This is a genomic window from Variovorax sp. UC122_21 (assembly GCF_044056785.1).
In the GTDB taxonomy this organism is placed as follows: Bacteria; Pseudomonadota; Gammaproteobacteria; order Burkholderiales; family Burkholderiaceae_C; genus Variovorax.
In genome coordinates, this window is the sequence record NZ_CP172004.1 from 727,607 (window position 1) to 1,616,868 (window position 889,262).

The 889,262-nt window shown below is 69.6% G+C and carries 756 protein-coding genes, 8 tRNA genes and 110 pseudogenes (2 of these 874 running past the window's edge); 479 read left to right on the top strand and 395 right to left on the bottom strand.

Translation table 11 applies throughout. The annotated features are described in order from the left end of the window. Together ACHMXE_RS15690 and ACHMXE_RS15695 are read right to left on the bottom strand one after the other, a co-directional pair. A protein-coding gene (locus ACHMXE_RS15690) for a hypothetical protein (RefSeq protein WP_209543681.1) crosses the window boundary here: on the bottom strand, window positions 1–390 show its 5' portion. Its footprint begins 114 nt before the window's first position; only the first 390 of its 504 coding nucleotides appear in the window; it begins with the start codon at window positions 388–390; its stop codon lies beyond the left edge, outside the window. A gap of 141 nt (window positions 391–531) precedes the next feature. Continuing rightward, complete coding sequence (locus tag ACHMXE_RS15695) at window positions 532–1,428, bottom strand: LysR substrate-binding domain-containing protein (RefSeq protein WP_093347924.1); 897 nt, start codon at window positions 1,426–1,428, stop codon at window positions 532–534. 160 nt (window positions 1,429–1,588) lie between these two features. Here ACHMXE_RS15695 and ACHMXE_RS15700 point away from each other — a divergent pair, with 160 nt between their 5' ends. After that, entirely contained in the window at window positions 1,589–2,578 is a 990-nt protein-coding gene (locus ACHMXE_RS15700) for a Bug family tripartite tricarboxylate transporter substrate binding protein (RefSeq protein ID WP_395350120.1), read from the top strand. Window positions 2,579–2,608: 30 nt separating this feature from the next. Continuing rightward, window positions 2,609–4,009, top strand: coding sequence for an amidase family protein (locus ACHMXE_RS15705; RefSeq protein WP_395350121.1), 1,401 nt, complete (start codon window positions 2,609–2,611; stop codon window positions 4,007–4,009). A 9-nt stretch (window positions 4,010–4,018) separates the two neighbouring features. Here the strand turns inward: ACHMXE_RS15705 and hemL are convergent, their stop codons facing one another. Next, window positions 4,019–5,305, bottom strand: a complete 1,287-nt coding sequence (gene hemL / locus ACHMXE_RS15710) for a glutamate-1-semialdehyde 2,1-aminomutase (protein ID WP_395350122.1) — start codon at window positions 5,303–5,305, stop codon at window positions 4,019–4,021. A 20-nt stretch (window positions 5,306–5,325) separates the two neighbouring features. After that, window positions 5,326–6,291, bottom strand: a complete 966-nt coding sequence (locus ACHMXE_RS15715; protein ID WP_209543676.1) for a bifunctional hydroxymethylpyrimidine kinase/phosphomethylpyrimidine kinase — start codon at window positions 6,289–6,291, stop codon at window positions 5,326–5,328. Window positions 6,292–6,402: 111 nt separating this feature from the next. On the opposite strand from ACHMXE_RS15715, the gene ACHMXE_RS15720 reads away from it, so the two are divergent. From ACHMXE_RS15720 to ACHMXE_RS15745, 6 genes and pseudogenes are all read left to right on the top strand, one after another. Beyond that, a complete protein-coding gene (locus tag ACHMXE_RS15720; protein ID WP_007838397.1) occupies window positions 6,403–6,573 on the top strand; it encodes a rubredoxin in 171 nt (56 codons plus the stop codon). A gap of 81 nt (window positions 6,574–6,654) precedes the next feature. After that, on the top strand, window positions 6,655–7,053 hold the full coding sequence (locus ACHMXE_RS15725) for a PleD family two-component system response regulator (protein WP_057590817.1): 399 nt from the start codon (window positions 6,655–6,657) through the stop codon (window positions 7,051–7,053). After that, a complete protein-coding gene (locus ACHMXE_RS15730) occupies window positions 7,054–7,419 on the top strand; it encodes a PleD family two-component system response regulator (protein WP_057590818.1) in 366 nt (121 codons plus the stop codon). Between the two features lie 19 nt (window positions 7,420–7,438). Beyond that, window positions 7,439–7,972 (top strand): chemotaxis protein CheW, encoded by a 534-nt coding sequence (locus ACHMXE_RS15735; protein WP_203202917.1) that lies wholly within the window; start codon window positions 7,439–7,441, stop codon window positions 7,970–7,972. 46 nt (window positions 7,973–8,018) lie between these two features. Then, the gene (locus ACHMXE_RS15740; RefSeq protein WP_203202916.1) at window positions 8,019–10,346 is read left to right on the top strand and encodes a methyl-accepting chemotaxis protein; all 2,328 of its coding nucleotides are present in this window, start codon (window positions 8,019–8,021) and stop codon (window positions 10,344–10,346) included. A gap of 25 nt (window positions 10,347–10,371) precedes the next feature. Then, window positions 10,372–16,553 (top strand): annotated as a pseudogene (locus ACHMXE_RS15745) (Hpt domain-containing protein). 71 nt (window positions 16,554–16,624) lie between these two features. On the opposite strand, the gene ACHMXE_RS15750 reads toward ACHMXE_RS15745, so the two are convergent. After that, entirely contained in the window at window positions 16,625–18,127 is a 1,503-nt protein-coding gene (locus tag ACHMXE_RS15750) for a cryptochrome/photolyase family protein (RefSeq protein ID WP_395350125.1), read from the bottom strand. Between ACHMXE_RS15750 and ACHMXE_RS15755 the strand changes: the two genes are divergently transcribed. The 6 genes from ACHMXE_RS15755 to ACHMXE_RS15780 all read left to right on the top strand — a co-directional run bounded on the left by ACHMXE_RS15755 (window position 18,128) and on the right by ACHMXE_RS15780 (window position 22,872). Next, window positions 18,128–18,727 carry a YqgE/AlgH family protein gene (locus ACHMXE_RS15755; RefSeq protein ID WP_203202913.1) on the top strand — a complete coding sequence of 200 codons (600 nt, stop codon included), beginning with the start codon at window positions 18,128–18,130 and terminating at the stop codon, window positions 18,725–18,727. Window positions 18,728–18,738: 11 nt separating this feature from the next. Then, entirely contained in the window at window positions 18,739–19,173 is a 435-nt protein-coding gene (gene ruvX / locus ACHMXE_RS15760) for a Holliday junction resolvase RuvX (RefSeq protein ID WP_057590892.1), read from the top strand. Beyond that, window positions 19,170–19,676 carry a bifunctional pyr operon transcriptional regulator/uracil phosphoribosyltransferase PyrR gene (pyrR, locus tag ACHMXE_RS15765; RefSeq protein WP_203202912.1) on the top strand — a complete coding sequence of 169 codons (507 nt, stop codon included), beginning with the start codon at window positions 19,170–19,172 and terminating at the stop codon, window positions 19,674–19,676. Before ruvX ends, pyrR begins: the two co-directional genes overlap by 4 nt. 3 nt (window positions 19,677–19,679) lie before the next feature. Further along, on the top strand, window positions 19,680–20,642 hold the full coding sequence (locus ACHMXE_RS15770; protein ID WP_209543667.1) for an aspartate carbamoyltransferase catalytic subunit: 963 nt from the start codon (window positions 19,680–19,682) through the stop codon (window positions 20,640–20,642). A 145-nt stretch (window positions 20,643–20,787) separates the two neighbouring features. Continuing rightward, window positions 20,788–22,071, top strand: coding sequence for a dihydroorotase (locus ACHMXE_RS15775; RefSeq protein WP_203202910.1), 1,284 nt, complete (start codon window positions 20,788–20,790; stop codon window positions 22,069–22,071). Between the two features lie 54 nt (window positions 22,072–22,125). Next, window positions 22,126–22,872, top strand: coding sequence for a 1-acyl-sn-glycerol-3-phosphate acyltransferase (locus ACHMXE_RS15780; RefSeq protein WP_203202909.1), 747 nt, complete (start codon window positions 22,126–22,128; stop codon window positions 22,870–22,872). An 8-nt stretch (window positions 22,873–22,880) separates the two neighbouring features. On the opposite strand, the gene ACHMXE_RS15785 is transcribed toward ACHMXE_RS15780, so the two are convergent. Together ACHMXE_RS15785 and ACHMXE_RS15790 are read right to left on the bottom strand one after the other, a co-directional pair. Next, window positions 22,881–23,831 carry a universal stress protein gene (locus ACHMXE_RS15785; RefSeq protein WP_395350127.1) on the bottom strand — a complete coding sequence of 317 codons (951 nt, stop codon included), beginning with the start codon at window positions 23,829–23,831 and terminating at the stop codon, window positions 22,881–22,883. A 580-nt stretch (window positions 23,832–24,411) separates the two neighbouring features. Next, window positions 24,412–25,218 (bottom strand): IclR family transcriptional regulator, encoded by an 807-nt coding sequence (locus ACHMXE_RS15790; RefSeq protein WP_203202907.1) that lies wholly within the window; start codon window positions 25,216–25,218, stop codon window positions 24,412–24,414. Between the two features lie 124 nt (window positions 25,219–25,342). Here ACHMXE_RS15790 and ACHMXE_RS15795 point away from each other — a divergent pair, with 124 nt between their 5' ends. The 10 genes and pseudogenes from ACHMXE_RS15795 (at window position 25,343) to ACHMXE_RS15840 (ending at window position 36,583) form a co-directional block, all read left to right on the top strand. Continuing rightward, window positions 25,343–27,160 carry an FAD-dependent oxidoreductase gene (locus ACHMXE_RS15795; protein WP_395350129.1) on the top strand — a complete coding sequence of 606 codons (1,818 nt, stop codon included), beginning with the start codon at window positions 25,343–25,345 and terminating at the stop codon, window positions 27,158–27,160. A gap of 47 nt (window positions 27,161–27,207) precedes the next feature. Beyond that, complete coding sequence (locus tag ACHMXE_RS15800) at window positions 27,208–27,984, top strand: glucose 1-dehydrogenase (protein ID WP_209543659.1); 777 nt, start codon at window positions 27,208–27,210, stop codon at window positions 27,982–27,984. Between the two features lie 51 nt (window positions 27,985–28,035). Continuing rightward, on the top strand, window positions 28,036–29,235 hold the full coding sequence (locus ACHMXE_RS15805) for an ABC transporter substrate-binding protein (protein ID WP_203202904.1): 1,200 nt from the start codon (window positions 28,036–28,038) through the stop codon (window positions 29,233–29,235). A 69-nt stretch (window positions 29,236–29,304) separates the two neighbouring features. After that, entirely contained in the window at window positions 29,305–30,228 is a 924-nt protein-coding gene (locus ACHMXE_RS15810; protein ID WP_057590834.1) for a branched-chain amino acid ABC transporter permease, read from the top strand. Next, window positions 30,225–32,024, top strand: coding sequence for an ATP-binding cassette domain-containing protein (locus ACHMXE_RS15815; protein ID WP_395350131.1), 1,800 nt, complete (start codon window positions 30,225–30,227; stop codon window positions 32,022–32,024). Before ACHMXE_RS15810 ends, ACHMXE_RS15815 begins: the two co-directional genes overlap by 4 nt. A 20-nt stretch (window positions 32,025–32,044) precedes the next feature. After that, a pseudogene (locus tag ACHMXE_RS15820) lies at window positions 32,045–32,754 on the top strand (ABC transporter ATP-binding protein). 32 nt (window positions 32,755–32,786) lie between these two features. Then, entirely contained in the window at window positions 32,787–33,764 is a 978-nt protein-coding gene (locus ACHMXE_RS15825) for an MBL fold metallo-hydrolase (protein WP_395350132.1), read from the top strand. A 1-nt stretch (window position 33,765) separates the two neighbouring features. After that, complete coding sequence (locus ACHMXE_RS15830; protein WP_395350133.1) at window positions 33,766–34,689, top strand: DMT family transporter; 924 nt, start codon at window positions 33,766–33,768, stop codon at window positions 34,687–34,689. 88 nt (window positions 34,690–34,777) lie between these two features. Then, a pseudogene (locus ACHMXE_RS15835) lies at window positions 34,778–35,882 on the top strand (NADH:flavin oxidoreductase/NADH oxidase). A gap of 23 nt (window positions 35,883–35,905) precedes the next feature. Then, window positions 35,906–36,583 (top strand): EthD domain-containing protein, encoded by a 678-nt coding sequence (locus tag ACHMXE_RS15840; protein WP_395352692.1) that lies wholly within the window; start codon window positions 35,906–35,908, stop codon window positions 36,581–36,583. Window positions 36,584–36,691: 108 nt separating this feature from the next. Here ACHMXE_RS15840 and ACHMXE_RS15845 read toward each other — a convergent pair whose 3' ends face one another. Further along, complete coding sequence (locus ACHMXE_RS15845) at window positions 36,692–37,360, bottom strand: TetR/AcrR family transcriptional regulator (RefSeq protein ID WP_395350134.1); 669 nt, start codon at window positions 37,358–37,360, stop codon at window positions 36,692–36,694. A gap of 155 nt (window positions 37,361–37,515) precedes the next feature. Between ACHMXE_RS15845 and ACHMXE_RS15850 the strand changes: the two genes are divergently transcribed. From ACHMXE_RS15850 to ACHMXE_RS15880, 7 genes are all read left to right on the top strand, one after another. Next, the gene (locus ACHMXE_RS15850; protein WP_395350135.1) at window positions 37,516–38,391 is read left to right on the top strand and encodes a fumarylacetoacetate hydrolase family protein; all 876 of its coding nucleotides are present in this window, start codon (window positions 37,516–37,518) and stop codon (window positions 38,389–38,391) included. 19 nt (window positions 38,392–38,410) lie between these two features. Continuing rightward, a complete protein-coding gene (gene gtdA / locus ACHMXE_RS15855) occupies window positions 38,411–39,499 on the top strand; it encodes a gentisate 1,2-dioxygenase (protein WP_395350136.1) in 1,089 nt (362 codons plus the stop codon). Then, a complete protein-coding gene (locus ACHMXE_RS15860; RefSeq protein WP_395350138.1) occupies window positions 39,496–40,701 on the top strand; it encodes an FAD-dependent oxidoreductase in 1,206 nt (401 codons plus the stop codon). Before gtdA ends, ACHMXE_RS15860 begins: the two co-directional genes overlap by 4 nt. Before the next feature lie 93 nt (window positions 40,702–40,794). Next, window positions 40,795–42,048 (top strand): porin, encoded by a 1,254-nt coding sequence (locus ACHMXE_RS15865; protein ID WP_395350140.1) that lies wholly within the window; start codon window positions 40,795–40,797, stop codon window positions 42,046–42,048. A gap of 83 nt (window positions 42,049–42,131) precedes the next feature. Continuing rightward, window positions 42,132–43,094 (top strand): Bug family tripartite tricarboxylate transporter substrate binding protein, encoded by a 963-nt coding sequence (locus ACHMXE_RS15870; protein WP_395350141.1) that lies wholly within the window; start codon window positions 42,132–42,134, stop codon window positions 43,092–43,094. Between the two features lie 206 nt (window positions 43,095–43,300). Then, window positions 43,301–44,008: an alpha/beta fold hydrolase gene (locus ACHMXE_RS15875; RefSeq protein WP_395350142.1), complete on the top strand. Its 708-nt coding sequence runs from the start codon at window positions 43,301–43,303 to the stop codon at window positions 44,006–44,008. 36 nt (window positions 44,009–44,044) lie between these two features. Then, on the top strand, window positions 44,045–44,176 hold the full coding sequence (locus ACHMXE_RS15880) for a hypothetical protein (RefSeq protein WP_395350144.1): 132 nt from the start codon (window positions 44,045–44,047) through the stop codon (window positions 44,174–44,176). On the opposite strand, the gene ACHMXE_RS15885 is transcribed toward ACHMXE_RS15880, so the two are convergent. Together ACHMXE_RS15885 and ACHMXE_RS15890 are read right to left on the bottom strand one after the other, a co-directional pair. Continuing rightward, a complete protein-coding gene (locus tag ACHMXE_RS15885) occupies window positions 44,139–45,311 on the bottom strand; it encodes a CaiB/BaiF CoA transferase family protein (RefSeq protein WP_395350146.1) in 1,173 nt (390 codons plus the stop codon). The two genes, ACHMXE_RS15880 and ACHMXE_RS15885, sit on opposite strands and share 38 nt — an antisense overlap. A 12-nt stretch (window positions 45,312–45,323) precedes the next feature. Then, the gene (locus tag ACHMXE_RS15890; protein ID WP_395350147.1) at window positions 45,324–46,328 is read right to left on the bottom strand and encodes a YhdH/YhfP family quinone oxidoreductase; all 1,005 of its coding nucleotides are present in this window, start codon (window positions 46,326–46,328) and stop codon (window positions 45,324–45,326) included. Between the two features lie 121 nt (window positions 46,329–46,449). Between ACHMXE_RS15890 and ACHMXE_RS15895 the strand changes: the two genes are divergently transcribed. Next, entirely contained in the window at window positions 46,450–47,682 is a 1,233-nt protein-coding gene (locus ACHMXE_RS15895; protein ID WP_395350148.1) for an acyl-CoA dehydrogenase family protein, read from the top strand. 4 nt (window positions 47,683–47,686) lie between these two features. Here the strand turns inward: ACHMXE_RS15895 and ACHMXE_RS15900 are convergent, their stop codons facing one another. After that, window positions 47,687–48,913 carry a CaiB/BaiF CoA transferase family protein gene (locus ACHMXE_RS15900; RefSeq protein WP_395350150.1) on the bottom strand — a complete coding sequence of 409 codons (1,227 nt, stop codon included), beginning with the start codon at window positions 48,911–48,913 and terminating at the stop codon, window positions 47,687–47,689. A gap of 165 nt (window positions 48,914–49,078) precedes the next feature. Here ACHMXE_RS15900 and ACHMXE_RS15905 point away from each other — a divergent pair, with 165 nt between their 5' ends. The 4 genes from ACHMXE_RS15905 to ACHMXE_RS15920 are packed head-to-tail and all read left to right on the top strand — an operon-like array spanning window position 49,079 to window position 53,204. Beyond that, the gene (locus tag ACHMXE_RS15905; RefSeq protein WP_203202896.1) at window positions 49,079–49,888 is read left to right on the top strand and encodes an IclR family transcriptional regulator; all 810 of its coding nucleotides are present in this window, start codon (window positions 49,079–49,081) and stop codon (window positions 49,886–49,888) included. A 25-nt stretch (window positions 49,889–49,913) separates the two neighbouring features. Beyond that, the gene (locus ACHMXE_RS15910) at window positions 49,914–51,074 is read left to right on the top strand and encodes an acyl-CoA dehydrogenase family protein (protein ID WP_395350152.1); all 1,161 of its coding nucleotides are present in this window, start codon (window positions 49,914–49,916) and stop codon (window positions 51,072–51,074) included. Window positions 51,075–51,114: 40 nt separating this feature from the next. Next, entirely contained in the window at window positions 51,115–52,095 is a 981-nt protein-coding gene (locus tag ACHMXE_RS15915) for a tripartite tricarboxylate transporter substrate binding protein (RefSeq protein WP_395350154.1), read from the top strand. Continuing rightward, a complete protein-coding gene (locus ACHMXE_RS15920; protein ID WP_395350156.1) occupies window positions 52,092–53,204 on the top strand; it encodes an NAD(P)H-dependent flavin oxidoreductase in 1,113 nt (370 codons plus the stop codon). The genes ACHMXE_RS15915 and ACHMXE_RS15920 overlap by 4 nt, the downstream gene beginning before the upstream one ends. A 53-nt stretch (window positions 53,205–53,257) precedes the next feature. On the opposite strand, the gene ACHMXE_RS15925 is transcribed toward ACHMXE_RS15920, so the two are convergent. The 3 genes from ACHMXE_RS15925 to ACHMXE_RS15935 all read right to left on the bottom strand — a co-directional run bounded on the left by ACHMXE_RS15925 (window position 53,258) and on the right by ACHMXE_RS15935 (window position 55,012). Next, window positions 53,258–54,214 carry a hypothetical protein gene (locus ACHMXE_RS15925; protein ID WP_395350158.1) on the bottom strand — a complete coding sequence of 319 codons (957 nt, stop codon included), beginning with the start codon at window positions 54,212–54,214 and terminating at the stop codon, window positions 53,258–53,260. Window positions 54,215–54,222: 8 nt separating this feature from the next. After that, on the bottom strand, window positions 54,223–54,633 hold the full coding sequence (locus tag ACHMXE_RS15930; protein ID WP_395350160.1) for a hypothetical protein: 411 nt from the start codon (window positions 54,631–54,633) through the stop codon (window positions 54,223–54,225). Between the two features lie 88 nt (window positions 54,634–54,721). Beyond that, the gene (locus tag ACHMXE_RS15935; RefSeq protein WP_395350162.1) at window positions 54,722–55,012 is read right to left on the bottom strand and encodes a hypothetical protein; all 291 of its coding nucleotides are present in this window, start codon (window positions 55,010–55,012) and stop codon (window positions 54,722–54,724) included. A gap of 92 nt (window positions 55,013–55,104) precedes the next feature. On the opposite strand from ACHMXE_RS15935, the gene ACHMXE_RS15940 reads away from it, so the two are divergent. Next, window positions 55,105–55,971 (top strand): LysR substrate-binding domain-containing protein, encoded by an 867-nt coding sequence (locus ACHMXE_RS15940; RefSeq protein ID WP_395350163.1) that lies wholly within the window; start codon window positions 55,105–55,107, stop codon window positions 55,969–55,971. 90 nt (window positions 55,972–56,061) lie between these two features. Here the strand turns inward: ACHMXE_RS15940 and ACHMXE_RS15945 are convergent. Continuing rightward, window positions 56,062–56,136, bottom strand: a tRNA-Arg gene (locus ACHMXE_RS15945). A gap of 58 nt (window positions 56,137–56,194) precedes the next feature. Then, a complete protein-coding gene (locus tag ACHMXE_RS15950) occupies window positions 56,195–56,434 on the bottom strand; it encodes a hypothetical protein (protein WP_395350165.1) in 240 nt (79 codons plus the stop codon). Between the two features lie 296 nt (window positions 56,435–56,730). Between ACHMXE_RS15950 and ACHMXE_RS15955 the strand changes: the two genes are divergently transcribed. The 4 genes and pseudogenes from ACHMXE_RS15955 to ACHMXE_RS15970 all read left to right on the top strand — a co-directional run bounded on the left by ACHMXE_RS15955 (window position 56,731) and on the right by ACHMXE_RS15970 (window position 60,818). After that, window positions 56,731–57,759, top strand: a complete 1,029-nt coding sequence (locus ACHMXE_RS15955) for a Bug family tripartite tricarboxylate transporter substrate binding protein (RefSeq protein WP_395350167.1) — start codon at window positions 56,731–56,733, stop codon at window positions 57,757–57,759. A 128-nt stretch (window positions 57,760–57,887) separates the two neighbouring features. After that, the gene (locus ACHMXE_RS15960; protein ID WP_209543643.1) at window positions 57,888–58,412 is read left to right on the top strand and encodes a tripartite tricarboxylate transporter TctB family protein; all 525 of its coding nucleotides are present in this window, start codon (window positions 57,888–57,890) and stop codon (window positions 58,410–58,412) included. A 22-nt stretch (window positions 58,413–58,434) separates the two neighbouring features. Then, a complete protein-coding gene (locus ACHMXE_RS15965) occupies window positions 58,435–59,964 on the top strand; it encodes a tripartite tricarboxylate transporter permease (protein ID WP_395350169.1) in 1,530 nt (509 codons plus the stop codon). Window positions 59,965–59,980: 16 nt separating this feature from the next. After that, a pseudogene (locus tag ACHMXE_RS15970) lies at window positions 59,981–60,818 on the top strand (cytidylate kinase family protein). 85 nt (window positions 60,819–60,903) lie between these two features. On the opposite strand, the gene ACHMXE_RS15975 reads toward ACHMXE_RS15970, so the two are convergent. After that, the gene (locus tag ACHMXE_RS15975) at window positions 60,904–61,512 is read right to left on the bottom strand and encodes a Crp/Fnr family transcriptional regulator (RefSeq protein ID WP_203202884.1); all 609 of its coding nucleotides are present in this window, start codon (window positions 61,510–61,512) and stop codon (window positions 60,904–60,906) included. Window positions 61,513–61,674: 162 nt separating this feature from the next. Beyond that, window positions 61,675–61,836, bottom strand: a complete 162-nt coding sequence (locus ACHMXE_RS15980; RefSeq protein ID WP_296797096.1) for a hypothetical protein — start codon at window positions 61,834–61,836, stop codon at window positions 61,675–61,677. Between ACHMXE_RS15980 and oxc the strand changes: the two genes are divergently transcribed. The 11 genes and pseudogenes from oxc to ACHMXE_RS16035 all read left to right on the top strand — a co-directional run bounded on the left by oxc (window position 61,792) and on the right by ACHMXE_RS16035 (window position 73,907). Beyond that, window positions 61,792–63,507, top strand: a complete 1,716-nt coding sequence (gene oxc / locus ACHMXE_RS15985) for an oxalyl-CoA decarboxylase (protein WP_395352695.1) — start codon at window positions 61,792–61,794, stop codon at window positions 63,505–63,507. The two genes, ACHMXE_RS15980 and oxc, sit on opposite strands and share 45 nt — an antisense overlap. 25 nt (window positions 63,508–63,532) lie before the next feature. Beyond that, on the top strand, window positions 63,533–64,786 hold the full coding sequence (frc, locus tag ACHMXE_RS15990; RefSeq protein ID WP_057590855.1) for a formyl-CoA transferase: 1,254 nt from the start codon (window positions 63,533–63,535) through the stop codon (window positions 64,784–64,786). Between the two features lie 83 nt (window positions 64,787–64,869). Continuing rightward, complete coding sequence (locus ACHMXE_RS15995; RefSeq protein ID WP_203202883.1) at window positions 64,870–65,313, top strand: PAS domain S-box protein; 444 nt, start codon at window positions 64,870–64,872, stop codon at window positions 65,311–65,313. Then, window positions 65,310–66,556: pseudogene (gene frc / locus ACHMXE_RS16000) on the top strand (formyl-CoA transferase). The gene ACHMXE_RS15995 and the pseudogene frc (ACHMXE_RS16000) overlap by 4 nt, the downstream one beginning before the upstream one ends. 372 nt (window positions 66,557–66,928) lie before the next feature. Further along, window positions 66,929–67,141, top strand: coding sequence for a hypothetical protein (locus ACHMXE_RS16005; protein WP_395350171.1), 213 nt, complete (start codon window positions 66,929–66,931; stop codon window positions 67,139–67,141). A 35-nt stretch (window positions 67,142–67,176) separates the two neighbouring features. Continuing rightward, a pseudogene (gene sucC / locus ACHMXE_RS16010) lies at window positions 67,177–68,354 on the top strand (ADP-forming succinate--CoA ligase subunit beta). Between the two features lie 325 nt (window positions 68,355–68,679). Next, entirely contained in the window at window positions 68,680–69,579 is a 900-nt protein-coding gene (sucD, locus tag ACHMXE_RS16015) for a succinate--CoA ligase subunit alpha (RefSeq protein WP_395350172.1), read from the top strand. Window positions 69,580–69,642: 63 nt separating this feature from the next. After that, window positions 69,643–70,410, top strand: coding sequence for a fumarylacetoacetate hydrolase family protein (locus tag ACHMXE_RS16020; RefSeq protein WP_395350173.1), 768 nt, complete (start codon window positions 69,643–69,645; stop codon window positions 70,408–70,410). Between the two features lie 30 nt (window positions 70,411–70,440). After that, window positions 70,441–71,451, top strand: coding sequence for a 2-dehydropantoate 2-reductase (locus ACHMXE_RS16025; RefSeq protein WP_395350174.1), 1,011 nt, complete (start codon window positions 70,441–70,443; stop codon window positions 71,449–71,451). Window positions 71,452–71,464: 13 nt separating this feature from the next. Next, window positions 71,465–72,889 carry a pyruvate kinase gene (gene pyk / locus ACHMXE_RS16030; protein WP_395350175.1) on the top strand — a complete coding sequence of 475 codons (1,425 nt, stop codon included), beginning with the start codon at window positions 71,465–71,467 and terminating at the stop codon, window positions 72,887–72,889. A gap of 88 nt (window positions 72,890–72,977) precedes the next feature. Continuing rightward, window positions 72,978–73,907, top strand: a complete 930-nt coding sequence (locus ACHMXE_RS16035) for a LysR family transcriptional regulator (RefSeq protein ID WP_395350176.1) — start codon at window positions 72,978–72,980, stop codon at window positions 73,905–73,907. Between the two features lie 64 nt (window positions 73,908–73,971). Here the strand turns inward: ACHMXE_RS16035 and ACHMXE_RS16040 are convergent, their stop codons facing one another. Further along, window positions 73,972–74,109: a hypothetical protein gene (locus ACHMXE_RS16040; protein WP_177239439.1), complete on the bottom strand. Its 138-nt coding sequence runs from the start codon at window positions 74,107–74,109 to the stop codon at window positions 73,972–73,974. A 521-nt stretch (window positions 74,110–74,630) separates the two neighbouring features. Here ACHMXE_RS16040 and oxlT point away from each other — a divergent pair. From oxlT to ACHMXE_RS16075, 7 genes are all read left to right on the top strand, one after another. Continuing rightward, complete coding sequence (gene oxlT / locus ACHMXE_RS16045) at window positions 74,631–75,959, top strand: oxalate/formate MFS antiporter (RefSeq protein WP_208513477.1); 1,329 nt, start codon at window positions 74,631–74,633, stop codon at window positions 75,957–75,959. A gap of 164 nt (window positions 75,960–76,123) precedes the next feature. Next, window positions 76,124–76,612 carry a gamma carbonic anhydrase family protein gene (locus tag ACHMXE_RS16050; protein ID WP_093347789.1) on the top strand — a complete coding sequence of 163 codons (489 nt, stop codon included), beginning with the start codon at window positions 76,124–76,126 and terminating at the stop codon, window positions 76,610–76,612. Between the two features lie 461 nt (window positions 76,613–77,073). After that, window positions 77,074–77,565: a formate dehydrogenase subunit gamma gene (locus tag ACHMXE_RS16055; protein WP_395350177.1), complete on the top strand. Its 492-nt coding sequence runs from the start codon at window positions 77,074–77,076 to the stop codon at window positions 77,563–77,565. After that, window positions 77,562–79,127, top strand: a complete 1,566-nt coding sequence (locus ACHMXE_RS16060; RefSeq protein WP_395350179.1) for a formate dehydrogenase beta subunit — start codon at window positions 77,562–77,564, stop codon at window positions 79,125–79,127. Before ACHMXE_RS16055 ends, ACHMXE_RS16060 begins: the two co-directional genes overlap by 4 nt. Before the next feature lie 21 nt (window positions 79,128–79,148). After that, complete coding sequence (gene fdhF / locus ACHMXE_RS16065; protein WP_395350181.1) at window positions 79,149–82,025, top strand: formate dehydrogenase subunit alpha; 2,877 nt, start codon at window positions 79,149–79,151, stop codon at window positions 82,023–82,025. A 19-nt stretch (window positions 82,026–82,044) separates the two neighbouring features. Then, window positions 82,045–82,926, top strand: a complete 882-nt coding sequence (gene fdhD / locus ACHMXE_RS16070; RefSeq protein WP_395350182.1) for a formate dehydrogenase accessory sulfurtransferase FdhD — start codon at window positions 82,045–82,047, stop codon at window positions 82,924–82,926. 42 nt (window positions 82,927–82,968) lie between these two features. After that, the gene (locus tag ACHMXE_RS16075) at window positions 82,969–83,271 is read left to right on the top strand and encodes a formate dehydrogenase subunit delta (protein WP_395350183.1); all 303 of its coding nucleotides are present in this window, start codon (window positions 82,969–82,971) and stop codon (window positions 83,269–83,271) included. Between the two features lie 131 nt (window positions 83,272–83,402). On the opposite strand, the gene ACHMXE_RS16080 is transcribed toward ACHMXE_RS16075, so the two are convergent. From ACHMXE_RS16080 to ACHMXE_RS16110, 7 genes and pseudogenes are all read right to left on the bottom strand, one after another. Then, window positions 83,403–83,738, bottom strand: coding sequence for a hypothetical protein (locus ACHMXE_RS16080; RefSeq protein WP_395350184.1), 336 nt, complete (start codon window positions 83,736–83,738; stop codon window positions 83,403–83,405). Window positions 83,739–83,864: 126 nt separating this feature from the next. Then, window positions 83,865–87,954 (bottom strand): annotated as a pseudogene (locus ACHMXE_RS16085) (translocation/assembly module TamB domain-containing protein). A 5-nt stretch (window positions 87,955–87,959) separates the two neighbouring features. After that, entirely contained in the window at window positions 87,960–89,903 is a 1,944-nt protein-coding gene (locus tag ACHMXE_RS16090) for an autotransporter assembly complex family protein (protein WP_395350186.1), read from the bottom strand. A gap of 135 nt (window positions 89,904–90,038) precedes the next feature. Then, window positions 90,039–91,227 (bottom strand): annotated as a pseudogene (locus ACHMXE_RS16095) (VWA domain-containing protein). Window positions 91,228–91,246: 19 nt separating this feature from the next. After that, complete coding sequence (locus ACHMXE_RS16100) at window positions 91,247–91,834, bottom strand: GNAT family N-acetyltransferase (protein WP_395350187.1); 588 nt, start codon at window positions 91,832–91,834, stop codon at window positions 91,247–91,249. A gap of 22 nt (window positions 91,835–91,856) precedes the next feature. Continuing rightward, entirely contained in the window at window positions 91,857–92,105 is a 249-nt protein-coding gene (locus ACHMXE_RS16105; protein WP_203202866.1) for a hypothetical protein, read from the bottom strand. A 13-nt stretch (window positions 92,106–92,118) separates the two neighbouring features. Continuing rightward, a complete protein-coding gene (locus ACHMXE_RS16110) occupies window positions 92,119–92,973 on the bottom strand; it encodes a MoxR family ATPase (protein ID WP_093347752.1) in 855 nt (284 codons plus the stop codon). A 150-nt stretch (window positions 92,974–93,123) separates the two neighbouring features. On the opposite strand from ACHMXE_RS16110, the gene ACHMXE_RS16115 reads away from it, so the two are divergent. After that, a complete protein-coding gene (locus tag ACHMXE_RS16115) occupies window positions 93,124–93,819 on the top strand; it encodes a cytochrome c (RefSeq protein WP_057590879.1) in 696 nt (231 codons plus the stop codon). An 83-nt stretch (window positions 93,820–93,902) separates the two neighbouring features. Here the strand turns inward: ACHMXE_RS16115 and ACHMXE_RS16120 are convergent, their stop codons facing one another. The 3 genes from ACHMXE_RS16120 to pcaH form a co-directional block, all read right to left on the bottom strand. Then, on the bottom strand, window positions 93,903–95,273 hold the full coding sequence (locus ACHMXE_RS16120) for an MFS transporter (RefSeq protein WP_395350188.1): 1,371 nt from the start codon (window positions 95,271–95,273) through the stop codon (window positions 93,903–93,905). Between the two features lie 132 nt (window positions 95,274–95,405). Beyond that, complete coding sequence (gene pcaG / locus ACHMXE_RS16125) at window positions 95,406–96,020, bottom strand: protocatechuate 3,4-dioxygenase subunit alpha (RefSeq protein ID WP_395350189.1); 615 nt, start codon at window positions 96,018–96,020, stop codon at window positions 95,406–95,408. Between the two features lie 23 nt (window positions 96,021–96,043). Further along, window positions 96,044–96,760 (bottom strand): protocatechuate 3,4-dioxygenase subunit beta, encoded by a 717-nt coding sequence (pcaH, locus tag ACHMXE_RS16130; RefSeq protein ID WP_203202863.1) that lies wholly within the window; start codon window positions 96,758–96,760, stop codon window positions 96,044–96,046. Between the two features lie 134 nt (window positions 96,761–96,894). Here pcaH and ACHMXE_RS16135 point away from each other — a divergent pair, with 134 nt between their 5' ends. Next, window positions 96,895–97,878: a LysR substrate-binding domain-containing protein gene (locus tag ACHMXE_RS16135; protein WP_395350190.1), complete on the top strand. Its 984-nt coding sequence runs from the start codon at window positions 96,895–96,897 to the stop codon at window positions 97,876–97,878. A gap of 96 nt (window positions 97,879–97,974) precedes the next feature. Here ACHMXE_RS16135 and ACHMXE_RS16140 read toward each other — a convergent pair whose 3' ends face one another. Then, window positions 97,975–98,409 carry a DUF1841 family protein gene (locus tag ACHMXE_RS16140; protein WP_203202862.1) on the bottom strand — a complete coding sequence of 145 codons (435 nt, stop codon included), beginning with the start codon at window positions 98,407–98,409 and terminating at the stop codon, window positions 97,975–97,977. A gap of 347 nt (window positions 98,410–98,756) precedes the next feature. On the opposite strand from ACHMXE_RS16140, the gene ACHMXE_RS16145 reads away from it, so the two are divergent. The 7 genes from ACHMXE_RS16145 to ACHMXE_RS16175 all read left to right on the top strand — a co-directional run bounded on the left by ACHMXE_RS16145 (window position 98,757) and on the right by ACHMXE_RS16175 (window position 112,548). Further along, window positions 98,757–103,589, top strand: coding sequence for a hypothetical protein (locus ACHMXE_RS16145; RefSeq protein WP_395350191.1), 4,833 nt, complete (start codon window positions 98,757–98,759; stop codon window positions 103,587–103,589). 91 nt (window positions 103,590–103,680) lie between these two features. Beyond that, window positions 103,681–104,187 (top strand): peptidoglycan-associated lipoprotein Pal, encoded by a 507-nt coding sequence (gene pal, locus ACHMXE_RS16150; protein WP_203202861.1) that lies wholly within the window; start codon window positions 103,681–103,683, stop codon window positions 104,185–104,187. A gap of 105 nt (window positions 104,188–104,292) precedes the next feature. Continuing rightward, complete coding sequence (locus tag ACHMXE_RS16155) at window positions 104,293–107,403, top strand: glutamate ligase domain-containing protein (RefSeq protein ID WP_281080907.1); 3,111 nt, start codon at window positions 104,293–104,295, stop codon at window positions 107,401–107,403. Continuing rightward, on the top strand, window positions 107,400–107,693 hold the full coding sequence (locus tag ACHMXE_RS16160) for a hypothetical protein (RefSeq protein ID WP_203202859.1): 294 nt from the start codon (window positions 107,400–107,402) through the stop codon (window positions 107,691–107,693). The genes ACHMXE_RS16155 and ACHMXE_RS16160 overlap by 4 nt, the downstream gene beginning before the upstream one ends. A gap of 83 nt (window positions 107,694–107,776) precedes the next feature. After that, entirely contained in the window at window positions 107,777–109,591 is a 1,815-nt protein-coding gene (locus tag ACHMXE_RS16165; RefSeq protein ID WP_203202858.1) for a peptidase domain-containing ABC transporter, read from the top strand. A gap of 81 nt (window positions 109,592–109,672) precedes the next feature. After that, window positions 109,673–110,989 carry an HlyD family type I secretion periplasmic adaptor subunit gene (locus ACHMXE_RS16170; protein ID WP_203202857.1) on the top strand — a complete coding sequence of 439 codons (1,317 nt, stop codon included), beginning with the start codon at window positions 109,673–109,675 and terminating at the stop codon, window positions 110,987–110,989. Next, window positions 110,986–112,548 carry a TolC family protein gene (locus tag ACHMXE_RS16175; RefSeq protein WP_203202856.1) on the top strand — a complete coding sequence of 521 codons (1,563 nt, stop codon included), beginning with the start codon at window positions 110,986–110,988 and terminating at the stop codon, window positions 112,546–112,548. The genes ACHMXE_RS16170 and ACHMXE_RS16175 overlap by 4 nt, the downstream gene beginning before the upstream one ends. A 51-nt stretch (window positions 112,549–112,599) precedes the next feature. Here ACHMXE_RS16175 and ACHMXE_RS16180 read toward each other — a convergent pair whose 3' ends face one another. From ACHMXE_RS16180 to ACHMXE_RS16260, 17 genes and pseudogenes are all read right to left on the bottom strand, one after another. Next, a complete protein-coding gene (locus ACHMXE_RS16180; RefSeq protein ID WP_203202855.1) occupies window positions 112,600–114,036 on the bottom strand; it encodes a sigma 54-interacting transcriptional regulator in 1,437 nt (478 codons plus the stop codon). A gap of 50 nt (window positions 114,037–114,086) precedes the next feature. Beyond that, window positions 114,087–115,979, bottom strand: a complete 1,893-nt coding sequence (locus ACHMXE_RS16185) for a TadG family pilus assembly protein (protein WP_395350192.1) — start codon at window positions 115,977–115,979, stop codon at window positions 114,087–114,089. Between the two features lie 10 nt (window positions 115,980–115,989). Continuing rightward, window positions 115,990–116,490: a TadE/TadG family type IV pilus assembly protein gene (locus tag ACHMXE_RS16190; protein WP_395350193.1), complete on the bottom strand. Its 501-nt coding sequence runs from the start codon at window positions 116,488–116,490 to the stop codon at window positions 115,990–115,992. Continuing rightward, on the bottom strand, window positions 116,487–116,978 hold the full coding sequence (locus ACHMXE_RS16195; RefSeq protein WP_395350194.1) for a TadE/TadG family type IV pilus assembly protein: 492 nt from the start codon (window positions 116,976–116,978) through the stop codon (window positions 116,487–116,489). The genes ACHMXE_RS16190 and ACHMXE_RS16195 overlap by 4 nt, the downstream gene beginning before the upstream one ends. Window positions 116,979–117,021: 43 nt before the next feature. Then, window positions 117,022–117,468, bottom strand: coding sequence for a DUF3613 domain-containing protein (locus tag ACHMXE_RS16200; RefSeq protein ID WP_395350195.1), 447 nt, complete (start codon window positions 117,466–117,468; stop codon window positions 117,022–117,024). Next, window positions 117,465–118,418: a hypothetical protein gene (locus tag ACHMXE_RS16205; protein ID WP_395350196.1), complete on the bottom strand. Its 954-nt coding sequence runs from the start codon at window positions 118,416–118,418 to the stop codon at window positions 117,465–117,467. Before ACHMXE_RS16205 ends, ACHMXE_RS16200 begins: the two co-directional genes overlap by 4 nt. Beyond that, window positions 118,415–119,374, bottom strand: coding sequence for a type II secretion system F family protein (locus tag ACHMXE_RS16210; protein ID WP_395350197.1), 960 nt, complete (start codon window positions 119,372–119,374; stop codon window positions 118,415–118,417). Before ACHMXE_RS16210 ends, ACHMXE_RS16205 begins: the two co-directional genes overlap by 4 nt. Beyond that, a complete protein-coding gene (locus tag ACHMXE_RS16215) occupies window positions 119,371–120,384 on the bottom strand; it encodes a type II secretion system F family protein (RefSeq protein ID WP_395350198.1) in 1,014 nt (337 codons plus the stop codon). Before ACHMXE_RS16215 ends, ACHMXE_RS16210 begins: the two co-directional genes overlap by 4 nt. Further along, window positions 120,377–121,694, bottom strand: a pseudogene (locus tag ACHMXE_RS16220) (CpaF family protein). The gene ACHMXE_RS16215 and the pseudogene ACHMXE_RS16220 overlap by 8 nt, the downstream one beginning before the upstream one ends. A 7-nt stretch (window positions 121,695–121,701) precedes the next feature. Further along, window positions 121,702–122,997, bottom strand: a complete 1,296-nt coding sequence (locus ACHMXE_RS16225; RefSeq protein ID WP_395350200.1) for a CpaE family protein — start codon at window positions 122,995–122,997, stop codon at window positions 121,702–121,704. 35 nt (window positions 122,998–123,032) lie between these two features. After that, window positions 123,033–124,253, bottom strand: a complete 1,221-nt coding sequence (locus ACHMXE_RS16230; RefSeq protein WP_395352697.1) for a type II and III secretion system protein family protein — start codon at window positions 124,251–124,253, stop codon at window positions 123,033–123,035. A 190-nt stretch (window positions 124,254–124,443) separates the two neighbouring features. Continuing rightward, the gene (gene cpaB, locus ACHMXE_RS16235) at window positions 124,444–125,331 is read right to left on the bottom strand and encodes a Flp pilus assembly protein CpaB (protein ID WP_395350201.1); all 888 of its coding nucleotides are present in this window, start codon (window positions 125,329–125,331) and stop codon (window positions 124,444–124,446) included. A 176-nt stretch (window positions 125,332–125,507) separates the two neighbouring features. Continuing rightward, complete coding sequence (locus ACHMXE_RS16240) at window positions 125,508–126,020, bottom strand: prepilin peptidase (protein ID WP_395350202.1); 513 nt, start codon at window positions 126,018–126,020, stop codon at window positions 125,508–125,510. Between the two features lie 12 nt (window positions 126,021–126,032). Further along, window positions 126,033–126,209, bottom strand: a complete 177-nt coding sequence (locus tag ACHMXE_RS16245; protein ID WP_395350203.1) for a Flp family type IVb pilin — start codon at window positions 126,207–126,209, stop codon at window positions 126,033–126,035. A 412-nt stretch (window positions 126,210–126,621) separates the two neighbouring features. Beyond that, window positions 126,622–128,082 carry a murein L,D-transpeptidase family protein gene (locus tag ACHMXE_RS16250; RefSeq protein WP_395350204.1) on the bottom strand — a complete coding sequence of 487 codons (1,461 nt, stop codon included), beginning with the start codon at window positions 128,080–128,082 and terminating at the stop codon, window positions 126,622–126,624. Window positions 128,083–128,156: 74 nt separating this feature from the next. Next, complete coding sequence (locus ACHMXE_RS16255; protein WP_395350205.1) at window positions 128,157–129,305, bottom strand: tetratricopeptide repeat protein; 1,149 nt, start codon at window positions 129,303–129,305, stop codon at window positions 128,157–128,159. 158 nt (window positions 129,306–129,463) lie between these two features. Further along, the gene (locus ACHMXE_RS16260) at window positions 129,464–131,011 is read right to left on the bottom strand and encodes an amino acid permease (RefSeq protein ID WP_209541967.1); all 1,548 of its coding nucleotides are present in this window, start codon (window positions 131,009–131,011) and stop codon (window positions 129,464–129,466) included. 96 nt (window positions 131,012–131,107) lie between these two features. Between ACHMXE_RS16260 and ACHMXE_RS16265 the strand changes: the two genes are divergently transcribed. From ACHMXE_RS16265 to ACHMXE_RS16320, 12 genes and pseudogenes are all read left to right on the top strand, one after another. After that, window positions 131,108–132,052, top strand: coding sequence for a LysR family transcriptional regulator (locus ACHMXE_RS16265; RefSeq protein WP_208511257.1), 945 nt, complete (start codon window positions 131,108–131,110; stop codon window positions 132,050–132,052). Window positions 132,053–132,182: 130 nt separating this feature from the next. Then, on the top strand, window positions 132,183–132,713 hold the full coding sequence (locus tag ACHMXE_RS16270) for a hydroxyquinol 1,2-dioxygenase (RefSeq protein ID WP_395350206.1): 531 nt from the start codon (window positions 132,183–132,185) through the stop codon (window positions 132,711–132,713). Window positions 132,714–132,733: 20 nt separating this feature from the next. After that, window positions 132,734–133,741, top strand: coding sequence for a hydroxyquinol 1,2-dioxygenase (locus ACHMXE_RS16275; RefSeq protein ID WP_209541964.1), 1,008 nt, complete (start codon window positions 132,734–132,736; stop codon window positions 133,739–133,741). A gap of 158 nt (window positions 133,742–133,899) precedes the next feature. Next, window positions 133,900–135,364: pseudogene (locus ACHMXE_RS16280) on the top strand (aldehyde dehydrogenase family protein). Window positions 135,365–135,409: 45 nt separating this feature from the next. Further along, entirely contained in the window at window positions 135,410–136,663 is a 1,254-nt protein-coding gene (locus ACHMXE_RS16285; protein WP_395350207.1) for an ABC transporter substrate-binding protein, read from the top strand. A gap of 5 nt (window positions 136,664–136,668) precedes the next feature. Beyond that, window positions 136,669–137,388, top strand: a complete 720-nt coding sequence (locus ACHMXE_RS16290; RefSeq protein WP_395350208.1) for an ABC transporter ATP-binding protein — start codon at window positions 136,669–136,671, stop codon at window positions 137,386–137,388. 124 nt (window positions 137,389–137,512) lie between these two features. After that, window positions 137,513–138,229 (top strand): ABC transporter ATP-binding protein, encoded by a 717-nt coding sequence (locus ACHMXE_RS16295; RefSeq protein ID WP_395350209.1) that lies wholly within the window; start codon window positions 137,513–137,515, stop codon window positions 138,227–138,229. After that, complete coding sequence (locus tag ACHMXE_RS16300; RefSeq protein ID WP_209541960.1) at window positions 138,222–139,085, top strand: branched-chain amino acid ABC transporter permease; 864 nt, start codon at window positions 138,222–138,224, stop codon at window positions 139,083–139,085. Before ACHMXE_RS16295 ends, ACHMXE_RS16300 begins: the two co-directional genes overlap by 8 nt. A gap of 5 nt (window positions 139,086–139,090) precedes the next feature. Further along, window positions 139,091–140,104, top strand: a complete 1,014-nt coding sequence (locus tag ACHMXE_RS16305) for a branched-chain amino acid ABC transporter permease (protein WP_395350210.1) — start codon at window positions 139,091–139,093, stop codon at window positions 140,102–140,104. 78 nt (window positions 140,105–140,182) lie between these two features. Beyond that, complete coding sequence (locus ACHMXE_RS16310; RefSeq protein WP_203202831.1) at window positions 140,183–141,190, top strand: tripartite tricarboxylate transporter substrate binding protein; 1,008 nt, start codon at window positions 140,183–140,185, stop codon at window positions 141,188–141,190. Between the two features lie 46 nt (window positions 141,191–141,236). Then, window positions 141,237–142,124, top strand: a complete 888-nt coding sequence (locus tag ACHMXE_RS16315) for a helix-turn-helix domain-containing protein (protein WP_395350212.1) — start codon at window positions 141,237–141,239, stop codon at window positions 142,122–142,124. Between the two features lie 46 nt (window positions 142,125–142,170). Next, on the top strand, window positions 142,171–143,094 hold the full coding sequence (locus ACHMXE_RS16320; protein ID WP_395350213.1) for an SDR family oxidoreductase: 924 nt from the start codon (window positions 142,171–142,173) through the stop codon (window positions 143,092–143,094). Window positions 143,095–143,109: 15 nt separating this feature from the next. Here ACHMXE_RS16320 and ACHMXE_RS16325 read toward each other — a convergent pair whose 3' ends face one another. Beyond that, entirely contained in the window at window positions 143,110–143,898 is a 789-nt protein-coding gene (locus tag ACHMXE_RS16325; protein WP_203202828.1) for an IclR family transcriptional regulator C-terminal domain-containing protein, read from the bottom strand. Between the two features lie 129 nt (window positions 143,899–144,027). On the opposite strand from ACHMXE_RS16325, the gene ACHMXE_RS16330 reads away from it, so the two are divergent. The 8 genes from ACHMXE_RS16330 to ACHMXE_RS16365 all read left to right on the top strand — a co-directional run bounded on the left by ACHMXE_RS16330 (window position 144,028) and on the right by ACHMXE_RS16365 (window position 153,781). Continuing rightward, a complete protein-coding gene (locus tag ACHMXE_RS16330) occupies window positions 144,028–144,729 on the top strand; it encodes a 3-oxoacid CoA-transferase subunit A (RefSeq protein WP_395350214.1) in 702 nt (233 codons plus the stop codon). After that, window positions 144,726–145,373, top strand: coding sequence for a 3-oxoacid CoA-transferase subunit B (locus ACHMXE_RS16335; protein WP_281080903.1), 648 nt, complete (start codon window positions 144,726–144,728; stop codon window positions 145,371–145,373). The genes ACHMXE_RS16330 and ACHMXE_RS16335 overlap by 4 nt, the downstream gene beginning before the upstream one ends. A 43-nt stretch (window positions 145,374–145,416) precedes the next feature. Further along, the gene (gene pcaF, locus ACHMXE_RS16340) at window positions 145,417–146,640 is read left to right on the top strand and encodes a 3-oxoadipyl-CoA thiolase (protein WP_395350215.1); all 1,224 of its coding nucleotides are present in this window, start codon (window positions 145,417–145,419) and stop codon (window positions 146,638–146,640) included. Window positions 146,641–147,284: 644 nt separating this feature from the next. After that, complete coding sequence (pgaA, locus tag ACHMXE_RS16345; protein ID WP_395350216.1) at window positions 147,285–149,480, top strand: poly-beta-1,6 N-acetyl-D-glucosamine export porin PgaA; 2,196 nt, start codon at window positions 147,285–147,287, stop codon at window positions 149,478–149,480. A gap of 11 nt (window positions 149,481–149,491) precedes the next feature. Next, the gene (pgaB, locus tag ACHMXE_RS16350) at window positions 149,492–151,603 is read left to right on the top strand and encodes a poly-beta-1,6-N-acetyl-D-glucosamine N-deacetylase PgaB (protein ID WP_395350217.1); all 2,112 of its coding nucleotides are present in this window, start codon (window positions 149,492–149,494) and stop codon (window positions 151,601–151,603) included. Further along, window positions 151,600–152,907 carry a poly-beta-1,6-N-acetyl-D-glucosamine synthase gene (pgaC, locus tag ACHMXE_RS16355; protein WP_203202823.1) on the top strand — a complete coding sequence of 436 codons (1,308 nt, stop codon included), beginning with the start codon at window positions 151,600–151,602 and terminating at the stop codon, window positions 152,905–152,907. The genes pgaB and pgaC overlap by 4 nt, the downstream gene beginning before the upstream one ends. Further along, the gene (gene pgaD / locus ACHMXE_RS16360; protein WP_395350218.1) at window positions 152,900–153,484 is read left to right on the top strand and encodes a poly-beta-1,6-N-acetyl-D-glucosamine biosynthesis protein PgaD; all 585 of its coding nucleotides are present in this window, start codon (window positions 152,900–152,902) and stop codon (window positions 153,482–153,484) included. The genes pgaC and pgaD overlap by 8 nt, the downstream gene beginning before the upstream one ends. A 69-nt stretch (window positions 153,485–153,553) precedes the next feature. Next, the gene (locus ACHMXE_RS16365) at window positions 153,554–153,781 is read left to right on the top strand and encodes a hypothetical protein (RefSeq protein ID WP_209541947.1); all 228 of its coding nucleotides are present in this window, start codon (window positions 153,554–153,556) and stop codon (window positions 153,779–153,781) included. Window positions 153,782–153,785: 4 nt separating this feature from the next. On the opposite strand, the gene ACHMXE_RS16370 is transcribed toward ACHMXE_RS16365, so the two are convergent. After that, window positions 153,786–153,998 (bottom strand): helix-turn-helix domain-containing protein, encoded by a 213-nt coding sequence (locus tag ACHMXE_RS16370; protein WP_395350219.1) that lies wholly within the window; start codon window positions 153,996–153,998, stop codon window positions 153,786–153,788. 472 nt (window positions 153,999–154,470) lie between these two features. Here ACHMXE_RS16370 and ACHMXE_RS16375 point away from each other — a divergent pair, with 472 nt between their 5' ends. The 4 genes from ACHMXE_RS16375 (at window position 154,471) to ACHMXE_RS16390 (ending at window position 157,480) form a co-directional block, all read left to right on the top strand. Next, a complete protein-coding gene (locus ACHMXE_RS16375; RefSeq protein ID WP_395350220.1) occupies window positions 154,471–155,871 on the top strand; it encodes an EAL domain-containing protein in 1,401 nt (466 codons plus the stop codon). After that, complete coding sequence (locus ACHMXE_RS16380; RefSeq protein ID WP_209541944.1) at window positions 155,868–156,200, top strand: hypothetical protein; 333 nt, start codon at window positions 155,868–155,870, stop codon at window positions 156,198–156,200. Before ACHMXE_RS16375 ends, ACHMXE_RS16380 begins: the two co-directional genes overlap by 4 nt. A gap of 155 nt (window positions 156,201–156,355) precedes the next feature. Next, window positions 156,356–157,087: a Crp/Fnr family transcriptional regulator gene (locus tag ACHMXE_RS16385; RefSeq protein WP_395350221.1), complete on the top strand. Its 732-nt coding sequence runs from the start codon at window positions 156,356–156,358 to the stop codon at window positions 157,085–157,087. Between the two features lie 177 nt (window positions 157,088–157,264). Next, window positions 157,265–157,480 carry a hypothetical protein gene (locus ACHMXE_RS16390; protein WP_203202817.1) on the top strand — a complete coding sequence of 72 codons (216 nt, stop codon included), beginning with the start codon at window positions 157,265–157,267 and terminating at the stop codon, window positions 157,478–157,480. Window positions 157,481–157,510: 30 nt separating this feature from the next. Here the strand turns inward: ACHMXE_RS16390 and ACHMXE_RS16395 are convergent, their stop codons facing one another. Continuing rightward, window positions 157,511–157,894 carry an immunity 22 family protein gene (locus ACHMXE_RS16395; protein WP_395350222.1) on the bottom strand — a complete coding sequence of 128 codons (384 nt, stop codon included), beginning with the start codon at window positions 157,892–157,894 and terminating at the stop codon, window positions 157,511–157,513. A gap of 239 nt (window positions 157,895–158,133) precedes the next feature. On the opposite strand from ACHMXE_RS16395, the gene ACHMXE_RS16400 reads away from it, so the two are divergent. Further along, a complete protein-coding gene (locus ACHMXE_RS16400) occupies window positions 158,134–158,562 on the top strand; it encodes a hypothetical protein (RefSeq protein ID WP_395350223.1) in 429 nt (142 codons plus the stop codon). 42 nt (window positions 158,563–158,604) lie between these two features. Here ACHMXE_RS16400 and ACHMXE_RS16405 read toward each other — a convergent pair whose 3' ends face one another. From ACHMXE_RS16405 to ACHMXE_RS16435, 7 genes and pseudogenes are all read right to left on the bottom strand, one after another. Next, window positions 158,605–158,889: a hypothetical protein gene (locus ACHMXE_RS16405; protein ID WP_203202814.1), complete on the bottom strand. Its 285-nt coding sequence runs from the start codon at window positions 158,887–158,889 to the stop codon at window positions 158,605–158,607. Between the two features lie 134 nt (window positions 158,890–159,023). Beyond that, window positions 159,024–159,989 (bottom strand): ornithine cyclodeaminase family protein, encoded by a 966-nt coding sequence (locus tag ACHMXE_RS16410; protein ID WP_395350225.1) that lies wholly within the window; start codon window positions 159,987–159,989, stop codon window positions 159,024–159,026. Beyond that, the gene (locus ACHMXE_RS16415; protein ID WP_395350226.1) at window positions 159,986–160,870 is read right to left on the bottom strand and encodes an alpha/beta hydrolase; all 885 of its coding nucleotides are present in this window, start codon (window positions 160,868–160,870) and stop codon (window positions 159,986–159,988) included. The genes ACHMXE_RS16410 and ACHMXE_RS16415 overlap by 4 nt, the downstream gene beginning before the upstream one ends. After that, window positions 160,867–161,430 (bottom strand): exonuclease, encoded by a 564-nt coding sequence (locus ACHMXE_RS16420; protein ID WP_395350227.1) that lies wholly within the window; start codon window positions 161,428–161,430, stop codon window positions 160,867–160,869. The genes ACHMXE_RS16415 and ACHMXE_RS16420 overlap by 4 nt, the downstream gene beginning before the upstream one ends. Next, window positions 161,427–161,936 carry a 2'-5' RNA ligase family protein gene (locus ACHMXE_RS16425; protein WP_395350228.1) on the bottom strand — a complete coding sequence of 170 codons (510 nt, stop codon included), beginning with the start codon at window positions 161,934–161,936 and terminating at the stop codon, window positions 161,427–161,429. The genes ACHMXE_RS16420 and ACHMXE_RS16425 overlap by 4 nt, the downstream gene beginning before the upstream one ends. A 64-nt stretch (window positions 161,937–162,000) precedes the next feature. Continuing rightward, window positions 162,001–163,612 (bottom strand): annotated as a pseudogene (gene rtcR, locus ACHMXE_RS16430) (RNA repair transcriptional activator RtcR). 10 nt (window positions 163,613–163,622) lie between these two features. Beyond that, on the bottom strand, window positions 163,623–163,991 hold the full coding sequence (locus ACHMXE_RS16435) for a hypothetical protein (RefSeq protein WP_395350229.1): 369 nt from the start codon (window positions 163,989–163,991) through the stop codon (window positions 163,623–163,625). Window positions 163,992–164,309: 318 nt separating this feature from the next. Between ACHMXE_RS16435 and ACHMXE_RS16440 the strand changes: the two genes are divergently transcribed. The 6 genes from ACHMXE_RS16440 (at window position 164,310) to rtcA (ending at window position 170,549) form a co-directional block, all read left to right on the top strand. Beyond that, complete coding sequence (locus ACHMXE_RS16440) at window positions 164,310–165,461, top strand: slipin family protein (RefSeq protein ID WP_203202807.1); 1,152 nt, start codon at window positions 164,310–164,312, stop codon at window positions 165,459–165,461. 146 nt (window positions 165,462–165,607) lie between these two features. After that, entirely contained in the window at window positions 165,608–166,834 is a 1,227-nt protein-coding gene (locus tag ACHMXE_RS16445) for an RtcB family protein (RefSeq protein ID WP_395350230.1), read from the top strand. A 59-nt stretch (window positions 166,835–166,893) separates the two neighbouring features. Then, window positions 166,894–167,811, top strand: a complete 918-nt coding sequence (locus ACHMXE_RS16450) for a zinc-ribbon domain containing protein (protein WP_395350231.1) — start codon at window positions 166,894–166,896, stop codon at window positions 167,809–167,811. Then, complete coding sequence (locus ACHMXE_RS16455) at window positions 167,808–168,485, top strand: hypothetical protein (protein ID WP_395350232.1); 678 nt, start codon at window positions 167,808–167,810, stop codon at window positions 168,483–168,485. The genes ACHMXE_RS16450 and ACHMXE_RS16455 overlap by 4 nt, the downstream gene beginning before the upstream one ends. Before the next feature lie 27 nt (window positions 168,486–168,512). After that, window positions 168,513–169,394 carry a nucleotidyltransferase domain-containing protein gene (locus ACHMXE_RS16460; protein WP_395350233.1) on the top strand — a complete coding sequence of 294 codons (882 nt, stop codon included), beginning with the start codon at window positions 168,513–168,515 and terminating at the stop codon, window positions 169,392–169,394. A 66-nt stretch (window positions 169,395–169,460) separates the two neighbouring features. After that, on the top strand, window positions 169,461–170,549 hold the full coding sequence (rtcA, locus tag ACHMXE_RS16465) for an RNA 3'-terminal phosphate cyclase (RefSeq protein WP_395350234.1): 1,089 nt from the start codon (window positions 169,461–169,463) through the stop codon (window positions 170,547–170,549). A 9-nt stretch (window positions 170,550–170,558) separates the two neighbouring features. On the opposite strand, the gene ACHMXE_RS16470 is transcribed toward rtcA, so the two are convergent. After that, window positions 170,559–171,008, bottom strand: coding sequence for a MarR family winged helix-turn-helix transcriptional regulator (locus ACHMXE_RS16470; RefSeq protein WP_057596600.1), 450 nt, complete (start codon window positions 171,006–171,008; stop codon window positions 170,559–170,561). A 73-nt stretch (window positions 171,009–171,081) separates the two neighbouring features. Here ACHMXE_RS16470 and ACHMXE_RS16475 point away from each other — a divergent pair, with 73 nt between their 5' ends. The 6 genes and pseudogenes from ACHMXE_RS16475 to ACHMXE_RS16500 all read left to right on the top strand — a co-directional run bounded on the left by ACHMXE_RS16475 (window position 171,082) and on the right by ACHMXE_RS16500 (window position 177,241). Continuing rightward, on the top strand, window positions 171,082–172,068 hold the full coding sequence (locus tag ACHMXE_RS16475; protein WP_395350235.1) for a Bug family tripartite tricarboxylate transporter substrate binding protein: 987 nt from the start codon (window positions 171,082–171,084) through the stop codon (window positions 172,066–172,068). A gap of 7 nt (window positions 172,069–172,075) precedes the next feature. Further along, window positions 172,076–173,047, top strand: coding sequence for an amidohydrolase family protein (locus ACHMXE_RS16480; RefSeq protein WP_395350237.1), 972 nt, complete (start codon window positions 172,076–172,078; stop codon window positions 173,045–173,047). 1 nt (window position 173,048) lies between these two features. Continuing rightward, window positions 173,049–174,270, top strand: a pseudogene (locus ACHMXE_RS16485) (3-hydroxybenzoate 6-monooxygenase). Beyond that, window positions 174,267–175,676 carry an MFS transporter gene (locus ACHMXE_RS16490; RefSeq protein ID WP_395350238.1) on the top strand — a complete coding sequence of 470 codons (1,410 nt, stop codon included), beginning with the start codon at window positions 174,267–174,269 and terminating at the stop codon, window positions 175,674–175,676. The pseudogene ACHMXE_RS16485 and the gene ACHMXE_RS16490 overlap by 4 nt, the downstream one beginning before the upstream one ends. Next, entirely contained in the window at window positions 175,673–176,083 is a 411-nt protein-coding gene (locus tag ACHMXE_RS16495; RefSeq protein WP_395350239.1) for a DoxX family protein, read from the top strand. Before ACHMXE_RS16490 ends, ACHMXE_RS16495 begins: the two co-directional genes overlap by 4 nt. Window positions 176,084–176,179: 96 nt before the next feature. Next, window positions 176,180–177,241 (top strand): maleylacetate reductase, encoded by a 1,062-nt coding sequence (locus tag ACHMXE_RS16500; RefSeq protein WP_395350240.1) that lies wholly within the window; start codon window positions 176,180–176,182, stop codon window positions 177,239–177,241. Window positions 177,242–177,341: 100 nt separating this feature from the next. Here ACHMXE_RS16500 and ACHMXE_RS16505 read toward each other — a convergent pair whose 3' ends face one another. Beyond that, entirely contained in the window at window positions 177,342–177,803 is a 462-nt protein-coding gene (locus tag ACHMXE_RS16505) for a hypothetical protein (RefSeq protein ID WP_395350241.1), read from the bottom strand. 168 nt (window positions 177,804–177,971) lie between these two features. Further along, window positions 177,972–179,616, bottom strand: a pseudogene (locus ACHMXE_RS16510) (adenylate/guanylate cyclase domain-containing protein). A gap of 53 nt (window positions 179,617–179,669) precedes the next feature. Here ACHMXE_RS16510 and ACHMXE_RS16515 point away from each other — a divergent pair. Then, window positions 179,670–180,416 carry a Crp/Fnr family transcriptional regulator gene (locus ACHMXE_RS16515; RefSeq protein WP_395350242.1) on the top strand — a complete coding sequence of 249 codons (747 nt, stop codon included), beginning with the start codon at window positions 179,670–179,672 and terminating at the stop codon, window positions 180,414–180,416. A gap of 12 nt (window positions 180,417–180,428) precedes the next feature. Here ACHMXE_RS16515 and ACHMXE_RS16520 read toward each other — a convergent pair whose 3' ends face one another. Together ACHMXE_RS16520 and ACHMXE_RS16525 are read right to left on the bottom strand one after the other, a co-directional pair. Then, window positions 180,429–180,893 carry a DoxX family protein gene (locus ACHMXE_RS16520; protein WP_203202794.1) on the bottom strand — a complete coding sequence of 155 codons (465 nt, stop codon included), beginning with the start codon at window positions 180,891–180,893 and terminating at the stop codon, window positions 180,429–180,431. Between the two features lie 152 nt (window positions 180,894–181,045). Continuing rightward, entirely contained in the window at window positions 181,046–181,978 is a 933-nt protein-coding gene (locus ACHMXE_RS16525) for a LysR family transcriptional regulator (RefSeq protein WP_093347507.1), read from the bottom strand. 166 nt (window positions 181,979–182,144) lie between these two features. On the opposite strand from ACHMXE_RS16525, the gene ACHMXE_RS16530 reads away from it, so the two are divergent. The 3 genes from ACHMXE_RS16530 to ACHMXE_RS16540 all read left to right on the top strand — a co-directional run bounded on the left by ACHMXE_RS16530 (window position 182,145) and on the right by ACHMXE_RS16540 (window position 184,514). Continuing rightward, window positions 182,145–183,020: an intradiol ring-cleavage dioxygenase gene (locus ACHMXE_RS16530; protein ID WP_395350244.1), complete on the top strand. Its 876-nt coding sequence runs from the start codon at window positions 182,145–182,147 to the stop codon at window positions 183,018–183,020. 26 nt (window positions 183,021–183,046) lie between these two features. Then, window positions 183,047–183,652 (top strand): nuclear transport factor 2 family protein, encoded by a 606-nt coding sequence (locus ACHMXE_RS16535; protein WP_395350246.1) that lies wholly within the window; start codon window positions 183,047–183,049, stop codon window positions 183,650–183,652. Between the two features lie 103 nt (window positions 183,653–183,755). Further along, window positions 183,756–184,514 (top strand): sulfite exporter TauE/SafE family protein, encoded by a 759-nt coding sequence (locus tag ACHMXE_RS16540; protein ID WP_395350247.1) that lies wholly within the window; start codon window positions 183,756–183,758, stop codon window positions 184,512–184,514. 138 nt (window positions 184,515–184,652) lie between these two features. On the opposite strand, the gene ACHMXE_RS16545 is transcribed toward ACHMXE_RS16540, so the two are convergent. The 4 genes and pseudogenes from ACHMXE_RS16545 to ACHMXE_RS16560 form a co-directional block, all read right to left on the bottom strand. Further along, window positions 184,653–185,012 (bottom strand): DUF1428 domain-containing protein, encoded by a 360-nt coding sequence (locus ACHMXE_RS16545; protein ID WP_093347496.1) that lies wholly within the window; start codon window positions 185,010–185,012, stop codon window positions 184,653–184,655. 64 nt (window positions 185,013–185,076) lie between these two features. Beyond that, window positions 185,077–186,551 (bottom strand): annotated as a pseudogene (locus ACHMXE_RS16550) (DHA2 family efflux MFS transporter permease subunit). A 62-nt stretch (window positions 186,552–186,613) separates the two neighbouring features. After that, window positions 186,614–187,033, bottom strand: coding sequence for a VOC family protein (locus tag ACHMXE_RS16555; RefSeq protein ID WP_203202787.1), 420 nt, complete (start codon window positions 187,031–187,033; stop codon window positions 186,614–186,616). Between the two features lie 68 nt (window positions 187,034–187,101). Continuing rightward, window positions 187,102–187,527: a VOC family protein gene (locus tag ACHMXE_RS16560; protein WP_395350248.1), complete on the bottom strand. Its 426-nt coding sequence runs from the start codon at window positions 187,525–187,527 to the stop codon at window positions 187,102–187,104. A gap of 161 nt (window positions 187,528–187,688) precedes the next feature. Here ACHMXE_RS16560 and ACHMXE_RS16565 point away from each other — a divergent pair, with 161 nt between their 5' ends. Further along, entirely contained in the window at window positions 187,689–188,354 is a 666-nt protein-coding gene (locus ACHMXE_RS16565) for a TetR/AcrR family transcriptional regulator (protein ID WP_209541904.1), read from the top strand. Between the two features lie 24 nt (window positions 188,355–188,378). Here the strand turns inward: ACHMXE_RS16565 and ACHMXE_RS16570 are convergent, their stop codons facing one another. The 6 genes and pseudogenes from ACHMXE_RS16570 to ACHMXE_RS16595 form a co-directional block, all read right to left on the bottom strand. Next, complete coding sequence (locus tag ACHMXE_RS16570) at window positions 188,379–188,870, bottom strand: MarR family winged helix-turn-helix transcriptional regulator (protein ID WP_203202784.1); 492 nt, start codon at window positions 188,868–188,870, stop codon at window positions 188,379–188,381. A 35-nt stretch (window positions 188,871–188,905) separates the two neighbouring features. After that, window positions 188,906–190,652, bottom strand: a pseudogene (locus tag ACHMXE_RS16575) (acyl-CoA dehydrogenase family protein). A 4-nt stretch (window positions 190,653–190,656) separates the two neighbouring features. After that, entirely contained in the window at window positions 190,657–191,652 is a 996-nt protein-coding gene (locus tag ACHMXE_RS16580; RefSeq protein ID WP_209541901.1) for a Bug family tripartite tricarboxylate transporter substrate binding protein, read from the bottom strand. A 29-nt stretch (window positions 191,653–191,681) separates the two neighbouring features. Continuing rightward, window positions 191,682–192,446: an SDR family NAD(P)-dependent oxidoreductase gene (locus ACHMXE_RS16585; RefSeq protein ID WP_395350250.1), complete on the bottom strand. Its 765-nt coding sequence runs from the start codon at window positions 192,444–192,446 to the stop codon at window positions 191,682–191,684. 31 nt (window positions 192,447–192,477) lie between these two features. Then, a complete protein-coding gene (locus tag ACHMXE_RS16590) occupies window positions 192,478–194,337 on the bottom strand; it encodes a feruloyl-CoA synthase (protein WP_395350251.1) in 1,860 nt (619 codons plus the stop codon). A gap of 48 nt (window positions 194,338–194,385) precedes the next feature. Beyond that, a complete protein-coding gene (locus ACHMXE_RS16595; RefSeq protein ID WP_209541897.1) occupies window positions 194,386–195,159 on the bottom strand; it encodes a crotonase/enoyl-CoA hydratase family protein in 774 nt (257 codons plus the stop codon). A 103-nt stretch (window positions 195,160–195,262) separates the two neighbouring features. On the opposite strand from ACHMXE_RS16595, the gene ACHMXE_RS16600 reads away from it, so the two are divergent. Beyond that, window positions 195,263–196,141 carry an amidohydrolase family protein gene (locus tag ACHMXE_RS16600; RefSeq protein WP_203202778.1) on the top strand — a complete coding sequence of 293 codons (879 nt, stop codon included), beginning with the start codon at window positions 195,263–195,265 and terminating at the stop codon, window positions 196,139–196,141. On the opposite strand, the gene ACHMXE_RS16605 is transcribed toward ACHMXE_RS16600, so the two are convergent. After that, window positions 196,142–197,029 carry a MurR/RpiR family transcriptional regulator gene (locus ACHMXE_RS16605; protein ID WP_203202777.1) on the bottom strand — a complete coding sequence of 296 codons (888 nt, stop codon included), beginning with the start codon at window positions 197,027–197,029 and terminating at the stop codon, window positions 196,142–196,144. 134 nt (window positions 197,030–197,163) lie between these two features. Between ACHMXE_RS16605 and ACHMXE_RS16610 the strand changes: the two genes are divergently transcribed. Continuing rightward, on the top strand, window positions 197,164–198,159 hold the full coding sequence (locus ACHMXE_RS16610; protein ID WP_395350252.1) for a Bug family tripartite tricarboxylate transporter substrate binding protein: 996 nt from the start codon (window positions 197,164–197,166) through the stop codon (window positions 198,157–198,159). Then, the gene (locus tag ACHMXE_RS16615; protein WP_395350253.1) at window positions 198,156–199,106 is read left to right on the top strand and encodes a succinylglutamate desuccinylase/aspartoacylase family protein; all 951 of its coding nucleotides are present in this window, start codon (window positions 198,156–198,158) and stop codon (window positions 199,104–199,106) included. Before ACHMXE_RS16610 ends, ACHMXE_RS16615 begins: the two co-directional genes overlap by 4 nt. On the opposite strand, the gene kefC is transcribed toward ACHMXE_RS16615, so the two are convergent. Continuing rightward, complete coding sequence (gene kefC, locus ACHMXE_RS16620) at window positions 199,103–200,953, bottom strand: glutathione-regulated potassium-efflux system protein KefC (RefSeq protein WP_395350256.1); 1,851 nt, start codon at window positions 200,951–200,953, stop codon at window positions 199,103–199,105. The two genes, ACHMXE_RS16615 and kefC, sit on opposite strands and share 4 nt — an antisense overlap. After that, a complete protein-coding gene (locus ACHMXE_RS16625) occupies window positions 200,954–201,670 on the bottom strand; it encodes an NAD(P)H-dependent oxidoreductase (RefSeq protein WP_395350257.1) in 717 nt (238 codons plus the stop codon). A 79-nt stretch (window positions 201,671–201,749) separates the two neighbouring features. Between ACHMXE_RS16625 and ACHMXE_RS16630 the strand changes: the two genes are divergently transcribed. Both ACHMXE_RS16630 and ACHMXE_RS16635 read left to right on the top strand, forming a co-directional pair. After that, a complete protein-coding gene (locus ACHMXE_RS16630) occupies window positions 201,750–202,370 on the top strand; it encodes a ParA family protein (protein ID WP_209541881.1) in 621 nt (206 codons plus the stop codon). A gap of 94 nt (window positions 202,371–202,464) precedes the next feature. Then, entirely contained in the window at window positions 202,465–202,926 is a 462-nt protein-coding gene (locus ACHMXE_RS16635) for a MaoC family dehydratase (protein ID WP_172705582.1), read from the top strand. 24 nt (window positions 202,927–202,950) lie between these two features. Here ACHMXE_RS16635 and ACHMXE_RS16640 read toward each other — a convergent pair whose 3' ends face one another. The 3 genes from ACHMXE_RS16640 to ACHMXE_RS16650 form a co-directional block, all read right to left on the bottom strand. Next, window positions 202,951–203,244 carry a DUF4148 domain-containing protein gene (locus tag ACHMXE_RS16640; RefSeq protein ID WP_093347443.1) on the bottom strand — a complete coding sequence of 98 codons (294 nt, stop codon included), beginning with the start codon at window positions 203,242–203,244 and terminating at the stop codon, window positions 202,951–202,953. Between the two features lie 131 nt (window positions 203,245–203,375). Continuing rightward, window positions 203,376–203,837 (bottom strand): tRNA (uridine(34)/cytosine(34)/5-carboxymethylaminomethyluridine(34)-2'-O)-methyltransferase TrmL, encoded by a 462-nt coding sequence (gene trmL, locus ACHMXE_RS16645; protein ID WP_395350258.1) that lies wholly within the window; start codon window positions 203,835–203,837, stop codon window positions 203,376–203,378. A 20-nt stretch (window positions 203,838–203,857) separates the two neighbouring features. Beyond that, window positions 203,858–204,574, bottom strand: coding sequence for a phosphoribosyltransferase family protein (locus ACHMXE_RS16650; RefSeq protein WP_395350260.1), 717 nt, complete (start codon window positions 204,572–204,574; stop codon window positions 203,858–203,860). A 23-nt stretch (window positions 204,575–204,597) separates the two neighbouring features. Between ACHMXE_RS16650 and ACHMXE_RS16655 the strand changes: the two genes are divergently transcribed. From ACHMXE_RS16655 to ACHMXE_RS16690, 8 genes are all read left to right on the top strand, one after another. Next, complete coding sequence (locus ACHMXE_RS16655) at window positions 204,598–205,515, top strand: biotin synthase (protein ID WP_395350262.1); 918 nt, start codon at window positions 204,598–204,600, stop codon at window positions 205,513–205,515. A 178-nt stretch (window positions 205,516–205,693) separates the two neighbouring features. Next, window positions 205,694–206,170, top strand: coding sequence for a DUF2244 domain-containing protein (locus ACHMXE_RS16660; RefSeq protein WP_093348338.1), 477 nt, complete (start codon window positions 205,694–205,696; stop codon window positions 206,168–206,170). A gap of 60 nt (window positions 206,171–206,230) precedes the next feature. Then, window positions 206,231–207,403 (top strand): cytochrome c oxidase subunit II, encoded by a 1,173-nt coding sequence (gene coxB, locus ACHMXE_RS16665; protein ID WP_203202769.1) that lies wholly within the window; start codon window positions 206,231–206,233, stop codon window positions 207,401–207,403. 62 nt (window positions 207,404–207,465) lie between these two features. Next, a complete protein-coding gene (ctaD, locus tag ACHMXE_RS16670; RefSeq protein ID WP_057596467.1) occupies window positions 207,466–209,103 on the top strand; it encodes a cytochrome c oxidase subunit I in 1,638 nt (545 codons plus the stop codon). Between the two features lie 46 nt (window positions 209,104–209,149). Then, a complete protein-coding gene (locus ACHMXE_RS16675) occupies window positions 209,150–209,263 on the top strand; it encodes a cytochrome oxidase small assembly protein (protein ID WP_218159410.1) in 114 nt (37 codons plus the stop codon). A gap of 37 nt (window positions 209,264–209,300) precedes the next feature. After that, complete coding sequence (locus tag ACHMXE_RS16680) at window positions 209,301–209,927, top strand: cytochrome c oxidase assembly protein (protein WP_395350265.1); 627 nt, start codon at window positions 209,301–209,303, stop codon at window positions 209,925–209,927. Beyond that, window positions 209,927–210,148, top strand: a complete 222-nt coding sequence (locus ACHMXE_RS16685; RefSeq protein WP_395352699.1) for a DUF2970 domain-containing protein — start codon at window positions 209,927–209,929, stop codon at window positions 210,146–210,148. Before ACHMXE_RS16680 ends, ACHMXE_RS16685 begins: the two co-directional genes overlap by 1 nt. A gap of 67 nt (window positions 210,149–210,215) precedes the next feature. After that, window positions 210,216–211,097, top strand: a complete 882-nt coding sequence (locus ACHMXE_RS16690; protein ID WP_093347424.1) for a cytochrome c oxidase subunit 3 — start codon at window positions 210,216–210,218, stop codon at window positions 211,095–211,097. Between the two features lie 77 nt (window positions 211,098–211,174). Here ACHMXE_RS16690 and ACHMXE_RS16695 read toward each other — a convergent pair whose 3' ends face one another. Beyond that, the gene (locus ACHMXE_RS16695) at window positions 211,175–211,405 is read right to left on the bottom strand and encodes a twin transmembrane helix small protein (RefSeq protein WP_093347422.1); all 231 of its coding nucleotides are present in this window, start codon (window positions 211,403–211,405) and stop codon (window positions 211,175–211,177) included. Between the two features lie 27 nt (window positions 211,406–211,432). On the opposite strand from ACHMXE_RS16695, the gene ACHMXE_RS16700 reads away from it, so the two are divergent. The 6 genes and pseudogenes from ACHMXE_RS16700 to ACHMXE_RS16725 all read left to right on the top strand — a co-directional run bounded on the left by ACHMXE_RS16700 (window position 211,433) and on the right by ACHMXE_RS16725 (window position 216,621). Next, window positions 211,433–212,281 (top strand): SURF1 family protein, encoded by an 849-nt coding sequence (locus ACHMXE_RS16700; RefSeq protein ID WP_395350267.1) that lies wholly within the window; start codon window positions 211,433–211,435, stop codon window positions 212,279–212,281. Then, window positions 212,268–212,948, top strand: a complete 681-nt coding sequence (locus ACHMXE_RS16705) for a hypothetical protein (RefSeq protein ID WP_296801223.1) — start codon at window positions 212,268–212,270, stop codon at window positions 212,946–212,948. Before ACHMXE_RS16700 ends, ACHMXE_RS16705 begins: the two co-directional genes overlap by 14 nt. A 43-nt stretch (window positions 212,949–212,991) precedes the next feature. Next, a pseudogene (locus tag ACHMXE_RS16710) lies at window positions 212,992–214,230 on the top strand (heme A synthase). After that, entirely contained in the window at window positions 214,227–215,132 is a 906-nt protein-coding gene (gene cyoE / locus ACHMXE_RS16715; RefSeq protein WP_208512970.1) for a heme o synthase, read from the top strand. The pseudogene ACHMXE_RS16710 and the gene cyoE overlap by 4 nt, the downstream one beginning before the upstream one ends. 3 nt (window positions 215,133–215,135) lie before the next feature. Beyond that, window positions 215,136–215,753 (top strand): SCO family protein, encoded by a 618-nt coding sequence (locus tag ACHMXE_RS16720; RefSeq protein WP_209541868.1) that lies wholly within the window; start codon window positions 215,136–215,138, stop codon window positions 215,751–215,753. A 4-nt stretch (window positions 215,754–215,757) separates the two neighbouring features. Then, window positions 215,758–216,621 (top strand): DNA alkylation repair protein, encoded by an 864-nt coding sequence (locus tag ACHMXE_RS16725; RefSeq protein ID WP_395350269.1) that lies wholly within the window; start codon window positions 215,758–215,760, stop codon window positions 216,619–216,621. Between the two features lie 64 nt (window positions 216,622–216,685). Here ACHMXE_RS16725 and rpoH read toward each other — a convergent pair. Both rpoH and ACHMXE_RS16735 read right to left on the bottom strand, forming a co-directional pair. Then, a pseudogene (gene rpoH / locus ACHMXE_RS16730) lies at window positions 216,686–217,628 on the bottom strand (RNA polymerase sigma factor RpoH). Between the two features lie 171 nt (window positions 217,629–217,799). Continuing rightward, window positions 217,800–218,211 (bottom strand): annotated as a pseudogene (locus ACHMXE_RS16735) (DUF962 domain-containing protein). Window positions 218,212–218,470: 259 nt separating this feature from the next. Between ACHMXE_RS16735 and ACHMXE_RS16740 the strand changes: the two are divergent. Together ACHMXE_RS16740 and ACHMXE_RS16745 are read left to right on the top strand one after the other, a co-directional pair. Next, on the top strand, window positions 218,471–219,175 hold the full coding sequence (locus ACHMXE_RS16740) for a response regulator (protein ID WP_395352701.1): 705 nt from the start codon (window positions 218,471–218,473) through the stop codon (window positions 219,173–219,175). 10 nt (window positions 219,176–219,185) lie between these two features. Further along, window positions 219,186–220,976: an ATP-binding protein gene (locus ACHMXE_RS16745; RefSeq protein WP_395350271.1), complete on the top strand. Its 1,791-nt coding sequence runs from the start codon at window positions 219,186–219,188 to the stop codon at window positions 220,974–220,976. 12 nt (window positions 220,977–220,988) lie between these two features. On the opposite strand, the gene ftsY is transcribed toward ACHMXE_RS16745, so the two are convergent. Then, window positions 220,989–221,933, bottom strand: coding sequence for a signal recognition particle-docking protein FtsY (ftsY, locus tag ACHMXE_RS16750; RefSeq protein WP_395350272.1), 945 nt, complete (start codon window positions 221,931–221,933; stop codon window positions 220,989–220,991). A gap of 399 nt (window positions 221,934–222,332) precedes the next feature. Between ftsY and ACHMXE_RS16755 the strand changes: the two genes are divergently transcribed. Then, window positions 222,333–223,784, top strand: coding sequence for a M16 family metallopeptidase (locus tag ACHMXE_RS16755; RefSeq protein ID WP_395350273.1), 1,452 nt, complete (start codon window positions 222,333–222,335; stop codon window positions 223,782–223,784). 32 nt (window positions 223,785–223,816) lie between these two features. Further along, entirely contained in the window at window positions 223,817–225,205 is a 1,389-nt protein-coding gene (locus tag ACHMXE_RS16760) for a M16 family metallopeptidase (protein WP_395350274.1), read from the top strand. Between the two features lie 6 nt (window positions 225,206–225,211). Here the strand turns inward: ACHMXE_RS16760 and ACHMXE_RS16765 are convergent, their stop codons facing one another. Then, window positions 225,212–226,114, bottom strand: coding sequence for a LysR family transcriptional regulator ArgP (locus ACHMXE_RS16765; RefSeq protein WP_395350276.1), 903 nt, complete (start codon window positions 226,112–226,114; stop codon window positions 225,212–225,214). A 75-nt stretch (window positions 226,115–226,189) separates the two neighbouring features. Here ACHMXE_RS16765 and ACHMXE_RS16770 point away from each other — a divergent pair, with 75 nt between their 5' ends. Genes ACHMXE_RS16770 through pxpA form a run of 6 tightly spaced genes read left to right on the top strand, consistent with a single transcriptional unit; the run spans window position 226,190 to window position 230,532 of the window. Next, window positions 226,190–226,825 (top strand): LysE/ArgO family amino acid transporter, encoded by a 636-nt coding sequence (locus ACHMXE_RS16770; RefSeq protein ID WP_395350278.1) that lies wholly within the window; start codon window positions 226,190–226,192, stop codon window positions 226,823–226,825. Window positions 226,826–226,868: 43 nt separating this feature from the next. Continuing rightward, entirely contained in the window at window positions 226,869–227,525 is a 657-nt protein-coding gene (locus tag ACHMXE_RS16775) for an RsmD family RNA methyltransferase (RefSeq protein ID WP_395350280.1), read from the top strand. A 44-nt stretch (window positions 227,526–227,569) separates the two neighbouring features. After that, window positions 227,570–228,073 carry a pantetheine-phosphate adenylyltransferase gene (gene coaD / locus ACHMXE_RS16780; RefSeq protein WP_057596071.1) on the top strand — a complete coding sequence of 168 codons (504 nt, stop codon included), beginning with the start codon at window positions 227,570–227,572 and terminating at the stop codon, window positions 228,071–228,073. Between the two features lie 9 nt (window positions 228,074–228,082). Beyond that, window positions 228,083–228,745: a 5-oxoprolinase subunit PxpB gene (pxpB, locus tag ACHMXE_RS16785; protein WP_395350282.1), complete on the top strand. Its 663-nt coding sequence runs from the start codon at window positions 228,083–228,085 to the stop codon at window positions 228,743–228,745. A 36-nt stretch (window positions 228,746–228,781) separates the two neighbouring features. After that, a complete protein-coding gene (locus tag ACHMXE_RS16790; protein ID WP_395350284.1) occupies window positions 228,782–229,750 on the top strand; it encodes a biotin-dependent carboxyltransferase family protein in 969 nt (322 codons plus the stop codon). Between the two features lie 44 nt (window positions 229,751–229,794). Beyond that, entirely contained in the window at window positions 229,795–230,532 is a 738-nt protein-coding gene (pxpA, locus tag ACHMXE_RS16795; RefSeq protein WP_395350286.1) for a 5-oxoprolinase subunit PxpA, read from the top strand. Between the two features lie 25 nt (window positions 230,533–230,557). Here pxpA and ACHMXE_RS16800 read toward each other — a convergent pair whose 3' ends face one another. Together ACHMXE_RS16800 and ACHMXE_RS16805 are read right to left on the bottom strand one after the other, a co-directional pair. Continuing rightward, window positions 230,558–231,259 (bottom strand): substrate-binding domain-containing protein, encoded by a 702-nt coding sequence (locus ACHMXE_RS16800; RefSeq protein ID WP_395350288.1) that lies wholly within the window; start codon window positions 231,257–231,259, stop codon window positions 230,558–230,560. A 118-nt stretch (window positions 231,260–231,377) separates the two neighbouring features. Beyond that, a pseudogene (locus tag ACHMXE_RS16805) lies at window positions 231,378–231,503 on the bottom strand (LysR family transcriptional regulator); the annotation flags it as partial. A gap of 232 nt (window positions 231,504–231,735) precedes the next feature. On the opposite strand from ACHMXE_RS16805, the gene ACHMXE_RS16810 reads away from it, so the two are divergent. The 3 genes from ACHMXE_RS16810 to pcp are packed head-to-tail and all read left to right on the top strand — an operon-like array spanning window position 231,736 to window position 234,261. Beyond that, entirely contained in the window at window positions 231,736–233,262 is a 1,527-nt protein-coding gene (locus ACHMXE_RS16810) for a hypothetical protein (RefSeq protein WP_395350289.1), read from the top strand. 19 nt (window positions 233,263–233,281) lie between these two features. Then, a complete protein-coding gene (locus ACHMXE_RS16815; protein WP_209541846.1) occupies window positions 233,282–233,542 on the top strand; it encodes a hypothetical protein in 261 nt (86 codons plus the stop codon). A gap of 35 nt (window positions 233,543–233,577) precedes the next feature. Beyond that, on the top strand, window positions 233,578–234,261 hold the full coding sequence (gene pcp, locus ACHMXE_RS16820) for a pyroglutamyl-peptidase I (protein WP_395350291.1): 684 nt from the start codon (window positions 233,578–233,580) through the stop codon (window positions 234,259–234,261). 9 nt (window positions 234,262–234,270) lie between these two features. On the opposite strand, the gene ACHMXE_RS16825 is transcribed toward pcp, so the two are convergent. After that, entirely contained in the window at window positions 234,271–234,981 is a 711-nt protein-coding gene (locus tag ACHMXE_RS16825; RefSeq protein ID WP_395350292.1) for an alpha/beta fold hydrolase, read from the bottom strand. A gap of 122 nt (window positions 234,982–235,103) precedes the next feature. Between ACHMXE_RS16825 and ACHMXE_RS16830 the strand changes: the two genes are divergently transcribed. Continuing rightward, complete coding sequence (locus tag ACHMXE_RS16830) at window positions 235,104–235,712, top strand: Yip1 family protein (protein WP_395350293.1); 609 nt, start codon at window positions 235,104–235,106, stop codon at window positions 235,710–235,712. 44 nt (window positions 235,713–235,756) lie between these two features. After that, on the top strand, window positions 235,757–236,455 hold the full coding sequence (locus ACHMXE_RS16835; protein WP_203202744.1) for a histidine phosphatase family protein: 699 nt from the start codon (window positions 235,757–235,759) through the stop codon (window positions 236,453–236,455). Between the two features lie 6 nt (window positions 236,456–236,461). Here the strand turns inward: ACHMXE_RS16835 and ACHMXE_RS16840 are convergent, their stop codons facing one another. The 3 genes from ACHMXE_RS16840 to ACHMXE_RS16850 form a co-directional block, all read right to left on the bottom strand. Next, window positions 236,462–238,051 carry an amidohydrolase family protein gene (locus ACHMXE_RS16840; protein ID WP_395350294.1) on the bottom strand — a complete coding sequence of 530 codons (1,590 nt, stop codon included), beginning with the start codon at window positions 238,049–238,051 and terminating at the stop codon, window positions 236,462–236,464. 94 nt (window positions 238,052–238,145) lie between these two features. Beyond that, window positions 238,146–239,522, bottom strand: a complete 1,377-nt coding sequence (locus ACHMXE_RS16845; RefSeq protein ID WP_395350295.1) for a tetratricopeptide repeat protein — start codon at window positions 239,520–239,522, stop codon at window positions 238,146–238,148. A gap of 44 nt (window positions 239,523–239,566) precedes the next feature. Beyond that, window positions 239,567–239,965, bottom strand: coding sequence for a tautomerase family protein (locus ACHMXE_RS16850; RefSeq protein WP_203202741.1), 399 nt, complete (start codon window positions 239,963–239,965; stop codon window positions 239,567–239,569). A gap of 113 nt (window positions 239,966–240,078) precedes the next feature. On the opposite strand from ACHMXE_RS16850, the gene ACHMXE_RS16855 reads away from it, so the two are divergent. Continuing rightward, a complete protein-coding gene (locus tag ACHMXE_RS16855; RefSeq protein ID WP_395350298.1) occupies window positions 240,079–240,942 on the top strand; it encodes a LysR family transcriptional regulator in 864 nt (287 codons plus the stop codon). 175 nt (window positions 240,943–241,117) lie between these two features. Here the strand turns inward: ACHMXE_RS16855 and ACHMXE_RS16860 are convergent. The 6 genes and pseudogenes from ACHMXE_RS16860 to ACHMXE_RS16885 all read right to left on the bottom strand — a co-directional run bounded on the left by ACHMXE_RS16860 (window position 241,118) and on the right by ACHMXE_RS16885 (window position 248,339). Next, a pseudogene (locus ACHMXE_RS16860) lies at window positions 241,118–242,606 on the bottom strand (ABC transporter substrate-binding protein). A 239-nt stretch (window positions 242,607–242,845) separates the two neighbouring features. Next, window positions 242,846–244,342 (bottom strand): ABC transporter substrate-binding protein, encoded by a 1,497-nt coding sequence (locus tag ACHMXE_RS16865; protein ID WP_395350299.1) that lies wholly within the window; start codon window positions 244,340–244,342, stop codon window positions 242,846–242,848. A gap of 121 nt (window positions 244,343–244,463) precedes the next feature. Then, window positions 244,464–245,271 (bottom strand): annotated as a pseudogene (locus ACHMXE_RS16870) (ATP-binding cassette domain-containing protein). Next, window positions 245,268–246,260: an ABC transporter ATP-binding protein gene (locus ACHMXE_RS16875; RefSeq protein ID WP_057599071.1), complete on the bottom strand. Its 993-nt coding sequence runs from the start codon at window positions 246,258–246,260 to the stop codon at window positions 245,268–245,270. Before ACHMXE_RS16875 ends, ACHMXE_RS16870 begins: the two are co-directional and overlap by 4 nt. Before the next feature lie 250 nt (window positions 246,261–246,510). Continuing rightward, window positions 246,511–247,392: an ABC transporter permease gene (locus ACHMXE_RS16880; RefSeq protein ID WP_395348780.1), complete on the bottom strand. Its 882-nt coding sequence runs from the start codon at window positions 247,390–247,392 to the stop codon at window positions 246,511–246,513. Then, window positions 247,389–248,339 (bottom strand): ABC transporter permease, encoded by a 951-nt coding sequence (locus ACHMXE_RS16885; protein WP_203202734.1) that lies wholly within the window; start codon window positions 248,337–248,339, stop codon window positions 247,389–247,391. The genes ACHMXE_RS16880 and ACHMXE_RS16885 overlap by 4 nt, the downstream gene beginning before the upstream one ends. A 117-nt stretch (window positions 248,340–248,456) precedes the next feature. Here ACHMXE_RS16885 and ACHMXE_RS16890 point away from each other — a divergent pair, with 117 nt between their 5' ends. Beyond that, entirely contained in the window at window positions 248,457–248,750 is a 294-nt protein-coding gene (locus tag ACHMXE_RS16890; RefSeq protein WP_203202733.1) for a YfhL family 4Fe-4S dicluster ferredoxin, read from the top strand. Here ACHMXE_RS16890 and ACHMXE_RS16895 read toward each other — a convergent pair. Together ACHMXE_RS16895 and pth are read right to left on the bottom strand one after the other, a co-directional pair. Beyond that, complete coding sequence (locus tag ACHMXE_RS16895; protein WP_395350301.1) at window positions 248,736–249,188, bottom strand: hypothetical protein; 453 nt, start codon at window positions 249,186–249,188, stop codon at window positions 248,736–248,738. The genes ACHMXE_RS16890 and ACHMXE_RS16895 overlap by 15 nt on opposite strands. 123 nt (window positions 249,189–249,311) lie before the next feature. Further along, window positions 249,312–249,944 carry an aminoacyl-tRNA hydrolase gene (gene pth, locus ACHMXE_RS16900; protein ID WP_057595144.1) on the bottom strand — a complete coding sequence of 211 codons (633 nt, stop codon included), beginning with the start codon at window positions 249,942–249,944 and terminating at the stop codon, window positions 249,312–249,314. Window positions 249,945–250,085: 141 nt separating this feature from the next. Here pth and ACHMXE_RS16905 point away from each other — a divergent pair, with 141 nt between their 5' ends. Together ACHMXE_RS16905 and ACHMXE_RS16910 are read left to right on the top strand one after the other, a co-directional pair. Next, a complete protein-coding gene (locus ACHMXE_RS16905) occupies window positions 250,086–250,712 on the top strand; it encodes a hypothetical protein (protein WP_281080887.1) in 627 nt (208 codons plus the stop codon). A gap of 79 nt (window positions 250,713–250,791) precedes the next feature. Next, window positions 250,792–251,322, top strand: coding sequence for a hypothetical protein (locus tag ACHMXE_RS16910; RefSeq protein WP_395350303.1), 531 nt, complete (start codon window positions 250,792–250,794; stop codon window positions 251,320–251,322). Between the two features lie 52 nt (window positions 251,323–251,374). On the opposite strand, the gene ACHMXE_RS16915 is transcribed toward ACHMXE_RS16910, so the two are convergent. The 5 genes and pseudogenes from ACHMXE_RS16915 to ACHMXE_RS16935 form a co-directional block, all read right to left on the bottom strand. Then, window positions 251,375–252,019, bottom strand: a complete 645-nt coding sequence (locus tag ACHMXE_RS16915; RefSeq protein WP_203202730.1) for a 50S ribosomal protein L25/general stress protein Ctc — start codon at window positions 252,017–252,019, stop codon at window positions 251,375–251,377. 135 nt (window positions 252,020–252,154) lie between these two features. Next, window positions 252,155–253,129, bottom strand: a complete 975-nt coding sequence (locus ACHMXE_RS16920; protein WP_203202729.1) for a ribose-phosphate pyrophosphokinase — start codon at window positions 253,127–253,129, stop codon at window positions 252,155–252,157. Between the two features lie 151 nt (window positions 253,130–253,280). Beyond that, window positions 253,281–253,357, bottom strand: a tRNA-Gln gene (locus ACHMXE_RS16925). A 72-nt stretch (window positions 253,358–253,429) separates the two neighbouring features. Continuing rightward, window positions 253,430–254,320: a 4-(cytidine 5'-diphospho)-2-C-methyl-D-erythritol kinase gene (ispE, locus tag ACHMXE_RS16930; RefSeq protein WP_203202728.1), complete on the bottom strand. Its 891-nt coding sequence runs from the start codon at window positions 254,318–254,320 to the stop codon at window positions 253,430–253,432. Window positions 254,321–254,856: 536 nt separating this feature from the next. Next, a pseudogene (locus tag ACHMXE_RS16935) lies at window positions 254,857–256,756 on the bottom strand (tetratricopeptide repeat protein). Between the two features lie 71 nt (window positions 256,757–256,827). Between ACHMXE_RS16935 and mutM the strand changes: the two are divergent. The 3 genes and pseudogenes from mutM (at window position 256,828) to mutY (ending at window position 260,825) form a co-directional block, all read left to right on the top strand. Next, window positions 256,828–257,638, top strand: a pseudogene (mutM, locus tag ACHMXE_RS16940) (bifunctional DNA-formamidopyrimidine glycosylase/DNA-(apurinic or apyrimidinic site) lyase). Window positions 257,639–257,747: 109 nt separating this feature from the next. Next, complete coding sequence (locus tag ACHMXE_RS16945; RefSeq protein WP_395350305.1) at window positions 257,748–259,715, top strand: dynamin family protein; 1,968 nt, start codon at window positions 257,748–257,750, stop codon at window positions 259,713–259,715. Between the two features lie 70 nt (window positions 259,716–259,785). Then, window positions 259,786–260,825: pseudogene (gene mutY / locus ACHMXE_RS16950) on the top strand (A/G-specific adenine glycosylase). 25 nt (window positions 260,826–260,850) lie between these two features. Here the strand turns inward: mutY and rapZ are convergent. From rapZ to ACHMXE_RS16965, 3 genes and pseudogenes are all read right to left on the bottom strand, one after another. Further along, window positions 260,851–261,726 carry an RNase adapter RapZ gene (gene rapZ / locus ACHMXE_RS16955; protein ID WP_203202723.1) on the bottom strand — a complete coding sequence of 292 codons (876 nt, stop codon included), beginning with the start codon at window positions 261,724–261,726 and terminating at the stop codon, window positions 260,851–260,853. A gap of 31 nt (window positions 261,727–261,757) precedes the next feature. Next, window positions 261,758–263,444: pseudogene (gene recN, locus ACHMXE_RS16960) on the bottom strand (DNA repair protein RecN). Window position 263,445: 1 nt separating this feature from the next. After that, window positions 263,446–264,351 (bottom strand): NAD kinase, encoded by a 906-nt coding sequence (locus ACHMXE_RS16965; RefSeq protein WP_203202721.1) that lies wholly within the window; start codon window positions 264,349–264,351, stop codon window positions 263,446–263,448. 30 nt (window positions 264,352–264,381) lie between these two features. On the opposite strand from ACHMXE_RS16965, the gene hrcA reads away from it, so the two are divergent. The 4 genes from hrcA (at window position 264,382) to greB (ending at window position 266,332) form a co-directional block, all read left to right on the top strand. Further along, the gene (gene hrcA, locus ACHMXE_RS16970; RefSeq protein WP_093341149.1) at window positions 264,382–265,389 is read left to right on the top strand and encodes a heat-inducible transcriptional repressor HrcA; all 1,008 of its coding nucleotides are present in this window, start codon (window positions 264,382–264,384) and stop codon (window positions 265,387–265,389) included. Between the two features lie 39 nt (window positions 265,390–265,428). Beyond that, window positions 265,429–265,505 (top strand) — tRNA-Ile (locus ACHMXE_RS16975). 69 nt (window positions 265,506–265,574) lie between these two features. Beyond that, window positions 265,575–265,651 (top strand) — tRNA-Arg (locus tag ACHMXE_RS16980). 105 nt (window positions 265,652–265,756) lie between these two features. Next, window positions 265,757–266,332: a transcription elongation factor GreB gene (greB, locus tag ACHMXE_RS16985; protein ID WP_395350308.1), complete on the top strand. Its 576-nt coding sequence runs from the start codon at window positions 265,757–265,759 to the stop codon at window positions 266,330–266,332. Here the strand turns inward: greB and ACHMXE_RS16990 are convergent, their stop codons facing one another. The 4 genes from ACHMXE_RS16990 to ACHMXE_RS17005 form a co-directional block, all read right to left on the bottom strand. Further along, on the bottom strand, window positions 266,333–268,588 hold the full coding sequence (locus ACHMXE_RS16990; RefSeq protein ID WP_209541818.1) for a bifunctional (p)ppGpp synthetase/guanosine-3',5'-bis(diphosphate) 3'-pyrophosphohydrolase: 2,256 nt from the start codon (window positions 268,586–268,588) through the stop codon (window positions 266,333–266,335). It abuts the gene before it with no gap. Between the two features lie 95 nt (window positions 268,589–268,683). Beyond that, window positions 268,684–268,887, bottom strand: coding sequence for a DNA-directed RNA polymerase subunit omega (gene rpoZ, locus ACHMXE_RS16995; protein WP_057595157.1), 204 nt, complete (start codon window positions 268,885–268,887; stop codon window positions 268,684–268,686). A 30-nt stretch (window positions 268,888–268,917) separates the two neighbouring features. After that, window positions 268,918–269,538 (bottom strand): guanylate kinase, encoded by a 621-nt coding sequence (gene gmk / locus ACHMXE_RS17000; protein ID WP_203202718.1) that lies wholly within the window; start codon window positions 269,536–269,538, stop codon window positions 268,918–268,920. Between the two features lie 20 nt (window positions 269,539–269,558). After that, window positions 269,559–270,482 carry a YicC/YloC family endoribonuclease gene (locus tag ACHMXE_RS17005; protein WP_395350311.1) on the bottom strand — a complete coding sequence of 308 codons (924 nt, stop codon included), beginning with the start codon at window positions 270,480–270,482 and terminating at the stop codon, window positions 269,559–269,561. Between the two features lie 91 nt (window positions 270,483–270,573). On the opposite strand from ACHMXE_RS17005, the pseudogene ACHMXE_RS17010 reads away from it, so the two are divergent. The 9 genes and pseudogenes from ACHMXE_RS17010 (at window position 270,574) to paoC (ending at window position 279,615) form a co-directional block, all read left to right on the top strand. Next, window positions 270,574–271,582 (top strand): annotated as a pseudogene (locus ACHMXE_RS17010) (serine/threonine protein kinase). A 49-nt stretch (window positions 271,583–271,631) separates the two neighbouring features. Beyond that, window positions 271,632–272,543 (top strand): PP2C family serine/threonine-protein phosphatase, encoded by a 912-nt coding sequence (locus tag ACHMXE_RS17015; RefSeq protein WP_057595161.1) that lies wholly within the window; start codon window positions 271,632–271,634, stop codon window positions 272,541–272,543. Between the two features lie 66 nt (window positions 272,544–272,609). After that, window positions 272,610–273,341, top strand: a complete 732-nt coding sequence (gene rph / locus ACHMXE_RS17020) for a ribonuclease PH (protein ID WP_395350312.1) — start codon at window positions 272,610–272,612, stop codon at window positions 273,339–273,341. Between the two features lie 52 nt (window positions 273,342–273,393). Then, a complete protein-coding gene (gene rdgB, locus ACHMXE_RS17025; RefSeq protein ID WP_395350313.1) occupies window positions 273,394–273,993 on the top strand; it encodes an RdgB/HAM1 family non-canonical purine NTP pyrophosphatase in 600 nt (199 codons plus the stop codon). Further along, window positions 273,984–275,258, top strand: a complete 1,275-nt coding sequence (gene hemW / locus ACHMXE_RS17030) for a radical SAM family heme chaperone HemW (protein ID WP_395350315.1) — start codon at window positions 273,984–273,986, stop codon at window positions 275,256–275,258. Before rdgB ends, hemW begins: the two co-directional genes overlap by 10 nt. 35 nt (window positions 275,259–275,293) lie before the next feature. Next, window positions 275,294–275,381 (top strand) — tRNA-Ser (locus ACHMXE_RS17035). Window positions 275,382–275,795: 414 nt separating this feature from the next. Beyond that, entirely contained in the window at window positions 275,796–276,452 is a 657-nt protein-coding gene (gene paoA, locus ACHMXE_RS17040; protein ID WP_093341126.1) for an aldehyde dehydrogenase iron-sulfur subunit PaoA, read from the top strand. Continuing rightward, entirely contained in the window at window positions 276,449–277,399 is a 951-nt protein-coding gene (locus ACHMXE_RS17045) for an FAD binding domain-containing protein (RefSeq protein ID WP_395350316.1), read from the top strand. The genes paoA and ACHMXE_RS17045 overlap by 4 nt, the downstream gene beginning before the upstream one ends. A gap of 5 nt (window positions 277,400–277,404) precedes the next feature. Continuing rightward, a complete protein-coding gene (gene paoC / locus ACHMXE_RS17050; protein WP_395350317.1) occupies window positions 277,405–279,615 on the top strand; it encodes an aldehyde oxidoreductase molybdenum-binding subunit PaoC in 2,211 nt (736 codons plus the stop codon). A 6-nt stretch (window positions 279,616–279,621) separates the two neighbouring features. Here paoC and ACHMXE_RS17055 read toward each other — a convergent pair whose 3' ends face one another. The 6 genes and pseudogenes from ACHMXE_RS17055 to ACHMXE_RS17080 form a co-directional block, all read right to left on the bottom strand. Then, complete coding sequence (locus ACHMXE_RS17055; RefSeq protein WP_395350318.1) at window positions 279,622–280,713, bottom strand: agmatine/peptidylarginine deiminase; 1,092 nt, start codon at window positions 280,711–280,713, stop codon at window positions 279,622–279,624. 28 nt (window positions 280,714–280,741) lie between these two features. Continuing rightward, complete coding sequence (locus tag ACHMXE_RS17060) at window positions 280,742–281,902, bottom strand: agmatine/peptidylarginine deiminase (RefSeq protein ID WP_395350319.1); 1,161 nt, start codon at window positions 281,900–281,902, stop codon at window positions 280,742–280,744. A gap of 76 nt (window positions 281,903–281,978) precedes the next feature. Further along, entirely contained in the window at window positions 281,979–282,863 is an 885-nt protein-coding gene (locus ACHMXE_RS17065; RefSeq protein WP_395350320.1) for a LysR family transcriptional regulator, read from the bottom strand. Between the two features lie 53 nt (window positions 282,864–282,916). Then, a pseudogene (locus ACHMXE_RS17070) lies at window positions 282,917–285,986 on the bottom strand (FAD-binding and (Fe-S)-binding domain-containing protein). A 20-nt stretch (window positions 285,987–286,006) separates the two neighbouring features. Further along, on the bottom strand, window positions 286,007–286,999 hold the full coding sequence (locus tag ACHMXE_RS17075; RefSeq protein WP_395350321.1) for a tripartite tricarboxylate transporter substrate binding protein: 993 nt from the start codon (window positions 286,997–286,999) through the stop codon (window positions 286,007–286,009). Between the two features lie 22 nt (window positions 287,000–287,021). Next, a complete protein-coding gene (locus ACHMXE_RS17080) occupies window positions 287,022–287,900 on the bottom strand; it encodes an amidohydrolase family protein (protein WP_395350322.1) in 879 nt (292 codons plus the stop codon). A 116-nt stretch (window positions 287,901–288,016) separates the two neighbouring features. On the opposite strand from ACHMXE_RS17080, the gene ACHMXE_RS17085 reads away from it, so the two are divergent. From ACHMXE_RS17085 to ACHMXE_RS17105, 5 genes and pseudogenes are all read left to right on the top strand, one after another. Beyond that, on the top strand, window positions 288,017–288,964 hold the full coding sequence (locus ACHMXE_RS17085) for a LysR family transcriptional regulator (RefSeq protein ID WP_256222360.1): 948 nt from the start codon (window positions 288,017–288,019) through the stop codon (window positions 288,962–288,964). A 132-nt stretch (window positions 288,965–289,096) separates the two neighbouring features. Next, window positions 289,097–290,569: pseudogene (locus tag ACHMXE_RS17090) on the top strand (aldehyde dehydrogenase); the annotation flags it as partial. Between the two features lie 54 nt (window positions 290,570–290,623). After that, window positions 290,624–292,105, top strand: coding sequence for an FAD-dependent oxidoreductase (locus tag ACHMXE_RS17095; RefSeq protein WP_395352703.1), 1,482 nt, complete (start codon window positions 290,624–290,626; stop codon window positions 292,103–292,105). A 98-nt stretch (window positions 292,106–292,203) separates the two neighbouring features. Beyond that, window positions 292,204–293,175 carry a Bug family tripartite tricarboxylate transporter substrate binding protein gene (locus ACHMXE_RS17100; protein ID WP_395350323.1) on the top strand — a complete coding sequence of 324 codons (972 nt, stop codon included), beginning with the start codon at window positions 292,204–292,206 and terminating at the stop codon, window positions 293,173–293,175. Window positions 293,176–293,235: 60 nt separating this feature from the next. Beyond that, window positions 293,236–294,168 (top strand): LysR family transcriptional regulator, encoded by a 933-nt coding sequence (locus tag ACHMXE_RS17105; protein WP_395350324.1) that lies wholly within the window; start codon window positions 293,236–293,238, stop codon window positions 294,166–294,168. A 78-nt stretch (window positions 294,169–294,246) separates the two neighbouring features. Here ACHMXE_RS17105 and ACHMXE_RS17110 read toward each other — a convergent pair whose 3' ends face one another. From ACHMXE_RS17110 to ACHMXE_RS17120, 3 genes and pseudogenes are all read right to left on the bottom strand, one after another. Then, window positions 294,247–294,648: an HU family DNA-binding protein gene (locus ACHMXE_RS17110; protein WP_093341107.1), complete on the bottom strand. Its 402-nt coding sequence runs from the start codon at window positions 294,646–294,648 to the stop codon at window positions 294,247–294,249. A 130-nt stretch (window positions 294,649–294,778) separates the two neighbouring features. Then, a pseudogene (locus tag ACHMXE_RS17115) lies at window positions 294,779–295,927 on the bottom strand (MFS transporter); the annotation flags it as partial. Window positions 295,928–296,111: 184 nt separating this feature from the next. Further along, window positions 296,112–296,780, bottom strand: a pseudogene (locus tag ACHMXE_RS17120) (O-methyltransferase). Window positions 296,781–296,863: 83 nt separating this feature from the next. Between ACHMXE_RS17120 and ACHMXE_RS17125 the strand changes: the two are divergent. After that, window positions 296,864–297,496, top strand: a complete 633-nt coding sequence (locus tag ACHMXE_RS17125) for a TetR family transcriptional regulator (protein WP_395350326.1) — start codon at window positions 296,864–296,866, stop codon at window positions 297,494–297,496. A gap of 83 nt (window positions 297,497–297,579) precedes the next feature. Here the strand turns inward: ACHMXE_RS17125 and ACHMXE_RS17130 are convergent, their stop codons facing one another. The 6 genes and pseudogenes from ACHMXE_RS17130 to otnK form a co-directional block, all read right to left on the bottom strand. Continuing rightward, a complete protein-coding gene (locus ACHMXE_RS17130) occupies window positions 297,580–298,917 on the bottom strand; it encodes an MFS family transporter (protein ID WP_395350327.1) in 1,338 nt (445 codons plus the stop codon). Between the two features lie 168 nt (window positions 298,918–299,085). After that, on the bottom strand, window positions 299,086–299,700 hold the full coding sequence (locus ACHMXE_RS17135) for a response regulator transcription factor (RefSeq protein WP_395350328.1): 615 nt from the start codon (window positions 299,698–299,700) through the stop codon (window positions 299,086–299,088). After that, a pseudogene (locus tag ACHMXE_RS17140) lies at window positions 299,697–301,867 on the bottom strand (PAS domain S-box protein). Before ACHMXE_RS17140 ends, ACHMXE_RS17135 begins: the two are co-directional and overlap by 4 nt. 96 nt (window positions 301,868–301,963) lie before the next feature. Further along, window positions 301,964–302,950, bottom strand: a complete 987-nt coding sequence (locus tag ACHMXE_RS17145) for a tripartite tricarboxylate transporter substrate-binding protein (protein WP_395350329.1) — start codon at window positions 302,948–302,950, stop codon at window positions 301,964–301,966. A 120-nt stretch (window positions 302,951–303,070) separates the two neighbouring features. Then, complete coding sequence (locus ACHMXE_RS17150) at window positions 303,071–303,751, bottom strand: class II aldolase/adducin family protein (protein WP_395350330.1); 681 nt, start codon at window positions 303,749–303,751, stop codon at window positions 303,071–303,073. A gap of 55 nt (window positions 303,752–303,806) precedes the next feature. Further along, complete coding sequence (gene otnK, locus ACHMXE_RS17155) at window positions 303,807–305,087, bottom strand: 3-oxo-tetronate kinase (RefSeq protein ID WP_395350331.1); 1,281 nt, start codon at window positions 305,085–305,087, stop codon at window positions 303,807–303,809. A gap of 112 nt (window positions 305,088–305,199) precedes the next feature. On the opposite strand from otnK, the gene ACHMXE_RS17160 reads away from it, so the two are divergent. The 13 genes and pseudogenes from ACHMXE_RS17160 to alkB all read left to right on the top strand — a co-directional run bounded on the left by ACHMXE_RS17160 (window position 305,200) and on the right by alkB (window position 318,102). Beyond that, window positions 305,200–306,453, top strand: coding sequence for an aminotransferase class III-fold pyridoxal phosphate-dependent enzyme (locus tag ACHMXE_RS17160; protein WP_395350333.1), 1,254 nt, complete (start codon window positions 305,200–305,202; stop codon window positions 306,451–306,453). A 47-nt stretch (window positions 306,454–306,500) separates the two neighbouring features. Then, window positions 306,501–307,643: an ABC transporter ATP-binding protein gene (locus ACHMXE_RS17165; RefSeq protein WP_203202691.1), complete on the top strand. Its 1,143-nt coding sequence runs from the start codon at window positions 306,501–306,503 to the stop codon at window positions 307,641–307,643. Next, the gene (locus ACHMXE_RS17170) at window positions 307,640–308,545 is read left to right on the top strand and encodes an ABC transporter permease (protein WP_395350334.1); all 906 of its coding nucleotides are present in this window, start codon (window positions 307,640–307,642) and stop codon (window positions 308,543–308,545) included. The genes ACHMXE_RS17165 and ACHMXE_RS17170 overlap by 4 nt, the downstream gene beginning before the upstream one ends. Then, the gene (locus ACHMXE_RS17175) at window positions 308,542–309,372 is read left to right on the top strand and encodes an ABC transporter permease (RefSeq protein ID WP_203202689.1); all 831 of its coding nucleotides are present in this window, start codon (window positions 308,542–308,544) and stop codon (window positions 309,370–309,372) included. The genes ACHMXE_RS17170 and ACHMXE_RS17175 overlap by 4 nt, the downstream gene beginning before the upstream one ends. A 46-nt stretch (window positions 309,373–309,418) precedes the next feature. Further along, complete coding sequence (locus ACHMXE_RS17180; protein WP_093341086.1) at window positions 309,419–310,489, top strand: extracellular solute-binding protein; 1,071 nt, start codon at window positions 309,419–309,421, stop codon at window positions 310,487–310,489. Between the two features lie 97 nt (window positions 310,490–310,586). Then, window positions 310,587–311,696: an FCD domain-containing protein gene (locus tag ACHMXE_RS17185; protein WP_395350335.1), complete on the top strand. Its 1,110-nt coding sequence runs from the start codon at window positions 310,587–310,589 to the stop codon at window positions 311,694–311,696. A 111-nt stretch (window positions 311,697–311,807) separates the two neighbouring features. After that, window positions 311,808–313,943, top strand: coding sequence for a N,N-dimethylformamidase beta subunit family domain-containing protein (locus ACHMXE_RS17190; protein WP_395350336.1), 2,136 nt, complete (start codon window positions 311,808–311,810; stop codon window positions 313,941–313,943). An 8-nt stretch (window positions 313,944–313,951) separates the two neighbouring features. Next, the gene (locus ACHMXE_RS17195) at window positions 313,952–314,773 is read left to right on the top strand and encodes a shikimate dehydrogenase family protein (protein ID WP_395350338.1); all 822 of its coding nucleotides are present in this window, start codon (window positions 313,952–313,954) and stop codon (window positions 314,771–314,773) included. Window positions 314,774–314,918: 145 nt separating this feature from the next. Then, window positions 314,919–315,041, top strand: a pseudogene (locus ACHMXE_RS17200) (TetR/AcrR family transcriptional regulator); the annotation flags it as partial. Between the two features lie 91 nt (window positions 315,042–315,132). Then, window positions 315,133–315,480, top strand: a complete 348-nt coding sequence (locus tag ACHMXE_RS17205; RefSeq protein ID WP_395353108.1) for a hypothetical protein — start codon at window positions 315,133–315,135, stop codon at window positions 315,478–315,480. A 118-nt stretch (window positions 315,481–315,598) separates the two neighbouring features. Further along, window positions 315,599–316,339 (top strand): SDR family oxidoreductase, encoded by a 741-nt coding sequence (locus ACHMXE_RS17210; RefSeq protein ID WP_395350339.1) that lies wholly within the window; start codon window positions 315,599–315,601, stop codon window positions 316,337–316,339. Window positions 316,340–316,385: 46 nt separating this feature from the next. After that, a pseudogene (locus ACHMXE_RS17215) lies at window positions 316,386–317,365 on the top strand (NAD(P)H-dependent flavin oxidoreductase). Between the two features lie 83 nt (window positions 317,366–317,448). Further along, the gene (alkB, locus tag ACHMXE_RS17220) at window positions 317,449–318,102 is read left to right on the top strand and encodes a DNA oxidative demethylase AlkB (protein ID WP_395350340.1); all 654 of its coding nucleotides are present in this window, start codon (window positions 317,449–317,451) and stop codon (window positions 318,100–318,102) included. A 9-nt stretch (window positions 318,103–318,111) separates the two neighbouring features. Here the strand turns inward: alkB and ACHMXE_RS17225 are convergent, their stop codons facing one another. Continuing rightward, window positions 318,112–318,909 (bottom strand): 2-keto-4-pentenoate hydratase, encoded by a 798-nt coding sequence (locus tag ACHMXE_RS17225; RefSeq protein WP_395350341.1) that lies wholly within the window; start codon window positions 318,907–318,909, stop codon window positions 318,112–318,114. Window positions 318,910–319,024: 115 nt separating this feature from the next. On the opposite strand from ACHMXE_RS17225, the gene ACHMXE_RS17230 reads away from it, so the two are divergent. Next, window positions 319,025–319,546, top strand: coding sequence for a hypothetical protein (locus tag ACHMXE_RS17230; protein ID WP_281080884.1), 522 nt, complete (start codon window positions 319,025–319,027; stop codon window positions 319,544–319,546). Window positions 319,547–319,556: 10 nt separating this feature from the next. On the opposite strand, the gene ureG is transcribed toward ACHMXE_RS17230, so the two are convergent. From ureG to ACHMXE_RS17265, 7 genes and pseudogenes are all read right to left on the bottom strand, one after another. Further along, a complete protein-coding gene (gene ureG / locus ACHMXE_RS17235; RefSeq protein WP_093341072.1) occupies window positions 319,557–320,207 on the bottom strand; it encodes an urease accessory protein UreG in 651 nt (216 codons plus the stop codon). A 23-nt stretch (window positions 320,208–320,230) separates the two neighbouring features. Then, window positions 320,231–320,910, bottom strand: a pseudogene (locus tag ACHMXE_RS17240) (urease accessory protein UreF). A 330-nt stretch (window positions 320,911–321,240) separates the two neighbouring features. Then, window positions 321,241–321,822, bottom strand: coding sequence for an urease accessory protein UreE (ureE, locus tag ACHMXE_RS17245; protein WP_093341069.1), 582 nt, complete (start codon window positions 321,820–321,822; stop codon window positions 321,241–321,243). Window positions 321,823–321,923: 101 nt separating this feature from the next. After that, window positions 321,924–323,642 (bottom strand): urease subunit alpha, encoded by a 1,719-nt coding sequence (gene ureC / locus ACHMXE_RS17250; protein WP_395350342.1) that lies wholly within the window; start codon window positions 323,640–323,642, stop codon window positions 321,924–321,926. Window positions 323,643–323,645: 3 nt separating this feature from the next. Next, on the bottom strand, window positions 323,646–323,951 hold the full coding sequence (locus tag ACHMXE_RS17255; RefSeq protein WP_395350343.1) for an urease subunit beta: 306 nt from the start codon (window positions 323,949–323,951) through the stop codon (window positions 323,646–323,648). 16 nt (window positions 323,952–323,967) lie between these two features. Then, a complete protein-coding gene (locus ACHMXE_RS17260) occupies window positions 323,968–324,576 on the bottom strand; it encodes a HupE/UreJ family protein (protein WP_395350344.1) in 609 nt (202 codons plus the stop codon). Between the two features lie 37 nt (window positions 324,577–324,613). Continuing rightward, entirely contained in the window at window positions 324,614–324,916 is a 303-nt protein-coding gene (locus ACHMXE_RS17265) for an urease subunit gamma (protein WP_203202679.1), read from the bottom strand. Between the two features lie 65 nt (window positions 324,917–324,981). Between ACHMXE_RS17265 and ACHMXE_RS17270 the strand changes: the two genes are divergently transcribed. The 4 genes from ACHMXE_RS17270 to ACHMXE_RS17285 all read left to right on the top strand — a co-directional run bounded on the left by ACHMXE_RS17270 (window position 324,982) and on the right by ACHMXE_RS17285 (window position 330,453). After that, window positions 324,982–328,152 (top strand): histidine kinase dimerization/phospho-acceptor domain-containing protein, encoded by a 3,171-nt coding sequence (locus ACHMXE_RS17270; protein ID WP_395350346.1) that lies wholly within the window; start codon window positions 324,982–324,984, stop codon window positions 328,150–328,152. Beyond that, window positions 328,047–328,652 carry a response regulator gene (locus tag ACHMXE_RS17275; RefSeq protein ID WP_395350348.1) on the top strand — a complete coding sequence of 202 codons (606 nt, stop codon included), beginning with the start codon at window positions 328,047–328,049 and terminating at the stop codon, window positions 328,650–328,652. Before ACHMXE_RS17270 ends, ACHMXE_RS17275 begins: the two co-directional genes overlap by 106 nt. Window positions 328,653–328,659: 7 nt before the next feature. Further along, on the top strand, window positions 328,660–329,676 hold the full coding sequence (locus ACHMXE_RS17280) for a response regulator (protein WP_395350349.1): 1,017 nt from the start codon (window positions 328,660–328,662) through the stop codon (window positions 329,674–329,676). A gap of 372 nt (window positions 329,677–330,048) precedes the next feature. Continuing rightward, window positions 330,049–330,453, top strand: coding sequence for a hypothetical protein (locus tag ACHMXE_RS17285; protein ID WP_395350350.1), 405 nt, complete (start codon window positions 330,049–330,051; stop codon window positions 330,451–330,453). Here the strand turns inward: ACHMXE_RS17285 and ACHMXE_RS17290 are convergent. Together ACHMXE_RS17290 and ACHMXE_RS17295 are read right to left on the bottom strand one after the other, a co-directional pair. Then, entirely contained in the window at window positions 330,440–330,721 is a 282-nt protein-coding gene (locus tag ACHMXE_RS17290; RefSeq protein ID WP_395350351.1) for a CGNR zinc finger domain-containing protein, read from the bottom strand. The two genes, ACHMXE_RS17285 and ACHMXE_RS17290, sit on opposite strands and share 14 nt — an antisense overlap. A 29-nt stretch (window positions 330,722–330,750) precedes the next feature. Beyond that, a complete protein-coding gene (locus tag ACHMXE_RS17295) occupies window positions 330,751–331,071 on the bottom strand; it encodes an ABATE domain-containing protein (protein WP_395350352.1) in 321 nt (106 codons plus the stop codon). Window positions 331,072–331,214: 143 nt separating this feature from the next. Here ACHMXE_RS17295 and ACHMXE_RS17300 point away from each other — a divergent pair. Next, a pseudogene (locus ACHMXE_RS17300) lies at window positions 331,215–332,081 on the top strand (alpha/beta fold hydrolase). A 3-nt stretch (window positions 332,082–332,084) separates the two neighbouring features. On the opposite strand, the gene ACHMXE_RS17305 reads toward ACHMXE_RS17300, so the two are convergent. Then, window positions 332,085–333,005 carry a LysR substrate-binding domain-containing protein gene (locus tag ACHMXE_RS17305; protein WP_203202674.1) on the bottom strand — a complete coding sequence of 307 codons (921 nt, stop codon included), beginning with the start codon at window positions 333,003–333,005 and terminating at the stop codon, window positions 332,085–332,087. 107 nt (window positions 333,006–333,112) lie between these two features. Here ACHMXE_RS17305 and ACHMXE_RS17310 point away from each other — a divergent pair, with 107 nt between their 5' ends. Together ACHMXE_RS17310 and ACHMXE_RS17315 are read left to right on the top strand one after the other, a co-directional pair. Continuing rightward, window positions 333,113–334,321, top strand: coding sequence for a pyridoxal-phosphate dependent enzyme (locus ACHMXE_RS17310; RefSeq protein ID WP_395350353.1), 1,209 nt, complete (start codon window positions 333,113–333,115; stop codon window positions 334,319–334,321). 44 nt (window positions 334,322–334,365) lie between these two features. Next, on the top strand, window positions 334,366–335,343 hold the full coding sequence (locus ACHMXE_RS17315; RefSeq protein WP_395350354.1) for a Bug family tripartite tricarboxylate transporter substrate binding protein: 978 nt from the start codon (window positions 334,366–334,368) through the stop codon (window positions 335,341–335,343). A gap of 13 nt (window positions 335,344–335,356) precedes the next feature. Here ACHMXE_RS17315 and ACHMXE_RS17320 read toward each other — a convergent pair. Next, window positions 335,357–335,984: pseudogene (locus ACHMXE_RS17320) on the bottom strand (transcriptional regulator). Window positions 335,985–336,149: 165 nt separating this feature from the next. Here ACHMXE_RS17320 and ACHMXE_RS17325 point away from each other — a divergent pair. Continuing rightward, complete coding sequence (locus ACHMXE_RS17325; RefSeq protein ID WP_395350356.1) at window positions 336,150–337,058, top strand: amino acid ABC transporter substrate-binding protein; 909 nt, start codon at window positions 336,150–336,152, stop codon at window positions 337,056–337,058. 32 nt (window positions 337,059–337,090) lie between these two features. Continuing rightward, window positions 337,091–338,232 (top strand): annotated as a pseudogene (locus ACHMXE_RS17330) (pyridoxal-phosphate dependent enzyme). A 36-nt stretch (window positions 338,233–338,268) separates the two neighbouring features. On the opposite strand, the gene ACHMXE_RS17335 reads toward ACHMXE_RS17330, so the two are convergent. The 3 genes from ACHMXE_RS17335 to ACHMXE_RS17345 all read right to left on the bottom strand — a co-directional run bounded on the left by ACHMXE_RS17335 (window position 338,269) and on the right by ACHMXE_RS17345 (window position 340,799). After that, window positions 338,269–339,411, bottom strand: a complete 1,143-nt coding sequence (locus ACHMXE_RS17335) for a DSD1 family PLP-dependent enzyme (RefSeq protein WP_395350357.1) — start codon at window positions 339,409–339,411, stop codon at window positions 338,269–338,271. 23 nt (window positions 339,412–339,434) lie between these two features. Beyond that, window positions 339,435–340,424 (bottom strand): ornithine cyclodeaminase family protein, encoded by a 990-nt coding sequence (locus tag ACHMXE_RS17340; RefSeq protein WP_395350358.1) that lies wholly within the window; start codon window positions 340,422–340,424, stop codon window positions 339,435–339,437. A 66-nt stretch (window positions 340,425–340,490) separates the two neighbouring features. Beyond that, the gene (locus ACHMXE_RS17345; RefSeq protein WP_093341044.1) at window positions 340,491–340,799 is read right to left on the bottom strand and encodes a hypothetical protein; all 309 of its coding nucleotides are present in this window, start codon (window positions 340,797–340,799) and stop codon (window positions 340,491–340,493) included. Between the two features lie 221 nt (window positions 340,800–341,020). Between ACHMXE_RS17345 and secA the strand changes: the two are divergent. From secA to ACHMXE_RS17365, 4 genes and pseudogenes are all read left to right on the top strand, one after another. Further along, window positions 341,021–343,808, top strand: a pseudogene (gene secA / locus ACHMXE_RS17350) (preprotein translocase subunit SecA). Window positions 343,809–343,833: 25 nt separating this feature from the next. Beyond that, window positions 343,834–345,063, top strand: a complete 1,230-nt coding sequence (argJ, locus tag ACHMXE_RS17355; protein WP_209541764.1) for a bifunctional glutamate N-acetyltransferase/amino-acid acetyltransferase ArgJ — start codon at window positions 343,834–343,836, stop codon at window positions 345,061–345,063. 7 nt (window positions 345,064–345,070) lie between these two features. Further along, window positions 345,071–345,946, top strand: coding sequence for an ATP-binding protein (locus ACHMXE_RS17360; protein ID WP_203202665.1), 876 nt, complete (start codon window positions 345,071–345,073; stop codon window positions 345,944–345,946). Continuing rightward, window positions 345,943–346,401 (top strand): NUDIX domain-containing protein, encoded by a 459-nt coding sequence (locus ACHMXE_RS17365; protein ID WP_203202664.1) that lies wholly within the window; start codon window positions 345,943–345,945, stop codon window positions 346,399–346,401. Before ACHMXE_RS17360 ends, ACHMXE_RS17365 begins: the two co-directional genes overlap by 4 nt. Window positions 346,402–346,456: 55 nt before the next feature. On the opposite strand, the gene ACHMXE_RS17370 is transcribed toward ACHMXE_RS17365, so the two are convergent. The 10 genes from ACHMXE_RS17370 to ACHMXE_RS17415 all read right to left on the bottom strand — a co-directional run bounded on the left by ACHMXE_RS17370 (window position 346,457) and on the right by ACHMXE_RS17415 (window position 355,809). Beyond that, entirely contained in the window at window positions 346,457–346,681 is a 225-nt protein-coding gene (locus ACHMXE_RS17370) for a DNA gyrase inhibitor YacG (RefSeq protein ID WP_203202663.1), read from the bottom strand. Continuing rightward, window positions 346,678–347,433 (bottom strand): cell division protein ZapD, encoded by a 756-nt coding sequence (gene zapD / locus ACHMXE_RS17375; protein ID WP_209541761.1) that lies wholly within the window; start codon window positions 347,431–347,433, stop codon window positions 346,678–346,680. Before zapD ends, ACHMXE_RS17370 begins: the two co-directional genes overlap by 4 nt. 34 nt (window positions 347,434–347,467) lie before the next feature. Beyond that, on the bottom strand, window positions 347,468–348,481 hold the full coding sequence (locus tag ACHMXE_RS17380; protein ID WP_203202661.1) for a hypothetical protein: 1,014 nt from the start codon (window positions 348,479–348,481) through the stop codon (window positions 347,468–347,470). A 1-nt stretch (window position 348,482) separates the two neighbouring features. Further along, window positions 348,483–349,973, bottom strand: coding sequence for an MBOAT family protein (locus ACHMXE_RS17385; protein WP_209541760.1), 1,491 nt, complete (start codon window positions 349,971–349,973; stop codon window positions 348,483–348,485). Between the two features lie 74 nt (window positions 349,974–350,047). Beyond that, window positions 350,048–350,656, bottom strand: coding sequence for a dephospho-CoA kinase (gene coaE, locus ACHMXE_RS17390; RefSeq protein ID WP_209541759.1), 609 nt, complete (start codon window positions 350,654–350,656; stop codon window positions 350,048–350,050). A 16-nt stretch (window positions 350,657–350,672) separates the two neighbouring features. Further along, the gene (locus tag ACHMXE_RS17395; RefSeq protein ID WP_395350359.1) at window positions 350,673–351,638 is read right to left on the bottom strand and encodes a prepilin peptidase; all 966 of its coding nucleotides are present in this window, start codon (window positions 351,636–351,638) and stop codon (window positions 350,673–350,675) included. Beyond that, entirely contained in the window at window positions 351,638–352,873 is a 1,236-nt protein-coding gene (locus ACHMXE_RS17400; protein ID WP_209541757.1) for a type II secretion system F family protein, read from the bottom strand. Before ACHMXE_RS17400 ends, ACHMXE_RS17395 begins: the two co-directional genes overlap by 1 nt. 30 nt (window positions 352,874–352,903) lie before the next feature. Next, window positions 352,904–354,637, bottom strand: coding sequence for a type IV-A pilus assembly ATPase PilB (pilB, locus tag ACHMXE_RS17405; RefSeq protein WP_203202656.1), 1,734 nt, complete (start codon window positions 354,635–354,637; stop codon window positions 352,904–352,906). A 121-nt stretch (window positions 354,638–354,758) separates the two neighbouring features. After that, a tRNA-Pro gene (locus ACHMXE_RS17410) sits at window positions 354,759–354,835 on the bottom strand. 44 nt (window positions 354,836–354,879) lie between these two features. Then, window positions 354,880–355,809 carry a polyprenyl synthetase family protein gene (locus tag ACHMXE_RS17415; protein ID WP_395350360.1) on the bottom strand — a complete coding sequence of 310 codons (930 nt, stop codon included), beginning with the start codon at window positions 355,807–355,809 and terminating at the stop codon, window positions 354,880–354,882. A gap of 247 nt (window positions 355,810–356,056) precedes the next feature. On the opposite strand from ACHMXE_RS17415, the gene rplU reads away from it, so the two are divergent. The 4 genes and pseudogenes from rplU to proB all read left to right on the top strand — a co-directional run bounded on the left by rplU (window position 356,057) and on the right by proB (window position 359,006). Continuing rightward, the gene (rplU, locus tag ACHMXE_RS17420; protein WP_057592097.1) at window positions 356,057–356,368 is read left to right on the top strand and encodes a 50S ribosomal protein L21; all 312 of its coding nucleotides are present in this window, start codon (window positions 356,057–356,059) and stop codon (window positions 356,366–356,368) included. Window positions 356,369–356,380: 12 nt separating this feature from the next. Next, the gene (rpmA, locus tag ACHMXE_RS17425) at window positions 356,381–356,641 is read left to right on the top strand and encodes a 50S ribosomal protein L27 (RefSeq protein WP_057592096.1); all 261 of its coding nucleotides are present in this window, start codon (window positions 356,381–356,383) and stop codon (window positions 356,639–356,641) included. 71 nt (window positions 356,642–356,712) lie between these two features. Further along, on the top strand, window positions 356,713–357,789 hold the full coding sequence (cgtA, locus tag ACHMXE_RS17430; RefSeq protein ID WP_395350361.1) for an Obg family GTPase CgtA: 1,077 nt from the start codon (window positions 356,713–356,715) through the stop codon (window positions 357,787–357,789). Between the two features lie 78 nt (window positions 357,790–357,867). After that, window positions 357,868–359,006 (top strand): annotated as a pseudogene (gene proB, locus ACHMXE_RS17435) (glutamate 5-kinase). Between the two features lie 71 nt (window positions 359,007–359,077). On the opposite strand, the gene ACHMXE_RS17440 reads toward proB, so the two are convergent. Both ACHMXE_RS17440 and ACHMXE_RS17445 read right to left on the bottom strand, forming a co-directional pair. After that, the gene (locus ACHMXE_RS17440; RefSeq protein WP_395350362.1) at window positions 359,078–359,698 is read right to left on the bottom strand and encodes a CNP1-like family protein; all 621 of its coding nucleotides are present in this window, start codon (window positions 359,696–359,698) and stop codon (window positions 359,078–359,080) included. Then, window positions 359,619–360,296: an RNA pyrophosphohydrolase gene (locus ACHMXE_RS17445; RefSeq protein ID WP_203206332.1), complete on the bottom strand. Its 678-nt coding sequence runs from the start codon at window positions 360,294–360,296 to the stop codon at window positions 359,619–359,621. Before ACHMXE_RS17445 ends, ACHMXE_RS17440 begins: the two co-directional genes overlap by 80 nt. A gap of 137 nt (window positions 360,297–360,433) precedes the next feature. Between ACHMXE_RS17445 and ACHMXE_RS17450 the strand changes: the two genes are divergently transcribed. Next, on the top strand, window positions 360,434–362,179 hold the full coding sequence (locus ACHMXE_RS17450) for a proline--tRNA ligase (RefSeq protein WP_395350363.1): 1,746 nt from the start codon (window positions 360,434–360,436) through the stop codon (window positions 362,177–362,179). Further along, on the top strand, window positions 362,176–362,853 hold the full coding sequence (locus ACHMXE_RS17455) for a lytic transglycosylase domain-containing protein (protein WP_395350364.1): 678 nt from the start codon (window positions 362,176–362,178) through the stop codon (window positions 362,851–362,853). The genes ACHMXE_RS17450 and ACHMXE_RS17455 overlap by 4 nt, the downstream gene beginning before the upstream one ends. Window positions 362,854–362,868: 15 nt before the next feature. Here ACHMXE_RS17455 and ACHMXE_RS17460 read toward each other — a convergent pair whose 3' ends face one another. From ACHMXE_RS17460 to hemA, 6 genes are all read right to left on the bottom strand, one after another. Further along, window positions 362,869–364,152 (bottom strand): hemolysin family protein, encoded by a 1,284-nt coding sequence (locus ACHMXE_RS17460; RefSeq protein ID WP_395350365.1) that lies wholly within the window; start codon window positions 364,150–364,152, stop codon window positions 362,869–362,871. Between the two features lie 79 nt (window positions 364,153–364,231). Continuing rightward, on the bottom strand, window positions 364,232–364,669 hold the full coding sequence (locus ACHMXE_RS17465; protein WP_395350366.1) for a cupin domain-containing protein: 438 nt from the start codon (window positions 364,667–364,669) through the stop codon (window positions 364,232–364,234). Window positions 364,670–364,760: 91 nt separating this feature from the next. Then, window positions 364,761–365,087 (bottom strand): Grx4 family monothiol glutaredoxin, encoded by a 327-nt coding sequence (gene grxD / locus ACHMXE_RS17470; RefSeq protein ID WP_093341014.1) that lies wholly within the window; start codon window positions 365,085–365,087, stop codon window positions 364,761–364,763. A 29-nt stretch (window positions 365,088–365,116) separates the two neighbouring features. Beyond that, window positions 365,117–365,968, bottom strand: a complete 852-nt coding sequence (gene prmC, locus ACHMXE_RS17475; protein WP_395350368.1) for a peptide chain release factor N(5)-glutamine methyltransferase — start codon at window positions 365,966–365,968, stop codon at window positions 365,117–365,119. Further along, window positions 365,965–367,053 carry a peptide chain release factor 1 gene (gene prfA / locus ACHMXE_RS17480; RefSeq protein ID WP_395350369.1) on the bottom strand — a complete coding sequence of 363 codons (1,089 nt, stop codon included), beginning with the start codon at window positions 367,051–367,053 and terminating at the stop codon, window positions 365,965–365,967. The genes prmC and prfA overlap by 4 nt, the downstream gene beginning before the upstream one ends. Window positions 367,054–367,240: 187 nt before the next feature. Further along, the gene (gene hemA, locus ACHMXE_RS17485) at window positions 367,241–368,512 is read right to left on the bottom strand and encodes a glutamyl-tRNA reductase (RefSeq protein ID WP_395350370.1); all 1,272 of its coding nucleotides are present in this window, start codon (window positions 368,510–368,512) and stop codon (window positions 367,241–367,243) included. A gap of 93 nt (window positions 368,513–368,605) precedes the next feature. Here hemA and ACHMXE_RS17490 point away from each other — a divergent pair, with 93 nt between their 5' ends. Then, a complete protein-coding gene (locus tag ACHMXE_RS17490; RefSeq protein ID WP_057592075.1) occupies window positions 368,606–368,884 on the top strand; it encodes a hypothetical protein in 279 nt (92 codons plus the stop codon). A 10-nt stretch (window positions 368,885–368,894) separates the two neighbouring features. Here the strand turns inward: ACHMXE_RS17490 and ACHMXE_RS17495 are convergent, their stop codons facing one another. The 4 genes and pseudogenes from ACHMXE_RS17495 to ACHMXE_RS17510 all read right to left on the bottom strand — a co-directional run bounded on the left by ACHMXE_RS17495 (window position 368,895) and on the right by ACHMXE_RS17510 (window position 372,132). Further along, entirely contained in the window at window positions 368,895–369,395 is a 501-nt protein-coding gene (locus ACHMXE_RS17495; protein ID WP_395350371.1) for a GNAT family N-acetyltransferase, read from the bottom strand. Next, window positions 369,392–370,186 carry an ABC transporter ATP-binding protein gene (locus ACHMXE_RS17500; protein WP_057592073.1) on the bottom strand — a complete coding sequence of 265 codons (795 nt, stop codon included), beginning with the start codon at window positions 370,184–370,186 and terminating at the stop codon, window positions 369,392–369,394. The genes ACHMXE_RS17495 and ACHMXE_RS17500 overlap by 4 nt, the downstream gene beginning before the upstream one ends. Continuing rightward, a pseudogene (locus ACHMXE_RS17505) lies at window positions 370,186–371,083 on the bottom strand (ABC transporter permease). Before ACHMXE_RS17505 ends, ACHMXE_RS17500 begins: the two are co-directional and overlap by 1 nt. 74 nt (window positions 371,084–371,157) lie before the next feature. After that, on the bottom strand, window positions 371,158–372,132 hold the full coding sequence (locus ACHMXE_RS17510; protein WP_395350372.1) for an ABC transporter substrate-binding protein: 975 nt from the start codon (window positions 372,130–372,132) through the stop codon (window positions 371,158–371,160). Between the two features lie 206 nt (window positions 372,133–372,338). Here ACHMXE_RS17510 and ACHMXE_RS17515 point away from each other — a divergent pair, with 206 nt between their 5' ends. After that, the gene (locus tag ACHMXE_RS17515; RefSeq protein WP_209541745.1) at window positions 372,339–372,809 is read left to right on the top strand and encodes an Lrp/AsnC family transcriptional regulator; all 471 of its coding nucleotides are present in this window, start codon (window positions 372,339–372,341) and stop codon (window positions 372,807–372,809) included. 18 nt (window positions 372,810–372,827) lie between these two features. On the opposite strand, the gene ACHMXE_RS17520 is transcribed toward ACHMXE_RS17515, so the two are convergent. From ACHMXE_RS17520 to ugpB, 7 genes and pseudogenes are all read right to left on the bottom strand, one after another. After that, entirely contained in the window at window positions 372,828–373,625 is a 798-nt protein-coding gene (locus ACHMXE_RS17520) for a mechanosensitive ion channel family protein (protein WP_395352706.1), read from the bottom strand. Window positions 373,626–374,754: 1,129 nt separating this feature from the next. Further along, window positions 374,755–375,252: pseudogene (locus ACHMXE_RS17525) on the bottom strand (DUF3772 domain-containing protein); the annotation flags it as partial. 70 nt (window positions 375,253–375,322) lie between these two features. Continuing rightward, window positions 375,323–376,064: pseudogene (gene ugpQ / locus ACHMXE_RS17530) on the bottom strand (glycerophosphodiester phosphodiesterase). Continuing rightward, window positions 376,061–377,069, bottom strand: a pseudogene (gene ugpC, locus ACHMXE_RS17535) (sn-glycerol-3-phosphate ABC transporter ATP-binding protein UgpC). Before ugpC ends, ugpQ begins: the two co-directional pseudogenes overlap by 4 nt. 17 nt (window positions 377,070–377,086) lie before the next feature. Continuing rightward, window positions 377,087–377,935 carry a sn-glycerol-3-phosphate ABC transporter permease UgpE gene (gene ugpE, locus ACHMXE_RS17540; RefSeq protein WP_395350373.1) on the bottom strand — a complete coding sequence of 283 codons (849 nt, stop codon included), beginning with the start codon at window positions 377,933–377,935 and terminating at the stop codon, window positions 377,087–377,089. Window positions 377,936–377,999: 64 nt separating this feature from the next. Next, window positions 378,000–378,881 (bottom strand): annotated as a pseudogene (gene ugpA, locus ACHMXE_RS17545) (sn-glycerol-3-phosphate ABC transporter permease UgpA). A 128-nt stretch (window positions 378,882–379,009) separates the two neighbouring features. Beyond that, window positions 379,010–380,324, bottom strand: a pseudogene (ugpB, locus tag ACHMXE_RS17550) (sn-glycerol-3-phosphate ABC transporter substrate-binding protein UgpB). Between the two features lie 231 nt (window positions 380,325–380,555). Between ugpB and serA the strand changes: the two are divergent. The 22 genes and pseudogenes from serA (at window position 380,556) to ACHMXE_RS17660 (ending at window position 401,125) form a co-directional block, all read left to right on the top strand. Beyond that, window positions 380,556–381,789: pseudogene (gene serA / locus ACHMXE_RS17555) on the top strand (phosphoglycerate dehydrogenase). A gap of 138 nt (window positions 381,790–381,927) precedes the next feature. Further along, window positions 381,928–385,806 (top strand): DUF3683 domain-containing protein, encoded by a 3,879-nt coding sequence (locus ACHMXE_RS17560; protein WP_395350374.1) that lies wholly within the window; start codon window positions 381,928–381,930, stop codon window positions 385,804–385,806. After that, window positions 385,803–386,252, top strand: a complete 450-nt coding sequence (locus ACHMXE_RS17565; protein ID WP_395350375.1) for an HIT family protein — start codon at window positions 385,803–385,805, stop codon at window positions 386,250–386,252. The genes ACHMXE_RS17560 and ACHMXE_RS17565 overlap by 4 nt, the downstream gene beginning before the upstream one ends. Window positions 386,253–386,262: 10 nt before the next feature. After that, window positions 386,263–386,676 (top strand): gamma-butyrobetaine hydroxylase-like domain-containing protein, encoded by a 414-nt coding sequence (locus ACHMXE_RS17570; RefSeq protein WP_203202633.1) that lies wholly within the window; start codon window positions 386,263–386,265, stop codon window positions 386,674–386,676. A 147-nt stretch (window positions 386,677–386,823) separates the two neighbouring features. Next, window positions 386,824–387,555: a bifunctional demethylmenaquinone methyltransferase/2-methoxy-6-polyprenyl-1,4-benzoquinol methylase UbiE gene (gene ubiE, locus ACHMXE_RS17575; protein WP_057592061.1), complete on the top strand. Its 732-nt coding sequence runs from the start codon at window positions 386,824–386,826 to the stop codon at window positions 387,553–387,555. 31 nt (window positions 387,556–387,586) lie between these two features. Next, window positions 387,587–388,602, top strand: a pseudogene (locus ACHMXE_RS17580) (Tim44 domain-containing protein). 52 nt (window positions 388,603–388,654) lie between these two features. Next, a complete protein-coding gene (locus ACHMXE_RS17585) occupies window positions 388,655–389,221 on the top strand; it encodes a hypothetical protein (RefSeq protein WP_395350376.1) in 567 nt (188 codons plus the stop codon). Continuing rightward, window positions 389,218–390,784 (top strand): annotated as a pseudogene (gene ubiB, locus ACHMXE_RS17590) (ubiquinone biosynthesis regulatory protein kinase UbiB). The gene ACHMXE_RS17585 and the pseudogene ubiB overlap by 4 nt, the downstream one beginning before the upstream one ends. 75 nt (window positions 390,785–390,859) lie before the next feature. Beyond that, window positions 390,860–392,308, top strand: coding sequence for a sodium:solute symporter family protein (locus ACHMXE_RS17595; RefSeq protein WP_093340986.1), 1,449 nt, complete (start codon window positions 390,860–390,862; stop codon window positions 392,306–392,308). 105 nt (window positions 392,309–392,413) lie between these two features. Next, window positions 392,414–392,740 carry an FmdB family zinc ribbon protein gene (locus ACHMXE_RS17600; protein WP_395350377.1) on the top strand — a complete coding sequence of 109 codons (327 nt, stop codon included), beginning with the start codon at window positions 392,414–392,416 and terminating at the stop codon, window positions 392,738–392,740. Window positions 392,741–392,782: 42 nt separating this feature from the next. Continuing rightward, on the top strand, window positions 392,783–393,418 hold the full coding sequence (locus tag ACHMXE_RS17605) for a DUF502 domain-containing protein (RefSeq protein ID WP_203202629.1): 636 nt from the start codon (window positions 392,783–392,785) through the stop codon (window positions 393,416–393,418). Between the two features lie 35 nt (window positions 393,419–393,453). Next, on the top strand, window positions 393,454–395,265 hold the full coding sequence (aspS, locus tag ACHMXE_RS17610) for an aspartate--tRNA ligase (protein WP_093340982.1): 1,812 nt from the start codon (window positions 393,454–393,456) through the stop codon (window positions 395,263–395,265). A 76-nt stretch (window positions 395,266–395,341) separates the two neighbouring features. Beyond that, complete coding sequence (locus ACHMXE_RS17615; RefSeq protein ID WP_209541735.1) at window positions 395,342–395,611, top strand: type II toxin-antitoxin system prevent-host-death family antitoxin; 270 nt, start codon at window positions 395,342–395,344, stop codon at window positions 395,609–395,611. After that, window positions 395,542–395,936 (top strand): annotated as a pseudogene (locus tag ACHMXE_RS17620) (CcdB family protein). The gene ACHMXE_RS17615 and the pseudogene ACHMXE_RS17620 overlap by 70 nt, the downstream one beginning before the upstream one ends. Next, window positions 395,933–396,403, top strand: coding sequence for a dihydroneopterin triphosphate diphosphatase (gene nudB, locus ACHMXE_RS17625; protein WP_209541733.1), 471 nt, complete (start codon window positions 395,933–395,935; stop codon window positions 396,401–396,403). The pseudogene ACHMXE_RS17620 and the gene nudB overlap by 4 nt, the downstream one beginning before the upstream one ends. Further along, window positions 396,400–397,156 (top strand): annotated as a pseudogene (locus tag ACHMXE_RS17630) (endonuclease/exonuclease/phosphatase family protein). The gene nudB and the pseudogene ACHMXE_RS17630 overlap by 4 nt, the downstream one beginning before the upstream one ends. Before the next feature lie 73 nt (window positions 397,157–397,229). Continuing rightward, the gene (gene folE / locus ACHMXE_RS17635) at window positions 397,230–397,961 is read left to right on the top strand and encodes a GTP cyclohydrolase I (protein ID WP_203202624.1); all 732 of its coding nucleotides are present in this window, start codon (window positions 397,230–397,232) and stop codon (window positions 397,959–397,961) included. 1 nt (window position 397,962) lies between these two features. Beyond that, window positions 397,963–398,385, top strand: a complete 423-nt coding sequence (locus ACHMXE_RS17640) for a BLUF domain-containing protein (RefSeq protein WP_057592051.1) — start codon at window positions 397,963–397,965, stop codon at window positions 398,383–398,385. A gap of 77 nt (window positions 398,386–398,462) precedes the next feature. Further along, a pseudogene (locus tag ACHMXE_RS17645) lies at window positions 398,463–399,343 on the top strand (EamA family transporter). Window positions 399,344–399,346: 3 nt separating this feature from the next. Then, a pseudogene (locus tag ACHMXE_RS17650) lies at window positions 399,347–400,196 on the top strand (DUF429 domain-containing protein). A 147-nt stretch (window positions 400,197–400,343) separates the two neighbouring features. Next, complete coding sequence (locus ACHMXE_RS17655) at window positions 400,344–400,541, top strand: CsbD family protein (RefSeq protein WP_209541731.1); 198 nt, start codon at window positions 400,344–400,346, stop codon at window positions 400,539–400,541. Between the two features lie 68 nt (window positions 400,542–400,609). Then, window positions 400,610–401,125, top strand: coding sequence for a BON domain-containing protein (locus ACHMXE_RS17660; protein ID WP_203202620.1), 516 nt, complete (start codon window positions 400,610–400,612; stop codon window positions 401,123–401,125). 66 nt (window positions 401,126–401,191) lie between these two features. Here ACHMXE_RS17660 and ACHMXE_RS17665 read toward each other — a convergent pair whose 3' ends face one another. The 6 genes from ACHMXE_RS17665 to ACHMXE_RS17690 form a co-directional block, all read right to left on the bottom strand. Continuing rightward, complete coding sequence (locus ACHMXE_RS17665) at window positions 401,192–401,746, bottom strand: bacterioferritin (protein ID WP_203202619.1); 555 nt, start codon at window positions 401,744–401,746, stop codon at window positions 401,192–401,194. Beyond that, entirely contained in the window at window positions 401,743–402,279 is a 537-nt protein-coding gene (locus ACHMXE_RS17670) for a hypothetical protein (RefSeq protein ID WP_203202618.1), read from the bottom strand. Before ACHMXE_RS17670 ends, ACHMXE_RS17665 begins: the two co-directional genes overlap by 4 nt. Beyond that, window positions 402,266–402,649, bottom strand: a complete 384-nt coding sequence (locus ACHMXE_RS17675; RefSeq protein ID WP_203202617.1) for a hypothetical protein — start codon at window positions 402,647–402,649, stop codon at window positions 402,266–402,268. Before ACHMXE_RS17675 ends, ACHMXE_RS17670 begins: the two co-directional genes overlap by 14 nt. 33 nt (window positions 402,650–402,682) lie before the next feature. Further along, window positions 402,683–402,955 carry a hypothetical protein gene (locus ACHMXE_RS17680; protein ID WP_395350378.1) on the bottom strand — a complete coding sequence of 91 codons (273 nt, stop codon included), beginning with the start codon at window positions 402,953–402,955 and terminating at the stop codon, window positions 402,683–402,685. Between the two features lie 151 nt (window positions 402,956–403,106). After that, window positions 403,107–403,271, bottom strand: coding sequence for a DUF1328 domain-containing protein (locus tag ACHMXE_RS17685; protein ID WP_082321940.1), 165 nt, complete (start codon window positions 403,269–403,271; stop codon window positions 403,107–403,109). Between the two features lie 212 nt (window positions 403,272–403,483). Continuing rightward, window positions 403,484–404,794 (bottom strand): CHASE3 domain-containing protein, encoded by a 1,311-nt coding sequence (locus ACHMXE_RS17690; RefSeq protein WP_203202616.1) that lies wholly within the window; start codon window positions 404,792–404,794, stop codon window positions 403,484–403,486. A gap of 131 nt (window positions 404,795–404,925) precedes the next feature. Here ACHMXE_RS17690 and ACHMXE_RS17695 point away from each other — a divergent pair, with 131 nt between their 5' ends. Beyond that, window positions 404,926–405,558, top strand: a complete 633-nt coding sequence (locus ACHMXE_RS17695) for a response regulator transcription factor (RefSeq protein WP_057592041.1) — start codon at window positions 404,926–404,928, stop codon at window positions 405,556–405,558. A 24-nt stretch (window positions 405,559–405,582) separates the two neighbouring features. Here ACHMXE_RS17695 and ACHMXE_RS17700 read toward each other — a convergent pair whose 3' ends face one another. After that, window positions 405,583–405,981: a response regulator gene (locus ACHMXE_RS17700; protein ID WP_395350379.1), complete on the bottom strand. Its 399-nt coding sequence runs from the start codon at window positions 405,979–405,981 to the stop codon at window positions 405,583–405,585. Between the two features lie 285 nt (window positions 405,982–406,266). On the opposite strand from ACHMXE_RS17700, the pseudogene ACHMXE_RS17705 reads away from it, so the two are divergent. Then, a pseudogene (locus ACHMXE_RS17705) lies at window positions 406,267–408,289 on the top strand (AsmA family protein). A 22-nt stretch (window positions 408,290–408,311) separates the two neighbouring features. Here ACHMXE_RS17705 and ACHMXE_RS17710 read toward each other — a convergent pair. The 3 genes from ACHMXE_RS17710 to gpmA all read right to left on the bottom strand — a co-directional run bounded on the left by ACHMXE_RS17710 (window position 408,312) and on the right by gpmA (window position 411,465). Continuing rightward, window positions 408,312–409,076 (bottom strand): HesA/MoeB/ThiF family protein, encoded by a 765-nt coding sequence (locus tag ACHMXE_RS17710; RefSeq protein WP_395350380.1) that lies wholly within the window; start codon window positions 409,074–409,076, stop codon window positions 408,312–408,314. A 93-nt stretch (window positions 409,077–409,169) separates the two neighbouring features. Continuing rightward, window positions 409,170–410,612 carry a S41 family peptidase gene (locus ACHMXE_RS17715; protein WP_057592038.1) on the bottom strand — a complete coding sequence of 481 codons (1,443 nt, stop codon included), beginning with the start codon at window positions 410,610–410,612 and terminating at the stop codon, window positions 409,170–409,172. 109 nt (window positions 410,613–410,721) lie between these two features. Further along, on the bottom strand, window positions 410,722–411,465 hold the full coding sequence (gene gpmA, locus ACHMXE_RS17720) for a 2,3-diphosphoglycerate-dependent phosphoglycerate mutase (RefSeq protein WP_093340953.1): 744 nt from the start codon (window positions 411,463–411,465) through the stop codon (window positions 410,722–410,724). 108 nt (window positions 411,466–411,573) lie between these two features. Between gpmA and ACHMXE_RS17725 the strand changes: the two genes are divergently transcribed. From ACHMXE_RS17725 to nadA, 6 genes and pseudogenes are all read left to right on the top strand, one after another. After that, on the top strand, window positions 411,574–411,957 hold the full coding sequence (locus ACHMXE_RS17725; RefSeq protein ID WP_281077002.1) for a rhodanese-like domain-containing protein: 384 nt from the start codon (window positions 411,574–411,576) through the stop codon (window positions 411,955–411,957). 20 nt (window positions 411,958–411,977) lie between these two features. Beyond that, a complete protein-coding gene (gene grxC, locus ACHMXE_RS17730; RefSeq protein WP_057592036.1) occupies window positions 411,978–412,244 on the top strand; it encodes a glutaredoxin 3 in 267 nt (88 codons plus the stop codon). Between the two features lie 130 nt (window positions 412,245–412,374). Then, on the top strand, window positions 412,375–412,839 hold the full coding sequence (secB, locus tag ACHMXE_RS17735) for a protein-export chaperone SecB (protein ID WP_093340950.1): 465 nt from the start codon (window positions 412,375–412,377) through the stop codon (window positions 412,837–412,839). A 29-nt stretch (window positions 412,840–412,868) separates the two neighbouring features. After that, the gene (locus tag ACHMXE_RS17740; protein WP_395350381.1) at window positions 412,869–413,897 is read left to right on the top strand and encodes an NAD(P)H-dependent glycerol-3-phosphate dehydrogenase; all 1,029 of its coding nucleotides are present in this window, start codon (window positions 412,869–412,871) and stop codon (window positions 413,895–413,897) included. 41 nt (window positions 413,898–413,938) lie between these two features. Beyond that, a pseudogene (nadC, locus tag ACHMXE_RS17745) lies at window positions 413,939–414,813 on the top strand (carboxylating nicotinate-nucleotide diphosphorylase). A 13-nt stretch (window positions 414,814–414,826) separates the two neighbouring features. Next, window positions 414,827–415,938: pseudogene (nadA, locus tag ACHMXE_RS17750) on the top strand (quinolinate synthase NadA). Between the two features lie 9 nt (window positions 415,939–415,947). On the opposite strand, the gene ACHMXE_RS17755 reads toward nadA, so the two are convergent. Next, window positions 415,948–416,661, bottom strand: coding sequence for a 5'-nucleotidase, lipoprotein e(P4) family (locus ACHMXE_RS17755; RefSeq protein ID WP_395350383.1), 714 nt, complete (start codon window positions 416,659–416,661; stop codon window positions 415,948–415,950). A 92-nt stretch (window positions 416,662–416,753) separates the two neighbouring features. Between ACHMXE_RS17755 and ACHMXE_RS17760 the strand changes: the two genes are divergently transcribed. Continuing rightward, window positions 416,754–416,957, top strand: a complete 204-nt coding sequence (locus ACHMXE_RS17760; RefSeq protein ID WP_395350384.1) for a hypothetical protein — start codon at window positions 416,754–416,756, stop codon at window positions 416,955–416,957. Window position 416,958: 1 nt separating this feature from the next. Here ACHMXE_RS17760 and ACHMXE_RS17765 read toward each other — a convergent pair whose 3' ends face one another. The 7 genes from ACHMXE_RS17765 to ACHMXE_RS17795 form a co-directional block, all read right to left on the bottom strand. Further along, a complete protein-coding gene (locus ACHMXE_RS17765) occupies window positions 416,959–417,321 on the bottom strand; it encodes a 6-carboxytetrahydropterin synthase (RefSeq protein WP_208507614.1) in 363 nt (120 codons plus the stop codon). Between the two features lie 36 nt (window positions 417,322–417,357). After that, window positions 417,358–417,996: a 7-carboxy-7-deazaguanine synthase gene (gene queE, locus ACHMXE_RS17770; protein ID WP_395350386.1), complete on the bottom strand. Its 639-nt coding sequence runs from the start codon at window positions 417,994–417,996 to the stop codon at window positions 417,358–417,360. Between the two features lie 61 nt (window positions 417,997–418,057). Continuing rightward, a complete protein-coding gene (gene panC / locus ACHMXE_RS17775; RefSeq protein WP_395350387.1) occupies window positions 418,058–418,909 on the bottom strand; it encodes a pantoate--beta-alanine ligase in 852 nt (283 codons plus the stop codon). A gap of 42 nt (window positions 418,910–418,951) precedes the next feature. Then, window positions 418,952–419,845 (bottom strand): 3-methyl-2-oxobutanoate hydroxymethyltransferase, encoded by an 894-nt coding sequence (panB, locus tag ACHMXE_RS17780; protein ID WP_395350388.1) that lies wholly within the window; start codon window positions 419,843–419,845, stop codon window positions 418,952–418,954. A 70-nt stretch (window positions 419,846–419,915) separates the two neighbouring features. Next, window positions 419,916–421,505 carry an L-aspartate oxidase gene (gene nadB, locus ACHMXE_RS17785; protein WP_395350389.1) on the bottom strand — a complete coding sequence of 530 codons (1,590 nt, stop codon included), beginning with the start codon at window positions 421,503–421,505 and terminating at the stop codon, window positions 419,916–419,918. Between the two features lie 127 nt (window positions 421,506–421,632). After that, window positions 421,633–422,475 (bottom strand): ScpA family protein, encoded by an 843-nt coding sequence (locus ACHMXE_RS17790; protein WP_203202601.1) that lies wholly within the window; start codon window positions 422,473–422,475, stop codon window positions 421,633–421,635. Between the two features lie 75 nt (window positions 422,476–422,550). After that, complete coding sequence (locus ACHMXE_RS17795; RefSeq protein WP_057597652.1) at window positions 422,551–422,757, bottom strand: DUF3460 family protein; 207 nt, start codon at window positions 422,755–422,757, stop codon at window positions 422,551–422,553. 41 nt (window positions 422,758–422,798) lie between these two features. Between ACHMXE_RS17795 and ACHMXE_RS17800 the strand changes: the two genes are divergently transcribed. Both ACHMXE_RS17800 and ACHMXE_RS17805 read left to right on the top strand, forming a co-directional pair. Continuing rightward, window positions 422,799–423,305: an outer membrane protein assembly factor BamE gene (locus ACHMXE_RS17800; protein WP_281077866.1), complete on the top strand. Its 507-nt coding sequence runs from the start codon at window positions 422,799–422,801 to the stop codon at window positions 423,303–423,305. 26 nt (window positions 423,306–423,331) lie between these two features. Continuing rightward, window positions 423,332–424,102 carry a response regulator gene (locus tag ACHMXE_RS17805; RefSeq protein WP_395350391.1) on the top strand — a complete coding sequence of 257 codons (771 nt, stop codon included), beginning with the start codon at window positions 423,332–423,334 and terminating at the stop codon, window positions 424,100–424,102. Here the strand turns inward: ACHMXE_RS17805 and ACHMXE_RS17810 are convergent. Further along, window positions 424,018–424,650 carry a hypothetical protein gene (locus ACHMXE_RS17810; RefSeq protein ID WP_395350392.1) on the bottom strand — a complete coding sequence of 211 codons (633 nt, stop codon included), beginning with the start codon at window positions 424,648–424,650 and terminating at the stop codon, window positions 424,018–424,020. The genes ACHMXE_RS17805 and ACHMXE_RS17810 overlap by 85 nt on opposite strands. Here ACHMXE_RS17810 and ACHMXE_RS17815 point away from each other — a divergent pair. The 3 genes and pseudogenes from ACHMXE_RS17815 (at window position 424,643) to ACHMXE_RS17825 (ending at window position 429,592) form a co-directional block, all read left to right on the top strand. Next, window positions 424,643–425,920, top strand: coding sequence for a sensor histidine kinase (locus tag ACHMXE_RS17815; protein WP_395350393.1), 1,278 nt, complete (start codon window positions 424,643–424,645; stop codon window positions 425,918–425,920). The two genes, ACHMXE_RS17810 and ACHMXE_RS17815, sit on opposite strands and share 8 nt — an antisense overlap. Window positions 425,921–426,345: 425 nt before the next feature. Then, window positions 426,346–428,400: pseudogene (locus ACHMXE_RS17820) on the top strand (autotransporter-associated beta strand repeat-containing protein); the annotation flags it as partial. 262 nt (window positions 428,401–428,662) lie between these two features. Beyond that, on the top strand, window positions 428,663–429,592 hold the full coding sequence (locus ACHMXE_RS17825; RefSeq protein ID WP_395352708.1) for an autotransporter domain-containing protein: 930 nt from the start codon (window positions 428,663–428,665) through the stop codon (window positions 429,590–429,592). 4 nt (window positions 429,593–429,596) lie between these two features. Here the strand turns inward: ACHMXE_RS17825 and ACHMXE_RS17830 are convergent, their stop codons facing one another. Further along, window positions 429,597–430,190, bottom strand: coding sequence for an amidase family protein (locus tag ACHMXE_RS17830; RefSeq protein WP_395350394.1), 594 nt, complete (start codon window positions 430,188–430,190; stop codon window positions 429,597–429,599). A 100-nt stretch (window positions 430,191–430,290) separates the two neighbouring features. Beyond that, window positions 430,291–431,031, bottom strand: a pseudogene (locus ACHMXE_RS17835) (amidase); the annotation flags it as partial. Window positions 431,032–431,173: 142 nt separating this feature from the next. On the opposite strand from ACHMXE_RS17835, the gene ACHMXE_RS17840 reads away from it, so the two are divergent. Continuing rightward, window positions 431,174–431,932, top strand: a complete 759-nt coding sequence (locus tag ACHMXE_RS17840; protein ID WP_395350396.1) for a response regulator transcription factor — start codon at window positions 431,174–431,176, stop codon at window positions 431,930–431,932. A 120-nt stretch (window positions 431,933–432,052) separates the two neighbouring features. On the opposite strand, the gene ACHMXE_RS17845 is transcribed toward ACHMXE_RS17840, so the two are convergent. Beyond that, window positions 432,053–432,271, bottom strand: coding sequence for a hypothetical protein (locus ACHMXE_RS17845; protein WP_395350397.1), 219 nt, complete (start codon window positions 432,269–432,271; stop codon window positions 432,053–432,055). 29 nt (window positions 432,272–432,300) lie between these two features. Beyond that, a pseudogene (metG, locus tag ACHMXE_RS17850) lies at window positions 432,301–434,396 on the bottom strand (methionine--tRNA ligase). Between the two features lie 264 nt (window positions 434,397–434,660). Here metG and ACHMXE_RS17855 point away from each other — a divergent pair. Genes ACHMXE_RS17855 through ACHMXE_RS17865 form a run of 3 tightly spaced genes read left to right on the top strand, consistent with a single transcriptional unit; the run spans window position 434,661 to window position 437,159 of the window. After that, window positions 434,661–435,692 carry an isocitrate/isopropylmalate dehydrogenase family protein gene (locus ACHMXE_RS17855; protein WP_093340921.1) on the top strand — a complete coding sequence of 344 codons (1,032 nt, stop codon included), beginning with the start codon at window positions 434,661–434,663 and terminating at the stop codon, window positions 435,690–435,692. 26 nt (window positions 435,693–435,718) lie between these two features. After that, window positions 435,719–436,447 carry a phosphodiester glycosidase family protein gene (locus ACHMXE_RS17860; protein ID WP_395350398.1) on the top strand — a complete coding sequence of 243 codons (729 nt, stop codon included), beginning with the start codon at window positions 435,719–435,721 and terminating at the stop codon, window positions 436,445–436,447. Between the two features lie 31 nt (window positions 436,448–436,478). Next, entirely contained in the window at window positions 436,479–437,159 is a 681-nt protein-coding gene (locus tag ACHMXE_RS17865; protein ID WP_296792017.1) for a YceH family protein, read from the top strand. Between the two features lie 11 nt (window positions 437,160–437,170). Here the strand turns inward: ACHMXE_RS17865 and ACHMXE_RS17870 are convergent, their stop codons facing one another. Continuing rightward, window positions 437,171–438,388: a patatin-like phospholipase family protein gene (locus ACHMXE_RS17870; protein ID WP_395350399.1), complete on the bottom strand. Its 1,218-nt coding sequence runs from the start codon at window positions 438,386–438,388 to the stop codon at window positions 437,171–437,173. Between the two features lie 76 nt (window positions 438,389–438,464). Between ACHMXE_RS17870 and apbC the strand changes: the two genes are divergently transcribed. From apbC to ACHMXE_RS17885, 3 genes are all read left to right on the top strand, one after another. Continuing rightward, on the top strand, window positions 438,465–439,556 hold the full coding sequence (gene apbC, locus ACHMXE_RS17875; protein WP_203202590.1) for an iron-sulfur cluster carrier protein ApbC: 1,092 nt from the start codon (window positions 438,465–438,467) through the stop codon (window positions 439,554–439,556). A gap of 342 nt (window positions 439,557–439,898) precedes the next feature. Next, entirely contained in the window at window positions 439,899–440,846 is a 948-nt protein-coding gene (locus ACHMXE_RS17880; RefSeq protein WP_395350400.1) for a LysR family transcriptional regulator, read from the top strand. A gap of 148 nt (window positions 440,847–440,994) precedes the next feature. Continuing rightward, complete coding sequence (locus ACHMXE_RS17885; protein WP_395350401.1) at window positions 440,995–442,686, top strand: OFA family MFS transporter; 1,692 nt, start codon at window positions 440,995–440,997, stop codon at window positions 442,684–442,686. A 78-nt stretch (window positions 442,687–442,764) separates the two neighbouring features. On the opposite strand, the gene ACHMXE_RS17890 is transcribed toward ACHMXE_RS17885, so the two are convergent. Next, window positions 442,765–443,607, bottom strand: coding sequence for an IclR family transcriptional regulator (locus ACHMXE_RS17890; protein WP_395350403.1), 843 nt, complete (start codon window positions 443,605–443,607; stop codon window positions 442,765–442,767). A gap of 69 nt (window positions 443,608–443,676) precedes the next feature. Between ACHMXE_RS17890 and ACHMXE_RS17895 the strand changes: the two genes are divergently transcribed. Genes ACHMXE_RS17895 through ACHMXE_RS17920 form a run of 6 tightly spaced genes read left to right on the top strand, consistent with a single transcriptional unit; the run spans window position 443,677 to window position 449,677 of the window. Next, entirely contained in the window at window positions 443,677–444,672 is a 996-nt protein-coding gene (locus ACHMXE_RS17895) for a Bug family tripartite tricarboxylate transporter substrate binding protein (protein WP_395350405.1), read from the top strand. 4 nt (window positions 444,673–444,676) lie between these two features. Further along, entirely contained in the window at window positions 444,677–445,471 is a 795-nt protein-coding gene (locus tag ACHMXE_RS17900) for an SDR family NAD(P)-dependent oxidoreductase (protein WP_395350406.1), read from the top strand. Beyond that, a complete protein-coding gene (locus ACHMXE_RS17905; RefSeq protein ID WP_395350407.1) occupies window positions 445,468–446,625 on the top strand; it encodes an acyl-CoA dehydrogenase family protein in 1,158 nt (385 codons plus the stop codon). Before ACHMXE_RS17900 ends, ACHMXE_RS17905 begins: the two co-directional genes overlap by 4 nt. Continuing rightward, on the top strand, window positions 446,622–447,548 hold the full coding sequence (locus ACHMXE_RS17910) for an acyl-CoA dehydrogenase family protein (protein WP_395350409.1): 927 nt from the start codon (window positions 446,622–446,624) through the stop codon (window positions 447,546–447,548). The genes ACHMXE_RS17905 and ACHMXE_RS17910 overlap by 4 nt, the downstream gene beginning before the upstream one ends. After that, the gene (locus tag ACHMXE_RS17915) at window positions 447,545–448,792 is read left to right on the top strand and encodes a CaiB/BaiF CoA transferase family protein (RefSeq protein WP_395350410.1); all 1,248 of its coding nucleotides are present in this window, start codon (window positions 447,545–447,547) and stop codon (window positions 448,790–448,792) included. Before ACHMXE_RS17910 ends, ACHMXE_RS17915 begins: the two co-directional genes overlap by 4 nt. 12 nt (window positions 448,793–448,804) lie before the next feature. Continuing rightward, the gene (locus tag ACHMXE_RS17920) at window positions 448,805–449,677 is read left to right on the top strand and encodes an enoyl-CoA hydratase/isomerase family protein (RefSeq protein ID WP_395350412.1); all 873 of its coding nucleotides are present in this window, start codon (window positions 448,805–448,807) and stop codon (window positions 449,675–449,677) included. A gap of 80 nt (window positions 449,678–449,757) precedes the next feature. Here ACHMXE_RS17920 and ACHMXE_RS17925 read toward each other — a convergent pair whose 3' ends face one another. Then, entirely contained in the window at window positions 449,758–450,333 is a 576-nt protein-coding gene (locus tag ACHMXE_RS17925) for a hypothetical protein (protein ID WP_395350413.1), read from the bottom strand. A 170-nt stretch (window positions 450,334–450,503) separates the two neighbouring features. Between ACHMXE_RS17925 and ACHMXE_RS17930 the strand changes: the two genes are divergently transcribed. Together ACHMXE_RS17930 and tsaA are read left to right on the top strand one after the other, a co-directional pair. After that, window positions 450,504–450,851 carry a winged helix-turn-helix domain-containing protein gene (locus tag ACHMXE_RS17930; protein ID WP_395350414.1) on the top strand — a complete coding sequence of 116 codons (348 nt, stop codon included), beginning with the start codon at window positions 450,504–450,506 and terminating at the stop codon, window positions 450,849–450,851. Continuing rightward, window positions 450,848–451,345 (top strand): tRNA (N6-threonylcarbamoyladenosine(37)-N6)-methyltransferase TrmO, encoded by a 498-nt coding sequence (gene tsaA, locus ACHMXE_RS17935; protein ID WP_395350416.1) that lies wholly within the window; start codon window positions 450,848–450,850, stop codon window positions 451,343–451,345. The genes ACHMXE_RS17930 and tsaA overlap by 4 nt, the downstream gene beginning before the upstream one ends. On the opposite strand, the gene ACHMXE_RS17940 is transcribed toward tsaA, so the two are convergent. Both ACHMXE_RS17940 and ACHMXE_RS17945 read right to left on the bottom strand, forming a co-directional pair. Further along, window positions 451,342–451,989: a nitroreductase gene (locus ACHMXE_RS17940; RefSeq protein WP_395350419.1), complete on the bottom strand. Its 648-nt coding sequence runs from the start codon at window positions 451,987–451,989 to the stop codon at window positions 451,342–451,344. The two genes, tsaA and ACHMXE_RS17940, sit on opposite strands and share 4 nt — an antisense overlap. Further along, entirely contained in the window at window positions 451,986–452,225 is a 240-nt protein-coding gene (locus ACHMXE_RS17945) for a hypothetical protein (RefSeq protein ID WP_395350421.1), read from the bottom strand. The genes ACHMXE_RS17940 and ACHMXE_RS17945 overlap by 4 nt, the downstream gene beginning before the upstream one ends. Before the next feature lie 248 nt (window positions 452,226–452,473). On the opposite strand from ACHMXE_RS17945, the gene modB reads away from it, so the two are divergent. Genes modB through ACHMXE_RS17960 form a run of 3 tightly spaced genes read left to right on the top strand, consistent with a single transcriptional unit; the run spans window position 452,474 to window position 454,728 of the window. Beyond that, window positions 452,474–453,157 (top strand): molybdate ABC transporter permease subunit, encoded by a 684-nt coding sequence (gene modB, locus ACHMXE_RS17950; RefSeq protein ID WP_395350423.1) that lies wholly within the window; start codon window positions 452,474–452,476, stop codon window positions 453,155–453,157. Between the two features lie 18 nt (window positions 453,158–453,175). Beyond that, window positions 453,176–453,940: a molybdate ABC transporter substrate-binding protein gene (modA, locus tag ACHMXE_RS17955; RefSeq protein WP_395350424.1), complete on the top strand. Its 765-nt coding sequence runs from the start codon at window positions 453,176–453,178 to the stop codon at window positions 453,938–453,940. Further along, the gene (locus ACHMXE_RS17960; RefSeq protein ID WP_395350426.1) at window positions 453,937–454,728 is read left to right on the top strand and encodes an ABC transporter ATP-binding protein; all 792 of its coding nucleotides are present in this window, start codon (window positions 453,937–453,939) and stop codon (window positions 454,726–454,728) included. Before modA ends, ACHMXE_RS17960 begins: the two co-directional genes overlap by 4 nt. 6 nt (window positions 454,729–454,734) lie before the next feature. Here the strand turns inward: ACHMXE_RS17960 and ACHMXE_RS17965 are convergent. Beyond that, a pseudogene (locus tag ACHMXE_RS17965) lies at window positions 454,735–455,596 on the bottom strand (NmrA family NAD(P)-binding protein). A 109-nt stretch (window positions 455,597–455,705) separates the two neighbouring features. Between ACHMXE_RS17965 and ACHMXE_RS17970 the strand changes: the two are divergent. From ACHMXE_RS17970 to fdhD (ACHMXE_RS17985), 4 genes are all read left to right on the top strand, one after another. Beyond that, complete coding sequence (locus tag ACHMXE_RS17970; RefSeq protein WP_395350427.1) at window positions 455,706–456,620, top strand: LysR family transcriptional regulator; 915 nt, start codon at window positions 455,706–455,708, stop codon at window positions 456,618–456,620. Window positions 456,621–456,730: 110 nt separating this feature from the next. Next, window positions 456,731–459,088: an FdhF/YdeP family oxidoreductase gene (locus ACHMXE_RS17975; protein ID WP_395352710.1), complete on the top strand. Its 2,358-nt coding sequence runs from the start codon at window positions 456,731–456,733 to the stop codon at window positions 459,086–459,088. A 14-nt stretch (window positions 459,089–459,102) separates the two neighbouring features. Continuing rightward, window positions 459,103–459,399 carry a hypothetical protein gene (locus ACHMXE_RS17980; protein ID WP_395350428.1) on the top strand — a complete coding sequence of 99 codons (297 nt, stop codon included), beginning with the start codon at window positions 459,103–459,105 and terminating at the stop codon, window positions 459,397–459,399. A gap of 61 nt (window positions 459,400–459,460) precedes the next feature. Further along, window positions 459,461–460,369, top strand: a complete 909-nt coding sequence (gene fdhD, locus ACHMXE_RS17985; RefSeq protein WP_395350430.1) for a formate dehydrogenase accessory sulfurtransferase FdhD — start codon at window positions 459,461–459,463, stop codon at window positions 460,367–460,369. On the opposite strand, the pseudogene mnmH reads toward fdhD (ACHMXE_RS17985), so the two are convergent. The 5 genes and pseudogenes from mnmH to ACHMXE_RS18010 form a co-directional block, all read right to left on the bottom strand. Further along, window positions 460,303–461,374: pseudogene (gene mnmH, locus ACHMXE_RS17990) on the bottom strand (tRNA 2-selenouridine(34) synthase MnmH). The gene fdhD (ACHMXE_RS17985) and the pseudogene mnmH sit on opposite strands and share 67 nt — an antisense overlap. Window positions 461,375–461,412: 38 nt before the next feature. Then, window positions 461,413–462,207 carry a phosphonate ABC transporter, permease protein PhnE gene (gene phnE / locus ACHMXE_RS17995; RefSeq protein WP_395350432.1) on the bottom strand — a complete coding sequence of 265 codons (795 nt, stop codon included), beginning with the start codon at window positions 462,205–462,207 and terminating at the stop codon, window positions 461,413–461,415. After that, a complete protein-coding gene (locus tag ACHMXE_RS18000; protein WP_395350434.1) occupies window positions 462,204–463,031 on the bottom strand; it encodes a PhnE/PtxC family ABC transporter permease in 828 nt (275 codons plus the stop codon). Before ACHMXE_RS18000 ends, phnE begins: the two co-directional genes overlap by 4 nt. Then, window positions 463,028–463,840, bottom strand: coding sequence for a phosphonate ABC transporter ATP-binding protein (locus tag ACHMXE_RS18005; RefSeq protein ID WP_395350437.1), 813 nt, complete (start codon window positions 463,838–463,840; stop codon window positions 463,028–463,030). The genes ACHMXE_RS18000 and ACHMXE_RS18005 overlap by 4 nt, the downstream gene beginning before the upstream one ends. A gap of 22 nt (window positions 463,841–463,862) precedes the next feature. Next, window positions 463,863–464,717 carry a putative selenate ABC transporter substrate-binding protein gene (locus ACHMXE_RS18010; RefSeq protein WP_395350439.1) on the bottom strand — a complete coding sequence of 285 codons (855 nt, stop codon included), beginning with the start codon at window positions 464,715–464,717 and terminating at the stop codon, window positions 463,863–463,865. Between the two features lie 109 nt (window positions 464,718–464,826). Between ACHMXE_RS18010 and selD the strand changes: the two genes are divergently transcribed. The 3 genes and pseudogenes from selD to ACHMXE_RS18025 all read left to right on the top strand — a co-directional run bounded on the left by selD (window position 464,827) and on the right by ACHMXE_RS18025 (window position 470,080). Continuing rightward, the gene (gene selD, locus ACHMXE_RS18015) at window positions 464,827–465,912 is read left to right on the top strand and encodes a selenide, water dikinase SelD (protein ID WP_395350440.1); all 1,086 of its coding nucleotides are present in this window, start codon (window positions 464,827–464,829) and stop codon (window positions 465,910–465,912) included. Between the two features lie 46 nt (window positions 465,913–465,958). Beyond that, a pseudogene (locus tag ACHMXE_RS18020) lies at window positions 465,959–468,476 on the top strand (ABC transporter permease). A gap of 113 nt (window positions 468,477–468,589) precedes the next feature. Continuing rightward, on the top strand, window positions 468,590–470,080 hold the full coding sequence (locus tag ACHMXE_RS18025; protein WP_395350442.1) for an AAA family ATPase: 1,491 nt from the start codon (window positions 468,590–468,592) through the stop codon (window positions 470,078–470,080). Between the two features lies 1 nt (window position 470,081). On the opposite strand, the gene ACHMXE_RS18030 is transcribed toward ACHMXE_RS18025, so the two are convergent. Continuing rightward, entirely contained in the window at window positions 470,082–470,987 is a 906-nt protein-coding gene (locus ACHMXE_RS18030; RefSeq protein WP_395350444.1) for a LysR family transcriptional regulator, read from the bottom strand. A 156-nt stretch (window positions 470,988–471,143) separates the two neighbouring features. On the opposite strand from ACHMXE_RS18030, the gene ACHMXE_RS18035 reads away from it, so the two are divergent. Further along, the gene (locus ACHMXE_RS18035) at window positions 471,144–472,703 is read left to right on the top strand and encodes an MFS transporter (RefSeq protein ID WP_395350446.1); all 1,560 of its coding nucleotides are present in this window, start codon (window positions 471,144–471,146) and stop codon (window positions 472,701–472,703) included. Between the two features lie 14 nt (window positions 472,704–472,717). Here ACHMXE_RS18035 and ACHMXE_RS18040 read toward each other — a convergent pair whose 3' ends face one another. The 8 genes and pseudogenes from ACHMXE_RS18040 to ACHMXE_RS18075 form a co-directional block, all read right to left on the bottom strand. Beyond that, window positions 472,718–473,869 (bottom strand): hypothetical protein, encoded by a 1,152-nt coding sequence (locus ACHMXE_RS18040; RefSeq protein ID WP_395350448.1) that lies wholly within the window; start codon window positions 473,867–473,869, stop codon window positions 472,718–472,720. An 82-nt stretch (window positions 473,870–473,951) separates the two neighbouring features. After that, window positions 473,952–474,158 carry a hypothetical protein gene (locus ACHMXE_RS18045; RefSeq protein ID WP_395350450.1) on the bottom strand — a complete coding sequence of 69 codons (207 nt, stop codon included), beginning with the start codon at window positions 474,156–474,158 and terminating at the stop codon, window positions 473,952–473,954. Then, on the bottom strand, window positions 474,155–476,914 hold the full coding sequence (locus tag ACHMXE_RS18050) for a metallophosphoesterase (protein ID WP_395350451.1): 2,760 nt from the start codon (window positions 476,912–476,914) through the stop codon (window positions 474,155–474,157). Before ACHMXE_RS18050 ends, ACHMXE_RS18045 begins: the two co-directional genes overlap by 4 nt. Before the next feature lie 21 nt (window positions 476,915–476,935). Then, on the bottom strand, window positions 476,936–477,940 hold the full coding sequence (locus ACHMXE_RS18055; RefSeq protein ID WP_395350454.1) for a DUF4123 domain-containing protein: 1,005 nt from the start codon (window positions 477,938–477,940) through the stop codon (window positions 476,936–476,938). 5 nt (window positions 477,941–477,945) lie between these two features. Next, the gene (locus tag ACHMXE_RS18060) at window positions 477,946–478,446 is read right to left on the bottom strand and encodes a DUF2345 domain-containing protein (protein WP_395350456.1); all 501 of its coding nucleotides are present in this window, start codon (window positions 478,444–478,446) and stop codon (window positions 477,946–477,948) included. Between the two features lie 182 nt (window positions 478,447–478,628). Further along, window positions 478,629–479,228 (bottom strand): annotated as a pseudogene (locus tag ACHMXE_RS18065) (type VI secretion system Vgr family protein); the annotation flags it as partial. Then, the gene (locus ACHMXE_RS18070; RefSeq protein ID WP_395350458.1) at window positions 479,128–480,408 is read right to left on the bottom strand and encodes a type VI secretion system Vgr family protein; all 1,281 of its coding nucleotides are present in this window, start codon (window positions 480,406–480,408) and stop codon (window positions 479,128–479,130) included. The gene ACHMXE_RS18070 and the pseudogene ACHMXE_RS18065, both read right to left, overlap by 101 nt. 155 nt (window positions 480,409–480,563) lie before the next feature. Further along, window positions 480,564–481,469: a LysR substrate-binding domain-containing protein gene (locus tag ACHMXE_RS18075; protein ID WP_395350459.1), complete on the bottom strand. Its 906-nt coding sequence runs from the start codon at window positions 481,467–481,469 to the stop codon at window positions 480,564–480,566. A gap of 123 nt (window positions 481,470–481,592) precedes the next feature. On the opposite strand from ACHMXE_RS18075, the gene ACHMXE_RS18080 reads away from it, so the two are divergent. From ACHMXE_RS18080 to ACHMXE_RS18090, 3 genes are all read left to right on the top strand, one after another. Beyond that, complete coding sequence (locus tag ACHMXE_RS18080; protein WP_395350461.1) at window positions 481,593–482,336, top strand: SDR family oxidoreductase; 744 nt, start codon at window positions 481,593–481,595, stop codon at window positions 482,334–482,336. Between the two features lie 29 nt (window positions 482,337–482,365). Further along, window positions 482,366–483,262: an SDR family NAD(P)-dependent oxidoreductase gene (locus tag ACHMXE_RS18085; RefSeq protein WP_203202563.1), complete on the top strand. Its 897-nt coding sequence runs from the start codon at window positions 482,366–482,368 to the stop codon at window positions 483,260–483,262. Window positions 483,263–483,336: 74 nt separating this feature from the next. Beyond that, complete coding sequence (locus ACHMXE_RS18090; protein WP_093340848.1) at window positions 483,337–483,561, top strand: SlyX family protein; 225 nt, start codon at window positions 483,337–483,339, stop codon at window positions 483,559–483,561. A 21-nt stretch (window positions 483,562–483,582) separates the two neighbouring features. Here ACHMXE_RS18090 and ACHMXE_RS18095 read toward each other — a convergent pair whose 3' ends face one another. From ACHMXE_RS18095 to cyoA, 8 genes are all read right to left on the bottom strand, one after another. Then, entirely contained in the window at window positions 483,583–484,278 is a 696-nt protein-coding gene (locus ACHMXE_RS18095) for a hemolysin III family protein (protein WP_281080873.1), read from the bottom strand. A gap of 82 nt (window positions 484,279–484,360) precedes the next feature. Beyond that, window positions 484,361–484,930 carry a response regulator transcription factor gene (locus tag ACHMXE_RS18100; protein ID WP_209541679.1) on the bottom strand — a complete coding sequence of 190 codons (570 nt, stop codon included), beginning with the start codon at window positions 484,928–484,930 and terminating at the stop codon, window positions 484,361–484,363. Further along, complete coding sequence (locus ACHMXE_RS18105) at window positions 484,911–486,296, bottom strand: ATP-binding protein (protein ID WP_395350462.1); 1,386 nt, start codon at window positions 486,294–486,296, stop codon at window positions 484,911–484,913. Before ACHMXE_RS18105 ends, ACHMXE_RS18100 begins: the two co-directional genes overlap by 20 nt. After that, window positions 486,280–487,134 (bottom strand): SURF1 family protein, encoded by an 855-nt coding sequence (locus ACHMXE_RS18110; protein ID WP_395350463.1) that lies wholly within the window; start codon window positions 487,132–487,134, stop codon window positions 486,280–486,282. Before ACHMXE_RS18110 ends, ACHMXE_RS18105 begins: the two co-directional genes overlap by 17 nt. Further along, the gene (gene cyoD, locus ACHMXE_RS18115; protein WP_395350464.1) at window positions 487,131–487,541 is read right to left on the bottom strand and encodes a cytochrome o ubiquinol oxidase subunit IV; all 411 of its coding nucleotides are present in this window, start codon (window positions 487,539–487,541) and stop codon (window positions 487,131–487,133) included. Before cyoD ends, ACHMXE_RS18110 begins: the two co-directional genes overlap by 4 nt. Then, window positions 487,538–488,206, bottom strand: a complete 669-nt coding sequence (cyoC, locus tag ACHMXE_RS18120; RefSeq protein WP_395350465.1) for a cytochrome o ubiquinol oxidase subunit III — start codon at window positions 488,204–488,206, stop codon at window positions 487,538–487,540. Before cyoC ends, cyoD begins: the two co-directional genes overlap by 4 nt. After that, window positions 488,199–490,202, bottom strand: a complete 2,004-nt coding sequence (gene cyoB, locus ACHMXE_RS18125; protein WP_395350467.1) for a cytochrome o ubiquinol oxidase subunit I — start codon at window positions 490,200–490,202, stop codon at window positions 488,199–488,201. The genes cyoC and cyoB overlap by 8 nt, the downstream gene beginning before the upstream one ends. A 2-nt stretch (window positions 490,203–490,204) precedes the next feature. Beyond that, window positions 490,205–491,239 carry a ubiquinol oxidase subunit II gene (cyoA, locus tag ACHMXE_RS18130; RefSeq protein WP_395350469.1) on the bottom strand — a complete coding sequence of 345 codons (1,035 nt, stop codon included), beginning with the start codon at window positions 491,237–491,239 and terminating at the stop codon, window positions 490,205–490,207. 226 nt (window positions 491,240–491,465) lie between these two features. Between cyoA and ACHMXE_RS18135 the strand changes: the two genes are divergently transcribed. The 3 genes from ACHMXE_RS18135 (at window position 491,466) to ACHMXE_RS18145 (ending at window position 493,849) form a co-directional block, all read left to right on the top strand. Continuing rightward, window positions 491,466–492,761: an MFS transporter gene (locus ACHMXE_RS18135; protein ID WP_395350470.1), complete on the top strand. Its 1,296-nt coding sequence runs from the start codon at window positions 491,466–491,468 to the stop codon at window positions 492,759–492,761. 87 nt (window positions 492,762–492,848) lie between these two features. Beyond that, window positions 492,849–493,529 carry an HAD family phosphatase gene (locus ACHMXE_RS18140; protein ID WP_093340835.1) on the top strand — a complete coding sequence of 227 codons (681 nt, stop codon included), beginning with the start codon at window positions 492,849–492,851 and terminating at the stop codon, window positions 493,527–493,529. Then, a complete protein-coding gene (locus ACHMXE_RS18145) occupies window positions 493,526–493,849 on the top strand; it encodes a hypothetical protein (RefSeq protein WP_203202555.1) in 324 nt (107 codons plus the stop codon). Before ACHMXE_RS18140 ends, ACHMXE_RS18145 begins: the two co-directional genes overlap by 4 nt. Here the strand turns inward: ACHMXE_RS18145 and ACHMXE_RS18150 are convergent. From ACHMXE_RS18150 to ACHMXE_RS18170, 5 genes and pseudogenes are all read right to left on the bottom strand, one after another. Continuing rightward, window positions 493,792–494,817 (bottom strand): isopenicillin N synthase family dioxygenase, encoded by a 1,026-nt coding sequence (locus ACHMXE_RS18150; RefSeq protein WP_395350473.1) that lies wholly within the window; start codon window positions 494,815–494,817, stop codon window positions 493,792–493,794. The genes ACHMXE_RS18145 and ACHMXE_RS18150 overlap by 58 nt on opposite strands. Continuing rightward, entirely contained in the window at window positions 494,814–495,557 is a 744-nt protein-coding gene (locus tag ACHMXE_RS18155; protein ID WP_395350474.1) for an amino acid ABC transporter ATP-binding protein, read from the bottom strand. Before ACHMXE_RS18155 ends, ACHMXE_RS18150 begins: the two co-directional genes overlap by 4 nt. Then, window positions 495,554–496,288 carry an amino acid ABC transporter permease gene (locus tag ACHMXE_RS18160; RefSeq protein ID WP_093340827.1) on the bottom strand — a complete coding sequence of 245 codons (735 nt, stop codon included), beginning with the start codon at window positions 496,286–496,288 and terminating at the stop codon, window positions 495,554–495,556. Before ACHMXE_RS18160 ends, ACHMXE_RS18155 begins: the two co-directional genes overlap by 4 nt. Before the next feature lie 19 nt (window positions 496,289–496,307). Further along, window positions 496,308–497,005, bottom strand: a pseudogene (locus tag ACHMXE_RS18165) (amino acid ABC transporter permease). A 219-nt stretch (window positions 497,006–497,224) separates the two neighbouring features. Then, window positions 497,225–498,053 (bottom strand): annotated as a pseudogene (locus tag ACHMXE_RS18170) (ABC transporter substrate-binding protein). Between the two features lie 201 nt (window positions 498,054–498,254). Here ACHMXE_RS18170 and fabV point away from each other — a divergent pair. The 4 genes and pseudogenes from fabV to ACHMXE_RS18190 all read left to right on the top strand — a co-directional run bounded on the left by fabV (window position 498,255) and on the right by ACHMXE_RS18190 (window position 503,348). Further along, window positions 498,255–499,457 carry an enoyl-ACP reductase FabV gene (gene fabV / locus ACHMXE_RS18175; RefSeq protein WP_208509389.1) on the top strand — a complete coding sequence of 401 codons (1,203 nt, stop codon included), beginning with the start codon at window positions 498,255–498,257 and terminating at the stop codon, window positions 499,455–499,457. Window positions 499,458–499,460: 3 nt separating this feature from the next. Then, window positions 499,461–499,880 carry a group II truncated hemoglobin gene (locus tag ACHMXE_RS18180; protein WP_203202549.1) on the top strand — a complete coding sequence of 140 codons (420 nt, stop codon included), beginning with the start codon at window positions 499,461–499,463 and terminating at the stop codon, window positions 499,878–499,880. Window positions 499,881–499,908: 28 nt separating this feature from the next. Then, window positions 499,909–501,133, top strand: a pseudogene (locus ACHMXE_RS18185) (NAD(P)/FAD-dependent oxidoreductase). 151 nt (window positions 501,134–501,284) lie between these two features. Then, entirely contained in the window at window positions 501,285–503,348 is a 2,064-nt protein-coding gene (locus ACHMXE_RS18190; protein ID WP_395350477.1) for a bifunctional 2',3'-cyclic-nucleotide 2'-phosphodiesterase/3'-nucleotidase, read from the top strand. 33 nt (window positions 503,349–503,381) lie between these two features. Here ACHMXE_RS18190 and ACHMXE_RS18195 read toward each other — a convergent pair whose 3' ends face one another. Beyond that, entirely contained in the window at window positions 503,382–504,077 is a 696-nt protein-coding gene (locus tag ACHMXE_RS18195; protein ID WP_296778747.1) for a Smr/MutS family protein, read from the bottom strand. Then, window positions 504,077–504,755 (bottom strand): annotated as a pseudogene (gene radC / locus ACHMXE_RS18200) (DNA repair protein RadC). Before radC ends, ACHMXE_RS18195 begins: the two are co-directional and overlap by 1 nt. Window positions 504,756–504,862: 107 nt before the next feature. On the opposite strand from radC, the gene ACHMXE_RS18205 reads away from it, so the two are divergent. From ACHMXE_RS18205 to ACHMXE_RS18225, 5 genes and pseudogenes are all read left to right on the top strand, one after another. Further along, complete coding sequence (locus ACHMXE_RS18205; protein ID WP_395350479.1) at window positions 504,863–505,315, top strand: peptidylprolyl isomerase; 453 nt, start codon at window positions 504,863–504,865, stop codon at window positions 505,313–505,315. Between the two features lie 31 nt (window positions 505,316–505,346). Then, on the top strand, window positions 505,347–506,315 hold the full coding sequence (gene ispH, locus ACHMXE_RS18210; RefSeq protein WP_093340807.1) for a 4-hydroxy-3-methylbut-2-enyl diphosphate reductase: 969 nt from the start codon (window positions 505,347–505,349) through the stop codon (window positions 506,313–506,315). A gap of 11 nt (window positions 506,316–506,326) precedes the next feature. Continuing rightward, window positions 506,327–507,278: pseudogene (locus ACHMXE_RS18215) on the top strand (threonine/serine dehydratase). 50 nt (window positions 507,279–507,328) lie between these two features. Beyond that, entirely contained in the window at window positions 507,329–508,660 is a 1,332-nt protein-coding gene (gene serS, locus ACHMXE_RS18220; RefSeq protein WP_395350482.1) for a serine--tRNA ligase, read from the top strand. An 81-nt stretch (window positions 508,661–508,741) separates the two neighbouring features. After that, window positions 508,742–508,831: transfer RNA gene (locus ACHMXE_RS18225), tRNA-Ser, on the top strand. 140 nt (window positions 508,832–508,971) lie between these two features. Here the strand turns inward: ACHMXE_RS18225 and ACHMXE_RS18230 are convergent. Beyond that, window positions 508,972–510,927: an alpha/beta hydrolase domain-containing protein gene (locus ACHMXE_RS18230; RefSeq protein WP_395350484.1), complete on the bottom strand. Its 1,956-nt coding sequence runs from the start codon at window positions 510,925–510,927 to the stop codon at window positions 508,972–508,974. Window positions 510,928–511,151: 224 nt separating this feature from the next. Next, entirely contained in the window at window positions 511,152–512,126 is a 975-nt protein-coding gene (locus tag ACHMXE_RS18235) for a LysR family transcriptional regulator (protein ID WP_395350486.1), read from the bottom strand. 246 nt (window positions 512,127–512,372) lie between these two features. Between ACHMXE_RS18235 and ACHMXE_RS18240 the strand changes: the two genes are divergently transcribed. The 3 genes from ACHMXE_RS18240 to ACHMXE_RS18250 all read left to right on the top strand — a co-directional run bounded on the left by ACHMXE_RS18240 (window position 512,373) and on the right by ACHMXE_RS18250 (window position 515,547). Further along, the gene (locus ACHMXE_RS18240) at window positions 512,373–513,443 is read left to right on the top strand and encodes a hypothetical protein (protein ID WP_395350488.1); all 1,071 of its coding nucleotides are present in this window, start codon (window positions 512,373–512,375) and stop codon (window positions 513,441–513,443) included. A 180-nt stretch (window positions 513,444–513,623) separates the two neighbouring features. Beyond that, window positions 513,624–514,889: a glutamate carboxypeptidase gene (locus ACHMXE_RS18245; RefSeq protein WP_395350490.1), complete on the top strand. Its 1,266-nt coding sequence runs from the start codon at window positions 513,624–513,626 to the stop codon at window positions 514,887–514,889. Window positions 514,890–514,962: 73 nt separating this feature from the next. Then, complete coding sequence (locus ACHMXE_RS18250) at window positions 514,963–515,547, top strand: TetR/AcrR family transcriptional regulator (RefSeq protein WP_395350492.1); 585 nt, start codon at window positions 514,963–514,965, stop codon at window positions 515,545–515,547. Window positions 515,548–515,851: 304 nt separating this feature from the next. Here ACHMXE_RS18250 and ACHMXE_RS18255 read toward each other — a convergent pair whose 3' ends face one another. Further along, window positions 515,852–516,709, bottom strand: a complete 858-nt coding sequence (locus tag ACHMXE_RS18255) for a LysR family transcriptional regulator (RefSeq protein ID WP_395350494.1) — start codon at window positions 516,707–516,709, stop codon at window positions 515,852–515,854. A gap of 94 nt (window positions 516,710–516,803) precedes the next feature. Between ACHMXE_RS18255 and ACHMXE_RS18260 the strand changes: the two genes are divergently transcribed. The 8 genes from ACHMXE_RS18260 to ACHMXE_RS18295 all read left to right on the top strand — a co-directional run bounded on the left by ACHMXE_RS18260 (window position 516,804) and on the right by ACHMXE_RS18295 (window position 524,146). After that, window positions 516,804–518,126 (top strand): aspartate aminotransferase family protein, encoded by a 1,323-nt coding sequence (locus ACHMXE_RS18260; protein ID WP_203202481.1) that lies wholly within the window; start codon window positions 516,804–516,806, stop codon window positions 518,124–518,126. 229 nt (window positions 518,127–518,355) lie between these two features. After that, window positions 518,356–519,324, top strand: coding sequence for a DUF72 domain-containing protein (locus ACHMXE_RS18265; protein ID WP_395350496.1), 969 nt, complete (start codon window positions 518,356–518,358; stop codon window positions 519,322–519,324). Window positions 519,325–519,439: 115 nt separating this feature from the next. Further along, entirely contained in the window at window positions 519,440–520,741 is a 1,302-nt protein-coding gene (locus ACHMXE_RS18270; RefSeq protein WP_395350498.1) for an Nramp family divalent metal transporter, read from the top strand. Between the two features lie 276 nt (window positions 520,742–521,017). Continuing rightward, window positions 521,018–521,755 carry a hypothetical protein gene (locus ACHMXE_RS18275; protein ID WP_395350500.1) on the top strand — a complete coding sequence of 246 codons (738 nt, stop codon included), beginning with the start codon at window positions 521,018–521,020 and terminating at the stop codon, window positions 521,753–521,755. A gap of 20 nt (window positions 521,756–521,775) precedes the next feature. After that, window positions 521,776–522,321, top strand: coding sequence for a GTP-binding protein (locus ACHMXE_RS18280; RefSeq protein WP_395350502.1), 546 nt, complete (start codon window positions 521,776–521,778; stop codon window positions 522,319–522,321). 29 nt (window positions 522,322–522,350) lie between these two features. Then, the gene (locus tag ACHMXE_RS18285) at window positions 522,351–522,734 is read left to right on the top strand and encodes a roadblock/LC7 domain-containing protein (protein WP_203202478.1); all 384 of its coding nucleotides are present in this window, start codon (window positions 522,351–522,353) and stop codon (window positions 522,732–522,734) included. A gap of 103 nt (window positions 522,735–522,837) precedes the next feature. Beyond that, entirely contained in the window at window positions 522,838–523,197 is a 360-nt protein-coding gene (locus ACHMXE_RS18290) for a hypothetical protein (RefSeq protein ID WP_203202477.1), read from the top strand. Between the two features lie 73 nt (window positions 523,198–523,270). Continuing rightward, window positions 523,271–524,146, top strand: a complete 876-nt coding sequence (locus ACHMXE_RS18295) for a D-alanyl-D-alanine carboxypeptidase family protein (protein ID WP_395350504.1) — start codon at window positions 523,271–523,273, stop codon at window positions 524,144–524,146. A gap of 19 nt (window positions 524,147–524,165) precedes the next feature. Here ACHMXE_RS18295 and ACHMXE_RS18300 read toward each other — a convergent pair whose 3' ends face one another. Beyond that, window positions 524,166–525,395 (bottom strand): MFS transporter, encoded by a 1,230-nt coding sequence (locus tag ACHMXE_RS18300; protein WP_203202475.1) that lies wholly within the window; start codon window positions 525,393–525,395, stop codon window positions 524,166–524,168. A 181-nt stretch (window positions 525,396–525,576) separates the two neighbouring features. Here ACHMXE_RS18300 and ACHMXE_RS18305 point away from each other — a divergent pair, with 181 nt between their 5' ends. Beyond that, window positions 525,577–526,485, top strand: coding sequence for a LysR substrate-binding domain-containing protein (locus ACHMXE_RS18305; protein WP_395350506.1), 909 nt, complete (start codon window positions 525,577–525,579; stop codon window positions 526,483–526,485). A gap of 16 nt (window positions 526,486–526,501) precedes the next feature. Here ACHMXE_RS18305 and ACHMXE_RS18310 read toward each other — a convergent pair. From ACHMXE_RS18310 to ACHMXE_RS18340, 7 genes and pseudogenes are all read right to left on the bottom strand, one after another. Continuing rightward, a pseudogene (locus tag ACHMXE_RS18310) lies at window positions 526,502–527,826 on the bottom strand (MSMEG_0569 family flavin-dependent oxidoreductase). 44 nt (window positions 527,827–527,870) lie between these two features. Further along, a complete protein-coding gene (locus tag ACHMXE_RS18315; protein WP_209543930.1) occupies window positions 527,871–528,149 on the bottom strand; it encodes an MSMEG_0570 family nitrogen starvation response protein in 279 nt (92 codons plus the stop codon). After that, window positions 528,140–529,171, bottom strand: a complete 1,032-nt coding sequence (locus tag ACHMXE_RS18320) for a sll0787 family AIR synthase-like protein (RefSeq protein ID WP_209543931.1) — start codon at window positions 529,169–529,171, stop codon at window positions 528,140–528,142. The genes ACHMXE_RS18315 and ACHMXE_RS18320 overlap by 10 nt, the downstream gene beginning before the upstream one ends. Beyond that, window positions 529,168–529,728 (bottom strand): MSMEG_0567/Sll0786 family nitrogen starvation N-acetyltransferase, encoded by a 561-nt coding sequence (locus ACHMXE_RS18325; RefSeq protein WP_395350509.1) that lies wholly within the window; start codon window positions 529,726–529,728, stop codon window positions 529,168–529,170. Before ACHMXE_RS18325 ends, ACHMXE_RS18320 begins: the two co-directional genes overlap by 4 nt. Before the next feature lies 1 nt (window position 529,729). After that, window positions 529,730–530,801 (bottom strand): annotated as a pseudogene (locus tag ACHMXE_RS18330) (MSMEG_0568 family radical SAM protein). Then, window positions 530,764–531,842, bottom strand: a pseudogene (locus ACHMXE_RS18335) (Nit6803 family nitrilase). The pseudogenes ACHMXE_RS18330 and ACHMXE_RS18335 overlap by 38 nt, the downstream one beginning before the upstream one ends. A 143-nt stretch (window positions 531,843–531,985) precedes the next feature. Further along, on the bottom strand, window positions 531,986–532,468 hold the full coding sequence (locus ACHMXE_RS18340) for an MSMEG_0572/Sll0783 family nitrogen starvation response protein (RefSeq protein ID WP_209543934.1): 483 nt from the start codon (window positions 532,466–532,468) through the stop codon (window positions 531,986–531,988). Between the two features lie 381 nt (window positions 532,469–532,849). On the opposite strand from ACHMXE_RS18340, the pseudogene ACHMXE_RS18345 reads away from it, so the two are divergent. Further along, a pseudogene (locus ACHMXE_RS18345) lies at window positions 532,850–534,261 on the top strand (PLP-dependent aminotransferase family protein). On the opposite strand, the pseudogene ACHMXE_RS18350 reads toward ACHMXE_RS18345, so the two are convergent. Beyond that, window positions 534,262–534,655 (bottom strand): annotated as a pseudogene (locus tag ACHMXE_RS18350) (VOC family protein). It lies immediately after the preceding pseudogene. A gap of 198 nt (window positions 534,656–534,853) precedes the next feature. Between ACHMXE_RS18350 and ACHMXE_RS18355 the strand changes: the two are divergent. Beyond that, window positions 534,854–536,272 carry a HAMP domain-containing sensor histidine kinase gene (locus tag ACHMXE_RS18355; RefSeq protein ID WP_057594426.1) on the top strand — a complete coding sequence of 473 codons (1,419 nt, stop codon included), beginning with the start codon at window positions 534,854–534,856 and terminating at the stop codon, window positions 536,270–536,272. Between the two features lie 67 nt (window positions 536,273–536,339). Here the strand turns inward: ACHMXE_RS18355 and ACHMXE_RS18360 are convergent, their stop codons facing one another. The 8 genes from ACHMXE_RS18360 to ACHMXE_RS18395 all read right to left on the bottom strand — a co-directional run bounded on the left by ACHMXE_RS18360 (window position 536,340) and on the right by ACHMXE_RS18395 (window position 544,389). Further along, on the bottom strand, window positions 536,340–536,939 hold the full coding sequence (locus ACHMXE_RS18360) for a LuxR C-terminal-related transcriptional regulator (protein ID WP_203202467.1): 600 nt from the start codon (window positions 536,937–536,939) through the stop codon (window positions 536,340–536,342). Between the two features lie 74 nt (window positions 536,940–537,013). Further along, on the bottom strand, window positions 537,014–538,351 hold the full coding sequence (locus ACHMXE_RS18365) for a tryptophan--tRNA ligase (protein WP_395350511.1): 1,338 nt from the start codon (window positions 538,349–538,351) through the stop codon (window positions 537,014–537,016). A 26-nt stretch (window positions 538,352–538,377) separates the two neighbouring features. Next, window positions 538,378–539,049: a site-2 protease family protein gene (locus ACHMXE_RS18370; protein ID WP_203202465.1), complete on the bottom strand. Its 672-nt coding sequence runs from the start codon at window positions 539,047–539,049 to the stop codon at window positions 538,378–538,380. A 44-nt stretch (window positions 539,050–539,093) separates the two neighbouring features. Further along, window positions 539,094–539,729 (bottom strand): L-threonylcarbamoyladenylate synthase, encoded by a 636-nt coding sequence (locus ACHMXE_RS18375; protein ID WP_203202464.1) that lies wholly within the window; start codon window positions 539,727–539,729, stop codon window positions 539,094–539,096. A gap of 15 nt (window positions 539,730–539,744) precedes the next feature. Next, window positions 539,745–540,722, bottom strand: a complete 978-nt coding sequence (locus ACHMXE_RS18380) for a DMT family transporter (RefSeq protein ID WP_203202463.1) — start codon at window positions 540,720–540,722, stop codon at window positions 539,745–539,747. 1 nt (window position 540,723) lies between these two features. Then, window positions 540,724–541,581 carry a 3',5'-nucleoside bisphosphate phosphatase gene (locus ACHMXE_RS18385; protein ID WP_203202462.1) on the bottom strand — a complete coding sequence of 286 codons (858 nt, stop codon included), beginning with the start codon at window positions 541,579–541,581 and terminating at the stop codon, window positions 540,724–540,726. Between the two features lie 95 nt (window positions 541,582–541,676). Further along, window positions 541,677–542,735, bottom strand: a complete 1,059-nt coding sequence (locus tag ACHMXE_RS18390) for a transporter (RefSeq protein WP_395350514.1) — start codon at window positions 542,733–542,735, stop codon at window positions 541,677–541,679. Window positions 542,736–542,748: 13 nt separating this feature from the next. Beyond that, window positions 542,749–544,389 carry an inorganic phosphate transporter gene (locus ACHMXE_RS18395; RefSeq protein ID WP_395350516.1) on the bottom strand — a complete coding sequence of 547 codons (1,641 nt, stop codon included), beginning with the start codon at window positions 544,387–544,389 and terminating at the stop codon, window positions 542,749–542,751. A 157-nt stretch (window positions 544,390–544,546) separates the two neighbouring features. On the opposite strand from ACHMXE_RS18395, the gene ppk2 reads away from it, so the two are divergent. The 3 genes and pseudogenes from ppk2 (at window position 544,547) to ACHMXE_RS18410 (ending at window position 548,185) form a co-directional block, all read left to right on the top strand. Beyond that, entirely contained in the window at window positions 544,547–545,467 is a 921-nt protein-coding gene (gene ppk2, locus ACHMXE_RS18400) for a polyphosphate kinase 2 (protein WP_203202459.1), read from the top strand. Between the two features lie 59 nt (window positions 545,468–545,526). After that, window positions 545,527–546,572, top strand: a pseudogene (locus ACHMXE_RS18405) (alpha/beta hydrolase family esterase). Between the two features lie 146 nt (window positions 546,573–546,718). Next, window positions 546,719–548,185: an MFS transporter gene (locus tag ACHMXE_RS18410; RefSeq protein ID WP_395350518.1), complete on the top strand. Its 1,467-nt coding sequence runs from the start codon at window positions 546,719–546,721 to the stop codon at window positions 548,183–548,185. Here ACHMXE_RS18410 and ACHMXE_RS18415 read toward each other — a convergent pair. Continuing rightward, window positions 548,182–548,610: a hypothetical protein gene (locus tag ACHMXE_RS18415; protein WP_395350520.1), complete on the bottom strand. Its 429-nt coding sequence runs from the start codon at window positions 548,608–548,610 to the stop codon at window positions 548,182–548,184. The genes ACHMXE_RS18410 and ACHMXE_RS18415 overlap by 4 nt on opposite strands. A gap of 285 nt (window positions 548,611–548,895) precedes the next feature. Then, complete coding sequence (locus ACHMXE_RS18420) at window positions 548,896–549,204, bottom strand: hypothetical protein (RefSeq protein WP_395350522.1); 309 nt, start codon at window positions 549,202–549,204, stop codon at window positions 548,896–548,898. Window positions 549,205–549,285: 81 nt separating this feature from the next. Here ACHMXE_RS18420 and ACHMXE_RS18425 point away from each other — a divergent pair, with 81 nt between their 5' ends. The 6 genes and pseudogenes from ACHMXE_RS18425 to urtE all read left to right on the top strand — a co-directional run bounded on the left by ACHMXE_RS18425 (window position 549,286) and on the right by urtE (window position 555,649). Continuing rightward, window positions 549,286–549,600, top strand: coding sequence for a nucleotide pyrophosphohydrolase (locus ACHMXE_RS18425; RefSeq protein WP_395350524.1), 315 nt, complete (start codon window positions 549,286–549,288; stop codon window positions 549,598–549,600). A gap of 143 nt (window positions 549,601–549,743) precedes the next feature. Beyond that, entirely contained in the window at window positions 549,744–551,012 is a 1,269-nt protein-coding gene (gene urtA / locus ACHMXE_RS18430; RefSeq protein WP_395350525.1) for an urea ABC transporter substrate-binding protein, read from the top strand. A gap of 197 nt (window positions 551,013–551,209) precedes the next feature. Continuing rightward, window positions 551,210–552,756: pseudogene (gene urtB, locus ACHMXE_RS18435) on the top strand (urea ABC transporter permease subunit UrtB). An 80-nt stretch (window positions 552,757–552,836) separates the two neighbouring features. Further along, window positions 552,837–554,069: an urea ABC transporter permease subunit UrtC gene (gene urtC, locus ACHMXE_RS18440; RefSeq protein WP_395350526.1), complete on the top strand. Its 1,233-nt coding sequence runs from the start codon at window positions 552,837–552,839 to the stop codon at window positions 554,067–554,069. Beyond that, window positions 554,066–554,944 carry an urea ABC transporter ATP-binding protein UrtD gene (gene urtD, locus ACHMXE_RS18445; RefSeq protein ID WP_395350527.1) on the top strand — a complete coding sequence of 293 codons (879 nt, stop codon included), beginning with the start codon at window positions 554,066–554,068 and terminating at the stop codon, window positions 554,942–554,944. The genes urtC and urtD overlap by 4 nt, the downstream gene beginning before the upstream one ends. Before the next feature lie 12 nt (window positions 554,945–554,956). Further along, window positions 554,957–555,649: an urea ABC transporter ATP-binding subunit UrtE gene (urtE, locus tag ACHMXE_RS18450; RefSeq protein WP_057594408.1), complete on the top strand. Its 693-nt coding sequence runs from the start codon at window positions 554,957–554,959 to the stop codon at window positions 555,647–555,649. A gap of 4 nt (window positions 555,650–555,653) precedes the next feature. Here urtE and ACHMXE_RS18455 read toward each other — a convergent pair whose 3' ends face one another. After that, complete coding sequence (locus ACHMXE_RS18455; RefSeq protein WP_395350529.1) at window positions 555,654–556,475, bottom strand: IclR family transcriptional regulator; 822 nt, start codon at window positions 556,473–556,475, stop codon at window positions 555,654–555,656. 96 nt (window positions 556,476–556,571) lie between these two features. On the opposite strand from ACHMXE_RS18455, the gene ACHMXE_RS18460 reads away from it, so the two are divergent. The 5 genes from ACHMXE_RS18460 to ACHMXE_RS18480 all read left to right on the top strand — a co-directional run bounded on the left by ACHMXE_RS18460 (window position 556,572) and on the right by ACHMXE_RS18480 (window position 561,630). Further along, window positions 556,572–557,357, top strand: coding sequence for an enoyl-CoA hydratase-related protein (locus tag ACHMXE_RS18460; RefSeq protein WP_395350531.1), 786 nt, complete (start codon window positions 556,572–556,574; stop codon window positions 557,355–557,357). 3 nt (window positions 557,358–557,360) lie between these two features. Then, window positions 557,361–558,521, top strand: a complete 1,161-nt coding sequence (locus tag ACHMXE_RS18465) for a CaiB/BaiF CoA transferase family protein (RefSeq protein ID WP_395350532.1) — start codon at window positions 557,361–557,363, stop codon at window positions 558,519–558,521. Between the two features lie 37 nt (window positions 558,522–558,558). Beyond that, window positions 558,559–559,512, top strand: a complete 954-nt coding sequence (locus tag ACHMXE_RS18470; protein ID WP_395350534.1) for a Bug family tripartite tricarboxylate transporter substrate binding protein — start codon at window positions 558,559–558,561, stop codon at window positions 559,510–559,512. Further along, window positions 559,509–560,267 carry an enoyl-CoA hydratase/isomerase family protein gene (locus ACHMXE_RS18475; RefSeq protein WP_395350535.1) on the top strand — a complete coding sequence of 253 codons (759 nt, stop codon included), beginning with the start codon at window positions 559,509–559,511 and terminating at the stop codon, window positions 560,265–560,267. Before ACHMXE_RS18470 ends, ACHMXE_RS18475 begins: the two co-directional genes overlap by 4 nt. A 118-nt stretch (window positions 560,268–560,385) precedes the next feature. Further along, window positions 560,386–561,630 (top strand): MFS transporter, encoded by a 1,245-nt coding sequence (locus ACHMXE_RS18480; protein ID WP_395350537.1) that lies wholly within the window; start codon window positions 560,386–560,388, stop codon window positions 561,628–561,630. A 4-nt stretch (window positions 561,631–561,634) separates the two neighbouring features. Here the strand turns inward: ACHMXE_RS18480 and ACHMXE_RS18485 are convergent, their stop codons facing one another. Beyond that, window positions 561,635–563,557, bottom strand: coding sequence for an esterase/lipase family protein (locus ACHMXE_RS18485; protein WP_395350539.1), 1,923 nt, complete (start codon window positions 563,555–563,557; stop codon window positions 561,635–561,637). 2 nt (window positions 563,558–563,559) lie between these two features. Next, complete coding sequence (locus ACHMXE_RS18490) at window positions 563,560–564,567, bottom strand: DUF4105 domain-containing protein (RefSeq protein ID WP_395350541.1); 1,008 nt, start codon at window positions 564,565–564,567, stop codon at window positions 563,560–563,562. A gap of 194 nt (window positions 564,568–564,761) precedes the next feature. Here ACHMXE_RS18490 and ACHMXE_RS18495 point away from each other — a divergent pair, with 194 nt between their 5' ends. The 15 genes from ACHMXE_RS18495 to ACHMXE_RS18565 all read left to right on the top strand — a co-directional run bounded on the left by ACHMXE_RS18495 (window position 564,762) and on the right by ACHMXE_RS18565 (window position 582,769). Beyond that, complete coding sequence (locus ACHMXE_RS18495) at window positions 564,762–565,772, top strand: aldo/keto reductase (RefSeq protein WP_395350543.1); 1,011 nt, start codon at window positions 564,762–564,764, stop codon at window positions 565,770–565,772. A 211-nt stretch (window positions 565,773–565,983) separates the two neighbouring features. After that, window positions 565,984–567,489 carry an efflux transporter outer membrane subunit gene (locus ACHMXE_RS18500; RefSeq protein ID WP_395350544.1) on the top strand — a complete coding sequence of 502 codons (1,506 nt, stop codon included), beginning with the start codon at window positions 565,984–565,986 and terminating at the stop codon, window positions 567,487–567,489. A gap of 4 nt (window positions 567,490–567,493) precedes the next feature. Next, window positions 567,494–568,738: an efflux RND transporter periplasmic adaptor subunit gene (locus ACHMXE_RS18505; protein WP_395350546.1), complete on the top strand. Its 1,245-nt coding sequence runs from the start codon at window positions 567,494–567,496 to the stop codon at window positions 568,736–568,738. Then, entirely contained in the window at window positions 568,735–571,905 is a 3,171-nt protein-coding gene (locus ACHMXE_RS18510) for an efflux RND transporter permease subunit (RefSeq protein ID WP_395350548.1), read from the top strand. The genes ACHMXE_RS18505 and ACHMXE_RS18510 overlap by 4 nt, the downstream gene beginning before the upstream one ends. A gap of 137 nt (window positions 571,906–572,042) precedes the next feature. Further along, a complete protein-coding gene (locus ACHMXE_RS18515) occupies window positions 572,043–572,729 on the top strand; it encodes a heavy metal response regulator transcription factor (protein WP_057597212.1) in 687 nt (228 codons plus the stop codon). After that, window positions 572,726–574,066, top strand: coding sequence for a heavy metal sensor histidine kinase (locus ACHMXE_RS18520; RefSeq protein ID WP_395350550.1), 1,341 nt, complete (start codon window positions 572,726–572,728; stop codon window positions 574,064–574,066). The genes ACHMXE_RS18515 and ACHMXE_RS18520 overlap by 4 nt, the downstream gene beginning before the upstream one ends. A 190-nt stretch (window positions 574,067–574,256) precedes the next feature. Beyond that, window positions 574,257–575,195, top strand: a complete 939-nt coding sequence (locus tag ACHMXE_RS18525) for a DedA family protein/thiosulfate sulfurtransferase GlpE (protein ID WP_093340688.1) — start codon at window positions 574,257–574,259, stop codon at window positions 575,193–575,195. Window positions 575,196–575,235: 40 nt separating this feature from the next. Beyond that, on the top strand, window positions 575,236–576,177 hold the full coding sequence (locus tag ACHMXE_RS18530; RefSeq protein ID WP_395350552.1) for a phosphotransferase family protein: 942 nt from the start codon (window positions 575,236–575,238) through the stop codon (window positions 576,175–576,177). 30 nt (window positions 576,178–576,207) lie between these two features. Continuing rightward, the gene (locus tag ACHMXE_RS18535) at window positions 576,208–577,596 is read left to right on the top strand and encodes a cache domain-containing protein (RefSeq protein WP_395350554.1); all 1,389 of its coding nucleotides are present in this window, start codon (window positions 576,208–576,210) and stop codon (window positions 577,594–577,596) included. Window positions 577,597–577,610: 14 nt separating this feature from the next. Beyond that, on the top strand, window positions 577,611–578,264 hold the full coding sequence (locus ACHMXE_RS18540; RefSeq protein WP_203202435.1) for a response regulator transcription factor: 654 nt from the start codon (window positions 577,611–577,613) through the stop codon (window positions 578,262–578,264). Window positions 578,265–578,551: 287 nt separating this feature from the next. Continuing rightward, on the top strand, window positions 578,552–578,869 hold the full coding sequence (locus ACHMXE_RS18545) for an HU family DNA-binding protein (protein WP_203206313.1): 318 nt from the start codon (window positions 578,552–578,554) through the stop codon (window positions 578,867–578,869). A 235-nt stretch (window positions 578,870–579,104) separates the two neighbouring features. After that, a complete protein-coding gene (locus ACHMXE_RS18550) occupies window positions 579,105–579,563 on the top strand; it encodes a C40 family peptidase (RefSeq protein ID WP_209544216.1) in 459 nt (152 codons plus the stop codon). A gap of 118 nt (window positions 579,564–579,681) precedes the next feature. Beyond that, window positions 579,682–581,760 carry a carbon starvation CstA family protein gene (locus tag ACHMXE_RS18555; RefSeq protein WP_203202433.1) on the top strand — a complete coding sequence of 693 codons (2,079 nt, stop codon included), beginning with the start codon at window positions 579,682–579,684 and terminating at the stop codon, window positions 581,758–581,760. Between the two features lie 14 nt (window positions 581,761–581,774). Continuing rightward, window positions 581,775–582,005, top strand: coding sequence for a YbdD/YjiX family protein (locus ACHMXE_RS18560; RefSeq protein WP_057597219.1), 231 nt, complete (start codon window positions 581,775–581,777; stop codon window positions 582,003–582,005). 65 nt (window positions 582,006–582,070) lie between these two features. Continuing rightward, on the top strand, window positions 582,071–582,769 hold the full coding sequence (locus ACHMXE_RS18565) for an SIR2 family NAD-dependent protein deacylase (protein WP_395350558.1): 699 nt from the start codon (window positions 582,071–582,073) through the stop codon (window positions 582,767–582,769). Between the two features lie 443 nt (window positions 582,770–583,212). Here ACHMXE_RS18565 and ACHMXE_RS18570 read toward each other — a convergent pair whose 3' ends face one another. Then, window positions 583,213–583,509: a GNAT family N-acetyltransferase gene (locus ACHMXE_RS18570; RefSeq protein ID WP_395352713.1), complete on the bottom strand. Its 297-nt coding sequence runs from the start codon at window positions 583,507–583,509 to the stop codon at window positions 583,213–583,215. A 20-nt stretch (window positions 583,510–583,529) separates the two neighbouring features. Between ACHMXE_RS18570 and ACHMXE_RS18575 the strand changes: the two genes are divergently transcribed. Continuing rightward, a complete protein-coding gene (locus tag ACHMXE_RS18575) occupies window positions 583,530–583,685 on the top strand; it encodes a hypothetical protein (RefSeq protein ID WP_395353110.1) in 156 nt (51 codons plus the stop codon). 46 nt (window positions 583,686–583,731) lie between these two features. On the opposite strand, the gene ACHMXE_RS18580 is transcribed toward ACHMXE_RS18575, so the two are convergent. Next, window positions 583,732–584,997: a DUF1835 domain-containing protein gene (locus tag ACHMXE_RS18580; RefSeq protein WP_395350560.1), complete on the bottom strand. Its 1,266-nt coding sequence runs from the start codon at window positions 584,995–584,997 to the stop codon at window positions 583,732–583,734. Window positions 584,998–585,271: 274 nt separating this feature from the next. Between ACHMXE_RS18580 and ACHMXE_RS18585 the strand changes: the two genes are divergently transcribed. From ACHMXE_RS18585 to ACHMXE_RS18595, 3 genes are all read left to right on the top strand, one after another. After that, on the top strand, window positions 585,272–587,446 hold the full coding sequence (locus tag ACHMXE_RS18585; protein WP_395350562.1) for a YadA family autotransporter adhesin: 2,175 nt from the start codon (window positions 585,272–585,274) through the stop codon (window positions 587,444–587,446). 104 nt (window positions 587,447–587,550) lie between these two features. After that, complete coding sequence (locus tag ACHMXE_RS18590; RefSeq protein WP_395350564.1) at window positions 587,551–588,198, top strand: TetR/AcrR family transcriptional regulator; 648 nt, start codon at window positions 587,551–587,553, stop codon at window positions 588,196–588,198. After that, window positions 588,195–589,427 (top strand): glycosyltransferase, encoded by a 1,233-nt coding sequence (locus ACHMXE_RS18595; protein WP_395350566.1) that lies wholly within the window; start codon window positions 588,195–588,197, stop codon window positions 589,425–589,427. The genes ACHMXE_RS18590 and ACHMXE_RS18595 overlap by 4 nt, the downstream gene beginning before the upstream one ends. Before the next feature lie 6 nt (window positions 589,428–589,433). On the opposite strand, the gene ACHMXE_RS18600 is transcribed toward ACHMXE_RS18595, so the two are convergent. Beyond that, window positions 589,434–590,129: a hypothetical protein gene (locus tag ACHMXE_RS18600; RefSeq protein WP_395350568.1), complete on the bottom strand. Its 696-nt coding sequence runs from the start codon at window positions 590,127–590,129 to the stop codon at window positions 589,434–589,436. A 115-nt stretch (window positions 590,130–590,244) separates the two neighbouring features. Here ACHMXE_RS18600 and ACHMXE_RS18605 point away from each other — a divergent pair, with 115 nt between their 5' ends. Both ACHMXE_RS18605 and ACHMXE_RS18610 read left to right on the top strand, forming a co-directional pair. Beyond that, on the top strand, window positions 590,245–591,168 hold the full coding sequence (locus ACHMXE_RS18605; protein WP_395350570.1) for a helix-turn-helix domain-containing protein: 924 nt from the start codon (window positions 590,245–590,247) through the stop codon (window positions 591,166–591,168). Window positions 591,169–591,293: 125 nt separating this feature from the next. Further along, window positions 591,294–591,596, top strand: a complete 303-nt coding sequence (locus ACHMXE_RS18610; protein ID WP_395350572.1) for a DUF1330 domain-containing protein — start codon at window positions 591,294–591,296, stop codon at window positions 591,594–591,596. 129 nt (window positions 591,597–591,725) lie between these two features. Here ACHMXE_RS18610 and ACHMXE_RS18615 read toward each other — a convergent pair whose 3' ends face one another. The 3 genes from ACHMXE_RS18615 to ACHMXE_RS18625 all read right to left on the bottom strand — a co-directional run bounded on the left by ACHMXE_RS18615 (window position 591,726) and on the right by ACHMXE_RS18625 (window position 594,394). After that, window positions 591,726–592,133, bottom strand: coding sequence for an H-NS family nucleoid-associated regulatory protein (locus ACHMXE_RS18615; protein WP_395350574.1), 408 nt, complete (start codon window positions 592,131–592,133; stop codon window positions 591,726–591,728). Window positions 592,134–592,500: 367 nt separating this feature from the next. Next, window positions 592,501–593,208, bottom strand: coding sequence for a M23 family metallopeptidase (locus ACHMXE_RS18620; RefSeq protein WP_281080837.1), 708 nt, complete (start codon window positions 593,206–593,208; stop codon window positions 592,501–592,503). 157 nt (window positions 593,209–593,365) lie between these two features. Further along, a complete protein-coding gene (locus tag ACHMXE_RS18625) occupies window positions 593,366–594,394 on the bottom strand; it encodes a diguanylate cyclase domain-containing protein (protein ID WP_395350576.1) in 1,029 nt (342 codons plus the stop codon). A 31-nt stretch (window positions 594,395–594,425) separates the two neighbouring features. On the opposite strand from ACHMXE_RS18625, the gene ACHMXE_RS18630 reads away from it, so the two are divergent. Next, complete coding sequence (locus ACHMXE_RS18630) at window positions 594,426–594,833, top strand: hypothetical protein (RefSeq protein WP_395350578.1); 408 nt, start codon at window positions 594,426–594,428, stop codon at window positions 594,831–594,833. Here ACHMXE_RS18630 and ACHMXE_RS18635 read toward each other — a convergent pair whose 3' ends face one another. After that, window positions 594,834–595,238 carry an ArsR/SmtB family transcription factor gene (locus ACHMXE_RS18635; protein WP_395350580.1) on the bottom strand — a complete coding sequence of 135 codons (405 nt, stop codon included), beginning with the start codon at window positions 595,236–595,238 and terminating at the stop codon, window positions 594,834–594,836. 148 nt (window positions 595,239–595,386) lie between these two features. On the opposite strand from ACHMXE_RS18635, the gene ACHMXE_RS18640 reads away from it, so the two are divergent. After that, window positions 595,387–596,583, top strand: coding sequence for an MFS transporter (locus ACHMXE_RS18640; RefSeq protein ID WP_395350582.1), 1,197 nt, complete (start codon window positions 595,387–595,389; stop codon window positions 596,581–596,583). Between the two features lie 8 nt (window positions 596,584–596,591). Here ACHMXE_RS18640 and metC read toward each other — a convergent pair whose 3' ends face one another. The 4 genes from metC to ACHMXE_RS18660 all read right to left on the bottom strand — a co-directional run bounded on the left by metC (window position 596,592) and on the right by ACHMXE_RS18660 (window position 601,170). Beyond that, window positions 596,592–597,794 carry a cystathionine beta-lyase gene (metC, locus tag ACHMXE_RS18645; RefSeq protein WP_395350584.1) on the bottom strand — a complete coding sequence of 401 codons (1,203 nt, stop codon included), beginning with the start codon at window positions 597,792–597,794 and terminating at the stop codon, window positions 596,592–596,594. Window positions 597,795–597,829: 35 nt separating this feature from the next. Continuing rightward, complete coding sequence (locus ACHMXE_RS18650) at window positions 597,830–598,819, bottom strand: tripartite tricarboxylate transporter substrate binding protein (RefSeq protein WP_203206308.1); 990 nt, start codon at window positions 598,817–598,819, stop codon at window positions 597,830–597,832. Between the two features lie 143 nt (window positions 598,820–598,962). Then, complete coding sequence (locus tag ACHMXE_RS18655; protein ID WP_395350586.1) at window positions 598,963–600,543, bottom strand: rhodanese-like domain-containing protein; 1,581 nt, start codon at window positions 600,541–600,543, stop codon at window positions 598,963–598,965. A 36-nt stretch (window positions 600,544–600,579) separates the two neighbouring features. Next, window positions 600,580–601,170 carry a cysteine dioxygenase family protein gene (locus ACHMXE_RS18660; RefSeq protein ID WP_209543989.1) on the bottom strand — a complete coding sequence of 197 codons (591 nt, stop codon included), beginning with the start codon at window positions 601,168–601,170 and terminating at the stop codon, window positions 600,580–600,582. Between the two features lie 106 nt (window positions 601,171–601,276). Here ACHMXE_RS18660 and ACHMXE_RS18665 point away from each other — a divergent pair, with 106 nt between their 5' ends. Continuing rightward, complete coding sequence (locus ACHMXE_RS18665; protein WP_395350588.1) at window positions 601,277–602,149, top strand: LysR substrate-binding domain-containing protein; 873 nt, start codon at window positions 601,277–601,279, stop codon at window positions 602,147–602,149. 14 nt (window positions 602,150–602,163) lie between these two features. Here the strand turns inward: ACHMXE_RS18665 and ACHMXE_RS18670 are convergent, their stop codons facing one another. Beyond that, window positions 602,164–603,075, bottom strand: a complete 912-nt coding sequence (locus tag ACHMXE_RS18670) for a diguanylate cyclase domain-containing protein (RefSeq protein WP_395350590.1) — start codon at window positions 603,073–603,075, stop codon at window positions 602,164–602,166. Window positions 603,076–603,088: 13 nt separating this feature from the next. Here ACHMXE_RS18670 and ACHMXE_RS18675 point away from each other — a divergent pair, with 13 nt between their 5' ends. After that, window positions 603,089–603,763 (top strand): hypothetical protein, encoded by a 675-nt coding sequence (locus ACHMXE_RS18675; RefSeq protein WP_395350592.1) that lies wholly within the window; start codon window positions 603,089–603,091, stop codon window positions 603,761–603,763. Between the two features lie 59 nt (window positions 603,764–603,822). Here the strand turns inward: ACHMXE_RS18675 and ACHMXE_RS18680 are convergent, their stop codons facing one another. The 3 genes from ACHMXE_RS18680 to ACHMXE_RS18690 are packed head-to-tail and all read right to left on the bottom strand — an operon-like array spanning window position 603,823 to window position 606,239. Continuing rightward, window positions 603,823–604,653 carry an urease accessory protein UreD gene (locus ACHMXE_RS18680; RefSeq protein WP_395350594.1) on the bottom strand — a complete coding sequence of 277 codons (831 nt, stop codon included), beginning with the start codon at window positions 604,651–604,653 and terminating at the stop codon, window positions 603,823–603,825. Between the two features lie 33 nt (window positions 604,654–604,686). After that, window positions 604,687–605,214: a nucleoside deaminase gene (locus ACHMXE_RS18685; protein WP_395350596.1), complete on the bottom strand. Its 528-nt coding sequence runs from the start codon at window positions 605,212–605,214 to the stop codon at window positions 604,687–604,689. Beyond that, window positions 605,211–606,239, bottom strand: coding sequence for an ABC transporter substrate-binding protein (locus tag ACHMXE_RS18690; protein ID WP_395350598.1), 1,029 nt, complete (start codon window positions 606,237–606,239; stop codon window positions 605,211–605,213). The genes ACHMXE_RS18685 and ACHMXE_RS18690 overlap by 4 nt, the downstream gene beginning before the upstream one ends. A 374-nt stretch (window positions 606,240–606,613) precedes the next feature. Between ACHMXE_RS18690 and ACHMXE_RS18695 the strand changes: the two genes are divergently transcribed. After that, complete coding sequence (locus tag ACHMXE_RS18695; RefSeq protein ID WP_395350599.1) at window positions 606,614–607,693, top strand: Rieske 2Fe-2S domain-containing protein; 1,080 nt, start codon at window positions 606,614–606,616, stop codon at window positions 607,691–607,693. 1 nt (window position 607,694) lies between these two features. Here ACHMXE_RS18695 and ACHMXE_RS18700 read toward each other — a convergent pair whose 3' ends face one another. Then, the gene (locus ACHMXE_RS18700) at window positions 607,695–608,996 is read right to left on the bottom strand and encodes a D-amino acid dehydrogenase (RefSeq protein WP_395350601.1); all 1,302 of its coding nucleotides are present in this window, start codon (window positions 608,994–608,996) and stop codon (window positions 607,695–607,697) included. Window positions 608,997–609,125: 129 nt separating this feature from the next. Here ACHMXE_RS18700 and ACHMXE_RS18705 point away from each other — a divergent pair, with 129 nt between their 5' ends. Genes ACHMXE_RS18705 through ACHMXE_RS18715 form a run of 3 tightly spaced genes read left to right on the top strand, consistent with a single transcriptional unit; the run spans window position 609,126 to window position 610,530 of the window. Beyond that, the gene (locus ACHMXE_RS18705) at window positions 609,126–609,593 is read left to right on the top strand and encodes a winged helix-turn-helix transcriptional regulator (protein ID WP_203202414.1); all 468 of its coding nucleotides are present in this window, start codon (window positions 609,126–609,128) and stop codon (window positions 609,591–609,593) included. A gap of 24 nt (window positions 609,594–609,617) precedes the next feature. Beyond that, window positions 609,618–610,100 (top strand): GNAT family N-acetyltransferase, encoded by a 483-nt coding sequence (locus ACHMXE_RS18710; protein ID WP_395350604.1) that lies wholly within the window; start codon window positions 609,618–609,620, stop codon window positions 610,098–610,100. A gap of 28 nt (window positions 610,101–610,128) precedes the next feature. Further along, entirely contained in the window at window positions 610,129–610,530 is a 402-nt protein-coding gene (locus tag ACHMXE_RS18715) for an OsmC family protein (protein WP_395350606.1), read from the top strand. 2 nt (window positions 610,531–610,532) lie between these two features. On the opposite strand, the gene ACHMXE_RS18720 is transcribed toward ACHMXE_RS18715, so the two are convergent. Together ACHMXE_RS18720 and ACHMXE_RS18725 are read right to left on the bottom strand one after the other, a co-directional pair. Further along, window positions 610,533–611,732 (bottom strand): serine hydrolase domain-containing protein, encoded by a 1,200-nt coding sequence (locus ACHMXE_RS18720; protein ID WP_395350608.1) that lies wholly within the window; start codon window positions 611,730–611,732, stop codon window positions 610,533–610,535. A gap of 10 nt (window positions 611,733–611,742) precedes the next feature. Further along, window positions 611,743–612,102: a winged helix-turn-helix transcriptional regulator gene (locus ACHMXE_RS18725; protein WP_395350610.1), complete on the bottom strand. Its 360-nt coding sequence runs from the start codon at window positions 612,100–612,102 to the stop codon at window positions 611,743–611,745. A gap of 114 nt (window positions 612,103–612,216) precedes the next feature. Between ACHMXE_RS18725 and ACHMXE_RS18730 the strand changes: the two genes are divergently transcribed. Continuing rightward, window positions 612,217–613,098 carry an NAD(P)-dependent oxidoreductase gene (locus ACHMXE_RS18730; protein ID WP_395350612.1) on the top strand — a complete coding sequence of 294 codons (882 nt, stop codon included), beginning with the start codon at window positions 612,217–612,219 and terminating at the stop codon, window positions 613,096–613,098. Between the two features lie 16 nt (window positions 613,099–613,114). Here ACHMXE_RS18730 and ACHMXE_RS18735 read toward each other — a convergent pair whose 3' ends face one another. After that, the gene (locus ACHMXE_RS18735) at window positions 613,115–614,068 is read right to left on the bottom strand and encodes an alpha/beta fold hydrolase (RefSeq protein ID WP_395350614.1); all 954 of its coding nucleotides are present in this window, start codon (window positions 614,066–614,068) and stop codon (window positions 613,115–613,117) included. Window positions 614,069–614,375: 307 nt separating this feature from the next. Here ACHMXE_RS18735 and ACHMXE_RS18740 point away from each other — a divergent pair, with 307 nt between their 5' ends. The 3 genes from ACHMXE_RS18740 (at window position 614,376) to lpxO (ending at window position 617,502) form a co-directional block, all read left to right on the top strand. Continuing rightward, on the top strand, window positions 614,376–615,065 hold the full coding sequence (locus ACHMXE_RS18740) for a response regulator (RefSeq protein ID WP_203202407.1): 690 nt from the start codon (window positions 614,376–614,378) through the stop codon (window positions 615,063–615,065). After that, the gene (locus ACHMXE_RS18745) at window positions 615,062–616,498 is read left to right on the top strand and encodes an ATP-binding protein (RefSeq protein WP_395350616.1); all 1,437 of its coding nucleotides are present in this window, start codon (window positions 615,062–615,064) and stop codon (window positions 616,496–616,498) included. Before ACHMXE_RS18740 ends, ACHMXE_RS18745 begins: the two co-directional genes overlap by 4 nt. A gap of 107 nt (window positions 616,499–616,605) precedes the next feature. Next, on the top strand, window positions 616,606–617,502 hold the full coding sequence (gene lpxO / locus ACHMXE_RS18750) for a lipid A hydroxylase LpxO (RefSeq protein ID WP_395350618.1): 897 nt from the start codon (window positions 616,606–616,608) through the stop codon (window positions 617,500–617,502). A 21-nt stretch (window positions 617,503–617,523) separates the two neighbouring features. Here the strand turns inward: lpxO and ACHMXE_RS18755 are convergent, their stop codons facing one another. Then, entirely contained in the window at window positions 617,524–618,207 is a 684-nt protein-coding gene (locus ACHMXE_RS18755; RefSeq protein WP_395350621.1) for a phosphatase PAP2 family protein, read from the bottom strand. 89 nt (window positions 618,208–618,296) lie between these two features. On the opposite strand from ACHMXE_RS18755, the gene ACHMXE_RS18760 reads away from it, so the two are divergent. Together ACHMXE_RS18760 and ACHMXE_RS18765 are read left to right on the top strand one after the other, a co-directional pair. Then, window positions 618,297–618,980, top strand: coding sequence for a response regulator (locus tag ACHMXE_RS18760; RefSeq protein ID WP_395350623.1), 684 nt, complete (start codon window positions 618,297–618,299; stop codon window positions 618,978–618,980). After that, entirely contained in the window at window positions 618,977–620,323 is a 1,347-nt protein-coding gene (locus ACHMXE_RS18765) for a sensor histidine kinase (protein ID WP_395350625.1), read from the top strand. The genes ACHMXE_RS18760 and ACHMXE_RS18765 overlap by 4 nt, the downstream gene beginning before the upstream one ends. On the opposite strand, the gene ACHMXE_RS18770 is transcribed toward ACHMXE_RS18765, so the two are convergent. After that, the gene (locus ACHMXE_RS18770; RefSeq protein WP_395350626.1) at window positions 620,324–620,461 is read right to left on the bottom strand and encodes a hypothetical protein; all 138 of its coding nucleotides are present in this window, start codon (window positions 620,459–620,461) and stop codon (window positions 620,324–620,326) included. Between the two features lie 101 nt (window positions 620,462–620,562). Here ACHMXE_RS18770 and ACHMXE_RS18775 point away from each other — a divergent pair, with 101 nt between their 5' ends. Together ACHMXE_RS18775 and ACHMXE_RS18780 are read left to right on the top strand one after the other, a co-directional pair. Continuing rightward, window positions 620,563–620,694, top strand: coding sequence for a hypothetical protein (locus tag ACHMXE_RS18775; protein ID WP_395350627.1), 132 nt, complete (start codon window positions 620,563–620,565; stop codon window positions 620,692–620,694). 37 nt (window positions 620,695–620,731) lie between these two features. Then, a complete protein-coding gene (locus ACHMXE_RS18780) occupies window positions 620,732–620,968 on the top strand; it encodes an oxidoreductase-like domain-containing protein (protein ID WP_395350628.1) in 237 nt (78 codons plus the stop codon). Here the strand turns inward: ACHMXE_RS18780 and ACHMXE_RS18785 are convergent. Then, window positions 620,932–621,402, bottom strand: a complete 471-nt coding sequence (locus ACHMXE_RS18785) for a helix-turn-helix domain-containing protein (protein ID WP_395350629.1) — start codon at window positions 621,400–621,402, stop codon at window positions 620,932–620,934. The two genes, ACHMXE_RS18780 and ACHMXE_RS18785, sit on opposite strands and share 37 nt — an antisense overlap. 77 nt (window positions 621,403–621,479) lie before the next feature. Here ACHMXE_RS18785 and ACHMXE_RS18790 point away from each other — a divergent pair. Both ACHMXE_RS18790 and ACHMXE_RS18795 read left to right on the top strand, forming a co-directional pair. Next, window positions 621,480–622,348, top strand: a pseudogene (locus ACHMXE_RS18790) (class I SAM-dependent methyltransferase). Further along, window positions 622,341–622,841, top strand: a complete 501-nt coding sequence (locus tag ACHMXE_RS18795; RefSeq protein WP_395350631.1) for a DUF2938 domain-containing protein — start codon at window positions 622,341–622,343, stop codon at window positions 622,839–622,841. Before ACHMXE_RS18790 ends, ACHMXE_RS18795 begins: the two are co-directional and overlap by 8 nt. Window positions 622,842–622,847: 6 nt before the next feature. Here the strand turns inward: ACHMXE_RS18795 and ACHMXE_RS18800 are convergent, their stop codons facing one another. The 4 genes from ACHMXE_RS18800 to ACHMXE_RS18815 form a co-directional block, all read right to left on the bottom strand. After that, a complete protein-coding gene (locus ACHMXE_RS18800; protein WP_093340600.1) occupies window positions 622,848–623,618 on the bottom strand; it encodes an ABC transporter permease in 771 nt (256 codons plus the stop codon). Window positions 623,619–623,627: 9 nt separating this feature from the next. Continuing rightward, window positions 623,628–624,479: an ABC transporter ATP-binding protein gene (locus ACHMXE_RS18805; RefSeq protein WP_395350633.1), complete on the bottom strand. Its 852-nt coding sequence runs from the start codon at window positions 624,477–624,479 to the stop codon at window positions 623,628–623,630. After that, entirely contained in the window at window positions 624,479–625,513 is a 1,035-nt protein-coding gene (locus tag ACHMXE_RS18810) for an ABC transporter substrate-binding protein (RefSeq protein WP_395350634.1), read from the bottom strand. Before ACHMXE_RS18810 ends, ACHMXE_RS18805 begins: the two co-directional genes overlap by 1 nt. Window positions 625,514–625,657: 144 nt before the next feature. Then, the gene (locus tag ACHMXE_RS18815) at window positions 625,658–626,431 is read right to left on the bottom strand and encodes an IclR family transcriptional regulator (RefSeq protein WP_093340596.1); all 774 of its coding nucleotides are present in this window, start codon (window positions 626,429–626,431) and stop codon (window positions 625,658–625,660) included. Between the two features lie 151 nt (window positions 626,432–626,582). Between ACHMXE_RS18815 and ACHMXE_RS18820 the strand changes: the two genes are divergently transcribed. Further along, window positions 626,583–628,199, top strand: coding sequence for an OPT/YSL family transporter (locus ACHMXE_RS18820; RefSeq protein ID WP_395350637.1), 1,617 nt, complete (start codon window positions 626,583–626,585; stop codon window positions 628,197–628,199). 43 nt (window positions 628,200–628,242) lie between these two features. Beyond that, window positions 628,243–629,307, top strand: a complete 1,065-nt coding sequence (locus tag ACHMXE_RS18825) for a DUF917 family protein (protein ID WP_395350639.1) — start codon at window positions 628,243–628,245, stop codon at window positions 629,305–629,307. A 10-nt stretch (window positions 629,308–629,317) separates the two neighbouring features. Here the strand turns inward: ACHMXE_RS18825 and ACHMXE_RS18830 are convergent, their stop codons facing one another. Continuing rightward, window positions 629,318–631,618, bottom strand: coding sequence for an NADP-dependent malic enzyme (locus ACHMXE_RS18830; protein WP_209544026.1), 2,301 nt, complete (start codon window positions 631,616–631,618; stop codon window positions 629,318–629,320). Window positions 631,619–631,874: 256 nt separating this feature from the next. Here ACHMXE_RS18830 and ACHMXE_RS18835 point away from each other — a divergent pair, with 256 nt between their 5' ends. Then, a complete protein-coding gene (locus ACHMXE_RS18835) occupies window positions 631,875–633,212 on the top strand; it encodes an NAD(P)/FAD-dependent oxidoreductase (RefSeq protein ID WP_203202393.1) in 1,338 nt (445 codons plus the stop codon). 138 nt (window positions 633,213–633,350) lie between these two features. On the opposite strand, the gene ACHMXE_RS18840 is transcribed toward ACHMXE_RS18835, so the two are convergent. The 3 genes from ACHMXE_RS18840 to gcl all read right to left on the bottom strand — a co-directional run bounded on the left by ACHMXE_RS18840 (window position 633,351) and on the right by gcl (window position 637,037). Continuing rightward, entirely contained in the window at window positions 633,351–634,259 is a 909-nt protein-coding gene (locus tag ACHMXE_RS18840; RefSeq protein WP_395350642.1) for a 2-hydroxy-3-oxopropionate reductase, read from the bottom strand. A gap of 35 nt (window positions 634,260–634,294) precedes the next feature. After that, the gene (hyi, locus tag ACHMXE_RS18845; RefSeq protein WP_395350644.1) at window positions 634,295–635,080 is read right to left on the bottom strand and encodes a hydroxypyruvate isomerase; all 786 of its coding nucleotides are present in this window, start codon (window positions 635,078–635,080) and stop codon (window positions 634,295–634,297) included. 163 nt (window positions 635,081–635,243) lie between these two features. Next, on the bottom strand, window positions 635,244–637,037 hold the full coding sequence (gcl, locus tag ACHMXE_RS18850) for a glyoxylate carboligase (RefSeq protein WP_395350645.1): 1,794 nt from the start codon (window positions 637,035–637,037) through the stop codon (window positions 635,244–635,246). 131 nt (window positions 637,038–637,168) lie between these two features. On the opposite strand from gcl, the gene ACHMXE_RS18855 reads away from it, so the two are divergent. After that, window positions 637,169–638,071, top strand: coding sequence for a LysR family transcriptional regulator (locus ACHMXE_RS18855; protein ID WP_057591557.1), 903 nt, complete (start codon window positions 637,169–637,171; stop codon window positions 638,069–638,071). A 117-nt stretch (window positions 638,072–638,188) separates the two neighbouring features. Here ACHMXE_RS18855 and ACHMXE_RS18860 read toward each other — a convergent pair whose 3' ends face one another. The 6 genes and pseudogenes from ACHMXE_RS18860 to ACHMXE_RS18885 form a co-directional block, all read right to left on the bottom strand. Then, window positions 638,189–639,694 carry a carotenoid oxygenase family protein gene (locus ACHMXE_RS18860; protein WP_395350647.1) on the bottom strand — a complete coding sequence of 502 codons (1,506 nt, stop codon included), beginning with the start codon at window positions 639,692–639,694 and terminating at the stop codon, window positions 638,189–638,191. Between the two features lie 10 nt (window positions 639,695–639,704). After that, on the bottom strand, window positions 639,705–640,166 hold the full coding sequence (locus ACHMXE_RS18865; RefSeq protein ID WP_395350648.1) for a DUF2141 domain-containing protein: 462 nt from the start codon (window positions 640,164–640,166) through the stop codon (window positions 639,705–639,707). Between the two features lie 138 nt (window positions 640,167–640,304). Further along, window positions 640,305–641,419, bottom strand: a pseudogene (locus ACHMXE_RS18870) (AI-2E family transporter). A gap of 100 nt (window positions 641,420–641,519) precedes the next feature. After that, window positions 641,520–642,227 carry a GntR family transcriptional regulator gene (locus ACHMXE_RS18875; protein WP_203202386.1) on the bottom strand — a complete coding sequence of 236 codons (708 nt, stop codon included), beginning with the start codon at window positions 642,225–642,227 and terminating at the stop codon, window positions 641,520–641,522. Window positions 642,228–642,256: 29 nt separating this feature from the next. Further along, window positions 642,257–643,597, bottom strand: coding sequence for a C4-dicarboxylate transporter DctA (locus tag ACHMXE_RS18880; RefSeq protein WP_395352715.1), 1,341 nt, complete (start codon window positions 643,595–643,597; stop codon window positions 642,257–642,259). 387 nt (window positions 643,598–643,984) lie between these two features. Beyond that, window positions 643,985–644,731 (bottom strand): annotated as a pseudogene (locus ACHMXE_RS18885) (LysR family transcriptional regulator); the annotation flags it as partial. Between the two features lie 404 nt (window positions 644,732–645,135). Between ACHMXE_RS18885 and ACHMXE_RS18890 the strand changes: the two are divergent. From ACHMXE_RS18890 to ACHMXE_RS18905, 4 genes are read left to right on the top strand one after another with little or no spacing between them, the layout of a single operon-like run. Continuing rightward, window positions 645,136–645,888, top strand: coding sequence for a hypothetical protein (locus ACHMXE_RS18890; RefSeq protein WP_395350649.1), 753 nt, complete (start codon window positions 645,136–645,138; stop codon window positions 645,886–645,888). A 46-nt stretch (window positions 645,889–645,934) separates the two neighbouring features. Further along, complete coding sequence (locus tag ACHMXE_RS18895) at window positions 645,935–646,963, top strand: TRAP transporter substrate-binding protein (RefSeq protein ID WP_395350650.1); 1,029 nt, start codon at window positions 645,935–645,937, stop codon at window positions 646,961–646,963. Further along, window positions 646,950–647,585: a TRAP transporter small permease gene (locus ACHMXE_RS18900; protein WP_395350651.1), complete on the top strand. Its 636-nt coding sequence runs from the start codon at window positions 646,950–646,952 to the stop codon at window positions 647,583–647,585. Before ACHMXE_RS18895 ends, ACHMXE_RS18900 begins: the two co-directional genes overlap by 14 nt. Then, the gene (locus ACHMXE_RS18905; protein ID WP_395350652.1) at window positions 647,582–648,862 is read left to right on the top strand and encodes a TRAP transporter large permease subunit; all 1,281 of its coding nucleotides are present in this window, start codon (window positions 647,582–647,584) and stop codon (window positions 648,860–648,862) included. The genes ACHMXE_RS18900 and ACHMXE_RS18905 overlap by 4 nt, the downstream gene beginning before the upstream one ends. A 121-nt stretch (window positions 648,863–648,983) precedes the next feature. On the opposite strand, the gene ACHMXE_RS18910 is transcribed toward ACHMXE_RS18905, so the two are convergent. The 3 genes from ACHMXE_RS18910 to ACHMXE_RS18920 all read right to left on the bottom strand — a co-directional run bounded on the left by ACHMXE_RS18910 (window position 648,984) and on the right by ACHMXE_RS18920 (window position 654,303). Further along, window positions 648,984–651,668 carry a CehA/McbA family metallohydrolase gene (locus ACHMXE_RS18910; RefSeq protein WP_395350654.1) on the bottom strand — a complete coding sequence of 895 codons (2,685 nt, stop codon included), beginning with the start codon at window positions 651,666–651,668 and terminating at the stop codon, window positions 648,984–648,986. Between the two features lie 192 nt (window positions 651,669–651,860). Continuing rightward, window positions 651,861–653,309, bottom strand: a complete 1,449-nt coding sequence (locus ACHMXE_RS18915) for an ATP-binding protein (protein WP_395350655.1) — start codon at window positions 653,307–653,309, stop codon at window positions 651,861–651,863. A 367-nt stretch (window positions 653,310–653,676) separates the two neighbouring features. Then, complete coding sequence (locus ACHMXE_RS18920) at window positions 653,677–654,303, bottom strand: response regulator (RefSeq protein ID WP_395350657.1); 627 nt, start codon at window positions 654,301–654,303, stop codon at window positions 653,677–653,679. A 132-nt stretch (window positions 654,304–654,435) separates the two neighbouring features. On the opposite strand from ACHMXE_RS18920, the gene ACHMXE_RS18925 reads away from it, so the two are divergent. Further along, a complete protein-coding gene (locus ACHMXE_RS18925) occupies window positions 654,436–654,834 on the top strand; it encodes a hypothetical protein (RefSeq protein ID WP_203202377.1) in 399 nt (132 codons plus the stop codon). 12 nt (window positions 654,835–654,846) lie between these two features. On the opposite strand, the gene ACHMXE_RS18930 is transcribed toward ACHMXE_RS18925, so the two are convergent. Together ACHMXE_RS18930 and ACHMXE_RS18935 are read right to left on the bottom strand one after the other, a co-directional pair. Then, the gene (locus ACHMXE_RS18930) at window positions 654,847–655,506 is read right to left on the bottom strand and encodes a hypothetical protein (protein ID WP_395350659.1); all 660 of its coding nucleotides are present in this window, start codon (window positions 655,504–655,506) and stop codon (window positions 654,847–654,849) included. Between the two features lie 64 nt (window positions 655,507–655,570). After that, the gene (locus tag ACHMXE_RS18935; RefSeq protein ID WP_395350661.1) at window positions 655,571–656,494 is read right to left on the bottom strand and encodes a LysR family transcriptional regulator; all 924 of its coding nucleotides are present in this window, start codon (window positions 656,492–656,494) and stop codon (window positions 655,571–655,573) included. A gap of 121 nt (window positions 656,495–656,615) precedes the next feature. Here ACHMXE_RS18935 and ACHMXE_RS18940 point away from each other — a divergent pair, with 121 nt between their 5' ends. The 3 genes and pseudogenes from ACHMXE_RS18940 (at window position 656,616) to ACHMXE_RS18950 (ending at window position 660,703) form a co-directional block, all read left to right on the top strand. Next, the gene (locus tag ACHMXE_RS18940) at window positions 656,616–657,434 is read left to right on the top strand and encodes a 2OG-Fe(II) oxygenase (protein WP_395350663.1); all 819 of its coding nucleotides are present in this window, start codon (window positions 656,616–656,618) and stop codon (window positions 657,432–657,434) included. Window positions 657,435–657,444: 10 nt separating this feature from the next. Next, window positions 657,445–659,493 (top strand): MFS transporter, encoded by a 2,049-nt coding sequence (locus tag ACHMXE_RS18945; protein WP_395350665.1) that lies wholly within the window; start codon window positions 657,445–657,447, stop codon window positions 659,491–659,493. A 23-nt stretch (window positions 659,494–659,516) separates the two neighbouring features. Further along, a pseudogene (locus ACHMXE_RS18950) lies at window positions 659,517–660,703 on the top strand (homoserine O-acetyltransferase). 26 nt (window positions 660,704–660,729) lie between these two features. Here the strand turns inward: ACHMXE_RS18950 and ACHMXE_RS18955 are convergent. The 9 genes and pseudogenes from ACHMXE_RS18955 to ACHMXE_RS18995 all read right to left on the bottom strand — a co-directional run bounded on the left by ACHMXE_RS18955 (window position 660,730) and on the right by ACHMXE_RS18995 (window position 667,697). Next, window positions 660,730–661,659: a Ku protein gene (locus tag ACHMXE_RS18955; RefSeq protein WP_395350666.1), complete on the bottom strand. Its 930-nt coding sequence runs from the start codon at window positions 661,657–661,659 to the stop codon at window positions 660,730–660,732. A 33-nt stretch (window positions 661,660–661,692) separates the two neighbouring features. Beyond that, the gene (locus ACHMXE_RS18960; RefSeq protein ID WP_395350668.1) at window positions 661,693–662,001 is read right to left on the bottom strand and encodes a hypothetical protein; all 309 of its coding nucleotides are present in this window, start codon (window positions 661,999–662,001) and stop codon (window positions 661,693–661,695) included. A gap of 90 nt (window positions 662,002–662,091) precedes the next feature. After that, window positions 662,092–663,273, bottom strand: coding sequence for a GGDEF domain-containing protein (locus tag ACHMXE_RS18965; protein WP_209544066.1), 1,182 nt, complete (start codon window positions 663,271–663,273; stop codon window positions 662,092–662,094). A gap of 91 nt (window positions 663,274–663,364) precedes the next feature. Further along, on the bottom strand, window positions 663,365–663,961 hold the full coding sequence (locus ACHMXE_RS18970) for an SDR family NAD(P)-dependent oxidoreductase (protein WP_395350669.1): 597 nt from the start codon (window positions 663,959–663,961) through the stop codon (window positions 663,365–663,367). A 79-nt stretch (window positions 663,962–664,040) separates the two neighbouring features. Beyond that, window positions 664,041–664,181, bottom strand: a pseudogene (locus tag ACHMXE_RS18975) (SDR family NAD(P)-dependent oxidoreductase); the annotation flags it as partial. Window positions 664,182–664,229: 48 nt separating this feature from the next. Further along, window positions 664,230–665,036: an enoyl-CoA hydratase/isomerase family protein gene (locus ACHMXE_RS18980; protein ID WP_395350670.1), complete on the bottom strand. Its 807-nt coding sequence runs from the start codon at window positions 665,034–665,036 to the stop codon at window positions 664,230–664,232. 29 nt (window positions 665,037–665,065) lie between these two features. After that, complete coding sequence (locus ACHMXE_RS18985) at window positions 665,066–666,241, bottom strand: thiolase family protein (RefSeq protein ID WP_395350671.1); 1,176 nt, start codon at window positions 666,239–666,241, stop codon at window positions 665,066–665,068. Next, the gene (locus ACHMXE_RS18990) at window positions 666,238–666,672 is read right to left on the bottom strand and encodes a Zn-ribbon domain-containing OB-fold protein (RefSeq protein WP_395350672.1); all 435 of its coding nucleotides are present in this window, start codon (window positions 666,670–666,672) and stop codon (window positions 666,238–666,240) included. The genes ACHMXE_RS18985 and ACHMXE_RS18990 overlap by 4 nt, the downstream gene beginning before the upstream one ends. A gap of 38 nt (window positions 666,673–666,710) precedes the next feature. Continuing rightward, complete coding sequence (locus ACHMXE_RS18995) at window positions 666,711–667,697, bottom strand: tripartite tricarboxylate transporter substrate binding protein (protein WP_203202368.1); 987 nt, start codon at window positions 667,695–667,697, stop codon at window positions 666,711–666,713. Between the two features lie 197 nt (window positions 667,698–667,894). Between ACHMXE_RS18995 and ACHMXE_RS19000 the strand changes: the two genes are divergently transcribed. The 10 genes and pseudogenes from ACHMXE_RS19000 to ACHMXE_RS19045 all read left to right on the top strand — a co-directional run bounded on the left by ACHMXE_RS19000 (window position 667,895) and on the right by ACHMXE_RS19045 (window position 681,027). Then, the gene (locus tag ACHMXE_RS19000; protein WP_093340550.1) at window positions 667,895–668,659 is read left to right on the top strand and encodes an IclR family transcriptional regulator; all 765 of its coding nucleotides are present in this window, start codon (window positions 667,895–667,897) and stop codon (window positions 668,657–668,659) included. A gap of 60 nt (window positions 668,660–668,719) precedes the next feature. After that, window positions 668,720–669,872, top strand: a pseudogene (locus ACHMXE_RS19005) (acyl-CoA dehydrogenase family protein). Between the two features lie 13 nt (window positions 669,873–669,885). Beyond that, window positions 669,886–672,021 (top strand): acetate--CoA ligase family protein, encoded by a 2,136-nt coding sequence (locus ACHMXE_RS19010; protein WP_395350674.1) that lies wholly within the window; start codon window positions 669,886–669,888, stop codon window positions 672,019–672,021. Beyond that, window positions 672,018–673,124 carry a CaiB/BaiF CoA transferase family protein gene (locus tag ACHMXE_RS19015; protein ID WP_395350675.1) on the top strand — a complete coding sequence of 369 codons (1,107 nt, stop codon included), beginning with the start codon at window positions 672,018–672,020 and terminating at the stop codon, window positions 673,122–673,124. Before ACHMXE_RS19010 ends, ACHMXE_RS19015 begins: the two co-directional genes overlap by 4 nt. A gap of 6 nt (window positions 673,125–673,130) precedes the next feature. Beyond that, window positions 673,131–674,141, top strand: coding sequence for an NAD(P)H-dependent flavin oxidoreductase (locus ACHMXE_RS19020; protein ID WP_395350677.1), 1,011 nt, complete (start codon window positions 673,131–673,133; stop codon window positions 674,139–674,141). Beyond that, window positions 674,138–675,199, top strand: coding sequence for an NAD(P)H-dependent flavin oxidoreductase (locus tag ACHMXE_RS19025; protein WP_395350679.1), 1,062 nt, complete (start codon window positions 674,138–674,140; stop codon window positions 675,197–675,199). The genes ACHMXE_RS19020 and ACHMXE_RS19025 overlap by 4 nt, the downstream gene beginning before the upstream one ends. A gap of 289 nt (window positions 675,200–675,488) precedes the next feature. Beyond that, complete coding sequence (locus tag ACHMXE_RS19030) at window positions 675,489–676,838, top strand: dicarboxylate/amino acid:cation symporter (protein ID WP_395350680.1); 1,350 nt, start codon at window positions 675,489–675,491, stop codon at window positions 676,836–676,838. 138 nt (window positions 676,839–676,976) lie between these two features. Next, window positions 676,977–678,752: a sensor histidine kinase gene (locus ACHMXE_RS19035; RefSeq protein WP_395350681.1), complete on the top strand. Its 1,776-nt coding sequence runs from the start codon at window positions 676,977–676,979 to the stop codon at window positions 678,750–678,752. Further along, complete coding sequence (locus ACHMXE_RS19040) at window positions 678,749–680,119, top strand: sigma-54 dependent transcriptional regulator (protein WP_209544087.1); 1,371 nt, start codon at window positions 678,749–678,751, stop codon at window positions 680,117–680,119. Before ACHMXE_RS19035 ends, ACHMXE_RS19040 begins: the two co-directional genes overlap by 4 nt. A 38-nt stretch (window positions 680,120–680,157) precedes the next feature. Beyond that, window positions 680,158–681,027, top strand: coding sequence for an aldo/keto reductase (locus ACHMXE_RS19045; RefSeq protein ID WP_395350682.1), 870 nt, complete (start codon window positions 680,158–680,160; stop codon window positions 681,025–681,027). A 136-nt stretch (window positions 681,028–681,163) separates the two neighbouring features. Here ACHMXE_RS19045 and ACHMXE_RS19050 read toward each other — a convergent pair whose 3' ends face one another. The 7 genes and pseudogenes from ACHMXE_RS19050 to ACHMXE_RS19080 all read right to left on the bottom strand — a co-directional run bounded on the left by ACHMXE_RS19050 (window position 681,164) and on the right by ACHMXE_RS19080 (window position 688,436). Continuing rightward, window positions 681,164–682,651 carry a nucleobase:cation symporter-2 family protein gene (locus tag ACHMXE_RS19050; RefSeq protein WP_395350683.1) on the bottom strand — a complete coding sequence of 496 codons (1,488 nt, stop codon included), beginning with the start codon at window positions 682,649–682,651 and terminating at the stop codon, window positions 681,164–681,166. Between the two features lie 173 nt (window positions 682,652–682,824). Beyond that, on the bottom strand, window positions 682,825–683,817 hold the full coding sequence (locus ACHMXE_RS19055; RefSeq protein ID WP_395350684.1) for an NAD-dependent epimerase/dehydratase family protein: 993 nt from the start codon (window positions 683,815–683,817) through the stop codon (window positions 682,825–682,827). 79 nt (window positions 683,818–683,896) lie between these two features. Continuing rightward, a complete protein-coding gene (locus ACHMXE_RS19060) occupies window positions 683,897–684,073 on the bottom strand; it encodes a hypothetical protein (RefSeq protein ID WP_395350685.1) in 177 nt (58 codons plus the stop codon). A gap of 11 nt (window positions 684,074–684,084) precedes the next feature. Then, window positions 684,085–684,852, bottom strand: coding sequence for a GntR family transcriptional regulator (locus tag ACHMXE_RS19065; protein WP_395350687.1), 768 nt, complete (start codon window positions 684,850–684,852; stop codon window positions 684,085–684,087). A gap of 58 nt (window positions 684,853–684,910) precedes the next feature. Continuing rightward, window positions 684,911–685,640: pseudogene (locus tag ACHMXE_RS19070) on the bottom strand (aspartate/glutamate racemase family protein); the annotation flags it as partial. A gap of 28 nt (window positions 685,641–685,668) precedes the next feature. Further along, complete coding sequence (locus tag ACHMXE_RS19075) at window positions 685,669–687,162, bottom strand: NCS1 family nucleobase:cation symporter-1 (RefSeq protein WP_395350688.1); 1,494 nt, start codon at window positions 687,160–687,162, stop codon at window positions 685,669–685,671. Window positions 687,163–687,416: 254 nt separating this feature from the next. Then, a complete protein-coding gene (locus tag ACHMXE_RS19080; protein WP_395350689.1) occupies window positions 687,417–688,436 on the bottom strand; it encodes a hypothetical protein in 1,020 nt (339 codons plus the stop codon). Window positions 688,437–688,555: 119 nt separating this feature from the next. On the opposite strand from ACHMXE_RS19080, the gene ACHMXE_RS19085 reads away from it, so the two are divergent. After that, window positions 688,556–688,765 carry a hypothetical protein gene (locus ACHMXE_RS19085; protein WP_395350691.1) on the top strand — a complete coding sequence of 70 codons (210 nt, stop codon included), beginning with the start codon at window positions 688,556–688,558 and terminating at the stop codon, window positions 688,763–688,765. 521 nt (window positions 688,766–689,286) lie between these two features. Here the strand turns inward: ACHMXE_RS19085 and ACHMXE_RS19090 are convergent. Further along, window positions 689,287–690,207, bottom strand: a complete 921-nt coding sequence (locus ACHMXE_RS19090) for a LysR family transcriptional regulator (RefSeq protein WP_395352717.1) — start codon at window positions 690,205–690,207, stop codon at window positions 689,287–689,289. A 156-nt stretch (window positions 690,208–690,363) separates the two neighbouring features. Here ACHMXE_RS19090 and ACHMXE_RS19095 point away from each other — a divergent pair, with 156 nt between their 5' ends. From ACHMXE_RS19095 to ACHMXE_RS19115, 5 genes and pseudogenes are all read left to right on the top strand, one after another. After that, window positions 690,364–691,266 carry an amino acid ABC transporter substrate-binding protein gene (locus ACHMXE_RS19095; RefSeq protein WP_395350693.1) on the top strand — a complete coding sequence of 301 codons (903 nt, stop codon included), beginning with the start codon at window positions 690,364–690,366 and terminating at the stop codon, window positions 691,264–691,266. 65 nt (window positions 691,267–691,331) lie between these two features. Further along, window positions 691,332–692,581: pseudogene (locus tag ACHMXE_RS19100) on the top strand (aminotransferase class V-fold PLP-dependent enzyme). 98 nt (window positions 692,582–692,679) lie between these two features. Next, window positions 692,680–693,456: an acetoacetate decarboxylase family protein gene (locus tag ACHMXE_RS19105; protein WP_395350695.1), complete on the top strand. Its 777-nt coding sequence runs from the start codon at window positions 692,680–692,682 to the stop codon at window positions 693,454–693,456. Window positions 693,457–693,514: 58 nt separating this feature from the next. After that, a pseudogene (locus ACHMXE_RS19110) lies at window positions 693,515–693,892 on the top strand (AraC family ligand binding domain-containing protein); the annotation flags it as partial. A gap of 91 nt (window positions 693,893–693,983) precedes the next feature. Beyond that, window positions 693,984–694,319 carry a helix-turn-helix transcriptional regulator gene (locus ACHMXE_RS19115; protein WP_395350697.1) on the top strand — a complete coding sequence of 112 codons (336 nt, stop codon included), beginning with the start codon at window positions 693,984–693,986 and terminating at the stop codon, window positions 694,317–694,319. Between the two features lie 3 nt (window positions 694,320–694,322). Here ACHMXE_RS19115 and ACHMXE_RS19120 read toward each other — a convergent pair whose 3' ends face one another. The 4 genes and pseudogenes from ACHMXE_RS19120 to ACHMXE_RS19135 form a co-directional block, all read right to left on the bottom strand. Further along, the gene (locus tag ACHMXE_RS19120; protein WP_395350699.1) at window positions 694,323–695,558 is read right to left on the bottom strand and encodes a M20 family metallopeptidase; all 1,236 of its coding nucleotides are present in this window, start codon (window positions 695,556–695,558) and stop codon (window positions 694,323–694,325) included. 5 nt (window positions 695,559–695,563) lie between these two features. Beyond that, window positions 695,564–697,345, bottom strand: a complete 1,782-nt coding sequence (uraD, locus tag ACHMXE_RS19125; protein ID WP_395350701.1) for a 2-oxo-4-hydroxy-4-carboxy-5-ureidoimidazoline decarboxylase — start codon at window positions 697,343–697,345, stop codon at window positions 695,564–695,566. Between the two features lie 23 nt (window positions 697,346–697,368). Beyond that, window positions 697,369–698,329: pseudogene (puuE, locus tag ACHMXE_RS19130) on the bottom strand (allantoinase PuuE). A gap of 11 nt (window positions 698,330–698,340) precedes the next feature. Beyond that, a pseudogene (locus tag ACHMXE_RS19135) lies at window positions 698,341–699,016 on the bottom strand (GntR family transcriptional regulator). A gap of 84 nt (window positions 699,017–699,100) precedes the next feature. Between ACHMXE_RS19135 and uraH the strand changes: the two are divergent. Further along, on the top strand, window positions 699,101–699,451 hold the full coding sequence (uraH, locus tag ACHMXE_RS19140) for a hydroxyisourate hydrolase (RefSeq protein WP_203202341.1): 351 nt from the start codon (window positions 699,101–699,103) through the stop codon (window positions 699,449–699,451). Window positions 699,452–699,514: 63 nt separating this feature from the next. On the opposite strand, the pseudogene ACHMXE_RS19145 reads toward uraH, so the two are convergent. Further along, window positions 699,515–700,016 (bottom strand): annotated as a pseudogene (locus ACHMXE_RS19145) (hypothetical protein). A gap of 53 nt (window positions 700,017–700,069) precedes the next feature. On the opposite strand from ACHMXE_RS19145, the gene xdhC reads away from it, so the two are divergent. The 4 genes from xdhC to ACHMXE_RS19165 all read left to right on the top strand — a co-directional run bounded on the left by xdhC (window position 700,070) and on the right by ACHMXE_RS19165 (window position 705,377). Further along, window positions 700,070–700,876, top strand: a complete 807-nt coding sequence (gene xdhC, locus ACHMXE_RS19150) for a xanthine dehydrogenase accessory protein XdhC (RefSeq protein WP_395350702.1) — start codon at window positions 700,070–700,072, stop codon at window positions 700,874–700,876. A gap of 238 nt (window positions 700,877–701,114) precedes the next feature. Further along, window positions 701,115–702,326: a urate hydroxylase PuuD gene (locus tag ACHMXE_RS19155; protein ID WP_395350704.1), complete on the top strand. Its 1,212-nt coding sequence runs from the start codon at window positions 701,115–701,117 to the stop codon at window positions 702,324–702,326. Window positions 702,327–702,394: 68 nt separating this feature from the next. Further along, window positions 702,395–703,750 carry a glycerate kinase gene (locus ACHMXE_RS19160; RefSeq protein WP_395350706.1) on the top strand — a complete coding sequence of 452 codons (1,356 nt, stop codon included), beginning with the start codon at window positions 702,395–702,397 and terminating at the stop codon, window positions 703,748–703,750. 181 nt (window positions 703,751–703,931) lie between these two features. Beyond that, a complete protein-coding gene (locus tag ACHMXE_RS19165; RefSeq protein WP_203202336.1) occupies window positions 703,932–705,377 on the top strand; it encodes an NAD-dependent succinate-semialdehyde dehydrogenase in 1,446 nt (481 codons plus the stop codon). A gap of 79 nt (window positions 705,378–705,456) precedes the next feature. Here ACHMXE_RS19165 and ACHMXE_RS19170 read toward each other — a convergent pair whose 3' ends face one another. The 3 genes from ACHMXE_RS19170 to ACHMXE_RS19180 form a co-directional block, all read right to left on the bottom strand. Beyond that, window positions 705,457–706,173, bottom strand: a complete 717-nt coding sequence (locus tag ACHMXE_RS19170) for an MgtC/SapB family protein (RefSeq protein ID WP_057596546.1) — start codon at window positions 706,171–706,173, stop codon at window positions 705,457–705,459. A gap of 79 nt (window positions 706,174–706,252) precedes the next feature. Then, the gene (gene mgtA, locus ACHMXE_RS19175) at window positions 706,253–708,997 is read right to left on the bottom strand and encodes a magnesium-translocating P-type ATPase (RefSeq protein ID WP_395350710.1); all 2,745 of its coding nucleotides are present in this window, start codon (window positions 708,995–708,997) and stop codon (window positions 706,253–706,255) included. A gap of 385 nt (window positions 708,998–709,382) precedes the next feature. After that, entirely contained in the window at window positions 709,383–709,601 is a 219-nt protein-coding gene (locus ACHMXE_RS19180) for a hypothetical protein (RefSeq protein ID WP_395350713.1), read from the bottom strand. 437 nt (window positions 709,602–710,038) lie between these two features. On the opposite strand from ACHMXE_RS19180, the gene ACHMXE_RS19185 reads away from it, so the two are divergent. Next, complete coding sequence (locus tag ACHMXE_RS19185; protein ID WP_395350716.1) at window positions 710,039–710,509, top strand: low molecular weight protein-tyrosine-phosphatase; 471 nt, start codon at window positions 710,039–710,041, stop codon at window positions 710,507–710,509. Window positions 710,510–710,657: 148 nt separating this feature from the next. Here ACHMXE_RS19185 and ACHMXE_RS19190 read toward each other — a convergent pair whose 3' ends face one another. The 9 genes from ACHMXE_RS19190 to ACHMXE_RS19230 all read right to left on the bottom strand — a co-directional run bounded on the left by ACHMXE_RS19190 (window position 710,658) and on the right by ACHMXE_RS19230 (window position 721,021). Beyond that, the gene (locus ACHMXE_RS19190) at window positions 710,658–711,074 is read right to left on the bottom strand and encodes an acyl-CoA thioesterase (protein WP_395350719.1); all 417 of its coding nucleotides are present in this window, start codon (window positions 711,072–711,074) and stop codon (window positions 710,658–710,660) included. A 23-nt stretch (window positions 711,075–711,097) separates the two neighbouring features. Further along, window positions 711,098–712,399 carry a TRAP transporter large permease gene (locus ACHMXE_RS19195; RefSeq protein ID WP_395350722.1) on the bottom strand — a complete coding sequence of 434 codons (1,302 nt, stop codon included), beginning with the start codon at window positions 712,397–712,399 and terminating at the stop codon, window positions 711,098–711,100. Then, complete coding sequence (locus tag ACHMXE_RS19200) at window positions 712,396–712,920, bottom strand: TRAP transporter small permease (RefSeq protein ID WP_395350725.1); 525 nt, start codon at window positions 712,918–712,920, stop codon at window positions 712,396–712,398. Before ACHMXE_RS19200 ends, ACHMXE_RS19195 begins: the two co-directional genes overlap by 4 nt. A 111-nt stretch (window positions 712,921–713,031) precedes the next feature. After that, window positions 713,032–714,069 carry a TRAP transporter substrate-binding protein gene (locus ACHMXE_RS19205; RefSeq protein WP_395350728.1) on the bottom strand — a complete coding sequence of 346 codons (1,038 nt, stop codon included), beginning with the start codon at window positions 714,067–714,069 and terminating at the stop codon, window positions 713,032–713,034. A gap of 92 nt (window positions 714,070–714,161) precedes the next feature. Beyond that, the gene (locus tag ACHMXE_RS19210; RefSeq protein WP_395350730.1) at window positions 714,162–715,154 is read right to left on the bottom strand and encodes a Bug family tripartite tricarboxylate transporter substrate binding protein; all 993 of its coding nucleotides are present in this window, start codon (window positions 715,152–715,154) and stop codon (window positions 714,162–714,164) included. Between the two features lie 38 nt (window positions 715,155–715,192). Further along, window positions 715,193–716,836 (bottom strand): indolepyruvate oxidoreductase subunit beta family protein, encoded by a 1,644-nt coding sequence (locus tag ACHMXE_RS19215; RefSeq protein ID WP_395350732.1) that lies wholly within the window; start codon window positions 716,834–716,836, stop codon window positions 715,193–715,195. A 13-nt stretch (window positions 716,837–716,849) separates the two neighbouring features. Next, window positions 716,850–719,018, bottom strand: coding sequence for a thiamine pyrophosphate-dependent enzyme (locus ACHMXE_RS19220; RefSeq protein WP_395350735.1), 2,169 nt, complete (start codon window positions 719,016–719,018; stop codon window positions 716,850–716,852). A gap of 106 nt (window positions 719,019–719,124) precedes the next feature. After that, window positions 719,125–719,793, bottom strand: coding sequence for a c-type cytochrome (locus ACHMXE_RS19225; protein WP_395350738.1), 669 nt, complete (start codon window positions 719,791–719,793; stop codon window positions 719,125–719,127). 10 nt (window positions 719,794–719,803) lie between these two features. Beyond that, complete coding sequence (locus ACHMXE_RS19230) at window positions 719,804–721,021, bottom strand: PQQ-dependent sugar dehydrogenase (RefSeq protein ID WP_395350740.1); 1,218 nt, start codon at window positions 721,019–721,021, stop codon at window positions 719,804–719,806. Between the two features lie 114 nt (window positions 721,022–721,135). On the opposite strand from ACHMXE_RS19230, the gene ACHMXE_RS19235 reads away from it, so the two are divergent. Then, a complete protein-coding gene (locus ACHMXE_RS19235; protein ID WP_395350742.1) occupies window positions 721,136–722,065 on the top strand; it encodes a LysR family transcriptional regulator in 930 nt (309 codons plus the stop codon). Window positions 722,066–722,068: 3 nt separating this feature from the next. On the opposite strand, the gene ACHMXE_RS19240 is transcribed toward ACHMXE_RS19235, so the two are convergent. Continuing rightward, entirely contained in the window at window positions 722,069–723,142 is a 1,074-nt protein-coding gene (locus ACHMXE_RS19240; RefSeq protein WP_395350745.1) for a LacI family DNA-binding transcriptional regulator, read from the bottom strand. Window positions 723,143–723,254: 112 nt separating this feature from the next. Between ACHMXE_RS19240 and ACHMXE_RS19245 the strand changes: the two genes are divergently transcribed. The 21 genes and pseudogenes from ACHMXE_RS19245 (at window position 723,255) to ACHMXE_RS19345 (ending at window position 747,240) form a co-directional block, all read left to right on the top strand. After that, window positions 723,255–724,292, top strand: a complete 1,038-nt coding sequence (locus ACHMXE_RS19245) for a TRAP transporter substrate-binding protein (RefSeq protein WP_203202321.1) — start codon at window positions 723,255–723,257, stop codon at window positions 724,290–724,292. 9 nt (window positions 724,293–724,301) lie between these two features. Next, window positions 724,302–726,203 carry a TRAP transporter large permease subunit gene (locus tag ACHMXE_RS19250; protein WP_395350748.1) on the top strand — a complete coding sequence of 634 codons (1,902 nt, stop codon included), beginning with the start codon at window positions 724,302–724,304 and terminating at the stop codon, window positions 726,201–726,203. Between the two features lie 31 nt (window positions 726,204–726,234). Continuing rightward, window positions 726,235–726,774, top strand: coding sequence for a VOC family protein (locus tag ACHMXE_RS19255; RefSeq protein ID WP_395350751.1), 540 nt, complete (start codon window positions 726,235–726,237; stop codon window positions 726,772–726,774). Window positions 726,775–726,779: 5 nt separating this feature from the next. Then, on the top strand, window positions 726,780–728,063 hold the full coding sequence (locus ACHMXE_RS19260) for a ribulose-bisphosphate carboxylase large subunit family protein (RefSeq protein WP_395350753.1): 1,284 nt from the start codon (window positions 726,780–726,782) through the stop codon (window positions 728,061–728,063). Further along, entirely contained in the window at window positions 728,060–729,358 is a 1,299-nt protein-coding gene (locus tag ACHMXE_RS19265) for a four-carbon acid sugar kinase family protein (protein WP_395350754.1), read from the top strand. The genes ACHMXE_RS19260 and ACHMXE_RS19265 overlap by 4 nt, the downstream gene beginning before the upstream one ends. A 104-nt stretch (window positions 729,359–729,462) precedes the next feature. Continuing rightward, window positions 729,463–729,699: a DUF2281 domain-containing protein gene (locus ACHMXE_RS19270; RefSeq protein WP_395350756.1), complete on the top strand. Its 237-nt coding sequence runs from the start codon at window positions 729,463–729,465 to the stop codon at window positions 729,697–729,699. A gap of 10 nt (window positions 729,700–729,709) precedes the next feature. Beyond that, a complete protein-coding gene (locus ACHMXE_RS19275) occupies window positions 729,710–730,147 on the top strand; it encodes a putative toxin-antitoxin system toxin component, PIN family (RefSeq protein WP_395350759.1) in 438 nt (145 codons plus the stop codon). 182 nt (window positions 730,148–730,329) lie between these two features. Further along, window positions 730,330–731,979 (top strand): xanthine dehydrogenase small subunit, encoded by a 1,650-nt coding sequence (gene xdhA / locus ACHMXE_RS19280; protein ID WP_395350763.1) that lies wholly within the window; start codon window positions 730,330–730,332, stop codon window positions 731,977–731,979. 4 nt (window positions 731,980–731,983) lie between these two features. Next, window positions 731,984–734,443, top strand: coding sequence for a xanthine dehydrogenase molybdopterin binding subunit (gene xdhB, locus ACHMXE_RS19285; protein WP_395350766.1), 2,460 nt, complete (start codon window positions 731,984–731,986; stop codon window positions 734,441–734,443). Window positions 734,444–734,636: 193 nt separating this feature from the next. Next, a pseudogene (locus tag ACHMXE_RS19290) lies at window positions 734,637–735,559 on the top strand (LysR family transcriptional regulator); the annotation flags it as partial. Window positions 735,560–735,755: 196 nt separating this feature from the next. Beyond that, complete coding sequence (locus ACHMXE_RS19295; protein WP_093340442.1) at window positions 735,756–737,057, top strand: NCS2 family permease; 1,302 nt, start codon at window positions 735,756–735,758, stop codon at window positions 737,055–737,057. Window positions 737,058–737,206: 149 nt separating this feature from the next. After that, entirely contained in the window at window positions 737,207–738,748 is a 1,542-nt protein-coding gene (locus ACHMXE_RS19300) for an ABC transporter ATP-binding protein (protein WP_203202314.1), read from the top strand. After that, window positions 738,741–739,886, top strand: a complete 1,146-nt coding sequence (locus ACHMXE_RS19305) for an ABC transporter permease (protein WP_395350770.1) — start codon at window positions 738,741–738,743, stop codon at window positions 739,884–739,886. The genes ACHMXE_RS19300 and ACHMXE_RS19305 overlap by 8 nt, the downstream gene beginning before the upstream one ends. 330 nt (window positions 739,887–740,216) lie before the next feature. After that, window positions 740,217–741,137 carry an ABC transporter permease gene (locus tag ACHMXE_RS19310; RefSeq protein WP_057591998.1) on the top strand — a complete coding sequence of 307 codons (921 nt, stop codon included), beginning with the start codon at window positions 740,217–740,219 and terminating at the stop codon, window positions 741,135–741,137. Between the two features lie 50 nt (window positions 741,138–741,187). Further along, entirely contained in the window at window positions 741,188–742,360 is a 1,173-nt protein-coding gene (locus ACHMXE_RS19315) for a BMP family ABC transporter substrate-binding protein (RefSeq protein ID WP_395350774.1), read from the top strand. 101 nt (window positions 742,361–742,461) lie between these two features. After that, window positions 742,462–742,830: a hypothetical protein gene (locus tag ACHMXE_RS19320; RefSeq protein ID WP_395350777.1), complete on the top strand. Its 369-nt coding sequence runs from the start codon at window positions 742,462–742,464 to the stop codon at window positions 742,828–742,830. After that, on the top strand, window positions 742,821–743,564 hold the full coding sequence (locus tag ACHMXE_RS19325) for a 2-phosphosulfolactate phosphatase (RefSeq protein ID WP_395350779.1): 744 nt from the start codon (window positions 742,821–742,823) through the stop codon (window positions 743,562–743,564). The genes ACHMXE_RS19320 and ACHMXE_RS19325 overlap by 10 nt, the downstream gene beginning before the upstream one ends. A gap of 114 nt (window positions 743,565–743,678) precedes the next feature. Next, window positions 743,679–744,434: a hypothetical protein gene (locus ACHMXE_RS19330; RefSeq protein WP_395350782.1), complete on the top strand. Its 756-nt coding sequence runs from the start codon at window positions 743,679–743,681 to the stop codon at window positions 744,432–744,434. Between the two features lie 49 nt (window positions 744,435–744,483). Next, window positions 744,484–745,005, top strand: coding sequence for an SMI1/KNR4 family protein (locus ACHMXE_RS19335; RefSeq protein WP_395350784.1), 522 nt, complete (start codon window positions 744,484–744,486; stop codon window positions 745,003–745,005). A 37-nt stretch (window positions 745,006–745,042) separates the two neighbouring features. Then, window positions 745,043–746,233, top strand: a complete 1,191-nt coding sequence (locus ACHMXE_RS19340; protein WP_395350787.1) for a glycoside hydrolase 100 family protein — start codon at window positions 745,043–745,045, stop codon at window positions 746,231–746,233. A gap of 89 nt (window positions 746,234–746,322) precedes the next feature. Next, entirely contained in the window at window positions 746,323–747,240 is a 918-nt protein-coding gene (locus ACHMXE_RS19345; protein WP_093340429.1) for a protein NO VEIN domain-containing protein, read from the top strand. A gap of 4 nt (window positions 747,241–747,244) precedes the next feature. Here ACHMXE_RS19345 and ACHMXE_RS19350 read toward each other — a convergent pair whose 3' ends face one another. The 6 genes from ACHMXE_RS19350 to ACHMXE_RS19375 all read right to left on the bottom strand — a co-directional run bounded on the left by ACHMXE_RS19350 (window position 747,245) and on the right by ACHMXE_RS19375 (window position 751,564). Continuing rightward, window positions 747,245–747,658, bottom strand: coding sequence for a nuclear transport factor 2 family protein (locus ACHMXE_RS19350; RefSeq protein ID WP_395350789.1), 414 nt, complete (start codon window positions 747,656–747,658; stop codon window positions 747,245–747,247). Window positions 747,659–747,723: 65 nt separating this feature from the next. Beyond that, window positions 747,724–748,062 (bottom strand): hypothetical protein, encoded by a 339-nt coding sequence (locus ACHMXE_RS19355; RefSeq protein WP_395350792.1) that lies wholly within the window; start codon window positions 748,060–748,062, stop codon window positions 747,724–747,726. A 13-nt stretch (window positions 748,063–748,075) separates the two neighbouring features. Next, window positions 748,076–749,362: an NAD(P)/FAD-dependent oxidoreductase gene (locus tag ACHMXE_RS19360; protein ID WP_395350795.1), complete on the bottom strand. Its 1,287-nt coding sequence runs from the start codon at window positions 749,360–749,362 to the stop codon at window positions 748,076–748,078. Further along, the gene (locus tag ACHMXE_RS19365) at window positions 749,359–750,105 is read right to left on the bottom strand and encodes an amino acid ABC transporter ATP-binding protein (protein ID WP_093340422.1); all 747 of its coding nucleotides are present in this window, start codon (window positions 750,103–750,105) and stop codon (window positions 749,359–749,361) included. Before ACHMXE_RS19365 ends, ACHMXE_RS19360 begins: the two co-directional genes overlap by 4 nt. Continuing rightward, on the bottom strand, window positions 750,102–750,770 hold the full coding sequence (gene ehuD, locus ACHMXE_RS19370) for an ectoine/hydroxyectoine ABC transporter permease subunit EhuD (protein WP_057591978.1): 669 nt from the start codon (window positions 750,768–750,770) through the stop codon (window positions 750,102–750,104). Before ehuD ends, ACHMXE_RS19365 begins: the two co-directional genes overlap by 4 nt. A 14-nt stretch (window positions 750,771–750,784) precedes the next feature. Beyond that, window positions 750,785–751,564, bottom strand: a complete 780-nt coding sequence (locus tag ACHMXE_RS19375; RefSeq protein ID WP_203202304.1) for an ABC transporter substrate-binding protein — start codon at window positions 751,562–751,564, stop codon at window positions 750,785–750,787. 169 nt (window positions 751,565–751,733) lie between these two features. On the opposite strand from ACHMXE_RS19375, the gene ACHMXE_RS19380 reads away from it, so the two are divergent. Next, window positions 751,734–752,558, top strand: coding sequence for an IclR family transcriptional regulator (locus tag ACHMXE_RS19380; RefSeq protein WP_093340419.1), 825 nt, complete (start codon window positions 751,734–751,736; stop codon window positions 752,556–752,558). Window positions 752,559–752,653: 95 nt separating this feature from the next. Further along, complete coding sequence (locus tag ACHMXE_RS19385) at window positions 752,654–753,724, top strand: adenosine deaminase (protein WP_395350801.1); 1,071 nt, start codon at window positions 752,654–752,656, stop codon at window positions 753,722–753,724. Here the strand turns inward: ACHMXE_RS19385 and ACHMXE_RS19390 are convergent. Further along, the gene (locus ACHMXE_RS19390) at window positions 753,679–754,998 is read right to left on the bottom strand and encodes an MFS transporter (protein ID WP_395350803.1); all 1,320 of its coding nucleotides are present in this window, start codon (window positions 754,996–754,998) and stop codon (window positions 753,679–753,681) included. The genes ACHMXE_RS19385 and ACHMXE_RS19390 overlap by 46 nt on opposite strands. A gap of 83 nt (window positions 754,999–755,081) precedes the next feature. On the opposite strand from ACHMXE_RS19390, the pseudogene ACHMXE_RS19395 reads away from it, so the two are divergent. The 3 genes and pseudogenes from ACHMXE_RS19395 (at window position 755,082) to ACHMXE_RS19405 (ending at window position 759,642) form a co-directional block, all read left to right on the top strand. Beyond that, window positions 755,082–756,033, top strand: a pseudogene (locus ACHMXE_RS19395) (LysR substrate-binding domain-containing protein). Between the two features lie 104 nt (window positions 756,034–756,137). Then, a complete protein-coding gene (locus ACHMXE_RS19400; RefSeq protein WP_395350806.1) occupies window positions 756,138–756,953 on the top strand; it encodes a helix-turn-helix domain-containing protein in 816 nt (271 codons plus the stop codon). A 139-nt stretch (window positions 756,954–757,092) separates the two neighbouring features. Further along, on the top strand, window positions 757,093–759,642 hold the full coding sequence (locus ACHMXE_RS19405; RefSeq protein WP_395350809.1) for a penicillin acylase family protein: 2,550 nt from the start codon (window positions 757,093–757,095) through the stop codon (window positions 759,640–759,642). Between the two features lie 150 nt (window positions 759,643–759,792). Here the strand turns inward: ACHMXE_RS19405 and ACHMXE_RS19410 are convergent. Beyond that, window positions 759,793–761,020, bottom strand: a pseudogene (locus ACHMXE_RS19410) (MFS transporter). Window positions 761,021–761,167: 147 nt separating this feature from the next. On the opposite strand from ACHMXE_RS19410, the gene ACHMXE_RS19415 reads away from it, so the two are divergent. The 7 genes and pseudogenes from ACHMXE_RS19415 to ACHMXE_RS19445 all read left to right on the top strand — a co-directional run bounded on the left by ACHMXE_RS19415 (window position 761,168) and on the right by ACHMXE_RS19445 (window position 768,288). After that, window positions 761,168–761,560 carry a carboxymuconolactone decarboxylase family protein gene (locus ACHMXE_RS19415; RefSeq protein ID WP_209544163.1) on the top strand — a complete coding sequence of 131 codons (393 nt, stop codon included), beginning with the start codon at window positions 761,168–761,170 and terminating at the stop codon, window positions 761,558–761,560. A gap of 74 nt (window positions 761,561–761,634) precedes the next feature. Continuing rightward, complete coding sequence (locus ACHMXE_RS19420; RefSeq protein ID WP_203202297.1) at window positions 761,635–762,744, top strand: BMP family ABC transporter substrate-binding protein; 1,110 nt, start codon at window positions 761,635–761,637, stop codon at window positions 762,742–762,744. A gap of 262 nt (window positions 762,745–763,006) precedes the next feature. Then, the gene (locus ACHMXE_RS19425) at window positions 763,007–763,543 is read left to right on the top strand and encodes an Rrf2 family transcriptional regulator (RefSeq protein WP_203202296.1); all 537 of its coding nucleotides are present in this window, start codon (window positions 763,007–763,009) and stop codon (window positions 763,541–763,543) included. Window positions 763,544–763,708: 165 nt separating this feature from the next. Next, window positions 763,709–764,996: pseudogene (guaD, locus tag ACHMXE_RS19430) on the top strand (guanine deaminase). A 78-nt stretch (window positions 764,997–765,074) separates the two neighbouring features. Next, window positions 765,075–765,642, top strand: a pseudogene (gene dcd / locus ACHMXE_RS19435) (dCTP deaminase). Window positions 765,643–765,777: 135 nt separating this feature from the next. Then, window positions 765,778–766,665 (top strand): neutral zinc metallopeptidase, encoded by an 888-nt coding sequence (locus ACHMXE_RS19440; RefSeq protein ID WP_093340404.1) that lies wholly within the window; start codon window positions 765,778–765,780, stop codon window positions 766,663–766,665. Window positions 766,666–766,818: 153 nt separating this feature from the next. Next, window positions 766,819–768,288: a DEAD/DEAH box helicase gene (locus ACHMXE_RS19445; protein ID WP_203202294.1), complete on the top strand. Its 1,470-nt coding sequence runs from the start codon at window positions 766,819–766,821 to the stop codon at window positions 768,286–768,288. Window positions 768,289–768,337: 49 nt separating this feature from the next. Here ACHMXE_RS19445 and ACHMXE_RS19450 read toward each other — a convergent pair whose 3' ends face one another. Continuing rightward, the gene (locus ACHMXE_RS19450; RefSeq protein WP_395350814.1) at window positions 768,338–769,891 is read right to left on the bottom strand and encodes a PLP-dependent aminotransferase family protein; all 1,554 of its coding nucleotides are present in this window, start codon (window positions 769,889–769,891) and stop codon (window positions 768,338–768,340) included. Window positions 769,892–770,039: 148 nt separating this feature from the next. On the opposite strand from ACHMXE_RS19450, the gene ACHMXE_RS19455 reads away from it, so the two are divergent. The 11 genes from ACHMXE_RS19455 to ACHMXE_RS19505 all read left to right on the top strand — a co-directional run bounded on the left by ACHMXE_RS19455 (window position 770,040) and on the right by ACHMXE_RS19505 (window position 782,630). Beyond that, on the top strand, window positions 770,040–770,441 hold the full coding sequence (locus ACHMXE_RS19455; RefSeq protein ID WP_395350816.1) for a nuclear transport factor 2 family protein: 402 nt from the start codon (window positions 770,040–770,042) through the stop codon (window positions 770,439–770,441). An 8-nt stretch (window positions 770,442–770,449) separates the two neighbouring features. After that, window positions 770,450–771,898: an NAD(P)/FAD-dependent oxidoreductase gene (locus ACHMXE_RS19460; protein WP_395350818.1), complete on the top strand. Its 1,449-nt coding sequence runs from the start codon at window positions 770,450–770,452 to the stop codon at window positions 771,896–771,898. A 209-nt stretch (window positions 771,899–772,107) separates the two neighbouring features. Beyond that, window positions 772,108–773,709, top strand: a complete 1,602-nt coding sequence (locus ACHMXE_RS19465; RefSeq protein ID WP_395350820.1) for an ABC transporter substrate-binding protein — start codon at window positions 772,108–772,110, stop codon at window positions 773,707–773,709. Window positions 773,710–773,721: 12 nt separating this feature from the next. Beyond that, on the top strand, window positions 773,722–774,696 hold the full coding sequence (locus ACHMXE_RS19470; protein ID WP_395350822.1) for an ABC transporter permease: 975 nt from the start codon (window positions 773,722–773,724) through the stop codon (window positions 774,694–774,696). A 29-nt stretch (window positions 774,697–774,725) separates the two neighbouring features. Beyond that, a complete protein-coding gene (locus ACHMXE_RS19475) occupies window positions 774,726–775,646 on the top strand; it encodes an ABC transporter permease (protein ID WP_395350823.1) in 921 nt (306 codons plus the stop codon). Between the two features lie 201 nt (window positions 775,647–775,847). After that, window positions 775,848–776,879 carry an ABC transporter ATP-binding protein gene (locus tag ACHMXE_RS19480; RefSeq protein WP_395350825.1) on the top strand — a complete coding sequence of 344 codons (1,032 nt, stop codon included), beginning with the start codon at window positions 775,848–775,850 and terminating at the stop codon, window positions 776,877–776,879. Beyond that, entirely contained in the window at window positions 776,876–777,910 is a 1,035-nt protein-coding gene (locus ACHMXE_RS19485; RefSeq protein WP_093340391.1) for an ABC transporter ATP-binding protein, read from the top strand. Before ACHMXE_RS19480 ends, ACHMXE_RS19485 begins: the two co-directional genes overlap by 4 nt. 49 nt (window positions 777,911–777,959) lie before the next feature. After that, window positions 777,960–779,621, top strand: coding sequence for an amidohydrolase (locus ACHMXE_RS19490; RefSeq protein WP_395350827.1), 1,662 nt, complete (start codon window positions 777,960–777,962; stop codon window positions 779,619–779,621). 7 nt (window positions 779,622–779,628) lie between these two features. Next, a complete protein-coding gene (locus ACHMXE_RS19495; RefSeq protein ID WP_395350829.1) occupies window positions 779,629–780,609 on the top strand; it encodes a CobW family GTP-binding protein in 981 nt (326 codons plus the stop codon). A gap of 70 nt (window positions 780,610–780,679) precedes the next feature. Continuing rightward, window positions 780,680–781,141: a GNAT family N-acetyltransferase gene (locus tag ACHMXE_RS19500; protein ID WP_203202286.1), complete on the top strand. Its 462-nt coding sequence runs from the start codon at window positions 780,680–780,682 to the stop codon at window positions 781,139–781,141. A 130-nt stretch (window positions 781,142–781,271) separates the two neighbouring features. Continuing rightward, the gene (locus tag ACHMXE_RS19505) at window positions 781,272–782,630 is read left to right on the top strand and encodes a hypothetical protein (protein WP_395350831.1); all 1,359 of its coding nucleotides are present in this window, start codon (window positions 781,272–781,274) and stop codon (window positions 782,628–782,630) included. A gap of 55 nt (window positions 782,631–782,685) precedes the next feature. Here the strand turns inward: ACHMXE_RS19505 and ACHMXE_RS19510 are convergent, their stop codons facing one another. The 9 genes and pseudogenes from ACHMXE_RS19510 to ACHMXE_RS19550 form a co-directional block, all read right to left on the bottom strand. Then, window positions 782,686–782,892: a hypothetical protein gene (locus tag ACHMXE_RS19510; protein ID WP_209544187.1), complete on the bottom strand. Its 207-nt coding sequence runs from the start codon at window positions 782,890–782,892 to the stop codon at window positions 782,686–782,688. After that, window positions 782,876–783,292, bottom strand: coding sequence for a sel1 repeat family protein (locus ACHMXE_RS19515; RefSeq protein WP_395350833.1), 417 nt, complete (start codon window positions 783,290–783,292; stop codon window positions 782,876–782,878). The genes ACHMXE_RS19510 and ACHMXE_RS19515 overlap by 17 nt, the downstream gene beginning before the upstream one ends. A 168-nt stretch (window positions 783,293–783,460) precedes the next feature. Beyond that, complete coding sequence (locus ACHMXE_RS19520) at window positions 783,461–784,021, bottom strand: carbonate dehydratase (RefSeq protein ID WP_395350834.1); 561 nt, start codon at window positions 784,019–784,021, stop codon at window positions 783,461–783,463. Window positions 784,022–784,097: 76 nt separating this feature from the next. Further along, window positions 784,098–784,839: pseudogene (locus ACHMXE_RS19525) on the bottom strand (TerC family protein). After that, a complete protein-coding gene (gene dctP / locus ACHMXE_RS19530; protein WP_395350836.1) occupies window positions 784,833–785,969 on the bottom strand; it encodes a TRAP transporter substrate-binding protein DctP in 1,137 nt (378 codons plus the stop codon). Before dctP ends, ACHMXE_RS19525 begins: the two are co-directional and overlap by 7 nt. Before the next feature lie 112 nt (window positions 785,970–786,081). Then, window positions 786,082–787,410: an adenylosuccinate synthetase gene (locus ACHMXE_RS19535; RefSeq protein WP_395350838.1), complete on the bottom strand. Its 1,329-nt coding sequence runs from the start codon at window positions 787,408–787,410 to the stop codon at window positions 786,082–786,084. Between the two features lie 16 nt (window positions 787,411–787,426). Next, a complete protein-coding gene (locus tag ACHMXE_RS19540; protein ID WP_395350839.1) occupies window positions 787,427–788,404 on the bottom strand; it encodes a VWA domain-containing protein in 978 nt (325 codons plus the stop codon). 39 nt (window positions 788,405–788,443) lie between these two features. After that, complete coding sequence (locus ACHMXE_RS19545) at window positions 788,444–789,415, bottom strand: protein kinase family protein (RefSeq protein ID WP_395350841.1); 972 nt, start codon at window positions 789,413–789,415, stop codon at window positions 788,444–788,446. Between the two features lie 37 nt (window positions 789,416–789,452). Continuing rightward, window positions 789,453–790,751 (bottom strand): annotated as a pseudogene (locus ACHMXE_RS19550) (hemolysin family protein); the annotation flags it as partial. A 23-nt stretch (window positions 790,752–790,774) separates the two neighbouring features. Between ACHMXE_RS19550 and ACHMXE_RS19555 the strand changes: the two are divergent. Beyond that, on the top strand, window positions 790,775–791,638 hold the full coding sequence (locus ACHMXE_RS19555) for a symmetrical bis(5'-nucleosyl)-tetraphosphatase (protein ID WP_395350843.1): 864 nt from the start codon (window positions 790,775–790,777) through the stop codon (window positions 791,636–791,638). A 13-nt stretch (window positions 791,639–791,651) separates the two neighbouring features. Here the strand turns inward: ACHMXE_RS19555 and ACHMXE_RS19560 are convergent, their stop codons facing one another. Beyond that, window positions 791,652–793,214, bottom strand: a complete 1,563-nt coding sequence (locus ACHMXE_RS19560; RefSeq protein ID WP_395350845.1) for a M20/M25/M40 family metallo-hydrolase — start codon at window positions 793,212–793,214, stop codon at window positions 791,652–791,654. Between the two features lie 142 nt (window positions 793,215–793,356). Here ACHMXE_RS19560 and ACHMXE_RS19565 point away from each other — a divergent pair, with 142 nt between their 5' ends. Further along, window positions 793,357–794,274, top strand: a complete 918-nt coding sequence (locus ACHMXE_RS19565; RefSeq protein WP_395350847.1) for a LysR substrate-binding domain-containing protein — start codon at window positions 793,357–793,359, stop codon at window positions 794,272–794,274. Between the two features lie 6 nt (window positions 794,275–794,280). Here ACHMXE_RS19565 and ACHMXE_RS19570 read toward each other — a convergent pair whose 3' ends face one another. Further along, window positions 794,281–794,964 carry a GNAT family N-acetyltransferase gene (locus ACHMXE_RS19570; protein ID WP_395352720.1) on the bottom strand — a complete coding sequence of 228 codons (684 nt, stop codon included), beginning with the start codon at window positions 794,962–794,964 and terminating at the stop codon, window positions 794,281–794,283. A gap of 156 nt (window positions 794,965–795,120) precedes the next feature. On the opposite strand from ACHMXE_RS19570, the gene ACHMXE_RS19575 reads away from it, so the two are divergent. Continuing rightward, window positions 795,121–796,617: a PLP-dependent aminotransferase family protein gene (locus ACHMXE_RS19575; protein WP_395350849.1), complete on the top strand. Its 1,497-nt coding sequence runs from the start codon at window positions 795,121–795,123 to the stop codon at window positions 796,615–796,617. On the opposite strand, the gene ACHMXE_RS19580 is transcribed toward ACHMXE_RS19575, so the two are convergent. The 4 genes and pseudogenes from ACHMXE_RS19580 to ACHMXE_RS19595 form a co-directional block, all read right to left on the bottom strand. After that, a complete protein-coding gene (locus tag ACHMXE_RS19580; RefSeq protein ID WP_395350850.1) occupies window positions 796,618–797,598 on the bottom strand; it encodes an ABC transporter substrate-binding protein in 981 nt (326 codons plus the stop codon). It abuts the gene before it with no gap. Further along, on the bottom strand, window positions 797,595–798,614 hold the full coding sequence (locus tag ACHMXE_RS19585; protein ID WP_395350853.1) for an ABC transporter substrate-binding protein: 1,020 nt from the start codon (window positions 798,612–798,614) through the stop codon (window positions 797,595–797,597). The genes ACHMXE_RS19580 and ACHMXE_RS19585 overlap by 4 nt, the downstream gene beginning before the upstream one ends. Window positions 798,615–798,731: 117 nt before the next feature. Beyond that, window positions 798,732–799,553, bottom strand: a complete 822-nt coding sequence (locus tag ACHMXE_RS19590; protein WP_395350855.1) for a class II aldolase/adducin family protein — start codon at window positions 799,551–799,553, stop codon at window positions 798,732–798,734. Window positions 799,554–799,611: 58 nt separating this feature from the next. After that, a pseudogene (locus ACHMXE_RS19595) lies at window positions 799,612–800,737 on the bottom strand (LLM class flavin-dependent oxidoreductase). 179 nt (window positions 800,738–800,916) lie between these two features. Between ACHMXE_RS19595 and ACHMXE_RS19600 the strand changes: the two are divergent. The 7 genes and pseudogenes from ACHMXE_RS19600 (at window position 800,917) to ACHMXE_RS19630 (ending at window position 809,037) form a co-directional block, all read left to right on the top strand. Continuing rightward, a complete protein-coding gene (locus ACHMXE_RS19600; protein WP_395350856.1) occupies window positions 800,917–802,152 on the top strand; it encodes an acyl-CoA dehydrogenase family protein in 1,236 nt (411 codons plus the stop codon). Then, on the top strand, window positions 802,149–803,129 hold the full coding sequence (locus tag ACHMXE_RS19605; protein ID WP_395350858.1) for an ABC transporter substrate-binding protein: 981 nt from the start codon (window positions 802,149–802,151) through the stop codon (window positions 803,127–803,129). Before ACHMXE_RS19600 ends, ACHMXE_RS19605 begins: the two co-directional genes overlap by 4 nt. Beyond that, the gene (locus ACHMXE_RS19610; protein ID WP_395350860.1) at window positions 803,126–803,758 is read left to right on the top strand and encodes a cysteine dioxygenase; all 633 of its coding nucleotides are present in this window, start codon (window positions 803,126–803,128) and stop codon (window positions 803,756–803,758) included. The genes ACHMXE_RS19605 and ACHMXE_RS19610 overlap by 4 nt, the downstream gene beginning before the upstream one ends. Next, window positions 803,755–805,379 (top strand): annotated as a pseudogene (locus ACHMXE_RS19615) (rhodanese-related sulfurtransferase); the annotation flags it as partial. The gene ACHMXE_RS19610 and the pseudogene ACHMXE_RS19615, both read left to right, overlap by 4 nt. Before the next feature lie 949 nt (window positions 805,380–806,328). Next, window positions 806,329–807,347 (top strand): annotated as a pseudogene (gene tauA, locus ACHMXE_RS19620) (taurine ABC transporter substrate-binding protein). Between the two features lie 27 nt (window positions 807,348–807,374). Further along, window positions 807,375–808,164, top strand: a pseudogene (locus tag ACHMXE_RS19625) (taurine ABC transporter ATP-binding protein). A 24-nt stretch (window positions 808,165–808,188) separates the two neighbouring features. Continuing rightward, window positions 808,189–809,037, top strand: coding sequence for an ABC transporter permease subunit (locus ACHMXE_RS19630; RefSeq protein WP_395350862.1), 849 nt, complete (start codon window positions 808,189–808,191; stop codon window positions 809,035–809,037). Here ACHMXE_RS19630 and ACHMXE_RS19635 read toward each other — a convergent pair. Next, window positions 808,955–809,981, bottom strand: a pseudogene (locus ACHMXE_RS19635) (LysR family transcriptional regulator). The gene ACHMXE_RS19630 and the pseudogene ACHMXE_RS19635 overlap by 83 nt on opposite strands. A gap of 172 nt (window positions 809,982–810,153) precedes the next feature. Here ACHMXE_RS19635 and ACHMXE_RS19640 point away from each other — a divergent pair. Beyond that, window positions 810,154–811,212 carry an SAM-dependent methyltransferase gene (locus ACHMXE_RS19640; protein WP_395350864.1) on the top strand — a complete coding sequence of 353 codons (1,059 nt, stop codon included), beginning with the start codon at window positions 810,154–810,156 and terminating at the stop codon, window positions 811,210–811,212. A gap of 3 nt (window positions 811,213–811,215) precedes the next feature. Here ACHMXE_RS19640 and ACHMXE_RS19645 read toward each other — a convergent pair whose 3' ends face one another. Further along, the gene (locus ACHMXE_RS19645) at window positions 811,216–811,413 is read right to left on the bottom strand and encodes a hypothetical protein (RefSeq protein ID WP_395350865.1); all 198 of its coding nucleotides are present in this window, start codon (window positions 811,411–811,413) and stop codon (window positions 811,216–811,218) included. A gap of 41 nt (window positions 811,414–811,454) precedes the next feature. On the opposite strand from ACHMXE_RS19645, the gene ACHMXE_RS19650 reads away from it, so the two are divergent. Together ACHMXE_RS19650 and ACHMXE_RS19655 are read left to right on the top strand one after the other, a co-directional pair. After that, window positions 811,455–812,018 (top strand): DUF1295 domain-containing protein, encoded by a 564-nt coding sequence (locus ACHMXE_RS19650; protein WP_395350867.1) that lies wholly within the window; start codon window positions 811,455–811,457, stop codon window positions 812,016–812,018. Further along, window positions 812,015–812,677 carry a DUF6134 family protein gene (locus ACHMXE_RS19655; RefSeq protein ID WP_395350869.1) on the top strand — a complete coding sequence of 221 codons (663 nt, stop codon included), beginning with the start codon at window positions 812,015–812,017 and terminating at the stop codon, window positions 812,675–812,677. The genes ACHMXE_RS19650 and ACHMXE_RS19655 overlap by 4 nt, the downstream gene beginning before the upstream one ends. On the opposite strand, the pseudogene ACHMXE_RS19660 reads toward ACHMXE_RS19655, so the two are convergent. Continuing rightward, window positions 812,658–814,002, bottom strand: a pseudogene (locus tag ACHMXE_RS19660) (amidohydrolase). The gene ACHMXE_RS19655 and the pseudogene ACHMXE_RS19660 sit on opposite strands and share 20 nt — an antisense overlap. Window positions 814,003–814,125: 123 nt before the next feature. On the opposite strand from ACHMXE_RS19660, the gene ACHMXE_RS19665 reads away from it, so the two are divergent. Next, window positions 814,126–814,962 carry a LysR family transcriptional regulator gene (locus ACHMXE_RS19665; RefSeq protein ID WP_395350871.1) on the top strand — a complete coding sequence of 279 codons (837 nt, stop codon included), beginning with the start codon at window positions 814,126–814,128 and terminating at the stop codon, window positions 814,960–814,962. A gap of 60 nt (window positions 814,963–815,022) precedes the next feature. Here ACHMXE_RS19665 and ACHMXE_RS19670 read toward each other — a convergent pair whose 3' ends face one another. Together ACHMXE_RS19670 and ACHMXE_RS19675 are read right to left on the bottom strand one after the other, a co-directional pair. Continuing rightward, complete coding sequence (locus ACHMXE_RS19670) at window positions 815,023–815,421, bottom strand: LysR substrate-binding domain-containing protein (RefSeq protein ID WP_395350874.1); 399 nt, start codon at window positions 815,419–815,421, stop codon at window positions 815,023–815,025. Window positions 815,422–815,797: 376 nt separating this feature from the next. Further along, window positions 815,798–816,136, bottom strand: a pseudogene (locus tag ACHMXE_RS19675) (LysR family transcriptional regulator); the annotation flags it as partial. Between ACHMXE_RS19675 and ACHMXE_RS19680 the strand changes: the two are divergent. Both ACHMXE_RS19680 and ACHMXE_RS19685 read left to right on the top strand, forming a co-directional pair. Beyond that, window positions 816,099–817,433 carry an aspartate aminotransferase family protein gene (locus tag ACHMXE_RS19680; protein WP_395350876.1) on the top strand — a complete coding sequence of 445 codons (1,335 nt, stop codon included), beginning with the start codon at window positions 816,099–816,101 and terminating at the stop codon, window positions 817,431–817,433. The pseudogene ACHMXE_RS19675 and the gene ACHMXE_RS19680 overlap by 38 nt on opposite strands. 16 nt (window positions 817,434–817,449) lie before the next feature. Beyond that, window positions 817,450–818,352 carry a transporter substrate-binding domain-containing protein gene (locus tag ACHMXE_RS19685; protein WP_395350878.1) on the top strand — a complete coding sequence of 301 codons (903 nt, stop codon included), beginning with the start codon at window positions 817,450–817,452 and terminating at the stop codon, window positions 818,350–818,352. Between the two features lie 16 nt (window positions 818,353–818,368). On the opposite strand, the gene ACHMXE_RS19690 is transcribed toward ACHMXE_RS19685, so the two are convergent. Beyond that, window positions 818,369–819,688 (bottom strand): MFS transporter, encoded by a 1,320-nt coding sequence (locus ACHMXE_RS19690; protein WP_395350880.1) that lies wholly within the window; start codon window positions 819,686–819,688, stop codon window positions 818,369–818,371. A gap of 76 nt (window positions 819,689–819,764) precedes the next feature. After that, entirely contained in the window at window positions 819,765–821,414 is a 1,650-nt protein-coding gene (locus tag ACHMXE_RS19695; protein ID WP_395350882.1) for a GMC family oxidoreductase, read from the bottom strand. Window positions 821,415–821,509: 95 nt separating this feature from the next. Between ACHMXE_RS19695 and ACHMXE_RS19700 the strand changes: the two genes are divergently transcribed. Both ACHMXE_RS19700 and ACHMXE_RS19705 read left to right on the top strand, forming a co-directional pair. Next, window positions 821,510–822,322 (top strand): IclR family transcriptional regulator, encoded by an 813-nt coding sequence (locus ACHMXE_RS19700; RefSeq protein WP_395350884.1) that lies wholly within the window; start codon window positions 821,510–821,512, stop codon window positions 822,320–822,322. Window positions 822,323–822,430: 108 nt separating this feature from the next. Beyond that, the gene (locus ACHMXE_RS19705; protein WP_395350886.1) at window positions 822,431–822,922 is read left to right on the top strand and encodes a DUF4124 domain-containing protein; all 492 of its coding nucleotides are present in this window, start codon (window positions 822,431–822,433) and stop codon (window positions 822,920–822,922) included. 10 nt (window positions 822,923–822,932) lie between these two features. Here the strand turns inward: ACHMXE_RS19705 and ACHMXE_RS19710 are convergent, their stop codons facing one another. Continuing rightward, complete coding sequence (locus ACHMXE_RS19710) at window positions 822,933–823,907, bottom strand: DUF2272 domain-containing protein (protein ID WP_395350888.1); 975 nt, start codon at window positions 823,905–823,907, stop codon at window positions 822,933–822,935. A gap of 142 nt (window positions 823,908–824,049) precedes the next feature. Between ACHMXE_RS19710 and ACHMXE_RS19715 the strand changes: the two genes are divergently transcribed. After that, a complete protein-coding gene (locus tag ACHMXE_RS19715) occupies window positions 824,050–824,640 on the top strand; it encodes an NADPH-dependent FMN reductase (RefSeq protein ID WP_203202252.1) in 591 nt (196 codons plus the stop codon). 6 nt (window positions 824,641–824,646) lie between these two features. Here ACHMXE_RS19715 and ACHMXE_RS19720 read toward each other — a convergent pair whose 3' ends face one another. Beyond that, window positions 824,647–825,648 (bottom strand): helix-turn-helix domain-containing protein, encoded by a 1,002-nt coding sequence (locus ACHMXE_RS19720; RefSeq protein WP_395350890.1) that lies wholly within the window; start codon window positions 825,646–825,648, stop codon window positions 824,647–824,649. A 172-nt stretch (window positions 825,649–825,820) separates the two neighbouring features. Here ACHMXE_RS19720 and ACHMXE_RS19725 point away from each other — a divergent pair, with 172 nt between their 5' ends. Beyond that, on the top strand, window positions 825,821–827,209 hold the full coding sequence (locus ACHMXE_RS19725) for an acyl-CoA dehydrogenase family protein (RefSeq protein ID WP_395350891.1): 1,389 nt from the start codon (window positions 825,821–825,823) through the stop codon (window positions 827,207–827,209). After that, window positions 827,143–828,390 carry a DUF2252 domain-containing protein gene (locus ACHMXE_RS19730; RefSeq protein WP_395350893.1) on the top strand — a complete coding sequence of 416 codons (1,248 nt, stop codon included), beginning with the start codon at window positions 827,143–827,145 and terminating at the stop codon, window positions 828,388–828,390. The genes ACHMXE_RS19725 and ACHMXE_RS19730 overlap by 67 nt, the downstream gene beginning before the upstream one ends. Here the strand turns inward: ACHMXE_RS19730 and ACHMXE_RS19735 are convergent. The 8 genes and pseudogenes from ACHMXE_RS19735 to ACHMXE_RS19770 form a co-directional block, all read right to left on the bottom strand. Further along, on the bottom strand, window positions 828,344–829,147 hold the full coding sequence (locus ACHMXE_RS19735; protein WP_395350895.1) for a sulfite exporter TauE/SafE family protein: 804 nt from the start codon (window positions 829,145–829,147) through the stop codon (window positions 828,344–828,346). The genes ACHMXE_RS19730 and ACHMXE_RS19735 overlap by 47 nt on opposite strands. After that, window positions 829,144–830,672 (bottom strand): annotated as a pseudogene (locus tag ACHMXE_RS19740) (AMP-binding protein). The gene ACHMXE_RS19735 and the pseudogene ACHMXE_RS19740 overlap by 4 nt, the downstream one beginning before the upstream one ends. Window positions 830,673–830,674: 2 nt before the next feature. Beyond that, a complete protein-coding gene (gene sauS / locus ACHMXE_RS19745; RefSeq protein ID WP_395350897.1) occupies window positions 830,675–832,123 on the bottom strand; it encodes an acylating sulfoacetaldehyde dehydrogenase in 1,449 nt (482 codons plus the stop codon). A 19-nt stretch (window positions 832,124–832,142) separates the two neighbouring features. Next, a pseudogene (locus ACHMXE_RS19750) lies at window positions 832,143–833,136 on the bottom strand (tripartite tricarboxylate transporter substrate binding protein). Further along, a complete protein-coding gene (locus tag ACHMXE_RS19755) occupies window positions 833,133–833,924 on the bottom strand; it encodes an IclR family transcriptional regulator (RefSeq protein ID WP_395350899.1) in 792 nt (263 codons plus the stop codon). The pseudogene ACHMXE_RS19750 and the gene ACHMXE_RS19755 overlap by 4 nt, the downstream one beginning before the upstream one ends. A gap of 275 nt (window positions 833,925–834,199) precedes the next feature. Next, window positions 834,200–835,930: a cobalt chelatase gene (locus ACHMXE_RS19760; RefSeq protein WP_395350901.1), complete on the bottom strand. Its 1,731-nt coding sequence runs from the start codon at window positions 835,928–835,930 to the stop codon at window positions 834,200–834,202. A 12-nt stretch (window positions 835,931–835,942) separates the two neighbouring features. Next, on the bottom strand, window positions 835,943–836,917 hold the full coding sequence (locus tag ACHMXE_RS19765) for an AAA family ATPase (protein ID WP_209547486.1): 975 nt from the start codon (window positions 836,915–836,917) through the stop codon (window positions 835,943–835,945). Window positions 836,918–837,091: 174 nt separating this feature from the next. Beyond that, window positions 837,092–837,913, bottom strand: a complete 822-nt coding sequence (locus tag ACHMXE_RS19770; protein WP_395350903.1) for an IclR family transcriptional regulator — start codon at window positions 837,911–837,913, stop codon at window positions 837,092–837,094. A gap of 184 nt (window positions 837,914–838,097) precedes the next feature. On the opposite strand from ACHMXE_RS19770, the gene xsc reads away from it, so the two are divergent. Together xsc and ACHMXE_RS19780 are read left to right on the top strand one after the other, a co-directional pair. Beyond that, window positions 838,098–839,909 carry a sulfoacetaldehyde acetyltransferase gene (gene xsc, locus ACHMXE_RS19775; RefSeq protein WP_203202240.1) on the top strand — a complete coding sequence of 604 codons (1,812 nt, stop codon included), beginning with the start codon at window positions 838,098–838,100 and terminating at the stop codon, window positions 839,907–839,909. A gap of 16 nt (window positions 839,910–839,925) precedes the next feature. After that, window positions 839,926–841,116, top strand: coding sequence for an acetate/propionate family kinase (locus tag ACHMXE_RS19780; RefSeq protein ID WP_395350905.1), 1,191 nt, complete (start codon window positions 839,926–839,928; stop codon window positions 841,114–841,116). Here ACHMXE_RS19780 and ACHMXE_RS19785 read toward each other — a convergent pair. Further along, window positions 841,113–842,055: pseudogene (locus tag ACHMXE_RS19785) on the bottom strand (LysR family transcriptional regulator). The gene ACHMXE_RS19780 and the pseudogene ACHMXE_RS19785 overlap by 4 nt on opposite strands. Window positions 842,056–842,136: 81 nt before the next feature. On the opposite strand from ACHMXE_RS19785, the gene ACHMXE_RS19790 reads away from it, so the two are divergent. The 3 genes from ACHMXE_RS19790 (at window position 842,137) to ACHMXE_RS19800 (ending at window position 846,881) form a co-directional block, all read left to right on the top strand. Beyond that, window positions 842,137–845,076 (top strand): molybdopterin-dependent oxidoreductase, encoded by a 2,940-nt coding sequence (locus ACHMXE_RS19790; protein ID WP_395350907.1) that lies wholly within the window; start codon window positions 842,137–842,139, stop codon window positions 845,074–845,076. A 115-nt stretch (window positions 845,077–845,191) separates the two neighbouring features. Further along, window positions 845,192–845,944 carry a 4Fe-4S dicluster domain-containing protein gene (locus ACHMXE_RS19795; RefSeq protein ID WP_395350909.1) on the top strand — a complete coding sequence of 251 codons (753 nt, stop codon included), beginning with the start codon at window positions 845,192–845,194 and terminating at the stop codon, window positions 845,942–845,944. A gap of 22 nt (window positions 845,945–845,966) precedes the next feature. Next, window positions 845,967–846,881, top strand: coding sequence for a dimethyl sulfoxide reductase anchor subunit family protein (locus ACHMXE_RS19800; RefSeq protein WP_395352722.1), 915 nt, complete (start codon window positions 845,967–845,969; stop codon window positions 846,879–846,881). Between the two features lie 13 nt (window positions 846,882–846,894). On the opposite strand, the gene ACHMXE_RS19805 is transcribed toward ACHMXE_RS19800, so the two are convergent. Beyond that, window positions 846,895–847,167: a hypothetical protein gene (locus ACHMXE_RS19805; protein ID WP_395350911.1), complete on the bottom strand. Its 273-nt coding sequence runs from the start codon at window positions 847,165–847,167 to the stop codon at window positions 846,895–846,897. A gap of 174 nt (window positions 847,168–847,341) precedes the next feature. Here ACHMXE_RS19805 and ACHMXE_RS19810 point away from each other — a divergent pair, with 174 nt between their 5' ends. Both ACHMXE_RS19810 and ACHMXE_RS19815 read left to right on the top strand, forming a co-directional pair. After that, window positions 847,342–848,001 (top strand): hypothetical protein, encoded by a 660-nt coding sequence (locus ACHMXE_RS19810; RefSeq protein ID WP_395350912.1) that lies wholly within the window; start codon window positions 847,342–847,344, stop codon window positions 847,999–848,001. Further along, a complete protein-coding gene (locus ACHMXE_RS19815; protein WP_395350914.1) occupies window positions 847,941–848,096 on the top strand; it encodes a helix-turn-helix domain-containing protein in 156 nt (51 codons plus the stop codon). Before ACHMXE_RS19810 ends, ACHMXE_RS19815 begins: the two co-directional genes overlap by 61 nt. 64 nt (window positions 848,097–848,160) lie before the next feature. Here ACHMXE_RS19815 and ACHMXE_RS19820 read toward each other — a convergent pair whose 3' ends face one another. From ACHMXE_RS19820 to ACHMXE_RS19840, 5 genes and pseudogenes are all read right to left on the bottom strand, one after another. Further along, a complete protein-coding gene (locus ACHMXE_RS19820; RefSeq protein WP_395350916.1) occupies window positions 848,161–848,925 on the bottom strand; it encodes a carboxylesterase family protein in 765 nt (254 codons plus the stop codon). A gap of 73 nt (window positions 848,926–848,998) precedes the next feature. Continuing rightward, window positions 848,999–849,730 (bottom strand): annotated as a pseudogene (locus ACHMXE_RS19825) (carboxylesterase family protein); the annotation flags it as partial. Beyond that, window positions 849,694–850,293, bottom strand: coding sequence for a GNAT family N-acetyltransferase (locus tag ACHMXE_RS19830; RefSeq protein WP_395350918.1), 600 nt, complete (start codon window positions 850,291–850,293; stop codon window positions 849,694–849,696). The gene ACHMXE_RS19830 and the pseudogene ACHMXE_RS19825, both read right to left, overlap by 37 nt. A gap of 10 nt (window positions 850,294–850,303) precedes the next feature. After that, window positions 850,304–851,261 (bottom strand): annotated as a pseudogene (locus ACHMXE_RS19835) (phosphate acetyltransferase). 18 nt (window positions 851,262–851,279) lie between these two features. Then, window positions 851,280–852,325 (bottom strand): annotated as a pseudogene (locus ACHMXE_RS19840) (LacI family DNA-binding transcriptional regulator). A 443-nt stretch (window positions 852,326–852,768) separates the two neighbouring features. Between ACHMXE_RS19840 and ACHMXE_RS19845 the strand changes: the two are divergent. From ACHMXE_RS19845 to ACHMXE_RS19855, 3 genes are read left to right on the top strand one after another with little or no spacing between them, the layout of a single operon-like run. Continuing rightward, window positions 852,769–853,749 carry an extracellular solute-binding protein gene (locus tag ACHMXE_RS19845; RefSeq protein WP_395350920.1) on the top strand — a complete coding sequence of 327 codons (981 nt, stop codon included), beginning with the start codon at window positions 852,769–852,771 and terminating at the stop codon, window positions 853,747–853,749. Between the two features lie 19 nt (window positions 853,750–853,768). Then, a complete protein-coding gene (locus ACHMXE_RS19850) occupies window positions 853,769–854,692 on the top strand; it encodes a carbohydrate ABC transporter permease (protein WP_395350922.1) in 924 nt (307 codons plus the stop codon). A gap of 5 nt (window positions 854,693–854,697) precedes the next feature. Next, window positions 854,698–855,507 carry a carbohydrate ABC transporter permease gene (locus tag ACHMXE_RS19855; RefSeq protein WP_395350924.1) on the top strand — a complete coding sequence of 270 codons (810 nt, stop codon included), beginning with the start codon at window positions 854,698–854,700 and terminating at the stop codon, window positions 855,505–855,507. Window positions 855,508–855,645: 138 nt separating this feature from the next. On the opposite strand, the gene ACHMXE_RS19860 is transcribed toward ACHMXE_RS19855, so the two are convergent. Next, window positions 855,646–856,482 carry a hypothetical protein gene (locus ACHMXE_RS19860; RefSeq protein WP_395350926.1) on the bottom strand — a complete coding sequence of 279 codons (837 nt, stop codon included), beginning with the start codon at window positions 856,480–856,482 and terminating at the stop codon, window positions 855,646–855,648. Window positions 856,483–856,599: 117 nt separating this feature from the next. On the opposite strand from ACHMXE_RS19860, the gene ACHMXE_RS19865 reads away from it, so the two are divergent. The 4 genes from ACHMXE_RS19865 (at window position 856,600) to ACHMXE_RS19880 (ending at window position 858,981) form a co-directional block, all read left to right on the top strand. Beyond that, complete coding sequence (locus ACHMXE_RS19865; protein WP_395350928.1) at window positions 856,600–857,316, top strand: Sir2 family NAD-dependent protein deacetylase; 717 nt, start codon at window positions 856,600–856,602, stop codon at window positions 857,314–857,316. A gap of 209 nt (window positions 857,317–857,525) precedes the next feature. Continuing rightward, complete coding sequence (locus ACHMXE_RS19870; protein ID WP_203202225.1) at window positions 857,526–858,008, top strand: type VI secretion system tube protein Hcp; 483 nt, start codon at window positions 857,526–857,528, stop codon at window positions 858,006–858,008. An 88-nt stretch (window positions 858,009–858,096) separates the two neighbouring features. Next, entirely contained in the window at window positions 858,097–858,465 is a 369-nt protein-coding gene (locus ACHMXE_RS19875) for a hypothetical protein (protein WP_395350929.1), read from the top strand. Between the two features lie 228 nt (window positions 858,466–858,693). Next, window positions 858,694–858,981 carry a hypothetical protein gene (locus tag ACHMXE_RS19880; protein ID WP_395350931.1) on the top strand — a complete coding sequence of 96 codons (288 nt, stop codon included), beginning with the start codon at window positions 858,694–858,696 and terminating at the stop codon, window positions 858,979–858,981. Window positions 858,982–858,983: 2 nt separating this feature from the next. On the opposite strand, the gene ACHMXE_RS19885 is transcribed toward ACHMXE_RS19880, so the two are convergent. The 3 genes from ACHMXE_RS19885 to ACHMXE_RS19895 form a co-directional block, all read right to left on the bottom strand. Continuing rightward, complete coding sequence (locus ACHMXE_RS19885) at window positions 858,984–859,205, bottom strand: hypothetical protein (RefSeq protein ID WP_395350933.1); 222 nt, start codon at window positions 859,203–859,205, stop codon at window positions 858,984–858,986. A gap of 206 nt (window positions 859,206–859,411) precedes the next feature. After that, entirely contained in the window at window positions 859,412–861,271 is a 1,860-nt protein-coding gene (locus ACHMXE_RS19890; protein WP_395350935.1) for a DNA/RNA helicase domain-containing protein, read from the bottom strand. After that, window positions 861,268–861,675 carry a nucleotide pyrophosphohydrolase gene (locus ACHMXE_RS19895; protein WP_395350936.1) on the bottom strand — a complete coding sequence of 136 codons (408 nt, stop codon included), beginning with the start codon at window positions 861,673–861,675 and terminating at the stop codon, window positions 861,268–861,270. The genes ACHMXE_RS19890 and ACHMXE_RS19895 overlap by 4 nt, the downstream gene beginning before the upstream one ends. Before the next feature lie 157 nt (window positions 861,676–861,832). Here ACHMXE_RS19895 and ACHMXE_RS19900 point away from each other — a divergent pair, with 157 nt between their 5' ends. Continuing rightward, on the top strand, window positions 861,833–862,669 hold the full coding sequence (locus tag ACHMXE_RS19900) for an HNH endonuclease (protein WP_395350938.1): 837 nt from the start codon (window positions 861,833–861,835) through the stop codon (window positions 862,667–862,669). A 25-nt stretch (window positions 862,670–862,694) separates the two neighbouring features. On the opposite strand, the gene ACHMXE_RS19905 is transcribed toward ACHMXE_RS19900, so the two are convergent. From ACHMXE_RS19905 to ACHMXE_RS19935, 7 genes are all read right to left on the bottom strand, one after another. Next, a complete protein-coding gene (locus tag ACHMXE_RS19905; protein ID WP_395350940.1) occupies window positions 862,695–863,159 on the bottom strand; it encodes a DUF4124 domain-containing protein in 465 nt (154 codons plus the stop codon). Between the two features lie 102 nt (window positions 863,160–863,261). After that, window positions 863,262–863,337 (bottom strand) — tRNA-Thr (locus ACHMXE_RS19910). Window positions 863,338–863,362: 25 nt separating this feature from the next. Then, window positions 863,363–864,376 carry a class 1 fructose-bisphosphatase gene (locus ACHMXE_RS19915; protein ID WP_093340257.1) on the bottom strand — a complete coding sequence of 338 codons (1,014 nt, stop codon included), beginning with the start codon at window positions 864,374–864,376 and terminating at the stop codon, window positions 863,363–863,365. A gap of 43 nt (window positions 864,377–864,419) precedes the next feature. Continuing rightward, window positions 864,420–867,137, bottom strand: coding sequence for an aminopeptidase N (gene pepN, locus ACHMXE_RS19920; RefSeq protein ID WP_395350942.1), 2,718 nt, complete (start codon window positions 867,135–867,137; stop codon window positions 864,420–864,422). Next, entirely contained in the window at window positions 867,121–867,807 is a 687-nt protein-coding gene (locus tag ACHMXE_RS19925) for an HAD family hydrolase (RefSeq protein ID WP_395350944.1), read from the bottom strand. Before ACHMXE_RS19925 ends, pepN begins: the two co-directional genes overlap by 17 nt. Window positions 867,808–867,856: 49 nt before the next feature. After that, window positions 867,857–868,961 (bottom strand): peptide chain release factor 2 gene (gene prfB, locus ACHMXE_RS19930; protein WP_143129059.1). Its coding sequence is split into 2 segments (ribosomal slippage): window positions 867,857–868,879 and window positions 868,881–868,961, totalling 1,104 coding nucleotides; the frame shifts between segments, so codons are not numbered across the junction. 228 nt (window positions 868,962–869,189) lie between these two features. Further along, window positions 869,190–870,011 carry a MetQ/NlpA family ABC transporter substrate-binding protein gene (locus ACHMXE_RS19935; protein ID WP_208508280.1) on the bottom strand — a complete coding sequence of 274 codons (822 nt, stop codon included), beginning with the start codon at window positions 870,009–870,011 and terminating at the stop codon, window positions 869,190–869,192. A gap of 286 nt (window positions 870,012–870,297) precedes the next feature. Here ACHMXE_RS19935 and ACHMXE_RS19940 point away from each other — a divergent pair, with 286 nt between their 5' ends. The 4 genes from ACHMXE_RS19940 to ACHMXE_RS19955 are packed head-to-tail and all read left to right on the top strand — an operon-like array spanning window position 870,298 to window position 873,116. Next, a complete protein-coding gene (locus tag ACHMXE_RS19940) occupies window positions 870,298–871,182 on the top strand; it encodes a methionine ABC transporter ATP-binding protein (RefSeq protein ID WP_395350947.1) in 885 nt (294 codons plus the stop codon). Beyond that, window positions 871,175–871,837, top strand: a complete 663-nt coding sequence (locus tag ACHMXE_RS19945; protein WP_093340247.1) for a methionine ABC transporter permease — start codon at window positions 871,175–871,177, stop codon at window positions 871,835–871,837. Before ACHMXE_RS19940 ends, ACHMXE_RS19945 begins: the two co-directional genes overlap by 8 nt. Before the next feature lie 52 nt (window positions 871,838–871,889). Then, complete coding sequence (locus ACHMXE_RS19950) at window positions 871,890–872,714, top strand: MetQ/NlpA family ABC transporter substrate-binding protein (RefSeq protein WP_093340246.1); 825 nt, start codon at window positions 871,890–871,892, stop codon at window positions 872,712–872,714. Window positions 872,715–872,744: 30 nt separating this feature from the next. After that, on the top strand, window positions 872,745–873,116 hold the full coding sequence (locus ACHMXE_RS19955; protein WP_209546703.1) for a hypothetical protein: 372 nt from the start codon (window positions 872,745–872,747) through the stop codon (window positions 873,114–873,116). 136 nt (window positions 873,117–873,252) lie between these two features. On the opposite strand, the gene ACHMXE_RS19960 is transcribed toward ACHMXE_RS19955, so the two are convergent. Together ACHMXE_RS19960 and ACHMXE_RS19965 are read right to left on the bottom strand one after the other, a co-directional pair. After that, the gene (locus ACHMXE_RS19960; RefSeq protein ID WP_395350950.1) at window positions 873,253–874,611 is read right to left on the bottom strand and encodes an LLM class flavin-dependent oxidoreductase; all 1,359 of its coding nucleotides are present in this window, start codon (window positions 874,609–874,611) and stop codon (window positions 873,253–873,255) included. Window positions 874,612–874,618: 7 nt separating this feature from the next. After that, window positions 874,619–875,437 (bottom strand): MetQ/NlpA family ABC transporter substrate-binding protein, encoded by an 819-nt coding sequence (locus ACHMXE_RS19965; protein WP_395350952.1) that lies wholly within the window; start codon window positions 875,435–875,437, stop codon window positions 874,619–874,621. A gap of 108 nt (window positions 875,438–875,545) precedes the next feature. Between ACHMXE_RS19965 and ACHMXE_RS19970 the strand changes: the two genes are divergently transcribed. Next, on the top strand, window positions 875,546–876,247 hold the full coding sequence (locus tag ACHMXE_RS19970) for an aspartate/glutamate racemase family protein (RefSeq protein WP_395350954.1): 702 nt from the start codon (window positions 875,546–875,548) through the stop codon (window positions 876,245–876,247). Window positions 876,248–876,406: 159 nt separating this feature from the next. Here the strand turns inward: ACHMXE_RS19970 and ACHMXE_RS19975 are convergent, their stop codons facing one another. After that, window positions 876,407–877,336 carry an alpha/beta fold hydrolase gene (locus tag ACHMXE_RS19975; protein WP_395350957.1) on the bottom strand — a complete coding sequence of 310 codons (930 nt, stop codon included), beginning with the start codon at window positions 877,334–877,336 and terminating at the stop codon, window positions 876,407–876,409. Between the two features lie 124 nt (window positions 877,337–877,460). On the opposite strand from ACHMXE_RS19975, the gene ACHMXE_RS19980 reads away from it, so the two are divergent. The 4 genes and pseudogenes from ACHMXE_RS19980 to ACHMXE_RS19995 all read left to right on the top strand — a co-directional run bounded on the left by ACHMXE_RS19980 (window position 877,461) and on the right by ACHMXE_RS19995 (window position 880,138). After that, complete coding sequence (locus tag ACHMXE_RS19980) at window positions 877,461–878,522, top strand: aldo/keto reductase (protein ID WP_203202212.1); 1,062 nt, start codon at window positions 877,461–877,463, stop codon at window positions 878,520–878,522. 16 nt (window positions 878,523–878,538) lie between these two features. Next, entirely contained in the window at window positions 878,539–879,033 is a 495-nt protein-coding gene (locus ACHMXE_RS19985) for an aminoacyl-tRNA deacylase (RefSeq protein WP_203202211.1), read from the top strand. 103 nt (window positions 879,034–879,136) lie between these two features. Then, window positions 879,137–879,774: pseudogene (gene plsY / locus ACHMXE_RS19990) on the top strand (glycerol-3-phosphate 1-O-acyltransferase PlsY). 10 nt (window positions 879,775–879,784) lie between these two features. After that, window positions 879,785–880,138 (top strand): RidA family protein, encoded by a 354-nt coding sequence (locus tag ACHMXE_RS19995; RefSeq protein WP_203202210.1) that lies wholly within the window; start codon window positions 879,785–879,787, stop codon window positions 880,136–880,138. 15 nt (window positions 880,139–880,153) lie between these two features. Here the strand turns inward: ACHMXE_RS19995 and ACHMXE_RS20000 are convergent, their stop codons facing one another. After that, window positions 880,154–880,804, bottom strand: a complete 651-nt coding sequence (locus tag ACHMXE_RS20000; protein ID WP_395350959.1) for a TIGR02281 family clan AA aspartic protease — start codon at window positions 880,802–880,804, stop codon at window positions 880,154–880,156. 10 nt (window positions 880,805–880,814) lie between these two features. Continuing rightward, entirely contained in the window at window positions 880,815–881,300 is a 486-nt protein-coding gene (locus tag ACHMXE_RS20005) for a YajQ family cyclic di-GMP-binding protein (protein WP_093340224.1), read from the bottom strand. A gap of 45 nt (window positions 881,301–881,345) precedes the next feature. Here ACHMXE_RS20005 and murB point away from each other — a divergent pair. Beyond that, window positions 881,346–882,406 (top strand): annotated as a pseudogene (murB, locus tag ACHMXE_RS20010) (UDP-N-acetylmuramate dehydrogenase). Between the two features lie 19 nt (window positions 882,407–882,425). Further along, the gene (locus ACHMXE_RS20015; RefSeq protein ID WP_395350961.1) at window positions 882,426–883,265 is read left to right on the top strand and encodes a glycine-rich domain-containing protein; all 840 of its coding nucleotides are present in this window, start codon (window positions 882,426–882,428) and stop codon (window positions 883,263–883,265) included. Window positions 883,266–883,338: 73 nt separating this feature from the next. On the opposite strand, the pseudogene argG reads toward ACHMXE_RS20015, so the two are convergent. From argG to ACHMXE_RS20035, 4 genes and pseudogenes are all read right to left on the bottom strand, one after another. After that, window positions 883,339–884,680, bottom strand: a pseudogene (gene argG / locus ACHMXE_RS20020) (argininosuccinate synthase). 20 nt (window positions 884,681–884,700) lie between these two features. Then, entirely contained in the window at window positions 884,701–885,024 is a 324-nt protein-coding gene (locus ACHMXE_RS20025; RefSeq protein ID WP_093340218.1) for a pyrimidine/purine nucleoside phosphorylase, read from the bottom strand. 129 nt (window positions 885,025–885,153) lie between these two features. Beyond that, complete coding sequence (locus ACHMXE_RS20030; protein WP_395350963.1) at window positions 885,154–885,801, bottom strand: hypothetical protein; 648 nt, start codon at window positions 885,799–885,801, stop codon at window positions 885,154–885,156. Window positions 885,802–885,932: 131 nt separating this feature from the next. Continuing rightward, complete coding sequence (locus ACHMXE_RS20035; RefSeq protein ID WP_395350965.1) at window positions 885,933–886,304, bottom strand: ArsC family reductase; 372 nt, start codon at window positions 886,302–886,304, stop codon at window positions 885,933–885,935. 35 nt (window positions 886,305–886,339) lie between these two features. On the opposite strand from ACHMXE_RS20035, the gene folC reads away from it, so the two are divergent. The 4 genes and pseudogenes from folC to purF all read left to right on the top strand — a co-directional run. Continuing rightward, window positions 886,340–887,659 carry a bifunctional tetrahydrofolate synthase/dihydrofolate synthase gene (folC, locus tag ACHMXE_RS20040; protein WP_395352724.1) on the top strand — a complete coding sequence of 440 codons (1,320 nt, stop codon included), beginning with the start codon at window positions 886,340–886,342 and terminating at the stop codon, window positions 887,657–887,659. 72 nt (window positions 887,660–887,731) lie between these two features. Then, the gene (locus tag ACHMXE_RS20045) at window positions 887,732–888,634 is read left to right on the top strand and encodes an SPOR domain-containing protein (protein ID WP_203202203.1); all 903 of its coding nucleotides are present in this window, start codon (window positions 887,732–887,734) and stop codon (window positions 888,632–888,634) included. A gap of 67 nt (window positions 888,635–888,701) precedes the next feature. After that, window positions 888,702–889,028 (top strand): annotated as a pseudogene (locus ACHMXE_RS20050) (CvpA family protein); the annotation flags it as partial. Between the two features lie 125 nt (window positions 889,029–889,153). Next, on the top strand, window positions 889,154–889,262 hold the 5' end (the start) of the coding sequence (gene purF, locus ACHMXE_RS20055; protein ID WP_203202201.1) for an amidophosphoribosyltransferase. 1,391 nt of this gene lie beyond the right edge of the window; only the first 109 of its 1,500 coding nucleotides appear in the window; the start codon lies at window positions 889,154–889,156; its stop codon lies beyond the right edge, outside the window.

The window sequence follows — 889,262 nt, forward strand, 5'->3', positions numbered from 1 at the left end:
GATCAGCGCCGGGAACCAGTTGCCGTTGCGGTAGTTGGGGTAGCCGTCGAAGCCGCCGACCACGGCGCCGAAGCGCACGCCGTGGAATTCGAACGGCAGCACGTAGAGGCCGAGGTAGTGCGACTGGCGCCGGTCGCTGTTGTGGAAGGTGCCGAGCGTGACGCGGTAGACGTCGTTGAGCGGGTACTCGAAGCCCAGGCCGGGGTTCTTGTTCTCGAGGCCCTTGTCGCGGTCGAAGTGGGCCGAGTAGAAGCCGAGGTTGATCCAGGTCTTCTGGATCTCGAAGGGCTGGTCGAAGGTCGGCAGCGTGAAGTCCACCGACTGCGCGAGCGCCGGACCACAGACGAGAAGGGCGGCACTCAGGACCGGCAGCAGGCGCAGGGATTTCATGGCTGGATGTTCTGGAGATCTCGTGCGGCTCGAGGCTGGCCGCGATGTCTTCTTCCCTGGTGTCGTCGCGCTCCGCGAAGCGCGGGCGCAATATACACGCCGCCGCTGTCATCGCCGTGGCACCTGCGGGCGTGCCGCCGCTCAGGCCGGCCGCGCCAGGTACTTGCGAAACAGCTCGGCCAGCCGCAGCGCGGCCAGCGACAGCGGCTTGCCGCGTGGCGAGACGATGCCCAGCTCGAGCGGCGGCACCGGCATCGCGAGCGGCACGCGCTCCACCAGCGCGTCATAGGGCGGCATCGTGAGCATGCCGGCCGGGCCGACCATCAGCGCGTCGCTGCGCGTCAGGAGGCCCCAGCTCACGCCGAAGGAGGCGACCTCGATGCGGTGCTCGGGCAGCGGCAGCCCCTGCGCGGCGTACTGCTCGAGCAGGAAGCTGTGCTGGCTGCCCGGTGCCAGGTGCATCAGCCATTCGGCGCCCGCGATCTCCTCCCAGCGCGTGGCGTGGCGCAGCGGATGGCCGCGCCGGCACAGCACGGCCATCTCGATCATGTCGAGCCGCTCGAACGCGAAGTCGGCATCGAGGGCCGAGGCCACCGGGCCCGCCACCGCGAAGTCGACCGCGCCCTCGCGCAGCAGCGGCAGCACCTGCGGGATCAGGCCGTCGAACAGCTTGAGCTGCGCCTGCGGCATGGCCTTGCGGAAGGCGCGCACCACCTCGGGCAGCACGCCGAGGAACACCATCGGCGTGACCGCCACCGCCACGCGGCCGTGCTGGCTGCCCTGCAGGATGCGGATGTCCTGGCGCGCGAGCTCGAGCTGCTGGTGCGCGAGCCGCGCGCGCACCGTGAGCTGGCGCCCGGACTCGGTGAACTCGATGCCGCGCGAGCTGCGCAGCACCAGCTGCGCGTCGACCTCGGCCTCGAGCTCGCGGATCGCCTTGGTCACAGCGGCCTGGCTCAGGTGCAGGCTGCGCGCGGCGGCGCGGATGCTGCCGGTGTCGGCCAGCCGCAGCCAGGCCTTGAGCTGGTGATCCTTCATGCGGCCGATTCTGCCGCGCGGCCCGGCGCGGGAATCTACCGACAAACGCAGGTTGTCATCGCGACAAGCGATTGTCTTTTGCGGCGCGGGCCCGGTTCCTAGACTTCGGCCACCAGCCGGCTCGTGGTGAACGGCGGGATTCCCCAAGAGGAGATGCTTCGTGCCTGCATTGCTGTCATTCGCATGGACCCGCCGCGCCGCGGTGGCCGCCCTGGCCGCCCTGGCCACCGCCGCGCTGGCTGCTTCGGCCCCGTACCCCGAGCGCCCGGTGAAATTCATCGTGCCCTATGCCGCCGGCTCCGGCGTCGACGTGGCGATGCGGCCGGTGGCCGACGCGATGGCGCGCGAACTGGGGCAGGCCATGATCGTCGACAACCGGCCCAGCGCGGGCGGCATCGTCGGCACCCAGGCCCTGGTGAGTTCGGCGAACGACGGCTACACGGTCGGCTACGGCAACCTCGTGACCCTGAGCATCAACCCGGCCTTCTTCTCGAAGCTGTCGTACGTGCCCGAGAAGGACCTGGTGCCGGTCGGCCTGATCTCGAGCAATGCCTACGTGCTGATCGTGCGCAAGGACCTGCCGGTGCGCAGCCTGCAGGAGCTGGTCGCCTACGGCCGCGAGCACCCGGGCAAGCTCTCGGTCGGCACGCCGGGCATCGGCAGCGCGGGCCACCTGACCGGCGAGCTGCTGAAGACCGAGACCGGGCTCACGATGGTGCAGGTGCCCTACAAGACCGGCACCCAGGCGGTGGCCGACATGGTCAACGGCCAGCTCGACGTGACCATCGAGAACATCTCGGCGGTGCTGCCCTTCGTGCAGCAGGGCCGGGTCAAGGCGATCGCCGTGACCAGCGCGAAGCGCGCCGCGGTGCTGCCCGAGGTGCCGACCGTGGCCGAGAGCGGCGTGCCGGGCTTCGAGGTGGTGGCCTGGGGTGCGCTGATGGCGCCCGCGGGCACCTCGCGCAAGACCGTCGACCGGCTCAACACCGCGCTGCGCGCCGCGCTGGCCGACCCGGCCGTGGTGCGCGCCAATGCCGCGCTGTCGATCGAGGCATTGCCCTCGAGTCCCGAGGAGCTCAGCGCGCTGATGCAGCGCGAGAAGCCGCGCTGGGCCGAGGCGGTGCGGCGCGCGGGCGTCAAGGGCGACTGATCCATCCATCTTTTTTCGAGGAGACAAGCCATGCAACCCTGGCAACTGGAGGCCGCCGAACTCGCGCGGCGCATCGCGGCACGCGAACTCTCGTGCGTGGAGGCGGTACGCAGCAGCCTGGAACGGCTCGAGGCCGTCAATCCGCGCCTCAATGCCGTGGTCGACGGCGGCGCCGAGGAAGCGCTGCAGGCCGCGCGCCAGGCCGACGCGGCGCTGGCCGGCGGCGAGGCGACCGGGCCGCTGCACGGCGTGCCGGTCACGATCAAGGTCAACGTCGACCAGCGCGGGCATGCCACCACCAACGGCGTGGCGGCCTATCGCCAGGTCGTGGCCGCGGAGGACAGCCCGGTGGTCGCGAACCTGCGGCGCGCGGGCGCGATTCCGATCGGCCGCACCAACACGCCCGCGTTCTCGATGCGCTGGTTCACCGACAACGCGGCCCACGGGCGCACCCTCAATCCGCACGACGCGGCCGTGACGCCCGGCGGCTCGAGCGGCGGCGCCGCGGCCGCGGTCGCGGTCGGCATCGGCGCCATCGCGCACGGCAACGACCAGGGCGGCTCGATCCGCTACCCGGCCTATGCCTGCGGCGTCTACGGCCTGCGCCCGAGCTTCGGCCGCGTGCCGGCCTTCAACCCGTCGGGCTCCGGCGAGCGGCCGCCGGTGGTGCAGCTCAGCTCGGTCCAGGGGCCGCTGGCGCGCAGCGTGCGCGACCTGCGGCTGGCCTTCGCCGCGATGGCCGCGCGCGACGCGCGCGATCCGTGGTGGGTGCCCGCGCCGCTCGAGGGCGCGCCGCCGGCCGGCTCGCCGCGCGTGGCGCTGTGCACCGCGCTGCCCGGCTACGCCTGCGATCCCGAGGTGGCCGATGCCCTGCAGCGCGCCGCGCGCCGGCTCGAGGGCGCGGGCTACCGCGTCGAGCCGGTGGAGCCGCTGCGGCTGCGCGAGGCGGCCGAGCTGTGGCTGGCGCTGACCATGGCCGACAGCCGGCTGCTGGTGGAACCGGCGCTGCTGCGCGACGGCGACCAGACCATCCGCCAGGCCTACCGCGCGATGGACGCGCATGCGCCGCGCTTCGACACCGAGGCCTACATGCGCGCGCTGGCCGCGCGCACGGGGCTGATGCGCGAGTGGGCGCTGTTCCTGCAGCGCCATCCGCTGCTGCTGATGCCGGTGTCGTGGCGCCATCCGTTCCCGGTCGATGCCGACCAGCGCGGCGCGGACGCGATGCGCGACTTGCTCGATGCCCAGAGCCCGCTGCTGGCGACCGCGATCCTGGGCCTGCCGGGGTTGTCGGTGCCGATGGGGCTGCGCCGCGGGCTGCCCACGGGCGTGCAGCTCGTGAGCGATCGCTTCCGCGAGGACCTGTGCCTCGCGGCGGCCGAGGTGCTCGAGGCCGAGGCCGGGCCGGTGATGCCCATCGACCCGGCCTGAGCCTCCCGCTCAGCGCTTGCTGAAGATCTCGCGCGCCGCCTCGACGGTGGCCGCGATGTCCGCGTCGCTGTGCGCGGCGCTCACGAAGCCGGCTTCGTAGAGCGCGGGCGCGATGTACACGCCGCGCTCGAGCAGGCCGTGGAACAGCGCGTTGAACTGCGCGTTGTCGGTGGTCATCACCTTGGCGTAGTTCTGCGGCAGCTCGTTCATCAGGAAGAAGCCGAACATGCCGCCCTCGCTGTCGGCGCTGAAGGGCTGGCCCTCGGCGGCGGCCGCGGCCTTCAGGCCGTCGACCAGCGCGCGGGTCTTGCGGCCCAGCGCCTCGTAGAACCCGGGCCTGGCGATCTCCTTGAGCGTGGCCAGGCCGCAGGCCGTGGCCACCGGGTTGCCCGAGAGCGTGCCGGCCTGGTAGACCGGCCCCAGCGGCGCGAGCTGTTCCATGATGGCGCGCGGTCCGCCGAAGGCCGCCAGCGGCATGCCGCCGCCGATGACCTTGCCGAGCACCGTGAGGTCGGGCCGGATGCCCAGCACGCCCTGCGCGCCATGCAGGCCGACGCGAAAGCCCGTCATCACCTCGTCGAAGATCAGCAGCGCGCCGTGCTGCGTGCACAGCGCGCGGCAGCGCTGCGCGAACTCGGGCGTGGCGCGCACGAAGTTCATGTTGCCGGCGATGGCCTCGATCATCAGGCAGGCGATGTCGTTGCCGTGCAGCGCGAAGGCCTCCTCGAGCTGCTGCAGGTTGTTGTACTCGAGCACCAGCGTGTGCTGCACCACTTCGGGCGGCACGCCGGCCGAGGTCGGGTTGCCGAAGGTGGCGAGGCCCGAGCCGGCCTTGACCAGCAGCGCGTCGGCATGGCCGTGGTAGCAGCCCTCGAACTTGATGATGGTCTTGCGCCCGGTGGCGCCGCGCGCCAGCCGCAGCGCGCTCATCGCGGCCTCGGTGCCCGAGCTCACGAGGCGCACCATCTCCATCGAAGGCACCAGCGCGAGGATGGCCTCGGCCAGCTCGATCTCGCGCTCGGTCGGCGCGCCGTACGAGAAGCCCTCGAGCACGGCCTTCTGCACCGCCTCGACCACCGCCGGATGGCCGTGGCCCAGGATCATCGGGCCCCAGGAGCCGATGTAGTCGATGTAGCGCTTGTCGTTGGCGTCCCAGAAATAGGCGCCCTCGGCGCGCTGGATGAAGCGGGGCGTGCCGCCGACGGCCTTGAAGGCGCGCACGGGCGAGTTCACGCCGCCGGGAATCACGGCGCGGGCGCGCTCGAAGAGGATGTCGTTGCGATCGGAAGTGGGCATCTGGAACGGGGGAAGTGGAATCAGTGGCGGGTGTCGTGGGGCGGCAGGGCGAAGTCGGGCACGTCGTCGCCGGGCTCGCCATCGTCCTCCTCGGGCTCGGGCTCGGCCCAGAACAGGCGGTCGGGCAGCACGTGGCCCATGCCGGGGCGGAAGCCCGCGTCGAGGCAGCGGTCCATGTAGGCCAGCGCCTCGGTGGTGGCGGCCACCAGGTCGGTGCCGCTGGCCAGCAGCGCGGCCAGCGCGGCCGACAGGGTGTCGCCGGCGCCCGAGAAGACGGCCTCGAGGCGCTCGTACTTCTCGCTGGTCAGCACCGACTGCGGCGAGGCCAGCACGTTGTCGATGAACTGGTCGGGCAGCACCAGGCCGGTGACCAGGGTGTAGGGCACGCCGAACTCGCCGGCCGCCATCGCGATGTCGCGCGCGCCGGGCGGGCGCTCGCCGCTCCAGTCGGGCAGCAGCCAGCGCCACAGCGTGCTGTGGTTGCCCACCAGCACCGTGGTCTGGGGCAGCACCAGGTCGCGGAAGGCGTCGAGGTAGGCGTCGATCTCGTTCTCGTCCCACCACGAGAGGTTGGGCATGTACGCCACCACCGGCACCTCGGGGTAGTCGGCGGCGGTCTCGGCGATGGTGCTCAGCGCCTCGGGCGTGCCGGCGAAGCCGACCTTGATCAGCTGCACCTCGACGTCCTCGAGGATGGCGCGGGTCTGCTCGGCGATGGCCTCCTCGTCGAACGCGAAGTGGTCGAAGATCTCGGCCGTGTCGCGCGCGTAGGCGCCGGTCACCACCGGCAACATGTGGGCGCCCACCGACCCCATGGCCAGCCCGTCGCCGGCCAGGCCGCCGGCACCGCTCGGGTCGCTGGCATTGAACACCAGGACGCAGGGGGGATTCAGGTCCTGATCCGCCAAGGCATCGCCGTCGGGCAGGGGATCGTTAAGATCGCCCGGTTTGTCAACGCTGTCTGCTGGATGTAAGTGGAAGGTCATACGCCGGGCGGAATCCGCTGGATGGTGGCATGGGCGCGACGTTTACAGGGCGCCAGTGAGATACGCATAGATACACTCGTTGCATTTAATGAACAAGGACTTTAAGCTCCGATGAATACGAAAACTTGGATGTGCCTGATTTGTGGGTGGATCTATGACGAAGCTGTAGGTGTACCGGAAGACGGGATTGCGGCAGGCACGGCCTGGGCCGACGTTCCGATGAACTGGACCTGCCCCGAGTGCGGTGCGCGCAAGGAAGACTTCGAAATGGTTGAAATCTGAAAAGCATGGCATAGAGCTACGCGATCTGCGCCGGTGTACGGCGCGGCGGGCATCCAAGTCTCATGAGCAGGAGCTTTTGCAATGGGCCCGAATGGATCAGGTTACAAGGTGCTCGTCATCGACGACAGCAACACCATCCGGCGCAGTGCCGAGATTTTTCTGAAGCAGGGTGGTCACGAGGTTCTCCTCGCCGAAGACGGCTTCGACGCGCTCTCCAAGGTTAACGACCACAAGCCGCACCTGATTTTCTGCGACATCCTGATGCCGCGGCTGGACGGCTACCAGACCTGCGCCATCATCAAGCGCAACGCCCATTTCTCCAAGGTCCCGGTCGTGATGCTGTCGTCCAAGGACGGCGTGTTCGACAAGGCGCGCGGCCGCATGGTCGGATCGCAAGACTACCTGACCAAGCCTTTCACCAAAGACCAGCTGCTGCAGGCCGTGCAGCAGTTCGGCAACGTTTCACAGGAAGTGCAGTAAATGCCCATTCGAAAAATCCTCGTCGTCGACGACTCCAAGACTGAACTGGTGTTCCTGTCCGACCTGCTCCACAAGAACGGCTTCGCCGTGAAGACCGCCGAGAACGCCGAGGACGCCATGCGCCGCCTCGAGGAAGACCAGCCCGACCTGATCCTGATGGACGTGGTGATGCCCGGCCAGAACGGCTTCCAGCTCACGCGCGCGATCGCCCGCGATCCGCAGTACGCCGCGATCCCGATCATCCTGTGCACGAGCAAGAACCAGGAAACCGACCGCGTCTGGGGCATGCGCCAGGGCGCGCGCGACTACATCGTCAAGCCGGTGAACGCGCAGGAGCTGATGTCGAAGATCAGCGCGCTGAACTGAGCGCGGATCTGCCGAGCCCATGGCGAATCGCGACGCACTGAGAGCCTTCCAGTCCCGGCTGGCGAGCCGCCTGCAGGCCGCGCGCACCACCGGCGTGGCCGCGACCTGGCTCGCGGTCGAGGCCGGCGAGGGCAAGTACCTGTTCCCGCTCGGCCATGCCGGCGAAATCTTTCCCTGGACGCCGCCGCAGCCCGTGCCCTACACGGCGCCGTGGTTCCTCGGCGTGGCCAACCTGCGCGGCGGCCTCTACGGCGTGGTGCAGCTGTCGGCCTTCGCCGGCGGCGCGCCCAGCGGTCCGGCCGCCAGCGAAGCGGCCCGCATCCAGTCCCGGCTGGTCGCGCTCAACGAGCTGCTCGACGTCAACTGCGCCCTGCTGGTCGATCGGCTCGCGGGGCTGCGCGGCGTCGAGGCCTTCGCGTCCTCCGAGCCCCCGGGCGCCGACGCGCCACCCTGGGCCGGACATCTCTACACCGACGCCGCCGGCGAACGCTGGCAGGAAGTCAATCTGCAGGCGCTGTCGCAGCAGCCCCAGTTTCTGAGTATCGGCGCCTAGCTGTCACAAGCGCCTGTGCACCCGACCACCACCTGAAGGACCGACCGTGAGCTCGATCGCCGACAAGTTCAAGAAATTACTGCCCGCCAGCGGCAACGACAAGGCCCGCGTCGATGGTTCGGGTTCGCTCGCGATCGACAACGTCGACACGGTGCAGGTCCCCGACGAGAAAACCGTGCGCATCGCGCGCGCGCCGGGCGACACCTCCTTCGGCGGCGCGCCGGCCGCCAGCTCCTTCAGCGAGGGCGGTGCCCTGGTCGATGGCGGCGAGGCCGCCAACGAGCCCGGCCGGCCCGATGCCTCCACCGACCTGCTCGCCGACGACGGCCGCGCCGGCCAGAGTCCCGCGCGTCAGCAGCGCGTGCTCGCAATTTTGCTGGCGGTGGTGGTGCTGGCGCTGCTGCTGGTCGCCGGCCTCGCCATCCTGCGCGCCGAACGGCTCGCGCAGCAGGTGGCGGCCACCGGCCAGTCGCTGATGCAGTCGCAGCGCCTCGCCAAGTCGATCTCGCAGGCCCTGGTGGGCAGCGCGCCGGCCTTCACCGAGGTGAAGGACAGCGCCGACGACCTCACGCGCCGCGTCAACGGCCTGACCAACGGCGACGAGGCACTGCGCCTCGAGCCCGTGGGCGAGGCCTACGGCGAGGACATGGGCAAGATCGGCCCGCTGGTCGCGCGCGCCGATGCCAGCGCCAAGGCCGTGCTGGCCCAGCGCCAGATCCTGACCCAGGTGGGTGCCGCCCTGCGCGACATCAACCAGCAGTCGTCCACGCTGCTCGAGATGACCGAGACCGTCGCCTCGCTCAAGATGCAGCAGAACGCCACGCTGCCCGAGATCTCGGCCGCGGGCCAGCTCGTGATGCTGACGCAGCGCATCGGCAAGTCGACCAACGAGTTCTTCACGGTCGAGGGCGTGAACCCCGACGCCGTGTTCCTGCTCGGCAAGGACCTGAACACCTTCCAGGAAACCACGCGCGGCCTGCTCGACGGCAACGCGCAGCAGCGCTTCCCCGGCTCGAAGGACCCGCAGACGCGCCAGCAGCTCGAAGCCATCCTGAAGACCTACGAGCAGATGCGCACGCAGGCCTCGGCCATTCTGGGCAACCTGCAGGGCCTGGTGGCCGCGCGCGAAGCGCAGGCGTCGATCCTGACCGACAGCGAACCGCTGCGCAAATCGCTGGGCGAGCTGCAGGACAAGCTCTCGGCGCGCACCGGCCTGGGCGCCGGCACCATCGTGCTGCTGTTCGTGCTCTCGCTGGCCGCCCTGGCACTGGCCGGCGCCATCGGTTTCGTGCAGGTGCGCGAAGGCCGCGAACGCGCCGCCAACGCCGAGCGCGAACGTCTGTCGGCCGAGCAGGCTTCCGAGGAAGCCAGCCGCATCAACAACGCCAACCAGGCCGCCATTCTTCGGCTGATGAACGAACTGCAGACGGTGGCCGAAGGCGACCTGACGCAGGAAGCCACCGTGACCGAGGACATCACCGGCGCCATCGCCGACTCGGTGAACTACACGGTGGAAGAACTGCGGCTGCTGGTGGGCAACGTGCAGAACACGGCCACCCGCGTGGCGCTGACCACCTCGCAGGTGGAAAGCACCTCGACCGAGCTGCTGGCGGCCTCGACCGAACAGCTGCGCGAGATCCGCGAAACCGGCCAGTCGGTGCTGACGATGGCGGAGCGAATCAACGGCGTGTCCTCGCAGGCGCAGGAGTCCGCCACGGTGGCGCGCCAGTCGCTGCAGGCCGCGTCCTCGGGCCTGCAGGCGGTGCAGAACGCCATCGGCGGCATGAACGCCATCCGCGACCAGATCCAGGAAACCTCCAAGCGGATCAAGCGGCTGGGCGAATCCTCGCAGGAGATCGGCGAAATCACCGAGCTGATCTCGGACATTACCGAACAGACCAACGTGCTGGCACTGAACGCCGCCATCCAGGCCGCGTCGGCCGGTGAAGCCGGTCGCGGCTTCTCGGTGGTGGCGGAAGAAGTGCAGCGGCTGGCCGAACGCTCCGCGGACGCCACGCGCCAGATCTCGGCGCTGGTGAAGGCGATTCAGACCGACACGCAGGACGCGGTGGGCGCCATGGAGCGTTCCACGCAGGGCGTGGTCGAGGGGGCGAAGCTGTCCGACAACGCGGGTACCGCGCTGTCCGAGATCGACCGCGTGTCGCGCCGCCTCGCCGAGCTGATCGAGCAGATCTCGCAGTCCGCGTCCCGCGAGGCCGATTCGGCCAACGTGGTGGCGGCCAACATCCAGCACATCTTCGCCGTGACCGAGCAGACCGGCGAGGGCACGCGGACCACCGCGCAGCAGGTGCGCGAACTGTCGCAGATGGCCGAGGAACTGCGTCGTTCGGTGGCCCGTTTCAAGATTGCCTGACACAGAAGAACGGCGAGCATCCAAGGTGGCTATCCAATCCCCCGTCGCGGCCCCCCTCGCCGGCAATCCGCCGGCCACCGAAGACCTCGGGCCGCTGGCCTGGGTGCTCGGAGAAATCCAGAAGTCGCTCGAGAACGTCGGCAAGTCGCTGCGCCGCTTCGCGCGCGACGTCGGCAACGCGGCCGAGATCGAGAGCGGCCCGCTGCAGATGGCGCGCCAGCAACTGCACCAGGCCGTCGGCGCGCTGCAGATGGTGGGCCACAACGCGCCCGCGCTGGTGCTCGGCTCGATCGAGTTCGCGGTGCAGGGCTTCGTGGCCGAACCGCAGCGCTGCACCGACAGCGCCGCGCTGAAGATCGAGCGCGCGGGCTTCGCCGTCACCGATTTCCTGCAGGCGCTGCTGGCCGGCAAGAACGTGTCCTCGATCGCGCTGTTCCCGCAGTACCGCGAGGTGCTCGAACTGGTCGGCAACGAGCGCGTGCATCCGGCCGATCTCTGGAGCGCCAGCTGGCGCTGGGTCGAGATCCGTCCCGCGCTCACGCAGGCCTCGCTGGCCTACGACCCCTCGGTGCGCTCGCGGCTCGACCGCGAGGTGCTGCAACTGGTCAAGACCGGCGACCCGCAGGCCGCGCGCCGCCTGCAGGCGCTGTGCCTGGGGCTCGGCCGCGGCGCGCTGCTGCCGCGCGTGGCCAGCTTCTGGACCCTGGCGGCCGGCTTCTTCGAGGCGCTGGCGCTGGGCCTCGTGCCCGCCGACAGCTACGTCAAGCGCGCCGCCTCGCGCGTGCTGCTGCAGTACGCCACGCTCGCGCGCGGCGACAGCGTGGTGTCCGACCGGCTCGGCCAGGACCTGCTGTTCTTCTGCGCCCAGGCCGTGCCCACCGCGCGCGACGAAGCCGCCACCCTGCGCAGCGTGCGCACGGCCTGGGGCATCGCGCATGAACAACGCGTCGACTACACGGTCGAGCAGTTCGGCCGCTTCGACCCGCTGGTGCTGGCCCAGGCCCGCAAGCGCATCGAGACCGCCAAGGAGATGTGGTCGGGCCTCTCGGGCGGCGACATCACGCGCACCCGCCAGGTGGCCGACACCTTCGCCCAGCTCGGCGAATCGCTGCACCGGCTGCATCCGCCGAGCGAGCCGATGGTGCAGGCGCTCGCGCATGCCGTCGACGCCTCGGTGCGCAGCGGCCAGCCGCCCGATACCGAGCTCGCGATGGAAGTCGCGACCTCCGTGCTCTACCTCGAGGCCGCGCTCGAAGACCTCGACCCCAGCGATCCGCAGCTCACCCAGCGCATGCTCAAGCTCGCCGGGCGCATCGAGCGCGTGCGCGCGGGCGGCCATTCCGAGCCGCTCGAGCCCTGGATGGAGGACCTGTACCGCCGCGTCAGCGACCGCCAGACCATGGGCACCGTGGTCGACGAGCTGCGCAGCCATCTGAGCGAGCTCGAGAAGTCGCTCGACCAGTATTTCCGCCGCCCCGGCGAGAAGGGCCTGCTGCGCACCGTGCCGAGCCAGCTGCAGCAGATGCGCGGCGTGTTCTCGGTGCTGGGCCTCGACCAGGCCGCGAGCACCGTGCAGCGCATGCGCGACGACGTCGAGTCCATGGTGGGCAGCGCCTCGCCGGCCGACGAGATGGCCGGCTTCGACGCGCTGGGCAACAACCTCGGCGCGCTCGGCTTCCTGATCGACATGCTGGGCTACCAGCCCGCGCTGGCCAAGCGCCTGTTCGTGTTCGACGCCGAGATCGGCGAGCTCAAGCCGCTGATGGGCCGCCAGGCCGTCGAGGCCGAGGCGGCCGAAAGCGCGGCCGCGCCGGCCGCCGAGCCGCTGCTCAGCATCGAGGAGGTCGATGCCCAGATCGCGTCGAAGCTGGCCGCGCTGGCCACGCCGACGCGCAAGGCCAAGCCTTCGCCGATCGAGGAATTCAGCAGCAAGGCCGACAGCTGGACCGCCAAGATCGTCGGCCCCGCCGCGCTGCCCGACACCGAGGTCACGGAGCTCGAGGAAGACGACCTGCAGAACATCTTCCTCGACGAGGCGCGCGAGGTGGTGCACAACGGCCAGAACGCGATCACCGCGCTCGGCAGCCGCCCCGACGACACCGACGCGCTGACGGTGCTGCGCCGCGCGTTCCACACGCTCAAGGGCAGCTCGCGCATGGTCGGCCTCACCGACTTCGGCGATGCCGCCTGGTCGCTCGAGCAGGTGCTCAACACCTGGCTCGCCGACCAGCGTCCCGCCACGCCAGAGCTGCTGGCCGGCACGCAGCAGGCGCTGCGCGACTTCGGCCTGTGGGTCGAGGACATCGCGGCCTCGGCGCCGCATGGCTGGCAGTCGGCGCCGTTCAGCCGCCTGGCCGAGGCCCTGCTGGCCGGCGAGCCGGTGCCCACCGCGCCGCCGCGCGTGGCCGACGCCGAGACGCTCGCGATCGCGGCGCGTCAGATCGCCGCCGATCCCCTGCCCACCTCGCCGGCGCCGCTCGAGGTACTGCCGCCGCAGCCCTCGCTGTCGACCGCCGCCGCGCTGGCGCTGCCCGAGTTGCCCGACCTGCCCGATCTGTCGCTCGAACCGGCCGACGCCTCGGACACCTCCGACGTGCCGCGGGCCGAGGCGCGCAACGCCGGTCCGGAGGACGACGATTTCGTCTCCACCGACTTCCTCGACTTCGAGACCCGCGAGCCTTCGTCCACCGCGCCGGCGCCGCTGCCGACCGCGCTGAGCGACGGCATCGACTTCGATTTCCTGGCACCGATCGGCGCTGCCGCCAAGGCGAGCGAGCCGGCCGAGGAGGCCGCGATCGAGGCCGCCAGCCTGTCCGCCGAGCTGCCGTCCTCCGCGCTGTCGATCGACGCCGCGCAAGCCTCGGCCGAGCGCGCCGAGGCCGAGGCGCCCGCGCTGCCCGACCTCGACTGGGCGCCCGAGCCGCTGCCGCTGCGCGAAGCCAGCCAAGCCGGCGATGTCGGAGATGTCGGCAAGGCCGAGCCTATCGACTTCCCGAGATCCAGCTCGAGCCCGTGGAAGCACCGGCCGAGTTCGCCCAGGCCGCCACGGTCGCGCCCGAACCGGCCGCGCCCGAGACCGCCGCGCTGGTCGACATCGCGTCCGAGGCCCTGCCGCCGGTGGCACCCGTCCAGCCCGAACAGGCCGTGCAGGCCGAAGCGGAAACGGAAACGGAAGCGGAACAAGCGGAGCCCGTCGCCGAGGCGCCGGCCGCCGCCGAGCCCGAACCCGTGGCACCGGTGGTGCAACCGCTCGAAGTGGCCGTGGGCGGCAGCGCCGACGACCAGGTCAAGGTGATCGGCCCGCTGCGCATCGGCATCGCGCTCTACAACGTCTACCTCAACGAGGCCGACGAGTGGTCGCGCCAGCTCGCCACCGAGGTCGGCGAGTGGGCGCTGCAGCCCTACGAACGCGTGGCCGACTCGACCATCGCGCTGGCCCACTCGCTGGCCGGCAGCTCGGCCACGGTCGGCTTCCACAGCCTGTCGGGCATGGCGCGCTATTTCGAGGCCGCGCTGCAGCATCTGCAGATGCAGGGCAGCGGCACGCGCGAGCAGGGCATGGTGCTGGTCGCCGCGGCCGACGAGCTGCGCCGCCTGCTGCACCAGTTCGCGGTCGGCCTGCTGCGCGACCCCTCGCAGCAGACGCTGCAGGCGCTGCGCGACATCGCCGCGTCGCCGATGCCCTCGCCCTACGCCGAGGAACTCGCGCACGACGAGCCGCGCGCGCCGCTGCAGGTGGTGTCGCCGCAAGGCGGCGCCGACGTGGCGCTCGACGACTCCGAGGACGCCATCGACCTGGCCGACGCGGTCGACGTCGACCTGTTCCCGATCTTCGAGGAAGAGGCGGCCGAACTGCTGCCGCAGCTCGGCGAGGCGCTGCGCCAGTGGTCGCACCATCCCGACGACGGCGCGCCGCGCACCGCGGTGCTGCGCACGCTGCACACGCTCAAGGGCAGTGCCCGGCTGGCCGGCGCCATGCGCCTGGGCGAGCGCGCGCACCGCATGGAATCCGAGATCGAGCTGCTGGGCACGCAGGGCCACGTCGAGCGTTCCGACATCGAGAAGCTGCTGGCGCGCCTCGACACGCTGCAGGCCACCTTCGATGCGCTGCGCGAGGCCGACGATGCGACCCAGGTCGAACTGGCGCAGCGCGTGGCCGAAGCCACCGCGACGCCCGTCGCGCATCCCGAGCTGCGCGCCGAGCCCGCCAACGACGCCATCGCCGCGGTCGATGCCGACACCGAGGCCGAACCGGCGGCCGCCACGTCCGCGCCGGTGCGCCCGGCCCCCGCCACGCTCGCGCCGCTGCGCGCGCCGGTCGGCCAGGCCGTGCGCATCCGCACCCAGCTGCTCGACCGCCTGATGGCGCAGACCGGCGAGGTCATCATCACGCGCTCGCGGCTCGAGGCCGAACTCGGTTCGCTGCGCGGCTCGCTGGCCGACCTCACGGGCAACCTCGACCGCCTGCGCCAGCAGCTGCGCGACATCGAGGTGCAGGCCGAGAGCCAGATGCAGTCGCGGCTGGCGCAGGCCAAGGATTCGCAGCAGGGCTTCGACCCGCTGGAGTTCGACCGCTTCACCCGCGTGCAGGAGCTCACGCGCATGATGGCCGAGTCGGTGAACGACGTGGCGACCGTGCAGCGCACCCTGCAGAAGACGGTGCAGGCGACGGAAGACGACCTCAGCGTGCAGGCGCGCCAGACGCGCGAACTGCAGCGCGGCCTGCTGCGCACGCGCATGGTGGAGTTCGAGGGCATCTCCGACCGCCTCTACCGCGTGGTGCGCCAGGCCACCAAGGACACCGGCAAGCAGGTGCGCCTCGACATCACCGGCGGCTCGATCGAAATGGACCGCGGTGTGCTCGACCGCATGACGCCGGCCTTCGAGCACCTGCTGCGCAACTGCGTGGCCCACGGCATCGAGGACGCCGCGCGGCGCGAGGCCGCGGGCAAGGACGCCAGCGGCCTGATCGTGATCGACCTCGCGCACGAGGGCAACGACGTGTCGGTGAGCTTCCGCGACGACGGCGCCGGCCTCGACCACGAGCGCATCGCCGAGCGGGCCCGCTCGCTGGGCCTGCTCGCGGCCGACCAGGCGCTCACGCCCGAGGAGGCCACCGAGCTGATCTTCCGGCCCGGCTTCTCGACGGCCGGCCAGGTGTCGGAACTCGCGGGCCGCGGCATCGGCATGGACGTGGTGCGCGCGCAGGTCGCCGCGCTCGGCGGCCGCATCGAGACGCGCAGCCAGCCGGGCCAGGGCACCACCTTCAAGCTGGTGCTGCCGCTGACCACCGCGGTGACGCACGTGGTCATGCTGCGCTTCGGCGAGGTGTCGATCGGCGTGCCGTCGAACCTGGTCGAACTGGTGCAGCGCGTGAACGCCACCGACCTCGAATCGGCCTACCTGCACGACACCCATCCGTTCGGCAGCGAACAGGTGCCGTTCTACTGGGGCGGCGCGCTGCTGCAGGCCTCGCCGCGCAGCGAGCACATCGCGGGCCGCACCAACACCCTGGTGATCGTGCGCAGCGCCGCGCAGCGCGTGGCGCTGCACGTCGACGAAGTGCTGGGCAACCAGGAAGTGGTGGTCAAGAACCTCGGGCCGCAACTGGCGCGGCTGCCGGGCCTGGCGGGCATCTCGGTGCTGGCCTCGGGCGCGGTGGCGCTGATCTACAACCCGGTGGCGTTGGCCGCGGTGCATGGCGAACAGGCACGCGCACGCCAGGCTGCCGCGCTGGCGCAGCCGGTGGCGGCGGCCGACGAGGCGCGCGGCCCGCACGGGCAGGACCCGGCCGCGGCGCTGGCGCCCGTGGTGCCGCAGATTCCGCTGGTGCTGGTGGTCGACGACTCGATCACCGTGCGCCGCGTCACGCAGCGCCTGCTGCAGCGCGAAGGCTACCGGGTCTCGCTGGCGGCCGACGGCCTGCAGGCGCTCGAGCGGCTGCAGCAGGAACGCCCGGCGGTCGTGCTGTCCGACATCGAGATGCCGCGCATGGACGGCTTCGACCTCGCGCGCAACATCCGCGGCGACGCGGCGCTGGCCGAGCTGCCGATCATCATGATCACCTCGCGCATCGCCGAGAAGCACCGCGACTACGCGCGCGACCTCGGCGTGAACCACTACCTCGGCAAGCCCTACTCCGAAGAGGAACTGCTGCGGCTGGTGCGGGCCTACACCAGCGACACGGCGACGCTCGCGGCGGCCTGAGGCGCGCGCCCCGCGAAAAAAAAGCCCGGACGGCGAGGAGCCTCCGGGCTTTTCCTTTGGGGCGGCCGGCGCTACTTCTTCGCCAGCGCCTTGCTGCGCGCCACCGCGTAGCGCTGCAGCGTGCGCTCGCGCGCCTCGGCATGGTCGACCACCGGCACCGGGTAGTTGTCGCCGAGCTTCACGCCCGCGGCTTCGAGCTCGACCGGCGTCGCCGTCCACGGCGCATGGATCGCGCCGTTCGACAGCCCCGCGAGCTGCGGCAGGTAGCGCCGGATGAACTTGCCGTCGGGATCGAAGCGCTCGCTCTGCGTCACCGGGTTGAAGATGCGGAAGTAGGGCTGCGCGTCGCAGCCGCTCGAGCTCGCCCATTGCCAGCCGCCGTTGTTCGACGCCAGCTCGAAGTCGTTGAGGTGCAGCGCGAAGTAGGCCTCGCCGCGGCGCCAGTCGAGCCCCAGGTCCTTGCACAGGAAACTCGCCACCACCATGCGCAGCCGGTTGTGCATGTAGCCGCTCTGGTTGATCTGCAGCATGGCCGCGTCGACCAGCGGATAGCCGGTGCGGCCCTGGCACCAGGCCTCGAACAGCTGGTCGGCATGCTTGCCGTGGTGCCACTGGATCTTGTCGTACTCGGGGCGGAAGCTCTTCGACTCGCCCTTTTCGTGCACGTGCGGGAAGTGGGCCAGGATCTGGAAGTAGAAGTCGCGCCAGATCAGCTCGCTGAGCCAGGTCGCGGCGCCCGCGTCGCCCTGCAGCGAGAGCTGGCGCGCCACGCCCGCCACCTGCCGGATCGACACCGTGCCGAAGCGCAGGTGCACGCCCAGGTAGCTGGGCCCGCGCACCGCCGGGTAGTTGCGCGCGGCCTCGTAGCGGTCGATGCGCTCGAAGAAGTCCTCGAACAGGATCGCCGCGCCGCGCGTGCCGGTCGGGATCTCGAGCGTGCCGAGGTTGCTCTTGCCGAAGCCCAGCGCCTCGAGCGAGGGCACCGGCGCGCGCCAGCCCTCGGGCGGCGGCACCAGGGCGTCGGCATGGCCGCGGCTCGGGTAGGACTTGAGGAAGAAGTCGTCGACCTTGGCCAGCCAGGCGCGCTTGTAGGGCGTGAACACCGTGTAGGGCTGGCCGGTCTTGGTCATCAGCTCGTCGCGCTCGAAGATCGTCGAGTCCTTGTGGGTGTGGAAGCTCACGCCCGCATTGGCCAGCGCGCCGAACACGCCGGCGTCGCGCGCCAGCGCCTCGGGCTCGTCGTCGCGGTTGGCGAACACCGCCTGCACCTCGAGCGCGCGCGCCAGCGCCGGGATCTCCTCGGCCGCCGCCGCATGGCGCACGATCAGCCCGCCGCCGAGCGCGCGCAGCTCCTCGTCGAGCTCCAGCAGCGATTCGCGGATGAATTCCACCCGCCGGTCGACCCGCGGCAGGGGGTCGAGGATCGCCGTGTCGAACACGAAAACGCAGACCAGCTGGCGGCAGCTTCGCAGCGCGTGGTAGAGGGCGGCGTTGTCGTCCACGCGCAGGTCGCGGCGGAACCACATGAGCCCTTTGGGGTAGGTCTTGTCGACGGCCAGTAAAATCGGAGGCATATGGCTTCCGATTCTGCCCCGATGAACCTGACGCATCACTTTTTGATAGCGATGCCGGGCCTGGAAGACAAGACCTTCAACCGCAGCGTCGTCTACCTGTGCGAGCACAGCGAGCGCGGCGCCCTGGGCCTGGTCATCAACAAACCCAGCGACATCAACCTCAAGGTGCTGTTCGAGAAGATCGAGCTGCACCTCGCGCGCCCCGAGCTCGGCGAAGCCCCGGTCTTCCAGGGCGGCCCGATGCAGACCGAGCGCGGCTTCGTGCTGCACGAGCCGGTCTTCACCGAGTCCGAGAAACCCGAGGAATCGGTCTACGCCTCGACCATGACCATCCCCGGCGGCCTCGAGATGACCACCTCGAAGGACGTGCTCGAGGCCCTGGCCACGGGCGCCGGCCCGCGCAAGGTGCTTGTCTCGCTGGGCTACGCGGCCTGGGGCGAGGGCCAGCTCGAGTCCGAACTGGCCGAGAACAGCTGGCTCACGGTGGGCGCCGACCCGGCCGTGATCTTCGACACCCCCATCGACCAGCGCTACGACAAGGCGCTGCTGCTGCTGGGCCTGGAGGCCTGGAAGCTTTCGCCCGACGCGGGGCATGCGTGAACGCCACGGCCATGCCCGACGCGCCAGCTTCCAGCCCCGTTCCCCCTCCCGTTCCCGCCCATTTCCAGAGCTTCCTGGCCTTCGATTTCGGCCAGAAGCGCACCGGCGTGGCGAGCGGCAACCGGCTGCTGCGCGGCGCCACGCCGCAGGCCACCATCAAGGCCGAAGGCGCCGATGCCCGCTTCGCGCAGGTCGAGGCGCGCATCCGCGAGTGGCAGCCCGATGCGCTGGTGGTGGGCGTGCCCTTCCATCCCGACGGCGCCGCGCACGAGAACACCCGGCGCGCGCAGAAGTTCGCGCGCCAGCTGCGCGGCCGTTTCAACCTGCAGGTGTTCGAGGTCGACGAGCGCTACAGCACCACCGAGGCGCTCTCCCAGGGCGCGCGCGATGCCGATGCCGCCTCGGCCTGCATCATCCTGGAGCAATTCTTGAGGAGTCTTCCGTGAGTTCCACCCCCGCCATTCCCGACGCCGAGGCGCTCTACACGCAACTGCTGGCCGGCGTCCGCGCGCTGCTGCGCCCCGACACCCGGCTGGTGGGAATCACCTCGGGCGGCGCCTGGCTGGTCGAGCGGCTGCAGAAGGACCTGGGCCTGGCCGGCGCGCCCGGCGTGATCTCCTCGGCCATGCACCGCGACGACTTCGCGCGCCGCGGCCTCTCGGCCAGCGCGCAGACCGCGCTGCCCTTCGACGTCAACGGCGCCGACGTGCTGCTGCTCGACGACGTGCTCTACACCGGCCGCACCATCCGCGCCGTGCTCAACGAGTTGTTCGACTTCGGCCGTCCGGGCTGCGTGCGGCTGGCGGTGCTGGTCGACCGCGGCGGGCGCGAGCTGCCGGTGGCGGCCGACTTCGCCGCCACCACGCTCGCGCTGCCCCATTCGCAGTCGCTGGCGCTGGCGCGCGCGGACGACGGCGCCTTCAGCCTCCAGGTCGAGGAAAGCAAGTAAGCCATGCTCTACAAGCGCAATCCCCAGCTCAACAAGAACGGCGAGCTCATCCACCTGCTGTCGATCGAGGGCCTGCCCAAGGACATCCTCACCCACATCCTCGACACCGCCGCCAACTTCACGAGCGTGAGCGACCGCGAAGTGAAGAAGGTGCCGCTGTTGCGCGGCAAGAGCGTGTTCAACCTGTTCTTCGAGAACAGCACGCGCACCCGCACCACCTTCGAGATCGCGGCCAAGCGGCTGTCGGCCGACGTCATCAACCTCGACATCGCGCGTTCCTCGGCGAGCAAGGGCGAGTCGCTGCTCGACACCATCGCCAACCTGAGCGCGATGGCGGCCGACCTGTTCGTGGTGCGCCACAGCGAGTCGGGTGCGCCCTACCTGATCGCGCAGCACGTCGCGCCGCACGTGCACGTGGTGAATGCCGGCGACGGCCGCCACGCGCACCCGACGCAGGGGCTGCTCGACATGTACACCATCCGCCACTACAAGAAGGACTTCGCCAACCTCACGGTGGCGATCGTCGGCGACGTGCTGCATTCGCGCGTGGCGCGCTCCGACATCCATGCGCTCACCACGCTGGGTTGCGCCGAGGTGCGCGTGGTCGGCCCCAAGACCCTGGTGCCCGGCGACATGGCCGGCATGGGCGTGCGCGTGTGTCACACGCTGGAGGAAGGCATCAAGGACTGCGACGTGGTCATCATGCTGCGGCTGCAGAACGAGCGCATGAGCGGCGCGCTGCTGCCCTCGTCGCAGGAGTTCTTCAAGACCTACGGCCTCACGCCCGAGAAGCTGCAGCTCGCGAAGCCCGACGCCATCGTGATGCACCCGGGCCCGATCAACCGCGGCGTCGAGATCGACTCGGCCGTGGTCGACGGCCGCCAGAGCGTCATCCTCCCGCAGGTCACCTTCGGCATCGCCGTGCGGATGGCGGTCATGAGCATCGTGGCCGGTAACGAAGCATGAGCAATCGGACATCCGTACGCGAAGGACGCGAAGGTTTCGCGAAGTTCGCAAAAGGAAAACCAGAAATTTCTCTTGAATTCTTTCGCGTCCTTCGCGAAACCTTCGCGTCCTCCGCGTCCGGTCAACCCGCTTTCCAGCCTGTCCCATGAACATCCTCGTCACTCACGGCCGCGTCGTTGACCCCGCGTCGGGCGTCGACCAACAAGCCGACATCGCCATCGCCGACGGCAAGATCGCCGGCATCGGCGCCATTCCCGCGGGCTTCACCGCCGAGCGCACCATCGACGCCACGGGCTGCATCGTCGCGCCCGGCCTGGTCGACCTCGCCGCGCGGCTGCGCGAGCCCGGCTACGAACACGAAGGCATGCTCGGCAGCGAGATGGCCGCGGCCGTGGCCGGCGGCGTCACCAGCCTGGTGTGCCCGCCCGACACCGACCCCGTGCTCGACGAGCCCGGCCTGGTCGAGATGCTGACCTTCCGCGCCGGCAAGCTGCCGGGCGCGCGGCTGTTCCCGCTCGGCGCGCTCACGCGCGGCCTGGCCGGCGGCGTGCTGACCGAGATGGCCGAGCTCACCGAGCGCGGCTGCGTCGGCTTCAGCCAGGCCGACGTGCCGCTGGCCGACACCCAGGTGCTGCAACGCGCGATGCTCTACGCGAGCACCTTCGGCTATACCGTGTGGCTGCGCCCGCAGGACCGCGACCTCGGCAAGGGCGTGGCCGCCAGCGGCCCGCTCGCCACCCGGCTCGGCCTCGCCGGCGTGCCGGTGGCGGCCGAGACCATCGCCATCTTCACCATCGTCGAGCTGATGCGCAGCACCAAGGCGCGCGTGCACCTGTGCCGGCTCTCGAGCGCCGCCGGGCTCGCGCTGGTGCGCGCCGCCAAGGCCGAGGGCCTGCCGCTGAGCTGCGACGTCAGCATCAATTCGCTGCACCTGGCCGACACCGACATCGGCTACTTCGACAGCCGCGCGCGCCTGAGCCCGCCGCTGCGCCAGCAGGGCGACCGCGACGCGCTCTCGGCCGCGCTGGCCGACGGCACCATCGACGCGCTGGTGTCCGACCATACGCCGGTCGAGGCCGATGCCAAGAACCTGCCGTTCGCCGAGAGCGAGCCCGGCGCCACCGGCCTCGAGCTGCTGCTGCCGCTGGCGCTGCAATGGGGCGAGCGCAGCGGCGCGGGCCTCGCGCGCGCGCTCGAGACCATCACCAGCGCGCCCGCGCGGCTGCTGCCCGCGACCGAAGCCTGCGCCGGCATCGGCCGCCTCGCGGTCGGCGGTCCGGCCGACCTGTGCGTCTTCGATCCGGCGCTCGAATGGCAGGTCACGCCCGAGGCGCTGCGCAGCCAGGGCAAGTACACGCCGTTCGCCAGCTATCCGATGCAGGGCCGCGCGCGCCACACCCTCGTGGCCGGGCGCGTGGTGCACGGCTGACGCGTTCCGGCGCGCGACGACGACGACAACAACAGGAAGAAGGCGGTCGGGCCGATGCTGCATTCACTCAAGGCACTGCGCCGCCTGCTGCACGCGATCGCGCATGCGGTCGGCGGCTGGTGGACCATCCGCTTCACCTTCCCGGGCCTCGACCAGGCCGAGCGCAACGCGCGCGTGCAGGCCTGGGCCGCGCGCATGCTCGAGATCATGGGCATCACCCTGCGCGTGCAGGGCACGCCGCCCGCGCACGGGCCGGTGCTCCTGATCTGCAACCACCTCTCGTGGCTCGACATCACGGTGATCCACGCGGCGCGCCACGTGCGCTTCGTGTCGAAGTCCGACGTCAAGCACTGGCCGCTGATCGGCACGCTGTCGAGCGGCGCGGGCACGCTCTACATCGAGCGCGAACGTCGCCGCGACGCGCTGCGCGTGGTGCACCACATGACCGACGCGCTGCGCAACGGCGACATGATCGCGGTGTTCCCCGAGGGCACCACCAGCGACGGCCGCGGCCTGCTGCCGTTCCACGCCAACCTGCTGCAGGCCGCGATCTCCTCGGGCGCGCCCGTGGTGCCGGCCGCGCTGCGCTTCGCCGATGCCGCCACCGGCGAGACCAGCCAGGCGCCGCGCTACATCGACGACGACAACCTCGCCACCTCGCTGTGGAACACGCTGCGCGCGCCGCCGCTGCTGGCCATCGTGCGCTTCGGCGAGCCGCAGTCCTCGTACAGCCGCGAGCGCCGCACCTGGGCGCAGACGCTGCACGAGGACGTGCAGCAACTGCGTCGCGACACGCACTGAGCGGGTCTTCAGCGAAGCGCCTGCAGCTTGCGCGGCATGGCGACCGCGGCAGCCTCGTCGCGCCGATCGGTCGGAACCACCAGCACGTCGCCCGTGGCCCAGCACAGCACGCGCTGCGCGACGCTGCCGACGAAGAAATCGGCGAGCGGATGGGCGCGCCGCTTGCCGACCACGAGCAGATCGGCGCGTGCGTGCTGCTGCTGCACCGTGGCCTGCCGCGCCGGGTCGCCGCGACCGAGGGTCGACAGCACGCGGTTGCGCCGCGCGCTCGATGAATCGGTCAGCGAAAACAGCCGCTCGCGCGCCCGCCGCTGGCAGTCGTGGCGGTAGGTCCTGATGGCGTGGTCCGAGACATCGGCGTAGCGCAGCTTGCTTTCGTGCATCGCGTTGAGCGCGTGGAACAGCTCCAGCGACGCGTGGGCGTCGAGGCCATGGGCGATGCTCACGAGTTCGTGCGATGCGGGCGTGAAGTCCACGGCCACCAGGATGCGGCCGTAGCGCGGCCGCGCGGCCAGCCGCGTCACGAGCACCGGGCAGCGCAGCCGCCGCAGCAGGCGCTCCACGGGCTGGCCCGTGAAGAAGGCGCCGGGCGACCGGTCGCGTTCGTGCCGCAGCACCACGAGGTCGGCGTGGCGCGCCTCGTCCACGACCTGCGCGAGGCCGCCGTTCGATACCGCCACCTGCTTGACCAGCACGCCGAAGCGCGCGCTCAGGGCGCGGGCCAGCCCCGCGAGTTCGGTGGCCGCCTCGGCATGCGCGAGCGGTTCGAGGTTCGCGGGCGCGTACATGAGCTTGAGCAGCGCGCCATGGTCCGCCGCGAGCCGCGCGGCGCGCTCGACCGCGTGCTGGCCGCGCGCCGACAGATCGGTGAGCGCGAGGATGGATTGAAGAAAAGGCGTGCCGGCTGCGGCGTTGCCGTCGGGACGCACGTGCTCCCGCTGAACCTGGGGGTGATGCATGACGCACTCCATTCGAACGCGCCCCTCGATGACGGGGGCGCAGTCACGCAGGGCGGGGGCCCGGCGGTCGATGGTTTGCGTTGAAGGTGAAGGGAAGGAGGCGGACCGCCGGGCTCAGGAATGTGCGAGCGTTGGCGGGGTCGCAGCCGTCATCCATGCGCACGCCGGCATGCAGGCGCCGAAGCGGCGCGGCGCGGCGTGGAGCGACGAGTGGGCATGCATGCGGCGCAGTCTAGGCCGGATGCGGCCCGAGCCTGCCCAGTAACCGCACGCGTCTTGCCGGATTGAAGAGGCGCGAGGCGCGCCAAAAAAAAGCGCGTCCCGAGGGACGCGCATCGGTGCGCGAGGCACCGGAGGAGTAGAGGAAGAGCAAACGTAAAGAGGAGGGCGCGAGCCCGGCTCAAAGGATCCCGAAGATCTTGAGGCCGATGATCACGGTGATCGGCACGCCGCAGGCCCAGAGGATGAGGCTTTTCATGAAGGTTCTCCTGTGTAGTGAATGACTTGCAGATTCACACGCGGCGAGGGCCGCGCCTTGCAAGAGAACCGATGCACCGTGCGTGGGCAGGTGCCTACATCTTCAGCCGCGCGAGGCGGGCGCCTCGGGCGGCACGTAGCCGAGCCGGCGCGAGATCTCGAGCGCGCAGGCGCGCAGCGGCACCGCCACGCGGCCTTCCCAGTCGCTGTCGAAGGTGGCCTCGGGGCCCATCGCGGTGATGCCCAGCACGATGTTGTGCGTCGAGTCGAACACCGGCGCGCAGAAGGCGTCGATGCCCGGGATCGGCTGGCCCAGGGTGCGCGACATGCCGTGCATGCGCGTCTCCACCAGCAGCGCCTCGAGCTGCGACTGCGACAGCTCCTCGGTGCCGCGGCCGCCGGCCGGGCCGCGCAGGCGCGCGAGGTCGTCCACCATCATCTTCTCGACCACCTTGGGCGGCAGGTAGGCCGCGAACAGCCGGCCCGTGGCCGTGTAGGCCAGCGACATCACGGTGCCGGTGCGCAGGTTCACGTGCAGCGGATGGATCGGTTCCTCGAGCCGCACCACGGTCGGCCCGAAGTTGCCCCAGACCGCGACCGCGATGCTCTGCTCGGTTTCCGAGGCCAGCGCCTCGATCAGCGGCGAGGCCTCCTTGATCGGATCGAGCCGCTGCAGCTTGGCCAGTCCGAGCTGCAGCGCCAGCGGGCCCAGCTCGTAGCGGCCCGCGCTGTCCTGCACCACGAAGCCGACCTTGAGAAAGCTCACCAGGTACGGATGGGCCTTGCCCACCGGCACGCCGGCGGCCTTGCCGAGGTCGCGCAAGGCCATGGGCGCGACATGCCGCCCGAGGGCGACGAGCAGCTGGGTTCCTATTTCGACGGATTGGATGCCACGTCTCGGCTTTTCCATGGGGCGCCCGGCGTGGGGGTTGAGAGTGGGGGCGAGTATAGCCATCAGGGTTTCTACTGATATTGTCGTGCTCAATCGACCATGACTGATCATCTGATAGTAACTAAACGGCTTGACCATATCAATGTCGCTGCCTAAACTTCGCCGCAACTTAAGTCCTACAGAAACAAGGCAACAGGCAGAGATGGAACAGAACACGTTGGAATGCGATGTGCTCGTCGTCGGCAGCGGCGCCTCGGGCATGGCGACCGCGATCACCGCGGCGTCGCAGGGTTTGAAGGTGCTGGTGGTCGAGAAGGAGCCGCGCTTCGGCGGCACCACCGCGCGCTCGGGCGGCTGGCTGTGGATCCCGGGCACGCGCCTGGCCACGGAGCAGGGCATCCACGAGCCGGCCGGCGCCGCGCTCGACTACATGAAGCACGAGACCACCACCCACTTCGACGCGGCGCGCGTGAGCGCCTTCCTCGAGATGGGCCCGAAGGCGATCGACTTCTTCACGCGCAACACCTGCGTGCAGTTCGACATGCCGCCGGTGTTCCCCGACTACCACGCCGAGGCGCCCGGCGGCCAGCCCGGCGGGCGCTCGATGGTCACGCGCCCCTTCGACGGCCGCGAGCTCGGCCCGCGCATCAAGCAGCTCGCGCCGCCGCTGCCCGAGCTCACGGTGTTCGGGATGATGTTGGGCTCGGGCCCCGAGATCAAACACTTCATGCGGGCCTTCAAGTCGCCGACCTCGTTCTGGTACGTGACCAAGCGGCTGAGCCGGCACTTCCTCGACGTGCTGCGCCATGGCCGCGGCATGACCCTGACCAACGGCAACGCGCTCGCGGGCCGGCTCGCCAAGGCCGCGATGGACCAGAACATTCCCGTGTGGCTCTCCTCGCCCGTGAAGAAGCTCGTGGTCGAGTACGACGGTGTTTCGGGCGCGGTGGTGCAGCACGAGGGCAAGAGCGTGCGCGTGGTGGCCAAGCGCGGTGTGGTGCTGGCCTGCGGTGGTTTTCCTTATGACGTGGAGCGCCGCAAGCAACTGTTTCCGCATGCGCCCACCGGCAAGGAGCACTACTCGCCATCGCCTTCCACCAACACCGGCGACGGCCTGCGCCTGGCCGAAGCCGTGGGTGGCCGCGTCGACGGCAGCATTCCGCATGCCGCGGCCTGGGTGCCGGCCTCGGTCACCACCCGGCCCGACGGCACCAAGGGCGTGATGCCGCACTTCATCGACCGCGCCAAGCCCGGCGTGATCGCGGTCACGCCCAAGGGCAAGCGCTTCGCCAACGAGGGCAACTCGTACCACGACTTCGTGCAGGCCATGGTCAAGGCCTGCGCCGGCGAGCCCGAGGTCACGGCCTGGCTGCTGTGCGACCACAAGGCGCTGCGCGACTACGGCCTGGGCTGCGTGGCACCGGCGCCGCTGCCGATCGGCCGGCATCTGAAGAGCGGCTACCTCAAGCACGGCGCCAGCATCGGCGAGCTCGCGCAGCAGATCGGCATCGCGCCCGCGGTGCTCGAGGCCACGGTGAAGGAATTCAACGACGGCGCGCGCACCGGCGACGACCCGCTGTTCGGCAAGGGCAGCAAGGCCTACAACCGCTACCAGGGCGACGCCAACGTCACGCCCAACCCCTGCGTCGCGCCGCTGGAGCACGGCCCCTACTACGCCATCAAGCTCGTGGTCGGAGACATCGGCACCTTCGCCGGCCTGGTGGTCGACGAGAAGACCCGCGTGCTCGACGTCAACCGCCAGCCGATCAAGGGCCTCTACGCGGTCGGCAACGACGCGGCCAGCGTGATGGGCGGCAACTACCCGGGCGCCGGCATCACGCTCGGCCCGGCACTGACCTTCGGCTACGTCGCGGGCCTGCAGGTGGCGCAGGGCGCCACGGCGGCCGCCACGCTGCAGGTGGAGCAGCGCGAGGCCGTGCCCGTGCGCCGCACCGCCTGAGTCCGCTTCCCTTCAACCACGCATTCACCACAGAAGGAACCTTCCCGATGGCCTTTCCTCCCCACGTCGCGCCGCGCCTGCTCGAAGGCCGCCTCGCGCTGATCACCGGCGCCGGCCAGGGCAACGGCCGCGCGCTCGCGCTGGGCCTGGCGCAGGCCGGCGCGCGCGTCGTCGTCACCGACATGAACGAGGCCACCGTGGGCGAGACCGCGCAGCTGGTGCGCGACGAAGGCGGCCAGGCCTGGTCCTTCGTGCTCGACGTGACCTCGCCCGAGGCCTGCCATGCGCTGGCGGTGCGCGTGGGCGACGAGATCGGCGCCATCGACCTGCTGGTGAACAACGCCGGCATCATCATCCGCGAAGGCACGGCCAGCCCCAACGCCGCGGCCAACTGGAAGAAGACGCTCGACGTCAACGTGCACGGCACCTTCAACGTCACCCACGCCTGGCTCGGCGCGATCAAGTCCACCAGGGGCGCGGTGATCAACATCGCTTCGATCGCCGCCTACGCGGGGCAGGGCGCGAGCCTCGGCTACTCGCCCTCGAAGGGCGCGATCAAGATGTTCACGCAGTCGCTCGCGCAGGAACTCGCGCCCTTCGGCGTGCGCGTCAACGCGCTCGCGCCCGGCGTGATCGAGACGCCGATGACCGCTGCCACGCGCGAGAACCCGCAGCGCCTCGAATCCTTCATGACGCGCATCCCGATGGGCCGCGTCGGCCAGACCGAGGACCTCGTGGGCCCGGTGATCTTCCTCGCGAGCGACATGTCGCGCTACGTCACCGGCATCACGCTGCCGGTGGACGGCGGCTTCCTCGCGGTCTGAGTCTTCCTTCGCCTTTTCGCTTTCCCCGACCGTCAACCTCCAGGAGACAAAATGAGAATCTTCCGTGTCTACAAGACGCTGCTCGCGACCGCCGCCCTCGCGGCATTCGCCGCCGGTGCCTCGGCGCAGGACATCAAGCTCGGCTACAACGGCGACCTCTCGGCCTCGCCCTCGGCGCAGAGCGGCCAGGCCGCGGTGCTCGGCATGGAAGCCGCGATCGCCGACCTCAACGCCGCCGGCGGCGTGCTCGGCCGCAAGTTCACGCTGGTCACGCGCGACGACGTGTCGGCGCCGCCCAAGTCGATCCAGAACATGAGCGACCTGATCGACAACGAGAAGGTGGCGGCGGTGTTCGGCCCCACCAACTCGGGCAACGCCATGGCCTGGAAGCACATCGCCAACCAGAAGAAGATCCCGGTGCTGGGCAACGTGGGCTCGGGCACCGACATCACCAAGCCGATGAGCGCGGGCGCCGACAACTACATGTTCCGCGTCTCGATGGTCGACCGCGAACAGGTCGCGGCGCTGATGGCCTACGTGAAGAAGAACACCGCCGCCTCGAAGGTGGTGGGCCTGATGGCCGAGACCACCGGCTACGGCCAGGGCGGCCTCAAGGACATGGAGGAGATCGCCAAGCTGCAGGACATCAAGATCGCGGCCACCGAGCGCTTCGGCGTCGGCGACACCGACATGACCTCGCAGCTGTCGAAGATGAAGGCCGCCAACGTCGACACCGTGGTGGTGTGGGCGCAGGGCACGCCGATCGCGCAGCTGGTGCGCAGCATGGAGAAGATCAACTACTTTCCGCTGACGCTGACCTCCTGGGCCGCCGACAACATCACCTTCTACGACGCGGCCGGCAAGGCGCTGGCCGAGAAGCCGATCTTCATGCGCACCGTGAGCGAGACCCGCACGCCCGCGCAGCAGAAGCTCTTCGACCGCATCGGCAGCAAGCTCAAGGCGCCCGGTTCGTTCTCGTTCGCGCTGCATGGCTACGACTCGGTGCTGCTGCTGGCGCAGGCGATGAAGCAGGCCAACGGCACCGACGGCGCCGCCGTGCGCGCCGCGCTGGAAGACCTCAAGACCCCGGTGCAGGGCGTGCTCAAGACCTACGAGAAGCCCTTCAGCAAGACCAACCACGAGGCGCTGACCGCCAAGGACCTGGTCTGGATCCGCTGGAAGGACGGCAAGCTGCTGCCCTACAGCGACGCGCTGATCCAGGGCCTGAACCCGGCCGACTTCAAGCAGTAAGAGCAAAAAGGAAGCGAGGCCGGCGCGCCCGCGCGGTGCCCGGCCTCGCCTCGCAACGGAGATACACACATGGTTGAAGCGCTCCTGCAGGCGCTCATCAGCGGGCTCGCCGTCGGCGGTGCCTATGCGCTGGTGGCACTGGGATTCAGCATCACGTTCACGACCACCAAGACGCTGAACTTCTCGCACGGCGAGTTCGTCTCGGCCGGCGCCTTCATCGGCATGAGCGCCCTGTTCCTGGTCCTGGGCAAGCCGCTGGCCTCCACCACCTTCGGCGACGCCGTGCCCGGCGCCGGCGCGCAGCTGTTCGCGCTGCTGGCGGCGCTCGGCGTGATGGGCCTCTTGGGCTGGCTGCTCTACGTGCTCGGCGTGCGTCCGTTCGCGGGCCGCCCCGGCATGGCCTGGGTGATGAGCACGCTGGGCTTCGGCGTGATCCTGCAGAGCGTGGGGCTCGCGATCTGGGGCCCGAAGCCGGTGGTGGTGCCCGCGCCCGTGGGCGACACCGTGATCCGCATGTTCGGCGTCGGCGTGCGGCCGCAGGAACTGCTGACCCTGGGCGTGGCCGTGGTCGTGATGTTCGGCTTCGACCGCGTGATGAACCGCACCATGGTCGGCAAGGCCATGCGCGCGGTGGCGCAGAACGGCAACGTGGCCAGCCTCATGGGCATCAACACCAACGCCATGATGATCGGCGCCTTCGTCGTCAGCTCGGCGCTGGCGGGCCTGTCGGGCTTCCTGCTCGCGCCGATCGCGCAGGCCTCGCTGTTCATGGGGCTCACGGTCGGCCTCAAGGGCTTCTCGGGCGCGATGATCGGCGGCCTCAGCAATCCGCGCGGCTGCGTCATCGGCGGCTTCCTGCTCGGCGTGCTCGAGTCGATGGTCAATCTCTGGCAGGCGCAGTGGCGCGAGGTGGCGGTGTTCGCGCTCGTGATCCTGGTGCTTGCCTTCCGGCCCACGGGCCTGTTCGGCAGCCGCGCGGTGGAGAAGGTATGAAGCGCCTCGTCCATCCCCTGTCCGTGGTCGCGGTCGCCGCGGCGCTGATCGGCATCGTCTCGCTGTTCGGCAACGACTACTACCTGCGCATCGCCTTCATGATGTGTGTCTACTACCTGTGCGCGGCCGGCATGAACGTGCTGGTCGGCTATGCGGGGCAGAAGTCGCTGGGCCAGGCCGGCCTGTTCGCGGCCGGCGCCTACGGCGTCGCGCTCTTGACCTCGCGCACCGACATGGACCCCTGGCTCGCGCTGCTGCTCGCGGCCGTGATCTCGGGCCTGTGCGGCGTGCTGATCGCGCTGCCCTCGCTGCGCGTGAAGGGCCCCTACCTCGCGATGGTCACGCTGGCCTTCGGCATCGTGGTCGAGAAGCTGGTCGGCGAATGGACCGAGGTGTTCGGCGGCGCGCAGGGCATCTACGGCATCCGCCCGCTGACCTGGAAGGGCGCGCCGCTCGACACCACGCAGTGGGTGGTGCTGGGCATCGTGCTGAGCGCCGCGCTGCACCTGCTCTTGCGCAACCTGCTGCAGGGCCGCTTCGGCCGCGCGCTGCTGTCGCTGCAGGCCGACGAGATCGCGTCGTCGTCGGTGGGCGTGCGCGTCTACCGCGCCAAGGTCATGGCCTTCGTGGTCGCGGCCGTCACCTGCGGCATCGCGGGCGCGCTGGTGGCGCAGCAGAACCAGTACATCAACTCCGACTTCATCACCTTCCACCTGTCGATCTTCATTCTGCTGCTGGTGCTGTTCGGCGGCGCGGGCTCGATGTACGGACCGATCGTGGGCGCGGTGCTGCTCACGCTGACCGACGCGCTGCTCGCGCGCTGGCCCTCGGCGCAGCATTTCCTCTACGGCTTCCTGCTGCTGTTCGCGCTCTACGTGATGCCCGGCGGCGTGGTGGGGCTGGTCGACAAGTGGGTCAGCCGCTCGCGCCACCGCGGCGAGGGCGCCGGCGGCCAGGGCGTGCCGGGGCAGATCGGCCCGGGCGGCGAGGGCGAGCTGCTGGTGGTGCAGGGCGTGACCAAGTCCTATGGCGGCGTGAAGCCCGCGCAGGACGTGTCGTTCAGCCTGCAGCGCGGCCATATCCATGCGTTGATCGGACCCAACGGCGCGGGCAAGAGCACCATGATCAACATGCTCACGGGCGTGATCCAGCCCGACGCCGGCGCGATCCGCTTCCTCGGCGAGAACATCGTGGGCCGGCCCGCGCACACCATCTGCTGCCTCGGCATGGGCCGCACCTTCCAGAACCTGCGGCTGTTCGCCGAGCTCTCGGTGCTCGACAACGTGATGCTGGGCCGGCACAGCCGCATGAGCAACGGCTTCCTGTCCTCGCTCGTGGCCTGGCCCACGGCCGGCAAGCAGGAACGCGAGACGCGCGAGCGCGCGCTGCAGCTGCTCGACCTGGTCGGCCTCGGCCACCTCGCGCACTGGCCCGCGGGCAGCCTGCCCTACGGCCTGCAGCGGCGCGTGGAGCTGGCGCGCGCGCTGGCCACCGAGCCGCAGCTGCTGCTGCTCGACGAACCCGCCGCCGGCCTCAACCCGCAGGAAACCGCCGAGCTCGGCGAGCTGCTTCTGCGCATCGGCAAGTGCGGCGTCTCGATCCTGATGGTCGAGCACCACATGGACCTGGTGATGTCGATCTCGGACCACGTCATCGTGCTCGACTACGGCATCAAGATCGCCGAGGGCCGGCCGGCCGAGGTGCAGGCCAATCCGCGCGTGGTCGAGGCCTACCTGGGCGTCGACGACGACGAGGCCGATCGCGCGCCGCACGGCCTGCAGCCGCAGCCCGCCTGAGCGAAAGGACCCCCACCATCATGTTGAAGATCGAATCGGTGAAGGTCTCGTACGGCGCCATCGAGGCCGTCAAGGGCGTGAGCCTCGAAGTGCGCGCGGGCGAGGTCGTCACCATCATCGGCGCCAACGGCGCCGGCAAGAGCACCCTGCTCAAGAGCATCGTCGGCCTGGAGCCCGTGGCCCAGGGCCGCGTGCTGATCGACGGCAAGGACTGCACGCAGGTGCCGCCGCACCAGCGCGTGGGTTTGGGCGTGGCGCTGTCGCCCGAGGGCCGCGGCGTGTTCCCGACCAGACCGTGCGCGAGAACCTGATGCTCGGCGCCTACTCGCGCCGCGCCGACAAGGCCTTCGTCGACAACGCCATCGAGCGCGAGTTCGCGCGCTTCCCGCGCCTGAAGGAACGCCAGCACCAGCCCGCGGGCACCCTGTCGGGCGGCGAGCAGCAGATGCTGGCCATTGCACGCGCGCTCATGAGCGATCCGCGGCTGCTGCTGCTCGACGAACCCTCGCTGGGCCTCGCGCCGCTGATCATCAAGGACATCTTCGATGCCATCCGCCAGCTGCGCAGCTCGGGCCTCACCATCCTGCTGGTGGAGCAGATGGCCAAGCAGGCGCTCGGCGTGGCCGACCGCGCCTACGTGCTCGAGACCGGCTGCATCACGCTCGAGGGCTCCGGCCGCGAGCTGCTCGACAACCCCAAGGTGAAGTCGGCCTACCTCGGCACGCACTGACCCCAACGCCCAACCCTTCGCAAGGAAACCCAATGACCGCACCCGTTACCAAGAAATTCGCCAGCCAGGCCGACCTCGAGGAGAAGAAGGTCTCGTTCACGCGCCTGTCGGAGAACGCCTATGCCTACACGGCCGAGGGCGACCCGAACACCGGCATCTTCATCGGCGACGAGGCCGTGATGGTGGTCGACACCCAGGCCACGCCCGCGATGGCGCAGGACGTGATCCGCCGCATCCGCGAGGTCACGCCGCTGCCGATCAAGTACGTGCTGCTGTCGCATTACCACGCGGTGCGCGTGCTCGGCGCCTCGGCCTATTTCAAGGAAGGCGCCGAGCAGATCATCGCCAGCCGCGACACCTACGACCTGATCGTCGAGCGCGGCGAGCAGGACAAGGCCAGCGAGATCGGCCGCTTCCCGCGCCTGTTCCGCAACGTCGAGTCGGTGCCGCCGGGCCTGACCTGGCCCACCATGACCTTCGACGGCACCATGAGCGTGTGGCTCGGCAAGAAGCTCGAGGTGAAGATCGCGCAGGTCGGCCGTGGCCACACCAAGGGCGACACCATCGCCTACCTCGCGGACCAGAAGATCTGCTTCGCGGGCGACCTGGTCGAATACCAGAGCACCGCCTACGCGGGCGACTGCTACTTCCGCGACTGGCCCACCACGCTCGACCGCCTGGCCGGCTTCGGCTTCGAGAAGCTGGTGCCGGGCCGCGGCGCCGCGCTCGAGAACGCCACCGATGTGCGCAAGGCCATCGCCTCCACGCGCGCCTTCATCTCCGACGTCTACACGCTGGTCAACAACGGCGTGGCGCAGGGCAAGACGCTCAACGTGATCTACAAGGAGACCGTGGCCGCGCTGCGCCCGACCTACGGCCACTGGGTGATCTTCGACCACTGCATGCCCTTCGACGTGACGCGCGCCTACGACGAGGCCACGGGCCACGTGCATCCGCGCATCTGGACCGCGGAGCGCGACATCGAGATGTGGAACGCGCTGGAAAGCTGAGGTGAACCGCAGCGCGGCCGCGCCGGTCGCCACGCCGGCCTCGGTGCAGGGCTGGATGCTGCTGGCCATGGTGCTGTGGGGCGTCAACGTCTCGGCCGTGAAGGCGCTCACCGCCTCCTTCGAGGCACTGCCGCTGGCGGCGCTGCGCATGGCGGTGGCCTGCGTCGCGCTCAGCGCCGTCGTGCTGTGGCGGCGCGGCGGGCTGCCGCTGCTCGGGGCGCGCCAGCTGGCCGCGATGGCCGGCTGCGCCTTCCTCATGGTGTACGCCAACCAGATCCTGTTCGCGCACGGGTTGCAGCGCTCCACCGCCACCAACGGCGCGCTGATCATGGCGCTGAGCCCGCTGGTGTCGGCGCTGATGGCCGCGCTGGTGTTCCGCGAGCCGCTCACGCCGCGCCGCCTGCTCGGCGTGGCGCTGGGCTTCGCGGGCGTGGCGGCCGTGGTACTGAGCCATCCGGGCGCCACGCTCTCGCATGCCGGCCTCGGCGACCTGATGCTCGCGCTGTCGGTCATCAGCTTCGCGGTCGGCGGCGTCGGCGTGCAGCGGCTCGCGCGGCAGCTCGATCCGCTGTCGATGAGCTGGGTCATCTACCTGATCGGCACCGCAATGCTGATCGTGCATGCCGCGCTCGGGCCCTCGCCGCTGGGCGCGGCCCAGCTCTTTCCGGGCGCGTGGCCCTGGGTGCTGGTGCTGTTCTCGGGCGTGGCCGCGACCGCGGCCGGCAACCTGATCTGGAACCGGTCGATCTCCGTCATCGGCATCGCGCGCACCGCCGTGTTCCTCTACTGGGTGCCGGTGTTCGGCGTCGGCTTCGCGGCGCTGCTGCTGGGCGAGACGCTGACCGTCTGGCACCTGTTCGGCTTCGCCGCCGTGATGGGCGGCACCTGGCTCGGCACGCGGCCGGCCAACAAGCCTTCTTCCTGATTCATCCATGTCCGATCCGCTTCCCCTGCTGTTCCAGCCGCTGCGCCTGCGCGGGCTCGAACTCCCCAACCGCGTCGTGATCTCGCCCATGTGCCAGCACGCGGCCGAGCGCGGCCATGCCACGCCCTGGCATCTGGTGCACCTGGGCAAGTTCGCGCTCGGCGGCGCCGCGCTGATCCTCACCGAGAGCACGGCGGTCGATCCGCGCGGGCGCATCGGCACCGCCGACCTCGGCCTGTGGAAGGACAGCCAGGTCGCGCCGCTGAAGGCCGTGGTCGACTTCGTGCATGCGCAGGGCGGCGCCATCGGCGTGCAGCTCGCGCACGCGGGCCGCAAGTCGGGCAGCGAGCCGCTGTGGGAAGGCGGCGCGGCGCTGAGCGCGCAGACCATGGCGGCCGATGAGGAGCCCTGGGAGCGCCTGGGCCCGAGCGCGCTCGCGGCCGGCCCGGGCTGGTCGGCGCCGCGCGCGCTCGGCCTCGACGAGATCGAGGCCGTGGTGCAGCGCTTCGTCGATGCCGCGCGGCGCGCCGACGAGGCGGGCTTCGACGTGGTCGAGCTGCACTTCGGCCATGGCTACCTGGTCGCGAGCTTCCTCTCGCCCAATGCCAACCGGCGCGACGATGCCTATGGCGGCAGCCGCGAGAAGCGCATGGCGCTCGCGCTCGAGATCGCGCGCCGCGTGCGCGCCGCCTGGCCCGAGCACAAGCCGCTGTTCTGCCGGCTGTCGGCGGTCGACGGCACGCTCGACGGCTGGAACCTCGACGACTCGGTGGTGCTGTCGCGCGCGCTCAGTGACTGCGGCGTCGACGTCATCGACTGCTCGTCGGGCGGCCTCACCGAGGAAACGCGCGCCTTGCCCGTGCCGCGCGGCCTGGGCTTTCCAGGTGCCGTTCTCGGCGCGCATCCGGCGCGAGGCCGGCGTGGTCACGCAGGCCGTGGGAATGATCGTCGACGCGCGCCAGGCCGAGGCCGTGCTCGCCGCCGGCGATGCCGACCTGGTCGCACTGGGCCGCGAGGCGCTGTTCGATCCCTACTGGGCCCACCACGCCGCCGCCGAACTCGGCGTCGACCCCGCCTACCGGCGCTGGCCCGTGCGCCACGGCGTGTGGCTCGCCAAGCGCGCGCCGGGCCTCGCACGCGCGCGGGCCGAGGCGGCCGCCGCATCCAACGACAAGGAGACATCCCCACCATGACCGACGCCACCCTTCCGCTGCGCATGGGCCTGATCCGCAAGAAGCCCGACTGGACCGACGAGGCCTTCCGCCACCACTGGCGCCACAGCCACGGCCCGCTGGTCGCGCAACTGCCCGCCTTGCGCGGCTATCGCCAGAACCTCGTGACCGACCGGCTGCAGCGCGGCATCGACTTCGCGCGCGGCCCGTGGGACTTCGACGGCTTCTCGCAACTGGGTTTCGATGCCGCGGCGCAGGCGAACGCCGCCTTCACCGACGGCGAGCTCGCCGCGCGCATCCGCGAGGACGAGCGGCATTTCCTCGGCGGCCTGCACATCGTGAGCGTCGCGCAGAGCACCGTCATCGCGCCGCCGGCCGAACCGAACCGCCTGCTCAAGCGCATCTCGACACTGCGCCGCCGCACCGACATCTCCGAGGACGACTTCCGCCGCGAGTGGAAGGTGCATGCCGACCACGTGCGCCAGATGCCCGGCGTGGGCGGCTACCGCCAGAACGTCGTGACCGCGCGCGAGTTCGACAAGGGCACGCCCTGCGGCTACGAGACCCTGCCGATCGACGGCATCGTCGAACTGTGGTTCGAGAGCACCGACACGCTGGACGCCGCCTTCGGCTCGGCGCAGGGGCAGCGCACGATGGCGCATGCGAAGAGCTTCCTCGCGGAGATCACGGCGTTCGTGGTGGAGGAGTGGCGGGTGGTGTGAGGGCTTTGCGGCGAAGGGCATGACTCAAGGCACCAGTTTTCCCGGCGCGGGAGGCTGGACTCTGGGGCAGCGATGACGAGCCCTCGAGACTGATCGCGCGGGGGCATGTCAGTTCTGGATGCCGCGCATGGCCAATGCCAGCATTTCACGCAACATCTTCATGCCTTCGTCCGCGCGTGGGACCGCGTGCGCCATCCAGCGGCGAATCTCCGTGAGGTAGATCGTCATGAACAGCGACGCGATCAACTCGGGCGCGTCGCGCGATGCGATCTCTCCGCATTGCTGCTTGGCCTGGACAAGACCGGCGAGGATTGCGACGCTTTTCGGACGGCGTGCGTAGAAGCGCGCGGTCTCCAGGCCAGCCTCTGCGGAGCTGTCCAGAAAGTCGAAGGTTTCGCGGATCGCGGGGCGTGTCAAACGCGGCTCCCGGGCCCAGTATTCGTACCGGGATCCGAAGAACTGCTCGAGCTGGTCCAGCAACGCAGCCTGGGGGTCGATCATTGCGACGGCCATTTCGTTGGCTGCGTCCAAGTCATCGTTGATGATCATCAGAAGCAGGTCGCGCTTGTCCTTCGCATAGACAAAGACCGTCCCGGTTGCCACGTCCGCGAGCGCTGCGATTTCGCGCGTGGTGGCGGCTTCATAACCCTTCTCCATGAACACTTGACGCGCCGCGAGCTTGATCCGCTGGCGCTTCTCGAGCTTTCGCCGATCTCGCAGCCCCAATGGTGCTTCGCCAGGGAGAGGGTGATGAGGTCGGGATTCGGAGTTCTTCATGAAAAATATTGAGCGCGCTCAAAAAACCGTTGACAAGCGCTGCGCCGGATTTAATAGCCGGATTTAATATTGAGCACGCTCAAATTTGAGCGGTGTTCGATTTATACCCCGGCCGAACTCGAGCGAGGCGGCACGGTACAGCGAAGGGAGACAGCGTGAAGTTATGTCGTTTCGACGAAGGGCGTCTCGGATTGATCGAAGGCGATCGAGTCCGTGACATCAGTGTTGTCCTGGATCAGCTCCCCACATTGCGCTGGCCGATCCCGGCAGGCGATATGTTGATCCGCGAACTGCCCAACCTCCAAGACGAGATGGCCCGTGCCAGGGACGGGGCACCCAGCTACCCACTCGACGACGTCCAGTTGCTGAGCCCGATCGCGAACCCGTCCAAGATCATCGCCGCGCCGCTCAACTATCACGCCCATGTGAGCGAATCGGCCGCGGATGCCGCCATCCACAACGGCGTGCATCTGCCTGGTTACGACGGCTTTTCCTCGCCAGTCGACAAGTTCGGGGTGTTTCTCAAATCCACGACATCGGTGGTCGGGGCCGGCGAAGGGGTGCGTATTGCCTTCCCCGGCCGTCGTAACGACCATGAGGTCGAACTGGCCGTGGTCATCGGCAAGCAGTGCAAGAACGTCGTGGCGAACGACGCAGCCCATGTGATTGCCGGCTATTGCATCGGCCTGGACATGACCGTGCGCGGCACTGAAGACCGCAGCTATCGCAAATCCGCCGACACCTACACGGTGCTCGGTCCCTGCCTTGTCACTCGCGACGAGATCCACGATCCAAACGCATTGGACATGTCTCTTCTCGTCAACGGCGCGCCCAGGCAGCAGGCCAACACACGCGATCTCATTACCGGCATCGACGAGTTGGTGGCGATCGCTTCGCGCCTCTACACGCTGTATCCGGGTGACGTCATCCTGACTGGAACGCCGGAAGGCGTGGCGTCGATCGAACCTGGTGACCTCATGACCGCGACCATCGAGCAGATCGGTTCGATGCACGTGCGCATCCTCGGCTAGACGTTTCCCGGAGACACGCATGAACGCGAACACCACTGCCGTGGGAGAGTCGTTGCTCGCCCAGCGTCAAAGCTTCTACGCCAAGATCGCCCAGCAAAACTACGCACCCTTGTGGGAGCAATTGCACAGTCTTGTGACTGCGACGCCGCGGTCGGCATGCCAGCCTGGGCATTGGCCCTACGCTGTCGCGCGGGAGTACCTGGCCGAAGCAGGGAAGTTGATCACCGCCAAGGAGGCCGAGCGGCGCGTCCTCGTCCTGGAGAACCCGGGGCTGCGCGGGAAAGCTGCAATCACCACGGCCCTCTACGCGGGATTGCAGATGGTCCTTCCGGGCGAGACCGCACCGGCGCATCGACACAGCCAATCCGCACTGCGCCTGGTCTTGGAAGGCGATGGCGCCTATACGAACGTCGACGGCGAGCGCGTGCACATGCACCGCGGGGACTTCGTCATCACGCCGTCGTGGGCGTGGCATGACCACGGCAATCACACGGACCGGCCGATGGTGTGGCTCGATGGCCTCGACCTGCCTCTGGTCGGCATGCTCGATGCGAGCTTCTGCGCCGCATCGGCCGAGGAGGTGCAAGCCTGCATCCGGCCCGAAGGCGACGCACTGAATCGCTATGGGAATGCCATGGCGCCGGTGGATTGGACGCCCCCTGCGAACAGGGCTTCGCCGCTCTTCACTTATCCCTACGAACGTACCCTCGGCTCGTTGCGCACGCTGGCAGCGACAGACAGGATCGACGGCTGCCACGGCTACAGGTTGCGCTACGTCAACCCGCTGACGGGTGGCTATCCGATGCCGAGCATCGGCGCGTTCGCTCAATGGTTGCCCCAGGGCTTTCGCGGCGGCAGGTGCAGGTGCTCAGCCGGCTCCGTTTTCGCTCTGCTCGAAGGCCAGGTGACCGCGCATATCGATGAGCGCACTTTCCAGGTTGCACCGAACGACGTCTTCGTCGTACCAAGCTGGGCTTCTCTGAGCCTGGAGAGCCACCACGACAGCGTGTTGTTCAGTTTTTCCGATCGACCCGTACAGGAAGCGCTGGGCCTGTGGCGCGAGCAGCGTGGCGATACGTCCGGAAGGATCCCTCTAGGGCAGACATGAAATCAGATCCAGTTGTTATTTCCGGTGGCGGCCCCGTAGGGCTGGTGGCAGCGCTGGCATTGGCGCGCAGCGGCATCGAGGTCGTCGTGCTCGAGGCGGCGGATTCGATTCCTCGCGATCTGCGTGCTGGTACGTTTCATCCCCCCACGGTGGAGATGCTCGCGAACCTGGGCGTTGGCGACAAGCTGCTGGCGAGCGGGATTCAGGTCCCCGAGTGGCAGATCCGAGATCGGCGCGCGGGGGTCATCGCCTCCTTCGATCTCGGCCTCATCGCCGACGAGACGCCTTATCCGTATCGTCTGCATTGCGAGCAGCACAAGTTGTCTCATCTCCTCCATGAGGCATTGCAGCAGTCGTCCCATGCGACGATTCGCCTCGGCGAGCGCTGCACCGGCTTTTCGCAAGACAAGGATGGCGTCTCCGTCAACATCGAGCGAACCGATGGAAGCGTCGATGTCCTGCGGGGCAGCTATCTGATCGGAGCAGACGGCGCCCGCAGCACAGTGCGCAAGTCCCTCGGCGTAGAGTTCGAAGGCTTCACCTGGCCCGAGCGCTTCCTGGTGTTCGCAACGCGCCACGACCTGCGTGAGGATGGCTTCAGTGGCAACGCATACATCGCGGATCCCGATGAGTGGTGCGCGATCTTCGTGCAGCCGCACGACGGCCCGCCGGGAATCTGGCGCATTGCATTTCCGGTTCCTGGGGACATGGCGGAGAGCGATGTGCTTTCCGACAGCTTCGTGCAAAGCCGCATCCAGGGATTCCTGTCGCCGGATCGCGAGTACGACATTCCCTACAGAAGCATCTATCGCGTCCATCAGCGCGTGGCATCCACCTTCAGGGTTGGACGGATCGTGCTGGCCGGAGATGCCGCGCATGTCAACAATCCGCTCGGCGGCATGGGCCTGAACAGCGGCATTCACGACGCCGTGAACCTGGCTGAGAAGCTGGGCGCGGTCATCGACGGAGCGGCACCCGATCTGCTGGACCGCTACGTGCGCCAGCGCCGTCAAACCAACATCGAGTACGTGCAGGCCATCACGATCCGCAACAAGAGACTTCTGGAGGAGCGCGATCCGAAAGTACGCGCCAACAGATTCGACGAGTTGCGGCAGATCGCGGCCGATCCATCGATGGCCCGTGAACACCTGTTGAGCTCTTCCATGATCAACAGCGTGCGGCGCGCTGCCCACATCGTCTGAAAGCCGAAATCCACCGCCGAAAAATGGGTCGAGTCGCTGCGGCCGAAGAAAGTGATGAGAACGACAGCGTCGAATTCGAAAGGGAGACAAACAATGAAAAAGGCTTTGATCGCCTCGGTACTTCTGTGTGTTGCCGGTACGTCGGCGGCGCAATCCTCCATCACGCTGTTCGGCGTGCTCGACGCGTCCGTCAGTCGATATACCGTCAGTCGAGGAATCCATCTCGATACAGTTGGTGCAGGAAGAAGCCAGACCGTACTGGCCAATGGAGCGAACGCTGCGAGCCGCCTGGGCTTTCGTGGTACCGAAGACCTCGGTGGTGGCTACGCCGTCAGTTTCTGGCTGGAAAGTCCCTTGTCCAACGATGACGGTGGGCATGTCCGCGCGTTGAACTTCAGCCGGCGTTCCACAGTGAGCCTGTCGGGTGGCTTCGGTGAACTCCGCCTGGGGCGGGATGCGGTCCCGACCGATTGGAACGACCTCGTGTTTTCGGCGCTGGGCGTTCAAGGGGTTGGGGCGAGCCTGATCCTGCAGGCTGCGGGTCGCAATCTGACAGGGCGTGCGCTCTTGCCCGGCGACAGTAACGCCATTCGGGCGAGCAACAGCGTCAGCTACTTCCTGCCGCCGCGCCTGGGTGGTTTCCACGGGCATTTGATGTATGCCTTCCCCGAGAATGCGAAGAGCGACACGATGCTGGCCGACGGGCGGACCGTTGCACTGGGTGGCAACAAGGGACGCTACGCGGGCGGCCGTCTCGGCTACGCCAGCGGGCCGCTCGATATCGCGGTGGCCTATGGCGTCAGCACGCTGGGTGATCTGGCCGGCACCGTGGCACCTCCGTATGGCGCCAATCAGTTCCTGGTGGCCTATGACGCGCGTGTCAGGACGATCAATCTTGGCGCGTCCTATGACCTGGGCGCGGTGAAGCTCATGGGCGAACTGTCGCAAGTCAGGACCCGATTCGAACAACCTGGAATCCATGGCATGTCGACCGGACTGCCCGTTCGCACCCCTTTCTCGGATACCAGCACGAACCATGGGTGGACGCTTGGTGCGACTGCGCCCCTCGGTGCGGGTGAGATCAAGTTTGCCTACTCGCACTTGAGGATCGGCCGCCGGAGTACGAACGGCATCCACACTTTCGAACCGACCTCGGCCAAGTACGCCGTCGGCTACGTGCACCACCTGTCGAAGCGTACGGCGCTCTACGCAACGGTCGCTCGGGTTTCCAACAAGAACGGTGCGTCCTTCACGGTAGGCGGTCTCGGCAATTCGGTGGCGCCTGTCGCCGAGACCCCGAACACGCGCGCCACTGGTTACGACCTCGGCATTCGTCACGCGTTCTGACCCTGCGCGCAACCTTTTCGGCGTCGAGCGCGGAGCCGAGAACCATCCGTCCCGAGGATCCGGACAACGATATGGAGACAACAATGCCCTTCTCGATAAAAACTCTGGTTGCCTTGTTCCTGGCACTCGGTGCCGCGACTGCTCAGGCGTGGCCGGAACAGCCCATCACGCTTGTGGTTCCCTACACCCCGGGCACCGGTGTCGACCAGGTCGCGCGGCAAATTGCGGCGCGACTTCCCGCGAGCCTTGGGCAACCGGTCATCGTCGACAACGTAGCCGGTGCCAGCGGCAACATCGGGACCGAGAAAGTGGTGCGCGCCAGATCTGACGGCCATACCTTGCTGGTGCAGGGAAACACGTTGGTGATGAACAAGAGCCTCTACAAGTCGCTCGTTTTCGATCCGCTGACCGATCTGATCCCGGTAGCGCGGACATCGTGGGGAAGCTTGCTTCTCGTGACCAATCCGCATGTGCAGACAACGACTTCCGTGGCGCAGGTCGTTGCGGCCGCCAAAGCCAACCCAGGCACGCTGACCTACGCAACGCCTGGCATCGGCACTCCGCACCATCTGTCGATGGCCTTGTTTCTGCAAAGCACAGGCACCGCGATGCTGCATGTGCCTTACAAGGGGACGGCGGGAGCGGTGACGGACCTGCTCGGCGGGCGAATCGACTACATGTTCTTGCCCGTGCACGTGGCGCTCCAGCACATCCGCGCGGGCAAGCTGCGTGCGCTGGCCACCGGCAGCAGCCATCGTCTGTCGCAATTGCCTGACGTGCCCACGCTTGCAGAGGCCGGCGTGACCGCCGACAACCTCGACATCTGGTACGGCGTGCTCGCCCCCAAGGGCACGCCGGCCGATGTGGTGGCGCGGCTCAACAAGGAGATCGCCGCGGTGCTGAAGTCGCCCGAGATCGCCAGGTCCTTCGAGTCGCAGGGCATGGTGCCCGCGATCTCCACGCCGGCGGAGTTCGGCACGCTGATCCAGAAGGATGCGCAGCGCTGGGCGGCGGTGGTGAAGAAGGGAAACATCACGGCCGATTGAGCTCGGCCGGTGGCGCCCATCCTGACGAGATCGGCCCGAAAGTTTTTTGCCTGCGGAGAGAGCTTCAACAGGAAGGTGCTTACAGATGAACGAAAAGAAAGCGAACCGCAGGCAGATTCTGATGGCCGGCTCGGTGGCGGCGATGATCGGCTCCGTTTCCGCCCGCGCGACTGCCACGGCCAAGTCGGCCGAACGGGTCACCTACTGTGCTGGTGCACGGCGCGTGGCACGGCGGCTGGTGCTATGCCCGCGTTGCCGAACGGCTGCGCGAGCATGGCCATCGGGTCCATGCCACGACGCTGACGGGACTCGGGGAACGCTCCCATCTCCTGTCGCCGGCCATTCGCCTGCAGACCCACATCGACGATGTCGTCAACCTCGTGAAGTGGAAGGATCTCGACCGGATTGTCCTGGTCGGCCATTCCTATGGAGGCATGGTCGTGACGGGCGCGGCGCAGTCTCTCGGGCCGCGCATCCGGGCCATGGTCTATCTCGACGCTTATGTCCCGGCCGCCGGTCAATCCTTGAGCGATCTGGCGGGCCCCGCATTGCGCACGAGGCTTGCTGATGCCGCGCAGGCGAACCAGGGCCTGTACGTTGATCCTATTTCCGCAAAGGCTTTCATGGTCAACGAAGCCGACCAGGCCTGGGTCGATGCCAAGTGCACCCCTCATCCCTATGCGACCTTCATCGATCCGCTTCCGGGCGCCGGGATGCACGAAGACATCAAGACGAAGATCTATGTGCGTGCCAATGGCTACGCGCACCCTGTGTTCGATGCGATGGCCGCTCGTCTGAGGGATCGCCCCGATTGGAAGGTCCTGCAACTGCCGTGCGGGCATGACGTGATGATCGATCAACCCGTTCAGACCGCCGACATCCTGCTGCGGGCGGCGCAAGAGAGCGGGCAGTAGCTGCGTTTCGCGCGCTCCAGGCGGCCAGAGCCCCGGTTGTGGTTCGAGAGCACCGACACGCTGGACGCCGCCTTTGGCTCGGCGCAGGGGCAGCGCACGATGGCGCATGCGAAGAGCTTCCTGGCGGAGATCACGGCGTTCGTGGTGGAGGAGCACCGGGTGGTGTGAGGCCCGTGCGGCCGAGGGCCGACAGGCGCGGATCCCCGGGGTCGAAACCCCAGTCGCGCAAGGCCTCGTCGCCACCGCCGCGCGCGTCGGCCGGTGCGCGGCCCGCGACGCTCGCGGTGCGCGAGAAGCGCGGCGCCGGCGCGGGCTGGTCCACGCCGCCGACCGGCACGAAGCTCTCGCGCGCCACGTGGTGCGCATGGCCCGGCACTTCGCCGAGCGACAGCACGGGCGTCACGCAGGCCTCGGTGCCGTCGAAGACCGCGCACCACGCATCGCGCGTGCGCGTGGCGAAGAGGGCGGCGAACCGGCGCCGCGTTTCGGGCCAGGCCGCGCGCTCGTGCTGCGGCGGCAGCGCGTCGGGCGCCAGGCCCAGCCCCGCGAGCAGCGCCGCGTAGAACGCAGGCTCGATGGCGCCGACCGCCAGGTGCCGGTGGTCGCTCGTCTCGTACACGCCGTAGAACGGGGCGCCGCCGTCGAGCAGGTTGGCCTCGCGGCGGTCCAGCCATTCGCCCGTGGCCACGCGGCCCAGGATCGGCGCCATCAGCAGCAGCGAGCCGTCGACCATCGCCGCGTCGACGACCTGTCCGTGGCCGCTGGTGCGCGCCTCCAGCACGGCGGCCATGACACCGAGCGCCAGCAGCATCGCGCCGCCGCCGAAGTCGCCGACGAGGTTGAGCGGCGGCACCGGCCTGTCGGCCGTGCCGGTGGCGTGCAGCGCACCCGTGAGGCCGATGTAGTTGATGTCGTGGCCCACGGCCCGCGCGAGCGGCCCGTGCTGCCCCCAGCCCGTCATGCGCCCGTAGACCAGCGCGGGCGATGCCGCCAGGCAGGCCTCGGGCCCGAGGCCCAGCCGCTCCATCACGCCGGGGCGGTGGCCTTCGAGCAGCACGTGCGCGTTGCGCGCCAGCGCGAGCACGGCATCGCGCGCGGCCGGGTCCTTGAGGTCGGCCGTCACGCCGCGCCGGCCGCGCAGCACCGTCTCGTGCCGCGCATCGCGCGCGATGCCCATGCCTGCCGGCACGGGCCGCGCGATGCGCAGCACGTCGGCGCCCATGTCCGCGAGCATCATCGCGGCCCAGGGCACCGGGCCGATGGCGTCGAATTCCAGCACGCGAAGACCGTGCAGGGGTCCCATGGCCGGGCTCCCTCAGCGCTCGAAATCGACCAGCACGCGGCCCGAGGTCGCGCCCTCGAGCTGCCGCGCGCTGTGTTCCATCAGCGCTCCGAGCGGTATGTGTTGCACGTGCGGCAGCACACTCGCCATGTCGGGCTTCCATTCGGTCGCGAGCTTCGTCCACAGTCGCTTGCGCTGCGCGAGCGGCGCGTTCGCCACGATGCCGAACAACTGCGCGCGTCGCATGATGAAAGGCAGCACGCTGCCCTCGTAGGTGTTGCCCGCCGCATTGCCCACCGACGCCACGGCGCCGCCGTCGGCCATCGAGCGCAGCAGCCACGACAGCATCGGCCCGCCGACGTTGTCGATGGCGGCGGAGAAGCGCGGCTTCTCGAGCGGGCGTTGCGCCGCGTCGAGCACGGCGGCATCGATCACCTCGTGCGCGCCGATGGCGCGCAGCCGCTCTTCCTGCGCCATGCGGCGCGTGATGGCCGCCACGCGATAGCCGGCGCGCGCGAGGATGGCCGTGCCCAGCAGGCCGACCGCGCCACCCGCGCCGCTCATCGCCACGCTGCCTGTGTCGGGGGCGATGCCGAGTTCGACGAAGCGCTCGAGCGCCATCGCGGCCGTGAAGCCGGGCACGCCGATGACGGCCGCCTCGTGCGGCGTGAGTCCCGGCGGCACGGCCTGCACATGCGCGGCGGGCACGCGCACGCAGGCGGAGAAGCCGCCGTCGAACGCGATGCCGGTCTGGAAGCCGTGCACGAGCACGTCCTGGCCGGGCTCGAAGGAAGGCACCGATGAGGCGAGCACCTCGCCGACCAGCTCGATGCCCGCCACGCGCGGATACGACGCGATGATCTTCGCGCGGCCGTGCAGCGAGAGGCAGTCCTTGTAGTTCACGCCCGCATAGCGGGTGCGCACCACGACCTCGCCGGCCGACAGGTCGTCGAGCCGCAGGGTCTCCAGCCGGCTCTGGACCTGGCCTTCGGCGCTCTGGTGCGTGCGAAGGGCTTCGAATGTCTGGGGAATGGGCATGGGGCCATCTGACCAGCGGCGGACCGCATCGGCAAGCGGGTGTTTCGCCTGTCGAAACACGGCTCGACCGCGCGCGCCGCGCGGCGCCACCATGCAGGCCCCCCCGACTGGAGACCCCCCGATGACCACAGGCACCCGCGCCCCCCGACTGTTCGGCGATCACTTTCTCGAACGCCTGCGGCCCGACGAGCAGGCCACCGTTCAACGCGTGCGCGACCTGTGCCGCGACACGCTCGGGCCGCGGGCCGACGCCGTCTCGCGCGAGGACCTGTTCGCCTGGGACACCTTCCGCACGCTCGCGCGCGAAGGCGTGATCGCCACGGCGTTCCCGCGCGAGTACGGCGGCACCGATGCGCGCCAGGCGCTGCGCATCCGCCTCATCGAGGAGCTGGGTCGCGTGTGCAGCACGTCGGCGTCGATGATCACGGGCACCGACCTGTCGAGCCGCGCCATCGTCGCGGGCGCGAGCGAGGCGCTGCGCCGCGAGATCGTGCCGCGGCTGTGCACCGGCGAGCTGCAGGCGGCCTTCGCGCTGACCGAGCCCGGCGCGGGCTCCGACGTGCGCGGCCTCTCGACGACGATCCGCCGCGACGGCGAGCGCTACCTCGTCACGGGCCGCAAGAAGTTCATCACGCGCGCGAGCACGGCCGACTGGTTCGCGGTGGTGGGGCGCGCCGAGGACGATCCCTCGGTGTTCATCGCGGTGCTGATGCCGCGCGAGGCCCGGGGCTTTCGCATCGGCGCGGAGGTCGACAAGCTCGGCTGGTTCGGCGTGCCGATCTCCTCGCTCGAGTTCGACGCGGTCGAGGTGCCCGCCTCGCACCGCCTCGGCGCGGAGGGCGATGGCTTCTCGCTCGCGCAGGACGCGCTGCTGCGCGCGCGCATCGGGCACGCCGCGATGGCGCTGGGCCGCGCCATCGGCGCGGTCGAGATCGCGAGCCGCTATGCGAGCGACCGCACCGTGTTCGGCAGGCGCGAGGGCGAGCATCAGGGCGTGCAGTGGATGCTGGCCGACATGGTCACGCAGATCGAGGCCAGCCGCGCGCTGCTCGCGCTCACGGCCGACAAGTACGACGGGGGCGCGAGCGACGTGTCGATCTTCGCGTCCATGGCCAAGCTGCAGGCCACCGACCTGTGCATGAAGGTCGTGACCGATGCGCTGCAGCTCACGGGCGGGCGCGGCTACCTGCGCGACTTCCCGCTCGAGCGCTTCTTCCGCGATGCCAAGCTCAACCAGATCGGGGAGGGCGCGAGCGAGGTGCACAAGACCGTCATCGGCCGCGATGTGATGCGCCGCGCGCCGCTGGCCGAGCGCAACCCGTGCCTGCGCGACGGGCCGCTCACCGACTACTGAAGGCTCAGATCACCTTCTCCGCGCGCAGCGCATCGAGCGTTGCGGCGTCGAGGCCGAACTCGCCGTAGACCTCGGCGTTGTGCTCGCCGGTGTCGGGCCCCGTGCGCGGGATCGGCAGTTCGCGGCCCGGCACGCGCGGCACCACGCACGGCGCGGGCAAGCTGCCGTAGTCGGGGTCGGGCAGCCGGATGATCGCCTCGCGCGCGCGGTAGTGCGGGTCCTGCTCGATGTCGGCGATGGTGAAGATCTTGCTGAAGGGAATGCCGGCGTCCTCGAGCCGGCGCTCGATGGTGTCGTAGTCGTGCGCGGCGAACCACGCGCCGAGCCCTTCGTCTAGCGCCACCAGGTTCACGACGCGCGCGGGGTTGCTGGCGAAGCGCGGGTCGCCCGCCCACTCGGGCCTGTCGACGGCCGCGCACAGCCGCTGGAAGATCGGATCCGACGACGCGACCACCGAGAAGTAGAGGCCGTCGCGGCTGCGGTACATGTTCGAGGGCGCGGTGTAGCTCGCGCAGTTGCCCGCGGGCATGCGCACCGTGCCGAGCTGCTCGTGCTCCACGGGCAGCGGGTCGAGCAGGCGGAACAGCGCCTCGGTGGCGGCCAGGTCCACTTCGCAGCCCAGCGCCTGCGGGTCGCCGCGCAGGCGCGCCATTTCCGAGGCGATGGAGAAGGCGCAGAACAGCCCCGCCACCGCATCGCCGACCGGGAAGTTGCTGTGCAGCGGCGAGCCGCCCGCTTCGCCCGTGAGGTTGGTGAAGCCGCTCATGGCCTCGAAGATGCGCGCGAAGCCCGGCCGCGACTTGTAGGGCCCGGTCTGGCCGAAGCCCGTGAGCCGCACCACCACGAGCCGCGGATTGGCGCGATGCAGCGTGGCCAGGTCCAGGCCCCAGCGGTCGAGCGTGCCGGTGCGGAAGTTCTCCACCAGCACGTCGAAGCGCGTCACGAGCTTGAGCAGCAGCGCGCGGCCGGCGCTCTGGCGCACATCGAGCGTGATGCCGCGCTTGCCGCGGTTGGCGATCTTCCACCACAGCGCCTTGCCGTCCTTCACGGGCTGCAGGCCGCGCAGTGCGTCGCCGCCGCCGGGCAGCTCGAGCTTCACCACCTCGGCACCCTGGTCGGCGCACAGCGTGGCGCCCAGCGGCGCGGCCAGCACGGTGGCCATGTCGAGGATGCGCACGCCCGAAAGGGCGCCGCGCGCGGGTTGTCGTGGGGTGTCGTCGGGGGAATGCAAGCGTGGCTCCAAGCCGGGGCGAAGGGCTCCGGGTACGAGCCGGTTTTGCCAGACGCCGCGCGGGCCAACAATCGCTGTTTCGCACAGCGAAACACCTGCCGCGTTTCATTGACGCCCCATTTCGAACGGCCAATCATGCCCACACCACCGCGCTCCTCCTCCCGCATGACAAGCATCGCGCTCCCGGGTCTCGTCGATCCGCACGACCTCACCGCCGACCGCCAGTTCTCGATGAACCTGGCGCGCGGCATGGAAGTGCTGCGCGTGTTCACCAGCGCCGACCCGGTGCTCGGCAACCGCGAGATCTCGGACCGCAGCGGCCTGCCCAAGCCCACGGTCTCGCGCATCACCTACACGCTCACCTTGCTCGGCTACCTGAGCCGCGACGGCGCCACGCAGAAGTACAGGCTCGGGCCCGGCGTGCTGTCGCTGGGCTACCCGCTGCTGGCCAGCATGCAGGTGCGCCAGGTCGCGCGGCCCATCATGGAAAGGCTGGCGCGCGAGACGGGCTGCTCGGTCAACCTGGGCATGCGCGACCGCTCCGACGTGGTCTACGTCGACACCATCCGCACCGACAACACCAACACCCACATGCCCGACATCGGCAGCACGCGCCCGCTGCTGGCCGCGGCGATCGGCCGCGCGCTGATGCTGGCCTGCACGGCACCGGAGCGCTCGGCCATCCTCAACCGGCTGCGGCTGCAGGACGCGGCGCTGTTCCAGCAATTGCGGCCCGCGTGGGAAGCCGACCAGAAGCTCTTTGCCGCGCGCGGCTTCTGCCACTCTCGCGGCGACTGGAAGAAGGACATCCATGCCGTCGCCGTGCCCGTGCGCGTGCCGCCGCGCGAAACGCCGCTGGCGATGAACTGCACGCTCGCCACCTACCGCTCGCCCGGCGAGCGCATGGAGCGCAAGGTCGCGCCGCTGCTGCTCGATGCCGTGCGCCAGCTCGAAACCGCGCAGGGCCTGCGCTGAACCGGAAAACCAGAAGCCCGAACCCATGATCCGCAGCCCCGAAAAATTCAATGCCCTGCTCGCCGAAGTCCGCGACTTCATCCGCAACGAATGCATGCCCATCGAGGCCGAGGTCGACCGCGACGACCTGATCCCCGAGCCCGTGGTCGAGCGCATGCGCGCGTTGGGCCTGTTCGGCCACAGCATTCCCGAGCCGTACGGCGGCGCAGGCCTCACGAGCGAAGAGCTGTCGCTGGTGAACATGGAGGTCTCGCAGGCCGCCACCACCTTCCGCGCGCGCTTCGGCGGCAACACAGGCATCGCGTCCGAGTCGCTGGTGGTCGACGGCACGCCCGAGCAGAAGCAGCGCTGGCTGCCCGAGCTGGCCAGCGGTCGCCTCACGGGCTGCTTCGCGCTCACCGAGCCCGAGGCCGGTTCCGACGCCACCGCGCAGCAGACCGTGGCCGTGCGCGATGGCGACCACTACCGCATCACGGGCCGCAAGTGCTTCATCACCAACGCGCCCATCGCCGGCCTGTTCACCGTGTTTGCGCGCACCGACCCGCAGGCCAGGGGCGCGGCCGGCATCACGGCCTTCCTGGTCGAGCGCGACACGCCCGGCCTCTCGGCGCCCGCGGGCTATCGCAAGATGGGCCAGCACGGCTCGCCGGTCGGCGAGGTGATTCTCGAAGGCTGCCGCGTGCACGCATCGGCCATCGTCGGCGGCGTGCCGGGCCTGGGCTTCAAGACGGCGATGAAGGCGCTGAACAAGCAGCGCATCAACCTCGCGGGGCTGTGCATCGGGCCGGCCATCCGGCTGGTCGACGAGATGGTGGCGCGCGCCGCGTCGCGCCGGCAGTTCGGCCAGGCCATCGGCGAGTTCCAACTGGTGCAGCAGATGATCGCCGAGAGCAACACCGAAGTGCATGCCGCGCGCGCGCTGCTGCTGGAGACGGCGCGCAAGCGCGACGACGGCGCCGACGTGACCATGGAGGCCTCGATGTGCAAGCTGTTCGCCTCCGAGATGTGCGGCCGCGTGGCCGACCGCGCGGTGCAGGTCTTCGGCGGCGCCGGCTACATCAACGACAACGTGGCCGAGCGCTTCTACCGCGACGTGCGGCTGTTCCGCCTCTACGAAGGCACGAGCCAGATCCACCTCACCAACATCGCGCGCCGCACCATGGCACGAGCCGGGCACCAGACCTGAACCGGCGGCGCGCGCCAGCCATCATCAACGGAGACAACCCATGACCCTCAAAGGCACCCTGCTGGCCGCGCTCTTCGCCGTCCAGTCCCTGGCAATGACCGCGCCCGCGTTCGCGCAGGGCGACTACCCGAGCAAGCCGATCCGAATCATCGTGCCGTTCACCGCCGGGGGCGTGGTCGACTCGATCGCGCGGCTGGTGGGCGAGCGGCTGTCGGCCAAGTACGGCCAGCCCGTCATCGTCGAGAACCGGACCGGTGCCGGCGGCTCGATCGGCACCGACTACGTGGCCAAGGCCGCGCCCGATGGCTACACGCTGCTGTGCGTGAGCCCCGGCCACGCGGTGACGCCGAGCTTGATCAAGGGCGTGGCGTGGAATCCCGTGCGCGACTTCCGCGCCATCGAGGGCTTCGGCGTGATCCCCAACGTGTTCGTGGTGCCGACCGAGGTGCCCGCCAAGACCATGGCGGAGCTGGTCGCGATGGCGAAGAAGGCCGATCCGCCGCTGACCTATGCGACGGCCGGCGTGGGCACCTCGAACCATCTGTCGGGCGAACTGCTGGCGCAGAGCGCGGAGATCAAGCTCACGCACGTGCCCTATCGCGGCCAGCCCGATGCGCTCGGCGACCTGCTCGCGGGCCGCGTGACGATGATGCCGCTGACCGTGGCGCTCGCCGTGCCGCACATCAAGACCGGCAAGCTGCGGCCGCTGGCCGTCACCACGAGCAAGCGCTCCGCCGCCTTGCCCGACACGCCCACGGTGGCGGAGGCCACGGGCCTGAAGGGCTACGACGTGGGCACCTGGTTCGGCTTCGTCGCGCCCGTGAAGACGCCCGATGCCATCGTCGCCAGGCTGTCGGCCGACGTGGCCGAGATCCTGGCCGATCCCGCGATGAAGCCCAAGCTCGACGTGCTCGGCCTCGAGGTGGCGCCGCAGGGCCCGAAGCAGTTCGACGCCTTCATCGCGAGCGAATACGACAAGTGGAGCAAGGTCATCAAGACCGCGGGCATCGAAGCGCAATGAGCGCCGCGCGCCCATCGCCCGTGCGGCCGCCGCTGTGCGAGCGGCTGGGCATCCGCCATCCGATCTTCGGCTTCTCGCACTCGGTGGACGTCTGCGCGGCCATCGCGCGGGCGGGCGGCTTCCCGGTGCTGGGACTCGCGCGCGAGCTGCCGCACGAGATTCCGCACATCCTGGCCGAGGCCAGCGAACGCATGGCGGGCCTGCCGTACGGCATCGACCTGATGCTGCCCTCGCAGGTGCCCGACGAGGCCGCGAGCATCGAGAGCGTGCGCGCGCAATTGCCCGCGCGGCACGTGGCTTTCGTCGACGGCCTGCGCGACCGCTTCCAGGTGAAGCCGCCGCAGCGGCCCAGCTTCTTCACGACGCAGGTGCGCACCCGGGCGCTGTTCGATGCGCAGATCGAGGCCGTGCTCGACTCCGACGCGCGCGGCGTGGCCACGGCCATCGGCCTGCGCGCCGACCTCATCGAGCGCGCGAAGGCGCGCGGCAAGCTCACCTTCTCGCTGGTCGGCTCGGTGCGGCATGCGCGCAAGGCGCTCGACATGGGCGTGGAGGTGCTGGTGGCGCAGGGCTACGACGCGGGCGGCCACACCGGCACGGTCGGCACGCTGTCGCTGCTGCCGCAGGTCATCGCCGAAGCCGGCGAGGTGCCGGTGCTGGCGGCCGGCGGCATCGCCACCGGCGCGCAGGTGCTGGGCGTGCTGGGCATGGGCGCGCAGGGCGCGTGGCTCGGCACCTTGTGGATGGGCGCGAAGGAGAACCACACGCCGCCCGCGCTGCTGCAACGGCTCATCGCCAGCGGCAGCGAGGACACCCTGATCACGCGCGCCCACAGCGGCAAGCCCTGCCGCGTGGTGCGCAGCGACTGGATCGATGCCTGGAACGAGCCCGGCGCGCCCGCGCCGCTGGGCATGCCGCTGCAGCAGGCGCTCACCGGCGACGTGTTCGCCTCGATGCACGAGTTCGACGACGCGCGGCTGATCTACGAGGCGGCCGGCCAGAGCGTGTTCGGCATCGAGCGGGAGACCACGGTGGGCGAGCAGATGGATGCGCTGGTCGAGGGCATGCGCAGGGCGTGGGAGCGCATGCGGGGCTGGGACGCGCGCTAGCGGCGAAGACCCCGATACAGCCACCCGACATCGCGTGGCTGCGCGAAGACAAGCTATTGACCGAACATGTAGCTGAACATGTCGCCGAAGTCCCCATAGACCGGATTGTTGCCCGTCCCCGATTCGTGGATCACGATCATGTTGTTCGCCTTCAGCATGAAGTCGTTGTACTTCGCATTGGTCGATCCGGTGAGCGAGTAGTAGTGCGGCGTTCCACCCTGCGTGTACGCGAATTGCGAAGTCTTGCCGTGCGTCTTCTTGTTGCGGTGGACTTTTGCACCAGGCAGCGGGCTGTAGTCATCGCCGTCATCGTCGTCGTCCATGACGACAAACTTGACGTTCGATGTGGATGAACTCGACAGATCGAGGCCATGCTGCAGCGCCATCTCATGGATGTCGGTCATGAGCGCGGCACCCAGCTCCGACCACGCGTTGTTGTGGAAGCGGAGATAGGCCTGATCCATCTTGACGTACGGGGCCGTGACATTGGCGCCCGTATTGATGGTCTGCATGATCTTGGCCATGGGATTGGCGGTGGTCGACCAGACGTTGGTCCCGTAGTACGGATAAAAATAGGCAGAGATTCCGCTCGAGTCCTCGGCATGGTTCAAGCCGCCCGAGGCGGTGTGCAGGCTCTGCATGGTCGCCCGGAACGCGGTCGGGCTCGTGTCCTGCGCATGGGGCCACAGCGCGCTGTCGAAGTATTTCTTGTAAGCCCCATAGAGACCGTCGTTCTGGCTGACGATCACGCCCGCCTGGTGCCAGTTGTTGCCGCTGACCGGACCATAGGCGCGCCATTCGTCGAAGTTTGCCGTGGCGGTGTAGACGACGCTGCTTTGATCGCTCGTTCCGCTGCGAATCTTGTTGATCAGCATGAACTTGTTGTGCATCTGTTCGTCGGACCCGGTGCCCCAGCCCACGAAGCGATAGGAGAGGTTGGGGCCACCGTTGGCGTCGAGATAGGCCTTGACCTGCGCGATGGAGGCGTCGCTCGCCAGGTGAATGATCATTTGCACCTTCACCCGGCCTGTGCCGCCTTGCAGTACGAATAGATCAGTTTCTCGGAATCGCTTCCCGCGAAGTCCGAATCGGAAACGTTGAGGTAGGTCGATGCATTGCCCGGGTTGAATCCGACATAGGCATCGAGCGCCATCTTGTAGGTGGCGGAGCGGATTTCCACCGTTTCCGTGGGATGGGCGGTCTTGTAGGCAATGGCGTTCTGGATCAGGTCGGAAAATTTCGCGACCACATGGCCGGGTCCGCCCACCGTGCTCCCGCTTTCGGCCATGTGGCGTTGCTCGATGACCTGGACCTTGGCGGTCCCTTTGGTGCGGACCGGGTAGATCACTGCATGCGCGGCATTGGAAAGAAGGATCGTCGCCAGGCCGATCCATACGCTCCTGCAAAGGAGGGAGGTCGTTTTTTTCATCGGTAGAAGCTCGTTGGAATGGGTGAGGAAAACCTCGCCGCTCGATCCCTTCGATCCGTTCGGCGAGCGGGCTGCTTGTCTCCGGGTACTACAGCGTCATGAAATGCCTGGCGCATCGAAGCGATGTTTTTTCTCCCTTCGCTGCTTTCCTCGGTGCGCCGCAAGGTGCATCCCCGACCGGCGCAGTGTCGAGCTGGCATCGGGTGCCGTCCAATCGCATTTCCGAGGTCGAGGTGGTCGAAAACCGATGGGTCGGCGGTGCGGCAATCCGCGTCTTCCTCGGGTTCCATTCGAGGCATCGATCCGTCATGCGCACGGCGAACCCGTTCATCGTCCCGCAGCGGGCGGTCTGGCTGAAAACCAATGAATGCAGGTCCATCGGCCAGCCACGGGGGAAAGCGCGCATGCGCGCCCCAGGCCGATGTGAGAGCCTTCGCGGCTCGCTGTCATCGAGCCTTGATGCCTCGTCCCATGTTTCACCAGTACTACAAGTGGATCCGATGCTTTCATGCTGTCGCCAGGACGGGCGGCTTCACCGCGGCGGCGCATTACCTGCGCATCGGCCAGCCCACGGTGACCGATCAGGTCAAGGCACTGGAGATTCGCTTCAATGTCGAACTCTTCCTGCGCGGAAGTCGTACCGTGAGGTTGACCCCGACGGGCGAGCGGCTCTATGGCATCACCCAGGGCCTGTTCGGCCAGGAAGAAGAAGCGATCACCTTTTTGCAGAATGCACAGAAGCTCGGAGCCGGATCGATCCGCATCGGAACGGTCTCTCCTCCCATCGCGCTGGAACTGGTCCGACGGTTCAAGAGCGCCCATCCGTCGCTCGAGGTGACGGTCTCCATCGGATCGGAAGAATCGACCTTGCGGGGTTTGCACGATTTCGACATCGACGTCGGCCTGCTGGTGGAGCCGCCGCTCACCGAGGGCTTGCACAGCGCAGCATTTCGTAGCGAGCGAATCGTCGCGGTGGTTCCCGTCGACCACCCCTGGACGCATCGCACGTCGATCGTCACGCGGGATATCGAAGGCGAAGCGGTCATCCTTCGGGAGGCCGGGTCGAAGACGCGACAGCGTGTCGAGCGTGCGTGCCGGCAAAGGAACGTGCGCCTGAACTGCGTCATGGAGATCAACAGCCGTGAAGCCATCCTGCACGCCGTTGCCTGCGGCATGGGAATCGGTTTCGTCGCGCAGGTGGAGTTCATCCCCTTGCAGGGACTGTGCGCCATCGCGATCGAGGACGAAGAGCTGTCGATCAGCTATTCGCTGTGCTGTCTGTCGGTGCGCCGGGATCGCGCGCTCATTGGCGCGTTGTTCGAAGCGACCACACCCTGAGCAGGGGCCGACCGCCGACCTGCCCAGTCCCGGCGGAACGGCTTGTTCCGCGATGCGGCTTGGGGCGCTGGAGACACGGAACCGTGTCATTGGTGCCTTCGACAGGAATCGAACCTGTATCTGAGTCTTAGGAGGACCCCGTTCTATCCATTGAACTACGAAGACGCTGAGCGGCTGGACTTTACCAGTTCGGCCGCTCCTTCCCGTGACGATGGGGCCTGGCTCAGCGCAGCCCGACGCGCGAGGCGTGCCAGCGCAGGGCGGCGGCGCGGGCCGGGTCGGTGGCTTCGATGCGGTCGGCGCGGCGCTGCAGGGCGCGCATCTGCTCGACCTCGGCGATGACCTTGTTGGGGCTCAGCAGGGTGCCCAGCAGCATGTCGGCCTCGAAGGCCAGCCTCCTGAGGACGACCGTGGCGCGACGCAGCAGCTTCGCGGGGGCGGACGATCGGTCGAGGCTGGGCATGGCGGGAAGCTCCTGGGCGTGAAACAGTGGACGGGGGTGGCGATTTTATAGGGTTAACCCGAACCCCCTGCGGCGCGGGGTCGGGCCCTCCGCAGCGCCTCCCGCGATCGCGCCGAACGCATCGCGCGCGGCTCGCCGCGGCCCATCGCGGGGTGGGCTTACCCCGATACGGAATCTTCAAAAAATTGACCGCGATCAAGCCGGCGCGTTTCGCGCACGCGCACCATCTGCGCTGTTCGGATCCGGCTCAGACTCACGACAAAAAAGAGCGCACCCTCTACAGCAGGAGACAACAGATGAAGCATTTCATTGCGCGCCTCGGCGCGTGTCGCGCACGAGTCCTGGTCGCCACCGCCGCCGCGGCGGTCATGGCAGCCGCCACCCCCGCATGGGCCTGGGAACCCGCCAAGCCCGTCGAGTTCGTGATCCCCGCCGGCACCGGCGGCGGCGCCGACCAGATGGGCCGGCTGCTGCAAGGCATCGTCATCAAGTACAAGCTGATGAAGGAGCCGCTGATCGTCGTCAACAAGTCGGGCGGCGCGGGTGCCGAAGGTTTTCTCTCGGTGAAGGAAGCCAAGGGCGATCCGCACAAGATCATCATCTCGCTGTCGAACCTCTTCACCACGCCGATGGCCACGGGCGTGCCCTTCAACTGGAAGGACATGACGCCGGTGGCGATGCTGGCGCTCGACCAGTTCGTGCTGTGGACCAACGCCGAGCAGCCCTACAAGACGGCGGGCGAGTACATCGCCGCGGTGAAGGCGGCGGGCCCGAACAAGTTCAAGATGGCCGGCACCGGCTCGAAGCAGGAAGACCAGATCATCACGGTCGCGCTCGAGAAGGCCACGGGCACCAAGTTCATCTACGTGCCGTTCAAGGGCGGCGGCGAGGTCGCGGTGCAGCTGGTGGGCGGCCACGTGAACTCCACCGTGAACAACCCGATCGAGGCGGTGGCGCAATGGCGCGCGGGCAAGCTGCGCCCGCTGTGCGTGTTCGACGACGAGCGCATGCCCTTCAAGGCCAAGGTCACCGACACGCAGTCGTGGAACGACGTGCCCACCTGCAAGGAAGCGGGCGTGCCGGCCAAGTACACGATGCTGCGCGGCATCTTCATGGCACCGGGCGTCAAGCCCGAGCAACTGGCCTTCTACAAGGACCTGCTGACCAAGGTGGCCGCCACGTCCGAGTGGAAGGAATACATGGAGAAGGGTGCCTTCAACCCGACCTTCATGACCGGTGCCGATTTCGAGAAGTGGCTCGCCAGCGCGGAAATCACGCACAAGACGCTGATGACCGAGGCCGGCTTCCTGGCCGCGAGCAAGTAACAAGCAAGAAGGCACCGGCGGCCGGGCGCGCCGCCGCGATGCATCGGACGACGTGAGCATGCGCCCGCGCGGGTGCATGGCGTCGCGCCCGGTTTTCTCTCTCTCGACAACAACACGATGGGGGCTCCATGGAGCACGACGACAACGTATCCGACACGGCCGCGCGCACGGGCGTGGCCACGAACAAGGTCGAGGCGGTGGTGGCATTGCTGCTGCTGGTGGCCGGCCTGGTGGTGGTCTTCGAAAGCCGCCGGCTCGGCGCGGGCTGGACCAGCGACGGTCCGGGCGCCGGCTACTTCCCGTTCTTCATCGGCCTGATCATCACGATCTCGGGCATCGGCATCCTCTACCAGTCGCTGCTGGGCAAGAACCGCAACACCGAGGTCTTCGTCGACCGCGAGCAGCTCAAGCGCGTGCTCTCGGTGCTGCTGCCGGCGCTGGTCTACGTGCTGGGCATCGCGCTGCTGGGCCTGTACGTGGCCTCGGCGGTCTACATCGCGCTGTTCATGGTGATCCTGGGCAAGTACTCCTGGGTCAAGGCGGCGCTTGCGGCGCTGGCCGTGAACACGCTGTTCTTCTTCATGTTCGAGGTCTGGTTCAAGGTGCCGCTGTTCAAGGGCGCGCTGGATCCGCTCTCGTTCCTCGGCTACTGACACCTTACGGAGCACAAGCGAAATGGAAGAAATCGGTGCCCTGATGCAGGGCTTCTCGGTGATCCTGACACCGACCAACATCGGCCTGATGTTCGTCGGGATCATCCTGGGCGTGCTGATCGGCGTGCTGCCCGGACTGGGCGGCGCCAACGGCGTCGCGATCCTGCTGCCGCTCACGTTCACGATGTCGCCGACCTCGGCGATCATCATGCTGTCGTGCATCTACTGGGGGGCGCTGTTCGGCGGCGCCATCACCTCGGTGCTGTTCAACATCCCGGGCGAGCCGTGGTCGGTGGCCACCACCTTCGACGGCTATCCGATGGCGCAGCAGGGCCGCGCGGGCGCGGCGCTCACCACGGCCTTCACCTCGTCGTTCGTGGGCGCCTTCCTCGCGGTGGTGATGATCACCTTCCTCGCGCCGCTGGTCGCGAAGTTCGCGCTGAAGTTCGGCTCGCCCGAATTCTTCGCGGTCTACCTGCTGACCTTCTGCAGCTTCGTGGGCATGGGCAAGGGCTCGCCGTTCAAGATCCTGGCCTCGATGGCGCTGGGCTTCGCGCTCGCCAGCGTGGGCATGGACACGGTCACGGGCCAGCTGCGCCTGACCTTCGGCCAGCCCGAGCTGATGCGCGGCTTCGACTTCCTGATCGCGGTGATCGGCCTGTTCGGCATCGGCGAGATCCTGCTGTCGATGGAAGAGGGCCTGAAGTTCTCGGGCAAGAGCGCGAAGATCGATCCGAAGGTGGTGCTGCAGACCTGGAAGCAGCTGCCGCAGTACTGGATGACCTCGCTGCGCAGCTCGCTGATCGGCATCTGGATGGGCATCACCCCGGGCGGCGCCACGCCGGCCTCGTTCATGGCCTACGGCCTGGCCAAGAAGATGTCCAAGCGCGGCTCGAAGTTCGGCACCGGCGAGGCCGAGGGCGTGGTCGCGCCCGAGACCGCGGCGCACGCGGCCGGCACCAGCGCGCTGCTGCCGATGCTGGCGCTCGGCATCCCGGGCTCGCCGACCGCGGCGGTGCTGCTGGGCGGCCTCTTGATCTGGGGCCTGCAGCCCGGGCCGCTGCTGTTCGTCGAGCAGAAGGACTTCGTCTGGGGCCTGATCGCCAGCATGTACCTGGGCAACATCGTCGGCCTGATCGTGGTGCTGAGCACGGTGCCGCTGTTCGCCTCGATCCTGCGCATCCCGTTCTCGATCATCGCGCCGGTGATCATCGTGATCTGCGCGATCGGTGCCTACACGGTGCACAACGCGATGCTCGACATCTGGTTCATGCTGGGCTTCGGCGTCATCGGCTACCTCTTCAAGAAGCTCGACTTCCCGCTCGCGCCGCTGGTGCTGGCGCTGGTGCTCGGCGACAAGGCCGAGGACTCGTTCCGCCAGGCCATGCTGGTGTCGCAGGGCGACGTGATGATCATGTTCTCGAACCCGCTGGTCGGCGGCATCACCACCCTGGCGCTCACCTTGCTGTTCTGGCCGCTGATCGCCAGGCTGCTGGCGCTCTTCAAGCCGAAGAAGCCCGACGAGTTCGCCGTCGAGCGGCCGGTCGATTGAGCACGGAGGCCACGCCATGCCCGTCATCGCACTGACCCCAGGAAATGGGCTCGCTCGCCAAGGACGTGTCGGTTCAGCTCGCCGAGGAGTTGGGGCTGGAGCTGATGCGTCACGAGGTCATCGAGCGCGTCGCCGACCGCATGCAGGTCTCGACCAGCCTGATCGGCCGCCTGCGCGGCGGCAAGGCCGGTTTCGTCGAGCGGCTCACCGCCGACCGGCGCAGCCTCGCGCTCTACACGGCCGAGGAACTGTTCGCGCTGGCCGACCGCGGCAATGTGGTGCTGCGCGGCTGGGGCGCCACCTGCCTGCTGCGGCCGGTGCCGCACGTGGTGTGCGTGCGCATCACGCGCTCGCTCAAGAAGCGCATCGACTGGCTGATGACGCACCTGGAGACCGACGACGCCGAGTTCGCCGAGGCTGAGATCCGGCGCAGCGACGAGGCGCATGCGGCGCGCATGCATGCGCAGTTCGGCGTGACCTGGGGCGACCCGGTGCTCTACGACCTGGTGCTCAACACCGACCGGCTCACGGTCGACAGCTGCGTGGCGCAGATCCGCGCGCTGGCGGCGCGGCCCGAGTTCGCCGAGACCGCGCGTTCGCGCGCGCTGCTGGCCAACATGGCGCTGGCGGCACGCGTGAAGGCGGCGCTCAAGGACGGCGCGGCCACGGCCGACATCCGCGTCACGGTGGAGGCCGACCATGGCCGCGTGAGCCTGCGCGGCATCGTGCTCGACGCGGACGAGCGCGCGCAGACCGAGGCCGTGACGGCGGCGGTGGAGGGCGTGGACGCGGTGGACAACCAGTTGCGGCTGATGGCGACGACCCGGCGCTTCGCGTCGGCGAAGCAGACCTGAATCGAGCCCTCGACCGTTCGGGCTGAGCTTGTCGAAGCCGTGCGCGAGGCTTCGACAAGCTCAGCCCGAACGGTTTGTGAAGCTCTCAGATCTTCCCGCGCTTGCGCAACCGACTCAGGGTTTCCGCGGAGAGATTGAGGTAGGACGCGAGTTCCTTGCTCGGGATGCGGTCCACGAGCTCGGGGTGCTTGCGCAGGAAACGGTGCACCCGGCCCGGCGCGTCCAGCAGGTGCAGCGTGATGGTGTGCGCCATGATCTCGCTCATGCCGCGCATCACAAGGAACTCGAACAGTTCCTTGGTCTGGGGATGGCTCGCCAGGAAGGCGGTCCATTCCTTCAGCGGCAGGCTCGCCACGCGGGCCTTGGTGACGCAGACGATGCCGTAGGGCGTGGGCGTGCCCAGGCGCATGGCCGCGTAGCTGGTCTCCATGTCGTTCTCGTCGGCGAAGCGCAGGATCATCTCCTTGCCCTCCGGGTTGCTCACCACCCGCTTGAGGATGCCGTCGAGGATGAAGTACTGCTCCATCTCCCGCACCCCCTGGTGCAGCAGGAAATCGCCCTTGTTGCCGTCGACGATCACCAGGTGCGCCTCGAGCTCGGCGCGCTCGCTCTCGTTCAGGTCCTTGAGCAGGATGTTCTGCCGGAGCTGGGCACGAATGATGTTCTTCTCCGGGTGGTTTTCCAACAACGTCATGGTCACCGTCTTGCTCGATTTCGTCGCCTGCGGCGCCGCTTCATCGGGGGTCGGCGCCGTTTTCGGGAAAGTTGACCGAGGTCAACGGCCGAAAGGATGGCCCGAATCATAGTCGCGGCTCGGGCCTCGGCCATTCACCCCAGCAGAAGGAGAGACATGTCTTCAGTTAGCACAGCCAAAGAGGCGGCCACGACGCTCGATGAGGCGATCAAGCCCAAGAGTCGGCCAGCCAACGGCGCCGCCGACGATCAGCAACTCGTCGCGCGCGCCCTCCAGCAGATGACGCAGGAAGCGCCGGAAGCGGAAACCACCGATGGTTTCCACCTGGTGATCGATGCGCTGAAGCTGAACGACATCGACACCATCTTCGCGCTGCCGGGCATCCCGATCACCGACCTGACCCGCATGGCGCAGGCCGAGGGCATGCGCGTGATCTCGTTCCGCCACGAGCAGCACGCCGGCAATGCCGCCGCTGCCGCCGGCTTCCTCACGCAGAAGCCCGGCATCTGCCTCACGGTGTCGGCGCCCGGCTTCCTCAACGGCCTGACCGCGCTGGCCAACGCCACCACCAACTGCTTCCCGATGATCCTGATCAGCGGCTCCAGCGAGCGCGAGATCGTCGACCTGCAGCAGGGCGACTACGAGGAGATGGACCAGCTGGCGATCGCCAAGCCGCTGTGCAAGGCCGCGTTCCGCGTGCTGCACGCCGAGGACATCGGCGTGGGCATCGCGCGCGCCATCCGCTCGGCCGTCTCGGGCCGCCCCGGCGGCGTGTACCTCGACCTGCCGGCCAAGCTGTTCGCGCAGACGATGGACGCCATCAAGGGCAAGAACTCGCTGATCAAGGTCATCGATCCCGCGCCGCGCCAGATCCCGGCCGCCGATGCCGTGCAGCGCGCGCTCGACCTGCTCAAGGGCGCGAAGCGCCCGCTGATCCTGCTGGGCAAGGGCGCCGCCTACGCCCAGGCCGATGCCGACATCCGCGCGCTGGTCGAGAAGACCGGCATCCCCTACCTGCCGATGTCGATGGCCAAGGGCCTCTTGCCCGACACGCATGCGCAATCGGCCGCCGCCGCGCGCTCCTACGTGCTGCAGGAAGCCGACGTGGTGCTGCTGGTGGGCGCGCGCCTGAACTGGCTGCTCTCGCACGGCAAGGGCAAGACCTGGGCGCAGGAGAAGGGCGCCAAGCAGTTCATCCAGATCGACATCGCGCCGACCGAGATCGACAGCAACGTGGCGATCGCCGCACCGGTGATCGGCGACATCGGCTCCTGCGTGGCCGCGCTGCTCGCGGGCATCGACGCCAAGTGGGCCAAGCCGCCGACCGAATGGACCGGCGCGATCGCCGAGCGCAAGGACAAGAACCTGTCGAAGATGGCCGCCACGCTCGCCGCGCGTCCCTCGCCGATGAACTTCCAGAGCGCGCTCAGCGTGATCCGCGACCAGGTCAAGGCCCGGCCCGATGCGATCGTCGTCAACGAAGGCGCCAACACGCTGGACTTCGCGCGCAGCATCGTCGACATGTACGAGCCGCGCAAGCGCCTCGACGTCGGCACCTGGGGGATCATGGGCATCGGCATGGGCTTCGCGGTGGCCGCGGCCGTGGTCACGGGCAAGCCGGTGATCGCGATCGAGGGCGACAGCGCCTTCGGCTTCAGCGGCATGGAGGTCGAGACCATCTGCCGCTACAACCTGCCGATCTGCGTGATCGTGTTCAACAACAACGGCGTCTACCGCGGCACCGACGTGAACCCGAGCGGCACGCCCGACGTGGCGCCCACCGTGTTCGTGAAGAACGCGCGCTACGACAAGCTGATGGAAGCCTTCGGCGGCGTGGGCGTGCATGCGACCACCGCCGACGAGCTGCAGGCGGCCCTGACCGAGGCCGTCGCCACCGGCCGCCCGACCCTGATCAATGCCGTCATCGACGAGACCGCGGGCACCGAGAGCGGCCGCATCACCAGTCTCAATCCGGCCACGGCGAAGAAGAAGTGATTCCTTTCATTCCAGGAGATTCGACATGAGCAACAAACCTCTCAACGGCATCAAGATCATCGACTTCACGCACGTGCAAGCCGGTCCGGCCTGCACCCAGCTGCTGGCCTGGTTCGGCGCCGACGTGATCAAGGTCGAGCGCCCCGGCGCCGGCGACGTCACGCGCTCGCAGCTGCGCGACATCCCCGACGTCGACGCGCTGTACTTCACCATGCTCAACAGCAACAAGCGCTCGCTGACGCTGGACACCAAGCAGCCCGAGGGCAAGGTGGTGCTCGAGAAGCTGATCAAGGAATCGGACGTGCTGGTCGAGAACTTCGGCCCCGGTGCGCTCGACCGCATGGGCTTCAGCTGGGAACGCATCCAGGAACTGAACCCGAAGATGATCGTCGCCTCGGTCAAGGGCTTCAGCGACGGCCACCACTACGACGACCTGAAGGTCTACGAGAACGTCGCGCAGTGCGCGGGCGGCGCCGCCTCCACCACCGGCTTCTGGGACGGCCCGCCGACCGTGAGCGCCGCGGCGCTGGGCGACAGCAACACCGGCATGCACCTGGCGATCGGCATCCTCACGGCCATCATCGGCCGCGAGCAGACCGGCAAGGGCCAGCGCGTGGCCTGCTCGATGCAGGACGCCGTGCTCAACCTGTGCCGCGTGAAGATGCGCGACCAGCAGCGCCTCGATCGCCTGGGCTACCTCGAGGAATACCCGCAGTACCCGCACGGCACCTTCAGCGACGTGGTGCCGCGCGGCGGCAATGCCGGCGGCGGCGGCCAGCCGGGCTGGGTGCTCAAGTGCAAGGGCTGGGAGACCGACCCGAACGCCTACATCTACTTCACCGTGCAGGGCCATGCGTGGGCACCGATCTGCGATGCCATCGGCAAGCCCGAGTGGAAGACCGATCCCGACTACATGACCGCCAAGGCGCGCCAGCCGCACATCACCGACATCTTCGCGACCATCGAGGGCTGGCTGGCCGACAAGACCAAGTTCGAGGCGGTCGACATCCTGCGCAAGTTCGACATCCCCTGCGCGCCGGTGCTGACGATGAAGGAACTGCTGAACGACGAATCGCTGCGCAAGAGCGGCTCGATCGTGGAAGTGCCGCACAAGGAACGCGGCACCTACTTCACCGTGGGCAGCCCGATCAAGTTCTCGGACCTCAAGCCCGAGATCACCGGTTCGCCGCTGCTGGGCGAACACACCGACGACGTGCTGGCCGAGCTCGGCTACAGCCAACAGCAGATCGCCGCGCTGCACGAAGCGAAGGCAGTCTGACCCAGGCGTTCCCCCGGGGCTTTTCCAGTCCACGAAGCGCCGGGGGGCGCGGTATTTCGGATGCGTCGAGGCGGGAGGCCAGCATGCAAGCTTCAGTGGATTTCAGGCAGCTCGTCGAAGGGGCGGGCGATGCCATCATGGTGTGCGATGCGGCCGGGGCCATCGTTCTGTGGAACCCCGCGGCCGAACGCATCTTCGGCTTCACCGAGGCCGAGGCGCTGGGTCGCTCGCTCGACCTCATCATTCCCGAGCGCCAGCGGCAGCGCCACTGGGACGGCTACCACAAGACCATGGACACCGGCATCACCAAGTACGGTGCCGATCTGCTGCGCGTGCCGGCCCTGCACAAGGACGGCCGCACCTTGTCGATCGCCTTCACGGTGTCGATGCTGTTTTCGCCACAACGCGAGGTCTCGGGCATCGTCGCCATCGTCCGCGACGAGACAGCCCGATTCGCGGAAGAGCGCAAACTGCGCGCTCGTCTGCTAGAAGCGGAAACCACGATCAAAGAAGGAGACAGTCGATGAGTCAAGCGCTGGAGGGTGTCCGCATCCTCGATTTCACCCACGTGCAATCCGGCCCCACCTGCACGCAGCTGCTGGCCTGGTTCGGCGCCGACGTCATCAAGGTCGAGCGCGCCGGCGAAGGCGATGCCACGCGTGGCCAGCTGCGCGACATCCCGGTGTGGACAGCCTCTACTTCACGATGCTGAACCACAACAAGCGCTCGATCACGCTCGACACCAAGAACCCCAAGGGGCGCCAGGTGCTCGACGAGCTGATCAAGACCTGCGACGTGCTGGTCGAGAACTTCGCGCCCGGCGCACTCGACCGCATGGGCATCACCTGGGAACACATCCAGAAGCTCAACCCGCGCATGATCGTGGCCTCGGTCAAGGGCTTCGGCCCCGGCAAGTACGCCGACTGCAAGGTCTACGAGAACGTGGCGCAGTGCGCCGGCGGCGCGGCGTCGACCACCGGCTTCGAGGACGGCCCGCCGATGGTGACCGGCGCCCAGATCGGCGACAGCGGCACCGGCCTGCACCTCGCGCTCGGCATCCTGGCGGCGCTGTTCCAGCGCAACAGCACCGGCCGCGGCCAGAAGGTGCTGGCGCCGATGCAGGACGCGGTGCTCAACCTGTGCCGCGTGAAGATGCGCGACCAGCAGCGGCTGGAACGCACTGGCACCATGCACGAATACCCGCAGTACCCCGACGGCAAGTTCGGCGACGCGGTGCCGCGCGCGGGCAATGCCTCGGGCGGCGGCCAGCCCGGCTCGATCCTCAAGTGCAAGGGCTGGGAGACCGACCCCAACGCCTACATCTACTTCATCACGCAGGCGGCGGTGTGGCCGGCGGTGTGCAAGGTGATCGGCGAGGAAGGCTGGATCACCGACGAGGCCTACGCCACGCCGGCCGCGCGCCTGCTGCACCTGAAGCCGATCTTCGCGCGCATCGAGCAATGGACCATGACCAAGGACAAGTTCGAGGCCATGGAGATCCTGAACCAGTACGACATTCCGTGCGGGCCGATCCTCTCGATGAAGGAGATCGCCGCCGACGAATCGCTGCGCGAGACCGGGACCATCGTCGAGGTCGACCATCCCACGCGCGGCAAGTACCTGACGGTGGGCAATCCGATCAAGCTGTCGGACAGCCCCACCGAGGTGAAGCGCTCGCCGCTCCTGGGCGAGCACACCGAGGAAGTGCTGATGCAGCTGGGCTACGGCCTGGAAGACGTGGCGGCGCTGCGCGCCGAACGCGTGATCTGACGACGAAGAACGCGGCGCGGTAATTCCGCGCCAATTCGAACGAATCCGCAATTGATTCGCCAATGGCATGGCCGGCGGCGAAGGGATTCGTTCGTCTTCTCTCTTTGAATTGAATTGGAGTCATGCATAACTCCAAATGAATGCTCTCAATAAAATAGTTTGACTGTTATTTATCGTTCTGCACTTCTACAGTTTGAACATGCCGGCAAGTCATTCAATTCACCGCACGGCAGTCATTCGAAAGGAGCAGACCATGCAGAACCTCACGCCCGTTCAATACTGGCTCGATGAAACCGAACGCAATGCCTACAACGCCGCCTTCTACGAATTGGGCTTGCGCTGGCACTGGACCGCCAGACCTATTGCGACCTGATGGGCACGGCGCAGGAACCCGAAAAGCGCATTGGCCATTATCTCGAGGCGAATCATCCGCATCTGCTGCGCGCCTACGACGCGGCATTCCTGGCCGATGCGATCGAACAGAAGAAGGAAGCCTACAAGCGGCGTGAAGGCGAAGGTTCCGCGCCGCTGTCGAAGCGACATTTCAATTGGGCCGAATGCCGCGGTGCCGAACTCGGCGCCTGAGTTGCAATTGAACGATCAAATCAACGGCTGATCCGATGAACATCCACGAATACCAGGGCAAGGAAGTGCTGCGCCGCCATGGCGTGGCGACGCCGCGCGGTTTCGTCTGCCGCACGAGCGACGAGGCGGCCGATGCCGCCGCCCGGCTCGGCGGGCGTTCGTGGGTGGTGAAGGCGCAGATCCACGCAGGCGGACGCGGCAAGGGCGGAGGGGTGAAGCTGGCCTGGTCGGGCGCGGAAGTGCGCCGCCATGCGGAAGCGCTGCTCGGCATGACGCTGCGCACGCACCAGACGGGGCCCGAAGGCCGGGTGGTGAGACAGTTGCTGGTCGAGGAGGGGGTGGAGATCGACCGGGAGTTCTACCTCGGGATGGTGGTCGACCGCGGTGCGCGGCGCGTGGCGTTGATGGCATCGAGCGAGGGCGGGATGGACATCGAGGAGGTGGCCGCGCGTTCGCCCGAGAAGATCCACACGCTGTTCATCGACCCGAGATGGGGATCAAGGCGGTCGAGGCCGATGCGCTCGCACGCTCGATCGGCCTCGCGGGCCGCGACGTGGTGCAGGCGCGCGAGTTCATGCAGAAGCTCTACCAGGCCTTCGACGCGAGCGACGCCTCGCTGGCCGAGATCAACCCGCTGGTGCGTACGCGCGACGGCCGGTTGATGGCACTCGACGCCAAGCTCGGCTTCGATCCGAACGCGCTGTTCCGCCAGCCCGAGATCGCCGCGATGCGCGACCTCGACGAGGAGGATCCGACGGAGATCGAAGCCTCGAAGTTCGACCTGTCGTACATCTCGCTCGACGGCGACATCGGCTGCCTGGTGAACGGCGCTGGCCTCGCGATGGCGACGATGGACGCGATCAAGCTCTATGGCGGATCGCCGGCCAACTTCCTCGACGTGGGTGGTGGCGCGAGCGTGGAGAAGGTCACCGCGGCCTTCCAGCTGATGCTGCGCAACCCGCGCCTGAAGGCGGTGCTGGTCAACATCTTCGGCGGCATCATGCGCTGCGACGTGATAGCCCATGGCATCGTCGCCGCGGCACGCGAAACGGCCCTCTCGGTGCCGCTGGTGGTGCGCATGAAGGGCACGAACGAGGACCTGGGGCGGACCATCCTCGCGCAGTCGGAGCTTCAGATCATCGGGGCCGAGGACATCGGCGAGGCTGCGCGGCAGGCGGTTGTCGTGGCTCGGGTTCCCAAGGGGCAGCGATGAACGTTGGACGAGCTTTTTGCCGTTCGTTGCGGGGCGCGCGCCGACGGGGTACTCCCTCCGCGAATGTCCCCGGCCTTCGGCCTCCTCCTTTATTTCGCTGCGGGGAGTACCCCATCGACGCGCGCCTGGGCACGGCCGTAGAACCGGCCGCACCACCGCTGCGCTCCTCGTGCACAGGGCAGTGGGTGCTTCCCGCAGCGAAATAAAGGAGGAGCCGAAGGCGGGGGACATTCGCGGAGGGAAGTACCCGCTGTCCTGTGCACGCGCCCCGAACAGCAGCTCCAGCAAAACAAGAGCGGACCTCACAGCGCGGTAAAGGAACAAGATGTCGATCCTCATCAACCGCCACACCCGCGTCATCACGCAGGGCATCACCGGCAAGACCGCCCAGTTCCACACCCAGGCCTGCCTCGAGTACGGCCACGGACGCCACTGCTTCGTCGCCGGCGTCCATCCGACCAAGGCCGGGCAGGCCATGGCCGGCATTCCCATCTACGGCACCGTCAAGGAAGCCAAGGCCCGCACCGGCGCCACCGTCTCGGTCATCTATGTGCCGCCGGCCTTCGCCGCCGCTGCCATCGATGAAGCCGTGGATGCCGAGCTCGACCTCGTGATCTGCATCACCGAGGGCATCCCGGTGCGCGACATGATCCGCACCCGCCGCCGCATGGAAGGGCGCAAGACCCTGCTGCTCGGGCCCAACTGCCCCGGCCTCATCGTGCCCGACGAGATCAAGATCGGCATCATGCCGGGCCACATCCACCAGCGCGGCCGCATCGGCGTGGTCTCGCGCTCGGGCACGCTGACCTACGAGGCCGCGAGCCAGCTCGGACGCTTCGGCATCGGCCAGTCGACCGTGGTCGGCATCGGCGGCGATCCGGTCGGTGGGCTGCGGCACATCGACGTGCTGAAGATGTTCAACGACGACCCGCGCACCGACGCCGTCATCATGGTCGGCGAGATCGGCGGCGATGCCGAGGAGGAGTGCGCGCGCTGGATCCATGCCCACATGCGCAAGCCCGTGGTCGGCTTCATCGCCGGCGCCAGCGCGCCGCCCGGCAAGCGCATGGGCCATGCGGGCGCCATCATTTCCGGCGGCAAGGGCACGGCGCAGGAGAAGCTCGCCGTCATGAAGGCCTGCGGCATTCACGTCACCGACAACCCGGCCGACATGGGGAAGCTGCTGGCCTCCCTGGTCGTGCCCGACTACCTGCCGTTCGACTAGGCCCCGCACCCGCGCAGCGCCTGTCGGCCCACCCGCATTCACAGCATCAAAAGAAAGCACAACATGCCACAACGTTGGGTCCGTTTCGAACACGCCGGAGAAGCCGCCTTCGGCACCCTGGAGGACGACGCCGTGCGCGAGTATCGCGGCGACATGTACGGCACGCCCCAGCCCACCGGCCGCGTGTTCGCGCTGGCCGGCCTGCGCCTGCTGTCGCCGAGCGAGCCGACCAAGGTCATCGCGCTGTGGAACAACTTCCACGCGCTCGGCGAGAAGCTCAAGCTCGCCGTGCCCGAGGAGCCGTTGTACCTGTTGAAGGCACCGAACTCCTTCTCGGCGCACGAGGCGCCGATCCGCAAGCCGCTGTGCGACGGCAAGGTCGTGTTCGAGGGCGAGCTCGGCATCGTCATCGGCAAGACCGCCACCGCCGTCTCCGAGGAGCGCGCGCTCGATCACGTGTTCGGCTACACCTGCGCCAACGACGTCACCGTGGCCGACATCCTCAATCGCGATGCCTCGTTCGCGCAGTGGGTGCGCGCCAAGGGCTTCGACACCTTCTGCCCCATGGGCCCGGCCATCGCCACCGGCCTCGATCCCGCCACGCTGGTGGTGCGCACCGTGCTCAACGGCGAGGAGCGGCAGAACTATCCCGTAAGCGACATGCGCTTTTCCGTGCAGCGCCTGGTCAGCCTCATCTCGCAGGACATGAGCCTGCATCCCGGCGACGTGATCCTGTGCGGCACGTCCGTGGGCGTGGGCTCGATGAAGCCCGGCAGCCTGGTCGAAGTGGAGATCGACGGCATCGGCCGCCTCTCGAATCACTTTGGCTGACGCGAAGAATTTCAACTCTTGGGGATCGACATGAAGATAGCAATCATCGGCGCGGGGGCCATCGGCGGCCTGGTGGGCGCCAAACTCGCGCTGGCCGGGGAGGACGTGACCTTCATCGTGCGCGGCGCCAACCTCCAGGCCATCGGCGCCAACGGCATCAAGCTGGTGTCGGCCGAGGGCGAGGAGCAGGTGGCGCGCAACGTGCGGGCCACCGACCGCTACGACGAGGCGGGGCCGCAGGACCTCGTGATCCTCGCGATGAAGGCGCACCAGGTCGAGGCCGTGGCCGACGACGTGGCCAAGCTCTTCGGGCCCGAGACCGCGGTCGTGACCATGCAGAACGGCATTCCCTACTGGTACTTCCAGAAGCACGGCGGCGTGCTCGAGGGCACCACCGTGCGCAGCGTCGACCCGCAGGGCGTGCTCAACACCAAGATCCCCTCGCGGCGCGTGATCGGCTGCGTGGTGTATCCGGCCTCCGAGCTGATCGCGCCCGGCGTCATCAAGCACATCGAGGGCGACCGCTTCCCGGTCGGCGAACTCGACGGCACGACCACCGAGCGCGTCGAGCGCATCGCGGCCTGCTTCGCCAACGCGGGCTTCAAGGCGCCGGTGCTCGACAACATCCGCGCCGAGATCTGGCTCAAGCTCTGGGGCAACCTGACCTTCAACCCGATCAGCAGCCTCTCGCACTCGACCCTGGTCGACATCTGCCAGTACCCGCCCTCGCGCGAACTCGCGGCCGCGATGATGCGCGAGGCCCAGGCCGTGGCGCACAAGCTCGGCATCGAGTTCCGCGTCACGCTCGAGAAGCGCATCGCGGGCGCCGAGAAGGTCGGCAAGCACAAGACCTCGATGCTGCAGGACGTCGAAGCCGGCCGCGCGCCCGAGATCGACGCGCTGGTCGGCGCGGTGGTCGAGCTCGCGCGGCTCACCGAGACCTCGACCCCGCACATCGACACCGTGTATTCGCTCGTGAAGCTGCTCGCGCGGACGATGGAAGAACAGCGCGGCCAGGTCCGGCTGCGCGAACTCGCCTGAGGACACCGACACCATGCGACGCCTTCGCAGCGCCAAGATCGTGGCCACGCTCGGTCCCGCCACTTCCGACGAGCCCGCGATCCGCGCGCTGTTCGAGCGTGGCGTGGACGTGTTCCGCCTCAACTTCAGCCACGGCACGCAGCACGACCATGCGCGCCGCCTCGAGACCATCCGCCGGCTCGAGAAGGAATTCGGCCGGCCCATCGGCGTGCTGCTCGACCTGCAGGGGCCGAAGCTGCGCCTGGGCACCTTCGAGGGCGGCCGCGCGCAGCTCGAGGCGCTCGCGCGCTTCCGGCTCGACATGGACCGCGCGAGCGGCAACGGCCGCCGCGCGCCGCTGCCGCATCCCGAGATCTTCGCCGCGCTGCAGGAAGGCACCGAGCTGCTGCTCGACGACGGCAAGCTGCGGCTGCGCGTCGACCGCCACGGCGCCGACTTCGCCGAGACCACCGTGCTGGTGGGCGGTCCCATCTCCGACCGCAAGGGCGTCAACGTGCCCAGCGTGCTGCTGCCGATCTCGCCGCTGACGCCGAAGGACCGCGACGACCTCGACGTCGGCCTCGCGATGGGCGTGGACTGGGTGGCGCTCTCGTTCGTGCAGCGGCCCGAGGACATCGACGAGGCGCGCGAGATCATCGGCACGCGCGCGGCCATCATGGCCAAGCTCGAGAAGCCCGCGGCGATCGAGCACCTCGACGCCATCGTCGAGCGCTGCGACGGCATCATGGTCGCGCGCGGCGACCTCGGCGTCGAGCTGCCGCCGGAGCGCGTGCCCGAGCTGCAGCGCCAGATCGTGCGCGCCTGCCGGCTGCGCGGCAAGCCGGTGGTGGTGGCCACGCAGATGCTCGAGTCGATGATCGCCGCGCCGGTGCCCACGCGCGCCGAGGTGTCGGACGTGGCGACCGCGGTCTACGACGGCGTCGACGCGGTGATGCTCTCGGCCGAGTCGGCCTCGGGCAAGTACCCGCTCGAGGCCGTGGCGATGATGGACCGCATCGTCGCGCGCGTGGAGGCCGATCCTTCGTACCGCACCGGCATCGACGCCACGCACGAGAGCGCGCAGTCGACCACGGCCGACGCGGTCTGCACCTCGATGCGCCAGGTGGCCGCGCTGCTCGCGCCGGCCGCCACCGTCACCTACACCTCCTCGGGCTTCACCAGCCTGCGCGCGGCGCGCGAGCGGCCCGCGGTGCCGATCCTGAGCCTCACGCCCGACATCGCGACCGCGCGCCGCATGGCGATGGTGTGGGGCGTGCACGCGGTGCTGGTGGACGACGTGCACGACGTGGGCGAGATGATCGAGTGCGCCTGCCGCACCGCGCATGCCGAGGGCTTCGCGCAGCCCGGCCAGAAGGTGGTGGTGGTGGCGGGCCTGCCCTTCGGCCAGTCGGGCACCACCAACCTGCTGCACGTCGCGCGTATTCCAAATCATTCCTGATCGCGAATACTTGACCGCGGTCATGCGGCGCGCGCGCCGCCGGCCATAGCATGGGACTTCCGAACGAAGCAGTTCTCCAGGAATCCCCATGAAGCACGCGACACTGCGCCAGTTGAAGGTTTTCGAGGCGGTGGCGCGGCTCCTGAGTTTCTCGCGCGCGGCCGAGGAGCTGCACCTCACGCAGCCTGCGGTGTCGACGCAGGTGCGCAAGCTCGAGGACCACGCCGGCAACACGCTGTTCGAGCAGTTCGGCAAGAAGGTCTACCTCACGGCCGCGGGCACCGAGCTGCTGCAGCTCAGCCGCGCGATCATCCAGCAGTTCGAGGCGGCCGAGAACGCGATGCTGCAGTTCAAGGGCATCTCGGGCGGCAAGCTCAACGTGGGCGTGATCAGCGCGGGCGACTACTTCTTTCCGCGCCTCTTGGTGGAGTTCGCGGGCCGGCACCGCGGCGTGACCCTGAACTTCACCGTGCACAACCGCGAGGGCCTGCTCACGCACATCGCCGAGAACCTCACCGACCTCGCGATCATGGTGCGGCCGCCCACCGACCTCGACACGCTGAACCAGCCGTTCGCGCCGCACCCTTACGTGATCATCGCGGCGCCCACGCATCCGCTGGTGGGCGTGAAGGGCGTGCCGCTCAAGCGGCTGATTCGCGAGCCCTTCGTGGTGCGCGAGCGCGCGTCCGACACCTGGCATTCGATGGAGGAGGGCTTCGGCGCCGCGCTGTCCGAGATCAACATCGCGATGGAGATCCGCAGCACCGAGACCATCAAGCAGGCGGTGATCGCGGGCATGGGCGTGAGCTTCGTGTCGGCCCACACCATCAGCCAGGAGCTGCGCGCGGGCAGCGTGCGGGTGCTCGACGTGCAGGGCTTTCCGCTGATGCTCAACTGGTACGTGGTGCACCGCCGCGGCAAGCGGCTGCCGCCGGTGGCACAGGCCTTCAAGGACTTCCTGCTGAACGACGGCACCGCGCTGATCTCGCAGATCGTGCCCTTCGATCCGGCGAGCTGAAGGCGAAAAAAAAGAGCGCTCTCGGCGCTCTTTCTTTTGGGTGGAGCCTCGGGGGCTCCGGCTCTCAACGCTGTTGCAGCGCGGCGCGCACGGCCTTGGCGAAGATCACGATCGGCAGCGCGGCGATCAGGTCGCGCAGCACGCCGTTCGAGGCGAAGGAGGGGGCCTTGAGGGCGGCGGAATTCAGTGCGGTGTTGTTCATGGATGTGCTCCGAATGCGGGTGGGTGGGAATGCGAACCTCCGAATTATAGGGTTTACCCTGGATTAGGGCAAACCACGAGTGACATGCCCATTTCGCGAGCAGGGCACGCGAAGGCACTCCAGAGTGGGCCGAGATGCGATCGAGGGGGTTCAGCGAGGTCCACCGAAGACGCCACCGACTTGCATCAAGCGGCGCGTTCTCATCGCGCGCCAAGACGACCATGCTAGGGAATCCACGGGGGTCCGCGGCCGGGTCCCTTCGAGGGAACTTGACGAGGGTCAAGAGTTTTTGGATCGCTCCATCCGACAGTCATCCGCACGCAGGAGGCTGCGGGTCGACGGTGTCGCGAAGCGGGGCCGACGGGACCGGAGGATCAGCCGAAGCGTGTCGATTGCGTGATGCGACGCCGTACTTGTTCGCATCTCTGCTTCGGGGACCGGTGACTCGGAACGAAACCGGCGGCGCCTCGACGCGATCCGCCGGACTTCAACTACTCAAACACAAAGATGAAGGACATTCAATGACTCGGCAAACGACCACGATCGCGGGTGCGAACCCCGCGATCTACTCCCCCTCGGGACACTCCGGCGCCGCGGCGGCGCAGCGCTCGCACAGCTACCGATGGGGACAGCTCCTGATCGGCATCGTGTGCATGGCGATGATCGCCAACCTCCAGTACGGCTGGACCCTGTTCGTCAACCCGATCGCGGAGAAGCACGGCTGGAGCCGCGCCGCGATCCAGGTGGCCTTCACCATCTTCGTGCTCACCGAGACCTGGCTGGTGCCGATCGAGGGCTACCTCGTCGACCGCTTCGGCCCGCGTCCCGTGGTGCTGGTGGGCGGCGTGCTCTGTGGCATCGGCTGGGTGATCAACTCCTTCGCGGCCTCGCTGCCGGTGCTCTACATCGCGGCGGCCATCGGCGGCATCGGCGCGGGCGCGGTCTATGGCACCTGCGTGGGCAATGCGCTCAAGTGGTTCCCCGACCGGCGCGGCCTCGCGGCGGGCCTGACCGCGGCCGGCTTCGGCGCGGGCTCCGCGCTCACCATCATCCCGATCTCGGCCATGATCAAGAACAGCGGCTACGAAGCCGCCTTCCTGTATTTTGGGATCGGGCAGGGACTGATCGTGTTCCTGCTCGCATGGATGCTGACGCGCGCGCCCGAGCATTCGAAGGCCGTGAACACCCGCAACGTGCAGCAGTCGCGGCGCGACTACGCGCCCTCCGAGGTGCTGCGCTCGCCCGTGTTCTGGGTGATGTACGCGATGTTCGTGATGGTGGCCGCCGGCGGCCTGATGGCGACCGCGCAGCTCGCGCCGATCGCCAAGGACTTCAAGATCATCGACGTGCCGGTGAACATCATGGGCCTGGTGCTGCCCGCGCTGACCTTCGCGCTGGCGATCGACCGCGTGCTCAACGGCCTGACGCGCCCGTTCTTCGGCTGGGTGTCGGACAAGATCGGCCGCGAGCAGACCATGTTCATCGCTTTCGCGATCGAGGCGGTCGGCATCCTGATGCTCTACAAGTACGGCCACAACCCGCTGCTGTTCGTGGTGCTGACCGGCATGGTGTTCTTCGCCTGGGGCGAGATCTACAGCCTGTTCCCCTCGACCTGCGCCGACACCTTCGGCGGCAAGTACGCGGCCTCGAACGCGGGCATGCTCTACACCGCCAAGGGCACGGCCTCGCTGCTGGTGCCGCTGTCGAGCGTGCTGGCCGCGAGCACCGGCAGCTGGGAGGCGGTGTTCTTCGTCGCGAGCGGCGTGAACGCGGTCGCCGCCTTGATGGCCTGGTTCGTGCTGCGCCCGATGCGCCGCAAGCACATCGAACGCAGCGAACTCCCTCATTAGGACCACCCCCGAATCTCCGCGCACTTCGTGTCGCTTCGGATCCCCCCTCAAGGGGGCGCACCCAGCGGCCCGGCAAAGCCGGTTCCGCGGGTGCCCGCGAATGCATATCCGAGGCCGACGGGTCGGGAGCCGCTACCATCGACGCCTTTGTCCAGGAGAACGGCGTGACCCTCTACAGACTCGACGAACATGAACCGTCCATCGACGCCAGCGCGCGCGTGGCGGACACGGCGAGCGTGATCGGTCAGGTCGTGCTCGGCGCGCGCAGCAGCATCGGGCCGCGCTGCGTGCTGCGCGGCGACAACGAGCCCATCACGGTGGGCGCGGGCAGCCACCTCGAGGACGGCGTGATGCTGCATGCCGACCCGGGCTTCCCGATGACCATCGGCGCCGACGTGACGGTCGAGCGGCATGTGATGCTGCACGGCTGCACCATCGGCGACGGTTCGGTGGTCGGCGAGGACACGGTGGCGCTCAACGGCGCGGTGGTGGGCCGCGAATGCATCGTCGCCACCGGCGCGCTGCTGACCGAGGGCAAGGTCTTTCCCGACCGCTCGCTGATCTCGGGCCGCCCGGCCAAGGTCACGGGCCAGGTCGACGATGCCGAGGCCGCGCGCCTCGTGCAGCGCGCGCGCGAACTGGCCGCGCGCTGATCCGCGCGGGGCCGCCGGCGCGAACGGCCCCGCGTTCCTCTCCCTGCGTTCCCGCGCACCGCGACGGATTCGCGCGCGGAATACCTCGGCGCTGCGAAGGGTTCGCACGCGTCCCACGAGGCCTCCGGATATTCCGGCCGCGGCCCAGCGACAGGGTCCTTTTCACAGGGCTCGCTCGCATTCGCATCCCCCCTGTTTCGATGGAAATTGACCTGCGTCAAGGTCATCCGCGCGCGATTCCTCGACAGTGAATCCCGAGGCAGATGACCGCGCGCGGCTCCCGGTCCCCGCACAGGGAGGCGAGCGCGAATCGACGCCACGATGACAACGGATCCGCCGGCAGGCAGACAGCGGCGGACCGGCAACGGCACCAGATCGGACGGGACCATGACAACAGAAGCGCTGAACGCGTACGCAGCACCGCCCCTGGCCGCACCCGCGGCCTGCGTGGAGGCCGGCCAATGAGCGAGGCCCCGCGACTTTCCGCGGCCGACGAACTGGCCGAGGTGCGCCGCGTGCTTGGCGCGCATGCGGACGAACAGGGTGCGCTGCTGCCGATCCTGCACGAGGTGCAGGACACGCTGGGCTACGTGCCCTCGCATGCGGTGCAGACCATCGCCGACGCGCAGAACCTCTCGCGCGCCGAAGTGCATGGCGTGATCACCTACTACCACCACTTCCGCGCCGAGCCGCCGGGCCGGCACGTGATCCAGATCTGCCGCGCCGAGGCCTGCCAGGCCATGGGCGCCGATGCGCTGCTCGCGCATGCCGAGAAGCACCTGGGCTGCGCGGTGCACGGCACCACGAAGGACGGCGGCTTCACGCTCGAGCCGGCGTTCTGCCTCGGCCTGTGCGCCTCGTCGCCCGCGATGACGCTCGACGACGAGCCGCATGCGCGCGTCACGCCGATCCGTTTCGAGACCCTGGTCGCACAGGCGGGAGATTGCGCATGAACGCGACCGTGAAGATCTACGTGCCGCGCGACTCCGCGGCGCTCGCGGTCGGCGCCAACGCCGTGGCCCAGCGCATCGCGCAGGAAGCCGCCGCGCGCGGCCTCGCGATCGAGCTGGTGCGCAACGGCTCGCGCGGCATGCTGTGGCTCGAGCCGCTGGTCGAGGTCGAGACGCCCGCGGGCCGCATGGCCTACGGCCCGGTCACGGTCGACGAGGTGCCGGCGCTGCTCGACGCCGGCCTGGCCACGGGCGCACGCTCGCATCCGCTGTCGCTCGGCCCCACCGACGAGATCCCCTACCTCAAGAAGCAGGAGCGCCTGACCTTCGCGCGCGTCGGCATCACCGACCCCGTGTCGCTGACCGACTACCAGGCGCACGAGGGCTACGCGGGCCTGCGCGCCGCGCTCGCGATGGCGCCGGCCGACATCGTGCAGCAGGTGCTCGACTCGGGCCTGCGCGGCCGCGGCGGCGCGGCGTTTCCGGCCGGCATCAAGTGGAAGACGGTGCTCAACACGCCGTCCGAACAGAAGTACATCGTCTGCAATGCCGACGAGGGCGACTCGGGCACCTTCTCCGACCGCATGACGATGGAGGGCGACCCCTTCGTGCTGATCGAGGGCATGACCATCGCGGGCATCGCCACCGGCGCGACGCAGGGCTACATCTACGTGCGCTCCGAGTACCCGCACGCGATCGCCGCGCTCAACGAGGCGATCCGCCATGCGGAGGCCGCGGGCTTCCTCGGCGACAACGTGCTGCGCTCGGGCAAGCGCTTCCGGCTGGCGGTGCGCAAGGGCGCCGGCTCCTACGTCTGCGGCGAGGAGACGGCGCTGCTCGAGAGCCTCGAGGGCAAGCGCGGCATCGTGCGCGCCAAGCCGCCGCTGCCGGCCATCGAGGGCCTGTTCGGCCAGCCCACGCTGATCAACAACGTGATCACGCTGGCCAGCGTGCCGATCATCCTGGCGCGCGGCGCCACCTTCTACCGCGACTACGGCGTGGGCCGTTCGCGCGGCACCCTGCCGATGCAGCTGGCCGGCAACATCAAGCACGGCGGGCTGGTCGAGAAGGCCTTCGGCGTGACCCTGCGCGAACTGCTCTACGACTACGGCGGCGGCTCGGCCTCGGGCCGGCCGATCAAGGCGGTGCAGGTCGGCGGCCCGCTGGGCGCCTACCTGCCCGAGTCGCAGTGGGACCTGCCGCTGGACTACGAGGCCTACGCGGCCGTCGGCGGCACCGTGGGCCACGGCGGCATCGTGGTGCACGACGACACGGCCGACCTGTCGAAACTGGCGCGCTACGCGATGGAGTTCTGCGCGCTCGAGTCGTGCGGCAAGTGCACGCCCTGCCGCATCGGCTCGACGCGCGGCGTCGAGGTCATCGACAAGATCCGCGGCAACCAGAACCGGCCGCAGCAGGTGATCCTGCTGCGCGACCTGTGCAACACCATGGTCCATGGCTCGCTGTGCGCGATGGGCGGCATGACGCCGTTCCCGGTGCTCTCCGCGCTCGACCACTTCCCGCAGGACTTCGGCATCGAGGCACCCGACCGCAAGGCCGCCTGAGCCCCCAGAGAAAGCAAAGACATGTTGAACCATCTCAAGGAAACCGACTACGGCACGCCCAAGCGCGAATCCGAGCGCGAGGTCACGCTGGAGATCGACGGCACCGAGGTCACGGTGCCGGCCGGCACCTCGCTGATGCGCGCGGCCGTCGATGCCGGCATCCAGGTGCCCAAGCTGTGCGCCACCGACAGCCTCGAGCCCTTCGGCTCGTGCCGGCTGTGCCTGGTCGAGATCGAGGGCCGCCGCGGCTTCCCGGCCTCGTGCACCACGCCGGCCGAGGCCGGCATGAAGGTGCGCACCCAGACGCCGAAGCTGCAGGACCTGCGCAAGGGCGTGATGGAGCTCTACATCTCCGACCATCCGCTCGACTGCCTGACCTGCTCGGCCAACGGCAACTGCGAGCTGCAGGACATGGCGGGCGTGACCGGCCTGCGCAACGTGCGCTACGGCTTCGACGGCGCCAACCACATCAAGAGCGAGAAGGACGAGTCGAACCCGTACTTCACCTACGACCCCTCCAAGTGCATCGTGTGCAACCGCTGCGTGCGCGCCTGCGAGGAAACCCAGGGCACCTTCGCGCTGACCATCAGCGGCCGCGGTTTCGAGTCGCGCGTGTCGCCGGGCCAGGACCAGCCCTTCATGGAATCGGAGTGCGTGAGCTGCGGCGCCTGCGTCGAGGCCTGCCCCACCGCCACCCTGCAGGAGAAGTCGGTGATCTGGCTCGGCCAGCCCGAGCACAGCGTGATCACCACCTGCGCCTACTGCGGCGTGGGCTGCGCCTTCAAGGCCGAGATGAAGGGCAACGAGGTGGTGCGCATGGTGCCGTGGAAGGACGGCAAGGCCAACGACGGCCACTCCTGCGTGAAGGGCCGCTTCGCCTGGGGCTATGCCTCGCACCAGGACCGCATGCTCAAGCCCATGATCCGCCAGAAGATCACCGATCCGTGGCAGGAAGTGAGCTGGGACGAGGCCATCGACTACGCGGCCGGCGAGTTCAAGCGCCTGCAGGAGAAGTACGGCCGCAACGCCATCGGCGGCATCACTTCCTCGCGCTGCACCAACGAGGAAACCTACCTGGTGCAGAAGCTGGTGCGCGCGGGCTTCGGCAACAACAACGTCGACACCTGCGCCCGCGTGTGCCATTCGCCCACGGGCTACGGCCTGAAGCAGACGCTGGGCGAATCGGCCGGTACGCAGACCTTCCAGTCGGTCGAGAAGTCCGACGTGATCATGGTCATCGGCGCCAACCCGACCGACGGCCACCCGGTGTTCGCCTCGCGCATGAAGAAGCGGCTGCGCCAGGGCGCGAAGCTGATCGTGGTCGACCCGCGCCGCATCGACATCGTGAAGTCGCCGCACATCCGCGCCGCGCATCACCTGCAATTGCGCCCCGGCACCAATGTGGCGGTGGTCACGGCGCTGGCGCACGTGATCGTCACCGAGGGCCTGATGGCCGACGCGTTCGTGGCCGAGCGCTGCGACACGGCCTCGTTCGCCGAGTGGAAGGCCTACGTCGAGCGCCCAGAGCAGTCGCCCGAGGCCACGGAAGCCTTCACCGGCGTGCCGGCCACCGAGATGCGCGCGGCAGCGCGGCTGTTCGCCACCGCCGGCAACGGCGCCATCTACTACGGCCTGGGCGTGACCGAGCACAGCCAGGGCTCGACCACCGTGATGGGCATCGCCAACCTCGCGATGGTCACCGGCAACGTGGGCCGCGAGGGCGTGGGCGTGAACCCGCTGCGCGGCCAGAACAACGTGCAGGGTTCGTGCGACATGGGCTCGTTCCCGCACGAGCTGCCGGGCTACCGCCACGTGTCGGACAGCACCACGCGCGGTTCCTTCGAGGCCGCCTGGGGCGTGCAGCTCGATCCCGAGCCGGGCCTGCGCATTCCCAACATGTTCGACGCCGCGATCGGCGGCAGCTTCAAGGGCCTGTACTGCGAGGGCGAGGACATCGTGCAGTCCGACCCCAACACCCAACACGTGGCCGCCGCCATGATGGCGATGGAATGCGTGGTGGTGCAGGACCTCTTCCTCAACGAGACCGCCAAGTACGCGCACGTGTTCCTGCCGGGCTCCTCCTTCCTCGAGAAGGACGGCACCTTCACCAACGCCGAGCGCCGCATCTCGCGCGTGCGCAAGGTGATGCCGCCGAAGGCCGGCCTGGCCGACTGGGAGGTCACGGTGAAGCTGGCGAACGCGCTCGGCTACCCGATGAACTACAAGAACCCCGAGGCGATCATGGACGAGATCGCCGCGCTGACGCCGAGCTTCCATGGCGTGAGCTACAAGCGCATCGACGAGCTCGGCAGCATCCAGTGGCCCTGCAACGACGCGGCGCCCGAGGGCACGCCGACCATGCACATCGACACGTTCGTGCGCGGCAAGGGGCGCTTCATCGTCACGCAGTACGTGCCGACCGACGAGAAGGTCACGCGCCGCTTCCCGCTGCTGCTGACCACCGGGCGCATCCTGTCGCAGTACAACGTGGGCGCGCAGACGCGGCGCACCGACAACAACATGTGGCACGGCGAGGACCGGCTCGAGCTGCATCCGCACGACGCCGAGGAGCGCGGCGTGAAGGACGGCGACTGGGTCGGCATCCAGAGCCGCGCGGGCGAGACGGTGCTGCGCGCGACGGTGTCCGAGCGCATGCAGCCGGGCGTGGTCTACACCACCTTCCACTTCCCCGAGTCGGGCGCCAACGTGATCACCACCGACAACTCCGACTGGGCCACCAACTGCCCCGAGTACAAGGTGACGGCGGTGCAGGTGATGCCGGTGATGCAGCCCTCGGCCTGGCAGCAGGAGTACAGCCGCTTCAACCGGGTGCAGAACGAGCTGCTCAATGCGGCCTCGGCGCCCGCGCCGTCGAACGAGACGGTGCCGGCCAAGTAGGGCACGAGGGCGCAGCGCCATGAACATCGCCACCCTGCCGCTCGCGAGCGCCGACACCGCCGCCTTCTGCGAAGGCGCGCGGCTGCTGCCGGTGCGCGGCGTGCGCGGCGGCCAGCCGTTCGCGGTGCAGGACTGGGTGGCCGAGGAAGTGCCGGTGGCGCTCGAATACAACGGCATCTCGCATGCGGTGATGCTGGCCACGCCGCTCGACCTGGAAGACTTCGCGCTCGGCTTCTCGCTGAGCGAGGGCATCCTCGAGGCGGCGCACGAGCTCTACGCCAGCGAGGTCGAGAGCGCCGAGCGCGGCATCACGGTGCGGCTCGAGGTCTCGGCGGCCGCGTTCGCGCGCCTCAAGCAGCGGCGCCGCTCGCTGGCCGGGCGCACCGGCTGCGGCCTGTGCGGCACCGAGAGCCTGGCGCATGTTGCGCGCGAGCTGCCGGTGCTGGCCGCGGGGCCGTCGTTCGAGCGCGCCGCGATCGGCCGCGCGATGGCGCAGTTCCAGTCGCTGCAGACATTGCAGGAAGCCACGGGCGCGGTGCATGCCGCGGCCTGGTGCTCGGCCGACGGCGAGGTGGTGTGGCTGCGCGAGGACGTGGGCCGCCACAACGCGCTCGACAAGCTGGTGGGCGCGCTCGCGGCCAACGAGGTCGATGCCGCCACGGGCTTCATCGCCGTGACCAGCCGCGCGAGTTTCGAGATGGTGCAGAAGGCCGCGATGGCAGGCGTCTCGCTGCTGGCGGCCGTGTCGGCGCCGACCTCCTTCGCGGTCGAGACCGCGCAGCGCGCCGGGCTCACGCTGGTGGGCTTCGCGCGGCGCGAGGACCTGGGGGTCTACAGCCACCCGCAGCGGCTGCCGGCCGACTCGGTGGCGGCTGCGGCGAACGGGCGTCGCCCGCATTGATGACGAACAACCTCACGACGACAACGAGCGGAGACACAGCGCATGCATGACCAGTCGGTGCAATTGATCAAGATGGCCAACCAGATCGGCACCTTCTTCGAGGCCCAGACCCCGTCGGATGCCGGGGCGGCCACGCAGGCCATCGCGGCGCACCTCAAGTCCTTCTGGGCGCCGAGCATGCGGCTGGCGCTGGTGGAGACCTTCGACCAGGGCAAGGCGCAGGCGATGCTGCCGATCGTGGCCACGGCCGTTCGCGACCACCGCGCCAGGCTCCTGCCCGACGGCGGGCACATGGTGGCCGAGGCGAAGCTGCTCTATCCGCAGGGCGGCGGCGACGCGGGCTGAGAAGGCGTGAATGAACCTGCTGCGCGCCCCGATCTCGCATCTGCGGTCCTCGCCGTACGTGAGTACGGCTCCGGTCCTCGACGCGACCTCGGGGCGCTCGCGACGGTTCCTTCACACCTTCTGAGGCCCGGCTACACCGCCGCGTGCGACAGCGCCTTCGCCTCGCGCCGCTCGGCATTGCGCGCGCGGCGCCGCTCGTGCGCCTGCAGCAGCGCTTCGTAGTAGAGGCCCAGCGGCATCGCCACGAACACCATGCCCGCGACGTAGATCACGAGGCTGGCGATGGGGAAGCTGTCGCCGCCCCAATGGGGAACGGAAGCCGCCGCCGCGATGGCGGCGACGATCGCGATCGTGGCGCGGAAAGCGCCGCGCAACCAGGCGATGCGGGTCTCGTCGCCCTGCGGTGCATCGTCTGCCGGACGGTCTGATGCCGTGTTCCTCCCGCCTTTGTCTCCGTGCTCGTTCATCGTCGGCTCCTTGGAAGGCGTCTTCGATGATTCTTATCACGCGCCATCGCGGGGTCAAGATCGAAGTCCCGTACGAAACGCGGCTTCGCGCATGCCGCGCGCGCCGATGCGCGCCGCATGCGTACCTCAGTCGTACTTCACGGTGTAGATCAGGTCGAGGCCGCTGGTCTGTCCGGCCTGGCCGCGCAGGGTGAGGCGCTGCGTGAGGTCGTAGAAGATGAACAGCGTGCCGAAGGTGCCGCCGATGCTGCGCTCGTAGGTGACGTAGAAGTCCTTCGACAGCCGCTTGCCGAAGGTGACGGCCGAATCGCGCACGTCGCCGCCGCTGCCCGGGCCCTTGAAGCCGAGTTCGTCGAGGCCGAAGCGGCTGGCCAGGCTGCCGCCGCTGGCGCCCTTGCTGATGCGCCCGAGCAGCGAGAGCGCGGCCTGCTGCAGCAGCGCCGATTCGCCGCCGCTGGTGGCCGAGGCGCGGCCCAGCACCACCCACGACAGCGTCTCGGCGTCGGACAGCGCGGGCTCCGAATAGAGCTTCACGCGCGGCGACTGCGCGCTGCCGCTGATCTGCACGCCGGCGCGCTGCGTGATGTTGGGCCGGATCGCGAGGATGTCGAGCTGCGGGTTGTCGTAGGGGCCGTTGAAGCGCGCGATGCCGGTCTCCACGTCGAGCTGCTGGCCGTAGGCGCGGTACTGGCCCTTCACGGTCTTCACCTCGCCGGTGATGCGCGGCGGCGCATCGAGCCGCGTGCTGCGGATGTCGAGCTGGCCCTCGAGCCGGGTCGTGATACCGCGGCCCTGCACCGCGAAGTCGTCGCCGAGGTCGAACTCGACCGCGATGTCGGGCGGCTTCGCGGTCTGCGGCTTCGCGGCCTGGGCCGCCTGCGCATCGCTGCGCGCGGCCTCGCGCTGCCGCGCCTCGGCCTCCTCGCGGTCCTTGGCGGCCGAGCGCACGATCACGTCGCTGCCGAGGCTGGGCGCGGTCTCGTCGGGCAGGATGATCACGGCGCGGTCGGTCTTGAGCTTGCCGCGCACGATGAACTGCCGGTTCTCGAGCCGCGCCTGCAGGTCGCCCGACAAGGTGACCTGGCGGTCGGTGCGCACCAGCACGCGCAGCGCGCGCAGTTCGGCCTGCAGCGCCATGCGGATGCCGGGCGCGCCCGCGGCCGTGCCCGCGCCCGACCAGTTGAGTTCGCCGCGCGCGCTCAGCGTGCCGCCATCGGTGCCGGCCTCGCTGGCCGCGGTGCTGCGGTTGCCGCTCTGGCCCGCGATGCGCGCCGTGCTGCCGGCGCCACCCTTGAGCGTGAACTCGGCGATCTCGACGCGGTCGCCCGACAGGTTGGCGCGCAGCCGGCCGTCGCGCAGGTCCAGGCCCTCGACCGGCGCGCGCAGCGCCAGCTTGTCGGCGCCCAGCGTGCCGTTCCAGCGCGGCGCCGCGCGGCTGCCCGAGAGCGTGGCATTGGCGTCGAGCGTGCCGGCCACGCGCCAGCCCGGCGGCGCGAGCATCGACCACACGCCGAGGTTCGGCAGTTTGGCGGCGACGCGGCCCGTGAGCGGCGCGTCGGGCGCCCACTGCCAGCCGCCGGCGCGCTGCTGGAAGCGCGTGCCGGCCTCGGCATCGATCTGGCCCGCGCGTTCGCTGTCCCAGGCCAGCGTGGCGCGCACCGCCTCGCCCTGGGCGTCGAGCCGCAACTCGGCGCGGCGCAGCCCGGCCGGCGTGCTCGGGCTCAGGCCGGCCTCGCTGGAATTCATCTTGCGTTCGCTCGCGGTGCCGGTGCCGCGGCTCTCGATGCGCGTGATCAGCGCGGCCTCGCCGGCCTGCACGCGGATGTCGCCGCTCTGGCGCGCGAGCCGGGCCTGGGCGCGCAGCGTGTCGCCGGCATCGATGTCCCAGTCGCCGTCGAAGACCAGGTCGCCGGTGATGCCGAGTTCGCCGAAGGTGGTGCTGGCGCCGAAAGCCTCGGCCCAGGACATCGGCAGGCCCTTGAGCTCGCCCTTCGACTGCACGCGGAACACGCGGTTGGCGGCGGCGCCGCTCTGGCTGAAGCGCAGCGGCTGCCAGTCGATGCGCACCGTGCCGGGCACGGGCCCGCGCAGGGTGGCGCCGGCGGCCGAGGCCTCGACCTCGAGGCGGTCGGTGCCGGTGCGCACCGTGGCCGTGACCTCGCGGCCGAGCTCGAGCACCCAGGGCGATTTCTGCGTGGCGGGCTGGGCGCTGTCCTGCGCCTGCAGCCGCAGGCTGGCGAGCGCGGCGCGCCATTGGCCGGCGCCCGCGAGGCCGCCGCTGGCGCGGGTGTCGAGCACCAGCTTCTGCGTGCCGGTCGCGGCCTCGCCCTGCAGCGACAGCGTGGCCTGCGCGATGCTGCCCGCGAGCTCGGCGCGCAGCGCGCTCAATTGCACCTGGGTTGCGGCGGCGCCGGCCTGGGCTGCGGGCAGCTGCAGGTCGAGCCTGGGCACCGCGAGGCTGGCCTTGAGGCTCGGCTCGGCGTTGCCGCGTGCGAGCGGCGCCGCAGGGTTCTGCAGCCGGCGCTGGAAGTTCTGCCAGCCGCCCTGCCAGCTCGCGTCGAGCCGGGCCGAGCCCTTCGCGCTGCGGCCCGCGAACAGGCCCGCCATCTCGGGCAGGCTCTCGATCCAGCGCTGCACCGCCTCGGTGTCGTCGATGCGCGCCTTGAGTTCGCCGCTGCCCTGCGCGGGCGCCATGCGGGCGTCGACCTGCGCCTCGGCGCCGGGCATCGCGAGCTTCAGGTTGCCGCTGCCGGCCTGCTCGGCCACGCGCACCTGCAGCTTGCCTTCAATACTGGCGCGTTGCGCATCGATGCGCAGCGTGCGCAGGTCCAGCACCTGGTCCTTCCACTGGCCCTGGGCCAGCACGCGGTCGAGCCCGAAGCCCGGCAGCGCCTTGCTGCCGGCGCCGCCCTCGGCGCGCAGCGCGAGGTCGAAGCCGATGCCGTCGTCGCGTTGCTGCGCAGTGACGCGGCCGCTGATCGGCGCGCCCGAGAGTTCGCTGTACAGCGCGCCCAGCCGCACGCCCTGCACCTCGGCGCGCGCCTGCCAGGGCGCGGGCGCGGGGCTCCAGCGGCCCGCGGCCTCGATGCGGCCGCCGCCCGCGCGCAGCGTGGCCTGCGGGATGTCCCAGTGGGTGCCGTCGTAGCCGACCTGGGCCTGCAGCTGCTCGAGCGGCAGCTTGCCCTGGTCCCACGGTCCGGGCCGCGCGTTGCGCAGGTCGGCCTGGGCCTTCCAGGCAGCGGGGCCGGTGGCGGCATCGGGCTCGAGCGCGACGCTGCCCGTGAGCAGCGTCTGCGGCGCGCCGGGCCACAGGCTCGACGCGTCGACGTTGCGCAGGTCGGCCTTGGCCGCGATCACGGGCTGCGGCTGCCAGGGCGCGAGGGTGGCCGCGAGCTTGGCCTCCATCGGCGCCTCGGCATCGGGCTCGGCCGGCGCGAGTTCGGCCTGGACGTTCAGGCGCGCGTCGGCGCCCGCGAGCGTGCCCTGGATGCCGGCCTTGGCCAGCACCTCGAGGCTGCGTTCCTCGGGCAGTGGCGCCTTCACGCGGCCGTCGAGCGTCGCCTCGATCGCCATCGGCGCCGCGCCCTGCAGCTTCACGCGCGCGCTGTAGTGGCCTTCGGCGATGTCGACGCCGTCGACGTCGAGCTTGTGCTCGCCGCCGGTGTAGCGGTAGTGGCCCGCGAGCCGTTGCGCCTGCAACGCGGGCGGGCCGGCCCAGCGCAGGTCGTCGATGCGGAACGGCAGGTCGACCTCGACCGGCAGCACGATCTTCTCGAGCGGCTCGGCGGGCTTGTCGCTGGGCGCACCGCGCCGCTCGATCAGCAGCTGCGCCGCATGCACCTCGCCGAGCTGCACCTTGCGTTCGAACAGCGGCGCGAGCTGCCAGCCGATCTTGGCCTCGTGCACCTCGACCGCGAGGCTCTCGCTCTGCCAGCGCAGCCAGCCGATGCGCCCGCCGGTGCGCAGCGAGCCCGTGACCTCGCGGCTCTCGAGCGTCTGGCCGGCCGGCAGGTAGGCCGCGGCCTTGGCGAGCGCGAAGGCCAGCGACTGGTTCGAGCCCCAGCCACCACCAGGCGGCGCCCAGCACCAGCAGCAGCGCGACGAACAGGCCGGCGACGGTCCAGGCCAGCGCGCGCAGGGCACGGCGGGTGCGCGAGCGCCGGGCCGGCGGCGTCGGCGTCTGCGGGGTTGGGGTCTCGGTCGCTGCGTTCGCCATCGTGCTCAGAAGGTGAAGCCCAGCCGCACGTGCAGCCGGAACTTGCGCGTGTCCACGCCGTAGGCCAGGTCGGCCTGCACCGGTCCGACCGGGCTGCGCCAGCGCGTGCCCACGCCCACGCCGACCTTGGGCTTGAGCTCGCTGGGCTTGTCGGCCACCGCGCCGGCGTCGACGAACACCACGCTCTCGAAGTCGGTGAGCTTGTCCTTGTAGACGAAGGGGCGCTGCCACTCGAGGCTCAGCACGCCGAGGTAGCGGCCCGCCACGGTCTGGCCGTCGGCGCGCACGGTGCCGATGTCGCGGTAGCCGTAGCCGCGCACGGTGGTGTCGCCGCCGGTCAGGAACATCAGGGTGGACGGAATCTGCGCCGACTCCTTGCCGACCACCGCGCCGGCCTCGGCGCGCAGCTGCAGGCGGCTGCGGCGCGCCAGCGTGGCGGCGTCCTTGCCGTCGGCCCAGCCGACCGGCACGATGCCGAGCCAGCGCGCGTAGGTGCGCGTGAACGGCGACTGCTGGCCGGTCAGCGTGTAGCCCGCGGCCAGTTCGAGCGCGAGGCCCCAGCCGCGCCGCGGCGAGCCGTTGTCGTCGAAGTAGCGCCCGGTCCAGCCCCAGTTGGCGGTCACGGCCGAGGCCGAGGGCGGGGCGTCGGTGCCGCGGTTGGTCGCGTAGTCGTACTGCAGGAAGTAGCTGCGGTCGATGTGGTCGCTGGTCTTGTTGCGCCCGCCGCGCAGCCGGCCGCTGTCGACCACGTAGCTGCCCGACTGCTCGCTCTTGAGCTCGGCGCCCGAGAACCAGCGCCAGCCGTCGTCGCCGGGGATCGCCTTCCACTCGGTGCCCAGCGACTGGATGTCGCGGTCCACCGACAGCCGCGACACCGCGCGCCAGCCCAGCAGCGGCAGCTGGTTGTGGATGTGGTCGATCGACAGCCGCGGCCCGTTGTCGGTGGTGAAGCCCACGCCCAGCACCACCTTCTGCAGCGGCGCCTCGCGCAGCTGCGCGATGACGGGCGCGGCCAGCGGCGTGCCGCTCTCGGTGTCGAGCGTGAGGAACACCGAATCGAAGTAGCCGCTGCTGGCCAGGCGCTGCTGGGCGTCGAGCAGCTTCTGCTGGTCGTAGTCGGCGCCGCTGGGCAGTTGCGCGATGCGGCGGATGCCGTCGGCGCTGTAGCGCTGGTTGCCGCGCAGCAGCAGCGGGCCGAACTTGTAGGCCGGCCCCGACTGGTAGGTGGCGCTCAGGCGGGCCTCGTGGCGGTCGGCGTCGACCTCGGCGCGGCTGATCTCGATGTTGCCGGTGGGGAAGCGCTTGGCCGTGAGGCTGCGCAGCGCGACCGCCTTGGCGTCGTCCCAGGCCTGCTGGGTGAAGGGCTGGCCCGCGCGCAGCGCCCAGGCGGTGCGGATGGTGTCGCGCTGCGACTCGGCGCTCGGGTCGTCGGCGATCGGGCCGGCATAGCTGAGCTGCACGTTGCTCACGGTCGTGATCTCGCCGGGCTCGACGGTGACCACGATCTCGCGTGGCGCCTTGTCGCTCGCGGGCGTCTCGTGCAGCTCGAGCGTCAGCGCGGGCGTGAAGTAGCCGAGCGTGGCGAGCAGCTCGCGCGCATTGGCCTCGGCCGCGACCATCAGGCGCGAGATCTCGGTCGCGCCGAGGTCGTCGAGCGTCTTGTAGCGCTGGATCTCGAGGTGCAGCGAGAGGTACTCGCGCACGTTGTCGGGGCCGCGCACGTCGACCGAGAAGGCATCGCGGCGCTTGCCGTCCTTGCCCTCCCTTTCGCCGTCCGTGGACGCGCTGGCCGCGCGGTCGCCGCCATCGCTCACCAGCGCGGGGGTGGACGCGGCCGAGTCGCCCGCGTCCTTTTTCGGCAGCAGGCTGCAGCCTTGCAAAAGCAGGACGCCGGAAAAAAGCAATGCCGGCCAACACGCCGGCAAGACGACACGAACCACCCTGAACATGGGCGACGATTCTGACAGCATGATCCGACGCGTCCGTGTCGGACGCGTTCGGATACATGGATGTGCGGGCCGCGAGGCCCGCGTGGCCGGGGCTCGGGGGCCGTCAAGGCCCGGTATGCCGGGAGGTCTTTTCGGCTACTTGGAGAGCAGCCGCATCGCCTCTTCGAGACCGCGCAGGGTCAGCGGGTACATGCGGTTGGACATCAGCTGCTGCATCACCGAGATGCTCTGGCGGTACTGCCACACGCCCTGGGGCTCGGGGTTGATCCAGGCGAACTTGGGGAAGGCGTGCGTGAGGCGCTGGATCCACTCGGCGCCGGCTTCCTCGTTGTTGTATTCGACGCTGCCGCCGGGCTGCAGGATCTCGTAGGGGCTCATGGTCGCGTCGCCCACGAAGATCAGCTTGTAGTCCTTGTTGTACTTGCGCAGGATGTCCCAGGTCGCGAACTTCTCCGAGAAGCGGCGCCGGGTTGTTCTTCCACATGAAGTCGTAGACGCAGTTGTGGAAGTAGTAGAACTCCAGGTGCTTGAACTCGGTCTTCACGGCCGAGAACAGCTCCTCCACGCGCTGGATGTGCTCGTCCATCGTGCCGCCCACGTCCATCAGCAGCAGCACCTTGACGTTGTTGTGGCGCTCGGGCCGCATCTTGATGTCGAGGAAGCCGGCGTTGGCCGCGGTCGAGTGGATGGTGTCGTCGAGGTCCAGCTCTTCCTCGTGGCCTTCGCGCGCGAACTTGCGCAGCCGGCGCAGCGCGACCTTGATGTTGCGCGTGCCGAGCTCCTGCGTGTCGTCGTAGTCCTTGTAGGCGCGCTGGTCCCAGACCTTGACCGCGCTCTTGTTCTTGCCCGCGCCGCCGATGCGGATGCCCTGCGGGTTGTAGCCGCCGTGGCCGAAGGGCGAGGTGCCGCCCGTGCCGATCCACTTGTTGCCGCCCTCGTGGCGCTCCTTCTGCTCCTCGAAGCGCTTCTTGAGCGTCTCCATGAGCTCGTCCCAGCCCATCTTCTCGATCTTGGCTTTTTCCTCGGCCGAGAACTCGCGCTCCAGCGTCTTGCGCAGCCAGTCGAGCGGCACTTCCTTGGTGAAGTCGGTCAGCATCTCCACGCCCTTGAAGTAGGCGGCGAAGGCACGGTCGAACTTGTCGTAGTGCTTCTCGTCCTTCACGAGCGCGGTGCGCGAGAGGTAGTAGAAGTCGTCGAGCCCGTAGGCGTCGTCGGAATTCGGGCCCACCACGTCGGCCTTCAGCGCCTCGAGCAGGGTCAGGTATTCCTTGACGGAGACCGGCAGCTTGGCCGAGCGCAGGGTATAGAAGAAATCGATGAGCATGGGACGCTCCTTGGGGTTGTCAGCCGCGCGGCTTGTCGAGCAGGTAGAGCAGCTGCGCCTTGACCTCGGGCCACTCGCCCGCGCGCAGGCTGTACATCACGGTGTCGCGGATGGTGCCGTCGCGGCGCATCGCGTGGCCGCGGATCACGCCGTCCTTCTTCGCGCCCAGCCGCTTGATCGCGCGCTGCGAGGCGTGGTTGAAGTTGTCGGTGCGCCAACCCACCACGTTGCAGCCCAGCGTGTCGAAGGCATGCGTGAGCATCAGCAGCTTGCAGGTGGTGTTGACGTGGGTGCGCTGGCAGCGCTTGGCGTACCAGGTGTAGCCGATCTCCACGCGCTTCACGGCCGGCAGGATGTCGTGGAAGCTGGTGCTGCCGAGCACGGTGCCGGTGGCTTCCTCGGTCACGGCGAAGGCGAAGCGGTCGGCGGTCTTGAGCGCGGTCTCGATGTAGGCGCGCGTGTCCTGCGGCTCGGGCACCGAGGTCACGCGCAGCTTCCAGAGCTCGCCGTCGGCGGCCGCGGCGCGCAGGCCGTCTTCGTGCGCGAGCGCGAGCGGTACCAGCGCGAGGCCGCGCGACTTCAGGGTGACGGGTTCGACGAAAGCCATGGTGCGCCGTGTCTCGTGTCGTTCAGGGGGCCGGCTTGCCGTAGCGCCGGTCGTACCAGGCGCGCGCGAGCTGCACGCCCGCGCCGCCGCCGAGTCCGATCAGCAGGATGCCGAAGATCTCGCGGTTGCCGTAGCCGTTGGGGCCGAAGGCATCGAGGCCGAAGTACAGGCCGATCCAGCGGCCGAGCAGTGCGCCGACGACGAACAGCACGGCCTGGGCCACGCCCAGCACCAGCAGCTGGCCGACGGGAGGCGATGGCCGCACAGGCATGACCGGCGCCGCCTCAGCGGTTGTTGCGCTGCATGAAGACCAGCTTCTCGAACAGGGTCACGTCCTGCTCGTTCTTGAGCAGCGCGCCCACCAGCGGCGGCACGGCGACCTTGTCTTCCTTGCTCTGCAGCGCCTCGAGCGGGATGTCCTCGGCCACCAGCAGCTTGAGCCAGTCGAGCAGTTCGGAGGTCGAGGGCTTCTTCTTCAGGCCGGGCAGGTTGCGCACGTCGTAGAAGGTCTTCATGGCCGCGGCCAGCAGTTCCTGCTTGAGGCCGGGGAAGTGCACGTCGACGATGCTGCGCATGGTCTCGGCGTCGGGGAACTTGATGTAGTGGAAGAAGCAGCGGCGCAGGAAGGCGTCGGGCAGTTCCTTCTCGTTGTTCGAGGTGATGAAGACCAGCGGGCGGTGCTTGGCCCGGATCAGCTCGCGCGTCTCGTAGCAGTAGAACTCCATGCGGTCGAGTTCGCGCAGCAGGTCGTTCGGGAATTCGATGTCGGCCTTGTCGATCTCGTCGATCAGGAGCGCCACCGGCTGCTCGGCCGTGAAGGCCTGCCACAGCACGCCCTTGACGATGTAGTTGTGGATGTCGCGCACCCGCTCGCCGCCATCCAGGTCCTTGAGCTGCGAGTCGCGCAGGCGGCTCACCGCGTCATACTCGTACAGGCCCTGCTGCGCCTTGGTGGTCGACTTGATGTGCCACTGCAGCAGCGGCAGGTTCAGCGCCTGCGCCACTTCCTCGGCCAGCATGGTCTTGCCGGTGCCGGGTTCGCCCTTGACGAGCAGCGGGCGCTTGAGGGTGATGGCGGCGTTGACCGCGAGCATCAGGTCCTGTGTCGCGACGTAGTTGTCTGAGCCCTTGAATTTCATGCGTGAACGGGAGGCTGTGGTGGAGAAAAGAACACACTCGATCGGCAACGTGCGTCCTTCGGGTCGGCCCGCACAGGCACCCGCGGGAGCCTTGCATATAATCGAAAGTTGGTTCGAAAAACGGTATCTCCACGAGATTGTGCGCGCAAAATGAACAAGTTGTTGACCACGATGTTTGCCCTTGCTGTCGCTTGCGGGACGGTGTCGGTACAAGCCCAGCAAGTCACGGGCAAACCCCAGGATGGCGCCAAGAAGGTCCAGATGTGCGTGGGTTGCCACGGCATCATCGGCTACCAGGCCAGCTTCCCTGAAATCCACAAGGTGCCGATGATCGCGGGCCAGAGCGCCACGTACATCACGGCGGCGCTCACCGCGTACAAGGGTGGCGACCGCAAGCACCCGACGATGCGCGCGATCGCCGACACGCTCACCGAGCAGGACATCGCCGACCTCGCGGCCTACTACAGCCAGCTCGGCGTGAAGGAAGGCGACGCGCCCCCGGCCGCGCTGGCCAAGCCCATGCCCGAGAACATCCAGGCGCTGATCAAGAAGAACGGCGAGGACAACAGCTGCACCAAGTGCCACGGCGCCAACTTCAACACCCCGAACGACGGCACCGTGCCCAAGCTGGCCGGCCAGCATGCCGACTACCTGTTCGTGGCGCTGAAGTCCTACCGCGTGAAGAACAACGTCCACCTCGGCCGCTCGAATGCCGTGATGGCCGGCCAGGTCGAGCCGAAGAAGTTCAGCAACGCCGAACTCAAGACCCTCGCGAGCTACATCGCCTCGGTGCCGGGCGAGCTCAAGACGGTGCCCGAGTCGCGCATCCACCACGCCGAGAAGTAACAGCCAGCGAGCCGGTCCGCCGGCCCTGCGCAAGAGCAAAAGCCCGCGTCGCGGGCTTTTTGCTTTCCGGGAGGCGGGCGTGTTCAGTGCCCGGCCACCGCCCCGGCGCCCCGGCCGGCATCGGCCGCATGCGGGTGCACCACCTGCTTGACCAGCAGTGCCACGGTCGCGATCAGCGCCGGCACCGCCAGCACCGCGAAGATCTGGGCGAAGCCCAGCTGCCGGCTGGCCAGCTCGGCCACCAGGAACGAGCCCGCGATGCCGCCGAAGCGGCCCAGGCCCAGCATCCAGGCGATGCCGGTGGCGCGGCCCTGCGTCGGATAGAAGGCCGCGGCCAGCGCCGGCATCGACGACTGGGCGGTGTTCATCAGCGTGCCGCCCAGCAGCACCGTCAGCACCAGCGCCGCGAGGCTGCCGAGCGACTGGCCGATCAGGTAGACGCTGACGGCGGTCAGCGCATAGCCGGTGGCGATCACGAGGTTGGCGTTGAAGCGGTCCATCAGCCAGCCGAAGAAGACGGCGCCCACGCCGCCGAGCGCGAACAGCGCCGAGATCACGGTCGCGGTCTGCGGCGGCACGTTGGCCTCGCGGAACAGGATCGGCATCCAGTTGATCATGGCGTAGAAGATCACCAGCCCCATGAAGTAGGCGATCCACAGCATGGCCGAGCCCACGAGGTAGCGCGGCGAGAGCACCAGCGCGAGGCCGCCGCCGCTGCCGTCCGCGGGCGCCGGGCCGGCCTCGGTGAGGGTGAAGACGCGCGCCTGCGCGGCGCTCTCCGAGATGCGGCGCAGCACGGCGCGGATGCGCTCGGTGGCGTACTGCTTCGCGACCATGTAGCGCGCCGACTCGGGCAGCAGCACCGCCATCAGCAGCACCAGCGCCAGCGGCGCGATGCCGCCGAGCACCAGCACGCTGCGCCATCCCAGGTGCGGAATCATCCAGGCCGCGAGGAAGCCGCCGAGCGCCGCGCCCAGCGGGAAGCCGCAGAACATGGTGTTGGTGATGGTGGCGCGCCGGTGGCTCGGGCAGTACTCGCTCATCAGCGTCACCGCGTTGGGCATGGCCGCGCCCAGGCCGAGCCCGGTGACGAAGCGCAGCCCCACGAGCTGCGGCATGTTCTGCGAGAAGGCCGAGGCCAGGCAACCGAGGCCGAACACCAGCACGGCACCCACCAGCACGCGCTTGCGGCCGAGCCGGTCGGCCAGTGGGCCGGCCAGCAGCGCACCGGCCGCGAGTCCGAACAGCGCCGCGCTGAGCACCGGCGCGAGCGCCATCTTGCTGGCGCCCCATTCGCTCGCGAGCGAGGGCGCGATGTAGCCGATGGCCGAGGTGTCGAAGCCGTCGAGCAGCACCACGAGGAAGCTCAGCGCGAAGATGCGCCACTGGAAGGCCGAGAAGGGATGCCGGTCGAGGAAGGACTGGACGTCCAGGGAAGCCGAGGGGGATGACATGCGTTGCTCCGTGTTGGAATGGTTTTGCGTTGCGCAGCGGCGAGCGCGCGGCGGCCTTGCGGCTGCCGCGCTGTATAGAAAAAGTCCGGGTACGAAAAAGCCGGCGCGGTGGCCGGCTTCGGTTTCAGGTGGTCAGACGTCGAAGAAGGCGGTTTCCTCCGCCCCCTGCATGCGGATGTCGAAGCGGTAGCTCACTGCGCCGCCGCGCTCGATGCGCTGCGCGACCAGCGTGTGGCGGCGCTCGGCCGGCACGCTCTGCAGCACCGCATCCTTGGCGTTGGCCTCGGCCTCGTCGCTGAAGTACACGCGCGTGAAGGCATGCAGCAGCAGGCCGCGCATCAGCACGATCACGTTGATGTGCGGCGCCTCGCCGGGCGACTCGGCACCGGGCTTCACGGTGTGGAACACGAAGCGGTTCTGCGCGTCGGTGCCGGTGCCCACACGGCCGAAGGCGCGAAAGCCCAGCTCGCGTGCCTGCGCCGGCGTCTGCGGATAGCGGCCCTCGCCGTCGGGCTGGCTGATCTCGACCAGCGCGTCGTTGATGGCATTGCCGTCGCCGTCGATCACCCGGCCCTCGAGCCGGATGCGCTCGCCAGCGGCTTCGTCCAGCGCCAGCACCGCGTCGAAGGGCTGGTCGAAGTCGTAGCCGTACTGCGTGGCGGTGAGGCCGTAGGCGAAGTAGGGGCCCACGGTCTGGGAGGGCGTCTGGCCGAAGTCGGCTTCCTGGGCGCTCATCAGTTTGCTCATGGCGTGTCTCTTTCCTTCTGCGCTCAGCGGGTCTCGAACGGGGTCTCGTCGGCGCCGCGCAGCACCATGTCGAACTGGTAGCCCAGCGCGTAGCCTTCCTCGGTGATGTCGAGGCTGAAGTCGGCGATCAGCCGGTTGCGGTAGCGCTCGGGCGTGCCGGTGACCATCGGGTCGTACTGCAGCAGCGGGTCGCCCGGGAAGTACATCTGCGTGACCAGACGGCTCGCGAAGCTCTGGCCGAACAGCGACAGGTGGATGTGCTGCGGGCGCCAGGCGTTCGGATGGTTGCCCCAGGGATAGGCGCCGGGCTTGATCGTGAGGAAGCGGTAGCGGCCCTCGCTGTCGGTCAGGCAGCGGCCCGCGCCGAGGAAGTTGGGGTCCAGCGGTGCGTCGTGCTGGTCGACCTTGTGCACGTAGCGGCCCGAGGCGTTGGCCTGCCAGAGCTCGACCAGCGTGTTGGCCACCGGGCGGCGGCGCTCGTCGAGCACCTGGCCCGTGAGGATCATGCGTTCGCCCAGCGGCTCGCCGTTGCGGCGCGCATTGCGCGTGAGGTCGTGGTCGAACTCGCCGATGCTCTCGTGGCCGTAGACCGGCTGCTGCAGCTCGCCGAGCGAGGCCTTGAGCGGGATCAGCGGCTTCTGCGGACCGCGCTTCACGGTCGACTTGTAGCCGGGGTAGACGTAGCTGGGATGGGCGTCCCAGTCACGCGGGGTGAGCTGGGGCTGGGTCTTGGTCAACATGCCTGTTGTCTCCTGTCGTGGGACGGACCGGGTCCGCATGGGCGCATTCTGGAATCCCGCTTCGATGATGTAAATTGAAGATTGATTCCGTTTCAATAACCAGTGGTAATTCAAAAGACGAGGGTAAGGGGCCGATGACGAGCGACCTGCGGCTGGACTTCGTGCGCAACGTGCAGCTGCGCCACCTGCGCTGCCTGGTGGCGGTGGCGCAGGAGCGCCATCTGGCGCGCGCGGCCGAGCGGCTGGCGCTGAGCCAGCCCGCGGTGTCGAAGACGCTGTCGGAGCTCGAGGGCATCGCCGGCACGCGGCTGGTCGAGCGCGGCAGCGCCGGGCGGCGCGGCGTGCAGGGGCTCACGCCGGCCGGCGAGCAGCTGCTCGCGCATGCGCTCAAGGTGCTCGAGGCGCTCGAGGCCAGCGCCGAGGCCGTCGCGCCCACGGCCGCAGGGCGCGTCGAGCGGCTGCGCATCGGCGCGCTGCCCAGCGTCGCGCCCGCGCTGCTGCCGGCCGCGCTGGCGCGGCTGCGCGGCCTCTGGCCCGCGGTGCAGGTGGTGGTGAAGAGCGCGGCCAACCCGGTGCTGCTCGACGAACTGCGCGCCGGCGAGCTCGACCTGGTGGTCGGCCGCATGAGCGATCCGCGCCAGATGGGCGGCCTGAGCTTCGAGCTGCTGCACACCGAACCGCTGGTGTTCGCGGTGCGCACCGGCCATGCGCTCGCGCACCGGCCGGTGTCGGTGCAATCGGTGCTCGACTACCCGCTGATGGTCTACGGCGAGGGCACGATCCCGCGCCACAACACCGAGAGCTTCCTGTCGGCGCGCGGCCTCGCGCTGCCGGCCAACACGCTGCAGACGCTCGACGTCGCGCTGGCGCGCGCGCTGGTCGCGCTGTCGGAAGCCGTGTGGATCACGCCGCTGGGTGCGGCGCGCGGCGAGCTGGCCGACGGCCGCATGGTGCGGCTGCGCATCGACACCGCCGGCACCGAGGAGCCCGTGGGCCTGCTGCTGCGCAGCGATGCCGAGCCTTCGGCGCTGCGGGCCGCGATGGCGGGGCTGTTGCGCGAGGCCGCGAAGCCGCAGGGCTCGCTGCCGGCGCGGCGGCGCGGGGCGTCGGCGGGGTAGGCGGGCATGCGGCCGCCGCCGGGCCGCCCCAGGGCGGCCGCGCCTCCCCCTCGGGGGGTGGAGTGACACGACCGAAGGGAGTGAAAAGCCGGGGGGCTAATCTTTTGTTGCGCGGCGCTGGACGCAGGCGACGTAACCGTCGCCATCGGGCGGACGCCCCGCGCGCTGGCTCTCCCACATCATCTGTCCCAGGCATTCCATCGCCTCGTGATGCGCATCGAGCAGCGAACCGCGGCGCGCGGCCAGCAGCTCGACCGCCTGGCGGATGCCGCGCGGCTGGTCGATCGAGCACTGCTCGCTGATCGACAGGTGCATCGACAGATGCAGGAACGGGTTCTCGCGGCCGTTCGCGCCGTCGTAGACGCGCGCCACGGCCGCGTCGGCGTCGAGCAGGTCCTCGTGGTATTCGGGATGGGCCTCGATCCAGCCGGCGGCGATGGTTTCGAGCGCTTCCATCGGCAGGCCCTGGCGGTGCTTGGCGTACACGTCGCAGAAGAAGCGGCGCACCTCTTCCTGGGTGGGGTTGAACATATATATAGATAGACAGAGAGAAAAAAGCGGAGGGGACGCAGGCCGCGAGGCCGTGGGCACGTGCGCGGCGGCGACGCTTAACGCAGGTCCGTGGCGCTTGCGCGTGTCGGCCGAAGACCCCTGGGGTCAGGCCGGCGTTCCGGGACGCACACGTTACATCGTTACGTAACGAATCGAGAAAAGACCTCGGTGAAAGCCCTCGCGAGCCGTCTCGCGAAGGACTGATTTGAAAGAAAAACCCAAGCAGATCAACGAGTTAGCTCGGTCGATGAGCGGTGGGTGCAAGGCCTGGAAAAAGCGGCACGCAAGTTGCCCCTGTAGTTCCATCTTTTGTCACAGAGGCCGCCATGACTGCACCACAAGCATCGTCCCCCTCGACCGCAGGAACTGCCGATAACGGCGTTGCTCCAGTGGTCATCGCCCAGGCCACCGCAACGCCGATCGCCCCCATGGGCTCGGCACCGGTGGTCGCACCCGCAGCGCCCGCCGCGACTGCTCCCGGCAGCATTGGATCGCTATCCAATGCTACGCCGGGCACGGTCGTCATGCGCGACGGCGTGTCGATTCCCGTCGACGGCGGCCATTCGCTGATGGCCGGCGATCGCGTGATCGTTCCCGACGGCGGCCAGGCCAACGTCCTGTTCCCCGGCTCGGCCGGCAACAAGGCACCGCTGGCCGGCGTCTTCACCGGCGGCACCGATGCCACGGTGGGCTCCACCAAGCTGCCCGGCGGCCTCGAGCAGGTCAACGTCGACGTGGCCTCGGGCGACCTGCAGGTCACCCCGCCCGACAGCGATGCGGATGCCGCCGCGCTGGCCGTGACCAAGAAGCTCGCTGCCGGCAGCGGCATCGGCCTGGGCGAGTTCGCCCTCGGCGCGCTGGGCGCGGCCGCACTGGGTGCCGCGCTGAGCGGCGGCGGTGGCGGCGATGGTGCCTTCCTTCCTTTCCAGGTCCCTGGCGGCGTGGGTGAGTCCGACGCCGATGCGGACTCCGACGCCGATGCGGACGCGGATGCCGATGGTGATGCGGACGCCGATGCGGATGCGGATGCGGATGCGGACGCTGACGCCGATGCAGACGCTGATGCCGATGCCGATGCCGATGCCGATGCCGACGCCGACGCCGATGCGGACGCCGATGCGGACGCTGACGCCGATGCCGACGCTGACGCTGACGCCGATGCCGACGCTGACGCCGATGCCGACGCTGACGCCGATGCCGACGCTGACGCTGATGCCGATGCCGATGCCGATGCCGATGCGGACGCTGATGCTGATGCCGACGCGGACGCCGATGCCGACGCGGACGCCGATGCCGACGCCGACGCGGATGCCGATGCCGATGCCGACGCCGACGCTGACGCCGATGCCGATGCCGATGCCGATGCCGACGCCGACGCCGACGCCGATGCCGATGCCGATGCTGACGCCGATGCCGATGCTGACGCCGATGCGGACGCTGACGCCGATGCCGATGCCGATGCCGATGCCGACGCTGACGCCGATGCCGACGCTGACGCCGATGCAGACGCAGACGCAGACGCAGACGCAGACGCCGACCACCTCCTCGACCCGGGCAACAGCCTCGTCGACCACGCGATCGACGCCGTGGACGACACCCTCGGCCTGGGCGGCGTGCTCGACCCGGTGAAGCCGGTGGTTGATGGCGTCACCGACCTGGTCGACGACGTGCTCGCGCCGATCGTCGGCGAAGAGTTCACGCCCGACGATCCGAACGAATTCGACCCGGTCGACACGGCCGTGGACAACGTGACCAACGGCGTGGGCGGCGCGGTCGCACCGGTCGTCGATGCCCTGCTGGGCAACGGCGTGACCGACGCGCTGATCGGCTCGCTCAACGGCCAGGTCGACTACGTCACCGACGCCCTGGCCAATGGCCTCGAGAACGTGCTGGGCAGCGATGGCCTGCTCGGTGGCGTGACCACCGGTCTGGGCATCGACGGCGTCGTCGACGGCCTGCTGGGCACCGACGGCACCATCGGCCAGGTGGTCGATGGCCTGCTCGGCGAAGGCAGCCTGCTGGGCAGCGCGCTCGGCGAAGACGGCCTCGTGGGCCAGCTGCTCGGCGACGACGGCCTGGTCGGCGGCCTGATCGGCGAAGGCACCGCGGTCGGCGGCCTGCTCGACACCCTGCTGGGTGACGACGGCCTGCTCGGCGGCGTGGGCGGCGAAGGCGGCCTGCTGGGCGGCCTGCTCGGCCCGGCCCTCGGTTCCGACGGCCTGCTGGGCAGCCTGATCGGCGACGACAGCGCGCTCGGCGGCCTGCTGGGCGACGAAGGCCTGGTCGGCGGCCTGCTCGGCGACGACGGCGTGCTCGGCGGTCTGCTGGGCAGCGAAGGCCTGGTCGGCGGCCTGCTCGGCGGTGGCGGCATCGTGGACAGCCTGCTGGGCCCCGATGGCGTGGTCGGTGGCCTGCTGGCCGACGGCCCGCTGGGCGGCCTGCTCGGCGGTGAAGACGGCCTGCTCGGCGGTCTGCTGGGCGATGACGGCCTGCTGGGTGGCCTGCTCGGCGACGACGGTCTGCTCGGTGGCGTGCTCGGCGACGACGGCATCCTCGGTGCCGGCGGTCCCCTGGGCGGCCTGCTGAGCGACGACGGCCTGCTCGGCGGCCTGCTGGGCGATGACGGTCTGGTCGGCGGCCTGCTCGGCGACGATGGTCTGCTGGGTGGCGTGCTGGCCGACGACGGCCTGCTCGGTGGCCTGGTCGGCGAAGACGGCCTCGTGGGCGGTCTGCTCGGCGACGACGGCCTGGTCGGTGGCCTGCTGGGTGACGACGGCCTCGTGGGCGGTCTGCTCGGCGATGACGGCATCGTCGGCGGCCTGCTCGGCGAAGACGGCCTGGTGCCGGGCCTGCTGGGTCCGGACGGCCTGGTCGGCGGCCTGCTGGCGGACGACGGCGTGGTCGGTGGCCTGCTCGGCGACGACGGCCTCGTGGGCGGTCTGCTCGGTGGCCTGCTCGACGGCGTCGGCGGTGGCGGCGGCACGGGCACCCAACTGCTCGACCCCGTGGACGGCGTCGTCGGCGGCCTGGTCGACGGTCTCAACGACGGCCTGCTCGGCGAGCTCGGCCTGGGCGACGTGCTCGCCCCGGTGGTCGGCCTGACCGACAGCCTGACCGACACCGTGAGCGGCCTGCTGGGCCCGGTGCTCGGCGACAGCTTCACGCCGAACGACCCGAACGTGCTGGATCCGGTGGACGACCTCGTGGGTCAGGTCACCGACGGCGTGGGCGGCCTGCTGAGCCCGCTGACCGACCAGCTGCTGGGCGCCGGCACCACCGACGCGCTGCTGGGCGCGGTGGGCACGCAGGTCGACTTCCTGACCGATGGCGTGGCGAATCTGATCGGCGGCGACGGCCTGCTGGGTGGCGTGCTGGGCGATGACGGCCTGCTGGGCGGCGTGCTCGGCGGCGACGGCGGCCTCCTCGGCGGTGTCCTGGGTGACGACGGTCTGCTGGGCGGTCTGCTCGGCGGCGACGGTGGTCTGCTCGGCGGCGTGCTGGGTGATGACGGTCTGCTGGGCGGTCTGCTCGGCGGTGACGGTGGCCTGCTCGGCGGTGTCCTGGGCGACGACGGCCTGCTGGGCGGTGTGCTCGGCGGCGACGGTGGCCTCCTGGGCGGCGTGCTGGGTGACGACGGTCTGCTGGGCGGTCTGCTCGGCGGCGACGGCGGCCTCCTGGGTGGCGTGCTGGGTGACGACGGTCTGCTGGGCGGCGTGCTCGGCGGCGACGGTGGCCTCCTGGGCGGCGTGCTGGGTGACGACGGCCTGCTGGGCGGCGTGCTCGGCGGTGACGGCGGTCTGCTCGGCGGCGTCCTCGGCGACGACGGTCTCCTCGGTGGTCTGCTGGGTGGTGACGGCGGCCTGCTTGGCGGCGTGCTGGGTGACGACGGCCTCCTGGGCGGCGTCCTCGGCGGCGACGGTGGCCTGCTCGGCGGCATCCTGGGTGACGACGGCCTCCTGGGCGGCGTGCTCGGCGGTGACGGCGGCCTGCTCGGCGGCATCCTGGGCGACGACGGCCTTCTGGGCGGCGTGCTCGGCGGTGACGGCGGCCTGCTCGGCGGCATCCTGGGCGACGACGGCCTGCTGGGCGGCGTGCTCGGCGGTGACGGCGGCCTGCTCGGCGGCGTGCTGGGTGACGACGGCCTTCTGGGCGGTGTGCTCGGCGGCGACGGCGGCCTGCTCGGCGGCATCCTGGGCGACGACGGCCTGCTGGGCGGCGTTCTCGGCGGCGACGGCGGCCTGCTCGGCGGCATCCTGGGCGATGACGGCCTGCTGGGCGGCGTGCTCGGCGGTGACGGCGGCCTGCTCGGCGGCATCCTGGGCGACGACGGCCTGCTGGGCGGCGTGCTCGGCGGTGACGGCGGCCTGCTTGGCGGCATCCTGGGTGACGACGGCCTGCTGGGCGGTGTCCTCGGCGGCGACGGCGGCCTGCTCGGCGGTGTGCTGGGTGACGACGGCCTGCTGGGCGGCGTTCTCGGCGGCGACGGCGGTCTGCTCGGCGGCGTGCTGGGTGACGACGGCCTGCTGGGTGGCGTGCTCGGCGGCGGCGAAGGCGGCCTGCTCGGCGGCGTCCTGGGTGACGACGGCCTGCTGGGCGGCGTCCTCGGCGGCGACGGCGGTCTGCTCGGCGGTGTCCTGGGCGACGACGGCCTGCTGGGTGGCGTGCTTGGCGGTGGCGAAGGCGGCCTGCTCGGTGGCGTGCTCGGCGGCGGCGAAGGCGGCCTGCTCGGCGGCGTCCTCGGCGACGACGGCCTGGTCGGTGGCCTGCTCGGCAACGACGGCCTGGTCGGCGGCCTGCTGGGCAACGACGGCCTCGTCGGCAGCCTGCTCGGTTCGCTCGGCGGCGACGGCCCGGTGGCCAACATCCTGCAGCCGGTCACCGACATCCTCGGCGGCCTGACGGGTGGCGCGACGCCGGTGGTCGATTCGCTGACCGGCACCGGTTCCGGCGCGCTGGCCCCGGTGACCGACATCCTGGCCGGCGCCACGGGTGCCGCGGCTCCGGTGGTGGACACGGTGTCCAACGTGCTGGACGGTCTGGACCACGCCCTGGGTACCAACCTGACCCAGACCGTGACCCCGATCACCAGCCAGGTCGAGCACACGGTGGGCAACGTGGTGACCCCGGTCGCCAACATCCTGCACGGCCTGCTGGGCTGATCCGGTCGCACGGACAGTGGACGGAAAAGAAGAGAACGAGCAGCAGAAGAAAGGACGGACCGGCAACGGTCCGTCCTCTGAAAGGAACGGTATGAAGACGAGTTTCCGGATACTGGCCATCGCGGCACTGGGCGCCAGCCTGGTCGCCTGCGGTACCGGGCCCAAGCAAGGTCGCGACGACGCGACCTACTACTACTCCAACAAGGGCGCCAGCGCGGTCGCCAAGGTCGAGCCGCCGCCCCCGCCGCCGGTGCAGAACGGACCGGCCGGCGTGTCGAAGATCGTGTACTTCGATTTCGACCGGTACGACATCAAGCCCGAGTACCGCAACATCGTCGAGGCGCACGCCAGCTTCCTGCGCAACCGCCCGACGAGCCGCGTCGTGCTCGAAGGCCACACCGACTCGCGCGGTGGCCGCGAATACAACCTCGCGCTGGGCCAGCGCCGTGCCGAAGCCGTCCAGCGCGCCCTGACGCAGCTGGGCGTGCCCGCCGAACGGCTCGAAGCCATCAGCTGGGGCATGGAAAAACCCGCGTCGCTTGCCAACACCGAGGAGGGCTACCAGCTCAATCGCCGCGCCGAATTCAGCTACCGCTGAACCAGGGAACTGCGATGCCTTCGATGGCAGCTCCCGGTCTTCCGAGTCATCGCGGCAACGCATGACGAAGAAGACCGGTTGCCCGTTCTCGACCGGGTCCGAATGATGTCCTTCTCCGATCAGCTCCACGCCTGCCACGAGCGACTCGTCTCGGTGTGCGCGGCGCTGCCGGCGCCATACCCGGCCTTCACGCTGTTCTTCTCGGTGAGCGACGGCACGCAGCGCGCGCACGTGGTGCACACCCGCGCCGCCGTGCTCGAGACCGCCTGGCGCGAAGGCGCCGAGCAGCTCGAACGCTGGGTGCAGGAGCAGGGCATCGTCTCGCCCTGGCTGCGCGTCGACTGGGTCGAGGGCGCGAGCCCGATCGACTGGGTCCAGTTCAAGGGGCAACTGGCGTCGGTCAAGCGCAACTACTTCCGCCTCGGGCTGGCCTTCGACAAGGACTTCGAGCTCGCGTTCACCGAGCAGGAGCTCAATGCGAACGCGATGCTCAGCGGCGACTCGACCATCGCGCACGCGGTGGTGAACCCGCGCAACTTCGAGCTCTATGCGGATGCGCGCTTCGGCCGCCGGCTGTCGCTCGAGCTGCCGGGCGACCAGCCGGTGTTCCTGCTGGCGACCGTGGGCCTGTTCTGCCAGCCCGACGGCGTGGTGCACAAGCTCGTGGGCACGGGGCTCGATGCCGGGCGGCGCCAGCTGCCCGCGCTCAATCCGCAATCGACGCTCGACCTGGTGCGCAGCGGCGCCTCGTACCTGGCGCGCCAGGTGCAGGCCGACGGCCTGTTCGTCTACGGCTATTTCCCCTGCTTCGACCGGCGCATCCCGACCTACGACGCGATGCGCCATGCGAGCGCGCTCTACGCCATGATCGAGGCGTGGGAGATCACGCGCGACGAGACCTTGCGCGCGGCCATCGAGCGCGCGCTCGATCGCCTGGTGCATCACCTGATCCGCGACTACAAGCTCGCCGACGGCCGCGACATCTCGTTCCTGGTCGACACCGGCGGCGAGATCCGCCTCGGCGGCAACGCGGCCTGCGTGCTGGCGCTCGTGAAGTACTGCGAGGCCATGGACACGCGGCGCTGGCTGCCGTTGCTCGACAAGCTCGCGCTGGGCATCTCCTCGCTGCAGGACCCGGCGACGGGCCGCTTCAACCACGTCATCCATGCGAACGACCTGACGCTCAAGCAGGCCTCGCGGATCATCTACTACGACGGCCAGGCCTCCTACGGCCTGCTGCGCCTCTACGGCCTCACGCGCGATCCCCAGTGGCTCGCGGTGGTGGAGAAGGCCTTCGATCATTTCATCGCCAGCCAGCACTGGCAGGCGCACGACCACTGGTTGAGCTGCTGCGTCAACGAGCTCGCGCGCTGGAGCCCGCAGGAGCGCTACTTCCGCTTCGGGCTGCAGAACGTCGCGGGCTACCTCGACTTCGTGCTCGACCGCAAGACCACCTTCCCGACGCTGCTCGAGCTGATGCTCGCCGCGCAGCAGATGCTGCAGCGGCTCGAGGGCATGCCCGCGATGCGGCACCTGCTCGACGAGCTCGACGTCGAGAAGTTCTACCGCGCGCTCGACTACCGCGCGCACTACCTGCTCAACGGCTACTTCTGGCCCGAGATGGCGATGTACTTCCGCCGTCCCTCGACCATCGTCGGCTCGTTCTTCATCCGCCACCACGCGTTCCGCGTGCGCATCGACGACGTCGAGCAGTACGTCTCGGGCTTCGTGGCCTTCCACCGCTACCTGGTGGAGCGCCGCACGCTGCATGGCGCGGGCGCCGGCGCGGTGGCCGGTGGCGGCATCTCGGTCGGACAGGGCGGACCGCGCGACGACGGCGGCACCTGGACCGCGAGCGAGATGGCGCGCGTGACCGGCGGCGAATGGGTGGTGAAGCCCGAGGACGGCTGGCGCGCCAGCGGCGTCGCGCAGCGCTCCTTCCTGCGCAAGGGCCGCGTGGTGTTCGAGAACCAGACCCGCAACGCCAAGGCGCCGCTCGCGGCCGTCGCGCTCAAGGGCGTGCTGCAGCCCGCGGCCGCCGTGCTGTGCGTCGATCCCAAGCCGCACCTGGACAAGCGCGTGCCGGTGCTCAAGGTGGCCGACCTGCCGCAGGCCGTGCTGCAGCTCGGCACCCATGCGCGCGCCGAGTTCAACGGCGGTGTCTGCGCGGTGGTGGGGCAGGGCGTCGCCGGCTCGACCGTGGCGGCCATGATGGCCAGCGCGCTCACCGTGTGGGGCGAGGTCGGCCAGCCCGAAGGCAGCATCAGCCTGCCGTCGGGCATCGCGTGGAACCTCACCTGCCTGCCGCGCCACGCCGCCTACTGGGTGCTCGACATGAGCCAGTCGCAGCTGCCCGCGTCGACGCAGCTGGTGCGCCCGACGCTCGCGGTGATCGCCGGCCTGTCGGCGGCGGCGCAGAAGCACCGCGGTCCGGCCGAGGCCGCCGCGCGGCAGGACGCGCGCATCTTCCTCGGCATGACCGCCGGCGACAGCGTGGTGCTGAACCGCGACATGGTCGAGTACCCGGTGTTCGCCGAGGCCGCGGCCGAGCGCCAGCTGCAGGTGGTGAGCTACGGCGAGCACCGCGCGGCCGACGTGCGGCTGGTCTCGTTCGACCATGGCGAGGTGAAGGCGATGGTGGCCGGCGAGCCGCTGCAGCTGCGCCTGAACGCGCCGGGCCGCCACATGGGCATGAGCGCCGTCGCCGGTCTGGCCGCGCTGACCGCGCTGCGGCTGCCGCTGGCCGCGGCGGTCGAACCCTTCGCGCAGTTCGAGCCCCCCGGCGGGCGCGGCGCGCTGCACACCATCCACATCGGCGGCGGCAGCTTCAAGCTGATCGACGAGACCTACGACGCCAATCCGAGTTCGATGCGCGCCGCGCTCGAGCTGCTGGCGCAGGCCCCGTGCGAGCCCGCGCGCCGCGTGGCGATCCTCGGCGACATGCAGGAGCTGGGCCCGGCGGCCCAGCGCCATCACCTCGATCTCGAGCCCGAGCTGCTGGCCACGCAGGCCGACCGCGTGCTGCTGTGCGGACCGCTGATGCGGGCCCTGCATGCGCGCATCAGTTCGAAGGTGCGTTCGCACTGGTTCGTCGACGTCTCCGATTTGTCGACCGCGCTGGGCAGCCTGCTGCAGCCGGGCGACTGGGTGCTCGCGAAAAGCTCCGCGGGCGTGGGTCTGTCCCGGCTGGCCCGGGTTCTGAAAGCACTGCCATGACCAGACTGGATGCACTTCTTCATCTGCCCGCGCAGCAGGAGGCCGCCCCGGCGCGCCGCTGGTGGACCCGCTGGGCCCAGCTGCTGTGCGCGTGGGTCGTGTGCATGCTGCTGTGCGTCAACGTCGCGATCTTTCTCGATCGGGGTTTGTCCTTAGACGACGAGCCAGCGCAGGCACGAAAGACGGTGGCCTGCGCCAGCGTCGTCCTGCCCACCGAAACCGTCTCGCACCGCGCGGCGACAGGGACTGACCGACCCCTGACCAAAGCCTCGAATTGCACTGCTTTCTAGAGTGAAATATTGCGTTGTAACAGTCGGGTAACAGTTGATAATGAAGCCGTTGCGTCATCGCCTGACGGGATCGGCTTTCGCCCATGATCAAGTTTCTCCTGCCCACTCAACTGGTCGCCGAGCGGCCCGTGGAGCCCGGTGCCAGTCCCTATGCGGGCGCCCTCCATGCCGCGTTCCGTGATGCCTACCCGCTGATAAAAAGCGCGGCCTGGCGCTCCATTCCGATCAGCCTGTTCGGGCTGCTGCCCTCGATCTTTTTGCTGCAGGTCTACGACCGCGTGCTCTCGCGCAGCGGCGTGTCGACGCTGGCGGCGCTGGTCAGCGGCATCCTGTTCTTCCTGTGCATCGAGTTCTGGCTGCGCACGCGCCGTTCGCGCCTGCTGCGCAACGCGGGCGCGATCATCGACCACGGCGTCTCGGGCGCGCTGATGGGCTCCATGCTCGGTCGTCCGCTGCGCGCGCTCGAGGCGCGGCCGGCCTCGTCGTGGCACCTGTACTTCCGCGATGTCGGCTCGGTGCGCGGCACCGTCACCGGCGGCCTCGCCCAATCGATCTTCGACCTGCCGATGGCGGTGTTCGGGCTGGTGGTGATCGGCATCGTCGCGCTGCCGGTGCTGCCGGTGGTGGTGGCCTTCCTCGCGATCCTTTCCTTCCTCGCCTGGTGGTGGGCCGACGAGGTTCGCGCCGGCCGCGTCGAGGAAGTGCAGCGCGGCCGCGGCCTCGACCGCATGACGGCCGAGATCTGTCATGCGCGCGAGACGCTCAAGTCGCAGGCCAACGACGGTCCCATCATCGAGATGTGGCAGCAGACCTACAACGCCTGGCTCACCGAGAGCTTCACCAAGAACGGCCAGATCGAGACCGCGCGCGACGGCACCACGGTGCTGCTGACCGTGTTCTCGGTGATCGTGGTCACGGTGGGTGCCATCTCCGTGATGGAGCAGTGGATGACGGTCGGCGGCCTCGTGGCCTCCAACATGCTCGCGCTGCGCGCGCTGCAGCCGATCGCCGGCCTGGTGTCGAACTGGCGCTCGCTGGCGACCGCCAAGGAAGCCGCCAAGCGCCTCGAGACCGTGCTCGGCGAGCCGGTGGAGAAGCCGCCCGTGGGCATGGCCCTGCCGCAGCCGCTGGGCCGCATCACGCTCAAGGACGTCAGCTTCAGCTTCACCGAGAACGCGCAGAAGGCGGTCATCGAGCACCTCGACCTCGACATCGGCCCCGGCGGCCTGCACGTCATCGTCGGGCGCAACGGCGCCGGCAAGTCCACGCTGGTCAAGCTGCTCTCGGGCCTGTACACGCCCACGCACGGCGTGGTCAGCATCGGCGAGTACGACCTCTCGCAGTTCGGCCGCGAGGAGCTGTCGCGCTGGATCAGCTACCTCTCGCAGGAGGTCTACTGGTTCGGCGGTTCGCTGATCGACGTCATGCGCCGCACCGCGCCGGGCCAGAGCGACGAGCAGATCGTCGCGGCCTGCAAGCTCTCGGGCGCGCACGACTTCATCTCGCGGCTGCCCGACGGCTACCGCTCGACGGTGGGCGAGGGCGGCACCGGCCTGTCGGTGGGCGAGCGCCGCAAGCTCGCGCTGGCCATGAGCTTCCTGCGCAAGCCCTCGGTGCTGGTGCTCGACGAGCCCAGCAACGACCTCGACTTCCAGAGCGAGCGTGCATTGCTGGCCACGCTGCTGGCGGTGGCCAAGGTGCGCACCGTGGTGGTGGTCACGCATTCGCTGCGCATCGTCTCGGCCGCCAGCCATGTCTACCACGTGACCGGCGAAGGCACGGTCGAACAGGGCACCGCCGCGCTGATGGTGCCCAAGCTGTTCGGCGTGAAGAAGGCGCTGGTGGCGCTGCCCGAAGGCGGCGAGGACGGCGAGTCCGCCGCGCGTTCGATCGCCTGAGGCGGCGAATTTGTTTATGGATTGGACCGATCGACCGATGACCGAGTGCGACGACCGAGTGACCGCAAGGGAGGCGAGATCTTGAAAGCCGATCTGCCGCAGGTCCTGCAGACCGAAGACCAGAAGCGCGCCGCGCAGATCACGCCCGAGGGCCGGCGGCGCCAGTGGCTGCTCGGCGGCCTGATCGGCGTGTTCGCCGTGATCGGCCTGGGCTTCCCGATGGAGACCGTCGTGGTCGCGCCCGGGCGCGTGATTCCCTCCGACCGCGTGAAGTCGATCCAGCACTTGGAAGGCGGCATCGTCAGCGCCGTGCTCGTGAAGGAAGGCGACCACGTCAAGCAGGGCCAGTCGCTGGTCGAGATCGACCTCGGCGGCGGCGGCCTCAACCTCGAGGAACTGACCGCGCGCTATGCCGCCACCCAGGCCACGCGCGTGCGCCTGATGGCCGAGAGCCGCGGCCAGCCGCTCAAGCGCGACACCTTCGCCAAGGACATCGACGAAGGCGTGTACGCCGGCGAGACCGGTGCCTACGACGCGCGCGCGCTCGAGCAGCGCGGCGTGATGGCCGGCGCCATCTCCAGCCTCGAAGCCGCGCGCAGCCGGCAGCTCGAGCAGCAGGCCAAGGTCAAGGGCCTGAGCGACCGGCTCGACCTGATGCAGAAGGAGCTCGAGGTGTCGGAGCAGCTGCTCAAGGAGAAGCTGGTGGGCCAGGTCGAGGTGCTCGAGAAGCGCCGCCAGGCCGAGGCCGCGCGCAGCGAACTCGCGGTCGCGCGCCAGGGCGTGATCTCGGCCAATGCCGCGATCACCGAGGCGCAGGCCAAGATGGCCGAGGCCGAGGGGCGCTTCCGGCGCCGCGCCTCGGACGAGCTCGCCACCGTCGAGCGCCAATTCGCGAGCCTGAGCGAGGACCTCGCGCGCGCCCGCACGCAGCGTTCGCGCACCGAGGTCAAGGCGCCGTCGGACGGCATCGTCAAGGGCCTGCGCAGCGGCAGCCCCGGCTGGGTGGTGAAGCCCGGCGAGGCCATCCTCGAGGTCGTGCCCGACAAGGACGAGATCATGATCGAGGCGCGGCTCAATCCGAACGACCGCGGCTTCGTCGAGATCGGCCAGGCGGCCACCGTGAAGATCACCGCCTACGACTACCTGCGCTACGGCGCCGTCGAGGGCAAGGTCACGCTGGTGGCGGCCGACGCCGACCGCGACCCCGCGATCGCCAGCGGCGCGCCGTACTACCGGCTGCTGATCAGCACCGACAAGTCCTTCGTCGGCCACAAGGAAAACCGCATCACCGTCGGCATGGAGTCCGAGGTCGACCTCAAGGTCGGCACCGATCCCTTCATCTGGTACATCCTTCGTCCTGTGCTCAAGCTGCGGCGCGAAGCCTTCCGCGAACCATGAAGCGCCGCCCGACCCACAGCCGGCGCCCGGCGGGCACCGGCGTGCTGTGCGCGGCGCTCGCCGCCAGCTTCGCGCTGCCGCCTGTTGCCATGGCGCAGGAGGCACAGGATCCGCCGCCCTCGCTGATGCTCGCGCGGCGCCTCACGGCGCCCTCGATCGGCACCGCCGGCTACGTGCAGCGCGTGAAGCAGGCGCTGGTCGTGCTGTCGCAGGACTACCCCGAAGTGCAGACCGCGCAGGCGGCCGCCAATACCAGCGGCTTCCAGATCGACCAGGCCAAGAAGGCGCGCTATCCGCGCTTCAAGGTCGGCACCTCCTCGGGCAACTACAACAGCGGCGCCGCCAACGCGCAGACCCAGAGCTACAACGTGATCACCGCCGAGGCGCGCATGAGCCTGATCGACGGCGGCGCGATCAGCGCCTCGATCCGTGCCGCCGAGGCCGGCAACGAGGCCGACGGCCAGGCCGTCACCACCACCTCGCAGAAGGTGGTGCTCGATGCGCTGACCGCCTACCTGCAGGTGCAGCGCTTCGACCTCAAGAAGGAGATCGCGCACCGCTCCACCGAGATCGTGGCCGAGCTCTCGAAGGCCGAGGCGCGCCGCGTCGCGCTCGGCGCCACCGGCGAGAACGACCTCAACATGGCCAGCGCGCGCCGCGCCAGCGTGGCCGCGCGCGAGGCCGACTTCGAGGCCCAGCGCGACGAGGCCATCGCCAAGTTCCGCAGCTACTTCAAGTTCACGCCCATCACGCGCAACCTGCCGGTGCTGGCCGCGCCGCCGCAGTGGCGCATCGACTCGCAGGCCGAGGCGCTGCGCCGCGCCGAGGAGCGCAGCACCGAGATCGCCGAGGCTCAGGGCCGCATCAACAAGGCCAAGGCGCTGGTCGAGCAGCAGGAGGCCAGCATCTGGCCCACCGTCGATGCCGTGATCGTGAAGAGCAAGGACCCGCGCGGCGTGTCGCCGCAGGACCCCACGCGCACCGCGCTCGAGCTGAGCTGGAATTTCGGCAGCGGCTTCGACCGCCAGCTGCGCGTGCGCACCGCCATGGCCGAGGTCGAGAACCAGGAAGCCAAGCTCGAGGGCGTGAAGCTCAACCTGTTCGAGCTCACCAGCGCCTCGTGGTCGCGCACCGTCTCGGGCCGCGAGCGCGAGCGCCAGCTGATGGAGGCCGTGAGCACCTCGGGCCAGGCCTTCCGCGGTCGCCGCCGCCTGCTCGAGTTCGGCCGCGACACCCTGCCGCAGGTGCTCGATGCCCAGCTCGAGTACTACAACCTGCTGTTCGACTACGTCGATGCCGTGTTCGACCTGCGCGTCAACGAGCTGCGCCTGGCGCGCACCACCGGCGAACTGCGCATCGACCCCGAGGGCGGCAACGAATGGGTCGACCGCGTCTTCGGTGCGCCGAGCCGCACCGTGCTGACCGAGGACGGCTTGCTCAGCGGCCCGTGCCTGGCGAGCAACTCGACCTGCGCGAACGAGGCGTCGGTGGATCGCTCGCAGAACGCGCAGCCCGTGACCCTGCGGCGCGCCGAGCGCCTGCCGACCACCACCAACTGACGAAGCGGAAAAGCGGGCGGCCGGCGCGTGAGCGCGCGGCCGCGTGGCCGCTCAGGCGTCTTCCGGAATGCCCGGTTCGCCGTCGAGGATCTGGTACTTGCGCATCTTCTCCCACAGCACCTTGCGGCTGATGCCCAGGTGCTGCGCCGTGTCCTGGCGCTTCCAGTCGTTGATCTCGAGCGCCGCGATGATGCGGTTGCGCTCGCTGCCGTTCCAGCCCTTGCGCTGGTCGCCGCCGGCGGCCTCGAAGGCGCTGCTCGTGCCCACCGCGTTCGCGCCCAGTCCCATGCCGCCGCCCGCGCCGGTGGAGGGCGTGCCGCGGGTCAGCGCGATCGCGCGCTGGATCAGGTGCTGGTCCCAGCTGTGCAGCTGCCGCGCGATCACGCCCACGCGTTCCGCGAGGTTGCGCAGCTGGCGCACGTTGCCGGGGAAGTAGGTCTCGGCCACCGCGTCGCTGAGCCAGTGCGGCGTTTCGCCGAGCACCTCGAGCTGGTCGCCCAGCACGTTGGCCAGCAGCGCCTTGAAGATCGCGATCTTGTCGATCTCGCCACGCTCCTCGAGGCTGGGCACGTGCAGCTCGATCACCGCGAGGCGGTAGAACAGGTCGGCGCGAAATTCGCCGCTGGCCACCATCTCGCGCAGGTTGCGGTTGGTCGCCGCCACCAGCCGGAAGTCGACCCGGATCGGCGAGGTCGCGCCGAGCCGCGTGACCGCACCGTCCTCGAGCACGCGCAGCAGCTTCACCTGCTGGTACTTCGGCAGGTCGCCGATCTCGTCGAGGAACAGCGTGCCGCCCGTGGCCTGTTCGAAGTAGCCGCGGTGCGCATGCACCGCGCCCGTGAACGAGCCCTTGGCGTGGCCGAAGAACAGCGACTCGAACAGCCCGTCCGGAATCGCGCCGCAGTTCACCGCCACGAACGCGCCCTTGCAGTAGGTCTGGTGGCCCAGGTGCAGCTGCTGCGCGATGCGTTCCTTGCCCACGCCGGTTTCGCCGCGCACCAGCACGCTGTGGTCGCAATCGGCGAAGGCATTGACCTCGGCCAGCAGCGACTTCATCGCTTCCGAGTGCGCCACCAGCTCGTCGAGCGGCTGCGGCGCCACGTCGCGCGCGCGCAGTTGCCGCACCAGCTTCGCGACCATCGTGCGCAGCTCGGCGCAGGTGAAGTCGTAGGGCAGCACGTGCAGGTATTCGGGCGGATAGGTGCGCGAGTCGCGCTCGCGCGAGGCCGCCGCGACCCAGATCACCGGCATGCCCTGCAGCAGCTCGGTCGCCTGCGGCAGCCCGCCGCCATCGATGACCGTGACGCTGATGATCGCCACCGACGGCCGCATCGCCGCCGCGCGGTCCTGCGAGGGCGGCGGCATGCCGTCGGCCCGGATCACCTCGACATCGAAGCTCGCCATGCAGCGGGCGATGCGGTCGAGGATGTCGGCCTTACCTTCCCAGACAAAGAGGTCGAGTTCGTCGAAATTGGGGGAGGCGCTCATCAAGATGCGATTGCTATGTAGATCACGAAGTAATCAAATAGGGGAAGAAATTAATGAACCAGCTTCGCTCTGCTCTGACAACTGGCGGAAAGTAGTTGCACATCCGCATATCCCAACTGAAGACCGAGCGCCTTGAATAAAGGTCCAAGCACTGCGCCGTCCAGAAGATCTAGCACCGGAGTGAGGACAATGTTAAGGACACCCAGCAAGCCATTGACGATTGTGATGAGATTATTTACGAGTGCGTTTAGCACATTGGTCACTAGGCCGAGGCCACTCGTGTTGAGTACAACGTCAAGCGCGCCAGATCTAATCGCGCTTCCAATGGCGGCCCCTAGGCTTTGCTCTAGGCCAACGGTTTGTATCAAATTTTGCTGGGATGTCGGAGTGTTGGGGTCGAATCTATAATTTAATGTTGTTCTGGAAATTGATCCGTTGGCTGGAATTGATAAATCTAGCTTTGCCAGCAAATCGACATTGATCGGCGGCGTAAGGATGCTTCCTAATAAATCAATTCGTAGGCTCACGAGCTTGAAACGCTCTTTAGGTAAACTAGCCCATGGACTGGTTGTATTGGAAAAGGCTGTGGGAATATTGCCAAGAAAAACGTGAGCCAATCCCGGAGCGGCATTTATGGCTACATCGTATTTTCCATCCCCTGCAGTGCAGCGAACATCTTCCAAGTTGGCGTCGCCAGATGCGACTTCCGCGTATATTGGGAGATTAATTAATTGTCCCGCGGGAAGGGAGACGCGAAGAAGCAATGGAATATCTAAAAGACTGTTGTTGCCGCCGGCCGCCGTCAAAATTTGAACATTCAGCCCAGCTCGAACCTGGCCTGTATGCGCTTGAGTTTTTGCTGTGCCATCTGAGTAGTAACCTGGAGGACCGATTGCGATGGTTGGTGGCTCGATTACCTTGGCGCGTACTCCCACTTTTGCCAAAGGTGGTAAAGAAATCGTAGTAGCAGCCGCAGCCGCGGATTGGCCATTTGCAACCTGCAGTGCTACCGACAGGAGGTTTAGTACGCTGACGTTTCCGTTTAAAGCGCTCCGCGGATCTGTAGTATCTAGGTCAAGACTGAGTAAACCAGCTTGCTCGGCGGTTTTCAGTAGATTGATGGTCACAGTGTTTAAATCTAGGCCGCCTGTCAGATTTAGCATGCCTCGGAGCAGGCTTGCTACGAGGCTGACGGTTTGGCTGTCGTTTCCTTGCGGCAGAACCTCTATTGCGGCGTTCAAAAGTTGTGCTAGGGTGATATTGCTCTGAGCAAGTTGATCCACTGTCCCCGCGTTGAGATGAAGTGCATCTACCATTCCGAGTAGATTGAGTTTGGCGTTGGCCAGTCCCGTGTAGTCAGCGAGGCTCAGGTTGATGGTTGTGCCGAGCAAAAGACCTAGAAGTTGGTTCAGGGCGCCTTGGTTCAATCTAGCAACGCCACTACCCACTGAGAAGGACGCTTGCGGCTCATCCAGTGCTGCGATAGCTTGGACACAAATCGTGCGATCCCATGGGAAAATTGGTAGCAAGGTAGGTGCCGGCTGATTGATTCGAATTCGAATCGCATTAAGCGGCGCTCCTCCAGTGAGAAAATGATCATCCGTATTCGTAAAACACCCGGCGGCGGTCTCAGAGGCTTGTCCCGTTCTCCAATTTCCACAGTCGGGTGGGTTAATCGAAATTCCTGGAAGATTTTGACCGGCATTGTTGATGGCGACGCCAGCGGCCTGGCTACAACGATTCGTCGCCGTCGTGGTTTGAAGTTTCTGCGCACCTGCCAATGCAGCTAAGTCGGCGGCTTTTTGAAACTCCCGCTTCATAAAGAACAAATATCCGAGCTCCGTTCCGATCAGAGCGATGACGATCAGACTGAGCGCAACGGCCGCGATGACGATCACGGAGCCACGTTGGCGACGCCGGGTTGTGGTGCGTTTCGATCTCATGGAGGGCGTCTTATGAGGCTGGTCGCATAGCTATTGCCTTTCCTACGAGCAGGGAAGGCATCCAGCCGTTGGACCAGGGCACAACGCGTGGAAGAACGGGGCTAGCGCTGTACGGGTAGGTGACCCTGACTAGGATCTGTTCGGCGGACTGCTGTGTGATCTCCGGCGGTTGCCTGGATCCCATCTGTGTACGTAGCCATGCCTTCTTTTGGGCCATGCTTGTTCCTGCCTCGGGAGGGGTGATCAGCGCAGATGCAAGCGCGTCGTAGATGACTTCTTGCACGCGTGAATCGTTTGCTTGGACGCTCTGCCCCAACCGTAGCACTGCCCGTGCGCCATCTTCGGCAGATCTGGAAACCACCTGCTGCGTGTAGAGAACCACCCCGAACGTGACGATGCCGTACATAGCAAAGAACAGCAAGCTGAACACCAACGCGAACTCAACAGCTGCGATGCCACGTTGGCGTCGCATGACGCTTGTTCGCAATTTGTGAGAAAGCCGTCCAGTCATGAAGAGCTCCCATCAAGCAGCATGCTGGCTTGGCCCGCGATCTGACTCGGTAGCACCACGCTGAATAGCGGTGGAAGTACCGACCCCATCCCTCGTGCTATCACTGTGACGACGATCCTGCAGCGCTGATCCCACGAGGCGTTTGATGTGCAGGTGCTGGTATTGCATGGACCCGCTTCGCCGCCAGCCACGCTGCATTGCGCTGTCACTTCCAGCGGCTTCACGGCCGCCGGCATCCAGAGGCTGCGCTGGGTTGCAACCTGAACGGCAGCGACAGCGCGTTCCGGCGAAGTAGGCTTGTAGCGAAGGGCTGCCCGCGCGCCGTCCTCGGCTGCATTCTGCAAGCCCATGCGAAACGTCAAGAGCATTCCGTAGCTCACGATCCCGTAGAGCACCGCGAAGAAGATCAAGAAGACAAACGCAAACTCGATTGCATACACCCCGCGTTGAAGCCGGATGGACGAACCATGATGGCGCTTGCTGGTCATGCCGGGCCTTCAGAAGAATGCGTGCAGTGCCGGGAATACAGGATCACTTCCCGCTGCTTCCGCTCGTTGACTTGACGGAAGAGTTAAATTGTTCGGGAATCGGATAATCGAAGCTCTTTAGATAGCGCTCATAGCTTCTGTTGGCGACGCTACCTGCGATCGGCCGAGGCGTGGTCGACGAAACCTGACCGCTTCGCTGCCACGCGAGCAGATTCGAAGTCGCATCGCCGATCTGAAGCGGGACGTCGTAGAACTCTTCTTCCTCTTCTGCAGTTGCCTGGTCATCTTGTGCTGGCATCATGGCGGCCGCCGCACCGGGTTGCACGGCCTCGGTCGTTGCGGGCGCCTTGTTTGCCGAAGTGCTGTCCTGAACGGTGCTCGTCGACACGGTCTGCGCAGATGCCGCCGTTGCGACGAAGAAGACTGCCGCGACAAGCATGCAGGCGGACAAGGTCGCTATCCGGTTGACGGACTCGTTGTTGTTGCTCATGGTGTGCCTTGTGAGGTCGGGATCAGTGAGGGAGAAGCCTCCGGGGTCGAGGCTTGCGGGTTCAATTGGCTGGCAGTTCGGACGCCGCCCATGCCGGCCCAGCGGGAAGGCTTGAGTGCCAACGGGAAGGTCGAATCCTCGCGGATGACCTGAAGCGATGTGACGTTCGACGTGCTGGCGGCCGCCGCGTCTGCCGCCACGGCAGGACTGCCCGCTGTTCGCATCTGCCGTGCTGCTTCGCGCACAGCGGCGCGCGTTGCTTCGGGCATGCGGTTCGCATCCATCAAGGCGGTTGCCTGATCGCGCTGATTCGAAACTTCGAGGTAGAGCGCTACGTTGGCCTGGGCCTGTTTGCTGTCGGGCTGTAGCTGCAAGGCTTGCATCAGCGGCAGGCGCGCCTCCTCGACCTGACCGGCGCGAAGACTGGCATAGCCCAGGTCGCTCAGGAGCAGCGGATCGGTCGGCGTACGGCGCTGTGCCTGCTTCAGCAACTGCGCCGCCTCCGCATAGTAGCCTCGCGCGCCGGCAATCAGGCCCAGACCCCGATAGCCCGCACTCGCCATCGGTGTAGCCAGCAGGCGCTTGTAGGAAATTTCGGCAAGGTCGGCCTGTCCGGTCTGGCGCAGTGCATCGGCGCGCAGGCGCGTCGAATCGGGCGTGATGCCCCAGCGTTGTTCCAATGCGTCGATGTGAGCGAGCGAAGCAAACCACAAGCCTTGCTGCTGCATCTGGTCGACGACTTTGATGTAGGTGGCTTGGGTGTCGATGTTGGCGCCGGTCTTCGTTTCACTGGCGGCCTCAAAGGCCTGCCGCTGCTGGGCATCTTCGCTCGCGGCGTAGTGGTCCTTGGTTGCGGCGCAGCCGGCCGTCGCGAGTACAAGACCCGCAATGGCAACGTACGCGGCGGCACGCAGGCCCGATGCGTGCGCAGAAGGGACGATGGTTCTCATTTGGCGGTACTCCCCAGTGCGCGGAAGATGGCGATGAAGCCAGGGCCAGCAGTCACGATCACCAGGGCGGGTAGCAGCGTCGTGACCATGACGGCAGTCATCTTCACGGTGATCTTTCCGATGCGCTCTTTCATCTCGGAGCGGCGATGCTCGCGAAGGCGATCGCTGAAGGTCCGCAGCGGTTCCTGGACGGCTCCGCCGTGACGATCGACTTGCACCAGCAATGCCACGAGGCTGCGTAAATTCTCGTTCTTGTGCAATGTGGCGAGACGATGCAGGGAGTGCTCGCGGGTTCGGCCTTGCGAATACTGGCGATTGGCAAGTGTCAATTCATAACCCAATACGCGAAGTACATGTGAGAAATCGGCGGCCATGATCTGGAGGCTCTGGTCCAAGCTCATTCCCACGCCCTGCAGCAACTTCAGCAGATCCACGAAGAGAGGGAGTTCCTTGGCCACGCGTTCGCGGCGATTGGCAGCGATCCGTCCAAGCACCCATTTGGGGCTCATGAAGCCCACGACAAAAAGTGCGGCCAGAACTGGAACGACGAGGTTCTGCTTCTCTCCCGGGTTCCAGAAAACGAAGGCAAGTGCTGGCAATAGCAACGCCAGGAAGATGCGCGTCACCAAGAAGATCAATTGCGTGCGTTGCGACGACAGCCCGCATTGGTCGATGAGATTGCGGTCCTCGTCCGCGACCAGTGCGCGTCCCAGTGGCGATCGCAGCCAATGGAAGGGAAGCTCGACCTCAGATGCATACGGTTGTCCAAGGTCGATCGACGCATCGGTTGAGGTCCCGGGAAGCGCTGTCGTCCCGCGCTCGATGGCCTTGCCGATCGCCTGTCCGCTGCGCGTGCGGCGAAGCTCCGCCGCGACTAGCGTACCGCCGGCGATGAGAAGACCGAGCGCCAGCAGTGCGAGGCTGATGGCGGTCAGTGTTTCGGGCGTCAAGGTCATGTGAGTCTCGCGAGCCTGTACAGCAGCAGTGCACCCGTCAGTTGAAGGCCGACACCGGAGAAGATGAGCACGCGGCCAGTGCCGTCGTGCCACATTCCGAGGAAATAGGCAGGGTTGCTTGCGATGATGGCTGTGCCAACGAGCAACGGAAGCAGGCCAAGGATCCAGGCGGACAGTCTCGTCTCAGAAGAGAGGGCGATAAGTTCGTGCTCCGCCTGCTCGCGATCGCGCATGAAGTTGCTCACTCGCTCGAGAAGCAGGTCCGCCCGACCGCCGTATCGCACCCCCAGTCCGAGAATCGACGACAACAGGAACATTTCTTCGACGCGCGCATCGGTTGCCGTCTGATACAGCGCCTTGTCCAGATCCACGCCAGCACGAACTAGCGCGGCCGAACGTTCCAGATGTCCGCGAAGCGGTTCCTGTGTACTGCCGATCGCAAGCTGAAATGCAGCCTGCGTTGAGTTACCGATGGTGATGAGGCGCACCATGGTGTCGATGTAGCCTGGCAGTTGGCTGACCAGCTTGCGCCGTACTTTCTGCAGCCGCAGCCAGACGGCGAAGGCACCGAGCAGTGCCAGCAATACCAAGACTGAAAACCCTGCGAGCCAGCCGCCAAAAGATCCAGCGATCAGCGACAGCACGACGATGGCGATGATGCCTGCGACCAGTGTCCGGACTTCGATAACCCCCACTAACCAGTCGGGGAGCACCCGTTCGAGCCAGCGTGTGGGGCGGGCCGCGTTCGCGATCGTCGTTTCGGTCTGTAGCCAGGGATCGGAAGTCAACCCGGAAGAGAGATCATCGGTGGGCGCGATGGCTCGCGACGACGGTGCGACGCCGAATGGCGGGGGAACTGCCGCGCTTGCGCCAGCTTGTATCTGCAGATCGAGGTGCCGCCCAACAAGGTTCTGTGCTTGGCGCTTTCTTGCCCATTGCCATAGGAAAAGGCCGGACGCCGCCAGCAGCAAAGCCACCACGGCTACGCCGAGCAGCACGGTCTCACGCACGGTGGTCTCCCTGCTGCGAGCGCGTGAAAGACTGCCGGAAACGAGCGATCTTCGGTGAGTGAGGCGCTATGCCAAGCGACACCCAGCGGTCTTTTCTCCTCTCCGTCGGGCGTGACAAGGGGTTCGTAGCGATACAACTCCTGCATCGCCACCACGTTGTCGTTGACACCTGTAACTTCGCTCAGCGAGATGATGCGGCGCTTGCCATTCGACATGCGGCCAATCTGTACGATGAAATCGATCGCGCTGGCGATCTGCCGACGCAGGCTCACTTCGCTGCCTTGATAGCCCGCGAAACCCGAGAGCATTTCCAGCCGATAAAGGCACTCACGCGGCGAGCTCGCGTGGATCGTGCCCATCGAGCCTTCGTGGCCGGTGTTCATCGCCTGCAGCATCTCGATCACTTCGGCGCCGCGCACTTCGCCCACAATGATGCGGTCGGGCCGCATGCGCAGGCTGTTGCGCAGCAGGTCGCGGATCGACACCACGCCCTGGCCGTCGAAGCCGCCTGGGCGGCTCTCGAGCCGCACCACGTGGCTGGTGCTCAGCGAGAGTTCGGCCGTGTCTTCGATGGTGATCACGCGTTCGCGCGCCGGGATGAAGCTGGCCAGCGCATTGAGCAGCGAAGTCTTGCCCGAGCTGGTGCCGCCGCTCACGAGCACGTTGCAGCGCGCGCGCACCGCGATCTCGAGCAGTTGCGCCATGCCGGCGTCGAAGGTGCCGAGCTTGACCAGGTCGGCCGGCGTGAGCGGCTCCTTGCGGAACTTGCGGATCGAGACCGACAGGCCGTCGATCGCGAGCGGCTCGATGATCACGTTGATGCGGCCGCCATCGGGCAGGCGCGCGTCGACCATCGGATTGGCTTCGTCGAGTCGGCGGCCCAGCGGCGCGAGGATGCGGCGCACGATGCGCATCACGTGCTCGGAGTCGGCGAAGCGCAGGGTCTCGCGCTCCAGGATGCCGTGGCGCGAGACGTAGACGTTCTGGTAGCCGTTGATCAGGATGTCTTCGACCGCGGGGTCGTTGAGCAGGTCTTCCAGCGGGCCGAAGCCCGCGAGTTCCTTCGTGAGCGCATCCGAGATGAGCTGCATCTCGCGGTCGTTGATCGGCACGCGGCGCAGGCGCACGAAGCTGTCGACCTCGAGCTCGACGAACTGCTGGATCGAGGCGCGCGACCAGCGGCCGAACTCCGCGCCCAGCTCCTCGATGCGGCTGAGCAGGTGATCGTGCGTCCAGCTCTTGATGTCCTGGAACTGCTGGGAGGTGATGAACGCCTGGTCGTCGTCGGCGAATTCGATATCGGTGGACATGGGCTGTTCAACCTTGGGTAGGGCTCTTGCGGAAGCCGGTGACTTTCGACATCAGCGCCGTCCAGCGTGGATCCTTCGCCGGTTGCGGGCTGGAGCCAGAGGTGTATTCCTGGTGCAGGCCGCGTGCGAGGCCTGCGATGGCTTGCGAGTACGGGTCGTTGCGCGCGGTGCGCACCAGCATCTCGCCGCGGCTCGAGGCCGCCAGCAGTTGCGTGCTGCGCGCGGGCAGCACGTGGCGCAGCGGCAGTTCGAGCCGCTCCGCGATGTCCTTGGCCGCGAGGCCGACGTGGCTGTCGAACTTGTTGACCACCAGCGACATCTGGTCGGTCTCGATGCCGCGCGTACGCAGTTCCTTGAGCATGTTCGCGGTGGAGACGATGGCGCCGATGCTCTGGTCGCAGACGACCCAGCAGCGCTGCGCTTCCTTCGCGGTCTGCGCCACGAAGTCGATGGTCGAGAAGCCGCCGAGGTCGGCGATCTGGAAATCGAAGAAGTCGCCGAGCCGCTTGATCAGCGCGACCGAGTCGGCATGCGAGATTTCGCGCACTTGCGCGAGACTCGCAGGCAGCGGCAATACAGCCAAGCCACTGCTGTGATGCGCAAGCGCGGTGTGCAGCAGCGTCTGATCTAGACGACGCAGGTTGCGCACCCCATCCACGAAGCTGAAGCCGCTCTGCGTGTCGAGGTACAAAAGGCCATCGCGCGCCGGCAGGCCCAGGTCAAGCAGTGCGACACCATGGCGCGCATTGCGGGCCTGCGGCTGTCCAGAGGCCGGCACTTGAGGCTGAGTCAGTTGGTCGTTGAGCAATAGCGACAGGCTGGTCGCTAGCGTAGTCACGCCGATCCCGGCGCGAGCACCGAGAAGCGCGAGAGTGCATCCACGCGTTCCCGCCTGCATGCTGCTGCGCCGGTCCAGCAGCTTATGCAATGTATGGATCGCATCGGAAGGCGGCGCTGCCATGTCGACGAAGTCGTCCACGCCGGCGCGTAGCGCGGCCAACATCGAAGCGGGCTCTACCGAGATGCCAGTCGCCAACACGGCCAGCGCCGGCCAGTCGCGTTTCAAGCGCTGGTTCAAAGCCGCCGCCGCCTGCGCTTGATCCCCCGAGAAATCGAGGAAGACCGCAGAGGGGCTGAGCAAGGCGATGCGTTCATCGATCGACTTGGCATCGGGCGGTAGAACCACCACTGTGCCTAGCTTGCCGAGTGCGTCTGTCAGCCACGTGATGTGGCTGCCATTGGCCGAAGCGAAGACGTACGTCTCTGCACCGGTCTCGGGAAGGTGATCGCGAGGAGCGTTCATGGCGTCGGCCACAGGTCGTGCGCAGCTGGTTCCACTCAACGGGAGAAGCCCGGTACCGTCGTACCGGAGGCAGGCCCCAGCAGGTGCGCGCGCCACACAGGGCCGTCGCGTTGCTCTGCACCACCAGGCAAATAGGGTGTGAGGTCAGTATCGCGGGCGATGGGCTTCACGAGATGCGGTGTCACGAGGATCACCAGCTCCTTCTCGTTCATCTGGTACTTGTTCTGCTTGAAGAAGGTACCGAGCACCGGGATGTCGCCGAGCAGCGGCACCTTGTCGGCGTTCGAGGTCGTGGTGCGGCTCACCAAACCTCCGATGATGAAGCTCTCGCCGTCTCCGAGCTCTACGGTGGTGTCTGCTCGGCGCGTGGTAATGGCGGGCACTGCCACCCCGCTGATGCTCAGCGAATTGGTGTAGTCGAGATCACTGGCTTCGGGTGCGACCTTGAGCACGATGCGATCGTTGGACAGCACCGTGGGCGTGAGCGTCAGGCCGATGCCGAAGGGCTTGTATTCGATGGTGGTGGTGCCCAAGCCCTGAGGGGCGGGCACCGGCAGTTCGCCGCCAGCAAGGAAACTGGCGCTTTGGCCGGACAGTGCAACGAGCGTGGGTTCGGCGAGTACGCGGGCCATGCCGTTGCCTTCGAGAAAACCGACGTTCAAGCCGATGCCTGCCTTGCCGAAATTGAACAGCAGGCTGAATGCTTGCGACAGGGGATTGTTGTAGTCGCCGCTGATGCTTCCGTCCGAGCCGAAAGTCGCGGATCTCAGCGACCCGGGTGTGAACGATCCGAAGCTGAAGCCGTTCGAGTTGGCACGCGTGCTGAAGATATTTAGGCCGGCCTGCTTGAGTACGCTCCGGTTGAATTCGACAACCTTCACCTCGACTTGAACGGTGTTGCTGCGCACGTTGACAACGGAGCGATCGACCAGTGGGGACTTTTCTGCGCCGGCTGCCATTGCGGTGTCGCGCGCTTCTTGGTGCGCGATCACGCTGTCGAGCGAACCCGTAAGCGTCGAGCTGCGCCGGCGCACCTCGAGCGAGTAGACGGTCGCGGATAACTGGCCCTTTTCCCAAATCATCAGTGTGGTCCGACCCGCAGCCTTGCCAGTGATAAGCAGACGCGCGGCGACGGAATTGGGCGATTGACGGGTGAGCGTCACTCCCGCCACGGCCTCGTCTGCGATGGCCATGCGTTCGATGCCTTTGGGGATAAGGAGTTCTTTTTGGGTGCCGGCATCCATCAGCAACTGCATCGGTGCGCGTGCGGCCAAGGCCTGCGCATCGGCTGCCAAAGACGCGACGGGCCATGCGCCCGTCGCGAGCAGGCCCAACGCTACGAGGATCGGGCGCAGCGCGTGGGCCGGAGCGTTGGGTTTCGCGTAGGGAGGAAGCGTCATGGTGTTTTTTTCCTGCGAGGCATGCATGGCGTGGCGCGATCGGATCTCAGTACCGGATGGTTTCGCTGCGGTCGCCGCGGATGACCTCAACCTGAAGTCCCCCACGGTTGCCGCTGCCGCTGCCTGCGGATGGGGCGCGTTGCGCAACGGCGATAGGCGGGCGCACGGCCCCGGGCTTGCCTCCAGTCACGAAATCGGCTGTTGTCACGCCGGCCTGCGCGCGGTCCAGTCCTTCGAGCGGCGGCCTGCGCGGGTCGCCAGGTTTGGCCGGTGCAGGTTGCAAAGCCGTGGGCAGTTCGGCGAACAGTTTGGGATTGGGTTCCGACATGTCGGCGGGGTTACGCAGGGCCAACACCAGGCGACCACTGCTCTCAGCGAGCGTGAGGCGGTTCACATCGTCCACCGGCACAGCGAGCACGGCCGTTCTTGTGGCTTCGGCGCGTTGCTGTGCCTGTTGATTCCCGCTTTTCTCTGCTTTGGAAGGTAGGCCATCCACCGAGGCATTGCCGAAGGCAAGCACGCGCTTGCGCGACAGCAGCAGGCGTGCTTGGCTCCGATCGATGTCCTTGCCGTCGGACTTAAGCATCAGGAATACATCGACGAAGTCGCCTGGCTGGACCTTGTTGCCCACGCCCATGACTTCATCGGCCTTGACCGCCACGGCGCGCTCGCCCTCCGCGACGCGCAAGGCGAGGCCTGAAACCAACTGGCCTTCGAGAAGCGGTGAGCCCTCCCCCAGATCAATGACCGGAACGCGGCCAGCCAGAGGAGCCGTTTCCCTGAAGGCACCCGTCGGATTGATTGGAAGTTGCTCAATGCGCAGGGCATCGGCCGGAATCGCTTGACCTGCAGGCAGAGGTCTGGCCGCAACGACGATGGGGAATGTCTGCGCCTGTGGCGCCTTCGCGGGCGTGGCGCCAGTGTCTGCCGCCACGGGTGGGGGGCGGTGGCGCTTTGCGGCTGAGGACCCATGCGTACCCTCCCAGTGCGAGAGCTAGAAGCACAAGAATGGCGGCGAGGATTTTGGTGAGATTGATCATGAGCGGTGGCCGAGGGATTTGAGCTGGCAATCAAGGCCTTTTGAGGGGAACCGGTGTCCAAAAAGCGGTATCACCAGAGGTTCTGTCGGCCCCAAGAAATCCATGCCACGCTCGCGAACGCAAGATAGGCCGCATAAGGAATGAATTTGGTTCGTCCCTTTGACGATGTGCCGTCGACCGAGGTGGGCTGATGGAAAAGTAGCGCTGCGAGTCGGGGATAGAGCGCCCAGCGCCGAAGAAGAAGCCAGAGCAATCCATGGGCAGCGGCCAGAAGGCTGCTGATGATCCAAATGGGAAGCAGCGCGGCGAGACCGACCCAAAGCCCCAGGACGGCAGCGAACTTCACGTCGCCAGCTCCCATGTATCCGAAGGCATAGACGAAAAGAAGACAACCAAATCCTGTCGCCGCGCCGAGCAGGCTCGACTGCCAACTGCTTTGGAACGGATTGCTGCCAAGTGCCAGTGCCGCCAGAGCCGACGCGGCTCCGGCAAGCACAAGCCAGTTGGGGACACGACGTTGTCGAAAGTCGTAGACGGCGACGAAGAGTAGCCAAATCAAGCATATCAGCGCCGATTCCGTCATAGGAACTCGTGATTACGCTGCCGTTCCGCCAATTGCGACTAGGATTTCATTGAACTTGGCCTTGATTTGAGTGCCAAGACCGGTGAGTACGGCCACCAAAACTGCGGCGATCAATCCCGCAATAAGTCCGTATTCGATAGCAGTGGCACCTTCTTCGTCGCGAATAAAACGGGCAATAGCGTTGAGCATGATTAACCTTTCAGAAAAAGTCGTTAACAAGGGCTGGCGGTGCGAATGTTATCCGGCGTAACTCTGTGTATCAACAAGGCAAACCCGATGGAAGGGTGTTCCGCTGTGCTAGCCGAAGATGGCTAGCACGATAGCTGCCAGCTCCCACGGACATCGGTTGACCGGTCGGTCAGAGACGCTGAGTAACAGTTCGGAAACGATTTTTCCCTCTGTAGGCGTGCACCGACATCCCATGAAGACGGGAGGGAGTGTTACGGAACAGGGGTGCGCGCGAGGGGCGCGTTACGGGTACAAGCGTGTTACGTGTTACGTGACACGACCCGGAACGGTAAAGATGTAACAGTCCAGAAAGGGTTGGACCGTGCGCAAAAAATCACAAGTTGAGGGGTCTGACCCTGCTTGCGAAGGGGGATCAGCCCAGGATTTCCTCGTGGAACAGCTTCCACTCGCCGGCCTGGCGCAGCCAGTACTGGCGACGCATGCGACCGCTGCGTTCCCCCTCGAACACCTCGCCGAAGGTGGCGACCATGGTGTCCTCGCTGTCGCGCCAATGGAGGTAGGAAACATCCTTTAACTGAATACGCCGGCCCTGGGCGTATTCCATCTCGTCGCGGACAATTGAAATTCCGTCGGCCGATTTTTTCGCCTGGCGCTGAAAATCCGGCAAATAGAATTTCTTCAATTGCGCTTCATTTCCCTGGGTCCGGGCGTCTTTCCAGGCATTGATCGCGCTGGTGAAGGATTGGGCGTCCTTTTCGGCCTGGGGCTGGGAAATCCATTGCAGGCTGCGCGCGGTGACGACCGGCGTGGCGCCGATCTGCACCTTGCGCAGCAACTGGCGCAGGTCGGGGTTGGCCATGACCACGCAGCCGTCGCTGGCCAGCGGCGCGCGCGCGTACTGCTGCGAAGGCGTGCCGTGCAGCCAGATGCCGCCGCCGGTCTTGCCGCGGCGCTGGTCATAGGCGTTGGGGTAGTTGATCGGCAGCGCGCCGGCGCCGTAGAGGTCCTTGAGGGACTTCGGATCGAGGCTGCTGGTGATGAAGTACACGCCCAGCGGGGTGCGCGCATCGCCCTCCACGGACTTGTCGATGCCCGACTTGCCGACCGAGATGTAGTAGTCGGCCACGAGCTTCAGGCCCTTGTCGCCGTTCTCGAGCAGGTACAGGCGCGAGCGCGAGGCGTCGATGGCGATCGCGTAGCGGCTGCGCGTGGACAGCTCGAGGAACTGCGACGGGACGGTGTTCGGCGGCGGCCGTTCGCGCAGCGCCTGCAGGCGGCGGCGCGATTCTTCCTGCAGCTCGGCCATGGCCGGGTTGCCCTTCAGGCGCGCCACGCTGGCGGCGTCCGAAAGGCTGTGCGCGGCGGGCACCTGCGAGGCGAGCAGGTCGCCGTACACCAGCTGCGCGAGCTGGAAATTCGGGTAGTCGCGCACCAGTTCGCGCGCCTTGGCCAATGCGGGCCGCGCCTGGCCGCGGCCGAAGAGTTCGTAGATCGCGATCAGCCGCGCCTCGGCGTTGCTGGCTTCCTGGATCGCGCCCGCGGGCGGTGCCTTGCGCGTGCCGCGGGCTTCGGCCACGGCGGCGGTGCCGGCCGCCGCGGCGGCCGCGGTCGCCACGGCCCCCTTCTTCAGGCGGGCCTGGGCCTTGGCGCCCTTGGCGTCGCGGGCTTCACGTGCCTCCCGGGCTTCGCGCACGCTGCGCGATTCGCGACTGCCGCGCGCTTCCCTGGCGCCGGCTTTTTCCTTCTGCGCCGAGCGGCTGGCGCCGACGGCAGCCTTGCCGGACTTGGCGCCGGCCGTCTTGGCATGCGAGGCCTTGCCCGAATGGCTGGCGGCGCCCGCGGGCAGTGCGAGCACGAGGGCCGATGCGGCCATCAGCGCGGCCAGGAGGCTCCCGCCGCGCCGGAATTCTGGGGTCTGGGGCCGGCCCTGCCGGACGATGTCTGCCACTAGCCGCCGACGCTTTCCTTGCGAATGTGCCACTGGCCGCCGGAGCGCTGCAGTTCCAGCGTCTTGCGGCTGGAGATGTTGAGGTTGTCGGCACGGTAGACCTGGCGGAACTTGGCGGTGGCCGACTGGCCATTGACCTGGATCACGAGGTTCTCGAGGTTCACGCTGATGCTGGACTTGCCGACGATGCGCGCGCGGCGCTCTTCTTCCCAGCTCTTGCGGCTCTGGCCGCCGCCGGGCGTGAAGTCGCTGCCGTAGGCGGCGAGGTAGCGGTCCATGTCCTGGCCGGCCCAGGCGGCCGCCCAGCCGCGCACGGCCGATTCGACCTCTGCGTTGGCACTCGACGAAGCGGCGGGCGCGGCCGGTGCGGCGGCCGGCGTCGAAGCCTCGGGTGCCTTGGCGACCACGGCGGGGGCCGGGGCCGGAGCGGGCGCGGGTGCCTTGGCCACCGGTGCGGGCGCCGGGGCGGGCACGGGGGCCGCGGCGGGTGCCGGTGCGGGCGCGGGGGCCTTCGCGACCGGCGCGGGGGCGGGCGCAGGCGCCGCCGGTGCCGCACGCGGTGCCTCGGGCGCCGCCGCCAGCAGGGTCGGCTTGGCGCCGGGCACGGCCGGCACGAACAGCGTGCGGATCACCGCCAGCTTGGGCGCGACCGCGGTGTTGTTCTGGTCGAGCTGCAGCGCCTTGCTGTAGGCCTGGCTCGCGAGCCGCGCATAGAGGTCGCCAAGGTTTTCCTGGGCGGTGGCGTAGCTCGGATTGGTGCGGATCGCGCTCTCGAGGGCGTTGCGCGCCTTGTCGAACTGGTTCTGGCTCGCGTAGATGACCGCGAGGTTGTTGTAGGGCTCGGGCAGCTCGGGCGCGTCCTGCGTGAGCTGGGTGAAGGCGGCGATCGCCTCGGCGCGCTTGCCGGTGTCGAGCTGGATCACGCCCTTGAGGAAGCGCATCTGCGGGTCGCGTGGCTTGTCCTTGAGGAAGGCGTCGGCCTTGGTCGAGGCTTCCTCGAGCTTGCCGGCCTGCATCAGGCGGTCGACCTCCTCGTGCTCGGGCGCCGCCAGCGCGGACAGCGCCGTGGCGCCGACCGCGGCGGCCAGGAACAGGGCGCGCACGACGGGCGTCAGGCTGAAGGGAGTGCGCAGGGAGCTCTTGGGCATGGCGGACGAGGCCTCGTGAGGGAGAGGGAAGGGGATGCGCCGGGGATTGTAAGTGGGGCGGTTAACCTCCAGACACACTGCGGCGTGCCTGCAACGCCGTTCCATTCCTCGAGGCAACGGGCCGTGCCTTTTCCCACGGAAACCGGTGGAAACCCCGTTCAGGCGCCGCCGCGCTCCCGCTCCCCGGCCGCATCCGCCAGCCCATGCCCCGGCGCCGGCCGCAGCAAGGCCGGGAAATGCATGTCGCGGTAGGCCACGAAGCGGCTGCCGCGCGCCAGCCGGTAGCCCCACCACACCGCCACGAACAGCACCAGCCCGATGTAGGTCGAGAACACGCCGATCCAGTCGATGCGCCCGCCCGTGAAGGCGGCGTAGTTCTGGCCCAGCGTGACCACCAGGCACAGGCCGAAGGCGAACAGCGGCCCGTAGGGGAAGAAGGGCGAGCGGTAGGGCAGCAGCGACAGGTCCAGTCCCTGCGCCATCATTCCCTTGCGGAAGCGGTAGTGGCTCACCGCGATGCCGAGCCAGGCCACGAAGCCGGTCATGCCCGAGAGGTTCAGCAGCCACAGGTACACGCCCTGGCTTTCCGACAGCGAGGTCAAAAAGCACAGCGCGCCGACCGCGGTGGTCGCGAGCAGCGCATTGAGCGGCACGCCCGCGCGCGTGAGCCGCGCGAAGCAGCGCGGCGCGCGGCCGTCCTTCGCGAGGTTGAACAGCATCCGGGTCGAGGCGTACATGCCCGAGTTGCCGGCCGACAGCACGGCCGTGAGGATCACCGCGTTCATCACGCTGGCCGCGAAGGCCAGCCCGGCGTGGCGGAACACCAGCGTGAACGGGCTCACGCCGATGGCGTGCAGGTCGGTCTTGATCAGGTTCGGGTCGGTGTAGGGAATCAGCACGCCGATCACGCCGATCGCCAGCACGTAGAACAGCAGGATGCGCCAGAACACCTGGCGCACCGCGCGCGGGATGTTTTTCGCGGGGTTGGCCGATTCGCCGGCGGCCACGCCGATGAGTTCGGTGCCCTGGAACGAGAAGCCCGCGATCATGGCCACGCCGATCATCGCGGGCAGGCCGCCCACGAACGGCGCGTCGCCGAGCGTGAGGTTGCCGAAGCCCGCGGGCCGGTCGCCGCGCAGGATGCCGAAGATCATCAGCACGCCGACCACCACGAAGGCGATCACCGTCACCACCTTGACCAGCGCGAACCAGAACTCGGCCTCGCCGAAGCCGCGCACCGAGATCGCGTTGAGCAGGAACATCAGCCCGAGGAACAGGGCGCTCCACAGCATGGCCGGCGTGCCCGGGAACCAGTACTGCATCACCAGCTGCGCGGCCGCGAGCTCGACCGCGATGGTCACGGCCCAGTTGTACCAATAGTTCCAGCCGAGCGCGAAGCCGAAGCCCTCGTCGACGTAGAGCGCGCCGTAGGTCGCGAACGAGCCCGACACCGGCATGCAGGCCGCGAGCTCGCCGAGGCTGGTCATGAGGAAATAGACCATCGCGCCGATCAGCAGGTAGGCCGCGAGCGCGCCGCCCGGGCCGGCCTGCGACACGGTGGCGCCCGAGGCCACGAACAGGCCGGTGCCGATCGAGCCGCCGATGGCGATCATCGTCAGGTGGCGCGTGCCGAGCGCGCGGCGCAGCGTGGGTTCCTCGGCGGCGGTGCGCGAGGCGAGGGTGGGCGCGGTGGAGTCCGTTGCCATGTCGTTGTGTTCTCCCGTCTGAGGGCGGCGATCATAAGTGCGCCCTCCGCGTCGCCCCGGGGTACGGCCGCGCGGCCCGCACAGTACAGTCCCGCCATGGACCGCCTCCAGAGCATCGAAGCCTTCGTGCGCGTCGCGCAGACGCAGAGTTTTGCGGAGGCGGCGCGCCAGCTCCGGGTGGCGAACTCGGTGGTGACCACGCGCGTCAAGCAGCTCGAGGAGTTCCTCGGCGCGCCGCTGTTCCACCGCAGCACGCGCGTGGTGCGGCTCAGCGACGTGGGCCAGGCCTTCCTGCGCGACTGCGTGGAGCTCGTGGGCCGCGCCAACGACATCGTCGACCAGATGCGCGACGCGCGCGGCACCCCCTCGGGCGTGCTGCGCGTGCATGCGCTCACGGGCATGGTGCTCGGTCGCTTCGCCTCGCTGCTGCGCGAGTTCCACACCATCTATCCCGACATCCACCTCGAGCTGATCGTGAGCGACGCGGTGGTCGATCCGGTCAAGGCCGGCGTCGATTGCGCGCTGCAGATCTTCCCGGCCGCCTCCGAGGAGCTGGTGTCGCGCCCGCTGTTCCCGGTGCGCCGGCTGCTGTGCGCCACGCCCGAGTACATCGAGCGCCACGGCATGCCCGCCAACCCGCGCGAGCTGCACCGCCACAAGCTGGGCCTGTATTCGGGCTATCCCACGCGCGACCGCTGGACCTTCCACCACCAGGGCGAGCAGACCACCATCTACCTCGCGGCCGCGCTGCTGACCAACAGCGTGCACCTGCTGCGCGAGTACGCGCTCGAGCACGCGGGCATCGTCTGCCTGCCCACGCTGGTGGCGGGCGACGCGATCGCGCGCGGCGAGCTGCGCGTGGTGCTGCCCGAGCACCAGCTCTCGTCGTTCTCGCTGAGCGCCGTCTATGCGGGCACCTCGCGCAACGCGCTCAAGCTGCGGCTGTTCATCGAGCACATCGCGACCCGCTTCACGCGCGTGCCGCCCTGGGACGCCACCCTGATCGAGCGCGGAATGATCCCGGCCGAACTGATCGAGTGAGGGCGCGCGTTCCCGGGTAAACCCCAGCGATTATTCGGAGTCTGCGAATAATCCTCTTCCAATCTGGTCCCTACCGGCGGCCCCGGTTGTTTCCTAGAGTTCGGTCCAAGCCAGAACCAAGGAGACCGCCATGACCCAGACCCACCAAGTCCACGAAGGGCCCGCCTACCGCACCCGCTTCGGCTCGCTCGCCCACTACGAGAAAGGCCACGTCGAGCCGATCGCCGACGACGTGCGTCACTACGCCTTCTCCAATTGCTTCGAGATCGCGAACAACAGCCGGCCCTACGAGAAGGTGGTGTTCGGCCAGAACCAGATCTACGTGCTCGAGACCCTGCGCGCCGAGGGCCACTCGCCCTGGTTCACCTGCGCGCACGACGAGTTCGCGCTGGTGATGGACGGCGAGGTCGAGGTGCACCTGGTGCAGCTCGACGCGGCCCAGCAGGTGGCCGACCCCGAGAAGAACGGCGCCGTGCAGGTCGAGGGCGAGCCGCGCGGCCAGAAGATGGGCTGGATGAAGCTCTCGCGCGGCCACCAGGGCCTGCTGCCGAAGAACACCGCCTACCAGTTCCGCAGCGCGCGCCCCGGCGTGATCGTGCTGCAGACCTGCAAGGGCGAGCTGTCGGTCGAGAAGTGGGCCGAGATCTGCCAGTCGCATTGAACGAACGAGGAGCACACGCCATGAACGCACCCGCAGAACTCGCCCGAGTCATCGCCTCGCAACCCGACGCCACGCTCGGCTACAAGGACTTCTCGCTCGGCAGCTTCCGCTTCCGCCGCGACGAGTATTTCGTCCACATCGGCTGGCAGACCCGCGACGGCCGCCCGATGAGCCACACCATGGATGCCGGCAACTACCTGCGCGCGCTGATGCGCGACGTGGCCTGGGGCTTCTTCTACGGCTGGGTCAACTTCGATAGCGTGTTCGGCACCGTCAACCACTACGACTCGGTCGACCTCTATGCCGGCAGCTTCAACGGCACCATGAAGGACGCGGGCATCGACCTGCTCGAGAACTTCCCGAGCGCCCAGATCCGCGCCACCTTCGAGGCCATGCTCGACGACTGGACCAACGAGAGCTTCGATCCCTTCGCCGCGCCGCAGGAAACCGGCTCGCCCTACGGCCGCAAGAACGGCAACAACACGGCCAAGATCACGCGGGCGCGCGAACTCGCCACGCGCTGCGTGGGTTTGAAGGGCGACCTCGACCTGCGCAGCGACGCGCGCGGCGCGCCGGTCAACCGCGCCTTCGCCGACGTGCCGCAGGACCAGCCCGAACTGCATCCCGAGCCCGGCTTCGAGAACGAGGTGCATGCCTTCAATCTGTTCGGCTTCCTGAGCCGCTCGCAGGTGACCTGGAACCCGAGCTTCACCTCGGTGGTGAAGCACAGCTACATGTGCCCGACGACCGAGGAGCACATCCTGCCGATCATCCACGGCAACGACCGCGTCGAGTGGTTCTTCCAGATGACCGACGAGATCCACTGGGACTGCGGCGACAAGAACACCGGCAAGCCGATGGCGCGCGTGATCATGAAGGCCGGCGACATGGCCGCCATGCCCGCCTACTGCCGCCACCAGGGCTTCAGCCCCAAGCGCTCGATGCTGCTGGTGTGGGAGAACGGCTCGCCGAGCCTGGTGTACGAGATCCAGAAGGGCGAGTCGCCAGAGATTCCCGTGCAGTTCTGAATGGCTCCCTCTCCCGCGCGCGGGAGAGGGTTGGGGTGAGGGCGGCCGACGCGCCACGAACCTCCCCCTCACCCCCGCCCTCTCCCCAAGGGGAGAGGGAGCAAGGCAACAACATGAAGCCCAACGACATTGCCGGCGCGGCAGGCCTGCGCACGTCCATCCGCCACCAACTCTTCATCGACGGCCGCTTCGTCGACGCCGAATCCGGCGAGACCCTCGCCACCCTGAACCCGCACGACAACACGCCCATCGTCGATGTCGCGCTCGCGGGCAAGGCCGACGTCGACAAGGCCGTCGCCGCCGCGAAGCGCGCGTTCCCGGCATGGAGCCGCATGGCCGCCGCCGACCGCGGCCGCATCCTGCTCAGGCTCGCCGACCTGATCGAGGCCAACGCCGAGGAACTCGCGCGCCTCGAATCGCTGGACACCGGCCACCCGATCCGCGATTCGCGCCGCCTCGACGTGCCGCGCACCGCCGCGTGCTTCCGCTACTTCGGCGGCATGGCCGACAAGTTCCAGGGCGAGACCATTCCGGTGGAAGAGGGCTTCCTCAACTACACGCTGCGCGAGCCCGTGGGCATCGTCGGCCAGGTGGTGCCGTGGAACTTCCCGCTGATGTTCACGAGCTGGAAGATGGCGCCCGCGCTCGCGGCCGGCAACTGCATCGTGATGAAGCCGGCCGAGATCACGCCGCTGAGTTCGCTGCGCATCGCCGAGCTGATGGCCGAGGCGGGCCTGCCGCCCGGCGTGGTCAACATGCTGCCGGGCCTGGGCAGCGTGGCGGGCCAGTACATCGCCGAGCATCCCGAGATCGCGAAGATCGCCTTCACGGGCAGCACCGCGACGGGCCGGCGCATCGTGCAGGCCAGCGCGGGCAACCTCAAGAAGGTGCAGCTCGAGCTCGGCGGCAAGGGGCCCGAACATCGTGTTCGAGGACGCGAACCTGCAGGCCGCCGTCAACGGCAGCGCCTGGGCCATCTTCCACAACCAGGGGCAGGCCTGCATCGCGGGCTCGCGGCTGATGCTGCACGAGCGGATCGCCGACGAATTCCTCGCGCAGTTCGTTCCGCTCGCCAAGTCGATCCGCCTCGGCAACCCGCTCGACGAGAACACCGAGATGGGCCCGCTGACCAGCGCCCAGCACCGCGAGCGCGTGCTGAGTTACGTCGACGTGGCGCGAGGCGAGGGCGGCGAGCTGCTCGCGGGCGGCCGGTCGCCGGGCGGCGATCTCGCCAAGGGCTGCTATGTCGAGCCCACCGTGATGCGCGCGAAGTCGTACCGCGACCGCGTCGCGCAGGAAGAGGTCTTCGGCCCCTTCGTCACCGTGCTGACCTTCAAGGACGACGAGGAGGCGATGCGCATCGCCAACGGCACCGACTACGGCCTGGGATCGGGCCTGTGGACCAAGGACCTGCAGCGCGCCCACAAGGTGGCGCGCGAGCTGCACGCCGGCATGGTCTGGATCAACAGCTACAAGCGCGTGAACCCCGGCTCGCCCTTCGGCGGCGTGGGCCAGAGCGGCTATGGCCGCGAGATGGGATTCGACGCGATGCGCGAGTACACGCAGGTCAAGAGCGTGTGGGTCAACGTCGACGCGCGGATACCGCCGCACTTCGCGCGCTGAGTTTCGGCAGAGCGGCATCCGCAGACACAAGAACAGGAGACAGCCATGACATTCAATCGCAGGCAATTCACCCAGGCCACCGCGGCGCTCGTCGCCGCGGGCGCGACACCGCTGGCGTTCGCGGCCGACACGCTCAAGATCGGCTATGTGTCGCCGCAGACCGGCCCGCTCGCGCCCTTCGGCGAGGCCGACAAGTGGGTCATCGACCAGATGAAGGCCGCCTTCAAGGACGGCATCGCGGTCGGCGGCCGCAAGTACGCGGTGCAGATCGTGCTCAAGGACAGCCAGTCGAACCCGAACCGCGCGGGCGAGGTCGCGAACGACCTGATCCTCAAGGACAAGGTGGCGCTGGTGCTCACGGCCGGCACGCCCGAGACCGCGAACCCGGTCAGCGATGCCTGCGAGCTCAACGAGGTGCCCTGCATCTCGAGCGTGGTGCCGTGGCAGCCCTGGTTCTTCGGCCGCAAGGGCGATCCGGCCAAGGGCTTCGACTGGACCTACCACCTGTTCTGGGGCCTCGAGGACGTCATCGCCAACTTCACCAGCGGCTGGAAGACGCTGGCCACCAACAAGAAGGTGGGCGGCCTGTTCCCGAACGACGGCGACGGCAACGCCTGGGGCGACAAGGAGCTGGGCTTTCCGAAGCCGCTCGCGCAGATGGGCTTCACGCTCACCGACCCGGGCCGCTTCCAGAACGGCACGCAGGACTTCAGCGCGCAGATCGCGGCCTTCAAGAAGGAGGGCGTGGAGATCGTCACCGGCGTGGTGATCCCGCCCGATGCCAAGACCTTCCTCACGCAGGCGCGGCAGCAGGGCTTCAGGCCGAAGGCGATCACGCTTGGCAAGGCGCTGCTGTTCCCGGGCGCGATCGAAGCGCTGGGCGAACTCGGCGACGGCCTCTCGACCGAGGTCTGGTGGAGTCCCTCGCATCCCTTCGCATCGAGCCTCACGAAGCAGAGCGCGAAGGCGCTGGCCGAGGCCTACGAGGCCGGCACGAAGAAGCAGTGGACGCAGCCGATCGGCTTCGCGCATGCGCTGTTCGAGGTGGCGGCCAACGCGCTGGGCCGCGCGAAGTCGCTGAAGGCCGCCGACGTGCGCGATGCCGTGGCCGCGACCTCGATCCAGTCGGTGGTCGGCCCGGTCAAGTGGGGCGGCCAGGGGCCGTTCAGGAACGTCAGCAAGACGCCGCTGGTGCTCGGCCAGTGGGGCAAGGGAACGAAGTACAAGGTGGAGCTCACCCTCGTGAACAACGAGGCCGCGCCGGCCATTCCCACCGGCGGCAAGCTGCGCGCGCTCTGACCGCCATGGCGCTGCTGGCACTGCATGGCGTGAGCAAGTTCTACGGCGCGCTCAAGGTCACCGACGGCATCACGCTCGCGGTGGCCGAGGGCGAGACCTTGGGCATCCTCGGCCCCAACGGCGCGGGCAAGACCACGCTGTTCAACCTGATCTCGGGCGACGTGCGCGCCGACGCGGGCCGGGTCGACTATGCGGGCCGCGACGTGACGCGGCTGCGTCCGCACCAGCGCTGCCGCGCCGGCATCGGCCGCAGCTACCAGGTGCCGCAGCCCTTCGGGAACATGAGCGTGTTCGAGAACCTCGTGACCGCGGCCTGCTTCGGCGGGCAGCAGACCGAGCGCGAGGCCTGGCGCACCGCGCACGAGGTGCTGGCGCAGACCGGGCTGATGGCGCAGGCCAATGCGCCGGCCGGCGGGCTGCGACTGCTCGACCGCAAGCGGCTCGAGCTCGCGCGCGCGCTCGCGACCAAGCCGCGGCTGCTGCTGCTCGACGAGATCGCGGGCGGGCTCACCGAGCCCGAGGCCGCGGTGCTGGTGGGTGAGCTGCGGCGCATCAAGGCGCGCGGCGTGACCATGATCTGGATCGAGCACGTGGTGCATGCGGTGCTGTCGCTGGCCGACCGGCTGTTCGTCATCAACTTCGGGCAGAAGCTGGCCGAGGGCGAACCGCGCGCGGTGATGAACGATCCGGAGGTGCGGCGCGTGTACATGGGGATGGAAGCATGAGCGCGCACCGCCTGGCTCCTTCCCCCTCTGGGGGAGGGCTGGGATGGGGGCACGACAGCGCCACCATTCCAACGCCGCCTGCCCCCACCCCGACCCTCCCCCAGAGGGGGAGGGAGCAAAGACCATGACCGCCTTGCTCACCACCCACGGCCTGCAGGCCTTCTACGGCGACGCCCAGGCCCTGTTCGGCATCGACTTCGCGCTCGCCGCCGGCGAACTGGTCGCGATCATCGGCGCCAACGGCGCGGGCAAGTCGACCTTCCTCAAGAGCCTCACGGGCCTGGTGCGCGCGCCGCGCGAGGCGATCCGTTTCAGGGGCGAGGCCATCGGCGGCCTGCCGCCTAGCGAGATCGTGCGGCGCGGCCTCGCGCTGGTGCCCGAGGGCCGCCGGCTGTTCCCCAGCCTCAGCGTGGAAGAGAACCTGCTGATGGGCGCCACCGCGGGGCGCCCGGGCCCGTGGAACCTGCAGCGTCTCTACGGCCTGTTCCCCATCCTGGCCGAGAAGCGCCGCCAGCCCGGCACCTCGCTGTCGGGCGGCCAGCAGCAGATGGTGGCGCTGGGCCGCGCGCTCATGAGCAATCCCGACGTGCTGCTGTGCGACGAACTCTCGCTGGGCCTCGCGCCGGTCGTCATCCGCGAGATCTACGCGGCCATGCCCGGCATCACGGCCGAGGGCATGACGGTGGTGATCGTCGAACAGGACGTGACGATGGCGCGCCAGGTCTCGCGGCGTGTCTACTGCTTCCAGGAAGGCCGCGTGTCGCTCGAGGGCCTGTCGGCCGATCTCACGCGCGAGCAGATCGCGCAGGCCTATTTCGGCATCGAGGCCGCCCATGCTTGAGACCCTGCTCCAGGGCGTGCTGCTCGGCGGCCTCTACACGCTGTTCGCGCTCGGCCAGTCGCTGATGTTCGGCGTCATGCGGCTCACCAACACGGCGCAGGGCGACTTCATCATCCTCGGCGCCTTCGCGGTGATCGCGGGCGTGTCGCTGGCCGGCGATGCGGCGCCGTGGCTGGTCGCGCTCGCGGTGCTGCCGGTGGCCTTCGGCTTCGGCTACGCGCTGCAGCGCTGGGTGCTCAACGGCACGCTGGGCAAGGACCCGCTGCCCTCGCTGGTCGTCACCTTCGGCCTGTCGATCGTGATCCAGAACCTGCTGCTCGAGCTGTTCTCGGCCGATCCGCGCGCCATCGAGACCGGCGGCCTCGGCACGCGCGGCCTGGCGCTCGGCGAATCGCTGTCGCTCGGCGTGCTGCCGCTGATCGTGCTGGCCGTGGCGCTCGTGGCCACCGGCGCGCTGCAATGGCTGTTCGCGCACACCGCGCTGGGCCGGTCGTTCCGCGCCGTGTCGGACGACCGCGAGATCGCCGAGCTCATGGGGCTCGATGCGAAGAAGGTCTATGCCTTCGCGACCGCCATCGCCTTCGTGCTGATCGCGCTGGCAGGCGCGCTGCAGGGCATGCGCACCACGGTGTCGCCGTCGGACGGCCCGCTGCTGCTGCTGTTCGCCTTCGAGGCCGTGATCATCGGCGGCATGGGCTCGTTCTGGGGCACGCTGGCCGGCGCCATGATCCTCGGCATCGCGCAGCAGGTGGGCTTCCGCCTCGATCCGGGCTGGGGCATCTGGTTCGGGCACATCGTGTTCCTCGCGGTGCTCGTGTTCCGGCCGCAGGGCCTTTTTCCCAAGACGCGCGGATGACGCCGATGACGACTCCCGCCACCCCTTCCTTCGTCGCGGTCGAGCGCGCCACCGCCGCCAGCCGCGGCGCGCTCGCCGTCGGCATCGCGCTGGTCCTCGTCGCCGCCAGCCTGCCCTTGTGGGGCGAGTCGAGCTGGATGCGCGAGTTCGTCGAGATCGCTTGCTACTTCATCTTCGCGATGATGTGGAACCTGCTCGCGGGCTATGGCGGCATGGTCAGCATCGGGCAGCAGGCCTTCTTCGGCTTCGGCGGCTACGCGATGCTGGTGCTCGGCAACTTCGCGGGGCTCAACCCCTTCGTCGCGATTCCGCTCGGCGCGCTGGCCGCGGGGCTGGTCGCGATTCCGGTCTCGTTCATCGCGTTCCGGCTCTCGGGCGGCTACTTCGCGATCGGCACCTGGGTCATCGCCGAGGTGTTCCGCCTGAGCTTCGCCAACGTGTCGGCGGTGGGCGGCGGCTCGGGCACCACGCTGACGGCGCTGCGCGGCATCGACAAGGCCACGCGCGAGAGCGTCACCTACTGGATGGCGCTGGGCTGCGTGGTGGCGGCGGTGGCGCTGGTCTACCTGTTCCTGCGCAGCAAGCGCGGCCTGGCGCTGCTGGCGATCCGCGACAACGAGGTGGCGGCCGAGTCGCAGGGCGTCCCGGTGGCGCGCATGAAGCTCGCGGTGTACGGCGTCGCGGCCTTCGGCGCGGGGCTCGCGGGGGCGCTGTACTTCGTCGGCAACCTGCGCATCAGCCCCGACGCGGCCTTCAGCGTCAACTGGAGCGCGTTCGCGATCTTCATGGTGGTGATCGGCGGCATCGGCCGCATCGAAGGGCCGCTGGTCGGCGCGCTCGTCTTCTGGGCGCTCAACAAGTTCCTCAGCGACTACGGCACCTGGTACCTGCTGGGGCTCGGGCTGCTCGCGATCGTGACCACGCTGTTCTTCAAGCAGGGGCTGTGGGGTTTCGCGCAGCAGCGCTGGGGCTGGTCGCTGTTTCCCACGCAGCGCAGGCTGGTCGCCGGCAAGCCGTGATTTCGCGCTGCGATGCAGCATTCTTGTAACGATCTGTTTACAATTAGGGCTCCGCCGCTTCCACCCGGAGTTCCTCCCGTGACGATCACCAAACGCCGCCTGCTCGAGGGCGGCGCCGCCGCGCTGGCCGCCTCGCTGCTTCCCCCGTTCGCCCTGGCCCAGGACAAGCCGCGCGCCGGCGAAGCCGCCTGGCCCACCAAGCCCGTGAAACTGCTGGTCGGCTTCCCGACCGGCGCCTCGCCCGACCTGCTGGCGCGCGCCATCGCCGAGCCGCTCGCCAAGATCCTGCGCCAGCCCGTGCTGGTCGAGAACAAGCCCGGCGAGAGCGGCAACATCGTGGCCGACCAGGTCGCCAAGGCCACCGACGACCACACCATCGGCGCGCTGATCAACGGCAACCTCACGATCGCGAAGCTGCTCAATCCCAAGATCTCCTTCGATCCCGAGAAGGACTTCGCGCCGGTCGGCATGGTCGGCACCGCGCCGCTGGTGCTGGCCGTGTCGGGCAATGCCACCGGCAAGACCGCGGCCGACCACCTGCTGTGGGTGCGCAACCTCGGCAGCGGCGGCAAGTACGGCACGCCAGGCGTGGGCACGGTGGGCCACCTGGGCATGGAACTGCTCAAGAGCCGCTCGGCCATCACCGCGCAGCACAAGCCCTACACCGGCAATCCGCAGGTGATCGCGGGCCTGCTCGCGGGCGAGATCCAGCTCGCGCTGCTGCCGCCCGCGCTCGCGATGCCGCACGTGCGTTCGGGCAAGCTCAAGGCCATCGGCGTGACCTCGCCCGAGCGCAGCCCGCTGGTGCCCGATCTGCCGACCATCCGCGATGCCGACGTGCGCGGCGCCGACCTCGAGATCTGGACCGCGCTGGCCGCGCCCGCGGGCATGAACAAGGCCGCGCTGGCCAGGCTCAATGCCGCGCTGGTCGAGGTCATCAGCACGGACGAGGTGCGCGAGGCGCTGCTCAAGACCGGCTGGCAGGCCCAGCCCGGTTCGCCCGACGCGCTGGCGCGCCGCATGCGCGCCGACACCGCGCGGCTGGGCGGCGTGATCCTGATGAAGGGCATCCACGCCGAGGGTTGAGCGTCGCCTGTGGCATGCTGGCCGGCCCGATACCGGACCGACCGGCATGAGCGAGCGCCTTTTCCTCCATCTCGACGACGGCCCCGTGCTGGGGCCGCCGATGGACGCGCCCGGTAGCGCGGTGCGTTCCTTCGCCGCCAGCGCACCGCTGCGCCCGCATGTCGCCCACATCCTCGTGTACCGCGAGCGCTTCGCCGAGGGCGAGGAGGTGCTCGAGCGCGTGCTGCCCGACGGTGCCGCGCGGCTGGTCTTCAACCTCGGCGACGCGCCCTCGGCCAACGGCGCCGAGGGGCTGGCCGTCGAGGCCATCGGCGCCTCGGCCGAGGCCGTGCTGGTGCGGCTGCGCAAGCGCATGGAAGGCCTGTCGATCACCCTGCGGCCCGGCGCCGCGGCCCTGCTGCTCGGCCTGCCCGCGGGCGAACTCGCGGGCCGCGTGCTGCACCTCGACGAACTCTGGCGCGGCGCCGGCGCGCAGCTGCTCGAGCGCATGGCCGAGGCACCCGATGACGCCGCGCGCGTCGCGCTGCTCGATGCCGCGCTGTGCCGCCGCCTCGCCGAGGCCGACGGCCGCGCGCAGTCAAGGCTGGGCCTGCATCCGGGCGCGCTGCAGGCCGCGCAGCTGATCGCGGCCTCGGCCGGCCGGCGTCCGCTGCGCGAGGTGGCCGAGGCGGTCGGCCTGGGCGAGCGCCGGCTGCAGCAGCTGTTCCATGCGCAGGTCGGCCTCTCGCCGCGCGCCTGGCGCCGGCTCGCGCGCATGCATGGCTGCCTGCGCGCGCTGCGTGCCACGCCGATGCCGGCCTGGGCCGAGGTGGCGGTCGACAGCGGCTTCTACGACCAGTCGCACATGGCCAACGAGTTCCGCGCGCTGTGCGGCGTCACGCCCACCGAGTTCCTGGGCCGCGCGATTGCGGGTTCTTCCAAGACGCCCGCCTGAGGCGGCGCTACCTTCGGCGCTTCTTTCCTTTTCAGCGGGCCGAACGATGAACGACCAGCCGAATGCATTGCCCTCCCTGCAAGGCCGCGTGGCCGTGGTCACGGGCGCGAGCCGCGGCGCGGGGCGCGGCATCGCGCTCGAACTCGGCGCGGCCGGCGCCACCGTCTACGTCACGGGCCGCAGCACACGCGCGCAGCCCGCCGACAGCTACGGCCAGATCCTCGCGCTGTCGGGCCTGCAGCGCGTGCCCGGCAGCATCGAGGACACGGCCGAGGAGGTCACGCGCCTGGGCGGGCAGGGCGTGGCCGTGCGCTGCGACCACACCGACGAAGCGCAGGTACGCGAGCTGTTCGCGCGCGTCGAGCGCGAGGCCGGCCGGCTCGACCTGCTGGTCAACAACGCCTGGGGCGGCCACGAGAGCTTCAACGGCGTGTTCGAGGCGCCGTTCTGGGAGCATCCGCTGTCGAACTGGGAGGCCATGTTCGACCGCGGCGTGCGCAACCATCTCGTGGCCAGCCGCTGCGCCGCGCCGCTGCTGGTGCGCCAGGGCCATGGCCTGATCGCCACCACCACCTTCTGGGACCGCGACCGCTACCTGCGCGGCAGCCTGTTCTACGACCTCGCCAAGGCCGCGATGACGCGGCTGGCCTTCGGCATGGCGCAGGACCTGCGCGCGCACGGCGTGGCCTCGGTGGCGGTGTCGCCGGGCTGGATGCGCACCGAGTTCGTGCTGGCCGGCCACCAGACCGACGAGGCGCACTGGCACGAGCGGCCCGCGCTCGCGCGCACCGAATCGCCGCGCTACATCGGGCGCGCCATCGTGGCGCTGGCCGGCGACGCGAACGTGATGCACAAGACCGGCCGCGCGCTGCGCGTGGGCGACCTGGCGCGCGAGTACGGCTTCACCGACATCGACGGGCGGCAGGTCGCGCCCTTCGAGATGGAGGATGGGGAGGACGGCGGCGCCTGAGAGCGCAGCGCCGGCTCACAGCAGGCTCGAGATCCGCTGCGCCGCCTCGCGCAGCGCGGGCAGCATGCTGTCCTGCATCACCTTCGCGCTGGTGCGGTTGGCCTGGCCGCTGATGTTGAGCGCGGCCACCATGCGGCCCGCGCGGTCGACGATCGGCGCGGCCACCGAGATCAGGCCTTCTTCCAGCTCCTGGTTCACCAGGCACCACTGCTGGCGCCGCGCCTGCGCCACCTTGGCCAGCAGCGCGTCGATGTCGGTCACCGTGTGCTTGGTCAGCGGCTCGATTGCCGAGGCCTCGAGCCGCGCGCGCACCTCCTCGTCGGGTAGGTCGGCCAGCAGCAGCCGGCCCAGCGAGGTGCAGTAGGCCGGCAGCCGCGAGCCCACGCCGAGGCTGATGCGCATGATCTTCTGCGTCGGCACGCGCAGCACGTAGACGATGTCGGTGGCGTCGAGCACCGCGGCCGAGCACGACTCCTGCACCTGCTGCACCAGCGCCTCCATCACGGGCTCGGCGCGGTTCCAGATCGGCATCGACGACAGGTAGGCGAAGCCCAGGTCGAGGATGCGCGGCGTGAGCGTGAACAGCTTGCCGTCGCTGACCACGTAGCCCAGCGTCTGCAGCGTGAGCAGGATGCGGCGCGCGCCCGCGCGCGTGAGGCCGCTGGCGGCCGCTACCTCGCTGAGCGTCTGGTGCGGCGCGCTCGCGCTGAACGAACGGATCACCTGCAGGCCGCGCGCGAAGGACTGCACGTAGCTGTCGCCGGGGGCGGGCGTCTCGGGGGGCGCAAGGGGGCGGGTTGCCATGGGTATCGATCCTCTCTAGAATTCATTATACGAACAGATGTTCGATATACGAACAAAATAGATTTCCCAAAGACGCGCAGCGACAACCGTCTTCCCGCCTCTGCACCATCCTTCTTCGGAGACAGATCCATGATCGACAAGATCGCGCCCTCCATCGCCGACGCCCTCGCGGGCGTGGCCGACGGCGCCACCGTTCTCATCGGCGGCTTCGGCACCGCCGGCATTCCCGGCGAACTCATCGACGGCCTCATCGAGCAGGGCGCGCGCGACCTGACGGTGGTCAACAACAACGCCGGCAACGGCGACACCGGCCTCGCCGCGCTGCTCAAGGCCGGCCGCGTGCGCAAGATCATCTGCAGCTTCCCGCGCCAGGCCGACAGCCACGTCTTCGATGCGCTGTACCGCAGCGGCAAGCTCGAGCTCGAGCTGGTGCCGCAGGGCAACCTGGCCGAGCGCATCCGCGCGGCCGGTGCCGGCATCGGCGCCTTCTTCTGCCCCACGGGCTACGGCACCGAGCTCGCGGGCAACCGCGAAACCCGCGAGATCGATGGCAAGCAGTACGTGCTCGAGTACCCGATCCACGGCGACGTGGCGCTGATCAAGGCCGAGCGCGGCGACCGCTGGGGCAACCTGGTCTACCGCAAGGCCGCGCGCAACTTCGGCCCGGTGATGGCCATGGCCGCGAAGAAGACCGTCGCCACGGTGCACGACATCGCCGAGCTCGGCACCATGGACCCCGAAACCATCGTCACCCCCGGCATCTTCGTGCACAAGGTGGTGCGCATCGAGCGCGTCGCCACGCAGGCCGGCGGCTTCAAGAAGGAGGCATGACCATGAGCTACACCCGTCGCACCAAGGACCAGCTGGCCGCCCGCGTGGCGCAGGACATCTTCGACGGCGCCGTCGTCAACCTCGGCATCGGCCAGCCCACGCTGGTGGCCAACCACCTGCCGGCCGGCCGTGAGGTCATCCTGCACAGCGAGAACGGCATCCTCGGCATGGGCCCCGCGCCCGAGGCCGGCGAGGAGGACTACGACCTGATCAACGCCGGCAAGCAGCCGGTGACGCTGCTGCCCGGCGGCGCCTTCTTCCACCATGCCGACAGCTTCGCGATGATGCGCGGCGGCCACCTCGACATCTGCGTGCTCGGCGCCTTCCAGGTCTCGGCCACCGGCGACCTCGCGAACTGGAGCACCGGCGAGGCCGGCGCCATTCCCGCGGTGGGCGGCGCGATGGACCTCGCGATCGGCGCCAAGCAGACCTGGGTCATGATGGACCTGCTGACCAAGAAGGGCGAGAGCAAGATCGTCGAGACCTGCAGCTACCCGCTGACCGGCATCGGCTGCGTGAAGCGCGTGTACTCCGACCTCGCCACGCTCGAATGCACGCCGCAGGGCCTGAAGCTGGTCGACAAGGTCGACGGGCTCGAGCATGCGGAGCTCGAGAAGCTCGTGGGTCTGCCGATCGCCGCCTGACGCGGACAGCCACATCGTTCTTCACTTTCCGAGAGACAACACCATGACCAACCAAGCCTTCATCTGCGACGCCGTGCGCACACCCTTCGGCCGCTACGGCGGCGCGCTCTCGAGCGTGCGCACCGACGACCTCGGCGCGGTGCCGCTCAGGGCGCTGATCGAGCGCAACAAGAACGTCGACTGGCAGGCCGTGACCGACGTGCTGTACGGCTGCGCCAACCAGGCCGGCGAGGACAACCGCAACGTCGCGCGCATGGCCTCGCTGCTGGCCGGCCTGCCGATCGAGGTGCCGGGCGCCACCATCAACCGCCTGTGCGGCTCGGGCCTCGATGCCGTGGGCAGCGCGGCGCGCGCCATCCGCGCCGGCGAGGCCGGCCTGATGATCGCGGGCGGCGTCGAGAGCATGAGCCGCGCGCCTTTCGTGATGCCCAAGGCCGAGAGCGCCTTCAGCCGCAACAACGCGGTCTACGACACCACCATCGGCTGGCGCTTCGTCAACAAGCTCATGAAGGCGCAGTACGGCGTCGACTCGATGCCCGAGACGGCCGAGAACGTGGCCACCGACTACAAGATCGAGCGCGAGGCGCAGGACCGGATGGCGCTGAACTCGCAGCTGCGCGCCGTGGCCGCGCAGAAGGCCGGCTTCTTCGACGCCGAGATCGTGCCGGTGAGCGTGCCGCAGAAGAAGGGCGATGCGATCGTCGTGAACAAGGACGAGCATCCGCGCGAGACCAGCCTCGAAGCGCTGGCCAAGCTCAAGGGCGTGGTGCGGCCCGACGGCACCGTGACCGCCGGCAATGCCAGCGGCGTGAACGACGGCGCCTGCGCGCTGCTGCTGGCCGACGAGGCCAGCGCCGCCAAGCACGGCCTCACGCCGCGCGCGCGCATCGTGGGCATGGCCACCGCCGGTGTCGCGCCGCGCATCATGGGCATCGGCCCGGCGCCCGCCACGCAGAAGGTGCTGGCGCTCACCGGCCTCACGCTCGACCAGATCGACGTGATCGAGCTCAACGAGGCCTTCGCCGCGCAGGGCCTCGCGGTGCTGCGCCTGCTGGGCCTGAAAGACGACGACGCGCGCGTCAACGTCAACGGCGGCGCGATCGCGCTGGGCCATCCGCTCGGTGCCAGCGGCGCGCGCCTCGCGACGACCGCGGTCAACCAGCTGCACAAGAGCGGCGGCCGCTATGCGCTGTGCACCATGTGCATCGGCGTCGGCCAGGGCATCGCGCTGATCCTGAGAGCGCGTCTGATCCCGCGTCCGACCTGAACCCTACCCCCGTCGATCGATCGGCCACACCCGACAACAACCGCGCGATCGATCGACTTGACGCCATCGGCAGCCGCACCCGCGGCCCGATGGTTTTTTTTTGGCCGGGGCGCATGGGCGCGCCCGGGAAGGGCCGGCGCTGTTGAACCAAAGGCTTCGTCGCAGCCGACACCTCCCGTTTCATGGATGTCATTCGGAAAGCGAACGTATCGCCGCACCGAGGCCGAGTGACGCTGCGTACGCCCATGGCGTACGCAGCGTTGAAGCCCCTGGATTCAGGGACCTCGGCCTTTTACGCTCCCTTACGGATCGGCGAGGTCTTTTGACTATTTCCTACAGCGTGGCTCGGAGGCCCGGCGATAAGGTTCAACCGAATAACCAATCGCATCTGGACCTTGAGAAAGAAACCTCACCACGCTGTCACACACCCCGCACGCACCCAACCTCACCCGACCTTCCTTCGTTCCACCTTCCCCCTCTCCGCCGCAGCATTGCTTGTCGCGGCGGGGTGGGCCGGTGCGAGCCCGCAGGTCAGGGCACAGGTGGTGGAGCGCCCCGGTGTCTCGACATCCTCTTCCCGCCCCTCGGCTGACGCCGCCGCCGCGGGTTACGAAACCTCCGCCCACGACGCGCTCGTCGAACGGGTGCGCGCCGGCAGCGCGACACCGGCCGCGGCGCTCGATGCGCTGCGGGCCTGGTTCCCGCGCGCCGCGACCGCGGCCCAGCGCGAGCGCATCGCGTCCGACGGCGTGGTGTGGGCGCTGCAGGCCGACAACCCACGGGAATCCGTGGGATGGGCGCGCGCCGTGCCGCTCGACCGCCTCGCGGGCTATGCCTTCGAGTCCGCGTTCGTCGCCGCGCGCCGCGTCGACGACCGCATCCTGCAACTCCAGCTCACCGCGTTGCAGCCCACGCAGCGCATCGTGCGGCGCGAGAACGCCTTCGCGCTCGAGGACCAGGGCTCGCTGACCGAGGCTTTGGCGCAGGCCGAAGCCGCCGAGCGCGCCGCGCCCGGCAGCTTCAATGCCTTCGAGCTCGCGAGCCTGCGCCAGCAGGCGCTGGGCCAGCGGCTGCGCTGGGCCATCGCGGAGCGCGACCAGCGCGGCGGCGAGGGCCCCGAGCGCTTCGAGTCCATCGACGCACTGCTGCCGCTCTATCCGAACGAGCTGCAGGGGGCCGCCGATGCGGTGCAGCGCGCCACGCAGTCCAACGAAGCGGACGCGCTCGAACGCTGGAAGGCGCTGTACCTGCGCCTCTATGCCGACCACCTGCTCGCCGTCTCCGCGCGCGGCCGCTTCCCCGAGGTGACGGCCGCCTACGAGCGCTGGCAGGCCGAGCATCCGCAGCAGCCGCTGCCCTACTACGCGCTGTCCGACGTGGCCGGCGCCTACCAGCAGCAGCGCCGCTCCGACCTTGCCGTGCCGATCTACGAGGAGGCGCTGCGCAGTGGCGGCGATGCCATCCCCGTGCCCAGCGACACCCACACCGGCCTGGTCTATGCCTACCTCGACACCGCGCGCTTCGAGGACGCCGAGGCCCTGCTGCAGAAGCTCGAGCAGGCCACGCCGCCGCTGCTGCGGCTCACGCCCGAGCAGGGCCGGCCCAACCCCGAGTACGCCGAGGTGCGCAACCTGCGCGCGCTCTACCAGCTCTACACCGAGCGGCCCTGGCAGGCCGAGACCAGCTTCCGCGGCCTGACCTCGCTCGCGCCGCTCAACGCGGGCTTCCGCTCGGGCCTGGCCGAGACCATGAAGCTGCGCGACAAGCCCGACGAGGCGCTGGGCCGCTACCGCGAGACGCTGGTCGACCATCCGTGGGACGTGGCCGCGCGCGCCGGCTACGCGGGCGCGCTGTTCGATGCCGGCGAGATGCGCGCCGGCCGCGAACTGACCGAGAGCCTGCAGGCCGAGGCCCCCGAATCGATCGCCGTGCGCAATGCCGTCACGCAGCGCGACACGCTCTACGCGGCGCGGCTCGATGTCGATGCCGACTACGGCCAGGGCCACGGCAGCAGCGTGCTGGCCGACCGCGACTGGCGCGTCGACTCCAAGCTCTCGTCGCCACTGTGGGACGACCGCTGGCGCCTGTTCTTCCGCCAGGTGTTCGCGCGCGGCGACACCTCGCTGGGCAACATCGACCTGTCGCGCACCGGCGTCGGCGTCGAATACCTGCAGGGCCGCTGGCGCGCCAGCGCCGAGTTGCACCAGGCCGACAAGGGCCGCTACCGCACCGGCCTCGCGCTCGGCGTGGACTGGCGTGCCAGCGACAGTTGGCGCTTCTCGGCGCGCTTCGACTCGAACAGCCTCGACACGCCCTGGAAGGCGCGGCTGGCGAACGTCGGCGCGCATTCGGCCGAGCTCGGCGCCACCTACGTGGTCAACGAGTCGCGCGCCTTCGAGGCCCGCTACCAGCGCATGGACTTCAGCGATGGGAACGCGCGCGACGGCTTCGGCCTGAGCTGGCGCGAGCGCCTCGTGAGCGGCCCGCGCTTCCAGCTCGAAGGCACGCTCTCGGGCGAGACCGGGCGCTACGACCGCCAGGACGTCGACTACTTCGCGCCGCGCCGCGAGAGCGCGCTGCAGGTCGGCCTGACCGGCAAGTACCTGGGCTGGAAGCGCGACGACCGCCGCTTCTCGCATGTCTTCGGCGTCGAGGCCGGCGGCTACCGGCAGCAGGGTTTCGGCGGCGGAGCGCTCTGGTCGCTGCGCTACGGCCACGAATGGGTGTTCGGCCGTTCGGCCACGCTGGCCTACGGCCTGGGCATCGCGAGCCATCCCTACGACGGGGTGCGCGAGCGCCGCCGCTTCGTCTATCTCAATCTGTCGGTGCCGTTCCAATGAAGAAGATGTTCATGACGACCAGCCTGGTCCCGCGGATGGCCGCGCTGCTGCTCGCCACGCTGCTCGCCGGCGCCGCGCTGGCCCAGGGCCTGCCGCGCGCCACCGCGCTGGCGGCGCCCGATGTCGACGACGGCAAGACCTTCCGCGCCATCGCGATGCACGACGTGCGCCACAACGTGCGCGAGAGCTTCGTCGACGAGCCCGAACCCACCGCGCTCGACGAGCGCACCGTGGCCGACTTCTTCGCCTGGCTGCGCAGCTCGGGCCACCACCCGGTGAGCCTGCAGCAGATCGTCGACGCGCGCGCCGGCGGCCGGCCGCTGCCCTCGAAGGCCGTGCTGCTGACCTTCGACGACGGCTACGAGAGCTTCTATTCGAAGGTCTATCCGCTGCTGAAGCAATTCCGCTATCCGGCCGTGATGGCGCTGGTCACGGGCTGGCTCGAAGTGCCGCCGGGCCAGGTGGTCGAGGGCTACGGCGCGCGCAATCCCCTGAAGCGCGAGGCCTTCATCACCTGGAGCCAGGCGCGCGAGATGGGCGCCTCGGGCCTGGTCGAATTCGCGAGCCACGGCGACGCGATCCACACCGGCGTGCCCGGCAATCCGCAGGGCAACCTGCAGCCCGCGGCCGTCACGCACCGCTACGACAGCGCCACCGGCCGCTACGAGGACGACGCGGCCTGGGTCGCGCGCGTCGAGGCCGACCTGCGCCGCAGCCGCGGCCTGATCGAGGCCCAGACCGGCACCCGCGTGCGCGCCATGGTGTGGCCCTACGGCGCCTACAACAAGGAGGCGCTGCGCGCGGCCGACCGCGCCGGCATGCCGATCACCCTGACGCTCGACGAGGGCGCGAACACGCCCGAGGTGCCGCTGCAGACCATCCGCCGCGGCCTCGCCACCTACGACATGTCGGTGCCCGACCTCAGCCTGCTGCGCGCCCCCGCGCGGCCCGATCCGCGCGCGCTGCACCGCGCCATGCACATCGACCTCGACCACGTCTACGACCCCGATCCGGCACAGCAGGAGGCCAACCTCTCGCGCCTGCTCGACCGGGTGCAGGCCATCGGCCCCTCGGCGGTCTACCTGCAGGCCTTCGCCGATCCCGACGGCGACGGCGCGGCCGATGCGCTGTACTTCCCGAACCGGCACCTGCCGATGCGCGCCGACCTGTTCAACCGCGTCGCCTGGCAATTGCGCACGCGCACCGGGGTCGAGGTCTATGCGTGGATGCCTGTGCTGGCGTTCAAGCTGCCCGCGAACAACCCGCTCGCCGACGTGCGCGTGACGCACCTCGCACCCACGTCGGACGCGGCGCGCGACCAGACGCGCTACCACCGGCTCTCGCCGGCCGATGCGCGCGTGCGCGCCCTGATCGGCGACATCTACGAGGACCTCGCGAAGAACACGCCGATCGCGGGCCTGCTGTTCCACGACGACGCCACCTACAGCGACGACGAGGACGCGAGCCCCGCGGCGCTGCGCGAACTCGCCGCGCAGGGCCTGCCGGCCGACCTCGGCGCGGTGCGCGCCGATCCCGCGCTGCGCGCGCGCTGGACCGCGTGGAAGACGCGCCAGCTCACCGACTTCACGCTCGAGCTCGCGCAGCGCGCCCGAGACTGGCAGCCGCGCCTGCTGACCGCGCGCAACCTCTATGCGCGCCCGGTGCTCGAGCCCGCGGCGCAGGAGTGGTTCGCGCAGGACCTCGCGCAGTCGCTGCAGGCCTACGACTACACCGCCGTGATGGCGATGCCGTTCATGGAGCAGGCGGCCGATCCGCAGGCCTGGCTGACCGCGCTGTTCCGCCAGGTGGCGGCGCAGCCGCAGGGCCTGGCGCGCACCGTGTTCGAGCTGCAGGCGCGCGACTGGCGCAACGGCCGCATGATCGACAAGGACACGCTGGCCGCACAGTGGACGCTGCTGCACCGGCTCGGCGCACGCCACGTCGCGCTCTATCCCGACGACTTCCTCGCGGGCCAGCCGCCGCTGGTGACGGTGCGCGACATCCTGTCGGTGCGCGCCAACCTCGCGGGCGGCAAGGTCGACGGCCTCGAGACGCCGCCGGCGCTCGCGCCCAGCAAACCGGCCGCCGCCTCCGCGCCGACCGCACCGGGAGCCGCGCGATGAACCCCGACTTCTTCGGTTCCGACGTGGTGCGGGCCTTGCTCAACTACGTCTTCTACTACCCGTTCCTCGCGGCCTACGTCTGGATGGCCGGCGGCATCGCGCATGCGCTGGTGTTCGAGCGCGGCCGCCACCGCAAGGTCGATCCGCTGCCGCTGTTGCCCGAGCGGCCGCTGGTCAGCGTGATCGTGCCCTGCTTCAACGAGGGCGAGCGCGTGCAGGAGGTGATCGAGCAGCTGATGCGCAGCCACTATCCGAACTACGAGATCATCGCGGTCAACGACGGCAGCAGCGACGACACCGGCGCCATCCTCGATGCGCTGGCCACGCGCTACGGCCAGCTGCGCGTGGTGCACCACGCCACCAACCAGGGCAAGGCGGTCGCGCTCAACACGGCGGCGGTGCTGGCCAACGGCGAGTACATCCTCGGCGTGGACGGCGATGCGCTGGTCGACCCCGATGCCATCGCCTGGATGTTGACCCACATGCTGCATTCGGAGCGCGTGGGCGCCGTCACCGGCAACCCGCGCATCCGCGGCCGCACCACCCTGCTCGGGCGCATGCAGGTGGGCGAGTTCTCCTCCAACATCGGCCTCATCAAGCGCACCCAGCAGCTGGCCGGGCGGCTGTTCACGGTCTCTGGCGTGCTCTCGATGTTCCGCCGCAACGCGCTGCTCGACGTCGACTTCTGGAGCCCCGACGTCATGACCGAGGACATCGACATCAGCTGGAAGCTGCAGCTCAAGGACTGGCGCGTGCGCTACGAGCCGCGCGCGCTGTGCTGGATCCTGATGCCCGAGACCGTGCGCGGCCTCTACCGCCAGCGCCAGCGCTGGGCCACCGGCGGCATCCAGACCCTGCTGCGCTACACGGGCCAGGTGCTCAAGCCGCGCAACTTCATGATGTGGCCGGTGTTCCTCGAGTACCTGGCCAGCGTGGTCTGGGCCTACGCCATGTTTGCGGTGCTGATCCTCGCGCTGGTGCGGCGCTTCCTGCCGCCCGAGTGGCAGTACGTCGGCTTCTGGCCCGAGTGGCACGGGATGCTGCTGGGCATCACCTGCATGCTGCAGATGGGCGTGAGCCTGTGGATCGACCGCCACTACGACCGCGACATCCTGCGCTACCTGGTCTGGACCATCTGGTATCCGCTTGCCTTCTGGATGATCAACATGTTCACCACGGTCGTGGCCTTGCCGGCCACGATCCTGCGGCGCAAGGGCAAGCGCGCCCGGTGGACCAGCCCCGACAGAGGAGTGATAGCGAATGAACGATCGACTGCATCCGTCCGTGCCATCGAGCATGAATGAAGACCTGGGCCTGGGCGCCGCGCCGCCGCGCCCCAACGAGAAGGCGCCGCCGCGCGAGCGCGAATGGGCCGAGCCGCAGGGCGAGGTGCCGGTGCTCGATGCCGCGCGCATGCCGCTGAGCGCCTTCATGCGCCACAAGACGCCGCAGGGCGCGGTGTTCATGTTCGTGTGGCTGCGCATCGCGCGGCCGCTGCTGCTGGCCGCGTTCTGGGTCGGCGTGGTGTTCTATGCCTGGCACCACTTCTTCCAGGTCTGGCGGCCCGCGGAGGGCACCGACCTGCTCACGCTCTACGCGGCCTCGGTGCTGGTCATCCTGCTGGTGATGCTGCTGCTCGCGCCCGTGCGCCGGCGCGCCATCGCGGGCGAGGAAGGTCGTGGCCATTCGCCCGACAGCACCGTGGCTCAACTGGCCGAATACACTTCGCTCGCGCCGCAGCACCTCACGCTGTGGCAGCGCGCGCGGCGCCTGTTGGTGCAGCACGACCGCGACGGCCGGGTGACCGACGCGGCAGACCTCGACACCGAACCCGCGATGCTCACGCCTTCGGGCACGGCGGTACGCAAGCGCCGCGCCTGAGCCGCATCGGCCCACCCCGGGACACGGACATTTCGAATCCGGCCTCGCGGCCGTTGCTTACGCATGCCCATGAAAAAAACAGAAGTGATGGCGACGGCGATGGAGATGGCGCGAAAGGGGCTGGGCTTCACGCCGGCACTGGCCATCGAGCAGATCGCCGAATTGATCGCGCAGGAGAACCCCGCGGACGAGCTCCACGACAGCAAGGTCGAGCGGCTGCTCAAGCTGGCGGCCTGCATCTGGAGCCTGCGGCGCGACGTGGTGACGCCGCCGGGCGAGAGCGGGCGCGCGCTCTAGCACCTCAGGACGCACGTGCCTGCGCCGTGCGCCAGCGCGCGGGCGTCGTCCCTTCCGAGCCGCGGAAGGCGCGCGTGAACGAATTCAGTTCCCCGAAGCCCGGCACGAAGGCGATCTCGCCGGCCTCGAGCTGCGTGTCCTCGAGCGGTTGCCGCGCGGCCTGCTGGCGCACCTCGTCGAGCAGGCGCTGGTAGCTGGTGCCGGCCTCCTCGAGCACCACCCACGCCGGCGTTGGCCGCGTTGCCGCGCGCGCCGCCGGTTCGCCGAGGCGCCGGCCTCCCGCCGCGGGCCTGCCGATCCGATCGCCCCGATCGAACGGCGGATCGCGCCAGCCGGCGAAGCCCGGCCGGGGCGGGTCCGCGCACGGACCCGGTGTTTTCGGCAGGTCCGCCCGTTTTTGAGGCCCCGCCCCGCGGCGCCTGTGACCTAGGACACATTTGTCACCAGAAAGTTAATGCGAGTTGCTACCGTGATCCGTAGTATTCATTTCGGTTTAAGCATCTCATGCGCAATTCGCATAACCGCCCGTTCGCGAACGTGCAACGGCCGGCCTCGGGTCGGCAGCGGACCCATCCCGGCGTGTTGCGATTTCGGCGAACTTACCTAGCGGAGGAAACCAGATGGCCGTACGTGATCGCGTCACCAGCCCCGTGGCGCTTGCCTTGCCGACGCCAAGGCCTGGTCATGTCGTGCGGTCCCTCGTCGCGCCCATGGTCGCGCGCCTGCGGGCGGGCTTCGACGGCATGCGGCGCCGACGCCCGGCCGTGCCGCGCCATGCGCCTTCTTCACCGTTCCTGACGCGCGGCGGGCCCTCGGCACAGCTTCCCGTGCACTCCGCCGCCGCGCCACCCATGCCGGGCACCGGCGCGCCGCTGCGCGCCTGCGCCTTCGTCTTCATCGCGAACCTGCCGCAGCTCATGGAGGTCTACGGCGCCGAGTTCGCGCTGCACGCCAGCATCGAGATCAAGTACCGCCTGCTGACGAGCTTCGTGAGCCTGGCCGACGCCGATCTCGCCATGCTGCGGCACGACTGCTTCCTGCTGTGGAGCAACCCGGCGTTTCCGGTCGAGGACGGGCAGGCGCGGCAGGGCGCCTCGGCCCGGCTCGAGCGCCTGCTCACCGACCTCGGCGGCATGCCGGTGCAACTGCGCGACACGCGCGCGCTGGTGCAGCTGCACGTGGGCTGGAGCGACGCGCCCAGCCCCGGGCGCATGAGCCAGGCCGAGGTCGAGCTGCGGCTGTGGGCCGCGCAACCGGCGCCCGACTTCCAGCTCGCGCAGACCGAGGGCTGGCAGCGGCTCTACCGCGAGGACATGGACGTCGCGCTGCAGCTCAGCGACGCGCTGCATGCGCGCCGCCTCGCGATCGAATGGCATCCGGTGGTGGGCGCGCCCGCGCAGGCCGCCGCCTTCGCGGCGCCGCTCTATCACGAGGCGCGCTTCCACACCGAGGGCGAGCCGCACGCCGCCGCCTCGCTGCGCTCCGAGCTCTTCATACCCTGCCTGCAGCGGCTGGGCCTGGTGCGCACCTTCGACCATCTCGCGGCCGGCCGCGTGGTGCGGCAGCTGCGCCTGGGCGGCACCGTGCGCCTGGGCCTGAGCATCTCGGCGCAGAGCGCGCGGCGCGACCACTGGTGGGCCTCGCTGATGGCGCTGCTGCGGCGCGAGCCCGAGCTGGCGGCGCGCCTGGTGGTCGAGATCGCGGGCGAACCCACGCTGCCCGATCTCGAAGCGGTGCGCGACTTCTGCCTGCAGCTGCAGCTCTGCGGCTGCCGCGTCGCCATCAAGCATTTCGGCGGCGACTCCGGCAACCTCGCTGCCGCCAAGGTCTGCCGGCCCGACATCATCAAGCTCGACCCGGTCTTCATCCGGCGCGCGCGCGAGGACCGCTTCGGCCGCGAGCTGCTCGAGGAGATGCTCGCGCTGTGCGGCAGCTTCGCGCCCTCGATCGTGGTCGACGGCATCGAGCGCGAGGAGGACATCCGCGTAGCGCTCGAGGCCGGCGCCGAGTGGCTGCAGGGCTGCGGCGTGTCCGCCGTCGCGCCGCCGCACGATGGCGCGCCCGCGCGCGGCCCCGGGGGGCGCGCGTGAATGCCTCGTCCGACTTCCAGCTGCAGCTCGCGCGGCTGGGCGCGCAGATCGACGTGCTGCAGCACACGCTGCAGGAGGTCATGCGCCACGGCGTCCTGCTGCATGGCGAGCGCGCGCGCGAGCAGCTGCTGGCGCGCGACCAGTACCTGGCGCTCGAGGCCGCGATCCGCGAGCAGGAACTGCGCGACTCGCCCGCGCTGCGCGCCGCGCGTTCGGCCTGCGCCGCGTGCACGGCGGATGCACGCGAACCGGCCGGGCTGGCGATGACCGAGCGCGACACCGACGCCGAAGCTGCGCGACCTCATGGCGTGCCCGACTCCTTCGCCTAGCGCCGCATCCGCCATGGCGCGGTGCGCCGATCCCCCGGCCCAAGGCCATCGCCTTCGGCCGCGCATGTTCCGCCCGGAGGAAGCGAATCGGATGGAGCCCGTTCCCGACCATGTATCTGCATTCCCTTTTTCGAAACGTCCCGGCGGCGGAGCGCGTGGCGCTGGTCGCGCAGAGCGAATTGCGCTCGTTCCGGCGCAACGAGACCGTGCTGCGCATGGACGAGTGGACCGACAAGGTCTATTTCGTCGCCTCGGGGCTGCTGCGCGTGGTGGTCGGCGGCCATGGCGGCGCCGCGGCCGTGACCACCGATTTCGTGCGCCCGCGCGACCTGTTCCTGAGTCCCACGCTCGACGAGGCGCGCTACCAGTCGATGGCCAACCTCGTGGCCGCGCTGCCGAGCTCGGTCTACCTGATTCCCGCCTCGGCCCTGCACGACATCTGCGCCCGGCATCCGTCGGTGGCGCTCGAGCTGCTCGAGCTCACGGTCAAGCGCATGACCATCATCCGCAGCCAGTTGCGCCGCATCTCCTCGCTCACCTCCGAGACCCTGGTCGCGCGCGTGCTCTATGAGCTGACCCAGCTCGCGCCGGCCGATACCGGCGGCTTCGACAAGCGCATCTCGCAGGCCGTGATCGCGTCGTATGCCGGGCTGTCGCGCGAGGTCGTCAACAAGACCATGCGCGAGATGGAGAACCGCGGCCTGCTGTGGAAGGACGAGCACGGCATCCACGTGGTGGCCGATTTCGCGTCGACCGATCACGGCAGCTTCGAGTCGCTGGAGCCGCACGCGGCGGGCGACGAGCGCGAGGGCGACACGCCCTTCATCGCGCCGGACGAACTCGACCTGCTGCGGGCCGAGGGCGAGGACGAACCTGACCCGAAGTGAGGCTGCGTGTTCGCGTTGTTTTCCCGCGTTGTCTGGTGCGAGCTGTGAACCGCCACACAGTTGCAATGCGATCTCGCGTGCATCGAGAGGGCTCGATTCCTAGCATCGAAACCATGCGGCGATCCGTGCGATTCGACCCTCGCCGCGATCACCGATTGCGCACCTCTCGAGGCTTTCATGAGTTCCATCTTTTCCGCCTGCAACTGCAGCATCCACTACCTCGGCCGGGTCCAGCGTTCGGGCTGGATGCGGTTCTTTCCCTGGATGCGGCTGTACCAATGCGCGAACTGCAAGAAGCTGCAGTTGCTGCCGCAGAAGGAGGTGGATCGGGCGAAGGCGGCGTATGGGAGCCGGGCGACGTACGGGAAGGGTGAGCGGGAGGCGGCGCGCTAGCCGAGGTGCCCGACGCGACGAGCCTGCGTCTCAGAGGCTGTATTCGATGGTGCCCATGTAGTGCAGCGTGCCATCGCGAGTTTCCACCGAGCGCGGGGCCGCGATCTGCGCCTCGTCGATGAACACGAAGAAGTTGATGCCGCGCAGGCCCGCGGCTTCGGCGCGGCGGGACAGCTCCGCGCCCCATTGCTCGCTGTACGAATAGCCGGCCACCAGTTCCGCGATCGTCGGCGCGAGGCCCCAGCCGTATTCGAGGAAGTCGTGGTCGTACCAGGTCTCGCCCTGGTCGCGCGCGAATGGCGAGAGCGGGTCGTCGTCGCCACGCTCGTCGCTGTAGTCCTCGGCAAAGTAGGAGGCCGGGAAATCCTCGGGGATGGTGCCTACCCAGAAATGGCAGGTCTGAGTCTGGTGCATGGCGCGCGCTTTCCTTGCGAGGCGGACGGGGGTTTCGATGCGAAGCGGACGATCGATTCTCCGCTTTCGCCGTCGACCGACCCCCACTAGCAGAACCGACGCCATTCGGCTCGCCGTTCCCCTGCAACCTGCGCGCGCCCGGGGTCGTCATCAATCCGCCTTGCCCGAGGACTACCGTGATCCAGGGTTTTCCCTAGAAGAAAACCCTGTCCAAACAACTCCTCCGACATCCAACCGACATGAAGACCTCCTACCAACTCGCCCTCGTGGCCGCTCTTTCCGTGATGGCCGTGGCCTCCGTCCAGGCCCAGACCACGGGCGGCCGCAGCCGCGAAGCCGTCGAAGCCGAAGCCATTGCCACGGCCCACGCGCCCGATCAGAACGTGACCCGCGGCTCGCGCGGCCCCGAAACGGTGAAGCCGATGGCCGACGTCGATGCGATGTACCAGCAGGCCGTGGCCACCGCGCACGCGGCCGACCAGAACGTGACCCGTGGCTCGCGCGGCCCGGAAACGGTGAAGCCGATGGCTGACCCCGCGAAGGTCTACAACGACGCCGTGGCAGCCGCCTCGGCGCCCGACCAGAACGTGGTGAGCGGTTCGCGCGTGAACAGCAAGGTGATCTCGACGATGCAGAACCCGGCGCTGACCGCGGCGCAGGGCAAGTAAGCAGGAAGCAGGGGACGCCCGGGCCGAGGGCCCGGTGCTTCCCTATGCGAAGGAGGCGCGCGGCGGCGAACCCGAGGCCATGCGCCTCAGCATCGCGTTCTGCCGCGCCTCCTCGGCGTCGCGCAGGCTCTTGGCGGCGCGCGCCGCCACGTAGCTCACGTACAGGGTCTCGATGGCGCGGCCCCAGTCGTGGGCCTGCTGCGAAACGCCCTCGGCCCTCACCGGCGAGCCCGTCACGACATGCGTCGACAGGTCGTCCTCGGGGCGCGCGGGCACGTCGATGCCGGCCTTGCCGAGGATGGCGGCTTTCTGAACGATGGTGAGCATGCGTGGGTCTCCCTGTGTGCAATGCCAGATTAACGGCCGTTCGCGCGGCGCGCCATCCGTCGCTTGACGTATGCGCGCGCCCTCGCGAGGCGCCGACTGGCCATAAGCACTAGGCGTGCCATGCAGTCATAGGTCTACAGCGAGGTTGCGGCCGATTGCCACACCAGCGTGGCGGCGGTCAGGTCCTCGAGCGCGCTGCCGACGGCCTTGAACACGGTGCGTTCGTCGCTGTCCGGGCTCGTGCGCCCACCGCATTCGCCGCGGCACAGCGCGGCCAGCGTGCCCTGCACCGCCTCGGCGCGCAGCGTGCCGGCCGCGATCGCGTCGAGCAGATCGCCGGCCTTCATCAGTGCCTCGGGCGTGTCGATGAAGGTGCGCGCCCCCTCGAAGCACTGCGCATCGGCCTCACGCATGGCGGGCGTGAAGCTGCCGATCAGGTCGAGGTGCGAACCCGGCGCGAGCCATTCGCCGCGCACCAGCGGCGCGGTGGCCAGCGTGGCGCAACTGACGATGTCGGCCTGCCGCACGGCGGCCTCGAGGCCCGCGGGGCCCGGCGCGGCCGCGCGCGCACCGCTCCAGCCCTGCGCGCGCCATTGCGCGGCCAGCGCCTCGGCGCCTTCGGGGCGGTGGTTCCATACCGTCACCTCCTCGATGGGGCGCACGCTCGCATGGGCCGCGGGCAGCATGCGCGCGATGCGGCCGGTGCCCAGCACCAGCAGCCGCCGCGCATCGCCGCGCGCCAGGAACGAGGCGCCGAGCGCCGAGGCCGCGGCGGTGCGGTGGGCCGTGAGCTCGTCGCCGTCCATCAGCGCGAGCGGCACGCCGGTGTGCGCGTCGTACAGCACGTAGGTGGCATGCAGGCCGGGCAGGCCGCGCGCGCCGTTGCCCGGAAAGATGTTGATGGTCTTGATGCCGAGGAAGCCGGCCTCGCTCCAGGCCGGCATGATCAGCACGGTGCCCTTGTCGCCGCTCGCGTTGTCGATGGCGTGCACGTGGCGCGGCGGCACCTGGGCCTCGGCCGCGAAGGCGGCGCGCAGCGCGGGCACGAGGCGCTCGAAGCCCAGTGGGGCACGGGTGGCGGCGGCGTCGAAGTGCTTCATCGGGCGGGCGGGGTGGGTGCGATGGGTGCTGTGGCCAGTGCGGCTTCGAAGAACTCCGCGAGCGCGCGCTGATAGGTGGTGCCGAAGCGGGCGTCGCTCATCGGCTCGAGATGGCCGGCGCCGGGCACCTCGATCAGCCGCCTGGGCTCGCGCGCGTCGGCCAGCAGGCGCCGCGAGTGGTCGATGGGGATCACGGCATCGGCCGTGCCGTGGATCAGCAGCAGCGGAATCGGCGAGAGGGCGGCCACGTATTTCGAGGCGGCGTAGCCGTCGCCCACGAGCAGGCCGGCGCCCGCGACCTTGTCGTTGGCGATCGACGAGTAGGAATAAAAGGTCGACTCGATCGCCACCGCGCGCACGCCGGCGCGGTTGCCCGCGCCCACGGCCGCGATCGCATTGGTGCCGCCGAGGCTCTGGCCGAACACCAGCAAGCGCGCGGGATCGACGTCGGCGCGCGAGCGCACGTGGTCGATGGCGCTGCCCGAGTCCTCGAACACGCCGCGGGGCTCGGGCTTGCCTTCGGAGTCGCCGTAGCCGCGGTAGTCGAACACGAAGACGTTGAAGTCCTGCTTCGGCAGCCAGGCGACGAAGCGCCAGTGCGAAGACATGTTCTGTGCGTTGCCATGGAAATGGATCACCGTGCCCTTGGCCTCGCGCGGATCGGCACGGCCCGCGGCCGGAATGAACCAGCCGCTGAGCGCGGTGCCGTCGGTGCTCCGGAAGCGCACGCGTTCGTAGCGCAGGCCCAGCGCGTCGGGCGTCTCGTAGCGCACGCGGTCGGGGTAATAGAACATCGACTCGACGCAGCCGCCGAGCAGCAGCAGCGGCAGCGCGAGCAGTGCGCGACCGGCCAGGCGCGCGAGACGGCGTGGAGCGCTCATGGCGTGGCGGCGCGGCTTTCCGCCAGCATGTTGCAGAACAGCGCGCCCTGCTCGATCGCATCGTCGAGCGCCACGTGGTTGTGCGGCAGCCCGGGATCGAACCAGCGCCGCGGCATCGCGCGTTTGGTGCTGTCGCGGTAGTCGGTCTTCAGCAGGGCCATGGCGAAGGTCTTGACGTCGAGCGCCGAATGGCTGAACGGGCTTTCGCCCGCGAAGCGCATCAGGTACCAGTAGACGAACAGGAAGTCGAATCCCGCCGGGTAGGCCACGAAGACCGGCCGCGCCTTCAGGTCCTTGAGCCAGGCCACGTAGTTCTTCATCGCGTGCGCGGGCTCTTGCAAGTCGCTGCGGCAGGCGGCCCAGGCTTCGGGCTGCGTTTGCCACCACGCGGCGGTCTTCGGGTCGGCCTCGGCGCCGGGCAGGGTGTGCAGGTTCGCGCTGAAGGTCGACACCAGCTTCTTGTCGGCCGTGTAGGCGGCCGAGCCGAAGCTCAGCATCGAATGCGGGCCGGGGATGGGGCCGTCGGATTCGACGTCGGTGCTGATGTAGATCTCGGTCATGGGATTCGATCGTTAGGAGGCGCGGTTTGCGCGAGGCCGGGCAGTCGAAAGACATGCAGGTCCTTCCAGTGTCCCGTCGAGTTCTCGATCAGCGCGACCTGCGTGCATTCCGCGCGAACGGCGCCCGAAGCGAGCAGCCGCGCCTGCAGTTGGCCCGCGGCTGCTTCCGCGCTGCTCGCGCTTCCGTGGGCCACGGTGAGATGAGGCACCACGCCCTGGTGCTCGCCGCCGTAGGGCCGGAAGTCCGGAAAGGCCTCGACGAGCGCCAATGTCATCGAGATGAAGGGCGCCGCGGGTTCGGGCGCGAGGTAGGCCGTCGCTGGAAAGCGCCCGAGCTTGCCGAGCACGAAGGAGAACGCGCGGGTGCCGTCGAGCACCTGCTGTGCGCGTGTCAGCACTTCCGCCGTGATCAGCGCGGGGTCCATGAAGGGCACGAGCAGCGTGATATGCGCCGGCACGCCGAGCGCGACCGTTGCGTCGTGGTGCCGCCGCAGGTCCCCGACCATCGGCTCGGCGGCGGGGGACCTTGACGACGAATGCGGAGATGGCCATCGGGCGGAGGATAGCCGCTCAGGTGCCGGCGACGAGGCCCCATTCGAGCCCGAACTTGCCAAGGTACTTGCGCAACCGATCCGCATCGTTCACCACGCTGCGCTGCGCCCGCGAGGCCTGGAACAGCTGCCTTCCGGCCTCCGACAGGCTGCGCGACTTCCGGCACACGCGCAGTACGGCCTCGAGTTGCAGCCGGTCGAAGAGGTCGAGCGAGGCGGCGCGCTCCTCGCCGAGCAGCGCGTCGAGGTCGGCGGCCTGCGATTCGCCCGCGAACGGCGCCGGCTGCGCGCGTTTCCACAGCCAGCGCAGTCGCGCGATCTCGGCCTCGACCAGCGCGACCGGGATGCGCCCGCCGTCGGCCAGCGTGGCCAGCCGCGTGACGCTGGCCGAGAGGTCGCGGAAGTTGCCGCTCCACGGCGCCTCGGGGCTCTGGGCGAAGCGCAGATAGGCGGCGCGCGCCTCGGCGTTGAAGCGCACCACGCGGTGGTTCTCGGCCGCATGCAGCGCCAGCAGGTGGTCGACGTTGGGCTCGATGTCCTCGGGGCGCTGCGCGAGGCCCGGCAGGTCGTAGGTCCAGAGGTTGATGCGCGCGAACAGGTCTTCGCGAAAGCGCCCCTCGGCCACGTCGCTGCGCAGGTCGCGGTTGGTGCCGGCGATGAGCTGGAAATCACTCTCGACCTCCTTGTCGGCGCCCACGGGGAAGAAGCGCTTCTCCTCGATCGCCTTGAGCAGCATGGCCTGCTCGTCGAGGCCCAGCTCGCCGATCTCGTCGAGGAAGAGCACGCCCTGGTGTGCGGTGCGCAGCAGGCCGGCGCGCTCGCTCGCGGCGCCGGTGAACGAGCCCTTCTTGTGGCCGAACAGCGTGGAGGCGGCGCCGTCGCCGCGCAGGGTGGCGCAGTTGACCTCGACGAAAGCGCCCGTGGCCTGGTGGCGCGACTGCTTGAGCTCGAACATGCGCCGCGCGAGGAAGGACTTGCCCGCGCCCGTCGGTCCCACCAGCAGGATCGGCGCGCGCGCAGCGCACCGCCACGCGCTCGATCTCGTCGATCAGTGCGTTGAAACGCGCATTGCGCGTGGCGATGCCGCTCTTGAGGAAGGCGACCGCGTCGCGCTGCTCGGCGTCGAAGCGGCGCGCGATGACGTCGTAGCGCGAGAGGTCGAGGTCGATCAGCACGCACTTGCCGGCCTCGCCCTCGCGCTGGCGCCGCGGCGGCGAGGTCTGCGCCAGCACGCCGGGGATGGTGCGCGACTCCGACAGCAGGAACATGCAAATCTGCGCGACGTGGGTGCCGGTGGTGATGTGCGACCAGTACTGCTCGCGCTCGGTGTCGAAGGGATAGGCGCGCGCCCAGTCGTACAGGCGCGAGTAGACCTCGCCGAAATCCCACGGGTCGGCCAGCTCCATCGGCACCAGGTTGACCGTGGTCTCGGGCGACACGGCCGCGATGTCGGCCTTGACGAGCTCGGCCAACGTCTTGTGCTTGAGCGTGTAGAGCAGCTCCATGCGCGTCACCACCATGTCCTCGTGCTGCGCGAGCGAGACGGTGGGGCGCCATTTGCTCCAGCGGCCGGCGCCCTGGCCGGCGTCGAGCTGGGTGCCGAGGAAGCCGATGACGACGATGGGTTTCATGGATAAGAAACTAGCTGAATTTATAAATATGTCTGAATGCTAGCCGCATGGGCGGCGAGGTGTCAAAGAAGGGCAAGAAGTTTTCCCAAGGAATATCAATGACTTGCGCGCTTCGGGCCGCTCCTTGCCGCGGATTGCCGCAACCTGGCACGCGGCCTGCAAAGAAGAACCCGTCCGGATGCAGTTCATCCGCTCGCAGGTACCGCATGAAAGCGGTCCGGTGCCGCAGGCCAGACCTGTCTTGGGTCGGCGGTATGCCGCTGTTGAACTGCCTGGCGACTGGACTCGATCCAGTTTGCTCATGGTTGAGCACCGTGTGGATCACATGGCGTTGCGGGTTCGATTCCCGCGAAAAACCCGGCGGTGCGTGCACCGCCATCTGATGGGGCGAAAGCCCCCCGCCCCGGCACACCGGAGCGATGGCGCAGGGCCCCGGTTCTGCGGCGCGCGACACCGTGCCAAGCGCAGGCGGCTTGCGCACCGTGCGTGCGTCAGGGGAACTGCGCGCGGCCATCGACGGCGAGGACGGTGAGGAGGGCGTTGCGATCGCGACGACAGGAGTCACCACCGGACCGCGCGAGCGCCGCGCTGCAGCCCCTGGCGACCGCAAGGCCCGCCGCCTGCCCTTTCGAGGGTCTGGATTCATTGCCGAGAACAAGACGACGAAACGAACGACAAGCGAAGAAGGAGAGAAGAAATGTTGGGCTTCCACCAGATCACCGTCAAGAAGAACGAGCGCGCACTGCTGCTGCGCAACGGCGACTTCGAGCAACTGCTCGGCCCGGGAAAGCACCGCGTGTTCGCAGGCTTCGATACCGTGAAGCTGGAGCGCTTCGCGCTCGGCGAGCCGGTGTTCGAGCACGAGCTGGCCGACTATTTCCTGGCGCGCGAGCCCGAACTGGTGGCACGCGAGTTCGTGCAGGTTTCCTTGGGCGAGACGCAGGTGGGCCTGCGCCACGAGGACGGTGTGCTGGTGCAGATCCTGCCGCCCGCAACGCGCAAGCTGTACTGGCGCGGGTTGCGCGAGCAGCGCGTCGACGTGGTCGACGTGGCGGTCGATGCGCGCCTGCCGGCCGATCTGCTGGCGAAGCTGCAGAGCGTGGCGCTGCGTCCGCGTGCGGTGCAGGGTCTCGAAGGCGTGCTGCTGGTGCAGGTGCCCGAGTTCCACGTCGGCGTGCTGACGCTCGAAGGGCAGATGCAGGCGCTGCTGCCGGCGGGCAACCACGGCTTCTGGCGTTTCAACCGCCAGGTGGCGGTGAGCTGCATCGACCTGCGTTCGCAGATCGCGGAGGTGAGCGGCCAGGAGATCCTGACCCGCGACAAGGTGGGGCTGCGGCTGAACCTGTCGGCGGTGTGGCGCTTCGCCGACGTGCGGCAGGCCCTGGCCCAGATGCCGAAGCCGGCCGAGCACGTGTACCGCGAATTGCAGTTCGGTTTGCGCGCCGCGGTGGGCGAACAGACGCTCGATGCGCTGCTGGAGAACAAGGCGGCCATCGATCAGACGGTGCTGGCGCAAGTGCGCGAACGGCTCGAGGGTTCGGGTGTCGTGCTCGAGAGCGTGGGCGTGAAGGACATCATCCTGCCGGGCGAGATGAAGACCATCCTCGCGCAGGTGGTGGAGGCCGAGAAATCGGCTCAGGCCAACGTGATCCGCCGCCGCGAGGAAACCGCGGCCACGCGCTCGCTGCTGAACACCGCGAAGGTGATGGAGGGCAACCCTGTCGCGTTGCGGATGAAGGAACTCGAGACGCTGGAACGCGTGGCCGAGCGGATCGACAAGATCTCGGTGGTCGGCGGCCTGGACCAGGTGCTCAACGGGCTCGTGACGCTGCGGCCGAACGGGGCTTGAGCGACGGGAGATCAGGGGCAAGGGCACGTAGGCACCGAAGGGAGCGCCACTGCCAAGGCCACTGGCCGCAGGCCGAGGGCGAAGCCGGGCAATCCCGCCGTGTCCACCACAATGATCGTGAAGAACAGATAGACGGAGAGAAAAAAATGAAACAACAGAACTACGACCTGCACGAAGTGACCAACGGCGTGCCCGTGAAGATGTGGACCCGCGGCGTGCCCGTGGAAGACGAAGCGCGCAAGCAGCTCGAGAACGCCGCGCGCCTGCCGATCGTGTTCAAGCACATCGCGGCCATGCCCGACGTGCACTACGGCATCGGCGCGACCGTGGGTTCGGTGATCCCGACCTTCAAGGCCATCATCCCGGCCGCGGTGGGCGTGGACATCGGTTGCGGAATGATGGCGTGCAAGACCACGCTGCATGCCAACGACCTGCCCGACAACCTGGGCCCGCTGCGCTCGGCGATCGAGAAGGCCGTGCCGCACGGCTCGAATCCCAAGCGCATGGGCCGCGACAAGGGCTCGTGGGAAACGCCGCCCGACGAAACCGACGCTGCCTGGGCCAAGCTGGTGGATGAGTTCGATGCGATCTGCGAGGACTACCCGCGCATCAAGAACACGAACAACCACAAGCACCTGGGAACGCTGGGTACGGGCAACCACTTCATCGAGGTCTGCCTCGACGAGGCGGGTTCGGTGTGGTTCATGCTGCACTCGGGTTCGCGTGGCGTGGGCAACGCGATCGGCACGCACTTCATCGAACTCGCGAAGAAGGATGCCGAGCAGCACCAGCGCAACCTGCCCGACCAGGACCTGGCGTACTTCGAAGAAGGCGCCCGTTACTTCGGCGATTACGTGCGCGCGGTGGGCTGGGCCCAGAAGTTCGCGCGTGCGAACCGCGAGGTGATGATGCAGCGCGTGGTCGCGGCCGCGCGCAAGGTCATCGCGAAGCCCTTCGAGGCGCATGTGGAAGCGGTGAACTGCCACCACAACTACGTGAGCCGCGAAACGCACTTCGGCGAGGACGTGCTCGTGACCCGCAAGGGCGCGGTGAGCGCGCAGGCCGGCGAGCTCGGAATCATTCCCGGCAGCATGGGCGCCAAGAGCTACATCGTGCGCGGCAAGGGCAACCCCGAGAGCTTCATGAGCTGCAGCCACGGCGCCGGTCGAAAGATGAGCCGTACCAAGGCGAAGAAGCTGTTCACGATCGCCGACCAGATCGCCGCGACCGAAGGCGTGGAGTGCCGCAAGGACGCCGACGTGATCGACGAGATCCCGATGGCCTACAAGGACATCGACGCGGTGATGGAGGCGCAGAAGGACCTGGTGGAGGTGGTCTACACGCTCAAGCAGGTGGTGTGCGTGAAGGGTTAGCGCAAGGAGGTCGTCCCGATCGGCCTCCTTTTTCAGAGAGACTGGACGAGGACGACGAGATGAAGAGCAACAAGCAACGCCGCGCCGAGATCCGCGGCCGCCGCCTCGAGCGCGCGGCGCGCATCGAGGCGCAACTGCGGCTGCCCGACCAGCGGCACCTGCTGTCGCGGCGCGCGCCGGGCCTGGAGCCCGCCGACGTGGCGGTGCTGGCACGCCACAACAACACCTACGGCGCGCTGCCCACCTACTACGTCGACCGCGCCTTCACCTGCCGCGACTGCGGTGCCGAGCAGGTGTGGACGGCGAAGCAGCAGAAGTGGTGGTACGAGACGATGCACGCCAACATCGACAGCCGCGCGGTGCGCTGCCTGCCATGCCGGCGGGCGCTGCGCGCGGCGCGGTCCGCCTCGCGCGACGGCGAGGGCGCGAACCTGCTCGGCGAGATGTCGCAACGGCTGCGCGCGTTCGCCGACGCACCCGCAACGCCCGCGGCACGCGAGGAAGTCGACGCCGCGCTCGAGAGCAAATGGTGGGGCCTGCGCACGCTGGCGATCGAGGCACTGGGACGCTGGGGTTCGGCAGCCGATCTCGCGCGCCTGCGCGCGCTGGTCGATGCCTGGCAACCGTCATGGAACAGCTGGGAGCGACAGGGTGCGCAGGTGGCCGTCGAGGCCTTGGCCGCGAAGCTGCGCCATCCGGTCGACGAGGACTGGGCCCTCGAAGCCTGCCTGCGCGGCCATGCGAGCCCGTGGAACTGGCGTGCCTTCCTGGCCGCCATTCCGTCGGCGCGCCTCGCGGCATGCGGCGAGGCGGAGTTCGCGCGGCGCGGCGACGGGCATCATCGGCTGTTGCGGTGGCTGGCGTTGGCGCATTGCCTGGGACGCGTGCCCGGGCCGGCGCAGATCGCGGCTTTGAACGCCCATGCGGACAAGGAGGTCCGCCAGTGGGCCCAACGATTCGGGAGCAAGCCGGAATGAGCGCATCGAAGGACGAGGTCGTGCCGATGGCATCGGGGGAGGCGGCGGCGCACGACGCGCTGCGCGCCACGCTGCAGCGCGTGGGCGTGGTGTTCGAGTTCAGCGTCTGCCGCGTGGCCGGCGAGGCACCGGCCGTGGGCGAAGCGCATCACCGCGAGGTGCTGCGGCGGCTGGGCGAGGAAACGATGGCGCGGGCCGAACGCCACTGGCGCGAGGCCATGGAAAAGAACCCGTCCCTGCAGCCGGCCAGCTTCGATGCGCAACGGGCCTTCGACGTGGCGAGCGCAAGCGCGACGCGGCTCGATGCGGCGGCGGTGATCGCCGCCGACAGCTATCCATCGAACCATCGCATCGCGCACACGCGCGAGCTCGACGAGGTGGACTGGTTCGAGTGGCTCTGCCAGGCCTTCGACGATCCGCCGTATCCGTTGACGGTGGCCGACGAAGCCGAGCGTGCCGCGCTGTTCCCGCGCTTCTGCGAGGCCATCGGGCTGCTGCCGGACGAAGGCCTCGTGCTGCTTGACTGGGTCGGCGATCCGGAGCGCGAGCCCGAGCGCAGCACGTGGAGCGCGTATTTCGAGGACGGCAAGGAGTGGTGGGGCATCTGGTGCTTCACCGTGTGGAATCCGCGGCGTGGCACGCTGGCCGCGGTGATGGCGAGCACGACGGACTGAATGACGAACGACAGGGAAAGGACAACGATGAAACCGCAACGACATGAAGAAGAAGAACGCATCCGCTCGGCCCACCCGGTCGAGCCCGTGATGCGCGCGCAGATCATGGAGGAACTCGCCGCCATCGAGGCGCGGCACGAGGTCACGGTGCTGTTCGCCTGCGAATCGGGCAGCCGCGGCTGGGGCTTCGCCTCGCCCGACAGCGACTACGACGTGCGCTTCATCTACGTGAACCGCCTGCCGTGGTATCTGACGGTGACGCCGCGGCGCGACGTGATCGAGCTGCCGATCAGCGGCGATCTCGACATCAACGGCTGGGACCTGCGCAAGGCGCTGGGGCTGATGCGCGAGTCGAACCCGACGCTGCTCGAGTGGCTGCGCTCGCCGATCGTCTACCGCGAGGACGCGCAGGCGATGCCGCGCTTTCGCGCGCTGTCGGAGGCGGTGTTCTCCAATGCGCGCGGCTGGCATCACTACGCCTCGATGGCGAAGAAGAACTTCCGCGAGCACCTGCAGGCCGACACGGTGCGCTACAAGAAGTACCTCTACGTGCTGCGCCCGCTGCTGGCCGCGCGCTGGATCCGCATGCGGCCCGGCGTGCCGCCGATGCGCTTCGCCGATCTCGCGCAGCACACGCTCGATGCGGTGCGCGACGCCGCGCTGATCGACGAGATCAACGCGCTGCTCGAGGTGAAGATGCGCGCCGGCGAGGCCGCGACCAGTCCGCGTTGGCCGGGCATCCATGCCTTCATCGAGGCGGAGCTGGCCGCGCATGCGGCCGAGCCCGTGACGGCGCTGCCGCCGGCCGATGCGTCGGGGCTCGATGCCTTCCTGAGCGACACGGTGCTGCGTTTCGGGGGCGGCGATGCGAAGCGCGCGGTGCGCCACGAGTCGCAGGGTTGCGGCTGAGGACGCGGCAAGGACAACGGGGAACAGGGGCGCGCGAGGACCGCGCCCACTACGAGAAGAACAGCCATGAAAGAAGAAGAAATCCAACGAGAACCGGCGCCTGCGGCGCCGTTGCAGGCCGTCTTGCTCGACGGCTCCCAAGGCGAGGGCGGCGGCCAGATCCTGCGCACCAGCCTCGCGCTGTCGATGGTCACGGGCCGGCCCATGGCCATCGAGAAGATTCGCGCCGGCCGTGCCAAGCCGGGCCTGATGCGCCAGCACCTCGCGTGCGTGAATGCGGCGGCCGCCATCAGCGGCGCGGCCGTCGAGGGCGCCGAACTCGGTTCGCAGTCGCTGCGCTTCGCGCCGGGCCCGGTGCGCGCGGGCGAGTACCGCTTCGCGATCTCGGGCGCGGGCAGCTGCATGCTGGTGCTGCAGACCGTGCTGCCGCCGCTGCTGCTGGCGGGTGCTGCGAGTCGGCTGCACCTGAGCGGCGGCACGCACAACCCGATGGCGCCGCCGTTCCATTTCCTCGAGCGGGCCTTCGCGCCGCTGGTGCGCCGCCTCGGCGCCGACCTGCGACTGCAGCTGCGCCGCCATGGCTTCTATCCGGCCGGCGGTGGCGAGGTCGAGGCCGAGATCGTGCCGGCGGCCGGCGCGCTGCAGCCCTTCGACCTGCTCTCGCGCGGCGAGGCGCTGGAGCGCCATGCCGAGTGCCTGGCGCCGGGCATCGCGCGCCATGTGATGACGCGCGAGCTCGAGACCCTGGGCGCGGCGATGGGCTGGACCGGCGAGCAGCTGCGCTACGGCGCCACGCGGCAGAACGAAGGGCCGGGCAATGCGCTGATCGCGACGCTTGCGCATGCCGAGGTGACCGAGGTGTTCACGGCCTTCGGCGAGAAGACGCTGAGCGCCGAGCAGGTGGCGCATGCGCTGGTGAAGGAGCTGCGCGGCTTCCTCAGGAGCGAGGCGGCGGTCGGTCCGCACCTGGCCGACCAGCTCGCGTTGCTGCTGGCGCTGGCGAGCTGGCAGAGCGGCCGCGGCGCGGCGTTCACCTGCAGCGAGGTGACCGAGCACACGCGCACCAACTGCGCGGTGATCGAGCGCTTCCTGCCGGTGCGCTTCGCGATCGCGCAGGCGCGCGCGGCCTCGACGGTGCGCGTCGAACCGGCCTGAGCCGGCGCCTCAGGCCAGCGGCGTCGCGTTCGCGTACAGCCGCAGCAGCATCGCGCGCAGGGTCTTCACCTCGGCCGGGCTGAAGTCGGAGATCGCGACCGCCTCGTAGTGCTGCGCGAGCGGGATCAGCTCGAGCGTGAGCGCGAGCCCGCGCTCGGTCAGCGCGATGCGCACCGCGCGCTTGTCGGTGTCGCACTTCTCCCGCATCACCAGCTCGTTGGCCGCCAGCCGGTCGACGATGCGCGACAGCGCCGACAGGTCGGTCGAGGCATGCGTCGCCAGCTCCGAGAGCGTCTGGCGCGGCGTGTGCTGCAGCGAGGCGCACACGCGCCACTCGCTGAGGCTCAGCCCATAGGGCTTGAGGGCCTTGGCGAAGGCATTGCCCATGCGCGCGCCGGCGCGTGCCAGCAGGAAGGGAATGGCCTTCTCGAGGTCGTGTTCTTGGCTCAGGGTTTTCATCTAGACATGCTTGATTGTTCAAGTATATAGTCCGCCCACTTATTTGAATAATCAAGTAAATGGAGACAAGAAGATGAGCCTCGGACACTCGCGCAGGCACGCCGTCGCGGCCCTGCTGGCCCTCGTTTCGGCGCTGCCGGCGGCGCAGGCGCAGACGGCCACGAAATGGCCGGCCCAGGCCGTGCGCTTCATCGTGCCGTTCCCGGCCGGCTCGGCGCCCGACGTGCTGATACGCCTCGTGGGCGCGAAGCTCGGCGAGAAGTGGGGGCAGGGCGTGATCGTCGACAACAGGCCCGGCGGCAGTGGCGTGATCGGCATGAACGGCATCCTCGCCGCGCCCGCCGACGGCTACAGCTTCGGCTTCGTGCAGGGCTCGGCGATCTCGGTGGCGCCGAGCACGATCAAGGGCGTGAGCTACGACTTCAACCGCGACTTCGTGCCGGTCACGCTCGCGGCGGTGGCGCCCTTCATGCTCGCGGTGCCCGGCAACTCGCCGCACAAGACGCTGGCCGACTTCATCGCGGCCGCGCGCGCCAGGCCGCAGGGCGTCGAGGTGGCCGACAACGGCCGCGGCACGGCGCCCCACCTGGCCTCGGCGCTGCTCGGGCTGCAGTCGGGCGCGCAGTTCCTCGAGGTGCACTACCCGGGCGGCGCGCAGGCGATGCAGGCCACGCTCGGCGGCCAGACCCAGATGATGGTCGAGACCTACAACGTGGTCGCGGGCAACGTGCAGGGCGGCCGCATGCGCATCCTGGCCAGCATGGGCGACCGCGTGGAGCCCGGCCTCGAGGCCTTCCCGCTCGCGAGCAGGACCGTGCCCGGTGCGGTGGCGCACGGCTGGTTCGCGGTGATCGCGAAGAAGGGCGTCGACGCGCAGGTGCTCGCGAAGCTCAACAAGGACATGAACGAGGCGCTGCTGCTGCCCGAGGTGGTCGCCAAGTCGCGCGAGCTCGGCACCTATCCGCGCCCCGGCACGCCCGAACAACTGGCGCGCTACATCGCCGAGGACCGCAAGACCTGGCAGGACGTGCTCGACAAGCTGAACATCAAACCGGAGTGAACACCCCATGAAAGACAAGATTGCGCTCGAAGAGCATTTCGCGATCGACCTGACGATCGCCGACTCGCAGGTCTATGCACGGCCCGAGGTGTGGCAGACGCTCAGGAGCAACCTGCTCGACTTCGAGCAGCAGCGCCTCGAGCAGATGGACCAGTGGGGCACGGCCTTCTCGATCCTCTCGCTGAACTCGCCCGCGGTGCAGGGCATTCCCGACGCGACGCGCGCGGTGGAAGTCGCGAAGCGCGCCAACGACGTGCTGGCCGAGCAGGTGCGCCGCCATCCCGCGCGCTTCGGCGGCTTCGCGGCGCTGCCACTGCAGGACCCCGAGGCCGCGGCGCGCGAACTCGAGCGCTGCGTGAAGGAACTGGGCTTCCACGGCTTCCTGGTCAACGGCTTCTCGCAGGTGGGCGACGAGCAGACGGTCGTCTATTACGACGATCCGCGCTTCGCCGATTTCTGGCGCGCCGCCGCGGCGCTGGGCAAGCCCTTCTACATGCATCCGCGCGACCCGCTGCTGCCGCGCGAGCCGATCTACGAAGGCGCGCACTGGCTCACCGGCCCGACCTGGGCCTTCGCGGTGGAGACCGGCATCCATGCGCTGCGCCTGCTGTCGAGCGGCCTGTTCGACCGTCATCCCGAGCTGCAGATGATCCTCGGCCACTTCGGCGAGGGCATCCCGTTCAACATCTGGCGCGTCGACCACATCCTGCGCAAGGGCCGCCGCGGCATGCCTTGCGACAAGGAGATCGGCGACTACCTGCGCAGCAACGTGCACATCACGACCAGCGGCAACTTCCGCACGCCCACCCTGCTGTCGACCCTGCTCGAGGTGGGATCGGACCGCATCATGTATTCGGTCGACTATCCGTTCGAGAAGCACGAGGACGCGGCGCGCTGGTTCGACCGCTGCGAGATCAGCGAGAACGACCGCCGCAAGATCGGCCGCGACAACGCGCGCCGGCTGTTCGGGCTGAACTGAGATGGGCGCTGCGAAAGACACACGGCCGGTGCTGGTGGCCGGCGGCGGCATCGGCGGGCTGGCGGCGGCGCTCGCGCTGGTGCGCGAGGGTTATCGCGTCAAGGTGATCGAGCAGGCCGGCCAGATCGGCGAGATCGGCGCCGGCATCCAGCTGAGCCCCGAACGCCTTCGCGGCCTGCGATGCGCTCGGCGTGGGCGCGCAGCTGCGCGCCAAGGCGGTCTACACCGACGAGATGGTGATGTTCGACGCGCTCGATGCGCGGCGCGTGGCCGGCATCTCGCTGGCCGACGCGTTCCGCGAGCGCTTCGGCAATCCCTATGCGGTGATCCATCGCGCCGACATCCATGGCGCGCTGCTCGACGGCGTTCAATCGGCGCGCGATGGGCAGATCGAGTTCCTGACCTCGACCAGGGGCGTGAAGATCGAGCAGGACGCCGAGGGCGTGACCTTGATCGACGCACAGGGCGGGCGCCACGAAGGGCAGGCGCTGATCGGCTGCGACGGCGTGCGGTCGGTGGTGCGCCAGCAGTACGTGGGCGACGGCATCCGCGTGTCGGGCCATGTGGTGTTCCGCGCGGTGGTCGACACGGCCGAGTTCCCCGAGGCGCTGCGCTTCACCGCGCCGTGCATCTGGGTCGGCCCCAACTGCCACCTGGTGCACTACCCGCTCAAGGGCGGCGACAAGTTCAACCTGGCCGCCACCTTCCACAGCGACCGGCCCGAGGAATGGGGCTCGATGGACGGCGACCCGGCCGAGCTGCTGCGCTTCTTCGCCGGCACCTGCGAGCGGGTGCAGCAGATCCTGCGCGTGCCCAAGGCCTGGAAGCGCTACTCGACCGCCGACCGCAACCCGATCGAGCAATGGACCTTCGGCCGCGCCACCCTGCTGGGCGATGCCGCGCACCCCATGGTGCAGTACCTCGCGCAGGGCGCCTGCACGGCCTGCGAGGACGCGGTCACGCTCGGCCTCGCGCTGCGCCGCGAGCAGGGCGACTGGCCACGCGCGCTCGCGCTGTACGAGCGTTCGCGCGTGGCGCGCACCGCGCGCGTGGTGCTGTCGGCGCGCGAGATGGGGCGCATCTATCACGCCAAGGGAGTGGAGCGGCAGGTGCGCAACAGCATGTGGAAGGGCCGGCCGCAGGAGCGCTTCTACGACGCGCTCGAATGGCTCTACGGCTGGAGCGCCGAGCACTGCCTGGATCTCGACGAGGCGGTCGCGTGAGAGCCATCGCCGAATCCGCGGGCACGGGCGGCGCCGCCGAAGTGCGCGCGCCGATAGACATCCCCGCGCTGATCGACAGCCATCCGGTCAGCAGCTTCCAGCGCTGGATCCTGGTGCTGGTGGGCTGCGCGGTGGTGATGGACGGCTTCGACGTGCAGGCGATGGGCTTCGTGGCGCCCGCGATCGTGCACGAATGGGGCATCGAGAAGGCCGCGCTGGGCCCGGTGTTCGGCGCCGGCCTGCTGGGCATGCTGGTCGGCTCGCTGGTGCTGAGCATCTGCGCCGACCGCTTCGGCCGCCGGCCGGTGCTGATCGCGGCCACGGTGTTCTTCGCGCTGTGCATGCTTGCCACCACGGGGGTCCACACGCTGGGCCAGCTGCTCGCGATGCGCTTCGTCACCGGCATCGGGCTGGGCGGCATCATGGCCAACGCCAGCGCGCTGGCCAGCGAGTACAGCCCGCACCGGCGGCGCGTGACGCTGATGATGTGGGTCTCGTGTGGCTTCACCGGCGGCGCGGTGCTCGGCGGCGCGATCAGCGCGCTGCTGCTGCCGCTGGGCGGCTGGCGCGCGGTGTTCGTGTTCGGCGGCGTGGTGCCGCTGGTGATCGCCGCGCTGATGCTGCGCTACATGCCCGAGTCGATGCAGTTCCTGGTGCTTCGCGGGCGCCGGCTCGACCGGGTGCAGCAGTGGCTGCGCCACATCGCGCCCGGCGTGCCGGTGGATGCCGCCAGCCGCTACGTGGTGCACGAGGCGAAGCAGGACGGCGCGCCGGTGGCCGAGCTGTTCCGCGGCGGCCGCGCGCGCGCCACGCTGCTGTTGTGGGGCATCAACTTCCTCAACCTGCTGAACCTGTTCTTCCTCGCCAACTGGCTGCCCACGCTGGCGGTCGACGCGGGCTACAGCGCGAACGTGGCGGTGGCCGCCGGCACGCTGCTGCAGGTGGGCGGCGTGGTGGGCACGGTGGCGATGGGGCCGCTGATCGACCGCGTGGGCTTCTATCGCGTGCTGGTGCCGGTGTTCGCGCTCGCGGTGCTGACCATCGCGCTGATCGGCCAGCCCGCGCTGCCGCTCGCGGCCATGCTGGCGGCGGTGGTGGTCAGCGGCTTCTGCATCGTCGGCGCGCAGCCGGCGCTGATCGCGCTGGCCTCGAGCGTCTATCCGACCACGGTGCGCGCCACCGGCATGGGCTGGAGCCTCGGCATCGGCCGCGCGGGTTCGATCGCGGGGCCGCTGGTGGCGGGCTGGCTGATCGGGATGCACTGGTCGAACGGCGCGCTGTTCGTGGCGGCGGCGCTGCCCGCGCTGCTGTCGTGCGCGATGGTGTTCTGCATGGGGCGCACGGGATTCGGAAAAAGTAACAACGGCAACAACGGCGCGGCGACGCGCGAAGGAGAAAAGACATGACGACGGCAACGGTGGGTGCGCGCGAGGGCGGCGCAGCGGTGGTGGCGGCCCGCGTGCTGATGGCCGCGATCTTCCTGATCGCGGGCACGCGCAAGCTCATGACCTATGGCGCCACGCTCGGCTATTTCGCCAAGCTCGGCATCCCGCTGCCCGACGTGGTGCTGCCGCTGACCATCGCGCTCGAGATCGGCGGCGGCCTGCTGCTGGTCGCGGGCTGGCGCGTGAAGTGGGTGGCGGGTGCGCTCGCGCTCTTCACCATCGCCACCGCCTTCGCGGCCCATGCCTTCTGGTCGGCCGACGCGGCGCAGTTCAATGCGCAGCTCAACAACTTCCTCAAGAACGTGGCGATGGTGGGCGGCTTCCTGGTGCTGATCGTGCAGGCCCGCGCCACGAGCACTGTGCGCTGAGCGGAAAACTGCTTTCCGTTCGCGGCGTGGCAGCGCGCGCGGGCGCGCGGGAGACTCGCGGCGGGCGCCTCGCGCCCTGAAAAGAAAGCCCGACCCATGACCATTTCCTCCTTCGTCTACAACAGCGCGCCCCAGCGCGTGGTCTTCGGTGCCGGCGCGCTGCGGCACCTGGCGCGCGAGATCGAGGCGCTCGGCGCGCGCCGCGCGCTGGTGCTGTCCACGCCCGAGCAGCGGCCGCAGGCCGAGCGCATCGCCGCCCTGCTCGGCGACCATGCGGCCGGCGTGTTCGACCGCGCCGTGATGCACGTGCCGATCGAGACCGCGCGCGAGGCGCGCGAGGTGGCGCGACGGCTCGATGCCGATTGCGCCGTGGCCATCGGCGGCGGCTCGACCACCGGCCTGGGCAAGGCGATCGCGCTCGATTCGGGACTGCCGATCCTCGCCATTCCCACCACCTATGCGGGCTCCGAGATGACGCCGATCTACGGCATCACCGAGGCCGGCCTCAAGAAGACCGGCAAGGACGCGCGCGTGCTGCCGCGCACCGTGATCTACGACCCCGAGCTCACGCTGAGCCTGCCGGTGGCGATGAGCGTGACCAGCGGCATCAACGCCATCGCGCACGCGGCCGAGGGCCTGTACGCGGTCGATGCCAATCCGATCATGGACCTGATGGCGGTGGAGGGCATCGCCGCGCTGGGCCGAGCGCTGCCCGTGCTGCGCACCTCGGCCCAGGACCTGGCGGCGCGCGGCGACGCGCTGTACGGCGCATGGCTGTGCGGCACCGTGCTCGGCAACGTCGGCATGGCGCTGCATCACAAGCTCTGCCACACGCTCGGCGGCAGCTTCAACCTGCCGCATGCCGAGACCCACACCATCGTGCTGCCGCATGCGCTGGCCTACAACGCCGCGGCGGCGCCGCGCGCCATGGAGCGCATCGCCGGTGCGCTCGGCGGCCGCAGCGCGGCGCAGGCCGTGTACGAGCTCGCGCGGGACAACGGCGCGCCGGTGGCGCTGCGCGACATCGGCATGAAGGAAGCCGACCTCGACGTGGCCTGCGCGCATGCGCTGCAGAACCAGTATCCGAATCCGCGTCCGCTGGAGCGCGATGCGATCCGCGCGCTGCTGCAGAACGCCTGGGAAGGCGCGCGGCCCTGAACGGCCGCTTTTCTCCTCTACCCAAAAAGAAGAAGGGCGCGAAGGTCCCGCCGTGCTGGCGGGACCTTCGCGCCCTTCGCGCGAGGTCCGAGTGCGGCGCTCAGTTCGCGGCCGCTTCGCCGCCCGCGGGCTGCGTGCTGGCCACCGAGGGCACGGCCTGCAACTGCTTCACTTCGGCCAGGTAGGCCGGGCTGTTGCGCAGGCGTTCGTAGGCGGCCGTGCGTTGGCGGAAATCGGGGTTGGTGCTGTCGATGCCGTCGATGCGCGCGTACTGGTTGAGGCCGGCGCGGGTCCACAGCGCGAGGTCGGCCTTCACTTCGGCGCGGCTCAGCGCGCCCGCGGCCACGTTCTCGCCGGCGGTGCTGCCGACCCATGCTTCCTGCGGTGCCTGGGCCACGGTCTTCGAACGGTCCAGGTCGGCGCGCACGTCGGTGCGGCTCAGCGCGCTGCCGGTGGTGGCGATCGGCGCGCCCACCCAGGCTTCGGCCGGCACGGTCTGGGCCGAGGCGGCGCCGGCTGCGAGTGCGAAAGCGGAGAGGGCGATGAGTTGCTTGGTGTTCATGATGGGAGTCCCTTCGGATGTCGGTGTGGGCGGCGGACATTCGTCGTTGCCACGGGATGCAGTGTGAAACCGCATCGTGGTTCGCGCTGTGCGTTTGCGCACCGCTTTCGATTGATCGCGAGGGGGCCGTGAACCCCACGGGCAGTCGGGAGAAACGGGGACGAAGGCTCAGGCCGTTCGCACCGCGTACAGCACCGCCAGCGGCTCGGTGCGCCCGCGCACCGCGAGCATCTCGGGCTCGCCGAGTGTCTCGGCCGCGCCGGCCTGCTGCGCGGCGAACAGCGAGAGCACCAGCCGCGCCGAGGCCTTCTTCGAATGGTCCTGCAGCCGGCTCGCGGTGTTGACCACCTCGCCGATCGCGGTGAAGGTGGTGGTCTCGAGGTAGCCGACCTCGCCGACCGCGGCGCGGCCCGCATGCAAGCCCATGCCGAAGTCCAGCCGCTGGCCGAACTGGGCCTCGAAGCCCTCGCTCCAGGCGTCCATGCGCTCGCCGATCAGCGCGGTGGCGCGCAGCGCCTGGCGGCAGGCGGTGGCGAGGTCGGTCTCGAGGCCGAAGATCGCCATCACGCTGTCGCCGATGAACTGGTTGGGCACACCGCCGGCCTCGCGCACCGCGGCGCCGACGGTGGCGAAGTAGCGGTCGAGCACGTAGGCGAGGTCGAAGGGCCACTGGCGCTCCGACAGCCCCGACCAGCGCCGCAGGTCGACGAACAGGATCGCCACGTCGCGCTCGTGGCCGAAGCTGCCCACGGGCGCGGGCCGGCCCTCGTTGGGGCGCGGCGCGAACAGCGGCGTGACCTCGATGTCGCCGCGCGGGCGCAGCTGGCAGGCCAGGCGCACGTCGGCCGGCGCGCGCACGCGTTCGAGCGTGCGCTGCTCGTCGCGGCCCGGCGGGTCGACGTGGCCGGCGGGCCCGTTCACGCGCACGCGGCAGGTCGAGCAGCGCGCGCGGCCCCCGCAGGCCGACAGGTGGGCGATGCCGTGCGAGCGGCTGGCCTCGAGCACGCTCCAGCCGCGCGGCACGTGCACCGTGCGCTCGGGGTAGCGCAGCGCGATGGAGGGCCGGCCCGACCAGCGGTAGAAGGCCGTGCGGCCCCAGCGCGCGAGCAGCAGCGCGGCCAGCGCCAGCGCATAGAAGAGCTTGATGTTGCGCTCGATCGCGCCGAGCGCGCGCGACTGCTCGGCCGTGGGCACGGCCGTCGGCGGCACGCCGGTCCACTGGAACTCGCGCCCCATCGAGACGAAGCCCACGGCGGCCATCAGCGGCAGCACGACGGCGATGGCCAGCAGCAGGTGCGAGAAGCGGCGGTACCAGGGCTGCACGCGCAGCGCGAAGTGCAGGCCCAGGCAGCCGTGCACCCAGGCCGCGAGCATCAGCGCGAACTGCGCGCTCGCGCCCGGCAGGTCCCACAGGCCCCAGACCACCGCGCGCGTACGAGCCCTCGATACCGTAGACGGTGTAGGCGCCGCGCATCGCCGTCAGGTGCGTGGCCAGCAGCAGCGGCAGCGAGAAGCCCAGCAGCACGCGCAGGCCCTCGAGCGGCGGCATGCGCAGCGTGCGCCGCTCCCACAGCGCGACCACGGCCAGCGCCAGGTGCGCCAGCGCGGCGCCATACAGCAGCAGGGTGCCGGGCAGGCTGTGCCAGAAGGCGCGCAACGCGTCGAGCAGCGCCTCGGCCCGGGCGAAGGAGGCGATGCCCAGCGCGTGGTTGAGCAGGTGCAGCGTGACGTAGGCCATCAGCACGATCCCGCTGGCCCAGCGCAGGTTGCGCCGCGTGGGCGTTCTCAGGGCGGACGGGGAACGTCTGTGCATGCGGCGGGTCGGAAGGGCACCCGAGCATAATGCGCGGCGCCCACCGACCCGGCATGGCCTCCACCACACCTTCCCCGTCTTCCTCCCCGGCTCCGGCCGCTCCGCGCTCCAGCCTCGCGCTGCGCCAGATCGTGCTGTTCGCGGGGCTGTCCGAGCAGCGGCTCGACCAGCTCGCGCAGCAGTGCCTGTGGCACAGCGTGGCGGCCGGCAAGCCGCTGCTGCTGCGCGCCGAGCAGCAGGGCGAGGTGTTCCTGCTGGTCTCGGGCCGCGTGCGCGTGACCACCTATTCGGCCAACGGCCGCCAGGTGACCTTCCGCGACTCCGAGGCCGGCGAGCATTTCGGCGACATCGCCGCCATCGACGGCGGGCCGCGCTCGGCCGACGTGGTCACGCTCGAACCCTGCGTGGTCGCCAGCCTCGACCGCAACGCCTTCCTGGCCCTGCTGCGCGACGAGCCGCTGGTGGCCGAGCGCGTGATGCAGCGGCTGGCCGCGCTGGTGCGTCAGCTCAGCGAACGCGTGATCGACCTGAGCACCCTGGGCGTGCAGAACCGGCTGCATGCCGAGCTGCTGCGGCTGGCGCGCGGCGCCGGCTTCGACGGCAACCAGGCGCGGCTCGAACCCGCGCCGCGCCATGCGGCCCTGGCCAGCCAGATCAGCACCAACCGCGAGCAGGTCACGCGCGAGCTCAATGCGCTGGTGCGCAGCGGCGTGCTGCGCAAGGACGGCCGGGCGCTGGTGCTGGAAGATGCCGGCCGGCTCGAACGCATGGTCGCCCAGGTGCGCGGCGACGCGCCCTGAGCCTGCGCGCGATCAGTTCCAGCGGCCGGTCGTGCCGCCCACGCTGAAGCGGCCAGCGCCCAGCAGCACCACGGCGAGCGCGCCGAACAGGTACAGGCCCTGCAACTCGAGCGCCCAGCCGCCCTGCTTGGTCAGCGCGAAGAAGTCGCCCATGTGCACCAGGCCGAAGGCGAACAGCATGTTGACCACGATCACGGCGGCCGCGGCGCGGGTCCAGAAGCCGGCGATCAGCAAGAGCGGCGCGACGATCTCGCCGACGTAGACCAGGTAGGCCAGGCCACCGGGCAGGCCGGCCTTGGCCAGCATGCCGCCGATGAAGCCGACGCCGGCCGAGAGCTTGAAGATGCCGTGCAGCAGCACGAGCACGCCGATGGCGACGCGCAGCAGCAGCTTGCCGGCATCGTCGCCGCTGGCGAGGTTGGGGGTGGCGAACGACGAAGCGATCGGCGCATGCGTGGTGGCGGCCTGGGTGTTCATGGCGGTTCCTCGAGCGGTCAGGATGGAAGAAGACAGTGCCCGCCCGCGGGATGCGGGCAGGTCCGTTTCCAGTGTGCGCAGGGGGCGGTGGGCCGGTCGGTGCGTTTACGCACTTTTTTTCGCGAAAGCCGGGCGGGGGCGGGTTCGGGGGATCAGCGGCCCAGGAAATGCCCGGTCCACTTGCGCTCGTAGTCCATCTTGTGGAAGTGCGCCGCCATGAAGTCGATGAAGCTGCGCACCTTGGCCGACAGGTGCTTGCGGCTCGGGTAGGCGAGGTTGATGCGCAGGTGCGGCAGGTCCCAATCGTCGAGCGTGGGCACCAGCCGGCCGGCCACGATGTCGTCGTAGACGATGTAGGTGGGCTGCACCAGGATCCCCATGCCGTCGAGCGCCGCGGCGCGCAGCACCTGGCCGTCGTTCGATTCGAGCAGTCCCTGCACCGACACCGTGCGGACCTCGCCGTCGCGGCCGGTGAAGCGCAGCTCGTTGGGGTTGTTGGCGTAGGTGTAGATCAAGAGCTTGTGCTGCTGCAGCTCCTCCAGCGTCTTCGGGAAGCCGTGCTGCGCGAAGTAGCGCGGCGAGGCCGCGAGGATGCGCCGCGTCTCGCCGAGGCGGCGGATCGTCACGTTGGAATCGGGCTCGTACTCGCGCGTGCGGATCGCCACGTCGATGTTGTTGTCGATCAGGTCGAAGTAGCGGTTGGCCGCCTCCACGTGCACCTTCACGCCGGGGTAGCGCTGGGTGTACTCGCGCAGCAGCGGCGCGATGTGGTGGATCGAGAACGACAGCGAGGCCGTGATGCGCAGCGTGCCCGTGGGCTGCAGCGCGGTGGCGTTGACGGCCGTCTCGGCATCGTCGAGGTCCGACAGGATGGTGCGCGCGCGGCCGCAGAACTCGCGGCCGGTGTCGGTCAGGTAGAGCCGGCGCGTGTTGCGCTCGACCAGCCGGGCCCCCAGCCGCGCCTCGAGCGCGCTCAGGTGGCGGCTCGCGGCCGCGTTCGACAGCCCCAGCGCCTCGGCGGCGCGGCTCAGGCTGCCGGCGTCGGCAATCTGCACGAGCAGGGCGATTTCGGTCCAGCGGTCCATGGGGCGTGTCTCCGGCGAGCGTCTTTTTCGGGCTGGGCGATTTTGTCCCAGGGGGTGGGTCGACCGTTCCGCTGGGCGGAAAAATCATTTGCGCCGAGGTGCTTTGCGCCCGCCGGTGTGCCGCCTAGAGTCGGGCGAACCCCTCGAACGAATGGAGACAGCCGCCATGCGCAATCTCAACCAGGACAACATCACCCAGGCCGTGCTCGCGCGCTTCGCCGACACCCCGAATCCGCGGCTGCACGAGATCGTGACCAGCCTGGTGCAGCACCTGCACGCCTTCGCGCGCGAGGTGAAGCTGACCGAGGCGGAGTGGAAGCAGGGCATCGACTACCTGACGGCCACGGGCCAGATGTGCGACGACACGCGCCAGGAATTCATCCTGCTGTCGGACGTGCTGGGGCTGTCGATGCTCACGATCGCGATGAACAACGACAAGCCCGCGGGCTGCACCGAAGCGACGGTGTTCGGCCCCTTCTACGTCGAGGGCGCCCCCGAGTACGCGCACGGCGACGACGTGGCCAACGGCGCGGCCGGCGAGCCCTGCGATGTCACCGTGACGGTGCGCGGCCTCGACGGCGCGCCGGTGGCCGGTGCCGTGGTCGACGTGTGGCAGGCCGACGCGGGCGGGCACTACGACGTGCAGCATCCCGAGCTCGGCCATGCCGAGAACCGCGGCCGCCTGCACACCGGGCCCGACGGCGCGCTGCATTTCCGCAGCGTGCTGGCCGAGGCCTACCCGATCCCGACCGACGGTCCGGTGGGCCAGTTGCTGGACGCCACGAAGCGCCATCCTTGGCGGCCCGCGCACCTGCACTTCATGATCCAGGCGCCGGGCTACGAGCGGCTCATCACCCACGTGTTCCGCGAGGGCGACCAGTGGCTCGATTCCGACGCGGTGTTCGCGGTGCGCGAATCGCTGGTGGCGCCGTGGACGCGGCAGGCCGACGGCCGCTGGCGGCTCGATTTCGACTTCGTGCTGAACCCGCTGGCGGCAGCGCCGGCGCGATCCGAACCGCGGGCCGCGGCGCAGCCGGCCTGAACGCACCCGAACCAGGAGACAGAGGAATGAACGACACGCTGCAGCAGGAGCTGCTGATCCGCCGCATGATCGAACGCTGGGCCGTCTGGCGCGATGCCGGCGACTGGGAGCGCTTCGCCACCGTGTGGCATCCCGAGGGCGTGATGATGGCGACCTGGTTCCAGGGGCCGTTCTCCGAGTTCATCCGCGTCACGCAGGAAGGCTGGGCGAAGGGCGTGAGCATCCTGCACTTCCTCGGCGGCTCGGCGATCGAGCTGGCGGGCGAGCGCGCCATCGTGCAGACCAAGATGACGATCTCGCAGCGCGGCCCGGTCGAGGGCGTGCCCTGCGACGTGGTGTGCACCGGCCGCTTCTACGACTTCGTGGTGCTGCACGAGGGGCAGTGGAAGCTGCTGCACCGCCAGCCGATCTACGAGAAGGACCGCATCGACCCGATCGATCCGGCCGCCACCGTGACGCTCGATGCCGCCAAGCTGGCCGAGCTGCCCGAGGGCTACCGCCACCTGGCCTACATCCAGCAGCGCATCGGCTACACGGTGAAGCTCGACATGCCGATGCTCAAGGGGCCGGCGGTCGAGGCGCTGTACCAGCGCGGCGCGCGCTGGCTCGCGGGCGGCGCGCTCGAGCGCTGAGCCGGGCCGGGGTGGACCGGGCCGAAGCGGCCCGCGCGCCTTCCTGCTACGCTCGCCGGGCCCGTCGCGACGACGGGCTTTTTTTCGCGCGCCGTCCCTGCCCATGGTCTTCCCCCTCATCACCGACCCGCACTTCTACGCGGTCGCCATTCCCGCCGTGCTGCTGCTCGGCATCAGCAAGAGCGGCTTCGGCGCGGGCTTCGGCTCGCTCGCGGTGCCGCTGATGGCGCTGGCGGTCACGGTGCCGCAGGCGGCGGCGATCCTGATGCCGCTGCTGCTGTTGATGGACCTGCTGGGGCTCGCGGCCTTCCGGCGCGACTTCGACCGCTCGCTGCTGAAGTTCCTGATCCCCTTCGGCCTGCTGGGCACGGTGATCGGCACGCTGCTGTTCCGCGCGCTGTCGGCGCACACGGTGGCGGGCATCGTGGGCGTGTTCACGCTGCTGTTCCTGTCGCAGCGCCTGCTGTTCCCGCCCAAGCCAAACGATCCGCTGCCCTCGCGCGGCATCGGCGCCGCGCTGACCACGGTGTCGGGCTTCACGAGCTTCATCGCGCACGCGGGCGGGCCGCCGATCAATGCCTACGTGATCCCGCTGCGGCTGTCGCCGGTGGTGTTCACCGCCACCATGGCCTACTTCTTCTTCGTGGTGAACCTCAGCAAGTGGATCCCCTATGCGTGGCTGGGCCTGATCGACCTGCGCACGCTGGCCACCTCGCTGGCGCTGATGCCCTTCGCGCCGCTGGGCGTGTGGGTCGGCATCCGCATCGCGCGGCGCATCGACGCCACCTGGTTCTACCGCTTCGTCTACCTGGGCATGCTGCTGACGGGGCTCAAGCTCGTCTACGACGGTTTCATCGCCTGATTCGAAGGCGCAAAAGAAAAAAACCGTTCGCGCTGAGCTTGTCGAAGCGTCGCGCAAGGCTTCGCCCTTCGACAGGCTCAGGACAGGCCAGGCTCAGCCCGAACGGTTCCTGGATCGCACCGGTGTCGAAACGCCGGTTCAGAACTCCACGATCGACTTGAAGCCCCCGAAGATCATGCGCTTGGCATCGAAGGGCATGGTCTTCGGATCCATCGCCGCGATGCGCGGGTCGGCCATCACCTTGGCATTGACCGTGTCGCGGTGCTTGCGCGACTTGTAGACGATCCACGAGAACGCGACCACCTCGTCGGCCTTGAGCTTCACGCTTTGCGGGAACGAGGTCAGCTTGCCGGGCTTGACGTCGTCCGCGACGCACTCCACGTATTCGAGCGCGCCGTACTCCATCCAGACCTTGCCGGCCTTGCGCGCCACCTTGCGGTAGGCCTCCACGTTCTTGGCGGGAATCGGCACGATGAAACCGTCGACATAGCGAGCCATGGGAACACTCCTTGAAAAGAAGGGAAAGAGAAACAGAAACGGCGGCCGGCCCAGCAGCAGCCCGTCAGGACGTTGCCGCGCCATTCGCCGCGCTCCCGGGGCCCGCCGATTCCTCGTTGTTCTGCATCTGCCCCGGCATGGCGGAGCGAAGCAGCAGGGCGCCCAACAAACCCGCCACCGCCGCGAACACGGCGCCGACGAGAAATGCCATCTGGTAGCCGCCGGTGAGCGCGAGCGGCGTGCTCGCGCCGGCCGCGAGCATCGAGCCGGTCTGCGCGGCCGCGATGCTCGCGAGCACCGCGAGGCCCAGCGCGCCGCCCATCATGAAGGCGGTGTTGACCACGCCGAGGCCAGGCCCGATTCGTTCGGACTCACCTCGCTCATCGCGGCCAGCAGCAGCGGGTTGAAGGCCATGCCGGCGCCCAGGCCCAGCAGCAGCATGCCGGGCAGCACGTCGATCGCGAAGCGGCCGTCGACCGGCGCGCGCGCGAACAGCGCCAGCCCGATGGCCGCGAGCCACAGGCCCGCCGCGAGCGGACGGCGGATGCCGAAGCGCATCACGATCCGGGCCGACAGCCCGAGCGAGAACACGGCCATGATGACGTTGGCCGGCAGGAAGGCCAGGCCGATCTGCATCGGCGTGTAGGCGAGCACCAGCTGCATGTAGAGCGCCGAGATGAAGAACCAGGCGAACATCGCCGCGGCCCACAGCACGCCCACCACGTTCGCGACCGAGACGCTGCGCAGCCGGAACAGGCCCAGCGGCATCAGCGGATGCTTCACCCTGGCCTCGATGGCGATGAAGATCGCGAGCAGCGCGACCGCGGTGCCGAGCAGGCCCAGCGTCTGCGCCGAGCGCCAGCCGGCCTCGTTGCCGTTGACCACGCCGTAGACCGCGAGCATCAGCGAGAGCGTGACCGTGACCGCGCCGGCCACGTCGAGCTTCTCGCCATGGGCCTGGCCGCGCGCGCTCGGCAGCAGCGCGATGCACAGCGCGTACACGGCCACGCCGATCGGCAGGTTGACCAGGAAGATCCAGTGCCAGCTCAGCGAACTGGTGAGCAGGCCGCCGAGCAGCACGCCGATGCTGCCGCCGCCGGCGCAGACGAAGCCGTAGACGCCCATCGCCTTGGCGCGGTCGGCCGGCTCGGTGAAGAGGTTCATGATCAGCGACAGCGAGACGGCCGACACGATCGCGCCGCCCAGGCCCTGCACCGCGCGCGCGGCGATCAGGAGGCCCTGCGTGGTCGAGATGCCGCAGGCCAGCGAGGCCAGCGTGAACAGCACCAGCCCGGCGAGGAAGACGCGGCGGTGGCCGTAGAGGTCGCCGAGCCGCCCGCCCAGCAGCAGGAAGCCGCCGAAGGTCAGCATGTAGGCGTTGACGACCCACACCAGCGAGGTCTCGGTGAAGCCGAGGTCGGTGCGGATCGAGGGCAGCGCGACGTTCACGATGGTGGTGTCGAGCACGATCATCAGCACGCCCAGGCACAGCACCATGAGGGCGAGCCAGCGCTTGCGGTTGTCGAGGGATTCGGTCATGGAAAGGATTCCTCAGGGACCGGGCGGCAGGCCGCCCCGGGGGATGGTTGTGGCGTTCTTCGTCAGACGAGGGAGGCGCCGCCGTTGATCAGCCAGGGCGTGCCGTAGCGGTCGGTCACCATGCCGAAGCCCTCGACCCAGAAGGTCTTCTCGAACGGCATGCCGACCTGGCCGCCGTCGGCGAAGGCGTCGAACACGCGCTTCGCCTCGGCGACGGTCGGGTAGTTGAGCGCGACGCCGAAGCCCTTCATGCCTTCGTACGGCATGCCCGGCATGCTGTCGGAGGCCATGAGCATGCTGTCGCCGACCACGAGGCTGGCGTGCATCAGGCGGCTGGCGGCCTCGGGCGGCATGTTGGCGGCTTCGGGGCTTTCGCCCACGGTCATGAGCATTTCCATTTTTCCGCCGAGCGTCTTCTCGTAGAAGCGCATGGCCTCGGCCGCGTTGCCGTCGAAGGTGAGATAGGCATTGAGGAGCGACATTGGGAGTTCCTTGTGATCGAGTGGTTGGGGGCGCGGGATGAGGAAAGGGCGGCGCGTGGCGGCTGGCTTCAGCCGCCGACCACCACCATCCAGCCCACGCCGAAGCGGTCGCCGACCATGCCGAAGCCCGGCGAGAAGAAGGTGGGGATCAGCGGTTGCATCACCTGGCCGCCGTCGGCCAGCGCGTCGAACCACTTGCGCGCATCGGCCTCGGTGGGCGCGCTGATCGCCAGCATGATTCCCTTGAACTCGGCCTGGCCCGAGCAGCGTCCGTCGGAGGCCATGAGCTCGGTCTCGCCGATGCGCAGCACCGCATGCATGACCTTGTCGGGACCGGGCATGGCGCCGGCGCAGCCGTCCGCGTCGGGCGGCATGTCGGCGGGGGCGTCGCTGTAGCGCATGAGCTGCACGACCTCGGCGCCGAGCGCCTTCCCATAGAACGCGATGGCCTCGTCGCAGCGGCCTTCGAACGAGAGATAGGACTGGACTTTCATGGCAATTCCTCTTCGCAAAAGCGGTTATTCCGGGGGGCGCCGCTGGGCATGAAAGCCCGAGGCGAATACGATGGCACTACTTTGTGTACACCGTCCACAAAGAATAGCAAAGATAATGGACAGTGTCCACATCGAAAAATCGTAGTCCGAGAAAGAAGGAAATGGTCCGCAACGCCGCCATCGCCGCCGAATCCGCGCCGCCCTCGCGCTCCACCTACCGCCACGGCGACCTGCGCCGGGCCTTGCTGGACGCGGGCATCGAGCTGGCGCGCGACGGCGGCCCCGACGCCGTGGTGCTGCGCGAGGCCACGCGCCGCGTGGGCGTGGTGCCCAACGCGGCCTACCGCCACTTCGCGAGCCGGCACGAGCTGCTGCTGGCGGTGCGCGGCGCCGCGCTGTCGGCCGCGGCGCGCTCGATGGAGCAGGAGCTCGGCGCGATCTCGCACGACCAGCCGCCGGCCGACTACGCGCGCGCCTGGGTGCGGGCGATCGGCTCGGGCTACCTGCGTTTCGCGCAGGCCCAGCCGGGGCTGTTCCGTACCGCCTTCGTGATCTCTTCCGACGAGGCGCGCGGCGCCATCGGCCCCTCGAGCGCGGGCGCGAGCGGCATGGACCCGTTCCAGCTGCTGGGCTCGGGCCTCGACCGGCTGGTGGAGGCCGGCGCGCTCGATCCGGCGCGGCGCCCGAATGCCGAGTACCTGGCGTGGTCGGCGGTGCACGGGCTCGCGCTGCTGATCATCGAAGGTCCGCTCAAGGACGCCGACCCGTCGGTGCTGGAGCCGCTGACGCTGCGGCTGCTGGAGATGGTGGAGCTGGGCCTGCAGTAGGCGCGGCGCTCACGCGACCGCAGCCTAGAGATAGACCTTCTGCAACAGCTTGATCAGCGTCTCGCGCTCGCGCGCGCTGAGCCGCGCGCTGGCATCGAGCTCGAGCTGGATCACGGCCTGTTCCGCTTCGCGCACCAGTTCCTCGCCGGCCGGCGTGAGATGCAGGCCGACCGCGCGGCCGTCGTGCGGATGCGGCTTGCGCTCGATCAGCGCGCGCGCGTCGAGCTCGGCCACCAGGCTCACGAGGTTGGGCGGCAGGATGTCGAGCGTGCTGCAGATCTGGCGCGAGGTGGCGCCCGGGTTGTGCGCCAGCAGCGACAGCACCGAGAAGTCGATCTGCTTGAGCTTGAAGGCCGCCATGCGCCTGGCGAACAGCGCGCTCACCACCAGCCAGGCGCGGCGCGCGTTGTAGCCGACCAGGGTCTCGAGCACATGCGCGTCGAGGCGGTCCGTCCGGCCGAGCGGCGCGGCGGCCGTGTCGCTCTTGGGGATGGCGGATTTCGGAGAGCTGGGCATGGCGCTAGCGTAACCGCGAGCGGGCGCCCGCGGCGCTAGCCCGATGGCGACCTGGCGACAGCCGCATGGGTCAGCGCCACCGGCTCGCAGGAGCGCTTGACCATCGCCAGCCGCATCTCGAACTCGGGCAGCACCCAGCGCCGAAAGGCCGCGGCCACGCGCGCACGGGCGGCATCCAGCGGCGCCGCGGCCTCGATGCGCGCCCAGGGCCCAGGCCAGCAGCACGAGCATCGTGGCGCGCAGGTAGTCGTCGGCCACCTCGTACGGCAGCACCGGATCGGCCTGCGCGGCCATCGCCACCGTGGTGCCGAGGTAGCGCAGCTGGGCCAGCCGACGCTGCACGTCGGCCTCGGCCTCGCGCGAGGCATCGAGCGTGTCGCGCAGCTCGAGCAGCACGGCCGACATCGCGGCGCCGTGGTCGGGCAGCACCTTGCGCACCAGCAGGTCGATGGCCTGGATCTCGTTGGTGCCCTCGTAGATCATGGTCACGCGCGCATCGCGCACGGTCTGCTCGATGCCCCACTCGCGCACGTAGCCGTGGCCGCCGAACACCTGCAGGCAGTCGCTCGCGCCGTGGAAGGCCTGCTGCGTGCAGGCGGCCTTGAGCACCGGCGTGACGATCGCGCACCAGCGCTGCGCGCGCTCGCGCGCCTTGGGATCGGCGTCGTGTTCGGCGATGTCGAGCATCAGCGCGCTGCGGTAGGCGATGGCGCGCGCGCCGTCGATCCAGGCACGCTGGGTGTCGAGGATGCGGCGCAGCGCGGGATGCTCGGCGATCAGGTCGGCGCTCTCGCCGCCGCGGCTCGCCGGCACCGGGCCGGGCGCGCGCATCTGGCGGCGCTCGCCCGCGTAGGCCTCGGCCTTCTGCCAGGCGGCATCGAGCAGGCCGATGCCCTGCAGCGCGACGTGCAGCCGCGCCGAATTCATCATCACGAACATCGCGGCCAGGCCGCGGCCGGCCTCGCCGACCAGCCAGCCGGTGGCGTCCTCGAAGCGCATCGCGCAGGTGGGACTGCCGTGCAGGCCCATCTTCTCCTCGATGCGCTCGCAGTGCACCGCGTTGCGCTCGCCCCCGGGCAGCCACTTGGGAACCAGCGCCAGCGACAGCCCCCTGGGGCCGGCCGGCGCATCGGGCAGCCGGCACAGCACGAGGTGCACGATGTTCGGCGTGAGGTCGTGCTCGCCGCCCGAGATGAAGATCTTGCCGCCGCTCACGCGCAGGCTGCCGTCGGGCCGGGGCTCGGCGCGCGTGCGCACCTGGCCCAGGTCGCTGCCCGCGTGGGCCTCGGTCAGGCACATGGTGGCGAGCCATTCGCCGCTCGCGATCTTCGGCAGGTAGCGCGCCTTGAGCTCCTCGCTGCCGTGGTGCCGCAGGCAGGCGTAGGCACCGTGCAGCAGGCCCGGCGCCATGGTCAGGCCGTGGTTCGCGGCCGCCAGCCATTCGTAGAGCACCGCCTCGAGCACGGCCGGCAGGCCCTGGCCGCCATCCTCGGGCGCGGCCGAGAGCGCGGGCCAGCCGCCATCGACGAAGGCCCGGTAGGCCTCGCGAAAGCCCGGCGGCGTGCGTACCTCGCCCGAGGCGAAACGGCAACTCTGCGCGTCGCCGACGCGGTTCAGCGGCGCGACCGCGCTGCCGACGAAGCGGGCCGCTTGCTCGAGCACCTGCGCATGCAGCGCATCGTCGACCTCGGCGAAGGGCGCGAGCGCGCGCAGCCGCGCGGGCGCGTCGAGCACCGCCTCGAGCAGGAAGCGAACGTCCTCGGGGCGCGGCCGGTAATCCATCGGCTCAGGACTCGGCCGTGAAGCCGATCTTCTTGACCAGCGGGCCCCAGCGCTCGTACTCGGACTGCAGCGAACGGCGCATCTCCTCGGGCGTGGAGCCCTGCGCGAGCAGGCCCACCGACAGCAGGCCGTCGGCCACGGCCTTGTCCTTGAGCGCGGCCTGGATCGCGCCGCTCGCGGCGGCGATCACCGGCGCGGGCGTCTTCGCGGGCGCGAAGAAGCCGAACCACTCGTCGGCCACCAGCTCGGGGAAGCCCTGCTCGGCGAAGGTCGGCACCTCGGGCAGGTAGGCGGCGCGCTGGGCGCCCGAGGTGGCGAGCACGCGCAGCTTGTTGGCCTTGACGAAGGGCAGGTAGTCGCCGCTGGGCGTGAGGCTCGAGGCGATCTGGCCGCCGACCACGTCGTTGACCGCCGGCAGCGAGCCGCGGTAGGGCACGTGGCGCAGGTCGGCGCCGCTGTTGAGGCCCAGCAGCGCGCCCAGGAAGTGCGGCGTGGAGCCCGCGCCCGGCGAGCCGTAGCTGGCCTGGCCCGGGTTGGCCTTGGCCCAGGCCACGTAGTCCTTCAGCGTCTTCACGCTGGCCGGCACCATCGGGCCGACCGCCAGGCCGTGCGTCATCACCGCGCCGATCGAGACCGGCGCGAAGTCGGCGAGGCCGTAGCTCAGCTTGCTGTAGATGTAGGGATAGGTCGACAGCGCCGAGGCCTGCGAGAGCGCGAGCACCGAGCCGTCGGCTGGCGCGCTCTTGAGCGAGTCGAGCGCGATGCGCCCGCCCGCGCCGGGCTTGTTCTCGACCACGGGGTTGAGCTTGGTGAAGTCGGTGCCGCCGAGCTTGTCGGCCACGCGGCGCGCCACGCTGTCGCCCGCGCTGCCGGCCGGGAAGCCGTAGTAGATCTTCACCTGCTGGGCGACGATCTCGGCCAGCGCGGCCAGGGGATGCTGCAGGGCGCCGAGCGCGGCTGCGCCGCCGAGCGCCGTCACGAACTGACGTCGGTTGGTCATGGTCTTGTCTCCGGTTGGTGGTGCTGGATCTATCGCGGCGCCATGCGCAGCGCGCCGTCGAGTCGGATCACCTCGCCGTTGAGGTGGCCGTTGGTCACGACGTGGCAGGCCAGCTCGGCGAATTCCGAGGGCTGGCCCAGCCGCGGCGGGAACGGGATCGAGGCCGCGAGCGACTGCTGCACCGGCTCGGGCAGCTCGAGCAGCAGCGGCGTGGCGAACAGCCCGGGCGCGACGGTGCACACGCGGATCGCGTGCTGCGCGAGGTCGCGCGCCATCGGCAGGGTCATGCCGACCAGCCCGCCCTTCGAGGCGCTGTAGGCCTGCTGGCCGACCTGGCCGTCGAAGGCCGCGACCGAGGCGGTGAACAGCATCACGCCCTTCTCGCCGTTGGCGAGTGCATCGAGCTTCGCGCAGCGCGCGGCGAACAGGCGCGCCATGTTGTAGCTGCCGATCAGGTTGACGTTGACCACGCGCACGAAGTCCTCGAGCGGCGCCGGGTTGCCGTCCTTGCCCACGATGCGCTTCGCGCTGCCGATGCCGGCCACGTTCATCAGGATGCGCGCCGGGCCGTGCGCGGCCTCGGCCCGGTCGAGCGCGGCGGTCACGCTCGCGGCATCGGTGATGTCGCAGGCGCAGGCGATGCCGCCGATTTCTGCGGCGACCTTGGCGGCCAGTTCGGCATTGCGGTCGAGCAGCGCCACCTTCGCGCCCAGGCGCGCGAGTTCGCGCGCGGTGGCCTCGCCGAGGCCCGATGCGCCGCCGGTCACGAGTGCGGCCTGTCCTTCGATCTTCATGGGTTCGTCTCCAAAGAGGGGAAAAAAGGCGTCAGCGCGGCCGCAGGGTGAAGGGCAGCGTGCCGTCGTGCAGCGCCTCGACCAGCGCGGCGCGGTGCTTGAGCACGGCGCGCTGGTTGATCGAGCCCTTGTCGGTGACCTCGCCCTTGTCGATCGAGGGCGGCTCGCTCATCAGGTGCAGCCGCGCGATGCGGTTGGCGCTGCCGGTGCTCGCGGCCGCGAGCTGGTCGAGCACCTGCTGGAAGTGCGCCTGCACCGGCGCGCTCTCGAGCACCTGCCGCATGCTCGCGCCAGCGTCGAGGCCCGCGAGCTGGCGCACCTTCTGCGTAGGGAAGACCAGCGCGCCGACCTCCTTGAGGTTGATGCCGGTCAGCACAGCGTCCTGCACGTAGGGCGAGCCAGCCGTGGCGATCTTCGCGCGCAGCGGGCCCACGCTCACGAAGGTGCCGGTGGCGAGCTTGAAGTCCTCGGCGATGCGGCCGTCGAAGCGCAGGCCGCGGTGGATGTCGGCGTCGTCGATCCATTTGACCGCGTCGCCGGTCGAGAAGAAGCCTTCCTCGTCGAAGGCCTCGGCCGTGGCCTCGGGCGCGCGCCAGTAGCCGGGCGTGATGTTGGGGCCGCGATAGCGCACCTCGGTCTTGCCGTCGACCTCGATCAGCTTGAGCTCGATGCCCGCCGCGGGCAGGCCGACGTCGCCCGACTTCACGTCGGGGCCGGTCACGTAGAGCGCGAACGGGCCCGACTCGGTCATGCCCAGGCCGGTGCCCATCACGATGCGCTCGCCGACCTCGGCCTCCTGCGTGCGGTGCAGGCTGTCCCAGACCGGCTGCGACAGCGCCGCGCCCGAGTAGAAGAACATCTTCACGCGCGACAGCAGGTTGCGCCGCAGCACCGGGTCGGTCTCCATCGCCTGCGCGATCGCCTCGAAGCCGGTCGGCACGTTGAAGTAGATGGTGGGCGCGATCTCGCGCAGGTTGCGCAGCGTCTCGGCCATGCCGGTGGCGGTGGGCTTGCCCTCGTCGATGTAGAGCGTGCCGCCGTTGTCGAGCACGATGCCCACGTTGTGGTTGCCGCCGAAGGTGTGGTTCCACGGCAGCCAGTCGACCAGCACCGGCGGCTCGTCGCCCAGCGCCGGGATCGACTGGCGCAGCTGCTGCTGGTTGGCGCACCACATGCGGTGCGTGTTGATCACCGCCTTGGGCATCTTGGTCGAGCCCGAGGTGAACAGGAACTTGGTGATGGTGTCGGGGCCGGTGGCCTGCATCGCGGCGTCGATGGCCGGCGTGGGCAGCGTCGCCGCGAGCGCGTCGAAGGAGGTGGTGGCGCGGCCGGGCAGCTCGCCTTCGGCCAGCACGATCTCGACGCCGGAGTCGGCCGGCAGCGTGGCCTCGATGGCGCGGGCATAGCGCGCGGCGTCGGCCGCGAACACCAGGCCCGGCGTGAGCGTGGCCAGCACGTGGCGCAGCTTGTCGAAGTCCTGGCTCACGAGCGAGTAGGGCGGCGAGACCGGGCAGTAGGGCACGCCCGCGTAGAGGCAGCCGAGCGCGAGCAGCGCATGCTCGATGCCGTTCTCGCTGAGGATCGCCACCGGGCGCTCTGCGTCCAGGCCGCGCGCGAGCAGGGCCTGGCCGATCGCGCGCGCCTTCTGCAGGGCCTCGGCATAGCTCACGCGCAGCCAGTCGCCGGTGCCGCCGTCGGCCAGCCGCGCGCGGCGCGCGATGAAGGTGCGTTCGGGCGTGGCCTCGGCCCAGTGGTGCAGCCGGTCGGTCATGCGTTCGCGGTAGGGGCGAAGCGGCGTTTCCGCGCTCAGGTACTGCGTGCCCGGCGCGCCTTCGCGCAGCAGCGCGCGCGTGACGCCGAAGGCGAGCGGTCGGTATTGGATGGCCGTCATCGGGGCGCCCGTGCGTGAGTGGATCGGTGAATGAATGAAGGAAGGGCCTCAGCCCTTGCTGACCTTGGCGCCGCGGCCTTCGAGGAAGTCGCGCACGCGCTGCTTCGCCTCGGGCGCGGCCTGCACGATGCCGGACATCAGCGCCTCGGTGAAGAAGCCGTGGTCGGCCGGCTGCTCGGCGATGCGCGGCAGCGCGTGCATCAGCGCGTAGTTGGTGAGCGGCGCGTTGGTGGCCACGCGCTTGGCGAGCTCGAAGGCCTTGTCGAAGGCCGTGCCTTCGTCGACCAGGTACTGCGCGAAGTTGGCGCGCTCGCCGTCCTCGGCGTTGTAGACGCGGCCGGTCATCATCATGTCGGTCATGCGCGCCACGCCGATCAGCCTGGGGATGCGCACCGAGCCGCCGCCGCCCACGAAGATGCCGCGCGAGCCCTCGGGCAGCGCATAGAAGGTGCTGCGGTCGGCCACGCGGATGTGGCAGGCGCTCGCGAGCTCGAGCCCGCCGCCGACCACCGCGCCGTGCAGCGCGGCGATCACCGGCACCGGGCCCTTCTCGATGCACTCCAGCGCGGCATGCCACAGGCGCGAATGGGCGAGGCCCTGGCCCGCGTCGCGCTCCTTGAGTTCGCTCAGGTCGAGGCCGGCGCAGAAGTGCGGGCCCTCGCCATCGATCACGGCCGCGCCGATCGTTGAGGGCAGGTTCTGGAAGGCGTCGCGCAGCGCGAGGATCAGGCCGTCCGACAGCGCGTTGCGCTTGGCGCCGCGCGTCAGGCGAATGATGGCGACGTCGTCGCGCAGGTCGATGTGAAGGTCGGAAGAGGTCATGTTGCGTTCGGTGTTGAAGCGGATTATGGTTATGTGAAATAATCAATTCAAGGCATTCGATACTGCCATGGACTAGGGACTTTCCCGTAAAGGAGACGATGAAGTGGACCACCAGAACCTGATCGCGATCGATATCCACACCCATGCCGAGGTGAGCTGCTGGAACCCGTTCGACAACTACGGCGAGGAGTACGACCGCGCGGCCGACAAGTACTTCGGCTCGAACCGCCGCCCGACGATCGAGGAGACGGTGGCCTACTACCGCGAGCGCAAGCTAGGGCTGGTGATGTTCATGGTCGACGCCGAGTCGAACATGGGCCGGCGGCGCATCCCGAACGAGGAGATCGCCGAGGCGGCGCAGAAGAACGCCGACATGATGATCGCCTTCGCGAGCATCGATCCGCACAAGGGAAAGATGGGCGCGCGCGAGGCGCGGCGGCTGATCGAGGAGCACGGCGTCAAGGGCTTCAAGTTCCACCCGACGGTGCAGGCCTTCCATCCCTACGACCGCATGGCCTGGCCGATCTACGAGGTGATCGCCGAGTACGGCATGCCCGCGATCTTCCACACCGGCCACAGCGGCATCGGCTCGGGCATGCGTTGCGGCGGCGGCCTGCGGCTCGAGTACAGCAACCCGATGCACCTGGACGACGTGGCGATCGATTTCCCCGACATGCAGATCGTGATGGCCCACCCCAGCTTCCCCTGGCAGGACGAGGCGCTGAGCGTGGCCACGCACAAGCCCAACGTCTGGATCGACCTCTCGGGCTGGAGCCCCAAGTACTTTCCGAAGCAGCTGGTGCAGTACGCCAACACGCTGCTGAAGGACCGCGTGCTGTTCGGCAGCGACTACCCGCTGATCACGCCCGAGCGCTGGATGAAGGACTTCGAGGTCGCGGGCTTCAAGCCCGAGGTGATGCCCGGCATCCTGAAGGGCAACGCGGTGCGGCTGCTGCGGCTCGAGACCGCCGCCGCGGCCTGATCAGCCCGCCTTGCGCGCCGGGCCCGCCGGCGCGGCGGCGTCGTTCCAGTGCTGTTCCCACAGGGCGTCGCCGCGTTCGAGCGCGGCGCCCAGTTCCTTCCTGCGCCGCTGCACGACCGCGGTGACCAGCGCATTGCCGAGCGAGAAGGCGGCCGTGTAGGAATCGAAGGGCGAGGCGCTCGAGGTGCGCACCAGCATCAGGTGGTCGGCCGAGGCGGCCGCGGCCGCCGAGGGGCTGTCGGTGATCACGATCACCTTCGCGCCGCGTTCGCGGAAGTAGGCCGCCGCGCGCGCGGTGGCCAGCGAGTGGCGCCGGAAGGTGACGGCCAGCAGCACGTCGTTCTCGCCGATCCACAGCAGCTGGTCCTCGAGCGGCAGCGCGGCCGTGCCGGCCAGCGGCCGCACCTCGGGCAGGCACAGGTTCAGGTGCAGCGCGAGATGGCCCGCGATGGCGGCCGCATGCCGGTGGCCCAGCACATGCACGCGCGCCTTGCGCTGCACCAGCAGCCGCACGGCGGCCTCGAAGGCCACGGGATCGATGGCCGCGAAGGTCGAGCTCAGGTTGTGCTGGTCGTGCAGCAGCGCATTGGCCAGGCAGGTGCGCACCGAGGCGTCGTCGACGATCACGGCATCGGCGCGCGTGGCGGGCGAGGCCAGCCGCGCCGTGACCTCGGAACGGGCCTCGAGCTGCGCTTCCGCATAGCTGGGATAGCCGAGCTTGGCGAGCAGCCGCACCACGGTCGAGGCGCTGGTGCCCACCTTCTTTGCAAGGCTCGTTGCAGATTCGAGCAGGCCCTGGGGATAGCGCGTCTGCAGTTCCTCGATCAGGCGCTGCTCGCTCTTGGTGAGCTTGCGGCCGTAGCCCGAGATGCGTTGGTTGAGGTTCATGGTCGCCGGGCATTCTGCCCGCGCAGGGGTCGAGATGGGCTTCGATTTTGCAATGTTTATTGCAAAACTGTGACGACCTTGCAAGAATGCGCGCACATTCAGGCCCCATCCCTTCCCGATTCCAGGACGCTTCCATGACCTTCCCCCTTTCCGCCTCCGCGCTGCGCCGCCGCACCTTCCTGGGCGCGGGCCTCGCGGCCGCGCTGCCGCTGGCGGCACATGCGCAGGCCTATCCGTCGCGGCCGGTCACGCTGGTGGTGCCGTTCCCGGCCGGCGGCTCGGTGGACCTGATCGCGCGGCTCTATGCCGATCCGCTCGCCAAGGCGCTGGGCGCGTCGGTGGTGATCGACAACCGCGGCGGCGCGGGCGGCTCGATCGCCAGCGCGCAGGTGGCGCGCGCCAAGCCCGACGGCTACACGCTGGTGGTCTCGTCGCAGAGCTCGCACCTCGCGAATCCGCTCACGCAGGCCAACCCCGGCTACGACCCGATCAAGGACTTCGCCTCCATCAGCCAGCTCGCGCGCTCGATCAACGTGCTGCTGGTGAACCCGGCCGTGCCCGCGAAGAACTTCAAGGAATTCGTCGCGCTCGTGAAAGCCCGCCCCGGCGAGCTCAATTTCTGCAGCGCCGGACCGGGCAGCATGGGCCAGCTCAACGTCGAGCTGATGAAGTCGCAGCTGCAGCTCAATGCCACGCACGTGCCCTACCGCGGCGGCGGCCCGCTGGTCACGGCGCTGATCTCGAACGAGGTGCAGTTCGGCCTCGACAACCTCGCGCCCTTCCTGCCGCACATCCAGGCCGGCAAGCTGCGCGCGCTCGCGGTGGCCGCGCCGGCGCGCGTCGCGGCGCTGCCCGACGTGCCGACCTTCGCGGAGCTCGGCTACCCGGTGCTCAACACCACCTCGTGGATCGGCCTGGCCGCGCCCGCGAAGACGCCGGGCGACGTGATCGCCACCTTGCACAAGGCCGTGCGCTCGGTGGCCGACCAGCCGTCCATGGTCGAGGCGCTGGAGTCGCGCGGTTCGCTCACGCCCGAGCAGCAGTCGCCCGCGCAGTTCACGGCCATGATGTCGGAGCGCCTCGCGCTGTACGGCGAGATGGTGAAGCGCGCGGGGATCCGCGGCGAATGACCACCTCCTCGTTCACCCCCGACACCGCACCGCTCGAGGTGCTGCCGCGCGACCTCTCGGCCTACCGCGCGGGCAACACCGGCATCGACTACGTGCATCGGTTCGAATCGGGCCGGCCCGGGCCGCATGTGCTGGTCAATGCGCTGACGCACGGCAACGAGATCTGCGGCATGGTGGCGGCCACCGACCTGCTCGACCGCGGCGTGCGCCCGAAGATCGGCACGTTGACCGTGAGCTTCGCCAACGTCGAGGCCTACGAGGCCTTCGACATCGAGCGGCCCTACGAGAACCGCCAGCTGGTGCACAACCTCAACCGCATCTGGACGCCGGCGCTGCTCGACGGCAACGAGCAAAGCCCCGAGCTGCGCCGCGCGCGCGAGCTGCGGCCGGTGCTCGACGCGGCGGATCACGTGCTCGACATTCATTCGACGCGCGCGCCGGTGCAGCCCTTCTGGGTCTATCCGGAGCTCGAGCGCAATGCCCGGCTGGCGCTGGCCGTGGGCGTGCCGCTGGTGCACCTGGTGATGCCCGCGGGCGCGGCGCCCGGCACCGGCGTGATCGGTTACGGCCGCCACGGTGCGGCCGAGGGCCAGGGCGCGGCGGTCGTGGTGGAGTGCGGCCAGCACTTCAGCCGGTCGGCCGCCGCGCTCGCGGTCGACGTGACGCAGCGTTTTCTCGCGCAGCTCGGGCTGGTCGATCCGGTGGCCGCGCAGGCGCCCGCCGCGCCCGCGCGCCGCTTCCGCCTGCTCGAGGTGCACATGGTGAAGACCGAGAGCTTCGCCTTCGTGCGGCCGCTGCTGGGCTTCGAGACCTTCGACCGCGGCGAGCTGATCGCGGTCGACGCGGGGCAGGAGATCCGTTCGCCCTGCGACGGCTGCACGGTCTTCATGCCCACGCGCGCGGCGCTGGTGGGCCGCGAGGGCGTCTACCTCACGGTGCCGGTCTAAGGCACCCGCTCTTCGTCCTCTTCCTGCCGGTCCCAGTCGCGCCCGGCGCGCCGCTTGCGCTCCTCACGCTCGCGCGCCATCTGTTCCTCGAACTGCTGGCGGCCCGCCTTGTTGACCGCGATCAGCTTGGCGCGGTCCTTGTAGTGCGGATAGATGTCGTCGGTGAGCTTGAGGTTGCGCTCGCGGAAACGCATGCTCGATTCGCGCGCCTCGTGCGCGGGCCAGCCTAGCACCTCGAGCACCGAGCGCGCGCTGCGCAGCGACGACTCGAAGACCTCGCGCTCGACCAGCGTCACGCCGCGGTCGCGCAGCTGGAACAGATGGCTCACGTTGCGTGCGCGCGCGATGATCTGCGCCTGCGGGAAGTTCTCGCGGAACAGGTCGACGATCTCGAGCGACTGCTCGATGTCGTCGACCGCCACCACCACCGCCTTGGCCGTGCCGGCGCCCGCGGTGCGCAGCAGGTCGAGGCGCGTGGCGTCGCCGTAGAACACCCGGAAGCCGAATTCGCGCAGGCCCTCGACGTTGTCGGCATCGTGGTCGAGCACCGTCACGCGCAGCCCCTGCGACATCAGCATGCGGCCCACGATCTGGCCGTAGCGGCCGAAGCCGCAGATCAGCACCTTGGCGTCCTGCTGCTCCGAGATCTCCTCGAGCTGCGGCCCGCCGATGTTGCTGTAGCGCGGCAGCAGGTAGCGGTCGATCAGCACCAGCAGCAGCGGCGACAGCAGCATCGACAGCGCGACCGCGCCGATCAGGAGCGAGGTGATCTGCGGCGGCAGCACGTCGGGCCCGGCCGACTGGAACACCACGAAGGCGAACTCGCCGCCCTGCGCCAGCAGCAGCGTGAACACGGGACGCTCCTGGTAGGCCAGCCCCATCGCCTTGGCCAGCGCGTAGATCACCGCCAGCTTGATGGCCATGAAGCCGACCACCAGCATCGCCATGATCCAGGGGCTTGCGAACAGCACGCCGAAGTCGATCGTCATGCCCACGGCGATGAAGAACAGGCCGAGCAACAGGCCCTTGAAGGGCTCGATGTCGGTCTCGAGCTCGCGCCGGTATTCGCTCTCGGCCAGCAGCACGCCCGCGAGGAAGGCGCCCAGCGCCATCGACAGGCCGACGAACTGCATCAGCGCCGCGATCGCCACCACCAGCAGCAGCGCGGCGGCGGTGAAGATCTCGGGCGTGTCGCTGCGCGCGATCCAGCGCAGGATCGGGCGCAGCGCGAGCCGGCCGCCGAGCACGATGCCGCCGATCACGCCGAAGATCTTCAGGCCCTCGAGCAGGCGGTCGAGGCCGTTCATCGACTGCTCGGCCGCGGTGGCGCCGGCCAGCAGCGGCAGGATGGCGAGGATCGGGATCGCGGCCACGTCCTGGAACAGCAGGATCGAGAAGCCGGCCTGGCCGCTCGGCGTGCGCAGCAGGTTGCGTTCGCCGAACACCTGCAGCGCGATCGCGGTCGAGGACAGCGCCAGGCCCAGCGCTGCCACCAGCGACACGCGCCAGGGCGCGCCGACCGCGCAGCCGATGGCGAACAGCACGGCGGCGCAACTGAGCACCTGGGCCGTGCCCCAGCCGAAGATCGGCCGGCGCAGGTTCCACAGCCGCTTGGGCTCGAGCTCGAGGCCGACCAGGAACAGCATCAGCACCACGCCGAATTCGGCGAAATGCAGCACGTCCTCCACGCGCGACACCAGCCCCAGCCCCCAGGGTCCGATGGCGATGCCGGCCACCAGGTAGCCGATGATGGAACCGAGGCCCAGGGCCTTGGACAGCGGCACCACCAGCACGGCGGCGCTCAGGTAGATCAGGCTGTTGGTCAGCCAGGCGGGCGCGTGCTCCATTCAGGCGCTCCCGTCGGTCGTGGCGGCCAGCCCGCAGCGCATGGTGGTCTGGAACACCCGCTCGACCACCTTGCCGATGTCGTCCGATTCGGCCGGCCGGTCGCTCTCGGGCACCGGGCAGGCCACGCAGGCGTCGATCTCGTCCATCTCGGGCCAGTCGGGGTAGCTGCCCAGGCGCTGGGCGAAGACCTCCACGTGCGCGGCCACTTCGCCCTCGGGGGCGCTGCGCGCGCCGTGGAAGATCAGCGGCGGCAAGAAGCGCATGCCGCACAGCGCGGCGGTCTGCTCGTAGGGCGGCAGGAAGGCGTCGAAGAAATAGCGGTGGTAGCCCTGCGGGTGGTAGCTGCTCTCGGGGCTGCCGGTGGTGGCGACCAGCCACAGGTCCTTGCCCTGCAGCGCGATGCCTTCCGGGCCATAGGCCCAGCCGTAGGCCAGCACCTCGTCGACCCAGAGCTTCTGCAGCGCCGGCATCGAGTACCACTGGATCGGATGCAGCAGCACCACCAGCTGGGCGCGTTCGAGGCGCCGCTGCTCGGCCTCGACGTCGATTGCGTAGTCGGGATAGGTGCCGTAGAGGTCGTTGACATCGACGCCCGGCACCGCGCGCGCCGCGGCCAGCAGCCGGCGGTTCACGCGCGAATCGCGCCAGTGCGGATGGGCGGCGAGCACGTAGGTGCCTCCGCCTTCAGGGGTTCCCGTGGATGTTGTTGTCGTCATCCCGCGAACATAGCGCAGTCCCGGGATTTTGGGCGCCAGCCACTACCATGGCGGACTGTCCCTTCTGGAGGAGATTTCCATGCCGGTGGTTCTGGTCGCCAATCCCAAGGGTGGCGTTGGCAAATCCACGCTCGCGACGAACATCGCGGGCTACTTTGCAAGCCGCGGCCACGCCGTGATGCTCGGCGACGTGGATCGCCAGCAGTCCTCCCGGCTCTGGCTCGGCCTGCGCCCGCCGCAGGCGCGGCCGATCTCGACCTGGGAGGCCACCGAGGACAACAGCGTGGTGCGCCCGCCGCGTGGCACCACCCATGCGGTGCTCGACACCCCGGCCGGCCTGCACGGCTGGCGCTTCAAGGACGTGATCGGGCTGGCCGACAAGCTCATCGTGCCGCTGCAGCCGAGCATCTTCGACATCTACGCCACGCGCGAATTCATCGACCGGCTGCTCGAGCAGCGCCGCGCCGAGAAGACGCAGATCGGCCTGGTCGGCATGCGCGTCAACGCCCGCACGCTGGCGGCCGACCGGCTCAACGAATTCATCGCGGGACTGGGCGTGCCGGTGGTCGGCGAGTTGCGCGACACGCAGAACTACGTGCAGCTCGCGGCGCGCGGGCTCACCGTGTTCGACATCGCGCCGGGCCGGGTGCAGCGCGACCTCGAGCAATGGCAGCCGATCTGCCAATGGCTCGACAGCTGAGCCGCCGCGTGCGCTGGCGCCCCAGGTATTCCCTGAGCGTCTTTGTCGCGGTGCCGACACCCGCGGCCGCGGGCTTGCCGCTAGAGTGCGGCGCATGACCAAGAAGACCTTCCAGACCCTTCAGGATCTGGCCGCCTGTGTCGGCCAGGAAGTCGCGGTGAGCGACTGGATCACCATCACCCAGGAGCAGGTCAACCAGTTCGCCGAGGCGACCGGCGACCACCAGTGGATCCACGTCGACCTCGAGCGCGCGAAGGCGGGTCCGTTCGGCGGGCCGATCGCCCACGGTTTTCTCACCCTGTCGCTGCTGCCGCGCTTCTACGAGACCGCGCTCGACGTGGTGGAGTCGCGCATGGGCGTGAACTACGGCCTCAACCGGGTGCGCTTCATGTCGCCCGTGCCGGTGGGCAAGCGGCTGCGCGCGCGCATGAAGCTGCTGACCGCCGAGCCCATTGCCGACGACGGCATCCAGATGACCTGGGAAACCACCATCGAGCTCGAAGGCGCGGCCAAGCCCGCCTGCGTGGCCGAGTCGGTGGTGCGCCGCTACCGCTGAGGCGGCGCGCGGCCCTTCCTTTTCTTACATGCGGCGGTCGCTGATCTCGCCATAGGCGGCCGCGCCCTGGCGCGTGATGCCCACCGCGCTCGCGCGCACCGCGGCGCGGTCGGTCATGCCGTCGGTGGGGCGGGCCACGCCGGTACCGCCATTGGTGATGCGCAGCGGCTGCCGGGCCTGGGCCTGCACGTCGGCGCGCGACAGCGTCGACTGGAACGGTGCCGCGGGCAGCGGATTCTGTTCGCCCTGGAAGGCCTGGGCACCGTGGCTCAGGACCAGGGTGGCGAGGGCGGCGAAGGCGATGGACTTGGCTTGCATGGTGGAACTCCTCGTGCCCCGTGTGGAGCGTGGGTGGATCGGCATGCCGGCATGCATCGAGCCGGCATGCTTTCCATACGGGGCGTTCCGCCGTTCGGATGCGACCCCATTGCGCGAGGGGTCGCGATGCCTCATTTGAATCCGTTTTGCCGCCAGGCCTCGAACACCGTCACCGCCACCGCGTTCGACAGGTTCAGGCTGCGCTGGCCCTCGCGCATCGGCAGCCGCAGCCACTGCGCGGGATCGAAGTTCTCGCGGATCGCGGGCGGCAGGCCGCTGGTCTCGGAGCCGAACACCAGCCAGTCGCCGGGCGCGAAGCGGATGTCGTGCACGGCGCGGGTGCCGCGCGTGGTGAGCGCGAACAGGCGATCGGGCGCTGGCCGCTCGCTGTCGAGCAGCGCCTGCCAGCTCGCATGGCGGCGCACCTCGGCGTATTCGTGGTAGTCGAGGCCGGCGCGGCGCAGCAGCTTGTCGTCCATCGAGAAGCCCAGCGGCTCGACCAGGTGCAGGGTGCAGCCGGTGTTGGCGGCCAGGCGGATCACGTTGCCGGTGTTCGGCGGAATCTCGGGGTGGACCAGGACGATATGGAACATGGGCCCGATTGTCGCCACGCTCAGTGCGGCCTGTCGGTGCGCGCGAGCACGATGCCCGCGACATGCGCCGCGCCCGCGTGCCGCAGCACCTGGGCCGCGCTGAACAGCGAGGCGCCGGTGGTCATCACGTCGTCGACCAGCACCACGCGCCGGCCGGCCAGTGCGCCAGCGCGCAATGGCTCGACCGCGAAGGCGCCCTGGAGGTTGCGCATGCGCTCGGCGCGCGAAAGACCGCGCTGGGCCGGCGTCTCGCGCGTGCGCAGCAGCAGCGCGGCATCGGTCCTGCCGGGCGCGAGCCGGCGCGCCAGTTCCAGCGCCTGGTTGAAGCCGCGCTCGCGCAGCCGGCCCGGCGCGAGCGGCATCGGCAGCACGCAGTCGCAGGCATCGAGCAGCGCCGCCGCCGACGGGATGGCGCGCAGCAGTTGCGCCAGCGGGCCGGCCCAGCCGGTGTCGCCGTGGAACTTGAAGTCGGCGACGCAGTCCGGCCACGGCCAGGCGTAGTCGCAGGCCGCGAGGCAGGTATCGAGCGGCGGCGGGTGCACGACGCAGTCGCCGCAGTGCGCCACGCCCGCGGGCAGCGGCAGCGCGCAGGTCTGGCAGCGCGGCGCGCTGGCGGCGAAGCGTGCGGCGCAGGGCTCGCACACCGGGCGCGACGGCCAGTCGCGGCACAGCGCGCACTGGCTGGGCAGCCGTGCCAACAGCGAGGTCAAAGGGCGCGCGGTCCAACGGCTGAGCATGGGCTCGATCTACTCACGCCCCCATGCCCACCGACCCCCAACGCCGACCGCCGACCATCGATGCCGCGGCGGCCGCCCGCTGGCGCCGGCTGGCGCCCGCCGACGGCTCGCCCTGGCTGCACGAGGAGATCGGGCGGCGCATGGAGGACCGGCTGCAATGGATCAAGGCCAAACCGCGCCACTGGGCCGACTGGGCGCCGCTGCGCGGCGGCCTCGAGGCACACGAGCTGCTGGCGCGCCGCTACCGCGATGCCGAGGCCTTCGTGATCGAACCCGAGCCGGCGCTGGCCGCCGCGACCTCGGCCGCGCTCGCCGCGCCCTGGTGGAGCGCGCGCCGCTGGCAGGGCGGCAAGCTGCGCTTCGACGGACTGCCCGAGGAGGGCGTCGACCTGCTCTGGGCCAACATGGCGCTGCACATGGCGGCCGACCCCGAGGCGCTGATCGCGCACTGGCACCGGCAGGTCGCCACCGACGGCTTCCTGATGTTCTCGTGCTTCGGCCCCGACACCCTGCGCGAGCTGCGCGCCCTGCATGCGCGCCTGGGCTGGCCGGCCGCGAGCCACGAGTTCACCGACATGCACGACTGGGGCGACATGCTGGTGCACGCCGGTTTCGCCGAGCCGGTGATGGACATGGAGCGCATCGTGCTGACCTGGGCCACGCCCGAGGCCGCGCTGGCCGAGCTGCGCACGCTCGGGCGCAACCTGCATCCGGCGCGTTTTCCGGCTCTGCGCGGCCGGGCCTGGCAGGCGGCGCTGCACAAGGCGCTGCCCGAACTCGCGCCGGCCGAGGGCGGCGACGGGCGCATCGCGCTGACCTTCGAGATCATCTACGGCCATGCCTTCAAGCCGACCCCGCGGGTCTCGCTGTCGGCCGAGAGCGCGGTCTCGTTGCGCGAGATGCGCGAGATGCTGCAGCGCGGACGCCCGTCCGCCCACTGAAGACCGTTGTCGCGCGGCCCGCGCGTGCCGCATTCGGTACACGGCCGCTGGTATCTACCCGCTACAATCCGCCGTTGCGTGAAACTCGTGGGCACATGCCCGCGATCGAGGTCCGTCGGAACCCGTGGAAGACAAGGGAACTGGCGGGCGCCGACTTACCGATTTGCTGAACTCGCCCGTGTCGAATTCCGTGTTTCGATTTGCCACTGTTTCAGGCCAGAACATCCACTGGTTCCTGAAGCGGAACTGCTCGGTGACGCCGAGCCAGCTCGGCTGGCTCTACGCTTCACTGTGCGTGGTATCGCTCGGTATCGGGACGGTCTTCTGGATGCACGGCGCGCCGCTCGTGTTGCCGTTCGCCTGGCTCGAACTGGCTGCCGTGGGGTTCGCGTTCATGGCCTACGCCCGGCATGCGACCGATGGCGAGAGGATCATGCTGCAGGCGGGCCGGCTCGTGGTCGAACTCGAGAACGGCGGGAGCTACGAGCGCACGGAATTTCTGCCGCACCGGGTGCGGATCGAGCCGCAGACCGGCGACCGATCGCTGATCGAGTTGTCGGGCCAGGGCCGGTCGGTCAGGGTGGGGCGCTATGTACGGCCGGAGTTGAGGGCCGCACTGGCGCGCGAGATTCGGATGGCGTTGCGCGGCGCCTGAGGGGGCTCGCGCGGTGCCGCACGGTTGGGTTTGTTGAAAATTTGAAGAAACGTGAACACGATGAAGAGCATTTGGCGCAATAAGTTCATGCCGGCAATGCTGGCGGCCGGCGCGGCTTTCAGCGGCGCGGCGCACGCAGTCAACGATCTGCCCGGCGGCCCCTCGGTGCGCCAGTTGAATCTTCCGGTCGGTGTGACCAAGATTGCGCAGGAGCAGCACTTCCTGCACACGGTGATGATGATCATCTGCACGGTGATCTTCGTGGCCGTGTTCGCGGTCATGTTCTATTCGATCTGGAAGCACCGCAAGTCGGTGGGCCACAAGGCCGCCAACTTCCATGAATCGGTGGTGGTCGAAGTCATCTGGACCATCGTTCCCTTCCTGATCGTGATCGTGATGGCGCTGCCCGCCACCAAGGTGCTGGTGGCCCAGAAGGACACAACCAATGCCGACCTCACGATCAAGACCACCGGCTACCAGTGGAAGTGGGGCTACGACTACCTGAACGGCGAAGGCGAGGGCCTGGCCTTCATCTCCACGCTCGACAGCTCGCAGCGCGCGATGTCCGACGCCGGTGCCAAGGGCACGATCCCCGACGACTACCTGTTCAAGGTCGACAACCCGCTGGTCGTGCCGGTGCAGAAGAAGGTTCGCATCATCACCACCGCCAACGACGTGATCCACGCCTTCGCGGTGCCGCAGCTCGGCATCAAGCAGGACGCGATCCCCGGCTTCGTGCGCGACACCTGGTTCCGCGCCGAGACCGTCGGCGACTACTACGGCCAGTGCCAGGAACTGTGCGGCAAGGAACACGCCTACATGCCGATCCACGTGAAGGTGGTCTCGGCCGCCGACTACACGACCTGGGTCGCCGCCAAGCGCAAGGAAGCCGCCGCCAAGCTCGACGACCCGACCAAGGTCTGGACCCTGCCCGACATGATGGCGCGCGGCGAGAAGGTCTACGCCGCCAACTGCGCGGCCTGCCACCAGGCCAACGGCAAGGGCGCGGGCCCGATCAAGGCGCTCGACGGCGATGCCAAGGTGCTCGACGCCGACCACAAGGTGCAGCTGATGGTGCTGCTCAACGGCCAGAACAACGGCGCGATGCCGTCCTGGAAGCAGCTCAGCGACACCGACCTCGCGGCCGTCGCCACCTACACCAAGAACAGCTGGTCGAACAAGACGGGCCAGATCGTGCAGCCGGCCGAAGTCCTTGCCCTGCGCGGCAAGTGATCGGTTGACCGGAACAACACAGCGAACAGCGCCCAGCGACGAGATATTCAAGGAACGATGAAATGAGTGCAGTCCTCGACCCCCACGGTCACGCCCACGGCGACCACGCGCACGACGACCACCATGACCACCACGCGCCCACCGGCTGGCGCCGCTGGGTGTTCGCGACCAACCACAAGGACATCGGCACGCTCTACCTGCTGTTCAGCTTCACGATGCTGATGGTGGGCGGCGTGCTCGCGCTGCTGATCCGCGCCGAGCTGTTCCAGCCGGGCCTGCAGCTCGTGAATCCCGAGCTGTTCAACCAGTTCACCACCATGCACGGCCTGATCATGGTGTTCGGCGCGATCATGCCGGCCTTCGTGGGCTTCGCGAACTGGATGATCCCGCTGCAGATCGGCGCCTCGGACATGGCGTTCGCGCGCATGAACAACTTCAGCTTCTGGCTGCTGATTCCCGCGGCGCTGATGCTGGTCGGTTCGTTCTTCATGCCCGGCGGCGCACCGGCCGCGGGCTGGACGCTCTACGCGCCGCTCACGCTGCAGATGGGCCCCTCGATGGACGCCGGCATCTTCGCGATGCACATCATGGGCGCCTCGTCGATCATGGGCTCGATCAACATCATCGTGACCATCCTCAACATGCGCGCCCCCGGCATGACGCTGATGAAGATGCCGATGTTCTGCTGGACCTGGCTCATCACCGCCTACCTGCTGATCGCCGTGATGCCGGTGCTCGCCGGCGCCATCACGATGACGCTGACCGACCGCCACTTCGGCACCAGCTTCTTCAACCCCGCCGGCGGCGGCGACCCGGTGATGTACCAGCACATCTTCTGGTTCTTCGGCCACCCCGAGGTCTACATCATGATCTTGCCGGCCTTCGGCATCATCAGCCAGATCGTGCCGGCCTTCGCGCGCAAGAAGCTGTTCGGCTACGCCTCGATGGTGTACGCCACCTCGTCGATCGCGATCCTGTCGTTCATCGTCTGGGCGCACCACATGTTCACGACCGGCATGCCGGTCACGGGCCAGCTGTTCTTCATGTACGCGACCATGCTGATCGCGGTGCCGACGGCCGTGAAGATCTTCAACTGGATCGCGACCATGTGGCAGGGCTCGATGACCTTCGAGACGCCGATGCTGTTCGCGGTGGGCTTCATCTTCGTGTTCACGATGGGCGGCTTCACCGGCCTGATCCTCGCGATCGCGCCGATCGACATCCAGCTGCAGGACACCTACTACGTGGTGGCCCACTTCCACTACGTGCTGGTGGCCGGCTCGCTGTATGCCATGTTCGCGGGCTACTACTACTGGGCGCCCAAGTGGACCGGCGTGATGTACAACGAAACGCGCGGCAAGATCCACTTCTGGTGGTCGCTGATCTCGTTCAACATCACCTTCTTCCCGATGCACTTCCTGGGCCTGGCGGGCATGCCGCGCCGCTATGCCGACTACCCGATGCAGTTCGCCGACTTCAATGCGGTGGCATCGGTCGGCGCCTTCGCCTTCGGCCTGGCCCAGGTGTACTTCTTCTTCTTCGTCGTGCTGCCGACCATGCTCGGCAAGGGCGAGAAGGCTCCGCAGAAGCCGTGGGAAGCCGCCGAAGGCCTCGAGTGGGAAGTGCCGTCGCCGGCGCCGTTCCACACCTTCGAGACGCCGCCCAAGCTCGACGCGACCGCCACCAAGGTGATCGGCTGAGCGCCGCATCGCCCCACGCATCCCCGACGATCGAGACCGCCACGCGATGACGCCCGAACAGAGAAGAAACAACCGCCGCATGGGGCTCACGCTGGCCTCCATCGCGCTGATCTTCTTCGTCGGCTTCGTCGTGCGCATGGTCTGGTTCAGCGGCCGCTGACGCCTCCATCAATTTCCAGGCACGGGAGCACACGCACATGAGCCTCGGTCAACGCATCCGGCGCGCCAATGTCCAGATGGTCGGCAAGCTGGCCGTGGTCGCCTGCGGCATGTTCGCTTTCGGCTATGCGCTGGTGCCGCTGTACCGCGCCATCTGCGAGATGACCGGCATCAACATCCTCGCGCTCTCCGAGCTCGAGGTGCCCGGCGGCGCGAGCGGCGGCAAGAACGTGCGCGTGCCCGACAACACGCAGGTCGACATGACCCGCACCATCAAGGTCGAGTTCGACTCCAACGTGCGCGGCGGCCTCTGGGACTTCAAGCCGGCCGAGCGCACGATGGAAGTGCACCCGGGCGAGCTCAACACGGTGATGTACGAGTTCCAGAACGTGCAGAACCGCCGCATGGCCGCGCAGGCCATCCCGAGCTACGCACCGCAGCAGGCCGCGCCCTATTTCAACAAGCTCGAGTGCTTCTGCTTCAACCAGTACACGCTCGACGCGGGCGAGAAGAAGCAGTGGCCGGTCGCCTTCGTGATCGATCCCAAGATCTCGAAGGACGTGAAGACGATCACCTTGTCGTACACCTTCTTCGAGGTCGGCGGCAAGACGCCCGCGGCGCCGGTCGCCGTCGCGCCCACCACCACCGCCGAGCCGCGTTCGTGATGGTCGATTCGCCGCCCACTCCAGCCACCCAGCGCAAGGGCTCGCTGCTCGCGACCCTCAAGGCCGTGGCCTGGTCGTTCTTCGGCATCCGCAAGAAGAGCGCCTACCAGGACGACCTGGCCAAGCTGAACCCGCTGCACATCATCGCGGTCGCCTTCGTCATGGTGATCGCGTTCATCGTCGGCCTCGTGCTGGTGGTGCGCTTCGTGGTCGCGCCCTGAGCCCCGAACGACCCCACGCTACCCAGAACCCATCGAATCGAGAGAAGAAAGAAAGCCAGGAGCTGATATGAGTTCAACCACCCACGGCACCACGCCTTACTACTTCGTGCCAGGACCCTCGGCCTACCCGGTCGTGTCCGCCATCGGCCTGTTCTTCGTGATCCTCGGCGCGGGGCAGTGGATCAACGGCCACCAGTGGGGTGCGTGGTCGCTGCTGCTGGGCATGCTGATCTGGCTCGGCACGCTGTTCGTGTGGTTCCGCGCCGCCATCGGCGAGAGCGAGAGCGGCCAGTACGGCCACAAGATCGACCTCTCGTACCGCTGGAGCATGAGCTGGTTCATCTTCTCCGAGGTGATGTTCTTCGGCGCCTTCTTCACCGCGCTGTGGTGGGCCCGCACCCATGCGCTGCCGAACCTCGGCAGCCTGGACAACGCCCTGCTGTGGCCCGATTTCAAGGCCGTGTGGCCCAGCGTCGCGGCCGGCGTGACCGGTTCGCCGGCCGGCATCGTCGAGCCGTTCCAGACCGTCGGCCCGTTCTGGCTGCCCACGATCAACACCGCGCTGCTGCTGAGCTCGGGCGTGACCCTGACCATCGCCCACCACGCGCTGCGTGCCGGCCATCGCGCGCAGACCATCCGCTTCATGTGGCTCACCGTGCTGCTCGGCGTGATCTTCCTGGGCGTGCAGGGCTACGAGTACTACCACCTGTACACCGAACTGAACCTCAAGCTCAGCTCGGGCACCTACGGCTCGACCTTCTTCATGCTGACCGGCTTCCACGGCCTGCACGTGTTCATCGGCATGCTGATGCTGCTGTTCATCACGCTGCGCCTGCAGAAGGGCCACTTCACGCCCGAACGCCACTTCGGCTTCGAGGGCGCCGCCTGGTACTGGCACTTCGTCGACGTGGTGTGGCTCGGCCTCTACATGCTGGTCTACTGGCTTTGAGCGAAGCACCTCGCGGCATTCCAGAAAAAAGGCGCCGTCAGGCGCCTTTTTCATGGTTCTCGTGGAACGAGCACCACCTACTTGCCGAGAGGGAGCCCGGTGGGCTGGATGTAGCCCAGTTTCCAGGCCAGCAGCATGCAGAGGAACAAAAGGACCGAGAGGCCGATCCGAAAGGTGAGCGCGCGCGCCATGCCGCCGCTCTTGGCGCGCCCGTTGCGACCGTCCTTCAACATGTAGAAGAGCGCGAAAGCCAGGCTCGCGAAGATGCCCACGAACAACAGGGCAACGAAGTATTTCATGACCCGCATTATCGGCCGCCTGCCACCCGCGCTCCAGTGACTCCCGACCCCCTGACCCCGCCTCCCGGCCGCGCGCCGGACACCGCCTCCTCCCGCCAGCGCAGCGACCGCGGCTGGACCTGGGCCCGCTTCTGGCTGATGACCATCGCCGCGCTGGTCACCGTTTCCTCGACCATCTCGCTGGGCCGCTGGCAGCTCTCGCGCGCGGCGCAGAAGGAGGCGCTGCAGGCCGAGATCGAGGCCCAGAAGCTCAAGCCGCCGCTCGAGCAGGCCGATTTCCTCGCACTCGAGCGGCCCGCCGAGATGCTGCACCGACCCGTGCACCTGCGCGGGCTGTGGCTCGCGGCGCAGTCGGTCTACCTCGACAACCGCCAGATGCACGGCGTGCCCGGCTTCTACGTGCTGACGCCGCTCGCGCTCGAGGGCAGCAACCAGACGGTGATGGTGCAGCGCGGCTGGATCCAGCGCAATTTCAACGACCGCACGCAACTGGGCGCGGTCCAGACGCCGGCCGGCCTCGTCGACGTCACCGGCCTGATCGAGCCGCCGCCGGGCCACCTGCTCGAGCTCGGCAAGCCCGCCGCGCCGGCCTCGGCACCGGCTGGCGAGGGGTCTTCGCCCATCCGGCAGAATCTCGACCTCGAAGGCTTCCGTGCCGAAACGCAACTGCCGCTGCGCACCGACGTGTCGCTGCAGCAGACCGGGCCTGCTTCCGAGGGCCTGCAGCGCGATTGGCCGGCGCCCGCGCTGGGCCTGGAGAAACACTATGGCTATGCATTCCAGTGGTTCGGCCTGTCGGCCCTCGTGGTGATCCTCTATGTCTGGTTCCAATTCATTGCCCCCCTCCGGCGCTCGCGCCGCGCACGCCGCGATGCAGTCCGCTGACGAGCCGCTGGGGCTGACCGTGCACTCGATGCCGTCGCCGACCCAGGCGCTCGACGGCGCGGAGGGCCGCCGCACGGTCGTCGGGCGCTGGAAGATGATCGCCGTGATGCTGATGTGCGCGGCGCCCGTGATCGCCTCGTACTTCACCTACTACGTGATCCGGCCCGAGGGTCGCAGCGTCTACGGCCAGCTGATCGATCCGCAGCATGAGATGCCCGCGCTGACCGCCGCCGACCGCGCGGGCGCGCCGGTCAGCCTGCAGACGCTCAAGGGCCAGTGGCTGTTGGTGGCCGTGGGCAACGCCGCCTGCGACGCGCTGTGCGAGCAGCAGCTCTACCTGCAGCGCCAGCTGCGCGAGGTGCTGGGCCGCGAGAAGGACCGGCTCGACCGCGTCTGGCTGGTCAGCGATGCCGCGCCCGTGCCCGAGCGCCTCGAGAACGGCCTGCGCGGCGCCACCGTGCTGCGCCTGCCGCCCGAGCAGCTCGCCAGGTGGTTCACGCCCGAAGCCGGCCACACGCTGGCCGAGCACCTGTTCGTGGTCGACCCGATGGGCAACTTCATGATGCGTTTCCCCGCGCGCATGGATGCCAAGGGCGCGGGCCGCGCCAAGCGCGACCTCGACCGCCTGCTGCGCGCCTCCGCCTCGTGGGACGAGCCGGGCCGCTGAGCGCGACGCACGACGACGAAGACGCACGACGCTTTCAATCAAGATGGACTCCAGCTCGCTCTACGACCTCACGCCGATCGCCTGGCTGCTGGCGGCCGGCGCGCTGATCGCGCTCGGGCCGCTGGTCTGGGTGTGGCGGCGCAACGCGGGGGCCGGCCCGGCGCGGCGGCTGCATGCGCTGACCGTGCTCACCCTGTTCCTGACCTTCGACCTCACGCTGTTCGGCGCCTTCACGCGCCTCACCGATTCGGGCCTGGGTTGCCCGACTGGCCCGGCTGCTACGGCAATGCGAGCCCGGTCGGCGCGCGCCACGAGATCGCGATGGCGCAGGCCGCGCAGCCCACGGGCCCGGTCACGCACAGCAAGGCCTGGGTCGAGATGGTCCACCGCTACCTCGCCACCGGCGTCGGCGCGCTGATCACCGTGCTCGCGATCGCGACCTGGGTGGTCGCGCGCGCGGCAGCGACGGCAGGCGAGGGCAGCGCCGTCGTCGGTGCGGCAAGCCGGCGACCATGCCGCGCTCAGCGCCTGGTGGCCCGCGGCCACGCTGGTCTGGGTCTGCCTGCAGGGGGCCTTCGGCGCGCTCACCGTCACCTGGAAGCTTTTTCCCGCCATCGTCACCTTGCATCTGCTGGGCGCCGTGGTGCTGCTTGCGCTGCTGTGCATCCAGGCCGTGCGCTACCGCCAGGTGGCCGCGCAGCGCCTGCCCACGCCGGTGTCGCCGGCGCTGCGCAACGGGCTGATCGCGACCTCGGTGCTGCTGGTGCTGCAGATCGCGCTCGGCGGCTGGGTCAGCACCAACTACGCGGTGCTCGCGTGCACGCAGTTCCCGACCTGCCAGGACAGCTGGTGGCCGCCGATGAATTTCGCGCAGGGCTTCGAGATCTGGCGCCACCTCGGCGTGACCGGCGAAGGCGTGCCGCTCGATTTCGCGGCGCTCACCGCCATCCACTACGCGCACCGGCTGCTGGCGTATCTCGTGTTCGTCGCGCTCGGCCTGCTGGCCTGGCGCATGCGCCGCATCGACAGCCTGCGCCCGCAGGCCGGCTGGCTCGCCGGCCTCGCGCTGCTGCAGCTGGCCACCGGCCTGGGCAACGTGCTGCTCGGCTGGCCGCTCGCGGCGGCCGTGCTGCACACGGGCGGCGCCGCGGCCCTGGCGGTGGTGCTGGTCTGGGCGCTGTGCGAGAGCCGGCGCGAGCAGGCGGCCGGCGCCCGCCTGTCGCGCGCGAACCCCGCCGTTCCATCTGGCGCCCCCTTGCGCGGCGCGGAGGTCCCCCGATGAGCACCCCGATTCCCCTGCAGCAGGCGCATGGCGCGAGCGTGCTGCGCCAGTTCTACGCGCTCACCAAGCCGCGCGTGGTGCAGTTGATCGTCTTCTGCGCGCTGATCGGCATGGTGCTGGCCGTGCCCGGCGCGCCCTCGTGGCTCGACGTGCAGCGCGCCGTGCTGGCGTGCATCGGCATCTGGCTGGTGGCGGGCGCGGCGGCGGCCTTCAACTGCCTGGTCGAGAAGGGCATCGACGCCAAGATGAAGCGCACCGCCTGGCGCCCGACCGCGCGCGGCGAGCTCAGCGACCGCCAGGCGCTGCTGTTCTCGGCGGCGCTGTGCATCGCCGGCTCGGTGCTGCTGTGGTTCACCGTCAATCCGCTGACCATGTGGCTGACCTTCGCCACCTTCGTCGGCTACGCGGTGATCTACACCGTGATCCTGAAGCCGCTGACGCCGCAGAACATCGTGATCGGCGGCGCTTCGGGCGCGATGCCGCCGGTGCTGGGCTGGGCCGCGATGACGGGCGAGGTGGGACCCGAGGCGCTGATCCTGTTCCTCATCATCTTCTTGTGGACCCCGCCGCACTTCTGGGCGCTCGCGCTCTATCGCGTCGAGGACTACCGCAAGGCCGGCCTGCCGATGCTGCCGGTCACGCACGGCAACGAGTTCACGCGGCTGCAGGTGCTGCTCTACACCTTCATCCTGTTCGCGGGCTGCCTGATGCCGTTCATCTACGGCATGAGCGGCTGGCTCTACCTCGCGGTGGCGGTGGTCGTGAGCGTGGGCTTCACCGGCTACGCCTTCGCGCTGTGGCGCAACTACTCCGACACCCTGGCGCGCAAGACCTTCCGGTTCTCGCTGATCCACCTGAGCGTGCTGTTCGCGGCCTTGCTCGTCGACCATTACCTCCGCTGACCCATGAACAAGCGCAATGCCCTGAAGTTGATCGCCGCCGGCGCGGGCTGGACCGCCGTGACGGCCACCGTGGGGCTGGGCCTCGCGGGCTGCAACGAGACCAAGCAGAGCTTCAATGCGGTCGACATCACGGGCGCCGACTACGCGCGCGACTTCTCGCTGAAGGATGCCGACGGCAAGCTGCGCACCATGGCCGACTTCAAGGGCAAGGTGGTCGTGCTGTTCTTCGGCTACGCGCAGTGCCCCGACGTCTGCCCGACCACCATGACCGAGATGGCGCAGGTCAAGCAGCAGCTGGGCGCCGACGGCGACAAGCTCCAGGTGGTGTTCGTCACGGTCGACCCGGCGCGCGACACGCCCGAGGTGATGAAGGCCTACATGGGCGCCTTCGACCCCAGCTTCGTCGCGCTGATCCCCACGGCCGACGAACTGGCCGCCACGACCAAGGACTTCAAGGTCTACTACAAGAAGGTCGACGGCAAGACGCCCACCAGCTACTCGATGGACCACTCGGCCGCGAGCTTCGTCTACGACCCGCAGGGCCGGCTGCGGCTGTACGCGCGCTACGGCGCCGGCGTGCCGCCGATGGTGGCCGACATCAAGACCCTGCTGGCGGCCTGAGCCGATGGCGTCCGGCACGGAGGTCGCGAGCCTCGCCGCAGCGATCGAAGCGGTCGAGCACCTGAAGGCGCGCAAGGGCGCGTTCCGCATCGCGCTGATCCCGCCCGAGGTGCTGCGCGCGCTCAACGACGGGCTGATCGAGACCGTCAACCTCAACGAATTCCTCGCGCTCGAACTGCCGCAATTGGCGCGCAGCGTGGCGGGCCACATCGGCCTCGACGCGGCGAGCGAGCGGCTGGTCGACACGCTGGCGATGCTGAGTGCCTTCAAGCCGATGCAGCGGCACGGCCACATCGCACGCGCGCTGTACGACCTCGCCGCGCTGCACGACGAACGCGACGCCGTTGCGCACCGGCTCGCCACGCATGCGAGCGACGTCGCGCGCTGCTGGGCGGCGCAGTGGGTCACGCTGTCGCAATTGCCGCTGACCGGCCAGCTCGAGGCGGTGCGGCGCTTCGCGGCCGATCCGCATTTCGGCGTGCGCGAGATCGCCTGGATGGCGGTGCGCGACGCGGTCGTCGGTTCGCTCGACGAGGCGCTCGCGCTGCTGCAGCCGTGGGTGCGCGATGAGGATCCAAACATCCGCCGCTTCGCGAGCGAACTCACGCGCCCGCGCGGCGTGTGGTGCGCCCAGATCGAGGCGCTGAAGGCCGAGCCCTGGCGCGCGCTGCCGCTGCTCGAGCCGCTGCGCGCCGACGGCAGCCGCTACGTGCAGAACTCGGTCGCCAACTGGCTCAACGACGCAAGCAAGACGCAGGCGGAGTGGGTCGATGGCGTGTGCGCGCGCTGGGTGAAGGAATCGAACACGCCCGAGACGCGCTACATCGCCAGGCGCGCGCTGCGCACGCTCGCCAAGACCTCGGGCTGAACGAGCGCCCCAAGAAAAAGCCCGGCGCGGGGCCGGGCTCGTTCGAAGGGGCGAAAGAAGCCGATCAGGCGTAATCGGCCAGCGCCTTCTTCATCTTCTTCATCGCGGCCACCTCGATCTGCCGAATGCGCTCGGCGCTCACGCCATAGACCGCGGCCAGGTCGTGCAAGGTCATGCCGCCCGAGCCGTCGTCGTTGACCTTGAGCCAGCGCTCTTCCACGATGCGGCGGCTGCGCGCGTCGAGGGCCTCGAGCGCGGTCGCGATCCCGTCGCTCGACAGGCGGTCGCGCTGCTGCGATTCGAGCAGCGCGGTCGGTTCCTGCGTCGCGTCGGCCAGGTAGGCGATCGGACCGAAGGCTTCCTCGCCGTCGTCGTTCGGGCTCGGGTCGAGCAGCACGTCGCCGCCCGACAGCCGGGTTTCCATCTCGAGCACTTCCTCGGGCTTCACGTTCAGGCGCGCCGCCATCTGCGTCACCTCGTCGGCGCTCAGCGTTTCGCGGTGCGTGCCGGTGTCGGCCGCGGCCGAGTCGGCCTTGAAGCCCTGCTTCATCGAGCGCAGGTTGAAGAACAGCTTGCGCTGCGCCTTGGTCGTCGCGACCTTGACCATGCGCCAGTTCTTCAGGATGTACTCGTGGATCTCGGCCTTGATCCAGTGCATGGCGTAGCTCACCAGCCGCACGCCCTGGTCGGGGGTCGAAACGCTTCACGGCCTTCATCAGGCCGACGTTGCCTTCCTGGATCAGGTCGCCGTGCGGCAGCCCGTAGCCCAGGTACTGGCGGGAGATGGACACCACGAGGCGCAGGTGCGAGAGGATCAGCGCACCGGCAGCTTCGAGGTCGTTGTGGTCGCGCAAACGGCGGGCGAAGCCCTGCTCTTCCTCGAGGGTGAGCAGCGGCAGTCGGTTGGCGGCCGAAATGTAAGCATCCAGGTTACCCAGCGGGGGCACCATCGACCACGGATTGGCGACGGCGAGCTGGTTGGCAGAGGCTCCAGACAGGGTTGTCATCAGGGGAAACTCCTTCGTATTGGCCATATTAGCACTCGGTTTGAGGGAGTGCTAAGGCAAGGGTTCCCCTAAAGTCTCTATCGGGCCGATAGGCAAGGACTGTCGGCCGGCGGCCCCGAAGGACCGTGGTCTTGTCCGACTTGCAGCCGGCGAGACCGTGTAAGCGGGTACTTACCAGCGAATGCCGAGCTTCAGCAGCAGCTTGGACACCACGAACAGCGGCCCGACCCAGAGGTATTGGATGTCTTCGAAGAACGAAGGTTTCCGTCCTTCGATCTTGTGGCCGACGAACTGGAAGATCCACGCCACCACGAAGATGGCGGCGGAAATCGGCAGCACAAGGCTGCCCATGGCGTGGACCAGCGCCAGCAGGATGGCGGTCTGGATGCCCATCGCGAGCAGAAAGACTGGCGAGCGCAGCGTCAGGTAATAGACGAGGCTGGCCAGCAGGAAGGCGTAGGCAGCCCAGGGGTGGATAGCGAAGATCAGCCCGACCAGGCTGACCATGATCGCGGGGATCGCCACGAAGTGGATCAGCTCGTTGGTCGGGTGCCGGTGGCTCTGTTCGTAGTCGGGCCAGCAGGCGGTCGACCTTGCGGTCGCTGGCGGCCCCCGGGCGCGTGGGCGGTGGCGGTGTGCGGCATGGCGTGTCTCCGTGGCTCGTGCGGACCGTTCGTTGCGGCCCGCGATGGAATCCGCCGATGGTGCCCCGCGCCGGCTTCGCTGGCAAGTGATATGTAAACAATAGCATTACACCGAGCGGCCATCGCGGGGATCGCCATGACTTCCGGCACTGTCGCGGCCCGGGTGCACCGCTAAGATGCGGCGCGTGGCTCCGCTCGATCCCCTCTTCCTCTTCCACTCCCCCGTCCTCGGCGGCCCAGGCCGGCATCGCGCCGCGCGGCCGCACCGCGATCCTGGTGGTCGACGACCACGACCTGCTGCGCCTCGGCGTCTGTGCGCTGGTCCAGGCCCAGGCGACCTCCTCGGGCGCCGCGATCGAGGTCTACGAGGCCGGCAACGTCGCCGACGCGCTCAAGCTCTACGAGGCGCACCAGGACGCCATCGGCCTGGTGCTGCTCGACCTCGCGCTGCCCGACACCCATGGCCTGAGCGGCCTGGCCGAGTTCCGCCTGCGCTATCCCGAGGCCCGCATCGTCGTGCTCTCGGGCACCGGCAACAGCACCCTGGCGCAGGGCGTGCTGGCGCTGGGCGCGAGTGCCTTCCTGCCGAAGTCGGCCGACCTCAAGGAAGTGGTGAGCTTCATCCGCGCCTGCGGCCTGCTCGACGCCGATGCCGCCCAGTCGCCGCCGCCGGCCGTGCCGAAGGCGCTCACGGGCTATGCCGAGTTCGCCCATGCCAGCGCCTGGCAGGAACTCACGCCGCGCCAGATGCAGGTGCTGCAGTGGGTGCTCGAGGGCAAGGCGAACAAGGAGATCGCCCAGCTCGCCAACCTGAGCGAAGGCACGGTGAAGAACCACGTGTCGACCATCCTGCTGCTGTTCGGCATGCGCTCGCGGGCCCAGTTGATCAGCACCCTGCATTGAACGGCGCGCGGTGCTGAACGACCCGGCCGCCGATGTCGTTCTCGGCCAGCGCGTGCTGCGCGAACACGTCGCCTCGGTCTACGACACCTACAGCGCCTCGACGCTGACCCACCTGTGCTTCGTGGCGGTGTTCGGCGCCATCCTCTATGCGCAGCTGCACGACCCGCGGCTGCTGTTCTGGATGGCCGGCATGGTGCTGGCCGACGTCTACGTCTTCTTCACGCCGCGCTGGTATCCGGCGCGGCCGGCGCTCGAGAGCCCGTACTGGGCGCGCAAGATCTCGCGCCTGGTCACGCTGGTCAGCATGGTCACGGCCGTCGTGCCCTGGCTGGTCGTGCCGGCCGGCAACCTGCCGATGACCTCGCTGCTGATGGCGGTCATCGTCGGCAGCTGCGCGCGCGCCTCGCAGTCGCTGTGGCCGCTGAAGCCAGCGCTGTTCGGCTACACGCTGCCGATGTCGCTGGGCATGATCACCGCGCTGGCCTGGCAGGGCGACGGCCTGCACCTGTTCCTGGCCGCGGCCGGCGCGGCCTACCTGATGCTGACCCTACACGCGGGCATCCGCCAGCACCGGCTGCTCACCGATTCGCTCATGCTGCGCTTCGAGAACGAGGCGCTGGCCGCGCGCCTGGGCGAGCAGATCGCGGCCACCGAGCGTGCCAGCCAGGAGAAGACCCGCTTCCTCGGCACCGCCAGCCACGACCTGCGCCAGCCGCTGCATGCCATCGCGCTGTTCGGCGCAGCGCTCGAGAACGAACTGCGCAACCGTCCCGAGGGCCGCAATGCCGAGCGGCTGATGCGCGCGGTCAATGCGCTCGGCGCCTCGCTCGACACCATGCTCGACGTCTCGCGGCTCGATGCCGGCGTGGTCGTGCCCGAGGTGCAGGCGGTGCAGCTCGATGCGCTGTTCCTGCCGCTCAACCACACCTTCTCGGCGCGCGCCGAGCAGAAGTCGCTGCAGCTGCGCGTGCGCGCCAGCGGCCTGTGGGTGCGCAGCGATCCGCAACTGCTGCACCGCATGCTGTCGAACCTGATGGACAACGCGCTCAAGTACACCCGCAGCGGCGGGGTGACGGTGATCGCGCGCGACCGCGGCGACACGGTCTGGATCGAGGTGCGCGACACCGGCGTGGGCATCGCGCCCGAGCAGTCGGGCCGGATCTTCGAGGAGTTCTACCAGGTCGACAACCCCGGCCGCGACCGCTCGCGCGGGCTGGGCATCGGGCTGTCGATCGTGCAGCGGCTCTCGCGCCTGCTCGGCCATCCGGTGCAGATGCATTCGCGCCTGGGCCGCGGCACGCACTTCCGGCTGGTGGTGCAGGCCGCGAACGCGCAGGCGAGCGCGCTGGCCGGGCCGTTTCCGACGCAGGCCGCGGCGGCCGATGCCGAGGAACGGCGCCGTCGCAGCGCGGCGCGGCTGCCCGCGCGCGTGCTGCTGCTCGACGACGAGCAGGAGATCCGCGAAGCCATGACCGGCCTGCTGCGCTCGCACGCGGTCGAGGCCCTGGCCGTGGACGACGAGGCCGCGGCCGCGCGAGCGCTGGCGCGGGCGCGCGACGAGGGCCGTCCCTTCGAGCTGCTGCTGTGCGACTACCGGTTGGCCGACGGCGTCGACGGCCTCGACGTGGGCCTGCGCCTGAGCCGCTTGGGCGAGCGTGCCACGCCGCTGCTGCTGATCACCGGCGAGACCTCGCCCGACCGGCTGCTGCGCGTGCGCGAGTCGCGCGTGCCGGTGCTGTTCAAGCCGGTGGTGGCCGACCGGCTGCTCGAGGCGATGAGCGAGGCAGTGCGCGCCCGCTGAGGGCGCGGGACCTCAGTTGCCCAGCAAGGCCTGCGCGAACTCGCGCGCGTCGAAGGTCTCGAGGTCCTCGAGCTTCTCGCCCACGCCGATGAAGTAGACCGGGATCGGCCGCTCGCGCGCGATCGCGCACAGCACGCCGCCCTTGGCGGTGCCGTCGAGCTTGGTCACGACCAGCCCGGTCAGGCCCAGCGTCTCGTCGAAGGCCTTGACCTGCGCCAGCGCGTTCTGGCCGGTGTTGCCGTCGATCACCAGCAGCACCTCGTGCGGCGCGGTGGCGTCGGCCTTGGTGACCACGCGCTTGATCTTCCTGAGCTCGTCCATCAGGTGCAGCTGCGTCGGCAGCCGGCCCGCGGTGTCGACCAGCACCACGTCCTTGCCGCGCGCCTTGCCGGCGTTGACCGCGTCGAAGCTCACGGCGGAAGGGTCGCCGCCTTCCTGGCTCACGATCTCCACCGTGTTGCGGTCGGCCCAGACCAGCAGCTGCTCGCGCGCCGCGGCACGGAAGGTGTCGGCCGCGGCCAGCAGCACCGAGGCGCCCTCGTTGGCCAGGTGCTTGGTGAGCTTGCCGATGGAGGTGGTCTTGCCCGCGCCGTTCACGCCCGCGACCATGATCACGGTGGGCGTGTGGCGGCCGATCTCCAGCGGCTTCTCGAGTGGGCGCAGCAGGTCGGCGATGGCCTCGGCCAGCAGGCGCTTGACCTGCGACGCGTCGGTGGCCATCTGGCTCTTGACGCGGCGGCGCAGGTCGTCGAGCAGGTATTCGGTCGCCTTCACGCCGGCATCGGCCATCAGCAGCGCGGATTCGAGCTCTTCGTAGAGCGCGTCGTCGATCTGCGCATTGACGAACACCGCCTGGATGCCGGTGCCGGTCTTGCGCAGGCCGGTCTTGAGCTTGTCGAGCCAGCCCCGGCGCTCGGCTGCGGGCGGGGGGGCGATCTCGAGCACCGGTGCCGGCACCGGCGCGGGGGGCCGGCGCGAGGATCGGGAGGTCGATGGCGGGGGGCGGCGGAGGAACGGGCGCGGGTGCGGCGGGTGGCGGGGCAACCGGTGCCGGCGCCGCGGGTTGGACGATCGGCTCGACCGGGGGCACGACGGGTACGGCGGGCGCGGCCACCGGTGCCGGCGTCGCCGCGGGCGGTGGAACCGGTGCGGGAGGCGGCGCTTCCTTCGCCGCCGGTTCCCCCGAACCAGCTCGAGGGCGAGAACACCGAGCGCGAGGGCGCGCTCTCCGCGGCGGGGGCAGGTTCGGCCGGCGGGGTCGCTGGCGCCTGCGGGGCCGGTGCTTCGGCGTTTCCGCGGGTGGTTTTTTCTTGAAGAAACTGAACATCGGGCGCTTTTTAGAATCGGAGCCATTCTATGAAACACCCCTCGCCACGCCGCGCTGCGTCTGGTGCGGTGCTGGCCCTGGCGTTCGCGGCGCCCTGGGGCTTGCCCGCGCAGGCGCAACAGCCATCGCCCCCGGCCACCCCCTCCACCGTCTCCACCGCTTCGGCCCCCGGTCCCCGGCAGTTCACCCTCTCCAACGGCATGACCCTGATCGTGCAGCCCGACCGGCGTTCGCCGACCGCGGTGCAGATGGTCTGGGTGCGCGTGGGCTCGCTCGACGAGGTCGACGGCACCTCGGGCGTGGCCCATGCGCTCGAGCACATGATGTTCAAGGGCACGAAGTCGATCAAGCCCGGCGAGTTCTCGCGCCGCGTGGCGGCGCTGGGCGGGCAGGAGAACGCCTTCACCACGCGCGACTACACCGGCTACTACCAGCAGATCCCGGTCGGCAGCCTCGAGCAGGTGATGAAGCTCGAGTCCGACCGCTTCGCCAACAACCAGTGGCCCGACGACGAGTTCAAGCGCGAGATCGAGGTGGTCAAGGAAGAGCGACGCATGCGCACCGAGGACCAGCCGCGCGCCCTGCTCGGCGAACAGCAGAGCGCGGCCGTCTTCATCGCCTCGCCCTACCACCGGCCGGTGGTGGGCTGGATGAGCGACCTCGATGCGATGACGCCCGAGGACGTGCGCGAGTTCCACCGCCGCTGGTACGTGCCCGCCAATGCCGCGATCGTGATCGCCGGCGATGTCGACGTCGACAAGGTGCGCGCGCTGGCCGAGAAGTACTACGGCGGCATCCCCGCGCGCGCGGTGCCGGTGCGCAAGCCGCGCATCGAGCCGCCGCAGCGCGGCATCCGCCGCATCGAGTTCAAGGCGCCGGCCGAGCAGGCCTACGTCTCGCTGGCCTTCCGCATTCCGCAGCTCGAGAGCATCGATGCCGAGAGCGACGCCTGGGCGCTCGAGGTGCTGTCGGCCGTGCTCGACGGCTACACCGGCGCGCGGCTCGACCGCGCGCTCACGCAGGGACCGGAGCGCGTGGCCGATTCGGCCGGTGCCTATTCGGGGCTGATCGGGCGCGGCCCGCAGCTGTTCGGCCTGGCGGGCGTGCCCGCGGCCGGCAAGACCGCCGCACAGGTCGAGGCCGCGCTGCGCGCGCAGGTCGCGCGCATCGCCAGGGAAGGCGTGGGCGAGGCCGAACTCGCGCGCGTCAAGACGCAGTGGGTGGCGAGCGAGACCTACAAGCGCGATTCGGTGATGGCGCAGGCGCGCGAACTCGGCAGCAACTGGGTGCAGGGCCTGCCGCTCGATGCCGACCCGCGCATGATCGCGAAGCTGCAGGCCGTGACCGCCGCGCAGGTGCAGGCTGTGGCCGCCAAATACTTCGGCGACGACCAGCTCACTGTCGCCACGCTGGTCCCGCTGCCGCCCGATGCGCGGCCCCGTGCCCGCGGCTTCGCCGCTCCCGCGGGAGAACTGCGTTGAACGCCGCCGCATCGCTCGAAGGTCCGATTCCCATGTCCCTTTCCCATTCCAAACCGGCCGCCGCCGGCCGCCTGCTGCGCACCGGCGTGCTGGTCGCGCTCGGCTTCGCCGCCCTGGCCGCGCAGGCCGCGCTGCCGATCGAACACTGGACGCTCGCCAACGGCGCCAAGATCTACCTCGTGTCGTCGCAGGCGCTGCCGATCGTCGACGTCGAGGTCGACTTCGACGCCGGCAGCCGGCGCGATCCCGCCGACCAGGCCGGCCTCGCGAGCGTGAGCTCGACCATGGTCGAGAAGGGCGTGCGCGCCGGCCGCAACGGCGAGCCCGCGCTCGACCAGAACGCGCTGGGCGAGGCCTGGGCCGATCTGGGCGCAGAGTTCGACGTCAGCGCCAGCAACGACCGCACCAGCTACACGCTGCGCAGCCTCGCCGACCCCAAGCTGCTCGACAAGGCGGTGGCGCTGGCCGCGCGCGTGATCGGCGAACCCACCTTCCCCGACGACATCTGGCAGCGCGAACGCGAGCGCCTCTCGGCGTCCATCCGCGAGGGCAACACCAAGCCCGCGACGGTGGCGGCGCGCGCCTTCTCGAGCGCGGTCTACAGCGGCCATCCCTATGGCCAGCAGACCACCGAGGCCACGCTCGCGCGCATCGACACCGCGGCCATGCGCCAGCGCTACCAGCAGCTGATCGTGCCGTGCCGCGCCAAGCTCAGCATCGTGGGCGCGGTGACGCGCGCGCAGGCCGAGGGCATCGCCAACGCGATGCTGTCGCGGCTGCCCGGTCCCGAGGCCTGCACGCCGCTGCCCGCGATCGCGCCGGTGCCGGCGCTGGCCGAGTCGAAGGAAGTGCGCATTCCCTTCGAGTCGGCGCAGACCCATGTTTACATCGGCCAGCCCGGCTATCCGCGCCAGGACCCCGACCACTTCGCGCTCAACCTCGGCAACTACATCCTCGGCGGCGGCGGCTTCGTGTCGCGCCTGACCGACGAGGTGCGCGAGAAGCGCGGCCTGACCTACAGCGTCTACAGCGGCTTCGCGCCGGGGCTCGACGCGGGCGCGTTCCGCGTCGGCTTCCAGACCCGGCCCGACCAGGCGGCCGAAGCGGTGAAGGTGGCGCGCGAGGTGCTCGCGAAGTTCGTCGCCGAGGGGCCCACGCAGAACGAGCTCAAGGCCGCGAAGGACAACCTGATCGGCGGCTTCCCGCTCCTGCTCGACAGCAACCGCAAGCTGATCGGCAACGTCGCCAACATCGCCTGGAACGACCTGCCGCTCGACTACCTCGACACCTGGACCGCGCGCATGAATGCCGTGACCGCCGCCGACATCAAGGCCGCGTTCGCACGCAAGCTGCAACCCGAGCGCATGGTGACGGTGGTGGTGGGCAGCGACCCGCAGGCCAAGCCGCGGGACGGCAAGTAGTCGGCTTCAGGCCAGCGCGTGCGGCCCCGTGCGCGAGGCGGCGCGCACGCAATCGCCGAGCCGTGCGAGCAGCCGCGGCGCCGCGCGCGCCTGCTGCCAGTACAGCGGCACCGGCAGCCGCGAGCTGGGCACCAGTTCCACCAGCGAGCCGTCGCGCAAGGCCTGCGCCACCATGCTCAGCGGATGCATGCCCCAGCCCATGCCCGCGCGCGCGGCCTCGACGAAGGCCTGCGGCGAGGGCAGCCAGTGGCGCGGCGTCTCGACCTCGCGACGGCAGATGCGCCGCACCCAGCGCGCCTGCAGCGCGTCCTTGCGGTCGAACACCAGGCTCGGCGCCTGCGCCAGCGTGCGCGCGCCCACGCCCTTGGCGAAATGCGACTGCACGAAGGCCGGGCTGGCTGCGGCCACATAGTGCATCGTGCCCAGCGCCTCGCTGTTGCAGCCGGCCACCGGCTGCGCCAGCGCGGTGACCGCCGCCAGCACCGCGCCGCTGCGCAGGCGCTCGGCCGTGTGGTCCTGGTCGTCGACCGTGAGGTCGAGCAGCGCGCCGTGCTGCTGCGAGAAGGCGGCGGCCGCGCCGACGAACCAGGTCGCGAGGCTGTCGGCATTGACCGCCACCCGCACCGTGACCCGCTCGCCGGCCTCGCCGGCGCCCAGCACCGGCAGCGCATCGCGCAGCTCGTGCTCGAGCATGCCCACGCGCTCGACATGCCGGCACAGCTGCAGCCCGGCCTCGGTCGCCACGCAGGGCTGGCCGCGCACCAGCAGCGCGCCGCCGATGCGTTCCTCGAGCAGCTTCACGCGCTGCGACACCGCCGAGGGCGTGACGTTGAGCGCGCGCGCCGCGCGCTCGAAGCTGCCTTCGCGCACCACGGTGGCCAGGGCATGGAGGGCGGCGTAGTCGAGCATGCGAATGAAGTAAAACTGAATTGGCTTAAGGAAGTTTAGTTTGAGTTAATTCGCGCGCGGCGGCAAGCTCGCACCATGTCTGCCGAACTCGTCACCACCGCCTTCCTCAACGGGCTCTTCATGAGCCTGGTGCTCATCGTCGCCATCGGCGCCCAGAACGCCTACGTGCTGCGCCAGGGCTTGCGCCGCGAACACGTGAGCGCGGTCGTGCTGTTCTGCGCCGTGAGCGACGCGGTGCTGATCTCGGCCGGCGTGGCCGGCATGGCGCAGGCGCTCCAGGGCCGGCCGATGCTGGCCACCGCGCTCGCCGCCTTCGGCGCGCTGTTCCTCGCCGGCTACGGGCTGCGCGCGCTGTGGCGCTCGCGCGCGGCCGGCGCGCTGCGCACCGTCACGCAGGGCGGTTCGCTCTCGCGCACCGCGGTGCTGGCCCAGGCCGCAGGTTTCACGCTGCTGAACCCGCACGTCTACCTCGACACCGTGCTGCTCGTGGGCAGCACCGGCGCGCAGTACGCGGGCTCGCTCAAGGGATGGTTCGTGGCCGGCTCGGCGCTCGCGAGCGCGCTGTGGTTCTCGGCCCTCGGCTATGGCGCGCGGCTGCTGGCGCCGGTGTTCGCGCGGCCGCGTGCCTGGCAGATGCTCGATGCGCTGATCGGCGGCACGATGCTGGTGCTGGCGGCGCTGCTCGCGCGGCGCGCGATCGCGGGCTTCTGAACCGCGACGCAATGGGGCAGGGCCGGCGCGTTAAGCTCGCCGCATGCCCCGCAAGCCTGCCGCCGCGCCCTCGCGCACCCCAACGACTTCTTCCTCCGCGCGTCCGGCGCGCGCGCACGAGGTGCGCATCATCGGCGGCCAGTGGAAACGCACCCGCCTCGCCGTCGCCGACAAGCCCGGCCTGCGCCCCACGCCCGACCGCGTGCGCGAGACGCTGTTCAACTGGCTCGCGAGCCTGGCCGGTGCCGGTGGCGGCGAGCTGCCGGGCTGGCAGTGCATCGATGCCTTCGCGGGCACCGGCGCGTTGGGCCTCGAGGCCGCGTCGCGCGGCGCGGCCGGCGTGCTGCTGTGCGAGCAGGACGCAGCGCTGGTCGCGCAGATCCAGGCCGCCAAGACCAAGCTCGCCGCCGAGGCGGTGCGCGTGGAGCGCGGCAACGGCGTCACCGCGCTCGAGCGCGCGCCGGCCGCGAGCCTCGACGTGGTCTTCCTCGACCCGCCCTTCGACAGCACCACGCTCTACGAACCCGCGCTGCGCGCCGCCGCGCGCGCCGTGCGCGCGGGCGGCGCCATCTACCTCGAGGCACCGCGTCGCTGGAGCGACGAGGAAGCGGCCGCGCTCGGCCTCGTCGTGTTCCGCCACTTGAAGGCCGGCGCGGTGCATGCCCACCTTTTGATGCACGCCGCACACCGCACTGCATAATCCGCCGACCCAAGCCGCATCGGCTGCATGAGGAGGTAGCAACCATGGCCAGCAACGTGATCGCGGTTTATCCCGGCACTTTCGACCCCATCACCCTCGGGCACGAGGACGTGGTGCGGCGTGCGACCCAACTGTTCTCGAAGGTGATCGTCGCCGTGGCGGCCGGTCACCACAAGAAGGCGCTCTTCACGCTGCAGGAACGCATCGAGATGGCGCGCGAAGCTGTCAAGCCCTACAGCGACCAGGTCTCGGTCGAGAGCTTCTCAGGCCTGCTGCGCGACTTCGTCGTGGCGCGCGGCGGCAAGGCCATGGTGCGCGGCCTGCGCGCCGTCACCGACTTCGACTACGAGTTCCAGCTCGCGGGCATGAACCGCTCGCTGATGCCCGATGTCGAGACCGTGTTCCTCACGCCCAGCGACAAGTACCAGTTCATTTCCAGCACCTTCGTGCGCGAGATCGCGATGCTCGGCGGCGAGGTGCACAAGTTCGTCTCGCCCAACGTCGAACAGCAGCTCGCGGCCAAGGTCCGAAGCCTCGGCAGAGAGTAGGCGCCGCCGATGAGCGGCGCGCTGGCGCCTCGTTTGCACCTGCTGGGCGACGCGGCGCTGCTGTGCGACCTGCCCGGTCCCGCCACGCTCGCGCAGCAACAGAAGATCTGGGCCCTGGCGCGCGAGGCCGGCCGCTGGAGCGGCGTCGGCGAGGCGCTGCCGGGCATGAACAACCTCACCTTGACCTTCGATCCGACCGCGGTCGATCTCGAGACGCTGAGCGCGCGCGTGCTCGAGGCCTGGCCGCGACTCGAGAGCGGCGGCATCGAGGGCCGCGACATCGAGATTCCCGTGGCCTACGGCGGCGAGCACGGTCCCGACCTCGCGGACGTGGCGGCCCACACCGGCCTGTCGACCGCCGAGGTGGTGCGTCGCCATGCCGCGGCCGAGTACGTGGTCTACCTGCTGGGCTTCCTGCCGGGCTTCGCCTTTCTCGGTGGACTGCCCGCCGCGCTCGCGACGCCGCGCCGCGACGTACCGCGCACGGCGGTGCCCGCGGGCTCGGTCGGCATCGGCGGCGAGCAGACCGGCATCTATCCGCTGCGCTCGCCGGGCGGCTGGCAGCTGATCGGGCACACCGAGGTCGCGCTCTTCGATCCGCTGGCCGACTCGCCGACCCTGCTGCGGCCCGGCGACCGCGTGCGCTTCGTCGTCGAAAGCCTGCGGCCATGACGCTGCTGATCGAGAAGCCGGGGCCCGCTGGCGTCGGTGCAGGACCTCGGGCGCCACGGCCATCGCCAACTCGGCATCTGCCCGGGCGGCGCGCTCGACACGCTGGCGCTGTCGCTCGCCAACCGGCTGGTGGGCAACGCCACCGGCGCGGCCGGGCTCGAGCTGACGCTGGGCGGCAGCGTGCTGCGCTTCGAGACCGACACGCGCATCGCGCTGGTGGGCGACGACTTCGGCGCCACGCTCGACGGCCAGCCGCTGTGGCCGTGCTGGAGCGTGCCGGTCGCGGCCGGGCAGACGCTGCGGCTCGCGAGTGCCAACGCGGGCGGCAAGGCCGGCCTGCGCAGCTGGCTCGCGGTGGCGGGCGGCATCGACGTGACGCCCGTGCTCGGCTCGCGCAGCACCGACCTCAAGGCCGGCTTCGGCGGCCACGAGGGCCGTGCGCTGCGCAAGGGCGACCGCCTGCCGCTGGGCGCGTCGGCGCTGACCGAGGCGCAGCGCGCGCGACGTGCCTTCGGGGTGCGCGGTCCCGAGTGGGAGCCCGATGCCGCGGCCGACGGTGTCATCGCTTTGCGCGTGCTGCCCGGCCCCGAGTTCGAACAGTTCACCGTCGCCTCGCGCGACCAGCTCTGGCGCGAGCGCTGGCGCATCACGCCGCAGAGCAACCGCATGGGCAGCCGGCTCGCGAGCGCGAGCGGCACCGAGCTCCGGCGCAAGCGCGCCAACGACATGCTGTCCTCGGGCGTGATCCCCGGCACGATCCAGGTGCCGCCCTCGGGCCAGCCGATCATCCTGATGGGCGACGCCCAGACCACCGGCGGCTATCCGCGCATCGGCGTGGTGATCCGCGCCGATCTCTGGAAGCTCGCGCAGGCGCCGCTCAACGGCAGCCTGCGGCTGGTGCCGGTCGATGCCGCCGGCGCGCTCGAGGCCTGGGCCGCGCAGCAGCGCTACGTCGCGCAGGTGGCGCAAGGCCTCGCGGCGGCGGGCTGGCCGACCCCGGCATAGACTGCGGCCTTTCCATCCGCCGCATCGCTCCAGGAGTCCTCCCCATGCACATCGACCTCAACGCGGACCTCGGCGAAGGCGCCGGCAGCGACGAAGCGCTGCTCGGACTCGTGAGCTCGGCCAACATCGCCTGCGGCTGGCATGCGGGCGACGCGAAGACCATGCACCAGTGCGTGCGCTGGGCCGTCGCGCGGGGCGTGGCCATCGGCGCGCATCCCAGCTTTCCCGACCGCGAGAACTTCGGCCGCAGCACCATGCACCTGCCGCCCGACGAGATCGTCTCCAACGTGCTCTACCAGGTCGGCGCGCTCGCGGCCATCGTCAAGGCCGAGGGCGGCCGGCTCGCGCACGTGAAGGCGCACGGCCAGCTCTACAACCAGGCGGTGAAGGAGCCCGAACTCGCCGACGCGCTGTGCGAGGCCGTGCGCCGCTTCGATCCCGCGCTGAAGTTCTTCGGCCTCGCGGGCAGCGGCATGATCGACGCCGCGCGCCGCGCCGGCCTCGTGCCGGTGGAGGAGGTGTTCGCCGACCGCGGCTACATGCCCGACGGCAGCCTGGTGCCGCGCAGCCAGCCCGGCGCGCTGATCGAGGACGACGCGCAGGCCATCGCCCAGACCCTGGCCTTCGTGCGCGAGCGCCAGGTCAGGGCCATCGACGGCAGCATCGTGCCGGTCAATGCGCAGACCGTCTGCCTGCACGGCGATGGCGCGCATGCGCTGGCCTTCGCGCGCCGCATCCGCGAGCGGCTGCTGTCCGAAGGCATCGCGGTGCGCGCGGACTGAAGCAGCCGCGTGCTGCATCCGCCGCTCAGGCGGGCAGTGCGTCCTCGCAGGCCAGCGCATTCACCCAGCGCGGCCCGATCTCCTCGCAATAGTCGGCCACCACGGTGCGCGTGAGCCGCGCCACCGCCTGCACCGCGGGCGCCGTGCCCTCGGCATGCGCGAGGCTGATCGCCATCGGCGGCAGCGCGGGGCCGTCGCGCACCTCGAGCTCGCCGGCGGCCAGTTCCTGGCGCACGAACACCGGCGGGATCGCGGCCACGCCGAAGCCGCCCTTGGTCAGCTGGATGATCGACTGCACCGACGGAAAGCTGCACACGCGCGGCTCCGCGGCGCGTCCCGCGAACAGCGCCTTCACATGCGCGCGCGGGCCCGAGGTGCGCGAGAAGCTCAGAAGCGGCACCCGCTCGAGGTCCTCGAGCCGCAGGGTGCGCGCATGCGGCAGCAGCGTCGGGCGCGCCACCCAGCGCATCGGGAAACTGCACAGCGCCAGCACCACCGATTCGCCGCTGCGCGCGAGCTCGGAGACGTCGTCGTTCTGGATCAGCAGGTCGAACTTGCGCTGCCGGAACTGCTCGCGCAGGTTGTGCGCCGTGTCGACCGTGATGTCGGGCTCGACCGCGGGCAGCCGCGCGCTCAGCAGGTGGATCAGCGGCGTGAGCCAGGTGTGGACCACGGTCTCGATCACGCCGATGCGCACGCGCCCCGAGGGCGGCGCATCGGGCTGCACCGAGCGCTTGAGCTGTTTCTCGAGCGCGAGGTATCTGCTCGGCCTGCGCCACCACCTGCTCGCCGATGCGCGTGAGCCGCAGCGAGCGCTGCGAGCGGTCGACCAACTGCACGCCGAGCTCTTCCTCCAGCGCCTCGATGCGCTTGGACACCGCGGCCTGGGTGGCGCAGAGCATCTGCGCCGTCTCTCGGAAGCTCTTGAGCCGGTCGAGCATGACCAGCGTTTCGAGGAAACGGGTGTTCATCTTCTGCTTCTCCCTGTACCGAGCATCGTTGAACTTTTGTTATCGGGTTGTTTAACAAAAACTCGTTCGACTCGATCAATCGATCATGTTTTCATCAACTCGTCGCACACGTAAGCGGTGCAACCCGCCCCCGGCGGCAGCTTCGGTCCCGGATCGAATGCTGCAGGAGCCGTGCCAGCGGGTTCATGTTTTGTTTTCGTTGCTGTCAGGTACTGGATCAGGGAGAGGTCGAATGAAAAAAGCGAAGGCAAGGCGCGCCAGGATCGGTGCCGCCCTGGGGATTTGCGCGCTGGCGGTCGCCGGCTGCGGTGGCGGAGGTGGGGGCGGCGGCGTCGACCCGGCCGTGCTGGCGGCGATCGCCGCCGCCGGTGGCACGCAGCCGCCCGTCCCGCCGGCACCTCCGGTACCGCCGCCGCCCGCGCCGCCACCGCCGGCCGTGCGCGCCAAGTGCGCGATGGACAGCGCCGTGGAGGCCTCCTACGAGGAGCGGCGCCTGCCCAACAAGATCGCCGCCAGCGATGCATCGAGCTATTCGCAGCAACTGCTGCAGGCCAGCGGATTCGACCGCTTCGGCCCCGACTTCGCCGCCAGGCTCTGCAGCGACGGCCTGGCCGGTGCCTCGAGCTACGACGAGGCGGTGGCGCTGCTGCATGCCGAGGGGAAAAAGCTCTGGCAGGCGGCGCTCGACCGCGTGCAGGGCCGGTCGGTCCAGGGCACGCTGGCGAAGAGCGACGACCGCATGCTCTATTGGGCACGCCTGACGATGACGCTCGCGCTGCGCCAGTGGAAGCCCGAGTTCGCGTTGACGGACGCGCAGCGCGCTGCGCTGGAGAGCGAGTTCGAGCGTGCCTCGCGCGGGCAGCTGTCGATCGATTTTCCCGAGGGAGCGGGCTACAAGCGGATCCTGGTGAGCGGCTTCGATCCGTTCTCGCTCGGCGAGCCGAGCTCGGATGACAGGATCGAGTCCGGCGATTTCGAACTGCCCAGAGGCAATCCGTCGGGCGCCACCATCCTGTCGCTCGATGGCCATACCGTGGCGCTGGCCGACGGCACGACCGCGGTGATCCGCACCTTCATCCTGCCGGTCAACTACGGTCCGTTCCTTGCCGGCATGCAGGAGGACACGCTGGGGCCCTGGTTCAAACCGGGCGGCAAACGCGTCGATGCGTCGATCACCATGAGCCAGGGGCGCAACAGCTTCGACCTGGAGCACTACAACGGGCGCTATCACTTCTCCGCCGTCGGCAACGACAACCTCAGGCCTCCGTGCACCGGCTTTCCTTCGAACCAGGATTGCGAGATCAACCCGCCGGAACGCTGGTTGGGGTATTCGCCCACGCCATGGTCGAAGGATGCGCCGTCGCAGTTCACCGTCGCAAGCCTGCCGTTCCAGAGAATGATCGATGCGGCCACGGGCGACTGGAAAGTGGCCCGGAACGACGAATACGATGTCATCGAGTGCACCCTCGACGCTCTTTTTCCGCCTGAAGGAACGAAGCCGAATCCGCAAGAGCTGAACTGCGCGCTGCAAGGCGGTGGCGGCAACTACCTGTCCAACGCCAGCGCGTATCGCAACACCTTGCTGCGCGACGTCTTCCGGCTCGACATCCCTGCAGGCCACATTCACACGCCGACCATGAAGATTCCCAGGGGCGTCACCGATCCGGAATTCGAGACCCACCGTGACAAGATCGTTGGGCAGTCCCGCAACCTGGTCATCGAGGTGGCCAAGAGCCTGGCCTCGCCGCCCGCTCTGTGATTTCCCGGGAGAACCGACCATGAAATTCATCGCAGCCTTCGCATTCGCTCTCGGCACGGCCCTGAGCTGCGGTCCGGCGCTGTCCCAACCCACCGGCGGGTTCTATCTGTTCAAGCACAAGGACAACGGCAAGGTCGTGTGCTTCCAGCACATCATCAATTCCGATTGGGAACGGCTGTCGGGCCCGTTCCGGGACGCCGAATGCAAGACCGAGCAGAAGCCCAAGCCCGCGCGCAATGACCTGCCCGCCAATCCGCTCGACCTCGCGCCCAGGAAGTAGCGACGCCCACGGGCTCTTGCGGTAACGTCGGTCCCATGACCTCGCCGAAGACGCCCCGACCCTCCGCGCCACCGTCCGTGCTGCTGACCGGCTTCGAGCCCTTCGGCGGCGAAGCCATCAATCCCTCATGGGAAGCGGTGCGCGCGCTCGATGGCTGGACGCATGCCGGCGCGGTGGTGCATGCGCGCCAGATGCCCTGCGTCTTCGGCGCGGCCATCGATTCGCTCGCCGCGGCCATGGACGAGCTGAAGCCGCGACTGGTGCTGTGCATCGGCCAGGCCGGCGGCCGCGCCGAGGTCACGCCCGAGCGCGTGGCTATCAACGTCGACGACGGCCGCATCGCCGACAACGCGGGGCGGCAGCCGGTCGACGCGCCGGTGGTGGTCGAGGGCCCCGCGGCCTATTTCTCGACGCTGCCGATCAAGGCCATGGTGCGCGACCTGCGCGCCGCGGGCGTGCCGGCCTCGGTGTCGAACACGGCCGGCACCTTCGTGTGCAACCACATCTTCTACGGCCTGATGCACCAGCTCGCAGAGCATGCGCAGCCGGGCGTGCGCGGAGGCTTCATCCACATCCCCTACCTGCCCGAGCAGGCGGCGAACTTTCCGGGCGCGCCGAGCATGGCGCTCGCGACCCTGGTCGAGGCGCTGCGCATCGCGGTGCGCACCGCGCTCGAGGTCGAGCGCGACATCGCCGAGACCGGCGGCCAGCTGCACTGACCCCGGCACTCAGGCCGCGAACAGCTTCGCGAGCCAGCCGTTGAGCGCGTCGTTGACCAGCGCCGGCTTCTCCATCGTCAGCATGTGGCCGCACTGCGGCACCCACACCACTTCCGCCTGCGGCAGCAGCGCCGCGAGTTCGCGCGTGCATTCGGGCGGCGCGAGGCGGTCGTCGTCGCCGCACATCAGCAGCACCGGCGCGCGCAGCGACGCGAGGTGCGTGCGCGCATCGGGCCGGGCCATCACGGCGCGGTTCTGGCGGGTGAGCTGCTCGGCGCCGGCGCCCAGCACCATGTCGAGGTAGCGCTGCACGAGTGCCGGGTCGGCGGCCTGGGCCGGATGGAAGGCGAAGAACACGTTGGGCTCGATCACCTCGCGCAGCTCGCCGCGCGCGAAGTACTCGATCGCGCCTTCGCGCAGCGCGCGCATGTCGGGCGTCTCGGGCCGCGCGCTGGTGCCCAGCAGGGCCAGGCCCGCGATGCGGCCGGGCGCCTGGCGCGCGGCCTCCATCGCGACCATGCCGCCCATCGAGGCGCCGCACAGCACCAGCGGGCCGGGGTTCTCGGCCAGCACGGCCGCGGCCATGCCCTCGATGGTGGCGTGGCGCAGCTGGACGTCGCTCACGCGCGGCGAGAGCGAGGAAGGGAGGGCGGGGAGCTGGGCGTCCCACAGGCGCGCATCGCACGCGAGGCCGGGAAGAAGTACGAGGGTGGCAGGCATGCCGGGATTCTGCGCGAGGACGCCATCCCGGCGCATCGGCATAGGCTTCCTGGCCAGCAGCCAGGCGCGCCGCGGCTCGACATACTCGCGCCGCCACCCCTTCTCCTTTCCCTTCGACTTCCATGAACCTGGTTCAACGCGTGCAGGACATCCTGCTCAAGCCCAAGGCCACCTGGCCGGTGATCGATGCCGAGCCCGAGGACACAGCCTCGCTCTACAAGAACTACCTGATGATCCTCGCGCTGATACCGGCCGTGGCCGGCTTCATCGGCCTGTCGGTGATCGGCATGGGCGCCTTCGGCGTGAGCTTCCGCGTGCCGGTGCTCGCGGGGCTGGTCAACATGGTGGTGGGCTACGTGCTGTCGCTGGTGGTGGTGTTCGTGGTCGGGCTCATCGTCGATGCGCTCGCGCCCACCTTCGACGGCGTGCAGAGCCCGGTCGCCGCGCTCAAGCTCGCGGTCTACGCCTCCACCGCCTCGCTGGTCGGCGGCGTCTTCAGCCTGCTGCCCTCGCTGTCGGCGCTGGGCGCGCTGTGCGGGCTCTACGGCATCTACCTGATCTACCTCGGCCTGCCGGTGCTGATGAAGTGCCCGGCCGATCGCGCGCTGCCCTACACCGCGGTGGTGGTGGTCTGCGCCATCGTCGGCGGCTTCACGATCGCGTGGGTGCTCTCGCTGCTCACGCCTTCGCCGGCACTGCGGCTGGGCGCGCTGCCGATGGCCTTCGCCTGAAGCCGAAGCCGCCACGGCGGCCGGTGGTGGGACAATGGGGGCCGATGCCCACGCCCAAACCCGACACCACCACCGACATCATCCTCATCCGCCACGGCGAGACCGCCTGGAACCGCGAGCTGCGCTTCCAGGGCCACGCCGACGTGCCGCTCAACGACATGGGCCACGAGCAGGCGCGCCGCATCGGGCTGCGGCTGGCGCAGGAAACCGCGGTGCAGCACGTGATCAGCAGCGACCTGCTGCGGGCCCAGCAGACGGCGGCGCCGGGCGCCTCGCAGCTCTCGCTGCCGATCGTCACCACGGCCTCGCTGCGCGAGCAGTTCTTCGGCATCGCCGAAGGCATGCGTTCCGACGAGATCCAGGCCCTGCATCCGCGCGCCTGGGAGGAGTGGCTGGAGTTCCGCGAGGACCACGCCATGCCCGAGGGCGAGACGGCGCGCGAGTTCCATGCGCGCATCGTCGCGGCGCTCGGCACCATCGCCGGCGCGCACCGCGGGCAGCACCTGATCGTGGTCACGCACGGCGGCGTGCTCGACATGGTGTGGCGCACCGCGCACGGCCTGAGCCTGAGCGGCCCGCGGCGCAGCGAGATTCCCAACGCGGGCTTCAATCGCATCCGCATCGCCGACCCCGCGGCGCCCGAGGCGATCGAGATCGTCGAATGGGCCGACACGCGGCACCTGGCCGACCTGCCGCCGCAGCCGACCTACGACCAGACGCGGCACCTCAAGAACAAGGACTGAAGCGGCTCAGCCGCAGCTGCCCGCCCTCGGCGTGCGCAGCAGCGGCCGGCCCGCGCCGACGCCGGTCGGCTGGCCCTGGTCCACCGCGAGCTGGCCGTTCACCAGCACCGTGCGCACGCCTTCGGACAGCAGCGTGGGCTGCGTGTAGGTGGCACGCGCGGCGAAGCGCCCGGGATCGAACACCACCACGTCGGCGTAGTAGCCGGGGCGCAGATGGCCGCGCTGCACCAGCCCCAGCGTGTCGGCCGTGAGCGAGGAACTGCCGCGGATGAACTGCGCGAGCGAGATCGCGTGCTCCTTCACCACGTACTGCTCGTACTTGCGCGCGAAGGTGCCGTAGGCGCGCGGATGGCCCTGCGAGGAATCCGACGAGGTCATGACCCAGGGCCGCTTCATGAAGGCGCGCACGTCGTCGTCGCTCTGGTTGAACGAGGCGATCATCAGGTCGCCGTCGCGCAGCACCGCGATGGCGGCATCGACCGGGTCGGCGTTCTGGTCCTTCGCGACCTGCGCGAGCGTCTTGCCCACGTACTTCGTGCTGCCGGCCGAAAACAGGATCGCGTCGGGCCCGCCGCGCAGCCGCAGGTTCTCGCGCATGCCGCTGCGCAGCCGCTCCTGCACCGCGGCATCGTCGAAGCGCTGCAGCAGCGCGGCGCGGCCGCCGTCGATGGCCCAGGGCGGGATCAGCGCGGCCGAGAAGCGGGTGCTCGAGGCGGTCCACGGGTAGTGGTCGGCCGTGATGTCCAGGCCCTTGGCGCGCTCGCGTTCGATGCGCTCGATGATGTCGCCGCTCTGGCCCTGCACGTCGACACCGAGCGCCTTGATGTGCGCCACGTGCACCGGCAGCTTCGCCTCGTGGCCGATGCGGATCACCTCGTCGATCGAGCCCTTGAGCCCGATGTTGTACATGGACTCGTCGCGGATGTGGCTGTCGTAGAGCCCGCCATGGCGCGCCGCCACCTTCGCGAGCGCGATCACCTCCTCGGTCCTCGAGAAGTTCTGCGGCGGATAGAAGAGCCCGGTCGACAGGCCCAGCGCGCCCTCGCACATGGCCTGGCTCACCTGGCGGCCCATGGCCTCGAGCTGCTCGGGCGTGGGCTGGCGGTTGGCCTCGCCGAGCTGGCTGGTGCGCACCGGGCCGAAGCCGACGTACATCGCGACGTTGGTGCCCACCGGCTCGGCGCGCAGCCGCTGCGCCTGGGCCGCGATGTCCCAGCCGCCGAAGCCGTCGTTGCCGATCACGGCGGTGGTCACGCCCTGGGTCAGGAACGGGATGTTGAGGCGCTTGCGCGCGTCGTTCGAATGCAGGTCGGTGTCGGCATGCGTGTGGGCGTCGATGAAGCCCGGCGCCACCACCATGCCGGTGGCGTCAATGGTGCGCTTGGCCTTGAACTGCGCGGGCATCGCGCGGCCCGCGAACACGATGCGGTCGCCCGCGATGCCGACGTCGCCGACCACGGGCCGGTCATCGTCGCCGGTGTAGACGGTGCCGCCGCGCAGCAGCAGGTCGAGTTCGACCGGTGCGTCGGCCGGTTGGGCGTGGAGCGAAGGTGCGAGGAAGGCGAGCGCGGCCAGGGCGATGAGCGAAGTCTGCATGGGGCGATGTGGGCACGGGTGGAAACGCCGACCAGTGTGGAGTCGCCTCGCGCGCGCCGCCAATTCCTTTTGCGGCACGCCCCATGTCCTGAACTCATGAGCGCGCGGAGATCTCCGGCAGGCCCAGTTGGCGGTAGACCTCGGCCGCCTGCCGGCGCAGCCGCAGCGATTCGGGCTGGCCGTTGAGCTGCTGCTGCAGGATGCCCTGCGCGCCGGTCAGCGTGGCCTCGGTGCCGCTGCGCACCAGTGCGTCGAGGTAGACCTGCTCGAACAGGTCGCGCTGCGCATGGCTGCCGCCGATCTCGATCATGCGCGGCAGCGCGATGCCGAGGCCGTCGATCGCCGCGGCCAGGTCGCCGCGCGCATGGGCGCGCAGGCCGTGCGCGGCCGGCACGCACACACGCTGCCAGGCTGCGCGCGTCGAGGCCGGTGCATGCGGCGCGAAGGCCTCGATGTTGGCCAGCAGCGTGTCGGCCTCGGGCCGGCCCGCGCGCGCCAGGCCATAGAGGTACTGCAGGTCGAGAAAGGGCAGCACGTGGTCGGCCTGGCGTTGCAGCAGGTGCTTGGCCACGTCGGCCCAGCGATCGCCGACGTCGACGCCCGCGAGCTCGAGCCGCGCGAGCAGCGAGACGGCGCCGATCTGGTCCTGCGAGTATTCCTTGACCACGCCCCAGGCATGGCGGTCGTAGACCGCGAGCGCCTCGTCGCCGCGGCCCAGGTCGATGAGGAACAGCGCCACGTGCCACCAGTTGTGCGTGACCATGAAGGAGTTGAGGCCGACCCAGGTGTCGCTCACGCTCTCCATGAAGGCCAGGCCCTCGGCGAGCCGGCCTTCGGTGAGCATCACGTGCGCGAGCGCATGGTGGGCCCATGGCTCCTTGCGGCACAGGGCGATCGCATGGCGCGCGCTGGCCTCGGCCTCGCGCATCAGGTGGCACTGCTCGTAGCCGAAGGCCGCCATGCCGTGCACGTAGGGCACCTCGGCCGCATGCGGCAGCACCGCGAGCGCGAGACGCAGCATGCCGGGGCAGTCGCCGGTGTTGAAGCAGTGGTACTGGCCGAGCTTGAGCGACACCAGGTCGCGCGGATGCTCGCGCGCCTGCTCGGCATGCAGCGCGATGGCGCGCGCGATGTCGCCGTCGGCCCAGGCCTCGATGGCGGCGATGTAGCGCTGCTCGCGGGGCGTGGCGCGCGCGGCCTGCTGGCGTGCCTTGTCGAGGAAGGGACGCGCATTGGCCACGGCCTCGCGCGATTCGGCGAACAGGTGCAGCGTGGCGCCGTAGGCCTGCACGATGGGGCTCGCGTCGTGCTCGGTGGCGGCGAGCAGGTTGACCGCGCGGGCATCGCTCGAGATGAAGCCCATGACGAAATCGTCGACCAGCGGCAGGCTGGCGGCGTCGTCGAGCGTGAGGGGATTGCCGAGGCTGTCGGCGTGGCGGGCGGTGTTCGACGGGGGGCTGGCGGAGGGCATGGCGCATCGTGCCATGCCCCCGCGGCCGCTTCAACGCACCGTCTTCAAACGCCTGCCTGCTGGTGCCGGTACTCCTGGGTCTTGCCGCCGTAGCCGTAGGCCGCGCCGCGCGCGTCGATCACATGGATGTACGAGACCTCGTGCAGGTTGGGCCGCAGCCTGGCCATGGCCGCATGGACCTCGCGCAGGTAGCGCGCCTTCTCGGCCTTGGTGTTGGTCTCGTCGGTGATGCTGATGTCGAGGTGGAAGGCCGACTTCCCGAGCGCGGCCAGCGACTGGCCGCCGATGAACCAGGTGTCGGCGGCGATGTACTGGACGGTGATGGCGATCACCGGCAACTGCTTGCCGAGCACGCTCTGGGTGAGCTCGGCGACGGCGTCGACGGTCTGGCGCGTGAGGTCGGCATCGGGTTGGCCGGAGAGGTGGACGACGATGTGGGGCATGGCGGACTCCTTGGAAGGTTTGGGTGGTCGATGGGGTGATTGTGGGCAGTGCCTCGTCATCGAAAAAGCGGGAAGATATGATGGAATCCATCGGAATATCGGATGGATGAGCCATGCAGGGATTCGATCTGGAACAGCTGCGCACGCTGGTGGCGGTGGTCGACGCGGGCAGCCTCACGGCCGCGGCGCCGCGGGTCTTCCTCTCGCAGTCCTCGGTCAGCGAGCAGATGCGCAAGCTCGAGGAGCGCGCGGGCCAGTCGCTGCTCACGCGCAGCAAGGCCGGGGTGTCGCCGACCGAGGCCGGCGCGCGGCTGCTGGTCCATGCGCGGCGCATCCTGGCACTGAGCGACGAGGCCTTCCGCGACCTGCATGGCGAGACGCTGGCGGGCGAGCTGCGGCTCGCGGTCACCGACTACTTCCGTCCGGGCGACCTCACGCAATTGCTGGCGCGGCTCGCGCAGGGCCATCCGCGCGTGCGGCTGCACGTGAGCATCCTCAAGAGCGACGAGCTTCGCGCGGCCTATGCGCGCGGCGATTTCGACGTGGCGCTGGCGATGCACATCGCGGGCGTGTCGACACCGCCGCCGGGCAGCCCGGCGGTGCTGCGGCGCGAATCACTGGCCTGGCTGGGCGCGGCCGGCATGCGCGTGGTGCGCGGCGAGCCGGTGCGGCTGCTGGTGCTGCCCGACACCTGCTCGCTGCACCAGTTCACGGTGGCGTTGCTGCGGCGCCGGCATGTGCCCTACGTGCTCGCGCATGTGGCTTCGGGCGTGGCGGGGCTGCAGTCGGCATTGGCGGCGGGGCTCGGCGTGGCCTGCCTCAACGAGTCGGCGATCGGCGAAGGGGTGGCGCGGCTCGCGGTGCCGCATGGGTTGCCGGCGTTGCCGCGCGTGGCTTTCCAGTTCCTGCCGGGGCGCAGGGGAGAGACGGAATTCGTGACTCGGGCGCGGGAGATGCTGGCTGTGCAGCTGGCCTAGTTTCTTGAGGCGTCGGGGGCGCGTGCACGGGACGCCGGGTACTCCCCTCCGCGAATGTCCCCCGGCCTTCGGCCTCCTCCTTGATTTCGCTGCGGGGAGTACCCGACGCCCCGTGCACGAGGGGCGCTGCGTTGCGCGGCGGGTTCTACCGCCGCGCTCGGAGGAGGCTCGTTCCTTAACCCCAGGACAGGGCCGACAGGTCGTTCACGAAGATCGGGTTTTCCTTCCAGATGCCCTTGACGTTCTTCTTCGCCACGGTCGGGAACTGCGGCTGGTAGAGGAAGCCGTTGGCCGCGTCGGTGGCCAGCATCTTCTGCGCGTCGCCCAGCAGCTTGTTGCGCTCGGCGGTGTTGGCGGTGGTCTTGATCTTGTCGAACAGCGTGTCGAAGGCCTTCGACTGGTAGCCCCAGTAGTAGTCCGACTTGGCGTAGTTGCCGAGGTCGAAGGGCTCGACGTGCGAGACGATCGACAGGTCGTAGTCCTTGTTGCCGTAGGTGCCGCTGAGCCATTGCGCCCACTCGACGTTCTGCACCTTCGCCACGATGCCGATCTTGGCGAGCTGGGCCACGATCACCTCGCCGCCCTGGCGCGCGTAGGGCGGCGGGGGCAGGGTCAGCTTGAGCTCGAGCGGGGTCTTCACGCCGGCCTCGGCCAGCAGCTTCTTGGCCTTCTCGATGTCGAAGGGGTTGATGCCGGTGGTGTCGACAAAGCCGGCCGCGCCGGGCACGTAGTGGCTGCCGATCGGCACGCCGAAGCCGTCGGCCGCGCCCTCGATGACGGCCTTGCGGTCGATGGCCGCGAGGATCGCGCGGCGCACGCGCACGTCGTCGAGCGGCTTCTTGCGGTTGTTGATCGCGAGGATGGTCTTGGCGCGCGAGCCGGCCAGGATGGTCTGGAACTGCGGGTTGGCCTTGAACTGCGGCACCACGCGCGTGCCGATGCGCGGGAACATGTCGATGTCGCCCGAGAGCATGGCCGCGGCCTGGGCCGCGGTGTCGGAGATGAAGCGGAAGGTCGCCTTGTTGATCTTCGCGTTGCCGGGGTTGCGGAAGCCGTCCCACTTGCTCAGCGTGATCGAGGAGCCCTTGACCCAGTTGTCGAGCTTGTACGGGCCGGTGCCCACGGGCTTGGTGGCGTTGCCGTCGGCGCTCTTGGGCTCGACGATCACCGCGGTGGCCTGGCCCAGCACGAAGGGCAGGTCGGGGTCGATCTCCTTGTTGATCACGACCACCGTGTAGTCGTCGGTCGCCTGCGTGCTGAGGTTGGCGAAGGTGCGCTTGTCCTTGTTCGTGCTCTTTTCCGAACCCGCGCGGTCGAACGAGAACTTGACCGTGGCCGCGTTGAAGGGCTCGCCGTTCTGGAACTTCACGCCGCGGCGCAGCTTGAAGGTGTAGGTCTTGAGGTCGGGCGAGACTTCCCAGCTCTCGGCCAGGAGCGGCGTGACGCTGCCGTCGGCGTTGATCTTGGTCAGCGTCTCGAGGATGTCTGTACTGCACCACCTCGGCGATCGCGGCCGCGGCGCCCGCGGTCGGATCGAGGCCCGGCGGCTCGAGCGCCATGCCGATCACGATGGCGTCCTTCCGTCCCTGGGCCAGGCCGGCCAGCGGTGTGGCCAGGGCCACGGTGGCGCCAGCGGTGGTGAGGAGGGTGCGACGGTTCAACATACGTGGTGATCTCCGGAAAAACGTCTGGAAAGGCAAAGGGCTGCCTCGCAAGGGTGAGGGGACGGCGCGCCCCGAATCAAGGCGCGGCGCCGCGAGAGACCCTCGGCGCAGCAGGAAAGATGCCACGCCGTGCAGCCAAAAGCATTCTCGCGCAGCGCGCTCGCCGCCGATGCCGCGGCGCGGCGCTTTTTCCTCGGGAGGTTCCCGGATGCGGGGCGCCGCGAAAGGTCAGCGGCCACTCACGCCCAGGACATCGCGGCGATGTCGTTGGCGAAGATCGGCGCGTCCTTCCACAGGCCGCGCAGCCCGCGCGCGGCGATGGTGATGAGCTGCGGCTGATAGAGGAACACGTTGGCCGAGTCCTCGGCCAGGATGCGCTGCGCCTCGCCCAGCAGGCGCAGCCGGTCGGCCTCGCGCGGCGCGTTGCGCGACTTCTCGAACACCTCGTTGAACTTCGCCGACTGGTAGCCCCAGTAGTAGTCGGGGCGCGTGTAGTTCACGAGGTCGAAGGGCTCGACATGCAGGATCACCGACAGGTCGTAGTTCTTGTTGCCGTAGGTGCCGCTGATCCATTGCGCCCACTCCACGTTCTGGATCTTCGCGACGATGCCGACCTGCGCGAGCTGCGCGGCGATCAGCTCGCCGCCCTGGCGCGCATAGGGCGGGGGCGGCAGCACCAGGTCGAGCTGCAGCGGCAGCTTCACGCCGGCCTCGGCCAGCAGGCGCTTGGCCTTCGCGGGGTCGAAGGGGTTGATGCCGGTGGTGTCGACGTAGCCCGGCGCGGTCGGCACGTAGTGGCTGCCGATCGCGATGCCGCGGCCGTCGACGGCCGCGTCGATCACCGCCTTGCGGTCGATCGCGGCCGCGATCGCGCGGCGCACGCGCACGTCGTCGAGCGGCTTGCGCCGGTTGTTGATCGCGAGGATCGACTTGCCGCGCGAGGCGTTGAAGAGGATCTGGAAGCGCTTGTCGTTCTGGAACTGCGAGAGGCTGCGCGAGACCGAGGCATGCGGGAACAGGTCGATGTCGTTCGACAGCAGCGCGGTGGTCTGCGCGGCCGGCTCCGAGACGAAACGGAAGCTCGCACGGCGGATCTGCACCGCGTCGGCATGGCGGTAGCCGTCCCACTTCGCGAGCACGATCGACGAGCCCTTGGCCCAGTTCTCGAGCCGGTAGGGGCCGGTGCCCACGGGCTTGGTGGCATTGCTCTCGGCCGACTTGGGCTCGACCACGATCGCCGAGGCCTGGCCGAGCTGGAACAGCAGGTCGGGCTCGATCTCCTTGGCGATCAGCACCACCGTGTTCGCATCGAGCGCCTGGGTCGTGAAGTTGGCGAAGAAGCGCTTGTCCTTGTTGGTGCTGTTGGCGGCCGAGGCGCGGTCGAACGAGAACTTGACCGTGTTCGCGTCGAAGGCCTCGCCGTTCTGGAACTTGACGCCGCGCCTGAGCCTGAAGGTGTAGGTGCGCAGGTCGGGCGAGACCTCCCAGCTCTCGGCCAGCAGCGGCGTGACGCTGCCGTCGGAGTTGATCTTGGTCAGCGTCTCGAAGACGTTGTAGAGCACAACCTCGGCGATCTCGGCGCCGGCCTTGGCCGTGGGATCGAGGCCCGTGGGTTCGAGCGTGAGGCCGAGCACCAGCGTGTCCTTGCGGCGTGCCTGCGCGAGGGCGCCGGCCGGCAGCACGAGGGGCGCGAGCGCGGCGGCGCCGGTGGCGAGGAGGGTGCGTCTGTGAAGCATGGGCGGGCGGTCCTTTGAGCGGTGGCGGGGGGCATGCGCCCTCCGGGCGCGCCGCATCATCCGCGAGGAGAGGCCCGGTGCGCAACCAGATACTTATGCCCTGGTTGCATGACGGGCGCGCTCAGTGCCCCGGTGCCTGCAGCACCGCGCCGAGCAGCGTGCGCGTGTACGGGTGCTGCGCGTTGGCGAAGAGCTCCTGCGGCGTCCCGCGCTCGACGATCTGCCCCTTGAAGACCACGCACACTTCGTCGCACAGGTGGTTGACGACGGCGAGGTCATGGCTGATGAGCAGGTAGCTGATGCCGAACTGCTGCTGCAGGTCCTGCATGAGGTTGAGCACCTGGGCCTGCACGGAGACGTCCAGGGCGCTCACGGGCTCGTCGGCGACGATGAGCTTGGGGCGGGTGATCAGCGCCCGCGCGATCGCGATGCGCTGGCGCTGGCCACCCGAGAACTCGTGCGGGTACTTGTCGAGGTCGGTGGGGGCGCAGGCCCACGGCGGCGAGGGACTCGGCGGCGCGCTCGCGCTGTTCCTTCTTCGAGACCTGGGCCAGTGCTTCCAGAGGTTCGGCCACGATGCGCGCGACCGTCTGGCGCGGGTCGAGGGAGCCGTAGGGGTCCTGGAAGACCATCTGGAAGTCGCGTCGGGCCGTGCGAAGTTCGTCCCTGCTCAAGGAGTGCAGTTCGCGCCCCTCGAGCTTCACGCTGCCCGAGGTGGGCTTGTCCAGGGCCATCACGAGGCGTGCGATGGTCGACTTGCCCGAGCCGGACTCTCCGACGATCCCCACGCTGCGCCCGGCCTGCACCTCGAAGCTCACGCCATTGAGCGCCTTGACGGTGGGCGGCGGGCCCAGCAGCTTCTCGCGCGGCAGCGCGTAGTGGCGTACGAGGTCGGTCACTTGCAGCAGCGGCGTCTTCGTTTGCGTCATGCCACGGCCTCCGCTTCGATCTCTGCAATCTCTCCAAGCCGGATGCATCGCACCGCATGGTCATCGGGCAGCATCACCGCGGGTGGCCGCGTCGACTGGCAGGCATCGACCGTGTAGCTGCAGCGCCCCGCGAACGGACAACCCGCAGGCAGGTCCACGAGCTCGGGCACGCTGCCCCGAATCGTCGCCAGCCGCTGGCCCTTCGGCGCCCCGATCACCGGCCGAGCCGCGAACAGCCCCTTGGTGTACGGATGCGCCCGGTTCGCGAAGAGCGCGCGCGTCGGGCCGCTCTCCACCACGCTGCCGCCGTACATCACCAGCATGCGCTGCACGCTGTTGGCGATCACGCCGAGGTCGTGCGAGATCAGGATCAGCGCCATGCCCATCTCGGCCACCAGGTTCTGGATCAGGTCGAGCACCTGCTTCTGGATGGTCACGTCCAGCGCGGTGGTGGGCTCGTCGGCGATCAAGAGATCCGGCCCGCAGGCCAGCGCCATCGCGATGCCGATGCGCTGGCGCTGGCCGCCCGAGAACTGGTGCGGATAGGCATCCAGGCGCGAGGCCGCATCGGGAATGCCCACGCGCTGCAGCAGGTTCAGCGCCTCGGCGCGGGCCTGCTTGGCGGTGAGGCCTCGGTGCAGCCGCAGCGGCTCGCCGACCTGGCGTGCGATGGTGTGGACCGGGTTCAGGGCCGTCATCGGCTCCTGGAAGATCATGCCGATGCGGTTGCCGCGGATCCGGCACAGGGCCGACTCGGGCTGCCCGATGAGCTCCTGGCCGTCCAGGCGGATGCTGCCGGTGACCTTGGCGGTGGCGGGCAGCAAGCCCATGAGAGACATGACCGTGATGGACTTGCCGCAGCCCGACTCGCCCACGATGCCGAGGGTCTGGCCGCGCTCGAGCGAGAAGGAGACGCCGCGCACGGCCTGGGCGGGGCCGCGCTGGGTCTGCAGGCCGATGTGGAGGTTGTCGACTTCGAGGAGGGGCATGTCAGAAGGCGGGATCGGGCAGCCGGACGCAGAGGACGCGAAGGATTCGCGAAGGACGCGAAAGAACAGCCTGAAAGGGGTGGGGTGCGCGCGTGCGCAAGCCCTGCCCCGTGGCGAGAAGGCGTGAGCGAAGGTGGCGCGGCGTTCGCCCGGCAACAGCCCACTTCATTTGGTATTCCTTTCGCGTCCTTCGCGTAACCTTCGCGTCCTCTGCGTCCGGCTGTCCGAATTCAGTCATCACCCACCCCCTTCACCGAGCCCGCGCCAGGCGCGGATCGAGCAGATCGCGCAGGCCGTCGCCCAGCAGGTTCAGGCCCAGCACCGCCAGCGCGATGGCCATGCCCGGGAAGACGGCCAGCAGGGGCTGCTGGAACATCAGGGTCTGCGCCTCGCTGAGCATGCGGCCCCAGGACGGCTGCGGCGGCTGCGTGCCCAGGCCGAGGTAGGACAGAGCCGCCTCGGCCAGGATCGCGATGGCGAAGCGGATGGTGATCTGCACGATCAGCACCGCCGAGATGTTGGGCAGCACGTGCTGCATGGTGATGGCGAAGCTGCCCTTGCCGCAGGCGCGGGCCGCTGCCACGTACTCGCGCGACCAGATGGCGTTGGCCGAGGCGCGCGTGATGCGCGCGAAGGTGGGGATGTTGTAGATGCCGATGGCGATGATGGCGTTGACGATGCCCGCGCCGAAGACGGCCGTCATCATGATGGCCGAGAGGATGGCGGGGAAGGCCAGCGAGAAGTCGGAGAAACGCATGATGGCTTCTTCGACCCATCCCCGGCGCGCTGCGGCCAGCAGGCCCAGGGCGGTGCCCACGACCAAGCCGATGCCGACCGCGATGACGCCCACCAGGATGGACGCACGGGCCCCCACCAGCAGCAGCGAGGCCACGTCGCGCCCGAAGGCGTCGGTACCGAGCCAGTGGCTGGCCGAGGGCGCCTGCATCTTGTTGGCCATGTCCATGGCGTAGGGCGAGTAGGGCGTCCAGAGGTAGGAGACCAGGGCCGCGAGCAGCAGCAGGGCGGCGAGCACGCCGCCGATGACGAAGCTGCGGTGATGGCGCGCGCGTTGCCAGAAGCCGGGCAGTTTGAGGGCGGCGCCGCTCGGAGGAATGGATGCAATGGCGCTCATATGTCGCTCGCCTTGATGCGCGGGTCGATGACGGCATAGAGCACGTCGACCACGAAGTTGACGATGACGACCATGGCCGCGAGCAGCATGACGCAGTTGCGCACGACGATGAGGTCGCGGTTGCTGATGGCCTGGAAGATCAGGCGGCCCAGGCCCGGCAGGTAGAACACGTTCTCCACCACGATGGTGCCGGCGAGCAGCTCGGAGAACTGCATGCCCATGACGGTGATGACGGGGATCAGGGCGTTGCGCAGCACGTGGGTCCAGAGCACCGCGCGCTGGGTCACGCCCTTGGCGCGCGCGGTGCGCACGAAGTCCTCGCGCATGACCTCGAGCACGGCCGAGCGTGTGATGCGCGCGAGGATGGCCGCCTGCACGACGGCCAGGGACAGGGCGGGCAGCAGCAGCGACTTCAAGCCAGCGAAGACGCCTTCGCCCCAGCCGTCGAAGCCACCGGCGGAGAACCACTGCAGCTGCACGGAGAAGACGAGGATCAGCAGGATGGCGAACCAGAAGTTGGGGATGGCGATGCCGACCTGGGTGAGGCCCATCAAGCCGACGTCGCCGAGCTTGTTGTGGCGTGCGGCGGCGGTGACGCCCACGAGCAGGGCGAGCACGGTGGTGAAGGCCATGGCCAAGAGGGCCAGGGGGACGGTGAGTGCGAGGCGCTCGAGGATGAGGTCGAGCACGGGGGAGCTGTAGGCGTAGGAGTCGCCGAGGTCGCCGGTGAGCAGGCCCGCGATCCAGTGCCAGTAGCGGGTCCAGGCGGGTTGGTCGAGGCCGAGCTTGGTGGCCAGGGCGGCGACGGCTTCGGGCGCGGCATCCGGTCCCATGAGCATCTGCGCGGCGTTGCCGGGCAGGATCTCCAGGACCAGGAAGACGATGATGGAGGCGCCGATCAGCGTGCCGATCAGCGTGGCAAGGCGCTTGAGAAGAAAGAGGCTCATGGGGCGGGGCGCAGCATAACCCGACAACTGCAACAAGCGTGCCGTAGCACCGGATCCCCGAGGGGATCGCTCTCCCACGTTGCCGCCGGGGACTCCGTCAGCGGGGATAATCGCGGCATGGCCCTCATGATCACCGACGAATGCATCAACTGCGATGTCTGCGAGCCGGAGTGCCCGAACGATGCGATCTACATGGGCGAGGCGATCTACGAGATCGATCCGCACAAGTGCACCGAATGCGTGGGCCACTTCGATGAGCCGCAGTGCGTGCAGATCTGCCCCGTGGCCTGCATCCCGATCAACCCGGCCCACGTGGAAAGCCGCGAGACGCTGATGCAGAAGTACGAGCGTCTCACGGCAACGAAGGCCGCGCTGCCGCAGCCTCCGTCCGCACCCTCAGCCGGCGTCTGAAGCCGCGGGCTTGCGGCGCTTTTTCTTCGCGCCGCCTTCCTCCGCGGGCTTCGATCCCGGTCTCTCTCCGTAGCTCGCCGTGGCCTTGCGCGGCTCGGCCGCGAGCCTGGCGGCACGCGCTTTCTCGAGGCGCTCCTGGGCTTCGAGCCTGCGTTGCGCGAGGGCAGCGCGCTGGGCATCCTGCGCGGCGCGTTGGTCGCGCTGATGCGCCTGCTTTTCCTCGGACAGCCGCGTGCGTTCGAGCCGGTCGGCGAGCTTCGCGTTGCGCTGCGTGGCTTCGTCGGCGGCCCGGCGATCGTCGTCGGTGCGCACGTCGTCCACCTTCACCGTCGTTCCGCCCGCGCAAGGTCGGTCGCTGTAGCTGTTGCCGCAGCGCCAGGTCGACGTGCCCGGCTGCTGCGCGAATGCGCTCGTCACTGCACAGACGCCGATGGCCATCGCGCTCGCGACGATGGACCGGTGCATGCGGTGCGTCCTTCTCGTTCTCTCCCTCGTTGTCGACATCGTTCTTCTCTCCCTCTTGCTTCGCGCTCTGCTGGCGCTTCCCGCGATGAACGCTGGCTAGGGTGCGGCGGGCGCGCTGCCGTCGCCAGGCTCGCGCCGCGGCGGCTTGGGCCGGGGCGGTTTGCTCGTGTGGATGGTGGCCGTGGCCTTTTCCATTTCGCCCGCGAGCAGCGCGGGCAGGGCATGCAGGCTGCGCACGATCGCGTCGTCGATCGCGTCGCGCTGTTCCTTCAGCGGCTTCTTGAGCACCCAGTTGATCACCTCCGACTTCACGCCGGGATGGCCGATGCCGAGGCGCAGCCGCCAGTAGTCGCCGGTGCCGAGCTGCGCATGGATGTCGCGCAGGCCGTTGTGGCCCGCATGGCTGCCGCCGAACTTGAGCTTGGCCTGGCCGGGCACCACGTCGAGCTCGTCGTGTGCCACGAGGATTTCTTCGGGTGCGATCTTGAAGAAGCGCGCGAGCGCGGCGACCGACTTGCCCGAGAGGTTCATGAAGGTCTGCGGCTCGAGCAGCCAGATGCTCTGGCCGCCGATGTTTGCGCGTGCCGCGAGACCGTGGTAGCTGCGCTCGGGCACGAGGTTGAGCTTCCAGTCGCGCGCGAGGGCGTCGATCCACCAGAAGCCGGCGTTGTGCCGAGTGGCTTCGTATTCAGGCCCGGGATTACCGAGGCCGACGAACAGTTTGATCATGAGCGAATTATCGAGGGCCGGTATCGGACGTCCGGCTGTTGCTTCGAAGAGTCAGATGCTGTCTCCAGGCAATTATTTTGTAACTGAAGAAATCTTCCCTCACTACGATCGCGACTCCATCCAACAAAAAGAGGAGAAGTCTTGAGCCATTCATTCCTAGAAAACCTGCGTCGCGTCTCGCACGTGATGTGTGTCGCGGCCGCGGTCGTCCTGACCGGTTGCGCATCGCACTATGTCGACGGCGCGACCAGGGAAATCAACGCCAGCGAGTACCGCAAGCCCGCGACGCCGAAGCCCGTGCAGGTGGCCTTCGAGTTCCAGACCAAGGGCGTTGCGAACGCCCAGGCAACGAAGGTGCTGCAGCCGAAGGTCATCGAGAAGGTCAAGGCCAGCGGCCTGTTCTCCTCCGTCGAGGAAAAGCCCGTCCAGGGCGGCGCGCTGTTGAGCGTCAAGCTCAACAACGTTCCGCTGACCGACGACATTTTCCAGAAGGGCTTCGTGACGGGACTGACCTTCGGCCTCGCCGGCTCGCAGGCCTCCGACGGCTATATCTGCACCGTGAGCTACATGGGCGAGGGCCAATCCAGCCCCATCGTGAAGACGGCCCGGCATGCGATTCACACGACGATGGGCGCCACCGCGCAACCGGGCAACGCCAGGAAGGCCGCATCGATCGAGGAGGCCGTGTTCTCGATGGTCAGCCAGATCATGAGCAATGCACTGAACGATCTTTCGAAGGATCCAGCCTTCGCCGCCAACAACAACTGATCCAGGGGAGAAAGACACCATGAACAAGTTCGCCATTTCATTCCGTCGCATCGCCGCCGTGCTTTTCTGCACCGCGGCCATGGGCCTGGTCGGCTGCGCGCAGGTCAAACTCGCCGAGCCGGTGGCCAGCGCCGACAACATCCAGAAGGCCAAGGCCGGGGGCATCGGTCCGGTTTCCGTCGGCGAGTTCAAGCTCGCGGAGGGCAAGGACCGCTCGCTCGATCTGAAGGTCAGCATTCGCAGCAACACCTTCTTCTCGCCCTACGACAGCTCGCTGTCGAAGTACCTGGCCGAATCGCTGAAGGCCGACCTGAGCGCCGCGGGCGTGCTCGAGCCGGGAGCGTCGCGTTCCATTCGCGGTGAACTCACGCAGAGCACGGTCGACGCCCCGATGGGACGCGGCACCGCATCCCTGGCCGCGCGATTCATCGTGGAGGATCAGGGACGCAAGACCTACGACAAGGAGCTCAGCACCAAGGCGGACTGGGAGTCTTCGTTCGTGGGCGCGATCGCGATTCCCGATGCCATCAACCAGTACGTCGCGCTGTACAAGAAGCTCGTGGGCGAACTGCTGGACGACCCGAACTTCCGCAAGGCCGTTGCGCGTTGAGCCATGAAAAAAGCCCACCGGTCGGTGGGCTTTCTTCTTGAAGAGGCAGGAATTACTTCTTGCCGGACTTCTTGGCGGGCGCCGCTGCGGGAGCAGCTTCGGCAGCGCCTTCGGCAGCGGGTGCCGGCTCTTCGGCGACCAGCGGCGGCACGGCCGAGACCACGACCGGGTTGGTCTTGCCGTGGCTCACGAACTTCACGCCCTTGGGCAGCTTGATGTCGTTGACGTGCAGCGTGGCGTTCTTCTTCAGACCCGAGAGGTCGATCTCGATGAACTCGGGCAGGTCGCTGGGCAGGCAACTGACTTCGAGTTCGGTCATCACGTGGTTCACGAGGTTGTGGTCGAGCTTGACGGCATCGGACTCTTCCTCGCCCTTGAAGTGCAGCGGCACCTTCATATGCAGGCGGGTCTTGGCATCGACGCGTTGGAAGTCGATGTGCTGGACCAGCTGGCGGAACGGGTGGTACTGCACGTCGCGCAGCAGCACCTTGCTCACGCTGCCGCCGAGTTCCATCTCGAGGACGGAGGCGTGGAAGGCTTCCTTCTTCAGGGCGTGCCACAGCGCGTTGTGATCGAGCTCGATCAGTTGCGGCTGGCCTTCACCACCGTAGACGATGCCGGGCGTCTTGCCCGAGATGCGGAGACGGCGGCTCGCACCCGTGCCCTGCTTGGCGCGCTCGAAAGCGACGAATTTCATAGTTAACTCCTTGGAGCGAAGGCACGACGGCCATTTCGCTTCTTGAGCGCCGACCGCGACCAGTGCAGCGCCGGTTTCAAAATGACTTCCCGAGCGGGGAAGCCGGCTTTTTGCCCGAACGGCAGGAGCGCAATCTCAGAAGAGATTGTCCTGGTCCGAGAACAAACTCATCACCGACTCGCCCTTGGCAATGCGCTGGATCGTCTCGGCGATCAGCGGAGCCACGGAGAGCTGGCGGATCTTTCCGCAGCCGTTGGCGCTGTCGGAAAGGGGGATGGTGTTGGTCACGACCACCTCGTCGAGGGCCGTGCCCTTGCTGAGGCGCTCGATCGCGGGGCCCGAGAAGATCGGGTGCGTGCAGTAGGCGTAGACGCTCTTGGCACCGCGTTCCTTCAGCACTTCGGCCGCTTTGACCAGCGTGCCCGCGGTGTCGATCATGTCGTCCATGATCACGCAGTTGCGGCCGTCGATCTCGCCGATCACGTTCATGACTTCGCTGACGTTGGCCTTGGGGCGGCGCTTGTCGATGATGGCGAGGTCGCAGTTCAGTTGCTTGGCCAGTGCGCGCGCACGGACCACGCCGCCGACGTCGGGCGAGACCACGATCAGGTCTTCGTAGTTCTTGGCGCGCAGGTCGCCCAGCAGCACGGGCGAGGCGTAGATGTTGTCGACCGGGATGTCGAAGAAGCCCTGGATCTGGTCGGCGTGCAGGTCCATCGTGAGCACGCGCTCGACGCCCACGGTTTCCAGCAGGTTGGCCACGACCTTGGCCGAGATCGGCACGCGGCTCGAGCGCGGGCGGCGGTCCTGGCGGGCATAGCCGAAATAGGGAATCACGGCGCTGATCCTCTCGGCCGAAGCGCGCTTGAGCGCGTCGACCATGATCAGCAGTTCCATCAGGTTCTCGTTGGTCGGGGCGCAGGTGGACTGCACCACGAACACATCGCGTGCCCGCACGTTCTGATTGATCTCGACGGTGACTTCACCGTCGGAGAAGCGGCCTACGCGGGCGGCACCGAGGGTGGTGCCCAGGTTGCTCGCGATTTCTGCGGCAAGGCCCGGATTGGCATTGCCGGTGAAAACCAAGAAATCAGGATGGTGAGCCTGCATGAGCGCGTCCCGGCTGAGCGATTTGGCTTGGGAAAGCCGCCAAAGAGTTACGAGTCTTGGCGACCCTGGGGCCGCCGATTATTGCAGCGGGTCCAGGGACCGCGGCTTCAAAAAGAAACTACGGCCCGCGGGCCGTAGTTTCTGAAAGATTTGGCAGGGGAGAAAGGATTCGAACCTTTGCATGCTGGAATCAAAATCCAGTGCCTTAACCAGCTTGGCGACTCCCCTACACAGGTTGATGGTTTGCACCACCCACCGATATATGTCGCATCGAAACGCCTGGGCGCTCCGATCAGTTCCTCAGTCTGCCCAACCCCGGAGTGGATGAGCAGCCAGATTGTTGCATTGGCGAACCTGCCAGCCCGTGGGGCCCGAAAGCAGTTCCGCGTTCTGCGGTTCCTGCTGCATTCGGGCGAACACCGAACTTCCGGAGCCGGTCATCCTGGCATCGAGTCCTCGAGCGCCGAGCCAATCGATGGCTTCGGTGATCGCGGGACAGAGCCGCTGGGCAACCGGCTGCAGGTCGTTGTGGCCGAAATCGAAAACTTCCTCGCCGAGGCGAAAGGGGTTTTGATCGTCGTGCTGTTCGCGTACTGCAGCAAAGCCCGTGATTATAGCAACAGGACTGGCCCGTTGCAGATCATCCGCAGAAAAAATTAAACGGGTATCCAGTCCCTCGCGTGGCTTGACCACCACGAAGCGTGCGGACGGCAGTTCGATCGGGCGGATTTTCTCGCCGATGCCTTCGACCCAGGCGTTGTGGCCCGAGAGGAAGAAAGGCACATCGGCGCCCAGCGTCAGGCCGATGCGCGCGAGCTCCGACAGGGGCAGCCGCAGCTTCCAGAGCCGGTTGAGCGCCAGCAGGCAGGTCGCGGCATCGGACGAGCCGCCACCCATGCCGGCCTGCGAGGGCACGTGCTTCGCGACGCCGATGTGCGCGCCCTGGCCCGGCGCCGCATGGGTCTGCAGCGCGCGCGCGGCGCGCAGCACGAGGTCGTCGGCCGGCAGCGGCACGGTCAGGTCCTCGCGGCTCAACTGGCCGTCGCCGCGCAACTCGACGTGGAGCGTGTCGCACCAGTCGATCAGCATGAAGACCGACTGCAGCAGGTGGTAGCCGTCGTCGCGCCGGCCGGTGACGTGGAGGAAGAGGTTGAGCTTGGCCGGCGCGGGAAGGTCGTAGATCGCCTTCATGACGCCGGCATGCGCTCGAACACGATGCGCAGGTCGGCCCGCGGCGTCGGCGTCTCGCGCACGGCCTGCAGCCGGCCGCTCGCGAGCTGGCCGAGGTCTGGGCGCCAGCCGGGCACGGGGTCGTTGCGCCCGTCGAGCCAGCCGAACAGCGCGGCGACCGGAATCGCGGCGCCGGTGGCGGCCTCGATCAGCGCGTCGAGCGAGGCATAGCGCCGGGTGTCGTTGCCGTTCTTCGAGCAGCGCCTCGCCGGGCGACCAGTGCAGCTGGGCCAGCGTGCTGCCGATCGGCGTGGTGAGCGAGAGCTCGCCGGTCTCGGGCGAGCCGCGAAGTTCGAACAGGGCCGAGAAGGTCTGCACCGGCTCGCTGTCGACGCGCAGCGACATGCGGCCGCTCCAGGCATTCGTTGCGCGCGGCACGGAGGCCTTCGAGCCGCCCGTGAGCTGCGCGCAACCGGCCACCGAGAAAGCGGCGAGCGATGCCAGCAGCAGACGCCGGCGGCCGTCGGACCGCTCGGCGGGGACCGCGAGCGCCACCATCAAGGCTTGACCCGCAGGCGCTTGAGCGTTTCCTGCAGGGTTTCGTTGTCGGCGTCGCTCAGCAGCGCTTCCTTCCAGATCGTGACCGCGCGGTCCTTCTGGCCGATGCTCCACAGCACTTCGCCGAAGTGCGCGCCGATCTCCGGATCGGGGCGCGTCTTGTAGGCGGCCTCGAGGATGCGGATGGCTTCGGCCGTGTTGCCGAGCCTGAACTCGACCCCAGCCCAGGCTGTCGGCGATGAACGGGTCTTCGGGCGCGAGCTGCACGGCCTTCTGGATCAGCGTGCGGGCTTCCTCGAGCCGGATCTTGCGATCGGCGAAGGAGTAGCCGAGGGCGTTGTAGGCGTTCTGGTTCTCGGGCTTGAGCTGCATCAGCCGGCGCAGCAGCCGCTCCATCTCGTCGAGGCGGTCGAGCTTCTCGGCCATCATGGCCTGGTCGTAGACGAGGTCGGTGTCGTCGGGCGCGGCGGCCGACGCCTGGGCCAGCATGTCGTAGGCGGCCTGGAACTGCTTGGCGTCGCGCAGCAGCTGCACCTCGGCCAGGAACTTCTGCTTCTTGTCCTCGGGCGTGCGCTCGGGCAGGCCGCGCACGAGCTCGCGTGCCTGCGGCAGCTTGCCCTGGCGGGCCAGCAGGCCGGCACGGCGGGTCTGTGCGATCGTCAGGTCGTCTGTGCTGTCGATGCGCGCGAGCCAGCGCTCGGCGCCGGTGAGGTCCTTGCGCCGCTCGGCCAGTTGCGACAGCAGCAGGTAGGCCTGCGTCATGCCGCGGTTGCGGTCGACGGCTTCGGGCTGCGCGGGGGCCGGCTGGCTGCTGGCCAACTCGAGGTAGCGCTTGAGCGAGGTTTCGGCCGCCGCGTCCTGGCGTGCCTGGGCCTGCAGGCTGCCGAGCAGCAGCCAGGGTTCGGCGAGCTCGGGGCGCGCGACGGTCAGCGACTGCAGCTGGCTCGAGGCCTCGGCGTAGCGGCGGTTCTCGACCAGCACGCGCGAATAGGCCACGCGCAGTTCGGGCGAGGCCTTCGGATTGCCTGCCAGGTAGCGCGTGACGATCGGTTCGGCCAGCGGCTGGCCCGGATCGATGAGTTCGAGCGCGAGCGCTGGCGGCGCATCGGAGGCCGGATCGGCCTGCTGGCCCTTGCGCGCGGCCTCGAGCGCACCCGCGTTGTCGCCGGCATTGAGGCGCAGCCGACCCACCGTGGCCCAGGCCAGGCCCGCCGTCGCGGGATTCTTGAGCTCGTCGGTCAGCGCCTGCTCGACCACCGTGGCGGCGAGCTTCTTGTCGGTGGCGCGCGAGTAGTTGCGCGCGATCACGGCCATCAGCAGCGGCCGCTCGACCTGCGGGCTGGCCGCGATCTCGGCGCGCAGCAGCTCGGTCGTGTCGCCGATGCGGTTGAGCAGGATCAGGATCTGCAGCTCGAAGCGGCGTGCGTCGCGCGAGTTGGGCACCGTGTCCTGCCAAGCGCGTGCCGCGGCGAGGGCGGCATCGCCCGAGCGCGATTGCAGCGCGATCTCGATCGCGCGCTGGAACAGCCTGCCGTCGCGCAGCCTGCGTGCCGCGTCGAGCACGTACTGGTAGCCCGAACCGGGATCGCCCGAGCGCGCGCTGAGCTCGCCCATGAGGATCTCGTAGAACATGTCGGCGCTCAGGGCCGAGGGTTGCGGCGCGGGATCGGCCGCGGCTGCTGCCGTAGCGGGCTTCGCGGGCGCCGTGCGCGCGGGCGGCTTGGCGGGCTGCGGGCTCGCGGGAGTCGCCGGCCTGGGCGGCGCGCTGCGTTCGATGATGGGAGCCGGGCTGTCCGGCGCGGCGGGGTCGGAGGACTGCGCGTGGACGTGGGCGGCGCAGGCCAGGAGCACGAGTGACGCTACCGCCGCAAGGCGGTGTCGGCGGGGCGATGGAATCATCGAACCATAATAATCCATGCATTTGAACGAGCACCGCGTGGGGCTTCGTGTCACGCAGTTGTTGGAGCCCCATGCCTGAGCTACCCGAAGTCGAAGTCACGCGGCGCGGAATCGCCGACCGCATCGCCGGCGCGCGCATCGATGCCGTGCGCATCGGCAAGCCGCTGCGCTGGGCGCTGATGGTGGCGCCCGAACTGCTGGTGGGCCGCCGCGTGCGCGAGGTGCGCCGGCGCGGCAAATACCTCCTGATCGATCTCGACGTGGGCCTGCTGCTGCTGCACCTGGGCATGTCGGGCAGCCTGCGCTTCGATGCCGCCCTGCCCGAGCCCGGTGCGCACGATCACTTCGATCTCGTCACCGACCGCGGCACGCTGCGGCTCAACGATCCGCGCCGCTTCGGTGCCGTGGTCTACGTCGACGACGAGGCCGCGCCCTGGGCGATCAAGCTGCTCGGCGGGCTCGGCATGGAGCCGCTGGGCGAGGCCTTCGACCTCGATGCCTTCCATGCCGGCCTGCGCAAGCGCCGCACCGCGATCAAGCAGGTGCTGCTCGCGGGCGACGTGGTGGTGGGCGTGGGCAACATCTACGCCTCGGAGGCGCTGTTCCAGGCCGGCATCCGCCCCACGCTGTCGGCCGCGCGCATCAGCCGGCCGCGTGCTGCGCGGCTGCATGCCGCGGTCAAGGAGATCCTGGCGCGCGCGGTCGAGAAGGGCGGCAGCACCCTGCGCGACTTCTCCATCGACGGCCAGAACGGCTACTTCCAGCTCGAGGCCACGGTCTACGGCCGGGCCGGCGAACCGTGCCGGGTCTGCGGCACGCCGATCCCGGCTGCTGCGCCAGGGGCAGCGCTCGACCTATTACTGTCGGGTGTGCCAGAAGTGATCCGATGAACGGTCGCAGTGCCGCAGTCCGACCGGAGGTCAATGCGCGCGGATCACCCGGTTTTCAGATTGCGATGTTATATTTGTAAGAAAGTTTTTACATTTCCACCTTGAGCCGCTCCTTCAACCAACAACTCGATCAGCACGGTGCGTGGCGGAGCAACTTCGCCCATCGGCTGCAGTGGCTGTCCCGCTGGCTGACCGAGAACGAGCTGCTCGACCAGGCGGTGGCCGAGCGGCTGCGCGGGCTCGAATCGCAGATCCGCACCAGCAAGGTCATGGTCGCTTTCGTCGCCGAGTTCTCGCGCGGCAAGTCGGAATTGATCAACGCGATCTTCTTCGCCGGCTACGGGCGGCGTATCATGCCGGCGAGCGCGGGCCGCACCACCATGTGCCCGACCGAGCTCGGCTACGACGCCACGCTGGCGCCCAAGCTGCGCCTGCTGCCGATCGAGACCCGCCTGGAGCCGCACTCGCTCGCCTACTGGCGCGACCAGCCCGCGCGCTGGACCGAGATCGCGATCGACGTCGGCGATGCCGAGCGCCTGGCCCAGGCCATGGCCAAGGTGGCCGAGGTGCGCTGGGTCTCGCAGGACGAGGCGCGCGCGCTGGGCTTCTGGAACGAGGAGACGCCCGACGACAACCCGGTGCAGGACGCCGAGGGCCGGGTCGAGATCCCGCGCTGGCGCCATGCCGTGCTGAACATGCCGCATCCGCTGCTCGAGCAGGGGCTGGTGATCCTCGACACCCCGGGCCTCAACGCGATCGGCGCCGAACCCGAGCTGACGGTGAGCCTGATCCCGCAGGCGCACGCGGTGGTCTTCATCCTCGGCGCCGAAACCGGCGTCACCCGCTCCGACCTGTCGATCTGGCGCGAGCACCTGGTGACCGAGAACGAGGGCAGCGACACGCGCTTCGTGGTGCTCAACAAGATCGACACCCTGTGGGACACGCTGAGCACCCACGCGCAGATCGAGCAGCAGATCGAGCAGCAGCGCCAGGTCGCCGCCAAGCACCTCGACGTGCCGCTCGCGCAGGTGCTGCCGGTGTCGGCGCAGAAGGGCCTGCAGGCCAAGGTGCACCGCGACGCGCGGCTGCTCGAGGCCAGCCGCCTGCCCGCGCTCGAGGCCCTGCTGGGCCAGGGCGTGCTCGGCAAGCGCGAGACCATGCTGCGGCTGGCCGTCGATGCCGGCATGGCCGCGCTGCGGACCGAGGCCGAGCGCATCCTCAAGGTGCGCCAGCGCGACCTGGCCGAGCAGGCGCTCGAGCTGCAGGGGCTGCGCGGCAAGAACGTGTCGGTGATCCGGCACATGCGTGCGCGCATCGACCAGGAACAGAACGAGTTCGAAGGCAGCAACGCGCGCATCCTGGCGCTGCGCTCGGTGCAGGGCAAGCTGCTGCGCGAGGTCTACGCGGTGCTGGGCCGCACGGCGCTCAAGGCCGACATGGTGCGGCTGTCGGCCGCGCTCAAGCGCCCCGGCGTGAAGTTCAACGTGCGCAAGGTGTACGGCGAGACCTTCGACTCGCTGCGCAACAACCTGCGCGAGGTGCAGGCGACCACGGCCGAGATCCAGTCGATGCTGCACGCCACCTTCCGCCAGCTCAACGCCGAGCAGGGCTTCACCCTGCAGGCGCCGGCCGAGCCCGACCTCAGCGGTTTCGAGCAGGAGCTCAGCCAGATCGAGCGCAGCCACATCCACTACCTGGGCGTGGGCAACATGCTCAAGCTCGCGCAGGCCGACTTCTGCGACAAGCTGGTGCGCGCGCTCGCGAGCCGGCTGCGGCTGGTGAACGAGGCCGCCATGACCGAGGTCGAGCGCTGGAGCAAGGGCGCCAGCGCGCAGATCGATGCGCAGCTCAAGGAGCGCCGCCGCAACTTCAGCAAGCGCATCGAGGCGATCGAGCGCATCCAGAACGCGGCCGGCAGCCTCGACGAGCGGCTGCTCGAGCTGGCCACGCAGGAGAGCACGCTGGCCGGGCTGCAGCAGCGCCTGAGCGAGTTCACCGCGCTGATCGCGCAGCAGGGCAAGCCGTCCGCCACGGCGGCCGCGGGCGGCGAGCTGCGTGCCGCGGCCTGAGCACGGCGTGCCGGCGAGCGTTGCCGCGCGCACGCGCAAGCGCAGCCCCGAGGCGGCCGCGGCCGCCGCCTTGACACTCCCGGCGCACTTCGCCGAGCGGGTGGTTGCCTGGCAGCGCAGCCATGGTCGCAGCGAGCTGCCGTGGCAGAACACGCGCGATCCCTACCGCGTGTGGCTGTCGGAGGTGATGCTGCAGCAGACGCAGGTCACGACGGTGCTCGGCTATTTCGCGCGCTTCCTCGAGCGCTTTCCCGACGTGCGGGCGCTGGCCGAAGGCACCGAGGACGAGGTCTTCGGCTTGTGGAGCGGCCTCGGCTACACAGCCGCGCGCGCAACATGCACCGCTGCGCGCAGGAGGTGATGGCGCGCTTCGGCGGCAGCTTTCCCCAGACGGCCGCCGAACTGGCCACCTTGCCCGGCATCGGCCGCTCCACCGCCGCGGCCGTCGCGGCCTTCTGCTTCGGCGAGCGCGTCGCCATCCTCGACGGCAACGTCAAGCGCGTGCTGACGCGCGTGCTGGGCTTCGGCGAGGACCTGTCCTCGTCGGCCAGCGAGCGCCTGCTCTGGGACCACGCGACGCAATTGCTGCCCCCGGCCGACGACCGCGAGGCGATCGCGAGCTACACGCAGGGCCAGATGGACCTCGGCGCCACCGTCTGCCTGCCGCGCAAGCCGAGCTGCATGCTGTGCCCGGTCAACGACAGCTGCGTGGCGCGGCGCGAAGGTTCGCCCGAGCGCTATCCGGTCAAGACGCGCAAGCTGCGGCGCACGGCGCAGTCGCTGTGGGTGCTGCTGGCGCGCGACGCGAAGGGGCGCGTGTGGCTCGAGAAGCGGCCCGTCAAGGGCATCTGGGCCGGCCTGCATTGCCTGCCGGTGTTCGATTCGCACGACGAGCTGCTGGCCGCGCTGCCCGCGGCCGAGCGCGACCGCTGCGAGGACCTCGCGCCCTTCGTGCACGTGCTGACCCACAAGGACCTGCACCTGCATCCGGTGCGCATCGATGGCGGAACGCCGCAGGGCGACGCGGCGCGCTGGGTCGAGGCCGCGGAGTGGCTGGGCCTGGGACTGCCCGCGCCGGTGCGCAAGCTGCTCGAGAGCACCGGGGGCTGAGGCCCGGTCCCTCGCCCTTCTTTCTTCAGCTCGCGTCGAGTTCGCGGTGCCGCTTGAGCGCGCCCCAGCGCGCGCCGAAGCTGCGCGCCAGCTGCTCGACCAGGAACACCGAGCGGTGCTGCCCGCCGGTGCAGCCGATCGCCACCGTCACGTAGCTGCGGTGGTCGCGCGTGAGCGCATCGAGCCAGCGCGTGAGGAACTGCTCGATGTCCTCGTACATGCGCGCCACGTCGTCGTGCTCGCGCAGCCAGTCGGCCACCGGTGCGTCGCGGCCCGTCAGCGGCCGCAGCGTGGGCACGTAGTGCGGGTTGGGCAGCATGCGCACGTCGAACACGAAATCGGCATCGAGCGGTACGCCGCGCTTGAACGCGAAGGATTCGAACACCAGCGTCAGGCGGCTCTGCGGCGCCGAGATCAGCGACTTGACGTAGCTCTGCAGCTGCGCCGGCCGGATCAGGCTGGTGTCGATCACGTCGGCGCCTTCGCGCAGGTCGGCCAGCAGCTCGCGCTCGAGCTCGATGGCCTGCACCAGCACGCGCTGCTGGTCGGGCACGTCGGTGCGGCCTTCCTGGCTCGACAGCGGATGGCGGCGCCGGGTTTCCGAATAGCGGCGCAGCAGCGCATCGGTGGTCGCGTCGAGGAACAGCGAGCGCAGCGACACGCCGTCGCTGCGCAGCGCCTCGAGCTGCTGCGGCACGATCGGCAGCGAGACGCCGCTGCGCACATCCATCGCGATCGCCACGCGCTGGGCGTTCTGCGCGTGCTGCAGCGCGATGAAGGGCGTGAGCAGCTCGGGCGGCAGGTTGTCGACGCAGTAGTAGCCCGCGTCCTCGAGCGCATGCAGCGCGACCGACTTGCCGGAGCCCGACATGCCGGTGATGAGCACCAGGTCGAGGCTCATCGCGCGGCCCCGTGGTCTTGGCGCGCCGCCTTCATGAGGCGGCCGCCGGCGTCTTGTGGCCCAGCATCTCGCGCGCATGGGCGAGCGAGGTCTGCGAGACCTTCTCGCCGCCCAGCATGCGGGCGATCTCGTTCGCGCGGCTGTCGCCGTCGAGCAGCGACACGCCGCTCTCGGTGCGCGGGCCGTCCTTGCCGCCGGTTCCCGCGGTCTGCCGCTTGGCGACCACGAGGTGGTGGTCGGCGCAGGCCGCCACCTGGGGCAGGTGGGTGACCGCGAGCACCTGGCGGTCGCGGCCCAGCTGCTTCATGAGCCGGCCCACGGTCTCGGCAACCGCGCCGCCGACGCCCGAATCGACCTCGTCGAAGATCAAGGTCTGCGCGGTGCCGAGCTGGCTGGTGGTGACCGCGATCGCCAGCGCGATGCGCGAGAGTTCGCCGCCCGAGGCCACCTTGCCGATCTGGCGCGGCGTGCTGCCGGCGTGGCCGGCGACCAGGAAGGCGATCTCCTCGAGACCGGCCTTGCCCGGCTGGGCCAGCGGCTGCAGATCGACCTCGAAGCGGCCGCCCTGCATGCCCAGGCCCTGCATCGCCTGCGTGACCGCCTGGGCCAGCTTCGGGCGCGGCCTGCTTGCGCAGCTTGCCGAGCGCGCGGGCCTCCTTCAGGTAGGCCTGCTGCGCCGCTTGCTCGGCGCGTTCCAGGCCTTCGAGGTCGCTCTGCGCGTCGAGCGCCTGCAGCTCGGCCTGCCAGCCGGCCAGCAGCGCCGGCAGTTCGGCCGGCGGGCGCTTGTAGCGGCGCGCCAGCGACATCCACAGGCTGATGCGTTCGTCGAGCTCGGCCAGCCGTTGCGGGTCGGTGTCGGCGTCGCGCAGGTAGCCGTGCAGCGAGTGCGCGGCGTCGGCGGCCTGCGCGATGCTCGAGGACAGCACTTCGCCGAGCGCGCGGAACTCGGGCTCGATGTGTTCGCAGTTCTGCAGCAGCGTGACCGCGCGCGAGAGCGCGGCCAGCGCGCCGTTGTCCTCGTCCTCGAGCGCTTGACTGGCGCCCTGGGCCGCATCGATCAGCGCCTGCGCGTTCGAGATGCGCGTGTGGCTCGACGACAGCTCTTCCCATTCGTCGGTGCCGGGCGCGAGCTTCGCGACCTCCGAGATCTGCCACTGCAGCCGCTCGCGCTCGCGCTGCAGCGAATCCTGCGTGCCGCGCGCCTGTTCGAGCGCTGACAGCGCCTGACGCCAGCCCTGCCAGGCGGCGTCGAGCGCATCGGTGCGCACGCCCGCGTAGGCGTCGAGCAGGCCGCGCACCGCGTCGGGCCGCGTGAGGCTCTGCCAGGCGTGCTGGCCATGGATGTCGAGCAGCCGGTCGCCGATGTCGCGCAACTGCGTGGCGGTGGCGGGGCTGCCGTTGATCCAGCCGCGGCTGCGGCCCTGCAGGTCGACGGTGCGGCGCAGCAGCAGGGCATCGCCCGCCTCGAAGCCGCCTTCGTCGAGCCAGGCCGTGAAGGCCGGATCGTGGTCGAACTCCGCGCTCACGTCGAGCCGCTCGGCGCCTTCGCGCACCGCGCCCGCATCGGCGCGATTGCCCAGCGCGAGCTGCAGCGCGTCGATCAGGATCGACTTGCCCGCGCCGGTTTCGCCGGTCAGCACCGTGAAGCCGCCCGACAGGTCGATCTCGAGGGATCGCACGATCACGAAATCGCGCAGTGCGATGCGTCTGAGCGCCATCTCAGGAGCCTCCTTCGTTCCAATGCAGTTTCTTGCGCAGCGTGTCGAAATAGCTCCAGCCGCGCGGATGCAGGAAGCGCACCCTGAAATCGGAGCGGCGCACCACCACGCGGTCGCCGATCGCGAGCGAGGCCAGCGATTGCATGTCGAAATTCGCGCTGGCATCGCGCCCGCCCACGAGCTCGATCACGATCTCGTCGGCATCGGGCAGCAGCACCGGGCGGTTCGACAGCGTGTGCGGCGCGATCGGCACCAGCACCCAGCCCGGCACCGCCGGATGCAGCAGCGGCCCGCCGGCCGACAGCGCGTAGGCCGTCGAGCCCGTGGGCGACGCGATGATCAGGCCGTCGGCGCGCTGGTTGGCCACGAAATGCTTGCCCACCGAGACCCGCAGCTCGACCATGCCCGAGGTCGCGCCGCGGTTGACCACCACGTCGTTCATCGCGAGCGCATCGAACACCACGGCGCCGTCGCGCATCACCTGCGCGTGCATCAGGCTGCGGTGGTCTTCCTCGTATTCGCCGGCCAGCATCGGGATCAGCGTGGCCTGGTAGTTGTCGAGCGGGATGTCGGTGATGAAGCCGAGCCGGCCTCGGTTGATGCCGATCAGCGGGATGCCGAAGGCCGCGAGCTGCCGGCCGATGCCGAGCATGGTGCCGTCGCCGCCGACCACCAGGCCGAGGTCGCACTGCTGGCCGATCTGCTCGACCGTGAGCGCTTCGTAGCGGTCGCCGGTGGGCAGGGCCTGGGCCGGTTCGCCTTCGCGCGGCTGCTCGACGTAGACCTTGCAGCCCTGCGATTCGAGAAAACTCGCGATGCCTTCCATCACGCTGTCGCGCTCGCCGCACCGGGCTCCGGAAGCCTGGTATTTGCCGATCAGCGCGACGTGACGAAAGGGAGAGGTCATGGCTACAAATTACAACACTAAAATCTTGCAATGCTGGACGACCGCGCCAAGTTGCTGCTCAAGACGCTCGTCGAGCGCTACATCGCCGAAGGCCAGCCTGTCGGCTCGCGAACGCTCTCGCGTTCCTCGGGCCTGGACCTCTCGCCCGCGACCATCCGCAACGTGATGTCGGACCTCGAGTCGCTCGGGCTGATCGCCAGTCCGCACACCTCGGCGGGCCGCGTGCCCACGGCGCGCGGCTACAGGCTTTTCGTGGACACCATGCTCACCGCGCAGCGCGAGCACCTGGCCGCGCCGAGCCTCGCGCCCGACCAGCCGCAGCGCGTGATCGCCAATGCGGCGCACCTGCTGTCGAACCTCTCGCAGTTCGTCGGCGTGGTGATGGCGCCGCGGCGCTCGTCGGTGTTCAAGCAGATCGAGTTCCTGCGCCTGTCGGACCGCCGGCTGCTGGTGATCATCGTCTCGCCCGAAGGCGACGTGCAGAACCGCGTGATCTTTCCCGAGGCCGATTACTCGCAGTCGCAGCTGGTCGAGGCCGCGAACTACATCAACGCCCACTACGCGGGCCTGACGATCGAGCAGGTGCGCGACCGGCTGCAGTCCGAGGTCGACACGCTGCGCGGCGAGATCGCGGCGCTGATGCAGGCGGCCGTGAAGGTCAGTTCTGACGTGCTGAGCGAATCGCAGGAAGACGACGTCGTGATCTCGGGCGAGCGCAACCTGCTCGCGGTCAGCGACTTCTCGAGCGACATGGGGCAGCTGCGCCGCGCCTTCGAGCTGTTCGAGCAGAAGGCGCAGCTGATGCGGCTGCTCGACGTGTCGAGCAAGGCCGAGGGCGTGCGCATCTTCATCGGCGGCGAAAGCCAGGTGGTGCCGGTCGAGGAGCTGTCCATCGTCAGCGCCAACTACGAGGTCGACGGCCAGGTCGTTGGCACGCTGGGCGTGATCGGACCGACGCGCATGCCCTACGAGCGCATGATCCAGATCGTCGATATCACGTCCAAGCTGGTCAGCAACGCGCTGAGCCACCGCAAGTAGCGAGGCACCTTTTCGGCGCGAATAGAATCGAGCCCACGTGGGCCGTTAGCTCAGTTGGTTAGAGCAGCGGACTCATAATCCGTTGGTCGCTGGTTCAAGCCCAGCACGGCCTACCACCCGTATTTTTGAGATTTGTTCCGACGGATCGGGAAGTCTCAAAAATGCATGCTATGATAGCAAGCTGTGCGGCTGTAGCTCAGTTGGATAGAGTACTTGGCTACGAACCAAGGGGTCGTGGGTTCAATTCCTGCCAGCCGCACCACTCTTCAAGGGTCAACTCGGAAACGAGTTGACCCTTTTCTTTTGGGTACGAGGCTCGTCCGCGCGGCGGACGCCACGCTTGTCTTTCGATCTCCGGAGGCGTCGCTTGAACAAGGCATTCACCAAGGAAACCGATTCCGACGCGGACGACGATGGCGCCGACGGCGCCATGCCGCCGCTGCCCGCGGGCGGCAAGAACTACATCACCCCCGCCGGCTATGCGCGGCTGCGCACCGAGCTGCTGCAGCTGATGGACGAGGAGCGGCCCAAGGTGGTCGAGGCCGTGCACTGGGCCGCCAAGAACGGCGACCGCTCGGAGAACGGCGACTACCTCTACGGCAAGAAGCGGCTGCGCGAGATCGACCGCCGCATCCGCTTCCTCACCAAGCGGCTCGAGATCGCCGAGGTGACCGATCCCTCGGTGCACCACGGCAGCGACCAGGTCTTCTTCGGCGCCACGGTGCGCTACGCGGACGAGAACGGCGACGAGCGCAGCGTGACGATCCTCGGCATCGACGAGGCCGACAGCGCGCAGTCGCAGGTCAGCTGGATCTCGCCGATCGCGCGGGCGCTGCTGAAGGCGCGGGAGGGCGATGTGGTCAAGCTCGTCACGCCGGGTGGCACGCACGAGGTCGAGTTGCTGTCGGTCGTCTATCCGGCGCCAGGGCCGGCCGCCGTGTAATCAGGCTGCCGGAACGGTGCGCGCCGCGGACAGCACCGAGGTGGTCCGGCGCACCGAGCGCAGCACCGCATCGAGGTGCGAGCGGTCGCGCACCGCGATCACGAAGCGCAGGTCGGTCGAATCCTGCGGCGTTTCGTCGGCCATCTCGACGTGGGTGATGTCGGCCTCGGCATCGGCCAGCGTGGCGGCCACGCGCGCCAGCACGCCCTTGTCGTTGCGCACGGTGATGATCACGCCGGTCTCGAAGGCGCGCGTCGGCTCGTCGGCCCACTCGACCGCGAAGAAGCGTTCGCTGTCCTTGTGGCGCAGGCGCTGGCCCACGCCGCAGGCCTCGGTGTGCACCACCAGGCCTTCGCCGTGGCCGAGATAGCCCACGATCGGGTCGCCCGGGATCGGCCGGCAGCACAGCGCGAAGCGCACGGAGGAGTTCTCGCTGCCGTCGAGCGTGACCGCGCCCTGCGAGATGGTCTCGTGCGAGATGAAGCGCTCGCGGCTCAGCAGCAGCGCGTCGGGGCGCTCGCCGAGCTCGGCCATGAGCGCCATCAACCGCTTGGCCACGATGCTCGCGATGCGCTTGCCCAGGCCGATGTCGGTCAGCAGTTCGGCGCGCGAGCGGTTGCCGGTGAAGCGCAGCAGCTTTTCCCACAGCGGCTGGTGCTCGGCATCGTCCTCGGGCAGCTTGCCCAGGCCTTCGGCGCGCAGGGCCTGCGCCAGCAGCTTCTCGCCCAGGCCTTCGGATTCGGCATGGGCGAGGGTCTTGAGGTAGTGGCGGATCTTCGAGCGCGCACGGCCGGTTCGCACGAAGCCCAGCCACGCCGGGTTGGGCGTGGACACCGGCGCGGTGATCACCTCGACCACGTCGCCGTTCTTGAGCTCGGTGCGCAGCGGCACCTGGTCGCCGTTGATGCGCGCGGCCGAGGTGTGGTCGCCGATGTTGCTGTGGATCGCGTAGGCGAAGTCGACCACGGTCGCGCCGCGCGGCAGCGCCATGATCTGGCTCTTGGGCGTGAAGACGTAGACGGCGTCGGGGAACAGGTCGACCTTGACGTGGTCCCAGAACTCCGCGGCGTCGCGCGTCTCGTCCTGGATGTCGAGCAGCGACTGCAGCCACTTGGTGCCCAGGCGATCGTTGCTGGCCGTGCTCGGGTCCGCGGCCTTGTAGAGCCAGTGCGCCGCCACGCCCGATTCGGCCACCACGTGCATGGCGTCGGTGCGCAGCTGGAACTCGACGCTGACGCCCGCCGGGCCCACCAGCGTGGTGTGCAGCGACTGGTAGCCGTTGAGCTTGGCGATCGCGATGTGGTCCTTGAACTTGCCCGGCAACGGCTTGTACATCTGGTGCAGGATGCCCAGGCCGGTGTAGCAGGCGATCACGTTCGGCACGATCAGCCGGAAGCCGTAGATGTCGGTCACCTGCGCGAAGCTCAGGTGCTTTTCCTCCATCTTGCGATAGATCGAATAGAGCGTCTTCTCGCGCCCCGCGATCCGCAGCGTCATGTTGGCGGCGGCGAAGGCGGTCTCGACCTCGCGCTGCACCTTCTGGATCAGGTCGCGCCGGCGGCCGCGCGCCTTGGCCACGGCCTTGGCCAGCGTTGCATAACGCCACGGCTTGAGGTGCCGGAACGACAGTTCCTGTAACTCGCGGTACGTTTGGTTGAGGCCGAGCCGGTGCGCGATCGGCGCGTAGATCTCGAGCGTCTCGCGCGAGATCCGCGCCCATTTCTCGCGCGGCGCATCGGCCAGCGTGCGCATGTTGTGCGTGCGGTCGGCCAGCTTGACCAGGATGACGCGCACGTCGCGCGCCATTGCCAGCAGCATCTTGCGGAAGGACTCGGCCTGGTTCTCCTCGCGCGTGTTGAACTGCAGCTTGTCGAGCTTGGTGAGGCCGTCGACCAGCTCGGCCACCGGCGCGCCGAAGCGCTCGATCAGCTCGGGCTTGGTGACGCCGCAGTCCTCGATGGCGTCGTGCAGCAGGGCGGCCATCAGGGCCTGCGCGTCGAGCTTCCATTCGGCGCATTGCGCCGCCACGGCGATGGGATGGGTGATGTAGGGCTCGCCGCTGTTGCGCAGCTGGCCCAGGTGGGCCTCGTCGGCGAAGCGGTAGGCGCGGCGGACCAGCTCGGTGTCTTCGGGGCCCAGGTAATCGAGCCGCGCCGTCAGGGCCGCGAAGCTGGCGGCGGCCGCATTCAGCGCCGCCGGGCTCGGCTTCGGCGTGCCCGCAGGGGCATGGGACTGAGATTTTGCGACCGCGCTCATGGCTATCACTTTAGCGTGACCGCTGTGTGGACGTGATCAGGCGTAAAAAAAGCACCGCGTCGCGGTGCTTTTCCGTTGCAAGCCTGCGTCAGCGATCAGCCGGGAACCTTCTTGAGCATTTCCAGGCCGATCTTGCCTTCGGCGATCTCGCGCAGCGCGGTCACGGCCGGCTTGTTCTTGCTTTCGATCTTCGGGGCATGGCCCTGGCTCAGCATGCGCGCGCGGTAGGTCGCGGCGAGCACGAGCTGGAAGCGGTTGGGGATCTGCTGCAGGCAGTCTTCGACGGTGATGCGGGCCATGATGGGATCTTTCGGTCGGTGAGCGTGGAATCAGGGGATGTTCAAGGCGGCGAAAGTGTCGGCACGCGCGCGTCGCTGTGCGGAGTACCGGAGCCGCTGAGCGTGGACGATCGCCTTGAGATCGAACAGTGCGCGCTCAAATAACTCGTTGATTATAACGAAATCGAATTTCCCGGCCTGCGCCATCTCTTCGGCGGCGTTCTGCAGCCGCAGTTCGATGACCGCGGCGCTGTCCTCGCCCCGGCGTTCCAGCCGCGAGCGCAGCTCCTCCCAGCTCGGCGGCAGGATGAAGATCATCACCGCGTTCGCGAAGGCCTTGCGGATCTGCAGCGCGCCCTGGAAGTCGATCTCGAGGATCACGTCGGCGCCCTGGGCGATCCGTTCCTCGATCGCCTTCTTGGAGGTGCCGTAGCGCTGCCCGTGCACATGGGCCCATTCGACGAAGGCGTCCGAGGCCACCATCGCATCGAACTCCGAGGTCGAGGCGAAGAAGTATTCGCGGCCGTGCTTCTCCTGTCCGCGCGGCGGGCGCGTCGTGTGCGACACGGAGGGCTGCACCGCCGAGTCGAGCTCCATCAGCGCCTTCACCAGGCTCGACTTGCCGGCCCCGCTGGGCGCCGCAACCACGAAGATGTTGCCGGGATAGTCCATGCTTTCCTTCACTCGCTCGCTCACTCGATGTTCTGGACCTGCTCGCGCATCTGCTCGATCAGCACCTTCATGTCCACGCCGATGCGCGTGAGTTCCAGCGCCGCCGACTTGGAGCCCAGCGTGTTGGCCTCGCGGTGCAGTTCCTGGATCAGGAAGTCGAGCCGCTTGCCGATCTCGCCGCCCTTCTTGAGCAGTCGCTCGATCTCGTCGAGGTGCGAGTTCAGCCGCGTCAGTTCTTCGGCCACGTCGATGCGGATCGCGAACGCGGTCGCCTCGGTCAGCGCGCGGTCCTGCGCCGCTTCGGGCAGCGTGCCGCCGCCGTTGGCGCCCAGGCCCATGGCCTCCTGCCAGCGTTCGAGGAAGCGGGTGCGCTGCTGTTCGACCAGCTGCGGCACCAGCGGGCCGGCCTGCGCGACCAGTTCGCGCAGCTGGCCCAGGTGGGCCTCGAGCATCTTGGCCAGCCGCGCGCCTTCGCGCTGGCGGGCCGACACCAGCGCCTCGAGTGCCTTGCCGGCCACCTCGAGCAGGTCGGCGCCCCAGTCGCCGCGCGGCGCGCTGTCGCTGCCGGCCAGCCGCAGCACGTCGGCCACGCTGAGCTCGCGCGCGCCGGGCAGCCAGGCCTTGATGCCGTCCTGCACGCCGTTGAGCCGTTGCAGCAGCTTGACGGAAGGCTCCGCCACGCCGCCCTGGGCATTGGTTTCGATGGCCGCGCGCAGCTCGACCTTGCCGCGCTTGAGGCGGCCGGTCAGCAGTTCGCGCAGGGCGGTCTCGTGCTGGCGCAGCTCTTCGGGGAGCTTGAAGGTGAGGTCGAGAAAGCGGCTGTTGACCGAGCGGATTTCGACCCCGAGCCGGCCCGCGGCGGAGGGCCGCGCGTCGGCTTCGGCGTGGCTGCCCGAGGGGCCGTTCTGGCCGCTGGCATAGCCGGTCATGCTGTAAACTGGCATTGCGCCTCTCTGTGGTTCTGCTTGCATTCACCGAGGCACCGGCACGGCGTTCGCTTGCCGCACCATCGCCTTCGGGCGAAACTCCCGGATTATGTCAAAGGTCAAGCCGTCACCTCTGCCGCCCGATACGATCATCGGTGGCTACCGCATCGTTCGCAGGTTGTCGGCGGGCGGTTTCGGGGTGGTGTACCTGGCGATCGACCCCAGCGGCCAGCAGGTCGCGGTCAAGGAGTATCTCCCGTCTTCGCTCGCCACCCGCGGCCCCGGCGAACTCGCCCCGCAGGTGCCGGCCGAGAAGCTCTCGCTGTACCGCCTCGGCCTCAAGAGCTTCTTCGAGGAAGGCCGCTCGCTCGCCCAGATCTCGCATGCCTCGGTGGTCAGCGTGCTCAACTTCTTCCGCGAGAACGAGACCGTCTACATGGTCATGAACTACCTGGAGGGCGCGACCCTGCAGGACTTCGTGGTCACCGCGCGCGACCTCAAGCGGCAGAAGGTGTTCCGCGAATCGACCATCCGCTCGCTGTTCGACGAGATCCTGCGTGGCCTGCGCATCGTGCACCAGTACAAGATGCTGCACCTCGACATCAAGCCCGCCAACATCTTCGTCACCGACGACGACCGGGCCGTGCTGATCGACTTCGGCGCCGCGCGCGAGGTGCTCAGCAAGGAAGGCATCTTCATCCGCCCGATGTACACGCCCGGCTTCGCCGCGCCCGAGATGTACCGCCGCGATTCATCGATGGGCCCCTGGACCGACATCTACGCGATCGGCGCCTGCATCTACGCCTGCATGCAGGGCTACCCGCCCAACGACGCGCCGCGCCGCATCGAGAAGGACCGCCTGAGCCTCTCGCTGTCGCGCCTGCGTGGCGTCTTATTCCGACAACCTCATCGAGGTGGTCGAGTGGTGCATGTCGCTCGATCCGCTCTCGCGCCCGCAGTCCGTGTTCGCGCTGCAGAAGGAACTCAGCCGCGAGGGCGAGCGCCGCTACACCAAGCTCACGGTGAGCGAGAAGGTGCGCCTCTCGATCGACAACATCCGCTCCTTCGACAAGAAGAGCGCGCCCCGCGCGGCGGCACCGACGACCCGTCCGGCATGAAGACGCAGCGCATCGCCTCCTCGATCCTTGCCCGCCTGGAGACGCGGCCATGAAGTTTTCCGTCTTCCAGGTCAGCCGCAAGGGCGGCCGCGTCAAGAACGAAGACCGCATGGGCTACTGCTACACGCGCGAATCGGGCCTGTTCGTGCTGGCCGACGGCATGGGCGGCCATCCCGAAGGCGAGGTGGCCGCGCAGATCGCGCTGCAGACCGTGGCCGCGCTCTACCAGCGCGAGGCGCGGCCGATGGTGAAGGACCCCAAGGCCTTCCTCGCCGAATCGGCGATGGCTGCGCACCAGCAGATCATGCGTTACGCCAGCAGCAAGGCGATGCTCGACACGCCGCGCACCACCGTCGTCGCGGCCGTGCTGCAGGCCGGCATGGCCACCTGGATGCACTGCGGCGACTCGCGCCTGTACGTCGTGCGCGACGGCCGGCTGCTGGTGCGCACGCTCGACCATTCGCATGCCGAGCGCCCGCGCCACCGCGGCGTGTCCGAGTCCTCGCCCGCCAACCGCAACCTGCTGCTCACCTGCCTCGGCTCGCCCACCACGCCGCTGTTCGACGTGTCGGCCCCGCTCGCGCTGCAGCGCGGCGACCGCATCATGCTGTGCTCCGACGGCGTCTGGGGCGTGCTCGACGACGCGCTCATCGTGCACACCCTGTCGTCGGGCAAGCCCGTGTCCGATGCCGCCCCCGACCTCGCCGAGATGGCGCTGCGCAAGGGCGGCTCGCACAGCGACAACGTGACGCTGATCGCGCTCGAGTGGGAGATGCCCGACGCGCCCGGCGAGGAGCCCGGCATCTCCACCGACAGCATCAGCGACGGCGTGTTCGCCTCGACCATCCAGGCCGGCATGCTTGCCGACGACGAGATCGAGGACCTCGACGAGGACGCCATCGAGCGTTCCATCGCCGAGATCAACGAAGCCATCCGGCGTTCGGCGGCCCGCAAGACCTGAATCGTTCCGCGCCATCCCGACCGGGGGCGTACCCGCGTTTTTCCTTTCCTTTTTCTTCAGCAGACCATGACAGCTTTCACCCGTAGCGGCGGCCGCGCCGCCGACCAGTTGCGCTCCGTGCGCATCACGCGCGGCTTCACCATCCACGCCGAGGGCTCGGTGCTGATCGAGTTCGGCCAGACGCGCGTGCTGTGCACCGCCTCGGTCGAGGAGAAGGTGCCGCCGCACAAGAAGGGCAGCGGCGAAGGCTGGGTCACGGCCGAATACGGCATGCTGCCGCGCGCCACCCACACCCGCAGCAGCCGCGAGGCCGCCAAGGGCAAGCAGACCGGCCGCACGCAGGAGATCCAGCGCCTCATCGGCCGCTCGATGCGCGCCGTGTTCGACCTCGCCGCGCTCGGCGAACGCACCATCCACCTCGACTGCGACGTGCTGCAGGCCGACGGCGGCACCCGCACCGCCGCCATCACCGGCGCCTTCGTCGCCGCGCAGGACGCCGTCAACAAGCTGATCGCCGCCGGAGCGCTGGCCGCTTCGCCGATCAAGGGCCATGTCGCCGCCATCTCGGTGGGCATCGTCGGTGGCACGCCGCTGCTCGACCTCGAGTACACCGAGGACTCCGCTTGCGACACCGACATGAACGTCGTCATGACCGGCGCCGGCCACTTCGTCGAAGTGCAGGGCACGGCCGAGGGCGTGGCCTTCACGCGCGAAGAGATGAACCTGCTGCTGGGCCTGGCCGAAAAGGGCATCGGCGAACTCGTCGTCCTGCAGCAGCAGGCCCTGCAGTCGAAGTAGCAGCCATGAACCGCGGCCCGCAGAAGGCCGCCGCAGTTATTCCTTTCCACGTATGAAACTCGTCCTGGCTTCCAACAACGCCGGCAAACTGGCCGAACTGCAGCAGCTCTTCGCCGAACTCGACGTCACGCTCGTGCGGCAGTCGGAGCTCGGCGTGAGCGAGGCCGAGGAGCCGTTCCGCACCTTCGTCGAGAACGCCCTGACCAAGGCGCGCCACGCCAGCGCCGCCACCGGCCTGCCCGCCATCGCCGACGACGCCGGCCTGTGCGTCGATGCCTTCGGCGGCCTGCCGGGCGTCGACACCGCCTACTACGCCACCCAGTTCGGCTATCCCAAGGGCGATGCCAACAACGTGAAGGCGCTGCTCGAGCAACTGGCCGGACAGGCCAACCGCCGCGCCGCGCTCGTCAGCACACTGGTCGCGCTGCGCCGCCACGACGACCCCGAGCCGCTGATCGCGGTCGGCCGCGTGGCCGGCGAGATCGCGCCGGCGCCGGTCGGCGACAACGGCTTCGGCTTCGACCCCGTGATGTACCTGCCCGCCTTCGGCCAGACCTTCGCCCAGCTCACGCCCGAGGTGAAGAATGCCCACAGCCACCGCGGCCAGGCCGCGCGCGCCATGCTGGCGCTGATGCGCGAGCGATGGCTGTGACCGGCCCCTCGTCCATCGTTCCCATCCAGCCCGCCGCGCCGGTCGGCGCGCCGCATGCCAACGACGTGCTGCACTGGATGCGCCCGGGCCCGCTGCAGCTGACGGCGCTGCCGCCGCTCACGCTGTACATCCACCTGCCGTGGTGCCTGCGCAAGTGCCCGTACTGCGACTTCAATTCCCACGAGTGGCGCGCCACGAGCACCGCCGAGGCCGACGGCATGCCCGAGTCCGCCTACATCGACGCGCTCATTGCCGACCTCGACGCCGCGCTGCCGCTGATCTGGGGCCGCGGCGTGCAGGCCATCTTCATCGGCGGCGGCACCCCGAGCCTGTTCTCGCCCCGGGCCATCGACCGCCTGCTGGGCGACGTGCGCGCGCGCTTGAAGCTCACGCCCGATTGCGAGATCACGCTCGAGGCCAACCCCGGCACCTTCGAGCGCGACCGCTTCCGCGCCTACCGCGCGGCCGGCGTCACCCGGCTGTCGCTGGGTGTGCAGAGCTTCAACGACGAGCACCTGAAGGCGCTGGGCCGCGTGCACGACCGCGCCCAGGCGATCGCCGCCGCCGAGGAGGCCGCGGCCTCGTTCGACACCTTCAACCTCGACCTCATGTACGCGCTGCCGGGCCAGTCGATCGAGCAGCTCGATGCCGACCTCACGCAGGCGCTCGCGCTCGCGCCGCCGCACCTGTCGGTCTACCACCTCACCATCGAGCCGAACACCTGGTTCGCCAAGTTCCCGCCGCAACTGCCCGAGGACGACATCGCCTACGCCATGCTCGACCGCATCACCGAGCGCACCGGCGCCATCGGCATGTCGCGCTACGAGGTCTCGGCCTATGCGAGGCCCGGCCACACCTGCGCGCACAACCTCAACTACTGGCAGTTCGGCGACTACCTCGGCATTGGCGCCGGCGCCCACAGCAAACTCAGCTTCGCCCATCGCATCGTGCGCCAGGTGCGCTTTCGCGAGCCGCGCCTGTACATGGACAACGCCCGTGCCGGCACCGCCGTCGCGCAGAGCGAAGAGGTCGCGCTGGCCGACCTGCCGTTCGAGTTCATGCTGAACGCCATGCGCCTGAAGGCCGGCTTCACGCTGATGCAGTTCGGCGAGCGCACCGGCCTGGCCTTCACCGCGATCCAGCGCGGCCTGGAGGAGGCCGAGCGCAAGGGCCTCGTCGAACGCGACCTGAGCCGCGTGTGGCCCACCGAGCGCGGGCTCGATTTCCTCAGCGACCTGCAGACCCTGTTCCTGCCCGAGGACTGAGCACGGGGCGGGCTCGGCATAGAATCGCCGGCTCCGGAGAGTTGGGTGAGTGGTTTAAACCAGCAGTCTTGAAAACTGCCGACGGGCGACCGTCCGTGAGTTCGAATCTCACACTCTCCGCCAGGATCATCCAGGTCAGTTTCTGAAAGTCCCGCGCAGCCCATGCGACGGGACTTTTTTCGTTGGGATGCAGGTAGGCGCGACCGTGTTGCTGGCTCGCAGCGTCAGGCGTAGCCACAGCCACTTGTAAGCCCGCCTTCTTACACGCGAACGTTCGCATCGCCGCGCGACTGCACAAGCTCGTCGAATCAGGCAAGAAAACGCGCGAAACGCGCAATCGATTCTGCGAGCACGTCCCAAGAATGGTGCTTCGCCACGCCCACACCAGACGGGCGAACGAGCGCTGGCGCCCAGGGTCCTCGCGCGACGAGCCCCCACGGGACCCAACAGCCTCCCTTCTCCTACTGCGAACCCCGGTGGCTCGCGCTATCAGAGTGTTCCCACGCGCACCCGACCCTCGAACAACAGGAGTCCCCCATGGAAAGCCCCACGACATCGCCCTCGACGTCAATCACCCGGCGCGACGCGCTCATCGCGACCGCCGCCACCGCCGCGGCGGTCTCGTCTCATTTGCCCGCTGCGGCCGCACCGGCCGCGGCATCACCACCGCCCACGAACATGCCTCCCACCCGACTCTCGCTGCAGGTCAATGGCCAATCGCATGCGCTCGAACTCGACACGCGCACGACCCTGCTCGACGCACTGCGCGAACACCTGCACCTGACCGGCACCAAGAAGGGCTGCGACCATGGCCAGTGCGGCGCCTGCACCGTGCTGCTCGACGGACGCCGCATCAATTCCTGCCTCACGCTCGCGGTCATGCACGAGGGCGCCCAGGTCACGACCATTGAAGGACTCGGCACGCCGCAGGCCATGCATCCGCTGCAGGCCGCGTTCGTCAAGCACGACGGCTACCAGTGCGGCTACTGCACGCCGGGCCAGATCTGTTCGGCGGTCGGCGCCATCGACGAGGTGCGCCGCGGGGTGCCCAGCCACGTGAGCGCCGATCTCACGGCGCGGCCGCTGCTGTCGGCCGACGAGCTGCGCGAGCGCATGAGCGGCAACATCTGTCGATGCGGCGCCTACTCGAACATCGTCGACGCCATCACCGAGGTGGCCGGGAGCCGCGCATGAAGCCCTTCACCTACGAACGCGCGCAGACGCCCGCGCAGGCCGCGGCGGCCGTGGCCGGCCATCCCGGCGCCAAGTTCATCGCGGGCGGCACCAATCTGCTCGACCTGATGAAGCTGCAGATCGAGGCGCCGGTGCACCTGGTCGACGTGAACCCGCTGAAGCTCGACCGCATCGAGGCGACCACCGACGGCGGCCTGCGCATCGGCGCGCTGGTGCGCAACACCGACCTGGCGTCCGACGAGCGCGTGCGCCGCGACTACGGCGTGCTGTCGCGCGCGCTGCTGGCCGGCGCCTCGGGCCAGCTGCGCAACAAGGCGACCACGGCCGGCAACCTGCTGCAGCGCACGCGCTGTCCCTACTTCTACGACACCGACCAGCCCTGCAACAAGCGCCGTCCCGGCAGCGGCTGCAGCGCCATCGGCGGCGTGACGCGGCAGCTCGCGGTGATCGGCGCCAGCCAGGCCTGCATCGCGACCCATCCGAGCGACATGGCGGTGGCGATGCGCGTGCTCGACGCGGCCGTCGAGACCGTGAAGCCCGACGGACGCACGCGCGTGATTCCGATCGCCGACTTCCACCGGCTGCCCGGCGACACGCCGCACATCGAGACCGCGCTCGAGCGCGACGAACTGATCACCAGCGTGACCTTGCCGCGGCCCGTGGGCGGCACGCAGATCTACCGCAAGGTGCGCGATCGCGCCTCCTATGCCTTCGCGCTGGTGTCGGTGGCGGCCATCGTGCAGCGCGACGGCACCGGGCGCGTGGCGCTCGGCGGCGTGGCGCACAAGCCGTGGCGCATCGAGGCCGCCGAGGCGGCGATGCCGCAGGGCGCGCGCGCGGTGAGCGCACGGCTGCTGGCCGATGCGCGGCCGACCCACGAGAACGCATTCAAGTTGTCATTGGCCGAACGCGCGCTCGCGGCGGCCCTGGTGCAGGCGAGGAGCTGAACATCATGAAATTCGACACCCCCGCGACCACCAACGCGATCGACCAGCTCAAGGTCATCGGCCGCCCGACCGACCGCATCGACGGCCCGGTCAAGACCACCGGCAGCGCGCGCTATGCCTACGAGCGCCACGCCGAAGTGCCCGGCGCGGCCTACGGCTACGTGATCGGCGCCGGCATCGCCAAGGGCCGCATCGCCTCGATGGACCTGCGCGCCGCGCAGGCCGCGCCGGGCGTGCTGGCGATCGTCACCGCGCGCAATGCCGGCAAGCTCGCCAAGGGCGACTTCAACACGGCCAAGCTGCTGGCAGGCCCCGAGATCGACCACTACCACCAGGCGGTGGCCGTGGTCGTGGCCCAGAGCTTCGAGCAGGCGCGCGCCGCGGCGCAACTGGTGCGCATCGAGTACACGCGCGCGGCCGGCCGCTTCGACCTCGCTGCCGAGATGGCGTCGGCGAAGCCGCCCAAGGCCAATCCCATGTCGGGCGAGCCGGAGACCAGGGTCGGCGATTTCGCGGGCGCCTTCGCCGCGGCGCCGGTGCAGCTCGACGCGACCTACAGCACACCCGACGAGTCGCACGCGATGATGGAACCGCATGCCTCCATCGCGCAGTGGCAGGGCGACCGACTCACGATCTGGACCGCCAACCAGATGATCGCCTGGGGCGTGGGCGACGTCGCCAAGACGCTGGGCATCCCGAAGGAGAACGTGCGCCTGGTCTCGCCCTTCATCGGCGGCGGCTTCGGCGGCAAGCTGTTCGTGCGCGCCGATGCGCTGCTCGCCGCGCTGGGCGCGCGCGCGGCGCGCCGGCCCGTGAAAGTGGCGTTGACGCGGCCGCTGATGATCAACAACACCACGCACCGGCCCGCGACCGTGCAGCGCATCCGCATCGGCGCCGCGCGCGATGGCCGCATCACGGCCATCGCGCACGAGGGCTGGTCGGGCGACCTCGAGGGCGGCCAGCCCGAGACGGCGGTCAACCAGACGCGGCTGCTGTATGCCGGCGCGAACCGGCTCACGGCCACGCGGCTCGCGGTGCTCGACCTGCCCGAGGGCAACGCGATGCGCGCGCCCGGCGAGGCGCCGGGCCTGATGGCGCTCGAGGTCGCGATGGACGAGATGGCCGAGAAGCTCGGAATCGATCCGATCGCGTTCCGCGTGCTCAACGACACCCAGGTCGATCCCGAGAAGCCCGAGCGCCCGTACTCGCAGCGCAGCCTCATCGAATGCCTGCGCACCGGCGCCGAGCGCTTCGGCTGGAACCGGCGCAGCGCGTCGCCGGGCCAACAGCGCGACGGCCGCTGGCTCGTGGGCATGGGCGTGGCCGCGGCCTTCCGCAACAACCTGCTCACGAAGTCGGCCGCGCGCGTGCGGCTCGACAACCGCGGCATGGTCACGGTGGAAACCGACATGACCGACATCGGCACCGGCTCGTACACCATCATCGCGCAGACCGCCGCCGAGACCATGGGGCTGCCGCTCGACAAGGTGCAGGTGCGGCTCGGCGATTCGGCCTATCCGGCCTCGGCCGGCTCGGGCGGGCAGTGGGGCGCGAACAACTCGACCTCGGGCGTGTTCGCGGCCTGCATGAAGCTGCGCGAGGCGGTGGCGGGCAAGCTGGGCTTCGCGGTCGCCGATGCGAGCTTTGCCGACGGCATGGTGCGCGCCGGCGAGCGCGCGGTGCCGCTGGCCGAGGCCGCGGGCGCCGAGGGCCTGTCGGCCGAGGACGGCATAGAGTACGGCGACCTCGACAAGAAGTACCAGCAGTCGACCTTCGGCGCGCACTTCGTCGAGGTCGGCGTCGATGCCGTCACCGGCGAGATCCGCGTGCGGCGCATGCTCGCGGTCTGCGCCGCGGGCCGCATCCTCAACCCCAAGGCCGCGCGCAGCCAGGTGATCGGCGCGATGACCATGGGCGTGGGCGGCGCGCTGATGGAGGAGCTGGCGGTCGACAAGCGGCACGGCTTCTTCGTCAACCACGACCTCGCGGGCTACGAGGTGCCGGTGCATGCCGACATCCCGCACCAGGACGTGGTCTTCCTCGACGAGACCGACCCGATCTCCTCGCCGATGAAGGCCAAGGGCGTGGGCGAGCTCGGCATGTGCGGCGTCGCGGCCGCGGTTGCCAACGCGGTCTACAACGCGACCGGCATCCGCGTGCGCAGCTATCCGATCACGCTCGACAAGCTGCTCGATCGGCTGCCGCCGGTGGCCTGAGGAACTTCAACGCGGCTGCTGCTGCGTGGTGCAGTGGATGCCGCCGCCGCCCGCGGCGATGGCATCGATGTCCAGCTGCACCACCTCGCGCTGCGGGAACAGCTCGCGCAGCAATGCGCGGGCGTTGCCGTCGGCGCGCGCATCGCCGAACTGCGGCGCGATGACGGCGCCGTTGCAGACGTAGAAGTTGATGTAGCCGGCCGCGAACTCCTCGCCGTCGTAGGCGTCGCGCACCGAGTCCGGCCCCGCGAGCACTTCCACGCGCAGCCGCTGGCCGCGCGCGTCGGTGGCCTGCCGCAGGATCTCGAGGTGGCGCCGGGTCACGGCGTGGTCGTAGGAATCGGGGTCGTTCTCGAGGCCCGCCACCACGATGCCCGGTGCCGCGAAGCGCGCATAGAAGTCGGTGTGGCCGTCGGTGATGTCGCGGCCCGCGATGCCGGGCAGCCAGATGATCTTGCGCAGGCCCAGTAGGCGCCGCAGCTCGGCCTCGCAGTCCTCCTTGCGCCAGCCGGGATTGCGGTTGGCGTTGAGCACGCAGCTCTCGGTGATCAGCGCCGTGCCCGCGCCGTCGACCTCGATGCCGCCGCCCTCGAGCACCAGCTCCGTCGCCAGCGGCCGTGCCTTGGCGGCATCGCTCACGTAGCCGGCTACCTCGGCATCGTCGGCATGGGCCTGCTTGCCGCCCCAGCCGTTGAAGTTGAAGTCGACGCCGCCCCATTCGCCGGCGCCATTGCGCACGAACACCGGCCCGGTGTCGCGCATCCAGAGGTCGTCCACCGGCTGCACCTCGAGCCGCACGCGGTTGCCGCACAGGCGAGCGGCCAGGTCGTGTTCGCGTTCGCGCACCAGCAGGTGCACGGGTTCGAACTCGGCGATGGTGCGCGCGATGCGGGCCAGGTGCTGGCGCACCGGCGTCAGCAGGCGCCGGCCCCAGATCGCCTCGCTCGGGCCGAAGGACATCCAGGTGGCGCGGTGCGGCGCGGCTTCGTCGGGCATCTGCCAGCTGTCGGGCGCGGCTGCGGGTGCGATGGCGATGCAGCCCAGCGGCGCGAGGCCGAGGGCGCTGGTCAGGCGGCGGCGGGTCATCGAGAAATGCATGTCGGTCTCCTGGCGAAAGCGTTCGGGGTCACGCCGGCTCCTGCAGCGTGGTGCAGTGGATGCCGCCGCCGCCCGCGGCGATGGCATCGATGTCGAGCTGCACGACCTGGTGGCTCGGCAGTTCCGCGGACAGCGCCGCGCGGGCCGCCCCATCGGCCGCCGCATCGCCGAACTCGGGCAGGAACAGGGCCTTGTCGGTCAGCAGGAAATTCACGTAGCCGGCCGCGAACTCCTTGCGTGCGTAGATGGGGCGCACCCGGCCCGGCGTGGCCAGCGTGACGATGCGCAGGGCGCGTCCGCGCGCATCGGTCGCCGTGCGCAGCAGTTCCAGGTGGCGCCGGGTCACGGCATGGTCGAAGGACTCGGGGTCGTTGTCCAGTGCCGCCACCACCACGCCCGGCTTGAGGAAGCGTGCATAGAAGTCGGTATGACCATCGGTGATGTCGCGGTTGGCGATGCCGGGCAGCCAGATGATCTTGGTGAGTCCCAGCAGGCGCTGGAGCTCTTCCTCGGCCGCGGCCTTGGTCACGCCCGGGTTGCGGTTCTCGTTGAGCACGCAGCTCTCGGTGACGATGGCCGTGCCTTCGCCGTCGACCTCGATGCCGCCGCCTTCGAGCACCAGGCGGCTGCGCAGCAGCGGCACGCCCGCGAGCCCGGCCATGCGCGCCGCCACCGTGGCGTCGCGCGCATGCGGCTGCTTGCGGCCCCAGCCGTTGAAGTTGAAGTTCACGGCGGCCCGCTCGCCGCGGGCGTTGCGCACGAACACGCAACCGGTGTCGCGCATCCAGAGGTCATCGATCGGGTGTTCGATCAGCTGCACGTTGGAGCCGCAGAGCTGCCGCGCCGTGGCGGCATCCTCGGCGTTCACGAGCATCTTCACCGGCTCATGGACGCTGATCGCATTGGCGATGCGTGCCAGCGCGCGCTGCACCGGCTCGCGCAGCTCGGCGCTCCAGATCGATTCGCGCGCGGCGAACGCCATCCAGACGGCGCGATGGGCACCGCCCTCGTCGGGCATGCGCCAGGTGCTGGCGGGCGCGGGGGAAGGCGCGGGCGCGGGAGCGGGCGCCGGCGGCGGAAAGGGGAGCGCGGGGCCGCCGGCATTGCCGCCGCCACCGCCGCAGGCGCTCAGCAGTCCATGGAAGAGGCCCAGGCCACCGAGGCCCAGGAGTGTTCGTCGAGTCGTCATGAGAATCAGGGTTTCTACGGAGTCCCGGATTCTGTAGACGCTCATTCATCCGCACAATTGATCTTTTCTGGCCATATCAATCGATCTGGCTCATGAAATGACCGTCGTCACGCGCGAACCCCAGCAGGCTGTCGAACACCTCGCGCACCAGCGGTAGCCGCGACGGGCCCTGGGTGCGCGAGATCCAGAGGCTGCCGAGCGGCAGGCTTGGGTACGTCGCGAGGTGGCGCAAGCGGCCGTCGCGCAGCGCATCGTCGGCCGAGAGTCGCGACACCAGCGCGATGCCGCGGCCGCGTAGCGCGGCGTCGAGCAGCAGGCGCGGATCGTCGTAGATCGCGGCCTTGCGCAGCGGGCCGAAGTGCTCGCGGATGAAGGGGCCGATGCGGTCGCTCGTGAGGTCGGCCTCGAGGCACAGCAGGCCGGGCGTGGCATCCGTGTCGGCGTCGGGCAGGCCGACCGCCACCAGTTCGTCGCTCAGCAGCGGCACCTCGAACACGTCCGGCTGCTGCAGCGGCTCGCGCGTGATCGCGATGTCCACGTCGAGCTCATCGATGAAGCGGGCGCTCTCGTCGACCGAGACGATCGGGCACAGATCGGGATGCGCCTGCAGCAGCCGGTCGATGCGCGGCTGCAGCCAGCCGTGCGCGACGGGCGCGGGGCAGACCAGCGTGACGAGGCGGTCGTCCATGTAGGTCTCGATGCGGTGCAGGCCGTGGCGGATCTGCTCGAGCGACTTGCCCACGCTGTCGAGCAGCAGGCCGCCGGCCACGGTCAGCTCCACGCCGCGGCCCTTGCGCCGGAACAGCGGCTGGCCGACCTGCTGCTCGAGCTGCGCGATCTGGTGGCTGATGGCCGATTGCGAGACGTGAAGCTCCTCGGCCGCGCGCGAGTAGTTGCCCAGGCGCGCGGCCGCTTCGAAGCCGATCAGGAATTTGAAGGAGGGCAGTCTGGCGTTGGACATGAGAACCCGGTCGATGGATCGGCGCACAAGATAGCGCCTTTCATCGACGGGGTTCAACGCGCGGTGGCCGCGTCCTCTTCGTCACCACCGCCATACAACTGCGCCAGCACCTCCACCGGATGGCGCAGGCGCCGCGCCTGCAGCCGCTCGACCTGGCTGCGGCACGAATAACCGGTGGCGAGGAATTCCGCCGGCGCGGGCTCGGCTTCCAGCAGCGGCGCCCACGACTGCGAAAAGATCCGCTGCGAGGTCTGCAGGTTGCGCTGCTCGTGGCCGTAGGTGCCCGACATGCCGCAGCAGCCGCTGGCCTGCGCCTCGAGCCGCAGGCCGGCGCGCGCGAACACCTGCGACCACAGCGCGGCGGCCGCGGGCGCGTTGGTCTTCTCGGTGCAATGCGCAAGCAGGCGGAAGTCGCCCGGCACAGCGCGCGGCGGCGCTTCGGCGGGCAGCGCATCGAGCAGCCATTCCTGCGGCAGCAGCACCGCGGGCAGGCGCACCATCCGCGGCAGCTTGGCGTACTCCTGGCGGTAGACCAGCGTCATCGCCGGATCGAGGCCGACCAGCGGCACGCCGCATTGCGCCAGCGCATCGAGCATGTCGGCGTTGCGGCGCGCCGCGCGGTCGAAGGCGCGCAGGAAGCCCTGCACCTGCAGCGGCTTGCCGTTGGGCCGGAAGGGCGCGAGCCACACGGTGCAGCCCAGCCGCGCGGCCAGCGCGATGAAGGCCGCGAGCACCGGCGTCTCGAAGTAGCGCGTGAAGGCGTCCTGCACCAGCACCACCGAGCGCGCGCGCTCGTCGGCGCTCAGCCGTGCCAGCGCCGAGGGCGTGGCGTGGCGCACGTTCCAGCGCCGCAGGATGGCGCCTAAATCGAAGCGGCTCAAGAGCGGCGCATCGACCATGCCGGCATGCCGCGCGAGCAGGCCGCGCACCGCGGGCAGGGCCATCAGGCGGTTGTAGAGCGCCGGCATGCGTGCGAGGCCGGGCATGCTGTATTCGAGCGAGCCGATGAAGTAGTCCTTGAGCGGGCGCAGGTAGCGCGCGTGGTAGAGCTCGAGAAAGCGCGCACGGAACTCCGGCACGTTGACCTTCACCGGGCATTGCCCCGCGCAGGACTTGCAGGCCAGGCAGCCGGCCATTGCCTCGTAGACCTCGTGCGAGAAGTCGTCGGCGTTCGAACGCCGCCGGCCGTTGCGCCAGCGCGCCGGCAACCCGGCCAGGAACGAGGGCTGCCGCGCCGCGGCCTGCAGCACGTCGACGCCGGCCTCGCCCTGCAGCCGCAGCCATTCGCGCAGCAGCGAGGCGCGTCCCTTGGGCGAATGGCGGCGCTCGCGCGTGGCCTTCCACGAGGGGCACATGGCGTCGTCGGGGTCGAAGTCGTAGCAGGCGCCGTTGCCGTTGCAATGCAGGCCGCTGGCATAGCTCTGCCATACGCGCTCGTCGATGCGGCGGTCGGCGTCGGCGCGCATCGGCACTTCGTCGATGCGCAGCAGCGCCGCATCGACGCCCGCGGGCGTCGCGATCTTGCCGGGGTTGAGCTGGTTGTGCGGATCGAAGGCGGCCTTGAGTTCCTGCAGCGACGCATACAGCGGGCCGAAGAAGGCCGGCGCGTATTCGGAGCGCACGCCCTTGCCATGCTCGCCCCAGAGCAGGCCGCCGTACTGCCGCGTGAGCCGCGCCACCGCGTCGGAGAGCGGGCGGATCAGCGCGGCCTGGGCCGGGTCCTTGAGGTCCAGCGCGGGCCGCACGTGCAGCACGCCGGCATCCACGTGGCCGAACATGCCGTACGAGAGGCCATGGCCGTCGAGCAGCGCGCGGAACTCGGCGATGTAGTCGGCGAGCCGCTCGGGCGGCACGGCGGTGTCTTCCACGAAGGGCTGCGGCCGCGCCTCGCCCTGCACATTGCCCAGCAGGCCCACCGCGCGCTTGCGCATCGCATAGACCCGGGTCACGGCGGCATGGCCGGCCGCGATGGTGTGGCCCAGGCGCGCCGCGCCGCCATCGCGCGCGAGGTGCGCGACGAAGGCCGCGACGCGGGTCTCGAGCAGCTCCAGCGAATCGTCGCTGAACTCGACCATGTTGATGCCGCGCGTGGGCGCGCTGTCTTCGCTCGATGGGAAGTATTCGGCCACGCCCTGCCACACGATGTCCTCCATCGCGAGCATCAGCACGCGCGAGTCCACGGTCTCGATCGACAGCGGCGCATGCGCCATCAGCGCCTGGGCATCGCGCAGCGCATCCATGAAGCCCGCATAGCGCACGTTGACCAGCACCGTGTGGCGCGGAATCGGCAGCAGGTGGAGCTCGGCCTCGACGATGAAGCCCAGCGAGCCTTCGGAACCGCAGAGCACGCTGTTGAGGTTGAAGCGCCCGTCGCGCTCGCGCAGGTGCGCGAGGTCGTAGCCGGTGAGGCAGCGGTTGAGCTGGGGAAAGCGTTGCTCGATCAGCGCGGCATCGCGCTCGGCGATCCGGTGCGCGCAGCGCCAGGCATCGCCCACGCGGCCCGGGCGCGCCAGATGGGCCTGGAGTTCATCGGGCCCGGCGGGGGCGGCTCGTGAAGCGCTCGCCGCCCGGCAGCACGACCTCGAGCGCGAGCACGTGGTCGCGCGTCTTGCCGTAGGCGCAGCTGCCCTGCCCGCTCGCGTCGGTGCTGACCATGCCGCCGATGGTGGCGCGGTTCGAGGTCGACAGCTCGGGCGCGAAGAACAGGCCATGCGGCGCGAGCGCCGCGTTGAGCTGGTCCTTGACCACGCCGGCCTGCACGCGCGCCACGCGCCGCACCGGATCGATCCAGACGATGCCGTCGAGGTGCCGCGAGAGGTCGACCGCGATGCCGTCGGTCAGCGACTGCCCGTTGGTGCCGGTGCCGCCGCCGCGCGGCGCGAGCGCCACGCGCCGGTGCTCGTCGCGGTCCATCAGCCTCGCGAGCCGCACCACGTCCTCGGCATGCTTCGGGAACACGACCGCCTGCGGCAGCCGCTGGTAGATCGAGTTATCGGTCGCGAGCACGGTGCGGTCGGCATGGCGCTGGCTGATCTCGCCCTCGAAGCCTTCGGCCGCCAGCGCCGCGAGAAAACGCCGGTAGTGCTGCGCCAGCGTGACCGGGGGTGGAACGTTGGCGATCATGGCCGGCCGTGCAGTGCCGCTCAGTCCGCCTTGAGGCGGCCTTGCTTCACCAGCCGCGTCGCCAGCACGGCGTCTTCCTGCACCAATCGCTGCAGATAGGCCGCGCTCTCGGCGAAGGGCTCGCTGCCCAGTTCGCGGATCGGCTTCGAGAACTCGGTCTCGGCCACCGACTTCGAGATCCAGCCCTGCAGGCTCGCGACGGTCTGCGGCGCGATGCCCCTGGGCGCGAACACGCCGACGAAGGTGGTGGCGTCGAAACTCGGAATGCCCTGCTGCGCCAGGTTCGGCACGCCAGCCAGCATGCCGCCGACCTGCGGGCCGAGCACCAGCAGCGCGCGCAGGCCGCCGCTCTTGATGTGCGGCGCCGAGCTCGTGATCTGGTCGATCACGGCGTCGATCTGGCCGCCGAGCAGGTCGACCACGGCCGGACCCGAACCCTTGTAGGGCACGGCATTGACGCGTGCCTTCGCGGCATCCTCGAGCTGCAGCAGCGCCAGGTGGTTCGGCGAGCCCGGGCCCGCATGGCCGATGGTCACGTTCTCGCTCCTGGCCTGGATCGCCTGCAGGAAGTCGCCCGCGGTCTTGAAGCGCGCATCGTTGGCGCGCACCACCACCACGACGGGCGTGCGGCTCAGCACGGTCACCGGCACGAAGCTGTCGGCGCGGTAGGGCACCTTGATCATCTCGGGCAGGGTGCCGAGCTGGCCCGGCGTGGCCACCAGCAGCGAATGGCCGTCGTTCTCGGCGCGCGCGGCCCAGCCCGTACCCACGGCACCGCCGCCGCCGGCGCGGTTGTCGACGATCACCGACTGCCCCGCATGCCGCGTCAGCGGCACGCCCAGGGTGCGGGCCGTGATGTCCACGTTGCCGCCCGGCGCGAAGGGCACGATCAGCGTGAGGGGCTTGGTCGGAAAGGCGCGGCCCTGCGCCCTGCCGGGCCATGCCGCCGCCGATGCGGCGAGCGCGACGCCGCCCTGGATGAAGGTTCTGCGGTTGAACTTGTTGTCGGTCATTCGAACGTCTCCCTGTGATGAATCAATGGTTCCAGTAAAGCTGCGTGGGGTTGCGCACCAGCACCTGCCGCAGGTCCCCATCGGGCAGCCAGCCGCGCAGCGCTCCGGCCAGTTCGCTGCTGGCGGTGGAGCGCGCGTCGATGCCGGGATGCGGCCAGTCCGATCCCCACAGGATGCGTTCGGGGTTCGCGCGCGCCAGCGCATGGGCCAGCGGGGTCACGGCGGGGTCGGTGGCGCAGGCCGATGCGCTGAGCCGGTAGGCGCCCGAGAACTTGACCCAGGCGCGCCCTTCCGCGAGCAGCGCGCGCAGGTTCGCGAGCCCTCGGCCCTGCGGTGTCGAACCGGGTGCCGGATGGCCGAAGTGGTCGATCACCACCTGCAACCCGGTGGCGGCAACGCGCGGCACCAGATCGGGATCGAGCTCGACGTCGACCAGCAGCTGCAGGTGCCAGCCGAAGGCCGCGATGCGGTCGGCGATGGCGCGCAGGCTGGCCGCCGACACGCCGCCCGAGAACAGCGCGTTGCAGCGCGCGCCGCGCACGCCCAGCGCATGCAGTTCCTCGATCTCGCGCTCGCTCGTGTCCTCGAAGATCACGGCCACGCCGCGCATGCTGCCGGGCGCCGCCTCGCGCAGCGTGCGCTTGAGCAGCGAATGATCGCGGCCGTAGACGCTGGGCTGCACCAGCACGCAGCGCTCGACGCCCACCGGGCCGAAGGCGGCCCAGTAGTCGGCCATGGAGGCCGGGGCCGGCGTGTACGAGCGCTCGTCGATCAGCGGGAATTCGCGCGCGTCGCCGAAGACGTGGAAGTGGGTGTCGCAGGAACCTTCGGGGAATATCCGGGCGCTGTCGGGAATGGCGGGGGTCGGAGGAAGCCGGTCGTGCATGGAAAGCGATGCCATGGAGAAGAAGATCGATGCCATGGAGAGGAGGCTGGAGATGCGGGCTATTGTTCTGAGAGCCCCCCACGTGCGGCAAGATCATCTTTGTCATCTTCATCGTGAACCGGATTCATCCCATGAACGCCGCCGGCGGCCCGCCCCTGAACCTGCGCAGCATCGACCTCAACCTGCTGGTCATCTTCGAAGCCCTGTTCGAGGAGCGCAGCGTGGTCAAGGCCGCGACCCGCCTGGGCCTGACCGCCTCGGCCGTGAGCCATGCGCTGCGCCGCCTGCGCACGCAGTTCAAGGACCCGCTCCTGACGCGCACGCCGCAGGGCATGGCGCCCACGCCCGAGGCCGTGCGGCTGGCCACGAGCTTTCGCAAGGCCTTCAGCGAGATCGAAAGCGCGATCGAGGTGCGCGGCGGCTTCGACCCCGCGACCGCGCGCCGCACCTTCCACCTGCGGCTGTCCGACTACGTCGGCGTGCTGCTGCTGCCGCGGCTGTGCATCCACCTGAGCTCGGTGGCGCCCGGTGTCAGCCTGTCGGTGCAGTCCTTCGACATGTACCAGCCCTCGGACCGCGTCGAGTACGAGGGCGTGGAGATCCGGCTGTCGGTGTCGCGCGGCCGCTCGGTGCTGTCGGCCTCGCGGCGCATCCTCGACGACCAGTGGATGGTGCTGATGCGCAAGGGCCATCCCGCGGCCTCGGAGCCGATGACGCTCGACAGGTACCTCTCGCTGGGCCACCTCAAGGTCTCGGGCGTGGGCAGCAGCATCCTCGACGAGATCCTGGCCGAGCGCGGGCTCGCGCGCCGCGTGATGATCCAGGTGCCGACCTGGCTCGGCATGGTGCCCGTGATCGAATCGACCGACCTGATCGCGGCCATGCCCGCGCACTGGATGGACAGCGTGCTCTCGGGCTCGGACTGCGTGGCCATGCCGATGCCGCTGCCCGAGCTGGGGCTGTCGATCGACGCGGTCTGGCATCCGCGCAACGAGCACGACGCGGGGCACCGCTGGTTCCGCGAGCTGATCCACCAGATCTTCGAGGAGGCCTACGACAAGTCGCGCGTGCTGCGCTGAACGCCGGCGCGGCCATCGATGACGAAAGCTCACGAGAGGCCCAGGACTCATCGCTTGTGCCCCCGCGTGCCGCGCCGGAAACTGAAAGCCATTCATCCAGTTCACCCGGCCCACCCACGGAGCACGCAAGCAATGCAGCAGTACAGACTCTTCATCGGCAACGAATGGCAGGCGAGCGCCTCGGACCAGTGGTTCGATTCGCTCGACCCGTTCTCGGGCGAGCCCTGGGCCCGCATTCCGCAGGGCAATGCCGAGGACGTCGACCGCGCGGTGAAGGCGGCCGAGGCCGCGATGCAGGGCCCGTGGGGCCAGATGTCGGCCACGCAGCGCGGCATGCTGCTGCATCGCCTGGGCGCGCTCATCGAGGCCAACCTCGACACCCTCACCGAGGCCGAGGCGCGCGACAACGGCAAGCTGCGCAGCGAGGTGCGCGGCCAGGTGTCGTACATGGCGAAGTACTTCTATTACTACGGCGGCCTGGCCGACAAGATCCAGGGCGCGGTGATCCCGATCGACAAGCCCAAGGTCTTCAACTACACGCGCCTCGAGCCGATCGGCGTGGTCGGCACCATCACGCCGTGGAACTCCTCGCTGCTGCTGACGGCCTGGAAGGTGGCGCCGGCGCTCGCGGCCGGCAACGCCATCGTCGCCAAGCCCTCGGAACACACCTCGGTGTCGCTGCTCGAACTCGCGCGGCTGTTCGCCGAGGCGGGCTTTCCGCCCGGCGTGTTCAACGTGGTCACGGGCTTCGGCAAGGAGGTGGGCGAGCCGCTGGTCGAGCATCCGGGCGTGGCCTGCATCGCCTTCACCGGTGGCGACGAGGGCGGACGCCGCGTGAGCGTGGCGGCGGCCAAGCACTTCAAGCGCGTGACGCTCGAGCTCGGCGGCAAGTCGCCCAACATCGTGTTCGACGATGCCGACCTCGCGCGCGCCGCCAACGGCGTGATCACCGGCATCTTCTCGGCCGGCGGCCAGACCTGCATGGCGGGCTCGCGGCTGCTGCTGCAGGAGAGCATCCACGACGAATTCGTCGAGCGGCTGGTCGCGATCGCCTCCAAGGCCAAGCTCGGCGATCCCGCGCTGCCCGACGTGCAGGTGGGGCCGGTGGCCACGCGGCCGCAGTTCGACAAGGTGGTGAGCTACATCGACATCGCCAAGGCCGAGGGCGCGCACTGCGCCTTCGGCGGCAAGGTGCGCAGCGGCCCGGGCTACGGCGCGGGCCAGTTCGTCGAGCCGACCATCTTCACGGGCGTGGACAACGGCATGCGCATCGCGCAGGAGGAGGTGTTCGGGCCGGTGCTGTCGGTCCTCAAGTTCAAGGACGAGGCCGACGCGGTGCGCATCGGCAACGACATCCGCTTCGGCCTCGCGGCCGGCGTGTGGACGCGCAGCCTGCACCGCGCGATGCACATGTCGGAGCGGCTCAAGGCCGGCACGGTGTGGATCAACAACTACCGCTCGACCAGCTTCACCACGCCCTTCGGCGGCTTCAAGGACAGCGGCCAGGGCCGCGAGGGCGGCGTGGAGGCGGTGAAGGAATTCCTCGAGACCAAGAGCGTGTGGATCTCGACCGAGCTCGACATGCCGGACCCGTTCATCCGCAAGTACTCAGCGGGTTCGCTCCAGGCATGCCGGCGCAAGAAGAAGGAAAGTAGAGACATGAACGAAGCATCCCTGCCCATCGACCGCTGCGACGTGCTCGTCGTCGGCTGCGGCATCTCGGGCCTGAGCGCGGCGGTGGCCGCGGCCGCCGCGGGCGCGACCGTGACGGTGCTGGAACGCGCCACGCCCGAGGAGTTCGGCGGGAACACGCGCTGGACCGAGTCCTACTTCCGCATGAAGAGCGAGACCGAGGTCAGCGACGATTTCGAGGAACTGCTGGTGGCCAATGCCGGCCACCACATCGACCCCGAGATCGTGCAGCACGCGGCCGCGCCCTACGAGGACTGGCCGCCGCACGTCAAGGCGCACGGCATGCCCGACCCCGAGCTGGTCGCCACGCTGGCCGGCGAGGCCGGTGCCACGGTGCGGTGGCTCCAGGGCTTCGGCGTGCGCTTCGCGGCGCTGCCGACCTACTTCGTGACCGCGGCCGCGCCGCGGCTGATGCCGGTGGGCGGCGGCCTCGCGCTGATCGAGGCTTTGCGCGACGAAGCGCTGCGCCTGGGCGTGGCGATCCGCTACCGCAGCACGGCGCAGCAACTGCGGCGCGCCGATGCGCGTGGCGAGCTGGCGGTCGACACCGTCGGGCCCGACGGCAGCGTGCGGCGCATCGTGGCGCGCGGCGTGGTGCTGGGCACGGGGGGCTTCGAGGGCAACCCCGAGATGCTCACGCGCTACATCGGCCCGCAGGCGCGCTACCTGCGGCCGGTGGCGCGCGGCGGCTACTACAACCGCGGCGAGGGCATCCGCATGGCGCTCGATGCCGGCGGCGCGCCGGCCGGCGACTTCGGCTCCTACCATGCCGAGCCGATGGACCCGCGCTCGGCCCAGGTCGAACCGCTGGTGATGAGCTTCTCGTACGGCCTGCTGGTCAACAAGGAGGGCCGGCGCTTCGTCGACGAGGCGCCCGGGCCGGTCGACGTGCACTACGACCCGATCTCGCGCGCCATCAAGGACCAGCCCGACGGCATCGCCTTCATGGTCTACGACCAGCGCATCCACGAGGTGCCGAACTGGAAGAAGGGCATCCGCACCGACCAGCCGCCGATCGAGGCCGGGTCGCTGGAAGCGCTCGCGCGCGCCTGCGGCATCGACCCGGCCGGCCTGCTGGCCACGGTGGCGGCCTTCAACGCGGCCTGCGCGGGCGATGCCGACGCGCGCTTCTCGCCGCTCGCGGTGGACGGCGTGGCCACCGCGGGTATCGCGCCGCCCAAGTCGAACTGGGCGCTGCCGCTGGCGCGCGGTCCCTTCTGCGCCTACCCGGTGATGTCGGGCATCTGCTTCACCTTCGGCGGCGTGAAGACCAACCGCGATGCGCAGGTGGTCGACAACGACGGCCGCACCATCCCCGGCCTCTATGCGGCCGGCGAGGCCGCGGGCCTCTACCACCAGGTCTACACGGGCGCGACCTCGGTGCTGCGCGGCGCCGTGTTCGGACGCATCGCGGGCGCGCATGCCGCGCGCCACGCGGCGCCGCGCTAGCGCGCCGGCGCGGCCCCCGCTTTCTTTCCGGCTGCTTCGCCGCCACCGCCCGCGCGGTGCGGCGCGGCACGTCCACACACACCACCAAGGAGACAGACATGCCCTTCATCACGACGCGCCGCCTCGCGGCCCTGGCCATCGCCTGCGCGGCGCTCGGCGGCTTCGCGGCCCGCGCCGACTGGGCACCGCCCGGGCCGATACGCCTGGTCGTGCCCTATGCGCCCGGCGGCGGCACCGACGTGCTCGCGCGGCTGGTCGCCACGCAGATCGGCAGCACGCTGGGCCAGCCGCTGATCGTCGAGAACCGGCCCGGGGTCAACGGCATCCTCGGCGCCAACTACGTCTATGCCGCGCCGGCCAACGGCACCACGTTGCTGTTCGCGGCGGCCGACTTCATCTCGGTCTCGCCGCACATCTACAAGAAGGCCGTGCGCTACGACCCCGACGGCTTCCAGCCCGTGGCGCTGGTCGCGAAGATGGGCTTCGTGATGGCCGCGCGGCCCGCGAGCGAGACCAAGGACGTGGCCGACTTCGTGGCCCGCGCGCGTGCCAGGGAGGTCACCTATGCCCACTGGGGCCCGGGCAGCATGGCGCAGATGGGCATGGAGCTGCTGCGCTCGCGCGCCGAGGGCACGAAGGCGCTGCCCGTGCCCTATGCGGGCGCCGCGCCCGTGATGTCGGCCGTGATGGCCGGCGACGTCGAGTACGGCTTCGTGCCCACGCCGCTGGCGGTGGCGAGCCGCAGCAAGCTCAAGCTGTTCGCACTCGGCTCGCCCGAGCGCTTCGCGGGCCTGCCCGACGTGCCGACGCTCAAGGAGCTCGGCTACGCGGTCGATGCCGACACCTGGTTCGGCATCCTCGCGCCGCCCGGCACGCCCGCTGCCGTGGTCGAGGCGCTGCAGGCGCAGGTCGAGAAGGTGGTGCGCGATCCGGCGGCACGCGCGCGCATGACCGAGATCGGCTACACGCCCTCGAACATCGCGCCGCGCGACTTCGGTGCCTTCGTGAAGAGCGAGAACGCGCGCTGGGGCACGGTGGTGCGCGCCGCGCGCATCCAGGTGGAGGAATAGGTGCCGCCGCGGCTGGTCCTGGTCAAGAATGGGGCCTCGATCCAAGGGCCGCGATCCGTCATGAAGCGAAAAATCCCCAGCACCGTCGCCTTGTCGCTGTTCGAGTCGGCCGCGCGCCACGAGAGCTTCGCGCGCGCCGCGGCCGAGATGTACCTGACCGAGAGCGCGGTGAGCCGGCAGATCGCCGTGCTCGAGGGCTTTCTCGGCGTGAAGCTGTTCAGCCGCGGCAAGAAGCAGGTGGTGCTGACCGACGCGGGCCGGCTCTATGCGCGCAACATCCGCGGCAACCTCGACGAGATCGAGGCGCACACCAAGTCGCTGATGCAGCACAAGGGCGCGGGCGGCGTGCTCGAGCTCGCCGTGATCCCGACCTTCGCGAGCCGCTGGCTGCTGCCGCGGCTGCACGACTTCCTGCGCAAGAACCCGGGCATCACCGTCAACCTGTCGGAGCGCGCCGAGCCCTTCGCGTTCCGCGGCACCAACCTCGATGCCGCGCTGCACTTCGACGACCCGGTGTGGGACGCGGTCGAGAAGGTGCACCTGTTCGAGGAGGAGGTGGTGCCGGTGCTGAGCCCGGCCCACTTCGACCGCTCGAAGCTGAAGAAGCCCGCCGGCCTGATCGCGCTGCCGCTGCTGCACAAGCGCGTGCGGCCCGAGGCCTGGCAGCGCTGGTTCGAGGCCGCGGGCTCGACGCAGCCGGTGCCGCCGCCGGCGATGCGCTTCGAGCTCTATGCGATGGTGATCGATGCCGCGCGCGCGGGCCTGGGCGTGGGGCTGGTGCCGCGCTTCTACGTGCAGGAGGACGTGGCGCGCGGCACGCTGGCCATGCCCTTCGACATCAGCCTCAAGCACGAGAAGCGCTACTGCCTCGTGTACCCCGAGCACAAGCGCGATTCGCAGGCGGTGCAGCTGTTCAGCGAGTGGGTGGTGGAGGCGGCGGCCGAATTCAGCACGGGCGCGCAGGCGGTGCGGCGGCCGAAGAAGCGCGCCTGATTCGGCCGCCCCAAAAGAAAACGGCCCCGCGGGGCCGTCTTCATTGCGTGCATGCGGCCTGCGAGAGGCCGCGTGGCATCACTTCTTCTTCGCGGCCACGGCCTTCTTGGCGGGGGCGGCGGCAGCCTTCTTCGCGACCGGCTTGGCAGCGGGCTTCGCAGCCGACTTGGCGGCGGGCTTGGCATCGGCCTTGCGCTTGGCGGCCTTCGGGTCCACGGCGGCCTTGAAGGCGGCGCCCGGCACGAACTTCGGCACCTTCTGGGCGGCGATCTTGATCTTGGTGCCGACGCTCGGGTTGAAACCGGTGCGGGCTGCGCGAGCGACTTGCTTGAAGGTGCCGAAGCCGACGATCTGGACGGGGTCGCCCTTCTTCACTGCGGCGACGATGGAGCTGGTGACCGTTTCCACGATGCGCGCGGCTTCTGCCTTGCTGACGTTGTGGGTGGTGGCGATTTTCTCAACGAGTTCGATGCGGTTCAACTGAGTTCCTGATAGGTTTGATTCGTCATGTTGCCTATGACGGCGCAGCCTCGGATGCAGGCTGCAAGCGGCGTGGAGTGTATTCGAACGCGAGAGAGGGCCTGCGGTGCGAAGGGAGAGTGGGGCTTTCTCATGCACGCGCGACGCTGCGCAGCCGCAGTGCGATCGCGAGGCCTGCGAGCGCCGCGCCCGCCCCGATGAGGAACACGCCGCCATAGCCCGCGCGGTCCGCGAGCAGTCCGGCCACGGGGCCGGTGAGCCCGTAGGCCAGGTCCTGGAAGGCCGAGAAGCCGCCGAGCGCGGTGCCGCGCAGTTGCGGTGCCACCAGCCGCACGACCTCGCGGCCCATGGCCGGAAAGATCATCGAGCAGCCCAGGCCGGTGAGGAAGGCACCCGCGAGCGCGGCGGCGGGGCTCGGCGCCTGCCAGATCAGCGCCTGGCCGAAGGCCTCGACCGCCAGCGACACGATCGCTACCGGCAGTCCGCCGATGCGGTCGGGCAGGTGGCCGAACAAGAGGCGCACCAGCACGAAGCCGCTGCCGAAGGCCGTGAGTCCGAGGCCCGCATGCGACCAGTGCTGGCCGCGGAAGTGCAGCACGAAGAAGGCGCCGATGGCCGCGAAGCCGATGCCCTGCAGGCACACGATCAGCCCATGCGGCCAGATGATGCCGAGCACGCTGCGCAGCGAAGGCCGGCCCGCGCCCGGCTGCACCGCCACGCCCTCGAGGCGCCACACTGCCAGCAGCCCGATGCAGGGTAGCAGCGCGCTCGCGGCCATCGCGCCCGCGAAGCCGAAGCGCTCGAGCAGCGCGAGGCCGACCGGGCCGCCGACCGCGAGTGCGCCGTAGATGGCGGCGCCGACGAGCGCGAGCACCTGGCCCGAGCGCGCGGGACCGACGAGGCCGATGCCCCAGCCGATCACGCCGACGGCCACCAGGCTCTCGCCGAGGCCCAGCAGCAGGCGGCCCGCGACCAGCAGGCCGAAGCCGATCCACGGCGAGGGAATCCACAGGCCCGCGAGCCACGCGACGAGCGCGCCCGCGACATAGAAGGCCAGCCCTCGCACCACGGCGCGCTTGGGACCCTGGCGGTCCGACAGGCTGCCCGCGGTCGCGCGCGTGAGCACGGTGGCGAGGAAGGCGATGCCGACCGCGAGGCCGGCCCAGAAGTTGCCGAGGCCCAGCCGCGTCGTCACGTGGACCGGCACCACGGGCAGCGACAGGCCGACGCAGAGGTAGGAGATGAAGAGCACCGCGGCGAGCAGCAGCAGGCGGCTCTGCGCGGAGCGGGGACGGCGCGGGAATCGCCGGGGCGGAAGTGGAGGTCATGAGGAGGTCCAGGTTGTTCCTCGAACGGCCGGTGCGCAAGAAAGGAAAACGCACCCCGGCCGCGAGGATCGCGGGGGTGCGTTGCTTGACGTCAGACGCTTACGGCCAGCGGGACTGGCGGGGAAAAGGAAAGGCTCAGCCCAGCCGCATCGAGAGCTCGACGTCGGACGCGAAGGGCACCGACAGGTAGCCGGCCGCGCTCGAGCGCACGCGCGCGCGAGGTACTCGGGGCTGTGGTCGGCGTTGTCGGCGATCACGAGCGCGCCGGGGCGCAGGCGTGACTCGACCAGGGCCAGCACCTCGGGATAGAGCGCCTTGGCGCCGTCGAGCAGCAGCAGGTCGATGCTGTCGGGCAGGTCGGTGGCCAGCGTGCGCAGCGCGTCGCCTTCGCGGACCTCGACCAGGTCGGCGAGGCCGCCGGCCGCGAGGTTCGGCGCGGGCGCGCGCCACCTTCGAGGCTTCGAACTCGGTGCTCAGCAGCCGGCCGCCGCCGTTGTCGCGCAGGGCCGCGGCCAGGTGCAGGGTGGAGATGCCGAACGAGGTGCCGAACTCGACGATGCTGCGCGCGCCGTTGCCGCGCGCGAGCATGTAGAGCAGCGTGCCGGTCTCGCGCGAGACGGCCAGCGGGAAGTCTTTCAGGCGGGCATAGAAATCGAGGTACTCGGTGCGGCTTTGCATCAGGCGCGCGAGCTCGTCGCTCGACAGGCCGGCAACGGCGGCGCTGGTGCGCGGCGAGGAGGCATCGGCCTCGGCGAACAGGCGCTCCAGCAGGGGCGCGAGCGGTGCGGTGGTCAGTGTGTTCATGGTGTTCTTCAGGAGTCGGACGGTGTGCGTCGATGATATGAAGGAACCTTCAGATTTTCCATTCGCGTTCCGAAAGCCACGCCATGCCCACCCGCCGCAGTGCCCCGCTCTCCTCTAGAAGACAGCCCCAGCAGGCCCGTTCGAGCGACCTCGTCGCGGCGATCCTCGAAGCCGCCCTTCAGGTTCTGGCCAGGGAGGGCGTGCACCGCTTCACCACCACGCGCGTGGCCGAGCGCGCCGGCGTGAGCGTGGGGTCGGTCTACCAGTACTTTCCGAACAAGGCCTCGATCCTGTTCCGGCTGCAGAGCGACGAATGGCGCCAGACCACCGAGCTGCTGTGCGGCATCCTCGAGGACGTGGCGACGCCGCCGCTCGATCGCCTGCGCCGGCTGGTGCATGCCTTCGTGCGCTCGGAGTGCGAGGAGGCCGGCATGCGCACCGCCTTGCACGACGCGGCGCCGTTCTACCGCGACGCGCCCGAGGCGCAGACCGCGCGCGCCGCGGGCGAGCGCGCGATGCAGGCTTTCCTGCGCGAGGCGCTGCCCGGCTTGTCGAAGGCGCGGCGCGCGCTGGCGGGCGACCTGGTCACCACCACCTTCGGCGCGGTCGGCAAGCAGTTCTCGGAAACGCCGCGCACCGAGGCGCAGATCAAGGCCTATTCCGAGGCGCTGGCCGACATGCTGTGCGCCTACCTGCGCAGCCTCGGCGCGGAGTAAGTGGCGGAGCAAGGGGCCCCAAAAAAAAGAGCCCCGGCGCGGACCCCGCGGCGGGACTCTTCGCGACGCGCGAGCGCCTGGCCTTACTTGTCGTGATGCAGGTAGGTGGCCTGGCGCGGCAGCAGCAGGCTGACCAGGAAGGCCACGCCCATCATCGCCGTCACGTACCAGTAGAAGTAGGACTCGTGGCCGATCGACTTCAGGCCCAGCGCCACGTACTCGGCGCTGCCGCCGAAGATGGCGTTGCCCACCGCGTACGACAGGCCCACGCCGAGCGCGCGCACCTCGGGCGGGAACATCTCGGCCTTCACGATGCCGCTGATCGAGGTGTAGAAGCTGACCACCGCCAGCGCGACGGTGATCAGCACGCCGGCCATCAGCGGGCTGGCGACGTTCTGCAGGCTGCTGAGCACCGGCACCGTCATCAGCATGCCGAGCGCGCCGAACAGCAGCATGTTGCTGCGCCGGCCGATGCGGTCCGACAGCGCGCCGAACAGCGGCTGCATGCACATGTAGATGAAGAGGCACGCGGTCATCACGTTGCTCGCGGTCTTGATCGACATGCCGGCCGAATTCACCAGGTACTTCTGCATGTAGGTGGTGAAGGTGTAGAAGATCAGCGAGCCGCCGGCCGTGTAGCCCAGCACCACGAGGAAGGCGCGCTTGTGGTGGCGGAACAGCTCGCCCATGGTGCCGGCGCCCTTGGCGGCGCGGGTCTTGGTGCTGGCGGTCTCGGTCAGCGTGCGGCGCAGCAGCAGCGCCACGATGGCCGCCACGGCGCCCAGCACGAAGGGAATGCGCCAGCCCCAGGCCTTGAGCTCGGCCTCGTCGAGCACCTGCTGCAGCACCACCACGACCACCACCGCGAGCAGCTGGCCGCCGATCAGCGTGACGTACTGGAACGAGGAGAAGAAGCCGCGCTGGCCGCGCATCGCCACCTCGCTCATGTAGGTGGCGGTGGTGCCGTACTCGCCGCCGACCGACAGGCCCTGCAGCAGCCGCGCGAGCAGCAGCAGCGCGGGCGCGGCGGCGCCGATCTGCGCATAGGTCGGCAGGCAGGCGATCACCAGCGAGCCCACGCACATCATCACGACCGAGGTCACCATCGAGGTCTTGCGGCCCTTGCGGTCGGCGATGCGGCCGAACAGCCAGCCGCCGATCGGGCGCATGAGGAAGCCGGCCGCGAACACGCCGGCGGTGTTCAGCAGCTGCACCGTGGGGTCGGACTCGGGGAAGAAGGCCGGCGCGAAGTAGATCGCGCAGAAGGCGTAGACGTAGAAGTCGAACCACTCCACCAGGTTGCCCGAGGAGGCGGCGAAGATGGCGAAGATGCGCTTGCGCTTCTCCTCGAAGGTGTAGGGCGTGGTGTCGGCCGGCGAGGCGCCGGCGGGGGCGCCGCCGGTGCGGGCGAGGGTGTTCATGGCGTGTCCTTGTCTCGGGTCGCGGCCGCTGGAGGCGGCCTGAATCGGTGCCCGGGAAGTCTGTCGCGACACGCGCGCGCCGTCGTCCGTAGCCCACCGCCGCGCGGCTACGTATCGGTACGCAAGGGTTAACCCTAGGTCGACGTTTCCGGGGGGCCGCGGCCCCGGCTACAGCCCGTGCTCGCGCAGGAAGCGGTCGAGCTGGTGGCTGTTCGCGAGGCCGAGCTTGGCGAACGCGTGGGCCCGGTGGGTCTCCACCGTGCGCTGCTCGAGCGGCGCGAGCTCGAGCGCGATCTGCTTGTTCGGCTTGCCCTCGGCCACCAGCCGCGCCACCTGCATCTCGCGCGGCGTGAGCTTGTCCCACAGCGCCTGCGCGGCCTGCCGGGCCTGGCGCCTGGTGGCGATCTCGCCGGCGCGCTGCAGGGCGCGCGCGATGCTGTCGAGCAGCTGCTCGTCGTTGCAGGGCTTCTCGAGCCAGCCGAAGGCGCCGTTCTGCACCGCCTCCACCGCCATCGGGATGTCGCCGTGGCCCGAGAGGAACAGCACCACCAGCGGGCTGTCCTGCGCGCGCAGCGCGTCGAACACCTGCAGCCCGCTCATGCCGTCCATGCGCAGGTCGAGGATGGCGCAGCCCGCGCGCTGCAGGTCGGCGCCGGCCAGGAAGTCCTCGCCCGAGGCGAAGGTCTGGACCGCGTAGCCGCGCGAGAGCAGCAGCAGGCCGAGCGAGCGGCGCACGGCCTCGTCGTCGTCGACCACGCAGAGGTTGTTGGCGGATGCGTTCATGGGGAGGGGATCTCCAGCACGAGGGTGAATACCGTACCACCGCCCGGACGGTGGTCGAACACCAGCCGGCCGCGGTGCGCCTCGACGATGGTGCGGCAGATGTTGAGGCCCAGCCCGAGGCCGCCGGGCTTGGTGGTGAAGAAGGGCGCGAACACCTGTTCGGCGAGCGCGTCGTCGATGCCCGTGCCGCGGTCGAGCACGCGGATCTCCATGCGGCCCTCGACCGCCTCGGCCTCGATCTCGACCACGCGCTGCTCGACCGGCGTGGCCTGCATCGCCTGCAGGCTGTTGGACAGCAGGTTCAGCAGCACCTGCTCGAGCAGCACGCGGTCGCCGCGCACCGGCGGCAGCATGGCCGGGATGCGCACCTCGGCGCGCGACTGGCGCTGGCGCATCTCGCCCTGCAGCAGCGCCAGCGCATTGGCCGCCAGCGCCGCCACCGCGCAGTCCTCCGTGCCCGCGGTGCGCTGGCGCACGAAGCCGCGGATGCGCCGCACGATCTCGGCGCTGCGCCGCGCCTGCGCCATGGTCTCGTCGAGGCTGCTGGCCAGCAGCGCCTGGTTGCCCTGTTCGGCGAAGGCCTTGGCCGCGCCCGCGAAGCTGCTCAGCGCCATCAGCGGCTGGTTGAGCTCGTGCGCCAGCGTCGAGGCCATCTCGCCCAGGCTCGCGAGTCGCTGCGCGTGCTGCAGCTGCTCGTCGTTCTGGCGCTGGCGCTGCTCGGCGCGCTTCTGCTCTGTGATGTCGACCACCGAGCTCATCCAGCCCGCGTGGCCGCCGTCGGCATCGATCAGCGGCGCGGTGTAGACCATGGTGATGACCTCGCGGCCGTCGCGATGGCGCAGCCGCGACTCGAAGCCCGACAGCGCGGGCTGGCCGCTCATCATGGCGTCGTAGTGGTGCCAGTGGCGCGGCACCTCGTCGGGATGCCAGTAGGGGGTAGGGTGGCAGCTTGCCGAGCAGCTCGTCGGCGCCGTAGCCGGTCATCTCGCAGAAGGCCGGGTTGACGTAGGTGATGCGGCCCTCGAGGTCGCGCGCGCGCATGCCGACCAGCAGCGAATCCTCCATCGCCTTGCGGAAGGCGTGGGCCTGGTCGAGCTCGTGGGTGGCGCTCGCGCACGCGCAGCTCCAGTTCGCGCCGCGCATCGCGCTGCTCGGCGAAGCGGCGTTCGCGCAGCCGCCAGTAGAGGCCGCCGAGCAGCAGCACGCCGGCGCCCAGCAGGCCCAGCATCCAGGTGCGCTCGCGGGCGCGCGTGACCTCGGCATGGTCGACCATCACCGTGAGGGTCCAGCCCAGGTCGGGCAGCGGCTCGTCGATCGCGAGGAAGGCGCGCGGCTTGCCGCCGAGCGCGGTGCGCACCAGGTAGCCGGGCTCGCCGTCGCCGCGCTGCGTCTTCCAGGGCAGCGCGGGGAAGCTGGCGCGCGCGCCGTACTGCTGGTCGCGCCGCAGCCGTTCGAGCTGCACCGCGTCGAGCGGCCGCGTGGCCTGGTACATCCACTCGGGCACCGAGCTCAGGAACACGATGCCGCGCGCGTCGGTCAACAGGATCGGGTCGCGCACGAAGGTCCAGGCCTCCTGCAGCGCGCGCAGGCTGACCTTGACCGTCACCACGCCGATCACCGCGCCCGCGTCCGAGCGCACCGGCGCCGAGATGAACAGGCCCGGCGCGCCGGTGGTCTGGCCCACGCCGTAGAACAGGCCGCTGCGGCCCGCGCGCGCATCGATGAAGTAGGGCCGGTTGGCATAGGACTCGCCGACGAAGCTCTGCGGCGTGGCCCAGTTGCTGGCCGCGAGCGTGAGGCCCTGCGGGTCGATCAGGTAGAGCGCGTCGGAGCCGGCCTGCCGGTTCACCTCCTCGATGTAGAGGTTGGCGCGCTGCTTCACGGCCGCGTCGTCGGGATGCGCGAGCGCGGCCAGCACCTCGGGATGCAGCCCCGCGGTGAACGGCAGGTAGCTGTACTTGCCGGCCGAGTCGCGCAGGCCCAGCACGTGCACTTCCATCGCGCGGCGGATCGAGTCGGCCTGGAAGTTCGCCTCGCGCGCGGCGGCCCACTGGCCGGCGGCGCCGATCAGCAGCGCCGCGAGCGCGAGCAGGCCGGCGCCGAAAAGCAGCGCGCGCCGGCGTCGGCGCGCGCGGGGAGGGCGGGAAGGAAGCGAGGAAGGCGGCATGGACAGGCGGGCCGACCGGCGCGGCGCAGGCGATTCTGCCCTGATCGCCGCCGCGGCCCGCGCGCGTGTGCCGCGCCGCGGCCGTGTCCGCGGCCGCTACTGCAGCTTGTAGTCGAGCGTCTTCACGAGCTGGCCGTAGGCGGCGCGCCCGCTCTCCACGCGCTGTGCGAGCGCCTCGGGCGTGCTGGTGGCTGCGGTCACGCCCAGGCTCGCGATCCTCTGCGCAAAGGCCGGCGCATTCACCACCCGGACGATGGCCGCGTTGTACTGGCGCAGCAGGGCATCGGGCGTGCCGGCCGGCGCGAACACCGCCGTGAACATCATCTCCTCGAGGCCCGCGATGCCGGCCTCGGCATAGGTCGGCACCTCGGGCAGCCGCGCGATCCGGGCCGGGCCGTTGACGGCGAGGAGGCGCAGCTTGCCGCTCTCGACGTAGGGCAGGATCGCGCCCACGCCGCCGATGCCCGCGGGCACCTGCCCGGCCACGAGGTCCTGCACCAGCGGGCCGTCGCCGCGGTAGGGCACGGCCGTCATCGGCGTCGCCAGCGCGCGCCCCAGCACGCCGACCGCGAACTCGGGCCCGCTGCCGGGCGCGGGCACGCCCACGCTGTTCTTGCCGGCATGGGCACGGGCCCAGGCCGCGAAGCCGCGGATGTCGGTCACGCCCGCGCCGACCACGGCGGGGTTGACCGCGAACACGTCGGGGTTCGAAGTCACGAGGCCCACCGGCGCGAAGTCCTTCGCGACGTCGAAGCCCGGATTCGCCATCGTCACCGGCACGATGGACACCGTGTGCCCGTTCGACAGGAACAGCGTGTGGCCGTCGGGCCGCGCGGCCTTCAGCGCCTGGGCCGCGATCTGGCCGCCCGCGCCCGCGCGGTTCTCGACCACCACCGGCCGCGCCAGCTCGGTCTGCAGCCCGGCCGCGAGCTGGCGCGCGATCAGGTCGGTGGAGCCGCCGGCCGGGAAGCCGACCAGGATGCGCAGCGGCGTGGTGTCGGCGAGCGCGAGCGCGCAGCTCGCCGTGACCGACGCGGCGACGAGGAGGCGCGCGGCGAGGGCGCGAAGGGAGGCGGGCTTCATGGCGTGCGGGCCGAAGGGGCCGAGTGGAGGGTGGCCGGATTGTTCGGCGCACGCCGCGCGGGCTCAACCGCAAGGACGCCGGATTTGGGCACCGATCGTTCGGCGCCCCTCCCGCCCTGCTCAGCCGCGCGTGGACAGCCGCGACTTGCCGTAGCCGCGGTAGCGCTGGCGCACCGTCTCCATCTCCCGCGCGTCGAGGATCACGGGCGCGCCCAGCTGCGCGCTCATCCAGTACTGGCGCGCCAGGGTCTCGAGCTTGGCGGCGTTCGCCACCGCCTTCTCGACCGTGGCCGCGTGGCAGATCATCCCGTGGTTCGCGAGCAGGCAGGCGTTGCGGTTCTCGAGCGCATCGACCGCCGATTGCGCGAGCGCATCGGTGCCGAAGGTGGCGTACTGCGCGCAGGGAATGTCGTCGCCGCCGAAGCCCGCGAGCATGTAGTGGAAGGCCGGGATCGGTCGGCGCTGGGCCGACAGCGCCACGCAGGCATCCGAATGCGTGTGGACCACGGCCTCGGCCTGCGGGTAGCGGCGGTAGATGGCGGTGTGCATCGCCCATTCGCTCGACGGGATGCCGGCGCCGCGGGTCTCGCCGTCGAGCGTGATCGACACCAGCGCCTGCGGGTCGATGGTGTCGGCATCGGCGCCCGTGGGGCTGATCAGCGCGCCTCCGTCGAAGCGGCAGCTGATGTTGCCCGCGCTGCCGTTGTTGAGGCCGAGCTGCGCGAGCCGGCGATAGCCCGCGGCCAGGGCCTGGCGCAGGGCGTCTTCGGACAGGGGAAGGGGAGACGGGGTCGTGGTCATGGGCGGTTCCTTGCGCGCGTCGGCGCGGTGAAGCGAAGAAGGTGCGTTCGGTTCATCAGCGAGCCGCGTCGCTCATGCTCTGCAGCATGGGCAGCAGCATGTCGACCGGACCCAGCTTGCCCGACTTGAGGCACAGCGCGAGCGGCGCCGCGCCGAGGGTCACCGCGCGCGCGATGCCGGGGCCGGCATAGGGGCCGACCTGCAGCCGGTCGATGGCCAGGTGCTCGAGCACCGAGCCCGAGGTCTCGCCGCCCGAGATCACGAAGCGCTTCACGCCCGCGTCGCGCAGCCGCACCGCGAGCCGGCCGAGGATGTCTTCGGCCAGGGCCGCGGCCTCGTGCCGGCCGATGCGCGCCTGCACGCGCTCGATCACCGGCGCATGCGCCGAGGTCGCGATCGCGACCGGGCCCTGCGGCAGCGCCGCGAGCGCCCAGTCCAGTGCCTCGCCGATCACGTCGACGCCGTCGATCGCGCGTTCGACGTCGATCCAGTGCACTGGCCGTTCGCGCTCGAAGGCACGCAGCTGTTCGATCGAGCGGTCGGCGCAGCTGCCGGCCAGCACCACGCCCGGGCCCTCGACCGCCGGCAGGCGCGGCGCGCGGTCGCCCGCTGCCAGCCAGCCGTGCTCGCGCCACAGCGCGGGGTAGTAGGCGCCGATCGAGGAGTTGCCGGTCATCAGCGGCCAGTCCCAGGTCAGGCCGGCGAGGGCGCGCAGGTCCTCGGGCTCGGCCGCGTCGGCGATCGCGAAGCCGGTGCCCTCGGCCTCGAGCGCGGCCACGTGCGCGCGCATCGCCTCGAGGCCCGCATGCACCACCTGCTGCGGGATCAGGCCGACGCGGGTCTTCGTCTGGCGTTGCAGCGTGCGCACGAGGTTGGGGTCGAGCATTGGCGTCAGCGGATCGAAGCGCTTGGGCGACTCCGAGATCAGCATCTGGTCGGCGAACAGGTGGCCCTGGAACACGCGGCGGCCGGCCTCGGGGAACGAGGGACAGAAGGCGGTGAGCTTCGCGCCCGTGAGCTCGCGCAGCAGGTCGGCGCAGGGGCCGATGTTGCCGTCGTCGGTGGAGTCGAAGGTGGCGCAGTACTTGAAGAAGAGCTGGCGCGCGCCGCGCTCGAGCAACGCGCGGGCGCCGGCCTCGAAGGCCGCGACCGCGTCGGCCGCCGGCACTACGCGCGTCTTGCGCGCGATCACCACCGCGTCGAGTTCGTCGCCGATTTCGGCCAGCGCTTCGGGCCGCGTCACGAAGCCGCAGCGCACGCCGTGCGCCACCAGCATCGCGGCCAGTTCCATGCCGCCGGTCAGGTCATCGGCGAGGGCGCCGAACAGTAATGCCATGGGTGTCTCCGATCGTTCTCGAGCGAGGGCGGATGCCGGGTTCGTGAGCTATTGCGCTACAGTAAATATGATATATCATGCCTCAAAAACCAACGCAACGAAGGGTTCCCGAATGTCGTCCGCCGCCTCGCAGAACAGGCCGAACCAGCATGATCTCCAGCTTCGGCAACGCGCCGCCAAGGTCGTGCCCGGCGGCATGACGGGGCATCTGAATGCGGCCTCGCTGCCCGCGGGCTATCCGCAGTTCTTCGAGCGCGGTCAGGGTTGCCGCGTCTGGGACGTCGACGGCAACGAGTACATCGACTTCATGTGCAGCTGGGGCCCGAACCTGCTGGGCCATCACCATCCCCAGGTCGATGAAGCGGCGCGCAAGCAGCAGGCGCTGGGCGATTGCCTCGACGGTCCCACGGCGCGCTTCGTCGAGCTGGCCGAGCGCTTCGTCGCGCGCAGCGCCCATGCCGACTGGGTGCTGTTCCAGAAGAACGGCACCGATGCCACCACCGTCTGCCTCATGGTGGCGCGCGCGGCCACGGGCAAGCGCAAGGTGCTGGTCGCGACCAAGGCCTATCACGGCGCCGATCCCTGGTGCACGCCGATCCCGCAGGGCATCACGCCCGAGGACCGCGCGCATCTCATTCACTACACCTACAACGACATCGCGAGCCTCGAGGCTGCCGTCGCACAGGCGGGCACGGACCTCGCGGCCATCGTCTGCGCGGCCTTCAAGCATGACCTGGGCATCGACCAGGAGCTGCCCACGCCCGAGTTCGCGCGCCGTGCCCGCGAACTCTGCGACCAGGCCGGTGCCGCGCTGATCCTCGACGAGGTGCGCGCGGGCTTCCGCGTGCATGCGGGCGGCAGCTGGGAGACCGTGGGCGTGCGGCCCGACCTCAGCGCCTGGAGCAAGTCGATCGCCAATGGCTATGCGCTCGCGGCCGTGACCGGCGTCGACGCGCTGCGCGAAGCGGCCACGCGCATCTACACCACGGGTTCGTTCTGGTCGGGCGGCGTGGCGATGGCCGCGGGCCTGGCAACGATCGAAGTGGCCGATGCGCAGGACGTGGTCGGCCATGTGCAGGCCATGGGCCAGCGCTTTCGCGACGGCATCGCCGCGCAGTCCGCGAGCCATGGCGTGCCGGTGCGCCAGACGGGGCCGGCGGCGCTGCCGCTGATCCTGTTCGACGAAGACCCGGGCTTCGACAAGGGCGCGGTGTTCACGGTCGAGGCGCTGCGCCGCGGCGTCTACCTGCATCCGAAGCACAACATGTTCCTGTCGCTGGCACATACCGTGCAAGACATCGATCGGGCCCTGCAGGCCACCGACGCGGCCTTCGCCGCCGTCGCAGCGCGCTTCGGCCGGCGCTGACGTCCCTATCTCACGCACTCCCGCACGCACCCAGAGGAATCCGCAGCATGGCATCCACGGCAACCCAACCGCCCGTTGCGGGCTCCGAACGCGTCGGCGGTGCCGGCATCGAGATCCGCGGCCTCGCCAAGCGCTTCGGCGCGGTGCGCGCGGTCGACGATGTGTCGCTGAGCGTGCAGCCCGGCGAATTCCTCGCGCTGCTCGGGCCCAGCGGCTCGGGCAAGACCTCGATCCTCATGAGCATCGCGGGCTTCGAGCTGCCCGATGCCGGCAGCATCGCCATCGACGGCCGCGACGTCACCTACCTGCCCGCGAGCCAGCGCAACCTCGGCATGGTGTTCCAGAAGTACACGCTGTTCCCGCACCTCTCGGTGCTCGACAACGTGGCCTTCGGCCTCAAGATGCGCGGCGTGGCGCGCGCCGAGCGGCACCGCCTGGCCGAGCAGGCGCTGGCCACGGTGCGGCTCGAGGGCTACGGCAAGCGCATGCCGGCGCAGCTTTCTGGCGGCCAGCAGCAGCGCGTGGCGCTGGCGCGCGCCATCGTCTACAAGCCGAAGGTGCTGCTGATGGACGAGCCGCTGAGCGCGCTCGACAAGAACCTGCGCGAGGAGATGCAGCTCGAGATCAAGCGGCTGCAGTCGCAACTCGGCATCACGGTGGTCTTCGTCACGCACGACCAGGGCGAGGCGCTGACCATGGCCGACCGCGTGGCGATCCTCAACCAGGGCCGCATCCAGCAGCTCGATGCGCCCAAGGCGCTGTACGAGCGGCCGCGCACGCGCTTCGTCGCGGGCTTCATCGGCGAGACCAACTTCATGCCGGCCGAGATCGGCCCGCTGCGCACCCAGGGCGCGCTGGTGCAGCTGCCCGGCGGCGCGAGCCCGCGCGAGGTGCGCACCGATGCGCTGGTGGGCCGCGTGGCCGCCGGCGGGCGTGCCGTGGCCGCGCTGCGCCCCGAGCAGATCGTGATCGGCAGCCCCGAGGACCCGGCCGCGCTGCGCGCCACCGTGAGCGGCGTGATCTACAGCGGCTCCACCGTGCTGTGCATCGCGCAGCTGTCCGACGGCACCGAGCTGCGCGCGCGGCTGCCCGACCCGAGCCGCGTCGCGCTCGCGGCCGGCGACCGCGTCGGCCTGCTGTGGCCCGCCGATGCGCTGCGCATCTATGGCGACGAGGTGGCCGCGGCATGAGCACGGCGACCGCGCCCGTCATCGCGGCCTCGCCCTCGGCGTTCTCGCGCCTGTGGCTCGGCGGCCGGCAGCTCAGCGTGGCGGCCTCGGCCGTGCTGCTCGCGCCCTTCTTCGCGCTGTTGCTGCTGGTGTTCGTCTATCCGCTGCTGAGCCTGCTGTCGCTCAGCGTGCTCGAACCGCATCCCACGCTCGCGAACTACGCGCGCGTGTTCGACAACCCGGTCTACGTGCGCGTGATGCTGCGCACCGGCTGGATCAGCCTGCTGACCACCGTGTTGGCGCTGGTGCTGGGCTTTCCCATCGCCTACATGATGACGCGCGTGAAGGGCGCGGTGGCCGCGCTGCTCACGGCCTGCGTGCTGCTGCCGCTGTGGTCCAGCGTGCTGGTGCGCACGGCCGCCTGGATCGTGCTGCTGCGCCGCGACGGCATCGTCAACAACGCGCTGCAGTGGCTGGGCCTCACGGGCGAACCCGTGAAGCTGCTCTACACCGAGGGTGCGGTGGTGCTCGCGATGGCGCACGTGCTGCTGCCCTTCCTGATCCTGCCGATCTACTCGGCGCTCAAGAACATTCCCGACGACTACATGCGCGCGGCCGCCATGCTCGGCGCCAACCGGCGGCGCGCCTTCTTCGAGGTGCTGCTGCCGATGAGCCGCGCGGGCGTGTGGAGCGGCTGCCTGATGGTCTTCCTCTCGGCGCTGGGCTTCTTCGTCACGCCGGCGCTGGTCGGCAGCCCGCAGGAGCTGATGATCGCCACGCTGGTGTCGCAGCAGGTGCGCGAGATGCTCGACTGGCCCTTCGCTGCCGCGCTGATCGGCGTGCTGATGGTGGTGGTGGCCACGCTGACCATGGTCTTCAACAAGGCCGTGAGCTTCAACCGGCTGATCGGGGGCGGCGCATGAGCAAGAACGAGAACACCGTGCGCCACCGGGCGCCCTTCGACCTGGGCGCCTTCTCGCTGCGCGCCTACGTCTGGCTGGTGGTGCTGTTCATCATGGTGCCCACGCTGATCATCGTGCCGATGTCCTTCAGCCCGGCCGACTTCCTCGAGTTCCCGCCCAGCGGCTTCACGCTGCACTGGTACCAGGAGTTCTTCGGCGATCCGCAGTGGCAGAAGGCGGCACTGCTGAGCCTGCAGGTGGCGGCGCTGACCATGGTCTGCTCGGTGGTCATCGGCACCATGGTGTCGTACGCCATCGTGCGCGGCACCGAGCGCTTCCGCTCGGCCACGCAGCTGATGGTGATCGGCCCGGTGATCGCGCCGCACATCGCGGTGGCGGTGGCCTGCTACCTGTTCTACCAGCGCCTGGGCGTGGTCGGTTCGTTGGCCGGCTTCGTGGCGGCGCACACGGTGCTGGCGCTGCCCTTCGTGGTGTTCACGGTCTCGGCCGCGCTGTCGCGCGTCGACCCCGACCTCGAGTCGGCCGCCATGAGCTGCGGCGCGAGCCGCGCGCGCGCCTTCTTCCACGTGACCTTGCCGCTGATCGTGCCGGGCCTGCTGAGCGGCGCGCTGTTCGCCTTCATCATTTCCTTCGACGAGCCCGTGGTCTCGTTCTTCGTCTCGAGCGTGCGCCAGCGCACCTTGCCGCGGCGCATGTTCGAGGACATCGAGCAGAACCTCACGCCCGTGATACCGGCCATCGCCACCCTGCTCACGCTGCTGTCGATCGCGGTGCTGATCGCCGTGGCGCTGCTGCGCGTGCTCGAGCGCCGGCGCCGCGCCGAATGAGCGCACCCCCCGTTTTTTCCTGGTCCTCACTCACAAGGAGTTCGCGATGATGAAATGTCTGGCTCGAAGCAAGGGTGCCGCCCTCGCGCTGCTCGCCTGCGCGGCGTTCACCGGCGCCTCGGCGCAGGGGCTCGAGAAGGAGCTTGTGATCGCCACCACCGGCGGCCTGATGGAGAAGACGCTGGTGCAGTACTTCTACACCCCGTTCTCCAAGGCCAAGGGCGTGGAGGTGGTGCCCGCCGCCATCGAGGTGCCCGACCAGTGGGCCAAGGTGCAGGCCATGTCGCGCAGCGGTGGCATGGAGTTCGACATCGTGACCGCCACCCCGCCCGACCTGGTGCAGAAGAAGGAACTGCTGCAGGCCATCGACTGCAGCAAGCTGCCCAACGTCACCGCCAACGGCGTGAAGGGCGCCTGCACCACCTACGGCGTGATGCGCACCGTGGGCGGCATGCAGATCGGCTACAGCACCGAGGCCTTCAAGGGCGCCAACGTGCCCAAGACCTGGGCCGACTTCTGGGACACGGCCAAGTTCCCCGGCCCGCGCGGCCTGCCCGACACCGGCGACCGCGAATGGTGGGTGCCGGTGGCGGCGCTGCTGGCCGACGGCGTCGCGCCCGACAAGCTGTTCCCGCTCGACCTCGACCGCGCCTACAAGAAGCTCGACAAGCTGCGTCCCAACGTGGCCGTCTGGTGGAAGAGCGGCGACCAGCTGCAGCAGATCATGCGCAACAAGGAAGTGGTCATGAGCATGGGCTACTCGGGCCGCCTGATCTCGCTGATGAACGCCAAGGTGCCGATCGCCGTGTCGTGGGACGGCGCCGTGCGCGACGTCGGCTACATGTCGATCCCCAAGGGCGCGCCGCACCCGAAGGCGGCCATGGCCTATCTGGACTTCTTCTATGCCTCGGCGCCCGAGCAGCACGTGAACTTCGTCAATGCCGTCAACTACGACACCGGCAACGGCAAGACCGCGAGCCTGTTCCCGCCCGAGCGCCGCGCCATGCTCGCGACCTCGGCCGAGAACTTCGACAAGCTGATCGTGGCCGACTACGAGTGGATCGGCAACAACCGCCAGATGCTGCGCGACCGCTGGATCGCCTGGCTGGGACGCTGATCCCGATCGCGTGCGTGCCGCTCGCGGGGCCACGGCAGGGCCACAATACGCCGCCGCGCGATTCCCGGCACACACGCAATCAAGGAGAGAGAAGCTCATGGCAACCCCGGTCATCAACGTGGTCGAACGCACCAATCTGGCGAGCCAGATCTACGAGCACCTGCGCGAGCAGCTGATGTCGGCCACCTTCCAGCCGGGCCAGCGCCTGAAGATCCGCGAGCTGGCCAAGACCATGGGCACCAGCGAGACGCCGGTGCGCGAAGCCCTGATCCAGCTCGTGCGCGACCGCGCGCTCGAGATGAAGGAGGGCTACTTCATCCGCGTGCGCCAGCTCTCGCTGGCCGAGTACCTCGAGCTGCGCGACATCCGGCTCGCGCTCGAGCCGCTGGCGGCCGAGCGTGCCGTGCCCCTGCTCGACAACGCCACCATCAAGCAGCTCACCGAGAGCCACCGGCTGCTGGTGCGCGCGGAGAAGACCAAGGATTACCGCGCCGCGCTGCAGCACAACTTCGATTTCCACTTCGGCATCTACCGCCACTCGGGCATGCCGCAGCTCACCGAGCTGCTGGACCGCATCTGGGTGCAGGTGGGGCCGATGATGAACTTCCTCTATCCCCACGGCCACCCGACCTACGACACCGAGCACCAGCACGTGAACGTGCTGCGCGGGCTGCAGCAGCGCGACACCGCGATGGTGCGCCACGCCATCGAGCAGGACCTGATCGAGGGCGGCCGCGACTTCGTGCGCGTGCTCGGGAGATCGACGCCAATCCCGCGCGCGCCGAAGAACTGCTCGCGCTGCGCAACCAGCCGCCACCGACCGGCAGAAAGCCTCCCACCCCATGATGGACCACACCAGCGACCCGAACGCGGCGCGCTACGTACTCGACCCCCAACGCACCGACCTCGCGCGCGAATTCCGCGGCTGCATCCGCGGACCGCACAGCGAGGAACTGAAGAAGCTCCTGCATCGCATGCGCTGGGGCGCCTTCCCCGGCCGCTATCTGCTGGTGATGGTCGAGCCGGGCCGCCGCTGGGCGCTGGCGCAGATGCCCGACGAGCGGGGCCAGAAGGTCAAGGTGTTCCACGACGTGGTGTTCGAGTCGCTCGACGACGCCGAGTGGCATGTGTTCGGCCTGCGCTGGAAGGCGCTGACCGGCACCGAGCTGAAGCTGGATTGAAGAAGCACACCGCGAGACGACCATGAGCGCCCCCATCGACACCAATGCCTTCGTCGGCTACCCCGACACCCTCAGCGTGCGCGCCGGCGAACGCATCCGATTCCGATCTCAGCAGCGAAGCCAGGCAGCAGGCCGACGTGAAGTTCGTGCGCGTGCGCTGCGCCGACGCCGACGCCACCGGGCCCGGCATCAAGTACCGCGAGCTCGCATCGCCGATCGACGGCGTGCATGCGGTCGCGTTCCACGAGGCGCCCTGCGGCTCCTTCATGTCGGTGCCCGCCGATGCGCGCTTCGCGCCCGAGGGTGCGTTCTCGTTCGGCTGCTACGTCTGGCCGACGCGGCTGCTGGCCACGCCGCAGACCGTGCTCGCGCGCTGGTGCGAGGACAGCGGCCGCGGCTGGGCGCTGCAGGTGTCGCGCGAGGGCTTGCACTTGCGCGTGGGCGGTGCCGATGGCGCGATCGAGCTGAAGACCGATGCGCCGCTCGAACAGCGCCGCTGGTACTGGGTGCAGGGCGCGCTCGATGCGACGACCGGCGAGATGGTGCTGTCGCAATGCCGGCTGGCCGATGGCGCGCTGCCCGAGCAGCGCCGCGAGGCCCGCGCGACCAAGTCCGGCGGCTGGCGCCTCGATTCGCAGGGCCCGTTGACCGTGGCCGCGCATGCGCTGTCGGCCACCGGCGACCGCTGCGGCGCGCACTACGACGGCAAGATCGAGGCACCGCGCATCGCCGAGGGCCTGCTGGGCGTGGACGCGCTGCGCCGCTGCGACGACCTCGCGCGCCCGGGCCTGGCCGATGCCGCGCTGATCGCCTGCTGGGACTTCTCGCACGGCATCGACACGCTCGAGGTGCTCGACCGCTCGCCCAACCGCCTCGACGGCCGGCTGCACCAGCTGCCCTGCCGCGGCATGACCGGCGTGCACTGGACCGGCGACGTGCACGACTGGCGGCTGGCGCCGCGCGAGTACGGCGCGATCCATTTCCACAGCGACGACATCTACGACTGCGGCTGGCCCGCGACGCTCGAGCTCGACGTGCCGGCCGACTGGAAGTCGGGCTTCCATGCGCTGCGCCTGCGGCCCGTGGACGGCAGCGCGGCCGAGACCTTCATCACCTTCTTCGTGACGCCCGCGGCCGATGCGAAGCGCGCGCCGCTCGCGGTGCTGGCCGCGAGCATGACCTACATGGCCTACGCCAACAGCGCGCTGCGGCTGCATGCGGTGCACTTCGAGGTGCTGACCGAGCGCCTGCTGATGCTGACCGGCGACGACATCTACCTGCAGGAACATCCCGAGGTCGGCCAGTCGACCTACGACCACCACATCGACGGCAGTGGCCGCGCCTACAGCTCGTGGCTGCGCCCGGTGCTCAACATGCGGCCGCGCTCGCAGCCCGGCAACCTCGCGATCGACAGCCACTTCCTCGACTGGCTCGAGGAGAAGGGCATCGACTACGACGTGGTGACCGACGTCGAGCTCGACCGCCAGGGCGCGGGCGCGCTCGCGGGCTACCGCGTGCTGGCGACGCTGTCGCATCCCGAGTACTACAGCGAGGCGATGATGAACGGCATCATGGCCTTCCAGAATGCGGGCGGGCGCCACCTCGCGCTCGGCGCCAACGGCTTCTACTGGCGCTGCGCCTTCCATCCGAAGGCACCGGCCGCGGTCGAGGTGCGGCGCGGCATGGCCGGCACGCGGACCTGGGAATCGCAGCCCGGCGAGGTGCACCTGGCCGGCACCGGCGAGCCCGGCGCGCTGTGGCGCCACAGCGGCTTCGCGCCGCAGAAGCTGATCGGCGTGGGCTTCTCGGCCATGGTCTACGACCACGCGGGCTACTACCTGCTGACGCCCGATGCGGCCGACGCGCGCGTGGCCTTCGCGGTCGAGGGCATCGCGCAGGGCGAGCGCATCGGCGACTACGGCGTGCGCATCGGCGGCGCGGTCGGCATCGAGATCGACCGCTTCGACGTCGGCCTCGGTTCGCCGCCGCATGCGGTGATGCTCGCGACCTCGCACGGCCTGGGCCCGGGCGCGCTGCCCACGCCCGAGGAGTACCGCACCACGGTGCACGGCCTCGACGGCGAGCAGAACGCGCTGGTGCGCGCCGACATGGTGTTCTTCGAGACCGCCAGGGGCGGCGCGGTGTTCTCCACCGGCTCGATCTCCTACGTGCTCTCGCTGAGCCACAACGGCTACGACAACAACGTGAGCCGCATCACCGGCAACGTGCTGCGGCGCTTCCTCGATCCGGCCCCGTTCGAGCTGCCCGCCTGAGCCTCGCCATGACCGAGATGCGCATCACCGGCCGCACCGGCATCATGCTGATGCTGGCCGATCCCGTGGCCCACGTGGTGGGCTCGCTGCGGCTCAACGACCGCTTCGCGGCCGAGGGCCTCGACATCGCGGTGTCGCCGCTGCACGTGGCGCCCGCCGACCTCGCGACCGTGATCGACGCGCTGCGCCGCATGCGCAACGTGCTCGGCTTCGGCGTGACCATCCCGCACAAGATCGCGGTGCTGCCGCTGCTCGACGCGACCACGCCACGCGCGGCGCGCATCGGCGCGGTCAACTTCGTGCGGCGCGACGCCGAGGGCCGGCTCACGGGCGACAACCTCGACGGCCGCGGCTTCGTCGACGGGCTCGCGGTCCAGGGCATCGCGCTGCGCGGGCGCCGCGTGCTGCAGCTCGGCGCGGGCGGCGCGGGGCGCGCGGTGGCCTTCGGCATCGCCGAGGCGGGCGCGCGCGAACTGGTGATCCACAACCGCACGAACGAGCGGGCCGAGGCGCTGGCGGCCGACGTGGCCGCCGCGTACCCGGACTGCAGCGCGCGCGCGGGCACGAACGATCCGAGCGGCTTCGACCTCGTGGTCAACACCACCTCGATGGGCATGCACGAGGGCGATGCATTGCCGCTCGACGTGGCGCACCTGGCGCACCTGGCGGCCGGCACCGACGTGGCCGAGATCATCATGACGCCCGCGATCACGCCGCTGCTGGCCGCGGCGCAAGCGCGCGGCTGCCGCATCTCGCTGGGCACCTCGATGCTCGATGCGCAGTACGTGCTGGTGAAGGAATTGCTCGGGATCGGTGCGCCGGCGGCCTGAAAGAGGCTTCCGCAGCGGGCGCGGGCCTTGCAAGGGACCCGGGAAAACGAGCAGCGATCGATGGCCAGTCGTCAGGATGGCTGAACGATCGTATGTTATTTTTCCCTTCGTCCTGTCCACCGGAATCCCGCGCCGAGGAACCGCCATGCGCTACGCCCCCAACCACAAGGAAGAGACCCGCGAGAAGCTGCTCGAGAGCAGCCGAGCGATCGCCAAGAAGGGGGGCTTCAGCAGCACCGGCGTCGATGCGCTGATGTCGGCCATCGGCCTCACGGGCGGCGCCTTCTACAGCCACTTCGGCTCCAAGGGCGAACTGTTCGCGGCGCTGATCGAGCGCGAGATGGAGAACAGCGCCGCAGATGCTCGCGGGCACGCCCGACTCGCCGCCCGACCATGTGGCGCGCTGCCTCAAGAGCTACCTCAGCAGCGCCCATGCCCTGCACCCCGAGACCGGCTGCGCGCTGCCCGCGCTGGGCGCCGAGATCGCGCGCTCCGACCCGGCCGTGCGCGCGGCGGTCGAGCGCGGCCTGAAGAAACTGCACAAGGCCTGGAGCCAGCGCCTCGAGGGCGACGACGACGCGGCCTGGGCCGTGATGGCGCAGTGCGTGGGCGCGCTGCTGATGGCGCGCGTGGTCGAGAACGACCGCACGCGCCAGGACATCCTGAACTCGACCCGTCGCGACATCGAGCGCAACCACCTGGACTGAACCGCGCCGGCCGCATGCGCCGCATGCACCGCCGGAATGCTGTCGCGCGCTCGATTGACAGCCCGATGCCTCTCCTTTACCGTGCTTTGGTCCACGAGCGTTCAATCAAGGAGACGACATGAGCCAGGGCAATGCGGGCGCCGGTGTGGCGCTGATCATCGGCGCGGGCGATTCCACCGGTGGGGCGATCGCCAGGCGCTTCGCGGCCGGCGGCTACACCGCCTGCGTGACGCGGCGCGACGCGCAGAAGCTGCAGCCGCTGGTCGAGAGCATCGAGGCGGCCGGCGGCAAGGCCGTGGCCTTCGGCTCCGATGCGCGCAAGGAGGAGGAGGTGATCGCGCTGTTCGATCGGGTCGAGCGCGAGGTCGGGCCGGTCGAGGTGCTGGTGTTCAACATCGGCGCCAACGTGCCCTCGAGCATCCTCGAGGAGACCGCGCGCAAGTACTTCAAGATCTGGGAAATGGCCTGCTTCGGCGGCTTCCTCAACGGCCGTGAAGCTGCCAAACGCATGGTGGAGCGCGGCCGCGGCACGATCATCTTCACGGGCGCCACCGCGGCCCTGCGCGGCGCCGCCAACTTCGCGGCATTCGCGGGCGCCAAGCATGCGCTGCGCGCGCTGGCCCAGAGCATGGCGCGCGAGCTGGGGCCGCGCAACATCCACGTGGCGCACGTGGTGGTCGACGGCGCGATCGACACCGAGTTCATCCGCACCAGCTTCCCCGAGCGCTACGCGCTGAAGGCGGAGGACGGCATCCTGAACCCCGAGCACATCGCCGAGAACTACTGGCACCTGCACACGCAGCCGCGCGATGCCTGGACCTTCGAGCTCGACCTGCGTCCGTACATGGAACGCTGGTGAGCGAAAGCGCCGCGTTCCCCGTCCTCTTCCTCCACCCTCATCGACCATGAAAACACGCATCACCGAACTCTTCGGCATTCGCCATCCGATCATTCAGGCGGCATGCACTACGTGGGCTTCGCGGAACTCGCGGCCGCGGTGTCGAATGCCGGCGGCCTCGGCATCATCACCGGCCTCACGCAGAAGACGCCCGAGCTGCTGGCGCGCGAGATCGCGCGCTGCCGCGAGATGACCGACCAGCCGATCGGCGTGAACCTCACCTTCCTGCCGACCTTCTCCAAGCCGCCCTATCCCGAGTACATCGCCGCGCTCATCGAGGGCGGCGTGCGCATCGTCGAGACCGCGGGTCGCAGCCCCGAGGAGCACATGCCGGCGCTCAAGGCGGCCGGCGTGAAGGTGATCCACAAGTGCACCTCGGTGCGCCATGCACTGAAGGCCGAGCGCATCGGCTGCGACGCGGTCAGCGTCGACGGCTTCGAGTGCGGCGGCCATCCGGGCGAGGACGACGTGCCCAACATGATCCTGCTGCCGCGCGCGGCCGACGAGCTGCGCATTCCCTTCGTCGCCTCGGGCGGCATGGCCGACGGCCGCAGCCTCGTGGCCGCGCTCGCGCTCGGCGCCGAGGGCATGAACATGGGCACGCGCTTCATCGCCACGCAGGAGGCGCCGGTGCACGAAAACGTGAAGCGCGCGATCGTCGCCGCCAGCGAGCTCGACACGCGGCTGGTGATGCGCGGCCTGCGCAACACCGAGCGCGTGCTCAACAACAAGGGCGTGGAGGAACTGCTGGCGATCGAGCGCGCGAAGGGCGCGGACCTTCAGATCTCGGACATCCACGACCAGGTGGCGGGCATCTATCCGCGCGTGATGATCGAGGGCGACGTGGACGCGGGCGCCTTCAGCTGCGGCATGGTGGCGGGCCTGATCCACGACGTGCCGACCGTGCAGGAGCTGGTCGACCGCATCATGGCCGAAGCCCGTGGGCTGATCGCGGCGCGGCTCGCGGGCATGCTCGAGACGGCCTGAGAACCACCGCGGCGGCACCGGATGTCCGGAACCGGCCGGACCCGGTACGCCGGCTTGCGGTATTTTCGAGGGCCGTATCCGCCATGACCCTCGAGCTCTTCCCCGCCACCGACGAACCGTTTCGCGCACCCGAGCCATTGGGCCCGGGCGCCTGCGTGCTGCGCGGCTTCGCGCTGCCGTTCGCGAGCGAGTTGCTGGCCGCGCTGCCGCGCATCGAGGGCGTGTCGCCGTTCCGGCACCTGGTCACGCCCGGCGGCTACACCATGTCGGTGGCGATGACGAACTGCGGGCCGCTGGGCTGGGTCAGCGACCGCAGCGGCTACCGCTACGACGCGATCGATCCGCTGTCGCAGAAGCCCTGGCCCGCGATGCCCGCCGCGTTCGCGCGGCTCGCGCGCGAGGCGGCCGAGACGGCGGGCTTCGCGGGCTTCGCGCCCGATGCCTGCCTGGTCAACCGCTACGAGCCCGGCACCCGGCTCTCGCTGCACCAGGACCGCGACGAACGCGACCATGGCGCGCCGATCGTCTCGGTGTCGCTGGGCATGCCGGCGGTGTTCCAGTTCGGCGGGCTCGCGCGCGGCGACGCGGTCGAGCGCGTGCCGCTCGCGCATGGCGACGTGGTGGTGTGGGGCGGTCCCGACCGGCTGCGCTTCCATGGCGTGCTGCCGCTCAAGGACAAGCCGCATCCGCTGCTGGGCAGCGTGCGCATCAACCTGACCTTCCGCAAGGCCGGCTGAGCCGCGCGCTCAGCGCAACGTGACTTCGAGGCCGTCGAAGGGCGCGTCGAATTCGCTGCGCCAGACCTGGCCGGGCTCGATCGGCCAGGCGTCGGTCCAGGTGCCGGTGGTGACCACCTCGCCAGGCCGCAGCGCGGGCGCGCCGGGACAGGCCTGCAGCTCGTGCAGGAAGTGCAAGAGCGCATGCAGCGGGCCGTCGAGCACGTTGGCGCCCGTGCCTTCCTCGACCTGCGTGCCGTCGCGCGACAGCCGCAGGCGGGTGCGCGCGAGCAGCGCATCGAGCGCCGCGCCGTCGCTCGCGAAGTCGCGCGGCGGCCGCTGCCGTCCGACCAGCAGGCGCGCATGCAGCGCGCCATCGGCCACGGTGTCGGCGGCGCCGAACTTCCAGCCTTCGCAGTGCGACTGCACGATCTCGAAGCCCGGCGCGATCCATTCGACGCAGGCGAACAGCTGCTCGAGCGTGGCGCCCTGGGGCGGCGTGGCGGCGATGCCGAACACGACCTCGGGTTCGATGCGCGGCTGCACCGTGCCCGCGAGGTCGACGCTGCCTCGGCCGTCGCACAGCGTCAGCGTGGTGTGCCACACCGGGCCCCAGATGGGCGCGAAAACGCCATAGCGTTGCCAGATGGTGCGGTTGGTGAAGCCGACCTTGTAGCCCACGGGCCGTTCGCCGCGCGCGAGCCGCAGGGCGCGCAGCGCGAGCGCGTCGGCATAGGCGGCGGGCAGGCCGGCGGCAGTGCGGTCGGGGCGATCGGCGGGCCACAGCGCGGCCCGGTCGTAGTGGTCGAGCACGTCTTGAGGGGTCATCGGCCCAGTCTACAAAGGGCGAATGGGTCGGGTATCGGCAGTTACACGGTGCCGTCGCGAACTCGGGGCGATACTGCGGGTCACAGGCCGCTGTCGCCCGTTTCGTCGTTGCCCGATGTCCATTCCTTCCTTCTCTTCACCCGTAGCGCGCCTGCTCGGCGCCGGTGCCCTCTGTCTTGCAAGCCTCGCCGCCCAGGCGCAAGCGCTGCCGCCCGGCGTGCGGCTCGGCATGTCCGCCGACGAGCTGCGCGCCGCGCTGCCTTCGGCCGAGCGCGTAGCGCGGCCGCAGCGGCTCGCGGGCGGCCTGCTGGGCAGCTGGCATGGCGCGCCCCAGGCCCTGGCGGGGCTGGTGTTCGAGCCGACCTTCTTCTTCGCCGATTCGCAGCTGCGGCGCGTGGAGTACGCGGCCTCGGCGCAAGGCCTGCCCGATGGCGGCGGCGCGGCCTTCGCCGAGTTGCTGCAGTGGGGCCGCGGTGCCTTCGGTGCCGAGCTCGCGGCCAACGATCCGGGCAGCGCCTATGCGGCCTGGAGCAGCGGCGAGATGGACGTCTACGTGCAGCGCGTGGGCGATCCGCGCCGCGCGAGCGTGCGGCTGGTCTACAAGCAGCGCCAGCTGCGCGACGGCAGCGAGCTGTGAAGCGACGGCCTCAGGCCGTCTTGAGCATCCCGCGCTCCTCGATGAAGCGCACGACCTCGGCCACGCCGGTCAGGGTCTTGAGGTTGGTCATCACGTAGGGCTTCTGGCGGCGCATGCGCTGCGTGTCCTGTTCCATCACGTCGAGGTTGGCGCCCACGTAGGGCGCGAGGTCGGTCTTGTTGATGACGAACAGGTCGCTCTTGGTGATGCCGGGGCCGCCCTTGCGCGGGATCTTCTCGCCCGCGGCCACGTCGATGACGTAGATCGTGAGGTCCGAGAGCTCGGGGCTGAAGGTGGCCGCGAGGTTGTCGCCGCCCGATTCGACGAACACCACGTCGGCATCGGGAAAGTCCTCGAGCATGCGGTCGATGGCCTCGAGGTTGATCGAGGCATCCTCGCGGATCGCGGTGTGCGGGCAGCCGCCGGTCTCCACGCCCATGATGCGTTCGGCCGGCAGCGCGCCGGCCACGGTCAGCAGGCGCTGGTCTTCCTTGGTGTAGATGTCGTTGGTGATCGCGACCAGGTCATAGCTGTCGCGCATCGACTTGCAGAGCATCTCCAGCAGCGTGGTCTTGCCCGAGCCGACGGGGCCGCCGATGCCCACGCGCAGCGGCGGCAGCTTCTTGGTGCGGTTGGGGATGTGGTGCAGGGCGGAGGTCATGGTGGGTGCGTGAAGAAAAGAATCTAGCTGCGGAAGAGCCGCGAATACTGGGTTTCGTGCCGCGCCGACAGCACGGCCAGGAGCGGTGCGAAGGCCTGCCGATCGTCGTCCGACAGCTGCATCGCATGGTTCACGGCCGCGGGAATCTCCTGCGCGAGCCGCCCGAGGATGCGCTGTCCCGCGCTCTGCCCCAGCGGCACGGCCTTGACCGCGGCCGCAACCATGTCTCGGCCCAGCCGAAGGCAAAGGCCAGGCAGCCGTCGTGCACCGAAGCACCCGAGCGGTGGGCCGCGAACGCGAAGGCCACGGGATAGCTCGCGGGCAGGCCGGCGAAGACCTCGGCCGTGTCGGCATGGTGCAGCTTGAGCCATTCGACGAAGGAGCGGCCCATCTGTTCGGTCTGCAGGAAGAACTCGGCCGATTCGCGCGTCTGCAGCACCCAGTCGTTGAGCGTGCGGATGCGCTGTTTGTCGTCGGCGCGCCAGGCGGCGATGGCCTGCGCGACCAGCGCGAGGTCGCCGCGCGTGAAGCTCAGGTGCAACTGGTCGGACAGCCATTCGGCCGCGCTGGCCTCGGTGTCGACGCCGGCCCATTCGACGGCGGCCTCGACACCTTCGGAGTACGAGAAGCCGCCGACCGGGAGGGCGGGGGAGGCGAGCCAGATGAGCTGGAGGAGGCTTTGGGGCTGTGGTGTGTCAGCCATGTCGGCTCACGTCCGAAGGGTGGCGCATCGGTTGTTCTGGTCCGGGGCGCGTGCACAGGACAGCGGGTACTTCCCTCCGCGAATGTCCCCCGCCTTCGGCTCCTCCTTTATTTCGCTGCGGGAAGCACCCACTGCCCTGTGCACGAGAAGCGCAGCGGTGGTGCCGGTCGATCAAGCACGGCGCGTCTGGCGCACGTCGATGGGGTACTCCCCGCAGCGAAATAAAGGAGGAGCCCGAAGGGCGGGGGACATTCGCGGAGGGGAGTACCCCGTCGGCGTGCGCCCGCCCACCGAAACAAACGGCCTCGAACAGAGAACCCAGCCCCCATCTCAGTGAGAGTGGTCGTGACCATCGAGCAGTTCCGGCGCCAACACCAGCGGCTTCGGCCCCGAAGAGTGCGCATGACCATGCGAGTGATCATGGTCATGGCTATGCCCACCCCCATGCGAATGCTCGTGCGACCCATAGGCCCCGCCCTCGGGTTCGAAGGCCTCCTCGACCGCCACCACGATCAGGTGCATCGACCGCAGCATGTCGGCCAGCACATGGTCGGGCTCGATCTTCAGGTGGTCGGGCTTGAGCTCGATCGGCACATGACGGTTGCCCAGGTGGTAGGCCGCGCGCGTCAGGTCGAAGGGCGTGCCGTGGGCCGTGCAGTGCGTGATGCGCAACACCGGCTGCGGCGCCGCGATCACGCGCACCAGCGAACCATCTTCCGCCACCAGCACGTCGCCGCCGCGCACGGCCGTGCCGCGCGGCAGGAACACGCCGATCTGCCGGCCCTGCGAATCGGTGGCGTCGAAACGGCTTTTCTGGCGCACGTCCCAGTCGAGTTCGATGGTGGCGGCGCGCTTGAGCAGCACGGGCGCGAGGCCGCGGCCCTGGGGCATGAGTTTGTTGGCGGTGAGCATGGTGCGGTGGGACGCGTGGCGCGTCTGAAGACAGGAACGATGCTTTCAAGGATACGCAGCCTGTCAAGCCGGCGTGCCGCGCCGGACTTTCGGGCTCCGTCTCAGAACAGGAAGTAGCGCTGCGCCATCGGCAGCAGCTTCGCCGGTTCGCAGGTCAGCAACTGCCCGTCCGCGCGCACCGCGTAGGTCTGCGCATCGATCTCCATTTTCGGCGCGTAGCCGTTGTGGATCAGGTCCTTCTTGCGCACGTTGCGGATGTTCTTCACCGCCGCCAGGTTCTTCGCCAGCCCGTAGCGCTCCTTGATGCCCGCGGCCAGCCCGGCCTGCGAGACGAAGGTCAGCGACCCCTTCGCGAGCGAGCCGCCATAGGCGCCGAACATCGGGCGGTAGTGCACCGGCTGCGGTGTCGGAATCGAGGCGTTGGGGTCGCCCATCGCCGCCATCGCGATGCTGCCGCCCTTGATGATGGTGAAGGGCTTCACGCCGAAGAAGGCCGGCTTCCACACCACGATGTCCGCCCACTTGCCGACCTCGATCGAACCCACCTCGTGCGCGATGCCGTGCGCGATCGCGGGGTTGATCGTGTACTTGGCCACGTAGCGCTTGGCGCGGAAGTTGTCGTTGCGCGCGCTGTCCTCGGGCAGCGTGCCGCGCTGCAGCTTCATCTTGTGCGCGGTCTGCCAGCAGCGCAGCACCACCTCGCCCACGCGGCCCATGGCCTGGCTGTCGGAGCTGAACATGCTGATCGCGCCGAGGTCGTGCAGCACGTCCTCGGCGGCGATGGTTTCCTTGCGGATGCGCGACTCGGCGAAGGCCAGGTCTTCGGCGATGCCGGCGTCGAGGTGGTGGCACACCATCAGCATGTCGACGTGTTCGTCGAGCGTGTTCACCGTGTAGGGCATGGTGGGATTGGTCGACGAAGGCAGGAAGTTCGCCTCGCCCACCACGCGCAGGATGTCGGGCGCATGGCCGCCGCCCGCGCCCTCGGTGTGGAAGGCGCAGATCGCGCGGCCGCCCACGGCCGCGATCGTGTTCTCGACGAAGCCCGATTCGTTGAGCGTGTCGCTGTGGATCGCCACCTGCGTGTCGGTGGCATCGGCCACGTCGAGGCAGTTGCTGATCGCCGAGGGCGTGGTGCCCCAGTCCTCGTGCAGCTTGAGGCCGATCACGCCGGCCTCGATCTGCTCGTGCAGCGCCCCGGGCAGGCTCGCGTTGCCCTTGCCGAGGAAGCCGAGGTTCATCGGGAACGCGTCGGCCGCCTGCAGCATGCGCTCGATGTGCCAGGGCCCGGGCGTGGAGGTGGTCGCGAAGGTGCCGGTGGCGGGGCCGGTGCCGCCGCCCAGCATGGTCGTCACGCCCGAGGCCAGCGCCTCCTCGATCTGCTGCGGGCAGATGAAGTGGATGTGGCTGTCGATGCCGCCCGCCGTGACGATGTTGCCCTCGCAGCTGATGATCTCGGTGCCCGGGCCGATCACGATATCGACACCCGGTTGCACGTCGGGATTGCCGGCCTTGCCGATGGCGGCGATGCGGCCGTCCTTCAGGCCGATGTCGGCCTTGACGATGCCCCAGTGGTCGAGGATGAGCGCGTTGGTGAGGACGGTGTCGACCGCGCCCTGCGCGCGCGCGCGCTGCGACTGCGCCATGCCGTCGCGGATCGTCTTGCCGCCGCCGAACTTGACCTCCTCGCCGTAGCCGCCGGCGCGCAGCGTGTAGTCGGCCTCGACCTCGATCAGCAGCTCGGTGTCGGCCAGCCGCACGCGGTCGCCCACGGTGGGGCCGAAGATTTCCGCGTAGGCGCGTCGCCCGATGGTGGCCATGGCTTAGAGCTTTCCTTGAACGAGTCCGCGGAACCCGTAGACGATGCGGTCGCCCGAGAAATCGACCAGTTCGACCGTGCGCTGCTGTCCCGGCTCGAAGCGCACCGCGGCGCCCGAGGCGATGTTCAGGCGCATGCCGCGCGCGGCGTCGCGGTCGAAGCCGAGGGCGCCGTTGGTTTCGGCGAAGTGGTAGTGCGAGCCGACCTGGATCGGCCGGTCGGCCGTGTTCTGCACCACCAGCGTGAGGGTGCGGCGGCCCGGGTTGAGCGTGTGGTCGCCGTCGTCGGTAAGGATTTCGCCGGGGATCATGGACCGGTGCCTCGCCTCAGATGGCCTGCGCCAGCAGCGTGGCGCCGAGGCCGACCACCGCGGCGCCCGCGATGCGCGGCAGCCATGCGTTGGCATGGCGCAGCGCCCAGCCCAGCGCGATGCCGGCGGCATGCAGCAGCACGGTCGCGCCGACCATGCCGGCAAGGGTGAGGGCGGCGTCTTGCTCGCCCGCGAGCTCGTGGCCGTGCGACACGCCGTGGAAGACCGCGAACAGGCCGACGACCGCCATCGCCACGCCGGCCGGCAGGTGCACGCGCGCGGCCACCAGCAGGCCCAGCACCAGCAGCGAGGCCGCGATCATCGGTTCGACGGCCGGCAGCTGCAGCCCGGCCAGGCCGACCAGCGCGCCCGCCAGCAGCATGCCGGCGAAGGCCAGCGGCGCCCACAGCAGGTCGGGCCAGGCGCGGCGCGCCGACAGCGCGCTCCAGACGCCCACGGCGACCATCGCCGCGAGGTGGTCGGCGCCGGTCAGCGGATGCATGAAGCCGGCCACGAGGCCGTGGTGCAGGCCGCCGTCGACGCCGGTGTGGGCGCTGGCCGCCAGGGGCAGCAGGGTGGCGGCGAGCAGGGCGAGGGTCCTGGAGGAGATGGTGGATGGGCGCATGAGGGCTTGTCCTTGTTCGTTCTGGGTGTGCGGTCGTTCAGACGATGGGCTGGTGCACCGTCACGAGCTTGGTGCCGTCGGGGAAGGTGGCCTCGACCTGGATGTCGGGAATCATCTCGGCGATGCCGTCCATCACGTCGGCGCGGGTCAGCACGTTGCGGCCCTCGCTCATGAGCTCGGCCACGCTCTTGCCGTCGCGCGCGCCTTCCATGACGGCGGCCGAGATCAGGGCGATGGCTTCGGGGTAGTTGAGCTTGAGGCCGCGGGCCTTGCGGCGTTCGGCGAGCAGCGCCGCGGTGAAGATCAGCAGCTTGTCTTTTTCGCGCGGAGTCAGTTCCATGGAGACGGCATCGGGTGGCGGGAGGAGGCGGCCATTATGGGCAGAGCAAGGCTGTTGCAACAGTCGTGCCCTGTTCGCCGAATGCCGTATGGCGCCGGGCCCGAGGGGCGCCGGGTGGCACGAAAGATGCACCGAAACGGTGTGAACCCTGGCCCGCCCTCCGCCGTCCCCCCACCGAGTCCGACGACGCGCCGCAGCGCATCGTCAAGGTGCGGCGCGACTACAACAGCTGGGTCGCGAGCGAAACCCTCGAGGACTATGCGCTGCGCTACACGCCGCAGCGCTTTCGCAAATGGTCCGAATGGCGGGTCGCCAACACGGCCTTCGGCGCGGCCTCGTTCCTGATCCTCGAGGCGGTGGGCGCCACGCTGCTGGTGCAGTACGGCTTCGCCAATGCCTTCTGGGCCATCCTGGCGACGGGGCTGATCATCTTCCTTGCGGGCCTGCCGATCAGCGTGTACGCGGCGCGCTACGGCGTCGACATGGACCTGCTCACGCGCGGCGCCGGGTTCGGCTACATCGGCTCCACGCTGACCTCGCTGATCTACGCGAGCTTCACCTTCATCTTCTTCGCGCTCGAGGCGGCCGTGATGGCCTACGCGCTCGAGCTGGCGCTGGGCATACCGCCGGTCTGGGGCTACCTGGTCTGCGCGCTGGTGGTGATCCCGCTGGTCACGCACGGGGTGTCGGCGATCAGCCGGCTGCAGCTGTGGACGCAGCCGCTGTGGCTGCTGATGCTGGTCGTGCCCTTCGCCTATGTGCTGGTGCGCGATCCTGGTGCGTTCGCGGGCATCACGCACTACAACGGCGCAAAGAGTGGTGCGCAAGGTTTCAATCTGCACCTGTTCGGTGCCGCGCTCACGGTGGGCATTGCGCTCATCACGCAGATGGGCGAACAGGCCGACTACCTGCGCTTCATGCCCGCGCGTACCGCTGCCAGCCGCGGCCGCTGGTGGGCCGGCGTGCTGGCGGGCGGGCCGGGCTGGGTGGTGCTGGGCGTGGTCAAGATGCTGGGCGGCGCCGCGCTGGCCTACCTCGCGATCACCCACATGGTGCCGGTGGAGCGCGCGGTCGACCCGAACCAGATGTACCTCGCGGCCTACGAGTACGTGTTTCCGAACTACGGCTGGGCGGTGGCGGCCACCGCGCTGTTCGTGGTGATCTCGCAGCTCAAGATCAACGTCACCAACGCCTACGCGGGCTCGCTGGCCTGGAGCAACTTCTTCTCGCGCGTGGCCCACAGCCACCCGGGGCGCGTGGTGTGGGTGGTGTTCAACGCGCTGATCGCCTTCATGCTGATGGAGATGAACGTGTTCGAGGCGCTGGGCGACGTGCTCGGGCTGTTCGCCAACATCGCCATCGCCTGGATGATGGCCGTGGTGGCCGACCTGGTCATCAACAAGCCGCTGGGCCTGTCGCCGCCGGGCATCGAGTTCAAGCGGGCCCACCTGTGGGACATCAACCCGGTGGGCGTGGGCGCGATGGCGCTGGCCTCGCTGCTGTCGATCACCGCGCACCTGGGCGTGTTCGGACCGCTGGCGCAGGCCTTCTCGGCGCTGATCGCGCTCGGCACGGCGCTCGTCGCCTCGCCGCTGCTGGCCTGGGCCACGGGCGGGCGCTACTACCTGGCGCGCGGCTCGGTCGAGGGCGCCGCGGTGGCGGCCGGCCGGCCGGTGCAGTGGGCGCGGGTGGAATCCGAGGGAGCCTACCGCCGCCTCGCGGTGCAGCGCTGCGTGATCTGCGAGCGCGAATACGAAGGCCCCGACATGGCCCACTGCCCGGCCTACCAGGGCGCGATCTGCTCGCTGTGCTGCACGCTCGACGCGCGCTGCGGCGACCTCTGCAAGCCGCATGCGAGCCTGTCGGCGCAGTGGTCGGCGGTGCTGCGCTGGCTGCTGCCGCGGCGCAGCTGGCGCTACCTCGACACCGGCCTGGGCCACTTCCTGCTGCTGATGCTGATCATCGTGCCGCTGCTGGCGGTGGTGTTCGGCGTGCTCTATCAGCAGGAGCTGCGCGCGCTCGGCGAACGCGCGCTCGAGCTGGCCGCGCAGAGCGAGGTGGCGCAGGCGCTCGCGGCCGCGCAGCAGGCCTCGCTGCGCTCGGGCTTCCTCAAGGCCTACATGGCGCTGCTGGTGATCGCGGGCATCGTGGCCTGGTGGCTGGTGCTGGCGCACCAGAGCCGCAAGGTGGCGCAGGAGGAATCGAACCGCCAGACCCACCTGCTGGTGCGCGAGATCGAGCTGCACCGCGAGACCGACCGCGCGCTGCAGTCGGCCACGCGCACCGCCGAGGAGGCGCGCGAGGTGGCCGAGCAGGCCAAGCTCGCGGCCGATCAGGCACGGCGCGCCGCCGACCAGGCCAACCAGGCCAAGAGCCGCTACATCAGCGCCATCAGCCACGAGCTGCGCACGCCGCTCAACAGCATCCTCGGCTATGCGCAGCTGATGGGGCGAAGACCACTCCGTGCCGCCGCACCGCCAGCAGGCGGTGGCGGTCATCAAGCGCGGCGGCGAGCACCTGCTGTCGCTGATCGAGGGCACGCTGGCGATCGCCCACATCGAGGCCGGCAAGCTCACGCTGCATGCGCGGCCGATGCGCTTCGCCGACACCCTGCGCGAGCTGGCCGACATGTTCGAGCTGCAGGCGGCCGAGAAGGGCCTGGCCTTCCACTTCGAGGCCGCGGGCACGCTGCCCGAGGTGGTGCGCGCCGACGAGAAGCGGGTCTGCCAGATCCTCATCAACCTGCTGGGCAACGCGATCAAGTTCACGGCCGCCGGCCAGGTCACGCTGCGCCTCGCTTATGCGCGCGAGTTCGCCGCGGTGGAGATCGAGGACACCGGCCCGGGCATGACGGCGGCCGAGATCGAGCGCATCTTCGAGCCCTTCGCGCGCGGCGATTCGGCCGGCGCCGCGGCCGCGCCGGGCGCGGGGCTGGGCCTCACCATCGCCAAGATGCTGACCGACCTGATGGGCGGCGAGATGAAGGTCAGCAGCACGCCGGGCGTGGGCTCGCTGTTCTGCGTGCGGCTGTTCCTGCCGCGCGTGCACGAGGCGGTGGCCGGTGCCGGCCGGCCGCAGCCGGTGCAGCGCGCGCGGCGCGGCTACGAGGCGCGCGCGCCGCCGGCTGCTGGTGGTCGACAACGAGGAGGCCGACCGCGAGCTGCTGGGCCATGTGCTGGCGCCGCTGGGCTTCGAGTTGCGCAGCGCGGCCAGCGGCCACGATGCGCTCGACCTGATCGCCGCCGGTTACCGGCCCGACGCCATGTTCGTCGACCTCGCGATGCCCGGCATCGACGGCTGGGAGACCATCCGCCGCGCGCGCCGGCTCGGGCTGGCCGATGCCGCGGTGGCGATCGTCTCGGCCAATGCCTTCGACAAGGGGCTCGACAACGACGTGGAGATCGCGCCCGAGGACTTCTTCGTGAAGCCGGTGCGCCACACCGAGCTGCTCGATTGGCTCGAGCGCCGGCTCGGCCTGCGCTGGACCGAAGTGGCCGCGGCGAGCGCGCCGGCGCCGATGCAGCCGGTGCTGCGGCCGCCCTCGCGCGAGCGGCTGCGCGCGCTCGACGAGGCCGTGAGCCTCGGCTACTTCCGCGGCATCATGAACCAGCTCGACGCGATCGACGGCGAGCAGCCCGAGTGCGCCGCCTGGACCGAGGCGCAGCGCGTGCTGGCGCGGCAGTTCCAGTTCGAGGCCATGGGCCGCGCGCTGGCCGAGGCGGCCCATGCGGGATGAGGACCAGATGAACACACCCGCCGAACCCGTGCCGCTCGCCCAGTCGCTGCGCGACAAGAGCACCAACAGCGACCTGGTGCTGATCGTGGACGACGTGCCCGACAACCTCGCGGTGCTGCACGACGCGCTCGACGAATCGGGCTACACGGTGCTGATCGCCACCAACGGCGAACAGGCCTTGCAGCGCGCCGCGCAGGCGCGGCCCGACATCGTGCTGCTCGACGCGATGATGCCGGGCATCGACGGCTTCGAGGTCGCGCGCCGGCTCAAGGCCGACGGGATGACGGCGCACATCCCGATCGTTTTCATGACCGGCCTGACCGAGACCGAGCACCTGGTGGCCGCGCTCGAGGCCGGCGGCGTGGACTACGTGACCAAGCCGATCAAGCCCAAGGAGGTGCTGGCGCGCATGAACGTGCACCTGCAGGGCGCCCGGCGCGCGCGCCAAGTGGCGCGCCAGGCCGGCCAGGCGCGCAATGCGCTCGACGCCTTCGGCTACGCCAGCATCACGGTGCGGCTGCCCGAGGGGCGGTTGATCTGGCAGACGGCGCTGGCGCGCGACCTGCTGCAGCGCTACTGCGAGACGCGCGCGCCCGAGACCCCGGCCGCCGTGCTCGATTGGCTGCGCAGCCATGCACCGGCGGCGCGTCAGCGCGGCGTGGAGCCGCCGGCGCTGTCGATCGCGCATGGCGCCAGCAGCCTCACGCTGCGCCTGCACCAGCAAACCGGGCACGACGATGACGGCGACGAGTGGATGATCATCATGCGCGAGGTGTCCGACACCGCCGTGATCGAGGCCATGAGCCTGAGCCTCAAGCTCACGGCGCGCGAGGCCGAGGTGCTCTACTGGGTGGTCAAGGGCAAGACCAACAAGGACATCGGCGAGATCCTCGGCAGCAGCCCGGCCACGGCGAAGAAGCACCTCGAGCGGGTCTACGTGAAGCTCGGCGTGGAGACACGCACGGCCGCGGCCGGCGTGGCGATCAAGCGCATCCGCGAGCTGCAGCCGCAGTTCGAGATCTAGCCTTCAAGCCGCGGCGTCACGCCGCCGACTTTCCGCCTGCCTAGAATCGCGCGCCGGTTCACCGGAACGCCCGCGATGAAGAACAACGAACACGCCACGAGAGGGACGCGCATCGGATGGCTGCTGGCCGCCTGCGGCCTGTGGGGCCGGCGCGGGCGCGCACGCGGCCGGCCATTTCGACATCGACGATGCCGCCACGCTCGATCCGGGCCAGTGCCAGTACGAGACCTGGTGGGGCCGCACCGGCACCGAACCGGTCATCGGCTTCCACCTGGGCCCGGCCTGCCGCATCGGCCCCGTGGAGCTGGGCTTCAACCTCGACCGGCTGTCGACGCTGGGCGTGCGCACGGTCACCGGCGGGCCGCAGATCAAGTGGAATTTCTTCGGCCCGGCGCCCGATGCGACCTGGAGCGCCGCGGTCTCGGCCGGCACGGTGTCGGACTTCCGTACCGGCGGCCGCACGGGCGGGCAGTTCGTGGTGCCGGTCAGCTGGCGCCCACGCCGAACCTGCAGATCCACGCCAACCTCGGCGCCGACTGGGCGCCCGGCACCGGCCAGCGCACGACGCGCGGCGGGCTGGCCTGCGAGTGGGCGCTCAACGACACGCTGTCGCTGATCGCCGAACGCAGCCGCGTCTCGCGGCTGTGGACCTCGCGCGTGGGCGCGCGGGTCAATCTCACGCCGCTGATCAGCCTCGACCTCAGCGCCTCACGCACCGGGCCGCAGGGCATGCGCGGTGTCGTGATCGGCCTGAACCACGAGTTCAGCTGGCACTGAGGCCGCGCCGCGCCCGGTGCGCGGCCGCCTTCGCGCGGTTGCCGCACGAGGCCATGCTGCACCAGCGGCGCGAGTGGGTCTTGGTGCGGTCCAGGAACATCAGCGTGCAGGCGTGGCCCTCGCAGGCGCGCACCCATTCGAAACGCTCGTCGCACAGCAGCTCGGCCATGGCGCGCGCGATCGGCTGCAGCAGCTGATCGGGCGCCGCGAAGGGCTCGACGCGGCGCAGCCGCAGGCCGCCGCCCTCGGGGTCGGCCGCGACTTCCACATGGCTCTGGTCCTGCGCGAGCAGGCGGTTCAGGGCCTCGAGCTCGGCGGCCGCCTCCTCGTCGAGCGGCCGGCCGCATGGCGTTCGGCGAAGTGCCGGAAACCGTCGCGCAGTTCGCGCGCGCGTTGCGCCACCGCATCGAGCGCGGCCGCGCCGTCCCTGGCGGCCCGCAGCCGCTCGGCATCGGCCGGCGCGATCAGCTTCGCCGCCAGCAGCCATTGCAGCAGCGCCGCGCCATCGGCCAGCCATTCGACGCGCACGCCGTCGGGCGTGGCGGTGCTGTTGACGAAATCGAGCGCGAGGTGGTCGCCGACGAAGGGCGCGGGCAGGGGGACGGCGGTGGTGGTCATGGCGAAGCTCCTTGGCGCGATGATAACCGTCAAAAAATAGATTGACAGGTTACTCGGCTATGAATAACCTTTAAAAACGTCGTTAGCAGGTTATTCAAGTCCGGGAGCCCCCGGCGCCGCCATCGGCTTGCAGGAGTCTTCCCATGGTTCGTTTCCACACCGTCGCCGTCGGCGCGCACAAGGTCTTCTATCGCGAGGCCGGCGATCCCTCGCGGCCCACCTTGCTGCTGCTGCACGGCTTCCCGAGCTCGTCGCACATGTTCCGCCACCTGATCCCGCTGCTGGCGGACCGCTTCCACATCGTCGCGCCCGACCTGCCGGGCTTCGGCTTCACCAGTCGCCCGCGCGGTCGGCCTTCGCCTACAGCTTCGACAACCTCGCGAAGGTGATCGAGGGCTTCACCGACGCGCTCGGCCTGCGGCGCTATGCGATCTACGTCTTCGACTACGGCGCGCCCGTGGGCTTCCGGCTCGCGCTGTCGCGGCCCGAGCGGGTGAGCGCGATCGTGTCGCAGAACGGCAATGCCTACGAACAGGGCCTGAGCGAGGGCTGGGGCGTGCTGCGCACCTATTGGCGCGAGCCGAATGCCGCCAACCGCGAGGCCGTGCGCGCGGCCCAACTGACGCACGAGGCCACGCGCTGGCAGTACGTGCACGGCGCGCCCGATCCGCTGCAGGTGGCGCCCGAGGCCTGGGAGCTCGACTGGGCGCTGATGCAGCGGCCCGACAACATCGAGATCCAGCTCGACCTGTTCCTCGACTACGCGAACAACGTGGCGCTGTATCCGAAGTTCCACGAGTACTTCCGCAGCCGACCGTCCGCCCTTCCTCGCGATCTGGGGCCGCAACGATCCCTTCTTCCTGCCGCCGGGCGCCGAGGCCTTCAAGACCGACAACCCGAACGCGCAGGTGCGCTTCCTCGACACCGGCCACTTCGCGCTCGAGACGCATGCGGCGGAGATCGGCGCGGCGATCGGCGATTTCCTCGGCGGGCTGCCGGCCGAGGGCTGAAGCTCAGCGCAGGTAGCGCTGCATGCGCTTCTCGTCGTCGGCCAGCTGCTGGCGCATCACCGAGAGGAAGTCGCGCGCGGTCGACGACAGCACCTTGCCGGCCGGCAGCGCGAGGATGCAGGCGAAGGAGATGTCGACCGACAGCTTGCGCGCCACCAGGCCGCGCTCGGCGTAGTCGAGCGCGGTGATCGGATTGACCAGGCCCACGCCGAGGCCGCGCAGCGCCATCTCGCAGACGCTGGCGGCGTAGGGCGTCTGCACCACCATGCGCAGCGCCAGGCTCTTCTGCGCCAGCGCGGCCTCGAGCCGGCGGTGCGAGGGGTCCTCGGGGTTGAGCGCGAGGAAGGGCGCCTCCACCAGCTGCTCGGGCTCGATGCTCTTGAAGCGCGCGAGCGCATGGCCCTGCGGCATCACCACCACGCCCGGGAAATGCGCGAAGGTCGAATGCTCGAGGCCCTCGAGCGAGAGCTCGTCGGCCATCAGGCCGAAGTCGGAGATGCCCATCGAGACCCGGTCGCGCACGTCCTTGGAACTGAGCACCTGCAGCGACACCTGCGGCCAGGCGCTCGCGCCACGGTGCGCCTTGAAGCGCTCGAGCGCGCGCGGCATGAAGCCCAGCCCGAAGGCCGGATAGCAGCTGAGCTCGAGCTGGTTGGTGCCGAAGTCGCGCAGGCTGCGCATGCGGTGCTCGATCGCGTCCATGCCGATGAACACGCGCTCGACCTCCACCCACAGCGCGCGCGCCTCGGGCGTGGGCACCAGCCGTCCACCGGTGCGCTGGAACAGCTGCATGCCCGCCTGCGTCTCGAGCCGCTTGAGCGACTGGCTGATCGCCGGCTGCGTCACATGCAGCAGCGCCGCGGCCTTGCGCGTGGAGCTGCTGCGCATCAGCGCCCGGAAAGTCTCGATCTCCGCAAATCGCATCGATAAGTTCCGTTATCGGTTGAGTATTTTGGGCCTTCTGATTTTATTTCCGAACGCATAAGATTCGGCCCGCCACCCCGACCGACTTCCTTCACACCCCCAGTGCGATGACACTCCACGCGCTCGATACCCAGCCCGCCGACCTTTCTTGCGGCACCGCCGCGGACGAGGCCCTCGCGGCCGATGCCGCGCGGCCGCTGCGCGACCCGCAGCTGCGCGGCCTCCAGTGCCTGCGCTGCGAGACGCTCTATCCGGTGTCCTCGCTCAACGACGGCTGCCCGGCCTGCCGCCGCATGGGCGTGCACATCGGCCTGCGGGCCAGCTACCTGCCGGGCACCGAAACCGGCATGCCGATGCCCTACCTGCCGGGCTTCACGCTCGGCGAGGGCAACACGCCACTGCGCGAGCTGCCCGAACTGGCGCAGCGCCTGGGCGTGGCGCGGCTGGCGCTCAAGGACGAATCGGTCAACCCGACCGGCTCGCACAAGGACCGCATGACCGCCGTCGGCGTGGCGCAGGCGCTGGAAGCCGGCGCCCACACGCTGGTGCTGGCCTCCTCGGGCAATGCCGCGGTGTCGGCGGCCCACTATGCCTGGGCCGCGGGCCTGTCCTGCGAGGTCGCGGGCTACGAAGGCCTGCCGGCCGCCTATGCGCGCCAGCTCGACGCGCTCGGCGCGCGGCGCTATGCCTTCTCCGACAACGCGGGCCGCTGGGCCTTCGTGCGCGAGCGCGCGCAGCATCCGGGCTACTTCGCGCTCACCAACTACCGGCTGCCCGCGCTGGGCAGCGCGCCGCTCGCGATCGAGGGCTACAAGCCGATCGCGGCCGAATGCCTGGCCGAGGGCGGCCTGCCCGACCACATCGTGGTGCCGACCGCGCGCGGCGACCTGGCCTGGGGCATCTACGCAGGCTTTCGCGACCTGCTGGCGGCCGGGCGCATCGCGCGCCTGCCGCGGCTGTGGCTGGTGGAGCCGTTCCCGCGGCTGTCGCGCGTGCTCGCGGGCGGCGCCGTCAACGGCAGCTACCCGGGCCACACGGCGCAGTTCTCGACCGCGGGCGCCACCGTCACCTACCTGCAATGGCAGGCCGCCACCGCCACCGCGGGCGGCGCGGTGGTGGTCAGCGACGACGAGGCGCGCGCGGCGCGGCGGCTGCTGACGGCCGCCGGCGTGAGCGCCGAACTCTGTGCGGCCGCGGGCCTGGGCGCGCTGCGGCAGTTGCGCGACAACGGCCTGGTGGCCGCCGACGCGCACGTGGTGCTGATGCTCACCGCGAGCGCCGCCTGCGACCCGAGCTGGCCCGATCCGTCGGTCTGAGACCGGTTCTTCTCCTCTTTCCTTCCTCGTTCACGGAGCACGCGATGCGCCGACGTACCTTCATTGCCGTTTCATCGGCAGGTGCCCTGCTGGGCGCCACCGGCAGCGCCCGGGCGGGCGCCTTTCCCGACCGGCCCGTGAAGCTGGTCGTGCCCTGGGCCGCGGGCGGCAGCACCGACGCCATCGCGCGCGCCATGGCGCAGCGCATGAGCCAGACGCTGGGCCAGTCGGTGATCGTCGACAACCGCCCGGGCGCGGCCGGCCAGATCGGCACCGAAGCGGCGGCCAAGGCGCCGCCCGACGGCTACACGCTGGTCATCGTCGAGCTGCCGCATGCCATCGCGCCGGCCGTGACGGCGAAGCTGCCCTACGACCTGCTGCGCGACTTCACGCCGGTGACCATGATCGGCACCTCGCCGCTGGTGCTGTTCGCGGGCATGGACGAGGGCAGCAAGGACTTCCGCGGCTTCATGAAGACGGCCGCCGCGAGCGCCTCGCCGCCCGCGATCGCGCACAGCGGCGCGGGCACCGTGAGCCATCTCGCGGGCGAACTGCTGGCGCAGCGCTCCGGGATCCGCTTCAACATGGTCCCGTACCGCGGCTCGGCGCCCGCGCTCACCGACGTGGCCGCGGGCACGGTGGCCGGCCATTTCGCGACCCTGGCCAGCGGCTCGAGCCTGGTGGGCGCGCGCCGCATCCGGCCGCTGCTGGTGGCGAGCGCGAAGCGCGTGGACATCCCGGGCCTGCAGGGCGTGCCCGCGCTCGCCGAGAGCGGCCTCGCGGGCATGGAGATCGACCAGTGGTGGGCGCTGGTCGCGCCCGCCACCACGCCGCTCGAAGTGGTGGAGAAGCTGCGCGCCGAGGCCGTCGCGGCGCTGGCCCATGCCTCGGTCAAGCAGCGCATGTCGGCGCTCGGCGTGCAGCTGCGCGGCTCGACCACCGGCGAGCTGCGCGCCTTCATGCGCGCCGAGGCCGAGCGCTGGCAGCGCGTGGCGCGCGAGATCGGGCTGCAGCCGCAGTAGGCCGCGCGGACTCCTAGCGGGCGTCGCTGTAGACGGTGGCGCGCGACACGCCCATGTGCGCGGCCGCGATCTCGGCGCCGCGGCGGATTTCGAGAAAGCCTTCCTTCCTGAGTTCCTGCACCAGCTGCTTGCGGTCGGCCGGCTTGAGCGAGCGCGGCGTGGTCGCGCGCGCGGCCGCGAAGGCGTCGATGCGCGCATGGATGCGCTCCGACTGGCCGCTGCCGGGCTCGAGGTGCTCGCGCACCTCGCTGTCGTCGATGCGCGTGAACTGCGACATCGCGCTCTGGAAGCTCTGGAACAGGGTCAGGTCCACGTTCAGGCACAGCGCGGCCACGTACTTCGCCGTGCTCGTCCTTGATGCCGATCGAGGTGCTCTTGACCTTGCGGCCGTCGGGAAAGGCATTGGCGTAGTTCGCGATCACGGCCGGGAATTCGGGATCGCGGATGCGCGCGAGCCCGAGCTCGGTGACCGACTGGCCGACCTGCCGGCCGCTCAGGCCGTTCTCGATCGCATGGATCGCGTTCTCGGGATTGCGCAGGTCGTGCACCACCACCTCGCAGAAGGGCGCGAAGGTCTGGCCCAGGCCCTCGGCGATGTGGTCGAGCATCTCGAGCAGGTGCTTGTCGGACTTCTTCTTCATGCGGGTGAATGTATCCAGGTCTGGACGAAGCATCCAAACCGCGCGCCAAAACTGTACAAAAAGTACATTAATGGATATATTGTCTGGAACCGCGGTGCCCTCCGGCGGCCGCCTTCGCGGGCGGCACGCCGACTTCCCTCTTTCTTTCTCTGCTCGGAGAAACCCATGAAGAAGATCCGTCTGGCGTTCCCTGTCCTCGTCCTCTCGCTGCTGGCCGCCGGTGCCGGCCCGGCCTCGGCCGACACCCTGCGCAAGCTCGCCGACAGCGGCCGCATCGCGATGGGCGTGCGCGACTCGGGCGCGCCGCTGTCCTATGCGCTCGGCGCGGGCCGCTACACCGGCTACCACGTCGAGCTCTGCGAGCGCGTGATCGCCGGCCTGCGCGAGGCGCAGCGGCTGCCCGCGCTGGCCATCGACTACCAGCCCGTGACTTCGTCGAACCGCATTCCGCTGGTGCGCAACGGCACGGTCGACCTCGAGTGCGGCACCACCACCAACAACGCGGCGCGCCAGAAGGAGGTGGCGTTCGCGCTCACCACCTACGTCACCGAGGTGCGGCTCGCGGTGGCCGCGAAGTCGGGCATCGCCTCGATCGCGCAGCTGCAGGGCAAGACGGTGGTCGTGACCTCGGGCTCGAGCGCGGTGAAGACCGCGCGGCTGCACAAGAAGGCGGCCGGCGTCGAGTTCCAGGAGGTCTACGGCAAGGACACGGGCGACAGCTTCCTGCTGCTGCAGACCGGCCGCGCCGATGCCTGGGTCGACGACGACAACATCCTCGCGGGCAACATCGCGAGCGCGCGCACGCCGGGCGACTTCCGCATTGCGGGCGAGACCTTCGCGGTGGAGCCGATCGCGATCATGCTGCGGCGCGACGACCCGGCCTTCAAGGCCGCGGTCGATGCCCAGCTGCGCCGGCTGATGGCCGACGGCGAGCTCGCGAAGCTCTACGACAAGTGGTTCGTGCAGCCGATCCCGCCGCGCAACGCGGCGCTGAACCTGCCGATGAGCGCCGCGCTGCGCCAGGCGATCTCGGCGCCGAACGACAACCCCTCCGAGGCCTACCAGGCCCGCTGAACCCATTCATCAAGCAACGAAGGAACATAGCCATGCCGAACACCCCGCACTACATCGACCCGCGCACCGGCCGCACCCATGGCCTGCTCGAGCGCCGCTGGCGCTCCGACGACGGCCATCCGATGATGATCACGCCGCTGCCCGGCATCTCGCGCGACGACATCGACACGCGCGTGCGCTCGCTGTGGCGCTACCGCGCGGCGCTGCCGGTGGCGATCGAGCAGCCCGCGAGCCTGGGCGAAGGCTGCACGCCGCTCGTGCAGAAGCGCTGGGGCGGGCTCGAGCCCTTCTTCAAGCTCGAGTGGTTCAACCCCACCTGCAGCTTCAAGGACCGCGGCGCGGCCGTGATGATGTCCTTCCTGCGCCAGATCGGCGTGGACGCGGTGCTCGAGGACAGCTCGGGCAACGGCGGCGCCGCGATCGCCGCCTCCGGTGCCGCTGCGGGCCTGCGCGTGAAGGTGCTCGCGCCCGCCTACACGCCGGCGCCCAAGGTGGCGCAGATCCGCGCCTTCGGTGCCGAGGTGCAGCTCGTGCCCGGCCCGCGCGAGGCTTCTGAAGAAGAGGCGGTGCGCCAGTCCTCCGAGATCTTCTACGCGAGCCACAACTGGCACCCCTTCTTCCTGCAGGGCACGAAGACGCTGGCCTACGAGCTCTGGGAGGACCTGGGCTTCGAGGCGCCCGACAACGTGATCATCCCGGCCGGCGCGGGCAGCAACGTGCTGGGCTGCCACATCGGCTTCAAGGAGCTGCTCGCGGCCGGGCAGATCCGCCGGCTGCCGCGCATCTTCGTCGCGCAGCCGCTCAACTGCTCGCCGATCGACGCGAGCTTCACGGCCGGCGTAGACACGCTGGTCGAGCGCGCGGTGGCGCCGACCATCGCCGAGGGCACGGCGATCAAGCGGCCGGTGCGGTTGCGCGAGATCCTGCAGGCGCTGCGCGAGACGCGCGGCGGCACGGTGGCGCTGACCGAGAACAGATCGCGGCAGCCGTGCGCCGGCTGGCGGCGACGGGGCTCTATGCCGAGCCGACCTCCTCGTCGGCCGCTGCCGCCATCGAATTGCTGGAGCAACGCGGCGAGATCCGCGCGGGCGAGAAGACGGTGGTGCTGCTGACGGGCACCGGGCTCAAGTCGACGCAGTTCATGACCGAGCTGTTCGCAGGGTCGGCCGGCTGATCGACCGGGCGCCCCGCGCGCAGCGGGGCGTTCGCTTCACCAGCCGTGCAGCCGCGGCCAGGCCCGCAGGCTGCCGTCCTGCGCGAGCGCGTGGTATTCGGGGAACTGGGCGCCGGTCGCGCAGGCATGGTTGGGCAGGATGCGCAGCCGCGTGCCGATCGGGAAGCGTTCGACGATGTCCGTGGCCGTGCCGTCCGCGAGCGACAGGATGCCGTGCTCCTGGTTCGCGCCGCTTAGCACATAGCCTTCGATCGCGCGGCCTTCGAGGTCGCAGGCCTGGCCGTAGCCGAAGTCGTGCTTCTGCTTCGCCGTGCCGCGGTCGCGGCTCATCGCCATCCAACCGGCGTCGAGGATGGCCCAGCCCTTCTCGGCCTGGTGGCCGATGACGGTGGCCAGCACGCTCAGCGCGATGTCCTCGGGCGCGCAGACGCCGATGTTGTGCATCACGAGGTCGAAGAACACGTAGACGCCGGCGCGCACCTCGGTCACGCCGTCGAGCCGCGCGGCCGACAGCGCGGTGGGCGTGGAGCCCACGCTCACCACCGGGCAGGGCAGGCCGGCCGCGCGCAGCCGCTCGGCGGCCCTCACGCAGCCCGCGCGTTCCTGCTCGGCCATGGCCGCGAGGGCCTCGGGCGTGTCGAGCTCGTAACTCGAGCCCGCATGCGTGAGCACGCCCGCGAGCCGCATGCCGCCGTCGTGCAGCACGCGCCCGACCTCGAGCAGCGCGGCCTCGCCGGGCTTGATGCCCGAACGGTGGCCGTCGGTGTCGACCTCGATCAGCACCTCGAAGGCCTCGCCCTGCGCGCGGCCGAAGTCGGCGATGGCGCGGGCCGAGGCCAGGCTGTCCGTGATGATCGTCAGCCGGCAGCCCGCGCGGCGCAGCGCGAGCGCCTGCGGCAGCTTGGCCGCGGCCATGCCCACCGCATAGAGGATGTCGTCGATGCCGTCGGCGTGGAACTGCGCGGCCTCCTTGAGCGTGGAGACCGTGATGCCCTGCGCGCCCGCCGCGAGCTGCGCCTGCGCAACCGGCGTGCACTTGCTGGTCTTCACGTGCGGGCGGAAGCGCACGCCCAGCGCGTCCATGCGCGCTTGCATGCGCGCGATGTTGCGTTGCATGCGCGGCAGGTCGATCAGGGCGGCGGGGGTGTCGAGCTCGGCGAGGGTGGGGGTGGTGGTCATGGCGAGGAGGAACGAGGAGGGAGTTACCAGGGCCAGGCGATGCGCGTGCCGGTGCCGGTCGCGGCCGCGCGCCGCTGCAGCATGCGCGCCACGGTCAGGTCCTGCAGCGCGAGGCCGGTCATGTCGAACACGGTGATGTCGTCGTCGGCGCGCTCGAAGGCCGCGCGGCCCGAGAGCAGGTCGCCGAGCTCGATGCCGGCGGTGTCGGGTGCCCACTGGGTCTCGCCGATCTGCCGTGCCTGCACGCGGTCGTCGACGACCAGGCGCACGCGCGGCAGCAGGCCGTCGGGCAGTTCGCGCTTGCCGCGCGTGTCGGCACCCACGCAGTTCAGATGGGTGCCGGGTTGCACGGCATCGAGGTCGAACAGCGCGCCGGCGCCGGGCGTGGCGGTGATCACGAGGTCGCTGTGGGCGACGGCCTCGTGGCGGTCGGCCGCCGGCGCGATCGCGCAGCGAGCGGCGAAGGCGGCTTCGAAGTCGGCGTCGCGCCCGCCGCGAGCGCTCACGTAGCGCACCTCGGCCAGCGCGGGCAGGGTGCGCAGCGCGAAATCGAGCTGCACCCGCGCCTGCACGCCGGTGCCGAAGACGCAGGCGCGCGTGCTGCCGGGCCGCGCGAGCGCGCGCAGGCCCAGCGCGCCGGCCGCGCCGGTGCGCAGCGTGGTGACCGCGTTGCCGTCGATCAGGCATTGCGGCCGGCCGGTCGCAGGGTCGATCAGCAGGATCGTGGCCTGGTGGGGCTCGCCGCCGCGCGCGCGGTTGGCCGGCCAGAAGCCCGCGGCCTTGAATCCGAGCAGCCCCTGCGCGGGCACGTCGCCCGACTTGATGCCGAACACGCCGCCGGTGGCCAGCGGCTCGCGCACCACCGGAAACACCCGGCCCTCGCGCGCGCTATGCAGCACGAAGGCCTCGCGCACGGCCTCGAGCACGTCCTCGGGAGCGAGCAGGGCATCGACCTGGTGCTTGTCGAGCAGCAGCAACGAGGCGTCGGCGGGCGACGATGGGGATTCATTCATCTGGAAATATTATCCAATTCCAGACGAAAAGTAAAATTCACGGAGGGCGGCCGGCCGCCGCGGGCTTCAGCGCCCGGTCTGCACCTTGATGCGGATGCTGCGCACCTCCCAGCCGCGGTTGCGCAGCCGGGTCACGAGCATCGGCGCCAACTGGCGCAGCTTGGCGGCCGCGGCGCTGCCCTTGACCAGCAGGCACCATTCGTCGCCCTCGGCCGGGCCGGCCTGGATGGCGGGGCGCATCAGTGGCGGGATCAGTTCCTCGACCGCGCGCAGCCGGTCGCCGGCGTCGCGCGCGCGGGCGATCAGGCTCGCCAGCGTGGGCGAATCCTCGGCCGCCTGCTGCAGCGTGAACGGGGGCGTGGAACGGCGATTCATTCGTAATTCTGTGGGTGAAACAAGACAGCTAAAATGCCCGGTTTGCCGGCGGTCCCGCCGGGAAAATCGTTCAAATCCGATAACCCGACTACCGATAACCGGCACGGGCTTCCGACTTTCGAAGGCTTGCTTTTGAAAGAGGTGCGCCCAACTGCTCTCACCATATCTTAGGGAATCCGGTCGCAGTGCCTGTCGTGTCAGGTGCCCGCCCACCTCCACCCATGGCCACCAACTTCCTGACCCAGATCTTCGGCAGTCGCAACGACCGGCTACTCAAGCAGTACCGCAAGACGGTCGCGCGCATCAACGCGCTCGAACCCGAATTCGAAAAACTGAGCGACGACGCGCTGCGCGCCAAGACCCAGGAGTTCAAGGACCGCATCGCCAGGGGCGAGAGCCTCGACGACCTGCTGCCCGAAGCCTTCGCCACCGTGCGCGAGGGCTCGAAGCGCGTGATGAAGATGCGCCACTTCGACGTCCAGCTGCTCGGCGGCATGGCGCTGCACAACGGCAAGATCTCCGAAATGCGCACCGGCGAAGGCAAGACGCTGACCGCCACGCTGCCGGTGTACCTGAACGCGCTGTCCGGCAAGGGCGTGCACGTGGTGACGGTCAACGACTACCTGGCCAACCGCGACGCGACCTGGATGGGCCGGCTCTACAACTTCCTCGGGCTCACGGTCGGCATCAACCTGCCGCAGATGCCGCGCGAGGAGAAGCAGGCCGCCTACGGCAGCGACATCACCTACGGCACCAACAACGAGTACCGGCTTCGACTACCTGCGCGACAACATGGTCTACGAGCCCGGCGACCGGGTTCAGCGCAAGCTGAACTACGCGATCGTCGACGAGGTGGACTCGATCCTGATCGACGAGGCCCGCACGCCGCTGATCATCAGCGGCCAGGCCGAGGACCACACCGACCTGTACCTCGCCATCAACAAGGTGGTGCCGCTGCTCAAGAAGCAGGAAGGCGAAGCCGACCCGCGCACCGGCGAGGGCGTCACGGTGCCCGGCGACTTCACGGTCGACGAGAAGACGCACCAGGTGTTCCTGACCGAGGACGGCCACGAGAACGCCGAGCGCATCCTCGGCGAGTTCAAGCTGCTGCCCGAGGGCGCCTCGCTCTACGACCCGGCCAACATCACGCTGATGCACCACCTGAACGCGGCGCTGCGCGCCCGTCACCTCTACCACCGCGACCAGCACTACGTGGTGCAGCAGGGCGAGGTGGTGATCGTCGACGAGTTCACCGGCCGCCTGATGACCGGGCGCCGCTGGAGCGACGGCCTGCACCAGGCCGTGGAAGCCAAGGAAGGCGTGGAGATCCAGGCCGAGAACCAGACCCTGGCCTCGATCACCTTCCAGAACTACTTCCGCCTGTACGGCAAGCTCGCCGGCATGACCGGCACGGCCGACACCGAAGCCTACGAATTCCAGGAGATCTACGGCCTGGAAACCATGATCATCCCGCCGAACCGCGTGAGCAAGCGCGACGACCAGCTCGACCGCGTCTACAAGACCACGCGCGAGAAGTACGAGGCGGCGATCCAGGACATCCGCGAGTGCTACGAGCGCGGCCAGCCCGTGCTGGTGGGCACCTCCTCGATCGAGAACTCCGAGATCATCGACGGCCTGCTCACGCAGGCGGGCCTGCCGCACCAGGTGCTCAACGCCAAGCAGCATGCGCGCGAGGCCGACATCGTGGCGCAGGCCGGCCGCACCAAGATGATCACGATCGCGACCAACATGGCCGGCCGCGGTACCGACATCGTGCTGGGCGGCAACATCGAGAAGATGATCGAGGCGGTCGAGGCCGACGAAGGCCGCGACGAGGCCGCGAAGAAGGCCGACATCGAGCACATCCGCGCCGAGTGGAACAACGACCACGAGTTCGTGAAGTCGCTCGGCGGCCTGCGCATCATCGCCACCGAGCGCCACGAGTCGCGACGTATCGACAACCAGCTGCGCGGCCGTTCGGGCCGCCAGGGCGACCCGGGCTCCTCGCGCTTCTACCTGAGCCTGGACGATCCGCTGATGCGCATCTTCGCGGGCGACCGCGTGAAGGCGATCATGGACCGCCTGAAGATGCCCGACGGCGAGGCCATCGAGGCCGGCATCGTCACGCGCAGCATCGAGAGCGCGCAACGCAAGGTCGAGGCGCGCAACTTCGACATCCGCAAGCAGCTGCTCGAGTACGACGACGTGTCGAACGACCAGCGCAAGGTGATCTACCAGCAGCGCAACGACATCCTCGACGCCGGCGACCTCGGCGCCCAGATCGCGGCGCTGCGCGAAGGCTGCTTCATCGACCTGGTGCGCCAGTACGTGCCGGCCGAGTCGGTGGAAGAGCAGTGGAACATCCCGGCGCTCGAGCAGGCCCTGTTCAACGAGTGGGGCATCGACATGCCGCTCGCGAAGATCGTCGAGGGTTCCGAAGCCATCTCCGACGAGGACATCGTCGAGAAGGTGGTGCATGCCGCCAACGAGACCTTCGACGCCAAGGTCGCGCTGATCGGCGCCGAGAACTTCACGCAGTTCGAGCGCATGGTGCTGCTGCAGAGCATCGACACCCACTGGCGCGAACACCTGGCCTCGCTCGACTACCTGCGCCAGGGCATCCACCTGCGCGGCTATGCGCAGAAGCAGCCCAAGCAGGAATACAAGCGCGAAGCCTTCGAGCTGTTCGGCCAGCTGCTCGACTCGGTCAAGAACGAGGTCACGCGCCAGCTCATGACGGTGCGCGTGCAATCGAGCGAGCAGCTCGACGAGGCGGCCGAGGCGATGGAGAACCGCGGCGAGAACGTCTCGAACATCACCTATTCGGCACCCACCGAGACCGGCGAGGTCGAGGTGCGCGTCGACGAGGAAAGCCAGCGCCGCATCGCGGCCGCGGGCCTGGGCACGCTGAGCGCCGAGGCGGCCGCCTTCGCGCGCGTCGGCCGCAACGACCCGTGCCCCTGCGGCAGTGGCAAGAAATACAAACATTGCCACGGCAAACTCAGCTGACCCGCAACTCCGAAGAGATATCGCCATGCCCGTGAACCTGTCCGCTCCCGATCCCGCCGCCTTGTTCGCGGTCCCCGGCGTCCGCATCGGCGTGGCCGAAGCGGGCGTGCGCAAGGCCAACCGCAAGGACCTGACGGTCGTGCTGATCGACGAAGGCGCCGCGGTCGGCGGCGTGTTCACGCAGAACCGCTTCTGCGCCGCGCCGGTGCAGGTCTGCCGCGACCACCTCGCGGCCGGCCACGGCATCCGCGCGATGCTGATCAACACCGGCAATGCCAACGCCGGCACCGGCGAAGACGGCCTGGCGCGCACCCGCGCCACCTGCATCGCGCTGGCGCGCCAGCTCGACCTGGCGCCCGAGCAGATCCTGCCGTTCTCGACCGGCGTGATCATGGAGCCGCTGCCGATCGACCGCATCGAGGCCGGCCTGCCCGCCGCGCTGGCCGATGCCGCCGACGACCACTGGGCCCGTGCCGCCGAAGGCATCATGACCACCGACACCGTGCCCAAGGCCTTCAGCCGCCAGGTGCAGATCGGCGGCGCCACGGTCAGCGTCACCGGCATCAGCAAGGGCGCCGGCATGATCCGCCCGAACATGGCGACCATGCTGGGCTTCATGGCCACCGACGCGAAGATCGACCCGGCGCTGATCCAGCCGCTGGCCAAACAGCTGGCCGACGCTTCGTTCAACCGCGTGACCATCGACGGCGACACCTCGACCAACGACTCCTTCGTGGTCATCGCCACGCAGAAGGCCGCGCACGCGACCATCACCTCGCTCGATTCGGCCGAGGGCCAGGCGCTCGTGGCCGCGATGCAGGAGGTGGCGCGCCTGCTCGCGCAGGCCATCGTGCGCGACGGCGAGGGCGCGACCAAGTTCATCGCGGTGCAGATCGACGGCGGTCGCGACGCCGCCGAATGCCGCCAGGTCGCCTATGCGATCGCGCATTCGCCGCTGGTCAAGACCGCCTTCTACGCCAGCGACCCGAACCTCGGCCGCATCCTCGCGGCCGTGGGCTACGCGGGCATCGCCGACCTCGACCAGACCGGCATCGACCTGTTCCTCGACGACGTGCACGTGGCGGTGAAGGGCGGCCGCAACCCGGCCTACCGCGAGGAGGACGGCCAGCGCGTGATGAAGCAAAGCGAGATCACGGTGCGCGTGAACCTCGGCCGCGGCAACGCCAGCGAAACCGTCTGGACCTGCGACTTCAGCCACGACTACGTGTCGATCAACGCCGACTACAGATCCTGATTTTTCGATGAACGAGCAGTTCCAGAGACTGATCGAGCGCGCCGAGCAGCTCATCACCCGCATCGAGTCGATCCTGCCCCAGCCGCTGGCCGAACCGGCCGACTGGAACGCCTCCATCGCCTGGCGCTACCGCCGCCGCAGTTCGGGCCACGGCGTGCTCGAGCCGGTCCGGCACGTGGCGACGATGGCGCTCGATGCGCTGAAGGAAATCGACGTCCAGAAGGAAAAGATCGAGCGCAACACGCGCCAGTTCGTCGAGGGCAAGCCGGCCAACAACGTGCTGCTGACGGGCGCGCGCGGCACCGGCAAGTCCTCGCTGATCCGCGCCTGCCTGCAGGCCTACGCGCCGCAGGGCCTGCGCCTGATCGAGGTCGACAAGGCCGAGCTCACCGACCTGCCCGACATCGTCGAGGTGGTGTCGCAGCGGCCCGAGAAGTTCATCGTCTTCAGCGACGACCTGAGCTTCGACGAGGGCGAGCCGGGCTACAAGGCGCTCAAGTCGATCCTCGACGGCTCGATCGCCGCGGCCACGCCCAATGTGCTGATCTACGCGACCAGCAACCGGCGCCACCTGCTGCCCGAGTACATGAAGGACAACCTCAGCTACACCCACACCGAAGATGGCGAGGTCCATCCGGGCGAGGTGATCGAGGAGAAGATCTCGCTGTCGGAGCGCTTCGGCCTCTGGGTCAGCTTCTACCCGTTCAGCCAGAACGAGTACCTCACCATCGTGGCCCAGTGGCTCGCGTCGTTCGGTGTCGATGCCGCCGCGATCGAGGCCGCGCGGCCCGAGGCGCTGGTCTGGGCGCTCGAGCGCGGCTCGCGCAGCGGCCGCGTGGCCTACCAGTTCGCGCGCGACTACGCGGGGCGGGCCACTGCATGAGCACGGAGCCGGCCCAGCCGCGCAAGCACACCGAGGTCGCGGTCGGCGTGCTGATCCGCACGGCCGACGATGCGCTGCTGCTGTCGACCCGCCCGCCCGGCAAGCCCTACGCGGGCTACTGGGAGTTTCCGGGCGGCAAGATCGAGGCCGGCGAGACGGTCGAGGAGGCGCTGCGGCGCGAGCTGCAGGAAGAGCTCGGCATCACCATCGACGGCGCCACGGTCTGGAAAGTGACCGAGCACGACTACCCCCATGCGCTGGTGCGCCTGCACTGGTGCAAGGTCACGGCCTGGCACGGCGACTTCGAGATGCGCGAAGGCCAGCAGATGGCCTGGCAACACCTGCCGCTGGACGTGGCGCCCGTGCTGCCGGGCGCGCTGCCGGTGCTCGAATGGCTGGTGCAGGAGCGCGGGCTGCCCGCGTCGGCGGCGCAGGCCGTGTCGACCCTGGCCTGAAAAGAAATCGCAACGCCTGCGGCAGGCAGACCGCCCACGGATTTCCGCGGGCTTGCTACTGCTGCGCCTTGGGATCGCCGAAAGGCTCGTCGTCGGGCGGGGCTTCGGCCGGCATCCTGAACTCCTCGCTGGCCCAGGCGCCGAGGTCGATGCCCTTGCAGCGCGCGCTGCAGAAGGGGCGGTAGGGGTTGCGTTCCGAATAGACGCTGTCGCCGCCGCAGCTCGGGCAGCGGACGATGCGTTCGCCCTCGCGGGGCTCGATGCGCTCTTCGCCGGTCATGCGCACAGGGTGAGTTCGAAGGGGGTGTCGTCGCTGCTCTGGTGGAGGCGGTCGTCGCTCTCGTGGCGCATGAGCCGCACCGAGACCATGAGCCGGTTGCCGCTGATCTCGGGGATCAGGCCGAGCTTGGGATCGATGCGCAGGCGCAGCAGCTGGAAGCTGCGTCCCTGCGGCAGGTTCTGCTGGAACTGCCCGTTGGTGGCGATGACCTTGTAGGGCACGTCGGCGTCGCGCAGCAGCTTGAGCAGCAGGTAGATCGATTCGGCCAGCGGCGCCAGCGTGCCCGACCAGCGCTCGAGGTCGGCGCGGCGGCTCTGGGTGCTGCGATGCTGCCAGGCGTAGTAGGCGGGCAGGTCGAATTCGCAGGTGCCGCCCGGGATGCTCGCGCGGCTGCGAATGCTCATGAGCCACTCGTTCTCGGTCAGCGACTGGCCGGCCTTGCCCGCGATGCCGTTGAGCGTGTTGAAGTTGCGCTCGAGCTGCGCCACCACCTGGTCGAGCGCGGCTTCCGAGATGTTCGGATTGCCGCGATAGGCGTTGAAGGTGGACTTGTGCTTCTCGAGATCGCGCATGACGTCGGACTTGAGGTCCGCGCGCGCGGCCACATCCATGATCTCGAAGATGGTGACGAGCGCGAAGTGGTGGGACAGGGGCGACTCGGCAGGCACCAGCTCGCCAAGGCGGCGAAACAGGTGCTCGAGTCGCAGATAGGTCCGGATGCGCTCGTTGAAGGGGTACTCGTAGAGGATCACGCGGGCTCGGTCTCCTGACGAGGCGATGATAGCCTCATGGCGTGCGTGACGGGGGCTCGGGCACGATCTTGCGCACCTCGCCGAGCATCAGCTCGCCGAGCGCGAGCTGGCCGTGCATCGACAGATGGGTGTCGTTGGGGAAGTAGAAGTCGCGGACCTGGGTCTTCTTCTGCTGCGCGAAGGCGAACAGGTCGGGGCCGAGGCCCGAGGCCCTGAACGCCTCGACGAAGGCCTTCGAATGCGAGGGATCGATGTAGGTGGTGGTCTTGTTGGGGATCACCATCCAGAGCATCGGGAACGCCGTCTGCGACTTCGTGAAGGCCTGCATCGCGGCCACGTCCTCGGCCGGCAACTCGCCGTTCTCGTCGTCCTCGCCGAAGAACAGCGCCTTGTTGCACAGGCGGTGACTGAACATTTCGCAACCATTGACCACCGTGCGCGCCTTGGTGCGGTCGGTTGAAACGGTGTCGGCGGTGGTCGCCTTGGCCGCGCGCGTGTACTTGAGCGTGTCCAGGCCCGAGGTGAGCTTGGCGCCCCAGTTGAGCGCGAAGCCGGGCACGTGCTCGAGCGGCGGCGCGAAAGGCTCGGTGCGCGCGGCGAAGGGCCGCTTCATGGTCTCGCAGCTGCGCGTGTAGCGCATGCGCTCCTGCAGGATGCGCTCCACGCTCTCGACGATCACGAGCTTGCCCTTGAAGCCGGCACGCGCGAGCCAGGCATCGAAGTCGCCGCACAGGCGCTCGTCGAACTGCCCCCAGAAAGCCGTGGTGACCTTGTAGCCGCCCTTGACCAGCACCGACTGCCAGCGGTGCGTCATCGAGAAGCTGTCGCCGATGACGAGGATGTCGGCCTGGTCGAGCGGCACGGCACGCAGGTACTCGGGCGCGACCTTCGGCGGCTCCTGGGTCCAGCCGAACTCGCGGTCGGACATCAGGCCGATGCGGCTCAGGTCGCCATAGGGAATGGGCGTCGCGAGCGTGAGCACCAGCAGCGACGAGATGAGGAGGAATCCGGCCACGAAGATCCGCAGCCACAGTTTTGCGGGCGTCATGTCAGAACTGGAAATAGAGGAAGGGGCTGTAGGTGCCCAGTTTCGAGATGCAGATGCCGAGCAGCGTCACGGTGAAGAGCGCCATCGCGGCCGTGAACAGCTTGTTGAGCTGGGGCCGGCCGGCGAGCGCGGCGGCCTGCGGCACCCAGCGCTGCAGCGTGATGGTGGGCGGCAGCGCGAGGCAGATGATGATCGCCACCAGCATGGTCTGGAAGAACTCGGGCTTGCGGTAGGGCACCGCGAGGAATTCGCGGAAGGCGGTGTCGGGCGCGCCGTGCAGGCCCAGCATGCCGCGATAGATGTCCATGGCGGCGTGCAGGCTCTCGGCGCGGAACATCACCCAGGCGATCATCACGCACAGGAAGGTCAGGAACCAGCCGAAGACGCGGCCGGCGATGCCCGACGGGCCCTTGCGGAAGGTGGTGGTCCAGACGTGGTTGATCATCAGGAAGATGCCATGCAGCGCGCCCCAGATCACGAAGGTCCAGGCCGCGCCGTGCCACAGGCCGCCGAGCACCATCGTGAGGAACAGGTTCACGTGGCGGCGCTTCGGGCCCTTGCGGTTGCCGCCCAGCGGGATGTAGAGGTAGTCGCGCAGGAAGGTCGACAGCGAGATGTGCCAGCGGCGCCAGAACTCGATGATGCTGGTCGACTTGTAGGGCGAGTTGAAGTTCAGCGGCAGCTGCACGCCCAGGCACAGCGACAGGCCGACCGCCATGTCGGAGTAGCCCGAGAAGTCGAAGTAGATCTGCAGCGTGTAGGCGAGCACGCCGAACCACGCCGTGTAGAGCGTGGGCTCGATGCCGTTGTGCACGCCGTTGAAGACCAGGTCGGCGTACTGGCCCATCGGGTCGGCGATCAGCAGCTTCTTGGCCAGGCCGAAGGTGAAGATGGCCAGCCCGAGCGCGATCTTGTTGGGGTCGGCGCGGTAGGTCGCCGGGTTGGCGAACTGCGGCATCATCTGCGCGTGGTGCAGCACCGGGCCCGCGATCAGATGCGGGAAGTAGGTGACGAACAGCACGTAGTGGATGAAGCTGCGCTCGTGCACCTTGCCCTGCCAGCAGTCGACCAGGAAGGCGATCTGCGTGAAGGTGTAGAACGAGATGCCGATCGGCAGCACGATGTGCAGCAGCGGGATCGGCGCGAGGCCCGCGGCGCTCAGGCCGTCGTTGACGTTCGAGACGAAGAAGTTCGCGTACTTGAAGACCGCCAGCACCACGAGGTTGACCGTGAGCGCCGTGATCAGCAGGGTCTTGCGCCGGCGGTCGTCGCGCCCCGGTGCCGGCGTCAGGCGCAGTCCGAACCAGTAGTTGACGCAGATCGAGGCCAGCAGCAGCGGCAGGGCCTGCACGCTCCACCAGCCATAGAAGAACAGCGAGGCCAGCGCAAGAAACCCGGCCGCGGCCCGGATGTTGCGTTTGCCGATCAGGAAGAACCCGAGCAGCACCAGCGGGAAATAGACAAAGATGAAGGGATACGAGTTGAACAGCATCTCGAAAGGAGGCGCTGCAGCGAGCGCCTTTTTGTCGTAATCGTGGTGCAGCCGCCGCTGCGGCTAACCGGCGATTATCGCGTGCCGGCCGAGGCCCACCGTTTCCAGAGACCCCGCACCTGCGCGGCGAGTTCCTCCAGGCTCAGGCTTTCGTTGTCGATGACCGCGTCGGCCGCGGCCCGGCGCAGCGCCCGCGGGGCCTGCTGCGCGATCACCGCGCGCACCGCTTCGGGCGTCCAGCCCGAGCGCGCGACGACGCGCCGCAGCTGGGTGGCTTCGGTGGCGTCGACCACCAGCACGCGTTCGACGAGCGCGCGCCAGCGTCCCGATTCGACCAGCAGCGGGACATCGAAGACGACGGTGGCATCGGGACCGGCGTCGGCCGCCTCGCGCCGGGTCTCGGCGCCGATCAGGGGATGCAGGATGCCTTCGAGCGCGCGCTTGGCCTCGGCGTCCTGGAACACGATCTCGCGCATGCGGGCGCGGTCGAGGCCGCCGTCCGGCCGCAGCACCGCGGCGCCGAAGCGCGCCTCGAGCGCCGGCATCGCGATGCCGCCGGGTTCGGCGATGCGGCGCGCGATGGCATCGGTGTCGACCAGCACGGCGCCCTCGGCGACCAGCAGGCCCGCGACGGTGCTCTTGCCGCTGCCGATGCCGCCGGTGAGGCCGATGCGCCGGATCATGAGAGGGGCTTGGCCTTCAGTGCAGCCAGGGGCCGAGCGGGAAGGCGAAGGGCGCCCATTGCTTGACGACGGCGGGGCCGATGACGAGGCAGACCAGGCCCGCGCCCGCGAGGAAGGGGCCGAAGGCGATCGGGATGTCCTTGTGGGCCAGCTTGCCGGCCACGCGCATGCCCAGGCCCAGCACGGCGCCCACGAGCGACGAGACCAGGATGATCGCGATCAGGTAGTCGGCACCGAGCCATGCGCCCAGTGCCGCCAGCAGCTTGAAGTCGCCGTAGCCCATGCCTTCCTTGCCCGTGACGAGTCGGTAGCCATGGTAGACCAGCCAAAGGCTGAGGTAGCCGAACACCGCGCCCCAGACCGAGAGCTGCAGCGTGGTACCGGTCCAGCCCGCGGCCGCGCCGATCAGGCCGAGCCACAGCAGCAGGTAGTTGAGCGAGTCGGGCAGGAACTGGGTGTCGAAGTCGATCAGGAACTGGCAGACCAGCAGTGCGGCGAAGGCGGCCCAGAGCGCGCCCGTCGGCGTGAGGCCGAAGCGGTGGCCGCACAGCGCGAACAGCGCGGCGGTGGCCAGCTCGACCAGCGGATAGCGCGGGCCGATGCGGGTCTTGCAGGCGCCGCAGCGGCCGCGCAGCGCGAGATAGCTCAGCACCGGGATGTTCTCGTACCAGCGGATCACGTGGCCGCAGCTGCCGCAGCGCGAGCCGGGCCGCATGAGGTCGAAGCGCGGCAGCTTCTCGAGCTCGATCGCGGCCTTGTCGGCCGCGGCCTCGAGACCGGCCGGCGGCTGCGCCTTCGGGCCGAAGACCAGCGACCAGAGCGAAGGCATGTCCTTCGAGCTCATGAGGTTCGCGACCGCGTCGTTGAGCCAGTCGCGATACATCATCACCGGCGTGCGGTAGATCACCACGTTGAGGAAGCTGCCGATCAACAGACCGAGGACGCCGGCCAGCGCGGCGTCGAATCCCTGCGACACCGGCATCAGACGACCTGGCCGAGCTTGAAGATGGGCAGGTACATCGAGACCACGATGCCGCCGATGATCACGCCGAGGAAGACGATGATGATCGGCTCCATCAGGCTCGAGAGGCCGGCGACCATGTCGTCGACCTCGGACTCGTAGAAGTCGGCCGCCTTGCCGAGCATGTGGTCGATGGAGCCCGATTCCTCGCCGATCGCGGTCATCTGGATCACCATCGAAGGGAACAGGTTGACGTTCATCATCGCGTTCGTGAGGCTGGTGCCGGTCGACACCTCCTGCTGGATCTTGGCCGTGGCGTCGCCGTACACGGTGTTGCCCGAGGCGCCACCGACCGAGTCGAGCGCCTCGACCAGCGGCACGCCCGCGGCGAACATGGTGGCCAGCGTGCGCGTCCAGCGCGCCACGCAGGACTTCTCGATCAGCGCGCCGAAGATCGGTATCCGCAGCAGCAGGCGGTCCATGACGCGCTGCACGCGCTCGTTGCGCTTCCAGGCCTGGAAGAAGAAGTAGAGGCCGCCACCGATCACGCCGAAGATCAGCCACCAGTAGGCCACGAAGAACTCGCTGACCGCCATCACGAACAGCGTGGGGGCAGGCAGGTCGGCGCCGAAGGAGGTGAACACCTGCTTGAAGGCCGGGATCACGAAGATCATGATGATCGCCACCACCACGAAGGCCACCACGACCACCGAGGTCGGGTACATCAGCGCCGACTTGATCTTCGACTTGATCGCCTCGGTCTTCTCCATGTAGGTCGCCAGGCGGTCGAGCAGTTCTTCGAGGATACCGGCCGCTTCGCCGGCCTCGACCAGGTTGCAGTAGAGGTTGTCGAAGTACTTCGGGAACTTGCGGAAGGCCGACGACAGCGAGGTGCCGGTCTCGACGTCGCTGCGGATGTCGTTGAGCAGCTTGGCGACGCTGGGGTTGGCGTTGCCGCGGCCCACGATGTCGAAGGACTGCAGAAGCGGCACGCCGGCCTTCATCATGGTGGCGAGCTGGCGCGTGAAGATCGCGATGTCCTTGGGCTTGATGCTCTTGCCCGAGCGCGTGCGGCGCTTCTTGATCTTGCTGGCGAGCACGCCCTGGCGCCGCAACGCGGCCTGCACCTGGTTCTCGCCGGCGGCACGCAGCTCACCGCGCACCAGCTTGCCGTTGCGATCCTTGCCTTCCCACTCGAAGACGAATTCCTTGACGTCGCGCCGTTGCCGGTTTGCCGTCGATGCTGCTGTGGCCATTCGGTTCGATCTCCGCTTCCGATGTGTTCGTTATAGGTTGGTGACCGCCACCACTTCCTCGAGCGAGGTGAGGCCCTGCATCACTTTGCGCAGGCCCGACTTGCGCAGCGAGCGCACGCCTTCGGCTTCCGACTGCTGCGCGATGTCGAGCGCGCTGCCGTCGCGCAGGATGATCTCCTGGATCGCCTCGGAGATCGGCATCACCTGGTAGATGCCGACCCGGCCCTTGTAGCCGCCGGTGCAGGCCGCGCAGCCCACGGGCCGGTAGGGCTTCCAGCTGCCGTCGACCTCGTGCTCCTTGAAGCCGGCCTCGATCAGCGCCTCGCGCGGGATGTCCGCGGGCGTGCGGCAGGTCATGCACAGCCGCCGCGCGAGCCGTTGGGCGGTGATCAGGATCACGCTCGATGCGATGTTGAAGGGCGCGATGCCCATGTTGCGCATCCGCGTGAGGGTGGTGGGGGCGTCGTTGGTGTGCAGCGTCGACAGCACCAGGTGGCCGGTCTGGGCGGCCTTGATCGAGATGTCGGCGGTTTCGAGGTCGCGGATTTCGCCGACCATGATGATGTCGGGATCCTGCCGCAGGAAGGCCCGCAGCGCGGCCGCGAAGGTCAGGCCGGCCTTCTCGTTCACATTGACCTGGTTGACGCCCGGCAGGTTGATTTCCGACGGGTCCTCGGCGGTCGCGATGTTCACGCCCGGCTGGTTCAGCAGGTTGAGGCAGGTGTAGAGCGACACCGTCTTGCCCGAGCCGGTCGGCCCGGTCACGAGCACCATGCCGTAGGGGCGGCTGATGGCGTGCAGCAGGCGTTCCTTCTCGTCGGCGTCGTAGCCCAGCGCATCGATGCCCATGCGCGCGCTGCTGGGGTCGAGAATCCGGACCACGATCTTCTCGCCGAACAGCGTGGGCAGCGTGCTCACGCGGAAGTCGATCACCCGGTCGGGGCCGATCTTGAGCTTCATGCGCCCGTCCTGGGGCACGCGCTTCTCGGAGATGTCGAGCCGCGAGATGACCTTGATGCGCGACGCCAGCTTGTCCTTGATCACCGTGGGCGGGCTCGCCACCTCGCGCAGTTCGCCGTCGACCCGGAAGCGCACGCGGTAGTGGTGCTCGTAGGGCTCGAAGTGGATGTCCGACGCGCGCATGCTGACCGCGTCGAGCAGCATCTTGTGCAGGAAGCGCACGACAGGCGCGTCCTCGACCTCGGCGATGGCCTGCTCATTGGCGTCGCCCGCGGTGTCGGCGCTGACGTCGTCGAACTCGAACTCCGTGCCGACGATGCTGTTGATGGTTTCGGCCGCGCTCGCGGCGGCGGCCTCGACCATGCGCGAGAGCTTGTCGTACTCGGCGATGACCCAGTCCACGCCCATCTGGGAGGCGAACTTGATCTTCTCGGCGGCCTGCTGGTCGGACGGATCGGCCGTGGCGACGATCAGGCGGTTGTTGCGCTTGCTGAGGACGACGATGCGGTAGGCCTGGCAGAGCTTGGGATCGAGCAGGTCCTTCGGCAGGCGCTGGTGGTCGATGGCGTCGAGGTCGAGCAGCGGGGCGCCGAACGCATTCGACAGCGTGTGGGCGAGGTCGGAGGCCGAGACGGCGCCGGTGCCCGTGAGCTCGGCGATGAAGCTCGAGCGGCTGCTCAGCGACTTCTGATAAAGATCCTCCGCCGTCTTCACCGGCAGCTTGCCCGCCGAAACCAGCGCGCGTGCCAGCCCTGGCAAGGCGACTTGCGGGTTTTCTTTAACGGGAAGTTCGGCTGCAGCCATCAGCGAATGCAAGAGATGTGAGAAATTGCTTCACGATCATCGCTGAACACTCCTGTGCTGTAAATCGCTGTACAGCAACAGAAAATGGCATTTTGATGGTTTATGCCAGTCTCGAAAAGACTGGTCGGGGTGAGAGGATTCGAACCTCCGGCCTCTACGTCCCGAACGTAGCGCTCTACCAGGCTAAGCTACACCCCGATGGTGCGAAAAGTCAGTCGTCCTTGGCCAACTCGTGAGAGGTGTCAGGCACGCCGCTCAAGCAGCTGAGCCGCTAATTGTAGCAAACCTGAAGCGTGCGAATTGGCCGCGAAGCCGTCGAGTGCAGAAATAGCACGCTGAGCCTCCGCCGCGGCGGCCGCGCGCGATGCATCGAGGGCTCCGGTTTCGCGCACGATCTCGACGATCTTGCCCAGCTGGGCGGTGTCGCCCGCCTCGATGGCGGCGCGCACCAGTGCGCTTTGTTCCGCGGTGCCGCGCTGCATCGCGAAGATCAGCGGCAGCGTGGTCTTGCCTTCACGCAGGTCGTCGCCGAGGTTCTTGCCGGTCTCGCTGGCGTCGCCCGCATAGTCGAGCACGTCGTCGATCACCTGGAAGGCCGTGCCGAGCGCCTGTCCATAAGTGGCGCAGGCTTCCTCGACCTCGGGCGTCACGCCTGCCAGCACCGCGGCCAGGCGCGTGCTGGCTTCGAACAGCTTGGCGGTCTTGGAGCGGATGACGCGCAGGTAGGCCGACTCGTCGAGCGAGGCGTCGTGCATGTTCATCAACTGCAGCACCTCGCCTTCTGCGATCACGTTGGTCGCCTCGGCCAGGATCTGCATCACGCGCATGTTGTTGGCATCCAACATCATCTGGAAGGCGCGCGAATAGAGGAAGTCGCCGACCAGCACGCTGGCCGGATTGCCGAAGGATTCGTTGGCGGTCGGCCGGCCGCGGCGCAGCGTCGACTCGTCGACCACGTCGTCGTGCAGCAGGGTCGCGGTGTGGATGAACTCCACCACGGCCGCGAGATTGAAGCGCTGTTCGCCGGTGTAGCCGAGCGCGCCGGCCATCAGCAGCAGCAGGGCCGGCCGCAGGCGCTTGCCGCCCGCGGAGATGATGTACTTCGAGACCTGGCTGACCAGCGGCACCCCGGTGTCGAGGCGGTTGGAGATCACGCGGTCGACTTCGACCATGTCACCGGCGATCAGGCCGAGGACTGCGGCGGTGGGGAGGTGTCGGCGGCGGGAACTGACAAAGCGTGGGCGCTGGGCGCTGCTGAATACAGAAGATGGCGCGGACGCCGGAAGGCGCCGATTATAGGGAGCGGGAAGCGGCCACCAGCCTCGGCCGGGTGCCCGGGCATGTGAGCATGCGCAAACCGTGCTATAGTCTTGGGCTCTGCGGAATTCGCCGCGGAGACTCCATCCTCAAGAGGTTCACATGTACGCGGTCATAAAAACCGGTGGCAAGCAGTATCGCGTTGCTTCCGGCGAGAAAATCAAAGTAGAACAGATTGCTGCGGACGTTGGCCAGGAAATCGTGATCGACCAGGTTCTGGCCGTCGGAAACGGCGCTGAAATCAAGGTTGGCACGCCCCTGGTGTCCGGTGCAACGGTGACGGTCACGGTGCTGTCGCACGGCAAGCACGACAAGGTTCGCATCTTCAAGATGCGCCGTCGCAAGCACTATCAGAAACGTCAAGGCCATCGCCAGCAGTTCACCGAGCTGCAAATCGGCGCGATCGCCGGTTAAGGAGCAGACTCCATGGCACAGAAAAAAGGCGGCGGCTCCACGCGAAACGGGCGCGATTCCAAGCCCAAGATGCTCGGCGTGAAGGCCTTCGGCGGCCAACTGATCAGCGCCGGCTCGATCATCGTGCGCCAGCGCGGTACCCAGTTCCACCCCGGCGTGAACGTCGGCGTGGGCAAGGACCACACGCTGTTCGCCCTCGTCGACGGCCACGTGTCGTTCGGCTTCAAGGGTGCGCTCAACAAGCACATGGTCAATGTGACGCCGGCGGCCTGAGCCTCCAGCCACTTCGACTGTCTCGGAGCCCCGCTTTGCCGGGGCTTCTTCATTTGTAAACTGGACATCCCATGAAGTTCGTCGACGAAGCCTTCATCGACATCGCCGCCGGCGATGGCGGCAACGGCTGCGTGTCGTTCCGCCATGAGAAGTACAAGGAATTCGGCGGTCCCAACGGGGGCGACGGCGGGCGCGGCGGCCATGTGTTCGCCGTGGCCGACTCGAACCTCAACACGCTGGTGGATTTCCGCTACTCGCGCCGGCACGAAGCCAAGCGCGGCGAGCACGGCATGGGCTCCGACATGTTCGGCGCCGCGGGCGACGACATCACGCTGAAGATGCCGGTCGGCACGATCATCACCGATGCCGAAACCGGCGAGGTGCTCTACGAACTGCTTACGCCCGGCGAGGTCATCACCATCGCCAAGGGCGGCGACGGCGGCTTCGGCAACCTGCGCTTCAAGAGCGCCATCAACCGCGCGCCGCGCCAGAAGACGCCCGGCTGGCCCGGCGAGCGCAAGAGCCTCAAGCTAGAGCTCAAGGTGCTGGCCGACGTGGGCCTGCTGGGCATGCCGAACGCCGGCAAGTCGACCCTGATCAGCGCGATCTCGAACGCACGTCCGCGCATCGCCGACTATCCGTTCACCACGCTGCATCCCAACCTCGGCGTCGTGCGCGTCGGTCCCGAACAGAGCTTCGTGGTCGCCGACCTGCCCGGCCTGATCGAAGGTGCCTCCGAGGGCGCCGGTCTCGGCCACCTGTTCCTGCGCCACCTGCAGCGCACCCGGCTGCTGCTGCACGTGGTCGACCTCGCGCCTTTCGACGAAGGCGTCGACCCGGTCGCGCAGGCCAAGGCGATCGTCGGCGAACTCAAGAAGTACGACGCACAGCTCTACGAGAAGCCGCGCTGGCTGGTGCTCAACAAGCTGGACATGATTCCCGAGGAAGAGCGCGCCGCGCGCGCGAAGGACTTCGTGAAGCGCTTGCGCTTCAAGGGCCCGGTGTTCGAGATTTCCGCGCTCACGCGCGAAGGTTGCGAACCGCTCGTGCACGCGATCTATCGCCAGGTGAAGGCCCAGCAGGTCGCCGAGCAGCCGCTGGCCGAGATCGATCCGCGCTTCGTCGAACTGCCGCCCGAAAAGCCTTGAGCGGGCCTTCGGTCCGGTCCTGCAATGCTATTGATTGAATAGCATAATCGTCAGTCTTCACGCCAGCCACAGCCTTCCATGACCTCGAATACCGGATCCACAGCCCTGCGGGACGCCCGCCGCATCGTCGTCAAGGTGGGCTCGAGCCTCGTGACGAACGAGGGCCGCGGCCTCGACGAGGGCGCCATCGGCGAGTGGTGCCGGCAGCTGGCCGCGCTGGTGCGCGACGGGCGCGAGGTGGTGATGGTCTCGAGCGGCGCCATCGCCGAAGGCATGAAGCGCCTCGGCTGGAAGACCCGGCCGCACGAGGTGCACGAGCTCCAGGCCGCCGCGGCCGTCGGCCAGATGGGCCTGGCCCAGATGTACGAGACCAAGCTGCGCGAGAACCGCATCGGCAGCGCGCAGGTGCTGCTCACGCACGCCGATCTCGCCGACCGCGAGCGCTACCTCAATGCCCGTTCGACGCTGGTGACGCTGCTGCGCCTGGGCGTGGTGCCGGTCATCAACGAGAACGACACCGTGGTCAACGACGAGATCAAGTTCGGCGACAACGACACGCTCGGCGCGCTGGTCGCGAACCTCGTCGAGGCCGATGCGCTGGTGATCCTCACCGACCAGCGCGGCCTCTATCGGCCGATCCGCGCAAGGACCCCGACGCGAAGTTCATCCACGAGGCCGCCGCGGGCGACCCGGCGCTCGAGGCCATGGCCGGCGGCGCGGGCTCGAGCATCGGCAAGGGCGGGATGATCACCAAGATCCTCGCGGCCAAGCGCGCGGCCGGTTCGGGCGCTTCCACCGTGATCGCCTGGGGCCGCGAGAACGACGCGCTGCTGCGCCTGTCGCAGGGCGAGGCGATCGGCACGCTGCTGGTGGCGCAGACCGCGAAGCACCAGGCGCGCAAGCGCTGGATGGCCGACCATCTGCAGCTGCGTGGCGCCGTGATCGTCGATGCCGGCGCGGCCGCCAAGGTGCGCGCCGAGGGCAAGAGCCTGCTGCCGATCGGCATGACGAGCGTGTCGGGCGAGTTCTCGCGCGGCGACGTGATCGCGGTGCGCGACGCCGAGGGCATCGAACTGGCGCGCGGGCTCGCCAACTACTCGAGCGTCGAGGCGCGGCTGTTGTGCCGCAAGCCCTCGGCCGAGTTCGAGCGGCTGCTGGGCTACGCGGCCGAGCCGGAGATGGTGCACCGGGACAACATGGTGCTGATGCCAAGCTGAGGCTGGCCTCGGTCCAACGCCAAAGAAAAAGGCCCCGATCGGGGCCTTTTCTCATCGTGCCGGCGTGCCGCTCACTGCACTTCGCGCACCGGATTGCGGATGTACTGGACGATCTCGCTGGCCGTCGAGCGCGGTGCGCTGTCGCGGCACAGGCCCTGGGTCGCGATGGCCCAGGTGTAGCGCGAGTTGAGGTCGGTGATGCGCTTCCACTCGGGCGCCTTGGCCAGCTCCCAGGCATTGCCGCTGTAGCGCGCGTAGCTCTTCATCTCGCCGGTCTTGCAGCGCACGCCGTCGTAGAAGGCGTTGACCGTGCCACCCGACTTGCTGCTCGCCACCACCACGTAGCGCACGACGCCGTCGGGCGTGATCGTGATGGTCTTCGGATCGATGCCGAACTTCAGCGTCATGTAGGGCGGCATCTCGATCGGCACCAGGCGGTTCTGATCGAAGGCCGGCGGCGGCGGCGCGGCCGATTCCTGCCATTCGCCATCCGACTGCGTCGTCTTGGGCGGCGGCGGCATGCCGCCCTGTGCCCAGTCAGGGTTGTCGGTGTTGTGCTGGCCCGAGCCGCAGGCCGCCAGCAGCAGGGCGCCGGCGAGAACGAGTGCCGCTCTAGCGCGGCGTGGGAGGTTGCGCAGCGGATGCGGACGGGAAGACGGGGCCGTCGGAAGTGTCGGTCGCAGGTTTGGCATTGGGATCCGGGTCGAAGCTCGCGCCCGGAGGCAGTTCGAAGTTGGCGTCGTGGCCGCCCGCGGAAGGATGGCGCTCGAACTCTCGGGCGCGCACATTGCTGCGCAGGAAGCGATTGCGGAAATCCTGCCGTGGCAGGTAGCGAGCAAGCTCGGTGAGCGCCATCTCGTAGACGCCCCGTTTGAATTCGACGACGACGTCGAGCGGCACCCAGTAGTCGTGCCAGCGCCAGGCGTCGAATTCGGGATGATCCGTGGCACGCAGGTTCAGATCCCAGTCGTGGCCGACCAGTTGCAGCAGATACCAGATTTGTTTCTGGCCCTTGTAGTGACCTCGTGCGTCTCGTCGGATGAACCGATCCGGCACCTCGTAGCGCAACCAGTCGCGGGTACGGGCCACGATACGCACGTGCTCCGGATGGAGACCCACTTCCTCATGCAATTCCCGGAACATGGCTTGCTCGGGACTTTCGCCGCGGTCGATGCCGCCTTGCGGAAACTGCCAGGAATGCGTGCGGATGCGTTTGCCCCAAAAAACCTGGTTTTTCTGGTTGAGCAGGATGATGCCGACGTTGGGCCTGAAGCCGTCCCGGTCGAGCATAATCAAACCCCAATTTTTGAACTGAGTCGATTATGCATGCCGGGTTGCACTCGGCAAGCGACCGGTTCCGGACTCTCAGGGTCTCTACGGGGGCCGTCGTCCGTCTCGTTTCACTCCGAACCAGCACCGCATTTCCGATGAAAGCATCCCGTTTCTTCGTCTCCACCCTCAAGGAAGCGCCGGCCGATGCCGAGGTGGCGAGCCACCGGCTCATGATGCGCGCGGGCATGATCAAGAAGGTCGGCACCGGCATCTACACGTACATGCCCATGGGCCTGCGCGTGATCCGCAAGGTCGAGGCGATCGTGCGCGAGGAGATGAACCGCGCCGGCGCGGTCGAGATGACGATGCCGGTGGTGCAGCCCGCCGAGCTCTGGCAGGAGTCGGGCCGCTTCGACAAGATGGGCCCCGAGCTGCTGCGCATCAAGGACCGCCATGACCGAGACTTCGTGGTGCAGCCCACCAGCGAAGAGGTGGTGACCGACATCGCGCGCCAGGAGATCCGCAGCTACAAGCAGCTGCCGAAGAACTTCTATCAGATCCAGACCAAGTTCCGCGACGAGCGCCGTCCGCGCTTCGGCCTGATGCGCGGGCGCGAGTTCATCATGAAGGACGCCTACAGCTTCGACCGCGACCTCGACGCGGCCAAGGCCAGCTACCAGGCGATGGCGCAGGCCTACCGCAATATCTTCGACCGCTTCGGCCTGCGCTACCGCGCCGTGGCGGCCGACAGCGGCGCCATCGGCGGCGACCTCAGCGAGGAATTCCAGGTCATCGCCGCCACCGGCGAGGACGCGATCGTCTACTGCCCCGACAGCGACTACGCGGCCAACATGGAAAAGGCCGAGGCGCTGGCTCCGGCCGGCCCGCGTCCCGCCGCCGCCAACGCGCTCGAGAAGACGCCCACGCCCGGCAAGAGCACCTGCGAGGACGTCGCCGTGCTGCTCGGCGTGCCGCTCGCCACCACCGTGAAGTCGCTGGTGCTGGCCACCGACATCGTCGACGAGGCCGGCAACATCAAGGGCTCGCAGGTCTGGCTGCTGCTGCTGCGCGGCGACCACGAGATGAACGAGATCAAGGTCGGCAAGCTGCCCGGCCTCGACAAGGGTTTCCGCTTCGCGACCCTGGCCGAGATCGACGCGCACTTCGGCTGCAAGCCGGGCTACCTCGGCCCGCTGAACCTCAAGAAGCCGGTGAAGCTGGTGGCCGACCGCGAAGTCGCGCTGATGGCCGACTGGATCACGGGCGCCAACGAGGTCGACTTCCACATGACCGGCGTCAACTGGGGCCGTGACCTGCCCGAGCCCGAGCTGGTGGCCGACCTGCGCAACGTGGTCGCGGGCGATGCCTCGCCCGACGGCAAGGGCGTGCTGGCGATCGAGCGCGGCATCGAGGTGGGCCACGTCTTCGTGCTGGGCACCAAGTACAGCAAGTCGATGAACGCCACCTTCCTCGACGAGGCCGGCAAGCCGCAGTTCCTCGAGATGGGTTGCTACGGCATCGGCGTCACGCGCCTGCCGGCTGCCGCCATCGAACAGAACCACGACGAGCGCGGGATCATCTGGCCCGACGCGATCGCGCCGTTCACCGTGGTGGTGTGCCCGATCGGCATGGACCGCAGCGCCGAGGTCAAGACCGCGGCCGAGGCGCTCTACGAGGAGCTGCTCGCCAAGGGCGTCGACGTGCTGCTCGACGACCGCGGCGAGCGCCCGGGCGCGATGTTCGCCGACTGGGAACTGATCGGCGTGCCGCACCGCGTGGTGATCTCCGACCGCGGCCTCAAGGAAGGCCAGCTCGAATACCAGCATCGCCGCGACACCGCCGCGACCAAGGTGCCGGCCGCCGGCATCGCGGACTTCATCGCCGGCAAGCTCGCCGCATGAGCCTGCCGGGCGGCTTCTCGCGACGCCGCTGTCTGAGCGCCGCGGCGGGCGCCCTCGCGGCGCTGTCGCTGCCGCGCCCCGCACTGGCCGGCGCGCAGATCGAGGAGCCGCTGATCGACTCGGTGCGCACCGCGCTGAGCTCGGCCATCCACAACAAGGCACCGCCGGTGCCGCAGTTCGCGAACACCGAGGCCCGGCTGACCTACCTGCGCTGGCTCGGCGAGATGAGCGAACGGCTCAAGAAGAAGATCGCCGACGCGCCCTCGCGCATCGAATTCCTGCAGACCGTCTGGTACGAGGCCAAGCGCTCGGGGCTCGACGTGAGCCTGGTGCTCGGGCTGATCCAGGTCGAGAGCAATTTCCGCAAGTTCGCCGTGTCGAGCGCGGGCGCGCGCGGCTACATGCAGGTCATGCCGTTCTGGACCCGCGTGATCGGCGACAGCGATCCGGCCAAGCTGTTCCACATGCAGACCAACCTGCGCTTCGGCTGCGTGATCCTGCGCCACTACCTCGACCGCGAGAGCGGCGACCTGTTCCTGACGCTGGGCCGCTACAACGGCAGCCGCGGCAAGGCGCCGTATCCGAACGCGGTGTTCTCGAACCAGCGGCTGTGGGCCTGGGCCGACCGCGAGATCGAGCGCAAGGAACAGGACAAGGCCCGTTCCGCGGCCTGACCCGGGTACGGGCGATCAGGTCTTGGTGACCATCACCTGGTCGATGTGGTAGCTGTCGACGTCCATCACCTCGAAGGTATAGCCCGCCCAGCTCACGCTGTCGGTGCGCTTGGGCACGCGGCGCAGCATCACCATCAGGAAACCCGCGAGCGTCTCGTACTCGTCGGCATGCGGCAGCTCGTCGATCTGCAGCGCACGCTGCACGTCCTGGATCGGCGTGATGCCGTCGATCAGCCAGGAGTTCTCGTCGCGGCGCACGATCTGCTCCTCGTCGGGCATGGACACCAGGTCGCCCATCACCGTGCTCATCACGTCGTTGAGCGTGATCACGCCCACCACCAGGCTGTACTCGTTGACGATGATCGCGAAGTCTTCATGCGCCTGCTGGAACTGCTCGAGCACTTCGGTCAGCGACAGCCGGTCGGGAATCACCAGCGCCTTGTGCAGCGGCAGCCCCTGGTCGAAGGCCAGCGGCTGGCCGCTGAGCACGCGCTGGAACATGTCCTTGGCATCGACATAGCCCAGCACGTGGTCGATGTCGCCGTCGCACACCGGATAGGCCGAGAAGGGCTCGGCCACGATGCGCGCGCGCAGCACCGACTCGGGGTCGTCGTGCAGGAACCAGGCGATGCTGTCGCGCGCGGTCATCACGCTGCTCACGAGCCGCGTCTCGAGCTCGAACACGTTGGCGATCACCTGCTGCTCGCGCACCGCGAGCACGCCGGCGCGCGCGCCGGCCTCGGTCATCGCGAGGATGTCGGCCGAGGTGATCTTGTCGTCGCGCGCGATCGGCATGCCCAGCAGCTTGAACAGCAGGTCGGTGCAGGCGGTGAACAACCACACCAGCGGCTTGAAGGTGGTGATCAGCAGCTGCATCGGCTTGGCGATGCGCACCGCGAGGCGCTCGGGGTCGTTCATGCCCAGCCGCTTCGGGAACAGGTCGGCGAACACCAGGAACACCGCGATGATGGTCACGAAGGAGCACAGGAAGCCCGCGCTCTGCGCGCCCTCGGGGCCGAGCCAGCCGGCGAACAGGCGCGCGAAGTAGGGGCTCAGCGCGCCTTCGCCGACCACGCCGCCGAGGATCGCGACCGCGTTGAGGCCGATCTGCACCACGGTGAAGTAGTAGCCCGGCTGCTCCTGGATGCGCAGCACGAGGTCGGCGCGCGCGTCGCCGTCGTCGGCCATCTGGCGCAGGCGCAGCCGGCGCGAGGCGGCCAGCGCGATCTCGGCGAGGGAGAAGAAGGCGCTCAGCGCGATCAGGAGCGCGATGACGAGCAGGCTTTGGGTCAGGGTCATGGTGTTCACCAGCAGACCCCGATGGTGCCATGGCGCAGCGGGCGCCCGCCACGGGCGCGGCCCGCGGACGAAAGGGTGCTCAGACCCCGCCGTGCGGGTGGGTCGGGTCGACCCACAGCACCGACTCGGGCTTCTCGACCGGTTCGATGTCGAGGTTCACCGCGACGGCCTCGCCGTCGCTGCGGCACAGCACGCACTCGAGCGTCTCGGTCGGGCTGGCGTTGATTTCCTGGTGCGGCACGTAGGGCGGCACGTAGATGAAGTCGCCCGGTCCGGCCTCGGCCGTGAACTCGAGCTGCTCGCCCCAGCGCATGCGGGCGCGGCCACGCACGACATAGATCACCGATTCGAGGTGGCCGTGGTGGTGGGCGCCGGTCTTGGCGTCGGCATGGATGGTGACCGTGCCGGCCCAGAGCTTCTGCGCGCCGACGCGCGCGAAATTGATCGCCGCGGCCCGGTTCATGCCGGGCGTCTGGGCGGTGTTGGCGTCGAGCTGGTTGGCCGCGATCACCCGCACGCCGTCGTGCTTCCACGCCGGGGCCGCAGCCTCGTCGTGCGGATGCCCGTGGTCGTGATGATCGTGGCCGTGGCTGATCGCCGGGCCCGGATCAGGCAGCGTCGCCGGCCAGCACCTTCTGCAGTTCGCCCGATTCGTACATCTCCATCATGATGTCCGAGCCGCCGACGAATTCGCCTTTGACGTAGAGCTGGGGGATGGTGGGCCAGTTGCTGTAGTCCTTGATGCCCTGGCGGATGCCGTCGTCCTCGAGGACGTTGACGGTCTTGAGCGACTTGGTGTCGACGCCCACGGCCTTGAGGATCTGGATCGCGCGGCCCGAGAAGCCGCACATGGGGAAGCTGGCGTTGCCCTTCATGAAGAGCACGAGTTCGTTGGATTTGACGAGGTCGTCGATGCGTTGCTGGGCGTCGGACATGGGGGCTCCTGAAAAGTAGGCTGGAGGGATTATTTCACCGTGCGCCGGATTCCGCCCGAGCAGCGCGCGATGCCTGCCAGGTCGTCGCGGCTTTGCACCTCGGCGAAGCCGTGGTCGGCCAGAAGCTGCCGCACCGCGGGTGCCTGGTCGTGGCCGTGCTCCAGCAGCAGCCAGCCGCCTTCGGCCAGGTGCGCGGGCGCGTCGGCAACGATGCGGCGGATGTCGTCGAGCCCGTCGGCGCCGGCCACCAGCGCCGAGACGGGCTCGTGCTGCAGCGCAGGCAGGTGCGGGTCGCCGGCGGCGATGTACGGCGGGTTGCTGGCGATCAGCGCGTAACCCGGGTCCGCGCCCGCGAGCCAGTCGGCCTGGGCGAAGCGCACCGGCAGCTTCAGGCGCTCGGCGTTGGCGCGGGCCACCGCGAGCGCGTCGGCGCTGGCATCCACGGCATCGACCCGTGCGTCGGGCCGTGCATGCTGCAGCGCCAGCGCGATCGCGCCGCTGCCGGTGCCCAGGTCGAGCACGCGTGGGGCGGCCTGGCCTTCGAGGCATGCCAGCGCCCAGTCGACCAGCGTCTCGGTGTCGGGCCGCGGCACCAGCACGCGCGGGTCGACGCGCAGCGCGAGGCCGTGGAATTCCTTCTCGCCCAGCAGGTAGGCCACCGGTTCGCCCGCGAGGCGGCGCAGCAGCCGCGCCGACAGTGCGGTCCACAGCGGCTCGGGCAGCGCGTCGGTGTCGTGCGCGAGCAGCCAGGCGCGGTCGTGCGGCGGCCGGCCCAGCGCATGCAGCAGCAGCAACTGGGCATCGAGCCGGTCGACGCCCAGCCGCGCGGCCGCGGCCAGCGCCTGGGTCACGGTAGAAGGCGCGAGCGGCTCGGTGCTCATGAGGGCAGGCTCGATTCGAGTTCGGCCAGCTGCTCGGCCGCGCGCGCCGCGCGCAGCGCCTCGAGCACGTCGCCGAGGTCGCCTTCCATGATCGCGAGCAGCTTGTAGAGCGTGAGGTTGATCCGGTGGTCGGTGAGCCGCCCTTGGGGGAAGTTGTAGGTTCGGATGCGGTCGGAGCGGTCGCCGCTGCCGATCAGGCCCTTGCGCAGCGCGGCGTCCTTGGCGGCGCGCTCGCTGCGCTCCTTCTCTTGGATCCGCGCCGACAGCACCTGCAGCGCCTTCGCCTTGTTGCGGTGCTGGCTGCGGTCGTCCTGGCACTCGGCCACGATGCCGGTCGGGATGTGCGTGATGCGCACCGCCGAATCGGTCTTGTTGATGTGTTGGCCGCCGGCGCCGCTGGCGCGGTAGGTGTCGATGCGCAGGTCGGCCGGATTGATCTGCACCGCCTGCGTCTCGTCGGGCTCGGCCAGCACCGCCACCGTGCAGGCGCTGGTGTGGATGCGGCCCTGCGTCTCGGTGGCCGGCACGCGCTGCACGCGGTGGCCGCCCGACTCGAAGCGCAGGTTGCCGAACACCTCGTTGCCCGAGATGCGCACCACCACTTCCTTGTAGCCGCCGAGCTCGCTCTCGTTCTCGCTGACGATCTCGCAGCGCCAACCGGCGCGCTCGCAATAGCGCGTGTACATGCGCAGCAGGTCGCCCGCGAACAGCGCCGATTCGTCGCCGCCGGTGCCGGCGCGGATTTCGAGGAAGGCGTTGCGCGCGTCGTCGGGGTCCTTGGGCAGCAGCAGGCGCTGCAGTTCGTCTTCCAGCTGCGCGAGCTCGGCCTCGCCCTCGGCGATCTCCTGCGCGGCCATCTCGGCCATGTCGGGGTCGTCGAGCATCTCCTTCGCGCCCGCGATGTCGGCCTCGCGCTGCACGTAGCGCGCATAGCGGCCGGCCACCTGCGTCACCTCGGCATGCTCGCGCGAGATGGTGCGGTACTGCGCCATGTCGCCCATGATGTCCTCGCGCGAGAGCAGGAAGTCGAGTTCGCCGAGGCGGGCGGCATAGCGTTCGAGTTGGTGGCGGAGAAAAGGCTTCACGGGTGAGGGTGGAAAAGCGGGATCGGGAGCGGGAACCGAACGCAGAGGGCGCGAAGGTTTCGCAAAAGCCGCAGAAGGAGCGAAAAATCTTTTGAAGGTTTCTTTCGCGTTCTTCGCGAAACCTTCGCGCCCTCTGCGTTCGGATGTCCGCTTTCATCAGCGCGGACGACAACGCCAGCCAGCGTCGCTAACGCTCTTTGCGCAGGAACAGGCGCGAGATGGTCTGCGCCGTCTGCTCGCGCGAGGCGGCATCGCCCGCGTGCAGCTCGGCCAGCGCGCCGTGCAGCATCTTCTGCGTGAGCCCGCGCGACATCGCTTCGAGCACGGCCTCGACCGATTCGCCCTTGGCCAGCAGCTTGCGCGCGCGCGCCAGCTCGGCGGCGCGCCATTCGTCGGTCTGGGCGTTGAGCTGCTGGATCAGCGGCACCGTGCCACGCTGGCCCAGCCAGTGCATGAAGCTCTGCACGCCGGCGTCGATGATGACCTCGGCCTGCGCCACCGCGGCCTGGCGATTGGCCTGGCCCTGCTGCACGACCTGCGCGAGGTCGTCCACGGTGTAGAGATAGATGTCCTCGAGCGCCTTCACCTCGGGCTCGATGTCGCGCGGCACGGCCAGGTCGACCATGAACATCGGGCGGTGCTTGCGCGACTTGAGCGCGCGTTCCACGGCGCCCAGGCCGATGATCGGCAGCGTGCTCGCGGTGCAGCTCACGACGATGTCGAACTCGGCCAGCCGCGCCGGCAGGTCGGCCAGCCGCATCGCCTCGCCGCCGAAGCGCGAGGCCAGCTTCTCGCCGCGCTCGAGCGTGCGGTTGGCGATGGCGATGGACTTCGGCTCCTTGGCCGCGAAGTGCGTGGCCGCGAGGTCGATCATCTCGCCGGCGCCGACGAACAGCACGCGCGTCTGGCGCAGGTCCTCGAACAGCTGGCCGGCCAGGCGCACGGCGGCGGCGGCCATGCTGATCGAGTGCGCGCCGATCTCGGTGGCGGTACGCACTTCCTTGGCGACCGCGAACGAGCGCTGGAACAGCTGGTTGAGCGTGCTGCCCAGCGCGCCGGCGGTTTCGGCGGCGCGCACCGCATCCTTCATCTGGCCGAGGATCTGGGCTTCGCCGAGCACCATCGAATCGAGGCCGCTGGCCACGCGGAAGGCGTGGCGCGCGACGTCGCCGTCGTGCAGGGTGTAGGCATGCGAGCGCAGCAGCGCGGGGGCCACGCCGCCGCTCTGGGCCAGCCAGCCGACCGTGTGGTCGATCGCGGCATGGTCGGCGGCGCAATAGATCTCGGTGCGGTTGCAGGTCGAGATGATGGCGGCCTCGACCTGCGGGTGGCGGCCGCTCGAGAACGAGCTGCGCAGGCTCTGAAGCGTGGGGGCGATCTGGTCGAGGGCAAACGCGAAACGACCGCGCAGATCGAGCGGCGCGGTCGTGTGGTTCAAGCCGAGAGCCCAGACAGACATGTCACGATTATAAAATTTGCGGAGCCCGTCCCGGCACCGTGCTGTCTATGACCTCCATAGCGGCTGGCGGATGACGCTTCCGCCCCTTCCCGAATGTCCGCGCTCGCCCTGCTCAACCACCTCCTCAACTTCGCGCTGCCGGCCGTCTTCGTGGCCGGAGTGCTCGCGCTGTGCGGCCGCTTCCTGATGCCGCGAAAGCCTGGAACGCCTGCCATCTGGGCGCAATTCGCTATCAATACGATAGCTGGCGTGCTGGTGCTGCTGGCCGGCCTGGTATTTACGGGCCACGACGGCCGCATCGCGAGCTATGCCGCGCTGGTGGTGGTCTGCGGCACCGTGCAGTGGCTGCTGCAGCGCGGCTGGCGGCGCTGAGCGGCGGTCCTCAGGCTCGCACCATGTAGTGCGCCGGCGCGGGATAGCTCGCCAGGCGCGCCTGCTGCGCCGCGTCGGCCAGCGCATGCACCGCGTAGCCGTGGCGTTCCCAGAAGCCCAGCGAGGACTGCACCGACACCAGCGCCGAGCGCCGCCAGCCCGCCGCGTCGGCGAAGGCCAGCGCATGCCGTACCAGCGCCGGCCCCAGGCCATGGCCCGAGGCGGCCGGGTCGACCGCGAGATCGTGCAGGTAGAGCGCGTCGGCCTGTGCCTCGGGCAGCACCTCGAAGTCGCCGTGCAGGGCCGTGAGCTTGCCCACGCGCGAGGGATAGGCCGCGAGGTAGGCCGCCACCCGCCCCGCGTGCTCGATCACCCAGCCGGTGCGCGGCGCCGCGGCGAGCCGGCGCACGATCAGCGTCCCGTCCTCGACGAAGCCCGCGCCGTAGCAGGCGAGCTGGATCGCCAGCACGGCCTGCAGGTCCTCGGGCCGCATCGCGCGCACGGCGGTCATGCCAGGAGCAGCTTGTCGTCGTCGAGCTTCTCGCCGCGCGTCTGTTCGAACATGCGCAGCAGGTCGGGCACGTCGAGGCCCGAGCGCTCGGGGCCGGCCACGTCGAGGATCACCTGGCCCTCGTGCAGCATCACCGTGCGCGAGCCGTAGTCCAGCGCCTGGCGCATGCTGTGCGTGACCATCATCGCGGTGAGCTTGCTCTCCTCGACGATGCGCGCGGTGAGCTCGAGCACGAAGGCCGCGGTCTTCGGGTCGAGCGCGGCCGTGTGCTCGTCGAGCAGCAGGATGCGCGAGGGCTTGAGCGAGGCCATCAACAGGCTCACGGCCTGCCGCTGGCCGCCCGACAGCAGGCCGATGCGGTCGGCCAGCCGGTTCTCCAGCCCGAGCTTGAGGATCGACAGCTTCTCGCGGAACAGCTCGCGCAGGCCGCGGTTCAGCGACAGGCCCAGGCCGCGCCGCTCGCCGCGCTTCCAGGCCAGCGCCATGTTCTCCTCGATGGTCAGCGCCTCGCAGGTGCCGGCCATCGGGTCCTGGAACACGCGCGCCACCATGCCCGAACGCTGCCAGGCGTTGAGCCGCGTGACGTCCTTGCCGTCGATCTCGATGCGGCCCTTGTCGACGATCAGGTCGCCGCTCACCGCATTGAGGAAGGTCGACTTGCCGGCGCCGTTGGAGCCGATCACGGTGACGAACTGGCCGGTGGGAATCTCCAGGCCGAGCCCGCGCAGCACGCGGTTCTCGATCGGCGTGCCCGGGTTGAAGGTCATCTCGAGTTGTTCGGCGCGCAGCATCAGTTCTTCCCCTTGAAAAGCCCGGCGAGCTTGCGCTTGTAGGCAGGCACCAGCAGCGCGAACGCCACCAGCACGGCGGTCACCAGGTTCAGGTCCTGCGCCTGCAGGCCCATGAAGTCGGTGTTCAGCGCCATCGCGATGAAGAAGCGGTAGAGCAGCGCCCCCAGGATGCAGGCCAGCGTGGTGATCACCATGCTGCGCGCGGGCATCAGCGTCTCGCCGATGATCACCGCCGCCAGGCCGATCACGATCGTGCCCACGCCCATCGAGATGTCGGCCGTGCCCTGGCTCTGCGCGAACAGCGCGCCGGCCAGCGCCACCAGCGCGTTCGACAGCGCCAGGCCCGCCATGGTGTGGAAGTCGGTCGAGATGCCCTGGGCGCGCGCCATGCGCGCATTGCCGCCGGTGGCGCGCATCGCCAGGCCGGCCTCGGAGGCGAAGAACAGGTCGACCACGATCTTCGCGGCGATCACGATCAAGAGCAGCAGCAGCGGCTTGGCCCACTGCTCGGGCATGCCGCCGAAGCTGGCCATGCTGAACACGGTGGGCTGCGGTGATCAGCGCCACGTTGGGCTTGCCCATCACGCGCAGGTTGATCGAGTAGAGCGCGATCATCACCAGGATGCTCGCGAGCAGCTGCATGATCTTGAGCTTCACGTTGAGCCAGGCCGTGACCCAGCCCGAGACGGCGCCCGCGACGCAGGCCACCGCGGTGGCGGCCACCGGGTTCCAGCCGGCCACGATCAGCGTGGCGGCCACGGCGGCGCCGAGCGGGAAGCTGCCGTCCACCGTGAGGTCGGGGAAGTTGATGATGCGAAAGGACATGAAGACGCCCAGCGCGACCAGCCCGAATATCAGGCCGATCTCGATGGCGCCCAGCGAGGCGATGAGGGACATGAGGAAGAAGCTCCCGGCGAAAAGAAAGACGGGCCGCCCGCAGGACGGCCCGTCGGCGGCGATGAAGCCGGGACTTACTTGGTGTTCACGACCTTGGCGGTCTTCAGCAGCTCGTCCGACAGGGTCACGCCCTGCAGCTTGGCCGCGCCCGGGTTCACCACCAGCTCGAAGTTGGTGCTGGTCTGCGAGGCGATCGTGCCGGGCTTCTCGCCCTTGAGGATGCGCACCACGATCTTGCCGGTCTGGCGGCCGATGTCGGTGTAGTTCAGGCCCAGCGCCGCGACCGCGCCGCGCTCGACGGTCGCGGTGTCGGCCGCCACCACCGGCAGCTTGGCCTGCTGCGCCACCTTCACGATGCCCTCGAAGGCCGACACCACGTTGTTGTCGGTCGGCGTGTAGATCGCGTCGGCCTTGCCGACCAGGCTCTGGGCGGCGGTCGGCACGTCCACGGTGCGCGCGGCGGCGGCTTCCACCACCGTCATGCCGGCGGCCGTTGCGGCCTTCTTGAGGTCGGCCACGATCGCCACCGAGTTGGCTTCGCCGGGGCTGTAGATCACGCCGATGCGCTTGGCCGTGGGCACCACCTGCTTGATGAGGGCGATGTGCTTGTCCAGCGGCGACAGGTCCGACACGCCGGTCACGTTGGTGCCGGTGGCGTCCCAGCTCTTCACCAGCTTGGCGGCCACCGGGTCGGTCACGGCCGAGTAGACGACCGGGATGGTCTTGGTGGCGGCCAGCGTGGCCTGGGCCGAGGGGGTGGCGATCGCGACGATCACGTCGGGCTGGTCGCCCACGTACTTGCGGGCGATCTGGGCCGCCGTGCCCACGTTGCCCTGCGCGCTCTGGTAGGTGAACTTGAGGTTCTTGCCCTCTTCGTAGCCGGCCGCCTTCAGCTCGGCCTTGACGCCGTCGCGCACGGCGTCGAGCGCCGGGTGCTCGACGATGGCGGTCACGGCCACCGACTTGTCGGCCGCGAAGGCGGGCGCGGCGGCGAGCATGCCGAGGGCCAGGGCGGCGGCGACAGGGGTGCGAAGCAGGGCGAATTTCACGTGGAATCTCCGGAAAGAGGGAACGGGACGGGTCCGACGCCCCGGCATGCACCGGGGCAGGGAATCGATGGCACGGAAATGCGGCATGCACTTCCAGAGCCTGAAGTCTAGAGCGTGGTTTGCACAATTAAGGTGCATCCCGCGCCAGTGCTTACCCCGCTTTCGAGAAATATGATTGCGGTCATCGGGATTTGAAGGAGACGAAATTGCACGAGATCACGCTCGACCGCATCGACAGAAAGATCCTCGACCACTTGCAGGCCCATGGCCGTGCATCGAACCTCGAACTCTCCGAAGTGGCCAACCTGTCGCCGGCCCAGTGCCTGCGGCGGCACCGGCGGCTCGAGGAGATGGGCTTCATCAGCGGCTACGCGGCCCGGCTCGACGCGCGCCAGGTGGGGCTCGGCGTGATCGCCTTCATCCACGTGACCATGGCGCGCGGCCACATCGGCGAGCTGCCGAAGTTCCAGGACCTGGTGGCCGATCTGCCGCAGATCCTCGAGTGCTATTCGGTCACCGGCGACTTCGACTACGTCATCAAGGTGGTCGCGCGCGACCTGCACTCGCTGTCGCAGTTCCTGATGGACACGCTGATGCACATGCCGGGCGTGTCGGCCGTGCGCTCGAGCGTGTGCCTCAACGAGGTGAAGTGCACGACCACCCTGCCGCTGAACTGACCCGGGCGCAGCCGGCCTTCAGCCCTGCACGCCCGGCAGCGGCGAGGCCGGCGAGGAGGGCACCGGCGAGGGCGCGGTCGAGAGCGCCGAGGGGGCCGCCGGCGCGGCCGCCATCACCAGCGTGGGCGTCGCCATCGGCAGGTCGGCCTGGCGCAGCGCGTCGAGGATGGTGAACAGCAGGTCGCTGCGCACGCCGCCGGCCAGCCGCGGACTGGCCACGTAGGCGATCGCCTGGAAGATCAGCAACCCGTTCTCGATGCCCTCGAGCGTGAGCGAGGGCGCCGGCGTCTCGAGCACGCCCTCGTGCGCCTTGCAGGCCTCGAGGATCAGGTCGCGCACCTTCTGCGCGTCGGTGGTCAGCGGCATCGGCAGGCGGATCAGCACCCGGCCCTCGGCGTTGGCCAGCGTCATGTTGCGCACGGTCTTGGTGATGAATTCCGAGTTCGGCACGATCAGCGTGGAGCGATCGCCGAGCTGGATCTCGGTGGCGCGCACGTTGATGCGCCGCACGTCGCCCTCGGCCGTGCCCAACACCACCCAGTCGCCCACCTTCACCGGCTGCTCGGCCAGCAGGATCAGGCCCGAGATGAAGTTCTGCACGATCGCCTGCAGGCCGAAGCCGATGCCCACCGACAGCGCGCTCGCCACCCACGCGATGCGCTCGACGCCGATGCCCAGGGCCGAGAGCGAGAACGCGATCACCAGGATGCCGCCCACGTAGCCCAGCAGGGTGCTGATCGAGCTCTGCATGCCGGGCTCGAACTTGGTGGTCGGCAGGTAGCTCGCGGCCAGCCAGCGCTTGAAGATGCGCAGCATCACGAAGCCCACGGCCAGCACCGCCACCGCGCTGAGGATCGCGCCCGGCACGAGCTGGAACTCGCCGATCTTCACGCCGGGTGCCGAACTTGCCGCTGCGCTGGAACACCTCGCCGGGGCTGGTGCCCAGCGGCGCGGCCAGCGCGATCAGCATGTAGAAGAACAGCGCCACACGGCTCAGGCCCGACAGCACGGTGGCGATCTGGTCCAGCGTCTGCGGCGCCAGGCCGAAGCTCTTCTGCAGCCGCTGGCCGAAGCCGCTGCGCGACGACACGGTGGCCATGAACACGTCGTCGGCGAACTTGAACAGCACGTAGAACGCGGTGGCGACGATGCCGCTCCAGGTCAGCTGCGAGGCCAGGAAGCTCGCGAGCGCCACGTAGCCCACGGCCACCAGCACCCAGATCACGATCATCAGGATCGCGATCAGCGCCACCAGGATGCCGACCCACATCGGCCGCTCGGGCAGGCCCTCCTCGGGCGCGCCGGCGCGCAGCGCCTTGAGCCGGTAGAGCACCGCGCCGACCAGCGCGGTCAGCAGCAGCGCGGTCAGCACGTGCGTGGCGACCACGGCCGAGAGGCTGGCGTCGACCAGCGCATTGATCTCGGCCGGCGCCCAGGCCAGGGCCGCCACCAGCGCCACCAGCCAGGGCAGGGCCGCCAGCCGCGCGGCCATGCTGTCGGGAATGGGCGGCAGCCGCCACGACGGCCGGCCGATGGCCAGCAGCGCGCGGCCTAGGCCGATCACGAAGGCCATGAACACCAGCGCCTGCGCCAGCGACAGCATCGCCTTGCGCGCCTGCGGCGCCCAGCCCGCGTGCTGCTCGAGCACGTAGACGAAGCCGTGCGCCGCCAGCGCCACCAGCAGCACGTGGGCGACGACGATGGCGATCACCAGCAGCGAGCGCCGCAGCCGCCCGGCGGGCAGCAGCTTCACCGCGAGCCGGGTCAGGCCGTGCTCGGCGGCCCAGACGCCCGCGAAGGCCAGCAGCAGCGCGCCGACCAGCGCCGCGATCACCAGCGCGCGGCCCTCGCCGCCGAAGGCGGTGGCGAGGCCCGTCTGCACGCTCGCCGCCATGGCCTGCAGCCGATCGATGTCGTCGGGCCAGGCCTCCTGCAGGTCGCTCCAGAACTCGCCGGTCAGCGGCGAGGCCGCGCGCTCGGTGAGCTGGGCCTCGAACACCGCGCGGCGCTGCGTCAGCAGGTCGGTGCCGCGCTGGCGCACGTCGATCGCCAGCAGCTTGGCGAGCCGGATGTCGGCGTCGAGCGCGTTGCGCTCCTTGGTCAGGCGCGCGCGCTGGCGCGTGATGTCGGGGTCTTCGCTGGCGCCGGCCGCGGGCGGGTTGCCGAGTTCGCCCAGGCGCGCGTTGAGGTCGTCAAGTTCGCCGGTGCGCGCCGCCACGAACTTGTCGGCCTGCGCGCCGATCGCGTTGATCTGCGTCAGCCGGCTGCGCGCATCCTCGGCCGAGTCGGTGCTCTGGTCGATCTTCGTGAGCAGCGCGCGCAGCTCGGCCACGGTGGGCGCGGGCGGCGCGGGCGCGAGATCGGGGTCCTGCTGCGCGAAGGCGGTGCCGCACAGCAGCAGGGCGGCCATCAGGAAGGCCGCGAGACGGGAGGTCCAGCTCATGCGCGCATCATAGAAGCCGTACCTGAAGGCCCGGCTTCGCGGCGCGTCACAGCATGTGACGGATTTGCGTTCAGCGCGCGGGGCTGAACAGATCGACGCGGTCGGTGATGATGCCGTCGGTGCCCAGTTCGATCAGGCGCTGCGCGGCCCAGTCGTCGTTGACCGTGTAGCTCAGCGCGCGAAGGCCGGCGCCGTGCACCTGCGCCACCACCGCGGCGTCCCACAGCGCGTGGTCGGCAGACGATGGCCACGCAGCCGAGTTCGCGCGCGGTCTCGAGCCAGCCGCTCCACAGCGTGTCGAGCAGCAGGCCGCGCGGCAGTTCGGGCGCCGCGGCGACCGCGCCCTTCAGCGCATCGACCTGGAACGAGGTCAGCAGCGGGGGAATGGCCGCATCGCGCCACAGCGCCGCGGCCTGCCGCGCCACCGCCTCGCCGGTTTCGCGCTCGGTGCCCGGCGTGGGCTTGATCTCGATGTTCAGCAGGTGGCCGTTGGCCAGGCAGAAGCGCGCGAGGTTCTCGAGCGTGGGCAGCGGTTCGCCCGCGAAGGCGCGCGAATGCCAGCCGCCCGCGTCGAGCTGGGCGAGTTCGCGCCAGGGCTTCTGGCCGCCGATGCCGCGTCCGCTGGTGGTGCGCTCGAGCGTGGCGTCGTGCATCAGGAACACCACGCCGTCGGCGCTGAGCTTGGCATCGCACTCGAACATGCGATAGCCGTGCGCGGCGCCGAAGCGGAAGGCCGCGAGCGTGTTCTCGGGCGCGAGCTTGCCGGCGCCGCGGTGGGCGATCCAGCGCGGATAGGGCCAGGGCGTGCTCATTCGGTGCGTTTGCCCGAACCGGCGTCGAACCAATGAAGCTTGTCCTCGCGCGCGGCGATCTTCACGGTGTCGCCCGCCATCGGCGGCCGGTCGGCCTCGTCGGTGCGCATGATGATCTGCTCGTCGCCGATGCGGCCGTAGACCAGGCGCTCGGCGCCCAGCAGTTCGACCTGCTCGACCTGCACCGACCAGCCGCTCTCGTCGAGCGCCATGTGCTCGGGGCGGATGCCCAGGATCTGGCCCGGCCGCACGCCCGGCGCGTGGCGCAGCAGGTTCATCGGCGGCGAGCCGATGAAGCTCGCGACGAAGGTGGTGGCGGGGCGCGAATAGACCTCCTCGGGCGTCGCGAACTGGTCCATCACGCCGCCGTTCATCACGATGATGCGTTGCGCCAGCGTCATGGCCTCGACCTGGTCGTGGGTGACGAACAGCGAGGTGATGCCGAGCTCGCGGTGCAGCTTCTGGATCTCGAGGCGGGTCTCGGGCGCGCAGCTTGGCGTCGAGGTTCGACAGCGGTTCGTCGAACAGGAACACCTGCGGCTGGCGCACGATGGCGCGGCCCATGGCCACGCGCTGGCGCTGGCCGCCCGAGAGCTCGCGCGGCTTGCGTTCGAGCAGGTGGCCCAGTTCGAGGATCTTCGCGGCCTTGTCCACGCGCACCTTGATCTCGGCCACCGGCACCTTCGCGATCTTCAGGCCGTAGGCCATGTTCGCGAACACCGTCATGTGCGGATAGAGCGCGTAGTTCTGGAACACCATCGCGATGTCGCGCTCGGAGGGCTCGAGCTGGTTCACCACCCGGTTGCCGATGGCGATCTCGCCGGCGGAGATCTCCTCCAGGCCGGCCACCATGCGCAGCAGCGTGGACTTGCCGCAGCCCGAAGGGCCCACGATGACGACGAACTCGTGGTCGGCGATCTCGGCACTCACGCCGTGGATGACCTGGTTGGCCTTGGGCCCGTGGCCGTAGCGCTTGATGACGTTGCGTAGGGAAATGGCAGCCATGTTTTCAGTTCAGCGTTTTATTTGTCGGTATCGACCAGGCCCTTGACGAACCACTTCTGCATCAGCACCACGACCACCGCGGGCGGCAGCATGGCCAGCACGGCGGTGGCCATCACCACGTTCCAGTCGACGGGCGACTCGCCGTTGCCGATCATGGCCTTGATGCCGACGACGATCGGGTACATGTCCTCGCTGGTGGCGGCGATCAGCGGCCACAGGTACTGGTTCCAGCCGTAGATGAACTGGATCACGAACAGCGCCGCGATGCTGGTCTTCGACAGCGGCAGCAGGATGTCCTCGAAGAAGCGCATCGGCCCGGCGCCATCGACGCGCGCGGCCTCGACCAACTCGTCGGGCACCGTCAGGAAGAACTGCCGGAACAGGAAGGTGGCGGTCGCCGACGCGATCAGCGGTATCGAGAGGCCGGCGAAGCTGTTGATCATGCCGAGGCTGGCCACGACCTGGTAGGTCGGGCCGATGCGCACCTCGACCGGCAGCATCAGCGTGATGAAGATCAGCCAGAAGCACAGGCCGCGCAGCGGGAAGCGGAAATACACCACCGCGAAGGCCGACAGCAGCGAGATGCTGATCTTGCCGAAGGTGATGACGAGCGTGATGACCGTGCTCACCCAGATCATCCGCGCGACCGACACGTTGGCGCTGGTGCGTCCGCCGCCGGTCAGCGCCGCCTTGTAGGTTTCCAAGAAGTTGCTGCCGGGCAGGATCGGCATCGGCGCCTGCATGATTTCCTGCGGCGTATGGGTGGAGGCGATGAAGGCCAGGTAGATCGGGAACATCACCAGCAGCACGCCGATGATCATGATCACGTGGGCGAGGATGCCCAGCGAGGGACGGCGCTCAACCATGGCGGGCCTCCGTGGCGGTGGCCGCGCGGCGGGCGGGGTAGAAGGGGTGCATCGGGGGCGGTCATCAGTACTGGACCTTCTTTTTCGACGTAGCGGAACTGCACCACCGTCAGCGCGATGACGATCACCATCAGCACCACCGACTGTGCGGCGGCGCCGCCGAAGTCCATGCCGCGGAAGCCGTCGAAGTACACGCGGTAGACCAGCGTGGCCGTGTCCTTGCCGGGGCCGCCCTGGGTGGTGGCGTCGATGATCGCGAAGGTGTCGAAGAAGGCGTACACCATGTTGATCACCAGCAGGAAGAAGGTGGTCGGCGTCAGCAGCGGGAACTGGATGGTCCAGAAGCGGCGCATCGGGCGCGCGCCGTCCATGGCGGCGGCCTCGATCAGCGACTTCGGGATCGACTGCAGCCCCGCGAGGAAGAACAGGAAGTTGTAGGAGATCTGCTTCCAGACCGAGGCCATCACGACCAGCGCCATGGCGTGGTCGCCGTTGAGCAGGTGGTTCCAGTTGAAGCCGATCTTCTTGAGCCAGTAGGCCACGATGCCGATCGAGGAGGAAAACATGAACGACCACAGCAGGCCGGTCACGACGGGGGCGACCGCGTACGGCAGGATCAGCACGCTGCGGTAGAAGCGCGTGCCGCGCACCACCCGATCGGCGAACACCGCCAGCACCAGGGCGATGCTCAGGCCCAGCACCGTCACCAGCACCGAGAAGACGATGGTCGTGTGGAACGAGGCCATGTAGGTGCTGTCGTTCCACAGCGCCTCGAAGTTCTCCAGCCCCACCCAGGTGATCGAGTTGCCGAAGGCGTCCTGCTGCTGCAGCGACTGCACCAGCGCCTGGCCCGCGGGCCAGAAGAAGAAGACGCCGACGATGAACAGTTGCGGCGCCAGCAATGCCCAGGGCAGCCAGTTCGAACGAAGATGACGCGTTTTTCCATGGGGCAGGGCGTTCAGGTCACGGACACACTAAATAAGCAAACAGCCAGGACTGCACGGGTCAGCCTGGCTTGTGGCGGGTAAAACGAACCGAAACGAACATTCGTTCGCGCCGGTCCGGGGTCGGAGCTTACTTGTTTGCGGCCTGAAATTTCACCAAAAGTTCGTTTCCGCGCTTCACGGCGCTGTCCAGCGCTTCCTTCGGGGTCTTCTTGCCGGTCCAGATCAGCTCGGTTTCCTCGTCCTCGATGGCGCGGATCTGGGGCAGATTGCCCAGGCGCACGCCACGCGACTTGTCGGTGGTCTTCTTGATCATCTGGTTCACCGCGACGTCGGTGCCCGGGGTTTTCCTTGTAGAAGCCGGCCTTCTCGGTCAGCTCGTAGGCGGCCGTGGTGATCGGCAGGTAGCCGGTGCGCATGTGGCTTTCCGACTGCACCTTGGGGCTCGACAGGAAGGTGAAGAACGCGGCCACGCCCTTGTAGTTGGCGGCCGGCTTGCCCGACATCACCCACAGGCTGGCGCCGCCGACGATCGTGTTCTGCGGTGCGCCCTGCACGTCCGGGTAGTAGGGCAGCGCCGATTCGGCGAACTTGAACTTGGCGTCGCGCTTCACGCTGGCGTAGCTGCCGACGAGCCGATGAACATCGCGCATTCACCCGAGGTGAACGAGGTGATCGGCTTGCTGGCGCGGCCCTTGTAGACGAACAGGCCCTGCTTGGACATGTTCGACAGGTTCTCGAAGTGGCGCACGTGCAGCGGCGAGTTGAATTCCAGGCGGGCGTCGAGGCCGCCGAAGCCGTTGTTTCTTCGAGGCGTACGAGGTGTTGTGCCAGGCCGAGAAGCTCTCGAGCTGGGCCCAGCTCATCCACGAGGTGGTGAACGGGCACTGGTTGCCGCTGGCCTTGAGCTTGGCGGCCGCCGAGACCACTTCGGGCCAGGTGGCGGGTGCCTTCTCGGGGTCGAGGCCGGCGTTCTTGAAGGCGTCCTTGTTGTAATAGAACACCGTCGTCGAGCTGTTGAACGGGAACGACAGCATCTGGCCGTTGGGGGCGGTGTAGTAGCCGGCCACCGCGGGGATGTAGGCCTTGGGGTCGAACTTCTGGCCGCCTTCCTTCATGACGTCGGCCACGGGCTTGATGGCGCCCTTGGAATACATCATGGTGGCGGTGCCCACTTCGAACACCTGCAGGATGTCGGGCGCGTTGCCCGAGCGGTAGGCCGCGATGCCGGCGGCCATCGACTGGTCGTATTCGCCCTTGTAGGTGGGCACGACCTTGTAGTCCTTCTGGCTCTCGTTGAACTGCTTGGCGAGGTCGTTGACCCAGTCGTTGAGGGCGCCGTCCATCGAGTGCCACCACTGGATTTCGGTCTGGGCCTGGGCGAGGGCTGGCACGGCCAGAGCGGCAGCCAGCGTAGAGGCGATGGCGAGCGTCTTGAAGCGCATTAAGACTCCTGTAGGGAAAAGTAAGTAAAACCGTCGATGTTAGGTTACATACGTGACGGTTCTGCGGCTTTGTCGCACGGAGTGCACACGTCGAGAAACCCGGGGAAACCCCCTTGGACGACAGGGCGCTCGCGCGCGGGGCCCCTGCTTGCTGCGCTGCACCATGCTAGCATCGCCCTCCCTTTTTCGGCCTAGCCTGTTGCCATGGCCGGGGCTACCGCGAGCAGCAGCATGAGCAGCAAGACCTCCCTCGACAAAAGCAAGATCAAGTTTCTTCTGCTCGAGGGTATCCACCCCTCGGCCGTGGAGGTGCTCCATGCGGCGGGCTACACCAACGTCGAGTCGCTGCCGGGCGCGCTGCCCGACGAGCAGCTCAAGGCCAAGATCGCCGACGTGCACTTCCTCGGCATCCGCTCGCGCACCCAGCTGACCGCCGAGGTGTTCGCGGCCGCCTACAAGCTGGTGGCCGCCGGCTGCTTCTGCATCGGTACCAACCAGGTCGACCTCGAGGCCGCGCGCGAGCACGGCGTGGCGATCTTCAACGCGCCTTATTCCAACACCCGCTCGGTGGCCGAGCTGGTGCTGGCCGAGGCGATCCTGCTGCTGCGCGGCGTGCCCGAGAAGAGCGCGGTGGCGCACCGCGGCGGCTGGCTCAAGTCGGCCGACAACGCCTTCGAGATCCGCGGCAAGACGCTGGGCATCGTGGGCTACGGCTCGATCGGCGCGCAGCTGTCGGTGCTGGCCGAGGCCCTGGGGCATGCACGTGGCCTTCTACGACGTGGTCACCAAGCTGCCGCTGGGCAATGCGCGCCAGGTGCGCGACCTGCACCAGCTGCTGGCGCAGAGCGACATCGTGACCCTGCACGTGCCCGAGACGCAGGCCACACAATGGATGATCGGCGCGGCCGAGATCGCGGCCATGAAGCCCGGTTCGATCCTGATCAACGCCTCGCGCGGCACCGTGGTCGAGATCGACGCGCTGGCCGGCGCGCTGAAGGAGAAGAAGCTGCTGGGCGCCGCCATCGACGTGTTCCCGGTCGAGCCGCGCAGCAACAAGGACGAGTTCCAGTCGCCGCTGCGCGGACTCGACAACGTGATCCTCACGCCCCACATCGGCGGCTCGACGATGGAGGCGCAGGCCAACATCGGCCTCGAAGTGGCCGAGAAGCTGGTCAAGTACAGCGACAACGGCACCTCGACCTCGTCGGTCAACTTCCCCGAGGTGGCGCTGCCCGCGCACCCGGGCAAGCACCGCCTGCTGCACGTGCACCGCAACGTGCCGGGCGTGCTGTCGGAGATCAACAAGATCTTCTCGGACAACCACATCAACATCTCCTCGCAGTTCCTGCAGACCAACGAGAAGATCGGCTACGTGGTGATGGACATCGACGCCGCCTCCTCGGACCTCGCGCTCGAGAAGCTCGCGAAGGTGCAGGGCACGATCCGCAGCCGCGTGCTGTTCTGATCGCGTTGCGCTGATGCCGGCCGGCGCGCCGGCAGTGCCAGAGGGACACGCGTCGGCGCCAGGGCACGAACCCTGGCCCTGACCTAAAATCCCTACCCCGGCTATGGACGCGTGGCGCCCGGCCGAGGCCCCACCCCGATGAATGCTCCGACCGCGTTGAACGCGCTGCTGTCGCAGGCCGCAGAGCCTGCACGACTGCGTGAGATCCCCTACAACTACACCAGCTTCTCCGATCGCGAGATCGTGATCCGCCTGCTGGGCGAGCGCGCCTGGGAATTGCTCCAGACGCTGCGCGCCGAGCGCCGCACCGGCCGATCGGCGCGCATGCTCTACGAGGTGCTCGGCGACATCTGGGTCGTTCAGCGCAACCCCTACCTGATCGACGACCTGCTCGACAACCCGCGCCGCCGCGGCCTGCTGGTCGATGCGCTGCGGCATCGCCTGGCCGAGGTGCAGAAGCGCCGCACGCCCGACAGCGACCTGCCGCGCGACCAGCTCGTGGGCGAGCTCACGGCCCGCGTCGGCGAGGCCGTGCAGGCCTTCGACACCCTGTTTCGCGACATCGCCGCGCTGCGCCGCAAGGCCACGCGTGTGCTGGGCCGGCTCACGGCCAAGGACAACATCAAGTTCGACGGCCTCTCGCGCGTTGCCCACGTCACCGATGCCACCGACTGGCGCGTGGAGTACCCCTTCGTCGTGCTGTGCCCCGACACCGAGGCCGAGATGGCGCTGCTGGTCAAGGGCTGCATCGAGCTGGGCCTGACCATCATTCCGCGCGGCGGCGGCACCGGCTACACCGGCGGCGCGATCCCGCTGACCTGGAACAGCGTGGTCATCAACACCGAGAAGCTCGAGGCGATGACCGAGGTCGAGCTGGTCGCGCTGCCGGGCCTCGAGGCCCCCGTGCCCACCATCTGGACCGAGGCCGGCGTGGTCACGCAGCGCGTGGCCGACGCGGCCGAGCGCTCGGGCTACGTGTTCGCGGTCGACCCGACCTCGGCCGAGGCCTCGTGCGTCGGCGGCAACGTCGCGATGAACGCCGGCGGCAAGAAGGCCGTGCTGTGGGGCACCGCGCTCGACAACCTGGCCTCGTGGCGCATGGTCACGCCGCAGGCCGAATGGCTCGAGGTCACGCGCATCGGCCACAACCTCGGCAAGATCCACGACGCCGAGAGCGCGCTGTTCGAGCTCCAGTACTTCGCGGCCGACGGCAAGACGCCGCTGCGCATCGAACGCCTCGACATCCCCGGCCGCACCTTCCGCAAGGAAGGCCTCGGCAAGGACGTGACCGACAAGTTCCTCTCGGGCCTGCCGGGCATCCAGAAGGAAGGCTGCGACGGCCTGATCACGAGCTGCCGCTGGGTGGTGCACCGCATGCCGGCGCACACGCGCACCGTCTGCCTCGAGTTCTTCGGCAACGCCAAGGACGCGGTGCCCAGCATCGTCGAGATCAAGGACTTCATGTTCGCCGAGCAGAAGCGCTCGGGCGTGCTGCTGGCCGGCCTCGAGCACCTCGACGACCGCTACCTGAAGGCCGTGGGCTACGCCACCAAGTCGAAGAAGCACGGCGGCCTGCCGAAGATGGTGCTGTTCGGCGACATCGCGGGCGACGATGCCGACGCGGTGGCGCGCGTCACCTCCGAGGTGGTGCGCATCGCCAACTCGCGCAGCGGCGAGGGCTTCATCGCCATCAGCCCCGAGGCGCGCAAGAAGTTCTGGCTCGACCGCAAGCGCACCGCCGCGATCAGCCGCCACACCAACGCCTTCAAGATCAACGAGGACGTGGTGATCCCGCTGCCGCGCATGGCCGAGTACAGCGACGGCATCGAGCGCATCAACATCGAGCTGTCGCTGCGCAACAAGCTCGCGCTGGTCGACGAGCTCGAGAAGTTCTTCGTGCACGGCAACCTGCCGCTGGGCAAGACCGACGACGCCAACGAGATCCCCTCGGCCGAGCTGCTCGAGGACCGCGTGGCGCAGGCCGTGGCGCTGCTGCAGGAGGTGCGCGCGCTGTGGGCCGGCTGGCTCGACGAGGTCGATGCGCTGTTCCCGCAGCTGCAGGACCATTCGCTGCGCGCGAGCTGGAAGACCCAGCTGCGCCAGCCGCTGTCGGCGATCTTCGCGGGCGCGGCCTTCGCGCCGATCCTGGCCGAGTGCACGGCGATCCACAAGCGCGTGCTCAAGGGCCGCGTGTGGGTCGCGCTGCACATGCACGCGGGCGACGGCAACGTGCACACCAACATCCCGGTCAACAGCGACAACTACGAGATGCTGCAGACCGCGCACGAGGCGGTCGCGCGCATCATGAAGCTGGCGCGCCGGCTCGACGGCGTCATCTCGGGCGAGCACGGCATCGGCATCACCAAGCTCGAGTTCCTGTCGGACGAGGAACTGCGGCCCTTCGCCGAATACAAGCAGCGCATCGATCCCGAAGGCCGCTTCAACAAGGGCAAGCTGCTGCGCGAGCCGGGTGCCGGCGCGCAGTCGCTGCATGCCGACCTGACCAATGCCTACACGCCGAGCTTCGGCCTGATGGGGCACGAGTCGATCATCATGCAGCAGAGCGACATCGGCGCCATCGCCGACAGCGTCAAGGACTGCCTGCGCTGCGGCAAGTGCAAGCCGGTGTGCGCCACCCACGTGCCGCGCGCCAACCTGCTCTACAGCCCGCGCAACAAGATCCTCGCGACCTCGCTGCTGGTCGAGGCCTTCCTCTACGAGGAACAGACCCGGCGCGGCGTGAGCATCAAGCACTGGGAGGAGTTCGAGGACGTGGCCGACCACTGCACGGTGTGCCACAAGTGCCTCACGCCCTGCCCGGTGAAGATCGACTTCGGCGACGTGTCGATGAACATGCGCAACCTGCTGCGCAAGATGGGGCAGAAGAGCTTCCGCCCCGGCAACGCGGCCGCGATGTTCTTCCTCAACGCGACCAATCCGCAGACCATCAAGGCGGTGCGCGCGGGCATGGTGGGCATCGGCTTCAAGGCGCAGCGCATGGCCAACGACCTGCTGCGCGGCCTCGCGAAGAAGCAGACGGCGGCGCCGCCGGCCTCGCTCGGACCGGCGCCGATCAAGGAGCAGGTGATCCACTTCATCAACAAGAAGATGCCGGGCAACCTGCCGAAGAAGACGGCGCGCGCACTGCTCGACATCGAGGACGCGGACTACGTGCCGATCATCCGCAACCCCAAGGCCACGACCTCGGAGACCGAGGCGGTGTTCTATTTCCCGGGCTGCGGGTCGGAGCGGCTGTTCTCGCAGGTGGGGCTGGCGACGCAGGCCATGCTCTGGCATGCGGGCGTGCAGACGGTGCTGCCGCCGGGCTACCTGTGCTGCGGCTATCCGCAGCGCGGCAGCGGCCAGTTCGACAAGGCCGAGAAGATGATCACCGACAACCGCGTGCTGTTCCACCGGGTGGCGAACACGCTCAACTACCTCGACATCAAGACCGTGGTGGTGAGCTGCGGCACCTGCTACGACCAGCTGCAGGGCTACCAGTTCGACAAGATCTTCCCGGGCTGCCGGATCATCGACATCCACGAGTACCTGCTCGAGAAGGGCATCACCCTGGGTGACGCCGGCGGCGCCGGCTACCTCTATCACGACCCCTGCCACACGCCGATGAAGCAGCAGGACCCGATGAAGACGGTGAAGGCGCTGGTCGGCGACAACGTGCTCAAGAACGACCGCTGCTGCGGCGAGTCGGGCACGCTGGGCGTGTCGCGGCCCGACATCTCGACGCAGATCCGTTTCCGCAAGGAAGAGGAACTGAAGAAGGGCGAGGCCGCGCTGCGCGACGGCGGCAAGATCGGCGCCGGCGAGAACGTGAAGATCCTCACCAGCTGCCCGAGCTGCCTGCAGGGCCTGTCGCGCTACGGCAGCGACCTGAACAACGGCCTGCTCGAGGCCGACTACATCGTGGTCGAGATGGCCAACAAGATCCTCGGCGCCGACTGGATGCCCGCGTACGTGGCGGCCGCGAACCAGGGCGGCATCGAACGGGTGCTGGTGTGAGCGCGGTCCCAGGCTGCGTACTGTGCGAGGGGCCCGGCGGGCGTCTCGTGTTCGAGGGCGCGAAGCTGCGCGTGATCCATGCGCAGGAGGCGGGCTTCCCGGCCTTCTACCGCGTCGTGTGGACCGCGCATGCGCCCGAGTTCTCCGACCTCGACACGGCCGACCGCGTGCTGTGCATGGAGGCCGTGGCGGTGGTCGAGCAGTGCCTGCGCGAGCACCTGCAGCCGGCGAAGATCAATCTGGCCGCGCTCGGCAACATGGTGGCGCACCTGCATTGGCACGTGATCGCGCGCTTCGCGGACGACAGCCATTTTCCGGGCTCGGTGTGGGCCGGCGCGCAGCGCGAACGCGATGCCGTGCGCGAAGCGCAGGTCGCGGCGCGCCTGCCGGCCGCGGAGGCTGCGATGATCGAGCGCCTCGGCCGCATGGGTGGCCAGGGCAACTGAGGAGTTCGCGATGGCAGGCTTGACACAGGGCGCACCGACGCCGCAATCGATCACCGTGCACGGCCGCTCGCGCGTGCTCGAGGTGGGCTTCTCCGACGGCGCCACCTTCCGCATCCCCTTCGAGCTGATGCGCATCTATTCGCCCTCGGCCGAGGTGCAGGGCCACGGCCCGGGCCAGGAGGTGCTGCAGACCGGCAAGCGCGAGGTCGAGCTGGTGAACCTCGCGCCCGTGGGCAATTACGCGGTGCAGCCCAGCTTCAGCGACGGGCACGACTCGGGCATCTACTCGTGGGACCTGCTGTACCAGTTGGGTTCGCAAGAGGCCGAACTCTGGGCCGCCTACGAGCAGAAGCTGGCCGAAGCGGGCGTCGATCGTGACGCACCGATGGCCGAGAAGGGCGGTCATGCCTGCGGCAGCCATTGACCGGCGTTTGCTATTGAAAGCATAGCTTCGTCGGTAGACGTGACGGGCGTTACAAGACCTCAGCGTTTGCAGAAAAAGCAACAAATGACCGCCGGTACAGCGGGGTCGTCGTCTTGATGCGAGGACGAACGGCCTAACATCGGTCGTATGACCACCACCCATTTCGGCTTCGAGAAAGTCGACGAGAGCGAGAAGGCCGGCCGCGTGCGCGGCGTGTTCGACTCGGTCGCCACGCGCTACGACCTGATGAACGACCTCATGTCGATGGGGCTTCACCGCGCATGGAAGGCCTACACCGTGATGGTCGCGAACGTGGGCGAGGGCTCGCGCGTGCTCGACATCGCGGGTGGCACCGGCGACCTCGCGCTGGCCTTCGCGAAGAAGGTCGGCGCCAGCGGCCAGGTGGTCCACACCGACATCAACGAAGCCATGCTGCGCACCGGCCGCGACCGCCTGCTCGACGCCGGCGTGGTGCTGCCCACCACGGTCTGCGACGCCGAGAAGCTGCCGTTCCCCGACGACCACTTCGACGTCGTCACCGTCGCCTTCGGTCTGCGCAACATGACGCACAAGGACGTCGCGCTCAAGGAGATGAATCGCGTGCTCAAGCCGCGCGGCAAGCTGCTGGTGCTCGAGTTCTCGAAGGTCGCGAAGCCGCTCGAGAAGGTCTACGACTGGTACTCCTTCAACGTGCTGCCGCGCCTGGGCAAGGTGGTGGCGGGCGACGACGCGAGCTACCGCTACCTGGCCGAATCGATCCGCATGCATCCGGGCCAGGACGAGCTCAAGTCCCTCATGAAAGAGGGCGGTTTCGGGCATGTGGACTATCACAACATGACGGGTGGCGTGGTCGCCCTCCATGTTGGAATCAAGTGTTGATCAGACGAGATTTCGTTCGAGAGGAGACCTTATGAAGAGTTTGAGTACTTTGCTTCTGGCTGGCGCACTCGCGCTCGTCAGCATCCAGGCCGATGCGGCGCGCATGGGCGGCGGTAAATCCGTCGGCCGCCAATCCTCGAACGTGACGCAACGCCAGGCCACGCCGCCGGCCGCGCCCGCGCAACAGAACGCCACCAACGCGGCCGCCAAGCCCGCCACGCCGGCACCCGCCGCCGCGGCGCCGAAGCGCCCGTGGGCGCCATGCTCGGCGGCCTGGCCGCGGGCCTGGGCCTCGCATGGCTCGCGAGCTCGCTGGGCCTGGGCGCGGGCTTCGGCAACATCCTGCTGATCGGCCTGCTGGTGCTGGCCGCGGTGTTCGTGTGGCGCATGATCAAGTCGCGCTCGCAGCCCGCCGGTGCACGCCAGGGGGGCTTCGCCTTCCAGGGCGCGGGCGGCCCGGGCAACCCGGCGGCGCCGGCGCAGTACAGCCCGAGCAACGTGGGCAACGACGCCTCGGCCCGTCCGTGGGAGCGCAACGCCACCAACTTCGATGCCGCGCCCGCCGCGACCTCGCACGGCAGCAGCCTCTCGTCCGCGGGTGCCGCGGCCGGTGGCGGCAGCATGATCGGTTCGGCCCTGGCCGGTTCGCAGAGCTGGGGCATCCCGGCCGGCTTCGACGTCGATGGCTTCCTGACCGCCGCCAAGCGCAACTTCGTGACCCTGCAGGATGCTTGGGACCGCGCCGACATCACCATGCTGCGTTCGATGATGACCGACGAGATGATCGAGGAAATCCGCAGCCAGCTCGCCGACCGCGCCAGCCACACCGGTGGCGTGTCGAACAAGACCGAAGTGGTCATGCTCGACGCCAAGCTGCTCGGCATCGAGGAACTGGCCGATGCCTACATGGCCAGCGTGGAGTTCTCCGGCATGATCCGCGAAGACGCCTCGGCGGGCCCGGGCCCGTTCCGCGAAGTCTGGAACATGACGCGTCCGACCACCGGCGGCAACGGCTGGCTCGTGGCCGGCGTGCAAGCCCTGCAATAAGCAGCGGCTTCGAAGGCGGCCCGGCCGCCTGCAGAAAGGATAATCGGGGACCATGGCCACACCATCGTCCCCTTTTTCTTTGCTCGGCGACCTGTTCAATCGCGTCGGCGAGCGCCTGCAGCCGCCGCCCTGGGCCGTGCACGAGATCCAGCACCGCGCCGTGCTGTTCTTCAACCACGTGCTGCAGCAGGAGCCCGAGGCCCAGCAGCGGCTGGTGCGCCAGCAGGGCCGCGTGGTGCGCTTCCAGTGGCGCTTCGTCACGATGGAGCTGGTGGCCACGCCCGCCGGCCTGCTCGACCTGGCGCCGCCGGGCTCGCTGCCCGAGCTCACGCTGTCGGTCATCGATGACAACCCCTTCGAGATCGCGCGCGCCACGCTGCGCGGCGACAAGCCCTCGGTGCAGATCGTGGGCGACGTGCAGCTCGCGGCCGAGGTCAACTGGCTGGTCGACCACGTGCGCTGGGACGTCGAGGACGACCTCGCGCGCGTGATCGGCGACGTGCCCGCGCATGCCATCGGCAATGCGGTGCGGCGCGTGGTGGGCGCGTTGCGCCAGTTCGTGGGCAACCGCGCGGCGGCCGGCAGATCCGGTATCGGTTCGGCGGGCGCCGCCGAATGAGCCGCTTCTATCGCAGCCTCTTCATCGTCTGGGTCGCGCTGCGCTACGGCCTCGACGAGCTCGTGCTCACGAGCTTCCAGAAGCCCTGGCTGCGCGTGGTCGCACGCATCGTCTCCTTCGGCCGCCGGCTCGACGCACCGCGCGGCCAGCGCCTGCGCGAGGCGCTCGAGCGGCTGGGCCCGATCTTCGTCAAGTTCGGCCAGGTGCTCTCCACGCGGCGCGACCTGCTGCCGCCCGACATCGCCGACGAGCTCACCTTCCTGCAGGACCGCGTGCCGCCGTTCCCCTCGGCGGTGGCCGTGGCGACCATCGAGCGCGCGTTCCGCCGGCCGGTGAGCGACGTGTTCGTGCAGTTCGACGAAACGCCGATCGCGAGCGCCTCGATCGCGCAGGTGCACTTCGCGACCATCCGCACCAGCGACGGCCAGCTGCGCGAGGTGGCGGTCAAGGTGCTGCGCCCCAACATGCGCGGCGTGATCGAGAAGGACCTGGGCCTGATGGCCATGATGGCCGGCTGGGTCGAGAAGCTCTCGCCCGACGGCAAGCGGCTCAAGCCGCGCGAGGTGGTGGCCGAGTTCGACAAGTACCTGCACGACGAGCTCGACCTGGTGCGCGAGGCCGCCAACGCCGCGCAGCTGCGCCGCAACATGGCCTCGCTCGACCTGGTGCTGATTCCCGAGATGTTCTGGGACTTCTGCCATCCCGAGGTGATCGTGATGGAGCGCATGAAGGGCGTGCCGATCGCGCAGCTCGAGCGGCTGCGCGCCGCCGGCGTCGACATCCCGAAGCTCGCGCGCGACGGCGTCACCATCTTCTTCACCCAGGTGTTCCGCGACGGCTTCTTCCATGCCGACATGCACCCGGGCAACATCCAGGTCAGCCTCGAGCCCCAGACCTTCGGGCGCTACATCTCGCTGGACTTCGGGATCATCGGCACGCTCACCGAGTCCGACAAGGAGTACCTGGCGCAGAACTTCGTGGCCTTCTTCCGGCGCGACTACAAGCGCGTGGCCGAGCTGCACCTCGAGAGCGGCTGGGTGCCCGAGGGCACGCGCATCGACGAGCTCGAGGCCGCGATCCGCACCGTCTGCGAACCCTACTTCGACCGGCCGCTCAGGGAGATCTCGCTCGGCATGGTGCTGATGCGGCTGTTCCAGACCTCGCGCCGCTTCCACGTCGAGATCCAGCCGCAGCTGGTGCTGCTGCAGAAGACGCTGCTCAACATCGAGGGGCTGGGTCGCCAGCTCGATCCCCGAGCTCGACCTCTGGCATACGGCCAAGCCCTTCCTCGAGAAGTGGATGGTCGACCAGATCGGCCCCAAGAAGCTGTTCCAGCAGCTCAAGGACGAGGCGCCGCGATACGCCAAGCTGTTGCCGGAATTGCCGCGCCTGCTGCACGATTTCCTGGAGAATCGGCCGCCCGACCACCGGCGCGAGTTGCTGGAGCTGCTGGCCGCGCAGAAGCGCACCAACCGGTTGCTCCAGTCGATCGTCTACGGTGGCATAGGTTTTGTATTGGGTCTGCTGGCCATGCAGCTGCTGGTGCGCGTTCAAATCATCTGAACCGTGGCGCTGGCCGCCACGGCCCGGAAAAGATGGGCGTGCTGCCTTGGAATCGAGGAAAGAGGAGAACCTGACGTGCTGCTGACCCTGGTCATCGTCTATCTGTTGCTCACCATCGCCATCGGCCTGTATGCGGCCCGGCGCGTGAAGAACACCACCGACTTCGCGATCGCCGGGCGGCACCTGCCGCTCTTCATGATCGTCACGACCACCTTCGCGACCTGGTTCGGTTCCGAGACGGTGCTGGGCATCCCGGCCAAGTTCATCGAGGGCGGCCTCAACGGCGTGGTCGAGGACCCGTTCGGCGCCGGCACCTGCCTGATCCTCGTGGGCCTGTTCTTCGCGGGCAAGCTCTACCGCATGACGCTGCTGACCATCAGCGACTACTACCGCGAGCGCTACGGACGCGGCGTGGAGGTGGCCTGCACGCTGATCATCATGCTGAGCTACCTGGGCTGGGTCTCGGCGCAGGTCACGGCGCTGGGCCTGGTGTTCAACGTGCTCTCGGGCGGCGCCATCGGGCTGTCGACCGGCATGGTGATCGGCGTGGTCTCGATCCTGGCCTACACGCTGTTCGGCGGCATGTGGTCGGTGGCGGTCACCGACTTCATCCAGATGATCATCCTGGTGGCCGGCCTGGCCATCATCGCGATGTTCGCGGGCAACATGGCCGGCGGCGCCGACAAGGTGGTCGCCTTCGCGGTCAGCAAGGACCTGTTCAAGTTCTGGCCCGAGCCCAACTGGCACGACATGGTCTTCTTCTTCGCGGCCGCCATCACCATGATGCTCGGCTCGATCCCGCAGCAGGACGTGTTCCAGCGCGTGATGTCGGCCAACAGCGTCAAGGCGGCCACGCGCGGCCCGGTGATCGGCGGCCTGGCGTACATCCTGTTCGCCTTCGTGCCGATGTTCCTCGTGGCCAGCGCGCTCCTGATCATGCCGGAGCAGACCGCCACGCTGCTCAAGGAGGATCCGCAGAAGGTGCTGCCCACGCTGGTGCTCGAGAAGATGCCGTTCGTGATGCAGGTGCTGTTCTTCGGCGCGCTGCTGTCGGCCATCAAGTCGACCGCCTCGGCCACCCTGCTGGCGCCCAGCGTCACCTTCACCGAGAACATCTGGCGCCAGTTCCGCCCCGCGGGCACCGACCGCGAGAACCTCCGGACCATGCGCATCACGGTGCTGCTTTTCAGCGCCGCGGTGCTGGCCTACGCGATCCGCATGCAGGGCACGCCGATCTACGAACTGGTCTCGGGCGCCTACCAGGTGCCGCTGGTCGGGGCCTTCGTCCCGCTGGTGTTCGGCCTCTACTGGAAGCGCGCCACCACCCAGGGCGCGATCGCCGCGATCCTGTTCGGCATCGGCACCTGGCTGCTGTTCATGGCGATGCCCTGGGGCGCGGTGTTCCCGGCCCAGCTCGCGGGCGTGCTGGCCTCGTTCGCGGGCATGGTGCTCGGCTCGCTGGCGCCGCAATGGGTGGTGAACACTCACACGCCGCACCGCCCGCTGGCGACCGAAACGGCCTGAATCTCGCGCCGGGCGCAATCCCCGGGCGTCGGCCGGCCGGGGGGCGCCCCTATAATCGAGGGCTTTGCGAGCGGCCGCCTGGCCGCTTTCCCCACTCGATTTCCCATGCCCATCTACGCCTACAAGTGCAGCGCCTGCGGCTTCGCCAAGGATGCCCTGCAGAAGATGTCCGATCCGCCGCTCACGGTGTGTCCGGCATGCGGCGCGAGCGCGTTCGAAAAGCAGGTCACGGCGGCCGGGTTCCAGCTCAAGGGCTCGGGCTGGTACGTGACCGACTTCCGTGACGGCGGCGGCAAGAAGTCCGAAGCCGCCACCGCGCCGGCCGCTTCGGGCGACGGTGCCGTCAAGTCCGCCGAAGCGCCCGCCGCCGCGCCCAGCCCGGCGCCCGCGCCCGCGCCGGCCCCCGCGCCGGCCGCCAAGAGCACGGACTGAGGCGCCCGAACCGCCCGCCGCCCCCTGAGAAGAAACCTCCCGATGCTCGCCCTGCGCAAATGGTTGCTGTCCGGCCTGCTGGTGATCGTGCCGCTGGTCATCACGCTCGGCGTGCTGAACTGGATCATCGGCACGCTCGACCAGACGCTGTGGCTGCTGCCCGAGCAGTGGCAGGTCTGGCTCAGCGACCACCGGGTGCGCGGCCTGGGCGTGCTGCTCACGCTGGCGATTCTGCTGGTGGTGGGCGCGGCCGCGAGCAATTTCGTCGGCAAGCGCCTGCTCGGCTGGGGCGACGCCGTGGTGCGCCGCATTCCTGTGGTGCGCTCGATCTACTCGAGCGTCAAGCAGGTGTCCGACACGCTGTTCTCCGAGAACGGCAACGCCTTTCGCACCGCGGTGCTGGTGCAGTGGCCGCGCGAGGGCGTGTGGACCATCGCCTTCGTCACCGGCGCGCCCGGCAACGAGGTCGCGGAACACCTGGGCAACGAGGAGTTCCTCAGCGTCTACGTGCCCACCACGCCCAATCCCACGGGCGGCTATTTCGTGATGCTCAAGCGCAGCGACTGCATCGAGCTCCGGATGAGCGTGGACGAGGCGCTCAAGTACATCGTCTCGATGGGGGTCGTCGTTCCCGGCAGCCCCGCCAGCATCGCGGCGACCAAACCGTCCAACCCATAAAAACGAACGCGCCGCAACGGCGCCGGAATCTAGCCATGGCCATGCGTACTCACTATTGCGGTCTCGTGACCGAAGCCCTGTTGGGCCAGACCGTCACCCTTTGCGGCTGGGTCAACCGTCGCCGCGACCACGGCGGCGTGATCTTCATCGACGTGCGCGACCGCGAAGGCTACGTGCAGGTGGTGTGCGACCCCGATCGCGCCTCGACCTTCGCCGTCGCCGAGAACCTGCGCAACGAGTTCTGCGTGCAGATCACGGGCCTGGTGCGCGCACGCCCCGAAGGCACCACCAACGACCAGCTCAAGAGCGGCAAGATCGAAGTGCTGGCGCACGAGCTCAAGGTGCTCAACCCCTCGGTCACGCCGCCGTTCCTGCTGGACGACGACAACCTGTCGGAAACCACGCGCCTCACGCACCGCGTGCTGGACCTGCGCCGCCCCGCGATGCAGCGCAACCTGATGCTGCGCTACAAGGTGACGATGGAAACGCGCAAGTTCCTCGACGCCAACGGCTTCATCGACATCGAGACCCCGATGCTCGGCAAGTCCACGCCCGAAGGCGCGCGCGACTACCTGGTGCCCAGCCGCGTGCACGACGGCAGCTTCTTCGCGCTGCCGCAGTCGCCGCAGCTGTTCAAGCAGTTGCTGATGGTGGCCGGCTACGACCGCTACTACCAGATCGTCAAGTGCTTCCGCGACGAGGACCTGCGCGCCGACCGCCAGCCCGAATTCACGCAGATCGACATCGAGACCTCGTTCCTTGCCGAGGAAGAGATCCGCGAGATGTTCGAAGGCATGATCCGCAACGTGTTCCGCAATGCCGCGGGCATCGAGCTGCCGGTGTTCCCGACCATGACCTACGGCGAGGCGATGTTCAAGTACGGCTCGGACAAGCCCGACCTGCGCGTGAAGCTCGAATTCACCGAACTCACCGAGCTCATGAAGCGCGTGGAATTCAAGGTGTTCTCGAACGCCGCCACGATGAAGGGCGGCCGCGTGGTCGCGCTGCGCGTGCCCGGCGGCGGTGCCGAGGGCGGCCTGTCGCGCGGCGAGATCGACGCCTACCAGGAGTTCGTGAAGATCTACGGCGCCAAGGGCCTGGCCTACATCAAGATCAACGACGCGGCCGCGGGCCGCGAGGGCCTGCAGAGCCCGATCGTGAAGAACCTCGACGACAACGCGTTGGCCGAGATCATCGCCCGCACCGGCGCGCGCAACGGCGACATCCTGTTCTTCGGCGCCGACAAGGAGAAGGTGGTCAACGACGCCATCGGCGCGCTGCGCGTGAAGATCGGCCACAGCGCCTTCGGCAAGAAGAGCGGCCTGTTCGACGACCGCTGGGCACCGCTGTGGGTGGTGGACTTCCCGATGTTCGAGTTCGACGAGGAAGGCCAGCGCTGGAGCGCCGTGCACCATCCGTTCACCGCGCCGAAGGACGGCCATGAGGACCTCATGGACACCGCGCCCGAGAAGTGCATCGCCAAGGCCTACGACATGGTGCTCAACGGCATCGAGATGGGCGGCGGTTCGGTGCGTATCCACCGCGAGGAAGTGCAGAGCAAGGTGTTCCGCGCGCTCAAGATCAGCGCGGAAGACGCGCAGCTGAAGTTCGGCTTCCTGCTCGACGCGCTGCAGTACGGCGCCCCGCCGCACGGCGGCATCGCCATCGGCCTGGACCGCCTCGTCATGCTGATGACCGGCGCCGAGTCGATCCGCGACGTGATCGCCTTCCCGAAGACCCAGCGCGCGCAGGACCTGCTGACGCAGGCGCCGAGCCCGGTCGACGAGAAGCAGCTGCGCGAACTGCACATCCGGCTGCGCAACGTGCAGCCGCAGCAGGCGGCCTGATCGGCGGCCCGATCGTCGGCGCTTGCCCTGAGGAGGGCGGTGGCTAAAATGGCTAATCACTCCCCGGGAGCCAGCCATGCAGATCACCGCCACCGAAGCCAAGAACCGATTCGGCTACTACCTCGGCCAGGCCGAGCGTGAGCCGGTGCATGTGATGAAGAACGACCGCGTGGCGGTCGTTCTCGTTTCGGCCGCGCGCTATGCCGAACTCGAGGCGCTGGAGCAGCAGAAGTCGACGACGCAGCGCAAGCGCGAATTCAACGCGCAATACAAGGAATGGATCGACGCCCAGCACGAGCTGGTCGAGAAGCACGGTGTCTTCGGCGAAGAACTTCGTCCCTGGTGACACGGGCCGTGGCGCAGTTCGACATCCACGCCAATCCCGTCAAGGGGCAGCGCGATGCGTTTCCGTGGTGCATCGACATCCAGAGTGACCTGCTGGCCATGTTGCCGACCCGGCTGGTCATACCCCTGACCACGCAGAAGCATCTGCCGCTCAAGACGCCCCCCGCCTATGTCCTTCCGTGTCGTGGGAGGGGCAAACCTTCTTCGCATTGCCGCAGATGACCACGCCTTTTCGCGTCAAGGACCTCGGCCCTGCGATGGGCAATGTGCGCATGGCTTCGAATGATCTGGTGGCCGCGCTGGACGCGATCATCAGCGGCGTGTGAGCACCCGTCCCTTCAAGATCCCCCAGTCCGTGCTGGTCGTGATCCACACGCCCGCCCTCGACGTGCTGCTGATCCGCCGTGCCGACGCCGAGACCGAGTTCTGGCAGTCGGTCACCGGCAGCAAGGACGCGGAGGACGAGCCGCTGGCGCTCACGGCCGCGCGTGAGGTCGCGGAGGAGACCGGCATCCTGTGCGGGCAGGGCAGTGCGCTCGCGGCGCGGCTGGTCGACTGGGGCCTGCGCAACGTCTACGAGATCTATCCGCGCTGGCGTGCGCGCTATGCGCCGGGCGTCACGCACAACACCGAGCACCTGTTCGGCCTGTGCGTGCCCGAGCGCGTGGTGCCGGTGCTGGCGCCGCGCGAGCACACCGACTGGCGCTGGCTGCCCTACCGCGAGGCCGCCGATGCCTGCTTTTCCCCATCGAACGCCGAAGCCATTCTGTTGCTGCCAGAATTTGCGCGATGAACTCGCAGACGCCCAACTTCCGGGTCGCCACCTACAACATCCACAAGGGGGTGCAGGGCATCGGCCCCGCGCGGCGGCTCGAGATCCACAACCTCGGCCACGCGATCGAGCAGCTCGACGCCGACATCGTCTGCCTGCAGGAAGTGCGCAAGATGAACCGCCAGGCGGCGGTGCGCTTTCCGCGCTGGCCCGAGCTGCCGCAGGCCGATTTCCTCGCGCCCGAGGGCTACACGGCGGTCTACGAGACCAATGCCATCACTCGCCACGGCGAGCACGGCAACGCGCTGCTCACGCGCTGGCCGGTGCTGCGCACCAACCACCAGGACATCTCCGACCACCGCTTCGAGCAGCGCGGCCTGCTGCACGTGGTGATGGAGGTCGAAGGGCGGCCGGTGCACGCCATCGTGGTGCACCTGGGGCTCATCAAGGGCAGCCGCGTGCGGCAGGTGGCGCGGCTGCGCGAATTCATCGAGCGCGAGGTGCCGAACGGCGAGCCGGTGGTGGTGGCCGGCGACTTCAACGATTGGGGCGCGCGCATGCGCTACGCGATGAACGCCATGGGCCTGCGCGACACCAGCGACCTGCGCGGCCCGCGCACGCTGACCTTATCCCTCGCGGCTGCCGGTGGCGCAGCTCGATTTCATCTACGGCCGCGAGATCGAACCGCTGACCAGCAGCGTGCCGCGCGGCCCGATCTGGGCCCGCATGTCGGATCACCTGCCGCTGGTCACCGATTTCTTGCTGCCGAATTGATAGCAAGGCCCGCAGAAGGTACGGGCATTCGCGGCCCGAACGGCGGGCATGCATTCACTGGTACGATGGCCCGATGCTGAGGAAAACCGAAGTGGACACGCTCCCCGTTCCCAAAGACGACGACGAGGGCACGCCCGTCTCCGTGAAGATCCGCGAACGCCTGAACGCGGCGCGCCGGCGCTTCAACGCCAACGACAACATCGCCGAGTTCATCCAGCCGGGCGAACTCGAGGCCCTGCTCGACGAGGTCGAGGTCAAGATGAAGGGCGTGCTCGAGAGCCTGGTCATCGACATCGAGAACGACCACAACACCGACAACACGGCGCGGCGCGTGGCGAAGATGTACGTCAACGAGGTGTTCCGCGGCCGCTACGTGCCGCCGCCCTCGCTGACCGAATTCCCGAATGCCGAGCACCTCAACGAGCTGATGATCGTCGGCCCGATCACGGTGCGCAGCGCCTGCTCGCACCATTTCTGCCCGATCATCGGCAAGCTCTGGATCGGCGTGATGCCCAACGAGCACACCAACGTCATCGGCCTGTCGAAGTACGCGCGCCTCGCCGAATGGGTGATGGGGCGTCCGCAGATCCAGGAAGAAGCCGTGGTGCAGCTGGCCGACCTGATCCAGGAGAAGACCCAGCCGGACGGTCTGGCCCTGGTGGTCGAGGCCGAGCACTTCTGCATGGCCTGGCGCGGCGTGAAGGAAATGGACAGCAAAATGATCAATTCCGTGATGCGCGGCGTGTTCCTCAAGGACCCGAGCCTGCGCCGCGAATTCCTCTCCCTCCTGCCTCGAAAGAGCTGACATGCTGGTCCGACTCCTCTACGCCAGCCGCGCCGTCGACACCAGCCCCGCGGCCATCGAGGCGATCCTCACGCAATCGCGCTCGCACAACACGGCCTGCGGCATCACGGGCATCCTCTGCTACGGCGGCGGCACCTTCCTGCAGGCGATCGAAGGCGGCCGCATGGCGATCAGCGAGCTCTACGGCCACATCCAGCGCGATGCGCGCCACAAGGACGTGGTGCTGCTGCACTACGAGGAAATCTTCGAGCGCCGCTTCGGCGGCTGGACCATGGGGCAGGTCAACCTCTCCAAGCTCAACGCCTCCACGCTGCTGAAGTATTCCGAGAAGCCCGAGCTCGACCCGTACAAGGTCTCGGGCAAGGTCTCGCTGGCGCTGCTCGAGGAGCTGATGGCCACGGCGGCCATCGTCGGGCGCCACTGAAAGAACGAGTCGGGGGCCTTGGCCCCCTTTTCATGGCCCGCCGGCCGGCGGGCGAGCGATTGTCCTGACCTGATCCCGTGCCTCTTTCCGCATTCGCGCTGATCCTGCTCGCAGGGCTCATCCATGCGGCTGGAACATCGTCGCCAAGAAGGCCAACGGCGACGTGCGCTTCAGCTTCCAGACCAGCGTGTTCAACATGCTCATCTGGGCGCCCGTGGGCATCGTGCTGGGCTGGAACGTGGTGCCCCACTGGGGCGCGACCGAGTGGGGCTTCGTCGTGCTCAGCGGCGTGCTGCACATCTTCTATTTCATCGTGCTGCTGCGCGGCTACCGCAAGTCGGACCTCACGGTGGTCTATCCGCTGGCACGGGGCTCGGGGCCGTTGCTGTCTTCGCTGGTGGCGGTGCTGTTCCTCGGCGAGAAGATCAGCCTCGTGGGCGTGGCGGGCATCGTGGGCGTGGTGGGTGGCGTGTTCCTGGTCGCGGGCGGCCCCAAGCTCTGGCACAAGGCGCACGACCCGGCGCAGCGCGAGCGCGTGCACAAGGGCATCCGCTACGGCTTTCTGACCGGCGGCTTCATCGCGGCCTACACCGTGGCCGACAGCTACGCCGTCAAGTTCCTCGCGATGTCGCCGATCCTGCTCGACTACTTCGGCAACCTCGTGCGGCTGGTGCTGCTGCTGCCGGCCGCGCTGCACGACCGCGCCACCACCGCGCGCATGTGGCGCGCGCAATGGAAGTACGCGCTGGTGGTGGCGGCCGTGAGTCCGGTGTCGTACGTGCTGGTGCTCTACGCGGTGCAGCAGGCGCCGATCTCGCACGTGGCGCCCGCGCGCGAGGTGTCGATGCTGTTCGCCGCGCTGATCGGCGGCCACCTGCTGCGCGAGGGCGACCGGCTGCTGCGCCTGCTGGGCGCGCTCTTCATCGCGGCGGGCGTGGTGGCGCTCGCGCTGGGCTGAGCCATGGGCGCGACGCAGCCGGCCCCGGTGGTGCTGTTCGGCTGCGACTTTTCGAGCGCGCCGACCGCGCGCAAGCCGATCGTGGTGGCCACCGGCGAGCCGGCGTCCGATGACGCGGTTGCGCTGCACGGCCTGCAGCGCTTTGCCACGCTCGAGGCCTGGAGCCGCTGGCTGCACGCCACGCCGGCCTGGGGTCGGCGGCTTCGACTTCCCGTTCAGCCTGCCGCGCGAGCTGGTCGAGCACCTGGGCTGGCCGCTGCACTTCGAGCCGCTGATCGCGCACTACGCCGCGCTCACCCGCGCCGAAATCCGCGAGACCTTCGCCGCCTTCTGCGCCGCGCGTCCCGTGGGCGGCAAGTTCGCGCACCGCGCCACCGATGGGCCCGCGGGCTCGAGCCCGTCGATGAAGTGGGTCAATCCGCCGGTGGCCTTCATGCTGCATGCCGGCGTGCCGCCGCTGCTCGCGGCCGGCGCCCATCTGCCGGGGCTGCGCGCGGCGCGGCCGGTCGACCGGGTGGCGCTCGAGGCCTATCCCGGGCTGCTGGCGCGCGAGCTGGTCGGGCGCCGCAGCTACAAGAGCGACGATCTCGCCAAGCAGACGCCCGAGCGCCGCGACGCGCGGGCCGAGCTGCTGGCCGCGCTCGAAGCGGGCCGCACGCGGCTCGGCCTGCGCCTCGTGCTCTCGGCCGGGCAGCGGCGCGAACTGCTCGATGACCCGCGCGGCGACGACCTCGACGCCGTGCTGTGCCTGGTGCAGGCCGCCTGGGGCCTGCGGCGCGCGGACAGCGCGGGCCCTGGCTATGGGCTGCCGACGGACATCGATCCGCTCGAGGGCTGGATCGTCTCCGCCTGACCCCGGCCGGGCCCGGTTGTCCTACAGCGCTTCGCGCCGCCGTCGTGGCGGCGTTCTCCTGTCCCGTCGCTAGATTGAAGTCATGAGCCGCCGGCTCATGCGCCCGGTCTCCGGGCGCTTCGTGACCGCATCAGGAAGGACATCGCAATGAACAAGGACCAAGTGGAAGGCCGCGTCGACCAGGCCAAGGGCAAGATCAAGGAAGTCACCGGCAAGGTCGTCGGCAACGAGAAGCTCCAGGGCGAGGGCGTTGCCGACCAGGCCGCCGGCAAGGTGCAGAGCACCTACGGCGACGTGAAGGAAAAGGCCAAGGACGCCATCAAGTCCGGCGCCGACAAGCTCTGATGCAACATGGCTGCGGCCCGCGGGCGCGCAGCCATTTTTCTTTTCATTCCATCGACGTGGAGGTCCCCATGACCATTTCGATACAGCCGTCCGCTTCGCGCACGCGCACCTGGCTTGCCGTGCTCGCGATCGCCGGCGGCAGCCTCGCGCTGGCCGCCTGCGACAAGAACGATGGCCGCACCGCCGGCGAGAAGCTCGACAGCGCGGTGGCGCGCACGGGCCAGGCCGTCGACACCGCGCGCGACAAGACCGTGCAGATGGCCGAGGAGGCCAAGGCCAAGATCGATTCGCAGAGCGTGAAGGACGGTGCGGCCAATGCGAAGGAAGCCGTGAAGGACGCCGGCAGCGCCGTGGCGAACACGGTGGACGATGCCGCCATCACCGCCGCTGTTTCGGCCGGCCTGGCGAAGGATCCCGACCTCAGCGCCATCAAGATCGACGTCGATACCAAGGCCGGCGCCGTGAGCCTGCAGGGGCCCGCGCCCAGCGCCGCCGCCAAGGAGCGCGCCGAGCAGATCGCCAAGGGCGTGCAGGGCGTGACCTCGGTCGACAACCGGCTCGAGGTGAAGGGCTCGGTTTCCTAACCCGCTTTTCCGCTCCCCCAATGAAGAAAGCCCGGCATGCCGGGCTTTCTGTTGGGCGGCTGCGGGTCAGTGACCCAGCCAGTCCTTCAGTTCGTCGGCATGCTCTTCCTCATCCGACAGGATGTCCTCGAGCATGCGGCGGGTGGTCGGGTCCTTGTCGCCGATCAGGTTGATCATCTGGCGGTACGACTCGACCGCGATGCGTTCGGCCACGAGGTTGGCGCGCACCATGGCCTGCAGGTCGGTCGATTCGTCGTAGCCGGCGTGGCTGCGTTCGCGCAGGTGGTCGGGCGCGAAGTCGGGTTCGCCACCGAGCTGCACGATGCGTTCGGCAATGCGGTCGGCGTGGGCCGACTCCTCGTTGGCGTGCACCAGGAATTCGTCGGCGATGGCCGGCGATTCCACGCCGTTGGCGGTGAAGTAATGGCGCTTGTAGCGCAGCACGCAGACCAGCTCGGTGGCGAGCGCGTCGTTCAAGAGCTTGACGATGTCGTCGCGCCACGGACCGTAGGCCGGAGTGACGGCGCCGTCGTCGAGGCTGTGGGCCGCGGCGTCGAGGCCCTTCTGGTCCAGCACCAGGTGCTGGTGGTCCGTCGCCGGGGTGGAGGCATTGGCTTTCATGGAGGATCCTTTCGTGGGGGAGTTGTTTTCTGCTGCATGAGCGTGTTCACGATGTCGGCCAGGTCGGAAGTCTTGAGCACCGCCGCCAGCACCGCCGTCACCGACAGCAGCCGCCAGGGCCTGACCAGCACCACCACCGCGCCGGTGGCCGCGGCGATCGCCATCAGCTTGGCCGGCTCCTTGCGCGCGTAGCGCTCGAGCAGTGGCCGCGCCAGCTGGCCCGCCGCGTGCGCCGGATGGCGGCGCCACCAGCGCTCGGCCATGCTGCGCGCGACCGAGGCCCAGATGCGGGCGCTGCCGCCGCGGCCAGGGCCCGGATCGTGCGCGCGCTGGCCTTCGAAGGCGGCGCCGGCATCGTCGGGGTCGGACTGCGCGAAGGCCGCTTCGGCATCGCGCCGGGCGCGTTCCTGCTGCGGCGTACGGGGTTCCGGCTCGGGCTCGCGGCCGCCATTGAGTTCGCGCACCAGCGCGCGGCGCGACAGCGCCAGCCGTTCCTTCGGTGTCAGGACGGCGCGGGGATCAGTGCCGGCCATGGCGGCCTCCGGCTTCGTGAAGGGCCTGCAGGTCGGCGTCGACCTGCGCACGCAGATCGTCGAACCCGTGGGCGATGAAGGGACGGGATGCGATCCAGGCGCAGATCGCGGCGATCACCAGCGCCACGCCGGGAACCGCGACCAGCACCCAATGAAAACTGCCGTGCAGCACACCCAGCAGCACCGCCACGCCGGTGAGGCCCAGCGCCAGCACGAAGGTGGCCGCGGCAAGGATGCCCGCGACGATGCGGGCGATCAGCCCGCGGGCCGCGGTACCGGACTCCTGCCGGACCAGGGCCGCGTAGTTGGCGATGTGTTCGGCGATGAGCTCCGGGTGCCCGAGCACCGTGGAAAAGATCGGATGAAGCATGGTGCTGCGGAGCGGGCCGAATGCTTCAATCGATCAATAGTCGTCTCGACGGCGGCTGGCCAGAACGATCAGTGCGGTGATTGCGGCACCGGCCGCGGCGGCGATCAGCACCGAGCGCACGGGCTGGTCGGAGATGTAGCGGCCGGTCACGTCGGCAGCCTGCTCGAGGCGGCGCTGCGCGCGCGCGCTGGTGGTCGAGGCGGCATCGAGGCCGCGCTGCACGGCCTGCTGCACGCGCGCCGCCAGTTGCTCGACCGCCGGTTCCCGCGTCGCGGCGCAGCTCGCGAACCTTTTCGCCCGCTGCATTCACCGCGTTCTGTGCATAGGCACGCGTGGTGTCGACAGCGTCGTTGGCGGTCTGGCGTGCATCGTCGGCGAGTTGCTGGGGGGTCTTGGTCGTGTTCATGAAAAGTCCTTTCCGGGAATGGTTTGCGAGAGCTTGTGGATCGTACCGACGCTACTTGCTTCGTAGCAAGCCGGCCAGGAAGCTCGCGATGGCGAGTACCGCGAAGATCACGAAAAGGATCTTGGCGATGCCGACGGCGCTGGCGGCGATGCCGCCGAAGCCGAACAAGGCGGCGATCAGCGCGATGACCAGAAAGACCACTGCATAGTGCAACATGCGGAACTCCTTGGAGGCTGCCCTCGTTGTTGGAAAAGCCGTGTGTCCGAAGCGGAGCATCACGGCATGGACAGACCTTAAGGGCGGCCCCTTGGCGGACCTGTCAGTGACAGGGGTGGCGGGGCGTAGGAGATGGCCGAGTTCGCCGGCTGCCTCGGAAATCGCGCGCTTTCCGGCACCGATTGCGCCGGTGCATCGCCCCGGGTTCGGGCTCAGGCCACCGGCAGCATCGCCGTGATGCGCGTGCCGTGCCCGGGCGTCGACGCCACCGTGAGCTTGCCGTGCGCCGCCTCCACGCGATGGCGCATGCCGGCCAGGCCGTGGGTCGACGGGCGCATCTTCTGGGCGTCGAAGCCCTTGCCGTTGTCGAGCACCTCGACCAGCACGTGGCTGTCGTGGTCCTTCATCGAGATCGTGGCCTCGGTGGCCTCGGCGTACTTGCCGATGTTGGTCAGGCTCTCCTGCACCATCCGGTAGATCGTGAGCTGGCGCGACTCGTCGGTGCTGACCGCCTCCAGCTGCATGTCGACGTGGATGCCCGAACGCTCGCCGAACTCGCGCCCGAGGATCTCGAGCGAGGCCACCAGCCCCAGGTTGGCCAGCGAGGACGGGCGCAGGTCCTCGATGATGCGGCGCTTGAGCGCGATGCCGCTGTTGAGCAGTTCGGTCAGATGCTGCAGCCGCTGGATCGCGTCGGGCGAATCGGCCAGCCGCGACTTGAGCCGTGCCACGTCGAGCTTGGCGGCGGTCAGCAGCGAGCCCAGTTCGTCGTGCAGCTCGCGCGCCAGGAAGCCGCGCTCGGTCTCGCGCACGTCCTGCAGATGGGTCGCCAGCTCGGCCAGCGAGGTGGTGCGCTCGCGCACCTCGTCTTCCAGGGCATTGCGCTCGCGCTGCAGCGTCTCCTGCTGGCGCTCGCCGATCGAGCGCAGCACATGCGTCTGGCGCAGGTACAGGAAGAAGGCGAACAGGGCCGCCAGCGCCACGATGCTGGTGCCGAAGCGCGCCAGCCGCAGCGACAGCATCACCTGGGTCTGGCTGTCGTGCAGGGTCTTGTTGCTGAGTTCCACCAGGCCCCGGGCCTTCTCGCGGATCGAATCCATCTCCTCGCGGCCGACGTCGGTGGTGATGACGAACTTCCAGGCGTCCTCCTTGCCGTCCGAGCGCAGGCGCACGCTCATGTCCATCTCGGAGACCTTGCGCAGCACGTGCTTGGACAGTTCGGCCAGCTGGGCCGTCTCGGCCGGCCGGCCGGCATACTGCTCGCGCAGGCTCGCCAGGTTGCCGTCGATCTCCTTGATGGCGTTGTCGTAGGGTTGCCGGTAGGCGGCTTCCCCTGTCAGCAGAAAGCCACGCTGGCCCGTTTCGGCATCGAGGATGTTCTGCAGCAGCTGGTTGAGCACGCTGCGCACCTTCTGGGCGGCATCGATCTCGGCCAGGGCGATACTGGACTGCCGATAGCCCGCCTCGTTGATGCCGACGAGCGCCAGCGCCGCCAGGGCGGCGAGCAGCAGGCTCAAGGCCATTTTGGGAAAGGCTAGCCAACGCATGAAACTATTGAGTCCGCTTTCTAGACAAGATCGTGAATAATTGACAACGATCAGGGAACCGGCATGTTGCGGCCCGCGGACCGGCAACACAACGACGAAAGTAACAGATGATCAAAATTGGAATTGTGGACGACCACGCCATCGTGCGATCGGGTCTCAGGCAGTTCTTCTCCGAGCACGTGGATCTGCGCGTGGCCGGCGAGGCCGCCAGCGGTCGCGAGGCGATCGAGCTCGTGCGCACCACCGAGCTCGACGTGCTGGTGATGGACCTGTCGATGCCGGGCCAGAGCGGGATCGACGCGCTCGCCATGATCCGTGCCAAGGCGCCCGACGTCGGCATCCTGATCCTGAGCGGGTACCCCGAGGAACACTACGCGATGAACCTGATCCGGCAGGGCGCGAGCGGCTACCTCAACAAGGAATGCGACCCGATGGAGATCGTCAACGCGATCCGCACCATCGCGCTGGGCCGCCGCTACATCACCCCCGCCGTGGCCGAACTGCTGGCCCGCCAGCTCGACCGCAAGGACGACGCCGCGCCGCACGAGCAGCTCTCGGAGCGCGAGTTCCAGGTGTTCCTGAAGCTGGCCAAGGGCGAGACCGCGGGCGACATCGCCAAGACGCTGTCGCTGTCGGTGAAGACCGTGAGCACCTACCGCACGCGGCTGATGGAGAAGATGAACCTCTCCTCCAACAGCGACCTCACGTACTACGCCCTCAAGAACAAGCTGATCGACTGAGAAAGCCACCGTTCGCGCCGGGCCTCAGCCCGGCCCCGGTGGCTGCAGCGCCACCGCGCGCAGGCAGAAGTCGACCAGCGCGTCGATCTCGTTGGACTTGTCGAACACCGCGTCCACGCCGAACTGCGCACAACGCCTGCGGATGTCGGGCGTCGCATAGTTGCTGAGCACCACCACCTTCTGTTCGGGGTGCCGCTCGGTGCAGGCCTGCAGCACGCCCAGCCCGCTGCCCTGCTTGAGGAAGAGATCGACCACCGCCAGGTTCCATTCGCCGGCATGCGTGCGCAGCCATTCGACCGCGTGGTCCTCGGTCTCCGCGAAGCCGACCACCACGGTGCGCGCCAGTTCTTCCAGGGTGCCGATGAGGTTTTCACGGATCGTGAGGTTGTCCTCGACGATGTAGGTCTTCAATCTGGAATCCATGACGAACCGCGCTTCCTCCGACGTTGCCCGAATGATGTGTGCCGCGCGGCCGGCGCTCTCATGCCGAGGGCTGGCGCTGGCTGGACCGGGCTCTGGACAATGAGGCCTCCCTGCCGCGCATCATGCAGGGTTCAGTGTTCCCCAACTGTAGGCGGGTTCTGACGCGGCCGCAGGCGAGGGCCGTGGTCGGCGTTGCGCGCGGCAGGTAGGTGATGCCGCACGCGGGTTGCGGCCCTGCGCCGACCTGGACGGCGCGTGCGACGCGGTCATCATGCAAACATGGCGATGGATCACACCCACAACACCCACCCGCGCCGCTTCCCGCTGTGGCAGAAGCTGGCCGCGCTGCTGCTCACCCTGCTGGTGGTGCTGGTGGCCGTGGTCCTGTTCTTTCCCTGGGACGTGCTGCGCGAGCCGCTCAACCGCTACGTGAGCGAGAAGACCGGCCGCAAGTTCGAGATCACGCGCCGGCTTGACGTCGACCTCGGCTGGCGCCGCGCCACCGTCAAGTTCGATGGCATCGAGTTCGCCAATCCCTCGTGGGCGCGCGATCCCTACCTCGTGAAGGCCGATCGCGCGGAGTTCGACATCCGCCTGTGGCCGCTGATCTCGCGCCGCATCGACATCCCGCGGCTGGTGCTCGCCTCGCCGACGGTAGGCCTGCAGATGGAAGCCGACGGCCGGCGCACCTGGGCCTTCGGCAAGGACACCTCCGACGCCGGCACCGCGCCCACCATCGGCACGATCGAGATCGACGGCGGCGCCATCGACTTCCTGGCCAAGCACCTGGGCGTGGACATCCATGCCGACGTCAGCTACGACACCGCGCGCGGCGCGCTGCCGGTGCACTACCGCATCAAGGGCCGCTACAAGGGCCAGCCGCTCACGGCCCAGGGCCGCACCGGCAACGTGATGCAGATCAACGCGGCCGGCGCGCCGCCGTTCCCGCTGGAAATCGACGCGGCCGCGGGCCAGACCAAGCTCAAGGCCAGCGGCACCGTGGGTTCGCTCGCCGACCTCGACGGCATCGACGCCAGGTTCGACATCCGCGGCCAGACCCTGGGCGCGCTGTTCCCGCTGCTGGGCATCGCGCTGCCGCAGACCTCGCCCTACGCGGTGCGCGGCAACCTGAGCAAGCGCGGCACGCTGTGGGAGGCCAAGGCGCTGCAGGGCAAGCTGGGCCTGTCGGACATCGGCGGCGACATGCGTTTCGACCAGGCGACCCAGGTGCCCTACCTCGCGGGCGAACTGCGCTCCAAGGTGATGGACATGGACGACCTCGGCCCGCTGATCGGCCTGCCGCCGACGGCGCGCACCGCCGCCACCGTCGAAGGCGTGGCGCCGCCGCCGACCGTGACCCAGGTCAAGCGGCCGGGCGGCAAGGTGCTGCCGACCGCGCCGCTGGACTTCGAGCGGCTGCGCGCGATGAATGCCGACGTGAAGTACACGGCCGAGAGCATCCGCAACGTGCGCGACATCCCGCTCGACAGCGGCAGTGTGCAGGTCAAGCTCAAGGACGGCGTGCTCTCGCTCGACCCGTTGCTGCTAGGCGTGGCCGGCGGCAAGCTGGGCGGCGCGATCCGCATCGACGGCTCGAAGAATCCGGCCGACATCCCGCGCCGCGCTCGACGTGCGCGGCATGCAGCTGGCGCGGCTGTTCCCCAAGCTCGAGACCACCGGCAACAGCCTGGGCCGGCTCGACGGCCGCATCAACCTCTCGGGTTCGGGCAGCACCGTCGCCAACTGGCTCGGCGGCGCCTCGGGCGACGTGGCGGTGCTCGCCGGCCGCGGCCAGTTCGGCAACCTGCTGCCGGTGTTCGCGACCCTCGTGGGCGGCGACATCCTCAAGTTCCTGCTGCGCGGCGACCGCGATGTCGAGTTGCGCTGCGCGGCCGTGGCCTTCGACGTGAACAAGGGGCTGGCGACCGGCCGCACGCTGATGGTCGACACCACCAACGCGCTGTTCACGGCCACGGGGCAGGCCAATTTCGCCACCGAGGGGCTGGACTTCGTGGTTCACCAGGAGCCCAAGAGCAAGAGCCTGCTGTCGATCCGCACCCCGCTGGTGGTCAGCGGCAGCTTCGGCGATCCCAAGGGCGGGCTGCAGGTCGGGCCGCTGGCAGGCCGTGGACTGGCGGCCCTGGCGCTGGGCGCCGTCAATCCGCTGCTGGCACTGGCCGCGACCATCGAAACCGGCCCCGGCGAGGATTCCGACTGCAAGGCGATGCTGGCCCAGGCGAACAAGCCGACCGCCGGCGCCGCCGCCAACGGGGCGGCACGGGCCAAGGGCGCGAAACAGCAGCCCTGAGCCGCCCGGAGCTCGAGCGGGGCTAGGCTGCGGCGCGATGCGCCGCGCAGACGCCGCAGTGCGGATCGCGCGCCACGCGCAGGGTGTCGAACGAGGCGCTGCGCCCGTCGAACATCAGCAGCCGGCCCGCGAGCGACGGCCCGATGCCCGCGAGCAGCTTGAGCGCCTCGAGCGCCTGCAGGGTGCCGATGGTGCCGACCACCGGTCCGAACACCCCGAGCACCGCGCACAGCGTCTCCTCGAAGGCCGCGTCGGGCGGGAACAGGCAGGCATAGCAGGGCGAGGCCGGATCGCGCACGTCGTACACGCTGAGCTGCCCGTCGAAGCGGATCGCGGCGCCCGCCACCAGCGGCTTGCCGTGCGCCACGCAGGCGCGGTTGACGGCCTGGCGCGTCACGAAGTTGTCGGTGCAGTCGAGCACCACGTCGGCCGCGGCGACCAGCGCCGACAGCTGGTCGGCGTCGGGGCGCAGCACGTGGGTCTCGATGGCGATGCCGGGGTTGATGTCGCGCATGGCCTGCGCCGCCGACGTCACCTTGGGCTGGCCCACGCGCGCCTCGGTGTGGGCGACCTGGCGCTGCAGGTTGGTGAGGTCGACCTCGTCGTCGTCGACCAGCACGATGCGTCCCACGCCCGCCGCCGCGAGGTAGAGCACGGCCGGCGACCCCAGCCCGCCGGCGCCGATCACCAGCACCCGGCCGGCGCTCACGCGCGCCTGGCCATCGATGCCGAACTCCTCGAGCAGGATGTGGCGCGAGTAGCGCAGCAGGTCGTCGTCTTCGTTCATGGCGAGGGAGAAAGCAAAAGGGACCGGTCTGGCCGGTCCCCTGCGGTGGGATGCGAAGTCGGAGCGTCCGGAAGGGGCTCGAGCCCCGGCCGGTCAGTTCTCCTTCTTCTCTTCCTTGTTGTCGACGATCACCTGCGTCTTGCTGACCAGCACCGGCTGGCCCTTGAGACGGTTGAGCGCCTGCACCAGCGGGAAGTCCTTGTCGGAGCCGAATTCGGGCACCTTGCGGTCCTGCGGCGGCTTCTTGGCTTCTTCCTCGAGGCGCTTGCGGGCCTCGTCGCGGGCCTTCTCGCGCTCGGGGTCCTTCACCTCGGGGCCCTGGCCGCTGGCCAGGTGCTTCTCGAGGTCGGCCTCGCGCATGCGCAGCGCGGCGAAGGGGCTGCCCTCGGCGCTCTCGTCGACCAGCACGTTCGGCACGATGCCCTTGGCCTGGATCGAGGTGCCGCTGGGGGTGTAGTAGCGCGCGGTGGTGATCTTCAGGCCGGTGTCGGGGCCGAGCGGACGCACCGTCTGCACCGAGCCCTTGCCGAAGGTCTGGCTGCCCATGATGGTGGCGCGCTTGTGGTCCTGCAGCGCGCCCGCGACGATCTCGCTGGCCGAGGCCGAGCCTTCGTTCACGAGCACCACCAGCGGCACCGACTTCAGCGCGGCCGGCAGGCTGCGCAGCGGGTCGCTGCCGGAGCGGCGCTGGTAGAACTCGGGCGCCGCCTTGTAGACCGCCTTGCTCTCGGCGAGCTGGCCGTCGGTGGTGACCACCGTGGCGTTCTCGGGCAGGAAGGCCGCCGACACCGCCACGGCCGCGTCGAGCAGGCCGCCCGGGTCGTTGCGCAGGTCGAGCACGAGGCCCTTGAGGTTCGGGTCTTCCTTGTACAGGTCGTCGATCTTCTTCACGAAGTCGTCGACCGTGCGCTCCTGGAATTGCGACAGGCGGATCCAGCCGTAGCCCGGCTCGATCATCTTGCCGCGCACCGATTGGGTGCGGATTTCCTCGCGCGTGATCGTGACCGGGAAGGTGCGGCTCTCGTCCTTGCGGAAGATGGTCAGCAGCACCTTGGTGTTCGCCTCGCCGCGCATGCGCTTGACCGCCTCGTTGAGCGACAGGCCGCGCACCGCGGTGTCGTCGATCTTGGTGATCAGGTCATTGGGCTTGAGGCCGGCACGGAACGCGGGCGAGCCCTCGATCGGGGAGACCACCTTGATCAGGCCGTCTTCCTGCGAGATCTCGATGCCCACGCCGACGAAGCGGCCGGTGGTGCCTTCCCTGAATTCCTTGAACGACTTCTTGTCGAAGTACTGGGAATGCGGGTCGAGCCCGGCGACCATGCCGGAGATGGCGTCGGAGATCAGCTTCTTCTCGTCGACCGGTTCGACGTAGTCGCTCTTGACCATGCCGAACACGGCAGCGAGCTGCTGCAGTTCCTCGAGCGGCAGGGGCGCGAGCGAGCCGCGCGCGACGGTCTGCAGCGAGGCGGTGGTCAGGACGCCTGCAACGGCGCCGGCGGCGACCCAGCCGGTGATCTTGAGTTTCTGGCCCATGGGTAAGTGTCCTTGTCGGCTGTCGAACCAATATACACAGCTTGGAAACAAATTGCCCGCCGGGGTTCCACGGGTGGAGCGGCGGGCACGGTTTTTCTACAGCTCGGCTTCAGCCTTTGCCTTGCGAGGCGACCGCGGCGGCGGCTTTCTCGGCTGCGGCGGCATCGCCCAGATAGTAGTGCCGCAGCGGCTTGAGATCGTCGTCGAGCTCGTACACCAGGGGAATGCCGTTCGGGATGTTCAGGCCGACGATGTCGTCGTCCGAGATGCCGTCGAGGTACTTCACCAGCGCGCGGATCGAGTTGCCGTGCGCCGCCACCACGAGGCGGCGGCCGGTGCGGATGGCCGGGGCCATCGACTCGTTCCAGAACGGCAGCACGCGCGCCACCGTGTCCTTCAGGCATTCGGTCAGCGGGATCTGTTCGGGCGAGAGCTTGGCGTAGCGCACGTCGCTGCGTTCGCTGCGCGGGTCGTCGGCTTCCAGCGGCGGCGGCGGCGTGCTGTAGCTGCGGCGCCAGACCAGCACCTGCTCGTCGCCGTACTTCTTGGCCGTTTCGGCCTTGTTCAGGCCCTGCAGGCCGCCGTAGTGGCGTTCGTTGAGGCGCCACGAATGCACCACCGGCAGCCAGGTGCGGTCGAGCTCGTCGAGCGTGTGCCACAGGGTGCGCGTGGCGCGCTTGAGCACGCTGGTGTAGGCCACGTCGAAGTCGTAGCCCTCGGCCTTCAGCAGCCGGCCTGCCTGCTTGGCCTGCTCGACGCCGGTCTCGGTCAGGTCGACGTCGGTCCAGCCGGTGAAGCGGTTTTCGAGGTTCCAGGTCGATTCGCCGTGGCGGATCAGTACCAGTTTGTGCATGTCGGAGGCCTTTGGCAGCGCTTTGTAAACCCGACATTCTAAAATCCCGGGTTTGCCTCTCTCCAAGGAACCTCCGTGAAATTGATCGAATTCGTCACCGCGAACTGGATGCTGGTCCTGATCGTGCTCAGCTCGGGCGCCATGCTGGCCTGGCCGCTGATTCGCGGCGCGGGGGGCGGCACGCTGACGGCCGACGCGGCGGTGCACCTCATCAACCGCGAGCGCGCGGTGCTGGTCGACCTGCGCGATCCCGAGGAATTCGCCGCCGGCCACATGATCGGCGCCAAGAATGTGCCGCTGGCCCAGCTCGAGGAAAAGCTGGCCTCCACGGTCAAGAACAAGAACGTGCCGCTGCTGCTGGTGTGCGAGAACGGCTCGCGCGCGCAGCGCGCGGTGGCCGCGGCCAAGAAGCTGGGTTACGAGCAGGCCCAAGCGGTGTCCGGCGGGCTCAAGGCGTGGAAAGCGGCTAATCTGCCGGTTGAAAAGGCCTGAACCCCACCGAGATACGAACCATGCAAGCCGTCAAGATGTACACCACCGCCGTGTGCCCCTACTGCACACGCGCCAAGCAGATCCTCAAGTCCAAGGGCGTCGAACAGATCGAGGAGATCCGCATCGACAGCGATCCCCAGGCGCGCATGGCCATGATGGAGATCACCCAGCGCCGCACGGTGCCGCAGATCTTCATCGGCGACACCCACGTGGGCGGTTGCGACGACCTGATGGCGCTCGACAGCCGCGGCGGCCTGGTGCCGCTGCTGCAGGGCCAGGCGGCCTGATCCGAGCCCGGCCGACCGCCGGTCCGTAGCCGTCACATCGCCGGGCGATAATCGCCCGTTCACCCATCTGCGGCCCGCCGCGGGAAACCATCCCCCGGCGGGCCTTGTTTTGACCCTCGAAAGTTCAGCCATGGCCGACCAGCAAGCCCAAGATCCCGTGTTCCAGATCCAGCGCGTCTACCTCAAGGACCTGTCGCTCGAACAACCCAACTCGCCCGCGATCCTGCTGGAACAGGAACAGCCCACCGTCGACATCCAGCTCGGCGTGGACGCCCAGCCCGTGGCCGACGGCATCTTCGAGGTGTCGGTGTCCGCCACCGTGCAGACCAAGATCGGCGACAAGACCGTGTTCCTGGTCGAAGCCAAGCAGGCCGGCATCTTCGAGATCCGCAACCTGCCCGAAGACCAGATGGGCCCGATCCTCGGCATCGCCTGCCCGCAGATCGTCTACCCCTACCTGCGCGGCAACGTGGCCGACGTGATCCAGCGCGGCGGCTTCCCGCCCGTGCACCTGGCCGAGATCAACTTCCAGGCCATGTACGAGCAGCAGCAGGCACAGGCCGCCGGCCAGCCTTCGCCCATCATCACGCAGTAAGCCTGACGGCACGCAACGCCGCGACGCCGATGAAGATCTGCGTTCATGGCGCCGGCGCCTGGGGCACGGCGGTGGCCGTCAATGCGGCCGCCCGCCACGAGGTCACGCTGTGGGCCCGCGACGCGGCCCAGGCCGACACCATCTCCCGGGCCCGCGAGAACACCCGCTACCTGCCGGGGCTGGCACTGCCGGCCTCGCTCTCGGTGCGCGCGGGCGGCATCGGCCAGGCGCAGGCCGGCGCCGACCTGGTCATCGTGGCCACGCCCATGGCCGCGCTGCGCCTGCAGCTCGAGACCCTGCGCGACAGCGGCACCCGCGTGCCGGTCGCCTGGCTCTGCAAGGGCGTCGAGCCCGCGCAGGCCGCGAACACCACCGCTTCCTCCTTCGGCCTGCTGGCCCACGAGATCCGCGCGCAGGTCGCGCCCGATCTGCTGGCCGGCGTGCTCAGCGGCCCGAGCTTCGCGCAGGAAGTGGCCGAGGGCCGCCCCACCGCACTGGTCGCCGCCAGCCCGCATGCCGCCGTGCGCGACGCGCTGGTCGATGCCTTCCATGGCCCCGCGCTGCGCGTCTATGCCAACGACGACATCGTCGGCGTCGAGGTCGGCGGCGCGGTCAAGAACGTGCTGGCCATCGCCACCGGCCTGTGCGACGGCCTCGCGCTGGGCCTCAACGCACGCGCCGCGCTGATCACGCGCGGCCTGGCCGAGATGACCCGCTTCGGCATCGCGCTCGGCGCCCGCACCGACACCTTCATGGGCCTGTCGGGCCTGGGCGACCTGGTGCTGACCGCCACCGGCGACCTGTCGCGCAATCGCAAGGTCGGCCTGCTGCTGGCTCAGGGCCGCACCCTGGCGCAGGCGGTCGATTCGCTCGGCCATGTGGCCGAGGGCGTCTACTGCGCCCGCACCGTGGTGCAGCGCGCGCGCGGGCTGGGCGTGGAAATGCCCATCGCCGAGGGCGTGGTCGCGCTGCTCGACGGCCGCGTGAGCCCGGCCGATGCCGTGGCCGCGCTGACCGGGCGCGACCCGGTGCCCGAATCGGTCCGGCCGCCGCCCTGAAGGCGGCCCCCATAACAACATCCGGAAGAACAAGCTGCCTCATGCGTTCCCGTTTCGATTTCTCCGCGCCGGCCATCGCCGCGCTGGCCCAGGCCGATGCGGCCCGCGCACTGCAGGAGGACGTCGCCGACGGCGACCTCACCGCCTCCCTGGTCGATGCCGGCCGCCGCGCCCACGCGCGCGTGCTGGTGCGCGAGCCGGCCGTGCTGTGCGGCGCGCCCTGGGTCGAGGCCACGCTGGCGCAGCTCGATCCGCAGGTGCGCATCGACTGGCGCTGCGCCGAGGGCGGGCGCTGCGAGCCGAACCAGGTCGTGCTCGAGATGGAAGGCCCGGCCCGCGCGCTGCTGACCGCCGAGCGCACCGCGCTCAACTTCCTGCAACTGCTGAGCGCCGTGGCGACCAAGGCCGCGCTCTACAGCGACATCGTCGAGGGCACGCGCGCGCGCATCGTCGACACCCGCAAGACCCTGCCGGGGCTGCGCCTGGCGCAGAAGTACGCGGTGCGCACCGGCGGCGGCCTCAACCACCGCATCGGCCTGTACGACGCCGTGCTGATCAAGGAAAACCACATCGCCGCGGCCGGTGGCGTGGCCGCCGCGCTGCGCGCCGTGGCCCCCGTGGCCGAGCGCGCCGACTTCGTCGAGATCGAGGTCGAGACCCTGGCGCAGCTGCAGGAGGCGCTCGACGCCGGCGCGCGCATGGTGCTGCTCGACAACATGGACCTGCCGACCCTGCGCGAGGCGGTGCGCATCAACGACGCCGCGGGCGAAGGCCGTGCGGTGCTCGAGATCTCGGCGGCGTCACGCTCGACGGCCTGCGCGAGCTGGCCGAGACCGGCGTCGACCGGATCTCGGTCGGCGCGCTGACCAAGGACGTCAAGGCCATCGATTTCTCGATGCGCTTCCAGGACCGCTGAGAAAGACGCGCGCATGGCTTCCTCCGTCATCGATGTCGAGTACGAACAGCCTGCCGAAGGGAGCGTCTGCGACACCCGCCGCGCCTGGGCCCGCGTGCCGCCCGAGCCCACGCCCACCGAGCGCGAGGCGCTCAAGGAGCGCATCCGCCGCCTGCTGCGCGAGCGCAACGCGGTCATGGTGTCGCACTTCTACGTCCACCCGACCTGCAGGACCTGGCCGAGGAAACCGGCGGCATCGTCAGCGATTCGCTCGAGATGGCGCGCTTCGGCCGCGACCATGCGGCCGGCACGCTGGTGGTGTCGGGCGTGCGCTTCATGGGCGAGACCGCCAAGATCCTATCGCCCGAGAAGCGGGTGCTGATGCCCGACCTCGACGCCAACTGCTCGCTCGACCTGGGCTGCCCGGTCGACGAGTTCAGCGCCTTCTGCGACGCCCATCCCGACCGCACCGTGGTCGTCTACGCCAACACCAGCGCCGCCGTGAAGGCGCGTGCCGACTGGCTCGTCACCTCGAGCTGCGCGCTCGACGTGGTGGGCGCGCTGCATGCGCAGGGCCGCAAGATCCTCTGGGGCCCCGACCGCCACCTCGGCGACTACATCCAGCGCCAGACCGGCGCCGACATGGTGAGCTGGAACGGCGCCTGCATCGTGCACGACGAGTTCAAGGCGCTCGAGCTCGAGCTGCTCAAGCAGGCCCATCCGCGCGCCAAGGTGCTGGTGCATCCCGAGTCCTCGGCCGAGGTGATCGCGCTGGCCGATGCCGTGGGCTCGACCTCGGCGATCCTCAACGCCGCGCGCCAGCTCGACGCGACCGAGTTCATCGTCGCGACCGACAACGGCATGCTGCACAAGCTGCGCGCGCTCAACCCCGGCAAGACCTTCATCGAGGCCCCCACGGCCGGCAACGGCGCCACCTGCAAGAGCTGCGCGCATTGCCCGTGGATGGCGATGAACGGGCTGGCCGACCTCGCGAACGCGCTCGAGACCGGCGCCGGCGAGATCCACGTCGACCCGGCGCTGGGCCTGCGCGCGCGCGTGCCGATCGACCGCATGCTGGCCTTCACGGCCGGGCTGAAGAACGGCATCGCGCCGGGCAGCCTGGTGGCGGGGATCGGCGCGGCCTGACGAAGTCCCTCAGCGCCCGTCCCACGCGGAGCGGGTCGCGGCCTTCCTGAACAGCTCGCGGTTGGCGTCGCTCGCCGGCGGCTCCGAGTCGCCGAAGATCGCGGCCATCCAGTGGCCGTCGGTCGGGTTCGGGAACAGCACGTACTTGCGGCCGAACTGCTCGCGGTCGGCTTCCATCGCCTGCATCCGCTGGTCCACGTTCTTCACGTAGTACTTGCGCCGGAAGTCGTTGAGGTTGTCGCCGAGGTAGACCACCACGTCGAACTGCTGCGCGATCTGCTCCTGCCGCGGCTGCTTGTTGCTGCTGTCGCGCAGCACGGTCAGGTGCTCCTTGTCGGCATAGGGCGCGCCCAGCACCTTGAGGTGTTCCATCGCGTACTCGTAGGTGCGCTCGCCCTGTTCGCGGCTGGTCACGTAGAACACCTCCACGCCGTTCTCCCGGCAGAAGCGCAGGAACTCCTGCGAGCCGGGCGAGGGCACGATCTGGTTCTTCGGGATCCACGCGTCCCACTTCGGATCGTCGAAGAAGTCCTGGCCCTCGTTGATCAGGTAGCCCCAGTAGGCCAGCGGCAGCAGGATCGTGTCGTCCATGTCGGTCACCACCGCCAGCGGCTTGTCGCCCGGGCGGCGCTTCTGCAGCGCCGCCTCCACGTGCATGCGCGCCACGTTGAAGCCCTGGTGATAGAGCGCGCGGTACTCGGCCGCGGTCTGCTTCCAGGCCACGGCGCCGATCAGCAGATTGTTCGTGCCCGGCGCCCGCGGCAGCGGGCGGGGCCTGCGTCTGGGCGCAGCCCGCGGCGAGCAGGAGCGCGGCCGTGACGCCGGCGATGGCCGCGAAGCGGCGTGAGGTCGAATGGGGTTTCAAGCTGCAATCCTCCCTGGATCGTGTTGTAAAAAAAGGTGCGACCGCCGTTGTATCAAACCGGCTTCGTCGTCCGGCTTTTCTTGCGCAGCGGTTCTCATCCATGGCCCTCGGGCTTGCGGATGCGGTCGGTCACGGCGCCGCGCGGGAGCGCTGAGTCAGAACTCCAGCGTGCAGGAGTCGCCCAACGCCTCGCGCCACACCCGCACGCGCGCCAGCGAAGCCTGAAGTTCGCCCAGCGCCTCGGCGATGAACAGGCACAGGTTCTCCAGCGTGGGCGGATGCAGCCCCGGCACCTCGTCGAGCAGCCGGTGGTCGAGCTGCTCGCGCACCGCCTCGAGCCGTCGCCGCAGCAGGCCCAGGTCGATCACCATGCCGGTCGCGGGATCGCGCTCGCCCGCGAGCCAGACCTCGGCGTGGTAGGTGTGGCCGTGGATGCGGCGGCTGCCTTCGGCCTCGATCTCGCGTTTCAGGGTGTGGGCGGCGTCGAAGAAGAAGCGTTGGCTGATCGTGAATCGCATGGGGAACGGAACAACGGGAAAGCGGGCATCAGCGCATCAGCGGATACCGGTGAACTTGTGGGTCTGCACGCTGAGGCGCCACAGTGGCTGGCGCAGGCAGGCGTCGATGCACAGCGCGGTGTGGGCGGCCTGCCGCGGGCCGTCCATGGGTTGCAGGAAGCGGTGCGCGAACTCGCCGCTGCGCGCCATGGCGTCGAGGTCGATGCCCTCCTGCGGCCACACCAGCTTGAGCTCCTGACCGCGCCGCTGCACCCAGGGCGCGCCGGCCTTGGGGCTGATGCAGAGCCAGTCGATGCCCTCGGGCGCGACCACGGTGCCGTTGCTCTCGACGGCGATGCGGAAGCCGCGCGCATGCAGCGCGTCGATCAGCGCGGCGTCGACCTGCAGCAGCGGCTCGCCGCCGGTCAGCACCACGAGGCGGTGGCCGGCGTCGTCGGCGGGCCACTGCGCGGCGATGGTGTCGGCCAGCGCATCCGCCTCCTTGAACTTGCCGCCCAGCGTGCCGTCGGTGCCGACGAAATCGGTGTCGCAGAAACGGCAGACGGCACTGGCGCGGTCGGCCTCGCGGCCGCTCCAGAGGTTGCAGCCCGCGAAGCGGCAGAACACGGCCGGCATGCCGGCCTGGCCGCCTTCGCCCTGCAGCGTGTAGAAGATCTCCTTGACGCTGTAGCTCATAGAAACACCTTCGTGCTTCGCACTGCGGTGCGAGCTTGCTTGGGGCGGCCCGGCGCGGCGCTCATGGCTTTGCCGCCCAGGGCTCGATCTCGAGGTTGTCGATCAGCCGCGTGCTGCCCAGGCGCGCGGCCGCGAGCGCCACCAGCGGCTCGGCGCCGTCGAGCGCGGCCGGCGGCTGCAGGTCGAGGCGTCGCCGCACCGTCAGGTAGTCGGGCTGCCAGCCGCGCTGCGCCAGCGCCTGCATCGCGCGTCCCTCGATCGCCGCGAGTTCGCCGCCGCCGCGCACGGCCTCGGCGATCTCCTTGAGCGCGCGCGAGAGCTGCACCGCCTCGGCGCGCTCGCCCTCGCTGAGGTAGCCGTTGCGCGAGGAGAGCGCGAGGCCGTCGTCGGCGCGGCGGGTCTCGCCGCCCACGACCTCGATCGGAAGCGCGAACTGCCGCACCAGGTGGCGGATCATCATCAGCTGCTGGTAGTCCTTCTTGCCGAACACCGCCACGCGCGGCTGCACGCAGCTGAACAGCTTCATCACCACGGTGCACACGCCGACGAAGAAGCCGGGCCGGAAGTGGCCCTCGAGGATGTCGGCCAGCGCCGGGTCGGGATGCACCTTGCAGGTCTGGGGCTCGGGATAGAGCGCCTTCTCGTCGGGCGCGAACAGCACGTCGCAGCCGGCGGCCTCGAGCTTGGCGCAGTCGCTGTCCCAGGTGCGCGGATAGGTGTCGAAGTCCTCGTGCGGCAGGAACTGCAGCCGGTTCACGAAGATGCTCGCGACGGTGGCGTCGCCCAGCGGCTTCGCCTGCGTGACCAGCGCGATGTGGCCGTCGTGCAGGTTGCCCATGGTCGGCACGAAGGCGGGGCGCTCGAAGCGCGCCAGGTGGTCGCGCAGTTCGGGGATGGTGCGGGCGATGAACATGAGGAAGTCCTCCTTGGAACGATGGAAAAAACGAAGAGGGGCTTACCAGGCGTGCAGCCGGTCGTCGGGAAAGCTGCCGTCCTTGACGGCGCGCACATAGGCCGCGAGCGCCTGCGGGATGCCGCCGGCGCCGTCCATGAAGTTGCGCACGAACTTCGGCATGCGGCCCAGGTTCAGGCCCAGCATGTCGTGCAGCACGAGCACCTGGCCCGCGGTGCCGCGGCCGGCCCCGATGCCGATGGTGGCGCAGCGCGTGAGTTCGGCCGTGAGCGCGGCGGCCAGCGCGGCCGGCACCATCTCGAGCACCAGCATCGCGGCGCCCGCGTCCTGCAGCGCCTGGGCCTCCTCGCGCAGCCGGGCCGCGGCGGCGTCGCCCTTGCCCTGCACGCGGTAGCCGCCGAGCGCATGCACGGTCTGCGGCGTCAGGCCCAGGTGCGCGCACACCGGGATGCCGCGCTCGACCAGGAAGCGCACCGTCTCGGTGGTCCAGCCGCCGCCCTCGAGCTTCACCATGTGGGCGCCGGCCTGCATCAGCACGGTGGCGCTGCGCAGCGCCTGTTCGCGCGATTCCTGGTAGCTGCCGAAGGGCAGGTCGGCGATCAGCCAGGCCGTGCCCTGCACGCGGCGCAGCCCGCGCGAGACGCTGTCGGTGTGGTGGCGCATGGTCTCGAGCGTGACGCCGACCGTGCTCGAGAGGCCCTGGCAGACCATGCCGAGCGAATCGCCGACCAGCAGGCATTCGACGCCCGCGGCATCGGCCACGGCGGCGAAGGTGGCGTCGTAGGCCGTGAGCATCGCGATCTTCTCGCCGCGCGCATGCAGCTCGGCCAGCCTCGGCAGGCTCAGCGGCTTGCGCGTGGCGGGCTGCGAGGCCGGCGGCAGCGTGCCGTAGGGCGTGGCGGCGGTGGCCTCGTTCGGGGTGGAGGCGTTGGACATGGTTGGGTTTCTCCCTGCGGGCGTCGGTGGCCGGGCATCCTGGGGTTGAAGAAAGCGGGAACGGGTGGGTCTATCGGTCGGCCGGCACCAGCACCGTGGGCGCGGTGGGCTCGGCGAGCGAAGGGTAGTCGCGGCTGAAATGCAGGCCCCGGCTCTCGTGGCGAGCCTGCGCGGAACGCACGATCAGCTCGGCCACCTGCACCAGGTTGCGCAGTTCGAGCAGGTCGCGCGTGACGTGGAAGTTGGCGTAGAACTCGTGGATCTCGGCCTGCAGCAGCGCGATGCGGTGGCTCGCGCGCTCCAGGCGCTTGTTGGTGCGCACGATGCCCACGTAGTCCCACATGAAGCGGCGCAGCTCGTCCCAGTTGTGCGAGATCACCACCGCCTCGTCGGCATCGGTCACCTGGCTCGCGTCCCAGGCCGGCAGCGCCACCGCCTCGCGTGCCGGCGCGGCGCCGATGGCCGCGGCGGCCGCGCGCGCGAACACCATGCACTCCACCAGCGAATTGCTGGCCAGCCGGTTCGCGCCGTGCAGCCCGGTGCAGGCGGTCTCGCCGATCGCGTAGAGGCCCGGCAGGTCGGTGCGGCCGGCCAGGTCGGTCACCACGCCGCCGCAGGTGTAGTGGGCCGCCGGCACCACCGGGATCGGCTCGCGCGTGATGTCGATGCCGAGCTCGGCGCAGCGCGCGAGGATGTTCGGGAAATGCGCGCGCAGGAAATCCGGGCTCTGGTGCGAGATGTCGAGGTGCACGCAGTCCAGGCCGTGCTTCTTCATCTCGAAGTCGATCGCGCGCGCCACCACGTCGCGCGGCGCGAGTTCGGCGCGCTCGTCGTGCCGCGGCATGAAGCGGGTGCCTCCCGCCGATTCAGGCAGTTTCAGCAGCCCGCCTTCGCCGCGCACCGCCTCGCTGATCAGGAAGGACTTGGCATGCGGGTGGTAGAGGCAGGTCGGGTGGAACTGGATGAACTCCATGTTCGACACGCGGCAGCCCGCGCGCCAGGCGGCGGCGATGCCGTCGCCGGTGGCGGTGTCGGGGTTGGTGGTGTAGAGGTAGACCTTGCCCGCGCCGCCCGTGGCCAGGATGGTGTGCGGCGCGCGGAAGGCCAGCACCTCGCCGCTGGCGTCGTCGAGCGCGTAGAGGCCCGCGCAGCCCGCCTCGGGCGCACCGAGCCGTTCGCCGGCGACCAGGTCGACCAGCGTGTGGTGCTCGAACAGCGTGACGTTGGGCGTGCGGCGCACGCGCTCGATCAGCACCTGCTGCACGGCCGCGCCCGTGGCGTCGGTCACGTGCACGATGCGGCGCTGGCTGTGGCCGCCCTCGCGCGTGAGGTGCAGGTCGCCGTCCTCCTCGGAGAAGGGCACGCCGAGCTCGCGCAGCCAGCCGATGGCCTCGGGCGCGTGCTCGACCACGAAGCGCGTGGCGGCCGGATCGCACAGGCCGGCGCCGGCCACCAGCGTGTCGTCGACATGGGCGTCGAAGCTGTCGCCCGCGGCCAGCACCGCCGCGATGCCGCCCTGGGCCCAGCCGCTGGAGCCGTCGGCCAGCGCGCGCTTGGTCAGCACTGCCACGCGGTGCGTGGGCGCCAGCAGCAGGGCCGCGGAGAGCCCGGCGAGGCCGCTGCCGACGATGAGGACGTCGAAATCGAGGGAGGAGGCCATGGCGCGCGGGAAGGGGCGAGGGTCAGGATCGGTGGTGCGGCAGCGCACCGGTCCGGCCCGACGGCAGGGTGAGAGGGAGGTGCCGCGCCGCCGGGCGGCGCGCGAAGGAGGTGGGCCGCATGGGACTTCAGGCCGGGGAGTAGGCCAGCCGCACGTAGATCGGCGCGAAGGCCTCGGCCTGCGTGATCTCGATCAGGGTTTCCTTGGCCAGCTCGAGCATCGCGATGAAGGTCACGACCATCACCGGCGCGCCGCGCGAGATGTCGAACAGCTTCTCGAACTCCACGAAGCGCTGCCCCTGCAGGTGGCGCAGCACGATGCTCATGTGCTCGCGCACGCTGAGTTCCTCGCGCGAGATCTTGTGGTGCTGCACGAGCTTGGCGCGCTTCATGATGTCGGCCCAGGCATCGCGCAGGTCGACCACCCCCACCTCGGGGAAGCGCGGCTTGAGCGACTGCTCGATGTAGACCTGGGCGCGCCAGAAGTCGCGCCCGTAGGTCGGCATCGCGTTGAGCGAGGCGGCCTGCAGCTTGGTCTGCTCGTACTCGAGCAGCCGGCGCACGAGCTCGGCGCGCGGGTCCTCGGCTTCCTCGCCCTCGGCCGCCTTCTTGGGCGGCAGCAGCATGCGCGACTTGATCTCGATCAGCATCGCGGCCATCAGCAGGTATTCCGCCGCGAGCTCGAGGTTGGTCTGGCGGATCTCGTCGACGTAGCTCAGGTACTGCCGCGTCAGCGCGGCCATCGGGATGTCGAGGATGTTGAAGTTCTGCTTGCGGATCAGGTACAGCAGCAGGTCCAGCGGGCCCTCGAAGGCCTCGAGGAAGACCTGCAGCGCCTCGGGCGGGATGTACAGGTCCTTCGGCATCGCGAACAGCGGCTCGCCGTAGAGCCGGGCGAGCGCGACCTGGTCGACCACCTCGGGCATGGCCACGACCAGCGTGTCGCTGTCCTCGTCGCGCGGTCCGCTCATCGGGCAGGCGCTATCGAAAAGGTAGCGCCGTGCCCAGCATTGGCGGGCGACGGATGCCGCATCGGCATCATCTTCCTACTTGGCCTGGGTCTGGTAGACGTAGGGCTGCTGCGGCACGCGGGCTTCCGCGTATTCCTCGAGCAGGCCGCGGTCGAGGTGCTTGTCCCAGAGCAGGGCGCGGCCCGCGCGCTGTTCCGCCTCGAGCGTCGGCTTCTTGGTTTTCATCTCGTCGATGAAGCTGGTGATCTCGGAGGTGTAGTGGGGGCGGCGGAAGATGGACATAGACTGAACCTTTGTGGGCGCGAATTTTACCGGGGGACGGCATGGGGCAGGTACGAGTCTGGCGGATCGGGGTGGCGGCCGTGTGGCTGGCGGCGGTGGCGGCCCTCTTTGCGGGCTGCGATTCGCAGCGCATCGAGCAGCTCGAGGAGGGCGTATCGACCGAGGCCGACGTGCGCGCGCGCTTCGGCGAACCCGAGAACGTCTGGGACGCGCCCGGCGGCCGGGTGTTCGAGTACAACCGCCAGCCCCAGGGCCAGAAGAACTACATGGTCACCATCGGCGCCGACGGAAAGATGAGCGCGCTGCGCCAGGTGCTCACGCCCGAGAACTTCGCGCGCGTGACCAACGGCATGGCGATGGAGGACCTGCGCAAGATGCTCGGCAAGCCCGCCAAGGTCACGCCCTATCCGCTGCGCCGCGAGTACGAATGGGAATGGCGCTGGCTGCAGCCGCCCAACTCGCCGATGGTGTTCACCGCGGTGCTCAACGACGACCAGCGCGTGGTGCGCAGCGGTTCCTCGCCCGACCGCGGCACCGAGGCGCCCTGAAACTGGAAACGCGCCCCGGTCACCCCATGAAAATGGGGGGCGCGAAGCGCGCGGCGCCGACTAAGCTCGGCGCCACCGCCATGCCCGACGCCGCCGCCATCCCCGCCGCTTCCTCCTCCGCGCTGCGCTGGCGCGTCGCATTGCTCGAGGACGATGCCGAGGTCCGGCACTTCTTCGAGGCCTGCATCGCCGCCCATCCCGAGCTCGAGCTGGTCGCCTCGCTGGGCCTGATGGCCGAGGCCGTGGCCTGGTTCGACAGCCACCAGGCCGACATCCTGCTGACCGACCTCGCGCTGCCCGACGGCCATGCGCTCGAGCTGCTGCGCCAGGTGGTGCGCAGCCAGCCGGCCTGCGAGGTGCTGGTGGTCTCGGTCTTCGGCGACGAGGACACGGTGCTCGACTGCGTGCGCGCGGGCGCGGTGGGCTACATCCAGAAGGATTCCTCGCCGGCCGACATCGCCCAGGTGATCGTCGACATCAAGCACGGTGCCTCGCCGATCTCGCCGATGATCGCGCGCAAGCTGCTGCTGCACGTGCGCGGCGGCGATGCCAGGCCCGCCGCATCGGCCGCGCCCGACCCGGCCGCCGCCATGATGCTGACCCCGCGCGAGACCGAGGTGCTGGAGCTGATCTCGCGCGGCTATTCGTACGGCGAGATCGCGCGCCTGCAGGGCGTGACCAAGCACACGGTGCAGGGCCACATCAAGAACCTCTACAGCAAGCTCGCGGTGCATTCGCGCGGCGAGGCCGTGTTCGAGGCCAGCCGCATGGGGCTGCTGGGGCGCATGCTGGGCTGATGCGCCGCCTGCTGCTCGCCGCTCTCGCGCTGGTGGCTGTGCTGCTGGCGCCCGCCGCGGCAGGAGCCGCCAGCGAGGTGCTCGCGCTCGACCGCGGCGAACTGCAGGTGCGCTTCGTCGGCCGCGCCTCGCCGCCGCCGGCCGAGGTCACGCTGCCGCTGCATTGGGACGCCCACTGGCCGCGCGCCGTCGGCTGGGCCCAGCTGCGCATCCGCTTCGCCGCGCCCGCGGGCCATGCCGACGAGCCGCAGGCGCTGCTCGTCAGCCGCATCGGCAACGCCTACCGCGTGAAGCTCAACGGCCAGGTGATCGCGGCCGCCGGCAAGCTCGAGCAGATCAACGACGGCTGGTCGAACCGCCGCCCGCTGTGGCTGCGCGTGCCGCCCTCGCTGCTGCGCGACGGCGAGAACCTGCTCGAGATCGCGGTGCGCGCCGATCCCTCGCGCCGCGCCGGCATCGCGCCGGTGCGCCTGGGCGCCGAGCGCCTGCTGCAGCCGCAGTGGGACGCGCTCGAATCGGCGCCACGTCACCCTGCCGCGCGTGATCACGCTGTTCAGCCTGCTGGTGGCGGTGTTCTGCTTGATGCTGTGGGCGCAGCAGCGCGAGGCCGTCTACGGCTGGGCCGCGCTGTGCGAGGCGCTGTGGAGCCTGCGCATCGCCGCCACCTGGTGGGAGGAGGGCCTGCTCGCCTGGCCGAGCTGGTTCAAGGTGGTGCTCGCGGTGTTCTGGCTCGGCCACATCGCCACCTACCTCGTGATCCGGGAGGTCTGGCACGGCCGGCCGCGGCGCGAGCAATGGCTGGTCTGGGGCGTGCTGGGCCTGGGCCCGGTGGCGCTGGCGCTCGGCACGCTGCAGCAGACGCAGAACTGGGTGCTCGGCTGGATCCTGCTGCTGGTGGCCGGCTGGCTCGCGCTGTCGCTGCGGCTGGGCTGGGAGACCTGGCGCCAGCGGGCCGGCGAGCGCGCCTGGATGCTGCTGATCCTGGTCGCGGGCTGGGTCGCGCTGGTGCGCGACAGCGTGATCGCGCGGCTTTTGGTCGAGCGCTTCGACGAGGCCGGCTGGACCAAGTTCGCGGCCGTGCTGGTGAGCCTCGCGATCCTCGCCATCGTGGGCATCCGTTTCCAGCGCACGCGCGAGGAGCTGCGCCAGCTGCACCTGTCGCTCGAGGACCGCATCCGCCTGCGCGAGGCCGAGCTGGCCGACAAGCATGCCGAGCTGCGCCGGCTCGAGCATGCGAGCGCGGTCGCGGCCGAGCGCGCGCGCATCCTGCGCGACATGCACGACGGCGCCGGCGCGCACCTGATCACCGCCATGCTGCAGCTCGAGCGCGGCGTGGCCACCAAGTCGGAGGTGATGCAGACCCTGCGCGAATCGCTCGACCAGCTGCGGCTGTCGATCGATGCCATCAACCTGCCGGCCGGCGACGCCAACGCGCTGCTCGCGAGCATGCGCTTCCGGCTGCAGCCGCGCATCGAGGCCGCGGGGCTCGCGCTCGACTGGTCGGTGGCGAACCTGCCGCGCTGGCGCTGCGATTCCGACGAGGCCACGCGGCACCTGCAGTACATGCTGCTGGAGGCGATCTCGAACGTGCTGCAGCACGCACGCGCGAGCGTGCTCGCGGTCAGCGCGGCGGTCAGCACGACGGTCGGTGGCGATGCCATCGAGATCGTGCTGCGCGACGACGGCTGCGGCCTCGGCGAGGCGCGCGGCAACGGCCTGCGCTCGATGCGCCAGCGCGCCGCGCAGGCCGGCGTCGAGCTGCGCATCGAGAAGGCCGAGCCCGGCACGCGCGTGGTGCTGCGGCTGCCGCTCGCGTAGCAACCGCCATCTTTATGGGGCGCGCCGCGCGCCCCGTTTTCCTAGATTCGAACGCAGCCCCCGCTGCGCATCGCACAGGCCCGCCAGGCCCCGCGCGCACGGGTCGTTCCACCCCTTCGCGCCTCCTCGCCATGACACCTGTTCTTCGGCCGCGTGCCGTCTTCACGCCGACCCTGATCGCCGCCGCCGTCGCCGGCCTGGTGTGCGCATCCGCCTTGCCGCGCGCCTTCGCGCAGAGCGTGTGGACCTCCGCGCCGCCCTATGCCGACATGGCGCGCGCCGACTGGTTCAACGCCGCCAACTGGAGCGCGGGCGTGCCGGGCGCCGGCACGGCCGTGACCGTGAACCTCGTGCCCGGCACCGTCGTCGGCATCGTCTCGGGCCCGGCCAGCGCGGCCTCGGTCGATGCCTCCAACGGCACGCTGATGGTGGTGGAGGGCGCGGGCCGGCTCGACACGGGCCTTTTCAACCTCGGCAGCAGCGACGGCCGCGACGTGCAGACCCTGCTGCGCATCGGCAGCGGCGGCATCGTGAATGCCGCGCGCTTCGTCTCGCAGGGCGGCGGCGGCACCGAGAACACGGTGTCGCTGAGCGGCGCGGGCAGCGCGCTCAACGTCGCCGGCGAGCTGCAGATCGGCCGCAGCGGCACCGGGATGATGCAGCTCGACGAGGGCGCGCGCGTGAGCGCGGGCACGCTGCAGATCGGCCAAGCGGGCACGGCCGACGGCCATGTGCTGGTGATCGGCGAGACCCCGGTCGACGCGCTGGTGGCCGAGCGCATCGTGCTCGCCACGCCGGGCTCGACGCTGGAAATCTCGCGCGCCGGCACGGCGCCGCTGGTGCTGGGCGCGGCGATCTCCGGCCCGGGCCGGTTCGAGGTCTCGAGCCCGGTCACGCTGACCGGCGACAACACCCAGAGCGGCGACATCGTGCTGGGCAGCACGCTGCGCGTGGGCGACGGCGCGAACGCCGGGTCCATCACCGGCAACCTCTCGGGCTTCGGCCGCGTGGTGTTCGACCGCGGCCCGGGCCGCGTGGCCTACGACGGCGCCATCGGCGGCAGCATCGCGATCGACAAGGAGAACGCCGGCACCCTTGCGCTCGGCGGCGCGCACGACACCGACGGCCGCACGCGCGTGCTCGGCGGCACGCTGCTGGTCAACGGCGCGCTGCCGCGCAGCACGGTCGAGGTGGCCGGCGGCGCCACGCTGGGCGGCCTCGGACAGGTGAAGGCGGCCACGGTGCGCGCGGGCGGCACGCTGGCGCCCGGCGACGGCGGCGTGGGCACCTTCGCCGTGCTCGGCGACCTGGCGCTCGATCCCGGCAGCCGGCTGCACTACGACCTCGGCACGCCGGGCGTGCCGGGCGCCGGCGACCTCGTCACCGTGGCCGGCAACCTCACGCTCGACGGCAGCCTCGACGTCAGCGAGCGCGTGGGCTACGGCAACGGCGTGCAGACCCTGATGCGGGTCGACGGCAGCATCGCCGACAACGGCCTCGAGCTCGGCGCCATGCCCACGGGCTTCACGCACGCGGTGCACGTGCGCGGCTCGACGGTGGAGCTGGAGGTCAGCGGCGGCGCGGTCGGCACCAACCAGTTCTGGGACGGCGGCGGCACGGCCGGCGACGGCGTGGTCGCGGGCGGCGACGGCAGCTGGCGCTACCTCGAGCCGCAATGGACCGACATCGCGGGGCGCAACGCGGAGGCCTGGAACGGCAACATGGCGATCTTCCAGGGCCGCGCGGGCGCGGTCACCATCGACGGCCTGTTCGACTTCAAGGGCATGCAGTTCCGCAGCGACGGCTACCGGCTCGAGGAGGGTTCGCATGCCGAGGGCTCGCTGCCCGGGCGGCTGGTGCCGCAGCTGCCCGAGGCGCCGGTGCGCGTCGACGCGGGCGTCACCGCCACCTTCAACGTGGGCATCGAAGGCCCGGGCGGCATCCTCAAGACCGGCCCCGGCACGCTGGTGCTCGCGGGCCGCAACGACCACGGCGGCGTCACCGCGGTCGACGAGGGCGTGCTGCGCGCGGGCCGCGCCAACACCTTCAGCGAGGCCTCGCACCACGACGTGCGCCGCGGCGGCACGCTCGACCTCGCGGGCCACGACCAGACCGTGGCCGGCCTCACGGTGGCGGGCACGGTGTCGCTGGTCGGCACCGAGCCCGGCACGCGGCTGACCGTGCGCGGGCCCTATGTGGGTCAGGACGGCACCTTGCGCCTGGGCACCCGGCTCGGCGACAGCGGCAGCCTCAGCGACCGGCTGGTGATCGACGGCGGCGTCCGCGAGGAGACCCGCGCCCTGAAGGCCGGCACCGTGAGCGCCACCGCGACCGGCCTGCGCGCTAACGCCGCCGCCAGCGTCACGGGCCGCACCCAGGTGCAGATCGTCAACCTCGGCGGCCTGGGCGCGCTGACCACCGGCGACGGCATCGAGGTCGTGAGCGCGATCAACGGCGCCACCACCACCGCGCAGACCACGCGCGACGCCTTCGCGCTCGTGGGCGGCCACGTGGACGCGGGCGCCTTCGAATACCGGCTGCACGCGGCCGATGCGCAGGGGCTCGGCGAGAACTGGTACCTGCGCTCGAGCGTGGGGGTGACGCCGCCCCCGCCGCCACCCCCCTCCGCCCCCCGCGCCGCCTTCGTCCGGTGGCGGCACCGTGGAGCCGCCCGCGCCCCCGCCGACGCTGCCGCCGGCCCCCGCGCCGGTCGAGCGCCCGGCCTACCGCGTGCAGGTGCCCATGCTCGCCGCGCTGCCCGCGCAGCTGCGCGAGAGCGACCTCACGATGCTCTCGAACCTGCACCAGCGCAGCGGCGCGCCACAGGCCGCCGGCGACGGCCCGCCCGTGCGCCGCGCCTGGGGCCGGGTCATCGTGGCCGATCCGACGCTGGCGCAGCGCGGCGCGGTCGATCCGCGCAGCGAGATGCACCTGAGCGGCTTCCAGGCCGGCACCGACCTTTGGGCCGGCGGCGCATGGCGCGCCGGCGTCTACGTGGGCCAGCTCGAGGGCAAGGCCGACGTGCAGGGCTTCGCGAGCGGCCTGTGGGGCGCGATCGGCCGCACCGACCTGCGCAGCCGCTACCTCGGCGGCTACGCCACCTTCACCGAGCCCGGCGGCTTCTATGCCGACGCGGAGCTGCAGTTCGGCCGCCACGACTACACGGCGCATCCGCTCGCCGCGCTGCCGATCGAGGGCAAGGGGCGCAGCACCGTGGCCTCGTTCGAGATCGGCCAGTCCTTCGAGCTCGGCGCGGGCTGGGCGCTCGAGCCGCAGCTGCAGCTGATCCACCAGAGCCGCTCGATCGACGAGGCGCTGATCCCCGCCGCGGTGGTGTCGCAGGACAGCGCCAACGGCTGGATGGCGCGCGCCGGCCTGCGGCTGAAGGGCCGCATCGCCGCGGGCGAGGGCGTGGTCGAGCCCTATGGCCGGATCAACCTCTACCGGATGGCCGCGGGCGCCGACATCGCGCGCTTCGCGGGACCGGCCGCGTCCACCGACATCGCGAGCAGTGCCAGCGGCAGCGCGGCCGAGCTCGCGGGCGGCTTCTCGTGGCGCATCGGGCCCGCGGTCAGCGTCTATGGCGAACTGGGCCGCCGCTTCGCGCTCGGCGGCGGCCTGCGCTCGCGCGCCTCGGTGCAGGCGAGCGCCGGGGTCAACGTGCGCTGGTGAGGACTCAGGCGGCCGCGTGCAGCGCCGGCCGCCGCGCCGACCAGGGCATTGCCTGCTCGAGCTGCGCCGCGAGCTGCAGCAGCGTGGCCTCGTCGCCCATCGGCGCCATGCACTGCACGCCGATCGGCAGGTCGCCGGCCATCGCCAGCGGCAGCGAGATCGCCGGCTGGCCCGTGAGGTTGGCCAGCGGGGTGCAGGCGGCGTAGTCGAACAGGTGGTCGAAGAAGCCCTGCGCATCGCGCGCGGCGTCGTCCTGGTCGAGCACGCCCAGCGCCACGGGCGGGGTGCGCATCGTGGGCGAGAGCAGGATGTCGTGCCGCGCGAAGAAGGGCGCGACCTCGCGCGACACCGCGTTCATCTGCATCAGCGCCAGTTCCAGGTCGAGCGCGCTCAGGCGCAGCCCGTGCTCGGCGGTGGCGCGCGTGCAGGCCTGCACCTGGGCCAGCGCCTGGTCGACGGTGATCTGCAGCGCCTGCGCCACGCCCGCCACGCCGGCCGCGAGGAACGAGGACCAGAAGGTGCGCGTGGCCGCGAGGAAGGCCTCGTGCGCATAGGCGGGCGTGGCCCATTCCACGACGTGGCCCAGGTCGGCGAGCACCGCCGCCGTGGCCTCGACCGCCTCGACGCAGGGCGCGCGCGGCCGGCTGCGTGCCCGGGAACTGCGTCGTGACCGCGATGCGCAGCCGGCGCGGCGGCGCGCCGATGGCCTGCGCATAGGGCTGCGCGGGCGGCGCCATCAGGAAGGGATCGCCGAGCTCGGGTCCGTGCATCGCGTCGAGCGCGCCGGCGGCATCGCGCACCGTGCGGCACACCACGCCCTCGATGCCCAGCCCCATCAGCGGCAGGCCGTAGCCCGGGCCCGCGCTGACGCGGCCGCGGCTGGGCTTGAGCCCGACCAGGCCGCAGGCCGCGGCCGGGATGCGGATCGAGCCGCCGCCGTCGTTGGCATGCGCGACCGGCACGATGCCCGCGCCCACCGCCGCGGCCGAGCCGCCGCTGGAGCCGCCCGTGCTGTGCGCCGGGTTCCAGGGATTGCGCGTGGCGCCGCCGAAGGCGCTCTCGGTGGTGGCGTTGAAGCCGAACTCGGGCGTGTGCGTGCGCCCCAGCGTGGCGAAGCCGGCGCGGCGGAAGCGCGCCATCAGCGCGCTGTCGGCCGGCGCGGGCAGGCCCGGGCCGAACAGCAGGCTGCCGGCCTGGCAGCGCACGCCCTCGGCCTGCAGCACCAGGTCCTTGATGAGGAAGGGCACGCCGCCGAACGGACCCTGCGCCTCGTGCGCGAGCGGCGCGTCGAACAGCTCGATGATGGCGTTGAGTCGCGGGTTCAGTGCGGCCGCGGCCTCGCGCGCGCAGCGCTGCGCCTCGGCGGCGGTGGTCTCCTTGCGGCGGATGGCGTCGGCGAGCGCGGTGGCGTCGAGGCGGCTGTAGTCGGCGAGATGCATGGCGGCGGGGTCCTGTGTCTTCGTTGGAGTGAAAGGCCGCCCGCAGCGTAGGTGGGCCTCGGCAATCGCGGCAGTCGTTCAGATGAACGATGCGGGAATCTCCGCGCCCCAGGCGCACGAGGCACGCCTAAGATCGCGCCGCATGGCGCAGCAGGCTTTTCCGTCGGTGTCGGGCGTTCCCGCCGAACAGCTCGGTGCGATGCTGCTCGGCCTCTATCCGCTGGCCGCCGAGCCCGAGCGGCTGGGCGCGGGCGCGCTGCTCGACTGGCTGGCGCGCCACATCGCCTTCGACGGCGCCTGGTTCGGCCGCTCGCTGTTCGAGTCCGGCACCCTGCGGCCGCAGGGCGGCCACACGCGCGGCCTGGCACCCGATTTCGTGAACGACTGGTGCCGCGTGCGGCACATCGATCCCGTGGTGCCGGCCGCCATGGCGCAGCCCGGCCATGGCGTCGCGCTGGCCGCGCACGAGCTGCCGCCCGTGGCCTCGATGCGCGCCTTCGCGGCCGACCATGGCATCGGCCAGGCGCTCAGCGTGATCGTGCCCGCGCCCGGTTCGCCGTGGTGGATGCACCTGTCGCTCTACAGCCGCGAGGCGGCCGGCCTCGGGGCGCGCGCGCAGGCGCTGGTCGAGCTGCTGATGCCGCACCTGGTGCTGGTGCAGGGGCTGGGATTGCACGAGGCGCCGATGCCGGCGCCGGCCGCCCTCATGCTGCTGAGCCGCCGCGAGGCCGAGGTGGCGCGGCTGTTCGCGCAGGGGCAGAGCTACAAGATGGTGGCGCGCACGCTCGGCAGCTCGCCGGCCACGGTGCGCCATCACCTGCGGCAGGTCTATGCCAAGCTGGGCGTGACGAGCAAGGTGCAGATGGCGCGGCTGGTGGGCGCGCCCGTGGCATCTGCCTGATATTCAATCGCGGGCGGTCGCAAAAATCCGTTCACGCTGAGCCTGTCGAAGCGCCGCGCGAGGCTTCGACAGGCTCAGCCCGAACGGTTCTTTTCGATCGACCCGTACGAAAGGCGGCGCCTACTTGTCGCTGTCGGGAATCACCGCATCGGCCGCCGCGCCCACCGCCTTGCCGGTGATGCGCGCGGTGCCGATCGCCGCGTCGGCCGCGAGGCCCACGGCGCCCGCGGTCACGCTGACCGCGGTACTCGCGACCGAGACCACCGCGCAGCCGCCGAGCGCGGCCAGCAGCGCCGCCGCGAGGGTGGCGCGAAAGAACATCGGCAGCGGTGTCGTCATGGTGGGACCTCTTCGGGAGAACGCGGGATTCAGCGCACGCGCATGCCGGGCGTGGCACCGGGCCAGGGCTCGAGCACGTGGATGCCCGGCTGGGCCTTCTCGTCGGCGTGGCTGGCGGCGAGCACCATGCCTTCGCTGATGCCGAACTTCATCTTGCGCGGCGCGAGGTTCGCGACCAGCACCGTGAGCTTGCCCACGAGCTGCTCGGGCTGATAGGCCGAGGCGATGCCGCTGAACACGTTGCGGGTCTTGCCTTCGCCGGCATCGAGCGTGAGGCGCAGCAGCTTGGTCGAGCCCTCGACCTTCTCGCAGGCCACGATCTTCGCGATGCGCAGGTCGATCTTCACGAAGTCGTCGATGCCGATGGTGGGCGCGATGGCCTCGCCGCCGGGCAGCGCATCCGCCGCGGGTTCGGCGGCGGGGGCGGCCACCGGCTCGGGCGCGTCGAACAGCTGGTCGACCACCTTGGCGTCGGCACGCTGCATCAGGTGCTTGTACTCGCCGATCGCATGGCCCGCGGGCAGCGCCTGCGCGGCATCGGTCCAGGCGAGCGGCGCGATCTTCAGGAAGGCCTCGACATTCGCGGCCAGCGCCGGCAGCACCGGCTTGAGGTACAGCGTGAGCAGGCGGAAGGCCTCGATGCAGACCGTGCACACGTCGTGCAGCCGCGCCTCGGCGCCTTCCTTCTTGGCCAGTTCCCAGGGCTTGTTCTGGTCGACGTACTCGTTGACCTTGTCGGCCAGCGCCATCACCTCGCGCAGCGCGCGCGCATAGTCGCGGCCGTCGTAGAGCGCATGGACCTCGCCGGCTGCCTCGCGCAGCGCGAACAGCAGCGCGTCGCCATCGGCCGACACTGCGCCCAGCTTGCCGCCGAAGCGCTTGCCGATGAAGCCGGCCGCGCGGCTCGCGATGTTGATGTACTTGCCCACCAGGTCGCTGTTGACGCGCGCGACGAAGTCCTCGGGGTTGAAATCGATGTCCTCGTTGCGGCCGTTGAGCTTGGCCGCGATGTAGTAGCGCAGCCATTCGGCATTGAGGCCCAGCGACAGGTACCTGAGCGGGTCGATGCCGGTGCCGCGGCTCTTGCTCATCTTCTCGCCGCTGACCGTCAGGTGGCCGTGCACGTAGACCGCGTCGGGCGCCTTGCGGCCGCTGAAGTGCAGCATCGCGGGCCAGAACAGCGTGTGGAAGGTGATGATGTCCTTGCCGATGAAGTGCACCTGCTCGAGCTCGGGATCGGCCATGTACTCGGTGTACGAGATGCCGTCGCCGCCCAGTTCGATGCAGCGCTTGTCGAGCAGGTTCTTGAGCGAGGCCAGGTAGCCCACGGGCGCGTCGAGCCAGACGTAGAAGTACTTGCCCGGCGCATCGGGGATCTCGATGCCGAAGTAGGGCGCGTCGCGGCTGATGTCCCAGTCGCCGAGGCCGCCCTTGCCCTCGTCGTCCTTGTAGAGCCACTCGCGGATCTTGTTCTGCACCTCGGGCTGCACGTGGCCGGGCGCGGCGGTCCATTCCTTGAGGTAGGCCTCGCAGCGCGGGTCCGACAGCTTGAAGAAGAAGTGCTCGGAGCTGCGCAGCTCGGGCTTGGCGCCCGACAGCGCCGAGTAGGGGTTGATCAGCTCGGTGGGCGCGTAGACCGCGCCGCAGACCTCGCAGTTGTCGCCGTACTGGTCCTTCGAGTGGCAGTTCGGGCACTCGCCCTTGATGAAGCGGTCGGCCAGGAACATGCCCTTCTCGGGGTCGTAGAACTGTTCGACGCTCTTGGTGCTGATCAGGCCGTTGGCGCGCAGGTCGCGGTAGATGTCCTGCGCCAGCTGGTGGTTCTGGGGCCGTCGGTCGAGTGCCAGTTGTCGAAGGCGATGTGGTAGCCGTCGAGGTACTGCTTGCGGCCCGCGGCGATCTCGGCCACGAAGGCCTGCGGCGTCACGCCGGCCTTGTCGGCCGCGATGGTGATCGCCGCGCCGTGCGCGTCGTCGGCGCAGACGAAGTTGACGTCGGCACCATTCATTCGCTGGTTCCGCACCCAGATGTCGGCCTGGATGTACTCCATCATGTGGCCGATGTGGAACTTGCCGTTGGCATACGGCAGGGCGGTGGTGACGAAGAGCTTGCGCGGGGCGGACATCGGGGGAGGCGCTTTCGGAGTTGCGGGAGCGTCGGAAGCGACGCAGCGGGAGAACCGGGCATTTTAGGTGGCGCCGCGTTCCGGCGGGTTCGATGGCAGCATCGACCCCATGCCGCACCCCGCCGGGTGCCGGGTGACCGGCCCGCGAATGACCTTCGCGGCGCCGGGCCTCGTCAAGGCGATGCCATGGGCCCGGCGTTATTCTTCGGCCTCCGCGCGCCCCGGCGGCCGCGACTCCCCATTCCTCGACCAAGGGCGCCCCTCATGACCACCCCCATTCCCGCAACCCTGATCCCCGGCGACGGCATCGGCCCCGAGATCGTCGACGCCACGCTGGCCGCGCTCGACGCGCTGAAGGCGCCCTTCGAATGGGACCGCCAGATCGCCGGCCTGGGCGGCGTCAAGGCCTCGGGCGACCCGCTGCCGGCGGCCACGCTCGACAGCATCCGCCGCACGCGGCTCGCGCTCAAGGGCCCGCTCGAGACGCCCTCGGGCGGCGGCTACCGCTCGTCGAACGTGCGGCTGCGCGAGGAGTTCGAGCTCTACGCCAACCTGCGCCCGGCGCGCACCATCATTCCGGGCGGGCGCTTCGACAAGATCGACCTGATGGTGGTGCGCGAGAACCTCGAGGGCCTGTACATCGGCCACGAGCACTACGTGCCGATCGACGGCGACCCGCATGCCGTGGCCATGGCCACCGGCATCAACACGCGCCAGGGCAGCCGCCGCATCCTCGAGTACGCGTTCCAGACCGCCGTGGCGACCGGCCGCAAGAAGGTCACGATCGTGCACAAGGCCAACATCATGAAGGCGCTCACGGGCATCTTCCTCGAGACCGGCCTCGACCTCTACGAGAAGAAGTACAAGGGCCAGTTCGAGCTCGACACGGTCATCATCGACGCCTGCGCGATGAAGCTGGTGCTCAACCCCTGGCAGTTCGACATGCTGGTCACCACCAACCTGTTCGGCGACATCCTGTCGGACCTGGTGGCGGGCCTGGTCGGCGGCCTGGGCATGGCGCCCGGCGCCAACATCGGCACCAACGCCGCGATCTTCGAGGCGGTGCACGGCTCGGCGCCCGACATCGCGGGCAAGGGCATCGCGAACCCGATCGCGCTGATGCTCGCGGCCGCGCTGATGCTCGATCACTGCAAGCTGCCCGAGCTCGCCACGCGCCTGCGCCAGGCCATCGACGACACGCTCAACATCGACCAGGTGCGCACCGGCGACCTGGGCGGCAGCGCCGGCACCGAGGCCTTCACCAAGGCGCTGGTGGCGCGCATCCAGAACGCCTGAGGCACGCCGCACCGGCGACGATCCCGATGCCCAGGCGCCTGCTGTGGCTGTCGATGCTGGTGGCGGGGCTCGTGCTGGGCCTGGCCGCGTCGGCGCGCGCCGAGCCGGCGCGCTACACGGTGGTGCGCATCGACCTGCGCAAGGACCGGCTCTCGCTGTTCCTCAACGACGACAGCGGCATCGCCTTCAAGCGCTTCGACCGGCTGCAGGCCTGGCTGGCCGAGCGCGGGCGCCGGCTCGACTTCGCGGTGAATGCCGGCATGTACCACGCCGACTTCGCGCCCGTGGGCCTCTTGGTGCGCGAGGGCCGCGAGGAGTCGCCGCTCAACCTCGAGGCCGGCACCGGCAACTTCTTCCTCCAGCCGAACGGCGTGTTCCTGGTCTCGGACGAGGGGCCGCGCGTGATCGAGTCGTCGGAGTACCCGGCGCTCGCGCCGCGGCTGCGCGGGCTGTCGATCGCCACCCAGTCGGGCCCGCTGCTGCTGCGCCACGGCGCGGTGCACCGCTCGTTCATCGTCGACTCGCCCTCGCGCAAGATCCGCAACGGCGTCGGCGTGTCGGGCCACACGGCGATCTTCGTGCTCAGCGAGACGCCCGTGAACGTCCATGAGTTCGCGCTCTACTTCCGCGACGTGCTGCACTGCCGCGACGCGCTCTATCTCGACGGCACCGTCTCGGCCCTGCATTCGACCGCGCTGGGGCGCAGCGACTTCGTGCGCGAGCTGGGGCCCATACTCGCGGTCGTTTCGCCCTGAATCCCGTCCCCCTTCGTTTTCCTGCCGAGCCATGACCACTGCGCTGCCCGTCCTGTCCCTAGTCGAAACCCGCGTCCTCGGCGTGCTGGCCGAAAAGCAGCGCACCGTGCCCGACAGCTATCCGCTGACGCTCAACGCGCTGGTGTCGGGCTGCAACCAGAAGACCAGCCGCAACCCGGTGCTCGAGCTCAGCGAGTCGCAGGTGCAGGCCGCGATCGACAGCCTCAAGGGCTACAGCCTGGTGGCCGAGACCAGCGGCGGCCGCGCTTGGCGCTACGAGCACAACATCGACCGCGTGCTGCGCATTCCCTCGCAGTCGGTGATCCTGCTCACGGTGCTGATGCTGCGCGGCCCGCAGACCGCGGGCGAGCTGCGCATCGCCTGCGACCGCATGCACAACTTCGCAGACATCTCCTCGGTCGAGGGCTTCCTCGACGAACTGTCCGAGCGTTCGGCCGGCGCACTGGTGGTGAAGCTCGCACGCCTGCCCGGCGCGCGCGAGAGCCGCTGGGCGCACCTGCTGAGCGGCACGCCGGCCGAGGAGCCCGCGCCCGCGGGCGGCTACGAGGCGCCGCGCGCCGCGCACGATGTCTCGCTGGGCGAGGTGGCGGCGCTCAAGGCCAACGTGGCGCGGCTCGAGGCCGAGGTGGCGCAGCTCAAGGCGCTGCTCGGTCGGGTGTGCTCGGAGCTCGGGATTTCCGAGGAGGGCTGAGCGGTCGGCGCTCAGGCGGCCATCGATTCGGGCTGCCTCGTCTCCTCCCAGCCGAAGAAGCGCAGCACCTCCTCGCGCTGCCGCATCGCATCGGCATGCCCGAGTGCCATCAGCTCGCGCGTGTAGCCCGACTCGAACAGCAGGTAGCTCGCGAGCGCGCCACCCTTGACGTCGGCCGCGACCTGCGAGCCGCCGAGCAGGTGGCGCACGGCGCCGGGCAGGGCGTCGACGTGGCGCGCGGCGATCACGTCGAGGCGTTCCGAGGGTGAGATCACCAGCAGGTCGATCGGGCGCAGCGCGCTCGCGGCGCGCGCCTCCTCGGGGATCAGGCCCAGCGTGTGGTTGATGCGGCGCAGGCGCTCGATGTCGACCGCGAGCGCGTCGAGGAAGATGCTCGACAGCGCATGGCCCGCGATCTGCGCCATGGTCGGATAGCCGCTGTGGGTGTTGGGCGCGGGGGCCTCGCGCGGCTCGTGCATGCGGCCCGCGCCGATGACCACGATGCGCTCAGCGCCCAGGTGGATGGCCGCGGCGATCGGTGCCGACTGGCGCATCGAGCCGTCGCCGAAGTACTCGGTGTGGCCCTCCATCGGCAGCGCCGTGGCCGGAAAGACGAAGGGGATCGCGGCCGAGGCCAGCAGGTGGGCGTGCGAGATGCGGCAGCCCACCGACAGCCGCTGCGAACGCACCCAGGGCGCCATCGGCGTGCCCGATTCGAAGAAGGTGACGTGCTCGCCCGAGCTGTAGCTCGAGGCCGTGACCGCCAGCGCCCGCAGGTGGCCCTGCTGCATCAGCTTCGGCAGGCGGTCCAGCGGCACCATGCGCTCGAGCATCTCCGACAGCGGCGTGTTGTCGAGCAGCGAGCGCGGCTTCACGCGCATCCAGTTGGCCGCGAAACGCCCCAGGCCCAGCAGCATGCGCCAGCGCGCGCCGCTGCCGATGACCGAGAGCGAGTCGGCGCGGTAGACCTGGCCGGCGCGAAACTCGCCCCAGAACTGCGCGATGTGGGCCACCACGGCATCGAAGTCGTCGGCGCCGCAGGCCAGCACGGCCGCGTTGATGGCGCCGGCCGAGGTGCCGGTGATGACCGGGAAGGGGTTGCCGCCACCGGCGGCGCCGGCCGCGCGCCGGATCTCGGCGATGGCCTGCAGCACCCCCACCTGGTAGGCGGCGCGAGCGCCGCCGCCGGTGAGCAGCAGGCCGGTCGTCGCGGGGCTTGTCTCTGGCATTTTTCGGTTATTCGAGGCGTTGGAGGTCGCCCCGGGTGGGGCGCACTAGACTACCCGCCTTCCAGGAGTTAGATCAATGGCCATCACCCCCGAGGCGATCTCGAACGCCCTCCAGAGCGTCTCAGACCCCAACACCGGCAAGGACTTCGTGTCCACCCGCGCGCTCAAGAACCTGCAAATATCGGAGGGCGACGTGTCCTTCGACATCGAGCTCGGCTATCCCGCGAAGAGCCAGCATGCGGCGCTTCGCAAGGCGCTGGTGGCCGCCGCCAAGACGGTGCCGGGCGTGGACAACGTGTCGGTCAACATCACGACCAAGGTCATCAGCCACGCGGTGCAGCGCGGCGTGCAGCTGATGCCCAACGTGAAGAACATCGTGGCCGTGGCCTCGGGCAAGGGCGGCGTGGGCAAGAGCACCACCGCGGCCAACCTGGCGCTGGCGCTGGCGGCCGAGGGCGCGCGCGTGGGCCTGCTCGACGCCGACATCTACGGCCCGAGCCAGCCGATGATGATGGGCATCGAGGGCCGCCCCGAGAGCGTCGACAACAAGACCATGGAGCCGCTGGAGAACCACGGCGTGCAGGTGATGTCGATCGGCTTCCTGGTCGACGCCGACCAGGCCATGATCTGGCGCGGCCCGATGGCCACGCAGGCACTCGAGCAGCTGCTGCGCCAGACCAACTGGAAGGACCTCGACTACCTGATCGTCGACATGCCCCCGGGCACCGGCGACATCCAGCTCACGCTGAGCCAGCGCGTGCCGATGACCGGCGCGGTGATCGTGACCACGCCGCAGGACATCGCGCTGCTCGACGCGAAGAAGGGCATCAAGATGTTCGAGAAGGTCGGCGTGCCGATCCTCGGCCTGGTCGAGAACATGGCGGTGCACGTGTGCTCGAACTGCGGCCACGTCGAACACATCTTCGGTACCGATGGCGGCAAGAAGCTGGCCGAACAGGACGGCATGGCCTACCTGGGCGCGCTGCCCTTGTCGATCGACATCCGGCTGCAGGCCGACAGCGGCAAGCCCACGGTGGTGGCCGATCCCGAGGGCGAGATCGCGGGGCTCTACCGTGCCGTGGCGCTGCAGGTGGCGGTGGGCATTGCCGAGAAGGCCAAGGATTTCTCGGCGAAGTTTCCGACGATCACGGTGAGCAAGAGTACCTAGGATGGGTTTCGGGGGCTTGGTGGGTCGTGCTTCTTTTCGGTGGAGCTACGTGCGGGAGCGGGCTCACGCCGACGGGGTACTCCCCTCCGCGAATGTCCCCCGGCCTGCGGCCTCCTCCTTTATTTCGCTGCGGGGAGTACCCCATCGACGTGAGCCTGGGGCAGGTCGGTTGAACCGGCCGGCACAACGACTGCGCCTACGTGCACAGGGCAGTGGGTGCTTCCCGCAGCGAAATAAAGGAGGAGCCGAAGGCGGGGGACATTCGCGGAGGGAAGTACCCGCTGTCCTGTGCACGCGCCCCGAACGCTGCACCCGATTCCCCCACCCAGCAAGGACAGCGAGATGAACCTACTCGCCTCCATGCGCTACCTCGTAGCCCTCAGCGAACACAAGCATTTCGGCCGCGCCGCCGCCGCCTGCCACATCACCCAGCCCGCGCTGTCCAACGCCCTGCGCGCACTCGAGTCCGAATTCGGCGTCGTCATCGTCAAGCGCGCCCGCGTCTATGTCGGCCTCACGCACGAGGGCGAACGCGTGCTCGCCACCGCACAACGCATGCTGCGCGACAACGAAGTGCTGCTGCAGGAATTGCGCAGCGAGGCCGGAGAACCGCGCGGCAGCCTGCGCATGGCGGCCGTGCCCACGGCGATACCCATGCTCTCGCGCTTCGCGGCCATGCTGCACCAGCGCCATCCGGGCATCGTGCCCGGCGTCATCTCCATGAGTTCGCAGGAGCTCGAGACCGGCCTCGAGAGCCTCTCAGTCGATCTTGCGCTCGGCTACACCGAACGCATGCACATGCCCGGCATCAAGCTCACCGCCTGGCCGCAGAGCATCGAGCATTACTTTCTTTTGCGCCGCGCCGCCGTGCCCTCCGACGACCAACTGCGCATTGGCAAGCCCCTGGCCTGGTCCGAGGCCGCGACGCTGCCACTTTGCCTGCTCACGCCCGACATGCACAACCGCGCCATCGTCGACCAGGCGCTGCGCGAGGCCGTCGGCACCGTCGTGGCGCCGGCCATCGAGACCAACTCCGTGCTCGCCCTCGTGCTGGCCGTCATCGCCGGCAAGGTCAGCAGCGTGCTGCCCGGCGCCATGGTGGCCGCCGTGCGCAGCTACCGCGAGCTCGAGGCCCTGCCGCTGGTGGCGCCCGAGATCCTCACCCCCATCGGCTTCATGACCCAGGACGGCGTGCGGGCCTCGCGCGCCCTCGAGGCCGCGCTGGCCTTCCTGCAGACGCCCGAGTGGCTCGCCCAGGCCGCGCTGCACAGCGGCACGCTGGGCGAGTAGCGCGGATGGCGCGGATGGCCGTCGCCATTTAGTTCTTGAATCGGCCCATGCGCCGATCGAATTGACGGCGCGGGGCTGCCCCGACCACACTCCGCCGCCGGAAATTTTCAACAGTCCGTTTTCCCAGATCCGGCAATTTAGGAGTGATATGGCAGGTTCATCTGCAGGCGTTCTCGAGGGAGATCGCATCCAGGGCTCGGGCGCCGCGCCCGGCTTCCTCGACAAGGAACGCATCATCGCCGGCCCCGGCTACAACCGCTGGCTGGTCCCGCCTGCAGCATTGGCCATCCACCTGTGCATCGGCATGGCCTATGGCTTCTCGGTGTTCTGGCTGCCGCTGTCGAAGGCGCTCGCCACCGCCGGCACCGGCGCCCAGGCCTGCGCGCGCGAGATGAGCTTCTTCGCCGAGCTGTTCGCCACCAACTGCGATTGGCGCGTCGCCACGCTGGGCTGGATGTACACCCTGTTCTTCGTCTTCCTCGGCTGCTCGGCGGCCCTGTGGGGCGGCTGGCTCGAACGCGCGGGCCCGCGCAAGGCCGGCGTGGTGTCGGCCCTGTGCTGGTGCGGCGGCATGCTGCTGTCGGCGCTGGGCATCCACCTGCACCAGTTCTGGCTCATGATCCTCGGCTCGGGCGTCATCGGCGGCATCGGGCTGGGCCTGGGCTATATCTCGCCGGTCAGCACGCTGATCAAGTGGTTCCCCGACCGCCGCGGCATGGCCACCGGCATGGCCATCATGGGCTTCGGCGGCGGCGCGATGATCGGCTCGCCGCTCGCGGTCGACCTCATGAAGCGCTTCTCCAACGCCCACGACGTCGGCGTGATGCAGACCTTCGTCGTGATGGCGATCGGCTACTTCGTCTTCATGATGGCTGGCGCGCTCGGCTACCGCGTGCCGCCCACGGGCTGGAAGCCGGCCGGCTGGACGCCGCCGCCCGCGCAGACCAGCAACGCCATGATCACGCAGCGCCACGTGCACGTGAAGAAGGTCTGGGGCATTCCGCAGTTCTGGCTCGTGTGGCTCGTGCTGTGCATGAACGTGAGCGCCGGCATCGGCGTGATCGGCATCTCCTCGCCGATGCTGCAGGAAGTGTTCGGCGGCGCGCTGATCGACCTGCCGGGCAAGTTCGGCGAACTCGACAAGACCCAGCTCGCGGCCATCGCGGTCGTGGCCGGCGGCTTCACCGCGCTGCTGTCGCTGTTCAACATCGGCGGGCGCTTCGTCTGGGCCAGCCTGTCCGACAAGCTCGGCCGCAAGCTCACCTACACCGTGTTCTTCGTGCTCGGCGCGGTCCTCTACGCGAGCATTCCCTCGTCGGCGGGCGCGGGCAGCAAGCTGCTGTTCGTGGGTGCCTGCTGCATCATCGTCTCGATGTACGGCGGCGGCTTCTCCACGGTGCCGGCCTACCTGGCCGACCTGTTCGGCACCCAGTTCGTGGGCGCCATCCATGGCCGCCTGCTGACGGCCTGGGCCACGGCCGGCATCCTCGGCCCGGTGGTCGTGAACTACATGCGCGAGTACCAGCTCGGCCTGGGCCTGCCGCGCGAGCAGGTCTACAACCAGACCATGTACATCCTCGTGGGCATGCTGGTGATCGGCTTCATCGCCAACCTGCTGGTGCGCCCGGTGGCCGACAAGCATTTCATGAGCGATGCCGAACTCGCCATCGAGAAGAAGCTCGCGCACGAGAAGGCCGCGGCCTCCGAAGTGGGCGAGGGCTCGGGCCGTGCCGACACGGTGAGCCCCGCGGTCGTGGTGCTGGCCTGGGCGGCGGTGGGCATTCCGCTGGCCTGGGGCGTCTACAAGACGCTGATCAGCGCGGCCAAGTTCTTCCACTGAGTTCCACCGAGCGCCACCGGCGCGACACCGCGAGCGCCCGCGGGCCGGCGCCCGGCGCCCGGAATCCCCGCGGCGCTCCTAGGCGCCGGCGCTCATCTCTTCCGCGAACACGCGCTTCCACTCCTCGATCGTCGATTCGGTGACCACCGAGGCGTGGGCGGCAATGCTGAGTGCGAGGTGCGGCGTGCTGCCCGCGCTCGGCACCGCGGTGCCCATGCCGAAGCCGTCCTTCACCACGGTTCCCTGGCTCAAGGCGAAGCCGGTCTTGCGCGCCAAGCGCACGGCACTGCGCACGCTCTGCGGATTCAGGCGCGGGTAGGGCTTGAGGCCGGGGGCGATCAGGTCGATGACCTGCTCGCCATGTTCCTTGTCCAGCGCCGCAAGCAATGCGGTGGCGCCGGCGCCCACGCCCAGCAGGCGCCGCTGGCCAACCTCCACCGGAACAAAGCGCATGAGCGCCTGGCTGTCCGCCTTGGCGAGACAGACCGCCTCGACACCGCTGCGACGCATCAGGTACGCGGTGGCGCCCGTTCGACGCGAGATGGCCGTCAGCACGGGCCGCCAGTGCGCCACCTCGAGCGTGCTGGCGGACGGCGCGAGGCTCAGCTCGTGGACGAGCTCGCCCAGGCGATAGCGCTTGTCCCGCCCGGGCGAGCTCGCAAGCCGTTCCTCGATCAGGCAGCGCAGGATGCGGTGCGCGGTGGAGCGGGCCAGGCCGCAATCGGCCGCCACCTCCGCCAGCGTCACGCCCTCGGCGCCGGCTTTGCCAAGGGCGCGCAGCACCCCGGCGGCCCGGCGTATCGCCTGCGTGCCGCTGCGAGGATCCGAGTCGGGAGAAGTGCCCATGATGTGGAACAGCGGTTGCCGTGATTTCCCTTGCCGGTAGGCGAAGGGCTGGATGTCATCGAGCGCATGCGCCAAATTCGATGCTCGATTATTCCACCATGTGGTTGATCTCGATTCCCCCGAAGCCGCAACAGGAGCACGACCATGGGCCACCCGATTTCCTTCACGCCTTCCCGCCGCCGGCGCAACCTGGTTGCGGCCGCCACGGTTGCCGCGCTGGCGGGCATCGCCCCGTGGCCCGCCTTGGCGCAAGGCGCTTTTCCGGACAAGCCGGTGCGCATCATCGTGCCTTTCGGCGCCGGCGGATCCGACTCGCTGGCCCGCGCACTCGGCGAGCGGCTGGGCGCGCAGCTCAAGCAACCCGTGATCGTCGAGAACAAGCCGGGCGCTGCGGCATTGATCGGCACCGAATACGCGGCCGCCCAGCCCGCCGACGGCTACACCATCCTGTTCCTGGGCGGCGGCAGCCTGACGCCCGTGCTGGTCAAGGACCTGAAGTTCAACCTGCTGCGCGCCATGCGGCCCGTCGTGTGCGTGGCGCGCGGCGGCATGACGCTCATGGTCCCGGGCACGCTGCCGGTGAACAACTTCCGCGAGTTCGTCGACTACGCGAAGAAGAACCCCGACAAGGTCAACTTCAGCTACACCGCGGGCAGCATCCTGCTGGCGGGCGAGATGCTGAAGTCGCGCGCGGGCTTCGGCGCGACGCCCATCCCGTACAAGGGATCCACCCAGGTCGCGACGGCGCTGATCGCCGGCGAGATCCAGATGGGCATCGACGTGCCGCTCTTCTACGTCGGCATGATCAAGGAAGGCCGCATCAAGGCACTGGCGCACGGCGCGTCTGAACGCTCGCCTTCCCTGCCGGACGTGCCCACGCTGGCGGAGGTCGGCGTGCCCGACCTCAGCTTCGCCTTCTCGTTCGGCTTCTGGGCGCCGGCCGCCACGCCGAAGCCCATCGTCGACCGGCTGAACGCCGCGTTCAACGAGGTGCTGAAGGAGCCCGACATCCGCGCCCGGCTCGCGCAGGCCGGCGTGATTCCGGTCGGCGGCCCGCCGGAAGTCCATTCCAGCCAGGTGATGGCCGAGCAGCAGATGTGGGCGCAGGCCGCCGCGGCGATCGGCTACAAGCCGGAGTAGGCGCATGTTCTCCTTGTCAGGCAAGACCGTCGTCGTCACCGGCGGCGGGCGCGGCATCGGCCGGGGCATCTCGCTGGCGGTGGCGCGCTGCGGCGCCAACGTGGTGCTCAGCGGCCGCTCGATGCAGGCCTTGGCCGCCACCCGGCTCGAACTGGAAAAACTCGGCGCGCGGGCACACGCCGTGGCCGCGGACGTGACGCGCGCCGACGACATCGCGCGCCTCGTGACCGAAGCGGAAAGCCGCTTCGGCGCCATCGATGGCTGGGTCAACAACGCCGGCAGTGCGGCGCCGGGCGACACCGGCCCGCTGCTGGAGGTGCGCGAGGACCAATGGGACCGCGTGGTCGACCTGAACCTCAAGTGGACCTTCTTCGCGGCGCAGGCGGCTGCTCGCGCGATGCCGCGCGGCGGTTCCATCGTGAACATCACCTCGCGCAGCGCCTCGCATCCCAATCCCAACACCGGGCACTACGGCGCGGCCAAGGCAGCGGTCGAGAACCTCACGCTCACCATGGCCGCCGAATGGGGGCACCGGGGCATCCGCGTCAATGCCGTGGCGCCCGGGGTGGTGATGACCGAGGAACTGGCGAAAGTGTTCGACTCCGAGAGCCGCATCCGCCGCCAGGTGGAGACGGTGCCGCTGCGGCGCCTCGGCACGCCCGACGACATCGGCCCGCTCTGCGCCTATCTCCTGTCGGACGAGGCGTCGTGGACCACCGGCGCCCTCATCGCGGTCAACGGCGGCAGCCCCGTGCCCATGGGCTACCTGAGCTATCTCCACAAGGTGAACCACGCATGAATTTCGAATGGACACCCGAACAGCGGGCCTTGCGCGAGCGCGTGCGCGCGCTGCTGGCGCGCGAGCTGCCGCCCGACTGGGAACACATCAGCCGCCATGGCCCGGGCTCGCCGGCGCAGACGGCGTTTTCGCTGGCGTTCTGCCCCAAGCTCGCGGCCGAGGGCCTGCTGGTGCCGCATTGGCCGGCCGCGCATGGCGGACGCGACGCGCCGGCATGGGAGCACTTCATCATCGGCGAGGAACTGTTCGCCGCGGGCGAGCCGCGCGGGCCGCAATACATGAACGCCAACTTCATCGGCGCCACGCTGATGAAATTCGGAACGCCGCAGCAACAAGCACGCTACCTGCCCGACATGGCTGCGGGCCGCGCGGTGTGGTGCCAGGGATTCTCCGAACCCTCGGCCGGTTCCGACCTCGCCGCGCTGGCCACGCGCGCGGTGCCGCGCGGCGACGAGTACGTCATCAACGGCAGCAAGGTGTGGACCTCCTATGCCGGCATGGCGCAGACCTGTTTCCTGCTGGCGCGCACCGGCGCGGGCAAGGGCGGCATCGCCATCTTCCTGGTGCCCATGGACACGGCGGGCATCACCGTGCGCCCGATCCCGTCGCTGATCGGCCATGGCGACATCCACGAAGTCTTCTTCGACGACGTGGTGGTGCCCGCGGCGGCGCGCCTTGGCGAGGAAGGGCAGGCCTGGGCCATCATCGGCTATGCGCTCTCGCTGGAGCGCGTGGGCCTGGCCCGCTACGCGTTCTCGCGCCGCGTGCTGGACCGGATGGTCGGCGAGCTGACTGCGCAAGACCGGTTCGCCGACAGCGCCGTTCGGGCCCAGGCCGCGCAGGCCCTGGCCGCGTGCGAGGCGGCGCGCCTGCTGGTCTACCGCGTGGTCGACGAGCGCGCGCGCGGGCTGCCCCCCAGCGCCGTCTCCAACCTGGCGCGCGTCGCCGTCGTCAAGGCCGACCATGCCGTGTCGGACTTCGCGCTCGCGCATTTCGGCGATGCGCTGTGCGGCGACCGCTGGCCGCTCGTGCTGGCGCACCACGAACGCGCCATCGCCGCCGGCATCGCTTCGGGCGCGGCCGAAATCCAGCTCAACCTGGTGGCCAACGATTGGCTGCGGCTGCCACGCGAATCCCGCCTGGAGCGCTCATGAACCTTCAATTCAACCCCGATCAGGCGGCGCTGCTGGATGCGGTCGAACGCATCGCGCTGGAGCACGAGACGCGGGCGCTGTCCCACGCCAGCCACTTCGAGTGCTCCGCGCCGCTGCAGGCCGACCTGGAAGCGACCGGTCTCCTCGACGCCGCGGCCATGGAGGAACTCGGTCCCGTGGCCGCGGTGGCGATGGTCCATCGGCTCGCCAGGCTGCCGCAGTGCGTGGAGCTGGTCGCGGCCGCGCTGGTGCGCCCGCTGCTCGCGCCCACGCTGCCTGGCCCCTGCGCGCTCGTCTGGGAGCGCCGCGACCGGCCCGCGCGCTGGCTTCCCGGCGCGCGCTCGGTGCTCTGCGTTCGCGGCGACGCGGTCGAGCACGCCGTGCTCGCCGACGCCGATGTCATGGCCGTGGACAGTCCCTTCGGCTATCCGGTGGGCCGCCTGGTCGCGCCGGATGCGCTCGCATGGCGCGCGCTCGACCTGGACGCGGCCGAGCTGCGCCGGCTCTGGCGGCTGGGGGTCGCGGCCGAACTCGCCGGCTGCCTCGAAGCCGGTCTGAACGCCGTGGTCGCGCATGTGAGCGAGCGTCGCCAGTTCGGGCGCCCGCTGGGCGCGCTGCAGGCGATCCGGCACCGCCTGGCCACGGCCGCGGTGGAGGTGGAGGCCGCGCGCTGGCTCGCGCTGCAGGCGGCGCACAGCGGCAGCGATGCCGACGCCGCCCGCGCGCTGGCGCATGCGCAGGCGTGCACGCCCGCCATCACCTACGACCTGCACCAGTTCATGGGCGCCATGGGCCTCACGCTCGAACACCCGCTGCACCGTTGGACCACGCGGGCCAAGATGCTGCGCTCGGACCTGGGCGGCGCGCAGGCGCAGCAACTGGCCCTGGCGGCCCTGGCCTGGCATCTGGAGGAAACCGCATGAACGATACCCGCCCACGCATGCCGCTCAGCGGCGTCAAGGTGCTCGACCTGAGCCGCATCCTGGCCGGCCCGCTGGCCGCGCAGGCCCTGGCGGACCTCGGCGCGGAAGTCATCAAGGTCGAGCGCCCCGGCAATGGCGATGAGGCGCGCCGCTGGGGCCCTCCGTTCCTGAAGGACCGCGAGGGCAACGACACGCGCGAATCGCCCATGTACCTGTCCGCCAACCGCAACAAGCAGTCGATCACCATCGACATCGCCAGTGCGCAGGGGCAGGACCTGGTCCGGCGACTGGCGGCGCGCTCCGACGTGCTGCTCGAGAACTTCAAGGTCGGCGACCTCGCCCGCTACCAGCTGGACCATGCGTCCTTGCGCGCGCTGAATCCGCGACTCATCTACTGCTCGGTGACCGGCTTCGGTCAGACCGGTCCCAAGAGTCACCTGCCGGGCTACGACACCGTGTTCCAGGCCATGAGCGGGATGATGAGCGTGACCGGCCTGCCCGACGGCGTGCCTGGCGGCGGCCCGATGAAGACCGGCCCCAGCCTCGCCGACTTCATCGCCGGGCAGTACGCCGCCTCGGGGGTGCTGGCCGCGCTGTACGAACGCGACGGCCCCCGGGGCACGGGCATGGGCCGGCACATCGACATTGCCTTGCTCGACTGCACCATCGCCGCCCAGACGCATTCGGTCATGACCTACCTGGCGGCCGGCGTGATCCCGCCGCGCCGTGGCACCGAAGGCAACGGCGGCCTGCCTTCGCAGGCGTTCGAATGCGCCGACGGCGGCATCATCGTCATCTGCGGCAGCGAGGCGCAGTACCGGGCATTCTGCGGCGTGCTGGAGCAGCCGCAGCTGGCCGACGATCCGCGCTTCGTCACCAATTCGGCGCGCCTGGGACACCGCCGCGAACTGGCAGACGTGTTCAACGCGCTCACCCGGCAATGGCGCGCCGGCGAGCTGCTGGCGGCGCTGGAAAAGGCGGGCATCCCCAGCGGCCCGATCCATCGTTATCCGGAAGTGTTCGCCGATCCGCAGGTGGTGCACCGCGGCGTGACGCAGCGCGTGCCGCACCCCACGGCCGGAGAAGTCACGCTGTGCGTCAGCCCGATCCGCTTCACCGGGACCACGGCGCCGCAACCCACCGCGCCGCCGACGATCGGCGAGCACACCGATCGCATCCTGCGCGAGGTGCTGGAGCTGGCGCCCGAAGCGATCGCATCGCTGCGCGAGCGGCGCATCGTCTGAGAGGGCGGGTCGATGTCCGAGGACTTCGAGACCCTTCTGTGCCAGGTGTCGGAGCAGGGCGTCGCAACGCTCACGCTCAACCGCCCCGCCTCGCTCAACGCCATCAACCGGGCGATGGCCGACGAAATGACGACCGCGCTGGGTCGGCTTGCCGCGGACCCCGGCGTGCGCGTGCTCGTCCTGCGCGGCGCGGGCCGCGCCTTCTGCGCCGGCGGCGACGTGCGCGATATGGCGGGACACGGCGTTCGCCAGGCGGGCGAGGCCCTCGAAGGCATGGGCCGGTACCGCCGGCTCGTGCTCGCACTGCACGGTTTTCCGCGACCGGTGATCGCCGCCGTGGACGGCGTGGCCTTCGGCGCCGGCATGAGCCTCGCGCTCCTGGCCGACCTGGTCCTGCTGAGCGATCGCGCAAGGCTGTGCCTGGTGTTCCAGCGTGTCGGCCTGGTTCCCGATTGCGCCGCGCTCTACACCCTCCCGCGCCTCGTGGGCCTGCAGCAGGCCAAGGCCCTCGCCCTGTCGGCGCGCGAGATCGACGCCAGGGAAGCGCGGGCCATGGGCCTGGCGCTCGAAGTGCTGCCGTGGCGCAAGCTCCACGCGCGCGCGGACGAACTCGCCGCCGTCCTCGCCAGCGGCTCGCCGACCGCGCTTTCGCTCACCCGGCAGGCACTGGACGCATCGCTCCAGAGCGATTTGCCGACGATGCTGGCGATGGAGGCGACCGCGCAAGCCATCGCCCTGGCCAGCGAAGAGCACCGGACCGCGACGCAGGCCTTCGTCCGCAAGGAAGGGCCGCGGTACGTCTGGCCACCGGCCGCCGCAACGACGGTGCGGCAGCGGCGCAGGCCGGCCCATGAGCCTGGGAGCGGTGCAGCCTCGGGTGGTTGACGAGCGTGGCAACGAACCGAGTTGCGCAGCAGCCGTCGGTCTTCGTCGTCTCCGCCGGGAGCGAACGTCCCGGCTCATCGTCAGCGCCCCGAAGGCTGCGCCGCGAACACCTCGATCGCGGCCAGCCGCGCCACCGAACGGCCCGGCTTCCGGTCGCCGGCCACCACCAGGCGCGCCGCGCCGTTGCGGCCCAGTGGCGTGCCGTTGCGCGCGTAGGCCAAGAGCGCCGTCCTGTTGCCGAACTCCGGCGACATCTCCCCCAGCGACACCACCGCGCGATAGCCGTCGCTGCCGATGGCCACCACGTACATCGACAGCAGCGGATTGCGCACGCGCGCATCGGCCTGCAGCCCGACCGCGGGATCGTTGAGCAGCGACCACAGGCTCACGCCCGTGTAGGTGTCGGCACCGACCGTGAGCGTGGTCGCGGGCATGGCGCGCAGCTCGGCGAGGTCGAAGCGCGCGCGCTTGAGTACTGCCCCCGAGACCGTGAAGGCCGGCGAGGCCTCGTCGCTGGCCGAGGGGCCATGGCCCGTGGCCGCGGCCGGTGCGGTGGGCGGCGCGCCGGCGCAGCCCGCGAGCAGGGCGACGATCGCGGCGATGCCGAGCAGCCGGCGCGCGGTGCTGCCGGAGGCTTCGAGGGGCAGGGGGCGCATGCTTCGATTCCTCATCCGATGGCCAGCCGGCGTGGGCCGGCCCTGGCGCTGTGTTCATTCTGACATGACGACTTCGACGAGCGAGTCCGCGCCATCGGGTAATCCGGCGGCCGGGCCGGTCGCTGCATCGTTTACCCTTCTCGCCCACGCCCGCGCTTTTTCCGTCCGCCATGAAATCCAAAGTCCAGTTCCGCCTGCGCGTCTACCGCGACGACGTCATCGCCATCGGCCCCGGCAAGATCGCCGTGCTCGAGGCCGTGGCCGAGACCGGCTCGATCTCGGGGGCGGCCCGGCTGCTGGGCATGTCGTACCGGCGTGCCTGGATGCTGATCGACGAGATGAACCATGCGCTGAACTCGCCCGCGGTGAACACCGCCGCCGGCGGTTCGCACGGTGGCGGCACGGCGCTCACGCCGGTGGGCGAGGAGATCGTCAAGCACTACCGCGCGATCGAGAACGCCGCGCGGCTGGCCACGGCCGCCGACATCCGCGCCCTCACGCGGCTGCTCGCGCCATGAACGCACCGGCGCGCGACGAGATCGTGCTGCGCCCCGTGGGCGTGGTGCGCAGCCGCTTCACCGAGGCCACCGGCATGCCGATCCAGACCGCGGGCGCGCCCGAGGAGACGGGCCGCGTCGAGGTCCATCCCGAATTCGTGCCGGGGCTGCGCGACATCGAGGGCTTCGACTACCTGATCCTGATCACGCGGCTGCATGCCTGCGAGAACGAGAAGCTCGAGGTCGTGCCCTTCCTCGACGATGCCTCGCACGGCGTCTTCGCCACGCGCGCGCCCGCGCGGCCCAATCGGCTGGGGCTGTCGATCGTGCGGCTCACGGCGGTGGAGGGCGGCACCCTGCACTTCAGCGGCAACGACATGATGGACGGCACCCCGGTGCTCGACATCAAGCCCTACGTGCCGCGCTTCGACGTGCGCGAGACCGAGCGCGTGGGCTGGTTCGGCGCGCGGCTCGAGCGGCTGCCCGACACGCGCTCCGACGACCGGATGCGCTAGCCGGCTTCCGGCGGCGGCGGTAGCGCGCCGGGCGACGCCACCCACGGCGCCTCGCCCTGCCAGCACGACCATACGTTCTGCGACAGTGTCTCGCGCGGCTGCGGCGGTGCTTCCGCGATCGTGCCCACGCTGACGAAGCCGACCAGCTCCTCGCCGGGCTGCACGCCGAGCTGGCGCGCCAGCGTCTCGTCGAAGCAGCGCTCGCCGCTCAGCACGATCGCGCCGTAGCCGAGCTGGTGCGCCGCGCTCAGGATGTTGCCGAGCGCCGCGCCGGCACTGAGCCACTGCTCGCGCGCGGGCACCTGGCTGCGCGCGCGCGGCGACACCACGAAGGCCAGCAGCAGCGGCGGCCGCAACGCGTGCTCGCGCGCGCGGCCCAGGTCGGCGGGGCTCGCGAGCGGGTCGCGCCGCAGCTTCTCCTGCTCGAAGCAGTCGGCCAGCGCCTCGCGGCTCGCGGGCCGGAACTCGATCACGCGCCAGGGATGCAGCGCGCCGTGGTCGGGTGCGCGCAGGCCGGCCTGCAGCAGGCCGTCGAGTTCCTCGGGATTGGGACCGGGCGGCCGCAGCCGGCGCGGCGAGACCGAACGCCGCGTCAGCAGCACTTCGAGGATGCGCTCGGCACCCGTCATGTGGCGCCACCTCATGGTCGGCGCTGCGGTTCCCCGTGGTCGAGCCGCTCGACCCAGGCGGCCTTGCGGCGCAGCACCTCGCCGATGTCGTGCGCGTCGGCCTGGCCGACCAGGAAGGACTGGCTCTCGCCGCCGGGCGCCACGATCGACAGCACCACGCCGCCGTCGTCGTCGAGCGTGCGCTCGACGCGCCATTCCTGGACCTGCGTCACCTGGCGCAGCTCGGGGCCGGCCGGAGATCGAGCGGACAACGGTGTCGTGGGCGGAGGCGCGCATGGTCGGCGGTCGGTCGGGGTCCTCGTGGGACAGGGGTGGATCTGGCGCCGCGGTCTCGGGGGTAAAGGTCTGCGACGCTGTATCTGCCAGTATATGGAGGAGCCTCGGGATGCGCACCCGTCGCGCGCTCGCCGCACACTGGATTTACCCTAATAAAACCTGGAACCCGTGTTCCATCGCCGAGCCGTTCCGGCGCCTCATGCAACAATTACGCCGTATCTTCATGAACACGACGCAATCGCTCATCACGCAGACCGACTGGCATCCGCTGGTGCTGTCGATCCAGGTCGCCAGCGTGGCGACGCTGCTCGCGCTGGTCGTCGGGCTGGCCCTGGGCTGGCTGTTCGCGCGCAAGCGTTTCTGGGGCCACAGCGTGCTCGAGGCGGTGTTCATGCTGCCGCTGGTGCTGCCGCCCACGGTCATCGGCTACGGCATCCTGGTGGTGGCGGGCCGGCGCAGCCCGCTGGGCGCCTGGCTGCGCGAGCACTTCGACTACACCATCATCTTCAGCTGGCATGGCGCCGTGGTGGCCTCGGCCGTGGTCGCGCTGCCGCTGGTGCTCAAGTCGGCCAGCGCCGCCTTCGCGGGCGTCGACCGCTCGCTCGAGGCCGCGGCCAGCACCCTGCGCCAGTCGCGCTTCTCGGTGTTCCTGCGCGTCACCCTGCCGCTGGCCTGGCCCGGCATCCTGGCCGGCACGCTGCTGGCGTTCGCGCGCGCCATGGGCGAGTTCGGCGCCTCGCTGATGGTGGCCGGCTCGATCCCGCAACAGACCCAGACCCTGTCGATGGCGATCTACGACGCCGTGCAGGCCGGCCACGACGACCTCGCGCTGCTGCTGGTGATCGTGACCTCGCTGCTGTCGATCACGGTGCTGGTGCTGTCCAACCGATTCTTTTCCCTCCGCTGATTCATCCAGGAGCTTCGCATGCGTTCCATCCGCGCCTTGTCGTCCCTCGCCCTCGCTTCCGTCCTCTCCCTCGCGCTTCCGATCGGCGCCGCCGCGCAGCAGATCACCGTCTCGGCCGCGGCCAGCCTGACCGACGCCTTCAAGGAGATCGGTCCCAAGTTCGAGGCTGCGAAGGCCGGCACCACGGTGCGCTTCAATTTCGCCGCCTCGGGCGTGCTGCTGCAGCAGATCGGCCAGGGCGCGCCGGTCGACGTGTTCGCGAGCGCGGACCAGGAGACCATGAACCGCGGCGTCGAGCAGAAGCACATCGACACCGACACGCGCAAGAACTTCGTCAGCAACAGCCTGGTGCTGATCGAGCCGTCGAAGGACGGCGTGGGCGTCAAGAGCCTGCAGGACCTGGCCGGCCCGGCCGTGAAGAAGATCGCCGTCGGCAAGACAGCCACCGTGCCGGTCGGCCGCTACACCAAGCAGGTCCTCGATGCCGCCAACCTCTGGACCACGCTCGAGCCCAAGTTCGTGCAGGCCGACAGCGTGCGCCAGGTGCTCGACTACGTGGGCCGCGGCGAGGTCGAGGCCGGCTTCGTCTACCGCACCGACGCGGCCGTGATGGGCGACAAGGTCAAGATCGTGCTCACGCCCAGCGGCAACAGCCCCGTGACCTACCCGATCGCCGTGGTGGCCGAGAGCAAGCAGAAGGCCGTGGCCAAGGATTTCATCGATTTCCTCTCGAGCGACGCGGCACGGGAGGTGCTCACGCGCTATGGTTTCGGCAAACCATGATTGATGTCGATCTGAAGCTCACGGTCACCGACGGCAGCCGCCGCTTCGACCTGGCCGCGCGCTTCTCGACCGACGTTCCCTTCGCCGCGCTCTACGGTCCCTCGGGCGCCGGCAAGTCGCTGACCCTGCAGGCCATCGCCGGCCTGCTGCGCCCCACGGGCGGCCATGTGCGGCTCGACGGCCGCACACTCTACGACGCCGCCGGCGGCGTCGACGTGCCGGCCTCCGAGCGGCGCGTGGGCTACCTGTTCCAGAACTACGCGCTGTTCCCGCACCTCACGGTGCGCGAGAACGTGGCCTTCGGCCTGACCTCCTGGCGCCGCCGGCGCCTGCCGCCCGAGGAGGCCGGGAACGTGCAGTCGCTGCTCGAGCGCTTCGGCCTCGCGGCGCTGGCCGACAGCCGGCCGCAGAAGCTCTCGGGCGGCCAGCAGCAGCGCGTGGCGCTCGCGCGCGCGCTGGCCTGCCGGCCGCAGGTGCTGCTGCTCGACGAACCCTTCGCCGCGCTCAACCCGATGCTGCGCGCCGAGCTGCGCGAAGAACTCGCCGAGGTGCGCCGCGCCTGGGGCATCCCGGTGCTGATGATCACGCACGACATCGAGGACGTGCTCGCGCTGGCCGACGTGGCCTTCGTCTACAACGACGGCCAGGTGGTCCGCGAGATCGACCTGCACACGGCCGAGAGCCGCGAGCTCTCGCTGCGCGAGGCGGCCGGCGTGCCGGTCGTGGCGGACACGCCGCTGCGCAGCAAGCTGCGCGGGCTGCTGATGCAGGACGCGCCGGGCGCCTGAGCTGGCTCAGCCGGCCACGAGCTGGCGCACCACGTCCTCGAGCGTCACGCGCCCCTTGCGCACCGACGCAGCGTCGCCCTCGAACGCGATCCAGCCTTCGTTGAAGCCGTCGAGCATCTGGATGCGCGGCACCGGGTCGCGCATGCCCTGTTCGCGGAACAGCGCGCCCCAGGTCTGGCGCGGCACGGCCTCGGCCTGCACCGGCCGGCCGAGCACGCGCGCGAAGGCGGCGGCGATCTCGTGCTGCGTCACGCGCGCCGGGCCCTCGAGCTCGACCACGCGCCGGCCCTGCCAGTCCTCCTGCAGCAGTTCGGCCGCCACGCGGCCCACGTCGAGCGTCGAGACCATCGGCACCGGCCGCTCGAGCGGCTGCAGGAAGCCGGGCAGCACGCCGCGCTCGCGCGCCGGTGCCACGTCCCAGGCCAGGTTGTCGAGGAACCAGGCCGGCCGCAGCAGCGCGAGTGGCAGCGGCAGGGGCGACAGCGCTTCTTCCATCAGGGAGCGCTGGCTCAGCAGGTTCGGCTGCGTGGCCTGCGCGCCGACGGTCGAGAGGCAGACCACGCGCGCGGGCCGCGCCACCTCGAGCGCCTGGCGCACCGCGGCGATGGATGCGCGTGCCTCGGGAAAGCCCGGCAGCGGATCGAAGCACGGCGGCGGCAGCACGAACACGCCGGTGCAACCGGCGAAGGCGCGCGCCAGCGCGTCGGCGTCTTCCATCTCGGCAACGGCGACCTCGCAACCGAGCGCGGCCCAGGGCCGGGCCTTGTAGCCATCGCGCACGACGGCGCGGACTTTCTGGCCCGAAACGAGCAGGCGCGCGCGCGGCGGCACCGCCGACCTTGCCCGTGATTCCAGTGATGGCATGCATGTGATTTCTCCTTGAACGAATGCGACGCGGTGAATGCTAGGAATCGCGGGCTTTTGAGTAAATGCCGGGCAGCTCATATCATTCGTGACTCCAAATCACGGATGAACCCATGGCTCTCGACGGACGACTGCTTTCCAACGTCAGCGTGCTGGCCGCCGTCGTCGACAGCGGCAGCTTCGCCAAGGCGGCCGATGCGCTGGGCGTCACGCCCTCGGGCGTGAGCCGGGCCATCGCGCGGCTCGAGGCGCGCATCGGCGTGCGGCTGCTCGACCGCACCACGCGCTCGCTGGGCCTGACCGACGAAGGCCGCGAGCTCTATGCCAGCATCAATCCGCTGGTGCTCGGCATCGAGGACGCTGTGACGCGCGCCAGCGGCTCCGCGGGCGCGGTGCAGGGCCGGCTGCGCGTCAACGTCGACGCCTTCACCTCGCGGCTGCTGCTGGCGCCGCACATCCACCGCTTCGTCGAGCGCCATCCCAATCTCTCGCTCGAGCTCATCGCGCGCGACCAGCTCGGCGACCTCGTGGGCGAGGGCTTCGACATTGCGCTGCGCTTCGGCACGCCGCCGGCCTCCTCGCTGGTGGCGCGCAAGCTGATCGAGACCCGCGTCGCGACCGTGGCCGCGCCCGGGTACCTCGCGCGTCACGGCCGGCCCGCGAAGCCGGCCGAGCTCGCGCAACATGTCTGCATCCAGGTGCGCGATCCGCTGACCGGCCAGCCCTTCGCCTGGGAATTCCGCCGCGGCCGCAAGTCCATCGAGGTGCCGACCGCGGGCCGGCTGCTGCTGACCGATCCCGGCACCATCCTCGGCGCCTGCGTCGCGGGCGCGGGCATCGCGCAGATCAAGGCGCTGGGCATCCAGGAACTGCTCGACGCCGGGCAGCTGGTCGACCTCTTTCCCGACTGGCCCGATGAGCGCTTCTCGCTGCACGTGCTCTATCCCTCGCGCCACCTGCCGGCCGCCAAGGTGCGCGCCTTCATCGGCTTCGTCGAGGAGGTGCTGGCGCCGCGCGCCGCGGGCTGAGCCGGCCCGGCGCGGGCCCGTCATTTCCGTTTTGAATCGGAGCATGTCCCGATTCAATTTGACGCTCCCGGCGCACGCGGCGAACACTCTCCCGCATGAGCATTGGCGATATCGGCGAACAGAAGATCGAGTTCTACAAGGGCCCCGCGGGCGGCTGGGGCGCGTTGCGCAGCGTGAAGACCACGCTGCTGCGGCAGGACATCCCCCTCAAGGGCGCGAAGACCCTGCTGTCGGCCAACCAGCCCGACGGCTTCGACTGCCCGGGCTGCGCCTGGCCCGACCGCAACCATGCCTCGACCTTCGAGTTCTGCGAGAACGGCGTGAAGGCCGTGGCGGCCGAGGCCACCGCGCGCCGCGCCGGGCCCGAGCTGTTCGCGAAGCACACGGTGGCCGAGCTGATGCAGCAGAGCGACTTCTGGCTCGAGGACCAGGGCCGGCTCACGCACCCGATGGTCTACGACCGCGCGAGCGACAAGTACCGCCCGATCGAATGGGACGCGGCCTTCGAGCTGATCGCGCGCCACCTCAATGCGCTGCCCGATCCCAACCAGGCGATCTTCTACACCTCGGGCCGTGCCAGCAACGAAGCCGCCTTCCTCTACCAGCTGTTCGTGCGCGAGTACGGCACCAACAACTTCCCCGATTGCTCGAACATGTGCCACGAGCCCAGCGGCAGCGGCATGCGGCCGCAGATCGGCGTGGGCAAGGGCACGGTCACGCTCGACGACTTCGACAAGGCCGACGCGATCTTCATCTTCGGCCAGAACCCCGGCACCAACCATCCGCGCATGCTCGGCGAGCTGCGCGCGGCCTCCAAGCGCGGCGCGCGCATCGTGAGCTTCAACCCGCTGCGCGAGCGCGGCCTCGAGCGCTTCCAGGATCCGCAGAGCAAGATCGAGATGGCCACGCTGGGCTCGACGCCGATCAGCACCCACTACTACCAGCTGCGCGTGGGCGGCGACTTCGCGGCCCTCAAGGGCATGATGAAGCACGTCATCGAGCGCGACGACCAGAGCATCGTCGCCAGCGGCGCCTCGCTGCTCGACCGCGAGTTCATCGCCACCCACACCACCGGCTTCGAGTCGCTGGCCGCCGACCTGCGCGCCGAGTCGTGGGAGCTGCTCGAACAGGAATCGGGCCTGTCCGAGGCCGACATCCGCGCCGCGGCCGAGGTCTACCTCGGCGCCAAACGCGTCATCGCCTGCTGGGGCATGGGCATCACGCAGCACCAGCATTCGGTGGCCACGATCCAGATGATCGTCAACCTGCTGATGCTGTGCGGCCACATGGGCCGCGAGGGCGCGGGCGCCTGCCCGGTGCGCGGCCACAGCAACGTGCAGGGCGACCGCACCATGGGCATCTGGGAGAAGCCGCCGGCCGCGCTGCTCGACCGGCTGCAGCAGGTGTTCGGCTTCGAGCCGCCGCGCGAGAACGGCTTCGACACCGTGGAGGCGATCCAGGCCATGCTCGACGGCCGTGGCCGCGTGTTCTTCGCGCTCGGCGGCAACTTCGCGGCCGCCACGCCCGACACCTACCAGACCTGGAAGGGCCTGCGCCAGTGCGACCTCACGGTGCACGTCGCGACCAAGCTCAACCGCAGCCACGTGGTGCACGGGCGCGAGGCGCTGATCCTGCCCTGCCTGGGCCGCACCGAGATCGACATGCAGGCCGCCGGCGCGCAGGGCGTGACGGTGGAGGACTCGATGAGCATGGTGCACATCTCGATGGGCATCAACCCGCCGGCCTCGGCGCAGCTGCTGTCGGAGCCCGCCATCGTCGCGCGCCTCGCGGCCGCCACGCTCGGTGCGCGCAGCCGCACGCCGTGGCTCTGGATGATCGAGGACTACGCGCGCATCCGCGACAAGATCGAGGCCGTGTTCGACGACTTCGCGGACTTCAACACGCGCGTCGCCACGCCCGGCGGCTTTCGCCTGCGCAACACCGCGAGCGAGCGCGTGTGGAACACGCCGCAGCACAAGGCCGTGTTCTTCACCCATGCGGTGCCGACCGACACGCCGGTGCACCGCGCCCGCGCGCGCCACGGCCGCAAGGGCGACGCGAAGGTCTTCACCCTGCTGACCACGCGTTCGCACGACCAGTACAACACCACCATCTACGGCATGGACGACCGCTACCGCGGCGTGTTCGGCCAGCGCCGCGTGGTGTTCATCCATGCCGAGGACATCCGCGCGCTGGGCTTCAGGGACGGCGACTGGGTCGACATCCTCACGGTGTGGGACGACGGCCAGGAACGGCGCGCCGACCGCTTCAAGCTCGTGGCCTACGACATCCCGCGCGGCAACCTCGCGGCCTACTACCCCGAGACCAATCCGCTGGTGCCGCTGTCCTCGGTGGCCGAGAACGCGGGCACGCCAACCTCGAAGTCGATTCCCGTGATGCTGGTGGCGCACATCGCGCAGGCCGAGGAAGGCCCGGCCTCGGTTACGGGCGAAGCGATCGCGGCCTGAGGCTGGCGCGCGCCATGTCCGACGAAGCAAACGATGCCCTGCCGCTGCCCGCCGCGATCCTGCTGGCGCTGGCCGAGTTCGAGGCCGAGGGCCTGGACAGCGTCTCGCTGCCGCGCCTGGGCAAGCGGCTGGGCCAGGGCGCGAGCGTGCTGATGCGCCAGCTCGCGCTGATGGGCGACGCGGCCCTCGGCGGCGTGCCGGGGCCGGGCTGGGTCGCGGTCGAGCGCGACGGCGAGCGCTGGCTGGCGCGCCTCAGCGATGCCGGCCGCGCGCTGGCCGAATCCCTCGTCAGCGACGCGCCCGCCGCCTGAACGCCTGGCCCGCCGCGGCGGGCAGGCCCACAATAGGCGCCCACTCCTTCGCTTCCGCGCCATGTCCACCGACACCGAACTCGCACCGCTGCCCTCGATCTCGCGCCTGGGCGTGCGCGTCTATGGCGAGGCCGGCGCGCCGCCCGCCGGCATCGCGCGCGAGGACACGCTCGCGGCCGAGGTGCCGGTGGCGCTGGTGTTCAACGGCATCTCGCATGCCGTGATGATGGCCACGCCGCAGGAGCTCGAGGACTTCGCGCTGGGCTTCGCGCTCAGCGAGGGCATCCTCGACGCCGCCGACGACTGTCGCGGCATCGAGGTCGAGGCGGTCGATGCGCACGATGCCGGCCTGCCCGAGGGCATGCCTGGCGTGGAGGTGCGGCTCGAGATCTCCACGCGCGCCTTCGAGCGCCTCAAGGGCCGCCGGCGCAGCCTCGCGGGCCGCACCGGCTGCGGCGTCTGCGGCGTCGAGAGCTTCGCCGCGCTCGACCTCGCGTCCGAACGCCTGCCCGCGCACGACTGGCTGGCACGCATCGACCTGCCCACCGTGCTGCGCGCCTTCGCGGCGCTGCCCGCGCGCCAGCTGCTCAATGCCAGCGCCGGCGCGATCCATGCCGCGGGCTGGGCCACGCTCGAGGGCGAGCTGGTCGAGGTGCTCGAGGACGTGGGCCGCCACAACGCGCTCGACAAGCTGCTGGGCCGGCTCGCGCGCACCGGGCGGCTCGGCGAGCCGGGCTTCGTGGTGCTGTCGAGCCGCGGCAGCCACGAGCTGGTGCGCAAGTGCGCGCGGCTCGGCATCGCGGCCATGGCCACCATCTCGGCGCCGACCGCGATGGGCGTGCGCATGGCCGAGCTCAGCGGGCTGCGGCTGTGGGGGCTGTGCCGCGCACCGCGCGGCGTGCTCTATGCCGACGGGCTGGCGTCGCCCTCGAGCGCGCGCACCGCGTCGGCCAGCGCCTCGATGCCCTGATCGCCGAGGTCGGCCGCGGCCACGCGGCGCCGGGCGGCCCAGGTCTTGAAGTGGCGCTCCTGCGATTTCTCGTAGTGCGGGTCGTAGTGCAGCGCCATCAGCTCGGCGAAGAGCAGCGGCAATTGCGCCTCGTGCGCCCACTGCTGCCAGCGCGCCACCGTCTCCTTGCCCTGCAGTTCCTTGAGCAGGCCGAGCTGGCCGGCCAGCGCCGCGCGGTCGTCGCCGAGGTAGGCGTAGTCGCGCAGCAGGTAGGCCAGCCGCGCCTCGGGCGTGGCCACCACCTCGATGCAGGGCGCGGCGCGCATCTTCGCCACCAATGACAGCGGCAGCGAGAGCCGGCCGATGCGGATGCTCTCGCCCTCGACGTACAGCGGGCGCTGCAGGTCGATGCCTTCGAGCACCGTCGCGATGCGGGTCTCGAAATGCTTCTGCGAGGGTTGCGCCACGCCCGGCAGCGAACCCAGCAGCGAGCCCTTGTGGTGCGCGAAGTCCTCGAGGTCGAGCACCTGCTCGCCGCGCGCGGCCAGCGCATGCAGCACGCGGGTCTTGGCGCTGCCGGTGGCGCCGCAGATCACGCGCAGGTCGAGCCGCGGCGTCAGCGCGTCGAGCTGCGAGATCACGTGGCGCCGGAAGCTCTTGTAGCCGCCCGCGAGCTGCTGCGCATCCCAGCCCACCAGCCGCAGCCAGGTCACCATCGAGCCGCTGCGCATGCCGCCGCGCCAGCAGTAGACCAGCGGCTTCCACTTCTCGGGCCGGTCGGCCAGCGTGTCGGCGCAGATGCCGCGCGATGTTGGCCGCGACCATCGCGCCGCCGATGCGCCGCGCCTCGAAGGCGCCGGTCTGCACGTAGACGGTGCCGACGATGCGGCGCTCCTCGTCATCGAGCACGGGGCAGTTGATGGCGCCCGGGATGTGGTCGAGCGCGAACTCGGCCGGCGAACGGGCATCGATGATCGTGTCGAAGGCGTGGCGGTCGACGACCCGCACGGGCTGGCGGTGACTCATGGCGGGAACCTCATGCCCCCGATTGTCGCCCCGCGGCTTCAGGCGTAGGCGGGACCGAGTCCCCGGCGCAAGCGAGCGCTCGCGAAGTCCACCAGCGTGACCAGCACGAACATCGCGAGCAGCACCGTCATCGCCTGCTGCTGCTGGAAGATCGAGAGGTGGAAGTACAGCAGTTGCCCGAGCCCGCCGCCGCCCACGAAGCCCAGCACCGCGGCCATGCGGATGTTCATCTCCCAGCGGTAGAGCGTGTAGGCCACCCACTGCGGCAGCACGATCGGCAGGCTGGCATAGCTGAAGGCCGCGACCGGGCCGGCGCCCGAGAGCGTCAGCGCATGCTCGGGCTCGCGCGGCGCGTTCTCGAGCGCCTCGGCGAACAGGCGGCCCAGCACGCCCGTGGTGTGCAGCGCCAGCGCCAGCGCGCCCGCGAAGGGCCCGATGCCCGCGGCCAGCACCATCAGCGCGGCCCAGACCAGCTCGGGCACGCTGCGCAGCAGGTTGAGGATGAAGCGCGCCGTGTGGCGCGGCAGCCAGCCGGCGCGGCCGGAAGCGGGCAGTGCGAGCAGGGTGCCCGCCAGCGCCGCGAGCACGGTGCCCAGCGCCGACACCGCGAGCGTTTGCAGCGCGCCGTGGCCGACCTTGGCGAGGAAGCCGCCCGAGAGGTCGGGGCGGGAAGACTCCGCGATGAACTTGCCCATGAGCGCGAGCGACTCGGCCGAGCCCAGCGCGCGGTAATCGATGCCGAGGTAGACGAAGCTCGCGACCACCGCCGCCGCGATCAGCAGCAGCGCGATGCGGCAGCGCAGGCACGGGAGAGGGCGTGGCGGCAGATTCATGCCAGCAGCCTGCGCAGCGCGTTGCTCAGCACGTCCGCCAGCAGCACCAGCAGCAGGAACACCAGCAGGATGCTGCTGGCCTCGCCGCCGTTGAGCATCTTCATCGACTGGTCCATCAGCTGGCCCAGCCCGCCCGCGCCGACGAAGCCCATCACCACCGAGGCGCGCACCGCGCACTCCCAGCGGTACACGGTGTACGAGGCCAGCTCCTGCGCCGTGTGCGGCAAGAGGCCATAGCACAGCGCCGCGAGCCGGCCGCTGCCGGCCTCGAGCAGTGCGCGCGCGGGGCGGGTGTCGGTCGATTCGAGGATCTCGGCGTAGACCTTGCCGAGCATGCCGCCATAGGTGATGGCCAGCGCCAGCACGCCGGCCGCGGGGCCCAGGCCCAGCGCGCGCACGAACAGCAGCGCCCAGACGATCTCGGGAATCGCGCGCAGCACCATCAGCAGCCAGCGCGCCGCCTGCCGCACGATGCCCGCGCGCACGCGGCCCGGGCCGGGGCCGATGCGCGAGATCGACAGCGCGCGCGTCGTCACGAAGGCCAGCGGCGCGCCGATCAGCAGCGCGAGCGCGGTGCCGGCCGTGGCCATGGCCAGCGTCTCGAGCGTGGCCTTGGCGAGCAGCGCGAGAAAGGCGGGCGAGCCATCGGGCGGAAGGAAGCCCGCGAGAAAGCCGCCGATCACCGCGAGGTTGCCGCCGTCGAACAGCGCCCAGGGCTTGAACTCGGCCAGCGTCAGCATCGGCCAGGCGACGACCAGCGCGGCGAGCCCGAAGCCGAGCCGGCGCCGCGCCTGCGGATCGCGGTGGATGGCGTTCGCGCTCAAGCGCAGCCCGGCCGCTGGAAGGCCGCCTCGGCCGCGACCGGTTGCGGCGCGCGCTGCAAGGCCACGCCGCCCTCGCTGGCATAGAGCGCGTCGAGCAGCACGGGCGTGAGCTCGGCGGTCGGCAGGTCGAACATCAGCTGCCCGTTGCGCATGCCGACCACGCGCGGAAACCAGTGCAGCGCCAGGTCCACCGCATGCAGCGAGGCGACCAGCGTGGCGCCCGTGCTTTCGCTCTGCGCGACCAGCTGGCCCACGGCGGCATCGGCCAGCGTGGGGTCGAGCGCGGAGACGGGCTCGTCGGCCAGCAGCAGCGCCGGCCGCTGGTAGAGCGCGCGTGCGATGCCCACGCGCTGCAACTGTCCGCCCGAAAGGCGGTCGCAGCGCTCGAACAGGCGGTCCTCGAGCGACAGGCGCGCCAGCACCTCGTGCGCGCCGGCCATGTCGGAAGGATGGAACAGCGAGGCCAGCGCGCGCCAGCTCGACCACTGGCCCAGCCGGCCCGCGAGCACGGCCGTGACCACGCGCAGCCGCGGCGCGATCGGCGGTGCCTGGTGCACGGTGGCGATGCGCGCGCGCAATTGCTTCAGCGCACCGGCCGGCAGTTGCCAGGGCTGCGCGTCGAGCGTTCGCACCTCGCCTTCGCCGGGTCGCAGCGCGGCCCCGAGCACGCGCAGCAGCGTGGTCTTGCCCGCGCCCGAGGGCCCGATGACCGCGAGGCGTTCGCCGTCGCGCGCCGCGAGCTTCACCCCGGCCAGCGCGCGCTGGCCGTTGGGGTGCACCACGCCCACGCCGTCGAGCGAGAAACCCATGCGCGCTTTCTCTCTCTGGTGCTTACTTGATCAGGCCGGCCGATTTGCCCGCCGTCTCGATGCCGTCGTAGTTCGACGACTTGGTCGGGATGAACTTGCTCGCGCGCTGCAGCGCCATGATCTCCTTGTGCGCCGGATTGGCCGGATCGAGCTTGAGGAAGGCGTCGGTGAGCTTCTTCGTGAGCGCCGCGTCGAGGCCCGGGCGCACGGTCCAGTTGTAGTCGTAGTAGGTCGGCGTGGTCGCGAGCACGCGCACCTTGAGCGCGTTCGGGTTCTTGGCTTCCACCAGCTTGTCCCACACCGAGGCGTTGAGCACGCCGGCCTCGGCGCGCGAGGCGGCCACGAAGGCCACGGTGGCATCGTGCGCGCCCGAGAACGCGACCGTCTTGAAGTCCTTCTCGGGATTGATGCCGGCCTGCAGCAGGAAGTAGCGCGGCATCAGGCTGCCCGAGGTGGAGGAGGGCGCGCCGAACGCGAAGGTCTTGCCCTTGAGGTCCGCGAGCGTCTTCGCGCTGCTGTCCAGCGGCACGATGAACTTGCTGGTGAAGACCTCGTCCTCGGCGCGCTGCACGATCGGCACGGCGCCGCCGTTGGTGCGGATGCGCGCCTGCACGAAGGTGAAGCCGCCGAGCCAGGCGAGGTCGATCTTGTTCGTCGCCAGGCCCTCGACCACGGCGGCGTAGTCGGTCACGGGCGTGAACTGCACGTCCATGCCGGTTTCCTTCTTGAGGTAGTCGCCCAGCGGCGTGAACTTGCGCTGCAGCTCGGTCGGCGCCTCGTCGGGAATGGCCGAGACGCGCAGCACGCCCTGGGCGAAGGCGCCGACGGCGGCGAGGGAGAGCGTGAGCGCGAGGGCGATGCGAGCGGGAGTTTTCATGGGCGTGGCCTTTGGTGAATCGAAATGGGTCGTCAGCGGGGGCGCGGGCGGCTTGCGGTCGAGGCTTCGATAATCTCGCCTTGTCTCATTCATCGATTGACGCGCTGCCATGACCGATGCTGCATCTTCCAGGCCCCTGAATCCGCTGGCGCCGCTGCGGCTCACCAGCTTCTCGCATGGTGGCGGCTGCGGTTGCAAGATCGCACCCGGGGTGCTGTCGCAAATCCTCAAGAACCATGCGGGGGGACTGATTCCGCCCGAGCTCATGGTGGGCATCGAGACCGCCGACGACGCGGCAGTCTACAGGCTCAACGACGAGCAGGCACTGATCGCCACCACCGATTTCTTCATGCCGATCGTGGACGATCCCTACGAATTCGGGCGCATCGCGGCCACCAATGCCATCAGCGACGTCTACGCCATGGGCGGACGGCCGATCATGGCGCTGGCCATCCTCGCGATGCCGATCAACCAGCTGCCGGTGGAAGTGATCGCCGAGATCGTGCGTGGCGGCCAGGACGTCTGCCGCGCCGCCGGCATTCCGATCGCGGGCGGCCACACCATCGATTCGGTCGAGCCGATCTACGGGCTGGTCGCCATGGGCCTGGTGCATCCCCACCGCGTGCGGCGCAATGCCGACGCGAAGGCGGGCGACGTGCTGGTGCTGGGCAAGCCGCTGGGCGTCGGCGTGCTGTCGGCCGCGCTCAAGAAGGAGCAGCTGTCCGAGACCGGCTACCGCCAGCTGATCGAGAACACGACGAAGCTCAACACCCCCGGCATCGCGCTCTCGGCGCTCGAGGGCGTGCATGCGCTGACCGACGTCACGGGCTTCGGCCTCGCGGGGCATGCGCTCGAGCTCGCGCGCGGCGCGAAGCTCTCGGCCGTCGTCGAATGGCCGAAGGTGCCGCTGCTCGACCAGGTCACGGCGATGGTCGCCGAGGGCTTCGTCACGGGCGCCTCGGGCCGCAACTGGGCCGGCTACGGGGCCGAGGTCGAACTCGCCGCCGGCCTGCCGCCCAGCGCGCAGGCGCTGCTCAGCGATCCCCAGACTTCGGGCGGCCTGCTCGTGAGCTGCGCGCCCGAGGCGGTCGACGCGGTGCTCGAGATCTTCAGGCGCGAGGGTTTCGCGCAGGCGGCGGTGATCGGCGGCATGGAGGCGGGTCCGCCGTCGCTGCGGGTGGCGAAGGGGCAATAACCCTCGAACCCGCCGCCCGGGCGCCCGCTGGGCTATCGTCGCGCCCATGAACGCTTCCCTCCGCCTGGGTTGGCGCACGCTCTGGCGCGACCTGCGCGCCGGCGAACTGCGCCTGTTGATCGTCGCCGTGCTGCTGGCCGTGGCCGCGCTCACGGCCGTCGGCTTCTTCGCCGACCGGTTGCAGGGCGGCCTGAAGCGCGACGCGCGCCAGCTGCTGGGCGGCGACGCGGTCATCGTCAGCGACAACCCCACGCCCGAGGCCTTCGTGGCGCAGGCGCGCTCGCTGGGGCTGCAGTCCGCGGGCACCTACGGCTTTCCGACCATGGCGCGGGCCGACGATGCGCAGGGCGGCGCGAGCAAGCTGGTGGCGCTGAAGGCGGTGGCCGAGGGCTATCCGCTGCGCGGCAACGTGCAGACCGCGACGGCCCTCGGTGCGCCGGGCGCGGTCACGCGCGACGTGCCGGCGCCGGGCGAGGTCTGGGTCGATGCCTCGCTGCTGGACTCGCTGGCGCTCAAGGTCGGCGACACGCTGCTCCTGGGCGACACCGGCCTGCGCGTGGGCCGCGTCATCACGCTCGAGCCCGATCGCGGCGCGGGCTTCATGAGCTTCTCGCCGCGCGTGATGCTCAACCAGGCCGACGTGCCGCGCACCGGCCTCGTGCAGCCGGCCAGCCGCGTGGGCTACCGGCTCGCGGTGGCGGGGCCCGATGCGGCGGTGAAGCGCTTCGTCGACTGGTCCGAGGCCCAGATCAAGAAGGGCGAGCTGCGCGGCGTGCGGCTCGACTCCTTCGAGAGCGGCCGGCCCGAGATGCGCCAGACGCTGGACCGCGCCGAGAAATTCCTGAGTCTGGTGGCGCTGCTGGCGGCGTTGCTGTCGGCCGTGGCGGTGGCGCTGGCCGCGCGCGGCTTCGCGGCCAACCACCTCGACGACTGCGCCATGCTGCGCGTGCTGGGCCAGAGCCAGCGCACCATCGCGTGGGCCTATGCCTTCGAGTTCGCGGTGGTCGGGCTGGTGGCCAGCGCGCTGGGCGTGGCGATCGGCTTCGGCGTGCACTACGTGTTCGTGCTGCTGCTGGCGGGCCTGGTCGAGACCGCGCTGCCTTCGGCCACGCTGTGGCCCGCGGCCTTCGGCCTGGGCATGGGCCTCACGCTGCTGTTCGCCTTCGGGCTGCCGCCGGTGCTGCAGCTCCGCGCGCGTGCCGCCGCTGCGCGTGATCCGGCGCGACGTGGGCGGGCTCAAGCCGGCCTCGCTCGCGGTGCTGGGCATCGGGGTGGCGGGCTTCGCGGCGCTGCTGATGGCGGCCAGCAGCGACATCAAGCTGGGCCTGATCGCGGTCGGCGGCTTCGCGGGCGCGGTGGCGGTGTTCGCGCTCTTGAGCTGGCTCGCGGTCAAGCTGCTGCGGCGCAGCGTCAACGAGACCACCGCGCCGCGCTGGCTGGTGCTGGCCACGCGGCAGATCTCGGCGCGGCCGGCCTATGCGGTGGTGCAGGTCAGCGCGCTCGCGGTCGGCCTGCTGGCGCTGGTGCTGCTGGTGCTGCTGCGCACCGACCTGGTGGCGAGCTGGCGCAAGGCCACGCCGCCCGATGCGCCCAACCGCTTCGTCATCAACGTGATGCCCGACCAGAGCGAGGCCTTCCAGAAGGCGTTGCGCAGCGGCGGTGTCGACAAGTTCGACTGGTACCCGATGATTCGCGGCCGCCTGATCGCGATCAACGACAAGCCCGTGACGCCCGACGACTACACCGAGGACCGCGCCAAGCGGCTGGTGGACCGCGAGTTCAACCTCAGCAACAGCGCCGAGGCGCCCGCGCACAACAGCATCGTGGCCGGCCGCTGGACGCCCGGCGCGCAGGGCGAGGTGAGCGTGGAGGAAGGCCTGGCCGAGACCCTGGGCCTGAAGCTCGGCGACAGCCTGCGCTTCGACATCGGCGGCATGCAGAACGATGCGCGCATCACCTCGCTGCGCAAGGTCGACTGGGGCTCGCTGCACGCCAACTTCTTCGTGATGTACACCGTGCCCACGCTGGCCGACGTGCCCACCACCTTCATGGGCGCCTTCCGCGCGCCCGAGACCAAGGGCTTCGACAACGCGCTGGTGCGCGCCTTCCCGAACGTGACCAACGTCGACATGAGCGCCACCATCAACCAGGTGCAGACGGTGCTCGACCAGGTGATCCGCGCGGTCGAGTTCCTGTTCGGCTTCACGCTCGCGGCCGGGCTGGTGGTGCTGTTCGCGGCCGTCACCGCCACGCGCGAGGAGCGCGCGCGCGAGTTCGCCGTGATGCGTGCGGTCGGCGCGCGCGCCAGCCTGCTGCGCCAGGTGCAGCGCGCCGAACTCGCGGGCGTGGGCTTGCTCGCGGGCTTCCTCGCGAGCATCGTGGCCTCGGTGATCGGCTGGGGCCTGGCGCGCTTCGTGTTCGAGTTCACATGGACCGCCTCGCCGCTCGTGCCGGTGGCCGGTGCGCTGGCCGGTGCCGTGCTCGCGCTGGGCGCGGGCTGGTGGGGGCTGCGCGAGGTGCTGCGCCGGCCCGTGGTCGAGACGCTGCGGCGCGCTGCGGAATGAACTGAGTCGCCAGCCAGGCATCGCGCGCCGATTTTTTTCGCGCGTGAATCGGAAAGGGGCCGGGAGTGCACTACATTCCCCGGCCCTGCTTTTTTGTGAATCGACTTTCCCGCATGCGCCTGGCGTCCTTCCAGATCACCCACTTTCGCTCGATCAACGACAGCGGTCCCATCGAACTCTCCCGGATCACCACGATCCTCGGCCGCAACGACACCGGCAAATCCAACCTGCTGCGCGCGCTGCACAGCCTGAACCCGGCCGAGGGGCCGGTGAGCGCGCTGAGCCCGATCAAGAACTTTCCGCGCCACCGCCGCCTGAGCGAATGCACGGCCGACACGCCCGTGGTCCACACGCGCTGGCGTCTCGAGCCGCAGGAGCAGGCCGAGCTGGTGCGCATGCTGCCGCGCGCCTCGGGCGTGAGCCACGTGACGGCGGGCCGTGGCTATGGCCCGGCGCGCTGGGCCGGGCTCGAGGGCCTGGGCGACCTGTCGATCGACGTCGGCGATGCCAAGGGCAAGATCCGCAAGATCGTGCCGGCCGTGAAGGCCGCGGCCGAGAAGCTGGCCGACGAACTGCGCGCGCCGCTCGAGCAGGCGGCCGATGCCTTCGATGGCGCGATGATCCTCAACCCCGACCTGCTCAAGTGGTCCGAGGGCGCGCAGCTGGCACTGGCCGCGCTGCGCCAGGCGCTGGCCGCGGCCGGTGCCGAGCTGGCCGACAAGCCCGCGCAGATGGTGACCGAGCTCGAGGAGCTGTCGCTGTCGATCGTCAGCGACGGACCGGCGCTCGCGCGCGCCAAGGACTGGATCCTCGCGCGGCTGCCGCGCTTCGTGTTCGTCGACGAGTACCCCGCGCTGCAGGGCCGCCAGAACATCGCCGACTACCTCTCGAGCGAGGCGCGCGACCATCTCTCGAGCGCGCAGCGCAGCTTCGGCACCCTGTGCCGTGCCGCGGGCCTCGATCCGCGCGAACTGCATGCGCTGCACGAACGCGGCGACCAGGCCACGCGCAACCAGCTCGTGAACCGCGCGGGCGCGGCGATGACCGCCGAGATCCGGCGGCTGTGGAAGGACCGGCCGCTCAAGGTGCGTTTCAACCTCGACGGCGACGAGTTCGACACGCTGGTGTCGGACCCGGGCAGCGCCTACGAGGTCGAGGTCGGGCTCGACGAGCGCAGCCGCGGCTTCCAGTGGTTCTTCGCGTTCCACGTGGCCTTCTTCGCGGGCTTGCGCAACGAGGGCGGCGAGGCCGGCGAAGGCAGCGCGCAAGGCGACGGCGGCATCGTGCTGCTGCTCGACGAACCCGGCCTGCACCTGCATCCGCGCTCGCAGGCCGACCTGCTCGCGCACTTCGAGCAGGATTTCGCGCAGCAGATCGTCTACACCACGCACTCGCCCTTCATGGTGCCGGCCGGCGAGAAGGCCGCGGTGCGGATCGCGCAGCTCGAGGGCGGTGCGGGCACCACGCTGAGCAGCCGCGAGCTGGCGGCGATCGGCGGCAGCGCGTGGATCGGCGCGCTGTTCGATCTGGCGCAGGAGCCGTCGGCCGCAGTGTCCGAGTCGGCCGTGGCGACCGTGCCAGCCGAGCCGGCTGTGGCCGCCTGAGTCAGTCCCGCCTGACCTCTTCGTCGGTCGGCGGCGGAAACATCCGCTCGACCGCGAAGTCCACGAAGGCCCGCACCTTCGGCGACAGCTGCCGGCTCGACGGCCACAGCGCCGAGAACTGGCCGCGGTGCGTGACGTGGGGCGCGAGCACGCGCTGCAGCTCGCCGCGCGCCAGCGCATCGCGCGCGAGGAAATCGGGCATGAAGCCGATGCCGAGCCCGGCGATGGCGGCGCCGAGCATGGCCTCCATGTTGTTGCACAGCATCGTGCAGGGCAGCCGCTCGGGCAGGCCCGGCAGGGTCCAGTCCTCGATGCGCGTGCCGGTCACGAACTTGTAGCGCAGGCAGGCATGGTCGGCGAGCTCGGCCGGCTGTTGCGGCACGCCATGGCGTGCGAGGTAGGCCGGCGCGGCCACCAGCAGGAAGCGGAACGGCCCGAGCCTGCGCGCCACCAGCCGCGAATCGACCAGTTCGCCGCTGCGGATCGCCACGTCCACGCCCTCGGCGATCACGTCGACCAGCCGGTCGTTGAAGTCGAGGTCGAGCTCGATCTGCGGATAGCGGGCCTGGAAGTCCGGCAGCATCGGCAGCAGGAAGCGGTAGCCGATGGTCGGCAGGCTCACGCGCAGCCGGCCGCGCGGCTGGGCGACGGCGTCCTGCATCATCGCGCGCGCATCGTCGAGCTCGTCGAGGATGCGGCGGCAGCGCTCGTGGAACATCGCGCCTTCCTGCGTGAGCCGCACCTGGCGCGTGGTGCGGTTGAACAGCCGCAGCCCGAGCTGCTGCTCGAGCCGCGCCACGTTCTTGCCGACCGCCGAGGCGGAGATGCCGAGCAGCCGCCCCGCCTTGGCGAAGCTCAGCAGGTCGGCCGCCCGCACGAAGGATTCGAGGCCGCTGAAACTGTCCATCGATTGGCAACCTCAGGTTGGGAGTGAGTGGATCGGTACGCCAATTCTCTTTGCATTCAATCATTTTTATCTTCTCTTCACGCCGATGAGGGCGTCGGCCGGGCCTCCGGAACGGCGCCGCCCGGCCCTGTCTTCGGTCCTGCGTGAAGGGTGTCCATGTCTTCTTCTCTTGTTTCGTCTTCTCCGGCGCCACGCCCGTACTGGCTGCTCGCCGCCGTCTGCCTGGCCGGGATCGGCATGCCGCTGAGCTTCACCGGCCCGGCCGTGGCGCTGCCCGCCATCCATGCCGCGCTGGGCGGCAGCCCGGTGCAGCTCAACTGGGTCACCAATGCCTTCATGCTGAGCTTCGGCGGCACGCTGATGGCGGCCGGCGCGCTGGCCGATGCCTACGGGCGCAAGCGCGTGTTCGTGCTCGGGCTGCTGCTGATCCTGCTCGGCAGCCTGTTCGCGGTGTGCGCGCCGGGCATCGTGTGGTTCGACCTCGCGCGCGCCGCGCAGGGGCTCGGTGCGGCGGCGGCTTTCGCCGCCGGCACCGCCGCGCTGGCACAGGTCTTCGACGGCGCGGCGCGCACGCGCGCCTTCAGCCTGATCGGCACCTCGTTCGGCGCCGGCCTCGCCTCGGGCGCGCTGCTCGCGGGCTGGCTCGGCGAACGCTTCGGCTGGCAGGCCGTGATGTGGAGCCCCGCGCTCGTGAGCCTGGCGGCGCTGGCGATCGGCGCGGCGTGCATGCGCGAGTCGCGCAACCCGCAGGCCATGGGCCTCGACGTGCCCGGCACCCTGAGCTTCACGGGCGCGCTGAGCCTGCTGACCCTGGGCGTGCTGCAGGCGCCCGACAGCGGCTGGGGCAGCCCCTGGGTGATCGGCGCGCTGGCCGGCGCCGTGCTGCTGGGCGTCGTCTTCGTCGCGATCGAGCGCCGCGTCGCGCATCCGATGCTCGACCTGACGCTGTTCCGCTATCCGCGCTTCGTCGGCGTGCAGCTGCTCGCGAGCGCGCCGGCCTATGCCTTCGTCGTGCTGCTGGTGCTGCTGCCGATCCGCTTCGTCGGGCTCGAGGGGCGCGACGTGGCCGAGACCGGCCGGCTGATGCTCGCGCTGTCGGGGCCGATCCTCGTCGTGCCGACCCTGGCCGCGTGGCTCGCGCACCGCTTCCCGGCCGGCGCCATCTCGGCCGTGGGGCTGCTGGTCTGCGCCGTGGGCCTGTACGCGCTGGGCCGCTGCGCGCCGGGCGCGGCACCGCGCGAACTGCTGCTGCCCCTGCTGCTGATTGGCGGCGGCATCGGCCTGCCCTGGGGCCTGATGGACGGGCTCGCGGTCGGCGTCGTGCCGCGCGAGCGCGCGGGCATGGCCTCGGGCATCTTCAACACGGTGCGCGTGGCGGGCGAGGGTATCGCGCTGGCGCTGGTCGGCGCGGCGCTGACGGCGCTTGTAGGGGCGCGGCTGGCGCATCTGCCGGGCGTCGGCGCCATGGCCTCGGGATCGCCGGCCGCCTCGCAGGCCGCGCAGCAGGTCACGACCGGTGGCCTGCCGCAGGCGCTCGCGCTGCTGCCGGGCCTGGACCGCGCCGCCGTGCTGCAGGTGTATGGCGACGCCTTCGCCACGCTGCTGCTGGGGCTCGCGGCCGTGACGGTGCTGACCGCGGTGGTGGTGTTCGCGTTCCTGCGCGGCGAGGCGCCGGCGCAGGGGGCCGAGGCGGCGCTGAACTGCCCGGCGTCCTGAGCGGCACCCGCGCGTCAGTCGAGCCGGATGTTCGAGCCCTCGAGCCGGGCCTGGCCGGCGCCCAGCGGTTGCACCTTGGCGTCGTCGGCTTCCACGTTCGTGAAGTCGACCGTGCGCACGATGGTGTTGCCGAGCAGCTCCAGCGTGCCGATGCGGCTGTGCTGCAGCTCGAGGCGGCCGAACTCGTTGCCTTCGAAACGCACGTGGGCGCTGCGCAGGTAGGTGGCGTCGAGGTGGTCGATGTGGCTGTGGCGGAGGGTGAAGGTCTGGTTGACTTTGGGGGCAATGCCCTCGGCCTTGGAGCCGACCGTGCCGAAAACGAGGCCTGCCGCCTTGCTGCCTCCCTGGATCCTGACGTTGTCGATCAGCGCGTGCGCCGTGTCGGCAGAGCCGAGCCCAAAGCTGAAGTGCGACTGTCCGGACGCACTGAACTGGCTGTCCCTCACAGTGATGCGCGAACCGCCGTCGATCCACCCGCTCAAGGAGCCGCCACGCACGCGTTCGATCAGAAGATCGCCGCGCAATGCGGCGCCGTTGAAGTCGAGATCGTCGAGCACCGTGTCCCGGAGGGTGAAGGATTCGAGGGTCGCGGGCACCATGTTGAAAGCGTTCCTCAACCTGCAGTTCTCGATGAGGACGTGGGCGCCTTCCGGGTGATAGGAAACATCGTCGAAGTCGCAGTTCCTCGCGATCAGTTTCGCGTCGGCGCTGATGTCGAACCACTTGACGACGCAATTCAGGAAGCTCGCCTCTCCGTAGGTTCCGATCGCGCCCTGACGATTCCTGTCGCTGCTCGACCCGATGAAGCGGCATTTCTCGAAGACCACGTTCGTGCTGCCGGCCTGGCCTCCCCAGTTGGAGTTGCCGCCCGAGCTGCAGTTGTGGAACCGCACGTTCGTCATGACGCCGAATTCGATGACGCCGGAGAAACGGCAATTGCGGAACTCGACGTTCTCCATGGCCTCGAGCCGTATCCGGTAGCCGCCATCGAAGTCGCAGTCGATGAATTGCAGACGGCGCCAGGTCTGACCATGGAACTCCGAGTCGTGGAAGGACGCGTTGCTCACCGTGAGCGTGGCATTGCCGGTTTCGCGCAGACGCAGGGCGTCGTCCTGCAGATACTGGAATGGCTTCCCGAAATCCTTGATCTCTTTCTTCATGCTCATGCGACAACCCGTCAAGAGTGCGGTGGAGGTGGAGATCGATAGGCCTGCTAGCGATCGGAACAACTGGCGACGTTGCATGGGACTAACGCTGCATACGGATGACTTTTCGGGGATCCGGGTAGAGATTGCCCGACGGCGCTGGCGACTGACCCCAGGCGAAGTGAAGCCAGTTCCAGTCCGGAATCTCGCCGTGCTCTCCGTAGCGGCGGTGCATGAAGTCGACCGTGGAGGTGCCTAGCAGCGCCGTGCCGATGTCCATCGGAAACAGCCACGGGTCTTCGACATTCATGTCGGCAGCCCAATCGGGCATGTGCTTCCCGATACGGGGTTTTCTTGAGTTCGATCGCGAGGAACGCCTGCGGCACCCGCTGCGTGATGCGCCTGTCGGTGCTCTTGCTGGCAGGCGTCGATGGCCCAGGTGGCGGGACGGGGCGCTTGATCGGAGCCATCGCGCGATCCAGCAACAGCATGTCGGTCTCGGAGAAGTGGAGGTGCATTCCTGTGCCTTCCGTTCGAAGCGATGGAGCCAGCCGATGCCAGACGGGGCGTGGTCTTGGCGAACTGCTGTGTCGGACCTGAACCATCTCGCACACCCAGACCCCGACCCCCCCCGATGCAATCCAGCACCGCCATCCGCTCGCTCAACAGCACCTCGACCTCCGGCGACCGCCGCGATGTCAGCAGCTCCGTGCGCTGCCCCCAGACGAACCGCAGCGGCGGATCCTTCGGATGCATCAGGTGCAGGTAGTCCAGCGCCACCGCGAGCCGGGGCCGCCCCGTCCCCGTCGCGCTTCGCACCTGCGAGAGCCGATGGCGCACCGGATCGAGCAGGCTGCCCGCGGGTGGGCGCAAGGTCCAGCCCGCGAGTTCGCCGTCGAGGTTCTGGTAGCCGATGGGTCCGCCGCAGCTCGACACGACGAAGCGCGTGGCGCGGCCGTCGCCGGCCTGCGGTCCCTCCAGCCCCGGGTCCCGGGCGCTCGTGACCTCGACGCGTCCCCTGGACTTCGCGCTGCGCGCGGCCTGGTAGAGCCCGGCACGGTGGCTGTGGCCGCTGAAGTGCCAGTCGACCCGCGGGCCATCGCCGAGGACCAGGTGGTCGAAGTACCAGCGCAGCCGGCGCTCGCAGGTGCCCATGTTGAAGGCGGTGAGGCCGCCCGGGCTGTGGAGCTGGCCATCGGGCGCGTCGGCCGGCGTGAAGCCGGCATCGGCGGCCGAGAAGGGCACGTCCTGGTCGTAGCTGAAGATGGTGAAGTGGCTCGCCACGAGCAGCGATGCGCCGTTCGCGGCCTTGAGCTGCTGCGCATGCCGCAACAGCGCCTGCTGCCCGGGGCTGAAGCTGCTCGCGGCGCGCGGCAGGATCATGGCGCCCTGGCGGTCCACGCCCACGCTGCCGGTGCCGCCCGCGAGGTTCTGGAAGTTCTCGTGCTCGCCCCAGGCCAGCCCCACGAGCAGCTGGCCCGCCGTTCGCGCGCCCTGCCGCCCACCGAACCCGACGACGAAGTCGCCAAGCGGATTGAACAGCGCGCCGAAGACATCGAAGTTGGCAGCGTCGTAGTTGAGCGAGGTGTAGGTCTGGCCATAGGTCGGGCCATAGGCGAGCGCGGCTTCGTAGATCGTGAGGTTGTGGTCGGCCGCGATGCCTTCGTTGGCGCGGGTCGACGAGAAGCGGCTGGCCTCCTCGAGCCGCGTGCGATGCCGCGCGAGGGCAGGGTCGGTGCGCTCCGCGACCGAAGGGCCGGCATGCCGGCCGGCGTTCTCCATCGCGCCGAGCGCCATGCCCCAGCCGCCCACGCGCGGGCTGATGCCGTAGGGCATCTCGTAGGCCTCGTGGTTGCCGGTGGTCATGAAGACCGGCAGCTTGAGCCGCGCATAGGCATGCCGCACCAGGCTGTAGACCTGCATGTCGTCCTGCCAGCGCGCGTAGAGCTCGGCGTCGTGCGCGTTGCCGAGGATGTTGAAGGCGCGCCATTGTTCGCCCAGCGTGGCGCCGGCACGCGCGGGATCGATGTTGCGGTTGAAGTCGATCAGGTCGCCGGTCAGCAGCAGGGCGGTGTCGGGCTCGCGATTTGGGGTGACGGCCTCGAACAGGGCACGCAGGTGCAGGAAGGCATTGCACAGGGTGCGCGCGGCGAAGGGTTCGGCGAGCGGGCCGGCGCCAGCCGCGCCCTCGAGCAGGATCGCGCGCGAACGAGCCAACGCCTGCTGGCGCAGGTTGACGTGCACGTCGCTGAGGTGCGCGATCCGCAGCGTCGGCATGCGCGCGCGGATCACGGGGTGCCAGGCCTGCAGCCGCGGCCGGTCGGCACCGGGCGCGCCGATGCGCGTGGCGCCGATGGCTTCGACGTCGTACTCGCGCAGGTCGCCGATCGCTCCGCCGCGCGTGCCGCGCTGCGCCTGCAGGAAGCGCTGGACCAGCAGGTCCTGGTAGTGCGCCGCGCAGGGCGCATCGCCGCCGGGCCAGGCCTTCTGCTCGGCCGGCGTCAGTGCCACCATCCAGGCGAAGCTCAGGAAGCCCGAGGCGTCGATGCGCGTGAAGGGCGCGGTGCGCGGGTCGAACTCGATCTCGTAGAGCGTGCCGCCTTCGAATTCGCGGTAGAGCCGCATGCCCGCGGGCGAGAGGCTGAAGGCCGTGCCGTCGCCGCAATGCACGATCGTCTGCGCGCGGAAGGGGCCGAGGGCGCGCGTCGTGAGCGCGGCGCGTGCCTTCGCGTAGGTCCGGCCATCGCCGAACAGCGTGCCCTGCGTCGTATCGGTGTCGGCCGGCTTGCGCTCGATGGAGCACAGGCGCAGATGGCGGTCGATGTAGGGATGCGCGGCCTGCGCGAGTCCGGTCGTGGCGTCGACGGCGAAGCGGCGGCTGTCGCCGGCGTTCACGCCGATCACGAGGCGCGCGCGGGTCTGGCCCGGTGCCAGCACCAGCGGGCAGCCGAGGCTCGGGTACAGGATCACGGCCGCGACCCGCGCCGTGGCCTCGGAGGAACGGCAACTGACGCTGCGGTCGTGCTGGCCGTTGCCGGCGTTGGCGAGGCTGCTGGCGATGTCCATGGGCGGTTCTCTTGGGGGCGCTCAGTGCGGTGAAGCGGCGGGTTGATGGCTGGAGGCGCGGCCCGCGATCTGGCGCGCCATGTCCTCGAGCACGCGCGCCGCATGGCGCCGGCGTTCGTCCTCGAGGACCTCGGGCGCGATGCCTGCGACGGCGCGCAGGAGGCCGCCGCTCTGCGCGCGGGCGTCGGCCGCGAGCGCGCACATCCACGGCTGCTCGATGATCGCGGGATGCACGCGCAGGCACAGCGCCACCGCGATGCGCTCGTTCTGCCATCCCGTCAGGCCCAGCGCTTGCACATGCGCCAGCGCCCGCCTGGCGATGGCGCGGTGCAGCCAGCACGGAACGCCATCGAGGTCGCCGGCCGCAACGTCCTCGTCGAGCACCAGGTGCAGCAGGCGTTCGGCGCGGTTGAGGGCGTCGATGCGCTCGAGCAGCGCTTCGCCCAGCACCAGCGCTTCGGTGCGCGGCGCCGCCATCGGCCGTGCGGCGCCCGCGCGGTGTTCGAGGCCGAAGCGGGCATTCCAGCCCCACCAGCCGTCGAAGGCGCCCACGAAGGCCTGGCGTTCCACCGCGGGCCAGAGGTCGACCATCGCCATGCCGGTGCAGGCATCGAAGCAGCGCAGCAGCAGATCGGTGCGCCCGCCGTCCGCATCGACCATGGCGGCATCGAGCCAACTGCGCAGATGGTTGGCGAGTCGCAGCATCGGCAGCGGGCTGCCGAGCAGCAGCAGGGCCTGCGGCAGCGCGGCGAGGCGCGCCAGTTCGTCGATGGCTGCGTCGGGCATGCACGCCGGCAATGCCACGAGCCAGGGGCCGTCGCTCGCGAAGCGCGCCTCGGGCGTGCCGTCGAGCAGGGCGCAGGCCTCGAGGCCGTGGCGCGCGATCCAGCGCGCGAGCGCGCCTTCGGGCGTGCAGAGCGCCGCTTCCGCGAGCGCGTACACGGTGGAGCCCGCGGGCGCCGCCTGCCGCAGACGGTGGAGGTCGCCGGCCAGCCGCCGCAGCAGCGCCGCCTCGATCGATGCCATGGCCGTCATTCGCGCGGCACCACGCCGGATCGCTGCGCGCGGGCGCGCGCCATGCAGGCCTCGCAGACGCTGGCGGCCTCGGCGGTCGGGCGCGTGTCCGGTCCCGGCGTCGCATGCAGGGCCGCGTGCTCGATCCAGCTGCCGGGCGTGCCATGGCGGATGCCGCCCTCGCGCCATTCGCTGAAGCTCGCGCCGCCCACCAGCGTGACTTTCTTCTTGCCGACGATGTAGACCGTGTCCTCGGTGCTGACGATCTCGATGTTTTTCAATGCGGTGGTTTCGATGGCATCGCTCTGCGCCTCGAAACGGACTTCGCCTTCCGAGGCGAAGGCCCGGATGCCATGGCGCTTGGCGAAGACGCGCAGGCCCTCGGCGACGCTGGCCAGCAGCCGTCGGCCGGTGCCGATCGAGGCATGGCCGGCGCTGCTGAACTGGGTGTGCGCCCCGCTGTGGCCGTGCAGCCCCTGGTCGGCGCTGAACGCGATGCCGGCGGGGCTCGCGAGCACCAGATGCGGCGCGTCGAGTTCGGGAAGTCGCCGCGCGTGCCGCGCAGCGCGTCGTTCTGCTGCCGCAGCGCGGCCGCGACGATGGCCTGGTCGTCCTCGCCGTCCTGCGCGTCGGCATGGCGCGCGGCCAGCGCCAGCGCCTCGACCCGGCTGCTGGCCCGCGTCAGCCGCCGCGTCGTCTCGTCCATGTGCTTGGCATGCTTCGCGGCATCGGGCCGCGCTTCGGTGCTCACGAGCAGACCGTCGTGTGCGCGCAGCACGCCATGCGCGTCGGTACGCAGCTCGAAGCCCTGGCCGCGCGCCTCCTTGCGCCCGGCGTTGTCTTCCACGCGCGTGAGAAAGCCCAGGCCCAGGCTCGAATGCCCGTGGTCGCTGCGCAGCTGTGCCTGAATCTCGCCTTCGCTGTCGTCCATCAGCAGGTGGTTGCCGCGGCCCGCGGCGGCATTGCCACCACGCGGTGCCAGCTCGCGGCTGCGCCAGCCGCTCAGCGCGTGCTGCGCGGGCAGGGCCCAGGGCGGCAGGTTCAGTGCGTTGTGAACGCGCCCGGTGCAGATCGGCAGGTCGGGGTCGTCGCCGATGAAGTCGACGAGCACCTCCTGCCCGATGCGCGGCACGTGGATCGCGCCGAGCTGGTTGCCGGCCCACGGCGAGCAGACGCGCAGCCAGCAGCTGCTTTGGCTGTCATGGGCACCGAGCCGGTCCCAGGGGAACTGCACCTTGATGCGGCCCAGCGCATCGGTCCAGAGGTTCTCGCCCGCGGGGCCGACCACCACGGCCACCTGCGGACCGCCGGCGCGCGGCTTGGGCTGCGTGGGCACGGGCCGCAGCGTTTTCGGCCATCGGATGCGCGACGAGCTCGACCTCGGCGCGCCAGCGCTGCGGGTCGGCTGTGTCGCGCTGGCTCTCGTGGCCCGTGTCCTCGAGCAGGAAGCGCGCATGGAGCACCAGGTACTCGGCGTTCGCGGCCGCGCGCGGATGCTTGCGCAGGCCGAAGCTGCATCCGGGCACCATGCCGCGCAGGTTGCCGCTGGCCCGCGCGCGCGCGCCTTGCGTGCGCAGCCCCTGCATGCGCAGCCGCGCGAGCAGCCGGCCTTCGCCGAAGGGATCGTTGCCGGGCGCGGCGCCCGCGCCGGGCTGCGCGATGTGGCTGCCGGCGCGGGCGTCGTGCCACTGGTAGACCTCGCCATCGGCCTGGCCCGTGGGGCGCGGGTCGCGGTGGCCGGCGCCGAGGTCGGCGTGCGGCCGCAGGTAGTCGTGATCGCGGGTGGCGTAGCGGCCGCTCGTCAGGCGGTGTTCGGGCACGAAGCGGTGCAGGTACTCGGCATCGAGCTTCGAGCCCGGCGCGTGGTATTCGACCTCGGCGCAGGCCGGACTCGCGAAGCGCGCGTGGGCACCCATGTGGTCGCACAGCACGAGGCGGTGCGCGCCGCGCTCGTGCGCGAAGTGGTAGTTGATGCCCCACTCCTCGCACAGGCGGCTGAAGAACGCGAAGTCGCTCTCGTTGAACTGGGTCTGGTAGTCGCGCACCGGGTAGTGCTGCGACAGGCGCTTCTCGATCGCAAAGCCATAGGGCTCGAGCAGCAGGTCGAGGATGCGCTCCACGTCGAGGTCCTGGAAGATGCGGCAGTTGCTGCGCAGCGTGGCGAGGTGCAGCCAGGGGCGCAGCACGAGCCGGTAGCGCGCGTGGCGCTGCGACTCGCCGAGGCAGGCGGCCTCGGCGATCAGCGCGTTGATCTCGCGGCTGCCGCCCTGGCCATCGTCGAGTGCGATCTCGCAGTGGAGTTCGCGCCCGATGAAGGCGTCGAGGTCGAGGTCCGCTGCGTCGGATGCCTCGAGCAGCAGTTCGTAGTCGAACAGGCCATTGATGCCTTCCTGCCCCGTGAGGCGCACGGGCTCGAGCGCGGGACGGCCGGAAACGAGAGGGATCGCGGGCGAATGGACCCGCAGGGTGCGTGGCGGCATCGACGACTTCTTTGGTGGGCGAAGCGGTCGGGCCAGTGTGCGGCGCACGCGGCGCCGGGTCTGCAAACAACGGTCAACCCGCGCGGTGGCGCGCCACAAATCCGCGCCGAGCGTGCAAAAGTTGAAGGGGCGCGCACGCGCGCTTCACACGCCGATCACAGTTCGGCCGCTTCGAACACCTCGCGCAGCCACTGCGTGAACACGCGCACGCGCGCCGACAGCTGCCGGTGCTGCGAATACAGCACCGACACCGGCATCGGCGGCGGCGCGAAGCCACCGAGCACCACCTGGAGCCGCCCGTCGGCCAGCTCCGCGGCCACGCGGTAGCGCGGCACCTGCACCAGCCCGAGACCCGCCACGGCCGAACCGGTGTAGAGGTCGGTGCCGGTGACCGACACGGTGGCCGGCAACTGCAGCGTGCTCACGCGGCCGTCGACGGTGAATTCGAGCGGCACCGGCTTGCCCGTGGCGCTCGAGAGGTAGTCGACCGCGCGGTGCGTCGAGCCGGGCGCGGCCAGCGCCGCGGGCTCCGCCGGTTCGCCATGCAGCGCCAGGTAGCCGGGGCTCGCCACCGTGACCTGCGGCAGCAGCGCGATGCGGCGCCCGACCATCGAGGAGTCCTGCAGCGTGCCCGCGCGCAGCACGCAGTCGACGCCCTCGCGCACCAGGTCGATGAGCCGATCGTCCTCGCCGATGTGCAGCGTCAGCTCGGGATGGCGCGCCAGGAAGTCCGGCAGCGCCGGCACCACGAAATGCCGCGCCAGCGTGCCCTGCAGGTTGACGCGCAGCAGCCCCTTGGGCGCCGTGTTGCGGAACAGCCCCTCGGCTTCCTCCATGTCGGCCAGCAGGCGCACGCAGCGGCGGTAGTAGGCCTCGCCGTCCTGCGTGAGGCGCACGGTGCGCGTGGTGCGCTCGAGCAGCCGCGTGCCGATGCGCTGCTCGACGCGCTTGATCAGGTTGGTGACGGTGGCGCGCGGAATCCGAAGGTCTTCCGAGGCCTGGGTGAAGCTCTGGCGCTCGGCGATGCGCACGAAGGCCTGCATTTCCTGGAAGCGGTCCATCGCGATGCCGTCGGTCTATTGTTGAAGTAGATGGAATGGTAATGGCGATTCAGCGGTGATTATCTTTCGGGCGGAACGATCGAAGATTCGTCTCACCCACCCACCACCGCAAGGAAACACGCCATGAACCCCTCTTCCAACCCCAAGGTCGCGATCGTCACCGGCGCATCGCGCGGCATCGGCGCCGCCATCGCGCAGCGCCTGTCGGCCGACGGTTTCGCCGTCGCCGTCAACTACGCCTCGAGCCCGGCGCTGGCCGAGGCGCTGGTCGCCCAGCTGCAGGCCGCGGGCGGCCGGGCCATCGCCGTGCGCGCCGACGTCGCCAGCGCCGACGAGGTGCGCCGCATGTTCGACACCGTCGAGCAGCAGCTCGGCCGTGTCGACGTGCTGGTCAACAACGCCGGCATCCTCAAGACCGTGCCGCTGGCCGAGCACGACGACGCGCTCTACGACCAGGTCTTCGACATCAACGTGCGCGGCACCTTCAACACGCTGCGCGAAGCGGCCAAGCGCCTCGCCGACGGCGGCCGCATCGTCAACTTCTCGAGCACCACGCTGGCGCTGAACATGCCCGGCTATGCGATCTACAACGCCACCAAGGCCTCGGTCGAGGCCTTCACGCACGTGTTCGCGAAGGAGCTGCGCGGCCGCAACGTGACGGTGAACGCGGTCGCGCCGGGCCCGATCGCCACCTCGCTGTTCCTCGACGGCAAGACCGAGGAGCAGGTCCAGGCCTTCGCCAAGATGCCGCCGCTGCAGCGCCTGGGCCAGCCCGAGGACATCGCCTCGGTGGTCTCGTTCCTCGCCGGTCCCGACGCGGGCTGGGTCAACGGCCAGATCCTGCGCGCCAACGGCGGCCTCGCCTGATCCCTTCCATTTATCGACGGAGAACCCTCATGAACAAGCAGATCATCCTCGTCACGGGCGCCGGCACCGGCATCGGCAAGCTCAGCGCCCAGTCGCTCGCCGAGGCGGGCCACATCGTCTACGCCTCGATGCGCGACATCGCGGGACGCAACGCGCCGCGCGCGGCCGAACTGCGCGCGCTGGCGGCGGCCAGGGGGCTCGAGCTGCATCCGCTCGAACTCGACGTGCTGTCGCAGGACTCGGCCGATGCCGCCGCCGCGACGATCGTGCGCGAGCAGGGCCAGCTCGACGTGGTGATGCAGAACGCCGGTCACCTGGTGGTCGGCCCGACCGAGGCCTTCACGCCCGAGGAGATCGTGAAGGTGTTCGACACCAACGTGCTCGGCGCGCAGCGCGTCAACCGCGCGGTGCTGCCCTACCTGCGGCGGCAGGAGTCGGGCCTGATGCTGTGGATCAGCAGCACCACCACCAAGGGCGGTTTCCCGCCGTTCATGGGCCCCTACGGCGCGGCCAAGGCGGCGATGGATTCGCTCGCCGTGACCCTGGCCTACGAGATCGCGCGCTTCGGCATCGAGACCTCGATCGTGGTGCCGGGCGCGTTCACGCGCGGCACCGACCACTTCCCGAGCGCGGGCAAGCCGGCCGACGCGGCCACGGCCGCGGCCTATGGCCGCTACGACGGGCTGATGGACCAGATCGGCGCGAAGCTCTCTGCGCTGACGCCCGACCATGCCGATCCGCAGGCGGTGGCCGACGAGATCGTGCGCATCGTGGGGCTGCCCGCGGGCCAGCGGCCGATGCGGCCGGTGATCGACTTCGTGAACGACGGCGCGGCCGAGGTGTTCGAGGTGTCGGAGCGCGTGCGCATCGAGTTCGCGCACCGCATCGGCATGGCCGACCTGCTCGAGGCGAAGGTGCGGCGCTGAGCCATGCGGCAGGCCCGGGCCGGCCGCATGCAATCGTCACGAAACCACGGCCGGTCTTCCTGTCCAATAGCGCCATGGAACATTCGCCCCACGACGTCACCGAGCGGCTCGACGCGCTCGAGATCAAGGCCAGCTATGCCGAGGATCTGCTCGAGCAGCTCAACCTCACGATCTACCGCCAGCAGCAGCAGATCGACGGCCTGCTGGCCCAGCTGGGGCAGCTGCGCGAGCAGGTGCAGGCCGCGGGGCAGGGCGGCGCGCCGCGCAACCTGCGCGACGAGCTGCCGCCGCACTACTGAAGCCGAGGCTGGATTGCCGACTCAGCCGTGCGCGTGCCAGAGCACGGCGAAGAAGTGGCAGGTGCTGCCCGCGAGCACGAACAGGTGCCAGACGAAGTGGGCGAAGCGCACCTTGGAATCGAACAGGAAGACCACCGCGCCCGCGGTGTAGAACAGCCCGCCGGCCACCAGCCAGCCCAGGCCCGCGCCCGACATGCGCTCCACCAGCGGCACCGCCGCCATCAGCGCCATCCAGCCCATCGCCACGTAGAGGCCGGTGGACCACAGCGGATGCTTGAGCCGGTCGAACAGCTTGGCGCCCACGCCCAGCGCCGCCGCGGCCCAGATCGCGCCGAACAGCGTCCAGCCCCAGGGGCCGCGCAGCACGCCGAGCACGAAGGGCATGTAGCTGCCCGCGATGAAGAGGTAGATCGCGGCATGGTCGAAGCGGTTGAACCAGGCCTTGGCGCGGCCCATCGGCAGCGCGTGGTAGAGCGTGGAGATCAGGTACAGCACGATCGCGGTGCCGGCGAACAGGCTGGCGCCGACGATGCCGGCCGCGGTGCCCTTCTGCGCCGCGCTGTAGACCAGGATCGGCAGCGAGGCGATCGCCAGCAGCAGCCCGAGACCGTGGCTCAGCGCGTTGAAGATCTCTTCCAGCGTGGTCTGGTCGCGCACCACCGGGGCGGCGCGGCGGGCCGGGGCGGCGAGGGGAGCGGGCGTCGGTGTCGGGTGCATGGTCATCCGAAAAAAGAGTGTCGGTGCTTGCCGTGGGTTCCTCGATGTCGCGCCGCTGCAGCCGCTGCAGCCGCTGCAGCCGCTACTTGACCTGCTGCTTGCCCAGCTTGCGCGCGAGCGTTCGCCGGTGCATGCCGAGCCGGCGCGCGGTCTCGGAGATGTTGAAGCCGGTCTCGGCCAGGGTCTCGTGGATGCGTTCCCATTCGAGGGTCTTGATCGAGGTCGAGCGGTTGGTCAGCTCGACCTCGGTGGTGCCGACCGCGCGGCCGAAGGCGGCCTCGATGTCGTCGGTGTTCGAGGGCTTGGCCAGGTAGTGGCAGGCGCCGAGCTTGATCGCCTCGACCGCGGTGGCGATGCTCGCGAAGCCGGTCAGCACCACGATCAGCGTCTTGGCGTCGTGCCGGTGCAGCGTCTGCACGCAGGCCAGGCCCGAGGCCTCGCCGTTGAGCTTGAGGTCGACCACCGCGTAGCCCGGCGCATGGTGGCGCAGCAGGTCTTCCACGTCCTCGAGGTTGCTCGCGTGCAGCACGGTGTAGCCGCGGCGCTCGAACGAGCGGCCCAGCGTGCGCGCGAAGGCCGCGTCGTCCTCGACGATCAGCAGCTGGCGTTCGGCCTCGGCCGCGGCGCCGGTGTCAGTGGGGGATTCCGTCATGGCCATGCATCCCGATGTTCTCTTCCTCGTCGTCCTCTTCTTCCAGCACGATGGCCGCGAGCGGCAGCGAGAGCGTGACCGCGGCGCCGCCCTCGGGCCGGTTGCGCGCGGCCACGCGGCCGCCCACGGTGCGCGCCACGTTGACCACCAGGAACAGGCCCAGGCCGCCACCGGGGCGGCCCTTGCTCGACTGGTAGGGCTTGCCGAACTGCGCCAGCATCGCGGGCGCGAAGCCCGGGCCGGCATCGGTCACGACCAGCTGCAGGTCGTCGCCGTCGTGCGCCACCTCGAGCCGCACCCAGTGCGGCGAGGCTTCGAGCGCATTGTCGAGCACGTTGCAGATCATCTGCTTGAGCGCCGAGTCGGAGACCATGGGCAGGTCGCGGCCGAAGCGGTTGTCGTAGACGAAGCTGCCGACCGGCCGCGTGGTGCGCCACTCCTCGACCAGGTCGTCGAGGAAGGTGCTGACCGTGGTCTCCTCCGACGACTCGCCGCGCGCCTCGCCGGCCGACAGCAGGATGCCGCTGACGATCGACTTGCAGCGCTGGATCTGGATCTCCATCTCGCTGACCTCCTGCAGCAGCTCGGGGTCGGAGCTGAAGTGCGGCAGCCGGCGCCAGTCGCCGAGGATCACCGCCAGCGTGGCCAGCGGCGTGCCGAGCTCGTGCGCCGCGCCCGAGGCGAGCAGGCCCATGCGCACGATGTGCTCCTCCTCGGCGGCGCGCTGGCGCAGGCCCGCGAGCTTGGCGTCGCGCTCGCGCAGGTTGCCGTTGATGCGCGTGATGAACACCACCAGCAGCGCCGCGTTGAGCGCGAAGCACACCAGCGTGCCCTGGATGTAGGGGCTCCAGAGGCCGCGGTCGTGGTCGGGCGGCAGCGAGAGCGGGCGCGAGAACAGGGCCAGCCCCGCGAAGCACAGGGTGGTGACGCCCACCACGGTCCAGGTCGACCAGGGCTTGAGCAGCACCGCGCCCAGGATCACCTGCAGCAGGTAGAGGAAGACGAAGGGGTTGCTGGCGCCGCCGCTCAGGTAGAGCAGCGAGGTCAGGATCGCCACGTCGACCAGCAGCGCGAGCATCAACTCGCCGTTGGTCACGCGCCGGTGGGTGCGCCAGCGCAGCAGGCTCGCGAGGTTGAACAGCGCCAGGCAGGTCAGCGCCTGCAGCATCTGGTTGAGCGGCAGGTGAATGCGGTAGCCGTAGTGCACCACCAGGATCGTCACCACCTGGCCCACCACGGCGAACCAGCGCAGCTGGATCAGCTGCTGCATGTTCTTGTGGCCGGTCGCGTTGTCCAGGCTGGCCACGCCCGCGCGCGGGGCCTGCAGCGCGCCGGCGACCGCGACCGCGTCAGCCGCGGTCGGCATCGGTATGGGGTGCGGGGGCGGCGTGGGGCGGTCCGTCGGCATGGCGCGCATTGTCGCTGCCGCGGCGCCGGCGCTCGTCGCGCCAGACGAAGACCGCGCCCGCGGCGACCATCAGCGCCAGCCCGTACCAGGTGAGCGCGTACACCAGGTGGCTGTTGTGGAAGGCGATGACGGTGAGGCCGGGCGCGGGCCAGGCGGGCGCGCCGTCGAGCGCGCGCGGAATGCCGGGCTCGGCCTCGGCGTCGATGAAGTAGGGCGCCACCGCGTCGGCCGCGATGCCGTGCGCCGCGGCGATCGCCGCCACGTCGCGCGAGTACCAGCGCCCGCCGGCCGGGTCGTTGCTGCGCAGGAAGCCGCCGCGCGGTTCGCTGATGCGCAGCAGGCCCGTCACCTGGGTCTCGCCCATCGGTTCGGGCGCGGTGCGCACGGCGCGCTCGCGCGCCTCGGGCGGCACGAAGCCGCGGTTGACCATCACCACGCCGCGCGCGGTCTGCAGCGGCGTCAGCACCCAGAAGCCGGCGCCGAGGTTGGTGCTGGCCTGCACCAGCGTCTCTTTCTCGTGGAGGAAGGTGCCCGAGAGCCGCACGTGGCGGTACTCGTCGTCGGCGGCATTGACGCGCGGCCAGTCGGCGCGCGCCGGGGGCGCGACCGGCACGGCGTGCACGCGCTGCTCGACGCGCTCGATCAGGGCCAGCTTCCAGGCCCGGCGCTTGACCTGCCAGGTGCCGAGCGCGAAGAAAGCGGCGAACAGCACGGCCCCGAGGACCGCCAGCACCACGAGCCCGACCGCGGAGCGCTGGCGGCCGGTGGGCGTGCGGTCGGTGGCCGGCGCGCTCAAGGCATGTTCTTCATGTCGTGCATCGACGGCGGCATCATGTTGGTGTTCATGTGGTACATGACCCACAGCGAACCGGCCAGCGTGATGACCACGAGCACCAGCGTGAAGATCAGCGCCAGCATGTTCCAGCCGCCTTCGGACTTGGTGTCCATGTGCAGGAAGTACACCATGTGCACCACGATCTGCACCACGGCGAAGCCGAGGATGATCAGCGCGGTCGTGCTCTTGCTGTCGAGCACCTTGCCCATCACGAGCCAGAACGGAATGGCGGTGAGGACCACGGCCAGCACGAAGCCGGTCATGTAGCCCTTGAAGGTGCTGTGGCTCACCGGGCCGTCGTCGTGGTGCTCGCCGTGGCCGTGGTCGTCATGGCCGTGGCCATGGGTGTCGTGGGGTGCTGCGCTCATGCCATGGATCCCATCAGGTACACGAAGGTGAAGACGCCGATCCAGACGACGTCCAGGAAGTGCCAGAACATCGACAGGCACATCAGGCGGCGGCGGTTGGCGGCGGTGAAGCCGTGCTTGGGCAGCTGGAACAGCAACACGACCAGCCAGACGATGCCGAAGGTGACGTGCAGGCCGTGGGTGCCGACCAGCGCGAAGAACGAGGACAGGAAGGCGCTGCGCTGCGGGCCCGCGCCTTCGTGCAGCAGGTGCGCGAATTCGTAGAGCTCCAGGCCGATGAAGCCCGCGCCCAGCAGGCCGGTGATGGCCAGCCACACCAGCGTGCCGCCCATGCGCCGCTTCTGCATCTCGAGCATCGCGAAGCCGTAGGTGATCGACGACAGCAGCAGCAGCGAGGTGTTGATCGCCACCAGCGGCAGGTCGAAGAGGTCGGCGCCCGAGGGGCCGGCCGCGTAGCTGCGGCCCAGCACGCCGTACACCGCGAACAGGCAGGCGAAGATGAGGCAGTCGCTCATCAGGTAGAGCCAGAACCCGAGCAGGGTGCCGTTCTCCGGGTGGTGGTCCTCGTTGCGGACGTTGAACAGCTCGAAGGTCGGCACGCTCGGCGCGTTGCCCACGGTGTGGGTGCCGGCGGGGCTGGAGGTGAGGGCGGTACTGTTAGACATGGGCGGCCAGGAGGCGCGTGCGAGCGTCTTCGGTGCGGACGACTTCGTCCGCGGGGATGTGGTAGTCGCGCTTGTAGTTGAAGGTGTGGACGATGATGGCCACGAGCATCACGAAGAAGCCCAGGCCGGCCACCAGCCACATCTGCCAGATCATGGCGAAGCCGAACACCGCGCTCAGCGCCGCGATGATGAAGCCGGCGGCCGTGTTCTTGGGCATGTGGATCGGGCTGAAGCCTTCCAGCGGACGCTGGTAGCCGCGTGCCTTCATGTCGGACCAGGCGTCGTTGTCATGGATGCGCGGCGTGAACGCGAAGTTGTAGGCCGGCGGCGGCGACGAGGTCGACCACTCGAGCGTGCGGCCGTCCCACGGGTCGCCCGTGGTGTCGCGCAGCGAATCGCGGCGGATGTAGCTCACCACGATCTGGATCAGGAACGAGGCGATGCCCAGCGCGATCAGCACGGCGCCGAAGGCGGCGACCTGGAACCAGATCTGCAGCGACATGTCCTGGAAGTGGCTCATGCGGCGCGTCACGCCCATCAGGCCCAGGATGTACAGCGGCATGAAGGCGAACCAGAAGCCGACGATCCAGAACCAGAACGAGCACTTGCCCCAGAACGGGTCGAGCTTGTAGCCGAAGGCCTTCGGGAACCAGTAGGTGATGCCCGCCAGCATGCCGAACAGCACGCCGCCGATGATCACGTTGTGGAAGTGGGCGATCAGGAACAGGCTGTTGTGCAGCACGAAGTCGGCCGGGGGCACGGCCAGCAGCACGCCGGTCATGCCGCCGATCACGAAGGTGATCATGAAGCCGATGGTCCACATCATCGGCAGCTCGAAGCGGATGCGGCCGCGGTACATGGTGAAGAGCCAGTTGAAGATCTTCGCCCCGGTCGGGATCGAGATGATCATCGTCGTGATCCCGAAGAAGGAGTTCACGCTGGCGCCCGAGCCCATGGTGAAGAAGTGGTGCAGCCACACCAGGTACGACAGGATCGTGATCACGACCGTGGCGTAGACCATCGAGGCGTAGCCGAACAGGCGCTTGCCCGAGAAGGTGGAGACCACCTCCGAGAAGATGCCGAAGGCCGGCAGGATCAGGATGTAGACCTCGGGGTGGCCCCAGATCCAGATCAGGTTCACGTACATCATGGCGTTGCCGCCGAGGTCGTTCGTGAAGAAGTTGGTGCCGACGTAGCGGTCGAGCGACAGCAGGGCCAGCACGGCGGTCAGCACCGGGAAGGCGGCGACGATCAGCACGTTGGTGCACAGCGCGGTCCAGGTGAAGACGGGCATCTTCATCATGGTCATGCCGGGCGCGCGCATCTTCACGATGGTCGCCAGCAGGTTCACGCCCGAGAGCAATGTGCCCACCCCCGCGATCTGCAACGACCAGATGTAGTAGTCGACCCCCACGTCGGGGCTGAAGAGGATGCCCGACAGCGGCGGATAGGCCAGCCAGCCGGTCTTGGCGAACTCGCCGACGAACAGCGAGGCCATCACGAGGCCGGCGCCGAAGGTGGTCATCCAGAAGCTGAAGTTGTTCAGGAACGGGAAGGCCACGTCGCGCGCGCCGATCTGCAGCGGCACCACGAAGTTCATCAGGCCCGTGACCAGAGGCATCGCCACGAAGAAGATCATGATCACGCCGTGGGCCGTGAAGATCTGGTCGTAGTGGTGCGGCGGCAGGAAGCCCGCGTTGTCGCCGAAGGCCACCGCCTGCTGGGCGCGCATCATCAGCGCGTCGGCGAAGCCGCGCAGCAGCATCACCAGGCCCAGCACGATGTACATGATGCCGATCTTCTTGTGGTCGATGCTGGTGATCCAGTCGTGCCACAGCGTGTTCCACAGCTTGAAGTAGGTGATCGCGCCGAGCAGCGCGACGCCGCCGAGCACGACGGCGGCGAAGGTCACCAGCAGGATCGGTTCGTGGTAGGGGATCGCCTCCCACGTGAGGCGGCCGAAGACGAGCTTCGTCAGGTCGAGGTTCTGGAGCATCGTCATTCTTCGGTGGTGCACATCGCCGTGACGTACTTGCCGTACGCACGCTTGGGCGAATTGATGTCGTCGGGTTGCGAGGGCTTGGCGGTCGCCACGTTGTAGGCGCCGGGCTTGCCCAGGCCGCCGTCGGCGTCGATCGCCATCATCTGGCTCATGCACATCTTGCTGCGGTCGACGCAGCGGTTGAGGATGGCGCCGTAGAGGTCGGGCGACACGCTCGCGAAATGCTTCGCGGGCTCACGCTCGCTCGGCACCTCGAGCTTCTGGTAGCGCTCGCGGCTGAGTTCGCCTTCGGGGCTGGACTTGACCTTCTGCACCCACTGGTCGAAGTCGGCGTCGCTCAGGCCGTGGAACTTGAAGCGCATGCCCGAGAAGCCGGCGCCGCTGTAGTTGGCCGAGAAGCCGTCGAACTCGCCGGGCGCGTTGATGACTGCGTGCAGCTTGGTCTCCATGCCGGGCATGGCGTAGATCTGGCCGGCCAGCGCGGGGATGAAGAAGGAGTTCATCACCGACGAGGCGGTGATCTTGAAGGTGATCGGGCGGTCCACCGGGGCCGCGAGTTCGTTCACCGTGGCGAAGCCCTGCTCGGGGTAGATGAACAGCCACTTCCAGTCGAGCGCCACCACTTCCACGGTCAGCGGCTTGATGTCGGCCGTGACCGGGCGCTGCGCGTCGATGCGGCTGAGCGGGCGGTAGGGGTCGAGCGTGTGGGTGCTGATCCAGGTGATCGCGCCCAGCGCGATGATGATCAAAAGCGGCGCGGCCCAGATCGCGAGCTCGAGCTGGGTCGAGTGGTCCCAGTTCGGCTTGTAGATGGCTTCCTTGTTCGAGGCGCGGTAGCGCCAGGCGAAGAAGACCGTCAGCGCGATCACCGGGATGATGATGATCAGCATCAGCACGGTCGAGACGACGATCAGCCGTCCTTGCTGGTTGGCGATGTCGCCGGAGGGATTCATGAGCACCGTGTTGCAGCCCGCCAGGAAGGCGAGGGGCAACAGCAGGAGCCATCGGCGAAGGGTGTGGAGGATGGGCATGCCGAGAGACGGAAGGGCGGAAGGGTGGCCAGGGCCGCGCGAAAGACCCCACAATCTACGACCAAAGGTTCTCGCAGGCTATTGGACGTTTTGTCCTATGGCGGGAATCGCCGTTCGGTGAGACGCTTGGCACCTGTTTCATGGCCTACCTTTGTCACGCTTCGTGACAACCGAATTACATAACCCAATGACGACGTCCAGCATCAGCCCGCAAGGCGCATCGCCCATGCCGCACACGTCCGACGCCGCCGCCCCGGACGACGACCACTCGCGCATCGACCCGGGCGAGATCGCCGTCGGCGTGGTCATCGGCCGCGCCTCGGAATATTTCGACTTCTTCGTCTACGGCATCGCTTCGGTGCTGGTGTTCCCGGCGGTCTTCTTCCCGTTCGAGCAGCGGCTCGAGGGAACCCTCTGGGCCTTCGTGGTCTTTTCTTTCGCCTTCATCGCACGGCCGTTCGGAACTGTCATCTCGATGGAGATCCAGCGACGTTTCGGCCGCGAGACCAAGCTCACGCTCGCGCTGTTCGTGCTCGGCACCTCGACCGCCGGCATCGCCTTCCTGCCGGGCTACGCGAGCCTGGGCTTCACCTCGATCGTGCTGCTGTCGATCTTCCGTTTCGGCCAGGGCCTGGCCTTCGGCGGCTCGTGGGACGGCCTGCCCTCGCTGCTCGCGCTCAACGCCCCGGCCAACCGCCGCGGCTGGTACGCCATGCTGGGCCAGCTCGGCGCGCCGATCGGCTTCTTCGTGGCCAGCGCGCTGTTCGCGTACCTCTATTCGAGCCTGACGCTCGAGGACTTCCTCGACTGGGGCTGGCGCTACACCTTCTACGTGGCCTTCGCGATCAACGTGGTGGCGCTGTTCGCGCGCCTGCGCCTGGTGGCGGCCGACGAGTACGCGCGCCTGCTCGAGGAGCGCGAGCTGCAGCCCACCAGCGTGGTCGAGCTGGTGCGCTCGCAGGGCTCGAACCTGCTGATCGGCGCCTTCGCCGCGCTGGCCAGCTATGCGCTGTTCCACCTGATCACCGTGTTCCCGCTGTCGTGGATCACGCTGTACTCGAACCAGGCCATCACCGAGTTCCTGGTGATCCAGATGATCGGTGCCGTGCTCGGCGCCGGCGGCATCGTGGCCTCGGGCCTGATCGCCGACCGCATCGGCCGCCGCTCCACGCTGGGCGGCCTCGCGGGCCTGATCGCGGTGTTCAGCGGCTTCGCGCCCACGCTGCTCGACGGCGGCAGGATCGGCCAGGACGTGTTCATCCTGCTGGGCTTCATCCTGCTGGGCCTGTCGTACGGCCAGGCGGCCGGTGCCGTGACCGGCAACTTCGAGGCCAAGTACCGCTACACCGGCGCCGCGCTGACCACCGACCTGGCCTGGCTGATCGGCGCCGCCTTCGCGCCGCTGGTCGCGCTGGGGCTGTCGGCGCACTTCGGGCTGGCCTACGTGAGCGTGTACCTGCTGTCGGGCGCGGCCGGAACGCTGGCGGCACTGGGCCTGAACCGGGCGCTGGTGCGCGACTGAGCGCGCGCCGTCGCATCCATTGCACGAGAAGGGGCCCTTGCGGCCCCTTCGCCATTCGGGGCGGGGCTCGAGGGTAGGATCGTGGCGATGTTCTCCGCCGCAATCTTCGACATGGACGGGCTGCTGATCGACTCCGAGCGGCCCATCATGGCCGCCTGGATGGCGGCCGCCCGCACGCTCGACGTCGAGCTCAGCCACGCCCAGTACCTGCAGGTGGTGGGCCTGGCCACCGCCGAGTCCGAGATCATCCTCTCGGGCCTGCTCGGCGGCCAGGCGGCCTTCCGCCATGCGCTCGAGCACGTGCGCCAGGCGCTGGCGCTCGAGCGCTCCGACGGCACGCCGCTGTTCCCCATCAAGCCCGGCGCGGCGGAGTTCCTGGGCGCCCTGCGCGCGCGCGGCACGCGCTGCGCCGTGGCCTCGTCCTCCACCAGCGGGCAGATCCAGGCCTGCCTCGGCAGCCTCGGGGTGCTGCATCACTTCGAGGCCTTCGCGGGCGGCGACGAGGTGCCGCGCGCCAAGCCCGATCCGGCGCTCTACCTGCTCGCGGCCTCGCGCCTGGGCGTGGACCCGACGCAGTGCATCGCCTTCGAGGACAGCGAGAACGGCGCCAAGGCGGCGCTGGCCGCGGGCCTGCGGGTGGTGATCGTGCCGGACCTCAAGCACCCGCCCGCGGCGATCGTCGAGCAGGCCTTCCACGTGCTCGAGTCGCTGCACGACGCGAACGCGCACCTGCCGCGCTGGTTTCCCGGCGAGATGGTGCGACCGTGATCAGGATCGGCACCCTGTGCCATGTACTCGACAGCTGCCTCGCGTCGCCGATGACCGAGCGCGCGGTCGGCCGCATCGTCGAGGTGGTCTCGGCGCCCTATGAAGCACCGAGCGAGCGCTACCTGCCCGGCACCTACTACGACGTGCTGTTCGAGGGCTGGACCTTCTACTGCCGCAGCGACAAGCTGGTGCCGATCTCCGACCCCGGCGCGGATGTCGGACGCTGGGAGGACGAGTTCCTCGACCTCCCGGCGAGCGCGCCTCAGAGCACTTCGTCGCGCAGCTGCGGGAACACCTTCGACACCTTCGCCAGCAGGTAGTCGCCGTAGCGGCCGCTGAAGGCATGCACGTTGGCGCGGTCCCAGCGCTCGGCGCTGTCGTCCACGGCCACCGCGCCCGCGAGGCCCTCGATGCGCTGCACGCGCGCCTCGAAATTCGGATCGAAGAACAGCGGGAACGACAGCCGGTTGCGCCCCGAGGTGTTGCGCTTCACGCGGTGCGGCGTCGACTTGTAGAGACCGCCGGTCATGCGGTCGAGCATGTCGCCGATGTTGCAGACGAAGGAGCCCGCGATCGGCGGCGCATCGATCCAGCCCGCGGGTGTGTGCACCGCGAGGCCGCCCACGCTGTCCTGGTGCAGGATCGTCAAGAGGCCGTAGTCGGTGTGCTCGCCCACGCCCCATTGCACGTCCAGGCCCTCGGGCACCGGCTGCGAGGGATAGTCGAAGAGCCGGAACAGGATCAGCGGATCGCCCGTGTAGCGCGCCGCGAAGTAGTCGGCCGGCAGGCCGAGGCTCAGCGCGATGCCTTCCATCAGCCGGTGACCGAGCTGCGTCACGGCCGCCATGTAGCCGAGGATGGTGTCGCGGAAGTCCTCGAGGCCCGGCGCGTCGGGAAAGAGATTCGGCCCGTGCACCGGCGTTTTCGCCTGCACCAGTGGATGCGTGGCCGGCAGCTCGGTGCCGAGGTAGAGCCCTTCCTTCCAGTCGGGCCGGCCCGAGGTCAGTTCGCCGCCGAGCGGGAAGTAGCCGCGCCACGCGCGCCCGCCGAGCGCCATGCGCCACTGCATCTTGGTCGCCTCGGGCAGGTCGAAGAAGCGGTGGCTCAGGGCCTCGAGCCGCGCGACCAGCGCCGGGTCGACGCCATGCCCCGTCGCGTAGAAGAAGCCGTGCGCGCGGCAGGCCTCGCCGATGCGCGCGGCCACGGCCTCGCGGCCCGGCGCGTCGCCGGCCACCAGCGGCGCGACGTCGATCACGGGCAGGGTCTGGAGGGAAGCGGTGTTCGTCATGGGGTGCGTGCGAAGGGCGAGCGGATGTCGGACAGGAACTGCTGCGCGCGCGGATGCTGCGGGCGGTTGAAGAAGTCGTCGGGCGTGGCGCGCTCGAGCACCTTGCCCTCGTCCATGAAGATCACGCGGTCGGCGACCTCGCGCGCGAAGCCCATCTCGTGCGTCACGCAGACCATGGTCATGCCGTCGCGCACCAGGTCGCGCATCACCAGCAGCACCTCGCCGACCATTTCGGGGTCGAGCGCGCTCGTGGGTTCGTCGAACAGCATCACCGGCGGCTGCATCGCGAGCGCGCGCGCGATCGCCACGCGCTGCTGCTGGCCGCCCGACAGCTCGCTGGGCCAGGCCCGGGCCTTGTTCGCGAGGCCCACGCGCGCGAGCAGCGCCATCGCGCGTTCCTCGGCCTGCGCGCGCGAGAGGCCGTGCAGCTGCATCGGCGCCATGGTGCAGTTCTGCAGCACCGTGAGGTGCGGGAACAGGTTGAACTGCTGGAACACGAAGCCGATGCGCGAGCGGAAGGCGTTCACGTCGGTGCCCGGCGCGTGGATGTCCCGGCCCTCGATCAGGATGCGGCCCGACTGGATCGCCTCGAGCCGGTTGAAGGTGCGGATCAGCGTGGACTTGCCCGAGCCCGAGGGGCCGCAGACCACGACCACCTCGCCCTTGTGGATGGTTTCGCTCACGTCCACGAGCGCGTGGTAGCTGCCGTACCACTTGTTGACGTTCTGGAGTTCGATCATGCGGAAGCCTTGCGGGCGGCGGCCCGGCCCTCGGTGACCGCGACCACCGGCAGGCCGCGCCGCGCGAGGCGGCGCTCGAGCCAGTAGGCGAAGCGCGAGAGGCCGAAGCAGAGGATGAAATAGGTCAGCCCGAGGATGCCGAAGACCTGGGCCGGCTTGGTGAACACCTGGGTGTTGATCTGGGTGGCGATGAACGAGACCTCGGCCAGGCCGATGATGTAGCCCAGCGAGGTCTCCTTGATGGTCGAGACGAACTGGTTCACCAGCGAGGGCAGCATGCTGCGCAGCGCCTGCGGCAGCACCACCAGGCGCATCGCGCGGCTCCAGCTCAGGCCGAGCGCGCGCGCGGTCTCCATCTGGCCGCGCGGCAGGCCCTGGATGCCGGCGCGCACGATCTCGGCCAGGTAGGCGGCGTCGAACACCACCAGCGCGATCAGCATGGTGGCGAACTGGTCGGTCTTCACGCCGGTGACGCTGGGCAGGAAGAAGTAGGCCCAGAAGATCACCATCAAGAGCGGCAGCCCGCGCACCACGAACACGAAGCCGCTGACCGGCCAGCGCAGCCAGCGCCACGGGCTCACGCGCGCCAGGCCGAGCACGATGCCCAGCGGCAGCGCGAGCACCAGCCCGCACGAGGCCAGCAGCAGGGTCAGCACCAGCCCGCCGAGCGGGCCGTTGGGGTACTGGCCGATCAGGAAGTAGAGCCAGTAGTCCTGGATCAGCTCGATCATCGCGAAGCCTCCGTGCGCATCACAGCGTCCTCACCGGGAAGCGGTGGTGGTACCAGGTCGCGAGCGCCGTGATGGCGAGCGAGACCGTGAGGTAGGCCGCGCTCGCGAAGGCGAAGGACTCGAAACTGCGGAAGGTCGCGCTCTCGACCTGGCCGGCCTGGTACATGAGTTCGGCCACGCCGATCACGGTGGCGATCGAAGTGTTCTTCCACAGGCTCAGGGTCTGCGAGATCAGCGGGCGGCACGGTCACGCGCAGCGCCTGCGGCAGCACCACGCGGCGCATCGTCGCGAGCCAGCCGAAGCCCAGTGCCCGGCCGGCCTCGAACTGCACCGCGGGGATCGAGCGGATGCCGCTGCGCATGTCCTCGGCCATGAAGGCGGCCGTGTAGAGCGACAGCGCGACGATCGCGCTGTAGGCCTCGATGTGGCCCGCGTAGAGCCATTGCTTCACGCCTTCGGGCAGCAGCTCGGGCGCGCCGAAGTACCAGAACAGCATGTGGGCCAGCAGCGGGATGTTGCGGATCGATTCCACGTAGGCGAAGCCGAGCCAGCGCAGCGGCGCCAGCGGCGAGAGCCGCAGCATGGCCACCACGAGCGCGATCGGCAGCGCGCACACCAGCGAGGCCGCGAGCAGCTGCAGCGACAGCCACAAGCCCGCGACGAGCATGTCGTGGTACTCTGCCGGTCAGCAGCAAGGAATAGTCGAACAGGGGCATGGGGGCGACAGTATCGCTGCCGCGAGAGGAGTCCGCCCACTACCCGGGAGCGTGGCGGGCAATGGGGCGGCTGCCGAATGCGGACAGCCGGACGCAGAGGACGCGAAGGTGACGCGAAGAGCGCGAAAGAAAACCTGGAAGACTTTCTTTCTCTTTTTCGCGTCCTTTGCGAAACCTTCGCGTCCTCTGCGTCCGGTGGCCCGATCCCGATCTGGGAGATCAGTCGATCTTGTCGCTCTCGAACTTGAAGTCGCGGGTCTGGAAGCCCGAGGCGGTGTTCGGGCCGTACCACTTCACGAAGATCTTCTCGGCCTCGCCCGACTTCTCGAGCTCGCGCAGCGTGTCGTCCACCACCGCCTTCAGGCCGCTCTCGCCCTTCTTGATGCCGATGGCCAGCGCCTCGGTGCTGAGGTTCTGCTTGAGCACCACGTACTGGGCCTTCTGCGGGCCGAGCTTGGCGTAGCTGCGCAGCAGCGCGGCCTCGTCGTCGACGTAGCCCACGCCCTTGCCCTGCTGCAGCGCCTGGAAGGCCTGCTGGCTGGTGTCGAAGGTCACGACCTCGGCCGTGGGCACGGCCTTGCGGATGTTGGGTTCCTGGGTGCCGCCGCGGATGGTCAGCACCTTCTTGCCGCCGAGTTGCGATACCTCGGCGATGCCGCTGTCCTTCTTCACGATCGCCTTCTGGCCGGTCACGAAGGTGGTCAGCGAGAAGTCGATCTGCGCCTCGCGTTCCTTGTTGTGCGTGAGGCCGGCGGCGACCAGGTCGACGTGGCCCTGCTGCAGCTCGGGAATGCGCGCGGCCACGGCGATCTGCTTGAGCGTGGTCTTCACGCCGATCTTCTTGGCGATGGCGTTGGCGAGGTCGACCTCGTAGCCCACGATCTGGCGCGTCTTGGGGGTCGATGAAGGTGGCGGGCTCGTCGGTGCCGAGCACGCCGACCACGAGTTCGCCCTTCTTCTTGATGTCGGCCAGCTGGTCGGCGTGGGCCACGGTGCCCGCGAGCAGGGCGGAGGCGGCGAGGGCCGCGGCGAGGATGTTCAGGCGCATGTGTTTCTTCTCCTTCTGTGAATGCAAGGGCGGCACCATATCAACAAAACTTCGGTTCATTAAATGGTCAATCCATATATGTACATGGCCGCATGGGAATGAACGTGCGGTAAATTCGCGCCCGCGCGCCCGTCAAGAGACCGGTGCCCGGCGCCTCGCGCGCCACCCGTCCTTTTCCTTTCCCAGACTGCCTTCCTCCCCATGATCATCCAACCGCGCGTGCGTGGCTTCATCTGCGTCACGACCCATCCCGTCGGCTGCGAGGCCAATGTCCGGCAACAGATCGAGCACGTGCGGGCCCAGGGCCCGGTCGCGGGCGCGCCGAAGCGGGTGCTGGTGATCGGTGCCTCCACCGGCTATGGCCTCGCGGCGCGCATCGTCGCGGCCTTCGGCGGCGGCGCCGACACGCTGGGCGTGTTCTTCGAGCGCGCCGGCAGTGCCACCAGGACCGGCACGCCCGGCTGGTACAACACGGCCGCCTTCGAGCGCCTCGCCACGGCCGAGGGCCGCTATGCGAAGAGCATCAACGGCGACGGCTTCTCCGATGCGGTGAAGCAGCAGGTGATCGAGACCATCCGCCAGGACCTGGGCCAGGTCGACCTCGTGGTCTACAGCCTCGCGGCGCCGCGGCGTACCCATCCGAAGACCGGCCAGGTCTTCAACTCCACCCTCAAGCCCATCGGCCAGGCGGTGAGCCTGCGCGGCATCGACACCGACAGCGGCACGGTCAAGGAGACCGTGCTCGAGCCGGCAACGCAGGAGGAGATCGACAACACGGTGGCCGTGATGGGCGGCGAGGACTGGCAGCTGTGGATCGACGCGCTGCACGAAGCCGGCGTGCTGGCCGAGGGCGCGAAGACCACGGCCTTCACCTACCTCGGCGAGAAGATCACGCAGGACATCTACTGGAACGGCTCGATCGGCGCGGCCAAGAAGGACCTCGACCGCACCGTGCCCGCGATCCGCGCGAAGCTCGCGGCCCATGGCGGCGGCGATGCGCGCGTGGCGGTGCTCAAGGCCGTGGTCACGCAGGCCAGCTCGGCGATCCCGATGATGCCGCTGTACCTCTCGCTGCTGTTCAAGGTGATGAAGGAAGAGGGCACGCACGAGGGCTGCATCGAGCAGGTCGACGGCCTGTTCCGCGAAGGCCTCTACGGCAGCGCGCCGCCGCTCGACGAGGAAGGCCGGCTGCGCGCCGACCGCAAGGAACTCGCGCCCGCGGTGCAGGCGCGCGTGCTCGAGCTCTGGCCGCAGGTCACGAGCGAGAACCTGCAGGCGCTGACCGACTTCGCGGGCTACAAGGCCGAGTTCCTGCGCCTGTTCGGCTTCGGCATCGAGGGCGTGGACTACGCGGCCGATGCCAATCCCGACGTGCCGATCCCCGGCCTCGTGCAGGTGGGCTGAGCGATGCAGATCCAGGACAAGCCGCCCTTCGACACGCCCTTCGAATGGATCGGCGGCGAGGAAAAAGTGCGCGCGCTGGTCGAGCGCTTCTACGACCTGATGGACCTCGAGCCCGGCTACGCGCAGTTGCGCGCGGTGCACGGCAGCGACCTCGACAACGCACGCCAGCGGCTGTTCTGGTTCCTCTGCGGCTGGCTCGGCGGCCCCGCTTACTACACCGACCGCTTCGGCCACCCGATGCTGCGCGCGCGCCACCTGCCGCAGAGCATCGGCGGCCACAGCATCGGCATCAAGGAACGCGACCAGTGGCTGGCCTGCATGGACCAGGCCATGGGCGAGACCGAGGTGCCCGAGGACCTGCGCGCGCGGCTGCGCGACTCCTTCTTCAAGACCGCCGACTGGATGCGCAACCGCGCCGGCTGAGCACAACGACCTTCGAAAGACTCACTTCATGAATTCCATCGTCATCATCGGCGGCGGCCACGCGGCGGCCCAGTTGTGCGCCGGCCTCGCCGAAGCGGGGCAGGGCGCGCGCGTGCACCTGGTCTGCGAGGAGGCCTGCGAGCCCTACCACCGTCCGCCGCTGTCGAAGGCCTTCCTCAAGAGCGCCGACGAAGCCACGCAGCCGCACAAGGCGGCCGACTGGTACCGCGAGGCCGGCATCACGCTGCACCTGGGCGATGCCGCCGTGGCCATCGACCGCGAGGCGCGCAACGTCACCCTGCGTTCGGGCGCGGTGCTGCCGTGGGAATCGCTGGTGCTGGCCACCGGCACGCGCGCGCGCCGGATCGCCGCGCTCTCGCACGAGTTGGTCAATGTCGCGAGCCTGCGCGCGGCCGACGAGGCGCATCGCCTGCGCGCGCGGCTGGCCGAGGCGCAGCGCGTCACGGTGCTCGGCGGCGGCTTCATCGGCCTCGAGGTCGCGGCCACCGCCAAGGCGCTCGGCAAGGAGGTGCAGGTGATCGAGACGCGCGCCGCGCCTGCTGGGCCGCGCGGTCTCGCCTGAGCTCTCGGCGCACGTGCTGGCCACGCACCGCGCCGCCGGCATCGACATCGTGCTGGGCGCGACCGCCGACGGCTTCGAGGTCGAGGGCGACCGGCTGGTGTCGCTGCGCGTGAACGGCGCGCAACAGCCGGTCGACCTGCTGCTGCTGGGCATCGGCGCGGTGCCCGAGACCGCGCTCGCGCAGGCCGCGGGCATCGAATGCGCCGACGGCATCGTGGTCGACGAGCACATGCAGACCAGTGCGGCCGGCGTGCTCGCGGTCGGCGACTGCACGCGCTTCCCCGACCGGCGCGCGGGCCGCGCGCTGCGGCTCGAGTCGGTGCAAAACGCCAACGACCAGGCGCGCACCGCGGTTGCGACGCTGCTGGGCACGGCGCGCGCGCACGACGTGGTGCCATGGTTCTGGTCCGACCAGGGCGGCATGCGGCTGCAGATGGTGGGCCTGGTGCCGGCCGAGGGCACGGCGGGCCATGTCACGGTGCGCCGCGCGGGACCGAAGCCCGACGCCTTCTCGCTGTTCCACTACGTCGACGGGCAACTCGCGTGCGTGGAATCGGTGAACGCGCCGGTCGATCACATGATGAGCCGCAAGCTGCTCGACGCGGGCCGCAGCCCCGACCCCGCGGCGATCGCGGACGCTGCGGTACCACTTAAGAATCACCTCGCGTAAACATCCGGTCACGGCTTGTCGCAACGCGGCTGCATTTCAGGATTCATTCACCGGACTGTCACTTCGGCTTCGGAGACTGGTCTTCCTTGAACAGGAGGGAGACCTTTCGATGAAGCCACGCGCAAACACCCGCTTTCCACGCACCGCGTCCATGACCGCCTGTGCCGCACTGATCGCCACCGCCATGCTGAGCGCATGCGGCGGCGGCGATGGCGGCGGCGGCGTGTTCCTGCCGGTGCCGCCGCCCGCGCCGGCGCCCGCCCCCGCGCCGATCGCGGCCGGCACGCGCGCCACCGTCGCGCTGCTCGAGACCACCGACCTGCACTTCAACGTGCGCAGCTACGACTACTTCAAGCTCGCCGAGGACAAGTCCTATGGCTACGAGCGCACCGCCACGCTGATCGCGGCCGCGCGCAAGGAGTTTGCGAACACGCTGCTGTTCGACAACGGCGACACCATCCAGGGCACCGCGCTGGCCGACTACGAGGCGCTGGTGAGCCGCATCCCGTGCACCCAGCCGCTGTCGATGTACAAGGCGATGAACGCCGCCGGCTTCGATGCCGGCACGCTGGGCAACCACGAGTTCAACTACGGCCTCGACTTCCTCAACCAGGCCATCGGCGGCGGCCTCGACGTCGAGGGCGTGGACGGCACGAAGAAGTGCGCCGGCCCGAACTTCCCGCTGGTGCTGGCCAACGTGCAGAGCGTGAAGAGCGGCAAGCCGCTGCTCGCGCCCTACACCATCGTCAACAAGCGCTTCACCGCCACCGCGCCCGACGGCTCGCGCGTGACGGTGCCGCTGAAGGTCGGCGTGATCGGCTTCACCACGCCGGGCATCATGAACTGGGACAAGCGCTATCTCGAGGGCAAGCTGCGCACCGAGGGCGCGGTGGAAGCCGCCACGCGCTACATCCCCGAGCTGCGCGCCAAGGGCGCCGACATCGTGGTCGCGCTGCAGCACGGCGGCCTCGACGCCGCGGCCTACACGCCGACCATGGAGAACCCGGGCCTGCACCTGTCGAAGGTGCCCGGCATCGACGCGCTGCTGATGGGCCACCAGCACGGCGTGTTCCCCGACCGCGGCGCCAACCCCGGCTTCAAGCAGCCGGGCGTGGACAACGCCGCCGGCACCGTGAACGGCGTGCCGGCCGTGATGCCGAGCTCGTGGGGCAAGGCGCTGGGCGTGATCAAGCTCGAGCTGTCGTGGGACGGCAAGGCCTGGGTGATCGACAAGAGCAAGACCGCGGTCGAGGCGCGCTCCACGCAGACCGGCAAGGACGACGCGGGCAAGGCGGTCTACGTCGATGCCGACCCGGCCATCGCGCCGCTGATCGAGACCCAGCACCAGGCCGCGATCGACTACGTGAAGACGCCGATCGGCAGCACCGACTTCCGCATGAACACCTACTTCGCCGACGTCGGCGACCCGGGCGCGATCCAGATCGTGAACCAGGCCCAGGCCGACTACGTGAAGAGCTACATCCAGGCCAACCTGCCGCGGTACGCGAGCCTGCCGGTGCTGTCGGTCAGCGCGCCCTTCAAGTCGGGCTACGAGGGCGGCCGCGACTACACCGACGTGGCCGTGGGCAACCTCGCGATCTTCAACGCGGCCGACCTCTACCTGTACCCGAACACCGTGTACGCGGTGAAGGTCACGGGCGCCGAGATCAAGGCCTGGCTCGAGGCCGCGGCCAAGCGCTTCAACAAGATCAGCACCACGGCCACGGCCGACCAGCAGCTGATCGGCAGCTTCCCGGGCTACAACTTCGACATGTTCACCACGCCCGACGTGCAGTACGAGATCGACGTGACGCAGGAGGTCGGCAGCCGCATCCGGAACCTCACCTACCTGGGTGCGGCCATCGATCCGGCCAAGGAGTTCGTGATCGCCACCAACAACTACCGCGCCACCAGCGGCGCGAGCTTCATCCCCGCGCTCGACGGCCGCGCGACGATCTACGCCTCGCCCGATGCCAACCGCGACGTGCTGATCGCCTACGTGAAGGCGAAGAAGACCATCACGCGCGCGGCCAACGGCGCAGCGCGCAGCTGGCGCTTCACCAAGGCCGCGACGGCCGGCAATGTGGTGTTCACCTCGGGGCAGGGCCAGCTCGCGTCGGCGACGGCGGCGGGGCTGGACAACGTCTCGCTGCTGACGGCGGACGATGGGAGCGGGAAGGGGCGCTCGGTCTACAAGCTCGATCTGAGCAAGTGAGGGGGGTGGCTTCCTCCTGCCGGAGGGAGCCGCTCAGCGCTTGACGGGGGCCAGCAGCACCACCAGCGCCCCGGCCCCGCCCTCGGCCGGCTTGGCCTGCACGAAGGCCAGCACCTCGTTCTTCTGGATCAGCCAGCGCTGCGTCTTGGTCTTGAGCACCGGCTGCTTGCCCGGCGAGCCCAGGCCCTTGCCGTGCACCACGCGCACGCAGCGCAGGCCCTGCTTGTGCGCGTTGCGGATGAAGCCGCCGAGCGCCTCGCGCGCCTCGTCGCTGCGCAGGCCGTGCAGGTCGACCTGGGCCTGGATCGTCCAGTCGCCCTTGCGCAGTCGCGCGGTCACGTCGGTGCCGATGCCGGGGCGGCGGAAGCTCATGGCGTCGTCGACGTCGAGCAAGGTGGTGACGTCGAACTCGTCGGACAGCGATTCGCGCAGCACGCGCTGCTCGTCGAGCTGGTGCTGCACCGGGATCGGTGCCGGCGGCTCGGGCGCGAGCGGCACGGTGCGCGTCTTCTGGCGCAGCGGCTCGGTGGCGCCGACGGCGCGCGCGAACAGGTCCTTTTCGGCCGCGCGCTTGCGCTCGGCCACGGCGCGGGCCGCGGCCTCGGCCGCCTCGCGCTCGCGGGTTTCGGCGAGCTGGCGCTGCACCTGCTTGAGGTCGGCCAGGTTCTTCAGGCTCTTGGGCGCTGGCGCCGGCGCGGCGCCGGGGGAGGGCGGACGTGCGGCGGCCATCAGAGCAACCCCTGTTCGGCCATCGAGAAGCTGCGGCCCACGCCCACGATCACGTGGTCGAGCACGCGCACGTCGACCAGCGAGAGCGCGGCGCGCAGCGTCTGCGTGAGGGCTTCGTCGGCGCGCGAGGGTTCGATGCTGCCGCTCGGATGGTTGTGGGCCAGCACCACCGCGGCCGCATGGTGGTGCAGCGCGCGCAGCACCACCTCGCGCGGATAGACGCTGGTCTGGGGTCAGCGTGCCGCGGAACAGCTCCTCGAGCACGATCAGCCGGTGCTGCGCGTCGAGGAACAGCACCGCGAACACCTCGTGCGGGCGCGTGCCGATGTGCATCTGCACGTACTGCCGCACGGCCTCGGGCGCGTCGAGCACGGTGCGCTGCGAGAGCTGCTCGGCCATGGCGCGGCGCGCGAGCTCGAGCACCGCGATGAGCTCGGCGCGCTTGGTGGCGCCGCCCATGCCGCGCACGCCGCGCAACTGCTCGGGGCTGGCCTGCAGCAGGCCCGCGAGGCCGCCGAAGCGCTCGTGCAGCTCCTGCGCGAGCTGCAGCACGTTCTTGCCGGCCACGCCGGTGCGCAGCAGCAGCGCGAGCAGCTCGGTGTCGGCCAGCGCGGCGGCGCCACGCGCGATGAGCTTCTCGCGCGGGCGGGCATGTTCGGGGAGATCCTTGAAAGCCATGGAGAGCCTGCTAAACCTTGAACGGGGCGGGTGGAAGCGCCCGTCCTTAAAATGCAGCCCAGTTTATCGGGACACCCGTCTTGTCTTTGTCAACCATTGCTGCCTCCATGTCCCAAACGCCCCACGTCGTCACCCCCGGCTCCTTCCTGACCCTGCACTACCGGCTGTCCGGGCCCGCGGGCGACATCATCAACACCTTCACCGACAAGCCCGCCACGCTGTCGCTGGGTACCGGCGAGCTGTCGCCGGCGGTCGAGCAGCGCCTGCTGGGCCTCGAGGAGGGCGCCCACGCCACCTTCGAGCTGCCGGCCGGCGAGGCCTTCGGCGAGCGCAATCCCGAGATGCAGCAGTGGGTCGCGAAGAAGCTGCTGGCGCAGATCGGCGACCCCGACGAGCAGTACGCCGTGGGCGACGTGGTGCAGTTCCCCACGCCCGACGGCACCGGCAGCTATGCCGGCGCGGTGATCGAGTCCAACGAGACCGGCGTGCGCTTCGATTTCAACCATCCGCTCGCAGGCCAGCCCGTGACCTTCGAAGTGCAACTGATCGGGGTGTTGTGATGGCGCGCGGCACCGCGGCCGGGGAGGCACGATGAACGAAGGCATCGAGGAAGTCATCCTCGCCGAGCCGCGCGGCTTCTGCGCCGGCGTGGACCGCGCGATCGAGATCGTCGAGCGCGCCATCGCCAAGTTCGGCGCGCCGATCTACGTGCGCCACGAGATCGTGCACAACACCTACGTGGTCAACGAGCTCAAGTCCAAGGGCGCGATCTTCATCGAGGAGCTGTCGGACGTGCCGCCCGGCGCCACGCTGGTGTTCAGTGCGCACGGCGTGAGCAAGGCGGTGGAGCAGGAGGCGCGCGACCGCGGCTTCGAGATCTTCGACGCCACCTGCCCGCTGGTGACCAAGGTGCACGTCGAGGTCGCCAAGCTCGCCAAGGAAGGCTACGAGTTCATCATGATCGGCCACAAGGGGCATCCCGAGGTCGAGGGCACGATGGGCCAGCTCTCGAGCGGCATCCACCTGGTGGAAGACGTGGAAGACGTGGCGCGCGTCGCGCCGGGCCAGACCGAGAAGCTCGCGGTGGTCACGCAGACCACGCTGAGCGTGGACGACGCGGCCGAGATCGCCGCCGCGGTGCGTGCGCGCTTTCCGGCCGTGCGTGAGCCCAAGCAGCAGGACATCTGCTACGCGACCCAGAACCGCCAGGACGCGGTGAAGATCATGAGCCCGCAGGTCGACCTCGTGATCGTGGTCGGCAGCCCCACCAGCTCCAACAGCAACCGCCTGCGCGAGCTGGCCCAGCGCCTGGGCACCGAGAGCTACATGGTCGATTCGGCCGACGAGCTCCAGCCCGAATGGTTCGAGGGCAAGACCCGCATCGGCCTGACCGCCGGCGCCTCGGCGCCCGAGGTGCTGGTGCGCGAGGTGATCGAGCGCGTGCGCGCGTTCGGCGCGGTCTCGGTGCGCAAGATGGACGGCATCGAGGAAACCATCAAGTTCCCGCTGCCCAAGGGCCTCAAGCTGGCCGACATTCCTCCTCCTGGACACATCTCTTGACCGCTGCTGCAATCACCGAATGGCGCTCCGAAATCGATAGCGCCTGGCAACGCCTGAACGAACGCTCGGGCCACTTCCTGCGCCAGACCCCGCTGTGGAAGCTGCCCGCGGCGGCGCTCGGCGTCGCGGCGCCCGGGGCCGAGGTCTGGCTCAAGCTCGAGCACCTGCAGGTCAGCGGCAGCTTCAAGGCGCGCGGCATGATGAACCGGCTGCTGGCCAACGGCATCCCCGAGAGCGGCGTGATCGTCGCCTCGGGCGGCAATGCCGGCATCGCCACCGCCGCCGCGGCGCGCGCGCTCGGCGTGCGCTGCGAGGTCTACCTGCCCGGCGTCTCGCCCGAGGCCAAAGCGCGCGCGCCTGCGCGCGCTGGGCGCCGAGGTGGTGGTGGTCGGCCAGCTCTATCCCGATGCGCTGGCCGCCTGCCTGGCGCGCCAGGCCGAAACCGGCGCCCTGCTGACCCATGCCTACGACCAGCCCGAGGTGGTGGCCGGCGCCGGCACGCTGGGCCGCGAGATCGAGGCCCAGGGCGGCCTGCCCGATGCCGTGCTCGTGAGCGTGGGCGGCGGCGGCCTGATCGGCGGCCTCGCCGGCTGGTTCGAGCAACGCGCGCGCGTGATCGCGCTCGAGCCCGAGGGCGCGCCCACGCTGTTCCGGGCCCGCGAGGCCGGCGCGCCGGTCGACGTCGAGGTCGGCGGCATCGCGGCCGATTCGCTGGGCGCGCGCCGCATCGGCGCCATCGCCTGGGACATCGCGCAGCGCCACGTCGCCGATGCGCTGCTGCTGTCCGACGAGGCGATCCGCGCCGCGCAGCAGTGGCTGTGGAAGGAAATGAAGCTGGCCGTCGAACCGGCCGCCGCGCTGCCGCTGGCCGCGCTGCACAGCGGCGCCTGCGTGCCGCGCGCGGGCGAGAAGGTCTGCCTGATCGTCTGCGGCGCCAACGTCGATCCGGCCACCGTCGGCTGAACCAGCCCCGCGCGGGGCGGGGTGCCGGCTGGCCCACCTAAAATCGGGCGATGCTCGACATCACCCTGCTCCGCAAAGACCTGGCCGCCGCCGTGGCCGGCCTCGAAAAACGCAAGAAGAACCAGCCCTACCTCGACGTCTCGGCCTTCACCGCGCTCGAAGCCGAGCGCAAGACGCTGCAGACCCGCACCGAGGAGATCCAGGCGCGCCGCAACACGCTGAACAAGCAGATCGGCCCGCTCAAGGCCAAGGGCGAGTCGGTCGACGCGCTGATGGCCGAGGTCAACGCGCTCAAGGGCGAGCAGGAATCGCAATCGAAGCGCCTCGACGAGATCCAGCCCGAGCTGCAGGCGCTGCTGCTGGCCGTGCCCAACCTGCCGCACGCCAGCGTGCCGCTGGGCGAGGACGAGAGCGGCAACGTCGAGCAGCGCCGCTGGAGCCCGCAGGGCGGCGTCGGCGCCTCGGCCACGCCGCTGGGCTTCGCGCCGAAGGACCACGTCGACCTGGGCGCGCCGCTCGGCCTCGACTTCGAGATGGGCGCCAAGCTCTCGGGTTCGCGCTTCACCGTCATGAAGGGCCCGATCGCGCGGCTGCATCGCGCGCTTGCCCAGTTCATGCTCGACATCCAGACGCAGCAGCACGGCTACACCGAGTGCTACGTGCCCTACATCGTCAATGCCGCCACCCTGAGCGGCACCGGCCAGCTGCCCAAGTTCGAGGGCGACCTGTTCGCCGCCAAGAAGGGCGGCCAGGACGGCGAGCCCGCGCCCGACCTGTCGGCGCTCTACCTGATCCCGACCGCCGAGGTGCCGCTCACGAACTTCGTGCGCGACGAGGTCGTGCCCGAGGCGCAGCTGCCGATCCGCCTCACGGCCCACACCCCGTGCTTCCGCTCGGAAGCCGGCAGCGCGGGCCGCGACACCCGCGGCATGATCCGCCAGCACCAGTTCGACAAGGTCGAGATGGTGCAGGTCGTGCATCCCGAGAAGAGCTACGAGGCGCTCGAGCAGATGACCGGCCATGCCGAGGTGGTGCTGCAGACGCTCGAGCTGCCGTACCGCGTCGTGCTGCTGTGCACCGGCGACATGGGTTTCGGCTCGACCAAGACCTACGACCTCGAGGTCTGGCTGCCGGCGCAGGACACCTACCGCGAGATCAGCTCGGTCTCGAACTGCGAGGCCTTCCAGGCGCGCCGCCTGCAGGCGCGCTTCAAGAACGCCCAGGGCAAGAACGAGCTGGTGCACACCCTCAACGGTTCGGGCCTGGCGGTCGGCCGCACCCTGGTCGCGGTGCTCGAGAACCACCAGAACGAGGATGGCTCGATCAACGTGCCGAAGGCGCTGCGGCCCTACCTGGGCGGCACCGAGGTGCTGCGCGGCTGACGAAAAAACGACAGGAAAATCGCGGCACGGGATGGATGTGTCGATTTTCCTGGGTATAATCGCAGGCTCGACAGAGCGACCGGAGAGGTGGCAGAGTGGTCGAATGTACCTGACTCGAAATCAGGCGTACTAGCGATAGTACCGAGGGTTCGAATCCCTCCCTCTCCTCCAGAAATGGCCCCGCAAGGGGCTATTTTTTTGCCTGTTCGCCATCGGAAACCAGGCAGGCGTGGCCCCCGTCACCAAGAAGAGGCGCCCGAAGAACACGTTCAGGGAGAGCCGGCCGCCGATGGCCGTCGCCGGCCTCGGCGTCACACGGCAGGCAACCCGTCCATCACCAGCTTCACGCCATCCGCGAGTTCCTTGGCGCTGACATCCGAGACCTTGCCGGCCTTGCGCAACGCTTCCACGCCGTCGGCATAGCCCTTCAAGTCGTTGCGAATCGAGTCGTAGACAAACTGCGAGCCACTGCTCTTGTCCGCGAGTGCCACGTTCTTCGCGATGCGGGCCGCCCGATCCATGTAGGCGTCGAGTTGATCCGGGGTGGTCCAGAGATAGAAGTAGGTGATCTCCAGCAGATCCTGCGCGGCCATGTAGGCCGCGGTGTTCTCCGGCCGTGTCGTTCCTCCATCGAATTCAAGTTGATCCGCCACGAATTTCGTGTGCTTGGCATCCTCGGGAACCAGGATGCCGGCCTTCACGCTGTCATCGATCGCCAGCGAGACCAGATCGGTGTAGCGCCGGCGGGACGGGTAGAGCTGCTCCGTGTAGGCCGGAGAGAAGGGGTAGTAGCTGCCATAGAGGCTGCAGAACGTGCCGCCCTCGCCGCCGGGCCTGGCGCTGTTGCCGGTGCCGGCGTTCCATGCGGTGGGAACCAGCATCTCGGGAAGGCGCACGCCGCCCTGCGAGTTCTTGTCCTCGTGGCCAGGGTCGGTGTCCCGGACGATCGTGGTGCCGCTGGTGAGGATCGCCGGCATGCGCGGCGGGTTGTAGGAGGGGTTGTCCATCCACTTGACGAGATGGTCGTAGACGGCATTGGTCACGTGCTGGACGGGCACGCGCGGATGGACCGGGTAGACGCAATCGACACCCGTGAGCGGCCAGTCGTCGCGTGCGGCGAGCGGCCGGGAATTCAGCGCGGTGCGTCGTCCCGAGTGGGTGGCGCCAGCGACTTCCCAGCTGCGGTAGTTGCCTGCTTCATCGTTGCCCGTCGGGCGAGAGGCCACCTGGCCGGCGACATCGGTCTCGGAGATCACCTTCCAGACCGGAACGGCGAGGTTCCGGTTGAGGTACCCGCCCGCGATGTAGACCATGTAGGAGTCGATCGGACCCTGGTTGTCGGGTGTGCGTGCGTTGCCATAGATCGGATCCAGGCTGTTGACGATCCGTTGCAGGTAGCCGCCCGACTGCGACACGCCGGTGACGATCATTTTCTTGGCCCGCAGCGGGCCCAGGGGATTGATGCCCTTCCCGGGGTACCGGATGGCCTGCAGCGCCTGCAGGAAGACGTCGTGGGAGATCGCATTGCCCAATGTGCTGGAGCCGCCGCCCACATCGAGCGAGTCGTAGCGCCCGCTGAAGCCGTCGGCCTTCGCGCTCCACTTCTTCAGTTGATTGACGCCCACGGGCTGGGCCGAGATGCCCACATAGACATAGCCCTCGCGAATCATGTGCTCGAACCCGGAGCCCCACAGGGCATCGAGGTCGTAGCCCGCGGTGACGTTCTGCCACTCGGCGATCACCGTGCCATTGAACTTGTCCGCCGCCGCCGGGCGGCGCACGAGGATGCGCGTCTTGTAGCGGTTGCCGGTCGTCGCCACGGTGGCCGGCACGCCGACCGTCGTGGCGCTGTTCGCGGCGCTGTACGACGCGGGAAAGTTGTAGGTGTTCGCGTTGCCCTCGATGAAGTATTCCTCTTCGACGTAGCCGACGGCCGCCAGGTTGTGCATGGTGGCCAGCCATGGGTAGTCGTGTTCCTTGTGTCCCTGCGCCGTACCCGGCATCGCCCCCTTCGCGATGGGGCCCGTCACGACCGGGTTGGGCACCTTCGACGTGGTGGCTTCCGGTTGCGGTTCGACCTCCGGTTGCGTCTCGGGCTGGGGCTGCGGTTGCGTCTGCACCGGGGGAATGAAGGGAACGTTGCCGGAGCCGCCGCTGCCGCCGCAGCCCGCGATCAGCGCGCCAACGGCCATGCCGACAATGCCCAGCCTCGGACTCCAATGGAACGGCGCCGATCGCGCACCGGATCCTGCAATCTGTCTCTGCATCGATGTCTCCTTGAAACTGAATGAAATGCGGTGCGTTCGATCCAACGCCGTATGCATCCGAATCAGTCTAGGAAGCGGTCGCGCGACGCGCTTGTATGCAGTTGTCATGCGGTCTAAGGAATTTCCCCAGGCAAGACTCGAGGGGACCACGATCCTTCCGCTTCGCCATCCGCTCGAAGCACGCGCTGATTTTTTCCAGCGATGCCTCTCGCTCGGTCCCCGAGCTACGTCTGGGCAGGCAACCCGAGCTCCGCCCGCATGCCCGAAACCCGCCGCACATAGAACTCCACGAAGGCCCGGATCCGCATCGGCATGTGTTCGCGGCTGGGATAGCAGAGGAAGTGCGCCCGCCCCTGGGGCGCATGGGCATCGAGGCAACGGACCAGGCGGCCGGCGCGCAGATCCTCGGCGACCTGGTAGCCCGCGACCTGGGCGATGCCCAGGCCATCCCGCAGGGCGCCCACCACCAATTCCGGATCGCTGTAGATCCGGCTGCCCTTCGGCATGAGCTTGCGCACCCGGCGAGCGCCGCTATCGTCCCCCGCGGGCGGCTCCATGAACTCCCATTCGTACAGTCCTCCCGATCCGAGACGGAACTGGATGCACGCGTGGCGCTCGATGTCCTCGAGCGTTTCGGGCAGGCCGTGGCGCGCGGCGTACGCGGGCGATGCGCACACCATCATCTCCATGGGCGCGAGCTGGCGCGCGATGATGCTGCTGTCGGCGAGGCGGCCGTTGCGGAAGCTGAGGTCGATGCGGTCGGCGGTGAAATCGGTGATCCGGTCGTCGAGGATCAGTTCGACATCGATGCCGGGATGCAGCCTGTAGAAATCGGCCAGCAGCGGACCGACGATCCGGCGGCCGAAGCCGATCGTGGAGCACACGCGCAACTGCCCGCGCGCAGGCCCGTCCTGCAGCTCGTGCACCTGCTGCATCGCCTGCATGATCTGCTCGACGCCCGGGCGGCTGAGCTCGTAGAACATCTCGCCCTCGGGCGTGAGCGCGACATTGCGCGTGGAGCGCTGCAGCAGCCGCGTCTTCATCTGGGTCTCGAGCCGCTGCACGTTGCGGCTCACGGCCGAGCGACCGAGGCCCAGGCGGTGGCCCGCCTTCATGAAGCTCAGTTCCTCGGCGACCGCCATGAACGACAGCACGCCGGTGTAGCTGGCGGCCAATCCGGAGGCCAGGGCATCGGGCATCGAAAGGGTGGGGGCGGGGTTCTTCATGGTCGATGGGTCGGGTGGAGCGGCGCGGGGGAAAGCGGGCCGGCGAGGGCGCCAGCGCATCATGGGCCACGGGCATGCCGACGTCGGTGCGCGTTCGCACACATCGGCGCGTCGCGGCCGGGCATTGGTGATCAAAGCTGGACATGGGATTGCCTTCGGGCATGCCAATTCATGCCAGGGTGACTCCTACGATGACCGTTTCAGACGGATCTCATCGCCATGGCGCTCGCCCTTCATCGCCCCGTTCTTTCCGCTTCCAGGTCGGACCTCGCCTGGTCATGGTTGCCGCCGTTCGCCGCGGTGCTCGCCTATCCGCATCTGCTCGCGGCGTTCTACCAACGCTTCAATGCACAGGACGGCAATCCGGTGCTCGCCGTGTTCGCCATGGCATCGGCCTTCGCGGTCAGCGCACTGGGATTCGCTTTCGCGTGGCGGCTGGGACACGCGCCGCATCCGACGGTGCGCTCGCTGAGCGCGCGCCGCTTCGCGTACCTCACGGTGGCGGCGCCGCCGCTGTTCACGTTCATGGGGGTGCTGCTGTACCTGATGAAGATCGAGGGCGCGGATGCGGCGGTCTGGACCGGGCTGTGGACGGCCGCGGCGGCATGGGTCGCGATGCTGCAACTCACGCGGCGCTCCGACGTGGACGCCGTCGATGAAGCCGGTGCCCCGGCAGGCATGCAGGCCACGCGCGGACTCGCGGCATTGCGAGTCACCCACGGCATCTCGGCGGCCGCGCTGATCGTCGCCTTCCTCGCGCCCCACCTGTTCAACCATCTCGTCGCCTGGCTGGGCGACCACGCGCACCAGTCGCTGATGCTCCAGTTGCGCAAGCTCTATCGCCATGCCTGGATCGAACCCGCGTTGCTGCTCGCGATGGCGTTCCAGCTGCTCTCGGGCTTGGCGCTGTGGTTGCCGAAGACGCGCAGGAAGGCGAATCTCTTCGATGTGCTGCAACTGGCATCGGGCATCTACCTGACTTTCTTCGTGGCCTCGCATGTCAACTCGGTGTTCGTGCTGGCCCGGCATTTCGGCATCGACACCAACTGGGCCTGGGCCGTGAGCGCGCCGGCCGGGCTGACGGGCGACGCATGGAGCGTGCGGCTGATTCCCCACTACGCGATCGCGGTGTTCATGCTGCTGGGACACCTGGCCTGCGGCCTGCGCGTCGTCCTGCTCGGACATGGCGCGAGCGAGGCCAGGGCAGGGCGCTGGACCTGGATCGCACTGGCGGCGTCGACGGCCGTCGCGGTCGCCATTTCGGCGGCGATGCTGGGCGCCCGGTGGTGAGCGTGCTCATCGGCGTGTCGATTGCAAAGCCATCGAATTCTTTACCTGATTCCAATTAATAAATAGCGAAAGAATAATTTCTCCGAAATAGCAAAAACATTGACCCGGATTCGCCGCATTCATAGCATCGCCACCGCTATTGCAGCGACTCCAATATTTTTGCTGATCAAGGGGGAAGAGATGACATTAAGATCGATGATCATTAATTTGACATTGCTGCTCGCAATTGTCACCAGCGGCTGTTCGGACGGCAATGCGAACGCGTTCTTCTACAGCAGCACGCTGGACCAGAGAACGAAGGACGAACAGCCCGCGGTGCTCAAGACGCTCGAGGAATTGGTCGGTATCGAAAGCGGCACCAATGACGCGATCGGGATTCCCGAAATGGGCAATTACCTCGAACTGCGTCTCAAGGCACTCGGTGCCGAGGTCTCGAGGACCCCCGCCACCAACGGCGTGGTCGGCGACATCATCGTCGGCCAACTCAAGGGCAGCGGCGGCCGGCATATCCTGATGATGGCGCACATGGACACGGTCTATGTGCGCGGCTCGCTGGCCAAGGCGCCATTCCGCATCGAAGGCGACCAGGTTCTCGGCGCCGGCATTGCCGATGCCAAGGGCGGCATCGCGACCATCCTGCATACGCTGGCCTTGTTGAAGGCGCAGAACTTCCAGCAATTCGGCACCATCACCGTGATGTTCAACACCGACGAGGAAAAGGGCTCGCTCGGGTCGAACGAATTGATCCAGAAGCTCGCGGCGCAGAGCGACATCGTGCTGTCGTACGAAACCGGCTTCATCTACGAGGGCCAGGAGTTCTTCGTCACCGGCACCTCGGGCGTGGCGGTCGTGGAGGCACGGGTTCACGGCAAGGCGTCGCATGCGGGAGCCGCGTCTCCGACGGCGGTGAATTCCATGACCGAGGCCGCGGACCTGATCCTGCGAACCCAGGACCTGCAGGACCCGCAGCAGGAGCGGCTGTTCAACTGGACGACCATCAAGGGCGGCAGCGCCACCAACATCATTCCGGACCTCACCGTCGTCTCGGCCGACATGCGCTATGGCCGCAACGAGGATCTTCCGCTGCTGGAGGCCGCGCTCGCCGAGCGTGCGCAGAAGAAGCGCCTCGAAGGAGCGCGCATCGATCTCCAGGTCACGCGCCTCATCCCGCCGTACAACGCCACGGACGCCGCCCGGGGCGTGATGAACAAGGCCGTCGCCATCTACGCCGAAGTGGGCGCGAAGCTGGTGGCCGCCAACGTGCGCACCGGTGGCGGCTCGGACGCGGGCTGGGCCGCGCTCTCGGGCAAGCCGGTGCTCGAGAACCTGGGCCTGCCCGGCGGTAACCAGCATGCCGATGCCGGCGAGTACGTACTGGCCTCGTCCATCCCGCGCCGGCTCTATCTGTCGGCGCGCCTGGTCTCGGAACTCGGGCAGGGACTCTGAGCGAGAATCGAGGTCTACCGATTCAGTCGATTACCAACCGATCCGGTAAGCGCCTGCGATAGACTGCGAGCCGATGCCCAAGCCCACCCGCTCCCAGATCGACGCCGAGATCATCGACCGCGCCGCGGGCCTGTTCGCCAAGCACGGCTTCGCCCACACCTCGCTCCAGCAGATCGCGGACGCGGTCAACTATTCGAAGGCCGGGCTGCTGCATCACTTCCCGAGCAAGCAGGCGATCTACGACGCGGCGCTGCAGACCTGCCGCGAGCAGGCGCAGGCGCTGGTCGATGCGGTCGAACACCTGCCGCCGGGGGCGGCGCGCGAACGCGTGGTGGTGGAGGCCTCGGTCGACCAGACCTACGAGTGGCCCGGCGTGTCGGCGCTCGCAAACCGGCTCGCCGACAACGGCAAGGGCACCGATCCCGCGCTGACCGAGATGGCGTTGATGGTCTACAAGGCGCTCGGCATCGATCTGCAGACCACCACCATGGAGCGCATCGTGCGCGTGACGAGCGCGCTCTCGGGCCTGGGTGCCTCGGCGATGGTCGCGGCCCACGTGGGACTGCAGCGCGAATGGCGCACGCCCATCGTCGACGCGGCCATGGACGCGCTCGGCCATGGCGGCAAGCCGCGGCGTGCGGCGCGCAAGCGCGCCTAGTCTTCCGGCCCGCAGCGGCGCCTCAGAGGCCGCCGATCAAGCCGCTGAGCTTCGGCGCGAACACGCCATAGCCCATGCTCACCGACACGCGCAATTCGGGCATGAAGGCCGCGAAGGACACGCCGACCCGGCCAGCCCGCCGACCACCAGACCGAGCACGGCGAGCGCTCTCCCGTGCTGCTTGAGGACCGACAGGGTGGCGTGGAGGAAGGTCAATGCGGTGTTCCTTGGGGATGGAGCACCGTATTATCAACCAATTCGGTTGGACTTCAACCATTTCGGTCGAAGATGAAGGGCGCGCCTCTCAGGCCGCGGGCAGAAACTTCCTCACATGCGCCGCGAAGGCGGCCGTCAGGGCGCTCGGTGCCTCGCGCGCCACCGCCAGCGTGACGCCCACGCCCGGCAGTTCGGGAAAGCCGTCGTCCGCGTCGAGGATCCGCAGGTCCTCGGGCACGGCGGTGCGCGTGAGCACGGTCACGGCCTGGCCCGAGCGCGCCATGCCCACCAGCCCCGAGAGGCTGCTGCTCGCATAGGCGAGCCGGTAGGCGCGGCCCGCGGCCTCGAGCGCGCGCCGCGGCAGGAGGTGGTCGAGCGCATCGGGCGCGCCGAGCGCGAGCGGCAGCGGGTCGAGGGCGACGGCGGCGCTGCCGTGCTGCGCGACCCACACCAGCGGCTCGTGCCGGATCACTTCGGTGCCCGCGGCATCGGCGGCCACCGACACCAGCGCGAGGTCGATCGCATGCCGCGCCAGCAGCTCGTGCAGCCGCGGCGTGGGCGCGCACATCACCTCGAGCTGCACCCCCGGGTGCAGGTTCGCGAAGCCCCGCAGCAGGTAGGGCAGGAACACGACCGCGTAGTCGTCGGGGCAACTGAAGCGCAGCACGCCCGACAGCTGCTGTCCGCGCAGTTCGGCCAGTGCCTCGTCATGCCGGCGCAGCAGTTCGTTGGCGCGCACCAGCAGGCGTTCGCCGGTCGCGGTGAGGGTGACGCCACGGCCGGTGCGGTGCAGCAGCGGCTGCGCGACGATGCCTTCGAGCTTCTGCATCTGCATGCTCAGCGCCGACTGCGTGCGGCCCACGCGCAGGGCCGCCTGGCCCAGCACGCCGGTCTCGGCGATGGCGACGAAGCTGCGCAGCAGGTCGATGTCCAGCGATTGGCTCACGGCATGAGTTCCCTTGATAGCTGATCTCAAAACAATTCGCTTCCACGCGCGCGGGGCGCCGCGTAACGTGGGCATTTTGATCGGGAAGCACCCCATGAGCAGGAACGACGACCCCCAGTTCTGGCAACAGGCACAGCGCCATCTCGTGCGCTACGGCGGCAGCTTCGAGCCGCTGATCATCGAGCGCGCGCAGGGCTGCTTCGTCTACGACGCCGACGGCCGCGCCATCCTCGACTTCACCTCGGGCCAGATGAGCGCGCTGCTCGGGCATGCGCATCCCGAGATCGTCTCGGTGGTGTCGGAGCACGTGCGCACGCTCGACCACCTGTTCAGCGGCATGCTGTCGCGCCCGGTGGTGGCGCTGGCCGCGGAGATCGCGCGCCATGCGCCCGGCGCGCTCGAACGCTGCCTGCTGCTGAGCACCGGCGCCGAATCGAACGAGGCGGCGCTGCGCATGGCCAGGCTGGTGACCGGCGGCCACGAGGTGGTGGCCTTCACGCAGTCGTGGCACGGCATGACCGGCAGCGCGGCGGCCGCGACCTACAGCGCGGGCCGCAAGGGCTACGGCCCGGCGGCGGTCGGCTCGTTCGCGATCCCGGCGCCCAATGCCTACCGGCCGCGCTTCGCCACGAAGGAGGGCGAACTCGACTGGCGCCGCGAGCTCGACGACGGCTTCGAGCAGATCGATCGCCAGTCGACCGGCGCGCTCGCGGCCTTCATCGCCGAACCCATCCTCAGCAGCGGCGGCATCCTCGAGCTGCCGCCGGGCTACATGGCGGCGCTCAAGAAGAAGTGCGAGGAGCGCGGCATGCTGCTGATCGTCGACGAGGCGCAGACCGGCGTGGGCCGCACCGGCCTGATGTTCGCGTGCGACCGCGACGGCGTGGCGCCTGACATCCTGACCCTGTCGAAGACCCTGGGCGCTGGCCTGCCGCTGGCCGCGATGGTGACCACCGCCGCGATCGAGGACGAGGCCCATGCGCGCGGCTTCCTGTTCTACACCACGCACGTCTCCGATCCGCTGCCCGCGGCGGTCGGCCTGAAGGTGCTCGAGGTGGTCGAGCGCGACGGCCTGGTCGAGCGCGCGCGCGTCGCGGGCGAGCGGCTGCAGCAGGGGCTGCGACGGCTGCAGGCGCGCCACGAATGCATCGGCGACGTGCGCGGGCGCGGCCTGCTGCTGGGCCTCGAGGTGGTCAAGAGCCGCGACACGCGCGAGCCGGCCTTCGAACTCGGCGAGGCCGTCACGCGCGAGTGCATGAAGCTGGGCCTGAGCATGAACATCGTGAAGCTGCCCTCGATGGGTGGCGTGTTCCGCATCGCGCCGCCGCTGACGATCAGCGACAGCGAGATCGACCTTGGCCTCGAACTGCTCGACAAGGCCATCGCCACGGCGGTGCGTTTGCAGCGGCCTTCCTGAGCGACGGTCGTGGCATTCAGCCCGGCTTAAGTTTCGCGAACGATACTGGCTTCGACGGTCTTTCGGCGTTGGTAGAGGTCGCTTCGGCACCCGCTGGCTTGCAGCGGTTCCTCGAGCCTGAGGTCGTCACGAATTCCGCGCGGCCACGCACGAGGACTGCGCTGGCGCCGACAGCCGGCGCGTGCCGTCTTCCTACGTCCCGCCCGGCGCGCCGTCGCAGGATCGCCCCATGACAAAGGCATCCGCGGACCCGGCGGTCCACATCGGCATCTCCGGCTGGCGCTATGCCCCATGGCGCGGCAGGTTCTACCCGGCCGGGCTCGCGCAGCGGCAGGAACTCGCCTTCGCCTCGCGCGTGCTGCCGACCATCGAGATCAACGGCTCCTTCTATTCGCTGCAGCGGCCTTCGTCGTACGAGGCCTGGCGCGACGAGACGCCCGCGGGCTTCGTGTTCGCGGTCAAGGGGCCGCGCTACATCACCCACATGCGGCGCCTGAACGACGTGCGGGTGCCGCTCGCGAATTTCCTGGCCTCGGGCGTGCTCGCGCTGCGTGAGAAGCTCGGGCCGATCCTGTGGCAGTTCCCGCCGCGCATGGCCTGGGAGCCCGAGCGCTTCGAGGCCTTCTTCTCGATGCTGCCGACCACCACCGCGGCCGCGCTGAAACTAGCGCGCGAGCACGACGACAACGTGGCGGGCCGCAACTGGCTGCACAGCGGCGGCCGGCGGCGCCTGCGGCACGCGGTCGAGGTGCGCGATCCCAGCTTCGCGGACCCGGCCTTCATCGCGCAACTGCGCCGCCACGGCATCGCGCTCGTGGTGGCCGACACGGCGGGACGCTGGCCGCTGCTCGAGGACCTCACGGCCGACTTCGTCTACCTGCGGCTGCATGGCGACAAGAAGCTCTATGCCAGCGGCTACGGCGAACAGGCGCTCGCGCATTGGGCCGCGCGCATCGCGGCCTGGCGCAAGGGGCGGCAGGTGCGTGACGCGAAGCGGGCCTCGAAGGTGGCGGCACCGCGGGGCGCGCGCGAGGTGTTCTGCTACTTCGACAACGACATCAAGGTGCATGCGCCCTACGACGCGGCACACCTGGCGCAGGCGCTGGGCCTCCCGGCGCGGCTGGAGGACGGCGTGCGCGACCGCTTCGCGCTGCCGCCGGGGATCGCGCTGCGGCCGGCGCGGAAGAAGAAAACATAGGACTTCCGCAGGCTGCGCCTGCCTGCCAAATGCATCCAGGTTGCAGCACCGTCCTACAGGGGAGGCGGGGGCCGCGTACTAGGTTCGGTGTCCCGAGGTCACCGACGAGGCGAGCATGCCGAGGCCGAACGAGCAGGAAGAAGACGGTGCCGAGTCTCCCGCCCAACGCGGCTTCCTGAACCGCCTCGGCCCCGGCCTCATCACCGGCGCCGCCGACGACGATCCCAGCGGCATCGCCACCTACACCCAGGCCGGCGCGCAGTTCGGCTACGGCATGGGCTGGACCCTGCTCTTGACCTATCCGCTGATGGTGGGCATCCAGCTCGCGAGCGCGCGCATCGGCCGCACCACGGGCCGCGGGCTGACCTCGGCCTTCGCCACCCTGTGGCCGCGCCCGGTCGTGTTGCTCGCGGTCGTGCTGCTGCTGGTCGCCAATGTGGTGAACCTCGCGGCCGACATCGGCGCCATGGCCGAGGTCGCGCGGCTGGGCCTGGGCGGACCCGAGGCGCTCTACGCGCTGGGCTTCGGCCTGCTGTCGCTGGCGCTGCAGGCCTGGCTGCCCTATCACCGCTACGTGCGCGTGCTCAAGTGGCTCACGCTCTCGCTGCTGGCCTACGTGGGCGTGGCGCTGGTGGCGCACGTCGACTGGAAGGCAGCGCTCGCGGGCGCGCTGCTGCCGCGCCTGCACTGGGATGCCGAGAGCATCCAGATGGTGGTGGCGATCCTCGGCACCACGATCAGCCCCTACCTTTTCTTCTGGCAGGCGGCGCAGGAGGTGGAGGAGATCGAGCGCGTTCCGCAGGACCATGCGCTCAGGACGCATCCCGCGCAGGCGCGCACGCAACTGCGCCGGCTGCGCTTCGACACCTGGGTCGGCATGGGCTTCTCCAATGCGATCGCCTTCTCGATGATCGTGGCCTCGGCCGCCACCCTGCATGCGCACGGCCAGACCGACGTGAGCTCGACCGCGCAGGCGGCCGAGGCCCTGCGCCCGGTGGCTGGCAGCGCGGCCTTCGCGCTGTTCGCGCTGGGGATCATCGGCACGGGCCTGTTGGCGCTGCCGGTGCTCGGCGGTTCCGCCGCCTATGCCTGCGCCGAGTTCCTGCGCGTGCGCCGCGGTCTCGAGCAGCCGGTGGGCGCGGCGCCGGCCTTCTACGGCATCCTCGCGGCCGCCATGGCCTGCGGCGTCGGCATCAGCCTGTGCGGCGTCGATCCGATGAAAGCGCTGGTGTGGGCGGCGGTGCTCAATTCGCTGATGTCGGTGCCGATCATGGTCGGCGTCATGTGGGCCGCCGGCAGCCGCCGCCTCATGGGCGAGCTGGTGCTGCCGCTGCACTGGCGGGTGCTGGGCTGGGCCGCGACCGCGGTCATGGCGCTGGCGACCCTGGCCTTTCTCTGGACCAACCTGCGTTCCTGAGCGCTTTCCGCCTGCGGTCCGGGCCCTCGTTTCCACTTCCACCGATTCCCGTAGGACTTAGTCGGGATTTGTAATCTAGTGTGTTTAATTGCAACGAGTGTTATATTTTTAGCGAGAAACACTATTTAACACTTAGGCATTCAATCAAAGGCAGGCCGCGAGGCTTTCCAGGGATGTTTCATCGATGGAAGCGTTTGAATTGCCAGTTTTCCCGCGCCAAAGCCCCAATTTGGTGCAATTCCTGCCGGCTGCCGGCCGGCCACCGGCGGACCGCCCATGACGGGTTCCGCCGCCTCGCCCCGCGCCCGCCGGCCGCTGCTGAGCTTCAGCATCGAAGGGCTGCCGGCCCGCGACGAACTGCTCTTCAAGTCGCTGGTGCGGCTGCTCGACCACCGTACCCAGCAGCACTGGGCCTGGCAGGTCGAGCACGCCGACCTGCGCGTGGTGGGCGACCGGGCCGTGGCGCTGTCGGCCGAGGCGGTCGATGCGCCGTCCCCGCCGGTGCCGCTGCTCACGGTCGGCGACACCCCGCCGCCGCGCGGCCCCTTCCTGCGGTTGCCGCTGCATGCCGATGCGCTCGAGGCCATGCTGAACCGGCTCGGCGCGATGGTGGTCCATGCGCGCGAACTGGGCCTGGCGGCCTCGGCCGAACGTGGCGCGCGCGGCGAGGAATACCGGCTGCTGCGCTGGCCCTCGGTGGCGCTGCTCGACTCGCCCGTGCGCATGAAGCTCGCGACCCTGCTCGCGAGCCGCCCGTCCACGCTGGCGGCGCTGCAACAGCGCTCGAACGCCGGCGCGCAGGAGTGCGCCGACTTCATCGCCGCGCTCGAGCGCGCCGGCTTCGTGGCGGGCAGTGGCGGTGCTCCCTCGCGCGCGCCCGAATCGATCTGGCCCGACTCGCAGGTGCATGCCGGCAGCGAGGCGCCGCCGCCGGCGCGCGAGGCCGTGCAGCCCGGCCTGCTCGCGCGCATCCGCAGCCGCCTCGGGCTGCTGTCCTCGGGATCGCGCGCCTGATGCGCCGCGATCCGCCTCCCATGACCCCGCACCGATTCCGACTGAGCGTGGAGCACAAGATCCTTTTCACCGGCACCATGGGCGCCGGCAAGACCACCGCCATCGCGGCGGTGAGCGAGATCGCGCCGGTCCGCACCGAGGTGCGCAACAGCGACGCCTCGGTCGCCAAGGCCACCACCACCGTGGGCCTGGACTACGGCGAGCTCACGCTCGACAACGGCGAGAAGCTGCGCCTGTACGGCACGCCCGGCCAGATCCGCTTCGACTTCATGTGGCGCATCCTCGCGCGCGGCGCGCTCGGCCTGGTGATCCTGGTCGACAACAGCCGCCCCGATCCGCTGGCCGACCTCGAGGTCTACCTCGACGGCTTCGCCGAGCTCATCGAGAAGACCGCCTGCGTGGTCGCGGTGGGCCGCACCGAGACCCATCCCGAGCCCGGCCTCGACGCCTATGCCCAGCGCATGCAGGACAAGGGCGTGCTGTGCCCGGTGCTGCCGGCCAACGTGACCGATCCGCGGCAGGTGGTGCAACTGCTCGAACTCCTCCTGCTCCAGCTCGAAGCCTGAGCACCGCCTTCCCTTCTTTTTCTTCCGACATGAACATCCCACCCCGCATCAAGGACGCCGCCGAGTCCGCCGTCGACACGCTCATGCGCGAGATCAAGGGCGTGAAGGCCGTCGTGATCTCGACCGAGGACGGCCTCGAACTGGCCGCGCGCGTGGAGAACACCGCGCAGGTCGCGCGCCTGTCGGCCATCGCGAGCTCGCTGGCCGCGCTCGGCGCGGTGGCCGGCGAGGAGAGCGGCCTGGGCCGCTGCGAGAACGTTGCGATCGAGTCCGCGCTGGGCCACATCCTGATGCTGCAGGCGCGCCACGACGAGGCCGACCTGATCGTGAGCGTGGTCGCGGGCAAGGACGCGGTCATCGGCCAGGTCCTGTACTTCGCCAAGCAGGCGACGCTGGCGCTGCAGCGCGCCTGAGGCGCGGGCCTTCTCTCTCGACGCCGACTTACCAACCGGCCGCCGCTCATCACTCGCCCGGGTGGCGGCCGATCCTCAGGGCGATGGACTACGAAAGACAGCGATGGCAAATATCAAGCAATCCATGGACGAACTGATGACGATCGACGGCGCGCTGTGCGCGGCGCTGGTCGACTCCGGCAGCGGCATGATCCTGGGTCAGGTCGGCTCGGGCGTGGACCTCGAAGTGGCGGCCGCGGGCAATACCGAAGTGGTGCGCGCCAAGAACAAGACCATGCGCGCGCTCGGCCTGAACGACGTGATCGAGGACATCCTGATCACGCTCGGCCGCCAGTACCACATCATCCGCCCGCTGCAGAAGCACGAGGGCCTGTTCGTCTACCTGGTGCTCGACAAGTCGAAGTCGAACCTCGCGCTCGCGCGCCGCAAGACGCAGGACGTGGAGCAGGCCCTCGCCGTCTGACGCGGCGCGCGTCGGCAACGGACAATGCCGGCGGCACGCACCACGCCGCCGACCCCACGCCGGACCCCGCCGATTGAAGCCCTTTCCCCCCGCCCCGCCCTACCGCATCGTCGCAGCGGACCAGTTGCCGCCGGACCTCGAACAGGCCGCGGGGCTCGACTGGAAAGCCGCGCGGGTGCTGTCGTCCGCGCCCGCCGAGGCGCCGCGCGACAAGTCCGCGCCGGCCCTGCCGCCAGCCGCGAGCTGGGCGCTCTACGACCTCGCGGCCCACCGGCTGCTGGGCCATGAGCCCGCCGCCGGCAGCTACCCGCCGGCCGGCCTCGCCAAGCTCGCGACCGCGATGCTGGTGGAGCGCAAGCTGGTCGCCGAGCGGCGCGACCGGCGCGCCGAGCGCACGCCGGTCGCGGTCGGCGCCGAGGCCATGGTGCGGCTGTCGGTGCAGCGCCTGCTCGAGGCCGTGCTGATCGCCTCGTCCGACAGCGCCGCCTTCGCGCTCGCCGCCTGGCACAGCGGCACCACCGAGGCCTTCGTCGAGGCCATGAACCGCCAGGCCGTGGCCTGGGGCCTGCGCGACACCCGCTTCGCCTGTCCCGCGGGCCAGGACGAGAGCGCGCGCAGCCATGCCGTCGACGTGCTGCGGCTGGCCGCGCGGCTGATGCGCGAGCATCCGGCGCTCGTCGCCATCGCCAGCAAGACCCGGCTCGATCCCTGGGAACAGGCGGTGCCCAACGTCAACCTGCTGCTGGGCACGGTGCGCGGCGTCGACGGCCTGGCGGCGGCCTTCTCGCCCGCGACGGGCGCGCACCAGATCGCCACCGCGGCGCACGAGGGCCGGCGCCTGCTGGCCGTGGTGCTCGGCGCGCCCGACCGCGTGGTCTGCGCGCGGCTCGCGGCGGCGCTGCTGCGTAAGGGCTTCTCGATGCCGGCGGCGGCGCCGGCGCCGGCCTGAGCGCGGACCGGTCTCAGCCTCAGGCCCGGCCCGACATCGGCCACAGCCGCACCGCGAGCGTCGCGGCCGACGAGGCGATGGCGAGCGCCGTCACCGCGGCCCAGCCCCATTGCGCGAGCGCCAGCGCACCCACCGCGGAGCCGATCGCCATGCCGATGAACATCGCCGTGAACAGCACCGCGTTGAGCCGGCTGCGCGCGCCCGGCTCGATGCCGTAGACGATGGTCTGGTGCGCGATCAGCGTGGCCTGCACGCCGAGGTCGAAGCCGACCACCGCCACCACGATCACCGCGAGCTGCGCGCCCGGGGCCAGCAGCGGCGCGAGCGCCATCACCGCGAACGAGACCACCACCAGCGCGGCGCCCAGCCGCGTCACCAGCTCCGGGCCGCGGCGGTCGGCCAGCCGGCCCGCGAGCGGCGCGGCCAGCGCACCGGCCGCGCCGGCCAGGCCGAAGGCGCCGGCCGCGGTGCTGCCGAGGTGGAAGGGCTCGCCGTGCAGCATCACGGCCAGCGTGGACCAGAAGGCGCTGAAGCCGATCGAGAGCAGGCCCTGCGCCCAGGCCGCGCGGCGCAGCGCGCCATGGCGCTGCCACAGCGTGGCCAGCGAGCGCAGCAGCGCGCCGTAGCCCAGGTGCGTGGTGGCCTTGAAGCGCGGCAGTCCGCGCCAGGCGGCCGCGCCGATCAGCGCGATGCTGGCGGCGGCGGCCACGAACATCGTGCGCCAGCCGAAGTGCTCGGCCACGAAGCCACTGACCACGCGCGACAGCAGGATGCCGAACAGCAGCCCGGTCATCACCGTGCCCACGGTCTTGCCGCGGCTGGCCTCGGGCGCCAGGGTGGCGGCGGCCGGCACGATGTCCTGCGCCATGGTGGCGGCCAGCCCGATCGCCAGGCTCGCGGCCAGCAGCATGCCGATCGAGGGCGAGGCGCCCGCGAGCAGCAGCGCCACGCACAGCACGGCCGCCTTGGCGAGGATGATGCGGCGCCGGTCGTAGCGGTCGCCCAGCGGCGCCAGGAACAGGATGCCCAGCGCGTAGCCGAGCTGGGTCAGCGTCGGCACGAAGCCGACCGTGCGCGTCGGCGCGCCGATGTCGGCCGCGAGCGCGCCCAGCATCGGCTGGTTGTAATAGAGGGCGGCCACCGCGAAGCCGGCGCCGCTGGCGAGCAGCAGCACCAGCGAGGCGGGCAGGGCCGGGGCGGCCGGGGCCAGCGGCGGGGTGCCCGCATGCGCTGATTGAATGGAAGACATGGTATTTACCCTTGGATTCGGCGGAAAGTGCGCGGAGTTTGCAGGGCAGAGCGCTTGAACGGTAGTCCTAGGCAGCGAACAACGTATATACGTTCGACGCATACAAGGCTCAGAATCCCGCCATGACCCCGAATTCCGCCCCGAAACGCCCGCCGCCGCCCCGGCCGACCGGGTCGAGCTCATGCAGACCTTCGTCCGCATCGTCGAAGCGGGCAGCCTGTCGGCCGCCGCGGCCCAGCTCGGCATGAGCCAGCCCACCGTGAGCCGGCGCCTGCAGGCGCTCGAGCGCTCGCTCGGGCTGCGCCTGCTGCGGCGTTCCACCCACGGCATGAAGCTCACCGAGGACGGCGAGCGCTGCTTCGCGCGCGCGAAGGAGTTGCTGGCCGACTGGGCCGCCTTCGAGGACGAACTGCGCGGCGCCGGCCGCGCGGCCGAGGGCACGCTGCGCGTGATCGCGCCGCATGCGCTCGGGCAGGACCTGCTGATGCATCCGCTGCACCGCTACCTGCGCGAGAACCCGCGCGTCGACGTCGAATGGCTGCTGCACGACCGCCGACCCGACTTCATCACCGAGAACATCGACTGCGCGATCCAGGTCGGCGAGATCGACGACCCCTCGGTGGTGGCGCTCAAGCTCTCGGAGATTCCTCGCATCGTGGCCGCCGCGCCGGCGCTGATGGAAGGCCGGCCGCCGATCGCGCATGCCGCCGAACTCGCGGCGCTGCCCTGGCTCGCGCTGCGCACCTTCTACCGCACCGAGTTGCGGCTCTCGCACGTGACGAGCGGCGAGGAATGCCGCGTGCCGATCCGCCCGCGCCTGAGCACCGACGGCCTCTACGCGCTGCGCAACGCGGCGGTGCTGGGGCTCGGCGCCTGCATGGGCTCGGCCTGGCTGCTCAACGACGACATCGCGCGCGGCCGGCTGCTGCGGCTGGTGCCGCAATGGCAGGCGCCGCCGCTGCCGGTGTACCTGGTCTATCCGCAGACGCGCTTCCAGTCGGCCAAGCTGCGGCACTTCATCGACGCCGTGCGCGCCGCGCTGCCGCGCGCGATCGACGTGGCCGATTCGCTCGCGGGCATGGCCGCCTGACGCCGGAGCTGCGCGCTCAGGCCGCCTGCAGATGGGGCGGCGCGAGCTCGGGTGCCGCGCGCAGCCCGGCGCGCCGCGCATCGATCGCCTCGGCGAGGAATTCCGCGTCGCGCGCCACGCCCGAGAAGCGCCCGAACCCCAGGTGTGCAGCCACGGCAGGCCGAGGAAGTACAGCCCCGGCTCGCGCGTGACGCCGCGCTGGTGCACCGGGTGGCCGCGGCCGTTGAACACCGGCGCGTCGACCCAGGCGAAGTCGGGCGAGAAGCCGATGCACCACAGCACGCTGGTGATGCCCGCGGCCGCGAGGTCGAGCCGGGTGCGTTCCTCGGGCGGTTCCCACACGGGCGTGTAGACCGAGGGCGGCGGCGCCTCGATGCCGTTGGCGGCGATGTACTTGTCGATCGAGGCGTTGATGTTGTTGTAGACGCGGTCGGCATGGTCGAGGTGCGCGCCCAGGTTGGGCTGGAACTGCAGCACGCCGTCGTGCAGGTCGGTCAGCAGGCCGAACAGCTCCATGCCTTCGAGCGCGAAGCGCCGCAGGTCGATGTCGCGCCCGCCGTCGCGGCCGGTCAGGTAGTGGTTGGTGTTGTCGCGCACGCCTTCGCGCAGCGGATGGGCGCCGACCGGCATGTCGTAGTACTGCATGGTGGCGAGCCAGTCGACCACCTCGCGGCCGCGGTAGAAGCGCGCGCAGCGCGGCGCGTCGCCGGTCGCGAGGTAGACCTTGCGCCCGGCCAGGTGCAGGTCCTCGGCGATCTGCGCGCCCGACTGGCCGCAGCCCACCACCAGCACCGCGCCCGCGGGCAGCTGCGCGGGATTGCGGTACTGCGCCGAGTGGTACTGCGCCACCGAGGCCGGCAGCTTCTCGGCCAGCCGCGGCACGATCGGCTTGTGATACGCGCCCGAGGCCACCACCACCTGGTCGGCGGTGTAGAGGCCGGCATCGGTGTGCACCTCGTAGCGGCCGCGCTCGCCGCTCTCGGGCACGAAGGCCACGCGCTGCACCGTCACGCCCTCGAGCGCGGGCGGCTTCACCTGCGCCACGAAGCCCGCGAGCCAGTCGTTGATCTGGTCCTTGACCATGAAGCCGTGCGGATCGTCGCCCTGGTAGGACCAGCCCGGCAGCTGGCACTGCCAGTTGGGCGTGACCAGGCAGAACGAATCCCAGCGCTGCGTGCGCCAGCTGTGGACCAGGCCGCGCTTCTCGATCACGAGGTGGTCGATGCCGCGCTGCTGCAGGCAGTGGCTCAGCGACAGGCCGGCCTGGCCGCCGCCGACGATCGCCACGCTGTAGTGGCTGCGGCCGCCGTAGGGATGCTCGGGATGGGTGGGGTGGGACATGGGGAGTCTCGCTTTCTCGCTGGGTCGCGTGTGTGAATGGAGGGTCAGTCGAAGGCCAGCACGGTGACCTCGGCGCCCGGCTCGAAGCGCGCGGCGATGCGCTCGATCTCGGCGAGCTGGTCCATCGCCTGCGAGCAGGCGAAGCCGTAGCGGGCGCGCACGCGCTCGGAGGCGATGCCCAGCGCCTCGCGCGCGCGCCGCAGGAACTCGTCGCGCGCATAGCGTTCGCCGGGCGCGAAGTGCTCGCGCACCACGCTCGAGGGCGAGTAGCAGCGCGATTCGCCGGCATCGGGCCAGCGCACGCGGAAGTGCGTCACGGGCATGGCGTGGTCCTCGCGGCGGTGGCTTCGCGGGCACCGGCGGACAGCGCCGGCGGCTGGATGAAGGCATCGCGGCCGAAGTCCCACAGCAGGGCCTCCTCGCCGTCGGCGCGCAGGCGCACGGCGCGGCCCTCGTCCACGGTGCCGATCACGCCGCAGGCGATGTCGCGCGCCGCGAAGCGCGCGAGCACGCGCGCGAGCTGCGCGGGCGCCACGCTGAGCACGAAGCCGTAGCTCGGGAACGACGACAGCCAGCGCAGCAGCGGCACGCCCTCGGGCCGGGGCAGCGCGTCGAGCTCGATCGTCGCCCCCACGCCCGAGCATTCGAGCAGCATCATCGCGGTGCCGACCGCGCCGGCCATGCTGATGTCCTTGCCGGCGCGGCACAGGCCGGCCTCGGCGAGCGCGGGCAGCAGCTCGAGGTCGGCGCGCAGCCGCGCGGCCGGCGCGCGCGTCGAGGCGTTCCAGTAGGGAAAGGGCTCCTCGTAGGCGCCGCGCAGGTCGGCCGCCATCACCAGCAGGTCGCCGGGCCGCGCATCGAAGCTCGTGATCAGCCGGCGCGCGTGGCCGAGGATCGCGACCGCGAGCTGCGGCCGCTCGCTGCGGTTGTTGCTGTGGCCGCCGACGATCGGCACGCCGTAGCGCACCGCGGCCTCGGCCATGCCGCCGAGCACCTGGTCGGCCGGGTTCATGCCGCTGCTCCACAGCGCGTCGACCACCGCGGTCGGGCGTCCGCCCATCGCGTAGATGTCGCTCACGTTGACCATCACGCCGCAGTAGCCCGCGAACCAGGGCATGCGCACGATGAAGTCCTCGACCAGTCCCTCGATCGCGAACAGCAGGTAGCCGCCGCGGCCGTCGGGAATGGCGGCGCAGTCGTCGCCCACGGGCACGGCCTGCGCGAGCGCCGCGTGGCCGCCGGGCAGCGAGCGGCCCAGTGCGGCCACCACGTCGCTGATGTCGCGCTTGTGGGCGAAGCCGCGCGTGGCGCGCAGCGCTTCGGCGATCTCGGCGGCGCGGCTCATCGCGCCACCCTCGCGCGCGTGACGAAGCCGCTGACCGGATCGTGGCAGGGCGGATAGACGCCGAGGTCGGCGCGCATGCGCGCATGCGCTCGGCCCTGCACCTCGCACTGGCCGAGCGTGGTCCAGCCGAGCTTGCCGAACGGCGCCTCGTTCTGCAGCTGCACCTGCGCGAGGAACAGCGTGCAGCCCAGCGCATGGGCGCGCGACACCGCGAGCCGGATCAGCGTGGCGCCCAGGTGGCCCTGGCTGCGGAAGGCCGGGTGCACCGCGAGCCGCGAGCCCCACCATTCGCCCGCTGCCGCGCCGCGGTGGATGCGCACCGTGCCCACCACCTGCTCGGGCATGCCGGCGTTGCACGACATCGCCACCAGCAGCAGCGCGTGGTCGTCGATCGCGTCGCGGTCGTCGCGCGCGAAGATGCCCTGCTCGATGCAGAACACCGCGCGACGCAGCGCCATCGCCTCGTCGCGCTCCCATTGCTGGGCGGCCTCGCGCACGAGGTATTCGACCGGCGCGTAGGCCAGCGGCAGCTCGCTCCAGGCTTCGGCGGTCTTCATCTCAGGCCTCGTAGACGGACAGCGACGAGCAGGCGCCGCACTTGCCGCAGCCGGCCTTGATGTCGGCCGAGCGCAGGCCGGCGGCCGCGACGCGCCGTCCCAGCGGCTCGAGCAGCGACTTCATGAACTCGGGCGTGGGCGCGGGATGGTCCTCGAGCGGCGTGCCGCTGATCGGCACGAAGGGCACGACGAAGGGGTAGACGCCGCGCGCGAGCAGCTCGTCGCAGATCGAGAGGATGGCCTCGCGCGAATCGCCGAGGCCCGCGAGGATGTAGGTGCTGACCTGGCCGCGGCCGAACACCGCCACCGCGGCCTCGAAGGCGCTCATGTAGCGCGACACCGGCACGCTGGCCTTGCCCGGCATGATGCGTTCGCGCACCTCGGGCGTGACCACCTCCAGGTGCATGCCCAGCGTGTCGATGCCCGCGGCCTTCATGCGCTGGAACCAGCGGTCGTCGTCGGGCGGCTCGCACTGGCCCTGGATCGGGATGTCGACCGCGGCCTTGATCGCGAAGGCGCTCTCGCACAGCACCGCCGCGCCGCGGTCGGTGGCGTTGGGCGTGCCGGTGGTCAGCACCATGTGCTTCACGCCGTCGAGCAGCACGGCCGCGCGCGCCACCTCGGCGAGCTGCTGCGGCGTCTTGTGCGCCACGGTGCGGCCGGCCGCGAGCGACTGGCCGATCGCGCAGAACTTGCAGCTCTTGCGCCGGCTCTCGTAGCGGATGCAGGTCTGCAGCACCGTGGTGGCGAGCACGTCGCTGCCGTGCAGCGTGGCGATGTGCGAGTAGGGCACGCCGTCGAAGGTCTGCATTCCGTAGAAGCGCGGGCTGGCGCGGAAAGGCGATGTTCGCGATCGGGATGCTGCCGCGCATCACGCGGCTCACGCCCTGCGCGTTCGGCGCCTCGGCCGTGAACGGCGAATGCCAGGCGCTCGCGGTGTGCACCGGCACCATGATCGTGTGGCCGTCGACCAGCACGGCCTTGTGGTCCGAGGGGCCGGCGCCGCCGCGGCGGCTGGCGGCGCCCGCGCCGGGGTCAGCCAGCCGCAACCCGAAGGACTGGAGCTCCGTCATCAGCTGGCGGCTGTCCACCGGCGCGGAATTCGTTGCGGGGTTCGGTGCGAGGGCGGCGGTCGTCGTCATGGTCGGGGCTCCGTGGGTGGGAAGAAAGGGTGTGCATCGGCACGGTGGTGGCCGCGGGCCGGTCGTCGATGGCGAGCGAGAGCAGCTCGGGGCGCGCGTAGTGGCCGACCGAATCCATCATTCGCTTGCGTTTGGCGATCAGCGCCATGTCGAGGTCGGCGATCACCATGCCTTCGCCCTCGGTGAGCGGCGGCGCGAGATGCCGGCCCTCGGGCGAGACGATGGCGGTGTGGCAGCCGCCGCGCAGCGCCTTCTGCAGGTCGGGGTCGGGCGTGACGCTGCGGATCTGCTCGTCGCTGAGCCAGCCGGTGGCGTTGACCACGAAGCAGCCCGACTCGAGCGCGTGGTGGCGGATCGTCACCTCCATCTGCTCGGCGAAGATCGGGCCCACCAGCGAGCCCGGGAACTGCGCGCAGTGGATCTCCTCGTGCTGCGCCATCAGGCTGTAGCGTGCCAGCGGGTTGTAGTGCTCCCAGCAGGCCAGCGCGCCGACGCGGCCGATGGCGGTGTCGACCACCTTGAGCCCGGCGCCGTCGCCCTGGCCCCAGACCATGCGCTCGTGATACGTCGGCGTGATCTTGCGGCGCTTGAGCACGAGCGTGCCGTCGGCGTCGAACACCAGCTGCGTGTTGTAGAGGCTGCCGTGGTCGCGCTCGTTGACGCCGAGCACCACCACCACGCCGCGGCGCGGGCCCGCTCGGCCACGGCCTGCGTGACCGGACCGGGCACCACCACCGCGCGCTCGGCCAGCCGCAGGTGCGGCGCGCCCTGGAGCACCGGCGGCAGCACGAAGCTGAAGTAGGGGTAGTAGGGCACGAAGGTCTCGGGGAAGACCGCGAGCTGCGCGCCCTTCGAAGCGGCTTCGTCGATCGCGCTGCACACCCGATCGAGCGTGCCATCGGGACGGTCGAAGTCCGGCGCGATCTGGATCGCCGCGGCGCGGACGATGCGTGAAGAATTGGAGGTCCCCATCGCCGCACCTCAGCGCGATGCCGCGGCGAGCGCAGCGAGGCCCGTTCGGGAAACACCGCGGAACCGGCTTTGCCGGGCCGCTGGTGTTGCCCCCTCGAGGGGGGAGGCGGCTACACGAAGTGAGCAAGCAACGGGGGTGGGCATCACAGCGTCCAGGTGTCGAGGATGAAGGCGTTCTGCTTGCGGTGCAGCAGGATCAGGTCGAGCACGTCGAGCGGGTTGATCGGCTTGATGCCTTCGATCAGCGCGCCTTCGCCGTGGCCGTAGAGCGCCTGCAGCGCGAAGCGGCAGGCGTAGACCTTGCCGCCCTCGCCGATGAAGGTCGCGATCTGCTTGTTGAAGTTCTGGTGGCCCGGGAAGGCCTCGTCGCCCAGGGTCGGGAAGCCGCGCTGCACGCCCAGCGTGACGCCGGGGCCGTAGAGCAGGATCGAGGTCTCGAAGCCCTTGCGGCGCAGGCGCGTGGCCTGCAGCAGGTTCACGAAGCCGATCGAGCCTTCGAAGGCCACGGTGTGGAAGGTCACGAGCGCCTTCTCGCCGGGCTCGGCCTTCACGTCTTCGAACACCTTCTCTTCGTAGTCGACGAGGAACTCGCCTTTTTCGTTGCGGGGACGGGTCACGGTGGGCATGGGGTACTCCGGTGAAAGGGATGAAGGAGAGGAACGCAGCAGCGTCTGCGCCCCTCCTTCTTCGCACGCCATGTGCCAGGGCGCGGAGCCGGTGATGCAATCAAGTTGCGATCAAGGCGCAGCGGTGCCGCATGCGGGCGCGAAAAAATTTCCGCGCGGGTGCCGCGAGCGGGTCGCGCGCGGCCCGCGGCAGGCCGCGCCGCACCGTGGCGAAGCGTTTCGCGTGCGATCAATGCACCCGATCAAGGGGGTTGATCGCACCCCTTGGAGGCATCGCCGGCCCTCGGGACCCGCTGGCGACGGGCACGTTTCCTGCGGGTTGATCGGTCCCCCGATGCAATCAATGGATGCAATCAAGTGGCCGCCTCCGACACCGCCCCGATCGCCCCCGCCGCCCCGGTCACGCTGCACTGGCGCAAGCAGCTGCGCGCCAGCGCCAAGCCGGCCTACCTGCTGCTGGCCGACCTGATCGCCGACGACATCCGCACCGGCCGGCTCGGCGCGCGCGACCGGCTGCCCACGCTGCGCGAGCTGGCGGCGGACCTGCAGCTCAACTACACGACCGTGGCGCGCGGCTATGCCGAGGCGCGCAAGCGCGGGCTGATCGACTCGCGCGCGGGCAGCGGCACCTTCATCCGCACCGGCAGCCCGAGCCTGCGGCTGCGCGGCGGCAGCGGCGCCGAGATGACGATGAACATGCCGCCCGAGCCGCGCGACGAGCACTTGGTGGCGCGCATGCACGAAGGCGCCGCGCAGGCCTTCGCGCAGGCCGACCTCTACGAGCTGCTGCGCTACCAGGACTTCGGCGGCACGGTGCACGACCGCGAGGCCGCGATGCAGTGGCTGCGCCCGCACGTGCCCGAGGCCGGCGTCGACCGCATCCTGGTGTGCCCGGCATCCACGGCGTGCTGACCGCGCTGATCTCGCAGCTCGCGCGGCCCGGCGAGCTGGTGTGCGTGGAGTCGCTGACCTACCCGGGCATCAAGGCCATCGCGGCCCAGCTCGGCGTGCAGCTGCATGCGCTGCAGCTCGACGACGACGGCCCGATCGCCGATGCCTTCGAGCACGCCTGCAAGACCCTGAAGCCCAAGGCGCTGTACTGCAACCCGACCCTGCTCAACCCCACCACCGGCACCGTGAGCCGCGCGCGGCGCGAGGCGCTGGCCGACGTGGCGTTGCGCTACGCGGTGCCGATCATCGAGGACGACGCCTACGGCATGCTGCCGCGCCAGATGCCGCCCACGCTCGCCACGCTGGCGCCCGCGCTCACCTACTACGTCACCGGCTTCTCGAAGTGCTTCGGCGCGGGGCTGCGCAGCGCCTACGTCTGCGCCCCGACCGCGCGCCAGTCGCAGCGGCTCGCGGGCGCGCTGCGCGCCACCACGGTGATGGCCTCGCCGGTCACCAATGCGCTGACCACGATGTGGGTCGAGGACGGCACGGCCGACGCCATGCTGCAGGCGGTGCGCGCCGAATCGGCCGCGCGCCAGCTGCTGGCCGCGCGCCATCTCGGCGACCACGGGCTGCAGGCGCATCCCGAGGGCTTCCATGCCTGGCTGCCGCTCACGCCGGGCTGGAGCCCGGTCGAGTTCGCCTCCTTCCTGCGCACGCGCAACGTGGGCGTGGTCGCGAGCGCGGCCTTCTCGACCGACGGCGATCCGCCCGACGCGGTGCGCATCTGCCTCGGCGGGCCGATGTCGCGCGAGGGGTGCGACGACGCGCTGCGGCTGATCGCGGACACGCTGACGCATCCGCTGCATCCGCACGCGACGGTGCAGGAGCGGGCCTTCTAGCTAGACGGGGTCGTGGCAGCAGACGCAGAGCTTGTTGCCGTCGGGATCGCGGAAGTAGGCGCCGTAGTAGTTGGCGTGGTAGTGCGGGCGCAGCCCGGGCGGGCCCTCGCAGCGCCCGCCGTGGGCCAGCGCCACGGCATGGACACGGTCGACCGTGGCGCGGTCGGCCGCCAGCAGCGCGACCATCTGGCCGTTGCCCACCGCCGGCTCCTGGCCGTCGAAGGGCGCGCCGATCAGGAACAGCGGGCGCGGCGCCGTCGGGGCGCTGCCAGCCGGCCCAGGGGCGGCTGTCGTCGCGAAAGCGCAGCGCATGGCCGAGCTCGTTCATGACGGCGGCATGGAAGCCGAAGGCGCGCTCGAAGTCGCTCACGCCGAGGAACACGTGGGAAAGCATGGCGGCAGGCCCGGAAAGCGAAGGGATGCCCATCGTGCCTCAAGGCTCGTCGCATCCGGGGCGGTTGTTACGGCGTGAAACACCGGCCTGCGGCCCGGTAAGATCGCCGGACTGGCCGGAACGCCGTTCCGGCCGCCGGCTCCACCCGCACCCCTCATCCATGGTTTTGGCCCGCTACCGCAGAAAAGGCGCTGCCTGATGGCCACCGCCGCCTCGATCACCAGCCTCACGCCCGTGCCGGCCTCCGCCGACGAGGCCGAGGCCTGGGTGCGCGGCGAGCTGATCCGCAGCCTGATGCGCTCGGCGCGCGGCTCCTACCTCGTGTCGGGCACCTTGATGGTCGGCATGGCGGCGCTCAACTGGTCGGCGCTGCCGCGCTGGGAGGTGCTGACCTGGCTCACCGCCGGCCTGATCTCGATGGCCTGCCGGGCCTGGGCCGCACGTGTGTACGCGGTGCGCTACGTCGGGCGCAGCGCGCTGGCGCAGCAGCAGTACGCCGACCGCTATGCCTTCGTCTGGACCGCCAGCGCCTTCGTCTGGGGGCTGTCGGTGCTGCTGTTCTTCGAGCGCGTGCCGCAGGTCAACCAGTTCATCAGCTGGCTGGTGATCGCGGGCGTCGCGACCTCGCCGCTCAACGGGCTGGCGCTGCACCCGCCGCTGCTCAAGCGCTTCGTCAACACGCTGTTCGCCACCGTGCTCGGTTCGGTGCTGGTGCGGCTGGTGGTCATCAACCTCGAGCATCCGCAGTTCCAGTACGGCTTCCTGCTGCCGATCCTGCCCACGCTGCACTGGTACCTGCTGCTGCGCGCCGGCCACCACATCCACGAGACCGCGCGCAACAGCCTGGAGCTGCTGTTCCACAACCACATCCTGATCAAGTCGCTGACCCAGCAGCGGCAGGCGGCGGTGGCGGCCGTGGCGATGAAGAACCGCTTCCTCGCGAGCGCCGCGCACGACATGCGCCAGCCGGTGCTGGCGCTGTCGCTGTACGCCGACTGGCTGCGCAACGAGCCCGAGCTGGTGCTCGAGCTGGCGCCGAAGATCGTGCGCGCCACCCATGCGGTCAATGCGCTGTTCGACTCCATGTTCGACCTCGCGCGCATCGACTCGGGCCAGGTGCGGCTGCACATCGAGCGCGTGGACATCGCCGAGCTGCTGCAGGACCTGGAGCTCCAGTACCGCCCCGTGGCCGAGAGCAAGGGGCTCGATTTCCGCGTCCACGTGACCGAGGGCAGCTTCCTCACCGACCCGATCCGCGTGCGCCGCATGATCGGCAACCTGCTCGCCAACGCGATCAAGTACACGCCCGAGGGCGGCGTGCTGCTGGCCTCGCGCCGCACCCGCGAGGGCATGCGCGTGGAGGTCTGGGACACCGGCATCGGCATCGCGCCCGAGCACCTGCGCGACGTGTTCCTCGAGTTCTACAAGGTGGCCGACCATGCCGGCACCTCCGACGGCTTCGGCCTCGGCCTGGCGATCGTCGCGCGCCTGTCGCACGTGCTGGGCCACCCGGTCAGCGTGCGCTCGCGCCTGGGCAGCGGCAGCGTGTTCCGCGTGGCGCTGCACGATGCGGACGAGGCGGTGGCGCAGGCGCGGGTGAGCGCGGCGGTGGGCTGAAAGGCTCCGCGCCCAAAGAAAAAGCCGCGCACATGGCGCGGCTCCTTCACGACGCTGCGGCCCGGCCTCAGCCCGACAGCAACCCGTTCGTGCGCGCGTAGTGCAGCGCCTGCGTGCGGCTCTTCACGCCCAGGCGGCGGAACAGGCGCCACAGGTGCACCTTCACCGTGTGTTCGCTGATCTCGAGGTCGGTGGCGATGTCGCGGTTGCTCATGCCCTTGTCGAGCATGGCGATCAGCTGGGTCTGGCGCTTCGAGAGCTTGCTGTTGCTCGCCAGCGGCGGCTCGTCGGCTTCTTCCGAACCGGCCATCAACAGGCCGCGCAGGGCCGCCGCCAGCTCGGCCGAGCTGGCCGACTTCTCGATGTAGGTGTCGGCACCGGCTTCGATGCAGGCGTCTTCCATGTCGGCCGAGGGCGCGGCCGAATAGACGGCGATCGGCACGTTGGGATAGACCTGCTTGACCGCGATCACCCCCGAGACGCCGTTGGTGTCGGGCAGCTTCAGGTCCAGACAGAAGAGCGTGGGCGCTCCGCGCTGCGCGACGGAACTCGCGAGCTTGTCGAGCCGTTCGAGCTCGACGATGTTCTCGGCCGGACGAAGGCGCCGCAGGACCATCACGATCGCGTCGCGCATCAGGGGGTGGTCGTCGATGACATATATGCTCATGTTTTCTTCCTTTGTGATCGCACCGTCTTCTCTCTTCTCGTCCACCGGCGGATGGGCCGGTGGCGGTTGCCGGATCAGCCGCCCTTGGTGGTGGCGGTGGCCTCCGACAGTGCCTCCAGCGCCTCGCTCGCGGCGCGCAATCCTTCATCCGTGGCGATCGGCTCGAGCCGATCCGCATAAGTCGTCAAGGCCGCGCCGCGCTGCTCCTGCAGCGCCGCGATGGTACGGCCGGCCTCCTGCGGCGAGGCGAAAGCTCGGCTCTGCAGCAGGGTTTCGCCGCTCGCGTCGAGCAGCTTGAAATAGAACATCCCGTCGCGTTCGCGGTACTGCTTGAAGCCGGCCTTGCCCGCGCCCTTGCCGCCCTTGCGCGCCTTGGCGCCATCGCCGGCGTCGGCCAGGTTGCGCAGGCCGACCGCGTGGCGCAGCCGCGTCATGAACGGGCGCGACAGCGCGCGCGCCTTGTCGGCGCCGATGAGCAGCGTGCGCTCGATCTGCGCGGGGTCGGCCATCAGCGCCTCGTAGCGCTCGCGCAGCGGCGCCACCTCGCGGTCGATGCGCTCGAACAGCACCTGCTTGGCGTCGCCCCAGGCGATGCCCTCGGCGTAGGACTTGCGCAGCGCTTCCGTTTCGTCGGCACTGGCGAAGGCCTGGTAGATCTGGAACAGCGCCGAGCCCTCGGTCTCCTTGGGCTCACCGGGCGCGCGCGAGTCGGTCACGATGCTCGCGATCTGCTTTTGCAGCTGGGCGCGCGGCGTGAACAACGGGATCGTGTTGTTGTAGCTCTTGCTCATCTTGCGGCCGTCGAGGCCCGGCAGGGTGGCGACGGCCTCGTCGATCTCGGCGTCCGGCAGCGTGAAGTGATCGCCGTAGAGGTGGTTGAAGCGCTGCGCCATGTCGCGCGCCATCTCGATGTGCTGCACCTGGTCGCGGCCCACGGGCACCTTGTGGGCGTTGAACATCAGGATGTCCGCGCCCATCAGCACCGGGTACATGAACAGGCCCGCGGTGACGTCGGCATCGACGTCCTCGCCCTTGGCGGCGTTCTTGTCGACCTGGGCCTTGTAGGCATGGGCGCGGTTGAGCACGCCCTTGCCGGTGACGCAGGTCAGGAACCAGGTGAGCTCGGGGATCTCGGGGATGTCGGACTGGCGGTAGAAGGTGACGCGCTCGGGATCGAGCCCGCAGGCCAGCCAGCTGGCGGCGATCTCCAGCGTGGAGCGCTGGATCTTCGCGGGCTCCTGCACCTTGATGAGGGCGTGGTAGTCGGCCAGGAAGAAGTAGCTCTCGACGCCGGGCGCGACGCTCTGGCGCACCGAATGGCGGATCGAGCCGACGTAGTTGCCGAGATGGGGCGTGCCGGAGGGCGTGATGCCGGTGAGGACGCGCAGCGGGGAAGGGGAGAACGAAGCCATGGTCGGAACTGGAAACTAACGCAACATCAACGCAACAGGGCCTGCAGCGGCCCGATCAGCAGATCGAGCACCTCGTAGCCCACGCTCATCAGCGGCATCAGCCAGAACTTGCTGACGATGCCGGCGAGCACCAGGCCCATCACGATGAAGAAACCGTAGGGCTCGATGCGGGCGAGGAAGTTCTGCGCCGGCCCGTTGGGCAGCAGCCCGGCCAGCACGCGGCCGCCGTCGAGCGGCGGCAGCGGAAAGAGGTTGAAGGCCCACATCACGAGGTTGACCAGCACGCCGCCCTGCGCCATCTTGATGAAGAAGGGCTCCTGCACGCCGACGCCGATGAGCACCGCCCAGACCACGGCCCAGAGAATCGCCTGGATGAAGTTCGAGGCCGGGCCGGCCAGCGCCACCCAGACCATGTCGCGCTTGGGATGGCGCAGCCGGCCGAAATTGACCGGCACCGGCTTGGCATAGCCGAACAGGAAGGCGCCCGAGGTCGCGAAGTAGAGCATCAGCGGCATCAGGATGGTCCCGATGGGGTCGATGTGCTTCATCGGATTGAGCGTGACGCGGCCCATGACCGCCGCGGTGTTGTCGCCGAGGTAGCGCGCCACGTAGCCGTGCGCGGCTTCGTGCACGGTGATCGCGAAGATCACGGGCAGCGCATAGATCAGGACCGTCTGTATCAGATTGGAGATATCCACTGCGAGATTGTGTCAGACGGAACAAGGGGAAAACGAAGGCCGCATCACAGGCCCAGCACCGAGAGCGCGCCGCGCCCCTGGCGCACCACCACCGGATCGTCGCCGCTGCCCATGGGCGTGAGGTCGACCACGGTGGTCGGCTGGGAGGGGCAGGCGCCGGCGTCGATCACGCCCGCGATCTGCTTCTCGAAGCGCTCGCGGATGACCTCGGCGTCGTTGAGCGCCTCGGTCTCGCCGGGCGCGATCAGCGTGGTGGCCAAAAGCGGCGCGCCATGCAGCGCCAGCAGCTCCAGCAGCACCTTGTGGTCGGGCACGCGCAGGCCGATGGTCTTGCGCTGCGGATGGCTCACGCGCCGCGGCACTTCCTTGGTGGCCTCGAGCAGGAAGGTATAGGGGCCGGGCGTGGCGGCCTTCAGCAGGCGGTACTGCTTGTTGTCCACGCGCGCGTAGTTCGCGAGCTCGCTGAGGTCGCGGCAGATCAGGGTCAGGTGGTGCTTGTCGTCGACCTGGCGGATGCGGCGCAGCTGGTCGACCGCGTCCCTGTCGTCGAGGTGGCAGGCCAGCGCGTAGCTGGAGTCGGTGGGCACCGCGACGATCTCGCCGCGCTGCAGCAGTGCCGCGGCCTGCTTGAGCAGCCGCTGCTGGGGGTTGTCGGGGTGGACTTCGAAGTACTGGGCCATGAAAAACGCTCCTGATCAGGATTCCGCGGGTTCGATCGGCACGCGGCGCTCGCGCACGGTGAGCCAGGCACCGGCCGCGCCGCAGACGGCGATCATCGCCATGCCGACCAGCGACACGACATCGGGCACGTGGGAGAACATCAGCCAGCCGCCGAGCATCGCGAAGGCGATCTGCGCATAGAGGTAGGGCGTGAGGGTGGAGGCCGGCGCGCGCTGGTAGGCGAGGATCAGCATGAAGTGCCCCACGGTGCCCATGAAGCCCATGAGGCACAGCAGGGCCCACCAGTGCCACGAGGGCAGCGCGGTCCAGGCGAAGGGCACCGCCAGCGAGGCCAGCAGGGTGCCGACCCAGCCGGTGTAGAAGTGCATGGTCAGCGGGTTCTCGGTCTGCGCGAGCTTGCTCGTGAGCACCTGGAACCAGGCGTTGGTCATCACCAGGCCGATCGGCAGCAGGATGGCCCAGCTGAAGGCGCCGCCGCCGGGCCGCAGGATGACCAGCGTGCCCGCGAAGCCGCCCGCCACCAGCGTCCAGCGCAGCGGCGAGACATGCTCCTTGAGCGTGGTGGCCGCCAGCAGCGTGATCACCAGCGGCGCGATCAGCACGATCGAGGTGAACTCGGCCAGCGGCATGTAGCGCAGGCTCATGAAGGCGAACAGGCTCGAGCCCAGCAGCAGCGCCCCGCGCAGCGCCTGGTAGCGCGGATGTGCGGTGCGCAGCAGCGCGGTGCCGCGCAGCGGCAGCAGCACGGCGGTGGTGGCCACGGCCTGGAAGGCATAGCGGAACCACACGCCCATGAGGATCGGCACGCTCGCGGTCGAGATCTTGGTGGCGGTGTCGAGCGTGGCGAAGCAGGCCACGGCCAGCACCACGAGGCCGATGCCGGCCAGGATGCGTTCGGATTCGCGGCTGGAGGCGGCCTGGGCCGCGGCGCGGGCCTGGGCCAGCGCCTGGGTGGCGGCGCTTTCGGTCGCGGTCCCGGGCAACTGGCTCACGCTAGGTCTGGATTCGGTGGCCGAGCAGTTCCCATACCGGCGTGAGCGAAGCGTGCAGCGGCGGCAGCTTGCCGAGGTCGCAGTGGCTCTCGTCGGGGCTGTGGAAATCGCTGCCGCGCGAGGCGGCGAAACCGAACTCGAGCGCCTTGTCGGCGTACTCGACGTATTCGGCCGGGGTGTGGCTGCCGGTGACGACCTCGATCGCCTGGCCGCCATGCGCCTTGAACTCGAGGAACAGCGCGTACTCCTCGTTGGCGCTGAACTTGTAGCGGCCCGGGTGCGCGATCACGGCCAGGCCCTTGGCCGAGGTGATCCAGTGCACCGCGTCCTTCAGCGTGGCCCAGCGGTGCGGCACGTAGCCGGGCTTGCCCTCGGTGAGGTACTTGCGGAACACCTCGGGCGTGTCGCGGCAGTGGCCCTGCTCGACCAGGAAGCGCGCGAAGTGCGTGCGCGAGATCAGCTCGGGGTTGCCGACGAACCGCAGCGCGCCTTCGTAGGCGCCCTGGATGCCGACCTTGGCCAGGCCCTCGGACATTTCCTGCGCGCGCTTGCCGCGGCCGCCGCGGGTGTCGTACAGGCCCTGGGTCATGGCGGCGTCGTCGGGGTCGAAGCCCAGGCCGACGATGTGCACGGTCTCGCCCGCGAAGGTGACCGAGATCTCGGTGCCGGTGAGGTAGCGCATGCCGTTCTCGCGCGCGGCGGCGGCGGCGCGGTGCTGGCCGCCGATCTCGTCGTGGTCGGTCAGCGCCCACAGGTCGACGCCATTGCTGGCGGCGCGCACGGCGAGTTCTTCGGGCGTCAGTGTGCCGTCGGACACCACGGAGTGGCAGTGCAGGTCGGCATTGAGAATGGAGGACACCGGTCGATTCTAGGCGCTCCGGCCTGTCGACACGGTCGCATGGGTGCTCGTATTTGCTACTAGATAAATAGCATTAACCGCAGCGGTGGAGCGGCTCAGCGCTTCTTCCTGAAAGCGGCCCAGGCGGCCACCGCGGTGAAGGTGGCGACGATCGCCACCACGATCCAGAAGCCGTGCTTGTGCTCGGCCAGCGGGATGCCGCCGACGTTCATGCCGAACAGGCCGGCCAGGATGTTGATCGGCAGCGCCAGCACCGTGACCACCGTCAGCACGAACAGGCTGCGGTTGTTGTCCTCGTTGACGTTGGCGGCGATCTCTTCCTGCAGCAGCTTGATGCGTTCCTGCAGCGCCTGCATGTCGCGCAGCACCACCGAGAACTCCTCGGTCGCGCCGCGCAGCTCCTGCGTGTCGTCCTCGGCCATCCAGCCCGGCGGGCGCTGCAGCAGCCGGAACAGCGCCGCCGGCTCGGGCGCCAGCAGCCGCTGCAGCCGCACCAGCAGCCGGCGCATCACGCCCAGGCGGGCGCGCTTGTGGTCGAGCCGGCCGGCCAGCAGTTCGTCCTCGATGCGGTCGACGCGGCCGGTCACGCCGCGCACGATCTTCACCAGCACGTCGGCCTGCGCGCGCAGCAGGTGCTCGAGCAGCTCGGTGCTCGAGCCCGGCGCGTCGCCGGCCTTGACCGCGGTGCGCAGCGCGTCGACCGAACGCAGCGGCTTGCTGCGCGCCGTCACGACCAGCCGCGCGCCGACCGCGATCCACAGCGTCGAGATGTCCGAGGGCTCGAAGCTGAACTCGAAGTGCACGTCGTTGATGACCGCGATCAGCGCATCGTCGGCGCGCTCGATGCGCGTGGAGGGCAGGCCGTCGTGCAGCGTCTCGTAGAAGGTGTCCGACAGCCGCGCGTGGCGCCGCAGCCAGCGCTCGGCCTGGGCATGGCTCAGGTTGAAGTGCAGCCAGGCGTAGGGGCCCTCGAAGGGCGCGCCCGCGAATTCTTCGCCGGGCGGCAGGGCATCGAGCCAGGCCGCGGCCTGGCTCGAGTCGATCTCGCGCGAGGCCTCGGGGCCCGACGCGCCCGGGTCGAACAGGTAGCCGCAGATCAGCCCGGCTTCGTCGCCGCCATACGAACTGGCGGCCAGGTCATGGAGTGCCGGCAAGGTGCGCGATGCTTCAGAACAGGTGCGTGAACAGCCAGTACAGCACGCCCGACAGCAGCATCGCCGCCGGCAGCGTCAGCACCCAGGCCAGCGCGAGGTTGCGCAGCGTCGACATCTGCAGCCCCGAGCCGCTCGCGGTCATGGTGCCCGCCACGCCCGAGGACAGCACGTGCGTGGTCGAGACCGGCAGGCCGTACATGTCGGCCGCGCCGATGGTCACCATCGCCACCACCTCGGCCGAGGCGCCCTGGGCATAGCTCAGGTGGGTCTTGCCGATCTTCTCGCCCACGGTCACCACGATGCGCTTCCAGCCGATCATGGTGCCCAGGCCCAGCGCGATCGCCACCGCCACCTTCACCCACAGCGGGATGAAGCGGGTGGCGTCGTCGAGTTCCTGGCGCAGCGCGCCGACGCGGGCCTGCGTGTCGGCATCGAAATGCGCGGCGCCGCTCTTGTCGAGGTGGCGGATCGCCTCGGAGGCCAGGTACATGTCGTTGCGCACATTGGCCACCGCGTCGGCCGGCAGGCGGGCCAGCGAGCCGTGCTGCCTGACCTCCTGCGCGATGCTGCCGGTGACCGCGGCCAGCGCGGGCACCACCGTGTCGTTGAACTCGCGGGTGCGCACGTAGGTCGCGAGCGAGTCGCGCGCGGCCGCCGGCTGCAGCGCGGGCAGCGAGGTCGGCAGGCTGCGCTGCATCGCGCCCTGCGCCACCTCGGCCACGGCGACGAACTTCACCGTCTGGTCGGCCGGCATCGCGCGGTTGAGCGCATAGGCCATCGGCACCGTGCCCACCAGGATCAGCATGATCAGGCCCATGCCCTTCTGGCCGTCGTTGGAACCGTGCGCGAACGAGACGCCGGTGCAGGTCAGGATCAGCAGGCCGCGGATCCACCACGGCGGCGGCTCGCTGCCCTTGGGTTCTTCATAGAGCGCGCGGTTCTTGACGAAGGCGCGCAGCGCCAGCAGCAGCAGCGCGGCGCAGCCGAAGCCCACCAGCGGCGACAGCAAGAGCGAATAGCCGACCTTGGTGGCCTGCGCCCAGTCCACGCCGCTGGTGCCGTCGCGGCCGTGCATCAGCGCGTTGGCCACGCCCACGCCGATGATCGAGCCGATCAGCGTGTGCGAGGAGGAGGCCGGCAGCCCCAGCCACCAGGTGCCGAGGTTCCAGATGATCGCGGCGATCAGCAGCGCGAACACCATCGCGAAGCCCGCGCCCGAGCCCACCTGCAGGATCAGCTCCACCGGCAGCAGCGCGATGATGCCGAAGGCCACCGCGCCGCTGGAGACCAGCACGCCCAGGAAATTGAAGAAGCCCGACCACACGACCGCGAAGTTCGGCGGCAGCGAGTGGGTGTAGATCACGGTCGCCACCGCGTTGGCGGTGTCGTGGAAGCCGTTGACGAACTCGAAGCCCAGCGCGATCAGCAGCGCCACGCCCAGCAGGATGTAGGGCACCCAGGTGGTCATGGGCGCGCCGGAGTCCGACACGTCGCTCACCAGGCTCCAGGCCGTGTAGAGCAGGCCGACGGCCAGCAGGCCGACGAAGGTGATCAGGGCGACCGGACCGGGCCGGGCATCGAGCTTCGGGCGGTGGGCCGCGGACCCTGCGGGCGCGGCCGGCAGGTCCGTGGTCGGGGCGGCGAGCGTGTTCATGAGGGCGTTCTGGAGTGTTGTAGTGGACAGAAATGGTGTTCGCGCCGTGTGACAACGGCGTGTCGGCCTACGGGAACCGGCCGCAAAACCGTCACGCCGGCGTCATCTGGCCCATGCAGCATGGTTTTCCCGGATCCCGCCACTCTTGCCTTTGACCATGCCGACGACGAGCGCCCTTCCCGACCACGAAGAACTGATGCAGCGCATCGCCCGAGACCTCATCGACAGCTACGACGAGGAGCTCGAGCTGGAGATCGAGGACCGCAACATCGACGGCCTCGACGGCGCGCCGGGCGGCACCGACAAGGCCGCCCGCCAGGCCTATTTCAAGGAGCTGTTCCGCCTGCAGGGCGAACTGGTGAAGCTGCAGGACTGGGTCCAGCACAGCAAGCAGAAGGTCGTGATCCTGTTCGAGGGCCGCGACGCGGCCGGCAAGGGCGGCGTCATCAAGCGCATCACCCAGCGGCTGAACCCGCGCGTGGCCCGCGTGGCCGCGCTGCCGGCACCGAACGACCGCGAACGCACCCAGTGGTACTTCCAGCGCTACGTGGCGCATCTGCCGGCCGCCGGCGAGATGGTGCTGTTCGACCGCAGCTGGTACAACCGCGCCGGCGTCGAGCGCGTGATGGGCTTCTGCACCGACGACGAGTACGAGGAGTTCTTCCGCACCGTGCCCGAGTTCGAGAAGATGCTCGTGCGCTCGGGCATCAAGCTCATCAAGTACTGGTTCTCCATCACCGACGACGAGCAGCACATGCGCTTCCTCGGCCGCATCCACGATCCGCTCAAGCAGTGGAAGCTCAGCCCGATGGACCTCGAGAGCCGCCGCCGCTGGGAGGAGTACACCAAGGCCAAGGAAACGATGCTGGAACGCACCCACATCCCCGAGGCGCCGTGGTGGGTGGTGCAGGCGGTCGACAAGAAGAAGGCGCGCCTGAACTGCATCAGCCACCTGCTGGGCCAGCTGCCCTACGAGATGGTGCCCCATGCGCCGGTGGAACTGCCGGCCCGCGTGCGCCATGCCGACTACCTGCGCCAGCCGGTACCTGCCAGCATGATCGTCCCCGAGGTCTACTGACTTCGCCGGGGCAGCGGGCGATCGCTGTCCCGTCCCGGCGCCATGCGTCACACTGCGCCATGGCCCGCCGTTCCACCGCTTCCGTCTTCGCCCGCGCCTACGAGCGCAACCTGAAGGCGCTCACGAAGCTCACGCTGCGCAACAGCCAGCGCGTGGCGGGCCAGGTGAAGCGCGCGACGGCCAAGCGGCTCAAGCCGCCGCCCGGCAAGGGCGACTGGCTCAGCGGCATGGCGATCGGTCCGGGCGGCGCGCGGCGCTATCACCTGTTCCGTCCCGCCGACCTGCATCTGCAGCCCGGCGAGAAGCTGCCGCTCATGGTCATGCTGCACGGCTGCGGCCAGACCGGGCGCGACTTCGCGGCCAGCACGCGCATGAACGCGCTGGCGGCGCGCCAGCGCCTCCTGGTGCTCTACCCGAGCAGGACCGGCTCGCGCATCCCCAGGGCTGCTGGAACTGGTACGAGCGCCGCTCCGGCAAGGCCGATGCCGAGGCCGCGACGCTGATGGCCGCGGTCGACCAGGCCTGCATGCTCTACCCGGCGGACCGCGAGCGCGTCGCGCTGGCCGGCCTCTCGGCCGGCGCCAGCATGGCGGCGCTGCTGGCCACGCGCTATCCGCAGCGCTTTCGCGCCGTGGTCATGCATTCGGGCGTGGCGCCCGGTGCGGCCAAGTCCTCGGCCACCGCGCTCGGCGCGATGCGCGGCCAGAACGTGCCGCCGATGCCCGTCACCGCCGTCGGCAAGGCGATGGGCGCCGCGGCCGTCCTCGCGACCCTGCCGCCGATGCTCGTGCTGCACGGCGATGCCGATGCCGTGGTCGTGCCCAGCAATGCCGTCAACAGCGCCGCCGTGTGGGCCACGGCCATGGGTGCGCGGCCCGGCGTCGCGCGCGACGTGCAGCGCGGCAAGCGCCGCCCGATGCGCGTGACCGACTTCAAGCGCAAGGGCCGCACGGTGGTCTCGCTGTGCGAGATCGCGGGGCTGGGGCATGCGTGGAGCGGCGGTGCGTCGAAGCTGATGTTCAGCGATGCGGCCGGGCCCGATGCCACGCGGATGGCCTGGGCCTTCGCCGTGGCGCAGTTCAGGCACGCGGCCAGGCAGGCCTGAGGCGCTCATTCACGCCGTGCCATTGGCACAGGGGCCCCGCCGCGGGCGGCCCCGCGGCGGCGCTCTGGCTCGGGTTCGTGCGTCCGATCGCTTGACCTCCGGGGTCATTGCCGCAGCGCGCCTTCCCTCCAAGACTCGAACCCACCATGACGCAGTCCGACATCGCCGTTCCGGCGGCATCGCTTTCATCCACGGCCGGCCAGAGCGCGGGCTCGGCCAGGCCCGGGCGGCTGGCCCTGTGGGTCATGCTCAGCGGCACCTTCCTGGTGGTGCTGGACTTCTTCATCGTCAATGTCGCGCTGCCCTCGATGCAGCGCGAACTGCTCGCGAGCACCGCCACCTTGCAACTGGTGGTGGCGGGCTACGGTCTCGCCACCGCCGCGGGCCTGATCACCGGCGGCCGGCTCGGCGACCTCTTCGGGCGCCGCCGCATGTTCATGGCCGGCCTGCTGCTGTTCACGCTGGCCTCGGCGGCCTGTGGCCTGGCGCCCACTGCCGAGCTGCTGGTGGCGGCCCGCGTGCTGCAGGGCCTGGCCGGTGCGCTGCTGCAGCCGCAGGTGCTCGCGATGATCGGGCTGGTCCACACCGGCGAGGACCGCGCCCGCGCCTTCGCCGCCTACGGCCTCACGCTCGGCCTCGGCGCCACGCTGGGCCAGCTCGTGGGCGGGCTGCTGATCCAGGCCGACCTCTGGGGCCTCGGCTGGCGCAGCTGCTTCCTCATCAACCTGCCGATCGGCCTGCTCGCGCTGCTGCTGGCGCCGCGCGTGATTCCGCCGCTGGCCAGTGGGGGCCACCGGAGCCGGCTCGATCCCGCCGGCATGCTGCTGGTGGCCGCGGCGTCGGTGGCGGTGGTGCTGCCGCTGGTCGAGGGGCGGCAGCAGGGCTGGCCGCTGTGGAGCTGGCTGTGCCTCGCGGCCGCGCTGCCGCTCGCGCTGCTGTTCGTCTTCCAGCAGCGCCGGCTTGCCGCGCGCGGCGGTGCGCCGCTGGTGGCGCCGGTGCTGATGGCCGATGCGCGCTTCGTCAACGGCCTGCTGACCACGCTGGCCTTCTATGTCGGCAATGCCTCGCTGTACTTCGTGCTCGCGCTGTACCTGCAGCAGGGCCTCGCGCTCGATGCGCTGCGCTCGGGCCTGGTCTTCACCGCGCTGGCGCTCGGCTTCTTCGCCACCTCGATGGGCGGTGCCCGCATTGCGCGCCGCTTCGGCGGCAAGCCGCCGATCGCGCTCGGCGCGCTGCTTCTCGCGGCCGGCCATGCGCTGCAGTACCTCAACGTCGCCGCCTTCGCGGGCCATGCCCACCTGCTCGCGTGGATGGTGCCGCTGCTGCTGGTGCAGGGCGCGGGTCTGGGCCTGGTGATGGCGCCCCTGGTCTCGAGCGTGCTCGCCGGCCTGCCGCCGCAGCATGCGGGCGTGGCCTCGGGCGTGCTGTCGATGGTTCAGCAGGCGGGCAATGCGCTGGGCGTGGCGCTGATCGGGATCCTGTTCTACGGGCGGCTCGGCGAACGGAGCGATGCGGCGGCCTATGCGGCGGGGCTTGGGGTGGCTCTGGTCTATCTGATGGGGTCGGCGTTGCTGGTGGCGGTGTTGCACCGCCGAGGCGCGCGTTCGCGCTAGCTGCCGCCGGGCGCGGGGAGCGCCGACAGCTTCGCGGCCACCTGCTGGCAGGCCACGATCATGTCCCGGACGATGCGCTCGTCCACGTTCAGGTCGCCCTCGTACTCGCCGAGGTTGCGGATCTCGTGGCCCTTGGCCAGCACCCGCCAGACCTCGGGGCCCAGCGACAGCGTGTGGGGCAGCACCTGGAAGACGATGAAGCGGTTGCCCGAGCGGTAGCCATGCCAGCGCAAGGCGGCGAGGCACAGGGCGTGGGCCGCGTTGTAGACGAGGTCGAAGCGGCCCTCGAGCGAGAGCTGCGCGACCTGCGCGTCCTTCAGGCGGGCCTGGCCCGAACGCAGCAAGCCCGCGAATTCGCGCGCATCGGGCGCCTCGGCCGCGAGCGGCTTCGAAGGGCCGCAGAGGTTGTCAAGCGGGGAGGGCATGCGCGTCGCCGAGCACCCAGAGCTTGGGCTGTGCCATCACGCGCGTGGCGAAGGATTCGCCGTCCTTGAGCTTTCGCATCAGTTCCTTCCTCGTGAACAGGGTCGGGTTCACTGTACGGCCGAGCCGCGCGGGAGACGGCATCGAGCGCGAGAAAGAGATCCGGATAGGCAAGTTCCTCACTGAGCAGCAGCAGGTCGATGTCGCTCGCGGCCGTGTCGCTCTTCTTCGCGACCGAGCCGTACACGAACGCGGCCTCGATCCGGTCGGCCACGGGCTGCAGCGCTTCACGCAGCGGGCCCGCGAGTCCGAAGGTCTTGCGCACGATGCTGCTCAGTTCCTCGTGGATCGGCGATTGCGCATTGGCCTGGTAGTGCTTCTGATTGCCCACGCGCGACATCGTGAGCAGCCCGCTGTCGGTCAACTGCTTCGAGTTCGCGCTGCACGGCGCCCGAGCCCGCGCCGGTAAGCTTGATCAATTCGGTGAAGAAGAAGCTTCGATCCGGCTGGCCGAAGAGGCAGCCCAGCACGCGCTGCTGGGTGGTCGTGAACAGGGCGTCGGCCAGTCCGACAGGTGCTTCGAGCTGCTTCGGCATCGGCGATTTACCCATTTTGGGCATTTTATTACCCGAAATGGGCTTTTCATGTTTGTGTCCCGTGTCCCCCCAATAGCCGCCATGACCCACGACCTCCAATCGCTCACGCTCGCCCTGCGCGACTTCGCGCGCGATCGCCACTGGGAACCCTTCCACTCCCCCAAGAACCTCGCCGCGGCGCTCTCGGTCGAGGCCGCCGAGCTGCTCGAGCATTTCCAGTGGTTGACCGAGGCGCAGAGCCGCGAACTGCCGGCCGACAAGCGCGCCGAGGTCGGCACCGAGATCGCGGACGTGCTGCTCTACCTGCTGCAACTGGCCGACCAGCTCGGTATCGATCCCGTCGAGGCCGCGCGCAGCAAGATGGTCGCGAACGCGCGCAAGTACCCGGCGCCGTAGCCTCGCGCGCCGTTGACGCGGCTGAGTACCTCCGTGTACGCCACCCGGCGTATTTCTCCTTCCTGGTGCATTCCGCAGACTCCCTCCCATCGCTCGGCACCGCGCCGGCGAACAGGTTTCAACCCACCGGAGCAGGAGTCCACATGCAACGTCGTTTCACTCTCAAGGCGCTCACCGCCGCCGTCGCGCTGGCCAGCATCTCCGCTGCGCCCGCATTCGCCGCCGACACCATCAAGGTCGGCGTGCTGCACTCGCTGTCGGGCACGATGGCCATTTCTGAAACCGTGTTGAAGGACACGGTGCTGATGGCCATCGACGACATCAACGCCAAGGGCGGCGTGCTCGGCAAGAAGCTCGAGCCCGTGGTGGTCGACCCGGCCTCGAACTGGCCGCTGTTCGCCGAGAAGACCAAGCAGCTGCTCGGCCAGGACAAGGTCTCGGTGATCTTCGGCTGCTGGACCTCGGTGTCGCGCAAGTCGGTGCTGCCGGTGGTCGAGGAAATGAACGGCCTGCTGTTCTACCCGGTGCAGTACGAAGGCGAAGAGCTCTCGAAGAACGTGTTCTACACGGGTGCCGCGCCCAACCAGCAAGCCATTCCGGCCGTCGACTACCTGATGAGCAAGGAAGGCGGCGCCGCCAAGCGCTGGGTGCTGCTGGGCACCGACTACGTCTATCCGCGCACCACCAACAAGATCCTGCGCGCCTACCTCAAGAGCAAGGGCGTGAAGGACACCGACATCGACGAGAAGTACACCCCCTTCGGCCACAGCGACTACCAGACCATCGTCGCCGACATCAAGAAGTTCTCGGCCGGCGGCAAGACGGCCGTGGTGTCGACCATCAACGGCGACTCCAACGTGCCCTTCTACAAGGAACTCGGCAACGCGGGCCTGAAGGCCAAGGACGTGCCGGTGGTGGCCTTCTCGGTCGGCGAGGAAGAACTGCGCGGCGTGGACACCAAGCCGCTGGTCGGCCACCTGGCCGCGTGGAACTACTTCATGTCGATCAAGAACCCGACCAACACCGCCTTCATCAAGCAGTGGAGCGACTACGCCAAGGCCAAGAACATCGCCGGCCACAAGGACAAGCCGCTGACCAACGACCCGATGGAAGCCACCTGGATCGGCATCCACATGTGGAAGCAGGCGGTCGAGAAGGCCAAGTCGACCGACACCGACAAGGTGATCGCCGCCATGGCCGGCCAGACCTTCACCGCGCCCTCGGGCATCGTCTCGAAGATGGACGAGAAGAACCACCACCTGCACAAGAGCGTGTTCATCGGCGAGATCAAGGCCGACGGCCAGTTCAACGTGGTGTGGAAGACGCCGGGCCCGGTCAAGGCCAAGCCGTGGAGCCCGTACATCGAAGGCAACGACAAGAAGCCCGACTATCCGGCTGGCAAGTCGATGTAAGGCATCGCGAGTCAATCCCCTTGCCTTGCTCCCTCTCCCCTCGGGGAGAGGGCGGGGTGAGGGCAGCGGCGGTCGATCCGGTCGCTGCGCTCGTTGGGAGGCCGTTGGCCCTCACCCCAACCCTCTCCCCACGGGGAGAGGGAGTCCTACCGAACCTCAAGATGCTTCGACGAACCCTCCACTGCGCATTCGCCGCCATGCTGTTCATGGCAACGGCCGCCCAGGCGCTGACCGCCGACGAAGCCCGGGCCATCGCCGCCGGCGATTCCGAAGCCCGCATCGCCGCGCTCAACAAGGCCGTCACCAGCGCCGACGACAAGACCGCGGCCTTCATCCAGGCGATGTCGGACGACGCGGTCAAGTACACCGAAGACAAGGTCTTCGTGATGAAGGACGACAAAGGCTACGACCCCGTGACCGGTGCCGAACTCAAGGTGCCCGACACGGCCGAGGACGTGGTCAACAACAACCTGATGCGCGGCGCGCTCGAGGCCGCGCAGGCCGCGCTCAAGCTCGGCAGCAAGGACGACGCGGTGCGCGCCGAGGCCGCGCAGGCGCTGTTCAAGGAGCCCGACGAATCGCGGCTGCCGCTGGTCGAGAAGGCGCTGGCCGCCGAGACCCACCCGAAGATCAAGGCGCAGCTCGAACTGGTGCGCGCCGCCAGCATGCTGAGCAGCGCCGACAAGGCCAAGCGCCTCGTGGCCGCGCGCGAGCTCGGCGAGAGCCGCAGCCCCGACACCAAGCTGCTGCTCAACCAGCGCCTGGCCGACGAGACCGAGGCCGACGTGAAGGCCGCGATCGTGGCCTCGATCGCCAGCATCGACGGCTCGCTGGTCTGGGCGACCGCCTCAATGCCGTGTTCAGCGGCATCAGCCTGGGCTCGGTGCTGCTGCTGGCCGCGCTGGGTCTGGCCATCACCTACGGCCTGATGGGCGTCATCAACATGGCGCACGGCGAGCTGATGATGATCGGCGCCTACGCCACCTATGTGATGCAGGGCATCTTCCAGAAGTACCTGCCCGAGGCCGCCTTCGGCTGGTACCTGGTGGCCGCCATTCCGGTCTCGTTCCTGGCCTCGGCGCTGGTGGGCGCGGTGCTCGAGCGCGGCGTGATCCGCTTCCTCTACGGCCGCCCGCTCGAGACCCTGCTGGCCACCTGGGGCATCAGCCTGATGCTGCAGCAGATGGTGCGCTCGCTGTTCGGCGCGCAGAACGTGGGCGTGGAGAACCCGGCCTGGATGAGCGGCGGCCTGTCGCTGCTGTCGAACGTCACGCTGCCGTGGAACCGCCTGTGCATCATCGTCTTCGCGGTGCTGGTGCTGCTGGCCATGGGCTGGCTGATCGGCCGCACGCGGCTCGGCCTGTTCGTGCGCGGCGTCACGCAGAACCGCCCGATCGCCTCGTGCATGGGCGTGAACACCGCGCGCATCGACACCTACGCCTTCGCGCTCGGCTCGGGCATCGCCGGCCTCGCGGGCTGCGCGCTGAGCCAGATCGGCAACGTCGGCCCCGACCTGGGCCAGAGCTACATCGTCGACAGCTTCATGGTGGTCGTGATGGGCGGCGTCGGCCAGCTCGCGGGCACCGTCTACGCGGCGCTCGGACTGGGCATCCTCAACAAGTTCATCGAGGGCTGGGCGGGCGCGGTGCTCGCGAAGATCGCGGTGCTGGTTTTCATCATCATCTTCATCCAGAAGCGGCCGCAGGGCATCTTCGCGATGAAGGGCCGGAGCGCGGAAGCATGACGACCCCAACAACTTTCGATACCGCCATCACCGTTCGGGCTGAGCCTGTCGAAGCCGGGGCAGGCACTTCGACAAGCTCAGTGCGAACGGGTAGGGTGGCACTTCCCACCAAGGGGCCGCTGCTGAGCGGCAAGGGCTGGACGGCCTTCTTCGTCGCGCTGATCGTGGTGTGCGCGGTGGCACCCGTGCTCAACATGTGGGTGCCGGCCGACAGCCCGCTGCACATGAGCGACTACGCGGTGGCGCTGGTCGGCAAGATCATGTGCTACGCGATCTGCGCGCTGGCCATGGACCTGATCTGGGGCTACACCGGCATCCTCTCGCTGGGCCACGGTCTCTTCTTCGCGCTCGGCGGCTACATGATGGGCATGTACCTCATGCGCCAGATCGGCCGCGACGGCAACTACAAGAGCGACCTGCCGGACTTCATGGTGTTCCTCGACTGGAAGACGCTGCCCTGGCACTGGACCTTCAGCGACAGCTTCATTGCCACCCTGGTGCTGATCGTCGCGGTGCCGGGCCTGATCGCCTTCGTGTTCGGCTTCTTCGCCTTCCGCTCGCGCATCAAGGGCGTGTACTTCTCGATCATCACGCAGGCCCTGACCTTCGCGGCCATGCTGCTGTTCTTTCGCAACGAGACCGGCTTCGGCGGCAACAACGGCTTCACCGACTTCAAGCGCATCCTCGGCATCCCGATCGCCACGCAGGAGATGCGCATGACGATCTTCGCGCTCACCGGCGTGACCCTGCTGGCCTTCTTCCTGTTCGCCAAGTGGCTGATCGCGAGCAAGTTCGGCCGCGTGCTGCAGGCCATCCGCGACGCCGAGTCGCGCGTGATGTTCTCGGGCTACAACCCGCTGCCCTACAAGCTCAGCATCTGGGTCATCTCGGCCGTGATGTGCGGCGTGGCCGGCGCGCTCTACGTGCCGCAGGTCGGCATCATCAACCCGAGCGAGATGAGCGCGGCCAACTCGATCGAGATCGCGATCTGGGCCGCGGTGGGCGGGCGCGCGAGCCTGATCGGGCCGATCATCGGCGCCTTCATCGTCAACGGCGCGAAGAGCTGGCTCACGGTGGCCTATCCCGAGTACTGGCTGTACTTCCTCGGCGCGCTGTTCATCGCGGTCACGCTGTTCCTGCCGAACGGCATCGTGGGGCTGGTGCGCCAGTGGCTGTCGCGCGAGAAAGCGGCGCCCGTTGCGGCATCGCCGGCGCGCGCCGAGGCCCAGCGCTCGCTGGCGACCGAACAGGGCATGGAGCCGGAAGCGATCGCCGCGCCGCTGCATGCCGAACCGAAGGGAGCCCGCGCATGACGCCCGACCTGATGGAAGCCGGCGCGGAGCGCGTCTCGCGCGCCAAGGGCCAGCCGCACGACACCGGCGCCACCGAATCGGGCGGCCGCACGGCGGGCTTCAGCCGCATCGCGACGCCCGGCGAGGTCGACGTGACCCACGGCCGCATCCTCTACCTGGAAGACGTGAGCGTGAGCTTCGACGGCTTCAAGGCGATCAACAAGCTGTCGCTCGACATCGCGCCCGGCGAGCTGCGCTGCATCATCGGCCCCAACGGCGCGGGCAAGACCACGATGATGGACATCATCACCGGCAAGACCCGGCCCGACGAGGGCACGGTGTTCTTCGGCAGCACCATCGACCTGCTGCGCCACAAGGAGGCCGAGATCGCACAGCTGGGCATCGGCCGCAAGTTCCAGAAGCCGACCGTGTTCGAGCACCTCACGGTGTTCGAGAACCTCGAGCTCGCGCTCAAGACCGACAAGGGCGTGCGCGCCTCGATGCTGTTCAGGCTCGACTCGGCGCAAAGCGACCGGCTGGCCGAGGTGCTCGAGACCATCCACCTCGCGGCCAGCGTGTCGCGGATGGCGGGCAACCTGAGCCACGGCCAGAAGCAGTGGCTCGAGATCGGCATGCTGCTGATGCAGGACCCGAAGCTCCTGCTGCTCGACGAGCCCGTGGCCGGCATGACCGACGAGGAAACGGCGCGCACGGCCGAGCTGTTCCTCACGCTCAAGGGCAAGCATTCGCTGATGGTGGTGGAGCACGACATGAGCTTCATCCGCACCATCTCCGAGATCGTGACCGTGCTGTGCGACGGCTCGGTGCTCGCGCAGGGCTCGCTCGACGAGGTGCAGGCCGACGAGCGCGTGATCGAGGTCTACCTGGGCCGCTGAGGAAACCACGCCATGCTGACAGTCAAGAACATCCACCAGTACTACGGCGGCTCCCACATCCTGCGCGACGTGAGCTTCGAGGCCACGCTGGGCAAGGTCACGGTGCTGCTGGGCCGCAACGGCGTGGGCAAGACCACGCTGCTGAAGTCGCTGATGGGCCTGGTGCCGATCAAGAGCGGCAGCATCGAGCTCGAGGGGCGGCCGATCCACAAGGCCACGCCCTACGACCGCGCGCGCGCGGGCATCGGCTTCGTGCCGCAGGGCCGCGAGATCTTCGCGCGCCTCACGGTGGAAGAGAACCTGCGCATGGGCCTGGCCTACAAGCGCGGCGGCACGCCGATCCCGGCCGAGCTGTTCGAGCTGTTCCCGGTGCTCAAGCAGATGATCGGGCGCCGCGGCGGCGACCTCTCGGGCGGCCAGCAGCAGCAGCTCGCGATCGCGCGCGCGCTCGCGCCCAAGCCGAAGCTCTTGATCCTCGACGAGCCCACCGAGGGCATCCAGCCGAGCATCATCAAGGACATCGGCCGCGTGATCCGCATGCTGGCCGACCGCGGCGACATGGCGATCGTGCTGTGCGAGCAGTACTACGACTTCGCGCAGGAGCTGGCCGACGACTACCTCGTGATGGAACGCGGCGAGGTGATCGCGCGCGGCCTCGGCAAGGACATGGAGGCGCAGGGCGTGCGCCAGCTGGTGGCGATCTGACGCTTCAGCGCGCCCAGTCGCGGCGCAGGTCGGCCGCGAGGCGCAGCAGCAGTTGCGCGTGCGCCTCGATGGCGTCCGTCGACACTTCCTCCGCGGTGGGGAAGCTCACGTTCATCGCATAGAGGCTGCCTGCGGGTGAGCGCAACGGGAGCGCCACCGCGGTCATGCCCGCGGCCCAGCTCGCGTGGCAGAAGCCGCGCTCGCGCACGGCCTCGAGCGCGGCCTCCACCCGTGGCTGCAGCGCGCGCCATTCGGCGCCGTGCGCCTGCCGCAGCCGGCCCAGCAGGGCTTTGCGCTCCGCGGCCTGCATGCCCGCGAGGAAGGCGCAGCCCAGCGAGGTGCTCGCGATCGGGATCCGCGAGCCCGAGAGGATGCGCCGGAAGATCCCGAGCCGGCTGAGGCGCACCGACTCCAGGTAGACCATCTCGAACTGGTCGGCCACGGCAAGCCCGACGTTGACGCGCCGGCCCTCGGCCAGCGCGCGCATCAGCGGCAGCGCGCGCGCCAGCGTGGCCTCCGAGCTGCGGAAGGACAGCGCGAGGCTCAGGCAGGCGGCCGTGAGGCGGTAGCCGCGCTGCTCGATGTCGTAGGCGAGAAAACCCGCGTCCACCAGCGAACGCGTGAGCCGGCTGACCGTCGGCCGCGGCAGCTGCGCGCGGTCGGCCAGTTCGGCGTTGGTCAGCACGTCCACGCCATGGCGGAAGGCGCGCAGCAGCGCGAGGCCGCGTTCGAGCGAATGGCTGCCGGGCGTGCTGCGCACGAAGGTGCCGGTGGCCTGCGTGCGGGCGCGCGTCGAGCCGGCGGTGGAAGGGCGGGGCGTGGCCATGATTTCGTTCTCCGAAATTCTAAGGTTGTCGCCGCCGGGGCCCGCCGGAATACTGGCCGCACGCCCATCGCGGGGCGCAACGACCAGGAGACACGCTTGGATTTCACGCAACTGAGGTACGCGGCGATCGGCCGCGTGGCCTCGATCACCTTCGACCGGCCCGACCGGCTCAATGCCTGGACGCCCACGCTCGAGGCCGAGCTGCGCGCGGCCATCGCGCATGCCGAAGCCGACGACGCGGTGCGCGCCATCGTGCTCAGCGGCGCCGGCCGCGCCTTCTGCGCCGGCATGGACATGGCGGTGCTGTCCGACCCCGGCCGGCCACCCGTGCCGCAGGCCGAGTCCGATGACGACGCGGCGCAGCGCTACGGCTACCTCGGCGCGCTCGCCAAGCCACTGATCGCCGCGATCAACGGCGCGGTCGCGGGCGTGGGCCTGTGCATCGCGCTGCATGCCGACCTGCGCTACGTGGCGGCCGGTGCCAAGCTCACGCTGCCCTATGCGCGCCGCGGCCTGGTGGCCGAGCACGGCACGGCCTGGCTGCTGCCGCGGCTGATCGGGCCGATGCATGCGGCCGACCTGTTGCTGACCGGCCGCACCCTGCAGGCCGAGGAGGCCGAGCGCATGGGGCTGGCCTGCCTGCTGCCGGCCGAGGGCTTTCTCGACGCGGTGCTCGCGCGCGCCACCGAGATCGCCGAGCTGAGTTCGCCGCGCGCGGTGCGCATCATCAAGCGGCAGCTGGTGGAGGCCCGCTACCAGACCCTCGGGCAGGCCACGCGCGTGGCCGACCGCGAGATCGCGGCCTGCCGCGACACCGAGGATTTCCAAGAGGGCGTGCGGCATTTCGTCGAGAAGCGCGCACCCCGTTTCACGGGACGCTGAACCATGACGGGCGACACGAACAGCAGCACCGCGCTGCCGCTGGCCGGCATCAAGGTCATCGAGCTCGGGCAGAACATCGCCGGGCCCTACGCGGGCGAGATCCTGTCCTCGCTCGGCGCCGAGGTGGTGAAGATCGAGCGGCCCGGCACGGGCGACGACGCGCGCGGCTGGGGGCCGCCGTTCTGGCGTGGCACCGCGACCACCTTCCAGGCCATGAACCACGGCAAGAAGAGCATCGCGCTCGACCTCAAGGACCCGGCGCAGGCGCAATGGCTGCGCGAACGCGCGGCCGAGGCCGACGTGTTCGTGCAGAACATGCGACCCGGCTCGCTCGAGGAACTGGGCCTCGGCGCCGAGGCGTTGCGCGCGCTCAATCCGCGGCTGGTGTACTGCTCGCTCTGGGCCTTCGGCCACAAGGGGCCGATGCGCCTCGCGCCGGGCTACGAGCCGATGGTGCAGGCCTTCGCGGGCATCTTCAGCATCAACGGCGCCGAGAGCGGGCCGCCGGCGCGCGTGGGCATGCAGGTGCTCGACCTGGGCACCGGCGTCTGGGCCGCGCTGGGCTGCATCGCCGCGCTGCTGCGCCGCGCCTCGACCGGGCAGGGCTGCGTGGTCGACACCTCGCTGTTCGAGACCGCGCTGGGCTGGCTGCAGGTGATGATGGCCGGCTTCCACGCCACCGGGAAACAGCCCGAGCGGCACCGCAGCGGCAATCCCAACGTGGTGGTGTTCCAGGCGCTGCCGACCGGGGACGGCGAGATCGTGGTGGCCGCGGCCAACGACCGGCTGTTCGCCAAGCTCGCGCGCGCGGCCGGCCACGAGGAATGGACGCGCGACGAGCGCTTCGCGAGCAATGCGCTGCGCGTGCAGCACAAGGCGCTGCTGATCCCCGCGCTCGAGGCGGTGTTCCGCACGCGCTCGACGCAGCAGTGGCTCGAGGCGCTCGAGGCCCTGGGCATTCCCTGCGCGCCGATCCAGGACTTCGCGCAGGTGCTCGCGCAGCCGCAGACCGAGGCCATCGGCATCCTGCAGACCATTCCCGGCGAGGACCTGCGCATCGTCGGGCTGCCGCTGTCCTTCGATGGCGAGCGGCCGCGGGTGCGGCACCGCGCACCCGGCGTGGGCGAGCACAACGAAGCGCTTGGCGCGAAGGCTCCCGGCTGAGCGCGCCCTTCCAACGACACGAACAACAGGAGACGACATGCAGAGAAGACAGTGCCTCGCCGCGCTCGCGGCCTTGCCGTTCGCGGCCGCGATGGCGGCGGACAACCACAAGCCGATCCAGATCGTCGTGCCCTTCGGCCCCGGCGGCTCGGGCGACATCTCGGCGCGCATGCTGGCCGAGTTCCTCACGCGCAAGACCGGCCGCGCGGTGGTGGTCGACAACCGCCCCGGCGGCAACGGCATCATCGGCGTGGAGGCGGTGCGCAATGCGCCGGCCGACGGCTCGGTGCTGCTGCTGGCCACCACCTCCACCCACCTGGCCAACCCCAGCCTGTTCCGCAAGCTGCCCTACGACCCCGGGCGCGACTTCCGGCTGGTCGGCTCCTTCGGGCCCGGCTCCACCTACATGCTGGTGCGGCCAGACGCGCCCTACAGGACGCTGCAGGACTTCGTCGCCGCCGCCAGGAAGGCGCCGGGCACGATCAACTACGGCCACTTCAACGCCACCTCCAAGGTCACGGCGGCGCTGTTCGCGCACGAGGCCGGCATCGAGCTCGCGGCGATTCCGTACAAGCAGGTGAGCCAGGCGATGTCGGAGCTGATCGCGGGCCAGATCCAGGTGGTGTTCACCGACACCGTGGCCGGCGATGCCTTCGTGGCCTCGGGCCAGTTGCGCGCGCTCGCGGTGCACAGCGACGCGCGGCTCAAGCGCTATCCCGAGCTGCCGCTGATCGCCGAGAGCTATCCGGGCTTCAGCATCCGCGGCGGCTTCCTCGGCATCGCGGTGCCGGCCGCCACGCCGGCGGCGCTGCAGCAGCAGCTCAACCAGTGGATCAACGAGGCCGTGACCACCGACCCGATCCGCGCGCGGCTCGAGGGCTTCGCCTTCGCGCCGGCGAAGGTCAGTCTGGCCGAGCTCGCGAGCTTCGAGCGCCAGGAGCGCGAGAAGTGGAAGGGCTACGTCGACATCGCGAAGCTGGAGGTGCAATGAGCGCGCTCGCTTCGCTGGACTCGGGCCATGAACACGTGGCGCTGCTCGAGCTGCGGCGCGCGCCGTTCAACTACCTCGACGTGGCGCTGCTGCGCGAACTGGCCGACCGGCTCGCGCAGCTCGATGCCGATCCCGATTGCCGTGCCGTCGTGCTCGCCGCCGAGGGCCGGGCCTTCAGCGCGGGCGCCGACTTCAGCGGCAAGGACGATGCGCGCGACCCCGCGCCGCTCTACGAGCAGGCCATGCGCCTGTTCGGCAACGCCAAGCCGCTGGTGGCCGCGGTGCATGGCCCGGCCATCGGCGCCGGGCTCGGCCTCGCGCTGGCGGCCGACTTCCGCGTGGGCTGCGCCGAGGCGCGCTTCAGCGCCAACTTCAATCGCCTCGGCTTCCATCCGGGCTTCGGCCTGAGCCTCACGCTGCCGCGCCTGGTGGGCGCGCAGCAGGCCGCGCTGCTGTTCTACACCGGGCGCCGCATCGGCGGCGAGGAGGCGCTGCGCATCGGGCTGGTCGACCAGCTGGTGCCGGCCGACGAGGTGCGCACCAGCGCGCTGGCGCTCGCGGCCGAGATCGCGCTGTCGGCTCCACTCGCGGTGGAGTCGACGCGCGCGACCTTGCGGCGCGGCCTGGCCGAGGCGGTGGCCGCGGCGAACCGGCACGAGCGCGAGCTGCAGTGCGTGCAGTTCGCGAGCGAGGACTTCAAGGAGGGCGTGCAGGCCATGGCCGAACGCCGCGCGCCGCGCTTCCTGCGCCGCTGAGCGGCAGGGGCAAAAAGGTATCGGGCGGGGCGCAAGACCTCATCAGCGCACGTTAAGGGTTTACCCTAAAATCGGGCTTTGCCCGCGCTCGCCGGGCATCCCCCCAGGAGCCCCGGCCTTGAACGCCCCACCATCCGCCCTCGAAGGCGCGGACACCCCCGCCATTTCGCCCGTCTCGTCGGCCCAGTTCCTGCGCGCCGTGCTCGCGCTCGGTGTCGGCGGCTTCGCCATCGGCACCGGCGAGTTCGTGATCATGGGCCTCTTGCCCGAGGTAGCGAACGACATCGCCGTCAGCATCCCGCAGGCCGGCCACGTCATCAGCGCCTATGCGCTCGGCGTGGTCATCGGCGCGCCCGTGCTCGCGGTGCTCGCGGCCGGCTGGCGCCGCCGCGCCTTGCTGATCGCGCTGATGGCCGTGTTCGCGGCCGGCAACTTCGCGAGCGCCATGGCGCCCGGCTACACCTCGCTGAACCTGCTGCGCTTCGCGACCGGGCTGCCGCACGGCACCTACTTCGGCGTGGCCGCGCTGGTGGCCGCCACGCTCGCGCCGCCCGGGCGCCGCGCGCGCGCCGTGGGGCTGGTGATGCTGGGGCTCACGGGCGCCACGCTGGTCGGCGTGCCGATCGCGGCCTGGCTCGGCCAGCTGTTCGGCTGGCGCGCGGCCTTCGTGTTCGTGGGCGTGATCGCGCTCATCGCCGTGGTGCTGCTGCGCCGCGACATCCCCGACCTCGCCGCGCCCGCGGGCGCCAGCCCCTGGCGCGAACTCGGCGCGCTCAAGCGCAAGCAGGTCTGGTTCACGCTGGGCATCGGCGCCATCGGCTTCGGCGGCATGTTCTCGGTGTTCAGCTACATCAAGCCCACGCTGATCGAGGTCGCCGGCATGCCGCTGGGCGGGGTGCCGCTGGTGCTCGCGCTGTTCGGGCTCGGCATGGTGGTCGGCAACCTGGTCGGCGCGCGGCTGGCCGACAAGTCGCTGATGCGCACCATCGGCGGCCTGATGGCCTATGCGGCGCTGGTGCTGGCGCTGTTCACCTTCTCGGCCCACAACATCTACACCGCGGGCTTCAACGTGTTCCTGATCGGCACCACCGTGGCCATCGGCCCGGCGCTGCAGATCCGGCTGATGGACGTGGCCGGCGATGCGCAGACGCTGGCGGCCGCGCTCAACCATTCGGCCTTCAACATGGCCAATGCGCTTGGCGCCTGGCTCGGCGGCGTTGCGATCGCCGCGGGCCTGGGCTGGACCTCGACCGGCTGGGTCGGCGCGCTGCTCGCGCTCGCGGGCATGGGCGTCTTCTGCTGGGCCGTGGCGAGCGCGCGCGCCGATGCGCGGCGGCCGCGCGTGGCGGCCTGCGAAGGCTGAAGTCCTAGCGCGGCTGCAACTGCTCGCGCAGGATGCGCCGGATCTCGAGGATCGCGAGCGGGTTCTCCTGCACGCTGTGCGCCGACGGGATCACCAGCTCCGAGGCCGCGCCGTCGAGGTGCGCGCTGGCATAGGGCACGATGCCGTCGCTCGACAGCGCCTGCGCCAGGCCCGGCGTGTCGTTGCCGATGATCGAGTGGAAGCGCACGCGCGGATTCATCGGCAGGCCCGAGGAGAGCCGCACGAAGGGATCGCGGTCGCTGAGGTTGTCGATGCTGTTGGGAATGCGCAGCGGCCCCGCGTCCTGCCGGCCCGGCGCGATGCGGATCAGCTCGCGCGAGATGTCGCCGAGCTGGCCCAGCATCGCCACCGGCAGCGTGATCAGGTTGGCGACCCAGCGCGAGATGCGGTTGTTGGCGAAGTCGGTGCCGCGGTGCGGCGAGGCGATGAAGATCGCGTCGCTGACCTGCGGCAGCGGCTCGAAGCGCAGGTAGGGCGCGAGCTTCTCCTCGATGCGCCGCTGCTGCGCGCCCTGCATCGGGTAGCTGGCCAGCAGCGCATCCCAGAGCTTGTCCTCAGACGACGACACCATCAGCCGCGACAGCACGCCGCCCATGCTGTGGCCGATCAGCGTGATGTTCTGCGAGGCCGGGGCCTGGCCCGTGGGATCGAAGTGCTGCAGCGTCTGCGTCACGGCCTCGCGGATCGCGAAGTTGTTGAGCGGCAGCGGCGCATTGGTCGGGTAGTAGACCTGCCAGATCTGGTAGCGGCGGCGCAGCGTCTCGTCGCCGAGCACCTCGTTGGCCACGTTGATCCAGGCCTCGGGGCTGCTCGCGAGGCCGTGCAGCATGATGACCGTGCGGCGCTCGGGATCGTAGGGCTGCATCAGGTAGATGCGCGGCTGCGTGAGTCCGTCGCGGCCGCCGAACAGGCTGCGCAGCGCCTGCAGCGCGAAGTCGGAGCGGGCCAGCCACAGGCCGTAGCCCGAGGTGAAGTTGGCGGCCAGCGGCACCTCCTGCCCGGCCAGTTGCACGTTGGCCGTGCGGTAGGGGTCGTAGGCCGCGATGCGCAGCCTGCGCGTGGCCAGCACCTCGGCGAGGCTGCCGCCGTCGAACAGCAGCAGCGCGGTGACGGCCGGGAAGGGCATCTCGCGGTAGGGCGGGCGCCGGTCGTCGGGATCGAGCGCGGGCGCCTTCTCGTCGGTGCGCTGGCTGTCGGCCGCCACCAGTTCGGCGCCGAAGCCGTCGCGCCGGTAGGTGTTGCGCAGGCCCGAGAAGGTCAGCGAGGCGGCGGGGATCAGCTCGTCGGGCAGCGGCGCGTCGGCGGGCAGGCGCAGGCCCGAGACGTCGGCCTCGATGCGCCAGTCGCCCACGCGCGGTACCCGCGGCTGGGCCGCTGCGTTGCGCCGCACGCCGCGGTACAGGCCCGTGATGGCCTGCTGCACCGCGTAGTTGTAGTAGTCGCGCACCTGCGTCTGCCGGTCCTCGAAGGCGCGGTCGCGCGGCTTGCGCGCGGTGAAGAACAGGTAGGCATAGGCATGGCGCGCGCTCTCGAGCCAGGCCTCGATCGCGGTCGTGTCGGCCGCCGAGCCCGGCTGCGTGGCGCCGCCGCCCTTGTCGGCCGCGATCGCCACCTGCAGCCACACCTCCGACAGCGCCGACAGCCGCTGCTCGTCGCTCAGCCCCGGCGAATCGGCCAGCGCGTTGCGGCAGGCCGGGCCGTCCTTGCCGCACAGCTCGGCGTCGGAGCCGATCACGCGCAGCACCTCCTCGGCCGAGGTGCTGAGCCTGCCGGTGGTGAGCACGTCGCCGCGGCGCTGCGCGAGGTATTCGGCGGGCGAGATCGAGCCCACCTTCACGCCCGCGCAGCCCGCGAGCAGCGCGGCGGCGCAAAGCAGGGCCGCCAGGCCGGGAAGACGCGCGCGCATCGTCACGGCGCCTCGGCGCCCGGCAGCCCCTGCCGGATCGCGCGCGAGAAATCGATGCCCGGGGTGGCATCGCTCGCGATCGCGCGTTGCGTGATGCGCCCGGCCGTGCGCAGCGCCTCGAGGCTGTAGCCCGGCGTCAGCCCGCCCACGTCGTACAGGTAGTCGGGCAGGTAGCCCGAGGCCAGCAGCCGCCAGTCCATCGGCAGGCCCGGCACGATGCGCCTGGCGAGGTCGTAGACGATGGTGGTGCAGTTGGCCGTGAGCGTGTTGTAGAAGCTCGGCGCGCGCAGCAGCGCGGCGCTCTGGTCGAGGTAGGCCAGGAACAGCGAGCGCATCTCGGCCCGTGGCAGCCGCACGCGGTACATGTGGACGTCCTCGCCGCGCACGTTGGTGCGCACGCGCAGCACGTCGCGTTCCTCGGCCGCGACCAGGCTCAGCTCGAAGCGCCGGAAGAAGCCGCCGATCGACGAGAAGCTCTCGCCGCGCTCCTTGCGGATCTCGATCGAGAAGGTGAGGAAGCGGCCGTCGTCGAAGCCGAAGGACACCAGCGTGTGCGCGATCGCCGGGCCCATCCAGTACGAGACCGAGACATCGACCGAGCGCAGGCGCTCGAGGTCGTAGCGGCGCGTTTCCCAGCGCGGCGTGTAGTCGGTGTCGCTGCGCCAGTCGAAGTTGCGCACGTTCTCGAGCGTGACCGCGTTGCCGTCGACGCGCGCCACCAGCTGGCGCGCGACGTCGTCGGCCCAGTCGCGCTGCTGCAGCGGCACGATGGTGTTCCACCAGCCCAGCAGCAGCGCAAAGCCGACCGCGTAGGACAGCAGGGCGCGCGCGGCCCGGCCGCGCCACAGCAGCACCAGGGCCGCGAGGCCGAAGCCGCCCCACAGCACGGCGGCGAGGACCTTGCCCGTCTCGCCCACGGGCAACTGGTACCAGAGCGCGAGGCAGGCCCAGGCGGCCGACAGCAGCAGGACGAGCGATGCCGCGAGGCGGCCGATGATGCGAAGGAACATGGAGGACACGGGGAGTGCGGCACGATTATCCCCATCCCTTCCGTGGCAACCCTGCGCCAAGCGGGCCATCTCGGATGGCGATGGCCCGTGCCTGCGCGTTTTCGCGCCAGTGACTAAGATGAACGCGCGCCTCGCTGTCCCGAGGCGCTCGTCTTTTCTTCATCCGCGTTTCATCCAGCGAACGAGGCATCTCCATGACCATCCCCACCACCCGCCTGGGCCGCACCGGCCTGACCGTCTCCCGGCTCGCGCTCGGCACCATGACCTTCGGCCTGCAGACCGACGAGGCCGTGTCGCACCGCATCCTCGACAAGGCCGCCGAGGGCGGCATCAACTTCCTCGACACCGCCGACGTCTACCCGCTGGGCGGCACGGTCGAGACCACGGGCCGCACCGAGGAGATCATCGGCAACTGGCTCGAGAAGCAGGGCCCCGCGGGCCGCCGGCGCTTCGTGGTCGCGACCAAGGCGGTCAACAAGGTCGGCCCCAATCCCTGGGACCAGGGCGCCTCGCGCAAGCACCTGCTCGATGCCATCGACCTCTCGCTCAAGCGGCTGAAGACCGACCACGTCGATCTCTACCAGCTGCACATGGACGACCGCGAGACGCCGCTCGAGGAAAGCATCGAGGCGCTCGACACCATCGTGAAGTCGGGCCGCGCGCGCTATGTGGGCGTGTCGAACTTCCTGGCCTACCGGCTCGCGCGCGCGCTCGGCAAGTCCGACCTGCTGCGGCTCACGCGCTTCGTCTCGGTGCAGCCGCGCTACAGCCTGCTGTTCCGCGAGATCGAGCGCGAGCTGCTGCCGCTCGCGAGCGAGGAAGGCCTGGGCGTGATCCCCTACAACCCGCTGGCCGGCGGCCTGCTCACCGGCAAGTACAAGCCCGGCGCCAGCCCCGAGGCGAACACCCGCTTCACGCTCGGCACGGCCGGCAACATGTACCAGGACCGCTACTGGAACGAGCGCAGCTTCAACACCGTGACGCAGCTGCATGCGCTGGCCGACGAGGCGGGCGTGCCGCTCGCGACGCTGGCCGTGGCCTGGGTGATGGCGAACCCGCTGATCACCGCGCCGCTGCTCGGCGCGAGCCGGCCCGAGCAACTCGACGCGACGCTCGCGGCGGCCGAGTACAAGCTCGACCCCGCGCTCAAGCAGAAGCTCGACGAGCTGACGGCCGAGTACCGCAAGGGCGACGCGCCGCGCTGAGTTCCTGGTCTTTCTCCTTCCCCGCTGGGGGAAGGCCGGGATGGGGGCTCCGGGCGTTCGATAGGGCCACGCCATCGGCCAGGCCCGGTGCCCCCACCCCAACCCTCCCCCAGCGGGGGAGGGCGCCGAGCCGGGGTCGACTCGAAACTGTCAGAACTGTCAGCCAGTCGACAGCGAGCGGTTCGATGCAGGTGCCTAGAGTGCCTTCATCATGGATTCTTCCGCCGCCACTCCCTCATTGCGCAAGGTATCCGGGGCCGGTGCCATCGCGCTGGCCGCCCTGCTTCTCGCCGGCTGCGCCGTCGGCCCCGACTACGTGCGGCCCTCGATGGAGCTGCCCGCGGCCTACAAGGAAGACGGTGCGTGGAAGACCGCCACGCCGCAGGCCATCGATTCCTCGCACCCCTGGTGGGAGGCCTACGGCGACGCCACCTTGAACGCGCTGGTGGTGCAGGCCAATGCCGCCAACCAGAACATCCGCCAGGCCGAGGCCCAGTACCGCGAGGCGCGCGCTTTGGCCTCGGCCGCGCGCGCCGGCTTCTATCCCACCCTCGGGCTCAATGCTGGCGCCAACCGCGCGCAGACCAACAGCACCGGCAGCATCGAGCGCCGCACCACCGACACCCTGGGCCTCGCCGCGAGCTGGGAGCCCGATGTCTGGGGCGCGGTGCGCCGCTCGGTCGAGGCCGGTGACGCCAGCACGCAGGCCAGCGCCGACGACCTCGCGGGCGCGCGCCTGAGCATCCAGACCACGCTGGCGCAGGACTACCTGCAGCTGCGCGCCATCGACCTGCAGCGCGCGCTCTATGCCAACACCACCGCCGCCTATGCGCGCGCGCTCGAACTCACGCAGCACCAGTACGCGGCCGGCACCGTGCTGCGCTCGGACGTGGCGCTGGCCGAGAGCCAGCTGCGCACCGCGCAGGCGCAGGGCGTGGACCTCGAGGCGCAGCGCGCCCAGCTCGAGCATGCGATCGCGGTGCTGACCGGCCAGGCGCCGGCGCGCTTCACGCTGGCCGCGCTGCCGGCCAGCGAGAACCCCGCGCTCGCCAACGCCGGCACGCTCGGCGTCCAGCTGCCGCTCGCGCCCGCGGGCCTGCCGTCGGAACTGCTCGAGCGCCGCCCCGACATCGCCGCGGCCGAGCGTCGCGTGCAGGCCGCCAATGCGCAGATCGGCGTGGCCAAGGCCGCCTACTTCCCGCAGATCGTGCTGAGCGCGAGCGGCGGCTTCAGCGCCGGCAGGCTGGCTTCGCTGTTCGATACGCCGAGCCGTGTCTGGTCGCTGGGCGCGGTGCTCGCGCAGACCGTATTCGACGGCGGCCTGCGCAAGGCCCACAGCGAGCAGGCCGTGGCCGCCTACGACGCCTCGGTCGCGCTCTACAAGCAGACCGTGCTCGGCGGCTTCCAGCAGGTCGAGGACAACCTCGCCACCCTGCGCGTGCTCGACCACGAATCGCAGCTGCAGGCGCAGGCCGTGCAGGCCTCGCAGACGGCCGAGCGCCTCGCGCTGGCCCAGTACCGCGCCGGCACCGCCACCTACCTGAGCGTGGTGACCGCGCAGCAGCTCTCGCTGACCAACCAGCGCACGGCCGCGCAACTGCTGGCGCGCCAACTCGCCGCCAGCGTGGCGCTGATCGCGGCCACCGGCGGTGGCTGGCATGCCGATGCCGCCGATGCCGCCACCACCGCCGCCGCTGCAACGACTTCCGGAACCTGATGCCATGACGAATCCCGCTCCTTCCTCCACCGGCCCCGCCAGCGATGCCGCCGTTCCCCCCGCGCGGCGCAGTGCCGCCTGGTTCGCCGTCGCCGCCCTCGTCGCCGTGCTCGGCGGCGGCGCCTGGACCCTGGGCCGCAAGGCCTCGGCCGCCACGCCCGAGGCCAAGGTGCCGCCGGTGCTGGTGACCACCGCGCCGGTGCAGGCGCAGGACGTGCAGGTCTACCGCGGCGGCATCGGCACCGTGGCCTCGATGGCCACTGTCACCGTCAAGGCGCGCATCGACGGCCAGCTCGACAAGGTGGGCTTCGTCGAGGGCCAGGACGTGAAGGCCGGCCAGATGCTCGCGCAGCTCGATCCGCGCACCCTGCAGGCCCAGCTCGCGCAGGCCCGCGCCACCCAGTCGCGCGACCAGGCGCAGCTGGCGAACGCGCGCGCCGACCTCGCGCGCTACACCACGCTGATCGCGCAGGACGCGGCCACGAAGCAGCAGCTCGACACCCAGAAGGCGCTGGTCAGCCAGCTCGAGGCCACGGTGCAGACCGATGCCGCGCAGGTGCAGTTCGCGCAGGTGCAGCTGAGCTTCACGCGCATCGACGCGCCGATCGACGGCCGCGTGGGCGCGCGGCTGATCGACCCGGGCAACATCGTGCATGCGGCCGACGCCGGCGGGCTGGTGGTCATCAACCAGATCGACCCGATCGCGGTGCAGTTCACGCTGCCGGAGGACGCGGTGCAGGACATCAACCGGCTGCAGCCCAAGGGCGCGGCGCCGCTCTCGGTGGTGGCCTACGACCGCGCCGGCACGCAGCTGCTCGGCACGGGCAAGCTGATCCTGCTCAACAACCAGATCGATACCGCCAGCGGCACGGTGCAGCTCAAGGGCAGTTTCGCCAATCCGCAACACACGCTGTGGCCCGGCCAGTACGTCAACGTGCGGCTGCAGCTCGACCGCCGCGCGGGCGCGCTGACCGTGCCGGCCGCGGCGGTGCAGCGCAGCCAGGACGGCACCTACGTCTGGGCCGTCGATGCCGAGAACAAGGCCGCCTCGGTGCCGGTGCACGTGGTGCAGATCGCCGACGGCACGGCCGTGCTCGACCAGGGCGTGGCCGCCGGCCAGCGCGTGGTGGTCGACGGCCAGTACAAGCTGCGGCCCGGCGCCACGGTGGCCGAGAACAAGACCGCGGCCAAGCCCGCGCCCCCGGCCGCCGCGGCCGGCGGCAACAACCCGAGCGGGGTGCGCAATTGAGCATTTCCGCCGCCTTCATCAAGCGCCCGATCGGCACCACGCTGCTCGCGCTGGCCATCCTGCTGGTCGGCGCCGCGGTGTTCCCGCTGCTGCCGGTGGCGCCGCTGCCGCAGGTCGACTTCCCGACCATCCAGGTCTCGGCCAACCTGCCGGGCGCCAGTCCCGAGACCATGGCCTCGAACGTGGCGCAGCCGCTGGAGCGCCAGTTCTCGCTGATCGCGGGCCTGTCGCAGATGACCTCGACCAGCGGCCTGGGCAGCACCCAGATCACGCTGCAGTTCGACCTCGACCGCAACATCGACGCCGCCGCGCTCGACGTGCAGGCGGCCATCAACGCCTCCACCGGCCAGCTGCCGGCCAATTTGCCGAGCCCGCCGACCTTCCGCAAGGTGAACCCGGCCGACTCGCCGATCCTGATCCTGTCGGTGCAGTCGAAGACGCTGCCGCTGACCGAGGTCAACGACTACGCCGACAACATCCTCGCGCAGCAGATCTCGCAGATCTCGGGCGTGGGCCTGGTCAACATCGGCGGCGCGCAGAAGCCGGCCGTGCGCATCCAGGTCGACCCGGCCAAGCTCGCGGCGCTGGGCCTGAGCCTGGAGGACGTGCGCACCGTGCTGTCCTCGGCCACCGTCAACGCGCCCAAGGGCACGATCGACGGGCCGAACCAGAGCTTCACCGTCTACACCAACGACCAGTTGCTCAAGGCCCAGCCCTGGAACGACGTGGTGCTGGCCTACCGCAACGGCGCGCCGATCCGCGTGCGCGACCTCGGCGTGGCGGTCGACGGTCCCGAGAACGCGAAGATCGCGGGCTGGGCCTATGCCGGCGCCGCCGCGCCCGAGGGCAGCACGGTGCAGAACGGCCGCTCGATCGTGCTGGCCATCACCAAGCAGCCGGGCGCCAACGTGATCGAGACGGTGGACCGCATCAATGCCGCGCTGCCGCGGCTCAAGGCCTCGATCCCGCCGACGGTGGACGTCAACGCCATCATCGACCGCACCCAGACCATCCGCGCCTCGGTCAAGGACGTGGAGTTCACGCTGCTCTTGACCATCGCGCTGGTGGTGGCCGTGATCTTCGTGTTCCTGCGCAACGTGCCGGCCACGCTGATCCCCAGCGTGACGGTGCCGCTGGCGCTGCTGGGCACGGTGGCCGTGATGTACCTGCTGGGCTACAGCCTCGACAACCTCTCGCTGATGGCGCTGACCATCGCGGTCGGCTTCGTGGTCGACGACGCGATCGTGATGCTCGAGAACATCTACCGCTACGTCGAGGAGGGCATGGCGCCGCTCGAGGCCGCCTACAAGGGCGCGGGCGAGATCGGCTTCACCATCGTCTCGATCTCCGTCTCGCTGATCGCGGTGTTCATCCCGCTGCTGCTGATGGGCGGCATCGTCGGGCGGCTGTTCCGCGAGTTCGCCGTCACCGTCACGCTGACCATCGTGGTGAGCGTGGTGATCTCGCTCACGCTCACGCCGATGCTGTGCTCGCGCTTCCTCAAGAACGAGCATGCGCGGCGCCATGGGCGGCTGTACCTGCTGTTCGAGCGCGGCTTCGATGCCATGCTCAATGGCTACAAGCGCGGGCTGCACGTGGTGCTCGACCACCAGTTCATCACCCTGATGGTGTTCATCGCCACCGTGGTGGCCACGGGCGCGCTGTTCGTGGTGATCCCCAAGGGCTTCTTCCCGCAGCAGGACACGGGCTTCATCTCGGGCTTCGCCGAGTCGGCGCAGGACGCCTCCTTCGCCTCGATGAATGCGCGCATGCTCGAGCTGGCCGACGTGGTGCGCAAGGACCCCGACGTGACCGGCTTCGGCATGAACGGCAGCTCGTCGACCTACAACACCGGCAACTTCTTCATCAGCCTCAAGCCCAAGGACGAGGGCCGCACCGCCAATGCCGACGAGATCATCGCGCGGCTGCGCCCGCAGCTCGCGAAGGTGCAGGGCGTGAACCTGTTCCTGCAGGCCGGGCAGGACATCCGCGTGGGCGGGCGCTCCTCGCGCACCCAGTACCAGTACACGCTGACCGACTCGAACCTCGACGAGCTCAACACCTGGGCGCCGCGCCTCTTGGCCAAGCTGCGCCAGGTGCCCGAGGTGACCGACCTCGCGACCGACCAGCAGAACGCCGCCGCCTCGGCCGTGCTGACCATCGACCGCGACCGCGCCTCGAGCTTCGGCATCTCGCCGGCCGCGATCGACGCCACGCTGTACGACGCCATCGGCCAGCGCCAGGTGGCGCAGTACTTCACGCAGCTCAACAGCTACCACGTGGTGCTCGAGGTGACGCCCGCGCTGCAGCAGGACCCGGCGCTGTTCAGCAAGCTCTACCTGAGCTCGCCGATCACCGGCCAGCAGGTGCCGCTGTCGACCTTCGTGAAGGTCGACACCAGCAAGACCGCCTACCTCTCGATCAGCCACCAGGGCCAGTTCCCGGCCGTGACGATCTCGTTCAACCTCGCCTCCGGCGCCTCGCTGGGCCAGGCGGTCGACGCGATCAAGGCCGCGCAGTCCGAGATGGGCATGCCGCAGTCGCTGACCGGCGCCTTCCAGGGCACGGCCCAGGCCTTCCAGGATTCGCTGGCCTCGCAGCCCTACCTGATCGCGGCGGCGCTGGTGGCGGTCTACATCGTGCTGGGCCTGCTCTACGAGAGCTACATCCATCCGCTGACGATCCTCTCGACCCTGCCCTCGGCCGGCGTGGGGGCGCTGCTGATCCTGATGGCGGGCGGCTACGACCTCAGCGTGATCGCGCTGATCGGCATCATCCTGCTGATCGGCATCGTCAAGAAGAACGGGATCATGATGATCGACTTCGCGCTCAAGGCCGAGCGCGAGCAGGGCATGAAGCCGCACGAGGCGATCTACCAGGCCTGCCTGCTGCGCTTCCGCCCGATCATGATGACCACCATGTGCGCGCTGCTCTCGGGCCTGCCGCTGATGCTGGGCCACGGCTCGGGCTCCGAACTGCGCCGGCCGCTGGGCTACGCGATGGTCGGCGGGCTGGTACTCTCGCAGGCGCTCACGCTGTTCACCACGCCGGTGGTCTATCTCTACCTGGACCGCGCCCACTACTGGTACCTGCGCCGCAAGGAAGCGCGCATGGCCCGCAAGGCGGCCAAGGCCGGGCAGGCGCCCTCGCAGGCGCAGGCGCATTGAGCACGGGCAAGGGAGCCGATGTTTCCCCAACCGTTCGGGCTGAGCTTGTCGAAGCCGTTGCCGCGCCGGCACTTCGACAGGCTCAGTGCGAACGGATCGTGGATGATCCCGTCGAAGAACGAAGCAGCAGCCACGCCATGAAGATCCTGATCGTCGAAGACGAGTTGAGAACCGCCGACTACCTCTCGAAGGGGCTGACGGAGCAGGGCTGCGCGGTCGACATGGCGCACAACGGCATCGACGGCCAGCACCTGGCGCTCACCCACGACTACGACGTGATCGTGCTCGACGTGATGCTGCCGGGCCAGGACGGCTTCTCGGTGCTGCGCGGGCTGCGCGCGGTGAAGCAGACGCCAGTGATCATGCTGACCGCGCGCGACCGCGTGGAGGACCGCGTCAAGGGACTGCACGAGGGCGCCGACGACTACCTGGTCAAGCCCTTCTCGTTCCTCGAGCTGCTGGCGCGGCTGCAGGCGCTGAACCGGCGCGGCCGCAAGCAGGAGCCGATGCAGCTGCGCATCGCCGACCTGCAGATCGACCTGCTCGCGCGCAAGGCCTTCCGCGGCGCCACCCGCATCGACCTCACGGCCAAGGAGTTCGCGCTGCTCGCGGTGCTGGCGCGGCGCCAGGGCGAGATCCTCTCGAAGACCGCCATCGCCGAGCTGGTGTGGGACATGAACTTCGACAGCAACACCAACGTGGTCGAGGTCGCGATCAAGCGGCTGCGCGACAAGATCGACGTGCCTTTCTCGCCCAAGCTGCTGCACACCATCCGCGGCATGGGCTACGTGATGGAGCTGCGCGAGGACGGCGCCACGCCATGAAGCGCTCGATCGCCGCGCGGCTGGTGCTGATGTTCGCGGCGGCGGCGCTCGCCACCTTCGCGCTGATCGGCGCGGCGTTGCAGGGCGTGCTGCTGCGCGAGCTCGAGCGCCACCAGTACGAGGAGCTCGACACCACGGTCAAGAGCCTGCAGTTCTGGATCCAGGCCATCGGCACGCCCGAGCGCTGGTCGCGCGTGCAGGCGCGCATGGACGCGCTGACGCCCGAGGACGGCAGCACCCGGTTCTGGGTGCTCAGCGACGATCCGCGCTTCCAGTACGGCAAGGGCATGGCCGAGATCGACGCGCTCACGCGCGAGACCGGCCGCAGCCTGCTGCTGCCCGGCGAGGAGAAGCCCTACCGCACGCTGTCGGCCCACATCCCGCCGTTCGAGCAGCGCCCGGCGGTGCGGCTGATCGTCGGCAAGAACACCGAGCCCTATGCGCGCACGCGCCGCACCTTCCTCACGGCGCTGGTGTCGCTGGGCCTGGGCGCGGTGCTGGTGGTGGCGGCCGCCGGCTACTGGATCGCGCGCGTCGGCTTGCGCCCGCTCGACCAGCTCTCGCGCGAGGCGCAGGCGCTGCGGCCCAAGATGCGCTCGCAGCGGCTGCGCTCGGATGCACTGCCGGTCGAGCTGTCGGGGCTGGCCGAGGCCTTCAACGGCGCGCTGGCGCGGCTCGAGGAGGCCTACGGCCAGCTCGAGGCCTTCAATGCCGACGTGGCGCACGAGCTGCGCACGCCGCTGGCCAACCTGATCGGCAGCACCCAGGTCGCGCTCTCGCGCCAGCGCAGCGCGCCGCAGTTCGAGGAGGTGCTGCAGGCCAACCTCGAGGACCTGGAGCGGCTGCGCTCGATCGTCAACGACATGCTGTTCCTCGCGCGTGCCGACCGCGGCGAGGTCGCCACCGGCCTGGTGCTGACGCCGGTGGCGCAGGAGGTGCGCAAGACCATCGAGTTCTTCGAGTTCGTGCTCGAGGAGAGCGGCGTGCAGGTCGAGATCGAGGGCGACGTGCGGGCCGAGGCCCAGCTCGAGACCGCGCTGTTCCGCCGCGCCATGTCGAACCTGCTGCAGAACGCGATCGAGCATTCGCCGCCGGGCGCGCGCATCGCGGTGCGGCTGCGCGAGACGCCCGCGGCGACCTGGATCGGCGTGTCGAACCCCGGCGCGCCCATCGCCGAGGCGCACCTGCAGCACCTGTTCGACCGCTTCTACCGCGTCGATGCCGCGCGCAACGACGGCGGCGAGCACCATGGCCACGGGCTCGGGCTGGCGATCGTGCGGGCCGTGGCCAGCATGCACGTGGCGGGCAGGTCGCCGCGGCCAGCGCGGACGGCGTGAATACCTTCGAATTCAGCGTCGCCAGGCAGGCGGCCTGAACCCGTCGCGCGGGGGCGGGCCATGACCCCCGAACGCGCCGCAACCCGCATGGCCAATGGCCTCCCGGCGACAGGCCCTTGCGCCATGCCGCAGAATCCATGCCGCCCATGACCACGTTCGCACCCTCTTTCGCCATCACGGAGCCGTTGCCATGGCACAGCTGATGTCGCTCTTGGTGCAGAACGCGATCCTGGTGGTGTTCGCCGCCAGCTTCGCCGCCCGCCTGGGCCTGCCGGTGCCGGCGGCCGCGGTGCTGGTGGTGACCGGCGCGCTGCTCGCGGCCGGCGACATCTCGCTGGCCGGCGTGGTGCTCGCGGCGGTGGCGGCCAACCTGCTGGGCGACGGTGCCTGGTTCTACGCCGGGCGGCGCTTCGGCTACCGCTTCATGCGCCTGCTGTGCCGGATCTCGCTGGCGCCCGACTCCTGCGTGCGCCGCGGCGAATCGCTGATCGGCGACTGGGGCGGCCTGTCGCTGGTGGCCGCCAAGTTCGTGCCGGGCGTGTCGGTGGTGGCGCCGCCGATGGCGGGCGCGCTCGGCATGTCGGTGCCGCGCTTCATCGGCTTCGACATCGGCGCCGCGCTGATCTGGACCGGCCTGTTCCTCGGCCTGGGCTGGGGCTTCCGCAACCAGATCCAGGACGTGCTCGCGGTGATGGCGCAGGCTGGCGGCATCGCCACCATGGCGCTGGGCGCGCTGCTGGTGGTGTTCCTGGTGGTGCGCTGGTGGCGCCGCCGCGCCTTCATGCGGCTGACCGGCATGCCGCGCATCTCGGTCGACGAGCTGCACGAGATGCTCGCGGGCGACGAGCCGCCGCTGGTGATCGACGTGCGCGGCGCGGCCGGCCAGCAGGTCGATCCGCGCCGCATCCCGGGCGCGCTGTCGTACACGCTCAAGGCGCTGCAGCAGCGCGGCCTCGACCTGTCGGCCGCGGCCGGGCGCGACGTGGTGCTGTACTGCAACTGCCCCAACGAGGTGTCGGCCGCGCAGGCCGCGCGCGTGCTGCTCGCACGTGGCGCGCGGCGCGCGCTGCCGCTGACCGGCGGGCTCGATGCCTGGGTGGCCTCGGGCCGCCCGACCTCGCCGCACTGACCCCGATGCGCGTCGGGCGCGTGCCATGACCAGGACCCGCGTGCCCGCACCCTCCATCGTCGCCGCGCTCGAGCACGCGCTGGGTCCGGTCCATGGCTTCGTGCCGCTGGCCGAGGGCGAGGACTCGCAGGCCTTCGCCTTTCGCGCCGAGGGCCTGGGCAGCGCGGCCCAGGCCGAGCACGTGGTGCGCATCCACCGCTCGCGCGAAGGCTTCGACAAGGACGACTTCGCCGCGCGCCGCTTCGCGCGGCCCGGGTTGCCCGTGCCCGCGGTCACGGCCATCGGCCGCGTCGAGGACCTGTCCTTCGAGCAGAGCTTCGAGGGGCCGTTCTTCGGCAAGCCCTTCTACTGCGTGTCGCGCCGCCTGCCGGGCAGCACGCTGCAGGACCTGCCGCTGGACCTCATGGGGCCGTTGGCCGCGCCGCTCGCGCGCACGCTCGAGGAGCTGGCCGCCAGCGACCTCGCGGGCACCACCGGCTTCGGCCGCTTCGACGCCAACGGCACCGGCGCGCATGCGAGCTGGCGCGCTTTCCTCGAGGCGGTTGCCGAGCGCGACTGGAGCGCGGCGCGGCTCGACGCGCAGGCCATGCAGGGGGTCGAGCGGCAGCTGGCGATCGTGCGCGACCTCTCGCCGTCCTGTCCCGAGCTGCGCCAGCTGGTGCATGGCGACTTCGGCTCGAACAACGTGCTGACCGACGGCCGCGAGATCACCGGCGTCATCGACTGGTCGGAGGCGCTGTTCGGCGATCCGCTCTACGACGTGGCCAACCTCTTCTTCTGGCGCCCCTGGCTCGCCTGCATGGAGGTGCAGGCGCGCCACTTCGAACGGACCCTGCCGGCCGACGCCAGCATGGCCGCGCGGCTGCGCTGCTACCAGCTCCACATCGGCCTGCGGCAGATCCACGACTGCGCGCTCGCGGGCGAGGCCGAGGACCTGCTCTGGGCGCTCGAGCGCAACGCCCGGATCGCCGACCAGGCCTGAGTCGGGGCGGTGGTAGTCTTCGCGCCCGACATGAACCTGCGTACCAAGATCGTGGCCCTGGCCGTCGCACCGCTGCTGGTGGCGCTGGTGCTGGTCGCGCTCGCCGTGCGGCACCAGGAGCACGACCTCGCGCAGCGCGAGCGCGCGCTGATCGAGCAGAGCTACATGACCCAGCGGCGCAACGAGCTGCGCAGCTATGTCGACCTCGCGATCAGCATCGTCAAGCCGCTGTACGACGCCGGCCAGGACGACGAGGCCACGCGCGCCGAGGCGCTGCGCCGGCTGGCCGCGCTCGACTACGGCGACGACGGCTACTTCTTCGTCTACGACCTGCAGGGCCGCTCGCTGATGCATTCGCGCCAGCCCGACCTCGTGGGCCAGGACCTCTGGGGGCTCCAGGATTCCAGCGGCCGCTTCACGATCCAGGACCTGATCGCGCGCGCGAAGGAGGGCGGCGGCTACGTCGAGTACGAATGGCGCAAGCCCTCGAGCACGCAGCGCGCGCCCAAGCTCGGCTACGTGGTCGCGCTGCCGCGCTGGAACTGGATGGTCGGCACCGGCCTGTACCTCGACGACATGGAAGCCACCGTGCAGTCGCTCGACCGCCAGATCAGCGCCAACGTCACGACCACCCTGCTGTGGATCGCCGGCATCGCCGCGCTGTGCCTGGGCGTGGTCAGCGCCGGTGGCCTGCTGCTCAACCTCAGCGAGCACCGCGTGGCCGAGGCCAAGCTGCGCCTGCTCGCGCGCCGCGTGGTGCAGTCGCAGGAGGAGGAGCGCGGCCATCTCGCGCGCGAATTGCACGACGGCACCAGCCAGACCCTGGTGTCGGCCAAGCTGCTGATCGAGTCGGCGGTCGACGCGCTCGACCGCGCGCAACATCCCGCGCCGCCCGCGCTGGGCAAGGCGCTGCAGCGGCTCAACGATTCGCTGACCGAGGTGCGCCGCATCTCGCACCGGCTGCGCCCCGCGCTGCTCGACACGCTGGGCCTGCCGGCCGCGCTCGAGCGGCTGGTCGACGAGTTCGGCGAGGAGGGCCAGGGCACGACCGCCGCCTCGCTGATGGTCGAGGGCGAGCCCTTCGAACTCTCGCAGGAAGTGAAGACCGCGCTGTTCCGCACCACGCAGGAGGCGCTGACCAACGTGCGCAAGCATGCGCTCGCGCACGAGGTCCACATCGCGCTGGCCTTCGGCGAGCGCGAGGTGCGGCTCGAGGTCGGCGACGACGGCATCGGCTTCGACGTCGATGCGGTGCAGCTCGACCCGCGGCGCGGCATCGGCCTGCGCAACATGCGCGAGCGCGTGGCCTCGATCGACGGGCAGCTCGTGGTGCACTCGGGCAGCGGGCGCACGCGCATCGTCGCGATCGTGCCCGCCGCGGCCGCGCGCGCCGTGCCACCCCTTTCCCCTTCCACCTGACGAACGCCCCGACGATGACGACCGCCAAGGCCCGCACCCCGCCGCCGATCCGCATCTTCCTGGTGGACGACCATCCGCTGGTGCGCGACGGCCTGCGCGCGCGGCTCGGCGCGCTGCCCGGGCTGGAGATCGCGGGCGAGGCCGGCAGCGCGGCCGAGGCGCTCGCGCAGATGGACGGCGTGCGGCCCGACCTGCTGCTGGTCGACATCGGCATGAAGGACATGAACGGCATCGAGCTCGCCGCGCTGCTGCTCGCGCGCGAGCCCGCGCCGCACGTGGTGATGCTCAGCATGTACGACAACCCCGAGTACGTGCAGCGCGCGCTGCAGGCCGGCGCGCACGGCTACGTGCTGAAGGATGCGCCGGCGTCCGAGATCGTCGCGGCGATCGAGGCCGTGTCCGCGGGCGGTACCTTTCTGAGCCCGGCCGTGTCGAAGAAGCTGTTCCGCAACCAGACCCCGCGCCCGCTGCTCACGCCGCGCGAGAGCGAGATCCTCGCGGCGCTGGGCCGCGGCGAGTCGAGCAAGCAGATCGCGCGCGACCTCGGCCTGAGCGTGCGCACGGTCGAGGCGCACCGCCAGAGCATCAAGCGGCGGCTCGGGATCGAGGGGCAGGCCGAGCTGATCAAGTATGCGGTGGAGCATGCGCGGGAATTCGAGCGGCGCTGAACGCACCGCAAAAGTTCCCGTCGGCACGCAGTTGGCGCGAACTTCGGGGTTTCCGAACGAAACGGACGTAAACGAATGAGCGCCGGCCGCGCGCCGACCTCGCAAGCCGCGTCCGCATGAGGTAGAACCGCAGCCTCGCCGCGCGGGGATGGATCGCTCCGGACCCGTGCATCGTTCACGCTGCCTCGCTTTCGCGTGCGTGCCGGCCGAAGGCCGGCGTAGCGCCCGTTAAATTCGAGCCGGTGCGTTTCCGCCGCTTCGCCGCGCGGGGGCGTCACCGAACCGTCATCCCAACCCACAAGGAATCACTCGTTTTGAACAAGACCGACCTCATTGCCGCCATCGCCAACGACACCAGCCTGAGCAAGGCCGACGCCGCGCGCGCCCTCGACGCCGCCCTCGACAACCTCTCGCGCGCGCTCGCCGGCGGCGACACGGTGCAACTGATCGGCTTCGGCACCTTCGCGGTGACCAGCCGTCCCGAGCGCACGGGCCGCAACCCGTCGACGGGCGAACCCCTGACCATCAAGGCCAGCAAGGCTCCCAAGTTCACCGCCGGCAAGGCGCTGAAGGACGTGGTGAACGGCGCGGCACCGCAGGCCTGATCCCGTGCTCCGCGGCGCGCGACCTTCGCGCGCTGCACCGCAGCCCTCCGCGGGCCCGCGCATCCGATGCGCGTGGAACGCGGAGGGTTTGCTTTTGGCGCGCGGGCATTCGCGCTGAGAGTGCGCGCACGTCCACAAGACCCACCCCTCGACATGCAAGACGCCCACGCGCACCACCCCCGGCCACCGCATCCCGAAGCAACCGCATCGCTTCCTTGCCGCCGGAGTTTGCGCGGTGGCGATCCTGGCCGCGGGCTGCGCGAGCCGGCCGCCGTCGACCTCCTCGCCATCGATTCCCACGGTGCGCAGCTCGCCGCTGAGCGACGAGCAGTCGAACAGCATCGCGATCCATGCGCTCGGGCTGGTCGGCACGCCGTACCGCTACGGCGGCAACACGCCCGACGGCGGCTTCGACTGCAGCGGCCTGATCGGCTACGTCTACCGCGAGAGCGTGGGCCAGGCCGCGCCGCGCACCGTGGCGCGCATGGCCTCGTTCGGCCAGGGCGTGCCCACCGCGGAGATGCGCACCGGCGACCTCGTGATCTTCGGCGCGGGCACGCCCACGCATGCGGGCATCTACGTGGGCGCCAACCGCTTCGTGCATGCGCCCTCGACCGGCGGCGAGGTCCGGCTCGACCGGCTCGACGGCATCTACTGGTCGCGCCAGCCGGTGCAGGTCCGCCGGCCGGGCTAGGCCTTCGGGTTTTCCATTACGCAAAGCCACGCGCCCCGTCCGCGCGGTGCGACGGATGGCAGCGCGCGCGCGTCCGGCAAGACTCCTCGGGGTTCGACAAATCCGAGGAGACAACTGCATGCAGAGCATCCGCCGCCACCTGGTGTGGCTCGTCATCGCGGTGTTCGGCGCGTTCGCGCTGGGCACCGTGGCCCTGAGTCGTGGGGAAACGATCAACGCGATCTGGGTGGTCGCCGCCGCGATCTGCACCTACCTGATCGCCTACCGCTACTACAGCCTGTTCATCGCCGACAAGGTGCTGGGCCTGGACGGCAATCGCAAGACGCCGGCGCACCGCCACAACGACGGCCTGGACTACGTGCCGACCGACAAGAACGTGCTGTTCGGCCACCACTTCGCGGCCATCGCGGGCGCGGGCCCGCTGGTGGGCCCGGTGCTGGCGGCGCAGATGGGCTATCTGCCCGGGCTGCTGTGGGTGCTCGCGGGCGTGGTGTTCGCGGGCGCGGTGCAGGACTTCATCGTGCTGTTCATCTCCACGCGCCGCGACGGCCGTTCGCTCGGCGACCTGGTCAAGCAGGAGATGGGCGTGGTGCCCGGCATGATCGCGCTGTTCGGCACCTTCATGATCATGATCATCATCCTCGCGGTGCTGGCGCTGATCGTGGTGAAGGCGCTGGCCGAATCGCCGTGGGGCACCTTCACGGTGGCCGCGACGATTCCCGTGGCGGTCTTCATGGGCCTCTACCTGCGCTACATCCGCCCGGGCCGCATCGGCGAGGTGTCGATCATCGGCTTCGTGCTGCTGATGCTCGCGATCTTCGGCGGCCAGTGGGTGAGCCAGGACCCGGTCTGGGGCCCGGCCTTCACCTTCGACGGCAAGGCGCTGACCTGGATGCTCGTGGGCTACGGCTTCGTCGCCGCGAGCCTGCCGGTGTGGCTGCTGCTCGCGCCGCGCGACTACCTGTCGACCTTCCTGAAGATCGGCACCATCATCGCGCTGGCGATCGGCATCGTGGTCGTGGCGCCCACGCTGCAGATGCCCGCGGTGACGCAGTTCGCGCAGGGCAACGGCCCGGTGTGGTCGGGCAACCTGTTCCCGTTCCTGTTCATCACCATCGCCTGCGGCGCGGTGTCGGGCTTCCATGCGCTGATCTCCTCGGGCACCACGCCCAAGATGCTCGACAACGAGCGCCATGCGCGCTTCATCGGCTACGGCGGCATGCTGGCCGAGTCCTTCGTCGCCGTGATGGCGCTGGTGGCGGCCTCGTGCATCGAGCCTGGCATCTACTTCGCGATGAACAGCCCCGGTGCGCTGATCGGCACCACGGTGCAGCAGGCGGCGCAGACCATTTCGGGCTGGGGCTTCGTGGTCACGCCCGAGATGCTGGTGCAGACCGCCAAGGACGTGGGCGAGACCACCATCCTGGGCCGCGCCGGCGGCGCGCCCACGCTCGCGGTCGGCATGGCGCACATCCTGCACCAGGTGATCGGCGGCCAGGCCATGATGGCCTTCTGGTACCACTTCGCGATTTTGTTCGAGGCGCTCTTCATCCTCACGGCGGTCGATGCCGGCACGCGCGCGGGCCGCTTCATGCTGCAGGACCTGCTGGGCAGCTTCGTGCCCGCGCTCAAGCGCACCGACTCGCTGCCGGCCAACCTGGTCGCGACCGCGCTGTGCGTGGCGGCCTGGGGCTACTTCCTCTACCAGGGCGTGGTCGATCCGCTGGGCGGCATCAACACGCTGTGGCCGCTGTTCGGCATCTCGAACCAGATGCTGGCCGCGGTGGCGCTGCTGCTCGGCGTGGTGGTGCTGTTCCGCATGAAGCGCGAGCGCTATGCCTGGGTGGCGGCGGCGCCGGCCGTGTGGCTTTTGGCCTGCACGCTGACAGCGGGCTGGCAGAAGATCTTCTCGAGCGATCCGAAGATCGGCTTCCTCTCGCATGCGGCGAAGTACAGCGAAGGCCTGGCCAACGGCGTGCTGGTGGCTCCGGCCAAGACCACGGCGGCGATGGAGCGCATCGTCTTCAACGACCGGCTCGATGCGGCGCTGTGCGCGCTCTTCATGTTCGTGGTGCTCAGCGTGCTGGTCTACAGCATCAAGGCCTGCCTCGCGGCGCGCGCGGCCAACCGGCCGACCGCGCACGAGACGCCGTTCGAGCCGATGGGCGGCGCGGTCGCGGCGCGCGGTGCGCACTGAAGCCGGAGCGCGGGATGCAGGTCGATGAAGCGTCCGCCGCGGGCCGCGGCCTCGCGGACACCGGGCGCTACATCGCGCGCTCGATCCGGCAGTCGCTGCGGCTGATGGTCGGCATGCCCGACTACGACGTCTACCTGAGCCACATGGCGGCCACGCATCCCGACCGGCCGCCGATGAGCTACGAGGCCTTCTTCCGCGAGCGGCTCGAGGCGCGCTACGGCGCGGGCAAGGGGCGCTGCTGCTGACGGGCTCGGCGAGAATGGGCTGCTGACGATCACCACGCCTCCGAAGGGAGGCGTTTTTTTCATTCATGCAAGAACAGTTGGAGACGGCAATCGGCCTGCTGAACGCAAGCCGGCGCGTCGTCGTTTTTTCCGGCGCGGGGCTGTCGCGCGCCTCGGGCATCCCGACCTACCGGGACGCCGATGGGCTGTGGATGTGGCAGAACGCGATCCAGTTCTCGCATGCGGAGGACCTGGCGCGCGATCCGGCGGGCTTCACGAAGTTCTGGGGGCAGCGGCTGGCCGTGATCGAGGAGGCTGTTCCGAATCCGGGTCATCGGGCGCTGGCTGCGTTGCAGCGGTTGCGGCCGGCGACGCGGCTGGTCACGCAGAACGTGGACGGGCTGCTGACGCAGGCGGGGTGTGTCGACGTGCTGGAGCTGCATGGGAATCTGCGGCGGTGGCGCTGCGATCGGTGCGGGAATCGGCATGGGCCGTGGCCCTTTCATCGCTGCCTGCGGTGTGGGGGGCATGCGCGGCCGGATGTGGTGATGTTTGGGGAGATGCTGAATCCGGGGGTGTTGATGGATGCGCAGGAGGCTTCTGTCGAGTGCGATCTGTTCTTGCTCGTGGGGAGTACGGCTGTGGTTTATCCGGCGGCGGATTTGCCTGTGTTGGCGATGGGGCGGGGGGCTGCTTTGATCACGCTGAATCTCGAGCCTGTTGGGCATCTGGATGATCGGGCGCGTGTCGTGTTGAGGGGGCTTCGGAAGTCTTGTTGCCGTTGATGGTGGAGGGGTTGAAGGGGGGGTGAGATTGCAGGCCGGGACTCGCCCCGGCGGGCGACTCACTTTTCTTGTCTCGCCAAGAAAAGTAAGCAAAAGAAGGCGACCCCACTGTCTGCGTCCCTCCGCTTCGCTACGGGCAACCTGCGGTGCTCGCGTTTCGCGGGGTCTCGCAGAACTCGCTTCGCTCAAACAGCTGCGAGCCCTGATCCGCGAAACGCTGCGCTCCTCGGCGCAGCCAGAGGGGGGTGATTCGGGCCTTTGCTTCGCTCGGCCTTGGAATGCTGGTCGGGCCATTGCTTCGCTCGGCCTTGCAATGTCGCTCGGGCCATCGCTTCGCTCGGCCTTGTGTTTGTCTTGTCCCCTCTCCCTCTGGGAGAGGGCTAGGATGAGGGCTCCGGGCCTCGCAACTGGACCGAGCCTGCCCATCGCCGCATTCGCGCGGCCTACGACGCCGCAGGAAACCGGTGGTACATGAAGTACTTCCCATCCTGCTCCCACCCCTGCCGCCCATAGAGCTGCTGCGCCGACACGTTGTCGCGCGCGACATTCAGCGAAATGCGCGCAGCCCCCAGCGACCACGCATACGACTCGACAGCCGCAAGCAGGCGCGAGCCGACACCCTTGCGGCGCCCCGCCGCGGCGACGAACAGGTCATTGAGGATGAACACACGCGTGAGCGAGACCGACGAGAAGATCGGGTAGAGCTGCGCGAAGCCGACGGCACCGTCCCGTCGTGGCAGAGGAACACCACCGACTCCCCATGGTCGAGACGCTCGCGCAGAAAGGCGCGCGAGGCGGGCAGGTCGCCGGGCTGGCCCTGGAACTGGCGGTACTGGTCGAACAGCGCGGCCAGTGCATCGAGGTCGGCCATCACGGCCTGGCGGACGGAGATCGTGGTCATGGGGCTGTCGGATGAGATGAAGCGCGCAGGGTAGCAAAGCACCCCGCGCGCTGCGACGGACTCAGCGAGGCTCGACGCGCCAGACAGGGCGCAGTGCATCGTCGATCGCCCAGTGCGCCTTGCGGGGCTCGATGCGCACGCCACCGATCCAGCGCTCGTGGCTCGCATGGTCGATCCAGTACGTCTCGCCCGCGAGCACGCGCCGGCCCAGCGTCGTGAGTTCGAGCGGGCGCTGGGGCCAGTCGCGCTGTGCATCGGATTCCACGACCAGCGGATCGGCCGCGTCGATCAAGGGACGCACGAGCGCGTGGAACATCAGGTCGCCGAGAAAGGGCAGCGGTTCGCGGTGCTCGTTGAGTTCCGCGTAGACCTGGCCGAACGCAAGCCAGCCGTGCTCGTCGATGGTCCGCAGCACCAGGCGCTCGGTCAGCGAGAGGCCGTCGCGCAGCGCGGGCAGCTCCTGCAACTGCCGCCGCAACGCGGGCGCGAGGAAGGGCAGGGCGGGCGTCTCGCCGTGCGCGATGTCGGCCCAGCCCTCGGGCGATGAGGATCTGTAGGCGTGCCATGCATTGCGCGCGAGTTCGAGCGCGGGCGCATCGATGGGCCTGCGACGCGGCCACAGCCAGGCCAGCACCGCGGGTGCGAGCTGGCCGATGCCGATGAAGCGGTCGACGCCGGGCACGCGATCGATCTCGATCAGCTCGAGCTTCGCGGGCAGGCGCTCGAGCCGCGCGAGCACGGCGATCAGGAACAGCTGGTCGTAAGCATCGGCTTCGCACCAGAGCACGGCGCGGCTTGCATCGGGCAGGCGCGCGAGCGCTTCGTGTTCGCCGCGCATGCGGCCGCGTGCATCGTCGAGCGGCAGGTCGAAGGCTTCGGCGACGAAGGCGCTGCGCGTCTCGATGAAGGTGGCCTCGGGCTGCTCGGGCACGGGGCCCATGCACAGCGGGTCGGCGAACATGTGGAAGGCGCCGCGGAAGCCGGCGAGCTGCAGGGTGTGGGCGATGTCGTTGCCGCAGCGCCAGTGCTGGGTGCCGGCTTCGTCGTCGGCCACGAAGCCCGGGTGCGCCGCGGCGAAGTCGACCGCGTCGACATGGGCCTTGAGCTGGGGCCAGCTCGCGAAGCCGAGCTCGCGCGCGATCAGCCATTGGGCGTCGGCCAGCCGTGGCGCCGCAGCGTTCCGGCGCGAAAGAAGAAACGGTGGCACGAGGGCGCTGCCATCGGCGAGTCGTTCGAGCAGTTCCTTGGCGCGCTTGCGCTGCTGCTCGAGGTTGATGTGGCCGCTGCGGGCCGAGGCGCGATGGGTGTCGCGAGGGGTGTTGGACATACGAACTCCAGTGTCGGCCGTGTCCGCTGTCTGGCCGGGAGTCGCATGGGCATGCGTTGGGGGATGAAACCTGGGCGCAGCCCTTTCCGCGGACGGGAGGCGTGGAAGACGCCGGCGCCGATTCTAGGAGCGATTTACTTGTTTTCGGGGATGGCTGCACGAGGGCGGCGACGACACACTCCGTTGCGTTTTTCAACGCACCAGAGACACCATGCAAGCACGCCTTCTCGCCTCGCGCACCCTTCCTCGCTCCGTTCCGAGGGGCCGGTCCTCCATGCTCCGCCTGCTGCGCGCCGTGCCGCTCGCGGCACTGCTCGTGGCCGGCGGGAGCTTCGCCGCGGGCTTCAGCGGCGGCGGTGTCGGCGATGGCGGCGCCGGCGATTCGGGCGGCTCGGGCGGCGGCGGCGGGGCGGCGGCGCAGGCTGCCGGCGGTGCAACGGCGATCGGCGGCGGTGGCAACGGCGGCAATGCGAGTTCGGGCGCGACCGGCGGCGCTGGCGGTGCGGGCGCGAGCGCCACTGCCGCGGGAGGCTCCGCGATCGGCGCGGGCGGGCGCGGCGGCGACGCCAACTCGGTCGGAAGGGGGGGATCGGGTGGTGTGGGCGCGAGCGCAACCGGTGGCAATGCCACGGCCATCGGCGCCGGAGGCAACGGCGGCCAGGGCGAGGCGGGCGGAGCGGGTGGTGCGGGCGGCAAGGGGGCCGCCGCAGCCGGCAGCGGGGCGATCGCATTGGGTGCGGGTGGCACGGGTGCCGATGGGTGCTGCGGCGGTACCGCGCCATCGGGCGGCAATGGCGCGCAAGCCTCCGCCACGGGCGCGATCGCACTCGGCAGCGCCGACGGCACGCGCTCGGGCGCGGTCGCATCGGGCGCTGCGAGCACCGCGATCGGCGGCGCGGGCAATGGATCGGCCGGTGCCTCGGCCCAGGCCGCGGGCAGCGTGGCGCTGGGCAGCGGCAGCCAGGTGGCGAGCGGCGCGACCGGCAGCGTGGCGATCGGCGCGAACTCGGTCGCGACCGCTGCCAACACCGTCTCGTTCGGATCGGCCGGGCAGACGCGCGGACTCGTCAACGTCAGCATGGGCGCGGTGACGGCCACCAGCACCGATGCGGTCAACGGCAGCCAGCTCTATGGCGTGCAGCAGACGGCGAACGGTGCGTCGGCGGCGGCCAGTGCCGCGCAGACCACGGCCAATGCCGCATCGACGGCGGCGACCAACGCCCAGGGCACGGCCACCGCGGCACAGACGGCGGCCGCCGCCGCGCAATCCACGGCCAATGCCGCATCGACGGCGGCGACCACGGCGCAAGGCACGGCCACGGCGGCACAGACTGCGGCCGCTGCCGCGCAGGCCACGGGCACGGCCGCGCAGGCCGCCGCCGCCGCGGCACAGACCACGGCCAATGCCGCGCAGACGACGGCCACGGCGGCCCAGGGCGCGGCCGCGACCGCGCAGACCACCGCCAACGCGGCCCAGACCGCCGCGAACACCGCGCAGGGCACCGCCAATTCGGCGCTGGGCCTGGCACAGAACTCGGCGCAGTACGGCGCGGGCGGCACCTCGCTGCAGCTCAATGCCAATGGCGGCGCGGGCACCACCATCGCCAACGTCGCGGCGGGCCAGAGCGCGACCGACGCGGCCAATGTCGGCCAGCTGCAGCAGGCGCAGCAGGGCGCGGTCAGCTCGGCGAACAACTTCACGGTGCAACAGGTCACGGCGCTGCAGGCGCTGATGAACCAGGCGCTGGCCAGCGGCGTGTGCTCGATGAACGGCTCGGGCGCGGTGGCCTGCGGCAGCGGCTCGGTGTCCAGCGGCGCCGGCAGCACCTCGATGGGCACGAACGCGCAGGCGCTCGGCGAGGACACGACCGCCATCGGCAACGGCGCGCGCGCCGAGCACAAAGGTTCGGTGGCGATCGGCGCGGGCGCACGGGCGCTGGCCGATCCCACCACCGCGGTCGGCAACAACGCGGTGGCGACGGGCAACAACGCGGTCGCGCTCGGCGCCAACACGCTGGCCTCGGGCAGCAACTCGGTGGCGCTGGGCCAGGGCTCGGTGGCCGACCGCGACAACACGGTGTCGGTGGGCAATGCCGCCACCGGCCAGCTGCGCGCGATCGCCAACGTGGCGCCGGGCCTGCTGGGCACCGACGCCGTCAACGTCAACCAGCTGCAGCAGGCCGTGAGCGGCGCGGTGCAGCAGTCCAATGCCTTCGCCGCGCGCGGCGTGGCGGCCTCGCTCGCGATGCCGGCGATGCCGGCGCTCGCCGCCGGCAGGAAGTGGATGGGCGCGGCCGTGGGCAACTACGCGGGCGCGTCGGCGATCGGCTTCGCCTTCGGCTACCAGGTGAGCGAGAACCTCAACCTCGGGCTCGGCGTGTCGACCGCCACCAGCGGCGGCAGCGGCAGCCACATCGCGACGCGGGTGCAGGCGGGCTACGCCTGGTGAGGGCGGGCGGCCGCGCGGCCGCTTCGCATCGTGCCGGACATGGATGTCGTTCGATTTTGAATGTCGTATAAACTTGGACGACGTTCAACTTTGAAGGCATCGCCTTGCCAGTCCCGGAGATCCCCGGCCGCCGCGAGCGGCGGCGCGTCCAGACGCTCGACCACGTGGCGGCCATCGCCATGCAACTGTTCGAGGCCCAGGGCTACGACGCCACCACGATGGAGCAGATCGCCCAGCAGGCCGACGTGGCCAAGGGCACGCTCTACAACCACTTCGCGACCAAGGAGGCGGTGCTCGCGCACTGGATCCACCTCGAGCTCGCGGCCGACACCGCGCGGCTCGCAGCGCTGGTCGGCGCGCCCGGCGGCTTCGAGGCGCGGCTCGCGCGGCTGCTCGAGGCCTCGGCCGAGTGGTCGCGGCGCCACCGCGCCTACCTGCTCGACTACTTCCGCTTTCGCTTCCTCAACATCGAGAGCGAGCTCGATGGCGGCGGCGATTCCGAAGGCCGGCCGCGCGACCTGATCGGGCTGTTCGCGCTGCTGATCCGCGATGCGCAGCAGGCGGGCAGCCTGCGCGACGACCTCGCGCCCGAGCATCTCGCGCAACTGTTGCACCACCTGTACTTCGGCGCGCTGATGCGCTGGCTCACGCTGCCGGGCCTGGAACTGGGCGAGGAGTTCGCGGCGATCGTCGAGGTCTTCGTCGACGGTACGCGCGCCGGTGCCAAGGCCGCGCGGAGGAAGCGCGCATGAAGATCGCGGTCGTCACCTACGGCACCGAGGGCGATGCGCGCCCGCTCGCCGCGCTGTGCCATGCGCTCGATGCGGCCGGCCATTCCACGGTGCTGCTTGCCGACGCTTCCACGCTCGGCACCGCGCGGCGCCTGGGCGTGCGCTCGCAGGCGCTGGCCGGCGACATCCAGGGCGCGCTGGGCGCGAGCGGCTCGATCGCCAACGTGGTCGCGCAGAGCCACAACCCGGGCGCGGCCGCGAAGGCGCTCGCGGCCATCGCCAACGCCAATGCCGTGGCCTGGCTGCGGCAGACCGTCGAGGCGGCGCGCGGTTGCGACGCCATCGTGTCGGCGGGGCTCGCGGCCTTCGTCGGGCTCTCGGCCGGCGATGCGTTGCGCGTGCCGGTGATCGGCGCGGGCATGTTCCCGCTCACGCCCACGCGCGATTTCGCGACGCCCTTCGTGCCGCCCGCGAAGGTGCCGCGCTGGCTGCACCGCACCAGCCATCGCTTCGTCAACGCGATGCTGTGGCGCGCCTTCCGCCCGGCGATCAACGCGGCGCGCGCCGAGGTCTGCGGGCTGCCGGCACGCAGGAAGATCTGGGACGGGCATCCGATGCTCTACGGCTTCTCGCCGAGCCTGCTGCCGCGTCCGCCCGACTGGCCCGCCAACGCGGTCGCTTTCGGGCAGTGGCTGCCGCCCGCCGGCGCATGGCAGGTGCCCGCCGCGCTGCAGGCCTTTCTCGACGCGGGCGAGGCGCCGGTCTACCTGGGCTTCGGCAGCATGACGGGCTTCGATGCGGTGCGCATGCGCGCGCTGCTGGTCGAGGCGATGGCGGGCCGGCGCACGGTGTTCAACCCGGGCTGGAGCGGCATGGCGCTGCAGGGGCTGCCGGCCAACTTCCATGGGGTGGGCGACGTGCCGCACGACTGGCTGTTCGCGCGCATGGCGGCGGTGGTGCACCACGGCGGCTCGGGCACCGCGCATTCGGCGGCGCGTGCCGGCGTGCCCTCGGTGGTGGTGCCGTTCGCGGGCGACCAGTTCTTCTGGGCCCACCAGCTCATGCGTGCCGGCGTGGCACCCGAGGCGGTGGCCGGCACGCGGCTCACGGCGCAGGACCTGGCGCGCGGCATCGCCTGGACCGACGACGCGGCGGTGCGCTCGCGGGCGCGCGAACTCGGCGAGCGCATGCGCGCCGAGCAGGGACTGGCGCGCGCCGTGGCCTTCATCGAGGCCACGCTCGCGCGCTGATCACGGTCAGGGGCGCACCAGCGGGATCTGCAGGTTGGTCGGCCGGTTCTGCTCGGTGTCGAAGCCGCGGCCGTCGACGTGGCGCGCGCCCCAGAACAGCATGTCGCCGCGCAGGTGGACGAGGTCGTATTCCATGAAATGGCGGCCCGCGGCCAGGCCGAAGGGCGCGAAGCTCTTGCCGAACACGCTCTGCGTGCCGCCGACTTCCCACTTCGCATAGCCCTGGCTCGCCACCTGATTCAGCAGGTCGGCGAAGCCCTGGATCAGCGGCGTGACCTCGTAGGCCTCGTCGGCCACGAAGTCCACCTTCTGCGCGCCGGCTGCGATCGGGTGCGCGCCGCGCCAGAGCATGTGGCCCTTGATGAGGATGCGCGCGAGCGGCACCGCGCCGTTCGCGTCGGCCGAGTTGACGATGGCCAGTTCGAAGCGGTCGCCGGGCAAGGCCTTGAAGGCGCGCTTCAGGTAGAAGGGCTTGAGCGTGCCGTCGGCGTTCTTCGCGGCGCTGGGCCGGACTTCGGGCGCGATGCTGGTCCAGTCGCCTTGAATGGCTTGTTGGGTCTGTTCCTCGGTCATGGGTCTGCTCTGGTTGGAAGAAAAGGGAAGGGCGTTCGGCGCCGTGCCGCAGCCGGCGAGCGCCGCCGCGCAGGCGACCAGCGCCGTGGTGAAGGCCTTGCGGCCGTGCGATGCAAGCGTTGTAGCCATGGTCACTCCAGGGAGGCCGGCAGTGTGGAGCGGAAGGCCGAACGCTCGTTAACCCAAATCGGCAAAATGCGCGGGCCGGCATACGCTGGCAACCCACCGCCCCCTTTGCCCGCGCATGGCCCTCACCCTCGACCTGTTCGACGACTTCCATCTGCACGGCGCCTCCGCGCCCGAATGGCAGCAACGCTACCTGCAGCTGTCGCAGGGCGTGATGCGCAGCACGCTGGCCGAGGCGGTCTCGGGCGGGGTGCACGTGTTTCGCAAGTGGATGAGCGAGCGCGTGGTGCAGCAGGGCTGCCTGCCGGCCGGGCGGCTGTGCTTCGCGGTCGGCAACGGCCAGGGCGCCGGCATTCCGCGCGTGCAGGGCCGCGCGCTCGAGGACCACAGCCTGTTCCTGCTGCGCGCCGGCGACGACTTCACCTTGCAGCGCCCGCGCGGCATGGAACTGCTGGCCGTGACCTTCGAGGCCGAGCAGTTCCGCCGCTTGCTCGATGCGCGGCCGTTGCCGGCGCAGGCGCTGTGCCTGCTGTCGCAGCCGGTCTTGCGCGCGCCGGCCGAAGCCGTGGCGCGCTTGCGGCACGCCTTGCTGGGGCTGGTGCAGGGCGGCGATGCCGCGGGCGAGGAAGCCGCCGCGCGCATCGCCTTCGAGGCGCTGCATGCCGTGCTCGAGGGCGCGGCCGGTGCGCCGCCGGGCGTGGCCGGCAGCTCGGCGAGCTTCATCGTCTCGGAGTGCCACCGCATCGTGGCCGCCAGCGGTGCCGCGCCGCCCGACATCGAGGCGCTGTGCCGGCGCCTGCGCACCAGCCGGCGCAGCCTGCAGAACGGCTTCCGGCAGATGGCCGACACGACGCCGGTGCATTACCTGCGCAGCCTGCGGCTCAATGCGGTGCGCGACCGCCTGCTGGCCACCTCATCCGCGCAATTGAGCGTGTCGCAGGCGGCCGAGGCGCAGGGCTTTCATCAATTGAGCCATTTCTCGCAGCGCTACAAGGCGCTGTTCGGCGAACTGCCTTCGGCGACGCCGCGCGCGATTTCGTAGCGTCTCGCGCGCGGGACGCGTCGCAGACCTGCCTTTCGGCCTATTGCCGATGCCTGCAATGGAACGCGTGTCCCGGCTTTCCGCGAATGGATACTGAAGCCGGAGACACAGGAGACATTCGACAGATGCCCGCCTACATCATTGCCCAACTCGCCTTCACCGACCTCGAGGCCTACCGGCGTTATCAACGCGCATTCCCGGCCGTGTTCGCGCGCTTCGACGCGCAATTGCTCGTGGCCGACGAAGCGCCCGAAATCCTCGAAGGCGAATGGCCGCGCGACAAGGTGGTGGTGATGCAATTCCAGGACAAGGACGCCGCGCGCGCATTCCAGAACGATCCCGGCTACGCCGCGATTGCGCGCGATCGCAAGGCCGGCGCGGATGCGGTGGTGCTGCTGGTGGAGGGGCTGCGGCTTCCGGGACGATAGCCCGGCGGTGCAATTCGGCCGCCCCAAAAAGACATGCGGCCTCGAGGGCCGCATGTGCAATTCGAAAGCGCCACGGAAGACTTCGGGATGGCGCACCGGTGGTAGCGGCGCCGCCCGAAATCCGCCTTCTTATTTCGCGAGCAGTTCGTCGGGCGACTTGCCTGCTTCGAGCGCGGCCTTGAACCAGCCCGGACGCGGACCGCGGCCGCTCCACACATTGCCCTGGTCGTCCCTGAACTTGGGCGCATTGCCGGCGGCCTTGCGACCCTTGCGGCCCTGGCGCGCGGCGGGCTTCGCCGCGGCGGCCGGGCGGCCCGGCGAACGGCCGAAACCCAGTTCGGCGGCCGTGAAGCCGTACACCTCGATGGCTTCGCGGATGCGTTCGAGAACGCCGTCGGCCTCCTTCTTGCGAAGCTGATCGGCTTCTTTCTGCAGTTGTTCGATTTGCTTCTGGACCTGTTGGAATGTCTTGGCCATGGAGATGCTTTGTATTGGAGTGAGGAGAAGAGAGCTGGCGAGATTAGGCCGCGAACGCATTTTTCGTTGTCAGCAATTGTCGCAAGATCGAAATCAGGACGAGTCGCCGACAGGTGGTCTGCAAAAAATGCATCCGGTTTGGCCCATCGCCAATCCATGCCGGCATCGAATCCGGCCCACCGACTTTATCTGATAGTGAAGCGGAATCCCGGATTCCTTTTTGGGAATTGGGGATTCGGGCTGGCGGGCGTGCGTGCCGATCGGTGAATGAATTCGACTTCACCGCATCGCGCGGGATTCGCTGCCGGTCTTCGGACCTGCAATTGGACGGCGGCAAAGAACTCGCACTGGAATACCCGGATGCCCGCATTCGGTGCGCGACCGGCAATCCCAATTCGGGCCCGCCACCCAATTCCGGCGGCGGAATTTATCGCCCGTCGGCCAGGAATGAACGCGGATCGACCGCGCGCCCGCCCACGCGGACCTCGAAATGCAGCTTGACCCGGTCGGCGTCGGTATTGCCCATTTCGGCGATCTGCTGGCCCTTCTGCACGGTCTGGCCCTTCTTCACCAGCGCGCTGCGCAGGTGGGTGTAGACCGTCATGCGCGAGCTGCCGTGGTCGATCATGAGCACGTTGCCGTAGCCGCGCAGGGTCTCGCTGACCGTGACCACGCCCCTGGAAGCGGCGACCACCGGCTCGCCGAGCTTGCCGGCGATGTCGACGCCCTTGTTGCTGCCGCCGTTGAAGCCCGCGATCACCGGCCCCGGCGCGGGCCAGGCCCAGTCGCCGGTGCCGACGCGCGAGGGCGGCGGGCCCGATTCGCGCGGGGGCGGCGGCACGGGCCGCTTCGACGGCTCGCGCTCGGCGCCCGCAGTGCGCGGCGGCTCCGACGCGCCGCCCGGCGGCACGATGCGCAGCACCTGGCCGACCTCGAGCTTGTCGGGGTCGTCGATGCCGTTCCAGCGCGAGATGTCCTGCATCCGGCGGCCGGTCTTCGAGGCGATGCGATACAGCGTGTCGCCCGGCTGCACCACGTAGTTGCCGGGGCCGCGCGCATCGCTCCTCTCGACGGGCGCGTTGCCCGGGGATGGGGTGGAACAGCCCGCGATGGCCAGCGCCATCGTCAGGGCCACGAGCGGCGCGGCGTGCGTGCGCCAGTTCCTGCCTGTCGAAACCAAAACCGGATACCTCCTGGATCAAAAGCCGCCGTGCGCGGCGGGGCATGATCGCACGAGGCGAAGACGGGCCGTCCGGAAGGCGGCCGCGAGCCGGCGTAGGAGGCCGGGAGGCTCAGGCGATGACGTTGAACCAGCGCGTGGCGCTGGCGCCGTCGAAGCGCGCTTCCTGTCGCGCATGGGCGGCCTGCTCGAGCACCGCCGTGACCGGCCGCGCCGGGTCGCCGATGGCGAAGCCGACCTTGCAGTCCAGCCCGTGGCCGAGCGCGCGCGCGCCTCGCACCAGCGAGGAGCCGACGCGCTCCGCCGCCTGCGCCAGCCCGTCGCGCGGGCCGGTCAGCACGATGACGAAGGTGTCGGCGTCGACACGGCCGCAGGCATCGCCGGGCCGCACCGAACGGCGCATGCGGCCGACGAAGGCCTGCAGCAGCCGTTCGGCCGCTTCCTCGCCGAGGCGGTCGCGCGCGCCGGCGAGGCCGCCGAGCTCGACGCTGATCGCGCACCAGAGGAAGCCGGGGCTGTTCTCGGCCACGCTGCGCGCCTGCCGCACCTGCGCGAGGAAGACCTCGGGCAGCGGCAGGCCGGTGATGTCGTCGCGCGCCATGTCGTCGGGCGCGGGTGCCACTTCGGCGGCCACGTCGGCCTTGGGCATCGCCTCGGCCGCGGGGCCGGGCACGGTGAGCGCGCGCGCGGTGGCGGTGGGCACCACCACGTCGGGCACGTTCAGGAACGCGGGCCGGAATTCGCGGTTGAGCCGGCGCGCGATCAGCGCCGAGGCGGCCAGGCCCAGCACGACCAGGCAGCTGCCCATGCCGAGCAGCGAGGCCAGCGGGTTGCGCGCGCTGCGGTTCAGGGTGTCTTCGGGCACGCCGACCGCGACCCACCAGGCGGTGCCGGGCACCGGCGCGATGGTGGAGAGCACCTTCAGGCCGTCGAGCGTGAGCGTGCTGCTGACGCTGCGGTCGGCGCCGGCGATCTTCTGCCGCAGCTGCGGCGTGGCGTGATGGCCGAGGTAGCGGTCCTCGTCGCGCGAGCGCGCGACCACCTTGCCGCCGGCGTCGACCACCGAGGCGACCCAGCCCTCGGGCCAGATCTGTTCGCGCAGCACCACGCTGAAGCCCTCGGGCCGCAGGCCGACGCGCACGGCAGAGGCATCGGCCAGCGGCTGGCGCGTGGTGCGGGCGGTAGACCGCGAGCAGCGCGGCCGAGGCCTCGCCCGCGCCGGCCAGCACGTCGAGCGGCTGGCTCGCGCCGGGCAGGGCGGCGAGCAGGTGGGCACTGGCGCGCAGGCGGTCGGCCTCGCGCGCCATCGCGGCGGCGGTGCTGTTGGCCTTGTCGAGCAGCAGCTGGCGCTCGCGCGCCTCGGCCTGGTCGCCCATACGGGTGGTGACGTAGACGCTGAAGGCCAGCATCGGCACCAGCACGAAGAGCTGGACCGCGATCAGCCAGGGAATGAAGCTCGCCGGGCGCGGGCGCGCGCTTTCCGGCTGGAAAGTGGTGCGTGGGGAGAGGCCGATCCGGTTCATGGCAGGTATGCGCTGCGCTGGAACCCGAATGTAACCTTTGGCCTTAAGGAAAGGTGACTAATTGTTGCCTGGCACGGGGGCTTTTTTCACGCCCCGGCGACCGGCGGTCGCTGGCGCGTGTGCCGGCGGCGCAGCCGGGGCGTCCTGCCGCTCCTGGCGGGCGGCCGCGATCATGGCGTCGAGCAGGCCCGGGAAGCGCCGCGCGAGGTCGTCGCGCCGCAGCCGCATGTAGCGCGCGGTGCCCTCGGCGCGGGTCTGCGTCAGGCCCGATTCGCGCAGCCGCGCGAGGTGGTAGGACAGCCGCGACTTCGATCCCAGCCCCAGGAAGCTCGAGCAGTTGAGCTCGGTGTGCTCGTCCAGCAGCAGCAGGATGCGGCGGCGCGTGGCATCGCGCAGGGCGTCGTAGACGGCCGACAGGTCGATGGCTTCGGTGGCCGGGTGCGGGAGCTCGGGGGGCGACATGGCGCAGCAGGGTAACCCAGCGACACCTTCGCGTTAAGCCGAAGGACCCCAAGGGCCTCGAAGTTCAACGGTTATTGAACAAAGGCCGGCTTCGCAGTACGCTCGCGGCCCTTGTTCAACAGTCGTTGAACCAATCGGAAAGAAACGGATGCTGACAAAACTGATCTGGCTGATGGCGGGCGCGTTCGCCATCGGCACCGAGGGCTTCGTGATCGCGGGCATCCTGCCCGCGGTGTCGCGCGACCTGCACGTGACCATCGCGCAGGCCGGCCACCTGGTGATGGCCTTCGCCTTCACCTATGCGATCGCGGCGCCGGTCACGGCCACCTTGACCGCGAGCTGGCCGTTCGGCCGGCAACTGCGGCTGGCGATGGGCGGCTTCACCGTCGCCAACGTGATCGCCGCGCTCGCGCCGGGCTTCACCGCACTGCTGATCGCGCGCGTGCTGCTGGCGCTGTTCGCGGGCCTGTTCATGGCGGCGGCGGGTTCGTACGCGGCCGCCTCGTCCGAGCCGTCGCGGCGCGGCCGGGCGCTGGCGCTGCTCTACATGGGCATGACGGCCGCGACCGTGCTCGGCGTGCCGCTGGGCACCTGGGTCGGCAACAGCTTCGGCTGGCGCGCCACCTTCTGGATGATCGGCCTGCTGTCGCTGGTGTCGCTGCTCGGCCTGACCCGGCTGCGCCCGCTCACCGTGCCCTGGCCCGTGCCCAGCCTGCGCGAGCGGCTGCGCATCGCCGCGCGGCCCGACGTGCTGATGACGCTGGGCGTCACGCTGGTCTGCTTCGCGGGCATCTTCGGTGTCTACACCTACCTGTCGCCGCTGCTGCGGCTGGTGGCGGGGCTGTCGGACGACGGCGTGGCGCTGGCGCTGCTCTCGTTCGGCGTCTGCGGCGCCATCGGCAACCTGCTGGGCGGCCACATGGCCGACCGCTTCGGCGCGCTGCGCGTGGGCGGCCTGGCGCTGGCCACGCTGGGCGCGGTGCAGGCCGGCCTGGCCTGGGTCGCGCATGCGGCGCCGCCGCAGGTCGCGGTCTACCTGGTGTTCGGGCTGATCATGGCCTGGGGCGTGGTGGGCTGGTCGTTCCCGCCGGTGCAGCAGGTCACGCTGGTGCAGCAGGCTCCGCAGGCGGTGTCGGTGGTGCTGTCGCTCAATGCCTCGGCGATGTACTTCGGCATCGCGCTGGGCGCATGGGTCGGTTCGCTGGTGGTGGCGGCCGACAAGGTGCGCTCGCTGCCCTGGGTGGGTGCCGCGGGCGTGTTCGCGGCGGCCGGCCTCGCGGCGGTGGTGCGCGGCCGGTTGCGGCGCGCGGCCCGGCGCGCGCAGGCCGCGCCGCTGCCGGCCTGAACGCGTTCTCAGGCGGCGTGCAGCGCCGCGAAGCCGCGCCCGAGGTCGGCCACCAGGTCGGCCGGCGCCTCGAGCCCGACATGCAGCCGCACCACCGCGCCGCGCGCGCTCCAGTCGCTCACGCTGCGCGCCGCGCGCATGTTGGCCCAGGCCACCAGGCTCTCGTAGCCGCCCCAGGACGAGCCGCGCCCGAACAGCGACAGCGCGTCGACCAGCCGCTCGACCGCGGCCGGCGCGATCTCCGGCCGCAGCTCGAAGGACAGCAGCCCGTTGGTGCCGCTGCAGTCGCGCCGCCAGAGATCGTGGCCCGGGTGCGTGGGCAGCGCGGGGCAGAACACGGTCGCGACCTCGGGCCGTGCCTGCAGCCAGCGCGCGACCTCGAGCGCATGCTGCTCGTGCAGGCGCAGCCGCGCCGACAGCGTGCGGATGCCGCGCAGCACCAGCCAGGCGTCGTCGGGGCTCACCGTCATGCCGAAGGCGTCGCAGCGCTCGTTGAGCGCGCGCCAGGCCTCGCGCGTGGTGGCCACCGTGCCCATCATCACGTCGGAATGGCCCGAGAGGTACTTGGTGGCGGCCATCAGCGAGATGTCGGCGCCGAGCGCGAGCGGGCGGTACTGCAGGCCCGAGCCCCAGGTGTTGTCGGCCGCCAGCAGCGCGCCGCGCGCATGCGCGAGCGCGGCCAGCTTCGGCAGGTCGCACATCTCGTAGACCAGCGAGCCCGGGCACTCGGCGTAGACCAGCCGCGTCGCGGGCTCGAACAGTTGCTCGATGCCGCTGCCGTCGGCCGCGAAGAAGCTGCAGCGGATGCCGTAGGGATCGAGGAAGGAATGCACCAGGTGGCGCGCCGGCTCGTAGACGCTGTCGGACATCAGCACGTGGTCGCCGGGCTTGAGGTAGGACAGCAGCACCATGCCGATGGCCGCGAGGCCGGTGGGAAAGAGCCGCGTGCGGTGGCCGCCCTCGAGCTCGCTGACCGCATCCTCGAGCGCGAAGGTGGTGGGCGTGCCGCGCGCGCCGTAGCTGAAGACGCGCTCCTCGCCGCGCCGCGCGCGGGCGTCGCGCATCGCGGCCACGCTGTCGAACACCACCGTGCTCGCGCGCACCAGCGGCGGGTTGACCGGCGCGCCGCCCGCATGGGCCGGGTGCTTGCCGAGGTGGGCGATGCGGGTTTCGAGGGACAGGCCGGAGGAATCGGGGGGCGAGGCGGGCATGGGCTTCTTCTCTGACGTGAAGGCGGTCGCCGATGCTAGTCGGCGCGCGCGCCCGACAGCTTGACGATGCGCGACCAGCGCTCGATGTCCTGCCTGAGCTGCGCCGCGAAGGCCTCGGGCGTGTTCGCGACCACCTCGCTGCCGCCGTCGGTCACCTGTTTGTTGACCTCGGGCAGGTGCAGGGTGCGCACGATCGCCTCGTTGAGATAGGCCACGCGCTCGGGCGGCGTGCCGGCCGGCGCGAAGAAGCCGTACCAGTCCTCGAAGCGCGCGTTGGCGTAGCCGAGTTCCTCGAGCGTGGGCACCTTCGCGAACACGCCGATGCGGCGCGGGCTGGTCACGGCCAGCACGCGCAGCTTGCCGTTCTGCACCATGCCAGCGACCGAGGCGGTGGAGGTCACGAGCACGTCGACCTGCCCGCCGAGCAGGTCGGTGAGCGCGGGGCCGGCGCCCTTGTAGGGCACGTGCGTCATGTCGACGCCGTTGTCCTTCTGCAGCACCACGCCGACCAGGTGCGAGAGCGTGCCGTTGCCGGGCGTCGCATAGGTGAGCTTGCCGGGGCTGGCCTTGGCCTTCGCGGCCAGGTCGGCGAAGGACTTGAGCGGCGAGTTCGCCTCCACCACCAGCGCGAGCGGCGCCGCGTTGATCTGCGTGATCGGCACGAAGTTCTTGACCGGGTCGAAGCCCGGCGCCGCGTACAGCGCGGGGTTCACCGCCATGATCGAGACCTGCGAGGTCAGCACGGTGTAGCCGTCGGCCTTGGCATCGGCCACCGCCTTGGCGCCGATGTTGCCGCCCGCGCCGCCGCGGTTGTCGACCACGGCCGGCTGGCCCGTGATCTCGGCCAGGCGCGTGGTCACCAGGCGCGCGGTGGCGTCGTTGCCGCCGCCGGGCGGGAACGGCGAGACGAAGCGGATCGCCTGCGTGGGATAGCCGTTGCGCGCGGGCAGCGGGTCGGCCGCCGCGCCCTGCAGCACGAGGGCCGCGCTCCACGCGGCGGCGAACAACCAGCGCGCGCGGCGCATGCGGGACGGACGGTGCGTGGAAAGGCCGGAAGCAGTCGACATGGTGAACTCCTGGACGGAACGGACGAGGACGAGCGAAGACCGGACCGTGGCGCGAAGCCGCGGACCGTGGACTGGCGGAGACGGGGAACGGGAGGCGAGGGCTACGCGTGCGGCGCGCCCGGCAATCGGAAGGCGGCGCGCTCCTGCGCGTCGAGCTGCGCGACCAGCCCGGTCTCCCAGGCGAGGTAGCGGCGCGCGGCCTCCTTGTTGCCGTCGTGGCGGTCGTGCACGAAGAACAGGTAGTCGATGCAGTCGGCATCGCTGGGCAGCACGGGCGTGGCCTCGAGCGGCAGCCCGGCGGCGCGCCACGCGGCGATGCCGCCCTCGAGCAGCAGCGGTGCTGCGTGGTCCGAAAGTTCGGAAGCGGCGGCCCAGGCGGCGAGCGCCGGGTCGTCGGCGACGAGTACCAGAGGCCGCGTCTCGCCGCGCAGGTCGTCCGCCAGCCGCGGCCGGATCGACCAGCGCGCGCCCGCGATGTGGCCAGCGCGGAACGCCATGCCCGGGCGCAGGTCGACCAGCGCGACCTCGCCGTTCGCAACGCGCGCCGACAGCGCACGCGCATCGATCGTGGCGAGCGGCTTCGGCGCGGGCGCGGCAACCGCTTCGAGCGCCAACCCGCTCGCGAGCCCGCCCTCGAGCACGCTCGCGTCGTGGCCCATCTGGCGCAGCCAGCTCGCGACCGTGGGCGCGCGCACGCCGTCGCTGTCGAACAGCACCAGCCGCGCGCCGCGCACGCCCAGGTACTGATCGGCCGCCTGCAGCAGCTGCCCGCCCGGCGTGTGCTGCGCGCCGGGCAGGCTGCCGGCCGCGAATTCCTCGGGCGTGCGCACGTCACACAGGAACAGGCTGCGGCCCGCGTCGCCGGCCCAGTCGCGCACCGTGCGCGCATCGACCGTGGGCACGCCGAAGCGCGCGGCCAGTGCCTGCGCGGCGCCGCGCAGCTCGCAGTTGCCGCTGTCGTCGGCATAGCGCTCGGTGCCGCCGTGCGCGAGCGCGTGGTCGGCCAGGTACCAGCCCTGCGTGCCGTTCTCCAGCGCATAGACCGGGTTCGGAACGCCGAGGTTGATCAGCGTCTGCGCGCCGATGATGCTGCGCGTGCGTCCCGCGCAGTTGACGACGATGGTCGTGCGCGCATCGGGCACGAGTCGGCGCACGCGGTAGGCGAGCTCGCCGTTGGGGCAGCAGGTCGCGCCCGGGATGTTCATCTTGAAGAACTCGCTCACGGGCCGGCCGTCGAGCACCACCACGTCGTCGCGGCGCGCGAGCATGGCGGCGAGTTCGTCGGCGCCGATGCGCGGCGTGTGGTAGGCCTCCTCGGCCAGTTCGCCGAAGGTCTTCGAGGGCAGGTTCACGCCCGCGAACAGCGCATGGCCCGCGGCCTGCCAGGCGCGCGTGCCGCCTTCGAGCACATGCACGTCGCCGTAGCCGAGCGCCCGCAGGCGTTCGGCGGCGCGCTCCGCGACACCCCGGCTCTCTTCGTCGCCGCCGTCGTAGGTCACGACGCGCACGCCGCGGCGCGGCAGCAGGCGCGGCGCATCGAGCTCGAGCCGGCTGAAGGGCAGCGGCACGCCGTGGAACAGGTGCGACTCGCCGTACTGGCCGTGCTCGCGCACGTCGAGCAGCGCGATCTCGCCGCCGTCGTGCAGCCAGCGCTTGAGGGTCTTCGGGTCGATGGAGGTCATGGGAGAACGCAAGGGAAGGAAGCGAGGGGAACCGGTTCAGCGCCGCGTCTGCACGCCGATGCCCATGGTCTGGCAGGTGCCGGCCGCGAGGTCGTAGGCGGTGCGGCGGTCCAGCGTCTCGAGCGCGCGGCCGTACATGTGCAGGTGGCGGATGGTCTGCTCGCCCTGGATCTCGACCGAGTGGATGTCCTCGGGCATCAGCGCGATGCCGGCACCGGGCGCGACCACCACCAGCGCGGTCTCCTCGAGCCGGCCCACGCCGGGCACCGAGCCGTCGTCCAGCCGCTGGTAGACGCGGTTGTGTTCGGTGCCTTCCACCGCGGCGATGCAGGCCCAGGTCGTGTGGTTGTGCGGCACGATGCGCTTGCCCGGGCGCATCACGTTGAGATAGAGCGCATAGCTCTGGTCGGCGTCCTCGGCGATCAGGTAGCGCGCCTGGTGCTCGCCGGGCTCGGGCGGCGGGTAGTCGCCGGCCTGCCAGTACTCGGTGCGGGCGGCCAGGCCCTGCAGTGCGTCGAGCACCTCGGCCAGCTTCTCGCGCGTCGGTTCACCGCCGTCGATGGTTTTCTTCATCTGGCCGATGGCGTTCTGGACGGCCTCGCGGCGCGGGACGGATGCGGTGCTCATGCGGTTTCTCCTGTGGGGCTGCCTGATTTCTGTGCAGCCACTGTAGTGAGCCCGGCGCCGCCGAACAATCCAGCACGGGCGCAAAACACATCAATAAAATTAATGGATGCCCACGCTCGACCTCGAACTGCTGCGCACGCTCGCGGCCGTCGTCACCCATCGCAGCTTTGCCGCCGCGGCGGTGCACCTGGACCGCACGCAGTCGGCCGTCACGCAGCAGATGCAGCGGCTCGAGGAGCAGATCGGCCATCCGCTGTTCGCGAAGCAGGGCCGGCAGAAGCGGCTGACCGAGCACGGCCAGCGCCTGCTCAACTACGCGCACCACCTGCTGGCGCTCAACGACGAAGCGCTGCGCAGCCTGCGCGAGGGCCAGCTCGAGGGCAACCTGCGCATCGGCGCGCCGCACGACGTGGCCGAGACCATGCTGCCGCTGCTGCTGACCGAGGTGGCGCGCACCTCGCCGCTGCTGCAGCTCGACATCCACGTGGCGCGCAGCCCCTACCTCATGACCTCGCTCAAGCGCGGCGAGGTCGACATGATCATCTCCAACCGCATCGACACCCAGTTCGAGGGCGTGGTGCTGCGCAACTCGCCGACCGTGTGGCTGTGCGCCGCGGGCTACGTGCACGACCGCGCGAAGCCGGTGCCGCTGATCATGGCCGACGGGCCCAGCATCTTCCGGCGCATCGGCCACGAGGCGCTCGACGCGGCCGGCGTGGCCTGGACGCCGCGCTACACCTCCTCGAGCCTGATCGGCATCAAGGCGGCGCTGCGCGCGGGGCTCGGCGTGACGGCGCGCGGCGTGGAGCAGCTCGACGCGGGCCTGCGCGTGCTCGGCGTGGGCGACGGCATGCCGCGGCTGCCCGACCTGGCCTACCACCTCTACGTGCGCAGCCACGTGGTGAACCCGGTCACGCGGCAGGTGTTCGAGCACCTCAAGAAGCACCTGCGGCTGCCGCGCACGGACGCTGCGGCCTGACCGCACGGTGGCGCTCAGCGCGCCGCGGTCGAGGCGTGGGCGTGGCCGTCCTGCTTGGCGCGGTACATCGCCTGGTCGGCGGCCGCCAGCAGGTCGCGCGGCGTCTCGCCGCCGCCGCCCAGCGCGATGCCCACCGACACGCCGATCAGCGTGCGCGCGCGCGCCAGCTGCAGCGGCTCGGCGATCGCCTCGATGCAGCGCTGCGCCAGCACCTGCGCGCCCTGTTCGGCGGGCTCGGCGAGGCCGGTGGCGAGCAGCACGAACTCGTCGCCGCCGATGCGCGCCACGGTGTCGGTCTGCCGCACCAGCGCCTGCAGCCGGCCCGCGATCTCGCGCAGCGCGAGGTCGCCGGCCTCGTGGCCCAGGGTGTCGTTGAGCCGCTTGAAACCGTCGAGGTCCAGGTAGAGCACCGCCACCTGCTGCCCATGGCGCGCGGCCTGGGCCAGCGCCTGCTGCAGCCGCTCGTCGAGCAGCTTGCGGTTGGGCAGGCCGGTCAGCGTGTCGTGGTGGGCCAGCCGCGCCAGCGCCTGCTGGTTGTCGACCAGCTTGGCCAGCAGCCGGTTGAAGGCCTGCGTCAGGTGGCCGATCTCGTCGTCGCGCACCACGCGCAGCGGCGCCAGCGGCAGCTCGCCGCGCGTCATGCGGTCGGCCTGGTCGGCGGCGCGCAGCAGCGGGCGCAGCAGCCAGGTCATGATCAGGCCGATCACGATCAGCACCATCGTCACGGCCGGCGCGCGCTGCTGCAGGATGAAGGCCTGCATGCGCGCCACCGGCGCCAGCGCCTCCGACACCGGCAGCCGCGCCACCACGAACCAGCCGGTGGTCGGCACCGAGGCGATGGCCGAGATCTCGTCGATGCCCCTCGCGTTGCGCGTCGTGCCGCTGCCGCGGTAGCCCGCCATCGCGCGGTCGTGCAGCGGGTTCACGCCGTCGGGCGGGGTGGGGGGTGAGCATCATCGTCGCATCGGTCGAGGCGACGAACAGCCGGTCGCGCGGCGAGATCACGAGGATGCCGCCGGCCTGGCCCACGCGGCCTTCGAGCAGGTGGTCGAGCAGGCCGTCGGCCGTGAGGTCGGCGGTGCCGAGCAGCACGGCCACCACGTCGCCGCGGCCGTCGCGCAGCGGCACGGCCATGGGCAGGGCCGCATGGTGCTGCGCGGTGGCCTGCGCCCGGCCCACCGCGCGACGGCCGGCGCGCGCGGCCGCGAATTCGAGCGCCTCGGTCGCGAACTGGCCCTCCTGGTCGAGCTGCCTGCCGTCGGGCGTGGCGAGCGCCAGGCCGAGCGGGAACAGCGGGTTCAGCGCGCCGCGCTCCGACAGCCAGGCGTGCAGCGCCGCGGGTTGCGCCAGCAGCTCGGGCGGCACGGCCTGCGCCAGCCGCTCGAGGAAGGCGAGCCGTTCCACCAGGTAGTTGTCGACGTCGCGCGCCACGTAGGCGGCCAGCGCCGTCTGCTGCGAGGCCACCGATTGCGTCAGGTCCTCGCGCAGGAAGCGGCTGAGCTGGATGTAGCTGGCGGCGGTGCCGACGATCGCCATCACCAGCCCCATCACCAGGAGGCGGACAACCAGGCTGCGAGCGGATTTTCGGAGAGTCACTCTGGCGGCGGGTCGTGAGGCGGGGAGGTGCGGGACTGTAGCCGAAGCCTCCGCGCCGCCGCCACGGCGGGGGGGCTTCAGGTCGACCAGATGCGCGGCGTGGCGGCCGGCAGCGACCACAGCTCGGCGCGCCAGTCCTGCCACACCTGGCGCAGCAGCCGCATCGCGGGTTCGACCACCGGCGCGAGCACGCGCAGCAGCACCACCTCGGCATGCGGGCTGGTGGCACCGGCGCTGTCGGCCAGGCCATGGGCCTCGATGCGTTCGCGCGCGAGCGCGAGCAGCGCCTCGCGCCGGGCGCGCGCGGCCGGCGTGCCCGCCACGTAGAACAGCGAAGCCAGGCAGCGGTGGCCGCCCAGGCCCAGCGGGCTTTGCAGCAGCCGCTGGTCGGCCGCGTCGATGCGGCCGCGCTCGAGCCACACGCCGGGCGCCTCGATGTGCTGCAGCAGGCTGCCGCGCTCGAAGGGCTGGCGCGCATGGGGCAGGCCCAGCGCCGTCACGTCCCAGCCGATCATCTCGGCGCCGGGCTCGGCCTCGATGGCGATGCGGTTCTCGGCCATGCAGCCGCTGTAGCAGATGGCCTCGAGCGGCAGCCATTCGAGCCGCGCGCCGGCCGCCAGCCGCAGCCGGGTGCGCTGCACCGCGCGCTCGCCCTCGCTGCGGTAGAAGCGCGAGGCGCCGGGCGTGGTCACCAGGCCATGGCTGCCGGCGGCGGCCTCGACCTCGATCTCGAGCGTGTCGCCGCCCACCAGCCCGCCCGGCGGATGCACCAGCACGTTGTGGCAGACGGTGTCGCCCTCGGGGTAGAGGCTCTGCAGGATGCGCAGCGGGCCGTCGTGGCGGAAGCGGGCGACGGTGCGGTCGGCTTCGTGTCGGTAGGAGAGATGGAGGCGGGCGTGCCAGGGCATGCGGGGGAGTCTAGGTCCTCGCGGTGCGCCGCTTCAGGTCTTCCAGGCGCCGTCGTGGGCGGCGCTGGCCTCGTCGATCAGCGCCGGGCCGATGCATTCGATCGAATGCGGCGAGGCGCGGAACACGTCGCGGCACGACAGCTCGGCATCGCGCTGGTCCTGCCGCTCGCCGCGGAACACGCGCAGCCGCTCGGCGTCGATGCCGAACACCACGCGGCCGATGTTCGACCAGAAGATCGCGCCCGCGCACATCACGCAGGGCTCGCCCGAGGCATAGAGCGTGGCGCCGGCCAGTTCCTCGCGCGAGATGCCGCGGCCCGCGAGCGCGCGGATCGCGTTGGTCTCGGCATGGCCGGTGCAGTCGCCGGTCTCGCCGGTGTTGTTGTAGGCCTCGCAGAGCACTTCGCCCGCGGCCGAGACGATGACCGAGCCGAAGGGCCGGTTGCCGCGCCGGCGCGCGAGGTGCGACCAGACGATGGCCTTGCGCAGGTAGCGGCCGTCGCGTTCGTCGAGCGCGGTTTCGGCGGGAGCGGTGGGGGTGGTGGTGCTGGGGGAGTTCATGCCTTGGGAAGTGTGCGTTCGGTGCGCGATGGGAGCATCGTGGTGTTGAAGATGGCGTCGGAGGCGGGCTTGACCTTCAGACCGAAGACGTCGGCCACTTCGTCGACCTGCCGCTCCAGCGTGAGCTTGCGGATGTCGCCGAGGCCGTGGCCGCGCGTGTCGGGAGCACCCACGTACTGGGCCGTGATGTTCCAGCGCTCGCGCTCGATTTTCTCATCGAGGATGGGCTCGCGCTGCCGCATGGCCGCGATGCTCGGCCCCGGGTCGGCGAAGGTCTCGACGATGGCGCGGTTGCTCGCGCGCAGGAAGGCGGCCACCAGCTTCGGGTTCTGCGCCACCAGGTTGCTGCTCGCGAGGATGGCGTTGCCGTAGAGGTCGACGCCCGCGTCGGCGTACTTGAGCACCGACAGCGTCTCGGGCCCCATGCGCGCGAACAGCGAGACCGCCGAATCGTGGAAGTAGGTGGCGGCATCGACGTCGCCGCGCACCATCACGTTGTCGCGCGCGCTGAAGTCGGTGGTCTGCCACTGGAAGGCGTCGGCGCGCAGGCCCTGCCTGCGCGCGACCAGCGGCCAGGCGCGCCGCGTCGATTCGACCGCGGCGGCCGCCACCTTCTTGCCCGCGAGGCTCTTGAAGTCGCCGGTCACGCCGCGGTCCTTGCGGCCGATGATCACGAACGGCGCGCGGTTGTAGTACTGGTAGACGGCCTGCACCGCCGGCGTACCGGGGTTCTGCGCATTGAACTCCACCAGCGAGCTGATGTCGCCCAGCCCGAGCTGGTAGACGCCGCTGGCGATGCGGGTGATGGAAGCGACCGAGCCGGCGCCGGTGTCGATGCTCACGTCGAGCCCTTCCTCCTTGTAGTAGCCCCTGGCCAGCGCGAGGAAGAAGGGCGCGGTCTGGCCGTTGATGCGGAAGTCGAGCGTGAACTCGAGCGGGCTGAGCCGGCCGTTGCCGCCCTGCGCGAGGACGGCCGGAGCGGCGAGGGTGGCGGCGCTGGCCGCGAGGAAGGATCGACGGTGCATGGGAAGCCTCGGAATCTTCGGTTCTTGAATCCGTTCGCTCTCCTGGGACAGAGGGCGGCGGGCACTTCAAGAGCAATTTCCGGGCGGGCGCACGTTCGTGGTGCGTGCGCTGCTGAACGCTTCTACTCTTGGCTTCGATCAAGCAGAAGGCATGCCAAGGGCTCGGCGCCTTGGGTTTTGCGCTGGGGCCGGGCAGGGGCGGCGGGGGTTGGCAGGGCGCGCGCGCCGCGCAACAATCCGGGCGTGCAATTTGCAAGGCAGCTTGCGCAGAGTAGAAGCGTTCAGCCCCATCGTCATCGCGCCATCGCGGTCCGGCACGGGGTGGGAAATTGCTCTTTCAGTTCGTCCCACACGACCTCAGAAGGAGTCCGCCCATGCTCGTCACCCGTCAACCCATCTTCCGCAAGTTCTGGCATGCCGTCATGCCGCTCACCGACCTGGCCCAGGGGCCCAAGCCCTTCCGGCTGCTCGGCGAGGACATCGTTCTCTTCCTCGACGCCGAGGGCCAGCCGGCCGCGCTGCGCGACCGCTGCTGCCACCGCACCGCGAAACTCTCCAAGGGCTGGTGCGTCGATGCTGCCGGCCAGGCCTGCGCTCAGGGCGCGATCCAGTGCGGCTACCACGGCTGGACCTACGACCGCGGCGGCCAGGTCATCCGCATCCCGCAGTACGAGCCCGAGCGGCCCATTTCGCCCGACTACCGCACCACGGCCTACCGCTGCACCGCGCGCCATGGCTACGCGTGGGTCGCGCTCGAGGAGCCGATCGCCGACATCCCCGCGATCCCCGAGTTCGACGATCCCGGCTACCGCACCATCTTCCAGTTCCACGAGGAGTGGCAGACCAGCCCGCTGCGCGCGCTCGAGAACTCCTTCGACAACTCGCACTTCAGCTTCGTGCACCGCGCCACCTTCGGCGTGGCCGCGAGCCCGAAGCCGAGCAAGTACGAGCTGGTCGAGAACGAGGCGGGCTTCTACGCCGAGACCGTCATCGAGGCGACCAATCCCGAGAAATTCCACGCGATCAGCGGCGTGACCGATCCCATCACCACGCGCCACATGCGCAATGCCTATTTCCTGCCGTTCTCGCGCCGCCTCGACATCGAGTACCCGAGCGGCATCCGCCACATCATCATCAACTGCTTCACGCCGATCGACGACCACCGCATGCAGCTGTGCCAATGGCTGTTCCGCAACGACACCGAGGCCGACTGCCCGGCCGCGATGCTGATAGCCTTCGACGACGAGATCACGCGCGAGGACAAGGACATCCTCGAGTCGACCGACCCCGATGCGCTGGTCGACACGCGCCGGCGCGGCGTCGAGTACTCGATGGAATCGGACCGCCCGGGCATGCTGATCCGCAAGCACCTGATGCAGCTGCTCGCGCGCCATGGCGAGGCCGAGGTGTACCGCGGCATGGAGGCCGCGGTGCCGGTCGCGAAGGCGGCCTGATTCAGGCCGTGGCCGGCGAGGTGCTCGGTCGCGCGGCGCGCGAACGGCCCTCTTCGTAGCGGTCCATCGCGAGCCCGTCGGTACGGATCTCGGGCCGCTGGCCGGTCACGATGTCGGAGATCAGCTTGCCCGAGCCGCAGGCCATGGTCCAGCCCAGGGTGCCGTGGCCGGTGTTGAGGAACAGGTTCGGATAGCGCGTGGCGCCGACGATCGGGGTGCTGTCGGGCGTCATCGGGCGCAGGCCGGTCCAGAAGCTCGCGCGCGGCAGGTCGCCGCCCGGGAACAGGTCGCTCACCACCTTCTCGAGCGTGGCGCGGCGGGCCGGGTTCAGGCGCAGGTCGAAGCCCGAGAGCTCGGCCATGCCGCCCACGCGGATGCGGTTGTCGAAGCGCGTGACGGCCACCTTGTAGGTCTCGTCGAGCACGGTCGATTGCGGCGCCAGCGCTTCGTCGATCAGCGGCACCGTGAGCGAGTAGCCCTTGACCGGGTAGACGGGAATGTCGAGGCCCAGCGAGGCGATGGCCGCGCGCGAATAGCTGCCGAAAGCCATCACGTAGCGGTCGGCCGTGAGCACCTTGCCGGCCGTGGTGCGCACGCCGCTGATGCGGCCGCCCTCGGTCTCGAGCGCCTCGATGCCCTGGCCGAAACGGAAGTCCACGCCCAGGCCGCGTGCGATCTCGGCCAGGCCGCGCGTGAACAGGTGGCAGTCGCCGGTCTCGTCGTTGGGCAGCCGCAGGCCGCCCGCGAGGCGGTCGCGCGCGCCGGCCAGCGCGGGTTCGACGCGTGCCAGCGCATCGCGGTCGAGCAGTTCGTAGGGCACGCCGCATTCCTCGAGCACCGCGATGTCGCGCTGCACCGCGTCAAGCTGCGCCTGCGTGCGGAACAGCTGCAGGGTGCCGCCGGTGCGCTGCTCGTACTGCAGGCCGGTCTCGGCGCGCAGCGCCTGCAGGCAGCCGCGGCTGTACTCGGCCACGCGCATCATGCGTTCCTTGTTGATCGCATAGCGCTCGGGCGAGCAGTTGCGCAGCATCTGCGCCATCCAGCGCAGCTGGAACAGCGTGCCGTCGGGGCGGATCGACAGCGGCGCGTGCTTCTGGAACATCCACTTGATCGCCTTCAGCGGAATGCCGGGCGCGGCCCAGGGCGTGGAGTAGCCGGGCGACACCTGGCCCGCGTTGCCGAAGCTGGTTTCCTCGGCCGGACCGGCCTGCCGGTCGAGCAGGGTGACATCGGCGCCCGAGCGCGCGAGGTAGTAGGCCGTGGTGGTGCCGATCACGCCGCCGCCCAGAACGATGACTTTCATGGTGTTTCCGCTGATTCGAATGGAATAGCAAGAATTTATGCGTCAGAATGAAGTGGATTCCACTGTTTTGAAGCGTTCGGCAGCGGAATCCCCTGTGTAGAACCTTCCTATGCGCCGCGCGGAGTGAAAGTGCCCGAGCTCGACCGAATCGACCGCAAGATCCTCGACCTGCTGCAGCGCCAGGGCCGCATTTCCATGACCGAACTGGCCGAGCGCATCGGCCTGTCCGCCTCGCCCTGCGCCGAGCGCGTCAAGCGCATGGAGCGCGACGGCGTCATCAGCGGCTACCACGCGCGCGTGTCGCCCGAGGCGCTCGGCAAGACGCTCTTGGTGTTCGTCGAGATCAAGCTCTCGGCCAAGTCGGGCGACGTGTTCGACAAGGTCAAGCAGGAGCTGCTGCACATGCCCGAGGTGCTCGAATGCCACCTCGTGTCGGGCAGCTTCGACTACCTCGTGAAGGCGCGCCTGAGCGGCATGAGCGAATACCGCCACCTGCTCGGCGACATCCTCAAGAAGCTGCCGGTGGCGGCCGAGTCGCACAGCTACGTCGTGATGGAGGAGATCAAGGAAACCCTGATGCTCGCCACCGACCGCTGAAGGCAGGGCTACCATCGCGCGCCCATGTCCCCCGACCCGATCACCATCCGCCCCTGGCGCCTCGACGACTTCGACGCCGTCAAGGCCATCCTCGACGACACCTTCGCGAGCACCTGGCTGCCGCAGCTCGCGCCCGAGGCCGCGCGCGGCTACCGCGAGAGCGGCGAGCCCGTGGGCTACATCGACGAGATGGGGCCCGAGTTCTTCGTCGCCGAGATCGGCGGCGAGGTGGTCGGCATGGTCCACTGGCAGCGCGACTTCGTGCAGGCGCTGCACGTGCCCGCGGCGCATCGGCGCAAGGGCATCGCGCGCGCGCTCATGGCCTTCGCCGAAGCCGGCATGCGCGCCGACGGCATCGAACTCGCGCGGCTCGAGACCGACACCTTCAACACCGCGAGCCAGGGCTTCTACCTCGCGCTCGGTTATCGCGAGGCCGACCGCTATCCCGACCTCGAATGGCACAGCGGCTTCACGACCATCCTCTACGTGAAGCCGCTGCTTTCCTGAACCTCTTCTCCATCCCAAGGACACCGCCATGAGCATCTCGATCCGCCGCGACGGCACCACCGGCACGCGCCACATCCTCAAGATCCGCGACCACGAGATCGCCGTCGATGCCTCGCCGGCCGGCGGTGGCAACGACGAGGGCCCCGAGCCGCACGACCTCTACGACGCCTCGCTGGCCGCCTGCAAGGCGCTCACCGTGCTGATCTACGCGCGCCGCAAGGGCATCCCGGTCGAGGACATCGAGGTCGTCGTCGACCGCGACGACAGCGAGGAGCGCAAGGGCATCTACCGGCTCGACTCGACGCTGCGCGTGAGCGGCAACCTCAGCGACGCGCAGCGCGACGAACTGCTGCGCGTGGCGGGCAAGTGCCCGGTGCACAAGCTCATGACCGAAGTGAAGACCGAGATCCAGACCCGCTGGGCCGACTAGGCTCAGCGCAGCACGCGCCAGGCCCGCACCGCGCGCAGCAGCGACCACAGGCCGGCCTCGGCCGGCACCTTCTTCTCGTTGAACGACACGGCGATGTAGAGGTCGTCGGCCGGCACGTAGGCGACCACGCTCGTGAAGCCCTCGATGCCGCCGCTGTGGCCCAGCATCAGGCCCGGCCCGTCGGGCACGTCGTAGAGCTGCACACCCATGCCGTACGAGGCATTGCCGCCGCCGTAGGGGCCGAGCATCGCGGGCATGCCGACGAACATGCGCCGCACCGTGGCGGCCGGCAGTACACGGCCGCCGAGCAGCGCATGCCAGAAGCGCACGAGATCGCCCGCGGTCGAGGCCAGCGCGCCCGCGGCATGGGGCGTGGCGTACTGGTCGGGCGCATCGACCGGCCGGCCGCCCGCGTGGCCGCTGACGACGGGCAATTCGACGCCGGGCCGGCGCATCGTGGTGTGCGTGAGCGCGAGCGGGCCGATCAGCCGCTTCGTCAGCACCTGCTCGAAGGACGCGCCCTCGAGCCGCTCGACGAGGGTGCCGAGCATCGCGTAGCCGGTGTTGCTGTAGCTCCAGTTCGTGCCGGGGCAGAACTGCGGCTTCTGCGTGAGGCCCATGGCGATGATCTCCGCGGGTGGCCGGTACTGCGTGCCGAAGTCGGGCAGCGCATTGAAGCTCACGAGGCCGCTGGTGTGGCGCAGCAGGTGCTCGATGGTGACGAGCCCGGCGTTGGGCGCCTCGGGGAACCAGCGCTCGATGCTGTCGCCGAGCGCGAGCCGGCGTTCCTCCACGAGCTGCAGCACGATGGTGGCGGTCAGCGTCTTGGCGGTGCTCGCGACTTGGAAGCCCTGGTCGGGCCGCACCGGCTCGCGCGGCTCGGTGCGCGCCAGGCCGCGGGTCGCCCGCCAGTTGCCCTCGCCGGGGATCGCGACCGCCACGCTCGCGGCCGGCACGTGCTGCAGCATCCTGTCGAGCGCATCGCCGAGGCTCTGCTGCAAGTCGGCGGGCAGCTCGCCGTCGATCGCGCGGCCGAAGTCGCGCTGCCAGATGGCATCGGGCGCGGAGCGCCGCGGCGGGCCGGCATAGGCGGCGCGGGCCGGGCAGCCCTCGTCGGCGCGCGCGGCGGCCCACGGCAGTGCCATCGCGATCATCGTGGCCAGCGCGTTGCGGCGCGCCGGGTCCGTCAGCATCGTTGTCATCCGATCTCCCTCAGCCCAGTTTGGCCGCTTCCGACTGCTTGCGCGCCGCCTCCACGCGCTTGGCGTAGCGGTCGCCCCAATCGGCGAGCGGGCCGAGCGCCGCGTTGAGCGTGGCGCCCAGCTTGGTCTCCGAATACTCGACGCGCGGCGGCACTTCGTGGAACACCTCGCGCGCGACGATGCCGTCGGTTTCGAGCTCGCGCAGCTGCTGGATCAGCATCTTCTCGCTGATGCCCGGCAACAAGCGCCGCAGCTCGCCGAAGCGGCGCGGCTGCAGGTGCAGCTCCCAGAGGATCAGTGCTTTCCATTTCCCGCCGATGACTTCGAACGCGGGGCCGATGCCGCAGACGTAAGGCTTCTTCGCTGCCATGCCGTTCTCCAATACTGTCGTTTTGGTAAGTACCGCACTTTATCGTAGGTACTTGACCATCGGGAGGTGCCATTTCTACGATGCAGCCATCGTCAATCCTCTTCGGAACATCCCATGAGCAGCAAGCAGGAGATCACCGTCATCGGCCTCGGTTCGATGGGCGCCACCATGGCGCGCCTCTACCTCGAACAGGGCCACCGAGTCACGGTCTGGAACCGCAGCACCGACAAGGCCGCGCCGCTGGTCGCGCGGGGCGCGGTGCTGGCCGACAGCGCCGCCGCCGCGGTGCGCGCGAGCCGCGTGGTGCTGATGTGCGTCCACGACTACCGCGCGGCCGATGCGATCCTCGGCGCCGAGGGCGTGGCCGCCGCGATGGACGGCCGGCTGCTGGTGCAGCTCACGACCGGCAGCCCCCAGGATGCGCGCGATGCGCAGGCCTGGGCGCAGCGCCACGGCGCCACCTTCCTCGAGGGCGCGATCCAGGCCGCGCCCGAGCAGATGGGCCAGGGCGACACGCCGATCCTGATGTCGGGCGACGAGCCGGTGTTCCGTGCCGCCGAGCCGCTGCTCGGCGTGCTCGGCGGCGGCATCGTCTACCTCGGCGAGAAGATCAGCAATGCCGCGGCCATGGACCTCGCGACGCTCTCGACCATCTACGGCACGATGCTGGGCTTCCTGCATGGCGCGCGCGTGGCCGAGTCGGAAGGCTTCGACGTGGCCGAGTTCGGGCGCATCGTCGCGGGCATCATGCCGACTTTCGCGGCCTTCCTGCAGCACGAGGGCGCGGTCATCCAGTCGGGCGACTTCCAGATCTCGCAGAGCCCGATGCGGATCTCGGTCGAGGCCACGCAGCGCATCCTGCAGACGGCGCGCGAGAGCGGCATCAACAGCGAGTTCCCGGCCTTCGCGGCCGGCCTGTTCCAGCGCGCCGATGCCGCGGGGCTCGGCGGCGAGGAGCTGGCGGCGCTGATCAAGCTGCTGCGCGCGCCGAATTGACGCCACCGGCCGGCCCTCAGGCCCAGCGCATCGCCTCGATGGCGCGCACCAGTTCGGCCTCGCGTTCGATGAAGAAGTCGCCGTGGCAGGCGTCCTCGAACACGATCTGGTGGTGGGTCTTCAGTGCCGCCATGAGGCGGGCCGCGTCGTCGACGCGCACGTAGCGGATCACGCGCAGGTAGGCCGCCGCATCCTTCTGCGTGGCCGCGTCCAGCGTCTCGGGCAACGCGGGAAAGATGTCGCGGATGTCGCCCGGCATCGCGGTCACGACGAGAGCGGGCGCTCGCACCGGCGCGTAGTCGGGCGAGAAGGAATGGCTGGCGGTCTCCATCGCGGCGGCCACGGCGGCGGGCGTGTTGAGGCGCACGCTGCCGTCGGGCTGCGGGACGAGCTGGTCGCGCAGGTTGGCTTCCAGCGGCGCCGACCAGTGGCGCACCGTGCGCCGCGCGTAGGCGATCGCCGCCTCCATCGAGGCGCCGTCCTCCTCGTGCGGCACCGGTTCGCGAAACAGCCGGTTGTCGGGCACGGGCAGGCCGCCGGTGGCGGGGTCGCGCGTGGGGTCGAAGGTGGCATCGATGTAGACCAGCCCGCGCACGCGCCGCGGATGCCGGCCCGCGAAGCGCGTGAGCTCGTTGCCCGCGATCGAATGGCCCGCGAGCACCACGCGGTCGAGCCCGAGGCCGTCGAGCAGCGCATGCAGGTCGGCTACCAGCGTGTCGACCTCGTAGTGCTGGGTGGCGGTGCGCACCGGCAGCGGCTTGTCCGACTGGCCGTAGCCGCGCCGGCTTACCGCGATCACGCGCGCACGCGGCGCGAGCGCATGGGCCAGGCCGTCGAAGACGTAGGCATTGGCGCCCAGCCCGGGCAGCAGCACGATGGTCGGGCCGCGGCAGTTGTCGCATTGCCAGTCGCGCACGTGCAGCGAGACCTCGTGCGCCACCTTCACGCGGCGGTCGGTCACCGACACCACGGTCTGGCCGGCGATCGCACCGGCCGGCGGGCCGCCCCGGATGGCTGCTGCCGCCGCAGCCGCCGAGGGTGACGAGGCCGCCGAGGCCCGAGAGCGACACGGCCGAGGGCCAGGCCAGCGCGGCGCGCAGGAAGGCGCGCCGCGGCGGGAAGAAGAGGGGATGGAACCGGGGCATGGCGGGCAGTGTGGGCAACCGACCTGAAGCGAGGCTATGGCCTTCATGAAGGAATCCTGAAGTCCTCGAACGCCGCTTGGCAGATACTTCCCGCTCCCCAGGTGCCGGGCGGCGCACCGCACGGAGACTGTCATGAATCTTTTGCTCGTGGAGGACGACCTCGAACTCGGCAACGGCGTGCGCATCGCGCTCGCCAACCAGGGCATGGACGTGGTCTGGGTGCGCCGCCTCGACGACGCCATCCGCACCCTCGACAGCGGTGCCTTCGACATGGTGCTGCTCGACCTCGGCCTGCCCGACGGCGACGGCATCGATCTGCTGCTTCGGCTGCGCCGCGAACGCCAGATCCTGCCGGTGCTCGTACTGAGCGCGCGCGACGCGCTCAACGACCGGCTGCGCAGCCTCGACGACGGCGCCGACGACTACCTGGTCAAGCCCTTCGCGCTGGCCGAGCTGCTGTCGCGCGTGCGCGCGCTGGCGCGCCGCAGCTACGGCTTCGACGACGAGACCATCCGCATGCGCGGCCTGGCGCTGCACGAGCCCACGCGCGGCGTGCTGGTCGACGGCCAGCAGGTGGAGCTCTCGCGCTGCGAGTTCGACCTGCTCGCATTGCTGCTCAAGCGCACCGGCCGCGTGGTCACGCGCCGCGTGATGGAGGAACAGGTGCTGCCGGGCGGCCCGGGCATCGGCAGCAATTCGCTCGAGGTCCACATCTCGAACCTGCGCCGCAAGATCGGCCAGGGCTACATCCGCACCGTGCGCGGCATCGGCTACGTGGTCGACGCCCAGTCGCTGGCGCGCGCCGGCAGCCCGCGCGCATGATCCGTGGCGCGCTGCGCTTCATCGGGCGGGTGATCCAGCCCTCGCTGATGCGCCGGCTGGTGCTGGCGCAGATGGCGGTGGTGGCGGCGCTGTGGACCTTGATCGTCGGGCTGCTGTTCTACGACTCCTACAAGGACCCGGAGCTGCTGCGCTTCAGCAAGATCTACGAGAGCGTGGCGGCGATCGCCATCAACCTGGCCGACGACCCGAAGCGCCAGTACGACACCCTGCATGCCTTCGATCTCGCGCTGATGGAGACCGCGAGCGACGGCAACGCCGAATCCGACACCTCGCCGATGCTGCAGGTGTGGCAGCGCGGCAAGCTGATCTACCGCACCACCGACGCGGTGCCCGAGATCTTCAACAGCGCGCCCGACGTCATCGAGACGGTGCACGCGGGCGGGCGCGAATGGCGCGCGCGCACGCTGCATTCGCCGCAGTTCGACACCCGCGTGATGATCGCCGAGCCCGGCATCTGGCGGCTGGTGGTCAACATCACCTACCGCGGCTATTACCTGCTGCCGCTGCTGGTGAGCCTGCCCTTCCTGGTGGTGCCGGCCTGGCTCACGGTGCGGCTCGCGCTGCGGCCCTGGCGGCGCGTGAGCCGCGAGACCTCCGAGCGCGGGCCGGCCGACCTCACGCCGCTGTCGTACCGGCCGCCGCACCGCGAGCTGCAGCCGCTGGTGCAGAGCATCAACACGCTGCTGCAGCGGGTGCGCGACAGCACCACGCGCGAGCGCAGCCTGATCGCCGACGCGGCCCACGAGCTGCGCACGCCGCTGGCCGCGATGCGCGTGAACGTGGAGGCGCTGAAGGCGCAGAGCATCGATTCCGGGCAGCGCGAGCTGATGGGCAACCTGCTGCGCAGCAACGACCGCGCGACCCGGCTGGTGGGCCAGCTGCTGCAGCTCATGCGCAGCGACGCCGTGTCCGATGCCGCGCTGCCGGTGGCGCTGTCGCTCGATGCGCTGGTGCAGGACCGGCTCGCGATGATCGAGGGCGTGGCGCATGCGCGCGGCGTCGAGCTCGAACTGGCTTGCGCGGGCGAGGTGCCGGTGCTCGGCGAGCGCGAGAGCCTGGTGTCGATGGTCGACAACCTGGTGGACAACGCCATCAAGTACAGCCCGCGCCGCAGCGTGGTGAAGGTGCAGGTGGCGCGCGAGCAGGGCGAGGCGGTGCTGCGCGTGGCCGACCAGGGCCCGGGCATCCCGCCGGGCCTGCGCGAGCGGGTATTCGACCGCTTCTTCCGCAGTCCGGGCCAGACCCAGAGCGGCAGCGGACTGGGGCTGGCGATCGTCAAGTCGGTGGTCGACAAGCATGGCGGCAGCGTGGCGCTCGAGACCGGCGCCGGCGGCCGCGGGCTGCTGGCGGTGGTGCGGCTGCCGCTGGCGGTCGAGGGGCAGGATCAGCCGATGCTCGAGGGCCGCGGTTGAGGCGCGGAGCCGTTTTCGGGGCCAAAACCCGCGTCAGGCTCGTTGAGGTGTGAAGAATTAAACTAGCGGGTGCTCTCCAGCGCTCCCCCCGAACAGGACACTCTCACATGAAGTGGGTCATTCTCGCCATCTTCGCGCTCAGTGCGCTCTACGTGCATTTCCGCGGCCAGGTGCGCCATCGTTTCTTCCGCCAGCTGTCGGACCACTCGACCTTCCTCGCGCCGCTCAACGTGTTCATGTACCTTTTCTCGAAGGTGCCGAGCACGCCCTACCTGTCGCCCAAGGAATTCCCCGAGATGCGCGTGCTCGAGGAGAACTGGGAGGTCATCCGCGAGGAGGCGCTCGCGATGCGCAACGGCGGCAGCATCAAGGCCTCGAGCCAGTTCAACGACGTGGGCTTCAACTCCTTCTTCAAGAGCGGCTGGAAGCGCTTCTACCTCAAGTGGTACGACGAGGCCCATCCCTCGGCCGCGGTGCTGTGCCCGCGCACGACCGAGCTGCTGCGCGGCATCGGCACCATCAAGGCCGCGATGTTCGCCGAGCTGCCGCCCGGCAGCCGGCTGGTGCGCCATCGCGATCCCTTCGCGGGTTCGTTGCGCTACCACCTGGGCCTGTGGACGCCGGGCGTGGAGGGCTGCTACATCGACGTCGACGGCCAGCGCTACCACTGGCGCGACGGCGAATCGGTGGTGTTCGACGAGACCTACATCCACTATGCCGAGAACACCACCGACCACGACCGCGTGATCCTGTTCTGCGACATCGAGCGTCCGCTCAAGTACCGCTGGGCCAGCGCCGTCAACCGCTGGTTCGCGAAGAACCTGCTGGCCGCGGCCAGCTCGCCCAACGATGCCGGCGACAAGACCGGCGGCATCAACCGCGCCTTCAAGTACATCTACCAGATCCGCGTGATCGGCAAGCGCCTCAAGGCCTGGGACAAGCGTGCGTACTATCTCGTGAAGTGGGCGATCTTCGGCGGCCTCGCGCTCTGGATCTTCTGGTGACGCAGGCTGCCGGGTGCAGCCTCAGACGCCCACCAGGATCAGCCGCCGCCGCGCCGGGCCGGTGATCCAGCTCATGAACCCCGCCAGCGCCGTGCCGCCGAGCACGTCGAGCAGCACGTGCTGGCGCGTGGCCAGCGTCGAATAGACGATCCCCGCCGCCCACAGCCAGTTGAGCGCCAGCACCCAGGCGGGCGCGTCCACGCTGCGCAGCTGGCGCGTCATCAGCACGGCCGTGAACACCGCGAACGACACGTGCAGCGAGGGGAAGGCATTGCCGCCCGCGTCGGTGCTCTTGAGGAACTGCAGCGAGGGGTACTGCGTCCAGTCGACCGCGAACACCGGCACCATGGTGGGAAAGAGCCAGAACACCGCGAGCCCGATGGCCGCCATCAGCGCCGCGGCCTGCGCGTGCAGCAGCAGCTCGGCGCGGTCCTTGGCCAGGGCCGGCGCGAGGCCGACGTAGAGCCACAGCGAGGCGTAGAGCGGCAGCGCGTCGTCGCTCAGCGGCACCCAGTGGTCGACGGCCGTGAGCGGCATCGTGAGCGGCTGGCCGAGCGGGTGGTGCATGACCCAGAAATACAGCACGAAGAAGCCGGAGATGCCGAGCGTGGTGCCGAGCATCTTGGTGACCCACAGCGTGGCGATGCGCCGCACCAGCGCCGCGTGCCATGGGGTCCTGACGGGGCGGGACGAGAGGGGTGTCACCTGGGCTCCCTGGATGGATGAACCGGCCAGGGTAGGCGCGGGCATTGCGTGAACATTACGGGGGCCGCCCTCTAGAATTCCGGCCCGATATGAGAATCCTGCTGGTCGAAGACGAAGCCGAACTCGCGCAGGCGCTGGCGGCGGCACTGCGCCAGAACCAGGCGGTGGTCGACGTGGCCGGTTCGCTGCGCGAGGCACAGGACGCGGTGCTCGCGGGCCAGCACGAGGTGATCGTGCTCGACCGCGGCCTGCCCGATGGCGACGGTCTCAGCCTGATCGAGTTCCTGCGCGCCAACGGGATTGCGGCCGCGGTGCTGGTGCTCACCGCGATGGCCGACATCTCCGAACGCGTGCTGAGCCTCGACGGCGGCGCCGACGACTACCTCGCCAAGCCCTTCTCGATGGACGAGCTGATGGCGCGCGTGCGCGCGCTCGCGCGCCGTCCCGCGCTGCGCGCCAACCCCGTCACCACGCTGGCGCGGCTGCAGTTCGACCACCTGCAGCGGCAGGCGCATGTCGATGCACAGAGCCTGCTGCTCACGCGGCGCGAGCTGCTGGTGCTCGAGGCCCTGCTCGAGCAGCGCGGGCGCACCGTGCTGCGCGAGTCGCTGCACGACCGCGTCTACGGGCAGGAGGGCGACATCCATTCGAACGCGCTCGACACCCACGTCTCGCGCCTGCGTTCCAAGCTCGACAAGGCCGGCGCCCAGGTCGAGATCCACGCCATCCGCGGCGTGGGCTACCTGCTGTGCGCGGCGCCGGGCGCCGCATGAAGCTGCTGTCGCTGCGCTGGCAGCTGATCTGGAGCCTGATCCTGCTGCAGGTGGTGGTGGGCTTGCTGGTGATGGGCGGCTTCATCGGCCTGGCCTGGGTGCTCGGCCGGGTGGTTGACGAGACCGGCGAGGAGACCGTGCGCGTGATCCGCGGCGCGATCGAGCGCGCCCCCGATGGCGCGCTGGCCATGCGGCCCACGCCCGAGTTCGAGCAACTGCGCGCCGATGCCGGCGGCGCCCTGTGGTTCCTGGTGCGCGATGCCCAGGGCCACCAGCTCGTGCAGGGCGAGGTGCCCGCGCGCTACCTCGGCCTGGCCGGACGCTTCGACGGCATCGACCGCGTGTGGATCGACCTCGCCACCAGCAACGGCCAGCCGAAGGCGCGCTTCGAGCGCGTCGAGACGCGTGCCGGACCGGTCGCGATGATGGTGCGAACCGGCAACCCGCTGTCGATGAAGAGCACGCTGCGGGGTACCGGCGTGGCCTTCCTGTTCCTGGTGGCGCCGATGGCGCTGGTCACCTGCCTCGGCGTGATCCTCGCGACGCCCTTCGTGGTCAAGCGCGGGCTCAAGGGGCTGATCGCCACCGCCGCGCATGCCGAGAGCATCGACGTGCACGAGCGCACCACGCGGCTGCCGCTCGATGGCGTGGCCGGCGAGATCCGGCCGCTGGTCAATGCCGTCAACCGCGCGTTCGACCGGCTCAACGAGGGCTACGACCGGCAGGAGCGCTTCCTGGCCGACGCGGCGCACGAGCTGCGCACGCCGATCACCATCCTGCAGATCCGCCTCGAGGGACTGCCCAACGATCCGCTCAAGGTCAAGCTGATGCAGGCCTCGGCGCGCCTGGCCACGCTGGCCGAGCAGCTGCTCGACCTGCAGCGGCTCGACGGCGTGGTGGTGCAGGCGCAGCAGGTGGACCTGAAGGCGCTGTGCGAGCGCGCGGCGGCCGACCTCGCGCCGCTCGCGATCATGAACCGCTGCACCCTGTCGGTCGATGCGCCGCTGGCGATCGTGGTCGGCGGCGATGCGCCCTCGCTCGAGCGCGCGCTGACCAACCTGATCCAGAACGCGATCGAGCATGGCGGGCAGGGCTGCGACATCCAGGTGCGGCTGTGCGAGCCCTTTTGCATCGAGGTGCTCGACTCGGGGCCGGGCATTCCCGAGTCGGAACGCGAGCGCGTGGTCGAGCCCTTCCACCGGCTGGTGCCGCGCGGGCGCGGCGCCGGGCTCGGGCTGCACCTGGTGGCCGAGGTGGCGCACCTGCATCGCGGGCGGCTCACCATCGGCAGCAACGACACGGGCGGCGCGCGCATGCGGCTGGAGCTGAACCTCGGGACCTGATCAGGCCTCGCGCAGCCAGCGCTTGCAGGGCTCGGAGAAGCCTCGTGCCGTGTGGCTCAGATAGACCTCGTCGCTGCAACGCCCGAACCAGCGCAGCGGCGCCGCGACGCGGCCCGCGCACCAGCGCCGGGGCTGCACGCGGTCACCGCGTAGTAGCCGCTCCTGAACAGGATGCCCTGCAGGCGCGGCCCGAGCGCCTGCGCGAGCTCGGGCGGACCGAAGGGCAGGCGCAGGTTTGCATGCAGCAGGATCACGAAGACCACCAGCAGGCCGCGCAGCAGGTCGATGTGCGGCAGGCGGGGCAGGGCATCAGGGCGGGCAATCGCGGCGATTCTGCGGACGCTCGCCCGCGCGGCCTGAAGGGCTGCTGAAGCACCGACAATCGCGCCTCGACCGCCTCCGCACCGCATGCCCGCTTCGCCTTTCGCCGACCCGGCCCTTCTCGCCACGCCGACCGACCTCGCCAGTGCCCAGGCCCTGATCGCGCGCATCGCGCCGCTGCTGTCGGCGCGCGGCCTCGCGATGCGCGCGCCGCCGCCCGAACCCACCACCTGCTGCGGGCGCGGCTGCAACGGCTGCGTCTGGGAAGGCTGGCTCGCGGCGGTCGCCTACTGGCGCGACGAGGCCTCCTTGCTGCTCGACTGAGCGGCGCGCTTGCGCGGCGCCTTGCGATCGGGTGTCGCGATGGCGCCCGTGCCCGCGGCGCGCAGGATGCGTCGGAAGGTCGGGCATTCCATGTGGCTGGGCGCGCGGCATACGGCCGCATGCCGCAGGCCGTCGCGCATCGCGGCGAGCTGGCGGATGGTGCGGTCGAGCTCGTCGGCCTTGCTCTCGAGCATGCGGCGGTCGATGCGCGGCTGGCCGTCGGGCGCGAACATGCGCGCGATCTCGTCGAGCGAGAAGCCGGCGGCGCGGCCCAGCGAGATCAGCGCGAGCTTCTCGAGCACGCCGGGATCGAACAGCCGGCGCAGCCCCTGCCGGCCCGTCGAGGCGATCAGCCCCTTCTCGTCGTAGAAGCGCAGCGTGGAAGCGGGCACGCCCGATTGCCTCGCCACCTGCGCGATATCCAGTGGTGCCATCCTCTTGACCTCAAGTCGACTTGAACTTGCATAGTGCGTTCTCCGCCTTCCGAAGGCAAGCCAGAAAGGAAAGAAAGATGCACGACACGCAAGAGCCCGGGAACGAGCAGGCGCGGCTGTGGAACGGCCCGGCGGGCCGCGCCTGGGTCGACCGGCAGCCGCTGCTCGACCGCCTGTTCGCACCGCTCGGCACGCTGCTGATGGAGGCCCTGGCCGGGCATCCCCTCGGCCGCGTGCTCGACGTGGGCTGCGGCACCGGTGCCGTCACGCTCGCGCTCGCGGGGCCGTCGGGCGATGCTGGCGAATGCGTCGGCATCGACATCTCGGCGCCGATGATCGAGGCCGCGCGCGCACGTGCCGAGCGCGCGGGATCGCAGGCGCGCTTCGTGTGCGACGATGCCCAGACCCATGCCTTCGCACCGGCCGGATCGACACCGTCGTCTCGCGCCTCGGCGTGATGTTCTTCGACGACCCGGTCGCGGCCTTCGCGAACCTGCGGCGCGCCGCGCGCGACGGTGCCGCGCTGCGCTTCCTCGCGTGGCGCGCGGCCGCCGAGAACCCGTTCATGACCACGGCCGAACGCGCGGCGGCGCCGTTGTTGCCGCAACTGCCCGCGCGCCGGCCGGGCGCGCCGGGACAGTTCGGCTTCGCCGACCGCGAGCGGGTCGAGGCCATCCTCGCGCAGGCCGGCTGGGGCGCGATCGCGATCCGTCCCGTCGATCTGGCCTGCAGCCTGCCCGCGCGGGAACTCGTGCCCTATCTGAGCCGCCTCGGGCCCGTCGGCCTTGCGCTCGAGCAGGCCGATGCGGCGACGCGCGAACGCGTCATCGAGACCGTGCGTGCCGCCTTCGACCCCTTCGTGCAGGGCGACGAAGTGCGCTTCACCGCGGCCTGCTGGCTGGCCAGCGCCGAGGCGGCCGCGCCGCACGAGGTGTTCCATGGCTGAGATCGCCGAACTGCTGGCGCGCGCCGTGCCGATCGGCATCGGCGCCACGGCCGTGATGGACCTGTGGGCCCTCGTGCGCCGGCGCGTGTTCGGCCTGCCTTCGCTCGACTACGCGCTGGTCGGCCGCTGGGCCGCGCATCTGCCGCGCGGGCGTTTCGTCCATCGGCCGATCGCGGCCACCGCGCCCGTGTCCGGCGAGCGCCTGCTGGGCTGGGCGCTCCACTATGCGACCGGCATCGCGTTCGCGCTCGTGCTGCTGGGAATCGGCGGCCTCGACTGGGCGCGGCGGCCGACGCCGGGCCTCGCGCTGCTGGTGGGCATCGGCACGGTGGCGGCGCCCTGGCTGCTGATGCAGCCCGGCATGGGCGCGGGCCTCGCCGCGCGCCGCACGCCGCGCCCGTGGGTGGCGCGCTGGCACAGCCTCGTCACCCACGCGGTGTTCGGGCTGGGCCTCTGCCTCGCGGCCTGGGCGCTATCGGCGCTCAGCCCCTGAAGCGCCTCACTGGTTCTGCGAACCGCGGTGCGCCCAGCCCGTGGTGTGCTTCTCGACCACGCTGAAGAGCTCGTACATCAGCATCGCCATCGCGCCCACCACCATCAGCCCCGCGAAGGCCAGGCCCATCTGCATCGACGAGCCGGCCGAGATCAGCAGATAGCCGATGCCCTCGTTCGCCGCGGTCATCTCGCTGACCGTGGTGCCCACGAAGGCCAGCGTGATCGCGACCTTGAGCGAGCCGAAGAAGTAGGGCATGGAGCGCGGCAGGCCGATCTTCATGAGCACGTCCCAGCGCTTGGCGCCGAGCACGCGCAGCACGTCCTCGAGCTCGGGCTCGAGCGTGGCGAGGCCGGTCGCGATGTTGACCATGATCGGGAAGAAGCTGATCAGGAAGGCGGTGAGGATCGCGGGCCCGATGCCGATGCCGAACCACACGACCAGGATCGGCACGAACGCCGCCTTGGGCAGCGCGTTGAAGGCCGTCATCAGCGGATAGATGGCCGCATAGGCCAGGCGCGAGCTGCCGATCACGAAGCCGAGCAGCACGCCCACCACGATCGCGAGGCCGAAGCCCGCCATCGTGACCCAGAAGGTGCGCCAGGCATGGCCCGCGATGATCTCCTTGAACTCCCAGAACTGGTTCCAGATGCGCAGCGGGCTCGGGAAGATGAAGTCGGAGACGCCGAAGCCCGCGCAGATCACCTGCCACAGCAGGATCACCGCCACGAGCAGCAGCCAGGGCGACCAGCGTTCGAGTTGCTTGTTGTTCTTCATGGCCGCTCCTCAGTGCGCCACCGCCGCGGCACCGGTCGCGCCGGCGGCATTGCCGCGGATCGCGCCGATGTGGCTGCGCAGCTCGAGCACGATGTCGGTGAACTCCTTGGTGTAGGTGAGCTCGAGCTCACGCGGACGCGGCAGCTCGATCTCGCGCTTGACCACGAAGCGGCCCGGGCTCTTGCTCATCACGTAGACCGTGTCGGCCAGGAACACCGATTCGCGCAGGTCGTGCGTGACCAGGATCACGTTGAACTGCTGCTCGGTCCAGAGGTCGCGCAGGATGCACCAGAGCTCCTCGCGCGTGAAGGCGTCGAGCGCGCCGAAGGGCTCGTCGAGCAGCAGCATCTTCGGTTCGTGGATCAGCGCGCGGCAGATGCTCGCGCGCTGCTGCATGCCGCCCGAGAGCTGCCACGGGAACTTGTCCTCATAGCCGCCCAGGCCCACCTTCTGCAGCAGGCGGCGCGCGCGTTCCTCGTACGCCTTGCGCCTGGCCTTGAAGTTCGAGCGATAGGGCTCGACGATCTCCAGCGGCAGCAGCACGTTGTCGACCGTGGTGCGCCAGGGCAGCAGCGAGGGCGCCTGGAAGGCCATGCCCGAGATCTTGAGCGGCCCGGTCACCGGCGCACCGTCGATGCGGATGCGGCCCATCGACGGCATCTTGAGCCCGGTCGTGAGCTTCATGAAGGTCGACTTGCCGCAGCCCGAGGGGCCGACGATGGCGATGAACTCGCCGCGCTTCACCTTCAGGTCGATGGCCTCGACCGCGAAGTGGTTGGCGCGCAGCAGTTCCTCGTTGTAGGCGAGCCAGACGTCCTGGAAGTCGACGAAGGGGGCGGCCTCGTTCGCGGTGTCCGCCATCACTTGCGCAGGATTCCGCTGAGTTCGGCGGCCGGCGGCAGCAGTGCGGCGGACCACACGGCCTCGGGGCTCACGCGGGTCTTGGTGTTGAAGGCGTCCGACACCTGCGAGGCCATCAGCGACAGGCGGCCCGCGTTGACCGCGCCGAATCCGTCGGCGCGCGCGTCGGGGCTGTTGATCACGGTGTCGATCGCGAGCTGCAGGCGGCGCGTCTCGAGCTTGCTGTCGACGATGCCGTCGCGCGCCTTCACCGACTCGATGCCCTGCGCGGGATTGGCGATCACTTCCTTGGCGCCCTTGGCGAAGGCCGAGAGGAATTTCTTCACCGCCTCGGGGTTCTCCTTGATGAGCTTGGGCGAGGCGATGATGACGTTGCCGTAGAGCTTCACGCCGTAGTCGGGGTAGGGCAGGATCACCACGTCGGCCGTCTTGGCGCCGCGCGCCTCGAGGTTGAGCAGCGAGGTGAAGGTGAAGCCGGTGATGGCGTCGATGTCGCCGCGCATCAGCATGGTCTCGCGCAGGGTCGGGTCCATCGCGGTCCAGTTGACCGTGCCGATGTTGTCGGCCTTGGCGAAGATCGGGAACGCGCGGCGGCCCGCGTCGAACACCGGCGCGCCGAGCTTCTTGCCCGTGAGGTCGGCGGGCTTGGTGATGCCGCTCTTCTTGAGCGTCATGACCGAGGCCGGCGTGTTGTTGTAGACCATCATCACCGCGACCGGCTTGTTCGGGCTGTCGGGGTTGTTGGCGTGGAATTCCATCAGCGCCGCGAGGTCGGCGAAGCCCATGTCGTAGGCACCCGAGGCCACGCGCGTGACCGTGCCGCCCGAGCCGTTGCCCGCGTCGATGGTCACGTCGAGGCCGGCGGCCTTGAAGTAACCCTTGGCGGCCGGATGCAGGAACAGCGCGGCCGGTCCCTCGAAGCGCCAGTCGAGCTGGAACTTGATCGGCGTCGTGGCCTGGGCGAAGGCCGAGGGCAGGCCGAAGCTCAGGGCCGAGGCGGCGAGGAAGGACTGGAGCAGATGGCGCTTGTTCATGCGGGCTTGGTTCCGTGAAGGTGAATGCTTCCGGATTCAAGCAAAAACGGTGCCCGCACGTGATTGGTGCGAACCCTTCCCGCGATTCAAGGCGGTGCGCGCCCAGCGAAAAACTGCACCGCACACGGGAAAAACCTTCGAAATTCAGGGGACGTTGGCACCGAAAGCGAGCCAATACGGGTCGCCGATGCGCTTGCCCACGTTCGCCGCGGCATCGCGCACCACGGCGCCGTAGCGCTCGACCAGCGGCTCGGACAGCAGCTCGGCCGGCAGCGCGACGCCGAAGGCATAGGTCTGGCGCGTGGCCGCGTCGAACACCGCCGACGAGATGCCCGCCACGTTGGTCACGTACTCGCCGCGCGACAGTGCCCAGCCGGTCTCGCGGATCACGGCCAGCCGCGCCATCAGGTCCTTGCGCGTGCGCGGCGCGTCGCCGCGGCCCTGGTCGAGCCGGCCGCCGAGCAGCGCCGTCACTTCCGCGTCGCTCAGGCGCGCGAGCAGCGCGCGGCCCATCGCGCTCGAGTAGGCCGGCGCGCGGCTGCCCGGCGGCGTGTAGATCTGCAGCGCGCCCGCGCCGGCGCGCATCTGGATCACCAGCGTGTCGGCGCCGTCGAGCACGTTGATGTAACCCGTGAAGCGGGTCTGGTCGACCAGCGCGGCGAGCGCCTCCTCCACCAGCGAGGCGGCGTTGCGCGAGGCGCGGAAGTGGTAGGAGGCTTCCATGATCACGCCGCCCGGGCGGTAGGCGCGCGTGGCGGCGTCGCGGTCGAGGAAACCGTAGCCGGCCATCATGCTCAGCGTGCGCGAGGCCGAGCTCTTGGGCAGGCCGAGCTCGTTCACCACGTCCGTCACCGTGATGTCGCGGCGCAGGCGCGCGATCAGTTTCAGGACGTCCATGGCGTTGGCGAGGGTGCTCATATCTGGGGTCGGTGGATCGAGGGGAATCACAGGTTCGGCGCGCGACGGCGATACGGGCTCGGGTGAGCCGCGCTTGACAGCGCCCGGACCGGTCCTATGATGCGGTTCAACATTATCGCATCAAGTTCCAAAAAATGGAACTACCGAAAAGATGAGCATCGATACCGAGGCCACGGCGCTCGCGCCGCTGCACGATCACACCCCGCCCGCGCTGCACCCCAAGGCCCTGGCACCGGCCAACCTGGTCCTCACGCTGGTGCTCAGCGTGTTCGGCGCCATCGTCGGCATCCAGATGCTCGCGAGCCTGGGCATCACGCCGAGCACCTCGCTGATCGGCGCGCTCGCGGCCATGACCCTGGCGCGCGTGCCGCTGGCCATGTTCCGCGGCTTCCGCTCGGTGCATGCGCAGAACCTCGCGCAGACCAGCATCTCCTCGGCCACCTTCGGCGCGGCCAACAGCCTGTTCCTGCCGATCGGCATCCCGTTCCTGTTCGGCCTGCCCGAGATGGTGGTGCCGATGCTGGTCGGCGTGAGCCTCGCGATGCTGCTCGATGCCTGGCTGCTCTATCGCATGTTCGACACGCCGGCCTTCCCCGCGAAGAACCCGTGGCCGCTGGGCATCGCGGCGGCCGAGGCGATCAAGGCCGGCGACGGCGGCGGCAAGCAGGCCTGGCTGCTGCTGGGCGGGCTGGCCACGGGCGCGCTGGGCGCGGTGTTCAAGCTGCCGATGTCGGCCTTCGGCGTGGCGCTGATCGGCGGGCTGGGCGCGATGACGGCATTCGGCATCGGGCTGCTGGTGCGCGGCTACGCCTTGCCGCTGACGGGCATCGACATCGGCGCGCTCTACCTGCCGCACGGGATGATGATCGGCGCAGGCATCGTGGCGCTGGCGCAGGTGGGCCGCGTGGTGCTGAAGAAGCACGGCGTCACTGCAGGCGCGCCCGATGCGCGCGGCGCCCGCGCGCTGGGCCGCTCGCTGCGCCTGGGCGGCATCGGCTACCTCGCGATCATGGTGCTGCTGGCCGTGGGCACGGGCGTCTACCACGGCATGTCGCCGGGCATGCTCGTGGGCTTCGTGCTCTACGGCACCTTCGCGGCCTTCGTGCACGAGCTGATCGTGGGCATCGCGGCCATGCATTCGGGCTGGTTCCCGGCCTTCGCGGTGGCGCTGATCTCGCTCCTGATCGGCATCTTGATCGGCTTTCCGCCCGAGGCGCTGGTGGTGCTCGCGGGCTTCTCGGCCGCCACCGGGCCGGCCTTCGCCGACATGGGCTACGACCTCAAGGCCGGTCACCTGCTGCGCGGTGAGACCTCGGGCACGGCCTTCGAGACCGCGGGCCGGCGCGAACAGATGATCGCCGGCATGGTGGGCTTCGCGGTGGCGATCGTGGTCGTGGCCTGCAGCTGGCGGCTGTTCTTCGCCAACCACCAGACGGCGCCGATCAACGCGGCCTACGTCGCGGCCATCAAGGCCGGCATCTCGGGCGACACCGCGCGCAACCTCGCGCTGTGGGCTGTGCCCGGCGCGCTGCTGCAGCTCGCGGGCGGCGCGCGCCAGCAGCTCGGCGTGCTGTTCGCCACCGGCCTGCTGATCGCGAGCCCGCTGGCCGGCTGGATGGTCGCGGCCGGCATCGCCTGCCGGCTGCTCTTGCAGCGCGTGCTCGGCAGCGCCGCGCGCGAGCGGCTCGAGGTGTTCGCGGGCGGCGTGATCGCGGGCGACGCGCTCTACAGCTTCTTCTCGGGCGCGGTGAAGAGCCTGCGCAAGTAGCCATCCCTTCTTCTCATTCGTCACACACAGGAGCCATGCATCCATGAAACGCAATCTGACCCCCGACGACGTCCGCGCGGCCATCTGGGGTGGCGCCATCCTCGGCGGTGGCGGCGGCGGGCTGATCGCGGCCGGCGAGCGCGCCGCCACGCTCGCGCTGCAGGTCGGCACGCCGCAGCTGTGGAGCGTCGACGAGTTCGAGCCCTCGGCGCTCACCGCCACCATGGCGCTGGTCGGCGCGCCGGCCGCGCCCGATCCGCACGTGCAGCCCGCGCACCTGCTGCGCACGCTCGAGCTGCTGCGCCGCGAACTGCCGCCGGGCCGCGAGCTGGTCGGCCTGCATGCCAACGAGAACGGTGCCGAGACCACGGTCAACGGCTGGTTCCATGCCTCGATGAGCGGCCTGCCCGTGATCGACCTGGCCTGCAACGGCCGCGCCCATCCGTCGAGCGTGATGGGCGCGCTGGGCCTGCACACCGAGCCCGACTACCTCTCGGTGCAGGCCTATGCGGGCGGCGAGCCGCAGCGCTACGTCGAGGGCGTGGTGTCGGGCCGGCTCGAGCGCACCTCGGCCGTGGTGCGGCGTGCCTCGGTGGAGGCGGGCGGCCTGGTGGCGGTGGCGCGCAATCCGGTCGAGGTGGCTTATGCGCAGCGGCACGGCGCGCCCGGCGCGATCAGCCATGCGATCGCGCTCGGCCAGGCCTGGCTCGACGGTGGCGTCGATGCCGTGGCGCGCTCGCTCGAGGGCCGCATCGTGGCCGAGGGCACGGTGCGCGGCTACCGCTGCGAGCAGCAGGAGGGGCTGGACGTGGGCGTGGTCGAGCTCGACGATGCAGCGCGCACCGTGCTGCGCTTCATCAACGAATACATGCTGCTCGAGCAGCAGGGCCGGCGCGTCGCGCGCTTCCCCGACCTCGTGATGACCTTCTCGGACGAAGGCCGGCCGGTGGTGTCGGCCCATGTGCGCGAGGGCGCGAGCCTGCGCGTGCTGGTCGCGCCGCGCGCGCGGCTGCTGCTGTCGCGCACCATGTTCATGCCCGAGCTCTATCGGCCGCTCGAGCAGTCGCTCGGCGAGGCTTTCGCACCCGCCGAGGACGCCGTGGTCTGAAGCGACCCGCTTACTTGTCGACCGTGACCTTCGCCACCGCCAGCGCCGTCATGTTGATGATGCGGCGCACCGTCGACGAGGGCGTGAGCACGTGCGCCGAGCTCGCGGCGCCCAGCAGCACCGGGCCCACCGTGATGCCGTTGGCGCCGGTCATCTTCAGCACGTTGTAGAGGATGTGGGCCGAATCGAGGTTCGGGCACACCAGCAGGTTGGCCTCGCCCGAGAGCGTGCTGTCGGGCAGCGCGGTGCGGCGGATCTCTTCCGAGAGCGCCGCGTCGCCGTGCATCTCGCCGTCGCATTCGATGTCGGGCGCCATCTGCGCGAACAGGTCGCGCGCCAGGCGCATCTTGCGCGCCGAGCCGCGCGAGGAGCTGCCGTAGTTCGAGTGCGAGAGGAAGGCCACCTTCGGCGGCAGGCCGAAGCGGTGGATCTCCTCGGCCGCCATCAGCGCGATGCTGGCGAGCATCTCGGCGCTCGGGTCCTCGTTCACGTTGGTGTCGGTGATGAAGATGGTGCGCTTGTCGAGCGTGAGCGCGTTCAGGGTCGCGAAGCCGGGCGCGCCGCGCTTCAGGCCGATCAGGTCGCGGATGTGCTCGAGGTGGGCGTCGAAGCGCCCGACCATGCCGCAGATCATCGCGTCGGCGTCGCCGAGGTGGATCATCAGCGCGGCGATCACGGTGTTCGAGCGGCGCACCGCGGCCTTGGCGGCCTCGGGCGTCATGCCGCGGCGGCCCATGAGCTTGTGGTAGCTCTCCCAGTAGGTGCGGAAGCGCGGATCGTCCTCGGGGTCGACCACCTCGAAGTCGGTGCCCAGGCGGATGTGCAGGCCGGCCTTCTTGATGCGCGCCTCGATCACGGCGGGGCGTCCCACCAGGATCGGCCGCGCGATGCCTTCGTCGACCGCGTACTGGGCCGCGCGCAGCACGCGCTCGTCCTCGCCCTCGGCATAGGCCACGCGCTTGGCGGTGGCCAGCTTGGCGGCGGTGAAGACCGGGCGCATGAACATGCCGGTCTGGTAGACGAAGCGCGTGAGGTGCTGGCGGTAGGCCTCCATGTCCTCGATCGGGCGCGTGGCCACGCCCGAGGCCTGCGCGGCCTTGGCGACGGCCGGCGCGATGCGCAGGATCAGGCGCGAATCGAAGGGCTTGGGAATGATGTAGTCGGGGCCGAAGGCCAGTTCCTGGCCCGCGTAGGCGGTGGCCACTTCCTCGCTGATGTCGGCCTTGGTCAGGTCGGCGATCTCGCGCACGCAGGCCAGCTTCATCTCCTCCGTGATCTTGCTCGCGCCGCAGTCGAGCGCGCCGCGGAAGATGTACGGGAAGCACAGCACGTTGTTGACCTGGTTCGGATAGTCCGAGCGGCCGGTGGCGATGATGCAGTCGGGCCGCACGGCCTTGGCGAGCTCGGGGCGGATCTCGGGCTCGGGGTTGGCCAGCGCCAGGATGATCGGCTGGCGCGCCATGGTCTTGACCATGTCGGCGGTCATCACGCCCGGGGCCGAGCAGCCGAGGAACACGTCGGCGTCCTTCACCACGTCGGCCAAGGTGCGCGCGCCGGTGTCGGGCTGCGCGTAGCGCGCCTTCGATTCGTCGAACCCGCCCGCGCGGCCGGTGTAGATCAGGCCCTTGGAGTCGCAGGCGTGGATGTTGGCGGGCTTCACGCCCAGGCCCACCATCACGTCGAGGCAGGCGATGGCGGCGGCGCCCGCGCCCGAGACGGCGATCTTCACGTCCTCGATCTTCTTGTCGACGAGTTCCAGGCCGTTGATCAGCGCGGCGGCCGAGATGATGGCCGTGCCGTGCTGGTCGTCGTGGAACACCGGGATGTTCATGCGCTCGCGCAGCTTCTTCTCGATGTAGAAGCACTCGGGCGCCTTGATGTCCTCGAGGTTGATGCCGCCCAGCGTGGGCTCGAGCGCCGCGATGATGTCGACCAGCTTGTCGGGGTCGTTCTCGGCCAGTTCGATGTCGAACACGTCGATGCCGGCGAATTTCTTGAACAGGCAGCCCTTGCCTTCCATCACGGGCTTGGCGGCCAGCGGGCCGATGTTGCCCAGGCCCAGAACGGCCGTGCCGTTGGTGACCACGCCCACGAGGTTGCCGCGCGCGGTGTATTCGGCGGCGGTGGCGGGATCGGCCGCGATGTCGAGGCAGGGATAGGCCACGCCCGGCGAATAGGCCAGCGACAGGTCGCGCTGGTTCAGCAGGGGCTTGGTCGGGGTGATCGAGATCTTGCCCTTGACGGGCGAGCGGTGGTATTCACGGGCAGCTTCGCGCAGTGCTTCTTCTGCCGGTGACAGGGGGGCGGCCATGGAAAGTCTCCTTGTTTCTGACGGGGAACGAGGCTACCGCAAAAGCGCTACCTCTTCCTGCCAGGGCGATGCCGAAACGGCCTGAACCCATAGCGGGCACGGGCGCCGATGGGCGCGCGGCGGCCGCGACCGCGCACCGCGACGCTCCCGGCGCGGACCGGGGGGCCGCTAAACTGCGCTCCGGCCGTTTACGGCCCGGCCGCGAGGGCGGCTTCATCCTCCACATGACAGAACGACAACAAGGGGCTTGCAGCGAATGACTTCCGGACCTTTCACCGGCACCGAACCCGACGTCGTGGTCATCGGCGGCGGCCCCTCGGGCTCCACCGTGGCCGCACTGCTCGCGGACAAGGGCCACGACGTGGTGCTGTTCGAGAAGGCGCAGCACCCGCGCTTCCACATCGGCGAATCGCTGCTGCCGATGAACATGCCGCTGTTCGACCGGCTCGGCGTGCGCACCGAGGTCGAGGCCATCGGCATCCGCAAGCACGGCGCCGAGTTCGTCTCGCCCTGGCACGACCACAGCAGCCATTTCGACTTCGGCGAGGCGATGGACAAGAGCTTCCCCTACGCGGTGCACGTGCGCCGCTCGGAGTTCGACGAACTGCTGTTCCGCCATGCCGGCAAGCGCGGCGCGCGGACCTTCGAAGGCCAGCGCGTCACGGGCGTCGACATGGACGCGGGCAAGGGCACGCCCGATAACCGCCCGCTGGTGAAGATCAAGGCCGACGACGGCACCGAGACCGCCTGGCGCCCGCGCTTCGTGATCGATGCCAGCGGGCGCGACACCCTGCTGTCGAACCAGTTCGACGCCAAGCAGCGCAACCGCAAGCACGCGAGCGCCGCGCTCTACGGCCACTTCGCCAACGCCGAGCGCCGGCCGGGCCGCTTCGAGGGCAATATCTCGCTCTTCTGGTTCGACCACGGCTGGTTCTGGTACATCCCGCTCAAGGACGGCACCGTGAGCGTCGGCGCGGTGGCCTCGCCGGCCTACTTCAAGCGGCGCCAGGGCGCCTCGCTCGAGGACTTCCTGATGGAGACCATCGCGCTCGCGCCCAAGCTGGCCGCGCGATTGAAGAACGCCACGCTGATGGAGGGCGCCACCGCCACCGGCAACTACGCCTACGACTCCAAGTTCTGCCGCGGCGACCGCTTCATGATGGTGGGCGACGCCTATGCCTTCGTCGACCCGATGTTCTCCTCGGGCGTCTACCTCGCGATGAACAGCGGCTTCGAGGCCGCGGCGGCCGCCGACCTGTGGCTGCGCGGCGAGGCGAAGGAGGCCGAGCGCGCGTTCCGCCACTACGAGAAGGTCATGAAGCGCGGGCCGAGGATGTTCTCGTGGTTCATCTACCGCATCACCTCGCCGGCGATCCGGCGCCTGTTCATGGCGCCGCGCAACATCTGGCGCATGCAGGAGGCGCTGCTGTCGATCCTGGCCGGCGACCTGTTCCGCGACACCCCCATCGGCCCGCGCTTCTGGGGCTTCAAGGTGACCTACTACGCCTCCTGCCTCGGCATCCTGCCGCAGGCCATCAAGACCTGGGCCTGGCGGCGGCGCAACCTCAAGGAGTCGCTGGAGGCGGCGAAGTAGGGAGCTGGCTTCCGGACGCAGAGGACGCGAAGGTTTCGCGAAAGATGCAAAAGAAATCTCAAAGTTGTCTTCGGTCCCTTTCGCGTTCTTCGCGAAATCTTTGCGTCCTCTGCGTCCGGCTGCCCGATTTCGATGGTTTCAGTCCGGCGCCACCGTGTGCTGCGCCAGCGCCTCCAGCGCACGCACCAGCGCCGAGTGGTCCTGCTGCCCATGGCCCAGTGCCGCGCAGGCGTTCATCAGTTGCGCCGCGCCGGCCGTCTGCGGCAGCGCCACGCCCAGCGAACGCGCGCTCTGCAGCGCCAGGTTCAGGTCCTTCTGGTGCAGCGAGATGCGGAAGCCCGGCGCGAAGGTGCGCTTGATCATGCGTTCGCCATGCACCTCGAGGATGCGCGAGCTCGCGAAGCCGCCCATCAGCGCCTGGCGCACCTTGGCCGGATCGGCGCCGGCCTTGCTCGCGAACAGCAGCGCTTCGCCCACGGCCGCGATGTTCAGCGCCACGATGATCTGGTTGGCCACCTTGCAGACCTGGCCGTCGCCCAAGCCGCCCACCAGCGTCACGTTCTTGCCCATCTTCTCGAGCAGCGGGCGCACGCGGCCGAAGGTGCCTTCGTCGCCGCCGCACATGATCGTGAGGCTCGCGGCCTTGGCGCCCACCTCGCCGCCCGAGACCGGCGCGTCGATGTAGCCGCAGCCCAGCGCCTCGATGCGCTGCGCGAAGCCCTTGGTGGCGATCGGGTCGATCGAGCTGCAGTCCACCACGATCTTGCCCTTGCTCAGGCCCGCGGCCACGCCCTCGCGGCCCGGTTCGCCGAACAGCACCTTCTCCACGTCGGGCGTGTCGGGCACCATCACGAACACGATGTCGGCCTGGCGCGCGACCTCGACCGGCGAGGCGCAGATGGTGGCGCGCGAGATGAAGGGCTCGGGCGTGTTGCCGTGTGTGTTCACGAACAGCTGGTGGCCGGCCTCGAGCAGGTGGCCCGCCATGGGCGCGCCCATGATGCCCAGGCCGATGAATCCGATGCGTTGCGATGCTTGTTGCGTCATGTCTGAGGTTTCCTTGAATCTGGTCGTGTCGTCGTTCACTGCGCCCGGGTCAGCGTCTCGCGCCAGCCCAGGCCTTCGACGGTGGTGGCGCGCGGCTTGTATTCGCAGCCGATGAAGCCGTCGTAGCCGAGCGCATCGATGTGCTGGAACAGCCACGGGTAGTTGATCTCGCCCGTGCCCGGCTCGCCGCGGCCCGGGTTGTCGGCCAGCTGGATGTGGCCGATGCGCGCGAAGTGCTTGGTGAGCGTGTTGCCCAGCTCGCCCTCGGTGCGCTGCGCGTGGTAGATGTCGTACTGCACGCGCAGGTTGGGCGAGCCCACCTCGTCGATCAGCGCGATCGCCTGCTCGGTGCGGTTGAGGAAGAAGCCGGGAATGTCGAAAGGGTTGATCGGCTCGACCAGCAGGCGGATGCCCGCCGCCTCGAGCTCGGAAGCGGCGATGCGCAGGTTCTCGACCACCGTGCGGTGGGCGATGTCGTGGCTCACGCCGGCCGGCACCTTGCCGACCAGGCAGTTGACCTGCGGGCAGCCGAGGGCCGTGGCGTAGTCGATGGCCATCGCGATGCCTTCGCGGAACTCGCCGATGCGCTCCGGATGGCAGGCGATGCCGCGCTCGCCCTTGTCCCAGTCGCCGGCCGGCAGGTTGTGCAGCACCTGCACGAGGCCGTTGGCGCGCAGCGCGGCGGTGAGGTCCTTCTTCTCGAAGGGGTAGGGGAACAGGTACTCCACCGCCTCGAAGCCCGCCTTGGCGGCGGCCTCGAAGCGCTGCAGGAACGGCAGCTCGGTGAAGAGCATGGTGAGATTGGCTGCGAACTTGGGCATGGGGGTCTCTCAATCAAAGCAAGTCAAATCGGGATCGGACTTCCGGACGCGAAGGACGCAAAGGTTCCGCGAAGTTCGCGAAAGAACAGCCACAAAAGTTTTCTTGAATTCCTTTGGCGTCCTTCGCGAAACCTTCGCGTCCTCTGCGTCCGGCTGCCCGCATTCAGTCCAGCAGCACCGCCGCCACTGCGGTGGGCGCATCGGCCGGCGTTTCCGCGAGCGGCTCGAACTCGGTGATGTTGTCGATCTCGGTGCCCATCGCGATGTTGGTCACGCGCTCGAGCATCACCTCGATCACCACCGGCACGCCGTGCTCGGCCATCAGCGCCTCGGCGCGGTGGATCGCGGGGGCGATCTCTTCCTGGCGGTTGACGCGGATCGCCTTGCAGCCCAGGCCCTCGACCACCTTCATGTGGTCCACGCCGTAGCTGCTCTCTATGCCGGCGTCGGGGCCCGCGTTGATGTTGTCGAAGGCCAGCTGCACGCAGTAGTCCATCTCGAAGCCGCGCTGCGCCTGGCGGATCAGGCCGAGGTAGGAGTTGTTGACCACGATGTGGATGTAGGGCAGCTTGAACTGCGCCCCCACCGCGAGCTCCTCGATCATGAACTGGAAGTCGTAGTCGCCCGAGAGCGCGACGATCTTGCGCGTGGGGTCGGCCGCGCGCACGCCGAGCGCGGCGGGAATGGTCCAGCCCAGCGGGCCGGCCTGGCCGCAGTTGATCCAGTGGCGCGGGTTGTAGACGTGCAGGAACTGCGCCGCGGCGATCTGCGACAGCCCGATGGTGCTGACGTAGCAGGTGTCGTTGTCGAAGTTGTTGTTCATGCACTGGTACACGCGCTGCGGCTTCATCGGCACTTCGTCGAAGTTGGTCTTGCGCAGCATGGTCCTCTTGCGCTCGATGCACGCGTTGGCCCACTCGCGGCGGCTCGGCAGCCGGCCCGCGGCCTTCATCTCCTCGGCCACCTGCACGAACAGCTCGAGCGCGGCCTTGGCATCGGAGACGATGCCGAAGTCGGGCGTGAACACGCGGCCGATCTGCGTGGGCTCGATGTCCACGTGCACGAACTTGCGGCCCTTGGTGTAGACGTCGACCGAGCCGGTGTGGCGGTTGGCCCAGCGGTTGCCGATGCCCAGCACGAAGTCGGAGGCCAGCATGGTGGCGTTGCCGTAGCGGTGGCTGGTCTGCAGACCGCACATGCCGGCCATCAGCGGATGGTCGTCGGGGATCGAGCCCCAGCCCATCAGCGTGGGGATCACGGGCACGCCGGTGGCTTCGGCGAAGCGCACCAGCAGTTCGCTCGCGTCGGCGTTGATGACGCCGCCGCCGGCCACGATCAGCGGGCGCTCGGCTGCGTTGAGCATCTCGATCGCGCGCTCGATCTGCGCGCGGCTCGCGGCCGGCTTGTAGGGCTTGAGCGGTTCGTAGCTGTCGATGTCGAACTCGATCTGCGCCATCTGCACGTCGAAGGGCAGGTCGATCAGCACCGGGCCCGGGCGGCCCGAGCGCATCAGGTGGAAGGCCTGCTGGAACACCTGCGGCACCTGGCCGGGTTCGCGCACCGTCACCGACCACTTGGTGACCGGCTTGGAGATCGACTCGATGTCGACCGCCTGGAAGTCTTCCTTGTAGAGGCGTGCGCGCGGTGCCTGGCCGGTGATGCACAGGATCGGGATCGAATCGGCCCAGGCCGAGTACAGGCCCGTGATCATGTCGGTGCCCGCGGGGCCCGAGGTGCCGATGCACACGCCGATGTTGCCGGCGACGGCGCGGGTGTAGCCCTCGGCCATGTGCGAGGCGCCCTCGACGTGGCGCGCGAGGATGTGCGCGATGCTGCCGCGTTGCCGCAGCGCCGAGTACATCGGATTGATGGCGGCACCGGGCACGCCGAAGGCCTGCGTCACGCCCTCCTTCTCCATCACCAGCACGGCGGCCTGGACCGCGGTCATCTTTGCCATTGAAAGTCTCCTTGAAAAGCTTGGGTCCACTGTAGGAAGCGGGGGGGATTCCAAGAAGACGGCACCGGGCCATAAAACCTATTCCAATCCGGAATAAGTGGCTAGGATGGCGGCGATTCGAAGGAGTGGCGATGGACCGGCTGTTGGCAATGGAAATGTTCGTGCGCGTGGTGGAGACCGGCAGCTTCTCGAAGGCCGCGCTCGAGTTCCACACCACCCAGCCCACGGTGACCAAGCAGATCGCCGCCACCGAGGCGCGGCTGAAAGTCAGGCTGCTCAACCGCAACACGCGCGGCGTGAGCCTCACCGAGCCCGGCGCGCTCTACTACGAGAAGTGCAAGTCGATCGTGCGCGACGCCGAGGAGGCCGACAGCGTGGTGCAGCTGCGCCAGAACCAGGCCCAGGGCCTGCTGCGCGTCGGCACCTCGGTGGCTTTCGGCCGCCGCGTGGTGGTGCCGCTCGCGCTCGAGTACATGCGCCGGTATCCGCAGGTGCAGATCGACCTGAGCTTCGAGGACCGCTACGTGGACCTGATCGCGCAGGGCATCGACGTGGCGGTGCGCATGGGCAAGCTGGCCGATTCGTCGCTGGGCGCGCGCTACCTGGGCGCCAACCCCTGGGCCATGGTCGCCTCGCCGGCCTACCTCAAGAAGCACGGCACGCCCAGGCGCGCACAGGACCTGAGCGCGCACGTGGCGCTGATCTACAGCAGCGTGGTGGGCGACGAGTTCTGGCGCATGCACACGCCCAAGGGCGAGCCGGTGACGGTGCCGGTGTCGGGCCGCTTCCGTTCCAACAACCTCTCGGCCGTGCTGGCGGCCGCGCGCGACGGCCTGGGCATCGCGCTGATGCCGCGCTACGTGGCCAGCGAGTCGCTGGCCGCGGGCAAGGTGCGCGCGGTGCTGGCCGACCATGCGCTGCCCGAGCAGGAGATCCACGCCGTCTTTCCCTCGCCCAAGCTGGTGCCGGGCAAGGTGTCGAGCTTCGTGGCCTTCCTGCAGGGGCGTTTCGACGAAGGCTGGTGGGACGCCTGACGGCGCCCTGCGATCCGCCGACATCCGTTCGGGCTGAGCCTGGCCTGTCCTGAGCAGGTCGAAGGGCGAAGCCTTGCGCGGCGCTTCGACAAGCTCAGCGTGAACGGGTGACTTTCTTCAGGCCTTCACGAAAGCCCCGTGCAGCCCCAGCGGCAACGCATAGGGCAGCGTGGCCTGCGCCACCGGCCCCGCCGCGAGATGGTCGGCCGCGAAGCACGAGAGCACCGTGCACCGGCGGCCGAAGTCGAGCGAGGTGCCCAGCACCCAGCCCGGCTTCCCGCCGTCGGGCACGAACACATGCTCCTCGACGATCGACTGCGCGCCGTGGACGAAGCGCTCGCTGCGGCCGCTCTCGACGTCGGTGCGCGCCACCGCCTGGAAGCCCGGCACGTCGGGCCGCGTCAGCGTGGCATGGATCACCTGGCGATGGCGCAGGCCGACGCGGCGCGGATCGATGCGCGGGAACTCGGCCTCCTGCGGCAGCACCTTCTGCGTGGCCCGGCCATCGGCCAGGTCGAGCGTCGCGACGGTCAGGCGCGGTTCGTTCTGGCGCACGCGGCGCGCGCGCATCAGCTCGCGGTTGGTCGTGAACACCGACTCGGCGTCCTCGGTGCGCACGTAGTCGACGTGGATGCGCGGGCCGCGCGGCGTGTCTTCCTCCCAGGCATTGCCGACATGGAACAGGAAGCCGGCCGGCAGGGTCAGCATCTGCCTTCGTTCCCAGTCGCGCTTGTCGACCACCAGCGCGCGCATGCCGAGCTCGGGCCGCCAGACGTGGGCGTCGAGGAAGCTGGCGCCGGCCTCCTTGCGCTTGCCGTCGTACACCAGCGGCGGCATCAGGAACACCAGGTGCCGGTCGGTCACGGCGAAGTCGTGGACCATCGGCAGGTCGGGCACCGGCACCGCGGCGGCGCGGCGCAGGCCGCCGTCGGGCGCGATCTCGTAGAGCGCGAGCAGGCTCGCGCCCGAGCTCACGCCGAAGTTCCACACCGTGCCGTCGGGGTCCACCTTCGGATGGGCCGAGAACGGCATGCCCGCGAGGTCGGCACGCCAGGTCTTCAGGCCCAGCGTGTCGAGCGTGCGCGCATCGAGGCGCGTGGCCGAACCGCCTTCCCACAGCGCCAGCACCTCGCCGCGCAGCGGCAGCACGCTGGTGTTGGCGACGTTGATGGCATCGGGCGAGGTCGGCGGCTCCACGCCCGGCGGCACGGTGCCGAAGGCCTCGACCAGCCGGCGCCCGGCGCGCAGCTCGGCCACGCGCTTGGGCGTGGCCACGTAGCGGCCCTGGTGCACCACCTCGCCGCCTTCGATCGCGAAGCGGTGCACCATGCCGTCGCCGTCGAACCAGTGGTGGTAGCGCTCGCCGCCCAGGTCGTGGCCGGTGGGGCCGACACGGAACAGCGTGCCGGCCACCGCGTCGGGAAAGCGTCCGCGCACCGTGGCGCGGGTCGGCGGCAGATCGCCGGGCGGCGTGGCGAAGCCGATCTTCCAGGGGGCGTCGGCGGCCTCGAACTGGGCCTGCCAGTTCTCCTCGCCGGCCGCGCCCGCCGCGCGGGCCCAGGGCGCGAGCAGGGGCAGGGCGCCGGTGCCGGCCAGCAGGCGCAGCAGTTCGCGTCGTTGCATGGCGGCCTCCTCAGCGCAGGCGGATGGCGCTCTGCAGGTCGGCGTCGACGCCGATCGCCGCGGCCTCGAAGTCGGGCGCGCCGAGCTTGCCCTTGGCATCGTTCGAGAAGCCGTAGCGCTCGGTCGGCAGGCCCACGAGGTTGGTGTCGAGCTTGCCGTTGCCGTTCTCGTCGGCATAGGCGCGCACCGCATAGCGGCCCGGCGCCAGGCCCGTGAACACCACGCGCGCCTTGCCCTCGCGCAGCGGCAGGCTCTGCGAGGCCAGCGGCTTGCTGGCGCCGAAGCTGGCGGCATCGGCGTACAGCGCGATGTAGAGCGTGGCCTCGGTGGCCGGGCCCTCGGCCACGTTGAGGCTGAGGTCGGCGGCCCGCGCGCTCAGCGGCGCGAGCGTGGCGGCGGTGAGCGCCGCGATCGCGGTCGCGGCGTACAGGGTGCGCGCGGCCGGGCGGGGCAGGAAGGCAAGAAAGTGCATGGCGGTCCTCGTCGTGTGGATGGAAGACCCGACGATCCCAAAGGCGGCGGATGCTGCCCAGCGCCATGCGACGGAACGCGCGAATGCGTGCGCGAAATGCGCGCAGGCCGGCGCGAACGGCCGGCCTGCGGAACGGTTTCAGCCCTTGTGCGGGCCCTTGGGACGGTCTTCCTGGGCGCCGTCGGCCGGCGTCTCGTGGCCCGTGCCCACATGGCCCGAATCGGCGAACAGGCTCCAGGCCGCCATGAACAGCGCCGCCACCACCGGCCCGATCACGAAGCCGTTGATGCCGAAGATCGCCATGCCGCCGATGGTCGACATCAGCACGATGTAGTCGGGCATCTGCGTGTCCTTGCCCACCAGCACCGGGCGCAGGATGTTGTCGACCAGGCCGATCACGAACACGCCGACGAAGATCAGGATGCCGCCCTGCCAGAAGTGGCCAGTGGCGAGGAAGTAGATCGCCACCGGGCCCCAGATCAGCGCCGCGCCCACGGCGGGCAGCAGCGACAGGAAGGCCATCAGCACCGCCCACAGCAGCGCGCCCTGCACGCCGAGGAACCAGAAGGCCAGCCCGCCCAGCGTGCCCTGCGCCACCGCCACCGCCACGTTGCCCTTGATGGTGGCGCGGATCACGGTGGTGAACTTGTTGAGCAGGTAGTGCGTGTGCGGCTTGGCCAGCGGCAGCGCGTCGCGCATGGTCTTCGACAGCGAGGCGCCGTCGCGCACCAGGAAATAGAGCAGGTACAGCATCACGAAGAAGCTGACCACGAAGTCGAAGGTGTTCTGCCCGATGGCCAGCGCCTGGCTCGCGATCAGCTGGCTGCCCTGGCCGGCGATGGCCGAGATGCGCGCCTGCCAGGCCGCCGCGTCGCCGAGGTTGAAGCGCTCGACCAGGTTCAGCAGCCACTGCGGCGTGGCGGCCAGGATCTGCTGGAAGTAGGCCGCGAAGTCGATCTGCCCGAACGGATGCTCTGCGTGACCAGCACCACTTCCTGCACCAGCGACACGCCGATCATCGCCAGCGGCAGGATCACGATCACCAGGCAGATCGCGAGCGTGGACAGCGCCGCCGCGTTGCGCTTGCCGGGCATCTTCCTGAGCAGCCACTTGTAGAGCGGCGTGAACAGGATCGCGAGCGCCACGCCCCAGAGCACCGCGCCGAAGAACGGCATCAGCACCCACAGGAAAGCGACGGTGACGGCGGCGAGCAGGGCGAGGAACACGCCGCGCTGGAGTTGGGGTGAGTTCATGGTTGAACCGGACTGTAGCCCAGCCCGTCGGGCCTCCCCTGTAGTCGCGGGCGCCTTCGTGCGCCGCCACGGACCGTGGCCGCGGACCTAGTGCACGTTTTCAGCGCTTGGCGCGCGGCAAGGCCACCGGCGCCAGCGTGGCGCGCAGCCGCGCCGAGGCATCGGGTTCGGCGCTGGCCTCGACCTCGAGCGCGCGCTCGACGTTGCCGATGTGCGCCAGCATCAGGCTGCGCGCGCGTGGCCGGTCGCCGTTCTCGAGCGCGGCCACGATGGCCTCGTGGTCGGCGCAGGACTGGCCGGCCTCGTGCTTCGACTGGTAGAGCGTGGCCGCGAGCGTGGTGCGCGCCGTCAGGTCGCGCAGCACGTCGACCAGCAGCTGGTGGCCGAGCTGCTCGGCCAGGCAGACGTGGAAGTCGGCCAGCAGGAAGGCGCGGGTGGCGGCGTCGGCGCCTTCCACCGCGCGCTGCTCGTCGGCGATGTGGTCGCGCAGCTTGCGGATCACCTTCGCCAGCGGCCGGCCCTCGGGCTCCGAGAGGATGCCCGACTCGATGATGCGGCGCGCGCGGAAGGCGTCGCGCGCCTCCTCGGCCGAGGGCTCGACCACGTACCAGCCGCGGCGCGACTGCACCTCGACGAAGCCGCGCGCCTGCAACTGCATCAGCGCCTCGCGCACCATGGTGCGGCTGACCGCGAAGTTCTCGGCCAGCGCCTGCTCGCCGAGCCGCTCGCCGGGCGCGAGCTTCTGCGCGAGGATCGCCTCGACCACGCGCTCGGCGATGACGGTGGGGCTGACTTCGGTGGAGCTCATCGGTGGCGGGGCGGGTGGCGTGGGTGGTTTCAGTGGCGGCCGAGGGCGGCGCCGGAGGGCGGCGCGCCGGATTCTGCCAGCGCCGGATCGAGCGCCGGTTCGTCGGGCGCCACGCGGCCGTCGAGCACCGCATGGGCGCGCTCGCGGTCGATGTCGCCTTCCCAGGCGGCGATCGCCACCGTCGCCACGCAGTTGCCGATCAGGTTGCCGAGCGCGCGCGCGATGCCCATGAACCAGTCGACCGACAGCACCAGCACCAGCCCGATCGCGGGAATCGCCGGAATCGCATGCAGCGTGGCGGCCAGCACCACGATCGCCGAGCCCGGCACGCCGTGCGCGCCCTTGGAGGTGACCAGCGAGATCGCGAGGATCGTCAGGAGGTCGGTCATGGTGATCGGCGTGGTGGTGGCCTGCGCGATGAACACCGCCGCCAGCGTGATGTAGATCGAGAAGGCGTCGAGGTTGAACGAGTAGCCCGTGGGGATCACCAGGCCCACCGTCGAGTCGCGGATGCCCATGCGGCGCAGCTTGGCCATGATCTGCGGCAGCACGCTGTCCGACGAGGTGGTGGCGAACACGATCGCGAGCTCTTCGCGCAGGTAGCGCAGCAGCTTCCACAGGCTGAAGCCCGACATGCGCATCACGAAGCCCAGCACCACGAACACGAACACCAGCACCGCGAGGTAGAACAGCGCGATCAGCATGCCGAGCTGCTTGAGCGAGCCCACGCCGTATTGGCCGACCGTGAAGGCGATCGCGCCGAGCACGCCCAGCGGCGCCAGCTTGATCAGGATGCCCATGATCTTGAACAGCACCAGCGACAGCGCGTCCACCACCACCGCCACCGGCTTGCCGCGCTCGCCGAGCAGCGACAGCGCGCAGCCGAACAGCACCGCGAACAGCAGCACCTGCAGCACGTCGCCGGTCGCGAAGGCGTTCACCACCGTGGTGGGGATCAGCTTCAGCAGGAACTCGACCGTGCCGCCGCTGGTGAGCTTGTCGGCATTGGAGGCATAGGCGCTCATCGCGGCCGGATCGAGCTTGCCCGGATCGACGTTCATGCCCACGCCGGGCTGGAACACGAAGGCCAGCACCAGCCCCATCGCCAGCGCGACGGTGGTGAGCACCTCGAAGTAGATCAGCGCCTTCACGCCGACGCGGCCCACGCGCTTCAGGTCGCCCGCGCCGGCGATGCCATGCACCACCACGCAGAAGACCAGCACGGGAATGATCATCTTGATCAGCTTGATGAAGCCGTCGCCCAGCGGCTTGAGCTTGACGGCGAACTGCGGGGCCAGCAGGCCCAGCACCACGCCGATCAGCAGGGCGAGCACGACCTGGCCGAACAGGGAGCGGGTGAAACGACGCATGGAAATCTCCTGTGTTATTTGCATGCAAGTCGTCGAAAATCTTGCATACAAGCAATGTAGGCAAGAAAGGGCCCGGGTCGGCAGAGGGTATTCCCGGGCCTGTGGGAGCGCCGCCTGGAGGAAAGCGGCCGCCGCGCGACGGTCGAACGGGTTCGACGAACGGGGGGCGTCGATGCTCAGGCCGAACTCGACCTCGGACGCCGCGAACGCCCGCCCTGTCCCTGCTTCGGAGAGCGTTGCCATGCACGCATGTAGGCGATCAGCGACTGGGAAAGATGGTCGGCGGCGAGCGACAGTCGGCGGGAGTAGCTGGCGACCAGCGTGGCGCGCGCGGATCGCAGCGGGGCGTCGGTCAGCGGAATCGCCACCACTTTTCCCCGCGTCGACCAGGGGGGCGACGACGTCCCTCGGTTGCAATGTGATCAGCCCCGAATCCGCCACCAGCTGGCTCGCAAAAGAAAGCGAATTCGTCTCGATCGCGATGTTCAGCTTGAACTTGCCTTTCGAACTGACGCGATCGGCCAGTTGGCGCAGACCGAAGGACCTGTCGGGCAACACAAGGGGAACGTCCGCAACCTGCGCGAGTGCACAACTGCGCAACCCGGCGGCGGGATGCCGGGCTGCGGCGATGACACACAGGGGTTGATCGATCTTCTGCAGCTCGATCAGATCGGGACGGGGCGAGGCACCGAACAGGATGCCCAGGTCGTACTTGTGTTCGGCGACGGCTTCGCCCACGGCATGCGATCCCATGAGATCGAGGGAAAAGCCGATGCCTGGGTGCGTGGCGATGAAGCTCGGCATGAAGCTGGACAGGAGGCCGTGCAGGATGCCTTCGACACATCCGACCCTGACATGGCCCTTGACCAGCGTCTCGTACTCGTGAATGCGGCCCTTCAGATCGGCCAGCTGGGTCTTGTTGTCCTGCGCGTAGCGAAGCAGCAGTTCTCCCGCGGCGGTCAGGGCCATGCCCCGCGCATGGCGCTCGAAGACGGGAACGCCCAGTTCGTCCTCCAACAACGCGATCTGGCGACTCACGGCACTCTGGGCCACGAAGAGCTTTTCCGCTGCCATGCGCACCGAGCCGAAGGCCGCGACCTCGTGAAAGTACCGAAGGGTTGTCGATTCGATCATGCGTGCACTCTACGTGAGGAAAAGGCCGAGAGGCGGGGCGGGCGCCAGGCAGGGGAGGGGTGGAGTACGGGCCCTTCTTGGTGGGCCAACGGGAAGGCAGCGGGCGCTGATTCGAGGCGCGAACGGTGAAGCACGGCCGATGCAAACACACCGTGGTCCGGCGCTATCGATGATCCAAATATTCGAACGCTGCCTTCGAAATTCGATGCCGTTCCCGCGCGCATCCGCTGCTAGATTTCGGTCGAATCCTTTCCCCGAAGGACGACGTCCCGATCGAATTCGCGAGGATGAAACAGACATCGAGAAAGCCGCGCGACGCATCCCGTCGCCGGACGCCTTCCTGATGACGTTCCTGCCTCCCGTCCTTCTTTTCTCGCTCTCTCAGCCTCTCAAAAGGAAACGACGTGTCGGCAATTCCAATCTCCCTGCCCGGTGGCTATCGGTTCATTCCGGGGGTGGACCAATACTCGGCTGGCGTGGCTGCCGAGCCAGGGTTTCGCATCGAACGGGTGCGATTTCCGGAGCCGCTGCCGCTGAAGCAGGGCTTCCGGCGCATCAGGGAATTTCTCGAACATGCTTCGCGCCCGCTGGCTGCCTTCTGCGCCTGCGAACTGCGTTCCCCGGCCCCGTTCACCGAACACGGCTTCGTCGAGTTCAACAAGCTCTACGTGGGAACCTTGAGGGAGTGGGGGCTTTTCATCGGGCAGCTCAATCCGGTTGCGCGAAGCAACGTCTGCCCCGTGCTGTTCCCTCCGTCGGAGCCCTCGTTCCATGCCTTCAGCTATACCGTGCCCGACGCCACGGCGGCGGCTTCCTTCATCGTGGCGGGCAGCGCCGAAGCACCTGAAGGCAAGGGGCCCTATCGCAACCATGCCGTGTGCCTGGGCGACACCTCGCCGCCCGCCATCCTTGAAAAAGCCCGGTGGGTGCTCGACGAGATGGAGCGGCGTCTGGCATCGCTGGGCTTCACCTGGGCGAACACCACGGGCTCGCAGCTCTACACCGTGCACGACATTCATCCCTTCATCGCCGACGAAATCGTCAAGCGTGGTGCCGCGCGTCACGGGCTGACCTGGCACTACAACCGCCCGCCCGTGGTCGACCTCGAATACGAGATGGACTGCCGGAGCGTCGCCCATGAGCGCGTCGCGATCTGACGAGCCTGTGCGAACAACCCTCCCAGCCCTCACCGAGACCACACCCATGCCAAGAAAACTGCAGCATCGCCTGGCCGCGCTCTGTGTTGCCCTGTCGTCCCTGGGGATGGCCGGCGTCGCCGATGCCCGGAACATTCAGGAGCGCAACTTCAAGTTCGCCTTCGTCAATCAGAAAGAGCATCCGCAAGGCATGGGGGCGCAGCGCTTCGCGGAGATCGTGGAGAAGAAGAGCGGCGGCAAGATGAAGGTCAAGCTCTTTGCCTCCGGCGTGCTGGGGGGCGATGCCGCTGTCATTTCCTCGCTGCAAGGTGGCACCGTGGATCTGACCATGGCGATACCGGGCCTGCTGTCGGGCATGGCCAAGGAGTTTTCGCTGTTCGACCTGCCCTTTCTCTTCAACAACGAGAAGGAGGCCGACGTGGTGCTCGACGGTCCGGTCGGCCGCAAGCTGCTGGACAAGCTGCCCGAGAAGGGCCTGATCGGCCTGACCTACTTCGAGCACGGCTTTCGCAACGTCACCAACTCGCGGCGGCCGGTGGCCCGCATGGAAGACCTGCAAGGCCTCAGGCTGCGCGTGATGCAGATCCCCGTGATGATCGATGCCTTCGGTGCGCTGGGCGCCAATCCGTCGCCGCTGCCGCTGCCCGAGGTCTATACCGCGCTGGAGCAACGGGCCGTCGATGGCCAGGAAAATCCGTACTCGCTGGTGGAAGCCTCGAAGTACTACGAAGTCCAGAAGTACGGTTCCGACACGCGCCACGCGTTCAACCCCGTCGTGCTGCTGTTCAGCAAGAAGGTGTGGGACCGGCTGTCCGAGGACGAACGCATGATTCTGCGCGACGCCGCCAGGGAAACGCAGCCCTTCCAGCGCGCCGCCAACCGCGACGTGAACGCCAGGGCCGCCGAATTCCTGAAGAGCAAGGGGATGGTGCTGACCGAGTTTTCGGCGCAGGAGCGAGAACGCCTGCGCGACAAGCTCAAGCCGGTCACCGACAAGTACGTCAGGCAGATCGATCCGGCGCTGACGCAGGAACTTTTCTCCGAGCTTGGCAAGGTGCGCGGTGTCGCGAGGTAGCCGCTCGGGCACGTGTGCGGACCGGGCAGCCGGCTTCGCGGCGCGCTGCGTCGACGGCTATTGCCGGCTGCTGAGCAGCCTGATCGCCTTGTTTCTCGCAGTCATGGTGGTGCTTGTGTTCGGCAATGTGGTCTTGCGCTATGGGTTCAATTCGGGCATCACCGTGTCCGAAGAAGTGTCGCGCTGGCTGTTCGTCTGGCTCACTTTCCTGGGCGCAGTCGTGGCACTGAAGGAGCATGCGCACCTGGGCACCGACATGCTGGTTTCGCGCCTTCCCCTGGCCGGCAAGAAGGTCTGCCTGTTCGCGGGCCACCTGCTGATGCTGTTCGTCGCCTGGTTGCTTTTCAAGGGGAGCCTGGAGCAGATCAGGATCAATTGGGACGTCGCGGCGCCGGTGACCGGGGCATCGGGTGCCATCTTCTATGCCTCCGGCCTGGTCTTTGCCGTCTCCGCAGCGGTGCTGGTCCTGCGCGACCTGTGTCTGGCCCTGGCGGGCCGGCTCGGCGAAGCGGACCTCGTGATGGTCAGGGAGTCCGAGGAGCAGGGCGAACTGGAGGCGTTGCGGGCCGAACTGGCGCGTGAGGACGCCCTGCGGGTCGACGCACCGCGGCAATTGCCATGACCATCGCCATCTTTCTCGGTGCGCTGTTGGGTGCGATGGCGCTGGGCATTCCCATTGCCTTTGCATTGCTTGCGACCGGCGTCGCATTGATGTGGCACCAAGACCTCTTCGATGCGCAGATCCTGGCGCAAAACGTGATCAACGGCGCCGACAGTTTTCCGTTGCTCGCGATCCCGTTCTTCATGCTGGCCGGCGAAATCATGAACGTCGGTGGCCTGTCGCGCCGCATCGTCAACCTCGCGCTGACCCTGGTCGGCCCTGTGAAGGGCGGCCTGGGCTATGTGACGATCATGGCGGCCGTGCTGCTTTCCGCCCTGTCGGGTTCGGCAGTGGCCGATGCCGCCGCATTGACCGCGCTGCTGCTGCCGATGATGGTGCAGGCCGGCCACGACAAGGCGCGTTCAGGCGGCCTGATCGCGGCGTCGGGTGTGATCGGCCCCGTGATCCCGCCGTCGATCGGCTTCGTGATCTTCGGTGTGGCGGCCAATGTCTCCATCAGCAAGCTGTTCCTCGCGGGCATTGCGCCCGGACTCATGCTCGGCGCGGCGCTGTGGTGCACCTGGTGGTGGCTGGGGCGGCATGAAAAGATCGCGACAGGGCCCAGGACATCGCGCGCGCAGGTGCTGAAAGCATTGCGCGAATCGACATGGGCGCTGATGCTGCCAGCCATCATCCTCGTCGGGCTGCGCCTGGGCGTATTCACCGCGACGGAGGCCGCGGTGGTCGCGGCGGTCTATGCGTTGTTCGTCTCCACCGTCGTCTACCGCGAGCTGAAGCTGCGCCAGCTTCACGCGATCTTCGTCATGGCCGCCAAGACCACTTCGGTGATCATGCTGCTCATTGCGGCGGCGATGGTTTCCGCGTGGCTCATCACGGTGGCCGAACTGCCGGGCAAGGTGATCGCGCTGCTCGAGCCCTTCATGGGCAACCCGACCCTGCTGCTGATGGCGATCATGGTGCTCGTGATGATCGTCGGCACGGCGATGGACATGACGCCGACCATCCTGATCCTGACGCCCGTGCTGATGCCTGTGGTCAAGGCGGCGGGCATCGACCCGGTCTACTTCGGGGTGCTGTTCATCATCAACAACGCCATCGGCCTGATCACCCCTCCCGTGGGGACCGTGCTGAACGTGGTGGCGGGCGTCGGGCGCATGCGAATGGACGACGTCACGCGGGGCGTGCTGCCTTTCATGGCGGCACAGTTGGCCGTGATGTTCCTGCTGGTCCTGTTTCCGGCGCTGGTCACCACGCCGGCGCGCTGGTTCTCGGACTGAAGATCTCGCCAGGTCTGCGCGGCAGCTCTCGTTTCATGGGCAGGAGGGCCCTCGGCCCGTGCGTCCGGCCCATGAAAAATGCCCCGCGCGAGCGGGGCATCGGACCTGGAAGCGGGGGCCGTTACTTCGTGGCCAGCAGGAACACCTGCTGCGTCTGGTCCCGCTGCAGACGCGTGGCGTTGCGCGTGCTCGCGAAGGCGATCACGCCGCCCGAGGTCACGGGCCAGGTGTTGATGCCGGTGCCCTTCAGCAGCGTGCCGGTGTCCCAGCCCGCGGGCTTCTTGTAGACCGCGGTCATCACGCGCCAGCGCCAGTCGGCCGAGCGCGAGTCGAACCAGACCGCGCGCACCGAGCCGTCCTTGTCCACGCCCAGGCGCGGGCGCTGGCTCATGGTGGTCGGCTCCGCGGCCAGCACCGTGGGGGCCGAGAAGGTGGCGCCGCCGTCGGCCGACACGGCCGCGAGCACCGCGATGTTCTTGCCGGCCGGTTCCTGCTCCTTGCTTTCCCAGGCCACGACGAGGTCGCCGTTGCCGCCGAAGACCACGTCGGGATGGCGATCGGCACGGTCGGTGGCGCCGAGGCTCACGGGCGTCTTCCACGCGCCGGCGGCGTCGCGCACCGCGACCTGGATCTGCCAGTCGTCGGGATTCGAGCCGTCGCCATAGGCGGCGGCGCCGGTCCACAGCGGATCCTGGTCGTTGCGGTTGTCCTGCCAGGCCACGGCGACCCGGCCGTCGGCCGCGACCGTCAGGTTCGGCAGCACCGAGGCCGGGTAGTGCGGCGAGCGCGTGTCGTCGAGCACGCCGGCGTCGACCGACTTGCCGGCGCGAGAGAGGTTGCGCGGCTGCGCGTCGGTGCCGACCTCCTGCACCATGATGTCGAAGGGCTGGTCGGCGCGGATCTCCTGCCAGGCCAGCACCGGCTTGCCGCTCGCGGCCACGGCGACGTCCGGATGCTCGGCGCGGCCCTCGAGCGAGCGCACGGTGTCGGTCGAGGCCCAGGTGGCGCCGCCGTCGGCCGAATGGCGCAGGTTGATGACCGGGCGGTGCGGCACCTGCACCGCGTCTTCCTCCCAGGCCACCCAGACGTCGTTGCCGCGCACGGCCACGCGCGGGAAACGCGCCTGGCCCTTGCCGCTCAGCGTGCGGCCGGCATCGCTCCAGGCGCCCTTGGCATCGCGGCGGCGGTAGACCACGGTGCTGGTGGCGTCGCCGTGCATCTCGAAGACGACGTGCGTCACGCCGTCGGCGGTCACGATGTCGGGGAAGCCGGCGAAGTCGCCGCGCGCACCGGCGACGCGCAGGGCGCCGTCGGCCACGCTGTTTTCCTTGGGCACGGCGATCTCGGGCTTGGCCTCGACCGGGGCCGGCGAGACGAAGATCGGCGACACGGCGGCCTTGAGTTCCATCGCGGGCGCGGCCGGCGGAATCGGCACGTTGATGCCGCGCACCTCGACGCGGTACCAGTCGGGCTGCGAGCCGGCGGTGATGTCGACCGTGTAGGTCTCGTCGTCGCGGGTCGGCTTGAAGGTCTTCATCGGGCCGGCGCTCTTGCCGGGCATGCGGAACAGCAGCACGTTCATGCCGGCGGCACGCTGCACGCCGATGCGCAGGTGGCCGGTGGTGCCCGCGGGCACGAAGACCTCGTCGCCGCTCATGGCGGTGTAGCCGCCGCCCTTGAGGTCCGTGGTCATCGAGACGCCGGGGCCGGTCGGGTTGATCGACAGGCTGGTGTAGCCCGCGCGCAGCGCCTCGAGGATGCCGCGCTCGTTGTAGCCCTTGGCCAGCACCTTGGTCACCGGCATGCCGGGGCTGTTGAGATAGGGCGCGCCCCAGTACTCGCGGAAGTGGTTGTCGCTGGCGCCGGCCACGCCGAAGCGGAAGCCCGCGTTCCAGCGGTTCTCGGCGTAGTCCATCTGCTTGTCGGGGCTCTTCGAACGGTTCCAGACCTCGACCAGGTTGACGCCCTGCACGTTGGCATTCACGTTGGGCGTGCCGTCGGCATTCGTCTCGCCGTCGTCGGCATGCGCGACCGACCAGATGGCGCCCTGGGAATGCGCGTCCCAGATCGACTGCTGGACCAGCGCGAACTGCGCGCGGTCCGGATGCATCGCACCCTGCTCGACCGAGTCCACGCCGCCGAGCGCGATGGCATGCGGCTTGCCGTTCGCTTCCTCGCCGCGGATCAGCAGCAGCGACGACGACTCCCACAGCGGGTCGTAGTGCTGGTCGTAGGTGCGGTGGTCGGTGAAGGGCACGAAGTCCAGGCCGGTGCGGCCGGCCTGGCCGATCTGGTCGGCCAGCGAGAGGTTGCCCTTGGCCTTGTCCTTGTTGAGCTGGCGCGGCGCGCTGCCGTCGTCGGAGTGGTCGTCGTGCACGTGGGTGTCGCCCTTGAACCAGGTGCCGGTGGGCGCGGCGTTCGCGGCCAGCGAGAACTTCGCCACCACGTTGCGCGCCTGGTCCATCGTCAGTTCGCAGGCCTCGGTGCCTTCGCAGGCGCCCTGCCAGCCGTCGAAGACCGAGCCGCGCGCGGCGGTGGCGATGAGCTTGACGCTCGCGCCCTGGGCGTAGTCGGCGCTGCACTGGGTGTCGCAGGCGAGCGCGGTGTCGAGCGACTCCACGTCGCCGCTGCCGTTGCCCTGCACGCTCACGGCCGCTGCTTGGCGCGCGTTCGAGGTGTCGGGCGTGCCGGGCGTGCCGGTGCCATCGGCGCCGCCCGAACCCTGGCCGGCGGGTGGGGGAAGGAAAGCGAATCCGCTGCTGCCCGAGCCGCCCCCGCACGAGGCGAGAAAGACGGCGCAGGCCACCGCGAGGAAGCGCTTGGAAAAAGACGGGGGGCGTCGTGAACACCATGAACCTCTGGAAAAGAAGACGGCTTCCGCCATGCAGGGCTGCGCGGCCGGAAGGATTCCGTCGAAATGAAAACCAAAGGATGGTGTTTGTTCTTTACATCCACGTGAAAAATATTCAGTCTAATTTCTTCATAAGATAAATAAAGTTCAAAGCCGTGCCGCCGGCGCCAGCAGCGACGCGATCGTCGCGCGCAGGGTCTGCGCATCGACGGGCTTGTGCAGCAGCGGCCAGCGCGTGGCGCGCGCCTCGCGCAAGGCCTCGGACGAGGTCTCGCCCGTGATGAAGACCACCGGGAACTCGCCATGCAGCGCGCGCAGCCGTGCGACCAGCGCCGGCCCGTGCTCGTTGCCGCGCAGCCGCAGGTCCGCGATCAGCAGGTCGGGGCAGCCGCCGGCGTCGAACAGCGCCGCCGTGCCGGCGGCATCGAGGGCGGTGCGCACCTCGAGCTGCCAGGCCCGCAGCAGGGTCGTCATGCCGCGCACGATGTCGGGTTCGTCGTCGACCAGGTAGATCGTCGGTCGGGCGCCGGTCGCGGCCTCGAGCGCGGCGGCCGGCGGCGGCGGTGGCGTGGCCACGGCCACGGGCGGCGCTGTCTCGCGCACGCCGGGCATGCGCACCTCGAAGCGGCTGCCGGCACCGAGCCGCGAGCGCAACGAGATCCGCGCGCCGATCAGCGTCACCAGCCGCTCGACGATCGCCAGCCCCAGGCCCACGCCCTGGCTGCGATCGCGCCCCGCGTTGCCGAGCTGGTAGAACTCCTCGAAGACGCGGTCGTGCTCCGCGGGGGCGATGCCCCGGCCGCTGTCCTCCACCACCAGGATGGCGCACAGGCCGTCGTGCCGCAGCCGCACGCGCAGGCCGCCGCGCTCGGTGTACTTGATGGCGTTGTCGATCAGGTTGCGCGCGATGCACAGCACCGCGGTGGGATCGCTCTCGAGCGTGACGGGCCGCAGCTCGCGCGTGAAGTACAGGCCCTTGGCCGCGGCGGCCGCCTCGAACTCGGCGCAGACGCTCGCGATCAGCGCGTCGAGCGCGAAACGCTGCCGCACCGGCACGTAGTGGCCCGAGGAGAGCTGCGACAGGTCGAGCAGCCCGTGCAGCAGCGCGCCGAGCGAACGCACCAGCTGGTCGATGTGCGTGGCCACCTCGTCCAGCGTGGCCGGCGTGGGGCTCGCGGCCAGGATCGCGCTGTAGACCGACAGCGCGTGCAGCGGCTGGCGCAGATCGTGGCTCGCCGCCGCGAGAACGCGCGTGCGCGCCAGCGCCGCGGCCTCCGCGCGCGTGACCGCGGCCTTGACCTCCTCGTTGCTGCGCTCGAGGTGGCGCACCATCTCGTCGCGTTCGCGCCGGATCGCCACCGAGCGCGTGAGCAGTTTCTCGTTCTCGTGGGATGCGAACAGAAGCACCAGGATGTAGGCAATGGTCATGAACGTGGTCGCAAGCAGGTGCTCCGGATGCATCAGTACCCACGAGATGGACGTGGGAACGAGGATTGCGCTCACATAGGCGCCCGCGACCAGGCGTGAGGAAATCGAGACCGCGGCCCCGATGGCGGGCATCGCGACCAGGATGAACATCAGGAATGTCTGATTCAACGCGCTCAGGTCAAGCTTGAAAAGAGGCAGCATCACGCCTGCCTCGGCACCCGCCAGGAACGCCAAGAAGAACTGCTGGCGCAAAGCCTTGCGGGGATCGATACGCGAGAGACGCCGCAGCAGGTGCCATGAGTGGGCCGCCCTTGCCGCCTCCATGCACATGACCGCTCCTGCCCAGAGCGCGAACTCGATCACCGGAACCTGAGGCAGAAGCACGAACGCAGATCCGACGACCATCAGCGCTTGCACGAGCGGCATGCGCAGAAGAACACGCGCATGCAGTTCGACGAACTCCCGCCGCAACTCGTGCTCGAACGAGGCCTCGGCGGCAGGGTCGGGTGTCGCTGGCACGGGACCCCGCGGCGGCTCAGGACGGACGCGGCAGGTCCAGCAGGCCGAGCCGTCCCGCGGTGATCACGGCCTCGGTCCGGTTGTGGACGTCGAGCGCCTCGAACAGCCCTCGTATGTATTCCTTGACCGTGTACTCGGACAGCCGCAGCTCGCGCGCGATCGACTTGGTCGGCAGGGCCCGGGCCAGGCCGCGCAGCACGTCGAGCTCGCGCGGGCTCAGCGCCGGGCGCCGGGGGGCCACCGCGACGGTGCTCAGCACTTCCTCGGGCAGATGGATCTGGCCCGCCAGCACCCGTTGCAGCGCCTGCGTCAGGGTCGCGGGCGGCATGCTCTTGGGCACGAAGCTCATGGCGCCGGCATCGATGCAGGCATGCACGGTCGCGAGGTCGCTGGTGGCCGAGACGATCACCACGGCGACATCGGGCGCGGCCGCCTTGAAGGCCGTGAGCGCATCGAGGCCGCGTTCGCGCGCGAGCGTGAGGTCGAGCAGGCAGACGGAGAGGTCGGGATGTTCGGCGGCGAGCGCGGTCGCCTCGCCGAGGGTGGCGGCCTCGTAGACGGCCGCGCGGCTCTCCATGCCGGCGAGCAGCAGGCGCAGTCCCGCACGGAACAGCGCGTGGTCGTCCACGACAAGAATCTTCATCTTGTGCCTCTCCCTGCGCAGGGCCGGTGCTGGCCGCGCGGCCGCGTTTTTACACCATCGAGGGGGCTGGCGGTGCGTTGGCCCCTCGCATGAGGGGATGTGCGGCGGGGGCGGAAAAACTATCGTCGTCCGATGACGCTCAAGCGCCTTCATCAATTGCTGCGAGTGGCTTCGCACCTGCTGGACCAGGCGGCGGACGACGTCCACAAGACCCGGCTCCAACCCCTGTCCGACAACATCGAAAGAATAGGCCGCGCGCTGATCGAGGCGATGGAGGTGCAGCGGCAGATCCAGCTCCTGCAGCCCGAGCTCCGGCTCCGGACGCTGGCCGCGCCGCCGCGCGAGCGCGATGCCATCCTGCTGTTCGCGCGCTGCATGGCGGAAGCCATCGAGCTCGAGGAACGCGGCGAGACCCAGGCGGCGATCGCGACCTACGAATGGTTCATCGGCAATTCGCGCTCGCTCGCGCGGCGGGCGATCGCGAAGGCGCAGATACGGCGGCTGTCTTCGGCGTCGGAGCCGGCGCGCTGAGCGGCGCGAGGCTCAGTGCAGCGTGCCCGGATGCTCGGCTTCCAGGCGCAGGCGTTCGGTCTGCTGCGCCAGCGCGACGGTCTCGGCGATCTCGCGCAGCGTGAGCCGCCCGGCCAGTTCGGCTTCGCCGGCCAGCACGTGTTGCAGCGCCTCCTGGCCCTTGGGGCCGGCCAGCCAGGTCGAGGCCGACGAGACCGATCCGCCGCCGAAGCGCACCTGCAGCGCCTTGCCCGCGGCGCGGCTGACGCGCATGAACGCCTCATGGTCGGTCGCGGCCGAGGCCTGGCGCACCACCAGGCAGAAGGCCTCGAGCTTGTCGGTCTCCACGCGCAGGCGGCGGGCCCTGGCTGCGCTCGGGGCGGCCGCACCGAGCAGCGCCGATGCCGCGGCTTCGCTGAACAGGCGGATCTCGCGCCCTTCCTCCCAGGCGGCATCGCCGCGCGACAGCACCTCGACCCGCCGGCCCTGGGCCCGGGCCGCGCGCTCGGCGGCGGCGCGCGCTTCGTCGGCCTGCGCCGGCGGCCATGCGAGCAGCGGCGACTCCGCCGTGCCGAGCACCGCCCACCGGCCCGCGGCATTGAGGCAGCGCGCGGGACCGTCCTGCCGCTCGGAGGCGAGCGAGGTCGAGGAGCGGTCCGCGAGGGACAGGAACAGGTACTGGGTGGGCGGCATGGGGGCGGGCTTTTCGGACGAAGGCTCGATTGTCCCCTCGTCGCCTTCGCGCGCTGCGGCGGCGTCAATTCGCGGCGAGGCCGGCCGAGGGGCTCGCAGCGGTTGCATCGAGTTGGTACAGCTCGTCGAGGAGCAATCGAACCCGGATCGGCACCATGCGATTCGAAGGAAGAATGGCATGAATCGGGGTGGCGGCCGGGCGAAAGGACTTGAGAACCTCGACCAGCCTGCCCTGCGCCAGCGCGTCGGCCACCATGTAGTCGGGAAGTTGCGCCAGGCCCATGCCCAGTTCGGCGGCGTGTGCCATCGACTCGCCGTCGGTCAGGCGTGCCAGGGTGACCGGCGCGGGGAACCGTTGATGGGCATTCCCCTTGAAGCGCCAGGCCTGATCCTTTCCGCACGTCGGCATGCGAAAGACGATCGCTCGGTGGTCACCGAGTGACTTCAGGTTCTGCGGCGTGCCGTGCTCCTTCAGGTAGCCGGGCGAACCGCAAAGAATCCATTGCTGTTGCGAAAAGCGCCGTGCCACCAGGCCCGAATCCGACATGGTGCCGATCCGCACCGCCAGGTCCACGCCTTCTCTGACCAGGTCGACGAACGCGTCCGAGAGACTGACATCGAACCTGAGTTCGGGATGCTTTCGTGTCAGTCGAGCGAGCAGGGGAAAGACGACCTGACGGCCGTAGACGATGGGCAGATCCAGGCGCAGGACCCCCACGGGCCGGTCGCTTCCACCGAGCATTTCATGCTCCAGCGCTTCCATCTCGTCGATCACCTTTCGGCAGCGACCGAACAGGCGTTCGCCGTCGGACGTGGGCGTGACGCAGCGGGTCGTGCGGTGAAACAGCCGCACACCCAGGGATTCTTCCAATCGGGCAACGGCCTTCGCGACCGTCGATGGCGTGACGCCGAACTCCCTCGCCGCTCCTGCGAAGGATTGCTTGCGGACGACTTCTGAAAAGAGCGATAGCAGTTCCAGACGCCGCATGGTGGCTCCATTGAGGAAATTTCATCCTCAGTTTAGCGAAGCGTACGGACCTTCACACGTACTCGAAGCATCGTGAGACTCGCCTCCACAGAGACCGGCGGAAACGAAAAGGGAGAGATCGATGGAAGCACTCGAAGTCGAATCGGCAAGCAGGCCACAGCACGCGGTGATGAAGTTGGATGCCAACCAGCTGGATCCTCGCGCGATCATCGCGCTGGCCAGGCAGGAGTTGGCTGTGATCCAGGTCAAGGCCTTCGTTTCCGCGCATCTGTGCGCGTTGCTCGCCGAGCGCGCCGAGCGCCACGGCTACGCTTCGTATCTCAACGTCCCCAGCGTGAGGCGCATCGGCATGGCCTTCTATGAAACCGAGGGGCGCGAGCATCTCGTCGAACAGTACTTCAAGGAGGCCCGGCGGCATCTTCACGATTTCCGGAGCGCGTGCGAGCCCTACGGTTCTCCGATCGACGTCTTTCGATGTTGGCTCGACGAGATCTGGCCCTACGGCGCGAACCTCCAGACCCTGGACCAGCGAAAGATGTTCGTGGGTCTTTCGAGGATGGTCGAGGCAGGGACGACCTTTCTCGCGCACCACGACATCTTCTCGGAGGATGCGCCGGGCCGTCCCGAGGCCATCAGCCTCCAGGCGCAGTTCGGCGCCAATGTCTACCTGCAGATGCCGGAGACGGGTGGCGCCCTGCTCATGTGGAACCGCGAAATACCCCCGGCCGAGTTCGATCGCTTGAGGGGCACCGAATACGGTCTCCCCGTCGAGGTCCTCGGACCGCCGGATGTCGTGGTCCGGCCCGATCCCGGCGACCTCCTGATCTTCAATTCGCGAAAGATGCACGCGGTGTCGCCCGGCCAGGGCAAGAGCCGCCTCGCCGTGTCGTGCTTCGTCGGCTACCGCGGCGAGCAGCAGGCACTGACCTGTTGGAGTTGAGGAGGAACCCATGAACGAGATTTCGAAAAAATCCGAGGTGGTGGCCGCCTCCAGAAAGCTCACGCTTGCACTGCTCGAGAGCCTCGTCAGCGGCGAGGCATTGATCATCCGCATCGCCGACTTCATTCACCCCGAGACTTGCCGGCTCATTGCCTCGGGCCTGCAACGGGCCGGCTACACCGATTATCTGAACGCACCGACGGTGGGTCGAATCGGTATGTCCTTCTTCGAAACAGGCGAGAAGAAAGAAATCATCGACCATTACTTCCGCACCGCGATTCCCAACATCGAGATACTGCGCGAAGCATGCGAACCCTATCAATGTCCCGTTGACGTGTTCCGTTGCGTGGTCGACGAAATCTGGCCGAAGGGCGCCAATCTCCAGGAGCTTTCGGGTCGGAAGATGTTCGTCGGGCTGTCCCGGAACATGCGACCAGGCGCTCCCTTGCTTGCCCACCATGACATGTTCGCGCGCCTTGCGCCCCATGACCCCGAGGCCAACGACCTGGTCATGCAGATGGCTGTCAATGTCTATGTGGACGTTCCTGAGCAGGGCGGCGAACTGCTGATGTGGCGCGAAGAGATTTCCGATGCCGAATTCCTGCGGCGCCGGGGGTTCGAGATACGGAATGGAGATCGAGCCGCTGGGCGTGCCCGACATCGTGGTGAAGCCCAGGGTCGGCGATCTCATCATCTTCAATGCCCGCAAGCTGCATGCGGTGGCCAGTGGCAGCGGCTCCGATCGGTTGACGGTGTCGAGTTTCCTCGGCTATCGCGGTCATGGCCGACCGCTCACGTTCTGGAGCTGAGTGCCGTGCCGCCATTGCTCAACGCCCGCCGCGCGCTGCTGATCTTCATCGTTTTTGCGGCGGGGTACTTTCTTTCCTCCCTGGTGCGCGGGGTCACCGCGACACTCGCCCCGGTGTTGACGCGCGAGGAGGGCTTGACTGCCGGACAGCTCGGCCTTTTGGGGGGCGCCTATTCCCTCGGATTCGCGGCGCTGCAACTTTCGCTGGGAAACTGGCTCGACCGCTACGGACCTCGGCGGGTGCTCCTGGGGTGCCTGAGTGGCGCGGTCATCAGTTGCATGGCGTTCGCCCTCGCCAGCGGCTTCGGCATGCTGCTGCTCGCTCGCTTCATCGGCGGTGTCGGCGTGAGCGCGTGCCTGATCGCACCGCTCACCGGCGCCAGGCTCTGGCTGGACGCCAAAAGGCAGCAGGCCGCGAACTCCTGGATGCTGATGGCGGGCTCGCTGGGCCTCTTGATGGCCACGCTGCCGGTCCAATGGCTGTTGCCGAGCCATGGCTGGCGGGTGATCTTCATCGGGCTGGCCGTCTGCTTCGTGTTGACCATGATCGGGACGGCCTGGCTGGTGCCGGGCGCGGAGGCTTCGCAGCAAGCAGCTTCGCGAACGACCCTGGCGCAGAGCTACAGACCGATCTTTGCCCACCCCTACTTCCGACGCATCGCATGGCTGGGATTCGTGAACTACGGAATTCTTGTCGCGCTTCAGACCCTCTGGGTCGGTCCATGGCTCACGGAAGTATCGGGACAGTCGGCGCACGGTGCCGCAACCGGCTTGTTCGCGATCAACTTGACCATGCTGTTCGTCTTCTGGGGGTGGGGATTGATCAATCCTCGGCTCCATGCGCTGGGCCTCGGTACGGAGCGGATCATGGTCTGCGGTACGCCCCTGAGCATCGGGGCCCTGGGCCTATTCGCATGGCTCGGTCCGCAAGCGGGCTGGGTCGCATTCGCCGCCTATTGCGTGCTGTCCAGCGTGCTTGCGTTGACGCACCCGGCAGTGGGCGCCGCGTTTCCTGCCGGACAGGCCGGACGGGCGATCTCCGCCTTCAATCTGGTGCTCTTCCTGGGAGTGTTCTTCGCGCAGTGGGCCATCGGCTTCGGCATCGATCTGCTGCGAGCCGCTGGTTGGTCGACGGCCCATGCGTACCAGGCCGTCTTCTATGCGCTCGCGCTGTGTTGCGCGCTGAGCTACGGATGGTTCGTTGCCGGACTCTCGAATCGTGCGATCGGCATCGCGAACCAGAGCAACTGATCGCGAACCACAAGGAGGCCACGATGAATCGAATCGACTCGAAGCAGGTCGAGCTGGATGGGCGGGTCTCGGCGCATGATGGCCCGTTGATGTTGTCGTGCGGAGGTGTGCTGGGCCGATTCCAGTTGGCGTACCAGACCTGGGGAGCGTTGAGCGACGCAAGGGACAATGCGGTGCTGGTCTGTCCCGCATTGAACGCTTCGCACTCGGTGACCGGTATCGATACCTCCGGGTATGGGTATGCGGGCTGGTGGTCGAACATGGTGGGCCCGGGATGTCCCATCGACACCAACAGGTTCTACGTCGTGGGCGTATCCAACCTCGGCAGCTGCTTCGGTTCGACCGGCCCTCGCTCGACCGACCCCGCCACAGGGCGGCCTTTCGGCAAGTCGTTCCCGCTCATGACCGTGCCAGATTGGGTGCAATCGCAGGCGCTCCTTGCCGATCATCTGGGGATCGAGTCGTTCGCGGCGGTGGTGGGGGGCAGTCTGGGTGGCATGCAGGCCTTGGAGTGGGCCCTGGCGTTTCCCGCACCGTGTCAGGCACACGGTGGCCATTGCTGCGACTTCGCGATTGAGTGCCCAGAACATCGCTTTCAACGAGATTGCCAGGCAAGCGATCCTTTGCGATCCCGACTTCGTAGCCGGGCTGTATGACGCCGACGAGCCCTGCTGTCGGCGAGGATTGCGGCTGGCAAGAAATGCTGGGCCATATCACCTACACATCGGCAGCGAGTCTGGAGCGAAAGTTCGGCCGAAGTCGTTGCGCCCGGGACGAACAATTCGGAGCCGGCGACGGATTCACCGTGGAGTCGTACCTGTCCCGTCAAGGCGAGCGCTTTGCCCGCTATTTCGACGCGCATTCCTACGTGCGGATCACGCGGGCGCTCGACTACTTCGACCTCGCCAGAGACCATGGCGGAGGGTGCCTGGCAAGAGCCATGGCCAAGTCAACCTCGGAATTCCTGTTGATCGCATTCGAGGACGACTGGCGCTTCAGCCCCGCTTGCTCGCAAGAGATCGAAAAGGCCCTGCGCGCAAATTCCCAGGCGGTCGAATGCTGCGAGATCGCCGGGCACTATGGCCATGACGGCTTTCTGCTCAATGATCCCCGCTATCTGCAAAGAATGAGGGACTACTTTGCGTCGATTCGGCTCCTTGGTTCGAGTCCTGTGCCTGGGAAAGAAACGGTGGCGCTTGCTGTCGACTGAGCTGACCGTTGGCGACCCGACAGCATCTACGCCGCCTTGCGCTCTTCCGACTTCCTGGCCGGCGCGGCCTTCGCGCGCGTCGCCGTCTTCTTCGCGGCCGTCTTCCCCGCCCTGGGCGCCGCGCGCCCCCCCTTCTTCGCGGCGGCCCCCGCCTTCGCACCCTTGAGGCTGCGCGTCAGCAGCTCGGTCAGGTCGATGACCTTCGCACCCTCGCGCGGTGCTTCCTCCTCGGGCTCGATCACGGTCTCTGTGTCGCCGGCCTTGACCTTCTTCTGCACGATCTTCATCACCGCGTGCTTGAACTCGTCCTGGAAGTCCTCGGGGTCCCAGGCGCCCGACATGTCCTTGACCAGCTGCTCGGCCATCTTCATCTCGGCCGGCGTGATCTTCGCGCTCTTCACACCCTCGGGCGGCAGTTCCAGACCCTCGAGCGACTTCACCTCGTCGCCCCAGCGCATCAGGTTCAGCACCAGCGCCTTGCCCGAGGGCACGAGCACGGCCAGGTGCTGCTTGGTCGAGATCACCACCTTCGCGAGCCCGACCTTGCCGGTCTTCACCAGCACCTCGCGCAGCAGCGCGTAGACCTTCTGGCCCTTGTTGATCGGCGCCACGTAGTAGGGCCGCTCGAGGTAGACGAAGGGAATGTCGTTGGCGTCGATGAAGCGCTCGATCTCGATGGTCTGCGTGGTGCGCGGAAAGGCGGCCTCGATCTCGGCCGGCGAGACGATCACGTACTTGCCGTCCTCGTACTCGATGCCCTTGACGATGTTGTCGCGGTCGATCTCGCGGCCGGTGCGCTTGTTGATGCGCTTGTAGCCCACCGGGTCCATGCTGCGCTTGTCGAGCCAGTCGAAGTCCACGCCCTGCTCGGTGCTCGCGGTGTGCAGGCCGACGGGGATGTGGACCAGGCCGAAGGTGATCGCGCCTTTCCAGAGGGTTCGGGTGCCGGTGGCCATGGTGGGGTCCTCGTGCTGGGTTGGAGTGAAGGCTCAGGAAGGCCGGCCGAAGCCGAAGGCCGTGCCGCGCGGCGCGGGCCGCTGCGAGGCCTCGGCGCTGTCGTCCTCGTCCTCGTCGGCCGGGGTCTGTTCCCTCGGCCCCGCGTCGAGGTCCTCGACCTGCTGCTGCAGCTTCAGCAGGCCGGCCGCCATCGCGCGCTGGTAGCTGTCGACGCCGCGGCGCGCGCGGGCGATCGTCTGCGCGCGGTCGTCTTCGTCGAGCTCGCCCAGCACCCATTCGAAGCGTCCGTCATCGGACGCCTCGACGTACACCGCCAGACGGCGAAGCGGGAGCAGGGACATGGCACCACGATGCGCAGCCTGGCCGCTGCCGGGCGTAGGAAGCCGGCGGCTGATGGCGTCGGAAGGAGGGCGCAGCCGAGGCCGCCCCGCTCAGCCGGCCAGCACCACGCGGTCGCGCCCCAGCGACTTGGCGCGGTACAGCGCCTCGTCGGCCTGGCCGAGCATGTCGTCGATGTCGGCGCCCGGCTGCTGCGGCGCCACGCCGATGCTCACGGTGAAGGCGCCCACGGCGGCCAGCGGCGAGTCGGCCGCGAAGGCCTCGCCGGCGCTGGCCTTGACGCGCGCCGCCAGTTCGGCGGCCTCGGCGGGCGAGGTCTCGGGCAGCATCACGACGAACTCCTCGCCGCCATAGCGCCCGAGCAGTCCGTTGTCGCCGATGGCGCGCTGCATGCGGCCGACGGCCTCGCGCAGCACGGCGTCGCCGGTCTGGTGGCCGAAGCGGTCGTTGATCGACTTGAAGTGGTCGACGTCGATCATCAGCAGCGCCATGCGCCGCGTCTTCGAGCCGCCGTCGCGCCCGGCCGCGACCAGCTGGGCCTGGCAGGCGTCGAGCAGCGCGCGCCGGTTGAGCACGCCGGTCAGCGGGTCGTGGGTGGCGAGGAACTCGAACTCCGAATGCATGCGGTCGGTCGCCATCAGGATGGCGGCGATCGACAGCAGCAGCACGGTGAAGGAGTACATCGAGATGTAGATCGACTGCAGCACGGTGGCGTCCATCAGGCCGACGCCGGCCATGCCCAGCAGCGCCGACGCCAGCCGCGCCAGGGCCACCAGCGACTGCAGCAGCAGCAGCACGATCATCAGCCGCATGCCCAGCACCCGGCCGCGGTTGCGGATGTAGAGCAGCGCATGGTTGAAGAACAGGGCGGCGACCAGCGCCGTGACGATCACCAGCCGCACCTCGTAGTCGGGTCTGAATTCGCTGAACCAGAACAGCGCGCAGCCCATCACCACGGTCAGGCCGTGCCAGCCGGCGGTGTCGCTGCGTCCGTGCAGGAAGCGCTGGCTGCCGGCGTAGTACAGGAGGCAGGCCTCGAACAGCACCACGTTCGCGACCACGATGGTGAGAAAGTCGGGCAGCACGTCGCGCGCGGCGAACAGCAGGGTGCTGACGAAGGCCACCAGCGGTGCCCAGGCCCACTCGCGCAGGCCCTGGATGGTGGCCGGGTAGCTGCGGCGCATGAAGAACACCACCACCGACATCACGACGCCCATCAGCCCCGCCAGCATGATGACGGAGCGGGGGTCGAGGACGGAGGGCAGCGCAGCCATGGGACCGGATTCTGCATTGCCGCGCGCGGCCCGTGCCGGCGCGGGGCTGCGGGAGAACCCTGGGCGCGGCCCGATCTTCAGGAACGCGCGCTCACAGCATCGCGAAACCGCCCGAGGCGCCCAGCGTCTGGCCGGTGACGAACAGCGCCCGGTCCGAGGCCAGAAAGGCCACCACGCCCGAGACGTCCTCGGGCCGCGAGAGCCGGCCCACGCCCTTGGCGATCGGGTAGACGTTGAGCATCTTCGGCAGCCGCTCGTCGTTCTCGACCGTGGCGTCCACGCGCAGCGGGCCGTCCTTGATGCCGGCGTGCGAGACCGCGCCCAGCGCGATCGAGTTGACGGTGATCGCGTGCCGGCCGTGCTCGCGCGCCAGCGCCTTGCCGAAGCCGGCGATCGCGGCCTTGGCGCCCGAATACACCGCCATGTTGGCCTCGCCGATGCGCCCGGCCTCCGAGATGATGTTGACGATGCGCCCGCCCTTGCGCGCCACCATGCCCGGCAGCACGGTGCGGCAGCAGTGCATGGTGCCGTAGACGTTGAGGTTGACGATCTTGGCCCAGTCCTCGATGGGCATGTCGAGGAAGGGCGGCGTGCGCCCGCCCTTCTCGCGCCGCTCGGGAATGATGCCGGCGTTGTTGACCAGCACGCTGACCGGCGCGTCGAAGTGCGCCGTGCCTTTGGCGACCATGGCCTCGACCTGGTCGCGCGCGCGTGATGTCGGCCGGCGCCGCGAGGGCCTGGCCGCCGGCGGCCGCGATCTCGTCCGCCACGGCTTGCGCGCGCTCGGCGAACAGGTCGTTGACGATGACGCGCGCGCCCTCGGCTGCGAGCTCGATGCAGATCTGGCGGCCGACGCCCTGGCCGCCGCCGGTGACCAGCGCGACCTGGCCTTCCAATCCGAGTTTCATGGGATGCGTTCCTTGTCTTGTAGGGGGATGGGGAGATGGGGAAAGGGCTCAGCGGCCGGTGAACACCGGCTTGCGCTTCTCGACGAAGGCGCGCATGCCTTCCTTGCGGTCCTCGCTGTCGATGATCATGGCGGCCGCGTAGCGCTCGTACTCGAGGCCCGAGTCGAGGTCGGTCTGCATGCCGCGGTTGATGGCGCGCTTGGCGAAGCGCACCGCCAGCGGCGGATGCTCGGCGATGCGCTGGGCCAGCGCGAGCGCGGCGGGCATCAGCTCGGCGGGCGGCAGCACGCGGCTCACGATGCCGTAGCGCAGCGCGGTGTCGGCGTCGACCAGGTCGGCCGTGAGGATCAGTTCCTTGGCGCGCGCCTCGCCGATCAGCCGCGGCAGCCGCTGCGTGCCGCCGGCCGCGGGGATCACGCCGAGCTTGATTTCGGGCAGGCCGAAGCGCGCGGCCTGCGAGGCCAGGCGGATGTCGGCGCACAGCGCGATCTCGAGCCCGCCGCCAAGGGCCACGCCGTTGATGGCGGCGATCACCGGCTTCTCGAACTCCTCGATGTTGCGGAACAGGTCGTGCGTGGCCTTCTGCGCCACGAAGTAGTCGGTGCCGATGGTGGCGTTGCCGGCGCGTTCCTTGATGTCGGCGCCGGCGCAGAAGGCGCGCTCGCCGCTGCCGGTGACGAGCACGGCGCGCACGCGCTCGTCGGCGCGCGCGTACTCGAAGAAGGCGCGCGCGAGGTCGGGCTTCATCGAGCCGCCGAGCGTGTTCATGCGATCGGGCCGGTTCAGCGTGACCACGGCGACGTTGCCGCGCACTTCGTACAGCAGGGTTTCGAGGGCAGGGGTGTTCGGGTTCATGGGGAGCTTCTTCCTGTGTCGTCTGTTCTTCAGCAGCGCGCCGTGCCGCCGAGCACGTGCGCGATCGCCACCGACCCGAGGCCGATCATGTGGGCCATGCCCCAGCGCGCGGCCGGGTGCTGGCGGCCCTCGGCCTCGCCGCGGATCTGGCGCACGATCTCGGCGACCTGGCCGATGCCCGTGGGCCCGAGTGGATGGCCCATGCCGATCAGCCCGCCCGAGGCATTGATGGCGCAGCGCCCGCCGATGCGCGAGTCGCCGCGCTTGAGGTAGGCCGCGCCTTCGCCCGGCTGGCACACGCCCACGGCCTCGCTGTAGAGCAGCTCCTCGACCGAGAAGGCGTCGTGCAGCTCGAGCAGGTCGAGCTCGGTGGCGCCGATGCCGGCCTGCTCGAGCGCGGCGCGCGCGCTGTCGCGCACCAGATCGATCGGGCCCTCGCCGTAGCGCGTTTCGTCGCGCTCGCTGCTGGCGGCCGAGGCCTGCACGCGCACGCAGCGCCTCGGGTCGAGCCCGAGCCGCGCCAGCGCCTGGCCCGACACCAGCAGCACCGCGGCGGCGCCTTCGCCGCGCGGGCAGCACTGCTGCACCGTGAGGTCGCCCGCCACCTTGGGCGAGGCCAGCACCTGCTCGAGCGTGCGCGGCTTGCGGAACTGCGCATAGGGGTTGAGCGCGGCGTTGCCGTGGTTCTTGACCGCCACCTTCGCCATCGATTCCATGCCGCCGCCGTGCTCGCGCAGGTAGCTGCGCGCCATCAGCGCGAACTTCACGGCCGGGATGGTGGCGGTGTCGCTCAGGCGTTCGAGCCCGTCCTTGTTGGCCGCGCGGCGGCCGTCGCCGTGCTTGTCCACGCCCATCGCGAGCACCACGTCGCTGATGCCGTGCGCCACTTCCATGCAGGCCTGGCGGAAGGCGAAGGAGCCCGAGGCCGAGGCGTTCTCGACCTGCGTCACCGCGAGGCCGGTCGAGCCCAGGTGGCGCAGCATCACGCGGCCCGCGGCCATGCCGATCGAGGTGGTGCCCACGTAGGCGGCCTGCACCTGCTGCCAGGCCAGGCCGGCATCGGCCAGCGCGGCGCGCACGGCCGTGAGGCCCAGGTGGGTGTAGGGCGTGTCGCTCGGGAACTGGTAGGGGTGCAGGCCGATGCCGACCACGTAGACGCCGCCGTTGCCGGCCAGCCAGTTGCTGCTGCTCATGCCGCCGCTCATGCCGCGGCTCCTTGCGCATCCGCCGGCACGAAGTGGCAGCCGTAGTGCTCGCCCGAGGGCAGCGGCACCGCCACCGCGCGCAACGCCATGCCGGGCGCGAGCAGGCTTTCGTCGGCCACGCCGATCACGCCTTCCTCCACCACCTGCTCGGCGATGCGGATGTCGCCCGCGATGCTGGGTGCGGGCAGGCCCGGCACCATCGCCACGTGCAGGGTCACGTACTCGAGCAGGGTGCCGCCGCCGGGCCGTGCCACCTGCGCCGAGGCATCGATGGCGTGGCCGCAATGCATGCAGCCCGGTGCGTTGGCCGGAAAGCTCAATTGCCGGCACTGCGGGCACTGGGCGAACAGGAAGTCGAGCGAGCGGCCGTCGGCCGCGAGCCGGTAGAGCGTGGGCCGCAGGGGCTGGAGCGTGGTCAGGTCTGGGGTCATGGAGGAAGGGATCGCGGAGGGAAAGAAGAGGGCGGAGGTCAGTCGATGCGGGCGCCCGATTGCTGCACCACCTCGCGCCAGCGCACCATCTCGGTCTTGACGAACTCGCCGAGCCTGGCGTCGCGCAGGTCCTTGAGCGGCACGCTGCCGAACTTCTCGGTGACCTGCAGCATCTCGGGGTCGACGATGGCCAGCGCGATCGCGTCGCCGAGCTTCTTCACGACCTCGGGCGGCGTCTTCGCGGGCACGAAGACCGCGCTCCAGGCCGTGGACTCGGCGCGCGGGAAGCCGAGCTCGCCCACGGTGGGCACCTCGGGCATCACCGACAGCCGCGCGCGGCCGGTCATCGCGAGCGGCTTGAGCTTGCCGGCCTGCACGAAGGGCATGACCACCACCGGGTAGTCGAACATCAGGTCGAGGTTGCCGGCCATCAGGTCGGTCAGCGCCGGGCTGCTGCCCTTGTAGGGCACGTGGGTCATCTTGATGCCGGTGGCGACCTGGAACAGCTCGGCCGTCAGGTGGGTGCCGGTGCCCGGGCCGGCCGAGCCGAAGTTGAGCTTGCCGGGGTTGGCCTTGGCGTAGGCGATCAGCTCGGGCACGGTCTTGAACGGCCGGTTCGGGTTGATCACCAGGATCAGCGGCGTTTCGGACATGGCGTGCACCGGCACGAAGTCCTTCACCGGGTCGTAGCGGATGTTCTTGTAGAGCGCGAGGTTGGCGGCCTGCGTGCCCTGGGTGCCGTAGATCATGGTGTAGCCGTCGGGCGCCTGGCGCGAAGCCGCCTCCACGCCGATCGAGCCGCCCGCGCCGGGCCGGTTGTCGACCACCACCGGCTGCCCCAGCTTGTCGCCCACGATCTTCGCGAGCACGCGCGAGGTGTTGTCGGTGATGCCGCCGGGCGTGAACGGCACCACGAAGGTGATGGGCTTGGTGGGCCAGGCCTCGCCGGCCGCCCGGGCGGTGCCGCCGAGCAGGGCGGACACGGCCGCCAGCCCCACGAATGCTGTCTTCCAGAACTTCTGCATGCCTTGTCTCCGGGTTTGTTTTCGGGTCTCGTTTTTCTACGAGTAATCGCAATATACTTCGACCATTCGTAGAAAAACAAGAGGAAATCCGCCGATGCCGGAAAACCCGTATCGGAAGAAACTGCCCGTCACCAATGGAAGTTCTCGACCGTCCCTTCGTTAATATTCGTGGGTCTCTACGAAATATCGGAGGAAATATGCCCACACTCGTCCCCGCCGCCGCCCGCACGATGGCGTTGCTCGAGCTGTTCGCGCGCGAAAAGCGCGAGCTCTCCAATTCCGACCTGGCGCGGCTCATGGACCTGCCCGAGAGCAGCTGCTCGGACCTGCTGCACACGCTGCACGAGCTCGGCTACCTGCTGCGCACCGCGCGCAGCCGGCGCTTCTATCCGACGGCCCGGCTGCTGGCCGTGGCCAAAGAGATCTCGGCCAGCGACCCGCTCTATGCCGTGGCGTCCGAAGCCGCCGAGCTGCTGCGCGACAAGACCGGCGAGACCGGGCTGGTCGGCCGCGTCGAGGGCGGCGTGGTCAAGGTGCTGGCCTTCTTCGAGGGCCGCCATCCGCTGCGCTACATGCAGAACCCCGGCGACAAGCTGAGCCTGCACGTCTCGGCGCTCGGCAAGGCGGCGCTGGCGCTCGGCACGCCCGAGGAGGCGGCGCGCCAGCTGCGCCTGAAGCCGCTGCGCCAGCTCGCCGAGGGAACCATCACCGACCTCGCCGCGCTCGAGGCGCAGGTGGCGCGGGCGCGCGAGCAGGGCTGGATCTGGGTCGAGAACGAAGGCGGCGACGGGCTCTCGGCCCTGGCCGTCGCCGGCTACGTGGGCGGCGAGCCGATCGCGCTCTCGGTCGCCGGCCCCACCGACCGCCTGCGCCAGCAGCGCGAACCTTTCCTGGCCGCCCTGCAGGAAGTGCAGGCGCTGGTCTTCCGTCCCCGCAACGCCCGGGAGCCCGGCGCCTCGTAGACCGAGGGCCGGGCGCCCGGCGTGCGTCCCTTTCCATCCAACGCCACAGGAGACATCTCGATGAATTTCACCCCCGACGCCGACCAGGAACTGCTGCGCGACAGCATCCGGCGCTTCATGAAGAGCGAGGTGGCGCCCCCTGGTGGCGAAGCACGACGCGGAGAAGACCTTCCCGTTCGAGATCCTGAAGCAGCTCGCGCAGTTCGGCTACATCGGCGGCCGCCTGCCCGAGTCCGATGGCGGCATGGGCTTGGACCAGATGACCTGGGCCATGCTGATGGAAGAGGCGGGCCACACCTGGCTGTCGCTGCGCACCATGCTCAACATCACGAACGGGCCGATCCACAAGATCGCGAGCGAGGGCACGGCGGCGCAGAAGAAGCGGTTCCTCGAGCCGCTGCTGGCCAGCGAGCGCCGCGTCTTCACCGCCATCAGCGAGCCGGGCACCGGCTCGAACATCGCGCAGATCCAGACCCGCGCCGACCTGCAGGGCGACCACTACGTGCTCAACGGCCGCAAGCTGTGGATCACCAACGGCGCCTTCGCCGACTTCGGCATCGTGGTGGCGCGCACCTTCAGCCCCGATTGCCAGGGGCAGCTGTCGACCTTCCTGGTCGAGCGCGAGGTCTCGCCCTTCGAGGCGCGCCGCGTCGACACCATGGTGCTGCGCAGTACCGGCACGGCCGAGCTGAGCTTCGACAACGTGAAGGTGCCGCGCGAGAACCTGCTGGGCGAGGAGGGCAGCGCGCTCAAGCGCATGCTGGTGGGGCTGGACGGCGCGCGCGTGAACATCGCGATGGGCGCGGTCGGCGCCGCGCGCGCGGCGCTCGAGCTGTCGATCGACTATGCGCGCACGCGCACCCAGTTCGGCAAGCCGATCGGCAGCTTCCAGCTGGTGCAGAAGCTCATCGTCGACATGACGGTGCGTGTGGAGGCGGCGCGCGCGCTGGCGCTGCGCGCGGCGGCGGCGCTCGACGCCAATGCCGACGACGCGCGCATGGCCTGCTCGATCGCCAAGCTCTATGCCACCGAGGCCGCGCACGAGGTCGCGAGCATGGCGCTGCAGGTGCATGGCGGGCTCGGCTATTCCACCGACTACCCGATCGAGCGCATCTTCCGCGACACGCGCGGCGGCACCATTCCCGAGGGCACGACCGAGGTCCAGACGCTGATCGTCGGGCGCGAGATCCTCGGCATGTCGGCGATCGCCTGAGGGGAGCACCGCAATGCAAGGCACCCAGGACACGCGCCCGGTCGATATCGCGCGGCTGATCCGCCCGCGCTCCATCGCGCTGGTCGGCGCCTCCGAGCGCGAAGGCAGCATCGGCGAGCGCACGCTGACCAACCTGATCGAACACTCCGAATTCGATGGCGAGGTCTATCTCGTCAATCCCACCAAGGCCGAGCTCCGCGGCCGCCAATGCTGGCCCAGCGTGGCCGCGCTGCCCGCCACGCCCGACGTGGCGGTGGTCGCGGTGCCCGCGAGCGGCGTGCTGGCCGTGATCGAGGAATGCACGGCGCGCGGCGTGGGCTTCGCCGTGATCCTCAGCTCGGGCTTCGGCGAGGCCGGCGAGGAAGGCGAGCGCGAGCAGCAGCGCATGAAGGAGATCGCCGCGCGCGGCGGCCTGCGGCTGTACGGCCCCAACTGCCCGGGGCTGACCAACGTCAACCATCGGCTGGGCCTGACCTTCTCGCCCTCGTTCCCGCACGACCTCACCAAGGGCCCGATCGGCCTGGCCACGCAGGGCGGCGGCCTGGGCCGCAACGTGATGCAGGCGATGGAACGCGGCATCGGCATCGGCCTGTGGGCCTCGACCGGCAACGAGGTCGACCTGCAGGTGGCCGACTTCATCCACTACATGGCCGACGCGCCCGACATCCAGGTCGTCGTTACGCTGCTCGAAGGCATCAAGGACGGCGCGAAGTTCGCGGCCGCGGTGCAGCGCTGCGCGGCCAACGGCAAGCCCGTGATCGGGCTCAAGGTGGGCCGCTCCGAATACGGGCGCAAGGCGGCGCAGTCGCACACCGCCTCGCTCACGGGTTCGGCCGAGGTCAACAGCGCGGTGTTCCGCCAGTTCGGCGTGATCGAGGTCGACGACATCGACGAGCTGGTCGATACCGCCTGGCTGTTCGCGCGCGCCATGCCGGGGGCGCAGGAGGCGCTGGGCATCTACTGCTCCTCGGGCGGCACGGCCGCGCTCACTGCCGACGCGGTGGGCGCCGCCGGCCTCACGCTGGCCAGCTTCGCGCCCGAGACCACCGCGGTGCTGCGCGCCAAGCTGCCAGACTACGCGGCCATCGGCAACCCGGTCGACACCACGGCGATGGTGCTCAGCGACAAGACCGTGGTCGAGACCACGCTGGGCTGCGTGGCGAACGATCCGCACACGGGCCTGACCATCGTGCCGATCGCGCTCGACTACGGCGAGACCACCACGCGCATGGCCGACAACATCATCAATGCGCAGAAGGACAGCGCCTCGCCGATCGTGCCGATCTGGATGAGCGACCGGCTCGGCGAGGGCTATCGCAAGCTGGTGGCGGCCGGCTTCGCGCCGCCGCGCTCGGTCAACAAGGCGATCGCGGCGATCGCGCGCTGGGTCGAGTACGGGCGCTGGAAGCGCGCGAATCCGTCGAACCCCGAGGCGCGGCCGGTGCTGCCGACGCGCGCGCCCGAGGGCGAATTCGCCACGCGCAGCCTGTCGGAATCGCAGGCCAAGGCGCAGTTGAAGCAAGCGGGCATCGCGCTGCTGCCGCAAGGGCTCGCAAGCTCGGCCGAGCAGGCGCGCGCGCTCGCGGAAGGCATGGGCTACCCGGTGGTCGCGAAGATCGCGAGCGCGCAGATCGTCCACAAGTCCGACATCGGCGGCGTGAAGGTGGGCCTGCAGGACGCGGCCCAGGTCGCCGAGGCCTGGCGCGAGATCATGGCCGCGGCCGCGAAGCACCATCCCGAGGCCACGGTCGACGGCCTGCTGATCGAGAAGATGGCGCCGCGCGGCGGCACCGAACTGATGGTGGGCGTCACGCGCGACCCGGTGTTCGGCCATGTCATGACCTTCGGCCTCGGCGGCATCTACGTCGAAGTGCTGCGCGACGTGACGCGGCGCATGCTGCCTATAGGCCCGCGCGACGCCGCGGCGATGGTGCGCGAGATCCGCAGCTTCGCGCTGCTCGACGGCGCGCGCGGCCGGCCCAAGGCCGACCTCGCGGCGCTCGAGGCGCTGCTGCTGCGCGTGTCGGACTTCGTGGTGGCGAATGCCGACCGCATCGAGGAGATGGACCTCAACCCGGTCTGGGTGGGCGCGGTGGGCGAGGGCGCGCTGCCGCTCGACGCCGTGATCATCGAGCGCGTGCCGGCATGACGCGGGACGTCGCAACGCCGCCGCTGGCCGGCATCGTGGTGGTCGACTTCAGCGAGCTGCTGCCTGGCCCCTTCTTCACGCAGAACCTGGCGGAGCTCGGCGCGCGCGTGATCAAGATCGAGCGCCCGCCGCATGGCGACAACGTGCGGCGCATGGGGCCGGGCGTGTTCGAGGCCGTGAACCGCGGCAAAGAGAGCCTTTTGGTCGACCTCAAGGACGAGGCGCAGCGTGCCGAGGTGCGCGCGCTGATCGCCACGGCCGACGTGGTGGTGGAGTCGTACCGGCCCGGCGTGATGGCGCGGCTGGGACTCGATGCAGACAGCCTGCGCGCGGAGTTTCCGCGGCTGGTCTATGTGTCGCTCAGCGGCTATGGCCAGCAGGGGCCGTGGGCCGACCTGCCGGGGCACGACATCAACTACCTGGGCGCGGCCGGCGTGCTCGCGGTCTCGGGCGTGCCCGGCGGCGGCCCGGCGCAGAGCTTCGGCCTGCCGGTGGCCGACCTCTGCGGCGCGATGTACGCGCTGTCGTCCACGCTGGCCGCGCTGCTGCAGCGCCAGCACACGGGCCAGGGCCAGCACCTCGACGTGGCGCTGGCCGACTGCGCGCTGCACTGGATGAATCCGCGCCTCGGCGCCTGGCGCTCGTCGGGCGATGCGGACCTGGAGGCGCAGCGCGAGGCCACGCTGGTGAAGGCGGCCTACGGCGCCTTCCTGTGCCGCGACGGCAAACACCTGTCGGTGGCCGCGCTCGAGGACCACTTCTGGGCCCGGCTGTGCGAAGCGCTCGATCTCTCGCCCTATGGCGACGCGGCCTTCCGCTCGCATGGCGCGCGCAAGAAGGTGGCGCCGGCGATCAATGCGCGGCTGGCCGAGGCGCTGGCCGCGCTCGATGCCGACGATGCCTTCGCGCTGCTGCAGCGGCACGACGTGCCGGTGGCGCCGGTGGTGGAACCGGCCGCGCTCGCGGCGCTGCCGCAGTTCGCGCAGCGCGGCAAGTTCGAAGGCGATGCGGCGCTCGCGCTCGCGCGCTATCCGGTGCCGATGACGGGCGTGACGCCCGGCGGTCTCGGCGGCGCGCCGCGGCTCGACAGCGCGCGTGGCTGAACGGCCATGACGGCACCGCTGTTCCGTACCCGCATCACCGAGCTGTTCGGCATCGATCATCCGATCCTCGGTGGCGGGCTGATGTGGCTCTCGGATGCGCGCTACGTGGCCGCGCTGGTCAATGCCGGCTGCATGGGCTTCGTCACGCCGCGCTCCTTCGCCGACGACGCGGCCTTCGCGGCCGCGCTCGTGCAATGCCGCGAACTCACGCGCGGTCGGCCCTTCGGCGTGAACCTCACGCTCTCGAAGCGGCCCGAGGCCAACACGGCGGTGCGGCGCTGGATGGAGATCGCGCTCGCGCACGGCGTGCGCCATTTCGAGACCGCGGGCTATGCGCCCGGCGAGCTGATCGGCACCTTGCACGAGGCCGGCGCGGTGGTGATCCACAAGGCGCCGGGCCTGCGCCATGCGCTCGCGGCCGAGCGCGCGGGCGCCGACGCGGTGGCGCTGGTCGGCATGGAGGAGGGCGGCCATCCGGGCGCCAACGAGCTGCCGACCATGCTGCTGGGCGCGCTCGCGGCCGAGCAGCTGCGCGTGCCGGTGGTGCTGGCCGGCGGCATCGGCCATGGGCGCCAGCTCGCGGCCGTGCTCGCGCAGGGGCTCGACGGCGTGCTGATCGGCAGCCGCTTCCTGGTGGCCGAGGAGATCGCCACCCATGCGGCCTACAAGCGCCATCTGCTCGACTGCGACGAGCAGTCCACCGTGCGGCTGCTGCACACGCTGGGCAACACCTGGCGCGTGCTGCGCAACGAGACCGCGCGCGAGGTCGAGGCGATCGAGCGCGCCGGCGCGGCCGACCATGCGGCCTTCGGCGCGCTGATCGACGGCCGCGCGACGCGCGACCACTGCTATGCGCAGGGCGACTGGCAGCGCGGCATGGTGTCGCTCGGGCCAGCTATCGCCTTCGCGCGGCGCATCGAGCCGCTGGCGGCCATCGTGGCCGAGCTGCTGGCGCAGGCACGGGCCTCGCTCGCGCGCCTGCCTTCCCTCGTGTCCCCCGCACCGGAGCCTTCATGACGCAGCGCCTGCCCTTCCTCGACCGCCTGGCGGTGCCCGCGATCGCCGCGCCCATGCTGCGGGTGTCGGGCATCGAACTGGTGTCGGCCGCCTGCCGCGCCGGCGTGGTCGGTGCCTTCCCGACCGCCAATGCGGAATCGCTCGAGGCCTTCGCGGGCTGGATGGCACGGCTCAACGACGAGGCGGCCGCGGCGCGCGAGGCCGGCACCGCGCATGCGCCCTGGTGCCCCAACCTCATCATGCGGCGCGACCCGGCACGCGTGCGCGCCGAGGTCGAGCTGATCGTGCGGCATCGCGCCGAACTCGTGATCACCAGCGTGGGCTCGCCCGCGGCGGTGATTCCCGCGCTGCACGACGGCGGCTGCCTGGTGCTGGCCGACGTGGCCTCGGTGCACCATGCCGAGCGCGCCATCGAGGCCGGCGCCGACGGCCTGGTGCTGCTGACCGCGGGCGCGGGCGGCCACACCGGCTGGGCCAATCCCTTCGCCTTCGTGCGCGCGGTGCGCGCCTTCTTCGACGGCCCGCTGGTGCTGGCCGGCGGCCTGCCCGACGGCGTGGCGCTGCGCGCGGCCACAGTGCTGGGCTGCGACCTGGGCTCGATGGGCACGCGCTTCATCGCCACCGAGCAGAGCCTGGCCTCGGCGCCCTACAAGAAGATGCTGGCCGCGAGCTCGCTCGACGACGTGATGACCACGCGCGCCTTCACCGGCCTGCCGGCCAACTTCCTGCGGCCCTCGGTGGTGAACGCGGGGCTCGATCCCGGCGGCACTCGACGAGACGGTGTCGGTGCAGGAGGCGCGCCAGCGCTTCGGCGGCGGTTCCGAGGGCGCCGTGATCCAGCGCTGGGCCGACCTGTGGAGCGCCGGGCACTCGGTCGGCGGGGTGGCCGGGCTGGCCACGGTCGAGCAGGTGGTGCGCGGGCTGCGCGCGGAATTCCACGCGTCTGCATCGGCCTAGGGTTTTCCCTGAAGGGTGCGTCCGAAACGCCGGACGGCCTGCGCGGGCCGCGTCCGGAAGCGCGGCGCGGGGTCTCGTTGGCCCCCGATTTTCTTCAATGAAATCAACGACTTGAGTCGGGTTCACGTGCCATTTTGACTGGCATGTGCGTTGCTCTGTGTTCTCCACTGCCGGCGCTGCTTTTTCCGAAGGCGCAGCCGGCGACAACGAGCCCAGGAGACAACCATGACCTTCAGCCGACCGGCCTTGCGACCCCCTTCGCCCGCACGTCCCGCCCCGCGCGGCGGCGCGCCGGCGCGCTGACCCCGTCCGACCGCGCCCGTCGGGCGCACCCCTTTTTCCATCCCAGTGTTCAGCCCCGGCCGGCCCCCGGCCTCAAGGAGATTTACCGTGGACCACGTATCCGCATCCGCCCCCAAGCCCTTCTACAGATCGCTGTACTTCCAGGTCATCACCGCCATCGTCATCGGCGTGCTGCTCGGCCACTTCTATCCCGACACCGGCGCCGCGATGAAGCCGCTGGGCGACGGCTTCATCAAGCTGATCAAGATGATCATCGCGCCGATCATCTTCTGCACGGTGGTGGTCGGCATCGCCGGCATGGAGGACATGAAGAAGGTCGGCAAGACCGGCGGCCTCGCGCTCTTGTACTTCGAGATCGTCAGCACCATCGCGCTGATCGTCGGCCTGGTCATCATCAACATCGTGCAGCCCGGCCACGGCATGAACGTGGACCCGAGCCAGCTCGACGCCAAGTCCATCGCGGCCTACACCGGCCCGGGCAAGATGGCCTCGACCACCGAGTTCCTGCTCAACGTGATCCCGACCACCGTGGTCGATGCCTTCGCCAAGGGCGAGATCCTGCAGGTGCTGCTGTTCGCCGTGATGTTCGGCTTCGCGCTGCACCGCTTCGGCGGCCGCGGCACGCTGGTGTTCGACTTCATCGAGAAGTTCTCGCACGTGCTGTTCACCATCGTCGGCTACATCATGAAGGTGGCCCCGATCGGTGCCTTCGGCGCGATGGCCTTCACCATCGGCAAGTACGGCGTGGGCTCGCTGGTGCAGCTCGGCGCGCTGATGGCGACCTTCTACGCCACCTGCCTGTTCTTCATCTTCGTGGTGCTCGGCGCGATCGCGCGCGCGCACGGCTTCAGCATCTGGAAGTTCATCAAGTACATCAAGGAAGAGCTGCTGATCGTGCTGGGCACCTCCTCGAGCGAGGCCGCGCTGCCGCGCATGATGGCCAAGATGGAGAACCTCGGCGCCAAGAAGTCGGTGGTCGGCCTGGTGATTCCCACCGGCTACTCGTTCAACCTCGACGGCACCTCGATCTACCTGACCATGGCCGCGGTGTTCATCGCCCAGGCCACCAACACGCCGATGTCGATCACCCAGCAGATCACGCTGCTGCTGGTGCTGCTCCTGACCTCGAAGGGCGCGGCCGGCGTGACCGGCAGCGGCTTCATCGTGCTGGCGGCCACCCTGTCGGCCGTGGGCCACGTGCCGGTGGCGGGCCTCGCGCTGATCCTCGGCATCGACCGCTTCATGTCGGAAGCGCGCGCGCTGACCAACCTGATCGGCAACGGCGTGGCCACCATGGTGGTCGCGAAGTGGACCGGCGACCTCGACACCGAGCGCCTGACCAGCCAGCTGAACCAGGGCAGCGGCGCCGAGGCCGACGAGCCCGAGCTGGTGCTCGACGCCAAGGAAGCGCACATGCCCGCGGGCAGCGCGCGCTGATCGGGGCCGGCGTTCGCGCCGGTCTTTCCTCGGACGCCCGCCTCGCGCGGGCGTCCTGCCTTGCGGACCGCGATCTGCATTAACCTGCGCCACGAGAACCGAACCCGAGCGGCGCGCCCTTCCATGGAGACTTCCACCGTGACCTTCCGTCCCCGCACCCGGCGCGCGGTGGTGCGCTGGTGCGCCGCGCTCGTGCTGGTGGCGCTGTCCGCCCTGGTCGGCCACCACCTTTCTACGCAGGCCGGCCTGGCGCGATTGCGCGAGGCCGCCGAGCACCGGCTCGACATGGTTGCCACCGGGCTCGACGCCGAGCTCACGCGCTTCGACTACCTGCCCGCGCTGCTCGAGATGACGCCGGTGGTGCCCGCGCTGCTGAACGCGCCGGCCGACGCCTCGCTGCGCGACGCCGCCAACCGCTACCTCGCGGGCGTCAACGCCACCGCGCGCGCCGAGATGCTCTACGTGCTCGATGCCGGCGGCACCTCGCTCGCGGCCTCCGACTGGGACCGGCCCGGCACCACGCTGGGCCAGCACTACGAGTTCCGGCCCTACATGATCGACGCGCTGGCCCAGGGGCGCGGCCGTTTCTACGGCGTGGGCATCACGAGCCGCCGGCCCGGCTACTACCTCTCGTACGCGCTGCGCCGCGAGCCGGCCGTGCCCGGCGTGGTCACGGTGAAGATCAACCTCGAGGACAACGAGGCCGCGTGGCGCAAGCTGCCGGGCGACGTGGTGGTGGTCGACCAGCGCGGCGTGGTGATCCTCGCCACGCGCGACGACCTCAAGTTCCGGCCGCTGCTGCCGCTCGACGCGCTGCAGCGCGCCGAGGTGCTGCGCTCGCGGCCCTATGGCGAGGCCGCGCTCGCGCCGCTGCGCTGGCAGCGGCTGGAGGCGCTGGCGCCGGGCGTGCAGCTGATCCGCGTGGAGGGCGCCGACCGGCTCGTCGCCAGCCGCACCCTGCGCAACGCGCCGTGGCAGCTGCTCACGCTCGACGACATGGCGCCGCTGCGCGTGGCCGCGCGCAATGCCGCGGTGACCGCCGGGCTCGGCATGGTCGCGCTGTTGCTGCTGGGCGTGACCCTGTGGCAGCGCCGCCGCGCCGAGCGCCAGAAGCTCGCCAACCAGGCCGCGCTGCAGGCCGCGCACGACGGCCTCGAGTCGATGGTGGCCGCGCGCACCGCGCAGCTGCGTGCCGCGCAGGACGAGCTGGTGCAGGCCGGCAAGATGGCCGCGCTGGGCCAGATGTCGGCCGGCCTCGCGCACGAGCTCAACCAGCCGCTGACCGCGATGCGCACGCTGTCGGAGAGCGCGGCCATCCTGCTCGACCACGAACGCCACGACGAGGTGCGCGGCAACCTCCAGCGCATCCGCGACATGGTCGACCGCCTCGCGCGGCTGACCGCGCAGCTCAAGACCTTCTCGCACAAGAACCAGCTCGGGCCCTCGCCGGTGGCGCTGGCCGCCGCGATCGACGATGCGCGCGTGATCGTCGCCGGCGCCGAGCAGAAGCACGGCGTGCAGGTCGAGGTCGACATCGAGCCGCCGCAGCTCGCCGTGATGGCCGACGAGGCCGCGCTCGGCAGCGTGCTGGTGAACCTGATGCGCAACGCGATCGAGGCCATGGAGCACATGCCGCAGCGCGTGCTGCGCCTGCAGGGGCGGCTCAGCGAGGACGGCCGCGCGGTGCTGACGGTGAGCGACACCGGCCCCGGCATCCGCGACGACGTGGTGCCGAAGCTGTTCGAGCCCTTCGTCACCACCAAGCCCGCGGGTTCGGGGCTGGGGCTCGGCCTCGTGCTGTGCGCGCAGCTCGTGCGCGCCATGAACGGCGGCCTGCGGGCGGACAACCGGGAGGGCGGCGGGGCATACTTCGTCGTCGACCTGCCGGCCGCCAGCCCCCACGCCCACCCATGACACCACCGCCCGCCAACGAAGCCTCCGCCATCCGCGTGCTGCTCGTCGAAGACGACGACGACGTGCGCCTGAGCACCGCGCAGATGCTGGGCCTGGCGGGCTTCGAGGTCGAGGCCTTCGCGAGCGTGGAGCGGGTGCGGCCGCACATCGCCTTCGGCGTGCCCGCGGTGGTGGTGTGCGACGTGCGGCTGCCGCGCATGAGCGGCACCGAGTGGCTGGTGGAGGTGCGCGGCATCGATCCCGAGCTGCCGGTGATCCTGGTCACGGGCCATGGCCACATCGCGATGGCGGTGGCGGCGATGCGCGACGGCGCCTACGACTTCATCGAGAAGCCCTTCACCACCGAGCGGCTGGTGGCCATCGTGCGGCATGCGATCGAGCGGCGGCAGCTGGCGCTGCAGGTGCGCAGCCTGCGCGAGGCGCTCGACAACTGGAACGGCATCCAGTCGGTGCTGATCGGCCGTTCGGCCCAGATGCAGCGGGTGCGGCGCAACGTGATGACCCTGGCCGGCACCTCGGCCGATGTGCTGATCTACGGCGAGACCGGCACCGGCAAGGAGATGGTGGCGCGCTGCCTGCACGACCACAGCGAGCGGCGGCGCGAGCACTTCGTGCCGCTGAACTGCGGCGGCCTGCCCGAGGCGCTGGCCGAGAGCGAGCTGTTCGGCCACGAGGCCGGCGCCTTCACCAGCGCCAACCGCACGCGCGTGGGCAAGTTCGAATACGCGAGTGGCGGCACCTTGTTCCTCGACGAGATCGAGAGCATGCCGATGGCGGTGCAGATCAAGCTGCTGCGCGCGCTGCAGGAGCGCAGCATCGAGCGCATCGGCTCGAACAAGCCGATCCCCTTCGACTGCCGCGTGGTGGCCGCGAGCAAGGAGGACCTGAAGGCGCTGAGCGACCGGCAGAAATTCCGCGCCGACCTCTACTACCGCATCGGCGTGGCGTTCATCGAGCTGCCGCCGCTGCGCGAGCGGCGCGAGGACATCCCGCTCTTGTTCGAGCATTTCACGCTGCAGGCCGCGAAGAAGTACGACCGGCCCGCGCCGGTGCCCAGCCATGCGCAGCTCGCCGACCTGATGGCCTATGCCTGGCCCGGCAACGTGCGCGAACTGCGCAACGTGGCCGACCGCTTCGTGCTGGGTCTGCTCGGCGAGCGGCTCACCTTGCTGCGCGCGAGCGACGAGGAGGTGCTGCCGCAGGCCCTGCCGCAGCAGGTGGAGGCTTTCGAGCGCGCCGTCATCGTCGAGGCGCTGCGCCAGCACCAGGGCGACCAGCCGGCCACCGCGGGCGCGCTGGGCATCGCGCGCCAGACCCTGTTCGACAAGCTGCGCAAGCTCGGCATCGCGGCCGAGGAATTCAAGTAACTCGCGTGCAGGAATTCGGGCGGCGCTAGCATGGCCCGATGCGAACACTCTCCTTTCCCGAAGGCGCCGGCAACGGCAACGAGATGCCCGTGCTCGGGCTGGGCACCTGGCGCATGGGCGAGGCCGCGGGCCGCCGCCAGGCCGAGGTGGCCGCGGTGCGCGAGGCCATCGCACTCGGCTACCGCCTGATCGACACCGCCGAGATGTACGGCGAGGGCGGCGCCGAGACCGTGGTGGGCCAGGCCGTGGCCGAGGCGCTGCGCGCCAACGAGCTGCGGCGCGACGAGCTCTTCATCGTCAGCAAGGTCTATCCGCACAACGCGAGCCGGCGCGGCACGCCCGAGGCCTGCGAGCGCAGCCTGAAGCGCCTGGGCCTCGATGCCATCGATCTCTACCTGCTGCACTGGCGCGGCAGCCATCCGCTGGCCGAGACCGTCGATGCCCTGCAGGCGCTGGTGGCGCGCGGGCGCATCGCGCGCTGGGGCGTGAGCAACTTCGACACCGACGACATGGAGGAGCTGGCGCCGCTGGGGCAGGGCGGTCCCTCGTGCGCGGCGAACCAGGTCTACCTGTCGCTCGGCGAGCGCGGTCCCGAGTTCAGCCTGCTGCCCTGGCAGCGCGAGCGCGGCATCCCGCTGATGGCCTACAGCCCGATTGACCAGGGCGCGCTGGCCGACGACGAGGGGCTCGGCGAACTCGCCGCGGACCTGGGCGTGAGCGCGGCCCAGCTCGCGCTGGCCGCGGTCATCGCGCGGCCGGGCGTGGCGGCGATACCGAAGGCAGTGGGCAGCGCGCATCTGAAGGAGAACTTTGCGGCGGCCTCGTTGACGCTCGACGCCGGCGTGCTCGCGAAGCTCGACCGGCTGCATCCGCCGCCGAAGCGCAAGACGGCGCTCGCGATGATCTGAATACCAACAGCCGAACGCAGAAGGAAGACCAAAACGCGCAGAGGTCGCAGAGGAAGAACCAGTATCTGGCTGTTCCTTCTGCGACCTCTGCGAAACCTTCGCGACTTCTGCGTTCGGTCCCCGTTTTCGCGTTCAGTCAGTGCGCATCCGCATGCTTGGCCGCCGCGATCACCGCCTGCTCGTCGTGCTTCGCGCCGTTGAGGAACAGGTTCAGCAGCACCGCCGCGATCGACGCCAGCAGGATGCCCGATTCGATCAGCGAGTGGATCGCATGCGGCATCCACTGCTTGAAGTTGGGCGCGATCAGCGGAATCATGCCGACGCCGATCGAGACCGCGACGATCATCGCGTTGTGGCGGTTGTGCTTGAAGTCCACGCCCGAGAGGATGCGGATGCCGGTGGCGGCCACCATGCCGAACATCACGAGGCCCGCGCCGCCGAGCACCACGGTGGGCAGCGACTCCACCAGCGCCGCCATCTTCGGCAGCAGGCCCAGCACGATCAGGATCACGCCGCCGGCCACGCAGACGTAGCGGCTCTTGATGCCGGTGACGGCGACCAGGCCCACGTTCTGCGAGAAGCTGGTGTAGGGGAAGGTGTTGAAGATGCCGCCGATCAGCGTGCCCAGGCCATCGGTGCGCAGGCCCTTGGCGAGGTCCTGCTGCGAGATCTTGCGCTCGGTCATCTCGCCGAGCGCGAGGAACATGCCGGTCGATTCGATCATCACCACCACCATGATCAGCGTCATCGTGAGGATCAGGATCGGGTCGAACTGCGGCATGCCAAAGTGGAACGGCAGCACGATGTCGAACCACGCGGCCTTGCCGACCTTCTCGTAGGTCATGAGGCCGGTGAGCGAGGCCACGACCGCGCCGATGACGATGCCCAGCAGCACCGAGATGTTGGCGACGAAGCCCTTGGCGTACTTCACGATCAGCAGGATCGACACCAGCACCAGCGCGGCCACGCCCAGGCCCGAGAGGTCGGCGTACTTGGGGTTGGGCACGGTGGGCATGATCGCGAAGCCCTTGGGCACGGCGGGGATGGAGCTGCCGGGCGAGGTGACTTCGGCCAGCCACTTGGCGTAGACCGGGTCGACCAGCGCGGGCGCCGTCGGGCCCACGGGATTGCCGAAGATCCAGTTGATGCCCACGCGCATCAGGCTGATGCCGATCACCGCGATGATGGTGCCCGTGACCACCGGCGGGAAGAAGCGCAGCATGCGGCTCACGAAGGGCGCGATCAGTATCGAGACGATGCCCGCGCCGATGATTGCGCCGAACAGCAGTTGCGCGCCGTTCTGGCCCGGGTTGGCGTTGGCGATCGCGACCATGGGCGCCACCGAGGCGAAGGTCACGCCCATCATCACGGGCAGCTTGATGCCGAACCACTGCGTGGCGCCGAGTGCCTGGATCAGCGTGGCGATGCCGCAGCAGAACAGGTCGGCCGAGATCAGCAGCGCGACCTCGTCGGGCGAGAGCTTGAGCGCGCGGCCCACGATCAGCGGGACCGCGACCGCGCCCGCGTACATGACCAGCACGTGTTGCAGGCCCAGGGCGGTGAGCTTGCCGGCGGGCAGGCGCTGGTCCACCGGATGGACTGGGGAAAGGGAGTCGGCCGTCATCGTGAATCTCCTGCTGCGGCAATGAGAGAAAGACAGAAAGAGGTGCGGCGCGCAGTCGTCGGGCGCGTCCACCGCATCTGGTGTACGCGAAACTGTATACAATTTATGCGGCAATCCGGACTGAGGAAAACCCGGAGGGCCCGGATGGGCCCGATGCCGTGCCGGGGGCTCGTTCAGGCCACGGGGTAGGGGCCGTCCTCGAAGCGCTGCGCGTGGTAGCCCTTGCTGCCAACGGCATGCGCCAGTTCGCTGCGGAAGTCGCGGCCCTCGCGCAGGCTTTGCAGCATTTGCGCGAAGTCGTGCTTCGGCGCCCAGCCCAGGTCGCGCCGCGCGCGCGCGTTCACGTACACGCGGTCGAGCTGCGCGGGCAGGGTCCAGCCGCGTCGTTCGTAGAGCGCCTCGCAGTCGGGGAAATGCCGGCGCAGCACGGCCGGCGCATCGCTGCGCAGCAGCGCGAGCTCGTCGCGCGCGAAGGGCGTGGTGGCCGAGACGATGTAGCGGCCGAAGCCCAGTGCCGGTGCGCGCCGTGCGGCGCACAGGTGCGCCTCGACGATGTCCGCGATGTCGGCGCGGCGGTGCAGCAGCTCGTTGGCCTGCGCGTTCTCGAGCGAGTGGCGCTCGCGTGCGCTCGGATCGTCGTCGTCCTCGGGGAAGAAGCGCGAGGTGCGCAGCACGATCGCGTGGAGGCCGTGCTCGCGATGGAACAGCTGGCACAGGTCCTCGGCCGCGGTCTTGGTCGCGCCGTAGATGTTCTTCGGGATCGGCGTCACGTCTTCCGTGATCCAGGCGGCGGGCTCGCCCGCGGCCGGCGTGAGCGCCGAGCCGAAGCTGCTGGTGGTGCTCGTGAACACGAAGGCCTGCACGCCGGCCGCCACCGCCTCCTCGAGCAGCGCGAGCGTGCCCGCGATGTTGGTCTCGACGAAGTCCTGCTTCGCATGCGTGGCCACGTGCGGCTTGTGCAGGGTGGCGGTGTGCAGCACCGTGCGCACGCCGCGCATGCACTCGCGCACGAAGGCACGGTCGGCGATGGAGCCGGTGCGGTCGGTGAAGGGCGAGGCGAGCAGGTCGATGCCGCGGGCCTCGCCCCCGGTGTCGGGGTGCGCGCGCAGATGGCGCATCAGTGCTTCGCCGAGATGGCCGGCGCTGCCGGTGACCAGGGTGGTCATGGGAACGGTTTCCTTCCTGCGATGGGGATGTTCGAACCGCGAGGCTAACGCGAGGTCGCGCGCGCCGTCCATGCACAAGTCATGCGTGGGACGGTCCGCTCTCAGGCGACGGTGGTGACCAGCCGCCCCGCGCTGCCGTCGGCCAGCGCGACACGGTGGCCTGGTGCACGCCCATGCGCTGCGCGAAACGGCTCTGCTTGAAGCCGCGCAGCCACCGCAGGCGCCCGAGCGCGAGACCGGTGTCGCCGGCCGCCATGCGCGCGCTCCTCAGGCCAGCAGCGCCTTCACCAGGTCGAGCTGGCGGTCGGGCTTGCCGGTGCCGAGCTCGAGGCTGGCCTCGATGCGGTCGAGGTGTTCGATCATGCAGTTCACGGCGGCCTCCACGTCGCCGGTGCGGCAGATGCGCAGGAAGTCGGCATGCTCGTCGGACGAGCAGTGCGGATCGTTCGACGAGTGGTAGAGCATCGCGATCAGCGAGCTGCGCGCGACCAGTTCGCGCACCAGCTCGGCCAGCGTGTGGTTGCCGGTGGCCTCGGCCAGCGCGACGTGGAAGTCGCCCAGCAGCTTCTCGCGCACCGTGCCCATGGTGGTGGTCTGGCGCAGCGCGTTGCGCTCGAAGCGGATGTGCTGGTCGAGCGCCTGGTAGTCGCGCGGCCGCGCGTTGGCGATGAACAGCCGAACCACCTCGCGCTCGAGGATGCGGCGCACCGCGAACACCTCGCGCGCTTCCTCCACCGTGGGCTGGCAGACGAAGGCGCCCTTGTCGGGAATGATCTCGATCAGCTTGTCCTTCGACAGCATCAGCAGCGCCGCGCGCACCTTGGTGCGGCTCACCGAATAGACGCGGCCCAGCGCCTCCTCGCGCAGCCAGGTGCCGGGCGGCAGGCGCTTCTCGACGATGGCGGTGGCGATGTCCTGGGCGATGCTCTCGATGGAGCTGGCCTTGTCCGCCTTCTCGCTGGCGGCGGCCGTGCCGGCGTCGGTGGCGGCCGGCGCGGCGGGGGAAGGAGCGGGGGTGGAACGTGCGCGGGGCATCGCTGGATTGTCGCTTGGCGCAAGCCGGTGCCCGGCGCACATGCCGCTATGGCCTCGCGAGGGTGAAGCCTTCGAGCGCGCCGACCATGGTCTTGGGCAGCGGCCGCGCGAGCTCGCCGCGCTTGCTGGTGCGCAGCTTGAGCCGCACCAGCGATTCGATCAGCTGCGTGCCCGCGGCCACGCCGTCGATCACCGGCACGCCGAGCAGCTCGCCGATGTGCTCGCACAGGTCGGTCATGCCGGCGCAGCCGAGCACGATGCAGTCGGAGCCGTCCTCCTCGAGCGCGCGCCGGCATTCCTCGACGATGCGTTCCGCGCGCGCGCGAGCCCGGTTCCTCGAGCTCGAGCACCGGCAGCTCGCAGGCGCGCACGTTGGCGCAGAAGCGCTCCATGCCGTAGATCTCCGCCAGGTGCCAGGCCTGGCCGATGGTGCGCCCCAGCGTGGTGACCACGCTGAAGCGGCTGCCGACCATGCTGGCCAGGTGCATCGCGGCCTCGGCGATGCCCACCACCGGCCCGCGCGCGAGCTCGCGCGCGGCCTTCAGGCCCGGGTCGCCGAAGCAGGCGATCACGTAGCCGTCGATGCCGTCGCGCTCGCCGGCCGCGATCTCCTGCAGCAGGCCGGGCACGGCCAGCGCCTCGTCGTAGTGGCTCTCGATGGACACCGGGCCCATGGCCGGGCTCACGGCCACGATCTCGGTGCCGGCGTGCGCCACCGCGCGGGCGCAGGCACCGATCTTCTCGGTCATGCTCCAGGTGGTGTTGGGGTTGATGATCTTGATGCGCACGGTGCGCTCCCTTTCTCTTGCGGTGTGTTCAGGTCTTGGTGTTGCGGTTCAGCAGCGCGTAGATCACGAAGCCCAGCGCCATGCCGATGAACCAGGCGTAGTTGGCCGCGCCGCGCAGGGTCGGCACCATCACGCACAGGATCGGCACCAGCGCCGAGGGGATCAGCGCCTGGATCGCCTTCGGGTTGTAGCCGCCGCTGTACCAGTACTTGCCCTGCGTGCTCATGCTGTAGAGCGCATCCACGTCGATCTGCTGCTTGCGCACCAGGTAGTAGTCGGCGATCAGGATGCCGAACAGCGGGCCGATGAACGAGCCCAGCACGTCGAGCGTGTAGTGGATGACCTCGGGGCTGTTGTAGAGGTTCCACGGCGTGAGGAACACCGAGCCCACGGCGGCGATCATGCCGCCGGTGCGCCAGCTGATGTGCTGCGGCGCCACGTTCGAGAAGTCGAAGGCCGGCGAGACGAAGTTGGCGACGATGTTGATGCCGATGGTGGCGATCATGAAGGTCAGCGCGCCCAGCACCACGGCGGTGGTGCTGTCGATCTTGCCCACGGTGTGCACCGGGTCGGTGATGAGTTCGCCGAACACCGGCAGCGTGGCGGCGGTGGTGATCACGGTCAGCAGCGAGAAGAACACGAAGTTGATCGGCAGGCCCCAGAAGTTGCCCTTCTTCACCGCGTCGAAGCTCTTGCCGTAGCGCGAGAAGTCGCCGAAGTTGAGCATCGGGCCGCTGAAGTAGCTGACCACCAGCGCGATGGCCGACAGCATCACCGGCAGCGCGTCCCAGCCCTGGAACTTGATGCCGCCGAGGTTCAGGTCGATGTTCTTCCAGCCGGCCTTCCACACCAGCCAGCCGCACAGGATGGCCATCACCACGTAGACCGCCGGGCCGGCCCAGTCGATGAACTTGCGGATCGCGTCCATGCCGTGCCAGAACACGAAGGCCTGCAGCACCCACATCACCATGAAGGCGACCCAGCCCAGCGTCGACAGGCCCACGAAGCCGTGCTGCGCCAGGTCGGCGTAGGGCGCGAGGTTGGGGAACATGTGCAGCGCCAGCACCATGAAGGCGGCCGAGGCGAGGTAGGTCTGCACGCCGTACCAGGCCACCGCGATCAGGCCGCGGATGATGGCCGGGATGTTGGCGCCGAGCACGCCGAAGGAGGCGCGGCACATCACGGGGTAGGGCGTGCCGGTCACCTGGCTGGGCTTGGCGACCAGGTTGCAGAAGATCTGCACGATCACGATGCCCACCAGCAGCGACACCAGCACCTGCCAGCTCGACAGGCCGAGCGCGAACAGGCTGCCGGCCGTGATGTAGCCGCCCACGCTGTGCACGTCGGACATCCAGAACGCGAAGATGTTGTACTGCCCCCAGGTCTGCTTCCTGAGCGGCGCGAGGTCCTCGTTGGTCAGGCGCGGGTCGTAGCCGGGCTTGATGAGGGCATTCGATTCGGCGTGCGCCGGGGCGCTGGCTGCGCTGGCCCCGGCGGGCGTCTGGCTGACGGCTGTGCTCATGGTCTTTACCTCGTCTCTTCGATTTGGGTTGCGTTGGAGGACCGGCTTGCGACGCAATTTGTGCGCCCGTTTTTGAGTTCGTTATTTGTATACAAAAACTGAGCACAATCAAGATCATCCAGATATTCATATATCCGTAGATTCCCTGAGACGCGGGTGCGGGCGCGCCGGCCGCTGCTGCAAGAAAAAAGAGCGCCGGGCCCAGGGGCCACGGCGCTCTCGCGCGGAAAGGGCGGGAAAAGGCCGAACCGGGCCTACTTCGCCGCCACCTTCACGAACACCGGGTTCGAATAGAACCAGAGGTCGGCGTAGTTGCGTGCGTTGATCGCATTGAAGCGCGCCACGTTGTCGTTGCCCTCGGTGCGCGCGTCGGGCAGCGGCTCGCCGTTGGCGGTCTCGCCGGGCACGTCGGTGCCCAGGTTGGTGCCGCGCAGCCGGAAGTACTGGTTGGCGCCGGCCTTCACGGTGAAGCTGGCGGCGTAGTAGCCCTCGGCATCGAGCTTCCAGTCGGCGCGCGTGAAGCGCTTGACGACGCGCGTCGACGGATTGGTCGCGCGGTCGTAGCCGGGCGTGCCGGGCTGCTCGCGGCCGGTCACGTCGCCCGCGATCAGGTCGATGTGATCGACCACGGGCTTCACGTTGGCATAGAGGCCGCTGCCGAGCTGGTACTCGAAGTTGTTGCGCTCGGGGCTTTTGAAGCGCACGGTGATCTGCAGCTCCTCGCCCGCGGCGGCCGCGAGCTCGGTGCCCATGCGGCCGGCACCCTTGCTGCTCCTGACCTGGAAGTCGAGCGCGTCGATCAGGTCGCCGTTGACCGCGAACAGCCGGCCCGCGCGCATCGCCGCGAGCAGCGACTTCGGATCCTTGATGTCGCCGAACAGGTGGTTCTTGGCGTATTCGCCGGGCGCGTAGCCGCTGCTGTAGAGGCCGCGCGAGGTGGTGAAGTGGTAGTCGGAATCGGCCACGTTCCAGATCCGGCGGCCTTCCGACAGCAGCGCGTCCCAGGTGCCGCCGAGCTTGGCCACGAGGTGGTCGACGCCGCCGTAGGTGCGCGAGGGCAGGTTGGCGTCGATGTAGGCGCTGTTGTAGCCGCCGCGGTCGGGCTCCATCTGGTTGCCGACCATGCCCTCGAGCGAGAACACGATGTCGGGCGCGAGGTCGTTCATCTCGCGCAGCTGCGCGATCGTGTACTTGCCGGGGTTGCGCGAGGGATGGTTGATCTGCAGGTAGCTGGTGGTCGGGTAGTTCTTCTTGAGCCAGGCCACGGCCTGCATCGTCTCGGCGTGGGTGTTGTAGCCGGTGCCGGCCTTCGGTCCCCCAGGCGGCCACGTCGGCGGCCGGGAACAGCGCGGCGTCGCGGTTGGTGAACAGGTACTCGAACTGGCTCACGGCCTTGAGCGCGGCATCCGACATCGGGCTGTCGGTCAGGATGCCGACGTTGCCGTGGTCGTGCGCGGGCATGTCCCATTCGGCCGAGGCGAAGATGGTCTTGTCGGCGTACTTGCCGCTGGCCTGCAGCGCCTTGATGCGCGGCACCTGGTACTTGGCCATGCCTTCGGAGAACGGGATCTGCGCCGGCAGGGTGCGGCCGTCGTTGTCGTAGGACGAGAGGCGCAGGTGGTCCGAGATCGCGACCCAGTCGAGGCCGAAGCGGTCGAAGGCCTTGGCCAGCACCTGGTCGAGCGTGGAGATCTGCTGCGTGTCGTCGGACTGCCAGGTGTGGACGTGCAGGTCGCCGACGGTCCAGCGGCCGGCTTCGGCGGCCGGCGCGGGCGGCGGGGCCGGGGGCGCGGGTGCCGGGGCGGGCGCGGCGGGCAGGCCGCCGAACACCACGCGGCTGTCGGAACCGCCGCCGCAGCCGGCGAGCATGGCCGTGCCGAGCACGAGCGAGAAGGCGAGGCGCGACAGCGGCACGCCGGAGAGGGAAGGCAGGGATTTCATGAAGACGGGAACAGGGACACGGAGAGGAGCACGAGGCAGCCACGGCGATGCCGCGGCGCTCGGGGACGGACACGGCGCGCAGGCGCCGGGAACGCGCTGGAGTCTCTGTGCGCGCCATGACGCGCCCATGAAAGTTTTTTCGAAAGTCACGCCGCTGTCACGCTCGCCGCGCGACCCGCGACATCAGCCCGTCATCGCGTCGTCGGCCTGCGCCTGGAACATGCGCGTGAAGTCGCAACAGGACTGCGCGAGCATCACGATCGACGAGGTCAGTGCGCTGCGGTGCTCGCCCTTGTGCATCGCCACGTAGCGCACCACCGGCAGGGCCGGCGCCACCTCGATCTCGGCCAGCATGCCGGCCGCCACCATCGGCCGCAGGCATTCGCGCGGCAGGTAGCTCACGCCCAGGCCGGACACCGTGAGGCCGACCAGCGCGATCAGGTTGCTGACCACGATGGTGTCCGCCGGCTGCACGCCCTGTTCCTTCATCCAGGCGTCGTAGGCGCGGCCCGTGCCCGAGTTGCCGCCCTGCACCAGCATGCGCTGGCGCGCCAGCTCGTGCAGCCGCAGCGGCGCGTCGGCGGGCACCACGCCGGGCTTGCACATCCAGGCGCTCCTCACCTCGCCGATCGCCTTGCTCGCCATGCGCGCGTCGGCGAAGCTGTCGGGCAGGAACACCAGGTCGAGCTCGTCGGCCAGCAGCTTGTCGCGCAGCTGCAGGCTGTCGTCGACGTCGGGCTCGAGGATCACCTTCGGGTAGTGCTGCTGGATCAGCCGCACCAGCCGCGGCAGCCAGGTCATGGCCGTGAGCTCGGTCACGCCGATGCGCAGCCGGCGCTCCACCACGCCGGGCTTGCCGAACTGCTCGACCGCCGCGTCGCGCTGCGCCAGCAGCTTCTGCGCGAGCACGTACATCTCCTCGCCCTTCTCGGTGAGCCGCGCGCTGCGCTGGCTGCGGTCGAACAGCTCGGTGTCGAACAGCGCCTCGAGCTCGTGCACCCGCTTCGACACCGCCGACTGCGAGGTGTGGAGCTGGTTGGCGGCCTGCGCGAAGCCGCCCAGGCGGGCGATCCAGTAGAGGGCCTCGAGCTGCTTGAAGGTCATCATGGCGGTGCGTTCCTTGGGCGATAGAACACTTTAAGCGATCTTTTTCGATGAATAAAAATCGCTTTTGGAAACTTGAAGCCGCGCCGAAGATGCGCTCCGAACCGGTTGCGCCCACCACTTTCGTATTCAAACCACACGGCCAAGGACTTCACCATGCACTTCCCACGCGCCTTCTCACGCCCCGCCGCACTCGGCATCGCCCTCGCAGTGGCCTGCGGCGCCGCCGCCGCCCAGGACAGCGGCACGCTGCGCAAGATCAAGGACAGCGGCACGATCCAGATCGGCAGCCGCGACACCCAGATCCCGTTCTCGTACAAGACCAGCGCCGACGCGGCGCCGATCGGCTTCACCAACGAGATCTGCCTGAAGATCGTCGAGGCGGTGAAGGCCAGGCTGAACCTGCCCAAGCTCGACGTGCGCTACACGCTGCTGAACTCCACCAACCGCATCCCGCTGCTGCAGAACGGCACCGTGGACCTCGACTGCGCGACCACCACCAACACCACGCAGCGCCAGCAGCAGGTGGACTTCGCGCCCAGCCATTTCGTCACCAACATCACGGCGGCGGTCAAGAAGAGTTCGGGCATCAACAGCTTCGCCGACCTGCAGGGCAAGACCGTGGCCACCGTGGCCGGCAGCACCTCGATCCAGCTGCTGCGCGGCGCGCGCAAGAACGGCATCGACGTGCAGGAGATCGCGGGCAAGGACACGGCCGATGCCTTCCTGCTGCTCGCGAGCGACCGTGCCGCGGCCTACGTGCTCGACGACGTGCAGCTCGCCGGCCTGATCGCCAACCAGCCCAACGCGGGCGACTACAAGCTGCTGAAGGAGTCGCTGCGCCAGGAGCCCTACGGGATCATGCTGCGCAAGGACGATCCCGAGTTCAAGGCGATCGTCGACCAGACCGTGGCCGGCCTCATGAAGTCGGGCGAGATCGACAAGCTCTACGCGCGCTGGTTCACGCAACCGATCCCGCCGCGCAACGTGAGCCTCGACTTCCCGATGTCGGACGCGGTGCGCGAGACCTACAAGAACCCGAACAACAAGGGCGTGTGAGCGTGAGTTCTTCTTCTCCGAACGGCGCGCGGCATCCGCGCGGCCTGGCCTTCTCCGACGCGCTGATGCGCGAGGTGCGCGAGCGCTTCCTGCTCGTGGAGCGCGACCACCACGGGCGCGAGCGTCTGTACTTCGACAACGCGGGCGGCTCGTTCCGGCTCAAGGCCGCCATCGAGCGCTTCGCGGCCATCGACGCGGTGCCGACAACACCGAGCGCATCCACGAGACCGCGCTCGAGCTGCAGGCCGTGCAGGCGCGCGGCTGGGACGACGTGCGCACCATCCTCAACGCCGAGGGCGGCAGCATCTTCGCGGCGCTCACCGCCTCGGGCGCCATGTTCGACATGGTGCGCGCGGTGGCCGAGAACGTGAGCGGCACGAACATGGTGACCACCGTGCTCGAGCATCCCTCGGCCTACGACGCGATGGCGCTCTATGCCGAGCGCACCGGCCGCGAGCTGCGCGTGGCGCGCAGCAACCCCGAGACCGGCGGCATCGACGTCGACGAGATCGTGCGGCTGGTCGACGCCGACACCTGCCTGCTCAACGTGATCTACGCCTCGAACATCTCGGGTGCGAAGCTCGACATCGAGGCCATCGTGCGGCGCGCGCGCGAGGTCAAGCCCGATCTCTACATCGTCGTGGACGCGGTGCAGCATGCGCCGCACGGGCTGATCGATCTGCGCAAGACGCCGGTGGACGGCATCAACCTCGCGCCCTACAAGTTCTTCGGCTGCCGCGGCTCGGGCATCGCCTGGATGTCGGAGCGCGCCGCGGCCCTGCCGCACCACAAGCTCGCGGGCAAGAAGGCCGGCCACTGGGACCTCGGCAGCGTGGCGCCCTGGCAGTTCGCGGTGGTCAGCGAGATCGTCGACTACGTCTGCTGGCTCGGCGGCCACTTCAGCGAGGCCACCGGGCGGCGCGAACTGTTCGCGGCCGGCATCGCGCACATCGAGCTGCACGAACGCGCGCTGCTCGCGGCGCTGCTCGAGGGCGTGGACGGCCAGCCGGGCCTGCGCGCCATGCCGGGCGTGCGCGTGTTCCTCGACCATCCCGACCTGAGCCGGCGCGACCTGATCCTGGGCATCGGCTTCGACGGCCTGGACTGCACGCGCGCCGTGCACGAGTACGGGCTGCGCGGCGTCACGGTCTACGAGCGCACGGCCGCGAGCATCTACTCGAAGCGCATGCTCGATTCCTTCGGGCTCGAGGGCACGGTGCGCGTCTCGCCGCTGCACTGCAACTCGATGGCGGAAATGGCGCGCTTCCTCCAGGTGACGCAGGAGATCGCGCGCGCGTTCGCGACGGCGGACTGAGGCCACGGGGCGCCGCGGCGGGATCACTGGCGTACAAGACGCCCGCGCGCGGGCGTCCTATCGTGGAGCGGTCTTCCACTTTCGTGAACCGCCCCCCGATGCCCACCCCGTTCTCGCCCCCCTTCACCGCCTCCGGCCGTAGCGCGCTCGTGCAGGCGCCGCCCTGGCACTACGCCGGCTGGCTGGTCAACGTGGCCTTCGACTTCGAGGCCGAACGCGCCGCCGCGCTGCTGCCCGCCGGGCTCGGCCGGCCCACCGGCCAGGGCTGCGTGCATTTCGCCGACTGGCAGTTCTGCGGCGCCGATGGCGCGGAGCTGCTCGACCCCGTCTATGCGCAGTACCGCGAGACCATCGTTGTGCTCGAGATCGAAGGCCCTCCGGGCGAACAGCGCTTCTGCTGCCCCTTCATCTACGTCGACCAGGACATCTCGCTGCTGCGCGGCTGGCTGCAGGGCTGGCCCAAGAAGATCGGCCAGACCTGGGTCACGCGCAGCCTGCCGATCGCCCATCCGGCGGCCGCCGCGTTGGGCCAAGGCAGCCGGCTCGGCGCCAGCCTCAGCGTGAAGGAACGCCGGCTGGTCGATGCCAGCGTCACCCTGAACGGCGAGCCCGGCGAACGGTTGGGCTTCCTGCGCGCGCCGACCATCGGCGCGATCGGCTGGCCCGACCTGACGCGGCCGCGGGAGGTGCCGGTGCCGCGCCACCTGCGCGCCGACATCGTCGATCGCGTGGAGTCGGGCTGGAGCGCGGGCAGCGCCACCCTGCGCTTCCACGACCATCCGGTGGAGGAGCTCGCGTTGCTCGGCGAGGTGCGCGCCACGCAGGCCACGGCCGGCTGGATGGGGCTCACGGTGCGCGGTGCCTTCGCTGCCTAGGTCGAAGCCGATGCCCGCGGCGATCGTGTCGAGGGCGCTGCTGCGCTACCCTCGCGCGATGACCGCCGTCGCCGCGCCGCCGCCGTCCTCCCGCCTGGTCGTGCTGCCCTCGGGCGAGGGCCTGCGCGTGGAGGCGCTGTTCGCGGCCGAGCCGCGCGCCCGCTTCGCGCCGCACTGGCATCCCGAATGGAGCGTGGGCGCCATCCTCGAGGGCCACTGCGAGTTCACCTGCGACGGCGAGGCGCTCGTGGCCCATGCGGGCGAGCTGGTGCTGATGGCGCCCTACATGCTGCACACCGCGGGCGTGAGCCGGCGCAGCTTCCGCATGGTGATGCTCTATGTGCCGCATGGCTGGGTCGCGGCGCGGCTGGGTTGGCCCGCGGACTCGCGCGGCGCCTTGCCGCGCAAGGTGCTGCCCGACGCCGCACTGGCCGAGGCCCTGGCTGCCGCCGCCACCGCGGGGGGATGGTGCGGGCATCGCCCACCTGGTCGAGCGCATCCTGCGTGCCCAGACCGGCCCCGAACTGATGCCGCTGCAGCCGCCGGCGCCCGATGCGCGCGTGGCGGAGATCTGCGCGCTGCTCGCCGAGGAGGATGCCTGCCGCATCGACCCGGCCGCGCTCGCGCGCCGCATGGGCGTGTCGCGCGAGCACTTCCAGCGTGCCTTCCGCGAGGCCGTGGGCATGACGCCCGCGCACTACGCGCGACATGCGCGCATCGGCCGCGCCAAGGCGCTGCTGCGCGAGGGCGTGGCGCCGAAGGACGTGGCGGCCGAATGCGGCTTCGCCGACCAGGCGCATTTCTCGCGCTGGTTCCGGCGCTGCTTCGGGGTGGCGCCGGGGCGGTATCGCGTGGCGGCCTGAGGCTCAGGCCAGCAGATCGCTCAGCGTGCGCGCGATCACCTTGGTCGCGCGCCGCAGGTCCTCGAGCACCACGCGCTCGTCGCTGCGCTTGGCATGCGACTCGAGCACGGTGCGCGGGCCGGCGCCGTAGATCACGCCCGGGATGCCGGCCTCGCCATAGAGGCGAACGTCGGTGTACAGCGGCGTGCCCATGGCCTTGATCGGCTCGCCGAACAGCTCGCCGCCATGCTTCTGGATCGCCTCGACCAGCGGCTTGTTGCCCGCCAGCGGCTTCATCGAATTGGCCAGCAGCAGGCGCTTGATCTCGACCGTGATGCCCGGGAACGAGGCCGCCGCGTCGGCGATGACCTGGCGGATCGAGGCCTCGACCTCGACCGGGTTCTCCTCGGGGATCATGCGGCGGTCGAGCTTGAACACGACCTTGCCGGGCACCACGTTGGTGTTGGTGCCGCCCTCGATGCGGCCGACGTTGAGGTAGGGGTGCGTGATGCCCTCGACCTTCGAGCTGACCTGCTTATAGAGCGTGTTCTGCGCATAGAGCGCCTCGAGGATCTTCACCGCGCCCTGCAGCGCGTCGATGCCGGTGGAGGGGATGGCGGCATGCGCCATCTTGCCGTGCACCGTCACTTCCATCTGCAGGCAGCCGTTGTGGGCCGTGACCACCTCGTAGCTGAAGCCCGCGGCGATCATCAGGTCGGGCTTGGTGAGGCCGTTCTTCAGCAGCCAGCCCGGGCCGAGGATGCCGCCGAATTCCTCGTCGTAGGTGAAGTGCAGTTCGACGCCGCCCTTGGTCGGCTTCGCGACCGCTTCGAGCGCGCGCAGCGCGAAGGTGAAGCTCGCGAAGTCGCTCTTGCTCACGGCGGCCGCGCGGCCGTAGAGCGAGCCGTCGGCGATCTCGCCGCCGTAGGGATCGTGGGTCCAGCCCTCGCCGGGCGGCACCACGTCGCCGTGCGCGTTGAGCGCCACGGTACGGCCGCCGTCGCCGTCCTTGCCGTACCGGCGGCGCACGATCAGGTTGGTGATCGATTCGAGGCCGTAGTCCTTCACGTCCTGCGCCGGCACGGCGTGCTTCTCTGCCACGAGGCCGAAGCCCTCGAGCAGTTCGGCGGTGCGCTCGGCATGCGGCGCGTTGTTGCCGGGCGGGGTGTCGGTGGGCACCTGCACCAGTTGCTGCAGGAACTTCACTTCCTCGTCGAAGTGGGCGTCGATCCAGGCGTCGAGCTTTGCGTAGTCGGTCATGGGGTTCAGGCGGCGCTCGGTGCGCCGTTCAGGTTGTCGAGCAGATGCTGGAAGGCTTGCACCGCCAGCTCCATGTCGTCGTTGGTGCTCGATTCGAGCGGGTTGTGGCTGATGCCGGAGTTGATGCCGCGCACGAACAGCATGGCCTGCGGCATCACCTCGTGCAGCTTCATCGCGTCGTGGCCGGCGCCGCTGGGCATGCGGAACAGCGGCACGCCGAGCGAATCGACCGCGCGTTCCCAGCGCTGCTGCCATTCGGGCGCGCTCGGCGCGGCCGAGGCACGCATCGTTTCTTCGAGCGTGTGGCGCACGCCGCGGCGTTCGCAGATGTCCTGCAGCGCCTTCACCACGTCGTTGGCGAGCGCATCGCGCTGCGCGTCGTTGGGCGCGCGCAGGTCGAGGCTGAACTTGCAGCGCCCGGGCACCACGTTGATCGAGCCGCTCGGCACCTCGAGCATGCCGACGGTGCCGACCGAGTCGCCATCCTTCGCGGCGCGCTGCTCGGTGTAGAGGATCAGCTCGGCCACGGCCGCGGCCGCGTCGCGGCGGCGGTCCATCGGCGTGGTGCCCGCATGGCTGGCCATGCCGATCACCTCGCCCACGTAGCGCACGCTGCCGTTGATCGAGGTCACGATGCCCAGCGGGATGTCGAGCTCGTTCAGCACCGGGCCCTGCTCGATGTGCACCTCGACGAAGCCCAGGTATTTCGAGGGATCGCGCTGCGCCCTGGCGATGTCTTCCTCGCGCAGGCCCGCATGGGCGCGCGCCTCGCGCATGGTGATGCCGTCGGCGTCCTTCTGGTCGAGCCAGGCCGGGTTGAAGTGGCCGATCAGCGCGCCCGAACCGAGGAAGGTGGCCTTGTAGCGCTGGCCTTCCTCCTCGGCGAAGCCCACCACCTCGAAGGAGAAGGGCAGGCGGCGGTTCTGGCGCTTGAGCTCGCGCACGCAGGCCATGGGCACGAAGATGCCAAGCCGGCCGTCGTACTTGCCGCCGTTGCGCACGGTGTCGTAGTGCGAGCCCGTGAGCAGCGTCTTCGCATCGGGCGTCGCGCCCTCGTAGCGGCCCACCACGTTGCCGACCGCGTCGATCTCCACCGAGTCGAAGCCGGCCTCGCGCATCTCGCGCGCGATCTGCGCGGCGCAGGCACGGTGCGCGTCGGTCAGGTAGGTCACGGTGAGCTGGCCCTTCTCGGCGAAGCCCGGGTCGCTGTGCACCGCGAGCGCCTCCTGCCAGTCCCACACGTGGTTGCCGAGCGCCGGCTCGGTGCCGAACTTGTCGTTCAGGCGGATCTCGGCGATGCGGTGGATGTTGCGCAGCGCCTCGGCGAGCTCGAAGTCGGGATGGTTGTAGGCGCGGCGCTCGAAGGTGTCGATGATCTCGCGCTTGGACAGGCCCGTGCCGCGCGGGCCGCGCACCGCGAGGATGAAGGGGAAGCCGAACTTCGCGTTGTAGTCGGCGTTGAGGCGCTGGATCTTCGCGAACTCCTCGGGCGTGCAGTCGGTGAGCCCGGCCTTGCCCTGCTCGTTGGTCGATTCGGCCGTCAGCGTCTTGCTGACCATCGCCTTGCCCGCGAGCTCGGGGTGGGCGCGGATCAGGGCCAGGCGCTCTTCCCTGGTGGCCGTGTTCACGGCCTGCGCGAGCGCGTACTTCAGGTGCTGCAGCGAACGGAACGGACGCGCGGCCAGCGCCCGGCGCGCGATCCACGGCGAGTGCTCGTAGGTGCCGTCGAGCAGCGCGACGGCTTCGTCGGCGCCCGCGGCGTTCAGTTGTTCGATGGTCAGGCTCATGGCGTGTGTGTCCTCCGTACGGATCAAGCTTGCGAGGCTTGGGAAGAGGCTTCGAACGGATGGGTCTTCTTCCAGTGCCGCGCGATGTCGACGCGGCGGCAGACCCACACCCGCTCGTGGCTGGCGATGTGATCGAGAAAACGCTGCAGCGCCACGATGCGGCCCGGGCGCCCGAGCAGGCGGCAGTGCATGCCGATGCTCATCATCTTCGGCGCCTCGTCGCCCTCGGCGTAGAGCGCGTCGAAGCTGTCCTTCATGTACTGGAAGAAGGGGTCGGCGTGCGAGTAGCCCTGCGGCAGCGCGAAGCGCATGTCGTTGCAGTCGAGCGTGTAGGGCACGATGAGCTGCGGCACGGTGGCGCCGTCGGTCTTGCGCACCTTCATCCAGAACGGCAGGTCGTCGCCGTAGTAGTCGCTGTCGTACTCGAAGCCGCCGTAGTCGGCCACCAGCCGGCGCGTGCGCGGGCTGTCGCGGCCGGTGTACCAGCCGAGGGCGCGCTCGCCCGTGAGCTTCTCGATGGCTTCCATGCCCAGGCGCATGTGCTCGCGCTCGGTGGCCTCGTCGAGGTTCTGGTAGTGGATCCAGCGCCAGCCGTGGCAGGCGATCTCGTGGCCCAGTTCCTTGAAGGCGGCCGTGAGCTCGGGATGACGCTCGAGCGCCATGCCGACGCCGAACACGGTGAGCGGCAGGCCGCGCTTCTCGAATTCACGCAAGAGGCGCCACACGCCCACGCGCGAGCCGTACTCGTAGATGCCTTCCATGCTGATGTGGCGGTCGGGGTAGCTCGCGGGATTGAACATCTCCGAGAGGAATTGTTCCGAGCCGGCGTCGCCGTGCAGCGTGGCGTTCTCGCCGCCTTCCTCGTAGTTGAGGACGAACTGCACCGCGATGCGCGCGTTGCCCGGGCCACTGCGCATGGGGCGGGTTGCGGCCGTAGCCGACGAGGTCGCGCGGGTAGGGCAGGGTGGTGTCGTAGACGGTCATGGTGGAAGGGGTCAGGACAATGCGAGGGAGATGTCGCTGGTGGGCACCTTGCGGTCGAACACCAGGTTGGCCTCGACGTGCTGCAGGTGCTCGGTCATCAGGCGCACGGCGCGCTCCTCGTCGCGCGCGGCCAGCGCCTTGACGATGTCGGCGTGCTCGTCGTTCGAATGCTCGGCGGCGCTGGTGCTCTGGTACATGAGCGTGATGAGGGCGCAGCGCGAGATCAGCTCGCCGAGGATCTGCGCCAGCACCTGGTTGCCCATGAGCTCGGCCATGCGCACGTGGAAGTCGCCGAGCAGCTCGGTGCGGCCCGAGACGTCCTCGCCCGACACGGCCGATTTCTCGAGCGCCACGTGTTCCTTGAGCGCCTTGATCTTGGCCGGCGTGACGGTGCGCACGAACTCGCGCGTCATCTCGGCCTCGAGCATGCGGCGCACCGCGAACACCTGCTTGGCCTCGTCGACCGCGGGTGCCGCCACGAAGGCGCCGCGCGCGGGGCTCGAGCCGGATCAGCTTGTTCTGCGCGAGCTGGAACAGCGCCTGGCGCACCAGCGTGCGCGATACGCCGAAATGGTCCGCCAGCTTCTGCTCGGCCAGCTTGGTGCCGGGCTGAAGCCGGTGGTCGACGATCGCGCGGGTGAGCGCATCGACGATCGAACGGGTGGTGGAGGACTCCATGTTTTTCATGATAGACCGAAAGCCGACAACTGTATACACTTTTGTCCACCGGAATATCCCGCACTCTCACCTGACCGACCGAAGGAAACTCCCATGGGCCTGAGCACCCACGTACTGGACACGATGCATGGCGGCCCCGCGGCCGGCATGGAGGTCGCGCTCTTCACCACCGAGGGCGACGCCGCCACGCTGGTCAAGCGCTTCACGCTGAATGCCGACGGCCGCAGCGACGGCCCGCTCTACGACAACAGCACGCTGAAGACCGGCACCTACCGGCTGGTGTTCGACGTGGCGGGCTATTTCAAGGCGCGCGGCGTGGCGCTGCCCGAGCCGAACTTCCTCAACAAGGTGTCGCTGGACTTCGGCGTGGCGCATGCCGACCAGCACTACCACGTGCCGCTCTTGGTGAGCCCGTGGAGCTATTCGACCTACCGGGGGTCGTGAACGCCGACAGCGTGACTGTCGGAGGCTTCTCGCCGCTCCCCGTCCGGGGAGCGGCGGGGGGCGCTACTGCTGCAACTGCCCTTCGGTCAGCGTGTCGAGCTGGAAGCGCCCGCTCTTGTCCCAGAGCCAGGTGTCGGTCCACACGACCGGCCCGAGCCGCGACGCGGCCGGGAAGGGCGCGGCCTGCAGCACGGTGCGCTCGATCTCGGCGATGACCTCGGGCGCATGCTGCGCGCGCGCGCAGCCAGTGCAGCGCGACCACGCGGCCGCTGCCGTCGAGGTTGACCTGCAACGTGCCGACCGCGTAGAGCACCGGCGGCAGCTGTCCACCATAGATGCGGCGGTTGTTGAGGTCGTAGACATGGCGCGCGGCGTCGCGCCGGTAGTCGCGCGCGCTGGTGGCGTTCGATGCGCGCGGCGCCGGCCGGCCGCTGGCGCCGGGTTCGGCGGTGGCCTTGCTCAGTTGACCGGGCACCGAACCGGTGGTGCCGCATCCGGCGAGCCAGAGCGCGGCGAGGAAAGACACCGCCAGGGCGAGGCGGCGCGTCGTGGGCTGAAAATTCATCGCCGGGTTTATACCGTGACTCCCTCACTCCTCGGCAACCGAAGGTATCGCTCATGAACGGCGCGGTCGACCAACTGCTGGCCCGTCTTCGCGACGAAGACGCGGTGCTGGTGCGCGTCGAATCCACGCAGGGCTCGGCGCCGCGCGAGGCCGGCACCTGGATGGCGGTCTGGGCCGAGGGCCTCACGGCCACCATCGGCGGCGGCCAGCTCGAGTTCCAGGCGACGCAGGAAGCGCGCGAACTGCTGGCCGGCAGCCGCGCCATCGACGGCATCCAGCGCTATCCGCTGGGCCCGAGCCTGGGCCAGTGCTGTGGCGGCGTGGTGTTCCTGTCGTTCCGGCGCGTCTCGGCCAGCGACATCCCCGAGCTGCGGCGCGCGCTGGTCGAGCACCTGCGGCCGGTGGCACTGTTCGGCGGCGGCCACGTGGGCGCTGCGCTCGCGCGGCTGCTCGCGGGCCTGCCGTTCTCGGTGCGCTGGATCGACAGCCGCGACGGCGTGTTCCCCGAAGAACTGCCGGCCCAGGTCGAGACCGAGCATTCCGAGCCGGTGCAGGACGCGGTGGCCTCGCTCGCGCCCGGCAGCCGCGTGCTGATCATGAGCTTCAGCCATGCCGAGGACCTCGACATCGTGATCGCCTGCCTGCGCCGCCTGCGCGAGCGCGACGACCTGCCCTACATCGGCCTGATCGGCAGCAAGACCAAGTGGGCCACCTTCAGCCACCGGCTCGAGGCACGCGGCTTCACGGCGGCCGAGCTGGCGCGCGTCACCTGCCCGATCGGCGTGCCGGGCATCACGGGCAAGGAGCCCGAGGTGATCGCGGTCGCGGTGGCGGCACAGTTGTTGCAATCGCTGGACTGAGCCGGCGCTTCGGTGCACGAACAGGGTTTTCCCGGCACCGGCCCCGCAAAAAACCACGCCGCCCCTCGCCAAAACTGTATACACTTTCAGTCCACAAGTATCTGCCGCAGCGGAGCGAGGCCCACCCGGAGCCTGCGTTCGCGGCACTTTCTCTGCTTACAGCGCCCGCAGTGGTGAGCAGGACGAAGACATCCGCGCCCGGCGTTCCCCCGCGCCGAGCGGATTGAGAGAGCACCTCATGGAAAGCTACTACCTCGACTGGGCCAACCTGCTGCTGCGCTGGGTCCACGTCATCACCGCCATCGCCTGGATCGGCGCCTCCTTCTACTTCGTGATGCTGGACAACAGCCTCGAGAAGCCGCAGGACCCCGAATCGCTCGACAAGGGCGTGGGCGGCGAGCAGTGGGCCGTGCACGGCGGCGGCTTCTACAACATGCAGAAGTACCTGCTGGCGCCCAAGAAGCTGCCGGACCACCTGCACTGGTCGTACTGGGAGAGCTACTCCACATGGCTCACGGGCTTCGCGCTCTTCACCATGTCGTACCTCTGGAACGCCAGCACCTACCTGATCGACAAGTCGAAGATGGACTGGCAGCCGGGCGCGGCGATCGCCGTGGCGCTGGCCTTCCTGGTCGTGTTCTGGATGGTCTACGACAGCATCTGCCAGCTGTTCGGCCGGCGCAGGAACGGCGACACCATCGTCGGCGTGCTGGTCGCGATCTTCGTGGCCTTCGCGGCCTGGCTGGCCTGCCAGTGGTTCGCGGGCCGCGCGGCCTTCCTGCTGGTCGGCGCCATGATGGCCACGACCATGAGCGGCAACGTGTTCTTCTGGATCATCCCGGGCCAGCGCAAGAACGTGCAGGCGCTGCGCGAAGGCCGCCCGGTCGACCCGGTGCACGGCCAGCGCGGCAAGCAGCGCAGCGTGCACAACACCTACTTCACGCTGCCGGTGCTGTTCGCGATGCTGAGCAACCACTACAGCTTCACCTACACCCACAAGTACAACTGGATCGTGCTGCTGCTCATCATGCTCGGCGGCGCGGCGATCCGGCAGTTCTTCGTGGTGCGTCACCGCTTCAAGCTCGGCAACGCGCGCAACCCGCTGCCCTATGCGATGGTCGGCGTGGCCGTGCTGGGCCTCACCATCGTCTGGATGAAGCCCGAGCCCGCCGCCCCCGTGGCCGCCACCGCGCAGAGCGCGCCGGCCGTGGCCTACCAGGACGTGCAGAAGGTGCTCGAGCAGCGCTGCTACATGTGCCACGGCGCGAGCGTGCAGATGAAGAACGTGCGCGTCGACTCGCCCGAGCAGGTGAGTGCCCACGCCCAGGCCATCTACCAGCAGGTGGTGGTCACGAAGATCATGCCGATGAACAACGCCACCTCGATCACCGACGAGGAGCGTGCCCTGATCGGCCGCTGGTTCCAGGGCGGAGCGAAGACGACCAACTAACTAGACCGCGGTCAAGAGGGCGGACACCGGTTCGCCGCAAAATGCAGGCCCCGGAGACAACGCCACCCATGACCGCCAAGACCTCGACGCCCCCCTCGCTGCAAGACGCGACCGCTCCCGATCCCCGCCAGGCGCCGCGCGCCTTCCTCGAACACCTCTACCGCGTCGCGGTCGACCGCGCGCTGCCGCTGTCGACCCTGGGCGCGCACCTGCCCAAGCCGCCCAAGGGCCGCACGCTGGTGCTCGGTGCCGGCAAGGCCGGCGGTTCGATGGTGCAGGCGCTCGAGGCGCTGTGGCCGGCCGACGCGCCGCTGTCGGGCCTGGTGGTCACGCGCTACGACCACATCCCGCCGCGGCCCGAGGGGCTGCCCAGCCGCATCGAGATCGTCGAGGCCGCGCATCCCGTGCCCGACGCGGCCGGCCAGCAGGCCGCCGAGCACATCCTCGCGCTGACCGAAGGCCTGACCGCCGACGACCTCGTGCTGTGCCTGATCTCGGGCGGCGGCTCCTCGCTGCTGGTGCTGCCGGCCGAGGGCCTGACGCTGGCCGACAAGCAGCGCATCAACAAGCAGCTGCTCGACAGCGGCGCCCACATCGGCGAGATGAACTGCGTGCGCAAGCACCTCTCGCGCATCAAGGGCGGCCGGCTCGCGGCGGCCTGCGCGCCGGCGCGCGTGGTCACGCTCACCATCAGCGACGTGCCCGGCGACGACCCGGCCGTGATCGCCAGCGGCCCCACCGTGCCCGACGCCACCACCTGTGCCGACGCGCTGGCCATCCTCGACCGCTACCGCATCGAGGTGCCGGCGCCGGTGCGCGCGCAGCTCGAGAGCGGCGCGCTCGAAACTCCGAAGCCCGGCGACGCCGTGTTCCAGGGCCACGAGACCCACATGATCGCGGCCCCGCAACAATCGCTCGAGGCCGCCGCCGCGGCCGCGCGCGCCGCCGGCATCGAGGCCCACGTCCTCAGCGACGAGATGGAAGGCGAATCGCGCGAGGTCGGCAAGGTGCATGCCGCGCTCGCGCGCGCCGTGGCCCAGCGCGGCGCGCCGTTCGCCAGGCCCTGCGTGATCCTCTCGGGCGGCGAGACCACCGTCACCATCCGGCCGCGCCAGCCCGGCCAGGCCAAGGGCCGGGGCGGACGCGCGGGCGAGTTCTGCATGGGCCTCGCGGGCGCGCTGCTCGGCCAGGCCGACGTGTGGGCACTGGCGGCCGACACCGACGGCATCGACGGCGTGGAGGACAACGCCGGCGCCTACGTCACGCCCGACACCCTGGCGCGCGCCGCCAACGCGGGCCGCAAGCTCTCGGACCACCTCGACCGCAACGACGCCTACGGCTACTTCGACGCCATCGGCGACCTGTTCGTGACCGGGCCGACGCACACCAACGTCAACGACTTCCGGGCGCTGCTGGTGCTCTGAGGCTTCTCCTTCCCCCAGCGGGGGAAGGAGCGGCACCGTCCTGCGCGCATCCCCGACTCGGGTTAACCTATGCGCCCCGGCAGCCCGCTGCCGCCCAGCCGCACGCGCCTTCTCGGGCGCCGTGCCGCCCTCCGAACTCCCCGTTTCCACTCCCATCCCCTGCCGAAGGAAAAAGCTCGCCATGACCGCCTCCTCCTATACCGACACCCGCCTGCTGATCGACAACGAATGGGTGGACGCCGCCAGCCGCAAGACCCTCGACGTGGTGAACCCGGCCACGGGCCAAGTCATCGGCAAGGTGGCGCATGCCGGCATCCCCGACCTCGACCGCGCCCTGGCCGCCGCCCAGCGCGGCTTCGACGCCTGGCGCAACACCCCGGCCCATGAGCGCGCCGCCGTCATGCGCCGCGCCGCCGGCCTGATCCGCGAACGCGCCGGCGACATCGCCAAGCTGCTGACACAGGAACAGGGCAAGCCGCTGGCCGAAGCCAAGGGCGAGACCCTGGCCGCCGCCGACATCATCGAATGGTTCGCCGACGAAGGCCGCCGCGTCTACGGTCGCATCGTGCCCTCGCGCAACCTCGCGGCGCAGCAGCTGGTCATCAAGGAGCCCGTGGGCCCCGTGGCCGCCTTCACGCCCTGGAACTTCCCGATCAACCAGGTCGTGCGCAAGCTCGGCGCCGCGCTGGCCACCGGCTGCTCCTTCCTCGTGAAGGCACCCGAGGAAACCCCCGCGTCGCCCGCTGCCCTGCTGCAGGCCTTCGTCGACGCCGGCATCCCCGCCGGCACCGTCGGCCTGGTGTTCGGCAACCCGGCCGAGATCTCGGCCTACCTGATCCCGCACCCGATCATCCGCAAGGTCACCTTCACGGGCTCGACCCCCGTCGGCAAGCAGCTCGCCGGCCTGGCCGGCCAGCACATGAAGCGCGTGACCATGGAACTGGGCGGCCACGCCCCGGTGATCGTGGCCGAGGACGCCGACGTCGCGCTGGCCGCCAAGGCCGCCGGTGCCGCCAAGTTCCGCAACGCGGGCCAGGTCTGCATCTCGCCGACCCGCTTCCTGGTGCACAACAGCATCCGCGAGGAATTCGCCAAGGCCATGGTCAAGCACGCCGAAGGCCTGAAGCTCGGCGACGGCCTGACCGAAGGCACCACCCTGGGCCCGCTGGCCAATGCGCGCCGCCTCACGGCCATGGCGCATGTGCTCGACGACGCCCGCAAGAAGGGCGCGACCATCGCCACCGGCGGCGAGCGCGTCGGCGATGCCGGCAACTTCTTCGCCCCCACCGTGCTGACCGACGTGCCGCTGGACGCCGACGTCTTCAACAACGAGCCCTTCGGCCCGATCGCCGCCATCCGCGGTTTCGACACGCTGGACGAGGCCATCGCCGAATCGAACCGCCTGCCCTTCGGCCTGGCCGGCTATGCGTTCACCAAGTCGATCAAGAACGCGCACCTGCTGAGCCAGAAGCTCGAACTCGGCATGCTGTGGGTCAACCAGCCCGCGACCCCGTCGCCCGAGATGCCGTTCGGCGGCGTGAAGGATTCGGGCTACGGCTCGGAAGGCGGCCCGGAAGCGCTCGAGGCCTACCTCAACACCAAGGCGGTGTCGATCCTGGGCGTCTGAGCGGGACGCTTCGACTCGCTGTCTTGATGAGAGCGGCATCGCTGGAAGGCGGTGCCGCTTTTTTCATGGGCGAACGGATTCAGTCCTCCGCGCTCGCATTCCAGAACGCCTGCTGCACCCCCTCCAGCGCCTCGAGCTCCGCGACCACCCGGTCGAGTTCCTCGGCCTCGACCGCGGTGGCGTAGAGCGTGGCCTCGATCTCGGTATCGGTGGCGCCGAAGGCATGCTGGTCGACGTCGCGCACCGGGTAATTGGCTTCCTCGAGCAGCAGCAGCACCTGGTCCATCACCTCGGGCCGCGAGGCGCGCGTGCAGATCACGCGCACGGTGTAGCTGGCTTCGCCCGACTCCTCCTTCACCGGCTGCCGGTTGATGCGGTTGACCACGGGCCGCAGCAGGGTGTTGCTCGCGAGCACGAACAGCGCCGCTATCACGGCCTCGCCGATCAGGTCGGCGCCCGCGCAGGCGCCGACGGCGGCCGATCCCCACAAGGTGGCCGCGGTGTTGAGGCCCGTGATGTTGGCGCCTTCCTTCATGATCGCGCCCGCGCCGAGAAAGCCGATGCCCGAGACCACGTAGGCCGCCACGTGCACCGCGCCGTCGTGGCCGTGCAGGCGGTTGGCCATGTCGACGAACACGGCCGCGCCCACGGCCACCAGCGTGTTGGTGCGCAGCCCGGCGGTGCGCTGGCGCACCTGGCGCTCGAAGCCGATCAGCGAGCCCAGCACGAAGGCCGTGGACACGCTCAGCAGGGTGTCGAGCAGCGAAGGCAGGTTGAAGTTCTGTATCGCTTCCATGCGGATCTCCTCCTCGTCGTTCGCAAACCAGGGTAGCGGCGGCATGTGACAGCCGCCGTTCCCTGTTGTCGTCATCGGCTCATTGCCAGCCGTAGCGCCGCGCGTACCAGCCCTTGACCGTCTGCACCAGCGCCGCATAGCCGCCGAGCATCAGCACCAGCCATGGGAAGTAAGCCAGCGGCAGCGCCTCGAGCTTGAAGTAGTGCGCCACCGGGCCCATCGGCAGCCAGATGCCCACGGCCGCGATCGCCGCGCCCATGATCAGCAGCGGCCAGGCCGCGCGGCTCTGCAGGAACGGGATGCGGCGCGTGCGGATCAGGTGCACGATCAGCGTCTGCGACAGCAGGCCTTCGACGAACCAGCCCGACTGGAACAGGGTCTGGTGCTCGGGCGAGTTGGCGGCGAACACGAACCACATCACGGCATAGGTCAGGATGTCGAACACCGAGCTCAGCGGCCCGAAGAACACCATGAAGCGGCCGAGGTCGCCCGGGTTCCAGCTCTGCGGCTTGCGCAGGAACTCCTCGTCCACGTTGTCGAAGGGGATCGCGATCTGCGACACGTCGTACAGCAGGTTCTGCACCAGCAGGTGCAGCGGCAGCATTGGCAGGAAGGGCAGGAAGGCACTCGCCACCAGCACCGAGAACACGTTGCCGAAGTTCGAGCTCGCGGTGAGCTTGATGTACTTCAGCATGTTCGCGAAGGTGCGGCGGCCCTCCACCACGCCCTGCTCGAGCACCATCAGGCTCTTCTCGAGCAGGATGATGTCGGCCGATTCCTTGGCCACGTCCACCGCGCCGTCGACCGAGATGCCGATGTCGGCCGCGCGCAGCGCGGGCGCGTCGTTGATGCCGTCGCCCATGAAGCCCACCACGTGGCCGTTGGCATGCAGCGCATGCACGATGCGCTCCTTGTGCGCGGGCGTGAGCTTGGCGAAGACCTGGCGCTTCTCGACGATCTGGCGCAGCTCGGCCTCGTTCATGCGCTCGACCTCGTGGCCCAGCACCATGCGGCCGGCCTCGATGCCGACGTCGGCGCAGACCTTGCGCGTCACCAGCTCGTTGTCGCCGGTCAGCACCTTCACGGCCACGCCGTGCTCGGCCAGCGCGCGCAGCGCGGGCGCGGTCGATTCCTTCGGCGGATCGAGGAAGGCCACGTAGCCCAGCAGCGTGAGTTCGGCCTCGTCGGCCACGCCGTAGGCGGCACGGCGCGCGTCGCCGCGCGCATCGCAGCGCAGAACGCGGCTGGCCACGGCCACCACGCGCAGGCCCTGGGCATTGAGCTCCGAGGCCACGGCGTGGATGCGCGCGAGCACCTCCGCGTCGAGCGCCAGCACCTCGGCACCGCGTTCGACCGCGCTGCACACGGCCAGCACTTCCTCGAGCGCGCCCTTGCAGATCAGCAGGTGTTCCTCGGCCGCGTCGCTGCCGGCGACGACCACCGACATGCGGCGGCGCGAGAAGTCGAAAGGCACCTCGTCGACCTTGCGCCAGTCGGTCTGCAGCCGGGTGTCGAGCTGCATCTGGGCATGGCTCAGCACCGCCTTGTCGAGCAGGTTCTTCAGGCCGGTCTGGTGGAAGCTGTTGAGGTAGGCCAGCTGCAGCACGTGGTCGGAGCCCTCGCCCCAGGCGTTGGTGTGGCGCTCGAGCACGATGCGGTCCTGCGTCAGCGTGCCGGTCTTGTCGGTGCACAGCACGTCCATGGCGCCGAAGTTGTGGATCGCCTCGAGGCGCTTGACGATCACCTTCTGGCGCGACATCACGACCGCGCCCTTGGCGAGCGTGGCGGTCACGATCATCGGCAGCATCTCGGGCGTGAGGCCGACCGCGATCGACAGCGCGAACAGCGCCGCTTCCCACCAGTCGCCCTTGGTCACGCCGTTGATCACCAGCACCAGCGGCGCCATCACCAGCATGAAGCGGATCAGCACCCAGCTCACGCGGTTGATGCCGGCCTGGAAGGCCGTGGTGCCGCGGTCGGTGGCGCTCACGCGCTGCGCCAGCGCGCCGAAGAAGGTGCGCGCGCCGGTGTGCACGATCAGCGCGGTCGCGGTGCCGCTGATCACGTTGGTGCCCATGAACAGCAGGTTGTCGCGCTCGAGCACGCCGCTCGCGCTGCCGGCGGCGGGCACGGTGGCGAACTTCTCGACCGGCATCGCCTCGCCGGTCAGCGCCGACTGGCTGATGAACAGGTCCTTGGCCGAGAGCAGCCGGCAGTCGGCCGGGATCATGTCGCCGGCCGACAGCGCGATCAGGTCGCCGGGCACCAGGTCGCGCATCGGCACCTCGATGCGCAGCGCGCCGGCCGAGCCTTCCTCGGGCCGCAGCACGGTCGAGGTGTTGCTGACCATCGCCTTGAGCTCGTCGGCCGCCTTGTTCGAGCGCGACTCCTGCAGGAAGCGCAGCACCGTCGACAGCACCACCATGCTGCCGATCACCACCGCGGCCTTCATGTCCTCGGTGACGTAGGAGACCAGCGCGAGCACGGTCAGCAGCAGGTTGAAGGGATTGCGGTAGCACTGCCACAGGTGGGTCCACCACGGCAGCGGCTTCTCGTGGTTCACCTCGTTGCCGCCCAGGCGCTTGCGCAGGGCGGTGGCCTCGTCCTCGCTCAGGCCCCGGGGCGAGCTGCCGAGCTGCGCGAGCATGTCGCTTGCATCGGCCAGCGAGGCGGCGCTCAGCGCGTTCGCGATCTCGGGCGGCATCGCGGCCGAGGCGGTGCCCACGGGCTTCGAGCCCAGCAGCGTCTGCCAGCGCTCGAAGTGATGCAGCATGCGGCGGCTGCGCAGGAAGCTTTCGAAGAAGGACTTGAAGACGTTCTTCATGCGCCTTCTCCTTCGCGGCGTGGAGGACGCGGCGCGGCGGCACGACGCGGGTCGCGTGCGGGGCGGAGGACGAGGAGGGCGGCCCTGGTGGCGGGCCGCAGGCATTGGCGGTTCATTCGAGGTTCTCCTGGCGAGGCGCGCAACGGGGCGCGCGAAGGAGAACCTCCCGCGGATCAACCGGAGGTGACGGTCCTTCGCGGCTCGGTGTGCCGCGGATGGTTCATGGCGATGCAGGCCGACCGGCGCGTGGCGCGATCAGGCGGGGGAGGCGCGCAGCGGCGCCAGCGAGGGTCTGGGTCCATGAGGCCTCCGTGAAGATGGGTGGATGAAAGCGCGATGCTTCGCTCGAATGCAACGGTCGGTGCGACGTGCCGGTGGACAGGCGCTACGAACGCCGCGGCTTGCGCGGGTCCGGCACCAGCAGCAGGAAGCAGCGGATGCGCCGCGTGCTCCAGAACGACGCGGACTTGTCGAGCTCCTGGTCGGCCTCGGGCTGCAGCACGTCGGCCGCGGACCGGCGCGCCGACGCGGCGCGCGGGTCGGTGTCAGGCGCGGCGGCGTGGCCGCGATGCGGGGGCTGGCGATGAAGAACGAGTTGACGCATGACAAGGCTCCTTCGACCCGTGACGGGCGAGAGGACCTCGTGGCATGGACCACGCTGGCTGGCAAAGAGACGCCAGTGACGAAACGGATGTCGGGGGAGGGAGAGCCTGCCGGGGAGGGCAGGCATCACGCCGCGGGCACGTCGGCCGCGGCGCGCAAGAAGCCTGCGCTACGGAGCCTGGTGTGCCGCGCATGCCACGGCACGCGTCTGGTCACTGATCCAACTGGCACTGTCCACGCACGAGGCTCCGAAGTGAAGATGCGGGATTGTTGCACTGCGTCATCGCGGGGGCAACCCGAAATGCGCGTTTCAGCGTTCGATGCAGGGTTTTGAGGCCACAGTGTTGCGATGGCGCCTCGATGCGGCGCGGGCCCGCGCGGTGGTCAGGCTGCGTTAAGTTGCGCGACGCGATCATGTCCGGGCAGGACAATGCGGCCATGACCCAGGCCAGCGTCCTCTTCATCTGCACCGGCAACATCTGCCGCTCCCCCACCGCCCACGCCCTGCTCCTGCACAAGGCACGCGCCGCGCACCTCGCGCTCGACGTCGACAGTGCCGCCATCTCCGACGAGGAGCGCGGCAATCCGCCCGATCCGCGCTCGGTGGCCGAGGCGCGGCGGCGCGGCATCGAGATGCCCGCGCATCGCGCGCGGCAGGTGCGGGCCTCGGACTTCGAGCGCTTCGACACCATCGTCGGCATGACCGGCCACCACTGCGCGGCGTTGCGCCGCCTCGCGCCCGCGGGCACGGCGCACCGGGTCCATCTGCTGACCGACTTCGCCGAGGGGCTCTCGGGCGACGTGCCCGATCCCTGGTACGGCGACCGGCAAGCCTTCGTCGAGGCCTTCGACCTGATCGAGCGCGGCGTCGACGGCCTGCTCGCGAAGCTGATGGTCGCGAGGGCCTGAGGCTGAGAGAAAAACGGGCAGCCGAACGCAAAGGGCGCAAAGGTCTCGCAGAAGTCGCGGCAGGACATCCGGAGATCGGTCGTCTCTTCCGCGACGTCTGCGCGCTCTTGTGTTTCTTCTGCGTTCGGCTGTGCGTATTCGCGCCGCGCTATTCGCAGAGCGCGCGGATCGACGGCGGCACCGGCAGCGCGCGCAGGCTGCCGTCCTCGCGCTTGCCGCCGAAGATGCGCACCTCCTCGCATTCGAGGATCGGGTCTGCGCCGCGCGTCACGCGGTAGGCCTGCACGAAGCTCTTCTCGCGCCACTCGGCGATGCGCGTCGCGATCTCGAGGGTGTCGCCGTAGCTCGCGGTCTTGATGAAGCGCGTGTGGGTGTCGACCAGCGGCGTGCCGATCACGCCGAGCGTCTTCGTGGTCTCCTCCCAGCGCGGCACGCCGCACTGGTGGAAGAAGTGGCGCGAGGCCGCGTCGATCCAGCGGAAGAAGTTCGGGAACCAGACGATGCCGGCGGGATCGCAGTCGCCGAATTCGACGCGGACGGTGTAGACGATTTCCTTGGTGCTCATGGTCTCGATTCTGCTTGCTGCCTTCATCCCATGCGCCCGGGCAGCCACAGCGCGATCGCGGGGAAGGCGATCAGGATCACCAGCCGCAGGATGTCGGTTGCCACGAAGGGCAGCACGCCCTTGAAGATGGTGGTGAAGCTCACGTCCTTCACCACGCTCTTGATGACGAACACGTTCATGCCCACGGGCGGATGGATCAGCCCGAGCTCCACCGTCATCACGATGATGATGCCGAACCAGATCGGATCGAAGCCCAGGTGCACGATCACCGGATAGATGATCGGCACCGTGAGGATGATCATCGCCATCGCGTCCATCAGGCAGCCGAGCACCAGGTACATCACCATGATCAGCGCGAGCACGCCGTAGCGGCCCACGCCCAGGCCGGTGAGGAACTCGGTGAGCTTCTGCGGGCTCTGCGTGATGGTGAGGAAGTAGCCGAACAAGAGCGCGCCGATCAGCACGGTGAACACCGCCGCCGCCGTGCGCGTGGCCGACAGCAGGGCCTCGCGGATCTTCGCGCGGTCGAGCCGCCCGCGCAGCACGCCGAGGATGAAGGCACCGCTCGCGCCCACGCCGCCGGCCTCGGTGGGCGTGAAGAAGCCGCCGTACAGCCCGCCGATCACGAACAGGAACAGCACGATCGGCGCCCACACGTTCTTGAGCTCGGCCGTGCGCTCGCTCCAGGCCCGCGCCTCGCCGCGCGGCAGCCAGCCGGGCTTGACGCGCACGATGACCACGATGGTCAGCACGTACATCAGCATCGCAAGCAGGCCCGGCACGATGCCGGCCATGAACAGCTTGCCGATGTCCTGCTGCGTGAGGATGGCGTAGACCGCGAGCACGGTCGACGGCGGCAGCATCGCGCCCAGCGTGCCGCCCGCGGCGATCACGCCGGTGGCGAAGGACTGCGGATAGCCGAAGCGCCGCATCTCGGGATAGGCCACCGACGAGAAGGTGGCGGCCGTGGCGACCGAGGAGCCGCAGATCGCCGCGAAGCCGCCGCAGGCCACCACCGTGGCCACGCCGAGGCCGCCGCGCAGGTGGCCGATCATGGAGTTGGCGGCGCGGAACAGCTCGCGGCTCACGCCCGACACCGAGACCAGCGCGCCCATCAGCATGAACATGGGGATCACGCCGAAGGTGTAGTCGGTCACGGTGCGCATCGAGGTCTGGCCCACCAGCTTGAGCGCGGGGCCGGGCCCCACGAGGTAGCTGTAGCCGGTGACGCCGACCAGCCCCATCGCCATGCCCACGGGCACGCGCAGCAGCATCAGCACGAACAGGGCGACGAAGCCCAGCAGGGCGACTGCATCGGTGCTCATTCGCTCACCTTCTCTTCGACGTGCTCGTCGTGCAGCAGTTCGGGATGGAAGATCAGCCGCCAGGTGCGCACGGCGATCAGGATCACGGCCGACACGTCGCCGGCCCAGGCCACGGCATAGAACGGCCAGGTGGGGATGTTCATGTCGTAGGTCAGCACGTTGTCGGTGTAGGTGAGCCGCACCTTGTCGAACAGCATCGCGGTCTGCACCGCCACCACCAGCAGCAGCACCAGGGTGGCGAAGATGTCGATCGCGCGGCGCATGCGTGGGCCGGCCGCGGTCCAGACCAGGTCGACCGTGATGTGGCCGCCGCGGTAGCTGGTGGCCGCGATGCCCCAGAAGATCAGGATCCCGAGCAGCATGCGGCCGAAGTCGTAGGCGTCGGGGATCGAGGTGTCGAAGAACTTGCGCAGCACCACGGCCACGAAGATGTTGAGCGCGACGATCCCCACGAAGATGGCGGCCAGCCATTCGATCGTGTTGATCACGCGGTCCATGAAGGAGATGGAGCGGGTGGACATGGAGGAGGAGTGGTTCGGAGTTCGCGAATGGGCAACCGAGACCGTTCGGGCTGAGCTTGTCGAAGCCTCGCGCAGCGCTTCGACAGGCTCAGCGTGAACGGGTGGGGGCTTCTACAGCGCCGACTTGTGCTTCGCCAGGCTCGCCTTCAGCGCGTCCATCACGGCCTTCGGATCCTCGCCCGTCTTCTTCACGCTGTCGGACCACTGCGCCTCCGACGGCGCGGCCGCCTTGCGCCAGGCATCGAGCTGCTCGGCCGTGAGCTTGTAGACCTCGTGGCCCGACTGCGCGGCGATCTTGGCGCGGCCCGCGAACTCGAAGTCGGCCCAGGGCGCGGCCACCTTCTGCGCCCATTCGCTGGTGCAGTGGTCGTCGATCACCTTCTTCTGGCCGGCCGACATCGCGTCGTACTTGCCCTTGTTCATGACCCAGACGAAGGGCGTGACGTACAGCGGCACGTCCATGTGGTACTTGACCACCTTGTCGATGCCGAACAGGCCGATCGATCCCCAGGGGAAGGTGATGGCATCGGCCACGCCGCGCTCGAGCATGTCGCGCGACTCGGGCGCCGAGGCCTGCACGTTGGTGCCGCCCAGCGAGGTGATGAGCTGGCCCACGGTGCTGGTCGCGGGCCGCACCTTCATGCCCTTCACGTCGGCGGGCAGCACGATCTTCTTGCGTGAATGGAAGGTGCCGGGGTCGTGCACGAAGGCGAAGCAGTACTTCACGTCCTTCATCTCCTTGGCGGCGTAGGCGCGGTACCAGTCGTCGATGGCGGCCGAGCCCTCCTTGCCGTTGGCGAACAGGAAGGGCAGCGAGGCACCGGCCATCAGCGGGAAGCGGCCCGGCTGGTAGCCGGGGTTCACGTACGAGAAGTCGGCGATGCCGTCGCGCGCCATGTCGTAGTGGTCGAAGGCCTTGCCCAGCTGCTCCGAGGGAAAGAGGATCGCGGTGATCGAGCCGTTCGAGGCCTTCTTGATGTCGTCGGCCCAGGCCTGCAGGGCCGGGTTCAGCGGATGCTGCGCGGGCACCCAGCTCGACAGCTTGATCTGCACCGGCTTGTCCTGCGCGAGCGCTGGGGCCATGGCCGAGGCCGCGAGTGCCAGCGTGAGCGCGAAGGCGCCGGGGCGGCGATGGAAGGAAGTCTGCATGGCTTGTCTCTCTTTCGTTCTGCGTGCTGTGGATTCAGTGAGCAAGGGGATCGGGGGAGAAGGTCTCGAGGTTCGGGTGCGCGCTCCTGGGTTCAATCCGCCGCGATGCGGCGTTCGCGGATCAGCGCGCCGAAGCGCTGCGAGTCGGCCGCGGCGCGCTGCTGGAACTCGGCCGGCGTGCCGGGCACGGCCTCGTCGCCCAGCGAGGCGATGCGTTCCTTCACCGCGGGCAGCGCGAGCGCGCGGTTGATCTGCGCATTGAGCTGCGCCACCACCTCGGGCGGCGTGCCGGCCGGCGCATAGAAGCCGAACACGGTGTCGGCGTCGAAGCCGCGCAGGCCGGCCTCGTCGAGCGTGGGCACGTCGGGGAACAGCGGCGAGCGCTGCGGGCTGCCCACGGCCAGGAGGCGCAGCTTGCCCGCGCGCACCTGCTGCAGGCCGATGCCGGGATCGAAGGCGTAGTCGACCTGGCCCGCCAGCAGGTCCTGCAGCGCGGGCGCGGCGCCGCGGTAGGGCACGTGCAGCGCGAACAGGCCGGCCTGGCTCTTGAACATCTCGCCCGCGAGGTGCGGCGAGCTGCCGCTGCCCGGCGAGGCATACGAGAGCTTGCCGGGGTTGGCCCTGGCATAGGCGATGAAGTCGCGCACGTTGGCCGGCGGCAGCGAGGGCTTGGCGACCAGGAACACCAGCACCCGCGCCGCGGCCGCCACCGGCACCAGGTCCTTGGCCGGATCGAAGCTCATGCGCGCATAGAGGTGCGGGTTCACCGACACCATGCCACCCGAGCTCATCAGCAGCGTGTAGCCGTCGGCCGGCGCGCGCGCCACGGCCTCGCCGCCGAGGTTGCCGTTGGCGCCGCCGCGGTTCTCGATCACCACCGGCTGCTTGAGCGCCTCCTGCAGCGGCTGCGCGACGGCGCGCGCGATCTGGTCGGCCGCGCCGCCGGGCGGGAAGTTGACGATCACCTTGACCGGCTTGGCGGGCCAGGCGGTGGCGGTGTCGGCCCATGCCGGGGCGCCGGCGAGGGAGGCGAGGGCGGCGGCCAGCAGCAGCCGGCGTCGCCAGGGGAAAGCGTCGAGGGTCACGGTGTGTCTCCTGTTTCTTCTTGGGGATGCGATGAGGCTCAGGCGGGGCGCGAAGGCGTGGCGGCCGGCGGCCGCTTCATCCAGCGGATGGGCTGCGCCTGCACCGGCCGTGGCGCCGCGCCGTGCTGCGCGAGCGCGGCATCGAGCGCCTTGCCGCCTTCGTCGACCAGCGCGGCCTCGCGCGCGGCGGCGATGGCCTCGGCGCGTGCCGGCGCGGGCATCGCTGTGCGGCCCGCGAGTTCGGCGACCAGGTGCAGCAGCGTGTGCTTGCCGCGCTCGTTGGTGCTGCCGTAGCCCTTGATGAGCCGGCCGCACAGCGCGAGCTCGCGGCCCAGCACCCAGTTCTCGCGCGCGCCGGCTTCCACCGCCGCGAGCCAGCGCTCGATCAGGGCCTGTTCCTCCGCGAAGCGGCTGCCGCGGCGGCGCAGCCAGCGCAGCGAGGCCAGCAGGCGCAGCGAGGCCATGCCCCAGACGGCATGGCTGCCCACTTGCAGCGGCAGCGCCCAGGGCTCGCGGCCGCGTGCCTGGCGCGCGCGGTCCCAGGCCGTCACGCGGCGCGCGAGCGCGCTCGGCAGCAGCGCCGCGAACTCGGCCGCGCCGGGCTTGAAGTGGTCGTAGACCTTCACGATGTCGGCCTCGCCCGCGCGCACTTCGCGGCGCACGCGCTGCGCGCGGCTGGCGCGGCCCTTGAGCGCGGCCACGCGCACGATGTCGTCGAAGGCCATCCACAGCGCGAGCCAGCGCGCGGTCTCGCGCACGATGGCGAAGCCGCGCGCGCCGGCCGGATCGGCCGCGCGCTCGGCATCGAGCACGCGCGCCAGCCGCTGCGCATAGAGCGCGGCATAGGCCTCGTCCTGGTAGTCGAGCACGCGCGCATGGCCGAGCGCCAGCAGGTCGTGCACGGCCGGCGGAAAGCGCTGCGCCAGCTCGGCGGGCAGCGCGCGCGCGGGGGGCGGCGCATCGCGGCCTTCCTCGGCCAGCACGCCGCGCACGAACGCGGCCTGGGCGCGCGGCGCGCTCACGGCCTCGAAGGCGGCCGCGAAGCCGCGCAGGCTGGCCGCTGCCGCCTTGCCGACCTTGTCGTGCGCGACGCCGCCGCGCACCGCATGCTCGTAGGCCGCGCGCTCGAACGGGAACAGCCCGCTGCCCGCGATCGCGCCGAGCATCACGGCGCTGACCACGGTGCCGGCCTCGCGCGCCATCGCGCCCATGTCGAGCACGTGGTGTTCGCGGCTGAAGGCCTTGACCACGTCGATCAGGCGCTGCGCGTCGGCGCGGCCGTCGCCGGGCACCATGCGCTCGGCGGTGGTGAGCACGCGCGCCGACGAGCTGATGACCAGCGTGCGCGGCGGCGCGCTCATGCCGTTGCCGATCTGGCGCGTGGTCTCGAGCAGCTCCGACGACACGATCGCGTCGAGCGCGCCCGGCACCGGGCTCAGGCTGAAGACGGGCCGGCGCCCGCCGAGCTCGGCCAGCGGCACCGGGAACACTTCGATGTAGTAGGTGGTGGCGCCGGTGCGCTGCGCGACGCCGGGGATCGAGGTGCTCTGCGCGGCGAAGCCCGCGTGGCGCGCGGTCTCCACCAGCCATTCGGTGAGCACGCCGCCGCCTTCGCCGCCGAGGGCGCAGACGAGCAGCGTGATCGGGCGCTGCGTGGACGCCGGGGAGGAATGTCGTTCCATCGTCTGTTCCTCCTCAGGCCGGGCGCAGCGCGCGCACCACCGCGCCGCGCAAGCCGTGCAGCAGCCGCTCGTGCCACTTCGGGTTCTGCACCACCTCGGCGCGGTAGAAGCTCGGGCACAGCGTGGCGGCGTGCGCGTTGGCGCCGCACAGGCCGCAGCCCACGCAGCCGTCGATCACGGTCGCCACCGGGTCGAGCTTGAGCGGATCGGGGTTGTCCTTCAGCGTGAGCGTGGGGCAGCCCGAGAGCCGGATGCAGGCATGGTCGCCATTGCACACGTCCTCGTCCACGCCGTACTTCACGCGCACCACGCGCTCGCCGCGCTGCAGCAGGCTCGCGATCCAGGGCTTGATGCGGCGCTGCCGCTCGAGCTGGCATTCGCCTTCGGCGATCACCACCTTGAGGCCGTCGAAGTCGCTGGTCAGCGCCTCGGTCAGGGTGCGGCGCATGCGCTCCACGTCGTAGGTGGTCACGGTGCGCATCCATTGCACGCCCAGTCCCTTGAGCGTGGATTCGATGGTCTGGTTCTTGTCGACCAGGCTCTGCTGCTTGTCGACGGCGCGCTCCTTCACCTCGTCGTCGGGCGTGGAGATGATGTCCTGCGTGCCGGTGGCCGAGGTGTAGCCGTTCTTGAAGATCAGCAGCACCGCGTCGTCGCCGTTGAACAGCGCGCTCTGCACGCCGGTCAACAGGCCGTTGTGCCAGAAGCCGCCGTCGCCCATGATCGACAGCGTGCGCCGGTTCATCATCGGCGACACGCCCGCGCGGCTCGCGAGGCTCATGCCGTAGCCGAGGATCGAGTGGCCCATCGAGAAGGGCTCGAAGGTGCCGAAGGCATGGCAGCCGATGTCGGCCGCGATGTGCACCGGCCCCGTGGTCTGCTGCGCGAGCTTGAGGGCCGAGAACACCGGCCGCTCGGGACAGCCCACGCAGAAGCTCGGCGGCCGGTTCGGCAGCGGCACGTCGAGCCGGCGTGCCACCGCCTCGCGGCGCTCGCGGTTGCCGGCCAGCCAGGCCTGGGCCGACAGCGCCGATGCGGCAGTCTCGCCCTCGCCGACGTACTTCGAGACGAAGGCGGCGAGCCCGCCCGAGAGCACTTCCACGCCGTACTCGCCGGCCGAGGGCAGCAGGTCCTTGCCGTGCAGCGGCGTCTGGATGTCGCGGCGGCGCAGCAGGGTCGCGATGTCCTGCTCGATGTACTCGGGCTGGCCTTCCTCCACCACCAGCACCGCGCTTTTGCCGAGGCAGAAGTCGGCCAACTGCTCGGGCACCAGCGGATAGGTGACGTTGAGCACCAGGATCGGGATCTCGCTCTCGCCGAAGGCATCGGCCAGCCCCTGCTGCTGCAGGCCGCGGATCAGCGCGTTGTACAGGCCGCCCTGCACCACGATGCCGAGCTCGGCATGGCGCCCGCCGGGCATCAGCTCGTTGAGCCCCTGGGCCACGATGTGGCGGCGCGCGGCCGGAATGCGCTCGTCGCCCTTGAGCTTCTCGTGTCGGAAGGTCACGGGCGGATGGGCGAGCCGCATGTAGTCGAAGCCCGCGGGGTCGGTCATGAGCGCGCGCGTCGACACGACGGGCGCGCGGTTGTCCTTGCACGCGAAGCTGCCGCGCACGTGGCAGGTGCGGATGCGCAGTTCCATCAGGCAGGGCATGTTCGAGGTCTCCGAGAGCTGGAAGCCCTGCTCGACCATGCGCACCATCACGGCCAGGTCGGGCCGCGGGTCGAGCAGGCACATGCTCGACTTGAGCGCATAGGCGTGGGTGCGCTCCTGTATCACGCTGGCGCCTTCGCCGTAGTCCTCGCCGACCACGATCAGCACGCCGCCGGTCACGCCGGGCGAGGACAGGTTCGACAGCGCATCGGCCGCCACGTTGGTGCCGACGATGGACTTCCAGGTCACGGCGCCGCGCAGCGGATAGTGGATCGAGGCGCCGAGCATGGCCGCGGCCGAGGCCTCGTTCGAGCAGGCCTCGACGTGCACGCCGAGCTCGTCCATGTAGCCCTTGGCCTGCACCATCACGTCGAGCAGGTGCGAGACCGGCGCGCCCTGGTAGCCGCCGACATAGGCCACGCCCGACTGCAGCAGGCCCTTGGTGATCGCGAGGATGCCCTCGCCGTGAAAGGTGTCGCCCTCGCCGAGGCGCAGTGCCTCGACTTCCTTGCTGAATGAGACTTCCAAAAGAATTCGCTCCGATGGGTTGATGCGTGAGTGGATGAAGGCATGCGCGGACGCAGGCGTCCCCGCGCCGGGTGCGGGCCGGCGTTGTTTTTTGCTGGAGGCGGCGCTACTTGCCGCCGGGCCTGGGCGGCGCGGTGGGAAAACGCGCCACGTAGTAGGCGAGGGTGTCGAGGTCTTCTGGCGCCATGCGGCCCACGGCCTCGCCCATCGCCTGTGTGTAGCCCGGGCGCTTGCCGCTGCGGAACTCCTGCAGCGTGAGCGCGAGGTACTCCTCGCGCTGGTGCGCGATGCGCGGCACCTGCTGGCCGCCGCTCAGGTCGGCGCCGTGGCAGATCACGCAGCGGTTCTCCTGCGCGAGCGCCTGGCCGCGCGCCATGCGTGCCGCGTCGGGTGGCGCGGCGGCGGCGGCCGGCGCCAGCGCGGGCAGCGTCGCGATGAAGTCGGAGAAGCCGCGCAGGTCCTCGTCCTTCATCGTCTTGGCGACCGCGGTCATGGCCTCGTTGGCGCGCCGGCCCTCGCGGAACATGAACAGCTGCGTGATCGCGTAGAACGAATGCTGGCCCGCGAGCGAGGGCACGCCCTGCATCTCGCTGCGGCCGTCGGCGCCATGGCAGGCGGCGCACAGCGCGGCGTAGCGTTCGGCGTAGACCTTGGCGCTCGATGCCGCCGCCGGCGCGGCCTTGGGCTGCGCGCCCTTGGTCGCTTGCGCGAACGCGGGCAGGGCCAGTGCCCAGAGCATCGCCACCGTCGCCGCCATCGCCATGTGCCTCGTCATCCGGCGCGCCTCACTTGCCGCCGTAGCTGATGCGGTAGATCGCACCCGCGTGGTCGTCGCTCACCAGCATCGAGCCGTCCTTGAGCACCAGGAAGTCCACCGGCCGGCCCAGGTAGGTGTTGTTCTCGACGAAGCCGGTCATGAAGGGCTCGACCTTCGCGCCGCCCTTGCCGTCGGGCCAGGCCACCGCGATGTCGGCGTACCTGGTGGTGCGGTTCCAGGGGCCGTGGCGTGCGATGAACATCGCGCCGCGGTATTTCGCCGGGAACATCTTTCCCTGATAGAAGGTCATGCCCAGCGCCGCGGCGTGCGGGCCCAGCAGCGCGGCGGGCTTGACGTAGTCGGCGCAGCTCTTGCCCCAGCCGAATTCCGAATCGAGGATGTTGCCCTGGTGGCAGTACGGATAGCCGAAGTGCTGGTCGGCCTTGGTCACCACGTTGAGCTCGTCGTTGGGCAGGTCCTCGGAGAGCCAGTCGCGCCCGTTGTCGGTGAACCAGAGGTTGCCGGTCTTCGGATCGAAGTCGAAGCCCACCGTGTTGCGCACGCCGCGCGCGATGGTCTCGATGCCGCTGCCGTCGAGGTTCATGCGGAAGATGCGCGCATGCGCGTCGTCGGGCTCGCAGAGGTTGCAGGGCGCGCCGACCGCGTAGTAGAGCTTCTCGTCGCGGATGCGCAGGTAGCGCCAGCTGTGGTCCTGGCCACCGGGCAGCTTGTCGTAGAGCACCACCGGCTGGCCCGGGTTGTCGAGCTTGTCCTCGATGCCGTCGTAGCGCTGGATCTGCTTGTGCGTGGCGAGGTAGAGCGCGCCCTTGTGGAATTCGATGCCGGTGGCGAACTCGGTCTTGTCGACGATGGTCTTCGGCTTGCGGTCGCCCTTCTCGGCAATCGCATAGACCTTGTTGCCGACGAACAGCGTGCTCACGAACACCGTGCCCTTGGCGCCCTGGCGCAGCGAGCGCGCATCGAGCACGCCCGAGGCCCAGGTTTCGACCTTGAAGCCCGGCGGCAGCTTGAACTTGGCAGTGGGCAGCTGGTCGGCCGCGGTGGGGATGGGAAACGAAGGCACGGGCGCCAGCCGCGTGGCCGCGTCGTTCTTCGGCCGGCCCTTGGCCCAGCCGGGCTCCTCGGTGGGCGGCTGCTGGGCCCGGGCGGCGCCGGCCGCGAGGAGCAGGGAGGTTGCAAGGGTCGCGAGCACCGCTGACATCGAATGCGGACGCAGTCTGGCCATGTCGTGTCTCCTTCTCGTTGTGGTGGCGCTTTCGTCGGGGGCGGCGAATTCACGCCGGGCGCCAGTGTGCGGAGCTTGCGGCCCGGCTTCAATAAAATAAGCGAGCTAAGCGATATGAACGGCATGCATATTGAAACCATAGACCTCAACCTGCTGCGTCTCTTCGATGCCGTCTACCGCGCGCGCAGCGTGAGCCGTGCCGCCGAGTCGCTGGGGCTGACCCAGCCCGCGGCCAGCCATGGCCTGGGCCGGCTGCGGCTGCTGCTGAAGGACGCGCTGTTCACGCGCGCCCCCGGCGGCGTGGCGCCCACGCCGCGCGCCGAGCGCCTCGCGGCCGCCGTGCAGGCCGCGCTCGCGCTGCTCGAGGAGGCGCTGCACGAGCCCGCGCGCTTCGAGCCGAAGGCTTCGCGCAAGGTCTTTCGCATCCACATGAGCGATATCGGCGAGGGCCGCTTCCTGCCCGCGCTGATGGCGCGGCTCGGCGAGCTCGCGCCCGGCGTGCGCGTGGAGACGCTGCCGCTCGCGCCCACGGAGATCGCGCCCGCGCTCGACAGCGGCCGCGTCGACTTCGCCTTCGGCTTCCTGCCCAAGGTGCGCGACACGCAGCGCCTGCACCTGCTGAAGGACCGCTACATCGTGCTGCTGCGCAAGGGCCATCCGTTCGCGCGCGGCCGGCGTACCAGCCAGGCGCTGATCGAGGCGCTGCAGACGCTCGAGTACGTGGCGGTGCGCACCCATGCCGAGACCCTGCGCATCCTGCAGCTGCTGAACCTCGAGGACCGCGTGCGCCTGACCACCGAGCACTTCATGGTGCTCCCGGCGATCGTGCGCGCCACCGACCTCGCGGTGGTGATGCCGCGCAACATCGCGCGCGGCTTCGCGCAGGAGGGCGGCTACGCGATCGTCGAGCCGGCGTTTCCGCTGCGCGACTTCACGGTGTCGCTGCACTGGAGCAAGCGCTTCGAGGCCGACCCCGCGAACCGCTGGCTGCGGCAGGTGATCGCGGAGCTGTTCGCCGAGCGCGCGGGCCGTGCCGAGCGCTGAGGCTCAGGGCAGGTTCTCGCGAAAGATCACCACGCTGCGCGTCGTCTCCACCCCGCTGAGCACGTCGCGCCCCTCGCGCAGGTTGGTGAAGATGCGCACGCAGCTCATCAGGGTCGCGTGCGGGCTCTGCGTGATCACCGCGTCCATGCTGCCGTCGATCAGCAGCGCGCGCGTGTCGGGCGTGAGGCCGTGGCCAATGAAGGCCACCTTCTGGTCGCGCTGCGCTTCCTTGAGCGCGCGCGCCACGCCGTCGGAGGCGCCGCCGATGTTGTAGATGCCCGCGAGCTCGGGATGCTGCTCGAGCAGGGCGCGGGTCTGGCGGTAGTTCTTGTCGGCATCGTCCTGGCCCTCGCGCAGGCCCACCACCTGCAGCGGCTCGAACATCTCGTCGATCACCTGCAGGAAGCCGGCCTCGCGCTCCTGGTGCGCGCTGTAGCGCAGGCTGCCCGCGATCAGCGCGACCTTGGCGGCGCGCGCTCCGATGAAGCGGCCGATGAGGTAGCCCGCGGTGCGGCCGGCGGCGCGGTTGTCCAGCCCGATGTAGGCCGCGCGCTGCGAGTTCGCGAGGTCCGAGATCAGCGTCACCACCGGCACGCCGCGCGCGGCCAGCGCGGCCACGGCCTCGCGCACGGCCGGATGCTCGAGCGCCATCATCGCGATGCCGTCGCAGCGCCCGCCCAGGCGCAGCAGCGCGGCGGCCAGCGCCTCGGGGTTGAAGCTCTCGGTGAGCTCGGTGCGGCACACCACGTTGAATGGTGCCCAGTGCTCCTGCGCGTAGCCGACCATGTCGCCGAGCATGCGGATGAAGCGGTTGGTGCCGCTGGGCAGCAGGAACACCAGCCGCAGCGGCCGCGGCGCCAGTGCCGCGTAGAGGTCGCGCTCGGGCAGGTAGCCGAGCTCGGCAGCGGCCTTGAGCACGCGCTGCACGGTGGCGTCGCGCACGCCGGGGCGCTTGTTGAGCACGCGGTCGACGGTGGCGGTCGAGACCTGCGCGGTGCGCGCGATGTCGGCCACGGTGGCGCGCGCCGCGGTGCCATCGGCCGGCGCGGGGGATTTGTTTGAAGGGTTAACCCGCATACATCAAAAACCATCAAGCCGTAGTTTGACGGTACAGGGTGAGGCCTATATCTTCGAGGAAATTCAATCAATGATGCATCAATTCGCATCATCCACACAACGGAGACACAGCATGGCACCGGTCACCCGCCGCAGCGCGATTCGCACCCTGTCCGCCCTTCCCGCCATCGCGGCCGTTCCGGCCGCCGGCGTGTTCTCGGCCCTGCCGCGCACGGCCCGCGCGGCGGAGTTCTCGTACAAGTACGGCAACAACCTGCCGCTGAGCCATCCGCTGAACATTCGCGCGCAGGAAGCGGCCGACCGCATCGCCAAGGAGACCAACGGCCGGGTCGAGATCAAGATCTTCCCGAACAACCAGCTCGGCGGCGACACCGACATGCTGGCCCAGGTGCGCTCGGGCGGCATCGAGTTCTTCACGCCCTCGGCGCTGGTGATCGCCACGCTGGTGCCGGTGGCCGCGATCAATGCGGTGGGCTTCGCCTTCGCCGACTACAAGCAGGTCTGGGCCGCGATGGACGGCAAGCTCGGCGCCCACGTGCGCGGCGCGATCGCCAAGTCGCGCCTTTATGCGTTCGAGAAGATGTGGGACAACGGCTTTCGCCAGACCACCAGCAGCAAGGCCGCGGTCGCCACCGCCAAGGACATGGACGGCCTGAAGATCCGCGTGCCCGTGAGCCCGCTGTCGATCTCCATGTTCAAGGGCCTGGGCGCCGCGCCCGCGAGCCTGCAGTTCAGCGAGGTCTACTCGGCGCTGCAGACGAAGATCGTCGATGCGCAGGAGAACCCGCTGCCGATCATCCAGGTCGCCAAGCTGTTCGAGGTGCAGAAGTTCTGCTCGCTCACCAACCACATCTGGGACGGCTACTGGTTCATCGCCAACGGCCGCGCCTGGGACGCGCTGCCCGCCGACCTCAAGACCGTCGTCGCGCGCGCCATCAACGAGGCCGGCCTGCAGCAGCGCGAGGACATCCGCAAGCTCAACGAGTCGGTGGTGGGCGACCTGCAGGCCAAGGGCCTGACCATCAACCGCCCGGCGGCCGACAGCTTCCGCGCCAAGCTGCGCGACTCGGGCTTCTACGGCGAGTGGAAGGGCCGCTTCGGCCCCGAGGCCTGGGCGCTGCTCGAAGAGGCCGTGGGCAAGCTGGCCTGAGCGTCACCCATGTCCTCCCACGTGCTTCCCGCCGACGCGCTCGCCCCCGGTGGCGCCGCCGCGGCCCATCCGAACGCGCTGGCGCCGCTGGCCGGCCGCCTCGACCGCTGGCTCGGCGGCACGGTGGAATCGCTGGCCGCGCTGCTGGTGCTGGCCGAGATCGTGGTGCTGTTCGCGGGCGTCACGGCGCGCTATGCCTTCCATGCGCCGCTGGTGTGGTCCGACGAGCTGGCCTCGATCCTGTTCCTGTGGCTGTCGATGCTCGGCGCCGTGGTGGCGCTGCGCCGCGGCGAGCACATGCGCATGACCGCCTTCGTGGCACGGCTGCGGCCCGACACGCGCGCGCTGTTCGACACCTTCGCCATCACGGCCTCGGTGGCCTTCCTCGCGCTGGTGGCCTGGCCGGCCATCGACTACGCGCACGAGGAGTCCTTCGTCGTCACGCCCGCGCTCGAGATCAGCAATGCCTGGCGCGCCTCGGCCATCCCCGCGGGCATCGCGCTGATGGGGGTGGTGGCGCTGCTGCGCCTGCTGCGCGTGTGCACCGTGCGGCAGATCGCCGTGGCCGCGCTCGGCACCGTGGCGCTGGTGGCCGCCTTCTGGCTCGCGGGCCCGGTGCTGGCGCCGCTGGGCAAGCTCAACCTGCTGATCTTCTTCGTCGGCGTGGTGGCCTTCACCGTGTTCGCCGGCGTGCCGATCGCCTTCTCGTTCGCGCTCGCCACCTTCGGCTACCTGGCGCTGACCACGCGCACGCCGATGCTGGTGATGGTGGGGCGGCTCGACGAGGGCATGTCGCACCTGATCCTGCTGGCGGTGCCGCTGTTCATCTTCCTCGGCGCGCTGATCGAGATGACCGGCATGGCGCGCGCCATGATCCAGTTCCTCGCCAGCCTGCTGGGCCATGTGCGCGGCGGCCTGTCGTACGTGCTGATCGGCGCCATGTACCTGATCTCGGGCATCTCGGGCTCGAAGATCGCCGACATGGCGGCCATCGCGCCGGTGCTGTTCCCCGAGATGACCAAGCGCGGCGCCAAGCCCGGCGACCTGGTGGCGCTGCTGTCGGCCACGGGCGCGCAGACCGAGACCATCCCGCCCTCGATCGTGCTGATCACCATCGGCTCGGTCACCGGCATCTCGATCGCGGCGCTGTTCACCGGCGGCCTGATGCCCGCGGTGGTGCTCGGCGCCATGCTCTGCGTGGTGGTCTGGTGGCGCTACCGCCGCGAGGACCTGAGCCAGGTGAAGCGCCACGGCGCGCGCGAGATCGGCAAGCTGTTGCTGGTCGCGCTGCCCGCGGTGCTGCTGCCCTTCGTGATCCGCGCCGCGGTGGTCGAGGGCGTGGCAACGGCCACCGAGGTCTCGACCATCGGCATCGTCTATTCGGCGCTGGTCGGCCTCTTGATCTACCGCCAGTTCGACTGGCGCCGGCTGCGCCCGATGCTGGTCGAGACCGCCTCGCTCTCGGGCGCCATCATCTTCATCGTCGGCTGCGCCACCGCCATGGCCTGGGGACTCACGCAGTCGGGCTTCTCGCAGGACCTCGCGAAGCTCATGGCCGGCATCCCGGGCGGCGCCTACGGCTTCCTCGCGGTCTCGATCGTGGCCTTCATCGTGCTGGGCAGCGTGCTCGAGGGCATCCCTGCCATCGTGCTGTTCGGGCCGCTGCTGTTCCCGATCGCCAAGGCGGCCGGCGTGCACGAGGTGCACTACGCCATGGTCGTGATCTTCGCGATGGGCATCGGCCTGTTCGCGCCGCCTTTCGGCGTCGGCTACTACGGCGCCTGCGCCGTCAGCAAGGTCGATCCCGACGAGGGCATCCGCCACATCTGGGGCTACATGGCCGCGCTGCTCGCGGGGCTGGTGCTGGTCGCCGCGATCCCGTGGTTCTCCACCGGTTTTCTCAAAGTCTGACAACAACACGCACAACGGAGCGCGCAAGAAAATGAGTCGATTCCTCGGCGAGATCCGCCAACTGGGCTACGTGGTGCCCGACATCGAGGCCGCCATGGACTACTGGAGCCGCGAGCTCGGCGTCGGTCCCTGGTTCTACAACCCCAAGGTGCCGATCCGCAACTACCGCTACAACGGCGAGGCGCACGAGCCGCACAACTCGGTGGCGCTGGCCAACTCGGGCTATGTGCAGGTCGAGCTGATCCAGACCCGCAACGACGTGCCCTCGATGTACCGCGACTTCCTGCGCGCGGGCCGCACCGGCCTGCAGCACGTGGCCTACTGGACCGCCGACTACGACGCCGACCTCGCGCGCCTCACGGCGCAGGGCTTCAAGCCGGTGATGAGCGGCGAGGTGGGCGAGCGCGGCCGCTTCATCTACTTCGACACCGAGTACCACCCGGGCACCGTGATCGAGCTGTCGGAAGTGGCCGGGCCGAAGGGGAAGATGTTCGACCTGATCCGCTCGGCCTCCGAAGGCTGGGACGGCAGCGAGCCGGTGCGGCCCTTCCCCGACCTGTCGAAGCTCTGATGACGATGGCGCAGGCAGAACAGCGCATCCGCGCGCGCTACCGCATCGAGACGCCGCTCGAGCCGGCCGCGGTGGCCGAGGTGATGGCGGGCGAGCAGTCGTGCGGCACCTTCACGCGCGTCGAGGGCGAGACCGACGACCTGCGCGCGCGGGCGCGCGCCACCGTCGAGGCCATCGCCGAGCTCGAGCCGGCCGCGGCGCCCAGCCTGCCCAATGCGCTGCTCGAGCGCCAGGGCCGGCGCGGGCCGTGGCGGCGCGCGCTGGTCGACATCTCCTTTCCCGTCGCCAACATCGGCGCCAACCTGCCGACGCTGGCGGCCACGGTCGCGGGCAACCTCTACGACCTCGGCGAGGTCACGGGGCTGCGGCTCGAATCGCTGCAATTGCCCGCGGCCTACCGCGCGCAGTTCGAGCGGCCGAGCCACGGCGTGGCCGGCACCCGCCGCGCCACCGGCGTGGAAACGGGCGCGCTGGTGGGCACCATCATCAAGCCCAACGTCGGCTTCTCGGCCGCGCAGACCGCCGAGCTGGTGGCGCGGCTGTGCGCCGCGGGCGTGGACTTCATCAAGGACGACGAGGTCTCGGCCGATCCGCTGCACGCGCCGCTGGCCGAGCGCGTGCCGGCCGTGATGGCGGTGGTGCGCGACCATGCGCAGCGCACCGGCAAGCAGGTGATGGTGGCCTTCAACATCACCGACGAGACCGACGCCATGAAGCGCCATGCCGACCTGGTCGAGCGCGAGGGCGGCAGCTGCGTGATGGCCAGCCTCAACTGGTGCGGCCATTCGGGCATCCAGACCCTGCGCCGCCACACGCCGCTGGCGCTGCACGGCCACCGCAACGGCTACGGCGCGCTGTCGCGCCATCCGCTGCTGGGCATCTCGTTCCAGGCCTACCAGGCGCTGTGGCGGCTGGCCGGCGTCGACCACATGCACGTGCACGGATTGCAGGGCAAGTTCTCGCAGCCCGACGAGGAGGTGATCGAGTCGGCGCGCGATTGCCTGGCGCCGCTGGCGGCAGGCGAGGGCGCCTTCGATGACCGCGTGATGCCCGCGTTCTCCTCGGGCCAGTGGGCCGGCACCGTGGCGCCGACGTGGGCCGCGGTCGGCAGCGACGACCTGCTGTTCATGTCGGGCGGCGGCATCCTGGCCCATCCGGGCGGCGCGGCCGCGGGCGTGGCGAGCATCCGCCAGGCCTGGGACGCGGCGCGCGCGGGCGTGCCGGTGGCCGAGGCCGCGCGCGAGGCGCCGGAGCTGGCGCAGGCGCTGGCCTTCTTCGGCGCCAAATGAGCACGCCGGTGCCGCTCGCCTACTACGGCGACGACTTCACCGGCGCCACCGACACGCTCGCCACCGCGGCGCGTGCCGGGCTGCGCGCCTTGCTGTTCCTGCGCGTGCCCGACGAGGCGCTGCTCGCGCGCGCCGGCCCGCTCGACTGCCTGGGCATCGCGGGCGCGGCGCGCTCGATGGCGCCGGACGCGATGCGTGCCGAGCTCGCGCCGGTCGCGCGGCTGATGGCCGGGCTCGGCGCGCGCGTGCTGCACTACAAGACCTGCTCCACCTTCGACAGCGCGCCCGGTGTCGGCAACATCGCCGTCGCCATCGAGGCGCTGCGCCCCGCCGCCGGCCAGCCCTGGACCGCGATCGTCGGCGGCCAGCCGAACCTCGAGCGCTACTGCCTGTTCGGCCACCTGTTCGCCGCGGCCGGCAGCGGCGGCACGGTGCACCGCATCGACCGCCATCCGACCATGAGCCGTCATCCGGTCACGCCGATGCGCGAGTCGGACCTGCGGCTGCACCTTCAGGCGCAGGGCCTGGGCGAGACCGCGCTGCTGCCGTATCCACGCCATGCCGCGACGGGCGAGGCGCTGGCCGCCGTGCTGGACGAAGGACCCGAGGCCGTGCTGTTCGATGTCGCGCGGCCCGAGGACCTCGAGGCCATCGGCGCGGCGCTGTGGCCGCTCGCCAGCCCCGAGGCGCCGCTGCTGGCCGTCGGCCCGAGCAGCGTGGTGCAGGCCTTCGCGCCGCGGCTCGCGGATGCGCCCGCGGCGCCGGCCGCCGTGGCGCCCGCGCGCGGCCCGGTGTTCGTGCTGGCCGGCAGCCTCTCTCCGGTCACGGCACGGCAGGTGGCGGCCGCGCGGTCCTTCGAGGTCGTCTGGCTCGACGCGGCGCGGCTGGTCGACCCCCATTCCGATCACCTGGCGCAGTCCGCGCGCGAGTTGGCCGACCGGCTCTCGACCGGCGCCCATGTGCTGGCCTGCACAGCCACCGAGGCCGCGCGCGCCGGCCACACCCGCGTGCCCGCGCGCGCGCTGGCCGAGGCCGGCGGCGAACTGCTGGCGCGCGTGCTCGCGGCCGTGCCGCTGTCGCGCGTGGGCGTGGCCGGCGGCGACACCTCCAGCCTCGCCGTCGGCGCGCTCGACGCCTGGGGGCTGTCCTATCTCGCGCAACTCGCGCCCGGCACCGCGCTGTGCCGGCTGCACAGCGAGGCGCCGGGGCTCGACGGGGTCGAGATCATGCTCAAGGGCGGGCAGATGGGGTCGCAGGACGTGTTCGAACGGCTGGTGCACGGTACCGGCGGCTGAGCGGGTGGCGAAGCCGTGGGCGCCGCAGGGTTGATCGGCCTGCCCCCGAGCTGTTGTACAACCCGGAGATCAGCCCAGATCGCCGCCCGCGCGAGGAACACCGAATGACCGCCATCGAAGCACGCCTGCTCCAACGCTTGAAGCAACTGCCGCCCAGCCGCGTGGCCGAGGTCGTGGATTTCGTCGAGTTCCTGGCGGCGCGCGAGGAGCGCGCGGCGGCGGCCGCACGGCTGAAAGAGGCCATCACCCGGATCGACGACCTGGGCCTGGCGCCGTTCTCCGAGGACGAGATCGAGGCAGAAGTGCAGGCGGTTCGCGCCGCGCATCCCAAGAACGGTTGATCCGCCCGCCATGCGGATCCTTCTCGATACGAATCTGCTCGTCTCGGCCGTCATTTCCGCCGGGCTGCCGCGTCAGTTGCTGGACGGGGCCCGCGCAGGCGATTTCGAGCTGTGCACCAGCGAGATCCTGCTGGCCGAGCTGCTCGGCGTGCTGGAGCGCCCCAAGTTCTCCGAGCGGCTGGTCCGCGCCAGCGTGAATCCGCGCCACCTGGTCGAGGACCTGCGCAGGCTGTCGGTCGTGGTCGTGCCGGCCACGGTGCCGCGCGTGGTACCCACCGATCCGGACGATGACCACGTGTTGGCGGCCGCGGTGGCTGGCGCGGTCGACCTCATCGTGTCGGGCGACCGGCGCGACCTGCTGCCGCTGGGAAGCCATGCGGGCATCCCCATCGTCGACGCGCGCGAAGCGATGGATCGGCTGGCGCGACACGGCTCGCCACCGCGCTGATCGGGACCGCCGGGTCGCGCCCGCGCCCCCATGGCACGAGAATTGCCCCGAATCCAGGGTTTCCCCGTACGTCGCATACCGGGCCCTGCATACGCAATATGGGCACCACGGTATGCGTGCGGCGGCGCAAGCCGCTAACGTCCAGGCCTGGCCACCACGCGCCACCCCACGAGCACGACAGCATGAGTACCGAGAGCAGCAGCCACAGCCCCAGCCAGCCCATCCGATTCTTCCATCGCGGACAGGTCGTCGACGTCAGTGGCGTCCACCCGACCCGCTCGGTGCTCGACTGGCTGCGCGAGGACGCGCGCTGCACCGGCACCAAGGAGGGTTGCAACGAGGGCGACTGCGGTGCGTGCACCGTGGTGATCGGCGAGCTGGCCGAGGCCGGCGCGCCCGACGCGGTCGGCGGCCTGCGGCTGCAGACGGTCAATGCCTGCATCCAGTTCCTGCCCACGCTCAACGGCAAGGCGCTGTTCACGGTCGAGGACCTCAAGGACCAGTGCCTGTCGTCCCAGGCTGCGCAGGCAGCCCCGGCCCCCGCGCTGCAGGAGGGCGACAAGCGCCCGCATCCCGTGCACTGCCTGCACCCGGTGCAGCAGGCGCTGGTCGACTGCCACGGCTCGCAGTGCGGCTTCTGCACGCCGGGCTTCGTGATGTCGCTGTGGTCGGCCTATGAGCATCACCAGGCGCGCGGCACGCAGCCCTCGCGTCAGCAGCTGGCCGACGACCTGTCGGGCAACCTGTGCCGCTGCACCGGCTACCGCCCGATCCTCGACGCGGGCCAGCGCATGTTCGACCTGCCGCCGGTGCGGCTCGACAGCCGCGCGGTGGTGGCCGCGCTCACCGCGCTGAATCCGCCCGCCGGCGCCGCGGGTTTCGAGTACGCGGCCCCGCTGGGCGCGCGCATCGACCGCTTCCATGCGCCGCGCTCGCTCGAGCAGCTGGCCGCGCTGCGCGAGCAGAAGCCGCGCGCGCAACTGCTGTCGGGCTCGACCGACGTGGGCCTGTGGGTCAACAAGCAGTTCCGCGACCTCGGCGACATCATCTACTTGGGCGACGTGCCCGAGCTCAAGACCATCGAGGTCCGCGGCGAGCACCTCTACATCGGCGCGGGTGCCTCGCTCGAGTCGGCCTTCGCGGCGCTGGTCGAGCGCGTGCCCAGCCTGTCCGACGTCTGGCTGCGCTTCGCCTCGCCGCCGATCCGTCATGCGGGCACCATGGGCGGCAACGTCGCCAACGGCTCGCCGATCGGCGACTCGCCGCCGGTGCTGATGTCGCTCGACGCCGAGATCGAGCTGCGCCGCGGCGCCGACGTGCGCCGCATGCCGCTGCCCGACTTCTACGTCGACTACATGAAGAACCAGCTGCAGAGCGGTGAGTTCGTGCAGGGCCTGTGGTTGCCGCTGGCCGCGATGCGCCGCCAGGTGCGCGCCTACAAGATCAGCAAGCGCTTCGACTGCGACATCTCGGCGCTGTGCGCGGGCTTCGCGCTCGAGCTCGAGCCCGGCGGCAACAAGGTCAAGGCCGTGCGCCTGGCCTTCGGCGGCATGGCCGCCACCGTGAAGCGCGCGGCGCAGGCCGAGGCCGCGCTGGTCGGCAAGCCCTGGACCCAGTCCAGCGTGAACGCCGCCAAGCTCGCGCTGGCGCAAGACTTCAAGCCGCTGTCCGACATGCGTGCCTCGGCCGACTACCGGATGCAGGTGGCGCAGAACCTGATCCAGCGCCTGTGGCTTGAGACCCGGGCCGAGGATGCGCTGCCCGGCAGCGCCACCAGCGTCTGGAGCGTGATGCCGCACGCCGTTGCCAAGCCGGCCGCGCAAGGAGTCTGAGACCATGAACAAGCCCCTCGATGCCCGCCTGCTGCAACCCGCAGAGGCCTTTGCCGACTACCTGAAGAACACCGCCGCCCGCATCGACCAGGGTGCCGAGGCGCTCGCCCACGACCAGGGCGCGCGCGTGGGCATCAGCCGCCCGCACGAATCGGCGCACCTGCACGTGGCCGGCGAGGCCACCTACATCGACGACATCCCCGAGATCGCCGGCACCCTGCATTGCGCGCTGGGCCTGTCGCCCGCGGCCAACGGGCGCGTCACTGCGCTGTCGCTCGACGCCATCCGTGCCATGCCGGGCGTGGTGTCGGTGCTCACGGCCGACGACATCCCGGGCACCAACGACTGCGGCTCGATCATCCACGACGACCCGATCCTGCTGTCCGTGAAGGACGGCGGCGAGATCCGCTACCTGGGCCAGCCGGTGTTCGCCGTGATCGCGCGCACCCGCGACGCCGCGCGCCGCGCCGCCGCGCGCGCCAAGGACGCGCTGACCATCGAGGCGCAGCCGCCGGTGCTCACGCCGCAGGCCGCGCATGCGCGCGGCCAGTACGTGGTGCCGCCGATGCACATCGTGCGCAGCGGCGGTGCCGCCAACGGCGGCGACGAGGCCACCGTGCGCGCCGCCATCGCGGCCGCGCCGCACCGCCACAAGGCCACGCTCGACGTCGGCGGGCAGGAGCAGTTCTACCTCGAGGGCCAGATCAGCTACGCCATTCCGAAGGAGGGCGGGGCGCTGCACATCCACTGCTCGACCCAGCATCCGAGCGAGATGCAGCACCTGGTCGCGCATGCGATGCACCTGCAGTCGAACGAGGTGCACGTGGAGTGCCGGCGCATGGGCGGAGGCTTCGGCGGCAAGGAATCGCAGTCGGCGCTGTTCGCCTGCGTGGCCGCGGTGGCCGCGAGCAAGCTGCGCCGCCCGGTCAAGCTGCGGCTGGACCGCGACGACGACTTCATGGTCACGGGCCGGCGCCACTGCTTCTGGTACGAGTACGAGGTGGGCTACGACGCCGAGGGCCGCATCCTCGGCGCCGAGATCACCATGGTCTCGCGCGCCGGCCACTCGGCCGACCTGTCGGGCCCGGTGATGACGCGCGCGCTGTGCCACTTCGACAACGCCTACTGGCTGCCCAACGTCATCATGCACGGCTACTCGGGCAAGACCAACACGCAGAGCAACACGGCGTTCCGCGGTTTCGGCGGCCCGCAGGGCGCGATCGCGATCGAGAACATCATGGACTCGGTGGCGCGCGAGCTGGGCCGCGATCCGCTCGACGTGCGGCGCGTCAACTTCTACGGCAAGGGCGAGAACAACGTGACGCCCTACCGCCAGACCGTGACCGACAACATCGTGCACGAGCTGGTGGCCGAGCTCGAGGCCACGAGCGACTACCGCGCGCGGCGCGAGGAGATCGCCGGCTTCAATGCCGCGAGCCCGGTGCTCAAGCGCGGGCTGGCGCTGGCGCCGCTGAAGTTCGGCATCTCGTTCAACGTCAAGCACTTCAACCAGGCCGGTGCGCTGGTGCACGTCTACACCGACGGCTCGATCCTCGTGAACCACGGCGGCACCGAGATGGGCCAGGGCCTGAACACCAAGGTGGCGCAGGTGGTGGCGCACGAGCTCGGCGTGAGCTTCGAGCGCGTGCGCGTCACGGCCACCGACACGACCAAGGTCGCGAACACCTCGGCCACGGCGGCCTCGACCGGCGCCGACCTCAACGGCAAGGCCGCGCAGGACGCCGCGCGCCAGATCCGCGAGCGGCTGGCGCAGAGCGCGGCCGAGCGCCACGGCGGCGAGCCCGGCGCGGTGCGCTTCGCCAACGACAAGGTCGAGGTCAACGGCCGCACGCTGGCCTTCAGCACCGTGGTGGGCGAGGCCTACCTCGACCGCAAGCAGCTGTGGTCCGACGGCTTCTACGCCACGCCCGGCCTGAGCTGGGACAAGGACAAGATGCAGGGCCGCCCGTTCTACTACTACGCCTACGGCGCGGCGGTCAGCGAGGTGATCGTCGACACGCTGACCGGCGAATGGAAGCTGCTGCGCGCCGACATCCTGCACGACGCGGGCAAGTCGCTGAACCCGGCGGTCGACATCGGCCAGGTCGAGGGCGCCTTCATCCAGGGCATGGGCTGGCTCACGACCGAGGAGCTGGTGTGGCATCCGCAGAGCGGCAAGCTCACGACCCACGCGCCCAGCACCTACAAGATCCCGACCGCCAACGACTGCCCGCCGGTGTTCAACGTGCGGCTGTTCGAGGGCCAGAACTTCGAGGACTCGATCCACCGCAGCAAGGCCGTGGGCGAACCGCCGCTGCTGCTGCCGTTCTCGGTCTTCTTCGCGATCCGCGATGCCGTGTCGGCCGCGGGCGGCCACCGCGTCGATCCGCCGCTGCGCGCGCCCGCCACGAGCGAATCGATCCTGCGCGCCGTGACGGCCGTGATGCCATCGCAGGTGGAATGAGCGCCGAGAACACGGATTTCCGGACGCAGAGGACGCGAAGATTTCGCAAAGAACGCAGAAGAAGCCAGATTGAACATTGCCATGTCTTCCTTTTGCGTCCTTCGCGGATCCTTCGCGTCCTCTGCGTCCGGCTGTCCGATCCCGCTCCCCGGCTGTATAACGCCTCGCATCGACCACTTCCTTGCGGGCGGCCATGAGAGACCAGGCGCTTTTCGACAAGATCGACCTTCACCTGATCCGGGTGCTGCACACCGTGCTGACCGATCGCAGCGTCTCGCGCGCCGCGATCCGGCTCGGGATGTACCAGCCGGCGGTGTCGGCCGCGCTCAAGCGGCTGCGCGAGCTCTCGGGCGATCCGCTGCTGGTGCGCTCGGGCTCGGGCATGGTGCCCACCGATGCGGGGCTGCGCATGATCGAGCCGGCCGCGAGCATCCTGCGCGCGGCCGAGATGCTGTTCTCCGATGCGCGCGGCTTCGACCCGCAATCGGCCAGCACCACCTTCCGCATCGCGGCCAGCGACTACATGGACCCGATCTTCCTGCCCATGCTGGTGGCGCAGGTCAAGCGCGAGGCGCCGCTGTGCCACATCGAGATCCATCCGCTGTCGCCCGACTCCGACTACCACGGCCACCTCTCGCTGGGGCAGGTCGACGTGGTGATCGGCAACTGGCTCAAGCCCCCCGAGGACCTGCACATGGCACGCCTGTTCGGTGACGAGGTGGTGTCGCTGGTGAACCAGGACCATCCCGCGGTGCGCCGCGGCTGGGACCTCGAGACCTGGCTGCAGGCCGAGCACATCGCGCCCACGCCCATGCACCCGGGCGGGCGCGGCATCATCGACCAGATGCTCGACGAGCTCGGGCGCCAGCGCAACATCACGGCGCGCTGCGCGCACTTCGGGCTGATTCCCGACATGGTGGCCTCGAGCCTCTTGGTGCTGACCACCGGCCGCCAGTACTGCGAGCGCTTCGCCGCGCGGCTGCCGCTGAAGATCCTCGACTGCCCGGTGGCGCTGCCGCGGCTCATGTACTACCAGCTCTGGCACGAGCGCACCCACTCGTCAGCTCGGCGCGCTGGCTGCGCGAATGCATCAAGGACGTGGCGGCCTCGCTGCGCCCGCTCACCCCGCCCGCGCGCGACGCGCGCGATCCGCCGCCCCCTGGGCGCCTGACGGCGCCGGCTTCCCCACCAGAACCCCAAGGACCTCGAGGCGCGACCGAGCTCGCGCCAGGGACGGGCTCGGCCCGCTTTTTCTTCAGAACGACGCCGCACGACGCGACACGAGACAACACATCCCGGAGACAAGAAACCCATGAACTGGATCGATAAGGTGTTCAAGCTCAACGAACACAACACCACCGTGCGCACCGAGGTCATCGCGGGGCTCACCACTTTCCTGACGATGGCCTACATCATCTTCGTCAACCCATCGATCCTCGGCGACGCGGGCATGCCCAAGGGCGCGGTCTTCGTCGCCACCTGCCTGATCGCGGCGCTGGGCACGCTGATCATGGGCCTGTACGCCAACTACCCGATCGCGATGGCGCCGGGCATGGGCCTGAACGCCTACTTCGCCTACGTGGTGGTGCTCGGCATGGGCTACACGTGGCAGACCGCGCTGGGCGCGGTCTTCATCTCGGGCTGCCTGTTCCTGATCGTCACGGTCACCGGGCTGCGCGAGCTGTTCATCCAGGGCATACCGCAGTCGCTGCGAACGGCGATCACGGTGGGCATCGGCATGTTCCTCGCGCTGATCGCGCTCAAGAGCGCGGGCGTGGTCGCGGCCTCGCCGGCCACCTTCGTGACCTTGGGCGACCTGCACTCGGCGCCGGTGGTGCTGGCCACGCTGGGCTTTTTGATCATCGTGGTGCTCGACAAGCTCAAGGTGCGCGGCGCGATCCTGATCGGCATCGTCACGGTCACGGTGCTGTCCTTCTTCTTCGGCGGCAACAAGTTCCACGGCGTGTTCGCGCCGCCGCCGTCGATCGCGCCCACCTTCATGCAGCTCGACATCCTGAGCGCGCTCAAGGGCGGCATCCTCAACGTGGTGCTGGTGTTCTTCCTGGTCGAGATGTTCGACGCCACCGGCACGCTGATGGGCGTGGCCAAGCGCGCCGGGCTGCTGGTGCCCGGCAAGATGGAGCGCATGAACAAGGCGCTCTTGGCCGACAGCGGCGCGATCTTCGCGGGCTCGCTGCTCGGCACCTCGAGCACCACGGCCTACGTGGAGAGCGCGGCCGGCGTGCAGGCCGGCGGGCGCACCGGCCTCACGGCCGTGGTGGTGGCGGTGCTGTTCCTGGCCTGCCTGATGATCTCGCCGCTCGCGGGCTCGGTGCCGGCCTATGCCACCGCGCCGGCGCTGCTGTTCGTGGGCTGCCTGATGCTGCGCGACCTGGTCGAGCTCGACTGGGAGGACACCACCGAGGTCATCCCCGCGGCCGTGACCGCGCTGGCCATGCCCTTCACCTACTCGATCGCCAACGGCCTGGCCTTCGGCTTCATCACCTACGCCGTGCTCAAGCTGTTCACCGGCCGGGCACGGGAAGTGCATGCCATGGTGTGGGTCATCGCCGCCATCTTCCTGTTCAAGTTCGTCTATGTGACGGGCCACTGAGCCCGAAACCGAACGCAAGCCCCGGAGTCGGGGTCTTCCATCGTCCGAATTCCGTAGGGACGCTATTAAACTTATAGCTATCGACGTACATCGGAACCCGCGAGACGAGGCCCATTCCTGTACCGAACGAGACAACCCACGGAACCGGCATGACAACACCCAGACTCCAGCTCGCGCACATCACCAAGCGCTACCCGGCGGTGGTCGCCAACAGCGACATCTCGCTGGCGGTGCAACCGGGCGAGATCCACGCCGTGCTCGGCGAGAACGGCGCCGGCAAGTCGACGCTGATGAAGATCATCTACGGCTCGGTCAAGCCCGACGAGGGCAGCGTCGCCTTCGACGGCCAGCCGGTGAACCTGCGCAACCCGCAGCAGGCGCGCGCGCTGGGCATCAGCATGGTGTTCCAGCACTTCAGCCTGTTCGACACCCTCACGGTGGCCGAGAACGTCTGGCTCGGCCTCGACAAGTCGCTGGCGCTGGCCGACGTGGCGCGCAGCATCACGGCCAAGGCGAGCGAGTACGGCCTCGACATCGATCCCGCGCGGCCGGTCCACACGCTGTCGGTGGGCGAGATGCAGCGCGTGGAGATCATCCGCGCGCTGCTGACCGACCCCAAGCTGCTGATCCTCGACGAGCCGACCTCGGTGCTCACGCCGCAGGCGGTGGTCAAGCTGTTCGGGGTGCTCAACAAGCTGGCCTCCGAGGGCTGCAGCATCCTCTACATCAGCCACAAGCTGCACGAGATCCGCGAGCTGTGCACCGCCTGCACGGTGCTGCGCGGCGGCAAGGTCACGGGGGTGTGCAACCCGAAGAACGAGAGCAACGAGTCGCTGTCGCGCCTGATGATCGGCAGCGAGCCGCCGCCGCTCGAGCACCGGCCGGTGCATGCGGGCGCGGTGGCGCTGCGCGTGCAGGGCCTGACGCTGGCGCGCGAGGACCAGTTCGGCGTGGACCTCGAGGGCGTGTCCTTCGAGGTGCGCGCGGGCGAGGTGGTGGGCATTGCGGGCGTGTCGGGCAATGGCCAGAAGGAGCTGCTCTACACGCTGTCGGGCGAGGACGTGCGCGCCGAGGCGGCGATGGTGCGGGTGTTCGACCAGCCGGCCGGCCGGCTGCGCCCGCGCGCGCGCCGTGCACTGGGCCTGCACTTCGTGCCCGAGGAACGGCTGGGCCGCGGCGCGGTGCCCACGCTGGGGCTCGCGCACAACCTGCTGCTGACGCGCGGCGACGCGGTGGGCCGCGGCGGCTGGATCCGCACCGGCGCGCTCGAGCGCCAGGCCAGATCCATCATCGAGCGCTTCAAGGTCAAGGCCGGTGGCCCGAAGGCGGCGGCGCGCTCGCTGTCGGGCGGCAACCTGCAGAAGTTCATCGTCGGCCGCGAGATCGATGCCAACCCCAAGCTCTTCATCGTCTCGCAGCCGACCTGGGGCGTGGACGTGGGCGCGGCCGCGCTGATCCATGCCGAGATCCTCGCGCTGCGCGACGCGGGCTGCGCGGTGCTGGTGATCAGCGAGGAGCTCGACGAACTCTTCAACATCAGCGACCGGCTGCACGTGATCGCCAAGGGGCGGCTGTCGCCATCGATCGACCGCGCGGCCGCCACGCTGGCGCAGATCGGCGAATGGATGAGCGGCCTGTGGCCGGGCCCATCCGGCAAGAGCAACAAGAACCAGGAGGCCGCCCATGCTTAAGCTCGAACCCCGTCCGGAGCTCTCGCGCTTCTGGACCTTCGCCTCGCCGATCCTGGCGCTGCTGATCACGGTGCTGATCGGCGTGGCGCTGTTCGCCGCGCTCGGCAAGGATCCGGTCAAGGGCCTCTTGGTGTTCTTCTACGAGCCGATCAAGAACGGCTATGCGCTGGGCGAGCTGACGGTGAAGGCCACGCCGCTGCTGATCATCGCGCTGGGGCTGGCGGTGTGCTTCCGCTCCAACGTGTGGAACATCGGCGCCGAGGGCCAGTTCGTGTTCGGCGCGATCGCCGCGGGCGGCGTGGCGCTGATGGCCGACAAGACCACGGGCGGCTGGATCGTGCTGGCGATCCTGGTGGCGGGCACGCTGGGCGGCATGGTCTGGGCCGGCATCGTGGCCTGCCTGCGCGACCGCTTCAACGCCAACGAGATCCTGGTGAGCCTGATGCTGGTGTACGTGGCGACGCTGCTGCTGAGCTACATGGTGTTCGGCCCCTGGAAGGATCCCAACGGCTACAACTTCCCGCAGTCGAAGACCTTCGAGGCGGTGACGCAGATCCCGCGCCTGTTCAAGGGCTCGCGCGTGACGATCGGGGTGATCATCGCGCTGGTGGGGGTGGGTGCGCTGTGGGTGTTCCTGTTCCGCACGCGCGCGGGCTTCGCGCAGCAGGTCGGCGGCCTCGCGCCCGCGGCGGCGCGCTATGCGGGCTTCTCGGCGCGCCGCGCGGTGTGGATCGCGCTGCTGACCTCGGGCGGCGCGGCCGGCCTGGCCGGTGCGCTCGAAGTGGCGGGCCCGCTCGGCCAGCTCACGCCCTACGTGCCGGCCGGCTACGGCTTCGCGGCCATCATCGTGGCCTTCGTCGGCCGCCTGCATCCGGTGGGGATGGTGTTCTCGGCCATCCTCATGAGCATGTTCTACATCGGCGGCGAACTCGCGCAGTCGCGGCTCGGGTTGCCGAAGTCGCTGACGGGTGTGTTCCAGGGGCTGCTGCTGTTCACGCTGCTGGCTTGCGATACCTTGATTGCCTATCGGGTTCGTCGCAAGGCGGCTGCGAAGGCTGCCGTGCTCACGACGAGTTCGCTGCAGGCGAGTACGCCTTTGACTGCGCCGGTTGTGCGTACGAACGAGGGGGCGCTGTGATGACGTTCTTCGCTTTGGATCGGGTTCGTTCGGGGTGGGCTCACGCCGACGGGGTACTCCCCTCCGCGAATGTCCCCCGGCCTGCGGCCTCCTCCTTTATTTCGCTGCGGGGAGTACCCCGTCGACGTGAGCCTGGACACGGCGGTCGAACCGGCCGCACAACGACTGCGCCCACGTGCACAGGGCAGTGGGTGCTTCCCGCAGCGAAATCAAGGAGGAGCCCGAAGGGCGGGGGGACATTCGCGGAGGGAAGTACCCGCTGTCCTGTGCACGCGCCCCGACCGTCCCCTCTGCACCCCGAGCAACCCAAGCAACGAGAGCCACTAAAAAATGGACAGCTACGCACTCCTGCTCGGCTCCACCCTGAGCGCCGGCACCGTCCTCGCCATCGCCGCGCTCGGCCTCCTCATCAACGAGAAGGCCGGCATCGTCAACCTCGGCGCCGAGGGCATGATGCTGTGCGCCGCCATCGCCGGTTTTGCGACCGTGGTGACCACCCACAACCCCTGGCTCGGCCTGCTTGCCGGCATGGCCGCCGGGGCCCTGCTGGCCGCCTTCTTCGGCGTGCTCGTCATCTGGCTCAACACCAACCAGTACGCCACCGGCCTCGCGCTGAGTTTGTTCGGCGTCGGCTTCTCGGCCTTCGCGGGCATCAACTTCGTGCAGGCCAAGCTGCCCGAGAGCGCGAGCTATGCGATCCCCGTGCTGGCCGACATTCCGCTGCTCGGCCCCGCGCTGTTCCGCCATCACCCGATGGTCTACGTCGCCGTGCTGCTGACCGTGGGCCTGATCTGGTTTCTCTACCGCACGCGCGCGGGTCTCGTGCTGCGCTCGGTCGGCGAGTCGCCCGAGTCGGCGCATGCGCTGGGCTATCCGGTGCGGCGCATCCGCCTCATGGCCGTGATCGCGGGCGGGGCGCTGTGCGGCCTTTCGGGCGCGTACCTCTCGACCGTCTACACCCCGCTGTGGGTCGAAGGCATGGTCGCGGGCCGCGGCTGGATCGCGCTCGCGCTCACCACCTTCGCCACCTGGCGGCCGATGCGCGTGCTGCTCGGCGCCTACCTGTTCGGCGGCGTCTCGATGCTGGGCTTCCACCTGCAGAGCAGCGGCGTCGACGTGCCCTCGCAGTTCCTCAGCATGTTGCAGTACATCGCGCCCATCGTGGTGCTGGCCCTGATCTCGCGCAACCCCGCATTCATTCGCGTCAACATGCCGGCTTCGATCGGGAAACCGTTCTACCCCGGCTCATAATCGCGGTTTTCGTTTTTCCGCCAACCCGTCCTTTTTGAGGATTTCCGACAATGAATGATCTGAACAAGCGCTCCCTGCTCAAGCTCGCCGCCCTCACGGCGGTCGCTTCGGCAGCCTTGATCGGCTGCGGCAAGAAAGAAGAAGCGGCAGCACCGGCCGCCGCGCCCGCACCGGCTCCGGCACCCGCCGCCGCCGCGCCGGCCCCGGCAGCGCCGCTCAACATCGCATTCGCATACATCGGACCCGTGGGCGACGGCGGCTGGACCTTCGCGCACGACAACGGCCGCAAGGCACTCGAGAAGGAATTCGGCGACAAGATCAAGACCACCTTCGTGGAAAGCGTGCCCGAGGGCGCCGACGCCGAGCGCGTGTTCCGCGACATGGTCGGCCAGGGCAACAAGCTGATCTTCGGCACCACCTTCGGCTACATGGAGCCCATGCTCAAGGTGGCCAACGACAGCAAGGACGTCAAGTTCGAGCATGCCACCGGCTACAAGACCGCCGAGAACATGCGCACCTACGACAGCCGCACCTACGAAGGCGCGTACATGGCCGGCATCATCGCGGGCGCCATGACCAAGTCGAACACGCTCGGCGTCGTCGGCTCGGTGCCGATCCCCGAGGTGCTGCGCAACATCAACAGCTTCACGCTCGGCGCCCAGTCGGTCAACCCGAAGATCACGACCAAGGTCGTGTGGGTCAACGAGTGGTTCAGCCCGCCGAAGGAAACCGAGGCCGCCACCGCCCTGATCAACGGCGGCGCCGACATCCTGTTCCAGAACACCGACTCGCCGGCTGTGCTCAAGACCGCGCAGGAAAAGGGCAAGCGCGCCTTCGGCTGGGACTCCGACATGACCGCCTACGGTCCCAAGGCCCACCTGGGCTCGGCCACCATCAACTGGGCGCCGTACTACATCAAGGCCACGCAGGACGCGCTCGACGGCAAGTGGGCCACCGGCCAGGCCTGGTGGGGCGTCAAGGAAGGCGCCATCGACCTCGTGTCGATCGCCGAGGACGTGCCGGCCGAAGCCAAGGCCAAGGTCGACGAAGTCAAGAAGGGCCTGAAGGACGGCAGCTTCTCGATCTGGAAGGGCCCGATCCTCGGCCAGGACGGCAAGGAAGTGGTCGCCAAGGACGCGATCGCCGACGACAAGTTCCTGACCGGCATCAACTTCTACGTCAAGGGCGTCGAAGGCAAGGTGCCGGGCGGCGACAAGAAGTAAGCAAGCAGGCTGCTTCGCGTCGCGATGCAGGCAAGGCCGCCTTCGGGGCGGCCTTTTTTCATGGAGGATCCGTTCGATGCCGCGCTGTCTTCGCCCATTCGTTGCCCGCCGTCCTCGCGGCGCTGGTCTCGCTGCCCGCCGCCGCGGCCGGCGAGACGCCGCCGCGTTTCTCGAAGGACGAGCAGCCGCTGCGCCAGGCCGTCGAGGATGCCGCGATGTGCTTCCACTTCGCCGGTGAATTCGGCGGCGATGGCTCGGCGCGCGACCGCGAGGTGAAGCGGGAGATGGCCAAGGTCTGCAAGGACGAGAGCCAGCAGCGCGTGATGAAGGCCTACCGCAAGAACCCGCGCGACCGGCGGCTCCATCCCGCGGTGCTGATGCTCGACGGAATGGTCAAGGGGCCGGCGCTGACCGAGGCCGAGAAGGCGCGGCTGTGCGCGGTGGCGAAGACGGAGCTGGTGTGTCCCTGAGCCCGTTCGCGCAGCACGGCTTCTCGGTGCGCCTCGAATGGGGCCTGGCAGCCATCGAGCGGCTCGGGCCCGACGCGGACTGCATCGTCGTCGTCGACGTCATGTCCTTCTCCACCTGCGTCAGCATCGCCGTGGACCGGGGCGCCATCGTCCATCCCTATCCCTGGAAGGACGAGAGCGCGCAGCGCTACGCCGAGGCGCGCGGCGCCGAGGTGGCCAGCGGCAGGCAGCGCTTCGCGCAGGGCTGGTCGCTGTCGCCGCAGTCGATGCTGGCGGCCCATCAAGGTCTGCGCCTCGTGCTGCCGCCGCCCAACGGATCGGCCTGTGCCTACCGTGCGAAGGCGCTGGGCAAGGCCGTCTACTGCGCCGGCCTGCGCAACCTGCGCGCGACCGCGGCCGCCTGCGCGCCGCATGCGCGCGTGCTCGTGGTGCCCTGCGGCGAACGCTGGCCCGGCGACGCGGGTTTGCGCCCCAGCCTCGAGGACCACGTCGCGGCCGGCGGCATCGTCTCGGCGCTCGGACGCGCGGACGCCTCGCCCGAGGCGCGCGCCGCCGCGCTGGCTTACGAAGGGCTCGGCGCGCAGCGCGCGCGGGTGCTGGCCGAATGCGGCTCGGCCGTGGAGCTGCGCGAACGCGGCTTCGCCGACGACGTCGCGCTGTGCCTGCAGGAGGACGCGAGCCGCATCGCCTGCCGGCTCGAGGGCGATCGCTTCGTCGCCGAGCCGCAGGGCTGAGCGGCCGCGCCTGCGTCCTGGGCCTACAGCCGCGTTCCGGCCGCCCGGGGATACTCGGCGCAGGGCCGGCGTCGCGAGCGCCGGCCGCTCCCTGTCGCCTTCCTGGGTTCACCGATGCGCAACTCACTCGACTTCACCTCCTGGCAAGGCCTGCTCTCGACCCTGCTCGGCCTGGTGCTCGTGTCGCTGGTCGCGGTCGGCATCCGCATCGTCGTGATGCTCAGCGTGCAGCAGCGGCGCGAGCGGCAGAACCGGCAGATCAACGAACGGCTCAAGACCCTGATCGCGGCCTACAAGGTGCTCGGCGGCTCGTTCACCGGCGAGCTCGCGGTCGACCCCAGCCATCTGCGCGAGCTGCGCACGCGCGGCCTGCAGGCCGAGGCCGAAGGCGGCGCCGATGCCGGCCTGCCCGCCTCGGACCGGCGCCGCCGCATCCGCGACGCGGTCGAGACCGCGCTGTCCGACGTGATCCTGCTCGGCACCGAGGAGCAGGTGCGGCTGGCCGCGAAGGCCGCGGCCGACATGGTCGCGGGCCGCAGCGTGGAGACGGCCGAGCTCGTGGTCTCGCTGCGCACCTTCATCCGCGCGGTGCTCGACCTCGATCCGGTGCCGCCGACGCTCGGCATTCCGAAGCAGGGGCCGCTGCGGCTCAAGGGCACGGCCACGCGCGGCGAGCGCGCGGGCGGTGGCGGCGGCAATGCCGGTGGTGGAGGTGGCGGCGGCAAGGGCGGAGGCGGCGGCATGGGCGGCGGTGGCATGGGCGCCGGCATGGGCGCGGGCCTCGGGGCCGGCGTGGGCCTGCACCATGGCGCATCCGAGGCCGAAGCGCTGCCCGCGTCGGTCGGCCTGCCGCGCGAGACCGATCCCTGAAACACGCGCCGCCATCTCACAGACACCTCCCACGTCCACAGTCATTCCCATGCTCGAACGCAGCGCAGCCCACTTCCCCCAGTTCTCCCGCCTCGCACCCGACTTCGACCTCGAGGACGTGCAGCCGCCGGCATCCGACGCCGAGATCGCCGCACTCGAGCAATCGCTGGGCGTGCCGTTGCCGGAGTCCTACAAGCAACTGCTGCGCTGCAGCCGCGGCTTCATGCTGATGGGCGGTGTCGTGCAGTTCGGCGACCAGCATCCGTTCTTCCACGAGTTCGAACCGCTCGATCGGCTCGGCGAGGCGCAGCGCGCCGTGGTCCAGCGCCGTGGCGGCAACTGGCCGCCGCCGTCGAACGGCATGCTGTGCTTCGCGGAGTTCTTCATGGAGGCCGACGGCGACCAGGTGCTGTTCGACGTGAGCCGGGGGCTGGTCGATGGCGAGTACCCGGTCGTCTACTACGCGCATGCCGCGTCGCCGGCCTCGGTGCGCGTGCTCGCGCCTTCGTTCGCCGCGTTCATGGAAGCCTTCCTGCGCTACGAGGAATTCGCCGACGAAGACGATGAATGAACGAGGATCCCCTGATTCGCTCACCGCGCCGACGCCCATGACCCACGATTCACTCGACGCCCCTTCGCTCGCGCTCGTCGATGCCTGCAGCCAGGCCTCGCTTGCGCTGCTCGAAGCCAACCTCACGCCGCACGGCATCCTGGCCGCGAGCCGCACCGAGGCCGCGGTGGCGCGGCGCTACACGCGCATCTTCGGGCGCGACGCCGCGATCTGCGTGATGGCGATGTGCGGCAGCGGCGTGCCGGCGCTCGAGCAGGGCGCGGTCGCGAGCCTCGACGCGCTCGCGGCGCAGCAGGCGGCCAACGGGCAGATCCCGAAGTACGTCGACCCCGAGGGCCAGGACGCCGACTTCTGGTATCTGGGCTGCATCGACGCCACGCTCTGGTGGCTGATCGCGGTGGACCACGTGCGCCGCCACGGCAAGGTGGGCGCCACGCACTGGGCCGACGGCGTGCAGCGCGCGATCGGCTGGCTGCTGGCGCAGGAGCACCAGCACTTCCGGCTGCTGCAGCAGAACGAGGCCAGCGACTGGGCCGACATCATGCCGCGCTCGGGCTATGTGCTCTACACCAACGCGCTGTGGTTCGACGTCAAGCGCCGCTTCGGGATCGCGCAGGCCGACGAGACGCGGCACCACTTCAACCACCTGTTCAACCCGTTCCAGCGCGACCTGCCCGAATACCACCGCGCGCGGCTGCTGCAGCATTACGCGCGGCGCGGCCGGCGCGATCCGGGGCTGTACCTGAGCTTCGTCAACCTCGCGGTGGTGGGCGACGAGGGCGACGTGTTCGGCAACGTGCTGGCGATCCAGGCCGGGCTGGCCGACGAGGCGATGGCGCACCGCATCGTCAACACCATCGAGGGCGCGCGCGCGAGCGATCCCTACCCGGTGCGCGTGGTGCTGCATCCGCTGTCGCCGCAGCACGAGCTGTGGCGCGCCTACATGGGCCGCCACCGGCAGAACCTGGTGCACCAGTACCACAACGGCGGCATCTGGCCCTTCGTGGGCGGCTTCTGGGCCATGGCGCTGGCGAAGCTGGGGCTCGAGGCCGAGGGCTGGGCCGAGCTCGCGAAGCTGGCACGCGCCAACGAACTCGACGGCTGGCGCTTCACCGAGTGGTTCCATGGCCGCACGCTGGCGCCGATGGGCATGGCGGGCCAGAGCTGGAATGCCGCCACCTTCCTGCTGGCGCGGCGCGCGCTCGAGGGCGACGCCACGGCCTGGTGAGGGCGCGCGCGAGGGCGGCCGGTTTCCGGTTGCGGCATACTCGCCACCCCCCCGCAATCTCCAATCTGCCTCTCGCACAAGACCCCCGCATGGACAAGGAAGTCGACCCCAAAGTACTCGCCGTCATCGATGAGATGCGCCTCTCCGGCCCCCGGCTCACGCCGGTCGACATCGTCGCCAAGATGGGTGTGTTCGACGCGCGCGAGAAGGCCTCGGACCACGCCTGGCTCGCCACCGGCGACAACGTGATCGCCACCATCTGGGGCGAGTATGTGAACCTCGGCGAGGGCGGGCGCTGGTTCTGCCTCGAGTCGCTCGACGTGCAGTTCCGCCCCGGCGGCGGCCCGCGCTCCGCGTTCCAGTCGCAGCGCGCCGCCGACCGCCTCGCGCTGCTCAAGCGCACCTTCGACGCCGGCCAGAATTTCCGCGCCGTGGTGCAGACCAACCGCATCGCCATCGGCGAGATCGAGACCAACCGCAGCGCCAAGGTCTCGACCCGCGTGCGCGACGACGCCGAATGGCATGTCGCGAGCTGGGAACCCGAGCGCAAGTTCGCGGTGCTGGTGCGCGGCCCGCGCGACTGGGCCCCCGACGAGGCCGCGATCCAGGCCGCCCGCGCCAAGGGCAACGTGCCCGACGAGGCCGTGGCCGGTGCCGACGGCGCGGCGAAGCTGGGCTCGGCCGAGGCCGTGCAGGAGGCCGCCATGGACTACGTGATGCGCCACTTCAAGGGCTACGGCTACAACGCCGAGGACGTGCGCAGCCAGAAGACCGGCTACGACATCGTGGTGTCGAACTCGAAGGGCGCGACCCTGCTCAAGGTCACGGTCAAGGGCACGGCCTCGGGCTTCCCGACCTTCCGCCTCACGCGCGAGGAGCAGCTGAGCTCGGTCGGCGAGCCGCTGTGGCGCCTGCTGGTGGTGTCCGACGTGGCGACCCCCACGGCCGCGCACAAGATCTACAAGCCCACCGAGATGACGCAGGCGCCGGGCTTCGAGCCGCTCTGAATCGTCAGGCCTGAGGCTGCTGCTGCTGCTGCTGCGCGGCCTGCAGCTGCGCCGCCATCTTCTGGTGGATCAGGTTCACGGCCTTCAGCGGGCGCAGCATCACCTTGAACTCGGTGATCTTGCCCGCGTCGTTCCAGCGGATCATGTCGACGCCGTTGACCACGATGCCGTCGAGTTCCACCTCGAACTCGAGCACCGCGTCGCGCTCGGCCTTCACTTCGCGCACGTAGCGGAAGCTCGGGTTGAAGAAGACCTCGAAGGCCGCGGCCAGGTAGCGGCGCGTGATCTCCTTGCCGACCTGCGGCTTGTGCACCACCGGCGAATGGAAGACGGCGCTCTCGTCGAGCAGCACGTCGAGCCCCGCCGCGTCGCGCGTATTCACGAGCTGGTGCCAGGTGGAAAGGGTGTCGATCGACATGTCGTGTGTCCGATGCTGTGGGTGGATGGAGCACGCCATGGTATCGGCTGGCGGCCCTGGGCGTGCTATTCGTCGGCGCTCGAAAACGCCCTGAGCACGGCCACGCCCCTGAAGACACGCCAGAGCCCGAAGGGCACCAGCAGCGCGCTGGCCAGCCGATGCATCGGCGGCGCCAGGGACAGCGCGCCCCAGATCCCGAGCGCGGCGATGAACAGGCCGCCGACGATGTTGACCACGCCGCCGCCGAGCCACTGCACCTGGAGCAGCCGCGCCGTCAGCGACAGCAGGCGATCGGCCACCTTCAGTCCGAGCCGGTCGGCCAGCACGTAGAGCCCGAGCAGCAGCAGCGGCGCCACGGCGATGCCGATCAGGAGATACGCCGCGATGCCGATCAGGGTGTGCATGCGGCCCAGCTTATCAAGCGAATCGATCGAGCAGGCTGTACCAGGCCACGCCGGCCGCGATGTAGAAGCGCTGCAGTCGATGCAGCGGAATCGGCTGGAGCGGTGTCACCGGGTACGGGAAATCCGCCCCCGGCTGCAACAGCCGCGCCGCCACGTGCCGCCCCATGCTGGTGGCCAGCGCGATGCCGCGCCCGTTGTAGCCCAGCGCGATCGTGAGGCCCGGCGCGGGCGTGTGCACGTGCGGCATGAAGTCGCGCGTGACGGCGATGCGGCCCGCCCAGCGGTACTGGTAGCGCAGCGGGCCCAACTGCGGATACAGCAGGGCGAGCGAGCGCTCGAGGTGCGCGAAGTCGGCCGGTCCCGCCGGATCGGCGAAGTGGCCGCGTCCGCCCATCAGCAGCCGGCCCTGCGCGTCCTTGCGGAAGTACAGCAGCAGGCGTTGCGAGGTCGACGCGGTCTCGCCGCCCGGCAGGATGGCGTGCGCGGCCGCGCCCTGCAGCGGTTCGGTGGCCACGATGAAGCTGTTGGCCGCGAGCACGGTGCGCGAGAGGCCGGGCCACAGGCCGCCGGTGTAGCCGTTGGTGGCGATCAGCACCTGGTCGGCGACCACGCTCGCGCCGCTCGACGTGCTTGCATGCCACTGCGACCCGCGGCGCTCGAGCGAGTTGACCGCGCTGCCGCCGTGCACCGAGGCGCCCGCGGCCTGCGCGGCGCGCACCAGGCCGCGCGTGTAGGCCAGCGGCTGGATGCCGCCCGCGCGGCCGTCGAGCCAGCCGCCCGCGAAGGCCTCGGTGCCCAGGCGCGCCGCAACCTCGGCGCGGTCGAGCATCTGCGTGGCGGCGCCGCGCCGCGCCCATTGCTCGGCGCGCGCATGCATGGCGGCGAGGTGCTGGGGCGAATAGGCCACCTGCAGCCAGCCCTTGCGCACCGGCTGGCAGTCGATGCGGTGGCGCTCGATCAGCTCGAACACCAGGTCGGCCGAGCGCGAGACCGCGTCGATCAGCGGCTCGGCGCGCGCGGCGCCGTAGGTCCGCACCAGTTCGTCGGGGTCCTGCTTGAGCGTGGGATTGACCTGGCCGCCGTTGCGCCCCGAGGCGCCCCAGCCCGGCTCGTGCGCCTCGAGCACGCAGACCTTGGTGCCGGCCTCGGCCAGGTGCAGCGCGGCCGACAGGCCCGTGAAGCCGGCGCCCACGATCAGCACGTCGGCGCGCTGCGAACCCGCCAGCGGCGGCGTCGGCGGTGCCGCTGGCGCGGTGGCGGCCCACAGCGAAGGAGGCAGTGTCGATGTCGCGATGCTCACGCGCGCACCTCCGCCGACGGATGCAGCACGCGGCGCAGGAAGTCCTGTGTGCGCGCCTGGCGCGGCGCGCCCAGCACCTGCGCGGCCGGGCCTTCCTCGACGATGCTGCCGCTGTGCAGGAAGCACACGCGGTCGGCCACCTCGCGCGCGAAGCCCATCTCGTGCGTGACCACGATCATGGTCATGCCCTCGTCGGCCAGCGCGCGCATCACGCCGAGCACGTCGCCGACCAGCTCGGGGTCGAGCGCCGAGGTGGGTTCGTCGAACAGCATGGCCTCGGGCTTCATCGCGAGCGCGCGCGCGATCGCCACGCGCTGCTGCTGGCCGCCCGAGAGCTGCGCCGGCCAGGCCTGCGCCTTCTCGGCCAGCCCGACCTTGGCGAGCAGCGCGAGCGCCTCCTCGCGCGCCTGCGCCGGGTTCTGGCGCAGCACGTGCACCGGGCCCTCCATCACGTTCTCGATCACGGTGCGGTGCGGGAACAGGTTGAAGCGCTGGAACACCATGCCCATGCGGCTGCGCAGCCGGTGGATGGCGGGCGCGTTGCGGTCCACGCGCTCGCCGAAGGCGCGCACCTCGCCGCCCTCGTACGACTCGAGGCCGTTGATGCAGCGCAGCACCGTCGACTTGCCCGAACCCGAGGGGCCGATCAGGCACACCACCTCGCCCTTGTCCACGCGCAGGCTCACGCCCTGCAGCACGCGGTGCGCGCCGAAGCGCTTCTCCAGGCCTTCGACGTGGATCATGGCTTCCTCCTTCCGGCGCCGAAGCGCGCCTCGAGCCGGCGCAGGCCCCAGACCAGCGGCAGGCTCATCAAGAGGTAGAGCAGCGCGACCAGCGTGTAGACCGTCATGTTCTGGAAGGTGGAGGAGGCGATCAGCTGGCCGGCGCGCGTCATCTCGGCCACCGTGATGGTCGAGACCAGCGAGGAGTCCTTGAGCATCATCACCAGCGTGTTGCCGTAGGGCGGCAGCGCGATGCGGAAGGCCTGCGGCAGGATCACGCGCCGCATGATCAGCGCCGAGCGCATGCCCATGGCCTGCGCGGCCTCGCGCTGGCCCGGGTCGACGGCCTCGATGCCGGCGCGGAAGTTCTCGGCCTGGTAGGCCGAGTAGGCGATGCCCAGCCCGATCACGCCGGCCTGGAAGGCCGTGAGCTGCACGCCGAACTCGGGCAGCACGAAGTAGATGTAGAACAGCTGCACGATGATCGGCAGCCCGCGGATCACGTTGACGATCACCGCGCCGGTCCACGAGACGGCGCGCACCGGCGAGAGCTTCATCAGCGCCAGCGCGAGGCCGAGCACGCTGCTCAGCAGGAACGACAGCACGGTGACCTGCACCGTGACCACCGCGCCCTGCAGCAGGATCGGCAGGAAGTCCTGCGCGTGTTGGAGGAACGAGGAGGCCATGGCTCAGCGCGCGCTCAGATGCCCCATTTCTGGACGATCTTCGCCAGCGTGCCGTCGGCCTTGATCGCGGCGATGGCCTTGTTCAGCCGCGCCAGCGTCTCGGTGTCGCCCTTGCGCACCACCAGGCAGACGTCGCCCACGTTCACCGGCTTGTAGCTGTCGACCAGCTTCACGCCCGGGAAGGTGTTCTGCCGGATCTGGTAGGCCATGATGGGCTGGTCGCCGAGGCCGGCCTTGATGCGGCCGAGCGAGAGGTCGCGCGTCATGTCGGCCACCGAGTCGTAGCTGCGCACCTCCTTGAAGATGCCCTTCTTGGTGAGCATGTCGAGGAACACGGTGCCGACCTGCGCGCCCACCACCTCGCCCTTGAGCTCGTCGAGCGTGGCGTAGGCGCGGGTGTCGTCGGCCTTGACGATCAGGCCCTCGCCGTACGAATAGACCGGGTCGCTGAAGTCGACCACCTCCTGGCGCGCGGGCGTCTTGAGCATGGCGGCCGAGACGATGTCGATCTTGCGCGCCGTGAGCGAGGGGATCAGCGCCGAGAACACGGTCTGCTGCACGTTGACCGTGAAGCCGCCCGCCTTGCCGACCGCGGTGACGGTGTCGACCATCATTCCCTGGATGCTGTTGCTCTTCACGTCGAGGAAGGTGAAGGGCACGCCGGTGGCGGTGGCGCCCACGTTGAAGCTGGCCGGGGCCGCGCCCTGGGCCGCCGCGAGCGAGGCGGCGCCGGCGATGCAGAGGCCGAGCGCGAGGCGGCGCAGCGGGCGGAGGTGGCGAACGATGCGATTCATGGAAGCACTCCTCAGGACAAGAGACGAGAAAGGAAGGAAGCGGGGTCAACGCAACATGCATGCCAATAATCGATTCGATTGACTCTTTAATCAATAAATGAAAACCACTAGTCGAATTGATCGTATCGATATTCGATATTTCATGGGACGATCGCTATACTTCGACGCCATGGACCCCACGACCGCCCCCACCGGGACCGCCGACGACGCGGCGCCCGAGGACAGCCAGAGCCTTCTCTTCAACCAGTCGCTCGAGAAGGGCCTGGCCGTGCTGCGCGCCTTCAGCGCGCGCCGGCGCACCATGACGCTGGCCGACGTGGCCGCGGCCACCGACATCACCAAGAGCTCGGCCCAGCGCATGGTCTTCACGCTCGAGAAGCTCGGCTACCTGCGCAAGCATCCGAAGACGCGGCGCTACCAGCTCACGCCGCGCGTGATGGAGATCGGCTTCAACTACCTCGCGGCCAATGCGCTGATCGACGTGGCGAATCCCTACCTGTCGGAGCTCACCAAGGTGACGACCGAGACCTCCTGCCTCACCGAGCCCGACGGGCTGGACATGGTCTACGTGGCGCGCTTCGTGAGCGCGCAGTTCGTGCCGGTGCACATGCCGATCGGCAGCCGCATCCCGATGTACTGCACCGCCTCGGGCCGCGCCTTCCTGAGCGCGCTGCCCGAGGACGAGGCGCGCGCGCTGATCGAGGCCTCGGACCGGGTGGCCCACACCACCCACACGCTAACCGAGGTCGAGGCGATCCTGGCCACCTTGCGCCAGGCGCGGCTGCAGGGCTTCGCGACCAATGCCGAGGAGCTGTTCCTCGGCGACATGACCATCGCCGCGCCGGTGCTCGGCAGCCAGGGCCGGCCCGTGGCCTCGGTGCACGTGGTCGCGCCCACCAGCCGCTGGACGCTGGAGGAGGCGGTGCGCAAGCTGGCGCCCACCTTGCTCTTGTGCGCGCGCTCGCTCACGAGCTCGGCGCGCAGCCTCGATTGAGGCCATACGGTTTCGCGCATTGCGCGGCCGCGGGCAGCCTTTATGCTCGCGCGAACGCAACGCCCCACGGCGCCTCCCATGCGCCAGACCCCACCATGACCGACTTCCGCCCCGCCGCCGACCACCTGCGCTTCGACGCCATTCCCGCCGAGCGCCTGCCCGAGTTGCTGCGTGCCATGCCCAAGGCCGAGCTGCACATGCACATCGAGGGCTCGCTCGAGCCCGAGCTGATCTTCGCGCTCGCGCAGCGCAACGGCGTGGCCATTCCCTACGCCAGCGTCGAGGAGCTGCGCCAGGCCTACGCCTTCACCAACCTGCAGAGCTTCCTCGACATCTACTACGCGGGCGCGAGCGTGCTGCTGAAGCAGCAGGACTTCTTCGACATGGCCTGGGCCTACCTCGAGCGCGCCGCGGCCGACCACGTGGTCCACACCGAGATGTTCTTCGACCCGCAGACCCACACCGCGCGCGGCGTGGCGATGCAGACCGTGGTCGACGGCCTGCATCGCGCCTGCGTCGAGGCGAAGGACAAGCTGGGCGTGAGCGCCTCGCTGATCCTGTGCTTCCTGCGCCACCTGAGCGAGGAAGAGGCCTTCGAGACCCTGGAGCAGGCGCTGCCCCATCGCGACAAGTTCATCGGCGTGGGGCTCGACTCGAGCGAAGTCGGCCATCCGCCCGAGAAGTTCGCGCGCGTGTTCGCGCGCTGCCGCGAGCTGGGCCTGCACCTCGTGGCCCATGCGGGCGAGGAAGGCCCGCCCGAATACGTGTGGAGCGCGCTCGACGTGCTGAAGGTGGAGCGCGTTGACCACGGCGTGCAGAGTGCGAAGGACCCGGCACTGATGCAGCGGCTGGCGCAGGACCGCATCCCGCTGACCGTGTGCCCGCTGTCGAACCTCAAGCTGTGCGTGTTCCCCGACCTTGCGCAGCACAACCTCGGCACCCTGCTCGACGCGGGACTGGTCGCCACGGTGAACTCCGACGACCCGGCCTACTTCGGCGGCTACATGAACCAGAACTTCACGCAGACCTTCGAGGCCACCGGCCTGGGCGCGCGCCACGCCTGGCAGCTCGCGGCCAACAGCTTCGAGGGCAGCTTCATCGACGAGGCCGCCAAGCGCGCCTACGTGGAGCGGCTCAACGCCGTCTTCGCCGACTTCGGCGCCTGACAGGCACCGGCCGAGGTCGAAGGCGCGCGCAGCGCCAGCAGCGGCACCGCGACCAGCGCGCAGCCGGCCGCCGCCAGCCACACCAGCGGCCAGCCCTGCGCCGCCATCAGGTGCGGGATCGAGAACGGCGTGACGAAGCAGACCAGGAACACGCTGGTGTTCGCCATGCCCAGCGCCGTGCCGGCGCGCGCGGCGCCGGCCAGCGTGGCGAGCTCGGTGTAGGCCACGCCGTGCCAGGCCGAGACGCAGATGCCGCTCACGCCCAGCAGCACGACCAGCGCGATGCGCAGCGCCTGCGATTCGGCCGCGACCTGCGCGCCGGTGCAGAACACCAGCAGCGCGAGCAGCGCGAACAGCGCCACGCTGAGGCTGGCGCAGGCGCGCAGGTAGGCCGGCCGGTTGCCGCGCCGGTCGGTCCAGCGCCCGCTCCACACGCGCATCGCCATCGCGCCGGCCTGCAGCGTGACCATGGCGGCGGTGATGGTCGCCAGGCCCGCATGGCCGAAGTCGTGCAGGAACACCGTGCCGAAGGACAGCACCGCGAACTGCGGCGCGCAGAGGATGCCGATGCCCGCGACGATGCGCCACACGCGCGCATCGCGCAGCGGGCCGGTGCCTGAAGCGGCCGGTGCGGCCGAGGGCCGCGCGGCGCGCTCGGGCGGCGGCTCGTGCACCCAGGCCCAGGCCATCCAGGCGCTGAGCGCGCACAGCAGCGCGAGCACGCCATAGAGCGCCGCGAAGCCGAGGTGCAGCGCCAGCCACGGCAGCACCAGCGCGCCGACGGCGCCGCCCAGCGGCACGGCGGTCTGGCGGATGCTCATCGCGAGGCCGCGCTCGCCGGCCGCGAACCAGGTCATCACCGCGCGGCCGCTGGCGCCGTTGACGCTGCCGCCGAGCAGCCCGACCAGCAGCAGCCCGCCGCCGAGCAGGCCCAGGCCCGGGACGTGGCCGGCCGCGGGCGCGGCCCACAGCGCCATCGCCGCCAGAGCCAGCGCGGTGGCGCCCAGGCCCAGCAGCAGCACCGGGCGGTCGCCCCAGCGGTCGGTCAGCAGGCCCCAGGGCAGTTCGCTGACCGCGATGCCCAGGCCCATGAGGCCGAGCACCAGGCCGAGCGTGGCGTTGTCGAGCTGGTAGCCCGAGCGCATCAGCACGGCGGTCATCGGGATGCCGCTGAAGGCGACCGAGAAGGCGGCGTTGGCCGCGACACCCGCGCTCAGCACTTTCCAGCGGTGGCGCGGCGGGAGCGGGGTGGGGAAAAGGGCGGAATGGGTCATATGCGACGCAGTCTCCGCGCTTGCGAAGGTTTTGAAAATCAGAAAATAATCGTCGTATCGTTCGAAAAAACAGGATGGTTGCGATGTCCCAGGTGATGTTCGATCTCGACGTGCTGCGCAGCTTCTCGACCGGCGTGGCGCTCGGCAGCTATGCGCGCGCGGCCGACCGGCTCGGCCGCTCGACCTCGGCGGTCAGCGCCCAGCTCAAGAAGCTCGAGTCGCAGGCCGGCACGGTGCTGTTCCGCAAGGCCGGCCGCGGCCTGGAGCTGACCGACGCGGGCGAGACCCTGCTGGCCTACGCGCACCGGCTGCTGGCGCTCAACGAGGAGGCGGGCGCCGCGATGCGCGGCGTCGACCTCGAGGGCTGGGTGCGGCTCGGGCTGCAGGAGGACTTCGGCGAGACGCTGCTGCCCGCGGTGCTGGGCCGCTTCGCGCGCGCCCATCCCAAGGTGCGCATCGAGGCCTGCGTGGCGCGCAGCGGCGACCTGCGCGAGCGGCTCGAGCTCGGCAAGCTCGACCTCGCGCTGGCCTGGGACGCGGGCGAGCAGCCGATCTCCGCCCATGCGCAGCGCGTGGCGCGGCTGCCGCTGCAGTGGATCGGCCCGGTCGATCCGGCGATGTGCGATGCGCCGTGGTGGAAGGAGCGCGAGCGCGGCGCCGGGGCCGCGCGCAAGACGCAGGAGCCGCTGCCGCTGGTGCTGCTCGACGCGCCCTGTCCGCTGCGCGCCATCGTCACCGACGCCCTCGACCGCGCGGGCGTGCCCTGGCGCCATGCCTTCGCCAGCAGCAGCCTGGCCGCGCTGTGGGCCGCGAGCTCGGCCGGCCTCGGCCTCTCGGTGCGCACGCCCTTCGGCCTGCCGCGCCAGGTGCGGGCCATCGACCGCACCTTGCTCGGCCTGCCCGCGCTGCCGCAGATGTCGCTGTCGCTCTACCGCGCGCAGGCGCAGGCGGAAGCGCCGGCCGCGCGGCTGGGGCACCTTGCTGCTGGAGGCGGTGCGCGAGCATGTGCAGGGCGAGGGGAGCGTGCTGCACTGAGCCCGGCCCCGGCCCGCGGTTCTTCGGCGCAGTGAGGGCAATGCCTCATACCGTCATGTTCCAGATCGCCCCAAAATGGGGCGCTGCAGACACGACAAGCGTCCATGGCCACCCCGAAGAACTTCCTGCACCTGTGGGACGACAGGTTCCTCTACATCACGCCGGCGATCCAGTCGGGCCTGACCGCGCGCTCCTCGGCCACGGTGCTGGCCTCGGTGAGCGGGCATCCGTTCATGCTCGAGGCGGCCGACGGCACGCGCACGTATTGCACCGCCGCCGTGGTGGCGCCGCACGTGGCGCGCCGGCTCGCGGTCGAGGGCTGCGGGCTGCTGTCGCTCAACATCGATCCGGCCTCGGTCGCCTATCGCATGCTCTCGCGCCAGCTCGGCGGGCACGGCATCCAGGTGCTCGATGCGCGCCGCTTCGGCCGCCTGCGCGAGGGCTTCGAGCCGGCGCAGGCCGGCGCGCTCGACGACGCCGCGCTGCAGGCACTGAGCCGCGGCCTGGTGGAGACCATCACCGGCAGCCCCGAGCGCCGCATGCCCAACGATCCGCGCATCGAGCGCGTGCTCGACGCGATCCGCCATCGCGCGGGCGCGGCGTCGCTGCGCGAGCTGTCGGCCGTGGCCTGCCTCTCGCCCGACCGGCTCACCCACCTGTTCGCGCAACAGGTGGGCGTGTCGATCAAGCGCTATGCGCTGTGGACCAAGGTGCGACGCACGGTCCAGCAGTTCACCGGCCAGCGCCCGCTGACCGACGTCGCGCTGACCAGCGGCTTCACCGACGCGGCCCACATGAGCCGCACCTTCAAGAGCTACTTCGGCCTCGCGCCCTCGTTCCTCGCGGGCAAGGTCGAGGTCAGGGCCGACGCGCAGGCCTCGCAGGCCTGGGGCCACGGCGCGGCCCCGATGCATTCCTGAGCGCCTGCTGAAGCGGCGAGTGCGCGTGGTCGCGCGGTCGCAATACAGCGGCTTCGTTCAAGCCAGCCCCCCGCGCGCTGCCTAAGCTGGCGACGCTCCATCAGAGAGCATGACCGAGCATTCACAGGAGACATCCGACATGAGACAAGACAATCCGCGCGGCCGGAGGCGGCCGCTCGCCCTCGCATTCACGGCCACCTCGCTGGCCGCGGCAGCCACGCTGCTGGTCGCCTGTGGCGGCGGTGGAGGAGGCGGCAGCGGCTTCTTCCCGATCGGACCGATCAACCCGCCGTCGGCCGAGAACGCCACCTACAAGGCCGAGATCCGCCGCACCGCCATGGGCGTGCCGCACATCAAGGCCGACAACTGGGCCGGTGCGGGCTACGGCTACGGCTATGCGCAGGCGCAGGACGACCTGTGCACCATGGCCAACTCCTTCCTCACCTACCGCGGCGAGCGCTCGCGCTACTTCGGCGCCGACGCGCAGATCCCGTTCAGCAGCACCATCGGCCGGCCGAAGAACATCGACTCCGACTTCTTCCACAAGCACGTGATCTCGGACGACGTGGTGGCGGCGATGCTCAAGCAGCAGCCGGACACGCTGCTGAAGCTGGTCGAGGGTTTCGCCGCGGGCTACAACCGCTATGTGCGAGAGATCAAGGCAGGTGGCAGCGCGGGTGCGAACGCGGCCTGCCGCGGCGAGGCCTGGGTGCAGCAGGTCACGCGCGAGGACATCTTCCGGCGCATGTACGCGGCCAACTTCGCGGCGGGGCTCAGCGTCAACCTGGCGCGCATCGCCAATGCCACGGCACCCGCCGCGTCGGTGACGATGGCGCGTCGCGAGGCAGCCCGGCCCGCGGTCGCGACGCGGCTGGCCGGCCTGCGCGACACCGAACTACTGGTGGGCGGCGACGAAGGCGTGGGCAGCAACATGATCGGCTTCGGCACCGGCGCCACCGGCAACGACAGCCCGATGCTGTTCGGCAACCCGCACTGGTACTGGCGCGGTCCCGACCGCTTCTATCAGGCGCAACTCACGATCCCGGGCCAGGTGAACATCAGCGGCACCTCGTTCCTCGGCATTCCGGTGATCCTGATCGGCTTCAACGACAACATCGCCTGGAGCCACACGGTCTCGACCGCCACTCGCTTCGGCTTCTTCGAGCTCAAGCTCGCCGCGGGCGACCCGACCAGCTACATGCGCGACGGCGCGGCGGTGAAGATGAAGGCCGCGAACATCACCGTTCAGGTGAAGCAGGACGGCGGTGGCGTGGTGCCGGTGACGCGCACGCTCTACAAGTCGGAATACGGTCCGATGATCAGCCTGGCCGACATCAAGCCCGAGCTGGCCTGGAACCAGACTACCGCCTACGCGATCCGCGACATCAACGCCGACAACTTCCGGCTGTTCCGCAACTGGCACCGCTGGAACATGGCGAAGTCGCTCGACGAGTTCATCGCGATCCAGAAGGAAGAGGCCGCGATTCCCTGGGTCAACACCGTGGCGGTCGGCCGCGGCGCGGCCAAGGCCTGGTATGCCGACATCGGCGCGATCCCGAACGTGTCGCCCGCGCAGACCACGAGCTGCACGACGCCGGTCGGCCAACTGCTCAACGCGCAGGTGGGCGCGCTTGCGCGCGTGCCGATCTTCGACGGCTCGCGCAGCGCCTGCGACTGGCAGACCGACGCGGACTCGGCGCAGAAGGGCGCGATCGGCCCGGCGCGGCTGCCCAGCCTGCAGCGCGACGACTACGTGGCCAACATGAACGACAGCTACTGGCTCGCCAATCCGAAGGCGCCGATGACCGGCTATCCACCGATCATGGGCCCGGCCGGCACCAGCCCCGTGAGCTTCCGCACCCGCATGGGCAACCTGCTCGCGCAGGGGCGCATCGACGGCAGCGATGCATACGGCGCCAAGGGCGCGACCGCCGACACGGTCAAGCGCATGGTGCTCAACAGTCGCGCGCTGACGGCCGAGCTGTTCAAGGACCAGGCGCTGGCGATGGTGTGCGCGAAGGCGACCATCAACGTCGCGACCGACCCGCTGGACAACGCAGCCATCGGGCGCGACATCGACGTGAGCGGCGCCTGCGCCACGCTGCGCGCCTGGAACAACGCCGGCACGCGCGATGCGCGCGGCGCCCACGTGTGGGACGAGTTCTGGGATCGCGCCGAGCGCCTGCCCGCGGCCTCGCTCTACGCCGTGCCCTTCGACCCGGCCGACCCCATCCACACGCCGCGCGACCTCAAGTCCGGTGCCGCCGCCGCGCTGTCGACGGCCTTCGGCGCCGCCGTCGCGAAGGTGCAGGCCAGCGGCTTCGCGGTCGACGCAACGCGCGGCGAGGTGCTGTTCGCCACCCGCGGCGGCCAGAAGATCCCGCTGTACGGCGGCTGCGGCGGCCCGGGCTACTTCACCATTGCCTGCTCGGACAACCGGCTCGACAAGGGCGGCTACTCGATGGACAACGACCCGAACGGCAACAGCTACATGCAGATCGTGCGTTTCCCGGCCGGTGGCGTGGAGGCCCATACCTTCCTGACCTTCTCGCTGTCGGACGACCCGGCCTCGGCGCACAACGCCGACTACACCCGCGCCTACAGCGCCGGGCAGTGGCTCAAGGTGCCGTTCTCCGAAGCCGAGATCCAGGGCGATGCGGCGCTGAAGACCAGTTCGATCAGCGAATGAGCGAGTGAGGCGCGGAGCGCCGTTCGTCGGAACAGCCAAGAAAGGTTGAACTTCGTCGCACGGGCGCGCTCCCATCGTTCACTGCGTTGCCGAGGTGCGGGCTCCAAAGCCCCGCCTCGGTTTTTTTATGGGCGCGCGATCGGTATCCGCTCAGCGCCGCTTGGCGGCCCAGTTCCACGCCGCGCCGGCCGCCATCAGCACGCAGGTGCCGAGGAACACGGCGCGCATGCCGATGTGGCCGCCCACGAAGCCGCCGAGCAGCGGCCCCGCGACCTGGCCGGTGTACTGGGCCGAGGTCGAATAGCCGAGCATGTTGCCGGCCACGCGCTCGGGCACGTTGTGGCGGATCACGCTCGCGATGCATGGCAGGAGCCCGCCGAGCGACAGTCCCATCAGGAAGCGCAGCACGACGAGCTGCCAGCCCGAGGTCACGAAGGCCTGCGGGATCAGCAGCAGCGCCGACACCGCGAGGCAGCCCACGATCACGTTCCAGTGGCCCACGCGGTCGGCCAGCTTGCCCAGCCGCGAGGCCGACAGGATGCTGCCGAGCGCGGCGGCCGACATCACGAAGCCGGCCATCATGGTCACGCGCGCCGGGTCCTCGACCAGCGTCGCCACGTAGACCGTGATGATCGGCTCGATCGACATGTTGGCGAGCATCAGCAGCATGCCGGTGAACAGCATCGCGACCAGCGGTCCCTTGTCGGGCACGGCGGCCCAGCCGGCGCCGGCATCGCCGCCCCTGGCCGCGGCGGCGCGCGGCTTCTTCTCCTCGCGGATCAGGAAGGCCGTGGCGAGGAAGGCCACGAAGATGATCGCGCCGGCCGCGAAGAAGGTGGCGCGGATGCCGATCAGCGGCGGCAGCGCGCCGCCGACCAGCGGCCCCACGAGGTTGCCGGCCATGATCGCCGAGGACATCGTGCCCAACGCCCAGCCGGTGCGGTCCTTGGGCGTCTGCGTGGCGACCAGCACCATCGAGCCCGAGGCATAGCCGCCGAGCAGGCCCGCGAGCAGCCGCAGCCCGACCAGCTGCCAGACGTTGCCGGCCACGCCGATCAGCGCCATCGCCACCGCCATGCCGAGGCTGGCGCGGGATCAGCATCGGCTTGCGCCCGTAGCGGTCGGCCAGCCAGCCCCACAGCGGCGCCACCAGCGCCGCGCTCAGGAAGGTCGCGCCATAGGCCGCGCCCGACCACTGCACGATGGCCGCATGGTCCTTCACGCCGAGCTGCTCCACGTACAGCGGCAGGAAGGGCAGCAGCAGCGTCATCGCCACGATGGTGGTGAAGGAGCCGAACATGCAGACGACCAGGTTGCGTCGCCAGTGGGTGGAATGCGTGAACGCGGCGGTGGAGGAGGGCTGGGCGTCGGTCGTCATGGGGTGCGGGGATTGTCCCGCCGCCCGCGCGCGCCGGCGCCTGCCGATTGGCGGCGGCGGCCATCGCGGCTGTGCACGGGTGGCAGCGCGGCCGCGCGGCTTTCGCTCTAATGGGCGTCCGGCCATAGACACCCAGGAGAACACCGCATGAAACCCCAGCCCATCGAGTACGCGAACGCCACGGACGAGGTCCGCGCCGTGTTCGACGACATCAAGGCCACGCGCAACGTGCCCGACGTCAACAACTTCTGGAAGTACCTCGCGAACGATCCCGCCACCTTGCGGCGCACCTGGTCCAGCCTCAAGGAGGTGATGGCGCCCGGCGCGCTCGACCCGGTGGTCAAGGAGATGGTCTACCTGGCCGTGAGCGTCAGCAACGGCTGCAACTACTGCATCGCGAGCCACCACGCGGGCGCCGAGAAGGCCGGGATGACGCCGGCGATGTTCGCCGAGTTGATGGCCGTGGTCGGCATGGCCAACGAGACCAACCGGCTGGTCAACGGCTACCGGGTGCCGGTCGACCCGGCCTTCGACAAGTAAAATGCCCGCCCCTGCACCGGGCGTCCCGGCCGGTGCGGGGATTTCTTTTTACCGGGGCCATGTAGAGGAACACCATGTACAAAAACCTCGCGGGCCGCGCCTTGGTGGCGTGGCTGACCGCTTGTTTTCTGTTGTCCGCCCACTCCCGGGCCCACGCCCAACCCCAACCCGCGCCGCCGCTGAAGATCGGCTTCGTCTACGTCACGCCGCTGACCGAGGCCGGCTGGGTGCGCCAGCACGACGAGGGCCGCAAGGCCGTGGAAGCGGCCCTCGGCGCCCGGGTCAAGACCACCTATGTCGAGAACGTGGCCGAGGGTGCGGATGCCGAACGCGTGATCCGCGACCTCGCGCAGCAGGGCCACCGGCTGATCTTCACGCCGAGCTTCGGCTACATGGAGCCCACGCTCAAGGTGGCGCGCGACTTTCCCGAGGTGAAGTTCGAGTCGATCACCGGCTACAAGACCGCGCCCAACGTGGCGACCGCCAACGCGCGCTACTACGAGGGCCGCTACCTGGCCGGCGTGGCGGCCGGGCGCATGACGAAGAGCAACGTCGCGGGCTACGTGGCGGGCTTCCCGATCCCCGAGGTGCTGCAGGGCATCAACGCCTTCACGCTGGGCATGCGCTCGGTGAACCCGAAGGCGACCGTGCGCGTGGTCTGGCTCAACGAGTGGTTCGATCCGCCGAAGGAGCGCGACGCGGCCATGACCCTGTTCAACCAGTCGGTGGACGTGATCGCCTTCCACACCGGCTCGACCGCGGTGATGGCGGCGGCGCAGGAGCGCGGCAAGCTGGCGATCGCCTACCACTCGGACATGCGCAGGATCGCGCCCGACGCCCAGGTGGTCGCGGTCACGCACCAGTGGGGCGGCTACTACACGCAGCGCGCCCGCGCGGTGCTCGACGGCAGCTGGAAGAGCGCCAACCTCTGGGGCGGCGTGAAGGAAGGAATGATCCGGGTCGGCGATTTCGGCACCAGGGTGCCGCAGGCCGTGCAGCAGGAGGTGCTGGCGCGCCAGCAGGACATCGCGGCCGGCCGGCTGCAGCCGTTCCGCGCCGTGGCGGCCGAGGTGCGCGACAACGAGGGCCATGTCGCGATCGCCAAGGGCAGCCAGCTGTCCGACGAGCAGATCCTGCGGATGAACTGGCTGGCCGAGGGCGTGCAGGGGCGGATCGCGCGCTGAGCGGGACGCCCGACGACGGTTCGGGAACCGAATGCGGTTTTTCGTGTCGGATAGGTCTATGCCGGTTTTCGGGAAGGCTTCAGTGCTTTTCCGGTGCCAAAAGGCAGATCTTTCGCCGACAATGGCGGGATCTGCCGGCAGTCGGTCCGCGAGGTCCGATACTCCGGCGTCGAGTTTCTGGAAGAACGTATAACAACAAAGGAAGCTTCGCCACGGGGTCGCAATGGCCTCACGTCTACAAGAAGCACGAAGGAGAGATGAGATGCGTCTCACCACCAAGGGCCGCTTTGCGGTCACCGCCATGATCGATCTGGCCCTGCACCAGACCACCGGTCCGGTCACGCTGGCTGCCATCAGCCTGCGGCAGAAGATTTCGATGTCCTATCTGGAGCAGATGTTCAGCAAGCTGCGCCGGCACGAACTGGTCGCCTCCACGCGCGGCCCGGGCGGCGGCTACTCGCTGGGCCGCAAGGCCGCGCGCATCACGGTGGCCGACATCGTGTTCGCGGTCGACGCCGCCGAAGCGGCGCCGTCCTCGGCCTCCGCGAGCGAGGAAGAAGGCGTGCGCTGCACCGCGCACGAACTCTGGGCATCGCTCAACAGCCGCATGGTGGAGTTCCTCGACTCGGTCACGCTGCAGCACCTGATGGACGAGCAGATCGCGCGCAACGCGACCCAGGCCAAGGCGCCGGCGGTGGTCCGCCACGCCACTTCGCGCCAGGCCGCGCCCAGCGTGGCCCGCCCGACGAACGTGCCGAACTCGGTGTTCGCGCTGGGCAAGATGCTCGCGAAGCCCTGAGCTTCCGAGGTCTGGAGCGTCTGAATTTCCCGCCGGGCCGCGACGGTCCGGCGTTGCCGTTTCCGGCCCCGTCTCCGGGATAACCCGCAGGCGGCGCGCCATATAGCGCTCATACGCGCATGGAAATTGCGGCGGCGCGAGGCTGCATTACGCTCGGCCTCCACGATGAAAAAAGCCTACCGCGCCTCCCTGCTGCGCTTCGACGCCGCCGGTCTCCCCCAGTTCGACGAAGACGGCCTGCTGGTCGTCGGCCCCGATGCCGCCGGCCGCCAGCGCGTGCTCGATGCGGGCAGCCACGCCGCCGTGGCGCCGCGCCATCCCGAGGTCCACACCACGCACCTGCCGGGGCGCATCCTCGCGCCGGGCTTCGTGGACATGCACATCCATTTCCCGCAGACCGACATCATCGGTTCGCCCTCGCCGGGCCTGCTGCCCTGGCTCGAGAACTACACCTTCCCGGCCGAGAGCCGCTTCGCGGACCCGGCCCATTCGAAGGAAGTGGCCGGCTTCTTCCTCGACGAGCTGCTGCGCAACGGCGTCACCACCTCGCTGACCTTCGCGACCTCGCACGTGGCCTCGGTCGATGCCTTCTTCGAGGACGCCCAACGTCGCGGCCTGCGCATGATCACCGGCAAGGTGCTGCAGGACCGCAACTCGCCCGACGGCGTGCGCGACCAGACCGAGCAGAGCCTGATCGATTCCGAGGCGCTGATCCGAAAGTGGCACGGCGTCGACCGGCTCGGCTACGCCATCACGCCGCGCTTCGCGCCCGCGAGCACCGACGCGCAGATGCGCGGCGCCGGCGAACTGGCCGCGAAGTACGCCGACACCTGGATCCAGTCGCACGTGGCCGAGAACCGCGACGAGGTGGCCTGGGTGCGCGAGCTGTACCCGCGGGCGCGTTCCTACCTCGACGTCTACGCCGGCTTCGGCCTGATGCGCGAGCGCGCCGTCTACGCGCACTGCATCTACCTCGACGACACCGACCGCGCGCTGCTGCGCGAGACGAAGACCGCCGCGGCCGTGAGCCCGACCAGCAACCTGTTCCTGGGCAGCGGCTTCTTCGACTTCGGCAAGGCCGACCAGGTCGGCCATCCCTACGGCCTGGCCAGCGACGTCGGCGGCGGCACCAGCTTCAGCCCCTTCCACACCATGATGGCCGCCTACTACGTGGGCCGCGAGGGCCAGACCAAGGCCGGATTGAGCATCGCGCCTTCGGAGCTCTGGTGGCGCCACACCGGCGGCGCGGCGCGCGCGCTGGGACTCGACGGCGTGGTCGGCAACCTGCAGCCGGGCTGCGAGGCCGACTTCCTGGTGCTGAACCCCAAGGCCACGCCGTTGCTGGAGCGCAAGACGCGCGCGCGCGAACGGCCTCGAGGAGCTGCTGTTCGCGCTGATCGTGCTGGGCGACGACCGGCTGGTCGAGCGCACGGTGATCTCGCAGGCCGGTTAGGCGGGGCAGGGTGCGGGGCAGGGCGGCGCTGCCGCCGTGCCACAATTCGCGCCCGTTCCCCCGCAGCAGCGACCGCATATGAGCATCAAGAGCGACAAATGGATCCGGCGCATGGCCGAGCAGCACGGCATGATCGAGCCCTTCGAGCCCGGCCAGGTGCGCGAGTCCGACGGCCACAAGATCATCAGCTACGGCACCTCGAGCTACGGCTACGACATCCGCTGCGCGCCCGAATTCAAGGTCTTCACCAACATCCACAGCACGGTGGTCGACCCGAAGAACTTCGACGAGAAGAGCTTCGTCGACATGCACGGCGACTACTGCATCATCCCCGCCCAACAGCTTCGCGCTGGCGCGCACCGTCGAGTACTTCCGCATCCCGCGCAACGTGCTGACCATCTGCCTGGGCAAGAGCACCTATGCGCGCTGCGGCATCATCGTCAACGTCACGCCCTTCGAGCCCGAATGGGAAGGCTACGTGACGCTGGAGTTCAGCAACACCACGCCGCTGCCGGCCAAGATCTACGCGGGCGAGGGCTGCGCCCAGGTGCTGTTCTTCGAGAGCGACGAGGTCTGCGAGACCAGCTACAAGGACCGCGGCGGCAAGTACCAGGGCCAACGCGGCGTGACGCTGCCCAAGACCTGATCGCGTTGTCGAGCGCGTCTCCCTCGAACGCGCGCGGCCTGCGCTGACGCCCGGTTACCCCGGCGCGCTTCGGGGCCGCTACCATCCGGCGATCACCGGCCAAAACCCCAGCAAGAGGCCGGCAAGGAGCATGCGATGAGATGGGAAGGCAACGAGCAATCCGACAACGTGGAAGACCGCCGCGGCGAGGGCGGTGGCGGTGGTGGCGGCGGCTTCATCGGCGGCCGCGGCATCGGCATCGGCACCATCGCCGTCGCGCTGATCGCGGGCTGGGTCTTCGGCATCAATCCGCTCACCGTGTTGAGCCTGCTCAGCGGTGGCGGCGGCCCGGCACCGGTGCAGCAGCAGCAACAGGGCCCGGCGCCCAAGCCGCCGGCCAACGACCGCGAGGCCGCCTTCGTCAGCACCGTGCTGCGCAACACCGAGGTGGTCTGGAGCGACATCTTCCAGAAGAACGGCGGCACCTACCATGCGCCGCGCCTCGTGCTGTTCCGCGGCGCCACGCCCACGGCCTGCGGCACCGGCGAATCGGCCATGGGGCCGTTCTACTGCCCGGGCGACAAGAAGGTCTACATCGACCTCGGCTTCTACGACACGCTCAAGAACCAGCTCGGCGCGCCGGGCGAGTTCGCGCAGGCCTACGTGATCGCGCACGAGGTCGGCCACCACGTGCAGGACGAGCTCGGCATCACGGCCAAGGTCGACGGCATGCGCCGCCGCCTGAGCCAGAGCCAGAACAACGCGATGAGCGTGCGCGTCGAGCTGCAGGCCGACTGCTTCGCGGGCATCTGGGCGCACCACTCGCAGGAGTCGAAGAAGTGGCTCGACCCGGGCGACATCGAGGCCGCGATGAATGCCGCGCAGAAGATCGGCGACGACGCCTTGCAGCGCTCCGCGGGGCGCGCGGTGGTGCCCGACAGCTTCACCCACGGCACCAGCGCGCAGCGCCAGCGCTGGTTCGGAACCGGCTACCAAACGGGCAGCGTGCAGGCCTGCGACACCTTCAACGCGCGCAACCTCTAAGCGTTGCACACGATTGCCTGACGGCGCGAGGTCTTGGACCGCGCGCCAGTGCTCCATTGTTTGCTATTGAATAAATAGCAATGCCGTGAAAGCGGGCGTTGTCATCGCGCGGTCACTGCCGTTTTTTGCGGCAGTGCGACAATAGCGGGCTCAATGACAAGTTCCTTCTCCAACTTATCGCTGGCGGCTCCGCTGGCGCGTGCCGTGGCCGAAATGGGCTACGAGACCATGACGCCGATCCAGGAGCAGGCCATTCCGGTCGTGCTTTCGGGCCAGGACGTGATGGGCGCAGCGCAGACCGGCACCGGCAAGACCGCGGCGTTCTCGCTGCCCCTGCTGCAGCGCATGCTCAAGCACGAGAACGCCTCCACCTCGCCCGCGCGGCATCCGGTGCGGGCCCTCGTGCTGCTGCCAACGCGCGAACTCGCCGACCAGGTGGCGCAGCAGATCAAGCTCTATGCCAAGTACACCAACCTGCGCAGCACGGTGGTGTTCGGCGGCATCGACATGAAGCCTCAGACGCTGGAGTTGAAGAAGGGCGTCGAGGTGCTGGTGGCCACGCCGGGCCGGCTGCTCGATCACATCGAGGCCAAGAACGCGGTGCTCAACCAGGTCGAGTACGTGGTGCTCGACGAGGCCGACCGCATGCTCGACATCGGCTTCCTGCCCGACCTGCAGCGCATCCTCAGCTACCTGCCCAAGCAGCGCACCACGCTGCTGTTCTCGGCCACCTTCTCGCCCGAGATCAAGCGCCTGGCCGGCAGCTACCTGCAGAACCCGGTGACCATCGAGGTGGCGCGTCCCAACGAGACCGCCTCCACCGTCGAGCAGCACTTCTACAGCGTGTCCGACGACGACAAGCGCCGCGCGCTCAAGCAGATCGTGCGCCAGCGCGGCATCACCCAGGCCTTCGTGTTCGTCAACAGCAAGCTGGGCTGCGCGCGGCTCGCGCGCACGCTCGAGCGCGACGGCCTGCGCACCTCGGCGCTGCATGGCGACAAGAGCCAGGACGAACGCCTGAAGGCGCTCGCCGCCTTCAAGGCCGGCGAGGTCGACCTGCTGGTGTGCACCGACGTCGCGGCCCGCGGCCTCGACATCAAGGACGTGCCCGCGGTCTTCAACTTCGACATCCCGTTCAATGCCGAGGACTACGTGCACCGCATCGGCCGCACCGGCCGTGCCGGCGCCTCGGGCCTGGCCGTGAGCTTCGCGAGCGGCGGCAACGACGCGCGCCTGGTGGCCGACATCGAGAAGCTGATCAAGAAGAAGATCGAGCTCGAGCCGGTCGAGTTCGAGGAAGACCGCCCGCGCGGCCGCATCAACGACGGCCGCCGCCACTGGCGCGAAGAGGGCGAGGCCGGCGACGCGCGCGACGTGCTCGACCAGCCGCGCGAACGCGGCTACGGCAGCGATGCACGGCGCGGCGGTGGACGCCCGCACCGCGCGCCCTCGGCGCCGCGCGATCCCTTTTTCGACAAGCCCTACGAGCCCGGCAACAGCAACACCGAGGCCGCACCGGCCTGGGAAGCCGCGGCCAAGGCGCCCGCGCGCACCGGCGTGTCGAGCAACATCAAGAGCAAGCGCAAGATCGCGGCGCTGTTCAAGACGCCCGAGCCGAGCTGATCGGTTCGCCGATCGCCCAGCAACGAGGCCGCGCATGTCGCGGCCTTTTTCATGGGCGCCCGTTCAGTGCGTGCGCCCGCCCGCCGGGGCGCCGCTCGCCGCGCGCGGCCGCGAGCTCTTCCACCGCCAGCCCCAGCGCGCGGATGCCGGCCGAGATCTGCGCCGCAGGGATCGACGACAGCCGCAGCCGGAAGAACGGACATGGATAGGGCGGCTTCGCGAAGAACACGTCGCCGGCCTCGATCAGCACGCCGTGGCTGCGCGCCATCAGCGACAGCTCGCCCGCGTCGACCCAGGCCGGCGCGCGCACCCACAGCGACGCGCCGCCCTGCGGCAGCCTGAACTCGAAATCGGGCAAGTGGTCGCGCAGTGCCTGCGCCGCGAGCGCGAGCCGCTCCTGCATCGCGTGGTTCACGCGCCGCGCATGCGACTCGTGATGGCCCAGCGAGAGGAACAGCGCATAGGCATGCTGCAGGAAGGCGCTCGGATGCCGCACCATCGCATGGCGGATGGCGCGCAGCTCCTTGATCAGCGCGCGCGGCGCCACGATGAAGCCCAGCCGCAGCGCGGGCGACAGGCTCTTCGACACCGAGCCCACGTAGATCACGCGCCCGGTCTTGTCCAGGCTCTTGAGCGCCGGCATCGGCGTGCCCTCGTAGAGGTTCTCGGCCTCGTAGTCGTCCTCGATGATCACGAAGTCCTGCAGCTCGGCCTTGCGCAGCAGCCACTGGCGGCGCTCCAGGCTCAGGGTGGCGGTGGTCGGGCTCTGGTGCGAGGGCGTGACGAACAGGTAGTCGGCCGCGGGCAGCGCATCGACCACCAGGCCGTCTTCATCGACCGCCACCTCCACCCACTTGGGCTGGCGCAGCGAGAAGCTGTTGCGCGCATGCGGATGGCCGGGCTCCTCGAGGCCCACGCGCGTGTGGGTGTCGAACAGCGTGTCGGCCAGCAGGTAGTAGGCATGCTGCGCGCCGAGCGTGACGATGATCTCCTCCTTGAGCGCGAACACGCCGCGCTTGGGCAGCAGGCGCGTGCGGATCTGCTCGATCAGGTCGGGCACGTCGTCGGTCTCGAAATCGGGCGTCCAGTGCTGCAGCTGCGAGCGCGCCAGGCTGCGCGCGCAGCACTCGCGGAAGTCCTCGGTCGGAAACAGCAGCGGGTCGTGCTGGCCGTAGACGAAGGGATAGGGATAGTCGCGCCAGCGTTCGGGCTTGGACAGCGTGGGCTGGTCCACCAGCGAGCGCAGCACGCGCTGCGACCAGTCGGGCGGCTGGCCCGACTGCCCGCTGCGTCCCACCAGCGGTTCGGCCGGTGCCGCCGCGGGCGGGCGCGCATTGCGCGCCACGAACACGCCGCTGCGCGGACGCGCCTCGAGAAAGCCTTCGTCGATCAGTTGCAGGTAGGCCGAGGTCACGGTGTTGCGACTCAGGCCCAGCAGCACCGCGAGCTCGCGCGAGGAGGGCAGCGACGCGCCCGCGCTCAGGTGGTCCTCGAGGATGGCCTGCACCACCGCGGCGCGCAGCCGCGCCTGCAGCGGCAGCGCGGGCTGGTCGGGCAGCGCGAAGAGCTGCGCCCACTGGGTGGCTCGGGGATGGCTTGCCATGGTCGCCGCAGTTTAGGGCAGGCCTCTCGCGAGCGCGCATGCCGGTGCGCTCTGGCTCGGTCGAAACCCGGCATCTGGCCCTATCGCGCGCCTGGCGCGCTGCCTACCCTCGGCTCCATCCATTCCCCAAAGACTTCATCCGAGCGCCATGTCCTCTTCCCACCCGCCCGTCACCACCGACACCCTCGCCGCCTTCAGCGCGGCCTGGAACCGCCACGACATCGATGCGCTGATGAGCTTCATGAGCGACGACTGCGTGTTCCAGACCGCCGCCGGCCCCGATGCCTGCGGCACCCGCCACACGGGCATCGAGGCCGTGCGCAAGGCCTTCGCAGCCGCCTGGCAGGCCGTGCCCGACGCGCAGTGGATCGACGGCGTGCATTTCGTGCACGGCGACTTCGGCACCTCGCAGTGGACCTTCACCGGCACCGCCGCCGACGGCAGCCGCATCGAGACCGACGGCATCGACGTCTTCACCTTCAAGGACGGGAAGATCCAGCTCAAGAACGTGTTCCGCAAGGCACGCCCGAACCTGCCCGCGGCCAAGTAGACAAGGCCATGACGACCGGTACCGCCACGCACTTCGCGTCCGCCGAGCCCGTGCCCGCCACGCCCTCGCGGCCCTACGACCCGCGCTACGACCCGCTGCTCGCGCCCGACCCCGGCGCCGGCCGCGCCTACGCGCCCACCTGGTGGGTCGCGAGCGCGGGCACGCCGCCCGAGGACGACGGCCCGCTGGTGCAGGACATCGACGTCGACGTGGCGATCGTGGGCTCGGGCGCCACCGGCATGTCGACCGCGCTCTATCTCGCGCAGGAGCACGGCATCCGCGCCACCGTTCTCGAGGCCAACCAGGCCGCCTGGGGCTGCTCGAGCCGCAGCGGCGGCCAGGGCCAGAACGCCAGCGGCCGCCTCAAGCGCTCGCAGTGGATCGCGCGCTGGGGCCTCGATACCGCGAAGAAGCTCGACGCCGAGATCCGCGCGGGCTTCGAGAACTTCAAGGCGCTCACGAAGCAGATCGACTGCGATGCCTTCGACGGCGGCCACCTCTACCTCGCGCACCGCCGCGAGAAGCTGCCGGTGCTCGCCGCCGAGGCCGCGCTGATGCGCGACACCTTCGGCTATGCCACGCGCATGATGAGCGCCGAGGAGGTGCGCAGCGACTACTGCGACGAGCGCGAGACTGTGGGCGCGATGTTCGAGGCCGAGGGCGTGGGCATCCATCCGCTGAAGTTCACCTTCGGGCTGCTGCGGCGCGCACGCGCGCTCGGCGTGAAGGTCCACACCTCGAGCCCGGTGCAGGGCTGGCAGACCATCGACGGCGTGCACCACCTGCGCACGCCCGGCGGCACGGTGCGCGCGCGCCGCGTGGCGGTGTGCACCGGCGGCTACACGGGCCAGGCGCTGAGCCCGCTGCTGAAGAACCGCGTGATGCCGATCCTCTCGAACTCGGTGGTCACACGCGAGCTCACCGAGGCCGAACTCAAGGCCACCAATTTCCGCTCGAAGACCTTCCTCACCGACACGCGCACGCTGCGCTTCTACTACCGGCTGCTCGAGGGCAACCGGCTGCAGATCGGCAGCCGCAGCTCGGTCAGCGGCGCCGATGCCGAGGCACCGGTGCACCTGAAGCTGCTCACCGATGCGATCGCGCGCAAGTTCCCGCCGCTCGCCAACATCCGCATCGACCACTCGTGGTGGGGCTGGGTCGACATGAGCCACGACATGATGCCGCGCATCACGCAGCCCGATGCGTCGAAGAAGATCTGGTACGCGGTGGGCTATGGCGGCAACGGCGTCTCGTTCTCGACCTGGGCCGGCAAGCGCCTGGCCGAGCGCATCGCGGGCCGCGACGCGGGCCGCGAGGTGTTCGAGCTGCCGATCTACGACTCGCCGCTGCCCTTCCCCAACGTGATGGGCCTGGTCGAGTCGCAGGCCTTCGCGCCGTTCCGCCGCATGGGCCAGCGCATGCTCTACAAGTGGTACTGGCTCAAGGACGAGAAGTAGCGCGCGAGCGCCAGCGCGCTCCCGCATCCGGTGCGCCTTCCCGCAAACGGCGCATCGCACGCCGCACAACGGGGCAAACCCGCAGCGTCTGGCCCTGCGGATCGGTGCCACGTGGCTCTTCGTGGCACCTGCTCGGGGGCCTATCGTCGATCTCGTCGGCGCCGCACCGCGCGCCGCTTCTTCTTCGAGTAGCCATCCAGAGGTCCCGCATGCCGTTTCCGCTCTCCCGCTTCACGCGCCGTGTCACCCTGTTGTCGGCGGCCTCGCTGGCCGCGCTCGCGCTGTGCTCCCTGCCCGCCGCGGCGCAAGAACCCAAGCGTGGCGGCACGCTGGTGATCGGCAGCACACAGACGCCGCGCCACCTCAACGGCGCCGTGCAGTCGGGCATCGCCACCGCATTGCCCTCGGCGCAGATCTTCGCGAGCCCGCTGCGCTTCGACGACAAGTGGAACCCGCAGCCCTACCTGGCCGAATCGTGGAAGCTCGCCGACGACGCGAAGTCGCTCACGCTCAACCTGCGCAAGAACGCGGTGTTCCACGACGGCAAGCCCATCACCTCGGCCGACGTCGCGTTCTCGATCATGGCCATCAAGGCCAACCATCCCTTCACCACCATGCTGGGGCCGGTCGAGAAGGTCGACACGCCCGATCCCTACACCGCCATCATCCGCATGAGCGCGCCGCACCCGGCGATCGTGCTCGCGATGTCGCCCGCGCTGTGCCCGATCCTGCCCAAGCACATCTACGGCGGCGGCACCGACCTCAAGAACCATCCGCGCAACAGCACCGACGTGGTCGGCTCGGGCCCGTTCCGCGTCACCGAGTTCAAGCCCTCGCAGCGCATCGTGATGGAGCGCTTCGACAAGTTCTTCCTGCCCAACAAGCCCTACCTCGACAAGGTCATCGTGAGCATCACGCCCGACATGGCGAGCCTGGTGCTCGGCGTGGAGCGCGGCGACATCCAGATGCTGCCCTTCGCGACCCTGCCCACCGACCTCAAGCGCTTCGCCAACGACCCGCGCGTGTCGCTCACGCCCAAGGGCTACGACGGCATCGGCCCGCTCAACTGGCTGGCCTTCAACACCGCGAAGAAGCCGCTGTCCGACCTGCAGGTGCGCAAGGCCATCGCGCACTCGATCGACAAGAACTTCATCACCAAGGCGCTGATGGGCGGCTTCGCCACCGTGTCCGACGGCCCGCTGGTGGCCAGCAGCCCGTTCGCGGTCAACGACCTGGTGCGCTATCCGCTCGACCTCAAGAAGGCCGGCGAGATGCTCGATGCCGCGGGCTACAAGGCCGGCGCCAACGGCGAGCGCTTCAAGCTCACCATCGACTACCTGCCCGGCGGCGACGACCAGCAGAAGAACGTGGCCGAGTACGTGCGCGGCCAGCTCAAGAAGGTGGGCATCACGGTGGAGGTGCGCGCCTCGGCCGACTTCCCGGCCTGGGCCAAGCGCCTGGCCACGCACGACTTCGACATGTCGATGGACGCGGTCTTCAATTGGGGCGACCCGATCATCGGCGTGCACCGCACCTACCTGTCGACCAACATCAAGCCCATCGTCTGGACCAACACCCAGTCCTATGCCAATCCGAAGGTCGACGAACTGCTCAACACCGCCGGCGGCCTGACCGACCCGACGCAGCGCAAGGCCTACTACGCCACCTTCCAGAAGATCGTGACCGACGAGCTGCCGATCGAGTTCATCAACCAGGTGCCCTACCACACGATCACCAGCAAGAAGGTCGGCAACGTGCCGACCACCATCTGGGGACCGCTGTCGCCGCTCGACGAGGTCTACATCAAGTAAGGCGGGGCGCACATGGGCATGCTTCGCTACGCCGCCTCGCGCCTGCTGCAGGGTCTCGCCCTGGTGCTCGCGGTGGTGGTGCTGAACTTCGTGCTGGTGCACGCGGCACCCGGCGATCCGGTCGAGACCATCGCGGGCGCCAGCGGCGGCATGTCACCCGAGCTCATGGCCGAGCTGCGCACGCAGTACGGCCTCGATCGGCCGCTGCCGGTGCAGCTCGGCGTCTACCTCGGCAAGGTGCTGCGCGGCGACCTCGGCTATTCGTACTTCTTCAACCTGCCGGTCACGCAGATGATCGCCGAGCGCGTGCCCGCGACCTTGCTGCTGGTGCTGAGTTCGGTGCTGCTGGCCTTCGTGGTCGGCACGGCGCTCGGCGTGCTGTCCTCGCGCCGGCCCAACGGGCTGCTGTCGCAGTTCATCACGGTGCTGTCGCTGGTGGGCTTCGCGGCGCCGGTGTTCTGGATCGGCATCATGCTGGTGATCCTGCTGGCCTCGGTGTTCCCGATCCTGCCGGTGGCCGGCATGCGCTCCATCGACGCCACCGGCGGCGGCCTGGCCGACGTGCTCGACGTCGCGCACCACCTGGTGCTGCCCACGATCACGCTGAGCCTGGTCTACCTCGCGCAGTACAGCCGGCTCGCGCGTTCGTCGATGCTCGACGTGCTCGGCTCCGACTTCATCCGCACCGCGCGCGCCAAGGGCCTGGCCGAGCGCGTGGTGCTCTACAAGCATGCGCTGCGCAACGCGCTGCTGCCGGTGGTGACGGTGCTCGGGCTGCAGTTCGGCAACGTGCTCGCGGGCGCGATCCTGGTCGAGACCGTCTTCAACTGGCCGGGGCTCGGCCGCCTGGCTTTCGACTCGGTGCTGCGGCGCGACTACCCGACCATCCTCGGCGTGCTGCTGTTCTCCTCCATCGTGGTGGTGGTGATGAACCAGCTCACCGACCTCTGCTACCGACTGATCGATCCGCGCATCAAGACCGCGTGACGCCTCCCCCGATGAATGCGACCTCCACGATGACCCTCGACCCAGACCCGGCGCCGACCGCGAAGCCGGCGGCGCCCGCGCGCGCGAGCGCCACCGCCGGCCCGCGCGCCGAACACCCCGGCATCGAGGCCGCGCGCATGTTCCTGCGCAACCCCGCGGCCATCGCCGGCATGGTGCTGCTCTTGATCGTGCTCGCGGTCGCGATCGCCGGGCCCTGGCTCTATCCGGCCGATCCCTTCGAGATCAAGGCCGCGCCGCTCACGCCGCCGTTCAGCGAGGAGGCCTGGCTCGGCAGCGACTACCTCGGGCGCGACGTGCTCACCGCGCTGATCTACGGCGGCCGCGCCACCTTGCTGGTGGGCGCGGTGGCGGCGCTGCTGTCGGTGCTGATCGGCATCACGCTCGGCGCCTTCGCCGGCTACTACGGCGGCAAGGTCGACGCGGTGCTGATGAAGATCACCGAGTTCTTCCAGGTGCTGCCCGCGCTGCTTTTCGCGATGGTGGTGGTGACGCTGTTCTCGCCCACGCTGGTCACGGTCACGCTGGCCATCGGCGTCGTGAGCTGGACCGGCACCGCGCGGCTCACGCGCGCGGAGTTCCTCAAGTACCGCGGACTGGAGTTCGTGCGCGCCGAGCGTGCCATCGGCGCGCGCGACGCCCGCATCATCTGGAAGGTGATCCTGCCCAATGCGCTGCCGCCGCTGGTGGTGTCGGCCACGCTGGCGATCGGCGCGGCGATCCTGTTCGAGGCCGGCCTGTCCTTCCTCGGGCTGGGCGATCCGAACCAGATGAGCTGGGGCCTGATGATCGGCTCGAGCCGCCAGTACGTGCTGTCGTGCTGGTGGGCCGTGGCCTTTCCGGGCGCCGCGATCTTCGTCACCGTGCTCGCGGTCAGCCTGATCGGCGACGGGCTCAACGATGCGCTCGATCCGAAGCTGAGGGAACGTTGAGATGAACAACCAACAGCCGGACGCAGAGGACGCGAAGGACTCGCGAAGGACGCAAAAAAGAAAACCAAAAGTTTTGATGAAATCTTTTCGCGACCTTCGCGGAACCTTCGCGTCCTCTGCGTCCGGAAGTCCGCTCCCTTCTTCTTACCCAGCCATCGTCTCGTTCGGCGCGCATGGCATCCAGTACGACGGGCAACCCCAATGAGCGAGCCACTGCTGCGCGTGCAGGACCTGCACGTCGAATTCCGGACCCGGCGCGGCCAGGCGCTGGTGCTCAACGGCGTGGACTTCGAGCTGCGCGCCGGCGAGACGCTGTGCGTGGTCGGCGAGTCGGGCTGCGGCAAGAGCATGACCGCGCTCGCGCTGCTGCGGCTCATTCCCTCGCCGCCGGGGCGCATCCGCGACGGCCGCGTGCTGTTCCAGGGCGAGGACCTGGTGCGCGCCACCGACGCACGCATGCGCGAGGTGCGCGGCAACCGTATCTCGATGATCTTCCAGGAACCGATGACCTCGCTGAACCCGGTGTTCAGCGTGGGCGACCAGATCGGCGAATCGCTGCGGCTGCATGCGGGCCTCGATGCGCGGGCCGCGCGCCAACGCGCGATCGAGATGCTGCGCCAGGTAGGCATCCCGGCGCCCGAGCGGCGCGTGGACGAGTACCCGCACCAGCTCTCGGGCGGCATGCGCCAGCGCGTGATGATCGCGATGGCGCTGGCCTGCCGGCCCGACATCCTGATCGCCGACGAACCCACCACCGCGCTCGACGTGACCGTGCAGGCGCAGATCTTCGACCTGCTGCGCGAGCTGCAGCGCGAGAAGGGCACGGCGATCCTGCTGATCACGCACGACATGGGCGCGGTCGCCGAGATGGCCGACCGCGTGATGGTGATGTATGCGGGTCGCGTGATCGAGCAGGGCAGCGCCGACCAGGTGCTGTCCGCGCCCGGCCATCCCTACACGCGCGGCCTCATCGACTGCCTGCCCGAGCTCGGCAGCAGCGCGGCCTTCGACGACGACACGCGCGAGGACCTGGCCGAGATCCCCGGCGTCGTGCCCTCGATCTGGGAACTGGGCAGCGGCTGCGCCTTCCGCGAGCGCTGCCGCCATGCCATGCCGCGCTGCGCGCGCGAGGTGCCGCCGATGTTCGCGTTGGCCGGCGACGGCGATGGCGGCACGTCGCATGGCGCGGCCTGCTGGCTGCATGCCGAGGCGCTGGCGGAGGAGGTCGCATGAGCCTGATCGAACCGACCGACACGCTGCTCGCGGTCGACGACCTGCAGGTGCACTTCCCGCGCGCCAGGGCCGGCTGGGGCCGCAAGCCCGAGGTGGTGAAGGCGGTGGACGGCGTGTCCTTCGAGATCCGCCGCGGCCGCACGCTCGCGGTGGTCGGCGAATCGGGCTCGGGCAAGACCACCACCGCGCTCGCCGTGATGCGGCTGTCGCCGCTGACCGGTGGCCGCATCCGGCTCGGCGACACCGACCTGGGCGCGCTCGAGGGCGAGGCGCTGCGCCGTTCGCGCACGCGCATGCAGATCATCTTCCAGGACCCGTTCTCCTCGCTCAACCCGCGCGAGCGCGCCGGTGCCGCGGTGCGCGCGCCGCTCGACCTGATGCAGGTGGGCACGCCCGAGCAGCGCACGCGCCGCGTGGCCGAGCTGTTCGAGGCCGTGGGCCTGCGGCCCGAGCAGCAGCAGCTGTTTCCGCACCAGTTCTCGGGCGGCCAGCGCCAGCGCATCAACATCGCGCGCGCACTCGCCACCAACCCCGAGCTCGTGGTCTGCGACGAGCCGGTGTCGGCGCTCGACATCGCGATCCGCGCGCAGATCCTCAACCTGCTCGCGCGGCTGCAGCGCGAGCTGGGCCTGACCTACCTGTTCATCTCGCACGACATGGCGGTGGTCGAGCACATCTGCGACGACATCGCGGTGATGTACCTGGGTCAGATCGTGGAGCGCGCGCCGCGGCGCGCCTTCTTCGCGCAGCCGCTGCATCCCTACAGCGTGGCGCTGATGTCGGCCGTGCCCACCGTGGGCGGCGGCCGGCGCCGTGCCGCGGGCCGCATCAAGCTCACGGGCGATCCGCCGAGCCCGATCGATCCGCCGCACGGCTGCCGCTTCGCCGGCCGCTGCCCGGTGGCCGAGCCGGCCTGCGCGGCCGAGCCGCCGCCGCTGCGCGAGGTGGTGCCCGGCCACTGGGTGCGCTGCCGCCGCGTCGGGCTGGCCGACGGCCTGCCGCTGCCGCCCCTGCGCCTGCAGGCCGATTGAATCCGCGCGAACATCGTGTCGCGCCCCGTCCCTCTTCCTTCCCGAATCCATGACCGCCACCACCGTCTACAGCGCCCGCAAGATCCTCACGATGAACCCGATGCAGCCCGAGGCCACCCATGTCGCGGTGCGCGAGGGCCGCGTGCTCGCGGTCGGCTCGCTCGAGGAGATGCACGCGTGGGGCGACTTCGCGCTCGACGAGCGCTTCGCCGCCAAGGTGCTGATGCCCGGGCTGGTCGAGGGCCACTGCCACCTCAAGGAAGGCAGCATGTGGGACTGGGCGTACCTCGGCTGGTTCGACCGGCGCGATCCGCAGGGCAAGGTCTGGAGCGGCCTGCGCTCGATGGAGGCCGTGGTCGCGCGCCTGGCCGAGATCGCCGCGCGCATGCAGGCCGAGGGCCGGCCCGAGTCCGAGCCGCTGGTGGCCTGGGGCTTCGATCCGATCTACTTCGGCGGCGAGCGCATGACGGTAGAACACGTCGACCGCGCGAGCGCCACGCGGCCGATCGTCATCGGCCATGCCAACGGCCATCTGATGAACGTCAACAGCGCGATGCTGCGCATCGCCGACATCACGCGCGACAACGAGGTCGAGGGCGTGGTCAAGTTCGCCGCCGGGCCGGCCGCGGGCGAGCCCACGGGTGAGCTGCAGGAGCCCGCCGCGATGTTCCTGGTGCTGCGCAGGATCGGCAATGCCGGCCTGCTGGCGCCGATGACCGAGGCCGGCGTGCGCTCCTTCGCGCGGCTGGCCTGCATGCAGGGCGTGACCACCGCCACCGACCTGGTCAACAAGCTCACCGAGGAGGACTGCGGCGTGCTCGAGCGCGCCACCGGCGCCGAGGATTTCGCGGTGCGCATCCTGCCCGCGTTCCAGGCCTTCCACGGCACGCATGGCGCGGCGCAGGGCGCGGAGCATGTGCGCTCGCTGATGCCACGCAACACCGACCGGCTGCGCTATGGCCTCGTGAAGATGATGCTCGACGGCTCGATCCAGGGCTTCTCGGCGCGGCTGCGCTGGCCCGGCCATTTCAACGGCGCGCCCAACGGCATCTGGGTGACCGCGCCCGCGCAGTACGAGGCCGACTTCGAGACCTACCACCGCGCCGGCCTCACCATCCACACCCACACCAACGGCGACGAGGCCAGCGAGGTCGCGATCGACGCCATCGGCCGCGTGCTCGCGCGCGCGCCGCGCCCCGACCACCGCCACACGCTGCAGCACGGCCAGATGATCGACGCGCCGCTGTTCCGCCGCATGGCCGCGCTGGGCCTGTGCGCCAACCTGTTCGCCAACCACATCTGGTACTGGGGCGACCAGCACTACGAGATGACCATGGGCCCCGACCGCGCCAACCGGCTCGATGCCTGCGGCAGCGCGCTCGCCGCTGGCGTGCCGCTGGCGATCCATTCGGATGCGCCGGTCACGCCGCTGGGCCCGCTGTTCACCGCCTGGTGCGCGGTCAACCGCGTCACGCCCAAGGGCCGCGTGCTCGGCACGGCCGAGCGCATCACGGTCGAGCAGGCGCTGCGCGCCATCACGCTGGGCGCGGCCTGGACCCTCAAGCTCGATGGCGAGATCGGCAGCATCGAATGCGGCAAGCGCGCCGACTTCTGCGTGCTCGAGGAGGACCCGCTGGCCATCGACCCGATGCGGCTCAAGGACCTGCGCGTGTGGGGCACGGTGCTGTCGGGCCGCGTGTTCGAGGCATGAGGGCGCGATGACGGCGCGGCGCCTGCCGCTCACGGTCGTCGGCGGCTTCCTCGGCGCCGGCAAGACCACGCTGCTCAACCGCTGGCTGGCCGAGGCCGAGGGCCTGCGCATGGCGGTGCTGGTCAACGACTTCGGCGCGCTCAACATCGATGCCGGCCTGATCGCCGCGCGCCATGGCGACACCGTCGCGCTCACCAACGGCTGCGTCTGCTGCCAGATCGGCGACGACCTCGGCCGCGCGCTGCAGGGCGCGATCGACGCCGAGCCGCCGTTCGATGCCGTGGTGATCGAGGCCAGCGGCGTGTCCGATCCCTGGCGCATCGCGCAGATCGGCATGGCCGCGCCCGAGCTGAGCCTGCAGGCCGTGCTGGTGCTGGTCGATGCGAGCGCGGTCGCCGCGCAGTCGCGCGACCCGCTGCTGGCCGACACGCTGGCGCGGCAGGCGAAGTCGGCCGACCTCGTGCTGCTCAACAAGACCGACATCGCGGACGATGCCGCGCTGGCGGCCGCCATGGCCTGGCTCGACGCGACCGTGCCGGGCACGCCGCGGATCGCGACCACGCAGTCGGACCTGCCGCTCGCGCTGGCCTCGGGGCTGCAGGGGCAGGCAAGGCCGCATGCGCATTGCGATGTGCCGGGCTGCGATCACGACCACGACCATGCGCACCACGCCGACCATGGCGCGCAGTTCGCGAACTGGAGCGCGCGGCCCGCGGCCGTGTTCGAACCCGAGGCCTTGCGCGCCTGGATGCGCGCGATGCCGCCCGGCGTGCTGCGTCTCAAGGGCCTGCTGAAGGTCGAGGCCGCGGGCGGCGGCGAGGCCTGGTCCGAAGTCCAGTACGCGGGCCGCCACGGCATGCTGCGTCGGGCCACCGCGCCGCTCGATGCCGAAGGTGCCGCGGTGGTCGCGATCGGCCTGCGCGGCCAACTGCCGACGCCGGCGCTCGAAGCCTTCTTCGGCGCCACGGCGCCTTTGGCGAATCCATAGCCGGGCCGCGTCGGTTCATGTTGCAATGCGGGCTTTTCGCCCGACGCGCACCCGCGCCATTGCACACGCCATGAACTCCACCCTCGTGATCCGCCCGCCCACGCGCGACGACTTTGCCGACTGGAAGCCGCTCTGGGACGGCTACAACGCCTTCTACGAGCGCGAGGGCCCGACCGCCTTGCCCGATGCGATCACGCAGGCCACCTGGCAGCGCTTCTTCGATGCCTACGAGCCCGTGCATGCGCTCGTGGCCGAGCACGAGGGCCGGCTGGTCGGCCTCACGCACTACCTGTTCCACCGCAGCACCACGCGCATCGAGCCGACCTGCTATCTGCAGGACCTCTTCACGCTGCCTTCGCTGCGCGGGCAGGGCGTGGGCCGGCGGCTGATCGAGGGCGTGTACGAGCGTGCCGCGCAGGCCGGCGCGAAGCGCGTCTACTGGCAGACGCACGAGACCAACCTCGCGGGGCAGCGGCTCTACGACAAGGTGGCGGATCGCACGGGCTTCATCATCTTTGCGAAGAACGTCTGAGCGCCGGCCGCGGTCCTCCCGCCCCGTCCGCCCATTGGGGTGAAGCGCCGCCATCGACTCCGGGATATGCTGCCTCCCGCCGAGCGGAGGGCTCGGCACGGCATTTCCAATAACACGAGGAGAAGAAAAGATGCACACGAGGATTGCACGCGTGGCGTGCGCGCTCGCCCTGGGCCTGCTGCTGGGGGCCTGCGGCGGAGGCGGCGGAGGAGGGGGCGGTGGCGGACTGGCTGGCCTGCCCATCGGTGGCGGCGCGTCGGGGAACGGCGCCACGCCGAACAATCCGGGGTCGCCGCTCGTGGATCCCAACTTCACGACCGTCAATCTCTCGGTCGAGAACGTGGTGGATGTTCTCACCGACGCCGGCAAGCCCGCGAGCATCAGCGGCACCTACTTCGAAGGCGCGAAGATGGCCGACGTGGGACTGTTGGGAACGGCCGTCGGCGACCTGTCGGTGCTGAACGGCAAGACGCTCTATGTGATCGTCGAGGATCCCGCCGGTCTGTTCCAGGCCAACGTGCAGGCAACGCCGACCACCAGTCCCAAGCCTGGCCTGCTCGTGGTGCTGTTGGGCAAGACGCTCCAGACGCCCGGCACCTACACCGGCAACCTGCGTGTCTACGTCTGCCTCGATGCCCGCTGTTCCGTTCGCCTGGGCAACGTGCCCTACAACATCCCGTACAACGTCGTCGTGAAGCGAGGCATGAAGATCGAGATCGGCGAGGCGTTCAAGAACAAGCGGGGCGGCGGCTTCCCGGGGCTCGACACTTCGCCGGATGCGAACATCGTTGCCGTCGAGAGCCGGTTCGGACAGCGCCCGCCCGTGGCGACGATGAAGGTCACGCTGCCAGAGGGCCATCCGTTCTCGGCCCTGAGCATCAGCCCCTTCGATCCTTTCGGTTTCCGTCCCGAGCTGCAGATCTCGGACAACAAGGACGGCACGGCGACGGTCAGCATGAGCGTCTCCGATTTCGTCCTGCGCCAGGGCTTCCATCTGAGCCGTCTGGACGTGACCTCGATCGCCGGCGATCCCCCCGCGCGGCAGCTGGTCAGGAAGACGGTGCAGTTCCTGTACCTGGTCGACATGGATGCGAGCGTTTCCGACCCCGTGGTGTTCGTGCCGCAGACGCTGGATCTGACGGCATCGGCCAGCGCGGCGGACATCCGGACGGCCTTCGTCCGGTACACCGGTGCCCGCGAGCTGAGCTTCTCGAGCAATGTCGAGTGGCTGTTGACGCCGCAGCAGCAGAGTGCTTTCCCGCCAGAGAATGTCCTGTTCGTCGAACCCAGCGGGTTCATCAACGCCGGCTCCGATGCGCAGCAGCTCTCGTTCCGGGGCTGCGTGGACGTGGGGTCGATCAGCGGGGATATCAGGCGTGTCTGCCTGCAGCCGGACACCTACGCCTTCCGCATCGGCTATCGCTATGTGCGCCAGGACGGCGCCGAGTTCACGGGCTTCTACCAGGGCAAGCTGGTCGTGACGCCGTGATTCCGGGGTAACCGGGGGATGGCTGCGGAGGCCGGCGCCGACGGCCCGCCGCGGCTCAGCCCGGTTGCCGGTCGCATGCGATCGGGTGGCCGCAGTCTTCCGCCGTGCAGGCCGCGGCCGGTGGCTCGTTGCTCCCCGCATCGACCGATGCCGCGAAGGCCGCCACCGCCACGGCCGCGAGCAGCATGCGCCAGGCCTGCAGCAGGCCCAATGCGCCGTGGCGCTCGAGCAGGGCGCGCGCGAACTCAGGAACGCTGCGCATCGCAGGCCTCCTTGCCCATGGGCGCATTGCGCGCGCGGTTGAGCAGGTGCAGCTGGTGCATGCCGACCTCGCTGCCCTGGCGCGCCGCCTCGCGCGCCCAGTGCCGGGCCTCGCAGCGGTCGGCGGGCACGCCGTTGCCATACAGCAGCGGTCCGGCCAGCAGCACCACGCCGAGCATCTCCTGCGCCTCGCGGTGGCCCGAGGCGCCGGCCTCGCGCAGCAGCGACATCATCGAGCGGTAGTCGCGCGCGGACTGGGCCTCGAGCGCGAGCTGGAAGCGCTGTTCGGGCGTGATCGCCACGCGCGTGTCGCGCGCCGAGGCGCCGGCGGCCGCGGCGCACGCGGCCGCGAGCAGGAGCGCGCACAGGGCGCGGTGGTTGAGTTGCGGTAAGAGGTGCATCGCGGGCTCCGTCGTGGCGTTCGGTGGCCACGATCTTCCCGCGCGCGTGCCGGCGCGTCGAACTGGAATTTCCGCAGCCGGCCTATGGCGCAGGCTGAGGGCACCAGGGCCTGTTCACACTATGCAAGGGGCAACGCGACCCCTTGCATAGTGTGAACAGGCCCTGGCCTAGAACTCGTTCTGGATGTTCTTGTAGCCCTGCACCAGCGCGTTGTTGGTGCGCACCACGTCTTCCGAGAATTCGCTCGCGTCGACGGAAACGCTCGGGCGTCCGGCGAGGTCGGTCTCGGGGCCGATGCGCTCGGTGGAGCGCACGTAGAAGTTCGGCGGCAGTTCGCAGCCGTCGACCACCGCGTTGTAGCGCACCACGCTGCCATCGCCGACGACGCAGTTGAACAGCACGCTGTTGAAGCCGATGAACACGCCGCGGCCCACCCGGCACGGCCCGTGGACGATGGCGCGATGGGCGATCGAGGTGCGCTCGCCGATCGTGACCGGCGCGCCCGACTTGGAGTGGATCACGACGCCGTCCTGGATGTTCGAGTGCGCGCCGATGACGATCGGGTCGATGTGGCCGTTCGCGTCGGTCTCGTCGGCGCGGATCACGGCATAGGGGCCGATGAACACGTTCTCCTCCACCACGACCAGGCCGCAGAGGATCGCGGTCGGGTCGACGAAGGCGCTCGGGTGGATCTGCGGCAGGTCGCCGCGCGGGTTCTTGCGGATCATGGGGAGTCTCGTCGCTGGTCGATGAACTGGAGTCGACCCAATAATGCCACAGTGATGCGTTAGTGACGGCCGGCGATCAGGGCGCCTCGCCCGCCTTCGCGTTCGCCCTGGCCTGCGCCTTCAGCGCCCGCGCCGCGGTGCGCTTGCCGCGCGCGCGGATGTTCAGCGCCTCGACCGCGAGCGAGAAGGCCATCGCCGCGTAGATGTAGCCCTTGGGCACGTGCTTGTCGAAGGCTTCGGCCGTGAGCACCATGCCCACCATCACGAGGAAGGCCAGCGCCAGCACCTTGACCGAGGGATGCTTGTCGACGAAGTCGCCGATCGGCTTGGCCGCCACCAGCATCACGCCGACCGAGGCGATCACCGCGGCCATCATCACCGCGATCTGGTCGACCATGCCGACGGCGGTGATGACCGAGTCGAGCGAGAACACGATGTCGATGATGCCGATCTGGCCGATCACGCTCCAGAACGCGGCCTTGCGCGCGCCGCCGTCCTCGTCGGCATCGGGGCCGTGCTCCTCGCCGGCCTCGACCTCGAGGAAGATCTCGTGCGAGGCCTTGTAGAGCAGGAACAGGCCGCCCAGCAGCAGCACGATGTCGCGCCCGCTGATGCCCTGGCCGAAGACATGGAACAGGTCGGCCGTGAGGCCCATCACCCCAGCTCAGCGACAGCAGCAGCAGCAGCCGCGAGATCATCGCGAAGCCCAGACCGAGCCGGCGCGCCTTGTCGCGCTGCTCGGGCGGCAGCCGGCCGACCAGGATCGAGATGAAGATGATGTTGTCGATGCCCAGGACGATCTCGAGGGCGGTCAGCATCGCGAAGGCGATCCAGACATTCGGGTCCAGGAGGAATTCCACGGTGTGCTCCCGGCAATGCGATCAGGGCGCATGCCGCTCGCCAGTGTGCAGCAGCGCGGCCGGTTCGCCAACAGGAAACGAAGGATCAGTTGGCGAGCGCCTGCAGCTTCGCCCAGTCGCCGGGCCGCGCGCCGAGCTGCTCGGGCGTGGAACGCCGCGCGATGCGCTCGAGAAAAGGCTGCCGGTTGACCTGCGACACCGTCATGCCCTTGCCGCGCAGGAACTGCTCGTCTTCCAGTTCGCCCGCGATCACGCCCACGTTGGTCCATTTGGCGCCGTCGACCAGCACCTTCTCGACCATCGCCTGCTGCGGGCGTCGAGAGCTTCGCCCAGGCGGCCTTGCCGATCACGATGCCCAGCGTGTCGTAGACGTGGGCGGTGAGCTGCACGTACTTCTGCACCTCGTAGAGCTTCTTGGCCTTCACCGTGCTCAGCGGATATTCCTGCGCCTCGACCTCGTTCTTCTTCAGCGCGTCATACAGGCCGACGTAGGGCAGGGTCACGGGCTTGGCATCGAGCGCGGTGGCGAACAGCTGGTAGGCCGAGGCATCGGGCACGTGCAGCCGCAGGTCGCGGAAGTCCTCGGGCCGCGCGAGCGGCCGGTTCGACGTGACCTGACGCGCGCCGTAGTAGACCGAGGCCACGAGGTGGTTGCCGCTGCGCTCGTCGTAGCCCTTCATGAGCTGGCCCAGCAGCGGACTCGCGAGGTACTTGCGCACGTGGTCGAGGTCCTTGAACGCGAAGGGATAGCTGCCCAGGCGCAGCGGCGCATAGCCCTCGGCCAGCGTGGCGGCCGTGACGTAGGCGATCTGCACCGAGTCGTTGGCCAGCATCAGCGGGTAGTCGCCCTCCTGGCCGAGCCTGGAGGCGGGCACCACCTCGATCCGGATCTTTCCCTCGGACTGCTCGGCGATCTTGCGCGCCGCGAGCTCGGCCTGCTGGTGGAAGATGCTCGAGGCCTCGTAGACATGGCCCCACTTGAGCTGCAGCACCTGCGCATGGGAAGGCGCCACGCCCGCGCCGAACGCGGCGCAAGCGAGTGCCAACAGCCAGCCGCGGGCGCGATGCCGCGGCGTCGAAATCGTCATGGTGTCTCCCAGCGGTGCGGGGCATCGGCCCGGTGCCGCATGGTAGGCATCGCGCGCGCGGGCGCGATAGGGATTTGTCCGGCCTCGTGCGGTCGCCGCCGTGGCCGAGGGGCTAGCTCGCGCAGTCCGCGACGTCCTGGCGCGTGGGGCCGCGCGAACCCCATTGCACGCGCAGGCCGCTCGCGGCCTCCACGCGCTCGAGCCAGTCGCGTTCGTTCGCGATGCCGGCCTCCGCATAGACCGGTTGCGCGCGCGCTCGAGCAGGCGCGTCAGCCGCTGCTGATGATCGAGGTCCGCCTCGGGCCCCAGGGCCAGCTGCGCGACGGTCTCGCCATCCGTATCGCGGTAGCCCTCGCACCAGCGCAGGTCCGCATGCCCGATCGCATCGAGATGGCTCGCGACCAGGCCGTCGAGCGGTCCGGCCGCGGCGATCGCATAGCGCAGCAGCACGGCATCGGGATGCCCGCGGCGGAAGGCGCCCTGCCAACCGGCGTCGGCGTTGTGCGGCTCGGGCAGCCGCGTGGCGAGCGCTGGGGTCGTGCGTGGGCAGCGGCCCGGCGCCATGGCGCGTGAGGTAGCTGCGCAGCACGCCCAGGTGTCGCACGGGCGGCGTGCCCAGCCCGGCGTCGCGCAGCACGGCCTCGACCGCGGCGGTCGAGACCGTGCTCCAGCTCGTGTGCGGATGGAAGCCGCGCCATTCGTCGAGCAGCACGCCCTGCGCGCCCTCGAACACCACGGCACCGGGCCGCGCCAGTTGCCCGGCGATGGCATCGACGCCCGTGGGCGGTGCGGCGCGCAGGCAGGGTTCGATGGCCGCGAGCCAGCGCTGCGACAGGCTGGCATCGGCCAGCAGCGCCTGTTCGCGCTGCCAATCCGGATCGGGCCGCGGTGCGAACTCACGCAGCAACACGAGGCGCAGCGCCTCGAGCTTCTCGAACGCGAGCGCCGGCCGCAGCAGGTCGCCGTAGCGCAGCGCGAGATCGGGCGCGGCCAGTGCCTGGCGCACCGTCTCGCCCACGCCCACGCCGCAGCTGCCATGGGCCGCGTCGCCGCGCGCCCACTCGCGCAGCCGGCCCGCGGCCTGATGGAAGGGCGTGGTCACGCGGCAGCGCGCATCGATGCGCAGGCGCGCGAGCGCATCGGGCACGCCCTTGTCGCGCAGCACGGCGGCCTCGACGAGCAGTGCCGTGGGATGCACCACCACCGCGCTCGCGAGCAGCGTGGCGACGCCGGGCTGGAAGCTGCCGGCGCCGAACTGCGAGAAGGTGTGATGGCGCCCGTCGGCCAGCACCACGTTGTGGCCGGCCTGCGCGCCGCCGTTGAAGCGCACCACGGTGTGGGCGCGCAGCGCGGCGCAGAAGTGATCGGTGTAGAGACCCTTGCCGCAGTCGCCGAAGCCCAGGCCCAGCAGCGAGAGATAGCGCGTGGCGCCGGTGCTCACGGCGCGCGCGGCGGGGTCAGCCGAACAGGCGCTTCCACCACGACGAGCGCGGTGCCGACGCGGCGGCGCTCGGCGGCGCGTGGCGCGGCTTGTTCGGATCGAGCAGCGCCGCATAGCCGTCGAGCGCATGCAGCACGCCGTTGATGCGCGCCTTGTCGACGCTGCCGGTGGCGGCCATCACGCGGCCGAGCTCGTAGAGGCTGGGCACGGCCTTCTCGGTCAGCGCGACGATGCCCGCGGCCACCGCGCAGGCGTCGTCGGGCGAGTCCATGCAGATCACGTGGTCGCCGAGCAGCTCGCGCCAGCGCGGCTCGCAGCGGCGGCGGCGCTGCGCGTCGGGGATCAGGAAGAACAGGTGGCAGGTCTCGGCCGCGGCCGCGATGGCTTCCTCGATCGGGATGTCCTCGTCGAGCTTCTCGCCGACCAGGCCCTCGATCTGGTGGCGCGACACGGCGGGGTAGGGCAGCTCGTCGCCGGTCACGAACAGGTAGCCGCGCTTCTTGCGCTTGACCCAGCAGTCCATGTCGGTGTGCTGCGCGATCACGTAGAAGGCCAGCTCGTAGCTCTCCTCGCCGGTGCCGCCGCCGCCGCCCTCGAGGTAGCTCCAGGTGAGCCACTGGTCCATCAGGTTGGCGGTCGATTCGAACTGGCCCACCTGCAGCGGCGCGCGGTCGGAGGTGGCGTCGCCGATCGCCATGAACATCAGCTGCGGATCGGCCACGCCGCAGTCGGTCAAGAGCTTCATGAAGGTCGGCAGCTCGCGGCGCGCCAGCGTCTGCGGGATGTCGCCCATGGAGCCCGTGACGTCGAGCGCGAACACGATACCCAGCGAGTTGGGATGGTCGGCGTTGTCGCGCGCCTCGCGCACCTTGAGGCCGCGCGGGTCCATCAGCGGATGGGTGGCGGTCTGGGTGAAGACCTCGGCGCCCGACTTGGCGGCGCGGTCCGCGACCAGGGCCGCGTGGGCGGCGTGCGAATAGTTTCCGTAACCCATGGATGTTCCCCGTCGTGAAGAGAGAAGAAGAAAAAGCCGTCAGCCGCCGTGCGGCGCGGGATCGAAAGCAATGAACCGGGGCGCGCCGAAGGCCTCGCGCGAGGCCGCCGACAGCGCCTGCTCGATGCCGCGCGCGCCGAGGCGGCGGCACTCGCCGGGGTCCTCGCTGCAGCGGCGCAGCAGCACGGCCAGCGGTGCGGGCGTGGCGGCACCGGTGCCCGGTTCGCCGAGGCCCTCGTGGCCATGCAGCACGGCGCGCACCGCCCAGGCGCTCTGCGCGAGATCGTCCGCGGCGCGTGCCAGGTCGTGTCGCGCGCGCGACCAGCCGATCAACAGCACGCCATGGTCGCGCGGATGCACCAGCGCATGCGCGGGCGAGAGATCGCCGTGCGTCCAGCCCGCGTCGTGCACGAAGGCCAGCACCTCGAGCATGCGGCGCCAGAGCCAGACCGCATGGGGCGCGTCGATGCCCCGCGGGTTGGCGCGCTGCACGTCGAGCAGGCTGCCCCAGTAGCCGGTCGGATGGCGCAGCACCAGCGCCTGGCGGCCGTCTTCCGATCCGTCGTCGGCACCGGTCGTGCCCAGGCCCACGGGCTGCGGCAGCCGGCGCGTGAAATAGGCGGCGCCCGGCATGGAGAGCGACTGCAGGGCCTGCAGCGCCGCATGCTCGCGCGCCAGCGCGGCGGCCCCGTCCTTGTCGCGCGCGAGCTTGAAGGTCACGCGCTCGGGCAGGGCGCCGAGTCGCTCGGCCAGCAGCACCTCGGCGTGCTCGCCGGTGGCCAGCGGCGCCAGCACGCGATAGCGCGCGCCGCGCCAGCGCAGCACGCGCGCGCCGTCGGCGCCTTGTGCATTCGCGCGTTGCAACGCGGCGCGGAAGCTCGCGCGCTCGACCGTTTCCTCGCCGCGAGAGATGGTCGCGCCGCAATAGCTGCAGGTGACGGTGCGCCAGCGCGCGGCGCGCGGCAGGGGCGCCGAGCACTGGGGGCAACTGAGCGCGAGCAGCGACAACATCGGCGCGCCCTCGCGGTCTCAGTCCGTCGCTGCCGTTCGGCAGCGAGGGATCGCGCGAGGCGCGCACGCGGTCGATGCGCCGGCCCTCGAGCGCGGTCACCTCGAAGCTCCAGCCGGCGCAATCGATGTGCTCGCCCACCGAGGGCAGGTGGCCCGACACCGACATCAGCAGGCCGGCCACCGTGTTGTAGCGGCCGCGCTCCTCGTCGGGCAGCTCGCGGATGCCCAGGCGGGCGCGCAGCTCCGACACCGGCATCAGGCCGTCGAGCTCCCAGGTGCCGTCGGGCTGTTCGTGGGCCCAGGCGTCGGTCTGCATGCCGGGCTGCAGTTCGCCGGTGATGGCCTCGAGCAGGTCGCGCGGGGTCATCAGGCCCTGCACCACGCCGTACTCGTCGACCACGAACACCAGCCGGCCGGCGCGCGCGCGGAACTGCTCGAGCAGTTCCATGCCGGTCAGCGTCTCGGGCACGAACACCGCGGCCGTGGCCTCCTGGCCCAGCGAGCCCACGTGGTCCGGGCCCAGGCGCAGCAGGTGCGCCACGCTGATCACGCCGACCACGTCGTCGAGCGAGTTGCGGCACACCGGATACCAGGAATGCACCAGGTTGAGCGCGCCCGCGGCCGCCACCTTCTGCAGCGCCTCGGCCACGCTGAACGAGGCTTCGAGCCATTCGATGTCGGCGCGCGGGATCATCAGCGAGGACAGGCGCCGGTCGTCGAGGTGGAACACGTTGCGCACCATCTGGTGCTCGTGCTGCTCGATCACGCCGGCGTCCACGCCTTCCTCGAGGCTGGCGGAAATCTCTTCCTCGGTCACCGAGCGGGCCGCGTTGGCATCGATGCGCAGCAGCTTCAGCATGGTGGCGGTGGCGCCCGCGAGCAGCCAGACGAAGGGCTTGGCGGCCTTGGCCAGGCCGTGCATCGGGCGCGAGACCCAGCGCGCCACCGGCTCGGGATAGAGCTGGCCGATGCGCTTGGGCACCAGCTCGCCGAAGATGATCGTGAAGAAGGTGATGCAGGTGACGACCACCGCGGTCGACACCACGCTGGCGGTGCCCGCGCCCATGCCCGCGTTCTCCATCCATACCGCCAGCGGCGCCGCGAAGGCGGCCTCGCCCACGATGCCGCTCAACATGCCGATCGAGGTGATGCCGATCTGCACCGTCGAGAGGAACTGGGTCGGCGACTCCATCAGCTTGAGCGCCGCGGCGGCGCCCGTGTCCCCGGTTTCGACCAATGCCGCGAGGCGGGCGCGGCGGCTGGTGGAAAGGGCCATTTCGGACATTGCGAACAACGCGTTGAGCGTGGTCAGCAAGGCCAGCAGGAAGACATCCATGTACGGGGGGAGAGAATGAGGAGATGGCACTTTACTTGATTGGCGACATCCAGGGCTGCGACAGCGCCCTCGGCCGGCTCCTCGACGAGATCGATTTTTCCCCCAGCCGCGACACCGTGGTGCTGCTCGGCGACCTGGTCAACCGCGGTCCCGAATCGGCCCAGGTGCTGCGGCGCGCGCAGCGCCTGGGCGGCGCGGCGCTCAGCGTGCTGGGCAACCACGACCTGCATCTGCTGGGCGTGGCGCACGGCGTGCGCAAGTCCGGCCGCAAGGACACGGTGGCCGAGCTGCTGGCCGCGCCCGACCGCGAGGCGATGCTCGACTGGCTGCGCCACCAGCACATGGCGCTGCACCGGCGCATCGGTTCGGGCGAGGCCGCGCGCGACCTGCTGATGGTGCACGCGGGCGTGCTGCCGCAGTGGAGCGTGGCCGACGTGCGCGCCCACGCGGGCGAGCTCGAGGCGGTGCTGCGCGGCCCGAACCTCGGCGCCTTCCTCGCCACCATGTACGGCAACCAGCCCGATCGCTGGAGCGACACGCTCGAAGGCAGCGACCGGCTGCGCGTGATCGTCAATGCGCTCACGCGGCTGCGGCTGTGCACCGCCGACGGCACGATGGAGTTCGAGACCACCGACGGCGCGGCCGACGCGCCCGCGGGCTACATGCCCTGGTTCGACGTGCCGGGCCGACGCACGGCCGAAGCCACGGTCGCCTTCGGCCACTGGTCCACGCTGGGCTGGGTATCGCGGCCCGACCTGCTGTCGACCGACACCGGCTGCGTCTGGGGCGGCTGCCTCAGCGCGGTGCGCATCGGCGCCACGCTCGACGAGCGCGAGCGCATCCAGGTGAAGTGCGAGCAGGCGCAGAAGCCCGGCAAGGGAGGCTGAGCCCGCCGTTCGTTCAGAGCGGGTGGGTGACCAGGCTGTAGATGGTGCGCACGCCGCTCACGTAGTTGCCCAGCCGCAGGTTCTCGTTGGCCGCGTGCTGGTTGTTGTCGGCATTCACCAGCGGGACGATCGCGAACGGCACCTGCAGCACCTTGACGATCTCCGCGGTCGGCACCGTGCCGCCCATCATGCGGATGCGCACCGGCGCCGGCGTGGCGCCGAAGCTGTCGGTCAGCGACTTGTAGGCCCAGCGCCCGATCGCCGAATCGATCGGCGCGCCGGCCGCGTCGGCGCCCTCGCTCTGGTAGCTGAAGGTCGCGAGCTTGTCGTAGCGCGCGCGGTCCTCGTCGCTGGGCGCGCCCTTCACCAGGTGGTAGCCCTGCTTGAGGATGTGCTTCTCGATCTGCGCGCCCAGGTAGGCCGCGTCGGAATCGGGCGTGGTGCGCAGGTCGAGCTCGGCCACCGCGCGGTCGGGCACGATGTTCGCGACCTTGTCGCCGACCGCCGCCGAGGCCATGCCGCGCACGTTGAGCGAGGGGTACTGCATCGCCTCCTGGTAGTTGGCACCCACCTTGTCGGTGCGCGCGATGCCCAGGCGGCGGCGCAGCGCGGTCTCGTCGTCGGGCACCGCCGCCATCACCTGGCGGTCGGCCGCGCTGATGCGCACCCGGTCGTAGTAGCCGGCCACCGTCACGCGGCCCTGCTCGTTCTTCATCGAGGCCAGCAGGCTCGCGAGGCGCTGGGCCGGGTTGGGCGCGTAGTTGCCGTAGTGGCCGCTGTGCAGCGGTACCTTGGCGCCATAGACCGTGAGCCGGGCCTCGGCCGCGCCGCGGTTGCCGAACACCAGCGTGGGCCGGTTGGTGGCGTGCATCGGGCCGTCGTGGATCACGATGGCGTCGCAGGCCAGCAGCTCGCGGTGCGCCTGCATCACCTTGGCGATCGAGGGCGAGCCCTTCTCCTCCTCGCTGTCGAGGATCACCTTGACGTTGACCGCGGGCGTGCCGCCGGCCGCCTTCAGCGCGTCGATCGCGGCCAGCATCATCATGATCGGGCCCTTGTCGTCGGCCGAGGCGCGGCCGAACACGCGCCATTCGGGATCGACCGGGCCGTCGAACAGCGGCGCGGCATCGATCTCCTCCCAGCCGCCGTCGGCCGCGCGGCGCTTGAGCACCGGCGTCCACGGGCTTTTCTGCGCCCACTGCGCGGGGATCACCGGCTGGCCGTCGAGGTGCATGTAGAACAGCACGGTCTTGCGCGCCGCGTCGTGCCCCGGCAGCTCGGCGTAGAGCATCGGCTTGCCGTCGTTGTCGAGCTGGCGCGTCGAGAAGCCGCGCTTCTCGAAGGCCTTGGCGAGCCAGTCCACGTTCTTGCGGATGTCCTCGGGAACGATCGCGTCGTTGGGCAGCGAGAGCAGCTCGAAGTACTCGCGGTAGCTGGCCTGCGCGTGGCGTTCGGCCTCGGCCTGCGGCAGGTCGGCCGCCTGGGCCAGGCCGGTGCCGGCGACCAGGGCGGCGGCCAGCAGGGCGAGCAGGGTCCGTGGGCGGGGCGCGGGGCGGTGGAGGAGCGGGAGGTGCATGCGCGGATCGTTCGGTGGGGGGGAGGGAAGGGGGAAGGGGCTGGCCGGGGCGGCCACCGTGCAGCTTAGGCAAGCCGCCGCTTTTGAACAATTGCCGTTTTTTGGCGATATCTTTGCGTTTTACGCAAAGCGAAAGCCCGCCATGACCGCCCACCGCCTGCAGGACACCGCGCTGCGCTACTTCCTCGAGGTGGCCCGCAGCGGCTCGCTCACGGTGGCGGCGGAGCGGCTCAGCGTCAGTCCCTCGGCCATCAGCCGACAGGTGGCGATGCTCGAGGACCTGCTCGGCGTGCCGCTGTTCGAGCGCCATCCGCGCGGCATGGTCGCGAGTCCCGCGGGCGAGCTGCTGGCCGCGCATGCGCTGCACGGCGCGCTCGAGGCCGAGCGCGTGGTGTCCGACATCCGCGGGCTGCAGGGCTTGAAGCGCGGCCGGGTGCGCCTCGCCTGTTCCTCGGGTTTCGCCAACGAGTTCCTGCCGCGCGCCATCGCGGACTTTCGCGCCGAACACCCGGGCATCCAGTTCCAGCTGCGCGCCGCGCGGCCGGCCGAGGTGACGGAGGCGGTGCTGCTCGGCGAGGCCGACATCGGCCTGACCTACAGCCGCGCCGCGGTGGACGGCATCCGCGTCGAGCGGCGCCAGCCGGCCTCGGTGTTCGCCGTGATGCGGCCCGACCATCCGCTCGCGAAGCTGCGCACCGTGACCCTGGCGCAGATGCATCCGTACCCGATCGCGCTCTCGGGCGCCGACAACACGGTGCGCCAGCTGTTCGACGTGGGCTGCAGCCAGCGCGGGTTGGTGTTCGAGCCGGTGCTGACCAGCAACCGCTTCGAGTCGCTGGCCAGCTTCGTGCTGCACGGCGGCGGCCTCACGATCGCGGGCGAGATCACGGTGCGCGACCGCGTGCGGCGCGGCGAGCTGCACGCGGCGGAGATCCGCGAGCGCGGCATGCGCGGCCGCGCGGTCGAGCTGCAGACCCTGGCGGGCCGCACCCTGCCCGAGGTGGTGAAGACCTTCCTGGCCTTCCTCGGCGAGCAGCTGCCCGCGCCCGCCGCCGGCTGAGGCGCTTCAGGCCGCGGCCGTGCGCACCTCTTCCAGCGACCGGCGCTGCTTGCCGTCGCCATCGAAGTTGGCGGGCGAGAGCCATTGCTCGAAGCCCGCGCGCAGCGCCGGCCATTCGCTGTCGATGACCGAGAACCAGGCCGTGTCGCGCGTGCGGCCCTTGTAGACCAGCGGCTGGCGGAACACGCCCTCGAACTGGAAGCCCAGGCGCTGCGCCGCCTTCTTCGAGGGCGCGTTGAAGTTGTCGCACTTCCATTCGTAGCGCCGGTAGCCGAGTTCGTCGAAGGCCAGCTGCATCAGCAGGTACTGGGCCTCGGTCGACAGCGGCGTGCGCTTGAGCAGCGGCGAGAAGGTCACGTGGCCGACCTCCATCACGCCATGGGTGGGCTCGATGCGCATCAGCGCGAGGCTGCCCACGGCGCGGCCCGTGGCCTTGTCGATCACCGCGAAGTGCATCGGGTCCACGCTCTGCGCGATCAGCTCGACGTAGGCGCGCGCGCTCGCGGCGTCGGGCGCGCGCTCCACCGCGAGGTAGGTCCAGTCGCGACCGTCGGGTGCCAGCGCATGGGCGGCATGCAGGTCGGCCGCGTGGCGCTCGGCGGACAAGGGTTCGAGCCGGCACAGGCGGCCTTCGATCGGCGTGCGCGGCGGCTTCGGGCGCGGCGACCAGCCGGGCAGGGCGGCGCCGATGGTCTGGCCGAACTGGTTGGTGCGCGGCGTGAGCGGGGGGTGGGGGCGGACATGGGGAACTCTCTTTTGATGACGACAGGCGCTACAGTACGCCCGTCGTGGCGCCACGAAAAGCGCCACGACATGCGAATTTCATGGTGCCACGAGAAACGCCCGATGACCGATGCCGCCGACCCCTTCGCCGCCCTGTCCGACCCCGTGCGCCGCGCGCTGCTCGAGGCACCGCTCGCACGCGAGCGCGAGGCCGGCTCGATGCAGCGCCAGCTCCACGAGCGCCTGAAGCGCGCCATCCTCGACGGCCGCCTCGCGCCCGGCACGCGGCTGCCCGGTTCGCGCGCGCTGGCCGAGGCGCTCGCGGTGTCGCGCAACACCGTCACGGCCACCTACGAGCATCTCGCGGCCGAGGGCTACCTGCGGCCCGACCGCCAGGGCACGCGCGTGATGGAACTGGCCGCGCCCGCGCCGCCGCGGCGCGGCTCGCGCGCGCCGGCCGTGCCCGCCACCGCAGGGCGGCTCGCGCGCATCCATCCCATGGGCAGCCGCGCCGAGCCCGAGCTTGCGCTGCGCCCCGGCGTGCCCGCGCTGTCGCACTTCCCGATCGCGGCCTGGCGCGGCGCGCTCGACCGTGCGCTGCGCGCTGGCGGCCATGCCGCGCTCGGCTATGGCAACCCCTTCGGCGAGCCCGCGCTGCGCGCCGCCATCGCGCAGCACCTGGGCCTGGCGCGCGGCGTGCGCTGCACGGCCGAGCAGGTGGTGATCGCCGAGGGCGCGCAGGAAGCCATCGCGCTGTGCGTGCGCCTGCTCACCGACCCCGGCGACACCGCCTGGGTCGAGGACCCCGGCTACCGCGGCGCCAAGTCCGCGATGCACGCGGGCGACCTGCGCATCGTGCCGATGCCGGTCGATGCCGGCGGCCTGCGCGCGAGCGATGAGGACTGGCGGCTGCATCCGCCGCGGCTGGTCTATGCCACGCCCTCGCACCAGTACCCCTCGGGCGTGGTGCTCGGCATCGCGCGGCGGCTCGCGCTGATCGCGCAGGCCCGCGCCCATGGCGCCTGGATCATCGAGGACGACTACGACAGCGAGTTCCGCCACACCGGCGACCCCATCGCCGCCATGCAGGGGCTGGTGCCGCAGGCGCCGGTGCTCTACGTGGGCACCTTCAGCAAGACCATGTTCCCTTCGCTGCGGCTGGGCTTCCTGGTGCTGCCCGAGGACCTGCTGGCCACCGTGCGCACCCCGCTCGAGGAGATGCTGCGCGGCGGCCATCGCCACGAGCAGCTCGCGCTGGCCGACTTCATCGAGAGCGGCCAGTTCAGCCGCCACCTGGGCCGCATGCGGCGCCTGTACCGCGAGCGCCAGCAGGCCCTGCGCGCCGCGCTCGAGCGCCACTTCAGGCTGCCGCACACCATCGACGGCGGCCACTGCGGCATGCATCTCACCGTGCGCCTGCCCGCGCGCTTCGACGACCGCCGCATCGCCGCCGAGGCGCGGCGCCACCGCATGGCGCCGATGCCGCTGTCGGCCGCCGCGATCCGGCCCGGGCCGGACTGCAACGGGCTGGTGCTGGGCTACGGCAACACCTCGGCCGAGCTGTTCGAGCCGATGGCGAAGCGGCTGGCGCAGCTGGCGCGATCGGTGGATGCCGGTTAGCTAGGCCGCGATGCCGATCCCGAAGCCGGTATCGAAGGTGCTCTTCACATCGAGCGCCTGCTTGATCAGCCCCACCTGCCGATAGAAGTCCGCCGTGCCCTGCTGGTCGGCGACCACCTGCGCGTCGATCGGCACCCACTTCTGCTGGCGCCGCTCGAACTGCAGCCTGGCGGCCTCGGGCGGGATGCCGATGATGCGCGCGAGCGTGGCCGAGAATGCATCGACGTTGCGATAGGACCATTGCTGCGCGCGCACCACGCGCTGCAGGAAGTCCTGCAGCACCGGCCGCTTGGCGGCGATCGCCGCGTCGGTGGCCGCGAGGTAGCTCAGGCCCGGCAGCAGGCCGCGGCCGCTGGCGAGCACGCGTGCATGGCCGCTGGTCTCGGCCAGCGCGGTGTAGGGCTCCCAGGTGGCCCAGGCATCGACCGAGCCCTGCGTGAGCGCGAGCTTGGCGTCGGCCGGCGCGAGGAAGCGCAGGTTGATGTCCTCGGGCTTCAGCCCGGCCGCGACGATGGCCTTGAGCGTCACGTAGTGGCCGATGGAGCCGCGGTTGGTGGCTACGCTCTTGCCCTTGAGCTCGGCCGCGCTCTTGAGCGGCGAATCGGGCCGCACCAGCACGGCCGTGCCGTAGGAGTCGGAGCGGTTGGCGCCGATCGCTTTCACGCGCGTGCCGGCCGCGAGCGCGAAGATCAGCGGCGCATCGCCGATCGGGCCCGAATCGACGGCGCCCGCGTTCAGTGCCTCGGCCAGCGGCGCGGCGGCCGGGAATTCCGACCACTGGATGTCGTACGAGAGGCCCTCGAGCCCGCCCGCGGCCTCGAGCAGCGCGCGCAGGCCACCCTTCTGGTCGCCGGCCTTGAGCAGCGGGCGCGCCTGGGCACGGGCCTGCAGCGCGAAGGCGGGCAGGGCGGCAATGGTTGCGGCGGCGCCACCCTGGGCGATGAAGCGGCGGCGGCTGGCGGACGGCATGCGGTTCGTCATCTGCGGCAGGGCCTCAGGCCAGCGGGTCGTACGATACGTGGTCCGCGAAGCGCGCCGGGGTCGGTGCTCTTCTTGAGCACGCCCACGTTGCGGAAGTCGGCCGCGTAGAACGCGACCTCGTCGCGCAGGCTGCGGCCCAGCGGATGGTGTGCATGCGTGAGCGTGCCCAGCAGCGCGCGCAGGTCCTCCACCGGCACCTTGGGCGAGTACTTGGCGAACAGCTTGGCCGATTCGTTGGGGTTCTCGGCCACGTAATCGGAGGCCTGCGCGATGGCGCGCACCAGCCCGGCCACGGTGGCCTTGTCCTTGCGCACCAGCTCGCCGCGCGCGCCGACGATGCAGCAGACCTTGTCCTTGTATTCGCCCGTGAGGTTGCTCGCGATCTCGACGAACGCACCCTTGTTGCGCTTCTCGATCAGGTAGACGTTCGGGTCGCCGTCGGCGATGGCGTGGATCTCGCCCTTCTGCACCGCGAGGTCGAGCAGGTCGGCCGGGTACTGGCGCCAGGTCACGTCGCGCTCGGCGTCGATGCCGTTCTTGGCGAGCAGGATCGAGAAGAAGTTCTTGCCCGGGCTCGTGATGTCCGACACGCCGATGATCTTGCCCTTGAGGCTCGCGAGGCTGGTGGCGCCCGCGGCCTTCGCGCCGACCAGGCGCACGCAGCCGCCGTGCGAGCTGCCGACGATCTTCACGTCGAAGCCCGACTCCAGCGGCTTGAGCCAGCGGTGGATCATGCCCACCGCCGCGTCGGCCTTGGCCGTGGCCAGCGATTCGAGCAGCTGGTCGGTCGAGCCGGTGTAGTTGATCAGATCGACCTGCAGGCCGTTGCGCTCGAAGTAGCCGCGCTCCTGCGCCACCACCACCGGCGAGAGGCAGAAGGCCGCGGCGTTCCAGGCGAAGGTCAGCTTGCGCGTCGACTGCGAGAAGGCCTGCGAGGCGATCAGGCCGCCCGAGGCGACCACGGCGGCGGCGCCGCCGGCACGCAGGAGGCGGCGGCGGGAGAGGGATGCGTTCATCGGCGAATTCCAGGAGTTGTCATGCAATGCGAGAACCGTTCGGGCTGAGCCTGTCGAAGCCTTGCGCGGCGCTTCGACAAGCTCAGCGTGAACGGTTTTTTTCAACCGGCCGCGGTGTCAGTCCAGCAGCTCGGGCTCGGCCTCGACCAGCCCCTGGTAGAGGCTGTCGAAGGAATGGATCGCGCCCTCGGGCCCGCCGATCTGGCCGTGCGTGTGGCGCGCCGTGGCTTCGTCGATCGGTTGCGGCGTGCCGGCGGCCTCGGCCAGCAGCTGCGTGTGGCAGGCGTTGTCGAGCGCGATGTACCACCAGGCCGCGGCCTCCACCGTCGGGCCGGCGGTCAGGATGCCGTGGTTCTTGAGGATCGCGCCCTTCTTGTCGCCCAGCGCCTGCGCGATGCGATCGCCCTCGCTGGTGTCGACCACCATGCCGGTGAAGTCGTCGAACAGCGCCACGTCGTCGTGGAACACGCAACTGTCCTGCGTCAGCGTGTCGAGCTTGCGGCCCAGCGTCGACCAGGCCTTGCCATAGGTCGAATGGGTGTGGGCGGCCGCGACGATCCTCGGGTTGTGCTCGTGGATCGCCGCGTGGATCGCGAAGGCCGCCTTGTTGAGCGGACGGTCGCCGATCACGGTCTCGCCCCTGGCATTGACCAGCAGCAGGTCGGAGACCTTGATGCGCGAGAAGTGGATGCCCAGCGGGTTGACCCAGAAGTGGTCGCTCAGCTCGGGATCACGCGCGGTGATGTGGCCGGCCAGGCCCTGCGCGAAGCCGAAGCGCGCGAACAGGCGGAAGGCGCCGGCCAGGCGCTCTTGGCGATGGCGGCGCTCGGCCTGCACGCTGGTGCGCGGCGGGATCGGGTCGAACCAGTACTTCTGCTTCGGCACCGGGTTGAGCTTCAGGGCCGAGGCGTTGCGGTCGATGGAAAGAACGGCGCTCATGGGGATGTCCTCTTGGGTATGGGCTCCTTCCCCCAGCGGGGGAGGGAGGAAGGCAGGGTCAGGCCGCCTTGCGGATCGAGGCCGCGCGTTGCGCCACCAGTTCGCGCGTGCGCGGGATCAGTTCGCGCCCGTAGTCGGCCGCGTCCTCCAGCGGATCGAAGCCGCGGATCAGGAAGGTGGTGACGCCGAGGTCGTAGTAGTCGAGCAGCGCATCGGCGACCTGCTCGGGCGTGCCGACCAGCGCGGTGCTGTTGGAGCGCCCGCCGATCTCCTGCGCGACCGCGGTCCACAGCCGCTTGTCGAGCCGCGTGCCCTGTCCGGCCGCGGCCAGCAGGCGCTTGGCGCCCTCGCTCTGCTGCGGGCCGCCGCGGTTGTAGCCCTGCACCACGCGCAGCCGCTTCGTCTCGGCCAGGATGTGGTCGGCGCGCTCCCAGGCCTTCTCCTCGGTCTCGGCCAGAATCGGGCGGAACGAGACCGAGAAGCGCACGCTGCGCCCATGCTTCGCGGCCTCGGCGCGCACGCGGGTCGTGAGTTCGCGTGCCTGCTCGAGCGATTCGCCCCACAGCGCGTAGACGTCGGCGTACTTGCCAGCCACGGGGATCGCGGCTTCCGAGGCGCCGCCGAAATACACCGGCACGTGCGGGCGGCCGTTGCGCGTCTGCAGCGGCTTGACCTCCGAGAAGGCGTTGAGCGCGCGGGTAGTGCGCGCCCTCGTGGTCGAAGGGCTTGTCGGCCTGCCAGACCTTGTGCAGCACCTCGAGGTATTCGTCGGTGCGCGCATAGCGCTGGTCGTGGTCGAGCCAGTCGCCGTCGCGCTTCTGTTCGTCGTCGGAGCCACCCGAGATGTAGTGCACCGCGAGCCGCCCGCCGCTGAACTGGTCGAGCGAGGCGAACTGGCGCGCCGCCAGCGTGGGCGCCACGAAGCCCGGGCGGTGCGCGAGCATGAAGTGGATGCGCTCGGTGACCGAGGCCGCGTAGGCCACGGTCAGCGTGGCATCGGGGCCGGTCGAGTGGTGCGGCACCAGCACGCGGTCGAAGCCGGCCTGCTCGTGCGCCTGGGCGAAGGCGCGCACGTAGTCGCGGTCGATCGCCGGGCCCTGGGCGGCATGGATCTCCGAGACCTTCTGGCCCTGGATCATGCCGATGAATTCGACGCCGCTGTGGTCGTTGCTGTGCTGGCTCATGGTGTGTCCTCTCGGTGGCTGCGGTCCACGGTTCGCGGATGCAGGATTCCCGTCGGCGGGAACCGGCGAAACGGCGAACGTAACCAGCCGCGCCGTCGATGCGAACGCAGAAAAACGAGTTTGGATATGCGCGATGCGTCGTTTTCGCGCGCACGGTGGCTCGCTAACGTGCCGGGACCATGAGCGCCATCCCCCTGCGCCGGCCCGCGGCCGGCCTGAATTCCCGCGATTCCTCCGGCCTGCCCGACGCCGCGCTGCTGGCCAGCCTCACGGCGCGCTTCGCGAGCACCGCCGCCGACCACGACCGCAGCGGCGCCTTTCCCGCGCAGAACTTCGAGGCGCTGCACTCGCACGGCCTGATCGGACTGGTCGCGCCGAGCGCCTTCGGCGGCGGTGGCGCCACGCTGGAAACGGCGCGGCAGGTGATCGCCGCGGTGGCGCGCGGCGAGCCCGCGACGGCGCTAATCCTCACCATGACCTACCTGCAGCACCATGGGCTGGCGCGTGTCGACAGCCGCTGGCCGCCGCATCTGCGCGAGCGCGTGCTGCGCGACGCGGTCGAGCAGGGCGCGCTGATCAATGCGCTGCGCGTCGAGCCCGCGCTCGGTTCGCCCGCGCGCGGCGGCCTGCCCGCCACCGTGGCGCGCCGCGACGGCGAGGGCTGGCGCCTCGACGGCCACAAGCTCTACACCACCGGCATCGAGGGCCTGGGCTGGCTCGCCGTGTGGGCCCGCACCGACGAGCCCGCGCCGCGCACCGGCGTGTTCCTGGTGCCGCGCCATGCCGAGGGCGTGCGCGTGATCGCGAGCTGGGACCACCTGGGCCTGCGCGCCTCGGGCAGCCACGAGGTGGTGTTCGAGAACGTCGCGATCCCGCTCGACCATGCGGTGGACCTGCGCGCGCCGGCCGACTGGGCACCCGATGCCGGCAGCCAGACCGACATCGACGCCCAGGCTTCGCAGCAGGCCTGGATGGTGGTGCTGCTGGGCAGCCTCTACGACGCGGTCGCGCGTTCGGCACGCGACTGGCTCGTGGGCTTCCTCAACCAGCGCGCGCCCGGCAGCCTGGGCGCGCCGCTCGCGAGCCTGCCGCGCGTGCAGGAGACCGTGGGCGAGATCGAGGCGCTGCTGCGCACCAACCGCGTGCTGCTCGACGCCGCCAGCGAAGCCGTCGACAGCGGCCGCACGCCGTCGGCGGTCGACAGCGGGCTGCTCAAGCACACGGTCACCGGCAACGCGGTGCGCGCCGTCGAGCTCGCGCTGCAGCTCACGGGCAACCATGGCCTCGCGCGCCAGAACCCGCTCGAGCGCCACTACCGCGACGTGCTGTGCAGCCGCATCCACACGCCGCAGAACGATGCGATCCTGGTCGGCGCGGGCAAGCGCGCGCTGCTGTCGGCGGGAGCCCTCGCATGACCGACCTGCCGTTCTCGAAGGCATCGCGCCGCCGCTGGCTCCAGCAGGGCGCGGCGCTCTCCATCGCGGCCACGGCCTCGCTGCGCGGCTGGGCCCAGCCGCAGACCTCGCTCGTGCTCGGCGACCAGGCCGGTGGATTGCGCTCGCTGTTCGAGGCCTCGAAGGCGCTCGAGGGCGCGCCATTCGCCTACCGCTGGGCCAACTTCCAGGGCGCCGCGCCGTTGTTCGAAGCGCAGCGCAGCGCGGCGGTCGACACCGCGATGGCGGGCGACCTGCCGGTGCTCGCCGCGGCCGTCGGCAGGACGCCGCTGAAGATCGTCGCCACGCGCGTCGGCAAGGCCGACTCGCTCGGCATCGTGGTGCAGCCCGATTCGAAGCTGCGCAGCGTGGCCGATTTGCGCGGCCAGACCGTGGTCGTCTCGTCGGCGCGCGGCAGCATCTCGCAGTACCAGCTCTATGGCGCGCTCGAGGAGGCCGGCGTGCGGCGCGACGAGGTCACGGTGAAGTTCGTGCTGCCGACCGATGCGGCGGCCGCCTTCGCCTCGCGCCAGATCGACGCCTGGGCCATCTTCGATCCCTACTACACGATCGCGCTGCAACAGGGCGGACGCATCCTGCGCGACGGCCGCGGCATCAACACCGCGCTGGGCTTCATCACCGCCAGCGAGCCCTCGCTGGCCGACCCCGCGAAGCGCGCCGCCATCGTGCAGTTCCTCGACCGGCTGGGCCGTGCGGGCGACTGGGCGCTGGCCGATCCCGAGGCCTATGCACAGGCCTACGGCCAGCTCACGCGGCTGCCGATCGAGTCGGCAAGGCTCATCACCGCGCGCGCCTCGGTGGCCGCGCGGCCTGTGAGCGAGGCCGACATCGTGGCGCTGCAGGCCGTGGCCGACCGTTCCGCGCGCGACGGCATCCTGCCGGTGCGCGTCGACGTGCGCGCGATCTCCGACACCCAGCTCTGGAAGCGCCCGGCGTGAGCGCGGCCGTTCCCGCATCGATCGCGCCGCTGCGCGAGTTCGTGGTCGACTTCGGCCGCCTGCTCGACGGCCGGCCCGACGAGCGCGCCATCCTCGCCGAGGGCGGCGCGCTGCTGCGCCGGCTGGTGGCGCGCGACGACTGGCTGCCCGAGGCCTTCGCGCAGCCCGACCCCGCGCGCTACCAGCAGTTCCTGCTGCATGCCGACAGCACCGAGCGCTTCTCGGTCGTGAGCTTCGTCTGGGGACCGGGCCAGGCCACGCCGGTGCACGATCACACCGTGTGGGGCCTGATCGGCATGCTGCGCGGCGCCGAGTACAGCCAGCCCCATGCCTTCGGCGACGACGGCCATGCGCGGCCCGTGGGCGAAGCGGTGCGGCTCGATGAAGGCGATGTCGAGGCCGTGTCGCCCACCGTCGGCGACCTGCACCGCGTGCACAACGCGCATGCGGACCGCGTGTCGATCAGCATCCATGTCTATGGCGCCAACATCGGCGCGGTGCGGCGGCATACTTACCCGGCCGAGGGCGGGCGCAAGCCCTTCGTCTCGGGCTACACCAACACGCTGCTGCCCAATCTCTGGGACCGGTCCGCCGAACTCAGGGCGGTCCCGCCTGCCACCACGCCATGACCGACGCCACGCTCCAAGCCACCTCCGCCTTCCCCGTCCTCTCGTTCGCCGCCGTGCGCGAACGCCTGCTCACGCCCGGCGCCGAGATCGCGTTGCTCGACGTGCGCGAGGAGGACCCTTTCGCCCAGGCCCATCCGCTGTGGGCCGCGAACCTGCCGCTGTCGCGCACCGAGATCGAGGCCTGGCGCCGCATCCCGCGCCGCGACACCTTGATCGTGCTGTTCGGCGAGCACCGCGGCACCGACCTCGCGCCGCTGGCCGCGAAGCGGCTCGTCGGCCTTGGCTACACACAGGTGCACCTGCTCGAGGGCGGCCTCGAGGGCTGGCGCGCGGCCGGCGGCGAGCTGTTCCGCGACGTCAACGTGCCGAGCAAATCGTTCGGCGAGCTGGTCGAGCACGAGCGCCACACGCCCTCGCTGTCGGCCCCCGAGGTGAAGGCGCTGATCGACGAGCGCGCCAACGTGGTCGTGCTCGATGCGCGCCGCTTCGACGAATACCAGACCATGAGCATCCCCGGCGCCACCAGCGTGCCGGGCGCCGAACTGGTGCTGCGCGTGCGCGAGCTCGCACCCGATCCGGCCACACGCGTGATCGTCAATTGCGCGGGGCGCACGCGCAGCATCATCGGCACGCAATCGCTGGTGAACGCCGGCATTCCCAATCCCGTGGCTGCGCTGCGCAACGGCACGATCGGGTGGAAGCTCGCGGGGCAGGTGCTCGACCATGGGGCGGTGCGGCGTGCGCCGGAGGCGGTGAGCGATGCGCATCGTTCGCAGGCGCGTGCCGATGCGCGGCGTGTGGCGGAGAAGGCGGGGGTGCGGTGGGTGGCGGTCGATGCCGTGGACTCGCTCGAGGAGGCGGGGCGGACGGTCTATCGCTTCGATGTGCGCACGCCCGAGGAATACGCGGCGGGTCATCTTCCCGGCTTTGCGGGAGCGCCCGGTGGGCAGCTGGTGCAGGAGACGGATCACCAGGTGCCGGTGCGGCATGCGCGGATCGTGCTGGCGGACGACGATGGGGTGCGGGCTTCGATGTCTGGCTCCTGGCTGGCGCAGATGGGGTGGGAGGTTTACGTGGTGGAGCCTGCGCCTGCTGTTGATGCATTGAGCGAACGCGGTGCTCTGGCTGCTGTGTATCCGGAAGTGGCTCGGGCCGTTGGAGAGATCGAGCCGCTGGACTTGGCTCGGTTGCTCGATGGGGATGCTTCGTCGACTGCGGTGATCGATGTGACGGCCAGTGCGAACTACGTGAAGCGGCATGTGCCGGGGGCCTGGTTTGCGATTCGGGCACAGCTCTTGGAGGCGGTTGCTGGGGTCATCCCTTCGGCTCGGCGCTATGTGTTGACTTGTGGGAGCAGTTTGTTGGCTCGGTATGCGGCTTCGGATTTGCGGAGTGGCTTGATTCGCGTGGGGAGCTGGATGTGGAAGTGCTCGTGCTGCTTGGGGGGAATGCTGCCTGGTTTTCTGCTGGGTTGCCTTCTGAGTCTGGTGAGACTCGGCTGGGTAGTGAGAGGACGGATCGGTATCGCAGGCCCTATGAAGGGACTTCGGCTTCTGTGGAGGCTATGCAGGGGTATCTGGATTGGGAGTTTGGGCTTGTGGAGCAGTTGGGGCGGGATGGACGCATCGGTTTGTTGTGGCCTGAATTTGGGTTTGTTTTTTCGCAAAGGCTGTCGGCCGGGAATTCCGCCCGGCGGCGGACCTACTTTCTTTGCTTCGCCAAAAGAAAGTAGGCAAAGAAAAGGCGACCCCACTGTCTGTGTCCCTCCGCTTCGCTACGGGCAACCTGCGGTGCTCGGCTACGGCGGGGTCCGCAGAACTCGCTGCACTTCGTTTCGCTCAGACAGCTGCGGCCCTGACCCGCCTACGCCTGCGCTCCTCGGCACAGCCAGAGGGGGAGCGGTCGGGCCTTTGCTTCGCTCGGCCTGGCATACCCAACGGGCCATCGCTTCGCTCGGCATTGGTCTTGCCCCCTCTCCCTCTGGGAGAGGGCTGGGGTGAGGGACTGGGCGGTGGATACCGTCAGACCCTCGGTGAGGCCCGGTGCCCTCACCTAACCCTCTCCCAGAGGGAGAGGGGACAAGAGGCCGAGCGAAGCGATGGCCCGAGCGGCATTCCAAGGCCGAGCGAAGCAAAGGCCCGAACGCCCCCCCCGGCTGCGCCGAGGAGCGCAGCGTTTCGCGGATCAGGGCTCGCAGCTGTTTGAGCGAAGCGAGTTCTGCGAGACCCCGCGAAACGCGAGCACCGCAGGTTGCCCGTAGCGAAGCGGAGGGACGAGACAGTTGGGGTCGCCTTCTTTTGCTTACTTTTCTTGGCGAGACAAGAAAAGTGAGTCGCCCGCCGGGGCGAGACCCGGCCAACAGCCTCACCAAAGAAACCAACTTCCAAACAAACCACAAAACAAAAAACGCACCTCCCCGTGCCCCCAAGCACCAAACAAGGGTAAGTCCCAGTCCACTGGCACCCCCCACCCCCACCCCTGGCACTTTGCACCCCACCCCCAACCATGCACAGTACCCCTCGCCCCGAAGCCTCGGCCAGCGCCGCCCGCAACAGACAAGGAGAACCCGGATGAACACGCGTCGATCCCTGCACCGTGCAATCGCAGCCACAGCGCTGCTCGTGCTGGCCACCACCGGCACCGCCTTCGCCCAGAAGGCCAAGGAACTCACCTTCGCCCCATCAGGACATGCTCGTCCCCCTGCGCCTGGTCATGGAGTCGGGCGAGGTCGAGAAGGCCACCGGCTACAAGATCAACTGGCGCATGTTCTGGGCGGCGGCGACGTGATCCGTGCCATGGCCTCGGGCGACGTGCAGATGGGAGAGACCGGCTCGAGCCCGCTCACGGCCGCGGCCAGCCAGGGGCAGGACATCAAGCTGTTCTGGATCTCGGCCGACATCGCCGACGCCGAGGCGCTGGTGGCGCGCAATGCCTCGGGCGTCGCGAGCTGCAAGGACCTCGCGGGCAAGAAGGTCGCCACGCCCTTCGTCTCCACCGCCCACTACCAGCTCATGGCCGCGATGAAGATGGAAGGCGTCGACGCGAAGAAGGTCAACGTGATGAACATGCGCCCGCCCGAGATCGCTGCGGCCTGGGAGCGAGGCGACATCGACGCCACCTTCATCTGGGACCCGGTGCTCTCCAAGATCCGCTCCAGCGGCAAGGTGATCGCCACCTCGGGCAGCATCGGCAAGCGCGGCGCGCCGACCTTCGAGGGCATCGTGGTCGAAGCGCCAAGTGGGCGGCCGAGAACGAGGCCTTCATGGTGGCGTTCGTGAAGGCGCTCAATCGCGCCAACGACGAGTACAAGGCCTCGGGCAAGAGCTGGACGCCCGACTCGCCGCAGACCAAGGCGATGGCCAAGTGGACCAAGGCCGATCCGAAGGACGTGGGCGCGGCGATGGCGCTCTACAGCTTCCCGACCCTGTCCGAGCAGCTCTCGCCGACCTGGCTCGGCGGCGGCGCGGCCAAGGCGATGGCGAACACGGCGGCCTTTCTCAAGGAACAGGGCCGGGTGCAGGAAGTCAAGCCCGACTACTCGGCCTACGTGACCACCACGTACGTCGAGAAGGCCCTGGCGGCCAAGTGAGCGCGGTGCAGTAAGCAAAACCCCCCCATGCCCACGCTCGACATTCGCGACCTCACGGTCAACTACGCCGTCAAGGGCGGCACCCTGCAGGCGCTGGCGCCGGTCAACCTGCGCATGCACGACGGCGACTTCGTGGTCGCGCTCGGCGCCTCGGGCTGCGGCAAGACCACGCTCTTGAACTGCATCGCGGGCTTCCTGCCGCCGTCCACCGGCGAGATCCTGCTCGACGGCAAGCCCGTGGCCGGCCCCGGTGCCGACCGCGGCGTGGTGTTCCAGAAGCACGCGCTGATGCCCTGGCTCAACGTGCGCGACAACGTGGCGCTGGGGATGCGGCTCGCGGGCGTCGACCGCGCCACGCGCGACCGCGTGGCGGAAGAGAACTCGCGCTGGTCGGGCTGCAGAAATACGCCGACCGCGCGGTGTACGAGCTCTCGGGCGGCATGCAGCAGCGCGTGGGCATCGCGCGCGCGCTGGCCAGCGATCCGGCCGTGCTGCTGATGGACGAGCCGATGGGCGCGCTCGACGCCTTCACGCGCGCGAGCAGGTGCAGGAGATCCTGCTGCAGGCCTGGTCGACCTCGAACAAGATGGTGTTCTTCATCACCCACTCGGTGGAGGAGGCGCTGTTCCTCGCCACCCGGCTGATCGTGATGAGCCCGAGCCCGGGGCGCATCTCGCACGTCTACGACGAGGTGCCGTTCTCGCGCCAGTACCTCTCGCACGGCGATTCGCGCAAGGTGAAGTCCGAGCCCGAATTCATCCGCATGCGCGAGGAAGTGCTCTCCATCATCCACCACCGCGAGGCCGCCCATGCCTGAGGTCAGCATCGCATCGCCGGTCCCATGACGCCTCCCACCAAGCCCACCGCCGTCCCGCCGCCCGCGCCCGGCGCCAAGCTCAAGACCAGCGCCTTCAAGGTGCCGGGCGAGGGCTCGAGCTTCACGATCAGCGTGGTCACGGTGCTGACGCTGCTCGCGCTGTGGTTCCTGGTCACCAACATGGGCTGGGTCAAGCCGCTGTTCCTGCCGACGCCGCAGGCGGTGTTCCAGCAGTTCTACGAATACCTGACCGGCCAGGCCAACGACAAGCCGCTGTGGCAGCACTTCCTCGCGAGCATGTTCCGCGTGTTCTCGGCCTTCCTGCTGGCCTGCGTCACGGCCATCCCGGTGGGCATCGCGATGGGCATGAGCCGCTTCTGGCGCGGCATCTTCGATCCGCCGCTGGAGTTCTACCGGCCGCTGCCGCCGCTGGCCTACCTGCCGCTGATCATCATCTGGTTCGGCATCGACGAGCTGCCCAAGGTGCTGCTGATCTTCCTGAGCTGCTTCGCGCCGCTGGCGCTGGCCGCGCGCTCGGGCATGCGCAGCGCCTCGCAGGAGCAGATCAACGCGGCCTACTCGATGGGCGCGAGCTATATGCAGGTGATCCGCCACGTGATCCTGCCCTCGGCGCTGCCCGACATCCTGGTCGGCATGCGCATCGCGATCGGCTTCGGCTGGACCACGCTGGTGGCCGCCGAGATGGTGGCGGCCAACATGGGGCTGGGTCAGATGGTGCTCAACGCGTCGAACTTCCTGCGCACCGACATCGTGATCATGGGGATCGTGGTCATCGGGGTGGTGGCGTACCTGTTCGACCTGCTGATGCGCTGGCTCGAGCGGCGTCTGGTTCCCTGGAAAGGGCGCATGTAGCGGAAGGCGCGGCGGGCGGCGAGACCGGCACCGCCGGCGGCATGGGCGAGGGCAGGGCGCCGCCCGGTCCCATCGACTGCTCGAGGAAATCGAGCATCGCGCGCATCGCCGCGCTGTTGTGGCGCCGCTGCGAGTAGGCGGCATAGAGCCAGTGGTCGTGCGGCATGTGCTCGCGCAGCACCGGCACCAGCGCGCCGCGCTCCAGGTGCGACTGGGCCAGCGGCTCGGGCACGTAGGCCACGCCCACGCTGCGCAGCGCCAGCTCGATCAGCGCGACCGCGTCGTTGGCCTCCATGCGGCTGTGCACCGGCACCTCGTAGGCCTCGCCTTCGGTCTCGAAGGGCAGGTGGGTGGTCGAGGCCGCCGAATAGCCGAGCACGTCGTGCCGGCTCAGGTCGGCCGGCACGCGCGGGCATGCCGCGCAGCGCCCAGTAGGCCGGGGTGGCGCAGACCACCATATCGAACTGCACCAGCCGCCGCACGATCAGGTTCATGTCGTCGATGCGGCCGCCCGTCAGGTGGATGTCGATGCCCTCGCCGATCAGGTCGACCGCGCTGTTGGTGAAGACCAGGCTCACGTAGACGTCGGGATAGCGCTTGATGAACTCGGCGATCACGTCCGAGAGCCAGCCGGCGATCAGCCCGTGCGGCGCGCTCATGCGCAGCCGCCCGCGCGGGTGGGCACCGTGGGCCTGCAGGTCGTTGAGGGTGTTCTCGGCCATGTCGACCAGCTGGGTGCTGCGCTCGAGCAGCACCTCGCCGGCGTCGGTCAGGCTCAGCGAGCGGGTGGAGCGGTTGAGCAGCCGCACGCCGCTGCGCTCCTCGAGCTCGGCCACGTAGCGGCTGACGGTGGCCTTCGACATGCCCAGCGACAGGGCCGCGCGCGAGAAGCTGCGCCGGAACGCGACTTCGCGAAATGTCTTGATGAGGTCGAGTCCGTCCATGAGAGTGGGCGCATTGTTCCAGTTCGGCCAGAGGCCCGCGCCGGCGCAGGGGCATGGCGCCGCTTCGGTTCGCGCGCGCCGGATGCATCCGGATGGCCGCCGGCTGCGTACAGGGGAAGATCGGCCCCGGACGGCGGGGCCCGCCAACACGCACGAGAAGGAAGAAGAAGCCATGCCGCAGGACATCGCGTTCGCCATCCGCTGGGTCGAGAAGGGCCTGGTGCCCGATACCGTGGTGCGCCGCGGCATCCGGCGACTGCTCAAGGACCGACTGTCGGAGTTGTATGCCGGCAACACCCCGGCCGTGGCCGAGCTGACGCAGGATTTCGTCGGGCGCATGCGCTCGGCCAGCCTGGCGCCGCTGCCCGAGAAGGCCAATGCCCAGCACTACGAGGTGCCGGCCGCCTTCTTCGGCCAGGTGCTCGGCAACCACCGCAAGTACAGCAGCTGCTACTGGCCCGAGGGCACGCACACGCTCGAGGAGGCCGAATCGGCCGCGCTGGCCAGCACCTGCGAGCGCGCCGGGCTCGAGAACGGGCAGGACATCCTCGAGCTGGGCTGCGGCTGGGGCTCGCTCACGCTGTGGATGGCCGCGCACTATCCGGGCAGCCGGATCACGGCGCTGTCGAACTCCGCCTCGCAGCGCGAATACATCGAGGCCGAGGCCGCGCGGCGCGGGCTGGCCAATGTGCGGGTGCTCACGCGCGACATCAACGTGTTCGACACCGAGGAGCGCTTCGACCGCGTGGTCTCGGTCGAGATGTTCGAGCACCTGCGCAACTGGCCGCAGGCCTTCGCCAACGTGGCGCGCTGGCTGCGGCCCGGCGGGCGCTTCTTCATGCACGTGTTCGTGCACCGCGAGGCGCCCTATCCCTTCGAGGTGCGCGACGCCAGCGACTGGATCAGCGCAGCACTTCTTCTCGGGCGGCATGATGCCCAGCGACGACCTCGCGCTGCACTGCCAGGACGACCTGCGGCTGCTGCGCCGCTGGCGCTGGGAAGGCCGCCACTACCAGCGCACCGCCGAAGCCTGGCTGCGCAACATGGACCAGCGGCGCGAGGCGCTGCGCCCGCTGTTCAAGGCCACTTACGGCGACGATGCCCATGTCTGGTGGACGCGCTGGCGCCTGTTCTTCATGTCGGTGGCCGAGCTGTTCGGCTACGAGCACGGGCAGCGCTGGTGGGTCAGCCACTACCTGTTCGAGCGGCGCGCCTGAAGCCGGCCCGATGAACTTCAGCCCGCTGCGAAGCCGCCTTCGCCGGCCTCGCCTTCACGGCCGCGGTCGCGCTGGTGGTCTGGCTCGAGAGCCTGGCGCGGCGCGACGCGAGCCTGATCGACCGCTTCTGGCCGCTGCTGATCGCGGGCGCGGGCCTGGTCTACCTGGTGCTGCTGCCGAATGCGCCGCTGCACGACCCCGCGCGGCCTGGCCATGGCCGTGCTCGCGCTGCTGTGGGGGCTGCGGCTGGCGCTCTATGTGGCGGCGCGCAACTCGGGGCCACGGCGAGGACCGGCGCTACCAGGCGATCCGCGCGCGCAACCAGCCGGGCTTCGGCGGGAAGAGCCTCTACCTGGTGTTCGGGCTGCAGGCAGTGCTGGCCTGGATCGTCTCGGCGCCGCTGTTCGTCGGCATGGCGGGCGCGCGGCCGCTGGGCTGGCTCGACATCGCGGGCGGCGCGCTGGTGGCCTTCGGCATCGGCTTCGAGGCCATCGCCGATGCCCAGATGTCGCGCTTCAAGGCCGACCCCTCGCACCGCGGCCAGGTGATGGACCGCGGCCTGTGGCGCTACAGCCGCCATCCCAACTACTTCGGCGAGGCCTGCGTCTGGTGGGGAATGTGGCTGATGGCGCTGGGCGCGGCCGGCCTCGGCGGCGCCTGGAGCGTGGTCTCGCCGCTGCTCATGACCTGGCTGCTGCTGCGCGTGTCGGGCGTGCGCCTGCTCGAGGCCGACATCGGCGAGCGCCGGCCGGCCTATCGCGACTACATCGCGCGCACCAACGCCTTCGTGCCGGGGCCGGTGCGCCGGCCGCCGGAATGAGGGTGCGCCATGCCGGCACGGCGCTGGCGTGCGCGCTGGCCTTCGCGGCGGGCGCGCAGCCGGTGGCCTCGCCCGCCACGGGCGAATGGAACTTCCGCGTGCTGCTCGACGACGCGCCGATCGGCGAGCACCGCTTCGTGCTCACGGCCGCGGGCGACGAGCGCCGGCTGAGCAGCGAGGCCGCGTTCGCGGTCAAGCTGCTGGGCGTCACGGTCTACCGCTACCGGCATTCGGCGGTCGAGCACTGGCGCGGCGACTGCCTGCGCCGGCTCGATGCCGACACCAACGACGGCGGCGACCGCTCCGAGGTGCGCGCCGAGCGCGACTCGGAGGGCGACGGCCCCGCGCTGATGGTCGTCACGCAACGCGGGCGCAGCGCGATGCCGGGCTGCGTGATGAGCTTCGCCTACTGGAACCCCGCGATGCGCGCGCAGCAGCAGCTGCTCAATGCGCAGACCGGCAAGCTCGAGCCGGTGCGCATCGCCGCGCTCGACGAGGGCCGCGTCGAGGTGCGCGGCCGCGGCGTGGCGGCCCGGCGCTGGCGCGTCAGCGGGCCCGAGCAGCCGATCGACCTCTGGTATGCCGTGGCCGACGGCGAATGGCTGGGCCTCGATGCCCAGGTGCGCGGCGGCAAGAAGCTCAGCTACCGGCTGAAGTAGGCTTCGCGGCCAGCGCGCTCAGCACGGCGGCCGTCATCGCCTGCACGCCCGTCGTGATCGAGGGCTCGGGCACCGGCGCGAAGAAGGGCGAGTGGTTGAAGGGCAGGGGCTTGCCGCCTTCCTTTGCGAGTCGGCGACCTCCTTCGGATCGTTCACGCCGATGAAGAAGAAGAAGGTGGGCACGCCCTCCACCGCGAACTCCGAGAAGTCCTCGCTGGCGGTGATCGGCGGCACCTGCACCACCTTCGCATCGCCGAGCTGCGCCTTGAGCGCGGCCACGGTGCGCTGCGCCAGCGCCTGGTCGTTGATCACCGCGCCGTTGCCGCGCGCCGGGTCGAGGCCGATGGCGGGTTCGGGCGCGCCCGCCATCGCGGCCGAGGCCAGCGCGGTGCGGCGCACGCCGTCGATCAGCTGCTTGCGCACCTGCGGCTTGTAGCTGCGGATGGTGCCGCGCAGCAGCGCCGAGTCGGGAATGATGTTGCCGGCGGTGCCGGCCTGGATCGCGCCCACCGTCACCACGCCGAACTCGGCCGGGTCCTTCTCGCGGCTCACCACGGTCTGCACGTCGGTCACGAAATGGGCCGCCTGCACGATCGGGTCGATCGCGCGGTGCGGCGCCGAGCCGTGGCCGCCGCGGCCCTTGAAGTCGATCTCGAAGCCGTCGGAGGCCAGGTGATCGGCCCCGCGCGGTAGCCGACATAGCCGTACGACGAGGCCGAGGTGTGCAGCGCGAAGGCCGCATCGGGCTTGGGGAAGCGCTTGTAGAGCCCGTCGGCCAGCATGCCCTTGGCGCCGCCGCTGGCCTCCTCGGCCGGCTGCGCGACGAACACCAGCGTGCCCTGCCACTGGTCCTTGAGCGCGAGCAGCGTGCGCGCGGTGCCGACCCAGCTCGCCATGTGCACGTCGTGGCCGCAGCTGTGGGCGACGAAGGTCTCGCGGCCCTGCCAGGTGGCCTTGGCCTGGCTCGCGTAGGGCAGGCCGGTCTTCTCCTGCATCGGCAGCGCGTCGAGCTCGGTGCGCACCAGCACCGTGGGGCCGGCGCCGTTGCGCAAGACCGCGACCACGCCGGTGCGGCCCACGTGCTCGGTCACCTCGAAGCCGAGGGCGCGCATCTGCTCGGCCAGTTTGGCGGCCGTGCGCACTTCCTGGAAACCGAGTTCGGGATGGGCGTGGATGTCCTTGTAGAGCGTGTCGAGCTGCGGATAGGCCTCGCGCGCGAGCGACTCGATGCGCTGGACGTTGGGGGCGGCGCCTTGCGCCATGGCGGCGGGCACGGCGGCGCAGGCGAGGCAGGCGGCGAGGGAAAGCTGGCGAAGTGAATGCATGAAGGGACCTGTCTCCTGGGTGAGGTGTCTTTGCTTGTTCTTGAAAGGGACCGGCCGCGAATCTAGGCAATGGCTTGCCAGGCGTCCAATGCATTGTTCTATCCACAGCCATAATTCCAATGCATGAACAGGCCCCTCCATGCCATGACCTTCGTGCAGCTGCGTCACTTCCTCTCGGTGGCCGAGACGGGCTCCTTCACGCGCTCGGCCAAGGCGCTGTCGATCACGCAGCCGGCGCTGAGCCGCAGCATCCATGCGCTCGAGGAGGTGCTCGGCCGCGCGCTGTTCGACCGCGTGGGCCGGCGCAGCGAGCTCTCGCATTTCGGGCGCGAGATGCTCGAGCGTGCGCGCCACCTGGTCGGTGATGCGCAGGAACTGGTGGCCAGCGCGCGCGGCGGTGGCGGGGCCCACCTGCGCGTGGGACTCGGTGCCGGGCCCGGCGCATTGCTGGCCACGCCGCTCTTGCAGCGCATGGCCTACCGCGGCGCGCCGGTGCGCATCGACATCCTGCGCGGCGATACCGACCGGCTGGTGCAGGCGCTGCGCCAGCGCACGCTCGATGCCGCGGTGGTCGAGTTCCGCACCGTCACGCCGAGCATCGACCTGCGCGTCGAGCCGCTGGTGGAGATGGGCGGCGCCTTCATGTGCCGGCGCGGCCATCCGCTCGCGCGCAAGCGCGGGCCGATGACGTTCCAGAGCTTGAAGGACTACCCGTTGGCGTCCACCGGGCTCGGGCGCGACGTGGTGCGCGCGATGGTCGATGCCTACGGCCCCCGAGGCGCATCCCGACCGGTGCGTGACCCTGCGCTGCTCGGAGCTGTCGAACCTGGTCGAGCTCGCGCGCGACAGCGACGCGATCCTGCTCGCGGTGCGCGCGGTGGCGCCCGACCTGGTGGCGCTGCCGGTGCACCCGCCGCTGGGCCGCGCGCGCTTCGGCCTCGTGACCCTGGCCGGCCGTAGCGAGGCGCCGGCGCTGTCGTTGCTGCGCGAGGTCATCGCCGAGCGCATGCCGGCCGAGTCCTAGGCAGGCAGTGCGTCGGCGCCGATGCGCTCCCACAGCCGCGCGACCGCGGGCCGCGCATTGAGCCGCGCGCGCCAGGCCACGATCGCGACCTCCACGTCCCACGCGCCGTCGCCCACCGGCACCAGCTCGCCGAGCCGGCCCGCGACGAAGGAGCTGTCGGGCAGCCAGGCCATGCCCATGCCCTGCTGCGCGAGGTCGCCAAGCACGTCGGTCATCTCGGACTCGAAGGCCCGGTAGCCGGCCAGCGGCTGCGCCGACTGCTCGATCGCGGTCGCGACCACGCGCGCGAAGTAGCCGCTGGGCGAGTACATCAGCAAGGGCAGCGGATGGGTTGCGCTGCCCGGCAGCGCGAAGCGTTCGGAGGCGGCGAGCGCGCGCGAGACGTAGGGCCGCACGCGCTCGAGGCCGAGCTCGCGGCGCTCGAAGCGCGCGGCATCGAGCTGCAGCGGATGCGCGGCCTGGTGGAAGCCGATCGAGCACGTCGGCCGAGCCCGCGCTGAAGGCCGTCAGCGTGTCGTGCACGTTGCCGACCTCGAGGCTGCAGCTGAGGTCGCCCGCGCCCGACCAGCGCGCCCACCAGCCCGGCAGCCGCGTGCTCGCGAGCGCATAGGTCGAGGCGATGCGCACGTGGTTGCGCGCGGGCGCGTCGCCGATCTCGGCGCGCGCGTCGGCGATCTGGTCGAGCAGGCCCGCGGCCACCTTGCGGAAGCGCTCGCCCGCGGGCGTGAGCCGCGTGGGATAGGCCGCGCGATCGATCAGTTTGGCGCCCAGCCATTGCTCGAGCGCCTGGATGCGGCGGCTGAACGCGGCCTGCGAGACGTTGCGCATCTCGGCCGCGCGCGTGAAGTTCTGCACCTCGGCCAAGGTGACGAAATCCTGAAACCAGCGTGTGTCCATCGCGACCTCTGTTGCTTTGCGTGCGGCGCATTCTGCAAGCCGCGTGCCCATCGCTTGCGTGCATGGGCGATGCGTGCCGCGCATCGCGCCCGGATGCAAACTCGACATTGGACCGCGTGCGCGGGCCTCGCGACCATTGGCGAATCCACTCACCACTTCAGCAAAGGATTCGGACATGAGCGAACGACTGCGCGCGGCCGCGAAGGAATACATGGTGCGCTACGGCGGCGACACCTTCCCCAACCTGTTCCGCAGCGCCCGCGGCGCGGTGGTGGTCGACGACACGGGCCGCGAGATCCTCGACTTCACCTCGGGCCAGATGTGCGCCACCATCGGCCACAACCATCCGGCGATCGTGCGCGCGGTGCACGAGGCCGGCGAGAAGGCCTTCCACCTGTTCAGCGGCATGATCCCCGAGGTGGTGGCCGAGCTGGCGCAGAAGATGGCCACCGACTGGATGCCCGCGCCGCTGAGCAAGTCGCTGTTCGTGAACACCGGTTCCGAGAGCAACGAGGTCGCGCTGCGCATGGCGAAGATGTACACCGGCGGCTTCGAGATCCTGGCCGTGGGCGGCTCCTGGCACGGCGTGACCGGCGGCACCAGCGCGGTGTCGTTCGCGAGCGACCGCAAGGGCTACGGCGTGCACGTGCCCGGCGTCTACCTGATGCCCGAGCCCAACGCCTACCGGCCCTACATCCGCGGCATGTCGGGCGAGGAATCGGCGCTGGCCTGCCTCGAGCTCGGCCTCAAGATGTACGACATGGCCTCGACCGGCCGGCGCGCCGCGATCATCATCGAGCCGATCATCAGCGCGGGCGGCGTGCTGGTGCCGCCCCGGTCGTACATGCAGGCGCTGCGCCGCGCCGCCGACGAGCGCGGCATGCTCTTGATCTTCGACGAGGCCCAGACCGCGTTCGGCCGCATCGGCCACCGCACGGCCTCCGACTTCTACGGCGTGGTGCCCGACATCATGTCGGTGTCGAAGACCATGGGCGGCGGCCTGCCGCTGGCGGCCGTGGCGACCAGCCCGCGCATCGAGCAGGACGTGCACGAGAAGGGCTTCACCTTCTACACCAGCCATGTCTCCGACCCGTTGCCCGCCACCGTCGGCCTCGCGGTGCTCGACACCATCCGCAGCGAAGGCCTGATCGAGCGCGCGCGCACCACCGGCGGCTACCTGCGCGGGCAACTGCTCGAGCTGCAGCGGCGCTACGAGGCGATCGGCGACGTGCGCGGCGAGGGCCTGCTGCTCGGCGTGGAGCTGGTGCAGGACCGCGAGTCGCGGCTGCCCCATCACGAGCTCGGCGCGCGCACCACGAAGAAGTGCTTCGAGCTCGGCCTGAGCATGAACATCCGGCGCCGGCCCGAGCGCGGCTCGGTGTGGCGCATCGCGCCGCCGCTCAACGTGGCGCACGAGCAGATCGACCGCGCCATCGAGATCCTCGACCGCGCGCTGCGCGAGAGCCTGGACGAGATCGCCCATCCCGCGCCGGTGGCGCTCGCGGCCTGACGCGCCGGAGAACGCCATGAAGACCCCGAATCGAATGCTCGCGGGCGCGCTGCTCGCGGCTGTCGCTGTGGCCGCTTTCGCGCAGGAACCCGGCGGCACGCTCGCCAAGGCCAAGGCCGCCGGCACCCTCGTGATGGGCGTGCGCGAGGCCTCGCCGCCGCTGTCGTACGCGGTGGGCGGCGGCTATGTCGGCTACCACGTCGAGCTGTGCGAGCAGATGCTCGCGAAGCTGCTGCCCGGCGTCGCGGTGCGGCCGATGGTCGTGACCTCGCAGAACCGCGTGCCGCTCTTGCAGAACGGCACCGTCGACATCGAGTGCGGCTCGACCACCAACAACGCCGCGCGCCAGCAGCAGGTGGCCTTCGGCAGCACGACCTACATCACCGAGGCGCGCTTCGCGGTGCGCGCGGCCAGCGGCATCGAGTCGGCGGAACAGCTCAAGGGCAAGACCGTGGTCACGACCGTGGGCACCACGCTCGTGCAGCGGCTGCGCAGGCTCGAGCAGGACAACAAGGGCATGGCGCTGAACATCGTGCTGGCCAAGGACCATGCCGAGAGCTTCCTGCTGCTCGAGAGCGGCCGTGCCGACGCCTTCGCGATGGACGACAACACGCTCGCGGGCAACATCTCGAACGCACGCAATCCGGCGGACTTCCGCATCGTCGGCAAGCCGCTGGGCATCGAGCCGATCGCGATCATGATCCGCAAGGACGACCCGGCCTTCAAGCGCGCGGTCGACGGCTACCTCGCGAGCGCGATGGCCTCGGGCGCGCTCGAGAAGCTCTATGCGCGCTGGTTCATGGCGCCGATCCCGCCGCGCAACGCGGTCATCAACATTCCGCTGAGCGATTCGCTCAAGGCGGCCTTCCAGTCGCCCAACGACCGGCCGGCCGAGGCCTACGAGGAGCGGCTGCCCTGAGACGCGCGCGGCCGCCTCAGCGCGCCGGTGCCACCACCGGCGCGTCGGCCGGCGAGGGGCTGCGCCCGATCATCCAGGCGCACAGCGCCGACACCACGCCCGCGAACAGCACGTACAGGCAGATCTGCCACGGCTCGCCGCCGCCCGACTTGAGCAGCGCGGTGGCGATGATTGGCGTGATGCCCGAGGCGAAGATGCCCGAGAACTGGTAGACGAAGGAGATGCCGGTGTAGCGCACCTTGGCGTCGAACAGGTCGCAGAACAGCGCGGCCTCGGGGCCGTAGACCGAGGCATAGAGGATGCCGAACGGGATCACGATCGACAGCCACACCAGCAGCACGTTGCCGCCGCTGTGCGTCATCAGCCAGAAGCCCGGGAAGGCCGACACCGCGGTGATCAGCGACCCCCACATGTAGACCCGGGGCCGGCCCATGCGGTCCGACAGCCGGCCGAAGAAGGGGATGGCAAAGCACATCACGATGGCCGCGGCCATCACGCCCAGCAGCGCATCGGTGCGGCTGAGCTTGAGCGTGCCCGTGAGGTAGGCGATGGAGAACACGCCGAAGATGTTGAAGAACACGCCGTCGATGTAGCGCGCGCCCATGCCCTTCAACACGTTGCCCGGATAGCGGCGCAGCATGTCCATGAACGGGATGCGCAGTTCGGCGTTGCGCGCCTTCACCGCCGCGAACTCGGGCGTCTCCTTCACGTGCAGCCGGATGTACATGCCCACCGCCACCATCAGCCCCGAGATCAGGAAGGCGATGCGCCAGCCCCAGGCCATGAACTGCTCGTCGGTCAAGAGCCACGACAGCAGCGCCACCACGCCCGAGGCCAGGCACAGGCCGATGGCCAGCCCGATCTGCGGCAGCGAGGCATAGAAGCCGCGCTTCTCCTTGGGCGCGTACTCGTAGGCCATGAGCACCGCGCCGCCCCATTCGCCGCCCAGGCCGATGCCCTGCGCCACGCGCAGCACCAGCAGCAGCAGCGGCGCCGCGATGCCGATCTGCGCGTAGGTGGGCACCAGGCCGATCAGGAAGGTGGCCACGCCCATGATCATCAGCGTGATGATCAGCATGCTCTTGCGCCCGATCTTGTCGCCGAAGTGGCCGAAGATCACGCCGCCCAGCGGTCGCGTGACGAAGCCCACGGCGAAGGTGGTGTAGGCCAGCAAGGTCGCCACCACCGGGTCACTGCCCGGGAAGTAGAGCTTGTTGAACACGATGCCGGCCACCACCCCGTAGAGGAAGAAGTCGTACCACTCGATGGTGGCGCCCACCAGCGCCGAAATCACCACCCTGCGAATCGTTTTCTCGTCGTCGCGTGCACTGCTCATGTGTTGTCTCCGATGAGTGTTGTCGTGGCGGCCTCTTGGTTTTCAGTCTCGGCGGGCCGTGCGGGATGCGTTGCTGCTAGTGCGCGGCCGAAGCCGCCCTGTGGTCCTCTCTGATCATGTCGACGGCCTTCTCGGCCATCATCACCGCGGGTGCGTTGGTGTTGCCCGACACCAGCGTGGGCATGGCCGAGCAGTCGACCACGCGCAGGCCGCCGATGCCGTGCACGCGCAGCCGCGCATCGACCACCGCGAGCGGGTCGTGGCCCATGCGGCAGGTGCCGGTGGGATGGAAGATGGTGGCGCCGTTGTTGCGGCAGAACTCGAGCAGCTCGGCATCGCTCGCGGCCTGCGCGCCGGGCTTCACCTCGCGCTTGACGTAGGGCCGCATCGCGGGCGCCTCGGCGATGGCGCGCGCGGCCTTCACGCCGGCCACCGCGGTCGCGCGGTCGAGTTCGGTCGCGAGGTAGTTGGGCTGCATCTCGGGCGGCTCGGCCGCGTCGGTCGAGCGGATGCGGATGTGGCCGCGCGACTCGGGCCGCAGCTGGCACACCGAGAAGGTGAAGCCCGAGTAGGGATGCACCTTGCCGCCGGCCATGTCGGCCGAGAGCGTGGCCACGTGGAACTGGATGTCGGGCGTGGCGGCCACGGGGCGGCCCGCATCGTCCTTGAGCGCGCGCATGAAGCAGCCGCCCTGGTTGATGCCGATCGCGAGCGCGCCGCTGCGGTGCAGCAGCCATTCGAGGCCCAGGCCGAGCTGGCCGGCCCAGGAGTTGAGCTGGTCGTTGGTGGTGATCGGTTTCGTGCACTCGTAGCCGAGGCGGATCTGCAGGTGGTCCTGCAGGTTCTCGCCCACGCCCGGCAGTTCGTGCACCGGCGCGATGCCGAAGCGATCGAGCAGCGCGCGCGGGCCCACGCCCGAGAGCTGCAGCAGTTGGGGCGACTGGATCGAGCCTGCGGAAAGCAGCACTTCGGCGCGGCAGCGCGCGGTCTTCTCCATGCCGCCTTGCCGATAGCGCACGCCGACCGCGCGCCGGCCCTCGAACACGAGGCCGGTGGCCAGCGCCTCGGTCTCGATGCGCAGGTTGGGGCGATGGCGTGCCGGTGAGAGGTAGGCCTTGGCGGTGCTGCAGCGCAGGCCGCGGTGCGTGGTGAGCTGGTAGTAGCCCGCGCCTTCCTGTGCGGCGCCGTTGAAGTCCTCGGTGCGCGGCACGCCGGTCTGCCGGGCGCCTTCGATGAAGGCCTCGATCAGTTCGTGCCGCGCGCCGATGTCCGACACCTTGAGCGGCCCGTCGCCGCCGTGGAACTGGCTCGCGCCGCGCTGGTTGCCCTCGGAGCGCACGAAGTAGGGCAGCACTTCTTCGTAGCCCCAACCGGGGTTGCCGAGCGCGGCCCAGTGGTCGTAGTCCTCGCGCTGGCCGCGGATGTAGATCAGGCCGTTGATCGAGCTCGAGCCGCCGAGCGTCTTGCCGCGCGGCCAGTAGATGCGGCGGCCGTTCATGTTGGGATCGGGATCGGTCTCGAAGCGCCAGTTGTAGACCGGGCTCCACATGGTCTTGCCGTAGCCGATCGGCAGGTGGATCCACGGCGAGCTGTCGCGCGGGCCCGCCTCGAGCAGCAGCACGCGCGTGGCCGGGTCCTCGCTCAGGCGCGCCGCCAGCACGCAGCCGGCCGAGCCGGCGCCCACCACGATGTAGTCGAAGGCTTCTTCACTGAGAGAGTCAGGCATGCGTGCGGTCCGGCGATGGAACAATGGCCACGATTCATTGCATCCTAGGTTATTGATTTTCGGAACGCAATGTTCCACTTTAGAGGTTTACCCGCATGCCCCGTCCCGCGCGTTCCGCTGCCGCCCCTGTTGCCGCGCCCGTTGCCGCCTCCGCCGAGGAGCCCGTTTCCGGTTCCTCGGCCGAGCGCAGCCTGCGCCTGCTCGCGCTGCTGGCGCACGAGGGCCGCGCGCTGTCGCTGGCCGATCTCGCGGCGCAACTGGGCCTGCCCAAGGGCACCGCGCACCGCATCTGCACCCAGCTGCTGGCCACCGGTTTTCTCGCGCGCGACCTCGACGAGCGCTCGTTCGTCGTCGGCCCCGCGCTGCGCCAGCTCGCCTTCGACACGCTGAACCACGGCAGCGTGCGCGGCCTGCGCCACGAGGTGCTGGCGGCGCTGGTGCAGGAGGTCGGCGAGACCTGCAACCTCACCACGCTCGACGGCGCGCGCGTGCTCTACCTCGACCGCGTGGAGGCCCAGTGGCCGCTGCGCCTCACGCTCGACGTGGGCTCGCACGTGCCGCTGCACTGCACCGCGAGCGGCAAGCTCTTCCTCGCGCAGATGCCGAAGAAGGCGCGCGACGCGATGATCGACGGCCTGCCGCTGCCGCGCATGACGGCCAGCACCCTCACCGACCCCGACGCGCTGCGCGCCGAGTGCGACGCGATCGCGCAGGACGGCTTCTCGCGCGACCGCGAGGAGTTCATGGCCGGCCTGGTGGCCGTGGCGGTGCCGGTGCGCGACGCGGCCGGCGAGGTGCGCGCCGCGCTCGCGGTGCATGCGCCGACCGCGCGCATGTCGATGGCCGATGCCGAGCGGCGCATCGATGCGCTGAAGGCCGCGGCGCTGCGCATGGGCGGGTTGCTGTGAGCGACGGACGGTGCGTGCCGCGAGCCCGCGGTGCTTGGCGGGTCGTGACAAAGCGCACAGAATGAAGCTGCCCGTGCGTCGTCCCGGCACGGCCCTCTTCTCATCTTCATGCGAACCCCTCTGCTCACCGCCACCTCGTTGCGCACGTTGATCGTCGCGGCGGTGCTCGTGCTGGGCGCGTCGGCGAGCTCGGCCGAGGTGGTGCGCTGCCTCGATGCCAACGGCGCCACCGTCTACACCGACGGCGCCTGCCCGAGCGGCACGCGTTCGTCGCGCCCGGTGCAGATCGCCGAGCCGCCGCCGCCTTCGGCCCTGCAGCCGGCCCCGCCCGCGCGTGCGCCCGATTACGCACCGCCGCCAAGTGCCGCTGCGCCGGCGCCGCCCTCGAACCCGGGGCTGTCGATCATTCCGCGCTATCCCGACGAAGGGCGCGCGGCGCAGGCAGATCCCGAGCCGGTCTATCTCTGGGGGCCCGATCCCTACGCCTATCCGCCACCGCCGCGGCGTCGCGTGCAGCCTCCGCCGCCGCACGTGCACGACCCCGGTCCGGGCCGCCGGCCCTGCGCCCACATGGCGGGGCTGCAGCGCAACAACTGCTGAAGCGACCGCTTCAGCGCCACTGCAGCAGCAGCGACCAGGGCTGCCGGCTCATGTGCCGGTCGATGCATCCCGCCGCGCAGCCCTCGGGCAGGTAACTCGGATCGAGCGTCCGCGTGCCCGGCGCGAAGTCCAGCCGGCGCAAGGTGACCGACTGCAGCACGTTGCCGCCGACCGCGTCGAAACCGCGTGCGTCGACGGCCGTCACCACGTCGCAATGCATCGGCAGCGCCGCGCCGCCCGTGGGCCGCGTCGCGAGCACCGTGCCGATCTTCGCGAAGCTGTCGAGCGCCGAACGCGCGCCGCGTGTCTGGCACACCAGGTCGCCCACGCGCGGCGGCGTGAGCGCGAGATCGCAGGCCCGCAGCACGAAGCGCGTGGCACGGCCCGCCGCTTCGTCGACGCCGGCCTTCCAGGCCGCGCCCGCGTAGTCCACGTGCGCCTCGGAGAACACGAACTCGTCCGCGCCGAGGCCCGCCTGCCGCGCGAGCCAGCTGATGAAGGCGGCCGACCAGGGCGTGTCGATCACCGCGACGCGGTTCACGGCCGTCGCCATCGCATGCAGCTCGGCCGCGTCGAGGCCCTGGTCGGGTCCGACGCCCAGCCCCATCAGGCGCGAGGCGCTGGCCTGGTTCAGCGCCTCCAGCAGCAGCGTGCGATCGGCCGGCCGCAGGGCACCGAAGCGCACCAGCGAAGGCAGCTTCACGCGCGGCTGGTCGACCGCGTCCCAGTAGCCGAGCACGCGCTGCCACGGCGCGGGCGCGAAGCGCGAGACGCGTCCGTCCTCGGCCTCGGAACTGCCCGCATCGACCATGCGGCCTTCGGCATCGAGAGTCTGCGCGCCGAAGGCCTCGTGCTCGCGTTGCGCGGCGGCGGCCATCGCGCGGGCGCGTGGCGGCGAAGGGGCCTCGGCCGTGGCCAGGCAGGACGTCGCGGCGAAGGCGGGCGTGCCGATGAAGAGGCACGCGGCCATGAGCCAGGAGCGCATCGAAGGAGAAGGGCGGCGAAGCAGCGGCATGCCGGGCAAGCATAGCCCGGCATGCGGGTGGGCGAAGCATCGGGGCGCCATGCGGGCGCGTTACCCTTCGCGCAAGGGCCGCACCCCGGCGGCCCTGCGAAACGGAGCGACGATGGCAGACAAGATCCTGGTGTTCTACGGTTCCTACCGTGCCGACCGCATGGGCGTGCGGCTCGCGGACTATCTGGTCGAGCGGCTGGCCGCGCGCGGCGCCGAGGTGGAGCTGATCGATGCCAAGGCCGTCGACCTGCCGATGCTCGACCGCATGTACAAGGAGTACCCGGCGGGCACGGCGCCCGAGGCGATGGAGACGCTGGCGCGCAAGATCCGCGCGGCCGATGCCTTCGTCTTCGTGACCGGCGAATACAACTGGGGCCCGCAGCCCGGCCTCAAGAACCTCACCGACCACTTCCTCGAGGAGTGGTTCTGGCGGCCCGCGGCGATCGCGAGCTATTCGGCCGGCCGCTTCTCGGGCGTGCGCTCGGGCACGGTGTGGCATTCGATCCTCTCCGAGATGGGCATGATCGTGGTGTCGAGCACGCTGTCGGTCGGCCCGATCTCGCAGACGCTCGATGCGCAGGGCCAGCCCACCGGCACGGCCGGCGCCTCGCTCGACCGGGCCTTCGGCCGCTTCGCCGACGACCTCGCGTGGTGGACCGAAGCCGCGCGCGAACAGCGCGCGCGCAAGGCGCCGCCCTATTGATCTTCTTCAAGCAGACCGGCTTCGGCGCGTGCTTTCGTCGCCGGGCCCGCTGCCCCCGTGCCGCAGGCGATAGGCCGAGGGCGTGCAGCCGAAGGCCGCGCCGAATGCGCGCGTGAAATGCGGAATGTCCTGGAAGCCCCAGCGCAGCGCGATGGCCGAGACCGGCCGCCGGTCCGCGGGGTTCGCGAGGTCCTGCGCGCAGCGTGCCATGCGCTGCGCACGGATCCAAGCGGCCGGCGTGCTGCCCTCGTGCGCGAAGGCCAGGTGCAGGTAGCGCACCGAGACACCGAAGCGCCGGGCGATCGAGGGCACGTCGAGTTCGGGTGAATCGAGCGCCTCGAGCACGTGGGCCTTGACCCGGCGCACCAGCAGCTGGCGGTGCGCATCGCGCATGGGCGGCGCAGGCGCCACGCCAGCATCCGCCGCGCGTGCCGACTCGGCCACGAGTTCGCACAGCAGCACCGCCAGCCGCTCGGCCGCCGGCCCCGCGGGCAGCCCGCCGCCCTCCATCAGCGACTGCATGAAGCCCGAGGCCGCGCGCCCGATGCCGGCCGGCCCGCCGATCGCGCGCGCGAACAGGGCGCGTGGCTCGCTGACGCGCGGCAGCAGCAGCTCGCGCGGCACGCGCAGCGACAGCACCTCGAAGCGCTGCTCGAAATGCAGCGTGTAGGGCCGGGCGGTGTCGACGATGCTGAAGGCGCCGGGCGTCACGCGCGTCTCGCGGTGGCCCTGGCGCACGATGCCCTGGCCCGCGACCTGCAGGTTGACGAACAGCCGGTCCTGCGGATCGCGCCGGATCTGCGAGAAGTCGCGCACCACGGTGTGGGCCTCGGCGCGGATGCGCGCCACGTTGATGGCGCCAATGCCTTCCATGTCGACGCGGCTCGCGAAGCCCGTGCCGCGCTCGGCCGAGCGCGGATCGAGCGCCGCGAAGGCTTCGCACACCACCTCGCGCCAGTAGGCGAACTGCTCGGGCGCGGCGACGGCTTCGGTGGACCAGGACTTCATGTGCGCACCTGTGGGCGGGCGGTTGGGATACGCATCATCGCGACGGCACGCGGGCCTTGCAAGCCGCGCGCCCGTGCTGCGCGATCCGGCAAGGCGCCGTGCACGAAACGACAAGGCCGACCGGGGGTGGCGCGGCCAGACTGCGGCCACCCATCACTCGACCGGATTTTCCATGACCATCGACTTCACCCTCGACCCCGCGCGCCGCGCCCTCCAGCTCGATGCGCGGCGTGCCGCCAGCGAGGTGCTCTCGCAGGTGCGCGCCGCCACGCACGCGCTGCACACGCCCGGCGAGCGCTTTCGCGCCACGCGGCCGATGTACGAGGAGATCATCCGCCGCGGCTTCCTGCGCCGGCTCATGCCGCAGCCCTTCGGCGGCGAGGGCACGGGCATGGTCGACCTCGCGATCGTGGCCGAGGAGTTCCATGCGGTCGACTGCAATGTCTCGCTGACGCTGTTCGCCAACCTGCTGGGCCTGGCGCCGCTGTTCATCGCCGGCACGCCCGAGCAGCACCGGCGCCTGCTCGCGCCCTTCCTCGCCTGCGAGGGCGCGCCGCTGGCCGCGCTGGCCAACAGCGAGCCGGGCGGCAGCGCGAACTTCGCCGCGCCGCGGCCCGGCGAGGGCGTGCGCACCAGGGCCGAACGAAGCGAGGGCGGCTGGCGCGTCCACGGCACCAAGCAGTGGGTGTCGGCCGCCACCGGCTGGGACGGCGAGGGTGCCGACCTGCTCAGCGTGGTCTGCCGCACCGACCCCGAGGCACCGCCCGAGGCCGCGCTCTCGATCCTCGTGGTGCGGCGCGGCGCGCCGGGCCTGGTGCCGCTGCACGACATCGATGCCATGGGCCACCGCGCGCACCTCGTGCCGCGCTTCCGGCTCGACGGCGTGGCCGTGCCCGACGCCGACGTGGTCGGCCCGGTGGGCGGCGCGCGCGACATCGTCGAGGCCAGCTTCTCGGGCACCGCGGCGCTGGTCGGCATCATGGGCGTGGGGCTGATGCGCGCGGCCTTCGACGTGGCGCTGCGCTTCGCGAAGACCGAATGCCGCGGCGGCGCGCTGCCCATCATCGAGCACCAGGCCGTGGGCTATGCGCTGGCCGATGCCAAGACCACCATCGAGGCCGCGCGCTACCTCGGCTGGAAGGCCTGCGATGCGATCGACCGCCAGCTGCCCGGCGCGCTCGAGCTCGCGCTGCAGTCGAAGATCTTCGGCTCCGAAGCCGCCGTGCGCGTGATCACCGACCTGATGCGCGTGGTGGGCATCGAGAGCTACGACCACGAGCTGCCGCTCGCGGGCCTGCTGCAGGACGCGATCGCGCTGCCGCTGTTCGATGGCGGCAACATGGGCGTGCGCCGGCGGCAATTGCACTGCGCTGCTGCGCGCGGCGGACTACGACCCGCTCACGGCCGCCGGCATCGCCTGAGCACGCTGGTCAGCTGCGGCTGGGTGCCGAGCCGCAGAATCCCGTCACCCAGAAAGCGGGAAGCAAAAGCACCATGCCCAATGCCGTCAAGACCATCCGCGCCTTCAACGCCGACCGCGATCCCGAACGCCTGGCGATGAAATACGCCAACCTGCGGTCGAGCCCCTTCGTCTTCCTGCGCGGCACCTGCCACCTGTTCCACGACCGCCTGCCCTCGGGCGCGCTGTTCGCGAAGGCGCCGCTGGCGTGGCTCTGCGGCGACGCGCACCTCGAGAACTTCGGCAGCTACAAGGGCGACAACCGGCTGGTCTATTTCGACCTCAACGATTTCGACGAGGCCGCGCTCGCGCCCGTGACCTGGGAACTGGTGCGCTTCCTCACGAGCGTCCTCGTGGCCGGCGATGGCCTGAGCCGCGGCGCCGCCGAGTCCGCCGCGCTGTGCAGGGTTTTCCTCGACGCTTATGCGGGCGCGCTCGCGCTCGGCAAGGCCCGCTGGGTCGAACGCGACACCGCGACCGGCCTGGTGCGCGAACTGCTCGACACCCTCAAGGCGCGCACCCGCCCCGCCTTCCTCGACCGGCGCACCGAGCGCAAGGGCCGCCGGCGCCTGATCCGCTGCGACGGCAAGCATGCGCTGCCGGCGAGCGAGGCGCAGCGCGAGCGCGTCGTCAAGCTGATCGATCGCTTCGCGGCTTCGCAGCCCAACCCGGGCTTCTTCGAGGTGCTCGACGTGGCGCGGCGCATCGCGGGCACCGGCAGCCTCGGCGTGGAGCGCTACATCGTGCTGGTCGAGGGCAAGGGCTCGCCCGATGCCAACTACCTGCTCGATCTCAAGCAGGCGCTGCCGTCCTCGCTCGCGCCGCACCTGAAGAAGACGGCGCAGCCCGCCTGGGAATCGGAGGCGCACCGCGTGGTCGCCCTGCAGCGCCGCATGCAGGCCGTGTCGATGGCCTTCCTGCATCCGATCGTGACGCGCAAGCGCTCGTATGTGCTGCGCGGCCTGCAGCCCAGCGAGGACCGCGTGAGCCTCGACGTGCACCGCGCGCGGCCCGCCGACATCCGAGCCGTGCTTTCCGACATGGGGCAGCTCATGGCCTGGGCGCAATTGCGCAGCGCGGGCCGGCAGGGCTCGGCCATCGCGGACGCGCTGGTCGACTCCGGCGCTTCGGTGAAGTCGTGGCGGGGGGACCTGCTCGACGCCGCGCAGCAGTGCGCCGCGCAGGTGGCGCAGGACTGGGCGGCGTACTGCGAGGCCTACGACGCGGGCGCGCTGCTCACCCGGCCAGCCCGATCAGCCCGGCCACCGAGCGCAGCACGCTGACCGCCGCCAGCGCGATCAGCAGGTTCAGCACATGCCGCCTGAACTGCTCGGGCGACACCCCCTTGAACGAGCGCTGCCCCCACCAGATGCCGGCCAGCATCGCGGGCGCGAGCCACAGCGCCCATTTGAAGGTGTCGGGCCCGAGCAGCTTGCCGGTGGCGTGCGCGGCCGGCATCAGCGCGGCGCTCGCGAGCGAGACCACGTCGCTGAACAGCAGCAGTGCGATCAGCGTGGCGCGCAGCGCGGCCGGTGCCATCGCGGTGGTGCTCAGCAGCACCGCGATGGCGATGCCGCCGATGGCCGCCACGCCGTTGATGAAGCCCGAGGCCAGGCCGGCGCCGAAGCGCACCGCGCGCGTGGGCACCAGCGTGGCGCGCGCGCCGCTGCGCAGCAGCAGCGCGGCGGCCATCAGCAGCGCGCCGATCAGGAGGCGCAGCGGCGTCTCGGGCAGCCAGGCCAGCAGCGCCACGCCGAGCGGAATGAACAGCAGGTTGCCGAGCATCAGCCAGCCCAGCCAGGGCATGTCGACATCGCGCGCGATGCCGCGCAGCTGGCTCAGGCTCGCGAGGATCTCGAGCATGAAGATCGCGGGCACCACCAGCGCGGGCGAGACCACGAGCGACACGCCGGCCACCGTGATGGCCGAGAAGCCGAAGCCCGCGAAGCCGCGCACCACGCCGGCCGCGAACACCACGCACAGGCTGTAGACGAGCAGCAGCGGCGCCAGCGGCGGCGTCAGCAGGTCGGCCGGGTTCATGCCGCGAACAGCGGCAGCAGCTTGAGCCGCTGCACCTTGCCCGAGGGCCCGCGCGGCAGGTCGGTCACGAAGCGGTAGTGGCCCGGCGCCTTGTAGCGCCCGAGCGCCTCGGCGCTGAAGGCGCGCAGCTCGTCCTCGCCGCAGGCGCAGCCCTCGCGCAGCACGATGCACACGCCGACCTCCTGGCCGTAGTGGCGGTCGGGCACGCCGACGGCCGCGGCCTCGAGCACGGCGGGATGCCGCAGCAGGGCCTCGTCGATCTCGCGCGGCGCGATGTTCTCGCCGCCCTTGATGATCAGTTCCTTGATGCGGCCGGTGACGAAGAAGAAGCCGTCGGCATCGCGGTGGCCGAGGTCGCCGGTGCGCAGCCAGCCGTCGGGCGTGAAGCTGGCGCGCGTGGCCTCCTCGTTCTTGTAATAGCCGCGCATCACGTTGGGCCCGCGGATCGCGAGCTCGCCGGTGCTGCCGTCGGGCACTTCGGCGAGTGACGCGTCGATCACGCGCGCCGCGCAGCCCGAGGCGCGGCCGACCGAGCCCAGCTTGCGCCGTGCCGGATCGAGCGGGTTCGAGAACGAGGGCGCGGCGGTCTCGGTGAGGCCCATGGTCTCGACGATGCCGATGCCGAACAGGCGCTCGAAGGCGCGGTGGTGCTCGGGCGGCAACGCGGCCGAGGCCGAGCGGCAGAAGCGGATCGCGGCCGTGCGTTCGCGCGCGGGCGCCTCGCCCTCGAGCAGGTACGAGATCATGGTCGGCACCACGTTGATCCAGCTGCAACCCGTCTGCGCCGCCTGCTCCCAGAAGCGGCCGGCCGAGAACTTCGGCGGCATCGCGAGGCTGCCGCCGTGCGCGAGCGGCGCCAGCATGGTCACGCAGAAGGCATTGATGTGATAGAGCGGCAGCACCGCGAGCACGCGGTCGGCGCTTCCCAGCTCGTGCTCGGCGCTGATGGCCTGCGCGTTGGCCGCGAGGTTGCGCTGCGTGAGCATCACGCCCTTGGGCTGGCCCGTGGTGCCCGAGGTGTACATCAGCAGCGCGACCGCGTCGGGCGAAGGTGCGGGAAGCGCGGGAAGCGCGTTCGCTTCGACTTCCCCCGGCAGCGCGAGCCCGTCGGGATCGGCCACCAGCACCGACACCGGCCGGCCGATGTCCGCCAGCATCGCGCGCGCACGCGCTCTTCCCACTCGGGCGCCACGCAGACCACGCGGCAGTCGGAGTGCGCGAGCACGTAGCGCATCTGCTCGGGCTGCGACAGCAGGTTGACCGGGTTCACGACCATGCCCGCATGCATCGCGCCGAGCAGCAGCCGCAGCGTCTGCAGGCCGTTGGGCATCACGACCGAGACCGTGTCGCCGGGCCGCGCGCCGGCCGCCTGCAGCGCGCCGGCCACGCGGCGGCAACCGAGCGCGAGCGCGGTGCAGTCGATGCGCGCCTCGCTCTCGGTGGACAGCGCATACACCGCGCCCGGCTGGCGCGCGGCGACCTGCTCGATCAGGCCATGGACGGTGTCGCCGTCGCCCGCCGCCATGCTCAGTGCGCTCCGTGCTGCGCGAAGAAGGCGCCGAAGATCTGTTCCTCGCTCGGCACCTGCTCGGCGATCGGCCGCGACACGCGCGTGATGTTGAGGTAATGCCGGTAGTTCATGTTGTCGGAGAAGTTGTTGCGGCCCCAGGTGCCGCAGCCCATCGAGAGGGAGAACGGCAGGCCGTTGTCGAAGCTGCCGCCGGTGGCGATGCAGTGCGCCTGGTCGACGATCACGCGCGACACCGGCAGCGACAGGCCGAGCTCGAGCGCGCGCTCGGGCACGGCCGAATGCAGCCCCACCGAATGGCCCGCGCCCTCGTAGCCGTAGATGCGCTCGACGATCGAGGCCGCCTGCGCGAAGTCGCGCGCCGCATAGACCGCGAGCACCGGGCTCAGCTTCTCGCCCGAGAACGGATGATCGTGGCCCACGCCGTCCTCGGCCACCATCAGGATGCGCGGGTCGGCCTCCGCGATCGCCTGCCAGGCCGCGCGGTTGGCGCCGTCGACCTCGGCCGCGCGCTCGGCGATGGCGCGCGCCGACTGGCCGATGACCGCGGGCGAGAGCTTGCCCCCGGGCCACATCAACTGCTGCAGGGTGGCTTTCTGCGCCTCGCCGAGCATCACGGCGCCGCGGTCCTTGAGCGCGGCGAGCAGGCGCGCGCGCACCGCGTCGACGACCACCAGGCTGTTCTCCGACGAGCAGCTGGTCGCGTTGTCGAAGGTCTTCGAGCGCACGATGCGGTCGGCCGCGGCCTCGGTGTCGGCCGTCTCGTCGACGATGCCCGCGACATTGCCGGCGCCCACGCCGAAGGCCGGCGTGCCGCTCGCATAGGCGGCGCGCACGTTGGCCTGAGAGCCGGTCGCCACCACCAGGTCGCACAGCCGCATCAGCTCGGCCGTCGACTGCTTGTTGACCGGCGCGGGCAGCAACTGCACCAGGTCGCGCGGCGCGCCGATGCGGTCGAACTGCTGGTGGATGAATTCGATCAGCCGCGCCGCGGTGCTCCAGCCCTTGGGCGAGGGCGCGACGATCACCGCGTTGCGGCCCTTGAGCGCGTTGATGATCTTGTTGGCCGGCGTCGCGCCCGGGTTGGTCGAGGGCGTGATCGCGCACACCACGCCGACCGGCCGCGCGATCTCGACGATGCCGCGCGCCGGATCTTCGGCGATCACGCCGACCGAGCGCGCGCCCTGCAGGTCGCGCAGCAGGCCGAAGGTCTTGCGGTGGTTCTTGCGCACCTTGTCCTCGACGTTGCCCACGCCCGTGTCTGCCACCGCCAGCTCGGCCAGCTCGCGGTTGCGCGCGGGTTCGATGATGGCCCAGCCGGCGGCCGTGACCGCCATGTCGACCTGGGCCTGCGACCAGGTCTCGTAGGTGCGCTGTGCCGCGCGCGCGCGTGCCACCAGGTCGGCGATGGGGCCGTGGGCTTCAGAGGAGGATGCGGAGGGATTCATGGGATGAAGAGAGAAAAAACTAGTCGACGTGGATGTTCGCTTCCTTGGCGAGCTTGCTCCAGCGCACGAGTTCGGTGGAGACCACCTTGCCGAGCTGCTCGGGCGTGCCGCCCACGCCTTCGCTGCCCTGGGCCAGCAGCTTGTCGCGGATGTCGGGTTCCTTCACCACCGTGTTGATCACGCGGTTGAGCCGGTCGATCGCGGGTTGCGGCGTCTTCGCGGGCACGAACACCGCGTACCAGGAGTCGACGTCGAAGTCGGGAATGCCGGCCTCCTGCATCGTCGGCACGTCGGGGAACGCGGCGCTGCGCTTGGTGGTCGACACGGCCAGCGCCTTGAGCTTGCCGGCCTTCACGCAACTGTGCCGCGGCGGGGATCGACACCCACAACAGCGGCACCTGCCCGCCCATCACGTCGGTGACCGCCGGGCCGCCGCCGCGGTAGGGCACGTGCGTCATCTGCGTGCCGGTGCGCAGCTTCAGCAGCTCGCCCGCGAGGTGACCGGGCGAGCCGTTGCCCACCGAGGCGAAGGAGATGCTGTCGGGCTTGGCCTTGGCCATCGCGACCAGTTCGGCCACCGTGCTGGCGGGGAACTGCGGGTTCGCCACCAGGATCTGCGGCAGCGAGGCCACCAGGCCGACGGGCGCGAAGTCCTTCGCGGTGTCGAACGAGAGCTTGGTGTAGATGGCGGGGTTGATGGTGTGCGAGGACAGCGTGAACAGCACCGTGTAGCCGTCGGCCGCCGACTTGGCGACGAGTTCGGTGCCGATCGAGCCGGCCGCGCCGCCGCGGTTGTCGATGACGACCGGCTGGCCCAGCAGCGTCTGGAAGCGTTCCTGCACGATGCGCGCGATCACGTCGGTGCCACCGCCGGGCGGGTAGGGCACGATCAGCTTGATCGGCTTGCTGGGGTAGTCGCTCCCGTTCTGCGCCAGCGCGGCAAGCGGCGATGCCAGCGCCGCGGCGGCCAGCAGCCCCGCGCGCAACCAGGGGGCGGACAAGGACAGTCTCATACGGGTCTCCTTCTCGTTGTGGTGGCGGGGGCGGTGGCGGGGCGGTAGCCCAGCGTGGCGCTGGCGTCGCGCGCGCAGGCCATGATGCGTTCGGAGAGTTCGCGTGCCTGGGTGCGCGCGAAGCGGATGGAGGGCACGCTCATGCCGACGGCGGCCACGGCCGTGCCGCGCGCATCGAACACCGGCACGCCGAGGCCGCAGACGCCCAGGCGCCATTCCTCGCGGTTCTCGGCATAGCCGCGCGCGCGGCTGCGCTCGAGCTCGGCCTGCAGCGCATCGAAGTCGACGATGCTGTGCGGCGTGTGGGGCTGCAGCGTGCCGAACAGCGCCCGCAGCGCGGTGGCGTCGAGCCGAGCGGCCGCGAGCATCGCCTTGCCCGAGGCCACGCAGCAGGCCGGCGCGCGGCCGCCGATGCGCGAATAGGCGGCCACGGGCAGCGGGCTGTCGAACTTGTCGAGGTAGACGATCTCGGCGCCATCGAGCACCGCGAGGTGGATGGTCTCGCCGCTGGCCTGCGCCAGTGCCGCGAGATGCGGGCGCAGCAGCGCGCCGATGTCGGCCGCCTCGGAGACCATGGCGCCGAGCTCGAACAGGCGCAGGCTCGGCCGGTAGGCGCTGGTGTCGGCGTCCTGCACCGCCCAGCCGCATTCCACCAGCGTCTGCAGCGTGCGATGGGCATTGCTGCGCGCCATGCCGAAGGCATTGGCGACGTCGATCACGCGACAGGCGCGTGCCTGGCGCGCCATCCATTCCATGACGGCGAGGCCTTTGGCGAGCGTGGAATCCATGCGTCTCCGTTGTCCCGACGCTTGCTATAGATTCCAAATATTGGAACAGCGTTCGGATAATTGAAACTCAATGTACAAACGCGGCCTGCGCTTGTCAACGCGACACTTTCGGCTGACATGGGCTCTGGGAGGCTGTCGAATGCGGGTAGCCGGACGCAGAGGACGCAAAGGTTTCGCGAAAGACGCAAAAGGAACTCAAGAAGAAATTTGGTTTTCCCTTTCGCGTCCTTTGCGAAACCTTCGCGTCCTCTGCGTGCGGAAGTCCGCTCCCGCATTCAGTGCCGGTGCCGCCCCGCCATCAACCCGATCACCTCGCGGAAGATCGCGTTGCCCGTCGAGGCCGCGAGGTCCAGCACGTGGCTGTGGCTGTAGTAGGGGCTCAGGTCCAGCCCCACGCCGATGCCCGCGATCGCGATGTCGCGCTGCTGCTCCTGGCGCGCCAGCACCTCGCGCAGATGGTGGTCGAGGTAGTGCGGATCGTTGGCGAGATGGGTCGCGCTGTCCATCGGCGAGTCGTCGGAGATCACCAGAAGCAGCTTGCGTTCCTCGCTGCGCGCGCGCAGCCGCGTGCAGGCCCAGTCCACGGCTTCGCCGTCGATGCCCTCGCGGAACAGCTCGGGCCGCAGCAGCGCGGCCATCGGCGCGCGCGCGCGGCGCCACGGCGTGCCCGCGGCCTTGAACACCAGGTGGCAGCGCTCGTTGAGCCGGCCTGGGTGCGCGGGCCGGCCCGCGCGCAGCCAGTCGGCGCTGCGCGCGCGGCCGCCGTTCCAGGCGCCGGTGGTGAAGCCCAGCACCTCGCTGACCACGCCGGCCTGCTCGAGGGCGCGCGCGAGCACGTCGACCAGCATCGCGACCGATTCGGCATGCTCCTTCATCGAGCCCGAGCAATCGATGAGGAAGCTGACCACGCAATCGGCCAGCGGCTCCTCGCGCTCGATGCGGAACAGCCGCCGCTCGGCCGGCGAGGCCACGAGCTGGGCGAGCCGGCGGCCGTCGATGCGGCCTTCCTCCTGGCCGCCATCCCAGCCGTCGCGCTCGGGCACGGCCAGCAGGGCGCGCAGTTCGCGCGCGAGCCGCGCCAGGTTCACGCCCTGCGCCGCGATGCGGCGGTCGAGCCGTTCGCGCAATTCGGCCAGCAGCTCGCGGCGCACCAGCGTGGCGGCCTCGTGCTCGCGGTCGTGCTCGGTGGTGAAGACGCGGTAGGCGGCGCCGGCCTCCTCGAGCAGCCGGCTGCGCCCGGATTGCGCGCTGACGTGCTGCTCGACGATCTCGCGGTCCATCTCGGCGACCAGGCTGAACACGCTGCGCTTGTCGTCGGTGTCGTTCTGGCGCGTGTCGGGCGCTTCGTCATCGCCGCCGGCCTCGTGCAGCATCGTGGCGACCGTGCGCGCGATCGCCAGCGCATGCACGGCATACGCGGCCTGGTCGAAACGATCGCGCCGCAGCCCGCCGAGCGCATGGCCGATGCGCGGCGCGAGCGCGAAGCGCGTGGCCTCGAGCATGTCCTCGGTTTCCTCGACCACTTGCTCGCCGCTCACGCGCGCACGGCAGATCTGCGCCACCGCGTACAGCAGCAGGCCGCGCGCGGTCTCGGTCAGGCCCGAATGGTGGAAGGCCAGCGACCACTGTTCGTGGCGATGGCGCAGGTTGCGCCGCATGCCGGCCATGGCCTCGGGCACCAGCGCCTCGGCGCGGAACTGCTCGAGCATCTCGAACAGCATGCGCTCCACCGGTTCCTCGGGCTGCAGCGTGCGGTGCAGCGCGGCGTCGGAGCCGGCGATGCGCAGCGCGAGGCCGTCGGCCACGCCGCGAAACGATTCGAAGTCGTCGGTCTCGGGCGAGGGATGCAGGTGCGGCGCGAACCACGGCAGCGGCACGCGGCCGCGGTGCAGGCGCCGGCCGCGAAAGTGCAGGTCGCGCTCGCCGCTGAAGGCGCGCACCACGCCCGCGCAGAGCTCGGCGACGCGCTCCTCCTGCCGAACCTTGCGGATGTCCTGCTGCGTCATGGCGCGCCGCGCTCAGCCGTCCGCAAGCCGGTGCGACTCCGCGAGCTCGCGGTCGAAGCAGCGCTGGAAGTACTCGGCCACCAGCGGCCGCTCGGCCTCGTCGCACTTGTTGACGAACGAGAGGCGGAAGGCCAGCGCCACGTCCTGGAAGATCTCGAGGTTCTCGGCCCAGGTGATCACGGTGCGCGGCGACATCAGCGTCGACAGGTCGCCGGCCGCGAAGCCCTTGCGCGTGAGGTCGGCCACCGCCACCATCGCCGCGACCGTGGCGCGGCCCGCCGCGTCGGCCAGCGAGGGCACGCGCGCCTGCACGATCGCGATCTCTTCGGCCGTGGGCAGGTAGTCGAGCGAGGCGACGATGTTCCAGCGGTCGATCTGCGCATGGTTGAGCCGCTGCGCGCCGTGATACAGCCCGTTGAGGTTGCCCAGGCCGACCGTGTTGGCGGTGGCGAACAGCCGGAAGAAGGGGTGCGGGCGCAGCACCTTGTTCTGGTCGAGCAGCGTGAACTGGCCGTCGCGCTCGAGGATGCGCTGGATCACGAACATCACGTCGGGCCGGCCCGCGTCGTACTCGTCGAAGATCAGCGCCACCGGCCGCTGCAGCGCCCAGGGCACCATGCCTTCCTGGAACTCGGTGACCTGCTTGCCGTCGCGCAGCACCACCGCGTCCTTGCCGACCAGGTCGAGCCGGCTGATGTGGCCGTCGAGGTTGAGCCGCACGCAGGGCCAGTTCAGCCGCGCCGCCACCTGCTCGATGTGGGTCGACTTGCCGGTGCCGTGCAGCCCCTGCACCATCACGCGCCGGTCGCGCATGAAGCCCGCGAGGATCGCGAGCGTCACGTCGGGGTTGAAGCGGTAGACCGCGTCGATCTCGGGCACGTGCGCGTCGCGCTCGGCGAAGGCGGGCACCTGCAGGTCGGCGTCGATGCCGAAGGTCTCGCGCACGCCGACGAGGCGCGTGGGGTGGAGGGCGGCGATGTCGTTCATGGGGTGGTGGCGGTGGCTCCGCATGGATGCGAAGAAGAATGCGGGCTTCCGTACGCAGAGGACGCGAAGGTTGCGCGAAAGACGCAAAAGGAATCCAAGAAAAATTTGGTACTTCCCTTTCGCGTTCTTCGCGAAATCTTCGCGTCCTCTGCGTACGGCTGTTCGTGTTTCATCCTAGGCCTGTGCACGGCGCGCCGGCCCCGCGTCGGCATCGATGCGGCTCAGCGCGAGCGCCGCGCGCTGCAGCGCGGGCAGCAGCGTCTTCGCCTTCGCGATGTCGAGCCGCATCACCGGCGCCTGCACCGCGATGCAGAGGTTCGACGGGTTCTCGCCCGTGGCCGGCACCAGCGCGGCGATGCACAGCAGGCCGGGCAGGAACTCCTCGTTGTCGATCGCGAAGCCGTTCTCGCGCACGCGCTGGATCTCGGCCTCGAGCGCCGCGGCATCGGTCAGCGTGCTCGCCGTGTAGGCCTCGAGCGAGGCATTCGCCAGCAGCCGGCGGCGCTGCGCCTGGCCCATCTGCGCGAGGAACATCTTGCCGCTGGCCGAGCAGTGCACCGGCACGCGCGAGCCCGGGTGCAGGTAGAAGCGCAGCGGCGCCGCGGTCTCCACGCGGTCGAGGTAGACCACCTCGCTGCCCGAGAGGGCCGTGAGGTTGCAGCTCTCGCCGATCTCCTCGACCAGCTGGCGCAGCACCGTGTGGCGCGCGCCGTGCAGGCTGTCGTTGAACAGCAGGTTCTCGGCCAGCCGGCGCAGCCGCGTGCCCATGCCGTAGTGGCGTCCGTCGCCCTCGCGCTGCAGCAGGCCCGCACCCTCCATCTGCTGCAGCATGCGGTGCAGCGTGGGCTTGGGCAGGCCGGTCTCCTCCACCAGGCCCTGCAGCGAGTAGCGCTGGTCCTTGGCGGCGATCACCTCGAGCAGCGCGAACAGCCGCATCGCCGGGGTGTCGGCGCCCGGGGCCTCGGCGGAAGGGGGGAGCGACTGGACGATCTTCATGGCGGCGGATCATAGTCCTTTTGCAAAAAATAGAACATTCCGTACCGTTTTTTGGAATTTGTTTGACGCCGCCCGGCGCCCGTCCTATAGTCCGCCCGATTCGCCAACCCCGAAATACGGAACTTCCCGTTCCGTCTTTTTGCAGTCCGCCGTCCAGCCCTTCATCCGCAGGAGACACCGACCCATGAGCAAGCAACCCACCCGCGAAGCCGTCACCGGCGTGCAGAAGATGACGCCCTCCGAGGCCTTCGTCGAGACCATGGTCGCCAATGGCGTGACCGACATCTTCGGCATCATGGGCTCGGCCTTCATGGACGCGATGGACATCTTCGCGCCCGCCGGCATCCGCCTCGTGCCCGTGGTGCACGAGCAGGGCGCGGCCCACATGGCCGACGGCTATGCCCGCGTGTCGGGCCGCCACGGCGTGGTGATCGGCCAGAACGGCCCCGGCATCAGCAACTGCGTGACCGCCATCGCGGCCGCCTACTGGGCGCACAGCCCGGTGGTGATGATCACGCCCGAGACCGGCACCATGGGCATGGGCCTGGGCGGCTTCCAGGAAGCCAACCAGCTGCCGATGTTCCAGGAGTTCACCAAGTACCAGGGCCATGTGAACAACCCCAAGCGCATGGCCGAGTACACCGCGCGCTGCTTCGACCGCGCCATCTCCGAGATGGGCCCGACCCAGCTCAACATCCCGCGCGACTACTTCTACGGCGAGATCACGACCGAGATCCCGAAGCCGATGCGCGTGGAGCGCGGCGCCGGCGGCGAGAACAGCCTCAACGCCGCGGTCGAGCTGCTGGCCACCGCGAAATTCCCGGTCATCCTCTCGGGTGGCGGTGTGGTCATGGGCGATGCCGTCGAAGAGTGCAAGGCGCTCGCCGAGCGCCTGGGCGCGCCGGTGGCCAACGGCTACCTGCGCAACGACTCCTTCCCCGCGAGCCATCCGCTGTGGGCCGGCCCGCTGGGCTACCAGGGCAGCAAGGCCGCGATGAAGCTGATCGCGCAGGCCGACGTGGTGCTCGCGCTCGGCTCGCGCATGGGCCCGTTCGGCACGCTGCCGCAGCACGGCATGGACTACTGGCCCAAGGACGCGAAGATCATCCAGGTCGAGGCCGACCACACCAACCTGGGCCTGGTGAAGAAGATCACCGTCGGCATCCACGGCGATGCCAAGGCCACGGCCAAGGCCCTGCTCGAGCGCCTCGCGGCCAAGACCCTGGCCTGCGACGCCACCAAGGCCGAGCGCGCCGCGAAGATCAAGGCCGAGAAGGAAGCCTGGGAGAAGGAACTCGACGCCTGGACCCACGAGCGCGACCAGTTCAGCCTCGACGTGATCGAGGAAGCCAAGGGCGAGAAGACGCCCACCGGCGGCACCTACCTGCATCCGCGCCAGGTGCTGCGCGAACTCGAGAAGGCGATGCCGCCGCGCGTGATGGTCTCGACCGACATCGGCAACATCAATGCGGTGTCGAACAGCTACCTGCGCTTCGAGGAGCCGCGCTCCTTCTTCGCGCCGATGAGCTTCGGCAACTGCGGCTACTCGCTGCCCACCATGATCGGCGCCAAGTGCGCCGCGCCCGACCGTCCGGCCGTGGCCTATGCGGGCGACGGCGCCTGGGGCATGAGCATGGTCGAGATCATGACCGCCGTGCGGCACGACATTCCCGTGACCGCGGTCGTGTTCCACAACCGCCAGTGGGGCGCCGAGAAGAAGAACCAGGTCGACTTCTACAACCGCCGCTTCGTCGCTGGCGAGCTCGAGAGCGAGAGCTTCGCGGGCATCGCCAAGGCCATGGGCGCCGAGGGCATCGTGGTCGACCGCCTCGAGGACGTGGGCCCGGCGCTCAAGAAGGCCATCGACCTGCAGATGAACCAGCGCAAGACCTGCGTGATCGAGATCATGTGCACGCGCGAACTCGGCGATCCGTTCCGCCGCGATGCGCTCGCGAAGCCCGTGCGCTTCCTCGACAAGTACAAGGACTACGTCTGATCGGGCGGCGCCGCGCATGACCGACCAGCTGCTCACGCTCAACGCGGGCTCGTCGTCGATCAAGGTCGCGCTGTTCGACGCGGCCGGCGCCGATGGGGCCTTGCCCGCCGCGCACTGGTCGGGCCAGGCCGATGGCCTGGGCGCGGGCCTCGATGCGCGGCTGCGCATCCGCGATGCGCAGGGCCGCACGCTGCACGACGCGAAGCTCGAAGGCGATGCGCGCTCGCACCGCGGCGCGCTGGCCGCGCTGCTCGACTGGCATGCGCAACAGGGTGGCGCCGGCCGCATCGCGGGCGTGGGCCACCGCATCGTGCATGGCGGCATGGACTTCGTGGCGCCGGTGCGCATCGACGACGCCGTGCTCGAGGACCTGGCCGCGCTCGAGCCGCTCGCGCCGCTGCACCAGCCGCACAACCTCGCGGGCGTGCGCGCCGCGATGCAGGCCTTCGCCGGCGTGCCGCAGGTGGCCTGCTTCGACACCGCCTTCCACGCGGTGCAGCCCGAACTCAATCGCCGCTTCGCGCTGCCGCGCGAACTGTACGACGCAGGCGTGCGGCGCTATGGCTTCCACGGGCTCTCGTACGAGTCGATCGCGCACCAGCTCTCGCGGCAGGCACCCGAGGTCGCGAACGGCCGCGTGATCGTCGCGCACCTGGGCAACGGCGCCTCGATGTGCGCCATCGCGCAGGGGCGCTCGGTCGCCACCACCATGAGCTTCTCGCCGCTCGACGGCCTCACGATGGGCACGCGCTGCGGCCGGCTCGATGCGGCCGTGGTGCTCTACCTGATGCGCTCGCGCGGCATGTCGGCCGACGCGGTCGAGAAGCTGCTGTTCCGCGAATCGGGCCTGCTCGGGCTCTCGGGCGTGTCGAGCGACATGCGCGCGCTGGAAGCATCGGACGAACCCGCGGCCGCCGAAGCCATCGATCACTTCGTCGAACAGGTGGTGCAGCACATGGGCGGCCTCGCGGCTGCGCTTCGCGGCGTCGATGCGATCGTGTTCACGGGCGGCATCGGCGAGAACGGTGCCGCGTTGCGCGCGCGGGTGCTCGAGGACTGCGCGTGGATGGGCGTGGAGCTCGATGCCGCCGCCAATGGCGGTGGGCAGGCGCGGATCTCGACCGGTAGCAGTCGCGTCAGTGCATGGGTACTGCGCACCGACGAGGAAGCGGTGATCGCGCGCCACACGGCGCGCGTGCTCGCCTAACCCGGCAGCGGCGCCACCGCCCCGCGCGGCACGCTCGCGCCGCAATGGCGCAGGAAGTCCGCGGTCGCGCGGCCCAGCAGCTTGTCGCGGTGCATCACGGTCGCGAGCCGCCGCGTGCCCGCGGGCAGCTTCGTGCGCAGCTCGATCAGGTGCCCGTCCTCCAGCGCCTGCGCCACCGTGTAGCGCGAGAGGCAGGCCAGCCCCGTGCCCGAGGCCACCACGCGCTTGATGGCCTCGGTGCTGCCGAGCTCGAAACCCACCTGCACCTGCTCGAGGTTCTGGATCAGCCAGGCATCGGTGACCTGGCGCGTGCCCGAGCCATGCTCGCGCAGCACCCCAGGTGGCCTGCGACAGCTGCCGGTGCGTGGCGACCCGGTCGGCCAGCGCATGGCCGGGCGCGGCCACGATCACGAGTTCGTCGGTGCGCCAGGCGCGCACCACCAGGTCGGGATGGGTCTGCGGCCCCTCGATGAAGCCGACGTCGACGTCGAAGCCCGCCACCGCGTCGATCACGTCGCGCGTGTTGGCGATGTGCAGGTGCACCTGGCTCTGCGGATGCAGCGCGGTCCAGGCCGACACGCGCTCGGGCAGCAGGTATTCGCCGATGGTGAAGCTGGCCGCCACGCGCAGCGGCGCCGCATGCTCGCCGCTGAACAGGGCCTGCACCTCCGCGGCCTGGTCGAGCAGTGCCTGGGCCTTGGGCAGCAGCGCGCGGCCGTTCTCGTTGAGCACCAGCCGGCGGCCGATGCGGTCGAACAGCAGGGCGCCGACCGAGCCCTCGAGATCGGCCAGCGCGCTGCTGGCGGCCGACTGCGAACGCGCGATGCGGTCGGCCGCGGCACGCGTGCTGCCGCCGCGCGCGGTGGCCACGAAGACCTCGAGCTGGCGCAGGTTGAGGCGCAGGCGGGTCGAATTCTGCTGATCTGATTTTCCGGTCATCGTGAGCAATATTCTGCGCTTTTCCGTTCGATCGATGCTGCCTACCATCGGCCGGCCACGCTTGAAAACAAAGGACCGCCAGTGTTCAGTTTCCTGTCCCGCGAGCCCGTGCACGATCCGCTGGCGGCGCCCACGCCCACCGACCGGACCGAGGTCAAGACCACCACCTGCTACATGTGCGCCTGCCGCTGCGGCATCCGCGTGCACCTGCGCGAGGGCGAGAACGGGCCCGAGGTGCGCTACATCGACGGCAACCCCGACCACCCGCTCAACAAGGGCGTGATCTGCGCCAAGGGCTCCTCGGGGATCATGAAGCAGGTGTCGCCCGCGCGGCTCACGCAGCCGCTGCTGCGCAAGCCCGGCAGCGAACGCGGCGCCGGCGAGTTCGAGCCGATCGGCTGGGACCGCGCCTTCGAGATCCTGACCGAGCGGCTCGCGAAGATCCGCGCCACCGATCCGAAGAAGTTCGCGCTGTTCACCGGCCGCGACCAGATGCAGGCGCTCACCGGCCTGTTCGCGCGCCAGTTCGGCACGCCCAACTACGCGGCGCATGGCGGCTTCTGCTCGGTCAACATGGCCGCGGGCATGATCTACACCATCGGCGGCAGCTTCTGGGAATTCGGCGGCCCCGACCTCGAGCGCGCCAAGCTGTTCGTGATGATCGGCACCGCCGAGGACCACCACAGCAACCCGATGAAGATCGCCATCAGCAAGTTCAAGCGCGATGGCGGGCGCTTCATCTCGATCAACCCGGTGCGCACCGGCTACTCGGCGATCGCCGACGAATGGATCCCGATCAAGCCCGGCACCGACGGCGCGCTGCTGATGGCGCTGCTGCACGAGCTGATCGCGAGCGAGCTGATCGACCATGCCTTCCTCCAGCGCTTCACCAACGCGCCGCAGCTGGTGGTGCTCGATGACTGCGAGCGCGAAGGCCTGTTCGCCTTCGACCCCGAGCGCGGCCCGCCGGGCGACGGCCGCCATCCGCACAACAAGCTGGTGTGGGACAAGGCCAGCGGCACCGTGAAGCCCGCGTATCCCGAGGGCATCGCCGACGGCTGCGATCCCGCGCTCGAGGGCCACTACACGCTGGCCGACGGCACGCGCGTCGCGCCCTCGTTCCAGCTGCTGCGCGAGCGCGTCGCGAGCTGCACGCCCGAATGGGCGCAGGCCATCACGGGCATCGATGCCGCGCGCATCCGACAGCTGGCGCGCGAGATGGGCGAGACCGCGCTGCGCCAGGCCTTCGAGCTGCCGATCGCCTGGACCGATGCCTGGGGCAAGCGGCACGAGACGACGCAGGCGCGGCCCGTGGCCTTCCATGCGATGCGCGGGCTGGCGGCGCATTCGAACGGCTTCCAGACCGTGCGCGCGCTCGCGATCCTGATGAGCGTGCTCGGCACCATCGACGCGCCCGGCGGCTTTCGCCACAAGGCGCCGTACCCGCGCCACATCGTGCCCAACTACCGGGCCTTCAACGACCCCGGCATGATCCAGCCCAACACGCCGCTCAATGCGGCGCCGCTGGGCTTTCCGGCCAGTCCCGACGAACTCGCGATCAACCCCGACGGCTCGCCGATCCGCATCGACCATGCCTTCTCGTGGGAGCATCCGCTGTCGGCCCACGGGCTGATGCACAACGTCATCACCAATGCGGTGAAGGGCGATCCCTACCGCATCGACACCTTGCTGATCTTCATGGCCAACATGGCCTGGAACTCGAGCATGAACACGATGGCCGTGCGCGAGATGCTCAACCGCAAGGACGACCAGGGCGAGTACATGATCCCGTTCCTGGTGGTGTGCGATGCCTTCCAGAGCGAGACCGTGGCCTTCGCCGACCTGGTGCTGCCCGACACCACCTACCTCGAGCGCCACGACGCGATGAGCATGCTCGACCGGCCGATCTCGGAGTTCGACGGGCCGGTGGATTCGGTGCGCATCCCGGTGGTGCCGCCCACCGGGCAGTGCAAGCCGTTCCAGGAGGTGCTGATCGAGCTGGCCTCGCGGCTCAAGTTTCCGGCCTTCACCACGGCCGAGGGTGGCCGCAAGTACGCCGACTATCCCGACTTCGTCGTCAACTTCCAGCCGCAGCCGGGCATCGGCTTTCTGATGGGATGGCGCGGCAAGGACGGCACCGAGCACCTGCGCGGCGAGCCCAATCCCAAGCAGTGGGAGGCCTATGCGCAGAACAACTGCGTGTTCCAGTACCACATGCCCGAGACCATGCACTACATGCGCAACTGGAACCGCGAGTACCTCGACTTCGCGAAGGACAAGGGCTGGCGCCAGCGCAACGACCCGGTGCAGCTCGCGCTCTATTCCGACACCCTGCAGAGCTTCCGCCTCGCCGCGCAGGGCAAGAGCGCGGGCCGCCAGCCGCCCGAGGGCCTGCGCGAGCGCATCGCCACCTACTTCGATCCGCTGCCCTTCTGGTATGCGCCGCTCGAGGAGGCCGCGACCGACACCGCGGCCTATCCGCTCAATGCGCTCACGCAGCGGCCGATGGCGATGTACCACTCGTGGGATTCGCAGAACGCGTGGCTGCGGCAGATCCACAGCCACAACTACCTGCATGTGAATCCGGTAACGGCCGAAGCCGCGGGCATTGCCGACGGCGGCTGGTGCTGGGTCGAGAGCCAGTGGGGCAAGGTGCGCTGCATGCTGCGCTACAGCGAGGCGGTGGAGCCCGGCACCGTGTGGACCTGGAATGCCATCGGCAAGGCCGACGGTGCATGGCAGCTCGCGCCGGGCGCCGACGAGGCGCGCAAGGGCTTCCTGCTCAACCACCTGATCAGCGAGGAGCTGCCGTGCGCGGGCACGGCCAGCGGGCGCATCAGCAATTCGGATCCGATCACGGGGCAGGCCGGCTGGTACGACGTGCGCGTGCGCATCCGGCCGGCCGAGCCCGGCGAACCCGAGGAGAGCTATCCGCAGTTCGCGAGCATGCCGAGCGCACCCGGGGTGCTGGGCAAGGCGGCGCAGGTGTTGACGTACTTTGCGGGGAGGGGGCGGAAATGATGCAGTGGTTGAAGGACTTGCTGGCGAGCGCATCGCAGCCCCAGCCCGTGGCGGAAGCTGCCGGTGCCTTTCTCCCTCCCCCTCTGGGGGAGGGCAGGGGTGGGGGGCAGCGGCGATGCCATCGGGCGCATGGCCTCCGCGACGGCTGTCGTGCCCCCACCCCCGGCCCTCCCCCAGAGGGGGAGGGGGACATACCGCTCGCGCCGAGCCCGGCGAAACCCTCGCCAAGCAACTCGCCCTCGTCATCGACCTCAACGTCTGCGTCGGCTGCCATGCCTGCGTGACCTCGTGCAAGCAGTGGAACACCTCGGGCAGCGCGGGCCCGCTCGCGGATTTCGAGCCCTATGGCGCCAACCCCACGGGCACCTTCTTCAATCGCGTGCAGACCTACGAGGCCGGTTCGTTCCCGAACACCGACACCGTGCACTTCCCCAAGAGCTGCCTGCACTGCGAGGACCCGCCCTGCGTGCCGGTCTGTCCGACCGGCGCGAGCTACAAGCGCAAGGAAGACGGCATCGTGCTGGTCGACTACGACAAGTGCATCGGCTGCAAGTACTGCGCCTGGGCCTGTCCCTACGGCGCGCGCGAGCTCGACGAGGAACGCCAGGTCATGACCAAGTGCACGCTGTGCGTCGACCGCATCTACGACGAGCAGCTGCCCAAGGAAGACCGCAAGCCCGCCTGCGTGAAGGCCTGCCCCACCGGCGCGCGCCTGTTCGGCGACGTGAAGGATCCCGACTCCGAGGTCTCGCGCGCGATCCGCGAGCGCGGCGGCTATGCGCTGATGCCCGAGTGGGAGACCAACCCCGCCAACCGCTACCTGCCGCGCCGCAACATGGCCGCGCCCGCGCAGGGCACGCCGGAGTAGCGCGCATGCATCCGCCTTCTCGATCCTCTTCTTCACCACGCTGGCCGGCGCCGCGCAGGGCCTGGTGGCCGCGCTCGCGCTGGCCGTGCTGTTCGGCCTCGGGCTGTCGCCGGGCTTCCTCGGCAGCGCGCTGGCGCTGGCCGAAGTGCTGCTGGTCGCGGGCCTCGCGGCCTCGTTCATGCACCTGGGCCGCAAGACGCGCGCATGGCGCGCGGTGCTGATGTGGCGCACCTCGTGGATGTCGCGCGAGGTGATCGTGCTGCCGGCCTTCATCGCGCTGGTCGCGCTGTGGTGGCTCGCGCTGCGGCTCGATGTCGCAGCGTCCTGGTCGGTGCTGCTGCCCGTGCTGGTGCTGGGGGGCGCCATCGCGCTGTGGTACTGCACCGCGATGATCTATGCCTGCCTGCGCTTCATCCAGGAGTGGGCGCATCCGCTGACCATCGCCAACTTCATGCTGATCGGGTTGTCGTCGGGCCTGGTGCTGGCCTGCGCGCTCGCGGCGTGGGCCGGCGAGGCGCGCTTCGTGCAGGCCTTCGGCCCATGGGCGCTGGCCCTCACGCTCGTGGCCTGGGCCGTGCGTGCGTTCAGCCTGCGCCGCAATGCGCGGCTGCGCCCACGCTCCACCCTGCAGTCGGCCACGGGCATCCGCACGCACAAGCTGGTGCAGAAGTCGATGGGCATGTCGGCGGGCTCGTTCAATACGCGCGAGTTCTTCCATGGCGCCTCGCAGCTCGCGCTGCGCCAGGTCAAGCTGGGCTTCCTGCTGCTGGCCTTCGCGCTGCCCGCGCTGCTGCTGGCCTGGGGCCTCGCGAGCGCGGCCGCGCTCCCCTGGCTGCTCGCGGTGCTGGTGCAGGCGCCGGGCTTGCTGGCCGAGCGCTGGTTCTTCTTCGCGCAGGCGCGGCATCCGCAGAACCTGTACTACCAGGTGGTGTCGTAGCCGCGGCAACTGCTTACTGGGTGCCGGTCTGGCTCTGGCCGCCGCCACCACCGTTGCCGGTCACGCCGCCCACGCCCGCCGTGCCGCCGCCGCCCGGGCTCGCGGCTTGCGAACTCGGCGCGGGCTGCGTCATGCCTTGCGAGCCCGCAGTCGCGGCGTCATTGCGGCGATGCGACATGACGTTGTAGCCCGCCACCAGCAGCATCACCACGATCACCGCGCCAATGGCCCAGCGGAACACCCGCTTGTTGTCGCGCTCGTCGTTTCTGGCCTGTTCGATTCTCATGGTCGCTTCCTTTCGGGGATGCCTGGAACGGCTTCAAGTTGCAATGCCACGCGCGGGCCGCCTGTCGGACGGCGGCGCGCACGCATGCAGGCGCTAGGGTTAGCACGCTGGCCGGATGCCGGGTGGTGATGCAAAAACACGCGTTGCCTTCCGAACGACAGGTTGCCCCTTCCGATGACCGACCACCTGTATTTCTTCAGTGCGAATTCCTACGTCTACGCCTCGCGCAAGGACGACTTCCCCGCCACCTCCAGACCCCATGCGGTGCTGCTGTTCTCCGTCGACGGCACGCCGCTCACGCTGCGCACGCCGCGCGGTCAGTTCGTGGGCGGTGCGATCGCGGTGGCGCCGCAGACGGTGCGCACGCTGAGCATGTCGACCGCGGGCCTGGTGAGCATCAACCTGCCGCCCTCGTCGCCGTTCTTCAGTGCCTTCAGCAGCATCGTGCCGCCGGGTGCGCACGTGCTCGAGCGCAAGGCCTTCAGGCTCTTCGACGGCTTCCTCGCCGGCATGCACGAGGGCGCGCGCAAGCCCGCGCAGGCCGAGGAGATCTTCCACGACCTGGTCACGACGGCGGTGGAGCAGCTGCCGCGCGCGCAGCGCATCGACACGCGCGTGCTCGAGGTGCTGCGCTACCTCGACGAGGCGCCCGAGGCCACGCTGGTCGAACTCGCGCGCGCCTTCGAGCTGTCGCCGCACCGCATGTCGCACCTGATCTCCAATTCGCTCGGGCTGTCGTTCGTGCCTACCAGGCCTGGCGCAAGCAGGTGCGCGTGTGCAAGCTCCTGTACTCGGGCCGCTCGCTCACCGACATCGCGCACGAGGCGGGCCTGAGCGACTCGGCGCATCTCTCGCACTTCTACCGGCACTGGTACGGGCAGAGCCCGTCGTACTCGCGCGACCGCGAGTCGGTGAAGTTCTTCTCCTGATCCCGCCCACAGAAAAAGCCGCCGCGGGGCGAACCTCGCGGCGGCTTGCTTCAGGGTGGCGCGTTCAGCGCGGCATCTGCTTCGTCGTCACGGTCGAGAAGCCCGTCTTCACGATCGAGGGAATGCCGATGTCGAGGTACTGGTCGGCATCGTCGTACTTCGGCCAGGTCACGCCGACCTTGGCGACGTTGGGATCGCCCGTGGTGGCGAAGCGGGTCCACATGCTCATCACCTCGTCGCTGAGCCGGTAGTCACGATCGCTCACGCCCGGGTCGGCCGGGATGTCGGGGCTCGCGGGCAGCAGCGAGGTGCCGTAGATGCGCCCGACCGTGGCGAGCGAGCCGTACTGGTAGGACACCTCGAGCCCGTGGTAGGCCGCCACGCCCGCATTGGCCCAGTTCACCGGCACGTGCGTGAAGATGTAGGTGTAGATCGGCGACTTCTGCACCTTCACCATCTGCTTGAGGAAGTTGCCGCGCAGTGGGTTCGCCGCCGTGATCTCGGCGCCGCCGTTGCCCACCATGAAGGGCACGTCGCTGTGCTTGTTGTCGAGGATCAGGTTGCCGATGGTGTCGGGCAGCGACCAGTCGTCGACCGTGAAGGCCGTGGTGTAGCCGCTGCCGCTCGCGAATGAGGCCGCGACGATGTCCTGCCACGGCTTCTTGCGCAGCGCGTCGATGTCGGCCGCGCCCACCTTGGCCATCAGCTTCACGCCGTACTGCTCGGTCTGCGCAAGCGGCGTGCCGGCGGTGGTCCAGCCGGCTTCGGCGATGGCGCGATGGAACAGCCCCTTGGCCAGCGGCGAGGCCACGAGCCAGTTGGTCTTCATGCCGCCGCCCGAGTCGGCCCCAGATGGTGACGTTGCCGGGATCGCCGCCGAAGCCTTCGATGTTCGCCTGCACCCATTCGAGCGCCGCGATCAGGTCGAGCTGGCCGTAGTTGCCCGAGGACTTGTGGGCCGACTCGGCCGTGAGCGCCGGATGCGCCATGTAGCCCAGCGCGCCGATGCGGTGCTGCACCGTGACCGACACCACGCCGTGGTTGGGCAGGTTCGGCAGGTTGTCGCTCGCGCGGTTCACCGAGCCGGTGGTGAGGCCGCCGCCATGGAACAGCACCATCACCGGCAGCTTCTCGCCCTTCTTCTTCGCGGGCGTGGTGATGTTGAGGCGCAGCACGTCCTCGCCCATGCCGGACTCGGGCACGGCGTCGTAGACGGGCGAGGCGGGGAAGGGCTGCGGCGCCATCTTGCTGTAGCTGGTGGCGGCATACACGCCGTCCCACGCGGCCGGCGGCTGCGGCGGCTTCCAGCGCAGGTTGCCGACCGGCGGCGCGCCGTAGGGGATGCCCTTGTACTGGTGCACCTGCGTGTCGCCTTCGCCGACCGTGCTGCCCGACACCTTGCCCGAGGCGGTCTGGATCGGATCGGCATAGGCGTTCGCATCCGCCGTGGGCGGCGGATCGCCGCCATTGCCGCCCGACGCGGGTGGCAGCGGGATGAATCCGCTGCCGCCGCCACCACCGCCGCCGCATGCCACCAGCCCCGCGCTCAATGCGAGGGCCATGAACCACTTCATCCCCGTACCTTTGTCCTGACGTTTCATGTCTCCACACCTGGTTGTTGAGTGAGCTGGCATCGTAGGAACGCAGGTGCGCGCACGCTTGTACCGAGATGCTGTGCTGACGCTGGCGCGACAACAGCAACTCGGTACAAGCGCGAGCGATGGGAACGTGCTTGTGCGTCTACGCGTAGAGCGTCTTCTGCATGAAGACGCTGAGCGGGTCGTCGGTGTAGCTGCCGAAGGGACCGCGCCGCTCGTAGCCGAGCGCGGCGTAGAGGGCGATGGCTTCGGGCTGGAAGGGACCCGTTTCGAGCTGGAGCAGCTTGCAGCCCGCGGCGATGGCTGCGGACTCCAGCGCCCTGAAGCAACTTCCGCGCGATGCCCCGGCCCCGGTAGTCGGGCGCGACGTACATGCGCTTGATCTCGCCCTGCGCGGCGCCGAGCACCACCGCGCCGCAACCGATGGCCCGCCGCGTGTCATCACGCGCGACGAAGAACAGCACGTTGGATCGCTTCAACGACGCGAGGTCGAGCAGGTGTCGGCTCTCCGGCGGATAGAGCGTGTCCTGGTAGGCATCGAGCTCGGCGATCAGGGCGATCACCTCGGGCTGGTTGGGCGATTCGGGCGCGATGGTCATGGGCCGAAGGCTAACCCACGGCCTTGATGAGCCGGTCTCGCCCCGCCTTCGCGAGCATCGACGCGACGGCGCACGAGGCCAGCCGCGCCGCTTCCGAGTCGGCGCGGCTCGTGAGGATCACCGGTACCCTGGTGCCGAGCACGATGCCGGCCGCATAGGCGCCGCCGAGGAAGGTGAGGCTCTTCGCGAGCATGTTGCCGGCATCGAGGTCGGGCACGATCAGCACGTTGGCGCGGCCCGCCACGGGCGAGACGATCCCTTTGATGCGCGCGGCCTCGGCGTCGATCGCGTTGTCCATCGCGAGCGGGCCGTCGAGCTGCGCGCCCGTGATCTGGCCGCGGTCGGCCATCTTGCAGAGCACGGCCGCGTCGAGCGTGGAGGGCACCTTGGCGTTGACGGTCTCGGTGGCCGAGAGGATGGCCACGCGCACGGCCGGCATCAGTAGCGCATGCGCCGAGGTCGATCGCGTTCTGCACGATGTCGACCTTCTCCTCGAGCGTGGGCGCGATGTTGATGGCCGCGTCGGAGATGACCAGCGGCTGCGCATGGCCGGGCACGTCCATCACGAAGCAATGGCTGATGCGCCGCGAGGTGCGCAGGCCGCCTTCGCGGCGCACCACCGCGCCCATCAGCTCGTCGGTGTGCAGGCCGCCCTTCATCAATGCGTCGACCTCGCCGCGCAGGGCCATCGCCACGGCCGCGTCGGCCGCGGCATGGCTGTGCGGCGCATCGACGATGGCAATGCCCGAGAGGTCGATGCCGATCTCGTGCGCTGCCGCTTCGATCTTCGCGCGCGGGCCCACCAGCGTGGGCGCGATCAGGCCCAGCGCGGCCGAGGCGAGCGCGGCCTCGAGCGACACGGCATTGGCCGGATGCACCACCGCCACGCGCAGCGGCGGCAGGCCACGCGCGGTGGCGATCAGGCGGTCGTAGTGCGGATGCGTGGCGGTCGGTGTCGGCGAGCTCATGCGGGGGGTCCTTCTCTCTCAGCGTGCCGGCGCCGCGGTGGAGCGGCGCACGATCAGTTCGGCGGGCAGCGTGACGCGCGTGGTGCCGGCGCCGACGCCGGCGATCTGAGCCAGCAGCGTGCTGACCGCGGCACGGCCCATGTCGGCCAGCGGCTGGCGCACGGTGGTGAGCGCGGATGCACCTGGGCCGCGGCGGCGACGTCGTCGAAGCCCACCACCGAGACGTCCTCGGGGATCCGCAGCCCATGCTCCTGGAACACGCCCATCAGGCCGAAGGCGCTGAGGTCGTTGGCGGCGAAGACGGCGCTGGGACGTCGAGGCAGCGCGAGCAGCTGGCGTGCCGCGTTGCGGCCGCCCTCGAAGTCGTACTCGCCGGGCACCACCAGCGCCGGGTCGCGCTCCAGTCCGTGCACCGCGATCGCGTCGTCGTAGGCGCGGCGCCGCTCGAGCGCCGACTCGAACTTCTCGGCGCCGGCGACGAAGGCGATGCAGCGGTGCCCGAGTTCGGCCAGGTGCTTCATCGCGGCGCGCGCGCCGCCGTAGCTGTCGGACGCAACGCAGGGCAGCTCGCCCGGCTCGCCGGGGCTGTCGATCATCACCACCGGGAAGCGCTCCGCCGCCATCTCGGCCATCGGGTCGAGCCGGTAGGGCAGCAGCGCCACCAGCCCCTCGGTGGACTGGCGCAGCAACTGCAGCACCTCGGCGGAGGGCGGCCGCTCGTTGGGGCCGCGCGAATAGACCAGCACCTCGATGCCGGCGGCGGCCGCCGTTTCGACCACGCTGCCGACGATGTCGGCTACGAAGGGATGGTTCAGGCGCGTGGCGATCAGTCCGATGAGGCGCGGACGCCCACCGGACTTGGGGGCGGCCCGGTGGCCCTCGTAGCCGAGTTCGGAAGCGACCTTCAGCAGCGCGTCGCGGGTCTGGGAGGAAACGCCGGGCTGGTTGTTGACGGCCCGCGAAGCGGTCATGACCCGACACGCCGGCTGCCGCCGCGATGTCGGCCAAGGTGATGTGGGTCCGCGCCATGTGCTGGAAGTGAAGCGTTGTACTGGGAGCATCATAACGTTCAGGTAACGTTCTTCTGTAACGTTATTCACGGTTTCGCTATAGATTACATGGTATTTCCCAGCATTGAGATAATTAACGTTAACAATATCGTTATGACGTCTCGATCTTCTTCAGGAGTGGGCAAGGCAATGAAACCTCGGTCTGTCGCCGGCGGCTGGGCCATCTCCGCCGGTTGCATCTTCGGCTACGTCGCGGCGCAGGGCGCGCCGGTCATCACGGCCTGGGACATCCAGACCCAGCCTGGCGTCTCGCGGGTGCTGCAGGACGCCGGCAAGCGCTTCGAGAGCAGCCATGCCGGCTACACGGTGCAGCGCTCGCCGATCGCCAACGAGGCCTACAAGGTCAAGCTCAAGATCGCCTTCGGCGCCAACCAGCCGCCGTGCGTGTTCGCCAACTGGGGCGGTGGCCTGCTGCGCGAGTACGTGAAGGCCGGCAGGTGCTCGATCTCTCGCCCTACCTGGCGCGGGACGAGGCCTTCCGCGCGCGCTTTCTTCCGCGGGCCTTCGACGCCACCACCTTCGACGGCAAGGTCTACGGCCTGCCCGGCGAGGAGACCTCCGCGGCCGTCGTCTTCTACAACGCCGAGCTCTTCCGCCGCCACGGGCTGAAGCCGCCGCGCACCTGGCCCGAGCTGATGGCGCTGGTGGGCACGCTCAAGAGGCTGGGCATCGCGCCCTTCGCGCTGGCCAACAAGTCGAAGTGGCCGGGCTCGATGTACTTCATGTACCTGGTCGACCGCATCGGCGGCCCCGACACCTTTCGCAAGGCGGCGGCGCGCACGGGCGGGGAGGGCTTCGCCGCGCCGGCCTTCGTCGAGGCCGGCCGCTACCTGCAGGAGCTGGTGAAGGCGGGTGCCTTCGCGCCGGGCTTCAACGGGCTCGACCACGACACCGGCGCCTCGCGCCGGCTGCTCTATGCGGGCAAGGCCGCGATGACGCTGATGGGCAGCTGGGAGCTCGGCAACATGCAGAACGAGAACCCGGCGTTCCGCAAGAAGGTCGACTTCTTTCCCTTTCCAACCGTGCCGAACGGCAAGGGCGCGAGCGATGCCGTCATCGGTTCGATCGGCACCAACTTCTACAGCATCTCCAGCGCCTGCAAGTCGCCCGAGGCCGCGTACGCGCTGATCAAGACCATGGTCGACGACGAAGCCGTGCGGGCCCCGGCTGGCCAACAGCCGCATGGTGCCGGTCAAGGGGCTGAAGGTCGCCGATCCGCTGCTGCAGCGGTTGATGAGCACGGTCGTGAGCGCGCCGTCGGTGCAGCTCTGGTACGACCAGGAACTGCCGCCGCAGCTCGCCGAGCTGCACAAGGACACGGTGCAGGCGCTGTTCGGTCTTTCGATGACGCCCGAGCAGGCCGCGCTCAAAATGGAGGCGCTGGCGGCGCGGATGCCGCGCTGAGCGCCGGCCCGTGACCGGCCAGGAGCCTTCATCGTGAATTCGCGCGTCACCGTCCTCGCACCGACGCCGCGGCGCCGCGCCGCGCTGGCGCGGCGGCTCGCGCCGGTGGTGTTCCTGGCGCCGGCCGTGTTGTTGATGCTGGTGTTCCTGGTCTATCCGCTCGTCGACAGCTTTCGTCTCTCGCTGTTCGAGTGGAACGGCCTGAGCGCCGACCGCGTCTTCGTCGGCCTCGGCAATTGGGCCGAACTGCTGCACGACACGCAGTTTCTGCACGCGCTGCGCAACAACCTGCTGCTGGCGCTGCTCTCGGTATTGATCCAGCTGCCCATCGCGCTCGCGCTGGCTTTGCTGCTCGAGCGCGCGGGCCGTGGTTCGCAGTGGCTGAAGATCCTCTACTTCCTGCCGCTGCTGTTCTCCAGCGTCGCGCTGGGCGTGGTCTTCAAGAACATCCTCGATCCCAACTTCGGCCCGCTCAACACGCTGCTGCAGGCCATCGACCTGCCGTGGCTGGCGCAGGACTGGCTCGGCGACACGCGCCTGGCCCTGCTGTCCGTGGCACTCGTGGTCTGCTGGCAGAACATCCCTTTCCACATGATCCTGTTCATGGCCGGCCTCGCCTCGTTTCCGCGCGAACTCGCCGAGGCCGCGCGCCTCGACGGCGCGCGCCCGGCCAAGGTGTTCTGGACGATCCAGCTGCCCTGGCTGCGCGGCACCCTTCGCGTCGCCGCGATGCTCGCCGTGATCGGTTCGCTGCGCTACTTCGACCTGGTCTACGTGATGACCGGCGGCGGCCCCGAAGGCGCCTCGGAGCTGATGGCGACCTACATGTACCGCACCGTGTTCTCGTCCTACCGGCTCGGCTACGGCAGCACGATCGCCTCGGCCATGTTCCTGGTCGTGACCTTGATCGCCGCGCTCGGCCTGCGCCTGACGCGGCGCTTCGCGACCCCGGTGTGACATCGATGCTCGCTCGCTCTCGTCCCCCGACACGCGGCCTGGTCTGGCTGCTGGCCCTGGCCTGGCTCGCGGTCACGCTGCTGCCGATCGCCTTCATGCTGCTGACCAGCCTCAAGTCGCAGCAGGACATGTTCTCGGGCAGCCTCTGGGCCTGGCCCGAGCGCTTCGACTGGAGCCACTACCTGTCGGTGCTGCGCGGCGGCTATGCGGGCTATCTGCGAAACAGCCTGCTGGTGGTCGGCGCCTCGGTGCTGCTGGTGATTGCGGCGTCGACGATGGCAGCCTATGCGCTCGCGCGCCTGCGGTTTCGCTTCAACCATGCGCTGCTCGGGCTGATCGTCGCGGCGATGGTCGTGCCGCTGCACGTCACGCTGGTGCCGGTCTATCTGATGACGCGCAACCTCGGGCTCTACGACACGCTGTTCGCGCTGATCGGTCCCTACGTCGCCACCAGCCTGCCGGTCTCGATCGTCATCCTGACCGAGTTCATGCGCCAGATCCCGCGCGAACTCGAGGAGGCCGCCGAGATCGACGGCAGCGGTCCGTTCGCCATCTTCGGGCAGATCTTCCTGCCGCTGTCCGGCCCCGGCATCGCCACGGTGGCGATCTACAACGGCATCCACCTGTGGACCGAATTCATCTTCGCCTACGTGCTCACCAGTTCGCCCGGCATGCGCACCCTGCCGTTGGCGCTGTGGGACTACCAGGGCGAGTTCTCGTCGAACATCCCGCGATGCTCGCCGTGGCGACGCTCACCTCGCTGCCTCTGCTGGCCGCCTATGCGATCGGGCAGGAGCGGATCGTCAAGGGAATGATGGCGGGCGTGCTCAAGGGCTGAGTCGAGCCCGCGATCGCAAGGCTCGAAAGGGCGATGCAGACCTCGAGCGTCGCCCGGTCGAAAATTTTTTAAATCGGCAGGAGGTTGCATGTTCGAGTCGTGCACGTGGGGCCATTCATGCGGGCCGGGCCGGCTGGCGCACCAGCGCGCGGGCCACCCGCCACGCCATCCACAACAGTGCGATCGGCAGCACCACCGTTTGCAGCGCGAACAGCGCGATCAGCTTCACGATGCGCTCGGCCCAATCCGAGGCCGAGCGAATGATCTGGTCGTAGGTGGCCTTGAGGTTGGGCAGCTTCGGCAGCCAGCGTTCGATGCGTTCCTTCCAGCCCTCCTGCGCATTGGGCTGTGCCTCCTGCGTGGTGTCGACCACGGCGGCCGGCGACTTCTCGATCAGCGCGAGCGCCGACTGGTACTCGTCGGCCATGAAGACGCGGTACAGAGCCTCGTTGGCCATGGCCGACAGCGGCACCGCGAAGCGCACCAGCAGCAGCCCGATCAGCAGCGACTGCAGCCAGCGCGGCGAACGGCCGCTGTGCCAGCGCCAGGCGATCCACGCCAGGGTCACCGCGCAGACCAGCACCGACATGTACGCATGCGCGCCGATCTTGAGCAGCACGAGCTGGATGCCGAAGGACACGCTGGCCGCCAGCATGATGGCCGCGAACTGTTCGATCAGTTCGTTGAGCGGCTTGAGCGCCTGGCCCGGCGCGAGGCTCACGCCGATGCCGCCGGGCGTGGCGTCGACCTGCGTGCCCTGCGCCACCGACACCACCGCGCCGAGCGCGCGTGCGGCGGCGAAGGTGGTGAGGGCGCGCTTGAGTCCGTCCTCGACCTGCGCGCGCGCGGGCGTGTCGATCGGCGCGACCCAGCAACCGAGCAACACCACGAGGGCGACGGCGAGGAGATAGAAGCGCTGCAGCGGTCGGGTCGAAGGGGTGGTGCGGTTCATGGCGTGTGTGGAGGTGCGTGTGCGGCAGGTCCGAAGGCGCCGCGGCGTGCTTCTGGCATTCTCACGGCGAGCGTTCGATGCCGTCGTGCTCTTCTTGTTCCCCTCGGAGTCCTCTTCATGACAACCACCGTTCAACCCCGCAAGATCGTCGTGCTCTCGGGCTCGGGCGTGAGCGCCGAAAGCGGGCTGCCCACCTTCCGCGATGCCAACGGCCTGTGGAACAACCACCCGTGGCAGGAGCTCGCGAGCCCCGAGGGCTGGCAGCGCCATCCCGAGATCGTGCAGGCCTTCTACAACGAGCGCCGCCAGAAGGCCTGGGCGGCCCAGCCCAATGCGGCGCACGCGGCCGTAGCCTCGCTCGAGCCGGCCTACGAGGTGGTCATCGTCACGCAGAACGTCGATGCGCTGCACGAGCGCGCGGGCTCCACGCAGGTGCTGCACATCCATGGCGAGCTCGCGTATGCGCGCGGCACTTCGGCGCGGCGTCATCGCTATCGCATCGACGGCGCGCCGATCGAGATGGGCCGGCTGTGCGAAGACGGCACGCAGCTGCGGCCCGACATCGTGTGGTTCGGCGAATCGGTGCAGCATTTCGACGAGGCGCTGATGCACGTCACCACCGCCGCGCGCGTGCTGGTGGTGGGCACCTCGCTCGCGGTGCAGCCGGCCGCCTCGCTCGCGCGCTACGCGCACGCCAGTGCCGAGAAGGTGCTGGTGTCGCTCGAGATGGAGCAGGTGCCGCGCGGCTTCGTCTTCATGCGCGGCAAGGCGACCGAGCAGGTGCCGGCGCTCGTCGCGCGCTGGCTCGCGGAGGCGGGGCGAACCGGCAACTAGCTGTCGCCAACGCAGGCCCGTCATCGTGAGATGACGGGCTTTTTTGTGTCGCCTCGTTTTCGGCCTTCGCGCGCAAAGCCCCTGAAAGAATCGATTGGTCTTCAGGTTCCGAGCGCGTAGTGCTTTTTTCGCCGTGACCTTCTGCACTGGCGAGCGCCCCGCGCTTCACCTACCGTTCGGGCGGTTTCAACGCAACACGGGAGCAGCTCATGGCGGTAGACATGTTCATGCGCGTCGAAGGCGCGAATGGCGAATCGAAGGACGCGAACCACAAGGACTGGACGGACATCAGGTCCTTCGCATGGGGCGCGACCCAGCCCGGCAACATGGTCAGCGGTGGCGGGGGCGGCGTGGGCAAGGCCAGCTTCAACGACCTGCAGGTGCTCGCGCGCATCGACAAGGCGGCACCGGCCGTGCTGAAGAACTGCGCCAGCGGCAAGCACCTGAGCAAGGTCGAAGTGTCGGTCTGCAAGGCCGGCGGCTCGCAGATCGAATACACGCGCGTGACGCTCGAGGAAGTGCTGGTCACCTCGGTGCAGTACACGGCCGAGCAGGGCAGCGACGCCGTGTTCGTGCAGTACGCGTTCCAGGCCGCCAAGGTCAAGCAGCAGTACTGGGAACAGACCGACAAGGGCGGCAAGGGCGCCGAAACCCAGCTCGGCTGGAACATCAAGGAAAACAAGGAAGCCTGAGCGCCGCGCCAATCTGCACGGCAACCACGGCCAGTCTTCTCGAGGAACAACGCGTCGAAGGGCGCGTTCCATCCGGACGAAACCAGGAATGAATCCGCGGGCCGGAAAGCCGCCAGGCACAGGGGGCTCGGATATCGAGGCCGCGCGCGAGAACCTGCGCAACAACAAGAACGACGAGATCGAAGGCACCTTCTGCTACGCGCTGTTCGAGGACCGCGTGTTCGACGAGGCCCTGCTCGTGCCGCTCATGGCCGATATCGAATGCGTGCTGGGCCAGGACGAGGTGAGCCCCGAGGATCTCCGGCTCGCGCACTGGGTGATGCTGGGCATGTTGCGCTGCCTGTTCTCGCACTTCGATGCGAACGATCTCTACAGGATCGAGAACCTCGATGCGGAGGTTTATGGGCGGTGGAGTGGGGATTACTTCGAGCGGTTTCGGGCGTTGATGTCGCGTTGAGTTGCGCGCTTGTCACGACCGCGCCAACCAAATCGCCGGGTCCACAATTGTTCACCCCAAGGGCCTAGCCTGGTCCTCATTCTCTCCCTACATTCCAAGGGGTCACGCCCCGCGCAAGCTCCCCTAGCAAGCGCAAAGGCGAGGCACAAAAGGCGACGGCCGAGGTGCGCTAACACCCCGGCCGTCTAACCAAGTGACGTGCACATACCTTGCAGGAGAGCACACCAAATGGCTGAAGAGATTATGGCCGGCGCCCCCGCGCCTTCCGCGTTCATCCCGCCCACCACGCCGGATGCATTCGATCTACTCGAGAACAAGTTGTCCCAGCTGCATGCGCTGCTGAGCAGTTGCTATGGCATGGGCAGCGACTGGTTCGAGGAGATAGGCCCGCGGCGGCGCGACATGATGTTGTGGATCGCCAGCGACCTCACACGCGACGCCGAATGCCTGCTGCAGGAGGTGGCGCCTCAGGTCCTTCGCGGCCCGGGCGCGCTCAGCAGCCCAGGCGCTGCTTGATCTCACGCAAACGCAGCGATTGGGCCGAGACAAAATTCCGGCCCCGAATCTTCTTTGGATGCACCGCGATAGCTGATCGGCCCGATGTCGTCGTTCGACGCGCGTGGCCCCGTGTGGCAGGCCGGCGTGCAGTATCGGCAGCCGTTGACCTGCCGATAGAACGCCCGCGCCGTCTGCATCGCCGAACGGCAGTCCTCGTGCCAATCGAGCGACAGCGTGTTCACCGGATGCGGCCAAAAAATGCACCCCTGTGCGTGTACCTCATGGTCGCCATTGAGTTGTGCGGTCTTGTTGACGCAGTACTGTGGCATTTCGATCCTCTTGGCCCCTTTGCTTGGAGAGGATCGTAGGAGGGAGAGGGCGGGAGGTGAACGTCACTCCGGGTGATTGACATTTGTGGCCCGCCTTCGTACGGGTCAAGCCGATGCCGTCACGCAGCTGAAATTCGAGATCTAAAGTATTCATTTGTCTCTGCGTCGCTGCAATAGATGTAGCAACCCTTCATGCCGCGTGTCATGAGCGTGCGGTAGGTGTTCTTGATGATCAGGTCAGCCAAGGCCTTGGCTCTCTCGGGTGCAGCCTTGCGTTGAGTCTTGTAGCCGCGCAGTGTCTTGTCGTGACGGTCGCGCGCTTCAGGCACGGTGACGACTTCTCCGTTTCGCACGATGAGGTCGGGGCCGATGATCACGCCGATGTACTCGACTTCAAGGCCTTGGCAAGTATGGATGCAGCCGACTTCGTTGATCGAGTTGGGCGCGACGATCCACAAGCTGCCATCGACATCCAAGTTCCAGCGCCTGCGGTAGTCCGAGCCGATCACGATGTCGAAGGATTGCGGGCTCTTCTTGCTGGTCCAGGGCCAGCAGTAGCCGGCAACCACGCGGGCGGCATTCGTCGAGTTCTTTTGTTCGATGGCGGCGTGGAGTGCGCTGGGTGTATCGAAGACACGAAAGTCGAAGCTCGTATCTGCGAGCGTCTTGTTGGCGGTCTCGCGAACGTCGAGCGTGTTGTCGAGCCAAGCGATGTAGCCGTCCGATCCGCTGCACCTGAACTGCGAGGCCAGTTCGTGTTCGAGTAGCTCGGCGCCTTTGCCACCGCCGAAGCCGCGGATCGCTTCCTTGGTGCCGATGTCGCTCAGCGCGACGCGCTGGTCTTCATCGATGAAGAACACGGTGCACTTGGCAGCGGCGACCAACTCCTTGATTTGGTTTTCACCCAGGTTGCCGTAGAGGCCGCTCTTTTCATTCAGCCGGTGGGCTTCGTCCACGATCAGGACATCGAAGGTGTTTGGCGGCGTGTCGATGAAGCCGCCGGAACCGACGAATAGATTCGAGTACTGGGTACGCCGCATCGTGCCTGCCAGCTTGCTCTCGTACACCCGTCGGGGTGCGGCGTTTTTGGAGACGTACTTGCAGTTGAGCCCCGCGCTCGTCAGCGCGACCAGTGCGTTGATGGCCAAGACCGTCTTGCCGGTTCCTGGTCCTCCTTCGACGATCACTACCTTGGGATGCGTTGCAGATGCAGAGCGTCCGGCCGCCAAGATGTGTTCGTACGCTTCCTTCTGATCGTCGATCAGGATGAACTCGGCGTTTCCTTTGAGCAGTCCCGCCAAGCTGTCGCTCAAAGCCTTCGACGGTCGAATCCTTCCGTTGACCAGCTCGTAGAGAACCTTCGGATCGCCGTACTTGATGTGCTGCTTGATGAAGGCCCGCAGCTGGCTGCGCTCGGTCTCGCCCTTGAGGAACAGCGGGGCCTTCTCGATGTAGCCAGCGTAGTGATCGGAATCGATCACGCCATCGCGTTCGTAGTTGTGCAGGTACGCGCAGGCTTGGACGCCGATATCGCCCGTGTGCACCGCTTCGTTGAAGCCTTCGAGCAGGGAGGCGTACGACCATGCTTGGTAGGACGGGTGGACCACTTCGCGCTGACCCTTGCCCAGATGGGTGGTGACCAGGGCATCCTTGGTGGACGCCCGCACCTTCTCCCACTGCTTCAACTCGACGATCACGACCTTCTTTGATTGATCGGCGTCGCGACCCGTGAGGCTGATGTCGATGCGCTTGGAACTCTGCGGGATGTGAAGCTCGACTGCGATGCCTACGTCGTCAGGGATCAGCGGGTCACGCAAAACCTTCGACATGTACCCCAAGGATTCTTTCCACGAGCGCATCTCCGCAGTGGGAACCTTGCGGCCTGTCACGCTGTGGTACTTGCCGAGGATGACGTCTTCGATGTCCCTGTCGTCGTTGTCGCTGAGGAACTGGCCTTTGCTGGCTTCGTAGACGATCACTGCGAGCTCGCTCCTCGTTCCTTGGTGGCCTTCTTGCTGCTGCCGCGGACTTTGTCGGTGGGGTAGCGGAGCTCGTTGGCTTCGAGCTTTTGCTGCACAGCGGCATTCAGGTCCACGCCTAAGACCGAGGACAGGCGCACGAGGTAGAGCAGAACGTCGGCGAGCTCATCCTGAACCGCCTGCGCGGTCTGCGGATCGTTGCCAGCCTTGAGGGATTCCTTTTCGGTCATCCATTGAAAGATCTCGTTGAGCTCGCCGACTTCGCCGGTCAAAGCCATGACGAGGTTCTTGGGTGAGTGGAACTGCGTCCAATCGCGCGCTGCGGCGAAGGCTTCGAGTTCTTTTGCAAGACGTCGAACGTCAACCAGGTTGGGTTGGTGCGGCTCGCCATAAAGGTCGCTCACGTCTCACCTTTCTTGTGCTGCACAAGGCGCGTCTGGCGCTGACACGGGCTCGCTGACAGCCACTCGGGCCCAGTGGGTTTTGAGGATGATCGTTAAAGTATATTTCTAATCATTAACGAATCTGATCCACGATCGCCCGCGGCAGAAAGACCAGTCCGTGCCTGAGCCAAGTGCTGTCCTGCCTTCCTTCGAGGTTGGAAGAATCTATAACCGTCTAACGGACCTCCATGGACCATTTGGAGGCAGCCAGCGAAGCGGCATCTCGCCTTCAAAAAACTTTCCGGTTGTTTTCCTGTTTACCGGCGAGAGCGGAAATCGACATGGCTATGCCGACGTTCCGCTGGCAGATGGCAGCTTCCTATATACCGGCGAGGGCCAGCAGGCTGACATGGTGTTGAAGCGGGGAAATCTCGCGATCCTCAATCATTCGTTGAACGCTCGCGCGCTTCATCTGTTTCAGTCACCGGGCAAAGGAAAAGGGCAGCAATACCTGGGTGAGTTCGTCTATGACAGCCACACATGGACAGATGCTGAGGACACCAACGGTGCGAAGCGCAAGGCGATCGTCTTCAGACTCGTGCCGGTTTCAAGGCTGGAACACAGTGACCTTGTAGACGTGGATCAGATATCCACAGTCCCTTCGTTGAAAGAGGCCAGAGAACGAGCCGTTGCCGCAGCAAAGGCAGATGGCTCTCAAGTTGGCAAGTCAAGCCATCGCACTGTCTACGAGCGCAGCCGAGCGGTTCGCGACTATGTGCTCCTGCGCGCCGCGGGGCACTGTGAACTTTGCGAGCAGCCTGCGCCGTTCAAACGGAAGGGCGGGGATCACTACTTGGAACCCCACCACACCACCCGTGTTTCAGACGGCGGCCCTGACCATCCTCGATTCGTCGCGGCGCTTTGCCCGACATGCCATCGTGAGGTGCACTACGGTGAGCACGCCAAGCTGAAGAACGATGGGTTGGTCGAGAAGCTGCGCGCCATCGAGCCGTAGCGGAAGTCTTGATGCTTTGCAGTTCTCAGCACTTCAAATCGAAGAAGCGCTTGCGCGCCTTGTAGAGCTCTACATCCACCTTGGCCTTCGCTTCTGCGGTCGCTTGGTTTGCTTCGGCTTCCAGCGAGGGCATCAGCCGATCAAGATGGCTGCACTGCGCCTGATCGCCCGCCGGAAGGTTCACGCGGCGGCGTGCAACGTTCATCTCTTCGTGTGAGCGTCCGTGCAAGGGGCGCAGAGCCTTGTCGAACTGACGATGAAACTCATCTTGCTGAACTTCGCGACCCTTGCGAGAGCTCCCGCCCATCTTGTCCATGCCTTGGGTCGGCGTTGCGTCGATGACTTTGGCGCCTACACAGGGAGCGTCTGAGTAGGAGACTTTGCCGTTTGCCTCGCATCGGTAGACCTTGGGCTGGGCGTAAGCCGGCGAAGCGCTGAGCAGATGCAGGGCGACGGCGATGACACCGACAAGGAGCTTGCTCTTGGGCAAGGAGGTGTGAAACACGCGCGTCATATGAATCGAGCGACGAGACATGAGGCTGCCACAAGGAAAAAAGCCCCGCTATCTTTTCAATAGCGGGGCTTTTTAGATTGGTGCCGGAGAGATGAATCGAACACCCGACCTTCTCATTACGAATGAGCTGCTCTACCGACTGAGCTACACCGGCGAAGCCTGCGATTATAGCCAGGTTTTCAGGGCTTTTGAGCGTGGTACTGCGTTAGGCGCTCGACTTCGTTTCGCGAACCCAACATCACGCTGACGCGCTCGTGCAGCTTGGTGGGCTGCAGGTCCAGGATGCGCTGCTTGCCGTTGGTGGCGGCGCCGCCGGCCTGTTCCACCAGCCAGCTCATGGGATTGGCCTCGTACATCAGGCGCAGCTTGCCGGCCTTCTCGGGCTCGCGCTTGTCCCAGGGGTACAGGAACACGCCGCCGCGCATCAGGATGCGGTGCACGTCGGCCACCATGCTGGCGATCCAGCGCATGTTGAAGTCCTTGCCGCGCGGGCCTTCCTTGCCGGCCAGGCATTCGTCGATGTAGCGCTTCACGGGCTCGTCCCAGTGGCGCATGTTGCTCATGTTGATCGCGAATTCCTTGGTGTCGGGCGGAATCTGGATGTCTTCCTGCGTCAGCACGAAGCTGCCCTGCTCGCGGTCGAGGGTGAACATGGCGACGCCGTTGCCCACGGTCAGCACGAGGGTGGTCTGCGGGCCGTAGATGCAGTAGCCGGCGGCCACCTGCTGGGTGCCGGCCTGGAGGAAGTCGCCCTCCTGCACGCCGGGGTGCTCGTCGGGCTTCTTGAGCACGCTGAAGATGGTGCCGATGCTGACGTTGACGTCGATGTTGCTGCTGCCGTCGAGCGGGTCGAACATGAGCAGGTACTCGCCCTGCGGGTAGCGGTTGGGCACGACGTAGATGCTGTCCATCTCCTCGCTGGCCATGGCGGCGAGGTGGCCGCCCCATTCGTTGGCCTCGATCAGCACCTCGTTGGCGATGATGTCCAGCTTCTTCTGGATCTCGCCCTGCACGTTCTCGCTCTCGGCGGTGCCGAGTACGCCGCCCAGGGCGCCCTTGTTGACGGCCTGGCTGATGCTCTTGCAGGCACGGGCCACCACTTCGAGCAGCAGCCGCAGCTGGCCGGGGATGAGGCCGTCGGCGCGCTGCTGTTCGACGAGGTAGCGGGTGAGGGAAATCTTCTGTTGAGCCATGAGGGTTCTTCGGTTTCTCTTCGATGCGTTGCTTGTGTGCGGATCAGCTGCCGGCCAGGGCGCGGGTCACGACCTCGTGGGTGTCCTTGCTCAGGTCGGGCTTGGCGGCCACGCGCGCGATGGCTTCGCGCGCGGCGCTGCGGTAGGGCTCGGCGAGCTTGCTCCAGCGGTCGAGGGCGCGCGCGAGGCGGGCGGCCACCTGGGGGTTGAGGGCGTCGAGCTCGATGACGCGCTCGCTCCAGAACACGTAGCCGGCGGCGTCGGGGCGGTGGAAGGCGCCAGGGTTGGCGCTGCAGTAGCTGAAGATGACGCTGCGCGCGCGGTTGGGGTTCTTCAGCGAGAAGTCGGGGTGCTTCATGAGCTGCTTCACCAGCGGCAGGATGTCGCCGCCGCGGTCGCTGGCGCCGGCCTGCAGCGAGAACCACTTGTCGATGACCAGGGCCTCGTTCTTGAACAGGGCATGGAAGCGCGCGAGCGCCTGCGCGGCCAAGGTGTGGCCCGACGACACGAGGGCGTTGAGCGCGTTGAAGCGGTCGGTCATGTTGCCCGCGTCCTTGAAGCGCTGCAGGGTCTTGCCGGGCCAGACGGTGTCGCCCGAGGAGCGCGCGGCCAGGCACAGGAAGTTGAGCGCCATGCCGGCCAGGGCGCGGCGGCCCGAGCTCAGCGGATCGGGGCTGTAGGCGCCGGTGTCGTGGTGCGCCTCGTAGGCCTGCTGCCAGTCGCTGAAGAGGGCGGTGGCGAGCTGGGCGCGCATGGCTTCGCGCACGAGGTGCACGCGCTGCGGATCGACCACGTCGAGCTGCTCGGCGATGTAGGTTTCCGACGGCAGGGTGAGCACCAGCTCCTTGAAGGCGGGGTCGAGCCGCGGATGGCGCAGCACGCTGCGCATGGCCTCGAGGTAGGCCTCGCCGAGCACCGGGGTGGTGTCGGTGGCCAGGGCGGCGATGCCCTGCAGCGCGGCGCGCAGGCCCAGGCGCTGGCCGGCTTCCCAGCGGTTGAAAGGATCGGGGTCGTTGGCCAGCAGGGTCAGCAGCTGGGCGTCGCTGTACTCGAAGTCGAGGATCACCGGCGCGCTGAAGCCGCGCAGGATCGAGGGCACGGGCTCGGCGTCGAGGTTGGTGAAGGTGAACTGCTCGCCGGCGCGCGACAGCACCAGGGTGCGGGTGCCGACGCTGCCTTCGGCTTCGCCCTCGAGCTGCACGGGCAGCTCGCGGCCGCTGGCGTCGAGCAGGCCGAGGTTCAGCGGAATGACAAACGGGTCTTTGTTGGGCTGGCCCGGTGTGGGCGGGCAGCTCTGCAGCACGCTCAGGGTGTAGCTGCGGTTGGCGCTGTCGTACACGCCGCTGGCCTTCAGGCGCGGGGTGCCGGCCTGGCTGTACCAGCGCTTGAACTGGGGCAGCAGGCGCGCGAGTTCGGAGTCGGGGTTGGCGTCGGCGATGGCCTGGGCGAAGTCGTCGCAGGTCACGGCCTGGCCGTCGTGGCGCTCGAAGTAGAGGGTGATGCCCTTCTCGAAGCCCTTGCGGCCCACCAGGGTCTGCATCATGCGAACGACCTCGGCACCCTTCTCGTAGATGGTGACGGTGTAGAAGTTGCTGATCTCGATGTAGCTGTCGGGCCGCACCGGGTGGGCCATGGGGCCGGCGTCCTCGGGGAACTGGGCGGTGCGCAGCACGCGCACGTCCTCGATGCGCTTGACGGCGCGTGCCGAGGCGTCGGCGCACAGGTCCTGGCTGAACTCCTGGTCGCGGAAGACGGTGAGGCCTTCCTTCAGCGAGAGCTGGAACCAGTCGCGGCAGGTCACGCGGTCGCCCGACCAGTTGTGGAAGTACTCGTGGCCGACCACGCTCTCGACGTTGCCGTAGTCGGCGTCGGTGGCGGTGGCCTGGTTGGCCAGAACGTACTTCGTGTTGAAGATGTTCAGGCCCTTGTTCTCCATGGCGCCCATGTTGAAGTCGCTGGTGGCCACGATCATGAAGCGGTCGAGGTCCAGCGGCAGGCCGAAGCGGGCCTCGTCCCACAGCACCGAGTTGATCAGCGAGTTCATCGCGTGCTCGGTCTTGTCGAGGTCGCCGGCGCGCACGTACACCTGCAGCAGGTGTTCCTTGCCGCTGCGCGCCTTGATGCGCTGCTCGCGCGCCACCAGCTTGCCCGCGACCAGCGCGAACAGGTAGCTGGGCTTCTTGAAGGGGTCGACCCACTTGGCGAAGTGGCGGCCCTCGGGCAGGTCGCCGTGCTCGACCAGGTTGCCGTTCGACAGCAGCACCGGGTAGGCGGCCTTGGCGGCGCGCAGGGTGACGGTGTACATCGCCATCACGTCGGGCCGGTCGAGGAAGTAGGTGATGCGGCGGAAGCCCTCGGCCTCGCACTGCGTGAAGAAGGTGTCCTCGCTCACGAACAGGCCCATCAGCTTGGTGTTCTTGATGGGGCAGCAGGTGGTGAAGAGCTCGAGCTCGAAAGAGCCGTCTTCCGCCGAGGGCAAACCGTCGAGCACGAGCTGGTCGCCTTCCATGCGGAACGAGGCGCCCTGGCCGTTGACCAGCACGCGCGCGAGGTTGAGCTCGTCACCGTCCAGGCGCAGCGGCTGCGCCGGCACGTCGGGGTTGCGGCGCAGGCGCATGCGATTGAGCACGCGGGTCTTGGCCGGGTCGAGGTCGAAGGTGAGGTCGACGGTGTCGATCCAGAAGGCCGGCGGTGCGTAGTCTTCGCGGCGGATGGCGTTCGGTGCGGCTTGGGTACCGCTGAAATCAGGCAGCAACGGCATCGAGGGTCTCCAGAAAATTCGAATGGGCGAGTTCGTTGTAGTCGCGTACGGCGGCGATCACGTGGGGGCCGGCGAGTTCGGTGGCGCTGTGGGTGCTGCACACGGCCACGGCGCGCATGCCGCCGCGGCGCGCGGCCTCGATGCCGAAGGGGGCGTCCTCGAACACGATGCAGCGTTCGGGCGCCACGCCGATGCGGCGCGCGGCCTCGAGAAAGATGGCAGGCGTGGGCTTGCCGCTGAAGCCCTCGTCGCCGCCGACGATGGCCAGCGGCAGCGGGTCCATCTTCAGGCGCGACATGGCGAACTCGATGTTGTGGCGGTCGCCGGCCGTGCCCACGGCCACCTTCAGCCCGCGCGCCACGGCGGCCTTGGCGAAGGCGGTGAAGCCGGCCACTTCGGTGAAGTTGTCGGTGAACAGGGCGCGGTAGATCTCTTCCTTCTCGTGCACCATGGCCCGCGCTTCGTCGTCGGCGAGCTCGCGCTCGAACAGCTCGCGCATGCTCTCCACGCCGGTGCGGCCCGTGGTGCGGGCGAGGATCTCGCTCACATCGAGGTCGACGCCGTGGCGCCGCGCGAACTCGACCCACGAGCGCGCATGCCAGGGCATGGAGTCGATCACGGTGCCGTCCATGTCGAAGATCAGGGCTTCGACCTTGCCGTTGAGATTCATGCGGGGCTGCGCGGGTGGTTGCGGTGGTGACGAAAAGGAAGAGGCAGGATCAGACGCCCTGCTTGAGCGAGGCTTCGATGAACACGTCGAGGTCGCCGTCGAGCACCTTCTGGGTGGCCGAGATCTCGACGTTGGTGCGCAGGTCCTTGATGCGGCTGTTGTCCAGCACGTAGCTGCGGATCTGGTGGCCCCAGCCCACGTCGGTCTTGCTGTCCTCGAGCTTCTGCTGCTCTTCCTGGCGCTTGCGCATCTCGTGGTCGTACAGGCGCGAACGCAGGCGCTTCCACGCCACGTCGCGGTTGCTGTGCTGGCTGCGGCCGTCCTGGCACTGCACCACGATGCCCGTCGGGATGTGCGTGAGCCGCACGGCCGAGTCGGTCTTGTTGATGTGCTGGCCGCCCGCACCGCTGGCACGGAAGGTGTCGGTGCGCACGTCCGCCGGGTTGATCTCGATCTCGATGGAGTCGTCGATCTCGGGGTAGACGAAGATGCTCGCGAAGCTGGTGTGGCGACCGCCCGAGGAGTCGAACGGCGACTTGCGCACGAGGCGGTGCACGCCGGTCTCGGTGCGCAGCAGGCCGAAGGCGTAGTCGCCCTCGACCTTGATGGTCGCGCTCTTGATGCCGGCGGTGTCGCCCGGGGTCTCGTCCTCGAGCTGGATCTTGAAGCCCTTGCGCTCGGCGTACTTGGTGTACTGGCGCAGCAGCATGCTGGCCCAGTCGCAGGCCTCGGTGCCGCCGGCGCCGGCCTGGATGTCGACGAAGGCGTTCAGCGGGTCGGCCGGGTTGTTGAACATCCGGCGGAACTCGAGCTGCTTGATGTCGGCTTCGAGCGTGGCAGCGTCATCGGCGATGGCCTGCAGGCCGTCGACGTCGCCTTCTTCCTTCGACATCTCGTAGAGCTCGGTGTTGTCCGACAGGCCGCTGGTGAGGCGGTCGAGCGTGACGACGACGTCGTCGAGCGACTTCTTTTCCTTGCCCAGTTCCTGGGCCTTCTTGGGGTCGTTCCAGACGTTGGGATCTTCGAGCGATGCGTTGACCGTCCTCAGACGTTCGGCTTTGGCATCGTAGTCAAAGATACCTCCGGAGATCCACCGTCCGCACGCTCAGGTCCGCAAGCGTTGCGCCGATCTGGTTGATTTGTTCTGCGTCCATGGGGTGTCCTGACTGTGTGAGGGGAAACCGACGATTTTCTCATGGACGGGGATGGGGGCCGGCAGAGGCCCTGGATTGCGCCTCGGCGCGCGGGGAAAGGGGGTCTTTCTCCTTCCCCCGCTGGGGGAAGGTCGGGATGGGGGCGCCGGGGCGGTTGCCCCCGCCCGGCCGGTGCACAGGCCCGGTGCCCCCACCCCGGCCCTCCCCCAGAGGGGGAGGGGGAAGTCCTCAGAAGGCGGGGACCAGCGCGCCCTTGAACTGGGTCTCGATGAAGCTCTTGACCTCGGGCGACTGGTAGGCCGCCACCAGGCGCTTGGCCCAGGGCTTGTCCTTGTCGGCGCGTCGCACGGCGATCAGGTTGGCGTAGGGGCCCTTGGGCGATTCCTTGATGACGGCGTCCTTGTTGAACGAGAGGCCGGCCTTCTCGGCGTAGTCGTTGTTGATCGAGGCGATCGTGAGGTCGTCGAGCGAGCGCGGCAGTTGCGCGGCGTCCAGCGGCACCAGCTTGAGCTTCTTGGGGTTGGTTACCACGTCGAGCGGGGTGGCGGTGTTGTTCTTCACGGCCTCAGGCTTGAGCGTGATCAGGCCGGCCTGTTGCAGCAGCAGCAAGGCGCGGTTGCCGTTCGACGGGTCGTTCTGGATGCCGACCGCGGCGCCCTCGGGCAGCTGGTCGATGCTCTTGAGCTTCTTCGAATAGAAGCCCAGCGGCGCGGTGATGGTCAGGCCCACGGGCACGAGGTCGAAGCCGCGCGCCTTGATCTGGTTGTCGAGGAAGGGCTGGTGCTGGAAGGCGTTGGCGTCGAGGTCGCCGGCCGCAAGCGCGGCATTGGGCAGCTGGTAGTCGTTGAAGACCACGACCTGGACCGTGAGGCCGTCCTTGGCGGCGACCTTCTTCACCACTTCGAAGATCTGCTCGGCGTTGCCGACCGAGATGCCGACCTTGACGGTGTTCTTGTTGTCCTGGGCCTGGGCGCCGCCGGCGATGCCGCCGAGGAGGGAAGCCGCCAGGGTGGCGGCAAGGAGGCCGCGGCGGCGAAGGATGCTGTGCATGGTTGGGGTGGCGCTGCGCGCTCGAAAAAGAAAGGCGCGAATGTGGCAGCAGGCGGGCGCGATGGGAACGAACCAATGCGCATATCCATATGGGAGCCCCTGCTCGCTTTATGGTGTATGGGGTTGAACGCAGGTGCTTCTTTATGTGGTTTCGGGAATAAGCATCGCCCGATTTGTTCGTTCCCTTTCGAAGCCTTTCTTTTCATACTCGGCACCTTTTTGCGAATCCGTGGCCGATGGTTTCTCCTGGCGGCCGCACGCATCCGTTCCTTGGTTCCCCCCAGACATGAGCAACCCATCGTCCGACCCGGCCCGCGGCAGCGCGGAACCGGTCATCCGCCTCCAGTCGGTGCAGAAGTCCTTCGCGCTGCCCAGCGGCGAGGTCTTCGACGCCGTGCAATCGCTATCGCTCGACATCCAGCAGGGCGACGTGTTCGGCCTGATCGGCAAGAGCGGCGCCGGCAAGTCGACCCTTCTGCGCCTGATCAACCTGCTCGAGCGGCCCGACGCGGGCCGCGTGCTGGTCGGCGGGCGCGACCTCACGACGCTGTCGCGCCGCGAGCTGCGCGACACGCGCCAGAACATCGGCATGATCTTCCAGCAGTTCAACCTGCTGCAGAACGCCACGGTGTTCGACAACGTGGTTTTCCCGCTGAAGATCCACGGCCGCCATTCGCGCGCCGAGATCGACGCCCGCGTGCGCGAATGCCTGGAACTGGTGGGCCTGTCGGAAAAGATCGACACCTACCCGGCCCAGCTCTCGGGCGGCCAGAAGCAGCGCGTGGCGATCGCCCGCGCGCTGGCGCCGCGCCCGCAGGTGCTGCTGTGCGACGAACCGACCTCGGCGCTCGACAGCGAGACCACGCGCTCGCTGCTCGAGACCCTGCGCGACATCAACCAGAAGATCGGCGTGACCATCGTGATCGTGACGCACGAGCTGTCGGTGGTCGAGGTGCTGTGCCGCAACGTGGCGATCCTCGAGAAGGGCCGGCTGGTCGAGCAGTTCGAGGTCGACGCCGCGCCGAGCGAGGCGCGCAAGACCGCGCTGGGCCGCGAGATCGACGAGCTGGTGCGGCGCCGCGAGCGCGATGCACGCGAGGCGCGCGAGGCCGCCTCGGCCAGCGCCCCGGTTGCCACCCAACGCAGCGCGCTGGAGGTGGCCTATGTTTGAGAACATCGCCCCCATCCTTCCCGAGCTCTGGGTCGCGACCGGCCAGACCTTCATGATGCTGGCCATCGGCCTGTCGGCCGCGGTGCTGATCGGCGGGCCGCTGGGCATCCTGCTGTTCCTGCTCGGCCCGGGCCAGTCGCTCGCCAACCGGCCCGCGTTCCTGATCCTGAACTGGCTCGTGAACACGGTGCGCTCCTTCCCCTTCATCATCCTGCTGGTGGCGCTGGTGCCGTTCACGCGCATCATCGCGGGCACCTCGATCGGGCCGCTGGCCGCGGCGGTGCCGCTGTCGTTCGCGGCCATTCCCTATTTCGCGCGGCTGGTCGACCAGTGCCTGCGCGAGGTGCCGCGCGGCGTGATCGAGGCGGCCCATGCGATGGGCGCCTCGGAGCTGCAGATCGTCTGGCGCGTGCTGGTGGTCGAGGCGCGTTCGGGCCTGGTGCTGGCGCTCACGGTGCTCGCGGTGAGCTTCCTCTCCTACTCGGCGATCGCCGGCGTGGTGGGCGGCGGCGGCATCGGCGACCTGGCCATCCGCTACGGCTACTACCGCTTCCAGACCGACGTGATGGTGCTCACCGTGGCGCTGCTCGTGGTGCTGGTACAGATCCTGCAATTCGTCGGCAACACCGCGGCGCGCAGGCTCGACAAGCGTTGATTTGTTTTTTCTCCCGTTCCTTTTCTCTTTCTTTCCTGCAAAGCCTTCCGTCATGACCACCGCACTGCTGCGCCGTTCCGTCCTCGCCCTGTCCCTCGCCGCGCTGTCGCTCGGCGGCCTCTCGCTGCCGGCGCAGGCGCAGGACGCCAAGAAGAACCTCACGATCGGCGGCACCGCCGGCTCGAACATCGACCAGCTCAAGCAAGGCATCGTGCCGATCCTCGAGAAGAAGGGCTACAAGGTGAAGCTGGTCGAATTCAACGACTACGTGCAGCCCAACCTGGCGCTGGCCCAGGGCTCGCTCGACGCCAACTTCTTCCAGCACCAGGTCTACCTGAAGAAATTCGCGGCCGACCAGAAGCTGGACCTGGCCGAGCTGGTGCAGGGCCCGATCGCGCCGCTGGGCGTGTACTCGACCAAGCGCAAGACGCTGGCCGACCTGAAGGAAGGCGACCGCGTGACCTTGCCGAACGACCCGAGCAACCTGGCGCGCGCGCTGGTGCTGCTGGAGCAGAACAAGCTGATCACGATCAAGCAGGGCGTCGATCCGCTGCGCGCTTCCGAGAAGGACGTGGCCGACAACCCCAAGAAGCTGAAGTTCATTCCGCTCGAGGCTGCACAATTGCCGCGCTCGCTCGGCGACACCGAGTACGCGATCATCAACGGCAACTTCGCGATCTCCTCGGGCCTGAAGCTCACCGAAGCGGTGGTGCTCGAGAAGACGCCCGACTACTACCTGAATGTCGTGGCCGTGAAGACCGCGGACAAGAACACCGCCTGGGCCAAGGACCTCGTGGAGGCCTACCACTCGAAGGAATTCAAGGCGGTGGTCGACACGAAGTTCCAGGGCTACGCGAAGCCCAGCTTCCTGCAATAAACCAACCATTTTCCTGAGAGGGACCTTCCCATGCCCGTGCTGGCCGTGTTCGATGCGCAAGCGAGCTGGAGCGACACCCATGTGTGCGACGGTTGGATCACCGACCGGCTGGCCGCGCAGGGCGTGCGATGGGGGCGCGAGGACGCACCCGCGCCGCTCGCGGGCGAGGAGGTTCGCGTGCTCGGGCAGGCCGGCTTGTTCTATGTGCCCGAGGGCGAGGGCTATCTGGGGCTGCTGCTCGAGGCCGGCGAATGGGTCGCGCTGCCGGTGGGGCGCGCCCGGGTGTTCTTCGACGACGGCGAGGGCGCGGACGAGGCGCTGCCGCATGCGGCGCTGCCGGGGTTCGAGGCCTTCGTCGAAGAGGTGCTGTCGTTGACGGGGAACGACGCGGACGAGGGTTGAGTTTCGGGGCGGTGGCTGCCCTTCGACAAGCTCGGGGCGAACGGTGGGGGAAAGCTCTCCCAACCGTTTTCCTTCTCAACCGTTTCTCCCCGACCGTTCGGGCTGAGCTTGTCGAAGCCAGCCCCGAACGCCTCTCTTAAGCCGCCAACCGCTGCGCCGTCCGCCCTTCGGGCCGCGCCAGCCCCAGGTGATCGCGCAAGGTCCGCCCCTCGTACTCCGTGCGGAACAACCCGCGCTTCTGCAGGATCGGCACCACTCCGTCGACGAAATGCTCGAGCCCGTGCGGCAGCGCATCGGGCATCAGGTTGAAGCCGTCGGCCGCGCCGCCCTTGAACCAGTGCTCGATGTCGTCGGCGATCTGCTCGGGCGTGCCCACGATCACGCGGTGGCCGCCGCCGCCCGCGAGTTCGCGGATCAGCTGGCGCACCGTGTAACCATGGGTGCGGCCGGCCGCCACCACCGCGTTGAAGAAGGTGTGGTTGCCGTTGCCATTGCCGGGCAGCGGCAGGTTCTCGGGCAGGCGCTCGTCGAGCTTCAGTCGATCGGGCGTGATGCCCAGCGTGCCGGCGATGCGCGTGAGGCTGTAGTCCCACGGGATCAGGTCGACCAGCTCGTCGCGGCGGCGCAGCGCCTCGGCCTCGGTGCCGCCGACGATGGTGGTGAGTCCCGCGAGCACCTTCACCGCGTCGGGGCCGCGGCCCAGTTCGGCCGCGCGGGCCTTGAGGGCGCGCGCGTAGGCCAGCGATTCCTCGAAGGACTGCGAGGCCGAGAACACGGCCTCGGCATGGCGCGAGGCGAGCTCGCGCCCGTCGGCCGAGGCGCCGGCCTGCACCAGCACCGGATGGCCCTGCGGCGCGCGCGGCAGGTTCAGCGGGCCCTGCACCGCGAAGTGCTCGCCGCGGTGCGCGATGGGGTGCACCTTGGCGGCGTCGACGAAGCTGCCTGTGGCCTTGTCGCCGACGAAGGCGCCGTCTTCCCAGCTGTCCCACAGCGCCTTCACGATGTCGGCGAACTCCGAGGCGCGCGCGTAGCGCTTCGCATGGTCGGGCGTGGCCTCGAGGCCGAAGTTGCGCGCCGAGGGCAGGTCGGCCGTGGTCACCATGTTCCAGCCCGCGCGGCCGTTGCTCACGTGGTCGAGCGTGGAGAAGCGGCGCGCGATGTTGTAGGGCTCGTTGTAGCTGGTCGACGCGGTGGCGATCAGCCCGATGTGGGTGGTGGCCGCGGCCACGCAGGCCAGCAGGATGGTGGGCTCGAGCGCGGTGATCGGGCGGAAGTGGATCTGGTCGACGATGGCCGCGTTGTCGGCCAGGAAGATCGCGTCGAGCTTGCCCGCTTCCGCGATCTGCGCGGTGCGGATGTAGTGCTGGATGTCGGCGAAGGCCCAGGGGTCGGCCTCGGGCAGGCGCCAGGCCGAGGGCACGAAGCCCGAGTGCAGGATGTTGACGTTCAGGTGCAGCCGCCGGGGAGGCGCGCTGCGGGTGGCGGAGCCGCTCATCGGGCGATCACTTCGAGAAGTAGTCGGGCAGGCGGTAGCCGGCCCACACGGGATTGGCGAGGAAGACGCGCTGGAACTCGGGCGACTGGTAGGCCGCGACGATGTCCTGCGCGAACTTCGCCTTCTCGTTGCCGCGCTTGACCGCCACCACGTTGACGTAGGGCAGGGTCATGTCCTCGAGCTTGAGCGCCTCGGTGAGCTTGAGGCCCGAGGCCACGGCGAAGTTGCCCTGCACGGCCGCGAGGTCGGCGTCGGCCAGCGAGCGCGGTGCCTGAGCGGCATCGAGCGGCACCAGCTTCAGGCGCTTCGGGTTGCTCGCGATGTCGCGCTCGGACACGCTCAGCGGGTTCACGCCGCTCTTGAGCTGCACCCAGCCGATGGCCGCGAGGATGTTGAGCGCGCGCGCCGCGTTCACCGGGTCGGCCGGCAGCGTGACGGTGGCACCGTCGGGCACGCTGGCCAGCGACTTGTGGCGCTGCGAGTAGAGACCCATGGGCGGCGTCGGCACGTGGACGATCGGCACCAGGTCGAAGTTCTGCTGCTGGTTGGTGGCGTTGAGGTAGAGCGTGTGCTGGAAGATGTTGGCGTCGATCTGGCCGCGCTCGACCGCGTCGTTGGGCTGCACGCCCTGGCTGAATTCGACGTACTTGACGGTGTAGCCGAGCTTGGCGAGCTGGGGCTCGATGCCCTTGGTGAAGGCGTCGCGGTACGGGCCCGGCATGAAGCCGACGCGCAGGTCGGCGGCCTGGGCCGCGCTGGCGAGGCCCAGCGCGAGGGCGAGGCCGCCGGCCAGGGCCAGGCGGCGGGAAAGGGCGAGAGGGCGCATGAGAGAGGGGCTCCAGAACTGAACCGGGCACTCTAGGAGCCGCTGCCGCGCATGCGAACGAATATTCGTAAGCTTGCATATGCGGACAGCGGTCATAGGATTGCTGGCATGACCCAACACATCGGAATCGTGGGCTGCTCCGCCGAAGGCGCGGCCCTTTGCTACAAGACCATCTGCGTGGAGGGCGCCGCGCTGCTCGGTGCGCACGCGCACCCCGAGGTGTCGATGCACACGCCCTCCCTCGCGGACTACGTGCGCTGCCTCGATGCGGGCGACGTGGCCGGCGTGAGCGAGCTGATGCTCGCTTCGGCGCGCAAGCTGCAGGCCGCGGGTGCCGACTTCCTGATCTGCCCCGACAACACGATCCACCAGGCCTTCGAGTACGTGGCGCCGCGTTCGCCGCTGCCCTGGCTGCACATCGCCGAGGTGGCCGCCGACGAGGCCGTGCGGCGCGGCTTCCGGCGCATCGGCATCACGGGCACGCGCTGGCTGGTCGACAGCGAGGTCTATCCGTCCAGGCTCGCGGCGCGCGGCCTCGAGTACCGCCGGCCCAACGCGCAAGAGCGCGACGAAACCGGGCGCGTGATCATGGACGAGCTGGTCAACGGCATCTTCAGCCCCGAGGGCGTGGCGAGCTTCCAGCGCGTGATCGAGCGTATGAAGGCACAGGAGGGCTGCGACGCGGTGGTGCTGGGCTGCACCGAGATCCCGCTGATCATCAGCGATGCGAACTCGGCGCTGCCGACGCTCGATTCGACGCGGCTGCTGGCGCGCGCGGCGCTGCGGCGGGCGGTGAATCGCGAGGGCTGAGTGCCCGCTACCGTTCGGCCTGAGGTTGTCGAAGGCGGGGCGCGGGCTTCGACAGGCTCAGCCTGAACGGTTGTGAAGCACTGCTCGCCCTGATCCGTTCGGCCGGAGCTTGTCGAAGGCGGGGTGCAGCCTCGACAAGCTCGGTGTGAACGCAATCGTTCAATCCGCAAGGAAATCCTCGATCAGCTTCGCCACCCGCTGCGGCTGGTCGTGGTGCAGCATGTGGCCGGCATCGGCCAGCTGCTCGATGCGCACCGAGGGCACCGAAGCCAGCCGCTGGTGGAATTCCTCGAGTGTGTAGCGGCTCTTCCACCAGCCCTGCAGGCTGTCGTCGGCGGCCTCGATCATCAGCGTGGGCGCGGCAATGCGTGCATAGAGCGCGCGCACCTCGTCGACGCGGAAGATGTTGGCGTTGACGACCTTGTGCGCGGCCTCGCCGAGGATCTGCCAGCGCGCGCTGCCGTCGGGCTGCGCGCGGCTGGCCGACCAGTGGCTCGCGAGCCAGTCGGCCTTGTCCTGCGACAGGCGCGGATTGGTCTTCATGAGCCGGCGCGCCACGCCGTCGACGGCCGAGTAGCCGGCGAGCTCGAGTTCGCCGCGGTGCAGCCGCTTGAGCTCGTCGATCCACTGGCCGTAGCGCGCGGGCGCTTCCTCGGGCTGGCGCGCGGGCATGCCGAAGCCCTCGAGGTTGACCAGCCGGCGGATGCGCTCGGGCCGCACGCCCGCGTAGTGCATGACGACGTTGCCGCCCATGCTGTGGCCCACGAGGTCGACCGGGCGCGCGGCCTCGCCTTCGCCCGCGTAGTGGTCGAGCAGCCATTCGAGGTCGGCCAGGTAGTCGGGCAGCCAGTAGTTGTCGACCCCGCCGCCGTCGGTGAGGCCGAAGCCGCGCCAGTCGGGCGCGACGATGAAGCGTTCCTCGGCCAGCGCGTCGACCACGAACTGCCAGGAGGCGGCCACGTCCATCCAGCCGTGCACCAGCACCAGCGGCGGACGCTCGGCCGAGGGCTGGCCCCAGAGGCGTACGTGGTAGCGGAGGTTGCGCACGGGCACGAATTCGCTGCGCGAGGGACGGAGGGCGTGGTACATGGCACCGATGATAAGGAGCCGGGTCGGCGCACGCAGTCCGCCAGACGACAGCCGTGACGGCCGCGCCGCTCGGGTTTGGCGCCGCCGCCAGCGCGCCGCGGAGCCCGGCGGTACATTTCCGCGCATGCAAAAAATCAGACTCGGTCAGAGCGACCTTCACGTCACGCCCATCTGCCTCGGCACCATGACCTTCGGCGAGCAGGTCGACGAGCCCACGGCCCATGCCATCCTGGCGCGCTCGCTCGAGCGCGGCGTCGACTTCATCGACACGGCCGAGATGTACTCGGTGCCCACGCGCCAGGAGACCTACGGCGCGACCGAGACCATCATCGGCAACTGGTTCGCGGCCAACCCCGGCGCGCGCCAGAAGCTGACGCTGGCCAGCAAGGTCGCGGGCCCGCTGCGCAACACGCCCTGGGTGCGCGAAGGCGTGGGCATGACGGGCGCGGACATCGTGGCCTCGTGCGAGGCGAGCCTCAAGCGGCTGCAGACGGACGTGATCGACCTCTACCAGATCCACTGGCCCGAGCGCCACGTGCCTGCCTTCGGCAACATCTACTACGACCCGGCCAAGGAGGTCTCGCAGACCCCGATCCGCGAACAGCTCGAGGCGCTGGCCGGGCTGGTGAAGGCCGGGAAGATCCGCGCCATCGGCCTGTCGAACGAGACGCCCTACGGCGTGCACGAGTTCGTGCGCCTGGCCGAGGAGCACGGCCTGCCACGCGTGGCGACGGTGCAGAACGTCTACAACCTCGCGAGCCGCGGCGCCGAGAACGGCCTCGACGAAACCATGCACCGGCTCGGCGTGTCGCTGCTGGCCTATTCGCCGCTGGCCTACGGCCTCCTGACCGGCAAGTACGACCAGAGCGGCATCACCGGCCCAAACGCGCCGCAGGAAGCGCGCATCACGCGCTACGAATCGGTGCGCAAGCTGCGCTGGGGCCGGCCCGACGCGCTCAAGGCCGCGCGCCGCTACAACCAGCTCGCGCTCGACAACGGCCTGACGCCGGTGAAGCTCGCGCTGGCCTTCTGCTACACCAAGTGGCAGGTGGCGAGCACCATCATCGGCGTGCGCACGGTCGAGCAGCTCGACGAGGACATCGATGCCTGGGGCACGACGCTGTCGCCCGAGCTGCTGGCGCAGATCGACGCGATCCGCTGGGAGATCCGCGACCCGGCGGCCTGAGCCGGCCTCGCCCGCCATGGCCAGGAAGAACGCCCACGTCTCCGAGACGCCCGCCACCCAGCTCTTGCGCGCCCACCAGGTCGCGTTCACCGAGCATCCCTACGAATACATGGAGCACGGCGGCGCCCAGCGCGGCGCCGAGATGCTGGGGCTCGATCCGTTCATGGTGATCAAGACGCTGGTGATGCAGGACCAGGACGCCAGGCCGCTGGTGGTGCTGATGCACGGCAACCGCACCGTGTCGACCAAGAACCTCGCGCGGCAGATCGGCGCCAAGTCGGTCGAGCCCTGCAAGCCCGAGGTGGCGCAGCGCCACAGCGGCTACATGGTGGGCGGCACCTCGCCCTTCGGCACCAGGCGCGAGATGCCGGTGTACGTGGAGGCGACGGTGCTCGCGCTGCCGCGCATCGTGCTCAACGGCGGTCGGCGCGGCTACCTGATCGGCATCGACCCGCAGGTGTGCGTGCAGTTGCTGGGCGCGACGCCGGTGGAGTGCGCGCTGGCAGAATAGCCGGCTCCTGCGATTCGATCGTCGGCGCTGCGCGTCCCGCCCGGGGCGCATCGGCGCGGCGATGCGCCCCCCGAAGAACAACACCGATCCGCGGAGACCCGCCTTGACCTTTCACCTGCCTACCCTGATCGCCATCGTGGCGTCGTACCTGCTCGGCTCGCTGTCCTTCGCCGTCATCGTGAGCAGGGCGCTCGGCATGGCCGACCCGCGCAGCTACGGCAGCAAGAACCCCGGCGCGACCAACGTGCTGCGCTCGGGCAACAAGGGCGCGGCGCTGGCCACGCTGCTGCTCGACGCGGTCAAGGGCTGGGTGCCGGTGTTCGTGATCCGCCACTGGGGCGCGCAATGGGGCCTGGACGACGGCGTGGCCGCGGTGGCCGGCGTGGCCGCCTTCCTCGGCCACCTGTACCCGGTGTTCTTCGGCTTCCAGGGCGGCAAGGGCGTGGCGACGGCGGCCGGCGTGCTGGTGGGCATCGCGCCCTGGCTCGGGCTCGCGACCGGCGCCACCTGGCTGATCATCGCGGTGTTCTTCCGCTACTCCTCGCTCTCCTCGCTGGTCGCCGCCTTCTTCGCGCCGGCCTACTACCTGATCGGCGGCGGCATCGCGTGGCCGCTGAGCCGCACGGCGCTGGTCGCCATCATCGTCATGAGCCTGCTGCTGATCTGGCGGCATCGCGAGACATCCGCCGGCTCGCCGCCGGCACCGAGTCCAAACTGGGCTCCAAAAAGAAGAAGGACTGAAGGAATCACCATGGGCAACATCACCCGCTTCCACGTCGGACCGCGTCTTTCCGAGACCGCGGTGCACAACGGCACCATCTACCTCGCGGGCCAGGTGCCCGACGACACCACGCAGGACATCCGCGGCCAGACCCAGCAGGTGCTGGCCATGGTCGACCGGCTGCTGGCCGAGGCCGGCAGCGACAAGTCGCGCATCCTCATGACGCAGATCTTCCTGGCCGACATCGCCGACATCACGGCGATGAACGAGGTCTGGGACGCCTGGATTCCGGCCGGCAACACGCCGCCGCGCGCGACGGTGCAGGCCAAGATGGCCAACACCGGCTACAAGATCGAGATCGTGGTGACGGCCGCGCAGGCCTGATTCGCGCGCTTCGCTTCAGTAGCGCTTCTCGAGCACCATCTGGTCGGCGTCGCGCCGCATCGAGAAGCGGTTGATGAAGCTGTTGCCCAGCAGCACGAAGGGCATCGATTGGGGCGAGACGATGGCATCGAGGTCGTAGACCTCGACGTCGCCCACGCGCACCGAGCTCAGCCGCAGCATGTAGCCGGGCGCCACGCCGTTGGCGGTGTTGATCTGCACCGGCCGGCCCTTGCTGTAGTCGAGGCCGATGCGCTGCGCGTCGGCCATCGACAGGGCGACCGTGGTCGCGCCGGTGTCGAGCATGAAGGTGACCGGGCGCCCGTTGATCAGGCCCTGGGTCATGAAATGGCCGCGGCTGTCGGCCGGCAGCACGATGCGGTTGCCGCCGCCGCCCGAAGGGCCGCTGCCGCCGATGCTCACGGGCGTGTCCATGCGCAGCGTGACGCGCTTGCCCGCGGACTCGACCACCGCCTGCTCGGACTGCAGCGAGACCAGCTTCACGCCCTGGAAGGTTTCGCCCACCGCCACCGTCTTGGGCGCGCTGCCGTTGACGATCAGGATCGCGCGGCTGCCGATGGTGCCGGTCAGCATCACCGAGTCGGCCGCGAGCGCCGACGATGCCGCCACCGCGGCCAGAACGAACGCGGCGACGGCGCAAGCCTTCATGGGCCGGGACTCAGTCGCGGAAGTTGTTGAAGGACAGCGGGGTATCCGGCACGTCCTTCTTGATCAGCGCCATGGCGGCCTGCAGGTCGTCGCGCTTGGCGCCGGTGACACGCACCGCGTCGCCCTGGATCGCGGCCTGCACCTTGATCTTGCTGTCCTTGATCAGGCGCTGGATCTTCTTGGCGATGTCGCCCTCGATGCCGTTCTTGATCTTGATGACCTGCTTGACCTTGTCGCCGCCGATCTTCTGCACGTCGCCCTTGTCGAGGAAACGCACGTCGACGCTGCGCTTGGTGAGCTTGCTGCGCAGGATGTCCTCGACCTGCACGAGCTGGAACTCGGCATCGCCGGTCATGGTGATTTCCTTGTCCTTGAGTTCGACGGCAGCCGCGGTGCCCTTGAAGTCGAAACGGGTGGCGATTTCCTTGGCGGTGTTCTCGACGGCGTTCTTGACCTCGGGCAGATTGGGTTCGCAGACGGTGTCGAAAGACGGCATGGGCTCTCCTCAGATGTCACGGTAGCTGGATGCGACAATTCTCCCATGATCGTGGAGCACAACGTCCCCGCTGCAGCCGTACAACAGCTTCGGCATCGTCCGCGCGCGCGCAGCACCTGGTGCGCATCGCGAGCGAGGCCGACCTGGCCGCGCTGCATGCCGACACCGAATGGCGCGACGCGCCGCGTTTCGTGCTGGGCGGCGGCAGCAATATCGTGTTGACCGGCGACGTGAAGCCGCTGGTCCTGAAGGTGGAGATCCGGGGCCGCCGGCTGGTCGAGGAGACGCCGCGCGCCTGGATCGTGGAGGCCGGCGCCGGCGAGGTCTGGCACGACACCGTGCAGTGGACCCTGGCGCAGGGCTATCCGGGGCTCGAGAACCTCGCGATGATCCCCGGCACGGTGGGCGGCGCGCCGGTGCAGAACATCGGCGCCTACGGCGTCGAGCTGCAGGATCGCTTCGACTCGCTCGACGCCTTCGACCTGGAAACCGGCCGCGGCTTCACGCTCGACGCGGCGCAATGCGCCTTCGGCTACCGCGACTCGGTGTTCAAGCACGTGCGCGGCGCCGGCGGCGCCAACGATTTCGGCCTGGCGGGCCGCGCGCTGATCACGCGCGTGCGCTTCCGGCTGCCCAAGCCCTGGAAGGCGGTGGCGGGCTACCTCGACCTGGAACGCAGGATGGAGGAAACCGGCAACTTCACGCCCGATGCGAACGACATCTTCGACTGGATCTGCGCCATCCGCCGCGCCAAGCTGCCCGACTGGCGGGTGCTGGGCAACGCGGGCAGCTTCTTCAAGAACCCGACCGTCACGCCCGAGCAGTGCGCCGACATCATCGCGCGCGAGCCGAAGATCGTGCACTACCCGATGGACGACGGCAGCATCAAGCTCGCGGCCGGCTGGCTGATCGACGCCTGCGGCTGGAAGGGCAAGTCGGTGGGCAATGCCGGCGTCTACGAGAAGCAGGCGCTGGTGCTGGTCAACCGCGGCGGCAACGAGAACCCGGTGACCGGCGGCGAGGTGATGACGCTGGCCAAGGCGATCCAGACCAGCGTGTACGAGCGTTTCGGCATCCGGCTGGAGCCCGAGCCGGTGGTGGTCTGACGCGGCACCGCCCAGCCGCATGGATCTCGACTTCCTGCACCTGAACTACCGCCGGCGCATTGCCGCGCTGGTGTGGCTGCGGCGGCTCGTGATCCTGGCGGCGATCGCCGCGCTGGTGTTCTCGCGCGGGCGCTGGTGGAGCGTGGCGCTGGGATTCATCGGCGCCGGCCTGCTGGTGGCGGTGATGGGCTGGTTCGAGACCAGCCTGCGCCGCCAGTTCATCCGTGAGGCGCGGCTGCCGCCCTTCCTGGTCCACAAGCTGATCGCGGCCCATCCGCAACTGAGCCGGCGCGATGCCGAGCTGGTGCTGCGCGGCCTGCGCCAGTTCTTCATGGCGCATCTGCGCAGCGGGCGCAAGTTCGTCGGCATGCCCTCGAAGGTGGCCGACACCGCCTGGCACGAATTCATCCTCCATACCCAGGGCTACCAGCACTGGTGCCAGGCGGCCTTCGGCGGCCTGCTGCATCACACGCCGGCCGAGGTGCTGGGGCGCGATCCCAAGCGCAACGACGGGCTGCGCCGCAGCTGGTACTGGGCCTGCAAGGAGGAGAGCATCGATCCGCGCAAGCCGGCGCGGCTGCCGCTCCTGTTCGCGCTCGACGTCAAGTTCGGCATCGAGGGCGGCTTCAACTACGTGCCCGACTGCCGCGACATCGACCGGCAGGCCGGCTCCGATGCCCACTGCGGCACGAGCTTCGGCGAAGGCGGCTCGTCGAGCGGTGGCTGTGGCGGTGACGCGGGCGGCTTCGGCGGCAGCGAATCGAGCGGCGGCGATGGCGGTGGTGGCGATTCTTCTGGCGGCGGCGCGGATGGCGGCGGCTGCGGTGGGGGCTGCGGCGGCGGAGGCGGCGGGGACTGAGCGCCTCGCGCCGGTGGCACCCAGGAAAAAAGCAGGCGCGAGGCCTGCTTTCTTCATTGGAAGCCGCTGGGGCTTACTTGCCGCTGTCGTCGTTCGCGAGCTTCGGCAGCGCCGCGCCCTGGCTCGAGGCCAGCAGGCCGGTCTTGGTGTAGATGCCGAGCTTCTCGCGCGTGTCGACGATGTCGAGGTTGCGCATCGTCAGCTGACCGATGCGGTCCAGCGGCGTGAACGCGCCCTCGACCTTTTCCATGCTCAGGCGCTCGGGTTTGTAGGTGAGGTTCGGCGACTCGGTGTTGAGGATCGAGTAGTCGTTGCCGCGGCGCAGCTCGACCGTGACCTCGCCGGTGATCGCGCCGCGCCACCCAGCGCTGGGCGGTCTCGCGCAGCATGATGGCCTGCGGGTCGAACCAGCGGCCCTGGTAGAGCAGGCGGCCCAGGCGGCGGCCGTGGTCGCGGTACTGCTCGATGGTGTCCTCGTTGTGGATGCCGGTCACCAGGCGCTCGTAGGCGATGAACAGCAGCGCGAGGCCGGGGGCCTCGTAGATGCCGCGGCTCTTGGCCTCGATGATGCGGTTCTCGATCTGGTCGCTCATGCCCAGGCCGTGGCGCCCGCCGATGCGGTTGGCCTCGAGGATCAGCTCGACCAGGTTGGGGTAGCTCACGCCGTTGAGCGCGACCGGCACGCCTTCCTCGAAGCGCACCGAGACGGTTTCGCGCTTGACCTCGACCTCGTCCTTCCAGAAGGCCACGCCCATGATCGGCTGCACGATCTGGATGCCGCTGTTCAGGTGCTCGAGGTCCTTGGCTTCGTGCGTGGCGCCGAGCATGTTGGAGTCGGTCGAGTAGGCTTTCTCGGCCGACATCTTGTAGGCGAAGCCGGCCTGCTGCATGAAGGCCGACATTTCGGCGCGGCCGCCGAGCTCGTCGATGAAGACCTGGTCGAGCCAGGGCTTGTAGATCTTCAGGCTCGGGTTGGTCAAGAGGCCGTAGCGGTAGAAACGCTCGATGTCGTTGCCCTTGTAGGTGCTGCCGTCGCCCCAGATGTGGACGTCGTCTTCCTTCATGGCCGACACCAGCATCGTGCCGGTGACCGCGCGGCCCAGCGGCGTGGTGTTGAAGTAGGTGACGCCGGCCGTCGTGACGTGGAAGGCGCCGGCCTGCAGCGCGGCCAGGCCTTCGTTGGCGAGCTGCGCGCGGCAGTCGATCAGGCGGGCGTTCTCGGCGCCGTAGAGCATCGCCTTGCGCGGGATCTCGTCGTAGTCGGGCTCGTCGGGCTGGCCGAGGTTGGCGGTGTAGGCGTAGGGGATCGCGCCCTTGTTGCGCATCCAGTGCAGCGCCGCGCTGGTATCGAGGCCGCCCGAGAAGGCGATGCCGACCTTCTGGCCGGCGGGAACGTTTTGGAGGATGGTCGACATGCTGGGTGGCTCCGTGCGGTTCAGCCGAAGTGGCAGATGTAGCTGTAGGGCTCGCCGCTCACGCGGATCTGGAAGCTGGAGTTGCCCGGAACGTCGAACTTCTGGCCGGGGCCGGAGGCGATCCACTCGGTGGTGCCCGCGAGCTGGTATTCGCAGCTGCCGGCGGTGCCTTCCATGATCTCGGGGGCGCCGGTGTTGAAGGTCAGGGTGGACGGCAGGATCACGCCGACCGATTTCTTCGTGCCGTCGGCCAGCGTGAGGCTGTGGCTCACGCACTTGCCGTCGAAGTAGACATTGGCCTTGGTGGCCACAGCGGCGCTGTTCAGGGTGTCGGTAATCGTCATGGAATGGCGCCGGCGCCGGGGGCGTTCGGCTGGTCGAGGACGGCACCGCGCAGGCGGCGCACCCCTCGGGGGTTGGAGAAGTCCTCGATTTTAGGGGCTTGGCCGGCGGCGCCTGGCCGGCCGGCCGCCTCAGCGGTGCCAGCCGTGGTAGCCGCCGCCGCGCCAGCCGCCATAGCCGCCGCGGTAACCGCCGTAGCCCCGGTAGCCGCCGCCCCAGCCGCGCGAGTAGCCGAGGTTCAGCGAGATGCCGACCGGCGGGTAGACGTAGGGCTGCGGATAGGCATAGGCCGGCTGCACGTAGACCGGCGCCGGATAGACCGCGGCCGGATAGGCGGGCTGGCCATAGACCGGGGCCGGTTGCGTGCCCGACACCACCACGCCCGGCTCGGGCACGACGTCGTCCCAGGGCGAGCCCGTGGCGTACTGCTGGCCTTGCTGCTGCTGCTGCGGTTGCTGCGCATAGCCGCGGTTGTCGGTTTCGACCGGGTAGGGCGTGAGCTGGTTCTGCGGCGTCACCGGCGCGGTGGTCACGCCATAGGCGTTGGCCTCGACGGGGATGGTGGCGCCGGGCTGGTAGTCGGTGCGCGTGGTGTAGCGGCGGCCGTTGTACTCGTAGGTGACGTTGTAGCTGGTGCCGGCGCCGTCGCGCACCGGCGTGGCCGAGAGCACGCGCGCCTGCACGGTCTGGCCCGACTGGGCATGCACCAGGCCCGCGCTGGCGGCGAGGACGCCGGCCAGCGAGAGGCCGAGGACGGTACGGATGGTCTGGGTATTCATGTTGGAGACTCCTGCGGATCGGACGCTGTGCGCTGGGAGGGAGCCCGGCTGCGCCCGGTCCGGTTCGACGCCGGCCCGCCAGGCGGGTTCCGGCATTTACACGGCGTTCACAGCACGGTTTTCACAGTCGCTTACAGCGTTTTGGTCCATTGTTCGGCGTCGAAACCCGCGGTGATGTCGGCCTGGCGCGCCTTTTGGCGCCAGTCCACCACCGGTCGCTTGATCAGGCTGGGGTTGGCGAGCAGCACGGCCCGCGCCGAGGCGGCATCGACTACCGATTCGCGCGTGGCGTCGTCGAGCTTGCGCCAGGTGGTGCCGCGGCGGTTGACCAGCGTTTCCCAGCCCAGCGCCGCCAGCCAACGGTCGAGCTCGGCCTCGGGCACGCCCTGTTTCTTGAAATCGTGGAAGGCGTAGGCCACGTCGTGGTCGTCGAGCCAGGCGCGGGCGCGCTTGACGGTGTCGCAGTTCGGAATGCCGTACAGAGTGGTCGAAGGGGTTGTCATGGCGCCGATGATGCGCGAGCGGCGGGTGGGCGACAATCCCGGCCTCCATGGAAACCCTGAACGACTGGCTCGAGCGCGCCGAGCGACTGCATCCCAAGAACATCGAGCTCGGACTCGAGCGCGCGCGCGAGATGGCCCAGCGCATGGCGCTGCGCTTCGGCTGCCCCGTGATCACGGTGGCCGGCACCAACGGCAAGGGCTCGACCTGCGCCATGCTGGAGTCGATCCTGATGCACGCCGGCTATCGCACGGCGGTCTTCACCTCGCCCCACCTGGTGCATTTCGAGGAGCGGCTGCGCCTCTCGGGCCAATCGGTCGATGCTTCCAAACTGATAGCAAACTTCGAAGTCGTGGAGAAGGCCCGCGGCGACATGCCGCTGACCTATTTCGAGTTCACGACGCTCGGCATCCTGCGTTGCATGATCGAGGAGAAGCCCGATGTGGCGATCCTCGAGGTCGGTCTCGGCGGCCGGCTCGACGCGGTCAACATCATCGACGCCGACTGCTCGGTGATCACCAGCATCGACCTCGACCACATGGAATTCCTCGGCCCCGACCGCGAAAGCATCGGCTTCGAGAAGGCCGGCATCCTGCGCGCCGGCAAGCCGGCCATCGTGAGCGACCCGATGCCGCCGCAGAGCGTGGTCGACCATGCCGAGGCCATCGGCGCCGACCTCTGGCGCTTCGGGCGCGACTTCAACGTGTCGGGCGACAAGCAGCAGTGGGGCTGGAGCGGCCGCGGCCGGCGCTACAGCGGGCTGGCCTATCCGGCGCTGCGCGGCGCCAACCAGCTGGTGAATGCGGCCGGCGTGCTGGCGGCGCTCGAATCGCTGCGCCAGCAGCTGCCGGTGACGGCACAGGCGATCCGCAGCGGCCTCGCGATGGTCGAGCTGCCGGGACGCTTCCAGATCGTGCCGGGCCAGCCGGTGCTGGTGCTCGACGTGGCGCACAACGCGCATGCCGTGGCCGCGCTGACCGAGAACCTCGACGCGATGGGCTTCTATCCGACCACCCATGCCGTGTTCGGCGTGATGGCGGACAAGGACCTGGCGCCGATCCTCGCGCGCATCGGGCCGCTGATCGACCGCTGGTACTTCACCGACCTGCCGACCGCGCGCGCCGCCAAGGCGGCCGACCTGCTGGCCGCATGGCAGGCCCAGAACACGCGCAAGGACGCCACCGGCGAGGTCTTCGCCGACCCCATGCAGGCGCTCCAGGCGGCCATCGAGCGCGCGGACCCCGCTGATAGAATCGTGGTCTTCGGATCGTTCTTCACCGTGGGCGGCGTGCTCGAGCATGGCACCCCCCGGCTGCAAGCCAAACACCTGTCCTCAACCTTGTCGCCCGGCGGCTGATTCGCAGGTCGATCGCGCCGGATTCCGCAGCTTCCCGCATCACTCGCAGCACTCCTTCAGGGACCGAACTTCATGGCGTTTTTCAAGTTCCGCGCGCGCGGCCCACAAGGCAACGAAGGACGCAGCGCACCGGCTGCGGTACCGGCGGAAAGTGTCGAATCCATGCGCCGTCGCGCCCGCCACCGCCTGCTGGGTGCCGCGGTGCTGGTGCTGCTGGGCGTGATCGGTTTCCCGCTGCTGTTCGACACCCAGCCGCGCCCGGTGTCGGTCGACATCCCGATCGAGATTCCCGACCGCAACAAGGTCAAGCCGCTGCCGGTGCCCCAGGCGCCCGCGCCCGCCGCCACCAGCGGCAGCGACAACGGCGACACCCGCGTGGCCGCCGCGACGCCGTCGCGTCCGCCGGCCGCATCGAGCGGCGGCATCATCACCGAGACCGCCGACGGCACCGAGATCGATGCCTCGGGCAAGCCGGTCAACAGCGCCCAGGCGCCGGCTCCCGCGCCGGCCAGGCCGGCCGAACCCAAGCCCGAGCCGAAACCGGAGCCCAAGCCGGAACACAAGCCCGAACCCAAACCCGAGCCCAAGCCGAAGCCCGAACCCAAGCCCGAGGCCAAGCCGGAACCGAAGCCCGCGCCCAAGCCGGCCGCGGTCGACGACGGCGCGCGTGCCCGCGCGCTGCTCGAAGGCAAGCCCATCGCCGCCGCGCCGGCCACGCCCAAGCCCGCCGCCGCCTCCGACGACAACGGCCGCTTCGTGGTGCAGGTCGGCGCCTTCGCCGATGCCGACAAGGCCCGCGAGGTGCGGCAGAAGCTCGAGAAGGCCGGCCTCAAGACCTATGTGAACGTGGCGAAGACGGCCGACGGCGAACGCACGCGTGTGCGTGTCGGTCCCTTCGGCTCGCGTGCCGAGGCCGACAAGGCCGCCGAACGGGTGAAGGCCTTGTCTTTGTCGGCCGCGATCCTCACCTTGTAATTCGCCACCGCCTGAAGCCGCCGTGGCCTTGCTCGACTGGATCGCCGTCGCGCTCATCGTGGTGTCGATGCTGTTCGGCCTCGTGCGCGGGCTGGTGTTCGAAGTGATCTCGCTGGTCGGCTGGGTGGTGGCTTTCGTGGTGGCGCAGTGGTTCGCGTCCGATGTGGCGGCCTGGTTGCCGGCCGGCGATCCGCAGGCGTCCTGGCGCTATCCGCTGGCCTTCGTGCTGCTGTTCGTGGCGGTCGCGTTCGGTGTGGGCCTGGTGGCCTCGCTCACGCGCAAGCTGATCGCCGCCGTGGGATTGCGTCCGGTCGACCGGATCCTGGGCGGTGCCTTCGGCGCGGCCCGGGGCGCGGTGGCGCTGCTGGTGTTGGCAGTGGTTGTTCATTTGCTGGCGTTGAGCGACAGTGCCTGGTGGCACGAATCGCGCAGCGCCGTTGTTCTCGACGCGGCATTGCAGAGCCTGAAGCCTGCATTGCCCGAAAATTGGCAAGCTACCTGCCCTGAGAGGATCGCTTCATGTGTGGAATCGTCGGCGTTGTCAGCAACGCACCCGTCAACCAGCTGCTCTATGACGCGCTGCTGCTGCTGCAGCACCGCGGCCAGGATGCGGCCGGCATCGTCACCC

What these genes read in the sequence shown, in the direction of transcription:
- ACHMXE_RS15695 (WP_093347924.1), bottom strand. Translation starts at nt 1,428, where the DNA reads ATGAAGGATCACCAGCTCAAGGCCTGGCTGCGGCTGGCCGACACCGGC.
- ACHMXE_RS15705 (WP_395350121.1), top strand. Translation starts at nt 2,609, where the DNA reads ATGCAACCCTGGCAACTGGAGGCCGCCGAACTCGCGCGGCGCATCGCG.
- hemL (WP_395350122.1), bottom strand. Translation starts at nt 5,305, where the DNA reads ATGCCCACTTCCGATCGCAACGACATCCTCTTCGAGCGCGCCCGCGCC.
- ACHMXE_RS15715 (WP_209543676.1), bottom strand. Translation starts at nt 6,291, where the DNA reads ATGACCTTCCACTTACATCCAGCAGACAGCGTTGACAAACCGGGCGAT.
- ACHMXE_RS15720 (WP_007838397.1), top strand. Translation starts at nt 6,403, where the DNA reads ATGAATACGAAAACTTGGATGTGCCTGATTTGTGGGTGGATCTATGAC.
- ACHMXE_RS15725 (WP_057590817.1), top strand. Translation starts at nt 6,655, where the DNA reads ATGGGCCCGAATGGATCAGGTTACAAGGTGCTCGTCATCGACGACAGC.
- ACHMXE_RS15730 (WP_057590818.1), top strand. Translation starts at nt 7,054, where the DNA reads ATGCCCATTCGAAAAATCCTCGTCGTCGACGACTCCAAGACTGAACTG.
- ACHMXE_RS15735 (WP_203202917.1), top strand. Translation starts at nt 7,439, where the DNA reads ATGGCGAATCGCGACGCACTGAGAGCCTTCCAGTCCCGGCTGGCGAGC.
- ACHMXE_RS15750 (WP_395350125.1), bottom strand. Translation starts at nt 18,127, where the DNA reads ATGCCTCCGATTTTACTGGCCGTCGACAAGACCTACCCCAAAGGGCTC.
- ACHMXE_RS15755 (WP_203202913.1), top strand. Translation starts at nt 18,128, where the DNA reads ATGGCTTCCGATTCTGCCCCGATGAACCTGACGCATCACTTTTTGATA.
- ruvX (WP_057590892.1), top strand. Translation starts at nt 18,739, where the DNA reads ATGCCCGACGCGCCAGCTTCCAGCCCCGTTCCCCCTCCCGTTCCCGCC.
- ACHMXE_RS15770 (WP_209543667.1), top strand. Translation starts at nt 19,680, where the DNA reads ATGCTCTACAAGCGCAATCCCCAGCTCAACAAGAACGGCGAGCTCATC.
- ACHMXE_RS15775 (WP_203202910.1), top strand. Translation starts at nt 20,788, where the DNA reads ATGAACATCCTCGTCACTCACGGCCGCGTCGTTGACCCCGCGTCGGGC.
- ACHMXE_RS15780 (WP_203202909.1), top strand. Translation starts at nt 22,126, where the DNA reads ATGCTGCATTCACTCAAGGCACTGCGCCGCCTGCTGCACGCGATCGCG.
- ACHMXE_RS15785 (WP_395350127.1), bottom strand. Translation starts at nt 23,831, where the DNA reads ATGCATCACCCCCAGGTTCAGCGGGAGCACGTGCGTCCCGACGGCAAC.
- ACHMXE_RS15790 (WP_203202907.1), bottom strand. Translation starts at nt 25,218, where the DNA reads ATGGAAAAGCCGAGACGTGGCATCCAATCCGTCGAAATAGGAACCCAG.
- ACHMXE_RS15795 (WP_395350129.1), top strand. Translation starts at nt 25,343, where the DNA reads ATGTCGCTGCCTAAACTTCGCCGCAACTTAAGTCCTACAGAAACAAGG.
- ACHMXE_RS15800 (WP_209543659.1), top strand. Translation starts at nt 27,208, where the DNA reads ATGGCCTTTCCTCCCCACGTCGCGCCGCGCCTGCTCGAAGGCCGCCTC.
- ACHMXE_RS15805 (WP_203202904.1), top strand. Translation starts at nt 28,036, where the DNA reads ATGAGAATCTTCCGTGTCTACAAGACGCTGCTCGCGACCGCCGCCCTC.
- ACHMXE_RS15810 (WP_057590834.1), top strand. Translation starts at nt 29,305, where the DNA reads ATGGTTGAAGCGCTCCTGCAGGCGCTCATCAGCGGGCTCGCCGTCGGC.
- ACHMXE_RS15815 (WP_395350131.1), top strand. Translation starts at nt 30,225, where the DNA reads ATGAAGCGCCTCGTCCATCCCCTGTCCGTGGTCGCGGTCGCCGCGGCG.
- ACHMXE_RS15825 (WP_395350132.1), top strand. Translation starts at nt 32,787, where the DNA reads ATGACCGCACCCGTTACCAAGAAATTCGCCAGCCAGGCCGACCTCGAG.
- ACHMXE_RS15840 (WP_395352692.1), top strand. Translation starts at nt 35,906, where the DNA reads ATGGGCCTGATCCGCAAGAAGCCCGACTGGACCGACGAGGCCTTCCGC.
- ACHMXE_RS15845 (WP_395350134.1), bottom strand. Translation starts at nt 37,360, where the DNA reads ATGAAGAACTCCGAATCCCGACCTCATCACCCTCTCCCTGGCGAAGCA.
- gtdA (WP_395350136.1), top strand. Translation starts at nt 38,411, where the DNA reads ATGAACGCGAACACCACTGCCGTGGGAGAGTCGTTGCTCGCCCAGCGT.
- ACHMXE_RS15860 (WP_395350138.1), top strand. Translation starts at nt 39,496, where the DNA reads ATGAAATCAGATCCAGTTGTTATTTCCGGTGGCGGCCCCGTAGGGCTG.
- ACHMXE_RS15865 (WP_395350140.1), top strand. Translation starts at nt 40,795, where the DNA reads ATGAAAAAGGCTTTGATCGCCTCGGTACTTCTGTGTGTTGCCGGTACG.
- ACHMXE_RS15870 (WP_395350141.1), top strand. Translation starts at nt 42,132, where the DNA reads ATGCCCTTCTCGATAAAAACTCTGGTTGCCTTGTTCCTGGCACTCGGT.
- ACHMXE_RS15885 (WP_395350146.1), bottom strand. Translation starts at nt 45,311, where the DNA reads ATGGGACCCCTGCACGGTCTTCGCGTGCTGGAATTCGACGCCATCGGC.
- ACHMXE_RS15890 (WP_395350147.1), bottom strand. Translation starts at nt 46,328, where the DNA reads ATGCCCATTCCCCAGACATTCGAAGCCCTTCGCACGCACCAGAGCGCC.
- ACHMXE_RS15895 (WP_395350148.1), top strand. Translation starts at nt 46,450, where the DNA reads ATGACCACAGGCACCCGCGCCCCCCGACTGTTCGGCGATCACTTTCTC.
- ACHMXE_RS15905 (WP_203202896.1), top strand. Translation starts at nt 49,079, where the DNA reads ATGACAAGCATCGCGCTCCCGGGTCTCGTCGATCCGCACGACCTCACC.
- ACHMXE_RS15910 (WP_395350152.1), top strand. Translation starts at nt 49,914, where the DNA reads ATGATCCGCAGCCCCGAAAAATTCAATGCCCTGCTCGCCGAAGTCCGC.
- ACHMXE_RS15915 (WP_395350154.1), top strand. Translation starts at nt 51,115, where the DNA reads ATGACCCTCAAAGGCACCCTGCTGGCCGCGCTCTTCGCCGTCCAGTCC.
- ACHMXE_RS15920 (WP_395350156.1), top strand. Translation starts at nt 52,092, where the DNA reads ATGAGCGCCGCGCGCCCATCGCCCGTGCGGCCGCCGCTGTGCGAGCGG.
- ACHMXE_RS15925 (WP_395350158.1), bottom strand. Translation starts at nt 54,214, where the DNA reads ATGATCATTCACCTGGCGAGCGACGCCTCCATCGCGCAGGTCAAGGCC.
- ACHMXE_RS15930 (WP_395350160.1), bottom strand. Translation starts at nt 54,633, where the DNA reads ATGAAAAAAACGACCTCCCTCCTTTGCAGGAGCGTATGGATCGGCCTG.
- ACHMXE_RS15935 (WP_395350162.1), bottom strand. Translation starts at nt 55,012, where the DNA reads ATGGACCTGCATTCATTGGTTTTCAGCCAGACCGCCCGCTGCGGGACG.
- ACHMXE_RS15940 (WP_395350163.1), top strand. Translation starts at nt 55,105, where the DNA reads ATGTTTCACCAGTACTACAAGTGGATCCGATGCTTTCATGCTGTCGCC.
- ACHMXE_RS15950 (WP_395350165.1), bottom strand. Translation starts at nt 56,434, where the DNA reads ATGCCCAGCCTCGACCGATCGTCCGCCCCCGCGAAGCTGCTGCGTCGC.
- ACHMXE_RS15955 (WP_395350167.1), top strand. Translation starts at nt 56,731, where the DNA reads ATGAAGCATTTCATTGCGCGCCTCGGCGCGTGTCGCGCACGAGTCCTG.
- ACHMXE_RS15960 (WP_209543643.1), top strand. Translation starts at nt 57,888, where the DNA reads ATGGAGCACGACGACAACGTATCCGACACGGCCGCGCGCACGGGCGTG.
- ACHMXE_RS15965 (WP_395350169.1), top strand. Translation starts at nt 58,435, where the DNA reads ATGGAAGAAATCGGTGCCCTGATGCAGGGCTTCTCGGTGATCCTGACA.
- ACHMXE_RS15975 (WP_203202884.1), bottom strand. Translation starts at nt 61,512, where the DNA reads ATGACGTTGTTGGAAAACCACCCGGAGAAGAACATCATTCGTGCCCAG.
- oxc (WP_395352695.1), top strand. Translation starts at nt 61,792, where the DNA reads ATGACGCAGGAAGCGCCGGAAGCGGAAACCACCGATGGTTTCCACCTG.
- frc (WP_057590855.1), top strand. Translation starts at nt 63,533, where the DNA reads ATGAGCAACAAACCTCTCAACGGCATCAAGATCATCGACTTCACGCAC.
- ACHMXE_RS15995 (WP_203202883.1), top strand. Translation starts at nt 64,870, where the DNA reads ATGCAAGCTTCAGTGGATTTCAGGCAGCTCGTCGAAGGGGCGGGCGAT.
- ACHMXE_RS16005 (WP_395350171.1), top strand. Translation starts at nt 66,929, where the DNA reads ATGGGCACGGCGCAGGAACCCGAAAAGCGCATTGGCCATTATCTCGAG.
- sucD (WP_395350172.1), top strand. Translation starts at nt 68,680, where the DNA reads ATGTCGATCCTCATCAACCGCCACACCCGCGTCATCACGCAGGGCATC.
- ACHMXE_RS16020 (WP_395350173.1), top strand. Translation starts at nt 69,643, where the DNA reads ATGCCACAACGTTGGGTCCGTTTCGAACACGCCGGAGAAGCCGCCTTC.
- ACHMXE_RS16025 (WP_395350174.1), top strand. Translation starts at nt 70,441, where the DNA reads ATGAAGATAGCAATCATCGGCGCGGGGGCCATCGGCGGCCTGGTGGGC.
- pyk (WP_395350175.1), top strand. Translation starts at nt 71,465, where the DNA reads ATGCGACGCCTTCGCAGCGCCAAGATCGTGGCCACGCTCGGTCCCGCC.
- ACHMXE_RS16035 (WP_395350176.1), top strand. Translation starts at nt 72,978, where the DNA reads ATGAAGCACGCGACACTGCGCCAGTTGAAGGTTTTCGAGGCGGTGGCG.
- ACHMXE_RS16040 (WP_177239439.1), bottom strand. Translation starts at nt 74,109, where the DNA reads ATGAACAACACCGCACTGAATTCCGCCGCCCTCAAGGCCCCCTCCTTC.
- oxlT (WP_208513477.1), top strand. Translation starts at nt 74,631, where the DNA reads ATGACTCGGCAAACGACCACGATCGCGGGTGCGAACCCCGCGATCTAC.
- ACHMXE_RS16055 (WP_395350177.1), top strand. Translation starts at nt 77,074, where the DNA reads ATGAGCGAGGCCCCGCGACTTTCCGCGGCCGACGAACTGGCCGAGGTG.
- ACHMXE_RS16060 (WP_395350179.1), top strand. Translation starts at nt 77,562, where the DNA reads ATGAACGCGACCGTGAAGATCTACGTGCCGCGCGACTCCGCGGCGCTC.
- fdhF (WP_395350181.1), top strand. Translation starts at nt 79,149, where the DNA reads ATGTTGAACCATCTCAAGGAAACCGACTACGGCACGCCCAAGCGCGAA.
- fdhD (WP_395350182.1), top strand. Translation starts at nt 82,045, where the DNA reads ATGAACATCGCCACCCTGCCGCTCGCGAGCGCCGACACCGCCGCCTTC.
- ACHMXE_RS16075 (WP_395350183.1), top strand. Translation starts at nt 82,969, where the DNA reads ATGCATGACCAGTCGGTGCAATTGATCAAGATGGCCAACCAGATCGGC.
- ACHMXE_RS16080 (WP_395350184.1), bottom strand. Translation starts at nt 83,738, where the DNA reads ATGAACGAGCACGGAGACAAAGGCGGGAGGAACACGGCATCAGACCGT.
- ACHMXE_RS16090 (WP_395350186.1), bottom strand. Translation starts at nt 89,903, where the DNA reads ATGTTCAGGGTGGTTCGTGTCGTCTTGCCGGCGTGTTGGCCGGCATTG.
- ACHMXE_RS16100 (WP_395350187.1), bottom strand. Translation starts at nt 91,834, where the DNA reads ATGGCTTTCGTCGAACCCGTCACCCTGAAGTCGCGCGGCCTCGCGCTG.
- ACHMXE_RS16105 (WP_203202866.1), bottom strand. Translation starts at nt 92,105, where the DNA reads ATGCCTGTGCGGCCATCGCCTCCCGTCGGCCAGCTGCTGGTGCTGGGC.
- ACHMXE_RS16110 (WP_093347752.1), bottom strand. Translation starts at nt 92,973, where the DNA reads ATGAAATTCAAGGGCTCAGACAACTACGTCGCGACACAGGACCTGATG.
- ACHMXE_RS16115 (WP_057590879.1), top strand. Translation starts at nt 93,124, where the DNA reads ATGAACAAGTTGTTGACCACGATGTTTGCCCTTGCTGTCGCTTGCGGG.
- ACHMXE_RS16120 (WP_395350188.1), bottom strand. Translation starts at nt 95,273, where the DNA reads ATGTCATCCCCCTCGGCTTCCCTGGACGTCCAGTCCTTCCTCGACCGG.
- pcaG (WP_395350189.1), bottom strand. Translation starts at nt 96,020, where the DNA reads ATGAGCAAACTGATGAGCGCCCAGGAAGCCGACTTCGGCCAGACGCCC.
- pcaH (WP_203202863.1), bottom strand. Translation starts at nt 96,760, where the DNA reads ATGTTGACCAAGACCCAGCCCCAGCTCACCCCGCGTGACTGGGACGCC.
- ACHMXE_RS16135 (WP_395350190.1), top strand. Translation starts at nt 96,895, where the DNA reads ATGACGAGCGACCTGCGGCTGGACTTCGTGCGCAACGTGCAGCTGCGC.
- ACHMXE_RS16140 (WP_203202862.1), bottom strand. Translation starts at nt 98,409, where the DNA reads ATGTTCAACCCCACCCAGGAAGAGGTGCGCCGCTTCTTCTGCGACGTG.
- ACHMXE_RS16145 (WP_395350191.1), top strand. Translation starts at nt 98,757, where the DNA reads ATGACTGCACCACAAGCATCGTCCCCCTCGACCGCAGGAACTGCCGAT.
- pal (WP_203202861.1), top strand. Translation starts at nt 103,681, where the DNA reads ATGAAGACGAGTTTCCGGATACTGGCCATCGCGGCACTGGGCGCCAGC.
- ACHMXE_RS16155 (WP_281080907.1), top strand. Translation starts at nt 104,293, where the DNA reads ATGTCCTTCTCCGATCAGCTCCACGCCTGCCACGAGCGACTCGTCTCG.
- ACHMXE_RS16160 (WP_203202859.1), top strand. Translation starts at nt 107,400, where the DNA reads ATGACCAGACTGGATGCACTTCTTCATCTGCCCGCGCAGCAGGAGGCC.
- ACHMXE_RS16165 (WP_203202858.1), top strand. Translation starts at nt 107,777, where the DNA reads ATGATCAAGTTTCTCCTGCCCACTCAACTGGTCGCCGAGCGGCCCGTG.
- ACHMXE_RS16175 (WP_203202856.1), top strand. Translation starts at nt 110,986, where the DNA reads ATGAAGCGCCGCCCGACCCACAGCCGGCGCCCGGCGGGCACCGGCGTG.
- ACHMXE_RS16180 (WP_203202855.1), bottom strand. Translation starts at nt 114,036, where the DNA reads ATGAGCGCCTCCCCCAATTTCGACGAACTCGACCTCTTTGTCTGGGAA.
- ACHMXE_RS16185 (WP_395350192.1), bottom strand. Translation starts at nt 115,979, where the DNA reads ATGAGATCGAAACGCACCACAACCCGGCGTCGCCAACGTGGCTCCGTG.
- ACHMXE_RS16190 (WP_395350193.1), bottom strand. Translation starts at nt 116,490, where the DNA reads ATGACTGGACGGCTTTCTCACAAATTGCGAACAAGCGTCATGCGACGC.
- ACHMXE_RS16195 (WP_395350194.1), bottom strand. Translation starts at nt 116,978, where the DNA reads ATGACCAGCAAGCGCCATCATGGTTCGTCCATCCGGCTTCAACGCGGG.
- ACHMXE_RS16200 (WP_395350195.1), bottom strand. Translation starts at nt 117,468, where the DNA reads ATGAGCAACAACAACGAGTCCGTCAACCGGATAGCGACCTTGTCCGCC.
- ACHMXE_RS16205 (WP_395350196.1), bottom strand. Translation starts at nt 118,418, where the DNA reads ATGAGAACCATCGTCCCTTCTGCGCACGCATCGGGCCTGCGTGCCGCC.
- ACHMXE_RS16210 (WP_395350197.1), bottom strand. Translation starts at nt 119,374, where the DNA reads ATGACCTTGACGCCCGAAACACTGACCGCCATCAGCCTCGCACTGCTG.
- ACHMXE_RS16225 (WP_395350200.1), bottom strand. Translation starts at nt 122,997, where the DNA reads ATGAACGCTCCTCGCGATCACCTTCCCGAGACCGGTGCAGAGACGTAC.
- ACHMXE_RS16230 (WP_395352697.1), bottom strand. Translation starts at nt 124,253, where the DNA reads ATGCAGTTGCTGATGGATGCCGGCACCCAAAAAGAACTCCTTATCCCC.
- ACHMXE_RS16240 (WP_395350202.1), bottom strand. Translation starts at nt 126,020, where the DNA reads ATGACGGAATCGGCGCTGATATGCTTGATTTGGCTACTCTTCGTCGCC.
- ACHMXE_RS16245 (WP_395350203.1), bottom strand. Translation starts at nt 126,209, where the DNA reads ATGCTCAACGCTATTGCCCGTTTTATTCGCGACGAAGAAGGTGCCACT.
- ACHMXE_RS16250 (WP_395350204.1), bottom strand. Translation starts at nt 128,082, where the DNA reads ATGGCCGCATCGGCCCTCGTGCTCGCACTGCCCGCGGGCGCCGCCAGC.
- ACHMXE_RS16255 (WP_395350205.1), bottom strand. Translation starts at nt 129,305, where the DNA reads ATGCCCAAGAGCTCCCTGCGCACTCCCTTCAGCCTGACGCCCGTCGTG.
- ACHMXE_RS16260 (WP_209541967.1), bottom strand. Translation starts at nt 131,011, where the DNA reads ATGGCAACGGACTCCACCGCGCCCACCCTCGCCTCGCGCACCGCCGCC.
- ACHMXE_RS16265 (WP_208511257.1), top strand. Translation starts at nt 131,108, where the DNA reads ATGGACCGCCTCCAGAGCATCGAAGCCTTCGTGCGCGTCGCGCAGACG.
- ACHMXE_RS16270 (WP_395350206.1), top strand. Translation starts at nt 132,183, where the DNA reads ATGACCCAGACCCACCAAGTCCACGAAGGGCCCGCCTACCGCACCCGC.
- ACHMXE_RS16275 (WP_209541964.1), top strand. Translation starts at nt 132,734, where the DNA reads ATGAACGCACCCGCAGAACTCGCCCGAGTCATCGCCTCGCAACCCGAC.
- ACHMXE_RS16285 (WP_395350207.1), top strand. Translation starts at nt 135,410, where the DNA reads ATGACATTCAATCGCAGGCAATTCACCCAGGCCACCGCGGCGCTCGTC.
- ACHMXE_RS16290 (WP_395350208.1), top strand. Translation starts at nt 136,669, where the DNA reads ATGGCGCTGCTGGCACTGCATGGCGTGAGCAAGTTCTACGGCGCGCTC.
- ACHMXE_RS16295 (WP_395350209.1), top strand. Translation starts at nt 137,513, where the DNA reads ATGACCGCCTTGCTCACCACCCACGGCCTGCAGGCCTTCTACGGCGAC.
- ACHMXE_RS16300 (WP_209541960.1), top strand. Translation starts at nt 138,222, where the DNA reads ATGCTTGAGACCCTGCTCCAGGGCGTGCTGCTCGGCGGCCTCTACACG.
- ACHMXE_RS16305 (WP_395350210.1), top strand. Translation starts at nt 139,091, where the DNA reads ATGACGACTCCCGCCACCCCTTCCTTCGTCGCGGTCGAGCGCGCCACC.
- ACHMXE_RS16315 (WP_395350212.1), top strand. Translation starts at nt 141,237, where the DNA reads ATGAGCGAGCGCCTTTTCCTCCATCTCGACGACGGCCCCGTGCTGGGG.
- ACHMXE_RS16320 (WP_395350213.1), top strand. Translation starts at nt 142,171, where the DNA reads ATGAACGACCAGCCGAATGCATTGCCCTCCCTGCAAGGCCGCGTGGCC.
- ACHMXE_RS16325 (WP_203202828.1), bottom strand. Translation starts at nt 143,898, where the DNA reads ATGGCAACCCGCCCCCTTGCGCCCCCCGAGACGCCCGCCCCCGGCGAC.
- ACHMXE_RS16330 (WP_395350214.1), top strand. Translation starts at nt 144,028, where the DNA reads ATGATCGACAAGATCGCGCCCTCCATCGCCGACGCCCTCGCGGGCGTG.
- ACHMXE_RS16335 (WP_281080903.1), top strand. Translation starts at nt 144,726, where the DNA reads ATGACCATGAGCTACACCCGTCGCACCAAGGACCAGCTGGCCGCCCGC.
- pcaF (WP_395350215.1), top strand. Translation starts at nt 145,417, where the DNA reads ATGACCAACCAAGCCTTCATCTGCGACGCCGTGCGCACACCCTTCGGC.
- pgaB (WP_395350217.1), top strand. Translation starts at nt 149,492, where the DNA reads ATGACGACCAGCCTGGTCCCGCGGATGGCCGCGCTGCTGCTCGCCACG.
- pgaC (WP_203202823.1), top strand. Translation starts at nt 151,600, where the DNA reads ATGAACCCCGACTTCTTCGGTTCCGACGTGGTGCGGGCCTTGCTCAAC.
- pgaD (WP_395350218.1), top strand. Translation starts at nt 152,900, where the DNA reads ATGAATGAAGACCTGGGCCTGGGCGCCGCGCCGCCGCGCCCCAACGAG.
- ACHMXE_RS16365 (WP_209541947.1), top strand. Translation starts at nt 153,554, where the DNA reads ATGAAAAAAACAGAAGTGATGGCGACGGCGATGGAGATGGCGCGAAAG.
- ACHMXE_RS16390 (WP_203202817.1), top strand. Translation starts at nt 157,265, where the DNA reads ATGAGTTCCATCTTTTCCGCCTGCAACTGCAGCATCCACTACCTCGGC.
- ACHMXE_RS16395 (WP_395350222.1), bottom strand. Translation starts at nt 157,894, where the DNA reads ATGCACCAGACTCAGACCTGCCATTTCTGGGTAGGCACCATCCCCGAG.
- ACHMXE_RS16400 (WP_395350223.1), top strand. Translation starts at nt 158,134, where the DNA reads ATGAAGACCTCCTACCAACTCGCCCTCGTGGCCGCTCTTTCCGTGATG.
- ACHMXE_RS16405 (WP_203202814.1), bottom strand. Translation starts at nt 158,889, where the DNA reads ATGCTCACCATCGTTCAGAAAGCCGCCATCCTCGGCAAGGCCGGCATC.
- ACHMXE_RS16410 (WP_395350225.1), bottom strand. Translation starts at nt 159,989, where the DNA reads ATGAAGCACTTCGACGCCGCCGCCACCCGTGCCCCACTGGGCTTCGAG.
- ACHMXE_RS16415 (WP_395350226.1), bottom strand. Translation starts at nt 160,870, where the DNA reads ATGAGCGCTCCACGCCGTCTCGCGCGCCTGGCCGGTCGCGCACTGCTC.
- ACHMXE_RS16420 (WP_395350227.1), bottom strand. Translation starts at nt 161,430, where the DNA reads ATGACCGAGATCTACATCAGCACCGACGTCGAATCCGACGGCCCCATC.
- ACHMXE_RS16425 (WP_395350228.1), bottom strand. Translation starts at nt 161,936, where the DNA reads ATGGTCGGGGACCTGCGGCGGCACCACGACGCAACGGTCGCGCTCGGC.
- ACHMXE_RS16435 (WP_395350229.1), bottom strand. Translation starts at nt 163,991, where the DNA reads ATGGCGGTGCACGCACCGCCGGGTTTTTCGCGGGAATCGAACCCGCAA.
- ACHMXE_RS16440 (WP_203202807.1), top strand. Translation starts at nt 164,310, where the DNA reads ATGTTGGGCTTCCACCAGATCACCGTCAAGAAGAACGAGCGCGCACTG.
- ACHMXE_RS16445 (WP_395350230.1), top strand. Translation starts at nt 165,608, where the DNA reads ATGAAACAACAGAACTACGACCTGCACGAAGTGACCAACGGCGTGCCC.
- ACHMXE_RS16450 (WP_395350231.1), top strand. Translation starts at nt 166,894, where the DNA reads ATGAAGAGCAACAAGCAACGCCGCGCCGAGATCCGCGGCCGCCGCCTC.
- ACHMXE_RS16455 (WP_395350232.1), top strand. Translation starts at nt 167,808, where the DNA reads ATGAGCGCATCGAAGGACGAGGTCGTGCCGATGGCATCGGGGGAGGCG.
- ACHMXE_RS16460 (WP_395350233.1), top strand. Translation starts at nt 168,513, where the DNA reads ATGAAACCGCAACGACATGAAGAAGAAGAACGCATCCGCTCGGCCCAC.
- rtcA (WP_395350234.1), top strand. Translation starts at nt 169,461, where the DNA reads ATGAAAGAAGAAGAAATCCAACGAGAACCGGCGCCTGCGGCGCCGTTG.
- ACHMXE_RS16470 (WP_057596600.1), bottom strand. Translation starts at nt 171,008, where the DNA reads ATGAAAACCCTGAGCCAAGAACACGACCTCGAGAAGGCCATTCCCTTC.
- ACHMXE_RS16475 (WP_395350235.1), top strand. Translation starts at nt 171,082, where the DNA reads ATGAGCCTCGGACACTCGCGCAGGCACGCCGTCGCGGCCCTGCTGGCC.
- ACHMXE_RS16480 (WP_395350237.1), top strand. Translation starts at nt 172,076, where the DNA reads ATGAAAGACAAGATTGCGCTCGAAGAGCATTTCGCGATCGACCTGACG.
- ACHMXE_RS16495 (WP_395350239.1), top strand. Translation starts at nt 175,673, where the DNA reads ATGACGACGGCAACGGTGGGTGCGCGCGAGGGCGGCGCAGCGGTGGTG.
- ACHMXE_RS16500 (WP_395350240.1), top strand. Translation starts at nt 176,180, where the DNA reads ATGACCATTTCCTCCTTCGTCTACAACAGCGCGCCCCAGCGCGTGGTC.
- ACHMXE_RS16505 (WP_395350241.1), bottom strand. Translation starts at nt 177,803, where the DNA reads ATGAACACCAAGCAACTCATCGCCCTCTCCGCTTTCGCACTCGCAGCC.
- ACHMXE_RS16515 (WP_395350242.1), top strand. Translation starts at nt 179,670, where the DNA reads ATGGCCTCCACCACACCTTCCCCGTCTTCCTCCCCGGCTCCGGCCGCT.
- ACHMXE_RS16520 (WP_203202794.1), bottom strand. Translation starts at nt 180,893, where the DNA reads ATGAACACCCAGGCCGCCACCACGCATGCGCCGATCGCTTCGTCGTTC.
- ACHMXE_RS16525 (WP_093347507.1), bottom strand. Translation starts at nt 181,978, where the DNA reads ATGGACCGCTGGACCGAAATCGCCCTGCTCGTGCAGATTGCCGACGCC.
- ACHMXE_RS16530 (WP_395350244.1), top strand. Translation starts at nt 182,145, where the DNA reads ATGCGCAATCTCAACCAGGACAACATCACCCAGGCCGTGCTCGCGCGC.
- ACHMXE_RS16535 (WP_395350246.1), top strand. Translation starts at nt 183,047, where the DNA reads ATGAACGACACGCTGCAGCAGGAGCTGCTGATCCGCCGCATGATCGAA.
- ACHMXE_RS16540 (WP_395350247.1), top strand. Translation starts at nt 183,756, where the DNA reads ATGGTCTTCCCCCTCATCACCGACCCGCACTTCTACGCGGTCGCCATT.
- ACHMXE_RS16545 (WP_093347496.1), bottom strand. Translation starts at nt 185,012, where the DNA reads ATGGCTCGCTATGTCGACGGTTTCATCGTGCCGATTCCCGCCAAGAAC.
- ACHMXE_RS16555 (WP_203202787.1), bottom strand. Translation starts at nt 187,033, where the DNA reads ATGTCGCTCCTCAATGCCTATCTCACCTTCGACGGCAACGCGGCCGAG.
- ACHMXE_RS16560 (WP_395350248.1), bottom strand. Translation starts at nt 187,527, where the DNA reads ATGAAAGTCCAGTCCTATCTCTCGTTCGAAGGCCGCTGCGACGAGGCC.
- ACHMXE_RS16565 (WP_209541904.1), top strand. Translation starts at nt 187,689, where the DNA reads ATGGTCCGCAACGCCGCCATCGCCGCCGAATCCGCGCCGCCCTCGCGC.
- ACHMXE_RS16570 (WP_203202784.1), bottom strand. Translation starts at nt 188,870, where the DNA reads ATGCCCAGCTCTCCGAAATCCGCCATCCCCAAGAGCGACACGGCCGCC.
- ACHMXE_RS16580 (WP_209541901.1), bottom strand. Translation starts at nt 191,652, where the DNA reads ATGACCAACCGACGTCAGTTCGTGACGGCGCTCGGCGGCGCAGCCGCG.
- ACHMXE_RS16585 (WP_395350250.1), bottom strand. Translation starts at nt 192,446, where the DNA reads ATGAAGATCGAAGGACAGGCCGCACTCGTGACCGGCGGCGCATCGGGC.
- ACHMXE_RS16590 (WP_395350251.1), bottom strand. Translation starts at nt 194,337, where the DNA reads ATGACGGCCATCCAATACCGACCGCTCGCCTTCGGCGTCACGCGCGCG.
- ACHMXE_RS16595 (WP_209541897.1), bottom strand. Translation starts at nt 195,159, where the DNA reads ATGACCTCTTCCGACCTTCACATCGACCTGCGCGACGACGTCGCCATC.
- ACHMXE_RS16605 (WP_203202777.1), bottom strand. Translation starts at nt 197,029, where the DNA reads ATGAACCTCAACCAACGCATCTCGGGCTACGGCCGCAAGCTCACCAAG.
- ACHMXE_RS16610 (WP_395350252.1), top strand. Translation starts at nt 197,164, where the DNA reads ATGACCTTCCCCCTTTCCGCCTCCGCGCTGCGCCGCCGCACCTTCCTG.
- ACHMXE_RS16615 (WP_395350253.1), top strand. Translation starts at nt 198,156, where the DNA reads ATGACCACCTCCTCGTTCACCCCCGACACCGCACCGCTCGAGGTGCTG.
- kefC (WP_395350256.1), bottom strand. Translation starts at nt 200,953, where the DNA reads ATGGAGCACGCGCCCGCCTGGCTGACCAACAGCCTGATCTACCTGAGC.
- ACHMXE_RS16625 (WP_395350257.1), bottom strand. Translation starts at nt 201,670, where the DNA reads ATGACGACAACAACATCCACGGGAACCCCTGAAGGCGGAGGCACCTAC.
- ACHMXE_RS16630 (WP_209541881.1), top strand. Translation starts at nt 201,750, where the DNA reads ATGCCGGTGGTTCTGGTCGCCAATCCCAAGGGTGGCGTTGGCAAATCC.
- ACHMXE_RS16635 (WP_172705582.1), top strand. Translation starts at nt 202,465, where the DNA reads ATGACCAAGAAGACCTTCCAGACCCTTCAGGATCTGGCCGCCTGTGTC.
- ACHMXE_RS16640 (WP_093347443.1), bottom strand. Translation starts at nt 203,244, where the DNA reads ATGCAAGCCAAGTCCATCGCCTTCGCCGCCCTCGCCACCCTGGTCCTG.
- trmL (WP_395350258.1), bottom strand. Translation starts at nt 203,837, where the DNA reads ATGTTCCATATCGTCCTGGTCCACCCCGAGATTCCGCCGAACACCGGC.
- ACHMXE_RS16650 (WP_395350260.1), bottom strand. Translation starts at nt 204,574, where the DNA reads ATGCTCAGCCGTTGGACCGCGCGCCCTTTGACCTCGCTGTTGGCACGG.
- ACHMXE_RS16655 (WP_395350262.1), top strand. Translation starts at nt 204,598, where the DNA reads ATGCCCACCGACCCCCAACGCCGACCGCCGACCATCGATGCCGCGGCG.
- coxB (WP_203202769.1), top strand. Translation starts at nt 206,231, where the DNA reads ATGAAGAGCATTTGGCGCAATAAGTTCATGCCGGCAATGCTGGCGGCC.
- ctaD (WP_057596467.1), top strand. Translation starts at nt 207,466, where the DNA reads ATGAGTGCAGTCCTCGACCCCCACGGTCACGCCCACGGCGACCACGCG.
- ACHMXE_RS16675 (WP_218159410.1), top strand. Translation starts at nt 209,150, where the DNA reads ATGACGCCCGAACAGAGAAGAAACAACCGCCGCATGGGGCTCACGCTG.
- ACHMXE_RS16680 (WP_395350265.1), top strand. Translation starts at nt 209,301, where the DNA reads ATGAGCCTCGGTCAACGCATCCGGCGCGCCAATGTCCAGATGGTCGGC.
- ACHMXE_RS16685 (WP_395352699.1), top strand. Translation starts at nt 209,927, where the DNA reads ATGGTCGATTCGCCGCCCACTCCAGCCACCCAGCGCAAGGGCTCGCTG.
- ACHMXE_RS16690 (WP_093347424.1), top strand. Translation starts at nt 210,216, where the DNA reads ATGAGTTCAACCACCCACGGCACCACGCCTTACTACTTCGTGCCAGGA.
- ACHMXE_RS16695 (WP_093347422.1), bottom strand. Translation starts at nt 211,405, where the DNA reads ATGCGGGTCATGAAATACTTCGTTGCCCTGTTGTTCGTGGGCATCTTC.
- ACHMXE_RS16705 (WP_296801223.1), top strand. Translation starts at nt 212,268, where the DNA reads ATGCAGTCCGCTGACGAGCCGCTGGGGCTGACCGTGCACTCGATGCCG.
- cyoE (WP_208512970.1), top strand. Translation starts at nt 214,227, where the DNA reads ATGAGCACCCCGATTCCCCTGCAGCAGGCGCATGGCGCGAGCGTGCTG.
- ACHMXE_RS16720 (WP_209541868.1), top strand. Translation starts at nt 215,136, where the DNA reads ATGAACAAGCGCAATGCCCTGAAGTTGATCGCCGCCGGCGCGGGCTGG.
- ACHMXE_RS16725 (WP_395350269.1), top strand. Translation starts at nt 215,758, where the DNA reads ATGGCGTCCGGCACGGAGGTCGCGAGCCTCGCCGCAGCGATCGAAGCG.
- ACHMXE_RS16755 (WP_395350273.1), top strand. Translation starts at nt 222,333, where the DNA reads ATGAAACACCCCTCGCCACGCCGCGCTGCGTCTGGTGCGGTGCTGGCC.
- ACHMXE_RS16760 (WP_395350274.1), top strand. Translation starts at nt 223,817, where the DNA reads ATGTCCCTTTCCCATTCCAAACCGGCCGCCGCCGGCCGCCTGCTGCGC.
- ACHMXE_RS16765 (WP_395350276.1), bottom strand. Translation starts at nt 226,114, where the DNA reads ATGCTCGACTACGCCGCCCTCCATGCCCTGGCCACCGTGGTGCGCGAA.
- ACHMXE_RS16770 (WP_395350278.1), top strand. Translation starts at nt 226,190, where the DNA reads ATGTCTGCCGAACTCGTCACCACCGCCTTCCTCAACGGGCTCTTCATG.
- ACHMXE_RS16775 (WP_395350280.1), top strand. Translation starts at nt 226,869, where the DNA reads ATGCCCCGCAAGCCTGCCGCCGCGCCCTCGCGCACCCCAACGACTTCT.
- coaD (WP_057596071.1), top strand. Translation starts at nt 227,570, where the DNA reads ATGGCCAGCAACGTGATCGCGGTTTATCCCGGCACTTTCGACCCCATC.
- pxpB (WP_395350282.1), top strand. Translation starts at nt 228,083, where the DNA reads ATGAGCGGCGCGCTGGCGCCTCGTTTGCACCTGCTGGGCGACGCGGCG.
- pxpA (WP_395350286.1), top strand. Translation starts at nt 229,795, where the DNA reads ATGCACATCGACCTCAACGCGGACCTCGGCGAAGGCGCCGGCAGCGAC.
- ACHMXE_RS16810 (WP_395350289.1), top strand. Translation starts at nt 231,736, where the DNA reads ATGAAAAAAGCGAAGGCAAGGCGCGCCAGGATCGGTGCCGCCCTGGGG.
- ACHMXE_RS16815 (WP_209541846.1), top strand. Translation starts at nt 233,282, where the DNA reads ATGAAATTCATCGCAGCCTTCGCATTCGCTCTCGGCACGGCCCTGAGC.
- pcp (WP_395350291.1), top strand. Translation starts at nt 233,578, where the DNA reads ATGACCTCGCCGAAGACGCCCCGACCCTCCGCGCCACCGTCCGTGCTG.
- ACHMXE_RS16825 (WP_395350292.1), bottom strand. Translation starts at nt 234,981, where the DNA reads ATGCCTGCCACCCTCGTACTTCTTCCCGGCCTCGCGTGCGATGCGCGC.
- ACHMXE_RS16830 (WP_395350293.1), top strand. Translation starts at nt 235,104, where the DNA reads ATGAACCTGGTTCAACGCGTGCAGGACATCCTGCTCAAGCCCAAGGCC.
- ACHMXE_RS16835 (WP_203202744.1), top strand. Translation starts at nt 235,757, where the DNA reads ATGCCCACGCCCAAACCCGACACCACCACCGACATCATCCTCATCCGC.
- ACHMXE_RS16840 (WP_395350294.1), bottom strand. Translation starts at nt 238,051, where the DNA reads ATGCAGACTTCGCTCATCGCCCTGGCCGCGCTCGCCTTCCTCGCACCT.
- ACHMXE_RS16845 (WP_395350295.1), bottom strand. Translation starts at nt 239,522, where the DNA reads ATGCCCTCCGCCAGCCCCCCGTCGAACACCGCCCGCCACGCCGACAGC.
- ACHMXE_RS16850 (WP_203202741.1), bottom strand. Translation starts at nt 239,965, where the DNA reads ATGCCCCACATCGTCGTCCACCTCTCCGGCCAACCCGATGCCGACCTC.
- ACHMXE_RS16855 (WP_395350298.1), top strand. Translation starts at nt 240,079, where the DNA reads ATGCAGGGATTCGATCTGGAACAGCTGCGCACGCTGGTGGCGGTGGTC.
- ACHMXE_RS16865 (WP_395350299.1), bottom strand. Translation starts at nt 244,342, where the DNA reads ATGCTTCACAGACGCACCCTCCTCGCCACCGGCGCCGCCGCGCTCGCG.
- ACHMXE_RS16875 (WP_057599071.1), bottom strand. Translation starts at nt 246,260, where the DNA reads ATGCCCCTCCTCGAAGTCGACAACCTCCACATCGGCCTGCAGACCCAG.
- ACHMXE_RS16880 (WP_395348780.1), bottom strand. Translation starts at nt 247,392, where the DNA reads ATGAGCGCCATTGCATCCATTCCTCCGAGCGGCGCCGCCCTCAAACTG.
- ACHMXE_RS16885 (WP_203202734.1), bottom strand. Translation starts at nt 248,339, where the DNA reads ATGAGCCTCTTTCTTCTCAAGCGCCTTGCCACGCTGATCGGCACGCTG.
- ACHMXE_RS16890 (WP_203202733.1), top strand. Translation starts at nt 248,457, where the DNA reads ATGGCCCTCATGATCACCGACGAATGCATCAACTGCGATGTCTGCGAG.
- ACHMXE_RS16895 (WP_395350301.1), bottom strand. Translation starts at nt 249,188, where the DNA reads ATGGCCATCGGCGTCTGTGCAGTGACGAGCGCATTCGCGCAGCAGCCG.
- pth (WP_057595144.1), bottom strand. Translation starts at nt 249,944, where the DNA reads ATGATCAAACTGTTCGTCGGCCTCGGTAATCCCGGGCCTGAATACGAA.
- ACHMXE_RS16910 (WP_395350303.1), top strand. Translation starts at nt 250,792, where the DNA reads ATGGGCCTGGTCGGCTGCGCGCAGGTCAAACTCGCCGAGCCGGTGGCC.
- ACHMXE_RS16915 (WP_203202730.1), bottom strand. Translation starts at nt 252,019, where the DNA reads ATGAAATTCGTCGCTTTCGAGCGCGCCAAGCAGGGCACGGGTGCGAGC.
- ACHMXE_RS16920 (WP_203202729.1), bottom strand. Translation starts at nt 253,129, where the DNA reads ATGCAGGCTCACCATCCTGATTTCTTGGTTTTCACCGGCAATGCCAAT.
- ispE (WP_203202728.1), bottom strand. Translation starts at nt 254,320, where the DNA reads ATGAAGGCGATCTACGACCTTCCCGCGCCGGCCAAGCTCAACCTCTTC.
- rapZ (WP_203202723.1), bottom strand. Translation starts at nt 261,726, where the DNA reads ATGAGCCTCGACCTGGTGCTCATCACCGGCATGTCGGGCTCCGGCAAG.
- ACHMXE_RS16965 (WP_203202721.1), bottom strand. Translation starts at nt 264,351, where the DNA reads ATGACCTCTCCCTTTCGTCACGTCGCGCTGATCGGCAAATACCAGGCT.
- hrcA (WP_093341149.1), top strand. Translation starts at nt 264,382, where the DNA reads ATGCTGGACGACCGCGCCAAGTTGCTGCTCAAGACGCTCGTCGAGCGC.
- ACHMXE_RS16990 (WP_209541818.1), bottom strand. Translation starts at nt 268,588, where the DNA reads ATGAGCGCGGTCGCAAAATCTCAGTCCCATGCCCCTGCGGGCACGCCG.
- rpoZ (WP_057595157.1), bottom strand. Translation starts at nt 268,887, where the DNA reads ATGGCCCGCATCACCGTCGAAGACTGCCTGCAGCAGATCCCCAACCGC.
- gmk (WP_203202718.1), bottom strand. Translation starts at nt 269,538, where the DNA reads ATGGACTATCCCGGCAACATCTTCGTGGTTGCGGCGCCCAGCGGGGCC.
- ACHMXE_RS17005 (WP_395350311.1), bottom strand. Translation starts at nt 270,482, where the DNA reads ATGCCAGTTTACAGCATGACCGGCTATGCCAGCGGCCAGAACGGCCCC.
- ACHMXE_RS17015 (WP_057595161.1), top strand. Translation starts at nt 271,632, where the DNA reads ATGAAGTTTTCCGTCTTCCAGGTCAGCCGCAAGGGCGGCCGCGTCAAG.
- rph (WP_395350312.1), top strand. Translation starts at nt 272,610, where the DNA reads ATGACAGCTTTCACCCGTAGCGGCGGCCGCGCCGCCGACCAGTTGCGC.
- rdgB (WP_395350313.1), top strand. Translation starts at nt 273,394, where the DNA reads ATGAAACTCGTCCTGGCTTCCAACAACGCCGGCAAACTGGCCGAACTG.
- hemW (WP_395350315.1), top strand. Translation starts at nt 273,984, where the DNA reads ATGGCTGTGACCGGCCCCTCGTCCATCGTTCCCATCCAGCCCGCCGCG.
- paoA (WP_093341126.1), top strand. Translation starts at nt 275,796, where the DNA reads ATGGAAAGCCCCACGACATCGCCCTCGACGTCAATCACCCGGCGCGAC.
- ACHMXE_RS17045 (WP_395350316.1), top strand. Translation starts at nt 276,449, where the DNA reads ATGAAGCCCTTCACCTACGAACGCGCGCAGACGCCCGCGCAGGCCGCG.
- paoC (WP_395350317.1), top strand. Translation starts at nt 277,405, where the DNA reads ATGAAATTCGACACCCCCGCGACCACCAACGCGATCGACCAGCTCAAG.
- ACHMXE_RS17055 (WP_395350318.1), bottom strand. Translation starts at nt 280,713, where the DNA reads ATGCATTTCTCGATGACCCGCCGCCGCCTGACCAGCGCCCTCGGCCTC.
- ACHMXE_RS17060 (WP_395350319.1), bottom strand. Translation starts at nt 281,902, where the DNA reads ATGACGACTCGACGAACACTCCTGGGCCTCGGTGGCCTGGGCCTCTTC.
- ACHMXE_RS17065 (WP_395350320.1), bottom strand. Translation starts at nt 282,863, where the DNA reads ATGTCCAACGCCAGACTGCCCTCCTTCAAATTCCTGATCGGCTTCGAA.
- ACHMXE_RS17075 (WP_395350321.1), bottom strand. Translation starts at nt 286,999, where the DNA reads ATGACCGACAACAAGTTCAACCGCAGAACCTTCATCCAGGGCGGCGTC.
- ACHMXE_RS17080 (WP_395350322.1), bottom strand. Translation starts at nt 287,900, where the DNA reads ATGGCATCGCTTTCCATGCACGACCGGCTTCCTCCGACCCCCGCCATT.
- ACHMXE_RS17085 (WP_256222360.1), top strand. Translation starts at nt 288,017, where the DNA reads ATGAACGCCGCCGGCGGCCCGCCCCTGAACCTGCGCAGCATCGACCTC.
- ACHMXE_RS17095 (WP_395352703.1), top strand. Translation starts at nt 290,624, where the DNA reads ATGAACGAAGCATCCCTGCCCATCGACCGCTGCGACGTGCTCGTCGTC.
- ACHMXE_RS17100 (WP_395350323.1), top strand. Translation starts at nt 292,204, where the DNA reads ATGCCCTTCATCACGACGCGCCGCCTCGCGGCCCTGGCCATCGCCTGC.
- ACHMXE_RS17105 (WP_395350324.1), top strand. Translation starts at nt 293,236, where the DNA reads ATGAAGCGAAAAATCCCCAGCACCGTCGCCTTGTCGCTGTTCGAGTCG.
- ACHMXE_RS17125 (WP_395350326.1), top strand. Translation starts at nt 296,864, where the DNA reads ATGCCCACCCGCCGCAGTGCCCCGCTCTCCTCTAGAAGACAGCCCCAG.
- ACHMXE_RS17130 (WP_395350327.1), bottom strand. Translation starts at nt 298,917, where the DNA reads ATGAACACCCTCGCCCGCACCGGCGGCGCCCCCGCCGGCGCCTCGCCG.
- ACHMXE_RS17135 (WP_395350328.1), bottom strand. Translation starts at nt 299,700, where the DNA reads ATGAACGCATCCGCCAACAACCTCTGCGTGGTCGACGACGACGAGGCC.
- ACHMXE_RS17145 (WP_395350329.1), bottom strand. Translation starts at nt 302,950, where the DNA reads ATGAAGCCCGCCTCCCTTCGCGCCCTCGCCGCGCGCCTCCTCGTCGCC.
- ACHMXE_RS17150 (WP_395350330.1), bottom strand. Translation starts at nt 303,751, where the DNA reads ATGACCACGACCCCGTCTCCCCTTCCCCTGTCCGAAGACGCCCTGCGC.
- otnK (WP_395350331.1), bottom strand. Translation starts at nt 305,087, where the DNA reads ATGGCATTACTGTTCGGCGCCCTCGCCGATGACCTGACCGGCGGCATG.
- ACHMXE_RS17160 (WP_395350333.1), top strand. Translation starts at nt 305,200, where the DNA reads ATGTCGTCCGCCGCCTCGCAGAACAGGCCGAACCAGCATGATCTCCAG.
- ACHMXE_RS17165 (WP_203202691.1), top strand. Translation starts at nt 306,501, where the DNA reads ATGGCATCCACGGCAACCCAACCGCCCGTTGCGGGCTCCGAACGCGTC.
- ACHMXE_RS17170 (WP_395350334.1), top strand. Translation starts at nt 307,640, where the DNA reads ATGAGCACGGCGACCGCGCCCGTCATCGCGGCCTCGCCCTCGGCGTTC.
- ACHMXE_RS17175 (WP_203202689.1), top strand. Translation starts at nt 308,542, where the DNA reads ATGAGCAAGAACGAGAACACCGTGCGCCACCGGGCGCCCTTCGACCTG.
- ACHMXE_RS17180 (WP_093341086.1), top strand. Translation starts at nt 309,419, where the DNA reads ATGATGAAATGTCTGGCTCGAAGCAAGGGTGCCGCCCTCGCGCTGCTC.
- ACHMXE_RS17185 (WP_395350335.1), top strand. Translation starts at nt 310,587, where the DNA reads ATGGCAACCCCGGTCATCAACGTGGTCGAACGCACCAATCTGGCGAGC.
- ACHMXE_RS17195 (WP_395350338.1), top strand. Translation starts at nt 313,952, where the DNA reads ATGACCGAGATGCGCATCACCGGCCGCACCGGCATCATGCTGATGCTG.
- ACHMXE_RS17205 (WP_395353108.1), top strand. Translation starts at nt 315,133, where the DNA reads ATGCTCGCGGGCACGCCCGACTCGCCGCCCGACCATGTGGCGCGCTGC.
- ACHMXE_RS17210 (WP_395350339.1), top strand. Translation starts at nt 315,599, where the DNA reads ATGAGCCAGGGCAATGCGGGCGCCGGTGTGGCGCTGATCATCGGCGCG.
- alkB (WP_395350340.1), top strand. Translation starts at nt 317,449, where the DNA reads ATGACCCTCGAGCTCTTCCCCGCCACCGACGAACCGTTTCGCGCACCC.
- ACHMXE_RS17225 (WP_395350341.1), bottom strand. Translation starts at nt 318,909, where the DNA reads ATGACCCCTCAAGACGTGCTCGACCACTACGACCGGGCCGCGCTGTGG.
- ACHMXE_RS17230 (WP_281080884.1), top strand. Translation starts at nt 319,025, where the DNA reads ATGTCCATTCCTTCCTTCTCTTCACCCGTAGCGCGCCTGCTCGGCGCC.
- ureG (WP_093341072.1), bottom strand. Translation starts at nt 320,207, where the DNA reads ATGACCTCCGCCCTGCACCACATCCCCAACCGCACCAAGAAGCTGCCG.
- ureE (WP_093341069.1), bottom strand. Translation starts at nt 321,822, where the DNA reads ATGCTCACCGCCAACAAACTCATGCCCCAGGGCCGCGGCCTCGCGCCC.
- ureC (WP_395350342.1), bottom strand. Translation starts at nt 323,642, where the DNA reads ATGGCCACCATCGGGCGACGCGCCTACGCGGAAATCTTCGGCCCCACC.
- ACHMXE_RS17255 (WP_395350343.1), bottom strand. Translation starts at nt 323,951, where the DNA reads ATGATCCCCGGCGAAATCCTTACCGACGACGGCGACCACACGCTCAAC.
- ACHMXE_RS17260 (WP_395350344.1), bottom strand. Translation starts at nt 324,576, where the DNA reads ATGCGCCCATCCACCATCTCCTCCAGGACCCTCGCCCTGCTCGCCGCC.
- ACHMXE_RS17265 (WP_203202679.1), bottom strand. Translation starts at nt 324,916, where the DNA reads ATGGAACTGACTCCGCGCGAAAAAGACAAGCTGCTGATCTTCACCGCG.
- ACHMXE_RS17280 (WP_395350349.1), top strand. Translation starts at nt 328,660, where the DNA reads ATGAACACACCCGCCGAACCCGTGCCGCTCGCCCAGTCGCTGCGCGAC.
- ACHMXE_RS17295 (WP_395350352.1), bottom strand. Translation starts at nt 331,071, where the DNA reads ATGACCACCACCGCCGTCCCCCTGCCCGCGCCCTTCGTCGGCGACCAC.
- ACHMXE_RS17305 (WP_203202674.1), bottom strand. Translation starts at nt 333,005, where the DNA reads ATGCGATTTGCGGAGATCGAGACTTTCCGGGCGCTGATGCGCAGCAGC.
- ACHMXE_RS17310 (WP_395350353.1), top strand. Translation starts at nt 333,113, where the DNA reads ATGACACTCCACGCGCTCGATACCCAGCCCGCCGACCTTTCTTGCGGC.
- ACHMXE_RS17315 (WP_395350354.1), top strand. Translation starts at nt 334,366, where the DNA reads ATGCGCCGACGTACCTTCATTGCCGTTTCATCGGCAGGTGCCCTGCTG.
- ACHMXE_RS17325 (WP_395350356.1), top strand. Translation starts at nt 336,150, where the DNA reads ATGAAGAAGATCCGTCTGGCGTTCCCTGTCCTCGTCCTCTCGCTGCTG.
- ACHMXE_RS17335 (WP_395350357.1), bottom strand. Translation starts at nt 339,411, where the DNA reads ATGACCACCACCCCCACCCTCGCCGAGCTCGACACCCCCGCCGCCCTG.
- ACHMXE_RS17340 (WP_395350358.1), bottom strand. Translation starts at nt 340,424, where the DNA reads ATGAATGAATCCCCATCGTCGCCCGCCGACGCCTCGTTGCTGCTGCTC.
- ACHMXE_RS17345 (WP_093341044.1), bottom strand. Translation starts at nt 340,799, where the DNA reads ATGAATCGCCGTTCCACGCCCCCGTTCACGCTGCAGCAGGCGGCCGAG.
- argJ (WP_209541764.1), top strand. Translation starts at nt 343,834, where the DNA reads ATGCCCGTGAACCTGTCCGCTCCCGATCCCGCCGCCTTGTTCGCGGTC.
- ACHMXE_RS17360 (WP_203202665.1), top strand. Translation starts at nt 345,071, where the DNA reads ATGAACGAGCAGTTCCAGAGACTGATCGAGCGCGCCGAGCAGCTCATC.
- ACHMXE_RS17365 (WP_203202664.1), top strand. Translation starts at nt 345,943, where the DNA reads ATGAGCACGGAGCCGGCCCAGCCGCGCAAGCACACCGAGGTCGCGGTC.
- ACHMXE_RS17370 (WP_203202663.1), bottom strand. Translation starts at nt 346,681, where the DNA reads ATGACCGGCGAAGAGCGCATCGAGCCCCGCGAGGGCGAACGCATCGTC.
- ACHMXE_RS17380 (WP_203202661.1), bottom strand. Translation starts at nt 348,481, where the DNA reads ATGACGCCCGCAAAACTGTGGCTGCGGATCTTCGTGGCCGGATTCCTC.
- ACHMXE_RS17385 (WP_209541760.1), bottom strand. Translation starts at nt 349,973, where the DNA reads ATGCTGTTCAACTCGTATCCCTTCATCTTTGTCTATTTCCCGCTGGTG.
- coaE (WP_209541759.1), bottom strand. Translation starts at nt 350,656, where the DNA reads ATGATCCGGCGCATCGGCCTCACCGGCGGCATCGGCAGCGGCAAGAGC.
- ACHMXE_RS17395 (WP_395350359.1), bottom strand. Translation starts at nt 351,638, where the DNA reads ATGCCGGTGTCGCAGGGATTCGACGCCGCGCTGGCCGGCGTCCTCGGT.
- ACHMXE_RS17400 (WP_209541757.1), bottom strand. Translation starts at nt 352,873, where the DNA reads ATGGCCACAGCAGCATCGACGGCAAACCGGCAACGGCGCGACGTCAAG.
- pilB (WP_203202656.1), bottom strand. Translation starts at nt 354,637, where the DNA reads ATGGCTGCAGCCGAACTTCCCGTTAAAGAAAACCCGCAAGTCGCCTTG.
- ACHMXE_RS17415 (WP_395350360.1), bottom strand. Translation starts at nt 355,809, where the DNA reads ATGGTCGAAGTCGACCGCGTGATCTCCAACCGCCTCGACACCGGGGTG.
- rplU (WP_057592097.1), top strand. Translation starts at nt 356,057, where the DNA reads ATGTACGCGGTCATAAAAACCGGTGGCAAGCAGTATCGCGTTGCTTCC.
- rpmA (WP_057592096.1), top strand. Translation starts at nt 356,381, where the DNA reads ATGGCACAGAAAAAAGGCGGCGGCTCCACGCGAAACGGGCGCGATTCC.
- cgtA (WP_395350361.1), top strand. Translation starts at nt 356,713, where the DNA reads ATGAAGTTCGTCGACGAAGCCTTCATCGACATCGCCGCCGGCGATGGC.
- ACHMXE_RS17440 (WP_395350362.1), bottom strand. Translation starts at nt 359,698, where the DNA reads ATGCCAAACCTGCGACCGACACTTCCGACGGCCCCGTCTTCCCGTCCG.
- ACHMXE_RS17445 (WP_203206332.1), bottom strand. Translation starts at nt 360,296, where the DNA reads ATGCTCGACCGGGACGGCTTCAGGCCCAACGTCGGCATCATCCTGCTC.
- ACHMXE_RS17450 (WP_395350363.1), top strand. Translation starts at nt 360,434, where the DNA reads ATGAAAGCATCCCGTTTCTTCGTCTCCACCCTCAAGGAAGCGCCGGCC.
- ACHMXE_RS17455 (WP_395350364.1), top strand. Translation starts at nt 362,176, where the DNA reads ATGAGCCTGCCGGGCGGCTTCTCGCGACGCCGCTGTCTGAGCGCCGCG.
- ACHMXE_RS17460 (WP_395350365.1), bottom strand. Translation starts at nt 364,152, where the DNA reads ATGACCCTGACCCAAAGCCTGCTCGTCATCGCGCTCCTGATCGCGCTG.
- grxD (WP_093341014.1), bottom strand. Translation starts at nt 365,087, where the DNA reads ATGTCCGACGCCCAGCAACGCATCGACGACCTCGTCAAATCCAACGAA.
- prmC (WP_395350368.1), bottom strand. Translation starts at nt 365,968, where the DNA reads ATGAGCACCGAGCCGCTCGCGCCTTCTACCGTGACCCAGGCGCTGGCC.
- hemA (WP_395350370.1), bottom strand. Translation starts at nt 368,512, where the DNA reads ATGTCTGTCTGGGCTCTCGGCTTGAACCACACGACCGCGCCGCTCGAT.
- ACHMXE_RS17490 (WP_057592075.1), top strand. Translation starts at nt 368,606, where the DNA reads ATGTCCGCGCTCGCCCTGCTCAACCACCTCCTCAACTTCGCGCTGCCG.
- ACHMXE_RS17495 (WP_395350371.1), bottom strand. Translation starts at nt 369,395, where the DNA reads ATGACCGCCGTGCGCGCGATGCGGCCCGAGGACCTGCAGGCCGTGCTG.
- ACHMXE_RS17500 (WP_057592073.1), bottom strand. Translation starts at nt 370,186, where the DNA reads ATGCTGCGCGCCGAACAACTCGAGATGACCTTCAACCCGGGCACGCCG.
- ACHMXE_RS17520 (WP_395352706.1), bottom strand. Translation starts at nt 373,625, where the DNA reads ATGCTGCGCATCTTCAAGCGCTGGCTGGCCGCGAGCTACCTGCCGACC.
- ugpE (WP_395350373.1), bottom strand. Translation starts at nt 377,935, where the DNA reads ATGGTTGAGCGCCGTCCCTCGCTGGGCATCCTCGCCCACGTGATCATG.
- ACHMXE_RS17560 (WP_395350374.1), top strand. Translation starts at nt 381,928, where the DNA reads ATGAATGCTCCGACCGCGTTGAACGCGCTGCTGTCGCAGGCCGCAGAG.
- ACHMXE_RS17570 (WP_203202633.1), top strand. Translation starts at nt 386,263, where the DNA reads ATGGCAGGCTTGACACAGGGCGCACCGACGCCGCAATCGATCACCGTG.
- ubiE (WP_057592061.1), top strand. Translation starts at nt 386,824, where the DNA reads ATGACCACCACCCATTTCGGCTTCGAGAAAGTCGACGAGAGCGAGAAG.
- ACHMXE_RS17585 (WP_395350376.1), top strand. Translation starts at nt 388,655, where the DNA reads ATGGCCACACCATCGTCCCCTTTTTCTTTGCTCGGCGACCTGTTCAAT.
- ACHMXE_RS17600 (WP_395350377.1), top strand. Translation starts at nt 392,414, where the DNA reads ATGCCCATCTACGCCTACAAGTGCAGCGCCTGCGGCTTCGCCAAGGAT.
- ACHMXE_RS17605 (WP_203202629.1), top strand. Translation starts at nt 392,783, where the DNA reads ATGCTCGCCCTGCGCAAATGGTTGCTGTCCGGCCTGCTGGTGATCGTG.
- aspS (WP_093340982.1), top strand. Translation starts at nt 393,454, where the DNA reads ATGGCCATGCGTACTCACTATTGCGGTCTCGTGACCGAAGCCCTGTTG.
- ACHMXE_RS17615 (WP_209541735.1), top strand. Translation starts at nt 395,342, where the DNA reads ATGCAGATCACCGCCACCGAAGCCAAGAACCGATTCGGCTACTACCTC.
- folE (WP_203202624.1), top strand. Translation starts at nt 397,230, where the DNA reads ATGCTGAGGAAAACCGAAGTGGACACGCTCCCCGTTCCCAAAGACGAC.
- ACHMXE_RS17640 (WP_057592051.1), top strand. Translation starts at nt 397,963, where the DNA reads ATGCTGGTCCGACTCCTCTACGCCAGCCGCGCCGTCGACACCAGCCCC.
- ACHMXE_RS17655 (WP_209541731.1), top strand. Translation starts at nt 400,344, where the DNA reads ATGAACAAGGACCAAGTGGAAGGCCGCGTCGACCAGGCCAAGGGCAAG.
- ACHMXE_RS17660 (WP_203202620.1), top strand. Translation starts at nt 400,610, where the DNA reads ATGACCATTTCGATACAGCCGTCCGCTTCGCGCACGCGCACCTGGCTT.
- ACHMXE_RS17665 (WP_203202619.1), bottom strand. Translation starts at nt 401,746, where the DNA reads ATGAAAGCCAATGCCTCCACCCCGGCGACGGACCACCAGCACCTGGTG.
- ACHMXE_RS17670 (WP_203202618.1), bottom strand. Translation starts at nt 402,279, where the DNA reads ATGGCCGGCACTGATCCCCGCGCCGTCCTGACACCGAAGGAACGGCTG.
- ACHMXE_RS17675 (WP_203202617.1), bottom strand. Translation starts at nt 402,649, where the DNA reads ATGCTTCATCCGATCTTTTCCACGGTGCTCGGGCACCCGGAGCTCATC.
- ACHMXE_RS17680 (WP_395350378.1), bottom strand. Translation starts at nt 402,955, where the DNA reads ATGCAGCGGGCGAAAAGGTTCGCGAGCTGCGCCGCGACGCGGGAACCG.
- ACHMXE_RS17685 (WP_082321940.1), bottom strand. Translation starts at nt 403,271, where the DNA reads ATGTTGCACTATGCAGTGGTCTTTCTGGTCATCGCGCTGATCGCCGCC.
- ACHMXE_RS17690 (WP_203202616.1), bottom strand. Translation starts at nt 404,794, where the DNA reads ATGGCCTTGAGCCTGCTGCTCGCCGCCCTGGCGGCGCTGGCGCTCGTC.
- ACHMXE_RS17695 (WP_057592041.1), top strand. Translation starts at nt 404,926, where the DNA reads ATGATCAAAATTGGAATTGTGGACGACCACGCCATCGTGCGATCGGGT.
- ACHMXE_RS17700 (WP_395350379.1), bottom strand. Translation starts at nt 405,981, where the DNA reads ATGGATTCCAGATTGAAGACCTACATCGTCGAGGACAACCTCACGATC.
- ACHMXE_RS17710 (WP_395350380.1), bottom strand. Translation starts at nt 409,076, where the DNA reads ATGAACGAAGACGACGACCTGCTGCGCTACTCGCGCCACATCCTGCTC.
- ACHMXE_RS17715 (WP_057592038.1), bottom strand. Translation starts at nt 410,612, where the DNA reads ATGGGCCAGAAACTCAAGATCACCGGCTGGGTCGCCGCCGGCGCCGTT.
- gpmA (WP_093340953.1), bottom strand. Translation starts at nt 411,465, where the DNA reads ATGCACAAACTGGTACTGATCCGCCACGGCGAATCGACCTGGAACCTC.
- ACHMXE_RS17725 (WP_281077002.1), top strand. Translation starts at nt 411,574, where the DNA reads ATGCTGGTCCTGATCGTGCTCAGCTCGGGCGCCATGCTGGCCTGGCCG.
- grxC (WP_057592036.1), top strand. Translation starts at nt 411,978, where the DNA reads ATGCAAGCCGTCAAGATGTACACCACCGCCGTGTGCCCCTACTGCACA.
- secB (WP_093340950.1), top strand. Translation starts at nt 412,375, where the DNA reads ATGGCCGACCAGCAAGCCCAAGATCCCGTGTTCCAGATCCAGCGCGTC.
- ACHMXE_RS17740 (WP_395350381.1), top strand. Translation starts at nt 412,869, where the DNA reads ATGAAGATCTGCGTTCATGGCGCCGGCGCCTGGGGCACGGCGGTGGCC.
- ACHMXE_RS17765 (WP_208507614.1), bottom strand. Translation starts at nt 417,321, where the DNA reads ATGCGATTCACGATCAGCCAACGCTTCTTCTTCGACGCCGCCCACACC.
- queE (WP_395350386.1), bottom strand. Translation starts at nt 417,996, where the DNA reads ATGAGCTACAGCGTCAAGGAGATCTTCTACACGCTGCAGGGCGAAGGC.
- panC (WP_395350387.1), bottom strand. Translation starts at nt 418,909, where the DNA reads ATGTTCATCGCCCGCACCATCCCCGAACTGCGCGACCACCTGGCGCGC.
- panB (WP_395350388.1), bottom strand. Translation starts at nt 419,845, where the DNA reads ATGTCCAACGCCTCCACCCCGAACGAGGCCACCGCCGCCACGCCCTAC.
- nadB (WP_395350389.1), bottom strand. Translation starts at nt 421,505, where the DNA reads ATGGCCTCCTCCCTCGATTTCGACGTCCTCATCGTCGGCAGCGGCCTC.
- ACHMXE_RS17790 (WP_203202601.1), bottom strand. Translation starts at nt 422,475, where the DNA reads ATGAGCGGACCGCGCGACGAGGACAGCGACACGCTGGTCGTGGCCATG.
- ACHMXE_RS17795 (WP_057597652.1), bottom strand. Translation starts at nt 422,757, where the DNA reads ATGTCCATCTTCCGCCGCCCCCACTACACCTCCGAGATCACCAGCTTC.
- ACHMXE_RS17800 (WP_281077866.1), top strand. Translation starts at nt 422,799, where the DNA reads ATGGGGCAGGTACGAGTCTGGCGGATCGGGGTGGCGGCCGTGTGGCTG.
- ACHMXE_RS17805 (WP_395350391.1), top strand. Translation starts at nt 423,332, where the DNA reads ATGAAAATGGGGGGCGCGAAGCGCGCGGCGCCGACTAAGCTCGGCGCC.
- ACHMXE_RS17825 (WP_395352708.1), top strand. Translation starts at nt 428,663, where the DNA reads ATGCTCGCCGCGCTGCCCGCGCAGCTGCGCGAGAGCGACCTCACGATG.
- ACHMXE_RS17840 (WP_395350396.1), top strand. Translation starts at nt 431,174, where the DNA reads ATGGCGCAGCAGGCTTTTCCGTCGGTGTCGGGCGTTCCCGCCGAACAG.
- ACHMXE_RS17845 (WP_395350397.1), bottom strand. Translation starts at nt 432,271, where the DNA reads ATGACGACACCGCTGCCGATGTTCTTTCGCGCCACCCTCGCGGCGGCG.
- ACHMXE_RS17855 (WP_093340921.1), top strand. Translation starts at nt 434,661, where the DNA reads ATGACCACCCCCATTCCCGCAACCCTGATCCCCGGCGACGGCATCGGC.
- ACHMXE_RS17860 (WP_395350398.1), top strand. Translation starts at nt 435,719, where the DNA reads ATGCCCAGGCGCCTGCTGTGGCTGTCGATGCTGGTGGCGGGGCTCGTG.
- ACHMXE_RS17865 (WP_296792017.1), top strand. Translation starts at nt 436,479, where the DNA reads ATGACCACTGCGCTGCCCGTCCTGTCCCTAGTCGAAACCCGCGTCCTC.
- ACHMXE_RS17870 (WP_395350399.1), bottom strand. Translation starts at nt 438,388, where the DNA reads ATGCCAGAGACAAGCCCCGCGACGACCGGCCTGCTGCTCACCGGCGGC.
- apbC (WP_203202590.1), top strand. Translation starts at nt 438,465, where the DNA reads ATGGCCATCACCCCCGAGGCGATCTCGAACGCCCTCCAGAGCGTCTCA.
- ACHMXE_RS17880 (WP_395350400.1), top strand. Translation starts at nt 439,899, where the DNA reads ATGAACCTACTCGCCTCCATGCGCTACCTCGTAGCCCTCAGCGAACAC.
- ACHMXE_RS17885 (WP_395350401.1), top strand. Translation starts at nt 440,995, where the DNA reads ATGGCAGGTTCATCTGCAGGCGTTCTCGAGGGAGATCGCATCCAGGGC.
- ACHMXE_RS17895 (WP_395350405.1), top strand. Translation starts at nt 443,677, where the DNA reads ATGGGCCACCCGATTTCCTTCACGCCTTCCCGCCGCCGGCGCAACCTG.
- ACHMXE_RS17900 (WP_395350406.1), top strand. Translation starts at nt 444,677, where the DNA reads ATGTTCTCCTTGTCAGGCAAGACCGTCGTCGTCACCGGCGGCGGGCGC.
- ACHMXE_RS17905 (WP_395350407.1), top strand. Translation starts at nt 445,468, where the DNA reads ATGAATTTCGAATGGACACCCGAACAGCGGGCCTTGCGCGAGCGCGTG.
- ACHMXE_RS17910 (WP_395350409.1), top strand. Translation starts at nt 446,622, where the DNA reads ATGAACCTTCAATTCAACCCCGATCAGGCGGCGCTGCTGGATGCGGTC.
- ACHMXE_RS17915 (WP_395350410.1), top strand. Translation starts at nt 447,545, where the DNA reads ATGAACGATACCCGCCCACGCATGCCGCTCAGCGGCGTCAAGGTGCTC.
- ACHMXE_RS17920 (WP_395350412.1), top strand. Translation starts at nt 448,805, where the DNA reads ATGTCCGAGGACTTCGAGACCCTTCTGTGCCAGGTGTCGGAGCAGGGC.
- ACHMXE_RS17925 (WP_395350413.1), bottom strand. Translation starts at nt 450,333, where the DNA reads ATGCGCCCCCTGCCCCTCGAAGCCTCCGGCAGCACCGCGCGCCGGCTG.
- ACHMXE_RS17930 (WP_395350414.1), top strand. Translation starts at nt 450,504, where the DNA reads ATGAAATCCAAAGTCCAGTTCCGCCTGCGCGTCTACCGCGACGACGTC.
- tsaA (WP_395350416.1), top strand. Translation starts at nt 450,848, where the DNA reads ATGAACGCACCGGCGCGCGACGAGATCGTGCTGCGCCCCGTGGGCGTG.
- ACHMXE_RS17940 (WP_395350419.1), bottom strand. Translation starts at nt 451,989, where the DNA reads ATGAGGTGGCGCCACATGACGGGTGCCGAGCGCATCCTCGAAGTGCTG.
- modB (WP_395350423.1), top strand. Translation starts at nt 452,474, where the DNA reads ATGAACACGACGCAATCGCTCATCACGCAGACCGACTGGCATCCGCTG.
- modA (WP_395350424.1), top strand. Translation starts at nt 453,176, where the DNA reads ATGCGTTCCATCCGCGCCTTGTCGTCCCTCGCCCTCGCTTCCGTCCTC.
- ACHMXE_RS17960 (WP_395350426.1), top strand. Translation starts at nt 453,937, where the DNA reads ATGATTGATGTCGATCTGAAGCTCACGGTCACCGACGGCAGCCGCCGC.
- ACHMXE_RS17970 (WP_395350427.1), top strand. Translation starts at nt 455,706, where the DNA reads ATGGCTCTCGACGGACGACTGCTTTCCAACGTCAGCGTGCTGGCCGCC.
- ACHMXE_RS17980 (WP_395350428.1), top strand. Translation starts at nt 459,103, where the DNA reads ATGTCCGACGAAGCAAACGATGCCCTGCCGCTGCCCGCCGCGATCCTG.
- fdhD (WP_395350430.1), top strand. Translation starts at nt 459,461, where the DNA reads ATGTCCACCGACACCGAACTCGCACCGCTGCCCTCGATCTCGCGCCTG.
- phnE (WP_395350432.1), bottom strand. Translation starts at nt 462,207, where the DNA reads ATGAATCTGCCGCCACGCCCTCTCCCGTGCCTGCGCTGCCGCATCGCG.
- ACHMXE_RS18005 (WP_395350437.1), bottom strand. Translation starts at nt 463,840, where the DNA reads ATGGGTTTCTCGCTCGACGGCGTGGGCGTGGTGCACCCCAACGGCCAG.
- ACHMXE_RS18010 (WP_395350439.1), bottom strand. Translation starts at nt 464,717, where the DNA reads ATGAAAACTCCCGCTCGCATCGCCCTCGCGCTCACGCTCTCCCTCGCC.
- selD (WP_395350440.1), top strand. Translation starts at nt 464,827, where the DNA reads ATGACCGATGCTGCATCTTCCAGGCCCCTGAATCCGCTGGCGCCGCTG.
- ACHMXE_RS18025 (WP_395350442.1), top strand. Translation starts at nt 468,590, where the DNA reads ATGCGCCTGGCGTCCTTCCAGATCACCCACTTTCGCTCGATCAACGAC.
- ACHMXE_RS18030 (WP_395350444.1), bottom strand. Translation starts at nt 470,987, where the DNA reads ATGGACAGTTTCAGCGGCCTCGAATCCTTCGTGCGGGCGGCCGACCTG.
- ACHMXE_RS18035 (WP_395350446.1), top strand. Translation starts at nt 471,144, where the DNA reads ATGTCTTCTTCTCTTGTTTCGTCTTCTCCGGCGCCACGCCCGTACTGG.
- ACHMXE_RS18040 (WP_395350448.1), bottom strand. Translation starts at nt 473,869, where the DNA reads ATGAGCATGAAGAAAGAGATCAAGGATTTCGGGAAGCCATTCCAGTAT.
- ACHMXE_RS18045 (WP_395350450.1), bottom strand. Translation starts at nt 474,158, where the DNA reads ATGAATGTCGAAGACCCGTGGCTGTTTCCGATGGACATCGGCACGGCG.
- ACHMXE_RS18050 (WP_395350451.1), bottom strand. Translation starts at nt 476,914, where the DNA reads ATGGACATCGCCAGCAGCCTCGCCAACGCCGGCAACGGCCAGCACGAC.
- ACHMXE_RS18055 (WP_395350454.1), bottom strand. Translation starts at nt 477,940, where the DNA reads ATGGCATCGATCGAGGCGGCGCTGCTGCGGCGGCTGGCCGGCGACCTC.
- ACHMXE_RS18070 (WP_395350458.1), bottom strand. Translation starts at nt 480,408, where the DNA reads ATGCCGCCACGCACCCTGCGGGTCCATTCGCCCGCGATCCCTCTCGTT.
- ACHMXE_RS18075 (WP_395350459.1), bottom strand. Translation starts at nt 481,469, where the DNA reads ATGGACCGCTTCCAGGAAATGCAGGCCTTCGTGCGCATCGCCGAGCGC.
- ACHMXE_RS18080 (WP_395350461.1), top strand. Translation starts at nt 481,593, where the DNA reads ATGAACCCCTCTTCCAACCCCAAGGTCGCGATCGTCACCGGCGCATCG.
- ACHMXE_RS18085 (WP_203202563.1), top strand. Translation starts at nt 482,366, where the DNA reads ATGAACAAGCAGATCATCCTCGTCACGGGCGCCGGCACCGGCATCGGC.
- ACHMXE_RS18090 (WP_093340848.1), top strand. Translation starts at nt 483,337, where the DNA reads ATGGAACATTCGCCCCACGACGTCACCGAGCGGCTCGACGCGCTCGAG.
- ACHMXE_RS18095 (WP_281080873.1), bottom strand. Translation starts at nt 484,278, where the DNA reads ATGCACCCGACACCGACGCCCGCTCCCCTCGCCGCCCCGGCCCGCCGC.
- ACHMXE_RS18100 (WP_209541679.1), bottom strand. Translation starts at nt 484,930, where the DNA reads ATGACGGAATCCCCCACTGACACCGGCGCCGCGGCCGAGGCCGAACGC.
- ACHMXE_RS18105 (WP_395350462.1), bottom strand. Translation starts at nt 486,296, where the DNA reads ATGCCGACCGCGGCTGACGCGGTCGCGGTCGCCGGCGCGCTGCAGGCC.
- cyoD (WP_395350464.1), bottom strand. Translation starts at nt 487,541, where the DNA reads ATGAGCGCAGCACCCCACGACACCCATGGCCACGGCCATGACGACCAC.
- cyoC (WP_395350465.1), bottom strand. Translation starts at nt 488,206, where the DNA reads ATGTCTAACAGTACCGCCCTCACCTCCAGCCCCGCCGGCACCCACACC.
- cyoB (WP_395350467.1), bottom strand. Translation starts at nt 490,202, where the DNA reads ATGCTCCAGAACCTCGACCTGACGAAGCTCGTCTTCGGCCGCCTCACG.
- cyoA (WP_395350469.1), bottom strand. Translation starts at nt 491,239, where the DNA reads ATGCCCATCCTCCACACCCTTCGCCGATGGCTCCTGCTGTTGCCCCTC.
- ACHMXE_RS18135 (WP_395350470.1), top strand. Translation starts at nt 491,466, where the DNA reads ATGCCGCACACGTCCGACGCCGCCGCCCCGGACGACGACCACTCGCGC.
- ACHMXE_RS18140 (WP_093340835.1), top strand. Translation starts at nt 492,849, where the DNA reads ATGTTCTCCGCCGCAATCTTCGACATGGACGGGCTGCTGATCGACTCC.
- ACHMXE_RS18150 (WP_395350473.1), bottom strand. Translation starts at nt 494,817, where the DNA reads ATGACGAACACCGCTTCCCTCCAGACCCTGCCCGTGATCGACGTCGCG.
- ACHMXE_RS18155 (WP_395350474.1), bottom strand. Translation starts at nt 495,557, where the DNA reads ATGATCGAACTCCAGAACGTCAACAAGTGGTACGGCAGCTACCACGCG.
- ACHMXE_RS18160 (WP_093340827.1), bottom strand. Translation starts at nt 496,288, where the DNA reads ATGATCGAGCTGATCCAGGACTACTGGCTCTACTTCCTGATCGGCCAG.
- fabV (WP_208509389.1), top strand. Translation starts at nt 498,255, where the DNA reads ATGATCATCCAACCGCGCGTGCGTGGCTTCATCTGCGTCACGACCCAT.
- ACHMXE_RS18180 (WP_203202549.1), top strand. Translation starts at nt 499,461, where the DNA reads ATGCAGATCCAGGACAAGCCGCCCTTCGACACGCCCTTCGAATGGATC.
- ACHMXE_RS18190 (WP_395350477.1), top strand. Translation starts at nt 501,285, where the DNA reads ATGACCGCCTGTGCCGCACTGATCGCCACCGCCATGCTGAGCGCATGC.
- ACHMXE_RS18195 (WP_296778747.1), bottom strand. Translation starts at nt 504,077, where the DNA reads ATGGCCGCCGCACGTCCGCCCTCCCCCGGCGCCGCGCCGGCGCCAGCG.
- ACHMXE_RS18205 (WP_395350479.1), top strand. Translation starts at nt 504,863, where the DNA reads ATGTCCCAAACGCCCCACGTCGTCACCCCCGGCTCCTTCCTGACCCTG.
- ispH (WP_093340807.1), top strand. Translation starts at nt 505,347, where the DNA reads ATGAACGAAGGCATCGAGGAAGTCATCCTCGCCGAGCCGCGCGGCTTC.
- serS (WP_395350482.1), top strand. Translation starts at nt 507,329, where the DNA reads ATGCTCGACATCACCCTGCTCCGCAAAGACCTGGCCGCCGCCGTGGCC.
- ACHMXE_RS18230 (WP_395350484.1), bottom strand. Translation starts at nt 510,927, where the DNA reads ATGCAGAGACAGATTGCAGGATCCGGTGCGCGATCGGCGCCGTTCCAT.
- ACHMXE_RS18235 (WP_395350486.1), bottom strand. Translation starts at nt 512,126, where the DNA reads ATGCCCGATGCCCTGGCCTCCGGATTGGCCGCCAGCTACACCGGCGTG.
- ACHMXE_RS18240 (WP_395350488.1), top strand. Translation starts at nt 512,373, where the DNA reads ATGGCGCTCGCCCTTCATCGCCCCGTTCTTTCCGCTTCCAGGTCGGAC.
- ACHMXE_RS18245 (WP_395350490.1), top strand. Translation starts at nt 513,624, where the DNA reads ATGACATTAAGATCGATGATCATTAATTTGACATTGCTGCTCGCAATT.
- ACHMXE_RS18250 (WP_395350492.1), top strand. Translation starts at nt 514,963, where the DNA reads ATGCCCAAGCCCACCCGCTCCCAGATCGACGCCGAGATCATCGACCGC.
- ACHMXE_RS18260 (WP_203202481.1), top strand. Translation starts at nt 516,804, where the DNA reads ATGAGCAGGAACGACGACCCCCAGTTCTGGCAACAGGCACAGCGCCAT.
- ACHMXE_RS18265 (WP_395350496.1), top strand. Translation starts at nt 518,356, where the DNA reads ATGACAAAGGCATCCGCGGACCCGGCGGTCCACATCGGCATCTCCGGC.
- ACHMXE_RS18270 (WP_395350498.1), top strand. Translation starts at nt 519,440, where the DNA reads ATGCCGAGGCCGAACGAGCAGGAAGAAGACGGTGCCGAGTCTCCCGCC.
- ACHMXE_RS18275 (WP_395350500.1), top strand. Translation starts at nt 521,018, where the DNA reads ATGACGGGTTCCGCCGCCTCGCCCCGCGCCCGCCGGCCGCTGCTGAGC.
- ACHMXE_RS18280 (WP_395350502.1), top strand. Translation starts at nt 521,776, where the DNA reads ATGACCCCGCACCGATTCCGACTGAGCGTGGAGCACAAGATCCTTTTC.
- ACHMXE_RS18285 (WP_203202478.1), top strand. Translation starts at nt 522,351, where the DNA reads ATGAACATCCCACCCCGCATCAAGGACGCCGCCGAGTCCGCCGTCGAC.
- ACHMXE_RS18290 (WP_203202477.1), top strand. Translation starts at nt 522,838, where the DNA reads ATGGCAAATATCAAGCAATCCATGGACGAACTGATGACGATCGACGGC.
- ACHMXE_RS18300 (WP_203202475.1), bottom strand. Translation starts at nt 525,395, where the DNA reads ATGTCTTCCATTCAATCAGCGCATGCGGGCACCCCGCCGCTGGCCCCG.
- ACHMXE_RS18305 (WP_395350506.1), top strand. Translation starts at nt 525,577, where the DNA reads ATGCAGACCTTCGTCCGCATCGTCGAAGCGGGCAGCCTGTCGGCCGCC.
- ACHMXE_RS18315 (WP_209543930.1), bottom strand. Translation starts at nt 528,149, where the DNA reads ATGCCCGTGACGCACTTCCGCGTGCGCTGGCCCGATGCCGGCGAATCG.
- ACHMXE_RS18320 (WP_209543931.1), bottom strand. Translation starts at nt 529,171, where the DNA reads ATGAGCCGCGCCGCCGAGATCGCCGAAGCGCTGCGCGCCACGCGCGGC.
- ACHMXE_RS18325 (WP_395350509.1), bottom strand. Translation starts at nt 529,728, where the DNA reads ATGAAGACCGCCGAAGCCTGGAGCGAGCTGCCGCTGGCCTACGCGCCG.
- ACHMXE_RS18340 (WP_209543934.1), bottom strand. Translation starts at nt 532,468, where the DNA reads ATGCCCACCGTGACCCGTCCCCGCAACGAAAAAGGCGAGTTCCTCGTC.
- ACHMXE_RS18355 (WP_057594426.1), top strand. Translation starts at nt 534,854, where the DNA reads ATGGCCACCGCCGCCTCGATCACCAGCCTCACGCCCGTGCCGGCCTCC.
- ACHMXE_RS18360 (WP_203202467.1), bottom strand. Translation starts at nt 536,939, where the DNA reads ATGAGCATATATGTCATCGACGACCACCCCCTGATGCGCGACGCGATC.
- ACHMXE_RS18365 (WP_395350511.1), bottom strand. Translation starts at nt 538,351, where the DNA reads ATGGCTTCGTTCTCCCCTTCCCCGCTGCGCGTCCTCACCGGCATCACG.
- ACHMXE_RS18375 (WP_203202464.1), bottom strand. Translation starts at nt 539,729, where the DNA reads ATGGCCCAGTACTTCGAAGTCCACCCCGACAACCCCCAGCAGCGGCTG.
- ACHMXE_RS18395 (WP_395350516.1), bottom strand. Translation starts at nt 544,389, where the DNA reads ATGAACACGCTCGCCGCCCCGACCACGGACCTGCCGGCCGCGCCCGCA.
- ppk2 (WP_203202459.1), top strand. Translation starts at nt 544,547, where the DNA reads ATGCCGACGACGAGCGCCCTTCCCGACCACGAAGAACTGATGCAGCGC.
- ACHMXE_RS18410 (WP_395350518.1), top strand. Translation starts at nt 546,719, where the DNA reads ATGACGCAGTCCGACATCGCCGTTCCGGCGGCATCGCTTTCATCCACG.
- ACHMXE_RS18415 (WP_395350520.1), bottom strand. Translation starts at nt 548,610, where the DNA reads ATGCCCTCCCCGCTTGACAACCTCTGCGGCCCTTCGAAGCCGCTCGCG.
- ACHMXE_RS18420 (WP_395350522.1), bottom strand. Translation starts at nt 549,204, where the DNA reads ATGCCGAAGCAGCTCGAAGCACCTGTCGGACTGGCCGACGCCCTGTTC.
- ACHMXE_RS18425 (WP_395350524.1), top strand. Translation starts at nt 549,286, where the DNA reads ATGACCCACGACCTCCAATCGCTCACGCTCGCCCTGCGCGACTTCGCG.
- urtA (WP_395350525.1), top strand. Translation starts at nt 549,744, where the DNA reads ATGCAACGTCGTTTCACTCTCAAGGCGCTCACCGCCGCCGTCGCGCTG.
- urtD (WP_395350527.1), top strand. Translation starts at nt 554,066, where the DNA reads ATGACGCCCGACCTGATGGAAGCCGGCGCGGAGCGCGTCTCGCGCGCC.
- urtE (WP_057594408.1), top strand. Translation starts at nt 554,957, where the DNA reads ATGCTGACAGTCAAGAACATCCACCAGTACTACGGCGGCTCCCACATC.
- ACHMXE_RS18455 (WP_395350529.1), bottom strand. Translation starts at nt 556,475, where the DNA reads ATGGCCACGCCCCGCCCTTCCACCGCCGGCTCGACGCGCGCCCGCACG.
- ACHMXE_RS18465 (WP_395350532.1), top strand. Translation starts at nt 557,361, where the DNA reads ATGACGGGCGACACGAACAGCAGCACCGCGCTGCCGCTGGCCGGCATC.
- ACHMXE_RS18470 (WP_395350534.1), top strand. Translation starts at nt 558,559, where the DNA reads ATGCAGAGAAGACAGTGCCTCGCCGCGCTCGCGGCCTTGCCGTTCGCG.
- ACHMXE_RS18475 (WP_395350535.1), top strand. Translation starts at nt 559,509, where the DNA reads ATGAGCGCGCTCGCTTCGCTGGACTCGGGCCATGAACACGTGGCGCTG.
- ACHMXE_RS18485 (WP_395350539.1), bottom strand. Translation starts at nt 563,557, where the DNA reads ATGCGCGCGCGTCTTCCCGGCCTGGCGGCCCTGCTTTGCGCCGCCGCG.
- ACHMXE_RS18490 (WP_395350541.1), bottom strand. Translation starts at nt 564,567, where the DNA reads ATGTTCCTTCGCATCATCGGCCGCCTCGCGGCATCGCTCGTCCTGCTG.
- ACHMXE_RS18495 (WP_395350543.1), top strand. Translation starts at nt 564,762, where the DNA reads ATGACCATCCCCACCACCCGCCTGGGCCGCACCGGCCTGACCGTCTCC.
- ACHMXE_RS18500 (WP_395350544.1), top strand. Translation starts at nt 565,984, where the DNA reads ATGGATTCTTCCGCCGCCACTCCCTCATTGCGCAAGGTATCCGGGGCC.
- ACHMXE_RS18505 (WP_395350546.1), top strand. Translation starts at nt 567,494, where the DNA reads ATGACGAATCCCGCTCCTTCCTCCACCGGCCCCGCCAGCGATGCCGCC.
- ACHMXE_RS18515 (WP_057597212.1), top strand. Translation starts at nt 572,043, where the DNA reads ATGAAGATCCTGATCGTCGAAGACGAGTTGAGAACCGCCGACTACCTC.
- ACHMXE_RS18520 (WP_395350550.1), top strand. Translation starts at nt 572,726, where the DNA reads ATGAAGCGCTCGATCGCCGCGCGGCTGGTGCTGATGTTCGCGGCGGCG.
- ACHMXE_RS18525 (WP_093340688.1), top strand. Translation starts at nt 574,257, where the DNA reads ATGGCACAGCTGATGTCGCTCTTGGTGCAGAACGCGATCCTGGTGGTG.
- ACHMXE_RS18535 (WP_395350554.1), top strand. Translation starts at nt 576,208, where the DNA reads ATGAACCTGCGTACCAAGATCGTGGCCCTGGCCGTCGCACCGCTGCTG.
- ACHMXE_RS18540 (WP_203202435.1), top strand. Translation starts at nt 577,611, where the DNA reads ATGACGACCGCCAAGGCCCGCACCCCGCCGCCGATCCGCATCTTCCTG.
- ACHMXE_RS18555 (WP_203202433.1), top strand. Translation starts at nt 579,682, where the DNA reads ATGCAGAGCATCCGCCGCCACCTGGTGTGGCTCGTCATCGCGGTGTTC.
- ACHMXE_RS18560 (WP_057597219.1), top strand. Translation starts at nt 581,775, where the DNA reads ATGCAGGTCGATGAAGCGTCCGCCGCGGGCCGCGGCCTCGCGGACACC.
- ACHMXE_RS18565 (WP_395350558.1), top strand. Translation starts at nt 582,071, where the DNA reads ATGCAAGAACAGTTGGAGACGGCAATCGGCCTGCTGAACGCAAGCCGG.
- ACHMXE_RS18575 (WP_395353110.1), top strand. Translation starts at nt 583,530, where the DNA reads ATGGTCGAGACGCTCGCGCAGAAAGGCGCGCGAGGCGGGCAGGTCGCC.
- ACHMXE_RS18580 (WP_395350560.1), bottom strand. Translation starts at nt 584,997, where the DNA reads ATGTCCAACACCCCTCGCGACACCCATCGCGCCTCGGCCCGCAGCGGC.
- ACHMXE_RS18585 (WP_395350562.1), top strand. Translation starts at nt 585,272, where the DNA reads ATGCTCCGCCTGCTGCGCGCCGTGCCGCTCGCGGCACTGCTCGTGGCC.
- ACHMXE_RS18595 (WP_395350566.1), top strand. Translation starts at nt 588,195, where the DNA reads ATGAAGATCGCGGTCGTCACCTACGGCACCGAGGGCGATGCGCGCCCG.
- ACHMXE_RS18600 (WP_395350568.1), bottom strand. Translation starts at nt 590,129, where the DNA reads ATGGCTACAACGCTTGCATCGCACGGCCGCAAGGCCTTCACCACGGCG.
- ACHMXE_RS18605 (WP_395350570.1), top strand. Translation starts at nt 590,245, where the DNA reads ATGGCCCTCACCCTCGACCTGTTCGACGACTTCCATCTGCACGGCGCC.
- ACHMXE_RS18610 (WP_395350572.1), top strand. Translation starts at nt 591,294, where the DNA reads ATGCCCGCCTACATCATTGCCCAACTCGCCTTCACCGACCTCGAGGCC.
- ACHMXE_RS18615 (WP_395350574.1), bottom strand. Translation starts at nt 592,133, where the DNA reads ATGCGTTCGCGGCCTAATCTCGCCAGCTCTCTTCTCCTCACTCCAATA.
- ACHMXE_RS18635 (WP_395350580.1), bottom strand. Translation starts at nt 595,238, where the DNA reads ATGTCGCCCCCCGAGCTCCCGCACCCGGCCACCGAAGCCATCGACCTG.
- ACHMXE_RS18640 (WP_395350582.1), top strand. Translation starts at nt 595,387, where the DNA reads ATGCTGACAAAACTGATCTGGCTGATGGCGGGCGCGTTCGCCATCGGC.
- metC (WP_395350584.1), bottom strand. Translation starts at nt 597,794, where the DNA reads ATGCCCGCCTCGCCCCCCGATTCCTCCGGCCTGTCCCTCGAAACCCGC.
- ACHMXE_RS18650 (WP_203206308.1), bottom strand. Translation starts at nt 598,819, where the DNA reads ATGCGCCGCGCGCGCTGGTTGTTCGCCGCCGCGTGGAGCGCGGCCCTC.
- ACHMXE_RS18655 (WP_395350586.1), bottom strand. Translation starts at nt 600,543, where the DNA reads ATGACCTCCATCGACCCGAAGACCCTCAAGCGCTGGCTGCACGACGGC.
- ACHMXE_RS18660 (WP_209543989.1), bottom strand. Translation starts at nt 601,170, where the DNA reads ATGAGCACCGCATCCGTCCCGCGCCGCGAGGCCGTCCAGAACGCCATC.
- ACHMXE_RS18665 (WP_395350588.1), top strand. Translation starts at nt 601,277, where the DNA reads ATGCCCACGCTCGACCTCGAACTGCTGCGCACGCTCGCGGCCGTCGTC.
- ACHMXE_RS18680 (WP_395350594.1), bottom strand. Translation starts at nt 604,653, where the DNA reads ATGCCCTGGCACGCCCGCCTCCATCTCTCCTACCGACACGAAGCCGAC.
- ACHMXE_RS18685 (WP_395350596.1), bottom strand. Translation starts at nt 605,214, where the DNA reads ATGAACTCCCCCAGCACCACCACCCCCACCGCTCCCGCCGAAACCGCG.
- ACHMXE_RS18690 (WP_395350598.1), bottom strand. Translation starts at nt 606,239, where the DNA reads ATGCACCGTCGATCCTTCCTCGCGGCCAGCGCCGCCACCCTCGCCGCT.
- ACHMXE_RS18695 (WP_395350599.1), top strand. Translation starts at nt 606,614, where the DNA reads ATGCTCGTCACCCGTCAACCCATCTTCCGCAAGTTCTGGCATGCCGTC.
- ACHMXE_RS18700 (WP_395350601.1), bottom strand. Translation starts at nt 608,996, where the DNA reads ATGAAAGTCATCGTTCTGGGCGGCGGCGTGATCGGCACCACCACGGCC.
- ACHMXE_RS18710 (WP_395350604.1), top strand. Translation starts at nt 609,618, where the DNA reads ATGTCCCCCGACCCGATCACCATCCGCCCCTGGCGCCTCGACGACTTC.
- ACHMXE_RS18715 (WP_395350606.1), top strand. Translation starts at nt 610,129, where the DNA reads ATGAGCATCTCGATCCGCCGCGACGGCACCACCGGCACGCGCCACATC.
- ACHMXE_RS18720 (WP_395350608.1), bottom strand. Translation starts at nt 611,732, where the DNA reads ATGACAACGATGCTGACGGACCCGGCGCGCCGCAACGCGCTGGCCACG.
- ACHMXE_RS18725 (WP_395350610.1), bottom strand. Translation starts at nt 612,102, where the DNA reads ATGGCAGCGAAGAAGCCTTACGTCTGCGGCATCGGCCCCGCGTTCGAA.
- ACHMXE_RS18730 (WP_395350612.1), top strand. Translation starts at nt 612,217, where the DNA reads ATGAGCAGCAAGCAGGAGATCACCGTCATCGGCCTCGGTTCGATGGGC.
- ACHMXE_RS18740 (WP_203202407.1), top strand. Translation starts at nt 614,376, where the DNA reads ATGAATCTTTTGCTCGTGGAGGACGACCTCGAACTCGGCAACGGCGTG.
- ACHMXE_RS18745 (WP_395350616.1), top strand. Translation starts at nt 615,062, where the DNA reads ATGATCCGTGGCGCGCTGCGCTTCATCGGGCGGGTGATCCAGCCCTCG.
- lpxO (WP_395350618.1), top strand. Translation starts at nt 616,606, where the DNA reads ATGAAGTGGGTCATTCTCGCCATCTTCGCGCTCAGTGCGCTCTACGTG.
- ACHMXE_RS18760 (WP_395350623.1), top strand. Translation starts at nt 618,297, where the DNA reads ATGAGAATCCTGCTGGTCGAAGACGAAGCCGAACTCGCGCAGGCGCTG.
- ACHMXE_RS18765 (WP_395350625.1), top strand. Translation starts at nt 618,977, where the DNA reads ATGAAGCTGCTGTCGCTGCGCTGGCAGCTGATCTGGAGCCTGATCCTG.
- ACHMXE_RS18775 (WP_395350627.1), top strand. Translation starts at nt 620,563, where the DNA reads ATGCAGCAGGATCACGAAGACCACCAGCAGGCCGCGCAGCAGGTCGAT.
- ACHMXE_RS18780 (WP_395350628.1), top strand. Translation starts at nt 620,732, where the DNA reads ATGCCCGCTTCGCCTTTCGCCGACCCGGCCCTTCTCGCCACGCCGACC.
- ACHMXE_RS18785 (WP_395350629.1), bottom strand. Translation starts at nt 621,402, where the DNA reads ATGGCACCACTGGATATCGCGCAGGTGGCGAGGCAATCGGGCGTGCCC.
- ACHMXE_RS18795 (WP_395350631.1), top strand. Translation starts at nt 622,341, where the DNA reads ATGGCTGAGATCGCCGAACTGCTGGCGCGCGCCGTGCCGATCGGCATC.
- ACHMXE_RS18800 (WP_093340600.1), bottom strand. Translation starts at nt 623,618, where the DNA reads ATGAAGAACAACAAGCAACTCGAACGCTGGTCGCCCTGGCTGCTGCTC.
- ACHMXE_RS18805 (WP_395350633.1), bottom strand. Translation starts at nt 624,479, where the DNA reads ATGGCGGACACCGCGAACGAGGCCGCCCCCTTCGTCGACTTCCAGGAC.
- ACHMXE_RS18810 (WP_395350634.1), bottom strand. Translation starts at nt 625,513, where the DNA reads ATGAACAAGCGCCATCTGCTCCAGTCCTTCCTCGCCGCCTCGGCCCTG.
- ACHMXE_RS18815 (WP_093340596.1), bottom strand. Translation starts at nt 626,431, where the DNA reads ATGAGCACCCTCGCCAACGCCATGGACGTCCTGAAACTGATCGCGCGC.
- ACHMXE_RS18820 (WP_395350637.1), top strand. Translation starts at nt 626,583, where the DNA reads ATGAGCATCGATACCGAGGCCACGGCGCTCGCGCCGCTGCACGATCAC.
- ACHMXE_RS18825 (WP_395350639.1), top strand. Translation starts at nt 628,243, where the DNA reads ATGAAACGCAATCTGACCCCCGACGACGTCCGCGCGGCCATCTGGGGT.
- ACHMXE_RS18830 (WP_209544026.1), bottom strand. Translation starts at nt 631,618, where the DNA reads ATGGCCGCCCCCCTGTCACCGGCAGAAGAAGCACTGCGCGAAGCTGCC.
- ACHMXE_RS18835 (WP_203202393.1), top strand. Translation starts at nt 631,875, where the DNA reads ATGACTTCCGGACCTTTCACCGGCACCGAACCCGACGTCGTGGTCATC.
- ACHMXE_RS18840 (WP_395350642.1), bottom strand. Translation starts at nt 634,259, where the DNA reads ATGACGCAACAAGCATCGCAACGCATCGGATTCATCGGCCTGGGCATC.
- hyi (WP_395350644.1), bottom strand. Translation starts at nt 635,080, where the DNA reads ATGCCCAAGTTCGCAGCCAATCTCACCATGCTCTTCACCGAGCTGCCG.
- gcl (WP_395350645.1), bottom strand. Translation starts at nt 637,037, where the DNA reads ATGGCAAAGATGACCGCGGTCCAGGCCGCCGTGCTGGTGATGGAGAAG.
- ACHMXE_RS18855 (WP_057591557.1), top strand. Translation starts at nt 637,169, where the DNA reads ATGGACCGGCTGTTGGCAATGGAAATGTTCGTGCGCGTGGTGGAGACC.
- ACHMXE_RS18860 (WP_395350647.1), bottom strand. Translation starts at nt 639,694, where the DNA reads ATGCAACGACGCGAACTGCTGCGCCTGCTGGCCGGCACCGGCGCCCTG.
- ACHMXE_RS18865 (WP_395350648.1), bottom strand. Translation starts at nt 640,166, where the DNA reads ATGCACTTTCTTGCCTTCCTGCCCCGCCCGGCCGCGCGCACCCTGTAC.
- ACHMXE_RS18875 (WP_203202386.1), bottom strand. Translation starts at nt 642,227, where the DNA reads ATGAGCTCCACCGAAGTCAGCCCCACCGTCATCGCCGAGCGCGTGGTC.
- ACHMXE_RS18880 (WP_395352715.1), bottom strand. Translation starts at nt 643,597, where the DNA reads ATGCGTCGTTTCACCCGCTCCCTGTTCGGCCAGGTCGTGCTCGCCCTG.
- ACHMXE_RS18895 (WP_395350650.1), top strand. Translation starts at nt 645,935, where the DNA reads ATGCCAAGAAAACTGCAGCATCGCCTGGCCGCGCTCTGTGTTGCCCTG.
- ACHMXE_RS18905 (WP_395350652.1), top strand. Translation starts at nt 647,582, where the DNA reads ATGACCATCGCCATCTTTCTCGGTGCGCTGTTGGGTGCGATGGCGCTG.
- ACHMXE_RS18920 (WP_395350657.1), bottom strand. Translation starts at nt 654,303, where the DNA reads ATGAAGATTCTTGTCGTGGACGACCACGCGCTGTTCCGTGCGGGACTG.
- ACHMXE_RS18925 (WP_203202377.1), top strand. Translation starts at nt 654,436, where the DNA reads ATGACGCTCAAGCGCCTTCATCAATTGCTGCGAGTGGCTTCGCACCTG.
- ACHMXE_RS18930 (WP_395350659.1), bottom strand. Translation starts at nt 655,506, where the DNA reads ATGCCGCCCACCCAGTACCTGTTCCTGTCCCTCGCGGACCGCTCCTCG.
- ACHMXE_RS18935 (WP_395350661.1), bottom strand. Translation starts at nt 656,494, where the DNA reads ATGCGGCGTCTGGAACTGCTATCGCTCTTTTCAGAAGTCGTCCGCAAG.
- ACHMXE_RS18940 (WP_395350663.1), top strand. Translation starts at nt 656,616, where the DNA reads ATGGAAGCACTCGAAGTCGAATCGGCAAGCAGGCCACAGCACGCGGTG.
- ACHMXE_RS18945 (WP_395350665.1), top strand. Translation starts at nt 657,445, where the DNA reads ATGAACGAGATTTCGAAAAAATCCGAGGTGGTGGCCGCCTCCAGAAAG.
- ACHMXE_RS18955 (WP_395350666.1), bottom strand. Translation starts at nt 661,659, where the DNA reads ATGGCCACCGGCACCCGAACCCTCTGGAAAGGCGCGATCACCTTCGGC.
- ACHMXE_RS18960 (WP_395350668.1), bottom strand. Translation starts at nt 662,001, where the DNA reads ATGTCCCTGCTCCCGCTTCGCCGTCTGGCGGTGTACGTCGAGGCGTCC.
- ACHMXE_RS18965 (WP_209544066.1), bottom strand. Translation starts at nt 663,273, where the DNA reads ATGGCTGCGCTGCCCTCCGTCCTCGACCCCCGCTCCGTCATCATGCTG.
- ACHMXE_RS18970 (WP_395350669.1), bottom strand. Translation starts at nt 663,961, where the DNA reads ATGGTCGCCAAAGGCACGGCGCACTTCGACGCGCCGGTCAGCGTGCTG.
- ACHMXE_RS18980 (WP_395350670.1), bottom strand. Translation starts at nt 665,036, where the DNA reads ATGAACCCGAACACCCCTGCCCTCGAAACCCTGCTGTACGAAGTGCGC.
- ACHMXE_RS18985 (WP_395350671.1), bottom strand. Translation starts at nt 666,241, where the DNA reads ATGAGCGGCGGCATGAGCAGCAGCAACTGGCTGGCCGGCAACGGCGGC.
- ACHMXE_RS18990 (WP_395350672.1), bottom strand. Translation starts at nt 666,672, where the DNA reads ATGACCCCAGACCTGACCACGCTCCAGCCCCTGCGGCCCACGCTCTAC.
- ACHMXE_RS18995 (WP_203202368.1), bottom strand. Translation starts at nt 667,697, where the DNA reads ATGCAGAAGTTCTGGAAGACAGCATTCGTGGGGCTGGCGGCCGTGTCC.
- ACHMXE_RS19000 (WP_093340550.1), top strand. Translation starts at nt 667,895, where the DNA reads ATGCCCACACTCGTCCCCGCCGCCGCCCGCACGATGGCGTTGCTCGAG.
- ACHMXE_RS19010 (WP_395350674.1), top strand. Translation starts at nt 669,886, where the DNA reads ATGCAAGGCACCCAGGACACGCGCCCGGTCGATATCGCGCGGCTGATC.
- ACHMXE_RS19015 (WP_395350675.1), top strand. Translation starts at nt 672,018, where the DNA reads ATGACGCGGGACGTCGCAACGCCGCCGCTGGCCGGCATCGTGGTGGTC.
- ACHMXE_RS19020 (WP_395350677.1), top strand. Translation starts at nt 673,131, where the DNA reads ATGACGGCACCGCTGTTCCGTACCCGCATCACCGAGCTGTTCGGCATC.
- ACHMXE_RS19025 (WP_395350679.1), top strand. Translation starts at nt 674,138, where the DNA reads ATGACGCAGCGCCTGCCCTTCCTCGACCGCCTGGCGGTGCCCGCGATC.
- ACHMXE_RS19040 (WP_209544087.1), top strand. Translation starts at nt 678,749, where the DNA reads ATGACACCACCGCCCGCCAACGAAGCCTCCGCCATCCGCGTGCTGCTC.
- ACHMXE_RS19045 (WP_395350682.1), top strand. Translation starts at nt 680,158, where the DNA reads ATGCGAACACTCTCCTTTCCCGAAGGCGCCGGCAACGGCAACGAGATG.
- ACHMXE_RS19050 (WP_395350683.1), bottom strand. Translation starts at nt 682,651, where the DNA reads ATGACGGCCGACTCCCTTTCCCCAGTCCATCCGGTGGACCAGCGCCTG.
- ACHMXE_RS19055 (WP_395350684.1), bottom strand. Translation starts at nt 683,817, where the DNA reads ATGACCACCCTGGTCACCGGCAGCGCCGGCCATCTCGGCGAAGCACTG.
- ACHMXE_RS19060 (WP_395350685.1), bottom strand. Translation starts at nt 684,073, where the DNA reads ATGGCGGCCGGCGACACCGGTCTCGCGCTCGGGCGCCTGCGGTGGCTG.
- ACHMXE_RS19065 (WP_395350687.1), bottom strand. Translation starts at nt 684,852, where the DNA reads ATGCCCCGCGCACGTTCCACCCCCGCTCCTTCCCCCGCCGCGCCGGCC.
- ACHMXE_RS19075 (WP_395350688.1), bottom strand. Translation starts at nt 687,162, where the DNA reads ATGAGCACAGCCGTCAGCCAGACGCCCGCCGGGGCCAGCGCAGCCAGC.
- ACHMXE_RS19080 (WP_395350689.1), bottom strand. Translation starts at nt 688,436, where the DNA reads ATGCAGGCCGTGGCCTGGCTCAAGAAGAACTACCCGACCACCAGCTAC.
- ACHMXE_RS19090 (WP_395352717.1), bottom strand. Translation starts at nt 690,207, where the DNA reads ATGACCTTCAAGCAGCTCGAGGCCCTCTACTGGATCGCCCGCCTGGGC.
- ACHMXE_RS19095 (WP_395350693.1), top strand. Translation starts at nt 690,364, where the DNA reads ATGCACTTCCCACGCGCCTTCTCACGCCCCGCCGCACTCGGCATCGCC.
- ACHMXE_RS19105 (WP_395350695.1), top strand. Translation starts at nt 692,680, where the DNA reads ATGCCCACCCCGTTCTCGCCCCCCTTCACCGCCTCCGGCCGTAGCGCG.
- ACHMXE_RS19115 (WP_395350697.1), top strand. Translation starts at nt 693,984, where the DNA reads ATGCCGCTGCAGCCGCCGGCGCCCGATGCGCGCGTGGCGGAGATCTGC.
- ACHMXE_RS19120 (WP_395350699.1), bottom strand. Translation starts at nt 695,558, where the DNA reads ATGACCGACTACGCAAAGCTCGACGCCTGGATCGACGCCCACTTCGAC.
- uraD (WP_395350701.1), bottom strand. Translation starts at nt 697,345, where the DNA reads ATGAGCCTGACCATCGAACAACTGAACGCCGCGGGCGCCGACGAAGCC.
- uraH (WP_203202341.1), top strand. Translation starts at nt 699,101, where the DNA reads ATGGGCCTGAGCACCCACGTACTGGACACGATGCATGGCGGCCCCGCG.
- xdhC (WP_395350702.1), top strand. Translation starts at nt 700,070, where the DNA reads ATGAACGGCGCGGTCGACCAACTGCTGGCCCGTCTTCGCGACGAAGAC.
- ACHMXE_RS19155 (WP_395350704.1), top strand. Translation starts at nt 701,115, where the DNA reads ATGGAAAGCTACTACCTCGACTGGGCCAACCTGCTGCTGCGCTGGGTC.
- ACHMXE_RS19160 (WP_395350706.1), top strand. Translation starts at nt 702,395, where the DNA reads ATGACCGCCAAGACCTCGACGCCCCCCTCGCTGCAAGACGCGACCGCT.
- ACHMXE_RS19165 (WP_203202336.1), top strand. Translation starts at nt 703,932, where the DNA reads ATGACCGCCTCCTCCTATACCGACACCCGCCTGCTGATCGACAACGAA.
- ACHMXE_RS19170 (WP_057596546.1), bottom strand. Translation starts at nt 706,173, where the DNA reads ATGGAAGCGATACAGAACTTCAACCTGCCTTCGCTGCTCGACACCCTG.
- mgtA (WP_395350710.1), bottom strand. Translation starts at nt 708,997, where the DNA reads ATGAAGAACGTCTTCAAGTCCTTCTTCGAAAGCTTCCTGCGCAGCCGC.
- ACHMXE_RS19180 (WP_395350713.1), bottom strand. Translation starts at nt 709,601, where the DNA reads ATGCGTCAACTCGTTCTTCATCGCCAGCCCCCGCATCGCGGCCACGCC.
- ACHMXE_RS19185 (WP_395350716.1), top strand. Translation starts at nt 710,039, where the DNA reads ATGACCCAGGCCAGCGTCCTCTTCATCTGCACCGGCAACATCTGCCGC.
- ACHMXE_RS19190 (WP_395350719.1), bottom strand. Translation starts at nt 711,074, where the DNA reads ATGAGCACCAAGGAAATCGTCTACACCGTCCGCGTCGAATTCGGCGAC.
- ACHMXE_RS19195 (WP_395350722.1), bottom strand. Translation starts at nt 712,399, where the DNA reads ATGAGCACCGATGCAGTCGCCCTGCTGGGCTTCGTCGCCCTGTTCGTG.
- ACHMXE_RS19200 (WP_395350725.1), bottom strand. Translation starts at nt 712,920, where the DNA reads ATGTCCACCCGCTCCATCTCCTTCATGGACCGCGTGATCAACACGATC.
- ACHMXE_RS19205 (WP_395350728.1), bottom strand. Translation starts at nt 714,069, where the DNA reads ATGCAGACTTCCTTCCATCGCCGCCCCGGCGCCTTCGCGCTCACGCTG.
- ACHMXE_RS19215 (WP_395350732.1), bottom strand. Translation starts at nt 716,836, where the DNA reads ATGGAACGACATTCCTCCCCGGCGTCCACGCAGCGCCCGATCACGCTG.
- ACHMXE_RS19225 (WP_395350738.1), bottom strand. Translation starts at nt 719,793, where the DNA reads ATGACGAGGCACATGGCGATGGCGGCGACGGTGGCGATGCTCTGGGCA.
- ACHMXE_RS19230 (WP_395350740.1), bottom strand. Translation starts at nt 721,021, where the DNA reads ATGGCCAGACTGCGTCCGCATTCGATGTCAGCGGTGCTCGCGACCCTT.
- ACHMXE_RS19235 (WP_395350742.1), top strand. Translation starts at nt 721,136, where the DNA reads ATGAACGGCATGCATATTGAAACCATAGACCTCAACCTGCTGCGTCTC.
- ACHMXE_RS19240 (WP_395350745.1), bottom strand. Translation starts at nt 723,142, where the DNA reads ATGCGGGTTAACCCTTCAAACAAATCCCCCGCGCCGGCCGATGGCACC.
- ACHMXE_RS19245 (WP_203202321.1), top strand. Translation starts at nt 723,255, where the DNA reads ATGGCACCGGTCACCCGCCGCAGCGCGATTCGCACCCTGTCCGCCCTT.
- ACHMXE_RS19250 (WP_395350748.1), top strand. Translation starts at nt 724,302, where the DNA reads ATGTCCTCCCACGTGCTTCCCGCCGACGCGCTCGCCCCCGGTGGCGCC.
- ACHMXE_RS19255 (WP_395350751.1), top strand. Translation starts at nt 726,235, where the DNA reads ATGAGTCGATTCCTCGGCGAGATCCGCCAACTGGGCTACGTGGTGCCC.
- ACHMXE_RS19260 (WP_395350753.1), top strand. Translation starts at nt 726,780, where the DNA reads ATGGCGCAGGCAGAACAGCGCATCCGCGCGCGCTACCGCATCGAGACG.
- ACHMXE_RS19265 (WP_395350754.1), top strand. Translation starts at nt 728,060, where the DNA reads ATGAGCACGCCGGTGCCGCTCGCCTACTACGGCGACGACTTCACCGGC.
- ACHMXE_RS19270 (WP_395350756.1), top strand. Translation starts at nt 729,463, where the DNA reads ATGACCGCCATCGAAGCACGCCTGCTCCAACGCTTGAAGCAACTGCCG.
- ACHMXE_RS19275 (WP_395350759.1), top strand. Translation starts at nt 729,710, where the DNA reads ATGCGGATCCTTCTCGATACGAATCTGCTCGTCTCGGCCGTCATTTCC.
- xdhA (WP_395350763.1), top strand. Translation starts at nt 730,330, where the DNA reads ATGAGTACCGAGAGCAGCAGCCACAGCCCCAGCCAGCCCATCCGATTC.
- xdhB (WP_395350766.1), top strand. Translation starts at nt 731,984, where the DNA reads ATGAACAAGCCCCTCGATGCCCGCCTGCTGCAACCCGCAGAGGCCTTT.
- ACHMXE_RS19295 (WP_093340442.1), top strand. Translation starts at nt 735,756, where the DNA reads ATGAACTGGATCGATAAGGTGTTCAAGCTCAACGAACACAACACCACC.
- ACHMXE_RS19300 (WP_203202314.1), top strand. Translation starts at nt 737,207, where the DNA reads ATGACAACACCCAGACTCCAGCTCGCGCACATCACCAAGCGCTACCCG.
- ACHMXE_RS19305 (WP_395350770.1), top strand. Translation starts at nt 738,741, where the DNA reads ATGCTTAAGCTCGAACCCCGTCCGGAGCTCTCGCGCTTCTGGACCTTC.
- ACHMXE_RS19310 (WP_057591998.1), top strand. Translation starts at nt 740,217, where the DNA reads ATGGACAGCTACGCACTCCTGCTCGGCTCCACCCTGAGCGCCGGCACC.
- ACHMXE_RS19315 (WP_395350774.1), top strand. Translation starts at nt 741,188, where the DNA reads ATGAATGATCTGAACAAGCGCTCCCTGCTCAAGCTCGCCGCCCTCACG.
- ACHMXE_RS19330 (WP_395350782.1), top strand. Translation starts at nt 743,679, where the DNA reads ATGCGCAACTCACTCGACTTCACCTCCTGGCAAGGCCTGCTCTCGACC.
- ACHMXE_RS19335 (WP_395350784.1), top strand. Translation starts at nt 744,484, where the DNA reads ATGCTCGAACGCAGCGCAGCCCACTTCCCCCAGTTCTCCCGCCTCGCA.
- ACHMXE_RS19340 (WP_395350787.1), top strand. Translation starts at nt 745,043, where the DNA reads ATGACCCACGATTCACTCGACGCCCCTTCGCTCGCGCTCGTCGATGCC.
- ACHMXE_RS19345 (WP_093340429.1), top strand. Translation starts at nt 746,323, where the DNA reads ATGGACAAGGAAGTCGACCCCAAAGTACTCGCCGTCATCGATGAGATG.
- ACHMXE_RS19350 (WP_395350789.1), bottom strand. Translation starts at nt 747,658, where the DNA reads ATGTCGATCGACACCCTTTCCACCTGGCACCAGCTCGTGAATACGCGC.
- ACHMXE_RS19355 (WP_395350792.1), bottom strand. Translation starts at nt 748,062, where the DNA reads ATGCACACCCTGATCGGCATCGCGGCGTATCTCCTGATCGGCATCGCC.
- ACHMXE_RS19365 (WP_093340422.1), bottom strand. Translation starts at nt 750,105, where the DNA reads ATGATCCACGTCGAAGGCCTGGAGAAGCGCTTCGGCGCGCACCGCGTG.
- ehuD (WP_057591978.1), bottom strand. Translation starts at nt 750,770, where the DNA reads ATGGCCTCCTCGTTCCTCCAACACGCGCAGGACTTCCTGCCGATCCTG.
- ACHMXE_RS19375 (WP_203202304.1), bottom strand. Translation starts at nt 751,564, where the DNA reads ATGAATCGCATCGTTCGCCACCTCCGCCCGCTGCGCCGCCTCGCGCTC.
- ACHMXE_RS19380 (WP_093340419.1), top strand. Translation starts at nt 751,734, where the DNA reads ATGGACCCCACGACCGCCCCCACCGGGACCGCCGACGACGCGGCGCCC.
- ACHMXE_RS19385 (WP_395350801.1), top strand. Translation starts at nt 752,654, where the DNA reads ATGACCGACTTCCGCCCCGCCGCCGACCACCTGCGCTTCGACGCCATT.
- ACHMXE_RS19390 (WP_395350803.1), bottom strand. Translation starts at nt 754,998, where the DNA reads ATGACCCATTCCGCCCTTTTCCCCACCCCGCTCCCGCCGCGCCACCGC.
- ACHMXE_RS19400 (WP_395350806.1), top strand. Translation starts at nt 756,138, where the DNA reads ATGGCCACCCCGAAGAACTTCCTGCACCTGTGGGACGACAGGTTCCTC.
- ACHMXE_RS19405 (WP_395350809.1), top strand. Translation starts at nt 757,093, where the DNA reads ATGAGACAAGACAATCCGCGCGGCCGGAGGCGGCCGCTCGCCCTCGCA.
- ACHMXE_RS19415 (WP_209544163.1), top strand. Translation starts at nt 761,168, where the DNA reads ATGAAACCCCAGCCCATCGAGTACGCGAACGCCACGGACGAGGTCCGC.
- ACHMXE_RS19420 (WP_203202297.1), top strand. Translation starts at nt 761,635, where the DNA reads ATGTACAAAAACCTCGCGGGCCGCGCCTTGGTGGCGTGGCTGACCGCT.
- ACHMXE_RS19425 (WP_203202296.1), top strand. Translation starts at nt 763,007, where the DNA reads ATGCGTCTCACCACCAAGGGCCGCTTTGCGGTCACCGCCATGATCGAT.
- ACHMXE_RS19440 (WP_093340404.1), top strand. Translation starts at nt 765,778, where the DNA reads ATGAGATGGGAAGGCAACGAGCAATCCGACAACGTGGAAGACCGCCGC.
- ACHMXE_RS19445 (WP_203202294.1), top strand. Translation starts at nt 766,819, where the DNA reads ATGACAAGTTCCTTCTCCAACTTATCGCTGGCGGCTCCGCTGGCGCGT.
- ACHMXE_RS19450 (WP_395350814.1), bottom strand. Translation starts at nt 769,891, where the DNA reads ATGGCAAGCCATCCCCGAGCCACCCAGTGGGCGCAGCTCTTCGCGCTG.
- ACHMXE_RS19455 (WP_395350816.1), top strand. Translation starts at nt 770,040, where the DNA reads ATGTCCTCTTCCCACCCGCCCGTCACCACCGACACCCTCGCCGCCTTC.
- ACHMXE_RS19460 (WP_395350818.1), top strand. Translation starts at nt 770,450, where the DNA reads ATGACGACCGGTACCGCCACGCACTTCGCGTCCGCCGAGCCCGTGCCC.
- ACHMXE_RS19465 (WP_395350820.1), top strand. Translation starts at nt 772,108, where the DNA reads ATGCCGTTTCCGCTCTCCCGCTTCACGCGCCGTGTCACCCTGTTGTCG.
- ACHMXE_RS19470 (WP_395350822.1), top strand. Translation starts at nt 773,722, where the DNA reads ATGGGCATGCTTCGCTACGCCGCCTCGCGCCTGCTGCAGGGTCTCGCC.
- ACHMXE_RS19475 (WP_395350823.1), top strand. Translation starts at nt 774,726, where the DNA reads ATGACCCTCGACCCAGACCCGGCGCCGACCGCGAAGCCGGCGGCGCCC.
- ACHMXE_RS19480 (WP_395350825.1), top strand. Translation starts at nt 775,848, where the DNA reads ATGAGCGAGCCACTGCTGCGCGTGCAGGACCTGCACGTCGAATTCCGG.
- ACHMXE_RS19485 (WP_093340391.1), top strand. Translation starts at nt 776,876, where the DNA reads ATGAGCCTGATCGAACCGACCGACACGCTGCTCGCGGTCGACGACCTG.
- ACHMXE_RS19490 (WP_395350827.1), top strand. Translation starts at nt 777,960, where the DNA reads ATGACCGCCACCACCGTCTACAGCGCCCGCAAGATCCTCACGATGAAC.
- ACHMXE_RS19495 (WP_395350829.1), top strand. Translation starts at nt 779,629, where the DNA reads ATGACGGCGCGGCGCCTGCCGCTCACGGTCGTCGGCGGCTTCCTCGGC.
- ACHMXE_RS19500 (WP_203202286.1), top strand. Translation starts at nt 780,680, where the DNA reads ATGAACTCCACCCTCGTGATCCGCCCGCCCACGCGCGACGACTTTGCC.
- ACHMXE_RS19505 (WP_395350831.1), top strand. Translation starts at nt 781,272, where the DNA reads ATGCACACGAGGATTGCACGCGTGGCGTGCGCGCTCGCCCTGGGCCTG.
- ACHMXE_RS19510 (WP_209544187.1), bottom strand. Translation starts at nt 782,892, where the DNA reads ATGCGCAGCGTTCCTGAGTTCGCGCGCGCCCTGCTCGAGCGCCACGGC.
- ACHMXE_RS19515 (WP_395350833.1), bottom strand. Translation starts at nt 783,292, where the DNA reads ATGCACCTCTTACCGCAACTCAACCACCGCGCCCTGTGCGCGCTCCTG.
- ACHMXE_RS19520 (WP_395350834.1), bottom strand. Translation starts at nt 784,021, where the DNA reads ATGATCCGCAAGAACCCGCGCGGCGACCTGCCGCAGATCCACCCGAGC.
- dctP (WP_395350836.1), bottom strand. Translation starts at nt 785,969, where the DNA reads ATGACGATTTCGACGCCGCGGCATCGCGCCCGCGGCTGGCTGTTGGCA.
- ACHMXE_RS19540 (WP_395350839.1), bottom strand. Translation starts at nt 788,404, where the DNA reads ATGGGTTACGGAAACTATTCGCACGCCGCCCACGCGGCCCTGGTCGCG.
- ACHMXE_RS19545 (WP_395350841.1), bottom strand. Translation starts at nt 789,415, where the DNA reads ATGTTGTCGCTGCTCGCGCTCAGTTGCCCCCAGTGCTCGGCGCCCCTG.
- ACHMXE_RS19555 (WP_395350843.1), top strand. Translation starts at nt 790,775, where the DNA reads ATGGCACTTTACTTGATTGGCGACATCCAGGGCTGCGACAGCGCCCTC.
- ACHMXE_RS19560 (WP_395350845.1), bottom strand. Translation starts at nt 793,214, where the DNA reads ATGCACCTCCCGCTCCTCCACCGCCCCGCGCCCCGCCCACGGACCCTG.
- ACHMXE_RS19565 (WP_395350847.1), top strand. Translation starts at nt 793,357, where the DNA reads ATGACCGCCCACCGCCTGCAGGACACCGCGCTGCGCTACTTCCTCGAG.
- ACHMXE_RS19575 (WP_395350849.1), top strand. Translation starts at nt 795,121, where the DNA reads ATGACCGATGCCGCCGACCCCTTCGCCGCCCTGTCCGACCCCGTGCGC.
- ACHMXE_RS19580 (WP_395350850.1), bottom strand. Translation starts at nt 797,598, where the DNA reads ATGACGAACCGCATGCCGTCCGCCAGCCGCCGCCGCTTCATCGCCCAG.
- ACHMXE_RS19585 (WP_395350853.1), bottom strand. Translation starts at nt 798,614, where the DNA reads ATGAACGCATCCCTCTCCCGCCGCCGCCTCCTGCGTGCCGGCGGCGCC.
- ACHMXE_RS19590 (WP_395350855.1), bottom strand. Translation starts at nt 799,553, where the DNA reads ATGAGCGCCGTTCTTTCCATCGACCGCAACGCCTCGGCCCTGAAGCTC.
- ACHMXE_RS19600 (WP_395350856.1), top strand. Translation starts at nt 800,917, where the DNA reads ATGAGCGCCATCCCCCTGCGCCGGCCCGCGGCCGGCCTGAATTCCCGC.
- ACHMXE_RS19605 (WP_395350858.1), top strand. Translation starts at nt 802,149, where the DNA reads ATGACCGACCTGCCGTTCTCGAAGGCATCGCGCCGCCGCTGGCTCCAG.
- ACHMXE_RS19630 (WP_395350862.1), top strand. Translation starts at nt 808,189, where the DNA reads ATGACGCCTCCCACCAAGCCCACCGCCGTCCCGCCGCCCGCGCCCGGC.
- ACHMXE_RS19640 (WP_395350864.1), top strand. Translation starts at nt 810,154, where the DNA reads ATGCCGCAGGACATCGCGTTCGCCATCCGCTGGGTCGAGAAGGGCCTG.
- ACHMXE_RS19645 (WP_395350865.1), bottom strand. Translation starts at nt 811,413, where the DNA reads ATGGCCAGGCCGCGCGGGGTCGTGCAGCGGCGCATTCGGCAGCAGCAC.
- ACHMXE_RS19650 (WP_395350867.1), top strand. Translation starts at nt 811,455, where the DNA reads ATGTGGCGGCGCGCAACTCGGGGCCACGGCGAGGACCGGCGCTACCAG.
- ACHMXE_RS19655 (WP_395350869.1), top strand. Translation starts at nt 812,015, where the DNA reads ATGAGGGTGCGCCATGCCGGCACGGCGCTGGCGTGCGCGCTGGCCTTC.
- ACHMXE_RS19665 (WP_395350871.1), top strand. Translation starts at nt 814,126, where the DNA reads ATGAACAGGCCCCTCCATGCCATGACCTTCGTGCAGCTGCGTCACTTC.
- ACHMXE_RS19680 (WP_395350876.1), top strand. Translation starts at nt 816,099, where the DNA reads ATGAGCGAACGACTGCGCGCGGCCGCGAAGGAATACATGGTGCGCTAC.
- ACHMXE_RS19685 (WP_395350878.1), top strand. Translation starts at nt 817,450, where the DNA reads ATGAAGACCCCGAATCGAATGCTCGCGGGCGCGCTGCTCGCGGCTGTC.
- ACHMXE_RS19690 (WP_395350880.1), bottom strand. Translation starts at nt 819,688, where the DNA reads ATGAGCAGTGCACGCGACGACGAGAAAACGATTCGCAGGGTGGTGATT.
- ACHMXE_RS19695 (WP_395350882.1), bottom strand. Translation starts at nt 821,414, where the DNA reads ATGCCTGACTCTCTCAGTGAAGAAGCCTTCGACTACATCGTGGTGGGC.
- ACHMXE_RS19700 (WP_395350884.1), top strand. Translation starts at nt 821,510, where the DNA reads ATGCCCCGTCCCGCGCGTTCCGCTGCCGCCCCTGTTGCCGCGCCCGTT.
- ACHMXE_RS19705 (WP_395350886.1), top strand. Translation starts at nt 822,431, where the DNA reads ATGCGAACCCCTCTGCTCACCGCCACCTCGTTGCGCACGTTGATCGTC.
- ACHMXE_RS19710 (WP_395350888.1), bottom strand. Translation starts at nt 823,907, where the DNA reads ATGCGCTCCTGGCTCATGGCCGCGTGCCTCTTCATCGGCACGCCCGCC.
- ACHMXE_RS19715 (WP_203202252.1), top strand. Translation starts at nt 824,050, where the DNA reads ATGGCAGACAAGATCCTGGTGTTCTACGGTTCCTACCGTGCCGACCGC.
- ACHMXE_RS19720 (WP_395350890.1), bottom strand. Translation starts at nt 825,648, where the DNA reads ATGAAGTCCTGGTCCACCGAAGCCGTCGCCGCGCCCGAGCAGTTCGCC.
- ACHMXE_RS19725 (WP_395350891.1), top strand. Translation starts at nt 825,821, where the DNA reads ATGACCATCGACTTCACCCTCGACCCCGCGCGCCGCGCCCTCCAGCTC.
- ACHMXE_RS19730 (WP_395350893.1), top strand. Translation starts at nt 827,143, where the DNA reads ATGCCCAATGCCGTCAAGACCATCCGCGCCTTCAACGCCGACCGCGAT.
- ACHMXE_RS19735 (WP_395350895.1), bottom strand. Translation starts at nt 829,147, where the DNA reads ATGAACCCGGCCGACCTGCTGACGCCGCCGCTGGCGCCGCTGCTGCTC.
- sauS (WP_395350897.1), bottom strand. Translation starts at nt 832,123, where the DNA reads ATGAATCCCTCCGCATCCTCCTCTGAAGCCCACGGCCCCATCGCCGAC.
- ACHMXE_RS19755 (WP_395350899.1), bottom strand. Translation starts at nt 833,924, where the DNA reads ATGGATTCCACGCTCGCCAAAGGCCTCGCCGTCATGGAATGGATGGCG.
- ACHMXE_RS19760 (WP_395350901.1), bottom strand. Translation starts at nt 835,930, where the DNA reads ATGACGCAGCAGGACATCCGCAAGGTTCGGCAGGAGGAGCGCGTCGCC.
- ACHMXE_RS19765 (WP_209547486.1), bottom strand. Translation starts at nt 836,917, where the DNA reads ATGAACGACATCGCCGCCCTCCACCCCACGCGCCTCGTCGGCGTGCGC.
- ACHMXE_RS19770 (WP_395350903.1), bottom strand. Translation starts at nt 837,913, where the DNA reads ATGAAGATCGTCCAGTCGCTCCCCCCTTCCGCCGAGGCCCCGGGCGCC.
- xsc (WP_203202240.1), top strand. Translation starts at nt 838,098, where the DNA reads ATGAGCAAGCAACCCACCCGCGAAGCCGTCACCGGCGTGCAGAAGATG.
- ACHMXE_RS19780 (WP_395350905.1), top strand. Translation starts at nt 839,926, where the DNA reads ATGACCGACCAGCTGCTCACGCTCAACGCGGGCTCGTCGTCGATCAAG.
- ACHMXE_RS19795 (WP_395350909.1), top strand. Translation starts at nt 845,192, where the DNA reads ATGCCATCGGGCGCATGGCCTCCGCGACGGCTGTCGTGCCCCCACCCC.
- ACHMXE_RS19805 (WP_395350911.1), bottom strand. Translation starts at nt 847,167, where the DNA reads ATGAGAATCGAACAGGCCAGAAACGACGAGCGCGACAACAAGCGGGTG.
- ACHMXE_RS19810 (WP_395350912.1), top strand. Translation starts at nt 847,342, where the DNA reads ATGACCGACCACCTGTATTTCTTCAGTGCGAATTCCTACGTCTACGCC.
- ACHMXE_RS19820 (WP_395350916.1), bottom strand. Translation starts at nt 848,925, where the DNA reads ATGAAGACCAACTGGCTCGTGGCCTCGCCGCTGGCCAAGGGGCTGTTC.
- ACHMXE_RS19830 (WP_395350918.1), bottom strand. Translation starts at nt 850,293, where the DNA reads ATGACCATCGCGCCCGAATCGCCCAACCAGCCCGAGGTGATCGCCCTG.
- ACHMXE_RS19855 (WP_395350924.1), top strand. Translation starts at nt 854,698, where the DNA reads ATGCTCGCTCGCTCTCGTCCCCCGACACGCGGCCTGGTCTGGCTGCTG.
- ACHMXE_RS19860 (WP_395350926.1), bottom strand. Translation starts at nt 856,482, where the DNA reads ATGAACCGCACCACCCCTTCGACCCGACCGCTGCAGCGCTTCTATCTC.
- ACHMXE_RS19865 (WP_395350928.1), top strand. Translation starts at nt 856,600, where the DNA reads ATGACAACCACCGTTCAACCCCGCAAGATCGTCGTGCTCTCGGGCTCG.
- ACHMXE_RS19870 (WP_203202225.1), top strand. Translation starts at nt 857,526, where the DNA reads ATGGCGGTAGACATGTTCATGCGCGTCGAAGGCGCGAATGGCGAATCG.
- ACHMXE_RS19875 (WP_395350929.1), top strand. Translation starts at nt 858,097, where the DNA reads ATGAATCCGCGGGCCGGAAAGCCGCCAGGCACAGGGGGCTCGGATATC.
- ACHMXE_RS19880 (WP_395350931.1), top strand. Translation starts at nt 858,694, where the DNA reads ATGGCTGAAGAGATTATGGCCGGCGCCCCCGCGCCTTCCGCGTTCATC.
- ACHMXE_RS19915 (WP_093340257.1), bottom strand. Translation starts at nt 864,376, where the DNA reads ATGGCTCAACAGAAGATTTCCCTCACCCGCTACCTCGTCGAACAGCAG.
- pepN (WP_395350942.1), bottom strand. Translation starts at nt 867,137, where the DNA reads ATGCCGTTGCTGCCTGATTTCAGCGGTACCCAAGCCGCACCGAACGCC.
- ACHMXE_RS19925 (WP_395350944.1), bottom strand. Translation starts at nt 867,807, where the DNA reads ATGAATCTCAACGGCAAGGTCGAAGCCCTGATCTTCGACATGGACGGC.
- ACHMXE_RS19935 (WP_208508280.1), bottom strand. Translation starts at nt 870,011, where the DNA reads ATGCACAGCATCCTTCGCCGCCGCGGCCTCCTTGCCGCCACCCTGGCG.
- ACHMXE_RS19940 (WP_395350947.1), top strand. Translation starts at nt 870,298, where the DNA reads ATGAGCAACCCATCGTCCGACCCGGCCCGCGGCAGCGCGGAACCGGTC.
- ACHMXE_RS19945 (WP_093340247.1), top strand. Translation starts at nt 871,175, where the DNA reads ATGTTTGAGAACATCGCCCCCATCCTTCCCGAGCTCTGGGTCGCGACC.
- ACHMXE_RS19950 (WP_093340246.1), top strand. Translation starts at nt 871,890, where the DNA reads ATGACCACCGCACTGCTGCGCCGTTCCGTCCTCGCCCTGTCCCTCGCC.
- ACHMXE_RS19955 (WP_209546703.1), top strand. Translation starts at nt 872,745, where the DNA reads ATGCCCGTGCTGGCCGTGTTCGATGCGCAAGCGAGCTGGAGCGACACC.
- ACHMXE_RS19960 (WP_395350950.1), bottom strand. Translation starts at nt 874,611, where the DNA reads ATGAGCGGCTCCGCCACCCGCAGCGCGCCTCCCCGGCGGCTGCACCTG.
- ACHMXE_RS19965 (WP_395350952.1), bottom strand. Translation starts at nt 875,437, where the DNA reads ATGCGCCCTCTCGCCCTTTCCCGCCGCCTGGCCCTGGCCGGCGGCCTC.
- ACHMXE_RS19970 (WP_395350954.1), top strand. Translation starts at nt 875,546, where the DNA reads ATGACCCAACACATCGGAATCGTGGGCTGCTCCGCCGAAGGCGCGGCC.
- ACHMXE_RS19975 (WP_395350957.1), bottom strand. Translation starts at nt 877,336, where the DNA reads ATGTACCACGCCCTCCGTCCCTCGCGCAGCGAATTCGTGCCCGTGCGC.
- ACHMXE_RS19980 (WP_203202212.1), top strand. Translation starts at nt 877,461, where the DNA reads ATGCAAAAAATCAGACTCGGTCAGAGCGACCTTCACGTCACGCCCATC.
- ACHMXE_RS19985 (WP_203202211.1), top strand. Translation starts at nt 878,539, where the DNA reads ATGGCCAGGAAGAACGCCCACGTCTCCGAGACGCCCGCCACCCAGCTC.
- ACHMXE_RS19995 (WP_203202210.1), top strand. Translation starts at nt 879,785, where the DNA reads ATGGGCAACATCACCCGCTTCCACGTCGGACCGCGTCTTTCCGAGACC.
- ACHMXE_RS20000 (WP_395350959.1), bottom strand. Translation starts at nt 880,804, where the DNA reads ATGAAGGCTTGCGCCGTCGCCGCGTTCGTTCTGGCCGCGGTGGCGGCA.
- ACHMXE_RS20005 (WP_093340224.1), bottom strand. Translation starts at nt 881,300, where the DNA reads ATGCCGTCTTTCGACACCGTCTGCGAACCCAATCTGCCCGAGGTCAAG.
- ACHMXE_RS20015 (WP_395350961.1), top strand. Translation starts at nt 882,426, where the DNA reads ATGGATCTCGACTTCCTGCACCTGAACTACCGCCGGCGCATTGCCGCG.
- ACHMXE_RS20025 (WP_093340218.1), bottom strand. Translation starts at nt 885,024, where the DNA reads ATGACGATTACCGACACCCTGAACAGCGCCGCTGTGGCCACCAAGGCC.
- ACHMXE_RS20030 (WP_395350963.1), bottom strand. Translation starts at nt 885,801, where the DNA reads ATGAATACCCAGACCATCCGTACCGTCCTCGGCCTCTCGCTGGCCGGC.
- ACHMXE_RS20035 (WP_395350965.1), bottom strand. Translation starts at nt 886,304, where the DNA reads ATGACAACCCCTTCGACCACTCTGTACGGCATTCCGAACTGCGACACC.
- ACHMXE_RS20045 (WP_203202203.1), top strand. Translation starts at nt 887,732, where the DNA reads ATGGCGTTTTTCAAGTTCCGCGCGCGCGGCCCACAAGGCAACGAAGGA.